Source organism: Niveispirillum sp. CC-CTL257 (genome assembly GCF_059489915.1).
In genome coordinates this window covers 1-903218 of sequence record NZ_JCAJXE010000001.1, presented here as the reverse complement: position 1 = coordinate 903218, position 903218 = coordinate 1, and the positions used below count along the sequence as shown (strand labels likewise).

The window sequence follows — 903218 nt, the reverse complement described above, 5'->3', positions numbered from 1 at the left end:
AATCCGATATTGATGAAGTGCCAGAAGCTGACATGTATTTGGCGTTTAATATTTTCCCATATATTTCAAATGTTTCCTATTTTATAGATAGAATTAGAGAGAGAAGCAAAAATTGTATATTTGTTGTCCGCCAGTACGATGGAGGCTTGCTGAGATTCGGCCCCAAGAGCCAGTCGGATAGATTGTTTATCGATAACTCAATTCAATCTTCTGTAATTTTATCAAGTCAATTTAGGCATTATGATATGGACAACGTTTTCTCCATACTAGTGGATTCAAATTTCAAGTTCAAAAAATTTGATTTTGAAGTTTACAAAAAATTCTCTCCATATGAAGAGGCGGTTAGGGAATATATTGCTCGGACACTAGAGTGGGAAACTTCAGTATCAAGTGATAAGGCAGCGGAAATAATATCGCATATTACCGATACCTATTTGAATGCCGATGGTGTAAAAAAATCCTATTTTCTTGGCGTGGATCTAGTGGGTTTTCTATCAGATATTGAGATTTGAATGGCTTTATATAGTATCTGAGTCTTTGCTCGCAACATTCATCATGTTGCTAAAATGTATAGAATACATGCTGATGAGTTCTTTGTCCGTAGACATGTAAACTACAGGATCCCTTTCATTGCTGCGATAGTCCCAATTGAACAAAACTTCAGCGTATTTTTCATCTCCAGAATTGGAGTCTATGGCACCGTCCTTATAGTATATAATTATAAAATTCATATGTGGGCAAGATTCGTTCAACAAACGGTACGAGTATCTGGCAGGTCCATTACATGCAAGCTTTATTGCGCTTAATCTTATCTTTCTGAATCTTTCCACAGAATGCTTATCTCCAATATCCTGCCACACCATCTCTTTAGCAGAATATTCGGAAATTCCTTCACAGAAAGCTTCGTAAGCCTTCTTTGTGTATAGCTTAAGATCTATCACTTCAATGTTTTCCATATTGAATGAAGTATTTTTAACTTCCTTAAGCACCGGGAGTCTAGCGGTTACATACTCTAACGCTTTCTCCGGTGAGCCAATAGGTGTCGCATGAAGATGTTTTTTTACGCTCCACTGTGTTTCATCCGCATATTGAAGGGCTGTTCTTAGGCTTTTTTGGGTAATAATTGTCAGCGAGAGCACGGATAGTACGCAAGTTAAAGTGGCTGATGCTATGGCCAAATCCACCAATTTTAGGTACGTTGTAACAATTAGTGCAAATATCCCCGCAAGAGTGGGGGTGTATATTACAAGTGCAGAGTAAAATTTATCGGAGTTTCTAAATAGTGGAGATGGCATTTTGATAATTCCCAGTTATCACCCCACCCTCCCCAGCGTATCGGCGGCCAGCACGACCTTTTTCAGGCGCTCGTCGCTGACATGGGTGTAGATCTCGGTCGTAGCGATGGAGCGGTGGCCCAGGAGGCGTTGGACGAAGCGGATGTCGACGCCGGCTTCCAGCAGGCTGGTGGCGGCGGAATGGCGGAGCATGTGGGGGGTGATGCGGCGGGTCAGGCCGGCGGATTGGGCCAGACGGCGCAGATGGCGGCGGACCCAGTCGGTGGTCAGCGCCTGACCATCCAGACCGGCCAGCAACGGATCGGGGCCGGCGGCCCCCTGCATGCGGCGCTGGCGCAGCAGTTGCCCCAGGTCCGCCACCACACTGTCGGCAGTCAGGAAGACCTGTCGTTCCCGGTCGCCCTTGCCGCGCACCCGCAGGGTCCGGGCCTCCAGGTCCACATCATCCTGACGCAGTGCCACCAGTTCCCCCACGCGGCAGCCGGTGGTGAACATCAGCTTCACCGCAAGGTTAAGAACGGGCTTGGCCGTGTCGGCAGCCCGCAGCAGGCTGCGCAGCTCTGGCGCCGTCAGGCAGCGCGGTAGCCGCTTGGGCAACCGGATGCGGATTTCGGCGCGGCGGAAGGGGGAGACGCGGATCAGACGCCGGCGTTCCGCCCACGCCATCAGCGCCCGCAAACAGGCCAGACGCCGCTTTACCGTGGCTGGTGCCAGCCCCCGCGCCTTGCCCAGCCATTCCGCATAGGCCCCCAACCCCGCCACCGTCGTCACCACGCCGGAGGATGGCAGGGCCAGATAGCGCGTCACCTCCGCCAAATCCTGGCCATAGGCCCGCACGGTATTGGCGGACAGGTTCCGCCCGGTCTGGCAGTGCGCAAGAAAAGCCGCGATGGCCGCTGTCATATCCATGGTGTCCGTTCCTTTCCAATGGAGGAAAGGAACTGCAACGCCGTCATGGCGACCTTACTGTCAATGAACACAGACCCGGCAGGGATGATACGTGACCCGAGAACGCGATTCTATTCAGATCGATGAACAGTTCCATGCAATAGACATACATTGGAACACGGGCTGATTGATCCATTAACCAAGAGCGATCACAGTTTATACTATCGAGGCGCTATAGAGGCCGCCGGACACGCGGGGAATCGGGATATCAGCCGTTTCAGGGTGCGGCTGCCCCCTCCCCCAACCTCAACATCTGCATCATCCCCGCCGGCTGCGTCAGCAGATCGGCCAGGGTCACCTCGTCCAAAACCGCCAGGAAGGCGGCCAGGGCCTTGCCAAGAATCTTTTGCAGGCGGCAGTCGCTGGTGATGGGACAGGTGTTTCCTGTCTCAAAACATTCCACCAGCGCCATGTCACTTTCCAGCTGCCGCACCAGCGCACCCAGATTGATCTCCGCCGCCGGACGGCCCAGCGCCAGACCGCCATTGCGGCCGCGCACGGTCCGCACATGGCCCAGCCGGCCCAGTTCATTGACGATCTTGGTCAGGTGGTTTTCGGAAATCGCGTAGCGGGCCGCGATCTCGGGGATGGTGGACAGGCCCTCACGCTTCATCCCCAGATAAAGCAGCACGCGCAATCCGTAATCGGTGTAGCGGGTCAACCGCATCGTCCAATCCCCCTGGTCAGAACCTCCTGCATGCCACCCGCACCCGGCCTGGGGCAAGCCCTGGCGTCGGGAGGGCTGACATGTCGGCACCTGAAACAAAAGATACATTCAAAATGTTGCTTTTCAAGGCCGGGCGGGATAAGAGGCTTTTTAGATGCATCTTTAACGTTCTGACCTGACCCAAAGCGAGAATCCGATGCTTTCCGCCCAGACCATTGCCATCGTAAAATCCACCGCGCCCGTCATGCACCAGCATGGGGAGACGATCACCCGGCACATGTATGCCAAGCTGCTGCGTGATCCGGCCATCCGGGCCATCTTCGACCCCACGCATCAGCGCAATGGCACCCAGGCCAAGGCATTGGCCGGAGCCGTGGCCGCCTATGCCGATAATATCGACAATCTGGCGGCCCTGGGCCCTGCGGTGGAGCGCATCGCGGAACGCCATGTCAGCCTGCATGTGCAGCCCTATCATTATGACATTGTCGGCACCAACCTGCTGGGCTCGGTCGCCGAAGTGCTGGGTGCCGCCGCCACGCCTGCCATCATCCATGCCTGGACCGAGGCCTGGATGGCGCTGCGCGACATTTTCGTGGGCGTGGAACAGGCCAAATACCGTGACAGCGCCGGTGCGCCCGGCGGCTGGTATGGCTGGCGCCGGTTCAAGGTGGCGGATGCCGTCACCGAAAGCCGGGTGATCCGCAGCCTGTATCTGGAGCCGGAGGATGACGGCCCCATCCTGTCCTTCCGCCCCGGTCAATATCTGACCCTGCGCCTGAATGTGCCGGGCCATGGGTCGCTGCTGCGTCACTACAGCCTGTCCGGCGCACCGAATGGCCGGTCATACCGCATCTCGGTCAAGCATGAGACGGCACCCGAGGCGGGCCTGCCCGATGGCCTGGGGTCCAGCTTCCTGCATCGCCACCTGTCGGTTGGCGATGTGGTAGAGGTCGCCCCCCCGGCGGGCAGCTTCTCAGCACCGGAAGGAACCAAGCCCCTGTTCCTGCTGGCGGGCGGGGTCGGCATCACGCCCATGTTGTCCATCGCGGAGACGGAGCTGGCCGGCGGATCGACGCGGTCACTGCACCTGATCCATGCCGTGCGCGACCGTGCCCATCATGCGTTTGGCCCGCGCCTGCGCGATCTGGCCCACACCCACGCCAACCTGTCGGTCAGCATCTTTTATGAGCAAGTGGCAGATGGCGACCAGATCGGTATCGACCACGATGCCACCGGCCGCGTCGATCCCGCCGCTGTCGCCGCCCTGCCCCAGGCCCGCGATGCCGACTTCATGGTCTGTGGTCCCAAAGGGTTCATGGCCAGCGTGATCAAGGGTTTGCGGGGCGCTGGGGTGCCCGTAGACCGGATTCGCTATGAGTTCTTTGGGTCGCATGAAGAAGAACTGCTTGACTGAGGCGAATTCGTCGCAAAAGCACGCGTGCTGAAAAGCACGAAAGCGCAGTTTTCCTTTGCCCACGGCGTCAGCAGATGCCGTGGGCCTTTTTTATTCACGCGCCTGCATTTGAGGCATATTGCCGACGTTAACAGGTTATGACAGCGTCAGGATACGGTAAGTGCGCAACACCAAAGCTGCGCCCCGATAAGAAGAACGCGTGGGAGGAGTTACAGAATGTTCAGCCATACCACCGGACGCAGTGCGCCCGGTCGCCACCCGCTTGCCTTGTCCGTCCTGCTGTGCGGTGCCGCCGCCATCGCCATGCCCGCCATGGCGCAGCAGGCCCCCGCCCCGTCTTCCGGCCCGATGCTGGAGGAAATCATCGTCTCCGCCCGGAAGCGTGACGAAACCCTGAAGGACGTCCCCTTCTCCATCAACGCCATGAGCGCGGATTCGATGAAGGATGCCGGCGCCACCAATATTGAGGATGTGTCGCGCAGCGTTGTGGGCCTGTCGATCCAGAATCTGGGTCCGGGGCAGAGCCAGGTGGCCATCCGCGGCATCTCCGCGGGCCAGATCGTGCGCGACCAGCCGGGCGTGAAAGAACAGGTTGGCGTCTATCTGGACGAATCGGTGATCTCGCTGTCGCTGTTCACGCCGGATCTGGACCTGTATGACCTGGGCCGCGTCGAAGTGTTGCGTGGGCCGCAGGGCACGCTGTATGGCTCGGGCTCGCTGTCGGGCACTATCCGCTACATCACCAACAAGCCGGCCCAGGGCACACAGGAAGGCACCACGGAACTGTCGGTCGAACAGATCGATGGGGGCGGCACCGGCTACAGCGCCAAGGCCATGATCAATGTGCCGGTCAGCGACACGCTGGCCCTGCGCGCCGTCGGCTATGGCACCCGCTATGCCGGCTTCATCGATGCGGTCCAGCCCAATCGCAGCGTGAAGAAGGACGTTAATGACGGCTTCCGCACGGGCCTGCGCCTGTCGCTGGGCTGGCAGCCGACCGAGAATGTCACCATCACCCCGCGCGTCGTCTATCAGGAGATCGAGGCCGATGGCTTCAACCGTGAAGACGACTTCAACATCCTGGCCAATGAGTTGGTGACCACCGGCAACCGCCTGTTCCAGTTCGACAAACGCCAGCAGTTCACGCAGCTGGAGGAGCAGTTCAAAGACAAGTTCATGCTGGCCGACCTGACGGTCGAGGCCGACCTGGGCGCTGTCACGGCCACTTCCGTCACGTCCATTACCGACCGCGACCTGCTGGTCTATCGCGACGCCTCGCAGCTGACGGGTTCGATCACGGGCCAGCCGGGCGTGCTGTCGCCGACCGGCCTGTCGCGTCAGGTCTATACCCTGGACACGCCGCTGTCGGATGAGACCAAGGTGAAGGTGTTCACGCAGGAAGCCCGCCTCGCCTCTAACGGCGATGGTCCGTTCCAGTGGGTGGCCGGCGCTTTCTATTCCAAGATCGACCGCAAATATGCCCAGACCCTGAATGTGGACGGGTTCGAGGCGATCACCGGCATCGACAGCAACGGACCGAACGCGCAGAACGGCCTGGACGAGTTGTATTGGTCCCGTATCCCGTATGATTTCAAGCAGGTCGCCCTGTTCGGTGAAGGTTCCTATGACCTGACCGAACAGCTGTCGGCCACGCTGGGCCTGCGCTATTTCGACTTCAAGGAAAAGCGCACCCTGAATTTCGACGGCATCTTCGCCGACCGCGCCCAGGGTGTGAAGGGCGAGACCAGCAGCGACGGCTTCTCCCCGCGCGCCATCCTGTCCTATGACGCCACGGAAGACGTGACGGTCAATGCGCAGGTGTCGAAGGGCTTCCGTCTGGGCGGCATCAACGATCCGCTCAACCTGCCGCTCTGTTCCGCTACCGACCGCACCACCTTTGGCGGGCGCAACAATTTCGGGAATGAAGGCGTCTGGAACTATGAAATGGGCGCGAAGGTGAGCTTTGGCGGTGGCCGCGGCTCGCTGAACATTGCCGGCTACTACACCGACATTTCCAACCTCCAGGTTACGCTGGATGCCGGCACCTGCTCCTCGCGCATCGTCTTCAACGCCGATGCCCGCACGCGGGGTACAGAGGCGGAATTCAGCTATCAGCTGACCGACGCGTTCAACCTGTCGCTGTCCGGTTCGTTCAACGACAGCGAATTCACCGAAACCGTGACGTCGCAGGGGGCCGCCGGTGCCGCCAGCGTCGTGGGCGGCATCAAGAAGGGCAACCGCCTGCCCACCGTCCCGCGCTATCAGTTCAGCGCGCAGACCAAGTGGGAAGACGATATCGGCAACGATCTGATGGGCTTCGCCATCGCGACGTTCCAGCATATCGGTTCGCGCTTCACCCAGGCGGTGGACCAGGATTCCGCAGCCGTCGGCACCTTCACCCGCATTCCGATCGGCAGCCAGCCGGGCACATCCTACAGCTTCGATCCGAAGCTGCCTTCCTATAGCAGCGTCAATCTGCGTTTCGGCGTGAAGAAAGACGACTGGGAGATGGCCGGCTACGTCAACAACCTGTTTGACGAGAATGCCAAGCTGTCGCTGGACCGCGAACGCGGCTTCCGCGCCCGCGTGGCCTATCAGGTCGCCAAGCCCCGCACCTTCGGCGCGCAGGTCAGCACGAAGTTTTAAATGATGTTCCGGTAACCGGAACATCATTTAGGCTTGCATTGTCCTCATGCGCCGGCGCGGCATCCGCCGCTTGGCTTCACGCGGCACGTGCCGCGCGGCGGCGGTCGCCGCCGGAGCAGCTTTCCGGGAAAGGAAAGCCGCTCTGCCAAAGCCAAATGACAAAGAAAACCCCCGGCGGAAGCAATTCCGCCGGGGGTTGGTCATTGGGGGACCCAGTTGAACGGGGGGCAAAAAGGGAGGATCGAGACGGGGTCAGTGACGCCGTTCCTGATCCGCCTCCAGATGGCGCCGGTTTTTCTCGGCCTGCGCCTTCTGTTCATCAGTCGGCGTGGGCAGGATGCCCTGATCCTGTCCGGTGCCATCGGTGCGCGGGGGCGGCTTGGCCGTCACGCGCTGTTCCGATGCGACCGGGTCGCTGGCCGGAAAGCTATTATCCAGATCGCGGTCCAGCTCCCGTTCGGTGGGCTGGCGCGGCTGTTTGGGCGTGGTTGGATATTGGGTCTGGCTGGGCATGTCTTTTCCTCCCGATGGGGATGGTGATTACATCCAATAGGGCGGGACGTTGTAATAGGTGGAAACCGGTTCCCGCCAGGTGCGGTCATCGGCCCCCAGTTCCTGTTCCGAATAGGAGGGGGCGCTTTCCAGCCGCGCCCGGTCCAGCGGCACCACATAGCCGCCCATATCCGGATCATATTTCAGAACTGACCAGGGCAGCGGGTGGTAACGCTCGCCAATGCCGAGGAAACCGCCGAACGCCATGATGGCATAGGCGACATTGCCCGTGCGCTTGTTCAGCATCACGTCCTCGACATGGCCGATCTTGTCGCCATTGACGCCATAGACGTCGGTGCCGTTCACCTTGCCGGCGCTGATGCAGGTATTGGTCTCGCTGCGTGCGACATCACTGATGGCCATGATGGGGATCCTTCCTGTCGTGGTTGGCAGAGTGGAAACACCAGAGGCATCGAAAAGGTTCCGTTCAGGTCACAGGTTTGACGCGCCGTTGACAAAAGAAAACCCCGGTGCGGCGGGCACCGGGGTTTGTACAGCGGATAGCCTGGAGGGCGATCAGCCGCCCTGTTGCGCCATCTGCTCATCCCGCTGCCGGGCCTTTTCCTGGCGCGCGTTGTAGATGCCGGCACAGATGATGCCGATAGCCACGATGGTCACCACGATGGTGGCCAGCGCGTTCACCTTGGGCGACAGGCCCAAGCGGACGGACGAGAACACGATCTGCGGCAGCGTCGTGGAACCGGGACCGGACACAAAACTGGTGATCACCAGATCATCCAGCGACAGCGTAAAGGCCAGCAGCCAACCGGACACGATGGCCGGCGCGATCAGCGGTAGGGTGATCACGAAGAACACCTTGGCGGGTCGCGCCCCCAGATCCATCGCCGCCTCTTCCAGGCTGGCATCCATGGAGACCAGCCGTGATTGCACCACCACGGTCACGAAGGACATGGTGAAGGTGATATGGGCCAGGATGATGGTCAGCATCCCACGCCCTTCGGGCCAGCCCAGCACCTGTTCCATGCTGACAAACAGCAGCAGCAGCGACAGGCCCATGATCACTTCCGGCATGACCAGCGGCGCCGACACCATGCCAGAGAACAGGGCACGGCCCTTGAACGCCCCAAACCGCGCCAGCATCATACCCGCCAGCGTGCCCAGCACGACGGCGAAGCTGGCCGAGATGAAGGCCACGCGCACCGACAGCCAGGCCGCCGACAGCAGCTGATCATCGCGCATCAGTTCCCCGTACCAGCGGAACGAGAATTCCGACCAGACGGAGACAGAGCGGTTGTCGTTGAACGACAGCACGATCAGCAGAATGATCGGGATATAGAGGAACAGCAGGCCGGTGATCAGGCCAAAGCGCAGGAACCAGGATTTCGGCATTACGGGTGCCCCCCCTGCTTACCCTGCACGTTCTGGAAGATCATGATCGGCACGACCAGGAACAGCAGCAAGGCGACGGCCACGGCGGACGCCAGCGGCCAGTCACGGTTATTGAAAAATTCCGTCCACAAGGTACGCCCGATCATCAGCGTGTCAGGCCCGCCCAGCAGTTCCGGGATCACAAATTCACCCGTGGCCGGAATGAAGACCAGCAAGGCCCCCGCAATCATGCCGGGGATCGACAGCGGCAGGGTGATGGACAGGAACGCCTTCCAGGGCGGGCATCCAAGATCGGCTGCCGCCTCCAGCAGGGTGTTGTCCAGCTTCTCCAGCGTCGAATAGAGCGGCAGGATCATGAAGGGCAGATAGGAATAGGTAATACCGATATAGGTGGCGACGGGCGTGTAAAGGATCTGCAACGGCTGATCGATGATGCCCAGCCACATCAGCACATTGTTCAGCACGCCATTGTTGGACAGGATGCCGATCCAGGCATAGACGCGGATCAGGAACGAGGTCCAGAAGGGCAGGATTACCAGCATCAGCAGCGGGGCGCGCCATTTCGGATCGGCCTTGGCGATGGCATAGGCGACCGGATAGCCCAGCAACAGACAACAAATGGTGGAGATGAAGGCGATCTTCAGGCTGTTCAGATAGGCGACGATGTAGAGATCGTCGGTCACCATATAATGGAAATTATAGAAGGTGACGGTGATCTGGTACTTCAGCTCCTCCACATTCTCGATCAGCGAGGTGAAGGGCGGGATCGCCATCTGGCTTTCGGCCAGCGCGATCTTCAGCACAATCAGGAAGGGCACCAGAAAGAACAGCAGCAGCCAAGCATAGGGCACGGACACCACCAGTGCCCGGCCCGACAGGCCCACCCGCTGCAACAGGCCCAGAAAGCCCGTATGGCGCATTTCGCTTTGAACCGTTTCGGCCATCGGTCAGCCCCCCTTCCCGTCCGGTCAGTTGGTCAGGACGCTGCCGGCGAACGGCCGCCAGGACAGGTACACCCGGTCTTCCCAGGTAATGGGCATTTCGGTGCGGCGCGTCACCATGGGGGCGGTCACCCGCACCCGCTTGCCGGTATCCAGAAGGATTTCATAGATAGAGACATCGCCCAGATAGGCGATTTCCTTCACGACACCCGTCGCCTGATTGCGGCCATCGCTGCCCGCCGGCGCATCCTTGGAGATCGTCACCTTCTCCGGCCGTACCGCGACCCAGCATTCGGTGCCGGGTGCCAGATGGCCGGGATGGGAGACGTACAGGTCGCAATTCGCCTCGTCCGAGCGGATCAGGGAATGGTCGGGTTCAGACTCCACGATACGGCCATGGAACATGTTGACCGACCCGATGAATTCCGCCGTCATCCGGCTGTTGGGATATTCATAAATCTCGGTCGGCGTGCCGATCTGCGCAATATAGCCACGGTTCATCACGGCAATGCGCGACGACATGGTCATCGCCTCTTCCTGGTCATGGGTCACGACCACGAAGGTGATGCCCACCTTCTCCTGGATGTTCACCAGTTCGAACTGCGTCTGCTCCCGCAGCTTCTTGTCCAGGGCACCCAGCGGTTCATCCAGCAGCAGCAGCTTGGGCCGCTTCACCAGGGCACGGGCCAGGGCCACGCGCTGCCGCTGCCCGCCCGAAAGCTGATGCGGCTTGCGCTTGCCGAACTGCCCCAGTTGCACAAGGTTCAGCGCGTCGGCCACCCGCTCCTTGATCTCCGCCGCCGGCACCTTGTCCTGATGCAGGCCGAAGGCGATGTTGGCCTCCACGCTCATATGCGGGAACAGGGCGTAGGATTGAAACATCATGTTCACGGGCCGCTCATAGGGCGGCACGTTGGACATATCGACGCCATCGATGAAGATCTTGCCCTCGGTCGGACGCTCAAACCCCGCCAGCATGCGCAGCAAGGTGGTCTTGCCAGAGCCGGAGCCGCCCAGCAGGGAGAAGAATTCTCCGCGATAGATCGACAGGGAAACATCGTCGACGGCGGTGAAATCGCCGAACTTCTTCGTCACCTTCTCGATACGGACATAGGGCTTCTCATTCGGGTCCCGCCAAGGTTCCAGCTTGGTCTGGGTCCGCGAGGGCTGCGCATTGGCCATGTCCGTATATGTCCCTGTCCGGTTGGCGATATCGGTAGGTGGCGTGGCTTTTCACGCACCGCACAATTCTACACGCGACGATAGCCAGACGGATAGGGGGAGCGTGTGCAAACCGGCACTTTTCACGCAAGCCCGCCGGCCAAGGCCATTAATGCCGCCTGATCCATACGCCAGGACTGCCATCCGGCCTCCGGTTGGCCCCCCAGGGACCTGTAGAATCGCATGGCGGCCTGATTGTCGGGCAGCACCAGCCAGTGAAGGCGCGGGGCACCGATGGTGCAGGCATAGGATGCCACCGCCTGCATCAGGGACAGAAGGGCCGGGATGTCGGCGGCTTGAAAATCACGCACCGTGACGGCGGACACCATGATCAGGCCGCCGCCTCTGCGCTGGCACCTTCATAGCTGAACCCCTCATCGGCCCAGCCCGTCATGCCGCCGATCATCAGCTTCACCGGTCGCCCCAACCCGGCCAGCCGCAGCGCACCCTTGTCGGCACCATTACAGTGCGGGCCGGCGCAATAGACGACGAACAGCGTATCTGCGGGATATTCCGCCAGCCGCTTTTCCGTCAGATCCAGGACGGGAATGTTGATGGCACCCGGCACATGCGATGCGGCAAAGGCCTTGCGCCCGCGCACATCAACCAGGACGAATCCGGGTGTGCCAGAGGCAAAGGCGGCATGGACATCGGCGCAATCGGTTTCCAGCGACAGCCGCTTCTGGAAATGGGCGACAGCGTCTTCTGACGGGGCGGCGGGAATGCGGGTCACTTCGTTCGACATCGGATCAACCTGTCCTGGGTTTCGATGGGCGCAGGATGGCGTCAATCCCCCCTTCGCAAAACACTCGCGCTGCCATAAAATGTCGAAATCATGCCAAAGCAAAAGCCCCCCGTCGATCCACCCAACCGCACCGTCGCCATCCTGGCCTATGACGGGCTTTGCACTTTCGAGTTCGGGATCGCGGTGGAGGTGTTCGCCCTGCCCCGGCCCGAACTGGGGCCTGACTGGTACCGTTCCATGGTGGTGGCCGCCGAACCCGGCCCGCTATCGGCCATGGGCGGCATCCGTGTGTCGGTCGATGGCGACCTGTCACTGCTGAACGGGGCCGGAACCATCATCGTGCCGGGATGGCGGTCGGCGGGCGCGCCGGTGCCGGAAGATTTATGTCTGGCCCTGCGCACCGCCCATGAGCGGGGGGCGCGGCTGGTGTCCATCTGCTCCGGTGCCTTCGTACTGGCGGCGGCGGGGCTGCTGTCAGGACGGGATGCCACCACCCATTGGCGGTATGAGGCGATCCTGGCCGAACGCCATCCCGACATCCGCTACCGCCCCGGCCTTCTTTATATCGATCATGGCGATGTGTTGACCTCCGCTGGCAGTGCGGCGGGTCTGGACCTGTGCCTGCATATCGTGCGCAAGGATTTCGGGGCCGCCATCGCCAATCAGGTGGCGCAACGTCTGGTCCTGTCGTCCCACCGCGACGGCGCGCAGAAACAGGTGCTGGACCGACCCGTGCCGACGGAACATGAGGGTCGGCGGCTTTCCCCCCTGCTGGACCGGTTGCGTCAGGAGTTGGACCGCGACCACGCCCTGCGCGATCTGGCCGACAGCGTAGGCATGAGCCTGCGCACCTTCATCCGCCGCTTCCAGGACCTGACGGGTCTGTCACCCGGCGAATGGCTGCTGCGCGAACGGGTGGCGCGGGCCGAACAGTTGCTTACAGAAACAGACGCCAGCGTAGAGGATGTGGCGACGGCCTGCGGGTTTCCCACCGCCGCCGCCCTTCGCTACCATTTCCGCAACCGGATCGGGGTGGCCCCGGCGCGGTATCGGAAAGCCGCCGCACCATCCGTCGCCTGAATGAAAAAACCCCGCCGGCACGAACCGGCGGGGCTTTTCATGCAAAGGCGCAGGGATGGACCGTTTCCGCCTATACGAAGGCGAAATTGGCTGCACTCAGCGCGACGGGTTCGACACCGACCAGACGGATGGAATTGCCTCCACCCAGGTCGATGATGCAATCCGCGCCTTGTGCAGACAGAGCCGCCAGAACCTGATCAAAGCTGGTGATGCCCGAAATTCCTGACAGGACAATAACATCGCCGCCGCCTGCCGTGAAATCCAGGATCCGGTCGGCGCCACTGCCGCCGGTGAACAGGAAATGATCAGCCCCGGCACCACCGGACAGGACATCATCCCCCGCCCCACCCATCAGCGTGTCATCACCCAGCCCGCCGACCAGCGTATCCTTGTCCGTCACGCTGGTCGGAAACAGTGACTGCCGGTCATGCGTGTCGAAAATCAACCGACCGCCGACCAGAAGGTCGAACCGCCCCTCCCATTGCGCGCCCCAGCTGGTCAAAAGCGTGGCATCCGTCGCATTCTGGGCAAAGCCATTGATGGCAAGTGACTTGATGAACAGGTTGCGGTCCTCGGTGCCCACGGCACCGTCATTGGCAAACTCGATCTCCAGTGAATTGACCGTCACCGCCATATCGATGGTGAAGGTCAGGGTCTGGGTCTGCCCGGCACCGTTCACGGCGGTGACGAATTGGGCGGGTCCCACCCGTTCGCCATTGACCCGCAGATAGACCTGGGGGCCGATACCGCCGGCAAGATCGCCCGCCGCCACCATGCTGATCGTATGGTGGGTGGGTTGAACCAGCGACGCCGGGCCGCCTGTCAGCAGGTCATTGCCGGCCCCGCCCCACAGGCTGTCATCGCCGATGCCGCCGGACAGCGTGTCATGATGGTAACCACCATCCAACCGGTCGGCGGCGGCATCGCCGAACAGCAGCAAGCCTTGCCCTTGCTGGGCGTGGTTATAGCCATTGGTGATCACCTGTTCCGCCGGTTTGCCCTGCGGCGTGTAGTCGGTGGCGCTCACACCCTGCGCGGTCAGTTGATCCACGGGGATGGCGTGCCAGGACCAGATGAAGGAACCGTCCAGCCATTGGCCGCCGAACTTCGTCATCACCTGGAACAGGGCGGTGTAGGCATCGGCCTGTTCAGCCAGATCGACGATGCCGCCACCGCCGAACACGCCGGGATCCTTGTTGGTGCCATCCAGGCTGCGGAAACCGACCTCGGTGAAAACCACCTTCTTGCCATACTGTTCCGACAGGTCCTTATAGGCCTCCATGGCGGTACGGTTGCCATACAGGATCTTGACCCAGTCATGGGTGCTGTTGATGTCGGTCCAGGCGGCGACCATCTGTTCGACCGTCGGGTTGTCGCCATGGGTCAGGGGGATATAGGCATCGACGCCGATGACATCGACCAGATCCCAGAAGCTGACCTTCAGCACATCCATATAGGTCGCGGCATAGGTCAGGGGACCGTCATAGACGGCACGCACAGCCTGCACCAGATCGGCCCAGTAATTGTAATAGGCCGGGCCCGTCAGGCTGTCCAACTCGGTGCCGATGCACAGCATCTCTGCCCCGGTTTCCTGCGCCAGTGCTGCCCATTGCAGCATGTTCTGCTTGTAACTGGCGAACCAGGCGGCGGGGTCGCTGGGCCTGAATTCGGCACGCCAGTCGCCGGACTGTGTGTCAACATGCGGCTTAAGCATCACCTTCAGCCCGTCCTCATGCGCCTGATCGATGGCATGACGGGTGCTGTCCAGGGTTTCACTGCGCCCCGTCACCGGCCCCATGCTGGTAGACGTCAGGTTCTGGGCATAGAAGGTGGGGATGATGGCGACGCTGTTCGCACCCGTCGCCACCACTTCTGTCAGGGCCGCGTCGGAGCCGGCACCGGCATAGCGGTTCTGCACATAGGAGGGGAAGCTGATCCCCTCCCAGCTGAAGATCTGCGTGCCGGACGCCACGGGGCCGCCGCCTGTGCCGCCACCATTATTGCCGCCGCCATTGTCCCCGCCGCCGGGGGGCGGATTGGCAAAGGTGAACCAACTGGCCTGCGGTTCGCTGACACCCGTCAGTTCGATGCTGCCACCATTGGGCAGGGCGATGCTGCGGCCTGTCGCCGTCGCACTGATCTGCAACTGCGCCAGACCGGTGATGCCCAGTTCGGTCAGGTCGATACGGTCGCCCTGGGCCGCGTTGAAATCGGTGATCCGGTCATGGCCGTTATTCAGACCGAAGCGGAAGACATCGCCGCCAGTGCCGCCTGACAGAACATCATCGCCCACACCGCCATCGACCGTGTCGGCCCCGTCCGACGCCGTGATCGTGTCGTTACCGGCCAGACCGTGCAGCACATTGGAACCGACATTGCCAGTGATGACATTGTCCTGATTGTTGCCCCGGCCCTGCAACGGCGCACTGCCTGCGAGGGTGAGGTTCTCGACCTCGGCGGCCAGGACATGGTCGACATAGGCCACAACCTCGTCCACCCCCTGCCCGGCACTCTCCACCACCTGATCACCGGCGTTGCGGACAATGAAAGTGTCGTTGCCGGCACCGCCGACCAGCGTGTCGGCCACACCGGCCACATTCTGGCCGCCATCAATGGTATCCGCACCCGCACCGCCATCCAGACGGTTGGCCCCGGCATTACCGGTCAGGATGTTGGCCACACCATTGCCGGTGCCATTGATATTGCTTGTCCCTGTCAGGGTCAGGTTTTCAAGCCCATCGGCAAGCGTGTAGGAAAACCCAGCCTTCACCAGATCATTGCCGGCGCTGTCGGCAATGCTGTCGGCGGCGCTGTCCAGGATATAGGTATCGTCACCATCACCACCGGACAGAAGATCGGCACCAGCCCCGCCATCCAGGATATCGTTGCCGGCACCGCCCAACAGGCTGTCATTGCCATCGCCGCCCGACAACACGTCGTCACCGGCACCGCCAGCCAATGTATCGGCACCCGCCTCCCCGGAAAGGCGGTCGGCACCATCGCCGCCCGTGATGCTGTCGGCACCGGACCCACCGGTCAGGGTATCGTCACCACCGGCACCGATGATGCTGTCCGGCCCGGCACCGCCGGTCAGGCTGTCGGCACCCTCCGTGCCGTTCAGTGCGACGCCCGGTGCCGGTGCGAACATGTCGGCACGTTCCGACACGTCGTAACGCAGGCGCGCATTGTACCAAAGGTCCCAGGAGCCGGACAGGTTCTCTCCCCAGGGGGTCAAAATCCGGCCATCGGCAGCGGTTACCGCCGCACCATTCACGGTCAGCGACTGGATATAGAGATTGCGGTCGCCCCCCACCCCGTCATTGCTGAATTCAATCTCCAGCGAGGTGATCTCTGCGGGGGTGGTGAAGGTGAACAGCAAGTCCTGCGGTGCCGCCCCGCTCCACCGCGCGGCGGTGACATACTGGGCGGGTCCCACCCGTTCCCCGTTCACGCGCAGATAGACCTCTGCGCCGATATTATTGGCAAGGTCGGCCCAGGCCTGAACCCGAACGACGCTTTCCGCACCGGGCCGGACTGGCCCGTCGAACAGGAACCAGCCGGTCGCCGGCGTGGCCGTACCGTCAATATGGATCGTGCCACCGCCCGGCAGGCTGACCAACGTGCCGGTGGCGTCGCGCGACAGGGTCAGCCGGTCAAAACCGCTGACCCCGGTTCCGCGCAGATCAACGCGGTCGCCTGCCGTGGCGTTGAAATCGGTGATGACATCGGCACCGCCACCGGGACGGAACAGATCCGCCCCCTGCCCACCCGTGAAACGGTCAGCCCCGGCGCTGCCGGTCAGTGTGTCATTGCCGGCTGTGCCGGTCACCGCATTCTGCGACCGGCCACCGAAAATGTCTGTGCGACCGGAAAGATCGTAGCCCAACTTGGCGCTGAACCAGAGGTCCCAGCTACCCGCCTGCACACCCCAGGGTGCCATGACGGAGGATTGCGCGGCTGTCAGGGCCACACCATTGATGGACAGGCCGTGGACATGCAGACTGGTATCGCCATTCACGCCGTCAACAAACTCCAGCTCCACCTTGGATACCGTGTCGGGCGTATCGAAGGTAAAGGTCAGTTCCTGCGTCGTACCACCCCAGCGCCATGCCGACACTGTCTGTGGCGTCCCGACCCGCACCCCATTGACCAGGAGATACACCACGGCGCCGGCTGACCCGCTGGTCCCCTGCGATGCCGTCAGCCGAAGAACGCTTTGTCCCGATTCCAAGGTCGCCATTTTCTGCTCACCACAAATGGTCACGCACAATGCTGGTACAGGCGCGCAGACCTTCTATCATCATAGAATAAAATCTGATCGCGCCTGCCGCATCTGGCCAATGCCGGGCATTACTGTCAATATTTACGATGCAACTACATACGAAATAGAGATGTTATATTGGATTTTATGCTAAAATTATTAATAGACGCTGAAACATATGAAATATAATCTGACTTTCAGATTTTATTTTATCGATTATTTACAACCATATTTTTCGCACTTTAAGGCCTCGCCTTGATCAACCTTCCCTGGACGGAAGGCACCAAAACGAAAAACGCCGGCGGGAAGCCCGCCGGCGTTCTCAAACACAATATTTGCAAAGGATCGATCAGCGACCGGTCTTGATCTTGGTCCAGGCGCGGGTGCGTTCACGCTCCGCCTTCTGGTTGATCTGCTTCACGGTGAAGAACTTAGCCATCACATCCTTGGGCGGGAAGATGGCCGGGTTCTTGGCAATCTCCTGATCCATCAGCGGCCAGGAGGCCGGGACGGCATTGGCATAGGCCACGAAGTCGGAGATGCCGGCCATGGCCTTCGGCTCCAGCACGTAATTGATGAAGGCGCTGGCGGTCGCGACATTGGCACCGGCCGGGATCGTCATCATGTCGAACCAGACCTGGGCACCTTCCTTGGGGATGGAATAGGCGATGGTGAACTTGGCCTTGGCCTCTTCGGCGCGGGCCTTGGCCTGGAACACGTCACCGGAATAGCCCACAGCGACGCAGGCGTCACCAGTGGCCAGCGGGTCGATCACCGACGGCACGAAGGTCTTGATATAGGGGCGGATGGCCAGCATGGCCGCCTCGGCCTTCTTCGTGTCTTCCGGGCTTTCCGAATTCGGATCCAGGCCCTGTGCCTTGAACACGGACGGCAGAACGTCGGTCTGGCTGTCCAGGAAGACGATGCCGCAGGCGGCCAGCTTCTTGGCATTTTCCGGCTTGAAGACCACATCCCAGCTATCAACATTCACGCCGGGCAGCAGCTCCTTTACCTTCTCGACATTGTAGCCGATGCCGATGGTGCCCCACTGATAGATGATGCCATATTCATTGCCGGGGTCCGTCGATTCGACCAGTTTCATCAGGGCCGGATCGACATTCTTCAGATTGGGGATCTTGGACTTGTCCAGCTTCTGGATGGCCTTGGCCTGGATCAGCTTGCGCATCGTCGGTTCCGCCGACGGCACAGCCACGTCGTAGCCGGAATTGCCAACCAGCAGCTTCGATTCCAGCGTCTCCAGATCGGTGAAGACGTCATACTGCGTCTTGATCCCGGTCGCCTTGGTGAAATCGTCCAGCGTGGTCTCGCCGATATAATCGGCCCAGTTATAGATATTGACCTTCTTTTCCTGGGCCATGGCCGTATGGCCGACGGCGATGGCGGCAACCATGCCGATGGCGCCGATCACATGCTTCAGCTTCATCAAGGACCCCCAATCAGATCGGACGCCCGCTTGGCACGGGACCGCCCCGGTAGGTGGGTGCTGCTGCCCGCAGCACCCTGGACAGCGGGCATTGCACATAGCCGCCAGTGCCTTGTCAATGATGATGGATTTGCCTTGTGTCGTAAGGGGATGCGACATCCTATGTCCTATGGCATAAGCGTGCCGCAGATGCCCTTTCCGGGGGCAGTTTCTGCTGTCTGGAGGTCATGTTTTGCGCAACATACAGGAGCCGCCCTTCGGCACGCACGCCCCCGGCACCCTGCCCCGGCTGCTGACCGATCTGTGCCAGGGACTGCCCGTCACGCCGGCGGGCCGGCGGCTGGCCTTGTGGCTGCGCAAGGTGGCGATGGTGCTGCAAGGCCCGGTGTTCGATGTGGCAGTGCGCGGCATCCATCTGCGTCTGCATCCCGGCGACAATGTCGGGGAACGCAAGTTCCTGTTCATGCCGCAATTCTTTGACCCGGAAGAAATGGCGCTGCTGTCGCAGCGTTTGCCGCGCGACGGCACCTTTGTCGATATCGGGGCCAATGTCGGGCTCTACACCCTGAACGCCGCCCGTTTCCTGGGGCCGGCGGGCCGTATTCTGGCGGTGGAGCCGGGGCCGGAGGCGGCACGCCGCCTGTGCTTCAATCTATCGCTGAACCGCACGGACGCCGCCATCACCCATGCCGACTGTGCCATCGGGGCGGAGGAAGGCGTGATGGGGCTTTATCTGGATGACAGCAACCTGGGCGGTTCCTCCCTGGTTCGCGACCATGGCGGCAAATCCACCCCCGTGCGCGTGCGCCCCCTGGTTGATGTACTGGCAGAGGCCGGGATCACCCGCATTGACCTGTTGAAGATCGATATCGAAGGGGCGGAGGACAAGGCCCTGCTGCCCTTCTTCGATCAGGCCCCTGAGAGCCTTTGGCCGCGCGTGATCATCATCGAACGGTCGGAAGAAAGCTGGACCGGTGATCTGCTGGGCCGATTTAAGGCGGCGGGATACAGGAGCTTCGGCAGCAGCAAAATGAATTGGCTGTTTGAACGGTGAGGTTGATCCCGGCGGCGGCGAATATCCGCCGCCGCCGGAACCGCCGCCGTTACCAAGTCATCTTGACCTTGGCATAGTAGAAGCCGCCGTTGAAACCGAACGGCGAGAAATTGGAATACTGAGCAAAGCCGTTCGGGTTGGCGCCCGGAATGACCAGATCAGTGTAATTGTCGAACACATTGTTCACACCGGCGGAGATCGACAGATTCTCCGTCAGGTCGTACCCGACATCGATATCGGCCACCCATTCAGCCCCGAAGGTCTGATCCAGTGCGGCATTGGCATTGCGTGAGGTGAACTTGCCATAGCGCGTGCCACGGACAGTCACGTTGAGATCTTCATACTGCCAGCTGGCAGACAGGTTGATCTTGTTCTCCGGCTGGGCTTCCTCGAACCGACCTTCCTCCACGCGGGAGAAGCGGGTCAGTTGCAGGCCAACCGTGCTGAGCGTGGACGGGTTGGGCTTCACGTTCAACGTCTTGGTATCGTTGAAATTGACGCCCGCCGTCAGGTTCAGGGTGCCGGCACTGTCCAGATCGGCGCGGTAGGTGCCGACGATATCGACGCCGCGCGTGCGGGTATCGATGGCATTGGTGAAGAAGCGCCCACCGGTCACGCCGGCAAAGCCGCGCGCCGTCAGGAAGTTCTGCACCGCCGTACCCGTCAGGTTCTCCGACAGGACGATACGGTCATCAATACGGATCTGATAGGCGTCAACCGTCAGGCTGGCGTTCGGGAACGGGTTGGAGGTGAAGCCCAGGCTGTAATTGATCGACTTTTCCGGCTTCAGGTCTTCAGCACCCAAGGCCTGGGCCGCCGGGTCATTGACGCGGAAGGTGCGGATTTCAAACGGCACACCACCGATGAAGTTGGTGGCCGTGGAGGAGAAGTAGCTCTGCTGCAAGGAAGGCGCGCGGAAGCCGTTGGACACCGCACCACGCAGGCCGAACGCATCCGTCACATCGTACTTGAAGGCGAACTTGCCCGACCCGGTCCAGCCGAAATCGGAATAATGTTCGACACGGCCTGCCACGCTGACCAACAGCATGTCCGACAGCTTGGTTTCCATGTCGAGATATGCCGCATAGCTGTGGCGATCGACATCGACCTCATCGCTGGGTCGGAAGCCGGGGAAGCCCTGGGCGCCGGGTGCCGGCTGGGCACCGACGGCGCTGGTGGAGCCGCCATCCAGCACCTTCACGCCGCCATCTTTCCAGCTATCCTCATCCCCTGCCCCCAGTTCATAGCCTTCGGTGCGGTATTCCAGACCGGCGGAGACGCTGAGGGCGGAGGGCAGACCGACATCCATATCGCGCGAGACGTCGGCATTGATCACGCCCTGGGTGTAGAGCAGATCACCGGCATAGAAGCTGCGGCGGCTGTTGGTGCCATAGGTGGCGTTCAGGGTGTTTTCCACGCTGAACGGGAAATCATTGCGGCCATAGGTGCCGGAAATGTCGTACCGCGTTTCGCCAGCATCCCCCTTCACGCCCACCGCCACCGACATATCGTCGATGTCCGACGTGATGAAGGGCAGGAAACCGTCGGGATAGATGGCGCGGACATTGTTCGGGTCGCGCGGACGCCGCCAGGTGGCACCGGCCTTACCTTCGCGCTTGTTGTAATTGCCGAAAGAGTAGAGTTCGGCACCGCCCAGCGGCAAGCCCAGATTATAGACAATATTATAGTCGGTGACGTCGCTGTCGCCGTACCAGAAATTGTCGGTGCGGTTGATCGTCGCCTCACGCGGGTCGGGCGCACCACCGGCCAGATTGTTATATTGCTGGCGAATATCGGCGGCCTGACGGTTGGTATGGGCGCGGTCGCGATATTCAGCGGTCAGGTTCAGATAGCCGCCATTGCCAATGGTCGCCCCGGCATTGGAGGCGAAATGATAGACGTCGCCATCGCCCTCATAGGTCTGACCATAGGAGGCGAAGGCCGACCCGCCCTCATTATTGTCCTTCAGGATGATGTTGATCACGCCGGCGATGGCATCGGAACCGTACTGTGCCGCCGCCCCATCGCGCAGCACCTCGACCCGGCGGATGGCGGAAGCGGGAATGGCGTTCAGGTCGGCACCGGTAGAGCCGCGACCGACCGAGCCGTTCAGGTTCAGCAACGCCGTATTGTGACGCCGCTTGCCATTGATCAGGACCAGGGTGTGGTCGGGCGACAGGCCGCGAAGCGTGGCCGGGCGGATATGGTCGGTGCCGTCAGTGATGGTCGGCTGCGGGAAATTGAAGGAGGGCACCAGTGCGTTCAGGACCTTGTTGACCTCGCCCAGGCCAGACCGCTCCAGTTCGCCTGCATTGATCACGTCCACCGGCACCGGCGATTCAGCCAGGGTACGGTCGGCGCGGCGCGTACCGGTAACGACAATTTCCTCAATATCGCTCGCGGGCTGCTGCGCCTGGGCGCCCCCCGCCACCGTGAGGAACCCGGCCAGCGCCGTACCAACCATAAGCCACTGCTTACTCATGAGTTCTTCTCCCAACTTTTTTCAGTCGCCGCCCCATTTGGAACGACTGAGCACCCAGGAACGATAACTTATCCTGGTCTGTTGGGAAGGTGAGGACGCTTAACCGGCTGTTAATATTGCAGTAGTGTGACGCAATAGGCGCAGGGGCTTACCCCCGCGCGCGCATCAGGCGGGCCTTGTCGCGCTGCCAGTCGCGTTCCTTCTCCGTCTCGCGCTTATCGCCCTTGTTCTTGCCCTTGGCCACCCCGATCTCGACCTTGGCCTTGCCCCGGTCGTTGAAATAGATCGACATGGGCACCAGGGTCATGCCCTGGCGCGCGATGGCGGTCAGCATCTTCACCAGTTCCCGCTTGCGGACCAGCAGCTTGCGCGGACGCTTGGGATCGTGCTGCAGCCAGGCCCCGGCCTGGCCATATTCGGGAATGTAGGAATTGACCAGGAACAGCTCGCCCCCGATTTCACCGGCATAGGCTTCCAGGATGGAGGCCTTGCCGCCGCGCAGTGACTTCACCTCCGTGCCGGTCAGCATGATGCCGGCCTCCACCGTATCCTCGATAAAGTAATCGAAGCGGGCCCGGCGGTTCTGTGCCGCCAATTTGCGCTCGGGCGCGTTGTTCGCCATCGCTGGAAAAATCCGATCAGAAAAGAAAACGTCCCCCCTGTTATGGGGGGACGCATCTGTAAGTTCAATGGAATCAGCGGATCAGATCAGGCCTGCCTTGCGCATCGCGGCCTCAACGACCGTCCGGCCCTCGGTGCTGCAGGGCACCAGCGGCAAGCGGACATCCGGCGTAGACTTGCCCAGCAGGCTGGCTGCGTACTTGACCGGGGCCGGGCTGGTTTCCACGAACATGGCCTGATGCAACGGCAACAGGATGTCGCGGATACGGGCCATCTCGACCAGATCGCCGCGCTGCCACGCCTCATGCAGCTGCGAACACAGGGCGGGTGCGACATTGGCCGTGACGGAGATGCAACCCACCCCACCCTGGGCCAGGAAGCCCGTAACGGTGGCATCCTCGCCCGAAAGCTGGCAGAAGTCGGGCCCGATCTCGACACGGGTGCGAAGCGGGCGGGCCAGATCGGCCGTCGCGTCCTTCACACCGACGATATTGGGGAGCTTCGCCAGCCGCGCCATGGTTGCGACAGACATGTCGATGACGCTGCGGCCGGGGATGTTGTAGATGATGATGGGCAGATCGACGGCGTCATGGATGGCCTTGTAATGCTGATAAAGACCTTCCTGCGACGGCTTGTTGTAATAAGGTGTGACGATCAGGGCGGCGTCGGCACCAGCCTCCTTGGCGTGACGGGTCAGGGCGATGGCCTCTTCCGTCGAATTGGAACCGGTGCCGGCGATCACGGGCACCCGGCCCTTCGCCACCTCAACGGTCAGGGAGACGACCAGACGATGTTCCTCATGGCTGAGCGTCGGCGATTCGCCGGTCGTACCCACGGGAACCACGCCGTGGGTCCCCTGTTTGATCTGCCAGTCCACGAAGTCCTTGAACGCCACCGCATCCACCTTCCCCTCACGGAACGGCGTGATCAGTGCGACGATGGAACCCTTGAACATGGCAAGACACTCCGGTCAGAACGAATGAAGGCGCGAACCTTAAACAGCCGCAATCCCCGAAACAAGGCGGCAGGCCGTGCCCTGGCGGCGATGCTGATCTGTCTGGGTATCGGGCTTGGCGGCACCGGATTGGCACAGGCGGCCGGAACGACCAGCGATGTCGGCATCTATAAACAGGCCCTTCGCGCCGCCGATCAGGGCAAGTTGGACGAGGCACAGCGCATCGTTCGCCGCGCGCCCGACGATCTGGCCTCACAGCTGATCTTGTGGATGAGCCTGACCCAGGGCGGCAGCGACGCCAGCTGGGATTCCGTCACCGGATTCATGAAGCGCCATCCCGACTGGCCCAATCAGGCCGCCCTGCGCCGCAATGCCGAGGCAAAGATGCCGTCGGACATGCCTTATGCGCAGGTCCGGGAATGGTTTGAGAAGAACCCGCCTTTGACCCTGATTGGCCTGGGCCGTTATGCCGACGCGCTGATGGAGACGGGATCGTCGGACAAGGCCATCGAGTTGATCCGTGATCGCTACATCAATGGCAGTTTCGGCGCGCAGGAAGAGCGGGATTACCGCCAGCGCTATGTCGGCCTGCTGCGCCCGTCCGACCATGCTGCCCGTCTGGATCAACTGATCTGGGCGGATAAGATCGATGAGGCACGGCGCGTCATGCCCCTGGTCGATCCCGGCCGGCAGGCGGTGGCGGAGGCGCGGATCGCCATGGCGGCGCAGTCGCCCGGCGTGGATGGCGCGCTGCGCCGTGTGCCGGCCAGCCTGCAAAACGATCCCGGACTGCAATATGACCGGACCCGCTGGCGCCGCCGCAAGGACATGGACGATGGCGCCATGGAGGTGCTGGCCACCAAGCCGGCGGAGGAACAGGCCCATGCCGCCGACTGGTGGGTCGAACGCCATATCCTGGCCCGCCGGCTGATGGAAAAGGAACAATATGCCCGTGCTTATGAACTGGTGGCGGGGCATGCCACCAAGGATGGGTTGGGCTTTGCGCAAGCAGAGTTCCTGGCCGGCTGGCTGGCCCTGCGCAAGCTGAACCAGCCCGATCAGGCCCTGAAGCATTTCGAAGCCCTGTTCCGGGGCACCAGTTCCCCTGTCAGCCGGTCACGCGGCGCCTATTGGGCGGGTCGGGCGCTGGAGGCGATGGGTGACAAGGAACGGGCCGCCACTTGGTTCGATACCGCCACCACCTATGGCGGCACCTTCTATGGCCTGCTGGCCGTCGACCATCTGGAACGCCTGCCCGGCAGCGCCCTGCCGGTGGAGCCGGAGCCGACAGACGAACAGCGCCGAGCCTTCGACAAGCGAGAGATGGTGCGCCTCACCCGCCTGCTGGCCCGCATCGAGGGGCCGGACAGCGACCGCACCACCCTGTTCCTGCGCAAACTGGCCGCCGATGCCAAGACGGGCGAGGAATACCGGATGGTGGGCGAACTGGCCCTGGCGCTGAAGCGCAAGGATCTGGCCGTCACCACCTCGCGTGCGGCATGGCAGGATGGCTTTGTGCTGCGCCATGCGGGCTTCCCGCTGCTGGACATGAAGCCGCCATCGCGGCCCGAAGCAGCCCTGATCCATGGCATCATCCGCCAGGAAAGCAATTTCGTGGCCGATGCCGTCAGTTCAGCCGGGGCGCGCGGTCTGATGCAGGTGATGCCGACCACGGCGGCCGGCGTGAACCGCACGCCGCAGCCCAAGCCCGCCGCAGCCGGGTCGAAGAACGCCAAGAACAAGAAGCAGGACGCCAAGACAAAGAAGCCGCCCGCCAAACAGCCACCCAAGACCAGCAGCACGGCCAACCGCCTGACCGCCGACCCCCGATACAATGTCGAGACAGGGTCGGCCTATTTGGCCGATCTGGTGGACCGGTTCGGCGGGTCCTATGTTCTGGCCATTGCGGCCTACAATGCCGGCCCCGGACGGGTGGCCGGGTGGTTGCGCGATTATGGCGACCCGCGCGGCCCCGGAGTCGATGTCATCGACTGGATCGAGACCATGCCGATCTATGAGACTCGGAACTACGTACAGCGTGTTCTGGAAAATGTTCACCTCTATCGGGCCCATCTCGGGCACCCGGCGATTCGGATGACATTGGATCTGGAACGTGGAGCCGCCACCAACGGCTGATCACGAAGGGACTAATCCCTATTTCCGCGCGCCAAAATCCGGGCGGCAGGCGATGATGGTCACAGCTTTGCCATCATTCCCGCCGTCCGGAGCCTTCAATGCCGGCCCAGCCGATTACCCATCACATCCGCGAGGCCGCTTTGGTCCATGCCCGCCTGCTCGACCGGCTCATCGCCGAGACGGAGATGGAAATTGCCCGGGATCACAAGCCTTTCGTTTCAGAAAGTCTGCGGGAATGGCTGGGCGTCCTGCGGGCGGAACGCCAAGTCTATGGCATGGCTTCGACACTTCTTGTCAGCGACATTGAAAATGCCGCTTGACGCGGGCCCTAGATTCCGGATTTTCATCTTGAAAATTCGGTTCTAACGCTAGGCATGTGGCAAATTCGCTCAATGTCCGGATTCGCGAAGTTGATTTATCGACAAGCGGCGCGGATGTGGTAGTATAATTGATGTTAAATACCCGCATGGGCCGAAGAACCCCCGCTCTGGCAGTTCGCGTTGGATTTATTGCGGCGTCTGGTTGTTCAATTTGCCGCGCAAGACAACCGAGGGGAGGTTATCCTAATAGAATTTGAGGCGCATTCTGGTTTTGCTGCCGTGAATTGGCTGACCAAAGTCGCTTGTGTGTGTGCGGAACATACAAGTGATGGACAGTCCGGCTAAAATCACAGATATTGCCATACCATAGCATGCGGGCGATTTGGGCCGCGTACTTGCGTGAGCGATCCATGTGGTCCAGTGACCAAAGAAGGTCTGAGTGCTTTTGATGACGTTGGAGGCGAAGTACCGCCCCAGGGTCGAGATGATGCAAAGAATGGTGATCTCTGATCGTCACGGAACAAATTGCGTGACGCGGTGTTTCACAGGAACGCGGAATAGGGGGCTATAGAGTTCTATGCCGAGACGGAGCAAAAATGCAGCGGTCGCTGCGCTTGAGACGGTGATCGAGAACCATGTGGCCGGCCGTATAAGACTTCGTCGCGGCCTTTTAGGAATGAGCCAGTCTGACCTTGCAAAGGCACTGGGCATCACTTTCCAGCAGGTTCAGAAATACGAACGCGGGTCGAACCGCGTTTCTGTCGGCAAGCTGTATCGACTGGCTGACATCTTGGATGTACCGCTGACCTTCTTCTTCGATGGTCTGGATGTTCCCGACATGCGGCGACCGCCGGAGAGCTTCGCCGCCACGGCTGAAGGTTCCTCCCCGATCCTGTCCCGCCGCGAGTTGGATCTGCTTCGCGCGTGGAAATCCGCCCCCGAAGAGGTGGCCGACGCTGTGGGTTCCCTGCTGCGCGCCGTTTCCCCGAATGCTGGTTACGACGAGGAAGCTGCCGCCGCCGCCGCCGCCAACCGGCAATACAGCGCACCTGTAGAGGCATCGGCAGCGCCGGTGGTTGAGGCCCCCCGCCGTCGTGGCCCGGTCCCCGGCAGCAAGCGCCAGCCCAAGGTGCAGGAAGATGCCGCAGCAGCCGCATCCAATGGCCGCCGGCGCCGTGGTGCCATCTGGGACCCGGCTGATATTCGCGACTATGGCGAAGGCGAAGGCGACTGAGCCCTGACTGAAAATACGAAAGCCCCGGCGATGAAAGTCACCGGGGCTTTTTTATATTGGTCGCCAATTAACTGGTGGTGAATATTTACAACAAAACCGGCTAAGGTTTTTTGTAACTCTCGATACGAGTTGCCATTCCTGGAAACCGGTCGTTTCTCAAATGGACACAGCCCCGTAGCAAATTTCACGCATGGAATGACAGCCAGACGTTAAAGCTGTCATGCAGCGCATCAATGGTGATGCCCTGTCCACGCTTCACCGCAAACGGCCGATCCGGCAGGTAGAAACCGGGCTGCCAGCCGCTGGCCGGACTGTCCACGAAGGGGCTGTTCTCGAACGTCACGCCGCCGCCGAAATCCAGCCAGACCCATTGCGCCAGGGCGGCACATCGGCCTTCGGCGTTGGCGGGCAGGATGAAGCGGACCTGTTCCGATGCAGGGATAGGATCGCCCGTGAAATCAAACACGAAAGGATCCGCCGCCACCGACAAAGCAACCGGCTGAACCAGCCGCGCATCATAGCGCACCGACCGTGGGTACAGCCGGTTGAAGGCCGACAGGTCAAAGCCGCTGGTCGGTCCCGTAAACAGATGCATTTCCAGCAGTGCACCACCGGCCAGGGCGCAGCGCACGCCGCCACGCGCCGGCAGGATGCGGGCATCCGGCTTCAATAGGCGGGCACGGGCATCGGCCACCGCCGGAATGATGCGCTCGGACAGGAAGTCGCTGGCCACAATCTCTGACAAAAGCACATCGGCCGGGCGCGGCAGGACGTCGCCCACCTGCAAGGCGGTCGACAGGGTATTGACCACGGTGATCCGGTCCGACAGGCCGTTGGCGGCGATGACAGCGCGCGCCGTCTCCGCGATCCAGGGCACCGCCTCGCAGGTCACGACCTGTGCGCCCGCCCGCGCCGCCATCATGGCCAGCAGGCCGGAGCCGGTGCCGATCTCCAGCACCAGATCGCCGGGCTTCACCTGCGCCTTGATCGCCGCTTCATAGGCATCATTGCGGGGCGCGTCATTGACCATCGGCACATGCCAAAGCGGCAGCATGCGGGTGCGCAGCTTGGATTGCAGCAGCTGCGCCTCGACAAAATCGGGCTTCAGGGCTAGGGCCTGGCCGACCTGCTCCAGAGCGTCTTCCAGCTTATCCTGCTCGCGATAGGTGGCGGCCAGATTGAAGCGGCCAACAGGGTCATCCGGCTCCACCGCCACTGATTTCTCAAAGGAAACCCGCGCCTCGTCCATGCGGTCCAGCTTCTGGTGGCACAGACCGATATTGAAGTTCAGGCCCCGAAAACTCGGATCGGCTTTTCCCGCCTTCTCAAAGGCCGTAAGCGCCTCGGCCCATTTCTCCTGCGCCTTCAGAACAAGGCCCAGATTCCAGGAAACCGGCGCCATGCCGGGGCGCAGCTTATCGATCTGGCGGTACAGTTTCTCGGCCTCCACCCAGCTTCCATCATTCTGGCGAGAAACGGCTTGGGCGAAGATGCGGTTGAGGTCCATGGCGGCTGCTTTTGGATCAAGGGGATATGCGCGATTGTGGCCCAGGCGATGCCGGCCAATCAACCATGATCGGTACTGGCAACACGCGGCGTTGGCGCTATGCTGCGCGCCCATTCGGTTCCCCATTATGGACGCCCCTGCCATGCCCCTGCCCGATGCGCACCCGGCCGTGAAGAAGCGGCGCAGCCAGTTGCTGAACCACCTGCTGGCCTATTTCATCTTCGCCGTCATCATCGTGCCGGTGAACTTCTTCATCACACCGGACAAGGTCTGGTTCTTCTGGCCGCTGGTCGGCTGGATGGGGCCACTGGCCCTGCACACGGCCTATGCGATGGGCATGTTCGACAAGAAGGGTTAAAGCCCCCGCGCCATGGCCCGCCACGCGATGTCGCGGCGGCAGAAGCCTTCCTTCCAGTCGATCCGGTCCACCGCCTCATAGGCCTTGGCGCGGGCATCGGCCACACGCGGGGCAATGGCGGTGACGCCCAGGACACGGCCGCCATTGGCCAGGATGGCACCGTCGGCCCCTTCCTTGGTGCCGGCATGGAAAATCTCCACACCATCCACCTGTCCCGCCTCGCCCAGGTTTCCGATGCGGGTGCCCTTCACATAGTCGCCCGGATAGCCCTCGGCAGCCATGACGACGCATAGGGCGGCCTCGTCATGCCATTCGGGGACCTGCCCCGACACGTCGCCCTGGGCCGCCGACAGCAGCAGCGGCACCAGATCGGATTTCAGGCGGCGCATCAGCACCTGACATTCCGGGTCGCCGAAGCGGACATTATATTCCAGCAGCTTGGGCACCGGCTGCCCATCCGGCCCGTCCACCACCATGATGCCGGCGAACAGCACGCCGATGAAGGGCTTGCCCTCCGCCGCCATGCCGCGCACGGTCGGCAGGATCATCTCTTCCATGATCCGCGCCTCAATGGCCGGCGTCAGGACGGGGGCGGGGCTGTAGGTGCCCATGCCGCCGGTATTGGGGCCTTGGTCGCCATCATAGGCGCGCTTATGATCCTGCGCGCCGGCCAGGGCGACGGCGTTGCTGCCGTCGCAGATGGCGAAGAAGCTGGCCTCCTCCCCATCCAGGAATTCCTCAATCACCAGTTCGGCCCCGGCATCGCCAAAGCGGCGGCCCACCATGGCCTCCTCGATGGCGGCATAGGCCTCATCCACGCTCTGGCAGATGGTGACACCCTTGCCGGCGGCCAGACCGTCGGTCTTCACCACGATGGGGGCACCGTGGCGGGCCACGAATTCCTTGGCTTCACCGATATCGGTGAAGCGGCCATAAGCGGCGGTGGGCACGCCGAAGCGGGCCACTGCATCCTTCATGAAGCCCTTGGACCCTTCCAGCGCTGCCGCCGCCTGTGACGGACCAAAGGTGGGGATGCCGGCGGCGCGCAGCGCATCGGCCAGCCCCAGGACCAGCGGCTCCTCCGGCCCGACAACCGCAAAGTCGATGCCTTCGGCGGTCGCAAAAGCGGTGATGCCGGCCACGTCATTGGCCGACAGTGGCACCAGGGTCGCCACATCCTTGATCCCGGCATTGCCGGGGGCACAGTAAAGGGCGTCGCACAGGGGGGAGCGCTTGATGGCCCAGCACAGCGCATGTTCGCGACCACCGGAACCCACGACCAGAATCTTCATGGCTCAATCCCCCTCCTGCGCCCGTTTGGCGGCGGTTGCTTAGCATGGGTTGGGGGATGGGTCACCCGGCGGTGTGGGATGGCGCCAATGCGTTCAGCCGCGTGCGGCGGTCAGCAGCTGGGCGAACCGGTCGGCAAGGGCACCCGTGTCATGGGTCATGGTCGCCTCCCCCACCACCATCTCCGTACAGCAATGGTCGCGCACCGGCAGGGGGATGACGCGGCCAAAGCACCACACCCCTTCCTCCCGCGCCATGCGCTCCAGGGCTGACGCCAGCGCCGGGGCTGCGATCGGCCAGACCAGCCGGAAGGAATTGCACATCACCCGGTCGGCAGCCCAGGGGGCCTCGCGGGTGGACAGCGCGTCGGCCAGAGCAACGGCCCGGGTGTGATAGATCCCCATGCGCGGCAGAAAATGGCGCAGGCCATAAAGCCCACCCAGCACAAACGGAAACGCCGTGTAGAGATTGCCGCCCATGCGCGATCGCCAGGGCTTCAGCGTGTCCAAAAACGCCGCATCGCCGGCAATCAGCGCCCCACCCGGCGCGCCCAGGCCCTTGTACAGGCTGCCATAGACACTGTCGGCCAAGGCCGCAATCTCCGCCAGCGAGCGGCCATAGAAGGGCTGCGTCTCCCACAGGCGCGCACCATCCAGGTGGAAGGCAATCCCCTGCCCCCGGCACCAGGCGGACATGGCAGCCAGTTCCTCCCAGGACAGCGTCCGGAACCCGGCATTGCGCAGCGGCAGCTCCACCACCACCGCCGCCAGAGGTTCCTTGACACCCTGCAAGTCAGCCAGCGTGAACGGCGCGTCATCCGGCCCGATGCGGACCAGCCTGATGTCCGACAGCCGCTCCACCGCGTCCGACTCATCCGCCGCGATATGGCTTTTCGGATGCACCGCCACCAGCCGCCGGCCCGTGCGCTCGCGATGGGAAAACAGCACCGCCTGCTGCCCCACCACCGCCTTGTGGAAGAACAGGGCGGACGGCTTGCCCAGCAGATCCGCCACCTGCCCCTGCAACAGGTCGATGCCGGGACCGGCATTATACTCATCGCCCGCCAGATCAATCTCCGGCATCGCCAGCATCCGCTCCATCCACAGACGCGGCGTGATCGGCCCATGCCCGTGCAGGAACGTGTCACAACGGGCGCGCAGCGCGCGGTCGAGGATGATCGGGGTCATGGCTTGATCCTCAATGCACCGACCCGGCGGGCTTATCGCCCTTGGCCGATACACCAGCCTCGGCAAAGGTCGCCATGTTCAGGTGGCAGGCAAGGGCGGAGCGCAGGACGGGGATGGTCAGGGCCGCGCCCGACGCCTCGCCCAGCCGCATGTCGAATTCGAACAGCGGGCGTTTGTTGATGGCGGTCAGCAGGCGGGCATGGCCCGGCTCTGCGCTGCGATGGGCCACGATACAATGGTCCAGCGCCTTGGGATCGGCCTTGTACAGCACGGCGGCGGCGGCGGTGCAGGCAAAACCGTCCAGCACCACCGGCACGCGGGCCAGACGACAGGCGATGATCGCCCCCATGATGGCGGCCAGTTCCTGCCCGCCAAGGCAGCGCAGCGCCTCAAACGGATCGGTCAGGGCCGAGGGGTTGGCGGCCAAGCCCGCCTCCACCGCCGCGATCTTGCGCTTGATGCCTTCGCTGTCCACGCCCGTGCCGGGGCCAACCCAGTCAGACGCCGGGCCACCGAACAGGGCGGCGCAAAGGGCAGAGGCCGACGTGGTGTTGCCGATGCCCATTTCGCCCAGGCACAGCAGGTGCAAGCCGGGTTCAATCGCCATCATGCCATAGGCGGCGGCGCGGGCGCAGACCTCCTCGCTCATCGCCGGGCCTTGGGTGAAGTCAGCGGTCGGATGGTCCAGGTCCATCTCATGCACGCGCAGATCGGCATCATGCAGCTCTGCCAACTGGTTGATGGCGGCATGACCATTGATGAAGGCCTGCACCATCTGCCCCGTCACGGCGGGCGGATAGGCCGAGACGCCGCGTTGGGCCACGCCATGGGCGCCGGCAAAGATCACAATGCGCGGATGGGTCAGTTCCGGCGGTGCCTTGCCCTGCCACGTCGCCAGCCATTGCACCAGCTCCTCCAGCCGGCCCAAGGCACCGGGCGGCTTCAGCAGGGTCTGCTCACGCTGCATCGCCGCCGTCGCCGACTCCAGATCAGGTCCGGGCAGATCGGCCAGCACGCGGCGGATTTCCTCCAGGCTGGGCAGGCCTTCATCATCGTGGTGGTGATGGGAATGGTCGTGATGGCCGGACATGGCTGTTCCTGAAGCGATTGTTTCCAAGGTTACCGTCTGGCCCCCTGGATGGGGGCGGGAACGGTGCTGGCGGTGAACGCCACACTGGCCTATACCGATGTCATGAGCGATGCAACAAAGCAGCACAGGCCCCAACCGCTCGCGGAATTCATGGCGGCCACCATCTTCCTGACCCGCCTGCCCCTGCGCTGGAAAGGCGACTGGCCGGACGACCTGAACCGCCGCGCCCTGTCCTGGTTCCCCATCGTGGGCTGCCTGATCGGGGTTGCGGGCGGTGTGTTCTACTGGGCGCTCACCGTCGCCGGTCTCGCACCTCTGCTGGCGGCCATCGTGACCGTCGCTGCCCTGACCTGGCTGACGGGCGCGCTGCATGAGGATGGTTTGGCCGATGTCGCCGATGGATTCGGCGGCGGGCGCAACAAGGAAGCCAAACTGTCCATCATGAAGGACAGCCGTGTGGGCACCTATGGCTCCATGGCCCTGATCCTGGTGGTGCTGGCCCGCGTCGGGGTGCTGGCCACCCTGGCCGATCCGCGTACCGTGGCGCTGGCCCTGATCGGCGCGCATGCCTTCTCACGCGGATTGCTGCCACTGGTAAAGTTGGCCCTGCCCGATGCGCGGCTGAAGGGCGTGTCGGCGGATCAGGGACAGCCCGACAGCGCGCGCGCCCTGGTCGCCCTGCTGATCGGCTTCACCCTGGCGGCCACGGCCTTGAACAAACTGCATCTGGCGTCAGGCATGATCAGCCTGTCGGTCATGGCCGTGTCCGCCGCCGCCGTCTGGGGCGTGGCGCGACTGTCGAAGAAACAGATTGGCGGGGTGACGGGCGATGTGCTGGGTGCCGGACAGCAGATGGCCGAAATCGGCTTCCTCCTGGCCCTGGCTGCTGTCGTTCCGGCATCGACATGAGTGTTGGTGACACTGTCACACGCTGGTGGTGGGTGCGGCATGCGCCCCTGTCCCTGCCCCCCGGCACCATCGCCGGACAGATGGATGCGGATATCGATCTTTCCAATACCGGAATGATTTATGGTGCCCGCTCCTGGCTGCCCGACAACGCCATCTGGCTGACCACACCGCTGTCGCGCAGTATCCGGTCGGCATCGGCGCTGACGCCCGATCAACCGACCCTTTGCGTGCCCGATCTGACCGAACAGGATTTCGGGTCGTGGCAGGGCCGCACCCATGCGGAAATCTGGGAGAGCGAGCGGGAGAGCGCCGAACATTTTTGGCAGGACCCGGCCGGCAATACCCCGCCGGGGGGCGAAAGCTTCGCAGACCTGTGCGCGCGGATATCGGCGGCGGTGATGCGCGAAACGGCGGTCCATAAGGGTCGGGACATCATCATGATCGGCCATGCGGGCCCCATCCGTGCCGCCCTTGCGCTGGCGCTGGGCCTGTCGCCGGCGGGGGTGCTGTCGGTCGCGGTCGATCATTGGCACCTGTTCCGCATGGATCATCTGGCCCTGGGCGATGGCGACGGACAATGGCGCCTTATCGGTGCCAATATTCCGCCATGTCGGGGCCGCTTGCTTTGATTAAGCATTGCGGGCATTGAGAAGATGTTCGCGAAATAAGGGAGCGGAGAAATGAAGCGTTTCGTGATGGCCCTGTTCGGCCTGACCCTGGCGGTGTCCGCCCTGGTGCGCCCGGCCCAGGCCCTGACGGAACCCGAATTGATGGTGGAACGGGCGCGGGTCACGGCGCTGACCCTGCTGACCGATCCGCAATATAAGGACCTGAAGAACCTGGTGGGCCGGGCGCGCGCCGTCCTGATCCTGCCGAACGTCATCCAGGCCGGCTTTTTCGTGGGCGGCGGCGGTGGCACCGGCGTGATGGTGGCGCGCGGCGACGATGGTGCGTGGAGCGGTCCCGCCTTCTACACCCTGGCAGAGGCCAGTTTCGGCCTGCAATTCGGCGGACAGGCGTCGGAAATGATGATGGTGATCATGACCCAGAAGGGCCTGGACGCGGTCATCGACCGCAAGGTGAAGCTGGGGGCTGACGCGAATGTCGCCATTGGCGAGTTGGGCACCGGCGTCGGCGCATCCTATGGTGTTGGCTTGTCGGCGGACATTTATGTCTATGCCAAGACCAGCGGCCTGTTCGGCGGCATGGCGGTCGAAGGCTCGGTCATCGCCCCGCGTAATGAGTTCAACGACAAGTTCTATGGTCAGAAGACCGAACCCCGAGCCATCCTGGTGGACCGGCATTTCTACCGGCCAGAGGCACAGGCCCTGGCGACCGCGTTGAGTGCGCAGTGAGTGAAAGAGCGGTTTTCGGCTATCCGAAAACCGCTCCGGCGGCGACCGCCGCCGCGCGGCACGTGCCGCGTAAGCCAAGCTGCAAAGGCAGCGCCGGCGATTATTGAGGACATGTAAAGGTTAAGCCACTGCCGCCCGCGCCACCGGCGTGCGGGCGGCAGCCATGGCTTCCACATCCGACCGGCGCAACAATGGGTAACGGGTGCGGATCAGGCGGGTCAGCTCCGCCATGTCCCAGTCAGGCAGCGCCTGCGGATCGAAATGCAGGCCCAGATATTCATCCGCCGGCAAGGCCCCCTCCATCGCCAGGAAACGGATGCGCCGCACCTGTTCGGCAGCGGGCGTCACATCGTCCTGTTCCAGGGCCGGCAGACAGCGCCGCTCCAGTTCCAGCAAGGTTTCGCGCCGCCGGTCCGTCTGCCATTGCCGCAGCAGCGACAGGATGCCCGACAGGGCCGACATATCCTTCAAGCCTGCACATTGCCGGACCAGCAGGTCCAGCAGATTGGCGGCCCGGATCAGGCCGTCATCCAGATCAAAGATCACCGGTGAATGGCGGCGCACGTCCAGTTCCTGACAGACTAGCGGATGTACCGCCGACCGGTCGGCCAGATTGAACCAGACCTGTTCCAGCCAGGCCAGCGTGCGCTCCAGGCGCGCATCACCGCGCGGCGCGCGGATCACCTGTCCGATCAGGACCTGATCATCCAGCAATTCATCCGCCGCCGGCACCTCGTCCGACAGGAACCCGGCCAGAACCGGGTCCAGATCATGCGTCAGATTGACCGCAAGAAGCAGGGTGGCGTGGCCGACAAAGGCCGATGCCAATTGCGGTGCGGTCAGTATTTTGGTCATTCTGGGTCCCCACCCGCCGGACCGTCATAAATTTTTCACAGCATGGACCCGTGCGGTTGTCGGCGCAACGACTCTTGCGCGGTGCCGCCCCCTCGCCCACCCTGTCATTTCGGGTTATGGTGAAGGTGTGGCGCGGGGGCATCGGGGCGGACATGCTGATCGAGATTTATTCGGACCTGATCTGTCCCTGGTGTTTCCTGGGCAAGGTACGGCTGGACCGGGCCCTGGCCGAACGGCCGGGCGTGCGCGTCGATCTGCGCTGGATGCCGTTCCAGTTGAACCCCGACCTCCCGGCCGAGGGGATGGATCGCGACCTCTATTTCACCGTGAAATTCGGCGGCCCGGAACGGGTGCGGCAGATGCATGCGGTGGTGGAGCAGGCGGCGGCGCGTGAAGGTCTGTTCCTGCGCCAGGACCTGATCCGCCGCATCCCCAGCACCCTGCAGGCCCATCGCCTGATCCGCTTCGCCGAACGTTGGGCGAAAGCCACACCCCTGGCCATGGCCCTGTTCGCAGCACATTTCCAGCGTGGGCTGGATATTGGCGACCTGGACACCCTTGTGGATATTGCGGAAGAACAGGGGCTGGATACGGGGGAGACGCGCGATTACCTGGACGGCGAGGCCGACCGCGCCGCCATAAAGGGGGCCGACACAACGGCCCGGCAACTGGGCGTACAGGCCGTCCCCTGCTACATTTTCGACCGTCGCTATGCCCTGGCCGGGGCGCAGGAACATACGGCTTTCCTGCCGATGCTGGATCTGGCGCGCGACGCGCTGGTGGGGTGAAGGGAAGGAAGCGGGTTATCCCCGCTTCCAGGTCGTCCCCTTCGGCCCGTCCTCCAGGATCACACCCTGTGCGGCCAGATCGTTGCGGATACGATCGGCCTCGGCGAAGTTCTTGGCCTTGCGCGCGGCCAGACGGTCGGCAATGGCCTGTTCGATGGCGGCATCATCCAGACCCGACGCACCCGCCGGCTGCCACTTGAACCAGGCTTCCGGGGCTTGTGTCAGGAAGCCCAGCAGGTTGGTGGCCGCCTTCAGTGCCGATGCAGCGGCCAGACGCCCGGCATCGTCCCCGGCCTTGTGGTAGGCATTGGTCAGTTCATGCAGGACCGAAATGGCCAGCGGCGTGTTCAGATCGTCCATCAGGGCGGACATGAATTCCGCCGGGATGTCCCCCGCCGGCACATCACCCGCCGCACGCAGCACGCCATACCAGCGATCCAACGTCTGCCGCGCCTGGGCCACCTTCTCCTTGGTGAAATCCAGCGGCTGACGGTAATGGGCCGACAGGATCGCCAGACGCAGCGCCTCGCCCGGAAACTCGTCCAGCAGTTCGCGCACCGTGTAGAAGTTGCCCAACGACTTGGACATCTTATCGCCGGCAATGGTCAGGAAGCCGGAATGCAGCCAGACATTGGCCATCACCGCCGTGCCATGGGCGCACCGGCTCTGCGCGATCTCATTCTCATGGTGCGGGAAGATCAGGTCCAACCCGCCGCCATGGATATCGAACACTTCCCCGAAATGCGCTGCCGTCATGGCGGAGCATTCGATATGCCAGCCGGGCCGCCCCTTGCCCCAGGGGCTGTCCCAACCGGGTTCCCCGTCCTTGGCCGGCTTCCACAGCACGAAATCGGCGGGCGACTTCTTATAGGGGGCGACCTCCACCCGCGCGCCGGCGATAAGCTCGTCCTGGCTGCGACGTGACAGCTGACCGTAATCGGACATGGCGGGCACATGGAACAGGGCATGACCTTCGGCGGCATAGGCGAAGCCCTTGGCGATCAGCGCCTCGATCATGGCGATCATATCGCCGATATGCCGCGTGGCGCGCGGTTCGATATCGGGGCGCAGCAAGCCCAGATCATCCATATCGGCGTGGAACTGCACCGTGGTCCGCGCCGTCACGCTGTCGATCGGTTCGCCGGACTGGTTCGACCGCTCAATGATCTTGTCATCCACGTCGGTGATGTTCCGGGCGTAGGTGACCTTCGGGTACAGGTGCTTCAGCAGCCGGGCCAGCAGGTCAAAGGCGCTGAAGGTCCGGGCGTTGCCGATATGGGCATAGTCGTAAACGGTGGGGCCGCAGACATAGAGCTTCACATGAGCCGGGTCGATGGGCGCGAACGCTTCCTTGGTCCGCAGCAGCGTGTTGTAGAGCGACAGGGTCATGGGAGCAGGCTTTCCGTCAGCAGAAAGATCATCAATAGAGATAAAGGCAGCGGATCAGGCCGTACAGCCCGACAGCCGCGCCAGCGCCCGTTCCCGCCCGATCAGCGGCAGCAGGGTCTTCAACTCCGGCCCGTGATCATGGGCGGTCAGCGCGCGGCGCAGCGGCAGGAACAGGGCCTTGCCCTTGGCCCCCGTGGCCGCCGACACCGCCTTGGTCCAGACACCCCACGTCGTGTCGTCCCACACGCCATCGGGCAGCAGTTCGGCAGCCTTGGACAGGAAGCCAGCATCGTCGATCAGCGGTGTGACCGCCTGCTTGGTCACGGCCCACCATTCCTTGGCGTCCGACAGACGCGACAGGTTGGGTCGCACGGCCAGCCAGAACGCCTCATCAACCCCATCCATGCCCAGCGCCACCAGACGGTCGGCAACGGCGCTGAAAGGTGCGGCATGCAAGACCTGGGCGTTGAGCCGCATCAGCTCATCGGCATCGAATTTCGGCGTGCCGCGCCCGAACTTGGCAAAGTCGAAACCTTCGGCCAGTTCGGACAGGCTGCCGGCGGCGGCGATCGCGTCCGATGTGCCCAACCGCGCCAGATAAGCGGTCAGGGCCAGCGGCTCCACCCCTTCCTCGGTGCGCAACGAGCGCACGGACAGGGAGCCTAAGCGCTTGGACAGCCCCTCCCCCTCCGATCCCGCCACCAGGGGCAGGTGGGCGAAGGTCGGGACGCTCCCCTTGCCCTCCACGCCGATCATGGCCTCGAACAGCTGCACCTGCACCGCCGTGTTGGTGACATGGTCCTCACCGCGCACGATATGGGTGATGGCGAAATCCAGATCATCCACGACCGACGTCAGGGTATAAAGCGGGCGCCCATCCTCGCGGATCAGCACGGGGTCCGACAGGTCGGCACCGCGGAAATGCTTATGCCCCTGCACCAAATCGTCCCAGGTGATATCGGCGTGGTTCAGCTTGAACCGCCAATGCGGACGCCGCCCCTCACCTTCCAGCCGCGCACGGTCGGCCTCGGTGAGGCGCAGGGCGGAACGGTCATAAATGGGCGGGCGATGCTGGGCCAGCATCGCCTTGCGCTTCAGGCCCAGCTCTTCCGGCGTCTCATAGCAAGGGTAAAGCCGTCCGGCCGCCTTCAGCGCTTCCGCCGCCTCCGCATAGCGACCATAGCGGTCGGACTCGCGGGCAAAGCGGTCCCAGGTCAGGTCCAGCCAGGTCAGGTCCTCGGCAATCGCATCGGCAAAGGCCTGGGTGGACCGTTCCTCGTCGGTATCGTCCAGACGGAACATGAAGCTGCCGCCATGCCGGGCCGCGAACAGCCAGTTCATGATGGCGGTGCGGACATTGCCAATATGCAGATGGCCGGTCGGGCTGGGCGCGAAGCGGACGGCGACGTTCATGGCTCGGGATCAGGCTGTCAGGGGAAAAGATGGGCGTGCAGCGATAGCATGGGCACCATCAACAGGGCACGAAAATCTCTTCCGGCTGATCCAATCCCCGCACCTCATGCACCCCGACCGACCGCATCATGCGGCCGGAGCAACCGGCAAAGGCCGTGGAAACGACGAAATGGCTGTCCAGTACCTTCGCCACCTCCAGCAACCGGCTGGCCAGATTGACGGCGGGGCCGACCACGGTGAAATCCAGCCGGCGCTTGCCGCCGATATTGCCAAAGGCGACATGGCCCAGATGCAGCGACAGGCCGTAATCGATGCGGCTCTGCCCGTTGGGGCAGGCCTCGTTCCAGGCCGTGACGGCATTATGCAGTGTCGCGGCGGCGGCGAGGGCATGGCCGCACGCCTCTCGCGGGTTCAGCATGTCGGCGGGGAAGATGGCAAGCATGCCATCGCCCATGAATTTCAACACCTCGCCGCCATGCGCCTCTACCGCGTCCACGGCCAGATCAAACCAATGGTTCAATCGTTCCAGGACGGTGGTGGACAAATTGTCGGCGGTGAAACGGGTGAAGCCGCGCAGGTCGGCAAACAGGATCGCGGCAAAGATATTGTCGGCATCGCCGCGCGAGATCTGCCCCGCATAGACGCGGTCGCCAGCCCCAGCGCCCAGATATGTCGCCAGCAGGTCGCGCGCGGTGTTGCGCACCACGCGGGCTTCCAGAATCGGTGACACGGCGGCCACGATATGGGTCAGGTCGATAATGTCCTGATCGCTGAACGCTGTGCGCTTGGATGCAAACGACATGGCCGCCGACCGGTGCCTGTCCTGCACCTGGATGGGCGCGATTAAATAATCCTGGAACCCTTCCCGCTTCAGCCGCGCCAGAAGCGGCATGTCGGTATCCTCGACCGCCAGGCGCAGACGGTACGGCTCCCCCGTTTCATCCACCCGGTGGACGGGGGAGTTCAGATATTCCGTCATGTCGGTATCGACACGGTTCAGCCGGTGCGTGCCGGTGGCCTGACCACACAGCCAGACACGCCCCTCTCCCACCACTTCGGGATGGAGCAGCTCCAGGTTTAATGAGACGCGACCGATGGGTATGCCCGACTGGGCAACCCGATCCACCAGCTGCACGAACAGTTGATCGATATCGAACAGCTGATTGCCTTCAAGCAGCAACCAGTCGGCGATGGAACGGACGCGGTCGGACAGGAAGGCGTTCAAGGGGCAGGCTCTCCGGCAACGGGCGTCCTAAGATTGGGGTGCCAACCCATTCGGCGCAAGTACCGGTTAATGCAGGCGTGGCCTGACCAAATCAGATGTAACCCGCCTGGTACACCCGGAAATTCCGCACCCGGAAATGGCTCTGCGTCGTCCGCAGGGCAAAATGGCCGGCGGTCAGGGGTGCGGGATCATCAAAATCGAACAGCAGCCGGTCATCACGCCAATAACGGATGCGCGACCCGACAGCGGCCAGCGTCACCGTCTGCCAGACATTGCCGACCAGCATATCCGCCGGCAGCCGCCGGTCATTCTCCGGCAGCAGGGGACGTTCCCCTGCCCGGCCCGTATAGCGGCGGAACCGCGTGGTGCTGTTGGAATTGCCGCCCTGGCCGACATAATAGAGGACCAGATCGTCATAATCCTCGAACTTGCCCGAACGATCCTTGGCCAGTGCGTCACCATTGGCGGCGTCGGGATCGTTGGCCATCCAGAAGGCGTTCAGGTCCGATAACCGGTCATTCGGCCCCCCTTGCGCCACCATCAACGCCTCATACCGGATGGCGATGGGACCGGACAGGCGGGGCTTGAACCACAGCGACGTTCCAGCCGGCACATCAATATCCAGAACACCATCGGCAGCGGTCACCCGACCCGGCCGATGGGCCTGCAACAGCCACTGGCCCAACCCATCGCGGAAGTCGTCAGCATGCAGGACCTCACCCAGCGACAGGCCGGAAGGAACAGCGATGGCCGGGCGCACGGCGGACAGGGCGGCGGCGGACAGGAGGAAGGTGCGGCGTTGCATAAGGTTAAAGCCTGATCTGACGCAATGTAGAGCCGGCATTGACCGGCAGTTCGAACAGCGCACCGGCACGAACCAACGTCGCCGCCTGACATAGTTTAGGCCAGCACAACAGCAGACGCGCCGTCTTCTCCAGTGTGGTGAGCTTCTGCCAAGCCGCAGCCATAAAATAGGCTGTAACCTGGCTGCGATGGAGGGCAAGGCGTTCAGCAGGGCGCCGCGCAATCATTTGATCCAGTGTCAGGATGGACCAGCCGCCTTCCGCACCAAGAATCCCAAGCCATTCCACATCCGGCGTATTGGCGGGAAATCTATCCCGCAAGGCCACGACAATGTGACCGTCACCAGCCACCAGAAGCTGCATCGACCGGGCCATGACAGGCGGGAGGTTGTTATCCAGCAACAGCTTCACGCCGCCAGCCGCCTTTCAAAGGCGACAGCCTCGCGCACGGCGGCGACCGACACTTCATAGAGCCGGGCCACCTGATCGACGGAACCTTCCGCCGTAACAGCATCCGCCAGGGTCCGGGTGGTTACGCCGGCACCTGCTATCATGGGACGGCCAAATGCGTGTGCGGGGTCCAGCACCACGGACTTGGCTTTTCCCATCGGCCACCACCGGGCAGCAATGCCGTCGGCGTCGAAATCCAGGTCTTTCAGACTGGGCTCGATCACGCGACCAAGCGCATATTGCTTGCGCAACAGGTCGATCAATACGGGTTCAACCTGTTCACCCTCAAACTCATCCGCCACCCGCAAGAAGATGGAGCGACCGTCGGTTTGGAACTGCGCACTGGCAAAGGGATGGGAAAGCCCCGTCACCTCTCGCGCAACACACAATGCCTTGCGGATCGCATGCAATGACAAGCCAGCTTGCAGAAATGCCTCTACAAAGCGCAGTTCCAGCAAGTCGCGAAAGCCCAACTCTACATCTTTGCCTAGACGCGGTACCTGCGGCTGCCACAAGGGATCAGACCATTGACGCTGCCCATCACGCCGATAAGCATGGCCCAAAAGCCAACGGCGGATGCGCGTAGCAGGCACAGCGATCAGCTTTTCAGCTTCCGACGCTGTGTAAAGGCCGATACCGATCAGGCTCGGTCCGTCTGCCTTTGCTGCCACGAAATTCATGCCATTCTTGTCCAGCAATCATTCATTTCAGGATAGGACGGAAAGCCACGGGACGCAATCACCCCCCACCCTTCTCCGCCCGGAGCCGCGCCCAGTATTCCTGGCGTTTCTTGATCTCCCGCTCAAAACCGCGTTCGACGGGGCGGTAGAATTCGCGCCGTCCCATCTCCTCGGGGAAATAGTTCTGACCGCTGAACCCTTCCGCCGTGTCATGGTCGTAATTGTAGCCGTGGCCATAGCCCAGCTGTTTCATCAGCTTGGTCGGCGCGTTCAGGATGTGTTTGGGCGGCGACAGGCTGCCCGTCTCCTTGGCCGCCCGCACGGCCTCCTTATAGGCGGTATAGGCAGCGTTGGATTTGGGTGCCGTGCCCAGATAGACGACCAGCTGCGCGATGGCCAGCTCCCCTTCCGGGCTGCCCAGCCTCTCATAGGCCTCCCACGCCGCCGTCGCCTGGGTCAGGGCCGCCGGGTCGGCCATGCCGATATCTTCCACGGCAAAACGGGTCAGGCGGCGGGCGATATAACGCGGGTCCTCGCCCCCGGCCAGCATGCGGGCATACCAGTACAAGGCCGCATCCGTGTCCGACCCGCGCAGGGATTTATGCAGGGCGGAGATCAGGTTGTAATGCCCTTCCTGCGCCTTGTCATAAAGCGGCATGCGCCGTTGAACGGCGGCAGCCAGGGCGTTGGTGTCCAGCACCTTGTCCGCCGGCAGGGCGAACAGTTCCTCACACAGGTTCAGGCAATAGCGCCCATCACCATCGGCCAGCGCCTTGACCGAGGCGCGGGCATCGCCGTCCAGCGGCAGGGGCCGCCCCTCCTCCGTCTCTGCCCGTTGCAGCAGATTTTCCAGGGCCGCATCATCCAGTCGGTTCAGCACGAATACCTGCGCGCGCGACAACAGGGCGGCGTTCAGCTCAAAACTGGGATTCTCCGTTGTCGCCCCGACCAGCGTGACGGTCCCATCCTCCACATAAGGCAGGAACCCATCCTGTTGCGACCGGTTGAAACGATGGATTTCATCGATGAAAAGCAGCGTGCCCTGCCCGGCCTGCCGGCGGGATTTCGCCGCCTCGAACACTTTGCGCAGATCGGCCACGCCGCTGAAAATCGCTGACAGCGGTTCGAAATGCAGGTCGGTGGTCTGGGCCAGCAGGCGGGCCAGCGTGGTCTTGCCACATCCGGGCGGGCCCCACAGGATCATGGAGACCAGCCGCCGCGCGCGGATCATGCGGCCAATGGGGCCGTCGGGGCGCAGCAGGTGATCCTGCCCCACCATCTGATCCAGGCTCTGTGGCCGCAAGCGGTCAGCCAGCGGCCTGGGTGCCTGCGCTTCAAACAAACCTGACACGTGGCATGTCCCCGATAACCCGCTCAACCCCTGCCACTATCCCAGATGGACTGCGGCGGATGCAATCACTCACGATGGCGGCGTTGCGGGCGGGGTCGCCGGGGCGGCGGCGGGCGGTGGGGTGGCGGCTTCCTGGCGCGTCTCCCGATACTTTTCGAGGAAATTGCGGAACAGGTCGATCTCGGTGATGCGCTGGCGGATGGTATTGGCATCGGCCAGCCCTGCCGATTCCCCCGGTCGGGTCAGCAGGCGGAAGAAGGTCGCATCCTTCGACTTTTCCATGGCCGGACCGAAATCACGGCGCAGAGCGTCTAGCCCGGCATTGTCGCCCGCCAGCGACAGGGCTGTAGCACGGTTCACCACCAGACTGGAAACCTGTGGGTCCAGGGTTGCACCAGCGGCGGGTGGCGGACCGATGACATCGGCCATGGCCTGTGCCGCCGCCTTCCATTGCTTATCGCGCATGGCGATATCGATACGCAGCAGATTGGCGTCGCGCGACTGATCGGCGGCCAGCAGCTGCACCGCGTCCGTGCCCTTATTGATCTGCGACAGGGCGCGTGCGCGCAGCAGCTTGCGCTCCTCCGCCAGCTCTGGGTTAATCTCCGGCACATTGCTTTTGTCCAGCGCTGCCACCGCCTGTTCAGGATTGCCATCCAGCAGGCGGATACCGGCCAGCCGCGTGCCGACCTGTGCCTTCTCCAGACCTTGCAACCGGTACTGCACCTGATGGTCCAGCAGTTGTCCGGCCCGGTCCAGCAAGTCGATCTCCACCAGCCGTTCAGCCAGCTTGCGGATGATACGGTCGCCATCGGGGCCAGGCGGCGTTAGCTCGCGATACTGTTCATAAAGCCCCATCGCCTCCAGCGGCGTCATCTTCGCGGCCCCATCGGTGGCGAACAGGTCCGTGAAGGTCCGGGTCATGTCCGCCGCGATCTCCTTGGCCTCCGGCGTATCCGGGAAGGCGGAGATCGTGTGGCGCATCGTGTCAAAAGCCTGGGGATAGTTGCCGGCAATGGCATGCACCTCCCCGATGCGGCGCAGGTTGGACAGTTCCAGCGCATCGCCACGCCAGGCGAAACGCATCTCCTCCATCTTCTTGGCCGCCTCCTTGGGCGGCATCTTGCCGGCGGCCAGCGCCGTGTCGATATAGTCGCGCTTGGCCCGCATGGAATAGAGCCGGTCACGCCCCCCCTGCGCCTGCTTGAAATAGGATAGGGCCTTGTCATTGTCGCCCAGGGCGCGGAACACAGCGCCCCGGAAATACTGAACCGCGGGCGCCTGATCGCCGCTTTCGCCGCCCCGCTTGGCCACCCGATCCATGGTCAGGGCTGCTGCCTCCGGCTGTCCGGCACGCAGGGCCGCGTCGGCGGCGGACAGGGCGAGGCCCGTATAGAAAGGCTCCGGATAACGGTCCAGCAGGTCCTTGGAGGCCTGGAAGGCGGCATGCGCCCCGGCATAATCGCCCTGCCCCGCCAGCGCCGCCGCCCGCCACAACGCGGCATCCGGCTCATTGGCAAGCTGGCGGTTGGACAGATCGGCCATGCCGCCCGCAAAATCACCGGTCAGCACCCGGCCAATGCCGCGAATGGCCAGGAATTCGGGCCGCCGGTCCACATCGGGCTGCAGGGACTGCACGCGGGTTAGCATGCCCAGCGCCTCATACCCCATGCCATTGGCCAAGTAGAAGCGGGCGATATCCAGGCGACCGCGCGTCTTTTCCGCATCGGGCAGCGCCGTCAGCCGATCCCATTTTGCCTGACGCATCTTGTTGTAGTCGCGGGCCGCCACCTGGCCCCAGCGCTTGAAATCGAACAGTTTTTCCTGTTCGACAGGTGGTGGCGGCGGCGGGATGGCGACCTGGGCGTCGGTCGCTGGCGACAGGCGCAGACCGCCCGGCACCGTCACTTCCACACCCTCACGGACCGGCTGTACCGCCAGACGGTCATCCAGCGGGCGCAAGGCCAGACCTTGCAGCGTAGCCAGAAACTGCACCTCGTTGTAGCGAAGCGGCGTTTCCATATGCTGTCCCGGCAGGGGCAGCGGCACGATGGACAAGGTGTCGCCCACCACCGGGTCCTTGAAGGCGATGACCTTCTCCGCCTCCTGTGCCGGCACCACCAGACGCGGACCCAGGGCAAAGTCGGGGTCCGGCTTGGGCAGGATCGAGGTACCCGATGGCGCAGCGGACGCGCCCTGGCTCAGGGTCACCTGCCAAGAGGTGCCGTCACGCTTCACCGAGGCCTGCATCAGGGCTGGCATCGACAGGCGGAAGCCCCCGCCGCCCGGCACGGCGACCGGCTCGATCACCGATTGCAGGCCGGCGGGCAACGCCGGTGCCGTATCCGGCGGCACCGTGTCATCGAACAGGATATAGAGATAGCCCGCGCGTTCAAAAATCGCCGCCGCCCGTGCCGCCTTGGGATCAAACGACAGAGTCACGGGCGCCATCGCCACCTCGGCGGGCGGTGCCGGGGCCGCATTGGCGGCGGTTGGGGCGGCGGCAGGTGTGGCCGTTGGCTGTGCCGCCGCCTGCGCCGGCGGGGGTGGCGGTGGGGCGACGGGTGTAGGCGTCGCGGCGACTGGTCCCGGTGCTGGCGCGGGCGCCGGGTTGGCGGCAACCGGGGCCGGCGGTGGGCTGGCGGTCAGCGGGGTCGGAGCGCCCGACGCCGTGGCCGTTCCGTTGGGCGCGGCATTGCCCCGCAACTGATACAGGGGCGCGCCCTCACGGGTGGCGCGGGGATCGGCGGGACGAGGCGGCGTCTGCGTGGCGGCAGCCGGGGCGGGGGCGGCCGCGGCTGTCTGCTGCGCTGCCGGCGGCGGGCTGGCGGGTGCCGGGGTGCTGCCGGGGGGCGGCTTGTCCAGAATATCGACGATGATCCGGCTGCCGGCGCGGCTATGCTTGATGCCGGCCCCGGCGGGAATGTCAAACCGCACCGTCACCGACCCGTCCGCCGCCGCCTGGGTCAGGCCATTGACGCGGCTGGGTCGGGCGCGCAAAACACCGGCCAGATCAATCTGCGCCGCGACAGGGAACCGGATGCTGACCCCCGCCCCATTCTGCTCAACGGTATAAGGCACCTCACGCGGCCAGTCGAAGACCAGACGGCTATAATCGGGATGCACGCCGCTACGCACCGGCACGCGCGGAGCCGCATTGGCAGCGGCGGCGGGCGCGGGCTGCTGTGCCCAGGACGGGGCGGGCAGTAGCGCCGTCGCCGCCACCGACAGGGCCAGCGTGCCTGCCAGGATGCGGGCCGCCCTCATGGCGTCACCCCATGTTCGCGTACCACCAGATCGACGCGCCGCGCCGCTGCCTTGACCTCACCGCCCGACTGGCCGTCCCCATGGCCGCGCACGGTGATGTCGCGCAGATAGCCGGCATCACGCAGGGCGTCGGCCACGGCCTGGGCACGGGCAAGCGACAATTCCCAATTGCTGGTCCAGCGGCGGCCCGTGGGGGAGGCGTCGGCGTGGCCGACCACATCCACGGCATTGCCGATATTGGCCGCCACACCGCCCATCACGAACAGGGCCTTCTTGCCCCCTTCCGACAGGGTGGCGTCGCCGGGTTCGAACAGCAGATCGGACGGCAGCGACAGGATCAGGGTGCCGTCGATACGGTTGATGCGCACATCGGCCAGTTCCGGGTTGCGCGCCATCTGGCTTTCGAACACCCGGCCCAGATAGCCGAGATCGATGGCCTTGGCCCGGTCCAGACTGGCGGCGGAAAAGGCGGCCTCGGGCCGTTCATCCCCCACCTGCTCGGGCTTTGCCCCTGGCACACCCGCCGCCAGTGCCTTGTACCGCGCGGGATCGGGGTCGGACATGGCGTAAAGCATGACAAAGAAGGTCAGCAGCAGGCAGATCAGGTCGGTGAAGGTCACCAGCCAGGCCTTGCCCGCTGGCGTTGCCGGTGCCGCGAAGCCAAAGGGAGAAAAACGAGCGGACGGGCGCATCAGGCACCCTCCTCATGCACGCGGAACAGCAGGCGCAACTGCCCCGCCTCCTCACCTTTTTCCAGGCCGACCGACATCCAGGCCGGATTGGCACCCAACGCCGACACGGCACGGGCCAGGGCCCCGGCCCGCGCCACCAGCGGGGCCGTATCCTGCATGCCCTTCGTGGCGAACAGGAACTCCGCCCGCACCGACACGCCGCGCGGCCGGATCTCCAGCGCACGCGCGATACGGTCCATCAACCCCTGCTGGCTGGGCCGGACGGTCAATCCGTCGCCTGCGAACAGGTTGGATGCCGGCAGGGTGACATGCAGGGTGCCCGTCTCGGTCCCCGCTTCCACCTTGGCCAGCGGCAGTTCGGCGCGGATCAGGTCGCCCAGATCCTGCAAGGCGCGCGCCGCCTCGCGCCGGGTCTGCTGCCGGTCGCCGGGAGACCCTGTCAGCAGCGCTTGCGTGGAAAAGGCGTCATCCACGCTGCGGATGACGGCACCCACCTTCTCGTCATGGAAATGCGAGATGCTGTTCAACAGGATGAAAAAGGCCAGCAGCAGAATGAAGACGCCGAGATAAAGAAGCGTCGCCCCCTCCCCGCCCTCGCCACGGTCACCGGACGCGCCGAACCGCAGGGGAACCGCCATGTCAGGATCGGTGCTGCCGGATGTGTGCGTCTCGGGCATTCAACCTCAATCAAACAGGCTGTCGATGAAGGCCTGGTCGATGCCAGCGCCAGGCATGGACGGACCGTTCAGCAGCTTGGCATCGGAGACGGCCTCGGTCGGTGCCGCCGTTTCCATGGTGGGGTGGCGGCGCTGCACCTCCTCGCCCAGGGCGACCAGCAGCACCTCCACCTTCTGCTCGATATGTTTCAGGGCGCGGACCACCTTGGTGATGCGCTGGCCAGTAATGTCCTGGAAGTTACAGGCCTCATAGATGCCGGTGGTGATGTCCATCAGCTTGTTGGACACTTCCGCCGGCACGTCGCCGGCCAGCGCCATCATCTGGTCACAGGCATCCATGATGCGGTTGGTGGCATCCTCCGTGGCGCCAACCACGGCGTCCAACTCGTCGGTGGCGAGCGGGATATGCTCGGAATGGATGTCTGCCGGCTGGATGCTGGCGATTTCCTTCTTGGCATTATTGATGAACCGGGCCAACCCCTCCAGCTCTGCATAGAGATGCAGATCATGCTGGCCCATGTCGCCGCCCATGGATGACAGGACGGATGCGACGATGGTCGCCACTTCCTCGCGTGACAGCGGCTGACGCGCCTCGGCGCGGGCATTGTCCAGCCGTTCCTGGAGCACGGGATCGGCAGCGGTGGCGGTGCGGAACATCAGAACACCTTCAAAGCGCGAGTACTTCGGGGCCGGCGATCGCCGGGGACAGGCAGGGGACAGGCTCCCCCGGGGCCTTCATACAATCATTCGGGCACCGTTGGCAGCCTCTTCCGTGCAGCCAGAAGGATGGTGACCTCCTGCGCACGCTTTTCGTCCATGGCGGCGAATACAGGGGCAACCTTTGCTTCCTTCATGCGGCTGATCACGTTCAACAGCACATCATTTTCAAGATTGTTGAAAATCTTGGCCGCATCAGCCGGCTTCATCGTCTCGTAAATCTTCACCAGACTGTCCAGTTGCGCCTGCTGTTCGGCATTGGCCTGGGTCAGAAGACCCTGGATTTCCTTCTTCAGGTTCTGAAGTTCGGTGATCTTCTGGTCGAATCGCGTCTCGGCGGCGGTCAGCATCGCCTCACGCTGATCCAGTTCGCGTCCCCGGCTGTCCAGCTGTTCACGCCGCTCCTGCAACCTTTGCAGGATTTCCACCTCGGTGGGGGTGAAGCCCTGACCGGGCGCGCCAGATGGGGCCGGGCTGTTGGGGTCGGCGGCCGGGGCCTGCCCATGCTCACCCCCTGCGGCTGCTGGGTGGCCATGCTCGCCACCGGCGGCCGGCGGGGTCTGTGCCGGCTGCTGTTCCGCCGATGCCACCTGTACCGGTGCGGACGGAACGGCGGGCGGGGTCTTGGCCGGTGCGGGCGCGACGGCAACGGCATTGGCCGGCTTCGTCTCCGGCAGGCCCTGTGGCACCGTCTCCTCGGCAACCGACGCGGGTATCAGGGACAGGCCCTTGCCCGTCGTCACCGTCAGCCAGATATCCCCGACCTTGAAGCCCAGGACCAGCGTCGCCACAAAAATCGTGGCTGGCAGCAGGCCGGGGCGCATCAGGGACCGGCGGGCCTTGGGCGGCTGCGGCACCGGCTTGCCCCGTGCGGCGGGGCGCGCACCGGGCTTCGCCGCCGCTTTGGGGGCGGGCTTCGCGGCGGGCTTGGTCGCCGGTTTGGCGGGGCCGGGCGTGGTCCCGGCGGCTGGTGTCGGCGCGTCGGTCATTGCCGCAGATTCTCCAGCGCCTGCAACAATTCCTTCTCCGCCCGCGACCGGGGTTCAGCGCCCCCTGCTGCGGGTGCTGCGGCCTGCTGCGGGGGCGGTGCCGCCGCCGGTGCGGGACGTGGCGCGGCGGCGGCCGGGCGCGGGGCCGGTGCTGCAGTCAGGGGGGCAGACCCGCCCTGGGCCGGCATCACGGCGGCCCGCGCCTTGCCCGACGCGGCCTCCAGCCGGTTGGCAAGACCGTCCGCCGCCTGCACGATCAGCTCCATCTCCTCTTTCAGGGTCTGGGCGCGGTTGATCAGGGAGGACAGGGTTTCGCCGGATTCATGCGCTGCCTTGCGCATGCCCTTCACGGAACTGTCGGCCTGGGCCGTCGCCTCGGCGAAGCCTTTGACCAGCTCCTCCAGCTCCGCGCGGCTTTCCTTGACCGCCGACAGCTGCTTGTTCAGGCGCAGGGCGTAGATGATGGTGGCCACCAGCAGGCCGACAATGGCCACGTCCAGCAATAAGGACAGGATCGAGGCGATCATGGCTGGCCCTCCGGCTTGGGTGATTCCTTGTCGATACGCACCGCGATGTTACCACCCTTGCGGCCCATGCGGCCCAGGAACATCGGCACATCGCCGCATCGAAGTTCAATCGTTTCGTCCGGCGCGACATTCAACAACACGCGGCTGCCCACACGCCAGGACAGAACCTCGTTCAGCGGCAGGACAATCTCGTCCAGGACCGCCGACAGATGCACATCCGTCTGCCACAGTTCCGACGCCAGGTGAGTTTCCCAGATACTGTCGCGACCAAACTTTTCACCCATGAACATCTGCAACAGCAGTTCGCGCACAGGTTCCAGGGTGGCATAGGGGATCAGCAGTTCCAGGCGCCCGCCACGGTCTTCCATGTCGATGCGCAGCTTGACCAGCACGGCGGCGTTGGCCTGGCGCGCGATGGTGGCGAAACGCGGATTGGTTTCCAAACGGTCGAAGCGGAAGGTGACGGGCGACAGCGGGTCAAACGCGGCCGACAGGTCCGACAGGACCACATGCACCATGCGTTCAACCAGATTACGTTCGATGGTCGTATAAGGGCGGCCTTCGATACGCATGGCCGCCGTACCACGCCGTCCGCCCAGCAGCACGTCCACGATGGAATAGATCAGCGCCGAATCGATGACCATCAGGCCGTAATTGTCCCACTCCTCCGCCTTGAACACGGCCAGCATGGCCGGCAGCGGGATGGAGTTCAGGTAATCGCCGAAACGCACCGAGCTGATCTGATCCAGCGAGACTTCAACGTTATCAGAGGTGAAGTTACGCAATGACGTCGACATCATGCGGACGAGGCGGTCGAACACCACCTCCAGCATGGGCAGACGTTCGTAATTGACCAGCGCCGAATTCACCAGCGCCATGACGCCGGTATTGTCGCCGTCGCCGGCCCCGTCCTTGTCGAAGCCCAGCAGGCTGTCGATTTCGTCCTGGTTCAGAACGCGCGTGGCACCGCCGCCACCGCCGCCGCCCATGTCGCCAAAGGCGTCGCCAGCCCCTTCATCAGCCATGGCGGCCCATTCGGCCGCCATGCGTTCTTCTTCACTAAGCTCCTCGGGCCCGGCCATTACGCATCCTCTCGCATCATTGCTGGACCAGGAATTCCTTGATCAATACGTCCTTCACCTTGACCGGGGCGACTGCCGTATTGACCCGCAGCTGCAGCTCTTCACGCAAACGATACATGCCCGCCGAACCGCGCAGGTCATCCACCTTCAGTTCGCGCAGATAAACCTGGAAGGCATCGGTAATGCGTGGCATGGCCAGATCGACGACAGCCTTGTCTTCCGGGCGATAAACTTCCAGCGAAATACCCAATTTAAGCAATGTTGCTCGCCGCTCACCGGTATTCAGGTTGACCAACATGTCCGGCACCTCAGCATACTGAGGCGGCCCTTTATACTCGGGCAGTTCCGGCTCCTTATGCTCTTCCTCGACATGCTCCTCGCCCTCCGCGTGCTTCTTACCCAGAAGCCCGTCGAGCGCGCCCATGAAGTATGCGCCTGCCGCACCTGCCACGATCAGGAGGATGGGCAGCACAAAAAACAGCACAATTTTCTTGCCGCTCAACTTCTTGCGCGGGACCTCCATTTCGGACGAGCCGCCATCAGTCTCCATCGACGTCATACTGAACCACCCCTGACCCGGCCAGCCTCCGGCCCCAAGCCCCCAGGGCGCGCCCAAGGGATTCCGGCATCGCTGTCGAACCGGAATGATACCAAGCCGATTCAACGCTTTCCATGCATTTACGGCGATTCAGGAAGAAATTCCGTACATTTTGCTGCATCGGCATCGTCGGGGCGAAAAGGCAATGTCTTTTTCCGTCCGCTCCTGGTCCGGCGCGCGCCTTTCGGTTAGATTAATGCCCCGCTACTGTGCCGGCCATCGCAACCCGGAACCGGAGCATGAAATGTCCGCCCATGATACCGCCCTGCTGGTCATTGACGTCCAGGAAAGCTTCCGTCAGCGCGCCTATTGGCGGGAAGAGGAGGCGGCACCCTTCTTTGACCGGGTGCAGGCCCTGATTGATGGTGCCAAGGCCGCCGGCATTCCCATCGCACAGATTTTCCATGTCGATCCCGACGGCCCGTTCTCCAAGGCATCCGGCCATGTGAAGCTGCTGTCCCCCGTGCAGATCACGCCCGACGCCGTGTTCGAAAAACCGCGCCACAGCGCCCTGGTGGGCAGTGGCCTGGATGTCTGGCTGGTATCACGGGGCGTGCGGCGGGTCATCGTCTGCGGCATCCGCACCGAACAATGCTGTGAGACGACGACGCGCCACGCATCGGACCTGGGGTATGAGGTTGATTATGTGACGGAGGCGACGCTGACCTTCGCCATGACCGATGCGGCGGGCCGCACATGGTCTGCTGATGAGATCCGGGCGCGGACGGAACTGGTGCTGGCCGGCCGTTTCGCCACCATCACCAGCGTGGAACAGGCGCTGGCCCGCGCCATGGACGGTCGCGGGGAACGGGAGGCGGCGTGATGATGGCGGAGGGGGCGAACCAGAACCGGCAGATCATTCCCGTGCATGTCGTGCTGCCGCCGCGCGCTATGCTGCTGGATGTGGCCGGCCCGACAGAGGTGCTGCGCCGCGCCGGGGTGGAACAGGACCGGCTGCGGTTCGAGTTGAACTTTGTCGGGCCTGTGCCGGAAATGTCCAGCTCCGTCGGTCTGGTCCTCTCCCATATCGCCCCCCTGCCCGACCGACTGCCCGATGACGCCATCATCATGCTGTCAGGCAATATCGATCCATTGCCGGGACAGGATGTGCGGGCCGACAATGTGCAGGAACAGGTGATCATCGATTGGCTGCGCCGGACCGTGCGGCCCGGCCATCTGATCCTGTGCATCTGTTCGGGTGCCGTCCTTGCCGCCCGCGCCGGCCTGATGGAGGGGCGGGCCTGCACCACGCATCACAGTTCCTATGAGGAGCTGCGTCAGGCAGCCCCCGGCTGCCGCGTCCTGGAAAACCGGCTGTTCGTGGAGGATGGCAATTGCTGGAGCAGTGCCGGCATCACCGCCGGCATCGATCTGGCCCTGCATTTCATCGCGCGGCGCTGCGGCCCTGGCGTGGCGGCGGCGGTGGCGCGCTATCTGGTCGTCTACATGCGCCGGGCCGGGGCCGATCCACAGCTGTCGCCCTGGCTGGAGGGGCGCAACCACCTGCATCCCGCCATCCATCGGGTCCAGGATGCCATCTCCGCCGACCCGGCCCGCGACTGGTCGCTGGCCGCCCTGGCCGATATCGCCCATGCCAGTCCCCGCCACCTGTCCCGCCTGTTCCGCGAACATGCCGGCATGACGGTGCCCGACTATGTGAACCGGCTGCGCGTCGGCCTTGCCCGCCGCCTGATCGAGAATTCGCGCCTGGATATGGAGGCTGTGGCCGAACGCGCCGGCTTCGGCTCGACCCGGCAATTGCGCCGCGCCTGGGGCCGCCTGCACGACGCCCCGCCCAGCGCGGCACGACGGATCGGCTAAGGGGGTTGCAATCAAGCCTCGGCCCGCATCACCATGGCGGCACCCTGCAACAGGACGCCACCATCATGACGCATCTGGGAAATTCCGCCGGCAGCCGTGATATCGCCTATCACCTGCACCCCTACACCAACCTGAAGGCGCATGAGACGACAGGCCCCCTGGTGATCGCATCGGGCAAGGGCGTGACTGTCACGGATGAGACGGGCAAGGACTATATCGAGGGGGTGGCGGGCCTCTGGTGTACCAGCCTGGGCTTTGACGAACCGCGTCTGGTTGATGCCGCCATCCGCCAGATGCGCACCCTGCCCTTCTATCACGCGTTTGCCCATAAATCGCATGAACCGGCCATCGATCTGGCCGAACGGCTGATCGCCCTGGCCCCGGTACCGATGAGCAAGGTGTTCTTCGCCTGCTCCGGGTCAGAGGCCAATGACACGGCGGTCAAGCTGGTCTGGTACTACAACAACGCCCTGGGCCGACCACAGAAGAAGAAGATCATCGCGCGGCAGAAGGCCTATCACGGCGTCACCGTCGCGGCGGCCAGCCTGACGGGCCTGCCGAACTGCCACCGTGATTTCGACCTGCCCATCCAGGGCATCCTGCATACCGACTGCCCGCACTACTACCGCTTCGGGCAGGAGGGGGAGAGCGAGACGGATTTCGCCACGCGGCTGGCCGATAATCTGGAGGCGCTGATCCTGCGCGAAGGGCCGGACACGGTGGCCGCCTTCTTCGCCGAGCCCGTCATGGGGGCGGGTGGCGTCATCCTGCCACCCGCGACTTATTTTGAAAAAATCCAGGCGGTCCTGAGAAAGTACGACGTGCTGCTGGTCGCGGATGAGGTCATCTGTGGCTATGGCCGCACCGGCAATATGTGGGGCAGCCAGACCTATGGCATGAAGCCGGATATCCTGACCTCGGCCAAGGCGCTGACCTCGGCCTATCTGCCCCTGTCCGCTGTGCTGGTGTCGGACGCCATCTATCAGGCCTGCGTGGCCGAAAGTGCGAAGATCGGCACATTCGGTCATGGTTACACCTATTCCGGCCACCCGGTCAGCTGTGCCGTCGCCCTGGAAACCCTGAAGATTTATGAGGAACGGGACATTATCGGCCATGTCCGCGCCATGGCACCCCGCCTGCAAACGGGTCTGCGCGCCTTCCGCGATCACCCGCTGGTAGGCGAGGTTCGGGGCATCGGCCTGATCGGTGGTGTGGAACTGGTGGCCGACAAGGCGACGAAGCGCCCCTTCGAACCGGCCCTGGCGGTGGGTGCAAAACTCGTCTCTTTCAGCCATCAGCACGGGGCCATCCTGCGCCCCATCGGCGACAGTATCGGCTTCTCCCCGCCCCTGATCATCAACGAGGAAGAGATCGAGACCCTGCTGTTCCGGTTCGAAAAGTCGCTGGCCGATACGGCCGACTGGCTGGTGCGGGAGGGAGTGAGGCTGGACTAAATATGTCGGGGCTTTATTCCGCCGCCCTGCCGCACCCGAGCCATGCGCAGAAAGCCTCTTGGACAGAATGATGAATTGACCGAAATCAAAGCAGAGATGACGACGTGTCGGCATTCTACGGTCCTGTCGCCCGTCCGCATTGTCGGGAGCCGGCGCGACAAGCCGTCGCGCGGGGTTTTGCTGGTGATACCTTTGAAGTAATAAACAAGGGTGGACAAAAGGCACGGTCGGCGTGACATTCCTTTAAGTGGTGCAGACGGGACAGCGGCCCATGGATTACGAGAATTTTTTCAAGAGCCAGATTGACGGTCTGAAGCGCGAAGGCCGTTACCGCGTGTTTGCCGATCTGGAACGCCGCGTGGGCGAATTCCCGACCGCCACCTTCCATGGGGAGGATGCGCCGCCCAAGGATGTCACCGTCTGGTGCTCCAACGATTATCTGGGCATGGGGCAGCATCCCGTCGTCATCGGGTCCATGGTCGACAGCCTGCACAAGTGCGGGGCCGGCGCCGGCGGGACCCGCAACATCTCCGGCACCAATCACTATCATGTGATGCTGGAACGTGAACTGGCCGATCTGCATGGCAAGGAGGCGGCCCTGCTCTTCACCTCGGGCTATATCAGCAACGAGGCGACGCTTTCGACCCTGCCGCGTATCCTGCCCAACTGCGTCGTCTTCTCCGATGCGCTGAACCATAATTCGATGATTGAGGGCATCCGTCACTCCGGCGCGGAAAAACATATTTTCCGGCACAATGACGTGGCCCATCTGGACGCCCTTCTGTCGCGCTATCCGAAGAACCAGCCCAAGCTGGTGGCCTTCGAAAGCGTCTATTCCATGGATGGCGACATCGCCCCGATCAAGGAACTGTGTGACGTCGCCGACAAGCATGGTGCCATGACCTATCTGGATGAGGTGCATGCCGTCGGCATGTATGGTCACCGCGGCGCCGGCGTGGCGGAACGCGAAGGCGTGATGGACCGGCTGACGGTGATCGAGGGGACGCTGGGCAAGGCCTATGGCGTCATGGGCGGCTATATCACCGGGTCCACGGCACTGGTCGATTGCGTGCGCAGCTTCGCGCCGTCCTTTATCTTCACCACCTCACTGGCCCCGGTGCTGGCGGCTGGCGCGCTCGCCTCCGTCATGTTCCTGAAGGAACATAACGAAATCCGTATCCGCCATCAGGAACGCGCCGCCACGCTGAAGCGCCGCTTGGCGCAGGCCGGCCTTCCCGTGATGCCGTCGGTCAGCCATATCGTGCCGCTGCTGGTGGGTGACGCGCATCTGTGCAAGCAGGCCAGCGATGACCTGCTGCGCTATCACGACATCTATGTCCAGCCGATCAATTACCCGACCGTGCCGCGCGGGACCGAACGGCTGCGCCTGACCCCCACCCCCTTCCATGACGACCGCAAGATGGACCATCTGGTCGATGCCCTGCTGTCCGTCTGGAAGAACCTGGAGTTGAAGCGCGCCGCCTGATCCGCCGGATGTCGCGTATGGTTGCAGGAAGGCCCGGATGCGCAGCGTGTCCGGGCCTTCGGCTTTTGTGGTATGGGCGGTGTAACCCATCGGTTACGCCGCCGCCCTTGATACCGGCAGGGTCGCTGGGGTACAGGGATATGTCTTGCGAATAGAAGGAATAACAGGATGGCCGAAGTCGATATGGATGAGCTGCTTGAACAGCTCAAGTCGGAATTCAGCGACTATATCAGCGACCGGTTGTCCTCCATCTATGCCACGCTGGATCAGGTCAAGGCCGGCACGGTCAAGGGCGGGGACGCACTGCGCGAACTGCGCCGTGAAATCCACTCGCTAAAGGGCTCCGGCTCCACTTTCGGTTATCCCATCGTCTCCCTGATCGCGCAGCGTCTGGAGACCTATTGCTCCGACCTGAAGGACCTGGATGAGAAGCAGGTTGCCGCCATCCAGATTTTCGCCGACCGCATCGCGGAAATGGCGGAACTGGAGGAGCAGCCCGACATCGCGGCCACCAACCAGATCATCCGCCGTCTGCCGACCCGGTTCGAATTTGACATCACCGATGTCGAGGTGCGGGATGTCGAAATCATGCTGGTCACGCCCAACAAGCTGGTGGCGCGCAAAGCGGCCGGCGAACTGGCGGCCTGTGGCTTCCGCGTGAATATCGTGTCCGACCCGATCGAGGCGATCTCCATCGCGGTGCGCATGCCGCCGGACATGATCATCGCGTCCGCTGTCATGGATGGTCTGGGCGGCATCGATCTGATCCGCGGCCTGCGCGCCATATCGGTGACGCAGCATGTCCCCGCCGCCCTGATGACCAGCATGGGGGCGGATCAGCTGAAGGGCGTGCCGTCCGATGCCGGCATCATCCGCCTGGGCGCGACATTCGGTGACGACATCGCTGCGACGATTACCCGTTTCAATCTGGGATAATACCCGCTTTGCATTCAAAAACACCAATCCCAGCGGCAATAACAGTCGCCGGGAGTTTTGTCATGTCCAAATGATCAGTGACACTGGGCCGATTCGGCTGTATTTCATCAAATACTGAAGCGTGAATTTCTCAGTTTACGCGTCAAGAAACAATTGAAATATTTCGGGATGCCGGTGATGCCTGGAGTAATAAGCAGTTTCGACGAGCAGTATTACCTTCAGAGCAATCCCGATGTCGCAGACGCTGTCAAAAAGGGACAGTTTTCCACTGGTCGCCAGCATTTCGACCTTCACGGCAACAGGGAACAGCGCAATCCTAACGCCATGGTGGATATGGCATTTTATCTGTCCCACAATGCCGATGTGGCGGAAGCGGTCCGATCCGGAAAAATCGCCAGCGGCTGGGACCATTGGCTCACCTATGGGTTGGCGGAAGGACGCGCTGCAAGCGCCACCCTGGCACGGTTCGATGCGGCGGCTTATCTGAGGTCCAACAACGACGTTGCCGCCGCGGTGAAAGAGGGGGCCTTCCGCTCCGCTCTCCAACATTTTGTCCTGTACGGTGCCGCAGAAGACCGAGCGGCACCTGGAATTGCCCGGACCAATCTGAACCTCACCTGGCCTGAACCACAAAACAGCATCGGGTCGGAACTCATTCCCCTCGCCGGTGTATCTGCCAGCAAGATCGATATTTCAGCAGGCGGCGTGGACAAGCTGATTCTGTCTGGCTTCACCGACAGACCCGTCGCCGTCAGCGGCTTCGAGCAGCACTCGCATTATCCGGGCGGCCCCGTTGCCGATACGAACTCCGACTACATCTATCTTGCGGTCACCAGTACAGGCCCCACAAAAGGCAGTATATTCGGTGCCTCGCAAATACAGTTGGCGCATTCTGGTAGCGCCAGGTTGGGCGAGGAGGACTATAACGAGGCGACCGGAGGACGGCTGGACATGAAGGCAAATGCCGTCAATGTCATCACCGAAGCCGGGTATGCAGGGGTGGCCGATGCCCTGACCAATAATGGCGGCAATGCCGGAGAGGCTGGATTGCTCGTGTTCTTCAACACCAGCACGTCACAGACTGAACTCTATTATGTTGCGGATGCCGACACCGATACGGCCATGGCCGGCAGCCAGCCAGCCGCCTATCTGTTATTATCGTTTTCGAGCATATCCTTGACCGGCATTGCTGACTTTTCACGCGAGGATTTCGCTCTCTTGATCATCTAAATCATTGTCAGGTCACGTATCGGTTCACATTTCGGTAACTGGATTGGGCTATGACCGGGGGAACGGCACTTGCAATTTGGCTGTGACCACCGCAGCTATTTCATGACAGGGGTCAGCGCGCTGGCCGAAACACCATGGCATTGATCCCATTCATGACCGAAGACTCCGATGTGCATGTCAAGCGAACCACGGACCTGCTGTTCGACACCATTGCGCATGTGGATAGTGAGCGTATATCCATTGGTCAGCTGATTGATGGGCTGGGGGAGCGGGCATACGGCATCCTGATGCTGCTGTTCGCACTGCCCACCATCCTGCCGGCACCTCCCGGCATGTCAGCGGTGACCGGTATGCCTATCGTCGTCTTTTCTTTGCAGTTGATGATCGGACACCCGCATCCCTGGCTGCCCGCCTTCCTGCGCCGCCGCAGCATCCTGCGCACCGATCTGATGGCCGTCCTGACCAAGGCCGAACCCTGGCTGCGGCGGGTGGAGCGGATCACCCGGCCGCGCCTGACCCATCTGGTGGATGGGCGGATGGAGCGCTTCGTCGGCTTTGTCGTGTTCTTCCTGTCTATCGTCCTGATCCTGCCCATCTTCATGGGTAATATCTTTCCCTCCATCGCCATCGCCCTGATTGCATTGGCCCTCATGGAGCGGGACGGGATCGCGCTGATCGCCGGCTATATCTCTGCTGTGGCCAGCACGATCATCGCCTTCGGCTTCATCGCACTGACCATCAAGATCATGCTCTACGCCATTCATGAGTTCCTGGGGCTGTAGGCCGCAGGTGTCACTGTTGCCGCCGGGGGGCGGGCGGGCGTAGCATCCAGGCGTTGTTGTCCCGAACAGGTCCCATGATGCAGAGCTTTCCCCGCACCCGCCCGCGCCGCAACCGTGTCGATGGCTGGACCCGCCGGCTGGTGGCGGAAAACCATCTGACGGTCAATGACCTGATCTGGCCGATCTTCGCGGTGGAGGGGGAGAACCAGCGGCAGCCCATCGCCAGCATGCCGGGGGTGGAGCGTATGTCGCTGGATCTGCTGGTGCCCGCCGTGGCGGCGGCCCGCGATCTGGGCATTCCCTGCGTCGCCCTGTTCCCGGTTCTGCCCTTTGACAAAAAGGACCCGGAAGGACGTGAGTCGGGTAACCCCGACAATCTGATGTGTCGCGCCATCCGCGCCATCAAACGGGAAGTGCCGGATATCGGCATCCTGGGCGATGTGGCACTCGACCCCTATACCAGCCACGGCCATGACGGCATCGTGAAGGATGGCTATGTCCTGAATGAGGAGACGGTACAGGCGCTGGTCTGGCAGGCGCTGGTTCAGGCCGATGCCGGCTGCGACATCGTTGCCCCGTCCGACATGATGGATGGCCGGATCGGCGCCATCCGCGACGCGCTGGAGGACCGGGGCCATACGTTGACCCGCATCTGCGCCTATGCCGCCAAATATGCGTTTGCCTTCTATGGTCCGTTCCGCGACGCGGTACAGACGGGTGGCCTGCTGAAGGGCGACAAGAAGACCTATCAGATGGACCCCGCCAACAGCGACGAGGCCCTGCGCGAGGTCGGCATGGACATTGCCGAGGGTGCCGACATGGTGATGGTGAAGCCGGGCCTGCCCTATCTCGACATTATCCGCCGCGTGAAGGATCAGTTCCGCGTGCCGACCTTCGCCTATCATGTCAGCGGGGAGTACGCGATGCTGAAGGCCGCGTCCGCCAATGGCTGGCTGAACTATGAGGCGGCACTGCTGGAAACCCTGCTGGGCTTCAAGCGCGCGGGCACCGATGCCATCCTGACTTATGGTGCCATTGATGCCGCCCGGCTGCTGCGGCAGCGGGGCTGAGCCTTACCCCGGCGGTCGCCAGGGCGGCACCGCCGCTGCTTCATCCTGATCCAGGCGGCCGGCGCAGGTGATCTTGGGCGGGCCATTGCCAAAAGCGTCGGCTTCGGGCACGCGCAAGGTCACCTCCAGCAGGACCATGTTGGTCAGCATGTCTGCGAACGGCTCCGGCCGCCCCCCGCCGGGGCCGCGCGTGTCGGACCCGAAGATGCGCTGAAGGTACCAGCCCGCCGCCGACATGCCGCCCGGCGCGCCGGCCAGCAGGTGATCGCGCAGCAGCGTATAAAGCTCCCGGCAGCGCGGCAGGCTGCGTTCCCGCGCCGTCATGGGCAGTGAGAGATAGGCCAGCACACGGCGGTCAAAGGGGCGATAAAGGGTGCCGACCTTCACCGGTCCATCCCGCCCATCCTTCAGGCCCAGCGCCGTCACCGCCTGCCGCACCTCCCGGTCCAGCCGCAGCATGCCCCAATCCAGAAGGGTTACGGGCGTGGTGGTGAGCCAGCCGGTCAGCGCCGGGTCCACCGGCTTCTCCTGGGCCGTCGCCAGTGGGGCAGCCGCCAAAAGGCAGCATAGCAGCAAGGCCCGCGAGACACCCATCCGATCCCCCTCTGGTCAGGGTGGACAGGGTAGCGGTGCCATATGACAAGCGTGTTACAGCCCGTCCAGAAACCGGCCCAGGCACAGGTCCGACCAGATACCGCCCACCCCATGGAAACCGACATGGCCGCCCCACCGGCTGATCGCCGGGGACAGCCAGGGATTGGCGGGCCAACGGAAATCCTGATAGGCGGCGGGCGGTATCCAGGGATCGTCCAGGGCATGGACAACCAGGGTCGGAACGGCGATCCGGGGCAGGAAGGAGAGGGCCGAATTGACCTGGTAATATTCCGGGGCGTCGGCCCAGCCATTCCAGGGGGCCACCACCTTGTCGTCAAAATCCCACAGGTCGTGTGCGGCCAGTGCGGCATCGGCCCAGCGGTCCCCGACCAGGGCCCGGTTGGCCTGCATATCCGCTTTCATCTGGCCCAGCAGGCGACGATGATAGAGCCGGTTGGGGGGCGAACCGAACAAGCGGCTGCTGGCGGCAAGGTCAATGGGGGCGGAAATGGCGGCACCCGCGACCACGGGCACGGGGAAATCCCCCTCGCCTAAGAACTTCAAGGTGCAGTTTCCACCCAGCGACCAGCCGACCAGGATGACGCCATTGGCTGCCAGATCGACCGGCAAAGCCGCCAACACAGCCCGCACATCACCCGTGCGCCCGGCATGATAGCGGCGTGAACAGGTCCCCGCCGACGGCCCCGCCCCGCGCAGGTTCAGGCGGAGCACGGGATGCCCCCGGTCCAGCAGCAGCCGGGTGGTGGCGCGGACATAGAAGCTTTCTTCACTGCCCGTCAGGCCATGCAGCAGCACGGCCAGGGGCTTGCCCGCGTCCAGCGCTGGCGGGTTGAGCCGGGCCAGCAGCACATCACCGCTGCCGTCGGGCATAGCGAACCGCATCGCCTGCCCCGGTGGCAAGGGGTGGACAGGCTTCACCACAGTATTGCGGATGGTCTGTAAATGCCGCCCCCACCAGGGAAAGCGGGGGCGAAAAGGCGGCGGCGTGAAGGCCGGCGCGCCGTCAGCCATGGGCCAGGAAACCCCGCACCGCCGCCACCTGATCCGCCGCCATAAGGGCGGGGGCATGGCCGGCATCGGGGACGGTATAGAGGCTGGCGCGCGGGCCTTCCTTCGTCATCCGGTCCGCCGTGTCGGCCAGCAGCAGGTCTGACAGCCCACCCCGCACCACCAGCACAGGCTGCCGGATCATTGACCAGAGCGGCCACATGTCCAGATCATCAATGGCGCTGGTCTTGAAGATACGGGAGATACCGGGATCATAGGCCAGACGGTAGCCGCCATCGCGCGGATCGGCGCTAGTTTCCGCCATATGCCGCCATTGTGCGTCGGTCAGGGCGCCAAAGCCGGCATAACGACGCCGCAGATAGGCCTCAACAGCGTCCAGATCGGCGAAGAACGGGTCCAGCCCGACATAATCGCCAATCCGCTCCAGCGCCGCCTTCGGGATGAAGGGACCGACATCATTGATGACCAGCCGGCGGATGGGGCTGTTGGGCTGTGCGGCCAGCATCATGCCGATCAGGCCGCCCATGGAGGTGCCCACCCAATCAACCTGCGGCACATCCAGACGGGCCAGCAGCACCGCCATGTCGGCCAGATACTGCGCATAGCTGTAATTGTCGGGATTGGCCAGCCGGCCCGACCGTCCGCGCCCCACCACATCAGGACAGATCACCCGCGCCTTCAGGCTGTCAGCCAGATCGGCGGCCAGGATATCGAAATCGCGGCCATTGCGTGTCAGCCCATGAACACAGACGATGGTCCGGTCACCCGTGCCCCATTCCCGATAGGCGATACGGTGGAACCCGGTCGCCGACAGGCCCTGGCAGGATTTCTCGACAAAGCTGGACATGGGAAACGCACTCCGGCGGGCTGACGGGTTTGCAAATTACTGAAGCATGATTCAGGTTTCAACCCCGACCATCGTTCAGCATGGCGTAGCCACCCCGGTAATAGAGCAGCGGTGCGCCGGGCTGGCTGGCGAAGCCCAGCACGCGGCCCACCAGAATCGTGTGATCCCCGCCTTCATGGATTGCATGGCGGGTGCAATCCAGCACGGCCAGCGCACCCTGGATCAGAGGGGCACCGCCCTGCCCCACCACCGCCGCCACGCCGTCCCAGCGCGTGGCATGCGGCGTGCGGGCGAAGGTGTTGGACAGGGCCTGCTGTTCAGCGGACAGGATGGACAGGGCGAAGCCCGGCGCCTCCAGAAAGGCCGACAGGCTCTCCGAGCGGTTATCCAGACAAAACAGCACTAGCGGCGGGTCCAGGGAAACCGAGGTGAAGGAATTCACTGTCAGCCCCACGGGCCTGCCATCGGCGCCGGTCGCCGACGCGATGCAGACGCCGGTGGCGAAGCAGCCCAGGGTGTCACGAAAAGCGCGCTGGTCGAAACTCATGCCGGGCAAGCTCCTGTCCTCACATAAATAGGGGTTAACCCGAGGTAGGGCATACGCGCAAGGCCGCAAGGGTCGTGACCCACGCCAAATGGCTTGCTACACTGCATCATCGATCAGTGACCGGGATGGCATCGTGGCAGGCGGCGAAGAAAAAGCCCCCATTGTTATCAAGAAGATCAACAAAGGCGGTGAAGGGCACCATGGCGGCGCCTGGAAGGTTGCCTATGCCGACTTCGTGACGGCCATGATGGCCTTCTTCCTGTTGCTGTGGCTGCTGAACGTGACCACGGCCGAACAGAAGATGGGCATCGCCGATTATTTCAGCCCGGCCAGCGCGTCGAAACAGACCAGCGGCTCCGGCGGCATCCTGGGCGGTCAGACCATCCGCGTGGATGGTGCCATGGTCAACGCCAGCAGCCCACCCGGCGTCACTGTCCCCACCCCCACCATGCCCGCCGCCGCCAATTCGGATGAGCAGACGGACGACATGCAGGAAAGCTCCAGCGGACGTCCGACGGAAAAGGACTCTACCGGCAAGGGCGCCGGGGACAAGGAAGGCGGCTGGACCCGTGGCGATGTGGTGAACGGTCTGGCCGTTCTGGAACGCGCCGGGGAGAAGGATGCCGCCGACAAGAACAAGGATGGTCAAGTTGACGAGCAGGAGCTGAAAGAAGCGCTGGCCAAGCATGAGGATGCCCAGTTCGCCAAGGCCGAAGCAGAGCTGCGGCAGGCCATCCAGCAGATCCCCGAACTGCGCAACCTAGCCCAGAACCTGATCATCGACAAGACGCCGGAAGGGCTGCGTATCCAGCTGATCGACCAGGAAGGCTATTCCATGTTCCCGTCGGGCAGTGCCAAGATGCAGGCGCAGACGGCCCAGCTTCTGTCCCAGGTGGCGCAGGCGGTTTCCAACCTGCCCAATAAGTTGTCGATCAGCGGTCATACCGACAGTATCCCGTTCGGGGCTGGCGCGTCCTACACCAACTGGGAACTGTCATCCGACCGCGCCAACGCCACCCGCCGCGCGCTGGAAGCGATGGGCGTCAACGACACACGGATCGAAACCGTGGTGGGCCGTGGCGACCGCGACCACCTGTTCAAGGATGATCCCAATTCCCCCCGCAACCGCCGCATCTCCATCGTGCTGCTGCGTGACAGCCTGATGGCGGGCAACCGCCCCGCCAACGCACCGACACCGGCCCCCGATGGTGCCGGCAGCACCGCCCCGCCCGCCGCCGCCCCGCGTGCGGCGGTTCAGCCCGCACCGGCGGTCGTGGGGACATCGCGTTAGGCCTATCTTGTTTGCTTCGGCTTATCCCGCGTCACCATCCCGGTGGTAGCGGGGGACAACGCTCACCCCAGCCGCTGACTTTCCCGCCGCCCCGTGCTATCCTGCACGCCTCACCGCCAAAGCCACGCCCTGCCCCCGGCCGCACCCACGCAACGCGACACACCATCCTGTTGCACAATGTTTCACATCTCCCGCAAACCCGGGAAAACTGCGACTTTTCCCGGACACAATCCGTGCAACACGCACAAGGCGCATGTTTCACAGGGTTGCGCGGAGCCGTCCCTGACCCTGGATCAGGACCTGCGCGACATGCCGCGAAGCCGGGTTGCGTCATGTTTCACAAGGCGGCGACGGTAAGGCCATGCGCAGACTTGGCGGGGGCAGGCCCAATGAAACATCGCCGCCGCACATGTTTCACAGCGTTGCGCAGGCGCGACCCGGACCCGAGCGGGATGCAGGGGGCAAGGCAGGGCCGTGCCTTGACTCCGGGCGGGTTTCCGCCTAAAAGGCCGGACCATTTTCGCGGCGTACAGCACCCCTGGAGGCTGGCGCCACTACCGGACCCGACGCGGATGCCCGCGCACGGGTCTTTTTTCGTACTAGGAGAGTACCATGACCCAGATTATCGCGCTCGCCGCCACGGCTCGCGACCGGGCCGGAAAGGGGACCGCCCGGGCCACGCGTCGTGCTGGTTCGATTCCGGCTGTGATCTACGGCAACAAGGAAAAGCCGGTGATGATCGCCCTGGACACCACGAAGTTCACTCGTGAGATCCATCGTCCGGGCTTCTTCACCCACCTGTTCGACATCACGGTCGACGGCGTGACGCACCGCGTGCTGCCGCGCGACGTGCAGCTGGACCCGGTCTATGACCGTCCGCTGCATGCCGACTTCCTGCGCGTCAGCGACACCACCGAGATCACCCTGAAGGTGCCGGTGGAGTTTGTGAATGTCGAAACCTGCCCCGGCATCAAGAAGGGCGGCATCCTGAATATCGTCCGTCACGATATCGAGGTGTTCGCCAAGGCCGCCGACCTGCCGGAAAAGATCACCGTCGATCTGGCTGGCTTCGAGGTTGGTTCGTCGATCCACATCTCGTCCGTGAAGCTGCCGGAAGGTGTGCGCCCGACCATCACCGACCGCGACTTCACCGTCGCCACGATTGCCGCCCCGACCGTCAAGGCCGACGCTTAATCGTTCAGTCGCGATAAGTACCCGCATCTCCGGGCCTCATGCCCGGAGATGCGACGGCGACTTAAATTAAGTCACTGATTTAATTATGGAATAGGGCGATGCGGCTTCTGGTCGGACTGGGCAATCCCGGCCCGGAATATGAACGGCACCGTCACAATGTCGGTTTCATGGCGGTGGACGAAATCCATCGCCGCTATGGCTTCGGCCCCTGGAAAAAGCGTTTCCAGGGCATGGTCGCCGAAGGCCTCGCCGCTGGCGAGAAATGCTTCCTTTTGAAGCCCCAGACTTTCATGAACCTGTCCGGCCAGTCGGTCGGGGAGGCGATGCGCTTTTACAAGCTGACGCCCGCCGACACCATCGCCCTGCATGATGAGCTGGATGTCGCCGCCGGCAAAATCCGGGTCAAGCAGGGCGGCGGCCATGGCGGGCATAATGGCCTGCGCTCCATCGACGATCACATCGGCAAAGAGTATTGGCGGGTGCGGATTGGCATTGGCCATCCCGGCGACAAGGACCGGGTGCATGGCTGGGTTCTGGGCAATTTCGCCAAGGCGGACGAGTCCTGGCTGCCCAAGCTGCTGGACGTGCTGGCCGCCGAACTGCCCCTGCTGGTCAAGGGCGAGCCGGAGAAATACGCCTCCCGCGTCGCCTCCCTGACCGCCCCGCCCAAGCCGCCGAAGCCGGAAAAGCCAGCCCCGGCAGCCGGGTAATCGGGCATCATACCAACATGTAATGAGTAGAACTCATTGCATGTTGGTTGGCGCGTTGAGCGCCCGCGCCCTCGTGGGCGCGCAGCCCAGCCGCCGGATGGCGGCGCCCGGCGATTGAGGGCGGCTTGCCATCAAGCCGCCTGGTCCAGAATTACGGCCAGCCGCTCGCGCAGTGCCCGCATCTCCGCCGTCACCTGTGTGGCCCGCTGGCCCAAATCCTGCGAGAGGGTCCGCGTCTCGGCGGCATCCGCGGCCACGGTGCGGATACGGTCGGACACTTCGATGGTGCCGTCGGCGGCACTGGCCGCACTGGCACTGATGCTCTCGGTGGCGCTGCCCTGCTGGGTCACGGCGGCGCTGATCGATCCCGCAATCTCGTCGATGCGGGCGATGACATCGTGAAGCTGATGGATGTCGGTGATCACCCGCTCCGTCGCCCGCTGGACCGCCGCGATCTGGGAGGCGATTTCCTCCGTCGTCGCGGCCGTCTGGTTCGACAGGGTCTTGACCTCGGCGGCCACCACGGCAAAGCCGCGTCCCGCCTCACCAGCCCGCGCCGCCTCGATGGTGGCGTTGAGCGCCAGCAGGTTGGTCTGGCCGCTGATATCGCCGATCAGCTGCGCCGCCCGCCCGATATTCTGGGCGGCGTCGGCCAGCTGGCTGGCTACCGCGCGGGTCTGTGCCCCCCGCTCCACAGCGGCATGGACCATGTCGGCCACCTCCGTCACCTGCCGACCGATTTCGCGGGAGGAGGTGGCAAGCTGTTCGGTGGCGGCGGCCACGGCCTGGACATTGCCCGTCGCCTCGCCCGCGGCCCCGGCCACGCCGTCAGACTGCTCGCCCGTGCGGGTGGCGGCACCTGTCATGCGCTCGGCCATGGCGGCAATGCCCGCCGCCTCAGCCAGCACTGCCTCCACCCGGCGTGTCATCTCCTGCTCCAACGCCTGGGCCAGGCCGCCCAGACGGTCGGCCATCTCCTGCTGGTGGGCGCGCTCCCGCTGCTGTTCCTCCACCTTCAGACGGTCCATCTCCTCCGCATTGCCACGGAAGACGTCGATGGCGCGGGCCATGTCGCCAATCTCGTCCCGCCGTGCCGTGCCGGGAATGAAGGACAGCCGCTCCCCCCGCGCCAGCCCCTCCATCGCCGCCTCGATCTGGGCCAGCGGCCCCGTAATGGACCGGACCAGCAGCAGGGACAGGCCGCAGAACAGGGCCACCAGGACGCCGCCAATGGCCATGGTCAGGCGCTGGGTCTGGGTGCGGATGCTGCTTTCCGCCTGCTTGGCATCGGCCAGCCCGGCGCGCGTATAGTCAAAAAGCTGATTGATCAGGGGGGCCGTCTCGGCAAAGGCCGCGTTGAAATCCTTCACCGCCTTATCCTGCGCCGCCACCGCACTGGACAGGGCCACCATATCCTGGCGGTACTGGCGGGACAGGGTGTCGATGGCGTCCTTGGTCTGCGGGTCCAACTGGCTTTCCGGGATGAAGAAGGAGAACTCATTAAAGGCCTTGCGGTGCTGGCCCACATATTTGTCATCCCCCGTCATCAGGAAGGATTTCTCGGCATTGCGCATTTCCGCCATGCCGATGAAAAGCTGCGCCCCCATGGTGGCGGGCCATTTCTTCAGTTCCTCCTCGGTGGCTGCCACCGACCGCGCCATCTGCCCGCGCAGGCCTTCCTCGTCCGTCAAGCCCACGGCGCGGGTCGCCTGATCCACGGTATCAAAGGCGGCGGCCAGGCTGGACAGTCTGGCGGTCAGGGCTGTGATCGTCTCCGCCTGATCGGCCGCTGCCGAATGGGCCGTCAGGGCCGCCGCCGCCTGCTCCACCTCCGCCACGGTGGTCTTGAAGGCTGCGCCCGCCGCCGGGTCACGTTCACGCAGGAAGCGGGTGACGTGCAGCTGCAGGGCCGTCATGCCCCGGTTCAGATCGGCTGCCGTCTCGGCAAAGCCCGACAGGCCGGTCATGCGGCCCGTGGCACTTTCCCGTCTGGCATCCCCCAACAGGAAAAGCCCCGCTGTCAGCAGAACCGTCAACAGGGCCGCCCCGACCAGAAAACCGATGCGAGTGGAGATCGACAGCTGCGCCAGCCAGCCCCCCTCCCCCACATCCTGCCGGGACGGCAGACGCGCCCGCACGGCATCGACCATGGCCAACAGGTGCTGCTGCCAGACAGGGCGCGGTCGCCCCGCCGGTTCCGTCTGCGGGGAGAGTGTGTCGCCGGACAGCGTCCATTCAGTCATGCCGCGCATCCTATTGATGGGGTTTTGCTAAAATCCCAGCAAATCCCGTTTTCCCTCCCCCGCGCGGGGGCAACGGTTTCGCCGCCGCGCGGGGCTTCGGTCCCATCACATAGGAACCCGCTGGTAAAGGATCGGCGGCAGTTCTGTGAAGTTTCCGTGACGGAACCAGGGGTCATGACGTTGCACCCAGGCACCCTGCGGTTTACCATGATCCGCATGCCCCCCATGCGGCGTCGGTATATTCACGACAACGCCCCCATCCTGGTGAAGACATTTTGACCCATGCCCCCTCCGCCGCGCCGTCCCTGACACTGATCGGCCTCGGTCGCTGCTTCGGCACGTTCCGGGCCGTTCATGATGTAAACTGGAAGTTGGGGCCCGGTATCCACGGGCTGCTGGGGCCGAATGGTGCGGGCAAGTCCACCTTGCTGTCGATGCTAGCCGGCACCCTTCCGCCCAGCGAGGGACGGGTGGAAAGCGGTGGCCGGGATATTGCCGGCGCAATGCGGACCTATCATGCCCACCTGGGTTATGCCCCGCAATCGGTGGACCTGCCACCCCATGCCACCCCGCGCCAATTACTGGCCTATATGGCGGCACTGAAGGGCCTGCCCGCGCGTGATGCGGCCCGGCAGGCGGAGGGGCTGGCCGACGCCCTGCATATCGCGCCCAAGCTGGATACGCCGGTGGGCGATCTGTCGGGCGGCATGCGCCGCCGGCTGGTCGTGGCGCAATCGCTTCTGGGGCAACCGGAGATCCTGCTTCTGGACGAACCGACGGCGGAGTTGGACGGGTTCGAGAAGCTGGCCCTGCAATCCATTCTGACGGAGATGGCGTCACGCTGCGTGATCGTGTTCTCCAGCCACATCGTCTCCGATCTGGAAGCCATCGCGGAGGATCTGCTGATCCTTTCGCGGGGACAGGCGATCACGCTTGGGCAGCCAGAAATGCTGGCTGCCGCCCTGGAAGGGCGGGTTATCAGCCTGACGGTGCCGGCCACGACCATTGATCATGCCCTGCAATTTGGCACCGTAACGGGACGTAAGCGCATGGCGGACGGTATCCGCCTGCGGCTCGTGCTGCATGCGGGAAGGGCGGCACCGCCCGGCGCGGTACCGGAGGCGCCAAGCCTTGAGGATGCCTATCTGGCCGCCGTCGCGGAGCACGGGACATGAGCTTCGGCGCGATCCTGGCAGTCGCCCGTTTCCAACTGGCCGGCTTCACACGCCGGCGCGGGCTTTGGGCTTGGCTGGCGCTGGCCTGCATGCTGGCCAGTCTGGCCCTACCCCCGGCTGACGCCGGCTATGTCACGGTATCCGTTGGCCCCCTGCGGCCGCTCCACACGGCGGAAACGGTCGGGCTGGTCGTCGGCGCGCTGGGGGTGACCCTGCTGCTGCCAGCCCATTTCATCGCCCTGCGGATCGCTTTTCCGCCTATGCGCCACCCGCTGCTGCTGACGGGTGCCACGCCGGTCAGCGATACCGCCTTCGCTCTGGGCCGTTGGCTGGCCGACACTGCCTTTCTGGCGGGCTTCCTGCTATGCTTCGGCTTGGGGGCTGTGTTCATCCAGGTGGTTCGGGCGGAGGCTCCGGTGGAGCAGCCCTTGGCGCTGCTGGGGCCGCTATTGCTGCTGGGCGTACCCAGCGCGTCACTGCTGGCAGGGTTCCGGGGGCTGGCGGAAGCACGGCGCTGGACGCGCGGCCCCGTGGTCGCCGGCATTCTGATGATGGTCGCCTGGCTGATCGTCCTGCCCCTGACCACCTCGGTGTCACGCGGCATGTTGGGTCCAACTGCCGATCCGCTGGGGGTAGGCCAGCCCATGCATGACATGAGCAGCATGGTTCCAGGAAAGCACGGCACCACCTTCGGCATCCACATCACACGCTCCATCGAAGGCAGCTTCACCTGGGACGGGTTTGACTGGACCAGCGGCCCTTACCTGGCCGCGCGTGGCTTCTGGTTCCTGGCAGGCGCAGGCCTGGCCGTAGTTGCCGGCCTGCTGGGTGATCGGTTCCGTCGTCGGGCACATACGGGGCGGACCCGCGTAACCACGCAGCCCCCCGGAAAGGTAGCGCCGCCACTAGGCACCCTTCAAGGCGTACACCCGCATCACGGGACCGGCCTGACGATCCTGTTGCTGGCCGAGATGCGCCTTTTACGACCGGAATGGAAGCTGCTGGTCGCTTGGTCCGTGGGTGCAATCGCACTGGCCTTGCTGACCAATGGGCCGGATGCGATGCGGCGTGCCGTGGCGCTGTTGCTGCTGCCTGCCCTGTTTGCGCTGGGTGACCTTGGCGTGCGGGCTTCGGGCCGGTCCCTGTTGCCGCTGGCCGTGGCGGTGCCGACCGCTACCGGGGTCCGGTTGATGGCGGGATATCTGGCGGGGCTGGTGCTGGTCATGGCACCGCAAATGCTGCTGCTGATGGGAACGCTGATGCGTGGGGGCAGCTTGCCGGATCCCTGGCTGATGGCTGCCCCCGTTTTGGCACCAGCTGTCGCATTGCTGCTGGGACGGCTGACCGGCTCTGGTCAGGCCTTTTCGATGCTGGGGCTTATCAGCTGCTACATGCTGTTCTCGGCGTGAGGATTTGTAAGCGCCTCCGCAACTTGCTATGGTTGTAGTCGGCCCTTGCCACCACGCGCCGGGGAATGATGGGTATATTGACGCCCGAGCTGTTGATCCGTGCCTATGCCGGTGGGGTTTTCCCCATGGCGGAAAGCGCGGATGCGAAAGACCTACTTTGGTTTGATCCGCCGTTCCGGGGGGTATTGCCGCTGGATGCGTTCCACGTACCGCGGCGGTTGCGCAAGACCCTGCGCCACTTTCCTTTCGATGTCCGTATCGACAGCGATTTCCGCGCCACCATGATGCATTGCGCTGAACCGGCACCGGACCGGCCACAGACCTGGATCAATGAAGAGATCATGGAGGCGTATTGTCAGCTGCACGCCATGGGCAAGGCCCATTCGGTGGAATGCTGGCAAGACGGACAGATGGTGGGCGGGCTCTATGGTGTCGCGCTGGGCGGTGCCTTCTTTGGGGAAAGCATGTTCTCCCGCGCGACGGATGCCAGCAAGGTCGCCCTGGTGCATTTGGTGGCACGGCTGAAGGCCGGCGGTTATCTGCTGCTGGACACGCAGTTCCTGACTGAACATTTGTCACAGTTCGGGGCCACGGAAATCCCCCGCCACCGTTATCGCGCACAGCTGTCCAAGGCGGTCGGTGCCCCGGCCGATTTCTATTGCCTGGAGGGTGAACGGGCCTTGGTGTCCGATTTCCTGCAATCCTTGACCCAGACATCGTAGACCGGGTGTTCCATGGCCGACAAGGCCGGGCTGGAGGCGAACATCCAGCCCTGGAAGACCGGTGCCACGGTGGCGTCGGAGCGTTTTTCCTGAACATCCAGGAACGCGGCGGATTCGGGCGGATCGATGGGCGACGCTTTCTGACAGGCCTTTACGGTGATGGTCAGCTGACCAAAGGACACCGGCTCGCCCACCTTGGCCTCGAACGTGCTGGTACGCGCCGTCACCTTGTCCAGCCCCTGGAGCAGGGCCACGGGCATTGCATCAAACTTGCGGGCGGGCGGCGGCGGGGGCGCTGGACGCTGAACGGCGCTCAGCGGAGCCTGAACATCTGGAAGCGGGGAAGGAGGACCAACGGGGGGATCAGCCGGCGGAACCTGCTGTGCGCCGACCGGCAGGACAACCGCAAAGGCAAAACCGATCAGGACAAGGCGGATGGACATGGGGCGGACCGCAGGCAATGGAATAATGGCAGACAGCAACAGCAGAGCTTTGCGGCGGCTTCATGGCCCAGGCGATCAGGGCGTAGCCGGCGCTTCGCCCTTCTTCTCGCCACCGGCGGAATTGAAGATGAAGCGGCCCAGCAACTCCTCCAGGTTCACGGCGGACTGCGTATACTCGATGGTTTCGCCGGCCTTCAGCTTGTCTTCTTCCCCACCGGGGTCCAGCTGAAGATAGCGGCCACCTAGCAGGCTTTCGCTGGCGATGCTGGCTGTCGTGTCGCGCGGTAGCTGCACATTGCTGTCAATATCCATGCGGACCACAGCCTGGAAGGTCTGCTTGTCCAGGTGCTGGCTGGTGACAGTCCCGACCTTCACGCCGGAGATACGCACATCGGCACCGGCGGCCAGACCGCCCGTGCTGCTGAACCGCGCTTCCAGCGGGTATCCCGACACGGCCTTCACGCTGCTGGTCGTGTAGGCAAAGAACAGGAAGAAGCCGGCGACCAGAAGGACGACGGCACCCAGGACGGTCTCGATCACGTTCTTGCGCATGGGACAGATCAACTCCTGCCGGACGGGAACCATGCCCGACCCTTTAAACGATCATGGCGGCGCTTTTGCGGCGCCGCCATGCGACATCCCAAAGATAGGGATGATCAGTTCGGCGTCCAGGCCTCGTAGTCACCCGTCGCCTTGTCACGCTTTCCACCGGCAAACAAATGGCCGGGCGGACGATAGGCCTGTGTGGTGCCCGTCGGGTTGGGCTGATGCGGCAACTGCCAGGACTTGTGGAAGGCGCTGTCGACCGGCAGGGGGGCCGCCATGTTGTAATGCATCCAGCCATGCCATTCCGGCGGTACCTTGGTCGCCTCAGGCTCACCCTTATAAAGGACCCAGCGGCGGGCCTTCATGCCGGGACGCGACTTCTTCTCTTCGAAGTAGCGGTTCCCGGCACCGTCGGTGCCAACCAGACGGCCAGCGCGCCAGACAAGCAGCTTGATCTGGATGTTGGCCATCCAGGTGGCCAGGGAAATACGGTCGCTCATGGCTTTTCCGTGATGCGGAACAAAGATCGGCGGCGACTATGCACCGGCGGCAGGGAGCTTGTCCACTGCAACGCGGCAAACTCAGATGTGTTTGCTGGCTTCTAAACGCCCAAAAAGAAAAGGCCGCATCCGATATCCTGTGTCACAGGCATCGGATGCGGCACCAAGGGCCGGAAGCAAATCTGTCAGACCAGCACATTAACCGCGCTGGGGGATGATGTGACATTGTTGCTGGGAGGCGGGGGCGGAGGCGGCGGAGGGACTGATGGCGCCGCTTCCAAAGCTGCTTTTGTACGAGGTATTGCAGAAGTGTAGGAAAGAGTTTGTCCAGTAACGCGATCGATGGGCATGGTGCCACCAACAGTACAGAGAACGGAACATGTCAATCATGTGACATGGCATGTAAGCATGATTGACCGAAACATTGATAGGACAGCACCCAAAAGATCACAAGAGACCAACTGTCTATCGATACAATTCTATTACAATTGAAAGGCAGTCGAATACCCTACTTCTTTCCACGCAAGCGATCCGCAGCACGCCCAAACCGGCCAGTATGATGGCGGATTTCCCACACAGCAATGGCAACGCCGGCGACAGCCAAGGGCAGCACATAATAAATGAAACGGTAGGCCAGCAAGGCACCCAGAATGGAACTGGCGGCGTCATGGTCGGCCATGCCCAGAAGGATAATACTTTCAAACACACCCAGGCCGCCCGGCACATGACTGAAGATCGCCACGATAAGCGCAGCGCAGAACAGGGCCACGAAGGAGGTGAAAGGAACCTGCACATCCACGGGCAGCAGCATCCACAGGATACCTGCTGTCACCACCAATTCGGCTGATGAGATGGTGATTTGGGAAACGACGCCGCCCCAACTGGGCAGCTGGATCGACCAGCGCCAGATTTTCACCGGCTTGTGTGTCACTGCCGTGATGATGCAGATGGCCAACAGGCCGAACAGCATAGCGGCCCCGATCCCCTGAACCGCCAGTTCCGGAATTTTTAGCAGGACCGACACCGGGTGCGGTCCCACGATCATGCCCACGGCCCCAGTGAAGGTCAGGCCCAGCGTGAAAGTGGTGGTGGAGAACACCACGACCTTGGCCACGTCGCCTGCGGAAAGACCCGCCGTGCCATAGGCGCGCAGACGCACCCCTGCTCCGCTGATCACCGCCCAGCCGACATTATTGGAAATGGCATAGCCGCATGCCGCCGCGAAGGCCGTGGTGCGGTAGGGCACCTTCTTCTTCAGATAAAGCAGCGCTGACAGGTCATAGAGAGTAAGCAGCCAGAAGGCCAGGGCGGTCAACCCGATAGCCTTGATCACCTTGGACAGCGGCAACGCCTCCAGATAGGCCAGCACCTCGCCAAAATTCACCTCTGCCACCACATGGCGCACGGCGAAGACCAGAAGTACGCCCAGGAACAGAACCGTGCCGATCCCCAACAACGCCTTTTGCCGCCGGCTGATACCATCGCTGGCGGGAGCGGCTTCAGTTGCAGGAGAATCGGGATCAGGCGTCAGGGGCATTCAGGGCACGACTTGGAAATGATACCGGCCACATTTGGCGGGCGCACCCTGCCACCGTTGAGGACGGAATGAAACCCCCTGTCCGGTGTGGATATGCCCTGCGACGGGGCACCTGACCTTATGCGTCACCCCGATGTGGGGATGATTGCGACTCACGCAAGAGGGGTTGGTACGTAATCCAGCATTTCCGCCGTTGATCGGGGGTGTGAAATGGACTCCGGCGGGTCGGGAACGTCAACCACAATAAGCGGTGTATAGCTCTGTTTTCCCCAACAAAATCTGGTTGCCGGCCCTGCCCCCGGTAGCCTAGCCTCTCGACCGTCACCATATATTGCGGTGTGGTCACGCCTGTCCCCCGTGGACGGGACCGGCCAGGATCGCCGCCTTGTTTGGGAAAAAGGGGCCAGGACCATGCGTATCGAGCGCCGTTTCACCGTTGAGGGTCAGGATGCCTATACGGATATCCCGTTCCGAACGGCGACAAGCGAGATTCGCAATCCCGATGGCTCCACCGTATTTCAGGCCAAGGATATCGAGGTGCCGGCTGAATGGAGTCAGGTTGCCTGTGACATCCTGGCTCAGAAATATTTCCGACGTGCTGGTGTGCCCAAGTCCCTAAAGGCGGTGGAGGAGAACAGCGTTCCCTCCTTCCTGTGGCGCCATGTCGCGGACGAGAAGTCCCTGGCCAAACTGCCTGCCGATCAGCGGATGGGCGGGGAGACCTCTGCCCGGCAGGTTTTCGACCGTTTGGCCGGCACCTGGACCTATTGGGGCTGGAAAGGCGGCTATTTCGATTCGGATGCCGATGCCTCGGCTTTCTTCGATGAAATGCGTTTCATGCTGGCGCGCCAGATGGCGGCCCCTAACAGCCCGCAATGGTTCAATACCGGCCTACACTGGGCCTATGGCATCGACGGTCCCGCCCAGGGGCATTTCTATGTCGATCCCACCACCGGTGCCGTCAGCCCGTCCAACTCCGCCTATGAGCGACCGCAGCCGCATGCCTGCTTCATCCAGTCGGTGGCCGACGATCTGGTCAATGAAGGCGGGATCATGGACCTGTGGGTGCGTGAGGCGCGCCTATTCAAGTATGGTTCCGGTAGCGGAACAAACTTCTCCCGCCTGCGTGGGGAGGATGAAAAACTGTCGGGCGGTGGCAAGTCCTCCGGCCTGATGAGTTTCCTGAAGATCGGTGATCGCGCGGCAGGCGCGATCAAGTCCGGCGGCACCACGCGCCGGGCCGCCAAGATGGTCACGGTCGATCTCGATCACCCCGATATCGAGGCTTATATCGACTGGAAGGTGGTGGAGGAGCAGAAGGTCGCCGCCCTGGTGACCGGGTCAAAGCAGGTGTCGCGCCACCTGAATATGGTGATGGCCGCCTGCAATGAGGGGATCGGTCCGGATGCGGAACGGCTGGACCCCGCCAAGAACCGTGCCCTGAAACGCGCCATCATCGCGGCACGGCGTGATCTGGTGCCCGAGAACTATATCCAGCGCGCGATCCAGCTGGCGGGTCAGGGCCATGCCGGCATTGATATTCGCACCTTTGATACCGATTGGGACTCCGAGGCCTATCTGACCGTCAGCGGCCAGAATTCCAACAATTCGGTGCGCGTGCCCAACGCCTTCCTGGAGGCGGTGCAGAGCGACGGCCCCTGGAACCTGACCCGCCGCACCGACGGCAAAGTGTCAAAGACGCTGCGCGCGCGCGACCTGTGGGACAAGATCGGCTATGCGGCATGGCAGTCGGCCGATCCCGGCGTACAGTTCAACACAACCATCAATGAATGGCACACCTGCCCGGCATCCGGCCGCATCAACGCGTCCAATCCGTGCAGTGAATATATGTTCCTGGACGACACGGCCTGTAACCTCGCCTCCATCAACCTGATGGAGTTCCGACGTCCCGACGGTCGTTTCGATATCGATGCGTTCACGCATGCCTGCCGACTCTGGACAATCGTCCTGGAAATTTCGGTCGCGATGGCGCAGTTCCCGAGCCGGGAAATCGCCCGGCTCTCCTATGATTTCCGCACCCTGGGTCTGGGTTTTGCCAATATCGGTGGCCTGCTGATGGCTGCCGGCCTCCCCTATGACAGTGTCGCGGGCCGATCACTGACGGGCGCCATCACGGCACTGATGACAGGTGTGGCCTATGCCACGTCGGCGGAGATGGCGCGGGAACTGGGCCCCTTCCCCGGCTTTGACGCCAACCGCGAACCGATGCTACGCGTCATCGCCAACCACCGCCGCGCCGCCCATGGTGCCCGCACAGGCTATGAGGGCCTGTCGGTGGCCCCGGTACCGCTGGTCAGTGATGAATGCCCCGATGCCGACCTGATCGTGGCGGCGCGCACCTCCTGGGATCAAGCGCTGGAGCTGGGCCGTGCCCATGGCTTCCGCAATGCCCAGACGACGGTGATCGCCCCCACCGGCACCATCGGCCTGGTCATGGATTGCGACACGACCGGGATCGAGCCCGATTTTGCGCTGGTGAAGTTCAAGAAGCTGGCCGGCGGCGGCTATTTCAAGATCATCAACCGCGTGGTGCCGGAGGCGCTGTCGCGCCTGGGTTATGAAGATGCAGCCATTGCCAAGATCGAACGCTACGCCGTCGGTCACGGCACCCTGATCGGGGCACCCGGTATCACCCATGATCGGCTGCGCAAGCTGGGCTTTGGCGATGCGGAGATCGAAAAGGTTGAGAGCGCGCTGGAATCGGCCTTCGATATCAAGTTCGTATTTAACAAATGGACCTTGGGCGCCGATTTCTGCATCGACACGCTGGGCATCCCGGCAGACCTGCTGGACAGTACCGGCTTCGATCTGCTGGCCCATCTGGGCTTTACCCGGAAGGAGATTGAGGCGGCCAATGTCTATGTTTCCGGCGCCATGACCCTGGAGGGCGCGCCCGGCCTTCGGGATGAACATCTGCCGGTCTTCGACTGCGCCAGTCCCTGCGGCAAGATCGGCAAGCGTTACCTGTCGGCGGAAGCCCATATCCGCATGATGGCGGCGGCGCAGCCCTTCATCTCCGGTGCCATTTCCAAGACGATCAACATGCCAAATGGGGCATCGGTCACGGCCTGCACCGACGCCTATATGCTGTCCTGGCAGTTGGGACTGAAGGCCAATGCGCTGTACCGTGACGGCTCCAAACTGTCGCAACCGTTGAACGCCCAGGTCCTGGAAGAGGACGAGGACGAGGACGATCTGACGGGTGAGGAGCCGACCTTGCTGGAACGCGTGGTGGAGGCCCCGGCTGCCGCCCGCATTCCCCTGGTCGCCGAACGGGTGGTCGAACGCGTCGTGGAGCGTGTGGTGGAAAAGGTCGTGCGGTCCGGCGGGCGGGAGAAGCTGCCGCAGCGGCGCAAGGGCTATACCCAGAAAGCCATGGTCGGTGGACACAAGGTCTATCTGCGTACCGGCGAGTATCAGGATGGCCGCCTGGGCGAGATTTTCATCGACATGCACAAAGAGGGTGCCGCCTTCCGGTCGATGATGAACAATTTCGCCATCGCGGTGTCACTGGGCCTGCAATATGGCGTGCCGCTGGAGGAGTATGTGGAGGCCTTCACCTTCACCCGCTTCGAACCGTCCGGCATGGTGCAGGGCAACGACGCCATCAAGATGTCGACCAGCATTCTGGATTATGTGTTCCGGGAACTGGCCATCTCCTATCTGGGCCGTAACGATCTGGCGCACGCCACGCCGGAGGATCTGTTGCCCGATACAATGGGCCGAGGCGACGCCCAGGCCGATCTGGCCGGCATGCCGGAGGCGGCCAATACCGCGCAGGAACTGCCGGACAATGCTGCCTACATGACGCAGGAGACGCTCGCCGCCGTCGCGCGCATTGCATCAACCGGCTATGTCCGGTCCAACCTTCGCGTGGTTCCCGGCGGGCAGCAGGGGCGGGTTCTGGCCGGGTTCCAGCAGGCGACGACAGCCTTCGCCGCCACCGGTACGGATGTGACCAACTTTGGCGGCGGCACCTCGGTCCATTCCGACAGCCTGTCCAGCACCGCCTTACGCGGTGGCACCGTTGGCCGGCATGACGCCCGGTTTGAGAAGGTGCGCGAAGCCCGCGCCCGTGGCTATGAGGGTGACCCCTGCCCCGAATGCCAGAACATGACCCTGGTGCGCAACGGCACCTGCCTGAAATGCGATACGTGCGGCGGGACCACGGGCTGTAGCTAAGCTTCAGCCCTGCTTGCGGCGGGCGTGGTGGGCCTGAACAAGGCGCCGTGCCTGCCGCAGCCGCTCCGGGTCGGACAGGTCGGCGGTGACCATGTCCGATTTGCTGGGGATCGGCAGGTCTGAAGGCCATTCCCGGTGTCGCAACCAGTTGGCCATGGCCATATAGGCCTGGGGATCCAGTTGGCGCAGGGCCGGGCGGGTGAGGTGCCCTGCCGTGATCCAGGGCATCCAGACGGAGCGCAGGAACCCGACAATATCCTGGTTGCGGTCAGGACGGTCGGCATAGAGCAGGGGTGCGCGATCCGGCAGGGCAGCCAAGCCCTGGTCCATCCCTGGCACCGCCGCCTGCCCCGCCAGGACGCGGCCAACCCAGGACAACAATTGCTCCCCGTCCCGATGGTCAGGCAGATGCCGGCGGATACTGTCACCCAGATCGGCCAGCACCGCCGCCACAGCATCAACATCAGGCTTGGGGCTTTGCGGGACCGGTGCAGTCCAGCCAAAGAACCGGACATTGGGTGTCGGCGGGCTGACCTTATCCGACCGTCGTCCCAACAGCGACAGAAGCCGTCCTCTACCCTCCGCCGCCGCCCTGCGCTCGCCGACACTGCGGTAGTACATCCCGGCGATATAGCCAGGCGACAACAGCATCATGTGGCAGAAATGCTGGGCGATTTCATAGATATACCACTCATTATCCCGAAAGCCCCGCTCCCATACCTCACGCGGCACGCCAGACTTTGCCCGCAGACCCATGGTAATGCGCCAGGGTGAAGGTTCGATCAGGTCTGGCAGGGTCAGGCTGGCCCCGATGAAATATTGATGATCGGCGAAAAAATCCTCAAAAGCCAGGGTGCGGGGACAAAGAAGCGGGCGTTCATGCGCCTCTGGCGCGCCGGTCCAGAAGATGGCCGTTTCATGCCGTCGCACCATGGTCTGCCGCAGGATGGGGGACCCCAGAAAGGCGAAGGGCTTGCGGATATAGGACGGGATGACACCCAGATTGCCGTCGATGGACCAGGCCACGCCATCGTCGGCAGGCCGCAGCAGATGGCGGATGGTGATGTTGTACTGGCCGATGGCGAACCGGCCCAGTTCCTCCAGGAACAACGCCTCCAGCCGGTCGCGCGCCTGCGCCATGGAAGCGCCTTCCTGCGCCCGCTCTACTTGCCGCAGATATTGCGCCAAGGCCATCATTTGGGTGACCTGCCGCCGGGACTCGGCACCGGGTTTATTCGTTACGCCTGTCATGACATGAGGATAACGCAGCGTGTGCGTTGTCGGCAGCCTCCAGTTTGTCGGAGGAGAAGCAGGCCAGAGATCCGTACCGGTCGCGCAATGGCTGTGTCTGCCCCTTCCACGAACGTGGCCCTGACCTGCTATCGTGGTTTTGCAGGCACACAATGCCGCAGTTGCGCAACAGGCACGCATGTTTCTGTTGCGCAACGGTGCGCCGGGGTCCAAACATTGTCCGTTGACGAAGGGCCAGACCATTCCGGGCCCGATTGGTGGTCGCGTCGATGAATCGCAGGGATTTGCTCCGTTTTGCTTTGGGTGTCCCGGTTGCTGTGCCGATGGCATCGGTCACGCTGCTGCACGCCCCCGCGTCGCATGCCCAGGCGCAGGAGGGTGGTAAGCCGAAGCCGCCATCGCGCAAGCCACGACCGCCCCGTCTTGTCATGCTGGACCCTGGTCATGGCGGCCACGATCCCGGCTGCATTGGGGCCAAGGGCACCTATGAAAAGAACGTCGTGCTGGATATCGCCAAGGAAGTTGCCCGCCAGGTGGGCAAGACCAAGGGCTGGCAGGTGGAACTGACGCGCAACGATGACCGTTTCGTTGATCTGAAGGAACGGGTGCGCATCGCCCAGTCGGCCAAGGCCGACCTGTTCATCTCCCTGCATGCCGACAGCGCGCCCAACAAGGCTGCGCGCGGCATGTCCGCCTATACCCTGTCGGAAAAGGCCAGCGACGAATTCGCCGCCGCCATCGCCCAGCAGGAGAATATTGCCGGCGGTCTGGGCGTCGATGTGTCGGGCCTGGATGAGAAGGTGGCCGGTATTCTTCTGGACCTTGCCGCCCGCCACACCGTCACGGCGGCGCTGCATGCCAAGCAATCGATCATCCAGGGGGCGGGCAAGGATGTCCGCCTGCTGGAAAACCCTATGCGGTCGGCGAATTTCGCGGTGCTTAAGGCGCCGGATATCCCATCGCTGCTGATCGAAACTGGCTTTTTGTCCAATCCCCAGGACGAGACGCTGCTGCGCGATGCCAAGGCACGCCGCAACATCGCCGGCATCCTGGCCCGTGAACTGACTGCGGTGATGACAGCCGCCCCCTTCGCCTGAGGCCCCCTTGACCACCCCGCCGGGGCGGAAACCGCATCCCCCGGCCCGGTTCTCACCACATTTCACCGTTAAAGTCCGGTCGTGACACGGGAAATTCACGACCGCAGGAGGCATGAACGATGGGGAACATGCGCCTTTGGGCGCCCAGGGGTCTGGGGATGGCGATGCTGCTGGCGGTGGGTTTTGCCCTGACCGCCCCGGCCATTGCACAGACCGATGCGGGGAATAATCCGGCCGTTGCCGCGTTGGATGATGACGGCCTGCGCAAGGCCGTTGAAAAGCGTTGGCGGGAGAATGGCGGGTTGGACGAACGGCTGCGCGTAGAGGTACGCGACAGCCGGGCATTGCTGACCGGCCGTGCCGCCAACCCCGACGAACGGGTGAACGCCGTGAAGCTGGCCTGGCAGGTCGATGGCCTGAAGGAAGTGATCAACGAGATCGGGATCGGCGATGAAAGCAGCCTGTCCGACCGGACCACGGACATGTGGATCACAGCGCAGCTGCGTAAGGATCTGATGACGGATTCGGAGATCACGTCCGGCAATTACACGATCGAGACTGTCAATCAGGTCATCTACCTGATGGGCCGCGCCCGCTCGCCGCAGGAACTGGAACGGGTACGCGACCATGCGCGTGAAATCGCGCGGGTCCGGCGGGTGGTGAGCCATGTCCAAGTTCCAAATTGACGCCGCACGCCTGTGGGGACAGGCCTTGTTCGTCCCTGCCCTGCTGGCCATTGCGCTGCTGATGGCGCCCAGCGTCGCCTGGGCGCAGACCAGCGACCAGAATGCGCAGGCCAACCGGCAGTTCGTGCAGGCCATGCAATCCATCCGGCAGGCCGATCAGTCCTATGACGAGGTGGAGCAGACCAAGCTTCTGCAACAGGCTGATGCGCTTCTGGCCGACATCATCACCCGCCTGCCGGAAAGCACGCTGGCCGTACAGCTGATGACCAATCAGTTCATCGGCGATTTCGACTATGTCGAGTTCAAGAACCGGCTGCGCGGGCTGGTCTGTGCCGATCCGAAATCGAATGCCTGCCTGCTGCACCGGATCGAGGCGCTGGTGACGCCCATCGAATATCCCATCGCGGCCCCGCGTTGGGACTGGCTGTCGCTGGCCATCGCCCATCATCAGATGGGAGATAAGGCACGGGTGAGACCCATCGTCGCCCCTTTCGTGCAGGCCCTGCGGACGGGTGGGGCCAAGGGGGACGTGAGCCCCGACCTGTTCGTCAGCCGTACCCTGGCCCTGACGGGCGAGGTGGACAGGGCGCTGGCCATCACGCGTGAGTTCCAGGACTGCGCCACCCGCGTCTATAACCTGTCCGATATTGTCGAGGCGCTGGTCTGGCGCGGCGACATGGCCAGGGCAACGGAAGTCACCGAAGAGGTGACGGAGTTCGCGCGCACCCAGGGCTGCGCCTGGGAACTGGGTCTGGTTGCCCAATCACTGCTGCATGTCGGGCTGGAGGCGCGGGCGCGCACCCTATTCCTCAATACGGTGGAGGAACAGTTCAGCCGCTTCAAGGACCGCCAGGGTAATTGCTGTCCGCCGGAGTTGGCCGTGGCTGCGGGCGATCTGGGTGACACCAATCTGGCGCTGGGTCTGCTGCGGACCGTTCAGGAAGAAAGCCCCTGGACCATCCCGCAAGTGCTGGGGCGGCTGGAGGCGCGGGGCGAAAAGGTCCTGACCCTGACCTATGCCGACCAGTTGCAGGATAATGACCTGAAGGCCGAAACCTATGTCGAGCTTATCGAAGGCTCGCTGAAGGCCAAGGACCGGGGGCAGGCCGATGCCCTGTCCGCCCGGCTGGACAAGACCGTCACTGATAGCCGCACGCCCATCACGCTGGCTCAACGGGCGCGGGCGGACAGGCTGCTCTACAACGACAACCGTTGGCGTGGCAGCTTCCAGGCTGCCATTTCAGAGGCTGAACGCGGCTCCGGTCAGCGGCGCGATATCGCGGTTCCCCTGCTGGCTGCACTGGTGGAAATTGAGACGGGCAAGCCGATGCTGGAGTAAGCGGGTTCCCCCGTTTACTCCCCCACCCGCAGGCCTGGATCCTCCACCCGGTGCAGGCGGGCCATGGCGATATGGGCAACCTTTAACGTCAATGCCTTACGCCGGGCCGCCGCCAGTTTGGCAAGCGGTGCCGGGCGGATGATTTCCGCGCCAAAGGCATCCGCAATGATCAGGCCGCATTCGGCCGGGATCAGATCGGTCGGGAAATCCGCGTCCACGGCGAAAAAGAACCGGTCGCAGAATTCCAGATATTCCGGCCATTTCTGGTCAGTCTTGAAATCGATGATGCTGCTTTTGACCTCGACGATGGTCACCTCGCCGTCGTCGGACAGGGCAAGAATGTCCGCCCGCCTGCCATTGGCCAGACAAAACTCGACCAGCCCCCGAACGCCCCGTTCAGCCAGCATGCGCCGGACACCACGTGTGATGGCCGCCGCCGCCTCCGATTGTGGTCGCGGCAATGGCACCATCGGGGTCGATGGTATCTCGGCAGCAGGCAAAGCGCGGTCAGCGACAGAAATGCTCATGAGTACGGATCATGAACATGTCCGCGCGATCTGGCAAGTCTGTTCGCGGCAGTCCGCAGATCAGCAGCGGACCGTCAGAACCGACGTGCCGCCCACACTGGAGGCCCGGACAACCGGCGTCAGCCCCGCCATCAACAAGCGGTTGCGGACACCTTCGACCGTCTCGGTGGGGCGTGTCAGGGTGATGCGTGTATCGCGATGGCCCAAGGCCCGGCTGCGCGCCACGGCGTTGAGGATCTGATCACTGAGGACCTCGACCCCGTCGAACACGGGATCGTTGGCCGGTGGCGGCGTATGCGCCGCAGTCGTTTCGAAAGCCTGGGTGGACAGTGCGGCAACCACCATGCCGTTTGCCGGATTGAGGGCTCCGGTCGCCACTGCGGGAAACATGCAAGGTCCCTGGGTTCGAGCAGCCGACGACTTCTCCGTCAGCAAGCCTTTTCTTACGCCGAAATCTGTTAAAAATCAGGCAGCAACCTGTCACGAATTTGCGCAGCGAGCCCGCAAATTATGCATGGGTGACATGTTTACACCCACCTGTCGTGGAAATGGCGGATTTCCGATATCGTGACCGCTCTCAACGCTGCGGGGATGATCGGAGTCTATCCTGCTTTCAACGCTGCTGAATCCTCCCGCTGCCATTCGCCGCTCCGTCGGCGGGCTGATCCTTGGTTTCGCCGTTATCGCGTTGCCCTGGATGGCGGTGCAGCCAGAGTTGGCCCCACCGGGAGAAGGCGGCGCGGACAAGTATTTGCACCTGCTCGCCTTCGCCGGCTTGGCGCTGGTTGGATTCTGGGCTGTCAGGGCTGTACTTGCGCGCGGTGTGATTGTCGCACTGCTCCTGCTTCTCGGCGCGGGTATCGAATGGATACAAGCATCCGTGCCGGGACGGGAGGGTAGTCTGGGAGATCTGGCCGCCGATGCAGCGGGCCTTTTGCTGGCACTCATCCTTTTGCGATGCTGGCCGATGGCACGGGATATGCTATTTCGTGAGACTGGTTGAAGACAGGGAAGTGCGGCCAATGCCGTCCCTGTGGGAAGGATGGTGGAACCGTGCGTGTTGTGGGCTTGCGGTCGTCGGTGGCGGCCTTGAACCTGATGATGCTGACCATGGCCCTTTCAGGCACGGCGTTGGCCCAGCAATCCTCTCTTTCCTCCTCCACAACGGCGCCGAAAACCGGCAGCAGCGCGATCTCCCAATATCTGACCGGCCGCATCGCCCAAAATGCCGGTGCCTGGGATATTGCCAGCGCCAATCTGGGTGCGGCTTTGAAACAGGACCCGGACAACCCTGCCCTGCTGCGTCGCACCTTCCTGTTATCCCTGGGTGAGGGACGTCAGCAGGAAGCGCTGGCCCTGGCTCGCCGTCAGGTGACGCAGGAGCAGGGCGGCAGCTTTGTTGCCCATGCCCTGCTGATCGCCGACGACCTGCGCGCCGGACGCACGACGGAAGCCGCGTCGCGCATCGCCAAGCTGCCCGCAGATGGCATGGGTCCCTATATCGGCCCGTTGCTGTCCAGCTGGATTGCCGTAGCGGAGGGGGATAATGACCGTGCCATCAAAATCCTGGACCCGCTGAACGCGCATGAAGGGTTCAAATCCATCCGCACGCAGCAACTGGCCGTGATCGAGGACCTGCGCGGCAACCGGGACGCGGCGTTCCAGTATTATTCGGAAGCGGCAAGGCAAGGCATGCCCCTGCGCCTTGTCCTGCTGATCGGCAATTTCCAGGAGCGTTCAGGTGCCGCCGACGCGGCCCGTCGTCTCTACCGTCAGTATCTCGACGCCAATCCCGACAGTATGGTGGTGGAAGACGCGCTGGCGCGCATGGACAAGGGCGGCGTGCCTGCCCCGCTGGTCGCCAATGCTGGCGCCGGCCTGGGCGAAGCGCTGTTTCAACTGGCGTCGGCACTTCATCAGGAAGGGGCGGCGGAGATGGCGCTGCTCTATGGCCGGGTGGCCCTGCATCTGACGCCGGAACAACCCCTGGCTCGCATGCTGGTCGGGGACATTCTGTCCAACCGGGACCGGGACGAGACAGCCCTGGCGGAGTATCGCGCCGTCACGGGCGGGGCGGGCATGTTGTGGATGGCCCGCATGCGGCAGGTGGATGTCCTGCGACAGCTGGACCGCGATGACGAAGCCGCCGCGTTGCTGCAGAAGATGGCGGCGGAACGCCCGACGCGCACCGACGCATTGCTGCGGCTGGGCGACATGCACCGCCTCGCCAAACGCCATGATCAGGCGCTCGCCGCCTATGATCAGGCCCTGGCACGGGTGAAGGAAGCGAAGCCCCGCGACTGGATGCTGCACTATGCGCGCGCCATGACGTTGGACGCCAAGGGCGACTGGTCAGGGACGGAGGCAGCGCTGAAGAAGGCGCTGGAGCTGCAGCCGGATCAACCCAGCCTGCTGAATTATCTGGGTTATTCCTATGTCGACCGCGGTGTGAACCTGGATCAGGGCAAGGCCATGATCGAGAAGGCCGTGGCACAGCGCCCGCATGATGGCTTCTTCACCGACAGCCTGGGCTGGGCCCTGTTCAAGCTGGGCAACGTCGAACAGGCGGTGGAGCTGCTGGAAAAGGCGCTGGATCTGGAACCCGGCGACCCGTCCATCAATGACCATCTGGGCGATGCCTATTGGGCTGTGGGCCGCCGTGACGAGGCGCGCTTCCAATGGTCCCGCGCCGCAATGCAGGCGGAGAAGGATGATGGCCTGCGCCGGTCGGCGGAGGCCAAACTGAAGAACGGGATGATCACGACGGTGAAGGCGGAAGGAACACCGGCCCCGTAAGGCCGGTTCAGCCCAACAGTTCGCGCGCCTTGGCGCTGTCGGCCACGATCTGGTCCTTCAGCGCCTGGAAACTGTCGAACTTCATTTCCGGCCGGATGAAACGGCACAGGCGCACGCGCAGATGCTTGCCATACAGGTCGCCCTCGAAATCGAACAGATGGGCCTCCAGCCGTTCGGTCGCCCCGCCGACAGTCGGACGGCGACCGATATTGGCGACACCCTTGTGCCAGACTGTGCGCGCCCCGTCATCCACCCCGGCCAGGATGGCATAGACGCCCAGACGCGGGCGCAGATAGGTACCCAGTTCGACATTGGCGGTGGGAAAGCCAATGGTGCGCCCGCGCTTGTCGCCATGCTCCACCCGGCCCTCGATCTCCCAATCATGGCCCAGGATGGATGCCGCCTGCTCCACCTCTCCCGCCTGCAAATGCTGGCGCACGCGGGTGGAGGAAAAGGCGGTGGCGTCAGGACCAGCGACCGGGCGGACCTCCGTCACCGTGAAACCGAACCTTTCCCCAGCGTCGCGCAGAAAGGCCATATCCCCGCCGCGCTTGTGCCCGAAGACAAAATCGTACCCGGCCACCACATGCGACGCGGCCAGCCCCTCCACCAGGATCTGCTGCACAAACTCGTCTGCGGTCAGGTGGGAGAAAGCTTCGTCAAACCGCACCTCGAACAGGGCGTCGATGCCCAGCGCCTCCACCAGCCGCGCCTTGATGCGCCAGGGCGTCAGGCGGAAGGGGGCGTCATCGCGACGGAACAGGCTGCGCGGGTGCGGCTCAAAGGTCAGGACGGCGGCGGGAACGCCATTGGCGCGGGCGGCATCCTTGGCGGCCTCGATAACGGCGCGGTGTCCCTGATGCACGCCGTCGAAATTGCCAAGCGCGACCGCGCAGCCGCGAATGGCTGCCGGAAGGTCGGTGGTATGGCGATAAATCAGCATGGCGCCGCAGGATGGTTGCTAAATCTGCCATGGGTATAGTCGCAAGCGGGGATGGCGGTCCAGTCCCGCCATCCCCAGCCCACCTCAATGCAGCGGCGTCGCGATGACAGGACGGACACTGACCGCCCCCCGATCCAAGGCCCGGCTGACCAGTGCCACAGCAAGACCAGCCAGCGTCACCAGGGCCGCAACCCAGGTGACGGCACCCAGGCCCGGCCCCTGATCGATGGTCACCCCACCGACCCAGGCGCCCAGGGCATTACCCAGATTGAAGGCCGCGATGTTGAGGCTGCTGGCCAGCCCCTGCCCCGCCCCTTCCGCCTTTTCCAGCACGCGCATCTGCAAGGGAGCGACCGTGGCGAAGGCGGCGACACCCATCAGGCCGACAAAGATGATGGCCGCGATCTTGTCGTGCATGACAAAGCCCATCACGCCCTCCACCAGGGCCAGCGCAATCAGAGTGCCCAGCAGCGTGGGCATCAGCCGCTTGTCCGCCAGCTTGCCGCCCAGCAGGTTGCCGATGGCTAGACCACCGCCGAACACCAGCAGGATGGGCGAGACGGCGGCATCGGAAAAGCCGGTGATGCGGGTCAAGATCGGCTGGATATAGGTGAAGACGGCAAATACACCGGCGAAACCCAAAGCCGTCATCACCAGCCCCAGCCAGACCTGCGGCTTGGTCAGCACCGTCAGTTCCTGACGGATGGAAAGGGGTCGCGGTGCCGCCTTATCCGCCGGCACGAAAACAGCCAGCACCAGCGTGGCAACGACACCGATCAGGGCCACCGCCCAGAAGGTGGAACGCCAGCCGAAATGCAGGCCCAGCCACGCCCCGAACGGCACACCCAGCAAGGTGGCCATGGTCAGTCCGGTGAACATGATGGCGATGGCCGATGCCTTGCGGTCAGGGGCCACCAGACCCGTAGCCACGATGGAGCCGACACCGAAGAAGGTGCCATGCGCCAGCGACGTGATGACCCGTGCTACCATGAGCAAAGGATAGTCCGGTGCAATGGCGCAGGCGATATTACCTATGGTGAACACCACCATCAGGGCGACCAGCAGCACCTTGCGCGGCAGCCGGCCCGTGACAAGGGTCAGAAGCGGCGCGCCGGCAAACACCCCCAGCGCGTAGCCGGAGATGAGCAAACCCGCCGTGGAAACGGAGATACCGAGGTCGGCAGAAACCTGCAACAGCAGGCCCATGATGACGAATTCCGTCGTGCCGATGCCAAAGGCACCAGCCGTCAGGGCAAATAATCCGATTGGCATGATTTCAGGTTCCGGATGAAGCGGATGACATGGGCGGCAAGATGGACGCATCCACATCCATGAACTAGACTGCCCATCGGAACATGATTTGTGAGTTCAGATCACATGTCGCGATTGGAGATCAACCGGGCCGGCGAGATGGAGGTCTTTGCCCGCGTGGTGGAGGCAGGCAACTTCTCCGGCGCTGCCCGGGCGTTGAACATGACACCGTCGGCGGTCAGCAAGCTGGTGGCGCGGATGGAGGCACGGCTGGGCGCACGCCTGCTGAACCGCACCACCCGGCAACTGCGCCTGACGCCGGAGGGCGACCTGTTCCATGAACGCTGCCGCCGCATCCTGGCCGACATGACGGAAGCCGAGCAGGAGGTGGCAGCAGGCAGTACCCCGCGCGGACCAGTACGCATCAACAGTTCAGTGCCGCTGGGCATGCTCTATCTGCTGCCGCTGGTACCGAAGCTGTCGGCACTTTACCCTGAGATCCAGTTGGACATTACCCTGACCGACATGGTCGTGGACCTGATGCAGGAACGCGCCGACATCGCCATCCGCGTCGGCCCGCTGAAGGGTGCCAATCTGCTGGCCCGCAAACTGGGCGAAGGCCGGGTGGTGGTCGTCGCCTCCCCCGACTATCTGGCCCGCCACGGCACACCGCGCACGCCCGACGATCTGGCCCACCACAATCTGATGGCTTTTGGCTTTGTGCGCAGCGTCGGGCCCTGGCCCTTCCGCCTGGCCGATGGCAGCCGGATTGAGGTGCCGGTACGTGGCAATATCCGCCTGGGCGATGGCGAAAGCATGCGGCATCTGGCCCTGGCCGGGCACGGGCTGGCGCGCCACGGCCTTTTCCATGTGGCCGCCGACATCGCCGCAGGGCGGCTGGTGCCCGTGCTGGAGGATTATTCGACGGGAGAACTGGAGATGGTGCATGCCGTGTTTCAGGGCGGCCCCGTCATGCCACCCCGCATCCGTGCGGTGATCGACTTCCTGGCCCGCGAAATGCGCATCGGGTGATGCATCCTTGCTGTGCGCGCCCTCACTTTCGGGGTGGGATCAATGCCGATAGGGTGAGCGCCATCTGACCCAACCCGTCATTGCAAGGAACCGTCAATGACCATCCAGCTTCATGCCTGGCCGACTCCGAACGGCTACAAGGTCTCCATCGCGCTTGAGGAAATGGGCCTGCCGTATGACGTGCATGCCGTGAATATCGGCGCTGGTGACCAGTTCAATCCCGACTTCCTGAAGATCGCGCCCAATAATCGCATGCCGGCCATTGTCGATCCCGAAGGACCGGAGGGCAAGCCGCTGAGCCTGTTTGAAAGCGGCGCCATCCTGATCTATCTGGCGGAGAAGACCGGGCAGTTCCGACCCAAAGACCCTGCCGTCTGGTACACCCATATTCAGTGGCTGATGTGGCAGATGGGCGGCGTCGGGCCGATGTTTGGTCAGGCCGGGCATTTCATAATCTATGCGCCGGAGAAGGTGCCCTACGGTGTCGAACGCTATCGCAACGAATCCCGGCGCCTGCTGAAAGTGGCGAATACCCGCCTGGGCGAAGTTGCCTATCTGGGTGGTGATGATTACGGCATCGCCGACATGGCCACATTCCCCTGGGTCCGCAATGCGCCGAAATATGACATTGACCTGAACGAGTTCCCGAATGTTCAGCGCTGGTTCAACGCCATCGCCGCCCGGCCGGGGGTACAACGCGGCCTGGGCCTGCTGGCTGACAAGGTGAAGCCGGCGGGCACCCCGCTGTCCGACAAGGAACGCGAGAACCTTTACGGTAAGAAGTAAGCGCGTACTGGGGCCTGTCGTATCGTCGGCAGGCCCCTATCCACGAAGAATGTCAGCCAACGCAGCGGCATTGTTACACACCTCATCCTTCGCGGCATAAAGCAGAGTGACCGGCCCGCGTTCGGCCAGTTCACGCAAACGGTACAGCGCTTCCCGACCGGAGCCCACGGCCAGTTCCGCCCTATAGGCCGGAGGGAAAAGGTGCCAGCGGTCAGGATCGCCATGGATGCGTTTGCGCAGGGCATGACTGGGCGCTACTTCCTTTATCCATAGATCAATGGCTGATTTTTCCCAGGAAATGCCGCGCGGCCAGAGCGCATCCACCAGCACCCGGAGGCCATCAGTATCAGCCGGCGGCGCATAGACACGTTTCACCCTGACATCCATGCTCACTTCCCCGTCAGAGGGCCACAAAGGCGACACGTATCGCCGCCGGCCTTACATTGTTTTGTCATTTTCTTGTATCTACAAATATTGTATATACAAGTGATGAGCCGATCTGACAAGCCCCCCCGCTTCACGCTGCGCGATGACGCTGCCGAAGCCTTCGCCACCGACCTCTCCGCCCTGGCCCGTCTGGCAGCGCGGCGCCTGACCCGTCATCTTGACCGATGGCTGGAACCGTCCGGTCTGGGGGCGACACAGTTCGGCCTTCTGTCACTTGTCGCCGCTGCCGATGACGATCACCTGTCGGCGCTGGCCGCAAAGGCCGGGCTGGACCCATCCACCCTGACGCGCAATCTGGAGGGACTGGCCCGGCAGGGGCTGGTGGAGGTGACCAGTTCGGGTCCTGACCGCCGGCGCCGCGCCGCCTGGCTGACCGAAACCGGCGCCCGTGCGCTGGCCATGGCGATCCCGCTCTGGCGGCAGGCACAGGCCGAACTGCCGCCGGGCCTCGGGTCGCTGGCACGGGATTTATGTCGGCGAACGGATGATCTGGAGGCCTGAATCAGTTCCAGGGACGCGCTGACGCACCAGCCCGGACGGCATCCACCCTGATATCTCCATCAAGGTAGAGCGCATGCGCGCCCCTGTCAGCCAGGGCCTGCGGCCCAACCACAATCGGGGCGGCACATTCACTGACAGGGTGGCGCGTGACCAAGGCGTCAATGCCGGGCTGGCACAGTGTACTGACAGCCGCGGGGGACAGGGCGATGGCGACTCGCCGACCGTTCAACCGGTAGAGGCAGGCATCCGGCGTGGCGCAGGTCAGGCGGCCATCTTTGCTGCCCTTCTTGGGCCAGGTTTGGGGTTCACCCGGAAGTCCGTCCCGTTGCGCCCATTCAGCACTGTCGAACCGTCCGGCGCGCCGGGTGGAGACGGCAAGGGAACCATCGGCCAGACGGACAGCCACCACCTTGCCATCCCCGTTGATCCGCAGATCGGGCTGCGGGGCCAGGGGCAGAAACATCAGACCGGCCAGCATGCCGGCCAAACCCAGCAGCCTGATCCGCCCCTGCCACAGGCACAGCCAAAGGCAGGAAAGGGTAAAAATTACCAGCCCTGTCGCCGGCAGCAGCGGCAGATGCAAGGCCGCCCCCGGCATGTCGGCGACCCAATGCGCCGTCCACAGAATCGCCTCCGCCCCCCATCCCATGGCCGTGATCGCCCAGCCTTCCAGGCCCAGCGGCATCAGCAGGTAGACCAGCAGCCCCCAGGGCATGACCCAGAAGCTGGTCACCGGCACCGCGATCATGTTGGCCAGCAGGCCGTAGTTCGACATCTGCTGGAAATGATGCAGACCAAAGGGAATGGTGACCAGACCCGCCACCAGAGAGGTCAGCGACAAGCTGCCGGCATAGGTCAGGCCACGGCCAACCCACCCTTGTCCGCCTTCCTTCCGCCGTGCGGCCATCCAGGGCGTCGCCACCTCGAACGCGGCGACCAGCGCGATGACGGCGGCGAACGACATCTGGAAACTGGGGCCGATCATGCTTTCCGGCTGGATCAGCATCACCACCAGGGCCGCCACCGCCACGACCCGCAGGGAGAAGGGATTGCGGTCCACCAGCACCGCCAGCAGCATGACGCCGGTCATCAGCACCGACCGCTGCGTCGGCACGGGCGATCCCACCATCAGCATATAGAATATGGACGCGACGAGCGCCGCCACCGCCGCATATTTCTTGATGGGGTGGCGCAGGGCGAATGCAGGCCACAGAGCCATGACACCGCGCAGCAGAAAGAAGACCAGCCCCGCCACCAGCGCGATATGCAGGCCGGAGATGGATAGAAGATGCTGCAAACCGGATTGCCGCATCGCCTCCATATCCCTTTCCGGAATGGCTGTCGGTTGTCCATTCAACAGGGCGGTGACCATCCCAGCCGTGGCCTGATCGGGCAACCGTGCCGCAACGCGATCAGCAATCACATGCCGCCATTGCTCCAGCAACACCCCGTCATCCGCCGGCCCCGCCAGCCGCCGCACACGGCCCAGCGCGAAGCCAGTCCCTCCTACTCCCAGGAAATAGAGATGGCGGCGGAAATCGAAGGCCCCCGGTTCGACGGCGTCCGATGTAGGGCCGATGGCCGCGAACAGACGCACCCGTTCCCCTATCAGAGGCATGGTTTCGGTATTCCGCATGGAAATGCGCAATAGGTTGGGTGTATCGGCAATTGCCAGACCCGGCACCGTCAGGTCGGTCAGGAACAACCGCATACCCTTGTCCAACCGGTCGATCTGTACCACCCGCCCCTTGACCCCAACGGGACCGATACTCTCCCGCAGCATCGGGGCCGCCACCAGCGACGTGCGCAACTGCGCCGCCGCGAAGCCCAGCGGGACCGCCAGCAACAATATCCAGGCAGCCAGTGCCCAATCGGGTCGCCGGACCTGGACAAAGCCGGCAACCGCCACCGCAAGGAGGATGCCCCCGGCCCCCGCCCATACCGGCGGCTCATGATCCAGGGCGAAATAGACACCGATCCCCACCCCGAGCAAGACGGGAAACCAAAGGACCCAACGCCCGCTTTCAGCCAGCAGGCCAGCGACCAGCCAGGATAACCCGGTCCGCCGCGCCAGCCCATCCAACCGCATGCAACCATCCTTGCCAGGGGATGAATACAATTAGATGAAAATAGACTGCGCTTCACTATTTAATTTTGATCATGGGTAGGTTGCGTCAACCCACCCGGCAAGGGCGCACCCACGACTTTTCGAGGGGGGAGCATCTGCGGTCCAATGCTGTTCACAAGACGCACGGCTGTGCTAAACCAACGCGCAAACAATCATTCTGCCCTTATGGGCCCATAAGAGTTTCGCGATGATCGTCACCCGCTTCGCCCCCTCGCCCACCGGTTACCTTCATATCGGCGGCGGCCGCACGGCCCTGTTCAACTGGCTGTTTGCCAAGCATCACCAGGGCAAGTTCCTGCTGCGCATCGAGGATACAGACCGCGCCCGGTCCACCGATGCCGCTGTGGAAGCCATTCTGGAAGGGCTGAAATGGCTGGGTCTGGAATGGGATGGCGAAGCGATCAGCCAGTTTCAGCGCAAGGACCGGCATGCAGAAGTAGTGGCACAGATGCTGGCCAACGGCACCGCCTATCGCTGCTATTGCACCCCGGAAGAACTGGACGCGATGCGCGAGGCACAGAAGGCCGTTGGCCAGCAGCCGCGCTATGACGGTCGCTGGCGCGACCGCGACCCGTCGGAGGCCCCCGCCGGCGTCGCGCCGGCCATCCGCCTGAAGGCTCCGCGTGAGGGCGAAACGGTGGTGAAGGACCATGTGCAGGGCGAAGTGCGGGTGCAGAACAGCCAGCTGGATGATCTGATCCTGCTGCGCTCCGACGGCACGCCCACCTATCTGCTGGCGGTTGTGGTCGATGATCATGACATGGACGTCACCCATGTCGTGCGCGGTGACGACCATCTGACCAACACCTTCCGTCAGATCCAGATTTACAATGCCATGGGCTGGAAGACCCCGGAATTCGCCCATATCCCCCTGATCCATGGGCCGGACGGGGCCAAGCTGTCCAAGCGCCACGGCGCGCTGGGGATCGAAGCCTATCGCGACATGGGCTTCCTGCCGGAAACCATGCGCAATTACCTGCTGCGCCTGGGCTGGGGCCATGGTGATGCAGAGATCATTTCGACCGAACAGGCCATCGAATGGTTCACGCTGGAAGGGATCGGCCGTTCCCCGTCGCGTCTGGACTTCGCCAAGATGGAGAACCTGAACGCGCATTATATCCGTGAAGCGGATGATGCGCGTCTGGTCACCCTGACCACACCGTTCATTGAGGCCAAGATCGGCCGCACCCTGACGGATGTGGAGAAGGACCGGCTGCGGCGTTCCATCCCCGGCTTCAAGCCGCGCGTGAAGACGCTGATCGAGCTGGCCGAAGGGTCGCTGTACCTGTTCGCGGCCCGCCCGCTTGCCATGGATGAAAAGGCCGGCGCCCTACTGACGGCAGAGGTACGCGGCCAGATCGGTGCGCTGACCGCCAAGTTCGCCGAGACTGGCGAATGGACGGCGGGTGCGCTGGAGGCCATTGTCCGTGATTTCGCGGAGGCGAACGGTCTGAAGCTGGGCAAGGTGGCACAGCCGCTGCGCGCTGCCCTGACCGGAACCACGGTTTCGCCCCCGATTTTTGAGGTGGCGGAAATTCTCGGGCGCGAAGAGAGCCTGTCACGTTTAGAAGATGTCAAAAACCATGGTTAAAAAAGTGCTGTTGCGTTGCACTCGCTGCGGCGCGGCACTAAACTCCGCCCCACTTTCAAAAACGGGGCGATAACCCCAAACGAAACCCTTGAGGACGTGCCGACATGAGCCAGACAACCCAGACGGCGGGCGATGGAACCGCCGAGACGGTGACCCTGATCGATAACCGGACCGGTAAGAAGATTGACTTGCCGATCCTGAAGGGCTCGACGGGGCCGGATGTCATCGACATCCGAAAGCTCTACGGCGCCACCGGTTGCTTCACCTACGATCCCGGCTTCACGTCGACTGCGTCCTGCGACTCGGCCATCACCTACATTGATGGCGACGAGGGTGTGCTGCTGCACCGCGGCTATCCCATCGACCAGTTGGCCGAAAGCTCTGACTTCATGGAAGTCTGCTACCTGCTGCTGCATGGCGAACTGCCCAACGCCGCGCAGAAAAAGGAATTCGAGGCCACCATCACCCGCCACACGATGGTGCATGAGCAGCTGACGCAGTTCTATCGCGGCTTCCGTCGCGACGCCCACCCGATGGCCGTGATGTGCGGCGTCGTCGGCGCCCTGTCGGCCTTCTATCATGACAGCACCGACATCAACGATCCCAAGCAGCGCATGATCGCATCGCATCGCCTGATCGCGAAGCTGCCGACCATCGCCGCCATGGCCTATAAGTATTCGGTCGGCCAGCCCTTCATGTATCCCCGCAACGATCTGGGTTATGCGGAAAACTTCCTGTACATGACGTTCGGCGTGCCCTGCGAGCCGTATAAGGTGAACCCGGTCATCGCCAAGGCGATGGACAAGATTTTCATCCTGCATGCCGACCACGAGCAGAACGCGTCGACCTCCACCGTCCGTCTGGCCGGCTCCTCGGGTGCCAACCCGTTCGCCTGTATCGCCGCCGGTATCGCCAGCCTGTGGGGCCCCGCCCATGGTGGTGCGAACGAGGCTGTGCTGAAGATGCTGGAAGAGATCAAGACCGTTGATCGCATTCCGGAATTCATCGCACGGGCCAAGGACAAGAACAGCGGCTTCCGCCTGATGGGCTTCGGCCACCGGGTCTACAAGAATTACGACCCGCGCGCCAAGGTCATGCAGCAGACCTGCAAGGAAGTGCTGGAGAGCCTGGGCATCAAGGACGATCCGCTGCTGGACATCGCGGTGGAGCTGGAGCGGATTGCCCTGTCTGACCCGTATTTCATCGAGAAGAAGCTGTACCCGAACGTCGATTTCTATTCGGGCATCATCCTGAAGGCGATTGGCTTCCCGACCAGCATGTTCACTGTGCTGTTTGCGCTGGCCCGTACCGTCGGCTGGATCAGCCAGTGGAAGGAAATGATCGAGGATCCGGGTCAGAAGATCGGTCGCCCGCGTCAGCTCTACAAGGGCGATACGCAGCGCGACTATGTCCCGGTCGAGAAGCGTGGCTGAGCGTAAGCATAGCCAATCCGGCAAAGCGGGCGGTCCCATCGGGATCGCCCGCGATGCTTTTCTATTCCCTTCGCGCCCGCCCTTCCTGTGGCGGCGCCCGTCGCCTGTCAATGACAATCCCGCTCCCTGGGGCAAGCGGCTGCGCCGCGCCTGGAACCTGACGCTGATGCTGGGCGTGGTTGGCGGATTGGTCTGGTCGGCGGTTTATTTCCGGTAATTGCCTTCAGGGCGACACGGGCGCCGAAAGGCCGTTGATGCGTGCGTACCGTTCCACGAACCGGATACGCGCTGCCGGCACCTCCGCATGCCGCTGGGCAAAAGCGCTGCGCTCCAGAAAATGGCCCGTCAGCAGCAGGCCCTGCATCACCTCCGCCGGTCCGCCATCCGATAAGCCCAGCAGGAACGGCGGCAGAGGCAACAGCTTGTCCTTATAGGGTTCGGCCGCCGACATCGACACGGCGCGGCCCGTGCGCGGGCTGACATGCGACAGACCATCATTACCGGCAAACAGCTCCGCCGCCGCTCGCCCGCTGACGGCGCAACGCGACAGGTCCAGGCCGAATCCGATCTCCTCCAGCAGGCCGATCTCCCAGCGCACATAGATCTCGGCCCAGACCTCGCTTGAGAGCGCATCGAACAGGGCCAGGGTGGCGTCGAACAGGCCGGGATGCGGCTCCCGGTCGGCCAGCAGCCCATCCAGCAGCGCGCAGGCCGAGGCAAGGCAGGCGAGTCGCAGCGGGTCGTCCAGCAGCGGGGCCGCATAGGCCCGTTCCAGCTCCAGCGACCACGTACCCAATTGATCCGCCAGCCGGGCCCGCCAGCCGACCGCCAACAGGTTTCCCGGCTCCAAACTGGCCCGCAGCCGGGCCGACTGCCCCCCATGTACAAGGCCCGCGTGACGCCCGTGCTCCCGCGTCAGCACCAGGGCCAATGCCGCCGTTTCCCCATACGGGCGTGCGGATAGCAGAATCGCTTGGTCATTCCAGTCCATGGGACCAAGTGTAGTATAAATAACGACCTGCTGCGATGGGGCATGGCCCCACCGGTGGAAAGTGGTATAGAGTTTCCACCACACACCTTTCCCTTGCCAGCCGATCCGCCCTTGTCCCAGACGACGCCCGATGACGAATTGGCCCAGCGTTACATGCTGGCGGGACTTTCCAGCGGCGAGGCCGTCTGGGATTGGGACCTCACCGTCGATACGCTGTTCTTGTCGCCGGGTTTCCGGGACCATCTGGGGCTACCGATGGATGGCGGCAATATCGGCCCCCGCCACTGGTTTGACCGCGTGCATGCCGATGACCTGCAATGGCTGGAGGCGACATTACGCCCGCGCCATGACGAAGGTGGTCGGTGTTTCATTATTGAACACCGCGTGCGCAACGGGCGGGGCGACTGGACCTGGCTGCTGGTGCGGGGTGCCGCCATCGCCGGCCCGGACGGGACCGTCAACCGCCTGATCGGCACCGCTGCCGACATCACAGAGCGCAAGGAGGCGGAGGATCGCCTGCGCATCAGTGAGGAACGGCTAGCCCTGGCAGCGGCGGCCACCAATGACGGTCTGTACGACTGGGACCTGCGTACCGACCGCATCTATTACGCACCCCGCTGGTGGGCACTGATTGGCCTGCTGCCGGATGAGGACGCGGACGGGCCGGAGGAGTGGCTGAACCGCGTGCATCCCGAGGACCTGATCTGGTTGCAGGCGACGCTCGACGCGCAGATGTCGGCAGGCGGCAAGCCTTTCCAGATCGAATATCGCATCCAGCATGGACGCGGCGGTTGGCGCTGGATGCTCTGCCGCGGTATCGCGGTGATGGATGCCGATGGCGAGCCGGTGCGTCTTGTCGGCTCCCAATCCGACATCACCGACCGCAAGGTGGCCGAGGAACAGTTGCGCATCAGCGAGGAACGCTACGCGCTGGCGGCCCAGGGTGCCAATGACGGCCTCTGGGACTGGCGCGTGCAGGAGGGGGATGTCTATTACTCCCCCCGCTGGTCCGACATGCTGGGCCTGCCCGGCGGCGAATGGGTCGGCACCATGGAGGACTGGTTCGCCCTGGTGCATGCCAGCGACCTGCCGGGCCTGCGGGCCGCCTTTGAACTGCATCTGTCTGGCCGTCTGGACCATCTGGAACATGAGGTTCGTATCCGGCATGACAGCGGGGCGGAACTCTGGGTGCTGATCCGGGGTGTCGCCATCCGCGATGCGCTGGGCGATGCCGTGCGCATGGCCGGCTCCATGACCGACATCACGGCCCGCAAGCGTGCGGAACAGCAGATCCTGTTCGACGCGTTCCATGACGGCCTGACTGGCTTGCCCAACCGGTCGCTGCTGATGGACCGTATCGGTCAGACTATCGACCGCCGCCGCCGGCCGGACGATCCGCCCTGTGCCGTCATCCTGTTCGACCTGGATCATTTCAAGACGGTCAATGACAGCCTGGGTCCCAATGCCGGGGACGAGGTTCTGCGCGTCCTGGCCAAACGGCTGGAGAATCAGCGCCGGGCCGGCGACACCATCGCACGCATTTCCGCCGATGAATTCGGCGTGCTGATGGACGGCGTCGTGGATGTGAAGGCGGCCATGACGGCGGCCCAGCGTCTGGCTGCTTCCATCGCGGAGCCCATCCGCCTGCCCGGTATGCATGAGGAACTGGTGCTGACCGCATCCGGCGGCATCGCCATGTCACACACGGGCTATGGGCAGGCGGCCGACATGCTGCGCGATGCCAGCCTTGCCATGTTCCGGGCCAAGGGGGCGGGCCGCAACCGGGTGGAGGTGTTCGACGACGCGCTACGCGCGAGGGCCATGTCGCGCCTGCGGACGGAGGCCGACCTGCGGTTGGCCACCGACCGCCACCAACTGACCCTGTTCTATCAGCCCATCGTGCGCCTGTCGGATCAGTCGATCGCCGGTTTCGAAGCCTTGATCCGCTGGCAGCATCCCGAACGCGGCCTGATCTCCCCCGCCGATTTCGTGCCTTTGGCAGAGGATACGGGCCTGATCCTGCAAATCGGCCGCTGGGCCATGCAGGAGGCGGCGGAACAGCTTTCGCGCTGGCAGAAGACGCATGACAGCGGCTTGTTCATGAGCGTCAATGTCTCCGGTCGGCAGATGCTGGACGATGACATGGTCGAATGTGTGCGCACCGTCCTGGGCGATACCGGCATCGCGCCCGACACGCTGAAGCTGGAAATCACGGAAAGCCTGCTGATGGACGATCCCGGCCGGGCGGTCTCCATGATGCAGCAGATCCGTAGTCTCGGCGTCCACCTGTCGCTGGACGATTTCGGCACGGGCTACTCCTCGCTCTCCTATCTGCACCGCTACCCGGTCAACTCGCTGAAGATCGACCGCGCCTTCATCAGCGGGGCCGGCAATGGCGACCGGCGGGAGGAAATTCCCCGCATCATTCTGCTGCTGGCCAAAAGCCTGGATCTGGATGTGGTGGCCGAAGGGATTGAGAACCCGTCGGAAGTTACCTTCCTGCGCGGCCTGGAATGCCGCTATGGTCAGGGCTATTACTTCTCCCGCCCCGTGCCGGCACCTGATGCAGAGAAGCTGCTGGGCCTGCAGGCGCTGCCCTAACCCCTGGCAACCTTCAAAACCGCGTCGGCGGCACGCTGGCTGGGTGTCTGATCGCCACCCTGGCCCAGCCATTGCGCCACCTGCGCCACACCCTCAATCTGTTCGCGCCGCGCGGTGGGATCGGTCAGCAGCACCGACACCGCCTCAGCCAGCTTCTGCGGCGTACAATCATCCTGCAGCCGCTCCGATACCAGCATCCGATCCAGCATGATATTGACCAGATTGGCATATTTCACACGGATCAAACGGCGGTAGAGCCGGTAGGTAAGCGGGTGGATGCGATAGGCGATCACCGCAGGCAGCCGGGCCAGTGCCAGTTCCAACGCAACGGTGCCGCTGGCGGCCAGTGCTGCAACGCTGGCAGCCATGGCGTCATACTTTTCCCCATCCCCTTCCACCACAATGGCTGGCACGGGCCAGGATGCAGCGGCGGCACACACAGGGGCCGCCACCTTGCCCAGGGTTGGCACAACGACGGTCAGTCCCGGATGGCGTTCTTTGAGGATGGCAAGCGTAGCCGCGAAGTCCGGCAACAGCACCTTGATCTCGCTACGCCGGCTGCCGGGCAGGACGCAGAGCAGCGGCGTATGGGCGGCGATACCATGGCGAGCGCGGAAGGCCGGACCATCCCCCTGCTCCACCCCCGCCTCCACAATCGAATGGCCGACAAAGGTGGCGGGCAGTCCCGCCGCCTCAAAATAAGGGGGTTCGAACGGCAGCAGCACCAGCAGATGATCCAGGAACCGCGCGATCTTCCGCGCCCTGCCCGGTCGCCAGGCCCAGACCGTGGGGGCAACATAATGGATCAGCTTGATCGATGGATCGGTCCGGCGCACCTTCTTCAGCACCCGGAAACAGAAATCCGGCGCATCAATCGTGAGCACTGCATCGGGCCGGCAGGACAGGATGTCCCCCGCCGTCTGCCCGATGCGGCGGATCAGGTTGGGAAGCTTGGGCAGCAGTTCCGCGAGCCCGAACAGGGTCAGTTCCTCCATGGGGAACAGGCTGTTCAGACCTTCGGCGATCATCCGGTCGCCACCGACCCCGGCAAAGCGCACCTGCCCGCCCGTCGCCTGTTTCAACGCCGCCATCAACCGCGCGCCCAGCACATCGCCCGACGGCTCGCCTGCGATCAGGTAGATCAGGGGGCCGGTCATGCCGATACGCCTGTAACAAACAGGCCCGCCGCATCGGCAACGCGCAAGGCGTGCTCCCGCCCCACGAACAGGGTTGCCCCTGCTTCTGCCGCGACACCCGCGAAGCCGGCGGCGATACAGGCGGCCACCGTGTCCGGCCCAATGGTCGGCAAATCCAGGCGGCGGTCCTGCCCCGGCTTGGCGCGTTTGATCAGGACCGGACCCGGACCCTCCCGCTTCAACGCACCGCAACGGGCGATCAGGGCGTCCGTGCCTTCAATGGCCTCCACACCCAGGACCAGCCCTGCCTGCACCACGACGGACTGCCCGACATCCACGGCACCCAGGGCATGGGCGACCGTCAGGCCATGCGCAATATCCGCCAGCGCCTGCGCATCCGGCACGGCCTGCGTCAGCGAACCTGCCGGCATCAGAAGGTCGGCAATGAGGGACTGAATACCGACAACGCGGAATCCCTCTTCCTCCAGCAAGGTAGCGACGGCCCGTAACAAGCCATCATCACCCAGGGCCCTCAGTCCCAGACGGGCGAAAAAGCGGGCAGCATACCAGTCGGGCCGCAGGTCAGTCAGCGACGGGCGGCGCACGCCGCCGGCCAGGACGATCTCCGTCACTCCCTCCACCCGCAACCGTTCCAGCATCGCGCCCGCTGCCCCCATGCGGAAAACGGCATGGGGCTGATCGGGCGTCAGCCAGGCTTCGGCACCCTGCCCCTTTAACGCGATGACAAAACAAGGACGTCCGGCCTGCCGACAGGTGTCCGCCACCTGCCTCGGCAGGTCGCCCCCGCCCGCAATGATGCCCAGCCGCCCCGTCATGCCGGGATCAGCGCGGCAGGGTCAGGGCGCGGCTGCCCCGGTCGGCCAGGAAGGTCAGAAGATCGGCCACGGCCTGCACAGCGCCCGCCTCCGCCGTGACCGCGGCGATACGGTCGGCCATCTGCCCCTCCCCTTCGAACAGTTGTCGGAACGCGGCGCGCAAGGCGTGGATGTCCTCCTTGGCAAACCCGCGCCGCTGCAACCCGACCAGATTGAGGCCGGCCAGGAAGGCGCGGTCACCCTTGACCAGACCATAGGGGATGACATCCGCCTCCACGCCCGACATGCCGCCGATCATGGCATGAGCACCGATGCGCACAAACTGATGCACCGCCGACAGGCCGCCCAGAACGGCATGATCACCCACCACCACATGTCCGCCCAAGGTGGCATTGTTGGCGAAGATCACATTGTTGCCGACGATACAGTCATGGCCAATATGGACGCCCACCATGAACAGGCCACCGTCGCCGACGCGTGTCACCATGCCGCCACCCTCGGTGCCGGTATTCATGGTGACATTCTCACGGATGCGGTTATGGCGCCCGATGATCAGTTCCGACGGTTCACCCTTATACTTCAGGTCCTGCGGCGCGTGCCCCAGCGACGCGAAAGGATAGACCACCGTGCCTTCGCCGATACTGGTGCGGCCATCCACCGCGACATGGCTGATCAGGCGCACATAGTCGCCCAGCACCACATGCGGTCCCACCACACAGAACGGTCCGATCTCCACGCCCGTGCCGATGCGGGCACCGGGATCGACGATGGCACTGGGATGGATATTGGCGCTCATGGGCCGGTCCTTCTTCTTCCTGACATGCGAAAGGGCGGTCGCCCGCCCTTCACACCGCCTTTAGCAAAGGCGTTTGACAAAAATAAGTCGACCCCATGTCCACCCGGTGGTGGGGAAGCCGACCTCAATCACCCATGACGATCATGGCCGTATAGGTCGCCTCGGCATGCAGATTGCCGTCAACCCAAGCCTCGCCCTTGAACTTCCAGACATTGCGGCGGTTCTGGACCTTCTGGACCTTGATCTGGATCTGATCGCCGGGGCCGATGGGGCGACGGAACTTCGCCTCCTCGATCCCCATGAAATACACGAGGCGACCCTCGGCTTCCTGTCCAAGGGTCTGCATCACCAGAATGGCCGAGGTCTGGGCCATGGCTTCCACGATCATGACGCCGGGAAATACCGGCTTCTGCGGGAAATGGCCCGTGAACTGCGGCTCGTTCATCGTCACATTCTTGATGCCGGTGCAGCATTCACCGGGGACGATATCCTTCACCTTGTCGACCAGCAGCATCGGATACCGGTGCGGGATCAGTTCCATGATCCGGTTGATATCCAGCTCGGTCACCGCGACCTTATTCGTTTCCGTCGTGCTCATCGCCCCGTCCACTTTTCCCCTTCGCCAGCCGCGCCATCATGGCGACTTGGCGAAAATATTGCCGTTTCGGTTGCGCCGGCGTGCCGAACACCTCCGTCATCGGCGGCACATCCCGCATCACGCCGCTTTGCGCAGCAATGCGGGCCCCCGCCCCGATGGTCAGATGGCCGGCCACCCCCGCCTGCGCTGCCAGCACGGCGTGATGGTCAAACTTCGTACTACCCGAAATGCCAGACTGGGCCACGATGACGCAGCCGGCACCAAGCGTGACGTTGTGCCCGATCTGGACCAGATTATCAATCATCGTGCCCCGCCCGATGAAGGTGTCGGGCCCGGCCCCCCGGTCGATGGTGCTGTTGGCACCCACCTCCACATCGTCCTCTATGATGACACGGCCCATCTGCGGTACGCGGACATGACCCGTCACATCCATGGCAAAGCCGAACCCATCCTGCCCGATGCGCGCTCCCGGATAAATCACGACCCGGTCACCGACCACACAATGCGACAGCGAGGCACAGGCGCCGATGATGCTGTCGGCACCGATACGGACATTGCGCCCGATCACGGCATTGGCGGCGATGCGGGTACGCGGCCCGATCTCGGCCCCCGCCTCGATCACCACGCCCGCCGCAACCTCAACATTTGAACCGAGGACCGCCGTCGGATCGACATGCGCTGCGGGAGAGATCAAACCGCTCGACGCCGGCAGTGGATAGAAGGCCTGGGCACACAGCGCATAGGCACGATAGGGCTTGGGCGACAGCAGCAGCGCCATGCCCGCCGGTGCCTTGTCGGCCAGGGCCGGATGCACAACACAGGCGGCCGCCCGGCTGGCCTGGAACGCCTCCACATATTTGCGGTTATCCAGGAAGGACATCTGTCCTTCGCCTGCCTGATCCAGCGGCGCAACATCGTGCAGCAGTAAAGCTGGATCGGCCCCTGGCGCGACCGTTGCGCCGGACTTGGCTGCCAGTTCGGCCAGCGTGAAGGGGCCGGCACGGTCGAAGAAACGAGGATCGGCCATGGTGGTTCCTTCCGAATTGCGGGAGGCTGTAACAAGCCCCGGTCAGGTCGGTGGCGGAACGCTGACCGTTACCTGCGGCAAGCGACCGTTAAGTCGCTCCAGCACCTCTGCGGTAATATCGCCAGCGCCACCCGCCTGAAAGACGATGAATTGCCGGGAAATGACCAGGGTGGCTCCTGTTTCGCGGGCAACTTCGGCAATCACCTGATCCAGCGTGTTGATCACGCTGTTGCGGGCCTGATTAAAGGCAATGTCCAAGCGGCGGGTACGCTCCTGCAAGGCACGGCCCGTTGCGGACACCTGGGTCTCGAACTCTGTCCGTTTACGGTCGAATTCCTCCACCGAAACGGTCTGACGCAGACGGGCCAGTTCCTGTTCGGCTGTCCGCAAGGCCTCCTGCTGTTGCGCCACGTCGCGCTGCAGCTGCTCCTTCTGCACATCCAGCTGCTGCTGGATGGTACGCATCGCCGTCGCCTGCTGCAGGATGGTGGGGATGTCCACCACGGCCACCTGGGCATAGGGCAGACGCTTTACCGTCTGCCCCTGCGGCACTGCCACTTCCTGGCTATAAGACGCCACCGGCCCAGCCAGCAGGGCCAGGCCGGCAAAGAAAAGGGCGATAAGGCGATGCGCCAATGCCCAGTCCCCCATCAGAACCGGGTACCGAAGCTGAACTTCAGCGTCTCGGTCTGGTCATACGGTTCCTTGGCGATCGGATAGGCCAAGTCCAGGCGGATCGGACCAAACGGCGACTTCCACGAAACGCCGACACCGGCCGACATGCGAACCTTGTTGCTGTCACGGAACACGTCGCCTGCACCCGGCGTTTCCTTCGCAGCCGTCAAGGTGCCAGCGTCATAGAAGGCGTGCGCCTTCACGCCCAACTCGTCCGGCAGACCCAGCTTTGTGGTCAGCTCCAGGCTGGCGCGGCTGAAGATCGTGCCGCCCAGCGCATCACTGTTCTCCGGATTGTTGGGATCGGGCACGTTGCGGGGACCGATACCGCCAATCTCGAAACCGCGCAGCGTGTCGCCACCAATGAAGAAGCGGTCATTGATGCGCAGGTCTTCACCCATGCCCCAGATGTAGCCCGCCTCGGTCGTCAGGCCCAGAACCACCTCCTCGAACGGCTCCCAATACTGGCCCGCCGTGACGCGGTTACGCAGATAACGGGTATCACCGCCGACACCAGCGAATTCCACGGACCAGAGGAAGTAATAGCCGCTGGTCGGCTCGATCTTGCTGTCACGGTCGTCATACAGCAGCTGGCTTTCCACCGACGAGGTGATGGTGGTGCCCAGCTGGTCCTGCAGGAACAGGGACGAGCCGAAATAGATATTGTCGATCTTGTTCTGGACCAGCGAGTAGCTGAGGCGCTGGCGCAGCTTTTCCGACAAAGGATAGCCGGCCCGCAACACGACACCGGTCGATTCCAGATCGTAGGAAATGGTATCGCGATTGTCGCGAACCACGCGGAACAGATCAACGCCGGCCGCCAGATCGCGGTCCAGGAAATATGGCTCAGTAAAGCCCAGATCAACCTCGAAGCTGCGCGAGGACAGCAGGGTCGACAGGCGGAGATCCTGGCCCTTGCCCATCAGGTTTCGCTCGCGGATCGAGAAGTCCAGCAGCGCACCGTCAGTAGAGGAATAGCCGGCACCCAGCTGAATTTCACCGGTGGGCTGTTCCTCCACCTCGATGGTGATGACAGACTGGTCGCGGCTGCTGCCCTCCTCCGTCTTCACTTCCACACCCTGGTCCAGGAAGAAGCCCAGATCCTTGATGCGCTGTTCGGACCGCTTCAGCTTCGACACACTGAACGGATCACCTTCGATCAGCAGCATCTCACGGCGGATCACCTTGTCCAGGGTGCGGTAATTGCCGACGATATCGACACGCTCAACAAAGACGCGCGGGCTTTCCTTCAGTTCGAAAACCAGATTGATCGTCTGGTCTTCCTGATTGCGCTCCAGCAGGGGATCGATCTCGATGAAGGCATATTGCAGATCGCCCAGCCGCTTGGTCAGCTCGGTGATGCTCTCTTCGATCTTGTCGCCATTGTACCATTCGCCGGTATAGGCGTTGATAGCGTCATACAGCGGCGTAACATCAATGTCGGGAATTTCCGACTGGATCTCTATCTTGCCGAACTTGTAGCGCTTGCCCTCATCCACCGTCATGGTGATGAAGAATTCCTCGCGGTCGGGCGTCAGTTCCGCAACCGAGGTCAGCACCTTGAAGTCGGCATAGCCATTTCGCAGATAGAAGCGGCGCACCTGCTCCTGGTCGTAACGCAGACGCTCGGGATCGTAATTGTCATTGGACGACAGGAACCGCCACCAGCGCGATTCCTTGGTGATCATGATCTCACGCAGTTCATCATCGTCAAAGACGTTGTTGTTGACGATGTTGATGGCCTGCACGCCAGTCATCTGCCCTTCTTCGATTTCGAAGATCAGATCGACGCGGTTCTGTTCAAGCTGAACGATCTTCGGCTCGATACGCGCGGCAAAGCGGCCCTTACGGCGATACAATTCCTGAATGCGCTCAACGTCATTCTGCACGCGGGTGCGAGTATAGACGGTGCGCGGGCGCAGTTGGACCTCAGGATTGATATCCTCGGTCTTGATGCGCTTGTTCCCTTCAAACGCGATGCGGTTGATGATGGGGTTTTCCACCACCTGCACCAGCATCACGCCGCCTTCGCGCCGGATCGACACGTCCGCGAACAGGCCGGTCGCGAACAGCGACTTCAGCGACTGGTCGATCTTTTCAGGATCGAAGCTGTCGCCCGGCTGCACCGTAAGGTACGACCGCACGGTCGCGCCCTCGATGCGCTGCGAGCCCTCGACGCGGATTTCGCGAATGATGCCACCATCAAACGCCTCCTGGGCCATGGCGCCGTTCGACAGCGCGATGACGGATGTTGCGGTGCCGCCCAGCAGCAGGCACAGCGCGAACCTGGAAACCGAGACCAACTGTTCCCCCAAAAAGGCTAAGACAGGACACCCTTGACGAAATCGACGACGCGGAGCTGAACCAAGTCATTCCAGGTCGCGAAAACCATCAAGGTCAATACCAAAGCCAGACCGACCCGGAAACCATATTCCTGAGTCCTCTCGCCAAGCGGCCGTCCGCGAACGGCCTCCACTGCGTAATACAGCAGATGTCCCCCGTCCAGCATCGGAATGGGGAACAGGTTGATCAGGCCCAGATTGATGGACAGAACAGCAACGAACCAGATCATGGTCACGAAGCCGGTCTGCGCCACCTGGCCCGACATCTGTGCGATACGGATGGGCCCACCCAGCTCATTCGTGCTGCGCATGCCCAACGCCATCTGCCAGACAGCGTCCAGGGTGCCTTCCGTCAATCGAAGCGTTTCCTTGCCGGCCTCCCAGATGGCGGTCAGGGGCGTCTGGCGACGATATTCGTCATTACCACGCATCACCCCCAGCCGGCCTATCGTATGGATATTGCCGAACCGGTCTTCCATCTTCTCCGCGCGCGGCGTCACGGTCAGCTCAAGGCGCTTTGGCTCCGCCCCTTCCGCCTCAACCCGTTCCACCACCATCGATACAGTGCGGCCCGGATTCATGACGATAACGCCCAGCACATCCTCGAACCGGGGCGTGTCACGGCCATCCATGGAGACAATGCGGTCGCCCGGTTTCATGCCAGCTTCGGCCGCTGCACCCTCGGGCAGGATCTCGCGAACCACGGGTGGTGTATAGGGCTGACCATAGACCATGAACATGAAGGCCAAGGCCAGAATGGCGAACAGAAAGTTCGCCGCCGGCCCGGCCGCCACGATGGCCATACGCTGCCCCACCCGCTTATGGTGGAAAGACACGGCGCGCTGCGCCGGCGTCATGCGGTCAAGCCCGGCACCGGGCGTGCTGGCCGCACCGGCATCGCCATACATCTTCACATAGCCGCCCAGCGGGATAAGGCTGAACTTCCAGCGGGTGCCCAGGCGGTCGGTGCGACCGAAAATCTCCGGTCCGAAGCCGATGGAGAAGACCTCCACCCGCACACCGTTGCGGCGTGCCACCAGGAAATGCCCCATCTCGTGCACGAAGACCAGAATGGTCAGCACGACAAGGAACATCACCCCGTAATTCCAGATGAAGCCCAGGACTTCCATCAATGCGCCTCCAAGGGCCGCGTTCAGTTCGCGTGAGATAAAACCGCAATTTCGGCAAAGGCATGGCGACGCGCTTCCGCATCCGCCGCTTCCACATCCGCCAGCACACCCAACCGGGCATGCGCCAGGGTGGCCAGACATTTCTCAACGACGCGCGGAATATCCAGAAAGCCCAGACTTCCAGCCAGGAAGGCGGCAACCGCCACCTCATTCGCCGCATTCAGGATTGTAGGGGCCGCCCCCCCGCTTTGCAAGGCATGCCGCGCCAGTCCAAGGGCCGGAAAGCGCACCGGATCGGGCGACTCGAAGGTCAGGCTGGCGGCCTTCACCAGATCCAGTCTCTCCCCCGGCGTCGCCACCCGGTCCGGCCAGGCCAGCGCCACGGCGATGGGCGTGCGCATGTCGGGCGTCCCCAACTGGGCCAGCACCGAGCCATCGACATATTCGACCAGGGAATGGATCACCGATTGCGGGTGGACCAGTACATCGATCCGGTCCTCGGGCATGGCGAACAAATGGTGAGCCTCGATCAGTTCCAGGCCCTTGTTCATCATGCTGGCGCTGTCGACGCTGATCTTGGCACCCATGGACCAGTTGGGATGCGCGCATGCCTGGGCCGGCGTCACGCCCTGCATGGCCTCCCGCGTCCAGGTGCGAAAGGGTCCGCCGGACGCGGTCAGGATCAGGCGGGAGATGCGGTCACGCTGCGCCTCGTCAAAGACCTGAAAAATGGCGCTATGCTCGCTATCGACCGGCAGCAGCGTGGCGCCACAGCGGCGCACTTCCGCCATCACCAGTTCCCCAGCACAGACCAGCACTTCCTTGTTGGCCAGCGCCACCGTCGCACCGCGCTGTACCGCAGCCAGGGTCGGCGCCAGCCCGGCTGCCCCCACGATGGCAGCCATCACCCAGTCGGCGGCAGGGCGGCTGGCCGCCTCCACCACTGCTGCGGGGCCCGCCGCCAGCTCAATACCAGTGCCGCCCAACGCGTCCTTCAGTGCGGCATACTCACCCGCGTCGGCCACCACCGCCAGCGCAGGGCGCAGCTGTCGGGCCTGTTCAGCCAGCTTGGCGACGTTGCGGCCGGCGACCAGGGCCTCCACCTGAAACCGTTCAGGATAGGCGGCCAGCAGCTCAACCGTGTTGGTGCCCACCGATCCGGTGCAACCCAGCACGGTCACGCGGCGCATCATCTCAGGCTTCACCAAAATCGCACCCATTCACCCGCCGTCATCTCGAACAGCGCATAGAGCGGTGCCGCGAACAGCAGCCCGTCGATCCGGTCCAGAATACCACCATGACCGGGGATCAGGTTGGAACTGTCCTTCACATCCACCCGGCGCTTCATGTAGCTCTCGAACAGATCACCCGCCTGCCCCGCCACAGCCAGCACGGCGCCAATGGCGGCATAGGCCAGGACGGCGGTGGCGTGCACATGGTGCGGCACATCGGTCGCCGCCGGCGGCACCAGCCAGCCCGGCAGCCAATCCCCGCTTTGCGCTGCCCCGAACAGCCCGCCCAGGGTGGCCGACGCCACCATGCCGCCGATCAGGCCAGCCCAGGTCTTTTTGGGGCTGATGCGCGGTGCCAGTTTTGGACCACCGATGCTCTTGCCCGCGGCATAGGCACCAATGTCGGTGGCCCAGATGGCAAGCATCAGGAAAAGGAACAGGGCCAAGCCGTAGGGACCGCTTTCCAGCCGCAGCCAGAGCATGGCCAGGAAGGGCAAGCCGATATAGAACGGCATGAAGGCGAAATGGCCCGGTCGATGCCGACCCGGCATGACCAGGCGGAAATATTCCCACGCCGACAACCCGGCCAGCACCAGCACCAGCACTTGGAACGGCAACCCGCCATACCAGACAGCCCCCAATACAGGTGGGGCCAGAATAAGGGCGGAGATCACGCGCTGCGTGAAGTTGGACCGGGGCTGTTTGGGGGGGTGTTGGCTGTCGGTCACGGTATCAACGACTTCCAGCCGTGGCCCCGAAGCGCCGGTCGCGCCGGTGGAACTCCTGGATGGCGGCTTCCAGATCGCGGCGTGTGAAATCCGGCCAGAGCGTATCCAGAAAAACCATCTCCGCATAGGCCAGTTGCCAAAGCAGGAAGTTGCTGATGCGCTTTTCGCCGCTGGTGCGGATCATCAGATCGGGGTCGGGAATGGTGCCCCCCGTGGACAATTCACGGGCGAAGGCGTCGGTCGTGATGTCGTCGGGGGTCATCTCCCCCCGCGCCACCGCCTGCGCCAGCTTGCGGGCCGCATCGACCAGTTCCTGGCGGCCGCCATAGGACAGGGCCAGCACCAGGGTCATGTCGGTATTACCGACCGTCAGGCTTTCAGCATTGCTGATCAGTGCCTGAATGTCGGAGGAAAGGCGGGAACGGTCGCCGATGACCCGCAGCCGGATGCCATTCTTATGCAGCTTGGCAATTTCACCGCGCAGGTAGAAGCGCAGCAGCTGCATCAAGGTGGATACCTCATCCTCCGGACGGCTCCAGTTCTCGGTCGAGAAACTGTAGAGCGTGAGGTAGCGCACGCCCAGCTCGCGTGCGCCCTCGATCGCTTGTCGGACGGCGTCCACGCCCTTCTTATGCCCGGCCGTGCGCGGCAGGCCCCGCGCCGTCGCCCAGCGTCCATTGCCATCCATGATGATGGCAATGTGCGTGGGCGGCGGCGGAAATACGGATGTGTCGGGGCCCGGCATGGCAGCAGGTCCTTACCCTTGGGTACCGGGAAACGATCAGACCTGCAGGATTTCCTTTTCCTTGGTCGCAAGCGCCTCATCAACCTTCTTGATGTGGGCGTCGGTCACGCCCTGGACCTTGTCGGACCAGGTCTTCTGCTCGTCCTCGGACAGGGAACCGTCCTTCTGCAGCTTCTTCAGGGCATCCATGGCGTCGCGGCGCACATTGCGCACAGCCACCCGGGTCTGCTCAGCATATTTGGCGGCAACCTTGGACAGCTCCTTACGGCGCTCGGAGTTCAGCTCGGGAATCGGCACACGAATGGTCGATCCTTCGGTCTGCGGGTTAAGGCCCAGCCCGGCATCGCGGATGGCCTTCTCAACCGATTTAACCGTGGAACGGTCGAACACCTGCACCGAGATCAGGCGCGGCTCCGGCACGGAGATGTTGGCAACCTGATTCAGCGGAACGGTGGTGCCATAGGCCTCAACCGTCACCGGCTCCAGCAGGTTGGCGGAAGCGCGCCCGGTGCGCAGGCCCGCGAATTCCTTGCGGAGCTGCTCAAGCGCGCCGGCCATGCGACGCTCAATGTCCTTGATCAGTTCGGGAGCGGCCACCTTATGCCTCTTCGGTTATGATGGTGAATTTACCCTGTCCGGCCATCACTTCGGCGAAACCGCCGTCCTTCTGGATGGAGAAGACAAGGATGGGAATCTTGTTCTCGCGGGCAAGCGAAATCGCCGAAGCATCCATGACAGCCAAGTCGCGCGACAACACGTCCAGATAGGTCAGGCGGTCATAGCGGATGGCGTCCTTCACCTTCTTGGGATCGGCGCTATAGACGCCATCCACCTTGGTGGCCTTCAGCATCGCATCGCAGCTCATCTCAGAAGCGCGGAGTGCAGCGGCCGTATCCGTGGTGAAGAAGGGGTTGCCGGTACCGGCGGCGAAAATCACCACCCGGCCCTTTTCCATGTGCCGCTCAGCCTTGCGGCGGATATAAGGTTCGCAGACGCTGTCCATTGGGATGGCCGACTGCACGCGGGTCTCTACGCCAGCCTTTTCAAGTGCGTTCTGCACAGCCAGCGCGTTCATGACGGTGGCCAGCATGCCCATGTAATCGGCGGTCGCGCGCTCCATGCCGGAGGCAGCACCGGAGATGCCGCGGAAGATATTGCCGCCACCGATGACGGCGCAGACCTCGATCCCCATGTCAATCACGGACTTGATCTCCGTCGCCATGCGGCTGACGACGTTGGGATCGATCCCGTACTCCCTCTCCCCCATAAGGGCTTCACCTGAAAGCTTCAGAAGAACGCGCTTGTAACGGGCTTCGGGCACGGGTTTGTCCTCTCGGTTGGAAATCCGGTCTTCAACAGATCATATCGGGGCCGGCGGGCCGGCCCCGACAGAATAACGCTCCAGAGCCGGCACGAGGTCCGGCCCCGGACCGCCTCAGCCGGCCATCTTGGCCACTTCGGCGGCGAAGTCGGACTGTTCCTTCTCGATGCCTTCGCCCAGCTGGAAGCGGACGAAGCCGGTCAGGGTAACCGGGGCGCCGACGGCCTTGGCGGCGTTTTCCACGACCTTGCGGATCTTGGTTTCGCCGTCGATGACGTACAGCTGCTCCAGCAGGACCACTTCTTCATAATACTTGCGGACGCGGCCTTCGACCATCTTCTCGATGATGTTCTCGGGCTTGCCGGAAGCACGGGCCTGCTCGACCAGAACGGCGCGCTCGCGCTCCAGGTTAGCGGTCGACACGTCGGCGATGTCCAGGGCCTCCGGACGGGCGGCGGCGACATGCATCGCGATCTGCTTGCCCAGATCGGCAAGTGCTGCCTTGTCACCGGTCGACTCCAGAGCGACCAGCACGCCGATCTTGCCCAGGCCTGGGACCAGAGCGGAATGAACATAGGACGACACCACGCCGTCGGTGACCGACAGCTTGGCGACGCGGCGCAGGTTCATATTCTCGCCGATGGTGGCGACCAGATTCGGCAGCTCTTCGGCAACGGTGCGACCGGTGCCCGGATAGGCAGCAGCCTGCAGGCTTTCCAGCGTGCCGTCGGTTTCCAGCGCCAGCTTGGTGACGGTGGCAACGGCGGCCTGGAAGGCGTCGTTACGGGCAACGAAGTCGGTCTCAGCGTTCAGCTCGACAGCGGCGCCGGACAGACCATTGGCGGCAACGCCGACCAGACCTTCGGCGGCAACGCGACCGGCCTTCTTGGCAGCGGCGGCGAGGCCCTTCTTGCGCAGCCAGTCGATGGCGGCTTCCACGTCGCCATTCGCTTCGGTCAGCGCCTTCTTGCAGTCCATCATGCCGGCGCCGGACTTCTCACGGAGGTCCTTCACCAGGGCAGCGGTGATCTCGGCCATTTTCGCCTCTCTCAAATCGTCGGGGTGTGACGGGATATCTTTTAGCACAGGGTCATGGCGGTTTCGCGCCAAGCCCGGACAGCACAACGGCCGGACAGCACCCGGAGCGGATGCGGCCCGGCCGTCGCACCTTAAACTCAGGCCTCGACGGCCTCTTCAGCCGGCAGAGCCTCGGCCGGGGCGACTTCCTGGGCGCCGACATCAATGCCGGCAGCCGACATCTCAGCCTGCAGACCGTCCAGGACGGCGCCGCTCAGCAGCTCGCAATAGGTCTCGATGGCGCGCAGGGCGTCGTCGTTACCCGGCACCGGGAAGGTGATGCCGTCGGGGGAGCTGTTGCTGTCCAGGACGGCCACCACCGGAATACCCAGCTTGTTGGCTTCCTGAATGGCCAAGCTTTCCTTGTTGGTGTCGATGATCACCAGCAGGTCGGGCAGGCCGCCCATGTCACGGATACCGCCCAGCGCGCGCTCCAGCTTATCGCGGTCGCGCGTCATGTTCAGCAGCTCCTTCTTGGTGCGGCCGGAGCCTTCACCGTGGGCCAGCGCCTCGTCCATTTCCTTCAGGCGACGGATCGACTGGGAGATGGTCTTCCAGTTGGTCAGCATGCCGCCGAGCCAGCGATGGTTCACATAGTACTGGCCGCAACGCTTGGCGGAAGCAGCCACCTGCTCCTGCGCGGCGCGCTTGGTGCCGACGAACAGGACGCGGCCGCCGCCGGCAACAACGTCACGCACGGCCTGCATGGCGCGGTGCAGCAGCGGAACGGTCTGTTCCAGGTCGATGATATGCACGCCATTGCGGGCGCCGAAGAGGTACGTGGCCATCTTCGGGTTCCAGCGACGGGTGTGGTGACCGAAGTGGACGCCAGCTTCCAGGAGCTGGCGCATGGTAAAGGTCGGCATAGCCATGGAAAACTTCCTTTTCCGGTTTGGCCTCCGTGAGCAATGTCCATTGGGCACTATGCCCGCCGAACACCGGATCGATGGGATGACCCGCCCCGCACAACCAACGTCCGGGTAAAAGCCAACACACCGCAAGCCCACGTGTGGGATTAACGACGGGCGGTGGAATAGCGCAGGCAGCGCCGCATTGCAACCCCACCCAGCCGCGTTTTGCGCACGCCCTCCCCCGCCATCATCGCATGGCGGAACCTTTCACGACTCAGCCGGCGTTTTTCAACGCCTTCAGCGCAGCCTGCGCTTCCTTATGTTTGGGTTCCAGTTCCAAGGCGCGCTTATAGGCCTTTTCTGCCGTCGCCCTATCGCCCATCGCCTGGTAGATCATGCCCAAGCGCCAATGGGCCGCCGGGCGGTAGTTGGTGCCGCTGATCCAGGCCGGACCCGACAGGAAGCGAAGCAGCGAGTCGCGCCCACTTTCCAGATGCCGACCCGTGACCGCCGATGCTCGGCCCCGCTGATAAAGCGTGAACGGATCAGCGGGATCAATTGACGCCGCCCTGTCCAGCGCTGCGAAAGCTGCATCGTTTTCGCCCGCCCGGGCCAGCCCGATTGCAACGCTCGCCACCTCAGACACGTCGGTCAACTTCGATGCGGCATCCTTCAGCAATGCCTTTCCAGACGCCTCATTATCATCGCTGAATGCCTGAGTCGCACGCAGCATCAGATATTGCCCTTCATCCAGCGGCTGCATGGCCTTGATCGCCTCCTCCGCCTTGGCCTTGTCGCCACCAGCAATGGAGGGGGCGACAAGATGATATTGTGCGACGCACTTGATGGCGGGAACGCTGCGCGGGTCACGCGCCCATTCCCCCTCGCAGAGGTTCAGAAGTTCGGCGGCCGCTGACTTTTTCGAGAAGAGCGAGGCTTCGTTAATGCGATGCGTCGCCAGCACCATCCGCGCCTCCAGCACCTGTCGATCATCGGGCATGACCACCGCCAGCTTGGCACCCAGGGGCAAGCCAGCCTCCGTATCGCCGAACCGCTGATAGACCAGCAGCAGTTCACGACCGGCCTCGGCATCACCAGGACTGGCGGCCAATAGTGCCTTCAATGGTGCTTCGGCAGCATCCTTGCGATCAACCGGTTCCACCAGGGCGGCGTAGTCAGCCGGGACGGTCTGGGCGCTGGCGGTGCCGGCCAGACTGAGCAGTAACAGGGCGGCAGCGGACAGGGAGAGGCGCATAGGCTTATCCAGAAGGGTTAAGGTTCCTTAACCTTTTGGCGGCACGCTGTGGCGGAATGGTGGCGTTAGGGTGCCATTATCGCGATCCTTGGTGGTGCAGGTCCGCCATGCCTTGGCAATCGGCCGGCGGGTAGCTATGGTCCGCCCCGCGCTGACCATAGTCCGCGCTCCTGGCATGGCCCAAGTACCGTAAGAATGACCCTCACAGCCCGACCGACCGATGCCTCGCCCGATCTGCTGACGGGTTTTCTACGCCAGCTTTCGCCGGGCCGCGACCTGTCCCCGCCATTTTGGCTGGAGGCTGACGGGCTGCCCGATGTGCCGCGCCGGCTTCTGGTGCATGATCATGGTATGACAGCGACGCTTGAGGCGTTCTGGGGCGAGCAGATGCGCTTATCCGTGCTGCATACGGAAGAAGCGGGCACTCTGTTGCGTCGCCATGTCCTGCTGTCGGGTGCCGATAGCGGCACGCCGGCTGAATTGGGACTGATCGAAATACGCCTGGATGCCCTTCCCGCTGGTGCCCTGTTCGCGGTACGCCAGCGGCGCATCCCCTTCGGCGCCATCCTGTCGGCCTGCGGTGTCTCCTTCCGCAGTCAGCCGGCAGGTTTCCTGCGTCTGGTCGCGAATGAGGAACTGGCGCGTTTGCTGCGCCTGACACCGGGCAGCGCCATTTATGGCCGGGCCACGACGCTTTATGCCCGCAATGACGGGCGCGTCCTGGCCAATGCCGTGGAATTGCTGAGCGGGCATCACCCCGCCTGAATAATGTTATCGGCGTAAGACAACCGCCGCCGAGGCCACACCGAAGCCCAGCGCCACCAGAACCACCGCAAAGCAAATCCAGAAAGCTATCCGCACCTCACCCAGCGAGGCGGTCACGAAAGTCTGGTACTGCGCGATGATCGGATCATTGGTGCGGGCGGCCGGAATTTCATTGGCCAGAACCTTGTCCTGCTGAACACGCCAGTTGGCGTCGATCCCTTCCCGCGCCTGCACCGACCGCACCACAGCCTCGACCCCGTCGGCCAGGGCGTTGTGCGTGTCACGGATACGGACGGCCTTCTCCGGGTCCACGGGATCAAGCGCGACCCCCAGTCGATTGGCCATGGCCCGGAACTCCGGCACGCGGGCTACCAACCGTCCGTTCGTCTTCTCCCGCGTGCCTTCGTCAAAAATCAGCAACAGCACGTCACGTTGCAGGGCGCGGCTGGTGGAGCGCAGTTCGGTAGCGGCGGACAGCACCTCTTGCGCGTGATCCAGCCCGCGCAAGGCGGGCCGGACCAACAGCAGACCCACGGCTACCAGGGCAACCAGCACGGGCACCAGCCCTGCCGACAAAGCCGGCAGCAACCGCCCACGCGGTGTTTCAATATCCCAGATGGCCTTGGTCATCAACGTAACTCCTGAAGATCAAATTTGATGTCAGCCGATCCAGCCACTATCGGCTGCTGTGAAGACACGCCCTTCCGCCAGCCCCCATCCGACCAGATGGACCAACGGGTTGATACCGGCGGCGGCAATATCGGCATGGCGTTCCAGATAGGCGCTGACATCAAAGGCCGCCGACGGGTCGCGTCCCTCGCGCCAGCCATAGGTCATGAAGTGATCCATCGCCGTCATTTTGCCGGTCGCGACCACGGCAGCAACATCGGGGTTCTGCTTCAGGTACCAGTTGATATCGAACAGGGCCGTCGTGCTGCGCCCTTCCTTCTGCCCGTAATACTGATAATGCTGCCAGCCGCTGGCGAAGACGCCCGCCGTCACCGCCGCCGCCACATCGGGATTGACGGCGAGATAGCCCTGTTCGCTGAAGCCCAGCGCCAGGTTGGCGGACACCGATTGTTCCATGACCGTCAGAAGCAGGACGCGGTCGGCCAGATACAGAAACTCGACATTGGCCAGTTCGCTGACGACCGGATCGCCCCAGGCCTTCACACCCATGGCGATGGAACCATTGGCCATGCGCGCCAGATAGAGTTGATCCAGCGTCGTCTTCAGCCCCACAGCATCCAGACCGGCGCCGCCATCCAGCAGGTCCGGCCCACCGCCGCCGACCAACCGGTCATCGCCGGCCCCGCCGCGCAATGTGTCGCCATAGACGGAACCGACCAGCAGGTCGTTGCCAGCTGTGCCCGCCGGAACATCGGTGGTGCGGTAACCCACCCCCCATCCCGTGGAGATGAAGCGCGACAGATCGTAGGTGCCGGTCAGGGTGACAGAGGCATCGAACCCGGCCTTGCTGTCCAGCCCCACATAGACGCGCACGCCACCCGCCACGGCCTGCACATGCACCTGCCCATCCAGCAGACCGGTGCCATTGCCCTGCGTGACGGTGGTGATAGTCTTGTTAGCCAGATAGGGGCTGCCCGCCGGATAGGTCAGGAAGGTCAGCATATCGCCCATGGCGAAATCAGTGATCGTATCCACCGTGTCGAATTCCTGGGCATGGAATTCGAACAGATCCTCGCCGCTGCCACCCGTCAGGATGTCAGCACCCTTGCCACCCAGCAGGGTATCATTGCCGCCACCGCCGATCAGCGTATCCACGCCATCGCCACCAAACATCACTTCCTGGCGCCAGGAACCGGTGACATGGTCGCCAAAGGTCGATCCCTCGATCCAGGCCCGCTCAATGGAGCGCAGGGTATCGGTTCCCTGGTCGCTGGTTACCGTCGTATCGCCGATAACCACCGGCGGGGCTGCCGTGGTCGTTGCCAGAATACGGTGATACAGAATGTCGTCGCCATCGCCGCCATCCAGCGTGTCATCACCCGCACCGCCTTCCAGCACATCATCGCCAGTCCCGCCCGACAGGAAATCGGCACCCGGGCCGCCATGCAACTCGTCGATGCCGACACCGCCCAGGACACTGTCGTCCCCGGCATCAGCATTGATGATGTCATCGCCGGCCCCGCCGTCGATCGTGTCATTGCCAATGGTGCCGTTCAGGTTGTCGTTGATGTTGCCGCCATTGATGACGGAACCGGCCGCAGCCGCTGCTAACACGCTCATCCGAATCCACCCGTTCCCGGAACGGTAACACGTCCCAGGTATTGCACCCCTGCGAGCGCACCGTAGGAAACGGTGGGCGGAATAGCAAGCTTACAAGAAAATCATTTACGGCCCGACCGCCAAGGTCCCACTCGTCTATAAAAAATGAACAAACTTGGCGTCGGCTGCCCCCCCGACGACGCGACCGTTAAAGATTGGCGGGAACAACACCGACGTTGTTCCCGCCAAACCATCATATCCACCCGCTGTCCACAGCCGTGAATACACGGCCTTCGGTCAGTCCCCAACTGAGGAGATGGACAAGTGGATTAATACCTGCTGCCGCCACATCAGGGTACCGTTCCAGATAAGCACTCACGTCAAAGGCTCCCGAAGGATCCCGACCCTCACGCCAGCCGTAAGTCATAAAATGACTCAGTGCCGTCGTGCCGCCACTCACCACTGCGGCGGCGACGTCTGGGTTATGTGAGAGGTACCAATCCACATCGAAAAGCACAGATGGTGAGCGCGCTTCAGCAATTCCATAAGCTTGGTAGTGGGCCCAGCCGCTGGACAATCTACCAGCTGAAACGGCTGCAGCCACATCGGCATTTGCCGCGAGGTATCCCGCCTCAGAGAACCCTAAAGGAAGTGCGACAGACCCGCCTTGTTCCATCGGCGTCAGCAAGATGACGCGATCACGAAGATAAAGCAGCTCTACATTATAAATCTGCGAAGGTTCCACCTCACCATTCAAATAAGGAGTAATGGCGACATAATCAGCCATGCCTGGATAATCGACATCAACATACCGCACGACCAGTTCGTCCAGCCTGTATTGGAGCGCATACGCATCAATGCCCAAACTGCCATCAATCTGATCGGCCCCGGAAACACCAACAATACTATCGTGGCCTGCACCAGCAGACACCCTGTCATCGTAGGGGGTGCCACGTATTGTATCATTACCGGCACCGCCATCGACGGGCCGATCAAGACCATACCCAACGCCGCGGCCCGCTGAAAAGAAACGGCCCAGATCAAAGGTGCCTTTCAACATAACGGATGTGTCATAACCCGGGCGATCGTCAATGCCAGCACGGATGATGACACCCCCTTGGGTGGCTTGCACATGAATCTCACCCATGGCAAGACCACTCCCATCACCAACGCTCACGCGATTGACGGGCATGGCAACTTGGCGCTCGCCTCCATTCACTAAAGCTTGAAAAACCAGACGATCCCCGGCCTCAAAATCAGAGATGACGTCAGTACCGCCATTAGCCAACGGATCAATCACAAACTGGTCGTAACCGGAACCTCCGATCAGAAGATCAACACCAACGCCACCAGACAGCACATCGTTACCGGTGCCGCCGTCGAGAGTGTCATCACCGGAGTTTCCCACGATGACCTCGTCACGGAACGAACCTCTGACAACGTCGGAACCGGCGCCACCGTAGACGTTGACCTGCTCGATCCCAATCAAAACATCGCGTTCGGTGCCGTTGGTTAAGCCGGTGTCGTCGATCACCACCAAGACGCCAATATCACGTGACGTCACGACATAATTGGCGATGTCGGCGCCACCGCCGCCGTCCAGTGTGTCGTTGCCAAGCCCTCCCAAAAACACTTGGCGATCACCATCGCCACGCAGGGAATCATCGCCGCTGGTTCCAAGGGTGGTGGGCACTAGGGTAGTTATCCCAAAATTGGGATTGTAAAAGAATTTGGAATTCTGGTTCATTTGGGTCAACCATCGCCCGTGCAATCACCTGCCCCAGGTGATGAACGCCCCTATCTCTACAAAATAATTCCCTCAAAACTGCATCGCAACATATATTTTTGAAGAATAAAGTTTCATATATTTCAAATAAAAATCTCTAAACTGACATGCTCCGGAACTCAGCAGTCCGGCAAAGGATTGCATCTGCCAGTCACCATGCAGGTACCAGCTACTGATTAAAATCGCGAATCCGCCATCAGGACGCGCAATACAAGGCCGCCGCGATACTTGATCATCACATCCAGTTGATATCGACGGCGGACACAACGCGTCCCTCCGCCTGCCCCCAGCCCAGGAAATGCAGCAGCGGGTTCATGCCCGCCGCCGCGACATCGGCGTTACGATCCAGATAAGCGCTGGTATCAAAATAGGCGGACGGGTCCCGTCCCTCCCGCCAGCCGTACAGCATGTAATGATCAATGGCGCTGGCCACCTTGCCCTGGGCTACACCAGCGGCAACGTCGGGGTTGCGGGCCAAGTACCAAGTGGCATCGAAGAATGCATTGGGGTTACGCCCCTCCGCAGCGCCGAAGCGAGCGTAGTGCTCATACCCGTTGGCAAATTCACCACGCCCGACCGCCTGGGCAATGTCAGGATTGGCCGCCAGATAGGCCGTCTCATCAAACCCCGTCCGCAGCAAGGACTGGCTGGGATAAGCCGTGCGTCCCTCCGCCCGACCATAGGCCAGGTAATGATCATAGCCGCTGTCGAACCAGCCTTTCGACACTGCCTCCCGGATGTCGGGGTTGGCGGCTAGGTAAGCGGATTCACTGAAGGGGTTACCACGGTTGTCCGAGAGGGAATTGGGTTGACGTCCCTCGGCTTGGCCGTACCGCTCGTAATGTTGGGTGCCACTGCTGACCCAGCCCGCCGCCACTGCCTCGGCAATGTCGGGATTATTGGACAGGTACCAGGCCTCGTCCACCCGGGTGGAACCGATAGAGGACAGTAATTGCGGATTGGAGAGTTGGATCACGCGGTCGGAGGAGATCAGCAACTCAACGCCCGTCAGCGTGTCCACGCCCCCGCCGGCTGGGCGGCTGTCAAACAGTTGGAACGTGCCACTGCCCTGGTTTTGGAAGGTAATATCCGCCAAACGCGCCGCCACCACCACCGCCTGCACACCGGCATCCCCTTTGAACAGATCATTGCCGGCACCGCCGCCCAGCATCACGCTGGGGCCCTGGAAATAGTCGGCATTGGCCGTACTGGTGTTGAAGGAATATCCGTTCAGTTCCAGGATATGCAGGTTCTGATAGTCGGTTCGGGCCAGCAAGGCACCACTGCCCAACCCGGCAATCTCAATACTGTAGTCGGCGCCTGGGATCTCATCCGCGCCGACATATAGCCGCACCAGCCCATTGCCCAGATCCTGATACCGCACGGCACCCAGGCCAAGCCCATCGCCGCCACCCGCCGCATAAGATGTTATATTCAGGGTTCCTGCGCCGTCGGCACGCAGCAGCGAAAGCTGATCACCAACCGAGAAATCCATCACCAGATGGGTGGAGCCGGCACCCCCCACCTCGAAACGGTCGCTCCCGGCACCGCCCCACAGGCTGTTGCGACCGCCGCCACCAGCAATGACGTCGTTACCGCCGCCGCCGCGTATGACGTCGTCGCCCGCCCCACCCGACAGGGTTTCACGCCGGCTGCTTCCCGTGATGGTATCGTCAAAGGCGCTGCCGGTGACGCTGATCCGGTCGATTGAGTAGAGCCAATCCATCTCCTGCGCACCTATGCGCAGATTCAGCGCGTCAATGGCGATCGTGACGCCCGCCGTGGCGTCGGCCTGCGATACCAGCAGCAGATCGTCACCGGCACCGCCATTGAGCAGATCATTGCCCCGACCACCAGTCAGCGTGTCATCACCCCCGCCGCCATAAAGGCTGTCCGCGCTGTCACCGCCGCGCAGGTCGTCGGCCAGATTGCCGCCCGTCAGATAATCGGCCCCCGCACCAGCCCATAGCCGGTTGAAAGCCCCGGCCTCTCCCGCGATCCGGTCGTTCCCTGATGTCGCGTAGGCGTAGCGGTAGACGGCATCACCGATCACAAACCGCTCCACCCCCGTGGTGGTGATCAGGCGGTTCGGGGTGCCGAACACTTCAACATCCAGACCCTGCAGCAAACCCTCGGCGTCGGTGCGGGCAGTGAACGCAAAGCCACTGGCCAGCAGCTCCAGCGTATCCAGCCCTGTGCCGCCATCGACGGTGTCATTGCCATGATCGCCGGGGCGCAGCACATCGTCGCCGGCCCCACCCTGCAACAGATCGTCGCCCTGCAACCCCACCAGCGTGTCATTGCCGCCCGCTCCGATAAGCGTGTCCCGGTTGCCGGTCCCCGTCAGGGTATCGTTGTCGGCGCTGCCCTGCTGGCTGCTCCCCGGTAGATAGACCAACCTGCCCGTCTGCGCCGAAACCGCGAACGCATAGGGTTCATAATCGCCCTGAAGGCTGATCGTATATTCAGCGCCATTGATATTGTCGGCGCCGAGGAACAGACGGGTAAGGCTGCTGCTGACCCTGTCGACCTGCAACTCCCCATCTGAAATACGGTATCCGCCACCGCTCTGGCTGACCTGCCGGATGGGATAGGGGAAGGCCACGCTGTCATCGTAACCGAAATCGGTGACAAGATAGGTGATGCCCGGAAGGGACCGTCCCGCCTGAAAAATGTCGGCACCGGTACCACCGGTCACCGTCCCGTCACCGGCCGCAAAGCTGAGGTACGAGGCCGCACCGTCAGCCAATGCCGTCAGCGTCACACCCGACAGGGCCGATGCATCGTAGCCGGAAACTAGGCCAGCAGGCACAGTCTGCACCACCCCATCCAGGGTCACCTGCGGCACGCTGGCAGCCATCGTGATGCGCAACTGGCCCGTCGCACTGCCCGTGAGCACCAAAAGGGGGGCCTGCCCCGGCGTTCCACTGTCCCGGGTGGAGAAGTTGATGGCCAATGTCACGCTCCTCGCGTCGACGAATGCTCACCAACTTTATAACTACTAACTAGTTGAATTCCTATCGGGACGTTGGAGGTATGACCTTTGTCGCCCCGAACGTCCCGGTATGCTGGATTTCACTGTTGATCAGCCCAACCAGCCCGCGTCCGCCGCCGTGATGATCCGGCCCTCGGCCTGCCCCCAGGCGATGTAATGGACCAGCGGGTTCATACCGGCTGCCTTCACATCGCTGTAGCGATCCAAATAGGCACTGGTGTCGAAGGCGGATGACGGGTCACGGCCTTCGCGCCAGCCATAGGCCATGTAATGACTCAGCGCCGTCACCGCCCCCTGCGATACCGCCGCTGCCACATCCGGGTTCCGGGTAAGATACCAGTCACTATCGAACAGGCTGCTGGTCGTTCGCACCTCGGCATAACCATAGGCCTGATAATGTGCCCAACCGCTGGCGAAGCGGCCATCGGCAACGGCGGCGGCGACATCGGGATTGGCTGCCAGATATTGCGCCTCATTGAAGCCCAGGGGCAGACTGGCGCTGGGAGCCTGCTGTCCTGCTGTTGCGGTGAGCAGCACCACACGGTCGGAGAGGTACAGTAGTTCCACATCCGTCAACCGGTCGGTGACGGTCAGGCCATTCTCCTGGGTGCTGACAAGTGTGCTGCCATCCGCCTGGCGCGTGATGGTGACACTGGCGAAGCTGGCCTTCAGCCCCGCCGCATCCACGCCGGTACCTCCGTCCAGCCGGTCCGCACCCGCACCGCCCACCAGACTGTCGTCGCCAGCCCCACCGGACAGCGTGTCATTGAAAGCGCCGCCGCGCAGCACGTCGTCGTTGGGCGTGCCATTCACCGTCCGCGCCGTGACCAGCCGCACCTGCCCTGTTGACGACACCTCGAAATCGGCAAGGGTGAAACGCCCGGAAAGGTCGACGGCCATGTCGAAGCCGGGATCGGCATTCTGCCCCACAAACACCCGCACGCCACCATCAATGGACTGCACATGCGCCTGACCGAGCAGCAGACCAGTGCCATTGCCGACGGAGATGGACGTGATGGGCAAATCCAGCAGTTCGAGCCCGACAGTGCGATGGAAAACAAGGACATCATCAGTGCTGAAATCGGTAATCAGATCGTATCCGCCAGTGTCGGGACCGAAGAACCAGAACTGGTCCTGCCCAGTACCACCCGTCATGCGGTCCAGATTGGCGCCCCCGAGGATCGTGTCATTGCCCCCACCCCCGTCAATTGTGTCAGCACCGGTAGAACCATTAATCCATTCCGGTCGGTCACTACCAGTGATGACGTCGCTGAAACGCGAACTGGTTACGCTCACCTGTTCAATCCCGATCAGCGTATCGACCTCGCTGCCCGTGGCCGTGATGCGATCGACGGAGATGGTGATGGTCAGAGCGGTATTGGCCGCCGACAAATGATCGAAAGTGACAGTGTCATAACCAGCGCCACCATCCAGCGTGTCGTTGCCGGCCCCACCGTTAAGGGTATCGTCATCGGCCGTGCCCGTCAGGCGTTCGGCGTTGGCGGTACCGGCCAGGGTACGGCCTGGGGCTGCCTGCGGCGTGGTCATGATCAAAGCTCCTGAACTTCTATGACGCCGGGGATAGATTTGAACGCTCCCCGGCTGGCGGCATTAATGGAGACGGCACCCGGAATAGTGATCTCCACTTCGCGCAGTGCGTCCAGTTCCACGGCCAGCGTCACCTTCCCCCGGCCCACCGGCAGGCGGCCCAGGGTGGTCTTGATGGCTGGCACTGCATTCACATCATCCAGCAGGATGCGCAGGCCCGCCGCACTCTTAGATACCTCATCCTCCAGCGACAGCACGCCCTGGCAGGTCAGGCGCATCTCCTCGCCATTCTTCTGCGCATCCACCGACAGCAGCACCGCCCTGCCCGCCTCCAGCATCTCCCGGCTCTGTGCTAGTGTTTCGGCGAACAGCGTCACCTCATAAACACCGGACGCGTCAGACAGCGTTACGAAGGCAAAACGGTTACCGCTTTTCGCTGTTCGTTCCTGCTTGGCAACAACAATGCCGGCCAACTTGAAGCGCGTGGACTTCGCATCGCGCATCAGGCGCGGCAGCTCGCTGAACTTCACCACCTTCATGCGGGTCATAGCGGGCGCGAAACTGTCCAGCGGGTGGGCCGACAGATAGAAGCCGATGGCTTCAAACTCATGCCGCAGCCGTTCCAGCGGGTCCCAGTCCGGCACCTTGGGCAGGTCCGGGGCCTTCATGGCCTCCGACCCGCCAAACAGGCTGGCCATACCGCTTTCCCGTTGCTGCGCCTCGGCCTGGGCGTAACGCACCACCGTTTCCAGGCCGGCGAACAACTGCTGGCGGTTGCGGTTCAGGCTGTCGAAGGCACCAGCACAGACCAGTTTTTCCAGCATGCGCTTATTCAGCGCCGAACTGTCCACGCGGCGGGCAAAGTCGAAAATGTCCTTGAAGGGGCCGTTCGCCGCCCGCTCCCGCACCACCATTTCCATGGCCTGCTGGCCTACGCCCTTCACGGCGGCCAGGGCATAGCGCACGGCTCGGCTGCCATCGGCCAGCTTTTCCACGCGGAAGCGCGGCTCCGACGCGTTGACATCGGGCGGCAGCAGCCGGATGCCCAGCCGCACCAGTTCCTGGCGGAACTGGTTCAACTTGTCGGTATTGCCCATGTCATAGGTCATGGTGGCGGCCATGAACTCGACCGGGTAATTGGCCTTCATGAAGGCTGTCTGATAGGCGACCAGGGCATAGGCAGCGGCGTGTGACTTGTTGAAGCCATAGCCCGCGAACTTGTTCACCTGATCAAAGATCAGGCCGGACTGTTCCTCCGGCACGGCCAGCTTTTCCGCCGAGCCCGCAATGAACTTGGCCCGCTCCTTCTCCATCTCCTCCTTGATCTTCTTACCCATGGCGCGGCGCAGAAGATCAGCGCCACCCAGGGAGTAACCGGCCAGAACCTGGGCGATCTGCATCACCTGTTCCTGATAGACCATGATGCCGAAGGTCTCTTCCAGAATGGGCTGGAGGGCCGGATGCATGTAATCGGGTGCTTCCTGCCCGAACTTCACCTTGATGTATTTCGGAATATTATCCATGGGGCCGGGACGGTACAGCGACACCAGTGCGATAATGTCCTCGATCCGGTTCGGCTTCATGCGGCGCAACACGTCGCGCATGCCCGAACTTTCCAGCTGAAAGATACCGGCACTCTCCGCCCGGCCCAGGATCGAATAGGATTTCTGATCCTCCATATCCAGATCCAGCAGGTCCAGTTCCGGTCCCAGATCGCGGACATGATCCACGGCGGTCTTCAGCACCGTCAGCGTCTTCAGGCCCAGGAAGTCGAACTTCACCAGCCCGGCCAGTTCCACATATTTCATGTTGAACTGCGTGACCGGCATGTCGGAACGCGGATCGCGGTACATGGGCACCAGCTGATCCAGCGGCCGGTCACCGATAACCACGCCGGCGGCGTGGGTGGAGGCGTGGCGGTACAGCCCCTCCAGACGCAGCGCGATGGTCAGAAGGCGGTCCACCGTCTCGTCCCCGCGCTTCATCTCCTGCAATTGCGGCTCGCCATCCAACGCCTGCTGCAAGGTGACGGGATTGGCGGGGTTGTTGGGGATCAGTTTGCAGATCCGGTCCACCTGACCATAGGGCATCTGAAGCGTGCGGCCCACGTCGCGCACCACGGCGCGGGCCTGCAACTTACCAAAGGTGATGATCTGCCCGACCTTGTCATACCCGTATTTCTGCTGGACATACTTGATCACCTCTTCACGGCGATCCTGGCAGAAATCGATATCGAAGTCGGGCATCGACACGCGTTCCGGGTTCAGGAAGCGTTCAAAAAGCAGGCCATAGCGGATGGGATCAAGGTCGGTGATCAGCAGCGACCAGGCCACAAGGCTGCCGGCACCCGACCCACGGCCCGGCCCCACGGGAATGCCCTGATCCTTGGCCCATTTGATGAAGTCCGACACGATCAGGAAGTAGCCGGGGAACTTCATCTTGATGATGGTTTCCAGCTCGAAATCCAGGCGCGCCCGGTATTCCTTCTCGATCTTCTCTTTCTCGTCGGTCGCCATGCCGCTGGTGAACACATATTTGTTCAGGCGGTAGGTCAGGCCGTCATGGGCCTGGGCGCGCAACTCATCGGGTTCCTCCCGCCCATTGGCGCTGGCAAACGGCGGCAGGATGGGGTTCACCTTGCGCGGCATGTAGGCGCAGCGTCTGGCGATGACGACCGTGTTGTCCACCGCTTCGGGGATGTCGGCGAACAGTTCCCGCATCTCCTGCGGTGACTTGAAATAATGATGGGGGGAGACGCGACGCCGCTCCTCCTGCATCACATAGGCACCCTCCGCGATGCAGAGCAGCACGTCATGCGCCTCATACATGGAGGCGTCGGCGAAATAGGCATCATTGGTGGCGACCAGCGGGATTTCATGCGCATAAGCCAGATCGATCAGGTCGGCCTCAGCCTTATCCTCCGCCTGGGCCAGCGGCCCCTCCACATGGCGCATCAGCTCAATATAGAGCCGCCCCGGAAACAGGGTCTTCAGCCGTTCCAGCAGATCCAGCGCATGCGGCTTCTGCCCGTCCAGCAGCAGCCGGTTCAAGCCGCCGCCCACCCCACCCGTCAGGCAGATCAGCCCGTCGGTCAGCCCTTCCATCTTCTCCAGCGATACCTGCGGCAGCAGGCCTGTTTCCGTCTCCATGAAGGCGACGGAAACCAGCCGCATCAGATTGCGGTAACCCTGCTCGCTCTGCACCAGCAGGACCAGCTGATCGGCACCAGGGCCCAGCACGCGACCCGCCACCTTCTTCTGCGGCCCGAAGGGCGTGACCCACATCTGGCAGCCAATGATAGGCTGTATTCCATCGTCCGACGCCGCCATCGCGAATTCCAGCGCGCCGAACAGGTTGCCTGTATCCGTCACACCCACAGCCGGATAGCCGTGCTTCTTGCACAGCTTCACCAGTTCCTTGGTCTTGATCGCCCCTTCGGCCAGCGAATAGGCGGAATGGACACGCAGATGGATGAAACCGGGATCGGCGGGCATGGGGCAACAAGCTTCCGGCGGCGGGACGGGTGCCCGACCTTAGCGCGGATGGCTGGCGGATGGCGAGTGTGTCGGCGTTTATTACCTGCCATGTAATCGACAGGCCCGGCCATGCATGGGAAAAGGGCGGTGCCGCGATTGAACAGGTGCCCCATGTCCAACCCCGCCCGCCAGCCCGCGCCGCGCCGCCGCATCAACAATGCTGAGGCGTTCGGCCCGCTGCTGAAGCGCTGGCGCGCGTCGCGGGGATTGAGCCAGCTGGATCTGGCATTGAGCTGCAATACCAGTCAGCGGCACCTGTCCTTCCTGGAATCGGGGCGGTCGCGGCCCTCAAGGGGGATGGTGCTGCAACTGGCGACGGCTTTGTCCGTGCCGCTGCGGCATCAGAACGCTCTGATGCTGGCCGCTGGCTTCGCACCCGCGTGGGACAGCTCTCCTCTGGAGGCCCCGGAAATGGCACCGGTGAAGGCCGCCATCAGCCATATGCTGGAGACGCAGTCGCCCTTTCCCGCCGTCGTCGTGGATCGGCACTATAATCTGATCCAGGCCAATGATGGGGCACAGCGTCTGTTGGGCTTTTTGGCCGGCCCAGCCATCGCCCAGACGCCTAACCCCAATCTTGTCCGCCTGCTTTTGTCGCCCGGCATGCAGGGCATGGTGGAAAACTGGGCGGAGGTCGCGGCCTGGATGATCCGCCGTATCAAGGCGGAGGCCTTGCTGGAGGACCCCGTGCAGGCCGTGGGTGCAGAGCCGTTCGCCGATCTGCTGGCCGACCCCACTCTGGCAACACTGGGCACACCATTCGGGGACGGGCTACCGGACGCGCCGACGCTTTACACCCGTTTCAACAAGGACGGGGTGCGCCTGTCGCTGTTTTCCATCATTGCCATGGTCGGCACGCCGCTGGATGCGGGTCTGCAGAACCTGCGGGTAGAGCTGTTTTATCCGGCGGATGACGCGACCAGGGAATGGTTCTCCAGGCCCTGAAACACCCCTTTCCTGGCATCGCCCTTGCTTCTTTCCTGTCAAACCGGGAAAGGGCCGGGGCTTTTTGCATTCCGCAAAGCCACCTGCATCTATCCCTCTTGTACATTGCATGAGGCGTGCTTTTCATGTCACAGTGCTGGCGAATCGGGCAAAAATTGCCCAGTTGACACCGCCTGACTTAACGATCCAGATGCAAAGCATCTCGTAAAGGCGGGAAAACGCTAGTATTTTGTGCCCCAAAGTGCCCTCGCCTGACAGGAGATGATCCACGTGGAGTCGTTTCTGCAAACCTTGCGGAATCTCGGCACCCTGCGCCTGGCGGGGATCGGGGCCGCTGTGCTGGTTACCATCGGCTCGATCATCTTCTTCGCGGGGCAATGGTCGGCGCCGACCATGGCATTGCTGTATAGCGAGCTGTCGCCGTCTGACGGCGGTGCCATCGTGCAGCAGCTTGAGGCGCAGCAGATACCCTACAAGGCGTCGCCCGACGGTACGCGGATTGAGGTGCCGGCCGATCAGGTGGGCCGCCTGCGCATGATGATGGCGCAGCAGGGCATTCCCAGCGGTGGCAATGTCGGCAACGAGATTTTCAATCAGCCGGAAGGGCTCGGTACCACCGCCTTCCAGCAGCAGATGCAACAGCTGCGCGCCAAGGAAGGGGAGCTGGTCCGCTCCATCCAGACCTTGCAGCAGGTGCAGAACGCCCGCGTCCATCTGGTGCTGCCCAAGCGTGAGCTGTTCGCGCGGCAGGCACAGACGGCGACGGCGTCTGTCCTGCTGAAACTGCGCCCTGGCAAGCCGCTGTCCAAGGAGCAGGTCGCGGCCATCCAGCAGCTGGTGGCGACCGCCGTCCCGCAGATGGAGCCGGCCAACGTCTCCATTCTGGACGACAAGGGCAATCTCCTGTCGCGCGGCCTGCGCCCCAATACGCCGGAAGCCATCGCCGCCAGCGCGGAGGAACGGCGTCTGGCGCGCGAACGCGAACTGACGCAGACCATTGAGGAACTGCTGGGCCGGTCCGTCGGCCAGGGCCGCGTGCAGGCGCAGGTCTCCGTCGAAATGGACTTCGACCGTATCACCACCAACAGTGAGATCTATGATCCTGAAGGTCAGGTGGTGCGCGGCACGCAATCGGTGACGGAAAACAGCGAAAGCAACAACCGCGATGGCGTCGACCCCGTCACCGTGGCGAACAATCTGCCCAACGCCGATGCCGCCAACAACATTGCGGGTGCCAATTCGGAAAAGCGGAACCGTTCCGAAGAAACGGTGAATTACGAGATTTCCAAGACCACCAAGGTGCATGAGCGCGAGACGGGTCAGGTCCGCCGCATGTCGGTCGCCGTCCTGGTGGATGGCAATTATACAACCGCCGGGGATGGCACCCGCACCTACACCCCCCGCAGCGAGGCCGAGCTGGCGCAGTTGCAGCGGCTGGTGCAGTCTGCGGTCGGTGTCGATCCCTCGCGTGGCGACAATGTCGAAGTGATCTCCATGCAGTTCTCGCGGCCGGAGGATGAACTGGCCGCCATGGAAGAGACCATCTTCGGGATGCCCAAGGCCGACGTGATCCGCATCGCGGAAACGCTGATCCTTGCCATCGTCGCCATCCTGGTCATCCTGCTGGTGATCAAGCCGCTGGTGACCCGCGCCCTGGACCGGTCGCCGCAGCTGGATGAAGAGCCCGATCTTCTGTCCGATGGCAGCGGCGTGCCACAGCTGGCCGGCCCCGGCGGCGGCGCGCTTGCCCGCGAACTGGCGATGGAGGCCGCGCAGGCCAACGAGGAACTGGAGCAGATGATCGACATCAACCGTGTCGACGGGCGCGTGCGCGCCTCTTCCCTGCGCAAGGTCGGCGAGATCGTGGAGAAGCACCCGGAAGAAGCGGTGTCGATCATCCGCAACTGGCTCTATCAGGAAAATTGAGGCTTCTGAAGCATGGCAACCATTCAGAAGTTTCTGTTCGAGAAGGATTTCGAGGACGGGTTCGGCAACCCGGCGTTCAAGTCTGCTGACCCGCCGCCGGAACCCGAACCCGAACTGCCCCCCGCACCGCCGCCGCCCCCGCCGCCACCCACCTTCAGCGTGGAGCAGCTGCAGCAACAGGTGAAGATGGCCAAGGATCAGGCGCGCACCGCCGCCCTGGCCGAAGGCATCCAGCAAGGGCGGCAGCAGGCGGAAGTTGAGGCGCAGCAGGAACTGTCCAACGCCCTGCGCAGCGTGGAAAACGGCCTGAAGCAGCTTTTGTCCGTGCAGAACGCGCAGGCGCAGCTGCGGCAGGAGAATACGGCCCGCATCGCGTTGGCCATCATGCGCAAGCTTTGGCCCGGTCTCGTGGAACGCCAAGGGCTGGCTGAGATTGAAGTAGTGATCGCCGCCTTCATGGAAGAACTGGTGGAGGAACCGAAACTGGTCTTCCGCGTGAATGAACGCTGGTTTGATGAATTGCGCGGACGCATCGACGACATGGCCCTTCGCCATGGCTTTGCAGGACAGGTTACCGTCCTGGCCGACCCGAAACTGAGCCAGATGGACGTGAAAGTGGATTGGGCCGCCGGCGGCGCGGAGCGCGAGGTCGGGCGGCTGTGGACGGAGATTGAGCGTCTTGCCGGCGACGTCCTGGCGGATTTCCCTGGTGGGCCGAAGGATGTGATCCTCGCCCCCAAACGTGAGGCGACGCTGTGAGCATGCTGAACATCATAAACAGCGCGGATAGGGGCTGAGATGGCCGCCAAGGACGATATGTCGCTGAGTGATTTCGAAGGCGGTCGCGGCGGCGGTGGTGAGCTGGAAGCGCTGCCCGTCGTCAAGGACCTGGAGTCCGTCTACGACATCCCGGTGCAAATCTCCGCCGTGCTGGGCAAGACCAACATGCAGGTCAGCACCCTGATGCGCCTCAACAAGGGTGCCGTGGTGGAACTTGACCGCAAGGTGGGTGAAGCCATCGACATCTATGTGAACAACCGCCTGGTGGCGCGTGGCGAAGTCGTGGTCGTGGAAGATCGGCTGGGCGTGACCATGACCGAAATCATCAAGACGGAACGGGCGTAGGGCATGAGCGACCGCATCCCCACCCGCAGTCGAACGGCACCGCAACCCCCGCCCCAGGCGGCGGCAGCGCCAGCACCTGCCCCCATGCCGCCGGCTAAGACCCCGCCCCTGCCACGCATGCGGCGACGGCTGGATCTGGCCACCGTCGTGGGCCTCTCATCGGGTCTGCTGCTGGTGCTGGGTGCGCTGTTCATGGGCGGTGGCGGGGTTGGGTCCTTCGTCGATGTCCCATCCATCCTGATCGTGCTGGGCGGGACGGCGGCCATCACCACCATTTCTTTCTCACTGCTCGATATGAAGGCGGCGCTGAAAGCTCTGTCCTCCACCATGATCGCCAATACGCCCGACCCGCGCGCGGCAGCGCAGACAGCCCTGTCGCTGGCGGAATTCGCCCGGCGCAGCGGGCCACTGGCGCTGCAGCCGCTGGCCAAAAGCACCAAGGCTTGGCCCGTTCTGTCCAAGGCGGTGGAACTGATCGCCGATGGTCTGCCCGCCGATGATGCCGAACGCATCCTGCGCACGGAGATCGAGGCCAACCTGTCGCGCGCGCGGACAGCGTCCGCCGTGATGCGCCGCGCTGCGGAGGTGGCGCCCGCGATGGGCCTGATCGGCACGCTGGTCGGTCTGGTGCAGATGCTGGGCAACCTGTCGGACCCGTCCACGGTTGGCCCCGCCATGGCCGTGGCGCTGATCACCACTTTCTACGGGGCCATCCTGGGTTCCATGGTTTTTTCCCCCATCGCCGCCAAGATCGACCGCAATGCGGAACGCGAGGCGCTGGTCGACGGGCTTTACCTGCTGGCCGCCGGTTCGGTGGCGCGGCAGGAGAATCCCCGCCGGCTGGAGGTGATGATCAATACAGTGCTGCCGCCCGAACTGCGGCTGACTAACTATGAATGACTTCCGTTTGAACGACCGGACCGGTGAGTGAAAGGGTAGGACGATGCGTCTTCTGATCGTGGGAACACTCGAAGGCTATATCAGCGCCGCCGGCAAGATCGCCCTGCAGAAGGGGGCGAAGGTCGCGCATACAGATAGTATCGAGGGGGCGCTGAACGCGTTGCGCACCGGCCAGGGTGCCGATCTGGTGATGATCGACGTCAAGTTGGACGTGCGCATCCTGGTTGATGCCCTGAAGAATGAACGGTTCGCGGTTCCCGTCGTCGCCTGTGGCGTGGGCACCGATGCGCAGGCCGCCGTGAAGGCCATCCGGGCGGGTGCCAAGGAATATATCCCCCTGCCCCCCGACGCGAACCTGATCGCCGCTGTGCTGGAGGCCGTGGCGGAGGAAAGCCACGCCATCGTCAGCCGCGACCCGGCCATGGCCGCGACCCTGTCGCTCGCCGACCAGATCGCGCCCAGCGACGCGTCCGTCCTGATCACCGGCGAAAGCGGGACGGGTAAGGAGTTGATGGCCCGTTATCTTCACCGCAAGAGCCGGCGGTCGGGCGCGCCTTTCGTTTCCGTAAACTGCGCCGCCATCCCAGAGAACCTGCTGGAAAGCGAGCTGTTCGGGCATGAGAAGGGTGCCTTTACGGGTGCCGTCGCCCGGCGCATCGGCAAGTTCGAAGAGGCCAATGGCGGCACCTTGCTGCTGGACGAAATCTCGGAAATGGATTTGCGCCTGCAGGCCAAGCTGCTTCGCGCCATTCAGGAACGGGTGATCGACCGGGTGGGTGGCAACACGCCGGTCAAGGTGGATATCCGTATTCTGGCCACCTCCAACCGTGACATGCTGTCAGAGGCCAAGGCCGGGCGGTTCCGCGAGGACTTGTATTTCCGCCTGAATGTGGTGGCCCTGCATCTACCGCCGCTGCGGGATCGTCCGCACGATATCGCGCTGTTGTGCCAACATTTCGCGACGAAATATTCGGAGGCCAATGGCCTGCCCGAACGCACCGTCGGCCCCGCCGCCATGGCTTTGCTCCAGTCGCATCACTGGCGCGGCAATGTGCGTGAGCTGGAAAATACCATGCATCGCGCCGTGCTGCTGTCGCGCGGGACGGAGATCGGGACCGACGCCATCCTGCTGACGGGTGCCGATCCGACCTATGCGCCAACCCCAGCTGCCCCCCCGCAGCCAACCGTCTATCAGCCGGCACCGCCGCCACAGCCGGTAATGCCCGCTGCCGCGCGCGCCGCCAACAGCTATGGCAACGCGTCGATCTATTCGCCGCAGCCTTACGCACCGCAGCCCTATCCGCCGGCACCACCGGCCCCGGTCATTCCCGTGGCCGATGCGGGCAGCAGCTTCCTGCCCGCTGGGTCAGCGACCCAGGCGCTGGTGGGCCGCACTGTGGCCGATGTCGAACGCGACCTGATCATCGATACGCTCAAGCATACGCTGGGCAACCGCACCCATGCCGCCAATATCCTTGGCATCTCCATCCGCACGCTGCGCAACAAGCTGAAGGAGTACAGCGAGGGTGGCGTGGCCGTGCCGCCGCCGGCGGGCGGGGTGGAGGATGACCGGGCGGTGGGATGACCGCCCGCCCCCTGATCCCGACCTTCCCTGACACAGAGATTTAAGACCACCGCCCATGACCGACCAACCGCAGACGAATGTAGGCTCCGCCCAGGATGCTCTGCGCCTTATCGGCCAGTCGCTGAAACGCGGCGAGGTTGGGTTCGCGATTGCCATCCTGGCCATCGTGGTGGTCCTGATCATCCCCTTGCCCACTTTCCTTCTGGACGTGGGCCTGACCATTTCCTTCGCGTTCTCCGTCTTGATCCTGATGACGGTGCTGTCGATCCAGAAGCCCCTGGAATTCAGCAGCTTTCCGACCATCCTGCTGGTCAGTACCATGCTGCGACTGGCGCTCAATCTCGCTTCGACCCGTCTGATCCTGGGTCACGGGCATGAGGGGGTGAACGCCGCCGGCCACGTCATCGCGACGTTCGGCCAGTTCATCATGGGCGGCAATTTCATCATCGGCGTCACCGTGTTCGGCATCCTGATGCTGGTGAATTTCAGCGTCATCACCAAGGGTTCGGGCCGTATCGCTGAAGTGGCTGCCCGTTTCACCCTGGACGCCATGCCCGGCAAGCAGATGGCCATCGACGCCGACCTGTCCGCCGGCCTGATCGACGAAGGTGAGGCCCGCAAGCGCCGCAAGGAACTGGAAGATGAAAGCCAGTTCTTCGGTTCGATGGACGGTGCGTCCAAGTTCGTGCGCGGCGATGCCGTGGCCGGTCTGGTCATCACCTTCCTGAACATCATCGTCGGCATGATCATCGGCATCGCCCAAAAGGACATGGAGTTCCTGGAGGCGGGCCAGACCTACACGCTGCTGACCGTCGGTGACGGTCTGGTGTCGCAGATCCCGGCCCTGCTGGTCTCCCTGGCTGCCGGTCTTATGGTGTCGAAGTCGGGCTCCACCGGCTCCACCGACAAGGCCGTGTTCGGGCAGTTGACCTTCTATCCCACGGCCCTCGGTCTGACAGCTGCCGTAGTGCTGGCCATTGGCCTGCTGCCCGGCATGCCGAAAATCCCGTTCGGCCTGCTGGCCATCGGGTTGGCCGCCGCCGCCTATTATCTGCCGAAAACCAAGATGATGCGCGAAGCGATGGAGGCGGAGCAGGAGACACAGGCCGCCGCCGCCGCGGCCCCCGCCCCGGTCGCTGACGAACCGATCTCCACCGCGCTGGCCATCGATCTTGTCCGCCTGGAGTTGGGTTATGGCCTGCTGTCGCTGATCAATTCGGAGGTCGGCCACCGCCTGACCGATCAGATCAAAGGCCTGCGCCGGCAGCTGGCGGGGGAGATCGGCATTATCATGCCCGCCGTCCGCATCCAGGATAATTTGCAGCTGCCGCCCAATACCTACCTGATCCGCATCAAGGAGATTGAGGCGGGCCGGGGCGATGTGCGGCCCAACATGCTGTTGTGCATGGACCCGCGTGGCGACCGTATCGGCCTGCCGGGCGAGGCAACGACGGAGCCGACCTTCGGCCTGCCCGCCATGTGGATCGATGGGGCCTACCGTGAAGAGGCGCTGTTCAAGGGCTATACGGTCGTTGACCCGCCCACCGTCGTCACCACGCATCTGACCGAGATCATCAAGGACAATATGGCCGATCTGCTCTCCTATGCGGAGACGCAGAAGCTTCTGGACGAGATGGGCAAGGAACACCAGAAGCTGGTGGGCGATGTGGTCCCGACCCAGATCACCATTGGTGGTTTGCAGCGCGTGTTGCAGAACCTGCTGGGCGAACGTGTGTCCGTGCGCGACCTGCCGACCATCCTGGAAGGTGTGGCGGAGGCCACCGCCTATACCCGCAACATGACCCAGATCACCGAACATGTGCGCGCCCGTCTGGCGCGTCAGATTTCGGACAGCAACACCAACGATCTGGGCTTCATCCCGCTGGTCACCCTGTCGCCGGAATGGGAACAGGCCTTCGCGGAAAGCATCGTGGGCGACGGCGACGAGCGGCAATTGTCCATGGCCCCGTCACGCCTGCAGCAATTCATCACCGCCGTGCGCCAATCCTTCGAACGGTTCGCCATGCAGGGCGAGGCACCGGTATTGCTGACCTCCCCGCTGATCCGGCCCTTCGTGCGCTCCATCATTGAGCGCTTCCGTCCGGCAACCGTGGTGATGTCGCAGAACGAGATCCACCCCAAGGCCAAGATCAAGACGTTGGGGCAGATATGATGGCGGGGCCGAGACATATCTTCCACCGCCATAGGGTTTTCGCCGAAAAGGCTGCTATAGTGGTGGGCTGTAGGATCAACAATGGCTGGAGGGCCGGGAAGGCGGGGTCAGCATGCGTCTGAAATCGTTCCATGCGCCATCCATGCAGGAAGCCATGCGGCTTGTCCGCGAGGTGCTGGGCGACGACGCCATCATCGTGGCCACCCGCGAGGAGGAAGGCGTCGGCGTCCGCGTGACCGCCGCCATCGAGGAAGATGAGGGCATGCTGGCGACCCACGCGCCGGTCGCCGCCCCCAATCCCCTGCGCTTTCTGGAACCGGAAGGCCCGGAACCCATTGATGTCGTCTCCGACGCCCTGCTGCGCCATGGCGTACCGGCGGAACTGAACCAGCGGCTTGTTGATAGTCTGGAAGATTTCGACACACGCGATCCGATGATGGCCATGGCTGCCGCATTGGACGCCGTGTTCAGCTTCCAGCCCATGCCCGATGGTAAGGCTCCGCGTCCCTTCATGCTGGTTGGCCCGCCGGGTGGTGGGAAAACTTTGACCGTCGCCAAGCTCTGTGCCCGCTGTGCCCTGCAGAAACGTCCTGTCGGGGTTATTTCGACCGACACGATCCGGGCGGGCGGCATTGAACAATTGCAGGCCTTCACCCGCGTGCTGAAACTGCGGCTTATCACCGTGGAGGACCCGACGGCCCTGTCGGATGCGGTGGAAGTGTCACGGGGGATGGAACAGGTGCTGGTCGACAGCGCTGGCCGCAATCCCTACAACGCCCAGGATATGAAGGACTTGCGGGAGTTCATCACCGCAACGGATGTTGAGCCTGTGCTGGTCATGCCCGCCGGCCTTGATCCGGTGGAGGCAGTGGAGATCGCCAAGGCCTTCCGTGCCGTGGGCGCCAAGCGCCTGCTGGCCACCCGCATGGACATGGCCCGGCGTTATGGAAGCCTTCTGGCCGCCGCGCATGAGGCTGGCCTGGCTTTTGCAGATGTAAGTGCGACGACAAAAGTTGCCGACGGGCTGACTGCCCTGACGCCGACAATTTTGGCCAAGATGATGATGCCGGAACTGCAAGCCGAACAGCGGCGAGCCAAGCAAACGGGGACCCACGCATGAACGACCTGTCCGCGATGATGGCCGCCTCCGCCAATGTCACCCCGCTGCGCCAGCGCAACATCCTGGCGGTAGCCAGCGGTAAGGGCGGGGTCGGCAAGACCTTCTTCTCCATCAGCCTGACGCACGCGCTGAGCAAGCTGGGTCGTAAGACCCTGCTGTTCGACGGCGATCTGGGCCTTGCCAATGTCGATATCCAGCTGGGCCTGATGCCCAAGCGTGACCTGGGTCAGGTGATCGACGGCATGGTGACGCTGGCCGGCTCCACCACTCGCTATAATGAAGGCGGGTTCGACATCATCGCCGGCCGTTCCGGGTCCGGTAGCTTGGCCAATCTGCCCCCGGCAAAACTGACCCAACTGCGCAATGATCTGACCGATCTTGCCCGGTCCTACGACAATATTGTCATTGACCTGGGTGCCGGTGTGGACCGCAATGTCCGCACCTTCACCGCCCCTGCGGGCATCTCGCTGGTGGTGACGACGGATGAGCCTACCAGCATCACCGACGCCTACGCCTTCCTGAAGCTGTCTTATCAGGCCAACCCCATGGCCGACCTGCGCATCGTGGTGAACATGGCGCAGACGCGGGCGGAGGGCGACAAGACCTATGAGACCCTGCTGGCTGCCTGCCGCAAGTTCCTGGGCAAGAGCCCGCAGCTGGCCGGTATCATTCGCCGTGACATGAAGGTACGGGAAAGCATCAAGACGCAGACGCCGCTGCTGGTCCGTTCTCCCACCTCCGATGCCGCGCATGACATCATGGCGCTGGCGCAGAAGCTGACGACCGGCTGATCGGGCGGGCGGGGCAACGCCCATGTCCGCCCCCCTTCCCCCTGCTCTGACCGGCACCACCGCCTCGGCGGGTCCGGCACCTGCCGGCCCTGGTCTGGTGCCGCTGGCCGATGTCATGATCCGCGCCCTGCCGGACAAGCTGGCAGGGCTTGACCGGGCGCTCGTCGTTTCCGGTCAGGTGGTGGCGCAAGAGGATGGCAAGGCCACCATCCGCACCGCCGCTGGCGATGTGTCGGTGGAAACGCCGACCCCGCTGCCCACGGACCGACCGATCACCCTGCGCATCCCGCCACAGGCGGCAGGTACCCCTCCACGCGCCGCCGCCCTGGCCCCGCCGCAAACACAGACGCCGGCCCCGGCGGTGAACACGCCGGCCACCGACAAGGCTGCGGCACCACAGACAACAGCCCCCAGCCCACCGGCCCAACCGCTGCCACAGATTCAGCCCGGGGCGACCATCGCGGCCATCGTGGTGGCGGCCACGCCGCGCGCACCTTCACCCCCCGCCCCGGTCAGCACCAGCAACGCCGCCAGTGGTGCCACCGTCACGGTACCGGCGGGCCAGGCACCGGCCCCGACAGCAGGCACGCCCGCACCTGGGCAAGCCAGCCCCCCGACCGCTTCTGCCCCGCCGGCCCAAACCGCTCCTGTTCCGCCCCCTCTCCCTTCCGTAGGCGGCAGCGCCCCCCCGCCCCAGACGCCAAGCCCCGCGCCGGCGCAAACGCCTGCCGTTCTTTCCCCGTTGGCAGCCCTGTTGGGTGATGCACCCGTCACCGCGACCCCGCAGCGTGGGGCGGCACCCGTGATCGCGCAACCATCCGCCGGGCAGAAGCCTGCCCCAACAGATACGGCCGATCCGGCATCGGCGCCGCTTACTGAGAAGCCTGCGGCTCCCCCAAACCCGGATGCGGCGCGTCTGGCCCGTTTGGCGCGATACAACATCCCCACGACCCCATCATCCGGCCTGTTCTCCTTCCAGGACCTGGACAGCCCGGCCAGCCGACAAACCTTGCCCGCCGAGGCAAGGCTGCGCGGACCTGTACCACCGCCCCCGCCAACCGCACCGGCAACCGGCAGCACACAGACGCCGCAGCCGCAGCCCCTCCCCCCCGGCGGCAACCGGCCGTTGGATGTCCCTGCCCCACGTGGCGACACGCCCCCGCCCTCAGACACAACGATACGGTTCCCGGAAGCAGCGCCACCACCCGCTCCGTCACAGCCGGAACTGGCGAGGGCAAGGGGGCCGTCCGCGCCATCGGCCCCGACAGCGCCGGCAACGTCTGGCGAACCGACGCCAAAGCCTTTGCCGCCGGCTGGCATCACTCCCCCTCCGGCAGAGAGCGAGCCCAAGCCTGCATCCCCACCAGCGCCGCCCCCCGCCAATTCGGGGCAGGCGTCGCTATCCACCGCGTCCAGCCCGCAGATGCCCTCCCGCCTGCGCGACGGGCTGCCTCCCTCGGCCCCGACCGCACCACCCACGGCGGGGGAACCGAAGCCGCCACCGATTCTGCCTCCCGCACCGCAACCGCAGGGGGTGCTGCCCCTCCCCGTAGAGACGGCACGGGCCCGTGATGGCCAGCCAGCTTCTACACCTACTGCCCCCCCCACGGTTGAGCAGCCAAATCCACGACCGGCACCCGATGCCGGACAACCAGCAGCGCCGCAACCGCAGGCAATCCAGGTGGCGCGCCTGCGCGGCGGTCAGCCGCCCTCTCCCCCAACGGCACCGCCGACGGTGGGCGAACCAAGACCACAGCCGCTTCCCAACCCAGTACCCGTGCCTGTTGAGCAGTCCCCGGTACCGACGCCAACCCAGGTGGCGCGTGGTCGTGACCCGATGCCGCCGGCCACGCCCACGGCACCACAGACAGTGACGGTGACAGGACCGAAGCCGACATCACCGCCGCAGCCCCCGCCACCTGTGCAACCGGCACAGGCCGAGCAGCCGGCAGTGCTGTCGGCCCGTCTGCGCGATCCACACACCCCTGCGCCCGCTACCGCACCCCCAACCACGGGAGGGGAGCCGGCACCCAGCCTGCGTCCGCTGCCCGGACAACCTCCATCGCCCCCAGCCCCCGCAGGTGGTGAAAGCGCCCCCACCCGTCCGACGCCACCGCCATCACAGCCGGCATCACAGGCACCCGAACCCGGCATTCAACTGGCACGCGCGCGCGGTGATACCCCGGCTCCCGCCACGGCACCGCCAACGGGAGAGATGTCAACCCCCAGGCCCGCTCCCGGCGATGGGATTGTACGGCCAGCGCCATTGCCAAACGGACAGCCGGTGCAATTGCGTATCCTGTCTGTGGATATGGCAGGAAATCCACCCGCCATGACCGGCGAAGCGCCAGCCAACACCGTCACCGGCACCCTGGTCGGCAATACCAGCCAGGGACAGCCGGTGGTGACCACACCGCAAGGCACACTGGTCCTGCGTGCACGTACCGATCTGCCGCCCGGAACCAACCTGACGCTGGCCGTGGAAATTCCGCAGAACCGGGATATGGCCGGCATGCTGCCGCCGCTGGACCCGGCCCAGGGCACGGACTGGCCCGCCATGCGGGAAGTAATGGCGGCGCTGGTCGCGGCCGACCCCGCCATGGCCCGCAACATCGCCGCCAATATCCTGCCACAGCCGACCAAACGCCTGACCACCAACCTGACCTTCTTCCTGTCGGCCCTGCGCGGCGGGGATGCGGCGGGCTGGCTGGGTGGGGATGCGACGGAGGTCCTGAAGGGCCGTAGCGGCGGACGGCTTCTGGCGCAGCTGCGGGAGGATTTCCAGGCGGCGGCAAGGCAGGCGGCGGAACCCACACCCGATGGTTGGCGCGCCCTGCCCATCCCGTTCGGCGTGCCGGAACAGGTGATGCGCGCCCAACTGCATGTGCGCAGCGCAACGGACCAGGACGGAGAGGAAAAACGTGGCGACAGCCGTGGCTCCGCAAAACGCTTTCTGCTGGACCTGAGCTTCAGCCGACTTGGCCCGATGCAGTTGGACGGGCTGGTCTGGCCGGGCCGTTTTGACCTGATGATCCGAACCCAGAACCTGTTGCCATCGGACCTGCGCCAATCCATCGGCACCATCTTCCGCGACAGTCTGGAAACCGTCGGCTATGCCGGCACCATCGGGTTTCAGACCGGTGCCCATTTCTGGGCCCGTGTCCAGTCGGCATCCCGCGGTTCCGGCGTGCGCGCCTGACGGGCCTCTTGCCAACATGTCTCATGGCGCATCGCCACCACCCGAGTCATAGTTAACCATAATCAGAACAATGTACCGGGGGAACTTCATGGCGATGACACCGGACGGGCGCGATGGAAGGGATCATCCCCAACGCACGCAACTGAATGACGAGTTGCATGCTCGACCGCATATGCGGATCACGACCCCGGCCCGCGTCACGCATCTGGCCCATCTGACAGGGGAGATGGGGGCGGACCATGCCCACCTGCTGGCACTCTGCCGCGATGTCGGCCTGCCCCTGCCTGGATCGGAACTGCGACAGGTGCAGTTGCTGGTCGATGGCCGGACGGTCAAATGGGAACGCCATACCGAATTCACAGCCGTCACCATCGCCGACATGGCGCCGGGAGAGGCCGGGGAATGGTCAGCATTGTCGCCGCGCCTGGCCGACTGGACCGCACGGCTGCCCGGCCCACGTCTGGTGGCCTGCCATCTGCGCCTGGAGCCGGATGGGGAACCACATCACACGCCCGACAGCCTGTCGGCCATTTTCCCACGCGGTGAATTGCTGGGCAGCGAAGTCGCAGGCGGTGAGGCGCTGGTCTGGACCGATTTCCATCTGGGCAGCGACGGGCACACCCGTATCCTGTTGCGCGACAAGGCCCTGTCACCCAGCCACGCGGGACGTGTGGTTCAGCGCCTGCTGGAGATCGAGACCTACCGCATGACGGCACTGCTGGGCCTACCTCTGGCGCGGGATGCAGGACCGGAACTGGCCAGCCTGGAGCAGCGGCTGGAAGGCATTGTCGCTCGCACCGCCACCGGCGGCAATCTGGCTGAAGAACACGGCCTGCTGGACGCGCTGACCCGTCTGGCGGCGGAGGCTGAAACCCTGTCCGTCCGCTGCCGCTACCGGTTCGGGGCCACCACCGCCTATGCCGAACTGGTGGAACGGCGGGTGGAGGAATTGCGGGAGGAACGGATACCGGGCTTGCAACGGCTGGGCGTCTTCCTGGAACGCCGCTTCCGCCCCGCCGTCCGCACCTGCGAGGCGGTGGCCCGGCGTCAGGGTGAACTGGCGGCCGGGATCAGCCGCGCCAGTTCCCTGCTGCGTACCCGCGTGGATGTACAGCGGGCCGAACAGAATGCCGAGATCCTGAAAAGCCTGGAACACCGCGCCCGGACCCAGCTGCGGATTCAAGAGGCGGTGGAGGGCCTGTCGGTGTTCGCCATCTCCTACTATCTGCTGGGGCTGGTGAAATATATCGTAGACGGGTTGCCGGCCATCGATGGTCTGCCGCCAAAGGCGCTGATGACCGGTATCGCGGTACCTACCATCGTCGCCGCCGTCTGGGTGGGTGTCAGGCGTCTGCGGCGGGCGGTATCGTCGGGGAAGTAAGGAACCGCTCCACACCCCCGGCCACCGCCACCGCCGTGGCATAACAGCCCTGGAGCAGATAGCCGCCCGTCGGCGCCTCCCAATCCAGCATCTCACCACAGGCAAAGATGCCGGGCAGTGCCGAGAGCATCAGATTGCCATCCAGCGCCGACAGCTTGATACCGCCCGCACTGGAAATCGCGCGGTCCAAGCCGCGCTGCCCGGACAGGGTGACCGGCAGTGCCTTGACCAAAGCTGCGAGATTGCCCGTGCGCCCCAGATCGATTTCGCCTGCGAATTCGCGGATCAGGGCACCCATCGGCGGCCCCAGGGTCAGACCCTTGCGCAGTTTGTTGGCCAGACTGTCGGCGGGCGGGGTACGGGCCAGCTTGTTCTGCACCTGTGGCCCCGTGAGGTCGGGCTTCAAGTCCAAATGCACAACTGCCTTGCCGTCCCGCTCAATCGCGTCCCGCAGCGGTGCCGACAATGCGTAAAGCGCCCCACCCTCCAGCCCGGTGCGCGTCACCACCAGTTCGCCGGGAACAGTGCGGTCCTTGAAGGTCACGGCAATGCGCTTCAGTGGCTCCCCTTCCGCCCGCTCCAGGAACCCGGCACTCCAGGCGACATCAAAACCACTGTTGGACGGGCGGAACGGGGCGAGCGGCACATTGCGCGCCGCGAGTATCACGTTCCACCCGCCATCCGATCCCAACCGGGGCCAACTGGCACCGCCCAGCGCCAGGATAGTGGCGGCGGCCTGGACCGTCTGCGGACCCGTCGGGGTGTCAAACGTCACGGTCCCGTCGGCCGCCCATCCGGTCCAGCGATGACGTGTGAACAGCCTCACCCCCAACCCGTCCAGCCGTTGCAGCCAGGCGCGCAGCAGGATGGAGGCCTTGAAGCTTTTCGGGAACACCCGGCCGGAGGAACCGACAAACGTCTCCACCCCCAGCCCATGGCACCAGTCGCGCAGGTCCGCCGGTGTGAAGGCGCGGATCAACGGATCCATGAAGGGCCGGGCGGCACCATAGCGAGTAATGAACCGGTCCAGCGGTTCGGAATGGGTGATGTTCAGTCCGCCACGCCCCGCCATCAGGAATTTGCGGGCCGGACTGGGCATGGCGTCATGGATTTCCACGGCGTGCCCAGCCTTTGCCAGCATTTCCGCCGCCATCAGCCCCGCCGGGCCAGCGCCGATGATCAGGATGGGGCGGTTGGACATCAGTGAGATCCTGAAACTTTACCTGGGAGTATCATTCAAAACGCAAAAGGCGGCGCCGTCGCCGGCACCGCCCTTTCCAATCTCACAACACGCGATCAGGCGTGGGTGATAGCGCGCTCGACCAGCTGGCCCAGATGCTGGGTGCGCTTGGTCAGGCTCTGCAGCACAGCAGAGATTTCAGCCGTTGCGGCGGCGGTCTGGCCCGACAGGTTCTTCACTTCGCCGGCCACGACCGCAAAGCCCTTACCGGCTTCGCCCGCGCGGGCGGCTTCGATGGTGGCGTTCAGGGCCAGGAGGTTGGTCTGCTTGGCGATGGCGTCAATCTGCTGCGCCACCGTGCCGACCTTCTCAATCTCGGTCCGCAGGCCTTCCAACTCACGGCTGATTTCCTGCAAGGCGGAGGACACCTCGCTCTTGCCAGCGCCGGAGAGATTGCTCGATTCGCTGCCGTACTTCATCTGCAAAGGCCTTGCGTCTCAGGGGTTGTCCGATCAAGGGCCCGGGTCCACCGGGTCCGACAGACTACATAGCACAAACTGTCGAACACCATGGTTACGATTTTCCACCGAAGGCATCACTTTCGGATAGGAAGCTACGAAACCATTGCCACCAGGATAGTCGTGGCTGGCTTGATGGGCGTTACAATCCCTGCGCCCCTAACCTGAAGAGAAATAAAATGTCGCTGCATGAGCTTCTAATTCCAACCTTCACACAGGCGCTATGCGCGATGGGCGGTTGGCTGGACAAGGCGGAGGCACATCAGGGAACCGACAGGGCGGCCTTGCTGTCGAATCGGCTGGCACCCGACATGTACCCGCTCGCCGCCCAAATCCGCTTCGCCTGCTTCCAGGCGCAGGAGCCCTTGTTCCGTCTTCAGGGTCTGGCCCTGCCAGAGACATTGCTTTCCGTCCGCCAACAGGGCTGGAATGCCAATACCGATCCGGGAACCTGGGCGCAGGCGCGGGAATGCCTGTCCGTCGCGATTGGCACGCTGAAGGACTTACCGGCCGGGGCGTTGGACCAGCATGGCGGGCACACCATTTCGCTGGCCCTGCCCAACGGCATGATCTTCGACCTGTCGCCCGACCAATACGCCCGCGACTGGTGCCTGCCGCAATTCTATTTCCACCTGACCACGGCCTACGCGATCCTGCGCCATCATGGCTTACCGCTGGGCAAGGCCGACTATGTGCCGCACATGCTGGCCTATCTGCGCCCCCCTGGCACCACGCCTGCCTGATCAGGGCCGGGCAAAGAAAAAGGGAGGGCGAATGCCCTCCCTTCTCCCCTTCGTGACCCCGGTCAGGATCAGGCAAAGGCCAGTTCAGTGGCGCGCACCACGCTGGGCAGGGCGCGGATGGTGGCGAGCAGGGTCTCGTCCACCTTCTGATCGACCGACACCAGACAGATGGCGTTGGCGCCCGGGGCGGTGCGGCCCAGGTGGAAGGTGGCGATGTTGACGCTGGCATTGCCGAGCGTGGTGCCCAGCTTGCCGATGAAGCCCGGCTTGTCCTCGTTACGGACGAACAGCATGAAGGGCGTTACTTCGGCTTCGATTGGCACTTCGTCGATTTCGACCAAGCGGGGCTTGTCGCCGCCGAACAGGGTGCCGGTGACGCTGTTGGTGCCCTTGTCGGTGGCGACGATGATGCGGACCAGGGTCTGGTAATCGCCGTCGATGGTGCGCTTGGTCTCGGCCACCTTGATGTCACGCTCCTTGGCGATAACGGGGGCATTGACCATGTTCACCGATTCCATCAGCGGGCCCAGCAGGCCCTTCAGCACGATGGCGGTCAGCGGCTTGGTGTTAAGCGTCGCGGCCTGGCCTTCATATTCGATGGTCACGCCCTTCAGGCTGCCATCGATCAACTGGCCCACGAAACCGCCCAGCTGTTCGGCCAGCTTCATATAGGGGCGCAGGCGCGGGGCCTCCTCGGCGGTGACCGACGGCATGTTCAGGGCGTTGACGACAGCACCATTGACCAGATAGTCGGCCAACTGCTCGGCAACCTGCAGCGCCACATTCTCCTGGGCTTCCGTGGTGGATGCGCCCAGGTGCGGGGTGGCAACAACCTTTTCATTGCCGAACAGCGGGTGGGCCTTGGCCGGCTCCTCCGCAAACACGTCCAGCGCGGCACCGGCCACATGGCCCGCCTCGATGGCGGCCTGCAATGCCTCTTCCACGATCAGACCGCCACGGGCACAATTGATGATGCGCACGCCCTTCTTGGTCTTGGCAAGGGCCTTGGCGTCCAGCACACCCTTGGTGGCCTCGGTCAGCGGCGTGTGCAGGGTGATGAAGTCAGCACGGCGCAGCAGATCTTCCAGCTCCACCTTCTCCACGCCGATCTCGGTGGCGCGTTCGGGCGACAGGAAGGGATCGAAGGCGATGACCTTCATCTTCAGACCGATGGCGCGGTCAGCGACGATGCCGCCGATATTGCCGCAGCCAATGACGCCCAGCACCTTGCCGAACAGCTCCACGCCCATGAAGCGGTTCTTTTCCCACTTGCCGGCATGGGTGGAGGCGTTGGCGGCCGGGATTTCACGGGCCAGCGCGAACATCATGGCGATGGCATGTTCGGCCGTGGTGATGGAATTGCCGAACGGGGTGTTCATGACGACGACGCCACGGGCCGTGGCGGCCGGAATGTCGACATTGTCGACGCCGATACCGGCGCGGCCGACAACCTTCAGGTTGGTGGCGGCGGCCAGGATATCCTTGGTCACCTTGGTGTTGGAGCGGATGGCCAGACCATCATATTCGCCAATGATGGCCTTCAGCTCATCAGGCTTCAGACCGACCTTAACGTCAACCTCAACGCCGCGCTCCTTGAAAATCTCTACGGCGCGGGGGGACAGGCTGTCGGAAATCAGAACCTTGGGCATTGGAATGTCCTTCGCATGAAGATGCGGGATTGGTTGTTTCCGTCACCCCGGCGGAAACCGGGGCCCAGGGGCCACAGGAACGATGGGCGACACTGCGTCGCTGTCCGCTGCCGGTAGGGTGGAGCTTGTGGCACCTGGGTCCCGGCTTTCGCCGGAATGACGGGAGATCAGTTGGAACGCGGGATCAGCCGGCCTTGACCGTCTCATACGCCCAGTCGAGCCAGGGCAGCAGGGCCACGATGTCGGCATTTTCGACCGTGGCACCGCCCCAGATGCGGATACCCGGCGGGGCATCACGGTAGGAACCGGCGTCCAGCGCCACGCCTTCCTTTTCCAGAAGGCTGGTCAGCTTCTTGGCGATCTCGGCCTGCGCCTCTGCCGACTGTTCCGTCGCCCAGGGGTCAACGATCTTCAGGCAGATGGAGGTGCAGGAGCGGCTTTCCACCGTGTCGGCCAGGAAATCAACCCAATCGGTCTTGGCAACCCAGTCGGCCACAGCCTTCAGGTTGGCTTCTGACCGGCCGATAAGCCCTTCCAGACCGCCCACGGACTTGGCCCAGTTCAGGCCATCCAGCGCGTCTTCGACAGCGATCATCGACGGGGTGTTGATGGTCTCACCCTTGAAGATGCCTTCCGACAGCTTGCCATTGCTGGCCAGACGGAAAATCTTGGGCAGCGGCCAGGCGGGCTTGTAGTTCAGCAGCCGGTCAACGGCGCGGGGGGACAGGGCGATCATGCCGTGTGCGGCTTCACCGCCCAGCACCTTCTGCCAGGACCAGGTGACGACATCCAGCTTGTCCCACGGCAGGTCCATGGCGAACGCGGCAGAGGTCGCGTCGCAGATGGTCAGGCCTTCGCGGTCAGCGGCAATCCAGTCACCATTGGCGACGCGGACGCCGGAGGTGGTGCCGTTCCAGGTGAAGACGACATCGCGGGAGAAATCCACGGCCGTCAGGTCGGGCAGCGCGCCGTAACCGGCGATCATCTGGCGGACATCGGTCAGCTTCAGCTGCTTGACGACGTCGGTTACCCAGTCCTTGCCGAAGGATTCCCAGGCCAGCATGTCGACGCCACGGGCACCCAGCAGCGACCACAGGGCCATTTCAACGGCACCGGTATCGGAGGCGGGAACAATGCCCAGCCGGTAATCGGCGGGGATGCCCAGAATTTCCTTAGAGAGGCTGATCACCTGCTCCAGCTTGGCCTTGCCGGGCTTGGAGCGGTGCGAGCGGCCCGTCAGGGCACCCTTCAGGGCTTCGATCGTCCAACCGGGGCGCTTGGCGCAGGGGCCGGACGAGAATTGCGGATTGGCGGGGCGATTGCCCGGCTTCGGCGCAGCCATTATGGCTATTCCTTCCAGAATAGTAGCACCCCGTTGGGGGGGTGTGACCCGCCGCCGAAGCTATGGACTTGGAAGGTGCCCGTCAATGGGGCATCGCTGCGCAGTGATCAGATTTCTGCTCTGCGAGACACGCAGGGGAAAGATTATTACCTCTAGTTTGTTCCCTCAGACGCCGGGCGCCGCCATCCGGCGGCTTGGCTCACGCCGCATGGGCGGCGGGCTGGCGGTCGCCGGCCTGCAATGGTAAGGCGAGCATCGCTACCCCATCGGCAGCAGCGACTTATCCACCAACCCGGATTCCAGCATCGCGTTGCACAGCTTGAAATAGGCATCGCGGCGTTCGGTAGCGCCGGGGAAGCGCTCCAGATAGTTCAGGATGAATTCCGGTCGCTTCAGCGCCTGGGTCAGCTGATCCGCCGCCAGCTGCCGCGCCCGCCCCTCCGGCAAGCCTCCACACAACCGGACAATGGTCAGGATACGGTCGGCGAACGGCATGGACGTGTTCGCCAGAATCTCCGTCCGGATGCTATCGAAAATAGCGCTGTCCAGGATTTCGGCCATTTCCCGCTTGGGTGCCGCCGGCATGCCCGACATCACGATACGCCGGGCAATGGTACCCAAGGTCTTGATCGCCTCCATGCGGTTACCGACCTCACGGATGAAATCCTCCGGCACGATCAGGCTGCGCAGATATGTGGCGATCTTGGCCTTGGGTGCGTCGCCGGGGGCCGTCTCGGCCAGGGACAGCACCGTCTCCGCCTTGGTCATGGCACCCCGAATCGGGCCGATCAGTTCCGCCATCGCCTCCGGCTGGATCAAACGATCGGCACGCTGGGCCAGCGCCTCCAGCACCTCCTCATCCCTGGCCAGGGATGGCGCGTGCTGACGCAGATAGGCGATAACCTCGACCGTCGCCTCCATCTCATCCCGGATACCGCGGTCGCTGCGCAGCGGCAGACGGGAATGGAGGTGGCGCAACAGACCCAGGCGCAGTTCCGCCAGCGTCCGGGGCAACACGCCTTCGGACAACAGCATGGACAGGGCCTTCACGCCCGCCGGCTGTTCCCCCTGCCCGGCACCCAGATTACCCACATAGAGATCGACAGCGTTCAGCACCAGTTCCAGGCGGGTCTTTTCTTGTCCGGCCAGTTCCTTCAGCGCCAGCGGGGAGGCCAGAATCTCGGCCGCCATACTGTCCAGAATGCGCACTTCGCGCAGGGACAGGTCGGGCGAGAACAACTGGAACAGCCTGTCGAGTTTCTCCACCCAGCTTTTGGCATCGGCCAGATGCGCCGCAACGGCGCGATACAGTGCGCGGGGCAGGCCTTCCGCCGGGCCCTTATAGGCGGAAACGACCTCCAGCAACCCACCGGGACCGATCTTGATGGGCGGGTTGCCTTTCGCCTCCTTGACGAGCGTCGCCAAACCATTATCGGCGATGTTCATCAGCTCCTTCATACGCGAAACGGCCGTCTGCTTGCTGCCACGCACCTGTACCGACGCCAAGCGCTGCAACGCGCCCTGCACCGTGGTCCCCGCCTGATCCAGCACGCGGGCATGCACCTCGTAATTCAGGATCTCCAACGGCGTCAGCCGCTTTTCATCCAGAAACTTTGCAAAGAAGGTACGGAACATCTGGCGCTGGATATCGCCCATCAGATCTTCGGGCTTGTCGCACCAGGAGGCGTCACGACCGGGATTGGCACGCGCCAGCGGATCAACCTCCTGCACACCGCTGCGCAGGCGCTTCACCATGGTGACCGTGGTGACGAACTCATGATCCTTGTAGTCGGACCGGCGCACGAGGCGGATGCCATCTACTTCGTTGCGCTGAACCAGCATGGCGGCAGACGGCTCCAGCTGGCGCAGGTCGGGCGACTCCCGCACCACCAGCCACAGGTCCGTGTGGAAACTGTGCAGTTCATAGACCGTCTGGACGGTACCGATGAGTTTCTGTTTGTCCACAGGCCAGGGCTCGGTAAAACCATCCGGAACGCCGACCGCGAGACGAGCGGGCCGGCGCCGGCGGACGGCAAGTATGAAAGCGGGGCTATCTTGCTCAATTCTCCATCCGGGGTAAACAGAGGAATAACGGACGGGCTGGATAGGCCAAAAGATATAGGCACCTCCTACTACCTATGCGCGTACCATTTCGGTCTTCGCGGGCCGCCACATGGCCCGTTCGGGAAGGTCCAGAGGGCCGAAGCCGAACTTCGCGTACAACCCGTGCGCGTCCGCTGTGAACAGCAGAAATCGGCGTAGTTCGGCCCATTCCGGACGGTTCACGACACTGTCCACCAGGAAGGTTCCAAGCCCGCCTGCCCGCCTTTCCGGGTTCACCCAGACATCCGCCAAATAAGCGAAATGGGTGTGGTCGGTGACGACGCGGCAATAGCCAATTTGGAAACAATTGAAATCATAAAGGCCAATCGCCACCGAATGACGTGCAGCCTTCTCCACTTTTTCCCGACTGATTCCCGGCGACCAGTAGCTGGAGGCCAACGCCGAGTGGATGAAGTCGAAATCCAGGCGGGCAGGATCGTTGCTGACGAAATGGCCGTCTTCGCGGCGTACTTCCCAGATATCCATAATTGTTCCCTTAACGGCTGATCGCCATATGGGCGGCAAGCCCGGCCAGGACTGAGCCCATCACCATCCGTTGTACCCGCGCCCATACGGGCTGACCCGCCAGGAAGCGTGCGATGCCGCCGCCGATCAGGATGAAGATCGCGTTCACCGACAGGCTGATGCTGATCTGCACCGCGCCCAGTTCCAAACCCTGCGCCAGCACGGAACCGCGCGCCGGATCAATGAATTGCGGCAGCAGAGACAGGTAGAGCATCGCCGCCTTGGGGTTCAGCAGGTTGGTGACCAAACCCATCATATAAAGCCGGCGGGGACTGTCGGGCGGCAGATCGCGTACCTGGAACGGTGAATGCCCGCCGGGACGCAACGCATTCCAGGCCAGCCATGCCAGATAGGCAGCACCGGCCCAGCGGATGATATCGAAGGCCAATGGCACCGCCGACAATACCGCCGTCAGGCCCAGCACCGTCGCCATCAGGAAAACGATAAAGCCAGTCCCCACCCCCATTAGGGAAATCAGACCAGCCCCACGCCCCTGACAGATTGAGCGGGAGACGAGATAGGCCATGTTGGGGCCGGGCGTCAGCACCATGCCAAGGCTGAGCGCCGCGAAGCCGCCCAGCACGGGTAGCGGCACCGGCAGCAGGTCAGTTGTCATCACGCCGCCTCCTGTCCGACATTGGGCGCCACTTCGGCCAGGACAGCCGCCGCCAGTTCCGGTCCCGCCAGACGGGTTACGATCCAGCCAACCAGATCGGCATTGGCCAGACACCCGGCCGCCGTCGCCACCGGGCCATCCACCACCAGCCCCTCACTGATATAGGTCGCCCCCAGTTCCGCCAGACGCACAATGGCATCAGCTGCGGCATAGGTGGTGGCGCGGCGTCCGCGCAAATGGCCCAGCGCCCCCAGGATCAACGATCCGCTGCATTGCGCCGTCAATAGTTGCCGGGTCGGGTCCAGACCCGCGAACCGGGCCAGATAGGCGCGGTCACTGTGCAGGGCGCGGGTGACGTAACCGCTGGCGAACATCACGGCGTCGGCATCCGCCGCTTCCTCCGCCCGCCCATGCATCGCGATAGACAGGCCGGTGCGGGAGACATGATGGTCGGCGGTACCCAGGAGGCGCACGCGCCAGTCGGCCCCATCCTTCAAACCCGCCTGAATCGGCCGGTTGAACAGGTCCCAGGGCAGGAAGACGTCGATGTCGGTGAACCCGTCGAAGCAGATAATGGCAATAGTAGGCATTTAGAAGCAGCCTTCAACGCGGTTCTGGATCAGAGGTGGATGGTACCTTCCAGGTACAGGACGGCGCGGCCCGCGATATGGACGCGGTCGCCCAGCAGGCGACAATGCAGCGTGCCACCACGCGCAGACACCTGACGCGCCTCCAGCAAATCCTTGCCCAGCCGTTCCGCCCAATAGGGGATCAGGGTGCAATGGGCAGAGCCGGTGACCGGGTCTTCCGGTATGCCATCCATCGGGGCAAAGAAGCGGGAGACGAAATCCACGCCGGGCACATCGCCCGGCGCGGTCACGATGACCATGCGCCCGACCCCGTTCAGCAGTGCCAGATCCGGGGAGAGGGCGCGAACGGTGGCGGCGTCCTTGTAAACAACGAACCAATCCCGCGCCGCTTGCACCAGTTCGGGCTGCGGTCCTCCCAATCCCCGGATCAGGTCGGGGTGGATATCGATGCTCTGTGGTGCCCGCGTCGGGAAATCCAGGGTGTAAAGCCCGTCGGCGATCAACACCCGCAGGTCACCTGCTACCTTGGTGCGGAACCGTATCTCGCTGACATCGGGATCAATGAAATTCTTGATGACAAAGGCTGATGCCAGGGTGGCGTGACCACACAGATCAATCTCATTGGCGGGCGTGAACCAGCGCACGAACCATCCCTCTCCATCGCGCAGGATGAAGGCGGTTTCGGCCAGGTTGTTCTCGATGGCAATGGATTGCATCACCGGGTCGGGCAGCCAGCTTTGCAGTGGCACCACAGCGGCGGGATTGCCCCCGAACAACGTGTCGGTGAAGGCATCAACCTGATAGAGCGGCAGACGCATGATCAGTTCCTTACAAAGAGGATTCAAACAGTTTCGCGCAGACGGGCCAGGACGGCGATAGCGTGATCGATCTCCGCCTCGCCCGTGCGCCAGCTGGAAACGGACAGACGCGCGGCGGGGCGACCGCGCCATATGGTGGGACCAAACCAGGCCTCCCCCGATGCCTCCGCTGCCTTGCGGATACGGGTCAAGTGGGCGCCGTCATCACTGTCGCCCGCCACCCGGATCAGCACCTGGTTCAGGACAACGCGGTTCAGTACCTCAAACCCGGTGACCCGCAGACCATCGGCCAGCCGGCGGGCCAGGGCGCGGTGGCGATCCACCATCGCCGCGATACCATCCACCCCCAGCGTGCGCAGCGCCGCCCAGATAGGGATGCCCCGTGCCCGACGGGAAAATTCCAGGGTCAGGTTCTTCTGCGCGAACGGATCGGCAGTGGCATAGGCGGCGTCGCTATTCATGGCGGCGGCCAGGGCTTGGCCGTCGCGGCAGATGGCGATGGCACCGTCATAGGGCGTGTTCAGCCATTTGTGACCGTCGGTGGTCCAGCTGTCAGCCCCCTCCACCCCCGCCGTCAGGCGCATGGCATCGGTCGATAGCCGCGCCCACAAGCCAAAGGCACCATCGACATGCACCCAGGCACCGGCGGCCCGCGCCGCGCGGATCAGGGGGATGAACGGGTCGAACTCGCCCATATTCACTTCGCCTGCCTGCAGGCACAGGATGGTGCTGTCATCCAGGGGTGGCAGTTGCTCGGGATCGATGCGGCCAAAATCGTCGGTAGGCGCTATGATCAGATTATCCAGGCCGAAACCCAACACGCGCAGCGCCTTGCGCACGGTTATATGCACCGTCTCCGACACGACCACGCGGATGGGTGGTGACCCGGCCAGACCCTGTCGGTCGAAGTCCCAGCCCTTGCGCGCCAGCAGCGACCGTCGTGCCGCCGCCAGACAGGCGAGCCCGCAGGCCGTAGCAGACGTACCGAACCCCACCGCCGCCTCGCGCGGCAAGTCCAGCGCCTCCAGCAACCAGTCGCCCGCTTGCTTCTCCAGCACCGCAGCGACCGGCGAGTTATCGTAGGAGGACGCGCATTGATCCCAGGCCAGCATCAGCCGCTCCGCCGCGGCGGCAACGGGTAGTGCAGCCCCGATGACAAAGCCAAAATAGCGCGGGCCATTGCTGGTGACGGTCGCAGGACCGCCGATACAATCCAGCATGGCCAGCGTGTCGGCCGCCGGCCGCCCCTGGCGCGGCAACGATTCGGCGAAGGCGGACAAGCCATCCAGTGCCGTTTGATCGGGAAAGACCCGGCGTCCCGCCACGCCCACCAGATAGTCGGCGGCGCGGCTGTCAGCATCCCGGATCAGTGAAAGTTCGTCCATGATTGTCCCTGTCGCAAGGGAAACGCCGCCAACAAGCGGCACAATCATTAGGTACAATCAGGACAATATGGGTGCAATCGCGAAATTGTACCCATTACAAAATCGGTCACACCAGCAGCAGCAAGGCGCTTGCCGCCGTCGCCAGCCCCATTGCGCCGTTGAACAATCGATGATGGCGATCGGATTGCAGCCACCGTCCAATGATCTGGCCGAAAAGCACCCAAGCAAGCATGCAAGGCGCACCGCAGAGCAGGTAAAGCCCAGTAACGGCAGCGACGCCGCCGAAGTCCCCTAGTTCGGGTATGCGAAACGCAGCTTGTGCGGATAGTGAGATAGCCAGCGCCTTGGGATTCACGAACTGGAAAGCGAGCATACGCCAGAATCCAAGTTGAGTGGCCCGCCCTGCCTGCGGCGGACCGGCAAAAGCGATGCACCAGGACAGGTAAAGCAGGTAGATAATGCCCGCAATGCGCAACGCACCTTCCAGATTAGGGGCCGCTTGTAGAAGCACCTCGCCCATAAAGCCGGCAAGCAGCAGCAAGCCGACCATCCCAGCGACGACCCCTGTAAACCCAAGAAGCGTGCGGCGGAAGCCGTACTCTACGCCACTGGCGGCCAACAACAGATTGTTCGGGCCGGGCGTGATGATTACTGATGCCCAATAGAGCCCGATCGCCACAATTGTCTCTGTAGTGTCCATCTTGCTTCTGCTTTATACAGCGTTAACCCTCGGGCACCCTGACCAGGGCCTGGATACGATTCATGCAAGTTAGAGACAATACTGAGATTGTACCTGTAACAAGTTAGAGCAACAGCAAGGCACTGGCCGCCGTCGCCAGCCCCAAGGCACCGTTGAATAGCCGCAAGCGCAACCCTTCCCGCAGCCAGTTGCCCATGGCCTGCCCGAACAGGACCCAAACCAGGGTCCAGGGCATGCCCACCACCAGGAAGATGCCCGTGATGGTGACAACGCTGCCGAACTCCCCCAGCTGTGGCATGCGATAGATGGCATGGACCGACAAGGCCATCGCCAAGCCTTTGGGATTGATGAACTGGAAGGCTGCGGCCTGTAGGAAGGTCAGGGGTGCCGCACGCGACCCCGCCTCTGGCCGGCCGGCGGTACCGATCTTCCAGGACAGGTACAGCATGTACGCGACACCGGCATATTTCAGCACCAGCTCCAGCACCGGCAGGGCGTGCATCAGCGCCTCTCCCCCGATGCCGGCCAGAAGCAGCAGTGACCCGAAGCCAACCACGATGCCCAGCATGTTGGGTATGGTACGGCGGAAGCCGAAGGTGGCACCGCTGGCCGCCAGGATCATGTTATTGGGGCCCGGGGTCACAGACATAGCCACGCAATAGGCCGCGAGCGCCAGCAGCGTCTCGATCAAGCTGTTCTCCATCACGCCCTCCATGTCAGGGTGACAATATGAAATGTCACCGTCATTCTGCGGAAATTGTCACCCTGCTTCGCATTTTTGTCAGGTTGATCCCGTCACTCATCCTGGATATTTTGGAGACAATCTATCGTCAATGTGCGGATTTCCGCTGGCTCCCATGCGAGACAAGGGGGACAATCCACATTCCCGGGAGGCATGCGCGCCATGAATCAGCCCGCCACCGTCCGCTGGCAGCCCAGCATTGCCCATCGTCCGGGACCGCTTTATCGCGCCATCGCGGCGGCCCTGGCGGAAGATATCGCCAACGGCACCCTGCCGCCTGGCACCCGCCTGCCCACCCACCGCGATCTCGCCTGGGACCTGAAAGTCACCGTCGGCACCATCACGCGGGCCTATCAGGAAGCCGAACGTCAGGGGTTGATCGGTGGTGAGGTCGGTCGCGGCACTTTCGTGCGCGACCCCCGCCGCCTGACCGAACCGGTGACGGAGAGCGGTGGCACCCTGATGGAAATCAATGTCGGGCTGATCGACTTGTCGGTGAACGCCACGGCCCTGTGGCCCGATGCGCCGGCCCTGACCGCCGCGACGCAGGCCGTGGCGCAGCGGCCCGATCTGGCGGCGCTGATGTCCTATCAGACGCCGCTGGGCCATCCGCGCCTGCGCGCCGCCATCGCCGACTGGCTGGCTGACAGCGCCAACATGCATGTAGCGCCCGAACAGGTGCTGCTGGCTGTCGGCGGCCAAGGTGCCATGCTGACGGCCCTGTCCGCCGTCACCCGACCGGGCGACACGCTGCTGGTCGAACAGTTGACCTATACCGGTCTGCGGGCGGTGGCCTTGCATCTGGGTCTGCGGCTGGTGCCGGTGGCCATGGACGCGCATGGCCTGTTGCCCGACGCGGTGGAACAGGCGGCCCGCGCCCATGGCGCGCACGCACTGTACTGCATGCCAACCTTGCAGAACCCGACCACGGCGACTTTGCCGCTGGAACGCCGCCGTGCCCTGGTCGATGTGGCGCGCCGCATCGGGCTGATGATCATTGAGGATGATGTCTATGGCTTCCTGAAACAACCGGCCCCGCCGACGCTGTACAGCCTGGGTCCCGATGTCACGCTCTATATCAGCAGCCTGTCGAAATCGCTGTTTCCCGGCCTGCGCACCGGTTACGTGATCGGGCCGCGCCCGCTGTTCGACCGGTTGGCCACCACCTTGCGCGCCACCGTGCTGGCCCCCGCCCATCTGGGCGTGGTCGTTGCGGCGGAACTGATCGATAGCGGGGAAGCCGTGCTGATCGCGCAGCGCCGTCGTGCCCTGGTGGCCGAACGTCAGGCATTGGCCCGGTCGGTGTTGTCAGGGCTGGATCTTTCCACCTCCGACGCTGCCGTCACCCATCTTTGGCTGCCCCTGCCGGAAAGCGTGCGGCGGGAGGAGTTGGTGCGCGGGGCGCTGGAACGCGGGGTGAAGATCACCTCTGCCGATGGGTTCAGCCCCGGCAAGGGTGAAGTCCAGAATGCCGTGCGTATCTGCCTGATGGGCGTGGATCATGCCGGCCAGTTGGAAAAGGGCCTGTCCGTGGTGGAGAGCCTGATCAGCAACCCGGTCGCCACCAGTGCTGCCTGGGTCTGATCCTCACATCGACAGCAACCGTTCCGCCAACTCCACATCTGCCGCCTTATCAACATCGACGGCGGCCAGACCGAAGGGCATTTCCACGACCCCGGCTTTCGCCCCCGTAATCCGGCCCAGCCGGGCGAGTGCTGCCGTCAGGGTCAAACGGCCCAGCAGGAAACGCAGGATCGACATTGGCCCCAGCAGGCGGATCATGCGCAGGGGATGTTTGCGCTGTGCTTCGACCTGCCGCCAAGTCTGCGCCACGCCACCGGCGGCGGGCGTGCGGAAGGCGAAAATGTTGCAGCCAGAGAAGGAACCATCAGCAAAGCGCAGATAGGTCCGCTTTGTCTCCGGCACCGCCGCCTGAATGACATGGTCACGCGCCAGACCGACACAGACATCGGTCCCGTTCGGCAGGTGCGTCAGGAAATGATCCACCCATTCCGGACGCAGCAGCGCATGGTCGGCTGTTGTCACGAACAACGGCGTGCCCAACGTCTCCAGCGCCGCCGAGACACTGCGGCTGGGGCTGCCCTCCGCCGGCAACAGGGCAATGCGACCGCCGGCCAGCAGCAGAGCCAGTTCCGGGTGCTGCTCTACCAGTTCCGGCCGCTCAATGGCGATATGGATGGTCCCGACCAACGGCGATGCGGTCAGGGCGCGAACCACACGTACCAGCATGGGCACGCCGGCGATGGGGGCAAAGGCCTTATGGCTGACACCCATCAGCTTTGCCACCGGGTCTTCCGGCCCCCGCGATCCCGCCAGGACCAGGGTCGTCATCCCCGTCACAGCGCGCGCTCATAAAGACGGTAGGTCTTGTAACGCTCCGACCCAATGGCCTCGATCATCCGGCGCATGGGCCGGTTGTCTTCCAGGATCCAGGATAGCTCGATCCATTCATAGCCCAGCTTGCGGGCTTCCAGACGCATGCGATCGACCACCAGGAAGGGCAGAATGGCCTGCAACCAGCCGCCCACGTCGCGCCGCACCCCCATCAGGGGAACACGTGCCGTTTTCACCCCCGCGACCTTCAACCGCCACAGCATCTTGACCATGCCGAACGGAAACAGCTTGCCGCCCAGGTCGGCGATGGCCTCGTTCAGGTTGGGCAAGCAGACGCCGAAGGCCACGGGCTTGTCGTCCACCTCGGCGATCCAAGCCAGTTTGGGGTTGATCAGCAGCTTCAGCGATTTCGCCATCTGCTTGGTCTCGGCTTCTGACAGCGGCACGAAACCCCAGTTGCCGGACCAGGCATTGTTGAAGATCGAGGTGACATGACCCAGATCTTCCTCATACCTCTTCATGTCCAGCATGCGCAGACGTAGGTTTGTCGGCAGGGGGCGGTCGATCATCTGCCGCACACCAGCCGGCAAATCCTGCTCAATATCATAAAGATAGGCGTAGATATCCTTGGCCTTGGTCAGGCCTGCCGCCTCAATCCGGGGCCCCAGATAGGCGCGGTCATGGCCCATCATCAGCATGGGCGGACGGTCCCAGCCATCGACCAGCAAACCCGTCTCCTCATTGATCGACAGGTTGAAGGGGCCGACCATGCGGATCATCCCCTTCGCGCGCAGCCAATCGGCTGCGGCTTCAAACAAGGCATCGACAACCGCCTGATCATCCTCCGCCGCCAGCAGGCCGAAATGGCCCGTCGCGTCTTTGTGGATTTCCAGGCCAGACCGGTCAATCTGGGCAGAGATGCGACCAACCACCCGATCCCCGCGCAACGCCAGGAAATACATGACGTCGGCATGCAGGAAATAGGGGTTGGTCTTGGGCGAGAGGGTTTCCCGCCGCTCCATGAACAGGGGCGGAACCCAGTTAGGGTCGCCCCGATGCAGCCGGTATGGCAGGGCGATGAAACGGTCCACTTGCCTGGAACCGGGTTCCACCTGTTCGATGCGGATGCCGGCGTCCCCGCCCTGGTCGCCGCTCAAGATGCTGCCTTCACGCCATCGCTGTTGCCCGAAGCGGGTGGGCGCGGCGGCCGGTCACGCGGCGGAGAACCGGTCAGTTCCATGACCCAGGGATACCGCCCGGCCTCTTCCACATCATAACCCAGGTTAAACACGGTCGGGCTGCGCGGCTTCTGCTTCGCTTCGCGGTAGAATGTGCCCAGCAGCATGTCGGGACCATAGGAGATGATCCCGTAATTGCCGTCCTCATTGTGGAAATGGTGATAGAGGTGCAACTGCTTGATGCGCGCCACCCAGTTCCAGGTCGGCTTGTAGTTCAGGTGCTGGATGCAGTGGAAGAATTCATAAATGCAGGTGGTGAACAGGCCCGTCGCCAGCGCCGTCGCCGCCGCCGCCTTGCCATCGATCAGGTAACCGACAGGCACCGTGACCAGGGCGATGGTGGGCAGGGTGTTGGCCAGGCTGCCGAACAGGACTTCCAGCTTGTGCGGGTCCTGGTGATGATCGAAATGGATGCGCTTCCACAGGCCTGCCGACCATTTCATGCGGTACAGCCAGCGTCCATGCAGGATGTAGCGATGGATAAAGTACCAGGCCATCGGGTAGATGAGCGTCGCGACCAGAACGGTCAGCGCCATCAGGCCCCAGTTCTCGGTCCACATCACAGCCAGCACAGCAGAGACGAGTGCCAGCGCCGCATAGGCCTGGATCGCCGGATATGTGGAATAGGCAAAGGCCAATTCCCGCAGGTTCATCTTGCCGAGGTCATAGCTGCGGCCGCGCCAGGCATCGCCCCACATGCCCCTACCCTTTCCCAAATCATCGAACGGGCCATCCAGCCCGTTAACCGTGGCGTCAAATTAGGCCCCGAAGAACCTCTCTTCAAGGGCGTTACCGCAATGCGACACCGTAGCGCCCTATCCTTCCACATAGACCATGATGGCCCCGCCGATGGCGGCGAACAGGATCAGCGGTGACCAGACCGCCATGACCGGCGGCAAGGCCCCTGCCTGTCCCATGGAACTGAGAATGCCAGACGACAGCAGGAAAATCAGGCCGATAACCGTCCCAAGCGCCAGACTGCCCATGGCCCCGCCACGACGGCGCATGCCATGCGCAACAGGTGCGGCCAACAGCAGCATGACCAGCGACGCCAGCGGTGCTGCATAGGTGGAATGCAGGCGCGTGGCATAGAAGGCGGGGCTTTCACCGCCAGCCCAGCTCCCCCGCACGATCCGCAGCAACCGGTTGAAGGAGATATTCTCGGTCGGCTTGCGCAGATCGATCATGTTGTTGGGCGACAGCTCCACGTCCCAACGCAGTTTATCGTCATGCGTCACGCGCAGCGGCTCCCCGATTTCCGTCCGCACCACGCCCGACAGTTGCCAGCCATGAGGGCCGTGATCGCCACTGACCGCTGACAGCAGGCCCGTCGCCTTGCCCTCGGCATCACGGGTAACCATTTCAACGCCCTCAATATGCTTGCCATCCTCGGCAATGCTGGCGATCCGCACGACATGGTCGCCCAGACGGAACCATACTGGCTTGACCGGTGCGTCATCCTTCTTTTCCGAGGGGAGTTCCGTCGCCGTCCACCAACTGACAAAGGCGCGCTCGCAACGCGGGGCCACTTGATCAGCCATGATGAAATGGGCGATGGCGATGACCAGGGCCGCTGGCAACAGCGCGCCCATAATCTGGTACGGCGTCATCCCGACCGACCGCATGGCCACGATCTCGTTCGTGGAGGCAAAGGTCCAGAGCGTGGACAGCGACCCGATCAGCACCGCCAGCGGCACCACCCGCTCCATCACCATGGGCAGGCGGATGATCGTGTAATAAGCCAAGCCCCCGCCGCCCAGCCCCCGTTCCAGAACCGTCGACGCAGCGTCCAGCAGGTCCAGCAACTGCAACAGCGCCGACAGGGCGAACAGAACCGACAGCACGCGGACAAGGAAAGTACGGGTCAGATAGCGGGTGATGGTGCGGCGGTTCATGGCTTGGACCCTTCCGCCTTTTTCTTTCGGCGCTTGAACAGACGGCCGATGAAGCCCGTGACATTGTCGATGACATCGAACATGGCCGCAAACGGGTTCTCGCCCGGTCTCACATCGGCGCGATGGAACAGCCAGGCGCACAACAGACAGAACAGGCCGAACGGCACCCAGATGCCGATGCTGGGCGGCAGACGCCCTACATCGCCCAGGCTTTCACCCAGCTGAATCAGATGGTGATAGATAATCAGGATCAGGGTCGCCAGCGCGATGCCCTGCCCCCGCCGCGCCCGCTTTGCCGCCATACCCATGGGCACCGCCAGCAACGGCAGCAACGGCAATGACAGTGACCGGGCCAGCCGCGCATGCAGTTCCGACCGTACCTTGTTGAAGGGCAGGATCGATTGCGGGTCGTGCATTTCCGACCACAACTCATGCAAGGTCAGTTCACGCTCGCTGCCGCCGCGTTCGCGGAACGGCTCCGTCACCAGCCGGAAGGGCTTGTCCAGGGTCATTTCCCCGAACTCCATCACCTGCCGCCTTCCATCGGGCAGCACGCGCACCTGCACCCCGTCGCGCAGGGTAACCAGCACGCGCTGCCGGTCGGGCGTGGCGGCCATGGCACCGGTGACGGCTGTGGTCACCCACTTCTCGCCATCCTCCCGGTCCTGCTGCACGAACACCTTCTCCAGACGGCGGCCCGTTGCGTCCACCATATCGGCGGAAATGGTGACCCCCTCCCCCGCATCGACAAAGGTGGCCTGCGGCACCGTCGCGTCCCAGGCGGCATTGACGACCATATGATAGATGGCGCTGTAGCCATAGCGGCCATAGGGCTGGAGGTAGCCGAACAGGATGATAGAAAACACCATCAGCGCCACGCCCAGACCCAGGAAGGATCGGGCGATGCGCGGCACGGACAGGCCCGCCGACTGCAACGCGTCCAGTTCATTATCTTCCCCCATCCGGGCGACGATGATGAACATGGAAATGAAGAATGCCGCCGGCAGCGCCAGACCCAGATAATGCGGCACCAGATTGGCGACCAGCCGGATGACCATGTCGAACGGCCCGCCATGATTGGCCAGCAGGTCGAACAACCGCAGCAGCCGTTCCATCAGCAGCGCCACCAGCACGACCAGCAGCGACGCGAACAGCGGTTTCAGCGTCTCGGTCAGGATATAGCGGTCGATAAGCCGCGTAGAATTCAGGTGATATTGCCGTTCCGACGGCGGGGGCGAACCGTTCACGTCACATCCACCCACATGGCCTTCAGATCGGCCGTCAGCGCCGCCAGCATGTCGGCATCCAGTGCCACCGCTTGGCCCAGCGCCGGCGGACCGGGCCAGCCGGCATCAGCGAAGTTGACGCCGCGATAGTCCCGCGTGCCTTCATACCGGGGGATGACATGGAAATGCACGTCGGGGTCCACCATCATCAGCATCAGGTAATTGATCTTCTGATAGGCGGTGAAACGGGTCAGCACCCTTTCCACCCGCGCCACCACGGTTTGCAGTTCCGCAAATGCCGCCGGCGTCAGCTGTCCGAACGCCGTCGCCGGTTCCTTGCAGACCAGGACCAGCGCGCCCAGCCCCGGCTGCTGCGGCCGGACCTGTACCGACCAAAGGTCCGTCTCCGCCACTTTGCTGGCCGGATAGCCGAATTTCAGCATGGTGGCATTGGGCTGGGTCATGGCGCGGAAAGCTCAAAATCAATGAAGGACAGGCACTTTAGTGCGGAACGCCGGAGACCGGAACCACCATTATCCGGATGGATGCGACGCACCGATCGAACCTAGGCCATGACCGGCAGGCGAAGTGTCCAGCCACCCAGTGCGGTCACCGGTGCGTCACGGCGTTCCACGCCCCGCACCTCCACCTGCACTCGCCAATCATCGCCGTCTGTGTCCACCGTCACTAGGTGCCAGCGGGCGGGCATGTCATGGCGATACCCGATGGCTGAAGCCGACGGCGCTGTCAGGCTGGGGATCGGCCCCCTGGGTCCCTTGATCATCGACAGGTTGGCGACATGGGCATGGCCGTGCAGCAGCATCTCTGCCCCCGTGCGCGACAGGAGATCGCGCAGGTCCCGCCGGTCGGTCAGGCCCTTGCGTTTGGAAACAACCCCATCGGCCACGGGATGGTGCACCATCAGCACCCGGAACAGCCCCCGCCGCCCGGCATCGGACAGCATGTCGCCAAGCCGTTCCCTCTGTTCACGCCCCAGCGACCCTTGCGCCAGCAATGGCTTGGTCGGCACCCCGGAATTGGCACCGATGAAGGCCACAGGTCCGCGCTGACGAAGATAGGGGAAGGCTACCTCCGCCTGTCCGTCGCCCGTCATGTAATGCGCCCACAGGCCCAGACCGTCCGCGAAGGGCACATGCACCATGGCATCATGATTGCCAGGGACATAGGAGACGTCCCGCCCATCGCCCAGGGTGCGCAGCCAAACGGCTCCGCGCTGAAACTCGCCAGCCAAGGAGATATTGGCGATATCCCCCGTCACGGCCCAATGGTCCACCCCCTGCGCCCTGATATCGGCCACGATGGCGGACAGCATGGCGGGCGTATGCGCATGGCGGCGTTTACGCTGCCATGACTGATAGGACAGGGTTCGCTTGGACAGCCATTCCAGCCCCTTCGGACGGTCGGGTTCCAGCGGCAGATGCGGGTCGGATAGATGGGCGAAGCGGAAGGGCTGCATGAAAGCCAAGCTACAATGCCTTACAGGCGATAGGCAAAGCCCGCGTCAGGGAGTATGTAGACCATCAACAAATCCATCTGATCATGGTTCACGCCTTGTCCGCCGACAATCACGCCGCTGAAACCGCCCCGCCCATGGCCGCCACCATCGGCGATAATCCCGTCCGCCTGTGGGGCATGAGTTCCGCCGAACGCCTGCGCCGCCAATGCGTGCGCAATGGCGTGACGGAGGTCCGGGCCTGGGACGGGCTGGATCAGGGCCGTTCACAGTTACTGCTGCGCACCGACTGGGTGTTTGACGAGGTGCTGGTGCGCGATCTGGCCAAACGGCCGGGCACCATCCTGGTGGACAGCCGCAATCAGGAACCCGTCGCAGCCCATGTGTCCGCCGAGGATGCCGCCGAGGTGGCCGAGATGCTGAACAGCAGCCGAATCGTTCCCGCCGATCTGGCGGCACGGCTGCGCGTGCTGGTGCCGGATGATCTGTCCTCCTCCTACAATCATGCGCTGCGCAAGCGCGAAACCCCGTTCCTGCTGCGCCTGACGCCGGAGGCGCTGCCCAAGATCGAACAGCGCATGTTCGCCGGCAGCTATAAGGGCGTCACCGACGTCATCACCAAATATGTCTGGCCGCTGCCGGCCCGGCACGTGACGAAAATCTGCGCCGTGCTGGGCATGACACCCAACATGGTGACGGGCATTGGCGCGGTCCTGATGCTGCTGGCGCTCTGGCTGTTTGCGGAGGGGCATTACCTTCCCGGCCTTGCCGCCGGCTGGGTCATGACCTTCCTGGACACGGTCGATGGCAAGCTGGCGCGCGTGACGCTGACCAGCAGCAAATGGGGCAATATCTTTGACCATGGCATCGATCTGGTCCACCCGCCCTTCTGGTGGTGGGCCTGGGTTGCCGGCCTGTCGGCGGCGGGCTTCACCATGCCGGGCGGAGAGATTTTCGCCCTGATCGTGATCTGGGCTGGCTATGTGTCGCAACGTTTGCAGGAAGGCTACTTCATCAAGCGCTTCAAGATCGACATGCACACCTGGCGACCGTTCGACAGCTTCTTCCGGCTGATCACGGCGCGGCGCAATCCCAATCTGGTGATCCTGACGCTCGCCACCCTGCTGGGCCGCCCGGATATCGGCATGGCGCTGGTGATCTTCTGGATCGTTGCCTGCTTCGGCGTGCATATGGCGCAGATCGTTCAGGCCGAGCAGGCATCGAAAAAGGGCCCCATCACCTCCTACCTGTCCGCCTGATCCATCATGGTGCGTCCAGGTCTTATCCGTAATCCGTTCAGCCATCGGAACAAGGCCGGCGGCATCGATCTGCCGGCTGACGCCGCACGCCTGTTCGGGGGCCATGTGGCATCCCCGGACACCCCTGAAAAGCTGGTGCAGGCCCTGCGCGGCTTTGCGGATGGCGGTGTGGATGTCATCACACTGGATGGTGGTGACGGGACCGTGCGGGAGGTCCTGACCGCCCTGCCCCATGCCTATGGTGAAGCGGCCCCCGCGCTAGCCATCCTGGCGGCAGGCAAGACCAACCTGATCGCCGCCGATGTTGGCACCCATGGCTATGGGCCGCGTGGTCTGGCAGGCTTGGTGCGAGCAGCACACGAGGGGACGCTGGGCACGCGCACCACGCGCCGGCCCGTCCTGTCGCTGCATTGGCCGGATGGCGAGCATGGGCCGGTGCGCGGCATGTTCATGGGGGCCGGCGCCTTCACGCGCGGCACCGACTTGGCCAATGCCGCCATCCATAAGGCCGGCTTCACCCAGGAAATCGCGGTGGTGCTAACCATGGCGGGCGTGCTGGGCCGGGCACTGATCGGCAATGACAGCCATGGCTGGCTGGCCGGAGAGGCCTTCACTGCGACGGTTGACGACGATCAGGCACAGGACGGCAACCGCTTCCTGTTCCTGGCGACGACGCTGAACAAGCTGATCATGGGCCTGTGGCCCTTCTGGGACCATGGCACGCAACCCATGCGTTTCCTGGATGTGGCGGCCAGTCCGCCCGGCCTGCTGGGCGCCCTGCCGCGCCTGATGACAGGACGGCCCAGCGCCGGCATGCGCAATACCGGTGCCTATCGGTCGGGCGGGGCGGAACGGATCGAGCTGCAGCTGACCCGTCCCCTGATCATGGATGGGGAGACGTATCCCGCCGGTCGTGTCATCCTGTCCGCCGCCGACAGCATCACCTTCGTTCAGCCGTGACCGACCCGCTTTCCGCCCTGATTGATCAGGAATGGGACCTGTCCCTGCCCGCACCCGCCGCCGCCCTGGTGGCGGCCCTGGTGGCGCATGGCGGGCACAATGTCGCTTCGGTGCTGTTCTACGGCTCCAATCTGCGCACGGGTGACGTCGAGGGGCTGCTGGACTTTTATGTGCTGGTCGACAGTCTGACAGGCTGGCGGAACAGCCGCCCCTTGGCCGCCGCCACCCGCCTGCTGCCGCCCAGCGTGGAATATTGGGAGGTGCCGTGGCAGGGCCATCTGTTGCGGGCCAAGGTGGCCGTGATGGGCCTTGACCAGTTCGCGCGCAGCACCCGTTTTGACGGCATGGACACCACCATCTGGGCGCGGTTCACCCAGCCGGTGATGCTGGCCCACACCCGCGACGCGGCGTCACGCGACAAGGTACGCGCCGCCGTGGCCCAGGCGGTCACGACGGCCACCCGCTGGGCCGCCCTGCTGGGGCCGGCGGACGGGACCGCGCGGGATTACTGGAAGGCCCTGTTCAAAGCCACCTACAGCGCCGAGCTACGCGTGGAAAAGGCCTCACGTGGGGTAAGCATCGTGGACCATGCCGCCGACCGCTACACGGCCTTGCTGCCCCCCGCCTGGGCATCGGCGCGGGTTCCATTTGAGGAACGGCCCGATGGTCACCTGCACCCGCTTCTGTCACCGGCTGAACGGGCAAGGGCGGCCAGCGCCTGGGCGTGGCGCGGGCGGTTCGGCAAGGTGCTGAACATCGCCCGGCTGGTAAAGGCGGCCTTCACCTTCACCGGCGGGGTCGATTACCTGTTGTGGAAGCTGCACCGTCATTCCGGTGTGCGGCTGGAACTGACGCCATGGCAGCGGCGTCACCCGATCCTGTCGGCCCCCGGCATCCTCTGGAAGCTGAAGCGCATGGGGATCATCCGGTGACCGGGCGGGTAGCGAACCCCACGCTCGCCCATTACAGCGCGCATGCCGCGCATTATGCCGACCTTCTGGCCGATCATGACAGCGCCGGTGCCCGGCACCGGTTCCTGACAACCATCGACAAACAAGCGCCCGTCATTCTGGACCTGGGATGCGGCGCCGGGCGGGACCTTGGCGGCTTCCGGGATGCCGGCGCCATGGCGATCGGGGCTGATGGAAGCTCGACGCTGGCCGCGATCGCGGCACAGCAGACGGGGTGCGCCGTGCATGTGCTGGACCTGCTGTCTAGCGATCCCGCCCCCTGGATGGATTATTCGTTCGACGGGATATGGGCCCATCATCTGTTCTTCCACCTCCCGGACATCGCCCTTCCGCAGGTTCTGCACCGGGTCGGGAACTGGCTGCGGTCTGGCGGTGTTTTCTATGCCTGCGATCCCACGGGCGATGGCATGGAAGGCATGGCCGCCGATGGCCGCTATCTGGCGTTCCGCCGCCCGCAAAGCTGGAAGGCGGCGGTGAAGGGGGCTGGGTTCACCCTGCTTGCTGATTGGCGCCGGCCCGAAGGATCGCCGCGCCACCGGCAGGAATGGCTTGCCACCCTGTGGCGCCGGTTTTGACCTGACCGGATTTTTCCCGCACAAAGACGGTCCAGGCCGACACCCGGAAGGAACCCGATGATCGAAGACATCCTGCTTTTCATCGCTGTGGGCTTCGCCGCCCAGATGGTGGACGGAGCCATCGGCATGGCCTATGGCGTGACAGCCAGCAGCGTCATGATGTCAATGGGCGTGCCCCCCGCCACGGCCAGTGCCAGCGTACATGTGGCGGAAATGTTCACGACCGGGGCGTCAGGCTTCGCCCATTGGCGGCGCAAGAATGTCCGCCTTGATCTTGTCTGGCGGCTGGCCCTTCCCGGCATGCTGGGCGGCGCGCTGGGTGCCTATGTGCTGTCGGGGATCGATGGCAATGTCATTCGGCCCGTGGTGGCCGTCTATCTTCTGGCCATGGGTGGACTGATCCTGTGGAAGGCATTGCACCCGCCCCCGCCGCATGAGCTGTCAACGCGCAAGGTCGCGGGCCTGGGGCTTGGCGGCGGCTTCCTGGATGCCATTGGCGGCGGTGGCTGGGGCCCGATGGTCGCCAGCACCCTGATCGGTGGCGGCACCCAGCCGCGCTACGCCATCGGCTCCACCAATCTGGCTGAATTCTTCGTGACGATGACGGTGTCCTTCACCTTCATCTTCACCATCGGGCTGGAATTGTGGCCCGCCATCCTGGGCCTGATCATCGGCGGCGTTATCGCGGCACCGTTTGCGGCGATGGTGACACAGAAACTGCCAGACAAGCCGATGATGATCCTCGTTGCTGTGGTCATCATGCTGCTCAGCCTGCGCAATCTGGTCGACGTCATACAGAAATGGCTGGCCTGATCGGCCAGCCATCAATCACTTACTCGTAATCGGGGATATCCGGCATCTGCTCCACATCCGGCTTGCCGTCGCGAATCCAGCCGTCCCGTCGCTGACGGTAGAGGGAGCGCATGGAGGCGTAATAGTCGAAGCTGTTGCGCTTCACATCGTCCAGCGCCTCAATATATTCGGCCCGTGTGTCCAGCGCCGTCAGGGTGCCCCGTGTCAGGGTGATCCAGTCCTGGTCGGTATTGCTGGCATAGTTCGACACCGGATCAGCGAAATACTCACCCACGAAGCCGGTGGCATCGCGCACCGATGACGGGCCCAGCAGCGGCAACACCAGATACGGGCCTTCAGGGATGCCCCAGACGGCAAGGGTCTGATCCAGGCTTTCATATTCATAAGGCATGCCATGATCGGCGGCCACATCCATCAGACCGCCCAGGCCAATGGTGGTATTGATGGTGAACCGGCGCAGCACATCGCCGGCCCCATGCCAGTCCCCCTGCAGAAGCTGATTCGTCAGGTCCAGGGGGGAGCGCAGGTTGCGCAGAACGTTGCGCACACCCTTCTGCACCGGGGTCGGAAGGACGGTACGGTAGACCTTCGCCGCCGGGCGGATGATGACCACATCCAGCCCTTCATTGACCCAGAAGATGGCCCGGTTCACCGGCTCCAGCGGGTCGTTCACATCCTCTGCCGGACCGGCGGCGACCAGGGCTGCATTGTCCACGTTCAGCGCTGGCGACGGTGCCGTCGCATTATCCTGCGCCGCAACCGGCACAGCCGTAACAGCAAGGGCCAGCAAGGTAGCTAGCGCGGTGCGGTGCAGCAGATGGGTGGCGGACAGGCACGACATGGGCAAGGCCTCAACAGCAACAGAAAATCAGCGGTGGTACGCGAACCTTGTTCATGTAGGCCGCATCCGTCCGCTGTAAAGTGATAACAGTCACAGCAGAAGTCGCCATTGCCAACGCTGCATTTCGTCTACCCCGTCATGCATGGCCTATGCGGATGGGCAGCCTGCTGCTAAATGGGCGGTGCATACCCATTTCAGACAGCTCGACACGTGGCCCGTAAGACGTTCCGTTCCCCCCTCACCTCCTGGTTCGGCGATGACCGCCTGCGCCGCCTGTTCGCCAATGCCGGAATCCTTCTGGGTGGCAAGACGGTGAACGCCATCGCCGGCCTGGCGGGTCTCGCCATTGCGGCGCGGGCGCTGGGCGTGGAACAGTTCGGCATCCTGGTCCTGATCCATACCTTCACCCAAACCATAGGCGAGATCGCCAAGTTCCAGAGCTGGCAAGCCGTCCTGCGCTATGGCACCCCCGCCCTGAATGAGGGGAGGATCGGCGATTTCCAGCGCCTGCTGCGCTTCACGGCCCATCTGGACGGGTGGAGTGCGGTGGCCGGCACCTTCCTGTCGGTGGCCGTCGCCTGGGCGCTGGGCCCATCGTTCGATTGGCCGGCAGAGCTGATGCCGGCCGCCCTGATCTATGTAACATCGGTCCTGTTCATGGTGCAGGCCACACCGACGGGCATCCTGCGCCTGATCGACCGGTTTGACATCCTGTCGGTGCAAAGCACGCTAGGTGCGATCATCCGCATGGTGGGCGGCGGCATCGCCTGGATGATGAGTGGCGGCATCGTCGCGTTCCTGGTGGCCTGGTACATCGCCACCGCCATTGCGGGCATCTACCTGATCGCTAAGGGCTGGTCCGAGTTGCGCAAGCGTGGCCTGCTGGACGGCTATAGCTGGCGCGGCGACGGCAAGCCCATGACCCATGGATTCGACGGGGTGTGGAGTTTCGTCTGGTCCACCAATTTTTCCTCCACCCTGGAACTGGCCTATACCCATATCGGTACGCTGGCGGTCGGCTGGATGCTGGGGCCGCGCGACGCCGCCCTGTTCCGCATCGCCCGGCAGCTGGGGGAGGCACTGGCCAAGCCTGCCAAGCTGCTGATCCCGGCCATCTATCCGGAACTGTCCCGCATGATCGAGGCGCGGCAGTTCGGCGAAATGCGTTCCCTGATTCAGCGCTCGGCCCTGCTGGCCGGGGCCGGAGCCTTGCTGGCGCTGGTCATCTGCTGGTTCATCGGGGAAATCGGCCTGCGCCTGATCGTGGGGGAGGAGTTCGTGCCCGCCTGGCCCGTCATGATGTGGCTGGTGGCCGCCGCTGTTGTCGGCATCTGGTCCTTCCCGCTGGAACCCGTGATGGTTTCGGCGGGTGAGGCGCACAAGGCCCTGATCGTGCGCATCTGGACCACGACGCTCTATATCCCGATCCTGCTGGCTTCAATCCACTGGTTTGGCTTGATTGGCGCAGGCTGGGCCCGCATGTTCTCCGCCATATTGGTGTTGGTCGCGTTCCTGGTGCCGGTCGTGCGCTGGTTCCGGCACAAGATGGCGGAGGAGCGGAACAGGCAATGAGGATCGGGTTTCTCTATAACAGTCAGAATCACCAGATCCTGCATTCCCTGCCCCTGGCGTTAGAACTGTCGATCCTGCATCCCGAATGGCAGGTGGATATTCTGGCCCCCAGCCAGGATCATCTGGATTATGTCCAGCAGTTCATCCCTCTCTATCCCGGTGCCAGGGTCACACTGCGCCTGATGCCGCAGCCCCTCGGCATTCGTCTTTACCGCCGCTTCCGCGCCCTGCCTGTGCCGCCCAAGGTCTGGTCCCTGTTCCATAACCGGGGCCTGCTGAACCAGTATGACGCCCTGGTTTCGACGGAGAAGACCAGCCTGTGGCTCCGCAATCTGGGCGTCCGGCGACCGAAATTCATCAATACCGAACATGGCGCCGGCGATCGCAATGTGGCCGTCGATCCCCGCGTCGCCAAGTTCGACTTCAACATGATCCCCAGCCCGAAGATCGCGAACTGGCTGGTGGAGGCAGGCTATCTCACGCCCGAGCGCTACGCGGTTTCCGCTTATACGAAGTTCGATCTGGTGAACCGCCTGCAAGGACAGCGTCCGCCCCTGTTCAACAATGGCCGGCCGACCATCCTCTACAATCCGCATTTCGACCCGACTCTGTGTTCCTGGCCCCGTTTCGGCATGCGGGTGCTGGAAATCATGGCCAATCAGGACCGCTATAACCTGATCTTCGCGCCCCATATGCGGATGTTCGATCCGGTGACGCCGGGCAAGCTGACGGCGTTCGAACGGTTCCGGGGCCTGAACCATGTCCGCATCGATCTGGGCAGCGATGCCAGCTGCGACATGACCTACACGATGGCGGCTGACCTCTACATGGGTGACGTCAGCAGCCAAGTCTATGAATTCCTGTGTAAGCCGCGCCCCTGCATCTTCCTGAATGCCCATGGCGTCGGCTGGCAGGACAATCCTCGTTATCTGTTCTGGACCTTCGGCCCTGTGCTGGACGATGTCGAGGATCTGCCGGCCCGGCTGGACGATGCCTTCGCCAGCCACGAGCAATGGCGGGGGGGGCAGGAACGGGCCTTTGCCGCCAATTTCGACCTGTCGGTGGCCGATCCGGGGCGGCATAATGCGCAATTGCTAGCAGAATGGCTGTCCCGCGCCATTTGACATGCGGCAGGGGTGCCCCTACATCCGCGCTGATTGCCCGAAACCTCCCGCTCTGGTATGAGCCGGCATGGACGGGCCTCCATATGTTGGGGGCACGCTTTTGTCGTTGCGCATCGTGAACGGCATTCAATCCTTCGGTTCGGGCCTCCCGCCCCCTTGTTCGGAACAGTACGCCATGGCCAGCCCCACCCCTTCCAAGCATGCTCTCGCCTCCCGCCTGGCGGATTTCGCCACGGTGCCGGAAGCGATTGAATACGCGGCGCGCGGGGAAACCGGCCTTAATTTCTATTCCGGCAAGGGTGAGCTAACGGAGGCCCTGCCCTATGCCCGAATGTATGCGCAGGGTGTTGCGCTGGCAAAGCGCATGCTGGCCAAGGGATTGGTGAAGGGTGACCGCGTTGCCATCATCGCCGAAAGCGATGGCGACTTCATGCGCGCCTTCACGGCCTGCCAGTTCGCAGGTCTGGTCCCCGCCCCCCTGCCCCTGCCGGCAGCGTTTGGCGGCAAGGACGCCTATATCGAGCATATCCGTCGCATGATGCAGGGGGCAGATGCCGCCGCCGTCCTGTCGCCGGCCTCCCTGTCCGATTGGGTGAAGGCCGCCGCCGATGGCCTTGGCATGAAGGCCGTGGGCACGCTTGCCGTGTTCGATGATGTCGATGGCACAGGGATTGAGCTACCGACCGTCGGCCCCGACGACCTCTGTTACCTGCAATTCTCCTCGGGCAGCACGCGTTTCCCGCTGGGCGTGGCGGTAACGCAGCAGGCGTTGATGGCGAATGCCTATGCGATCACCCATCATGGGCTGAAGATCACGGCGGCCGACCGCTGCGTTTCCTGGCTGCCGCTCTATCACGATATGGGGCTGGTCGGTTTCCTGCTGACCCCGCTGGTCTGTCAGGTCTCTATCGACTATCTGCCGACCCGCGAATTTGCCCGCCGCCCGTTGCTGTGGCTGAACCTGATCACCCGTAATGGCGGCACGCTGTCCTACAGCCCCAGCTTCGGGTATGAGCTGGCTGCCCGGCGCGCGGAAACCGCATCGACGGAAGGCATCGACCTGTCCACTTGGCGCGGGGCCGGTATCGGCGGCGACATGGTGCGCCCACGTGTTCTGCGCAAGTTTGCGGAAACCTTCGCCCCGCGCGGGTTCAGCGCCGGCGCCCTGGTGCCATCCTATGGCATGGCAGAGGCGTCGCTGGCCCTGTCCTTCGCGCCGCTGGGCGTCGGCCTTGTCACCGACCGGGTCGACCTTGACCGGCTGGAAGGCGACGCGGTGGCCGTGCCGCCGGGTCCCCAGACGGAGCGTGAGCGTGAATTCGTGCTGAACGGCCCTGTCCTGCCGGGTCATCAGATCGAAGTGCGCGATCCCGATGGCAAGGTGCTGAGCGAAAAGCAGGTGGGCCGGCTGTTTGCGCGCGGCCCCTCCCTGATGCGCGATTATTTCAATCGGCCGGAGGAAACGGCGGCCGTTCTGTCCGCCGATGGCTGGTTGGACACGGGCGATCTGGGATATCTCTGCGAAGGGCAGATCGTGATCACGGGCCGCGCCAAGGACCTGATCCTGGTCAATGGCCGCAACATCTGGCCGCAGGACCTGGAATGGTCCGCCGAACATTCCATCGACAGTTTGCGCAGCGGCGACGTGGTCGCCTTCTCCGTCGATGGTGATGGCGGGGAGCAGGTGGTGGTGCTGGTGCAGTGCCGCCCGACGCAGGAAGAGGCGCGCGCCGCCCTGGCCGCACAGGTACAGGGCGTGCTGCGCGCGGCCCACGGGCTGGAGGTGAAGGTGGTGCTGGTGCCCACCCACTCCCTGCCCCAGACCTCGTCTGGCAAGTTGTCGCGCACCAAGGCCAAGCAGATGCTGCTGGCCGGTGAGTTTGGCGCCAACGCCATGCTGTCCGCCTGACCATGAAGGTCGCCGCCATCACGGGTGGCACGGGCTTTCTGGGCCGCTATATCGTAGCGGCCCTGCACCGCGCTGGTTATGCCGTCCGCATGCTGGTGCGCCAGGACCCGGTGCATCCGCTGCTGGCTAATGTCCGGCCCGAACTGGTGCTGGGTGACCTGCGCGACGATGCCGCCCTGGCAAGGCTGGTCACCGGGGCCGATGTCGTCATCCATGGCGCCGGCCTGATCAAGGCGCGGAACCGGGCGCAGTTCTTCGCCGTGAATGAGGGCGGATCAGCCGCCGTCGGTCGCGCCGTCGCCACCCACGCGCCCAGCGCCCGCCTGTTGCTGATCTCCAGCCAGGCCGCGACCCAGCCGCACCTGTCCCATTACGCCGCCAGCAAGCGGGCGGGAGAGATTGCAGCGTTGGCGGCCTATCGTGGACCCGACTGGTGCATTATCCGCCCGCCCGCCATCTACGGCCCCTGGGACCGGGAAACCCTGTCGCTGTTCAAGGCGGCGGCAGGGCCTGTCGTGCCTGTGCTGGGTGGGCCCGACGCACGCCTTGCCATGGTACAGGTCGCCGACGCCGCCGACGCCATCGCCGCCCTGGCCGCCCCCGGCGGACCGCAGGGGCAAGAATATGCGCTATGTGACGGCGTTACTGAGGGCTATGACTGGCACGCCCTGCTGGATTGCGCGGCGGACGCTGTAGGGCATCGCGCGGCCCGCGTGCGGGTGCCAATCCCACTCTTGCGCGCCATCGGTCTCGCCGGCAGCGCCACCGCCGCCCTGACAGACAGGGCTGTGATGCTGACCCTGCCGAAAACGCGGGAAATCACCCATCCCGACTGGTCTGTCGCGTCGCAGCAAATGCCGCCTGAATCGCTCTGGAAACCTCGCGTCGGCCTGCGTGAGGGCTTCGCGGATGCGGCAAAATGGTATCGGGAGCATCGCTGGATATAGCGATTTGAACAAAGTTCGCTGCAAACTGTTGCGAATTTACCCTGTGCTGTGTCATCTGTCACAGGTGTTCCATGCGTTTTGTGGTTTGCTCTTGCATCCTTCGGCGTTGCAATTACCTTACCGGAAAGTGACGCTTTTTAGGACAGAGGCCGGGGGGCACCGGCTGTTCGCTACTGCAACAACCTATTCTGACAGATTTCCGGGGCGCTTTAATGACTACCGACGTCAACGACATCGTCGAAACCATCATCGCCGCCCTGGTCAAGACCTTGCCAACGCCGGTCACCGTCACGACGGAGACCAGTATCACGCGTGATCTCGGCCTGGACAGCCTGGCCGTCATGGATTTCGTGATGGTGCTCGAGGATAAATTCGACGTCTCGATCCCGATGGAACGGATCGCGGAGGTTGAAACCATCGGCGACCTGGCCAGGACCATATCGGAACTCCGGGGGCACGCCTGAGAAATGACGATCCTTGCCAAGTACACCAAGCTCCGCGAGCATTATCACCGCATTGCCGGCGCCGGCCGTGACCCGTTCACGGTAAAGTTCGATGCGATGCTCTCCCCCACAGAGGGCATGCTGAACGGTCGCCGCACGATCCTGCTCGGCACCAATAACTATCTGGGCCTGACCTTTGACCAGAGCTGCATCGACAAGGGTGTCGAAGCGCTGAAGTCGTTTGGCACGGGCACCACCGGCTCGCGCATCGCCAATGGCAGCTACGACGGCCATGCCGCGCTGGAGCGGGAACTGGCGAAGTTCTATGGCCGTGAAAACTGCATGGTCTTCACGACCGGCTATCAGGCGAACCTGGGCATCATCTCCACCCTGGTGGGCAAGGATGACCTGCTGTTCCTGGATAGCGACAGCCATGCCAGTATCTATGACGCGGCCAAGATGACCCCTGCCCAGGTCATCCGCTTCCGTCACAACGACCCGGAAGACCTGAACAAGCGTCTGCGCCGCGTCGCCGACCATCCCGGCAACAAGCTGGTGGTGGTCGAAGGTATCTATTCGATGCTGGGCGACGTTGCCCCGCTGAAGGAATTCGCCCAGGTCAAGCGTGAGAATGGCGTCTACCTGCTGGTGGACGAGGCCCATTCCATGGGCGTGCTGGGTGACACCGGTCGTGGTCTGGCGCAGGAAGTGGGCGTTGAGGATGATGTAGACTTCATCGTCGGCACCTTCTCCAAGAGCCTGGGCGCCGTCGGCGGCTTCTGCGTCTCCGACCTGCCGGACTTCGACGTGTTGCGGGTCGCCTGCCGTCCGTACATGTTCACGGCCTCCCTGCCCCCCTCGGTCATCGCCACCTGCCTGCGCTCGCTGGAGCGGATGCAGGAAGAGCCGGGCCTGCGCACCAAGCTGATGGCCAATTCCAAGCGCCTGTATGAGGGCCTGCGGAACAAGGGCTTCCAGGTTGGTCCCGACGTCAACCCCATCGTGGCGGTCTCCCTGCCGTCGATCGAGCTGGCGATTACCTTCTGGAACCGTTTGCTAGAAGAGGGTCTGTATCTGAACCTCGCCCTGCCGCCGGCCACGCCGAACAGCCAGTCCCTGTTGCGCACCAGCGTCAGCGCCGCCCACACGACCAAGCAGATCGACACCGCCATCGAACTGTTCGGCAAGGTGGCCCGTCAGCTGAACGTGCAGCCGTCCCTGGTACAGACCGCCGCCGAGTAAGGCTGGTTCGGTTTGGAACAACGAAAAGCCCCGCAGGGTCATTCCTGCGGGGCTTTTTCTATGCCCATTCCATGGCCGCCAGAGTTTCGGCCATATGCGGCGGCGGCGGTGCCGCGGCGGTTATCTCACCTTTCCCATCCAGCGATGGAAAGCGGATAGACCGGGCCAGCAGGTGCAGCGGTACCGGCGGCGGCATCTCCGCCCCATAGATGCGATCCCCTAGGATTGGCATGGCCATATAGGCACAATGGGCGCGCAGTTGATGCATCCGCCCTGTCCGGGGATACAGCTCCATATGCGACAGGCCCTGCGACTGTCCCAGCCGTTTCCAGCGAGTCAGGGCCGGCTTTGCCATCACATCCACCACCATCTTGGACGTGCCGGGCACCCGGACCTTGCCCAGCGGCAGATCGATCACCCCTTCCACCGCCGTCGGCCCACCCATCACGACCGCCCAATAGGTTTTCCGCACCCGCCCATCCAGGAACATGGCACCCAGCCGCGCCGCCGCCTCCACATCGCGGGCCAGCACCAGACAGCCAGCGGTTTCCTTATCCAGCCGGTGGGCCAGACGCGGCGGTTCCGGTCGATCTCCTTGGATCAAGGGCAGGTACAGTTCCAGATGGTCGGTGCATTTGGTCCCGTAATGAACCTGCAGACCATAGGGTTTGTTCAGGATGATGACGCGTTCATCCTCGTACAGCACCCGTTCGCGCATTTCCTGCGCTGTGTAAGACATTCGCCCGCTCCGTCCGTCGCCGCCCTGTCATAGCGTGCTGTCGCGTCGCAGGCCACATGCCTTGACAGAACGCCCGTCGCAGCGCATTTCAGCGCGCATGTGGGGACGGGATTTACAATCAGCCGTATGGGGCATCGGTCGTATCGGGCGGACAATGGCCGCCTGGACCTTGTTCTGCGCCCTGCTGCTGCGGGCCATGCTGCCACCGGGCTACATGCCCGACCTGTCGGCCTTGGGCGAGGGCGGCCTGCCGTTGGTGGTTTGTACCGGCGCTGGACAGGATGTGCCGCTGCTGCTGGATGCAGATGGCAAGCCGGTGAAGACCAGTGATATGCCGGCACCCAGCGACGTCCCCTGCCTGTTCGCCCTTTTGGCGGCCCTGCCGGTGCCATTGCTGCTGGCCTTGTCGCTGCTGGCGCCGCTCTGGCCCCGGCAGACCATCCTGTGGCGTCCCTCACCCGGCTGGACGCAATGGCCAGCCTATCTGCGCCTTCCGGGCGATACCCCGCCCCGCGCCCCACCCGCCTTCATCTGATCGCCAAATCCAGAATCGGTCGCGCCCGTCGCGGCCAGAGAAGATTTGCGCCTGGCCATCCCGTGAGCGATGCCGGGCCGATGATGAAGGAAGTTTCCCCATGTCGCGTTCATTCCTGCTGGCTGGCGCCTGCCTGCCCGCCCTGTGCCTGTCCCTGCCCGTCGCCGCCGAGATGGCCGCCGATCCCGCCAGCGTGGTGGAAGTGGTCGGCCAGCGTCAGGGCAGCCCCACTGCCCCGTCCGTGGACGATGCCCGCAAGCAGATCAATAAGGTTGCGGGCGGCGTTGATCTGGTCACGGCGGAGGAGTTCCGGGACAAGTACACCCTGAACCTGAAGGACATGCTGTCCAGCACGCCCGGCGTCTATGCCCAGCAGCGCTTTGCCGAGGAAGTCCGCATCTCCATCCGTGGTTCCGGCCTGTCGCGCGGATTCCATATGCGCGGCCTGTCGCTGCTGATCGATGGCGTGCCCGTCAATCTGGCCGATGGCAGCACCGATTTCCAGGAGATCGACCCTCGTCAGGCCCGCTATGTCGAGGTGTTCAAGGGCGGTAATGCCCTGCGCTATGGTGCCGCCAGCCTGGGCGGGGCCATCAATGTCGTCACACCCACGGGCCGAACGGCCAGCAGCCCCAACAGTATCGCCATTGATGGTGGCAGCTTTGGCACCCTCCGTCTGGCCGCAACCGCATCCGCCGCCGGTGAGACGCTGGACGGCTATGTCAGTGTCAATGGCATCCGTTCTGACGGCTACCGTCAGCAGAGCCAGCAGCAGACCGCGCGGCTGGCCGGCAATGTCGGCATCAAGCTGACCGACAGTGCCGAAACCCGCTTCTACCTGTCGGCCAATCATATCCAGCAGGAAGTGCCGGGTACCGTCAGCCGCGCCTCGGCCCTGGACACGCCGCGTCTTGCCCCGGCCATCAACAATCAGAATGACTATGCGCGTAACATCAACTCCGTCCGCCTGTCCAACCGGACCAGCTTCCTGCTGGGCGACGAGGCGCAACTGGATGTCGGCGGCTTTCTGAATGTGAAGTCACTGTTCCACCCGATCTTCCAGGTGGTGGACCAGGACAGCCAGGATGTGGGCAGCTTCATCCGCTATACCGATGTCGGCCAGATCGGTGGTCTGCGGCATGAGCTAGTGGTGGGCCTGCAGGGCCGCTACGGCCATGTCGATGCCTTGCAATATCTAAATGTCCGCGGCAGCCGGGGGGCAAAGACCGCTGACAGCGACCAGTATGCGCGCCAGGCCGAAGCCTATGCCGAAAGCCGCACCGCACTGACGCCGGACCTGACGCTGGTCGCCGGTCTGCAATGGATGGCGGCCAAGCGGGAGCTGGACAATAACCTGAACGCCACCCAGGACGCGGATAAGAGCTTCAATGCCCTGAACCCCAAGCTGGGCCTGCTCTATCAGGTCGATAGCACCACCCAGCTTTATGCCAATGTCTCCCGCGCGGAGGAGGCACCTACCTTCTCTGAACTGGTACAGGCACCGGTGCCGCGCTTTGTGCCGCTGGCGTCGCAGAAGGCCTGGACGGCAGAGGTTGGCACGCGCGGGCAGTCGGGCATCTTTACCTGGGATATCGGGCTCTACCGTTCCTGGCTGCGCGATGAATATCTGCAATTCACCGTCAACCCCACCATCCCCGCCGGCACCTTCAATGCCGACAAGACCATCCATCAGGGGATCGAGGCCGGGCTGGACGTGACCGTCGCGGACAAGCTGTTCGCGTCTGGCGCGGGCAGCGTGGTGTTCAGCCAGACCTACATGCTGAACGATTTCTATTTCGATGGCGATGCGCAGTTTGGTGGCAATGATCTGGCCGGTGCGCCGCGTCATCTCTATCAGGGCGGCCTGATCATCAAGGATGGCGACGCCTGGCAGGTCGGGGCCTCTGTCGAATGGGCACCGGACGGAGCCTGGATCGACTATGCCAACAGCCTGAAGGCACCCGGCTATGACGTCTGGTCCGTCAATGGCAGTGTGCAGCTGGCCAAAGGGCTTCGCGCCTATGCGGAGGCACGGAACATCTTCAAGACCCGCTACATCTCCTCAGTCAGCACCATCGCCAATGCGCGGGCGACGGGTGCCAACCTCAATGTCTATTATCCCGGTGAAGGGCGATCGCTCTATGCCGGCCTGAAGGCGGAGTTCTAAGCGAGCTGGCAGTGAAGAGGCGCCCTGATTTCAGAGATGAAGACAGGGTCGCTCCGACCCGCCGGCCCCATCCCCGTGCAACAGGATGAAACACAAAACACACCTGTGTTTCACCGTTACAGCACCCTAGCGGCCGGCAGTCGGCTGTTCCGACCGTGGCAAGACAGAGCTGTGGCATTGACGGAGAGACAGTAGCAGAACAGGGCCGAAAAGTCAGCAGTAGCGGCCCTGTACGCGCCCTTACCCCAGCGCCAGCCGGGTGAACAGCAATTGCGCCGGCTGTCCCTGCCCCTGCCAGACAATGGCGTACTGGCCCAGCATTTCGGCCAGTTGCAGGGCGTCGAACGGCGGAAGATCGAAGATCGCCACCCCTTTTTCCACCGGCCAGTCCTTGGTCGCGGGGCGCAGTTCTGCCGGCAGATAGTCCAGATCCTCATCCTCCAGGATGTCGATCAGGCGGGCATGGGCGGCGTCATTGGCGACCTCGGTCGCCGGCTTGCTTTTCGGGTTCCAGGCGGTGACGAACACGATCTCTGCCGCGCCACGGTTTTCCAGCAGGCGATCAACCTCCTGTGGGTCGGCCATGATGCGGGCCGTGGCACTGCGCTTGCCGTCCAGCGCGACGTAGCTGGTCTGCTGATAGGCGCTCAAAAGCTTGGGATCAAAGCCGCTCATGCGAAATCCCCAACGGTATGGGCGTGGTTCAGGGGGCCGTGGCCATGGCCGAAGCCGGGCGCGGTACGGATGGCGATATCGACATAGCGGCGGGCGCGGGCCACTGCGTCCACCACCGACAGGCCCTGCGCCAGCCCCGTGGCAATGGCCGACGACAGGGTGCAGCCCGTGCCGTGCGTGTGCCGCGTTTCCACGCGTTCGCCGGTAAAGGCCTGTTCGCCATCACGGGTGACCAGCAGGTCGGTCAGAACCGGCCCGTCCATATGCCCGCCCTTCATCAACACGGCCTTGGCACCATAGGTCAGCAATGCATGCCCCGCCCGGCGCATGTCATCGACGGTGCGGATGTCGATACCGGTCATCGCCTCCGCCTCCGGCACATTGGGCGTGACGATGGCGGCCAGCGGCAGCAGGCGACGGATCAGGGCACCCGTGGCGCTTTCATCCAGCAGCCGGTGCCCCCCCTTGGCGACCATCACCGGGTCGGCCACGATCGCCACACCAGGGGCAGCCTCGGCCAGTGTATCGGCCACGGCATTGATGATATCTGCCGTTGCCAGCATGCCGATCTTGACGGCGTCCGCCCCGATATCGGCCAGGACCAGGCGCATCTGCTGCGCCAGGAAATCGATGGGCACGGGCAGAACACCATGGACACCGTTGGTGTCCTGCGCCGTCAGGGCCGTGATCGCCGTCATGGCATAGCCATTGAGCGCCGTCACTGCCTTGATATCGGCCTGGATGCCGGCCCCGCCGCCGGAATCCGACCCGGCAATGATCAGAACGCGTCCCTTCATCACCGCCCCCTTATTCCGCCGCCACAGAATGGGTCACATGGCGCACCGCGTCGCAGATATCATCCACAACGCGGGTGACCAGGGCATCATCCTCGCCCTCTGCCATCACGCGGATCAGGGGTTCCGTCCCGGATTTGCGGATCAGCACGCGGCCAACGCCGGCCAGCTTCTCCTCACCCGCCTTGATGGCGGCCTGCACGCTGTCGACGTCCAGCGGGCGGATGCCGGTGCTGGCGTCATAGCGGACATTCTTCAACAATTGCGGCAGCGGCTGAAACACGCGCAGCACGTCGGACGCGGGCTGCCCCGACTGCCGGATGCAGGCCAGCACCTGCAACGCCGCCAGCAAGCCATCGCCCGTGGTGGCGAAGTCCGACAGGACAACATGGCCCGACTGTTCGCCGCCAACGTTAAAGCCATGTTCGCGCATATGTTCCACGACATAGCGGTCGCCCACCGCTGTCCGCGCCAGCGACAGGCCCAGCTTCTTCAGGTGCAGTTCCATGCCCATGTTGGACATGACGGTGGCTACCACGCCGCCGCCGCGCAACCGCCCGCTCTCGGCCCAGCTCTGGCCGATCAGGGCCATGATCTGGTCGCCATCAATCTGCGTGCCCGTCTCATCCGCCAGGATCAGGCGGTCGGCATCACCATCGAGCGCAATGCCCAGATCGGCCTTATGCTCCACCACGGCGGCGCGCATGGCCGCCGGGCTGGTCGCCCCACATTTATCATTGATGTTAAAGCCGTTGGGCTGGTTGAACAGGGTGATGACCTCTGCCCCCAGTTCATACAACACGCGGGGTGCCACCTTGTAGGCGGCACCATGGGCGCAATCGATGACGATCTTCATGCCGTCCAGGCGCAGGCCACGCGGAAAGCTGCTTTTCACCACCTCGATATAGCGGCCAAAAGCATCTTCCATACGCTGTGCCCGGCCCAGGTCGCGCGGGCCGGCCAGATCGGGCGCGAAGGGCAGCGCCATGCGCGCCTCAATCTCTGCCTCGAACTCGTCAGACAGCTTATAGCCATCGGGACCGAACAGCTTGATGCCATTATCCTGGAACGGGTTATGGCTGGCCGACAACATGACGCCCAGATCGGCGCGCATGGACCGGGTCAGCATGGCGACCGCCGGCGTGGGCAGCGGCCCGACCAGGATCACATCCATGCCCATGGAAATGAAACCCGCCGTCAGGGCGGGTTCCAGCATATAACCGGACAGGCGCGTATCCTTGGCGATCACCACGGTATGGCGATGATCGCCGCGCCGGAAATGCAATGCGGCGGCCATGGCGGCCTTCAGCGCCGTCTCTGCCGTCATCGGCTCGGTATTGGCGGTACCGCGGATGCCATCCGTGCCGAACAATTTACGCGACATGTCTCAGTTCCCAGGAATGCCGGCAGCAAGGCCGGTGGATCGGAATGTTACGCAACCTATATCACGCCGATTGCAGGGCCTGCCACACGGCGACCGCCTGCACCGTTGCGGCCACGTCATGCACGCGTAGGATATGCGCGCCCCGACCCAGCGTATGCAGCGCCGTGGCGATGGAGCCGGGCACCCGGTCCTTGGGCGCTTCACCCTTTGATAAGGCCGCGATGAAGCGCTTGCGGCTGACCCCGATCAGGACAGGACTGCCCAACCCGTGCAGGGCGGCGGTGCGGGCCAGCAGATCGACATTATGGACCACGTCCTTGCCGAATCCGATGCCGGGATCGATGGCAATCCGGTCCCGCGCAATACCGGCCCCAACCGCCGCGTCGATACGGGCGGACAGCCAATCATACACCTCTGCCGTGACATCCTCATAGTGGGGGGCCACCTGCATGGTCTGCGGCTCCCCCTTTATATGCATCAGGACGACAGGCAGGCCCGTTGCGGCGGCCACTGACAGGCTGTCCGGGTCACCGGTCAAGGCCGTGACATCATTGATGATCCTGGCCCCTGCCTCTGCCGCTGCCTTCATCACGGCTGCATGGCGGGTGTCGATGGAGATCACGGCCCCGTCTGCCGCCAGGGCGCGGATCACGGGCACGACGCGGGCAATCTCTATCTCCACCGGCACCGGTTCCGCCCCCGGCCGGGTCGACTCGCCACCGATATCCAGGATATCCGCCCCCTCGGCCAGCAACCGGCGGCCATGGGCTATGGCGGCATCGGCCTGGGCATGGTCACCCCCGTCGGAGAAACTGTCGGGCGTGACATTGACGATGCCCATGATGATGGGCCGCGACAGATCAAAACCGGCCCAGGGGGCGCGGGGAGCGGTGAGCGGATGGTCTGGGGGCAGCGCCGTGGCCGGCAGAATGCCTGTTGGCGTCTCGATCAGCGTAAAGGCCAGCGGACCACCGGCCAGCGGTCGTGCGCTTCCAGCCGTGACGGCGTTACGGGCGGCGGGGCCGGAGAGGATGGCGAGGGGGCGCATGGCGGGCCTTACGAGTAGCGCGGATTAGCGAAGCGTAATCCGCGGAGCGACGACGATCGGATTTCCGCGGATTACGCTCACGCTAATCCGCGCTACAGGCGGGTTCCTGGTGCCGACAAAAACAACAAACCCCCGACGCTCATCACGCCGGGGGTCTGCTCACTTAACCGATAACCGCCCGCTTTACACGCCGGGCTGCGGCTCCGGCTCGATCCCATCCTTGGCCGAAGTGGGGACCGAGGCACGGCGACCGCTGGAGGACTTGGGCGGCTCGGGGGCCTGCGGGCGCGGGGCGGGCGGATCGGTGCGCACCACCTGCTCACCGCGCAGGATGGCCTTCACCTCTTCGCCCGACAGCGTCTCAAACTCCAGCAGCGCTTCCGACACCTTGTGCAGATCGTCCAGACGCTCCGTCAGCAGCTGGCGGGCCAGGCTTTCGCCCTGCTCGATCAGGCGGCGGATTTCCTCGTCGATCAGCTGTGCGGTGGCTTCCGACACGTTCTGCTGCTGCGCCACTGAATGACCCAGGAAAACCTCCTGCTCATTGGCGTTGTAGCGCACGCGGCCCAGCTTGTCGGACATGCCATACTCGGCAACCATGGCGCGGGCCCAGCGGGTGGCCTGCTGGATGTCGCTGGATGCACCCGTGGTCACGTTTTCCGGGCCGAAGATGATCTCTTCCGCTACGCGGCCACCGAACAGGACCGCCAGACGCGATTCCATCTCACGCTTGGTGTAGTTGGTGCGGTCGCGTTCCGGCAGGTTCATGGTCACGCCCAGGGCGCGGCCACGGGGAATAATGGTGACCTTGTGCAGCGGGTCATATTCCGGCACCCAGAGCGAGACCAGGGCATGACCCGCCTCGTGATAGGCGGTCAGCTTCTTTTCCTTCTCCGACATGACCATGGAGCGGCGTTCCGCACCCATCATGACCTTGTCCTTGGCAGCCTCAAAATCGGCCATACCGACGACGCGCTTGCCCGCACGGGCCGCCAGCAACGCCGCCTCATTCACAAGATTGGCAAGGTCAGCACCGGAGAAGCCGGGGGTACCGCGCGCAATCACCTTCGGGTCCACATCGGGGGCCAGCGGCACCTTGCGCATATGGACCTTCACGATCTTCTCACGGCCCAGCACGTCGGGGTTCGGCACCACGACCTGACGGTCAAAGCGGCCGGGACGCAGCAGGGCCGGGTCCAGAACGTCGGGGCGGTTGGTGGCGGCGATCAGGATCACGCCCTCATTCGCCTCGAACCCGTCCATCTCCACCAGCAGCTGGTTCAGCGTCTGCTCACGCTCATCATTGCCGCCGCCCAGGCCAGCACCGCGATGGCGGCCGACCGCGTCGATTTCGTCGATGAAGATGATGCAGGGCGCGTTCTTCTTGCCCTGTTCGAACATGTCGCGAACACGGGATGCACCGACGCCCACAAACATCTCCACAAAGTCGGAACCGGAGATGGTGAAGAAGGGCACATTCGCCTCACCCGCGACGGCACGGGCCGTCAGCGTCTTACCCGTACCCGGCGGGCCGACCAGCAGCACACCCTTAGGGATCTTGCCGCCCAGACGCTGGAACTTCTGCGGGTCCTTCAGGAAATCGACAACCTCCTCAAGTTCCTGCTTGGCCTCATCAATGCCGGCGACATCGTCAAAGGTGACGCGTCCGACTTTCTCGGTCAGCAGACGGGCGCGGGACTTGCCAAAGCCCATGGCCTTGCCGCCGCCGCCCTGCATCTGGCGCATGAAGAACACCCAGACGCCGATCAGCAGCAGCATCGGGAACCAGGACAAGAGGATGGACAGGAGCGAGGGGCCCGTATCCTCCGCCACGACCGACACACGCACATTCTTGTCAACCAGACGGTCGGCCACGTTGGAGCCGGGCGGCGCCGTCACGGTAAAGCTGCGACTGTCATTGGTGGTGGCCGTGATCTGGTCACCCTTGATGGTGACCGAAGTCACCGTGCCTCGGCCAACCTCGGCCAGCAGGTCGCTATAGGCCATGCCGGACTGCGAGGAGCGGGTGGAGGACGTCTGGAACAGGTTGAACAGGGCGATCAACAGCACCCCGATCACCAGCCACAGCGCCAGATTCTTACCGAAATTATTCACAGCCCTGACCTTTCATCGACCGCACCCCCGGGCGGAACCAGGGGAACTCCTCTCATTAGATAATGTCATCTGTGGCGGTGACAACAGCGAACCGTGCGGGAACTGCCGGAACCGATACCAATGGCACCATCCGCACCCCCGGATCGGGGATGTCAGGGGCCACCCAGGCCATTGGCGGTATGGCCAATGGCCGATCCCCCACTGTCACAACCGGCAGGGTCCAGCGCACGGCCGCCGGCAGATCAGACCGGGCCAGGACGGGGCTCTGCGCCACGGCCCGCCGCCACAAATCCTCATCAAGGGCGCGGACAATGTACCGCCCAAACCCTTCGGCCCAAAGGCGGAATCGCCCGTCCCAGGTGATGGTGGGACCGCCGCCCTTCAAGGCCACCGGGCCTTCCAGGTTCCGTGCCTCCCGGATCAGGCGCCAGCCGCTGGTGATGGGGGTGAACTGGCAACCAGCCAGCGTGCGCCCCTTTCCCGGATCGGCGCACAGGCCATACACCAGATCGGCCACGGCGGCCGGGGCCGGCGGGTATGGTGACCCGCCAACGGCGCGCAGCAGGGTTGCGGCCAACCGCCGCACGGTCACCACCTCTTCTCCGAACAGCGCGTGATCCAGGATAACCCAGCCTTCTGGCTGAAACCGCGCATAAAGGGCCAGCAGACGGGCCGTTTCCCCATCCTCCTGCGCACGGGCACCGGCCGCCGCCAAGGCCGCCACCTGCTCCCCCTCCCCCACCGACTCCGACAGACGCAGCCGGGTACGGGCAAAGGCGGGGTTTCGGTTGGACGGGTCCTCCACCCATTCCTGCCCCAACGCCCGACAGGTGGCGATCAGCCGGTCCTTGCCCACGGGCAGCAACGGGCGGATCAGGCGCAGCCGCTCCATCTCCCGGATGGCGGGCATGCCGGCCAACCCCTGGGGGCCGCTGGACCGGTCAGCGCGCAGGCGGTGGGTTTCCGCCTGATCATCGGCATGGTGGGCCAGCGCCAGATGCAGGATACCGGCATCCGCCGCCGCATCGGCCAGCAGACGCAATCGGGCATGGCGGGCACCGGCCTGGATGCCGCTGCGGGGCTTTGGCCCGTCCCAGGACAGGATTCGGTGCGCGATGCCAAGCCGCGCCATCCAGGTGGCGACCTGTTCCGCCTCGCTGCGGCTGTCGGCACGCAATCCATGATCGACGGTCAGGGCCAGCAGCGCCCCGCCCCGATCCGCCACCCAATGGCGCAACAGCAGGGCGAGGGCCATGCTGTCGGCCCCGCCGGAAACACCAACCGCGATATGGGGGGCCGACTCGAACGGCCCCAGCGCCTGCATCAGCCGGTCGAATCCGACCGGCCCGATGGGGCCGCTCACTTGCATTTCAGACGGTTCTTCTCCGCCTCGGCCCGGCGCAGAATGGTCTGCGGCGCCGTCGCCTTATAGGCGCGGTTCAGCTCGGTCAGGGCCGCACAGGCATCCTCGTTCGACTTCATGGCCGATAAGGACAGGGACAGTTTCAGCAGGCTGTCGGGTGCCTTCGTGCTCTTGGGATACTTTTGGTAGCCCTCTGCGAAGGCAACCGCCGCCTCCTTGTACTTACCGCGCACATAGAAGGATTCGCCCAGCCAGTATTGGGCGTTGCTGGCCAGCGGGCTGGCGCTGTTCGCCTCGATAAAGCGGGTGAAGGCCAGCTCCGCCTTGTCATATTCGGCCTGACGCAGCAGGTTGAAGGCGAAGTCGTACTGCTCCTGCGCGGACCCGTTCGGCAGGTTGAAGCTGCTGGCCGCCGGGGCGGCATTGCTGTTGGCGGCCGCTGCCGGCTTGCCGGTGCCATGCGCTGCCGGGGCTGCAGGCTCACCCGCCGGGGCCGCTTCGCCCGCCGCCGGCACGGCACTGGCGCTCAAACCACCGCCCTGCCCCTGTTCCAGACGGCTCAACCGGAATTCCAGATCCTGCTGCATCTTGGCCAGCTGTTCGCGCAGCTGCGCCACCTGGAAACCAGCCTCTTCATAGCGGCCCGTCAGGGTCTGCATCTCCGACTCCAGGCGCTGGAGCCGCACTTCGAAATCAGCGGCGATGTTGCCGGACATGGCCGGTGCCGGCGCGCCCGATGATGGCGGACGCGCACCGCCGCGATAAACCTCGCGGCTCAGCGTCTGCAATTCGTTCTCCAGCCGTTGCAGCCGGTTCGCCATATCCCGCGTGTCAGATTGGCCCGCAGCCGGCAGGGTGCCCAGCACCGCCGCAAGGGCAATGGTGGCCAGGGTCAGGCGGCGACGGGGATACGGGTTCGGGGACGGCAGGTGTCGGATCATCGGGACCAACGGTTGGCGGAGATTACAATGGGCGCGACCCTACCGCGAAGGCCGGCACCGCGAAAGTGTCCACAGGCGGTAAGGCAGTAATAAGGCGCACAAAAGAAAACGCCGCCCGGTTTCCCGGACGGCGTTTTCCTCAGGCTGTCGCCTTGACCTTTGCGGTCGTACCGGATCAGTTGATCACGGTCACGCCACGGCGGTTCTGCGTCCAGGCGGCTTCGTTGGAACCAACGACCTGCGGACGCTCCTTGCCGTAGGAGATGGTCTGGACGCGAGCGGCTTCGACGCCCATGGCGGTCAGGTAGTTCTTGACCGAATTGGCGCGGCGATCGCCCAGAGCCAGGTTGTATTCGCGGGTGCCGCGCTCGTCAGCGTGACCTTCGATGGTGATGGTCACGGACTTGTAGGTCTTCAGCCAGTTGGCCTGACGATCCAGGGTAGCGGTCGCTTCCGGGGTCAGGTCGAACTTGTCGAAACCGAAGAACACGCGGTCGCCAACATTGACGATGAAGTCTTCGGCGGAACCCGGAACCGGGCCCGACGGCTTGGCCGGAGCGGCCGGAGCGGCGACGGTACCGCCGGTGGTGGCCTGAGCCGTCTGTTCCGGCTTGGAAGAGCAGGCGGTGGCCAGCACGGCGACCGCGACGAGGCTGAGCATCTTGAAGCGCATTTGAGAGACCCCCTAGGTGGAACTCGAGATTAAGGATGAAGTGCGTGTTTGCCCCACGGAACCGCGCGAACCACAGCCGGACGTCGCATTGAAGCGATCTTCAGGCCCGGCGGATTTGAGCGCTGTTCTTGCGTTGCGAAATTAGTGTGACGCACTCACGGAATCAAGGGCGACCATGCAGGGTCCGAAGCATCGGTTGGCGTTAAGACCTGCCGTTCATTAAACCCTGTCAAGTCGATTGAGTATAGCTTGGCCTGGCGCTGTTTGCCTCCCTGTCCAGAAGGCCTTTCCTTGAAGAACATTAGCACTCGACCATTTGGGGCCCAGGTAGGCCCTTCGACATGGTACGCCTCCGTCAAAAGTCGCTCACCCGTACCATCCGGCCGAATGACACCGATATAGAACTTATCCCCCGCAAGTCGGGTGAAGGCGATGAGATCGCCACGGGGGGACCAGACGGGCGTACCATAACGGCCTTGGCCGAAAGTAATGCGCTTCACATCACTGCCATCGGCATTCATCGTATACAGCTGCTGCGTACCGCCACGGTCGCTTTCGAACACGACTTTACTGCCATCAGGCGCAAAAGACGGCGAGGTGTCGATGCCAGGATGGTTCGTCAACTGTGTCTGGCGACGGGTGCGCAGGTCCAGGGTATAGATGTCGGAGTTGCCGGACGTGGCCAGCGACATGATCACCTTATTACCATCGGGCGAGAAACGCGGCGCGAACGTCATGCCCGGGAAATCACCCAGAACCTCCTGGCGACCCGTATCAATATTGAACAGATACACCCGAGGCCTGTTGTTGAAGTAGCTCAGATATGTGATTTCCTGGGTACTGGGGGAGAAGCGCGGGGTCAGAACCAGGGTACGGCCATCGGTCAGGAAACGGTGGTTCTCACCATCCTGATCCATGATCGCCAGACGTTTGACGCGCTGCAACGCAGGGCCTGACTCGGCGATATAGACGATGCGGGTATCAAAATACCCTTCCTCGCCCGTGACGCGCTTATAGATCGCATCCGAAATGATATGGGCGACTCGCCGCCAGCCATCGGCCTGAACCGTATAGGCCAGACCGGTGACCTGCTGGCCCGCCGTCACATCAAACAGCCGGAACTCGATACGGGTACGGCCATCAGGGGACTGGCTGACAGTGCCCGTCACCAGACCCTGTGCCTGGATCAGGCGCCAGTCGGCGAAACGGACACCGACCTTCAGGCTGTCGGGCGTCTGCACGAACTTGGCCGGCTCCAGCGGACGGAACAGGCCCGACCGTTCCAGATTGGCCGAAATGACGCCAGCAATATTCTGCCCGATCTGCGTGGCATTCGGGTTGTCACCAGCAAAATTGGTGATGGCGATGGGAATCGGCTGCGGATTGCCTGACGTGATGTCGATCTCAAGTTCGGCGCGGGCGGGAGCGGCGAAGCCGGCGGCCAGCACCATCGCCACCAGGGCGATGAACCGGCCGACAACCCGCCAGCCGCCCGTGGAGAATAGAGCGTTGGCTTGCATCAGAACATATCCTTCGGGCTGAACTTCATCAGGATGGACCCTTTGTCCCCGTACTTGTCGCGCGGGATGTTCAACGTATTACATCCAGGCAAAAGCGGCGCCCGTAAGGCGGATTCCACAAAGGCCCGGAAATGCGGGTCGGTATTTGGATTACCGGTCCCTGACACATACTGCACATTTGTGACGCGCAGGTTGCTGTCGAACAAGACCCGTATTTCCGCCTGCATGTTTTCTACACCCTTCGCCCCCACCGGCACGTTCCAGCAGTTGCGGATCTGACGGCGCAGCGCATCCTCTTCGCTGATGCTCAGCCGTTCGCCTGTCTTGGCGGCCAGCGGTTGCGGCGGCTCGGACGAGGTTTCCTTGGGCGGCTCCTTGGAGGGCGGCGTGTCCGTCTTCAGCTTGGCGACGTTCTTCAGAACGCTGTCCAGCGTCTTTTCCGGCGGCTTGGGCTTCGGCTCCTCTTTCTTGGGCTTGGGCTCTTCCTTCTTCGGTTCGGGCGGCTTGGGCTTAGGTTCCTCCTTCTTGGGAGGTTCCGGCTTCGGCTCTTCCTTCTTCGGCGGCTCGGGCTTTGGCTCCGGTTTGGGTTCCGGCTTCGGCTCCGGCTCGGGCGGCTTCTCGGCAACCTGTTTGGGCGGCTCGGGCACCTTCACCTCCGGCGGCGGCGGCGGGGCTTCCTTGGCCTGCTGCGGCGGCGGGGGCGGTTCCGGCTTCGGCGGGGTTGGCTTGGGCGGCGGGGGAAGCGGCTTGGGGTTCGGCTCCGCCAGCTTGGCGATGGTCATGGGGCCGACCTCCACCACCTCGACCGGCACCTCCTGAAGCTGGATCACTTCCCGCTTCTTGATCAGGTGCGGCAGGCCGATCAGCGCCAGGATGATCAGCGCCAGATGCAGGATGCCGGAAAGGATCAGGGTGGTCCGCATGATGCGTTGGTTTCCACCCTTACCGTGCGCCGCGACCGTCGGATTCGATGACCAGCTTGGCCTCCGACAGGCCGGCGCGACGCGCCTCGCTCAACACATCCACGATGCTGGCATATGTGGCCTCGCGGTCGCCACGCACCAGCACCTTACGATCCGGCGTCTGCTCCGCGACAATGACCAGACGCGGGGCCAGTTCGGCCAGCGCGAACATCTCGTTATCAAAAACCTTCTTGTCCTTGAACGAGATGCGGCCATCTGCCGTGACGGTCACCCAAAGCGGGTCTTCTTCCGACTTCAACGCCTGGGCCGCCCCCTTGGGCAGATTGACGGGTATGCCGGCGGTCAGCAGCGGGGCCGCGACCATGAATACGATCAGCAGCACCAGCATGACGTCCACGAAGGGCGTCACATTGATATCCGACATGGCGGCACGGCGGCCACGCCGCCGCCCGCGCCCGGACTGCTTGCCAGGAAGGCTCGCCCCCATTTCAGCCCCGCTCTTCCAGATGACGCTGCAGGATCGCGGAGAATTCTGTCACAAATGAGTCGAGCCGGTCGCCGAACCGCCCAATCTCCGAGGAAAAGTAGTTATAGGCCAGCACGGCGGGGATGGCAGCGACCAGACCGATGGCGGTAGCGAACAACGCCTCCGCGATGCCCGGTGCCACCACGGCCAGCGAGGTGTTCTGCTGGGCCGCGATGTTGGTGAAGGCCCCCATGATGCCCCAGACCGTGCCGAACAGGCCCACGAAGGGACCGGCGGAACCGACCGACGCCAGCACCGTCATGTAGCGTTCGGTGTCCGCCATCTCACGCCCCACGGTCACCGACATGACGCGCTCCATGCGCTGCATCAGGTTGGCGCGCATGGCACCCGACGATGACAGGCCGCGTTCATTGGCATGGCGCCATTCGCGCATACCGGCAGCAAATACCGCAGAGAACGGATCAGCCGGGGCCTGCGCCACCTGATCATAGAGCTGGTCCAGCGAGCCACCGGACCAGAACTGTTCCTCAAAATCGGCGGCGGCGGCCTTCATGCGGCGCAGTTTCGTTGCCTTGTTGAAAATGATGGCCCAGGTCCAGACCGACGCCGCCAGCAGACCCAGCATCACCAACTTCACAACGATATCAGCCTGCAGGAACAGGCCGAGCGCCGACATGTCATGGACCGGCGCGACATCACCGCCAAGGGCGGCGGCTTGCAGAAGGGTGGGAAACATCGGGTTCAGTCCTGACCTTTTGACAAAATATTGACCATCACCGACCGCAAGGCGGCCGGCAGGCGGACGGGCCGCCCTTGCGCATTGATGCACGCCAGACGCAGGCCCAGGCGGACCAGCGGTGCCGGTCCCGTCGAAGCCTCCACCCCACCCCAGGCCAAGCCCGAGGCGCGGCGCACATCCTGTTCGATATCCAATGTCGCGGCGCCGATATCGACAATTCGCGAGACGACTTCAAGCGCGTCGTCAAGACGGGCGGGTTGCCGAAAATCGATGTCGCACCGCCGTACCGTCAGCGCCACACCTGTTTGCGCCACCATGGCGGCGTGCGGAAAGCCTGAAAGGCGCAGCATCTCATTGCGCGCCCGCTCCGCAAAACGCAGGTAATTGGCGTGATAGACGATGCCGCCGGCGTCCGTATCCTCGTAATAGACACGGGTCGGGAAGACATGGGATGTGCCTTCCCACCAGCCCGCCGATGGCATCGTCCCGTCAGGCATTGTCATCCCCGTCGAACAGGTCGCCCACCGGCGCACTCCCCTTCCCCACCGTGGGCATGCCGCCCAGCAGGTCCAGCTGCCGCGCGGGCGTGGCCGGCACCGGCAGGCCCAGATAGCGGTAGCCCGTGTCGGTCAACATGCGCCCGCGCGGTGTGCGCTGCAACAACCCTTGTTGGATCAGGTAGGGTTCGATGGTTTCTTCCAGCACGTCCCGCTGTTCGCCCAGCGCCGCCCCCAGCGTCTCCACCCCTACCGGCCCGCCGCCATAATGGTCGGCGATGCAGGCAAGGTAGCGCCGGTCCATGGCGTCAAAGCCCAGCCGATCGACCTCCAGCCGCGTCAGCGCCCGGTCGGCGGCCTTGGCATCCACCACCTCCAGCCCATGGACGCCACAGATGTCCCGCACCCGGCGCAGCAGGCGGCCCGCGACGCGCGGCGTGCCCCGCGACCGGCGCGCCACTTCCAGCGCGCCTTCGTCCGTCATCTCGACACCCAGGATACGCGCACCCCGGCTGACGATCAGCTGTAACTCTTCCGGTTCATAGAACTGCATGCGCAGCGGAATGCCGAAACGCTCCCGCAAGGGACGGGTAATCAGGCCAGAGCGCGTGGTGGCGCCGACCAGGGTGAAGGGCGGCAGGTCGATGCGCACGCTGCGCGCCGCCGGGCCTTCACCGATGATCAGGTCCAGCTGGAAATCCTCCATCGCGGGATAGAGGATTTCCTCCACCGCCGGCGACAGGCGGTGGATTTCATCAATGAACAGCACGTCATGCGGCTGAAGGTTGGTCAGCAGCGCCGCCAGATCACCGGCCCGTGCAATGACGGGGCCGGAGGTGGCGCGGAAGCCCACATTCAGCTCCTTGGCGACAATCTGGGCCAGCGTGGTCTTGCCCAGGCCCGGCGGCCCGAACAGCAGCACATGGTCCAGCGCCTCACCACGCCCCTTGGCCGCCTGGATGAACAAAGACAGGTTTTCCCGCACCTGTTTCTGTCCGATGAACTCCCCCAGCGACAGGGGGCGGATGGAATTTTCGGTATTGGCGTCGCCGCCGATCCGATCCTGTTCCACCATGCGCTCAGGCTTTGGGGGGGCCGCCTCCGGCTTGGGTTTGCGGCTCACTGGCTCAGTTCCTTCAGGCCGGCCCGGATCAGGGCGGAGACATCGGCCTCACCGCCAAGGCTCTGGGCGGCCTTGTTCACGGCGGTGAACGCCTCGATCCGCTTATATCCAAGATTGACCAGCGCCGACACCGCATCCCCAACTGCCGTACTGACGGCGGGTTGTGCCGCCGTGCTTTGAACCTGTGTGGCCGCCACCGGGCTGGTGGCAAGCGTGGCCACCTTATCCTTCAATTCGTTCAAAATTCGGGCAGCCAGTTTCGGCCCCACCCCATCCGCCTCACACAGCGTCGTCTTGTCCTGGGCAGCAATGGCCGAGGTCAGGCGGTCGGGCGCCAGTACCGACAGGATGTTCAGCGCCACCCGCGCTCCCACGCCTTGAACCGTGGTCAGAAGGCGGAACCAGTCCCGCTCATTGATGTCGGCAAAGCCGTACAGCGCCATCTTGTCTTCCGACACCCACATTTCAGTATGGACCGAAACGGCATTGCCCGTACTGCCCAGCCGGCGCAGGGTACGGGTAGACGCGGAGATCAGATAGCCGACCCCGTTCACATCGATAATGGCCCAGTCCAGGCCTGTGCTGTCCAGCAGCCCGGACAATTTCGCGATCATGGGTTCACTCCCGCCTCGGGCACCAGCAATGGCAGGGCCGCAATGATGTCGGTATGGATGAAATCCTGGCCCTTGAACAGCAGGGGGGCGTTCAGGGTGCGGGCCAGCGCGTAAGAAGCGCAGTCGCAAAGGTTCAATTGGGCCGGATGCCCGCACCCCTTGCCGAACTGCCGGTACGCCTCAAATGCCGTCACCGCCTGAGCGGCATCGAACGAATGGACCGCAACCGGATAGAGCGCCATCATCCGGTTGAAGCGCTCAACCATCGACTGCCCCAGGCGGCGCAGGATCACGGTCTGTGCCTCGAACATGGTGATTGCCGACATGGCGAGTGCCGGTGCAGCAGCCATGGCGCTCGTATAAGTTTCGGCATCCGGCTCCGACAGGAGAATGGCCATCAGCGCGGAATTATCAACGATGATCGGCGCATTCAATCGAACGTCCCCCGCTCATTGTACCCGATGATCTCGTCAGGAGAACGCGGGTCCAACACGGGGGCCGACTGTATTTCCTTGATAAGGGCGTTGATCTTGGCCCAGCGAGCAGCTTTGGCCTGTTCATCTTCCGACGACAGCCGCTCCAGCCGCTCCCGCACGGCCTTGTGCATGGCCTCCGTCAGGCTTTCACCCGTCAGTTCGGCTAGGCGGCGGACATCCTTTTCCGCCTCTGGGGATTTGATGTTCAGCGCCATGGGATGGCCCTTTCTTCCTACTGGGGAAGAATTCTACACCATATGAACAAAACGGCAACGTATTACCGCCTGATCCCCAGGATGGCGTTGTCCACCTTGCGCCGCGTCTGGGCGTGGTGAGCGTGGCAGATAGCGACGGCGAGCGCATCGGCGGCGTCAGCGGTGGAGCGTTGGAAGCCCGGCAGCAGCATCTTTACCATATGCTGAACCTGCACCTTGTCAGCATGGCCGGTACCCACCACGGATTTCTTCACCGCCATAGGCAGATACTGCTCCACGGGCAGTCCGGCCTTGGCCGCGCTGAACAGGGCAATGCCGCGCGCCATGCCCAGTTTCAGGGTGGAGGATGGGTTGACGTTGGACAGTGTTTCTTCCACCGCCGCCTCGTCCGGCTGCCACTGCTCGATGACGGCGGCGATGCCTTCATGCAATTCCAGCAGCCGCTTTGCCAGATCGTCACCACTGTCGGTGTGGATGGTGCCGTCGGCCACATGGCTCAACCGGTTGCCGGCAGCATCGATGACGCCCCAGCCCAGATGGCGAAGACCGGGGTCCAGCCCCAGGATACGCACGGGAGCCTGTCCCGCCATGGTGGCCCCCCGGTCTTGCTTCAGTATCAGCTCAGCTTTTCCAGCAGCTCGGCCGGAATGTCGAAATTGCCCAGCACGGTCTGGACATCGTCATTATCTTCCAACACGTCCAGCAGCTTCAGCAGCGTCTGGGCCGTATCCTCTGCCGTGACAGGCAGCAGGTTCAGCGGCGTCCAGGTCAGCTTGGCACTTTCCGGTGCGCCGAACTTGGCTTCCAGCGCATCACGCACCTCACCCAGCGTGTCGGTGCCGGTGATGATGGAATGGCCATGCTCGTCGGACTGCACATCCTCCGCCCCCGCCTCGATGGCGGCTTCCAGCATGTCATCGGCAGACGCCACGCTGGCCGGATAGGTCACCTGACCAATACGGTTGAACATGAACGATACCGAATTGGTCTCGCCCAGCGAACCGCCGTGCTTGGTGAAGGCAGAGCGCACTTCCGATGCGGTGCGGTTGCGGTTGTCGGTCAGTGCCTCCACGATCAGGGCAATGCCGCCGGGGCCATAGCCCTCGTACCGCACTTCGTCATAGTTGGTGTCGTCGGCGCTGCCCGGAATGCCCATCTTGATGGCCCGGTCGATGCGATCCTTGGGCAGGTTCTGGGCGCGACCCGCCTGGATGGCGGCGCGCAGGCGGGGGTTCATGGCCGGGTCGGGCAGACCCGACTTCGCGGCGACGGTGATTTCGCGCGCCAGCTTGTTGAAGATCTTCGACCGCTTGGCGTCCTGCGCGCCCTTGCGATGCATGATGTTCTTGAATTGGCTATGACCGGCCATGGGGAACGCCTTGTTGTATCGTTTTGATATATGGGCTGAAACTGGCGGCTTGATACCACATTCCGCGCGCTTTGGGCACCCCTACCCGACGATGGAATAGCCGCCATCGATATATTCGATCCCACCGGTCACGGCCTTCGCCGCGTCGGATGCCAGGAAGGCCGCATAGGCCCCCACATCCTCAATGGTCACCTGATTGCGGATGGGTGCCCGTTCCGCCGCGCGGGTCAGTAGTTCGTCGAACCGGTCGATGCCGCTGGCGGCCCTTGTCTTCAATGGGCCGGGCGACAGGCTGTGGACCCGGATGCCCTGCGGACCGAGCTCCGCTGCGAGATAGCGGGTTACTGCCTCCAGCGCTGCCTTGACCGGTCCCATCAGATTATAATGCTCCACGACCTTTTCAGAGCCGTAGAAGCTGACATTCATCAGGCAGCCGCCATCCTTCATCAGCGGCTCGGCCAGCTTGGCCATACGGATAAAGGAATGGACCGACACGTCCATGGCCATCAGGAACCCATCGCGGCTGCTATCCACCACGCGGGCATGCAGGTCCTCACGCGGGGCGAAGGCAATGGAATGCAGCAGGAAATCCAGCTCGCCCCATTCCGCCTCCACCTTCTCGAACACGGTCTCCAGCTGCCCCGGCTCTCGCACATCGCAGGGCAGAAACAGGGAGGCCCCCAGTTCCTCGGCCAGCGGCCGCACATGCGGTTCCGCCTTTTCGTTCAGATAGGTGACGGCCAGATCGGCACCTTGCAGACGGAAGGCCTTGGCACAGCCATAGGCGATGGAGGCACCATTGGCGATGCCCACCACAAGGCCACGCTTGCCGGAAAGATCGAACAGAGCCATCACATACCCTCATCCCGCAATGCACAGTCACAGAGGGTGCGGTGGAACCGGCCTCCGATCAACCCCATATGGCGTTGCAGTACAGGGTAGGTCCCTGTCTTGTAACTGACCTGTATCAAGGTGGAACCCCGAAGAATCGCGGTCGGTGGACCTTGGCCGACGGCGGCAATCGGCCGATCATGCACAGTCCGTACAATGCCCCGGAAGGCAGGAAGTCCCGATGTTTGCCCGTGTCCTGATCCACACCACCCTGTTGCTGGCCCTTTGCGGTCCGGCATGGGCAGGTGCCGAGCTGCAAACGGGCGCGGAGATACGGCTGATCGCCCCGGTCAGCGATGATCTGGTTGCGGCGGGTCGCTCCATCTCCGTTGATGCGCCCGTGGCGGGCGATGTCGTGGCGGCGGGCCTCGACCTGCGCACCACAGCACCGATATCGGGCGATGCCCTGCTGGCCGGATTTGATCTCGCCCTCAAGGGCCCGATAGAGGGCGATCTGGCCGCCATCGGCTTTGACCTGACATTGCTGTCCGATGTGGCGGGCGATGCGTTGCTGAACGCAGGCGAGCTGACCATCGGCCCCACAGCCCGCATTGCGGGTGATCTGGTGGCCAATGGGAGCGAGGTGACGCTGTCCGGCCAGGTGGATGGCGACGCCCACCTGACGGGCGACCGCGTCATCGTGGCCGGTCGAGTGGCGGGCGATCTGGAGGTCACGTCGGGCATGCTGGAACTGCGTCCGGGGGCCACGATCCAGGGCGACCTGCGCCATAACGGCCCTATGGCCGTGGAAGTGCCGGCGGGGGTGGAGGTCGGCGGCACCGTCCGCCACCATTACCAGTCGGCACCCGATGACGGCCCCACGATCCTGGGCAGCCTGGGCAAGGCGCTGGCCCTGTTCCTGCTGGGTGTCGCGTTGCTTTGGCTGCTGCCGGGGCCGGTGTTGCGCGCGGCGGATGCCATGCCGCGCCACCCGTTGCGCCATCTGCTGCTGGGCGGGGCCATCCTGCTGCTGTCGCCGGTGCTGCTGGGCCTGCTGATGATCAGCGTGATCGGCATTCCGCTGGGCGTACTGATGCTGGGCCTGTGGCTGCTGGCCCTGCCCGTAGGCATCGTCATTACGGGGTTCGCCGTGGCGGTAATGATCAGACGGCGGGAATTGGGGCGGGAGCGGGAAACGGCGGCTCAACTGCTGCGCCGTTATGCCCTGGCCGCTCTCATCATGGCCGCCCTGCCCCTGGTTCCGGTTGCGGGCCTTTGCGCCCTGACCCTGATTGCCGCCATCGGCGTCGGCGCGCTGGCGGAAAATCTGCGCCATGGGCGGCGCGGGGGGCTGGCCGCCGGTTAACCGCGCGCCATGTCAGGGGCAACGCGCCTGACAGGACCATCATGCATCACAAGACCAACCTGCCGACCAAGACCTGTATCCAATGTGGCCGACCCTTTACCTGGCGGCGCAAATGGGCACGCGACTGGGAACAGGTGAAATACTGCTCCGACGCCTGCCGGCGCGGCAAGGTGCCGGACCGGACAGGCGGGGCCGCTGTTACTCCAGCCCGACCAGGGCGCGGGTGAAGCCTCTCGCCTCAAACGGGCGCAGGTCATAGACGCCCTCGCCCACGCCGATGGCGTGAACGGGCAGTTTGAACTTCTCTGCCAGCGCCACCAGCACGCCGCCGCGCGCCGACCCGTCCAGCTTGGTCAGGACAAGGCCGTTGATGGCGACCATGTCCTTGAACACCTCAATCTGGCTATGCGCGTTCTGGCCCGTGGTGGCGTCCAGCGTCAGCAGGGTGGTGTGCGGGGCCTCGGGGTTCAGCTTCTTGATGACGCGCACGATCTTGCGCAGCTCTTCCATCAGGCCGGCCTTGTTCTGCAACCGGCCCGCCGTATCGATCAGCAGCACATCCGCACCCGCCTTGGTGGCCTGTTCGACCGCGTCATAGGCCAGGCCCGCCGCGTCGGCACCCGTATCGCGCGCAACGACGGGACATCCCGTGCGTTCACCCCAGACTTTCAACTGCGCCACGGCGGCCGCACGGAACGTATCACCGGCGGCCAGCCAGACGGTTTTACCTTCATCCCGGAACTGGCGCGCCAGCTTGCCGATGGTCGTGGTCTTGCCGGTGCCGTTGACACCGACCAGCAGGATAATATGCGGCTTCTTGCCCGCGTCGATGACCAGCGGCTGGGCCACCGGCTCCACAATCTTCTGTAATTCGGTAGCGAGGTAATCCTTCACCTCTTCCGCCGAAACCTCCTTGCCGAACCGAGTTTTGGCCAGACCGGCGGTCAGGCGGGCCGCCGTGACAGGGCCAAGGTCGGCGCGGATCAGCAGCTCTTCCAGCTCCTCCAGCGCCTCATCATCCAGCTTTTTCTTGGTGAAGATGCCGGTAATGCCCTCGGTCAGACGGCTGGTGGATTTGGACAGGCCATCCTTCAGACGGGAGAACCAGCTTTTCTTTTCCGGCTGGTCTTCCAGTTCCGGGATAACCTCTGCCACCGGGGCAGGTGCCGGGGCGGCTACCGCAACGGGTTCGTCCTCTACCGCGACCGGCAGGGGTGCCGGCTCTACCGGCACCGGCACTGGCACCGGTTCCACGACAGGTGCAACAGCCGGAGTGTCGGTGGTCGGTTTCTTCTTGAACCAGTTCAGCATCAGTCGAGGACTCGCGCGGTCAGTTGGGTGCCGGCCACGCCGGTCATGGTGCAGCGGATAATCATTCCGGGCTCATAATGATCGGGAACCGCCACTTCGGCAAAGCCTTCATTACGGCCCAACCCCCGACGTTCAATCAATACGTTTGCAGAACGACCCACCTGTGATGCCAGATAACGGGCCACCTGCCCCTCTCCGGCGGCGCGCAGGCGGGCGGCGCGTTCCTTGCGGATCGGCCCTGGCACCTGTGGCATCTTGGCGGCGGGTGTGCCGGGGCGCGGGCTGTAGGGGAAAACATGCAGCCAGGTCAGGCCGCATTGTTCCACGATATCCAGGCTGTTCTGGAACATCTCTTCGGTTTCCGTGGGGAAGCCGGCGATGATATCGGCACCGAACACCATGTCGGGGCGCAGTGCCCGCGCCTTTTCGGCAAAGGCAATGGCATCGCCGCGCAGATGCCGGCGCTTCATGCGCTTCAGGATCATGTCGTCGCCGGCCTGAAGCGACAGGTGCAGATGCGGCATCAGGCGCGGCTCCTCGGCCACCAGACGCCAGAGATCGTCATCCATCTCCACAGCATCCAGCGATGACAGGCGCAGGCGCGGCAGATCGGGCACCAGTGCCAGCAGGCGGCGCACCATCTGGCCCAGCGACGGCTTGCCCGGCAGGTCGGCACCGTAAGAAGTGACATCGACGCCGGTCAGCACGACCTCATTATAGCCGCTGTCCACCAGGGCGCGGACCTGGGCCACAATCTCCCCCATCGGGACCGACCGGGAATTGCCGCGACCATAGGGGATGATGCAGAAGGTGCAGCGATGGTCGCAGCCATTCTGCACCTGCACGAAGGCCCGCGCCCGCCCCTCCATCCCCTGGATCAGGTGGCCGGCGGTTTCCTTCACGCTCATGATGTCATTGACGACGACGCGTTCGGCCTGCCCTGTGCCAAACTCAGCCCACGGCGCGGCGGTCAGCTTGGCGTCATTACCCAGCACATGGTCAACCTCGCCCATGCCCGCGAACTTTTCCGGGCTGACCTGCGCGGCGCAGCCAGTGACGATGATCTTTGATCCCGGTCGTTCGCGGCGCAGGCGGCGGATGGTCTGCCGCGCCTGCCGCTCCGCCTCCGCCGTCACGGCGCAGGTATTGACGATGACGACATCATCCAGCCCGGCTTGTCGCGCATGCGTGCGCATCACTTCGGACTCATATGCATTGAGGCGGCAACCGAACGTAACCAGCGTCGGCTCCCCCGCCCCGCCCGTCACTTCCGGCGGGCCGCCCTCGCCGCTTTCATGCACATGTTCGGCCTCGGCCAGACTGGTATCGACGCTCACAGCGTCTCTCCAATCATTTCGGGGCCCAACAGTTCAGGCCCCAGCGTCCCGGCAAAGGAGGTGGCGACCGGCCCGGTCATCAGGACATGACCATCGTCCCGCCATTCGATATGCAATACGCCACCATCCAGGGTGACGGAGACACGGCGCCCCTGCACCAGATCCCGGCGGATGGCGGCCACGCCAACGGCGCAGGCACCCGACCCGCAGGCATCGGTGATCCCGGCCCCGCGTTCCCAGACACGCATGCGCACCGACGCCGGGCCGGTGACGCTCACCACCTCAATGTTGGCGCGGTCGGGGAAGAAGGGATGGCGTTCCAGCTGCGGACCCCATTGGGTCAGGTCCACCGCCTCTGCGTCCGGCACGAAATGCACCGCATGCGGATTGCCCATATTGACGCCGACACCATCAGACAGCGGCCCGGCGGAGGCCGGCAGATGCAGGGTGTCGCAAGGTTCCGCCACGGGTATCTGCTGCCAATCCAACCGCGCCGGCCCCATATCGACCGTCACCGTGCCATCTTCATGCAGCCAGCAGCGCAGCAGCCCGGAAACCGTCTGGATCACCAGCTCATCCCGGCCCAAATCCCCCCCCACCAGCGAGGCAACGCAGCGCGTGGCATTGCCACAGGCCCCGGCCTCGCTGCCATCGGGGTTCAGGATGCGCATGAAGATGTCGGCCGCCTTGTCCTGCGGCGGTTCGATCAGGATCAACTGATCAAACCCCACCCCCCGGCGACGGTCGCCAATGGCGCGCGCGTGGGCCGCCGTCAGGGGGACAGGCTGGGTGCGGGCGTCGATGACCACAAAGTCATTACCAAGCCCGTGCATCTTCAAAAACGGTATCGTCATGACGCCTTATATAAGCCCCGGAGCCCGAGGCGTAAACGGCGGTGCGGACGGGGCGGGAATGCACGGGCGGCGTGGGGCGTGGACGCGGATTGAAACGCAACTGGATTAATGCAAGATTATGGAGATGCGCCACGGAGCATGACAATGCGGCCCCTTCAGAAGACTGAATCTGAGTTTGACTGGCCCCCCAGCGACCCAGCCGAACTTGCGGCGTTCAAGGCGGCGGTGGAGGAGGCGTTGGCCGATCCACGCGGAATTCCGCATGAAGAGGTGGTGGCTTGGCTAAAGCAAATTGAAGCCGGCAATTTTGATGCACCGATACCGGTCGCTCGTCTGTTGAGTTAAAGTGCCGATAGCAAAGAAAGTGGTCTGGCGCCCTGCCGCGCTGGCAGACCTGAGCCGATTGATCAGCCATATCGCGAAGGACAATCCACACGCTGCTGCAAGGATATCCAAGCGTTTGCGACAAGCCGCTGAGCAACTACCGGACTTCCCGTACCGGGGCCGGATTGGCACGATCCCCGACACACGCGAGTTGGTAACAGTTCAACCCTACATTATTGTGTATCGGGTGTTGACAGATGAAAACTCGTTAAATGTGTTGCGCATCTGGCACGCCGCGCAATACCGGCAGGAAAATGAATAGGCCCGCTCCCTACCGCTTGCCCTCAATCACCTTGAACCCATCAGCCTCCGCCACTGTGCGGCGGGATTTGAAGTGCTTGTCCACCACCGCCTCATAGGGCAGATGCTTGTTGGCGACCAGCAGCATGGTGCCGCCGCTGCCCAGCGCTTCTGAGGCGCGGGTGATGAACTGGCTGCCGAGCGTCACGTCGGTGGCTTTGCCGGCATGGAAGGGCGGGTTGGTGATGACCCAATCGAAGCGGCCGCGCGGCAGGCCCGTCGTGACATCGGCCCAATGGTATTTCAGGACCGTACCCCCCGCCAGCGGGGCCACATTGACAGCAGCAGCCGCCAGCGACGCGGCATCGGCCTCATACAAATCCAGTCCCGTCACCCGGCCCGGTGCGGCGCGCAGCAGTTCGGCAGACAGATAGCCCCAGCCCGCCCCCAGATCGGCCACCCGTCCCCGGATAGCCCCCGGAAACTGGGCCGCCAGCAGGCGCGACCCGATATCGATCTTGTTCCAGCCATGCATGCCGGGACCGGCGGTAAAGCCGGTGGCGGCCACGGGGCGCACGGCCCCGCCCGCCCGCCAATCGGCCAGAACAGCGGGTGCCTCGCCGGCACCCTTGCGCCACCAGAAGACGCGGGCATGGTATTTGGACAGGCTTTCCACCTCCCCAAAGGCCCCCTTCACCGCCTTCATCAAGCTGGTGACGCCGGTATCATTGTCGCCCGAACAGACCAGCAGCCCGCCCACGGGCAAGGCGTCCCAGGCCTGGGCGATGCTGGCCAGGCTTTCGGCCTTGTGCTTGGTCATCAGGCAGAGACCCGCCTGATACTCGCCGTCGGGCAGGCTCTGCATGACGCGGAAGCCGCTCGCCGTCAGCGCGTCATGCGCGGGCTTGAAGCCGGTGACGCAGGTCAGCGCCCGAAAGCCGGGCGGCAACTCGGCATCGGCCTGCACATTCAGGATGAAGCCCGACACCGGCAAGGGCAGCATGCCGGCGGCGAACGGGTGGTGGAGGGCTTTGGCGATCGACATGGCCGAACGCGTAACCCATCCGCCCGCCGGTGTCGAGTGGCGTGACCGCGCGCGCGAAACCGTGTAGCAAAGGGCCACTTCATCAACGCCACCGGCCATCATGAGCAAACCTGTCTCCCGCCAGTTCGCCACCTTCGCCCTGATCGGCGTCGGCGGCCTGTTTGTCGATATGGCATCGCTGGCCGTGACCCTGCATCTGTTGGGCCTTGATCCCTATGGCGGGCGCGTCTTCTCCTATCTGATGGCCGCCACCTTCACCTGGTACATGAACCGGAAATTCACCTTTACCGGCGTCAGCCGGCGCGGGGCTATCCGGCAATGGGCGCGGTTCCTGGCGGCCAATGCCGTGGGCGCGGTGGTGAATTACGGCGTCTATGTCCTGGTGCTGAAGGTCGGCCCCTGGGTGATTGCCGGCATCGGCCTGTGGCCGGAGGCACTGACGGCCCTTCTTCCCTATGCTGGCGTGGCGGCGGGCAGTGTTTCGGGGCTGGTTTTCAACTTTGTCTTGTCGAAGAAGCTGGTCTTCCGCAACGCCTGATGTGACCGGGCACATCCATAAGACAGAGGGCGCAAGCCACCGGTGGCGGACCCGTTTGTGCCCATGCTATGCATGCTTCAATAACAAGGGGTTCGGGGAGCTTTTTCACACATGCCATCGGCACGGTTCTATCGCTGGATGACCTGGGGCATGACCCTGGCGCTGGCAACCGGTGCCGGTGCCGCGCTGTGGCAGGAAAGCCGGACCTCCGCCTTGCAATCGGAAGTGCTGGCCCGGTTCGGGCGGGACCTGACTTGGCGGGTGGAACCCGGCCCCAACCCCGATATCCGCTTTCCGGGCCAGGGGCCCTATGATGCCCGCCTGGGATACGCCTCCCTGCCCAGCTTTGTGGAGCGGCTGGTGGCCGCCGATTACCGTGTGGATTTACAGGCAAGGCCCAGCCAGCAGCTACGCGACTACATGGATTTCGGCGGCTTCGCGCCGTACCCGGAGAAGACGTCCGGCGGCCTGTCCATCCGCGATCAGATGGGCAATCCCCTGTTCGACGCGCGTTATCCCGAACGCACCTATGCCGGGTTTAACGAGGTGCCGAAGCTGGTGGCGGAGACCCTGTTGTTCATCGAGAACCGGGAATTGCTGGATAATACCTACCCCAACCGCAACCCGGCGGTGGAATGGGACCGGTTCGGTCTGGCGCTGATCAACATCCCCCTGAAATTCATCGACCCGGACAGCCCGCGCGCCGGCGGCTCCACCCTGGCCACCCAGATCGAGAAATACCGGCACTCACCGGAGGGGCGGACGGGCAGCGGGGTGGAAAAGCTGCGGCAGATGATGTCGGCCTCCGTCCGCGCCTATAAGGGCGGGCCGGACACGACGCGGGTGCGCCATCAGATCCTGGTGGATTATCTGAACTCCACCCCGCTTTCCGCCCGCCCCGGCGTGGGGGAGGTCAACGGCTTGGGCGATGGTCTTTGGGCCTGGTACGGCACCGACTTTGCGGTCGCCAACCGCATCCTGCGCGGTATGCCCCGGACCGAGGAGGATTTGCAGGTCCAGGCCGTGGTCTATAAGCAGGTGTTGAGCCTGCTGCTGGCCCAACGCCGGCCATCGGCCTATCTGGGGGCCAATGGTCGTAAGGCGCTGAACGATCTGGCCAATATCCACCTGACCCTGCTGGAAAAGGCGTCCGTCATCTCCGCCCCCCTGGCCGATGCCGCCCGCTTCTTCCCCCTGCGCTTCAAGGACGCGCCGCCGGATATCCCGGAGCCGAGCTTTGTGGAGCAGAAGGCCACCAACGCCATCCGTGCCCGCCTTCTGGGCATGTTGGGTGTGCCCAGCCTTTATGCGCTGGATCGGCTCGACCTTGCCGTCGATACGACCCTGGACCAGCCGACCCAGGCGCGGGTGACAGAGACGCTGAAGAAGCTGGCCGATCCGGGGCAGGCGGCGGCCTTGGGCCTGGTCGGTGACCGGCTGTTGAACAATGCCGACCCGGCCCGCATCGTTTATTCCGTGACCCTGTTCGAACGCACGGCCGAGGCCAATCTGGTCCGCGTCCAGGTGGATACGCTGCCACAGCCGCTGGATTTGAACGAGGGGGCCAAGCTTGACCTTGGTTCCACGGCCAAGCTGCGCACGCTGGTCACCTATCTGGAGATCATCGCCCGGCTGCATGCCCGCTACATCACGCGCGAAACCTATGAGCTGGAGGCGGCAGCCCTGGAGGCGCCCGACCGGCTGACGCAATGGGTGTTGCGCACCATGGCGGCCAATCCCAGCATCGGCATCGCGCCCCTGCTGGACCTCGCCATGGAGCGGGAATATTCGGCCAGCCCTGCCGAACGCTTCTTCACGGGCGGCGGCCTGCACAGTTTCGGGAATTTCGACGACAAGGATGATGGCAAGGTCATCACCGTGTCGGAGGCGTTCCGGCATTCGGTCAACCTCGTTTTCATCCGCATGATGCGGGATATCGTGAACCATTACATCGCCGAGGGGCCGGACAGCCGCGACGATCTGATGGATGATCCCCGCCACCCGGCCCGCCGCACCTATCTGGCACAGTTCGCCGATCAGGAAGGCAGCGCATACCTCAACAAGTTCTGGTCCGACTATAAAGGGCTGGAGCCGGAGGCCGCGCTCGACAAGCTGGCCAAGCGCATCCGGGCCACGCCCGACCGGCTGTCGGTCATTTTCCGCTCCGCCCTGCCCAACGCCACGGCGGAGGATCTTGGCATCTTCCTGAACCGCCACATGCCCGCCGGCGGCCCGCCGGAGGCACAGGTGAAGGCGCTGTTCGACCGCTACAATCCCGACAGCTGGTCGCTGAACGACCGGGGCTATATTGTCGGCGTGCATCCGCTGGAACTGTGGCTGGTGGGATATCTTCAGGACAGCCGGCAGGCGCAGCGCGGGGAGATGCTGAAGGACAGCAGCGTTCCGCGTCAGGAAAGCTACAAATGGCTGTTCACGTCCCGGTCCAAACAGGCGCAGGACACACGCATCGGCATCGTGCTGGAGGAAGAGGCGTTCAACCGCATTCATGAGGAGTGGACGCGCCTTGGCTATCCGTTCGGCAGCCTGATCGCCAGCTACGCCACCTCCATCGGCAGCTCCGCCGACCGGCCCGGTGCCTTGGCGGAACTGATGGGCGTCATCCTGAATGATGGCGTGCGCCTGCCTACCCTGCGCGTCGGCCGCCTGCATTTCGCCACCGGCACACCCTATGAGACCAGCTTCGTGCCGGCCAAGCTGCTGGATGGGGCGGAGCAGGTGATGGAGCCGGCGGTCGCCCGCGTGGTCCGCCGTCACCTGCGCGACATCGTGGATAATGGCACCGCGCGCCGCGTGAAAGGTGCCTTCACATCCGCCGATGGCGGGGAAATGCCGATCGGTGGCAAGACCGGTACCGGTGATCACCGCTTCGAACGCTATGGTCCGGGCGGCGTGGTGTTGGAAAGCCGCGTCGTCAATCGCACCGCCACCTTCGTCTTCTATATCGGCGACCGTTTCTTCGGGGTCATCACCGCGCATGTGCACGGGCCGGAGGCGGCGGAATATCGCTTCACGTCGGCCCTGCCCTCACAGCTGCTGAAGATACTGGCCCCTGCCCTGAACCCGCTGCTGAACGCCGAGACGCAGACGGCGGAGCGGGGGCGGTAGGCACACGACCTCACCTACGTCCACCCCACCCTTTCGGCCATCCCCTTTATCCACATCATTCACAGGCAAAGACCCCTTTCCCCCGCCGCCCATTGTGCTAGCTTACGGCCTCCACCCCCCATATCTAGTGCTGGTGCCATGTCCCTGCTGACGCCGAACCCGGTTTACAAGCCTTTCCGCTACCCCTGGGCCTACGAGGCCTGGCTGACGCAGCAGCGAATCCATTGGCTGCCGGAGGAAGTGCCGCTGGCCGATGACGTCAAGGACTGGCGCAATAACCTGACGGACGGTGAGCGGAACCTGCTGACGCAGATTTTCCGATTCTTCACCCAGGCCGATGTCGAGGTGAATAATTGCTACATGCGCAATTACAGCCGCGTGTTCCAGCCGACCGAGGTCTGCATGATGCTGGCCGCCTTCTCCGCCATGGAGACGGTGCATATTGCGGCCTATAGCCACCTGCTGGACACGATCGGCATGCCCGAGGTTGAGTACTCCGCCTTCCTTCATTACAAGGAGATGAAGGATAAGTACGACTATATGCATGAGTTCAATGTCGACAGCAAAAAGGACATCGCCAAGACCCTGGCGGTGTTCGGTGCCTTCACCGAGGGCCTGCAGCTGTTCGCCAGCTTTGCCATCCTGATGAACTTCCCGCGCTTCGGGAAGATGAAGGGCATGGGCCAGATCGTCACCTGGTCGGTGCGCGATGAAAGCCTGCATACCCAGTCGATCATCCAGCTGTTCAAGACCTTCATCAGCGAGAACCCCGAGATCTGGGACGAGGATTTCCAGCGCGAGCTTTACGTCGCCTGCGAAACCATCGTTCATCACGAGGACGCCTTCATTGATCTGGCGTTCGAGATGGGGGCCGTGAAGGGCATGGACGGTGAGGATGTGAAGAAATACATCCGCTACATCGCCGACCGCCGTCTGGCACAGCTGGGCCTGCAGCCCATCTATAAGACCGAGAAGAACCCCCTGCCCTGGATGGACGCCATCCTGAACGGCGTGGAACACACCAACTTCTTCGAAAACCGCGCCACCGAATATTCCAAGGCCGCCACCAAGGGCAGCTGGGAAGAAGCGTTCGGCGATTGATGATCCGGTCGGCGGGGGATGCGACAATCATCGGCCCCCGCCCGCCTGTCTTTCCCGACATATTACAGTTGATGAAAACAGCCTTCGCTGTTGCCCCCCGCCTGTCTTTCCCCTACATTCAAACAAACGTTTGAGAAGCGGCCGGCACGATCCGGCGCGTGCATTGGGGAGGGAATGATCATGGTGGGACGCCTGCAGGACAAGATCGTCCTGATCACGGGGGGCGCTTCGGGCATCGGGCTGGCCACGGCGCGCGCGGCCCTGCGCGAGGGCGCCAGGGTGGTGGTCACCGATCGCAATGTGACGGGTGGCGAGGCTGCCATCGCCGAACTGGGCGACAGGGCGGAGTTCCTGGCCCAGGACGTGACCAAGGAAGACCGCTGGGTCGAGGTCATCGGCCATGTGGTCCAGAAATATGGCCGGCTGGACGGTCTGGTGAACAATGCCGGCTGCGGCTCCCTGCATAATATCGAGGATGAGACGCTGGAAGGCTGGCGCTTCGTTCATGCGGTCAATGTGGAAAGCACCTTCCTGGGCTGCAAATACGCCATCAAGGCCATGAAGCAGACGGGCGGCGGCTCCATCGTCAATGTCTCCTCCGTCGCGGGCCTGTCGGGTGCCGCCGACCTTGCCGCCTATTGCTCTGCCAAGGGGGCGGTGCGCCTGCTGACCAAGTCGGTCGCTATGTGGTGTGCGCAGCAGAAATATGAAATCCGCTGCAATTCCATCCACCCGTCCTTCCTGTACACGCCGTTGGTGCAGCAGATGATCGACGTGGCGCCCGACCCGGAAAAGATGCGCCGCCGGCTGGAGCGCACGGCCCCGCTGGGCCGCATGGGCAAGCCGGAAGATGCCGCCAACATGGTGCTGTTCCTGCTGTCGGACGAAAGCCCGTTCGTGACGGGGGCCGAATTCGCCGTCGATGGCGGCACCACCGCACAATAATTTGCGTCCCTCAGTCGCCGGCCTCCAGCGGTCGGGAACGACCCGCTGGGCTTGCCTTGAAACCATAAGGAAGAACACCTCATGACCACGCATCCCCTGTTCGACCTGTCCGGCAAGGTGGCCCTGATCACCGGGTCCTCGCGCGGGATCGGCAAATCCATTGCCCAGGAATATGCCCGCGCCGGGGCCAAGGTCGTCATCTCGTCGCGCAAGATCGATGCCTGCAACCTGGTGCGCGACGAGATTGTGGCGGCGGGTGGCGAGGCCATCTCTGTCGCCTGCAATATCGGCCGCAAGGAGGATTTGCAGGCCCTGGTCGATGCCACGCTGGCGCAATGGGGCCGCATTGACATCCTGGTCGCCAATGCCGCCATCAACCCCGTCTATGGCCCGCTAGCCAGCGTCAGCGATGATGCCTGGGACAAGATCATGGGGTCGAACCTGCGCAGCACCTGGCAGTTGTGCAACATGGTGATCCCCGGCATGGCGGAGCGTAAGGACGGGTCAGTGATCATACTGTCCTCCATCGCCGGCCTGCGCGGCAATCCGGTGATCGGTGCCTATGGCGTGTCAAAGGCGGCGGAAGCGGCCCTGGTGCGTAATCTGGCGGTGGAACATGGCCGCGCCAATATCCGCGTCAACGGCATCGCACCCGGCATTGTGGAGACGGATTTCGCCAAGGCCCTTACCGACAATCCCGACATTGCCAAGGCCGTGATGCGCCGCGCGCCGCTGGGCCGCTTTGGAAAGCCCGAAGAGATTGCCGGCGTCGCCCTGATGCTGGCGGCCCCCGCCGGTGCCTTCGTCACGGGACAGTTGCTGGTGGCCGATGGCGGTGCGACCATCGCCGATCCCACGATCCTGTAAGCGGGGCCCGGACATGAACGAAGGCAAGGGCGCGGCCGTCCTGATCGATGTGCTGCCGCAGCACCGGTTCGATGAAGCGGCACTGGACACCTATCTGTCCGCCCACCTGGACGGGTTCCAGGGGCCGGCCCTGGTGCAGCAGTTCCAGGGCGGGCAGTCCAACCCCACCTTCCTGATCACCGATGCATCCGGCGCGCGCTTCGTGCTGCGCAAGAAGCCGCCGGGCAAGCTGCTGCCCAGCGCGCATATGGTGGAGCGGGAATTCCGCGCCATGCGGGCGCTTGCCGGCAGTGCGGCACCCGTACCCAATGCCCGCCTGCTGTGCGAGGATGCGGGCATCATCGGCACGCCCTTCTATGTGATGGACCATATTGACGGGCGCGTCCTGTCGGATGTGGCGCTGGACGGGTTCAGTGTTACCGACCGGGCCGCCATCTATGACGGCATGAATGCCACGCTGGCGGCATTGCACAGCGTGGACTGGCGGGCGGCGGGCCTGTCGGATTTCGGCAAGCCAGAGCAATATATTCTGCGGCAGGTCGAGCGCTGGTCGAAGCAGTTCGTGGCCACCAAGGGCGACAGCGATATTCCGGCCATGGAACGGCTGATGGAGTGGCTGCCGCGCGCCGTGCCGGCGGGGGAAGAGGTCACCATCGTGCATGGTGATTTCCGTCTGGGCAACCTGATGCTGCACCGGACGGAGCCCCGTGTTGTCGCCATCCTGGATTGGGAACTGGCGACCCTGGGCCACCCCCTGCCCGACCTGGCCTATAATTGCATGGCCTACCACCTACCGGCGGGCATTAAGCAGTTTCCGGGGCTGAAGGGCATCGATCTGGCCGGGACGGGCATCCCGTCAGAGGCGGATTATGTCGCCGCCTACTGTCAGCGCACCGGACGGGCCGGCATCCCCGACTGGCCCTATTATCTTGCCTTCGCCTTCTTCCGCATCGCCGCCATCTGCCAGGGTGTTTATGCCCGCGCCCTGGCCGGCAATGCCGCCGACCGCAAGGCCCTGGCCTATGGCGAGGTTGCACGGGCAGCGGCGGGGACAGGCTGGCGGTTCGTGTCGGACAAGGTTTCCTAACAACGATTGGCAATGCGGATCGGTGCAGATTCCGCATTGCCAACGACACTCCACAATGCTACAGACTGTAGCACTATGAACGATAGCGCTACACAAGATCACAATCCGTCGGACCTGGGCGATCTTGAAAGAGAGATCATGGACCTTGTCTGGCGGCGCGGGCCCGTCAACGCCGATGCGGTGCGAGAGATGCTCAGCCGCCCGTTGAAGGAGTCCACGGTTCGCACCGTCCTGAAGCGTCTGGAGGAGAAAGGATATCTCACCCATGACGTGGAGGGCCGGACCTTCATCTATCGCGCCGCCGAGGGGCGCGACCGCGTGGCCGCGCGTGCCGTGAAACGCATCGTCGACTGGTTCTGTGGCGGGTCGGCGGAGGATGTGGTCGTCGGCATGGTCGAAACCGACATGCTGTCGCCCGAACAGCTTCAGGCCCTGGCCGAGAAGATCGATAAGGCCCGCCGAAAGGAGAAATGATGCTGTCCTTGCTGCTGGAGGCGGCCCTGCGGTCGGCCGTGCTGATGGGGTTGGCCTGGGGCGTCCTTCGGCTGCTGCGGGTGACCAACCCGTTCACGCAGATGGCCGTCTGGGTCGGGGTCCTGGGCTTTTCGCTGATCATGCCGGTCCTGATGCGGCTGGCACCGGCAGAGGCGCTGGTGGTGCCGATGGATGGCATCCGGCTGTGGCTGCGGCCTGCCGTGGCGCTGATGGGGACGGCGCCGACGGGGGCGACGGCGGCGGGGCCTGTGGAGATCGACCGGCTGGCCTGGGTGGACTGGGGCACCCTGGGATTTACGCTCTACATGACCGTGACGGGTGGGATGCTGCTGCGTCTGGCGGCGGGCACCCTGATCAGCCTGCGGCTGCGCAATGCGGCGATGGCGCTGTCCGCCGCCTGGACGCAGGGCCGCGACGTGCGGGTGTCCGACCGGATCACCGTACCGCTGACCATCGCCGGGACCATCTTGCTGCCACCCGATCACGGTCGCTGGACCGACGCCAAGCGCCGGGCCGTCCTGGCGCACGAAGCCTCGCATGTTGAACGGGGTGATTATTACACGCTGCTTATCGCCACCTTTCACCGGGCTGTCTTCTGGTTCAGCCCGGCTGCCTGGTGGCTCAATAACCATCTCGCTGAGCTTGCCGAGGCCAACAGCGATACCGACGCTCTTGAACAGATGGAGGATCGCTTGAATTACGCAGAAATCCTGGTGGAGATGGCCGCAAAGGCTCGCCGCCTGCCCGCCGGTCTGGCCATGGCCCGCCCTGCCACCGTTGCCACCCGTGTTGACCGTATCCTGCAAGGTGGTGCCCTGCCGCTCAGGATGAATGCGCGGCGCTGGGCACTGGTCCTGGCCCTGCTGGCCCCTGCCGCCATGGCTACCGCCGGCACGACCGGCGTGGACACGGTCGATCCCATGGTGGCCGAACGCATGACCGAACAGCAGAAGCCGCGCAAAGCCATCGCCATGGACCCGGCGGCCTATGACAAGTTTGTGGGCTATTACGAGATGCCCTTCGCCACGGGCCGACCCATCAAGGTCTATCGCGACGGCACCCGCTTCATGGCCAATGTCATCGGCCAGAACCCGATGGAGTTCCTGCCCGAAAGCCCGACCAAGTTCTTCGCCAAGGATATGCCCATGCAGGGCAGCTTCCAGATGGATGCGGCGGGCAAGGTGACGGGTGTGGTTCTGCACCAGAACGGCCATGAACTGCCGGCCCCGCGCATCGACGATGCCACCGGCAGGGCGCTGGAAACGGCCCTGGCGAACCGGGTGAAGTCCAACAAGCCCCTACCCGGCAGTGAAGCCGCCCTGCGTGCCCATATCGCCCAGATCAAGGCCGGCAAGATCGACCGGGACAGCATCATCGCCGACCGCGCCGATGGCGTGATCGCGGTACTGCCCAAGATCCAGAAGGAGATGCTGCCGCTGGGTGAGTTGAAGGGCCTGGAGTTCCGGCGCGTGGATGAAGGCGGCATGGACGTCTATCGCGCCACCTATGAAAAGGGCGTCCGCGACTGGTGGGTCCTGGTCACGCCCGAAGGAAAGCTTGACAGCATGTGGTTCGGCCCAGCCGCTTAACCCTCGATCCCCATCGACGTGAAACGGCTGTACCTTGGGCGCCCCCGAAAACGGGGCGCCCTTTTTTTATTCGCACGCTGTCGGATCAACGCATGCTGGCCCGTCCTATGGGCGTGCAGGGACCCTTTGACGGAGAGAAAATCATGACCAGCGTGAAACAGCATCTGTGGTTTGAAAAGGATATGGAAGCAGCGGTGCTCTTCTATACCAGCCTGATCCCCGGTTCGGCCCTGCACTGGATCACGCCCCTGCCCGCCGAAAGCCCCAGCGGCCCCGCCGGTTCCGTCCGCATTGCGGCCTTCGCGCTGGGCGGGCAGGACTATATGGCGATTGATGCCGGCCCCATGGAGCCGTTCAACCACGCCTTCTCCATCATCGTCGAATGCGATGATCAGGCGGAGATCGACCGGCTGTGGGCTGCCCTGTCGGCGGGCGGTGCCGTGGAACAATGCGGCTGGCTGCGCGACCGCTGGGGCCTGTCCTGGCAGATCGTGCCCAAGCGTCTGGGTGAACTGATGATGGGCGACCCGGCGCAGAGCAAGCGCGTGGCCGACGCCATGCTGAAGATGGTGAAGTTCGACATTGCGGGGCTGGAGGCGGCGGCTGAAGCGGGTTGAGAGCAGGATATTGCCGTAGGTCAGGTCGAGGGCGTCAGCCCGAGCCCTGACAGCAAAGGATCGAAGGCCATGTCTGTCAGGGCTCGCCTCCGGCTCGACCTGACCTACGGTATTGCCCCCGGCCCCTTATTCCTGGCACGCTGGCGTCAAAGACCAGGGGGGAATAATGACCGCAGCTGCCAAGCGTATCGGAATCCTGACCAGCGGCGGCGATTGCGCCGGCCTGAACGCCGTGATCCGCGCCGCCGTCCACCGCGCCGCCCATTATGGATGGGAGGTGGTGGGGATCGAAGATGGGACGCAAGGGCTGCTGTCCCGGCCCGTGCGCTATGTGAACCTGGATGTGAACCGCGTCGATGGTGCCATGATGCGCCAGGGCGGCACCATCCTGGGCACCACCAACAAGGGCGATCCCTTCGCCTATCCCATGGCGGACGGGTCCAAGAAGGACCGCAGCCAGGAGATTATCGGGGGCCTGCGCGAACTGGGCGTGGACAGCCTGATCGGCATTGGCGGAGACGGGTCCATGGCCATCCTGCGCAAGTTGGCCCATATCGGCGGGATCAAACTGATCGGCATTCCCAAGACCATCGACAATGATCTGGGCATCACCGAAATGTCGGTGGGCTTCGATACAGCGGTGGCCGTGGCGACCGAGGCGCTGGATCGGTTGCAGCCGACTGCCGCTAGCCATGCCCGCGTCATGGTGCTGGAGGTGATGGGCCGCGATGCCGGCCATATCGCCCTGTCGGCGGGCATTGCCGGCGGTGCTGATGTCATCCTGCTGCCGGAACTGCGCTGGTCGGTGGCGGGCGTGGCGGACAAGATCAAACGGGTTCAGGCTGGCGGGCGCAATTTCGCTCTGGTCGTGGTGTCGGAAGCCGCCAAGACCATGGAGGGCGGCACCTCGCAGCAGGAATTCACCGATGGGCAGAAGCGCTACGGCGGCATCGGCAATTATGTCGGCCACCTGATCGCGGAGGCAACCGGGGCCGAAACCCGCGTCACCGTCCTGGGCCATGTGCAGCGCGGCTGCCCGCCCGGCCATAATGACCGCGTTCTAGCCTCGGCCTTCGGCGTGGCGGCGGTCGATCTGCTGGCCGAGGGCAAGAGCGACCGTCTGGTCGCTTGGTCCAACCGCCGCGTTATCGACATCCCGATTGAGGATGCGATTGCCACCTATGCCGCCGTGGACACCGACGGCACCCTGGTGAAAACGGCGCGGGGCCTGGGGATTTACGTGGGCGGGGCCTGACACGACCCCTTTGTTGACCTGCCGGGGCGTGCTGCACAAACATCACGCTCCGGCTCTTCCATCAAACTTTATCAAATCTCCCCTTCCCAGCCCCCACCGGTTGGCGCATAAAGAAGTGCAAACTCATAGGAGCTTGCACAGTGATTTCATCCAAAAATTCGACCCGTGATCCGTCGGTGCAGACTTTCGCCGACGCCGATGGTGCTTATGCCCGTGTCCGGGCGCTGTATGATCAGTCTGTTGAATATCTGCGTGACCGGTTTTCCGCCTTTGCCCGTGGCGAGGAACTGGGCGGGCGTGTCCGCGCGTGCTACCCCTTCGTTCAGATCCGCATCGACAGCGAACCGCGCATCGACAGCCGCTTGGCCTATGGTTTCGTCCATGGCATGGGTACTTTCCGCGCGACCATCACCCGTCCCGACCTGTTCGACCATTACCTGCATCATCAGCTGAGCCTGCTGGTCAAGAACCATGGCGTGCCCCTGGAAGTGGGCGTCAGCGACGCGCCCATCCCCATCCAGTTCGCCTACCCGGAAGGCATGCATGTCGAAGGCGACCTGACGCCGGAGCGGCTGTATCAGCTGCGCGATTATTTCGACCTGCCCGATCTAGTCTATATGGATGACAGCATCGTCAACGGCACGCACATCACCCCGCCGGGTGCGCCGCGCCCCCTGGCACTGTTCACCGCCCCGCGTGTGGATTACAGCCTGCATCGGTTGAAGCATTACACGGCGACCAAGCCCGACCATTTCCAGAACTATGTCCTGTTCACGAACTATCAGTTCTACATTGATGAGTTTGTGCGCCGGGGCCTGGAGATGATGGAACCGTCCGACGATCCGGCCACCCAGGCCTATCGCCGCCAGTATGAGGCATTCATCGAGCCGGGCGACCACATCACCTGGAACCAGGCGGTTCATCCGGGCAAGGAGCCGACAGGCCAGAAGGTGGCGCGCCTGCCGCAAATGCCCGCCTACCACCTGAAGCGCAAGGACGGCAACGGCATCACCATCGTCAATATCGGCGTCGGCCCGTCCAACGCCAAGACGATCAGCGACCATATCGCCGTCCTGCGCCCGCATGTCTGGCTGATGCTGGGCCATTGCGCCGGCCTGCGCGACACGCAGAAGCTGGGCGATTATGCCCTGGCCCACGGCTATGTCCGCGACGACAAGGTGCTGGATGCCGACCTGCCGACCTGGGTCCCCGTCCCGGCCCTGGCCGAGGTGCAGGTGGCGCTGGAGGACGCGGTGGAGGAAGTGACCGGCCTGAAGGGCTGGGAACTGAAATCCATCATGCGTACCGGCACCGTTGCCACCATCGACAACCGCAACTGGGAACTGCGCGACCATAGCGAGCCGGTGCAGCGGTTCAGCCAGTCGCGCGCCATCGCGCTGGATATGGAATCGGCCACGGTCGCCGCCAACGGCTTCCGCTTCCGCGTGCCCTACGGCACCTTGCTGTGCGTGTCGGACAAGCCGTTGCATGGCGAGATCAAGCTGCCCGGCATGGCCAACCATTTCTACCGCGCCCGTGTGGACCAGCATCTGGCCATCGGCATGCGCGCCATGGAAATGATGCGCGACACGGGCCTGGAACGGCTGCACAGCCGCAAGCTGCGCAGCTTTGCGGAGGCGGCGTTCCAGTAACATTGAGAGAAGCCGCTGGCCACATCTTTGAGCTAGCGGCTTCTCCCTAGTTTTTCTTCTCGTCTGGAGGAATTGTTATAAACGATTCCTGCTCTTTCCAATTTCCGGCCTCACCTTCAAACAGAAGACGAAGTACAGATCTATTGTCATGCAATTTATAATCCACCTTTACTGCATCAGAAAACCCACACATATTTAAACCCAAGCATATTGTAAAGAAACAAAAACACCATATTGCTATTGGTCCTGATGCACCCCTAAGCTTTACCGTAAATAACTCCAAATCAATTTTCCCGGATGTTATCTGAAAACACATCACCAACATAAATGATATGGCAGCAGAGAATACACCTGCAACAATAGGCAGAAATGAAGGGTGAACGGGAGAGTTAAAGTACAGCCGGACACCATAAATAAATGAGACACCAAACATTATCCACAAAAATAGATAGAATGTATTTACAGCTGCTCTCCTCTGCCGGACGCTCATTTCATCTATCTGCGCCGGAGATGCTCCAGGCGTAATTTGATCAGTCATTTCCCCTCTCCACGCACACATACGGAAGATAGAAAATAATACCAAAGCTAGTATTACTGTCAATTGGTCATATTACCAAAATAGATCGATTTTCTGAGCCACTTTAGATTAGCTACGCCGTCCACCGATCAGAAACTCCTTATTCCCCTCCGGCCCCGTGATCGGGCTCTCGACCACGCCCAGAACCGTCCAGCCCGCCTGCCCCGCCAGCCAGGCCTGGATGCGGTCGCAGACCTCCTGGTGCAGCTCCGGCTCCCGCACCACGCCGCCCTTACCGACGCGGCCCTTACCCACTTCGAACTGCGGTTTGATCAGGGCCACCAGATAGGCGCCCGGCTTGGTCAGGGCCATGGCGGCGGGCAGCACGGTTTCCAGGCCGATGAAGCTGGCATCGCAGACCACGATGTCGACGGGATCGGGAATGATCTCCGGTGTCAGGTGGCGGGCGTTGGTTTTCTCCAGCACCACCACCCGCTCATCCTCCCGGATTTTCCAGGCCAGCTGGCCATGCCCGACATCGACGGCATAGACCTTGGCAGCTCCGCGCGTCAGCAGCACATCGGTGAAGCCGCCCGTGGACGCGCCGACATCGACGCCCACGAACCCGGTCGGATCAATCCCGAACGTGTCCAGCCCCTTCACCAGCTTCAGCCCGCCCCGGCTGACCCAGGGATGGTCCTGGCCCTTCACCAGCAGCAACTGGCTTTCCGGCACGGTATCGCCGGCCTTGTCGATGCGGCGCGTATCGGCATAGACCAGCCCGGCCAGGATAAGCGCCTGCGCCTTGGACCGGCTTTCGGCCAAGCCGCGATCAACCAAAGCCTGATCCACTCTGACTTTCGGCTCTTTAACTTTTGGCGGCTTGGACATGGCTACACGCTTTTGCGATAATGGGGTAACCGGGATAGATAGTCCCAGAACCATGGATAAGACAATGAAACGCGCCCTGATCCTCACCACCCTCGCCATGGCCGCCCTGTCGCTTTCCGCCTGCAATACCGTTGAAGGCGTGGGTAAGGACATCAAGAGCGCCGGCAAGGCGATTGAGAAAAGCGCGCAGTAAGCGGGTCACGAACCGCTGAAGACCAACGCGACCTCGCTTGCGTCCAGCAGCCGCCATTCGCCCTCTTCCAGGTCGCCCAAGGTCAGCCCGCCGATGGAGACGCGGTGCAGCGTTTCCACATGGTTGCCGACCGCCGCGAACATCCGGCGGATCTGGTGATAACGCCCTTCCTGAATGGTCAGGCGCGCCCGCTTCTCGCCCAACACCTCCAGCGTGGCGGGCAGCAGCGGCGTCTTTTCCGATTTCAGCATCAAGGTGCCGGACGCGAACACCGCCGCTTCCTCTCCCGTCAGGGGCCGGGCCAGTTCCGCCTCATAGACCTTGGGCACATTGGCTTTGGGCGAGATGATGCGGTGGAGAAGCTGGCCATCATCGGTCAGCAGCAGCAGGCCCGTCGTATCCCGGTCCAGGCGGCCCACGGGTGCGATGATGGGATTGCGATATTCAAACCGCTCCGGCAGCAGCTCATACACCACCCGCCCCGGATCGCTGGTGGAACAGGTATAGCCCGCCGGCTTGTGCAGCATCAGGACCGAACCCTGGGGTGGGTCCAGTTCTTCCCCGTCGATGCGGATATCGGCATGCTCGACCTTGTCCCCATCAGACAGGACAGACCCATCGGCCCGCGTGACGCGACCTTCCTTCAACAGCATCTTCACATCGCGCTGGCTGCCATAACCCAGATTGGCGATCAGGCGGACAAGGCGCATGGGCGCACCCCTTGAATGAAGGAAGGGCCAGGGATCGCTCCCCGGCCCGGTCCATGTCGTAGGTCAGGTCGGGGCGCCAGCCCCGCCCTGACAGAAACGGATTGAAGGCCTTATCTGTCAGGACTCGCCTGAGGCTCGACCTGACCTACGGCACTTACCGTTCCAGCGGCTTGTACTTGATGCGGTGCGGCTGGTCAGCCTCCGCACCCAGGCGGCGGCGCTTGTCGGCCTCGTAATCGGCGTAGTTACCTTCGAACCAGACCACCTGGCTGTCGCCCTCGAACGCCAGGATGTGGGTGGCCAGACGGTCCAGGAACCAGCGATCGTGCGAGATGACGACCGCGCAGCCCGGGAAGCTGGTCAGCGCCTCTTCCAGCGCGCGCAGGGTTTCGACGTCCAGATCGTTGGTCGGTTCGTCAAGCAGCAGGACATTGGCGCCAGACTTCAGCATCTTGGCCAGATGTACACGGTTGCGCTCACCACCCGACAGCTGGCCCAACTTCTTCTGCTGATCCGGCCCACGGAAGTTGAAGGCGCTGACATAGGCGCGGCTGGGCATGGACTTCTTGCCCAGCTCGATTACGTCCAGACCGCCGGAGATTTCCTCCCAGACGTTCTTTTTGTCGTCCAGGCTGTCACGGCTCTGGTCCACGTACCCCAGCTGCACCGTCTCACCTACGCGGAAATTGCCGCCATCGGGCTTTTCCGCACCGGTGATCATGCGGAACAGGGTGGTCTTACCGGCACCGTTGGGACCGATGATACCAACAATGCCACCGGGCGGCAGACGGAAGGACAGATCATCGATCAGCAGCCGGTCACCAAAGCCTTTGCGCAGGTTCTCGGCCTCGATAACGACATTGCCCAGGCGCGGCGGCGTGGGAATGACGATCCGGGTTTCGCCGATATTTTCCTTCTGGTTGGCCGACGCCAGCAATTCTTCATAGGCCTGGATACGGGCCTTGGACTTGGCCTGACGGGCCTTGGGAGATGCGCGCACCCATTCCAGTTCCTGGGCCAGCTGCTTCTGCTTGGCCCCTTCTTCGCGGCCTTCCTGCTCCAGACGCTTCTGCTTCTGCTCCAGCCAGGCGGAGTAATTGCCCTCATACGGGATGCCCGACCCGCGATCCAGTTCCAGGATCCAGCCGGTGACGGCATCCAGGAAGTAACGATCGTGGGTGACCATCACCACGGTGCCGGGATAGTCGGCCAGGAAGCGCTGCAGCCACGCCACGCTCTCGGCGTCCAGATGGTTGGTCGGTTCGTCCAGCAGCAGCATGTCGGGCTTGGACAGCAGCAGCTTGCACAGCGCCACGCGGCGCTTTTCACCGCCCGACAGCTTGGACACATCGGCATCGCCCGCCGGGCAGCGCAGGGCGTCCATGGCGATCTCGACCGTCCGGTCCAGGTCCCAGGCGTCGGCCGCGTCGATCTTTTCCTGCAAATCGGCCTGTTCGGCCATCAGAGCGTCGAAATCGGCATCGGGATCGGCCATGGCCTCCGACACTTCATTGAACCGGTCCAGCAGCGCCTTGGTCGGGCCAACGCCCTCCATGACATTGTCCCAGACATTCTTGGCGGGGTTCAGCTGCGGTTCCTGCGGCAGGTAACCAACCTTGACGCCCTCGGCGGCCCAGGCCTCGCCATTATAATCCTTGTCCAGCCCGGCCATGATCTTCAGCAGGGTCGACTTACCGGCACCGTTCACACCCAGCACGCCGATCTTGGCACCCGGATAGAAGGACAGCCAGATATTCTCGAACACCTTCTTGCCGCCGGGATAGACCTTGGTCACACCCTTCATCACATAGACATATTGATACGCGGCCATGGGGGCATCCTTCAGATAAGCGTCTGCAAAAGGTTTGCGGGCCTTGTACCGCAGCGGGCAGCCCGGTGCAATCGGGGGGTGGGGTTAGAGGGTGGGGTCTTTGACCAGCTGACGGTTTATGCCTGCAAGAGCAACAAACTCACCGACGCCCCTCATCCCGAAGGGACTTTATCTCTTCTGCCGTGAAGGGCTTGATACCGGCTGCCTTGGCCCGTTCGCGCATCCGCAGATAGAGGTCCTTCCAACTAATGGCAGGCTCAGGTGCCGGCGCCGGCTCAACGGGCGACACCCGCGCCACGGGGCGGCCATGGTCGGTGATCAAGGTCTCCTGCCCCCGGCGGGCGCGATCGATCAGGCGGGAAAACTGTGCCTCCGCCTCTGCGGTTGAAAACTGTTCTTCCATAGGGCACCTCCGGCATTTCAGCCATCAGAAATATGGACGCGTTTGGCATGAAGGCAAAGGGACGATGACGAGGTTCAAACGAAGCTGACAAACCGCCAACTCCGAAAGGGTGCCGTTCGTGCAACCAAGTGAAACACAAAACACGCCCCTGTTTCACGGAGCCACCTTTGCGCCACCTCTGAATGGATGGGACCACGCAGCAGGGTGGAACGGAATTGCGATGGTCATCCGGAGGGGGTGGAAGGGGATTTTGCAACTTCCTTTACATATTTGACGATCTCTGCAATTTCCTTGAATTGCGGCAGCTGATCCGCCAACCTTGTTAAAGGGGCGGCGGCATAGTTGATTGCGGTCAATACAGAGCCAAGAATTACGGCACTACCAATCTTCACCAATTTCGGTCGGGCTTCCTTGTAACTGTCGCGACCCAGTGCTTTCAGTTCCTCCGCAACGGCGGACGCAGGTGCCTTTGCAGCATTCAGCAGAGTTATCATGGCATTACGCAACATTTGCAGCAGGCGGGTCAATAGATCGCGCTTGGCTGTTTCTGTGCGTGCGGACTTAAGTTGTTCCAGCGTTTCGGTAAAGGCGGCCTTGGCGGAATCATCCAGCACACCGGCATCCTCCAGACCCTTGACAGCGCTCTCCGCCACGAGCGACATTTTGGTGGCCTGGGGTGTGGTGATCCCCATGCCCCTTCCATCAGATTCCGTTTCCCTGAATTCAGGAAAGCACTGACAAAAGCGTAGGGTGGTGCGGGCGACATCGACAATGCGAGCGACGGCACCCGGAAACAGCTCTGCCTCCGCCGCCGCATTATTATAGGATTCGCCAATGGATTCTACGGTCAAGCGGTTAAGGTCGATGTGAAATGGGTCTGCCTCTGCCGCCACAGCTGGTAGTAAATTCTGCAGATCCTGCAATGTTTCAATCACGAACGGGTCGGCATTTCGCCACGACAATTCAGAGAGAAGTTTGCCGAGCTTGTCCCGCAATCCATGCAAATAAGTTTGCGCACCATTGTCTGGAGCACCTAGCTTCACTGGCTCTGCATGAATGCGACCTTCCTGAGCAACCACAAACACAAAGGGGCCAGGGCCCTGCTGGGGCAGCAGCTCGAGTATCTTCTCGTTAACTACATCGTTCTCATACTCAAATGAGCTAGAGAGCAATTGCCGTCCCCGTTGGGTGGAGGCGATGAGCGGCCCGTGTAGAGACAGAACGGAGTCCAGACCGGCGGCAACCGCCAAACTCATTTCTGGTAAGTCCCCCGCATCAATCTCCCGCTGCAATTTGGCACGTGTGTTATCCAAAACAATGCCGCGCGCATAGAGCCGGTCGATGGACAGCTCCGGCCAACGCACCGCATCCGCATATCTGCGCACATCCTTCCGCAGTTCGGCAAAAGCATTTGACGACACCAGCAAGTCGGCTAGCTCCTCTGCTTTTTCGCCCAAAACCTCGACAAGCCCTTCAATTATGCGCCGTTCATCCGTTGATAGCATGTCAGCTGGCAAGATGTCGGTCTGAACATGGCCGTCCTTACCGATGCTTGGCCTGGAGTCAGGCTTCGGAGTTTTGGTAAGCGCCGCATCCCGCTCCCTCAACCATGCGGCGATATCAGCATTCACCTCTGCCGCAGGACGGTCCCACCATTCACCGGACTGTTGGGCGATGTGCAGGGCCAAGTCGGGACCGAAATAATCGGCGCTGGAACCATTGGCGATGAAAAGGGCTTGATACCAGTTGAGCCACGGTTCGAATTTTTTGTCCAAAGCTCGCAAATTTTTTAAGAAACTCGTCCAACTTTGCTGTGCCCAGTGTGGTGGAACATCATACCACAGGTTTTGCGTGGCCAAGTTTTTTGGCAGCCTATCCGGTGCGGCTGACAGCCAAGCGAGATCAGTGCTCAAATGATGCGGAATGATAGAGTCGACATCTGAATTGTTGAAAGCAGCAACCGCGCCAGTTGCAGCAACGATGCAGTCAACAGCTATGCCCTCGACACGGTCAATAGATTGAGCTGCATAGGCCGCAGCAAGGGCAGAGAGTCCCATCGCGCCACCAACAGAGCTTGCGGAACGGTTAGCAGACAGGGCCGCAGATTGTGCCGCAGAACGCAGATCGGATGCCGGTAGTCGGCTTACTGCCCAGGAAACAAAGCAAGCACGGAAAACCGGCAGCCAAACCGATTCAGGCAAGCCAGCCGTTAAAGCAATTGGAAGAACGCGAAGAGCCGCGCGGGCAGATACAACCTGCGACCATTCTGGGGGCATGTCATTCAAAAACCCTGCAAGCTTTAAGTCCACCACCTTACATACCCCATCCAATCTCCCGTCAGGGTAGCACAAAGGGAGCGGTTGCGTCAGCGACGATCTACGCCCATAGGGATGCCCCGTGCGGGGGGTCAAACCACCGAAATCGGTGCGGTCGGAGCGACGCCAGACGCCGGATGCACAACGATATCCACCGCACAGCCCAACCGCACCAGCATGCGCAACAGCCGTTCCACGGAGATATCCCGGAACTGACCGCGCAGCAGGCGGGAGATGTCAGGCTGGCTCACGCCAACACGCTGGGCGGCGTCGGCCTGGGTCAGGCCTTGATCCTTGAGGACCGCGGCAAGCCGGGCAACGAGTTGGGCTTTCAACAGGTGGCTTTCCGGATCGGGCATACCCAGGTCGGCGAAGACATTACCAATGCCATGCTCAACGGTTGTAATTGTGTCGGTCATGTCATGCCACTCCAGCGCCGCAATGCCTGCGTTCAGCGGCCCGCATCCACTATACCGCAACAACCATCTCCACCCAACCGGCGCCCCCCAATTCCCCCGCGCCAAACCCACAAAAATCCTGTAACATGCGATTAACGTCACGCCCCCCAGGGAGCCAGCACAATGGGCATGTTCGACTTCCTGAAGGTGGATGTCGTTGAAAAGGTGAAGGTGCAGAAATACACCGCGCATCTGAATATCGACGGCAAGGAGCTGACGGTGGCCAATCTGGGCGTCAATTCCGTCACCGTTTCGGGGGCGAAGCTGAAGGTGGGGCAGTCGGTCACGTTCGATCTGAACCTGAAGGACCCCAAGCAGAATCTGAAATTGAAGGGGGCCGGAACGGTCGCGTCGGTGGACAAGAAGACCGGCACCAAGATCAATTTCACCAGCCTGCCGGAAGAGAGCAAGAAGGCGGTCGCCCTGTTCCTGGCCCGGTTCGCCATCGCGCGTTGATCATGAACCGTCCCGTCATGTTCCTGCTGGCGCTGGCCGGTCTGCTGGCGGCTGCACCGCTGTTTACCTCTGCCCAGGCCGAGCGGCCGGCACCGGCGCAACCGGAGAAGGTGAACGGATTCGGCAAGCTGCCCTGGCAGAGCTGGATCGACCCGGCCATTGCCCGGCCACGGCCCGTCCCGCAGCGGCGCGACCGGATCGTCTATTCCTTCAACGCGCCTGCACGCGGGCTGTTGAAGGCCGATCTGGAGCTGTCGCGGCTGTGCCGGCAGGGGCGGTTCAACCAGCTGATCAATCTGCATTACCGCGCCTTCGGGCCGGAAGAGCGGCCCTTTGGCGTTGCCTATGGCCGCATGGCCGTGAACCTGTTCGACCCCGCGCGCAAGCGGGATGAGGCGCTGGTCTATTTCTTCAAGGGTCAGGAAAGCACCAACTGCACCGTTTTTACGGCCCGGCAGGCGGACCTGCAGCGCTTTTATATCGGGCCGTAAGGACGTCCGCGCGCCGGTGGTTTCTGCGTCCCACCTGACGCATCCCAGCGCCCCAAGCTCGGCACTTCAATTCGGGCACCGACCCCTCTATATAGGCGCCTCAGCCGGGCGCCCCCCGCACCCATTGTGGAGCGGGGGGCGTTTTGCCGCGACCATATCGCCCTTCCCGCCCGAAAAAGACGGTCCGACTGATCATGCCGAAACGCACCGACATCAAATCCATCTGCATCATCGGCGCGGGTCCGATCATTATCGGACAGGCCTGCGAATTTGACTATTCCGGCGTTCAGGCCTGTAAGGCGCTGAAGGAGGAAGGCTACCGGGTCATCCTGGTAAATTCCAACCCGGCCACCATCATGACCGATCCGGGTCTGGCGGACGCCACCTATATCGAGCCGATCACCCCCGCCGTCGTCGCCAAGATCCTGGAGAAAGAACGGCCCGACGCGCTGCTGCCCACCATGGGCGGCCAGACGGCGCTGAACACGGCACTGGCCCTGTTCCATAATGGCACGCTGGAGCGGCTGGGGATCGAGATGATCGGTGCCAAGGCCGACGTCATTGAAAAGGCCGAAGACCGCCTGAAGTTCCGCGACGCCATGGACAAGATCGGGCTGGAAAGCCCACGGTCGCGCGTGGTGAAGAATTTTGACGAGGCGCTGGACGCCCTGTCGTTTGTCGGCCTGCCCGCCATCATCCGCCCGTCCTTCACCCTGGCCGGTACCGGCGGCGGCATCGCCTTTAACCGGGCGGAGTTTGAGGACATTGTCCGCGGCGGCCTGCGCGCCAGCCCGGTGAACGAGGTCCTGATCGAGGAATCGGTCCTGGGCTGGAAAGAATATGAGATGGAGGTTGTCCGCGACAGCAAGGACAACTGCATCATCATCTGTTCGATCGAGAATATCGACGCCATGGGCGTGCATACGGGCGACAGCATGACGGTCGCCCCCGCCCTGACGCTGACCGACAAAGAATACCAGATCATGCGCAATGCCAGCCTGACGGTGTTGCGCGAGATCGGCGTGGATACGGGCGGGTCGAACGTGCAGTTCGGCATCCATCCCGACACCGGCCGCATGGTCGTGATCGAGATGAACCCGCGTGTGTCGCGCTCGTCGGCCCTGGCGTCCAAGGCCACCGGCTTCCCCATCGCCAAGATCGCGGCCAAACTGGCCGTCGGGTACACGCTGGACGAGCTGGATAACGACATCACCGGCTCCACACCCGCCAGCTTTGAGCCGACGATCGACTATGTCGTCACCAAGATCCCGCGCTTTGCCTTTGAAAAATTCCCCGGCGCCGACAACACCCTGACGACCTCGATGAAGTCGGTGGGTGAGGTGATGGCCATCGGTCGTACCTTTGCCGAAAGCATGCAGAAGGCGCTGCGCGGTCTGGAAACCGGCTTGACCGGGTTTGACGAGATCGACCTGCGCGATGCCAATGGCAACGTCGATCAGGGCCGCCTGCGCCATATGTTGAGTCGCCCGACGCCGGAACGCCTGCTGATCGTGGCCCAGGCCATGCGCCATGGCTGGACCGTTGAGCAGATTTACGAAGAGTGCAAGTACGACCCCTGGTTCATGCGCCAGATCGAAGCCATCGTGCAGGAAGAGGCCGCCATCAAGGAAGCCGGCCTGTCGGGCATCGACGCGCAATACATGGCCCGCATCAAGGCCATGGGCTTCAGCGACGCGCGTCTGGCCACGCTGCTGGGCCAGCCGGAGGCCGCTGTCGCCGCCCATCGCCGCGCCCTGAATGTGCGCCCGGTGTTCAAGCGCATCGACACCTGTGCCGCCGAATTCGCCAGCGACACGCCCTATATGTACTCCACCTATGAAGGCAATGGGTTGGAGCCGGCGGAGTGCGAGGCGGAGCCGACGGACAAGAAGAAGGTGGTCATCCTGGGCGGCGGTCCCAACCGCATCGGCCAGGGGATCGAGTTCGATTATTGCTGTGTCCATGCCGTCTACGCGCTGCAGGAAGCGGGCTATGAGACGATCATGGTCAATTGCAACCCGGAGACTGTCTCCACCGACTATGACACCGCCGACCGTCTGTATTTCGAGCCGTTGACCGCCGAGGACGTGATCGAGCTGGTCGAGAAGGAGAAGCAGAATGGCGAGGTTGTCGGCCTGATCGTGCAGTTCGGCGGGCAGACGCCGCTGAAGCTGGCCAAGGCGCTGGAGCAGGCGGGCCTGCCCATCCTGGGCACCACGCCGGACGCCATCGATCTGGCCGAGGATCGCGAGCGGTTCCAGCAGCTGCTGCATAAGCTGGAACTGCGCCAGCCGGCCAATGGCCTGGCCCGTTCCCTGGAAGAAGCCGTCGCGGTGGCCGAGAAGATCGGCTTCCCCGTCGTCATCCGCCCGTCCTATGTGCTGGGCGGCCGCGCCATGGAGATCGTGCATGATATGGCCGGTCTGCACCGCTATATCGCCACCGCCGTGAAGGTGTCGGGCAACAATCCGGTGCTGATCGACAGCTATCTCCAGAACGCCATCGAGGTGGATGTGGACGCCGTGGCCGATGCCGATGGCGAGGTCTATGTCGCCGGTATCATGGAGCATATCGAGGAAGCCGGTATCCATTCCGGTGACAGCGCCTGCGCCCTGCCCCCCTACACCCTGTCCAAGCCGGTCATCGACGAGCTGACGGTGCAGGCGGTGAAGCTGGCCAAGGGCCTGAACGTGGTCGGCCTGATGAACATTCAGTTCGCGGTCAAGCAGAGCGCCGACGGGTCGGGCATCGGCGGCTACGATATCTACATCCTGGAAGTGAACCCGCGCGCCAGCCGGACTGTGCCCTTCGTGGCCAAGGCCACCGGCACCGCCATCGCCAAGATCGCGGCCCGCGTCATGGCGGGCGAAAAGTTGAGCCAGTTCAAGCTGTCCGGCCCCTTCCCGCCGCACACGGCGGTGAAGGAAGCGGTGTTCCCGTTCAACCGTTTCCCCGGTGTGGACATCCTGTTGGGGCCGGAAATGCGCTCCACGGGCGAGGTGATGGGCCTGGACAAGAATTTCGGTCTGGCCTTCGCCAAGAGCCAGATGGGTGCGGGTGTCACCCTACCCAAGGAAGGAACCGTCTTCATTTCGGTGCGCGAGGGCGACAAGCCCGCGATGGTGCCGGTGGCCGCCAAGCTGCTGGAGATGGGCTTCAAGGTCGTCGCCACGCGCGGCACGGCCAAGCATCTGGCCGATAATGGCGTCAAGGTCACGCCCATCAACAAGGTGGTCGAGGGCCAGCCGCACATCGTGGATGCCATGATCAATGGCGATGTGCAGCTGATCTTCAATACGACCGAAGGGTCGCAGGCGGTTTCCGACAGCTTCAGCTTGCGCCGCACCGCGCTGACCAATAACATCCCCTACTACACCACGGTGGCCGGAGCCGAGGCGGCAGTTGAAGCCATCTCGGCGTTGAAGGTCGGCGGTCTGGACGTGGCCCCGCTCCAGTCTTACTTGAGCGGCTCTTACTAAGGACGGTATGGTCGGTCGGGGCGGGAAGCCGCCCCGTCGGGCTTATTTTGTTTCTGGGCTACCTTTACTGGGATAGGGCGCGATGGAAAAAGTTCCCATGACGGCTCGGGGGTACAACCGGCTGCAGGATGAGTTGAAGCATCTGAAGAGTGTGGAGCGTCCGGCGGTGATCAAGGCCATCGCGGAAGCCCGCGAGCATGGCGATCTGTCGGAAAATGCCGAGTACCACGCCGCACGCGAGAAGCAGTCCTTCATTGAAGGCCGCGTGATGGAGTTGGAAGACAAGATCAGTCGTGCCGAAGTGATCGAGCCGACCAAGCTGTCCGGCAATGCCGTGAAGTTCGGGGCCACCATCACGCTGGCGGATGAGGACACCGATGAAGAGGTGACCTATCAGATCGTCGGCCAGGATGAGAGCGACATCAAACAGAGCCTGATCTCCATCACCAGCCCGCTGGCCCGCGCCCTGATCGGCAAGTCGGTCGGCGACAGCGTGGAAGTGACCACGCCCGGCGGCTCCAAGAGCTATGAAATCGTGGGCATCGCCTTCAAGTAAGGTCGTTTCCCAAAGTTTCTGTATACGAAGCATCAAACCCGCCCGGCCCTGCCGTGGCGGGTTTGGCTTTTTGGGGATGTAGCGGTATCGCAAATTTGATATGCTTATGACCATGTGGTCGGTAGAGACACTCAACAGAACGGTCGATGCGGAGATCGCGGCGTTGCCGGTTGATCTGCGTGCCCGCCTGATCCGGGTGGTTCAGCTGATCGAATTGGTAGGACTGCCCAATCTGCCGGGTGATATAGTGAAGCACTTGGAAGGTCGGCTTTGGGAAATCCGTGTCAGGGGTCCCAACGGCATCTCGCGTGCCATCTATGTCACGGCAACCGGATACCGTGTGGTCATTGTCCGTGCCTTTGTGAAAAAGACACAAAAGACACCGTTGCGTGAACTTGAATTGGCCCGTGAGCGGGCGAAGGAGGTCAAATGACCCGATTGATAGATCTGCATCAGGATTGGATGCAGGATGCTGCTTACCGGGAGTGCTATGAGGGTCTGGAGGCTGAATTCTCCATTGCCCGCACCTTGATCGAAGCACGCCTGAAGGCTGGCCTAACGCAAGAGCAGTTGGCGCAACGCATGGAAACCACCCAAAGCACCATCGCACGGTTGGAAACAGGCCGTACCATTCCATCAACCCGCACCCTATCCCGCTTTGCCAAGGCCACCGGCATGCGGTTGCGCATCAGCTTTGAGACAGCAGCACCGTAAGGACGAACCCTAAACCGGCTCCTCCAACCCTTCACCCGGCTTCAGCCACCAGGACGCCTCGGCCAGTTTGCCTTCGAACAGTTCCAGCATGGGACGCTTGATCTTGTCGATCAGGGGCCAGTCGTGGGTGGCGACGATGACGGTGGTGCCCTGCTTGTTCAGCTCGATGAACAGCCGCATGATCTTCATCGACATGTCGCGGTCGATGTTGCCGGTCGGCTCGTCAGCGACAATCAGGGACGGGCTGGTGATGACGGCGCGGGCAATGGCGATCAGCTGTTTCTGACCGCCCGACAGGGTGGCAGGCAAGGCGCCCATCTTGTCCGACAGACCCACCCATTCCATCAGTTCGGTGACGGCTTCCTTGATGTGCTTTTCGCCATGGCCGGCGATGCGCAGCGGCAGGGCGACATTGTCATAGGCGCTCATATGGTCCAGCAGGCGGAAATCCTGAAAGACCACGCCGATGCGGCGGCGCAACTCATGCAGCCGATCGCGCGGCACCTTGGACAAGGGCTCCCCGAAGAGGGTGATCAACCCGCGTGAGGGCCGTTCGGAAAGGTAGAGCAGCTTCAGCAGGCTGGATTTACCAGCACCGGTGGGGCCGGTCAGGAACTGAAAGGAACCGGGGGCAAGTTCGAAACTGAGGTCGCGCAGCACCTCCGGCCCATTGCCGTAGCGCAACCCGACATTTTCGAAACGGACCAAACCGCGATCCTCCCTTTATGACTTGGCCCCGTCCCATTGCGGAAGACGGGGCCGTACCTCAATCACCGGCGCTTCTTCTTAGGCCGTCCCACCGACTGCGCCGGGTGCCGGGGCGGCACCGGTGCAGCAGGTGACGGTGGCGGCGGTGAAGCCTGTGGCGCCGGGTCCAGTTCCTTTCAGGAACAGCCGGCGCCGACTGCCTCCACGCCGCTGTCCAGGTGACCGCTGTCGCGCACGGGCACCAGACCCACCTTCTCGAACGAGGCCAGGGTCTCATCGGCCCAGCTCTTCAGGTCGGTCAGGCCGCCATGGCCCGTCCAGACATCAATGCCGAAGCGCTTTTCCAGATCGACCTCCGTCATCTTCAGCGCTTCGCGGACGGAGATCAGCTCGCGTTCCAGCAGGGTCCAGATGTCGCTTTCGCAGCGCTTCATGGTGACGATATGCACGCCCATGCCCTGATAGGCCTTCAGGCGCTTGAAGTTCGGGTCATTCTCATAGGCCCCGAAGCCGCCCGACACCTCGTTCAGCACGACATAGCGGCGGCCGATGGGCATCCATTCATTCTTGTCGAAGCTGTACTGGATCAGGCCACGCGCATCTTCGATCGCCTGGCTTTCGGCCTTGGTGGTCACCACCAGATCGATGGGGGGCGAGTTGCGGCGGCGCAGCAGCGAGCCGGCATTACGCGCCTCGGCCCAGGCGAACAGCTCGGCCGCGACATTGGCACCCACATCGATGATGTAGCCGCCTTCCAGCACGGTGCGGCCGAATTCATCCCAGTACTTGATGGCAAGGTTAGGATCGGTGGAGCTTTTAACCTTGGTCAGGTCCTCGCCGATGCCCAGTTCCTTCACATTGCGGAACAGGCGGCCGAACTTAGACCGCTGGTTCAGGCTGTCGCTGTCCGCGGCCGCCAGCTTGACGGGCACGCCCTTCTGCTCGTGCTGCAGCACCAGCATCTGGGCCGTCAGGGTCTTGCCCTGTCCACCCGTCTTCGCCATCGAGATGAAGGTCCGCGTCATGCCAGTTCTCTCCTGCGCCCAGCCTTGAATATTCGGGTGCGATAGCGGCGCGGCCATGTCCTGGCCGCCGCCATTGTCGCAGCGGCGGAATCGTTACCCGTTTTCCCCGTCGCCTTCAATGCCGCCGGGCCATTCGCCGGTGATTTTAAATGAATTTCATCATCGGGCCTGTTTGCCGGGCTGCGGCTTTTGCGTGTGTGGCCCGGACAGTCCTTAATCTTTGATCGTGTATTGGTCATCATACCTGATAAGATTACCGCGAAATTGTCATCCGAGGGGGAGATGCCGTCGTGATCGTTCCCATCAAACGCTGGCGTCCGGTTCTGGCGCCTGCCCTGGCCCGCCTGCGCCTGCTGTTCGCCGTGATCTTCCTGGGTAGCGTGCTTGCCGGCTGCACTGCCCAACTGGCCCCCGCCTATGACCCTTCCATCGCCAATGGCGTCGCCAGCCTGAACCAGCAGGCCATGCTGCTCTATGCACAGGTGGCGGGCGGGGTACCGGCCTCCAGCTTCGCACAGCGTCAGGGCACCTATACGCAGCTGATCGGGCAGGCCAATGCCCTGGCCAATCTGGCGCAGGCGCGGCCCGACCCCACCACCCTGCCGAAATTCCTGGAATCGAAGGTCAAGGACTGGACCAAGCTGCAAACCCTGGCCGCCCCCACAGGCGACATCCTGACCAAGATCGGGGTTCAGTTCACGACCATGCAGCAGGCCGACCAGTCGGGCGGCATCAGCAGCCTGGAGGCCCAGGCCTTCCAGCAGCAGTTCAGCATCGATATCCAGCAGGCCCTGACTTATGAAAATGCTCTGGGTCGCGGGGTCGCGCAGCAGCCTGCACCGCAGTCGTAAGGAGACCTGAGATGACCATCACCCCGATCAACGTTCCCGACCTGATCAACCAGATTAAGGCGCAAGCCACCGCCATCCTGGGCCAGAATATCGAAACGGCGCAGGGTTTCTCCCAGGATCAGTTGGCGGCCATGGCGCAGCAGGCGGAAACCATCGCCGGCGGCATCGCATCGGGCGAAATCCGCCCGTCCCTCCAGCAATTCTTCCTGGATCAGCTGAAACAGAGCGCCCAGAATTTTGTCCGCGTCCTGGTCGGCCTGACGCTGGTGACGATGGAGCAGCTGTGGAACGGGGTGGTCGGGGCCCTTTGGGGTGCCCTGTCGGGTGCCACCGGCTTGCATTTCACCCCGCCCGCCTGGGGTCAGTGACGCCCCCTCACTTCTCCTGCAACCGGGGCATCAGTTCGACCAGGTTGCAGGGGCGGTGGCGGTTATCCAGCTGGTATTTGAGGATCAGGTCCCAGCCGTCGCGACAGGCGCTGGGGCTGCCCGGCAGGGCGAACAGATAGGTGCCCTTGGATACCCCACCCGTGGCGCGGCTTTGCAGGGCCGAGGTGCCGATCTTCTGATAGGAGAGCATGCGGAACATCTCTCCAAAGCCGTTGATCGTCTTTTCGAACACGCTTTCGAACGCTTCCGGCGTCACGTCGCGGCCCGTAAGGCCGGTGCCACCGGTGGAGATGACGACATCGATGGCCGGGTCATCGATCCAGACGCGCAGCTGATCCACGATGGCGCGGACATCGTCGCGCACAATGGCGCGGGCGGCCAGGACATGGCCGTCACTGGTCAACCGTTCCACCAGCGTATCGCCGGATTTGTCATCTGAAAGGCCGCGCGTGTCCGACACGGTCAGCACGGCGATATTCACAGCCAGGAAACGGCGGGACTCGTCAATACGGGACATATTATCCACTCCTGTAGCGCGAATTAGCGAGGCGTAATCCGCGGAAATCCAGACGTGCCGCGGATTACGGCTGACGCCTCATCCGCGCTACAAAACTTAAGGCCAGTCGAGAAGGGTGACCCCTTCCAGTACTTCCAGCCCCGACAGGTCATTCAGCAGGGCCGCCGGTTGCACCCACCAGCCGGGACGGACCCCGGCGATCAGTTCAGCCGCCGCCACGGCATGGTCGAAATCGACATACAGCCCGAAACAGGTGGCCCCGCTGCCTGACATGCGTGACAACAGGCATCCTGCCGTCGAATCGAGGGCCGCCAACACCTGGGTGATGACGGGGCTCAACCGCGCGGCGGGCGGGGTCAGATCGTTGCGCCGCCCGTCCTTCAGCAGGGCCGCCAGTTCACGCACATCGCTGAAGGATGTGGTCAGCCGGGCCGGTTCTGAAAAGGCCCCTTCCCGCGCCTCAAACACAGCCGGCGTCGGCATCGACACGCCGGGATTGACCAGGACGACCCAGCAATCCTCCGGCAGGTCGGGGGCGGGCGACAGTTCCGTGCCGGTGCCCGCGAAATAGCTGGTCCGCGATCCCACGCACACGGGCACGTCGGCCCCCAGCTTCGCCGCCAGTTCCGTGACCGCCGGATGATCCAGCGGCACCTCCCACAGGGCGCACAGCGCGCGCAAGGTTGCCGCCGCGTCCGCCGACCCGCCACCAATGCCCGATGCCAGCGGCAGGTTCTTGGTCAGCTTCACCGTGACATGCGGCTTGCGTCCCAACGCCTCGGCCAGCCGGAACACGGCCTTGGTCACCAGATTGCTTTCCGTATCCTCCATCAGGAGCGGCAGCGAATGGGGACCGTGCAGTTGGAGGCTGAAATAGGGGGTGCTTTCCACCTCCACCAGATCATGGGCGCTGGCAAAGGCCACCAGACTGTCCAACAGGTGATAGCCGTCTTCCCGCCGGCCCAGCACATGCAGGTACAGGTTCAACTTGGCGGCGGCATAGGCACGGATGGCGGTCATGGGGTGGCGTCCGAAGGTTGCGGCGGTGGCATTCTGGCAGAGGCCGCGAAATGAAACCACCCCGTTACAATTTTTCGCCGGGCGGGCCGGCAGGTGCATCTTATAAAGGTCTGCACAAATGGCCGGCGCATGGTCGCGACACGGCCCCCGAACGGACAGGGACAGCATGACACAGCATCATCACCGCCCGCATTTCGCCCGCCGCCTGCTGGGTGCCTCCGCCATCGCGCTGGCCGCCGCCCTGGCGCCGCTAGCCAGTGCTGGCGCACAGCAGACCGCTGCCGCCGCCGCCGAGGCGCCGGCCAAGACCGACCCGCGTTACGTCTGGGACCTGACGCCGATTTTCAAGGATGACGCCGCCTGGGACGCTGCGCGCAAGCAGGCGCTGGCCGACCTGCCGTCGCTGGACGCGCTGAAAGGTACGCTGGGCAAGGATGCCGCAACCCTGCGCGCCGCCATGGACCGCATGTCCAAGGTCGGGCACGATGTGGAGCGGGTGCTGGTCTATGCCTACCTGCAATATTCCACCGACACCCGCAACGATGCCTACCAGGAACGCTGGAGCCTGGCGCAGGCCCTGTCGGCGCAGGCGCAGGCCGCCACCGCCTGGGTCTCGCCCGAGGTGCAGGGCGTGGGTGCCGACAAGATCGCCGGCTTCATCAAAGCTGATGCCGGCCTGTCGAAGCACGCCTTCCGCCTGAACGACATCCTGCGTTTGAAGGCCCATACCCTGACACCGGAAACCGAGGCGGCCCTGGCGGCCCTGGGCCCCGTGCTGGGGTCGGCCAGCAACACCTATTCGGCGCTGGCCAATGCCGATATCGACTGGCCGGAGATTACCCTGCCCGACGGGACCAAGCGCAAGGTGAACCAGTCGGCGTATCAGTCCCTGCGCCAGCATGAGGACCGGGCCGTCCGCAAGCTGGTGTTCGACACGTTCTGGACCAAGTTCGGCCAGTACGCGACCACCATGGGCAATACGCTGGGTGCGGCCGTGCAGACCGGCACCATCGATGCCAAGCTGCGCGGCTATCCGACCGCCGTCGCGGCCTCGCTGGCCAATAACGATATCCCGGAAAGCGTCTATCGCACCCTGGTGGCAGAGGCGAATAGGGGCCTGCCCACCCTGCACCGCTATTTCAAGCTCCGGCAGAAGATGCTGAAGCTGCCTGACCTCCACTATTACGACATCTATCCGTCCCTGATCAGCCTGGACAAGAAGTTTACGCTGGACGAATCGCGCACCACCACGCTGGCCGCCGTCAAGTCGCTGGGCAAGGAATATGGCGACATGCTGGCGGCCCTCACGGCAAAGCGGACCATGCATGTCTACCCGTCCGAAGGGAAGGATAGCGGCGCCTATCACTGGGGCAGCTATGGGCTGGATCCGTTCATCTTCCTGAACCATCAGGATGATTATAACTCCATGTCCACCTATGCCCATGAATGGGGCCATGGCATGCATTCGGCCCTGGCGTCGAAGACCCAGCCCTACGAATTGGCCAACTACTCGCTTTTCATGGCGGAAATTGCCTCCACCACGAACGAGATGCTGCTGACCGACTATCTCGTCTCCAAGGCCAAGACCAAGGAAGAGAAGCTGTTCTATCTGGGCCAGTCGCTGGAAGGTCTGCGCGGCACCTTCTTCCGCCAGACCATGTTCGCGGAGTTCGAGCTGGCCACCCATGATGCCGTGGAACGGGGCGAGGCGCTGTCCGGGTCCAAGATGAAGGACATCTATTGCGGCCTGCTGAAGAAGTATCATGGCGACGCCGAAGGCGTGATGAAGATCGATGAGAAATATTGCGCGGAATGGGCCTTCATCCCGCATTTCTATCGTCCCTTCTATGTGTTCCAGTACGCGACCTCCATCTCTGCCGGCACCTATTTCGCCGAGCAGATTTCCAAGGGCGGTGCCAAGGCGCGGGACAATTACCTGAACGTGCTGAAGGCCGGCGGGTCGGAATATCCCTATCCGCTGTTGAAGAAGGCCGGCCTGGATATGGCGACATCAGCCCCCTATCAGGCCCTGGTGCGCCGCATGGACGCCACCATGGACCAGATGGAAAAGCTGCTGGCGCAGTAATGCCGGACGGGGCGGGTGTCACACCCGCCCCGTGATCTTGTTTTTGAGCTGAAGAGCCCCCCGATGATGATGCTGAAGCCGTTCCGCGCCCGTCTGCTGGGTGCCGCCGCCATCGCCATGGCCGCCGTCCTGACCCCCGCCCTGGCCCAGGCGCAGAGTGCCGCCCCGGCGGCCAGCACGCCCAAGCCCGATGACCGCTATGTCTGGGACCTGACGACGCTGTACAAGGACCGCGCCGCCTGGGATGCGGAGCGTCAGGCGCTGGCCGGTGAGGTGCCGGCGCTGGCCGCCCTGAAAGGTACGCTGGGCACCGATGCCGCCAGCCTGCGCGCCGCCCTGGATAAGATTTCAGCGGTTCAGCTGCGGCTCTACCGCCTGTCGGTCTATATGTCGACGCAGTTCTCCACCAATGCCCGCGATACCGCCGCCCAGGAGGGCAGCGCACAGGTGCGGCAACTGTCGGCCGATATTTCCGGTGCCGTCGCCTGGCTGAACCCGGAGGTGCAGGATATCGGGGCCGACCGGATCGAGGCCTTCATCAAGGCCGATAAAGGCCTGGAGAAGCACGCGTTCGGCCTGCGCGACACGTTGCGCAACAAGCCGCATACCCTGTCCAAGGAGGCAGAGGCCGCGCTGGCCGCCGTCGGGCCCAGCATGTTTGCCGCCGGCACCACCTATCAGCTGCTGACCAGTTCTGACATTGACTGGCCCAGCGTCACCCTGCCCGATGGCAGCAGCGTCAAGCTGAGCCAGACCGGCTATTCCAAGCTGCGGGAAAGCCCGGATCGGGCCGTGCGCAAGCTGGCCTTTGACACGTTCTGGGGCAAGTTCGGGCAGTACACCAACACCAATGGCGGCCTGCTGTCCAACCGCATTCAGGCCGGCGTGGCGACCGCCAAGCTGCGGGGATATCCCAGCGCGGTTGCCGCCTCCCTGGCCAATAACGACATCCCGGAAAGCGTCTATCGCACCCTGGTGGCGGAAACCAACAAGGCGCTGCCGACCCTGCACCGCTATCTGAAGCTGCGTCAGCGCCTGCTGAACCTGCCGGACCTGTTCTACTACGACATCTATCCGTCTATCGTTCACCTGGACCGCAAGTTCCCGGTGGAGGATGCCAAGACCCTGACGCTGGCCGCCGTAAAGCCGCTGGGCAAGGATTACGTGAAGGGCCTGACGGAGGCGGTGAATGGCCGCTGGATGCATGCCTATCCCGCCGATGGCAAGCGGCCCGGTGCCTATCAGACGGGCGTCTATGGCGTGCATCCGTTTGTGTTCCTGAACCATCAGGATACGTTCGACAGCGTGTCGACCTTCGCCCATGAATGGGGCCACGGCATGCATACCAAGCTGGCCGATGCCAACCAGCCGTTTGAAAATGCCGGCTATTCCCTGTTCGTGGCCGAGGTTGCCTCCACCACGAACGAGATGCTGCTGTCCGATTACATGCTGAAGGGGGCCAAGACCAAGGAGGAGAAGCTGTTCTATCTGGGCCATGCCCTGGACAGCCTGCGCTCCACCTATTTCCGGCAGACCATGTTCGCGGAATTCGAACTGGCAACCCATGACGCGGCAGAACGCGGTGAGGCGCTGTCAGGCGCCAAGATGAACGCCATCTATTGCGATCTGCTGAAGAAGTATCATGGCGACGCCGAAGGGGTGATGAAGATCGACCCCAAATATTGCGCTGAGTGGCAGATGGTGAACCATTTCTACCGGCCCTTCTACGTGTACCAGTACGCCACCTCCATCGCCGCCGCCGCCTATTTCGGGGAGGAGATTGTGAAGGGTGGGGCCAAGGAGCGGGATAATTACCTGTCCGTCCTGAAGGCCGGCGGATCAGAATATCCCTATCAGCTGCTGAAGAAGGCCGGCGTCGATCTGGCCACGCCGGCCCCCTATCAGGCGCTGGTCCGCCGCATGGATCACATCATGGATGAGATCGAAAAGCTGCTGGCGAAGTAACGCCCAACCGCCTATGTCGTTAATGAATGATGGCCGGGGGTGGTTCGCGATGACCGCCCCCGGCCATTATTTTCAGGGCTCAATCACGCGGCCACGGGCAGCCGGGCGACAAAGCCGTCCAGCATCAGCTCAAACGCTTCAAACACCCGGTTCACCAGCGCCAAGCATGCGTTCAGCTCATCCGGCGGCAGTTTCTGGGCCAGCAGGAACTGCTTTATTTCCTCCTCGAATATCTCGTGATTCTCCTCATGCCCCAGATGGAAGTCGGAGAAGAACCGAAGAGGCGGCAGGACGGACTGATTTTCCCGAACAAACCGGGCGACGTGGGCGAAGAAGACATGCCCCGTGGCCTCCATGGCCAGAAGCAACGTCACCCGCTCAACGTCATTCGTCATCCGGATGACTTCCGTCGCGATGCGATAAGCCGTCTCCCGTGTCGGCAGAGCCTTTTTGTGAAACAGGGTGCGGGCATCCAGCACATCGACACCGAGCGCCCGCAGATCGTCATAAAGCCAGACATCGTGTCCTCCCTCTTCCACCGCATGCTGCACCACCAGGCGCTTCATCGCCGGATCGGTCATCCGCGCACAATTCATCTGCAGCACGTCCTGAAAGGCGGATACCCAGAATGCCAGCAGCCCCCCGACATCCCGCAGCAGGAAGCTGGGATTTTCGGCATCGGGTAATTGGGCGAAGAATCGGTGTTGTGCGAATTCCGCCTCAAGCGACTCAAGATGATTGAAAATTTCACGCATGACATGCCTCGGAAAGGGCGCTCCTTGACGCCAGTTCATATGATAGCGCCGATCAGGATCTTGAACCCGCCAAGAGTTCAACCAGATGGCGCAAAAAAGTAACAATTTATTTACAAATCACAACAAGAAGTATTTGAAACAAAGTATACAATTTCAATTTTACTTTACTATTATTGAAAATAAATTCATATTCAATTTCATTGCCGGAAAATTGCATTAAAGAATATGAGAAACAACGCCACCACGTCGCATCGGCGAACGGGCTGGCCCTCGCGCCCCCATCCCCCTATCATGCTGCCATCATGAGCGATTTCTTCTCCGATCCCGCCCCTTCCCGCCCCGGCACCAATCTGCCCGAACAAACGGTCAGTGATCTGGCCCGTTCCGTGAAGCGGACGGTGGAGGATGCGTTCGGCTATGTCCGGGTGCGGGGGGAGATCAGCCAGCCCAAGCGCCATTCGTCGGGCCATCTCTATCTGCGTCTGAAGGATGACGCGGCGGTGATCGAGGCTGTGTGCTGGAAGGGGACGGTCGCGCGCCTGTCGGTGCGACCGGAGGAAGGGATGGAGGTGGTCTGCACGGGTAAGCTGACCACCTATCCGGGCCGCAGCCAATATCAGCTGGTCATCGACAGTATGGAACTGGCGGGCGAAGGTGCCCTGCTGAAGATGCTGGAAGAGCGGAAGAAGCGGCTGGCCGCCGAGGGACTGTTCAACCCGGAGCGCAAGAAGCCCCTGCCCTTCCTGCCACAGGTGATCGGCGTGGTGACAAGCCCGACCGGGGCCGTGATCCGTGATATCCTGCACCGTCTGGCCGACCGGTTCCCGCGCCATGTCCTGCTCTGGCCCGTCGCGGTCCAGGGTGAAGGGGCAGCGCAACAGGTGGCCCGCGCCATCCAGGGTTTCAACAGCCTGACACCCGGTGGCCGTGTGCCGCGCCCCGACCTGATCATCGTGGCGCGCGGCGGCGGCAGCCTGGAAGACCTGATGGCCTTTAACGAGGAGATCGTGGTCCGCGCCGCTGCCGACAGCCGTATCCCCCTGATCTCCGCTGTGGGGCATGAAACAGACACAACCCTGATCGATTTCGCGTCCGACCGCCGCGCGCCGACCCCGACTGCGGCGGCGGAAATGGCAGTGCCGGTACGGGCCGATCTGCTGGGTCAGGTGCTGGATGATGAACGACGGCTGCACCGGGCCATGACCCGCGCCCTGGATCAGCGCCGCACCTATGTGCAGGGGCTGGCGCGCGGCCTGGGCGATCCGCAAAGCCTGCTGGACGGGCTGGCGCAGCGGCTGGACGACCGGGGCGAACGGTTGATCCTGTCCATGCGGGGCGGGATCGAGCGGCGGCAGACGGCGGTGCGGCAGCTGGGCCTGAAACTGCGCCACCCGCGTGAGGTGCTGCGTCTGGCCGCCACGCGGCTGGATGCGGCGGGCCGCGCCCTGCACACGGGTCTTGAAGGCTCCATCCGCCTGTCGGAAGGGCGCTATCACCGTATTGCCGACCGCCTGTCCGACCGCCCCATCAGGCGCGCCCTGACCGATGGGGCCGCCCGCCTTTCCGACCTGCCAACCCGTATGGAACGCGCCCATCTGGCCGATCTTTCGGCCAAGGGGGACCGGCTGGCGCAGTTGGGCCGCCTGCTGGAAAGCGTGTCCTATCGCGGGGTCCTGTCGCGCGGTTTCGCGCTGGTCACCGATGGTGATGGGCAGCCCGTGACGCACGCCGCCCGCCTGACGGAGGGGCAGCGGGTCACCATCGCCTTCAATGACGGGACGGCGGGTGCCACCATCGGTGACGGCACGGCACCCGCTGCGCCACGCCCAACCCGGCCATCCCGAAAGGCCGGTGATGGCGGGCCGCAGGGCAGCCTGTTCTGACCCGATAGCGTTAACCCTATCCGCTTGGATAAGGGGGGCGTAATTTACGATTGCCGCCGCCGCGATATGCTGACGATATGAGCGATCTGTTTACCGCGCCAAAACCTGAGACCGACGCGCCCCCGGCCCGTACCCTGACGCGGGATACGGGCTGGATCGGGTTGCTGTTGGGCATGGCGATGGTCCTGTCGCTGGCGGTCATCATCTTCATGCAGCTGTACCAGGACCGGGCCAATGCCCGTGCCCAGGCGCAGGAAGCGGCGGTCAATCTGACCGGTGCCATCGCGCGCGACGTGTCGCGCCATGTCGATCTGTTCCGCTTCGTCCTGTCGTCACTGCGCGAAACGGTCAGTTCGCCCGATTTCCAGCAGGTGCCAGACCATATGCGCGATATGGTGCTGTTCTCACACACGGCGGCGCCCAAGGCCCTGGGCGTGCTGTTCGTGACCGACGAGAACGGGATCATCAGCGCGGAATCGGGCGGCAACGACATCAAGGGCCAGAGCCGGGCCTGGCGGCCCTACTTCGCCTATCACCGCGATCATGATGATCCGTCGCTGCTGATCTCCGGTCCCATGATTTCCGCCACGACAAAGGACCCGGTGATCGTGCTGTCCATGCGGCTGAACCGGCCGGATGGGTCATTCCGGGGCGTCGTCGTCGCCTCCATGCTGCTGACCTATTTCGATGGGTTGCTGACGGATCTGAAGCTGGAGAATGGGGCGACACTGACCCTGTTCCTGGACCATGGCGTGATCCTGGCCAGCCAGCCCGCTGATCCCTTGGCCATCGGCCGCGACCTGCGCCAGGACCCCAATATGCAGGCCGCCATCGGCAAGCCCCTGTCGATCTATGAAGAAAGCGGAACGCCGGATGGCGACCGGCTGGTCGTGTCAACCGCCGTGGCGGATTCCACCATGCGGGTCAATCTTTCACAGCCGCTGGACCTGATCTACGGGCATTGGTGGATGAAGGCCTGGACCATCGGCATCACGGCACTACTCCTGATCACCGGCATCATCACCCTTATCCTGCTGGTCCACCGGGAAAGCCGCCGGCGCGCGCGGGCACAGCTGCTGCTGGCCGAGGCCAATGCGCAGCTGGAGCGGATGGCGACCACCGATCCCCTGACCGGCATTGCCAATCGTCGGGTGTTCGACGACATGCTGCGCCGGGAACAGGCGCGGTCGTCGCGCGTGCCGCATGATGCGGCGGTGCTGATGATCGATATCGACCTGTTCAAAAGCTTCAATGATACCTACGGCCACAGCGCTGGCGACGCCACCCTGCGGTCGGTCGCCCTCGCCATCACGCGCACGGTTGCGCGCGGCGGCGATCTTGCCGCCCGTATCGGCGGAGAGGAATTTGCCGTGCTCCTGACCCAGACCGACAGGGTCGGTGCCCATGTCGTGGCGGAGCGTATCCGGGAAACCGTGGCCGCCCTGGGCATCCGCCACAGCGGCAGCCCCCATGGCCATGTCACTGTCTCCATCGGTCTGGCCACAACCGGTCTGGACCCCATGCCCGCCAGTTTCAGTCTGGTCCTGGATAGTGCTGACGAGGCGCTGTACATCGCCAAGGAAAATGGCCGCAACCGGGTGGAGGTTGCGGTCCTGACCGAGGTCGCGGCGTAGTTCGCCCTTCAGCCGGCAATGGACTGATAGCGCAGGAAATGGATGCGCGCCTGACTGTAATCGCGCACATCCAGCGCCTCAAACCCCGGTGGCGAGGCGAAGGCGTCATCGGCCCCCACCTCCACACAGACCAGGGCACCCGGCGCGATCCAGCCGGCCCGCGACAGGCCCGTCAGGGCCGGTGGCGAGAGGTCCTGACCATAGGGCGCGTCCAGAAACACCAGACGGGCCGCGAACGGGGCCGGTGGCGGCTTGGCGGCGTCACCCAGGATGAAGCGGCACTGCGCCCCCTCCCCCAGCATTTCTGCGTTACGGCGCGCAACATCCAGCGATGACCGCGCCTTGTCCAGCAGGGCCGCCCGCGCAGCACCATGCGACAGCGCCTCCAGCGCCAGAGCACCCGTACCGCAGAAGGCGTCCAGAACGTCCGCACCGTCCAGCACGTCGCTGCCATCCTCCATCCAGTCGCCATGCGACAAGATGTTGAACAGCGACTGGCGGGTGCGGTCGCTGGTCGGGCGGACGTCACGACCCGCCGGCGTTTCCAGCCGGCGGCCGCGATGCTTACCGGCGACGATCCGCACGCGGCGCTCCACCCTTCGGGGCCGGCATGCCGCCGCCGCCATTGTCGGTGGCCGGACCCTTGGCGGGCGGCTTGGCCGGGGCGGCACTGCCGGCGCGCTTGGGTGCCGGCTTCGGTCCACGGCGGGCGGGGGCGTCATCGTCGGGAATGTCGGCACCGGCAAGCGCGCGGTCCAGCTTGGCGACGGCGCGGCGCGCGCTCTCGCTCAACTGATCCCCCGCCCCACGGCGGGCGGCCTTGGGTACTTCGGCTTCCACCCGCGACGGCGGGGCCGTGCGCTTGGGCGCGGCGGCGGACGAAGAGGAAGCCTTGCGGCCCCCGCCCATCAGGCGCTCCACACTGTCGCGGGCCTTGGCGGCGGACGGCTTGGCCTTGCCCTTGGTGGCGCTGGATGGGGCAGCAGCGGCCATGGCCTTGGGCAAGCGGTCATAGCGCATGCGTGGGACCGTGCCCGCTCCCGGCTTGGCCGCAGGGTCCGCGGGGGCCGGCTCTTCCTCTGCGGGGAAGAAGTCGGGCATCTGGTCGCGCAGCACGCGGCGCGGCACTTCCTCCACGCCACCGGGGTCCAGCTTGCCCAGCTGGAACGGGCCATAAGCGATGCGGATCAGGCGGCTGACGGGCAGGCCCAGCCATTCGAAGACGCGGCGAACCTCACGGTTCTTGCCCTCGCGCAGGCCCACGGTCAGCCAGGAATTATAGCCGACGGTGCGGTCGATGATGGTCTCGATCGGGCCATAAGCCAGCCCCTCGATAACCACCCCTTCTTCCAGCTTGCGCATGGTTTCCGGCGTCGGCACGCCATGCACGCGGATGCGGTAGCGGCGCAGCCAACCGGTGGATGGCAGTTCCAGATGCCGGGCCAGCGCCCCATCATTGGTCAGCAGCAGCAACCCTTCGGATGCCAGATCCAGCCGCCCGACGGAAATGACGCGCGGCATGGTATGCGGCAGATGGTCGAAGACGGTGGCCCGCCCCTTCTCATCGCGCGCCGTCGTCACCAGCCCTTCCGGCTTATGATAGCGCCACAGGCGGGTGGGTTCCGGCTCGCCCACCATCTGGCCATCCACCTGGATACGGTCGCCATCGCGGACCAGGAAAGCCGGGCTTTCCAAGGTCACATTGTTCACGCGGACGCGGCCTTCGGCGATCCAGCGTTCGGCATCGCGGCGGGAGCAGACGCCGGCACGGGCCAGGCGCTTGGCAATGCGTTCACCCCCGGCAAGCTCGGGCGCGGCATCAAGGTCGGTTTCGTCGGCAACGGCATCAACCGGCACCTGACGCAAGGGGTCATAGCTGTTCTGGGACATGGGCGCGGAGATTACGCGTGAAACAAGATTGCCGCAAGCCACCCCCCGCCTTGACGGGCGCGACCGTCCCATGCAGCCTTGCGCGCATCATGACCGACACGCCCCCCCTCTCCACCCCCATGGACCTTGCCTTCGCCGAAGCCGAACAGGCGGCAGCGCGGGGGGAGGTGCCGGTGGGGGCCGTCGTGGTGGACCCGGCCACGGGCCGGGTGCTGGGTTCTGCCGGCAACCGGACGGAGGAACTGTCCGACCCCACCGCCCATGCCGAGGTCCTGGCCATCCGGCAGGCCGCATCCGCCCTGAACAGCCCACGCCTGCCCGGCCTCGACCTGTATGTCACGCTGGAACCGTGCGCCATGTGCGCCGGGGCCATCAGTTTTGCCCGGCTGCGGCGGGTCTATTTCGCGGCCTATGATCCCAAGGGTGGGGCCGTGGACCATGGCCCCCGCTATTTCCAGCAGCCGACCTGCCACCATGCGCCCGACGCCTATGGCGGGTTCGGGGAAGCGCGGGCGGCGGCATTGCTGCGCGATTTCTTCAAGGACAGGCGATAGGAGAGTGACCATGACGACCGCCCCCTTCCCCACCGTCGCGGTGCTGAACGATCCCGGCCCGGAGGCTGAAACCTACCGCCCCGCCGCCGACCGCATCCTGTCCGGCGACCCGGTACAGACGGTCAGCAACCGCTTCAGCAGTGCCGATGGCCGCTTCAATTGCGGCATCTGGACCGGTGCCGTCGGCTCCTGGCGTGTGGTCTTCACGGAGAATGAGTTCTGCCAGCTGCTGGAAGGCGTGGTGCTGGTCAAGGGCGATGACGGCAGCGAACGCCGGTTCGTGGCGGGGGATGCCTTCGTGATGCCAGCGGGCTTCACCGGTGTGTGGGATATTCTGGAACCAGCCAGGAAATACTACGCGGTTTATGAGTGAGAGAGCGTAGGTCAGGTCGAGCCGGAGGCGAGCCCTGACAGGTATGGATTGAAAGCCTTTTCTGTCAGGGCGAGGCTGCGCCTCGACCTGACCTACGGTCATTTATATACCTCAATCCGGCCAGCGTCGGTGCTGCCACATCCATTGCCCTGGGTCGTCGCGCACCCATTCCTCCAGTAGCGCATTCACCTGTTTCATGGCCGCCAGCGTATCAGCCTTCACATCGCCGGTACGCTTGAACTCAAGCGGCGGCAGGACCGTGACGCGGAACCGCGCCGCCCCGGTTCGCTCTACCCGGATGGGCACGGCGGGCGCGTCATAGCGCAGGGCAAGGTCGGCCAGCACCGTGCCCGTTCGCGCGTCGCGCCCCAGGAAGGGCACCAGCGGGCCTTCGTTCAGCTTCTGATCGACCAGCAGGCCGACATGCCCGCCGGCCCGGATCGCCGCCATCAGGCCGCGCGCCGCTTCCCGCCCCTTGGGCACCATGGTGCCGCCCAGGGGGCTGCGGGCGCGGGCCAGCATGTCGGCCACGAACGGGTTGTTGGGCTTGCGGAACACATAGGTCAGATGCAGGCCGATCCGCGCCGACACCATGGCGCACAGTTCCCAATTGGCGAAATGGCCCGTGAAGACAATGCCGGGGCGGTCGTCGCCGGCCAGGGCGTGGAGATGCTCCAGACCCGAAACCTCCACATGCCGGTCGAAATCTGCCGCGATACGGTCCAGATGCACATATTCGGCGAAGGTACGGCCCAGATTGTCCCAGGCCTGGGTAACAATGGCATCGACCCGCGCCGGCTCCAGCCCAGGCAGCGCCCGCCCGATATCGCGCCGCATGCGCCGCGACCGCGACAGGGGGGGGCCGATGCGGCGCAGCAGGCCGCCACCCAGGTCCGACGCGCGTTCCGGCGACAGCAAGCGCATGATTGCGATGAACAGCCAGACAAGGACGGCTTGCAGACGGTAACCGACGACCCGGTCGAACCGGCGGCGCAGGCGGCCATGGTCAGCCATGGCATGTCTCCATCAACCGGTCCAGCAGCCGTTCCACCGCCACCTGATCATCCCAGGACAGGCGGACAGGCAGCGCCGCCACACGCGACCGCCAGATGGGGGACAGGCGCATCGCGTCCTTCTCCGTCGTCACCAGCATCGCCCCCACCCCCTCGGCCTGTGCCAGCAGGCTGGACAGGTCGGCGGCACTGAACGGGTGATGATCGGGAAACGCCCTCTCCGCCACGACCGACAGGCCGGCATCGCGCAGGGTCGCGAAGAATTTCGCGGGCCGCCCGATCCCGGCAAAGGCCAGCAGGGACCGGCCCGTCAAGCGCTCGACCACCGTCGCATCAGGCCGCAGTTGGGCCGTGAATACCGGCAGCCCCCCCGCCACGGACCGCGCCGCCGCGTGACCTGGCCCGTCGCCGATGACCACCAGCGCATCCGCCCGTTTCAACCCGCCGGCCACACTCTCCCGCAGCGGTCCCGCCGGCATGACACGGCCATTGCCGAACCCGACCCCGGCATCGACGACGATCAACGACAAATCCTTGTGCAGGGCGCGGTTCTGAAATCCATCATCCAGGATGATGGCACCCACCCCCGTTTCCACCATGGCCTTGGCCGCTGCCACCCGGTCCCGCCCGACCCAGACGGTGCCAGTCGCGGCCAGCAGCAGCGGTTCATCGCCCACATCCACCGCGTAATGCAGGGCGGGATCAACCGGAAGCGGCCCGCGCATGCGCCCACCATGCCCGCGCGACAGCGACGCCGCCACCACACCGCGCGTCGCCAACCGCGCCATCAGGTCCCGCACCACCGGGGTCTTGCCGGCCCCGCCCGCCACCAGATTGCCCACACACAGCACCGGTACCGGCACCTTCACCGGCATCCGCAAACCTAGCAAAGCCCCCGCGCGCCACAGCCAGGACAGGGGCGTCAGCAGCGTCGAAAGCAGACCCGGCGGGGCATACCAGAAGGCGGGCGCACGCATCAGCCCACCCCCGCCCGGTTCAGCAGGGGCCACAGCGCCGCCATCACCCGGTCGATGGCCGTGGCATTGCGCAGCGCCACCTCCCGCGCCGCGTCGGCCTGCGCCTGTCGGTGGATGGGGTTGGACAGCAGGCCGGAAACGGCATCGGCGATCTGTTCAGGGCCGCACAGGGGTAGCAATCCACCGGCCTCCCGCATCTCCGCTGCCACTTCTGCAAAATTGAACATATGCGGACCATGGATGACGGCGCTGTGCAGCAGGGCTGGTTCGATGGGGTTATGCCCGCCCACCGGTATGAAGGACCCGCCCATGACCGTCACCGGGGCCAGACGGAAGACCAGCCCCATCTCGCCCAACGTGTCCATCAGGAAGACCGCATCCCGCGCCCCGGGCTGCGTCCCCTCGCTTCGGCGGGCGTATGACAGGCCCGACGACTTCAACAGGTCGGCCACCTTGCCCCCCCGGTCGGGATGGCGCGGCACCAGCAGCAGAAGGGCATCGGACAGGTGCTGGCGCAGCTCCACCTGCGCCGCGATGGCCATGGCCTCCTCCCCCACATGGCTGCTGGCGAAGGTCCAGACAGGGCGGTTGCCGATGGCCGCAGACAGCACGTCCAGCGCCGCCGGATCGGCTGGCAAGGGCGGGGCCGAATATTTCAGATTGCCCACGGCCCGCACATCGGCAATGCCCAACGCCGACAGCCGTTCCGCCTCCACCCCTGTCTGGGCCAGCGCCAGCTGGAACACCGACAGAAGGCGGCGGGCGGTGCGTGGAAACCGCCGCCAATTGCCAAAACTTTTGGCCGACAGCCGCGCATTGATCAGGGCGCAGGGAATGCCGGCCTGGCGGATGGCGGTCAGCAGGTTGGGCCAGAATTCCGATTCCACCCACAAAACCAGATCGGGCCGCCAATGCGCCAGGAACCCGTCCACCGCACGCGGCAGATCGACCGGAACATATTGGTGAAACGCGCGCGGCCCCGGCAGGCGCTTATCCATCAGCGCGGCAGAGGTCACCGTCCCCGTCGTGACCATGACCCCCACCTGCGACCCCAGCGACAACAGCCGATCGACGAGGGGCAGCACCGCCAGCGCCTCCCCCACCGACGCGGCATGAACCCAGACCAGCCGCCCTGCCGGACGGGGCAGCAGTGGACGGCCCAGCCGTTCATGCCGGCGGGCCGGGGCCTCCTTGCCACGCGCGGCGCGGCGGTCCAGCAGCCGGCGCACGACAGGGCCAGCCAGATGCGTCAGGCCGCGATAAAGGCTGTACAGCATGGGGGGACCGGGATCTTGGGCATCGCATGGGCAACCTAGCACGGTGAAAAGCCCAACCGCCACCCTGGGCCGCCCCTGGCCCCTCCCCGGCTGCCATGCCCGCCGCCGCCATAATTCAGCCTTGATCATTGTTCATTTTCTGAGAGTGCCTTCTGCGGCAAAGGGGATTTCTGGGCAAATAGGCCCTCAGCCCCCTTGACGTGGACGCCGCAACGCATGACCTTAGGGGCATGATGCGGGCGTCCGTGGGACGGCCCGGTTCCCCCGATTGTGGCGCTGACCCCGTCTTCCAGACAGGCACCGCCCCGGCAGTGGAGAGAATTGCGATGCGTAATGCTGTCACCCGTCACACCCGCGCCGCCGGTATCGCCGCCCTTCTGGTGGCTGTACCGATGTCCGCGCCGGCCCTGGCGGACGAAGCGGCAAAGCCCGTGAATACCTTCAAGCCGATTACCCGCGACGTGACGCCCGGCGAACGCGCCGCCGCCCAGGCCTATGCCCGCCCCGGTGCCGATGCCGCCGCTGCTGCTGCCCTGGCTTTGTCGGGTGAGAATAACAGCCGCCTGCCCGATGGGTTCAGCCTGTCGGTCAGTGGCAATATGCCCGCCTTCAGCAGCGGATATGGTGCCCGCCGGTCGAACCAGCTGCTGGGCGACGGGCAGATCGGCTATGATGCGGAGCCGTTTTATTCCAACAATCGCGGCTACTACACGCCTTACGGCTATTCCTACGGCACGCCGCGCCTGAACTATAATGAAAGCTTCCTGCGCCATAAGTATGGCGGCAACATCCTGGGCGCCCCGTCCGTATCGGCGCCGCTGGAATTCTGGGACGGACGCCGGTGACATTATGAAAGTGGGCGGCATCGCGATCACGGTCCTTTGCCTGCTGAGTTTTCAGCCCGCTTTCGCCACCGACCCGGTGGCCAATACATTCAAACCCCTGCCCGCCGGCGCCCTTCTGCCGGGCGAGGTAGTATCGCTGGACGACGCAGATTTGCGCGTGCGGGCAGCGTTGCCCCCACCCTGCACGGGACGCAGCCAGAAGGGCGCGCAGGCCGGCACCTGGATCGGCGCTGCCGTCGGTCTGATGGCCGGCATGGCGCTGGGCGACGACAATGACAGCAGCGTGACGACCGCCGCCAAGGGTCTGGCGGGGGCCGGCGTGGGCTCCACCATCGGCTATCTGGCGGGTCGCGCCTATGACGGGCCGCGTGACTGCCCCGGCATGAAGGCCGAACTGCCGCGCAGCCCCATTTCCCCCATCGCGGATGAAGTCAGCTGGGAAGAACGCCGCCGCGCGCTGGCCGGCGGACCATAACCCATACGCTTTCGTGTACGTGACGGATTCACCTTGGCGAATCGGTGTGCTAGATTCCGCGCCAGGTGTTTGGACCGGCCTGTCGCGCCGGCCTTCGTAGCGTTGGAGTGGCCGCCATGGCGATGCGCGTTCGTGAGGATTATCGTGGCCTGACGGGACCTGAAAAGGCCTCCATCCTGATGCTTGCGCTGGGCGAGGAAATCGCATCGAAGCTGTTCGCCCTGATGGGCGATGACGAGATCAAGGAACTGTCCCAGACCATGGCCAATCTTGGCTCGGTCAGTTCCAATCTGGTGGAGCGCCTGTTCGTTGAGTTCGCAGAACAGATCAGCTCTACCGGCTCGCTGGTCGGTTCGTTCGACAGTACCGAACGCCTGCTGACCAAGGTCCTGCCCAAGGACAAGGTCGACCAGATCATGGAAGAAATCCGTGGTCCTGCCGGTCGTACCATGTGGGACAAGCTGACCAATGTGAACGAGCAGGTGCTGGCCAATTACCTGAAGAACGAGTATCCGCAGACGGTCGCCGTGATCATGTCCAAGATCAAGGGCGACCATGCCGGCCGCGTGCTCCAGCTGCTGCCCGAAAGCTTCGCCATGGAAGTCATCATGCGTATGCTGCGCATGGAGGCGGTGCAGAAGGAAGTTATCGACGATATTGAGCGCACGCTGCGCACCGAATTCATGTCGAACTTGGCCCGCACCAACCGCCGCGACGCGCACGAAATGATGGCGGAAATCTTCAACAGCTTCGACCGCAACACCGAAAGCCGCTTCATCGCAGCACTGGAAGAACGCAACCGCGACAGCGCCGAGCGCATCCGTGCCCTGATGTTCACGTTCGAGGACCTCTCGAAGCTGGACCCCAGCGGCATCCAGACCCTGCTGCGCAGCGTGGACAAGCAGAAGCTGGCCACCGCCCTGAAGGGCGCGTCGGACACACTGAAGGACCTGTTCTTCACCAACATGTCCGAACGCGCGGCCAAGATCATGCGCGAGGATATGGGCGCCATGGGCCCCATCCGCCTGCGCGACGTGGACGAGGCGCAGATGTACATGGTGCAGCTGACCAAGGACATGGCCGCGCGCGGCGAAATCGTCATCGCAAGCGGCAAGGGCGAGGACGAGTTGGTTTATTGATCCCGGCCGCCGAACTTACCGATCCGGGGGCGGCGGCACGCGCCGGGGCACGCGCGCTGCTGCACGCACCGCCGGTTAATGCTCTGGCATTGCTGTCCTTTCTGGGGGAGGCGCTGTCCCATACGCCCGGTGATGATATCCAGGCCCTATTGGATCTTGCTGACCTGTTGCTGGCCACCGGCCAGAATATCGCCGTCCTTGAGAAGTTGAGCGCTAGGGCGCGGCATCACCAGGGCCGCACACGGGCCCTCGTGGAACTGCGCCTGGGCCATGCGAACCGCTTAACAGGCAATGAAATTTTGGCTCGGCGCCATTATCAATCCGTGGCGGCCCTGGCCCCCGATATCCCGCTGGATCAGTGGCCGCCCGGCACCGGCGGAAATCCGCATGACGATGTCCAGGGTCTGTTCAATGTCTTCGCGGACCGCTTCGACAGCCATCTGGCCGGTACGTTACGCTACACTGTACCGGAATTGATCGGTGATCTGCTGAAAGAGATGGGAACCGGTCACGCCCTTGACATCCTTGATGCCGGGTGTGGTACCGGGCTCTGTCAACCCGTTCTCGGTCCGCGCGCGGCGCGGCTGGATGGATGCGACCTGTCGCTGAACATGTTGGGAAAGGCGCGGGAGCGGGGGGGATACAGCCATCTCTGGTGGTCTGATCTCCTGGAGTTCCTGCCCTGCCAACCGGACAAGTGGCAGATGGTCGTCGCTGCCGATGTGCTGATCTATATGCGGGACATGGACGCGGTGTTCCGGCATGTCACCACCTCCCTGCGGGCGGGCGGGCAATTCATCTTCAGCCTGCTGAGCACGGATGGCGGCGATATCGAACGGCGACCCGACGGGCATTACCATCATGGCGACGCCTATATTCAGGCGCTTGCCAAGGCCAATGGCCTGTCCGTGCGCTCCTGGCAACGAATCATCCCCCGGTATGAGCAGGGTGTACCCCTGGATGGTCGGCTGGTGATGTTGCAAAAGCCCTGAACGAAAAAGGCCGGCATCGCTGCCGGCCTTTTCATTGAGTAGGGCCCGGATCACGTATCCAGGAAGCTGCGCAGCTTGCGCGACCGCGACGGGTGCTTCAGCTTGCGAAGCGCCTTGGCCTCGATCTGGCGGATACGTTCGCGCGTCACGCTGAACTGCTGCCCCACCTCTTCCAGGGTGTGGTCGGTGTTCATGCCGATGCCGAAACGCATGCGCAACACGCGTTCTTCACGGGCCGTCAACGTAGCGAGTATACGGGTCGTGGTCTCGCGCAGGTTCGCCTGGATGGCGGCATCCAGCGGCAGAACGGCGTTCTTATCCTCAATGAAATCGCCCAGATGCGAATCTTCCTCGTCGCCAATCGGCGTCTCAAGGCTGATCGGCTCCTTGGCGATCTTCAGGACCTTGCGGACCTTTTCCAGCGGCATCATCAAGCGTTCGGCCAGTTCCTCCGGCGTCGGCTCGCGTCCGATCTCGTGCAGCATCTGACGGCTGGTGCGCACCAGCTTGTTGATCGTTTCGATCATGTGCACGGGAATACGGATGGTGCGGGCCTGATCGGCGATCGAACGGGTGATCGCCTGCCGAATCCACCAGGTGGCATAGGTGGAGAACTTGTAACCGCGCCGATACTCGAACTTATCCACGGCCTTCATCAGGCCGATATTGCCTTCCTGGATCAGATCCAGGAATTGCAGGCCACGGTTCGTGTACTTCTTGGCGATGGAGATCACGAGGCGCAGGTTGGCCTCCACCATCTCCTTCTTGGCGCGGCTGGCTTCCTTTTCGCCCTTCTGCACCGTGGAGACGATGCGGCGGAATTCGCCGATGGGCAGACGGGCCTGACTGGACACTTCCGCGATGCTCTCACGGACGCGACCCACCTCATAGGATGAACGCTCGGCGAACTTGGCCCAGGCCTTGGAGATGCTCTTGCAGCGGTCCAACCATTTCGGGTCCAGTTCCGACCCGTAATAATGCTGCAGGAAATCTTCGCGCTTCACCCGGCAATCGGTCGCCAAACGCAGCAGACGGCCTTCATAACCCAGCAGCTTACGGTTCAGGGCATAGAGCTGTTCGACCAGCTGTTCGATACGGCCATTGTTCAGGCGCACAGAATTGACCAGCTCGGTCAGTTCGGCCTTCACCTTGTCGTACTTCTTGTCGGAACCCTTGGGCAGTTCCTGGCCGCTCTGCAGCAGGCTCAGGCGCTCTTCCTGCATCTTGTGCAGGCGCTCATAGGTTTCCTCGATCTTGCCGAAGATCTCCAGCACCTTGGGCTTCAGCTCGGCTTCCATGGCGGAGAGGGAGACATTGCCCTCCTCTTCACCCTCGCCTTCGGCGGCGGGACCACCTTCACCCTCGGGACGCTCAGCTTCCTCTTCCTCACGCTCGACGGCGGGGCCGTCCAGCGCTTCGGGCGGCAGCTCCCCGGCCTCCGGGTCCACGCCATAGGAGGCGTCGAGATCGATGATGTCGCGCAGCAGCATCTTGCCGTCCTGCAACGACTGATGCCACTCGATGATGGCCTGAATGGTCAGCGGCGATTCACAGATCGCGCCGATCATCATCTCACGACCAGCCTCGATGCGCTTGGCGATGGCGATTTCGCCTTCGCGGCTCAGCAGCTCCACCGACCCCATTTCGCGCAGATACATGCGCACGGGGTCGTCGGTGCGGCCGATATCGTCATCGTCCAGGTTACCGGACTGACGGCCTTCGCCTTCACCCTCGCTACCGCTGCTCTCGTCGGCTTCTTCGGCTTCGACGACATTGATGCCCATCTCGGACAGCAAGGCCATCGTATCTTCGATCTGTTCGGACGAGGAACTGTCCGGCGGCAGGGCCGCGTTGAGTTCGTCATACGTGACGTACCCGCGCTCCTTGCCGCGCGCTATCATCTTCTTGACGGCAATGGCCATGCCGTCCATCAGAGGGCCATTGGCTTCCTCTTCCCGCTGCTCCGACACTTCTGCCGTCTGCGCCGCTTTCGTCGCCATTCGTTCGCTGCCCCCGCACTCTTAAGGCTGCCACCGGTAAACGCAAATGGACGACTCGGGCAAGGGCCCGGCCATCCGACGAAACTCTTCCTGGCTATAACTTTGGCAAGAGGCTGGAAACTGTGTTCGCCAAGACACAGTTTTGCAGGACGAACGCGTCGCGTGACGCCCGAATGCTCGGCCGCCCACCCATCATCCGTCCCTTTCCGTCAGGTCATCGGCATGGCCCCGGAGAATCAGCAGCTCCCGTTGCAGCGCGCGTAATCGTGCCAGATCATCCTCACTGAATGTCTCGGCAAACCGTTTCTCGGCATCGCGCAGCTCGCGTTGAAGCAACCCATCCTCAGAACTCAGCCAAACCTCCTGCCAGCCACTCTTCGCGGTTTCGAACGACGCTCCTGGTTGCGCGAATTTCGGCATGTCCGCACTCAGCAGACTATCCAGCGTCTCGGAAAAACCACGACCAGACAGGTGGCGTCTCAAAGCCTCCGCGTCAAGTGCTGATTCGGCGGTGAGGCATGCGACAAGCGCTTGGCGCAGCGCCTCCATCTCGCCATCGGCGAATTCCGCGCCCGCCAGAATCTCCCCCACATCCTGAAAAAGCTCGGGATGGTGGACGATGGCCAGCACCAGATAGCGTTCGCGCCGACGCGGTTCGGTCCGCAGGGTGCCGGACCGGAAACGGCTGTCCCACAGGCGGCTGACCGGTACATCGCCGGGCTGAAGCCGGCGCGGGCGCGCTCCGCCCCGGTCGCCGCCAGCCCCGCCAAACCCGCCCCCACTGGCCCGGATGGCGGCGCGCAGCTTGTCGCGCAGGACGGAGCGGTAGCTGTACTGCACCGACTTGTCGGTGACCTTATCCATCATCTGGTTGATGCCGGTTTCGATCCGCAGGCGACCATCCGCCGTCTTCGGGTCTTCGCCCTGGCGCACCATCTCCCAGATGAAATCCTCCAGCGACAGGGCGCGGTCCAGAATGGCGGTGAACGCATCCGGCCCGCCCGACCGGATCAGGCTGTCCGGGTCTTCCTTGTCGGGCATGAAGGCGATGCGGACGGTGGCGTCGGGCACCAGAATGGGCAGCACCCGTTCAACGGCGCGCTGCGCCGCCCGCCGGCCGGCATTGTCGCCGTCAAAGCACAGGATGGGGTTCCGCTGCCCCTCCGGCGCCAGCTTCCACAGGACCTGGATCTGTGTCTCCGTCATCGCCGTGCCCAGGGGGGCCACCGCCCCCTCAAACCCCGCCTGAACGCAGGAGATGACATCCATATAGCCTTCGGTGACGATCAGTCGCTGACCGTCCGCCGCCGCCTGCCGCGCGCGCGACATGCCGTAGAGCAGGTTGCCCTTGTGGAACAGCGGGTTCTCGGCAGAATTGATATATTTCGGCCCGTCACCTTCCAGCACGCGCCCACCGAACGCCACCACCTGCCCCCGTCGGTCGGTGACAGGGAACATCACGCGGTTCCAGAAGAAGTTACGGATGGGCCGCCCCGGCTCGGCCCGCTTGAACAGGCCGACCTCCACCATGTCGGCCTCGCTGTACCCGGCCTCCAGCAGCAGGGCGCGCAGCGGCCCGCCCTCCTGCGGGGCGTAGCCTAGACGGAAGCGGGCAATCCCCTCCTCATCCAGGCCGCGCCGGCGCAGATAATCCAGCGCATTGCGCCCGCTGGGGCTGAACAGCTCGCGCTCATAATATTTCGTGGCGCGTTCGACCAGATCATAGAGCGACTTCTGTCGCTCATATTGCTGGCGCTCCTGCGGGCTGGCCTGCGGCACCTGCAAGCCCGCCTCGCCTGCTAAATGTTCAACAGCCTCCATAAATGATAAGTTATCATGGCGCATAACAAATCCAACTTGGTCGCCATGGGCCCCACAGCCAAAGCAATGAAAGAAATTCTTTTGATCATTTACATAAAAACTAGGCGTCTTTTCATTGTGGAAGGGGCACGGGGCTTTGAACTCCCGGCCTGCCCTTTGCAGGCGCATGCGTTTCATCACCACTTCCGACACGGAAAGGCGGGAACGCAACTCTTCCAGGAACTGCGGCGGCAGGGCCATCGGGGCTGATATCTCAAAGGCTTCGGGTGCGGGTCAGCCGGGGAGCATATCCCAGGCGGTGGCCCCAACGCCACGCGCACCGGCATCCATCCCCAGATGGCCCCGTGATTCACAGCCTGTGGATAAGTCCAATTTGGTTCGAAATTCGTCGGTACGGAGATTGCTTGCCCTTGGAAACAAAGTTTCCCGCACGAAGGGCATGCGCCATGAATATCAGCTCCATGTTCTCCTCCTCCGCGATCCTGTCGCGGCTGCAGGTGAAGTCACCCGCCAGCACGCAGACCCCGGCCCCCGCTGCCAAGACGGGCACAGCACCACCCGATCCGGCGGCCCAGCAGAAGGAGGAGATGGCAGCGCTGAAGAAGGAACGCGAGGCCTATGACGCCGCGCGGAACAATGAAATCCAACGCCGGCAGCGGGAATTCGAGATGACCCATGGCCGTAAGTACGGCCAGGACGGCGACCCGCCGTTGGCCTTCCAGATGGCCCTGCCGGCCAATGAACGCGGCTATCTGCCCTTTGTCCCCGCCGACACGCAGAAGGCCATCGACGCCATCACGGACAAGTACCGCAACCAGGAAAATCTTGCCCCCATGTGGGCAGAATTGACCGCCATGGGCCTGAACCCGGATCAGCTGACCAAATCGGCAAAATATTTCATCTCCCTGGATGGCCGCATGGTCACACGGGAGGACGCGTCCAAGGGCGTGGACATCAAAGTGTGAGGATGGCGAAGTCAAACCACCCTATCCCAGCAGCACGATCCCATAATCGCCGATGATGCGGAAACCCAGCGACAGGTAGGCCCGGCGGGCTGGCTCATTCTGTTTGCCGGTGAACAGGACAGCCGTGTCGGCCCCGTCATCCCGGGCCGCCAGCAGGGCACCGGCCACCACGGCCCGTGCCAGCCCGCGCCCGCGCAGCAGTGCCGGCGTCCAGACCCCGCCGATCTGCACCGTGTCGGGGATGCGGGCATTGTGGGTTGCCATGGACAGCGGCACGCCATAGGCACCGGTGACCACAAACACGTCGTCCGCCGCGACCCAGGCACCGACATCGGCCGCGGCACGGGCGCGCAGCCCGTCACTATCCGCCTCTCCCAGCGTTTCAACGCAGTAGCCGACGCGCCATGAGGACAGCAGCGGCACATCCCCCGCCACGGCCCGCCGCCAGGACAGGCCGCCATCGGTCAGCAGCGCCGGTACCTTCAGATCGGACAGGGACAGGTCGAACAGATCCTCGGCCCCGTCTTTCAACAGGGGCCGGTCCGGGAACAGGGTTTGCACCGCGCGCACCGCCGGCAGCGGCCCGATAATCCCGGCCACCGCCCGGTCGCCCGCCGCCAGATGAAACCGCGCGAGTTCAACGGCAATGTCCGGTTCCGCCTGGATCAGCAGATTGCCGTTCCAGGCATGGGAGACCACGCCGTGGACGGCACCGTCGCCATCCACCAGCGCCGCATAGCGGGCATGGAACCGCTCTGCCCGATCTTCCAGCCCCACACGCCGCAGGTTGGAGCGCAGGAACATGGATGTCGCCGGGTGGCGGGCCAGATAGGTATCCAGCCGGCCCTCATCACCCGGCATCAGCAACCGGATGCCGGTCATGGGTTCAGTTGGCCAGCTTCTCGCGCACCAGGGCGCTGGCCTTGGTGAAATCCATCTGGCCGGCGAAACGGCCTCGCAGCTCCGCCATCACCTTGCCCATATCCTTGACGCCGGTGGCGCCCAGTTCGGCGATCAGGGCGGCGATGGCTTCGCGGGTATCATCCTCGTTCAACTGCCGGGGCAGGAAGGCCTCGATCACATCGATCTCTTCCTTCTCCTGCTGGGCCAGTTCGACACGACCGCCCTGCTCATACATGATGATGCTTTCGCGGCGCTGTTTCACCATGGTCTGCAACATCGACAGGATAGCGGCGTCATCGATACCGTCCTGGTTGCCGCTGGTGCGCGCCGCAATATCGCGGTCCTTCAACGCCGCCAGGATCAGCCGCAGGGTGGCAACGCCGCGGCTGTTCTTGGCGCGCATCGCATCCTTCAGGGCTTCGTTCAGCGTCTGGCGCAACATCGGACAACTCCAGGGGACAGGTGAAACAGCCGGCAACATTATCCAAACAGGCCGGCAGATGCCAGCGAATAGGAATGGATCGCGTCGCCGCCCAGAAACAGGTTTATGCTGGTCATTCCGCGACACCCAATGATGGCGCGTGGCAGGGGCGCGCCCACGTTGGTTGACCCCGCGCGCCCGAATGGCTAATTCACCTTCAGAACCGTACCGGCCCTGGCCGGCGCGCGGCATCGGCGCGGCCCTTCGCCCGGCGGGATATCCCGGCGGATGATTTGGACCCGCGACGCGACTGCGGGCAGGCCGCCCCGCCTTTCGGGCGGGAAGGCACGGCCTTTTCACCGGCGCTCCGGCGCCGATCTCGCAGATAAAGGTGCCCGAGCATGACCGACACCCCGCCGATGGGTTCCCCCACCCGCGCGCCCGCTCCCAAGGGAGCCACGGGCGTTCTCGTCCTGGCCGATGGGTCGGTCTTCTGGGGACGCGGTGTCGGCGCCGTGGGCCACAGTGTGGGTGAGGTGTGCTTCAACACCTCCCTGACGGGCTATCAGGAAATCCTGACCGACCCGTCCTATGCCGGTCAGATCATCACCTTCACCTTCCCCCATATCGGGAATGTCGGCACCAACCCGGAAGATATCGAGACGGTGACGCCGGTGGCGCGCGGTCTGATCATCAAGGCCGACATCACCGAGCCCGCCAACTGGCGCGCCACCCAGCATCTGGATGCCTGGCTGAAAAGCCATAATCTGGTCGGCCTGTCGGGTATCGACACCCGCCGCCTGACCCGCCGCATCCGTGACAATGGCGCGCCCAACGGCGTGATCGCCCATTCGCCCGATGGCGTGTTCGATATCGACGCCCTGGTAAAGATCGCCAAGGAATGGCCTGGCCTGGAAGGCATGGATCTGGCCAAGGAAGTCACGACCCGCCAGACCTACAGCTGGGATCAGTCGATCTGGTCGCTGAAGGACGGCTACGGCAAGCAGACCGATCCCAAGCACCATGTCGTCGCCATGGATTTCGGTGCCAAGCGCAACATCCTGCGCTGCCTCGCCGCTTCGGGCTGCAAGGTGACGGTGGTGCCCGCCACCACCACGGCGGAGGAAATCCTGGCGCTGAACCCCGACGGCATCTTCCTGTCCAATGGCCCTGGCGACCCGGCGGCCACGGGTGAATATGCCGTGCCGACCATCGCGCGGCTGGTGGATAGCGGCAAGGCCGTGTTCGGCATCTGCCTGGGTCACCAGATGCTGGCCCTGGCGCTGGGCGGGCGCACCGTCAAGATGGACAAGGGCCATCGTGGCGCCAACCATCCGGTGAAGGATATCGCGTCGGGCGTGGTGGAGATCACCAGCCAGAATCACGGCTTCGTCGTCCTGCGCGAAAGCCTGCCGGAAGAGGTAGAGGTCACCCACGTCTCCCTGTTCGACGGCACGAATGAAGGTATCCGCCTGTCGGGCCGTCCCGTCTTCTCGGTTCAGTACCATCCCGAAGCCAGCCCCGGCCCGGAGGATAGCCACTATCTGTTCGACCGGTTCATCGCCGCCATCGAAGGGCGGTATTGAGGTGACAACCGATCTGGGCCATATCCGTCTTGGTGAATGGGACCGCCCTTCCGGCATGCCGGAGGGGGTGGCCGGACTGGTCGCCAGCTGGCCGGTCATCAACCGCTCCCCCGGTGGGGAGGCGTTCCTGGATGGCAGCGGCCTGATCCGCGTCAGTGACGTCTGGAACCTGCCCAACGGCGCCTTCCCGACCGACCGGCCCCTCGATATCCATGCCGGCTGGGCCGTGGCCCGGCTGGTCGATACGGTGTGGAAGCTGATCGAGGTGGCGCCCGCCCATCCGCGTGATGCCGGCCGTGCGCTTTTGCGCGACCGGGCCGAACGGCTTCTGCATGGCCGCCGCTGGACCGGTGGCGATCTGGAGGCGCTGGACAGCCTGCTCAAGGCCGCTCCCGTGTCACAGGCCGCATTCCTGGCCGCCGATGCGGGCCGTGAACGCGCCCTGAAATCACTGATCAAGCTGCGGTTGGCCTTTGTGGCCGATGGCTTCCACCCTGCCCTGCCCGCCCCGGTCGCCGATCTTCTGGCCGGCGGTCCTGTCCTGTGGCTGGATGCCGATGCACAGGAAGTGGCCGAACAGGTGATGGCGCATAGCCGCCGCCGCATGGAAGTGTCGGCCAAGCGTGTGGCGCGCGATGACAAGCAGCGCGGGGCGGACCTGAAGGACAGCATTGCCGAGGCCGTGAGGGCCGTGTTCCCCGGCATGCCGGAGGACGTGTCCCTGTCGGTGGCGGCCCGTCTGGCCCCCGCCGCCATCAAGCTGGGCCGGCGTCCCGGCACCCAGGCCATTGTCGATTGCACCGCCGAAATCCGCCTGGACCGCTGGCGTCAGGTGATCATCGGCGATCCGCGCGTGTCGGCCCGTCTGGCGGCCATGCAGGCCAAGGGCGACAATAACCGCGCCCGCAAACGCTACCGCGACCAACGCGCCCTGGAACAGGTCGCCGAAGAGATCGCCCGCTGGCGCGGTGATCTGGAGCCGGTGACCTCGCGCTGGCTCGGCGACGCCGTATAACGGGCGTCACCGCCCCAACACTTGCTTGCCCGTCACCGGATCATCGGTGATCAACCCATCCACGCCCCAGTTGATCAGCCGCTTCATATCGGCGGGATCATTGACGGTCCAAGGGATGACCTTCAGGCCCAGCCCCTGCGCTTCGCGAACCAGTTCCGGTGTCAGGTTCAGGTGGTAGGGCGACCAGACCGTCCCCCCCGCCGCCTTGATCGCCGCCGGCAGGCTGCCGCCATGGCGCACAGGATCAAAGCCGGCGGTCCAGGGGCTGATGCTCTCCATCGACACATTGCTTTCTTCCGGATCGATGATGGTCAGATAGGCGGTGGCGATCTCCGGCGCGATGCGCCGCACTGCCTGCAAGGTGCGCCAGTCAAAGCTCTGGATTGTCACGCGGTCGCTCAGGCCCGCGTCGCGGACCTGCCGCACCAACAGGGCGGCAAATGTTTCGGGATCGATACTATCGCCGGGATTGGTCGGATCGATTTTCGTTTCGATGTTAAAACGAACCCTGCTATCTGACCGCTTCTTCACAAGATCGAACAGGGAAGCCAAGGTGGGCACGCCCGTGCCATCCATCGGCATCTGGCGCGCAAACCGCTTGGCATAGGGGCTGTCGGGCCGGATGCGCCCGACGTCAATGGTCTGCACCTCCCCCAGGGTCAGGCTGTGCCAGGTCGGCTGCGGCCCTTCCACCCACTGACCATGGCGTCGGGCCAGATTGGCATCCACATGCCGGTCATGGGCGATGATCAGGACGCCATCCTTGGTGACGCCCGTATCCAGCTCCAGCGTATCGACGCCTAAGTCCAGCGACCGCTCAAAGGCTGGCAACGTGTTCTCCGGCCACAGGGCCCGTCCGCCGCGATGGGCCTGAAGATCAAAGGCAGCAGCCGGAAAAGCGGTCAGAATTAAGGGGATCAGCGGGGCGAAAAGGCGCATATCGACATCCGTTCTTTCGGTCTGCTACGGACCATAGGGCGGATGCGTTACGGTTTCATGGCAAGGAGTTCATGGCAGAGTGATCGACATTCCATGCCGTTCGCGTGCCATCAGACAGGCCTCGTCCCCCGCAACGCAATCGTGACAGACGATGGGACGGTCGGCATAGATGGTACAGGCCACATGCTCCCCCACCGTGCCCGACAGGGCGGCACAGCGTTCCCCGGTCCAGCGCATGCCCGATCCGTCTGGCGCCACCATCGCCTCTGGGATGCGGGCAATGTCGGCATCCTCCTCCAGTGAGAAGCGCGGCCAGTCGGCGGCATAGGCGCAGCAGGCCCCGCATTCCTGGCAGGCGAAGGGGGGTGGGTCTGGTTGCTGGTCCACGGGTGCCGCCATGAAAGGGGGATGCCGGTTTGTGACCGACGCCGGCCCGCTTGGCAAGGGAACATGCTCTGCTATACAGGGTGCCACGCCCCAAGGAACATGCCCATGCTGGAAATCTACGTCGATGCCGATGCCTGCCCCGTGAAGGAGGAGACGTTCCGCGTCGCCGAACGCTATGGCATGGCGGTGCATCTGGTCGCAAATGGCCCGCTACGGGTGCCGCCGGGCGGGCTGGTACGGATGGTTGTCGTTTCCGACGGGTTCGATGCCGCCGATAACTGGATCGCGGAGAAATGCGGACCGGGCGACATCGTGGTGACCGCCGATATCCAGCTTGCCAAGCGCTGCCTGGACGCTGGGGCCAAGGTCTTGGGCAATAACGGGCGGCCCTTCACCGCTGCCAATATCGGCTCTGCCCTGGCGTCCCGCGCCCTGATGCAGGATCTGCGCGACATGGGCGTGGTTCAGGGTGGCAACGCCCCCATGACCAAGGCCGACAAGAGCAAGTTCCTTCAGGAACTGGACAAGATGGCGAACGAGGTCAAGCGGGGCCGGTGAGCGCCCGTATTATAGATACCGCGCCCGCAGATGCGCCTTGAAGATGCCGGCATCCAGCGGCTTGCCCGTGGCGCGGATCAGGATGTCGCGGGCTGACAGGTACCGGCCCCAGCGATGCACATTATCGCCCAGCCACGCCACCAGATCGCGGAAATCCCCGCGCCCGATCTGATCGGGCAGGTCCGGGATAGCGCCTGAGGCGGCCTGGAAAAGCTGTGCCGCCATCATCGCACCCAGCGTATAGGTGGGGAAATAGCCCCAGGCCCCGCTGGGCCAATGGATATCCTGCAAACAGCCCTGGGCCAGATCGGGCGGCGTGATGCCCAGCAGGTCGCGCATGCCCTGGTTCCAAGCCTCGGGCAAATCACTCAGTTCCATCCGCCCCTCAATCAGCGCCTGTTCCAGACGCCAGCGCAGGATGACATGGGCGGGATAGGTGACCTCATCCGCATCGACGCGGCTAAAGGTGCGTTCCACCCGGCGGAAGCGGCGGCGCAGGTTCTCCGCCGACCAGGCATCGCCCTCGCGGTCAAAGGCCTCCGCCAGTTGCGGGGCCAGCCATTCCAGGAAGCGCGGATGCCTTCCCACCTGCATGTCGAAGGTCAGGCTCTGGCTTTCATGTACGCCAAGACCACGTGCTTGCCCCACAGGCTGCGACGCCCAGGCGGCGGGACGGCCCATCTCATAGAGCGCGTGGCCCGCCTCATGCAGGCCGGATTTCAGCGACTTGAAGAAATTGTCGGGGTCCAGGCGGGTGGTGATGCGCACATCGCCCGTGGCACCGCCACAAAACGCGTGCAGCGATTGATCGACGCGGCCCGCGAAGCCCAGGATCCCGGCCAGCTTCTGCACCAGGGCGCGCTGCGCCTCCACCGGGAACGGGCCTTCAAAGGGTTCGGCCTTGGGTTCACCCGCCTGCGCCGCCTCAACCTCTGCCAGGAATCCCGGCAGGAACGCAGCGTAATCATCGAAGACGGGGCCAAAGTCCGCAACGCGGCTGCCCGGCTCATACAGCTCATGCAGCGCGTCATAAAGACCGCAATTCAGCACGGCGGCATTGGCCGCCGCAATCTCCCGCTGATGGTTCAACACCTTTTGCAGGTACGGCAGCAGCAGGGCAAAGTCATTCTCCGCCTTGGCCGTGCGCCAGACCATCTCGCATCGGGCAGCATCGCGGGCGTTGGCTTCCACCAGATCGGCGGGCACGGCGGTGGCCAGCAGATGCTCCCGCCGCATCTCCGTCAGATTGGCGCGCTGCCAGTCATCCAGATGCTCGGCATCGGATTCGGCCCGGTCCAGCCAGTCGGCCACCGCCGGGTCCATCAGCGCGCCATGGATGGCCCCTTCCAATGCCGCTACCTGATCGGCGCGGGCGGGTGATGCCGCCGCCGGCATCATGGTCCGGCTATCCCAGTTCAAAATGCCCAAGGCCCCCTGCAACCCAGCGCGGCGGGCGAAATGCTTTTCCAGGGCGGCATAGGCGGACAGATTCATGGTTCTTCCCGGCGGCGGAAACTGGCGGCGATGAACACGCCGACCAGGGTCAGGGCCAGCCCGTACCAGGTCAGCGCGTAAGAGAGATGGTCATTCTTAAGGGCGACGATGGTACGCCCGCCGATGGGCAACCCGCCAGGGTTGGCGGTGGCATCGGCCTGCAGGACCAAGGGAGACATTCGCTCGACCCCGGAAATACCGGCCAGTGCCTGCATATCCAGCCAGAAGAAGGTGCGGGATGCTGTGTCATTATCGGGCTGCATGAAGGCCCGGTCCTGCGGCACGCGGGCAATCGCGCTGATGGTGACACTGCCTTCCACCTGCCCCGACGCGCGGGTGGCCGGATCACGCTTTTCCAGCGGCACCCAGCCGCGATCAATCAGTACGATACCGGCCCCGTCATCACGGACCAGCGGCGTCAGGACATGCACGCCCTGTTCCTGCCTGCCATCGGGGCGGGGATACAGGCGGGGGCCTATGTAGACTTCCTTGTCATGCAGGAACCGCCCCGTGACCTGCACGCGGACATAGTCCCAATCGGCGGCCCGGTCGATGCTGGCGGGCAGTTCCACCGGGTCGGCGGCCAAACCGGCCTCAACCCGCTTAATCAGATCGGTTTTCCAGTCCAGCCGCTCCACCTGCCAGGTCCCCAGACCCAACAGGATGGCGAGCGCGATGAAGGCGGCGATGGAGGGGATCAGGCGCGGCCGGAATTGACGGCGGGCGATGGCGGACATGGGTTTCAGCCCTCCCCGCCCTCATCCTGATCCTCGCCGAACTGATCCCGGCGATAACGGTACTGGGCGGCAATGGTCAGCGCCTTGGCCGGGCGCATGAGGCCCAGCGTGGTGCCAATGATGATCGGCCCCCAGAGCAGCAGCAGGACCCAGAGCGGCCAATCGACCTTCAAGGCGAAGATCAGGGCGGCAGGCACGAGCGTGAAGCCCAGGATGAAGATCAGAAAAACAGCCGGGCCGTCCCCGCTGTCGGCGGCGGCCACATCAAGGCCACATACCGGACAGCGATCGACGACCCGCATAAAGCCCTTGAACAGGGCACCCTGGCCGCAGCGTGGGCAGCGGCACCGCAAACCCACGCTGAGCAGGGAGGATGGCGTCTCCGTCACGGGGATAACCCCGCCCCGGATCAGTGAGCGACCCAGGCCCCGCCGGCACCCCACCAGTAGATGGAGATGAACAGGAACAGCCAGACCACGTCCACGAAGTGCCAGTACCAGGCGGCGGCTTCAAAACCGAAATGGCTTTCGGCGGTGAAGTGGCCCTTCTTGGTGCGGAAGTAGCAGACGGCCAGGAAAATTGTCCCGATCAACACGTGGAAACCGTGGAAGCCGGTCGCCATGAAGAAGGCCGAGGAATAGACATTGGCGCCGAAGCCGAAAGCGGCATGGCTGTATTCATAGGCCTGGAAACCGGAGAAGATCACGCCCAGCAGGACGGTGATGCCCAGAGCCTTTGCGGCCTCCTGCATCTTGCCTTCCACCATCGCGTGGTGCGCCCAGGTCACGGTGGTGCCGGACAGCAGCAGGATGACCGTCATCAGGAACGGCAGGTCGAACGGGTTGAAGGGAACGGTGCCCTTCGGCGGCCACACGCCGCCATTCGCTTCAACGCGGGCAAACTGGATGGCCTCGTTATGGAAGATCGAGGCATCAAAGAAGGCCCAGAAGAAGGCAGAGAAGAACATCACTTCCGACGCGATGAACAGCGACATGCCATAGCGCAGGCCGATCTTCACAACGGGGGAATGGGCCTTCTCGACCACCGATTCCTTAACAATGTCGCGCCACCAGCCGAACATGCAGGCCAGCACGGCCAGCAGACCGGCGGCCAGCAGGTACCAGCCATGGCCATGGAACTTCAGCACCAAGCCCGTCGCCAGCGTACCGGCGGCGAACGAACTCAGCAGGGGCCAGGGGCTCGGATTGACCAGGTGGTAGGGCTGCGGAATGCCATCCCCGGTATTGCCGCCACCGATATGGGCGTTGACGTCAGCCATCTCTCTTTTCCCTCAAACCAAGGAACTTTGGATCATACGTGACTTGCGGGACCAGATCTTACGACCTGTTCCCCGGGGCAGCACCGGGGTTCGATTTGTCGACCGAACCTTGTGCATTCCCTTGGTAATCCTTCCCATCCGCGCCGTCCAGTGGTCCGGCTGCCGCACCCTTCCCCGGGGTGGGCAGTGCCGCACTCTGATCAGCCGCGCGGAAGAAGGTATAGGACAGCGTGATGGTCTTCACATCGGCCATTTCCGGGTCGTCGGCCATGGCCGGATCGACATAGAAATTGACCGGCATGTCGATCGACTGTCCGGGTTCCAGCTTCTGCTCTGTAAAGCAGAAGCACTGAATCTTGTTGAAATACTGCCCCGCCTTTTCCGGCGTGACATTATAGGTCGCGGTGCCGATAACGGCACGGTTTTCCAGGTTCTTTGCCCGATAGGCGATGGTCATCGCCTCGCCCACATGCACATCGACGGCATGCGTGTCGGGCTTGAACTCCCAGTTGATGGAATTGTTCACGTCGGCATTGAACCGCACCGTGACCACCCGCTCCAGCGCCTTTTCAGGCACCTTCTGTGCCACCATTGTCGTGCCGCCAAAGCCCGTGACCCGACAGAACAGATCGTAAAGCGGGACAGAGGCAAAGGACAGGCCGACCATGCCTGCGACAACCACGCCCAGCTTCACCGCCGTGCGTGCATTGCGACGGCCCAGATCCTGGGGATTGATCGGCTCACGGCTCATGGAAACGTCCCTCCGCTCATCCGCACCATGGCCACCACATAGATGATGGCAACGAAGGCAAACAGTGCCGCCAGAACCGCGAGGTTCTTGCCGCGCTGGCGGCGGTGCAGCTCGGTATCGCCGCCATGCTTGCGGGCCGGGCCCTGGTTCTGCTGTTCGGTCATGGCAATACCTCCCCTTCTCACGCTGCCAGATGTTCGCCGATCAGGATCGCGAACAGCAGGAACAGGTAGAGGATGGAAAAGGCGAACATGCGCTTGGCGGGCTTGTGATCCTCGCTGCGCAGCACCTGCACCGCATAGGCGACAAAAGCCAGACCCAGGATGATCGAGCCTGCCAGATAGGTCAGGCCACCAATCCCCAGGAAATAGGGACTGATCGCCAGCGGCAGCAGGATCAGCGTGTAGATCAGCATCTGCTTCTTCGTCTCACGCTCACCGGCGACGACGGGCAGCATCGGCACACCAGCATGCTGGTAATCCAGCTTGCGGAAGATGGCCAGCGCCCAGAAATGCGGCGGGGTCCAGAAGAAGATCAGAGAGAACAGTACGATGGAAGCGAGGGACACATCACCCGTCACGGCGGCCCAGCCGATCATCGGGGGGAAAGCCCCGGCGGCGCCGCCAATGACGATGTTCTGCGGCGTCCGGCGTTTCAGCCACATCGTATAAATGAAGATATAGAAACCCGACGCCAGGGCCAGCAGGCCGGCGGCCACCCAGTTCAGGGCCAAGCCCATCAGGGTGACGGACGCAATGGTCAGAATGATGCCGAAAGCCAGCGCCTCATCGGCGGGGACCAGCCCCTGCGGGATCGGCCGCTTGGCGGTCCGTTCCATCATCGCGTCGATATCGCGGTCATACCACATGTTGATGGCACCGGCGGCACCCGAGGCCAGCGCGATGCACAGCACGGCGACCAGGGTCAGAACCGGATGCAGATGGCCGGGAGCCACCACCATGCCGGCGAAACCGGAAAAAACGACCAGCGACATGACGCGCGGCTTCAGCAGTGCCACATAGTCGCGCACCGTGCCGCTCGACGCCTGACTGTCCATGATCTCGGGGGCGATCACGCTGTCGGTCATGATGATGGTCTCTTCACACGCTCAAAAAAAAGAAACTGAACACGAAGGTACTTGGCAAAACCGCGCGGCGGTCGCCCGCCGCGCGGCATTTGCATGAGAAGCAGAGGGATGGTTGCCCCCTGCCCTGCTTACTTGATCTTCGGCAGGGTCTCGAACTGGTGGAACGGCGGCGGGGAGGACAGGGTCCATTCCAGGGTCGTACCACCGGTCTGCCAGTAATCACCCTCAGCCTTGCGACCAAACAGCAGCGTGTAGATAGCCATCACGCAGAAGAAGATGGTCGAGCCGAAGGAGATATAGGCACCGTAAGAAGAGATCATGTTCCAGAAGTGCAGCGCGTCCGGATAGTCGGGCATGCGGCGGGCCATACCGGCCAGGCCCAGGAAGTGCTGCGGGAAGAAGATCATGTTGACGCCGACGAAGGTCGTCCAGAAGTGCAGGTGACCTGCCCATTCCGGATGGAGGCGACCCGACATCTTGCCGACCCAGTAATAGTAACCGGCGAAGATGGCGAACACGGCACCCAGCGACAGCACATAGTGGAAATGCGCCACCACATAGTAGGTGTCGTGCATGGCGATATCCATGCCGCCATTGGCCAGCACCACGCCCGTCACACCACCGATGGTGAACAGGAAGATAAAGCCGATCGCCCAGACCATCGGCACCTTGAACTCAATGGAGCCGCCCCACATGGTGGCGATCCAGGAGAAGATCTTCACGCCCGTCGGCACGGCGATGATCATGGTGGCGGCGGTGAAGTAGGCGCGGGTATCAACCGACAGGCCGACCGTGAACATGTGGTGGGCCCACACGATGAAGCCGACGACGCCGATGGCGACCATGGCATAGGCCATGCCCAGATAACCGAACACCGGCTTCTTGGAGAAGGTCGAGATGATGTGGGAGATGATGCCGAAGGCCGGCAGAATCATGATGTACACTTCGGGGTGACCGAAGAACCAGAACAGGTGCTGGAACAGGATCGGGTCACCACCGCCGGCCGGATTGAAGAAATCCGTGCCGAAGTTACGGTCGGTCAGCAGCATGGTGATGGCGCCGCCCAGGACGGGCACGGCCAGCAGCAGCAGGAACGCGGTCACCAGCATGGCCCAGACGAACAGCGGCATCTTGTGCAGCGTCATGCCCGGAGCGCGCATGTTGAAGATGGTGGTGATGAAGTTCACCGCACCCAGGATCGACGACGCACCGGCCAGATGCAGGGCGAAGATCGCCATATCGACCGACGGGCCGCTATGGCCATATTCCGACGACGACAGGGGCGGATACACGGTCCAGCCCGTGCCGGCGCCGGGGCCGACAAAGGCGGAACCCAGCAGCAGCAGGAAGGCCGGAACCACCAGCCAGAAGCTGATATTGTTCAGGCGCGGGAAGGCCATGTCAGGCGCGCCGACCATCAGCGGCACAAACCAGTTGCCAAAACCGCCGATCAGGGCGGGCATGACCACGAAGAACACCATGATCAGGCCGTGGGCCGTGATGAACACGTTCCACTGCTGACCGCTGTCAGCGCCGAACGCCATCATGTACTGGATGCCCGGATCCTGCAGCTCAAGGCGCATGATCACGGAGAACAGGCCGCCGATGAGGCCCGCCAGCACCGAGAAATACAGATAAAGCGTGCCAATGTCCTTGTGGTTCGTCGAGAACAACCAGCGCTTCACAAAGCCAGGCTTGTGATCGTGGTGATCGTGGGCGTGCGCCCCGGTGACAGCACCCATGGTATTACCCTCTCTTCCGAACCGTTACTGCGCGGTCGCTTCAGCGACCTGACGCGGCGCGGAGCCATTGCTGTTGAAGGCCTGCTTCTGCTGGCCCAGCCATTCCTGGAAGCGCTCCTTGGACACGGCCTCGACGGCGATCGGCATATAGCCATGGCCGGTGCCGCAGATTTCGGAGCACTGTCCGTAATACACACCCTCACGGGTGACGTTGAACCAGGTCTCGTTCAGGCGGCCCGGCATCGCGTCCTTCTTCACGCCCAGGGCGGGAATGGCGAAGGAATGGATGACGTCGGCGCCTGTGACCAGGACCCGCACATCGACGCCGACCGGCACGATGATGCGGTTGTCAACTTCCAGCAGGCGCAGCTGGCCCGGCTGGATCTCATTGTCGGGGATCATCCGCGACTCGAAGGACAGGCCCTCATGGTCGGGATATTCAAAGCTCCAGTACCACTGGTGGCCCGTGATCTTGACCGTCAGTTCCGGGTTAGGCGCCTTGTCCATGTAGTACAGGACGCGGAAAGACGGGATGGCGATCAGCAGCAGGATCAGAACGGGGATACCCGTCCAGGCCACTTCCAGCCAGGTGTGGTGCGTCGTGGTCGACGGCACCGGGTTCGCCCGCTTGTTGAAGCGGATCATCACATAGAGCAGCAGCAGGGTAACGAACACGGCGATAGCGATGATCGTCCACAGCAGGATGTTGTGGAAATCATGCAGCCGCTCCATCACGGGCGAGGCCGCTTCCTGAAGACCCAATTGCTTGGGCTGCGGCGCACCGACGGCCTTCGCCGCCTCCTGCGCCAAGGCCGAGCCCCCGACCATCGCGCTGACAAACAGGGCCGTCACAGCGGCGCCGATCTTGCTTACAGACATCCCTTACCACTCTCGTCGTTGCCGGAGGTTGTCCCCCCGCTTGAGCCAGCCGGACCGCCCGCCCATCCCCTCCACCACCCGCCAATGGCGGTGGGCGGGAAAGTCGCGGCGTGACGCAGACCCGGAACGGATCAAACCGTTTCGGCGGGACACTACACGCGCGTGGGGCTCACGAACAACATATGCGCCACCAGGATGGGGCGCACATATCGTCGCAGACCATACAGGCAAGCACCCACAAACGGCAAGATCGTCCGCCATCTCTGGCCTGCAAGGCCGGTGGTCATTGCGTCGCAGGGGGCCAAGGGATTGATCTGGCGCATGGCGCGGCCCGCCAGCCTTGCCACGGCGGCGCGGCATCGCCATTCTGACGAGAGACTCCAATCCGTTGCCAAGGAAGGCTGCGCGCCATGTCGCTTCTGTCCCAGACCGATGAAATCTTCTTCAATCAGGCCGGCCTTGATCTGGGCCGCACCGGTGGGCTGGTCGGCAATGCGCTGCGCGGTGCCGATGATGGCGAGCTTTTCCTGGAATATGCGCAGAGCGAGAGCTTCGCCTGGGACGATGGCAAGCTGAAGAGCGCGTCGTTCGACACCAGCCAGGGATTCGGCCTGCGCGCTGTCGCGGACGAGGCGACCGGCTATGCCCACGCCTCCGTCCTGACTGAAGACGCGATCCGCCGCGCGGGCGACACCGTCCGCGCCGTCCATGCCGGCCACAGCGGTATGATGGCAGAGGCCCCCATCGGCACCAACCGTCTGCTCTATGCCTCCGACAATCCCTTGGTCCTGGTACCGTTTGAGGCGAAGGTGAAGCTGCTGGAGCAGATTGACGCCTATGCCCGCGCCAAGGACGCCCGCGTGCGTCAGGTCTCTGCCTCCCTCTCCGGCGAATGGCAGGCCGTGCAGGTCATCCGCGCCGATGGCAGCCGCGTGGCTGATATCCGTCCCCTGGTCCGACTGAACGTTTCGGTCGTCGTGGCGGAAGGTGACCGTATGGAGTCGGGCAGCCACGGTGCCGGTGGCCGGCGCACCTATCAGCAGTTCCTGGAGCCGGACGTCTGGCAGGGCTATGTTGATGAGGCGCTGCGCGGTGCCCTGATCAATCTCGGCTCCATCGAGGCACCAGCCGGGGAGATGCCGGTGGTCCTCGGCCCCGGCTGGTGCGGTATCCTGCTGCATGAGGCTATCGGCCATGGGCTGGAGGGGGATTTTAACCGCAAACAGACATCGGCCTTCTCCGGCCTGCTGGGCCAGCGGGTCGCCGCCCCCGGCGTGACCGTCGTCGATGATGGTTCTATCGAGGGGCGGCGCGGTTCGATCACCGTGGATGATGAGGGTACGCCCAGCCAATGCACCGTCCTGATCGAGGATGGCATCCTGAAAGGCTATATGCAGGACCGGCTGAATGCCCGGCTGATGGGTGTGAAGCCCACGGGCAATGGTCGCCGCCAGGGGTATGCCCATATGCCCATGCCCCGCATGACCAACACCGTGATGCGCGGCGGCGACAAAAGCCCGGTGGAGATCATCGCGTCGGTCAAACGCGGCATCTTCGCCGCCAATTTCTCCGGCGGTCAGGTTGATATCGTCTCGGGCAAGTTCGTGTTTTCCGCCAGCGAGGCCTATCTGATCGAGGATGGCAAGCTGGGTCCGGCGGTCAAGGGTGCCACCCTGATCGGCAATGGCCCCGACTCGCTGACCAAGGTCACCATGATCGGCAATGACAGTTCCATGGACCCCGGTATCGGTGTCTGCGGCAAAGCCGGCCAGGGCGTGCCCGTCGGCGTCGGCCAGCCCACCCTGCGCATCGACGGCCTGACGGTCGGCGGGACGAAGGCGGCGTGAGGGTTGGTGTTTGTCACCGCCAGATGTTATAATGCGTTCTCTGTGATGGAGGATGATCATGCTGGCGGTGCAATTGCCGGCGGATGTGGAGGAAAGGTTGGCGGCACTGTCCCGTGCGACGGGGCGGCCCGAGACATTTTATGTCCGTGAAGCCATCCTGCAGCATCTGGACGATCTCGAAGACCTCTATCTGGCCGAACAGCGGCTCGCCGCACATCAGGCTGGCCTGTCCAAAAGCCACTCCCTGATAGATGTGGAACGCGAACTTGGTCTGGCAGATTGAGTTCGACGACCCCGCAAAGAAGGAGCTTACAAAGCTCGACCGGGCCGTGGCCCAGCGTATCGTTCGTTTTCTACGTGAACGTCTTTCGGTAATCGATGACCCCCGATCCCTTGGAGAAGCATTGAAGGGATCGAGTCTGGGCGACTTCTGGAAATACCGGGTCGGTGATTATCGCATCATCGCCCAAATCAACGATGGTACCGTGACAATCCTTGTCGTGCGCATCGGCCACCGGGGCGACGTGTATCGATAGCCGAAAACAAAAAAGCCCGCCATATGGCGGGCTTTTTCGTAACGCGAACCGTTGAGCCGCTTAGTGCAGCTTGGACGGCAGTTCGCTGATGGCGGCATCGACCAGCACGCTGTTGCGGGCCTCATCGACATTCTGCACCAGCAGCTTTTCCGTCGCCTGCACAGCAATGTCCACAGCCAGATCACGAACCTGCTGGAGGGCCAGCGCTTCGGCCTGGGCGATCTTGTCGACCGCCTGCTGCTCCCGGCGCTTCAGACCAGCTTCCAGATCGGATGCAGCCTGGGCGCGGATGCGGGCGGCTTCCTCACGGGCCTGGGCGACGATGGCCTCGGCTTCCTTAAGGGCGTCGCGCTGCTTGCGCTGGAACTGCGCCAATGCTGCCTGCGCGTCCTCACGCAGCTTCTGAGCCTGCTCCAGCTCGTCGGCGATGCGCTTGCTGCGGGCGTCAAGACCACCGAGGATGCCCTTGCCGGCAAGGCGGGCAACCACAACGATGAAGATGACGAACGCGACGGCGTACCAGAAAGTGCTGTTCGCAAACATCACGCACGCTCCTTCAGAACGCTATCGACCGCAGCGGCAGCCGCTTCCGGCGACAGATCGGCACCCGACAGGCGGGCAGCGGCTGCCAGGGCAGCTTCGGCGGCGACGCTGCTCAGATTGGACAGCGCTTCCTGCTTAGCGGCCTGGATGCGGGCTTCCGCGTCACGGGTCTTGGCCGCCAGATTGGCACCCAGTTCCGTGTTGCGGCGCGCGGCTTCGGCATCGGAAGCGGCCACACTGGCGGCAATTTCCTTCTGCGCGTTGCCACGGGCTTCCGTCAGGGCCTTTTCATAGGCCTGCATGACGCCCTCAGCTTCGGCTTTCAGGGCCGACGCCTTCTCCAGATCGTTGGAGATCTTCTCCTGGCGGGCTTCCAGCACCTCGGCGACGCGCGGCAGCGCCACCTTGGACATCAGCCAGAACAGCAGGCCGAACGTCACCGCCCACCAGAAAACCTGGGAGGCGAAGCTGTCCGGGTTCAGCTGCGGCAAGCCCTTCTTGGCATGCTCGGCATGCTCGCCCTCGGCAGCGGCCAGGACAGGCGCTGCAAGGACGATGGCCGTGGTCAGCGCCGTCACGGCGCCGGCGCACAGGCGCGAAAAGCGTTCGACAGGCATAGAAGCACCCATTCACTGCTGACCGACCGCCAAGGGCCGGTCACGCCAAATTCCCGTCAGCGCCAGAGGGAAAAGCTCGGAAGTAAGGACCATAGGGCCCATAGAGCGACCGCCGCTGTCGGATTTGATACCCGGCAGCGGCGGTGATCCCGGCGCTGAAGCCCCGGCACCCGAAGGCGCCGGTTCTAAGAAACTGTTCGCTGATTAAGCGAACAGGATCAGGAAGGCGATAACCAGCGCGAACAGACCGGTCGCTTCGGTCAGCGCGAAGCCGATGAAGACGAAGGTCTTGTAGGAGTTCAGAGCGGCCGGGTTACGCGAAGCAGCCTGGTACAGGCCGGAGAACAGGTTACCCAGGCCGATACCAACGCCCAGCAGGGCGAGCATGGCGAGACCGGCACCGATGAACTTTGCGGCTTCAGCTTCCATTTTGAAGTTCCTCTAGGTTGGAAGTGTCTTTTGGATAAGACGGGTTGGACGTTGGAGATGGTTAGTGCATCTCCAGCGCGTCACGCAGGTACACGCAGCTCAGCAGCGCGAAGATGTAGGCCTGAATGCCGGCGACCAGGAATTCCAGGGCGAACAGCGCGACATTCAGGAGAACCGGGAGCATACCGACCGCAGCCATGCCACCACCAGCGGCAACCATCGACACCGTGAAGCCCGCGAAAACCTTCATCATGGTGTGGCCGGCCAGCATGTTGGCGAACAGACGAATGGACAGGCTGATGGGGCGCACAAAATAGGAGATCAGTTCGATGGGAACGATCAGCGGCGCCAGCCACAGCGGCGTGCCATGCGGCAGGAAGAAGTGGAAGAAGTGCAGCCCGTGCTTCACGAAGGCAACGATGGTCACGACCACGAACACGAACAGCGCCATCGCGAAGGTCACGATGATATGGCTGGTGAAAGTGAAGGACCAGGGGATCAGACCCAGGACGTTGCCGAACAGCACGAAGATGAACAGCGAGAAGATGAAGGGGAAGAACTTGCGGGCCTGCGGGCCGGCATTGTCCCGCACCATCTCTGCCACGAACTCATACAGAAGCTCGGCGATGGATTGCAGGCGGCCCGGCACCAGGGCGCGGCCGCGCATCCCGTAAACCAGCAGGAAGGTCGAGGCCACAACGGCAATCACCATCCACAAAGCGGAATTGGTGAAGGACAGATCAAGATTGCCAACCGGCAGGTTGACCAGGCGCTTGATCTCGAATTGCTCCAAAGGACCAGCCACGATGCCCTACTCCCCACCGTCCCGCTTTTGGGACTTGTCGAACCCCGCCGCATACCCCTGACCGGAGGTCAGGCGGTACACATTCATAAATCCGGCGATCGCGCCCAGGAAGATCAGGATGATCATTCCCCAGGGTTTGGTCCCCAGCCACCAGTCAATGCCAAAACCGAGCGCAAGCCCGAACAGCACACCGGCAACCAGTTCCACCCCCACGCGCAGGCCCAGCGCCATGTCTCCGTTCGACACGCCCCCGGCCGGCTGCCCCGGTGGGGCGTCTGGCGGGTCCATGCCGGCATTCCGGCGGGCCTCACGCAGGCGGGCATCCAGTTCGTCCAGCGAAGGGGGCGTGCGCTCATCGGACATGAAGCGGGTCCCTTCCGCCAGAAGTTGGATACCGTGCGAAAGCGGCGGCACCATACGGTTAGCCCCGGATACTGTCAAGGGTAAGGCACCCCTACTTAAGTACCTGAAAATCCTTGATTTCCACCCCGCGCATAGGTCCGATGCCGCAGCGCATCATACCTTTTGCACGCCAAAACGGCATTTTACCCCCCGAAATGCAGGTAACGGCCCCTGTTTCGTTACACGAAAGCCCTATTCAGCGTCCGCGTGACCGGTGGGCATTGATGGCTTCCACCATCTGTTCGGGCGTGCTGTCCTTGGCGAAAACCGTGACGAAGGAACCGTCGGGTGCCAGCAGATAGGCGAAGGTGGAATGGTCCATAAGATATTGCGTCGGATCGGTTTCGCCCTGGGAGCGGGCGTAATAGACGCGGTAGGACTTGGCCACGGCGGCAATCTGTTCGGTGGTTCCCGTCAGGCCGATGATCGACGGATGGAACAGTTTCACATACTCGGCCAGGACAGGGGCCGTATCGCGTTCGGGATCGATGGTGATGAACAGTGGCTGCACATCGGCGCCGGAGTCGCCCATCAGATCCATGGCCTGGGCGATGGTCTGCAATTCGGTGGGGCAGATGTCGGGGCAGAATGTGTAGCCGAAGAAGACCAGCTTGTACTTGCCCGCAAAATCCTGATCGCTGACCACCCGTCCATCATGGGTGGTCAGGGTGAATGGCCCGCCGATGCTGGCCGGTGCCACATTGGTGGCAACACCGCCGGCCTGGCGCTGGTCGTGACGGATGGTCATCCAGGCGATCACCGCCGCCATGATCAGCCCGACCAGCGCCGCCAGCGCCATGCGCACCAACCGTTCCCGCGTCATCAACCCTCTCCCGAAAACCATCAGCAATGATATGGTCACCCATAGACGATGCTTCCACAACTTCATAGGGGCGGATAATGGCGGTGCGGTTGGTCCGGTTGGCGGTTCTGGCGGTCGGTCTGGCGGCATGCGGTGCCGCTGGCGCGGCGGAGAAGACTTCTTGTGAGGATGAAAGCTTCGGATGGAGCCAGACCAGCCCGTCCCTGAACCTGCGCCATGTCCTGTGCGGGGAGGTGAAGAAGAATGGCGATGTGGTCGGCATGCATAGCCGCGCCATCATCGACACCGCGCCTGTGAAGGAGGTGCAGGCCCAGCCGCCACAGGCCGATGGCATCTACGACACCAAGGTGTTTTTCGAGAACGGCAAATCCAAGAACTCCACCTTCTATCCCGACAATTGCAGCGTGGAGCAGGTGACGAACTCCATCCTTTATGCCGTCAAGAACAGCCACGCGCCGGGCAAGCCCTGGGGCAAGCTGGGCTGTTCGGCACCGGCCAAAGCCGATCCGAAATATTGCACCGGGCCGGGCGGGGAACGTTTCGTCATCCGGTTTGCGGAATTCGATGATGGCCGCATCAACACGGCCTTCCCGCAAAAGGGCGAAAGCTGTCCGAAATGATCCATGACCCTGCCGAATGGCTGGCCGACTGGCTGCAAACCGACATGGGCGGCGATGCGGGCGACATCGCCGCCTTCATCACCGGCCTGACGGGCGGGGTGCGGCCGGACCGGCGCGTCGGCAATCTCTATGCGGCCAGCGTCAGCGATGATGGCCTGCTGCTGGAGAATATCATGCAGGATGACTGGCCGCCGGTCCTGGTGCCACGGGAGATGGCGCTGGCAGGGTTAAGGGCGGCTGCGTAAACACCCGCGTGCTTACTTCCCGTCCTTCGCCTCTTTGGGCAAATCCTCGCCCGCCGGTTGCGGCAGGAAAAACAGGTTGCGCAGGAAGCCCGGGGCCAGAACGGCCAGCGGATTGACCCCGACATCCAGCTTGTCTGTCGGGCCCTTCACGCTGTAGGTGGCGGCAAACAGCCCCTGCCCTTCCCCACCAACCAGCAGATCACCCAGCAGCGGGATCACGCCCAGCAGCTTGTTGACCGTGGTGAAGGGCACGATGGTGCCCTGCAGGGCCACGTCGTCACGCTTGATATCGACATTGCCTTCCAGCGTCAGGCCCACCTGCGACCCGGATGTCCGCATCTCGCGCAGGGTGATCCCATCCTTGTGCCACAGCCAGTCCCCCGACAGGCGGGAAAAGGCGATGGGCTGGCCCGACATGAAGTTGGCGAATCCACGCGGCGACGTGGCCGACAGCAGCCGGGCTAGTACGGGCGCGTCCTGCACCTGATATTCGGTCAGGCTGGCCTTGCCCACCAGGGCCTGACCCGGATCATCGGCCTGCGACCGGCCCGTCAGGGTCAGATGGCCGCCCTTGATCTGGCTGATGATATCCAGCCCGCGCAAGGTGGCCCCGGCATCATCGGTTTCGGCGGTCAGTGTCAGGATGCGGGCGTCCGCGGGATCGGGGGCGTAACGCACCCGCAGGAACCCCTTCTCCCCCACCTGCGCATCCAGGTCGGTGCGATACCAGATGTTGGTGTCCCGCTCCATCCGGCCCTTGGCCTGACGGATTTCCTTGCCCTCATCGCCCATGATGGCCCGGCCCAAGTCGAAGCTGATGGACAGCGGGGTCTTGGGCTTGGCTTCCTCCGCCGGGTCGGGCGGAATGACCTTGCCATCCGGCCCCTTGTTCTTGCCACGGAAGGGGCGGACATCGAAACTGTCGCCCTGCACGTCGATGGCCAGCCCGCCCTTGCCGTCGGTATCGCGCAGATCAATGCGCGCGTCGCTGTCGCCCAGCTTGAACTGGGTCAGCAGCAGATGCGACAGGCCATAGTCTGCCTCGCGCAGTTCCATGGACCCGATGGCCGCCAGTTCCTCCGTGGTCACCACAAAGGCCGGGATCAGGATGGGCTTGCCATCCTTGAACTTCACCGTCACCCGGCCCTGGCCCGGCTTGTCGGCTTCCTTTTTCCATTTCATCACATCGATGCGCAGCACCGATGGCGTGATGTCGATATCGGCCTGGATGGTCTGCTGCCGGCCTTCGGGCGTGCGTTCGCTGGTATAGACCATATCCACGCCGGCCGGGCCGTTCAGCCAGTCGGGAAAGTCCAGACGGAAGCGGCGGCGCTGTTCATCATCCAACCGGCCGCGCACCCGCACCTGTGTGCCGATGGCCGCGTCGGCGGGGAAATTCTCCAGCCATTCCACCTGCGCCGGCACCCCGTTCAGCAGGGCCGTGCCCGTCATATTCAGGTCATGCCCCGTAACGGAAAGTTCCAGCACACCCTCGGTCGCATCGATATCGGACACGATATCGGGCACCGCAACGCCGGTCAGGCTGGCCTTGCCGTCCAGTTCCACCATGTCCATGGTCAGGGCGGCGACCAGGGGGAAGGCGAAATGCAGTTCGGCCCTGGCCTGTCCCGACGCCTTCTCCGGCACCAGATTGACCTTGGCGGCATAGCCCAGGGGCGGGTGGTCCAGCACCGTCAGCGCCGATGACAGCGGCCCGTCCAAGGCCACACGGATATCGATGCGGTGATCATTCTCGGTATCCAGACCCAGGATGCGGATCATCCCCGGCCCCGCCTTCATATCCAGCAGGGCGCCATCCAGAACGGCGATATCAAAGCTCTTGCCGTCAAAGGTGGCGGTCGCTGACACGTTGGTGACGGGCGGCAGGGGCCGGCGGTAATGGACGGTGAAGCCCGACAGGGCGAATTCACCCTGCATGGACGCGACATGGAAGGAACCGGGGTCATCCACCGGCCCCGATCCTTCCAGCCTGAAGACGGTTCGGTCAAAGGTGCCGTCCGCCAGGTTGCCGACCATCCAGTCGCGCGTATTGTCCTTCACGCCCTTGGGCCAATAGCGGTGAAGGTCCGCCATGGGCAGACCCGTGATCTCCGTCGTCAGGGCCAGTTCGATATTCTTTTCCCGCTGCCGGGCGCTGCCGCTGATGGTCAGGTCGGCGGGACCGGCCATGTCCAGGTTGAAGCGGGTCAGCTCCAGATGCCGGCCCGCATCATCCAGCGTGCCGTGCAGCTCCACCCGGTCGAAGGCCAGCGGTTCCGGCAATTGCTCGGGCAGCGACAGGGTGCCCTTGCCCCCCGTCAGGCCCAGGACAAGGTTCACCGGCGTCAGATCGGATTTCAGCTCCAGCATGACGGTGCCGGCCAAGGTCACATCGAGGGCGCGCAGCGGGTGCAGGACGGGTGCGATCTCCGCAAATTCCGCCGGCACGATGTCCGCCATCTCACTGCGCAGCGTGATGCCGCCATCCTCGGCCCGCCAGACCACCTCCGCCGCGATCTGGTTGATCTTGGCACCCATGTCGATATCGGCCGACGCTGTGCCCCGGACGCCGCGCACATCGCGGCGCAGACGCATGTCCAGGCGCGGCACCTGCCATTTTGTCTCCGTCGCCAGATTGGCCACCACCAGCTTGCCGCGCGTGATGCGCAGGTCGCGCAATGCACCCATGGTGGCTTCCGGGTCGGGCGGGCGGCGCATCTGGTCGATCAGGTCGGCAAGGATTCGTGCCCCGGCCTCCGGGTCGGAACTGTCATTGCCGATATCCAGGCGAAAGCCGCCATCGGCGGTGCGTTCGGCATAAAGGCTGGGTTCGACCAGATCGATGCGCGTCGGTGCCACCCGCCCGCGCAGCAGGGCCGGCACCGACAGGCCCAGGCGCATTTCCGGCACGGCGGCCAGCAGGGCACCGCTGGCCCCATGCGCCTCCACCCCCTTGACCCGGATATCGATGGGCGTGCCGAACCCGACCCAGGCCAGTTCCGTGCGGTCGATCTCCAGCGTGACCGGCCCTTCGCGCGATAATTCCTGTGTCAGATAGGGCGTGAGGAAATCCACCCCGATCGGCCCCTGCTGCGTCAGGCGGAAGGCCAGATACCCACCCGCCAACAGGACCACCAGCGACAGGCCGGCGACCAGTTCAAGCAGGAAAAGGGCAGTGCGACGCAGCATTGATCTCGGTTCTCCGGCGGGCTTCGCCGGGCGTTACGGGCGGCTTGACCTGAACAAGGGTCGGTGGGCAGTCTGGCCCCCCGCCCATGCGGTCCGCTTGGGATAGCCCGGTAGACACCCGATGTTCAATCAAGAATCCCTTCCCCGCCTTGGCGATCCGCAACGCGCCGCCGTCGGACTGGAACATTGGCACGAAGCGGCGGGTCCGGGATGTGATCCCGATCTCGCCGCCTTCGCCCGTTCCTATGCCGCCGATCCCCATGGAAAGCGCGTGCTGGAAGCAGTGTTCGCCAACAGCCCGTTCCTGGGACATGCCCTGGTGCGGGAGATGGGTTTCTTCCGGCAATTGCTGGAAATCGGCTTCGACGCGGCCTTTGACGAGCTTGTTCAGGCACTGTGGCGCGATCATGGCGCACAGACCAGCGCCGACAAGCTGATGAAGGCCCTGCGCATCGCCAAGCGCCGCGCCGCCCTGCTGATCGGACTGGCCGACATGGGCGGCGACTGGCCGCTGGAAAAGGTCACAGGTGCGCTGTCCGATTTCGCGCAGGCCACCCTGCAACTGGCCGTTCGCGTGGCACTACGGCAGCTGGTTTCCATGGGCCGCCTGATCGTTCCGGACCCGGAACAGCCCGAAAAGGACAGCGGTTACATCGTCCTGGCCATGGGCAAGTTCGGGGCGCGGGAACTGAACTACTCCTCCGACATCGACCTGATCGTGCTGTATGACGACGGCATTGTGCAGGTGCCGGACGGGGAGATGACCAAGCATTTCGTGCGGGCCACGCGCGAAATGGTGCGGATCATGGATGAACGCACCGCCGATGGCTACGTGTTCCGCACCGACCTGCGCCTGCGCCCCGATCCCGGCGCCACGCCCGTCGCCGTCAGTGTCTCGGCGGCGGAGGCTTATTATAGCAGCCTGGGCCAGAACTGGGAACGCGCCGCCATGATCAAGGCGCGGCCCGTGGCCGGCGATCTGGAGGCGGGCAAGGGCTTCATGGATATCATCCGGCACTTCATCTGGCGCCGGAACCTGGATTTCGCGGCCATCCAGGACATCCATTCCATCAAGCGGCAGATCGGTGCGCACAAGGGCCACCGGGAAAAGACCGTCAACGGCCACAATATCAAGATCGGGCGCGGCGGCATCCGCGAGATTGAGTTCTTTGCCCAGACACAGCAGCTGATCTATGGCGGTCGCGACCGCTCCTTACGCACCTGCGGGACGGTGGAGACGCTATACGCCCTGGTCGCCGCCGACCGTGTGGAAAAACAGGCCGCCGACGATCTGTCGGAGGCTTACCGTTTCCTGCGCACCGTCGAACACCGGGTCCAGATGGTGGATGACCAGCAGACCCACCAGTTGCCCAAGACGGATGACGGCGTGGACCGCATCGCCGCCTTCCTCGGCTTTCCCGATACCCAATCCTTCCGCGACCGGCTGATGGCCACACTCACTTTGGTGGAGGATCATTACGATCACCTCTTCTCCGAAAGCCCGGCCTTGTCCGGGTCCGGCAGTCTGGTCTTCACGGGCACGGAGGATGACCCCGACACGATGGAGACGCTGCGCGGCATGGGCTATGCCAACCCGTCCGCCGTGGCGGGGCAGATCCGCGCCTGGCACCATGGCCGCTACCGCGCCACGCGCAGCCAGCGGGCGCGGGAGCTGCTGACCGAACTGGTCCCCACCTTGCTGGCCGCCTTTGGCAAGACGGCACAGCCGGATCAGGCCTTCCTGAAATTCGATGAGTTCCTGTCCCGCCTGCCGGCGGGGGTACAGCTGTTCAGCCTGTTCTATGCCAACCCCAACCTGCTGGATCTGGTGGCAGAGGTGATGGGCACCGCGCCCCGTCTGGCCGAACAGCTGGCGCGGCAGCCGCAAGCGCTGGATGCGGTCCTGCTGCCCGGTTTCTTCGGCACCCTGCCGGGCCGCGACGAGTTGGAGGCCGGATTCGATGCCCTGGTCGGCGGCGCGCATTACTTCGAAGAGGTGCTGGACCTCACCCGTCGCTGGACCAATGAACACCGCTTCCGCGCCGGCGTTCATATCCTGCGCCATGTCAGCGACGCCGACCGTCTGGGTGCCTTCCTGACCGATGTGGCGGAGGTAGGGCTGACGGGTATTCAGCGCGCGGTGGAGGATGAATTTGCCAAGCGCCATGGCCGCCTGCCCGGTGCCGGCATGGCCATCCTGGGCTTAGGGCGGCTTGGCGCGCGGTCGCTGTCGCTGCGGTCCGACCTGGACCTGATCACGGTCTATGAAGTGCCGGCGGATGTAATACAGTCGGACGGGGCCAAGCCCCTGTCACCCAACGATTATTTCATCAAGCTGACGCAGCGTCTGGTCAATGCCATCACCGCCCACACGGCAGAGGGGCAATTGTATGAGGTCGATATGCGCCTGCGCCCGTCCGGCAATGCCGGGCCGTTGGCCGTCAGCTTCGATGGCTTCGCGAAGTATCAGCGCGACAGCGCCTGGACCTGGGAACATATGGCCCTGACCCGTGCCCGTGCCGTGACGGGGCCGGACAGTCTGCGCAAGCGCCTGATGACGGAGATCGTGTCGGTCGTGTCCCGCCCCCGCGATCCCGCCAAACTGCGCGAGGATGTGGCCTCCATGCGCGGGCGCATCGATCAACAGCACCACACGGACGATATCTGGATCGTGAAATATGTGCGCGGCGGCATGATCGATATCCAGTTCATCGCCCAGTACCTGACCCTGCTGCACGCGCCCGAACGGCCAGAAATCATTGACCCCAACACCACAGGCGCGCTGGCCTGGCTGGGCGACAGCGGCTTCATCGGGGTGGATACGGCGAACATCCTGATCGACGCGCACAAGACCTGGCGGCGCGTTCAGGGCTTCCTGCGCCTCACCGTCGAAGGCAGCTTCGACGCCACCAAAGCACCCCCCGGCCTGAAAGCCGGCCTCGCCCGCACCGCTCTGCCCGAGTTGCCCGAGGGCACCCCGTTTGAGGCGGTTGAGGAGGCGTTGCGCGCCAAGGCGGCGGCGGTCAAGGCCGCGTTCGACCGGATTGTGGGGGCACCCAAGCCGACCTGAACCCGTAGGTCAGGTCGAGCCGAAGGCGAGCCCTGACAGGAATGGATTGAAAGCCTTTTCTGTCAGGGCGAGGCTTGCGCCTCGACCTGACCTACGGCATTCCGCGCTGAGGTCACCCCATATGCGCCAATTCGCGCTCGCGGTGGTTCTCGCGCAGGAAGCGCAGCCATTCGGCCTGCCCCTGGGCACGGCGCTGATAGACCTCGCGGACGGCCTCCAGCAGTTCCTGACGCCGGCCCAGAATGTCGCCGCCGATTTCAAGCATGCGCAGGTTGGGCCAGGCCTGGGGCCGGATGCGCACGACCTCCGCCAGGGCTTCCACCGCCGGGCGGTCGGGGCGGGCCTGGGTCAGGATCAGGGCCATGGCCGCCGTGGAGCGGGAAATGCCCATATGGCAATGGACCAGCAGGTGATGGTCCGCCCCCTCCTCCGCCGCCAGACGCTGCCCGAAGGCCAGCACACGTTCCAGATGCCGGTCCACCGGCGCCATCCGTTCCGGCAGTTCGATGACGATATCGTCGAATCGCAGGTCGATACGGTGATGCGGCCCATAATCATCGAACGCCGTCAGCGGCTCCCGGTCCGGGTCCAGGATGGAGACAAGGTGGGTCACCCCGGCCAGGGCATGGTCGGGCAGTTCCTGGATGCCGCAGACAGTTGTGCGGAACGGGACGAAGGTGGGCGATACCAAATCATTTCTCCGGTGGTGCGGCCTGTTCTGCCTTTGGCGGCGGATCGGGCAGGCGGGTGATCGACAGGATGGGAATACGCTGCCCCTCCACCCCGACATGGCCCCAGCCGGCACAGAGCGAGCCGTCGCTGCGCGGAATGAAAGCCAGATCGGGCCGGCTGTCCACATTGAAGATGCCGGCCGATGGGCTCAATTCCATACGATAGCGCTGTCTGGCGCCCAGCGTGACGATGATCACCCGGTCACTTTCCGACGTCCAGCCATTGATGCGACGCGAGTCGATGCAGGTTTCGCGTGCCTTGTCGGCCTTCACAGCGTCATCGGCAAAAGCAGATCCCGCGCAAAACAGGGCCAGCAATGGCAGCATGAGGTAGCGACGCATGATCCGCGTCCTCCTTTCGGTTCAAATCCCATCACCCCTTGTCACCATGGTGGCGCGGGATCGGGGCGCGATCAAGGCGATGACGCCCCCCGCCAGGGCGTGATGGACCGGATCGAGAACCAGCGCCGCCCGACCACGACATGGCCCAGCGAGGCACAGAGCTGTCGATCCATACGTGGAACGAAGGAGACCGCACCCTGCAGGCGCAGATCCTCGTCCGGCAGCACACCATCCAGCCGCACGCGGTAATAATCACCGGGGCCGGTGGCGATCAGGATGCTGTCATGGTCGATGAAGGCCCAGCTGCCGATCCGCTGCGCATCGACACATTGCCAGACTAGCGGTGGCTGGTTGGCCGCGCACGCGGCACCGGTCCCGGCAAGGATGAACAACACAAGAATGGCGGTGAGACGAGCCATGGCCCGCACTCCAGCATTCCGCCCCCCCGTTCAACAAATGGGTATGCGTGAACAACGGATAAAGCGCTATCCGTGCGCTGCTGAAGCGTCAGCCATGCGAATTGTTTGTGATCTAGGGGAAGGTTGGTGGGCGCACAAGGACTCGAACCTTGGACCCGCTGATTAAGAGTCAGCTGCTCTACCAACTGAGCTATGCGCCCAACCTTCAACGCGGCGATAAGGGGTGGATTGGTGGGCGCACAAGGACTCGAACCTTGGACCCGCTGATTAAGAGTCAGCTGCTCTACCAACTGAGCTATGCGCCCAATCCACATCTGCTTTCGCGGCCCCGCCAGGGCGTTCACCGTGGCGAGGCGCGCTGTGTAGCAAAGGCACTTCCCCTTGTCGATAGTTTTCGATACGGGGAATGGTGCTTTTTTCGGCGACCGAGATTTGCGCTGGCGGCATGCCCCAAGACGCTTGGCGTCACAGATCGCCGAGACCCCGCCGCGACATGCGCACATCCCGGTGGACATGCACCGACATCAGCAGGCCAAAGCCCACCATCACCGCCAGCGTCGCCGTGCCGCCATAAGAAATCAACGGCAATGGCACGCCCACCACGGGGATCAGGCCCATGATCATGGCGACATTGATGAACAGATAAAGGAACAGGTTGACCGTCAGCCCCAGCGCCAGCAGCCGCCCATATTGATGCCTACATCGCCCCGCGATGACGAAACCGAACAGCAGCAGCAGACAATAAAGCACCAGAAAGCTGACCGAGCCGACCAGCCCGAATTCCTCCGCCAGCATGGTGAAGATGAAGTCGGTCTGCTTTTCGGGCAGGAAATTCAGGTGGCTCTGCGTGCCCTGCAGGAACCCCTTCCCTGTCAGCCCGCCCGACCCGAAGGCGATCTTCGACTGCGTGATGTGATAGCCGGTGCCCAGCGGGTCGCTGTCCGGGTCCAGGAAGGTTTCCACCCGGTCGCGCTGATAGTCGTGCAGCAGGAACTGCCAGCTGAGCGGGATGGCGATCAGGACGGCACCGATCACCAGCGCGAATTTCCACCAGCGCACGCCCGACAGGAAGAACATGGCCCCCGACGCCATGATCAGCATCAGCGACGTGCCCAAATTCGGCTGCGCCAGCACCAGGGCGACCGGCGCCCCCACAATCAGCAGCGGCACGATCAGATAGGGGATGCGGCCCGTATCTTCCAGCGAGGCACCATGGAAATAGCGGGCCAGCGCCATGACCAGCGTGACCTTCATGATTTCCGACGGCTGCAACTGCACGAAGCCCAGGTCGATCCAGCGCTGCGCCCCCTTGCCCACCGATCCGAACAGATCGACGCCGACCAGCAGCACCAGGACCAGTCCGTAAAGCGGGTAGGTCATCTTCATCCAGACGCGGATATCGATCATGCCGATGAACAGCATCAGGGACAGACCAACGCCAAAACGCAGCATCTGGCGCGATGCCCAGGGATCGATCTGTCCATTAGCCGCCGAATAGAGCATGGCGAAGCCGACACAGGCCACAACGGTGACCAGGAACACGAAGGACCAGGGAATCTGGGCCAGCTTCTCGGTAAAAGAAAGGGCAGCGCTGTCGCCGGAGACGTCCAGGGTCATGGCGTTTCTCCTGCGGGGTTCGGCGGCGGCGGTGTCGTGTCGGTGGCAGGCGGCGGTTGCTGCGCCACCGTGGCGCGCGCCGCCTCCAGCATCTGGCATTCCAGAAGGATGTCGCGCGCGATGGGGGCCGCCACGGCGCCGCCGCCGCCGCCATGTTCCACGATCACGGCACACGCATATTTTGGTGCCTGCACAGGGGCAAAGGCCACGAACAGGGCGTGGTCACGCTCCCGCCAGGGCCGGTTCTCATTCTTGATGACGCCGGAACTACGCTCGGCCATGGAAATGCGGCGCACCTGGGCGCTGCCCGATTTGCCCGCCATCTCCATGCCCGGCACATTGATGCGGGCGCGATAGCCGGTGCCGCCCGGTACATTGGTGACGGCGTTCATGCCCTTCAGGACGGTGGCCAGATTTTCCGGCTTCACGTCAAGGGTGGGCCAATCGGTCGTTTCGGCGAACTGCCCCTCAATGGATTTCAGCAGGTGCGGCTGCACCGCCCGCCCGCTGGCCAGCCGTGCCGTCATGACGGCCAGTTGCAGCGGTGTGGTGAGGACATAGCCCTGGCCCATGGATGCGATCAGGGTTTCACCCTGGTGCCAGGGCTGTTTCAGGGTCTGGCGCTTCCATTTCGGATCCGGAATAAGACCCGGCCGCTCTCCCGGCAGCTCCAGCCCGACCTTGCCACCCAGGCCGAACCGGCGGGCCATGTCGGCAATGCGGTCCATGCCGACGCGACCAGCAATGTCATAGAAATAGACGTCGCAGCTGTGCATCAGCGCGCCGACCATGTCCAACGTGCCATGGCCATTGCGGCTCCAGCAGTGGAAACGGTGGCTGCCGAGCTCGATATGGCCGGAACAGAAGACGCGGTGGTCGGCATTGACGATGCCCGATTCCAGGGCCGCCAGTGCCGTCAGCATCTTGAAGGTCGATCCTGGCGGGTACTGTCCCGCGATCACCTTGTTGATCAGTGGCGTGCGGTCATCCTTCAACAGCGCCTGATAGGCATCATAGCCGATGCCCATGGCGAACTGGTTGGGATCGAAGCTGGGGCTGGAACACAGCGCGTGGATACCACCGGTATTCACATCCATCACGATGGCCGCCGCACTCTCCTCCGCAGAAAGGCGCTGGTGCATATAATGCTGTAACTTGGCGTCGATGGTCAGCGCCACCTCGCGCCCCGGCTGGCCAGGATCGCGCGACAGCTCACGGATGACCCGACCGACGGCATTCACTTCCAGCTGACGGTTGCCGGCAGCCCCACGCAGGGCCTGATCATACTGCTTCTCGATCCCGCCCTTGCCGACCTTGAAGCCCGGCAGGGTCAGCAGCGGGTCGGTGGAACCTTCCACATCCTTCTCCGCCGCGGCCCCGACATAGCCCAGCACATGGCTCAACGCCTCACCGAACGGGTAGGAGCGCACCTGGCCGACATCGATGGACACGCCCGGCAGGTCGGGCAAATTGACCTCGATGGCCGCCACCTGATCCCAGGTCAGGTTTTCCTTGATGGTGATCGGCGCGAAGGAGCGGGAGCGCTGGATATCGCGCTGGATGCGCCGCTCATCCGCCTCGGTCAGGGGGATCAGCTTGCCTACCTCATCCAGGATCTGCTGCACGTCGCCGGCGCGTTCGGACACGATGATGGAGCTGAAATTCTGCTCATTGACGGCCAGTGGCACGCCGAACCGGTCGGTGATCAGGCCCCGGGGCGGGGCAACGAGGCGTAACGAGATACGGTTATCCTCGGCCAGCACCGTGTACCGGTCGCTCTCCACAATCTGGAGATAGTAAAGCCGGCCCATCAGCGTGGCGACAGCAGCACCTTGCAGCCCGCCCAGCACCAGCGTGCGGCGGGACAGCATGCGCTGCCGTTCGGCATCCCGGTCAAAGGCCGACATGGGTAACCCTCAGCTCAAATAGGCGCGGTGCAGCCTTTGCAGCAGCCAGGCCATCAACGGGAACAATGCCACGCCCATCAGGGCCTGCACCAGCACGGGCCGCGCGTCCAGAAGGCTGGCGGTCATCAGGGCGAACACTGACCATTGTACCGCCGCCGCCCCCGTCGCCACCAATGCAAAACCGATCCACAGCATCACGAAGGACCGGCCCAGGAAAAACCGGCGCTGCGTGATCAACAGCCAATAGGCCATCATCAGCACCATGGGGGTCGACCCAATGGGCGTGCCACCGATCAGATCCTGCAACAGGCCGATGGCGAACACCACCAGCGGGCGCAGCAGGTCGGGACGGTGGATGACCCAGTAGAACAGGCACATCAGCATGAAGGGCACCGTCACCATGGCATAGCCGGGCAACGGCAGGGGCACCATCCCGACCAGCATGGCCAGGATCGTGACGGAGAAGGGCACGAGGTTACGTGCCGTCTGGTCGAGTTGGTGAAACAATCCGCCGGCCAAAGCCGTGCCCCTTACTTCATCGCGCCGGACTGTGTCGCTTCGGCGGCCACACCGCCAACGGTGCCGAAATCGATCACCTGCACATGCTCCAGACGCGACAGGTCGGCCATCGGCACGACCCGGGGCTTGCCGCCCTCCCCGATCTCCACAATGCCGACGGGCAGACCCGGCGGGAACAGGCCGCCATGGCCCGAGGTAAACACCCGCTCACCCGGCGTCACCTCGCTGTTCGGCGGCAGGTAGGTCAACAGCGGATGGTCGGAATTGTCACCGGCCAGCATGGCACGCTGCCGGCTGCTTTCCAGCACCACGGGGATACGGGCGTTCAGGTCGGTAATCAGCAGAACCCGCGACGACCAGTCGCCGACCTGCACGATACGACCGACCAGCCCCTGGCCCGACATCACGGCCTGACCGCGCGCCACGCCGTCACGTTCGCCCGTGGTTACCACCACGGTGCGCACAAAAGCGCCGCCGGGATCGCCGACAACACGGCCCGTCACGACACGGGCCGCCGGGTCGGGCTTGAAGGACAGAAGCGAGCGCAGGGAGCGGTTTTCCGCATCCAGGCGAAGTGCCGCCTGCTCCCACTGCCGCAGCCGTGTGTTCTCCTCGCGCAGGCGGGCATTCTCGTCATGCAGGTCAACCAGCTGACGGAAATATTCCAGCCCATCGGCCACGCTTGCGGCCGGACGCGACATGACGTTTAGGACAGGGGAAACGGCATCAGTGACGCGCGTGCGCGCCTGCTCTACGGCACCGCCATTGACATGGCCGATCATCATCAGGGCGCCGGCGGCCAGGATCAGCAGCGGAAAGTAGAATCGCTGCACCATCCCCCAAAGAGGGGCCGCGATGCGCACGACGGATCCGCTATTGCGTGTCTTCACCGGGGGGTGGTGTCCCGTGATCGGGTAAGCCACCCAAATCGGTGACTTACATTGCCATGTGAAAGTAACGCTTCAACGCGATGCTGTAAATATCGGATCGCAATAAACGATCGATCAATACATGCGAATCAGCACGTTGCGCAGGCTTTCCTCTTCAAGCGCGCGACCCGAACCCAGCGCCACGCAGGACAGAGGATCGTCAGCGATGGAAACCGGCAGGCCGGTGGCATGGCGCAGGACATAATCCAGATTGGCCAGCAGCGCGCCGCCGCCCGTCAGGACGATGCCCTTGTCCACGATGTCGGCGGCCAGCTCCGGCGCCGTATGTTCCAGCGCGACCTTGACCGCCTCAATGATCTGGCTGACCGGCTCGGCCAGGCTCTCGGCGATCTGCCGCTCGCTCATCACCAGTTCCTTGGGCACGCCATTCATCAGGTCGCGGCCCTTGATCTCCATCACCCGGCCTTCGCCATCTTCCGGCGGGCAGGCGGAGCCGATTTCTTTCTTGATACGCTCGGCCGACCCTTCACCTACCAGCAGGTTATGGTGACGGCGGATATAGCCGATAATGGCTTCATCCATCTTGTCGCCACCCACGCGGGCGGAACGGGCATGGACGGTACCGTTCAGCGACAGGACGGCCACTTCCGTGGTGCCGCCGCCGATATCGACGACCATGCTGCCCGTCGGCTCCGTCACCGGCAGGCCGGCACCGATGGCGGCGGCCATCGGTTCCTCGATCAGGGAAACGCGGCGCGCACCGGCAGCCTCGGCACTTTCCTGGATCGCGCGGCGCTCAACGGCGGTGGAACCCGACGGAACGCAGATCACGATTTCCGGGCTGGCGAAGCTGCGGCGGTTGTGAACCTTGCGGATGAAATGCTTGATCATTTCCTCCGCCACTTCGAAATCGGCGATGACGCCGTCGCGCAGCGGGCGGATGGCCTGAATGTTGCCGGGCGTGCGGCCAAGCATCAGCTTGGCCTCGTCACCCACGGCGAGGACCTGCTTCTTGCCCCGCAGGTCGCGGATGGCGACAACTGACGGTTCATTGAGGACGATGCCGCGACCCTTCACGTAGACGAGCGTGTTCGCCGTACCAAGGTCGATCGCCATGTCGGCGGAGAACATACCGAGCAGGTTTGAAAACATGGGTGAAGCGTATCTCTGATGTCCGGATTCTGCCGCCTTGGTGCGACCGGGCCCCGGATATGCCGGGTCGCGCTTGTTGCATAGACCATTTGGGGCGGCCCCCTCAAGCCTTGAAAGCCCTGGAAACGGAATTTCCGCGCCCCGTTCCCTTCGCAGTGCCACATGAAGGGTGTGCAGGCCCCGCATCACCCCCTTTCAGGCTATACGACCCTCAAACTTCATGGCGAAAACATGGCAAAAACCCCCGCCGGAGGGGTCTCCAGCGGGGGTTTGACTCAAGTCGCGGTTTCGGAGTCGCGCGCGCGGCTTTCGCGGCGCACGCCCGGCACCGTAAGAAGATTGGACTTACGCCGACAAGGCCACCGGTGCCGTCTTCAGCCGCTTGGTGATCAGCTTGTTCAGCGCATGGACATAGGCGCGCGCACTGGCCACCAGCGTATCGGCGTCCGCACCCTGCCCATTCACGGTCTTGCCTTCCTCTTCCAGGCGCACGGTCACCTCCGCCTGGGCGTCGGTGCCCTGGGTCACGGCATGCACCTGATAGAGCTGCAGCTTCGCTTCATGCGGAAAGGCCAGCTTCAGGGCGTTGAACACCGCATCGACCGGGCCATTGCCGAAGGCGACCACCGGCGGGATGGACTTGCCATCGATCTCCAGTTCCAGAACGGCATGCTGCGGTCCGCGGGAACCGGCGACGACATGCAATGCCTGGAACCGCACGCGGTCATGCTGACGACCGACCTCATCATCCATGATGGCGATGATGTCCTCGTCATAGATGTCCTTCTTGCGGTCGGCCAGATCCTTGAAGCGCCCGAACGCGTCATTCACGGCATTCTCACCCAGATCGTCATAGCCCAGTTCCTTCAGCTTGGCGCGGAAGGCGGCGCGACCGGAATGCTTGCCCATGACCAGCGACGACCGGTTCAGACCCACCGATTCCGGGGTCATAATCTCATAGGTTTCGGCATGCTTCAGCATACCGTCCTGATGGATGCCGCTTTCATGGGCGAAGGCATTGGCGCCCACGATGGCCTTGTTTGGCTGCACCTGAAAGCCGGTGATGGTGGACACCAGACGCGAGATGCGGGTGATATGTTCCGTCTTGATGCCGGTGGTGCAGCCGATCAGATCATGGCGCGTGCGCAGGGCCATGACGATCTCTTCCAGGGACGCATTGCCCGCCCGCTCGCCTAAGCCATTGATGGTGCATTCCACCTGCCGCACACCGGCACCGATACCGGCGAGCGAGTTGGCGACGGCCAGACCCAGATCATTATGGCAATGGACAGAGAAGATCGCCTTGTCCGAATTGGGAACGCGGGTCATCACGTCCTTGAACATGGCGGCATATTCTTCGGGCAGGGCATAGCCGACCGTGTCCGGGATATTGATGGTGGTGGCACCGGCCTTGATGGCGGCCTCCACACAGCGGCACAGGAAATCGCGGTCAGATCGCGAGCCGTCCTGTGCGGACCATTCCACATCATCGGTCAGGTTGCGGGCATAGCCGACATAATCGATGGTGCGCTGCAATACCTCCTCTTCCGTCATCTTCAACATGTAGTTCATGTGGACGGGGCTGGTGGAGATGAAGGTGTGGATGCGCTTGCGCTGCGCCAGCTGCAACGCCTCGGCGGCGCGGTCGATATCGGCGCGGGACGTGCGGGCCAATGCGGCGATGGTCGCGTTCTTCACGGTACGGGCCACTTCGCGCACGGCCTCGAAATCGCCGTTGGACGCGATGGGGAAACCGGCCTCGATCACATCGACGCCCATTTCCTCCAGCACCGTGGCGATGCGCAGCTTTTCATCCAGATTCATGGAGCAGCCGGGCGCCTGCTCGCCATCGCGCAGGGTGGTGTCGAAAATGATGACGCGGTTGCTGTCGCGGGTGATGGTCATGTCCTGGTCCCTTGCGGCACGTCGGGTGCGGTCCTGTCAGGTACGGCGCACCGATTTCGATAGAAGAAATATGTGGCGTCTGCGGCACCGGACCGGTGCCTCCTCCCCTGATCGCGGGCCGCACCGCGACGAAGGCGGCACGACATCGGGCGCTCAGGGGGTGATTAGTCGTAGGGTGGCGGCCAGGACGATGCGGCCGCAACGGATGGAAGACGCGGACAAGCCGACGGCGTGGGCGGTGAGGCCCGTGCTGTTCTGCTGTTCCGTCATCTGGTCTGCCGCCATCACGGGGGGACCGTCCATCCTTGAAAGGTTTCAAGCCACCCTGCGCCCGACTGGGAACATCGACAGCTCGTTTCATGTTTCGGTTTTAAGGCGAAATCACCGACGCGGCAAGAACCTTCATGGGGAAAGAAATGCAAAGGCTCCATGCGGGGCTGGCTTGGGTGCAGCGCAACAAGGACATGCACCCCCTCCCCCTCGACATTGACAGAAGACACCCCATTGTCTAGCGATGGGACGGGTTTCGCTCCCAAGCAGAAGGCCAGGTACATGAATTTCCTCAGCGCGATCGGCCGTGCCACCCTGACCTTCCTGGAGGCGACGGGGCGGCTGGCCCTGTTCACCCTCACGGCCCTGGCCCATTGCCTGCGCCCGCCCTTCTATTTCCGGCATATCGGCCGGCAGATGGTGGAGATCGGTTATTACAGCCTGCCCGTCGTCGGCCTGACCGCCGTGTTCACGGGTATGGTGCTGGCGCTGCAAAGCTATTCCGGCTTCTCCCGCTTCTCCGCCGAAAGCGCCATCGCCACGGTCGTGGTGCTGTCTATCACCCGGGAACTGGGTCCGGTGCTGGCCGGGCTGATGGTGGCGGGGCGCATTGGTGCCGCCATGGCGGCGGAACTGGGCACCATGCGCGTCACCGAACAGGTGGACGCGCTGACTACCCTGTCCACAAACCCCTATAAGTATCTGGTGGTGCCGCGCCTGATCGCCGGCACCACCATGCTGCCGATCCTGGTGCTGGTGGCAGACATTATCGGCGTGTTCGGCGGCTATTTGGTGGCCGTCTACCGCCTGGGCTTCAACGCTTCCAGCTATATCAACAACAGCTGGCAATATCTGGAATTCATGGATGTGGTGTCCGGTCTGGTGAAGGCTGCGGCGTTCGGCTTCGTCATCTCCCTGATGGGCTGCTACCACGGCTATAATTCGCGTGGCGGGGCGCAGGGCGTGGGGGCGGCCACCACCAACGCCGTCGTGTCGGCTTCCATCCTTATCCTGGTCCTGAACTATCTGCTGACGGGGATCTTCTTCTCATGACGATGGCACCCTTGGAACTGACGCAGGACATGGATGTGCCCAAGATCGCGCTGAAGGGCGTGAAGAAGGCTTTCGGGCCGAAGGTGGTGTTGGACGGCGTCGACCTGGAAATCCAGCGCGGCGAAAGCGTGGTGATCATCGGCGGGTCGGGCACCGGCAAGTCGGTGCTGCTGAAAAGCATCCTGGGCATCCTGCAGCCCGATGCCGGCACCATCCATATCGATGGCGAAGACACGACCCATATCACGGGCCGCGACCGTGAACGCGCCATGGCCAAGTTTGGCATGCTGTTCCAGGGCGCGGCCCTGTTCGACAGCCTGCCCGTCTGGGAAAATGTCGCCTTTGGCCTGATCCAGGGGGCGCAGCGCCTGGGCCGCAAAGAGGCCAAGGAGCGCGCCATCGCCACCCTGGGTGCCGTGGGTCTGGCCCCCGATGTGGCGGACCTGTCGCCTGCCGAACTGTCGGGCGGCATGCAGAAGCGCGTGGGGCTGGCCCGCGCCATCTGCACCCGACCGGAGATCATCTTCTTTGACGAGCCGACGACAGGCCTGGACCCGATCATGGCCGACGTCATCAATGATCTGATCGTGAAATGCGTGAAGGATCTGGGCGCCACCGCGCTTTCCATCACCCATGACATGGCCAGCGCCCGCAAGATCGCCGACCGTATCGCCATGCTCTATAAGGGTAAACTGATCTGGGTGGGGCCGGTGTCGGAGATCGATAATAGCGGCAACCCGTATGTCGATCAGTTCATCCATGGGCGCGCCGAAGGCCCCATCCAGATGCAGATCAGGGCGTTTTAGGGTCTTTCGGGCACCGGGCGGCCCGGCCCCTCACCTCTTCGGCACGGCCCCGCGTAGCGGAATGAACGGCATGCCCGCCACATCCATGGCAGCATCCACCATGTCATCCTCCTTGCGGTCGAACAGCTGCAACAGCAGGTTATCCATGGCCCGCTCCTCCGACTGCCCACATTCGGCATAGATACGGCCCAGCGCTTCCGTCTGGAACACCTCACGCCCCTCCGCAGCCCCGCGATACCCCAGACTCTTGGCCACCCGCATTGCCACCTGGAACGGCGCGAACAGATGCTTGGGCACATGGGCATGATCCAGCAGGGCCTTCATCCCCTCCCACTTGCCATCCAGCAGCAGGGCCATGGCATTGGTCTTGCGCACCCGCGACTTGGTGGAAATCCCCGCCGCGAAGAAGTCAAAATCGCCGGCGCACAAGGTCCGCAGCAGCAGCGCCACACTGAGCCGCCCCTGCTCATGCAGATGCACCGCCAGCGCATCGCCATCCATCCCGGCCCTGGACACCGGCCGCAGCATGGTCAGCGTCGCTGAGTCCCGGCCATGCGCCGCCAGCTCTGCGGCGATCACGGGGGAAAGGCGGTGACGTTCCACCAGATGCGCCCGCACCTTGTCCGACACATGCGCGACCAGCCGCTCCACGACGCTGGCCGGTAGCGTGGCACGCCCGGCCAGCGGTTCGGCCACCAGCGGTACATGGGCATAACGGTCGGCCAGTGATTGCAGGGAGGCATCCGACAGCGCCGCCCCTTCATTGCCGGCCAGGGTTGCGACCACGGCCAGATTGCCAACCTCTGCCAGGGCACCCGACACCGCCGCCGACAGGTTCTGACGCGCCGCGATGGCCATCTGCTTGTCGGGCCTTCCCTGGCCAATCACCTCCAGCAGCAGCGCATCCCCCAGCGTCTCGCCATGGCGCAGCAGGGGGAACGCGACGGAGGTGATGTCCAGCGCCAGATCGCGGGCCAGCCCGTCCGACAGAAACGGGCTGTTATAGATCTGCCAGGCCACCGCCTCGCGCACCTGCTGCACCGTGTCATGGGCCAGACGGGTCAACAGGTCATGCACCAGTGCCTGACCCGCCTCGGCCAGGACCGCCTGCTCGGCGGTGCGCAGCAATTTGGACAGCATCTGAATGCGGGCTTCCGGCGACCGGTCCTGTGCCAGATGCGCCACATCGGCGGGGGTCAGGGCGGTCGGCTTGTCACTGTTCATCCTGCACCTCCTCCCCGTTCAATGTTGTACCGGCAATGTCGGCATCGATGGCGTCGGCGCGGATGACATCCGCCCAGGATTGTTCCAACCGGTGCAGAAGACGGTAGGCCGTCACCAGTTCCGCCTGTCCCTCGCCATCGCGGGCCAGGGCCATGACATGCCCCATCTCCACCCGCCGCAACTCACGGCACAGCGCGGCGCCGGCGGGGCTGAGATGCAACCGCGCCGACCGCCGCTCATCCTGCAATCCGGGCCCCTGCACCAGCCCGGCCTGCACCAGGGTCCGCAGGTTGCTAGCGGCGGCAGCACCCAGATAATGGCCGCGTTCGATCAATTCCTGCACGGTTGGGCTGCTGTCGCCGATGGTCAGCAGCATCAGGCCCTGCACAGGGGTAACATGGCTGCTGTCCAGCCGTTCCAGTTCGATACGGATCACGTCCAGAAACCGGCGGTGAAGTCGCTCCAGCAGGCGGGGAAGATCATGTATCCCGGTGAACGCATCCAACGCCCGCCCCGCCATCATCTCCGTTTCCACGCCGCTGCCCAATCATCCCTCCCCGCCGGTGACGGCGCCTTCAGGGGTAAGGGTAGCATCCGGTCCTTGCCAACCGCAAAAACAAAGGCCGGTCCCCGCGCGCGACAGGGCCGGCCTTACCGGAATAGTCCGCAATATTCAGCGGATCAGCGGGGTGCGTTCTCGCCCGGCTTGTTCTCGGTCAGCTTGGGATCGGCGGCGGCCTCCTCCTCACCTTCCTTCAGGCCCTTCTTGAAGGCCTTCACGCCCTTGGCCATATCACCCATGACGTTTGGCAGCTTGCCCGCGCCAAACACCAGCAGCACGACGACAAGAACGATAATCCAGTGCCAGAGGCTCATGGCGCCCATGGAAATTCTCCAGTTTGACGGCCCGCTTCGATGCGACGCCTTACAGATAGGAAATCCACCGTCGGTTTGAAAGACATATCCGCAAGAGAATGTCGATCAGGCCTGTCCGCGCATCTCGAAGCGCACTTCCAGCCTTTGACGGTCGCGTTCACGGCGCATGGCCTCGGCGGGATGCAGCGGCTTGCCCTCGTCCGGGTGATAGCGCAGTCCGGCCGCATAGCGCAGCGCCGACTGCTCGAACAGGCCCGGCGGCACCGCCTCCACAACACGCACATCCTGCGGCGCGCCATCATTGCCGATACGGAATTCGACAATGACACGGCCTTCGCGCCGAAGACGCAGGGCGCGTTCGGGATATTGCAGCCGGGGGCGGAAAGTGGGTTCCATATCCGACATGGTGCGTCCAGGGATGCCCGGCGGCAATATCACCGGGGGACGTGGAAGAAGCGTGTCTTCCGCGCGGATGACAGGGGAAAATGCAGGAGGGGGCGACGGGACTGGCCCGCCGCCCCCTCCGACTTACTTGGCCTTGGCGGCGGCCAGGATGTAGAGACGCGCCATGTCGGCCGGACCATCGGTACCCTTGATGGTCTTGGCGGCGGCTTCGGCCTTCGCCTTCTGCCCCAGCTCGACATAGTAGGTCACCAGACGAAGACGGGCATCGTCTGGGTTCTTAAGGTTGCCCTTGGCGATCGCGGCTTCGGCCAGGGTGACGGCCTTGTCATACTGGCCATAGCCGGCATAGGCCTCGGCAACGCGCAGGATCGGACCGGCATTGGCACCCGCCAGGGCCTCGGTTTCGGTCTGGGCCAGGGCCTTCTTATCTTCGGCAACCTGCTTGGTCGCCACATCCTTCAGGCGCTTCTGACGCTCAGCCTCGGGGCCGGTGCCAAGCAGACCGGCAGCATAGCCCTTGTCGATGATGGCCTGGGCCTCACCGGGGTTGCCCGCCTGCAAGGACAGCTGGGCCATTTCCATGACGTCACCAGCCGTGTCCAGCAGACCGATCTTGTTCATCAGACGATAGCTGTCCAGCGCCAGACGGTCACGGGCGAAGCCCGGCTTACGCTGCGTGCGCAGCAGCAGGTCCAGCCAGTAGTCGCGCTTGGGATAGTAACGCACCAGCTTTTCCAGCGCGCCCATGTAACCAGCTTCGTTCTTGCTCTCGTTGTTGGCGGCGGCCAACAGCTGCAGGTCCTTCTCGTCCGGCGTGCCACCGGCCTTCTCAACCGCCGAAATCTTGGCGCTGACTTCCTTGATGGCGTTCGGATAATCCTTGCCCAGATAATAGGACTGGAGCAGCAGGGTGCGCATGTTGGCGTCGTTGCCACCACCCGTGAAGTACTTCTGGGTCCAGGCGATCGCCTTGGTGTAATTGCGCTGCTGGTAATAAGCCTGCGCCAGTGCCTGCGTGAAGGTCAGCTGCTGGGCGGCGGGGAAGCGGCCGGTTGCAAAGACGGCTTCAAACGACTTTTCAGCCGTGTCCAGTTCGCCAGCCTGATAGGCGGCGATGGCGCGCATCTGCTCGACCATGAAGTCTTCGAACGGGGTCTTGTCAGCAACCGCGTCGGCTTCTTTGATCTTGCCCAGGGCTTCCTTGAACTTCTTACCCTTCATCAGCTCCTGGGCAGCCGTCAGGGGCTCACCCACTTCCTTGCGGACGGTGTCACCGGCAGGAGCCTTTTCCTTCTTCTCACCGCCAGCCTTCTGCGCAAAGGCCTCAGACGGTGCCATGACGGCGGCGAAGGAGCCGAAGGCCAGGGCCGTTCCCAACAGGGCGGCGGTAAAAAGACGGGTGCGGATCATTGTCTCTATCTCGGTATCGGTCGCCAGGGTCGCGTGTCTCTTCGCGATAGGTCCCTTTCGACGGGTTGTCTCACGGCCAGCCATCTGGCCGCCTGTCCATGCAATCAGGTCAAGTAGGCAGGTTTAAGGCGGACCTGTGAAGGTCCGCCTTTCCCCCATCATCTGGTGCCGATCAGTCCATGAACTGTTCGTTACCGACCATGCCGATCTTGTTCAGGCCGAGCCGCTGTGCGGACGCCAGAACAGCCGCCACGTACTTGTACTTCACCAGCTTGTTCGGACGCAGATGCACTTCCGGCTGCGGACTCTGCGCGGCCTTGAGCTGCATCTGCTGCTCCATTTCCTCACGGCTGTTCAGAACGGTGCCGTTCCAGATCACGGTACCATCGAAGTCGACTTCGATGGTGATGACTTCAGGTTCGACCACGTTCGTCTGCGGCGGGGGGGGGCCCGCCGGCATATCCAGCTTCACCGCGTGGGTCTGCACCGGAATGGTGATGATGAGCATCACCAGCAACACGAGCATCACGTCGATCAACGGCGTGGTGTTCATTTCCGGCGAGACGGACCCGTCCTCGGGACCCGGTCCAACACTCATGCCCATGGGGGCCTCCTATCCTTCATTCCCGTCGGGGGGAAGGCTGAACGTCAGCGTTTGACGTTCAGCGCCCCGGCAGGAGGCTCGGTGATAAAGCCGATCTTGAGGATGCCAGCTCGCTGGCAGGTCACGACGACCTTGCCAACGAACTCGTACCGCCCTTCCTTGTCACCACGGATGTGGATCTCAGGCTGCGGAACCAGCACCGCCACTTCCTTCATCCGCTCGAACAGGGCGTTGTAATCCGGCAACTGAGCAGCATTCCAATAAATGTTGCCGTCCGGATCAACACCGATCGTCACGTTTTCCGGCTTGGTCACAGTCACCACGTTGGCTTCTTCGGGAAGCTTCACGGGGATGGTCTGGATGGCAGCAGGAATGGTCAGCAGGAAGATGATCAGCAGAACGAGCATCACGTCCACCAGCGGCGTCGTATTGATTTCCGACACCACTGAGTCTTCGCCACTATTGGCGGGGCCGACGCTCATCCCCATGGTTAGGCGCTCCGGCCCGTCTTGGACTTCTGGCCAGCGATCAGCAGAGCGTGCAGATCAGCGGAGAAGTTACGCAGACGGTCCATGACCAGCTTGTTACGGCGGGTCAGCCAGTTATAGGCCAGCACGGCGGGAACGGCGACGGCCAGACCGATGGCGGTCATGATCAGCGCTTCACCGACGGGACCGGCGACCTTGTCGATCGAAGCCTGACCGGACAGACCAATGGCCACCAGGGCGTTCAGAATACCCCACACCGTACCGAACAGGCCGATGAAGGGGGAAGTGGAACCGACCGAAGCCAGGAAGGACAGGCCGCCCTGCAGACGGGCGTTCACGGCGTCAACCGAACGCTGCAGGGACATGGTCACCCATTCGTGCAGGTCGATATGGTCCGTCAGGGCGCCGTCATGGTGCTCGGTGGCGCGCAGGCCGTCTTCAACGACGCCGCGGAAAGCCGAATTTTCCTTCAGGCGGGAAGCGCCTTCGGTGACCGAAGCGGCCGTCCAGAAATTCTTCTCGGCGGCAGTGGCCTGGGCCATCAGCTTGGACTGTTCGATCAGCTTGGTGACGAAGATGTACCAGGTGCCGGCGGACATGATCAGCATCAGCACCAGGGTGCTCTTCGCGACCAGATCACCGTGATCGATGATGGCCTTCAGACCATAGGGGTTGACCTGCTCGGCCGGGGCAGCTTCGGCGGCCGGAGCGGCAGCGTCAGCAGCCGGAGCAGCAGCAGCGTCGGCAGCCGGGGCGGCCGGAGCCTCGGTGGTGGCGGCCGGAGCCGGCTCAGCCGGGGTCGTGGACTGGGCGAAGACCGGGGCCGACAGCGTGGCGGCAACGGCGGCGGCGGCGGCGAGGCGGCTGATGCCCGCCAGGGTGAACAGCTTGTTCATCGTAGCTCTGCTTTCAGACTTACGTGTTTCGATAGAGGTCGATGCGATGGAGATCAGCGCGCATCTTCAAGGCGGAAGGTGAGCGGGACCATGCTCGGAATCCAGGCGCCCTGGGGCTGGCCATTGACGGTCGGCGGATCGCACTTCCACCGGCCACGCTTGGCTTCCTTCATCCAGGCATTATCCAGGCGTTCGTAACCGCTCGACTTTTCGATCGTGGCGTCGGAGATACGGCCATCTGCATTGCAGTACAGACGCATCACAGTCGTGCCAGCTTCTTCCAGACGGATCGACTGAGCGGGATACTCAGGCCGGTTCTTCGCGAGGCTCTTCACATCGATCTTGCCACCCGTCGGCGGAGCCGGGGGGGCAGCCGGCGCGGGACGTCCCGGCGGCTGAACCACCGGCGGACGCTCCGCCGTCGTCGTCTGGATCGCGTTGGCTGCGGGCGGCGGCTGGGCGATCTGGATTTCGGGCGGCGGAATGAACGGCGGCGGGGGCGTATCGAACTTGGGCGGCGGCGGGGGCGGGGGCGTCTCCTCCGGCGGCGGTGCGATTTCCTCGATGATCTCTGTCTTGATCGGATCGGCGATCACATGGACCACCTTCTGAGCCAAGCCAGTAGCCAGCGCGTAAATCACACCCACGTGCAGGAGAATAACCACCGCGATGCCAACCAACCGCCCTGAACTCTGCGGCTGTTGCCGCCGATAAGACGATTGCGACAGGTAGGACATCGGTCGGTCACTCGATCCACAGGGGGATGGGGCTTCCGCCATAGCACACATCGATGATCAAGACATCCGCCGGACTTAGTTAAAATCCCGGTTTTTTATCTTGACCGTCGGTATGGACCATGGGCCGCATCACCGCGAGACCACAACCCGCCCGGTCGAGGGAAGGTATGGCGGCCAGTCGGCGGCACAGCATCGGAGGCGAGGGACTTTGGCCATTTTTCCCGTTACCGGGAAGGCAGGCCGAAGCCAGTTTCGGGTTGGGTATCCGGACGGATCAGGCACGACCAAACGCGATGCCCACCCGCCTTCTCTTTATCCGGCGAAAGCCGGCGGGCCGGTCGGGCAGCGCCCGGCCTCCCGATGGCGCCCTTCCGGCGTCAAGCCGATGCGAAGGGCGCGCGCCACGTCACTGCCACGCAGGGGCAGCGCGTAGAACAGGGCAATGGCAACGACGAGAAGCGTGGGCAGCGGGACAGGATCGTCACCACCGGCCTCACGCTCGCGCTTGCCTTGGCTGACAGGACGGGAAAATGCGGCCGCGATCTCGACGCCATTATTATGGGCCGGCGCGGCAGGCAAAGCCTGTCCGGTCAGAAAATTCGTGGAGGGCAGAAAGGGCTGATTGGCAGCAGAAATGGCGACGTTCCGGGGCAGCATGCCGCCCAGGACCACCATGACCAGGAACAGAAGAGCGAGGAGCCCGTGGGCCCAGCCGCGCATCATGTCTTATGTCGCCTCCACCAATCGGCACCAAGGCCGAACCGGAAGCGACACTCTCACAGCGTTGCGGTCAACACAATGCCCTAAAGCATAGGGTGGGCACTATTCTGCCCGCGATTGTGTGTAACGGGCGATAATTCCCGCGTAAGCGGACAGATCGTATCCGGCATCCGCCGCTGTCCGCAATATTGTTTCCCCATCGCGCGTTCCGGCTTTCGCTTCTGCGAGCGCCCACAGAATCGTGCAGCGCGTGCCCGACCGGCAATGGGCAAGAACGGGCCCCGGAGACGTGGCCAACGCCTGCCCGAAATCAGGGGCCACAAGCTCCAGCGTGGGGCCGGTGGCGGGCTGATAGAGATAGGCCATGCCCAGTTCACGGGCCAGGGCACCCGCCTGGGCGGAGGAGAGCTGCCCTGGCTCTTCCCCGTCCGGGCGGTTGTTGATGATGGTGCGGAAACCGGCGGCGTGCGCGTCGCGGATATCCTGCTCCGTCACCTGCGGCGAAACCGACAGACCATCGACCAGAGGACGTACATCCAAAGCCATGTCGGCTCCGCTTAGTTCAGTGAAAACGAGCTACAAATGACCGACCGAAAAGGGCGAATTTGAGGCAACGGCATTAACCCCTTGCGGGAGGCTGTGCATATGCCGCCGCTTTTGTTCGCACTTGCGATGTATAAATAGGCAGGTTGTGTTGCGTCGCAACATGCGCTGATGCAACCCAGCCCGGCCCTGCCGGTCGGTCATGGCTCCTATCTGGGGATCATCCGGCGATGCGCAAGGGTGTGGTGCCCTGATCGGCGATGCCGCGCGCCCGGCGGCGGACGGTGACCAGCAGGTCCAGCATGCGCTGGCGCTGATCGGGGGTGAGGTCGCGCAGCAGCATATCGTTGATGCCCTGGCGCTTGGGCTGCAGGCGGCGCAGCATCTCCAGCCCTTCCGGCGTGACGCGCAGCAGCTTGCGGCGGCGGTCCTGCGGGTCGTCCTGCTGGCTGATCAGGCCCTTGCGAATCAGTTCCGTGACGGTCGCGGAAATGTGCGGACGCGACAGGCCACGGGCCGACGCGATCTCGGAGGAGAAGATGCCGTCATGGGTGCGGGCCCCATCCTGGAAATTGGCATCGCCAGCCACATTCATCAGCACCGTCCATTGCGGTGCCGTCAGGCCGGCCTCGCTCAACATTTCCTCGCACTGGTGGGCGATGATGTTGGCAAGATCCATCAGGTTAAGGGCGATCGCGTCTTCGGCGCGGAACCGGAAAGTGTTGTTCGGCATGGTAGGCCCCTGGTGACTGGTCATTGGATGCTCACATCCTGACCGCATCACCGGGGTCCCGCATTGACACGGATCAATTAAATGTTCCGTCGTCCAACCATATCAGGGGCATTGAGAGCGGTTTTCCTTTGACTGGAAAACCGCTCCGGCGGCGACTGCCGCCGCGCGGCCCGTGCCGCGTAGCGCCCAAGCCGCAGATGCGGCGCCGGCGCCTGAGGAACTGATAGTTGGAGCGTATCAGCCGATCCCGCGCGCAGTCCAGCCCGTGGTCAGGGCGCGGTTGCTGTCTACATCGGCGGGGAAGTCCATCTCGCCCCATTCCAGACCCTGGATAGAGACGGTGCCGACGCTGCCATCTGCCTTGGCGATGGTGTCGATGACCGAAAGATACCAGCGGCGCAGCCCCTCCGGCGTGCGCAGGGTCTTTTCCACTTCCGCCGCGAAACGCTTGCCGCCCTCGGCGCTGAAGCACAGGAAACCGATGCTTTCGCCGTTCACAATGTCGAGCGGCAGGGTCTTGCCGATCTGCATCAGGTTGCCGTCGGCGTCGGTACGCACCTTCATATCATCGGCGTCATAGCCATCCTTGGCGTCGATGGTCACCGTGATCGGCTTCTTCGCACCCGACAGCAGACGCTTGGCGATCTCCGGTTCGAACAAAGTGTCGCCATTCAGGATCAGGAACGGCCCGTCCATCTCGGCCCGCGCCACCCAGCAGCTGGCCGTATTGTCGGCAAGGGCATAGAACGGGTTATAGAGTGTGCGGGTGGTGATGCCCGGCACATCCATGCCGGCCAGCGCCTCTTCCACCCGGTCGGCACGAAAGCCGGTGACGACAACCGCCTCGGTCACGCCAGCCGCAGCGAGGCCCCGGATCTGCCATTCCAGAAGGGTGCGGCCCGACAGGTCGATCAGGCATTTCGGCCGGTCTTCTGTCAGGGGCATCAGACGCTTGCCCTGGCCGGCGCTCAGGATGATGGCTTTCACTTTGACCCAGGCTCCACAAAGGACGACCGGTCACGCCGGTCGCACCACGAAAAATGCCGCGGACATTGCCGCGAAAGGGCGGGGATGACAAGCGGCTTCGTGGCCCCCGCCCCTGCCCGCCCTCAATCCTCCGCCCATTTGCGGATCAGGTTGGACAGGCATTTGGAGAGAAGGTCGAATTCCGCCGTTTTGCCATCGCGGTTGAACATCCCCTGCCGCGCCGTATCGAGGTCGAACAGAAGTTCCCGCTCCGCCGCGTCGCGCACAAAGGACCGTATCCACCCTACGGTCACCAGCCGCTGCCCCTCAGTGACCGGCGTCACCCGGTGCAGCGTGGTGGACGGGTAGAACAGCCCCGCCCCCGCCGGCAGTTTGAACGCCACGTCCCCTGCCGTTGTCTCCATCACCAGTTCCCCGCCCTCGTACCTGTCGGGATCGGCCAGGAACAGGGTGAAGGAGACGTCGGTGCGCACACCGCCCATCAGGGCGTCGTCAACATGGCTGCCATAATGCTGCCCGCCCGACGCCCGTGCGAACAGGATGGGGCCAAAGGCCTTGGGCCGCGTGGCCATGGCTGCCACCGGATGGCGGCGCACCGCCCCTTCCACCAGGGCGCGCAGGTCCCCATGTGCCGGGTCATCGCCGCGCAGCTGCTCATTATCCTTGACCAGTCGCGCATGCCATCCAGCCGTGGCCGCCCCCGGCTGGAACCGCCCGGCCCCCAGCCGTTCCACCATCAAGGCCACCTCGTCGGGCGTCAGGACATTGGCGATGGGCAGGATCATGATGCGACGCTCCGCGCAGGGCAAGGCAAACGGTTAAGATTGCGAATGACTTGCAATCGAGCGGGCATCATGGCACGGTCCCGCCCGCCTCACCCTTATATTTCATGCATGGGAGCGTTGGGTCCATGATCAAGCTTCAACCCCGTCTCTGGGTCGGCGTCGGCCTGTCGGTTCTGGCCGGTGGTGCCGCCCTGGCCGATACAGCCACCCAATGGCATCAGGACGGCACCATCGCCCTGCAGGTCGCCCAGGGTGGTGAGGGCGGCGAGGGGGGTGAAGGCGGGGAAGGTGGCGAGGGCGGCATTTCCGCCGAAGACGCCGCCAAGGACCCGGTGGCCTTCATCTCCGCCCTGGACGTGACCGCCGCGCATTATCATGCCGGTCTTGCCGCCTATAAGGCGGACCGGCATCAGGCGGCGGGCGAGATGTTCGCCCACCCGATCTCTGAAATTTACATCGATCTGGAACCGGTCTTCACGGCCCAGGGTGCCAAGCCGTTCCAGGAGGAGATGAGCAAGGCATCGGAACTGGCGCTGGGTAACGCGCCCGTGGCGCAGGTGGAAAAGGCCGTGAAGACGGTCTTGGCCGCCCTGGACGCCACCGCCGCCAAGGCCCCGAAAAGCAGCGACAGCGCCAAGGCCGTGCAGGCCAAGCTGCTGGCCGGCATGATCGACCGTGCCGCGCGCCAGTACCGCTCGGCCAGCGCCAGCACGGAGTTTGAGCCCTATCTGGACGGCTATGGATTCGCCATCACCGCCAAGGTCCGGTCAGAGGCGTTGGTGAAGGCCGGCGTTCCGCTGCCGGCGGACGTGACGGCGGCCATCGACCTGTTGCTGAAGGCCTATCCCACCGCCCTGCGCCCCACCACCCTGCCCGTCGCACTGGATACCCTGTCGGGTCAGACAGCCAAGGCACAGCTCGCATTGTCGCGGGTGCGGTGAGTGTCGTTGTTCCGCGGATTACGCTTCGCTAATCCGCGCTACGACCGGGCCACTGAACCCTGTCGGGCCGTATGTAGCGCGGATTAGGCGTCAGCCGTAATCTGCGGGAACACGGCGTCGATCCCGATGAAAGGGTATTTCACCCCTTCCGGGGTGCCCGGGCCAGCAGGGCGTCCACCAGCCCGGGCGGCAGCACGCCCAGCAGCCAGGACACGGCATAGGGTGGGAACGGGAAGGCCACCCTTCCCTTCCCCACCGCCAGCCCGCCCCGGATAATGCGCGCCGCCCGCTCCGCATCCATCAGAAACGGCATGGGGAAGCGGTTGACCGCCGTCATGCGGCTGACCACGAATCCGGGGCAGATGACACTGACCCCCACGCCATGCCGGGACAGATCGCCGCGCAGTGCCTCGCCATAGACGCGCACCGCCGCCTTTGACCCGCAATAGGCCGCCGCCCCCGCCATGCCGCGAAAGCTGGCCAGCGAGGACATCAGCGCGATCTGCCCCCGCCCCCGCGCCACCATGGCGGGGATCAGCGGGTGGATGGAATTCAACACCCCGTCCAGATTGGTGGCAAAGATGGCGCGGGCCTGCGCCTCCGTCTCCACCCCGCCGCCGGTTCCCGCCGAGATGCCGGCATTGGCAATAACCAGATCGACCGGCACCTCCCCATCCCGCGCGGTGATCCAGTCGGCCAGGGCCGCGCGGTCGGTGACGTCGATATTGGTAGTGACCACATCCGCCCCCTGGTCCCGGCAGCGACCCGCCACCTGTGCCAGCCGCCCCGCATCACGGCCCGTCAGCAGCAGGCGGATGCCCTTGCCGGCATAGGACAAAGCCAAGGCCTCCCCGATGCCCGACGAGGCACCCGTGATGAATATGACGCGCGGATCACGCATGACGGGCCTCGGCCGGTGGAAACCTTGTTGCTGGGGCGGCGGAGCGATATAAACCGCCTTTCAGCCGCCCCAAAGATCGAGCCTGATGTGACGCAAAATCCCGCCGCCCGCAAGACCGGCCCCGCCAACGGCAAGGGCGCTGTCATTTCCATGACCGGCTTCGCCCGGGCCGACGGCTCTAACGAGCGCGCGCAATGGGTGGTGGAGGCGCGCAGCGTCAATGGCAAGGGCCGCGACCTGCGCTGCCGCCTACCCGCCGGTCTGGACGGGGTGGAACCCGCCATCCGCACGGCGGTGGAGGCGCGGCTGACGCGCGGCAATGTCAATGTCGCCGTCAATCTGACGCGACTGGAAAATGCCGGTGCGCTCCGCATCAACCGCGACCTGCTGGCCCAGGTGCTGGAGCTGGCGCGGGAGATCGGGGGGCCAGACGCCCCGCCGCCTGCCATCGACACGCTGCTGTCGGTGCGCGGCGTCATCGACAGCGCCGAACCGCGCGAGACAGAGGAAGACCGTCTGGCCCTGGAACAGGCCATCGCCGCCACCGTCGCCACCGCCATCGACCGGTTGGTGGAGGCGCGCACCGGCGAAGGCGCGCATCTGGCCACCGTCCTGCTGGATCATCTGGCGGAGATTGAGCGCCTGACCGACGCCGCCGCCGCGACATCATCACTTCAGCCCGAGGCCCTGCGCGCCAAGCTGCGCGGCCAGATCCAGGCCCTGCTGGATGCCGTGCCGCCGGTGGCGGAGGATCGGCTGGCCCAGGAAGCGGCCCTGCTGATCAGCAAGGCCGATGTGCGCGAAGAACTGGACCGGCTGCGCGCCCATATCTCCCAGGCCCGCACCATGCTGCGCGATGGCGGAGCCGTGGGCCGCCGGCTGGACTTCCTGTGTCAGGAATTCAACCGCGAGGCCAATACGCTGTGCAGCAAGTCGGCCGATGTCGAACTGACCCGCGTTGGCATGGAACTGAAGGCCGTGATCGAGCAGTTCCGCGAACAAGTTCAGAATATCGAGTAAGCCGGCCACCGCCCGCCCTCGCCCCTTCACCACCCCCTTTGGCAGCCCCCGAAATGTCCCTGATCCATCGCCGCGGCCTGATGCTGGTCCTCTCCTCGCCGTCCGGTGCCGGCAAGTCCACGATCTCGCGCGAATTGCTGACGCGTGACGGCAACCTGTCCATGTCCGTCTCCCTGACCACCCGCCCCATGCGGCCGGGGGAGCAGGAGGGTGTGCATTATTATTTCGTGGACCATGCAGAGTTTGAGGCGCGGGTGGCGCGCAAGGAGTTGCTGGAACATGCGCATGTCTTCGGCAACCGCTATGGCACCCCGCGCGGGCCGGTGGAGGATGCCATGCGCGCCGGACGCGACGTGTTGTTCGACATTGACTGGCAGGGCACGCAGCAGCTGTCCGACAGTGCGGGCACCGATCTGGTCCGCGTCTTCATCCTGCCGCCCAGTGCGGCCGAACTGGAACGCCGCCTGACCAACCGCGCGCAGGACAGCGCAGAGGTCATCGCCCACCGCATGTCCAAGGCCAATGACGAGATGAGCCATTGGTCTGAGTATGACTATGTCATCGTGAACAAGGACGTGCAGGAATCGGTGGCGGCTGTGGAGGCCATCCTGAAGGCCGAACGCCTGAAGCGCCGCCGTCAGGTGGGCCTGTCCGACTTTGTGCGCTCGCTTCAGGTCGGCAAGGGCAACTGACATGGCCCCCAACAATCCCGCCCTCATCTCCCTGGCCGGTGCTTCGGTCCATCTGGGGTCCACCACTCTGTTCGAAGGCATCGACGTGTCAGTGGCGCGGGGGGAGAAGATTGCCCTGGTCGGCCGCAACGGATCGGGCAAGTCCACCTTGCTGAAATGTCTGGCAGGCGAGATCGATATCGATCAGGGTGAACGGTTCCTGCAGCCCGGTGCCCGCGTCGCCTATCTGGCGCAGGAGCCGGATTTCTCAAAATTCGCCACCGTCGCCGATTTCGTGGCCGGCGGGCAGGCGGAGCCGATGCAGTACCGCGTCGATGCCGTGCTGGAAGCGCTCGACCTGCCCGGTGACCGCGCCTGCGCCACGCTCTCGGGCGGGGAATCGCGCCGTGCGGCCCTGGCCCGCGCCCTGGTCGACGAACCCGATGTGCTGCTGCTGGACGAGCCGACGAACCATCTCGACATCCCCACCATCCTCTGGCTGGAAAAGGAGTTGCAGCAGTTCCGAGGCGCACTGCTGCTGATCTCCCACGACCGCGCCTTCTTGCAGAACCTGTCCAAGCGCATCCTGTGGTTGGATCGCGGCGTGCTGCGCACCACTGAACGGCCGTTCGGGGAGTTTGAGGCCTGGCGGGATGAGATTTTCAAGGAAGAGGAAGCCGCCTATCACAAGCTGGACCGCAAGATCGCGGCCGAGCTGAAATGGATGTGGGAGGGGGGCATCTCCGCCCGCCGCACCCGCAATATGGGCCGCGTCCGCCGGTTGCAGGGCATGCGCCAGGAACGCGCCGACCGTATCAAGTCGCGTCAGGTGAATTTCGCGGTGGCGGAGGGGGACAATTCCGGCAAGCTGGTGGTGGAAGCCGAAAACATCTCCAAAAGTTTCAAGACAGCGGATGGCGAACGTGTCATCTGCCAGAATTTCTCTACCCGCATCCTGCGCGGTGACAAGGTTGGCCTGATCGGCCCCAACGGTGCCGGCAAATCCACCATCCTGAAGATGCTGATCGGGGAGTTGGAAGCCGATGCCGGTTCGATCCGCTTGGGCACCAATCTGCAAACCATCGTCTTTGATCAGCGCCGGGCACAGCTGAACCCCAACGATACCTTGAAACAGGTGCTGCTGCCCGAAGGCGGTGACAATATCTGGGTTGGCGGTAAGCCACGCCATATTTCCAGCTATCTGAAGGATTTCCTGTTCGATCCCTCGATGATGGAACAGCCGGTGCGGGCGCTGTCGGGCGGTGAGCGCAACCGCCTGCTGCTGGCCAAACTGTTCGCGCAGCCCAGCAACCTGATGGTCCTGGACGAGCCGACCAACGACCTGGACATGGACACGCTCGACCTGCTGGAAGAGGTTCTGGCCGATTATGACGGCACGCTTTTGCTGGTCAGCCACGACCGCGACTTCCTGGACCGTCTGGTTACCAGCACCATCGCGGTTGAGGGCGATGGCGACGTCTCGGAATATCCCGGCGGCTACAGCGATTACCTGATCCAGCGCAAAGCCGACGAACCGGCAGAAGCCGCCAAGGCCGCCGCCAAACCGGTTGCCGCCGCACCGGCCGCACCCAAGGCCAAGAAGAAACTGTCCTTCAAGGAAAACCGGGAGTTGGAAGAACTGCCGGGCAAAATGGCGGCCCTGGAAAAGAAGATCGCCCAGTTGAATGCCAAGATGGCGGACCCCGCCTTCTACGGCAAGGACCCCAAGGGATTTGCCAAGGCGTCGGAGGATTTGTCGGCGGCGCAGGGGGACCTGTCAGCGGCAGAGGAGCGCTGGCTGGAGCTGGAGGCGTTACGGGAAGAGTTGGAGGGGTGAGGGTCACCCCACCCCCACCACCTCGGCCAGCGCCACGACGCGCCGCGCCGTCTCCACATGCAGCGCCTCGATCAGCTTGCCATCGACAAGCGTGATGCCCTTGCCGGCATCAACAGCCTCCGCATGCGCGGCAATAATCCGCCGGGCGCGGGCGACTTCTTCCACTGACGGCGCAAAAGCCTCGTTGGCGGCGTCCAACTGCTTGGGATGGATCAGGGTCTTGCCGTCGAAGCCCAGTTCACGGCCCTGGCGGCAGGACGCGGCCAGTCCTTCGGCATCGTCCAGATCGACATGCACGCCATCCAGTGCGGTCAACCCATAGGCCCGGGCGGCCAGCATGCACAGGCCCAGGCTGGTCACCATGGGCAACCGGTCACGGGTGGGCAGCGCGTTCAGATCCTTGGTCAGGTCCGACGTACCCATCACCAGACAGTCGATGCGCGCACACGCCCCGGCAATGTCGCCCGCCGCCAGCATGGCGCGCGGCGTTTCCATCATCACCCACAGGCGCAGGCTTTCCGGTGCGCCGGCGGCGCGCAGCACGCGGTCGGCCTGCCGCACCCCCTCCGCACTGTCCACCTTGCAGATCAGGACGGCATCGGCACCCGACGTGGCGGCGGCCACCAGATCGGCATGGCCCCAGGCCGTGTCCAGACCGTTGACCCGGATCACCAGTTCCCGGCTGCCATAGCCGCCTTCATGCACCGCCGCCATCACCTGGGCACGGGCCTGTTCCTTGGCATCCGGCGCTACCGCATCTTCCAGGTCCAGGATCAGGACATCGGCAGGCAGGGTGCGCGCCTTATCCAGGGCGCGGGCATTGGCGCCGGGCATGTACAGGGCGGAACGGCGGGGGCGGATATGCATGATGCCTGATCCCAAATGAAGAACGGGGCCAGCCTACCCGAGGAAGGCTGGCCCCGGCAACGGGACGGGGTGTCACGGCCTACCGGCAACTGAGGGCGGAAACTAAGCCGCACGCACCGACGCCAGGAACCGGTCCACCTGCGCCTTCAAGGCCCCGGCATGATCGGTCAGTTCGGCGGATGCGGTCAGCAGCGCCTTCGATTCTGCCCCTGTCTGGGCCGTGCCTTCGCGCACATCCACCACGGCCATGGTCACCGTTTCCACGCCGTTGGAGGCGTGGCGGGCGCTGCGGGCGATTTCGGTGGTGGCGGCGTTCTGTTCCTCCACGGCGGACGCGATGGAGGTGGAAATCTGGTTCACCTGTTCCACGGTGGCCCCGATTTCCTTGATGGCCTTCACCGCCTCACCCGTGGCGGCCTGGATTTCGGCGATGCGCTGGGCGATGTCGTCGGTGGCGCGCGCCGTCTGGCTGGCCAGCGACTTCACCTCCGACGCGACAACGGCAAAGCCCTTGCCGGCCTCGCCCGCGCGGGCCGCCTCGATGGTGGCATTCAGGGCCAGAAGATTGGTCTGGCTGGCAATGTCACTGATCAGGCCCAACACCTCGCCGATGCGGTCGGCCTTCACCGACAGACCATCGACAAGGCTGTTGGTGTGGCTGGCCTGTTCGGCGGCGCGGCGGGTGCGGTCGGCACTTTCTTCGATCTGCCGGGCGATTTCCTGGATCGACGCGGCCAGCTGCCCCGCCGCCGTTGCCACGGCCTGCACATTCTCGGTCGCCTGGGCGGAAGAGGACTCCACCGTATCCACCCGTTCCTCCGCCTGACCGGCGGTGGTCAGCAGCAGTTCGGCCGATTGCTTGATATGATCAGACGAGGTACCGACGGCGGCCACGACCGCACTCACCTCATCCTCGAACCGCTGGGCCAGGGCCTGCATCTCCGCCTTACGGGCCTGTTCGGCGCGTTCCTCGGCGGCGGCCTGTTCCCGGCGCAGACGGTCGGCCTCAATGGCGTTGGTCTTGAACACCTGCACCGCACCGGTGATATCACCCACCTCATTGGCGGCCGCATTATCGGGGATGTCGGTGTCAAGCTTGCCATCAGCCAGACGCAGCATGGCGTCGGTCAGGCGGCGCAGCGGGGCCAGCGACCCCACCACCCACCAGGCCATGCCACCACCCAGCACCAGACAGACACCACAGACCCACAGCATCAGCTCTGAAAAGCCGCGCGCCTGCGCCCGCGTCGCATCACCGATCAGGCCATTATCCTTTTCCTGCTTGTCGATGAAGCGGTTGATCCGCAGCAGCCATTCCGACAGGTCCAGGCGCACCGTGGACAGCAGCAGTTCCTGCGCGTCGGCATCCTTGCCGGCCTTACGCAGCTCGATCACCTTGTTGATGCCCGGCAGGGTCTTGGCCTCAATCTCCTTGATGGAGGTGAGGATCTGACGTTCCTCCGGCAAGATGTCCTTGCGGGCCGCGAACATCGCGTCCATCGCGGTGGCCGATTTGGCATAGGCGGCTTCCAGCGTGCGGATGTCCGCCACGACCAGATCGATCTTCGACGGATCGACCAGCACGACATCGCGCAGGGCAATGGCCCGGTCATGCACGGAGCCACGGAAATTGATGGCGTAGCGCTGCTTGACGCTGTTCACCTCGTTGATCTGGGTCAGGCTGGTATTGATCAGGCCGACCTTCTGCACGCCGATGCCGGTCAACACGACCAGAAGCACCAGAAGCACCCCGAAACCGATCAGCACGCGGGTCTTGATCTTGGCATCACGCAGCATGCGCATGGGAACGCTCACTTCTCAATCTGGATTAAGCCGTAAGGGGCAAAGAGGTTACATTAACTGATCGCAGACGATATAGATGGACAGTGACGTGTCGCACAGTGTCCCCCGCATGCTTTTGTCATTGAAGGCCGGTCATTACCGGGCGTAGCAAGAACCGACGATAGCAGTAGGGTGAAACCGTGCGGACCATCCTGACCATCCAGTCGCATGTCGCGTTCGGCCATGTCGGCAACCGCGCCGCCGTTTTCCCGCTGGAACGGCTGGGCTTTGATGCCATCGCCGTCAATACCGTGCAATTCTCCAACCATACCGGCTATGGCGCCTGGACGGGCATGGTCCTGCCGCCCGACCATATTGCCGATGTGCTGAAGGGCGTAGAGGCACGGGGCGCCATGGACGGCGTGCATGCCGTCCTGACCGGCTATATGGGCGACGCGGCGCTGGGCGATGTCGTCCTGTCGGCCGTGGCGCGGGTCAAGCAGGGTCATGCCAGTGCGCTTTATTGCTGCGACCCCGTCATGGGCGATGTCGGGCGCGGGTTCTTTGTGCGGCCGGGCATCCCGGAATTCTTCCGCGACCGCGCCGTGCCCCTGGCCGACATCATCACGCCCAACCAGTTTGAACTGGAATTCCTGACGGGCCGGACCGTCACCGACCTGTCATCGGCCCTGTCAGCCACGCGCGCGGCGCGGAAACTGGGCCCGCGCTGGGTTATGGTGACCAGCCTGACGCGCAGCGATGCGCCCGATGACAGTATTGAAATGCTGCTGGACGGGCCAGACGGCGCATTCCTGGTTGCCACCCCGCGCCTGGACCTGTCGCCCCTGCCCAATGGTGCCGGCGACTGCGTGGCCGCCCTGTTCCTGGCCAAGTTCCTGGAAACCGGCGACGGGCAGCTGGCCCTATCGCATGCGGCATCGGCCATCTATGCCGTGTTCAAGGCCACGCGCGACGCCGGGCAGCGGGAATTGCAGATCATCGCGGCGCAGGATCAGCTTGTTCACCCCGCCACCTTTTTCACCGCCAGCCGCGTGGACTGACGCCCGTGAAGGGTGCAGGCTTGCAGCACCCTTGCCGCTTGTCTATTTGAACTGATGACCCTGCCGCCTTAGGAGCGCCGAACGGATGTCCCGCCTGACCCTTGCCAGCCTTGCCCTGATCACGGGCCTGCTGTCCGTGCCCGCCATCCAGGCCCAGCCCGCCGCCCAGCGTGGCCCGCAGGGGGAGTTCGGGTGCGAGGTGCAGAAGGGCAATCCCTGTCAGGGCCGCGTCGATTTCAACGCTGGCAAAAGCTTTGAGTTCAAGATCCCCGGCCCCGGCGACGTGACGTTCGAGAATAAGGGCAACAAGCGCTGCGTTCTGGAATATTCCATTACGGAAAGCACATTGGCCGCCACGGGCCGGCAATTGTCGCTGGGTCCCGGCCAGAATCAGATGCTGGCCGTGCGCGATGCCGGTGGCATGGTCATCCGATTCTTCAATCGCGGCATCGGCTCCACCACCTGCGACCTGACCGTCGGCCTCAGCTGATCTCAGGCCCGTCACCAGCCCGTTACACACCGTAACTGTCAGGCAAAACCACTTCTGATATCCGCTTCGTCCTTAACTATAACAGGACGGAGTGTGTGATGATGAAGCGCGGTTTTGCCCTGGCCCTGCTGGCCTGTGGACTGTCTTGCCTACCGGCCCTGGCCGGCGCGCGGCAGGAGGCCACGATAATCATGCCTGAAGACGAACGGGCGAAGGCCCTGTTCACCGACTGGGGCTTTTCCGACGCGGTAGTGACGGGTGACACAGTCTATCTGTCCGGCGTGGTGGCCGGCATGCGCCCGGGCGAGACCGACCTGAAGGTGGCCTATACCCGCGCCATGGACCGGCTGGGCATCATCCTGGGCCGGGCGGGTGTGGGCTGGGACGACGTGGTGGAGATGACCACCTATCACACCGACATTCCGGGCCAGATGCCGACCTTCAAGGAAGTGAAGCACCAATATATCAAGGCACCTTTCCCCGCCTGGACCGCCATCGGCATCACCCGTCTGGTGCCCGACAATGGCATCACGGAGATCAAGCTGGTCGCCAAGCTGCCCAAGAAAAAGGACGGACAGGGCACGCCCTGATCCGTCCTTTTTCTTGTCTGCCGTAGGTCAGGTCGAGCCGAAGGCGAGCCCTGACAGATATGGATTGGAAGCCTTGTCTGTCAGGGCGACGCATCGCGTCGACCTGACCTACACTCACGCTCCTCAGAACCCGGCCCGCAGCGACAGGCGGAAATCGCGGCCCGGCTGCGGCAACACATCCTTCAGGAAGGACGTGGCAAGCCGCACCTCCTCATTCGTCAGGTTGCGCAGTTCCAGCAGCAGGGTGATGTCGCGGTCGGCCACCGGGTGCCAGTCCAGCGAGGCGTTGAACACCATCGCGTCGTCGGTCGGCAGTTCATAATCGGCGATGCGCTTCTGCTTGGCCGTCCACACCCCCTCAAACCGCGCGGCCACCGTCGCCAGTTCAAAGCCGACACCGGCGCGGGCAGACAGGGCCGGGATGCGCGGCAGGGGCGTGTCATTGTCGCGGTCGGTGGCGCGGACATAATCCAGACCACCATCCAGAGTGACCGTCACCTGATCATTGCGCAGGATGGTGGTTTCGGCCTCCACTTCAAAGCCCCAGAAGCGGGCATCGGTGGCGGAGAACTGGGCAACCGGCAGCCCATCCTCTTCCTCTCCCGTCAGGCGTTCGTAGATATACTTGTCGTAATCGGTCAGGAACAGATTGACCGATCCGGTCACCGGCCCGCCCGTCTTCTTCAGGGTCGCTTCCACGCCCAGGCCTGTTTCCTTGCCCAGGGTGCCGTCCCCCCGCTCATAGGTGCTGGTCGCCAGATGCGCGCCGTCGGACAGCAGTTCTTCGGCATTGGGCGCGCGCTGGGTGCGCGACAGGGTGACACCCGTCATCCAGCCATCGCCCAACTGACGCGACGCGCCGGCGGACACGGACAGGGTCGTGAAATCGCGATCGAAATCGACGCTGCCCGCCGTCACATTCTGCCGCTCCAACCGCACCCCGCCTTCCAGGGCGAAGGGTGACAGGTCCAGGCGCTGCAAGGTGAAAACGCCCATCTGGTCGGTATCGCTGGGCGGCAGGAAGGCTTCCTCGCCAATGGCCTTGAAATCGCGGCTGCTGGCCTGCACGCCGACGGCCCCCGACAGGTTGCCCATGGCGCGCTGCACCATCTCCACGCGACCTTCCCAACCCTTGTTCAGGAACCGCGTGCCGATCTCCCCGCCTTCCAGTTCCTTATGTTCATAATCGGCCCAGCCGAAGCGCACGCGCGTCGTCTCGAAGATGCCATAGGGCTGGTTGACCTCTCCTATCAGGTCCAGGCGCGTCTGGCCCAGGTCGATGCGCACCGGGCCTTCCTCGCCATGCTCCTCGCCTTCTTCGTGCTCGTGCTCTTCCTCATGGGAATGGCCGGCGGAGATGCCGTAATTGCTGTCGAAACGGCTGGCCGACACGCCGACGAAACCCCAGTCGCCCAAATAGGAAAGGCCGGCGGTGGCGCCCTTCTGCGTCAGGTCGCTGTTCTCGACGCGGCCCTTGGCTTCTTCCTCTTCCTCGTGTTCGTGATCCTCTTCCTCGCGCAGGATTTTGGATTCGAGGAAACCCGGTGCCTTGTAATCGTCGGCCTGACGATAGAACCCGTCCAGGTGCAGGACGAACGGCCCGTCCAGGCGGGCATCGATGCCAGCGGCCAGGGAGCGTTCATCGGCATTGCTGCCGACCCCGATGCGGGCAAAGCCATCGACGCCGTCCTGCGGCTCGGCGATGGGGATGCGGCCATCCAGAACATTGATCACACCGCCCACGGCATTGTTGCCATAGAGCAGGGTGGCCGGTCCGCGCACCACCTCCACCCGCTTGGCGGTGGCAAGGTCCAGGGCGGGGGCATGGTCGGGGCTGGTGCTGCTGGCGTCGATGCTGCCGATACCGCCCGACAGGATGCGGATACGGTCGCCGCCCTGACCACGGATGATGGGCCGCGACGCGCCAGACCCGAATGCCGTCTGCGACAGGCCCGGCAGCTTGTCCAGCGCCTCGCCCAGCGTCGTCGACAGGGCGCGGTCCAGCGCCTCACCCGACAGGCTGGAAGTACCCTGCAGGATATCGAACCGCTTGGCCCCGATGGGCGAGGCGGTGACGATAATTTCATCCACCCGGTCATGGGCCGAATTGTCTGCGGTGGGTGCCTGCTGCGCCATGGCCGGCCCTGCCGCCACTGCACTGCCCATCACCGCTGCCACCAGCCAAACAAGCGCCTTGTCCGTCCGCATTGCTGAACCCTCAACTAAAGTACGTTATAACGTAACGGTTGATAGGCGCGTTGGCGGTGGCGGGTCAAGCCTTGATAAGGGGCGGTCTTGTCGCAGGCTGGGTGAATGGCTCTGCCGGGGAGTATCACCCCGCCACAACCAGCCCCATCCCCACCACCAACCCTGCCGCGATCAGGGCGCTGATGGCATAGAGCGCCATACCGGCGCGCAGGTCGCGGGGGGTGGCGCGGGCGCGGCCACTGCCCAGCCAGGGTTCCTTGACCACCCGGTCGCCCTCTCGCCGGGGTCCCGCGACCGACAGGTCAAGAACGCCGGCAAAGGCCGCGACGGGTAAAGCGTCAGCCCCCATCGGGTGGCCCTTGGCCCCGCGCACATCGCGCAGGCCCGATGCCGCCCGCGCGCGCGGCACGAACGACGCCGCCAACAGCAGCACCAGTGCGGCAATCAGGGCGGCGGGAAACCCAACCCAGGAGGTCAACCGCCGGGCCAGCGCCCCGAACCGGGCATGGCGCGGCGTATCATGACCGATAATGCGCGCCGTGCCGTCCAGCGCTGCCCAGGCCAGCAACCCCGCCAACCCAAACAGGGCGTAGAACAGGGCCGGGGCAACAACGCCATGCGTCAGGGCGCGCGCCGCCCCCTCCGCCCCGGCCCGCACGATGCCGTGATCATCCAGGCTCCACAGTTGCCGGTCGGTCAGGGGGCCGACGGCCTGGCGGGCCGCCTCCGTCTCCCCGGCTTCCAGCGCCGTCACCGTGCGCGCCATCGCACCCCAGGGCAGGCGCAGGGTCAGACAGCGCACCAGGATGATCAGCTCCAGAAAGCCCCCCGCCGGCACATGCCGCACCAGCACCGACAGGCAGAACCCGATCAGCAGTCCCAGTACCAGCAGCAGGATGGTGACCAGAGAGCCGCGCGCATGCCGCACCCCGTCCGTCCGGTCGATCCGGTTCAGCCGCCGGTCGAACTGCACCACCACCCGCGCCACCAGATCCGCCGGCCCCGGCAGAAACCGGCGCAGCAACGGGCTGTCGCCGATACAGGCATCGACGATCAGGGCAATGACCAGCAGCAGCAGGGTATCAACTCCACCGGAATAGGGCAGCAGCATGGGGCTATATCCACGCGGAACAAAGGTAGGCCATGGTTAACCGGCGGGCCTGTGCGGCGGAAGGGGAATCATTGCGCGAATTACCCCTTCCCCACCTTCGGCCACGTAATCGTATCCACCGCCCCGCATTCATCACACACGGCGTGCCAGTCGCTATGGCTGGTGCCGCAACTGGTGCAACGCCAGCGGGGGTCGGCTTGGGCGGACATGGCCTGGTTCAGATAGGTCTGAACCTCCGGCCCCTCCCCCTTCTCCGCCCGCGCCACATCGGCCAGCCGGCGATATGCGCGCGTGGTCGGGGCCAGTTCGCGGACCTTGTCCAGATGCGACCGGGCCACGCCCCACAGCTTCGCGTTGATCGCCGCCTCGGCCAGGGCGAAGTGCGCGTCGGCCTGACCGGGCTTCAACGCCACCAGCGCCTCATAGCGTTTGACCAGCGTCAGCGGGTTCTGGTCCGCCGATGCCTCTCCCCAGACCTTGGCAAGATCGGGGTGCGGCGATTGCCGCCAGGCCTGTTCCAGCACCTTCACGGCCTTGGCATGTTTGCCCGCCTTGGCCAGCAGGCGTGCCAGCAGCGTCGCCGCCGGCACGCGGGCCGGGTCCAGGTCAAACGCCGCCTGGGCCGATTGCAAGGCCTGATCGGGCCGGCCCGTCGCCATGGCCTTACGCGCCTCTTCAATCAGCAGGGCGGCACGGCGGTGGCCGGCATCATCCTTGGGCAGGGCCTTGACCTTCTGTGCCTTGACCAGGGCGGCATCGGCCTCCAGCCAGTTGCCGCTGCCGGCCTCCAGCTCCGCCAACGCCTTGGCCGGCCAGTCGGCCTTGGGCCGCAGTTCCAGGGCGCGGCGGGCATGGTCCAGCGCCGCCGGGCGGTCCCCACGCTCCATCGCCTGGGTCAGCAAGGCACGCCGCGCCGCCAGTTCCGTCGCCGGCTTGCCCAGCATGGCCTTATAGGCCGCCGCCGCCGCCACCGCATCACCGCGCAGTTCGGCGGCACGGGCCAACAGTGGCAGGGTCAGCGACGGTTCGCGCAGCAGCTTTTCCGCCGCCTTGGCGGATTTGGTGGTGATGTCGGCATCACCCGCCGATGCCGCGACCCAACCCTGGGCCAGGGCGCGGAACCCGCCCTCACGCCGCCTTGCATTACGGCTGCGGCCAAAGGCACCCGGCCCGTTGCGCAGGATACGCCACAGCCGCCCAATGGTGGCGGCGATCCAGGCCGCCAGCAGCACCAGGATGGCACCGATGCCCACCGGCATCTCCACCACATAGTCCAGCCATTCGATGGTCACCCGGCCCGGTCGCTGCGCCAGCCAGACGGCAGTCGCCACCAGAATGCCGATCTTCAGGAAGAATATCAGGGATTTGCGCATCAGCGGGCCTCCCCGTCCCTGGCCCCGTTCCCGGCGTCCGTCTTGCCCGGCCCGGCCATGCGGGCCAGCGACATGTCGGCCAGGGTAGCGGCGGCGGCTTCCGCCGCCATGCGCGCCTCTGCCAGTTTCAGCCATTCGGCGGCGGGGCCGGCGGCATGCGCCGGCAGCTTCTCCATCTCCTCCACGGCGCGCGGCAGGTCATTGGCCAGCATCGCCGCCTCGGCCCGCGCCAGCACGGCATCGGCATTGTCGCCCGCCACCTCGCCCGACGCGCGGCGGAAGGTGATGATGCTGGTCAGCCGGCCCAGCACGCGGTCGGTCCAGTCCGCCCCTTCCCGGTCGCGGTCGGCGCGCAGAACAGCGGGGGCCAGCAGGCGGAATTTCTCCCGCAGCTCAATATCACCCGCCAGCCCGGTTTCCGCCGATGCCGACAGGGGGGCCAGCAGGTCCAGCAACGCCGTGTCGTTGGCGGCCAGCGCCTGTGCCGACCGCAATTCCCGCGCATAGGGGCGACCACCACTCAACGCCGCCTGCAACTGCCCCACAGCGATGATCAGCGCCTCACCCACGGCCCCCATCTGCCGGCGGGTTTCCAGCATGGTCAGGCGCGGGATCACCTCCGCCGACACTTCCTCCAGCGTCTGGACGCGGTGGGTCAGGGGGGACAGATCAACCGTCTCCGTCTTGCGGTCTTCCAAGGCGGCGATCCGGTCGGCCAGGGCCTGCGTGGCGGAGATATCAACCCCACCCTGCGGTCCGGCTTCCGGCAGAACCGTCACCGTCTCACGCGCGACAATCGTCGTCTCGCCCGACAGGCGGGCCTCCAACGCATCCTGACGCTTGCTCAGACTGTCCAGCGACGCGCGCAGCGCCTGCTGTTCCGTTTCCACGGCGTTCAGACGCTGGGCCAACGGCGACAGGTCGGCCATGGCCGGCGGCGATGCATTCAGGTCGCGCCAAAAGCCATAGCCCGACAGGCCCGCCGCGCCCAGGGCCAGCAGCAAGGCCGTGCCGCCCAGCAGGCCACCACCCCCACGCTTTGCCGCTACAATGGGTGGCGGGGCCATACGGGGCGTCGCGGGCTTTGCTTCCGGCTTCTGGGCATTGGCCGCGATCTCGCGTTCCAGATCGTCCAGGCTGGGGCCTTTGCCCGTCTTATCACTGTCGCTCATTCCTTAAACTCCCTTCACCGCCGGCAGCAGGGCCAGCAGGCTGGCCGCGTCGGGCCGTACCGCCACGCGGGTTTCGGCAAACCCAAACCCCTGGGCGGCGCGCGCTACTGCGGCCGATATGCACAGGGCCGTCACACCACCCACGGGTGCCGCCAGCCCGGCCTTTTGTACCAGCCTAACAAACACGCTGGCCGTGCGCGGCGAAAAAAGCGCCACATAGGCCACCTGCCCGTCACGCAGGGCGTCCACCGCCGCGTCCGGCAACGCGTCCACCGGTACGGCACGATAGGCTGTCATCCGTGTGACAACAACGTCGGCGGGTGAAAGTTCCCCCGCCACATCCTCACCAGCCACATGCAGAACCCTTGGCCCCCGGCCCGAAAGCAGGCGGGAAAGGGAGATGATATCCCCCCCGGCGGCATGGACCTCCTGGAACCCGGCATCGCGCGCCAGCGCCGCCGTCCGCTCCCCCACCGCATAAAGCGGCAGGGCGCGTTCGGCGCTGCGCCCGACCAACGCGCGCACTCCATTGGCGGAGGTGACGGCGACAGCGTCAAAGCCGGTCAGGTCGATGGGTGGTCCCGGCACGGGGTCAATGGTCAGAAGCGGTGCCATCACGGGCCGGTAGCCCAGCGCCCGCAAGGCGGCTTCCGTTTCCGCCGCCCCCGGCTCTGGCCTTGTGACCAGGACGCCCGTCACACCACCGGCCCGTCAGGGTTGATCCCGGCAAAGAAGGCGGCGGGCAGCTTGGATTTAAGCTCCTGCCCCGCATCAATGCCCATGGACAGCGCGTCGGCCTTGTTGCCGGCGCGACCCGTCATGAACCATTGCTGCCCGTCAGGCCGGATGACCAGCGCCTTCAGCGACATGGCGTCACCATTGATCAGGGCCAGGGCCGCGATGGGCGTGCGGCAGGACCCGTCCAGGGTGGCCAGCACGCCACGTTCCGCCGTGACCCGCAATTCCGTTTCGGCACAGTTCAAGGCACGGACATAGGCATTGGTGCGATCATCACCGATGCGCGTCTCAATGCCGATGGCCCCCTGCGCCACGGCCGGCAGCATCTGTTCTTCCGACAAAACCCCCGTGGCCTTGTCCACCAGACCCAGCCGGTTCAACCCCGCCATGGCCAGAAGCGTGGCGTCGACCAGCCCTTCCTCCAGCTTGCGCAACCGCGTCTGCACATTGCCACGCAGGGCCGCGATCCGCAGGTCGGGCCGGCGCATCAGGACGATGGCCTGCCGGCGCAGGCTGGCCGTGCCGACCAGCGCCCCCTCCGGCAACTCATCCAGGCTTGCGGCCTTGGGGCTGAACCAGGCGTCGCGATGATCCTCGCGCGGAAGATAGCAGGTAATGGCCAACCCATCGGGCAACGCCGTCGGCACATCCTTCATCGAATGCACCGCCAGATCGACGGAGCCATCCAGCAGCGCCTGCTCAATCTCCTTGGTGAACAGCCCCTTGCCGCCCGCCGCACTCAAGGTGCGGTCCAGGATGCGGTCGCCTTCGGTCTTGAAGGTGACGATCTCGACCGCCCCCGCCTCCGCCAGTTCCGGGAAGGCGGCGGCCAGACGGTCGCGGGTCTCAATGGCCTGCGCCAATGCCAGGGGGCTGCCGCGCGTGCCGATGCGGAGAAGAGCTTTCATACCTTTCTCAATACCGCTTTCGGGGCCTCGGGGGAAGCGGCCCGATGCAAAACGCCGTTAACCTTTATCCCCCGCCTGCGCCACCGCCCGCTGGTACGCCGGGCGGGCCTGGATGGCCGACAGGAGGCGGGTGATATTGGGATGGGTGGCCGCCGTCACGCCGGCGCGCATCACGGCCACTTCCAGCGGGAAGCTCATCATGATGTCAGCGGCGCTGAACTCATCGCCGGCCAGCCAGGGGGAACGACCGGCCTCCTTCTCCACATAATCCAGATGAAGGTTCACCTGCTCCTTGACCATGCCCCGGATCGGCAGGGCCAGCAGGCCCATCTTGTCCGCGATCAGCTTCAGCAGAAGCTGCGGCATCAGGGAGCCCTCAGCGTAATGCATCCAGTAACGATAGCGCCAATGCGCATCGGCATTGTCGGTGCCGGGCGCCAAGTGCGGGCCGTGATGGGCCAGCAGATATTCAATGATCAGGCCGGTTTCCACCAGCACCTTGCCATCCACCTCCACCATGGGCAGCTTGCCCAGCGGGTGCAGGTCGCGTAAGCCCACGGGGGCGCGCATCGTCTTCTTGTTGCGGCGATGACGCACAATCTCATAAGGCACCCCCAGTTCCTCCAGCAGCCAGATGACGCGCAGCGACCGGGAGATGTTCAGGTGGTGAACGCGGATCATGGTTTTGCTCCTGTGGAACGGGTCTTGCGGGAATAGCACGGGCGTGCGGTTTGTCAATCAACACGCCGTCCCTGCCCGCCATATTCGCCGCCGCCATGGCTGCAATGTTCCGCCGCCCTTGCCGCCGGGCCGACGGACGCTTAGGTTCTGCCCCCATGAAAGTCCTTGGCATCGAAACAAGCTGTGATGAAACCGCCGCCGCCATCGTCGAAGATGATGGCGATGGTCCTGGCCGTGTCCTGTCCAATGTGGTGTTGAGCCAGTTGGACGATCACCGCCCCTATGGCGGCGTGGTGCCGGAAATCGCGGCGCGCGCGCATTTACAGCATCTGGACCGGCTGGTGCGGCAGGCCTTGGATGAGGCTGGGCTGGGCCTGTCCGACCTGGACGGCATCGCCGCCACGGCGGGGCCGGGCCTGATCGGCGGGGTGATGGTGGGGGTAATGACGGCCAAGGCCATGGCCGCCGTCACAAACCTGCCCTTCATGGCCGTCAACCATCTGGAAGGCCACGCCCTGACGGCGCGCCTGACGCATGGGGTGACCTTCCCCTTCCTGCTGCTGCTGGTCTCTGGCGGCCATTGCCAGTTGCTGGCCGTAGAGGGGGTGGGGCGATACCGCCGCCTGGGCACCACCATCGATGATGCGGTGGGCGAGGCGTTTGACAAATCTGCCAAGATCATGGGCCTGGGCTATCCTGGCGGCCCGCTGATGGAAAAGGCGGCGGCAGGGGCGACGGCCCCCGCCCGCTTCGACCTGCCCGTGCCTATGAGGGGTCGGCCCGATTGTGATTTCAGCTTTTCCGGGCTGAAGACCGCTGTGCGCCGGCATGTGGAAAATCTGGGCGGCACCCTGTCGGATGCCGACCGCGCCGACCTGGCCGCATCCTTTCATCAGGCGGTGGGCGACAGTCTGATCGACCGCTGCACCAAGGCGCTGAAATATTTCAAAGCAGAATTTCCAGAAGGCAAGACCCTGGTGGTGGCCGGCGGGGTCGCCGCCAATCAGGTGCTGCGCGCCCGCCTGACCGACCTGTGCCGCCGGCACCGGTTCGATTTCGTGGCCCCGCCGCTGGGCCTGTGTACCGACAATGGCGCCATGATAGCCTGGGCCGGGCTGGAACGGCTGCGCCTGGGCCTGACCGACGGTTTGGACTTCGCGCCGCGCCCGCGCTGGCCGCTGGACCCCAACGCCAAGGCGGCACCCTTTGCGGGGGTGAAGGCGTAATGTCCCGCGGATTACGGCTCGCGCCTAATCCGCGCTACGAAGAGGCCCAACCTCCAAGTAGCGCGGATTAGCAAAGCGTCATCCGCGGAAACCCCACCTCAATCCAGGAAATACCGGTCCAGCGCCTTCAGGTCGGCATCCAGCTCATAGACGATGGGCTTGCCGGTCGGGATTTCGAACTGGACGATCTCGTCATCGCCCATGCCGGACAGATACTTGACCAGACCGCGCAGGCTGTTGCCATGGGCGGCGACCAGCACGCGCTTGCCCGCCTTCACCTGCGGGGCGATCACGTCGGTCCAGTAGGGCACGACGCGGGCCACGCAATCCTTCAGGCTTTCGGTACGCGGCAGCTGATCCTTGGACAGATCGGCATAGCGCGGGTCGGCGTCGGGCAGACGCTCATCATCCTCGGCCAGGACCGGCGGGGCGATGTCGTAGGAGCGGCGCCAGATCTTGACCTGATCGGCCCCATGCTTGGCCGCCGTCTCGGTCTTGTTCAGGCCCTGCAGGCCGCCATAATGACGCTCGTTCAGCTGCCAGCTCTTGAATTGCGGCACCCAGATACGGTCCATGGCTTCCAGGGCCAGGTTGCTGGTCTTGATGGCGCGCTTCAGGACGGAGGTATGGCAGATATCGAAATCCAGCCCAGCCGCCTTCAGCTTGACACCGGCCTCCTTGGCCTCCTCCACGCCCTGCGGCGACAGGTCCACATCGGTCCAGCCCGTGAACAGGTCCAGCTGGTTCCACAGGCTCTGACCATGGCGGATCAGGACAAGCTTCGTCATCTCCCACATTCCCTTATGCATGGCCCCGGCGGCGGGGGCGTTATCGATGCCCTGACAAAGAAGCAGATATCCCTAGTCACCTGGGATCAGTTTTTTTGCCTAGCAGAAATCTGGTTACGCAGCGCGGTCAAAGCCGCTAAATTCTGTTAGATTTTTCGGTGTCGCCGAAATTGAGGATTGACGATGACAGCGCTTCTGGTCCGTCGCGTAGATGGACGCCTCGTTATCGAACTGCCCGAAACGCTCGCCTCGCAGGTTCAACTGCGAGAGGGCGATAGATTGGAGGCTGTTGATATCCACAATGGTGGCTTCAGCTTGAATGCCGTTACTGATGCGAAGAGCCGTCAAATGCGCCTGGGCCTCGCCGCTATGGAGCGCTACGCCGAGACCTACGCTGAACTGGCCAAATGACGGAACCAAACTGGCTGGACCGCGAGGCTCTGATCGAACTGCATCACATCTCGTTGAAGAGGTTCGGGGGGATGCCCGGCCTGCGTGACGAGGGTCTGATGGAAGCCGCACTCGCACGCCCCCGTCAGGTTTACGCTTACATTCCAAACGCAGACATCTTCGACTTGGCAACGGCCTATGCCGCTGCCTTCGTGCGCAATCACGCCTTTGTCGATGGCAACAAACGGGCGGGTTTCACTGCCTGTCTAGTGTTCTTGGCCGACAATGGCTGGTCACTGGCGACCACGCCGACCGACGCCACGAGCATGATGGTCGGGCTGGCAGCGCGAAGCATCGACGAAGTCACCTTCGCCGACTGGCTCCGCACCCACTGCGTCCCGCTCTGACGCCCACAATCAATCCGCCGGGCCGATATGCCCGTCGCGGATCATCACTTCGGCGATCTGTACGGCGTTCAGCGCTGCACCCTTGCGCAGATTGTCGGCCACAATCCACAGGTTCAGGCCATTTTCGACGGTGCTGTCCTCGCGGATACGGCTGACGAAGACATTATCCTCACCGGCCACTTCAACCGGGGTCACATACCCCTCATCCTGGCGATGATCGACGACGGAGATACCGGGGGCGGCGCGCAGGGCGCGGCGGGCCTCGTCGGCGGTGATGGGGTTCTCGAACTCGATATTCACCGATTCCGAATGGCCGATGAACACCGGCACGCGCACGGCGGTGGCCGACACCTTGATGGCGGGGTCCAGGATCTTCTTGGTCTCCACCACCATCTTCCACTCTTCCTTCGTCATGCCATCGTCCATGAAACTGTCGATGTGCGGGATGACGTTGAAGGCGATCTGCTTGGTGAACTTCTTCTTTTCCACCGGATCGTTGACATAGATGGCGCGGGTCTGGGTGAACAGCTCGTCCATCGCCTCCTTGCCGCCGCCCGACACGGACTGATAGGTGGAGACGACGACGCGCTTGATCTTGGCCAGATCATGCAGCGGCTTCAGCGCCACAACCATCTGAATGGTGGAGCAGTTGGGATTGGCGATGATGCCCTTCTTGCGCCAGCCGGCCAGATGATGCGGGTTCACCTCCGGCACCACCAGCGGGACATCGGGGTCCATGCGGAAATGGCTGGTATTGTCGATCACGCAGGCACCGGCGGCAGCGGCCTTGGGCGCGAACTGGGCGGAGATTTTGGCACCGGGCGAGGACAGGACAAAGTCCGTGCCGGCGAAGTCGAAGGTGGCAAGGTCGCGGACCTTCAACACCTGATCCTCGCCAAACGACACTTCATGGCCGGCGGAGCGTTCAGAGGCCAGGGCGACCACTTCCGACACGGGGAAATTCCGGTCAGCCAGCGTCTGCAGGATTTCCCGGCCGACATTGCCCGTGGCGCCAACGACAGCGACCTTGTAACCCATTTTCCCGGCCCTCAATTCCATAGGTGATAAGGCGGGGCAGCGCGAAACTTCATTGCGCCTTGACAAGCCCCAGCGAACGCTTTGACTTATGCGCTGGGCGTCCCCTTGGCAAGAAAATGACATAAGCGCCCATGTGGCGGGAGGAATGCAGCCATGGCACAGCGTGAGTATCAGACGTTCGAGGCCTTCTGGCCCTTCTATCTGCGCGAACATTCCAAGAAGGTGACGCGCGGCTTCCACTATGTCGGCAGCGCTATCGCACTGGGTTTCCTGGCGACCTTCGGGGCCACCATGGACCCGCTCTGGCTGATCGGCATGCCCTTATCTGGCTATTTCTTCGCGTGGTTGTCCCATGCCCTGGTGGAACATAACAAGCCCGCCACCTTCACCTATCCGCTCTGGTCACTGATCGCCGATTACCGGATGTTCTTCCTGTTCGTGGCGGGCCGGTTGGGGCCGGAATTGCGCCGCGCCGGGATTGATGGTTAATTCCCCCTGACCTTTCCCGACCCAAAGCCCTAAGGAACGCGCGCGTGCCGTCCATTCAGGAGATCATCGCCCAGTCCATCAAGGACGCCGACAAGTCCTTCTTCAATGAGGACTATATGAAGCAGGCGAAATCCGTTGTGGATGCGCTGCGCAAATCGGGGCTGGAGGTAGTGCCGGTGAAGCCGCCGGATGAGCTTGTCACCTACGCGTCGGAGAACATTCCCTTTGGTCGGCTGCGGCCCACGGATTTCATCCGCACTATGTATTCCGTCATGGTCGCCAACGCGCGGAAGTTTGTCAGTTAACCTGCCATTGACAACGCTGTTTTGCGACTGCGAAGCAAAACGAAAAGCTGTGGATATGATCTTTTGGCATTCATACTTTGGTGTGCAAGCCGAAAAAGCTCTGGCATAGTGCCCGCGGGGCCTTGCGGCCCCATCCCATACCAGCGATAGGGAAGGCAGCGCAGGCTTGACGGCGGAAGCGGCACAACCGGCGGAACCGGCATGGCGACGCCCCTCGACAGAGGAGCTGCTCGAAGCCCTGCGCCGCCATGTCAAGCTGATGGAGGGTCGCATCGGCGGCCAGCGTGCGATCTTCGTTCTGTGCGATCTGCGCGGCGTCAACCTGTCCAACATGGATCTGCGTAGTGCTGAACTGACCGGATCGCGCTTTGATCAGGCACAGATGGTGAAGACGCGGCTGATCGGGGCCAATCTGTTCGCCGCCGACCTTCGTCTGGCCAATTTGCAGCAGGCGGACCTGTCCAAGGCCGATATGCGCGGCATCACCATGCGCGGGGCCGACCTGACCAAGGCCAAACTACGTGACACCGATGTGCGGGAGGCGGTGCTGGCCGTTTATCGCGGTGGCAAGCCCCTGCCCCAGGCCTTTGACGGACGCATCCCCAACCTGGCCGCCGTCATCGCCAACAATGCCGATTTCTCCGGCTCCAAGATGAACGGGGCCATCACGCTGAAGGCGGACTTCACCGACGCCAATCTGCGCCATGTCGATCTGCGCGGGGCCGATCTGCGCGGGGCCAATTTCAAGGGCGCGATGCTGGACGGCGCCAACCTGCAGGGTGCGCAGTTGCAGGAGGCGGATTTTGCGGGTGCCGTCCTGACCGACGCCATCCTGCGCGACGCTCTGGCCGAGGGGGCGAATTTCCGGGGTGCCATCCTGGACCCCCACGCCATGAACGATCTGAAGCGCACGGGCGCGCTGCTGCCCGGCACCATGGACGGGGCCGAACCGGTGGAGGCCTTGCTGGCCGCCCATGCCGACTGGGTGGTGACGGCGGGGCGCAGCGGCAAACGCGCTGATTTCAGTGGTCGCGACCTGATGGGCGTGGACATGCGCGGTCGCAATGTGACGGCGGCGAAACTACCCTATGCGCTGGCCCGCCGCTCGCTATGGACCAATGCCTGCATGGTCATGGCCGATCTGGAATGCACTGACATGCGCGATACCCAGATGGGCAGCACCGATCTGCGCGGTGCCAATCTGGAACGCGCGCATCTGGGCGGGGCCTTTCTGCAGGGGGCCAACCTGACACCGCTGGTCAGCGCCGACATGCCCGACCGCCGCTGGCCCACCCGCCTGTCCGGCGCACGTTTTCAGGGCGCCGACCTGCGTAATGCCGACCTGCGTGGCGCGGTGGCACGGGGCACTGACTTCACCGGTGCCGACCTGCGCGGGGCCAAGCTGGACGGGGCCGACCTTGAGGGCGCCATCTTTGCCCAGGCGCGGCATGATTGAAGGGGCCCGTCCCCCCGCCCTTCGCGGAAGGACAGGGTGACAGGCCCCTTCAAGCGGCTCAGTTGCCGGCCCATTGCGTCGGGTCGGTCGGGTTGACCAGCGGCACCCAGCACAGGGCGACCGATGGCTGGGCGAAGACGTAGCTGAAGGTCACATTATACGACCATCCCTTCGGCACGGGCACAACAGCGCTGTTGCACCCCAGCCAGGTATCGGCACCGGGATAGAAATTGATCGACGCGGCCGCCATGGTCGCATCGGTCCCCAGCGCCGTGCCCGCCGGCCCCATCTCAATCGCGCCGAATCCGATGGTCTGATCGCATGACCTTCCATCAATCAGCAGGATCAGGAACCCGTCGGTCTGCACATTCTGCACGGTCAGGGGCAACTGGCCAGGCTGCGTCTGGCCATAGGCCAGCATCTGCTGCGCCGGCTGGAAGGAAAGCACCCCCGACAGGGGCGTCCATTGCGCCGCATAGGTGACGTCGCCGAAGGTGGTTTCGCAGGTCACCGTGAAGGTTTCGCCATTGCAGATGGGAACCAGCACGCTTTCCTGCGGGTAATGCACATCGTCGCCGGGATAATAGTGAATGGAGGCCGCCCCCCGCAGCACGCTGCCAACCGTGACGGCGGCAGAACCGCGCGCACCACTGCCGCCACGGAGCAGTGACACCAGCAGGAAACCGTCGCTGGCCGCCGTCTGGGTCAAGGGGGTGCCGGCAGATATCGTCAGGCTGCTGGACGCGCCCAGAACAGCGGCCCCGCCATCCGCCTGGCCCAGGGCGAAGCTCTGGAACAGGGCATCCGGCGGGTTGCCGAAGGTCGTGGTCTGCGCCAGTTCCGCCCGCAACCCTTTCTGCACCGGCAGCGCCAGACTGGCCGTATTGGCATAGCGCTGGTCCTGGTCATAAAGATGGCCGGAGGCATAGGCGCAGGGCACCGCCATGCCATCTGCCGGGCCGACAGAGCCGGTGGTGTAGCCGCGGGCACCATTCACGGCATAGTTGGTATAGGCCACAAGGATCGTGTCCACATCATACTGGTTCAATGTCGATGCCGCGACAGGGTCGGGCGTGCTGATATGTGGCGTATTCAGATAAACCCGCGCGGCGGCATCCATCGTCGCGACCTTGGCGGTGGCATCCGGCCCGGTGATCAGCGCCGACAAGGGCAGGATCACCGGCGACAGCCCGGCCGTGCCCAGGCCCAGCAGCAGCACGGGATTGTCATAGCAGGAGGGGAAGAACGCCGCCGGCTTGTCCGGCTCATAGGTGCCGCCAACCGCGCTGGTGGTGGATGACATGTCGTTCTGATACTGGTCCAGCCATTGGCTATCACTGTAGCTGGTGCTGGCACTGCCCGTGACCTTGCCGATCTCCGTCTCGAACGAGCCGGAGATCGCGGCCTGAAGTTTCATATGGTCGGCGGTCTTGACCACGCTTTTGGAGATGGTGGTCGCCTTGGCCATGAACCCGCCAAAGACGCCGGAAACCAGGAAATAGGTCCCGTATTTCTGGAAAAAGCCGGCATAGGCCTGATAATCGCTGCTGGACCCGATTGTGGCCGGCAGTGCCGCCAGATCGGCGGTGAAGCCGGACGTCAGCGACGCCTGTGCCGCGCTGCAATCACGCCGGACGCTGTAACATTGCTGGGTGGCGAAGGTCAGGAAATATTCCTTGGTCACATCGCTGAAAAAGCTGGCACCATAGGTCAGGCTGCTGGAAAAACTGCCAGAATATTTCTGACCATCCAACCCTGCCGACACCGATACAGAGAATGAATATTTGAAATCGGATACGGTCCGCATGAAATGTTCGGAATTACTATAGCCGAACTGGGTGCGTTCCAGAAAGACCACCCCGTCGGGGATGGAACAGGTGACGCCATTGAACTGGCCCTGGGCACCATTGGCATAGGTCAGTTGAAAGATCGGCTGCGTCAGGAACGACGATTTCAGCGGATCAAAGCCGTTCGTCAGATACGGCGTACAGTTCGGCGGCGGCAGAGGATTAGGCAAAGCGGGAGCGACCGCGGAAGCGGCTGAGGTTGCAATAGACATGGTTGTTCCTTTCCAACGGCAAAGACCAGAGGCGGCTTTGCTGCTTGAGTGCCGTGCGGATAAAGAAAAGCGGTTCACATTCACATTCTGTGGATGTGCTGAACGACCGCCTTGTCATGAGACGGGAGGAAAGTAACATTAACCTTGCGTTTACGCAATCCAATTTACATTAAATGCATATGACTTTTATTCGACCCACCAAGAGGAGGCCTGCATTTTATGCAGCGCCCGCCCAGCTCACCCCAGCTTCGCATAGGCGTAATCATAGAGATGCTGGAACCCCAGTCGGGCATAGAGCGCCAGGGCCGGGGCATTGGCGGCACCCACCTGGAGATAGGCACCCACGGCCCCCTCCCCCACCGCGCGGGCCAGCATGTCGGTCATCAGACGGCGCGGCAGGCCCTGTCCGCGCCGGTCGGGCCGGCAGGCGACCTTGTAGAAGCCGACCCATCCCCGGTCCAGCACGGCCAGACAGGCCGCCACCGGCTCCCCATCCTGCCACAGGGCGGCGAAGCGTGGCCGGGCGGCGATACCGTTCAGGATGGACAGCAGCGCCGGCATCTCCGCCTCGGGCACCGGCACCATGCGGCGATAGGCATCCATCCAGGCCTGGTCCAGCCTCTCCTGCACCCGCACCGCCGCATCGGGCGTACCGGACGGAATGCCGTCCAACGACCGGAAGAACACCCGGCTTTCGCTGGCGATGCGATAGCCCCGGTCGGCCAGCCGGTCGCCCAGGTCCGGCGGTGACAGGGGCGTCAGGCGGAATTGCGGCGGCAGCCCCTGACGGCGATATTCCGCCTCTACCATGTCGATGGTGGCATCATCAATGGTATGCAGTGGCACCACGGCATTGGCGGAATTGGCCCGCCCCGTATGGCCGCCTGCGAAATACAGCGCCCAGCCCTTATGGATGATGCGGCGCGGTGCCGGCCATGCCGTCATCGACAGATCTTCCAGCAGGGCGATATCGTCAATGTGATCGGGCGACAGCATGAATCGGTATCCTCGGGCGACAAAAACAGCCGGCAAACATGCTGCCATGCTGAAAAACAGGTACGCCATGCCAAGGTCGGGGGGCGGTCACAACGAATACCGCACTGCCGAAGCGTTGACGAGACCGGGGGTTCGGCGTAAGTCACTCGGGCGATTTCTTTGTCTCATAAGCCGCCGGTGGTTCCTTCACCGGGCGTCAGCTCCCTTGGCGGGGGGAGGGCGCGGGCAAACCCCGGCCAGCACCAAGGACGAAAGAGAAATGACCGACACGCCTGCGGCCAAGCGGCAACGGCCCTTGTCCCCTCACCTGCAGGTCTACCGGCTGCCCTTGCCGGCCCTGACCTCCATCGCCCACCGCATCACCGGCGTGGGGCTGACCGTTGGTACGCTGCTGCTGGTCTGGTGGCTGGTCGCCGCTGCGGCCGGCCCGGATGCCTATGCCACGGCCAGCGGCTTCATCGCCTCGCCCATCGGCCTGTTGCTGATGTTCGGCTGGACGGCGGCCCTCTGGTACCACCTGCTGAACGGCCTGCGCCACCTGATCTGGGATGGGGCAAGGATGCTGACGCTGGAACAATCCTATTCCAGCGCCAAGCTGGTCATCGGCGGCGCCATCGTGGCGACCGTGGTGACCTGGGTCGTGGCTTTCGCGGTCTGACGGGGGACATGATGGCCAACGATACCAACAGTTTCCGCACGCCCATCGGCCGCGCCCGCGGCCTGGGTTCCGCCAAGACCGGGGCGCAGGCCTGGCTGGGCTACCGCATCGCGTCCGCCGCCCTGGCGGTGCTGACCATCCTGTTCATCATCCTGGTGATCAGCCTGATCGGCGCACCGTATGAGGAAGTGGTCGCTACCTTCAAGCAGCCCTGCCCGGTCATCCTGACCGTCCTGTTCCTGGGCTTCCTGTTTCATCACGCCGCATACGGTATGCAGGAAATTTACGAGGACTATATCCACGGCAAGCTGGCCAAGGTCGTCGCCATCGGCGCCACCAAACTGCTGGCCCTGGTGCTGTTCCTCGCTGGCGCTTTCGCCGTCCTGAAGATCGCTTTCGGAGCCTGACATCATGGCGACCGCTTACAAGATCATCGACCACGAATATGACGTGGTTGTCGTTGGTGCCGGTGGTGCCGGCCTGCGCGCCACTTTCGGCATGGCCGAAAAGGGGCTGAAGACCGCCTGTATCACCAAGGTGTTCCCCACCCGCAGCCACACCGTGGCGGCACAGGGCGGCATCTCGGCGGCCCTGGGCAACATGGGCAATGACGACTGGCGCTACCACATGTACGACACCGTCAAGGGGTCGGACTGGCTGGGCGACCAGGACGCCATCGAGTACATGGTGCGCGAGGCCATCCCCGCCATCATCGAACTGGAACATCAGGGCGTGCCGTTCTCGCGCACCGCTGAAGGCAAGATCTACCAGCGCGCCTTCGGCGGCATGACCACCGAATATGGCAAGGGTCAGGCCTACCGCACCTGTGCGGCGGCGGACCGTACCGGCCACGCCATGCTGCATACGCTGTATCAGCAGAGCCTGCGCCACCATGCCGAATTCTTTATCGAGTACTTCGCCCTCGACCTGCTGATGGACGAGGAAGGCGTGTGCCGGGGCGTGCTGGCCTGGAACCTGGATGATGGCACCATCCATCGCTTCCGCGGTCACCAGACGGTTCTGGCCACCGGCGGCTATGGCCGTGCCTATTTCTCCGCCACGTCGGCCCATACCTGCACCGGCGACGGCGGCGGCATGGTGTTGCGCGCCGGCCTGCCGCTCCAGGACATGGAGTTCGTGCAGTTCCACCCCACCGGCATCTACGGCTCCGGCTGTCTGATCACCGAGGGTGCGCGCGGTGAAGGCGGTTACCTGACCAACAGCGCGGGTGAGCGCTTCATGGAGCGTTATGCCCCGTCCGCCAAGGACCTGGCATCCCGCGACGTGGTCAGCCGGTCGATGACCATCGAAATCCGTGAAGGGCGCGGCGTCGGTCCCAATAAGGACCATATCCACCTGCACCTGGAGCATCTGGCACCGGAAGTCATCCATGCCCGCTTGCCCGGCATCGCGGAAAGTGCCCGTGTGTTCGCCGGCGTGGATGTGACGAAGGAGCCGATCCCGGTTCTGCCCACCGTTCACTACAATATGGGCGGCATCCCCACGAACTATCGTGGCGAGGTCATCCGTCCCACCGCCGACAATCCCGATCAGGTCGTGCCCGGCCTGATGGCGATTGGCGAGGCGGCCTGCGTGTCGGTGCACGGCGCCAACCGCCTGGGTTCCAACTCCCTGCTCGACCTCGTCGTGTTTGGCCGCTCTGCCGCCATCCGCGCGGCGGAGATCGTGCAGAAGGGCGCCCCGCACAAGACCATTTCCAACGACAGCACCGACAAGGCGCTGGCCCGTCTGGACAAGGCCCGCTTTGCCAAGGGCGGCACCCGCGTCGCGCATCTGCGCCTGGAAATGCAGAAGATCATGCAGAATAACTGCGCGGTCTTCCGCACTGGTGAGGTGCTGGACGAAGGCGTGGAGCTGATGAAGAACGTCTGGGCCAAGCGCCCGGATGTGCAGGTCAGCGACAGCTCCATGATCTGGAACAGCGATCTGGTGGAAGCGCTGGAACTGGACAATCTGATGTATCAGGCCGTCGCCACCATCAATTCCGGTGCCAACCGCAAGGAATCCCGTGGCGCCCATGCGCGTGAGGATTACAGCGAGCGTGACGACGAGAATTGGATGAAGCACACCACCGTCTGGGTGGATGAGACGGGCAAATCGACCATCGATTACCGCCCGGTTCATCTCTACACCCTGACGAACGAGGTGGAAGTGTTCCCGCCGAAGAAGCGCGTCTACTAAGTCACGATCTGAGAGGGCTTCATCCATGGCTGAATTTACCCTGCCCGCCAACTCGAAGGTCGTGCCCGGCAAGACCATCAAGTCGGCCTCTGCGGATGCCAAGCGCACCCGCACCTTCCGCATCTATCGCTATGACCCTGACTCGGGTGAAAACCCGCGTGAGGACAAGTACGAGATCGACCTGGACAAGTGCGGTCCGATGGTTCTGGACGCGCTGATCCACATCAAGAACGATGTGGACAGCACGCTCACCTTCCGCCGTTCCTGCCGTGAGGGCATCTGCGGCTCCTGCGCGATGAATATCGACGGGCGCAACACGCTGGCCTGCCTGAAGCCGATTGGCGAGGTGAAGGGCGACGTCAAGATCTACCCGCTGCCGCATCAGCCGGTGGTGAAGGACCTTGTCCCCGACCTGAACCAGAATTACGCGCAGCTGGCCTCCATCAAGCCCTGGCTGCAGACGCAGAGCACGGCCCCCTCGCGCGAACGGCTGCAAAGCCCGGAAGAGCGGGAAAAGCTGGATGGTCTCTACGAATGCATCCTGTGCTTCTGCTGCACGACCTCCTGCCCCAGCTACTGGTGGAACGGCGACCGTTACCTGGGTCCGGCGGTGCTGTTGCAGGCCTATCGCTTCATCGCCGACAGCCGCGATGAAATGACAGGTGAACGTCTGGACGCGCTGGAAGACCCCTTCCGCCTCTATCGCTGCCACACGATCATGAACTGCACCCAGACCTGCCCCAAGGGTCTGAACCCCGCCAAGGCCATCGCCGAAATCAAGAAGCTGATGGCTGCCCGCGCGGCGTGATCGGGGCGCAACCGGTAAAGAAACATGAACCCCGCTGTCCGAAAGGATGGCGGGGTTTTTCGTTTACCCGCATGGCGGCGGTTACCACAACCGAACACCCGCATTGAGAGTGTCATAGACTTTGTTTACCATGTTGGTGTTGTCAACCTGACATGGATCGACCAGATGCGCTGCCTGTCCGCCTTCGTCGCCGCCCTGCTGCTTGGCGTCTCTCCGGCATTTGGCGACGCACCCGTCCCGCCACCGCTGGAGGCTTTCGCCCGGTTGCCGGCCATGGCCCAGCCGCAATTGTCGCCTGACGGGCGGCATCTGGCCTATCTGGCGGCTTTGGGCGGCACACGCATGATCGTGGTGAAGCCGCTGGATGGCGACGGCAAGGAACGTGTGATCGCCCCGGACAAGGGCGAATTAGTGGGGTTCAGCTTCCCCAAGAATGACCGGCTCGTCATGACGGTACGGACCGCGACCGATCAGGCATCCAGTGCCGCCCGGATGGGAACCGGCGTCTGGGTCAGTCAACAGGCAGTAGAGGTTCAGCGTTTGGTTTCCGTGGACCTGCAGGGTGGCAATACCCGCATGCTGTCGCCCATCGGCAATCTGTCGGATTTCTCGCGCGCCGGCTATCCGGGCGGCATTCTGCATCCCCTGCCCGACAGCCCGGACGAGGTGGTGATGATGGTGCAGGAGGATGCCGGCTCCTACCCCTCCGTTGCCCGCGTCAACCTGCGCACCGGTGACCGTGTCACGCTGCAAAAACCGGTGCCACAGGTCTTCTACTGGACAGTGGGGCCGGACGGAAACCCGGTGGCAGGAGTACGGATCCGGGACGAGAAGGACATCCTGCTGGTGCGTGATGACAATGGCTGGACCGAAACCGTCAGCGCGCGCTTCGCCGCCAAAGAGGCCTTGGTGCCCTTGTCGCGCACGGATCAGCCCGACCGCGTGCTTGTCCTGGCAAAGCATGAGACAGATACGGTCGGGCTTTATCAGTTCGACACCAGGGAAAAGCGCCTGTCGGATCGTGTCGGGGATTGGTCGACGGATGTGACGGGTCTGATGGGCCTTCACGGCTCCATCGTCGGGGTGCGGTTGGCCGGCGACATGCCTGGACAGGCGCTGTTCGACCCCACCCTGCAATCCATTACGGCCAGTGTGGACAAGGCAGTGCCGCAGACCCGTGAGCAGTTGCTGGACATGTCGCAGGACGGCGGGATGATGCTGTTCGCGTCCATGGCAGCAGGGCGACCCACCAGCTACATCCTCTTCAACACACGGGAAAAGCAGCTATATCCCCTGGGAAGCGGCTATCCAGAATTGCCGGTCGATAACCTGCCGAAGCGTTCTGCGGTCTCCTTCCCGGCCCGAGACGGTCGCGCCATTCCGGCCATCATCACCCTGCCCGTGGGCGTTCCGCCCAGCCGCCTGCCCTTTGTGGTGCTGCCACATGGCGGTCCGCACGCTCATGACGACCTGACCTTCAACTGGGTTGCGCAGTTCCTGGCCAGCCGGGGTTATGGCGTGATCCAGCCGAATTTCCGGGGATCGACAGGGCATGGCTATGCCCATTGGGCCGCTGGCCGTGGACAATGGGGTCGGGCGATGCAGGATGATCTGGTCGACGCCGCGAAATGGCTGGCGGATCAGCAATTGGCCGATGCCGGTCGTATCTGTGTCGCCGGTATTTCCTATGGCGGCTATGCAGCCCAGGTGGCGGCGTTTCGCGACAAGGAGACGTTCCGCTGTGCCGCCAGCATCAACGGTATATCTGAACTGGTCCGCATCTATGACAGCCGGGTCGATGACCCGCGTGACGATGTGAAGGACAGCCTGGGCGGCAACCGCACCGAACTGGGGCAGTTTTCACCCCTGCGGCAGGCTGACCGGGTCGGCCTGCCCCTGCTGCTGATCCATGCGGAGGACGATACCGTCGTCCCCTCGGAACAGTCGGTGCGGATGGCGGAGGCGCTGAAATCGGCTGGCAAGCCGCATGAACTGCTGCTGCTCCCCAAGGGCAGCCACTGGCTGACCGCCGCTGGGGATCGCATCACCATGCTGAAGAAGCTGGAAAGCTTCCTGGCGGAGCATCTGGGCCCCACCCATGGTGGCTGACGCCCGGTAACGTCAGTTCGGCACCGCCTGCGTCAGCACCCCGTCCGTGATGGTGCAGCGCAGGGTCCGGCGCTGCGGCGTCTCGAACGCGTCCTTGCGGCTGGCCATGGTGAAGGGCTGCTGCACCGTTTGGATATTGCCAATGGTGGACAGTTCCGGCAGGTCGAAGGCGATGCGGTAACGGTCGCCGAACGACCGGTCCACCTCGCGCCGGCAGATATCGGTGGCGGTACGGGGCGCACGGTAGTTGCCGTGCTCATACTCCCCGTCATTGACATTGATGGAACAGGCCCCCAGCAGCCCACCGGCGGACAGGGCCAGAAAGGCGAACGCGGATGCACGGACCAGACGCGACATGATGAAATCCCCCCGTTGGATCGAAACCGGGGGGATCATGAAAGGGCCGCCGGGGACGCCGCAAGCAGCGTTACCCCGGCGTTACCAACTGAATTCATTGCGAAATGGAAAGCATCCCGCACTGCGGAATTGTAACGCGATGGTGCCAATCACCCCGCCTTGGCCCGCACCTTGAACGTCATGCCCAGCACCGCCGACATCTGGTGCAGATACTTCACATCCGCTTCGGTCCAGTCCTTGATCACGCCGCAATGCTCACAGCACAGCACGGCCACCGGGCTGGTACCTTCCAGGATCACGAAATCCAGCAGCGACCGGATATCCAGCGGCGTGAAGTAGATCTCGTCAAAACAGGAGGTGGCGGGATGATGCTCGGCATCCGGGGCCACGATCTTCAGGTCGCGCTTGATGGCATCGAAATATTGCGGGAAATCATCTTCCGACAGGGTGACGCCGCTGCTGAAGGTGCCGTCACGGCTGTCGAACAGGCACTGGCTGGTGATGGCGTCCTTCACGCCATTGAACAGCCAGATGGAGGCACGGCTGGACCCGACATGCTCCACAATATCCTGACAGATGGCGCGATAGAGATCGTCCAGCGTATCCGGGTTGGCGCGAAAGGCGGTCAGGGCGGCGCGGGCGCGGTCCATGGTCGGCATCCTTGATTGCTGCGTTGCATCAAGTTTAACGCGCCGAATTGGAAAACACAGCCTATGCGGGCGTATAGGGCCTCAAGCCCGCGCCGCCACCAACCCCACAATATCAATCGACAGCACGACCTCGCCCGTCTGATTCCACATCTCCCGGCGGAATTTCACGATGCCCCGCCCGCCCTTGCGCGACGGGGTCAGTTCCAGGATCGTGTCGGTCAGGATCAACGCGTCCCCCGGCCTGACCGGCTTCTGAAACTTCAACTGCCAGTCAAAACCGCCCAGAAAGGCCCAGGGCCGGCCCTCCTTGGCCATGGTCTCATGCCCCAGGATATAGGAGAGCGAGATCGTGTAGCCGCCGCTGGCGATCAGGCCGCCGAAATGGGTCTGCGCCGCCGCTTCCTCATCCACATGGAAATCCCAGGGATCGTAGCGGCGCGCATAGTCCAGCATCGCCGCCCGGTCCACGGTCAGGGTGCTGGAGCGCTGCACCTCGCCCACGGCCAGATCATCGAAATAAGTTTTGGCCGTCATGGGGGCACCTGCTTGCACCATGGAGATATCGCTGGCTCCGGGAAATACGCCACCCCGCCCCCGCGACGCAAGGCCATCGCCCTCACCGGCGGCGCGGCTTTTGACATTGCTTAAGCTCCGCCGCCTGATTAACTTTCGGCGGATTGCACCGCCGCCGGAGAATAGTGATGACCAGCACCCGGAATTATTTCACCAATTATATGGGCCGGACCGACGATAAGCCCTTGTACAAGATGGCGCATTATGCCGGCGTCTATGACAATAAGTTGGGTCCCTGGATGGGGCAGAAGGTCAACTTCCTGGAAATCGGCGTCTTCAAGGGCGGGTCGCTGCGCATGTGGCGCGATTTCTTCGCGCCGAATTCAAAGCTGACCTTCATGGATATTGATCCGAACTGCAAATCCCTGGAAATTCCCGGCACGAATATCCGCATCGGCGATCAGTCGAACGTCCCGTTCCTGCTGGAAACCGCGCAGGAGGGCGGCCCGTTCGACATCATCGTCGATGATGGCAGCCATATGTGCGACCATCAGATCGTCAGCTTTCAGACTCTATGGCCGCATCTCAAGAATGGCGGCCTTTACATTGTCGAAGATGTGCACACCAGCTACTGGCCGGGTTTCATGGGCGGCCATCGCGCGCCCGGCAGCTTCATCGAGTTCGCCAAGGACCTGATCGACCGCATGCACAGCTGGTACACCGAGGATGATGCCGCCTTCCCCCTGCATCAGATGGCCCGCGAACTCGGCTCCATCAGCTTCCATGACAGCCTGATCTTCTTCCAGAAGGAACTGAAGCAGCCGCCGATCAGCATCGTGTCGCAGAATGGTGGCGTCAGCGGCTCCAGCAAAATCCTGGAAATTCGGGGCCGCAAGTCGATCTTCAAGCGCTGAAATTCACGACCTTGACCGTTCGGGCACCGGCACCACGCCCGAACGGTCAGCCGGCCTTGTCGCCCTGCGGCCCACCTTCTCCCTCCGCCCGCTGATGCTTCATGATCACCGGGATCTGGGCCATGGAGAAGGCAAGCGACAGCGGCATGATGCCGAACACCTTGAAATTCACCCACATTTCCGTGCCGAAATTCCGCCAGACGACCTCGTTCAGCACGGCCAGAACCAGGAAGAACCAGGCCCAGCGCACGGTCAGGATGCGCCACCCTTCCTCTGTCAGGTCAAGTGCCGCGCCCAGCACCACCTTCAACAGGTTGCGCTTCAACGCCATGCCGATGAACAGGCAGGCCGCCAGCAGCAGATTGACCACCGTCGGCTTGATCTTGATGAACAGCTCATCATTCAGCCAGAGTGTCAGCCCGCCGAACACCAGCACAAAGAAACACCCCACCAGCGGCATCACCGGCAGGCGGCGTTCCAGCAGCCAGTTGACGGTCAGTGCCACCACGGTGGCGACCATGAACACGCCCGTGCCGACCATCAGGCCGTAACGGGTGTTGATAACGAAGAACAGGGCGAGCGGCCCCGCTTCGAGGGCGAGTTTCAGCAGCGGATTCATAAGGCACAGCATGTACCTGGAACCGGCCCGCCACGCCAGCCCCGCGTTTCTGTCCCCCGCGACGAAAACGCCCTTCCCCAACCCCGTCGGAAACGGTAAAGCCGGGAAGGTCAGCAGCATTTGACGCGGGGGAGAGGGCCGATGATACGCGCCTACCGCATGATCGAAGGTCGCAATGAGCCATTGGACGGCGTACCGTCGGTGGAGGCGTTGCGACAGGCCTGCTGGATCGACCTGAACGCGCCCAGCACCGCCGACCGCCAACTGGTGGAACAGACCTTCGGGATTGAGCTGCCGACGCGCGAGGAGATGCGGGAGATCGAGCTGTCCAGCCGCGTCTATCGCGAGGCGGGCGGTGCCTTCATGACGGCCACGGTCCTCTGCCGCGCCGACGCGCCCGTGCCGGAGACGATGGACATCACCTTCGTCCTGACGGGCGACACCCTGATCACCCTGCGCTTCGATGACCCCAAGCCCTTCTACGGCTTCCATAATCAGGTGACGAAGCAGGGCGTGCGGTTGGACAATGGCATCTCGACCTTCCTGTCGCTGCTGGACGCCATCCTGGACCGCATCGCCGACGTGCTGGAGGGGGCGGGCCGCGATGTGACGGCGGTGGCCCGCGAACTGCTGATTGAGGGGCACCAGGGCCATCTGAATTCCGATCAGCAGCATCTGCTGCTGAAACGCATCGCCCGCGCCCATGACCTCACGGCCAAGGCGCGCGAAAGCCTGGTCACCCTGACCCGCATCATCGCCTTCACGGGCACGGTGCGCGAACTGACCAATGAAAAGACCCTGCGCGCCCGCCTGAAAACACTCAGCCAGGATGCGCAATCGCTGGCCGACTATACCGCCTTCCTCTCCTCCAATATCGCGTTCCAACTGGATGCGCTGCTGGGCGTGGTGGGGATTGAGCAGAATAACATCGTGAAGATTTTCTCGGTCGCCGCGGTTGTCTTCCTGCCGCCGACCCTGGTGGCCAGCATCTATGGCATGAATTTCCATTTCATGCCGGAACTGGACTGGCCCTTCGGCTATCCGCTCGCCATCGCCCTGATGATCATCTCGGTGATCGTACCGTTCCTGTATTTCAAGCGGCGGGGCTGGTTGTAACAACACCCGTCATGGTCACGCCCCCGTCGCCGCCCGCCGCCCCCAACCGCCTCCCCGGCAAAGGCCGGGGCCCAGGGGCCAAGCGCCCGACATCGCCGCCCCCAGCCGCCAAAGGCACCCCACCCCCACCATCCCCCAGTTGCCCAAAGCACCCACGCCGCATATCCTTGAGGAGTACCCCAGTTAAGGCGCTGCGATGGACATCATCACCCTCGGGCTTCTGGTCAAAATCGCCTTCGCCCTGTCCGTAGCGGACGATCTGACCGACGTGAAGAAGAAGCTGTGGGAAACCACGGGGGAAATTGCAGGCGCATGGCTGGACAAGGTTCTGAATCGCCTGCCCAGCGCCACACGCCAGGCGATGAAGACGGCGGAACGCCAGATCAAATCCCACCAGACCATGCTACGCCTGGACGAAAGCCGTCAGGAAGTTGCCCTCACCATCGCCGGGCACCTGCTCCGCGACCATGCGCCCAGCGCCACTGATATCGTCCACGCCGCCTACGACGCCGACACGCTAACCACCCAAATCCTGCGTAATGGTCAAACGATCCTGACCGAGATCGACGGGATGGAGGGGGAGAATGACGCCGTCCAGGCCGTCCTGACCATCCTACTGCGCCATGTCCTGACCCAGACCGATAGCCTGCAAGCCACCGAATCGCTGTGGCGGAAGGTGATGCAGGATGGACAGGCCGACATCCTGGCCGAACTGCGTCGCCTACCCGACGACCTGTTCCTTCGCCACCTCAGCAGCCTCACCCTGTTGCGCCCCAACGCGCCGAAACCGTTCCGGCAACGCCGCTCTGCCAACATCCTGCTGACCGCCCGCCACACCGACCTGCCGCTGCGCGGTCGGGAAACGGAGATGGATGACCTCTGGCAATGGGCAACGAACCGGAAGGAAGTGGGTGTACGCCTGCTGATCGGTCCCGGCGGCCACGGTAAAACCCGCCTTGCCCTGGAACTCTGCCGTCGGCTGGAGGCTGCGGGATGGCGTACCGGCTTCGCGGCGGATCGCTGGCCAGCCCTGTCCGACGCTGACCTTGTCCTGGTGTTGCCGCCTGACCGCCCCACCCTGATCGTGCTGGATTACGCCGCCAGTCGGGGGGCGGTGCTGTCCGCACTGGCCCGCCTTGCCCATGATTGGCCGAAGAACCCGGCCTTTCGATTGTTGTTGATTGAGCGGGAGGCTGGCGACTGGTGGTCAAACTGCCGGTCCCTTCCGGGTGCGCCTGAACATTTCTTTGCGGATGAGAAAATCTGTGAACAGGTGCCGATGCGCATTTTGGCGCTGCCTGACAATGGCCCAGCGGAGATTTATGCCGACGCCCTTTCTGTCTTCGCCATCTTGCTGCGCCGTGACATCGCCACCCTGAAATCGGCCCCGGATTGGCCCGCCGAACTGCGCCTGCCCCTGTTCGCGCGCGCCCGCGCCCTGCTGGCGGTGGAAGCGGCGGAAACCGACGGCCTGACCTCCGACAACATTCTGAACCAGTTGATTGATCGTGAAGAGGTTTTGTGGCGGCGGGAATTGCATGGCGACAGCAGCGACAACAGCCCCGCCATCCGCAGCGATCTGGACCTAGTGCGCCAGGCCCTGACCCTGCTGACCCTGTCCTCACCAACATCCGTCTGTGACGCCGACACCCTGCTATGTCGTTTGCCCCGCCTTGCCAGCCACAGCATCGAAACAAGAGAGCGATTGCTGAAGGCCCTGCGCCCACTCTATGGCGATGGCGACCTGCTGCGCGGGTTGGAACCGGACCTGCTGGGCGAACATCTGGTCTGGCGCACCGTCAAATCCCCCACCGATCCCCTGCTGATCGCCGCCACGGGAAATGAGGCCAGCGAGGCGCAGGCCCAAACCGCCCTGACTATCCTGAACCGTCTCGCCGCCCGCAAGCCGGACGCGGTGGAATGGCTACGCGCCATTCTGGACCGAAACTTCGACCGTTTAGCCGTGCCCGCCTTCCGCGTGGCGTTGGAACAGCCCTTGCCGATGGCCGCCGTGTTTCGGGGGGTGATGGGCCGGCTGAGTTTTGAACAGGCGTTGACGTTGTCACCCCTGCTGCCGGAGTACACGACCGAACTGCTTGAGATAGCGGTGGAGGTGGAACAACGACTGGTCGATTTACCCCTTCCAGCGGATGCTTCTGAGAGGTTGCAGGCTTTCAGGGCGGGCCGCCTGAACAACCTATCAATTCGCCGCTCCAACCTAGGGCAGCCCGCAAAGGCTTTGGCCGCAGCAGAGGAGGCGGTGGACCTTTATCACACACTGGTCAAAACGCGACCAGAAGTCTACCTGCACAACTTTGCAGCGTCCCTGAACACTCTTTCCAACCACTTATCGTATCTGGGACACCATGAGGATGCATTGGTGAGGGTGGACCAAGCCGTAGCACTTTACCGCACCCTCGCCAAACTACGACCCGGCGCCTTTTTGCAGGATTTAGCAATGGCCTTGAACAACCTTTCTAGCTGCCTTTCAGAACTGGGGCAGCTCGATAAGGCACTGGCGGCGGGGGAGGAGGCTGTCGATCATTACCGCAGCCTCGCCGAGTCACAGACCGATGCCTCCCGGTTCAATCTGGCAGTGTCACTGAACACCCTGTCTGCCAACCTGTCTAAACTAGGGCAGTGGGAAAAGGCGTTGATGGCGTCGCACCAAGCGGTTGGGCACTTCCGGAGCCTTGCCGAAACACAACCCGACGCCTACCTACCCGATTTGGCAATGGCCTTGAACAACCTGTCAATCAGCCTGTCCAGCCTTGGGCAGCGGGAAAAGGCGCTGGCTGCGGTGCAGGAGGCGGTGGTCATACGCCGCCCTCTTGCCGAAAAACGGCCCTATGCCTACCTGCCCGATCTGACAGGCTCCATTTCGATTCTGAGGGACTGTCTTCGGGCGGCAGGTAAATTTGACGATGCCCTTGCCGCAGCGCGGGAAGCGGTAAGTTTGCTGTTTCCGTTTTTTCGCAGCATACCTGCTGCCTTCGGCCGGCAGTTGGTGCTTTTCATTCGTGACTACACTCAAAGCGCCTATGAAGCCGGGCAGGAACCCGATCCCGCGTTGGTGGACCCTATCGTCGCCGCACTCATCGAACATGGGTTCCTCCCCCCTCCCGACGCCGAACCCGACACCCCGGCCCCCACCTGACGCACCAATCCCAACTACTGACTTCCCACCCCCATCCCTGCTATCCTCTCCCCATCAACGCCACCCTTGCGCCCACCCCGATCCGGCCTCCCCCAAAGGCCGGAAACGCCCGCTTTCTGCCGCCTTTGTTGGAGCCGTCCCGAATGAAACACGCGCCCTTTCCATGTTTCACAGGGTTGCGCAGGCACTGCTGCGCTCCCCGCCACCCTCACCACCACCGCCTCTGAAACCAACCCGCAAACCATGTTTCACAGGGTTGCACAGAACCCCGCCGAACCGTGGCACCCATCGCCCCATAGCCAGTGAAACATCACCGCGCCCCGTGTCTCACAATGTTTCACAGGACCGGGAACCGCCCCAACGCCCAAGCCCATTTGATGTGTGGCCCAAGTTTTTTCCCCGTTGACAGAATCCTAACCATACCGCATCACTTCCGATATCGGATGTATTGTGCGGTGCGGGGATGGCCCTGGGCCGGAGATGGGGTGGAAGATGTTTGCCGCCATGTTGCGCGCCGGGATGCGCGCGGTGCGTATTGATAGTCTGGAGCGTCAGGACCAGGATTTCGCCTGGGAAGATCAGGAGCAGCCAAAGCCCCTGTCGCCGAAGCCCTTTGCCTTCATGTGGGGCCTGATCCGGGAGAAATTCGCGGGCCGGCTGACCCTGATGGTGCTGGCCGTCTCCATCGGTCAGGGGATTGAGGCGTTTGAGCCCTATGCCCTGAAGGCCGTGGTTGATGCGCTCACGCAGGCGACCGGCGGTGCCCCTGCCAATGACGTGCTGGGTCTGGGCGTGATGGGCTGGTTTGTCATGCTGCTGGCCATCTGGCTCTCCAGCATGGGCATGTACCGCGTCTATCAGATTATCGATATCTACACCTCGCCCTCGATCCGGGCGCTTGCGCAGAAGCGGATGTTCGCTTGGCTGCTGGGGCACAGCCCCCGCTATTTCCAGGATAATTTCGCCGGCAAGCTGGGGCAGAAGATCAAACAGGGGGCCAATGCCATCCTGGGTGTGGTCGATATCCTGATGTGGGATGTGATCCGCGTCCTGGTGCTGCTGACCGTGGCGCTGGCCCTGCTCTGGACGGCATCGCCCGTCTTCTCTGCCGTGCTGGCGGTGTGGATGGTCGTGTATGTGGCCGTGTCGGGCTGGCTGGCCCGGCATTGCTTCACCCTGTCGGAGAAGATGAGTGCGGCGGTGTCCAGCTCTTCGGGCCGGATCATCGATGCCATCACCAATGCCGACCTGATCCGGGGCTTTGCCCGGACCCTGTTCGAACGGTCCTTCCTGGGGCATTACGTGAATGAGGAGCGGTTCCGGTCGCGCCGGCTGCGCTGGTTCCTGGTGGCCATGCGGCTGTTCCAGATGTTCTCCATCGTGGCACTGCTGGGCGCGCTGGTCTGGGTCGCCATCCATCGCACCCTGTCGGGCGGGATGAGTATTGGTGAATTCACGCTGGTCTTCACCCTGGCCTTTCAGATTTCCAACACCGTCTGGCACCTGTCCGACCGCATGCTGACCTTCTTTGAGGAGTTGGGCACGCTGTCAGAGGCGCTGGATCTGGTGTCGGCCCCGCATGAGATTACCGACACGATCGGCGCGCCGCCCCTGCGCGTGCGGGCCGGTGGGATTGAGCTGCGGGAGGTGCATTTCAGCTTCGGTGATGGCACCAAGGTCTTCAACGGCCTGAACCTGACCGTCAAGCCCGGCGAAAAGGTCGGGCTGGTGGGCCGCTCGGGCGCCGGCAAAAGTACCCTGGTCAAGCTGATCCGGCGTCAATACGACCCGCAGTACGGTCGCGTGCTGATCGACGGTCAGGACATCGCCCATGTCACGCTGCAAAGCCTGAACGAAGCGGTGGCGGAGGTGCCGCAGCAGCCGGGCGTCTTCCACCGGACGGTGGGGGAGAACATCGCCTATGGCAAGCCGGGGGCGACCCTGGAGGAAATCCGTGCGGCGGCGGTCAAGGCCCATGCGGATGAGTTCATCATGAAGCGTCCAACAGGGTACGACACGATTGTCGGCGAACAGGGGGTGAAGCTGTCCGGTGGCGAACGCCAACGGGTCGCCATCGCCCGCGCCCTGCTGAAGGACAGCCCCATCCTGGTCCTGGACGAGGCGACAAGCGCCCTGGACAGCGAGTCGGAACATCTGATCCAGGGTGCGCTCTGGACCCTGATGGAAGGCCGCACGGTCATCGCCATCGCCCACCGTCTGTCCACCATCACCGGCATGGACCGCATCCTCTATCTGGAAGGCGGCAAAGTGGTGGAAGAAGGCAGCCATCACGAATTGCTGGCCCTGGGCGGCCGCTACGCCCAGCTCTGGCACCGGCAGTCAGGCGGGTTCCTGGCGGCGGCAGAGTAAGTTCACACCTTACCCCGAAGCTGAGGCGGGGTCACTCGGAGGGGGCGGATCGACAGGGTCCGTCCCCTTTTTTTCGTTTGGCGCAGACAACAAAAAAGCGCCTCGACCAGGTCGGGCGCTTTCGAAAGGTTGGCTGGGGGACTAGGACACTAAGCCACAACCTATTAAGTCGTTGATCTGTATGATTTCAGCCCAATTAACGTGTGACAGTGGACAGTATGTCACACGCCTCTGTCAAGCCGCTTTGCAGCCCCGACAAAAAAAAGGAGAGCACAGCCCCGACCCGAACCTTCTGGTTCAGATCAGGGAGCGCTCTCCCAAGATGCCTCAGTGGGTCAGACTGATTTCACCTGCGATTATCTTCGCGGCCCGTTCCTCGGGATCGAGCGGGAAGCTCTCCCCGGTGACTTCCCGACTATGGTAACCGTCGTCTCCAGCAACCCCAATGCCTCAACCTGTGGGGCCAAAGCGTTGATTGCTATCCAATCGACCCCGCCCGCCAGCAACAGCCAGCGGCAGTCGCCCTATTCAAGCAGAACAACTTGGGACTTGGGGGCTGAGGACATTACAAGATGTATTACAGCGTCTGATCTAAGCCGTTGTTATGCCTTGGGTTTCGAGGTGTATCGGACCCCAAGGTGTAGGAGTTCGGTGTAGCAGTCAAGACGGCTCGTAGAGGGCAAAAAAAGGGAGTGACCAGGGAGCCTCACAGGCCAACCCAAGTCACTCCCATTCTTTTTGGACAGGGGAGAGGTCACGCGCCGGGGAGACGGACTAACCGGTCATCGAAACTCGTCCCCGTGTTCGTTCAGGTAGGCGCGGACGTGGTCAACCCAGGACGGGTACCAGTACCAACTGCCATCCGCCAGCGTGACCCCGTAAGCCTTCCCCCGGTCTTTCGCACCAACGGACTGCCACAGCTTCGTATGCGCCGTCATGTTGAACCGCCGGAAGCCCTCCTTCTTCATCAGGTCCACTACCTGCTTTGGCTTCATCTTGGGGCGCTCCGTCTCCTTGAGCAGCAACCGCAGCTTCTCACCGCGTTCACTGTCCCCCCGGATGAACTCCACAACCTGATCGGCCTTGCCCTTTGAGTTGACAGACTGCTCGATGTACGCCACCCGGTACGCATAGCGCGGATCAGCGACCATTTCGTCGGTAAGCGCATCTTCATAAGCGATCTGCGCGGCCTGGATATGGGCAGGAAGGTCCGTCTCCTGGAGCAGGATGTTTCGCTGGTCCCGGTCTATCGTGCTGAACTGAAGGGCCAGCCCCATCTCGCTGTCGAGACCATACTGGGCACCAGCGATCTCCTTGACGGCACGGTTGAAGTTGAGACAGCACGCCTGGAGCTTGGCTGATATCGCGTCATCAATACGATTGGTGAGCTGATGCTCAATCTCGTGCCTGATGGTGATGAGGAAGCCGAGGTTGGTCTTGGTCGGCTCATCCAGTGGGCAACCAGGATGCCAGAGACACTCCTCCAACTCCCAATGTTTGTCCGCACCATGCCGAGTCTTTACGACCTCTTCTACACCGCCGTTGGTTCGCTTATGGCGAATGTCCACACCGTTGCGACGGTAGTGCCAATGAAGCAGGTAGGTGAAGGCGATCACGGCAGTGACGATGAACAGCTCGCTTTTGAACAGGGCACGGGGGTTGTTGAAGCCTTGCACAGCGTTGAGCATTGCTTCCCGTGCTTTGATCAGCAGCTCATCGCCGCGCACATGGAGGCCGGTAGTCGGGTCGAGGTGAGGCCAACCAGCAAGGAAGTCGGCAAGCGCCTCCTCTGAAGCGGCCTCTACCCCTCTGTGCTTTGTCTCACCCCGAATCTCGGATATCCGCGCATGGTTGATACTGCGGGTTGGTCGCGTGAAGTAGGCGAGGATGTCCTGGTCATTCAGACTGGTTGATGAGATGAACCGCTTCACGAGCGCGACTTCCCATCGCTCCAGCTTGTTGTTCGAGCTTCTAGCCTTCCTTACAGGTGCCATATCGCCCCTCAACAACGGATGACAGTTGCAGTTGGCAGATCATCCACCATTCCGAGTGACGGGGCCATACCTTTGACGCGATATCTTCTACTTTCTACTCGCCATTGCCTATGAGTTCATACCCTCGGTTCAATGTCTCCACCGTCCAGCCGCCTTCCTCGATAAGCTGACGGAGCAACTGGATCGCTTCTGCATAAGCGGTTGTCCCTACACGACCGGCTGACTTCAGCCGAGGACTTCCCCTGGTGATCAACATGACTGCGACCTCGACGTCCATGTTATCGAACAAGCCCGCGTAAGTCTGGGGTTCGTTCCAAGCGAGCATCCGGACTGTAAACTCCCGAGGATCGACACGGAGCGACTGGGCTAGTGGCCGATAGCTTGAGGGTGGCACAGTCACACGACCAGACTCATATGATGAAATCATTGTGTAGTGCTCAATACCAACCAACAGCGCCAAGTCTCCCTGGGTGAGACCGTGGGATTTGCGCAGATAACTTATGTACGATCCAGCCCCTTCCTTGTTACGCTTTACTGTCTCTGGACTCAATCCCATCTTCCGATCTCCGCATCCTTCAGCAGACGATTGACATCTATACCCAGATGTACGTGTTCGTCACACTTCCCTTGCGAGCTGCGCAGGTCAAGACCACACCCATTGAACAAGCGAATACAAGTTAAGCGGCCACTCAACCGGCATCCTCCTACGCACTACCCAGGCTGATAACGACGGGCGGGGTCCGACGGTCCGGTGAAGGGGAACCTTCCTCTCCTGGAAACCCCCAGAACCCCGCGCCGTAGATTCACGCAGCGTCCTTGACCTGCTCCATCCCGTCCGCCGGGTCGGACAGATCAGATGCAAGCCGGAACTTGGTGTAGTACCGCCCTCCCCCGACCCTAATGACCCCGTTTGCATGAAGCGCCTCGACCAAGCCGCTGTGCCGCACCAGTTGGGCGAAGTGGGCCGGTTGGATGCCGAGCGCCTGACGCACCTGACGGAAGGACAGCTCATCGCCGGGGGCTGAGAACGCCGCCCAAGCCAGCACATAATCGCAGATTTCACGCGGGCGGCCTGACAGCGCGTCCGGAACTGGGCTCCACCGAACCACCTCCGCCTCGGGAAAGACCGTTGGCAGGATCGAGGGGATGCCACTGCGCACCGAGGCAATGACATAAGCATCACAGGGCTGACAGGCGTCGCCCTGCGACCGGCGGACCCGCCCACGACAAAGGGCCTGGAGAATGTCGTGACCGATCTCGCCAAGCCGGGTTTGGTGGAGCTGATCTGCCGTCACATCTTCACCACCGCAGGGGAGCCCGGCCCCAAGGCGCTTCAGCCCCTCATAGTAGCTTTCCCGCATGAACAGCGTCCCGGCCAGGATGATGTTCCCGATGTGGGCATAGCTATTGATGCCGGTATGCTTGCCCCAGGTGATGAAATGAAGCCGCGCTGGGTTCACCTTTGCCGTCCTTCTGATATCCTGCACCACGTCGCCAACCCGCCCATCCTGCTTATGGTGGACGATCAGCCAGTCCTCATCGGGCTTCGTCTCGATGGTCCGGCAGATACCTTCGACAAGCTGTTTGCCATTGGACTGCCAGGAGGACTTGCCCCCGCCCTGCTCCCAGACATGGATGCGCAGGTTGCGGTAAGATTTTGGTGCCGCCGGGAGACGGTGAATGATGCGCCGGTGTTGCTCCATGTCGGCATAGGGAACCCGAAGGCGGCCCGACGCATCAATGACCAGCAGGGGCGCAAGATCGGCGGGCATGGTCTCTTCGTAATCAACGACCACCGACCCATACCGACCGTCATTGCGGACTCGCACCTGCTTCCCGCTGAGTTGAAGAATGTCGGTGAGGAGTTCCCGCCTCTCCCGCATCAACTCCGCCCGTACAGGGTCGGGCTGAAGGCCCGGCTCAAACCGTTCCAACAACCAGGCCTCCGTGACCCCGACCTCCCGGACAAAGTCGGGCATGTCGAAGACAAGGCTGTTCGAGGTTCCAAGACCTTCCGAACGGGCGCGGATTGCATCGAAGACGCCCTCCAGGCTTCGCAACAGCGGCGGGTGGATGAACGACAGCGGTTGCAACAGCCCCGCCAGCGCATAGACCGGCACCGTGATCGGACGACCCGGAAGCCAGCTTTCATCCCAGACCCGGACAAGCCGGGGGGCACCCTGATAGAACAGCTTGGTTGCGGCATTGAACGGGCTTCCTTCCAATTCCATCTCCAGGCGCCGCTGGGTGGTGACCAGAACGCGTGCCCGGTCTGGCTGCGCCTGTCCAAGCGCGTTGACGCGGGCATCGCTGGTCAACACCGACAGGGCATCCGAAGGCAGTTGGAGACTGCGAACAAGGTTCTCGATCTCATCTATGGTCCGGATGCAGAAAAGCACCCCGACACCGTCATAGGCGGGATCGACCACCATCCCTCTGATGAAGGTGCAGACTGCCGTCGTCTTTCCGATCCCCGGATCAAGCGACGACAGATGGATCAGGGGGGCACAGAGACCACCGGCCATGTCCGCCATGGTCTGCACAATAGCCCGGATGGCGGCGACCTGTTCCCGACTTGGGTGATGGTGATGCGCCTTGAACGATTCGGAAATGTCCGACATCGTTTCATCGACAATAGAGTAGGCATCCCCGGTCTGCCGACGACCGGAGACAATCAATTCATCAGCGTCCATGTCATGTCCATAGATCACCGGGGTGGCCCATAGCCCGGATCACGGTTGCGCAGGAATGTTTAGTCGTCACGTATTAGGGGCCTATAAGGTCGTGACTTAACATTTTGATGCCAACAGACGGCGGAAGCTGTGGGCCCTTGGGTATCGGGATGGGTCCAAGGCCCCGCAGACATGCCGCGTCTTTGGTCAATGGTGTCCCTTATCCGCGACAGACACCGTCTCGGCAGCCAAGCCGAACCTTCGCCACGCATCCGGCAACGTGACCCTTGCCCCCAGCCTTACCATCGACGTACCGTCTTCACCGCCTAACTGGGGAGGGAAAGCGAACAAGCTCAACACCCTGGGATTGGGCTGGATCGCTTAACCTGCTCAGCCAAGCGATGTTTCCGGGTCGCCTCACCTCCGTGAGACATCCTGGTTGATGTGTAATGACCGATGGACAGGCAATGAACCAACAGGCCCTTTCCTCCTTCATCTGGTCGGTCGCCGACCTTCTGCGGGGCGACTATAAGCAGTCCGAATATGGGCGGGTGATCCTGCCCTTCACGGTCCTTCGCCGTCTGGATTGCGTCCTGGAACCCACCAAGGCGGCGGTCCTGGCTGAGTTGGCGGAGAAGAAGAAGCTGGATATCAATCCGGAACCCTTCCTGCTGCGCAAGTCCGGCCAGAGCTTCTTCAACACCTCCCCGCTCGACATGAAGAAGCTGATGGGCGACCAGGATCATATCCGGGAGAACCTGTTCGCCTACATCGCCGGGTTCTCCACGTCTGTCCGGGACATCTTTGAGCGGTTCGAGTTCCACGCACAGGTCGAACGGCTGGCAAAGGCCGGGCTGCTGTATCAGGTGGCGGAACGGTTCTCCTCCATCGACCTGCACCCGAACCGGGTCGATAACCATCAGATGGGGCTGGTCTTTGAGGACCTGATCCGCCGCTTCGCCGAACTGTCGAATGAGACGGCGGGGGAACACTTCACCCCGCGTGAGGTCATCCGCCTGATGGTGAACCTGCTGTTCATCGAGGATGACGACGCGCTGTCCAAGCCGGGCGTGGTTCGTACCATCTATGACCCCACGGCGGGGACTGGCGGCATGTTGTCCATCGCGGGGGAATGGCTGGAGCAGCATAATCCCCATGCCCGCCTGACCATGTTCGGCCAGGAACTGAACCCTGAATCCTACGCCATCTGTAAGGCCGACATGCTCATCAAGGGGCAGGACGTGGCGAACATCACGTTCGGCAACACCATGTCTGATGATGGTCACCCGGCCAAGAGCTTCGACTACATGCTGTCCAACCCACCCTTTGGCGTGGACTGGAAGAAGGTGGAGAAGGAGGTCCGCCGGGAGCATGAGCGCGACGGGTTCACCGGGCGTTTCGGCCCCGGTCTGCCCCGCGTATCCGATGGGTCCATGCTGTTCCTGCTGCACCTGATCTCAAAGATGCGGCCCCTGTCGGAGGGGGGCAGCCGCTTTGCCATCGTCCTGAACGGGTCGCCGCTGTTCACCGGTGGTGCCGGAAGCGGGGAAAGCGAAATCCGCCGCTATGTGCTGGAAAATGATCTGCTGGAGGCCATCATCGGGCTGCCCACGGACATGTTCTACAATACCGGCATCTCCACCTATGTCTGGGTGGTGAGCAACCGCAAGCCCGTGCACCGCAAGGGCAAGGTGCAACTGATCGACGCCAGCGGCATGTGGCAGAAGATGCGCAAGAGCCTGGGCTCCAAGCGCAAGGAACTGTCGGACGACCACATCACGGACGTGACGCGCCTGTTCGGTGCGTTTGAGGAGGCAGAGGCCGATGGCCGCCCCATCAGCCGCATCTTCCGCAATAGCGATTTCGGCTATCGCACCATCACGGTGGAACGCCCCCTGCGGGATGAGAAGGGGCGGATCGTCGTCGGGGAGCGTGGCAAGCAGAAGGGTAAAGCGCAGCCGGATTCCGCTCTGCGGGACACGGAGAACGTGCCCCTGTCAGAGGACGTAGAGGCCTATTTCAAGCGGGAGGTTCTGCCCCACGCGGCGGATGCCTGGATCGACCATGAGAAGACCAAGGTCGGCTACGAAATCCCGTTCAACCGCCACTTCTATGTGTTCCAGCCGCCCCGACCGCTGGAGGAAATCGACGCTGATCTTAAGGCCGTGGTGGGTCGCATTCAGGCCATGCTGGGTGAGGTGATGGCATGACCTTTCCGAGATACCCCGACTATAAGGATAGCGGTGTCGAATGGCTGGGTGAGGTGCCTGGGCATTGGATAGTGGCCCCGCTTAAGCGGGTTGGGATGCTCAAGGCAGGCGCTGGCTTCCCGCACGAGGAACAGGGAGAAACGGGACTAGAGATCGAGTTTCACAAGGTGAATGCGCTCGGGACTGCTGTAAACGGCGAGGTCCAGCCGAGCCAGAATACCATTTCGAAGGACACGGCCCTTAAACTACGTGCGTTCATTTTCCCGGCTGGTTCTATCATTTTTGCAAAGATCGGAGCAGCAATGTTGCTCTCCCGAATCTGCCGCCTCCCGAGACCAGCTTGCCTCGACAATAATCTTATGGGTCTGATCCCGGACCAAGAACAGGTTCTGCCGGATTTCCTGGCATATGCTATGCGGTTGGTCGATTTCCCTTTAATCGCAAACCCCGGCGCAGTTCCATCGTTGAATGAGGGACAGATCGCTCGCTACTACCTTCCGTTGCCTCCACGTCAAGAGCAATCCACCATGGCCGCTTTCCTCGACCGCGAGACGGCCAAGATCGACGCCCTGGTGGCCGAGCAGGAGCGCCTGATCGCGCTGCTGAAGGAGAAGCGCCAAGCCGTCATCTCCCATGCCGTCACCAAGGGCCTCGACCCGAATGTTCGCATGAAGGACTCCGGGGTGGAGTGGCTGGGAGAGGTGCCGGAGCACTGGGACGTCATGGCGCTGAAGCGGCTTATCGCTGCGGGTTCATCAATTAGCTACGGCATAGTCCAGCCGGGTGATCCGGTGGACGACGGTGTGCCATTCATACAGACGACAAACATGTCTTCCGGGCGACTGTCTTTGGACGACCTACAGAAGACGTCAAAGGAAATTGCAGACAACTATCCGCGATCCCGTCTTTTTGGTGGAGAGGTTCTTCTGGGCATAAGAGCATCTATTGGCGCGAGCCATATTGTTCCACCCGAACTCGAAGGCACCAATCTGTCTAGAGGAGTGGCGCGGATCGAATGCGGACCGCTGATACTCAATAATTTTCTTTTATTATTTTTGAGGTCAAATGCTGCTGAAGAAGGCTGGCAGCACTCCAAGCAAGGTTCAACCTTCAACGAAATATCAATTGACACTGTGCGCAATTCGCCAATTCCAATACCACCATTGAGCGAGCAATCTCAAATAATTTGCCAGTTGGAAAGAGAAACTCAGAAGTTTAATAGGGCGGTAGAAGTCGCCTCATACGGCGCGGAACTGTTGCGAGAACGCCGCTCCGCACTCATCTCCGCCGCTGTTACCGGCAAGATCGACGTGCGCGGCCTCGTTTCGACCGAGGAGGCTGCCTGATGGACCGGGAGGAGGCCAGGACACGTCCGCTGTTCGAGGAGGTCACACCGGCCATCTACCGTGAGGATGCATGGTCGGGTCCGCACGGCTTTCTGTTCGATGCCATGACCCTACCGGATGGGGAAGAGATGTCGCGGCAGTTTCTGAATGCGGCGGACCATCTGGCTGAGGGGATACGGCGTCGGGAGCATGAGGATTACCGGATGGTCTATCCGGTCCTGTTCCTCTACCGCCATGCCATCGAGCTGGTGCTGAAATCCGCCCTGCACAACAGTGCGAAGCATCACCGGCTGGATACGCTGTTCGCTGAACTGCGGGGCCTCTACAGCCATGCCACGGGTCATGACGTCCCCCATTGGATGACCGCCCGCATCGCAGAACTCGCCCAGTTCGACCCAACATCGACCGCGTTCCGATACCCGGAGCTTGACAAGGCAGCGCGGAAGGCCGCCGGGCTTCATGTCGATGTCTATCACCTCCGCCGGGCCATCAATGAACTGCATGGCGCGATCCTGGTGATTTCTGAGGCCATCCAGACGCGGAGGCACGCCGCATGACCCTGCATAAGGAAGTCGCCTTCGAGGATGAAATCTGCGCTGCTCTGGCTGCACGGGGCTGGGCGCATTATGCCGCCGACGCCGCTGGATATGACCGGGTGCGGGCACTGTTCCCCGCCGATCTGGTCGCCTGGGTGCAGGAGACGCAACCCAACGCCTGGGAGGCGCTGACCAAGAATCACGGTGCTGCCGCCCAAGCGATGCTTCTGGACCGTATCCGCAAGCAGTTGGACGACCGGGGCACGCTGGATGTCCTTCGCCACGGTATCGACCTGTTGGGGCTGCGGGGCACCCTGATGCTGGCGCAGTTCCGTCCGGCGCTGTCGATGAACACGGAGCTACAGGCCCGCTATGCCGCCAACCGGCTGCGCGTTATCCGGCAGGTGCGCTACAGCGTCCATAATGAGAATTGCCTTGATCTGGTGCTGTTCCTGAACGGCATCCCGGTCGCCACAGCCGAGCTGAAGTCAGACTTCACCCAATCCGTTGACGACGCTGTCGATCAGTATCGGTTCGACCGTCAACCGAAGCCGAAGGGCCAAGGGGCAGCCGAACCGCTCCTGGATTTCCCGCGCGGTGCCCTGGTCCACTTTGCCATCAGCGGTACTGACGTCCGGATGACGACGAAGCTGATGGGGCCGGACACCACCTTCCTGCCCTTCAACAAGGGCAATGATGGCGCGGCGGGCAACCCACCGAACCCCAAGGGCCATTCCACGGCCTATCTGTGGGAGGAAGTCTGGGCACGGGATTCTTGGCTGGAAATCATTGGCCGCTATCTGGTTGCCAAGCGGGACAGCAAGAAGCAGGTCACCGGCATCATTTTCCCCCGCTACCACCAGCTTGACGTGACCCGAAAGCTGGTTGCCGCCGTGCTGGATGAAGGGCCGGGATATCGGTACCTGATCCAACATTCCGCCGGGTCGGGGAAGACCAACTCCATCGCCTGGACGGCACATTTCTTGGCCGATCTGCACGCCGCTGGCGACAGCAAGGTCTTCGATACCGTGGTGGTGGTGAGCGACCGCACCGTCCTGGACAGCCAGCTCCAGGAAGCGATCTTCGACTTCCAAAGGCAGACGGGGGTCGTGGCCACCGTGAAGGGTGAAGGCAAGAGCAAGAGCGAGGAGCTTGCCGACGCATTTTCAGGCGGGAAGAAGATCGTTGTCTGCACCATCCAGACCTTCCCCTTCGCGCTGAACACGGTGCGGGAACTGGCCGCCACTCAGGGCAAGCGGTTCGCCGTGATCGCGGATGAGGCCCATTCATCCCAGACAGGGGAAGCCGCCGCAAAGTTGAAAGAGGTGCTGTCACCCGAAGAACAGAAGGCACTGGCGGAAGGCGGGGAGATCAGCGCGGAAGACATTCTGGCGGCCCAGATGGCAGCGCGTGCGGCGGACTCCGGCATCACCTATGTCGCCTTCACCGCGACGCCCAAGCCAAAGACGCTGGAGCTTTTTGGGCGACCGCCACGCAAGGACATTCCGGCGGGAGAAGGCAACGCCCCGGAGCCCTTCCACGTCTATTCCATGCGACAGGCCATCGAGGAACGCTTCATCCTTGACGTTCTGAAGAACTACACGCCGTACAAGCTGGCCTTCCGTCTGGCCCATGATGGGGCGGAGATGGATGACAAGGCGGTTGACCGCAGCGAGGCCGTGAAGAGCATCATGGGGTGGGTGCGGCTTCACCCCTACAACATCTCCCAGAAGGTAGAGATTGTTGTTGAGCATTTCCGGCAGAACGTAGCGCCGCTGCTGAATGGACGCGCCAAGGCCATGGTGGTCACTGCCAGCCGGTTGGAGGCAGTGCGCTGGAAGATCGCCATCGACAAATATATCAAGGCCAGCGGATACAAGATCGGCACCCTGGTCGCCTTCTCCGGCGAGGTGGTGGACAGCGAGAACGCAGCCGAGCCCTTCACCGAACACAGTGCCACTCTGAACCCGACCTTGAAGCGGCGGGACATCCGCGACGCCTTCGCCGAACCCGACTTCAAGGTGCTGCTGGTCGCCAACAAGTTCCAGACGGGCTTTGACCAGCCCCTGCTGTGCGGCATGTATGTCGATAAGCGGTTGGCGGGCATTCAGGCTGTCCAAACCCTCTCCCGCCTGAACCGTGCCCATCCAGGCAAGGACACGACCTACATCCTGGACTTCGTGAACGATCCGGGGGAAATCCTCAGCGCATTCCGCACCTACTATAAGACAGCGGAATTGGAAGGGGTGACCGATCCCAACCTTGTCTTTGACCTTCGCGCCAAGCTGGACGCCACAGGCTATTACAGCGATGCCGAGGTGGAGCGGGTCATCAATATCGAGTTGGACCCAAGGGCCAGCCAGGGACAGCTTGCAGCGGCCCTAGAGCCCGTTGCCGACCGGCTTCTGAAGCGGTTTAAGGCAGCCGATGAGGCAAAGAAAGCCGCAGCCGCAACAGGAGACGCGAAGGCCGAGACGGAGGCGACGAACAAGGTCAACGAACTGATCCTGTTCCGCCGCAACCTGGGAGCCTTCCTCCGGGTCTATAGCTTCCTCTCCCAGATTTTCGACTATGGGAACACGGCGCTGGAGAAGCGGGCCATCTTCTTCCGTCGTCTACTGCCCCTGCTCCAGTTTGGCAGGGAACGGGAGGGCGTGGACCTATCAAAGATCACGCTCACCCACTACGCCCTGAAGTCCGATGGCAAGCAAACCTTGGTTCTCAGTGCTGGAGACGCGGAGAAGCTGAAGCCGATGTCAGAGGCCGGAAGCGGTGAAGTGCAGGAGAAAGAAAAGGCGCTCCTGGCGGATATCATCTTAAGGCTGAACCAGCTTTTTGAAGGTGTCTCCGATGAAGACCAAGTCACCTATGTACTGCATACTCTAAGGGGAAAACTTCTCCAATCTGGCGTCCTCGTTCAACAAGCAACAAACAACACTGAGGCGCAATTTGCCAGCTCACCCGACCTGTATCGTGAATTTATCAATGCGATCATGGACGCAATGGCAGCCCACAACTTGATGAGCAAACAGGCGCTAGGGTCGGAGAAGGTCCAGAAGGGCCTACTCGAAATTCTACTGGGGCCGGGGCAACTCTACGAGGCGCTGCGGGGACGAGGGTCGCAGGAACCGGCCAACGTCTGAGGCTGATCGTTGCACCAGACGATTTACCACCTCCGAATGCGAGATAGGGAAAAGTGTAGGCAGGAAAATACAGTCCAGGATTGTGCAATTATGCCTGTAGGTGGGTCGCCTTCATCCCGGCTTACTTTGAGGTATCCTGGTCAGGACGTTCTTCACCGCCTGGGCTGTCCATGAACCTCCTCGGGCGGTGTTGATGTTCATGTCCGTCAGCCGCTTCGCAATGGCCCCCAAGGACAGCGCCTCCCCGCTTAACCGCAGTATTATGGGGGCCACCTTGCGAACGTACTCGTCAGCTCGCTCCTTGGCCGCGCGACCGCCGTCCCGGAAGACCCGACCGCTGAAGCCGTTGGGATTACCAAGGCGAGTTCCCCGCGCTTTGGCGGCCTCCAAGGCTGCCTTCGTCCGGGCGCTGATGCGTTCCCGTTCGTCTTCGGCGATCACAGCCATGATACCGACGGTAAGGCGGTTGGCATTGGGCATGTCTACGGCGACAAAGTTCACGCCGTCATCCCGGAGCTTCAGCAGGAACGCAGCGTTGCGGGACAAGCGATCCAACTTGGCGATGACCAGGGTCGCCCCGGTCAGTCGGCACAGCTCCAGGGCCTGATCAAGCTCCGGTCGGTCGTTCCGCTTCCCCGACTCCACCTCGGTGAACTCACCCAGCAACTTCCAGTCGCCTCCGTTCAGATAGGATCGAACGGCGTCCCTCTGTGCCTCAAGCCCGAGGCCGCTGCGCCCCTGCTTCGCCGTGCTGACCCTGTAATAAGCAACAAACCTGCCCTCAGCCATGGCCGAACCCGTCCATCTAAAACTGCCTAACGAGCGTTACGGTGTTTTGGATAACCTGCTGATGAGTCGCAGTCAACCCTGGTTCACGATGGGATGTCCCGGACGAGGGAGGGAGGGGGGCGCAAGATGGGACCCAAATCGACCCCAGGGGGAGTGCCACCCCACCCATTTCGCAAAGAGGCTCCAGGGTTGTTGTCGTTGTTGTTGTCGATGATTGAGGAGGGAAGCTTAGTTGAAAATGCCCTTCCCCCCGCTGTAGACCCCGACTGACCCTTAATCTGATTAAGGGACACCCGGCAATAAGGCGGGCATGAGAGGTTCAATCTTTTCAGCCGCCGTCTCCCCAGCACCTCCGGCCCCGTCTGGTGTATCCCCCCAGAGGATGGCCGCCGCGACCGTCCATCCCACAGTAGCCGTTGGGCGACCTGAAGCGGCGGCTGCCCCCTCCCTTCGGGCACAGTGGCGCGTTGTCCAGAAATCTGATTACTGGACACCCGGCCACATGCGCGGAGGCAGAGCGCGTTGTCCCGAAATCTAATTTGTATACACCCCAGTTTCAGCGCGGAGTTTGCGTCACCAGACGCAACACCTCAGGCTCAATCACACCCGCCATCGCATCCAGAGCCTCCCTGTGCTCTGACAGACGAAGGCCGCTACTGTACCCGTCAAGAGCAAGGGTCCCCTTCGCATGTCCCATCAACTCAGCGATGACACTGGCATTCACGGCGCGGGAGACTGTACTTGCCCGTTCCAGATAGGTCGCAAAGCAACGCCTGAAGCTGTGGAAGTCCAGTTCCGTCCCGGTGTCACCCAAGACCCGACGACGGAACGCGGTGAAACGCTTCGTCGTGGTCCATCCCCGCTTCTTGTCCGGCCCGCCGGGTGGTAGCTGCCAGAACAGGAAGCCGTCCTTCGCGTCGCCTACCCGCCGCTCGATGATCGGCCAGATTGGGTCCAGTACGGGTATCGTCCGCTGTGCGTTCTCCGTCTTCCCATCGCGTATGCGGATCGTGCGTTCCTTCGCGTCTATGTCCTCCACTCGAAGCGAACACAGTTCGTCCAGGCGCGCGCCTGTGAGAAGCCCAAGGCGCATGAGGTCCCACAGGGCTGGTGCGTAGGTGTCTGAGGCATAGACGTCCCGAGGGTCGGCACTCAGCAACTTGACCAGTTCCTCAGCCGTGTACGCTCGTTTCTCTGCCTTTCGCATCTTCGTCCTCCGTGTGTAATCGCCTTGCCCTTCCCAGGGGTTCTCCCCGTTGACAAGGCCGCGCTTCCTGAGCCACTTCCACATCGCGCTCAGGCTACTCAGCTTCTTGTTGATGGTTTTGGGGCTGGCTTGGCCGCCCGCCTTCAGCATGTCTGTCGTGAAGCGGCCCGCGTCGATCCGCGCGACATCCTCGACGCACATATCCCCCGAGAACTCCACGAACAGCCTGACGGCGTGTCGGTGGTCAGCGACGGTTCCTTTCTTGATGGTGCCCTCAATGTCCTTCAGCCAGCGTTCAAGGGCAATCGACGTGGGCAGCCCTTTGCCGGTGGCGATACGGTAGACGGTGCGGGCAGTCGCCTCCCCATGCGCCGCTTCGACCTCTTCGGCCATGGTCTCTGCGACAAACTCAAGGGTATCCCGGTCGCTATGGCCGGTGGAATCCACGTCCCGATGGTCGGCCCGCAGAATTGCTTCTCGCAGCTTCAGGGCTTCCTCCAGCACCGCCTCAGGCGGCTTGCCGGTGCGCTTGACGCGGAACTCCCGTTGAATCTCAGCGACGGCTTCGTGGCGAAGGTATCGCGCCTCAGTCAGGTCGCGCGTCTTCAGCGACCGGATAAGGCATTCCTTGCCACCGTACAGGGGCCGCAGAGTCGGGGGAATGGGGACGCGGACATACCAAGTCTGACGGCGCTTTTGAAGGTACTGGTTACCCGCCATATCGAGCATCGTTGGTTTCATGGCGTGGTACACAGTGTCACACGCCCCAGGTTGTCACCGGGGCTGAAAGTCCTTCAAAATCAATGACTTGGAGAGGCTGGCTGGGGGACTAGGATTCGAACCTAGACTGGCGGAGTCAGAGTCCGCTGTCCTACCGTTAGACGATCCCCCATCCGATCCGGCGTTTCGCGGTGTGAACCGCGTCTTCCGTCGGGGTGGGCGGGCTTATAGCATCGGGTTTTCAGGTTGTGAACCCCTTTCTTCACATAAAAATGCATAAGGGGTACACGGCACCTGCTGACCCACCTGTTCACCGCCGGTCAAGGAAGGGCTGCTTGAACGGCGCTTGCGGGCGGGCAGGCATCGGTTACGATAGGGTGACAGCGTTATGAACATCACCCATATCCGTTTCAGGACGGAAAGCGGCAGGTAAAGGGACCAAGCAAAGTGGATAATGGTGCGGCAGGCAGAACCGGGATGGACCCGGCGCCAGGTGGGGCGGAAATCCCCACGGCCGACACTGCCTGCGCCAACCGCGCGCCGGTTCTGGCCGCCCTTGACCTGGGCACCAATAATTGCCGCCTGCTGATCGCCCGGCCCTGCCGCGAGGGGTTCCGGGTCATCGACGCCTTTTCCCGCATCGTGCGCCTGGGCGAAGGGCTGACCCGCAGTGACCGGCTATGTGACGACGCCATGTCCCGCACGGTGCAGGCGCTTAAGGTCTGCCGGTCGAAGATGGAGCGCCGGGGCGTCAGCCATCTGCGCGCGGTGGGCACCGAGGCCTGCCGCCGCGCCGACAATTGCGATGAGTTCCTGACCCGCGTGCAGGATGAGACGGGGCTGGATATCGAGATCATCAGCCCGAAGGAGGAGGCACGGCTGGCCCTGGCCGGCGTCTCCCCGCTGCTGGATGCCGGCATCCAATATGCCATGGTCTTCGATATTGGCGGTGGCTCGACGGAGATGATCTGGACCGAACTGGTCCGGGGCCGCCCGCGCGTGATCGATCAGATCTCGGTGCCCCTTGGTGTCGTCAACCTGACGGAGACCTATGGCGGCGACCGCGTCTGCCCGCACGACTACCGCCGCATGATGGACCGGGTGGCCGAGGGGCTGGGCGATTTCGATACCCGCAATGGCATCTCCAAGGCCGTGACCGAGGGGCGGGTACAGATGCTGGGCGCCTCGGGTACCGTCACCACACTCGCCGGCATCCAGATGGGGCTGGCCCGCTATGACCGCTCCCGCGTCGATGGGGCCTTCCTGGACCGGGACAAGGCGCGGTCGATATCAGAGACGCTGCTGGGCCTGGACTATATGGGCCGGGCCGGACAGCCCTGCGTGGGCCGTGACCGCGCCGATCTGGTGGTGGCCGGCTGCGCCATCCTGGACGCGATCTGGCGGCAATGGCCGGTGCCGCAGTTGCGCATCGCCGACCGGGGCGTGCGGGAGGGTATCCTGTGCGAACTGGCCGCCGCCGCCCGTCACCGGCGACGGCGCGGCTAGCTGGGTTGACCAGCCGCCGCTTGTCAGGGCGGGCGGTTCCGGCGATGGTGCCCCCCTTGATCTTCCTTATCGTTCGATGGCGTTTTCCATGACTAAGTCCTCCGGCAACATCCCCACCGGCCGCAATCAGGCCGTGCGCGTGAAAACCGCCAAGCGGCGGTCGGTGTCGTCGGCCCGCTGGCTGGAACGGCAGCTGAACGACCCCTATGTGGCCGAGGCCAAGAAGCGCGGCTTCCGCAGCCGTGCCGCCTTCAAGCTTTTGCAGCTGGATGAGAAGTTCGGCTTCCTGAAGCGTGGACAGCGCATTGTCGATCTGGGCGCCGCCCCCGGCGGCTGGACCCAGATCGCCGTGGACCGGTCCAAGTCGGACAAGGGCGGCACCGGTCAGGTGATCGGCATTGACCTGCTGGAGATGGAGCCGGTGCCCGGTGCCACTACCTTCCAGATGGATTTCACCATCCCGGAGGCGCCGGCCCGCCTGAAAGCCCTGCTGCAAGGTCCTGCCGATATCGTGATGTCGGACATGGCGGCCAACACCACCGGCCATACCCAGACCGACCATCTGCGCATCGCCGGCCTGGCAGAGATGGCCTATCAGTTTGCGGTAGAAGTGCTGGCCCCTGGCGGCACCTTCATCTGCAAGCTTTTCCAAGGCGGGGCGGAGCGGGAACTTCTGGCCCAAATGAAGAAGGACTTCGCCACCGTCCGCCACGCCAAGCCCGCCGCCAGCCGGCAGGACAGTAGCGAGACCTATCTGGTCGCCATGGGCTTCCGCAATGTCGCTGCCCCCGCTGCGGCAACTGACGAAGAATAGGACTCAGGCGGCCCTCACCACAGACACGCCGGCCTCCCGAAACGGGGCAAGCGCTCCCTCCCCCACCTGCCCCGCCACCAGCAGGGTCTGCATCAGGGTGGCAGGGCCAATGATGTGCGGGGAGGCCGCCCCTATCTTTTCCGGGGTGGCCAGGACCAGCGTCTCGGCAGCGGCATGGGCGAAGGCCCGCTTTACATCTGCCTCCTCCATATCCCCTGTGGTCAGGCCGATGCCGGCATGCACGCCGGTGACGCCCATGACGTAAAGATCGGCCTGAAAACGGCGGATACCGTCCAGGACCTGCGCGCCTACGCAGACGCCGGAATGTTTGAACAGCCGCCCGCCGATCAACGCCACCTCCACCGTCGGGTGATCGACCAGGGCCGCTGCGATGACCGGGCTGTGGGTCACCACCATGGCCCGCAGATCGCGCGGCAGGGCCTGAACCAGCGCCAGGCAGGTCGTGCCGCCATCAACGAAGACCAGCTGACCCGGCCGGATCAACCGCGCCGCCGCCAGACCCAGCGCCCGTTTGGCATCGGGCGACTGCGCCGCCTTGACCGTCAGGTCGGCGACGGCGGGAGAGGCCGGCAAAGCCCCGCCATGCACACGTTGTAGAAGGCCATCGGCCGCCATCTCCCGCAGGTCACGGCGGATCGTATCCTCCGACAGGCCCAGGTGGCCTGCGAAATCCTTGGCCACCACCTGCCCGTCCCGCTTCAAGGCCGCCAGGATCATCGCCTTGCGCTGCTGCGTCAGCATCTCACGCCCCTTCATAATTTATCGTGACTCTACACGATTTTACACGATAATGCACGAACTTGATACTTGGAGCCCGACCATGACCATTGCCGACCGTATCCGCATCCAGGAAGTGACCCTGCTGTCCGACGATTGGTATGTGTTGAAGAAGACCCGCTTTGATTACCGCCGCGCCGACGGCACCTGGCAGAGCCTGAGCCGCGAGACCTATGACCGGGGCAACGGCGCCACGATCCTGCTGTACGATCCCGACCGCCGCACCGTCATCCTGACCCGGCAGTTCCGGTTTCCGGCCTTCGTCAATGGGCATGACGACATGCTGACCGAGGCGCCGGCCGGGCTTCTGGACGGGGCCGATCCGGCCGACCGCATCCGGCAGGAGTTGATGGAGGAGACAGGTTACGTTATCGGGCAGCCGCAGAAGCTGTTCGAGGCCTTCATGAGTCCGGGGTCGGTGACCGAGAAACTACATTTCTACGCCGCCCCCTATCGGCCCGACGACAGGGTGGGTGCCGGCGGCGGCAATGTTGAAGAGGGTGAAGATATCAGCGTCCTGGAAATCGGCATCGACGAGGCGCTGGCCCGTATCCGGGACGGCAGCATCAAGGATGGCAAGACCATCTGCCTTCTGCTGCATGCGGCCCTATATCTTCTGAACAGGTCAGACCGTGGGTAGTATGAACTTTTATTAACAACAACCCATTTGAACACCCCCGCAAAGCCGTTTATGCTGAAGACGCAAAAGACGCCATGTCCGATCAGACAACAACAAAGAATGCCATAAGTTGTCTGTTTTATTTTGACGCCCCCAATAGGGCGTGCGGATATTGACGTTCCGTGTCTTCTTTCGTTGGCGGAGTGGACAGGATGGGACATCACGGCCTTCTGACAGGAGAAATTGCCCTTAAGTCGGCACGAATTCTTGTCATCGACGACATGCAAGTGAGCGTTGACTATCTTGTCTGCACGCTTCGCCGGGCGGGTCTAGCCCATATATCAGCAACAACTAATCCACATGAGGGATTGGAACTGTGCCGCGTGGCACCGCCCGACCTGATTCTGCTGGATTACTGCATGCCGGGTCTGGACGGCCCCGGCTTCATGGCGGAACTGACGGCCATCTTGGGCGAGGAGGTGCCGCCCATTCTGGTCATCACCGCCCATGATATCGAGGCCAACCGCCGCCGCGCCCTTGAACTGGGTGCCATCGACTATGTGTTGAAACCTTTCACGGACTGGGAACTGCTGATCCGGGCCCGCAACCTACTGCGCCTGCATATGATGCATCGGGGACAGCGGGCGCTGTCGCGGCAGCTGGAGCAGCTGGTCAGTGAGCGGACGGCGGAGCTGGAGCGGACGCGGTCAGAGATCATCCACCGGCTGTGCAATGCCGGGGAGTTCCGGGACGAGGATACGGGCCGGCATGTGGCCCGTATCGGCAGACTGTCTTCCCGGCTGGCCGAACTGGCGGGGGCTGACCGGGACTTCGTGGGCCGGCTGGCCGCCGCCGCCCCGCTGCACGATATCGGCAAGATCGGCATCCCCGACCGGGTCCTGCTGAAACCCGGCAAGCTGGACGCCGATGAATGGGCCATCATGAAGACCCATTGCACCCTGGGTGCGCAGATCCTGGCCGATAGCGGCATGCCGCTGCTGGATCTGGCGTCGGAAATCGCGCTTTCCCATCATGAGAAATGGGATGGCACGGGCTATCCCAACGGACTGTCCCGCGACCGCATTCCCCTGTCAGGGCGGCTGGTTGCCGTCTGCGATGTGTTCGACGCGCTGCTGTCGCACCGGCCCTACAAGGAACCCTGGCCGATGGACAGGGCGCTGTCCTATATCGCCGATGTCGCCGGCAGCCATCTGGACCCGGATCTTGCCGCCTTGTTTCTCGACAATAGGGCGGAAATGGTGGCGATCCGGGTAGAAATGGCGGATTGAGGATTAATCCCGCCAGATCGGCTTACCGGTTCCAGGCAGGCGCAGTCGTCCCCACATCTCACTCACCTTATCAACCACTGCCTTATCCATAAATAGTTTTTCGCCCCATTCCCGGTGGGTTTCCGGCGGCAGCTTGTTAGTGGCGTCCATACCGACCTTGCCGCCCAGGCCACTCTCCGGGCTGGCGAAGTCCAGATAGTCGATGGGCGTGCCCTCAATCATGGTGATATCGCGGACGGGGTCCATGCGGGTGCTGACGGCCCACATCACATCCTTCCAGTCCCGCGCATTGATGTCGTCATCCACGACGATAACCCATTTCGTGTACATGAATTGCCGTAGGAAGGACCAGACGCCCATCATCACGCGCTTGGCGTGGCCGGGATAGGCCTTCTTCATCGAGACAACGGCGATCCGGTAGGAACAGCCCTCCGGCGGCAGCCAGAAATCCACGATCTCAGGGAATTGCTGCTGAAGCAGGGGGATGAACACCTCGTTCAGGCCTTCGCCCAGCACGCTGGGCTCATCCGGCGGGCGACCGGTGAAGGTGGAGAGATAGATCGGATCGCGGCGCATGGTCATGGCCGTCACGGTGAAGACGGGGAACGGCTCCACCGAGTTGTAATAGCCAGTATGGTCGCCATAAGGGCCTTCATCGGCATATTCATCCAGGCTGACATAGCCCTCCAGCACGATCTCCGCATTGGCCGGCACCTTCAGCGACACCGTCTTGCAATCGACAAGCTCCACCTTCTTGCCGCGCAGCAGGCCCGCGAACTGATATTCCGACAGCGTCTCCGGCACCGGGGTGACGGCAGCCAGGATGGTGCCGGGATCAGCACCCAGCACGGCGGCGGCGGGCAAGGGATCGCGCTTGCCCGACTGTTTCCAGCGTTGATGATGCTGGGCACCGCCGCGATGCTTCAGCCAGCGCATGATGGTCTTGTTCTTGGACAGGCGCTGCATGCGGTAGATGCCGAGATTGAAATTATCTTCCCGGCTGTCAGAAGGACCCTTGGTGACGATCAGGGGCCAGGTGATCAGGGGTGCCGGCTCCCCCGGCCAGCAGGACTGGATGGGCAGCAGGGACAGGTCGACATCATCGCCGGTCAGCACCACCTCCTGGCACGGGGCCTTTGACACGGTGCCGGGCCGCATGGCCATGACCTGCTTGGCCAGCGGCAGCAGTTGGAACGCCTCCTTCAATCCGCGCGGCGGCTCCGGCTGTTTGAGGAAGGCCAGCGTCTCCCCCACCTGCCGCAGCTCATGCGGTTCCCGGTCCATCCCCCAGGCCACACGCTCCACCGTGCCGAACAGATTGATCAGGACGGGCATGGGGCTGCGGGTCCCATCCTCCCGGATCACATTTTCGAACAGGACAGCCGGACCCTTTTCCGCCAGCAGGCGGGTGTGAATTTCCGTCATTTCCAGGACGGTGGAGACGGGTTCCGTCACGCGGACCAGGCGGCCTTCCTTTTCCAGGCGGGCCATGAAGTCGCGCAGCGAGGCATAGGGCATGATGGGCCTTTGGGGGTTCCGGTCTGAATATCGGGCTGTAAGATCGGTCGGGCCGGCGGCGGGGTCAAGGGCACGGCACCCGCCAGACGTCCGTGACCCGCACCGCCCGATCCTCCAGCTCCAGCGTCGTGGGAACATCGTAGGTGGCGAGCCGATCCAGGCCCTGGGATGGCAGATAGGCGCGACCGGGGTCACCGACCAGGATTGTGATGCCGGTCCGGGCCAGATCGCGGAACCAAGACAGGGCGGCCTCTGCGAAGGGCCGCTCATAACAGACGTCGCCGGCCAGCAGGATATCGATGCCGGACAAGGGCTGGCCGATAATATCCTCCGTCAGGCCGGTGATGGCGACGCCGTTGAGATCGGCATTCAGGGCCGTGGCGGTGATGGCGAAGGGATCGATCTCCACCGCGATGACCGAGGCGGCTCCCGCCTTCATGGCGGCGATGGCGATCAGGCCGGAGCCGGCGGCGAAATCCATCACCCGCTTGCCGGCCACCAGCGACGGGTCGTCGGCGATCAGCCGCGCCACTGCCTGCCCGCCGGCCCAGGGGAAGGCCCAGAAGGGCGGCGGAATGCCATTCTTTTGCAGCCAGTCCTCGGTGGCGTGCCAGATGGGGGTGATTTCGGTCGCCTGCCACAGAAGGATATCGGGGCAGAGCGGCACGGGAGCCGGAGCAGTATGCAGGCGGATGAAGGAAGCGGGATCAGCGGAGGCTGGGGACGGTGACAAGATCGGCCATCTGCAGCATCGGCTGCTGCATGTAGGGTTTGGGCAGGCCGCGATTACCGCCCGGCGCGAAGCCGCCACCACCCTGCGGGGCGGGCGGCAGGCTGGCGATACCGACAATGATGGCGACCAGCAAGGCCATGCCGATGAACCGCGCCGCCTTGAAGGTAGCCAGACTGTCGGCCGGGTCATTCATGTCCCAACCCCGGACCTGCATCACCATCAGGGCACCCGTGGCGGCCAGCGGCACGAAGATGCCCCAGAACATGCCCATCGGTTCCAGCGCCAGCAGCCAGAAGATGAAGGCCCCGGTATAGAAGCCGCCGACCCAGCGCCGCGAATCATTGCCGAACAGCAGGGCCGTGGATTTGATCCCGACATGGGCATCATCTTCCCGGTCCTGATGGGCGTAGACCGTGTCATAGCCGAGCGTCCAAAGGATACCACCGGCATAGAGCAGGACCGCCGGCCAGCCGATATCGCCGCGCACCGCCGCCCAGCCCATCAGGGCACCCCAGTTGAAGGTCAGGCCCAGAAAGGCCTGCGGCCACCAGGTAATCCGCTTCATCAGCGGATATGTCGCGACCAGCAGCAGCGAGGCGACACCCATGGCGATGGCGAACAGGTTCAACTGCACAAGAATCAGCAGACCGACCAGAAGCTGCGCCACCAGGAAGGCGATGGCCTGACGGACGGTCACCTGACCGGAGGGGATGGGGCGAACCTTGGTCCGTTCAACCTTGGCATCCAGGTGCCGGTCCAGAATGTCATTGATGGTACAGCCGGCCCCGCGCATGACCACGGCACCAACGCCGAACAAGGCCATCAGCCAGAGATTGGGCCAGCCCCCCGCCGGGGCCGCCAGGGCGATGGACCACCAGCAAGGCAGCAGCAGCAGCCAGGTACCGATAGGCCGGTCGAGCCGGGCCAGACGCGCATAGGGCCGCCACGCCACCGGCAGGTAGCGGTCGATCCAATCGCCGGGCCTAATGTCGGTATGGCCGGCGGTCGTGTCGGTGGCGTGCGTCATGATCGGCGCATCTTATCTTTTCCCCCGCCGGACGCAAAGAGACGGTTTGTCACCGCCACAGGTTCCGGGTCCCACGTAGCAAGATGGCATCGGTCACCGATGATCACCGTGACGGCGCGCACAGGAGCGCGTTTGAGTGAAACATCACGCACCCTTGTCTGGTCCCGCGTTTCGCAGGCGTTGGATTATGCCATGGCGTTATCTCCTGTGAAACATGGTGCAACCTCCTTCTCTGTTTGGTTTCACAGGATGCCGGGCTTGGGTGCCCAGGACAGCCAGCGGGGGCGTTCGGCCCAGACTGTGTTGGTCAGGCCGGGGGTGGTGGGCAGATTGTCCAGCACGGCCTGGGTTTCATGGAGAATCCAGAGCAGCAAGCGTGGGGCCGCTCGCCGACGGCGGGCGGCGGGGTGGAAGGGTGCTGCCGGGTTCGCGGGCATGGGCGGGCATGCGGCCCTGACGCGGGCCGGCGGCCTGGGTGGGGCGAAGCGAAGTTCGGGGGGATAATCGGGCGGGTAATCGCCGGACTGGCCCATGGCGTCGGCGGTGGGTGGGGGCGCGCCGGGGATGGGGTCTTCTGCGTCTTCGTGATCGGCGGAGAGGTCGGGCGTGCGGCCCCTGGGTCCCGGCTTTCGCCGGGATGACGAAGAGAGGGGATCGGTTTGGATGGACGGAGCCGACGGCGGGGAGAGGTCGGGCAGGTCGGCGGCGAGGTCGGGGTCTTCGACGGTGGGGGCGGTCAGGGGGTCGAGGCGGATGGTATCGGCACCCTGCGACCACCAGCCGTCGGGGATGCGGGCGTGACCGGGCTTGGGCTTTTTTTCCGACGGTTGCAGCAGGTCCCCGCCCAGGCCCAGACGGTCAGCGGCCCAGAGGGTGGCGCGCATGTCGCCGCTGGCCACGGCATGATAGATGCTGTCCACCACCAGGGTGCGCAGCGAGACGAAACGGCTTTCCGCCTCCCGCCGCAGCAGGGCGCGTTCTTCGGCGATGCGGCGGCGCAGATTGTGGGATCGCTGCAAAGCGCGCCAGATGGTGGTGCGCGACACGCCATATTCCGCCGTGATCTCCTTGATCTTGCGGCCCGCCGCGATGTGAAAGGCGATCTTGGCCCAGGCAATGTCCGTCACCTTGCGAGAGGTATAACCCGCCGTCAGGTCTTCATCAGCGGCGAAGCGGACATCTTCGGTGAAGGGTTTGGTATGCAGGTCGGAGGAGCCGCGCCACCAAGCCTCCGCCTGTTCCTGCTTCGTCAGGGTGGGATGGTCGGTGTCGTAGGGATTATGGGACAGGGACATGGGGCAGCACTCCCGTTAATGGGGATGGGTCCATGATCCTATCAGGATTTGGGAATTTATTCCATAAACGCGAAGGATGGCGTAGGTCAGGTCGAGGGCGTCAGCCCGAGCCCTGACAGATAAGGATTGAAAGCCTTTACTGTCAGGGCTCGCCTTTCGGCTAGACCTGACCTACGGATGTTTTGGAAAGGTTTGATCCTGTGGCCCCTGGGTCCCGGCTTTCGCCGGGATGACGAGGGGAGAGCGGGATGACGGGGGATGGATGGGGTAAGGGAAGCCCCCTTACCGCTTGCCGCCCATGACGATATCGCCCAGCGGACCGAGCACGCTGCCTTCGCCCTTGCCGGCACCAGGCATGGCGGCGGACAGCATGCGTCCGGCCAGTCGGGAGAAGGGCAAGGATTGAATCCAGACGCGACCGGGGCCGCGCAGGGTGGCGAAGAACAGCCCCTCCCCGCCGAACAGCACGGATTTCACGCCACCAACCTGTACCAGATCGAAATCAATGTCGGGGGTGAAGGCGGCCACGCAGCCGGTATCGACATGCAGCACCTCCCCCGGTGCCAGTTGCCGTTCCATGACGGTGCCGCCGACATGGGCAAAGACCCAGCCATCGCCCGTCAGACGCTGCATGATGAAACCTTCGCCACCGAACAGGCCCGTCAGGATACGGCGTTGAAAATGGATGCCGATGGACACACCCTTGGCCGCCGCCAGGAAACTGTCCTTCTGACAGATCAGGCCGCCGCCCAGATCGGCAAGGTTGAGCGGCAGGATGGTGCCGGGGAACGGGGCCGCGAAGGCGACGCGGGCCTTGCCGCGCCCGGTTTGCGTGAAGACCGTGGTGAACAGGCTTTCACCGGTCAGGACACGCTTACCGGCCCCGATCAGCTTGTCCAGGAACCCACCCGATTCGTTGCCATCGCCGAAGATGGTGTTCATTTCGACGGTCTGGTCCTTGTAGACCATGGAACCAGCCTCGGCGATCGCACTTTCGCCGGGGTCCAGTTCCACCTCCACGAACTGCATCTCCTGCCCGTGGATCTTGAAATCGATCTGATCGGCGCGGGAGTGGCGGTCGCCGCCGCGTGGGGGCGGTGGGGGCGTGCCAGCCCCGCCCCAGGGGCTGTCCTGTGGCGACAGTTCGGCCACGGCGCGCACGGGCAGCCATTCGGCCATGCCATTGCGCCAGCAGAAGGCGTCCGGGTGGGCACGGACATAATCCAGCGCGGCCTGCCCGTCCAGCGGGCCGACCCGGTCGTCATCATCGTGGAAGAACCATTGCGTCATGATGTGTCATCCCCCCGTTTGCCCCGCCACCGATGCGGCGCGTCATGATGCATATCGGGTTGGGGCCGGACAAGAAAAAGGCCGGCTTCGCGTGGCGAGCCGGCCAATTTCCACACGACACAAGGTGCCGGTTATACAGTCGGCATAAGGATTGACCTTCGGCCAATTCTTATGCCCCTCAGTCGCCGGCGCCCACATCCGTGGGCTTGGCTTACGCGGCACGAGCCGCGCGGCGGCGGTCGCCGCCGTATCAACGGTCAAACATTTTGACCGTTGATATTAATCCTCGGCTTCGTCCTCGGCCACCGCCGGGTCCATATCCTCGTCCACGGCGTCCATGTCCGGGGTTTCCGGTTCCGGGCGGCCACGGCGGGCGCGTTCCAGGGAGGCGTCCAGTTCCCGCTGGCTGCACAGGCCCAGCAGGACCGGGTTGCGCGCCTTGATATTGGCGGCGTTCCAGTGGGTCTTGTCGCGCACGGCGGCGATGGTCGGCTTGGTCGTACCGATCAGCTTGCAGATCTGCGCATCCGACAGCTCCGGATGGGCCTTCAGCAGGTGAGCGATGGCGTCGGGCTTGTCGCCGCGCTTGGTCACCGGGGTGTAGCGCGGCCCCTTGGAACGGGCCACTGGCTGCGGCAGGTCCTGCACGCGCATGCGCAGCTTCAGGTTGGGATTGGCTTCGACGCGGGCAATCTCTTCCGTCGTCAGCTCACCACCGGCCACCGGGTCGCGGCCAACCATGCCCACCGCCACTTCGCCGTCGGCGATGGCCTGCACTTCAAGCTCATGCATGCCGCAGAATTCCGCAACCTGCTCGAAGGTGAGACTGGTGTTCTCGACCAGCCAGACGGCGGTGGCCTTCGGCATCAGGGGCTGTGCCATGCTTCCTCCTCAAACGCTTCGCCGGCATCAGGCCAGCAGAAAAACGCAAAAACCGCCCGTCGCGCGCGGGAGGGGCCCCGCGCAGCCAACCGGACGGACAAGTCAACGACCCGTTCACCTATAGCGTTCCGAGACGGGACAAGCCATGGGATTTTTTAGGGGAATGGTGTAGCGCCGTTACAAGACCAGCATGATCTTGCCGATATGGGTGGAGCTTTCCATCAACCGGTGGGCATCGGCGGCGGCATCCAGGGGGAAGGTTTTGGCAATCACGGGGCGGACCTGACCACCCGTAACCAACGGCCAGACCTTTTCCCGAACGGTCGCCGCAAGGGCCGCCTTCTGTGCGGTGGTGCGGGCGCGGAGCGTCGAGCCGGTGAGGGTCAGCCGTTTCAGCATGACGGGCATCAGGTTCAGTTCCACCTTCGGCCCACGCAGGAAGGCGATGGAGACGTGACGGCCCTCCAGCGCCAGACAATCGATGTTGCGGGGCAGATAATCGCCGCCCACCATGTCCAGCACGACGTTCACCCCCTTGCCGCTCGTGGCTTCTTTCACCACCGAAACGAAATCCTGGGTCTTATAATCGATGGCGTGGTCGGCCCCCAGGTTGCGGCAGGCCTCCACCTTGTCGGCCCCGCCGGCGGTGGCGAAGACGATGGCACCCAGGGCCTTGGCCAGCTGGATGGCGATGGTGCCGATGCCCGATGTGCCGCCATGGACCAGGAGGCTTTCGCCCGCGATCAGGCCGGCGCGTTCGACCACATTGGTCCAGACGGTGAAAACCGTTTCCGGCAAGGCGGCGGCCTGCACCATGTCCAGCCCGTCGGGCACGGGCAGCACCTGCCCCGCCGGGGCCGTGGCATATTCGGCATAGCCGCCACCGCCCAGCAGCGCACAGACCTTGTCACCCACGGACCAACCCGTGACGCCATCGCCCAAGGCCGCAATGGTGCCGGACACTTCCAGGCCCGGCAGGTCCGACGCGCCGGGCGGCGGGGGGTACAGGCCCTGACGCTGCACCACATCGGGGCGGTTGACGCCCGCCACCTCCACCTTGATCAGCACCTCGCCCGCCGCCGGTTGGGGGACGGGCCGCGTGGTGGGCACCAGAACCTCCGGCCCGCCGGGCCGCGTGATCTCAACGGCGCGCATGGTCGCGGGCAGGGTCATGGGTCGGTTCCTTCATGCTTCGGGGTGGCGGCCAAGGGCGTGATACCGCAGAATGGGGCCAAGACTAGAGCGTATTTCCGTTGAACGGAAAAACGCTCTAATAGTTCGTAGTCCTCAGTCGCCGGCGCTGCATCCGCAGCTTGGCTTTCGCCGCACGAGCGGCGCGGCGGCAGTCGCCGCCGGTGCGGTTTTCCAGTCAAATGAAAACCGCCCTAAAGATAGGGATGGAACCGATGGCTTTCGACCTGGATGAATTGCTGCCCATCAAGAAAGTGACCAAGCCCGTGGACCTGACCAGCCTGTCGGTCGGCGACCTGCACGAGTATATCGCAGCGCTGGAGGCTGAGATTGTGCGCGTTAAGGCCGCTATCAAGGACAAGCAGGAGGTCGCGGCAGCGGCAGCCGCGTTCTTCAAGAAGTAGGGTGACATATGGCTATGGACGCCATATGTCCATCAATGCCATAGTATTTTGATGGCTACCACCCTACTTTTCCGTGACAAGCGGACCCTGGCTTCCGGGGCCATTGTCGAGATGCGTATCTGGCAGGTGCCTGCACCGGTGCCGCCCTCACCGCACCTGTTTAAGTACAGCCTGTTCTATGGCCGGAATGGGCGGAGGCTGGTCGGATATGACAATGAACGGGGAAAGGGCGACCACCGGCACATTGGTGAACAGGAACTTTCATACCATTTCACCAGTGTGGAACAGTTGGTCACTGATTTCCTGGCAGATGTCGTGGCGCAGGGAGAGTTGCTGACATGAGCGATCTGAAGGTCCATATCGGGGATAGCGCCAGCGTGACCGCCATGGGTGACCGCTTCATTGCCGCCTGGAACCGGGCGGCAAAGGGGCACCCGGTCAATGAACGCCATCTCAGCTTTGGCACATTGCAGGAAGCAGCAGCGGTCCTGACACCGCGACGGATGGAATTGCTGCGCGCCATTCACGATGAGCCGGCGGCCAGCATCCGCGCCGTGGCGCAACGTCTGGGACGGGACTATCGCAATGTGCATGCAGATGTCAGCGCGCTGATCGACCATGGCCTGATCGACCGGGATGATGCCGGGGGATTGCGTGCTGATTACAATGGCATCGCCCTTGATCTGGCCGTTGCCTTTTAAGTTTTTTGAGACCGAAACGCCGCCAGCACATAGACCCGCAAGGCACTGGACAGGTTGCCAGTGCGGGTGGCGTCGATGCGTTCGATCAAAGCGTTGACGGACAAGCCTTCTGCCGCCGCCAGTTCCTTCAACGCGTCCCAGAAGGGTTCTTCCAGGGTGACGCTGGTGGGGTGGCCGGCGACCATGACGGAGCGTTTGCGGACTTCGGTCATTTTTCTTGCTCCGCCCGTCGGCGGCCTGGGCTAAGCCCCGTCACGTCAGATGCTCGCGCGCCAGGTATTCCTGGCTCTGCATTTCCATCAGGCGGCTGATGGTGCGCTGGAACTCGAACGCGTGGGTGCCTTCGGCGTAGATGCGTTCGGGGGCGACCTCGGCGGCGATGATGGTATTGACCTTATGCTCATACAGCGCGTCGATCAGGGTCATGAAGCGCTTGGCCTCATTGCGCAGCGCCTCTGGCAGGCGGGGCACGTGATCGATCAGGACCGTGTGGTAATGCGTGGCAATGGCGAGGTAGTCGCCGGCCCCCAGCGGCCTTGCGCAGAGTTCATCGAAGGTGAACCAGGCGACGCCCCTAGCACAGCGGGGTACATCCACGCGCCGGCCTTGCACCGTCAGGTGGGTGGCGGTGGACATGGCATTGTCGGTCAGGTCGGCGAAGGTCTGGGCCATCGCCTCTGCCGTGCCCGCCGTCAGGGGATAGTGATAGACCTTGGCCCCCATCAGCCGGGCCAGACGGTAATCCCGCGCCGAGGCCAGATGCAGCACGTCCAGCCGTTCCTTCAGCAAGGCGATGAAGGGCAGGAACAGCTGCCGGTTCAGGCCGTCCTTATAGAGGTCGTCGGGGGGCCAGTTGCTGGTCGCGACCACCACCACGCCCAGATCGAACAGGGCCGTGAACAGCCGGCCCAGGATCATGGCGTTGGTGATGTCGGTGACGTGGAATTCGTCAAAGCAAAGCAGCCAGCCCTCCGCCGCGATCTCCTTGGCGACCTCCACCACCTCGTCACCCTTGGCGCGGCCCTCGCCCCGGATGGCGTGGAGCCGTTCATGGACGCGCAGCATGAAGGCGTGGAAATGCACCCGCACCTTTTCATCGACCGGGGCGGTTTCGAAGAACAGGTCCATCAACATGGATTTGCCGCGTCCGACATCACCATAGATATAGAGGCCCTGGGGTGCGGGATCGGGGCGGCGCGTCAGGCCCAGGCGGGCGCGCCAGCCCGTCTGTCCGGTCGCGGGACGATAGCCCTTCAGGGCGTGCCAGAGGCTTTCCAGCTTTTCCGCCGCCAGTTCCTGGGCCGGATCGGCCTTCAGCGTGCCGGTGCCGCGACGGGCGCGGTAGACGGAAAGGGGGCCGTCGGTCATGGCGTGTTCGTGAGCAAGGTCAAGGATTTGCACGCCAACTGGTAAAGCCAGCCCGTCCCCTTCGCAAGCGCGGCATGGGCGACCCTGCCCTGTGGCATCATCGGGTATGTCGAAATTGGTCGTTACATTTTAAACAAATTTGTGTGAAATCTTTGCAGTCATGAATATGCACACCCGCCCCCTGCTGGCCGTCCTTGCGGCCCTTTTCGTGTTTTTGGTCGCCTTGCCGGCGGCCCGTGCGGGAGCGGCATGCCATTTGCGGATCGTGTGGACGGAGCTGCCACCCTATCAGACCATGGGGGCCGACGGAAAGCCATCGGGCATCGATATCGAGCTGGTCAGCGAGGCCAGCCGGCGCATGCCCTGCACCATCGACTGGGAATTCGCGCCCCGCGCCCGCGCCCTGCTGCTGGTGCAGGAGGGTAAGGCCGATGCCGTGGTGGGCGTGGGCCGGACGGCGGAGCGCGAGGCGTTCGGCATCTTCTCCCAGCCCATCCGCGAGGGGCGCAATGTCCTGATCGTGCGCAAGGGTTATGCCGCGAAATTCCCGTATCAGAGCCTGACGGCGCTGGCCGCCGGCAATTTCCGGCTGGGTGTGGTGGCAGGGTCCAAATACAGCCAGGAATTCGAAGACCTGACGCGCAGCGGCGCGCTGACCGACAACATCATCCAGGTCCAGAATGGCGAGAGCGCCATGGCCATGTTGATGCGCGACCGGATCGACGGGTTCATTGATGGCTATCGCATCGCGCTGAACCGTGCGGCGCAACTGGGCCTGGGTGACGAGATTGATGTGCATCCGATGTTCGTCAATGACCACAAGGCCTTCGCCCTGTTCAGCCAGGCCGCCAACATCAACCCCGCAATCATCACCCGTTTCAATGCCGTGATCATGGGCATGAAGGAAGACGGCACCATCGCCCGCATCATCAGCAATTACGGCAGTTGACGCCCGGCACCCAAGCCGGACATGTCACGGTGCCTGCCAGTCGCCCAGGCCGTAACGCGCCATGATATGCGACAGTTCGCCCGAGCGGCGCAGGGACCTTATCCCTTCATCCAGCGTCGCGGCCCGCGCCGCCGCCTTTGGCCCCGGTGCGAAGGCCACGAACAGAGGCGTGCCCTCATTGAGGGGTTGGATATCGACCAGATTGTCAATGCCCTGCGCGGCCAGAGCGAAGCCGACGACATTCACGTCCTCCACCATCGCATCGACGCGACCCGTCAGCAGCTTTTTCAGGTTCTGGTCCGTGACATCGTCACCCGACGCCAGTTCCAGCCGGTTGCTGTCGGTAGCATGGGTCTGGATGTATTTGTCCATCTCCTCCCCATAGGAATAATCCTTCACCGCTGCCAGCCGTTTGCCATCAAGGCTTTTCAGGCCGGTATAGCGCCACGGTCCGCCACGCCGTGTGACGATGACGTTCGTGGACAGGCCGATGGCCTGTTTGCCGAAAACCAGACCCGCGCCATCCGCCGCAGTCGCGCCGGCCACCGCCTCAATCCGGCCTGCCCGCGCCTCTTCCACGGCGCGCGACCAGGGGAGCAGCTGATAGTCGATCCCACCGTCGGCGAACACATGGCGCATGATCTCAATCATGTATCCAGGCCGATCAGCCTTGGGATCGCAATTATAAGGACACCAGGCATCGGCCCGCAGACGGATTGGTTCCGCCGCCTTTACTGAACCTACCAACAACAAGGGCGCGAGGGCGACCAGAATACCCAAAAAACGGCGCATAGCCAGACTCCGATACCAGGAAAATGATTAGTTAACCATACTTTATTAGAATAATACCACATATTATAGCAACTTTTAGTGACATTTACATGTATCGTGAGTGCAGCAACGTTCGGCAGAAGCGAGTTGAAACCGGCGCACGGATAGGGGATCGTGGCGGCATGCTGACCGTTCCCCTGCCCCGTCCCCGCTCCTGATGACAGACCGGCCCGACAAAGCGCTGCCGGCGGAGGCGTATGAGCGGGCCAAGGCGCTGGCGCGCAGCGGTGACCCGGCACAACGCGCCGAACTGGCGCTGCAACCGGAGACGCCGCCGGAGCTGCTATACTATCTGGCCGATGATGATGACCCGCTGGTCCGCCGCGCGGTCGCGTTCCGCAGCGAGACGCCGGTGCAGGCGGCCCCCCGGCTGGCCCGTGATCTGGATACCGATGTGCGGGTGCTGCTGTCGCGCAAGCTGGCGCGGGCCTTGCCGCACCTGACGGGGGCCGAGCATGCCGCCATCCGCGATCTGGCCCACCACGCCCTGACCATGCTGGCCGCCGATCAAGTGGTGCGGGTGCGGGCCGCCCTGGCCGGCGCGCTGCGCGATGTCGCATCCGCCCCGCCCGGCCTGATCGCCGGTCTGGCCCGCGACGTGGCGCGGGAAGTGGCGGAACCGATCCTGCGCGGCTGCGTCAATCTGGCGGACGAAGAACTGGTCGCCATCATCGCGGCCCAGCCCGTGCCCTGGGTCCTGGAAGCCATCGCGCGGCGCGACCATGTGTCGGCACCGGTGGCAGAGGCGGTGGCCGCCACCGGCGACCCGGTGGCAACGGCCAGCCTTCTGGCCAATCCCGGTGCGGCCCTGTCCGACCGGGCCATGTCGCGGCTGGTGGAAAAGCCGCTGTCAGCCATGGACATGGCCAAGACCACCGCCAAGCCGCTGCTGCCACCCTCGCTGCTGGGCAAGCTGGCCCGCATTGTCGAGGACAGCATCAAGGGCGAACTGGTGGGACAGGGATTTGACCGGCAAGAGCGGCAGGAGGTGGTGGAGGTCACCCAGCGCCGCCTGGACTGGGCCCGCGATTATGTGAAGCGCGAGCCGCCGGACGCCAAGGCCGCCCGCCTGAAGGCCGAAGGCAAGCTGGACGAGGCGGCCATCTGGGACGCGCTGTCCTGGGGCGACAAGCCGTTCGTGCGCGAAGCCCTGGCCCTGCGCGCCGATCTGCCGGCGGAGCTGGTGCAACGGATCACCGATACGCAGAGTGCGCGGGCCATTACGGCGCTGGCCTGGCGGGCCGGGCTTTCCATGCGCTGCGCCCGGCTGTTGCAGCTGAAATCCGGCCTGCCGCCGCCCAAGCTGCTGAATGCCCGGTATGGGGTGGATTACCCGATGACCGAAGCGGAAATGCGGTGGCAGTTGGGGTTGTTCGGGGTGGAGTGAGATGTAGCGCGGATTAGCGAAGCGTAATCCGCGGGCCGACGGTGACGGGCTTTCCGCGGATTACGCTTCGCTAATCCGCGCTACGATGATAACCGCGCCATCACTCAAACGTGCGCAACGCCGCCGGCGCACCTTTCAGGTGCTTGTCCAGCAGGCTGACGATTTCTTCCATCTGGGTGCGGACCTTGTCCAGTTCCATGGAGGTTTTGTCGTCCAGGGCCGCTTCCATCAGCATCATGTCGAAATCATTCAGCAGGCTTTGCAGGCTTTCGCGTTCGGCCTGCAGGATGTCATAAGCGCCCAGGGCGTGGATCAGCAGTTCCGGCGGGTCGCGGAAGAAAGCCAGGCTCATGCGCGTGAAGCTGGTGATGGAGCGCAGGCGCATGCGGATCAGCCAGCCGCGCAGATCGGCCGGCACGCCCCGGTTGGGCGCTTCCTCCGCCTTGTCGGTGATGGTGAAGATCAGCGCCTGGATTTCAAGATACCGGGCGCGCGCCTTCTTGAAATCGGGGAAGGTGGCCAGCTTCACCCCTTCCTGCTTTTCATACAGGCTGACGGCACCGGCCAGCGACTGCGACAAATGTCGCAATACTGTCGCCCGCTGCGCGGCATCCTGTTCGTAACGCATGAATATCCCCGTGTGCGTCAACCTTTGTAATGTCGCGCACTCTATCCGGGGAAGGCAAGCAACGCCACCACGCCTTAAGGATGGACCCGAAAGGCCGCACGGCCAACGCAGGGGGGCAAAAGCAGAAGGGCAGCCCCAGCATCCCCGTCGCTTGTCCCGGCCCCGGCCCGATGGTAGAGCAGCAGGCATGATGCAGCCCCTGGCCCGCCCCCTTCCCCACCCCACAACCGACGCGCCGCCGCGCGATGCGGCGCAAGTGGTGCTGGTCGTGCGCGATCTGGTGGTGACCACGCTGATCGGCATTTACGATTACGAACATGTGAAGCCGCAGCGCCTGCGCCTGAACCTGGAACTGGCGCTGAACAGCGGCAGCCCGGAGCCGTGGACCCATGCCGATCTGGTCAATACGGCCAGCCGCATCGTCACCGAGGGCCATACAAACCTGCTGGAATGTCTGGCCGAACGTCTGGCGTCGGTCCTGCTGTCCGACGGGCGCGCATCCATGGCCCTGATCCGTCTGGAAAAACTGGACGCGTTCGCGGAATGCGAAGCGGTGGGCGTGGAGATCGTGCGGGCGGCATGATGTATAGCAAGGCGGATGTCCGCACATCATGCCAGATCAGTGAAATCCATTTGTCGTAATTTTATGAACGTTCAGTACTCAATAGCATTAACCATTAATTATAAATAAACATACATTGGGATGCAACCTTGAATGGAATAGTTTCCTATGGAACACCCTCAATTTATACTGCATAGATTTCCAACCAGCTACTCTGGGGGAAAAAATGAAGCTGCCCAAGTTGGCACTATTGGGGGTTATTGCAGCGCTTTCCGGATGTGTGACCGGAACGAATAACCAGCCCGTCACGACGAGAAACAGCGAACTGACGCACGGCAACGTCCAGATGAACCTGAAGGTGGGCGAGACCACCCAAACACAGGTTTTGGAAGCATTCGGCGCGCCAAACATTACAACCATTGATGGCTCTGGCCAGGAAGTGTGGACGTATCAGCGTGCAGCCACTGTTGCGCAGGCGTCAGCTTCTTCGGACTATTGGACTGTCATTCTTGCTGGCAGCTCCAATGCAGCCGCAGGCTTTGAGCAGACGAGCCGCACCATGACGCTGATCATTAAGTTCAATGACAAGAAGGTCGTGTCCGATTTCCGGTCACGGTCCAGCAACTTCTGAGGATTTTCACATGAAAATGAAGAATATTTTTTTGGCGGCTGCGATCATGCTGATCCCGGCAGCTTGCGGCAGTGCGCCAAAGGCGGAAAAGACGTCGTTGGAGATGCAGTCAATTCAGTCCCGTGAGTTCGAGACTTCGAAAGAAATCGCTTTCGCTTCTGTTGTCTCGATTTTCCAGGACTTGGGCTACATCGTCCAAAGTGCCGATAAGGATACCGGCTTCATAACTGCCAACAGCCCCACCAAAAATACCAAGGATTGGCTGTTTACAGGCAACAACTACAATACGCAGACCAAGGCTACTGCATTTGTCGAACAGATTCGCCCGGGATTTGCAAAAGTGCGCCTGAACTTTGTTGCCACAACACAGACTTCCGCCTGGTATGGTCAGTCTGGTCAGGAAGACGTGCCGATTCAGGACGAGAAGATTTACCAGACGGCCTTTGAGAAGATTGGGGACGCAATCTTCGTGCGTGCCGGGTCGAAGTAATTTCCTACGAGTCCGCAGTTCAAGGAAGGGGCCACGGCGACTGGAAACGGTAACTGTGGCCCCTTTCTTTTGCCTGAGATTCGCAGGTCGGGCCGAGTGGTGTAGCGCAGGAGCCTGTGGTGAGGATAGCCCTTGGGGCCCCTGGACCCCGGCTTTCGCCGGGGAGGCAGGAAACATAATAAGGCCGCAGACCTTATTTCACCCCGCCGGCCAGCACCTGCACCGTCAGGCCGCCGGTCGTGCGCAGGGTTTCGAGGACGCGTTCGGCGTGGCGTTTGGACCGGCATTCGATGGTCAGGTCGATGTCGGTGGCCTTCACCGTGGTGGTGGTGAACAGGCGCTGGTGCGAGGCCTCGATGATGTTGCCGCCAGCTTCGCCCACCAGACCGGTGATACGGGCCAGCACGCCGGGACGGTCGGGAATGGCGATGCGGATGGCAATCAGGCGGCTTTCACGCACCAGTTGGCGCATGATCACCTGGGCCAGCAGGCGGCTGTCGATGTTGCCGCCGCACAGGACCAGACCGACCTTTGATCCCTGAAACAGCTGCGGATGGGTCAGCAGGGCGGCAAGGCCTGCCGCACCCGCCCCTTCGGCCACCGTCTTTTCAATGTTCAGGAACAGGGCCACCGCCTCTTCCACCGCGACATCGGGGACCAGCACCACCTGATCGACCAGGGTGCGGCAGATATCGAGCGTCAGGGCACCGACATTCTTCACCGCGATGCCTTCGGCAATGGTGTCGCCGCCGACCTGGATCGGCTCGCCCTTCAGGGCCTGGGCCATGGCGGGGTAGGCTTCCACCTCCACCCCGATGATGCGGATGGCGGGGTTCAGGGCCTTGGCCGCAACGGCAATACCGCTGATCAGGCCGCCGCCGCCCACGGGCACCACCAATGTGTCCAGGTGCGGGACAGCGTCCAGCATCTCCAGCCCGATGGTGCCCTGGCCGGCGATCACGTCGGGATCATCATAGGGATGGACGAAGACCAGCCCTTCGTCGCGCGACAGGCGTTCGGCCTCTGCCGCCGCCTCGGCCAGGACGGCCCCTTTCAGGACGACGCGGGCACCATGTTCCTCCGTCCGTTCCACCTTGGTGAAGGGCGTGCCTTCGGGCATGACGATGGTGGCGGGGATGCCCAGGCGGCCGGCGTGATAGGCCACGCCCTGGGCATGATTGCCGGCGGACATGGCGACGACGCCGCGCCGACGCTCCTCCTCATTCAGCTTGCGCAGCTTGTTCAGGGCGCCGCGTTCCTTGAAGGCGGCGGTGAACTGCAAATTCTCAAACTTCACCCAGACCTCGGCCCCCGTCAGTTGCGACAGGGTGCGCGACGGGACGCAGGGCGTGTCCATGATATGGCCGGTGAGCGCCTTCGCGGCGTCCTTCACATCGGCCAGGGTTACGGACAGGGGGGCGGTGGAAGCGGCGGTCATGGATTGCGGTCTCCTTGGACGCAAGATCACGGCATCCCATCCACCGCGACAGGGCGGGCGGGGCCGGTGGGTGCGCGTTCAGGTCCGCGCACTTCTCACGCTTTCTTGAGTCTCACGCCCGACCGTTGCTGACGAGACGATTTTTCACAGCGCTGGTAGACCGGGTTTTCGGTGGCGGGAGAGTCGCAGATGCGGTGCCGGCATGTGTGGTGAAGGTTGGTCAGCGCGGACAGCCCGGCGTGCCGCAACGGGCCGCGTCCGCCGCGACATAGACGCCGCAGACGGCGCATTTGGCCATTTCCTGCGTGGTAGCCGACGGCGTCTTGCGGTCAGTGCCGCGCGGCGTCTTTGCGCGGTCGCCGCCATTGCGCCGCAACGCCGCCTCGCGCTGCCGCTGGACCTTGCCCAGCAGGCGGAACGCGAACCAGACGATGGCCAGAAGGCCCACCAGGGTGATGATCTTGGTCAAGGACAGCATGGCGGCAAAGTGTGGGAAGCCGGGAACGGGAGCAAGTAAAATCATATCAATCTCCCATGACCAGTAACTGGTCATGGGAGATTTTGTGTTCCCTCAGGCGCCGGGCGCTGCCATCCGGCAGCTTGGCTTTCGGCGCACGAGCGCCGGGCTGGCGGTCGCCAGCCTCCAGCCTGCCGAGGGTAAACCCTCCGCAGGCTGGTTCAGAGACCAAAACGCGCAAAGGCGGCGCGTTCGGATGCCGCATCGGCCACCCCATTGGCCAGCGAGCGCGCATCCAGCCCGATGAAACGGCCCAGGCCGGGACCGCGCGGGGGATTGATCAGGCGGATATCCACCTTGTCCCCGAACCGGTCGCGCAGGGTGGCGCGCATGTCGCCGGTACGGTCGATCAGGCCAAGCTCCACCGCCCTGGTCCCCGTCCAGAAGGCACCGGAGAACAGGTCATCCTCCGCCGCCTGCAACCGGGAACCGCGCCGGTCGCGAACCCAGGCCTTGAATGTCTCATGCATTTCCGCCTGGATCGATTTCAGATGGGCCACATCCTCCTCCCGCTCGGGGCGGAACGGGTCCAGCATGGCCTTGGACGCGCCCGACGTATGGACACGCCGGTCCACGCCCAGCCGATCGATCAGGCCCGTGAAGCCAAAGCCGGCGGAAATGACGCCGATGGAGCCGATGATGGAACAGGCATCGGCCGTAATCTCATCCGCCGCACAGGCCAGCCAGTAACCGCCCGACGCGGCCACATCCTCCACAAACCCCAGGACGGGCACGTTCTTTTCAAGCGCCAGCGCCCGGATCCGCCGCCCGATCAGGGCCGATTGCACCGGGGAGCCGCCGGGAGAATTGATAGACAGCGCCACCGCCGCCAGACCGGTAGGCGCGAAGGCCCGGTCAATATCATCGGCCAACCCCTCCAGCGACAGGCCGCGCCGGCCCATGCCGATAGCGCCCGACAGGCGCAGCACCGACACAAGCGGCGACACAGACAGGCCGGCAAATTTCCTGAGGCGGCGGATCATGGGCGAAGACTTTCCAAAGCAAAGACCAGGGAGAGAAGATGGGGGTGGCAAGGGTGCCACGGTAGCCCCATCCCATCCGAAAGCACCATGAGAAGGTTTGACCCGGCCCCGTCATAGAGGCAACCTGTCTTCTATGACGAATGTCCGAAACACGCCAAGACTATTGGTATATATCATTGCGGCAGTCTGCATCCTTTCATTGGTGCAGATTGCCACTCCACTCGCCCATGCCGAGAAAGCGACAATGGTAGAGCTGATGGCGGTGCAGAGCCCGCCCATGGCCATGGAAAATGAGGAAGAGCCGGGTGCCGTTCTGGAACTGGCTGTCGCGGCGGTGGAGCGGGCGGGGCTGACGCCCAAGGTCACCTTCATCCCCTGGCGGCGGGCGCAGGAGATGGTGTCGGGCGGCAAGGACCTGTTGATCGCGCCCATGACCCTGTTGCCATCGCGTGTCGATAAATATACCTGGATCGCCCCGCTGTGCCGCATGGAACGGTCCGTCGCCAGCGTCAAATACCGCATCGACAGCCTGGATCAGGCCAAGCGGGACCGGCGCACGCTGGTGGTGGGGGCCGGCAGTGCCCAGGACATTCAGCTGCGCGAGTGGGGCTATCCGCCCGAGCTGATCGTCACCACGCCGCTGGGCACGCGGGAGGCCGACATGCTGGCCAGCGGGCGGGTCGATGGCTGGTACAGCGGAACGGCGCAGATCCGCTGGCGCTGGGAACGGGAGGGGCGGAAGGAGCGGCTTAACATCGGCACCCCCATCATCGTGGATCAGATCTTCCTGGCCTGTTCGCGTGATTGCGACCCGACGCTGGCCGCCACCCTGCGCGCCGCGCTGCAAAGCCTGCGCGATGATGGGACGGGGGATAAAATCCTGGCCCGTTACGCGCTTTATTATTGAAGCGGCAGCGGGGCTGCGTCGCGCAGGATGGCCTCGGTCGCCGGGCTGTAGCCCTGCCCCTCCCCATGCAGGACAAGGCCAGGCAGCAGCGACAAGGGCCCGCGCGCATCACGCCGGGCGCTGACGATCACCCGCTTGGCCGGCACCCCGGCGCGGGGCCAGAGCGGCAGGACGCGGATATCCCCGAACCGGCCCGTCAGCTGCGACAGAAGATGGTCCAGCCGCTCCGCCGGATAGATCAGGGTCAGGGTTCCCCGGCTTTTCAACAGGCGCAGGGAGGCCTGTACAAACCCCGCCAGATCACCCGCCCCTTCCCCATGGCTGCCGGCCTTATGCAGGCTGGGCGAAGGCGTGTGGCGGCCCGTGGGCCAGAAGGGCGGGTTGGCCATGATATGGTCAAAACTGTTGGGGCGCAGGGTGTCCGGCGGGGTGGTGACGTCGCCGTCCATGACGCTGACCCGGTCGGGGAGACCAGAGGCCAGCGCCCCGCGCCGGGCCAGATCGGCGGCGAAGGGCTGGATCTCCAGCCCCGTCACACATAGGCCCGGTACACGCGCGGCCAGGCACAGCAGCGCCGCCCCCGTGCCGCAGCCCAGTTCCAGCACGGCCTGTCCCGCCACGGCGGGCACAGCGGCGGCCAGCAGGACCGGGTCGATGGCGGCGCGATAGCCCTTTTCCGGCTGGAACAAAGTGACGCGGCCACCCAACAGTTTGGTGGCATCGATATCGCCGGAACCGGTCACGCCAAAGCCCCCGGTGCAACCGGCAGACCGGCTTCAATCAGCAGGGCGCGGGCGTCGGCCAGATCATCATCGGCGACGCAGAGACGGCGGGGAATGGCCCCGATGCTGCCTTCCAGCACGGATGTATGCTGGTCCAGCAGCACCGCCGGAATGCTGGCATCGGCCAGCAGCGCCTGGGCAAAGCTCAGTTCCACCGGGTCGTTGCTGCGGATCAGCGGCTGCATCGGTCCCCCTACCCCCTAGAGTTTCAAGGCGGACATGCCGCGCATAATCGCCGCCGGGTCTTGACCCGCCGGGCTTCCCCGCTATGCTCCCCCGCAATCCCATGGCCCGTCAACCGGGCTTGATGTCTGCTGCCTTCTCGCGATGGAGCCTTGACCCGTGGCCACTGTGACCACCCTTGATCCCAAGCGCCGGAAGCCGGACACCAATGCGCTCGACAATCTGGTCGCCCTGGTAGCCCAGGATCTGGCCGATGTGAATGAGATCATCATCAACCGTATGCAGTCGCCCGTGGCGCTGATCCCGCAGCTGGCGGGATATCTGATCGCCAGCGGCGGCAAGCGGTTGCGCCCCGTCTTGACGCTGGCGGCTGCCAAGCTGTGCGGCTATCAGGGCGACACGCACAAGCCGCTGGCGGCCTGTGTGGAGTTCATCCATACGGCCACCCTGCTGCATGACGACGTGGTCGATGAAAGCGACCTGCGGCGTGGGCAGGCCAGCGCCAATGCCGTTTATGGCAACAAATCCTCGGTCCTGGTCGGCGATTTCCTGTTCTCCCGCGCCTTTCAGGTGATGGTGGAGGCCGGGTCGCTGGACGTGCTGCGCATCCTGTCGAACGCGTCGGCCGTCATCTCCGAAGGCGAGGTTTTGCAGCTGATCACGTCGAACGATACGGAGACCAGCGAAGAAGCCTATCTGGAGGTCATCAAGGCCAAGACGGCGGAACTTTTCGCCGCCGCCTGCCGCATCGGTGCCGTGGTGGCGGGTCGCCCGACGGCGGAAGAAGATGCGCTGCGTTCTTATGGCATGAACCTGGGCATCGCCTTCCAGCTGGTCGATGACGTGCTGGATTATTCGGCGGCGCAGGCCAAGCTGGGCAAGAATATCGGTGATGATTTCCGGGAGGGCAAGATCACCCTGCCCATCGTCCTGGCCTTCCGCCGCGGCGATGACGAGGAACGGGCGTTCTGGCGCCGGACCATGGAAGATCTGGACCAGGGCGACGGCGACCTGGAACGCGCCATCGCCCTGATGGTCAAGCACAATGCCCTGCATGACAGCGTGGAGCGCGCCCGGCATTACGTGTCGGTGGCCCGTGACGCGCTGGGCCTGTTCCCGGCCAGCCCGGTGAAGCGCGCCCTGCTGGACGTGTTGGAATTCGTGGTCGACCGGGATTATTGATGGCGGTGTGCCGCGCAGGAAATCAGGCCGGGAGGGTTCGCCCCCCGGCCTTTTTCATGTGCCGGTCAGGGCTGCTTGGCCGGTGCCGGGGCGGGGTCGGCCAGGGGGATGGCGCGGACGGCGGACAGAAGCCAGGCACCATCGCGACGCACCGCCACGGAATTGGTGCGGAAGCGGCGGGCGACCTTCCAGGTGCCGTCGGCCTGCACCTGTTCCACCGACACGTCGCTGTCGGTCAGGACCAGATCGGGGGACAGCGCCTGGAACACCGTCAGGCGCGTGACATGGCGGAACCCGTCCGGTCGGCGGGCAAAGGCGTTGGCGAAATAGTCGCGCATGGCCGCGCGGCCCAGCAACGGTGCCTCGCTGGCCAGACGCAGCATACCGTCTTCGGCATAGATCGCCGCCATGCCGTCCGTGTCCTTGGCATTCCACACGGCATCGGACCGGGCCGCCACAGCCAGCAGCGCCGCCTGATCCGCCGCCGATACCGGCTGTGCGCGGGCCGGCAGGACCGAGACCAAGGCCAGCAGCACCAACCCGGTACGGAAAATCATCCTCATGTTCAGGAACCTCTTTGCAGGAAATGGAGGGGACGGCACCATGGCGACCGGAAAATCCAGGGGGAAAGCCTTGCTGCGTGACCGCCACCTGCCCTTCGTGAACGCCGTTCGCGCCCTGATCCGGCCTGATCCGGGCGGATGGACCCTGCCCGTGCGCAATCTGCTTGTGGTTCTGGCGGTGGGATTGCTGCTGGGGCGCATCGGGCCGGTGGGGACGTTCAGCGAGCTGTCGCCGGGTGCGCGCTATCTTTACTGGGGTGTGCTGACACCCCTGATGTGGGTGCAGACGGGACTGATTCTGGCCTGGATGCGGCAGGCGGCGTGGGGAAAGCGACTGGGCTGGCCCCTGGCCCCGGCGCTGGCCGCCCTGGCGGGGGCCGTGCCGACCCTGTTCGAGGTGGCCTGGGCAGAGGGGATCAGCCGCGTCGGCGGGGCGCTGACGCCGCTGTCCATGCTGAAGACCTATGGTGATGTCTGCCTGTTCGCCCTGGCGCTCGCCATCCCGCTGGACCGTATCGGCGGCATGGCGGTGGCGCCGGGGGCGGTGCCGCATATGCCAGCGACAGAAACACCGGAGGAGCCGCCAGCAGCGCCCGCAACCGCAGCGTCCGCCGCGATGCCGCCCTGCCCCTTCCTGGACCGTCTGCCGCCCCGTCTGGGCCGGCAGCTGCTGGCCTTGTCAGCGGAGGATCATTATCTGCGGGTGCATACGACCCTGGGCGATGATCTGCTGCTCTGCCGGTTGAGCGAGGCGGAGGCGGAACTGGCCAGCTTCCCCGGCCTGCGGGTCCACCGGTCCTGGTGGGTGGCGCGGGCCGCCGTCACGGGCAGCCGCAGGATGGGGGAAAAGCAGGTCCTGACACTGATTAACGGCCTGGAAGTGCCGGTCAGCCGCACCTATCTCCAGGCCGCCCGCGCCGCCGGCCTGCCCCTTTGAGACAGCGATGCTGCCATGCGGGCGGGCGGGGATGGGAAAATGTCATCTAGTGCTTGCATGGGCCGTTCGATGACGCTATACAGCCGCCCACGCAAACGACGGCCCCGGCGGTCGGTTGCGGAATAAGTGACGGAGTGTAGCTCAGCCTGGTAGAGCGCTGCTTTCGGGAGGCAGAGGCCGGAGGTTCGAATCCTCTCACTCCGACCAGTAAAAAGCCCCGGTTCGACAATGTCGGACCGGGGCTTTTTGTATTTGGGCTGGGGTCAGGCGAGAGGGTCGAGGTATTTCTCGATCAACCGCTGGCCGTCTTCGCCCATGGTTGACCAGACGGCACGGGCGCGGGCGATGTAGTCAAGGCGGTCGGCGTCGGTTTCGGCGACGACGGCGAGGCGGTGCCATACGGCGCCGATGCTGTCGGGGTCTCTGATCTGCTCATATTGTCCTAGTGCCTGACGATAGTAGGGATGGGCGTTTGCTGAGTTTCCCAATTCCATTTCAATATCGCCTAGGCCAACGGCACAATTGGCCGTTCCACGCACAGAGCCAACACGCTGAAAAAGCAGCAATGCCTGCCTATACTGTAGCGCCGCCTCCTCGAAGTAGGAGCGGCCTACCGCAGTGTTGCCCAGGCCTAAGATACAGTTCGCCTGTCCTAGCAGGTCATTGGCATCCCGGAAAAGTGGCAACGCCTGTTCGTAGTGGCCACTGGCCTCTGTATATCGCAAATAACGTAAGGCGATATCGCCTTGACCTCTGATGCAGCTTGCCTTTCCCCCCGCATGGTCGGCCAACTGAAAAAGTGATAAAGCCTGCTTGTAGTGATCCTGTGCCTCAACATAGCAGGAACGGTATAAAGCGATGTCGCCCAGGCGTAGGGTGCAGTCCGCCTCTCCCGTCACATCCTTGGCTTGCTGGAAAAGGGGGATAGCGTATCGCAACTGTCTCTCTGCCTCCCCATACGAAGATCGGGCCTGCGCAATGTTACCCAGTTGAAGAGCGCAACTCGCCTGAAGCGACGGGTCATTAAGGCTTTCCGCCTGCCTCATCGCACGCGACAGCAAGTTGGTGGACCCGTGTCCGGTGAACAGTTGGAATTCGCTAAGATAGTAGATTGCCCAAATCACACCCTGTCGAGGGTGATCCGCCAAATGTTTTTCCAGAACGGCGGTGATATTGCCGAATTCCAGCGTCAGCCTGTTCACGGCGGCCTGTCCATCCGACGTGCCCACCTTGTGCCCTTCGGTCGCCAGCGCCGTCATACGGGCTGCGAGGGAAATGATGTCCGCCTCCTCAGGCGGTAGTTCAACGGCCACCACCTCCCTTACCGGCACCAGCAGGCGCAGGCGGTCCCTTTCTTCCTGGGCCAGAGCAAGATGCAGCAGGTTGCGGGCGGCGGTGGGGCCGGCGGTGCCCAACAGCCCGTCGCGCATAGCGCAGGCCAGTCCGTCGGGTAACTGGCCCAGCAGAGACAGGAGGCGTTTGCCGCCCTTGGTCAGTTTGGGGCTGTTCAGGGACAGCATCACGGAGGCGGTGAAGTTGCCTTCTTTGTCGGTGCGCCCGTCGGTTTCCAGCAACCTGGCGCGGACAGTCTGCCATTCGGTCCAGAGGTCGCGCAGGCTGTTCTGCCCCTCGGCCTGTGCGGCCAGCAGGCGGACGGCCAGGGGGATGCCGTCGGTCTTGGCGAGCAGGTTGGGCAAATGCGGGTCGGTTGACAAATGGGCACCGGCGATGCCCAGGAACAGGCGGCGCGTATCATCGTCGCCCAGCCGAGACAGCGGCACACGCACCCATTCCAGGCCGGCGGGTGCCTGCTGGCTGCGGATTGACAGCAGGATTCTCGCGGCCTGTCCGAAGTGGGACAGGACACTCTCCATTCCAGCTGGGTCGGCATCACGCGGGGTTTCGGCATTGTCGAGGATCAGCAGGGTGGGTTGCTGGGCAAGTGCATGCACCAGGGGGCCGAGGATATGAGGGGAAGGCGGCATGCCCAGCGCCTCCGCCACCTTCAGCGCCGCGTCATGGCCGGTGGTCGCGCCCTCCAGCCGCACGAACAGACGGCGGGGCCAAGCGGTAGCGATGGCGGGGTCGTGGGCGATACGTTTGGTCAGGCCGGTCTTGCCGATGCCGCCCGTACCCATGACGCAGACATGGTGTCCGGACAGCAGGGCCTTGATCGCCGTGTCCAACTCCGGCACACGGCCCACGAAATGGGTGGGCGGTGGAGGCACGTTCAGGTCGGGTGCCGGAGGTGCCGGGGTGGGACTGGCGGCCGGTTTTGGTGGGGCGGCGGGGAGCAGGCTGTTCAGGAAAGCCGGAAGGTCCGTGTGGGATGGACCAAACGACAAGGGCAGCAGCTTTTTCCAGCCCTTAGCCCGCCATTTGGGCAGGTCGCTTTCCAGACACAGGAAGTAATGGAAATGCTCCGCCCCCAACAGCGTGCCGTCGAGCCATTCCAGCAAACGCGCGATGTTGGGATCATCCATGGTGCCGCCACAGCCGACAAAGATCAGCGAGTTTCCGGCGGCCAGGGCCTGCTGCAAGAAGGTCTGAAAGGGGCTGCGGACGATGTCTTGATACTTCGCGGAGCCCAGAACCACGCTGTCGGGACGGTCATAGTAGCCATGCAGATGCAGGATGCCGCGTTCTTCCCCTTGGAACAGGCGTGTGGCTTTATTGACCTCGCTGACCAGCACGGGCGAGACCTTGCAGGCAGTGGAAAGCAGCGAATCGTAATTTGTGGTCGCCAGCGGCAGGCCATGGCGATGCAGCGCGGCCAAAGCATCCTGCAGGGCCGTATCCCTTACCGTCAGGGAACCTACCGTCCGGCGCAGCCATTCGCTGAATGCCCCATCGCCCTTATCTTGACCGAAAGCATCGGCAACGGTTTCGGCGACGCCGATCAGCTTTTTGACGTTCTTAAGCTTCAGCGATTCCAGCTCAATATCCAACTGATCGGCATCGATCCGGCCCAAATCCGCCGCGCGGCGCAGGCCGTTTTCGATCAAACCCGTCCAGGTGGCGCATTCCACCTCTCGGCCTACGGCGGCTATGGTGGTGCCGGCACCAGCGATAATCATCGCCTTGCGCTTTGCGACCGCTTCTTTGAGATCATTCAGGATGGTCATGGGACCGGTTCTATCCAGGGGCGGGATGGACAAGCGGCGGACACGGGCACAGGGATATGGCACCCGCTTTGACAGCTTGGCCGGGCAGGATGGGGAGTTCAAGGGTGAAATGGGGCGGCGGGAAAGGGGCGAATTCTTCACCCATGGACGGCGGATGACACGGATACAGCCGTGCCGCTTTGGCCCCGCCGGGCCTGTGCGCCCTGTCAGCGGTGCCGGGTGAGGTGTCGGAGAAAGCCGTCAGGGCAGACAGTCCGCCCGTTCACGGTGCCGGTTGCCCGTCCGCCGGCCCGCAAAGCGTCCGGCTGCTGTTTCGCCACAGTTCCACGGCGGATGCACCCGGTGTCCATATGGCGAAGCAGATCGTGCGGTTGCCGTCGCGCAGGGCGGGGGCGGGCATTGAGCGCAGCTGTTCAAACCATCCGGGCGGGCGGCGGCGGTCGGCCAGAGCAGCCGATTTCGGGCCGACCGCGTCGATGACATCCTGTTCAGTCAGGCCCAACCCATCCGCCCCGCCCATGATACCGGCGGGTACCAGGAACAGGATCATATCCACGACCGGTGGAGATGCCGGCGATCCGATCATGACCCGCACGGTGGGAGCCCAACTGGGCCAAGGGCGGCCATCCCGGCCTGGCGCAGCCCGTTCCTGGATCAGCGCATGATGAAGATCACGAATGTCCGTATCCGGCACCTGCCCGATATCATGGATGAAGTTCGACAGAAGACGATGATCGAGGCCGACCAGGGCGATCACCGGCAGTTCCGTCTCATCACGGCAGCGCCCCCGTAACGGGCAACCGACATGGTCGATCGCAAGGGCCTTGTCGGCCTCCGCCTTCAACAGGGGACGCAATGTTGAATGGCGGGTGCCGCAAACAGGACAGACGACGGCAAGCGGACGCGTGTGGCCGGGCCAGGTGCCGGGAAGATGCCGACCACAGCCGCAGCGGACCCTGGGGTCGAACAGTTGCACCTGGCATCCCCGAAAGCCACACGCCCTCCGGCCTCCCCGTTCACGGAACAGCCGGATCAGCCGCGCGCCGTAAAGGGCCGGACCGACGCTGACCATCAGGACATACAGCCGGACCGCATCCCGGCGTGAAAGGCCCTGCCCGCCCCGATCCGCAGGTCCGGTTGGCGACAGCGCGACGGCGACCCCCCCCATAAGGACCGCCGCCAGCAGCAAGCCGACGGCAACCACCGCACCTGCCCCCATATCCCGCAGAATGCCCGCCAGCCAGGAACCCGGAACCGGCATCGCCAGTACCGCCATCAGGCAGACCGTTCCCACCAGCGCCGACAAAGCCGCCAGGGCGGTCAGGGTCAGGGCAAACAGGTCGAGGTGGAAAGCCAGGCTGGCACCGGTGACCTCACTATCGCTTTGCCCGGCGGTCCAATGTGGCGGCAGGGCCGCCAGCAGGCCATCCGACAAGCGGCGGCCCTTCTTGTTCCGGCCTGTCGCTCTGCTGCTCATCCACGTCCCTTCCCGGCCACCGCGACCACGCCGGGCCGTTCACCAAGGGGGGCCACCAGAGCCGCAACCTGCCTTGCGGCATCGTCGTCCAGCGGTCGGGACGCCGTGACGAACCGTCTGTCCGCCCAGGGCAGGGCCAGTAAGGCGTCCAGCGCGTCATCGGCATCAAGGGCCCTGCGGATCACCCCCTCCATCATCGCCGCGGCGATGGGGCCGGGGGAGCCGGCATGGCGCTGCCAGACATCCGTGTCCAGCATCAGCAGCCAAAGGCGCGGCAGGTTGCCGGTCGGCGGTAACTTCTCCCTCAGTTCCGCCAGCCATTGACGGGCAGGTCCGGGCGCCGCCGGTTCCAGACAGGCCGCAGCATTCACCGCCAGGACCAGATCATGCGCGCCCAAGGCCCGTAACACCGGAGAACCGGCCGCCGCTGCGCGACAGTCGGGGTCTGCCCGCCCCGGCGCATGAAGGCGGATCTCCATCCCCTGCGGCTGCTTGACCTGCAGACATAAGGGGCCATCCTTGCGCCGAAGGCCCCGCCCCAGGCGCAACTGGCTGGGCGACCAGGCGGCGACATCGTGCCAGGATGCCGGGGCTGCCCGCACCCCGGACGGCAGATGCAGCAAGGCGGCCAGGGTCGCCACCGCCTTATCGGCCGATGCAGGCTGATCCAGTGCCAGAATGGCGACGTTCCTGATCCCCGGCAGGGCCAACCGGTCAATTTTCAGCGAACAATCCGGCGGCGTGGTCAGCGGCGGCCCCCCAAAGCAGCCCTGGATCGGGCAGCGGTCCCTGTCCGGCGTGAACAATGAGGGGTCGTGCATCCAGATGCATAGCCCATCCGCCGCCGTAGTCCGGCAGTTGAGGCCGGCACTGGGACGAAGCCGTTCCAGAACCAGCGGCGACAGACAATGGGGGCAGGCAAAATGCCCCCGGATTTCCGGGGTTTCGATCATCACAGCGACGTCACCAGCCAGAGGATGCCCATCGGCCCATTGCCCCCCTCGCCATCTTCTGCGGAACTGTCGTCCCCCCGCCCGACGGAACCGGGGGTGATGACACCGGACCGTATCCGGCGAAGGGGGAGACCCGGATCGAACATGGCAACACGATCCGGCGCCGACAGAAGATCGGGAAGGGTCCGTTCCCGTAAGGCCCGCCAGCGACCAGCGGCACCGTCATAGGCGGTCAGCCGGTAGCTCCAGGCCGACCAGGGGCTGGCCGTCCAGAGCGGGACCGGCAGGCCATTCACGGGGAAACGCCGGGCCAGTATCTCCACCTCCTCCTCCAGCGGCACGCGGCCGCCCAGCAACAGGGCCGCCAGCCGCGCCTCTGCGAAGGTCAGGGGGAAAGGCAGGTCCGCCTGATGGGGAAAGCCCGCCCTGACGGCGCTGATCAGCATGTCCTGGTCACGAAAGCCACTGCCGCCATCCCGTTCCACGGCGCGCCGATAGCGATCCCCAGATAACAGCCCCTGCATATCCCCCATCGTCACGGCGAGCGGTCTGTTTCGCCTGATACCAAAGGCTTCCACCCACCGGTCATGGGGCCAGCGCCGCAGCGGCGATTGATCGGCCATGTCGCCGATTGAATGCCAGCCGGCCTCGGTGATGAAGGCCGCCCAAGGCGTCACGGGACCAGCATCCGGCATCATTGCTTCACCACAAACTGATCGGTGGCAAAGCGGATTTCGATGCGGCGGTTCCTGTCATGATCGCTGTCCGACGCTGCGTTCTTGACGACCAGCTCCGCCTCGCCGACGCCGATGGCGTAGATGCGCAGATCGTGGTTTTCCAGGCGCTGCCGTAACGTCGCGAAAGCCGGATCGTCCTTGATCGCTGCCTCCAGTTCCCGGCGGAAGGCATGGGCGCGCAGCGACGACAGACCCGGATTGTCCTTTGCGCCCTCGCAAGCCCCACTTTGAATAGGGCGGCTGTCCGTGTGTCCGAATATGTCGATCCGGTTGAACGCATTGCCGGAAAGCCGGGCGGCCATATCGGTGGCCAGGGTCTGGAAAAAGGCCCGGATTTGCTGCTCACTCAGGGGTTGCTTGGTTACAGGATCAAGAAAGACAGTGCTGCAAGCCTTGAACAGCAGCTGCTCCTGTTTCAGTTCCACGCGGTCCACAGCCGGTTCACAGACCCGGAGCCGGGCCAGGCTTTCACGCTGATCCCGCTCTACAGTCTCAACGAAGGCCGCGTCGGTCCCCGCCCCCGTCACAACTGCGTCGCGGTCCAGCGCGCAGAGCCCGACCAATGCCGGGGGGACAGCGGGCGGCGGAATGTCGGTCGGCGCTGCCTCCAGCACAGTCCGACAATCCCGTTGCATCCTTTCCCTGGATCGCGCCGTCAGGCTTTGCGTCTGGCGCAGCCACGCGGACAGTTCGCTGGCGGCGCGCGTCCGCCCGGCCGCATCCAGACGCCGGCATTCATTGTCGCGCAGGGAAGCGAGGCAGGTGGCGGCATGCCGGTCATAGATGGTCCTGCGCGCCGACAGGGATTGGAGTGACGCCCTGTCCAAGCCAGCCCCCGTCAACACCGCATCCAGGGCGGGCTGGCACAGACCGTTGAGAATCGCAGGCGTCATCCCGGTCGCGCCGGCAGGGGGAAGCGGCGGCGGGCCACAGCGTTTATCCAGGGCGGCACCGGCGAGCAAGGCACGGGTTTCCTTTGCCCATGCCGACAGGTCGGCAGCCGCCGTCTTTACCCCGCCGGGGTCCAGCGCCCTGCAGGCGGGTGGCGTAGACTGACGCACCCCATAAAGCAAAAACAACAACAGCAGCAGCAGGACGGGCCCCAGGACCGCCATGGCGACATCGGCAAAAGCGACATCGGTCGTCCACGAACGTCGGCGTTGCATCGGCCAGACCTCGTCAATTCGCTTTGAACAGGGGCGATACCGCCGATGGAATTCCGGCGGCAATCCGCACATTCAGCTCATGCAGTATCGCGGTCAGGCTTGCCGCGTCCTCACTGCCGTACAAGGCCCTGTCCAGCGCGCGCAGCGATTGGGACAGGGTGGTTAATGTCTGGTTGATCCGGTCAAGCGCCCCCGCCAGATCGGCATTGCGATTGCCAAAATGGGATGCCAGCTGCCGCGCCGTATCCTGATTCTCGACCTGCCCCTGGCGGACAGTCTGTTCGAACGAGGTCATTGTCTGCGCCAGTGCGGACTGAACATCCCGCGTCTGCTGCAAGCCAGTGGCCAGGGTGTTGACCGCCTCGCCGTAGCGGTCCAGCCCGGTGTAAAGTTTGCCCGTGGCCGTGGTCAGGGTGCCCGCGAAAGTATCCGCGGCAGCGGTGAAGGAATGGCGCAGGCTCTCCTCCTGCTGCGCCAGGAGCGTCGTCGTCTGTTCGCTCAGTTCCCGCAACTGGCCAACCATCTCGGTCCCGGCCTTCGCAAGGGTCTCCTGCAAAGCGACCATCTGCGTCGCACTGGAACTGATGGAAGTCGCGGCATGATGCGCGTTGGTGGAGAAGATCTCCGTCGTCTCCCGCCATCGGGCCGTCGTCTGGTCCCAGTCGGTTTTCAATGCAGAAAAAGCCTTCTGCAATCCCTGTGTGAGATCATCAGAGGCCTTCACCGACGCGGAAAGTTCCGCAGCGGCGGCAAGCAGGGCGCCGGCAATCCCCTCCGTGCGGTTGATCAGACTGCCGATGCCGCCGGCCAGGTGTTTCAGTTCCGTCGTCTGCTTTTCCAGCAGTCGTTTCACAGAGGGCGCAATGTCCACGGTACCCGCCGTCGCCCCGATCGACAGAGCGGACGGCAGGCGCCGATTGATATGGAGCGACAGAGATTTGACGGTTTCGTCGAACGCATCATCGGCAAGGTCGACAAGGAAACGGCCAAACAGATAAGCGACATAGGCGACCAGACTGGACCCGAACGCCACCTTGAAGCCATTCAGGATCTGCGGAATGTCGTTCTTGTCGAGCGTGGCACCGCTACCCAACGACAAGATCAACTGGATAAAGCGTTCATTGCCCAGGAACAGAATCAAGCCGTAGAATGTGCCGATGATCCCGATGAAAAGCAGGGTATTGACGAAGGCCACGTCCAGTGCCCGCAGCCAGGGACTGATACCGGCCCCAGTCGGATTCCGCCGAATCGCGTCCGCCAGTTCCTGCGGTTCGTCACCGCTGACCCTCACGACCGCCTGCACATCCGTCGCCTGATCGGCCAGGGGCCGGGCGGCCCGGCCGCATTCTCTGATGCGGTCTGCCGTACCATCCAACAGATCAACCAGACCGTCACGATGACGACCGCCCGCGACGAATTCCTGCCGCAGCCTTGCAAGAGTACTGTCCGGCAGCGCGTCCCACAGGACCCTCTGAACCCGCGCATAGACCCTGATCTCTCGGCAGGTCAATACGGCGACCGCCAGCAGAAAGCCCAGGGTAACCCCGGCAAACGCTAGGGTCTGTCCCGTGATCTTCATCAACGGAACAATAGCAGCAGATATCACAAGCCCAATGACAGCAATAGGGAGAGACCATCTGGTATGAACGGGCGACACACCCGTTGAATGCACTTGTGTTCCAATATTACTCTCAATTTTATCACCACTTTGACTCATGGATATCACCGAAGCATAGTGTATGATTTGGCAAACTTAGCCAATTTTAACCAGCCTCTAGCCGGTAGCGAGAATTTTCCGCTTTAGTCTCACTTGACTTTGTGTATCGATATACCGGCAATTATGGGATGTCTGTAGGAAAAGTTTTGAATCCAATGTCAAATTCAAATTTTTTAGATAAAATAGCATATGCCCTTTGCATGCCTGGAGGAGCTGGCGGCAGACGCGCCCGGCTGGCTGGCTGTGTGGTTGCACTTTCCATGCTGACGGGCTGCCCGAAGCCGCCACCGGCCTGCCTTCCAGACGCCCGGCTGGCGGGGGCCGAGATGCCGGCCACGCCCGGTCCTGCACCATCCGTGCATGGACAACTGACGGCTCCCGTCCATCTCTATCTGGATTCGTCGCTGAGCATGGCTGGGTACGCGGCGGCGCAGCCGAATGGCGGTGGTGCCGTTTTCCAGGATTTGATGCATGACGTTCTGCCCAACATGCTTTTCGGAAGCGGGCGTAAAGCGGCGTTGAGCGCCTTTGGCACCGAGATTGCGCCGGCCGACCGCCAGTTGCTGTCCCAGGCCAGAGACCCGCAATATTTCACGACCAACCCTTTGCGCCTGGATGGCCGGATCGTCGATCCCCTGCAGAGGGCGCTGGAGGCACCGAAGGAATCGCTGACGGTCATTCTGACCGATCTTTTCCTTAGCGGCACTGACATGCCCGAAACGGGTGCCAGCCCCCTTCGCCGCCCCTTGGGCCGGCTGCTGCGGGATGGGCGTTCCGTCGGCATCATCGGCATCATGGCACCTTACAAGGGCCGCATCCATGATCTGCCCTTGTCACCGACCAGCGTTAATTATGAGGGTGTGCGACCGCTTTTCATGCTTGTTGTGGGGCCACGCGATCAGGTCCAGGCGTTTCATGCGGAACTGCACCGGGACTTCCTAAGCGAATTGCCCGCCGAGAAGCAGCTGTTCATGCTGTTCTCCGACGCCGCGTCGGCATTGTTCGCGCAGCCGGACTGGAGCGCCAAAGCCAGCGGCCCTGGCGTCACGCCCAACCCACAGATGCTGGCTATTGGGCTGCCGTCCACGGTACCGGTCGTCAACCTGCTCCCGTCGCAGGGAGCGACCGCCATCACCCTGCCGGTCAAAATACACCAGCCGAGCGTGGTGGGACAGCCGCGACTGTCCGGGATCGATCTCCGGCAGACCGTCTATGCCTATCAGGAGCGGCATGACTGCGCCACCTCCTGGACCCAGCTGACATTCCCAACCCTGCTGGCCGCCCTTTCGGATATGCCCGGTTCTCCGGCTCCTGTATCGGCCCGGCAGCTTGAGATTTTCGGCGATGCGGATGCGCTGCGTAAGTTTCCTGGCGACCGGCCGCTTGTCCTGCGGCTGGACGTCGTGGGAACGGCCGTCGATCCCAAAGTGGGCCTCAATGAGGCCCTGAAGGGCTGGAGCGTCAATATGGCCGGCTCCGTGCAGTTGGCGAAGGAGGCTTCATCAAAGCACCCCCCTCCGGTCTTTCCCGCCCTGCAACTTGAACGGCTGGTCAATGCCCTGGCCGATGCCAGCAGCGAGGGTTTCCAGCCTGTCCCCCTGACAACCATCCAGATCGTCTTTCGGCGTGAGTGAGCGGGTATCATGACGAAGAAACGCGTACTCCATCTCTTCATCCTTCCGGTACTGGCCATCGGCGTAGGGGTCGTGCTGACACTGCTTGCCGCAATGTTGATCGCCCTGACGCTGGGGGCACAGGGGATAGAAGCCCTGGCGGACCTGTCCGTGCTGAACCTGCGGGGCCTGGATATCTTCGGTGCCGGGCCGATCCTGCGGCTGTTCCTCAACAGCGTCATCTATATATCCGGCGGGGTCGCGATCCTGGGCAGCTTGGTCTGGCTTTTCCTGACCGGCCTTTATCACCCGGCCATCCCGGCGGCGCTGAACAAGGCGTCGGTATGGTGGTGGGTCATCCTGGCATTGTCCGGGATGGCGACCGTCGGTATCGCCTTCTGGATATGGACGGTGGAACCAACGGTGCGCCGTGACCTGAACCTGCTGATCATCGGCCCCGCTTTGCTGGGCACCTTGCTGCTCTACTGGCTGCTCACCTTCCTGTTCACCCGCGCCGCTTTGGCCGGTCAGCTGCCGCTGGCCGGTCTTCTGCCGACCCGTTGGAGGAAATGGTAATGTCGTCCTGCTTCCTGCTTGGCATTGGCGGTACGGGGAGCCGGTGCATCGAGGCGTCGATCCATCTGGCTGCGGCTGGACTGGGTCCCCGCAACCTTTGGGTCGGCCAGGTCGATCCCGACAGCGCCAACGGCAATCTGGATCGCACGCAACAGCTGCTGGAGAACTATCTCGCATTGCAGACTGTGTTGCGCGATGACCCAAAACACAGTCTTCATGCCGAAGATAGCCTGTTCGCTACACATATTGAATCGGCCACACCGCAATTCAGCTGGTCGCCGGTCAGGTCTGCACCCAATCTTTACACGCTGTTTCAGCGTTCACTGATGCAGGGCACGGAAGCGACGATGTTCGACGCCCTGTTCTCCCCCACCCATGAACAGCGCATGGACCTGTCTGTGGGTTTCCGGGGGCGGCCCGCCCTTGGTTCCGCGGCGATGGCGGCGGCCGCGCGCCCGGACGATGTCTTCTGGAGAAACCTGCTCACGGCGCGCGACCGGCTGCGGGCAGGCCATCCGGTGCGGATATTCCTGGTCGGATCAATCTTCGGCGGCACCGGGGCCGGCGGGCTTCCGACGCTGGCCCGCATGCTGCGTCGGCACCTGAGCGACGCTGGCAACCAAAGGAAGTTGCATATCGGCGCCGCCCTGATGCTTCCCTATTTTACCTTTCCAGACGAGCGGGAAGAGGCGTCGCAACCGGCAGCAAAGTCTGCGGCCTTCCTGGAACAGACGCGCGGTGCCTTGCGATATTACCACCACCTGACGCGGACCGAGCCGACGCTGTTCGACGGGCTGACGGTGCTTGGCTGGCCGCAGCTGATCAAGATCGACAAATATGCCATCGGTCGCAAGGATCAGTCGAACCCGCCCCTGGCACCGGAACTGCTGGCGGCCCTGGCAGCTTTCCGTTTCTTCCACAGCCCCCCCGAAGAACCCGGTGTCGGGCTGCTGAGCGTGTTGCCGGACAAGGGACTGGGCTGGAGCAACCTGCCGGGCATGGGCGTGGAAACCAAGCAGACACCCAAGCGCGCCCTGGGGCAGCTCGCCCGGTTCGCCTTTCTAATGCGCAATGTCTATGGCCCACAGCTGGGCCGGACCAGTTTCAAACAGGTCCAGGACCAGTTCTGGTTCCGCCGCATGGTACAGGAGGCCGGCGTCAGTCCGGAGAACGATCTTGACAATCGGATGCTGGAACGCCTGACCCGCTACAGCACCGAGATGCTGCGCTGGTCGGCAACCATCCAGACCATGTCCAGCAAAGAACAGTTGCCGATCAGGTTGTTCGACCTGGAGAGCATCACCTCGACAACGCTGGCACCCGACGGGCTTTACCCGATCACCGACAGCAGCATCGATCTGGGCACAATCTTCGACGGCCTGGTCCAGGACGCAGAAGGCCAGCAATCCATGTCGGACGTGTTGGAGGACCTTGCGACCGGCCCTGCCCGGCGCGACGTCAAGGGCTGGGGCCGCGTGATCGGCGCTGTCCACCATGCTTGCCGTTTTCAACCCGCCGGCCGCGACGCGGCGGACGCCTGACGCGGAGCCATTGCCATGACCTCCTCCATGCTGCTGCTGCCCCCCGGCACCTACGATATCACCGCGTCCGGACCGGGTGACTGGGTTCACCATGCCGGCTTTGAGACGTTGAAGAAACTGGCGGACGGGCTGTCAGCCGAGGAACCGACCCACCCCGTCTTCGCCGATCTGGTATCCATTCCCGATGTCTGGGCGCAGATACATCTGGTCGAGTCCGCGCTGCGGGACAAAAAACACTCACTGCATGCCCGCGTCGTCAATGAATGGCGCGGTCTGCTGGGCCTGATGGCTCTGACCAGCCAACGGACCTTGCCGGTCAGCATTGAGCCGCTGGATATCAAGGCCCTTAAGCCGTCAGACCCCGCAGGTCCGCAATCGGCCCCCTCCTTCGGTGCTGTGCTGCATGCCTTGTTGCCACAGAGCGCGGTGGCAAACGACGCCAATTGGGACAATCTGGCCCTGATCCTCTATCGCAAGCGTCCGATCGGCCTGCTGGTCCCCAATACGCTGGTCTGCCCGATCCGCGACTATGCCGGTGCATTGGACGAGGCCATCATTTTCCGCGACGGTGGCCGCCTGACCGATCCCTGCGCCTCGGCAGCGCTGGTACCGGAAGATTTCCAGGTCATTCACCGGCTGCTCGGCAGTCTCATGTACAATCTCAAACAGACGGTTGGGGATGATGCGCTGAAAAGCGAGATTGTCGAGCGGCTGAATGAGTTTGATGATGCCTGCTGCCGCCGTGGAGGCGAGGAAGTTGGCCATGAACGCGTTGGTCAGGAAGCACTGGAGCTGCCACCGCTGAGCAAAGTGTTCGCTGCCTTCCGGACCCTGAACAATATTTCCGGGTCGGGGGAATTTGGGGCGCTGTTGCCGCCACGTCCGGAATTTTCAGGTCTTCTGAACGGTGCCATCCTGATTGATCCGGCATTGCCAAACGCGATTGGCGGCACGGCGGAAACCATTCGCATCTGGGATCGCTTCACCCTGAGCCAATGGCTCAATCAACCGGAACTGCACGGGACAATTCGCAAAGCCGCCGCCGCCAGCGGCTACCTGATCCTGACTGCGGACGAATTGTTCACCGCGACCCTGTGCCAGTTGGAACGCGACACCGTCAAGGCCCATCCCAAATCCGGACAGAACCTGGTGCTGCCGTTCAATGCGGTTGCGTTGATGTTCCTTTCACCCGGTACGCTGGCCGCGTCGGTCACGGCTGACCGAGGCAGCATCAACACCGTCGCAGTGTCCCTGAAGCTGATGGTCAAGGTGGCTTCCGGCGGCACAGAAGAGCTGACCTTGCGCCGGTCCTATTCCCTGACCGAAGGCACGATGGTGAAGACCATCAACAGCACGCGTCTTGTCGCCTGGCCCAACTTCACCCGGCCGGACTGGACGCGGCACCTGCTCTACCATTCGGGGAACAGCAGTGTGGATGTGTACCCGCAGGCATGCTTTACGGTGAAGACCGCGAACCAAGCCCTGGCGGGAATGGACCCCACGCAGATCAGCGCCAACCTTCGGGACCTGGAAAACACCCTTGCCAGCACCCTGGACGCCAGCCGTTTCCCGGACGACATGGCGCGTTTCAACCGCGGGGGCATGATCAAACTGCCCGACCCTGTCGAGGCTGCCATCTGCACCTATGGCGAAGACCGCGTGCCGGTGGGTCTGATCCTGTTCCCGGCATTGAGGGCTGTGGACGCACTTGACCTTCCAGTGCAGGTCGGGATCGACTTCGGCACCACAAATACGATTGTCTATGCGAAGTTCCACGAACAGGCCCCCGCCGAATTGAAGTTCGAGGACCGGCACGTTACCCCCTATGTCGAGAAGCTGTCGGAGGATGACCAATCCATCATCGGGATGGAGTTCCTTCCGACCTACAAACCAACCGTGCCGTTCATGACCCTTCTGCGGCAGCGGAATCTGGCGGATATGCAGAGAGTGCGGGAAGTCATCCTGACAGACCGCATCTTCTATCTGTTCGATGTCAAACGCCCGATCGGCGAACTGGCGCTGGAACAGGCCCCCAACCGGACGGGTGCGACCGATCATTCCATTCGGGTGGATCTGAAATGGGGCAAGGATCGTTCGGAGGATATCCGGCTGTTCCTGACACAGGTCGCCCTGCAGACCCTGGCGGAGGTTGCGTTTGCCGGCGGCAGCATCACCGGGGTCAACTGGCATATTTCCTATCCGCTGGCCTTCAGCGCGCAACATCGGGAAGCCTTCGAAGGCCTGATGCAACGGGCCGTCAGGTCGGCCCTGGACAGCCAGGTGCAGCAAAAGGAAATGGAGCCATCGGTCACGGAATCCCTGGCCGCCGCCTATTACTTCGCCAGCCCCGCCGCAAACAGGGCGAATGCGCATTTCTCCGAGACTGTCATTACAGTCGATATCGGTGGCGGAACCACCGATATCTCCCTATGGCAGGAGAAGAAGCTGGTCTGGCAGGGCTCGCTGATGCTGGCGGGGCGGAACCTGTTGATTGATTTCCTGCTGAACGATCTGAAGCGTGGTCAGCAGACGGGAACGCTCACGGACAGCGTCTTTACGGCCATGGCCCGCAACAACCCGGAAATCAAAGCAATATCCAACAGCATCGTGGATTACATCAAAATCGGCGGCGTAAAGATTACCGCTGGATTGGAGATGTTCGTCAATCACCCCGAATTCTCCAGGGCGTTTGAAAATCCATTGGCCGACTATATCGACAATAAGGGCTTCCAGCGGTTGATGGCCATATCGGAGCTGTCGCTTGCGGGCATTCTTCAGTATGTCGCCGGCATGGCCCGCGTGCTGACCACGGAAGGAAAGTTCAAGAACGACAGCCATTCCACCTTCATATGCCTGGGTGGTCGCGGCAGCCTGTTGTTCAAGACGGCGATTGGACGCCATCAACTGTCCCGGATCGGCACCATGTTCCAGAAACAAGCCGGCCTGACACGACCCGTGAACTTCATCTTCAGCGAAAAGCCAAAGGAAGAGGTGGCATGTGGCCTGCTGTACGCCGATGGGGTGAAGCACATGCTGACCATAGACCCATCGTCTGTCACGCGTGACTTCATCGTTGGCGAGCAGGTCATTGTCGGCGACAGGGTCATGGACCCGGGAACCAAAATGGACTGTCTTCCGACCATGGATGTCTGGCGCGTGGACGGCAACAAAGAGCTTGAAAGCTTTGTCAAGCAAGCCGCGTTTAATCTTCAGCGCACCATCGACCTGACGCCTCTGCTTTGGAACAAGATCAGAGACGCCGTCAACAACGACCTCAGTAATCGGTACGCCAATCGAAAGGCTGAGGTAGAGGGGACCAAGATCGGGGATGGCGGGTCGGAGGGGCTGCAGCCCCCGTTCATCATCGGACTTCGGACGTTGATTGCCGAGATATCGGCCAACGGGATCGACCTTCCGCTGAAAGGATGAAGCCGATGTCCAGACAGCAGATGGGCAAGGCCGTCATAGCAACCTGCATCCTGTGTTTGCATAGCGCGGCTGCATGGGCGCAAGATGGCGGCGGAGAAATAACAGTCGACACGAACACTCTGATCGCCTTGGCGATTGTGTTCGGCCTGGTGGTGGTCATTCTGTGTTTTCTGCTGGCCTCAATCGTGATGCGCCTGTTGAGAATGACGGATCAGGCGAACTATTGGTGGCCATTGCTCTACCAAAAATTCGGGGACGGCAAGGAACCAGGAGAGCTAACGAAGGCTCTCACTGGTCTGCGTGAGCGCATCTTGGCTCTTGAGAACTCACCATCGGGGGCTGCCGACCATCAGGTACCGACGCGGCTTGCCGCACTGGAACAGGATGTACAGCAGCTTAAACGAAACAGACCGCCCGTATCCGACCCTCAACCATACGGGCAGAGTTCGGGGTCCCTCAAATTTGGGGCGTCCCCGCCGCCACCGCCGCCGCAAGCCTATCGGGGGGCTGGAACCGCAGCGCCAAGGACCTCGAAGCCCGTGTCGCCGCCGTCGGTGTTGATTGACGAGCATGCGGTGATGGCCCGCCATCGCCGGGTCATTATTGGCCGGGAAGATCGTGAACTGGTCTTCAAAGATTATGATGTAACCGGCCTGAACCTGATTGGGGACGGGATGGATATACGCGATGCCCGGCTTTGGCAGATCGTCTCCGCATCCGACCCGGTTTACGCCTGCGTGGTCCCCTCCTTGTCATTGGCCTATGACAAGGCATGGTTCGGCTTTGACGGCGGCTCCAAAGCCATCAACGGGTTGTCGGAGTGGTTTGATATCCAAGGGACGTCACAGCCATCAGCCTTCATCGAAACCGTCACACCGGCCATCGTCGATTACAGGGGTAGCGCGTTGGTCCTGATCCGACGGGGCAGCCTTCTGCTTCCCAACAGCTGAAGACAGAGCATCCCGGCACTTCCTGAAGCGCCGGTTCGCCGGGAAGCCTGCTTCAGACCGTCAGGAACTTGCGTACCTCCGTCTCCACCAGCCCGGCCTTGTCGCCCGCCATCACCACCTCCCCCCGGTCCATGACGGCATAGAGATCGGCCAGATCGCGGGCGAATTCGAAATATTGTTCGACCAGCACGATGGCCATGTCGCCCCGGTCGCGCAGCCAGGAGATGGCGCGGCCGATATCCTTGATGATTGAAGGCTGGATGCCTTCCGTCGGTTCATCCAGCAGCAGCAGGCGCGGGCGGGTGACGAGCGCGCGGCCGATGGCCAGCTGCTGCTGCTGCCCGCCTGACAGATCACCACCGCGCCGCGACAACATGGATTTCAGCACGGGGAACAGCTCAAAGATTTCGTCCGGAATAAAGCGTTGACGCCGGGGCAGCGGGGCGAAGCCGGTCTCCAGATTCTCCTTCACCGTCAGCAGGGGGAAAATCTCCCGCCCCTGCGGCACATAGGCGATGCCGCGCCGCGCCCGGTCTTCGGTGGCAAGTCTGGAGATATCCGCCCCTTCCCAAGTGATGGAGCCGCCGCTGAGGGGCCGGTGGCCGATGATGGCGCGCAGCGTGGAGGATTTGCCGACGCCGTTGCGGCCCATCAGGCAGGTGACCTTGCCCGGCTGTGCCGCGACGCTGACGCCGCGCAGGGCCTGGGCCGCACCATAATGCAGGTTGATGTCATTGACGTTCAGCATGTCTCACCGCCCCAGATAGACTTCGATCACGCGCGGATCGGCGCTGACATGGTCCAGCGACCCGTCGGAGAGGACGGAGCCTTCATGCAGGACCGTCACCTTCACATCCAGATCGCGCACGAACGTCATGTCATGTTCGACCACGACGACGGAGCGGGTCTGCGCAATCTCCCGCAGCAGGCGCGCCGTCTCCGCCGTTTCGGCATCGGTCATGCCGGCCACCGGTTCATCGACCAGCAGCAGTTTCGGTTCCTGGGCCAGCAGCATGCCAATCTCCAGCCATTGTTTCTGACCATGGCTCAGCGATCCGGCCAGGACATGGCGGCGGGCGGACAGGCGGATCGTATCCAGGATGGAAAGGATACGGTCGTCATCGGCACCATCGCGATGGAACAGGCTGGCGAACGGTCCCCGTTTTCCGGCCAGGGCCAGGTCGAGATTGTCCCAGACCGTATGGCTTTCAAATACGGTCGGCTTCTGGAATTTGCGGCCAATTCCCAAGGTGGCGATATCGGCCTCATCCATTTCCGTCAGGTCGGTGTCGCCATCGAACAGAATGGTGCCCTTGTCCGGCTTGGTCTTGCCGGTGATGACATCCATCATCGTGGTCTTGCCGGCACCGTTGGGGCCGATGATGGCGCGCATTTCACCCGGCATGATGATCAGTGACAGGTTGTTCAGCGCGCGGAACCCGTCAAAGCTGACAGAGACGCCATCCAGGTAAAGCTGGGTATGCTGCGGATCGGGTCTGGTGGACATCATTGCCCCTCCGTCACGGGCTGGGTGGTGATGGATGCCGCCTGCTTTTCGCGCCGACGGGTCCAGTAGCCGGTCCACAGGCCGACAATGCCGCGCGGCAGGAACAGGGTGACGGCGATGAACAGGCCGCCCAGCGCGAACAACCACACTTCCGGCAGGGCGTTGGTCAGCAGGGTCTTGCCGAAATTCACCAGCACGGCACCGATGACCGACCCGATCAGGGTGCCGCGCCCGCCGACCGCCACCCAAATCACGGCCTCAATCGAGTTGGCGGGGCTGAATTCGCCGGGATTGATGATCCCGACCTGCGGCACATACAGCGCCCCCGCCACGCCTGCCATGCAGGCCGAGGTGACAAAGACCAGCAACTTATACTGTTCCACGCGGTAGCCCAGAAAGCGCGTCCGGCTTTCGGCATCACGGATGGCGACCAGCACGCGGCCCAGCTTTGACCGCACGATCCAGCGGCAGAGGATGAAACCCAGCGCCAGGGCAATGGCAGAGGCCGCGAACAGGGCGCTGCGCGTGCCATCGGCCTGGATGGACGCCCCCAGGATATCCTTGAAATCGGTCAGGCCGTTATTGCCGCCAAAACCCATGTCATTGCGGAAAAAGGCCAGCAGCAGGGCGAAGGCCATGGCCTGGGTGATGATCGACAGGTAGACGCCCGTCACCCGGCTGCGAAAGGCCAACCAGCCCAGCAGGCCCGCCAGCAGACCCGGCACCAGCAGCACCATGATCGCGGCAAACCAGAACTGGTCAAAGCCCAGCCAGTACCAAGGCAATTCCTGCCAGTTCAGGAACACCATGAAATCGGGCAGGGTCGGGTGACCATACATGCCGCGCGGCCCGATCTGCCGCATCAGATACATGCCCATGGCGTAGCCGCCCAGCGCGAAGAACGCGCCATGGCCCAAAGACAGGATACCGCAATAGCCCCAGACCAGATCCACCGACAGGGCCAGTAGCGCGTAGCAGAGATATTTGCCCATCAGCGCCACCAGATGCGGGGGCACATGGAACGGGCTGTCCGCCGGCACAACCAAGTTCAGGACCGGGATCAGGATGGCCAGACCCAGCGCCACCGCCCCGAAGGCCAGGCCCGCGCGGTCCAGGCGCGGCAACAGAATTCCGCCTTGCATGGGCGTCCCCTCAATGTTCGATGGCGCGGCCCTTCAGGGCGAAAAGGCCCCGCGGACGCGCCTGGATGAACAGGATGATGCCGACCAGCACCAGGATCTTGCCCAGTACCGCGCCTGCCAGCGGTTCCAGCAGCTTGTTGACAATGCCCAGCGACAGGGCACCGACCAGCGTGCCCCACAGGTTGCCGACGCCGCCGAAGATCACGATCATGAAACTGTCGATGATGTAGCCCTGGCCCAGATTGGGGCTGACATTGTCGATCTGTGACAGGGCCACGCCCGCCAGCCCGGCAATGCCGGAACCCAGGCCGAAAGTCAGCGCATCAACGCGCGCGGTGCGGATGCCCATGGCCCGCGCCATGGCCCGGTTCTGGGTCACGGCGCGCATCTGCAATCCCAACGGCGTGCGGCGCAGCAGCAGCATCAGGGCCGCGAAGACCAGCAGGCCAAACAGGAAAATCCACATGCGGCCATAGGTGATGGTGATTTCGCCGACCTGGAACGCGCCGGCCATCCAGTCGGGGTTCCCCACCTCCATATTGGTGGGGCCGAACAGCGACCGCACCGCCTGCTGCAACACCAGCGACAGGCCCCAGGTGGCCAGCAGGGTTTCCAGCGGGCGGCCATAGAGGAAGCGGATGATGCCACGTTCGATCAGGATGCCGACCCCGCCCGCCACGATGAAGGCCAGCGGCAATGCGATCAGCAGCGACCAGTCGAACAGGCCCGGCGCATGGGCGCGGATCAGGTCCTGTACGACATAGGTCGTGTAGGCGCCCAGCATCACCATCTCCCCATGCGCCATGTTGATGACGCCCATCACGCCGAAGGTGACGGCCAGACCGATGGCGGCCAGCAGCAGGACGGAGCCGAGCGACATGCCGTAGATGATGTTCTGTGCCGCTGCCGCCCAGGCCAGCTTGTTCTCAATCAGGCGCACGGCCTCCGTCGCGGCCTTGGCAACCGCCGGTTCGGTGCTGCCGGTCAGGGGGTTCAGCAGGGCCAGGGCCGCCTGCCCGCCCTTGTCGGCGATGGTGGCGATGGCCGCCAGCCGGTCATCGGTGCCCAGATTGTCATCGGCCAGCAGGATGGCGGCACGCGCCTGTTGCAGGCTGCGCTTCACCTTGGCGTCCTGTTCGTGGGCCAGGGCCGCCTCCAGCAGGGGCAGGACGGCGGCGTCACGACTGACAAAAACGGCTTCGGCCGCCGTGCGGCGGACGGCGGCATCGGGGCTGCGCAGGGTGAGCGCGCCCAGGGTGGCGCCGATGGCCCGACGCAGGCGGTTATTGACCCGGATCAGCTCCAATTCGCCCGCCGGCACGCTGCCCAGCGCTTCCCCGGATAGCGGATCGGTCAGGGTGATGCTGTCGCCATCCTCCCGCCCGATCAGCACCTTGTCGTCCGACAGGCGACGGTAAAGCTGCCCACCCTCCAGCGCCTTCAGCGCCGGTACGATGGCGGGGTCGCCCGTCTCGGTCAGGGCCGTCAGCGCCTGTTCCTTGGCCGCGTAATCATCGGTCGCCAACGCATCGATCAGGGGACCCGTCGCCTGTGCCCAGACCAGCGGCGTGACCAGCAGGGACAGCAGCAGAAGCAGCATTCGCATGGGGTGGCCTCTTGGTGTGTGCGAGAGGAGCGTAGAGCGGATTAGGCGCAGCCGTAATCCGCGGCCCCCGGCGACGGGATCTCCGCGGATTACGCTTCGCTAATCCGCGCTACTTCGCCCCGCACTTGCCCGTGGCGGTGTTGAAGTTGCCGCAGGACAGGGGCTTGCGCCAATCGGCGATCAGGTCCTTGCTGTCGGGTAGATAGTCGGACCATTCGTCGCCGGCCACGAGGCCCGGCGTCTTCCACACGGTTTCAAACTGCCCATCGGCCTGTACCTCGCCGATCAGGACGGGCTTGGTGATGTGGTGGTTGGGCAGCATGGCGGAATAGCCACCCGACAGGTTGGGGACAGCCACGCCCACCATGGCGTCGATCACCTTATCGGGATCGGTGGTGCCGGCCTTCTCCACCGCCTGCACCCACATGTTGAAGCCAATGAAATGCGCTTCCATCGGGTCGTTGGTGACGCGCTTGGGATTCTTGGTGAAGGTCTGCCACTTCTTGATGAAGTCGGTATTCACCGGCGTCTTCACGCTCTGGAAATAGTTCCAGGCGGCCAGATGGCCCTGCAATGGCTTGGTGTCGATGCCGGCCAATTCTTCCTCACCCACCGAAAAGGCGATGACGGGGATGTCGGTGGCCTTGATCCCCTGATTGGCCAGTTCCTTATAGAAGGGGACGTTGGCATCGCCATTGATGGTGGACACCACGGCGGTCTTCTTGCCGGCACTGCCGAACTTCTTGATATCCTTCACGATCGACTGCCAGTCGGCATGGCCGAAAGGCGTGTAGTTGATCATGATGTCTTCCGCCTTCACGCCCTTGGCCTTCAGATAGGCCTCCAGGATCTTGTTGGTGGTGCGCGGATAGACATAGTCGGTGCCGGCCAGAACCCAGCGCTGCACCCCTTCGCCGATCAGGTAATCCACGGCGGGCACGGCCTGCTGATTGGGGGCGGCACCGGTGTAGAAGACGTTGCGGCTGCTCTCCTCCCCCTCATACTGCACGGGGTAGAACAGGATGCCGTTCAGTTCCTCGAATACCGGCAGGACCGATTTGCGCGACACCGAGGTCCAGCAGCCGAAGGTCGCCGAGACTTTCTGAACCGCCAGCAGTTCCCGCGCCTTTTCGGCGAAGAGCGGCCAGTTGCTGGCGGGGTCGACCACCACCGGTTCCAGCTTGCGGCCCAGGACGCCGCCCTTCTTGTTCTGCTCTTCGATCAGCATCAGCATGACGTCCTTCAAGGTCGTCTCGCTGATCGCCATGGTGCCCGAGAGCGAATGCAGGATGCCGACCTTGATCGGCGGTTTGTCAGCGGCCAGCGCCACCCCGGCGGTGCCCAGCATGAGGGCGGCACCAGTGATGGACAGGACAGCGGAACGCAGGAATTGACGACGCGACATGGGGTTATCTCCCGTCAGCAGAAATGGTTTTAGGGTAAGGTGCGCGTGACCGACACGGTCAGAACTGCAATTGCAGGCCGAGGGTGAAGCGGTCGCTGTCGGCGCCGGGGCCGGTGTCGATGGTGGAATATTCGGCGCTGATGCGGGCGGAATGGCCGCTGATCACATAGTTCACGCCGAAATCATATTGTTCGATGTCGAAGCGCGCGGCGTCGGGGTCAAAGGTTTGATAGCGCACGAAGGGTTGGAACTTGCCGATGCCGACCTTGGCCGGCAGCAGATAGGCGCCGCCGATCAACCACGCCTCCCCCGCCACGATGCCGCCGACATTGGCGGTGCCGGATGCCCCGCCGAAACCGGGGGCCACATCGGCCACGCCGTCCGTGTCATAGGAGTACCAGGCCCCTTCCAGGGTGACGGCCCCAGCATCGCCCAGGTTCTTTTCAAACAGGGCGTCGATGCTGACGGCGCCATAATCGCCGGGCCGGGCGGCGGTGCCCACGCCATCCTCTTGATAGGCACCGGCAATGGCCAGCGTCAGGACATCGGCGGAACCGTAATAGGTGCTGCTGGTGTAGTAGGCGGGGTTGTCTTCCACATCGAGGAAGTTGTAGGCCAGCCGCCCGGTGAACAGCATATTGTCGCCCTGGTTGCTGGCACCCCGGATACGGTTATGGCCCTTGAAGGCACCGGCGGCATAGGTCAGGCGCTTGTCCAGCAGCTTGCCCCAGACGGTCGCACCATCATCGCGGCCCGCGAATTTGGCCGGATATTGCGAGACGACACCGGGATAGGACCAGGCGTTGATGTAATAGGGGCCGTCCAGGTTGGCGCGGTCGCTGGGCGGCAGCATGCGGCCGACCCAGATGTTGAATTCATCGGAGAATTCAAAGCGGGCGTAACCGTCCAGCAGCTTCAGATTGCCGTCGCCGTCGCGTTCGGTGTTGAAGGTCGCCTTGATCGTGTCCGACAGGGAGCCGGAAACGAAGACGCGCACGCTGTCCAGATTGAATTCGTTGGAACGGTCATTGCCGCTGGGGGCGGCGTCTTCGGCGCTGGTATAGGAACCGCGCATGCCAAGCCCGATGGACAGCGATTTGCCATCCCCGAAACTTTGCGTGAAACCAGCCGAAGCCGGGGTCGCGGACAAGCCAGCCAGCATTAGCGCCAAGGCCGATACCGTCCTGCGCGCAGCCGCCGGCTGCGACGCAAACTTGCGTCCCATCATGAAGCACCCCCTGTTATGCGGAAAAATCCGTGGCCGGGCAGTCGCGGCCCATGGCCCTTGTTTGTGACGGGAAGGTTAATGTCTCGCAGGTGCGAAAACGAATACGTCAGACGACGTATGTCTGCGTATCCTGGACCCGGTTAGGGTGCTGGGCATGGGGTGGAGAGGGTTCCTAAAATGCGTCATCCCCGCGCAAGCGGGGACCCAGCGAGAGCAGCGATAGCTGCGACATGACTCATATCGGCGCTAACCGCGCCTGACGCTGGGTCCCCGCTTGCGCGGGGATGACGGGTGAGACGGGTGTGGAGGAAATAAGGGAGCGGGAATCGGATGGATTGCCAATGCTGAAATCGCTGCCCATCGTGCGTGTGCGGCGCCAGTATAACCGTTGGGTGTCCGACCAGACGGTGGAGGATTACGCCCTGCGCTTCACGGCTGACCGGGCGCGGCGCTGGTCGCCGTTCCGGGTGGGCAATACGGCCATGGGCGCCATCTCCTTTCTGGCGTGCGAGGCCATCGGGGCGTCGATCACCCTGGCCTATGGCTTCACGAATGCCATGGCGGCCATCGTCCTGGTGACGATGCTGGTGCTGGCGACGGGGCTGCCCATCGCGTACTACGCGGCGAAGTTCGGGGTGGATATGGATTTGCTGACCCGTGGTGGCGGGTTCGGCTATATCGGGTCCACCTTCACCTCCCTGATCTATGCGGGCTTTACCTTCATCCTGCTGGCCCTGGAAGCGGCCATCATGTCGGAGGCGCTGACCCTCTGTCTGGACATTCCCCTATGGCTGTCGCACATGATCAGCGCCCTGATCGTGCTGCCCATCGCTATCCATGGCATCCGCAAAATCAGCTGGATGCAGGTCTGGACACAGCCGGTCTGGCTAATCCTGCAATTGTCGCCCCTGGTCTTTGTCATCCTGGCCGAACCGGGGGAACTGTCGGGCTGGACCCGTCTGGCGGGCCTGCACGCGCCGGAGGGTGGGTTCTCGCTGCTGGCCTTCGGGCTGGCCACGTCCGTCCTGCTGTCGCTGCTGCCGCAGATCGGGGAGCAGGTGGATTATCTGCGCTTCCTGCCGGACCGCAAACGGGCGGGCAAGGTCGGTTGGTGGAGCGCCATGCTGATCGCCGGGCCGGGCTGGATTTTCATCGGCGGGGCCAAGCTGGTGGCGGGGTCCCTGCTGGGCTATGCCGCCACGCAGGCGGGCATGAGTGCGCTGGACGCCGCCACGCCGACGGCCATGTATCGCATGGTGTTTGAACGCATCGTGTCGTCGCCCGGCCTCGCCCTGACCCTGACGGTGATTTTCATTGTGGTCTGTCAGGCCAAGATCAATGTCACCAACGCCTATGCCGGTTCCATCGCCTGGTCCAATTTCTTCTCCCGCCTGACCCATTCGCATCCGGGCCGTGTCGTCTGGCTGGTCTTCAACGTCATGCTGGCGCTGATGTTGATGGAGATGGGCATTTTCGGGGTGATCGAGAGCATCCTGGGCATCTATGCCAATCTGGCGGTCGCCTGGGTGGGGGCACTGACGGCGGACCTTCTGGTCAATAAACGGATGGGGTGGAGCCCGCCCAGCATCGAATTCCGCCGCGCGCATCTCTATGACATCAACCCGGTCGGCGTCGGCGCCATGGGAATTTCGCTGCTGCTGTCGCTGTCGGCGTTTTTCGGGCTGCTGGGGGAGTTGGCGCGGGCGTTCGCACCCCTGCTGGGGCTTGTGTCGGCCTTTGTGGCGGCCCCGGTCATCGCCCGGGCCACCAAGGGCCGGTATTATATCGCGCGACAGCCGGATGTTCTGGCGACCGAGGGCGGCCTGATCCGCTGTTCGGTGTGCGAGAACATGTTTGAGCCGCCGGACATGTCGCACTGCCCGGCCTATGGCGCGCCCATCTGCTCGCTGTGCTGTTCGCTGGAAACGCGGTGCCATGACCGGTGCAAGGTGCGGGCGACGCTGGGTGAACAGCTTTCGGACATGGTGGGCAGCCAATTGCCGGCGGCACTTCGCCGCTGGCTGGGCAGCCGCATCGGGCGGTTTGCCGCCATCATGGCGCTGCTGACGGCGGGCATGGCCATGCTGCTGGCTCTGATCGGCACGCAATATGGGGCGATACCGGGCGTGTCGAAGGAGACGGTGCGCACCACCTTGCAGATCGTCTTTGCCGCCGCCCTGATCATCATGGGGCTGGCTGCCTGGGCCATCGTCCTGGCCCATGAAAGCCGGCGTCTGGCGGAGGAAGAGAGCGAGCGGCGCATGGCCCTGCTGCTGGACGAGATCGAGGCGCATGAACAGACCGACGCCGCCCTGCAAAAAGCCAAGGAGGCGGCAGAATCCGCCAATATCGCCAAGACCCGCTTCATCGCCGGCCTGTCCCATGAGGTGCGCACGCCGCTGAATTCCATCAATGGCTATGCCCAGCTGCTGGAACGCGGCGGCCTGCGGCAACCGGAAGACGCAGTGCGGGTGATCCGGCGCAGTGCCGAACATATCACCCGTCTGGTCGATGGGTTGATGGACATCTCCAAGATTGAGACGGGCACGGTACAGATCAGCCGGGACGTCGTGGACCTGCCGGCCTTTCTGGCGCAGTTGGCGGACATGTTCGGGCCGCAGGCGGCGGCCAAGGATGTGGCGTTTGAGTATCGGCCCGACCCAACCCTGCCGCGCTTTGTCCTGACGGATGAGAAACGCCTGGGCCAGATCCTGATGAACCTTCTGTCCAATGCCGTGAAATATACCGAGCGCGGGCAGGTGCGGTTCAGCGTGCGCCGGCGCGGAGAGACGGCGGAGTTCGAGGTGATGGATACCGGCATCGGCGTCGCGCCGGAGGACCGGGAACGGATTTTCCAGCCGTTCGACCGGGGTAACCTGCCCAGCCGCATGGACGCCATTCCCGGCACCGGCCTTGGCCTGACCATCACGCGCCTGCTGACCCATGTGCTGGGCGGCGAGTTGACCATGGACAGCCAGCCGGGGCGGGGCAGCAGCTTCAAGGTGCGCATGCTGCTGTCGGAGGTGCGGGCACCGGTGCAGGCGCGGCCCAGCCACCGGGTTCTAGGCTATCATGGTGACCGGCGCACCATCCTGCTGTGCGATGATGATGCGCAGCATCTGTCCATGATGCGGCAATTGCTGGAACCGCTGGGCTTTGACCTGATCTTTGCCAGCAATGGCGCGGAATGCCTGGACCTTGCCCCCCGGCACAATCCCGACCTGTTGATCCTGGACATCTCCATGCCCGGCCTGAATGGCTGGCAGGTGGCGCAGGCGTTGCGGGATGGCGGGATGGAGGATCTGCTGATCCTGCTTCTGTCGGCGGAAGCCCATGACCTGGCCGAACGCGGACGCGGGGCCGATCAGCCGCATGATGATTTCCTGGTGAAGCCGGTGGATATCGCCCAGCTTCTGGAACGGCTGGAGGTGCTGCTGGACCTGGACTGGCGGCGGGAGGAGCCGATGGCGGAGGCGGTACAGGCGGCCCCTGCCCTGTCGGCGGCGGAGATCGCAGGCCTGCTCAACCTGGCCAAGATCGGACATGCGCGGGGGATCGAACTGCTGCTGCGCGAGCTGCGGGCGGGATATCCGGGGCATGAGGGCTGGTTCGACCGACTGTCGCTTCTGGCCCAGGGGTTTGAGTATGAAAGGCTGGCAGAGGTGCTGGGCACCGCCGGAATGATGGGGGCGGAGCATGCGTGACGGAGCGCCGGCGGGGGATATGGTGCTGGTCGTCGATGATAATCGCGACGAGTTGAACATGCTGGTCGAGGCGCTGGAACGCGGCGGGTTCACGGCGCTGGCCGCCACGCGGGGGGAAGCAGCGCTGACCCTTCTGGAACGGGTGATGCCGTCGCTGGTGGTGATGGATGCCGTCATGCCGGGCATGGACGGTTTCACCACCTGTCAGCAGATCAAGCGCGATGCCCGCACGGCCCATCTGCCCGTCATCTTCATGACCGGCCTGACCGAAACCGCCCATGTCCTGCGCGGGCTGGAGGTCGGGGGCACCGATTATGTGACCAAGCCCGTCAATCTGGTCGAACTGCTGGCCCGTATCCGCGTGCATATCGCGACGGCACGCGCCGCCCATGGGGCGCGGCTGGCGCTGGATGCATCGGGTCGGCATCTGTTCGCCGTCAATCCGCAGGGGCATATCCTGTGGTCAACGCCACAGGCGGCCAGCCTGCTGTCGGCGGCGTTCGGGGACGGGGCCGTGCCGCCGGAACCGGTGCAGGCCCTGCTGCTGCGTGCCGTGGCCGGCGGATCGGACACGGAGACGGTGGAACCCCTGGCACCCGCCGCCGGGGTGGGTCCCGCACGTTATCTGCTGCCCACCGGGCCGGGGGAATATCTGTTCCAGCTGACCGCCGCCGGCCCGTCGGGCGAGGATATATTGCGCGCGCAGATCGACCTGACCCTGCGCGAGGTCGAAGTTCTGCGCTGGCTGATTCATGGCAAGACCAACCGGGAAATCAGCGAAATCCTGGGCATCAGCCCACGCACCGTGAACAAACACCTGGAACGCATCTTCGCCAAGATGGGCGTTGAAAACCGCGCGTCGGCAACGTCGCTGGCCATGCGGATCATGGCGGGCAAGGGGTGATGGCGCTAAAAGCCACTGGCAATCAGGTCTGCGATACGCACCATCATGCTGCGGCGTGGATCAAAGGGCAGATCCTGAAACCCGAAGCGATTGTAGAAGGCGCGGACATCATCATCCAACGGATGGGTGATGACGCCGATACAGCCGATATCCAGGGAAAATCGCACAGCGGTCTGCAAGGCGAAGCGCATCAGCGAAGCGGAATAGCCCCGTCCCTGGAACCGGATATCGACGGCCAACTGTCCCAACAGGATGGCGGGCAGCGGATCGGGATTGTTGCGTTGGGCAGGGCGGGGCAGAAACGCGCGTTCAATCTGTGCGGTGCTGAGGCTGACGAAGCCCGCGATCATGCCGCTGCCGGTGTCACAGACGACGTTTGTACGCGACGCCCCGCCCTCCTGGTTGCGCCAGGCGTGACGGCGGAACCATTGGTTCAGGGATGGACGACCACAGTCAAACCCGTCGCGATCATCGGACGCCAGCAGCGGGCGAGGGGGTGTCAGTCCTGCCATGCGGACTTGCCAGCCGCCAGCGCAGCAAGGGCCGGTATGGGCTTTCCCGGTTTCTGAACCCATTGTTCAAACCGTTCCCAATCGGCGGCGGGAATGGTCACGACACGCTGCTCCATAAGTTCCATTTCCGCAGCCTCCAGGGCCTTGCGGCGGACAAAGTCGCTAAGGTTCGTGCGGGCACTTTGTGCCGCAAGTTCCAGCAGTTCCCGTTCGCCGGGGGAGATGCGGACACTGATCGGTGGGTTGCTGACCGGCATCGGTTTGCGCTCCTCTTGATCGTATGACGATGTCATACGGCTGACTTAAGGGCAATACCCCCTCCCCCAATACGTCATCCTGCGTATATGGCGGTGCAGCATGGGTCCGCATACTGGCCTGACCGTTCGCAAGGGATCAGGCCGGACAATGAGCGAAAGTGTCATTACCCAATTCTGGACGATGCAGGACTGGCATCAGGCCTATCGCGCCGGGGCAAGACCGCAGGAACTGCTGTCCAATTTGCTGGGCGCCCTGTCCGTCGATGATCCCGCCTGGATCAGCCTGATCGGGGCAGACGCTTTGCAGGCGCGGATCGCGGCTTTGGACCCGTCGGCCCCGCTTTACGGCATTCCCTTTGCCGTGAAGGATAATATCGACGCCGCCGGCCTGCCCACCACTTGCGCCTGCCCGGATTTCGCCTATCAGCCGGATGTCAGCGCCGCCGCCGTGGCGCGGCTGGAGGCGGCGGGGGCCATTGTCATCGGTAAGACCAACCTGGATCAGTTCGCCACGGGGCTGGTGGGCACCCGGTCCCCCTATGGCACCGTGCCCAACGCCTTCAGCCCGGAGCATGTTTCCGGCGGGTCCAGTTCCGGGTCGGCATCGGTGGTGGCGCGCGGTCTGGTGCCGTTCGCGTTGGGTACCGATACGGCGGGGTCGGGCCGGGTGCCGGCAGGGCATAATAATCTGGTGGGGTTCAAGCCCACGCGGGGGCTGGTCTCCACACGCGGGCTGGTGCCGGCCTGCCGCACGCTGGACTGTATCACCATCATGGCCCTGTCGGTCGATGATGCGGCCAGCGTGATGGAGCGGATGCAGGGCTATGACGCGGCCGACGCCTATTCGCGCAAGGCCGGGGCACCCCCAACCGCCTGGCCGGCGCGGCCCGTGCTGGGTATTCCCAAGGCCCCCAACTGGTTTGGCGATGGGGTGGCAGAGGCGGCCTATCAGGCGTCTCTGGCCCGCCTGACCTCCCTGGGCGTGGAACTGCGCGCCATTGATTTTCAGCCTCTATGGGATGTGGCGGCGCTGCTTTATGACGGACCGTGGGTGGCCGAACGCTATGCCGCCATCGAAGGCGTGATGCGCGACCGGCCCGACACGGTGCATCCCGTCGTCCGTTCCATCATCGACAAAGCCCGCAACCTCACCGCCGCCGACGGGTTCAAGGCCGAATATCGGCGCATGGAGCTGGCGCGCCGGGTCGAGGGCCTGATGGCGGGCCTGGATGGGTTGCTGGTGCCCACGGCCCCGACCCTGCCCACCATTGCCGAGGTGATGGCGGACCCGGTGGGGGTGAACAGCCGCATGGGGCTGTATACCAATTTCGTGAACCTGCTGGACTGGTCGGCCATCGCATTGCCGGGCGCTGTGCGCAGCGATGGCCTGCCCGCTGGCATCACCCTGATTGCACCTGCCTGGAACGAGGCGCGGCTGATCGAGTTCGGGCGGCTGTGGCAGGCGGCCAGCCCGTGGAAGCGCGGGGCCAGCAGCCTGTCGCTGCCGCAGCCGGAAAAGATGGTGGATGGACGGCATGGGCATATCACGCTGGCGGTGGTCGGCGCGCATCTGTCGGGCATGCCGCTGAACGGGCAACTCACAGAGCGCGGTGCCGTGCTGCTGGAAAGCACCCTGACCTCTGCCGCCTATCGGCTTTACGCCCTGCCGGGCACGACACCGCCCAAGCCGGGGCTGGTGCGCACGGGTGAGGGGATGCCCATCGCGGTGGAACTGTGGGACATGCCGGTGGCCCATTACGGGTCCTTCGTGGCCCTGATCCCGCCGCCGTTGGGCATTGGCACCCTGGAACTGGTCGATGGGCGGCATGTGCAGGGTTTCCTGTGCGAGGCCTGGGCCACAAGCGACGCCGCCGACATTACCAGCCTGGGTGGTTGGCGCGCCTATATGCGTTTGCGCGCGCAGAACGCGGCCTGATCACGACAGCAGCGGTTGGCGGCAGCGACCGCTGCTGCCGGCCGGCGACTGCCGGCCCGCCGCCCATGCGGCGTGAGCCAAGCCGCCGGATGGCGGCGCCCGGCGACTGAGGGACTATTGGGAGAGACAATGATGTTCAAGACCGTCCTGATCGCCAATCGTGGTGAGATCGCCGTCCGTATCGCCGCCACCTTGCAGCGGATGGGCATCCGCTCCGTCGCCATCTATTCCGACGCCGATGCCGACAGCCTGCATGTGGCCGTGGCCGATATCGCCATCCCGCTGGGTGGGCAGACGCCGGCGGAAAGCTATCTGCGCGGTGACCGGATCATTGAGATCGCCAGGGAGACGGGGGCGGAGGCCATCATCCCTGGCTATGGCTTCCTGTCGGAGAATACCGAGTTCGCCGAACAATGCGCCGCCGCCGGCATCGCCTTTGTCGGCCCCACCCCGGACCAGATCCGCCGGTTCGGCCTGAAACACACCTCCCGCGAGATTGCCAAGGCGGCGGGTGTGCCCCTGACGCCCGGCACTGACCTGTTGAAGGATGTGGCAGAGGCCAAGGCGGCGGCGGCCGAGATCGGCTATCCCGTCATGCTGAAAAGCACGGCGGGCGGCGGCGGCATCGGGCTTCAGCGCTGCGCCGATGAAGGGGAACTGGTCGCCGCGTTCGACAGTGTGAAGCGTCTGGGCCAGTCCTTTTTCAAGGATGGCGGCGTCTTCATCGAACGGTTCGTGTCGGACGCGCGCCATGTCGAGGTTCAGATCTTCGGCGATGGTCGGGGCAATGTCGTGGCGCTGGGCGAACGGGATTGTTCGGTACAGCGCCGTAATCAAAAAGTGATCGAGGAAACGCCCGCCCCAGGATTGCCGCCCGACACCCGCCGCCGCCTTCTGGACGCCGCTGTGCGTCTGGGGCAGGCGGTGGGGTACGTGTCGGCGGGTACGGTGGAATTCATCTATGACGGCGCGCGCGACGCCTTCTATTTCCTGGAGGTGAATACGCGGCTGCAGGTCGAACATCCGGTAACGGAGGCGGTAACCGGCCTGGATCTGGTGGAATGGATGATCCGCATCGCCGCCGGTGACCCGCCCGATTTCGCCCGCGTACCGGAACCGCAGGGCGCGTCGATTGAGGTTCGGCTTTATGCCGAAAACCCGGTCCGCAATTTCGCGCCTTCGCCCGGCACCCTGACGGAGGTGTTCTTTCCCGAAGGCGTGCGCGTCGATGGCTGGGTTCGCACGGGCACGGAAGTATCGGCCAACTATGACCCGATGATCGCCAAGCTGATCGTGCATGGACCGGATCGGGAGGCGGCGCGGCTGAAGATGCTGGCGGCCCTGGACGCCACGCGCCTGCACGGCATTGCCACCAATCTGGATTATCTGCGCGGCATCCTGTCGGGCGAGACCTTCATCCAGGGGCGCATGTCCACGCGGTTCCTGGACAGCTATCACCATGTCTCCCCCTTGGTGGAGGTGGTGGAGGCCGGCACCTATACGACCGTGCAGGATTATCCGGGCCGGCACGGATATTGGGATATCGGCGTGCCGCCATCGGGGCCGATGGATGATTACGCCTTCCGTCTGGGCAACCGTATTGTCGGCAATGACGCGGCGGCGGCGGGCCTGGAATGTACGCTACAAGGCCCGACCCTGCGGTTTCATGGCGATGCCACCATCGCCCTGACCGGGGCCGCGATGCCGGCCCGCCTGGACGACACCGCCCTGCCCTTCTGGACGCCGATCAGCGTCAGGGCGGGACAGGTGCTGCGCCTGGGCCGGGCGGAAAGCGGGTGCCGCACCTATATCGCCATCCGCAACGGGTTGGATGTGCCCGACTATCTGGGCAGCAAATCCACCTTCGTCCTGGGGCAGTTTGGCGGCCATGCGGGCCGCACCCTGCGCGTGGGCGATGTACTGCCGGTCAGCCGTCCGGGGTCGCCCGCCTGCACCACCCCAGCCCCCGTCCTGGAGCCGGTGCCGGTACCGTCATCACTGATCCCGACCTATGGCAAACATTGGGATATCGCGGTGCTGTATGGGCCGCATGGTGCGCCGGATTTCTTCAAGTCCGAGGCCATGGCGACCTTCTTCGACAGCGATTACCGCGTGCATCACAATTCCAACCGGCTGGGCGTGCGGCTGGTGGGGCCGAAGCCGGAATGGACGCGCAGCGATGGCGGCGAGGCCGGGCTGCACCCGTCCAACATCCATGATTGCGTCTATGCCATCGGCAGCATCAATTTTACCGGCGACACGCCCGTCATCCTGACCTGTGACGGGCCAAGCCTGGGCGGTTTTGTCTGTCCCGCCACCATCATCAAGGCCGACCTGTGGAAGGTGGGGCAGGTGAAACCGGGCGACACCATCCGTTTCCGTGCCGTCAGCTTTGCCGACGCGCTGTCCCTGGAACGCGCCCAAGATGCGGCGATTGAAGGGCTGGACGATGCAGCCCTGCCCGTGCCGGCGGTGATTGCGCCCGATAGCTGCATCCTGACCCGCCTGCCGGCCAGGGGTGACCGGCCCATGGTCACCTATCGTCAGGCTGGCGATAAATATATCCTGCTGGAATATGGGGAAAATGTGCTGGACCTGCGGCTGCGCCTGCGCATCCATCTGTTGATGGAGGCGCTGATGGCGGCCAAGGTGCCGGGTATCGCCGAACTGTCGCCGGGCGTGCGGTCGGTGCAGATCCATTATGACAGCCGGATCATCCATCAGGATGCGCTGGTCGCGACCTTGCTGACGCTGGAAGAAGGGTTGGGATCGGTCGCGGGGCTGAAGGTGCCCAGCCGTATCGTGCATCTGCCCATGGCGTTTGAGGACAGTGCCACGCTGGGGGCCGTCACCCGCTATCAGGAGACGGTGAAGGCGGATGCCCCCTGGCTGCCCAACAATGTCGATTTCATCCAGCGCATCAACGGCCTGGACAGAAGGGAACAGGTCCGCGACACGGTCTTTGATGCCAGCTATATGGTGTTGGGCCTGGGCGATGTCTATCTGGGTGCCCCCTGTGCCGTACCGCTGGACCCGCGCCACCGCCTGCTGACCAGCAAATACAACCCCGCCCGCACCTATACCGCAGAGGGCACCGTGGGCATCGGTGGTGTCTATATGTGCATCTATGGCATGGACAGCCCCGGCGGGTACCAGCTTGTGGGCCGTACCGTGCCCATCTGGAACAAGTTCCTGGCCAACCGGCAGTTCGGGGCCGAACCCTGGCTGCTGCGCTTCTTTGACCGAGTGCGCTTCTATCCGGTGACGGAGCCGGAACTGGACAGGTTCCGCGCCGATTTCCGTGCGGGCCGGGCGCAGGTGGCGGTGGAAGATTCCGTCTTCGACCTGGAGGCGCATGAGGCAGCCTGGGCGGCAGAGGCCGACGACATCGCCGCCTTCCGTATCCGCCAGCAGGCCGCCTTCACGGCGGAGGTGGCGCGCTGGCGGACCGATGACAACGCCATAGCGGCGGAGACCGACGCCCCACCCGTGGTGGCGGATGAGAACGCCATCCAGGCCGATATTTCCGGCAATGTCTGGAAGGTGCTGGTGGAGGTGGGGCAGCAGGTGGAGGCAGGTCAGACCTTGGTCGTGCTGGAAGCCATGAAGATGGAGTTCGCCATCCAGGCCCAAAGCGCCGGCCGTATCGGCGCGGTCCATTGCCGGGCGGGGCGCGCCGTTACGGCAGGTGACGCCCTGTTGTCCATAGAGGCGGCGTGACGGGCGTGTTTGACGGGAACTGACCGAATTTTTCAGCCCCCCTTGCCAGGAACCCGTCAACAATGGTCCTGTGGTTGCCTGTTCCCCCCGCCCGGCCACAGACCCAGGAGAGAAGAGTGACGGACCAGTCCCAACGCGAGCCGACGCTGGCCCGCAATGTCAACCTGCCGCAGCTGGCGCTTTATGGTCTGGGCAGCATGCTGGGGGCCGGCATCTATGGGTTGATCGGCAAGGCGGCAGGGGAGATGGGCAATGCCGTGTGGCTGGCCTTTCTGGTCTCCATGATCGCGGCCCTGCTGACGGGTCTGTCCTATGCCTCGCTCGGCTCACGCTATCCGCGTGCGGGCGGGGCCGCCTATGTCACGCAGCGCGCCTATGGCTGGCCGCTGCTCACCTACCTTGTGGGATTGACGGTGATGGCGTCGGGCCTGACGTCGGTTGCCACGCAGAGCCGGGTGGTGGCGGAGGCGCTGACGCGGCTGCCCCTGCTGGAGGGTATGCCGGTGCTGCCGCTGGCCCTGGGTTTCCTGCTGCTGATCGCGGCCATCGTGTTCCGGGGCATCAAGGAAAGCATGTGGGTGAACATGGCCTGCACCGCCATGGAGGCGGGCGGCCTGCTGATCGTTATCGCGGTCGGCATCCCGTACTGGGGCGGGGTCGACCTGCTGGAGGTGCCGCCGGCGTCAGGCGGGATTGATGCGGCCATGATCCTGCAAGGGGCGGTCCTGACCTTCTTCAGCTTTATCGGGTTCGAGGACACGTTCAACGTGGCCGAAGAGGTGAAGGACCCGCAGCGCACCCTGCCCTGGGCCATTATCATCGCCATGGCGTCGGCCACGGTCATCTATCTGGCGGTTGCGATCACGGCCGTGTCGGTGGTGCCCTGGCAGGAACTGGCCACCGCGTCGGGTCCGCTGGTGGAGGTGGTGAACCGGGCCGCACCCTGGATCCCGCCCGTCGTGTTCGTGGTGATCACGGTGTTTGCCGTGTCGAACACGGCCTTGCTGAATTACATCATGGCGTCGCGTCTGGCCTATGGCATGGCGCGGCTGGAGCTGCTGCCGCGTCCGCTGGGCCGGGTGCATGCGGGGCGGCGCACGCCGCATGTGGCCATCGCCACCCTGCTGGTCATTGTCACCGCCCTGATGCTGTCGGGCGATATTGCGCAGCTGGCGTCGGCCACCGTGCTGCTGCTGCTGGCGGTGTTCACCATCATCAATATCGCGCTGGTGATCCTTCAATGCCGGCCCGGTGAGGCCAAGGGGGCATTTGAGGTACCGGCCTTCGTGCCTATTGGCGGGTCAATGATCTGCGCCCTGCTGTTCGCCAACCGGTTGATCACGGGCGACTGGAAAGCCCCGGCGCTGGCCGTCGGCATGCTGGCCGGGATTGTCGTGCTGTACCTGATCATGCGTCCAAAATGCGTGGACAATCTGGACAATGCCGACGAGATGGCGGTGGATTAAAGACGATGCAGGCGATGGGATCAGGGCTCCATAAGAGAATATGTCAAACACGCGTATAAGGCGTAAATAACCTAGCCCTGTTTCCCATCGCTCCTTGTGCCCTCTCCCTCCAACGGGTTAATCAAAGAAGGCTGCACGTCATGCGGCCTTTTAACCCCACAAACACCCCTTTACGGGGCCATACGGAGAGGTGCTGCATGTACTTTAATGTCGGGTATCCCCAGACCATCAGCTTTGTTCAGCCGGCAACGATCAGCTTCGCCCCGCCGCAGATGATGCACTACGCGCAGCCCGCGACCATCAGCTTCGCTCCGCCGCAGATGAACCAGTTCGCCCAGCCTGCAACCATCAGCTTCGCCCAGCCGCAGACCATCAGCTTCGCTCAGCCGCAGACGATCAGCTTCGCCCAGCCGCAGACGATCAGCTTCGCGCAGCCGCAAACGATCAGCTTCGCCCAGCCGCAGACCATCAGCTTCGCTCAACCGCAAACGATCAGCTTCGCCCAGCCGCAGACCATCAGCTTCGCTCAACCGCAAACGATCAGCTTCGCCCAGCCGCAGACCATCAGCTTCGCTCAACCGCAAACGATCAGCTTCGCCCAGCCGCAGACCATCAGCTTCGCTCAGCCCCAGACGATCAGCTTCGCCCAGCCGCAGACGATCAGTTTCGCTCAGCCCCAGACCATCAGCTTCGCCCAGCCGCAGACGATCAGCTTCGCCCAGCCGCAGACGATAAGCTTCGCCCAGCCGCAGACGATCAGCTTCGCCCAGCCGCAGACCATCAGCTTCGCTCAGCCCCAGACGATCAGCTTCGCCCAGCCGCAGACCATCAGCTTCGCTCAGCCGCAGACGATCAGCTTCGCCCAGCCGGCAGCCGCCAATGGCGTGGAACAGGGGCCGGTGGCGCCGCCGCAGACGGGTGTCGCGGGTAATCCGTGGGTGACGCAGACCACCTACTGCCCGTCGGCAGCGGCCTGATCCCTCTTTCCTCGCGTGAAACGGACCGGCAGGGGTGATAGCCTGCCGGCCTTGCCGCCCCTTGTCCTTTCAAAGGCATTCCATGTTCCTGCTGGCCAGCGATGTCGCGCCCTTTCTGCTGTCACGCGATCTGCTGACGGCGGGGGACGTCGCGGGTGAGCGGTTGCGGGTGCGGGAGGTGCGGCGGCGTAATCGCAGCTTCCGCGTCTCCGGCATTGAGGGGCCGGGCCTGTTCATCAAGCAGATCGCCGCCTCTGCCCCCGATCTGGCCGGGTCCATCGGAAGGGAAGCAGCACTGCACAGATTGGCGGCGACCGTTCCGGCATTGTCGGCGCTGCGCGGCGCGACGGTGGCGCTGCGCCGGTTCGATGAACGCCGTCAGGCCCTGATCTTCGAACTGTTCGGGGAGGCAGAAACGCTGGACGCGCAATATCGGCGGACCAGGCGGGTGGAGCCGCATGTCCTGTCGCTGCTGGGTGCCTGTCTGGCCGGTATCCATGCGGAGGCGGAACCGCTGGCGACCATGGTCGCCGAAAAGATCGCCGCCCAGCGCCTGCCGCCCTGGATATTGACGGTCGGACGCCGCGATGTGCCGCTGTTCGGGGCCGGCGGCGCGCAGATCGTGGCCATGATCCGTGCCATGCCCGGCATGATGCAGGGGTTGGAGGAGGCGCTGGCCGGCTGGCAGCCCCGGACCCTGATCCAGGCCGACATGAAATGGGACAATATCCTGGTACGACCGGGTGCCGACGGTGCGCCCGACCTGCGCATCGTTGACTGGGAACTGGCCGATATCGGTGAACCGCTGTGGGATGTGGCGGGGGTCCTGTCGGGTTTTTACAGTTCATGGCTGGTGGAGGATGGCGGACTGCCCTGGATGGCCGATCCCGCAGCGCCGCCCCGGTCCGCCGAGCCGGCCCCGATGGTGCCCCTGGCCGCCATGGTCCCCGCCATGGCCGGGTTCTGGCAGGCCGCGACGGGCGGGCCATGGCGGGGCGACGATCCGGGGCTACGGCGCTGCGTTCCCTATCTGGGGGCGCGCCTTCTGCAAAGCGCCATGGAATCCACCTTCACATCGCCCACGATCCCACCGCTGGCAGCGGAGCTGATCAATCTGGCGGGGCTGGCCCTGACCGATGCCGACCGGTTCATGACGGAGTTCCTGGGGGTGGGCACGGCGACCGGTGGGGTGTCCCCTGCGGCACAGACCCGGCCCGTGGAAAGCCCACCCCGAGCCGCCACCGGCGATTGGGCCGATCCTGCCCTGGTCGCCATCGCCGAGGCTGTGCGTATCCTGCCGCCGCAATCGGTACAGCTGCCCGACCTGCCGCCCGTTCCGGTTTCCGCGCAGCCGGGGCAGGATGTGCGGGTGGACATGGTGGAGGCCATATGGCCCCTGCTCTACGAACAGGCCTATACGCGGCCCTGGACCGGCGTCGCGCGGGCGGCAAAAGCACACGATCTGACCCAGGATGCCGCCCTGATCGCCGCCCTGTCGGCGGCCAATGCCGGACAGCCGCGGCTGGATCGGGGCTGGCAGGTCTATCAGGCCACACCGGATGGACGGCTGCATGTGCAGAAGGGCGAGATGTACCGGGTGGTCACTGCCGCCCAAGCCGGCATGCCGCCCGGATACCAGCCCCAGCCCGGCCAGCCTGTCGATATCCCCATGCCGAACCAGTCGGTGACGGCGCAGGCGGGATATTTCCACGCCTTTGGCGAGACCCCCGCCAGTGCTGCGGATGAGGGGGATCTGGCCCGGCTCTATTTCAATGTCGCGCCGGAACAGGCCCCTGCCCTGCTGCATCTGCTTACCCTGGGGCTCAACCGCTATTTCATTCCATTCAGCCTGAAATGCCCCTGTGCGCCGGCGCTGTATGACCGGGTGGACACGCTGGTGCTGTACCCGCCGCGCCGGTATCTGCCGCTGGTCCTGGATGTGCTGGATGAAGCGGTTGAGGTGCTGGCCCCGCTGCTGCGGCCCGGAGAACCGCTGTTCACGCGCCGGCTGCTGCCGGGGCTGGGCGGGGCGGACGATCCGGGGACGGGCGAAAGCTTCGGGCAGTCGCGCTGCCGGCAGGTGGCGGCGGGGATCATCGATGCCTGGACGGGGGGCGGCGCGCTGATGGATTGTATCGCGAACCGCCTGACGGGGGTGGGGCTGCGCCTGGACGCGCTGCATTTGTCGCCAGGATTTGCCGACCATTACCGGCCGCTGCGGGTGGCGTCATGAACCCGATGCAGGCCAGCGCACCCCTGGTGGAAGGGCGCACGCATTTCCTGCACGCCGCCGACGAGATCGGCCGCCGCCTGTGCCGTGACGCGCTGCGCGGCGGTGACGGCAGCCTGAACTGGATGCGGACGGAGACGGAGCGGCGCGAGAACCTGACGCAGTTCCTGCTGCGGCCCGTGGGGGCGGACCTTTACCAGGGGGCAGCGGGCATCGCCCTGTTCCTGTGGCTGCTGCATCAGCGCACCGGCGACAAGATGCAGGCACGGGCCGCCGAACAGGCGCTGATCCTGGCGGAGAGAAATGCCGACGGGGCCGGTTTCTATACCGGGGCCGCCGGCACCGGCTGTGTGATGATCAGCATCGGTCTGGCGCAAGGGCGTGGTGACCGGGTCGAACGCGGGCTGGCGCTTGTGGCGCGCGGCGCGGCGGCCCCGGCGGGTCCCGACCTTCTGTGGGGGGCGGCGGGCATGGTGCCGGTGCTGCTGACCCTGGCACGGACCCAGGCGCGACCGGATTTCCTGGACAGGGCCATTCAGGCCGGCGAGGCGATCCTGGCCGCCGCGAAGCCGGGACCAGACGGGCTTTCCTGGCCCGGCCCAGCCGATGCCGGGATGCCGGGGCCGGTCGGGTTTGCCCATGGCGGCAGCGGCATGCTGCCGGCACTGGCCGGTCTGCATCTGGTCACGGGCGAGGCGCGATGGGCCGAGGCGCTGACGGCGGCGCTGCGCCATGAACGCGCCCGGTTCGATGTGGCACATGGCAACTGGCCCGATTTCCGCGACGCGCAGGGCAACCCGTCAAGCACCCCCGCCTTCGGCACCTCATGGTGCCATGGGGCGGCGGGGATCGGTCGGTCGCGCCTGTGGCTGCTGCTGGCGGGCGCACAGGACCCGCTGCTGGAACGGGAACTGGAGGCAGTGCTGGCCGTGCTGGCCGCCAGCCTTGCCCGACCGCCGGGACCGCAGGCGACGGACCACAGCTATTGCCACGGGCTGGCGGGCGGCGGCGATCTGCTGATCGATGCGGGGCTGTGGCGCAATCGCGCGGAATGGACGGCGCTGGCCGCCGGCATCGGCTATCGCGGCATCGAACGGCATGGGGGGCCGCGCATCCCATGGCCCTGCGGCGTGCGGGATGTGGGCGAGGTGCCGGGCCTGATGACGGGGCTGGCCGGGATCGGGCATTTCTATCTGCGTCTGCATGATCCCGTGACCACGGGCAGCCTGCTGCTGCCCGATCCGTTCCTGGGCACGCGCAATGTGCCGGCAGAAGGACGCCGCGCATGAACGCGGGGGGACAGGACCCGGCGCGGCGGGAATTCCATCGCCGTCTGGGCCTGAAGCCCGTGACGCTGGACGATGACGCCGCCCTGCCCGCCCTGCACATCACCGTACTGGCCGATGGCACGCCGGCGGAAGGGGCGCAGGTTGGCGTCTGGTTTGATACCGGTGGTGATGAGGGTGAGGTCAAGCTGGTGCGCGTGACCGCCGATGGCGAGGGGCGGGCAAGGCTGCCGTATGAGCCGGACTGGACCCCGTTGGAAGGGCTGGTCGTGCCGCATGGACGGGCCTGGAGCATGCGGGTCCCGCATCCGCGCGACGGGCTGAGCGTGCGGCTGCCGCCCCTGCCGAAGGGACCGATCGGATGGTGGCATGCCATGACGGGCCATCGCAGCTATGACCCGCACCGGGGAGCCGGCATCCGCATCGGTGTGGTGGATACCGGGGCCGGGCCGTCGCCGCACCTGTCGCATGTCACGGGGCTGGGCGCGTTTCTGGAAGGGGAATTCATTGCGGGCGAAGACGCCGCCCATGATGTGCACAGCCATGGCACCGCAATCGTCGGCCTGCTGGCCGCGCGGCCGCCCGTGGACAGCGACGATTTCTGCGGATTGGTGCCGGGTGCCGAGATCGGCGTGGTCCGGGTCAATCCCAAGAAGGGCAAGGCCCGTCAGGCCGATATCGCGACGGCCATCGACCTTCTGTCCGGGGAATTCCGGGCCGATCTGATCAATCTGAGCCTGGGGGGTGCGGCATCGGCGGTCGAGCATGAGGCCATCATCGCGGCGCGTCAGCGTGGCAGCCTGTGCGTGGCATCAGCCGGCAATGGCGAAGGCGGGGCCGTGACCTATCCCGCCGCCTATCCCGAATGCGTGGCGGTTTCGGCGCTGGGCCTGATGGGCACCATGCCGGCGGGCAGCCTGGCCGCCAGTTGGATCCCCGAGACGCCGGACCGGTTCACGCCCAGCGGCCTGTTCGTGCCCGATTTCATCAGCGAAGGCTGTCAGATCAATGTGGTGGCACCGGGTGCCGCCCTGATCTCCACCCTGCCCGCCCGTTTTGGCCAGACTGCCCCCTATGGCGATATGAGCGGCACCTCGCTGGCAGCCCCGCTGGTCACCGGGACGCTGGCATCAATCCTGTCGCGCGACCCATTCTATGCTGGACTGCCGCGCGGGGCGGCACGGGCGGATTATGCGCGCCAGGTACTGCACCGGCATCTGATCCATCTGGGCATGGCACCGTGGCATCAGGGGGCCGGGGCGGTGCAGGCGACCGGCGTCTGGTAGGGCGTTCGGCGTACAACCCGCGCGGCGGCTTGCCGTAAACTCCTTCTTCTGTTTGGATGTTGGCCGCCTTCACGGGGGGTGCCCGTGCCGGCAACCAATCAGAAGAAGGACGAGCACACGTGACCACACGGAAACTGCCCGCGCTGCTTGGCAGCAGCCTGATGGCCATCACCCTGGCCACCACCCTGTCCGCCTGCGGCAAGAAGGAAGAGGCCGCGACCGCGCCCGCCGCCACGCAGGCCCCGGCGGAACTGATCGCGCGCAAGGATATTTTCGGCAATCCCAGCCGCACCGGCGCCAGCATCAGCCCCGACGGGCAATCCATCGCCTTTCTGGCCCCGCGCGACGGGGTGATGAATATCTGGGTGGCCCCCATCGGCAATATCGAAGCGGCCAAGCCCCTGACCGCCGATACCGAACGCCCCATCCGCCGCTTCTTCTGGGCACCCGCCGGCGACCAGATCCTGTATTTGCAGGATAAGGGCGGGAATGAGGATTTCCTGCTCTATGGCGTGGACGTCGCCAGTGCCGAAACCAAGCTTCTGACCCCGTTTGAGAAGACGACGGTGCAGATCGTCGCCATCTCCACCCAGGTGCCGGACAGTATCCTGGTCGGCCTGAATAACCGCGATCCGAAGTGGCATGATGTCCATAAGCTGGACCTGAAGACCGGCAAGCTGGAGCTGGTTTTCAAGAATGATGGCTATGGCGGGTTCGATGCCGACCGCAGCCTGACCCTGCGTCTGGCTGCCAAGCCGCTGCCCGATGGCGGCATGCAGATCGAACCGTTCGGCAAGGATGGCAAGCCGGGCAAGCCCATCCTGACCATCGCCGCCGACGACGCCCTGACGAGTGGCATCGCCGGTATCCCGCTGGACGGCAATATCGCCTATCTGCAATCCACCGCCGGGCGCGACAAGGCCGCGATCTATGCCCTGGACCTGGGCAGCGGGCAGACGACGCTGTTGGCCGAAAGCGACAAGGCCGATATTGGCGGCATCCTGACCAACCCGGTCACGGGTGCCCTGGAAGCCTATAATGTTGATTATCTGAAGGATGAATGGCTGCCCGTCGGTGATGCGGTTGCCGCCGATATTGCCTATCTGAACCTGGAGGCCAAGGGTAGCTGGGGCATTACCAGCCGGTCCAAGGATGACAAGTTCTGGACCGTGGTCATCGACCGGGTGACGGAGCCGGCGGCCTTCTGGCTGTATGACCGCAAGGCCAAGACCCTGACCCGCCTGTTCACCGTGCGCCCCAACCTGGAGGGCAAGACACTGGCCCCCATGCAGGCGCTGGAAATCCCGTCGCGTGATGGCAAGGTGCTAGTGTCGTACCTGTCGCTGCCGCCCGGTGCCGATGCCAATGGCGACGGCAAGCCGGAAAAGCCGGTGCCGCTGGTGCTGAACGTCCATGGCGGACCCTGGGCCCGCGATGGCTTCGGGTATAATGGCGAGCATCAATGGCTGGCCAATCGCGGCTATGCGGTGCTGTCGGTGAATTTCCGGGGGTCGACCGGTTTCGGCAAGGGCTTCACCAATGCCGGCGACAAGCAATGGGGCCGGACCATGCATGACGACCTGATCGACGCCGTCGACTGGGCCGTCAAAAACGGCATCGCGCCCACGGACAAGGTCGCCATCTATGGCGGGTCCTATGGCGGCTATGCCACGCTGTGGGGCATGACCAACACGCCGGACCGGTTCGCCTGTGGCGTCGATATTGTCGGCCCGTCCAATCTGAACACGCTGCTGGCCAGCGTGCCGGAATATTGGGCGGCCTTCTTTGAACAGCTGGCCCGCCGCGTGGGCGACCCGCGCACCGAGGAGGGCAAGGCCCTGCTGACGGAACGCTCGCCCCTGACCCATGTCGACAAGATCGCCAAGCCGCTGCTGATCGCCCAGGGGGCCAATGACCCGCGCGTGAAGCAGGCCGAATCCGATCAGATCGTCGCGGCCATGAAGGCCAAGAACATTCCCGTCACCTATGTCCTGTACCCGGACGAAGGCCATGGCTTTGCCCGGCCCGCCAACCGCACCAGCTTCTATGCCGTGGCGGAAGGTTTCCTGTCGCACTGCCTGGGCGGGCGTCAGGAACCGGTGGGGGCGGACTTCAACGGCGCGTCGATCCAGGTGCCCGAGGGGGCGGATTATGTGCCGGGCCTGAAGGACGCGCTGGCGGCGAAACAGTAAATATGACGGTCCCTTCCCGGCCATTGCATCGGGAAGGGACCCTTTTCTCGGGATTGAGCATGACCACCCCAGTACCCTTCCGCTTCCGTCACCGCGTGCGCTATGGCGAATGCGATCCGCAGCAGGTGGTCTTCAATGCCCGCTATGGTGATTTCATCGATATCGGCATCACCGAATATCTGCGCCATATGGTGGGTGGCATCCAGGGGCTGAACGCGCTTGGCCTGGACATGATGGTGGTCAAGCAGACCAAGGAATGGAAAGGGCCGGCGCGGTTCGACGATGTGCTGGAACAATCCATCCGCACGGGCCGGGTGGGCACCACTTCCTTCACCATCCTGACGGATTTCAGCCTCTGGCCCGATGGTCGGCCCGTGATGGTGGCGGAAACCGTCTATGTGATGACAGCGTTCGGGGCGGCGGAAAAGCGCGCCATTCCCGGCGACCTATCTGCCAGGCTGCTGGCCGGCGTGCCGGGCCGGCTGGTCGATCATGCGGGAAGTGACGGGGCTTAGCGCATTTTCCTCAAACGCCGCATGGGCGGCGCGGCGGCGGTCGCCGCCGGACCTGTTTCCGGCCAACCGAAAACAGGTCTATCGACCAGAGGTCGGCGGCAGCCATTCGACGTTCGACACGTCCAGATAATCACGCATATAGACGGCCAGACGGTCGGCGATGCGACGCAGGTTAGCGGCCTCGTCGGGCCGCTCTTGCTCCAGACGCGCGGCCTCGGCCTGCATCTCGTCCGCCTTGATCAGGATGTCCTGGCGCAGGTCGTTCAGATCCTGGATCGTCATCATGATACCCATAATGAAGCCCGCCTTCTCATCCCCATGATGGCACAAAAGGCACCCGTTTGGCGTCTTAACTATGCAAGGTTGCCGTGAAATGATGAAGGTATGCTTAAGGCGTGGTTGATTTGGAAACAGAGCCACCCGGTAGAGCGCAGAGTACCTATGCGCGGCCAAGGGGTTAGCCCGAAAGGCCTAGGCTTAAGGGCGGAGATTGGGGCCGATTTCGTCCTGGATTTCGGCGCGTATCTTCGCCTCCAGCGTGTCGATGCGCGCCTTCAGCGCATCGATGCGGGACAGCAGGTCGGGCAGGCCCAGCGCGCTGGCCGTGGACAGGGCTGCGATACTGTCCGACAGGTCGGCGGCGATGGCAGCCAGATCGGGTTCGGGCGTATCGCCGGGGCCGGTCGTCATTGCCCGCCCGCGTAATAGGTGAAGAGCGCGATGGAGGCGGCGACGGTGGCGTTGAGGCTCTCGACATTGCCGGTATTGCCAATGGTCAGACGCTGCGCCGGCACCTGCGGCGGCACGCCCTGCCCTTCCTCACCCAGGATCAGGCGGGCATCTTCGGGCCAGGGGAAGGTGGCGAGATCATCACCGCCGGCATCCAGCGCCAGCAGCGGCCCCGCCGCCTGATCCAGCGCCGCCCAGCGCCCACCGCGCACAATGTCCAGCGTGAAGACGGCGTTGCTGGCCGCGCGCAGGCATTTCGGGTGGAAGGGATGGGCCGCTTCTTCCAGCAGGATGACCTTGGACGCGCCAAAGGCCGCCGCACTGCGCAGCAGGGCACCCAGATTGGCGGGGTCGCCCAGGGCGCAGACCAGTTCCAGGCCCTTTGGCGGGGCGGACAGGTCGGCCTGCCCGATGGTGGGCAGAGTGCCCACCAGGATCGGGTAATCCGTGCCCGACACATCCAGTTCCCGGAACAGGGGACCGGCCAGCACCACAGGCTGAATATGATCGGGCAGCGGCCAGTCCGCGATCCATTCGGGATGGCGGATCAGGATGCGCGTGAAATGCTGTGGCCAGCGGGTCAGCGCCTCTGGCACGGTCTTCAATCCCGCCAGCAGGAACTGCCCCTGCTTACGGATGCCACGGCTTTCCAGCAGCCCGGACCAGGACTTGAATTGCGGGTTCTGGGGGCTGTCGATGTGGTGCATGCGAACTCATCATTTCCTAAGAGCAACAGTAGAAGTCTTCACTTCGACGTCAATGCCATTTACATCAAAAAATACCTTAACACTTCTTTGTACAAGGTCATAATTCGCACCAGGGCCAATCGTAATTTTGTTAAATATATCGACATCTTTTAACTCCAGTGGCAGTTCATAGTAAGGAACAAGAACACCACCTTTTTCACGAAACTTTACTCCATCTTCATGCCAATGTCGGTATCTCTTGAGAAAAGCTCTCACCTCACCTTCCTCTGAGAATCCTGGATCTTTAAATATCGCAATAGCACTCTCGAAATTGTTAGAGCAGTCTAATGCAAAATCCATTATATCCATACTTACACTGGGATCGCTCACATTCTTCCCATCAAATCTCTCAAAAACCTCATCAATATAGGCAGAAATCATAAAATCTAATATTTCTTCTTGTTCATTTTTATTGTAAATTACCCTTAGGAGTCTATAGTCGGCAAGACTGGCAATATAATTAGTAGACACTCCAATAGAGACACCTTGATCGCCACCATAACCGCGCCATTGACTCAACAAATCATCTCTATAACAGAAGCTAACCGCACACACGCCAAATCTGTCAGAAACACATGCTCGAAGCCGCTCAAGGGCCATTTTATACAAATTATTGCGCGATCTATCTTGTGTAAATTTCTCAATTTTATTTCTAAAAATCTCAGCACCATAAGCAATTTCACGAGAATCATTAAGGTACATTACATCACTAGCCCAAAATGACTTACTTTCAATGATTGCTTTCAATGCAGATACTGATGTGTAGTGATAAACATAAGGCGCAGAATCGCGATCAACCTTTGCGATAGAGTTTAGCGTATTCGTGATCCGAGATTTTTCGATAGTCACGTGCCCCCCACCGAATCGGCTGATTCACAGAAATTTCTCAAACAACCTTTTCCATCTAACCTTGCCTAAATTCCAGAATCAAAATGCACCGAGCCTCAAATAAGGGCCATACATAACAGAGACGTTCATGATCATCGTCTGAAACTTAAGGAAAAACCACAGAGCGCGGCACACAGCCTCTCCTCCTTTAGGAGGAGAGGCTGTGTCATACCTCACCCCTGGCGATAATTCGGGGCTTCGTTGGTGATGGTGATGTCGTGGACGTGGCTTTCGCGCAGGCCCGCGTTGGTGATCCGCACGAATTGCGGCTTGGTGCGCATCTCATCGATGGTGGCGCAGCCGGTATAGCCCATGGAGGCGCGCAGGCCGCCGATCAGCTGATGCACCACGGCACCGATAGGGCCCTTGTACGGCACGCGGCCTTCCACGCCTTCGGGCACCAGCTTCAGCGTGTTGGAGACTTCGGCCTGGAAATAGCGGTCGGCGGAGCCACGGGCCATGGCACCGACGGAGCCCATGCCGCGATAGGCCTTGTAGGAGCGGCCCTGGAACAGGATGACCTCACCCGGGCTTTCATCAGTACCGGCGAACAGGCCGCCCATCATGGCGCAGGAGGCACCGGCGGCGATGGCCTTGGCGAGATCGCCCGAGTACTTGATACCGCCATCGGCGATGACGGGGATGCCATGCTTCTGACAGGCCTCCACCACATCCAGGATGGCCGTCAGCTGCGGCACGCCCACGCCCGCGACGATGCGGGTGGTGCAGATGGAGCCGGGGCCGATACCGACCTTGATGGCGTCCGCACCGGCATCGATCAGGGCGAGCGCCGCGTCGGCGGTGGCGACGTTGCCGGCGATGATCTGGGTATAGTTCGGCAGGTTGCGGGCGGCGCGCACCTGATCGGCCACCTTCTTGGAATGGCCGTGGGCCGTGTCGATGACCAGCACGTCCACACCGGCATCGAACAAGGCGGCGGCGCGTTCCAGACCATCGGGACCGGTACCGGTGGCGGCAGCGGCGCGCAGGCGACCGGCGGCATCCTTGGCGGCATGCGGATGGTTCTGCGCCTTTTCGATATCCTTCACCGTGATCATGCCGATGCAGCGATAGGCATCGTCCACGACCAGCAGCTTTTCGATACGGTTCTGGTGCAGCAGGCGCTTGGCCTCTTCCTTGGACACGCCCGGCTTCACCGTGACCAGACCTTCCTTGGTCATCAGTTCGCTGACCGGCTGGTTCGGGTTGCTGGCGAAGCGCACGTCGCGGTGGGTCAGGATGCCGACCAGCTTGCCCGCCTCATCCACCACGGGGAAGCCGGAGAAACGGTAGCGGCGCTGAAGCTCCTGCGCGTCGGCCAGGGTATTGTCGGGGCGCAGGGTATAGGGATTGACCACCATGCCCGATTCGAAGCGCTTGACGGCGCGAACCTCGTCCGCCTGACGGCTGATATCCATGTTGCGATGGATGACGCCGATGCCGCCCGACTGCGCCATGGCAATCGCCAGGGCCGATTCCGTGACCGTATCCATGGCGGCCGACAGCAGCGGAATGCCCAGCTGGATCGACTTGGTCAGCCAGGTCTTGGTATCGACCTCTGCCGGCATGACCTCTGATGCCGCCGGGACCAGCAGCACGTCGTCAAAGGTCAGGGCTTCGCGGAAACGATCAGAGCTGGACATGAACCTGTTCTCCCAATCGGCACCGGGCGGGGCGCCGTCGCCTGGAAATGGTTGAGGGGCGGCCATCCCGTCCCGCCATCGGGTACGGGGTGTTGCCACCCGGATCAAAAGGTTCGACGCACTATACACAGCCACGTAGGCAAGGGAAGATACCAGGGATGGCGGGCCTGGGTTGCCTTTTTGGGCAGTCAGCGTGCGCGCCGATGCCGCTACGGTACTCTGCTTGTGCGGTGCGGGAAGGATGAAACCATGCGGCCGATCCACATGCTGGGCGCGCTGTTCGTGATGGCGCTGTGGGGCACCAATTTCGCCGTGTCGCGGTACACGCTGCGCGAATTCTCCCCCATGATCATGATGGCCCTGCGCTTTGCCGCCGTCGCGCTTATCCTTCTGCCCTTTGTGAAGTTCCCGCGCGGACAGTTGCGGCAGATCCTGGCCTATTCCTTTGTCCTGGGCGGTGTGCATTTCCCGCTGATGCTGCACGGCATGGTGGGGGCGGAGGCATCGACGGCCAGCATCGTGATCCAGTTGCAGGTGCCGTTCGCCAGCCTGCTGGCCGCGTATTTCTTCAAGGACAGGCTGGGCTGGCGGCGGGGCATCGGCATGGGCATCGCCTTTATCGGGGTGGCCGTCATCGCACTGCGCGGCGGCGGCGGTGAGAGCGATCCGTTCCATCTGGCCCTGATCGTGCTGGCCGCGTTCGCGTTCAGTTTTTCCAACATTCAGGTGAAATGGATGGGGACGGTCGATCCCTATCAGTTGAACGCCTATATGGCGCTGTTCGCGGTGCCGCAGCTGCTGCTCTATTCCCTGTTCCTGGAAACGGGGCAATGGCAGCAGGTGGTGGATGCCAGCTGGGGGGCATGGGGCGGCCTTGCCTATATGGTCATCGCGTCCACCATCATCGCCTATGCCATCTGGCAGCCCATGGTGCGCAAGTATGATGTGAACCAGACGGTGCCGTTCCTGATGCTGGTGCCGGTGTTCGGCGTGGCGTCGGGCGTGCTGTGGCTGGGTGAGGCGATGAGCGTGGCCCTGATCCTGGGCGGGGCGCTGGTGATCACCGGCGTGGGCATCATCCTGATCCGCCGGCCGAAGATCGTGGTGGCGCGCAATACGGTGTGAGGCTTACACTGCAAGGCAAATTTGCCTTACACCGGGGTTGACCATGGGCATCATCCTGACTGTCACCGCCAAGGGGCAGGTCACGTTGCGCAAGGAGGTGCTGGAACATCTGGGTATCAGCCCTGGTGACCAGTTGGAGATTGACCTGCTGCCCGCCGGTCGGGTGCAGGCCACCGCCCGTCAGCGCAAACCCGTCGGGGCCCTTTTCGGCAGGTTGCATCGGCCCGGCGAGCAGGCGCTGACTATTGAAGAATTGAAGGAGGAAGCTGCAGCCGGATGGGCGGGTGAGCGGTGAGGCTGGTCGCGGATACGAACATCCTGCTGCGCCTTGTCCTGAATGACGATCCGGTTCAGGCAGACGCCGCGCGGAGCCTGATGGAGGCGGCAGAATTGGTCTGCGTTCCGGTAGCGGCTCTTTGCGAGTTCGTCTGGACACTCCGCCGTGGGTACAAACGGCCCGTCATGGATATCGTTGACCTGATCGCGGATATTCTGGACACGGACAAGTTTGTTACTGACCGACCGGCGGTGGAGGCAGGGCTTGCCCTTATGCGTGCCGGTGGCGATTTCGGTGATGGCGTCATCGCTTATCAGGGGTTCGCGTTGGGCGGCACGTCGCTGGCCAGTTTTGACAAGGAAGCCGTTGATCTGGTGTCCAAACTTATCGGCCCTGCCTTTGTTCCGGGACGCCCGTAATCATGGCGGCACGTCATACGGTGTGATTTTCCGCCGCCCCAATAAATCCATGGACGCGTCAGGCGCAGGGAATTAGGATCAGATGCGGCGGATCACGTTCCACATTGCCAAGAACCTGATCAATATCGCCAAGCATGACATGCCCCTGACAGTCGCCATGGGCATGGACTGGTCGTCGGCCTGGGTGCGGGAAGACACGCGCTTCGACTATGGCGAGGCGCGGTTTGCGGCACTGGGGTTTGTGGGCCGGCGGCTGCATGCCATTGTCTTTACCATCCGCGATGGGGAGTTGCGGGTGATCAATATGCGGAAGGTCAATGCCCGCGAAAGGAAGGCCTATCATGACCGGACGCCCCCCGCCGCCGGAGCATTTTGACCCCAACCCCGAATGGGCGGATGCCGATTGGGCAAGCGCCCGACCGGCACGGGACGTTCTACCCGAACTGCTGGGTGACAGCGCGTCCTCCTTGCTGGTGCGCCGTCCACGTGGTCGCCCACGGTCGGACAGCGCCAAGACCAAGGTGAACATCCGCCTTTCGCCCGACGTCCTGGCCCATTGGCGGGCCACGGGACCGGGCTGGCAAAGCCGGATTGACGATCTGCTTCGTGCCGCCATGAACCAGAAGGACCGGCGTTGACCGCCCCCCCCATCATCCCCCATCCCAGCCCCAACCATGGCCCGCGCCGGATCGACGGGCCGCCGGATATGCTGGTTATCCATTACACGGGCATGCAGGACGGGCCGGCAGCCCTGGCGCGCATGTGCGATCCGGCGGCGCAGGTCAGTGCGCATTACATGATTGAGGAGGATGGCCGCATCTTCCAGCTGGTGCCCGATGACCGCCGCGCCTGGCATGCGGGCGCCTCCCGCTGGGCCGGTCAGGACGACATCAACAGCCGGTCCATCGGGATTGAGCTGGTCAATCCCGGCCATGAATGGGGATACCGGCCGTTTCCCGAGGCGCAGATGCGGGCCCTGGCCGATCTTTCCACGCATCTTCTGTCGCTTTATCCCATCCCGGCCCATCGCGTGCTGGGCCATTCCGATATCGCGCCCTTGCGTAAGCAGGATCCGGGCGAGCTGTTCGACTGGCTGGGGCTGGCCATGGCGGGGGTAGGATTGTGGCCCGACCCGCGCCCCGCCGATGGGATGGCATGGGAAAAGGACGAGATCGCCCGGTTGCTGGAGCGGTTCGGCTATTCCGTGGCACCGGATGGGATTTCATGGGACGAACACATCGCCCATGGGAAAACATGGGACGACAGCGCCGAAGCGGCCCTGTCGGCGTTTCAGCGCCACTGGATGCCGGCCAGCATGGGTAAAAGCATTGATCGCGAGACGGTCGCGGCCCTGCGCGCCCTGGTCAGAGACTCGGGCATCTGATCGCGGTTGCTTTCCCGCGCTCGAGCGCCTACAACCCGCCGGCCAGACGGTCGGATGGTCGCTCTCATGCAATGGGGAAACCCGCATGAGGGAGGAAAGTCCGGGCTCCACGGAAGTACGGTGCCGGGTAACGCCCGGCGGGGGCGACCCCAGGGAAAGTGCCACAGAGAGCAGACCGCCGACGCCAGTAAACCCTTGGGATTACTGGATTTCGGTAAGGGTGAAAGGGTGCGGTAAGAGCGCACCGCGACCCTGGCGACAGGGTTGGCATGGTAAACCCCACCGGGAGCAAAACCGAATAGGGACGGCATGGGCGGCAACGCCCAGGCGCACTTCCGCGCTGTCGTCCGGGTGGGTTGCGCGAGGTGTCCAGCAATGGGCATCCCAGAGGAATGACCATCCCCCGGATACCATCCACCAGTGGGATATGGTCCGGCGGACAGAACCCGGCTTACAGACCGTCTGGCCCTTTACCTTGCATCGCGGCATGATTTATTTACGAATGGTTTACAGGTGTGAGCCGCGTCACAGCAGCAACCCGTTTCACGCCCCCGACAGGTAAGCGACACGTGTCCAGATTTAGGGCTTAAAACCGCCCCAATCCCACAATATCTAGGCGTCGGAACGGGTCGCAAAGCGGGTTTGAAATTTTAATATCACGGATTTCGAGATATCGCCCAGATTCCCGAGATATTTCGAATTTCTAATTAATAGAAAAACACCCTGTCCTTTTGGGCTAAATTAAAGAAAAACCAGGCATAGATCGCCTATGCCTTTCAGTCCGATCCCCCCAGAGAATCAATTCGAAACAAGAAAAACCAAGCATATCTTGGTGGGTGGACTTGTTATTCATCTTGAGTCGCGACTTATCCACAGTTCGAGTCGCATGTGGCGGAAAAACGCCGAATCAGGGCGGGACATTACTATCCCCCCTTTTCTCCCATAAATTCCCATGCTATCCCATAATCACCCAATGACAGGGACCATCAGCCCATTCATGCCCAGATGATGCAGCCTGCGAGGCCGTATCGGAAGGGGTGAATAACAGGGCGTTGGAGGGGTCGGCGGGAAATCCGGTGCCGGGGTGGCACCTACAAGGTGGGGCGTGATGGGCTTGTTCCTGTCCACATACGTCAACAAGGTTGACAAGAAGGGTCGGGTATCCATCCCCGCTCCCTTCCGCTCGACCTTGGCGGCGGGGCTGGTGGCAGGCACGCCCACGGAAATGGTGATCTTCCCCTCGCTGAAGGCCCAGGCCCTGGATGCGGCCCCGCTCTCCTATCTGGAGAAGCTGTCCGACGCGCTGGACAATCCCAACATGCCGGATGATGAGCGGGAATTGATCGAAACCACCGTGTTCGGTCAGTCGGCGCAGCTGACGCTGGACCCCGAAGGCCGCGTGGTCCTGCCCGACCATCTGATGGGCTTTGCCGGCATCACCGAGAATGTGACCTTCATCGGTCGCCGCAATACCTTCCAGCTGTGGGACCCGGTGGCATTCGCGGCGCATGAGGCCATGGTCCGCGAGCAGGCCCGCAGCAACAACATCTCCCTCTCCACCGTGCTGGCCAAGGCCAAGGGCCTGGCGAAGGGGGAATGATGACTGCACAGCCCGTCCATATCCCCGTCCTGCTGGCCGAAGTGCTGCACGACATGGCCGTCGCCGATGGGCAGACCGTGGTTGACGGCACCTTTGGCGCCGGCGGTTACAGCCGCGCCCTGCTGGACAGTGCGGCCATCCGCCTGTTCGCCATCGACCGCGACCCGGCAGCCCATGAGCGCGCCCGGCCCATCATCGAAGCCTATGCCCCGCGCCTGTCGCTGCTGAATGGCTGCTTCGGGGATATGGAGGCGCTGCTGGCCGCCGCCGGCGTGACCAAGGTCGATGCCATCGTCCTGGATATCGGCGTGTCGTCGCCGCAGATCGATACGCCGGAACGCGGGTTCAGCTTCCGTTTCGACGGGCCGCTGGACATGCGCATGGGCGATACCGGCCCCACCGCCGCCGATGTGGTGAACACGGCAGAGGAAGAAGATCTGGCGAATATCTTCTATCGCTATGGCGAGGAACGGCTGTCGCGGCGCGTGGCGCGCGCCATCGTCCTGCGCCGGGCGGAGAAGAAGTTCGAGCGCACCGGCGATCTGGCCGATGTCATCCGGTCCTGCGTGCCGAAATCCAAGGATGGGATCGACCCCGCCACCCGCAGCTTCCAGGGCCTGCGCATTCATGTGAATGACGAGCTGGGTGAGTTGGAGCGCGCACTGACCGCCGCCGAGCGGCTGCTGTCGCCCGGCGGGCGGCTGTGCGTCGTCACCTTCCATTCGCTGGAAGACCGGCTGGTCAAGGAATTCATGCGTGAACGGTCGGGCAATGTGCCGGGTCCGTCGCGCCACATGCCGGGCCCGGCAGCCTCCGGCCCTGCCCCCACTTTCCGCCTGCTTTCCAAATCCGGCACCGGTCCGGGTGCCGAGGAACAGGCCCGCAATCCACGCGCCCGGTCCGCCCGGCTGCGTACCGCCATCCGTACCGAGGCCCCGGCCTGGGCACAGGGAGAAGCCGCATGATCGGGAAGTCCGCCATCGTCTGGATCGCCGTTTCCTGTGCCGCCAGCGGCATCCTGTACCAGACCAGCTATAAGGCGCAGGAGCAGGAGCGCGAGTTGAACCGCCTGAACCGCGCGATCCGGGCGGAGCAGGAGGCGATCCAGGTCCTGAAGGCCGAGTGGGCCTATCTGAACGATCCGACCCGGCTGGAGAAGCTGTCGGCGGAACATCTGCTGTTGCAGCCGACCAGTGCGGCGCAGATCGCCCGCCTGTCCGATCTGCCGGAGAAGGACCCGAACCAGCCGGCCCCCTATACCCCCATTCCCGGCCGCAAGCCGGGCAGCCGCGCGCCGGATGCGATCGAACGTGCGCCGATGCCCAAGCCCGCCCCCGTCCCTCCCGCCCCGTCACGACGCCAGCCTGAAGGCCCGGTGATCCTGGCGAAGTATGGAGCCACGCGATGACCGACATCAATTACAGCCTGACGGGTTTCGATCTGGCCGGTGGTGACCGGTATGGCCAGGGCGGACGGGCAGAGCCGCGCATCCGCGTCAATGGCCGCGCCGCCGGTGCGCTGTCCATGGGCAAGTCGCGCCTTGTCGTGCTGATGGCGGCCTTCACGGTCGGTTTCGGCGCGGTCGGTGCCAAGCTGGTGGACGCCACCGTCAGCTTCGGCGGCCCCAAGGAGCCGTCGGTGGCCCGTGCCGCCACACGCACCATGACCAACAGCCGCGCCGACATTGTGGACCGCAATGGCGTGCTGCTGGCAACCTCGCTGCACACCGCGTCGCTGTTCGCCGATCCCAAGCTGATCCTGGACGCCAATGAGGCCGTGCAGCAGCTGATCAGTGTTCTGCCGGACCTGGACCCGGTGGCGCTGATGGCCGATCTGAAGTCGGACAAGCGCTTCATCTGGATCAAGCGCAACCTCAGCCCCCGCCAGCAGCAGGAAGTGTTCCGCCTGGGCATCCCCGGCCTGAATTTCCAGCGCGAGGAGCGCCGCGTCTATCCGCAAGGGCCGCTGGCCGCCCATGTCGTGGGTTTCAGCGGCGTGGACAATAACGGCCTGATGGGCATCGAGCAGGCCTTCGATACCCGCCTGAAGGAAAGCGACGAGCCGCTGCGCCTGTCCGTCGATGTCCGCTTGCAGCATGTGCTGCGCAAAGAGCTGGTCAACGCGGTGGAGGAGTTCAACGCCATCGGTGCCGCCGGCATGGTGATGGATGTCCATACCGGCGAAATTCTGGGCATGGTCTCCGTTCCCGATTTCGACCCGCATGCCCCGCCGCCGCCGACCCCGGAGCAGGACACCGACCCGCGCTTCAACCGCAACACGCTGGGCGTGTACGAGATGGGCTCCACCTTCAAGATCTTCAACACCGCCATGGCGTTGGAGTCCGGGAAGGTGAACATGAGCGACATGTTCGACACGACCCGCCCCATCAAGATCGGCCGCTTCCTGATCAAGGATTACCACCCCGTCAATCACTGGATGGATGTGGCCGACATCTTCAAGGAAAGCTCCAACATCGGTTCCATCAAAATGGCCGAGGAAGTGGGGCCGAGCGCGCAGAAGGATTTCATGGGCCGCCTGGGCCTGCTGCGTCAGGCCAGCCTGGAGATCCCGGAGCGCGGCTGGCCCATCGTGCCGAACCCGTGGCGCGAAGTGAACATGATGACCATTTCCTTTGGTCACGGCATGTCGGTCAGCCCGGTGCATCTGGTGCAGGCGGTCAGCGGCGTGGTGAATGGCGGTGTCATGCACCCGGCCACCCTGCTTCGCCGTGATAACCCCAACGAAGTGCCGGGTACGCGCATCGTCAGCGAGCAGACCTCCATCACCATGCGCAAGCTGATGCGGCTGGTGGTGACGGAAGGGACGGCCAGCAAGGCCGATGTTCCGGGCTATCTGGTCGGCGGCAAGACGGGCACGTCGGACAAGGTGAAGGGCCGTGGCTATGCCACCAACGCCCGCATCTCCAGCTTTGCCGGCGTGTTCCCCGCCAATGACCCGCGCTATGTCGTCTATGTGCTGGTCGATGAACCCAAGGGCAACAAGAAGACCTTCGGTTTTGCCACCGGCGGCTGGGTCGGCGCGCCCACGGCCGGTTCGATCATCGCCCAGATCGGGCCGCTGCTGGGTGTGAAGCCGCAGGACCAGAATTCGCCCGAGATCATCCAGGCGATGGCCGTGCATCCGGCCCCGCATGGGACGCCGGGCGCGCAGGTGGCGGCAGTACCGGCATCGTTGCAGGCCGGGGGTGAAGAGGATTGATGAAAAGGCTGTCGGAGATCATGGCATCACGCACAGAACTGGCGGTATCGGCGCTGGCGCTGGAACGCGACCCACCCATCACCAACCTGACGGCGGATAGCCGCAAGGTCGTGCCCGGAACGCTGTTCGCCGCGTTGCCGGGCACGCTGCGTGATGGGCGTGATTTCATTCCCCAGGCCATAGCATCCGGTGCCGTCGCCATCCTGGCACCCAAGGGCACCACGCTTCCCGAGGGCGCCGAGCATGTGACCCTGATCGAGGATGCCAATCCCCGCCGCCGTCTGGCCCTACTGGCCGCCTCATTCTCCGGAGAGCAGCCGCAGAAGATCGCCGCCGTCACCGGCACCAATGGCAAGACCAGCACGGCGCAGTTCACGCGCCAGATCTGGGCCGGCCTGGGCCATAAGGCCGGGGCGATGGGCACGCTGGGTCTGGTCGCCCCCGGTTTCCCGCAGACCGACAGCCTGACCACGCCCGACCCAGTCGCCCTGCATGCCACGCTGGCCGATGTCGCCAGGGCCGGCGTCACGCATCTGGCGCTGGAAGCGTCCAGCCACGGGCTGGATCAGTACAGGCTGGACGGGGTGCTGGTGTCCGCTGCCGGTTTCACCAACCTGACGCGCGACCATCTGGATTATCACGGCACCATGGAGGCCTATCTGAAGGCCAAGCTGATGCTGTTCGACCGCGTGATGCCCAAGGGGGCGACCGCCGTCATCAATGCCGATATCCCGGAATTCGAGCAGATCGCCGCCTGCGCCCACGCGCGCAAGCAAACGGTCATCGGCTTTGGCGAAGCTGGCCGGGAACTGCGCGTCATCGAGGTGACGCCCCTGCCCCATGGTCAGCGGCTGGAGCTGGAGATTTTCGGGCGCCGCCGGACGGTAGAGATGCCACTGGTCGGGCGGTTCCAGGTGTGGAACGCGCTATGCGCCCTGGGGCTGGCCATCGGCACCGGCGAGGATGCCGACAAGACCGCCGATCAGCTGTCGCTGCTGACGGGCGTGCGGGGCCGGCTTGAGATGGTTGCAACCCTCAAGAATGGCGCGGCGGTCTATGTGGATTACGCCCATACGCCGGACGGGTTGGAGACGGTGCTGCACGCGGCGCGGCCCCATACGCATGGCAAGCTGTCGGTCGTGTTCGGCTGCGGCGGCGACCGGGACAAGGGCAAGCGGCCCATGATGGGCGCCATCGCGGCCCGTCTGGCCGACCGCTGCATCGTCACCGACGACAACCCGCGCAGCGAGGTACCGGCGACGATCCGGGCCGCGATCATGGAGGCCTGCCCCGGCGCGCTGGAAGTGGATGACCGGGCCAAGGCCATCGCGGTTGCCATCGGCGAACTGGGTCCGGGCGACGTGCTGATCATCGCCGGCAAGGGGCATGAGCAGGGGCAGATCGTGGGGACCGAGGTCCGTCCCTTTGACGATGCCAGTGTGGCCCGGCAGGTGGTGGCGGGTCTGTAAGGGTTTGGTTCTTTTGGGTGGAGTGGGTCGGATGGTTGACATCCTGTGGACGGGCAATGAAGTGGCGGCGGCCTGCAATGGCAAGGCGCTGGGCGATGCTGCCTGGACCGTCACAGGCGTGTCCATCGACAGCCGCACCATCGCCCAGGGCGACCTGTTCATCCCGCTGAAGGGACCGAATTTCGACGGCCACGCCTTTGTCGCCCAGGCCCTGAACCAGGGTGCCGCCGGTGCCATCGTGGCCGATATCCCAAAGGGTCTGGAGGGTGATGCCCGCCTGATCAAGGTGGATGACACGATGCTGGCCTTGCAGGACCTGGGCCGCATGGGCCGGGTGCGGGCGGGCGGCAAGGTCATCGCCGTCACGGGTTCGGTCGGCAAGACGGGCACCAAGGAGGCGTTGAAGGTCGCCCTGGACAGCCAGGGCAAGACCTTCGCCACCGTCGGTTCCTTGAACAACCATTGGGGCGTGCCGCTGTCCCTGTCGCGCTTTCCCGCCGACAGCCGGTTTGGCGTGTTCGAACTGGGCATGAACCATGCCGGTGAGATCGGGCCCCTGTCGCGCATGGTGCGGCCCGACATCGCCATCATCACGACGGTGGAGGCCGTGCATATCGAGTTCTTCGCCAGTGTCGAGCATATTGCCGACGCCAAGGCGGAGATTTTCGAGGGCATGGACGCGTCGGGCACGGCCATCCTGCCGCGCGACAATGCCCATTATGCCCGGCTTCTGGCCGCTGCCCGTACCCAGGGTCTGACCCGTATCCAGTCTTTCGGCACGCAGGAAGGCGCGGATGGCCGGCTGATCGACTATCGGGGCTATGCCGACCATGGCGTGGTCATGGCGCGCATTGACGGGATCGACGTCACCTACACCATCCCACTGCCGGGCCGGCACCATGCCGTCAATTCGCTGGCCGTCCTGCTGGCCGTGAAGGCGGCGGGCGGGGATGTGGCGGAGGCGGCGGAAGCGCTGGCCGGTCTGGCCCCCATTAAAGGGCGGGGGCAGCGGCGGGCGATTGAGGTTGAGGGGGGTACCTTCACCCTGATCGATGAAAGCTATAACGCGTCGCCCGTTTCCGTGGCCGCAGCCGCCGGCGTGCTGGGTGCGGCGGAACTTGGCCCCAAGGGGCGGCGTATTGCCGTTCTGGGCGACATGCGGGAGTTGGGTGACCATGCGCCCGTCCTGCATGCCGGTCTGGCCGACCCGTTCGTGAAGGCCGGCACCGATCTGGTTTTCTGCTGCGGTCCCAATATGCGCCATCTGTTTGACGCATTACCCGCCGACAAGCGCGGCACACACACAGCCGACAGCGCCACCCTGGCCCCCATCGTCACCGCCGCCGTCAAGGCAGGCGACGCCGTGATGGTCAAAGGGTCCGCCGGCAGCCGCATGGCGCTGGTGGTGGAGGCGCTGAAGGCGATGGATCGCGCCCAACAGGATAATAACCCGCAAGGGACGACCGCCGGGAACAAGGCGGGCAAACCGAGAGACAATGATGCTGTATAACCTGCTCTATCCCCTGGCGGACGAATTCCAGATCTTCAACCTGTTCCGGTACATCACGTTCCGGACGGGCGGGGCCGTGATGACGGCGCTGATCATCAGCTTTGTGATCGGGCCGCGCGTCATCCGCTGGCTGAAATCGAAGCAGGGCGAGGGTCAGCCGATCCGCACCGACGGGCCGGAAACGCATCTGAAGAAGAAGGGCACGCCCACCATGGGCGGCCTGATGATCATGATCGCCGTCATCGTCTCCACCCTGCTGTGGGTCGATCTGACCAACACCTATACCTGGATCGTGCTGCTGGTGACGGTCGGGTTCGGTCTGGTCGGGTTCGGCGATGATTATCTGAAGCTGACCAAGCGCAATACCAAGGGCCTGTCGTCCAAGGTGAAGCTGGTCGCCACCCTGGTGGTCGCCGCCGTCGCCACGGGCTGGTACCTGATGGCCACGCCGTGGGAGATGGGCACCGGTCTGGCCCTGCCCTTCTTCAAGGATCTGCTGATCCATCTGGGCTGGTTCTATGTGCCCTTCGCCATCGTCGTCATCATCGGCTCCAGCCACGCCGTGAACCTGACGGATGGGCTGGATGGTCTGGCGACCGTGCCGATCATGATCGCGGCTTCCTGCTTCGGCCTGATCGCGTATCTGTCGGGCAATGCCATCTTCTCCAACTATCTGGGCATCCACCATGTGCCGGGCACAGGCGAGCTGGCCGTATTCTGCGGCGCGCTGGTCGGGGCCGGCCTGGGCTTCCTGTGGTTCAACGCGCCGCCGGCCATGGTGTTCATGGGCGATACCGGGTCGCTGTCGGTGGGTGGGGCCCTGGGTGCCATCTCCGTCATCACGAAGCATGAACTGGTGCTGGCCATTGTCGGCGGCTTGTTCGTGCTGGAGGCGCTGTCGGTGATGATCCAGGTGGCGTCGTTCAAGCTGACGGGCAAGCGGGTGTTCCGCATGGCCCCGATCCACCATCACTTTGAAAAGAAGGGCTGGTCGGAACCGACCGTCGTTATCCGGTTCTGGATCATCGCCGTCATCCTGGCGCTGGTCGGCCTGTCCACCTTGAAGCTGCGTTGAGGGTTGGAATGATTGATCTTGGCCATCTGAAAGGTCGCAGGATCGCGGTGATGGGTCTGGCCCGGTCGGGCCTGACGGCGGCACGCGCCCTGAAGGCGGCTGGGGCCATGCTTCTGGCCTGGGACGATGGCGCCGGCGGGCAGAAGGCGGCGGCAGAGGCCGGGATTGATCTGACCAACCTGCACGACACCGACTTTGCCGGTATTGACGCCCTGGTTCTGTCGCCCGGCATTCCGCACACTTATCCGGCACCCAATCCCATCGCGGCCAAGGCCAAGGCGGCGGGCGTGCCGATCATCAGCGATATTGAGCTGCTGCGTCAGGCGCGGCCCGACGCCACCTATGTCGGCATCACCGGCACCAACGGCAAATCCACCACCACCTCTCTGGTCGCCCATATCATCGCGGGCACGGGCAAGCCGACGCAGGTGGGCGGCAATCTGGGCATTCCGGCCCTGTCGTTCGAGGCGTTGGGTGCGGACGGCGTCTATGTGCTGGAAATGTCCAGCTATCAGCTGGAAATCACGCCGTCGCTGGGCTTTGACGCGGCCGTCCTGCTGAACATCACGCCCGACCATCTGGATCGGCATGGCGGCATGGATGGCTATATCGCAGCCAAGAAGCTGATCTTCCAGAAGGGGATGGCGACGGGCACCCAGGTGGCCGTGATCGGCATCGACGATCCGCATTGCGCACAGATGGCCCTGGAGCTGGACGCGGAGTTTCCGGCCAAGGTCATCCGCATCAGCGCCGAAGGCCCGGTCAGCGGTGGTATCGGGGTGGAGAACGGGGTTCTGGTCGATGATCGGGGCGGACATCACCATCCCATCACGGACCTACGCAGCCTGCCCTCCCTTCCCGGCCGGCATAACTGGCAGAATGCCGCCGCCGCCTATGCCCTGTCGCGGGCCGTCGGCATCAGCCATGCCGACATCCTGGACGGGTTGCGGACCTTCCCCGGCTTGGCCCATCGCCAGAGCCTGGTGGGGACTATTGACGGCGTGCGCTTCATCAATGACAGCAAGGCCACCAATGCCGACGCGGCGGCCAAGGCGCTGGCCTGTTACCAGCCCATCTACTGGATCCTGGGCGGCAAGGCCAAGGATACGGGGCTGGACGGGCTGGACAGCTTCATGCCCGCCGTGGCGCATGCCTTCCTGATCGGCGATGCCACGGAAGCCTTCGCGCAATGGCTGTCGGCGCGCGGCGTGGCGCATACGCGCTGTGGCACCATGGATGTCGCCGTCGGCGCCGCCTTTGCCAAGGCCAAGGAAGACGGGCGGGAGGCACCGGTGGTGTTGCTGTCCCCGGCCTGCGCCAGTTTTGACCAATATCCGAATTTCGAAGTGCGCGGCGATGATTTTGCGACCCGCGTCAGGGCCTTGTCCAATGGGGGGATTGTCTGATCATGGTTTCCTTCTCCCGCACCGATCATTCGATCCTGGGCCGCTGGTGGTGGACCGTTGACCGCTGGACCATGGCGGCGGTCATCCTGATCGCCACCATCGGCGTGATCCTGGTCCAGGCGGCCAGCCCCGCCGTGGCGACGCGCATCGGCACCGACAGCTTCCACTTCATTGAAAAGCATCTGCTGGTCCTGATCCCCTCGCTGGGCCTGATGTTCGGCGTCTCGCTGCTGTCACCCAAGGGGGTCCGGCGGCTGGCGGTGGTGATGTTCCTGGCCGCCGCATTTGGCGTGTTCCTGACCCTGTTCATCGGGATGGAGATCAAGGGTGCCACGCGTTGGTTGCAGCTGCCGGGCCTGTCAGTGCAGCCGTCGGAATTTCTGAAGCCGGCCTTTGCGGTCGTGGCCGCCTGGCTGTTCGCCCTGCACCGCACGCAGGAGAATGTGCCCGGCATCCCCGTGGTGATCGGGCTTTACGGCCTGATCGTCGTGCTGCTGATGAGCCAGCCGGACCTGGGCCAGACCTTCGTCATCACCTGCATCTTCTTCGGCCAGTTCTTCCTGGCGGGCCTGCCCATCGTGTTCGTGGCGTCCTGCATCGTGATGGGCGTGGGCGGTCTGGTCGGGGCCTATTTCCTGTTCCCGCATGTGCAGAGCCGTATCGACCGGTTCCTGGACCCCGCCGCCGGTGACAATTATCAGGTGGCCCGCTCCCTGGAAGCGTTTGAGAAGGGCGGCATCTGGGGCACCGGGCCGGGCCAGGGCACGGTCAAGATGTCCATCCCCGACAGCCATGCCGACTTCATCTTCTCCGTCGCGGGCGAGGAGATGGGGATGATCACCTGCATGATCATCATCTGCCTGTTCGGCTTTGTCGTCCTGCGCAGCTTTGCCCGCGCTTCGAATGATCAGAGCCTGTTCGTGATGCTGGCGGCCAGCGGCCTGACCATGCAGTTCGGTTTGCAGGCCCTGATCAATATGGGATCGGCGCTGCACCTGATGCCGACCAAGGGCATGACCCTGCCCTTCATTTCCTATGGCGGGTCGTCGCTGATCGCGCTGGGGATCGGTATGGGCATGGTGCTGGCCCTGACCCGCAAGCGGTTTGGACCGGGAGAAGCGCTATGACCGCTTCACGCCCCATCATCCTGGCCGCCGGGGGCACCGGCGGCCATATGTTCCCGGCAGAGGCGCTTGCCCGCACGCTGATCGCGCGCGGGCATTCGGTCATTCTGGTGACCGACAAGCGCGGCAAGGCCTTTGGCGACAACCTGCCCGATGTGCGGGTCGAACGTATCCGCGCCGCCACCTCCGCCCCCGGCATCATGGGCAAGCTGCGCATGGTGGTGGAGCTGGTGGTGGGCACCGCCCAGGCGCGGTCGCTGCTGCGGCAGTTGCAGCCGGCGCTGGTGGTCGGGTTCGGCGGCTATCCGTCGCTGCCCACCGTGTTTGCGGCGCAGTCGGCGGGTATCCCCACCCTGCTGCATGAACAGAATGCCGTGCTGGGCCGTGCCAACCGATTGCTGGCCGCCAAGGCGCGGATGATCTGCACCAGCTTCCCCAGCGTCGCCGGCCTGCCGGCGGTGGATGGGCGGCGTATCATCCGCACCGGCAACCCGGTTCGCCCCGACATCCTGGCGCTGCGCGATGCGCCCTATCCGTCGCCCTATGCCGGCGGGTCGCTGAACCTGCTGGTCACAGGCGGCAGCCAGGGGGCCGCAATCTTTGGCGAGGTGCTGCCGCGCGCGGTGGAAATGCTGCCCGAAGAGGTGCGTTACCGCCTGAAGATCGTGCAGCAGGCGCGGGCGGAGAATATCGAGGCGGCCCGCAGCGCCTATGCCCAGATGGGCGTGGAGGCGGAACTGGCCACCTTCTTCAAGGATATGCCAGCCAAGCTGGCGGGTTGCCACATGATGATCGCCCGTTCCGGTGCCGGAACGGTCGCAGAATTGTCGGTGGTTGGCCGCCCTTCCCTGCTGGTTCCGTACCAGTACGCCATGGATGACCACCAGACGGCGAACGCGAAATCGCTGGTGGAGGCGGGTGGTGCCTGGCTATTGCCACAGCAGGAATTCACACCCGTTGCGGTATCGGAACAATTGGCCGCCTTCCTGGCCGATCCGACCCGTTTGACCGGGGCGGCGAAGGCCGCCGCATCCTGGGCCATCCCGGATGCGGCGGACCGTCTGGCCGATGCCGTTGACCTGTTGGTGAAGGGGGATGCCGCATGAGCGTGATCGGGCTTACCACTGAACCGACACTGGCCGAGCTGGAGCGCGCCTTTCCCTTGCTGCTGAACGGGTTGACGCGCCGGCGCTTCAGTCTGCCGCAGCCGCCGAGCGCTTTGAAAGGCGGGTTTGTTTCACAGATGGAACAAAAAATCGCCCCGCGCTTGCATCATGATTGTTCCACCATCACCCGTCGCCTTGGAGTTTGACCCATGCGGGCTTTGCCGCTGAATATCGGAACCCTGCATTTCGTCGGCATCGGCGGTATCGGCATGTCCGGCATCGCCGAGGTGTTGCACAATCTTGGCTATGCCGTGCAGGGCAGCGACATGGCCGATAATTATAATGTCCAACGGCTGCGCAAGCTGGGCATCAAGGTGGAGATCGGGCACCGGGGTGAAAACCTGGGCGATGCCGCCGTTTTGGTCATTTCTTCCGCTGTGAAGAAGGACAATCCTGAGGTCGTGGCGGCGCGGGCCAGCATGATCCCGGTGGTGCGCCGGGCGGAGATGCTGGCCGAACTGATGCGCCTGAAATGGTCCATCGCGGTGGCCGGCACCCATGGCAAGACCACCACCACCAGCATGGTTGCGGCCCTGCTGGAAGGCGGGGCCATGGACCCGACCATCATCAATGGCGGCATCATCAATTCGCTGGGCACCAACGCCAAGCTGGGCAGCGGCGACTGGATGGTGGTGGAAGCCGATGAAAGCGACGGCACCTTTACCAAGCTGCCCTCCACCATTGGCATCGTCACCAATATGGACCCCGAACATTTGGACCATTACGGGACGTTCGAGGAGGAGCGGAAGGCCTTCGACCGGTTTGTCGAGAATATCCCCTTCTATGGCTTCGCGGCCCTGTGCATCGACCATCCCGAGGTCCAGGCCATGCTGGGCCGGGTGGATCGCCGCGTCGTGACCTATGGGTTCAGCCCGCAGGCCGATGTACGCGCGGTCAATATCGAGACCAATACGTCCGGCTGTTACTACGATGTCGAGCTGTCCGACCGGGCGGCGTCGGAGGCGCGGACCATCACGGGCATCCACCTGCCCATGTATGGGCTGCACAATGTCCAGAACTCGCTGGCCGCCATCGCGGTCGCCATCAGCCTGGGCATCAGCGATGACAGCATCCGCAGCTCCTATGCCAAGTTCACGGGCGTGAAGCGCCGCTTCACCAAGACCGGTGAAAGCAACGGCGTCGTCGTCATTGATGATTACGGTCACCATCCGGTGGAAATCGCCGCCGTGTTGAAGGCCGCGCGCATGGCCGGCACGGGCCGCACCATCGCGGTCGTGCAGCCGCACCGCTATACCCGCCTGCAAAGCCTATTCGCGGAATTCTGCACCTGCTTCAACGATGCCGACGCGGTTGTCGTGGCCGATGTCTATGCGGCCGGCGAACAGCCCATCGAGGGGGCGGCAAAGGATGATCTGGTCGAAGGCCTGCGCGTGCGCGGCCACCGCAACGTCACGGCGCTGTCCAGCCCCGCAGCCCTGCCCAGCCTGATCGCCGAGATCGCCAAGCCCGGCGACATGGTGGTCTGCCTGGGTGCTGGCACCATCACGCAATGGGCCAACAGCCTGCCGGGCGAACTGGACAAGCTGGCCACCCTCAACAAGGTGGGCGACTGACATGGTACAGGTGCTGGATGGACAGGCGCTGACCAGTCGGTTGAAAGAAGCCGCCCCCGATATCCGGGGACGGCTGACCCCGGATGCGCCGCTGGGCCCCAGCACCTGGTTCCGTGTGGGCGGCAAGGCCGAGGCCCTGTTCCGCCCGGCGGATGCGGATGATCTGTCCTATTTCCTGGCCCATTGCCCCGCCGATGTGCCCGTGACGGTCATCGGTGTTGCCAGCAATCTGCTGGTCCGCGATGGAGGCGTGCCCGGTGTCGTGATCCGCCTGGGTGGGCCGTTCGCGGACGTGGCGGTGGAGGGGGACCGGATCATTGCCGGTGCCGGTGCCCTGGACCTCAATGTCGCGCTGACGGCGCAGGAGGCGGGGCTGGCGGGGCTGGAGTTCCTGTCGGGCATTCCCGGCACCATTGGCGGGGCCGTGCGCATGAATGGCGGTGCCTATGGTGCCGAGACCGTGGATGTCGTCCTGTCGGCGGAGGGCATTGACCGCCGCGGCGTGAAGCACAGCTACACCCGTGACGAATTGCACCTGACCTACCGCCATTGCGGGGTGGCGGATGATGTGATCTTCACCGGCGCGGTGTTTCAGGGTCGGCCCGACGATCCCGCCGCCATCCAAGCGCGCATCGACGCCATCCAGCAGGCCCGCGCCGACAGCCAGCCCGTGCGCGCCCGCACCGGCGGGTCCACCTTCGCCAACCCGGACGGGCATAAGGCCTGGCAGTTGATTGATGCCGCCGGGTGCCGGGGTCTGACCATTGGCGGGGCACAGATCAGCGAGAAGCATTGCAACTTCCTGCTGAATTTGGGCGACGCGACCGCCCATGATATCGAATCGCTGGGTGAGGAGGTTCGGGCGCGCGTCAAAGCGAACAGCGGCGTGGATTTGCGCTGGGAAATACGCCGGATCGGACTACCCCGTTCGAACGGGGGTGAGTCATGAATGTCACCTTCGCCGGTAAATGTGAGTCTCTGCTGCAACAGGTCGCAGAGCCCCGAGTCGCTTTTTTAAAAACGCCGCATTTTGGCGCTTGCAGCCCCGTAATCCGTCGCTTACACCGAATCTTGTGGGAAGGCTGGGGCTGCCTCACACAACATCTTGCGATAGCGCAGAAATTGCCGGAAAGGCCGGCAGGAATGGCGACGCGTCAACACGCGTCAGCCAAAGGGGGAACTGTTGTGATGGGTACCGAGAACCGTTCGAAGCATGTCGCCGTCCTGTTGGGCGGATGGTCTGCCGAGCGGGAAGTGTCCCTGGTCAGCGGGTCCCGCATTGCCGAAGCCCTGGAGAGCAAGGGCTACAAGGTCACGGCCATTGATGTGCAGCGCGATCTGGCCGGCCTGATCGCCGCCCTCACCCCGCATCCCGACGTGATTTTCAACGCCCTGCATGGCAAGGGCGGCGAGGATGGGTTGATCCAGGGCGTTCTGGAATATCTGGGCGTGCCCTACACCCATTCCGGCGTCATGGCGTCTGCCGTCGCCATGGACAAGGCCCTGACCAAGCGCATCCTGGCGACCGTGGGCATGCCGGTGGCCGATGGCGTGATCGCCACCAAGGAACAGGTCTTGTCGGGCCATGTCATGGCCCCGCCCTATGTCGTGAAGCCCGTGGATGAGGGTTCCAGCGTCGGTGTGCGCATCGTGCGCGAGAGCGACAATTTCACGGTGCTGGAAGAAGATAGCTGGGTCTATGGCCGCCGCGTGCTGGTGGAGAAGTTCATTCCGGGCCGGGAGCTGACGGTCGGCGTCATGGGCGACCGCGCCCTAACGGTCACCGAGATCGTGCCCAAGACCGCCTTTTACGATTACGAAGCGAAATACGCCGATGGCGGTTCCGTCCATGTCTGCCCGGCCCAGATCCCGGCGGATGTGGCGGAAGAGGCCAAGCGTCTGGCGCTGCTGGCGCATCAGGTGCTGGGCTGTTCGGGCGTGTCGCGCACCGACTTCCGCTGGGACGACGCCAAGCCTGGCGTCAGCGGCCTGTGCTTCCTGGAGACCAATACCCAGCCCGGCTTCACGCCGACCTCCCTGCTGCCCGAACAGGCGGCATCGCTGGGCATCAGCTACGCCGATCTCTGCGCCTGGATTGTGGAGCATGCAAGATGCCACGCGTGACGCCCACCGCCCCGCCGACCACGGATAATCCCCGCGCGCGTTTCGCCGAAACGCAGAAGCGCGCCACCCTGCGCGCAGCACAGGAGGCGAACCGCCGCCGCGCCCTGCCCCGCTGGGCCGAGCCGGCGATGAAGATTGCGCGGCGGTCGGCGCCTGTGCTGGCGCTGGCACTGGTCGGCACCTGGGTCTGGGGTTCGGGCTATGGCGAGCTGCTGGTTCATGCAGGCACCGACAAGGTCCTGACTGCCAGTGTCGAGGCCGGGCTGTCGGTGCAGGATGTGACCGTGGTCGGGCGCGAGAAGGCGGCGCAGGCCGACCTTCTGAACGCGTTGGCGGTGCAGCGTGGCACGCCCATCCTGGCCTTTGACCCGCACAAGGCGCGTGAAGCGCTGGAACAGATCCCGTGGGTCCGGCAGGCCCGTGTCGAACGCCGCCTGCCCGACACCATCGCCATCACCATCACCGAGCGCGAGCCGATGGCCCTGTGGCAGCATGACCGCCAGATGCGCCTGATCGATGGCGATGGCATCGTGCTGACGGCCAATGACCTGTCGAAATGGCCCAACCTGCCGCTGCTGGTGGGACCTGACGCGCCCAAGCGCGGGCCGGCGCTGCTGCATATGCTGCGCGACGAGCCGTCCATCGCGCCCATGGTGGAGGCCGCCATTCTGGTCGGTGGTCGCCGCTGGGACCTGCGCCTGAAGAATGGCGTGGATATCCGCCTGCCCGAACATGATGTGCCCGGTGCGCTGAAACAGCTGGCCATGGTCCAGCAGACAAACAGCGTTCTGGACAAGGATGTGGTCGCCATCGACCTGCGCATCCCGGACCGCCTGTCGGTCCAGACCTCCGCCGCTGCGGCCGATCTGCGCCGCAAGCCCCCCGAAAAGAAGCAGAAGACCTGAGGAAGCGGCGAACATGGCATTTCCCGGCGCCCTCAATACCCGGACCAAGACCCGCAAGGTCACGCGCGGCGGCACCATCGCCGCGCTGGACGTTGGCTCGTCCAAGGTCGTCTGCTTCATCGCCAAGGTCGATGATCCCGGCAGCATCCGCGTGGTCGGTATCGGCCACCAGATCAGCCGGGGCGTGCGGTCGGGCGGCATCGTCGATATGGAGGCGGCAGAGACCGCCATCGGCACCACGGTCCATGCCGCCGAAACCATGGCCGGCGAACAGATCCGCGAGGTTCTGGTCAGCCTGTCAGGCGGGCAGCCGGAAAGCCAGACGCTTGTCGCTGAAACAGCGGTGACGGGGGCGGAGATTGGCGACAGCGATGTGCGCCGCGCCCTGACCGAGGCGCGCAAGCTGGACGTATCGCCGGACGCCGAACTGATCCATTCCATCCCGGTCGGTTACGCAATTGACGGGGTCAAGGGCATCCGCGACCCGCGCGGCATGGTGGGCGAACGGCTGGGCGTGCGCACGCATGTGGTGACCGCCGCCGGCGGCCCGGTGCGCAACCTGTCCACCTGTGTCGGGCGCTGCCATCTGGGCGTCGAAAGCTTTGTGATGAGCCCCTATGCCGCCGGCCTGTCGTGCCTGGTGGAAGATGAGATGGAACTGGGCGTCACCGTCATCGATATGGGCGGCGGCACCACCAGCATGGCCGTGTTCAACGATGGCAAGATGGTGTGGTGCGACAGCATCCCGCTGGGCGGGGGCCATGTCACCAATGACATTGCCCGTGGCCTGACCACCCCGGTCGCCCAGGCCGAGCGGTTGAAGACCCTTTACGGGTCCGCCGTGTCCGCCGTGTCGGACGAGCGCGAGATGATCGACGTGCCCCAGGTGGGCGAGGAAGAGCGCGGCCAGACCAACCATGTGCCGAAATCGCTTCTGGTCGGCATCATTCAGCCGCGCATGGAAGAGATTTTCGAACTGGTGCATGGCCGCCTGGACCAGTCCGGCTTTGCCAAGGCCGCTGGCCGCCGCGTCGTCCTGACGGGTGGTGCCAGCCAGCTGTCGGGTGTGCGCGAACTGGCCGCCAACGTCCTGGACAAGCAGGTGCGCCTGGGCCGTCCGCTGCGGATTGGCGGGCTTGCTACCAATGTTTCCGGCCCGGCCTTCGCGTCGGCTGCCGGCCTGCTGGCCTATGCCATGCAGCAGAATCACGAAATGCCGGCGCTGGCCCCCATGCCGGAAAAGTCCACCGGGCTTTGGGGCCGCGTCAATGGCTGGCTGCGGGAGAATCTATGACCCGAAGACCATGCCGCAGGCCCCGCGCCCGCCGACGAGCAGCCAAAGCCTGAACCAACCGTTCCCGCCGCCTTTCCCGATTTCCCTCCCCCGCCAGAGGAGCCCACAGCGATGAGCATCAAACTCGGTATCCCCAGCGTCGAAGTGCAGACCAAGCCCCGCATCACCGTGTTCGGTGTCGGTGGTGCCGGTGGCAACGCCGTCAACAACATGATCCGTTCCGCGCTGGAAGGGGTCGAGTTCGTGGTGGCCAATACCGACGCGCAGGCGTTGCAGGGTAACCTCGCCTCCAAGCGGGTTCAGCTGGGCTCCACCATCACCCGCGGCCTGGGTGCCGGATCGCGCCCCGATGTGGGCCGTGCCGCTGCTGAAGAGCAGCTGGAAGAAATCCTGGGCCATCTGTCGGGCACCAATATGTGCTTCATCACCGCCGGCATGGGTGGCGGGACCGGCACGGGTGCCGCCCCCGTCATCGCCCGTGCGGCGCGTGAACAGGGCATCCTGACGGTCGGCGTGGTCACCAAGCCGTTCAATTTCGAAGGCGCGCACCGCATGCGCACCGCCGAAAGCGGCATTGGCGAACTGGCCCAGTATGTCGATACGCTGCTGATCATCCCCAACCAGAACCTGTTCCGTATCGCCAACGAGAAGACGACGTTCGCCGACGCCTTCAAGATGGCCGACGATGTTCTGCATGCCGGTGTGCGCGGCGTGACCGATCTGATGGTCATGCCCGGCCTGATCAACCTGGACTTTGCCGACATCCGCACCGTGATGAGCGAGATGGGCAAGGCCATGATGGGCACCGGTGAGGCCGAGGGCGATCGCCGCGCCATCGACGCCGCCGAGGCCGCCATCAACAACCCGCTGCTGGACGATATCAGCATGAAGGGCGCGCGCGGCGTGCTGATCAACATCACGGGCGGTCATGACATGACCCTGTTCGAGGTGGATGAAGCCGCCAACCGCATCCGTGACGAGGTCGACCCCGAAGCCAACATCATCTTCGGTTCCACCTTCGACGAACATATGTCGGGCAAGATGCGCGTCTCCGTCGTTGCCACCGGCATCGACAATGCCGTGCAGCAGCGTCCGCCCGTGGGCCAGCCGCAGTTGCAGGTCGTGTCGGGCCGCCGTGTCGCCCCGGCCCCGGCGCCCGCCGCCGCCCCGGCTGCCGCCGTTGCCAGCATCCCGCCGGCCCCGGCCAACCCGATCCCGGCCCGCCCGGCCCTGCAGCCCGCCGCCATCCCCGGCATTGCCGCCGCCCCCGCCTTCGCCCCGATGCAGCCGGCCCCGATGCCGGGTGCTGCCGTGGCGGTGACGGAAGAAGCGGCACCGGTCGTGACGGATGAAGCCGCCGAAGCCCAGGCCGCCGTGGCCATGGCCGCCGCGACCGCCCCGCAGCCGCAGCACGAACTGCGCCCGTCCGACATGCGCCCGGCCGCCCCGGCGCGGCGCGACGACGCCTTCATCCCGCCGCGCGCGGCCGAAGGTGCCCCGCGCAGCAGCCAGCCGATGGCACCGGAGCGGTTCACCCCGCCGGCCCCGCAGCCCGAAAAGCGCGGCCTGTTCGCCAAGCTGTTCGGCGGCGGCGCCCCGCAGCCGGCCCCGGCCGCCCCGCGCATGCCGGCCCCCGCCCCGCAGGCACCAGCCCCGCAGTTCAACGCCCAGGCGGCCCGTCAGGCCGCCCCGGCCCCTGCCCCGCAGCCGGTGGCCCAGGCTGCCCCGCAGGCCCCTCGTCCCAAGACCGCGCAGAGCGAGGAAGAGATGCTGGACATCCCCGCCTTCCTGCGTCGTCAGGCGAATTGAGACTCTGAACTTCGTTCAAAATCAAACGCTTATCGCAACGCACAAGGGGCCGGTCCGGCGGGGACCGGCCCCTTTCCTTTTTGGTCACCGCCACAATTAAGACAAAATTATGAATACGTTTCAGGCACTTACCAGTCTTCGCCGTAACAATCGGTAACAAAGAGTGATTTGAAGCTGGACGCGCACTCTGTCATTTTGACGATGCGGCGATCAGAATTACCGCATTGCAACGCAGGTGGGATGGCGTTGCACTCCACATGGCCCCCGGCCAAGGTCGGGACAGCCATTCGGAGCCGGTGGCTGGATTTCCGTATCAGGGGGCGTTACTGTCGATTTATCGGAAAGGGACAAGCCCATGTCCTGGCAACAGACGCTCAATACGACCATTCACTGCGCTGGTGTCGGCCTGCACTCGGGCCGCCGGGTTCGCATGACCTTGCGTCCGGCCCCGGTCGACCATGGCATCTGCTTCATCCGTACCGATGTCCCCGCCGACCACGCCGTCATTCCGGCCCGATGGGATCTGGTGGCGGATACGCGTCTCTGCACCCTTCTGAAGAACGAGCATGGCACCAGCATTGGCACCATCGAACACCTGATGGCCGCCCTGCGCGGCCTGGGCATCGATAATGCCGTGGTCGAGGTGGACGCCCCGGAACTGCCCATCATGGATGGCAGTTCGGCGGAGTTCGTGTTCCTGATCGAATGCGCCGGGATTAAGCAGCAGGATCAGCCCCGCCGCCTGATCCGTGTGCTGAAGGACGTGCGCGTGCAGGATGGCGATAAGATCGTCAGCCTGTCGCCCGCCCCGGTCAGCAGCTTCCGTGCTGAGATCATCTATGACAACACCGCCCTGATCCGCCGTCAGGAAGGGTTCCTGCGCCTGACCGACGGTGCCTTCAAGGCGGAAGTGGCCGATTGCCGCACCTTTGGCTTCGCCCATGAGGTGGAGGCGATGCGCAAGGCGGGCCTGGGCCTGGGTGGGTCGCTGGACAATGCCGTCGTCATTGATGGCGACCGGGTGATGAATCCGGGTGGCCTTCGCCACGCGGATGAGTTCATCCGTCACAAGATCCTGGATGCCGTCGGCGACCTGTATCTGGCAGGCGGCCCCATCCTGGGCCATTACCAGGGCCTGCGCCCTGGCCACGCCATGAACAACGCCATCTTGCGCGCCCTGTTCGCCGACAGCAGCGCTTGGCGTCGGGAAGATGCAGAAATCTGGGACGGTCGCGCCGCCGTGGCGTGAGCTGTTCGGGCATCTCATTCCCATGATAAAAGAGGGCGCGGGTTCATCCTGCGCCTTTTTTTTCACGGGACTGTCACTGGCAATTCCCGCATCATAGGGCAGTATCACGTCGTTCCGAGGGCGAGCGATGTTGCGACGGCCATTTCCCAGCCTGCTTCTTGCCACCCTGCGGGGCTTGGCCATGGCCTTTTTGATGGCTGTGGCAGCCGTGATCGTGGCCCGCGCCGACACCGCCCCTGATGGCGCGGGTATCACCATCCGGCTGTCCAGTCTCGACTGGCCCCCTTTCAGTGGCGAGAACCTGCCGAACCGGGGGCTGACCACCGCCATTGTGGAACGCACCCTGGCCCGCGCGGGTCTGTCCGTTGACGTGAGCTTCCTGCCCTGGCAGCGGGCCGTGGTAACGGGCCTGAAGGCCCCCGGCCACGCGGGATATTTCCCGGAATATCAAACGGCTGCCAGCCGTGCCCAATGCCTGCTGTCTGCCCCCATCGGCAGCAGCCCGCTGGGCTTTGCCGAACGAACGGCGGCACCGGTGACATGGCGCAGCCTTGCCGATCTCGGGGGGCGGCGCATTGGCACGGTTCGCGGCTATGTGAATACCGACAGTTTTGACCTGGCCGCCACCGACGGCACGCTCAGCGTGGAGCCGGCGGTCGATGACGCCACGAACCTGCGCAAGCTGGCGGCGGGAAGACTGGACATGGCGGTGATCGACGCCAATGTCCTGTCACATCTATTATCGGCGGACCCGGACCTGCGACCGTTGCGCGCGGGCCTGCGCTTCAATCCCCGTCTGCTGGAAGACAAGACACTGCATGTCTGCTTTCGACCCGGCCCGGAGGGCGAGGCGCTGCGCCGCCGCTTTGACAAGGCGCTGGCCGAGGACAGGCCGGATTCCATGCTGCAAGCGGCGCGCCCCCCGGCGGAACAGTGATAACGGGGCCTCGTATGCCATGGTTCCGCCAGGATTTGCACCCATCTTCCGCGAAAAGCGCCTTTGCGTGCGTGCCCGTGACGTTTGCCGCTTGGCGGTGGCGGTCCCGTGCGTGCTATAAGGCATCCCGCATTCATGCTTGCTGCTTGGTTGTCCTTGCCGATGCTCCGCACCGAACGTCCGAACCGCCGCGCCCGTGTCCTCCGCCATTTGGCGCCGGTCGCCCTCATGTTCCTCGCCGCCTGCTCGGGCAAGAAGGATGAGCTGCCTTATGTCGAGCGGCCGGTAGAGCAGATCTACTCCGAGGCGGCCAACGCCATCGACAACCGCAACTATACCAAGGCGGCCCTGCTGTTCGACGAGGTCGAACGCCAGCACCCGTACAGCCAGTGGGCCGTGCGCGCGCAGCTGATGGCCGCTTATTCGCACTATCAGGCGCTGAAATATGATGACGCGATCACGACGCTGGATCGCTTCATCGCGCTGCATCCCGGCAACCGCAATGCGCCTTACGCCTTCTATTTGAAGGCGCTGTGCAATTACGAACGCATCAGCGATGTGCGCCGCGACCAGGGCACGACCTATGAGGCGCTGAAGAACCTGCAGGAAGTGGTCCGCCGGTTCCCCAGCACACCCTATGCCCGCGATGCCCGCCTGAAGATCGACCTGACCCGCGACCATCTGGCCGGTAAGGACATGGAAGTGGGCCGATTCTATATGGCCACCGGCGAATATATGGGCGCCATCAAGCGCTTCCGCCGCGTGGTCGACGAATATCAGGCCACCAGCCATGTGCCGGAAGCCCTGCACCGCATGGTCGAGGCCTATCTGGCCCTGGGCATCCGGGAAGAGGCGCAGGCCAATGCTGCCCTGCTGGGCCATAATTATCCCGGCTCTGTCTGGTATCAGGATACCTACGCCCTGATGAACCGCAGCGAACGCGGCGTGAAGCCGTCGCTGTTCCAGCGGGCCGTCGACTGGCTGTTCTGATCTCCCTCTCCATTGTCCTGGCTGCGCCATGCTTGTCACCCTGTCGATCCGTGACGTCGTCCTGATCGAACGCCTGACGCTGGCGTTCCAGCCGGGGCTTTGCGTTCTGACCGGGGAGACCGGGGCCGGCAAATCCATCCTGCTGGACGCCCTGGGTCTGGCGCTGGGCGCCAGGGGCGACAGCAGCCTCGTCCGCCATGGTTGCGAACAGGCCAGCGTCACCGCCGAATTCGACCTGGGCCGCCGCGGTGACCACCCGGCCTTCGCCATCCTGCGCGAGCAGGAGCTGGAGGTGGAGGACACGCTGGTCATCCGCCGCACGCTGACCAATGACGGGCGGTCGCGCTGTTTCGTGAATGATCAGCCGGTGGGCGTGACCTTGCTGCGCCGGCTGGGCGAAACGCTGGTGGAGGTGCATGGGCAGTTCGACACCCATGGGCTTCTGGACCCGCGCACCCACCGCGACCTGCTTGACGATTACGCCCAACTGTCGGTGCAGGGGCAGAAGGTGGCAGCATCCTGGCGCGCCTGGCGGCAGGTGGAACAGGCCCGCCTGACGGCCGCCGAGGATGCCAATCGCGCGCGGGCCGAAGAGGATTACCTGCGCCACGCCGTGGAAGAGCTGGACCAGCTGTCGCCCGAGGAGGGCGAAGAAAAGTCGCTGGCCGAACAGCGTATCGTGCTGCAGCACCGCGAAAAGTTGATCGAGAGCCTGACCCAGGCATCGACCGAGCTGTCGGGCGAACGCGGGGCGGAACGGGCCCTGGCATCGGCGCTGCGCACCCTGTCACGCATCGCCGACAAGGCCGGCGGCAAGCTGGACCCCATCATCTCCGTCCTGGATCAGGCGGCCAGCGAGGTGGGCGAGGCGTCGCGCGCCATCCAGGGCTTTGCCGCCGATATGGATAGCGATGGCGGCAATCTGGACAAGATCGAAGAGCGGCTGTTCGCCCTGCGCGCCGCTGCCCGCAAGCATGGGACGGATGTGGACGGCCTTGTCAGCCTGCGCGCCGCGATGGCGGCCAAGCTGAACCTGATCGAGGATCAGGGTGACCTTCTGTCAAAACTGGCGGCGCAGGCGGAGACGGCCAAGGCCAGTTACCTGGAGGCGGCCAAGGCCCTGTCGGCGGCGCGGTCCAAAGCGGCGGGCAAGCTGGATCAGGCGGTCGCGGCGGAACTCAAGCCCCTGCGCCTGGAAAAGGCGCGATTCGCCACCAAGGTGGAACAGCTGGGCGAGGAGGGATGGAGTGCCGCCGGGATCGACGATATCGCCTTCCAGGTCGCCACCAACCCCGGCACCCCGCCGGGACCGCTGGCCAAGATCGCGTCGGGCGGTGAGCTGGCGCGTTTCATGCTGGCGCTGAAGGTGGTGCTGGCGCAGGTGGGGACCGTGCCGACCCTGGTGTTCGACGAGATCGATACGGGTGTGGGCGGGGCCGTGGCCGATGCCATCGGCGAACGTCTGGCCCGGCTGGGCCAGCACGATTTGCAGGTCCTGGTCGTCACCCACAGCCCGCAGGTGGCCGCACGCGGCGCCCATCACTGGAACGTCCGCAAGAAGGTCAGCGCCGGGCGCACCGCCACAGAGGTTGTGGCCCTGTCGATGGAAGAGCGGTTGGAAGAAGTAGCCCGCATGCTGTCGGGTGCCGAAATCACCCAGGCGGCCCGCGCGGCGGCGGAAAGTTTGCTGGCCGGGCGGGGGTGAGAAATGACCGGGACCCGCCTTCCCCGCCCCCTTTCTGGCGCGTCCCCTATTTCGATGCCGCGATGCGGCGGCCAGATCGGCAAAACATCACGTCAGAGGCCGTTCTGGCGGTGCTGGCCGCGCCCATTCAACAGGTGCGACAAAGCGATGGTCGTGTGTGATATTGGGGATGGAATGCGCAAACCGGCAAATGGCTGCGCGTCATTGTCGAACCTGATGGTGAAACCATCCTGAATGCCTTCTGGGATAGAGGCTTCAAACCATGAACGACAAGATCGGCCCGATCTTCTATGAACCCAGTACCGATATGCTGTGGGTCGAACTACGCCCCTGGCCCGGCGACGATGTCGGGGATGAGGCAAATGTCGGCGGACGGGAGCCGGAACCCGGCCTGATCGTGCATTATGCGCGCGATGGTGAGCCGTGGGCGTGGGAGGTTGAGTATGCCTCGCGACGCCCGGACCTTGTCAGCCACGCGCTGGCGGCAGTGCGAGCGGCCCAAGGTTATTCCCGCGCCGCCTGATTTCACTTTGATTTGGGGCGGACCATTCCCCTTTCCCCCACCCACCTTTTAAGGGGGATGGGGGAAAGGCCGGTCCGCCTTTACGATCACAGCACCTTCAGAATGTGCTCAGCGCTCGACACTTCGAACGCGCCGGGCTTTTCCACTTCCAGACGGGTGACGACACCATCTTCGGCGACCAGGGCGAAGCGCTGGCTGCGGTGGCCCAGATTATAGGCGGTGCCGTCCATTTCCAGGCCCAGGGCCTTGGTCAGGGCACCATTGCCGTCGGGCAGCATGGTGACCTTGCCGGCCACGTTGTTCTGCTTGCCCCAGGCCTGCATCACGAACGGATCGTTCACGGCCATGCAGACAATGTCTTCCACGCCCTTGGCCTTGATGGCGTCGGCATTGTCCACGAAGCCCGGGAGGTGCTTGGCCGAGCAGGTCGGGGTGAAGGCACCGGGGACGGAGAACAGGACGACCTTCTTGCCCTTGAACAGGTCGTCGGTGCTGACCTCCTGCATGCCGGACTCGGTCAGGTGCTTCAAGGTGACCGACGGGACGCGGTCGCCAACCTTCACGCTCATCTGGGTATCCTCCACAAAGGGGACGTTGATTGAACCTATGCGCCGTTTCTAGGCCACACCCGATCTTGCGACAAGCAAAAGGGCGTTTGCGAAAAACCACCCCCACCGGCGGCCCAGGCTGCTATGATCGGGTCACAGGATGAAAGCCACACCGCAGCCCATGCCGACATCGCCCAAGAAACCCCTGAATTCATTCACCGGTCAGTTCCTGATCGCCATGCCGCAGATGCCCGATCCGCGGTTTGAGAAGACCGTGATCTATATCTGCGTCCATAATGCCGAAGGGGCCATGGGGCTGGTCGTCAACAAGCTGTTCGACGGGATCAGCTTCACCAGCCTGTTGCAACAGCTGGATATTGAAGTAACGCAGCCGGCCCGTGAATTGACGGTGCATTTCGGCGGACCGGTCGAATCGGGGCGCGGCTTCGTTCTGCACAGCGCCGATTACAATCGGGAGGGCAGCGTGCAGGTCAGCGATCAGGTCGTGCTGACCGCCACAGTCGATATCCTGCGCGCCGTGGCGGAGGGCCAAGGGCCGCAGAAGGCCATCCTGGCGCTGGGCTATGCCGGGTGGGGCCCCGGTCAGTTGGACGAGGAGATGCAGCAGAATGGCTGGCTGCACGCGCCCGCCGACAATCGCATCCTGTTCGATACCGACCAGGACCGCAAATGGGAACGCGCCCTGGCCAGCCTGGGCATCAATTTGTCCATGCTGTCGGCCGATGTGGGCCACGCTTGATCCGGCCATATGCCCAACACAGGCCCGGCTTTGGTCCAAGTCCCGCCGCAATCGCAGGCTTGGATGATGCGGGGCCGCCGGTCTTGCCGACCGGTGGAAAACATCTGGGAATGAGAGATACAAGATGAAGCGCACCAATCTTCTGCTGCTGGCACCCCTGATGGCGCTGGCGGCCTGTTCATCGGTCAGCGACCGCGACAAGGATGCCAGCAGCAGCGGCGGCGGCTACACCACGCCGTTCCCCGGCACCGGTACACCCACCACCGGCGTCGAACAGTCGAACCTGAATTCCAACCTGTCCCCGCAGCAGCAGCTGGCGCAGATCGGTGACCGCGTGTTCTTCGGTCTGGATCAGTTCGAAGTGTCGCCGGAATCGGCCTCGACCCTGGACCAGCAGGCACAGTGGCTGCGCGCCAACCCCGCCATCACCCTGACCATCGAGGGTCATTGCGACGAGCGCGGCACGCGGGAGTACAACCTGGCCCTGGGTCAGAAGCGCGCCGACAGCGTGCGCCGGTATCTGGTGGCCGCCGGCATTGATGGCAGCCGCTTGCAAGTCATCTCCTTCGGCAAGGAACGCCCCGCCGTGGCCGGTTCGTCCGCCGATGTCTGGGCCCAGAACCGCCGCGCCGTCAGCGTTGTGAATTGAAGAGAGCCACCGCCTGACCTATGATGGTTAAATAGGACCAGAGGAACGGGCAATGTCCGGCACCAAGCAGGCAAGGCGGAGTGGATCGGGCGGCGGGGCGAAACGCCCCGCCAATGCCGGTTCATGGACCGGGCGGGCCGCACGCGATCACCTGGGTGAACTGATCCGTCGGACCCATGCGGAAGGGCCGCAGGTCGTTACCCTGAGAGGGCAAGCACCGGTCATGGTCGTTCCGGTTCCCCCACCCCCCATGTCCCCAGCCGCGCAGGAACATAAGGTGCCGCTGGGTTCATTCCTCCGCAGCCTGGACAGCCTTTCCGGTATCGATCTACAGCGCGATCATGATGCTGAACGGGAGATCGCCCTTTGACGGCATGGCTGTTGGACACCAACGTCATCGCGGAGGTGGCAGGCAGACGCAGCGATGCCAATGTTCTGAAGTGGCTGTTGGCCCAACCGGAGAGTGCCCTTCATCTCAGCATATTGAGCTTCGGCGAATATCAGAAGGGTATTGCCCATTTGCCGACCGACGACGCCCTGCGCCTGCGTATTGAGGAACAGCTGGCCGCATTGCGGCGACGCTTCCTGGGGCGGATCATCGGCATCGATGAACAGACGATGCTCATCTGGGGTACCCTCAGTAACCGCGTCAAGCGTCACGCTGGCCACCCGCCGCCGGTAATTGACGCCCTGTTCGCCGCGCAAGCGGTGCAGCACAATCTCACGCTGGCGGCACGGAACATCCGTGATGTGCAGCATACGGGCGTCACGGTGCTGAACCCTTGGTCGTGACCGCAGCAGGCACTTTAAGTCACCACCACCGGTGCCCACAGCACATCATCGATACTATCGGCACCGGCAATGATCATGGCCAGACGATCGAAGCCCAGGGCAATGCCGGCGCTGTCGGGCATATGCGGCAATGCTGCCAGGAAATCCTCATCAATCGGGTAGCGTTCGCCGTAGAGCCGTTCCTTCTCGGCCATGTCGGCCTCAAACCGCGTGCGCTGGAGGACCGGGTCGGTCAGTTCACCGAAGGCATTAGCCAGTTCCACCCCACATCCATACAGCTCAAACCGCTCCGCCACGCGCGGATCATCCGGCTTGGGACGGGCAAGCGCCGCCATGGAGACGGGGTAGTCGGAAAGAAAAGTGGGCACGTCCATGCCCAGATGCGGTTCGATCCGATCCAGGCTGACCCGGAAGAACAAATCTTCCCAGGTGTCACTGTCGGCTACGCGGATGCCGATACGCGTCACCTCTGCCGCCAGACGGTCTCGGTCGGGGCGCAGGGGATCTGGGGCGGTGGCGAGAAGATCAATGCCGGCATAGTGCAGGAAGGCATCCTGTACGCTCAACACGCGCCAGTCCGCAAACGGATCGCATTCAACGCCCCGAAAACACAGCTTATCCTTGCCCGCCGCAACACAGGCCGCGCGGACCAGGGCCACGCAATCATCCATCAGGTCACGATAGCCGGCCCCCGCCCGATACCATTCCAGCATGGCGAATTCCGGATGGTGCGTGCCGGATCGTTCACCATTGCGATAGACATGCGAGAGCTGAAACAGCCGGGGCACACCTGCCGCCAGCAGCTTTTTCATGGTGAACTCAGGACTGGTGTGCAGGTAGAGGCGGCGGCGATCATCGGGGTGTGGCCCGATCAGATCGGTCGCAAAGGCCATCAGATGCACCTCCAGTCCAGGTGATACCTGCAGGGAAGGCGTCTCCACCTCGTCAAACCCCTGTTCCTCGAACCAGCGGCGCAATGTGCGCATCACCGTCTGCCGCACGGCCAGATGCGGGCGCTTTTTTTGGAAATGGTCGGGGTGCCACCAGGGGGGCGAAACGGTGCGGCGCATGATCACTCGACAGCGGGCGGGCAAGACGGGCACTCTCGCCTTCCCGCCCGCGAGTTGCAATCCCCGATGACCGACCAAGAGACCATCCCCAATCTGCGCATCGTCTGGGACGTGGGCCGCCTGTCGGAATGGTCCCGCCTGCTGGCCGAGTGCGGGCAGAGCAGCCTGACGCAGGGGTTCGGATACAATCAGGCCATGCTGACGGTGGAGGGCTGGCGGCCCCGCCTGGGCATTATCGAACTGTCCGACCGGCCCATCGGTCTGGTGGTGATGAGCGAGCGGCGCGTGTTCAAATTGATCCGCGTGGCGCGCCTGCACCGTGGGCCGCTGCTGCGGCCCGAAGCACGCAAGCCCGCCGTCTTCGCCATGGTCATGAAGCTGATCCGCAAGGAATATCCCAGCGGGCCCCTGAACTGGACCGCCGTCGTCCCGGAATGGGGGGCAGGCGAAGAGGCAGAGGCCATGATGCGCTGGGCCGGGTTCCGGCGCGATAAGACACCGGGATACCGGACCCTGTGGGTCGATCTGCGCCGCGACGAGGCAGCACTGCGCGCCCGGCTGGCGCAGAAATGGCGCAATGCGCTGAATCAGGCCGAACGCGCGGGCCTGAGCGTGGAGATCGACCGCGACGGCAAGACGCAGCTGCCCTGGCTTTTGGAGCAGTACCAGAAGGACAAGGCAGCCAAACGCTATCGCGGGCCGTCACCCAAGCTGGTGATCCGCATGCGGACGGGCATGCACAAGGATGGCGATATCCTGCTGCTGCGCGCCGTCAAGGACGGGGTGCCGGTGGCCGGCATCCTGATCATAGGCCATGGCAAGGCCGCCACATACCAGATCGGCTGGTCCGACGCGGCGGGCCGCGCGGCGCGGGCGCATAATCTGCTGCTGTGGCGGGCCATGCAGGAACTGAGGCGCCAGAGGCGGGACTGGTTCGACCTGGGCGGCATCCTGCCCGACGAAGCGCCGGGGGTGACGGCGTTCAAGCGCGGCATGGGCGGGGACGAGGTCGAACTGGTCGGCGCGTGGCGTTGAAACAACGCCATGCACAAAGTTCGACCTCACCCAGATACTGCCGATCAGGGCGCGTCGCCCGCCCGCTTCCAGGTCCAGCGGAAACGGCGCACGCCGCCATTGCCGTCAGGTCCTTCTAGCGCCGCCACGACATTGCCGCCATAGCGATTGAAGACAATGCGCTGTGGATAGGCGATGTCGGTATTGGCGAACACCGCCATATTGTCCCCGGATTCGACCAGCTTGTAGGCGATCACGGCGTTGCTGCCCATTGGCTGACCGTAATAGATAACAGAGCCGTCGGGTTCGGCCACGATACGCATGAATTCTGTATCGGCCCCGCGCGAGGGCGACATGGACCGGCGCATGCCCAGCATGACGCCGTCACCAGGCTTCATGAAATGCTGCTCTGTGCGGGTTGGCCCGTCGCGGCCCACCCATTGACCAGATAGCCATGTCAGCGATTTCAGGGGGTCATTGGCGGCCTGACCCGACTGGGGCAGCACCGCAAGCAGGCCCAGCAGCAGCAGGGCAGACAGACGGGACGCAGAGAGGGTGAACATGGGCACTCCTCCATTTTCTCTTGTTTTGAATATGTTACCCCTTTCTTAAAGCGTCGTCCCGCAGCGGCGGCGATTTTGACGATTTTGCAGCAGTCCAGAAGGATAGGTTTCAGGGTGCGGCCCCCGCCAGCCGCCAGGACCAGCCAAAGCGCTTCACCTGCCCGTCCTTGCCCGGCCCTTCGATGGTGGCCGACAGGGTGTCGCCATCGCGGCGATAGGTGACCTTTTGCGGGAAGTCGTGGGCCGGGTTCGTGAAAACAGCAAGGCCGGGGGCAGACTCGACCAGGGTGAAACTGGCCGGGGCCTGTCCCTGCGGGTGGGCGTGATAGGCCAGCCTGCCATCAGCGCCCGGTCCGATGCGGATGAATTCCACCTCCGGCGGCCTGCCTGGCCTGACGGTCCGGCTCATGCCGACGATGATGCCGGCGGCGGGGCGCATGTAATGCTCCTCCATCCGCCGCTCCCCCTCCCCGCCCAACCACTGGCCCGACAGCCAACCCAGATCTTCAATCACCGGGTCGGCGGCGCGGGAAGGCAGGGTGAGCGACAAAAGCAGCAGGAGCGGCAGCAGGCGGCGCATGGGCATATCCTCCGTTGGGATCGCCCAGCATAGCGTGTCAGCGCGGGTCCGTCGCGCGCAAGCAGGGCCGGTCGATGACGGTGGCGAACCAGGCGGCAAGTGCGGGATGGGCGGCCCGCCAGTCCAGATCGCCATGCCGGAAATCCAGATAATCCAGGGCGCAGGCCACAGACAGGCCGCCCAGGCCGAAGCCTTCCGCCGTCAGATCATCCACCGCCGCCTCCAGCACCGCCACGGTGCGGGCAATGGCCGCTTTCTGCCGCGCCACCCAGGCGGGGGAACGTTCGCCCACCGGTCGCCGCCCTTCGATCACCGCACTGAAGGCCGCATCCAGCAGGCCCTGGGCCAGGGCCGACAGGCGCAGGCCACGCCAGCGGTCAGGACCATCCGCCGGCAGCAGGCGGCGGCCCGGCAGGGTGGCGTCCAGATAATCGGCGATGGCCCAGCTTTCACCCAGAGACCAGCCCTCATCCGTCACCAGGGCCGGAACCTTGCCGGACGGCACGGCAGATTGCAGGTCGGCGGGGTCGATCCAGGGGTCCAGAGTGATGACATCGACCGATACCCCCTTTTCATGGATCAGGGCCAGCACCTTGCGGGCATAGGGGGAGGTCTTGGCGATATAGAGCTTCATGACTTGTTTTCCTTTTTCATCAAGGACAAGCCGGCCAGCCCCGCCACGGCCCCGAAGGCCAGGATGGCGGCACCCGCCGCGAACAGGGGCAGATGGCTGCCTGTCCGGGTGAACAGGGCGGTCAGGGCGTAGCCGCCCGCCGCCTGGAACAGGGCATAAAGCGCCGTCATCCGGCCCCAGGCCGCCGTATGGCCCGCCGCCCCCGCCAGCTGCCCCGCCACCCCGGAGGCCAGGGCCACTGCACCCGGCGTCAGCACCCCGACCAGGATGGCCGAGAGGCCCAGCGGCCAGGGGGCCGATGACAGCAGCGGCAGGGCCACGGCGATCGCCTTAGCGCCGAGCGCCAGCACCAGGGCAGGCGCAAAGCCGATAGCGCGGGCCAGATGCGACACCAGCAGCGGCCCGCAAAAGGCCCCGATCCCGAACAGGAACCAATAGGCCCCGCCCATCGCCACCCCCTGCCCTAGGCCGCGCGCCACAAAGTCGGACAGGAACAGGGTATGCGGCAGAAAGCCCATGCCGTCGGTCGCATAGGCCAGGGTGAACAGCCAGAGCGGCCAGGACCGGCCGGCAGCAGGCGCGCCCGTCGCCAGAGGCCGCACCCCGGACGGCCATTGCCCCCAGGCCAGCCCCGTCAGCAGCAGCGCCAGCAGCCCGATCCCGGCCCAGGCCATGGCAACCCCGGACAGGGCCAGCCAGGGCAGCGCAGTGCCGGTGATCATGACGCCAATGCCGATACCGGAAAAGACAATGCCGGCCACCAGGGGCTTTTTCTCCACCGGCACCTGGGCCATCAAGGTCGGGGCCGCCAGGATGATCAGCACTGCCCCCGCCACCCCCGCCAGAAACCGCCAGACGCCCAGCCACAGCAACCCGCCATTCCAGGCGCAGGCCAAAAGCGACAGCGCGACCAACAGCATGGCGGAGCGCAGCACCGGCACCGGCCCGAGCATCCGCCCCGCCCGTGCGGCCGTGACGGCCCCCAGCAGATAGCCGGTCAGGTTGGCGGCCCCCAGCAGGGCACCACCGGGGGCATTAACCCAGCCCTCACCAATCAGAGCCGGCAGCAGCGGCGTATAGGCGAAGCGCCCAAGCCCCACGCCCAGCAGCGTTCCCGCCAGACCCGCCATTGCCAGCCGCCACACCCCTGACATCCGACACTCCATGACCCATCAAGGCCCTTGACCGTGCCATGCCCTTGACATCAAGAAAAATGAATTGTCTGAATAGAAGAAATCGATGTGATTGATGGGTACGCAATGGACAGCACCGATCTTTCCTTCTTCCTGGCCGTGGTGGAGGAAGGGGGCGTGACCGCGGCGGCGCGACGGCTGAACTGTGTGCAGTCGAACGTGACGGCGCGCATTCGGTCGCTGGAGGCCGGGCTGGGCGTGCCGCTGTTTCATCGCAATGGGCGCGGCGTGGTGCCGACACGGGCCGCAGAGCGGCTGTTGCCGCATGCACGACAGGTGGCGGCAGCGCTGCGCGCGGCGCGCGACAGCCTGTGGGACCTGCTGAACCCCGACCAGCCCGGCGGGCAACTGGCCATCGGCAGCATGGAGACGACGGCGGCCTGCCGGCTGCCGCCCGTTCTGGCCGCCTATCACGCCGCCTTTCCCGATGTCGAACTGAGCCTGCGCACCGGGGGGACCGGGGTGCTGATGGAGGAGGTGCTGGCCTATCGCCTGGATGCCGCCCTGGTGGGCGGTCCCATCGACCATCCCGATCTGGTCGCCGCCGATGTCGGGGTGGAACGGATGGTGTTGGTCACGGCGGCGGGGGCCGATTGGCAGGCCTTGCAGACGCGGCCCGGCCTGTCGGCCCTGTGCTTCCGGCGCGGCTGTGCCTATCGCGAACGGTTGGAAAGCCTGCTGGCGGGTCTTGGCATCAGACAGGCGCGGATGCAGGAATTCGGCACGCTGGAAGGGATTATCGGCGGGGTCGCCGCCGGCATCGGCATCTCGCTGCTGCCGCTGGCCGCCGTGGAACGGTCCCCCTTACGCGCTTCGCTGTCGCTGCATGAAGCACCGGCGCCGTGGGCCGTGGCACCGACGCAGTTGATCCACCGCCGTGACAGCGTGATGACGGCGGCCCTGACCCGCTTTATTGAGCATGCGCGGCTGGGCTGGCAGAACGATTTGCATAATGCATTACTTGCATAATGCAAATACCATTGCACTACCAGACCAGGGAGACCGCGGGGCGATAAGGGGCCTGTTCGAACATGCCATTCACCAGCCCCTGTAGTTGCAGGCGGGCGCTTTCCGGCTCATTCGACGGGACGGTGGCCTTTGAAAGGGCCTTGATCATGAAGCCGCCGCTGCGCAAGCGCTTCAGGGTGACGCGGGCATCATCCGCGCGGGACGGGTGGATGGCGGCGACGGTGGCTACACCCTGCGGCGGGCGGACAATGAACAGGCCGAACTCGGTCATGGGAACCCCCTATGCCAATGGATAGGGGGTTCAAAGCAAATGGGGTGCCAAGGGCTTGGCTGTGCTTAAGAGGTAGATGGGAGCAGCGGGATCAGTCCACGGCCCAGGCGCGCATCGGACCCTCTGCCTGATCCATGAATTCGGACAGGGAGACGGTGCCGTCGCCATTCTTGTCCATGATGGCGTGGCGACGCGCGGCCTCTGCCGTCAGTTCGTCGGGTGTCACGCGGAAATCGGCGTTACTGTCGGCGGACATGACGGGGTCGATCCCCATGCGGTAATCGGGCCGACCGCGCCCATCTCTCTGCACCGTCGCCGCCTCGTCCGGGGTCATGTCGATGCGGCCGGGGCGCAGACGGCGGCCACTGTCGGCGGGGGCGGCATGGGTCGGCAGGCTGACCCGGTATTGCGTCAGTTCATAGGAGGTGACGAACCCGTCATGGTTCAGATCATAAAGCGGGAAGACACGCGCCGCCTCGCCCGTGAACTCCGCCAGCGAGAGTTTGCCGTCCTTGTTGGCATCGGTCCGGGCGAACCAGTCGCGCATGGTGGCGCGGTAGACCTCGGCATCGCGGGTTGGGGCGTTGAGCGGTTCGCCAAGCGGACTGACGGCGCTGTAGCGGATACCCGGCCGGTATTTATCCCCGCCGCCGCAGGAGGCCAGAACCAGGGCCAGGGCCAGACCGCCCGCCATCCGCCACGCCATCGCCTGCCGCATCCACCGCTCCATCATCAACACACCCTTGATTAGCGGGTGGCCAGGATGCTTGCCAGCCGAAAAAGGCGGAATGGCGGCGGATCAACGCGGTGGGCCACCGCCACCCGGCGGGCCGCCACCACCCCCGCCGCGCCGTCCGCCCATGCCGCCGGGGCCGCCGCGCATGGGACGTTCATTATAGGCGGCCACGGCACCGACGCGGATTTCCTCCAGGCTGGTTTTGCCATCACGGTTGCTGTCCAGGGCGCGCAGACGGTCGAGGGTCAGGGCCTCCAACTCGTCCCGCGTGACGCGGAAATCCAGATTGCGGTCGGCCTCCATCACCTTGTCGGCACCACCGCCACCCATCATGCCCATGCCGCCGCCGCCCGGTCGGCGCTCCCCGCCTGGCGGTGGGGCATCCGGTGGCGGGGGACCATCGGGGCTCGGGCCGGGGCCGCCACGCAGGGACGCCATTCGGGCCATGCGGTAATCCCCCAATTCGCGGGAATTGATGGCCGCGTCCTTGTCCGCATCCACGGAAAGAAAGAAGTGGGCAATGTCGGGTTTCAGTTCATCGGGCGACAGGAAACCGTCGCCATTGCCATCCAGGCCGCGCGCCCAGGCCTGAACAATATCGGCATAGGCGGCCTCGTCTGGGGCCAGACGGCCCAGTATTTCACCCGACAGCGATAATGGCAGTCGCCCTATGGGCCGCCGCCCCTCCGGCCCGCCACCGGGCGGGCCATCGGCGTGGGAGGCGCAGGCAGTCAGCAGCAACAGGGCGGTCAGGATGATGGGGCGCATGGCGGGACCTTGGATCATGTCCTGCTTACACGCCCGCCGCCGTCCCCGCCTGTCGGATCAGGGCGCATCCGCCGTCTGCACCATCGCCTCCGGCAGGGTGCAGTCGCGCAGTTTCAGGCCCTTCAGCCTGTCCACCGGTATCACAACGCCCGTGAAATCCACCCACTCAATGGCGGCGTCGCGCAAACGCACGGGCAGCGACCCGCCGCCCCGCAATTGCAGATCCTCCATATTGGCGGCCTCCAGCACGGTGTTGCGCAGGGTCGCCCCCTCAAAGCCCGCACCCCGCAGGTCGGTGCCCGACAGGTCGGCATAGGCGAGGTTGGCACCGTTGAAATCACTGGCCGCCAACTTGGCGTGGCTCAACTGGGCACCCGACAGATCGGCCCCCCGGAAGGACATGGCCGACAGCTCACGCCCGCGCAGGTCCACGCCCTTCATCTTGCGACCCGTGAAATCGGCCCGCGTGCCGACCTTGCCGCCGCTATCCACCCATTCCTCATGCTGGGCGACGATGCGGTCGATCTCTGCCAGGTTCTGCAAATGCTCGGTGAAGGCTGGCAGCCCATGGAACAGGCGGCGGGTCGTGTCATCCACCGTGAAGGTGGCGTCCTTGATATCGGCATGCAGGAAGTTCGCCCCCTGCATCTTCGCCCCCAGCAGCACCACACCCTGCAGGTCGCTTTCGCTGAAATCGGCGTTGGACAGGTTGGCGTTGCGCATGTTGACACCCCGCAGGCGCACCTTGCGCACCACGGCATCCTCCAGCGACGCCTCCTCCAGATTGCAGAAGGACAGGTCGGTCACGAACTCCCGGCTGACCACATCCTCCCCCTTGCGGTGCAAGGTGAGGTTGCCCATGCGCATGTCGCTGCCATCCAGCTTGGCCTGGGCCAGATCGGATTTGTAGAAACGTGCGCCGCGCAGGTTGGCGCGAGTAAAATCGCAATGTTTAAGATTGGACCCAATAAACAAGCTGTTGGCGAGATCGGTCTCCCGGAACTTGCAGCCTTCAAGATTGGTTTGCGACATGTTACAGGCCAAAAGCGTGGCCTGGGACATGTTGAACCCTTTCAGCTGCAATCCTTCCATATTGGCCAGACGCAATTCCAGCCGCCGCCCACCCTTGTTCTTGAGAAACATGGAGTGCATGGCCAGATGCGTCGTCAGGTCCGTGCGCGGGGACCCGGTATCAGGAGTTGGAGCCGCCATAAACATTCAACCGTGTGCATTCGGATTGTCACGCGGAGATACGACGACTGTCATGACGCGCGACGGAAGGATAGTGGCGCGTTCAGTAGCAAAAGAAAATGATTAATAAGTTAATATTGATGATTGAAAATCAATGTTCGTCCGGCATCGGGCATTCACGTAAAACAGCACCCGCCAATTGTTCGGATGTGATCACACATTGTGAAAAATTCGTCCACTCAATCGATGCGCCGGCGAACCGGATGGACAGTTTGCCGCCGCCCCGCAACTCCAGGTCACCGAAATCGGCCCCATCCACAATCGTGTGCAGCAGGCGGGCATTTTCCATGCCGGCCCCGCGCAGATCGGCATTGGACAGTTCGGCATAGGCCAGGGTAGCACCGTTGAAATCCGCCGCCGCCAGACGGGCATGGGCCAGCTTTGCCCCCGTCAGATCGGCCCCCCGGAACGACACGGCAGACAATTCGCGACCGCGCAGATCGACACCACGCAGGGCCAGACCCGCGAAATCGGCGCGTGACCCGCTTCGGCCCGCTGTGTTCACCCATTCCTCGTGTGCGGCGACAATCCGGTCGGTTTCACGCAGATTGGCCAGATGTTCCTCAAAGGCCGGGTTGCCGGCGAAAAGACGGCGCGTCTCGTCATTCACGGTGAAGACGGCGTTCTTGATATTGGCACCCGTGAACTTGGCCCGCTGCATCTGCGCGCCGAGCAGCACCACACCCTGCATGTCCGCGCCCGACAGGTCGGCGCCCGACAGGTCAGCGTTGCGCATATTCACGCCGCGCAGCCGCACATTATGCAGCACGGCATCCTGCAACGTGGCTTCCTCCATGTTGCAGAAGGACAGGTCGGTGGTGAATTCCCGCTGCTTGGCCACCCCGCCGCTGTTCAGCGTGATGGAACCGACGCGCATGTCCGACCCGGTCATCTTGGCCTGTTGCAGGTCGGATTTATAGAAACGGGTGCCGCGCAGGTCGGCGCGCGTGAAATCACAATGTTTCAGGTTGGCGCCGATGAACAGGCTGTTCGACAGGTTGGCCGCCTGGAAGCTGCACCCCTCCAGGTCCGTATATGAGAGGTTGCAGGCCAGCAGCAGACATTGCGACAGGTCGAAATTGTTCAGCTTGATGCCCGACAGATTCTGCAGGCGCATTTCCAGTCGCTTTCCCGCGTGACCACGGGCGAAAAGCGTGTGCTGGGCCAGCATGACCTGCATGTCATGCGACGGCAATGTGTGGGCGCTCTGCGGTTTATTCATCGCGGGGACTGCTTGATCCAACTTCCGGTTCAACTATGACATACACGCCCGCCAGGGTAATCCACCAACATCCGCATAAGGTCCTGCCCAAAAGACATAGACCGCGAGTAGCTGCGTTGCAGCAGCATCAGCCCCAGACGCCCGACGCCCCTGGACGGACCAGCGCGCCCTCATAGATCAGGCCCGGTTCACGGTCGCGGGCCAGTAGCAGCGGCCCGTCCAGATCGACATAATCGGCCCCCTGCGCCAGCAGCAGGGCCGGTGCCATGGACAGCGAGGTGGCCACCATGCAGCCGACCATGACATCCAGGCCCAGCGCCTGCGCCCGCGCCTTGACCGCCAGCGCCTCCGTCAGGCCGCCGGTCTTGTCCAGCTTGATATTCACCACCTGATAGCGGGCGGCCAGTTCTTCCAGCCCGTCCAGCCCATGGGCGCTTTCATCAGCGCCAATGCGGATCGGGCTTTTAAACCCGTCCAGGGCCTGATCGGCCCCGGCGGGCAGCGGCTGTTCGATCATCTCCACCCCCAGCCGGGCGAAGGCGTCGGGCAGGGTGGCGAGGTCGTCGGGCTTCCAGCCCTCGTTCGCGTCCACGATCAGGCGGCTGGCCGGGGCGGCGGCGCGCACGGCGGCGACGCGATCCAGGTCAGCGTCGTCACCGGCCAGCTTCAGCTTCAGCAACGGACGCGCCACGCCGCCAGCGGCGGCGGCCATGGCCTCGGGCGTGTCGATGGACAGGGTGAAGGCGGTCACCACCGGTTCCGGCGGGGCCAGACCCGCCAGTTCCCAGGCGGGACGGCCCGTGCGCCGCGCCTCCAGATCCCATAGCGCGCAATCCAGGGCGTTGCGGGCGGCACCGGCCGGCATGGCATGGGCCAGCGCCCGGCGGCTCAACCCGCGCGCGAAGGCATCGGCCATGGCGTTGATCGCAGCCTCCACCCCCTCCACGCTTTCGCCATAGCGGGCATAGGGCACACATTCGCCGCGGCCGACATGGCCGTCGCCATCCACCAGTTCCGCCACCAGCACCACAGCCTCCGTCTTGGCACCGCGCGAAATGCGGAAGGTGCCACGGATGGGGAAGCGTTCCTGCCGGACGGTCAGGCGGACAGGCGGGGCGGGCGGAAAGGGCATTGCGGACTCCGGCGGCGGTCTGTTGATTTTTCTACAATAATCACAGGTGCTTGTCGAAGCGTTGCCCCTGTGGCACGTCGACATAGCATTGCGGTCGCGCGGGAACACCCCATGTGTTAGACCGTTGCCAACCGACGGCAATTTTGCGGAACCCGGGTTTGCGATGAATTTCAAGGACGCCTGGCGCGAATCACTGGCGATCTATCTGCTGCTTCTGTCCGATCCGGGCCGTGTTCTGCGGTTCGCCGGTGCGCCGGCGCTTGTGCTGGCGGTGCTGGGCGTGGCGCAGATGACGGCATCCGGCGAAGGCGGGGGGGCCGCCCTTCTGCAATTCCTGTCGGTGCTGGGCATGATCTGGGGTCTGGGCATCTGGACCACCCGCTGGTCCCGGTTCATCCTGCTGGGAGAGGACAAGGCCCAGTTCTGGGACATGCCGTTCGAGGGGGGCAACTGGCGCGTCGGCGGCCTTCTTCTGGCCCTGGTGCTGCTGGCCGGTCTGGCGTCGGTGCTACCGGCCGCCGTCTTCATGACCCTGCTGGCCAGCGTTACCGGCCACCGCCTGTCGCCCAACCCGGCCCAGGGGCCGGCGGATACGGCGGCGCTGGCCTTCGCCATGCCCGACTGGTTCTTCCTGACCACCTATGCCGTCATCATGCTGATGACCCTGTGGCCCGTGGCCCGGCTGGGTCCGGCCATCGGATCGGTGGTGCAGGGGGGGAAATTCGTGATGGGGGCCAGTTGGAAGGCCACGCGCCCGCTGGGCGGGCTGCCGCCGCTACTGGCCCTGGTCCTGGTGAACTTGCCCCTGCAGGCACCGGGGGCCATGCTGATCCTGCTGGGCGGATCGTCCGACAGCACGCTGGCGGTGCTGGCCGGCAATATCGTGCTGTCGATCACCAACCCCGTGGTCACCGCCCTGACGGCGGTACTGTGGGCGCGTATCTATGGCGTGGCCGTGGCCCCGCAGCAGGCCACCCTCAGCGACCGGGATGAGGAATGACCAGGGTCTGGCAGATGCCCGGCCCGTCGATCCGCTGAACCGCGCCGTCGGGCCAACGCACCTCCACCCGTTCCACCGCGCCCAGCCGGCCCAGGCCGAAATGGGCCACGGGCTCCATCTGGCACAGATAGCCGGAACCGGCACAGATGGCCCGCATCTGCATGCGGTCGCCGGCCCACAGGCGAACAACAGCGCCGCGCGCCGGCGCGCCGGCCAGCGTCAAAGGGCGGATACGCAGCCAGTGATTGCCACGCGGTTCCCCGATGAACAGCGACAAAGGCTGCGGCGCCTGCTCCCCATGCGCGACCAGCAGTTCCAACTGTCCATCCCCATCCAGATCGGCCACGGCAGCCCCGGTGCCGAAACCGGCGGGCAGCGCCGCATCCCCGATATCGATGGCCGTCCAGCGGTCATCGCGCCAACCGAACAGGCGATTGGGTTCGCCCAGATTATTGATGAAGATCTCTTCATACCCGTCATTGTCGAAATCGGCGGCAATGACGGTGCGGGCGCGGGTCGGCTTTGCCAGTTCCGGCGGGGCCATGTCAGCGAAGCCACCCCCCGCCTGCTGCTGATAGAGCCGGTGCGGCGCCTCCCAATTGGCCAGCATGATGTCGAACAGGCCGTCACCCTGGATCAGGGCCACACCGCGCGCCGGCTGTGCCGCGTCCGACAGGCCCAGCGCGTCCGCCATCTCAATGAAGGTGCCGTCACCCTGATTGCGGAAAAACAGGTTGGGCCCGATCTCATTGCCCGCAAAAATGTCAGCCCGGTCGCCCAGGAGGGGGGCGGCCAACAGCGACCGCCCACCGGTCAGCGCATCCAGCCCCACCTCATCCGCGACATCCACGATGCGGCCCCGCGCCCCCATCTCATAAAGCCGCATCGGTCCGCCATAATTGGCGACGATGAAGCCGTAGCGGCCCGTGCCTGCACGGTCGATGACGGCGATGGATCGGCCTGCGAAGCGGTTGGCGGCGGCGAAATTCTCCTGCAAGGCAAACAGGTCGATCCAGCGGTCCCCGAAACAGGCCAGCAGCCGGTCCGACACCTGCTTGGGCCCTGAAAACCCGTCGCTGTTCAGGATGTAGATTTCTTCCCGCCCGTCGCCGTCAATATCGCCGCAGGCCAGACCGATGGCGCGCCGGCCCGCATCGGCCAGCAGCGGCGGGGCAATATCCACCAGCCCCTGCCCGCCCCATTTCAGCACACGGTTGGGGCCGCCATAGCCAGCGACAATGATCTCGTCCTGCCCGTCGCCATCAATATCGGCCACCGCCACGCCATAAGACAGGGCGGGCAGATTGCCGACGATCAGGTTGGAGCATTCGATGAACATCCGGCCCCCGCGCTGTGGCTGTCGTCCCGGCACCGGAACGACCTATTCAATAGCCTGGACGGGGGGCAGCGGGCAAGGCAGGGGACTGTGACGTTTGACAGGGGCATGGGGGCGAGGTCGCGCGCGTTCGACCGCTACCACAATATGTAGATATCGCCTCCTTCATCGCCCCCACCCATATGGGTGATCCTAAACATGTGATTTATGTCCTGAGGGCCAGTACGGGTGGGACCGACGCGATCCTGACAGGGGGCATTCGCGACCTTGTCGAATCTCATTATGGTGGTGTGCGCGTGCTGTCTGTCCGACAGTTCCTGGACCTACACCCCTGAATCCAGGACAAAATGGCGGCTAGTCCGCCTCAGCCACCCCGTCAAGCCGCGTGCAGCGCATACCCAGCCCCCGTTCGCAAGCCCCCTTGGAATAGCTGACGTCAAGCCTATTCATGATGGATAGGGCGGAAATTTCTGCCTTGTGGTGAGGACGGGATTTGGTACGATCCGGTCCTCAGCCAACAAGATGTTGTGTTCTGTGGGCAGTTATCCACAGCCGGGGCACTGGGGAAAACGGGGATAAGTCATGCGCGATGGTGAAGTGAACGAGTGGGCGCCGCAGGGTGCCGACCTATTTGGCCAGATCCAGATGCGCAAGCATGCGCCGGTGACTGTGGATCATTCCAGAAACGAGCTGCTGACCACGTTCGGCAAGGCGACGCTGGATGATCGCTATCTGATGCCGGGCGAGACCTATCAGGACCTGTTCGCCCGCGTCGCCAGCTATTATTCCGACGATCATGCGCATGCCCAGCGCCTGTATGACTATATTTCCCGCCTGTGGTTCATGCCGGCCACCCCCGTCCTGTCCAATGGCGGCACGGCGCGCGGCCTGCCCATCTCCTGCTTCCTGAATGAAGCCAGCGACAGCCTGGAAGGCATTGTCGGCCTGTGGAACGAGAATGTCTGGCTGGCGGCCAAGGGTGGGGGCATCGGCTCCTACTGGGGTAACCTGCGCTCCATCGGCGAGCAGGTGAAGGATAGCGGCAAGACCAGCGGCGTCATTCCCTTCATCCGCGTGATGGATTCACTCACGCTCGCCATTTCCCAGGGCAGCTTGCGCCGTGGCTCCGCCGCCTGCTACCTGCCCGTCTCCCACCCCGAGATCGAAGAATTCATCGAGATGCGCCGCCCCACCGGTGGCGATCCGAACCGCAAGGCGCTGAACCTGCACCATGGCATCGCCATTCCCGACGCCTTCATGCGCGCGGTTGAGGCGGATGAGGAATGGGCGCTGACCAGCCCCAAGGACGGCAAGATCCTGCGCCGCGTCAAGGCGCGCGACCTGTGGATCCGCATCCTGACCGCCCGCATGGAAACGGGCGAGCCCTATATGCTGTTCATCGACCACGTGAACCGGGCCATCCCGGAACATCACAAGCTGGCCGGCCTGACGGTGAAGATGTCGAACCTGTGCAGCGAGATCACGCTGCCGACCGGCATGGACCCGTGGGGCAAGCAGCGCACGGCTGTTTGCTGCCTGTCGTCGCTGAACCTGGAAAATTTCCTGGAATGGCAGGATCATCCGACCTTCATCGAGGACGTGATGCGCTTCCTGGATAATGTCATGACCGACTTTATCCAGAAGGCCCCCAGCGACATGGAACGCGCCAAGTATTCCGCCATGCGCGAGCGCTCGGTCGGTCTGGGCGTCATGGGCTTCCACAGCTTCCTGCAAAGCCAGATGATCCCGATCGAAGGCGTGATGGCCAAGGTCTGGAACAAGCGCATGTTCGCCCATATCAAGCGCCAGGCCGACGCCGCGTCGGTCAAGCTGGCGCATGAGCGCGGCCCCTGCCCCGACGCCGAGGAATATGGCGTGATGGAGCGTTTCTCCAACAAGATCGCCATCGCGCCGACGGCGTCGATCTCCATCATCACCGGCGGCGCGTCGCCCGGCATTGAGCCGGTGGCCGCCAACGCCTATACCCACAAGACCCTGTCGGGCAGCCATTCGGTGCGCAACCCGTACCTGGAGAAGCTGCTGGCGGAGAAGGGCCGCAACGACGAAGACACCTGGTCGGAGATCACGCTGAACAGCGGGTCGGTCCAGCATCTGGACTTCCTGACGCAGGACGAAAAGGACGTGTTCAAGACGGCGTTTGAGCTGGACCAGCGCTGGCTGATCGAACATGCCGCCGACCGCACGCCCTTCGTCTGCCAGAGCCAGTCGCTGAACGTCTTCCTGCCGGCCGATGTGCATAAGCGCGACCTGCACCAGATCCACATGATGGCCTGGAAGAAGGGCGTGAAGAGCCTGTACTACCTGCGCTCCATGTCGGTGCAGCGCGCCGAAAGCAACGCCACCAAGGAAATCGGCAAGGCCAAGGCCGCACCGATGGCCGAGACGAACAAGTATGAGGAATGCCTGGCCTGTCAGTGAGCAGGTAAAGGTGCCTTGAATGAAAAACGGCGGGTCAGGTGGCCCGCCGTTTTTTGTTTGCGGGAATGGCTCAATCGTAGCGCGGATTAGCGAAGCGTAATCCGCGGAAAGCCGGCACCGTCGGTCCGCGGATTACGGCTCGCGCCTAATCCGCGCTACGAACAGCGGGCACCCTTGCCAAAGACACGAAATCACATACACTATTGCATCAATATACATCGTGATTGGGTCGTAGGATGGGGTTTCGTCGCTATACCTATCCTGGACAGACATACTTCTTCACGGTTGTGACGGCAGGCCGGCAGGCAATTGTCACAACAGATGAGCGTGTTGATCTGTTGCGGACCTGTTGTGCGCAGGTGCGGGTGCGGCATCCGTTTTCCATTGTCGAGGCCGTGATCCTACCGGATCATCTGCACATGATGTGGGCCATGCCGGAGGACGATGGGGATCATTCCTTGCGTTGGCGATTGATCAAGTCGCGGTTCAGCAAGGTTGTTGGCCCCGTTTGGCAACCGCGTTATTGGGAACATATGATCCGCGATGATGCGGATTGGGAGCGGCACCAAGCCTATATCCACTGGAACCCGGTCAAACACGGATTGGTGGACAGACCAGCCGATTGGCCGTGGTCCAGTGTTCATCGCCGGGGGATCATCGGCGACACCCCGCCCAACATGGAAAGGGAATGAGTTCGTCCTGTTCGTAGCGCGGATTAGCGAAGCGTAATCCGCGGAAAGCCGGCACCGTCGGTCCGCGGATTACGGCTCGCGCCTAATCCGCGCTACAACCGCCCCAACCGCTCAATCAGCAGATCAAAAAGCCCGTCCGCATCGGCCTTTAGCATGAAGAACACGTTCTTCGGGCGCGGGGTGATGCACCAGCGGTCGACGACCGTTTGGCCGATGGTCAGGGGCGACGCGGTTTCGACCTCCACATTCACCTGTTTACCCTGGAACAGGTCGGGCTTGATCAGCCAGGCGATGACGCAGGGGTCGTGCAGGGGGCCGCCATCGGTGCCGTATTTGGCCTCGTCATATTGGCGGTAGAAATCCAGCATTTCATAGGTGACGCGGCCAACCGCACCGGGGATGGCGCGCACGCGGTCCATGCGGGCCTGGGCGGTCAGGACCTGATGCGTCACGTCCATGGAGAACATCACGATATCGACGCCGGATTTCAGCACGATCTGCGCTGCGTGCGGATCGACGAAGATGTTGAATTCGGCCACCGGGCTGCTGTTGCCGCCTTCAAACTGTGCCCCGCCCATCAACACGATGCGCTTGATCCGCGCCGCGATGTCGGGCGCGCGGGTCAGGGCGGTGGCGATATTGGTCAGCGGGCCCAGGGGGCAGAGCGTCACGGTACCGGCGGGTTCGGCGCGCAAGGTGTCGATGATGAAGTCCACCGCATGTTGTGCCTGCAAGGGCATGGTGGGCGGGGGCAGGTCCGGGCCGTCCAGGCCGGTATCGCCATGCACCTCCGGCGCGGTATGCAGGTCCAGGAACAAGGGGCGGTCACAACCGGCGAAGACCTTGATATCGGGCCTTCCCGACAGCTCACAGATCTTGCGGGCATTGATCTCGGTATGGGCCAGGGGCGCGTTGCCGGCCACCGCCGTGACGCCCAACACCTCAATCTCTTCCGGCGAGGCGAAGGCCAGCATCATGGCGACGGCGTCGTCCTGGCCGGGATCGGTATCGATGATGATGCGTTCGCGTGCCATGGCAGCCTCCGTTGGTGCAATCGCCGTCTGATATCCCGAAAAAACTTGAGCGGGAAGGCCCCCGCCTGTTTTATGCGCGGCGATCATGACACGACGCATCGCCATCTTCGATTTTGACGGAACCCTGGTGGGGGGCGACAGCCTGTTGCCCTATCTGGGCCGGGTGGCGGGGCGCATGCGGTCCGGCCTGGTCTTTGCCCGCGCCATCCGGGCGGGGTTGATGAGTGCGGGGGCCAATCCTGATGATGATCTGCGCACCCGTATCAAGGCGGGGATGCTGCGCCGGGCGCTGGCCGGGGTGCCACTATCCGTGGCGCAGGGCGCGGCGGAGCGGATGCGGGGATGGCAACGCTGGTACGAGCCGACCCTGACCGCCCTGAAACACCATGCCGATGCCGGCGATATGGTGGTGGTCGCCACGGGCGGCCTGTCGCTGTACATCCCCACCCTGCTGGAAGGCTTGCCGGTTGACCGCATCCTGGCCACCGATATGGAGGTGCGGGGCGGTGTGCTGACGGGGGAAATGCAGGGCGGCAACTGTGTGCGGGCGGAGAAGGCGCGGCGGGTGGCGGCCCTGCTGCATGAGGCGGGACCGTTCGCGGAGAGCCATGGCTATGGCAACCGCCCATCCGACCTGCCCTTTCTGGCGCTGATGACCCATCCGACGGTGATCGCCACCGTGCCCAGAAAATAATGTTGCGATAGAACGATCACAGGACTTTGCCTTGCCGGCCTTGTCACAGGGCCTATATGCTGGTTCGATAGCAAGTTTGGAATGATTCCAGAAAGTCCTGATCCCGTGATCGCATCAAAGACCGCCCTTTCCCGCCGTCATGCCCTGGCCGTGGCCGGTGCCGGGATATTGTCAGCGTCGCTTCCGGTCAGGGCGGCAGACAAGCCGGTCCTGCAGGCAACGACGGGACAGGTGGCGGAATTGCTGCGTGCCGTGGCCGGCGATACGGCCAGCATCAGCAGCCTGATGGGCGAAGGCATCGACCCCCATTCCTATAAGCTGACGCGGTCGGACACGGTTGCCCTGATGAAGGCCGACGCGGTGTTCCATTCCGGCCTGTTCCTGGAAGGCAAAATGGCCGAGATGCTGGACAAGCTGTCGGCCAGCAAACCGGTGCATGCGGCGGCCTCTGTCCTGCCCAAGGACCGGTTGATCCATCCCGACGGGGCGGATGGCCATCCCGACCCGCATGTGTGGATGGACCCGACCCTGTGGCGGCTGGCCCTGCTGGGCGTTCGGGACAGGCTGTCCGGCCTCTATCCGGCCAATGCCACGCTCTATGCCGCCAATGCAGCCAAGGCGGCGTCGGAATATGAGGCCCTGACGGCCTATGCCGGCACGGTGCTGGGCAGCGTGCCGGAACAGCGGCGGGTGCTGGTCACCGCGCATGATGCATTTTCCTACCTTGGCCGGGCCTATGGCCTGTCCGTCGTGGGCATTCAGGGGATCAGCACGGAATCCGAGGCGGGGTTGCAGCGCATCGAAAGCATGGTCTCGCTGCTGGTGGAGCGCAAAATTCCGGCGGTTTTTATCGAGACCTCGGTGTCCGATCGCAATATCCAAGCGTTGATACAGGGAGCGGCGGCCAAGGGTCACACGGTGACCATCGGCGGATCGCTTTATTCCGACGCGATGGGTGCGCCCGGCACCTATGAGGGGACCTATGTCGGCATGATCGACCATAATGTCACAACCATCGCCCAGGCCCTGGGCGGCACCGTGCCGGCGCGCGGGTTCCAGGGCCGGCTGGCGGCGGGTTGAGGGGCGAAAACCATGCTGCAGCGGCTGTTGAGCGATAATTTCATCCCCAGTGCCGATGCCGGCGTCGGCGCACTGGCCGTGTCGGGCCTGTCGGTGGCGTATCACCAGCGCCTTGTGCTGCGCGATGTCACCTGGACGGCCCCGGCCCAGGGGCTGGTGGCCGTGGTCGGACCGAACGGGGCCGGCAAATCCACCTTCCTGAAGGCCGTGCTGAGCCTGGTCCCGGCCCTGACGGGCACGATCGAGGTGTATGGCCGCCCGCTGAAGCGGCAGCGCGCCCTTATCGGCTATGTGCCGCAGCGGGAAAGCGTGGATTGGGACTTCCCGGTCAGCGCACTGGATGTCGTCACCATGGGCCGTTACGGCCTGATCGGCTGGGGCCGGCGCATCACGGGCCGGCACAGGGCCGCCGCCATGGCCGCGCTGGATCGGGTCGGCATGGCCGATTTCGCCCATCGCCAGATCGGGCAACTGTCAGGCGGGCAGCAGCAGCGTGTGTTCCTGGCCCGCGCGTTGGCGCAGGAGGCGCGGCTTTATTTCATGGATGAACCGCTGGCCGGCGTGGATGCCGCCACGGAACAGACCATCCTGGCCGTCCTGCGCGAGTTGGACGCGGAGGGCCGCACCGTCATCTGCGTGCATCATGATCTCCAGACCGTGGCCGAAACCTTCGACCATGTGCTGATGCTGAATGGCGGGCTGGTCGCCGCCGGGCCGGTGCGCGAGGCGCTGACAGAGGAGAATTTGCGCAAGGCCTATGGCCAGCGGGCCAGCGGGCTGCTGCTGGGGCCGCGCTGATGGAGATGGTGGGGCATAATACGCTGGTCGTGCTGCTGGGTGCTACCGCGCTGGGCATGGCGGCGGGCATGGTGGGCTGTTTCATGGTGTTGCGCCGCCGCGCCCTGGTCAGCGATGCCCTGTCCCACGCCACCCTGCCCGGTATTGTCGCGGCCTTCCTGACCGGCATGGCGCTGGGGGTGGAGGGGCGGTCCCTGCCCCTGCTGCTGACCGGGGCCGCCATCAGCGGGGCCATCGCGGTTGCCACCATTCAGGCGATCAAGCGCTGGACAAGGCTGACCGAGGATGCGGCCATCGGGTCGGTGCTGTCGGTGTTTTTCGGGGCCGGTGTGGTGCTGCTGTCGGTGGTGCAGGAACTGCCCGCCGCCAACGCCGCCGGCCTGAAGGGCTTCATCTTTGGCCAGACGGCGGCCATGCGCAGTGGCGAAGCGCTGGGCCTGGGGGCGCTGGCCCTGCTGGCCGCATCCATGGTCTGGCTGTTCTTTAAGGAATTCCGCCTGCTGGCCTTTGATGAAGGCTTTGCGCGGGCCGCCGGCTGGCCCACGGGGCGCATCGATCTGGCGCTGATGGCGCTGGTCACGCTGGTCACCGTGGTCGGGCTGCAGACGGTGGGGCTGGTCCTGATCATCGCCCTGCTGATCACGCCCGCCGCCACGGCCCGGTTCTGGACCGATGATCTGTCCCGCATGCTGATCATCGCCGGGGGCGTGGGGGCCGTGTCGGGCGGGATGGGTGCGATACTCTCCTCCCGCTTTGCCGATCTGCCGGCGGGGGCGGTCATCGTCCTGGTCGCCACCAGCCTGTTTTTCATCAGCCTGATCGTGGCACCATCGCGCGGGCTGCTGGGCCGCAGCCTGCGCCGCGCGCGGTTGCGCCGCGCCCTGCTGGCGGGGGAGCTGGTGGGATGAATATCGATACCGTCACCTTCCTGTCGGTCGATCTGCCGGCCTTGCTGGCGGCCCTGTTCGCCTGCCTGTCCTGTGCGCTGGTCGGCAATTTCCTGGTGCTGCGGCGACAGGCCCTGATGGGCGATGCCATTTCCCATGCCGTCCTGCCCGGCATCGTGGCGGGCTTCATGGTGGCCGGCACGCGCGACACCTTCCCCATGCTGGCCGGTGCCCTGACCGCCGCCTTGGTGGCGGGCGGGATGATCGAACTGGTCCGCCGCCTGGGCCGGGTGGAGGCAGGGGCGGCCATGGGCGTGGTCTTTACCGGGCTGTTCGCCCTGGGCGTTGTGCTGATCGAACAGGGGCCGGCGCGGCAGGTCGATCTGGACGCCGATTGCGTGCTCTATGGGCAGTTGGAGGCCATCCTGTGGCTGACGCCCGGCGGCTGGGCCGATCTGGCTGACCTCGCCATCTGGGCCACCCTGCCCCGCCAGGTTCTCCAGTTGATGGCCGTGTTCGCGCTTTGCCTCGCCATCATCCTGATTTTCTTCAAGGAATTCACCCTTGTCAGCTTTGACGCCGGTCTGGCCGACACGCTGGGCCTGAAAAGCGGGTGGGTGCAGCAGGGGATTGTCGTGCTGGCGGCCCTTGCCGCCATCGCGGCGTTTGAGGCGGTGGGGTCAATCCTGGTCATCGCCATGTTGATCTGTCCCGCCGCCACGGCGCGGCTCTATACCGACCGGATGGGGCCGCAGGTGGCCCTGTCGCTGCTGATCGGCGGGGCGACGGGGGTTGGCGGCTATGGGCTGGGTGCCTTCGGGCCGTCGCTGCTGGGCTATGACATGGCCGTGAATGCGGCAGGGTCGATTGCCGTGCTGGCCGGGATCATCCTGGGGCTTTCCATTCTGCTGGCCCCGCGCTATGGCGTCATCGCCCGTCAGATGCGGCGGGGAATGCAGGGAGCGGCGGCGTGAATTCTGCGGAACTGTCCTATATCGTGCTGGGCGTGACGCCGGCCACGGCGGCGGCGTGCCGGACCCTTGCGGGCCAGGGCGGATGCTTCACGATCATGGATATTGATCAGCGGGCGGGACACCGGCTGGTGCTGGAACTGAATACCGGCAGCCGGGGCCGCGCCGTATTCGTGCCCGGCAACCCGGAAGATGCCGGCGACCGGGCCGACACCCTGGCGGAAAATGCCCGATGCTGGCCCGATCAGACGGCCCTTATCCTTTCGCCCGCATCGCTTTGACCCCGTCCAGGATCTGTTTCAGCATGACATCGCGGGATGAGATGGCGGCAAAGCGTTCGCGTGCCTTTTCCTGCATATCGGCACGATAAGCGGTGTCATCGGCAAAACGGGTGGCCAGCGGGGCGAAATCAGCAAAGCGCGGCAGATGGAAATCCGACCCGACCACCGTCGCCACATCGCCTGCATTGAGGGTGAAGGCCGGAACCCCGCTGGCCAGGGCATAGGCGGCAGACGCCCCACCCCCGCCGCGCGGCGGGTTGATAAACAGGTCCGCCGCCGCCAGCAGACCCATTACATCCGGGTCAAAGCCATGACAGCGCGACCGCGCCGCCAGGGCTGGCAGGTCCGCCACCAACGCATCGAACCGGTCCAGCGGCCCGACAAACAGGAAGAACAGGCGCGGTTCAGCCTCAATCGCTGCGTTCAGCGCGGCCGCAAAGTCGGGCGTCACCTCTGCTGTCAGACGCACCCCGATGACCAGGGTCAGGATGGCGTCGGCAGGGATCCCCAGATCGGCCTTGGTCCGTGCCTGCTTCACCGCCGGCTTGGTGTAGCAGTAATCAATGTGAACCACACGTTCGGGGCTGAGGCCGGCAAAGGCCAGTGCCGGCAAATCCGACGGGACCAGGGCGCGGGGCAAGGCAAACATGCCTGGTTCGGCAATGGGCAAATAGGTGCCAAACGGGATCGACACCACATCCAGCAGCCCCTGGCAGAGATCGGCCACCGGATTCATAGTACCGAATGACAGCACCAGATCGGGCCGCATATCCAGAATCCGGTCGCGCAGCGACGACGCCATTGCCGGATCGGTGAAGCCGCCGGGCAGGTGGATGAACGGGATGGGAAGACGGTCGACCGTCAGTTGATTGCAGCCCAGCAGATGCTGCTCGACGCTGCTGATGAAGCCGCCGAGATAGGGGTAGTAGACGCCGCGCGGGCCGTCCGCCGTGTTGATCAGCACCACGCGGCGACCAAAACGCAACAGCAGCTTTGCGGCGAATTCCCCCGCATCAATGGAGGGCTGATGCATGCCGCTCAGGAACTGGCTGGTCATCACCACGACCAGATCGCGTTGACGCGCCGCCGGCGGGACGGGGTCCGGGGCCGGCATGGCGGCCCGATAAAGGTTGAGGATCGCCCGCCAGAGACGGCGGACTGCCATGTCATGGGCAACCGGATCGGACAGTTTGATCCGGTTGCTCCAGATGCCGAAGAGCATGCCGCGCAGGATGTAATCGGCCTGGATCAAAGAATGGCGCGGGTCGGGGTTTTCCAGATCGGCGGCCAGCGTCTCAATCACCGCCGTCGCGGCCCGATCATCGCGCAAGGCGACGGCGCGCAGCAGATGGTAAAGCGTATGTTCACGGGCATTGCGACGGGGAAAACGCTCCAGCGTCTCCGCAAAGGGAGCAGGATCAATACCCGCATCCACCAACTGGCCAACACGGCTGGCCAGTTCATCCATCCGCTCCCAGACTTTAACGTTGAAGATCGGTTCTTCCAGCCCGTCGGCCAGTTCCTTTTCCAGGATGGCGGCAAGCCCCGTGATACCGCCGTCAACAAAGGTCACAGCCCTGCCCCTCCGATCATCGCGGTAGCAATCATAACCAGCGGGCGTTGAAAATGGAAACGCCCGGCGCGGATATCTCCGCGCCGGGCGTCCAAAAGGCCGGGTACTGGACCCATCAACCCTTATTCGTCGCGCTGCCCCATCAGGGACAGCAGGAACTGGAACAGGTTGATGAAGTTCAGATACAGGCTGAGCGCGCCCATCACGGCCAGACGGCTGTTGGCCTCTTCACCCCAGTGGGAAGCATAGCTTTCCTTGATGTTCTGGGTGTCCCAGGCCGTCAGGCCCGTGAAGATCACCACGCCGATCACCGAGATGGCGAACTGCAAGGCGCTGGAGGCCAGGAAGATGTTCACCAGACCGGCGATGATGATGCCGATCAGGCCCATCACCAGGAAGCTGCCCATCTTCGACAGGTCAGTCTTGGTGGTGTAGCCATACAGGCTGGTGCCCGCGAACATCGCTGCCGTGATGAAGAACACGCGTGCGATGCTGGCGCCCGTATAGACCAGGAAGATCGACATCATTGACAGGCCCATCAGGGCGCTGAAGGCGATCAGGCTGGTCCGCAGGGCGGAGCCCGACATCCGGTCAGGCCGGAAGCCAAAGAAGATGAAAGCCAGGGGGGCCAGCATGACCACCCACTTCAAAGGCGTACCGAAGATCAGGGCGACCAGGGCCTCGCTTTGCGAGCCAAGGAACGCCACGCCACCGGTGATAGCCAACGCCAAGCACATGTAATTATAGACGCGCAGCATATGGGTACGCAGACCTGCGTCAAAAGACGCCTGGTCCATGGTCCGACTGCCCGCCGCATACGGATTATAGGGTCCGTTTACCATCGATGTATCCTCGACAGGGGCTGTTGAGTACTGAACCTCTATATTGGGTGCCTCTCCCCCCCGATCAATGGAAATCGGTCTGCGGCCCACGCATTTTCACAAGCCCAAGCCCCGGTCAGCGCAGATAGCTGGGCACGACCAGTTCCACGGCCTTGGGCGTGATGCCCAGATCGGTCAGGCCCGGCAAGGCCCCCGACACGACATTGTCCCGCCGAAGCAAGGTCACCTGATCGCGGGTCAGCGGCTTGCCGGGCAGCATCTCCGTGAAGAAGGCCTGCATCATGGCCACCGGGAACGGCAAGGTCAGCAGGCAGCGATGCGGCACGCCCGCCTGACGGCGGATATAATCCAGCAGGTCCTTGAAACTGTAGGCGCGGGGGCCGCCCAGTTCATAGGTTTTGCCAGCACAGGCCGGATCGGTCAGGGCGACCATCACCGCATCGGCGACATCACCGACATAGACGGGCTGAAACCGGGTGTGACCACCGCCGATCAGGGGCAGGAAGGGCAGGGCCTTGGCCATCCGCCCGAAGCGGTTAAAGAAACCATCGCCCGGACCGAACACAATGGAGGGGCGCAGGATCACCGCACCCGGCATGGATGCGCGCACCGCTGCCTCGCCCGCCGCCTTGCTGCGCGCATAGGCCGATGCCGAGGCAGGGTCGGCACCGATGGCGGAGATCTGGACAAAGTGGCGGGCACCGGCAGCAGCAGCGGCACGGGCGATACGGGCCGCCGCCTGATGCTGCACGCCGTCGAAACTGTCCGCGCCCGACGGGGCCAGGATGCCGATCAGGTTGATGACCGCGTCCGCCCCGGTCACGGCGGCGGCGACAGAGGCGTCGTCGCGCGTGTCAGTGGCGATGGGCAGGACCTGACCAACGTCGCCCGCCACCTTCATCCAGGACAGCAGCCCCGGCCGGCGCGATGGCACGATCACCCGCGCACCTGCCTGCGCCAGGCGTTTCACCACCTGTCGCCCGATGAAACCGGAGCCGCCGAAAACCACCACCGTGCCCAAGGATGCGGACATCGCTCCCTCCCCCACCATTCAAACCTATGATGTGGATATGGTTCAGGGGCGTTGCAGAAAAAGTCGCCTGTTCTTGAAAAACATCTGTTGACGGCATCGGCGGCGGTCATTATACACCCGCTCCACGACGCGCCGCCCACCGGCAACGATGGAAAGCGCGGTTCGGAAAACGCCCAGATGGCGGAATTGGTAGACGCGCAGGTTTCAGGTACCTGTACCGCAAGGTGTGGAAGTTCGAGTCTTCTTCTGGGCACCATTCCGATGTAACGCATTTAAGGCCGCCGGTTCATTCCGGCGGCCTTAAGCGTTTCTGGGCCACGGTCAGGCCAAGCGGCAAAAAAATCAACAAACCTGTTGACGCCTGGAAAGCCCCCCTTTATACAGCCGCTCCACGACGCGCCGCCCGACGGCAACGACGGAAAGCGCGGTTCGGATACGCCCAGATGGCGGAATTGGTAGACGCGCAGGTTTCAGGTACCTGTACCGCAAGGTGTGGAAGTTCGAGTCTTCTTCTGGGCACCATCCGCATAAACGCTCTTAAGGCCGCCGGCATCACCGGCGGCCTTAAGCGTTTCTGGACCCCATCACATGGCGGCCCCCTGCCCCGGCATCGGACCCTTGCGGCATCGCCCCTTGCGATGGCGGGGCCGGCAACCGATAAGGGATGTGAAATGATATGCCTGTCAGCCAAGGATAAGCCCCATGTCTCAGATCTCCCTTTACGATGGTGACCTTCCCGACGGTCTGGACCTGGGTCCCGTCGTCGCCGTCGATACGGAGACCATGGGCCTGAACCCGCACCGCGACCGGCTGTGCCTGGTGCAGCTGTCCTCGGGCGACGGGAATGCCCATCTGGTGCAGATCCGTAAGGGCCAGACGCTGGCCCCCAACCTGAAGCGCCTGATGGAAGATCCAGGCGTCCTGAAGCTGTTCCATTTCGCGCGCTTCGACGTGGCGGTGCTGTACAAGGCACTGGGCATCACCTGCGCCCCCATCTATTGCACCAAGATCACCTCCAAGCTGGTCCGCACCTCCACCGACCGGCATGGGTTGAAGGATCTGTGCAAGGAGATGACGGGGATTGAGCTGTCCAAGCAGCAGCAATCCAGCGACTGGGGTGCTTCGGACCTGAACGAGGAGCAGCTGAAATATGCCGCTTCCGATGTTCTGTACCTGCACCAGATCAAGGAAAAGCTGGACGCGCTGCTGGAGCGCGAAGGCCGGCGCGAGTTGGCGGAGGCCTGCTTCGCCTTCCTGCCGGCGCGCGGCAAGCTGGATCTGCTGGGCTGGGAAGAACCGGATATTTTCTCGCACTGAGCCGCCCGTTGACGGCATGGCGGGTCGGTCCTGTGCGGCCCGTCACAGAATTGCCGTGCTGTTCTGGCATCTGCTGCGCCCCTGATCCCTGATTGCCCTGTAAGGACCCCCTGCCCCCCATGGCCACCGCCCCCGCCCCGTCCAACCGGCCCATCGTGCCGCGCCTGCCGGCAGGCGGCGGACGGGACCCGTTTGCGCACAGCAAGGCGGTACGGGTGGCGCGGGTAGCCCTGCCGGCAGTGGCGGGCGTCGTGCTGCTGACCATCTTCATCTGGCCTCTGTTTGGTGGATCGTCGGACAAGTCCAAGCCGGGCCCGGCCCTGGGCGACCTGGAACTGACCCAGGCCCGCTATCTGGGCACCGACAAGGGTGATCAGCCCTTTGAGATCAGGGCCGAACGGGCGGCACAACAGGGCGGCGGCCGGTCCATGGTGGATCTGACGGTACCGCAGGCCGATATCACCCTGAAGCGCGGCACCTGGCTTTCCATGACGGCGGCCAAGGGTGCCTATGACCAGGACAAGCAGGTCCTGTCGCTGGAAGGTCCCGTCAGCTTCTATCATGGGTCGGGGTATGAACTGCGCACGCAGGAAGCCATACTGGACGTGAAGAAGGGCATCGCCTGGGGCAACAAGCCTGTGGAGGGCCAGGGGCCGATGGGGACGGTGGAAGCCGGCGGCTTCCGCGTGTTGCAGGATGGCGATGTTCTGGTCTTTACCGGGCACGCACGGTTGCGCGCCTTTGGATCGGGTACAGGGTCGGGCCAGACGGCCCAAACGAATGACAAGCCGGGGACGACGGCACCATGAAGTCTGTGACGCGGGTACATATCGGGTGGGGCCGCTATCTGGCGCCATTGGCACTGGGTCTGGCGCTGGCCGCCGGCACCGGCCTGGCGCAGCAGGCCCCCACGGCCCCGGAAGCCCCCGCCGCCACCCCTTCGCTGGAAATCGGCGGGTCGAAGCCCATCGAGGTCGATGCCCCCGCCGGGTTCGAGTATCACGAGAAATTGCAGGTCGCCATCGCGCGCGGCGGGGCCACGGCCACCCAGGGCGATATGGTCCTGACCGCCGACACGCTGGCCGCCTATTTCCGCAAGACCAAGGATGGCGGCAACGAGGTCTATCGCTTGCTGGCCGAAGGCAATGTGCAGCTGAAGAATACCGACCGTACCGCCCATGGGTCGCGCGCCATCTATGACCTGGACAAGTCGGTGGCGGTGCTGACGGGCGAAGGCCTGCGCTTGACCACGCCGACCGAGACGGTGACGGCGCGTGACAGCCTTGAATATTGGCGTGAACAGGAGCTGGCGGTGGCGCGGGGCGATGCGTTGGCCGCCCGTCCGCAGGACCGTATCCGTGCCGACCGTCTGGTGGCCCTGCTGTCGCGCGACGCCAATGACAAGCTTGGCCTGTCGCGGGTCGATGCCGATGGCGGTGTCGTGATCACCACCAAGTCGGAAACGGCGCGCGGCGACAAGGGCACCTATGACCTGGACAGCGAACGCGCGCTGCTGACCGGCAATGTCCGTGTCACGCGCGGACAGAATCAGCTGAACGGCCCTGCGGCAGAGGTTGACCTGAAGTCAGGGATCAGCCGTATTCTGTCCCGTACACCGGGTGCCGCCCCGCCAGCGACGGCACCCGCCACGGGCGAGCGTGTAAAGGGCCTGTTCATTCCCAACCGGCAGGGTGAGGGCGGCATGCCGCAGCAACCCAGCCCGCCCGCCAACCCCAAGGGGAGCGACAAGCCATGACCCAGCCCACCCAGGACAAGTCCGCGACCGGCCCGCGTCTGGTCACCGACAATACGGGCCTTGTGGCGTCGCGCATCGGCAAGGCCTACAAGGGCCGTCCCGTGCTGCGCGATATCTCGCTGTCGGTGAACCGGGGGGAGGCGGTGGGGCTTCTGGGTCCCAACGGGGCCGGCAAGACCACCTGTTTCTATATCATCACCGGCCTGATCCTGCCCGACCATGGCAGCATCGCCCTGGACGGGATGGAGGTTACGTCGCTGCCCATGTACCGCCGCGCGCGGCTGGGCATCGGCTATCTGCCGCAGGAAGCGAGCATTTTCCGAGGCCTCAGCGTAGAGAATAATATCCGCGCCGTTCTGGAGGTGGTGGAGCCCGACCGCGATATCCGCGAGCAGCGGTTGGATGAACTGCTGGCCGAGTTTTCCATCACCCATCTGCGCCGCACGCCGGCCCTGGCCCTGTCGGGTGGTGAGCGCCGGCGTGCGGAAATCGCCCGCGCGCTTGCCAGCCAGCCGCATTTCATCCTGCTGGACGAACCGTTCGCGGGCGTCGATCCCATCGCGGTGAACGAGATTCGCGAGTTGGTCAGCCATCTGCGCGAACGCGGCATCGGCGTGCTGATCACCGATCATAATGTGCGCGAGACGCTAGATATCGTGGACCGCGCCTATATCCTGCATGACGGTGTCGTCCTGATGCAGGGCACCCCGTCGGAGATTGTGGCGCACAAGGATGTGCGCCGCGTCTATCTGGGCGAACGGTTCAGCCTGTAATAGCCGTGCTGCGGAGGGGATAAGATGGCAGAGGCCCGCCCCTTCCGAATGCCGCGTAGCCATGTGGACGGGATCATCGCGGTCCTGGCCTCCACCCGCCATGCCTATCCCCGCCACAGCCACGATACCTATGGCATCGGCCTGTTCGACCAGGGGGCACAGCGGTCCAGCAGCGGTCGCGGCATGGTGGAAGCGGGGCCGGGCACTATGGTCACCGTCAATCCCGGCGAAGTGCATTGCGGCAGCCCCATCGGCGACGGGGAGCGGGCTTGGCGCATGCTCTATCTCGATCCCGCCCTGATCGCCGGTGCCGTTCAGGATATGGGCCGCGGCGGGGAATTCACCCGACCTGTCCTGGATGATGCCAGCCTGTCCTCCTGGTTTGAGCGGCTGTTCGCCGCCGTTACCCAGGGCGGCCCCACCGCCGCCCTAGCCGGGGAGGAGGCGTTGCTGGTGCTCAGCACCCGGCTTCTGCGCGAACGCCCCCGTCCCAGGACACCACCACCACCCGTCGCCCTGGCCCGTGCCTGCATTGACGATGATCCGGCCAGCCCGGTCAGCCTGGGCACACTGGCATCCCTGTCCGGGGTGAGCCGGTTCCAGTTGCTGCGCGGTTTCGCGGCGGCCACGGGCCTAACCCCACATGCCTACCTGATGCAGCGGCGCCTGCATCTGGCTCGCCGCCTGATTCAAACTGGCGTGTCCCTGGCCCAGGCGGCAGCGGAGGCAGGTTTCGCCGATCAGAGCCACATGACGCGGCTGTTCAGCCGGTGTTTCGGGGTGACGCCCGCTGCCTATGCCCGCGCCGTGACGCCATCCGCAATTCCGTTCAAGACCTGAAGGGCCGATACCGCCACCCTGCGCCAGATCATGACGATCTGGAGAGCATCATGAGCGTCGAATTTCTGGTTACCGCCCTGATCATCATCGCCACACCGGGGACGGGGGCCCTCTATACCCTGGCATCGGCCCTGTCGCAGGGGGCACGGGCGGGCCTGCTGGCGGCACTGGCCGGCACCATCGGCATCTTGCCGCATATGCTGGCGGCCATCACGGGGCTTGCCGCCCTGCTGCACACCAGTGCGGTTGCCTTCGATATCCTGAAATATGCAGGGGGCGCCTACCTGCTTTATATGGCCTGGGGCACCTGGCGCGATGGCGGGGCGTTTCAGCTCGATACGGCCAAGGCGCCGCAGGGCGTAGGGCGAACGATCCTGTCGGGTCTGCTGATGAACCTGCTGAATCCGAAACTATCGATCTTCTTTGTGGCCTTCCTGCCGCTGTTCGTGCCCAGCGACGCGCCCGCCCCCGTGCCACACATGCTGGAACTGAGTGCGGTGTTCATGGGGCTGACCTTTGCCACCTTCGCCGCCTATGCCCTGTTCGCGGCATCGTTCCGTAGTCAAGTCCTGGCGCGGCCCCGGCTGCTGCTGTTGCTGCGCCGGGGTTTTGCGGCGGGGTTCGTGCTGCTGGGGTTGCGGCTGGCCGTGACGCAGCGGTGACGGATCAGTTCGCGGCGTCGCGCACATGCCGGATGGGGGTCAGTGCCATGCCGGCAAGGGCCAGCGTGATCAGGCTGAGGCCTGCCGCCACCATCATCTGTGTCACAGACAGGTGCCGCAGCAAGGCCCCGGTCAGGGCGGCGGACAGTGGCCCGACGCCCATGAAGATGAACATGAACAGAGACATGGCGCGGCCCAGCATCGCCGGCGGCACGCGGCGCTGCATCCAGGTCCAGACCCGAACCTGCAGGAACCCGGCGATGGTCCCCACGACAAACAGCAGACCGATCAGCTGCCATGCCGCCGTCACCAGGGCTGTGGGCAGAAACATCAGCCCACAGAGCGTATCGGCCGCCAGGATGGTCAGGCCCAGCGTGCCCAGCCGCCAGGAGGGCCGAGACGCCGACACGGCCAGTCCCAGCAACGTGCCCGCACCATGGGCCGCCAGCACGGTGCCCAGCAGGCCGGCACCGCCCAGACGTTGATCCACCAGCACGGGCAGACCCACCTGTACCGGCCCGGAAATCAGGGCCGACACGGCCGCAAAGTAAAGGCACAGTGCGCGCAGATGCGTGTCGGACCAGAAATGGCGCAACCCCTCCCAGATCGACCGGAACAGGCCGGTGGCGGCAGCGGCCGGATCAGCCTTGACCGCCCGCACCTTGGACAGGGTCCAGGCGGACAGGGCGAAGCTGACCGCGTCCAGCAGGAAGGCAAGGCCGGTGCCGCTGTCCTTTGCCCCCGTCACCGGCACATCGCCCGGTGCCGACAGGGCGATCAGCAGCCCGGCCAGTGCCGGCCCCAGCAGCATCGCCGTTTGCCGCAGCCCCATCATCACGCCATTGGCCGCCGCCAACTGTTCCCGCGCCACCACGGTCGGCAGGATGGAGGTGCCGGCGGGAATGGAAAAGGCACTGGCCAGACCGATGCCCAGCGCCAGCGGATAAAGCGCCCAGAGCGGCAGCGTATCAAACCAGACCAGCCCGCCCAGCAGACCCAGCAGCAAGGTGTTGACATGCTTGGTCAGCATCAGGACGCGATGGGCCGAGTAACGGTCGGTCAAGGCCCCGCCAACCAAGATGAACAGGGCGCGCGGCACACCCATGATGGCCAGGACAAGCCCCACCGCGAGCGTATCGCCCGTTAGTTTCAGCATCAGCCAGGGCATGGCCAGCAGGGTGAAATGGTCCCCCAGCATGGAAATGACCCCGCCGGTCAGAAGCCAGCGAAAGTCACGGTTGGCGAACAGGGCACGGCGCGCGGCCGCCGCCTCAGGCGTTTTCATCATTCGGTTCCGTATTGAGGTTCTGTCCCTGGACATCGGCGGGGAGGAGACCCGCGGAGGCCAGACCCGACAGATCGGCATCGCGCGCCCCGACCTGAACCGCCGCGATCACCCGTTGCAGCCAGGACACCTCCAGAGCGGCGGTATCACGGCAATGTTCCATGAGAAGCTGGCTGCCCGTGGACAGCATCCCGCCCATGCCGGCCAGCATGCCCGACAGCATGGCGTGACCTTCGCGATAGGCGGCCATCCGCTCCGTCAGCTGCGGCAGGATGGCCGCCGGGTCGGCACGGTGCAGGAACAGCAGGGCCGGGTGCAGCGGATGGAAGGCCGGCTGCCGCAGGCTGAACTGTTCCACCATCAGGATGGAGAACCGTTCCCGCCCACTGTCGGTCAGGGAATAGACGGTGCGCGCCCCGCCACGGGCCACCCGCTCCTCCCCCACCGCCATGATATGGCCTTCCTTGGCCAGTTGGCGGACAGCGTAATAGAGAGTGCCCACATCGATATCGACATAGCGGTCGACCATGGCATGGGTCAGGCGTCGTTTGATCTCATAGGGATGCATATCCCCGCGATGCAGGATACCCAGGATGAGGAGTTCGGCTTTCATAGTTTAATTAAACTATTCAATTCCGACCATTCTGCCAAGCAGATTCCTGAAAGCCCGGCGAAGCAAAGGTTTGGCAGAAAGCAATGGAATAATTTTTGACCCCACAGGGCCTAACTGTTGCGGGCACGCGTCTTGCAACGTACCTTGGGCCTCGCTGGGGACAGCCGACGGGGGTATGCCAGCCGAGTGGCCGTCAATGATGACGGCAGCGGCTTTTCAAGGGTGACCATCGTCGGACCCGCGACCCGGCATTGGTGCAACCGGCAGATTAAAGCCCGTCAGAACAGGTTTTCCGGCAAGAATGGCGCTCCAGCAACGGCTCGATATACGCCAGGCACAGTCGCTGGTGATGACGCCGCAGCTTCAGCAGGCGATCAAGCTTCTTCAGCTGTCGAACCTGGAGCTGGCCGAATATGTGGATGCGGAACTGGAACGCAATCCGCTGCTGGAACGCGACGACGGCAATGGCTGGAATGATGCGCCCACCACCGGCGTGGACCGGGAGGAAGTGCCGGCCCCCGTGAATGAGAGCCGGGTTGCCGATACGGTGGAACTGGCCACGTCCGACCGGATGGCCGGATCCAACGATGCCCCGCTCGATACCGATTTCGAGAATGTCTACACCAACAGTTCCGCCGCCGACATGGACAGCGCGGGCCTGGGGTCGGGCGAGCAGTTTGGCGACTGGTCGTCGCGGTCCGGTGGATTCGACGATGATGGTGAGGGGTTCGAAGCGACCCTGACGGAGCGGCCCAAGCTGCGCGACCATCTGGAAGAACAGATCACCATGGATCTGTCCGACCGGCTGGACCGCATGGTCGCCTATGCCCTGCTGGACCATCTGGACGAGGCGGGATATTTCACCGGCAATCTGGAAGAGGTCGCGGTCCAGCTGGGCTGCGGGCTGGATCAGGTGGAAAATGTGCTGCTGCGCATGCAGCGTTTCGACCCTGCTGGCATCTTCGCGCGCACGCTGGCCGAATGTTTGGGCAACCAGTTGCGGGAGAAAAACCGCCTGGATCCCTGCATGCAGGCGCTGCTGAATAACCTGCCGCTGCTGGCGGCGCGCAATCTTCAGCAATTGCTGAAGGTCTGCGGCTGCGACGCCGAAGATCTGTCGGACATGGTGGCAGAGATCAAGGCGCTGAACCCCAAGCCGGCGCTGTCCTTCGATTTCGAGCCTGTTCAGACCGTCGTGCCCGACATCCTGATGCGCGCCAGCCCCGGCGGCGGCTGGATCGTGGAGCTGAATACCGAGACACTGCCGCGCGTGTTGGTCAATCAGCGCTATCACAGCCGGGTGACCACGGGTGCCCGCAGCAAGGCCGATAAGGAATATATCGCCGAACAGTTCCAGTCGGCGAGCTGGCTGGTGAAAAGCCTGCATCAGCGGGCCAACACCATCCTGAAGGTCGCGACCGAGATCGTGCGCCAGCAGGACGCCTTCTTCCTGCACGGGCTGCAATTCATGAAGCCACTGATTCTCCGCGATATCGCGGAGGCCATCGGCATGCATGAAAGCACCGTTAGCCGGGTTACCACCAATAAGTTCCTGTCCTCCCCGCGTGGGGTCTTCGAACTTAAATACTTCTTCACGTCCGCCATCCAAGGCGCCGATGGTCAGGCGGCCCATTCGGCAGAGGCCGTGCGGTATCGCATCAAGGCCCTGATTGATGCGGAGAAGGCGGATGACACCCTGTCCGACGACAAAATCGTGGAAATCCTGCGTGCCGATGGGATCGACATTGCACGCAGGACGGTGGCGAAGTATCGTGAAGGTATGAAGATCCCCTCTTCAGTCCAGCGCCGTCGGGAAAAGGCCCTTGGGTTGTAACCCCTGCGCTGGCCGCTGAAGGAAGACCGTTCTGGAACTCCCGGTCTGGATGCCGGTTCCAGGAAGCTGGTTCCTTCGGGTCAGGCCATGCGCCCTGAAACGACAGGTCAAATATGCAAGTTACCGTCAAAGGCAAGCAACTGGATGTGGGCGATGCACTGCGGACCCATGTAAAGGATCAGCTGGCATCGATGGTCGGAAAATATTTCGGAAACCCCATGGAGGCGACCGTCATCCTTTCCAAGGATGCGCATCTGTATAAGGCCGATATTCAGGTACATGTCGGTCGTGGGATTCTGTTGCAGTCGAATGCCGAAGCCACGGAACCCTATCCCGCCTTCGACGAGGCCGCCGACCGTGTGGCCAAGCGTCTGCGCCGCTATAAGCGCCGTCTGAAGGATCACCATGAACGAACCACGCTGAACCAGCTGCCCGTTCAGGCCGCCCGCAAGTACATCCTTGAAGCGGAGACGGATTCCGACGATTATGCGGCGGATGAAGCGCCGGCTCCGGAAGGGAACGGGCATCACGGCATGGTCGTCGCTGAGATGGAAACCTCCATCGAAATGCTGACGGTCAGTGACGCTGTGATGCGCATGGACCTTGCGGATTTGCCTGCACTGATGTTCCGTAACCGCGCACATGGCGGGCTGAACATGATCTACCGCCGGGCCGATGGCAACATCGGCTGGGTAGACCCTGCCGGGGCGGCCGGGTCGGTGAAACAGTAAGGCGATGCGTACCCCATGGCTCTGTCCCTACGTTCCGTATCCCCTTCATTCCAGACCCCTTCGGCAGCGATGAATGATCTTTTGACGCCGGAGGCGATCCTCCCGAACCTGAAGGCCGGCTCCAAAAAGCAGGTCCTTCAGGAACTGGCGAAGAAGGCGGCCGACCTGACCGGCCAGCATGAACGGGCCATTTTCGACGTGCTGGTGGAACGTGAACGCCTGGGCACCACGGGCGTGGGGCGCGGCATCGGTATCCCGCATGGCAAGCTGCCGGGCCTGACCGGCGTTATGGCCATTTTCGCCCGGCTGGAAAAGCCGGTCGATTTCGAGGCGATCGACGAACAGCCGGTGGATCTGATCTGCCTGCTGCTGGCCCCGGAAGGGGCCGGTGCCGATCACCTGAAGGCCCTGGCGCGCGTGTCACGCGCTCTACGGGACCCCGTGCTGTGTGACAAGTTGCGCGGGGCGGAGTCAGGCGATGCCCTGTTCGCCCTGCTGGCCCAGACCGAACAGGTGAATGCCGCGTAAGGTTTTGGGCTTGGTATGAGACTTCGTGAAACCGGCGTCCCGGCAATGGGACGCCGGTTTTGCGTTTGGGGAGGTGGTCACCCGTAGGTGAAGCGACGCAGCAAGGCCTCCAACGGGCCACGGCCAAAGCGCTGAGCGTAAATCCCCGTCAGGATCATGGATGACAGGGCCACCAGCAGTGACAGCCCCAACAGGGCCGCATGCCCCAGACGGTCATACCAGCCCACCCCATACCCGCCGAACAGGGCACCGGCGATAACCCCTTGCAACACATAGCAGGAGAGCGAGTTACGGCCCGCCAGCAGCAGCAGAGCCGGCGGTTGCCAGCGATCCGCCAGCCAGAGAATGGCCGCCAGATAGACGGTTGCCAGCACCGGCCCGCCGAAGGCGATCAGACCGATACAAAGCACGCTCACCAGACCGGCATCGGGCTGCGTGACAGCCGTTGTGCCACTGACATAGGCCAGATTGAGCGTCAGACCGGCCATAAGCAGCCAGGGCAGTGCCCGATACAAGCGGCGGCGCGCCTCGCTGTCAGGATCGAAGAAATTCACGCGCGCCGCGGCGATACCGGTCAGAAAGGCGGCCAGCGCCGATGGCCCCTGAAACAGAGCCAGAAAGGCAAATGTCGATGGCCAGTCGCGCAGACGCACCGTGACGGTGTCAACGTAACCGCCACCCAGATTGGGCGTGGCCCCCGCCCCCACATCACCGGCAAACAGCAGGATCAGCCCCAGCAGCAAGGCGCTGCCAAACGACAGGCACAAGAGACAGCCTGCCAGTTTCAGCAACCGGCGCGGTGGGCTGCGACGCAGCGGCCAAGCCAATAGACCCAGAACAGCATAAAGCACCAGAATGTCACCCACGAAAACCAGCACGACATGCATGACGCCAAACAGCGCCAGTAGGCCCAACCGTCGCGCGAATCGTCGGTTGAATGACGCCCCTGCCCGTTCCGCCGACAGGGACTGTACCTCCATCCCCCAACCAAAAATGAAGGAGAACAGGAGGAAGAACTTTGCCTGAAACAGAAACTCCACCAGCATCGCGGCCAGCCGGTCGGCAGGAGCCGGCGGCAATACCATCGTTGCTTCCATAGGCAGGGCAAAGAAGGGCAAATTGACGACACAGATACCGGTCAGCGCGACCAGACGCACCAAATCCACGGCGGCATTGCGTTCAGACGACAAAATGACCACCTCTATGCTGAGCAGTTGCTCATCTTATACTGAGCAGTTGCTCAGCATGTCAATCAGACGTGATGATGGGGAAGATCGGCCGTGAACGGACGGGACAAGGGCGGGCGGGAGCGGATCATTCAGGCGGCAGTGACTTTGCTGCTGGAGATGGGCCTGCTGGCCGTACAGACACGCGCCGTGACGGAGCGCGCCGGCGTGGGGACCGGCCTGCTGAACCACCATTTCCGCTGGCCCGAACTGCGCGCCAAGGCTTGGGAAGCGATCTTCGACGGGGTAGTCGCCGATCTCTGGCGCGCCGGTGAGGACCCGCAGGCGGCCCTGGATCGGTTCATCGTGGAATCGTTCGATAACAGTGCCCGCCCCTACTGGACCCTGTGGATACAGGCAGAGGCCCTGTCGGCAACCGATAAGGCCATGGCGGCGGCACTGGCCCGCGCACGCTCCGCGCTGCGCCACCGTTTTAAGACGCTGCTGGAAGCGGGCAATGCCGCGGGCTGTTGGTTCCTGCCAAGGCCCGATGCCACCGCCCTAAGGCTGGAGGCGCTGCGGGATGGCTTGGTCGGCATGCTGCTGAACGGCGACCCGGAGATCGACGCCGCCCAGGCCAGCCACCATCTGCGCCACGCGATCACGCTGGAACGAGGGGACACGCCCACCCTTGCGGCACCGTGATCTGTGATTGGCGTGACGATTCCGGGCGATGGTTGATTGAAAAGAGCCTGCCCGCCCCTTACCGACTCCCTGCCGACTCCAAGTAAGGATAGATTCGACTCGCGTTTCTCCTCCGCGACTCGCAAGCCGCAGAAACCCTCATTTCCCGAGTCGCGCCCCCAAAAGAAATGGGGGCCTTTCGGCCCCCTATCCTTACTTGGTCCTACTCGGCGCTCAGTCGTTCCGGTGCCGTAACAGGGATCGGAAGCCGGCTCAGCATCTCCTTCGGGACCACCTGCCAGAACTTGCCCCGCACCAGTTCCCAATCGTTGAGAAGCTGGGCGGCCCAGCGGCTGCCCGTCTCGTCAATATGTTCCTGGATCAGGGCCTTCAACTGTTCCTCGTAATGCGGAACCTCCAGGCGCTGCCAGATGACGCTTTCCGGGTTCACGAACAGCGGGAACTGGCCCTCCTCGTCATAGACATAGGCCATGCCGCCCGTCATGCCGGCGGCGAAATTGTCGCCGACCTTGCCCAGGATGGCGGCCAGACCGCCCGTCATGTATTCGCAGCCGTTGGAACCGCAGCCTTCGACCACGACCGTAGCACCGGAATTACGCACCGCGAACCGCTCACCGGCCTGACCCGCCGCGAACAGCTTGCCCGCCGTGGCACCGTAGAGGACGGTGTTGCCGATGATCGTGTTCTCGTTGGTCTTCAGCGGGCTGGCCGTCAGCGGACGCACCACGATGGTGCCGCCCGACAGGCCCTTGCCGACATAGTCATTGGCATCGCCGAACACTTCCAACTTCAGACCCTGCACCGCGAAGGCACCCAGCGACTGACCCGCCGATCCGCGCAGGCGAACGGTGGCGTGGCCGGGCTGCAACCCCTTCATGCCGAACTTGCGGGTGATCATGCCCGACAAAGCCGTGCCGATGGCGCGGTGCGTGTTCTGGGCGTGATACTGCATCTGGGTCTTCTCACCCACTTCGAACAAGGCCTTGGCGTCCTTGATCATCTGGGCATCCAGCGTGTCCGGCACCTCGTTACGGCCTTCCAGCGTGCAGTAACGGGCATATTCGCCCGGATCGGCCACCGACAGCAGCGGGTTCAGGTCGAGATCGTCCAGATGGGCGGCACCACGGCTGACCTGATGCAGCAGGTCCGAACGGCCCACCACTTCCCGCAGTTCACGGAAGCCCAGGTTGGCCAGGATCTCACGCACCTCTTCAGCGATGAAGCTGAACAGGTTCACGACCTTTTCAGGCGTGCCCGTGAACTTCTTGCGCAGGTCTTCATCCTGCACACAGACACCGACGGGGCAGGTGTTGGAATGGCACTGGCGGACCATGATGCAGCCCATGGCGACCAAGGCCGCCGTGCCGATGCCAAATTCTTCCGCGCCCAGCATGGCGGCCATCACGATGTCACGGCCGGTCTTCAGGCCGCCATCGGTGCGCAGCGTCACGCGGTGGCGCAGACGGTTCAGCGTCAGCACCTGCTGCACCTCCGACAGGCCCATTTCCCACGGCACGCCAGCATACTTGACGGAGGTCTGCGGCGAAGCGCCGGTGCCGCCATTATGGCCAGCGACCAGGATGATGTCGGCACCGGCCTTGGCCACGCCAGCGGCAATGGTGCCGATGCCCGACCGCGACACCAGCTTCACACAGACCTTGGCAATCGGATTGATCTGCTTCAGGTCATAGATCAGCTGGGCCAGATCTTCGATCGAGTAGATATCATGGTGCGGCGGCGGGCTGATCAGCATCACCCCCGGCGTGGAATGGCGCAGCTTGGCGATCAGTTCTGTGACCTTGAAGCCGGGCAGCTGCCCGCCTTCACCGGGCTTCGCACCCTGCGCCACCTTGATCTCGATCTCGCGGCACTGGTTCAGATATTCCGCCGTCACACCGAAGCGACCGGAGGCCACCTGCTTGATGGCGCTGTTCCAGTTGTCGCCATTGGCATCCGGCTTGAAGCGTGCCGGGTCCTCACCACCCTCCCCGCTGACCGACCGCGCGCCGATGCGGTTCATGGCGACGTTCAGCGTGCCATGCGCCTCCGGCGACAGGGCACCCAGCGACATGCCGGGCGTGATGAAACGCTTGCGCAGGGACGTAATGCTTTCCACCTCATCCACCGGCACCGACTTTTCCGCCGGCTTGAAATCCAGCAGGTCGCGCAGATTGATGGGCGGACGCTTGTGCAGCGCCTCGGAGTATTTCTTGAAGGTGGAGAAGCTGTCGGTGCCCACCGCCGTCTGCATCAGGTGGATCAGGCCACCTTCCCAGGCATGGCGGTCGCCGCCCTTGCGGAAGCGGTAGAAGCCGCCGACCGGCAGGGCCACCACATCCTCGTCATAGGCGATCTTGTGCTGGCCCACGACCTCTTCCTGGATGCCGTTCAGGCCCAGGCCGGAGATGCGGGACGGCAGACCGGGGAAATATTCGGCAGCCAGCGAGCGCGACAGGCCAATGGCCTCAAAATTCAGGCCACCACGGTAGCTGCTGATAATGGAGATGCCCATCTTGGACATGACCTTCAGCAGACCGTCATTGATGGCCTTCTTGTAACGCTTCAGGCATTCCTCCAGGCTCATCTGGCCGAACAGACCACGGCGGTGGCGGTCGGCGATGGCTTCCTGGGCGATATAGGCGTTGACGGTGGTGGCACCCACGCCGATCAGCACCGCGAAATAATGCACGTCCAGGCATTCACCCGAGCGGACATTCAGCGAGGTGAAGGTGCGCAACTGCTGACGGATCAGGTGGGTGTGGACGGCACCGGTCGCCAGGATCATCGGCATCGGCGCGCGGTTGGCCGTCATCGCCTCGTCGGTCAGGATGACGTGGGTGGCGCCACCACGGACGGCATCTTCGGCTTCCTGACGGATACGGCGCAGGCCGTCACGCAGGGCATTGGGGCCGATGGACGGATCAAAGGTGCAGTCAATCTCCGCCGCCGTCGCCCCCATGTACTTGCGCATGGCGCGGAATTCCGCACTGGTCAGCACGGGGCTTTCCAGTTGCAGCAGGCGGCACTGGGTCGAATCCTCGTCCAGGATGTTGCCCAGATTACCCAGACGCGTCTTCAGCGACATGACGCGGGTTTCGCGCAGGCTGTCGATGGGCGGGTTGGTGACCTGGGCGAAGTTCTGGCGGAAATAATGGTGCAGACCGCGATACTTGTCGGACAGAACCGCAATGGGGCTGTCGTCACCCATCGAACCGACAGCCTCCTTGGCGTCATCGACCATGGGCTGCAGGATCAGCTCCAGATCCTCCATGGTGATGCCATAGGCCAGCTGACGACGGCGCAGCTCATCCTTGGACAGTTCTGCCGGCTCCACCGGGGCCTTCTTGACCAGATCGTCCAGGACCGTGATCTCGCCGATCCAGTCGCCATAGGGGCGCTGGGCGGCCAGATTGTCCTTGATCTCCCGGTCGTGGAACAGGCGGCCTTCTTTCAGGTCCACGGCAATCATCTGCCCCGGACCCAGGCGGCCCTTCTCCACCACGGCCTGTTCGTTGATCTTCACCATGCCGGTTTCCGACCCACCGATGATCAGCCCGTCGCCGGTGATGACATAGCGCAGGGGACGCAGGCCGTTACGGTCAACACCGCCCACGACCCAGCGACCATCATAGATGGCCAGGGCCGCCGGGCCGTCCCACGGCTCCATCACGGCATTGGCGTAGCTGTACAGGTCGCGGTGCGCCTGCGGCATCACTTCCTTGTTCGACCAGGCTTCCGGCACCAGCATGGTCTTGACCATGGGTGCGGAGCGGCCCGACATCAGCATCAGCTCGAACACGGCGTCCAGCGCGCCCGAATCCGACGAGCCGACCTGAATGACCGGCTTCAGATCTTCCACATGCGCGCCGAACGCCTCGGAATACATGCGCGTTTCATGCGCCTTCATCCAATTGACGTTGCCGCGCAGGGTGTTGATCTCGCCATTATGGGCCAGCGTGCGGAACGGCTGGGCCAGCTGCCAGGTCGGGAAGGTGTTGGTGGAATAGCGCTGGTGATAGACGGCGAAATTGCTTTCGAACCGTTCGTCCAGCAGGTCCGGGTAGAAGGCCGTCAGCTGTTCGGCCAGGAACATGCCCTTATAGATGATGGAGCGGGCCGACAGCGTACAGATGTAGAAGCCGCCGATCTGTTCACCGGCCACCGCCTTCTCGATGCGGCGGCGGATGATGTAGAGGTCGCGCTCGAACTGCTCATCCGACACGCTGCCATCATTACCGACCATGATCTGTTCGATCTCGGGCCGGGTGGCGTTGGCCTTCTCACCGATGATCGAGATGTCGATGGGCACCTGGCGCCAGCCATAGATGGTGTAGCCCCAGTTCAGGACCTCGGTCTCGACAATGGCGCGGCAGCGTTCCTGCGCCGACAGGTCGGTACGCGGCAGGAAGACCTGGCCCACGGCGATCAGGCCCTTCGGCTCCGGGTGGCCGGTACGGACCACATGTTCCCGGAAAAACGCCTGGGGCAGCTGCACATGGATGCCCGCACCATCGCCCGTCTTGCCATCGGCATCGACCGCACCACGGTGCCAGAGGGCCTTCAGCGCCTCCACGGCCTTTTCCACCACCTCGCGCCGCGGCTTGCCATCGATGGCGGCCACGAAGCCGACGCCGCAGGCATCATGCTGCTCGGTATCGACAAAGGCGGTGGTGTCCAGCAGGGCCTTGTTGGCGGTGTATTCCGCCGCGAAAATCTCACCGGCGTTGATGGTGGCGTCGGTCATGGTCAGGCCCTCTGTTCAGAAGTCAGCGCATCGGCCAGGGACACGGGCGTGCCCACGGCGTCAGTGATTTTGATGTGGTTTGGCTGGGCGGCAAACCGGTCCAACCAGTCGCGAATGGCGGGATAGGGGGCAAGATCAAAGCCCCCTTCCTCCGCCACATGGGTGTAGGCATACAAGGCAATGTCGGCGATGGTGGCCTGCTGCCCCACGAACCAGTCACGGCCCGTCAGGTGGCGTTCCATCAGCTTCAGCGCCGCATGCCCCTGCTCGCGCTTCACGATCAGGGCATGGATACGTTCGGGGTCCATGGCCACCTTGTGGGTGATCCAGAACCGCGCCGTCGCGATGTTCGGCTCGTGGCTATACTGTTCCCAGAACAGCCATTGCAGGACAGCGGCCTTATCCCGGCGGTTATCCGGCCAGAAGGTCGTATCCTCCGCCAACCAGCGCAGGATGGCGTTGCTTTCGCCCAGAAAATCACCGGGCGAAAGCCGCAGCAGCGGGATGCGCCCGTTGGGGTTCAGCGCCAGGAAAGCCTCTGTCCGCGTCTCGCCTGTGTCGATATCCATCTCCACCCGCTCAAACGGCAGGCCCAGCTGCGTCAGCAGCCAGCGGCACTTGTAGCCGTTCCCGGAGGAGAGGTTGTCGTAGAGGCGGAGCATGGTTCGGTCGGGGCTTTCTTGTGTCTCAGGGTTACTCGGCGGCTACTTCGGGATAATCACGCTTGAGGTCTTCGGGGTGGGCGCGATACCAAAGGCTGTCGGCACTGAAATGCAGTTCGTCAGGCCAGCCTATGGCGTACCCCTCATGGACCACTTCCAACTTTTGCAGGAAGAAATCCAGATCACGGACGGGGGCCAGCGCCGGCCCCTCGATGAGCGGTCGGAAATCAATGACATCACTGCCACCGTCCACCCATTGAACTGTCACGGTGAAATCGGGGTTCGCCTTGGCTTCCTTAACAAACCGCATCGCGATCACTCCTTGATCTTCTCCGGTGACTCACCGCGCTGCGCCACTGTCCAGGCCGCGTAAAGCTCCGGGAGATGGCGGCGCGCCCAATCGCGGATCGCCCGCAGATCAGACGCTTTGAGCGTCCCTTTCACATCCTCGACCGTCAGACCATCCAGATTGATCTTGGCAAAGACGCCATTACCTTGGATGTGAAAGTGCGGGGGCGCATGATCACGAAAATACATCAGGATCATGAAACCGGCGACATATCCGACAGTCGGCATTCCTCACTCCGCCGCCACCGCCACACCGCTGGCGATCTTCGCCTGGATGTAGTTGTGGATGCCGACGGCGGCGTCGCGGCCATCCTTGATGCCCCAGACGACCAGCGAAGCCCCGCGCACGATGTCGCCGGCGGCGAAGACGCCGTCCAGGTTGGTCATCATGGTGGCGTACTTCACCTGCACCGTGCCCCAGCGGCTGACCTTCAGTTCCGGCACGCCGAACAGGCTGGGGATGTCTTCGGGATCAAAGCCCAGGGCCTTGATCACCAGATCGGCTTCCATCGTGAAGTTGGAGCCTTCGATGGGCATAGGGGTCTGGCGGCCCGTTGCATCGGCCACGCCCATATGCATCTTGAAGGCCTTCACGCCCGTGACATGCGCGTCACCGGTGAAGCCTTCGGGTGCCGTCTGCCAGACGAATTCCACGCCCTCTTCCTCGGCATTCGCGGTCTCCCGCTGGGAACCGGGCATGTTCTTGCGGTCGCGGCGATAGACGCACTTCACCGACATTGCCCCCTGACGGATGGCGGTGCGCACGCAATCCATGGCGGTATCGCCACCACCGATGACGACGACCTTCTTGCCCTTGGCGTTCAGCTTGCCCGTCTCAAAATCCAGAACGGTGTCGCCCAGGCTCTTGCGGTTGCTGGCCGTCAGGTAATCCAGGGCCGGCACGATACCGTCCAGACCCGAACCGGGACCGCCCAGGTCGCGGGCCTTGTAGACGCCCGTGGCGATCAGCACGGCATCATGCTGGGCGCGCAGGGTGCGCATGTCGGTGTTACGGCCGATTTCCACACCCAGATGGAACTTGACGCCACCTTCCTCCAGCAGCTTCCAACGGCGGATGACCACATCCTTTTCCAGCTTGAAGCCCGGAATACCGTACATCAGCAGGCCGCCGACCCGGTCATAACGGTCATAGACATGAACCTGATAGCCCTTCTTGCGCAGTTGGTCGGCAGCGGCCAGACCGGCGGGACCGGCACCGATGATGGCGACCGACTGTTCCCGCTCCACACGCGGCGCGATGGGCTTGACCCAGCCCTTATCGAAGGCCGTGTCAGTGATGTATTTCTCCACCGCACCGATGGTCACCGTGCCATGCGTCGATTGCTCAATCGTGCAATTGCCTTCGCACAGCCGGTCCTGCGGGCAGATGCGGCCACAGATTTCGGGCAGGTTGTTGGTGGCCTGCGAGAGTTCATACGCCTCTTCCAACCGCCCCTCGGCCGTCAGCTTCAACCAGTCGGGGATGTTGTTGGAGACGGGGCAATGCACCTGACAGAAGGGCACGCCGCATTGCGAGCAGCGGCTGGCCTGTTCGACGGCGCCGGTATCGGTGAAGCGGGCATAAATCTCGTTGAAATCCTGGCGACGGATTTCCGCCTCGCGCTTGTCGGGCATGCGCTGGTCGGTGTGAACAAAGCCCAGCATCTTCTGCGTCGCCATGGAACCAATCCTTACCGTCAAACGGGGCCGGGCCCCTTTCCTTGCCGCAGTGCGAAGGGCCAAACGCCCCGCACCGTTGGAAACGGCGCCAACAGGCGGGTAATCCCCTTTCCCGAATGGCGCCGGTAAGGTTCATATAAAACGGAAAATCAGCCCCTGCCAGCAGTTTTTAAGCGTTAGGTCAGCATTGCTGACCATTTTGCGCCGCATAGTTCCGTTGCATTTGCGCATAGCCGGCATTGCGAACCGTTCGCAGATGCGTAAATAGGACCGAAGTAGGACTATTTTTGATTTTATTGAGGCAGGCGGCCTGTTTGATGGGCAGGCCGCCCCTGTCCCCCTCACCCAGGATGCACCATATCCTCTGGCCGCACCCATTGCTTGAACTGCGCCTCCGTCAGCAGGTCCAGGGCGATCCCAGCCTCCAGCAGGGTTGTGCCCTCGTGGTGCGCCTTCTTGGCGATCTTGGCGGCATTGTCATAGCCGATATGGGGGTTGAGTGCGGTGACCAGCATCAGGCTTTCGCCCATCAGGCGACTGATCCGGTCGATATTGGCACTGATGCCGACCACGCAATTCTCGGCGAAGGACCGGCTGGCATCGGCGATCAGCTTGATCGATTGCAGCAGGTTATAGATCAGCACCGGCTTGAACACGTTCAGTTCGAAATGGCCCGTAGCCCCGGCATGGGTGATGGTCACATGGTTGCCCATCACCTGGGCCGCCACCATGGTCATGGCTTCCGACTGGGTGGGGTTCACCTTGCCGGGCATGATGGAGCTGCCGGGTTCATTCTCCGGCAGGCTGATCTCCCCGATGCCGCTGCGCGGGCCGGAGCCTAACAGGCGGATATCATTGGCGATCTTCATCAGGGAGACGGCAACGGTGTTCAGCGCACCTGATGCCTCCACAATGCTGTCATGGGCGGCCAGTGCCTCGAACTTGTTGGGGGCCGTGATGAAGGGCAGGTCGGTGATCGCCGCCACCTCCTGCGCAAAGGCCACGTCGAAGCCCTTGGCGGTGTTCAGGCCCGTACCCACCGCCGTGCCGCCCTGGGCTAGGCGCAGCAAGGCCGGCTGCACCGCCTTCACCCGGTCGATGCCATAGGCCACCTGCTGCGCATAGCCGCCGAATTCCTGCCCCAGGGTCATGGGCGTGGCATCCTGCAAATGCGTGCGGCCGATCTTCACGATGTCCGCGAACTCATCCGCCTTGGCCGCCAGCGCGGCATGCAACTGTTCCAGGGCGGGGATCAGGTCGTGATGGATGCGCTCCGCGCCCGCGATATGCATGGCGGTGGGGAAACTGTCGTTGGAGCTTTGGCCCCGGTTGACATGGTCGTTCGGGTGGATCGGCTTCTTCGACCCCATCTGCCCGCCCAGCATTTCGATGGCGCGGTTGGAGATGACCTCGTTGGCGTTCATGTTGGTCTGGGTGCCCGACCCGGTCTGCCAGACGACCAGCGGGAAGTGATCGATCAGGGTGCCGTCGATCACCTCATCCGCAGCGCGCATGATGGCGTCGGCCAGGGCGGGGTCCAGCTGTCCCAGCGTGACATTGGCTTTGGCCGCCGCCTTCTTGACGATGCCCAGGCCCCGGATCAGGGCCGGGGGCATGCGTTCACCGCCGATCTTGAAATTCTGCAAGGACCGCTGGGTCTGGGCACCCCAGTAACGGTCGGCCGGCACCTCGATCGGGCCGAAACTGTCGGTTTCGATGCGGACATTGGCGGCCATCACCGGCGCCCCTCTGCTGCCAAAACGGATGCAGAGGGTAGCAGAGATCACGGCCATGCGTAGCGCGGATTACGCTTCGCTAATCCACGCTACGCAACCAAGAAACCCCTGCTCACCGGAACTGCGACTTCCACTCCCGGAACAGCCGCTCCGCCTCGTCCGATCCGGCCAGGATTTCAACCATGCGCAGGCCGTTGAACATCTGGCGCTGGCCCTCCGGCCCCATGGAGCCGTCACGGTTGCGCGGAGCGCTGCGCAGGGTGGCCAGCGTATTGTTCACCACCTGCGTCCGCGCCTCCGTGATCTTGGCCGCCACCTCCCGCTGGATGCCCAGCGGCCCCGCCAGCTTGGACGACCGGCGCAGGGCCATCGCAAACTGTTCGGCCTTTTTCACTTCCTCGTCGCTGGGCAATCCCTCATGGCTGAACAGGGCCTCGGTCAGGCCCTTATCGACATCGGCGCAGATATTCTTCAGCACGAACTGCGCGATCTCGGCGCGGGCATTCTTGACCTTAGCCGTGATCTCCTTGTCCCGCAGGCCCTGCACCGTGTCATTGACGGAATTGAGACCGTCGGTCAGCCGTTCAGCGGCGGCGGCCAGACTGGACAGATCACCCGTAACCCCCGGATTCTCCCGGTCGAAATCAGAGGTCTGGCGCAGCAGGTTGCCCACGACATAGCCTGACATTTCCTTGGTCAGGGTTTCCTTCTCCGCCACCGTACCGCCCAGGCGCACCTCACCCAGCATGCGCAGCAACTCACCCGGCCGCTGCATGCGCGAGGCAAGCACCAGCAGCAGCGGCTGTGTCAGAGCCGCCTCTTCCTTGCCCAGTTCGATCAGGTTGTTGCGGATGATCTCCACATGCGATTCGGCCAGGTCCAGGATAGGACGCGGCGGCAGGGCGGCCTTCAGCTTTTCCACCCGGACGGCGACGGCCAGTATCTGGCGCAGCGTCTCCAGCTGCCGCTGCACGTCATCATCGCGGCCGAACAGGTTCAGCTTGTATTTCAGGTTGTTCTGACATTCGGCCATGACCTTGGCCAAGGCCTCCACACCTGCCAGCCACAGCGGCTCGCAGATGACGGCGATGGCGGCACCATCGCGATAATCGATCCCCGCCATTTCCCGCTGCACATCCTGCTGCACAGAAGCGGGGATATGTTCCTTCACCGCCTGCCAGCAGGGCGACAGGGTGGCGCGACAGATACGGTTCAGACGGCGGGTATAATGCAGGGCATCATCCAGCATGTCTTCCGCCGGCAGGAAGAACAGGCGCGACAAAGCAGGCCGGCGCGGCGGACGCAGGGTGGTCAGGCGCGGGCGCATCGCCTCAAACGCGTCTGAAATTTCCGGCTTGTCGCCAACCTGTTCCAGCAGCCGGTAAATCTGAAGCAGTTTACGATCCGGCAGGCGCAGCACGTCTGTGCCCAAAGCCGCCCAATCACTGGATTTCCGGGGCGGGGCGGCGGGGGCGGCGGGCTTCTTGTCGTTCATGATCGCCCTCCCTCAGCACATGGCCGCTTTGAGCGATTCAAGCCGCATGACGGCATCCATATCCAGGACGCCGGTGCGCCAATCCTGGTTCACCCGCACCCATTTCTTCTGCAGGCGCTGGATGGCGTCCAGATCCAGCGCATCGGTGGCGGCACTGATCTCTTCCTTCGGGATCATGGGCAGCAGGCGGGAAATGTCGGTGATGCTCGTCTGCTTGGTGGCCGATGGTTCATCCTTCACGCTTTCCCACATGGCGATCAGGAATTCCCAGCCATCCAGAAGCCAGGAGATGCGGCCCACCGACTCCTGGATGACCCGGTGCAGTTTGGGCGCGTCATTCACGATCTGGCGCGCGTCGCGGCAGGCGGCATCCAGCTTGCCGATCCGCTGCCGCGCCAGGGTCAGCGTGTGGTTGGCGACGGTGGCAACGTAGGTGCCCAGCATCGCCGCTTCCGACGGGTCGGTATCGGCGAAATGCTGTGTGCCCTGGGCAAAGGCCTGTAACCGGTCGGCCAGCGAGCGCAGGCGCCCGGATTTCGGGGCTTGCGGCAGACCGACGGGGGCCACCGCCTCCCCGATTTGATCGACGCGGGTGGTCATGTCGTCCGGTGGGATATCCACCATGGCCGCCACCTTGGCCAGGGCCTGGCGGGCCACGCGCTTGCTATCATCCGCCGTCATGCCGGGACGCAGCAGGTCGGCGGCACTGATATTCACCAGCTTCAGCAGTTCGGTGACCAGGATGAACTGGGTCAAAACCAAATACTGCCCGTCCTGGTCCAGCAGTTCGCCGGCCCGCGTCGCCGGATCCGGCCCGCAGACGCCGGTGGCCTGCACCGACAGGACGCAGGCGCGAATCTGTTCGGGCGAGTGGGTTTCCAGCTGTTCAATCTCTTCGAACAACAGCCGGTCATGCAAGGTCAGCGTCATAACGCTGGGCAGCCCCTTCCAGGGCAGGACATAGGTACCCTTGCCGGCGGTGAAGTTTGGCAGCAGGAATTCGAACCGTTCATTCTGATCGCGGCGCAGGCGGGCCTGACTGAGCAACGGGGTCGTGAAGGGGACGGTGACGCCGCGCTCCTCGAATGTCGCGGGCGCGAAATCCTCCATCATCTTGCGGGTACGCCCGCTGTCCCCTTGATCCGTCATGTCCGGTCGATCCGTCCCGCCTTTCAATACCGCTGACGCGGCATGTGCTTTGTTATATCTCGTATTTTAGATAGTTGGACAGTTTTCCGTTAACCCAACAGACGATTTCAAGCCACGTATGGTGCAGCGCAGGGGTGCGATGTGCAGCGGCTTGACCCCATGCCAAGGGGGTGCCTACATTTCCTGTTGAGAGGCGGTCCACGCGATGGCCCGCACCCATGACACGAACCCCCTGAGGGAAAAATGGCTGATATCATTCACGTTACCGACGCCAGCTTCGACGCCGACGTCCTGAAAGGCTCTGGCGCGATTCTGGTCGATTTCTGGGCCGAATGGTGTGGCCCCTGCAAGATGCTGGCCCCCAGCCTGGAACAGCTGGCCACCGAACTGGACGGTCAGGTGACCATCGCCAAGATGGATATCGATGAGAATCCGGGCACGCCCGGCAAGTATGGCGTGCGCGGCATCCCGACCCTGATGATCTTCCGTGACGGTCAGGTCACCGCCACCAAGGTCGGTGCCCTGCCCAAGCAGCAGCTGAAGACCTGGATCGAGAACAGCCTCTGATCCGGTCGCCATTGCACTGAAAAAACCCCGAAGCTTCGGGCTTCGGGTTTTTTTTATGCGTTGTGCGCCAGGACGGTGCCCGCCAGATAGAGCGAGCCGCAGATCAGCAGGCGGGCCGGTTCCCCCTGCCGTGCCAGTGCCGCCAGTTCGGCAACCGCCCTCTCCACATCGGGGCTGGCCGCCGCATCCATACCGGCGGTGCACGCGAAGGCAGCGGCATCCTCCGCCGTCACGCTGTTCGGCTCCCCCGGAATGGCTACGGCGCGCAAGCGACGGACATGCGGGGCCAGCGGCGTCAAGAAGTCCAGGGGCCGCTTGGAGCCCAGCATGCCGAAGACCATGTCCAGCGGGCGGCCATCGGAATTCCAGCGCGCCAGCTGCCGCGCCAGCACCTCGCCCGCACTGTCATTATGGCCGCCATCCAGGAACAGGTCCCAGCCAGCAGGCAGCAGATCGGGCAGTGGCCCGCGCGTGAGACGTTGCAGCCGCGCCGGCCATTCGACGGCGGCAAGGCCGCGGCGGATGGCATCCTCTGCGATGGTCAGGGGCAGATGGGCTGTGGCCGCGATGGCAAGGCCAGCATTATCCACCTGATGAGCCCCCATCAGGCCAGGTGGCGGCAGGTCCAGGACGCGGGTGGCATCCTGAAACCGGAAACCCGTGTCCGTCGCCGTTACGGACCAGTCGCGCGCATGTAGGAACAGAGGTGCCGACAGGGCGGCGGCCCGTTCGGCAAAGACCGCATTGGCCACCGGATCAGCCTGTGGCCCTGCGATGGCGGGGCGACCCGGCTTGATGATGCCCGCCTTTTCGCCGGCAATGTCGCGCAGGGTGGGTCCCAGGAACTGTGTGTGGTCCAGGGAGATGCGGGTCAGCAGGCTGACCACGGGCGCATCAATGACATTGGTGGCGTCCAGACGCCCGCCCAGCCCCACCTCCAGGATCAGCAGGTCGGCGGGCACGCGGGCAAAGGCCAGGAAAGCAGCAGCCGTCGTTACCTCGAAAAAGGTGATGGGATGGCCGTCATTGGCCGTCTCCACCTCTTCCAGGATGTCGGCAAGGTCATCATCGCCGATCAGCGCCCCCGCCAGCCGGATACGCTCGTTGAAGCGCACCAGATGCGGGGAGGTATAGACATGGACGCGATGGCCCGCCGCCTCCGCCATGGCGCGCAGGAAGGCAACGGTGCTGCCCTTGCCATTGGTGCCGGCCACATGCACCGTGGGCGGCAGCCGGCGTTCCGGGTGGCCCAGTGCCGCCAGCAGCCGTTCAATCCGGCCCAGCGACAGATCGATGACCACCGGATGCAGCTGCCGCATCCGATCCAGCGCCGCCTCCAGCCGGGGGGAGGCAGGCAGCAGCGGCGGCGCCTTGATCATTGATAGCCGGCACCACCCTGGATGGCGCTGACCGCCGGGCCGGACCCGGCGGGCTTGCGGCCGCCACGGTCGCTACCCCGACCGATCTTCACAATGTCGGCGGTGGGGCCGGGACGGCGCAGAAGGTCGATGACCCGACCCAGCGTATCGCGCAGTTCCTTGCGATGGACGACCATATCCACCATGCCGTGATCCAGCAGATATTCGGAGCGTTGGAACCCTTCGGGCAGCGTCTCGCGGATCGTGCTTTCGATGACGCGGGCACCGGCAAAGCCGATCTGCGCGCCCGGCTCGGCAATATGGATATCGCCCAGCATGGCGAAGCTGGCCGTCACGCCGCCGGTCGTCGGGTCGGTCAGGACCACGATATAGGGCAGGCCCGCTTCCTTCACCATTTCGACCGCGATGACGGTGCGCGGCATCTGCATCAGCGACAGGATCGCCTCCTGCATGCGCGCACCGCCCGAGGACGGGATGGCCAGCAACGGAACCTGCTGCAACACAGCCAGACGCGCGGCGGCCAGCAGCCCCTCACCCACGGCCATGCCCATGGAGCCACCCATGAAATTGAAATCGAAGACGGCAGCAACCGCCCCTTGGCCGTTGATCTTGCCATGGGCCACGACGATGGCGTCCTGACGGCCCGTCTTGGACTGCGCTTCCTTCAGGCGGTCGGTATAACGCTTCTGATCGCGGAACTTCAGCGGATCGACCACCACCTTGGGCAGTTCGATGGTCTGATAGCCCGGATCGAACAGCGTCTTCAGCCGGCGCACCGGGTCCAGGCGCATATGGTGGCCGCAATGCTGGCAGACATGCAACTGTTCCTCCAGATCGCGGTGAAACAGCATGGCGCCGCAGGACGGGCATTTGTGCCAGAGATTGTCCGGGACCTCCTTCTTGGAGACGAGGGCCTGGATCTTCGGTTTGACGAAATTGGTCAGCCAGTTCATGGGACTTCCTGGATAAGCGACGCGACGGCCCGCAACTGGTTGATGGCCCTCTGGATACTCAAGGGACCGTCCAGCACGCCATGGGCAATCAGGTTCCGCGCATCATATAGTCCGCAAGCGTCCCGGTACTCAACCCTCTGTCTGTCGATCAGAAGCGCCAAACGCAGTTTGAACGGGATATCCTGGATGCGTTTTGTGCGGGGAATGACCGCACCCCAGAGTTCGCGGGTGCGCCAGTCGGCAGAGCCGCGCCCTTGGTCAACGTGGACATTGACGGCTTTATTCACCAAATCCTCAAACTGCGCGACGAGAAGGACGAAGTACGCCCGCTCATTCACATACTGCGCGGTGACCGTGGGTGGGCTGCCATCAATCTTTAGCGGGCCGGGTTCATCAGCGGCCTGACGCTCAGTCAGCGCGATGTCGGTCGCGAGATACGACGCCTCAATAACGTCGAAATATTTCACCGCAAGCCTTCCAGCAGAATCTGGAACTCTTCGCGATTCAAAGGAACGTTCTGGCTGCGGTCACGATAGGGGTAGAAACGCCAGTCAGGCTCCCCTGGTAACCCTTGATCCTCAATATAGGTCCGTCCCAGCGGGTGGAACAGAAAGAGTCGCCCACGCGTCAGCAACACCCAACGCGATTCCGGGAAAATCTGAAGACGCTTTTCAGAAGCCCCATATTCAATTTGAAAACGTGGAACTTTGAGAGGAGCCGTTATGCCAGCCTTCTTGGCCACAGGGTCGAGACTTTCGGCGTCATGTCGGGTAACGGTGAAATCTTCGCCAACCGGAAGCCACCCTTCCAGGGTGCCGTACAGTTGGCGAAGACGGGATAGCCAATCCTGCTGTTCCTCCTCCACCTCATCCTTGGACAACAGGGGGGGGAACACATCCTGATCATCGTCAAACGCATAAGCCATGGCGCACCTCGTGGGTCCAGGCGAGTTACCCCCGGGCGGCTCGCACGCCCTGGGCCAGCGCCCGCACGAAGTCTAGCACATTGGGCACCAGGGCGGCAGTGGGCTTACCGTCGGCGTCCAGGTTGGCCTCCACCTGGCGGACGATGGCGCTGCCCACCACGGCGGCGTCGGCCACGCGGGCGACGGCGGCAGCGGCCTCCGGCGTGGTGATGCCGAAGCCGACAGCCAGCGGCAGGTCGGTGTGGCGGCGCAGACGGGCCACCGCCTCGTCAATGGCCCCGGCGCTGGCGCTGCCGGCCCCGGTGATGCCCGTGACGGAGACGTAGTAGACAAAGCCGGAGGTATTGGCGAGCACGGCGGGCATGCGCGCGTCGTCAGTGGTCGGCGTAGTCAGCCGGATGAAATTGACCCCGGCCTTCAGCGCAGGCACGCACAGTTCAGTATCTTCTTCCGGCGGCAGGTCGACCACGATCAGACCATCCACGCCGGCCGCCTTGGCATCGGCCAGGAACCGTTCGACGCCATAGGAATAGACAGGATTGTAGTAACCCATCAGGACCAGCGGCGTTTCATCGTCTGCCTTACGGAACTCTCGCACCATGTCGAGCGTTCGGGTCATGCGCGCACCATTGTTCAGCGCGCGCAGGCCCGCCGCCTGGATGGCGGGGCCGTCAGCCATGGGGTCGGTGAAAGGCATGCCCAGTTCGATGACATCAGCCCCGGCACCGGGCAGCCCCTTCAGCAGGGCCAAGCTGGTCTCATGGTCGGGATCGCCGGCCGTGATGAAGGTGACAAGGCCGGACCGTCCTTCCGCCTTCAGCTTGGCGAAGCGGTGGTCGATGCGGGTGGCGGCTTGGATCGGGGCGCTGGTCATGCGGGTGAGCTTCCAAACTGCATTCAAAAGGCGGCGCACCATAGACGCAGGAACCGCCCGAAACAACCGGCGCTTTGCGCGTGCCGGCCCGGCGTGGCGCGGGTTTCTATGCGGTTCGGCATAGGTCTGCCTCTACCGATGAAACAGCTTCACGGATACAGGTCACAGGGCGTATCAGCTAAGAAGCACCCAGCGAGGTCGATCAGCGTGCAGGACATATTCGACCATCCAGCACCACCGACGCAGGTGTTGCGTCAGGCCAATCCGTCCCGCGCCGTCGTCTGGCTGGCGCTGATGGCGCTGCTTGTCGCCCTGGCCCTGTTCGGCGCGGAATTGCTGCTGGGCCGTGCCCGCGTGATGGAGCGGGCCACCATCGACACGCGGACCGAGGCCGATCAGCTGGCCGAACATGCCGCCCGGCTAATGGGTGCACACGCCCTGGTGCTGCGCAACGCCGAATGGCTGGTGCGCAGTCAGGGATGGGATGAGGTTGCCGGCACGCCCCATCTTCACGAGTGGCTGCGCGATCTGGCCAGCGAAGCGCAGGAAGTGCAGTCCTACTGGCTGGCCGATGCCAACGGCCGGGTACGGGTCAGCACCCTGCGCTGGCCGGCACCGGAATTGAATGTCGCCGACCGCGACTATTTTGTGCCGCATCAGAATGGCAATAATGGCCCGCATGTCAGCACACGGCTGGCGGGACGGCTGAACCCGGAAATATTCTTCGCCCTGTCCCACAGGGCAGAGGCGCATGACGGCACCTTCTTGGGGGTCGTGCAGGTCTCCATGCGGCCCGCCTATTTCGAATCCTTCTATGCCAGCATCGCCACGCGACCGGGTGTGGAGGTCATGCTGGTCCGCAATGACGGCGAGGTACTGGTGCGCCATCCGGCATCGGCGGACAATGGCATGACGCTGGGCAATGTCGCCGAGTTAATCGCGCGGCGCGACCCGGAAACGGGGCTTCTCACAGCCTCGTCGCCCTTTGACGGGGCGGAACGTCTTTATGCCGTCGCCAATGTCGACCGCGTGCCGGTCTACGTGGTCTATGGCATTTCTACCGCCGGTCTGCGGTCGGAGTGGGGCTGGTCGGCGCTGGGCCATTTCAGTTTCGCGCTGGTCGCCACACTGCTGCTGCTGCCGCTGGCCGCCATCGCCCTGCGGCAGACACGGCAGGCGGAAGTGGCGCAGGGGCAGTTGCGCAGCTCCAACTTGGCGCTGGAGGCGCGGGTGCGGGAACGCACGGCCCATCTCGACATCGCGCTGGACGATCTGCGCCGCAGCGAGGAACGGTTAAGCCGGCTGGTCAGCACAGCACCGGTGGCCATCATGGAAATCGGACCCGATGGCCGCTTCACCGATGTGAATACGGCGGCGGAGCGTATCCTGGGCCTGTCACGCCAAGCCATTATCGGTGTGCGCCATGACGCCGCCATCTGGCACGCCACCACGCTGGACGGGCGGTCGCTGGCCAGTGTGGATTTCCCCACAGCCCGCGCCCTTGCGGGGGAAGAGGTGCGCGACGGCGAATATGCGCTGCGCGATCCCAAGACGGGTGCGCGCCAGATCCTGTCCGTCAATGCCGTCCCCATCCGGGACGAGGGTGGGCGCATCATCGGCTGTACCGCCACTGCCATGGATGTGACGGGCCGGTACGAAGCGGAGGACCGCCAGCGCCTGCTGATGCGCGAGGTTGATCACCGCGCCAAGAATGCCCTGGCCGTGGCGCAGGCCGTTGTCCGGCTGTCCAAGGGGGACAGTATCGAGGGCTTCACCAGTGCCGTGGAGGGGCGCATCTCCTCACTGGCCCGGTCGCATTCCCTGCTGGCCCAGGCCTCCTGGTCGGGGGCTGATCTGGAGCGGCTGGTGGAGGATGAGTTTCAAGCCTTTGCGGGTCAGCCGTCGCAGCTGATCCTGCGCGGGCCGCGCGTGCGACTAGGGGCGGACATGGTGCAGTCGCTGGGTCTGGTCTTCCACGAACTGGCCACCAATGCCGCCAAACATGGCGCCCTGTCGCGGCCCGAGGGGCAAGTGACGGTGGATTGGACGGTCCGGCGCAATGTCCTGGAACTGTCCTGGACCGAGACCGGCGGCCCCGCCGTCACGGCACCGCCGACGCGCAAGGGGTTCGGCTCCACGCTGCTGGGTCAGGTGCTGCGCCATCAGCTGGGCGGCAAGATCGACATGGACTGGTCCGCAACGGGGCTGAAATGCCATGTGACATTGCCGCTGGGCACCGGCAACAGCTGAAGCGTCACGCCTTCGTCATCAAAAACACCAGGATCGCCGTCGTCGCCGACACGTTCAGCGACTGCACCCAGCCGCTGCCGGCGATGGTGACCAGGTCGGTGCAGGCGGCCTGACTGTCCGGCGGCATGCCATGTTCCTCATTGCCCATGACCACGGCGACCGGCTTACCCCCCGGCTGGCGCGACAGGTCGGACAGGGCGGGGAAAGGGCCAAGTGCGGTCCCGATGGTGCGATAATGCCGGCCCAGCGCCTTCAAGGTCGCGGCGAAATCGGTGGCGCGGTGCAGGGCGACATATTCGAACCCACCCTCGGCCACGCGATAGGCGGCTTCTGACGGCAGGGCTTGCCCCGGATGGTCAGAAATGACGATCCGCTCTACACCGAAAAACGCAGCCGTGCGCACGATGGCGCCCAGATTATGCGGGTTCGACACGCCGTCCAGAATCAGCAGCGGCACCCCCGCCGCCGCCCAACCCCTGGCCATGTCCAGGCCGAAGGTCAGGACGGGCCGGGGCGATGCCTCCACCACGATGCCACCATGCATGGCCGAACCCGCGATCTTTTCCAGCTCCTCCGACGGGACCAGCCGGAAGGGTTTGCGGGCCGCGGCCATACGGGCGCAGAAGGGGGCGGCCGCATGTTTCAGCCGCTCGTCGAAATAGAGCTTCTCCGCCCGATCCGGATCACGGTCGAACAGAGCCGACACCGCCGGCAGGCCGCCAATGCGGAACGGCTTGCGCCGGGCCTTCAAGGGGGCGGGCTTGGGTTTCAGCGACAGGGTCGGGCGGTCGGCCATGGGATCAGCCCGCGAAGAAGGTCAGCCAGGCCAGCATGATGCTGCCGATGACAATGCGGTACCAGGCAAAAGGCGCGAAACCGTGCCGGCCCACAAAGGCCACCAGCCAGCGCACCACCAGCAGGGCCGACAGGAAAGCCACGATGAAGCCGACCGCGATCATGCCCACACTGTCGACCGCCAGAACATCGCGGTTCTTGTAGAGATCATAGGTCGCGGCCCCCAGCATGGTAGGGATGGCTACAAAGAAGCTGAACTCCGCCGCCGCCTTGCGTTCCACCCCCATCAGCAGGGCACCGATGATGGTCGCACCCGACCGCGACACGCCGGGGATCATGGCCAGACATTGGGCAAAGCCGATAGAGAGCGACAGTTTCGGCGAAAATGCCTCCACCGCGAAATGCTGTGGCCGGGGCACCAGCCGTTCGGCCAGCAGGATAGCAATGCCGCCGGTGATCAGGGCGACCGACACCACGGTCGGGTTGAACAGCACGCTCTTGATATAGGAATGCGCAAACACGCCGATCACGGCGGCAGGCAGGAAGGCCAGCAGGATGGCGGCGGTGAACCGGTAGCTCTCGCCATTACCCTGCGCCAGCCCGCGGACCACGCCCCAGAGCTTCTGGAAATAGACCAGCAGGATGGCCAGGATGGCGCCCAATTGGATCACCACCTTGAACAGATCTTCCGCCTGCCCCTTGAAGCCCAGCATCTCCCCCAGCAGGATCAGATGGCCGGTGGAGGAGACGGGAATGAATTCCGTCAGCCCTTCCAGCAGGCCCAGAAGGACGGCGTCGAGATATTGGGCGAGGTCGGTCAATTCGGTAGCGTCCCGGCTGGCATTGGTCCGCGCCTTATAGCAGCCGGTACCGGGAGCGGCGAGGGGCATGATTGTGGCCGGATGACGCGCCGCATTGGCATCACCCCCCTCCCTTTTCAAGTATCCTTCAAAACCTTTCGGGCAATGCAGATACGCCCTTCCAACCGGGCCCAATCATTTCATATGATCGTAGGGCGCAAGAGGGGACCCATCAATTGATCGTTAACTGCCATGGCTGAGGATGACAAGCACGGGAATGGGGGGACGTCGACAGGCGTGGTCGTGAAGGCCAAGCCGAAGACGAAGAAACCCGCCATGTACAAGGTGCTGATGCTGAACGACGACTACACCCCCATGGAGTTCGTCGTGCATGTCCTTGAACGCTTCTTCAACAAGAACCGTGATGAAGCGACGCGGATCATGTTGCATGTCCATCGGCGTGGCGTCGGCGTTTGCGGCGTGTTCACCTATGAAGTGGCGGAAACGAAGGTGACCCAGGTCATGGACTTCGCCCGCCAGCACCAGCACCCGTTACAGTGCACCCTGGAAAAGGATTAGCGCATCATGCTGTCGCGGAATCTCGAACAGACCCTCCACCGGGCCCTGGCCAACGCCAACGAACGGCGTCACGAGTATGCGACGCTGGAGCATCTGCTGCTGGCGCTGACGGAGGACCAGGACGCGCTGGCCGTGCTGCGGGCCTGCGGCGTGGATGTGGCGAAGCTGAAGGCCGAACTGGTCGAATATCTGGATGGGGAACTCTCCAATCTGGTCACCACCCGCCAGGATGACGCCAAACCCACCGCCGGGTTCCAGCGCGTGCTGCAACGCGCCGCCATCCATGTCCAAAGCTCCGGTCGGGAGGAAGTGACGGGTGCCAATGTCCTGGTCGCCTTGTTCTCCGAACGCGAAAGCCACGCCGTCTATTTCCTGCAGGAGCAGGAGATGACCCGGTTTGACGCCGTCAATTACATCTCCCACGGCATCGCCAAGGCTCCCGGTCGGGCCGAGCCCAAGCGCGTGTCGGGTGCCGATGAAGAGGCCCATGCAGAGAAGGTCGTGAAGAAGGGGACGGAGGCACTCGAAGCCTACTGCGTCAACCTGAACAAGAAGGCCCTGTCCGGCAAGATCGACGCCCTGATCGGGCGCGAGCAGGAGGTGGAGCGCACCATCCAGATCCTGTGCCGCCGGTCGAAGAATAACCCGCTTTATGTGGGCGATCCCGGCGTGGGCAAGACCGCCATCGCCGAGGGGCTGGCGCGCCGCATCGTGCAGGGCGAGGTGCCGGACATCCTGCGCAAGGCCACCATCTATTCGCTGGATATGGGGTCGCTGCTGGCTGGCACGCGCTATCGCGGTGATTTCGAGGAACGGCTGAAGGCCGTGGTCTCGGAACTGGAGGCGATGGAAGGCTCCATCCTGTTCATCGACGAAATCCACACAGTCATCGGCGCCGGTGCCACCAGCGGCGGGGCCATGGATGCGTCCAACCTGCTGAAGCCAGCCCTGGCGTCCGGCGCCCTGCGCTGCATCGGCAGCACGACCTACAAGGAATATCGCTCCTACTTCGAAAAGGACCGGGCGCTGGTCCGCCGGTTCCAGAAGATCGACGTCAACGAGCCGTCGATTGAGGATGCGATCAAGATTCTGGAAGGCATCAAGGTCTATTACGAAACGCACCACAAGGTGCGCTACACGAAGGACGCCATCCGGTCGGCGGTGGAACTGTCGGCCCGCTACATTGGTGACCGCAAGCTGCCTGACAAGGCCATCGACGTCATCGATGAGGTCGGGGCAGCGCAGACCATGCTGCCCGAGAACAAGCGCAAGAAGACCATCACCCAGAAGGATGTGGAGGCCGTGGTCGCCAAGATCGCGCGCATCCCGCCAAAGTCGGTCAGCCGCGACGACAAGGAAGTGCTGCTGAACCTGGAACGCGACCTGAAGACCATGGTCTTCGGCCAGAATCCGGCCATCGAAGCACTGGTGTCGGCCATCAAGCTGGCCCGTGCCGGCCTGCGCGAACCGGAAAAGCCCATCGGCAATTACCTGTTCTCCGGCCCCACCGGTGTCGGCAAGACGGAAGTGGCCAAGCAGCTTTCCCGCACGCTGGGGATCGAGCTGATCCGCTTCGACATGTCGGAATATATGGAGCGGCATACGATCAGCCGCCTGATCGGCGCGCCCCCGGGCTATGTCGGGTTTGACCAGGGCGGCATGCTGACCGATGCCATCGACCAGCATCCGCATTGCGTGCTGCTGTTGGATGAGATCGAGAAGGCGCATCCCGACATCTACAACATCCTGTTGCAGGTGATGGACCATGGCAAGCTGACGGACCATAACGGTAAGATTGTCGATTTCCGCAACGTCATCCTGATCCTGACAACCAATGCCGGTGCTGCCGATATGGCCAAGCATGCCATCGGCTTTGGCAGTGGTGTACGCACGGGCGACGATCAGGAAGCCATCAACAAGACCTTCACGCCGGAATTCCGCAACCGTCTGGACGCCATCATCCCGTTCGGCAATCTGGGACCGGAGGTGGTGGCCCGCGTGGTGGACAAGTTTGTGATGGAGCTGGAAGCCCAGTTGACCGACCGGGGTGTGACCATCGAACTGACCGATGGTGCGCGCGCCTGGCTGGCCAAGAAGGGTTACGACCCCGTCATGGGCGCCCGCCCGCTGGCCCGCACCATCCAGGAACATGTGAAGAAGCCGCTGGCCGAGGAACTGCTGTTCGGCAAGCTGTCAAAGGGCGGGGCCGTGCGCGTCATCCTGAACAAGGAAGGCGACGGCCTGGATTTCGACTATGCCGAACCGAAGCACGGCAAACGCGAGGAAAAGGTGGAGGAGCTGGCGTAAACAGGCCTGTCGCATGCGCTTGCGCTTATGCGACGTCTGCTGCTTAGAAACCAAACGCCCGGCGGCTCCCACCGCCGGGCGTTTTTCATTCAGGCCAAGGCCGCCCGCCGGAGCGGCACATCAAACCGGCCCAGCGTGGCGCAGCGCCAGAGCCATTCCACGGGACCGTAGGCATGATGGCGCAGCCACCAGTCGGCAAAGCGTATCTGCGCGACCAGGAACAGCACGCCCACGCCCACCGACAGGGCGATGCCCCAATGCTGATAGAAGCCCAGCCCATAGCCATGGAAGAAGGGTACGAAAATGATGGAATGCATCAGGTAGCAGGTCAGGCTCATCCGCCCGAATGCGGCCAGCCGGCCCGTGAAGCCAAGGCCCGCAATGCGGCGATAGATCAGGGCGAAACCTGAGGCCCAGAGCAGCATCTGCATGAGGTTGGCCCAGCCGCCCGTCATCATGCCCAGATGGTATTTCAGAAGGCCCTGCAACGGCAGCCCCTGAGCCCATAGCGACAGGGGGAACAGAAGGACGAACCCGGCCAGGGCCAGTTGGAATGTCAGCATCCAGATGCGGCGGTTGCCCGGATTATCCAGGTAAAGCTGCCGCCGCCCGGCCATCATGCCCAGGATCAGCAGGCCCGCCATCTGTTGCCACCGCCCCGATTCGGCGAAGAACCAGAACCGCGCCGTCTGACCCGTCGTCAGGTTGTTCACAAACACGGCCGACCAGCTATCCTGGGTGAACAGCGTGAAGATGCGGCCATAAAGCGCCCAATGCGACGGGTTGGATGGCGTCGCCTCCGGCGTGATCCACAGACCGGCCACGGTCCACAGTGACACGGCTTGGCTCAGCAACAGGATAACCAGCGGCCAGAGAAGCCGGTCAGGCACGCGGTAAAGCAGGACCAGCGGCAGCCCGAAAACCGCCAGGACCAGCAATATATCACCGATATAGAGCAGGGCGTGGACATAGCCCATGGCCCCCAGCAGTACCAGCCGCCACAGGAACCGCAGCCTTACCGCTGCGTCCCCGTCGTTCCTGGCCCAGCTTTGCAGGATCAGGGTGAAGCTGATCCCGAACATCATGGCGAAGATGGCGTAGGCCTTGCCCGCGAACAGCCCGAAGGTCAGGTGATGCACCCACTGGTTCAGGCTGTTCAGCCAGTCCGGCGCGTTCGCCGGATAGCGCAGCAGTTCGAAATGTTCATCCATATGAACCAGGAACAGCCCGATCAGGGCCGTTCCGCGCAGCGCATCCACCATATCAATGCGGCCGCCATCCCGTGACGCGACATTGCCCATTATCTACCCCCCTGCCCTGCCAGGATGTTCCCTGACGGGCCGCCCCGGTCTTGCCGCCGGTGGTCATTGGTCGGGCACCCCACTTCCGGTGAGGAAGGTGACATGGAGGGCGGGGGATGGGCAAGGTGGCATGCGCCAAAATAACCGTACCGCTTCGCCACCAACGGCATTAGGCTGCGCATCCTGAACATTGTTCTGGAGAAGGCGCGATGATCGCGACGCTGCGTATCATGCTGATTATGGCGGGTGCCCTGGCCCTGTCGGGCTGCGGCGTGGCATCAGCGGTGGGGACCGTGGTCAGCACGACCACCGATGTGGCCGCCACCGCCGTTTCCACGACCGTCGATGTAGTGACCGCGCCGCTGCCGTAACATAAAAAAGGCCCCGCCACCCTGCGGTGACGGGGCCTTTTACGCTGATCTGGATCAGCGGCAGTAGGGCGGCAGCGGCTGCGGGCCGGCTGCCTTTTCGATGATGTCGGCGACGCGCAGCAGCGTCTCCTCATCGAACGGACGGCCGATCAGCTGTAGACCCAGCGGCAGACCATCAGACGCCAGACCCGCCGGCACCGACATGCCCGGCAGACCGGCCAGCGAGGCCGGCACGGTGAACACGTCGTTCAGGTACATGGAGATCGGGTCATCCTGCTTTTCCCCAATCGCGAAGGCCGTGCTGGGGGCGGTCGGCGTCAGCAGCACGTCGCACTGCTCAAACGCCTTGGCGAAGTCCTCGGCGATGCGGGCGCGGACCTTCTGGGCCTTCAGGTAATAGGCGTCGTAGTAACCAGCGGACAGCACATAGGTGCCGATCAGGATACGGCGGCGCACTTCCTTGCCGAAGCCCTCCCCGCGCGTATTCTCATACATCTCCTTCAAGTCCTTGCCCTCGACCCGCAGGCCGAAGCGCACGCCGTCATAGCGGGCGAGGTTGGAGGAGCATTCGGCGGGTGCCACAACGTAGTAGGTGGCCAGCGCGTATTTGGTGTGCGGCAGGCTGACCTCCACCGGGGTGGCCCCGGCGGCCTTCAGCCATTCGATACCCTGCTGCCAGACGCGCTCAATCTCCGCCGGCATGCCATCGACGCGGTATTCCTGGGGGATACCGACGCGCAGGCCCCGGATATCGCCGGTCATGGCGGACAACAGGTCCGGCACCTTCATATCGACCGAGGTGCTGTCCTTCGGATCGAAGCCGGCCATGCTTTGCAGCATCAGGGCGGCATCGCGCACAGTCCGGGTCATGGGGCCCGCCTGATCCAGCGAGCTGGCGAAGGCGATGGTGCCCCAGCGGGAGCAGCGGCCATAGGTCGGCTTCAAGCCCACAATGCCGGTGAAGCTGGCCGGCTGACGGATCGAACCGCCCGTGTCGGTGCCCGTGGCGGCAATGGCGAAACGACCGGACACGGACGCGGCGGAACCGCCGGACGAGCCGCCGGGCACCAGCTTGCGATCCGCACCCGCCGGGTCCTTGCCGGTCCAGGGGTTCAGCACGGGGCCGTAATAGGAGGTGATGTTCGCCGAACCCATGGCGAATTCGTCCAGGTTCAGCTTGCCCAGCATCACGGCACCGTCACGGAACAGGTTTTCTGTGATGGTGCTTTCATATTCCGGCTTGAACCCGTCCAGGATATGGCTGGCAGCAGTCGTCAGCACACCCTTGGTGCAGAACAGGTCCTTGATGCCCAGCGGCATACCGTCCAGCGGCAGATTTGTGCCGGCGGCATAGCGCGCGTCGGACGCCTTGGCCTGTTCCAAGGCGATGTCCGGCGTCTCCGTGATGAAGGCGTTCAGCGGACGCGCGGCCTCAACAGCGGCGATATAGGCGTTGGTCAGTTCCAGCGCCGTGAAATCCTTGGCCTTCAGCCCGGCCAGGGCTTCGGACATGGAGAGATGGGTCAGGTTGGTCATTATTCGACGACCTTGGGCACGGAGAAGAAATGTTCGGCGGCGTCGGTCGCGTTCGACACGACCTTGTCGGGATAGCCGCCATCCGTGACGACATCCGCGCGGCGGCGCAGGGTCTGGGCCGCGACGGATGTCATCGGCTCCACCCCGTCAGTATCGACCTCGCCCAATTGCTCGACCCAGTCGAGCAGCTTGTTCAGCTCGCCCGCCAGATGCTCCTGCTCTTCTGCGGGAACCTTGATGCGGGCAAGATGGGCGATCTTCGCCACGGTCTTGGCGTCCAGGGTGGCCTTGTCCTGCGACATGGTGCTAAATCTCATCATTGCTGTGGGCTTGTCGTCCCAGCCGTCCGCCGAATGGAAGACGCGGGCGTTAAAGCGGTCAGGAAGCTAGCATCCCATCATGTCCATCCGCAACCTTGTGGAACTGAAAGCGGTCATGCCGCGTCACGCACGCCTTATCGGGCTCGATATTGGCGAAAAAACCATCGGTATGGCGGTCTGCGACCCCGGTTTTACCGTCGCCTCGCCCATCGGCACCATCCGACGCACAAAGTTTACGCAGGATGCGCAGGAACTGGCCCGCGCCATGAAGGACCGCGACGTGCGCGGCCTGGTCATCGGCCTGCCCGTCAACATGGACGGGACGGAGGGGCCGCGCTGTGAGTCGGTGCGCGAATTCGCCCGCAACCTGCTGATCCGACCCGAACTGTTCGGCAAGGTCGAACCCGAAATCGCGTTTTGGGACGAACGGCTTTCCACCAGTGCGGTGGACCGCATGATGATCGAATGGGACATGACCCGGAAGCGTCGGGACGAGGTGGTGGACAAGATGGCCGCCGCCTACATCCTGCAAGGCGCACTGGATTATCTGAAGAAGGCGGGGGAAGAGGGTGCGGTAGGTCAGGTCGAGGCATAAGCCTCGCCCTGACGGGATACGGATCAAAGGCTTTTACTGTCAGGGCGAGCCTCCGGCTCGACCTGACCTACGGTTGGCGCGTCAATCTACGAGGCGTTCAGTTGCTCGAGGGACCGGCGCAGATGCTCGGCATTGGCTGGCGAACTCAGCAGATGAACCGTCTCCTGCCAGCCTTCAAACTCCTGCCTGGGCATGATCACAACATCCTCCGCACCCTGCCGTGTCACCACGACGGGCGTCCGGTCCTGTGTCACCTTGTCCATCAGGCTTGCCAGATTTCGCCGGGCAGCGCTGTAACTCACCACATCCATCGCCAACCTCCGACCTGCTTCGGGGATACTACTATGCTGTGCATGAGTGGGGGCATGGCAAGGCAAACCCCGCTCTGCCCTGATCATCCAGTCCGACCTGTTCAGCGAACGTCCCAGCGTCACCATCCTGCCCGTCACCAGCGACCGGCACGACAGCGCGCCGCTGTTCAGGCTGAATGTAGAGACTGACGCCGGCAACGGCCTGCGCCTGCCCTGCCAGATCATGGTGGACAAGGCACAGACCGTGCGGCGGGAAAAGATCGGCGACCGGGTCGGGCGGTTAACGGATGACCAGATGGTCGCCGTCAATCAGGCTTTGGCGCTTTGGGTGGGGCTGGGGTGACTGGCGACCGGGAAAGCGCGTCCCACTTCGTCAATCCTGGCCGGCAGCTTACTTTTCTGCGCGTGTCGCATCCCACCAAGCTTTCACTGTGACCAACCAAGCTACCCCGAACTCTCCCCCGATACTAACCGGACTGTCGCCCAGATACGAATTTAACAGCTTTATTCCCGCAACAACCAACGCCGCAATCCACGCGAACTTCACCAGTGATATCTTCGCCAACCACATCATCAAGCCGCCACCAGTTCAAACTTATCCACATCCACCAGCCCCATATCGGTGATCTTCAAATGCGGGATCACCGGTAGGGGCAGGAAGGCCAGTTGCAGGAAGGGTTCGGCCAGTGGGCAGCCCAGGGCCTTGACCGAGGCGCGCAGGGCTTCCAGCTCATGTTCCACCGCCTCAAACGGTTTCAGGCTCATCAACCCGGCCACCGGCAGGGCCAGTTCGCCGACCACGGCACCGTCCTTCACGGCCACAAAGCCGCCGCCGATCTCAATCAGGCGGTTGATGGCCACGACCATGTCGGCGTCGCTGGAGCCCACGGCGCAGATATTATGGCTGTCATGGCCGACGGAACTGGCCAGCGCGCCGGAGCGGATGCCGAAGCCCTTCACGAAGCCCTTACCGATATTGCGGGTGAAGCCGTGGCGTTCGACGACCACGATCTTCAGGATGTCATTCTCCGGGTCGGCATGGCGGCGGCCATTGCGGTAGGGGACGGTGGCCTGCAACGCCTCTGTGATGATCTTGTTTGGCAAGACGCCAATGACGGGCGTGCCGGGGCCGCCGGCGGGAATGGCGAGGTCTTCCGTCCCGATCCGGTCGCGCTTGATGGAGTTCAGGCCCACGGGTGGCGGGGATTGGCGGCCCGTAAATGTTTCCGCCAACACGGGCTTGCCGGCGCGGATCACCTGACTGACAGCGCATTGCGCCAGATCGTCCAGCAGCACGATATCGGCGAGGTAGCCGGGGGCCACCAGCCCGCGATCCTTCAAGCCAAAGCCGCGCGCTGCAGACCAGGTGGCGGTACGGTAGGTGGCGGCGATGTCGGCCCCGTGCGCGATGGCGCGACGGATCAGATGATCCAGGTGCCCTTCCTCCGCAATGTCCAGCGGGTTGCGGTCATCGGTGCAGAAGGCCAGGAAGGGGCTGGTCACCGGGTCGATCAGGCCGGACAGGGCATCCACATCCTTGGAGACGGAGCCATCGCGGATCAGCACCTGCATGCCCTTGGCGATCTTCTCCCGCGCTTCCGCCTGGGACGTGCATTCATGGCAATTGCGGATGCCACAGGATAGATAGGCGTTCAGTTCCTTGCCGGTGACCAGGGGGGAATGGCCGTCAATATGCGCGCCATAGAATTCCGCCAGCTTGTCCAGCGTCTCCTCATCCTTCCACAGCACGCCGGGGAAGTTCATGAATTCGGCCAGACCGATGACCTTGGGATGGTGGCGATGGCGGGCCAGATCGTCGGCCTTCAACCGGGCGCCCGCCGTTTCCAGATGCGTGGCCGGCACGCAGGAGGAAAGCTGCACCCGCAAATCCAGCGCCGTGGTCAGGGCCGAATCCAGGAAATATTGAAGCCCCGCCTCCCCCATGACATTGCAGATTTCATGCGGGTCGCAGATGGCGGTGGTGGTGCCGCGCGGCAGGACACAGCGGTCAAATTCCGACGGGGCGACCAGCGTGCTTTCGCAATGGACATGGGTGTCGATGAAGCCGGGCACGGCGAACCGGCCCTTGCCGTCGATCTCCCGCACCCCGTCATAACGGTCATAGGTGCCGACGATGGTGTCGCCGCAGATGGCGATGTCGGTTTCGTCGATGCTGCCCGTCGCGACATTCAGCAGCCGCACATTCTTGATCACCAGATCGGCGCGGTTGCGCCCCAGGGCCTGATCGATCCGCTGTTTCAGGATGGCTTTGGCGGCGGCGCGGTCCATGGCGGCGGTCCTTATCTGATCAATGCGGGGTCTTGGCGCACAGCGCGATCAGGTCTGCCTCGGCCGCCGACTGCATCGGCTTGCCGTTGAACAGGACCTGACTACCCTGCACCGTTACGGTACCGATCTGCGCCTCCCCCCGGTAGAGGTTATTTGTTGCGATGCCGAAGCGGCGCGCGATATCGGCGGTGATCGCGATATCGATGCTTTTCGGCAGGTCGATGGCATAGCTGTCGGGAAGGTCGGCGGGGGCCACGGGCTTGCCATGCACATCGACACCGGGCTTGTATTCCACATCCGCACTGGGCTGATGCCGGGCGACATAGCGACAGGCGGCGGGGTCGATGCGGATGGTGGGGGCGTCGGATTGGGCCAGCGCCCCGGATACTGCACCTGCGAATAGAATGATTAACCCTATGGCCCTCAAGGCATTTTGCGGGAATACTGGCATTCCTTCCCCCTTCCCTTTCGCCGCAAAGGGCGCCGCACAGATGCTGACATCCTACTTCAAGCTGAAAGAACTGGGCAGTGATGTCCGGACGGAGCTGCTGGCCGGGCTCACCACCTTTTTGACCATGGCCTATATCATCTTCGTCAATCCACAGATCCTGTCGGCGGCGGGCATGGACCATGGGGCGGTGTTCGTCGCCACCTGTGTGGCCGCCGCCGTCGGGTCGGCCATCATGGGGCTGTATGCCAATTACCCCATCGCCCAGGCACCGGGCATGGGGTTGAACGCATACTTCGCGTTCACTGTGGTCGGGCAAATGGGCTATTCCTGGCAGGTGGCGCTGGGGGCCGTGTTCCTGTCGGGCATCCTGTTCATCATCCTGTCGGTGCTGCCCGTGCGCGAGGCGGTGGTGAACGCCATCCCCCGCACCTTGAAACTGGCCATATCCGCCGGCATCGGCCTGTTCCTGGCCATCATCGCCCTGGAAAATGCCGGGTTGATCAAGGCGCATCCCGTTACGCTAGTCACCATGGGCGACCTGACCAAGGCACCGCCGGTTCTGGCCGCCATTGGCTTTATCCTGCTCTGCGCGCTGGCAGCGCGGAAGGTCACAGGGGCGGTGATCCTGACCATCCTGGCCGTGGCCGTGGTAGGCATGGGGATTGGCGCCTCCCCCTTTAACGGGCAGATCATCTCTCTGCCGCCCGACCCCAGCCCCACCTTCCTGGCCATGGACCTGAAGGGCGCGTTCAGCGTCGGGCTGATCACCGTGGTCTTCGCCTTTTTCTTTGTTGATCTGTTCGACACGGCCGGCACCCTGATTGGCGTGTCGCATCGGGCGGGCCTGCTGGATAAGGATGGCAAGCTGCCGCGCCTGAAACGCGCCCTGTTCGCCGATGCCGCCGCGACGACTGTGGGGGCGGCGCTCGGCACGTCCACGGTCACCTCCTATATCGAGAGTGCGGCAGGCACCAATGTCGGCGGGCGCAGCGGGTTGACGGCGGTGACGGTGGCGTTGCTGTTCCTGGCCTGTCTGTTCTTCGCGCCGCTGGCCGCCAATATCCCCGCCTATGCCACGGCCCCGGCCCTGCTCTATATCGCCTGCCTGATGGCGCGCGGATTGGCGGAGGTGGATTGGGAGGATGTGACGGAATATGCACCCGCCGTCATGACGGCCATTGCCATGCCGCTGACCTATTCCATCGCGCATGGTATCGCCATCGGCTTCATCACCTATGCCGGCGTCAAAATTCTGGCCGGACGCTGGCGCGATGTCGGGCCAGTGGTGGCCGTGCTGGCGGGGCTGTTCTTGCTGAAATTCATTCTTCTGGCGTGACTGATTCTTACTGATTCGATGTCAGGGGCCGCCTCCGCCAGGGCGGCCCCTTTCTTTTGAGCTGGCATGAAGCCCGTTCAGTGAGCAGGCCAGAATATGACAACGATAGCAGTGTCTAATTTTTAGACATATGCGCGTATTTTATACAGACAATTCCGTTGACGTAAACTGCCGTCGCACGGCGATCTGTCATAAAATCTTCATTTGGAGAGATTGTCGTTTTAAATCAGTAGATTAACTCTAGAGACTCCACAAATTCAGCCATGCTGAACCCTCATGAAGACGATTGGATGCATGCAATCGTGGCAATGCGGCCACAGGGGGCGCTGCATTTTTGTGCGAGCCGGGCGTGGATTGAATTTTAATGGTGACGGGTTTCGCGGCGGCTGCCTATACTCCGCCCCACAAAAGAAAAGACCGCGCCAGCAAGGCAGCGCGGCCTGAGTTTAGGGAGGAATCGCCACCAGGCGGTGTCAAAACAGGGATCCAACCCCGTTCGACAAGATAAGTTTTTAACTTTCTGAATATGAAGGCAAGCCGATTTTGTCGGCTTGCCTTTTTATTTGGTCGATTTTTAGGTTTCTGCACAGGACTTGTGCAAATGCCGTCCATCCGAACAGGTGTTTGCCCAATCAGAAGGCGGCATATCCTGCGAACCCGCTGGAAACGGCGCGACGCCAGGGCAAATCATGATTCGACAGCGCGATCATGGCGGGGCAATCGGCCCGGTGCGCGCCCGGCAGAAAGCCGATGCTCATCAGGAACTCGCCCACAATCTCCCCGCCTGTGAAGCGGAAGGTTTTGGCGAACAGCTTCACCCAATCGGCCTTTGAACGCGGGTGATGGGCCAGCAGCCAGCCATGGAAGGACCCGTGGCTGACCCGCAGCCGCTGGATCACCTGAGCATTATGGATGGCGGCGTGGACCTTCAGCCGGTTGCGGATGATGCCAGGGTCGGCCAACAGCCGGTCGACATCGTCGGGCCCAAAGGCCGCCACAAGATCGACCGAGAACCCGGCATAGGCGGCGCGAAAGCTTTCCCGCTTCTTCAGGATGGTCAGCCAGGACAGGCCCGCCTGGTTGATCTCCAGGATCAGCCGTTCAAACAGCTCATCATCCCCGGTCAGGGGCACGCCATATTCATGGTCATGATAGGGGCCATGCCATTCATGCCCCGGTGCCACATCGCAATAGCCCGACATCCTGTCCACCTTGATTGAAAGGCGGGCAGCATAGCTGATCAGCCAGCGCATGTCGCGGCATTTGTTCCCGTTTTGTATTCACCCAACCTGTCAGGGTTCGCCGCGTAGCAGGCCCTTCCAATCCACCAGCCCGAAATGGCCGCTGGCCCAGGCGATGGCCACGATGATGGCCGAAATGATCGAGGTCCAGATGAACTTCTTGATGATCATGGGCCGGGCGGGCGCGCCGGGCTGGTGCCCCACCTCCCGCGCCTCGCCCTCCTGCTTGCGCCCGAAGGGCAGCACCATGAACAGGACGGTCCACCAGACGGTGAAATAAATGGCGGCCCAGGTTGCCCAACCCATGATCGCATCGCTCCTTGCTGTCAGACCTGTTCGATTTCGACCAGGGTGCCGAACAAATCCTTGGGGTGCAGGAACAGCACGGGCTTGCCATGCGCGCCGATCTTCGGCTCGCCATCACCAAGCACGCGCAGCCCGTCGGCCTTCAGCTTGTCACGCGCCGCGATAATGTCCTCCACCTCGTAACAGACATGGTGGATGCCGCCGGATGCGTTGTTGGACAGGAACTTGGCGATGGTGCTGCCCTCCCCCAGGGGGTGCAGCAGTTCGATCTTGGTGTTCGGCAGTTCCACGAACACCGTCGTCACGCCATGGTCGGGCAGGTCCAGCGGGTCGGATACCGTTGCGCCCAGGGTGGTGCGGTAGGTTTCCGCCGCCACTGCCAGATCTGGCACGACAATGGCAACGTGGTTAAGACGACCGATCATCACCCTCTCCTCATTCTTATGGTTTGCCTTCGCAACGCCAGAGATAGCCACGGGCAACGCCAACGTCACCCGTGACAAATCGCCCGGCCTAAATGCGGACCAGATGCACCTCGGTCAGGGGCTTGCGGCCCTGGCTGGTGCTGAACGAACGACGGATGGCGATGCGGGCGGCTTCCTTGACTTGCGCATCATCCATGCGGGCCGCCTTGGACAGGTTCTCGATCGCCAGCCGCACCCGGGCGATCAGGTCCGACGTCTCCTCATCGACCTCATCTTCTTCCAGCAGGCCGATGGCGGTGACCTTGGGATCGGCCAGCAGGTCACCGCGCGGTGTCATGACCAGGGTCACCATGGAGACGCCAGCCTGGGCCATGCGGGTGCGCCCGCGCATCGCCATGTTGGTCAGCGGCACAATGCGCTTGCCATCAATACACAGCTTGCCGGCATGCACATGGCCAAGATTGGCCGCCGCGCCGGGACCCAGGCGGATGACCATGCCATCATCGGGCACCACCACGTCGGGCACCTGGCAATCACGCGCCAGGGCGGCATGAACCGTCAGGTGGCGATGTTCACCATGCACCGGCACGGCAATCTTCGGCCGCACCCACTGATACATCTGTATCAGCTCGTCACGTGCGGGATGGCCGGAGACATGGACGAACTCCTCATCCGCCGTAATGACCTGAATCCCCTGACGCATCAGGCCGTTCTGGATTTTGGCGATGCCCTTCTCATTGCCCGGAATTTCCCGGGCGGAGAAGATCACCACGTCGCCACGTTCCAGCACCACATCGGGATGGTCGTCATTGGCGATGCGGGCCAGCGCCGCGCGCGGCTCCCCCTGCGATCCCGTGCAGATCACCACCAGCTTTTCGCGCGGGACATAGCCGGCCTCCCGTTCCGTCAGGAACGATGGCAGGTCGGACAGGTAACCATTGGCGCGTGCCGCCTCATTAATGCGCCACAGCGACCGCCCGGCCAGCGCCACCTGTCGATCATGCGCCTGGGCGGCCACAGCGATGGAATGCAAGCGGGCGACATTGCTGGCAAAGCAGGTGACGGCGATACGGGTGTCGGTGAAACGCCCGAACAGTTCCTTGAAGCTTTCCTGAACCGCCGCCTCCGAACCCGACGTGCCCGGCACCATGGCATTGGTGCTGTCGCAGATCATGGCCGTGACACCCTCGCGCCCCAGCTTCTTCAGCGCATCCTCGTCGGCCAGCAGGCCGATGACGGGGTCGGGGTCCAGCTTCCAGTCGCCGGTATGCAACACGGTCCCGGCACTGGTGCGGATGACCAGGGCGTTGGGTTCGGGGATCGAATGGGTCAGGCTGATCAGTTCGAGATCGAAAGGACCGATACTGGCCTTGCCACCCAGGGGGATAATATTGATCGGCACCTTGTTCTGCAGGCCCGTTTCCACCAACTTGGCCTTCAGGAAGCTGGCGGTGAAGGGCGTACACCAGACGGGTACGCGCAAATCCTCCCACAGATGCGGGATGGCGCCCAGATGATCCTCATGCGCATGGGTGACGACAATGCCCAGCAGGTCGCTGCGGCGGTCCTCAATGAAGCTGGTATCGGGCAGAATAATATCCACGCCAGGGGTTGTTTCGTCACCGAAACTAACTCCGAGATCGACCATCAGCCATTTACCCTGGTGATGGTAGAGGTTCAGGTTCATCCCGATCTCGCCCGCCCCACCCAGGGGAACGAAATGCAGCGCCTTCGGGTCGAAATCCTTGGTTTCCAGATGCTTTGCTTCGGTCATTCGGTCCTGGTTTCAGTTGGCAGCAGCGTTGCGTGCATGGATCAACCGGAGACCCCGCAACGTCAGGTCCCCATCAATATGGTGGATCATGTCGGTGCCCTCGGCGAACAGGCGGACCAGACCGCCCGTACCGATGACCGTCACCTTCGTCTGCCCATCGGGCGACAGTTCGGCGATGATCCGTTTCAGGATGCCTTCAATCATCCCGGTATAGCCCCAGAACATGCCCGATTGCATGGCCGCCACGGTCCCGCGACCGATGGCGACGTCGGGCTTGGCGATATCGACCTTGGGCAACTGTGCCGCCACACGGTGCAGCGCATCCAGGGACAGGGCCGGGCCCGGCGCGATGACGCCGCCGGCAAAGGCCCCCTCGGCATCGACCACGTCGAAGGTGGTCCCCGTACCGATATCAATAACGACCAACGGCGTGGGGTAGGAGGCGACAGCGGAGACGGCATTGACCAGCCGGTCGGCCCCCGCCTCCCGTGGGTTCAGCAGTTTGTTCTGTAAACCCAGATCGACCGCAGGATCGCCCACCCGCATAGTTACGCAACCGAAATGTTCCTCGGTCAACTTCATCAGGGCATAAGTCTGCGACGGCACCACCGATGACAGGATGGCGGCGTCGATATCGGCCTGCGTCAGGCCCTTCATCGCCATCAGACTGACCAGCCAGACGGCATATTCGTCGGCGGTGCGCTGGCTGTCGGTAGAGATGCGCCAATGCGCCCGCTTTTCATCCCCGTCAAAGACGGCGAAGACGACATTGGTGTTGCCGGCATCGATGGCCAGAAGCATCTCAGTTCCCTCCACCAGGGAAAAACACATCGCCCGCCGTCACGCGACGGATGGTGCCGCCGACATCGACCAGCAGCACGCCATCATCATCCATGTCGATCAGACGGCCCGTGAAGGTCTCCTCATGCAGACGCACGGTGACTTGGCCACCCAACCCCTGCGCCGCATTCAGCCAGGCCGCACGAATGGGCGCGAAGCCCTGGGTCAGGAAACGACGATACCAAGCCTCAAATGCCGTGGCATAGGCAGTGAGTACCTGTTCCACCGTGACATCGGCCCCAGCGGCCAGAACCGAGGTGGCGGGGTACAAAGCTTCCTCCGGGAAAAGCCGGACATTGACGCCGACACCCAGGACCAGCCAATCGATCGAACCACCACGACCCGCTTCGGACTCCAAAAGGATGCCGGAGATTTTGGCCCCATCGACCAGAACATCATTAGGCCATTTCAAGGTGACCTTGCCCGGCACCAGAGCCGACACCGCCTCACCCACCGCCACAGCGGCGACAAAGGAGGTCAGGGCCGCTTGCCCCGGTGGCAAGCCCGGCCGCAAGATCAGGGAGCAGGCAAGATTGCCCGGCTCACTGCTCCAGGCCCGCCCCCGCCGGCCCCGGCCAGCGGTCTGGCGCAACGCCCACACAAGGGTGCCTTCTGGCGCGCCCTCACTGGCCATTTGCTTCGCCAGATCATTGGAACTGCCGCATTCATCAATGCTGTGAAGATGAAAAAACGCGGGCAGCAAGGCCACCCGCGTTTCATCAGATCGGTTCTGTCCGGTCTGCATCGCCGGAACGCCGATTACCGCGCCCCGAACAGGGCGGCAGCGGCCGCCGCCGCACTGGAGGTGATCGGCGACAGGAACACAATATAGACCGGGAACACAAACAGGGCGGCACCCGCGACCACAAAACCAGCGGTCGGGGTCGGACGGTCCAGCGGCTCCGTCACATCATCAAAGTACATGGCCTTGATGACGCGCAGATAATAGAAGCAGCTGATACCCGAGGCGATGACACCAACGATCGCCAGAGGATACAGCCCCGCCTGCACGGCCGGCAGGAATACCGCCCACTTGCCCCAAAAGCCCGCCGCCGGCGGCACACCGGCCAAGGACCACATGAACACCGCCATGGCGAAGGCCAGCATGGGATGCGTCTTGGACAGGCCCGCCAGATCGGCGACCTCTTCAACCGCACGGCCCGACTGGCGCATCGACAGGATGATCGCGAAGACGCCGACATTCATGGCCAGATAGATCGCCATGTAAATCAGCACGCCGCGCACACCCTCCACCGAGCCGGCGGACAAACCCACCAGCGCGTAGCCGATATGGCCAATGGAGCTGTAGGCCATCAGGCGTTTGATGTTCTTCTGCTGGATGGCGCCCAGGGCACCGATGATCATGCTGGCGGCGGCGCAGAACTGGATCACCTGCTGCCACTGCATCGCCAAGTCGCCGAACGGACCGACCAGGACGCGGATGAACAGCGTGATGGCCGCCACCTTCGGGGCCACAGCGAAGAAGGCCGTGACCGAGGTCGGCGCACCCTCATAGACATCCGGCGTCCACATATGGAACGGCACGGCGGAAATCTTGAAGGCCAGACCGGAGGCCACGAACACCATGCCGATGACCACGCCAACCGAGGGCGTGCCCTCCAGAACAGCGGCCAGCTTGTCAAAGCTCGTGGTGCCGGCGAAGCCATAGACCAGGGACGCGCCATAGAGCAGCAGGCCCGAGGACAGGGCACCCAGCACGAAGTATTTCAGGCCGGCTTCCGTCGACTTCGCCACGTCACGCTTGAACGACGCGATGACATACAGCGCCAGCGACTGCAGCTCCAACCCGACATAGAGCGAGATCAGGTCGTTTGCCGACACCATGGCCAGCATACCGAGCGTGGCCAGCGCGATCAGCACCGGATATTCGAACCGGGCGACCCGTTCCTTCTCCAGATAATTGACCGACAGAATGACGGCCAGGGAGGAGGCAATCAGGATCAACAGCTTGGCAAAGACGCCAAAACTATCGGCCACGAACAGGCCGTTGAAGGTAACGGCACGGCCCTCCGGCCCCTGCAACAGCAGGAAGCCGGTGGTGATGAAAGAAGCGACCGTGAGCCAAGAGACGAGGCGCAGGCTGCCTTCACCCCGGAACACACCGATCATCAACAGGGCCATGCTTGCACAGGCCAGGAAGATCTCGGGCAGGGCCGGGGCCAGATCAGGGAAAGTTGCCATGGCTCAGTTCTCGCTCGCCGGTTGGGTCGCCGGGGTTTCGGTACGCAGTTCCGCCGTCGCAGGGGCCACAGCCTCCACCAGACCAGCCGCCTTCAGCGACGCCTGATGGTCGGCCAGGATCTTCTCGACCGTCGGGTTATAGACATTCTGGAAGCTGGCCGGATAGACGCCCATGATGATGACAATGGCCACCAGCGGAGCGAAGAAGGCGACTTCCCGCATGGACAGATCCGACATGGCCTTCACTTCCGGCTTTTCCAGCTTGCCGAAGAACAGCTTGCGGAACAGCAGCAGCATGTAGGCGGCACCCAGCACCAGACCCGTGGCCGACAGCATGCCGTACCAGGTGCTGACCTGGAACACGCCAAGCATCGTCAGGAATTCACCCACGAAGCCCGAGGTGCCCGGCAGGCCCACCGAGGCGAACATGAAGACCGCGAACACCACCGCATAGCGCGGCATGTTCTTGGCCATGCCGCCATAGGCAGCCATTTCGCGGGTATGCAGGCGGTTATAGGCAACGCCGATGCACAGGAAGAGAGCCGCCGACACGAAGGTGTGGCTCAGCATCTGGAACATGGCGCCATCCAGACCCTGCTGGTTCATGGCGAAGATGCCCATGGACACGTAACCCATGTGGGCCACGGAGCTATAGGCGATCATCTTCTTCATGTCAGTCTGCGCCAGCGCCACCAGCGAGGTGTAGATGATGGCGGCGATGGACATGAAGAAGACCACGTCCTGGAAGAAGAAGCTGGCTTCCGGCAGCATCTGCACATTGGCGCGGATCAGGCCGTAACCACCCATCTTCAGCATCACGCCGGCCAGCATCACAGAACCCGCCGTCGGCGCTTCCACGTGGGCGAACGGCAGCCAGGTATGGGCCGGCCAGATCGGCGTCTTCACGGCAAAGGCGATGAAGAAGGCCAGCCACAGCCAGATCTGCATGTTGGACGGGAACGGATAGTCCACCATCACCCGCATATCCATGGTCCCGGCCGTCAGATACATGGCCAGGATGGCCAGCAGCATCAGCACCGAACCGATGAAGGTGTAGATGAAGAACTTATAGGCCGCATAGACGCGGTTGGGACCGCCCCAGACGCCGATCAGCAGGAACATCGGCAGCAGCACCCCTTCGAAGAAGAGGTAGAACAGCACGAAATCCAGCGCCGTGAACATGCCGATCAGCATGGTTTCCAGCACCAGCAGCGCGATCATGAATTCCTTCACGCGCTTTTCCACCGCATCCCAGGAGGCCAGGACGCAGATCGGGGTCAGCAGGGTGGAGGCCAGCACGAACCAGATGGAGATGCCGTCCACGCCCTTGATATAGGCGATGTTGAAGGCCGGCAGCCAAGCCACCTCCTCCACCAGCTGGAAGCCGGGGTTGGAGGGGTCGAAGCCGGTCAGGATGAACAGCGAAACGATGAAAGTGATCAGGGACGTCCACAGCGCCACGCTCTTGGCGTTGCGGGCCACGGCCTCCTGCTCACCACGGATGAGCAGGATGAACAGGGCACCGACGAGGGGCAGGAACGTCGTCAGCGAAAGGATCGGCACATCGGCCATTTCGAAAGACTCCCTACCTCAACGCGCCAGGAGGAACCAGCCGGCCAACGCGACCACGCCGATCACCATAACGAATGCATAATGGTACACGTAACCCGACTGAACCCGGCTGGACGCCAGCGACAGGCGGCGGGTGACAGCGGCGGCCCCGTCGGGACCCAGCCCGTCGATCACGCCGATATCGACACCCTTCCACAGGCCGAAGCCCAGCTTCATGGCCGGACGCACGAACAGCGCGTCATACAGTTCGTCGAACATGTATTTGCGGAACACGAAGGCATGCACGGCCTTGAAAGTGTTGACGAAGGCACCGGGCAGGCCGGGGCTGAACATGTAGAAGACATAGGCCAGCACAATGCCCGAGACGCCGGCGGCCAGCGGGGCATAGGGGACCCAGCCCGGCACATGGTGGGCGGCCTCAATAATCGTCCCATGCTCACCGGCCAGCATCATAATGCTGCCCGACCAGAACGCGGCCATATCATGACCGACGAACCAGGGATAGGCGACGAAGCCGGCGAACAGCGCACCGATCGACAGAACGATCAGCGGCACCAGCATCACAGCCGGGCTTTCATGGACATGGGCCATCACCTTCTCCGACGCGCGCGGCTTGCCATGGAAGGTCATGATCAGCAGACGCCAGGAATAGAAGGCCGTCATAAAGGCGGCGGCGATACCCATCCAGAAGGCGAAGGAGCCGGCAGCGCTGTGCTTGGCATAGGCGACTTCCAGGATCATGTCCTTGGAGTAGAAGCCCGCGAAGAACGGGATACCGGCCAGCGCCAGATTACCGATCCACATCATCGTGTAGGTGCCGGGGATCAGCTTCCAGATACCGCCCATGTTGCGCATGTCCTGTTCATCCGACATGGCGTGGATGACCGAACCCGCACCCAGGAACAGCAGGGCCTTGAAGAAGGCGTGCGTCATCAGGTGGAAGATGGCGGCCGGATAGGCACCGACACCGATGGCGAAGAACATGTAGCCAAGCTGGCTCATCGTCGAATAGGCGATGACACGCTTGATGTCGAACTGGGTCAGGCCGATGGTCGCGGCCACGAAGGCGGTGGCGGCACCCAGATAGGTCACCACTTCCAACGCCACGGGCGCATATTCGAACACCGGGCTCATCCGGGCCAGCATGAACACGCCGGCGGTCACCATCGTGGCCGCATGGATCAGCGCCGACACAGGGGTCGGGCCTTCCATGGCGTCCGGCAGCCAGGTGTGCAGGCCCAGCTGCGCCGACTTACCCATGGCGCCGATGAACAGCAGCAGGCAGGCGCAGGTCAGGGCATGCACTTCCCAGGACAGGAAGTGGAATGTGGCATCAGCCTTTGATGCGGCCTGGGCGAAGATGCCGTCGAATTCCACAGTACCGAAGATGATGTAGACCGCCATGATGCCCAGCGCGAAGCCGAAATCACCCACGCGGTTGACCAGGAACGCCTTCATGGAGGCGTCATTGGCGCTCTTCTTCTCGTACCAGAAATTGATCAGCAGGTAGGAGGCAACGCCCACGCCTTCCCAGCCGAAGAACATCTGCAACAGGTTATCGGAGGTCACCAGCATGAGCATCATGAAGGTGAACAGCGACAGATAGGCCATGAAGCGCGCCCGGTGCGGGTCGTGGCTCATATAGCCGACCGAATAGACATGCACCATGGACGACACACCGTTCACGACGACCAGCATGACGGCGGTCAACGTGTCGATGCGCAGTGACCAGGACACCTCGAAGGTGCCGCTGTCGATCCAGGTGAACAGCTCAATGGTGCGCGCAGCCTCAGCCCCGCCAAACCCGACCTTCGTGAACAGGATCACGGACAGGACGGCAGCGGTCAGCACACCGGCGCAGGTGACGATCTGGGCCCCACGGTCGCCGATGATGCGCCCGAAGAACCCGGCGATGAAGGCGCCCAGCAGGGGCAGGAAGATGGCAGCGATTTCCATGATGCCCGCCTCAACCCTTCATCATGTTGATGTCTTCAACCGCGATGGTGCCGCGGTTACGGAAATAGACCACCAGGATCGCCAGACCGATGGCGGCCTCTGCGGCGGCCACCGTCAGGATGAACATGGTGAAAATCTGACCTACCAGATCGTTCAGATAGACGGAGAAGGACACCAGATTGATGTTGACCGCGAGAAGGATCATCTCGACCGACATCAGGATCACGATGACGTTCTTCCGGTTCAGGAAAATCCCGAACACGCCGATGGTGAAGAGGATGGCCGACAGCGTCAGGTAATGCGCCAGGCCGATAGAGCCGAGTTCCATGATCAGACGCCCCCCCGCGTCGGGACCTTGCGTACCTGCACCACCTCGGCGCGCTTGCGATCAAGCTGCTGGCCGATCTGCTGGCGACGGACACCGGGGCGCGACCGCAAGGTCAGCACGATGGCGCCGATCATGGCGACCAGCAGGATCAGGCCCGAGACCTGGAAGGCGTACACATAGTCGGTATAGAGGATATGGCCGATGGCTTCGGTGTTGGTCACCTGATCGACCGGCGGGATCGGCGCATTGTTGGCCTGACCGCCCACCGGGCCGCCCGCCAGCTGCGTTGCCGCCAGGAACACCAGCTCCACCGCCAGAATGGCGCCGACAACCAGCCCCACCGGCATGTAGCGCATGAAGCCCTGCCGGAGTTCCTGGAAATTGATGTCGAGCATCATCACCACGAACAGGAACAGCACCGCCACCGCGCCGACATAGACGATGACCAGGATCATGGCCACGAATTCAGCGCCGATCAGGACGAACAGACCGGCCGCGTTGAAGAAGGCGAGGATCAGGAACAGAACCGAGTGTACCGGGTTCTTGGCCGTGATCACCCGCACGGCAGAGGCCAGCAGGATGATGGCGAACGCATAGAATGCGATTGCGGTCAGGGTCATGTTACGCCGCCTCCGGCGCTGTGGTCATCGGGTACTGGGTCACGGAGGATACTCCGGGCGAAGGAATGTGGATGGCCGGGGACCCGGCCATCGATGAGGTCAACGGTAGGGCGCGTCAGCGGCCAGATTGGCCGCGATCTGCGCCTCCCAACGGTCACCATTCGCAAGCAGCTTGTCCTTGTTGTAGTACAGCTCCTCGCGCGTTTCCGTCGCGAATTCTAGGTTCGGCCCCTCGACGATGGCATCGACCGGGCAGGCCTCCTGGCACAGGCCGCAATAGATGCACTTCGTCATGTCAATGTCGTAGCGCGTGGTACGGCGGCTGCCATCCTCACGCGGTTCGGCCTCGATGGTGATGGCGAGCGCCGGGCAGATGGCCTCGCACAGCTTGCAGGCGATGCAGCGTTCTTCCCCATTGGGATAGCGGCGCAGCGCATGCTCACCCCGGAAGCGCGGGCTCGTGGGGCCACGCTCATACGGATAGTTCAGGGTCACACGCGGCTTGAACATGTAGCTGAAAGTCAGCGCCATGCCCTTCACCAGTTCCCACAAGAACAGGCCGCGCGCCGTACGGTCGAGCAAGGCCATGTTTCACCTCCATAATCGGGCGCGCCTTACGACCCACCCTCAAGCATCACCGGCAGGGGGTTGAAAAGCCCCCTCCCCCTCACGAAATCACTTGGGCAGCAGGTCGAAATAGACCAGCACACCGGACGTCAGCACCACCCAGATCAGGGAGAACGGCAGGAACACCTTCCACCCCAGACGCATCAGCTGGTCATAGCGGTAACGCGGCAGCGTCGCGCGGACCCAGATGAAGCAGAACAGCACAAAACAGATCTTGGCGATGAACCAGAGCGGACCCGGAATCCAGTTCAACGGCGCAATGTCCAGGGGCGGCAGCCAGCCCCCCAGGAACAACACCGTCGTCATGCCGCTCATCAGGATCATGTTGATGTATTCGCCCAGGAAGAACAGGGCGAAGGTCATCGACGAATATTCGACGTTGAAGCCGCCCGACAGCTCCGACTCACCTTCGGGCAAGTCGAACGGGGCGCGGTTCGTCTCGGCCAGGGCCGAGATAAAGAAGATGATGAACATCGGGAACAGCGGGATGAAGAACCAGACGGTCTTCTGCGCTTCCACGATCTTCGACAGGTTCAGCGACCCGACGCAGAGCAGGACGGTGATGATAACGAGGCCGATAGAGACCTCATACGACACCATCTGTGCCGCCGCGCGCAAACCGCCCAGGAAGGCGTATTTGGAGTTGGACGCCCAGCCGGCCATGATGATGCCGTACACGCCCAGCGAGGAGATCGCGAACAGGTACAGCACACCGACATTGATGTCAGCCAGCACCAGCCCCTCCCCGAACGGGATCACCGCCCAGGCCACCAGGGCCAGGAGGAAGGTCAGCATCGGGGCGGCCACGAAGACACCGGCATTGGCACCCGTCGGGATGACGGTTTCCTTGGCCAGAAGCTTAAGACCATCGGCGAAGGGCTGCAAAAGACCGAAGGGACCGACCACATTCGGACCCTGGCGCAGCTGCATCGCGGCCATCACCTTGCGTTCAAAATAGGTCAGCATCGCCATGCCGATCAGCAGCGGCACCACGATGGTGACGATGCCCGCGACGATACGGACGATCAGCGGCAGTTCAGCCCACAATTCCCACATCGTCACTTACTCCGCCGCGGCGGCCGCCAGGGCCGGCTTCAGAAAGGCTTCCGTACAATCGGCCATGGTCTGCGACGCACGGCTGATCGGGTCGGTCATGTAGAAATTCTCCACCGGCGAGGTGAAGTGCGCATCGGCCACCGCACCCTCGGTCCCGAACGGACCCCAGGATGCCGGCACCAGACGGTCCAGCGTGCCGAACACGGGGTTCAGCGCCACCATGCGCTGGCGCAGCTGCGCCAGCGTGTCATAGGGCAGGGTCTGGCCCAGTTCCGCCGATAGGGCGCGCAGGATCTTCCAGTCCTCGCGCGCCTCACCCAGCGGGAAGGCGGCCAGACGGGCCTGCTGCACGCGGCCTTCGGTGTTGACGTAGGTGGCGTTCTTTTCCGTGTAGGCGGCACCCGGCAGGATGACGTCGGCGCGGTGGGCACCACGGTCGCCATGGTGACCCTGATAGATCACGAAGGCCTTGCCGAAGCGGTCGGCCTCGATCTCGTCGGCACCCAGCAGGTACACGACCTCGATCTCGCCCTTCTGCGCACCGGACAGGATACCGCCCAGGTCGCGGCCACCGGCACCCGGCAGGAAACCGGCATCCAGCGCACCGACTCGGCCTGCGGCCAGATGCAGAACGTTGAAGCCGTTCCAGCCCTCACGCACGGCACCCACCGTTTCGGCCAGTTTCCGCGCCGCCGCCTGCACCGCCGGACCATCGCCACGGCGCAGCGCGCCGGCGCCCAGGATGATCAGCGGGTTCTTGGCATTGCGCAGGGTTTCGGCAAAGGCGTGGGTACCATTGGCCAGATCGGTCAGGACCGAACCGGCATTGCCCAGCCACTCCGTCGGGTAGGTCAGGTCGATATTCTGACCGACGACGGCAACCTTCTTCAGCTTGCCGGTCAGGTAGGTCTTGCGGATGCGGGAATTCACCAGCGGCGCTTCCCAGCGCGGGTTGGTGCCGATCAGCAGGACGACGTCGGCATTCTCAATCCCGGCAATGCCGCTATTGAAGATGTAGCCGGCGCGGTTGCTGGCATCGAAGCTGGCCCCGTCCTGACGGCAATCCAGGTTCTGCGAACCCAGCGCGTTCAACAGGTCCTTCAGGGCGACCGTGCTTTCGACATCGACCAGATCGCCAGCGACACCGGCAATCTTGGAACCGGCCACACCGGCAACCCGGGCCTTGATGGCGGCAAACGCCTCGGCCCAGGTGGCGGGCTTCAGCTTGCCGTCGGCACCACGCACATAGGGACGGTCCAGACGCTGACGCTTCAGGCCATCAATGGCATAGCGGGTCTTGTCGCTGATCCATTCCTCGTTCACATCCTCGTTCAGGCGCGGCAGAACGCGCAAAACCTCGCCGCCGCGGGCGTCGATGCGAATGTTGGAACCCACCGCGTCCATGACGTCGATGCTTTCCGTCTTGCGCAGTTCCCAGGGGCGGGCATTGAACGAGTAAGGCTTGGAGGTCAGCGCACCCACGGGGCAAACATCGACCAGATTGCCCGACATTTCCGAATTCACACCGGCTTCCAGCGCCGGCGTGATCTCCAGATGTTCACCACGGGCCAGACCGCCCAGGGCCGGCACACCAGCAATCTCATCCACGAAGCGGATGCAGCGCGTGCACTGGATGCAGCGGGTCATGAAGGTCTTGATCAGCGGACCCATGTACTTGTCGCTGACGGTGCGCTTGTTCTCTTCAAAGCGGCTGCGATCATAGCCGTAGGACACGGCCTGATCCTGCAGGTCGCATTCGCCACCCTGGTCGCAGATGGGGCAGTCCAGCGGATGGTTGATCAGCAGGAATTCCATCACGCCCTTGCGGGCCTTGTGGACGTTGGGGGTGTTGGTCTTCACCACCATCCCCTCGCCCACCGGCAGCGCGCAGGATGCGGCCGGCTTGGGCATGCGTTCCACTTCCACCAGGCACATGCGGCAATTGGCCGGCACGGACAGGCGCTCATGATAGCAGAAGCGCGGCACTTCGATGCCGAGCTGTTCGCAGGCCTGAAGCACCGAGGTACCGGGGGCGACTTCGATCTCGACGCCGTCAATGGTCAGTTTGGGCATGATATCCTCGTAAGACCCCGATTACTCGGCCGCCACGCGGGCGCCGCGATCGGCGCGCGTGCGGTATTCCAGGATGCGGCGTTCCACTTCCGGGCGGAAATGGCGCATCAGACCCTGGATCGGCCACGCCGCCGCGTCTCCCAGGGCGCAGATGGTGTGGCCTTCGACCTGCTTGGTGACGTCCAGCAGCATGTCGATCTCCTCAACATGCGCCTGACCCTTCACCAGACGTTCCATGACGCGCCACATCCAGCCCGTGCCCTCACGGCAAGGCGTGCACTGGCCGCAGCTCTCATGCATGTAGAACTTCGACAGGCGCGCAATGGCCTTCACGATGTCCGTGGACTTGTCCATGACGATGACGGCAGCCGTGCCCAAACCTGAGCGGACCTCACGCAGGCTGTCGAAATCCATCAGGACGGTGTCGCAGATTTCCTTGGGCAGCAGCGGAACCGAGGAGCCGCCGGGGATGATGGCCAGCAGGTTATCCCAGCCGCCACGCACGCCGCCGCAATGCTTCTCGATCAGTTCCTTCAGCGGGATGCCCATCTCTTCTTCGACGGTCGCCGGCTGGTTCACATGGCCCGACACGCAGAACAGCTTGGTGCCGCTGTTCTTGGGACGGCCCAAATTGGCGAACCAGGAAGCGCCACGACGCAGAATGGTCGGCACCACCGCGATGGATTCGACATTGTTCACCGTCGTCGGGCGGCTGTAGAGGCCGGCCATGGCGGGGAACGGGGGCTTGTTGCGGGGCTGGCCCTTCTTACCTTCCAGGCTTTCGATCAGCGCCGTCTCTTCGCCGCAGATATAGGCGCCAGCGCCCAGATGCAGATAGACGTCGTGATCATAGCCGGAACCGCAGGCGTTCTTGCCGATCAGGCCCGAGGCGTAAGCCTCGTCGATGGCGCGCTGAACGTTGGCGGCCTCGTGATAGAACTCACCACGGATATAGATATAGGTGGCGGTAGCACCGATGGCGAAACCAGCGATCAGGCAGCCTTCGATCAGCTTGTGCGGATCATGGCGCATGATCTCCCGGTCCTTACAGGTACCGGGCTCGCCCTCGTCGGCGTTGACCACCAGATAGACGGGGCCATTGCTGGTCTTGGGCATGAAGGACCACTTCATGCCCGTGGAGAAGCCGGCACCGCCACGACCGCGCAGGCCAGACTCCTTCACCAGATCAATGATATTATCCCGACCGAGATCCAGGATTTCCTTGGTGCCGGACCAGTCGCCACGGGTCTTGGCCCCGTCCAGGAACGGGCTTTCGAAACCGTAGAGGTTGGTGAAGATGCGGTCTTCATCGCGAAGCATGGTTCACCCTCCCCTTACGCTTGGCCGGCGGGCTTCACGCCCGCCTTGATAGCCGATTCGATCAGCGACGTCGGGCCGCCCACGGCGCAAGCCCGGATACGGCCATTCTGCGGACCGGTCGCGGGCTTCTCGCCACGCGCCAAGGCATCCAGGATCTTCTCCGTGGTCTCCGCCGTCAGGTCCTCGTAGAAATCGTCGCCGATCTGCATCATGGGCGCATTCACGCACGCACCCAGGCATTCAACCTCGATCACCGTGAACTGCCCGTCCGCCGTGGTCTGACCCGGCTTGATGCCCAGCTTCTTCTCGCAGGCATGCAGCACCTCATCCGACCCGCGCAGCCAGCACGGCGTGGTGGTGCAGACCTGGACGAAATGCTTACCAACAGGCTTCAGATTGTACATCGTATAGAAGCTCGCCACCTCCAGCGCGCGGATCGGCGCCATGTCGAGATAGTGAGCCACATAATCGATGGCGACTTTGGGCAGCCAGCCGCCGCACTGACGCTGGGCCAGATCAAGCAGCGGCATTACCGCACTTTGTTGTCGGCCCTCGGGGTACTTGGCGATGATGCGCTTGGCCAGCTCGATATTCTCTGCGGTGAATTCGAAGCTGGTCGGCTCCGCCACTGCGGGGCCATGGGAATGGGCGGCACTCATCGATCAATCTCTCCGAACACAATGTCCATGGAGCCGATGATCGCCACGGCGTCGGCGAGCATGTGGCCCTTGGACATGAAATCCATCGCCTGCAGATGCGAGAAACCCGTGGGGCGAATCTTGCAGCGGTACGGGCGGTTCGTCCCGTCAGCCACCAGATAGACGCCCAGTTCACCCTTGGGCGACTCGGTCGCCGTATAGGTCTCGCCAGCCGGCACGTGGTAGCCTTCGGTGTACAGCTTGAAATGGTGGATCAGCGCTTCCATCGAGCGCTTCATCTCGCCACGGCTCGGCGGCGTAACCTTGCGGTCATTCAGCTTCACCGGGCCCGGCGTCTTGGACAACTTGTCCAACGCCTGGCGGATGATGTGCATCGACTGCTTCATCTCCTCCATGCGGACCAGATAACGGGCATAGCAATCGCCCGTCAGACCCACGGGAACGTCGAAGTCGAACTCTTCATAGCTGTCATAGGGCTGCGCCTTGCGCAGATCCCAGGCCACGTTGGAGCCGCGCAGCATCGGGCCGGAGAAGCCCCAGGCCAGCGCGTCGGCAGCCGACACCACACCGATATCGACGGTGCGCTGCTTGAACACCCGGTTCTCGGACAGCAGCCCTTCCAGGTCAGCCATGAATTTCGGGAACGTCTCGGTATAGGCAAAGATATCGTCGGCCAGACCAGCCGGCAGATCCAGGTTCACGCCACCGGGACGGAAATAATTCGCATGCAGGCGCGCACCCGACACCCGCTCATAGAACTCCATCAGCTTCTCACGCTCCTCAAAGCCCCAGAGGGCAGGCGTGATGGCGCCGACGTCGAGCGCGAAGGTGGTGAGGTTCAGCAGGTGGTTCAGAACGCGGGTGATCTCCGCGAACAGCACACGGATATACTGGCCGCGCTTGGGCGGGGTGATGCCCAGCAGCTTTTCGACGGCCAACACCCAGGTGTGCTCCATCGACATCGGGGACACATAGTCCAACCGGTCGAAATAGGGCGTGGCCTGGGTATAGGTCTTGTACTCGATCAGCTTTTCGGTGCCACGGTGCAGTAGGCCGATATGCGGATCGGCGCGTTCCACCACCTCGCCATCCATTTCCATCACCAGACGCAGCACGCCATGGGCGGCCGGGTGCTGGGGACCGAAATTCATGGTCAAGGGCTTGATCGCCACTTCGCCCTGAGAGGCGGGTGCCGACAGGGACATCCCGGTTTCGGTCGCGACGTTGGTCGTTGCCATCTCCTGGCCCCCTTAACGCTTGTCCGCGATGGCGGGACGTGCCGCCAGCGGGATAACGGCCTTTTCATCGCCCGGCAGCTGCACATCCGTCATCCCTTCCCAGGGCGACAGGAAGTCGAAGCTGCGGAAATCCTGGGTCAGCTTCACCGGTTCATAAACGACGCGGCGCTGTTCGGCGTCGTAGCGCAGCTCGACAAAGCCGGTCAGCGGGAAGTCCTTGCGCAGGGGATGCCCCTCAAACCCATAGTCGGTGAGGATGCGGCGCAGGTCAGGGTTATCGGCGAAGAAAATGCCGTAGAGATCCCAGGCCTCACGCTCGAACCAGCCAGCCACAGGATAAAGCGACACAACAGAGGCCACGGGCGTGTCCTCGTCCGTTGCCACCTTCACACGGATGCGGTGGTTGTGCTTCACGGACAGCAGGTTATAGACAACCTCGAACCGCTCCGCGCGGTCGGGATAGTCCACACCGGCAATGTCGGCCAGCATCTCGCAATGGGTGGTCGAATCATCACGCAGGAACTGGATACCCTTGAACAGCGCCGCGCGCGTCAGGGTCACGGCCAGCTCGCCATGGGCGATCTCGGTCTTCACGACAGCAGCGCCCAGGGCGTTGCCGATATAGTCACCGAGTTCCTTGAGGGCCTCGTCGCTCATCCTAAGCGTCCTCGTCCAATAACCAACGTCAGGCGCGGATCAGGCGGTTACCGCCCTTGATCTTCTTCTGCAATTGCAGAATGCCGTAAACCAGCGCCTCCGCCGTGGGCGGGCAACCGGGCACATAGATGTCGACAGGCACGATGCGGTCGCAACCGCGCACCACCGAGTAGGAATAGTGATAGTAGCCGCCGCCATTGGCGCAGCTGCCCATCGAGATGACCCAGCGCGGTTCGGCCATCTGGTCGTAAACCTTGCGGAGCGCCGGGGCCATCTTGTTGCAGAGCGTGCCGGCCACGATCATCACGTCGGACTGACGCGGGCTGGGACGGGGGATGACGCCGAACCGGTCCAGATCATAGCGCGCCATATAGGCGTGGATCATTTCCACAGCGCAGCAGGCCAGACCGAAGGTCATGGGCCAGAGCGAGCCGGTGCGCGCCCAGTTCAGCAGGTCATCATACTTGGCGACCAGGAAGCCCTTGTCGTTCAGTTCGGTGGTGACCGCATTCAGATAGGCCTCCTGCGCTGCGCCGGGCGGCAGGGGGCTGGTGTTCGTGGTGATGAGATTGCTGCTCATGGCTCTATCGCTCCCAGGCTGGCCGGACGGGATCACTCCCACTCCAGCGCCCCCTTCTTCCATTCATAGATGAAGCCGATGGTCAGGATGCCCAGGAACACCATCATCGACCAGAAACCGAACATGCCGATATCGCCCAGGGCGACCGCCCACGGGAACAGGAAAGCCACTTCCAGGTCGAAGATGATGAACAGGATCGACACCAGATAGAAGCGGACGTCGAACTTGCTGCGCGCATCCTCGAACGCCTCGAAGCCGCACTCATAGGCGGACAGCTTCTCAGCATCGGGCTTCTGCTTGCCCACCACAAGGGAGGCCGCGATCATCGCACCCGCCACGACCGTGGCGATGGCCAGGAAGACCAGGATCGGGAGATACTGCACCAGCAGCGGGTTGGACATCGGATCGGACATCGTGACACCGGTTCAGCCCGGTGCCGCGCCACAGATAGTCGTCGGGCCGACAGGCTCGGGCCGAGGATCATTCGTGTCGCAACCACGGGCGGTTCATGGACCAGGAAGGCCACCGGGGAACCCGGAGCCCACGGGAATATAGGCCCCGTCCACACCGGAAGGAAAGCGAATTACGCCAATTTCGGGGCTGAGAAACGTTCGCAACTGGGCGGAAACGCTGACAGTTCCGCCGATTGGTGCGGCGCGGCAAACCAGCGTTGCGTTGCAGGGATTACTCAATGGCACCAATTGCATGGCACCGCAAAACGGTTCGGAAATACAAAAATTCAGCATATCCCCGTGTGGGGATGCTGATTTTAAAATCTATTTGCGCTATGGGATTTTCAAAATGTCGCGCGAGAGATCAAAGATCATGCAGCAGACATTTTTGAAGGAGGGTGGCGCGAGTGACGGGACTTGAACCCGCGGCCTCCGGCGTGACAGGCCGGCGCTCTAACCAACTGAGCTACACCCGCGCAGGGCGGAAGAAGTTAGCGTCCTCTCCGGGACGGCCATCCATCAGGGGATGGCGCGAGTGACGGGACTTGAACCCGCGGCCTCCGGCGTGACAGGCCGGCGCTCTAACCAACTGAGCTACACCCGCACAACAACGGCACACTTGTCAGAGTGCGCCTGAACCTCGAAGAAAAGTGGCGCGAGTGACGGGACTTGAACCCGCGGCCTCCGGCGTGACAGGCCGGCGCTCTAACCAACTGAGCTACACCCGCAAACTTTTCAAACAGCGCCGCGACCGTTTCCAGCCCCGCCGCCGCTGAGGTGGGCGGGTGTATATTCGACCCCGCCACCCTTGTCAAACATGAAATCGACAGGCGAATGCTTGTCAGGTGCCCTTGGCGTGGCGCAGGGCCAGCAGCCGGTCCAGCACGATGTCCAGATTGGCGGGCGGGTCCCGCTTCTCAAAGGCGTCGGGGCCACCATAGCGGCTGAGCGCCAGTTCCAGCGCCCGCCAGAGCTGTTCGGCGATTTCCAGTTCCTGCTGGTCGATGGCCAGTTCCAGCGCAGCCAGAATACGGTCGCCCAAACGACGATCAGCGGAATCGGTCACGAAACGCCTTCCTCTTTCTCGCACACAGCCGCCGGTGACGGCCATGCCGGCATCATAGCCGTTCCGCCCGCCGCGCGACAGGTGGAATGCTAAATCAGCGATGTCGGATGAAGGGAATGGTGGGCGGTGAGGGGATCGAACCCCCGACCTGCGGTGTGTAAAACCGATGCTCTACCTCTGAGCTAACCGCCCGAACCGTTCGCTGGCCGGGACAATAGCGGCAGAAACGGGAGAATCAACAAAGAAGTTGCCGGGGCCTGACATGAAAAGGTCCATAAAACGAAAAACGGGCGCGCCCGACGGCCGCCCGTTTTCTATCCGTCAGGCCGCCCGGCATATCGCCGGGCATCCCAGACAGCTGTCGCTTAGTTCAGCGCGTCCTTCAGGCCCTTGCCGGGCTTGAACTTCGGCTGCTTGCTGGCGGCGATGGAGATCTTCTCACCGGTGCGGGGATTGCGGCCCTCGGAGGCAGCGCGCTCGGCCACCGCGAAGGTGCCGAAGCCAACCAGACGCACTTCGTCGCCCTTCTTCAGCGCGCCGGTGATCCCATCAAAAACCGCATCGACGGCCTTGTTCGCGTCCGCCTTGGACAGACCAGCCGCTTCGGCGACCGCGGCAACGAGATCGTTCTTGTTCACTTAAGGCCCCCCTCATCAAGAGAGTATCGGTTGCAACGTGCCCGAGATGTCTTCCCAGGCATCAAGGGATTGGGTTCCGCCGCCAACACAAGGGTTTGTGCGGGTGGCGGCGGAACCCAATTCACACGATTTCCAATCGTACTTCAATGGCGAATCACGCCGTCACGCTCTTCATCCCCAGCTTTTCCGGGCACCTGGGCCACTTCTTCGGGCTCAGACCACTCAATTCCAACCGGCGCCGTCACCAACGCCTGCGCAAGAACCTCATCTACGGTTGAAACCGGGATGATCGTCAGGCCCTTTTTGACGTTATCGGGGATTTCGGCCAGATCCTTCTCATTATCCTTGGGAATCAGCACGCGCTTGATTCCCGCCCGGAGTGCCGCCAGCAGCTTTTCCTTCAGGCCGCCAATGGCCAGAACCTTGCCACGCAGGGTAATCTCACCCGTCATGGCAATGTCCTTGGCCACCGCGATGCCCGTCAGGACAGAGACGATGGTAGTGATCATGGCCACGCCAGCCGACGGGCCATCCTTCGGGGTCGCCCCCTCCGGCACATGGACATGGATGTCGCGCTTTTCGAACAGGGTCGGCTTGATCCCGAACTTCAGTGCGTTGGCCTTCACATAGGATTCGGCGGCCTGCACCGATTCCTTCATGACGTCGCCCAGCTTGCCCGTGGTCTGGATGCGGCCCTTGCCGCGCAGCATCACGGCCTCGATGGTCAGGATCTCTCCGCCCACTTCGGTCCAGGCCAGACCGGTGGTGGCACCGACCTGATCCTCCAGCTCGGCCTCGCCGAATCGGAAGCGCTTCACGCCCGCGAACTTTTCGAGGTTCTTAGGCGTGACCTTCACCTTGTCGAGACCCTTCATCAGGATCTCTTTGATGGCCTTGCGCGCCAGATTGGCGATCTCACGCTCCAGCGAGCGCACGCCGGCTTCGCGCGTGTAATAGCGAATCAGGTCGCGCAGTGCCTCGTCGGTGATGGTGAATTCGCCGGCCTTCAGGCCATGGTCGCTCACCTGCTTGGCGATCAGGTGGCGCTTGGCGATCTCCACCTTCTCATCCTCGGTGTAACCGGCCAGACGGATGATCTCCATACGGTCCAACAGCGGCTGCGGCATGCGCAGCGAATTGGCCGTGCAGACGAACATCACGTCCGACAGGTCGTAATCGACCTCCAGATAATGGTCGCTGAAGGTGCTGTTCTGCTCAGGGTCCAGTACCTCCAGCAGGGCCGACGACGGATCGCCGCGCCAGTCGGCGCCCAGCTTGTCGATCTCGTCCAGCAGGAATAGCGGGTTGGAGGTCTTGGCCTTCTTCATGCCCTGGATGACCTTGCCGGGCATAGAGCCGATATAGGTACGGCGGTGACCGCGTACCTCGGCCTCATCCCGCACGCCGCCCAGGGACATGCGCACAAAGTTGCGGCCCGTGGCCTTGGCAATGGACTTGCCCAGCGAGGTCTTGCCCACGCCGGGGGGACCGACCAGACACAGGATCGGGCCCTTCACCTTGTCCATGCGCTGCTGGACCGCCAGATATTCCAGGATGCGTTCCTTGACCTTCTCCAGACCGTGATGGTCGGCGTTCAGGATGGTTTCCGCACCCTTGATATCCTTCTTGATCTTGCTGCGCTTCTTCCAGGGGATCGACAGCATCCAGTCCAGATAGTTGCGCACCACCGTCGCCTCGGCGCTCATCGGGCTCATGGTGCGCAGCTTCTTAACCTCGGCCAGGGCCTTTTCGCGGGCTTCCTTGCTGAACTTGGTCTTGGCGATCTTTTCCTCGATCTCCGCCACCTCGTCCTTGCCGTCCTCGCCCTCGCCCAATTCCTTCTGAATGGCCTTCATCTGCTCATTCAGATAGTACTCGCGCTGGGTCTTCTCCATCTGGCGCTTCACGCGGCTGCGGATGCGCTTTTCCACCTGCAGCACCCCGATCTCGCCTTCCATGAAGGCATAGACCCGCTCCAACCGCTCGGCGACCGTGGGGGTCTCCAGCAACTGCTGCTTTTCAGGGATCTTCAGCTGGAGATGGCTGGCGATGGTGTCGGCTAGCTTGCCCGGCTCTTCGATCTGGTTGATGGAAACCAGCACCTCGGGCGGGATCTTCTTGTTCAGCTTGATATATTGCTCGAACTGCGACACGGCCGCGCGCGACAGGGCCTCAAGCTCCTGCGGCTCGCCCACCTTCTCGTCGATCAGCTCGGCATAGGCCTGGAAGAAATCCTCATTCTCACCGAACTTGGTGATGGTGGCGCGCTTGCCGCCCTCCACCAGCACCTTCACTGTGCCGTCGGGCAGCTTCAGCAGCTGCAAAACCGTGCCGATGGTGCCGACAGAAAAGATGTCGGCCGGCGTGGGGTCATCCTGGGAGGCGTTCTTCTGGGTGACCAGCAGGATCTGCTTGTCATCCTTCATCACGTCTTCCAGCGCGCGGACGGATTTCTCGCGGCCCACGAACAACGGGACGATCATGTGCGGGAAGACGACGATGTCTCTCAGCGGGAGGACCGGGTAGAGAACACCGCGGGGGATGTCCAGCATCTTAAGTCAGCCTTCTATATGCATGCCGCCAGCCCCGCTGGGCCTGGACCGACCGCCCGCCCCAGATGGGCACGGGTTGAAACGGTCGTGACGGCGTCAGGCGTTAACGTGGCACACCAATACCCCCCCTTCAAGGGCTTGAACCACGCCAAAGGCGTACTACGGGTTTGTCACATGCGCAAAAAGGGCCGCGCGGCGGTGCCGGCGGCCCTTTTCCAAACGAAATCCGTCGGTGTGGCGGCGTGCCTTATACCTTGCCCAGCAAGGCGGCGAAGGTCAGCACGACATAGCCCAGCACCATGAACAGCACCGCATAGCCCCAGCCGATGAAGAAATGCAGCATCAGCATCAGCAGAAACAGCACCACGGCGATGATGCCGATGGTGGTGAAACGGGTAAAGGCATGCCAACCCTCGGCATGTTCCTTCACGAGCTTGTTGTCGACCACCACGGGCCCATGTGCGCCGGCCATATTCTTCTCCCCCGGAACGAGACGATGGAATTCTGGCCGATTGTGTAAGGGTTGGTGGGGCGGTTGACAAGGGTTCTCGAACGGTTGGGGGTGCTACCGAATGTCCTTCACCAGCCGCAGCGTCTCCTCCCCATAGCCCAACCGGGCATAGAAGGCGCGGCCACGCGCATTACTGGCAAAGACATCCAGTGACAGGGACGCATAGCCCTGGCGCCTGGCCCATTCCTCCACCGCCGCCATCAGGGCCTTGGCCGTCCCCTGCCCCTCCGCCGCTTCGGTCACGGCCAGCAGCGGGATATAGGCGGCGATCTGATCGGTGAAGATATCCAGCATCGGTTCGGCATGCACGAATCCCGACGGCACGCCGCTTTCATCCTCTGCGATGAAAGTCACCGCCCCAGGCTTGGGTGCCTCCAGCGTCTCATGCATGAAACAGCGCTGAAACCGCATCACCTCGTCCGCGCTGCGCCAGGACAGGTCGGCGGCCCCGGCCAGACGCGGGGCGAGGCTATGGATGAAGGGCAGATCGGCGGCGGTGGCGGGGCGGATGGGCATGGCACGCGACAAGCAGCGGTCAACAGTCATCAGGCAATGACATGCCGTCGAACGCCACACAATCGCCCTTGACGCCCAACCATTTCTCCTACACCGTATGCAACATAACTCATACAGGGTATGGATTATGAAAGCGGTCGCGAACGCCACCCTTGGACAGTTTGAGCAGGTTGTGCTGACGGCCGTGCTGTCACTGGGGGACAGCGCCTATGGCGTGACCATCCACGCCAAGGTGGAAGAGCTGTCGCGACCGCGGAAGGTGGCGTTGGGCGCCGTCTACGCCACCTTGGACCGGATGGAGGATAAGGGGCTGGTCACCTCCTGGATGACCGATCCCACACCGGAAAGGGGCGGACGGGCCAAACGCTGCTTCCGGCTTGAAGTTTCGGGGGAAATGGCCCTGCGGGACGCGGCGGCGACCGCCAAACGCATCTGCGATGCTATCGAACAGCAATGGGGAGTGGGGATATGGAAAGACAGCGCGATCGCGTAAGCAGTCCCTCACCGGGATTGGTGGGACGCCTGATCCAGATGGTGCTGCCGCCCGCCTCGCGGGAGGCGGTGATGGGCGATCTGGCGGAAAGCTGCCGCTCGCCGGGGCAATTGGCCGCCGAGGGGCTGCGTTCCGTGCCGCCGCTGGTGGCCGAACAGGCACGGCGGGCATCACGGCTGCCGGTGATCGGGTTGCAGCTGTTCATCCTGTTCGCCTGCCTGGGTGGGTTTGAATTGGACCGCACCGACCGGGCCGTGACCAATGCGGCCTGCGCCGCCCTGCCCATGGGTCTGGCTATGGTCGGGTTGCTGCTGCGGAATATCTATCGCAGTGATGACAACCCGGTACGCCAGGGCCTGTTCGATGCCATCACGGCGGCCCTGTGCGTCGTGGCGCAGCAGACGGTGATGCATGTGCTGATCGCCGCCGGCCATCTCGATCCGGCCTGGGCCTTGTCGCGTTCGCTAATCGTGCTGGCCTGCCTGTCCTTCCCCATTCTGTGGACCCTGGGTGCCATGGAGAATCCCGACGCGGTTCGGCGCAAGCCCGCACAGCCCCTGTTCAGCGATTACAATCAGTTCGTCCAGCGCACCCGCGTGCGCAACCGGGCCGAAATGGCGGCGCTCGCCATGATCATCGGTGTGTCGGGCTATTTCCTGGCGCGGTTTCAGCCGCCGGTCGCCCCGCTGGGCTGGAGCTTTCTGACCGGCTATGCCTGCATCCTGGTTTATCTGGCGCTGCGCGGTGCCGCCCGTCCTGCCCCGCTGGATGCCGACAGCACGGCTGTCCGGGCGCTCTATGAAACGGAACTGAACCGGCAGAGCCGGCAGCGCCGCCTGATGTGGTGGTTCTGGTTCGTGCCGCTGTTCGCCGGGCTGATGACCAATCTGGTGATGTATGGCGTGTCGAAGGAACAGCCCCTGCGCATTGTCGGCGGTATCGCGGCCATCTTCCTGCTGGGCTATCTGATCGAACGGCTGCACCGCGACCGACGCCTGGCCATCCATTTGAAGCTTAATAAGCTGGCCGCCGTTCCGGCCTGATAAGCACCATCGGACTGCCTTGTCGCATGTGCCGCCCCCCGGCGCATGCGATCTTGTTTTCAGGCGATAGGCGCGACCAGCCCATCCGACGCGACACCCCGCTTCACCACCGCCCGATCACCCTCCACGGCCACCCGCCCCTCCGCGATCAACCGAACGGCCAAGGGATAGGCCTTGTGCTCCTGCTCCAGCACGCGGGCGGAAAGGCTGTCGGGCGTGTCCCCCTCGGCCACGGCCACGGCGGCCTGAACGATGATGGGGCCTGTATCCATCTCTACCCGCACATAATGCACGGTGCAGCCATGGAACCAGACACCGGCGTCGATGGCGCGGGCATGGGTGTCAAGGCCAGGGAAGGACGGCAGCAGCGAGGGGTGGATATTGATCAGGCGATTGTGCCACGCCTCAACGAACACTGGTGACAGCAGGCGCATATAGCCGGCAAGGCAGACCAGACCGACGCCCGCCGCTTCCAGCGCCGCAATCATCGCCGCCTCATGCGCCGCCTTATCGGCAAAGTCTTTCGGCTTCAGCACCAGGGTGGCGATACCGGCGGCCCGCGCCCGGTCCAGGCCGGGAGCGTCGGCCTTGTTGGAGATGACCAGCGCCACCTCCGCCGGAAAGGCTGGATCACGGGCGGCGTCGATCAAGGCCTGGAGGTTGCTGCCCCGGCCCGAGATCAGGACGCCCAGACGCAGTCTCACGACCAGCGCTCCAGGCCCGAGATCACGACGCGGTGACCGTCATTGCCGCGCGGCACGACGGTGCCGATGCGCTTCACGGTTTCGCCACCGTCGGCCAGGATGCGGGCCGCTTCGTCCGCCTTCTCCGCGGGGACGACGACGACCATGCCGATGCCGCAGTTGAAGGTGCGGGCCATTTCCGACGCTTCGACATTGCCCGTCTTCATCAGCCAGTTGAACACCGGCGGCAGGTCCCAGGATGCTGCATCCAGGTCCACGCCCAGCCCATCGGGCAGGACGCGCGGAATATTCTCAATCAACCCGCCGCCCGTGATGTGGGCCAGCGCATTCACGGTGCCGGCACGCACGGCGGCCAGAACCGACTTCACATAGATACGGGTGGGCGTCAGCAACGCATCACCCAGGCTGCGCGACCCATCCCAGGGGCAGGCGCTGTCATAGGTCAGGCCCGAAACGCCCACCAGCTTGCGCACCAGCGAGTAACCGTTGGAATGCACACCGCTGGAGGCGAGACCCAGCACAACGTCGCCGGCCGCCACCTTGTCACCGATCAGCACCTGGGAGCGTTCGACGGCACCGACGGAGAAGCCGGCCAGATCATAATCGCCATGGGCATACATGCCCGGCATTTCCGCCGTCTCACCACCGACCAGGGCGCAACCGGCCTGACGGCAGCCTTCCGCGATGCCGGCCACGATGGCGCGACCGGCGGCCACGTCCAACTTGCCGGTGGCATAGTAATCCAGGAACAGCAGCGGTTCGGCCCCCTGCACCACCAGATCATTCACGCACATGGCGACCAGATCGATGCCGACCGTGTCATGCTTGTTGGCGTCGATGGCGACCTTCAGCTTGGTGCCCACACCATCGGTGGTGGAAACCAGCAGCGGGTCATGGAACCCGGCGGCGCGCAGGTCGAACAGCGCGCCGAACCCGCCCAGCCCGGCATCGGAGCCGGAACGCGCCGTGGACTTGGCCAGGGGCTTGATCGCATCGACCAGTGCGTTGCCCGCGTCGATATCGACACCCGCATCCCGGTAGGAATAGCTGCTCATGCCCTGGCCCTCACTGCTGGCGTAACGGTGCCGGGGTGGGGTAGAAAGCCCATGGTGGCCTGCCGCACCCCGGATTTGGCGCCGAACATAGCAACATCGGAATTCAAGGCAATGCCGGTCATCCGCACCCCCGCCCTGCGCAAAAGCCTGTCCGCCGCCCTGATCGCCCTGGGCCTGGCCCTGCCGGCCTCCGGTCAGGCGGTGGACGACCTGTTCACGGTGCGCGATGTGGGCGTCGATATCTCGTCCGGCAATGCCAATGTCGCCCGCGACCAGGGTGTGCGAGAGGCGCAGCGCAAGGCCTTCGACCTGATGTTCGACCGGCTGACCGTGGATGGTGCGCGCACCGCCCTGCCCCCCGTCCCGTCCGACGTGATCGAACGCATGGTGCAGAGCTTTGAGATCCAGGAGGAGCGGACATCGGCCACCCGCTATGTCGGCAAGCTGGCGATCCGCTTCAACGCCGCTGCCCTGCGCAATTATCTGCGCGCCAATAATGTCGCCTATGCCGAGGTGCGGTCGAAGCCGACGCTGGTCCTGCCCATCGATCAGACGGGCGGCACCCCGATCCTATGGCAGACGGGCACGGCTTGGCGGCAGGCCTGGGCGGATCTGGCCCCGCGTCAGGGCGGGCTGGTGCCGGTGACTGTGCCGTTCGGGGAAGCCCCCGATGTCACGGATATCGGCGTCGAACAGGCCCTGGCCGGTGACGCCACCGCCCTGCGCCGCATTGCCGACCGCTATGGTGCCGGGGATGTGGCCGTGGTTGCGGTCAACGGCACCGTCGAAGCCGGCCTGACCGTGACGGTCGCCCTGCACCCCGCCACGGGTAGTGCGGAAAGCTTCAGCCTGACGCAATCCGCACTGCCTGCGGACACGGGCGAGCCCGTGAATCCCACCCTGCGCGCCGCCGTGGAGGCTGTCACCCACCGGTTGGAGGAACGCTGGACCGCCGCGACGCAGATCGCCGCTGGTGCCCTGTCCGACCTGAAACTGACCGTCCGCTTCGCCGATCAGACGGGCTGGTTGTCCATCCGCAAACGTCTGGGCAGCATCAGCACCATCACCCAGACCAATATCACCAGCCTGTCGCGCAACGGGGCCGTCCTGGACCTGCGCCATGCCGGCGATATCGGACAGTTGCGTACCGCACTGGCCCAGCGTGATCTGGTGCTGGAGGACGGGGCCGACGGGCCGGTTCTGCGCAGCGCACGGTGAGCGTCGCCCCCGCTCTCCACCAGACCATTGTTATCCTTTCGAAAACCCTCATACTGCCGGGCATGTGACCCTTTTGGCTTGCCACGTGTTCATGACGGGAATGTCTGAACATACCCAACGGCGGAGTTGAGGCCCCATGAGCGATCTTGCGCCCGAAAACACAGCCACCGACCCCACCCTGGAGCGGTTGCGCCGCATCACCATGGGCATCACCGCTGGGCGGCTGCTCTCGGCCCTGCTGATCGGCTGGCTGATCTATAGCGGCCACATGACCCTGGCCTTCTGGCTGTTCGTGCTGGCCGCTCTGGGTGCCTTGCTGGAAGGGTCGGCGGCCCTGCTGTTCAAGACGCGGACAAGGCTGGGCGGAATATTGGACGGACTGGCCGACCGGCTGCTGCCGCTGCTGGCCCTGACGGCCCTCACCTATAAGGGTTTGCTGCCGCTTTGGGTGCTGGTCCCCGTGCTGCTACGCGAACTGGTGCTGGCGCTGGGGCAGAAGCTGCCAGAGACGGCGGGGAACGAGCCCTGGATACGGGAGCCGCGCTGGCTGTTCCATATCAACATCGTGGCCATGGATGCGCTGGCCATCCTGTTCCTGCTGATCCAAGGCCCTGGATTCGGGGTTGACCTGTTCATCCTGCCGGCGGAGTTGCTGGTCGTGGTGCTGGCGCTCGCCTCCCTGGTGCTGGCCTTCGTCAGCCGGCCCAAGCCGGAAGATGAATTCCTGACCGACGATCCGGGCAAGGACGCATGATGCGCGCCAATCGACAGTGGAAATTCTGGCTCTGGGGCTTTGTCGGCTTCATTGCCGTGGTCTGGCTGCTGCGCTCCATGCTGGCCCCCTTCGTGGCGGGCATGGCCCTGGCCTATCTTCTGGACCCTGTGGCCGACAAGCTGGAAGCACGCGGGGTGCCGCGCTGGGCCGCGACGACCATCGTGCTGCTGGGGTTCCTGCTGGCCGCTATCCTGGCCCTGCTGCTGCTTGCGCCGCTGTTGCAGGCGCAGGTGGTGCAGTTGATTGAGGTGGCGCCCGAATGGATCGCCTGGGCCAAAAAGGAACTGGTCCCGGCGGTACAGCGCTGGCTGCGGCGCCTGCCAGCGGCAGAGGTGAAGCAGCTGCGTGAGGCCGCTGGCAGTTATGCCGGCACCGCCGTCGGCTGGACCGCCGATGTGCTGCGCAACATCCTGACCAGCAGCGTCGCCATCATCGATATCCTGTCCGTCATCTTCATCACGCCCATCGTCGCCTTCTATCTGCTGCGCGACTGGGACCGGATGGTGGCGACGGTGGATGGCTGGCTGCCCCGCCCCTATGCCGACACCATCCGGGAGCAGGCGCGCGAGGTCGATACGACATTGGCCGGATTCGTGCGCGGTCAGGCCACCGTCTGCCTGTGCTTAGGCTTGTTCTATGCCCTGGCGCTGACGGCGGCGGGTCTGGATTTCGGGCTGGTGATCGGGCTGATCACGGGCTTGCTGTCCTTCATCCCGTTCGTGGGATCGCTGGTCGGATTCGTGGCCAGCGTCGGTCTGGCCCTGTTCCAGTTTGACGAGTTCTGGCAGGTCGGTCTGATCGCCGGCATCTTCTTTTTCGGCCAGGCGGTGGAGGGCAATATCCTGACGCCCAAGCTGGTGGGTGACAAGGTGGGGCTGCATCCCGTCTGGGTGATGTTCGCGCTGCTGGCCGGCGGGGCCTTGTTCGGCTTTGTCGGCGTGCTGCTGGCCGTGCCGGTGGCCGCCGTCATCGGCGTGCTGACCCGGTTCAGTCTGCGGCAATATATGCAGAGCAGCCTTTATCGTGGCTTTGACGCGCAGGCGGCAACACCCCTCGACTTGGCCCCCGACCCGCTGCTATCCCATCCGGCAGCCGAAGGGGCGGAACGGGGTGCCGGCATCGCCGACCTGCCGCCCAAGCCCTGACACCATTCCCGTTTTCCAGCCCGTGCAGAAGGAGGGGCTCTTGTCATGACCACGCCCCCCCAACCGCCATCCAATCCGCCCTCGCTGCTGTCCACGCGCCAGATCCCGCTGGATCTGGGGCATCGTTCCGCCATGGGGGAGGATGATTTCCTGGTCGCCCCCGGCAATCAGGATGCGGTTGCGTGGCTGGACGCCTGGCCGGAATGGCCGGCCCCGGCCCTGGTCCTGTTCGGCCCGGCGGGGTGTGGGAAAAGCCATCTGGCCCAGATCTGGCGGGCGCGGGCGCGCGGCAATCTTCTGTCGGTCGATGATCTGCGGGACGAGGCGGAACTGCCCGACCTGCTGCGCCCCATGCGGACCGCCGTTCTGGATGGCGCGCAGGGGGTGGCGGGCGACCCGGCCCTGGAACGGTCCCTGTTCCATCTCTACAATCTGGCAAAGGAGATGGGCGGGCATCTGCTGCTGCTGGCCGAAAATGCGCCGGTTAATTGGGTCATCCGCCTGCCCGATCTGCGCTCCCGCCTGCTGGCCGCCCCTGCCGTCGGCATGGCCGCCCCCGATGATGCGCTGCTGATGGCGGTGCTGGTGAAGCTGTTCGCCGACCGGCAGATCCGGGTGGGGGAAGATGTCATCGACTGGCTGATGACCCGCACAGAACGCAGCTTCGCTAATGCCCGCCGCGTGGTGGCGACGCTTGACCACGCGGCCCTGGCGGCCAAGAAACCCATCACCGTGCGATTCTGCCGACAGGTTTTGGGCGACGGAACACAAAGCTAGCTCTAAACCGGCACCTTGCTCGCCTCCATCCCCAGCGAGCCATCGAAAATCCCCGGCAGGACCGGCAGGTCGGTGACACCCGGATCAACGCCCAGCTGCATCATCAAGGTGGTCGCCTGTCCGCGATGGTGGGTGCCATGGTTGAAGAAATGCGTCACCGGAACCCAGGCCGGCAGGGTCCAGTGGTGGGGATTGAACTTGGTGACATAGGAGAGCGGCGCGGAAAGCCATTCCGGCGTCACCCCCGCCGCCCAGGCCGTGATGCGGGCATCGGCCGCCGCGCGGTCAGCCACAAGTTCATCCCAGTCGGGACGCAGCAGGTCCACCCCCCTGGCCACGGGCGGTGCCGTGCCCTCGAACCGGCTGAGCCAGATCAGGTCGGCCCACAGGATATGATCCAGCGTGCCATGCAGCGACTTGAAGAAGGCACCCAGGTCACGGGAGCGGTCGACCGCCGCGATGCCGGCGCAGGCCTCCATCATGCGGCTGTTCATCCAATGGCCATAGGCGGCCATGGTGCGCACGTAATCCACGCTGATCATGCCTGCATCCTCTTTGTCCATGGCACGGGTTGACTCCGCCGCGCCGCATCTAAATCCTTGGGTTCAGACCATTATTCCCCAAAGGACCCCGTCATGACCATCGCCATCGGCCAGCCCGCCCCCGATTTCACCCTGCCCACCGACGGCAATGGCAGTGTCACCCTGTCCGCCCTGAAGGGCTGGAATGTGGTGGTCTATTTCTATCCCAAGGATGACACGTCGGGCTGCACCACCCAGGCCTGTGGATTCGGCGAACAGCTGCCGCATTTCGAAAAGCTGGATGCCACCATCATCGGCATTTCCAAGGATTCGGTCGCCAGCCATGACAAGTTCAAGGCCAAGTACAAGCTGCCCTTCATCCTGGCGTCCGATGCCGACAGCGACGTGACGGAACGGTATGGTGCCTGGCAGGAAAAGAACATGTATGGCCGCAAATATATGGGCATCGAACGCTCCACCTTCCTGATCGACAGGGAGGGCGTGCTGCGCGCGGAATGGCGCAAGGTGAAGGTGCCGGGCCATGTCGACGCCGTGCTGAAGGCCGTCCAGGGTTTGTAAGCAGCGGCCCCGAACAAGGTTGACGGCGGCTTTACCAATCCCGTCCAATGGGGCCATCCCGCAGCCAGGATGGCCCTTCCATGTTCACGCGTACCCCTGCTGACCCGACCCCACATGCCCGCGCCGGTGCCGACGCCCTGAAACGCGGGGATTTCGCGGGCGCCAAGGCCGGATTCGGGCAGGCGGTGGCCCTGGGGGCCGGTGATCTGGGCACGCTGCTGGGTCTGGCCTATGGCTGCCGGGGCGTGGGTGATGCCGCCGGGATGGCGGCGGCCCTGGACCGGGTGCTGGCCATCGACCCGCGCAATGTCCGCGCCCTGATCCTGAAGGGCGATCATTTCGGGGGCAAGGGTGACCATAAGGCCGCCACCTCCTTTTACAACAACGCGCTGCGTGCCGCGCCGCCGGCGGCACAGCTGCCCCCCGATCTGGTCGCCGAATTGCGCCGCGTCCAGGGGCTGACGCAGGATTATGCGCGGCGATTCGAAGACCATCTTCTGTCCAGCCTGAAAGGGGCCGGCTTTGACCCCGACGCGGGTGAGGGCCGATTCGCCCGTTCGCTGGACATCCTGTTCGGGCGGCGTCAGGTCTATTACCAGCAGCCGCAGGCCTATCTGTTCCCCGAATTGCCGCAGGTGCAGTTCTATGAGCGCGAGGCCTTTCCCTGGCTGGAAAGGCTGGAGGCGCAGACCGACGCCATCCGTCAGGAACTGCTGGCGGTCATGCAGGGACCGGAGGCGTTCCAACCCTATCTGGAGGCCAGCACCAACCGGGCGCAGGTGGACCGGTCGGGCCTGCGCGGCAATCGCGACTGGAGCGCCTTTTACCTGTGGAAGAATGGCGTGCCGCAGGAAGAAAACATTGCTCGCTGCCCCATGACGGCCAAGGCGATGGAGGGCATTCCGCTGACCGGCATCCGGGGCCGCGCGCCCTCGGTGCTGTTCTCCCTGCTGAAGCCGGGGACGCATATCCCGGCCCATACCGGCTTTGTGAATACCCGCCTGATCTGCCACCTGCCGCTGATCGTGCCGGGCAAATGCCGGTTCCGGGTGGGCAATGACATGCGCGAATGGCGGGAAGGACACGCCTGGGTCTTTGACGACACGATCGAACATGAAGCCTGGAACGACAGCGACCAGACACGCGTTGTCCTGCTGTTCGATGTCTGGCGACCGGAATTGACGGCGGATGAGCGGGAGTTAGTGGCGACCATGCTGGCCGCCATCGATGATTATGGTGCCGGGTCGGGGGAATGGGGGGCGTAAGTCCTTACGCCCCCAGCTTGATCCAGGTCAGCTCATGCTTGTTCTGACAGAGATGGACCAGCTGACTGCCCGGAATGGCCGCAAAGGCGCGGGCCGTCTCAAAATCCGTCTCCCCCTGGAATTTCAGGGTGCAGATGTAATTGCGCGCCAGACCCGAGTCGAGCCAGCCCTGGATCATCCGGTACAGCCGGGCCGGATAACAGATCACATCGCAGACCAGCCAGTCGATGGGTCCGATATCGGCTGGCTTCAGCCCGAAGGCGCTTTCCCGTCGTTCCGAAACGCCCGGCAATGCGGCGATCCTGGGGTCCAGCGGTGCCTTGTCCACGGCGATGACATTCGCGCCGCAACTCTGCACCACCCAGGTCCAGCCGCCGGGACAGGCACCCAGATCGATACATTGTTCCCCCGGCTTCGGCGTGTAACCGATGCGGGTGAAAGCCTCCCACAGTTTCAGATAGGCGCGGCTGGGCGGGTTGACCCGGTCCTCAATCAGCTCAATCTCGCCATTGCGGTACGGGCTGGAGCAATGGGCGGCCGCCAGGATGGTATTCTCGTTCAAGAGCGTCCAGGAGCCCAGCGGGGCTGTCGGCGGGGGCGTGAAGAAGCTGACCGGTTTGGCCGAAACATGGGGCAGATTGTCCTGGATCAGCTGCGCCCGGCGATGATGCTGAAACCCATAGAGCGCCCAGTTGCGCTGAATGCCGCGCAGGGCCTTGGCCCCCTGTTTGATCGACTGGATCGGGATCAGGACGGGGTCGTACCAGATATTCTGGGCCCAGGCGGCGGGACGCGGCGGGCCATCGGCGATGACCAGCCGTCCATGGACCGAGCGCACATCGCCCAGTTCCACCAGTAGGGGCTCCAGATATTCTTCGGCCGCCAGATAGGCGGTGGCCCCGAGCGGCGTTGCCGTCGGGGCCGTCACATCATCATGGGTCATGGATCAGAACGCGCCAGCGTGTCAGGTGGTAATGTCACCGGACGCGATAACAGCCTGCGTGCGGTTACGCACGCCCAGGCTGCGCATGACGGCCGTGACATGGATTTTCACCGTGCCCTCGGACAGGCCCAGTTCGTAAGCGATCTGCTTGTTCGACTTGCCTTCCCGCAGGCAGCGCAGCACATCGCGCTGCCGCTGCGTCAGGCTGGGCGCACCGGCATTGCCCGCCGCTGCACCGCCGCCGCCCGCAGACGCAGCGCCATGGCCGGCAACACCCGGCCCATCGCCCAGGATGGCCGCCGGCGGCACATAGATGCCACCGGAGAAGATGAGGTTCAGGGCCGACAGCATGATCTTCACAGAGGACGATTTCGGGATATAGCCCGAAGCCCCGGCATCCAGGGCGGCGCGCACATCGGCCTGCGCCTCAGATGCCGACACGATGACGACCGGCGTACCCGCCTGCGCCTCGCAGATTTCCTGAACACCGGAGAATCCGGGGAAGCCCGGCATCTGCAGATCCAGCAGGACCAGATCGAAATCCTGCCCGTCGCGCGCCAGAGCCAGCACGTCGTCAAAGGTCCCCGCTTCGATGAACGTAGCCTGGTCATCCAGTTGGGTCAGCAGGCGGCACAAACCTTCACGGAACAGCAGATGGTCGTCACCAATCAGGATTTTCATCAGTCGATCCCAGCCCGATTATCACACCCCATCCGCCCACGCCGCCCCACGCGGGCCAAGATGACGGGGCTGTATCCCGCCATCTTACGGACAGTATCGCACCCTTAATAAATCAAAATCCTGTGGCTGTCTGTGACAACCATCGCTCTAGACCGTGCGGATGGCACAAAAGCGCGGCGGGAAGGTTATCAATATCGTCGCCCCCCTTCCCGCCCGCCGCGTGCGGCCATGTTGCGGGAAGGGGGGTGGACGTGCCACAAAAGACAAAGGTGCCGCCGGTATCATGACCGGTGGGGTTAGAGACGATCATGGCTGTCAATACAGGGATCAAGATGCCGCAAAAAGTGCGCAAGGCCGTGTTTCCGGTCGCAGGTTTGGGTACCCGCTTCCTGCCGGCCACCAAGGCCATTCCGAAGGAAATGCTGCCGCTGGCCGACCGGCCGCTGATCCAGCACGCCGTGGACGAGGCCAAGGCCGCCGGCATCGATCAGTTCTGCTTCGTCACCAGCCGTGGCAAGAGCCCGCTGGAAGATCATTTCGATCTGAATTACGAGCTGAATGAGACGCTGCGCCGCCGCGGCAAGAATGATCTGCTGAAGATCGTCGAGGATATCCAGATCGAATCGGGCTACCTGTCCTATGTGCGTCAGGCGCAGCCCCTGGGCCTGGGGCACGCCGTCTGGTGTGCGCGTGAATTCGTGGGCAATGAGCCGTTCGCGGTGCTACTGCCTGACGAGCAGGTGCTGGGCGACAAGCCCTGTCTGGCGCAGATGATGGACGCCTATGAACAGGTCGGCGGCAATCTGCTGTCGGTGTTCGAGGTGCCGCGCGAACAGACCAACAAGTACGGCATCCTGGATATCGCGTCGGAGGATGGCAAGCTGGTCTCGGTCAAGGGGCTGGTGGAAAAGCCGGACCCGGCGGTGGCGCCCAGCAACCTGTCGATCCAGGGCCGCTATATCCTGCAGCCCGAAGTGTTCAAGCACCTGTCGGTGTTCGAGAAGGGGGCGGGCGGCGAGATCCAGTTGACCGACGCCATGGCCAAGCTGATCGGGCAACAGCCCTTCCACGGCTTCAAGTTCGAGGGCCAGCGCTTCGATTGCGGCGACAAGCTGGGCTTCGTGCTGGCCAATGTCGCCTATGCTCTGAACCGTCCCGACATGTCGGACAAGGTGCGGGCGGCGCTGAAGGACATGCTGTAACAGCATAGGCCGGAAACACGAAGGGGGCGGCCTGATCAGCCGCCCCCTTTTTATTGCAACCGGCCTTGATTACCGTCGCTCGGTAAAGCTCCACTTCACGGTGACGTTAAGGGTCTCCGTCATTTTGCCGGACTTTTTAGTCAGGACGGTGGACTTGCTGCCGGACAGGGGCGCGTTGCGCAAAGTGGCGGAGACCCACTGCTCCACACCTTCCTGGACGGTGATGGTCGCCACGCCCTGCATCGGCGGGTCGGGCGGCGTGTGCCGGAAACTCTTGATCTCCACCGTCGTCGGCACCCAACCCAGCGGATACAGCGTACGGGCCTTCTCGTCTACGACCAGATCGGTCGACAAACATACCCTCTCCAGTTCGACAGCCGGAATGGAACCACCACCCTTCTCTGTCGCAACTGTGTCGTAAAGGCCAGCGACATCGGACATCTGGCCCTTGGCCTGACGGTCAATATAGGCCTCGCCGCGCGCACCGCAGCCGGCGCGGGGCATATAGCGACGGAACTTGGCCTCCGGCTCTTCCAACTCGGGAATTTCTTCTTCCTGCATGCCGGCAGGCGGGCGTGAGCGGGCCTTGCCTTCCTTTTCAATGCAAGCCTCATAGGCCTTGCCCTGATGCTTTGAGCACAGGGCATCGACCTCCTGGATCTGGGGCATGGCCGAGCCCATCTGGCCCGATGTGGCCATCATGTCCATCGCCATCTTGCGCAGACAGGCTTCATCCCCCTTACAGGCTTCGGCCTTCTTCATCATGGCCTGCGGATCGGCCATCATAGCCGACATCATGTTTCCGCTGGCCGGTGGGGCATGCCCCCCCCGTTTGGCCTGCATCGCCTCAATCTTCTGCCGGCGAGCATCGGCCTCGGCCTGGAACGCCTGCATCTGCTTGGCATAGTCGGGATCAAGGTAATTATATGATTCCAGATCGAAATCGCTCTCCATCGGAATCTCGGTGACGAACCGGTCCTTGATGGTCCCCTTGCTCCAGTCCACACCATCACGCCAGTCATTATGCCCGTCCACCGTGACTTCGATCTTCAGCACGGCCTGGCGCGCGGCCTGGGCAGAGGGCGCCAAGGTCAGAAGCAGACCCGGCAGGAGCGCACAGCGCAGATACTTCACTAACATGACCAATTCATTCCCAACACACATGACATCTTATGAAATCACAGAAGGGTGAGAAAAATTCAATGTCGAAAACAATAAAGAAACAACTGAAACATTATTTATGTTTCAGTTTTGAAATAATACACTCCAATGATATATACTTAAAGACAGAAAAGAAAATGGCGACCCCGACGCCAGGGCCGCCATTCTGGAAACTTTTACTGAAAGCCGGGGTCAGGCCGCGTTGGGGCCCATCGGCTTGGTCAGGGCCACATCCAGATAATCATCCACCAGCCGGCCCAGCTCTTCCGACTTCTCATTGAAGAAGTGGTTGGCGCCTTCCACCCGGCGGTAATCGATCTTGATGTCCTTCTGCGCCGACAGCTTGTTGACCAGACGGGTCACCGAGGCTTCGGGCACAATCTCGTCCCGGTCGCCATGCACGATCAGGCCAGAGGCTGGGCACGGGGCCAAGAAGGAGAAGTCGAACATATTGGCGGGCGGCGCCACCGACAGGAAACCGTCCAGTTCCGGCCGGCGCATCAGCAGCTGCATGCCAATCCAGGCGCCAAAACTGAACCCGCCGATCCAGCAGGCCGAGGCGTTGGGGTTGTAGGTCTGCAACCAGTCCAGCGCCGATGCCGCATCCGACAGTTCGCCTTCGCCGCGATCATAAGTGCCCTGGCTGCGCCCCACGCCCCGGAAGTTGAAGCGCAGGGCAGAAAAGCCGCGCTTCGTGAAGGCATGGAACATCGTATAGACGATGCGATTATTCATCGTCCCGCCATGCTGCGGATGCGGATGCAGCAGCAGGGCGATGGGTGCGTTGGGCACCTTGCTGTGGGAGTAGCGACCTTCCAGACGGCCGGCAGGGCCGTTCATGATCACGTCAGGCATCGATTCACCGGTCCCGGTCAGACATGCAAGGGGCGAGCGTCAACAGGCGGGCGGCAATGACTGTCGAACAACCCAAGACCGGGCGGCCTTGGTAGAGGGGCGATTCTTGACCGTCCATCCCTGTCATTCTATAGGACTGCCTCAGGCGGTTGTGGTCCGTCGAACCGTGCCCGAAAGGACACGCCCGTCGTCCACGGGACTGTACCAGCACAAGAACTGAGCTGGCATGGAGACGGACTATACCACAGCGCCCATATTCGTATTCAAGCCTCTTCGCAGGGGAATTCAAGCCTTTGGCGGAAAAGCAGCCCATGCGGTCTCCCCTATACCTTGACTGGAACGCCACCGCCCCCCTGCGCGCAACCGCGCGGGACGCAATGATCGCCGCCCTGGATATGGTTGGAAACCCGTCCTCCATCCATGGTTTCGGTCGCAAGGCGCGGCGGATGGTGGAAGATGCACGCGATCAGGTGGCGGCATTGGCCGGCGTTCCCGCCGCCCAGGTCACGTTCACCGGCGGTGGGACAGAGGCCAATAACCAGGCCCTGGCGCTGGCCGCCCGGCATGGCCGCCGCCTGGTGCTGGGCGCCACGGAACATCCATCAGTGCTGGAATGCGCCGGCACGGACAGCGCCCACATTCCCGTGCGGCCCGACGGTTTGATTGATCTGGAGGCGCTGGATCGGCTACTGGCCGGGGGACCGGCGCTGGTCAGCGTGCAGGCGGTGAACAGCGAGACGGGCATCATCCAGCCATTGGCCGATATCGCCACCTTGGTTCACCGCCATGGCGGCTGGCTGCACAGCGACGCAGTGCAGGCAGTGGGGCGCATCCCATTCGACGTTACGGCAATCGGCATCGACCTTGTGACCCTGTCGGCGCACAAGATTGGGGGACCGCAGGGGGTGGGGGCGCTGCTGACCGCCCCTTCGATCCCGCTCTCCCCCCTGCTGCGCGGCGGCGGACAGGAACGGCGGATGCGGGCGGGGACCGAGAATGTGGCCGGGATCGCTGGATTCGGGGCGGCGGCGGAGGCTGCATGCGCCGGGCTGGCGGATTTCCAAGCCATCGCCGTCCTGCGCGACCGGTTGGAACAGGCGGTCCTGGACGCAGCAGCCTGGGTGCGGGTGATCGGGGCCGGCAGCCCGCGCGTCACCAATACCAGTTGCCTTGCCCTGCCCGGCCAGCCGGCCAACGGCCAGTTGATGGCGTTCGATCTGGCAGGCATCGCCGTCAGCGCCGGATCGGCCTGTTCATCGGGCAAGGTCAAGACCTCCCCCGTCCTGGCCGCCATGGGCTTTGACGATGCCATTGCCGGATCGGCCATCCGGGTCAGCCTGGGCTGGGAAACGGTTTCGGCGGACATTGACCGCTTCCTGTCCTGCTACCTGCCCCTGGCCGCCCGTGCCCGTCCCGCCGCCTGAAAGACCCGATCTTGGAACCCACCCTGCCCTGCTGGCATTGCGCCGGCGACATTTCCCCCCGCGCCCTGTTCTGCCATGGCTGTGGATCGATCCAGCCGCCGGGCGCGGTCGATCCGTTCACCCGGTTGGGTATCGCGGCGTCTTTTGAGCTGGATGTGGCGGCCATCGACCGGCAGGTGGCCGGATTCGCCCGCATCCTGGCCCCGGCCCGATTTCAGGATAAGGGGGAACGGGCGGCCATCCTGGCCGGCGAGCAACGGGTGGCCCGGGAGAAGGCGGCCGCCATCCTGCGCGACCCGGCGGCACGCGCCCGCGCCCTGCTGGACCTAGCCGATACCGCCCCGGCCCGACCCGCCAATGGCGGCCAGTGGGAGATTGCCATTGCCGCCGCCCCGGATGCCAGCAGCCGCGCCCGCACCTTGAAAGAAGTGAAGGACGCGATGGCCGCCGAACTGCGCTTGTTGCTGGACGCCTTCCGCCTGAACGACCTGAGCCTCGCCGCCACCCGGCTGTCACGGGTGGAGGCGATGGCCATGGCGGTGGAGGCGGCGCGGCGCTTGGGTTAATCCCCCATCGCCACGCCGTCGCGGCGGGGGTCAGCGCCGCCCAGGATGCCGGCGGGCGTCACACGGATGATGTGAACACCGCTATTGGCCCCTTCACGCTTCACCTGATGACCCATGGCGGTCAGCGCGCTGGCCAGACTATCGGCGGCGGGCACCGACTCGATCTGTGTGGCACCGTTGCGGTTCAGCAGGATGGGCAGATTGACGGCGGCCTGCGGGTCCATATCCCAGTCCAGCATGGCCACCAGCGCCTCTGCCACATAGCCGATAATGGCCGTACCGCCCGGGGAGCCGACGGCCAGGACAGGATTACCCTTCTGGTCAAACACCACCATCGGGGCCATGGAGGAACGCGGGCGCTTGCCCGGCCCCGGCGCATTGGCAACGGGTTTTCCGTCCTTGGTGGGCACGAAGGTGAAATCCGTCATCTGGTTGTTCAGCACGAATCCACCCGCGATCAGGCCGGAACCGAAGGCGAATTCCACCGAACTGGTCATCGACACGATGCGCCCATCATCATCGATGATGGAGAAATGCGTGGTGGAGGGTACGTCCGGCCCATCGGCAGCGGGGAACAGGGCACCGGTCCGGAACGGCGGTTCGCCGGGCGGTACGGGGGCGGTGGCGGCGCGGGCCGGGTCGATCCCGGCGGCGCGGCTGGCGATATAGCCGGTATCGATCAGCCCACGTGTTGGCACCGGCACCTTATCGGGGTCGCCGACATGCGCCTCCCGGTCGGCATGAGCGCGGCGGCTGGCCTCCATCAGCAGGTGCCAGGCCTTGGGATCATCCTTGCCCATGGCGCGCAGATCATAGTGCGAGAGCATGCCCAGGATTTGCAGCACGGCCACCCCACCCGCCGATGGCGGGGCCATGCCGCACACCTTCCAGACGCGATAAGGGATGCAGATGCCGTCACGCTCCACAGCCTTGTAACTGGCCATGTCGTCCAGGGTCAGAACCGGCGTGCCGCTGTCCCCCGCCGCCTGTTGCAGGCGGCCGACAATGGCCTTGGCGATGGGACCGCGATAGAAGGCGTCGGGGCCGGCAGCCGCCAATAGACGCAGGCTGATCGCCTGTTCGGGCATGGGAATGCGTTCGCCCAGGGCCGGCGGTCGCCCACCTTCGCGGTAATAATAGCGCTGCAAATCCGCCGACTTGCCCAACATACGCTGCCATTCGGTAAGCACGCCGACCATACGCGGCCAGGCGGGCACGCCGGCATCTGCCAGATCAATGGCGGGTTTGAACAGGCTGCTCCAGGGCAGTTTGCCATGGGCGGCATGGGCCTGCGCCAGCATGGCCACCACACCCGGCACACCGACCGCCCGGCCCTGCGGCAGCGTGTCCAGGAAGGACATGGGCTTGCCATCGGCACCCATGAACAGGTTGGGCGTCACGGCAGCGCCCGCCACCTCCCGCCCGTCATAGGTGGTCAGCTTGCCGCCCGGTTCGGCCAGCAGCATGAAGGCCCCGCCGGCCATGCCCGATGATTGCGGCTCGGCCAGACCCAGGACCGCCTGTACGGCCACCGCCGCATCCACGGCCGTGCCGCCCTGACGCAGAATATCCAGCCCCGCCTGCACCGCCAACGGGTTGGCGGCCACCACCATGTGGCGGCGTGCCGTGACCAGTTCCTTGACCTTGGCCGCCGATGTCGGCTCCGGCGCCTGCTGCGCCAGAACGGTGGGCGGCATGGTCAGGCATAGGGTCAGAAGACCCGTGGCCAAGCGGCGGGTGAGCAGCGGAAAATGTCTGGATTGCATGTGCCTGTCCGGGGCCAGTTTTTTACATGGTCACCCGGTAGAACAGGCAATGGCAAGGGCTTAGATGCGCCACCCGCCCCGGAATCGGAAGCGGGCCGCAAAGGGCCCGCCCGATACTCTGATAAGGCAGTCTTTCAAGCGGAATTCGAGTTCGAGCAGAGCGCAGAAAACGAACTGACGGGAAAGCACTGAAACAGGAAAAAGGCTGGCAACGCCACCCGCTCAGGGTAGCGCTGCCAAACCTTCAACCACGTGACGCAAGAGCGTCAGGTCAATCGCGGATCAGAGATCAGAGGATCTCGACGCGGTTGGCCTGCGGACCCTTCTGGCCCATGCTGGTCTGCAGACGCACGCGCTGTTCCGGGGTCAGCGAACGGACGCCCGAACGCTCCAGAGCGGTGATGTGGACGAACACGTCCTTCCCACCGCCGTCCGGCGTCACGAAACCAAAGCCCTTATCGGCGCTGAAGAACTTCACCACGCCCTCGATCGTTTCCGACGGGCCGTTGTCGAAGCTGCGGGCAACGCGCGGCGGGCGCGGGCTGTCGCCGTAACGGTCGCCGCCGAAGCGGTCGCCGCCGCCAAAGCGATCACCGCCGCCACCAAAGCGGTCACCGCCGCCCGGACCACCCGGACCACGACGGGCCGGCTGAGCCGTCGACGTATCGACGCTGTGGATCGAAGCGACCTGCGGACCCTTCTGACCCTGCGACAGATCGCAGACGATGGTCGTGCCATCGGCCAGAGCGTCATGACCAACGGCCTGGACGACCGAGGCATGCAGGAAGGCATCGGGCGACCCATCGGAGAGGGTCACGAAGCCGAAGCCCTTCGTGGGGTTATACCATTTGACCGTGGCGGTGACGCTCCGGCGGGTGATCTGCGGGCTCTGCGGAGAACGGCGCTCGTACATGTGGTCTCGAACTCGACTGTCATAGTGTAGGGAACTTCACCGGGTAACCGGCTGCAAGGACAGTACACGGCTCAGCACCGCGCGGAAAGAGTATCCGCGTGGGCCGGTCCAGCAGCCATCCCACAATGACCCTACACTGGATATTGACCGGATGCACTATCAAAGCCGTCGATTGTTACCGAATGATAGCAGGGCTGGCGGCCCGCCCACGCAAGGACCGCATGGCCCAATCCGGGTTCTCTGGACTTATCGGCGCATGGTTTTTCCATGAAAAGATTGGGAAATACCATGGCTGGTAGGCCTTCTTCTGTCAGCGGGCTATTAGAGCCGCATGAATAGGCTTGCACAATCCGTGCAACGGCCCTTTCGAAGACTGTTTCCCCTGAAACGCATAAGAGGTAATCTCCCATGTGTCGCAACAGGCAAGGCACCTTAACGGACGCATGGCCGCTACCCGCAGCACCGATGACGAAACGGTCGCCCCCTCGCTGAAGGATCGATTCCTGGCGTGGTGGGAGGGCCATGACGTCCAGCGCCGTCGCCGCGAGGCTGCGGAGGAAGCTGCCGCCGCTGCCGGCGGCGGTGGCGGTGCCGCTCAGGGCGACGCCAAGCATATGAACCGCAAGGGCAAGCCCCTCTGGACCGCCACCCGCATCGAAGTGGTGGAAAAGATCTGGGGCCCTGGCTTCTCCTCCCCCGGCGGGGATGAGTTCATTCCGGCCATCGTGAAGCCGCTGGGCCTGAACCCGGCCATGAGCGTGCTGGATATCGGTGCCGGTCTGGGCGGGGCGACGCGCGCCATGGCCAAGCAATATGGTACCTGGGTCACGGGACTGGAGGGCAACCCCGTCCTGGCCGAAGCCGGGATGTTCCGGTCACAGAAATCCGGCTTGGCGCGGCAATCGCCCATCCTGTCGACCGATCTGGAGAATTTCACCTGGGCCAAGCGGGTGGACGCCATCTTCTCCAAGGAGACTTTTTATACGATCCGCAACAAGGACAAGCTGATCGACAGTATCGAGGCCATTTTAAAGCCGCGTGGGCAGCTGCTGTTCACCGATTACGTGATCGACCCCGGCCACGCGCGCGGCCGCGACTTCGACGGCTGGATCCATGCCGAGCCGGTGGAACCCTCTCCCTGGACGGTGGAGCAATATGCGGCCGCCCTGGCGCAGCGGAACCTGGATATCCGCATTACCGAGGATAATACCGACACGCACCGCACCCTGATCCTCACCGCCATTCAGGAATTGGTGAAGCATCTGGAAACAGTTGCCATGGACCATGACACCAAATTGGCGGTCGTGGAGGAGGTGGAGATGTGGGCACGGCGTGTCGCCGCCCTATCATCGGGCCTGCGTTACTACCGATTCTATGCCCTGAAGCCCGCCGAACTGACCTGATCCGGGCCAAAAGGGCCGGTTTTTGCGGCGCGGGAGGGGGTTGCACGGGCTGATGCGCCTGTCCGGTTGACAGGGGGGCAACCCGCGACTATGTTCCGCGCCTCGCAAAGAACGCCTCCAGCGCCAGAGTGCTTATCATGAAGATCGTGAATTCGCTGAAGTCGATGAAGACCCGCCATAAGGCTTGCCGCGTCATCCGCCGCAAGGGCCGTGTCTACGTCATCAACAAGCTGAACCCGCGTTTCAAGGCCCGTCAGGGCTGAGCTTACGCTGATTTGGTTTGCGCCGGGATGTAACAGTCCCGGCGGGCAGGAACCGCGCCTTTCGGCGCGGTTTTCGCGTTTGAGGGTTCCGCATCTCCCCTGCGCTGTCGCATGGTGTGGGCACAGGCCCCAGCCGGTGATGAGCCATGCCCGTGATGCCCAACCCCGATCCCATCGCCCCGCCAAAGCGCACCGAACTGCTGCGCCGGCTGCGCGAGGCCGTGCCGGGCGGGGTGATCGCGGATGAGGCGTCGCTGCGCACCTATGACACCGACGCGCTGACCGCCTATCGCCAGATGCCGATGCTGGTCGTCCTGCCGCACAACACGGCGGAGGTGGCTTCCGTGCTGCGCCTCTGTCACGCGATGGGGGTGAAGGTGGTGCCGCGCGGCGCGGGCACCGGCCTGTCGGGCGGGGCGCTGCCGCTGGCCGACGGGGTGCTGCTGGTTCTGACGAAACTGTCGCGCATCCTGGAGATCGATTACGACAACCGCGCCGTCGTGGTGCAGCCGGGTGTGACCAATCTGGCCATCAGTCAGGCGGTGGGCGAACGTGGCTTCTATTATGCACCCGACCCGTCATCGCAGATCGCCTGTTCCATCGGCGGCAATGTGGCGGAAAATTCCGGCGGAGTGCATTGCCTTAAATATGGGGTGACCGCCAACAACCTGCTGGGCGTCGAATTCGTCACTATGGAAGGCGAAGTGCTGCGCCTGGGCGGTAAGCATCTCGATTCGGGGCATTACGACCTGCTGGGCGTTATCACCGGGTCGGAGGGACTGCTGGGTATTGTCACGGAGGTGACGGTACGCATCCTGCCCAAGCCGGCGGTTGCCCGCGCCCTGTTGGTCGGGTTCGACCGGACGGTGGATGCCGGCGACGCCGTGGCCGCCATCATCGCAGGCGGCATTATCCCTGCGGGCATGGAGATGATGGACCGCCCCGCCATCCATGCGGCGGAAGACTTCGTGAAGGCCGGATATCCCCGCGATGTCGAGGCGCTGCTGATCGTGGAGCTGGACGGGCCGGCGGCGGAGGTGGATGCCCTGATCACGCAGGTCGCGGAGATTACGACCGCGCACGGGGGCCGCCCGCCACGGATTTCCAACAGCGAATCGGAGCGGCTGGCCTTCTGGGCGGGGCGTAAGTCCGCCTTTCCCGCCGTGGGCCGCATCAGTCCCGACTATATCTGTATGGATGGCACCATCCCGCGCAAGGCGCTGCCCCGGGTCCTGGCCCGCATGGCGGAGATGGAGGGGGAATTCGGCCTGCGCGTCGCCAATGTCTTCCATGCCGGCGACGGCAATCTGCACCCCCTGATCCTGTTCGATGCCAACAAGCCGGGGGAGCTGGAAAAGGTGGAGGCGTTCGGGGCCGCCATCCTGCGCCTGTGCGTGGCGGTGGGCGGGGTGCTGACCGGCGAACATGGGGTGGGGATTGAGAAACGCGACCTGATGCCGGATCAGTTCAGCGAGGACGACCTGGAACAGCAGACGCGCCTGAAATGCGCGTTTGATCCCAACGGTCTGATGAACCCCGGCAAGCTGTTCCCCACCCTGCATCGCTGCGCCGACAGCGGCTGGATGCGGGTGGAGGGCGGGCGGCAGCCCTTCGCGGACCTGCCCCGCTTCTGATCATTGACGCCCCACATCACCCCTGTTCTACTGCACCGCAATGCAGTGCGCGCAGGGCGGACATTCCCTGACGACGCCCGACAAGAATATGGCGGACGGGGTTCAGCATGGGTTTTGGAACGTGGCGTTACGCCATGATGGCGAGTGCCTTGGTGGTAGGTTTGGCCGGACCGGCCTGGGCGGCACCCAAGACGCTGGTCTATTGTGCCGAGGGCAGCCCGGAAAATTTCAACGCGGCGCTGAATACGTCCGGCACCACCTTTGACGCCACACGTCCCATCTATGACGGATTGGTGAAGTTTGAGCGCGGAACGACCAAGATCGTGCCGGCCCTGGCCGAGCGCTGGGACATCTCGCCCGACGGCCTGACCTACATTTTCCATCTGCGCCGCGGCGTGAAATGGCAATCCTTCAAGGATTACAAGCCGACGCGCGATTTCAACGCCGATGACGTGCTGTTCAGCCTGAACCGGCAATGGAAGGCCGACCACCCCTACCATTCCATTTCCGGCGGCGGTTATGCCTTCTTCAAAAGCATGGGGCTGGGTGACCTGCTGAAAAGCGTGGAGAAGCTGGACGACTACACTGTCCGCATCACGCTTTCCCGACCGGAGGCACCGTTCCTGGCCGATCTGGCCATGGATTTCGCCAATATCACGTCGGCCGAGTATGCCGATTTCCTGCTGAAGAAGGGTACGCCGGAACGGTATGACCAGGACCCGGTCGGCACCGGCCCCTTCCGCTTCGTCGTCTATCAGAAGGATGCCCAGGTCCGCTATCGGCGGTTTGAGGAGCATTGGGGCGGCAAGACGCCGCTGGACAATCTGGTCTTCGCCATCACGCCCGACGCCGCCGTGCGCTATGCCAAGCTGAAGACCGGGGAATGCCACCTGATCCCCTATCCCAATCCGCCCGACCTGCCGGCCATATCCAAGGACCCGACCCTGACCCTGATGGAGATGGAAGGGCTGAATGTCGGCTATCTGGCCTTCCAGACCCAGAAAAAGCCGTTTGATGACAAGCGGGTAAGACAGGCCATCAACATGGCTGTGGACCGCAAGGCGATCCTGGATCAGGTGTTTCAGGGCAGCGGCAGGCCCGCCAAGAACCCCATCCCGCCGGGCGTCTTCGGCTATCTGGCCGATAACAGGGACTATCCCTACGACCCCGCCAAGGCCAAGGCCCTGCTGGCGGAGGCGGGATACCCCAACGGGTTTGAGACCGACCTTTACGCCATGCCCGTCCAGCGCCCTTATAACCCCAATGCCCGTCGCATGGCGGAGATCGTTCAGGCCGATCTGGCCAAGATCGGCGTGAAAGTGAAGATCGTCAGCTTTGAATGGGGCGAGTACCGCAAGCGCATCCAGGATGGCGATCATCAGATGGCGCTGTACGGCTGGACCGGCGACAATGGCGACCCCGACAATTTCATGTACAACCTGTTGGGCTGTGCGGCGGCCAAGACCAGCGGCAGCAATATCGCGAAATGGTGCCACCAGCCCTATGAGGACTTGGTCCTGAAGGCCAAGCAGGTGCCCGATCAGGCCGCCCGCGCCAAACTCTATGAACAGGCGCAGCGCATCTTCGCCGACGAGGCCCCCTGGGTAACCATCGCCCATTCCGTAGTGTTCGAGCCGGTATCGAAGAAGGTGATCGGCTACAAGCAGAGCCCCTTCAACCGCCATCAGTTCGATGGAGTGGATATGGCGGAGTAAGGGTGCCCCATGCTGAAATTCATCGCGACCCGCATCGCCCTGCTGATCCCCACCTTTCTGGGCGTGACCTTGCTGGCCTTTTTCCTGATCCGGCTGGTTCCTGGCGACCCGATCGAGGTGCGGCTGGGAGAGCGGGGCATTGATCCGGCGCGGCTGGAGGAGATGCGAGCGCAGCTGGGCCTCAACAAGCCGCTGCTGGAACAATATGGCGACTATCTGGCAGGCGTGTTGACGGGCGATCTGGGCAAGTCGCTGATCACCCAGACGCCGGTTCTGCATGAATTTGCCGAACTGTTCCCCGCCACCATCGAACTGTCGCTCTGCGCCATCCTGTTCGCCCTGATCATCGGCTTGCCTGCAGGGGTACTGGCGGCGGTGAAGCGGGGCGGGCCGCTGGATCATGGGGTGATGGCGGCCAGCCTGACCGGCTATTCCATGCCCATCTTCTGGTGGGGGCTGCTGCTGATCCTGCTTTTCTCCGTCATCCTGGGCTGGACGCCGGTCAGCGGGCGTTTGTCAGCGGCCTATTATGTGGAGCCGGTGACGGGGTTCCTGCTGATCGATGCCTGGATGTCGGAGGAGCAAGGGGCGTTTCTGGATGCCCTGCATCATCTTGTACTGCCCTCCATCGTGCTGGGCACCATCCCGTTGGCCGTCATCGCGCGCATGACGCGGTCATCAATGCTGGAGGTGCTGGGCGAGGATTATATCCGCACGGCACGCGCCAAGGGGCTGGGCCTTTTCCGCATCGTGGGCCTGCATGCCCTGCGCAACGCCATGATCCCCGTGGTCACCGTCATCGGGCTGCAGGTGGGCACCTTGCTGGCCGGTGCCATCCTGACCGAAACCATCTTCGCTTGGCCCGGCATCGGCAAATGGCTGATTGAAAGCATCAACCGCCGCGATTACCCGGCCCTGCAGGGCGGGGTGCTGCTGGTCGCCTGTGTGGTGATGCTGGTCAATCTGGCGGTCGATCTGCTCTACGGCCTGCTCAACCCCCGCATCCGGCACGCGAAATGACCGATCTTGTCCTGAAAGCGCCCCCTGGTCCATGGACCGAATTCTGGGGCCATTTCCGCCGCAACCGGGGGGCCGTGCTGGGGCTGGCCATCGTGCTGTCACTGTCCTTCGTGGCCATCTTCGCCGATTTCGTCGCCCCCTATGATCCCGCCGAGCAGTTCCGCGAGTTCGTCCTGCTGCCGCCGGCCTGGGTCGATGGCGGGAACTGGGCCTTTCCGCTGGGCACCGATGATATCGGGCGTGACATGCTGTCCCGCCTGATCCATGGCGCGCGGCTATCGCTGTTCATCGGGTTGCTGGTGGTGACCCTGTCGCTAGCGGTCGGCGTCGCACTGGGGCTGCTGGCCGGGTTCTATGGTGGGGCGTCGGACACGCTGATCGCGCGCTTCATGGATATTCTGCTGGCCCTGCCCTCCTTGCTGCTGGCAATTGTCGTGGCCGCCATCCTGGGGCCGGGGCTGGTGAATGCGGCCATCGCGGTATCGGTGGTGATCGTCCCGCACTATGCCCGCCTGACCCGCGCGTCCGTTATGGCGGAGCGCGGGCGGGAATATGTGACGGCGGCGCGGCTGGCGGGTGCCAGTGACACGCGCCTGATGCTGGTCACCATCCTGCCGAACTGCGCCGCCCCGCTGATCGTGCAGGCCACCCTGGGCTTTTCCACGGCCATCCTGGATGCGGCGGCCCTGGGCTTCCTGGGTCTGGGCGCACAGCCACCGACGCCGGAATGGGGAACGATGCTGTCATCATCGCTGCAATTCCTGCAACGCGCCTGGTGGGTGGTGACCTTTCCGGGCCTTTCCATCCTGATCACGGTTCTGGCCTTCAACCTGATGGGCGACGGGTTGCGCGATGCGCTGGACCCCAAGCTGAAGCGCTGAGGGGACGGATATGCCGCTTCTCGACATCAAGGACCTGTCCGTCACATTCGCCACCGCACGCGGCCCCTTCCGCGCCGTGGACGGTATCGACCTGTCCGTGGAGCCGGGCGAGGTGCTGGGCATTGTGGGGGAAAGCGGGTCGGGCAAGTCCGTCACCTCCCTGGCCGTGCTGGGCCTGCTGGCCGACAATGCCAGCGTGTCGGCGGGTCGCATGCAGTTTGACGGCCAGGACCTGCTGACCCTGTCGCCCAAGGCCCGCCGTCGCCTGAATGGTGGACAGGTGGCCATGATCTTCCAGGAACCGATGAGCAGCCTGAACCCCTGCTTCACCGTCGGCTTCCAGATCGGGGAGACATTGGCCCAGCATGAGGGCCTGTCGGGCAAGGCGCTGCGCCATCGCTGCATCGCGCTGCTGGAACAGGTGGGCATTCCCGCCCCGGAAACGCGCCTGTCGGCCTTTCCGCATCAATTATCGGGCGGGATGAGCCAGCGGGTGATGATCGCCATGGCCATTGCCTGCAATCCGCGCCTGCTGATCGCGGACGAACCGACCACGGCCCTGGACGTCACCATCCAGCGGCAGATCCTGGACCTGCTGCGCGACCTGCAACGGGAACGCGGCATGGCGATGATCCTGATCACCCATGACATGGGCGTCGTGGCCGAAAGCGCCCATCGGGTACAGGTGATGTATGCGGGCCAGGTGGTGGAAAACCGCCCCGCCGACAGCCTGTTCACCAGCCCGCGCCACCCCTACACGGCGGCCCTGCTGGACGCGCTGCCCGAACGGGCCGTGGGACGGCGACGTCTGCCCACCATTGCCGGCACCGTGCCGGGCATCAGCGACCGGCCCACGGGCTGTCTGTTCCAGCCGCGTTGCGGGCTGGCCGATGAACGCTGCGGTACACGTCCGCCCTTGTTAACCGATGGCGATGGCTGGACGCGGTGTGTGCGGGTTGAAGGAAATGCGGCATGACCATCATCCTGGAAGCCCGCAACCTGAAGCGCCATTACCGCGTCAAGCGCAGCCTGTTCCGTCCGCCCGCCACCGTGAAGGCCGTGGACGGCGCCAGCTTCACCGTCAGCGCGGGCAAGACCCTGGCCGTGGTGGGCGAAAGCGGTTGTGGCAAATCCACCCTTGCCCGCCTTCTGACACGGATCGAAGCGCCGACCGAGGGTAGCCTGCATTTCGACGGGCGCGACATCACCCACGCCCCGAAGGCCGATGAAAAGGCCCTGCGCCGGGCGGTGCAGATGGTGTTCCAGAACCCCTATGGCTCGCTGAACCCACGGCAGAAGGTAGCGGATATTCTGGCCGAACCGCTGCTGATCAACACCGATATCCCCAAGGCAGAGCGGCGGGACCGCGCCATTGCCATGATGGAAAAAGTCGGCCTGCGTCCCGATCAGGCCGACCGCTATCCGCATATGTTCAGCGGCGGGCAGCGGCAGCGCATCGCCATCGCCCGCGCCCTGATGCTGGACCCGCGTGTGGTGGTGGCGGATGAACCGGTATCGGCGCTGGACATCTCCATCCAGGCGCAGGTGTTGAACCTGATGATGGATTTGCAGGATGAATTCGGCCTCGCCTATGTCTTCATCAGCCATGATCTGTCGGTCGTCCGCCATATCGCGGATGAGGTGATGGTGATGTATCTGGGACGGCCCGTCGAACAGGGGCCGAAGGACGCGATCTTTGCCGATCCGCGCCATCCCTATACGCGCGCCCTGCTGGCCGCCATGCCGCGTGTCCATCGCGGTGGCGCCCCCGATGTACCGCCCCTGTCGGGTGAGTTGCCCAGCCCCATGGACCCGCCCCCCGGCTGCGCCTTCCATAAACGCTGCCCGCTGACCCAGCCCCGCTGCGCCCAGGAGACACCGGAACCGCGCGTTGCCGACGGGCGGATGGTGGCTTGTCATCTGGTGCCCTGAATCCACCGGTCAAATTTGACCGGTGGCACGGCGGCGACCGCCGCCGCGCGGCCCATGCCGCGTAGCCATGGGCGCGGATGCGCCCGCCCCGGCGACTGAGGGCGCATGATTCTCTCCTGACAGATCCGCCTCATTGTGATATCAAAATTATATCACTTTGAAGCTGGGAGGGTGGAATGCAGGAGAACCAACAGGTTGGGGATCGCCCCATCACGGTGTCGTCGGGCCTGGGCATGCTGCTGTTCAGTCTGGCGTTGGTCCTGGTCTCGCCAGTGATGATGATTATCGGGCTTAAGAGCGGGACCGGACCGGTGTCGCTGTTCTGGCTGGTGCCGACAGTGGCAGGGATTATCCTGATGTGCGGCCTGTTCATCGTGCAGCCCAATCAGGCCGTGGCCCTGACCCTGTTCGGGGATTATCGGGGGACGGTTGGCACGCCCGGCCTGCGCTGGGTCAATCCGTTCTTCGCCAAGCATCGCGTCTCCCTACGCGTCCGCAATTTTGAGACGGGCACCTTGAAGGTGAACGACGCCGATGGCAGCCCCATCGAGATCGGTTCCATCGTCGTCTGGCAGGTGACGGATACGGCGGAGGCCCTGTTCAATGTTGAGGATTACAAGGGTTATGTCTCAATCCAGGCCGAATCGGCCCTGCGCCTGATCGCCACCTCATACCCCTATGATGATCATGGCGGCGGCACCCTGTCGCTGCGCGGCCATGGGGAGGAAGTGTCCGACCATCTGCAACGCGCCATCCAGGAACGGCTGGCCCAGGCCGGCATCAAGGTGGTGGAGGCGCGGATCAGTCACCTCGCCTATGCGCCGGAAATCGCCAGCGCCATGTTGCAGCGCCAACAGGCCAGTGCCATCGTCGCTGCCCGCGCCAAGATCGTGGAAGGGGCCGTGGGCATGGTGGAAATGGCGCTGGATCAGCTGGCCGCCCGGTCGGTTGTGCATCTGGACGATGAACGCAAGGCGCACATGGTGTCGAACCTGCTGGTCGTGCTGTGCGGCGACCGCGCGACGCAGCCGGTGGTGAATACCGGGTCGTTGTATTGATAGAGGGCCGGTCTTGGCGGAGAAGAAGGCATATCCCCTGCGCATCGGCGCGGACGTGCTGGAGGCCATGCAGCGCTGGGCCGACGACGATCTGCGCAGCCTGAACGCCCAGATCGAATATGTGCTGCGGGCCCAGCTGCGTCAGGCGGGCCGGTTGAGGCCGCCAGCCCCGACCCCGGCAGTGGAGGAGAAAGAGTAGCGGGCGGCGGGGATTACGCTGCCGCCACGATCTCTCCCACCGCCGGCAGGTTCAGCATGTCCAGCGTCACCCCCTCCCGCGCCGCGAAGGCACCGGGGAAGCGCTGGGCGGCCTCCCGCTCGATGGCGGCCATGGCCGCATCATCATGGTCGGGATCATGGTGGAACAGGCACAGGCGCTTGGCCCCCGCCGCCTCCATCAGCTTCACGCCCTCATTCCAGGTCGAATGGCCCCAGCCGACGCGCGTGGCATACTCCGCCTCGGTATAGGTCGTGTCATAGACGACGACGTCGGCACCATCGATCAGGCGCAGGATATTCTGGTCCAACTGGCCCGGCACATGTTCGGTGTCGGTGACATAACAGAAGGACTTGCCCGCATATTCAATGCGATAACCGACGGCACCGCCGGGATGGTTCAACTCACCCGTCTTCACCACCAGACCCGGAGCCAGGTCCAGCTGATCACCGGCATGCAGGTTCTGAAAGCCGATCTTGGCCCGCATGGTGGTCAGCGGCACAGGAAACAGCGGCTTTTCCATGCAGGTGGTCAACACCTCCCCGATACAGGAGCAGCCGGACAGATCACGGGCGAAGATATCCAGGCTGAAATCCGGGCAATAGCCGGGTTCGAAGAAGGGGAAGCCATTGATATGGTCCCAATGCGCGTGGCTGAGCAGCAGGGTGGCGTTGCGGATATTGTCACGCAGGAAATGCTTGCCCATCGGGCGCAGACCCGTGCCGGCATCCAGCACCAGCGTGCGGCCACCCACGGTCACCTCGATGCAGCTGGTATTGCCGCCATAGGTCAGATGCGAGGCGAAGGCACAGGGGAAGGTCCCGCGCACGCCCCAGAACTTAACCTTGAACTCCATGACACGCCCCTGAGGCCAGGCATAGCCCGGCCGATTGCCCCCGGTTATTGACGGACACATTCCGCCAGACGCCCCGAAGGTTCCACAAAAATAAATGCGACCGTACCGATGTTCCTGTGACGAGGCACACAGGTGCAGTCACGATTCTGTCATGGCCGATGTGCGGGCGGGGGCCTGTGAAACCGCACCGATGACATTACGGGGGTGCAGGCCTTCGCCCACCGCAAGAACCGGGTCGCGGGGACAGGGAGCGGCTGGCACCTTCCCCGCATCCTAACCTAATCGCCCACCCGATGGAGTGCCCCCCCATGTCCTATATCGTCAGCGGCCTGCAATCTGCCCCCTTCGCCCCCCTGTTCGGCCTGGATGATCAGGCGCTGGCCGAACGCGGCATCCGGCGCATGACGGCACCGCAAGACGGGCTGTACCCGTGCCGCGTCACCCTGGCCGATGTGCCGGCGGGCACCGATGTGCTGCTGCTGTCCTATCAGCATCAACCGGCCCACTCGCCCTATCGCGCCGAAGGGCCGATCTTCGTGACCGAGGGTCATGCCGACACGGCGGTGACACGGGATGAGGTGCCGCTGATGATGGCCAAGCGTATCCTGTCCGTCCGCGCCTATGATGCGGATGACATGATCGTCGATGCCGATGTCGTGGATGGAAAGGAAGCCGACGCCCTGTTCCGGCAATATCTGGCTCGGCCGGAGGTCGCGTACCTGCATGTGCATCTGGCCCGGCGCGGATGCTACGCGGGTCGGGTGGATCGCACCTGACCCTACCCTGTCCTGCGGTCCTTCTCCGCCGCCCGTTCGATGGTGCGGGCAACGGGGAAGCGGATATGGACGCTGGTGCCCTTGCCCGGTGCCGTCTGAATGACCAGCGTCCCGTCATGCAGGCGCACCAGGGCATTGACCAGCGACAGGCCCAGGCCTGACCCGCCATGGCCCTTGGCCAACCCGCCTTCCAGCTGCGTAAAGGGTTCCAGGGCCTTGGAGACCATGGACGGGTCCATGCCGATGCCGGTGTCCGACACGGTCAGGCACAGGCGGCGGTCGGGTTCGAAACTGGCCGACAGTTTCACCTTGCCGCCCGCCGGCGTGAACTTGACGGCATTGCCGACCAGATTGATCAGAATCTGGCGGATGGCGCGTTCATCGGCCTGCAGGGCTGGCAGGTCGGTGGACGCCTCCATCAGCAAGCCCAGGCTGCCGCTTTCGGCCAAAGGCTGCATCAGCCGGTACACGCCGCGCAGGATGCGGGCCAGATCCAGCGGCTGTTCATTCAGCTGGAACTTGCCCGCCTCCAGCCTTGAGAAATCCAGCACATCATTGACCAGCGCCAGCAGATGCTTGCCACCATCATGGATGTCGCGGGCATGCTCGACATAATGCTCGTCGATGGGGCCATAGGCCTGATCGGCGATCAGCTGTGAAAAGCCGATGACGGCATTTAAGGGCGTGCGCAGCTCATGGCTCATCGTCGCCAGGAACTGCGACTTGGCGAGGTTGGAATTCTCCGCCTCCACCTTGGCCTTGCCCAGCTCCTCCAGCAGCAGGGAATGGCGCTGGATTTCCGACGTCACCCGGTCGATGACGCGGTTATACTGGGCGGCGATCAGTTCCACATCCGATTGCGGTTCCACATGCACGGGCCGGTCGAATTTGCCTTCCTGGCGATGGCGCTCCATTTCGGCGGCCAGATCCAGCATGGGGGACGTCGCCCCATGCTCGGCCACGTTCAGGCCCAGCCGTTCCGCCTCCACATCGATGCGCAGCGGAAAAATCCGGTTGATGATCCACAACAGGACAAAGCCGCTGCCGAAGGTGAAGGCACCACAGGCGGCAACGCCCGTCAACTGTACCCCCAGCTGCTGCCAGCGCGACAGGCCCGTGCCAAACAGCGCGACATCGCCGAACAGGGCCACGCACAGGGTGCCCCAGATACCGGCGAACAGATGCACCGGCACGGCACCAACGGCATCGTCGATCTTCAACCGGTCCATCAACACGCCACCGGCAATGACGATAACCCCGGCAACGGCCCCAATCATCGCCGCCGATCCCGTGCTGACCACCAGGGCGCAGGCCGTGATACCCACCAGACCGCCCAGGATGCCGTTGAGGAAATGTTCCACACGCGGCTTCGGTTCCATCAGCACAGATAGAAAGTGCCCGGACAGACCGCCGGCACAGCCCGCGACCACGGTGTTCAGCAAAACCCCCGGCGCCTTGTCCAGATCGCCCAGCACCGAACCGCCATTGAAACCCAGCCAGCCGAACCACAGGACCAGCACGCCCGAAGCCGCCATGGTCAGGTTGTTGCTGCCCAGCGCGCGCACACCGGGATCAAACCGCCCCGTGCGCGGCCCGATGACCAGCACCGCCGCCAGCGACAGCCAGCCACCCACCGAATGCACCACGGTGGAACCGGCGAAATCGATGAAGCCCATGGCCGACAGCCAGCCCTGGCTCTGCGGTCCCGCCATGCTGCCCCAGGCCCAATGGCCGAAAACCGGATAGATCAGGGCCGACAGCAAGGCCGAAACGACGATATAGCTGCCATAGCCCATGCGTTCGGCCACCGCCCCCGACACAATGGTGGTGGCCGTTCCGCAGAACATGATCTGGAACAGGATGAAGACCAGGGGCGTCGCAGCATCCAGATGGTCGGGCATGAAACCGCCCGTGCCGACGATGCCCAGCCAGCTCGGCCCGAACATGACGGCATAGCCGAACAGCCAAAACAGGAAACCGGCGATGCAGAAATCCATCACGTTCTTGATGGCGACATTGATGGAATTCTTGGCCCGAACGAATCCGACCTCCAGCAGGCAGAATCCCAGCTGCATCGCGAAGACCAAGGCCGTCGCGGTCAGGACCCATAGATGAACGACCGGATCACTCGTCATCCACATCCCCACCGGCACCTTCCCCCCTCCCGTCGGGGGTGGGCCGGAAATATTGGTAAAGCTTGTTGCGTGACACCGCTAACATCCATGCCAACACGGATCATGCTGCATTGCAATCGAACTTTCATGGCGATTATGCGGGGGCGCTGGTGAACAATTGCATGCCGGGGCTGGGATATTGATCGCCGATGCCCCATGTTAGGCAGACGAGATTTCCGCCAACCCATGGATAAGAAACGATGAAATATCTGCATACCATGGTCCGTGTGACCGACCTGGAGCAGTCGCTGGATTTCTACTGCAACAAGCTGGGCCTGAAGGAACTGCGCCGCATGGAAAACCAGGCGGGCCGCTTTACCCTGGTCTTCCTGGCTGCCGACGAAACGCCGGATGCGCAGGTCGAACTGACTTATAACTGGGACCCGGAGGTCTATACGGGTGGGCGCAATTTCGGCCATCTGGCGTTTGAAGTGGATGACATCTATGCCACCTGCCAGTCGCTGCTGGACAAGGGCGTCACCATCAACCGCCCGCCGCGCGATGGTCGCATGGCCTTCGTTCGCTCGCCCGACAATATCTCGATTGAGCTGTTGCAGAAGGGCGGCTCCCTGCCCCCGGCGGAACCGTGGACCAGCATGCCAAACACGGGCGTGTGGTAAGGACCAAGGGGCGGGCCGGCGGGTCCGCCCCTTTTTACACCATCGCCACCGTCACGGCTGCACGGTCAACCGCTCGACGATCCACGGCGATGGTGACATTATGGCCCAGCAGAGACAAAAAGCGGAGCAAGCGGTCGGTTGAAAAGCCGCTGATCCGTCCCCGCAACAAGGCTGAAACCTTGGCCTGATCCGTGCCAAGCAGGCTGGCGGCATCTTTTTGTGTCAGGCCCCGTGCCCGCAGGATATCTGCCACCGCATGGCACAGATTGGCCTTCATCATATCCTGGTCAGGATTTGGCAATCCAAGGTCCGCGAAAATGTTCGCGCCGCCGGGGGTGATGTCCGCCATCGTCATGGTGCCCTCATACTCTGCTTATGGCGCTCTTCGGCCAGCGCCAAACGGGAACGGATGAGATCGACGTCATGCTTGGGCGTTTCCGCCCCACGCTTCGACTTCTTCTGAAAGGCGTGAAGGACATAGATGGCGGTGGCAAAACGCACTGTGTAGACCGCGCGGAACGTATCGCCATCATGGTCCTCCACGATCTCCAGAACGCCAGCACCGCCAAAGCCTTTCAATGGCTTAACGCCATGAGCACTACCGCCCTTTTGTGCGTTTAAGAGAGCAGAACCCATATCGCGCTTCACCGGATCGGGGAATGCCCGCAGGTCGCGTAACGACGATGCGATCCAGACAAGGGGCTTTAAACCATCGTCACTCATGACACCCAGAATATGCCAATTCTGGCATATTGAAAAGGACTCACACCGCCATATTGTCCAGCAGCCGCACCCCGCCCAGCCGGGCGGTGCAAATCAGGCGGCCGGGGGCGGGTGCCGTCAGGGGTTCCAGGGTCAGGGCATCGACCAGGGCCAGGTAGTCAACAGCGGTGAAGCCGGCATCCAGCAGTGCCTGTGTGCCCACAGCCAGGACCGCCTCCACCGCCTCCCCGGCGTGCAGCCGATCAATCACACTGCGCATCACACGGTTCAGCTGCCCCGCCACCTGCCGCTGTTCCGGCGACAGGTAGGCATTACGCGATGACAGGGCGAGGCCGTCCGCTTCGCGCACCGTCGGCACGCCCTCGATCTGCACCGGGATATCAAGGTCGCGGGTCAGCTGGCGGATGGTGCAGAGCTGCTGGTAATCCTTTTCCCCGAAACAGGCGACATCGGCCCCGGCCTGCAACAGCAGCTTGGTCACCACCGTCGCCACGCCCTGGAAATGGCCAGGGCGGAAGGCCCCTTCCCAACGGCTGGTGACGGGGCCGACATCGATGCTGGTGCTAAAACCCGCCGGATACATCACATCCACTGTGGGCGCGAACAGCAGGTCGCAGCCGGCACTGGCCAGCTTGGCGGCGTCGCCGGCCTCATCACGCGGATAGCGGCTGAAATCCTCGTTCGGGCCGAACTGGGTGGGGTTCACGAACACGGTGGCAATCACCCGGTCCGCCAGTTCGCGCCCACGCCGTACCAGCGTCAGGTGCCCGTCATGCAGGGCGCCCATCGTGGGGACCAAGGCCGTGCGCAGCCCCGCCTGCCTCCACGCGGACACCTGGGCACGCAGATCGGCGACGGTGCGAACGATGGGGAGGCTCATGGCGGCGGCTCAAGGTCTGTTTCGCGGGTGCGGCATAGGGAGGTATGCCGTCGCCCGTCCCGCGACAAGCGCTAATGCGCCATATAGGCCTTGATCTTGCGCAGCACCCAGCCCAGCACGGGCAGCTTTTCATAAAACTGCTCGGCGGCATCCCAATGGTCGATATGGCTGGTCACCTGTCCCGCCAGATCGAACCGCACCTCCGACATGCCCTCGATGGTGCTGGGGCGCGGCTGTCCCTTGCGGCGGAAGACAAAGCCCCAGCGCAGGTAGGCCGTCTGTTCCGACACGGCATGGTCGCGCACAATGAAACGCGGCTGTTCCAGCACATCGAACATGGCGGTGAACACGACCTTCATCCGGTCGCGCGACCGGAAATCATTGAACGGGTCCTTGAAATGCACATCGGGCACGGCCAGCCGATCCAGCCGCGCCAGTGTTTCAGGCCGCAGTTCCTGATAAAAGCGGATATAGGCGGCCAGCGCCTGATCCACCGGAACCTGTCCATTCACCGATCCCATGCGCACCCTGATCCAAGCCGTTTCCAGAATGTCCCTTCCCGGCGCTTATTTTGGCACGGTTCCACGGACCATCATGAAATACAGCGCATCGGGAAAACGGCGCAACAGCAGAAGCGGCCACGTAAAGCGACGCGGGAACGTTATCTGGAACCCGTTGCCTTTAAGACCCGCCACCAGCCGCGCCGCCGCCCGCTCCACCGGCATCAGGAAGGGCATGGAGAAATCATTCTTGTCGGTCAGAGGTGTCTTGATGAAGCCGGGGCAGACCAGTTGCACCTTGATCCCGTAGCGCTCCACATCCAGCTTCAGGCTCTCGGTCATATTGTTCAGCGCCGCCTTGGACGCACCATAGGCCAGCGACCGGGGTAGGCCGCGATATCCGGCCACGCTGGACACAATCGCCACCTGCCCCCGCCCTCGGTCGATCATGCCGGGCAGGATGGCGGCCAGACAATTGACCGTGCCAATCAGGTTGACATCAATGGTGCGGGCAAAGGTGGCGGGGTCCAGGTCCTTGGCCGCATCCGGTTGATAGGTCCCGGCATTCAGCACGGCCAGCGCGATGGGGCCATGCGGTGCCAGCGCGGCCTTCACCCCGTCGGCATCGGTGATGTCCAGCGGCACCGGAATAATCCGCCCCGGCCCCACCGCCCGCGCCGCCAGGGCCTGCAAAGGCTCCGCCCGCCGCGCACTGGCCAGCACGGTCCAGCCTTCCGCCGCCAGGGCCAGCGCCACATGTTCGCCAATGCCGGAAGAGGCACCGGTGACCCAGGCAAAACCATCGGCGGGCGTGGGCGTGTGCAGATTGCTCATGATCTCTCCGTTCCCGTGGCGGGATAGGCCGACAGCAGTCCCGCAATGAACCGCCCGGCCTGATCCCGGATGGCATCGCGTTTGGCCGGCTCCATGCCGTCCAGGCCCTTATAGACCAGCCCCATGCGGGGATTGCCGCGCAGCTTGCCCTCATTCTCCATCAGGAAGTTCCAATAAAGCGCGTTGAAGGGGCAGGCGGTGGGGCCGGTGGTTTCCTTCACGTCGTAGCGGCATCGGGTGCAGTAGTCCGACATGCGCTGAATATATTTGCCGCTGGCGGCATAGGGTTTGCTGCCCAGATAGCCGCCATCGGCGTGCATCACCATGCCATGCACATTGGGCAGCTCCACCCAATCATAGGCATCGGCATAGACGGCCAGATACCATTCCTCAATCTGTGCCGGTTCCACGCCCAGCAGCAGGGCGAAATTGCCCGTCACCATCAGGCGCTGGATATGGTGGGCGTAAGCCAAGCGTTCGGTCTGTCCGATGACCTGCGCCATACAGTTCATGTCGGTGCGCCCGGTCCAATAGAAATCGGGTAACGGACGATGGGCGTTGAGCGCATTGGTGTCGGCGTAGGCCGGCATTTTCAGCCAGTAAATGCCACGCACATATTCGCGCCAGCCCAGGATCTGGCGGATAAACCCCTCCACCGCGTTCAAGGGCGCGTGGCCCTGTCGCCAAGCCTGTTCCGCCGCGATCACCACCCGGCGGGGATCCAGAAGACCGGCATTGATGTAGGGCGACAGGATGGAATGGAACAGCGTCTCTTGGCCCCCCGCCATCGCATCCTGATAATCGCCAAACAGGGGCAGGCAATGGCGGATGAAATGGTCCAGCGCCCGTTCCGCCCCCGCCGCCGTGACGGCATAGAAGAACTCATCCAGCTTTCCGAAATGCCCCGCAAACCGGTCGGCCACCAGGGCTAGGACCTCCGTCGTGATGGCGTCCGGTTCCTCCCGGTAAGGCGGCGGGATTTTCAGGCCCTTGGGCAGGAACTTGCGGTTTTCCGAATCGAAATTCCACTGCCCGCCTTCGGGCTGCCCATCCGGGGTCAGCAGGATTTTGTAATCCCGCCGCATCTCCCGGTAAAAAAACTCCATGCGCAATTGCTTGCGCCCATCGGCCCAGGACCGGAACCGCGCGATGGAGCAGAAGAAACGGTCATCCTCCTTCACCTCCACCGGAACGGCAAAATCCTGCTGCCACTGCCGTATCTGTTTCCACACGCGCCATTCACCGGGAAAGGTGACGATGGCGCGTGCGGCCCCGTGCCGGGCAATGGCGCGGGACAGTTCCCCACCTAGGGTGCCGCTATTGTCGGGATCATCCAGGCGGATGTAATCGACACGGAAGCCATCCGCCCGCAATTCCTCGGCAAAGTGGCGCATGGCGCTGAACAGAAAGGCGATTTTCTGCGGGTGGTGGGGGACATAGGTTGCCTCCGCCATCACCTCGGCCAGCAGGACCACATCCTGGTCCTTATCCAACCCGCGCAAGGACGCCAGATTGCGCGACAATTGATCGCCCAGAACCAGACGGACAGCACCACTCATGGTGCGGCGGCCGATTGCGGGGCGGGCTGCGGCGGCACGGGTACGTTGTCCAGGATGTAGGTGATTTTCTGCCCCTTCGCCTCAAACGCCAGCCCCACCCATTGGCCGGTTTCGTCGTACCAAAGGTCGATCTGGTTGGTCTTGCCGGGCGGGTTGGTCAGGATGTTGATCGTGTGGTGACGGGCCTGCATTGGGCCGAACTGGGTATTCAGCGTCTCCGGCCGCCGATCGTCCATACGCACATCCATGATCAGGCCGCGTTGGGTGTCCAGCAGCTGCGTGGCGCTGGTGATTGCGTTGTTCCAGTAACTGGTGGGGATGATGTCGGCGGGCGCGACATAGGACCCACCGCTGCCTTCCACCATCAGCCCGTCTGGCCCTGCCTTGGCACGCAGCCAATAATCATCGCCATCATCATCGGTACGGGTTTCGATCTCGATCAGCCGCCCCGCCTCCCAAACCTCCCGGTTGCGGTGGCGGTAGCGATAGGCGGTGACAAAGGCCAAGGTCACCTCCAGGCTGATCTCCTTTTCCATGATCAGCCGGTCACCGTCGCGCGTGAAGCGCAGGCGGTGATAGCCCATGGGGCTGTCATTCTTGCGGAACACCGAAAAGGAGATGACGTCCGTTTCTGGCAGGATGAAGCCCGCCGAGCGGCGCGGCAGGACCAAACCAAGGCCCAGCGCCAGCGGGGCGGAAAGGATCAGGTGGCGGCGATGCATATTCGTCTCCTATCCCTTGGTGCGTAAGGCTCCACGTCCGCCATCAACGGCGAGAACCTGTCCTGTGATCCATCCGGCATCAGGCGACAGCAGAAAATCCGCCATGGCGGCCAGGTCATCAGCCTCCCCCAGCCTTGCCAAGGGATGCATCGCGGCGATCCCCTGCGCCAGCTGCTCGGATGACAGCAACGGCGCCGCCAGCGGCGTGCGGGTCAGGGATGGGGCAATGACATTCACCCGCACATGCGGTGCCCATTCCGCCGCCATGGCCCGGCCCAGACCCGCCACCGCCCCCTTGGCCGCCGCAATCACGGCATGGTTGGGGAACCCCTGTTCGACCGCGACGGTGGAAAACAGCACCACCGAGCCCTTCGCCGCCTTCAACCCCTTTTCCGCCGCGCGCAGGGCGGTGGCAGCGCCCAGCAGGTTCAGGTTGAAAGCCGTCAGGAAATCAGCATTGCGGGTGGCCTTCAAGGGCTTGATCACGATGGACCCGACGCAATAGGCAAGGCCCGCAATCCCCTCCCCCCGGTCACCCAGCGCCACCGCATCGGCCAGTGCATCCTCCGCCGTCACATCGGCGACGGCATGGCTGGCACCCAATGTCTGGGCCAGATCCTCCACCCGCACCGCATCGCGCGCCACCAGATGCAGGGCATGGCCCTTGGCCGCCAGCCGTCGTGCCAGGGCCTGACCGGTGCCGCCGGTTGCACCAATGATGATGAAGGGGGGTGCCATGGGTCGCTTCCATTCCGTCCTCGTTGCGAAGGGGAAGCTAGATCGCAGCGCGCCGTCGCCAAGGGGTCGGGAACCTTCCGCCCCCTTTGGCTGTTCTATCGCCGAAGACCACCCGTCAGGGATGGTCAAGCGATGCAAATGGATGGACAGAGATCATGCGGATGAACCTTCTGCGCCACGGCACCCTGGCGGCCTTGTTGCTGGCCGCGCCCCTGGCACTGACGGCCTGCGACAAGCAGGGTCCCGCAGAACGGGCGGGCGAGAAGATCGACGACGCCACCGAAAAGGCCGCGGACAAGCTGGAAGATGCCCGCGACAAGGCCGGGGAGGCCGTGGACGACCTGCGCGACAAGGCGGACGCCGCCGTGGATCGGGCCAAGGAAGACAACAGGTAACGCCGGGTCAGAAGCTCACATACCCCATCGCCCACAGCCACCCGATGGCCAGGGCGATGGAGGTAAGGGTCATGGGCACGCCGCATTTCGCATGGTCGGCAAGGCCCAGCGTCACGCCGCTGGCCGCCGCCCGTTCCACCACGATCAGGTTGGCAAGGCTGCCCAGCAGCAGCAGATTGCCCGACAGGGTGGACAGGACCGCCAGCGCATAAAGCGCGCCTTCCGGCGGGCTGGGCCAGACCTGCATCAGCAGCAGCACGGCCGGAACATTGCCAATCGTGTTGCTGGCCGCCAGTGACAGGGGGGCCAGCACCGACAGCCGATCCAGCGCCCAGCCGCTGTTGGCCAGTGCCGCCACCATCTCCCCCGGCAGGCCGGTGCGGGCCAGAGCCGCCGTCACCACGAACAGGGCTGCGAACAGCACCAGCAGGTGCCAATCGACCAGGCCCAGCATGCGCCGGCTGGCAAACCGCCGGCTGACCAGCATGGAAGCCGCCACGGCCAACACCCCTTCCTCCTGCGGCAAGGGTGTCGCGAAGAAAATCAGCAGCAGCAGCGTGGCCAGCAGCGCCTTCTTCAGGTGCCAGAGGTCCAGATCGGGCGGGGCCAGCGGTAGGGGTGTGGCATCGGCCATTTCCAGTCGCCCACGCCAGACAAACGCCACCGTGGCGAACACACAGCCCATACCCAGCAGCGCCGGCACCGCACAGGCCGCCAGGAACGGCCAGAAATCCAGATGGCCCAGTTGCCCGATCAGGATGTTCTGCGGATTGCCAATGATGGTGGCCGCCGACCCGGCATTGGCCGCCCCCGCCAGCGCGATCAGATAAGGCCGCGCATCCAGCCCCCGCGCCAGTAACCCGGCGCAGAGCAGCGGCGTCATGGCAAAGACCACGACATCATTGGCCAGCACCGCCGACAACCCGCCGCCCACCGCCACCACAAGCGCCAGCAAGGCCAGGGGGCTGTACGCCGCCTGCGCCAGCCGGACCGCGCACCAGCCATAAAACCCCGCCAGTTCGAACTGCGCCGACAGGATCATCAAACCCAGCAGGATGAACAGGGTCGGGTAATCAATGGCCGCCGCCAACGCATCGCCCGGCATGGCTCCGGCCAGCGCCAGCACCACCGCCCCCAGCAGGGCGATGCCCGTCCGGTCGATCTGCAAACCCGGAAAGCGGCCCACCGCCATCCCCAGATAGACCAGCACGAAAATGGTGAGGATCAGGATGGTCATAGGTGCCGGCGGACAAGAGGGAACAGGTTCTTCCTGGCGTACATCGCGGCAGGCGCTGGTTCCATGGGAATTTCGGGTGAAGATAATAGTTAGGTAATCTCCAAACTATTCCCTTGCCACCACACCCCACCCCTGATACTTAGGCATATGCCTAACATTCAAACCGACCCTAACGCTCTTGACCGCATGTTCCACGCCCTGGCCGATCCGTCGCGTCGGGCCGTGCTGGAACGGCTGGCCGAGGGGCCGGCCAGCGTGGGGGAGCTGGCCAAGCCGTTCACCATGGCCCTGCCCAGCCTGATGCAGCACCTGCGGCTGCTGGAGGATTGCGGCCTGATCCGGACGGAGAAGGTGGGGCGCGTGCGCACCTGCCGGCTTGAACCCCACGCGATGGACGCAGCGGGCGAATGGATCGCGCGGCAGCGGGCCGTCTGGGAGGCCCGGTTCGACCGGCTGGATGCCTATTTGCAGATTTTGAAGAAACAGGAGGAAGCGACCGATGACGACCCCGCCGCCCGCTGATCGCAGCATGGTGATCACCCGCACGCTGAACGCGCCGCGCCCGATGGTGTGGAAGGTGCTGACCGATCCGAAGCATATCCCCCTGTTCTGGGGCCCCAACGGGTTTTCAACGACCGTGCATGAGATGGATGTGCGCCCCGGCGGCACCTGGCGTTACACGATGCATGGATGGGGGCAGGATTTCGAGAACTGGATCCGGTATCGCAAGGTCGAAGCCCCGGCCCTGCTGGAATATGAACATGGCGGCGATGATCCCGACCATTGCCTGTTCGACGCCTCCATCCGGTTGGAGGAGATCGGCGCGGACAAGACCAAGGTCACCCTGACCATGGTCTGCCCGACGGTCGAGTCGCTGGAGGAAAAGCGCAAGTTCGGGGCGGAGGCCGGCGGCCACCAGACGCTGGAGCGGCTGGAACGCCAAGTGCTGGTCGCCGACCGCGATTTGGGGCTAACCCGCATCCTGGACGTGCCGCGCGCTCTGGTGTGGAAGGCCTGGACCAGCCCGGAGCATCTGAAGCAATGGTGGTGCCCGCGCCCCTGGCAGACCGTGGATGTGCGCATGGACCTGCGGCCCGGCGGGGAATTCTATACCCGCATGGAGGGGCCGGATGGCGGCGTGTCCGACAATCCCGGCATCTTCCTGCTGATCGAGGAGGGCAAGCGGCTGGTCTTCACCAACACCATGGCCCCGGATTTCCGGCCCGTGACGCCAGGCTTCCTGGCCTTCACCGCAGACATCACCTTCGAGGACCATCTGGGCGGCACGCGCTACACCGCCCGCGCCATGCACCTGACGCCCGAAGGGGCGGCCAGCCATGCGGAGATGGGCTTCTATGATGGCTGGTCGACGGCCATTGACCAGTTGGTGGAGGCCGCGAAGGGCTGGAAGGAATGATCGGCATGTCCGGGGACCGATGACGGCCCCGGACCCTCCCCGTCACTGCTTCTTACCCAGCAGACCCTTCAGAACATTCTTGGCCCCATCCTTGGTCTTCAGCTTTTCCAAGGCATCCTGCGCCTTCTTGGGGTCTTTCAGCGCCGCCTTGACGGAGGAGGACAGGTCAGGCGTCCAGGACAAATTGTCGAACGGGCCGCGCACGCGGACCGGCACGGTAATGCCGTCTACATCGACGCGGGTGGTCCCCTGCCCTTCCAGGCTGCCCACCAGCTTGGGCGTCAGGCGCATATCCACGCGCTTGGACGGAAGGTTGACATTGCCCTTGCCTGTCACGCGCAGCAGCGGGGCCAGCAGGTGAAAATCCTCCGTCGCGGCAATGCCATCGGTCAGGGTGAAAGTGCCGCCCATTTCCGCGAAATCGGTCTGCGGCGGCTCGGTGCCGCCATGGCCGATGGCGCTGCGCACGATCTGGGCCAGGTTCACGCCCTTTACGGCACCGTTCAGGAACAGGACATTGCCGCCGCCATTCAGGCTGCCCACCAGTTCCTGCTGGTTGGTGCCGCTGGCGCGGATATCGATGGTCGCGTCGGTGGCACCCGACAATTTGTCGAAACCGGCGAAGCGGGTCAGGATGGGTTCGGCCTGCACACCCTTGGCATGCGCCGCGACGGCCAGGGACACGGCCTGCCGCCCGGCATCCAGCGTCAGCTTGCCGCCCAGGGTGCCACCAAACAGGGCCGTATCGGCCAGCCCGGCATTCAACCGCCCATCGGTCAGTTTCAGGGTCAGGGTCGTCGCCCCCGCCGACACTCCCTTCACCGACAGGCCAGCCAGTTGCAGGGTCAGGTCCAGGTCGGCATTCTTCAGGGCGGAAAGGTCGATGCGTTCCTTGCTCCACCCCGCCGGTCCCACCTCTGGCGCTGGCGCATTGGGATCGGGCGCGGCGGGGGCGGGCAGGTAGCGGTCCAGTTCAAGTTTCGGCAGCGACAGGCTGCCGCCCAGGGCGGGGCGCGCGCCATCCAGCCTTACCGACAGATTGCCATTGGCCGTCAGGTCGCCCGCCTTGGCCGACAGGCCAGCCAGGGCCAGACGAGCCGGTGTGCCCGATAATTTGCCCGTCAGGGTCAGATCATCGACGGGCAGGTCGGACGGCACCGTCCCCGTCGCCACCTTGATCAGGTCAGCCAGCGAGGTGACGGTCAGCGACAGGTCACCGGCGAGCGCCAGCGGGGCGTCGCCCTGCCGTTCCACCTGCCCCTTCACGTCCAGCCCCGTACCGGCCCCCGCCACGCGCAGCGCCATGCCAGCCTTGCCGCCGGACAGAAGCGGGCGCACCGGGTCGATTCCGAGATCAAGCGCCACCGGCGTACCGTTCAGCAGCAGCGCTGCCTCAAGGGCCAACGGCCCATCCAGGTCCGGCAGGGACAGGGTGACATCGACATCCGTCGCTTCGCGCACCATAACGGTGCGCGCATCGGTATAACGCAGGCGGCCATCGACGATCTCCACCTCCGACAGCGACAGGTCGGACATGAAGCCAGGGCTGGCCGGTTCTGCCGGGGCCGCAGCGACGGAAACGTCCCAATTGGGCTTGCCCTGCTTATCCACCGTCAGGTCGATGACGGGTGCCGTCAGCACGAATTTCTCCACCTCCGCCTTGCCGCGCAGCAGCGGCATCAGGCGTAGGCGGACCGCCAGCTGTTGCACCGCCAGCAGATCCTCCCCTTGGCGGATACCAGCGAAATGCACCTGATCGGCGGTGACGGCGATGGAGGGGAAATAGGAAAGATCGACCCGGCCCTTGATGGTCAAGGCCCGGCCGGTCGCCGCCTCCACCTGCCGCTCCACCTCTGCCACGATGGCACCCACGGGCACCAGGAACGGCAGCGCCACCGCCGCCCCGATGGGCACCAGCAGCACAAGTGACAGGATGAAGGCAAACTTCCGCATGGGGCTGTACCGTGTCTTCCGGAGCGTGTTGATTCGTTAACCGACAGTCAACCAGCCCAACTTGCCCAAAACAAGGCCGAAAACGGCATCTTTCGTGCGGGTCGGCCTTGGACCGGGACGCCATAGGCGCTATATCCGGTGGACGATGACCCTGCCCCCCGCCCCGCATCCAGCCCCCCTGATCGATCCGTTCGGTCGCGCCATCACCTATGTGCGCGTGTCGGTGACCGATCGCTGCGACTTCCGCTGCGTCTATTGCATGTCGGAGGATATGGCCTTCCTGCCCAAGGCCGACATCCTTTCGCTGGAAGAACTGGACCGGCTCTGTTCGTCCTTTGTGGCGCTGGGCACGCGCAAGCTGCGACTGACGGGTGGCGAACCGCTGGTCCGCCGCAACATCATGGAACTGATCCGCAGCCTGGGCCGGCATGTCACATCGGGCGCGCTGGATGAGCTGACCCTGACCACCAATGGCAGCCAGCTGGCCAAATATGCCGATGATCTGCGCGCTGCCGGGGTGCGCCGCATCAATGTGTCGGTCGACACACTGGACCCTGACCGTTTTGCCGCCATCACCCGCTGGGGCCGGCTGGCCCAGGTGCTGGACGGGCTGGAGGCCGCACGGGCCGCAGGGTTGGAGGTCAAGATCAATGCCGTGGCGCTGAAAGGTGTCAACGACCAGGAACTGGACCATATGCTGGCCTGGTGTGGGGAAAAGGGCTTTGACCTGACCCTGATCGAGGTGATGCCACTGGGTGACATGGACGGCAATGGCGGCGGGGCCGTGCGCGAGGAACAGTTCCTGTCCCTGCGTGACGTGCGCGCCGATCTGGAAAAGCGCTGGACCCTGATGGACAGCACCCACCGCACGGGCGGCCCCGCCCGCTATGTTACCGTGCGGGAAACGGGCCGCCGCCTGGGTTTCATCACGCCCATGACCCATAATTTTTGCGAGGCGTGCAACCGGGTTCGCGTCACCTGCACCGGCACGATGTATATGTGCCTGGGGCAGGAAGATGCGGCCGACCTGCGGGCACCGCTGCGCGCCAGCGCCGACGACGCCCTGCTGCATCAGGCCATCCGCGACGCCATCACACGCAAACCCAAGGGCCATGATTTCATCATCGGCCGCGACCGTGGCCCCGCCGTGGGCCGGCATATGAGCGTCACCGGCGGTTGAGAAGCGGCCCGCGCATAGGGTACTGTCCATCTCTGCCGTGATACCGGGAACAATGCCTTGTCACAAACCCCTGTGCCGCTTGCCTTCGTCGCCGCTGATACGCCGGATGCGCGCGCCGCCAGGGACAGGCTCGCCGTCCGCTATGCCGGGGTCCCGCCGGAGGAGGCGGGGATCGTCGTGGCGCTGGGCGGCGATGGCTTCCTGCTGGAAACCCTGCACCGCTATCTGTTCCGGGGTGTGCCCGTCTATGGCATGAATCGCGGCTCCGTCGGCTTCCTGCTGAATGATTACAGCGAGGATGGGCTGACCCGCCGCCTGATGCGGGCGCAGCGCGTGGTGCTGCATCCGCTGCGCATGAAGGCGACGACGCGGGAAGGGATGGAGATCGAGGGTCTGGCCTTCAACGAGGTCTCCCTGCTGCGTGAGACGCGGCAGGCGGCCAAGCTGCGCGTCACGGTGGACGGGCGGGAACGGATGCCGGAACTGACCTGCGACGGGGCGCTGGTCTCCACCCCTGCCGGCAGCACCGCCTACAACCTGTCAGCCCATGGGCCGATTCTGCCTCTTGGTGCCGATATCCTGGCCCTGACCCCGATCAGCGCCTTTCGCCCCCGCCGCTGGCGCGGGGCCTTGCTGCCGCACACCGCCCGCATTCAGTTCGATGTGCTGGAACCGTCCAAGCGCCCTGTCAGCGCGGTGGCCGATTTCACCGAAGTGCGCGATGTGGCGCGGGTGGAGATCAGCGAGGATCGCAAGGTCGCCTGCACCCTGCTGTTCGACCCGGAAATGGCGCTGGAAGAGCGCATTCTGAAGGAACAGTTCACGTCATCGTAGCGCGGATTAACGAAGCGTAATCCGCGGAAAATCCGGTTCAGAGGGTGCCCGCGGATTACGCTTCGCTAATCCGCGCTACGCAACCACACCCTGCCCCACTAACGCCGGATACGGTGATCCAGGCGTTCATCCTCCAGGCCCGCCGGCTCCTGATGGATGGCGAATTCGGCATTGGGGAAGGCAGCGCGCAGTTCGCGCTCAATCTCGTCAGTGATGTCGTGCGCCTGCGCCAGGGTCAGGTGCGGGTCCAGTTCCAGGTGGAACTCGATATGCTGACCGATGCCTGTGGAACGGGTGCGAAGGTCGTGAAGGCCGCGCGTCTGCACATGCGCCCGCACCACCTCCTTCACCCGCGCCCGATCGGTATCGGGCAATTCCCGGTCCATCAGCACGCCCAGCGCCTCGCGCACGATACGGCTGGCTCCCCAGACCAGGAAGGCGGCGATGCCCAGCGCAAAGATCGGGTCCCAGTAGGGCCAGCCGGTCCAGGCCGTCAGGCCCAAGGCCGCGATGACCGCTGAGTTCATCAGCAGGTCGCCGCTGTAATGCATGCTGTCAGCCGCGATGGCCATTGAAGCAGTGCGCCGGATCACCCAGCGCTGGACCAGCAGCAGCAGGCCCGTCATGACGATGGCGAAGACCATGGTGGCAATGCCCAGCTCGGCATTCTCCACGGGGCGCGGTTCGGCCAGCCGCCCCACCCCTTCATAGCCCAGAAACACGCCCGACCCGGCCACGAACGCCGCTTGCGCCAATGCTGCCAGCGGTTCGGCCTTGCCGCGACCGAACCGGTGCTTGGTGTCGGGCGGCTGCAACGCCTGCGCCACCCCCAGCAAGGTGACGACGGAGGCCAGCAGGTCGACCGAACTGTCCATCAGGGAGGACAGGATCGCCACGGCCCCCGTCGCCATATAGGAAGCCAGCTTGGCCGCGATCAGGGTCAGGGCGACCGTCACACTGGCGTAGGTGGCCCACCGCCTGTACCTGTCCGCCGCCGCTGCCGTTACCGCCACCACACACCTGTCACATCAGGGATAAAGACGGCCCTTGGCCCATTCCCCCTCACCTTGACGGGTGAACAGGATACGGTCATGCAGCCGGTATTCGCGATCCTGCCAGAATTCGATCCGGTCGGGAACGACGCGAAAGCCGGTCCAATGCGGGGGGCGCGGCACTTCGCCGCCCCCGAACCGCGCCTCGGCATCGGCCACGGCCTGTTCCAGGGTGGCGCGGCTGTCCAGCGGACGCGACTGCTGGCTGGCCCAGGCACCGATGCGGCTGCCGCGCGGGCGGCTGGCGAAATAGGCATCGGCCTCGGCGTCGGTCACGCGCTCCACCGGTCCTTCGATCCGCACCTGCCGACGCAGTGATTTCCAATGGAAGGTCAGTGCCGCAAAGCGCGTGGCGTCCAGCTGGTCGCCCTTGCGGCTCTGCGTGTTGGTGAAAAAGGTGAAACCCCGGTCATCCAGGCCCTTCAGCAGCAGGATGCGCACCGACGGGCGGCCATCGGCACCGACCGTGGCGACCGACATGGCGTTGGGGTCGTTGATCTCCGCCGTCTCCGCCTCGGCGAACCACGCCCGGAACTGCGCAAAAGGATCGGTGGCGTTTTCCAGCGTCATGGCTTGATCTTCGTCATAGTTGCGCCTGAATTCATGACGAAGATAAGGAGCATGGGTTGTTTGTCCATGCCGTCCCCCGCATGGCACCCGTCCGCAGGCGGAAACGCCCGACGGTGAATGGTTCGGGGGCAAAGCGTGATCCGAGAAAGGTTCTGAAAAATGATTCGCAAGATCGTTGTCGCCACCGCCCTGGTGGCCCTGCTGGCCGGGTGTCAGACATCTGGCGGCAACAAGCAGACCGGTGGCGCCGTGATCGGCGGCCTGATCGGCGGTCTGGCGGGCAGCCAGATCGGCGGTGGTTCGGGCAAGCTGTGGGCGACGGGTGCTGGTGCCGTACTGGGCGCACTGATCGGCTCTGAAGTGGGCGCGTCGCTGGACAAGGCGGACCGCGCGGCGTTGGAACGCAACACCTACGCGTCTTTCAACGCGCCGCTGAACCAGCCCATCGTCTGGGACAATCCCCAGAACAATAACCGCGTCATCGTGACGCCGACCCAGGAAGGCCGTCAGGCAGGGACCAACGCCTATTGCCGCGAATACCAGCAGACGATCATTGTCGGCGGTCGCAGCGAGCAGGCCTTCGGTCGCGCCTGTCAGCAGCCGGATGGCTCCTGGAAGATCGTCAGCTGACGATCCGCCGGCACGGCAGGACATTACCCACCCCGCGCTATGGGCTGATCCCCATGGCGCGGGGTTTTTTATACGGATGCGCCGCCCCCGCCCTGTCGGCCATGCTTGACCGGGGGCCGCCGGGGCGTAGGATGCGGCAGGTTTTCCCTTTTCCTTCCTGCTGGTGACCATGCGCGATCCCTACCTTGTCCTCGGCCTGACACGCAGTGCCACTGCCGATGACATCAAGCAGGCCTTTCGCGGACTGGCCAAACAGTACCACCCCGACCTGAATCCGGGCCGCCCCGACATTGAACAGAAGTTCAAGGAGGTCAATGCCGCCTATTCCCTGCTGTCCGACCCGGACAAGCGGGCGCGGTTTGACAAGGGGGAGATCGATGCCAATGGTGCGGAACGGCCCGACCGCACCTTCCGCCGCGCCTGGGGGGCGGGTGCCGGCAAGGGCGCAGGCTTCGGCGCGCGCGGCCCCGGCGGCGGGGCCAAGCCAGGGGCGGGGGCGGGCGGCGGCGATGACCCGTTCGCCGACGATTTCTTCAACGATATTTTCGGGGCGACCAAGCGTCGCTATTCGGCGGGGGCCGGGGCAGGCGTCAAGGCCAAGGGCAGCGACGTCAACTACTCGGTCAGTGTCAGTTTTGCTGATGCTTGCCTGGGCGCCAAGCGCCGCCTGACCCTGTCCACGGGCAAGACCATCGATGTCAACATCCCCGCCGGTACACGCGACCAGACCAAGCTGCGTCTGAAGGGTCAGGGTCTGGCCGGTCTCGGCGGGGCCGGTGCCGGTGATGCCATTGTCGAGGTGCTGGTGGACCCCCACCCGCTTTTCACCCGCAAGGACGATGACATCCATCTCGACGTGCCGGTGACGTTGCAGGAGGCGGTGCTGGGTGCCGCCATCAAGGTGCCGACGCTGGATGGACAGGTGGCCGTGAAGGTCCCCGCCGGTGCCAACAGCGGCACCATCCTGCGCCTGAAGGGCAAGGGTATCCCCAATGCCGACCGCAAGGTGACGGGTGATCTTTATGTGAAGCTGATCGTGATGCTGCCCGAAAAGCCGGATGCGGAGCTGGCTGGCTTCATCGAGCGCTGGTCCAAGGGCAAAGATTACGACGTCCGCCGCAAGCTGGGCGTTTGACGGCAGGGGCATTCATCCCGGTTTGGATTCAATTCGAGCGCTTTGCTTATATTTGCCTCCCCCGCGAAAGCGGGGGCCCAGGGGCCACCGAGACCAAGCGTCGTAATAATCCCCCTGGACCCCCGCTTTCGCGGGGGAGGCACTGTCAGGGCAGTGGTAACGTTATTGCTTAACTGAACGCCTTCACGCCGCCTTGGCGTTCACCACACTGTCGAACAGTTCCTGCACCGTCTCGCGCTTCAGGTCTTTGACGATGAAGACAATGCGGGTGCTCTGATCCGCCGTGGGCCAGGCGTCCAGCTGAACCGGCGGGTGGAACAGGTGCTGTACGCCGTGGATGACGATGGGGCGCTCCGCCTCCTCCACATTCAGCAGGCCCTTCACGCGCAGGATATTGTCGCCCTGCGCCTTGGCCACCGTCTCGAAGAAAGTGACCAGCCCGTCCCAGGGCAGCGGCTTTTCCGACCGGATCACGAAGGACGAGATCTTGTCATTGTGGCGGTTGACGTCATGGTGGTGATGCTCATGACCGTGCCCGTGATCATGGTCGCAATGGCCATGATCGTGGTCGCAATGGCTGTGATCATGATGATCGTGCCCATGGTCATGGGTGTGATGCTCATGCCCATGGGCGTGGTCGTGGCCATGATCGTGGTCATGCCCGTGATCATGATGATCATGGGTGCAATGGCCGTGGTCATGATCGCAATGACCGTGGTCGTGATCATGGTGATGATCGTGCCCGCCTTCATAGGCTTCCGCCTTCAGCCAGCGCTGTACGTCCAGCGACTTGGTCGCCGGGTTATACAGGCCCGCATCGAACAGCAGGACGGGCAGCCCCTGATCCTTCTGCGCATCGACATGCACGGCACCAGGGTTCAGGTCATGCAGGCGGCGGCGCAGGGCCTCCACCTTGGCAGGTTCGGCCAGATCGGTCTTGGTCAAGACCACGCGGTCGGCCACGGCGGCCTGCTTCAGGCTTTCTTCATGCTCATCCAACTGGCCCATGCCGTGGACGCTGTCGATGGTGGTTACCACCCCGTCCAGACGGAAGCGCGAGGCGATCAGCGGATCGGTCATCAGCGTGTGCAGGATGGGGGCCGGATCGGCCAGACCCGTCGTCTCAATCACCACACGGTCGAATTCCGGGATCTCGCCCCGCATGCGCTTCATGTACAGGTCGCGCAGCGTCTCGGCCAGGTCGGAGCGGATAGTGCAGCACAGGCAGCCACTATCCATCAGCACCATATTCTCGTCCGACTGTTCGACCAGCAGATGGTCCAGCCCGACCTCACCAAATTCATTGATGACGACGGCGGTGCGCACCATGGCCGGATCGCGGATCAGGCGCGACAGCAACGTGGTCTTGCCGCTGCCCAGAAACCCGGTCAGGACGGAAATGGGCAGGCGGGGCGGCGGGCTGGGCGGGGTCTGTTGCGTAGACAAGGGAAGCTTCCTTGGGAAGAAGAAGGGTCGATTACATGGGGCAACATGTGGGGGGCCTAAACCCCGCTCGTCAATGGTCGCGGCAGTCGGGGCAGATGCCCGTTACCTCTACGGTCTGCCGCTGTACCGTGAAACCTTGGGCCGCCGCACTTTCGGCGATGGTCGCCGCGATGCGGCGGTCGGTCAGTTCGGTGGCATTGCCACAGCAGGAGCAGACCAGGAATTGCCCCGTATGGGCGGTGCCAGGGTCAGGACAGCCGACAAAGGCATTCTGGCTTTCGATGCGGTGGATCAGCCCCTGTTCCAGCAGGAAATCCAGAGCGCGATAGACAGTCAGGGGCGCCACCCTCTTACCATCGGCCGACAGGTCCTCCAGGATGGCATAGGCGCCGCGCGGCTTGTGGCTGGACCAGACCAGTTCCAGAACCCGCGCCCGCTGCGCCGTCAGGCGCACACCGCGTTCGGTACAGATCGCATCGGCCCGCGCCAGCGCATCCTTGACGCAGGACCCATGGTCATGGCGCACGGCATGGTCATGGTGGTGATGGGTGTGGCTGGACATGAAGCGGCCTTCGGCAGGGAGGGTGCCAATGTAGGCAGACAGAAGACGGAAGGAAAGACGGGTCAGCCCCCCTCCCCCCAACGCCTCACCCGGCCCGTATCAATATCAAACAGGTCCAGCACGCGCCCGATCGTGTGATCCACCATCTCGTCCAGGCTTTGCGGGTTGGCATAGAAGGCGGGAACGGGCGGATAGACGATGGCCCCCATCTCTGTCACCGCCGCCATGGAGCGGATATGGCCCAGATGCAGCGGCGTTTCCCGCAGCATCAGCACCAGCCGGCGGCGTTCCTTCAGCACGACATCGGCGGCGCGGGTGAGCAACGAACTGGTCACCCCCGACGCAATCTCCGACATCGACCGCACCGAACAGGGTGCCACGATCATGCCCATGGTGCGGAAACTGCCCGACGAAATGGCAGCGCCAATATCGGTGATGGCATAAGTGACATCGGCCAGGGCGCGGATATCCGCGACCTTCAGCCCCGACTCGTGCGCAGAGGTCACCTCGGCAGACCTGCTCATTACGAGGTGGGATTCGATGCCCAGCCGGCGTAACGTTTCAAGCAGGCGAATGCCGTAAACAATGCCCGACGCCCCGCTGATCCCGACGATCATACGTTGGGGCGGTGTCGCCGTCGGGTGCTGGTCAGGACCGGAAGAACCGGCCGGCTGTGGGAGGATATCTGCCATGGAGGTGATGTAGCGCCCCCGATGGTTTTCGTCCAGGGTGGGCAACCCCCCTCTCGAAAAACCCCACCACCCTATCCATATGCATAGAGCCACAGGTTACGATTCCATGTCAGGATCGTGACCCATGTTTTGTCCATCAGGAAAGGTCAAGCCGCGTTTCAGGTACCAACAACCAGACAGGTCCGTTGTTCCATCGTTCAAGAAGGAGAGGCCGTATGTTGTTTCCCGAGCGTGTTGAATCGCTGCGCACGAAGCACGAGAACCTGGACCGGGAGGTGCGCATGGAATCGCGCCGCCCCATGCCCGACACAACGACCCTGACCCGCCTGAAAATGGAGAAATTGCGCGTGAAGGAGGAAATGGACCGTCTGGCCCGCGCCTGACGACATTTCCGGCCCCGAACGGCCAGAGGAAAGGCCCTCGTCCGAACACCGGACGGGGGCCTTTTGTTTCAGTGATGATCCTGCGGCACCGGCCTGTCCGACAGATAAACCTGCCCGCCCTTCTCCTTGAAGGCCGCCGACATCGCCGCCATCCCTTCCTGGGCCGCCGCGTAATCACGCACTTCCTGCGTGATCTTCATGGAGCAGAATTTCGGCCCGCACATGGAGCAGAAATGCGCTAGCTTGGCCCCTTCGGCCGGCAGGGTCTGATCGTGATATTTCTCCGCCGTTTCGGGATCGAGCGACAGGTTGAACTGGTCGCGCCAGCGGAATTCGAACCGCGCCCGACTCAACGCGTCATCACGTTCCTGTGCCCCCGGATGGCCCTTGGCCAGATCGGCGGCGTGGGCCGCCAGCTTATAGGTGATGACGCCCACCTTCACATCATCGCGGTCGGGCAGGCCCAGATGTTCCTTGGGCGTGACGTAGCAAAGCATGGAAGTGCCGAACCAGCCGATCATGGCCGCCCCGATGCCGCTGGTGATGTGGTCATACCCCGGCGCGATGTCCGTGGTCAGCGGCCCCAGCGTGTAGAAGGGTGCCTCACCACAGACCTTCAGCTGCTTGTCCATATTGGCCTTGATCTTGTGCATGGGCACATGTCCCGGCCCTTCGATCATCACCTGCACGTCATGCTTCCAGGCGATCTGCGTCAGTTCGCCCAGCGTGTCCAGCTCCGCGAACTGGGCGGCATCATTGGCATCGGCGATGCTGCCGGGGCGCAGACCGTCGCCCAGGGAGAAGGCGATGTCATAGGCCTTCATGATCTCGCAGATTTCCTCAAAATGTGTGTAGAGGAAGTTTTCCTTGTGGTGCGCCAGGCACCATTTGGCCATGATGGACCCGCCCCGGCTGACAATCCCCGTCACCCGTTTGGCGGTCAGGGGGATATGGGCCAGCCGCACCCCGGCATGGATGGTGAAGTAATCCACCCCCTGTTCGGCCTGCTCAATCAGCGTGTCGCGGAACAGCTCCCAGGTCAGGTCCTCCGCCTTGCCGCCCACCTTCTCCAGCGCCTGATAGATCGGCACAGTGCCGATGGGGACCGGTGAATTGCGGATGATCCATTCGCGGATCGTGTGGATATTCCGGCCCGTGGACAGGTCCATGACTGTATCGGCCCCCCAGCGGATGGCCCAGACCAGCTTATCCACCTCATCCGCGACGGACGAGGTGACCGCCGAGTTGCCGATATTGGCGTTGATCTTCACCAGAAAGTTCCGGCCGATGATCATCGGCTCTGTCTCCGGGTGGTTGATATTGTTGGGGATGATGGCGCGGCCCCGCGCGATCTCGTCGCGCACGAATTCCGGCGTCACATAGTCGGGGATCGACGCCCCGAAATCCTCCCCATCGCGCGCCACCTGTTCGGCCAGACGCTGCCGGCCCAGATTCTCGCGGATGGCGACATATTCCATCTCCGGCGTGATGATGCCTTGGCGGGCGTAATGAAGCTGGCTGACATTGGCACCGGCCTTGGCCCGCAGAGGCCGGCGGGCCGCGCGGTCAAACAGCGGTACCGGGCTTTCCTGCCCCTCGCGCAGGCCATTATCCTCCGGCTTCACCTGCCGCCCGTCATAGGCCTCCACATCACCCCGCGCCGTCACCCAGGACCGGCGCAGTTCGGGCAGGCCTAACCGGATATCGGTGCGGATGGCCGGGTCGGTATAGGGACCGGACGGGTCATAGACGCGCACCGGCGGCTCATTGGCGCTGGGCGACAGGTCAATCTCGCGCATGGAAACGCGCAGGTCGGGAAAGCGCTCCCCCGCGACATGCACTTTGCGGCTGGCCGGCAGCGGGCCGGTGGTCACGCGGAATTCGGGATCGGTAATGTTTGTATCTGGCATCTGGACCTCCCTTGATATGGAGATCCGGGTTTGCGCACGGGGTGCGGCGGCAATGTTGGGGCAAACGGAGCCCCTATGCTTCCATCCCTACGCCGGTACGACCCGGATCAGGTTCGAAGGGTTCCCGCGCCGGTGCCGCCATCAATGGCGGTCCATGCGGTGTCTCAGCCCCCTGCCGGGGTTCCCCTTGGACGGAGGGAAGGTGCGGGATGATGGGGTCGGGTGTCAAGGGTGGGTAGTTCAGGAGACGAACAAATGAAAAGCCCCGGCCCACCATGCAGGTGGACCGGGGCCATATCATTCGCCAGTGATGCGGTGCTGCTTACTGCCCGCCTTCCAGCGACAGGGCCAGGAAGGTCTGCTCACCACGGCGTTCGACCAGCAGCAGCACGGCCTTCTGGCCGGCGGTCTTGGCCTTGGTCACGCGATCCTGCACGTCGGCGGGGGTGGTCACGGCCTGCTGGCTGACTTCCAGCACCACATCGCCGGGGCGCAGCTGGCGGGACTGCGGCGGGGCGTTGGGGTTCACCTTGGTGATGACCACGCCCTTGGTACCCTCGGCCAGCTCAAACTGCTTGCGCAGTTCCGGGGAGATGGAGGAGACGGTGAGGCCCAGCGCGTCCACCTGCTGCTGAACAGCGCCCTTGCCGGGTGCCTGCTCCTCCTGCTCGCCCTCTTCCTCGGCAGCGGCCGCTTCCTCGGGGAACTCGGCCAGGGTCACGACCACATTCTGGGGTGCGCCCTTGCGAGAGATGCCGACATTGACCTTGGTGCCCACCGGCGTGCCGGCCACCATGCGCGGCAGGGTGCGGTTATTGGCCACTTCCTTGCCGTCAAAGGTCAGGATGACGTCGCCGGGCTTCAGGCCAGCCTCGGCGGCGGGGCTGGCTTCCGTGACGGTACCAACCAACGCGCCCTTGTGATGGGCCAGACCCATGCTTTCGGCGATTTCCGGGGTCACCGACTGAATCTGCACACCCAGCCAGCCACGGCGCACCTTGCCGGCCTTGCGGATTTCCTCAATCACGGTGCGGGCCATGCTGGACGGGATGGCAAAGCCGATACCGACCGAACCACCCGTGCGGCTATAGATGGCGGAATTGATGCCGACCACGTCGCCGGCCAGATTGACCAGCGGGCCACCGGAATTGCCCTGGTTGATGGCGGCGTCGGTCTGGATGAAATCGTCGAAGCGACCAGCACCGATATCGCGGGCGCGGGCCGACACAATGCCGGCGGTGACGGTGCCGCCCAGGCCGAACGGGTTGCCGATGGCCACGACCCAGTCGCCAACCTTCAGCACATCACTGTCGCCCCATTTCAGGGCCGTCAGCTTCTGCTTGGTCTCCACCTTCAGCAAGGCCAGATCGGTCTCCTTGTCGGTGCCGATCAGCTTGGCCTTCAATTCCGTCTGGTCGGCATCCTGGAAGATGACGGTGATCTCGTCCGCCCCCTCAATCACGTGATTGTTGGTGACGATGTAACCCGACGCATCAATGATGAAGCCCGACCCCAGCGATTGCGCCTTGCGCGGGGTGCCTTGGCCCTGCTGCTGGCGTTCCAGGAAGTCGCGGAAGAATTCCTCCATCGGCGAGCCGGGGGGGAAGTCGGGCATGGGCACGGCACCCCGGCCACCCGGCTTGTTCTGGATCGTCTGGCTGGTCGAGATATTGACCACCGACGGCAGCGTCTTTTCGGCCAGCGGCGCAAAACTGTCGGGCGCGCCGCGCTGGGCCAGGGCCGGCGGGGTAAAGATCAGGGCGGCGGTCACCGCCAGCAGCGACAACAGGCCGGCCACGCGGCCTTCCCGGACGGCGGCCCCGGCAGGGGCGCAGGCGGAACGGGAACGGAAGGCGTCGATCACGTCAATCTCCAGGGGCCGGTCATCCGCGCCCACACCCCGGGGCACGCATCGGCACGCCGGCCCGAAAGGGGCGCACCGACAGCCAAGGAATATAGCGTGAAAGGCCGCCTTGCGAAGCATTCCTTCGTAACAGGCGGATGGTCTTTGGTGCGAAAGCGGCACCAAAACCCTTATCCCCGGATCGCAGCCACCGCCACGACACCCAGAATGGCAGCACCCAGCCCGATCCGGCGCAGCATCGCCGGTTCCATGCCCGTGATGCGTACCGCCATGTCCCGCATGGAATTGGGTGCCACAGCATAAAGCAGCCCCTCGATCACGAAGACCAGGGCCAGTGCAGTCAGGAAATCGGTCACGGGGGAGGTCCAGGACAGGAGGGGGCGCGGGACGGCGCAAACCGTCCCGCGCAAGGCAACATCACCGCTTGGTCACGGTGCCCGTGCTGTTGAAGTAGCGGAAGAACTCGCTGTCCGGTGACAGGACCATCTGCGTGTTATCCCCCTTCATCGCCGTCTTGTATGCATCCAGCGACCGGTAGAAGGCATAGAAATCCGGGCTTTTGTTCGCGGATTCGGCCAGGATGCGGATGGCCTGATTATCGCCCTCACCGCGCAGGATCTGGCTGTCGCGCTGGGCTTCAGCCAGGATGACGGTGCGTTCGCGTTCGGCCCGGCTGCGGATCTGCTGGGCCTGCTCGCTGCCCTGTGCGCGGGCTTCCTTGGCCTCGCGCTCGCGTTCCGACCGCATACGCTCATACACGGCCTGCGAGGTGGCTTCGGGCAGGTCGGCGCGGCGGATGCGGACATCGACGATTTCCACACCGAAGCGCGCGGCCTCCTGGTTCACCTGCGCCTTGATGTCGGTCATCACCTTGGCGCGTTCCTTGGACAGGACAGCCAGCAGGGTGGAATTACCCAGCACGCGGCGCAGGGCCGAATTCACCGTTGCGGCCAGACGCTGTTCGGCCACCACCTCATTGCCGACCGACGTATAGAACTGCAACGGATCGGTGATGCGGTAACGGGCAAAGGCGTCCACCTCCAGGCGTTTCTGGTCGGCCAGGATCACCTGTTCGACCGGCGGGTCAACATCCAGGACGCGGGCATCAATCAGAACCACATTCTGGACGAACGGGATCTTTGCATGCAGGCCCGGCTCCTGAACCGTCCGCTTCCATTCACCCAATTGCAGAACCAACGCCTGCTGCGTCTGGTTCACGGTGAACAGGGAGGCCGAGGCCAGAATGGCGGTGGCGGCGGCGGCAATGCCGAGAGCGACGAGTTTGGTGCTCATGGTCAGTCCCCCTTACTGGCGCGGTGCGGCCGAAGCGGCCGGCGTCTGTTGGCGGATCTGGTTGGTCAGCTCGTTCAGCGGCAGGAACGGCACCACGCCGCTGCCCTTGCCCTGATCGATGATGATCTTGTTGGTGCCGCCCAGCACCTCCTGCATGGTTTCCAGATACATGCGACGGGCCGTGATTTCCGGCGCCTGGTTATAGGCGGCCATGACCTGGGCGAAACGCTGCGCATCACCCTGTGCCAGGCTCACCACCTGCTCACGATAGGCAGACGCCTGCTGGATCAGCTGTTCCGCCTCACCACGGGCGCGGGGAATGATGTCGTTGCGATAGGCCTCGGCCTCGTTGCGCAGACGCTCGCGGTCCTGGCGGGCGCGCTGCACATCGTTGAAGGCATCGACCACGGGGGCCGGCGGGTCCACCTTCTGCAATTGCACCTGCGTGATCTCGATACCGGACTGGTATTCGTCCAGCATGGTCTGCAGCAGGGCCTTGGTCTGCTGTTCGATATCCTGGCGCGCCTCGGTCAGGGCGGGCTGGATATCGGTGCGGCCGATCACCTCGCGCATGGCGCTTTCGGCGGCCATCTTTACCGTGTTGGCCGGATCGCGGATTTTGAACAGGTAATGGCCGGCATCCTTGATCACCCACAGGACCGTAAAGTCGATGTCGATGATATTCTCGTCGCCCGTCAGCATCAGGCTTTCGTCCAGGACGTCGCCGCCGCCGGGGCGCCGGCTGTCGGTGCCGGAGCGGTAGCCGACCTCAAGCCGGTTGACCAGCGTCACCTTGGGTGTGTCCACCATCTCAATGGGTGCCGGCAGGTGATAGCGAAGGCCTGGCTGTTCGGTGCGGACATATTCGCCGAATCGCCGTACCACGCCCTGTTCGTCCGGCTGTACCCGGTAGATGCCCGACAGGCCCCACAGCACGCCCAGCGCCAGCACACCCAGCATAATGCCCTTGCCGCCGCCAAGGCCGCCGGGCGTCAGGTTCTTGAACCGCTCCTGCCCCTTGCGCAGCAGTTCCTCCAGGTCGGGGCCGCCGGGCGGTTGTCCGCCGCCGCCACCGCCGGGCGGACGGCCCCACGGATTGTTACCGCCGCCATTGCCGCCACCGCCCGGGGGAGAGCCCCAGGGGCCACCGCCATTGCCGCCACCTTGATTGTTCCAGGGCATATTCCCGACCCTTTGGTGATTGGACCCAACACACTGCCAAACCGACAGGCCTGCCCACAGGGACAGGACGCTTTCTCTCGACGCTCTGCCACCCTATATATCGCGGCGCACCGGAGACAAGGCCCTTGGCCCATCGGTCACCGCAGATATTGGGAAAAGAACGGGGTTTTCAACCATGGCCGTGGTCAGCGAGGAAAAGGTTCTGCAGGCGCTCGGCACCGTAACGGACCCTGACCGGGGGGCCGACGTGGTTTCGCTGGGCATGGTTTCGGGCCTGACGGTGAAGGACGGCAATGTTGCCTTCGCGCTGGAGGTGGACCCCGCCAAGGGTGCCGCATTGGAACCATTGCGTCAGGCGGCGGAAAAGGCTGTGGACGCCCTGCCCGGCGTTACCTCGGTCACTGCCATGCTGACGGCCCATCGCGCCCCGCCCAAACTGGGTGGCGGACACGACCATAAGGGTCATGATCATAAGGGTCACAGCCATGGCCCTACCCCCGCCGCCGCCCCACCGCCGAAACCTGCCAAGATCGGCGTGCCTGGCGTGCGCGCCATCATCGCCGTCGCCTCGGGCAAGGGCGGGGTGGGCAAATCCACCACGTCCGTCAACCTGGCCCTAGGCATGGCGGCCAATGGCCTGCGCGTCGGCCTGTTGGATGCCGATATCTATGGCCCGTCCCTGCCCCGCATGCTGGGCCTGTCGGGCAAGCCGGAAATGGTAGACGGCAAGGTCCTGCGCCCGCATGTGCGCCATGGGGTGAAGGTCATGTCCATGGGTTTCCTGGTGGCCGAAGAAACCCCGATGATCTGGCGCGGCCCCATGGTCATGGGTGCCATTCAGCAGATGCTGCGCGATGTCGCCTGGGGCGAACTGGATGTGCTGGTGGTCGATATGCCGCCGGGCACGGGCGACGCGCAACTGTCCCTGTCGCAGAATGTGCCGCTGGCCGGCGCCGTCATCGTCTCCACGCCGCAGGACATCGCCCTGCTGGATGCGCGCAAGGGGCTGAACATGTTCCGCCGCGTCGATGTGCCCGTCCTGGGCATCGTGGAGAATATGTCCTATTTCTGCTGCCCCAATTGCGGCCACCGCAGCGACATCTTCAGCCATGGCGGTGCGCGGGCGGAGGCCGAGAAGCTGTCGATCGATTTCCTGGGCGAGGTGCCCCTGGACATCGCCATCCGCGAGACCAGCGATGGCGGCGACCCCATCGTTGTCTCCCAGCCCGACAGCGAGCATGCCAAGGTCTACCGCGCCATCGCCGCCCGCGTCTGGGACAAGGTCAGCATCGGCGGCGGGCGCGCGGCCCCGCGCATCGTGATCGAATGATGGAAGCGCGCCCAATTCAATAGTGTGACTATTTGTGAGTACCCTTGTCGGCTTGGCGCGATATTTTACATGTGTTCATTTGAAACACCCTTTCGCGGACAGCCCGCGAAAAGACGGATTGCTGCACTGCGTATCGTGCAATGGATTTTTCCTTTCCGCCCGACCCGGTATTTGGTACATAAACTTCGTACTCCGCTGGAGGACGGACAGGATGTATCAAGACGAACCGATCCGAGTTGCATATGCGTTTCGCGATGGCGCCCACTCTTTCCGGGCTGCCGACCCTCGCACGGGTGATATTCAGGTTGCGCACGGCGTACCCGAAGTCGCCTATGAGGAAGTAACGCGCACGCTAAGCGAGCGGGTGGCCGGTCGTCTGGGTGCATATGCCCAGGCCCGGCCCCAGCTGGCGTTCAAGGAATTCTGGACGTGGCTGCAGATGAACCCCATCGCCGCCATGCCGAACACCCCTTGCCATGTCGAGTTCGCTTGGGAAGTCCGACCCTGAACCCGGTATGGTAAGTCGCCATGTAGGCGGTATGTGTATGGATTGCTGAACAACTGGCGCCCGGCCCCAATCCGGGCGCCATTTTTTTATTCCGGCCAGAAGCCGTCATCCGCCATCTGGTCATAGGTGAAGGGGCAGGTGGCCGGGAAGGTGGCACGGGATAGACCGGTTTCCCGTTCGACTGCGACCAAAGCCAGACGATAAGCCTGTTCAATCGCCTCCAGCAGCCGGCTCCGCAGGCTGGGATTATCAGCCATATGGTCAAGAAGTTGCTGACGCTGCTCTTCGATGGTCAATGTCCAACTGCGGCTACGTAGGGCCGGCTGAAACTGCCATTTGAGTAGATGCAGCATCAGGACCTTCAAGCGGCTGACCAACTCGCGCTTTTCCGTCCGCCCCATGCTCTCGATCTCCTCGGCAATGTTGGCGATGTCGGCGGCATCGAGTTTCCCCGCGCGCAGCAGGGCTGCCTGCTGGTTGGCCCAGGCGTAGAAATCCTTCTCATAAAGGCTCATGGCACCCTCCCTGGCGACAACCCAGATTTGGGCAATCACCGGCGGCGGGGCAAGCGGAAACCGCCTGCCCCGCTCTGACCGCTTACCGAAGCGCCTGTTCCAGATCGGACAGCAGGTCGTTCACATCCTCCACCCCCACCGACAGACGCACCAGACCGTCATCAATGCCAATAGCGGCGCGCTGTTCAGGCGGGATGCTGGCATGGGTCATGATGGCCGGGTGTTCGATCAGGCTTTCAACCCCGCCCAGGCTCTCAGCCAGACTGAACAGTTCCGTCCGTTCCAGCATGCGGCGTGCCGGCTCCAGCCCGCCTTTCAGGTGGATGGTCACCATGCCGCCGCCGGCCCGCATCTGCCGCTTGGCCAGATCATGCTGGGCATGGCTGGGCAGGAACGGGTAGCGCACCTTTGCCACCGACGGATGCTTTTCCAGCCATTCGGCGATCACGCCCGCATTCTGGCAATGGCGCTCCATACGCAGCGCCAGGGTCTTCAGGCTGCGCATCACCAGGAAACTGTCGAACGGACCCTGGATGGCGCCGACGGCATTATGCAGGAAGGCCATGCGGTCGGCGATCTCGCCGGCCTCCCGCACCACCGCCACACCGCCGACCATGTCGGAATGGCCGTTCAGATATTTGGTGGCCGAATGGACCACAATGTCGAACCCCTGTTCCAGCGGTCGCTGTATCCACGGGCTGGCAAAGGTATTGTCGGCGACGGAAATCAGGTTATGCGTCCGGGCCAGCTGCGCCAGCGCCTCAAGATCGGCCAACTTCAACAGCGGGTTGGTCGGCGTCTCCACCCAGATCATGCGGGTTTCCGGACGGATGGCCGCCTTCACGGCGTCCAGGTCGGACAGATCGACTGTCGTCACCGACAGGTTTGCCGTGCGCGACCGCACCCGATGTAGCAGGCGGTATGTGCCGCCATAGAGATCATCCGACGCGATGACATGCGCGCCGGCATCCAGCAACTCCAGGATCGTCGCTTCCGCCGCCAGCCCAGAGGCAAAGGCATAGCCGCGATGACCCGACTCCAGATCGGCGATACAGGCCTCATAAGCCATGCGCGTCGGGTTCTGGCTGCGGGCATATTCATAGCCCTTATGAACGCCTGGGCTTTCCTGCACGAACGTACTGGTGGCGTAGATCGGCACCATGATGGCGCCGGTCGTGGGGTCGGGCTGCTGGCCGGCATGGATGGCGCGGGTGGCGAATCCCTGGCGGTTGGGGCGGTCCTTCATGCTGAACATCCTCTGTTGTAAGCGCCCAACCTCTAACGTGTCGGGTCGTTGACAGCCTCGGCCAGCACTTCCTCCAGCCGGGCGATGAACTGGGCGATATGCAACCCGTCGATCAGGCCGTGATGGGCCTGCACCGCGACGGGGAAATCCACGCGGCCATTGCTCTGGCCGAACTTGCCGATGGCGATATTGGGGATGGAGCAATCCCCGAACCGTGCCATCGGATGCTGGATGGAGGTGAAGCGCAGCCAGGGCAGGCAGGTCGCAAAGATGTAGTCCCGGCTGGTCAGCGGTTTCAGACGCAACTCCACGGCGTCGCGCGCCAGTTCCCGGTCGGCCAAGTAGGCGGCCAGGAAGGCCTGGAAGTCCGGCGTATAGGGAATGGTGGAGAAATTCAGATTCTGGTCCCGCCCGATGACCGTATAGGACAGGGTCAGGTCCTTCACCTCGCTGACCCGCTTTTCCAGCAGGCGCAGGCGCATATGCGGGATATCCATGCTGGCCCGCCCGATGGCGTGCAGCACGCGGGCGAAAGGGGGAATGCCCGCGTGCTTGGCCGGGGTCACGAAATCCGGGCAATCGGCAACCGCCGCGATATTCACGGCGGGCTGGTCATAGCGGTCAAAAAGGGCGATCTGGCGGCTGCGGTCGATCAATTCAATGCTCCCATGACGGGTTCCCGACCCGATCCGGGGCACTTAGTTGTCCAGGCCTGCGATTGCAACGCCCGTCGGCTCCGCCAGAGCCCGGTTTGGATAACCGCGATGGGGGGCCTTGGTCAAGCCGGCAACAGCACCAGACCCGCCAGCGGCGGCAGCGTGATCTCCACGCTGAAGGGCTGCCCATCCCAGGGCAGGGTTTCGGCCTGCACCGGTTCCGGGTTGGTGATGCCACTGCCGGCATAGGCGGCAGCGTCGCTGTTCAGTGCTTCCCGCCACATCCCCCCGAACGGCACACCCACGCGGTAGCGCTGGCGTGGCACAGGTGTGAAATTCACGATCGTGACGGCGGCCGCCCCCTCGGCAAAGCCATGGCGGCTATAGGCCAACACGCTTTCCTCTGCCGCCCCGCCCTTGATCCAGCGGAAGCCCTCCCCCTCGCAATCCCGCTCATGCAGGGCCGGGGTGTCGCGGTAAAGATGGTTCAGATCGCGGACCAGATCGCGCACGCCCCGGTGCCAATGCCCGCCGCCATGATCGTCCAGCAGATGCCAGTCCAACTGCCCATCATGGTTCCATTCGCGCCCCTGCGCGAACTCACCCCCCATGAACAGCAGCTTCTTGCCCGGATGGGTCCACATGAAGCTGAAATAGGCACGCAGATTGGCAAATTTCTGCCAATCATCGCCCGGCATGCGGGCCAGCAGCGAGCCCTTGCCATGCACAACCTCATCATGGCTAAGCGGCAGGATGAAGTTTTCGGAGAAAGCGTAGAGCAAGCCGAAGGTCAGATCACTGTGATGGTGGCGACGATGGATCGGGTCACGCTGCATATATTTCAGCGTGTCATGCATCCAGCCCATGTTCCATTTATAGCCAAAGCCCAGGCCGCCGGCATGGGCTGGCTGTGACACGCCGGGCCAGGCGGTGGACTCCTCGGCAATGGTGATGGCCCCACCGCCCTGCCCTTCCTCGGTCCCATAAACCAGCGCATTCATGCGGCGCATGAAATCGATGGCTTCAAGGTTTTCCCGCCCGCCATGGCGGTTGGGCACCCATTCGCCTTCCTTGCGGCTGTAATCCAGATACAGCATGGAGGCGACCGCATCCACGCGCAGCCCGTCAATATGGTAATGTCGCAGCCAGAACAGGGCGTTGGAGATGAGGAAGTTCGTCACCTCATTCCGCCCGAAATTATAGATCGCGGTGTTCCAGTCGGGGTGATAGCCCTGGCGCGGATCGGCATGTTCATACAGGTGCGAGCCGTCGAATTCATACAGGCCATGGGCGTCGGTCGGAAAATGGCCGGGCACCCAATCAATGATCAGGCCAATTTCCGCCTGATGACAGGCATCGACAAAGGCCTGGAAATCCGCCGGCGTGCCAAAGCGACAGGTCGGCGCGAACAGGCCCAGCGCCTGATAACCCCAGGAACCGTCGAACGGATGCTCATGAACGGGCATCACCTCAATATGGGTGAAGCCCATCTCCTTCACATAGGGCACAAGCTGCCCGGCCAGATCGCGCCAGTTCAGATAACCGCCATGGCCGGGCCGGCGCCAGGAGCCGGGATGCACCTCATAGATCGAAATCGGTGCCGTGCGGGCATTGCGCGCCGCCCGCTTGGCCAGCCATTGCGCATCCTGCCACGCATGATGATCGATGCGCGACACGATGGAGGCGGTGGCGGGCCGGAATTCCGCCGCCAGCGCATGCGGGTCAGCCTTCAGCGGCAGCAGATAACCGCCGGCATCCAGGATCTCGTATTTGTAGTGTGCGCCCTCAACCACGCCGGGGATGAAAATCTCCCAGATGCCGGCGCCCATGCGCAGGCGCATGACATGGATGCGCCCATCCCAGCCATTGAAGTCGCCGACCACCGACACGCGCCGTGCATTGGGTGCCCAGACGGCGAAGCGCACACCAGTGACCCCGTCGATCACATCCAGATGCGCGCCCAGCTTTTCATAGGATCGCCAGTGCCGCCCCTCACCCAGCAGATACTGGTCCATCTCCCCCAGGATGGGCGGGAACCGGTACGGGTCCTCAATGTCCCAGCTTTCATTGCCGTGCGACAGGCGCAGGCGGTACCCGGCCGCCTGTTCCGCCGTCAGGGTACCGGCAAAAAACCCATCCCCATGCAGACGCGGCAGCTCCAGCCGTTCCGTCCCGTCAGGGCCGATCACCGTGACTCGGGTTGCATCCGGTCTGAACACACGCAGCGCGACGCGCCCCGATCCATCATGCAGCGGATGCGGCCCCAGGATCGCGAAGACGTCGCCATGCGTCGCCTGTATGATGGCGGCAATCTCGGCTTCGGACAGGCTATGGGGCATGGTGGACCTGGGTTGGGGTGATTACGGAATTTACCATGTTTGCGGGAGACGAGGGTAGCGCGTCGCTCCCTATCCCCGCTGCCCCAACCGCCGTTCCCGGATCGGTCGCTTTGACCGGGCCAGGCTTTCCGCCAGATTGACGCCACGGCGCAGAGCGACGGCCACCTGCAGAACATCCAGCATGGCCAGATGCGCCAGACGGCTGACCATGGGCGTGTACATGCTGGTATCTTCGACCACGTCGACCAGCAGCGACACGGTCGCCTTCTCCGCCAGCGGCGAGCCGCCAGACGTCAGCGCCACCACCTTGGCCCCACTGTCGAGTGCCAGATCGACCGACCGCAGCAATTCGCGCGTGCGGCCCGTGTGGGAAATGACAAGGGCGGCGGCGTTCGGACCCAGCAGGGTGGCCGACATGGCCTGCACATGGAAATCGGTATAGGCGACGCAGGGGATGCCCAGACGGAAGAACTTGTTCTGTGCATCCATGGCCACCACGCCCGACGCACCGAAGCCATAGAATTCCATGCGCTGCGCCTCGGCCAGGATGCGCACCGCCTCGTCCAGGGCTTCGGGATTGGTGTGGTTGCGCACGCGGGTCAGCGACGCGATGGAACGGTTCAGGACCTTGGCGGCCACATCGACCACGGGATCATCTGGCCGCACCTCCTCATGCACATAGGGTGTGCCGGTCGCCAGATCCTGGGCCAGCCGCAATTTGAAATCTTGAAACCCGGCACAGCCGATGGAGCGGCAGAAGCGCACTACCGTCGGCTGGCTGACCTGCGCCTCGCGCGCCACCTCCGCAACGGAGGCATTGACCACCGAATGCGGGCGTTTCAGCACCACTTCCGCGATCTTCTGTTCGGATCGCCGCAGACCGGACTGCATGCCGCGGATACGTTCAAGCACGTCGCGCGCTCCCCAGACATCACGAGGTTGGCCGTTAGGGCCGTGTAAGGGAATTACACGAAATCCAGCCCGATTTGGCAAGGCCGGCATACCGGCGGTAACAGCGGGGCACCCCTGCCCGCCGATGTTGGCCCGTTCCGCCCCCGAAATGCCTTCTACAGGGCAAAAGTCGTAGTAAAGTTACGCCGCAGCGCAGCATGAGGGTCACAAACATGCGCGCGAATGCCGGAAATGCAGACAGACTACGTAGTCGCCGCTTGCCTCTGTCGGTAATTCTGCTACATTCAAGTCAGAAGACGGCGCGGACCGCGCGCCGCCTCGGCCAGAAAATGGCCGGAATTCAAGGGACGGGCGGGCCGGGTGCCATGGCTGATGTGATGCAGGTTAATCCGTTTGACTATGTGGTGTTCGGCGGCACGGGCGATCTGGCCCTGCGCAAGCTGATGCCCGCCCTGTACTACCGCGAGCGCGACCATCAGCTGACCGATGACAGCCGCATCATCGGCGTGTCCCGCACTGATCAGAATACCGATGCTTTCCGCGCCCAGATCACCAAGGCCCTGGGACAGTTCGTTCCGGCGGAAGATATCGACCAGACCATCCTGGCCCGTTTCCTGGGCCGTATCACCTATGTGCCGCTGGACGCGACCAAGCCGGGCGGCAACTGGCCGCTGCTGGTCGAGGCACTGAAGGATGGCGGGGAAAAGGCCCGCGTCTTTTATCTGGCGACCTCACCGGTTCTGTTCGGCGCCATCTGCCGCAACATCAAGGAAGCCGATCTGATCTGCCCCAAGACGCGCGTCGTCCTGGAAAAGCCGATCGGCAAGGATCAGGCATCAGCCAATGCCGTGAATAACGAGGTTGGCGCGATCTTCAAGGAAGAGCAGATCTTCCGCATCGACCATTATTTGGGCAAGGAATCGGTGCAGAACCTGATGGTGCTGCGCTTCGGCAATGCCCTGTTCGAGCCCCTCTGGTCCGCCAACTATATCGACCATGTGCAGATTACCGTCGCCGAAAAGGTCGGCGTGGAAGGCCGCGCCGAATATTATGACAAGGCCGGTGCCCTGCGTGACATGGTGCAGAACCATTTCCTGCAGCTGCTGTGCCTCGTTGCCATGGAGCCGCCGTCGTCGCTGACGGAGGACATGATCCGCAATGAAAAGATCAAGGTGCTGCGCGCCCTGCGCCCCATCACGGCGCAGGATGTGAAGGTCAAGACGGTGCGCGGTCAGTACCGTCAGGGCGCGATTGAGGGCAAGTCCGTCGCCGGCTATGCCGAGGAGCTGGGGGCATCGTCCAACAATGAAACCTTCGTCGCCATCAAGGCGGAGGTGGATAATTGGCGCTGGGGCGGGGTTCCCTTCTATCTGCGCACCGGCAAGCGCATGCCCACCCGCTATTCCGAGATCGTGATCCAGTTCAAGGCCACGCCCCACAATGTCTTCGGCCGTGGCGCGGGCGAGTTGACTGCCAACCGTCTGGTCATCCGGTTGCAGCCGGATGAAGGCGTGAACCTGTCGATCATGACCAAGGTGCCCGGCCCCGGCGGCCTGCGCCTGCGGTCGGTGCCCCTCAACCTGTCCTACGCGGAGACGTTCAAGGACCGGTACCCGGACGCCTACGAACGTCTGCTGATGGACACGGTGCGCGGCAACCCGTCTCTGTTCATGCGCCGGGATGAGGTGGACGCCGCCTGGGCCTGGATCGACACCATCCAGAAGGGCTGGAAGGACACCGACCAGCCGGCGGAACCCTATCCGGCCGGAAGCTGGGGGCCCCTGTCGGCGGCCCTGCTGCTGGCCCGTGATGATCGGCGGTGGAACGATGCCGACTATTAACAGCCACGCCGACAAGGCATCCTTGGTCACGGCCCTTGCCGACCATATCGCCGGCCTGATCCGCGATGCGGTGGCCGACTATGGCCGCGCCTCGCTGGTCCTGTCGGGCGGTACCACGCCCGCCGACCTGTTTGCCCGGCTGGATACCTATGACCTGCCCTGGGACAAGGTCTATCTGACCCTGTCGGACGAACGCTGGGTCGATCTGGACGATCCCGCCAGCAATGAGGCGATGGTGCGCCGCACGCTCGCCACCGCCGTTGCCAAGGGTGCGACCGTGGTCGGCCTGAAAAGCGTGGGCGCCACCCCCGCCGACGGTCTGGCCCGCACCAGCAGCCGGCTGGCCACCATGCCCCGCCCCTATGACCTTGTCCTGCTGGGCATGGGGGAGGACAGCCACACGGCCAGCTTCTTCCCCGGTGCAACCGGTCTGGCGGAGGCGTTGAGCGGGTCGCTGGGTCTGGCCGTGGCCGCCGTCACGCCCGCTGGTGGCGTTCCGGCCCGCATCACCCTGACCTTGCCGGAACTGCTGCGGTCCCGTGCGGTTGCCCTGCTGATCACCGGTGACAAGAAGAAGGCCGTTCTGGACGACGCGCTGAAGCCGGGGCCGGTTGAGGCCGCCCCCGTCCGCTCCGTGCTGCACCAGAATCAGGTCCCCGTTTCCATCTGGTGGGCGCCGTAACCCCCTGGCCTTTGCCGGGCGCCCCTGAAGGAGGAAGTTCAAGATGACACAGGACGCCATCCGCCGCGTCACCGACCGGATCATTGCCCGCAGTGCGGCGACCCGGTCCAAATATCTGGAGCAGACCCGCGCCGCCGCCGGCAAGGGTCCCAAGCGCGGCACGCTCGCCTGTGGCAACCTGGCCCACGGTTTCGCGGCCTGTGCCGCCGATGACAAGGCCAAGCTGAAATCCGGGACCGAGCCGAACATCGCCATCGTCTCGGCCTATAACGACATGCTGTCGGCACATCAGCCGTTGGAACGCTATCCGGCCCTGATCAAGGATGCCGTGCGTAGGGTTGGGGCCGTGGCGCAGTTTGCGGGCGGCGTGCCTGCCATGTGCGATGGCGTGACCCAGGGTCAGCCCGGCATGGAACTGTCGCTATTCTCCCGCGATGTCATCGCCATGTCGACGGCCATTGCCTTGTCGCACAACATGTTCGATGCCGGCCTCTATCTGGGTGTCTGTGACAAGATCGTACCGGGCCTGTTCATCGGTGCCCTGTCTTTCGGCCATCTGCCCGCCGTGTTCGTGCCCGCCGGCCCCATGACGTCCGGCCTGTCCAACCCGGAAAAGGCCAAGGTCCGGCAGCTCTATGCCGAGGGCAAGCTGGGCCGCGACGCGCTGCTGGAGGCGGAGTCGCAAAGCTATCACGGGCCGGGCACCTGCACCTTCTATGGCACCGCCAATTCCAATCAGATGCTGATGGAGATCATGGGCCTGCATTTGCCGGGTGCCAGCTTCATCAACCCCAACACGCCGCTGCGCGATGCGCTGACCGTCGCCGCCGCCGAACGGGCGGCGAAGATTACCGCGCTGGGCGATGATTACACGCCCATCTGCGACGTGATCGATGAGAAGGCCATTGTGAATGGCATTATCGGCCTGATGGCGACGGGCGGGTCCACCAACCATGCCATCCATCTGGTCGCCATGGCCGCCGCTGCGGGCATTCAGGTCGACTGGCAGGATTTCAGCGACCTGTCGTCTGCCGTGCCGCTGCTGGCCCGCGTCTATCCCAATGGCGTGGCCGATGTGAACCATTTCCACGCCGCCGGCGGCATGCAGTTCGTGATCTCCGAACTGCTGGATAGCGGCCTGCTGCATGGCGATGTGAAGACGGTGGCCGGTGAAGGCCTGGACGCCTATCGCCAGGATGCGTTCCTGGATAATCATGGTGTTGCCACCTGGCGGCCTGGCGTGAAGGAAAGTGCCGATACTAAGGTGCTGCGTCCCGTCGCCGACCCGTTCGACAGCACGGGCGGCATGCGGCTTCTGTCTGGCAATCTGGGCCGTGGCATCATCAAGGTGTCGGCGGTAAAGCCGGAACATCGGGTGATTGAGGCGCCGGTCGCGGTATTCGACAGCCAGGATGACCTCCAGGCCGCCTTCAAGGCCGGACAGTTGAACCGCGACGTCGTGGCCGTGGTCCGCTTCCAGGGTCCGCGCGCCAATGGCATGCCGGAACTGCACAAGCTGACCCCCGGCCTGGGCGTGTTGCAGGATAAGGGCTTCAAGGTGGCGTTGGTCACCGATGGCCGCATGTCCGGTGCCTCGGGCAAGGTACCCGCCGCCATCCATATCACGCCGGAATGCCTGGGCGGTGGTCCGCTGGCCAAGGTGCGCGATGGCGACATCATTCGCCTGAACGCCGAAACCGGTGAATTGAATGTGCTGGTCGATGAAGCCGAATTCGCGGCCCGCACCGTCACCGTGCCCGACCTGTCGCACAATGAATGGGGCATGGGCCGCAACCTGTTTGGTGCCTTCCGGGCATCCGCCACCGGGGCCGAACAGGGTGGTTCCTGCTTCGCTGCCCCCGTCCCCACCGCCTGATCCGACCGGAACCTGACAAGATGAGCATGGATATCGCCCACATCGCCAGCCTGGCCCCGGTCATTCCGGTGATCATCATCGACCGGCTGGAAGATGCCCAGCCGCTGGCAGAGGCGCTGGTGGCCGGCGGCCTGCCGGTGCTGGAAGTCACCCTGCGCTCCCCCGCCGCACTGGACGCCATCCGCGTCATGGCCAAGGTGCCGGGCGCGGTCGTCGGTGCCGGCACCGTCATCAACCCGGAACAGGTGGCGCAGGTGGCCGATGCCGGTGCCAAGTTCATCGTCAGCCCCGGCACCTATCCGGGTCTGGTTGATGCCGTGCTGGATAGCGGTATCCCCTATCTGCCCGGTGTCGCCACCCCGGCAGAGATGATGTACCTGCTGTCGCGCGGCATCCGTCACCAAAAGCTGTTCCCCGCCACCGTGGTCGGCGGCATGGACATGCTGAAGGCGGTATCCTCGCCGCTGTCGCAGATCAAGTTCTGCCCCACCGGCGGCGTCACCGCCGCCACCGCACCCGACTTCCTGGCCTTACCCAACGTCATGTGCGTGGGCGGTTCCTGGGTAACACCCGGCAATATGGTCAAGGCCGGCGATTGGGCCGGCATCACGGCGCTCGCCCGTGAAGCCGCCAGCCTGCCGCGTCGTTCTTAAGCTTTTCCGGTCCTCTACGATCGCCGTTGTCCGGTCATTTCACGGCGATCGACCTTATGGGCGGTTGGGGTAAACCCAGCCGCCCATCTTTTTTGCGCCCGCGGGATGAGGTAGCATTTCTCAGAAGAACAGCAACCGGGTAGCAGGCCATGACCTCCCCCTTCACCCCCGGCACCATCGCCATGCGCTGCCGCGATATGGCCGCCTGCATCCGCTTTTATCGCCTGCTGTTGGGGGATGAGGTGGCATCGTTGACGGGCCGGGACCCGACCGGCACCCCCTGGCACACGGCCTGGTTCGCCTTGAGCAATGGCGGTCGCCTGGTCCTGACCGATGACCGCAGCCACTGCCACCCGCCCGTGGGCGGTGGTAGCGCCCATCTGTTGTGCGGCGATCCGGCAGCGGAAGAGACGCGGCTGCGCGCCCTTGGCATCACCGCGCTGATGTCCACCCACGAAACCAAATCCGGCTATGCCCTGGTCCTGGCCGACCCTGACGGCAACGAGATCGTGATCAGCACGCCGGAGACATTGCCGGGATTGGGCACGAGACTGCCCTTCTGATCATCCTCACGGATGCGGCAATGGTATCCCATACCGCACGGCCAGCGCCTTCATGATCGCCGCCCTTGTGCCGGCAAAGCGCAAGCCGCCATGCCGCCGCGTCTCCAAGCCATCATCGGCATCATCGCCAAAGATCAGCAGCGGCAGGCCCTGGTTCGCTTCCCCCACCAGCGCCACCACCTCCGCCCTGGGCCGGGGGAAATCATGGCGGCGGACCTCTACCCGTTCCGCGATCACCGGGAAACGGGCCAGGATGCCCTCAAAGAACATGCAATCGGCGCAATAGAAGCGCTGACCGGGGTACTTCTCGTCCGGGAAATCGGGCGGCAGCAGGTACAGGATATCACGGGCCATGGGATCAATCATCGGTCCAGGGGTTGATCAAGGCGACGCCGCAATCCCGGAAATCCGGGATGTTCCGTGTCACAAGTGTCGCAGAGTAAAGTTTGGTAATCGCAGCAATCTGAGCATCGAACACGGATATGGGAGCGCCGGTTCGTTGGCGGCGTGATCGTATATCTGCATAGACAAGGCTGGATGCCGTATCAAAAGGCAGGATTCGCTCCGCGAAGTCCTGCACAAACATTGTTTCTGCGGCCTTCATCAGAAGGTCTTTTCGGCGACCATCCGGCATAATTGACAGGCCAAAGAAAATTTCGGCCTGAGTTACCGATGTCGTGAAGAGCAGCGCGGGTGTCTGCCGTGAAATCCAATTGAAGACACGGTCAGAGCCGGCTGGCCGCATCAATTCACTGATAACATTCGTGTCCAACACGAACATCAACGAAAGTCCGGCGGCGGTGGGCCATCTTCCCGCGATAGCGGCGGCAGCTCAACCCCACCCAGTGCCGCAAACCGGTCCCGGATGGACTGTGCCAGATTACCCGCCGCGCGCTTTGGGGGCGGCAGCGCATCGAGCAGGATGTGCTTCGCCTCCTCTTCCACTGACCGGCCACGCACAGCGGCGCGGGCGCGCAATCGGTCCTGTAGGGTCGGATCAAGATCGCTAATGGTCAGGCTGGCCATGGGCACCTCCACCTCATCATTCCATAATAGGTGCTGCCACCGCCCTTGCCAACCACCCATCGCCGCGCCATTGTTGCGAATGATTTGCGATTGGCAGCGGAAAGCGGGATGACCGAGCCGACGAGCAGCCGCCGCTGGCGGCCCTTCTATATCGCGCTGGGCTATGTCTGCGTGGGGCTGGCCATGGCGGGGGCGGTGCTGCCGGTCCTGCCGACGACGCCGTTCCTGCTGGTGGCGCTGTGGGCCTATTTCCGCTCGCACCCCGAACGGGCGCAGAAGCTGCTGGACCATCCGCGCTGGGGCCCGCCCTTACGCGACTGGCGCGAACAGGGTGCCATCCCGACCCGGGCGAAGATCGCGGCGGTGACGGTGATGGCCCTGTCCTGGGTCATCGTGCTCTTTACGACACAAGGGACCTGGGTCCCTGTGATTGTCGGTGTGATCCTGTGCTGCACGGCGACCTTCGTCGCCACACGTCCGGCACCGAAACGGGGATAGGGGCGGCCCAAAGGACCGCCCCACCCATACTTACCCCGCCAGTAACCCGCGGAGCTGCCGCCCCGCCACCGCCAGCATGGCGATGTCCAGCGCCGCGACCCCGCGCAGGTCGGCCAGCAGGCTGTTGATCCGCTCCAGCGGACCCTGACGCTGGGCCGCCCAGGCGTCGAACGGGTCACCCCCGCCCTGGACCTGCACCAGCACGCGCGCCGTCAGGCGGGCCTGCAAGTTAAACAGGTCATCCAGCGAGGCCGCCACCGCCTGGCGCTGCCAGTGGTTGTCAGCCTTCACCTCCACGGTACGGGCCCGCAGATATTCCAGGCCCAGGCGGTCGCCCAAGTCGAAATAAAGGCTGGCCACATCCGACGGATCGCGGTTGGCCTCCACGGCGATTTCCGCAATGTCGGTGCTGGCCGCCAGCAGCGGCAGGGCCGAGACGCGGCGGGCCAGATCGCCCGGCACCCCGTCCTTGGACCAGTTGCCAGCCGTCTCCGCCAGCCATTTCAGGGCCGACGGCGACAGGATATCGGGCAAGTGACCCGTCAGCTCCTCCACCACCGGGGCCAGACGCGCCACTTCAGCGGCGATATCCAGCGGGTAGCTGCCATGGGCCAGGACCCAGGGCACGGCCCGGCGCATCAGGCGGCCTGTATAGAGCATCATGGCGGTCTGCACGGCCGCCGGCACCTTGGTGTCCAGCGCCTCCACCGCGTCCCACAGCCGGCGCAGGCCGAAGGCGTCGCGCACGATCAGATAGGCGCGGGCGACATCGCCCTCGCTACGGCCCGTCTGTTCCACCATTTCCCAGGTGAAGGTCGGGCCAACGCGGTTGACCATGCCGTTGGTGACGGCGGTGCAGATGATCTCACGCCGCAACTGATGGCGGGCCACCGCGTCGGGGAACCGCTCCTGCAAGGCCTTGGGGAAGTACCGCATCAGATCGCGTTCGACCGTCTTATCCTCCGGCAGGTCGGATGCCAGCAGCCGGTCATAGAGATCGATCTTGGCATAGGCCAGCAGCACCGCTGTTTCCGGCCTTGTCAGGCCGCGCTTGGCATTGGCGCGGGCGGCGATTTCCTCGTCATCGGGCAGGAACTCGATGGCGCGGGACAGTTTGCCGGCCTTTTCCATGGTGCGGGCGAACCGGGCCTGATCCTCCAGCGTTTCCACCGAAATGGCCTGGGCGATGGTCAATGCCTGGGTCTGCTTGTAATTGTCGGCCAGGACCAGTTCCGCCACCTCATCCGTCATCTGGGCCAGAAGCACGTCGCGCTGTTCACGCGTCATGCCGCCGCCATCCATGACGTCGCGCAGCAGGATCTTGATATTCACCTCATGGTCGGACGTATCCACGCCCGCAGAGTTATCGATGGCGTCGGTATTGATCGAGACACCGGCCTGTGCGGCCTCGATACGACCACGCTGGGTAAAGCCCAGATTGGCGCCCTCGCCCACCACCTTGGCCCGCAGCTCGCGGCCATTCAGGCGGATGGGATCATTGGCCTTGTCACCGGCATCGGCGTTGCTCTCGTCGCTGGACTTCACATAGGTCCCGATACCGCCCAGCCACAGCAGCTCCACCTTGGCACGCAAAACCGCGCGCATCAGTTCCGTCGGCGTCACCCGCTCGTTCTGGATTTCCAGGGCCTGACGGATCTCCGGCGACAAGGTGAGGGACTTCGCCCCACGGTCAAAGATGCCGCCACCGGACGACAGCTTCGTCGTGTCGTAATCGGCCCAGGATGAACGCGGCAGATCGAACAAGCGCTTACGCTCCGTCCAGCTGCTGGCCGCATCCGGGTTGGGATCGACGAAGATATGGCGATGGTCGAAGGCGGCAATCAGGCGGATATGCTTGGACAGCAGCATGCCATTGCCGAACACGTCGCCCGACATGTCGCCCACGCCGACGGTGGTGAAATCCTCGTTCTGGATATCCTTGCCCAGTTCGCGGAAATGGCGTTTCACCGCCTCCCACGCGCCGCGCGCGGTGATGCCCATGCCCTTATGGTCGTAACCGGCAGAGCCACCAGAGGCGAAGGCGTCGTCCAGCCAGAAGCCGTACTCACGCGACACGCCATTGGCGATGTCGCTGAAGGTCGCCGTGCCCTTATCGGCGGCGACCACCAGATAGGGGTCGTCACTGTCCAGACGGACCACATCGGCGGGCGGGATGACCACACCGTTCTTCAGGTTGTCGGTAATGTCCAGCAACCCGCGCATCATCGTCTTATAGCATTCGATGACCTCGGCCATCACGGCCTCACGGCCCGCACTGGCCGGCACGGGGTTCTTCACGATGAAGCCGCCCTTGCTGCCCACCGGCACGATCACGGCATTCTTGACGATCTGCGCCTTGATCAGGCCCAGGATCTCGGTGCGGAAGTCCTCCTTGCGGTCGGACCAGCGGATACCGCCACGGGCCACCTTGCCGCCACGCAGATGGATGGCCTCCACGCGCGGGCTGTAGACCCAAATCTCCCGCCACGGGCGCGGCAGGGGCAGATCGTCGATGGAGCCACTGTCCAGCTTGAAGCTGATATAGCTCTTTGGCTTTCCATCCGCCCCCTTCTGGAAGAAATTGGTGCGCAGCGTGGCGCGGATGATGTTCAGCATCCGACGCAGGATGCGGTCTTCATCCAGGTTGGTGACGGCGTCCAGCGCGTGGTCGATCTCCAGGATCAGGCCCTTGCGCTTGGTATCCACCTCATCCCGGCCCAGTTTGGCCAGGATCGCCGGATCATGGCTGAACCGGAACAGGTCCAGCAGCAGGCGGGCGATCTTGGAATGGGTCGAGAGCGTATTCTCGATATATTCCTGGGTGAAATCGAACTTGGCCTGTTTCAGATACTTGGCATAGGCACGGAAGACCGTGACTTCGCGCCAGTCCATGCCGGACAGCAGCACCAGACGGTTGAACCCGTCCGACTGTGCCTCCCCGGTCCAGACGCGCTGGAACGCATCCTCGAACGCCGCCTTCACCCGGTCCAGTTCGACGGCGCGACCATCGGCAGTGCGCATGTCGAAATCCTGCATGAAGATATTGGGCGTATCGCCGGGCAGTTCCACCTCGAACGGGCCGCCTTCAGCCAGGATGCGCAGGCCCAGATGCTCCAGCATGGGCAGCACCTTGGACAGTTCCACCGGCCCGCCGGTCTGATAGACCTTGAAGAACAGCTGATGGGCGTCCGCCTCCACGGGGCGGTGCAGGTTCAGGGCGATGCCGCCATGGGCGATGATATGTTCGATCCGGGCCAGATCGACCACCGCTTCGTCCGGCGTATAGGCCTCCTGGTACGATGCCGGCAGGGTGCCGCTATATTTGCGGGCCAGGGCCAGACCGGCGGCCTCGCCCTTTTCTTCCACCAGCGCCTGGGTGAAGCGGTCGCGCCAGCCGCGCGACGCCTCGATCAGCTGGCTTTCCAGCTCACCCACATCCACATCCGGCACCTTGCCGGGATTGGTCTGCACGATCAGATGGACACGGGCCAGCACGCTTTCCGACAGCGACACATTCACCTGGGTCGAGGTGCCGTCATAGGCCTTCTCGATCAGGGTCTGCAGGCGCTTACGCAGATCGGTATCGTAACGATCGCGCGGAACATGGATCAATGCGGAAACGAAACGTTCGAACGGGTCCTTGCGCACAAACAGGGCGACGCGTTGCCGCTCCTGCAAATGCAGCACGCCCATGGCAATGTCGAACAGCTCGTCATCGCCGATCTGGAACAGCTCGTCACGCGGATAGGTTTCCAGAATATGGACCAGCGCCTTGCCATCATGGCCGCGCCCGTCAAAGCCCGACCGCTCAATGACGCGGTTCACCTTCTGGCGCAGGAACGGGATATCGCGCGATGAGCGGTTATAGGCGGTGCTGGTGAACAGGCCGACGAACAGCCGCTCGCCAATCTCCTCCCCCGCCTCGTTGAACAGCTTGACCATGACGGCGTCCAGCGGGGCGCGGCGATGGACCGTGCTGTCCTTGTTGGCCTTGGTCACCATCATGAAACGGGGGTGACGAACGAACGCCTTCACCTCCGGCGGCAGGGTGGAGAAATAGCGCAGACCATCAAAGACGCTGACCTCGTCATCGCGCAGCAGGCCCAGGCCGGCACCGGTCTGGATATCCAGCGTCTCCTCGCCATTATCCTTGCCCAGGCGGTATTCGCGGATGCCAAGGAAGATGAAATGGTCTTCATCCATCCAGCGCAGGAAGGCCAGACCCTCCTCCCGCTCCTCCGCCGCCACCGGGCCATATTGGCCGTTGATGGTGTCGGCCAGACGGGCGCGCATGGCATGGAAATCGGTGACCGAGGCGCGGACATCGGCCAGCACGGCGGCGATGCCGGCGCGGATCGCGTCCAACTCATCGCTGCCGGTGATCTGATCGACCTCGATATGCATCACCGATTCCGCGATGGCGTCGGCGGGTGCCTCGCCATTCTGCCAGATGGCAGTCAGGCGGCCGTCAGCATCACGGCTGACCTTGATCACGGGATGCACCACCAGATGGACCGTCAGGCCCCGGCGGTTCAGTTCGGCGGAAACGCTGTCCACCAGGAAGGGCATGTCGTCATTGACGATTTCCACCACCGTATGGTGGGCGTGCCAGCCGTCGCTATCGACGCGCGGGTTCAGGACGCGGACCAGCGCGTCGCCGCGCTTGCGCATGCCCCCGAACTGCATGATGGCGATGGCCGCGCCATACAGCTCATCGGCGGTGGAGCGCAGCATGTCGTCGGGCGACACGTTGCGATAGAAGGCCCGGACGAACGCTTCGGCCAGGCCGGCCTTATCCTTGGACAACCGGCTGCGCAGCTTGGCGACAACCTGATCCAGCAGCTCGGACTTACGCTGTTCGAGCTTGAACGCCATGGTGTTTCTCCCGCAATGGACCGCATCTTGTCGGGGCGGATTTGTGGCTGGATTTGCCCCGGCACGGTTTGCGGGCAACACCTTGCTCCTTTTATGCGTCGTCAGAAAGGGGGTCAGGTGACAGTTCGGCGTTCCGGTACGCTTATGCCGCCGACGGGCTGGCATACGGCATTCCATTGCTTTACAAGCGACTACGGCTTTCTTTTCGAATCCGACCGTCCAAACCCGTCCGCCAGAGAGGGAGCAAGCGACCCGTGCCCGTGCCCGACTCGACAGTGCTGGGCCTGACCGCCGTCATCGTCGCCGTGACGGATGAGGTGCCGCGCGTGCTGGTGGTGCGGCGCATGACGCACAACCTCGCCACGCCGGAACAGCGGGACGCGACGGCGGGCCAGGACGCCCTGCCCTTTGGTCCCTTCACCGCCGACCGCGACCGTACCCTGGAACAGGGTTTGCGCCGCTGGGTGGAGGAGCAGACGGGCCTGCCGCTGCGCTATGTCGAACAGCTTTATACGTTTGGGGACAAGTATCGTGATCCGCGTGAGTTGGAGGGCGGGGCCCGCGTCGTCTCCGTCGGCTATATGGCGCTGGTGCGGGAGGCGCCGCTGTCGGGCAGCGGGGCCGCCGAATGGCACGATTGGTACGATTACTTCCCCTGGGAAGACTGGCGCGATGGCCGCCCCGCCCTGCTGACCCGCACAATCATGCCGGCCCTGTCGCGCTGGATCGCGGCGGCCCCCGACAGTGCCATTGCGGCGGCCCGCGCCGAACGTGTCTCCACCACCTTCGCTGAGGAGGAGTTGTGGGACACTGAACGGGTGCTGGAACGGTATGAGCTGCTCTACAGCGCCGGTCTTGTGGAAGAGGCACTGCGCGACCGCGCCATCCGCCAGCGTCTGGGCCTGACCCTGGACAATGGCCACCTGAACGAACCCGATCTGGCGGCCCAGATGGGCACACCCATGGCCCAGGATAACCGCCGAATCCTGGCCGTGGCACTGGGCCGGTTGCGCGGCAAGCTGAAATACCGCCCGCTTGTCTTTGACCTTTTGCCCCAGCAATTCACCCTGTTCCGGTTGCAGCGGACGGTGGAGGCGCTGTCGGGCGTGCAGCTTCACAAACAGAATTTCCGCCGGCTGGTCCTGGCGGGGGGGCTGGTGGAAGCGACCGGATCGCAGGAGGCCCATACGGGCGGCCGCCCCGCCGAACTGCACCGCTTCCGCCGCGACGTGCTGCGCGAACGGGTGGCGGCGGGCATCGGGCTGCCGCAGGTGCGGATGGTGGATTGAAAGCCAACTGACATTTTCTTCTACTTGCATCTCCGTATCGTCTCGGCAATCTTATCGGCTATCAGTTCGCGCGCTATTGGAGTTGGCATGAACGGGATCAGCGAAATCGAACAGAAATACTTCAAAATAGTTGATGGGAATTTGGAGTTATCTGATAAAAAAATTGACCTGTTGGAAATAAATAATGTAAAAATAGAACAAGAGTCCTCCTTCCCGTTTTTAGTTTTTGTTTTTATTTTATTGACAGTGATTTTTTCAATTTTTATGTCATTTGGGATTAAGTTCTCTGAAATTGTATTTATTTTATCAGTATTTATCCCCATTTTCGGCCCCATATTTATTCTTGTTTTGATATTTATTATTTATATGGTTTACAAAGTTGGCCAATCATTCAAGAATCCATATCGACTTATGATTTATATGGACACCGAAAGCATTACACTTCTGGAAACACCAAATATCGTTTTGGTAAATGCTACAAAAAGAGCATTGGAGAAAGCTCTTGCCAAAGCATGCGCAGAACCAAACACGGGAATGCCCCCAAAAAGATGATCGAAACCGAGCGCCTGCTCTTGCGCCCCTGGCTCGACAGCGACCTGGACGCCCTGACGGCCATCAATGATGACCCCGCCGTCTATCAATGGCTGGCCGGTCCCTTCACGCGGGAGATGAACGCGGCCAGCATAAAACGGCAGCAGGGATTTCAGGCCGAACATGGCTTCTGCTACTGGGCCGTGGTGGAAAAGGCGTCGGGCCGGTTGATCGGGATGGCGGGCCTGATGCCTGTCACGTTCGATGCGAGGTTCCTGCCCGCCGTGGAGATCGGCTGGCGCCTGTCGTCGGCCTTTCAAGGCAAGGGTTACGCAACGGAGGCGGCGAGGGCCGCCCTGGCCCATGGGTTCGGCCCGGCGGGGCTGGACGAGATCGTGTCCTTCACCGTGCCCCACAACAGTGCATCCCGCGCCGTCATGGAACGGATCGGCCTGCGCCACGAACCGGCGATGGATTTCGATCATCCACGCCTGCCGGAAGGCCACCCCCTGCGCCGGCATGTGTTTTATCGGGTCAGAGCCACCTAAACCGTCATCCCGGCGGAAGCCGGGATGACGAATGGAGGGAGGCCACCCCCAAACAAACAACGCCCGGCAGCAGGTCACCCCACTGCCGGGCGTCGATCCCCAGCCAGATCCCCGTGAAGGGACCCCAATTTCAACATCATGCCGACCGCCTGTCGCCAACCGGTGGGGTTACCCAATATCCCCGTGCATGTGCGTTACCTACTTTGCGAATCGCGTGCCAAGTGTAAAAACGGCGTCTGACAACGCTTCCCAACAATCCCACGACCCGGAATCTGCCCAATCAGGCAGCACTGCCGCCCAAATGGGCAGCAGGATCAGCGCACCACCGGCACGCGGGCGTCCGACTGCCAGAAGGACCAGCGCACACCGGCACCGACGCTGACATTGGTCTTGTCGCGGAACAGCGGGCTATCCTCGTTCGCGGAGCCGCCGTAATAGCCGACCTGGGCCGCACCAAACACCAGCAGCCGGTCATTGATCGGATAGGCCAGACCCAGCGTGGTCTTGGTGCCGATATAGCCGTCATCGGCCTTGTAAGCGCGGCGCGTGGCCGTGGCATAGGCGGCATCGACGCCGTAGAAATAATCATTCACCCCGTCAAAGCCGAAGACCGGCCCGATGGAGGCATAGCCGCGCAGCTTGGTCCCACCCAGGGAGCGGTCGGACCAGCTCAATTCCGGATTGACGCTGATACCTTCATAGTCGAACCCGATCAGGCGGGTGGCGATGACAGCGCGCACCTCCACACCCAGATCGACCTGCACATCCGCATGCTTGGGCATGAAGTGCCAGGTGGCCTTAGGCCCCGCTTCGATCAGCAGGTCCAGGTCGGGCATGCCCTGGCGGGCCTTGTTATCCTTGCTGTCGACATCAAAGGACCCGTCCAGGCCGATATCCAGCTCAAACCGCCCGCCCGCCATTTCCTGGCGTGCGCGGATGAAGCCATTGTCGCCAATGCGCAGATTGTCACCGCGATAGATCAGGAACGGCACGGGCAGCGCCTTGAACTGCCCTTCTGACGCCGCCGGATAATGCGCGACATAGCCACCGGCGGCCAGGATGCTGCCTTCCCACAGGGGGGCGGTTTCGTCCGTCGTCTCCATCCCGAACAGGGCCGACTGCGCGGCGGCGGGGCTGGACAGGGCCAGCAGGGTGGTAGCAAGGGCGGCAAGGCGGCGGATCATGGGAGGGGGGACCGGTCATGTTGCAGGGCGGCATAGCTCTACCCCATCGCCGGTCCCGCCGCCACATCCACCAAGGGGCTACACAAAATGCCGCCCCGCCCACTCCGATCCCTACTTCTTCCCCTTCATCATGAAGGCCTGGAAAGCCGCCATGGCTTCGGGGGAGCGCAGGCAGGCCCCGAAAATCTGACCTTCCTTCTTCATGGTGGCCAGCACCTCTGCCTGATTGGGGCGCATCAGGGCCTTGGTCTGGCGCATGGCGCCCACGGGCTTGGCGGCCAGGGCTTTGGCCTTGGCAAGGGCCGTGGCGGCCAAATCCGCGGCGGGCACGATACCTGACAGGATGCCGGTCGCCAGCGCTTCGTCGGCCCCCAGCGGTTCACCCAGCATCAGCATGCGGGCCGCCTGGGCATGGCCCATGGTGCGCGGCATCAGGATGGAACTGGCCGCCTCCGGCACTAGGCCCAGATCGACGAAGGGCACATGCAGCCGCGCGTCGGGCGAGGCATAGACCAGATCGCAATGCAGCAACATGGTGGTGCCCACGCCCACCGCCATGCCCTCCACTGCCGCGACCAGGGGCAGCGGCGTGGTGGCGATGGCGAACAGGAACTGGAACACCGGCGCCTCGTCATTGGCGGGCGGATTGGCCAGGAAATCACCAATATCATTGCCGCCGGTAAAGAATCCGCCCGCACCCTGGAACAGGACGGCGCGGATGCCGGCCTCGGGCGCGCTTTTCAACGCATCGGCCATCGCCGCATACATGGCGGCAGTCAGGGCGTTGCGCTTGTCGGCGCGGTTCAGGGTGATCGTGCGCACGCCATCGGCGTCATTCACCAGCACATGCTCGGTCATTTCGGGCGCTCCCTCGCCTGGAATTATGGTTGGGCACAGGACGCCCGAACCGGCATGCCCCGTCAAGCCGGAAAGCGCACGACCGTGCGGAAAGGTGGCTGAGACCGCTATTTCTTCTTCGGCTTGCGCGGCGCGCGCACCGCGACCTCAAACGCCGGACGGACCCAGACCATCAGGCTGTCCGCATCCTCCAGCGCGTCCGCCGGCGGGCGATGATAATTCATCGTCCGCTCCGGCTGGTCCTCATAGGGCGCAAAGGCAGGCAGGCCCAGCGCCTCATAGGCGGGGCGGTTCTGCGCGTCGGTCTTCAGATACAGTTCCTCGCCCGCGATCAGGGCAAAGGTCAGCCCGTCCAGCGACAGGCCCCAGCCACCGAACATGGACCGCGCCACCACCGGCCCCAGCGGTTGCATCAACTCCAGAACATGGGTGACGAACGGGGGCGGGCGACGCGGGGCCATGTGCGGGCCTTATTTCTTGCGGAAGGCGTCCAGGGCGACGACGGTGCCGGTCGGCTTGGGTGCGTCTTCACCGGCAGGTTCATCGTCGGCGGCCACCGGCTCCGTCCCCCCTTCCTCCATCTCCTCCTCATCCACCAGCAGGTCCGGCATATCATCAGGCTGGAACTGCAGGACGAAGTTCACCGACGGGTCGGCGAAGGTGATGATGGTGATATAGGGCACGACCAGCCGGCGCAGCACACCGCCGAACGACAGAGTGACGGCGAACTTATCATTCTCCACCGTCAGGTCGTAGAACTGGTACTGAAGGACGATGGTCATCTCCGTCGGGTATTTGGCGCGGAGATAGTCGGGGATATCCACCCCTTCGGCATCGGTGCGGAAGGTGACATAGAAATGATGTTCGCCCGGCAGCTGCCCGCCCCGGTTCAGAACCTCACGCAGGGCCTGTCTGACGACGCCGCGCTTGGCGGCCTCGACCATGCGGTCATAGCGGAGCATTTCCTCGGACATCGGTTAAGCGAACCCCTGACAACGAACACGACGGAAAAATCCGTCCCCCATCCGGCCCAGACAAGCCTATTACGGACGGATAATCAAGCGTTGGGCGCAAATGTCTGAGTTCCCGCATGCAGCTATGCGGGAATGGGGGCTTAGCAGGTGCCAGAACAGCCCACCAAGCGCAGCTGGGCTTGCGCGTTGAGCGCCCGCGACCCCATGGTCGCGTGAAGCCCAAGGACGCGGATGCGTCCGCCCGGCGTCTGAGGGGACAACGAAAATGCCAAGCACAGCTTGGCTGGCGCGCTGAGCGCCCGCGACCACGTGGTCGCGTGAAGCCCAAGGCGGCGGATGCCGCCGCCCGGCGCTTGAGGGAACAAAGATAAGGTGGGGGGATTCTGTTGCCCAGCTCCCCCCGGGCTGCGACTTAAGCAAACTGACTAACGCCCTTTAGGGGGAATTAGGCAGCCATGCGAAGGTCAGACGCCGAGTTATCGTTGGCATCTATGAGGTTTGACCCGATAACGGCGGTATCATGCCGAGGGAAGACTATGCCTTTATTACGCGCGTCGATCCTGTTTCGCCCCCATGAACCCCTGGCCGTCAGACCGGAAGTGAATGGTGGAGGCGCCGGGTACCGCCCCCGGGTCCGCAACGTCTATTCCACACCGCGTTTATCCCCATAGTCGGGCGAACCCGACAGGCTTGATATAGGCGATTGGCGTGCGGGTTTAAAGGGGGATGTTGATGCCCCACCCTTTGCCGAGGATGGATACATCCATCCTCGGTTGGCGCGTTGAGCGCCCGCGACCACGTGGTCGCGCAAGCCAAGCCGCCGGATGGCGGCGCCCGGTGCTTGAGGGAACAGGATATTACGGTGCCCCCGCCGTCCCGTTCGACCTGGGGTCTGCACCACCGCGCCATTGGCCCGTCATCTTGTCGATGCCGTTCAGCTTGCCGCCGAAATCATCGACCACGACCTCATGGCCCATGGCGCGCAGCTTGTCCGCCATGCCACCGACATTGGTTCCGGCCTCGATGCGGATCGTCTCCCCGCTACCCATGAAGGTGGGCAGGGCCAGGGCCGATTGCACATCCAGCTTCCAGTCCAGAACGCCAACGATGGCCTTGGCGACCTGGGCAATGATGGTCGGTCCGCCGGCAGCGCCGATGGCCAGCACAGCCTGACCGTTCTGGTCATAGACAATGGTAGGCGACATGGAACTGCGCGGCCGCTTGCCCGGCTCCACCCGGTTGGCGGTGGGGACACCATCCACATCGGGCACGAAATTGAAATCCGTCAGCTCATTATTCAGTACATAGCCATCAACGATGATGCCGGAGCCATAGATATCCTCAATGGTGGAGGTCATGGAGGCAACATTGCCCCATTCATCGGCGACCGAGAAATGGGTGGTGCCGGGGATTTCATTGTCGGGGATATCCGACACGCGCGGCGCATCCTTCGGGTTGCCCGCCGGGGCCTTGGGCATGGCCTTTTTCGGGTCGATCAGCTTGGCCCGGTCTTTGATATAGGCGGGGTCGGTCAGGCCTTCGACCGGCACCTTCACATGGTCTGGATCACCCAACCATTTGGCCCGGTCGGCATAGGCCAGACGCATCGATTCGCCCAGGATGTGCCAAGCCTCCAGGCTGTTCGGCCCCATGGCGGGAATGTCGAACCCCTCCATCTGTTTCAGGATGGTCAGAACCGCGATACCGCCGGACGAGGGCGGCCCCATGCCGCACACCGTGTAGACCCGGTAGGTCCCGCAGACCGGATCACGTGGGATCGCCCGGTAATTCACCATATCCTCGGCGGTAATGACGCTTGGGTTGCGAGGCGCGCTGCCGACCGCCGCGCGCAACCGCTCTGCCGCCGGCCCCTTGTAGAAGGCATCCGCCCCCTTCTCCGCCACCAGGGTCAGGAGATCGGCCAGTTTGGGGTTCCTGATCACCGAGCCCACCGGTTTAGGCGACCCGTCCGGCTGATAATAGAGTTCCTGCGCTTCCCTTGACACGGACAGCAGCGGCTTTTGTTCCGTTAGAAAGGCCACCATGCGCGGGGTGACGACAAACCCGTCGCGCGCCAGCTTGATCGCCGGCTGGAACAAGGCCTTCCAGGGCAGCTTGCCGTGGCGGGCATGGGCCAGTTCAATAAGTCGGATATTGCCCGGCACACCCACCGACAGGCCGCCGGCCCGCGCCAGCTCATAATCCATTTCCTGGCCGTTCTTCATGAAGCGGTCGGGTTTGGCCGCCGATGGTGCCTCCTCCCGCCCATCATAGCTGAACGTGTGCTTGGACCCGGCGGGGTGGTACAGCATGAAACCGCCCCCGCCGATGCCCGACGATTCCGGCTCCACCACCGTCAGGGCCAACATCAGGGCCGCCGCCGCATCCGCCGCCGATCCACCCTGGCGCAGGATTTCACGGCCAGCATCGGTGGCGCGCGGGTCCGCCGACGACACCATGGCCTTGCCCACGGGCAGCGCCGTCACCGTGGCACTTTCCTTCTGCGCCCAGGCCCCCGTGGCCGGTATGGCCGTCAATGCTGTGGCCAGACAAAGCGACAGGGCAAGCGAACGCAGACGGATCATCGCGGGTTCTCTCCGACGGGTCAGAACAGGGCGTCAGCTTCCCATGAAAACCACTGTCATCCTACTGTAAAATATTGATTATTTTCTGGGCAGGGTGCCGCTCATACCGCCACATCCGCCTTGATCGGCGGGTGCGGGTCATAGCCTTCAACCACGAAATCCTCGATCCGGTAGCCGTCGATGCTGTCGGCACGGCGGGACAGCGTCAGGCGCGGCAGGGGGCGGGGGCTGCGGGAAAGCTGCTCACGGGCGGCGTCCAGATGGTTGAGGTAGAGATGCACATCCCCGCCCATCCACACAAACTCACCCAGACGCAAGCCCGCCTGCTGCGCCAGCATGGCCTGCAAGACCGCGGCACCGGTCAGGTTGAAGGGCAGGCCCAGCAGCACGTCGCAGCTACGCTGATACATCAGCCCGTTCAGGCGGCCATCGCTGGTGACATGGTACTGATAGACCATGTGGCAGGGCGGCAGGGCCATGCCGCCCAGTTCCGGCACGTTCCAGGCATGGAACAGCAGGCGGCGGCTGGCGGGTGTTTCGCGCAAGCCCTTGATCAGGGCCGCAATCTGGTCATGTTCCCGCCCGTCGGGGCCCAGCCAGCGCCGCCATTGCTTGCCATAGACCGGCCCCAGCTCACCCCAGCGGGCGGCGAACGCGTCATCCTCCACGATCCGCTGCTCAAAATCCTTCTGGCTGATCTGTTCGCCCGTTTCGCAGCGATAGGTGGCGAGCGGCCAGTCGGTCCAGATGGTGACCTTTTCCTTCAGCAACGGCTGGATATTGGTGCCGCCGGTCAGGAACCACAGCATCTCCTTGACCGCCATTTTCCAATAAACACGCTTGGTGGTCAGGATGGGCACGGTCCCGTCCGACAGGTCGAACCGCATCATGGCGCCGAACAAGGACTTGGTGCCCACACCCGTCCGGTCCACGCGGGCATCGCCACGGGCCAGGATGTCTTCCATCAGATCCAGATATTGCTGTTCGGGATGGCGCATCGACCGTCGGCTCCACTTGGCCCATCATGCTGCAAGTGGTTGTTCATTAGCCCGCCGGGCGGCTATTGTCACTGCCTACCGCCCGCCTGGAGACCTCCGCCTTGTTCCTTTCCGTGATCGCCGCCGTCGCCCGCAATGGGGTTATCGGTCATGAGGGCCGCATGCCCTGGAAGCTGCCCAACGATCTACGCTTCTTCAAGCAGGTGACCATGGGCAAGCCCATGATCATGGGCCGCAAGACCTGGGAGAGTTTCGGGTCAAAGCCCCTGCCCGGCCGGCCGCACATCGTGATCACCGGCAACCGCGATTTCGTGGCCGAGGGCGCGATTGTTGTCCATGACCTGGAAACCGCCATCGCCACGGGTAAGCGCCTGGCCGAAGAGGCCGACGGGAATGAGGTGATGGTGATCGGCGGGGCGCAGATTTACGCCGCAGCATTGCCCCTGGCCGACCGCGTTTTCCTGACAGAGATCGCGGCCAGTCCCGTGGGCGACACCCATTTCCCGGCATTCGACCGCACGGCCTTCCTGGGCGAAGAACTGGGCATGCAGATGGCCAAGGGGCCGGATCAGCCGGCCTTCCGCGTCATGCTGTTCCATCGGCGGTGATGCGATGACGGCGCTGCTGCCCTGGCAGGAGGTCACGGTCGGGTCCGGCCTGTTGCTGGCTGCGGCCTCCGACATTTCGGTCGATGTGACCGCCTTGCAGCGGCAGACGCGCGCCGCTATTGACAGAACGCCCGACAGCGACCGCGGACGCTATGGCGACACGGGCGGCGACTGGACCGCCATCACCCTGATGAGCATGCCGCTACCCGATGGTGATGGCAGCTTACCTGCCGGCACGCCAGCCCCCCCGCTGGCCCATCTGCCGCTGCTGGAGAAGATTTTCCAGGTACTGGGCAGACCACCTCATGGGGCACATATCCTGCGCCAGCCGCCACGCGGCCTCCTGCCCTGGCATTTCGATCCGCAGGCCCTGCACCTGCCGCTTTGCCGGCTGTTGCTGACGGTGGAGGCTGATCCCGCCGCCTTCACCTGGATTGGACATGAGAAAGTGGCTTTCCCCGCAGGCACCCTGTGGACGGGCGATTTCGCCATTCCGCATCAGGTGGAGAATGACAGCGACCGTGAACGTCTGGTGATTGCGCTGGACTATCCCTCAACGGAACAGGTTCGTGCCCGCTTCCCCGCCCCCCTCACGGCGGAAGCCGGGAAGCGTGCATCCCTGTCGGGTCAAGCCGTGAACCTGTGGCGCGATTGGCGCTTCGCGCAGGCATCCTGATGCGCGGTCACGCAATCGCCGACGGGCTGCCCTGCCTGCTGCTCTGGCCGGCTCGGACCCAACAACCAACCGATAGCTGACACACACACCGGTCATTTTCACACTTGACCGATCGTTCGTTTTTGACAAATGTCTCCATCGGAGACTTTGCAATGCTGAAAATCATCCTTCCACTCGTGTTCAAGGTGAGGCCCAAGATGGTCTATGACATGATCCGCCAGCAGATGGCGGGTTCCCTGCCCTTCGTGCGCCATTGCGGCATCGATCTGGTGACGCTTGGCGATGGCACCGCTGAGGCGCGGGTGACCGACCGGGCGGAGGTGAAGAACCATCTGGGCACGCCCCATGCCGGCGTCATCTTCACGCTTGCCGAAACGGCCAGCGGCGGGGCGATGGCCGGGGCCATGGCCCCTGTCCTGATGAATGTCCGCCCGGTGGCGGCGCAGGCGACGATCCAGTTCCTGACCCTGGCCAAGGGCGATCTGCGTGCGGTTGCCCGCACGGGCCGGTCGGGTGCTGAACTGCGGGCGGAGCTGGAGACGGAAGGCAAGGTGCGGTTCCCCGTGGAGGTGGAGATCACCGACGCCGCCGGACAGCCCGTGTCGAAGATGGTGGTGGAATGGTACGTCAGTCCCAAGCGGCCCTGATCGCCGAACCGGTCCGCCGCGACAGCTTCCACCATGGCGACCTGCGGGCAGCGTCCCTGTCCGCCGCCCTGGGCATGGTGGAGGCTGACGGGCCGGATGCCCTGTCCTTCCGGGCCGTGGCGGCGGCTGTCGGCGTCAATCACCGCGCCCTTTACCGCCATTTCACGGACAAGTACGAACTGACCCTGGCACTGGCGGCGCATGGCTTCGATGGGATGGCCGCGGCCATTCAGACGGGATTCGATGCCGATGGCGGGCAACCCCGCCCCGGCCCGCTTTACCATGCCTATATCGATTTCGCGCTGGACCGGCCCGGCCTCTACGCCCTGATGTATGGCATTCCGGGGCAGGACTACCTGACCCACCCGGCGCTGGCCCCGTCGGTCGCGAAAGTCACGAAGCTGGCGGCCAAGGCGTTTCGCCACGTGAATGACCCACCCGGCTTTTCCATCGCGATCCGCGACCGTGTCATGCGCGCCTGGGGGGAGGTGCATGGGCTGTGCGACCTGTGGCGGCGTGGCGCATTGCGCGCGCGGGATGCGGCGGCGGCCAAGGCCTATATCCTTGCTTTGCTGGCGCAATGATGCGCCCGCCACCCCTGCGTCGCGTGATATCCGGCAACGCAGGTTTCGCACTTCACGCTGGCGGGCCACTGGCTATCTTCTGCATCCCATGCAGCTCACCACCATCCCCGATCACGTCCTGCCGGACGCCCTGGCCACCGTCGCCAGCCACTTGGCCCCCGAAAGCCGGACGGCCAAGGTGCTGGCGCGCATCGCGGCCACCCGCGACCTGATCGCGCTGGGCGTGGACACGCCGTCACATCGGGATGCCGCCGTCGATCTGGCCCGCGCCTTCGGGATCGGCGTGATCGATGAGGAGCCGCAGGCCGCCTTCTCCTATGACGGCCAAGCCATCCGCACCCGGTCAGAAGCCTACGTCCTGATCCATGAGGTGGCGCACTGGCTGGTCGCCCCGCCCGCGCGCCGGTCCCTGATCGATTTCGGTCTGGGGGCCGGTCCCGAATCCGGCCGCGTGGAGGAGGCGAATAGCGCCATCGCGGTGGGCAAGGAAGAGCAGATCCGGGAGGAGGCCCTGGCATCGCTCCTGGGCATCCTGTGGGAGGTGGAACTGAGCCAGCCCGCCATCCTTGCCTTCCTGGAACAGAACTGGCTGGAGGGTTGGGAACGGCCATCCTGTGCCGAGAATCTGGCCGACAATGTCGAAGCCCTTTTCCAGGCGGGATTGATCAGTGCGGATGGGCGGCCAATTCCGCCGGAATCGTGCGTGGATCGCGCCCGCGCCGCAGCTTGATTTCGTTATTTCACACCCCCTTGCGGGTGGTTTGAGGATGCGGTTCCCTGAAGGCAAAACCATTTGCCCCAGGGGGAAACATGTCCGGCGCACCCGCCATCCTGTCCATGATCGGCAACACCCCGATCGTCCGCGTCACCCGTTTCGATACCGGTCCGTGCGAGCTGTATCTGAAGCTGGAAAACCAGAATCCCGGCGGCTCCATCAAGGACCGTATCGCGCTGAAGATGATCGAGGCGGCGGAGGCAGAGGGCAAGCTGGCCCCCGGCGGTACCGTTATCGAGGCGACGGCCGGCAATACCGGCCTGGGTCTGGCCCTGGTCTGCGCCGCCAAGGGTTACCGCCTGATCCTGGTCATCCCGGACAAGATGGCCACCGAGAAGATCAACAATCTGCGTGCCCTGGGCGCTCAAATCCACATCACGCGGTCGGATGTGGGCAAGGGTCACCCCGCCTATTACCAGGATATTGCCGAGCGCCTGTCGAATGAAATCCCCGGCAGCTTCTATGTGAACCAGTTCGCCAATCCGGCCAATCCCCGCGCGCACGAGGAATGGACCGGCCCGGAAATGCTGCGCCAGATGGATGGCGATATCGACGCGGTGGTGGCCGGCATCGGCTCTGGCGGCACCTTCACGGGCCTGGGTGCCTTCTTCGCGAAGGCCAGCCCCAAGACCGCCATGGTCATCGCCGACCCGGTTGGCTCCATCATCGCTGACCTTGTGAACAAGGGCACGCATGACGAGCCGGGTTCCTGGGTCGTTGAAGGCGTGGGCGAGGATTTCGTACCCCCCATCTGCGACCTCCAGTACGCCAAGGCCGCCTATTATGTCAGCGACACCGAAAGCCTGACTGCCGCACGCGATCTGCTGCGGCTGGAGGGCATCCTGGCCGGGTCCTCATCGGGCACGCTGTTCGCGGCGGCGCTGAAATATTGCCGGGCACAGACGACGCCCAAGAAGGTCATCACCTTCGTCTGCGACACGGGCAACAAGTACCTGTCGAAGATGTTCAATGACGCCTGGATGGAAGATCACGGCTTCACCCCGCGTGAACGCCACAATGACCTGCGCGACCTGATGACCCGCCGTTTCGACAAGGGCCAAGTGGTCACCGTGGGGCCGGAGGATACGCTGCTGACCGCCTACAAGCGGATGCGCATCTCCGACGTGTCACAGTTGCCCGTCATGGAGGGCGAGCGGGTAATCGGCATCCTGGATGAAAGCGACCTGCTGCTGCATGTCGAAAAGGACCCGGCCCGCTTCCGCGACAAGGTCTATACCGCCATGGTCAACCGGCTGGAAACCCTGCCCGTGACCGCGACCATGGCCGACCTGCGCGCCCTGTTCAACCGCAACATGGTGGCCATCATCATGGATGGCCCCGTGTTCCTGGGCCTGTTGACCCGCACCGACGTGCTGAACCATCTGCGCCGGCAGTTGGGGTGAAAGCGGGGTCGCTCCCATACCAGAAGGGCCGCCCTATCAGGCGGCCCTTTTCACATCACATCGTCGTCTTGTTATCCAACGCATAGCCCGCCGAGCGGACGGTGCGGATCACATCCTGTTCTTCCGTCTCGTTCAGGGCCTTGCGCAGACGGCGGATGTGGACGTCAACGGTGCGCAGCTCGACATAGACATCGTGGCCCCAGACGATATCCAGCAGCTGCTCGCGGGAGAAAACGCGCCCTGGATGCTGCATGAAATGGCGCAGCAGGGCGAATTCTTTCGGCCCTAGATGGATATCGCGACCGCCCCGGCGCACCCGGTGGGCCGCCAAATCCATGGAGATGTCGGAGAAGCGCAGCAATTCTTCGGCCAGACCCGGCGAGGCGCGGCGCAGGACAGCGCGGATGCGGGCCACCAGTTCGGTGGGGCTGAACGGCTTGGACAGGTAATCATCCGCCCCGCTGTTCAGTCCACGGACCTTGTCCGCCTCTTCCCCGCGCGCCGTCAGCATGATGACGGGCGTCTCGCGGGTCTTGGGATTGCGGCGCAACTGGCGGCAGACCTCCAGCCCGCTCATCAGCGGCAGCATCCAGTCCAGCAGGATCAGATGCGGGCTGCGCTCATCGGCCAGCAGCAGGGCTTCTTCCCCGTCACCGGCGGTGATGACCCGGAACCCTTCGCGTTCCAGATTGTAGGACAGCAGCGTGACGAGATCGGCCTCGTCTTCAACAACCAGGATCAGCGGCTTCAAGGCGGCGTTCATCGGGGTCCCTTGGCGCTAGATGGGGTGACAGGGAGAGGCCGTTTCAGCCCTCGCTGTCCACCGGTTCAATGATGGTGAAGCTGGACTTGTCGCTCTTGGGCCGTTCCGCCGTCAGCGGCTGGCCCCGGACCAGGAAATGCACCGTCTCGGCGATGTTCGTCGCGTGGTCGCCGGCGCGTTCCAGGTTCTTGGCGATAAACAGAAGATGCGTGCAGGGCGTGATGTTGCGCGGATCTTCCATCATGTAGGTCAGGACCTCGCGGAACAGGCTGGTGTAGAGATCATCCAGCTCTTCATCCCGGTGCCAGGCGGCCACGGCCTTATCGACATCGCGGTCGATATAGGCATCCAGCACGTCCTTCAGCATTTCCTGCACCAGACGTCCCATGCGCGGGATGGTCCCGGCGGGGCGCATCACGGGAAGCTGCGCCAGGGCGATGGAGCGCTTGGCGATATTGGCGGCATAATCGCCCGTGCGTTCCAGATCGGCGGAGATTTTCAGCGCCGCCAGCACTTCGCGCAGATCCACACCGACCGGTGCGCGCAGCGCCAGCATGCGGATGGCGTCATGCTCGATCTGGCGCTCGAACTCGTCCAGGCGGGTATCGCCCTGCATAACCTTGGTGGCGCCCTCGACATCGCGGCGGCCCACGGCCTGCACAGCCGCTTCCACCTGCGCTTCCACCACGCCGCCCATCTGGGCGATCAGGTTGGACAGGCGCTGCAATTCCGCCTCAAAGGACTTGACGGTATGTTCGGTCGGCGACATGGACATGGGTCCTTGATCTGTGGGGCAGGTCGGCAATCACCCGTAGGTCAGGTCGAGCGCGAGCGAGCCCTGACAGCAAAGCTTTCAATCCTTGCCTGTCAGGGCGCAGCTTACGCCTCGACCTGACCTACAGCATGACGCATCAACCGTAACGGCCGGTGATGTAGCCCTGGGTGCGCTCGTCGCGCGGGTTGGTGAAGATTTCCTCGGTGTCACCCACCTCGACCAGATCACCCAGATGGAAGAAGGCCGTGCGTTGCGAAACGCGGGCGGCCTGCTGCATGTTGTGGGTGACGATGGCGATGGTGAAGCTCTCCCGCAGCTCGTCGATCAGCTCTTCGATATGCGCGGTGGCGATGGGGTCCAGGGCCGAGCAGGGCTCGTCCATCAAGATGACTTCCGGGCTGACGGCGACGGCGCGCGCGATGCACAGGCGCTGCTGCTGACCACCTGACAGGCCGGTGCCCGGCTCATGCAGGCGGTCCTTGACCTCGTTCCACAGGCCGGCGCGCTTCAGCGAGGTTTCGACGATGGCGTCGAACTCGTCCTTGCGGGTGGCAAGGCCATGCAGCTTCGGTCCGTAAGTCACATTCTCATAGATCGATTTCGGGAACGGGTTCGGCTTCTGGAACACCATGCCCACCCGGGCGCGCAGCTGCACCACGTCCAGCTTGGGGTCATAGATGTCCTCGCCATCCAACAGGATCTTGCCTTCGACGCGGCAGATATCGATCGTGTCGTTCATGCGGTTCAGCGTCCGCAGGAACGTGGACTTGCCACAGCCCGACGGGCCGATCATGGCCAGAACCTCGTTCTGGTACAGATCGACATTGACGCCGTGCAGGGCGCGCTTGGCACCGTAATAGACCTTCACGTCGCGGGCCGACATCTTCACCGTCTGCGCGACGGCGGCCTGCGCGGGCTTGTTCAGGGTCATGCTGTCCATGGTTACCACCGACGTTCGAATTTCTTGCGCAGCCAGATGGCGGCACCGTTCATCAGGATCAGGAAGGCCAGCAGCACAAGGATGGCGGCCGAGGTCAGTTCGACAAAGCCGCGTTCCGGCTTGTCAGCCCAGATGAAAATCTGCACCGGCAGAACCGAGGAGCTGGCCAGCAGGCTGTCCGGTGCCGACGTGACGAAGGCATTCATGCCGATCATCAGCAGTGGTGCCGTCTCACCCACGGCATGGGCCATGCCGATGATGGTGCCCGTCATGATGCCCGGCATGGCCAACGGCAGCACATGATGCATCACCGCCTGGAGCTTCGATGCACCCATGCCCAGCGCCGCCTCGCGGATCGACGGCGGCACTGCTTTCAGGGCAGCGCGGCTGGCGATGATGATGGTGGGCAGCACCAGCAGACCCAGCACCAGACCACCGACCAGCGGGGCCGAACGCGGCATACCGAAGAAGTTTAGGAACACCGCCAGACCCAGCAGACCGAACACGATGGAAGGCACGGCCGCCAGATTGTTGATGTTCACTTCGATGATCTCGGTGAACCGGTTCTTGGGCGCGAATTCTTCCAGATAGACCGCCGCTGCAACACCGATAGGCAGGGAAATGGCCAGCGTGACCAGCATGGTCAGAAGCGTGCCCACCGCGGCCCCCAGCAGACCCGCCAGTTCGGGATAGTTGCTGTCGCTGGCGGTAAAGAAGGTCGTGTTGAACGCCGACCGCACGTCACCGCGCTGCTCCAGACTGTCAAACCAGGCCAGTTGCTTGTCGTTGATCGGACGCTCGATCTCCGGCAGGTCGCGGTCGATGCCGCCCTTGACGATCTGGTTGATGCCGTCAGACGCGGGCAGCCAGACCTCAATCGTCTGCCCGACCAAGGCCGGGTCCTTGTCCAGCATCTGGCCCAGGCGAACGCCAGCCACGGGGCTGACGAGACCGCGCAGGTCGCGCTTCTCCGTCCGGCCCGTGACGTCGGGGAAGGCCTTATACAGGGCATCCGTCACCAGGGTCTGGAAGGCACCACGGTCCCATTCGCCGGGCTTGCCGGTGCCTTGCGGATCAATCGTGCCGGCATCGACGGTCACCGCCAGCTTCACCTCCGTCTGGAAGAAGGCGGACGTGCCTTCCTTCAGCAGGGTCGACAGCAGGATGACCAGCATCGAGCAAGCGAACAGGATGGCCAGGATGCCATAGAGGCGGAAGCGGCGTTCGGCGGCATAGCGCGCCTTCAGTCGCTTGGTGGCGGCGTCGCCGGTGTGAAGGGACACGGGCATGGCTGTGGGCATCGGCTCTGCGATCTCAGTCATATTTTTCCCGGTATTTCTGGACGATGCGGAGGGCAACGACATTCAGCGCCAGGGTCACCAGGAACAGGACCAGACCCAGGGCGAAGACCGACAGCGTCTTGGCACTGTCAAACTCCTGATCACCGACCAGGATGGACTTGATCTGCACCGTCACCGTGGTGACGCTTTCCAGCGGGTTCAGGGTCAGGCTGGCCTGCAGACCGGCGGCCATCACCACAATCATCGTCTCGCCGATGGCACGGCTGACGGCCAGCAGCATGGCACCCACAATGCCGGGAAGGGCAGCGGGCAGCAGCACCTGCTTGATCGTCTCAGACTTGGTGGCACCCAGACCATAGGACCCGTCGCGCAGAGACTGCGGCACCGCGTTGATCACGTCATCGGCCAGCGACGACACAAAGGGCACAATCATGATGCCCATCACCACGCCAGCGGCCAAGGCGCTCTGCGATGAGATGGGAATACCCATCGCGGCGCCGACATCGCGGATGAAGGGGGCCACCGTCAGAATGGCGAAGAAACCGAACACCACCGTGGGAACGCCGGCCAGGATTTCCAGCACCGGCTTCACCAGCCCACGCACCCGCTTGGGCGCATATTCGGACAGGTAGATGGCCGACATCAGACCGACCGGGGCCGCCACCAGCATGGCGATGGTGGCGATCAACAGGGTGCCGGTGAACAGGGGCACGGCACCGAAGGCACCGGACGACCCCACCTGATCGGCACGGATCGCCGTCTGCGGCGACCATTGCAGGCCGAACAGGAATTCGGTGATCGGGACCTTGGTGAAGAAGCGGATGCTTTCGAACAGCAGCGACAGCACGATACCGACGGTCGTCAGGATGGCGATGGTGGAGCAAAGCACCAGCAGCGCCGTGATGATCCGTTCGACATTATTGCGCGCGCGGAATTCCGGCCCGATCTTCGACCAGGTGAAGGCCAGCACGCTACCGGCCAGGGCAACGACGACGCCAAACAGCGTCCAGTCAGCCAGACCACGCAGTTGCGCCAGATGGCCCGCGGCGGGGGTGATGGCGTCGATGACGCCGGGGTTCACATACTGCGCCTGCCCCAGGGCCAGATTGCCGATATTGATCAGCAGCAACTGGCGGTGCGTCTGGGTCAGAGCCGAAGCACCATCGGCAATGGTCGGCAGCAGGGTTTCCAGCTCCGCCGGGGCCAGCATGACACGCGCCCAGGCTTCCAGCTGTTCCGGCGACATGGCCGACAGCACCATCCAGTCCATGACGGCACCGCGAAGGGCAATCCAGGCCAGGATCAACACCAGGGCCGGAAGACCGGCCCACAGCGCCATATAGGAGCCATAATAATTGGGAACGGAATGCAGATTGGCGATGCGCCCGCCGGCCACGGCCACGGCCCTGTTGCGTCCCAGCCAGAATCCGGCCAGCGACAGGAACAACAGAACGGCTACGGTCAAGGTTACTGACATGTGGTTCGATCCGCCGCTGTCAGGGGAATTTACCGGTTACGGCAAACCGGCGGCATCAGGTCTGACGCCGCCGGTCCCGCCATCTGCTTATACACCGGAACGGTGCGGGGAGTCCGGTTCAGGAACCACCACCCGGCACCGCCCAGGCCTGCACAATTACGAGGCCGGCTTGGCCATCGGGGTCATCTTCAGCGCAGCCTGCTCAGCAGCCTTACGCTTGTCGGCCGGCAGCGGCACCAGACCCTTGTCGCCCAGGTAGCCATCTTCACCCATGGCGCGCTCGGACGCATACTCGGCCAGGAATTCCTTCAGGCCGGGGATCACGCCGAAATGCTGGTTCTTGAAGTAGACGAACAGCGGGCGGGAGACCGGGTACTGACCGGACGCGATGGTCTCGTACTTCGGCTCAATGCCATTGACCGGCACGCCGTGCAGCTTGTCCATGTTCTCTTCCAGGAAGCTGTAGCCGAAGATGCCGAAGGCGTTCGGGTTGGCGACCAGGCGCTGCACGATGACGTTGTCGTTCTCACCGGCTTCGATGAAGGCACCGTCCTCGCGCATCGTCTTGCAGACGGCAGCGTGGCGGGTGGCATCCAGGGCCTTGATGGCCGGGAATTCCTTACAGCCGGCTTCCATCACCAGTTCAACCCAGGCGTCGCGGGTGCCCGACGTCGGCGGGGGACCCAGAACCTCGATCTCAATGGCCGGCAGGGAGGCGTCGATATCCTTCCAGGTCTTGTGCGGGTTGCGCACGATCTGGCCGTTCACTTCCACTTCCTTGGCCAGCGCCGCGAACAGCTGGGCCTTGGTGATGTTGATCTGCGCGCCCTTCTTGGACTGGGCGAAGGTCAGACCGTCATAGCCGATGACCAGTTCGGTGATCTGCTCGACGCCATTCTTCTGGCAGGTGTCGAATTCGCTGGCCTTCATGGCGCGGGAAGCGCCCGTGGCGTCCGGGAAATCGGCGCCAACGCCGGAGCAGAACAGCTTCATGCCGCCGCCGGTGCCCGTCGACTCCAGGATCGGAGCGCCGAACTTCGTGGTCTGGCCGAAGCGCTCGACAACCGTGGAGGTAAAGGGGAACACCGTGGAGGAACCGACGATGCGGATCTGGTCGCGGGCGGCGGCGGCGCCGGCCAGGCCGACGAAGGAAACGGCGCCAAGGACGGCGGCGAGGACGAGCTTCTTGGTGGTCACGACAAGGGCCTCCGGTTAACTGGGCGGCTCACGGAAAAGGCCCTGACATCCCCTGATGCCTGCCTTCACCCTGTGGCCATGTCCCTGCTGGGTGCCGGGACCATAGCTGCGCTGCGAGACGCAAATACTACATCTACGTTACAGTTCCATGACACTGCTCCCGGAAAGTACCCCAGACCCCGCGCGATACAGATGCGTTACACATTGGTCGTTGGCAGGGGGGCAGAAGTCCTTCACCATTGAAATTGCAGGGAAATTTCACTTTTGCAAGGAACTGAAAATGAGTCTTTCGGACAAGAACCGGCGTAAGACCGGCACGCTGGCGCGTACCTTCGGGGCGCTGACCTGCGCAACATTCATGACACTACCGGTTTGGGCGCAGAGCCACCCCGCCCAGGCCGTGATGGACGCCGACCGCGCCTTTGCAGCCCGCGCCAAGGAGGTGGGGCCGGGCAAGGCCTTTGCCGAATATGCGGAGACGCGGGTCCTGATGCTGAACGATCCCGTGCCTGGCACGGATGCCAGCGCCCTGACCACGCTGTTCGGTGCCGATCTGGAGATCGACTGGGGTCCCATGGATGGCGCTGTCTCCGGCGACGGCACCCTGGGCTATACCTGGGGCAAGGCCCGCTATTACAAGCTGAAGCCCGATGGCACCAAGGAGGAGCTGCCCCCCTCCCGATACGTGACCATCTGGCGCAAGCAGAAGGACGGGTCCTGGAAATTCATGGCCGATGGCGGGCTGAACGCCCCGGAAGCCAAGGAATTCCTGGCCAAGAAGAAGGCAGAGAAGGAAGCGGCGGAAAAGAAGTAAGGGGGATTGCCCTCATCCCACTTCCCGCTCAACCGCTGCCACAGGCTTTGCCACCTTGGCCGCTGGCAGCACCACGGTAAAGGTGCTGCCCTTGCCCACCTCGCTGTCAATAATCAGGCGGCCGCGGTGGCGGTTGACGATATGCTTCACGATGGCCAGCCCCAGCCCGGTCCCGCCCAGCGCGCGCGACCGGGCGGGGTCCACACGATAGAATCGCTCTGTCAGGCGCGGCAGATGCGTGCGGGCGATGCCGTCGCCCCGGTCGGTGACCGCCACCATCACCGCCGGCCCGCGCACCACACCCGCCTTGCCCTGGGTGGGTGCCGTCAGGGCGACGGTCACTTCAGTCTGTTCCTTGCCATACTTGATGGCATTGTCGATCAGGTTCTGGAACACCTGCGACAGCTGATCCTCGTCCCCCACCACGGGCGGAAGGCTGTCGGGCTGTTCCAGGCGCAGCTTCACCTTGCGCGATGCCGCGCGCAGCTCCAGCGTGGCCGCCACATTGCGCACGATCTTGGCGACATCCACCTGTTCGGTGGGCGGCGAATGTTCATCCATCTCGATCCGCGACAGCGACAGCAGGTCATTGACCAGCCGTGACATGCGGTTCGACTGATCGAACATGATGCCCAGGAAGCGTTCATGTGCCGCCGGATCATCCTTGGCGGGGCCGCGCAGCGTCTCGATGAAGCCGATCAGGGCCGCCAGCGGCGTGCGCAACTCGTGGCTGGCATTGGCTACGAAATCGGCCCGCATCTGCTCGGACCGTTTCAGGACCGTGATGTCATGCAGGGTCAGCAGCACCAGCAGCGGCCCGTCTTCCCCCGGCGGGCGGAACGGCTTGACGCGCGCCTGCAGGGTCCGCTCCACCGGCACGGGCAGCAGCACGTCCACCGTGCGCGATGCGCCACCGGCCAGAACGGCATCGGCGGCCTCCAGCAGGCTGGGCGTGCGCACAGAGCTAGCCAGATCACGGTCCAGCAGCCGGTCGCCGAACAGCTTGCACGCCGCCTGATTGGCGCGGCGCACCTCGCGCCCCGGCCCCAGCAGGATGACCGGGTCATGCAACTGGTCGATCACCGCCTCGAACAGGCCGGCGCGTCCGGCATCCTTGCTTTCGCGGTCCAGCCAGCCCTGATGCGCTCGGCCCATGGCGGATGCAATGAACTCCGCCGTGACACTGTCCAATGACGGGGGCGGCAGGGGAGCCGACGCGTCCCCAAGAAGCTCCGCGTAATCAGTCAGGCGGCGCGTATCGGTCTGGATCATGCGCAGGATGGCGACCGCCACAACAACATTGACCAGCAGCGCCGGCAGCGCCACGCCGGCATCGACATGCCCCGCCAGCAGCAAGGCCACCAGGATCGCCGCCGTCGGCCCGACCAGCGCCACCCCGATCAGCACGAACCGAACCGGCCGCACCTCATACCACCGCATCTGTCCCTGCCATTCTTATCTTTATCCCCCCCGCCACCCGGCGGGATCGGAGGAGATAACATTGCCGTAGGGCCAGGGTAACAGCATCACGGAAACTTAATAATTGGGCCCTGCCGTGACGATTACGCGTAGGTCAGGTCGAGCGCGATGCGCGAGCCCTGACAGGAAAGGCCTCCGATCCTTTACTGTCAGGGCTCAGGGCTGACGCCCTTCGACCTGACCTACGCCAACCCGCTACCGCGCCAGACTGTCATGCGCGGCCATGATGGCCGCCGTGGTCAGCTCGTTCACGGTGGCGCCCATCTGGACCACCTGCACCGGCTTATCCATGCCGATCAGCAGGGGGCCGATCAGGTTGCCGCCGCCGAACTTGTGCAACAGCTTGGCCCCGATATTGGCCGCATGCAGGGCGGGCATGATCAACACATTGGCCGGTCCCGACAGGCGGGCGAACGGGTACAGGCGCTTCATCAGATCGTAATCAAGCGCCGTGTCGGCTGACATCTCACCGTCATATTCGAAATCGACCTTGCGCTTGTCCATCAGCGACACGGCCTCGCGCACATGGGCGGCACGGTCGCGCATCGGCTGGCCGAAATTGCTGAAGGACAGGAAGGCGACGCGCGGTTCATGGCCCATCTGCCGGGCCATGCGGGCCGACTGGATGGCGATATCGGCCAGTTGCTCAGGGGTCGGGCGCTCATGCACCGTGGTGTCGGAGATGAAGACCGTGCGCTTGCGGGTCGCCAGTACCGACAGGCCGAACACGATATGGTCGGGCTGCGGGTCGATCACACGCTCGATATCCTCGAAACTGACGGCAAACGACCGGGTCAGGCCTGTCACCATGGCATCGGCATCACCGGTCGCCACCATGCAGGCGGCAAAGACATTGCGGTTCTGGTTGACCCAGCGCTGACAATCGCGGTGCAGATGGCCGCGCCGCTGCAAACGCTTATAGAGGAAATCGGTATAGCGCTCGATATTGGGCGCGCCGAAGCGGGCATTCTGGATATCCAGCGGTTCGACACCGCTCAAGCCCAGGCTAGCCAGCTTTTCCTGCACCACATTCTCGCGCCCGATCAGGACCGGATGGCCGAATCCGCCGGAACGATAGGCGATGGCGGCACGGATGGCCCGCTCCTCCTCGCCCTCGGCAAACACCACCCGGCGCGGGCTGCTGCGCAGCTTGTCGGCGATCAGCTGCAAACTGTCCGCTGTGGGGTCCAGGCGCAGACGCAGGGACCGGCGGTATTCATCCATATCGACAATGGGCTTGCGCGCCACGCCCGTATCCATGGCGGCCTGGGCCACGGCGGCTGGGATGGTGGAGATCAGGCGCGGGTCGAACGGCACCGGGATGATATATTCCGGGCCATAGCGCAGGCGGCGGCCGGAATAGGCGGCGTCCACCTCGTCCGGCACATCCTCGCGCGCCAATGCTGCCAGCGCGCGGGCGGCGGCGATCTTCATCTGGTCATTGATGGTGCTGGCCCGCACGTCCAGGGCACCGCGGAAAATATAGGGAAAGCCCAGGACATTATTGACCTGATTGGGATAATCCGACCGGCCCGTCGCCACGATGGCATCGTCGCGCACGTGGCGCACCTCCTCGGGCGTAATCTCTGGATCGGGATTGGCGAGTGCGAAGATAATCGGGTTCTTCGCCATGGATTTCACCATGGCGGGCGTCATCGCCCCCTTGGCCGACAGGCCCACGAACACGTCAGACCCGGCCACGGCATCGGCCAGCGACCGTGCGTCGGTCACCACCGCATGGGCCGATTTCCACTGGTTCATACCCTCCGCCCGGCCCTTCCAGACCACGCCCTTGGTATCGCAGAGCGTGATGTTCCCATGCGGAATGCCCATCGACTTGAACAGTTCAGCGCAGGCAATGGCCGCCGCACCGGCACCATTGATGACCAGCTTTGTCTCCTTGATGTCCCGACCGGTCATTTCCAGGGCGTTGAACAGACCGGCAGCGGCGATGATGGCCGTGCCATGCTGATCATCATGGAAAACCGGAATGTCCATCAGTTCGCGCAGGCGCTGTTCGATAATGAAACAGTCCGGGGCCTTGATGTCTTCCAGGTTGATGCCGCCGAAGCTGGGGCCCAGATAGCGGACGGAATTGATGAATTCCTCCACATCGCGGGTATCGACCTCCAGATCGATGCCATCGACATCGGCAAAGCGCTTGAACAGCACAGCCTTGCCCTCCATCACCGGCTTCGACGCCAAGGCCCCCAGATCGCCCAGGCCCAGAACGGCGGTGCCGTTGGAGATGACGGCGACGATATTGCCCTTGGCCGTGTAATCATAGGCCGTGGACGGGTCGGCATGGATGCGCAGGCAGGGCGTGGCCACCCCCGGCGAATAGGCCAGCGACAGATCACGCTGTGTCGCCATCGGCTTGGTAGGGGTGATTTCCAGCTTACCGGGCCGCCCGCTGCTATGCAGCAGAAGGGCTTCTTCCTCGGTAATGCGCTTGTCGATACCGGCCATTTCCCAACATTCCTCTTTTATGTTCCGCCCGGCGTTCTGCCGGTACGGATTGGTAATTTGGAATGTATCGTAACGACCGATTGCTGCCGTTTCCAGGGCAATGACATTGCGAAAATGACGCAACAGCCGCCTATCCGGCCTATGACTTGCCCTGGGATGAACCGGATGCGATAGTCGCTCCCATGGAACAGGCCGGTTCGATCTTCGACGATGTGGATGAGGCGCGTAAGGCCCGCGCCATCGCCGAGGCGCGGGCCGATGTCGCGGCGGGTCGGGTTGTACCGCATGCAGTGGTCGGTCCCTGGCTGCTGAAATTGGCCGATGCCCTGGAAAAGGGCGAGGTACTGCCACCCGCGCCACGTTCCAGGGTTACCCGGTGACCCTCGTCACCTGGACTGAAACCTCTATCGATGATCTTCAGGCCCACGCAGCCTATATCGCGCAATTCAACCCTTACGCCGCCAGCCGCATCGTCCGGCATCTCTTCGCTGCCGGTAACAGCCTGTCCACCTTCCCCAAACGCGGCAAGGCCCGGCCCGATGGCACGCGCGAACTGGCGGTCGTGCATCCCTATGTCCTGGTCTACGAGATCACGGAGAACGATGTCCGCATCCTGCGCGTCTGGCACGGGGCGCAGGATCGGGGATAGCGTGGGCAAGAGCGCACCCCTCAAACCACAATATTCAACAGCGTCCCCCGCACACCGGTGGTCAGCGGCTGGTTGACGCCCAGCGGCTGCACGGTCAGGCCGGCCTTGGCCGCCTCCTCCTGCGCCCGCTCAAAGGGCGACTGGTTGCCCTTGGTGGGGTCCAGGCCGCGTTTAGCCAGCGCCACGTCGGCGCAGCTTTCGCAGCGATATCCATTGACCATTTCCATGGACACAGACTGTCACGGCGCGGCGCGTTTGTCATGATCGCCCCCTCGCCCGATCCCGCCACATGCTCTATCTTCGCCAGCAACGCCCGGCAAACGGGCGCGAGCGATAAAGGGAAAACAACATGGCAGTTTCGGACGTTGGGGTAAAATCGGGCGGCGGCATCCTGGGGGCGATTGAACGGGTGGGGAATCGGTTGCCCGATCCCGCCACCCTGTTCCTGATTGCCATCGCGATCCTGGTGGCGCTGTCGGCCATCCTGTCGGGCATGGGCGTATCGGCTGTCCATCCCGGTACCGGCAAAGAACTGGTCGCCACCAATCTTCTGTCGGCGGACAATATCCGCCGCTTCCTGACCGACCTGCCCACCATCTTCGCCAGCTTCCCGCCACTGGCCGTTGTGCTGCTCTGTGTGATGGGCGTGGGTGTCGCGGAAAAGACGGGCTTGATCGGCGTCTCGCTGGGTGCCCTGGTCCGCGCCATGCCGAAAAGCCTGCTGACCGTGACGGTCGTTTTCGCAGGCGTGCAGTCCAGCATGGCGACCGATGCCGGCTATGTCGTGCTGATCCCGCTGGCCGGCATGCTGTTCCACAGCTCCGGTCGCCACCCGATCGCCGGCATCGCGGCGGCCTTTGCGGGCGTGTCCGCTGGCTTTTCCTCCAATCTGCTGGTCACCTCGCTCGACCCGCTGCTGGGCGGGATCAGTACGGCTGCCGCCCGTCTGGTCGATCCGGGCTATGAGGTGCTGGCAACGGCCAACTGGTATCTGATGGCGGGCTTCGTGCCGCTCTTCACCATTATCGGCACCATCGTCACCGACCGTTTCATCGAACCGCGTCTTATGCGCACGGCCCCCGTCGCCGCCGGTCTGACCATTACGGTGGAACAGACCAGCGCCGAGCAGCAGGCCAACGAAAAGCGGGGCCTGCGTTTCGCGGGTCTGGCGATCCTGGCCATCACCACCCTGTTCGGCGTTGCCGTCGTCCCGGACGGCGCCATCCTGCGTGATGCGGCAGGGACGGTTGAACCCTTCCTGCGCGGCATCGTGGCGGTCCTGTTCATCAGCTTCCTGATCATCGGCATCGCCTATGGCGTCGGCGCCCGCATCATCCGCAATGATCGCGACGTCGTGAAGATGATGAGCCAGTCCATGTCCGACATGGGCGCCTATATTGTGCTGGCATTCTGCTGCGCGGTGTTCATCGCCCTGTTCGGGTGGTCGAACCTGGGCGGTATCCTGGCCGTGAATGGGGCGGCCTTCCTGAAGGAAGCGGGCTTCACTGGCCTGCCGCTGATGCTGGCAATCATCCTGGTATCGGCCCTGATCAACATCCTGGTCGGCAGCGCATCGGCGAAGTGGGCCATCCTAGGTCCCGTCATGGTGCCGATGCTGATGCTGCTGGGCATCACGCCGGAGGCGACGCAGGCCGCCTATCGCGTGGGTGACAGCTTCACCAACCCGATCACGCCGCTGCTGCCCTACTTCCCGCTGATCCTGATCATGTGCAAGCGCTATGTGCCGGAATTTGGCATCGGCTCTCTGCTGGCGACCATGCTGCCTTTGGCCATGTGGATGGGTATCGGTGCGGTCCTGATGTTCAGTGGCTGGTATATGCTGGACCTGCCGCTGGGTCCGGGGGCCTATGTGCATATGCCGGTCGGTTCCTGATGATCCCCGCGCCCGACAGCTGGGTCACCCCCTGCCCGCCCGAACGCGGGGGCGGGCTTTGGGTGGAACCGGGCGGCTTTCATGTCGATCCGACCCGGCCTGTCGACCGCGCGGTGATCACCCATGGTCATTCCGACCATGCACGGCCAGGGCATACCCATGTCCTGGCCACCCCCGGCACGCTTGCCATCATGCATGCGCGCCTGGGCGATGGGGCGGGGGCCTCACAACAGCCCCTACCCTATCATCAGCCGCTCCGCATCGGGGAGGTGACGGTCCGCCTCGTCCCCGCCGGCCATGTGCTGGGATCGGCCCAGGTGGTGATGGAATGGCGGGGCAGCCGGGTGGTGGTGTCGGGTGATTACAAGCGCCGGTTTGATCCCACCTGCGCGCCCTTCGAACCCGTCCCCTGCGATGCGTTCATTACCGAGGCCACCTTTGGCCTGCCGGTCTTCCGCCACCCGCCGGTGGAGGGCGAAATCGCCCGGCTGCTGCACACGCTGTCGGTCTTCCCCGAACGCACCATCGTGGTCGGCTGTTACGCGCTGGGCAAGTGCCAGCGCCTGATCGCGGAGTTGCGCCGCGCCGGCTATGACAGGCCGCTCTATCTCCACGGTGCCCATCTGCCGCTCTGCGCCCTTTATCAGGAACAGGGCGTTGACCTGGGGGACCTGCGTCCCGCCACCGTTGCCGACGCATCGGCCATGCGCGGCGGCATCGTGCTGGCCCCGCCCTCGGCCATGGCCGACAAATGGCTGCGCCGGATGCCGGACCCGCTGCCGGCCTACGCGTCAGGCTGGATGCGGGTGCGGGCCCGGGCCCGACAGCATGGCATCGAACTGCCGTTGATCGTGTCCGACCATGCCGATTGGGACGAACTGTGCCAGACGGTGACGGATGTCGCCCCCGGCGAACTCTGGGTCACCCATGGCAGCGAGGAAGCGCTGGTCCATTGGGCCACGACGCAAGGCGTGAAGGCCAAGCCTCTGCACCTAGTCGGGTTCGGGGAGGAGGAGTAATGCAACACTTCTCATCCTTGCTCGACGCGCTGGCCTATATGCCATCCCGTAATGGCAAACTGCGCCTGATCGCCGACTACCTGGACCATGCGCCCGATCCCGATCGCGGCTATGGTCTGGCCGCCCTGACCGGTGACTTGTCTTTTACGGCGGCCAAGGCCGGGATGATCAAGGAACTGGTCGCCACCCGCGTGGATGCCGCCCTGTTCGGCTGGTCCTATGATTTTGTGGGCGATCTGGCCGAAACCGTGGCGCTGATCTGGCCCACCCCGCCCGGCATCAACCGCCCGCCGCCGGGATTGGCAGAGGTGGTGGAGGGGCTTTCCACCGCCAAACGTGGCACCGTCCCGGCCCTGCTGTCCGACTGGCTGGACAGCCTTGACGCTACAGGCCGCTGGGCGCTTTTGAAGCTGATCACCGGCGGCTTGCGCATCGGCGTCTCTGCCCGCATGGCCAAGACGGCGCTGGTCGACTGGGCCAATGCCAGGGGGGCAGAGGCCAGCGTGGAGCAGGTGGAGGAACTGTGGCATGGCCTGTCTCCACCCTACGCCCCCCTGTTCGGCTGGCTGACCGGCAAGGCGGAGAAGCCGGGCGTCAGCGATACAGGCGGCTTCCGGCCCATGATGCTGGCCCACCCGCTGGAAGAAGGCGACATCCAGACCCTGAATCCCGCCGATTACCGGGCGGAATGGAAATGGGACGGTATCCGGGTGCAGCTGGTGGCACGCGGCACCGCCGATCTGGCCCGTATCTATAGCCGAACCGGCGACGAAATCGCGGCGACCTTCCCCGACGTCGCATCCCATATGGGTTTTCACGCCGTGCTGGATGGCGAATTGCTGGTGGCCCGCGATGGCCGCATCGCGCCCTTCAATGATTTGCAACAGCGCCTGAACCGCAAGCGGGTGACGGCCCCGATGCTGCGGGACTTTCCCGCCCGGGTCCGTCTTTACGACATGCTGTTCGATGGCGCGGAAGACCTCCGCGCTCTGCCCTTTGATGAACGCCGCCGCCGGCTGGAGGACTGGTTTGCCCGCACCAATCCGTCCGGTATGGACCTGTCGCCCCTTGTTCCCTTTACCGATTGGGACCATCTGGCCCATCTGCGCCTGTCGGCCCGTGACGCCGGTGTGGAGGATGGCTCCATCGAAGGGCTGATGCTGAAACGGGCCGACAGCCCCTATATCGGTGGTCGCCCCAAGGGCCCCTGGTTCAAGTGGAAGCGCGGGCCATTGACGGCGGATTGCGTGCTGATGTACGCCCAGCGTGGGCATGGCAAGCGGTCCAGCTTCTACAGCGACTATACATTCGGGGCGTGGCGCGGTACGCCTGGAGAGGGCGGGGAACTGGTGCCCGTCGGCAAGGCCTATTCCGGCTTTACCGATGCGGAACTGGCCGAGATCGACCGCTGGGTACGCAACCACACCACCAACCGTTTCGGTCCCGTGCGGGAGGTGGAGCACGGTCTGGTGTTTGAGGTAGCGTTCGACAGCGTCCACCGCTCGACACGGCACAAGAGCGGCATCGCCATGCGCTTTCCCCGCATTTCGCGGCTGCGCTGGGATAAGCCGGCGGCAGAGGCCGACCGGTTGGAGATTTTGGAAAGGATGGTGGGCACATGACGCTGAAACGGGCTTATTCCGCCGAACCGAATGCCGATGAAACCATCCGCCGCCTGAAGGTTGGGCGCACCCACACCCGGCTGGCCGGTGTGATCGCGGCTGGCATCGGCCTGCTGATCATTCCCGCCTGGATCAGTGGTATCGGCATGAATGTCTTCAAGCTGGAAGAAAAAACCATCACCGTCTTCCCCTCGCTGCTCACCGAGGAGGCGGCAAAGGCCGAAGCCTTGAAGGTTAAGGAAGAGGCCGAGACCTTCAGGCAGCAGAAGCAGGCCGAAGAGAAGCCGTAACCATCAGCACTCCCCCTCCTCCCCGTCCGCCGCCTTCATGGCCTTCAGGTCGGGGGGCGGACGGTTGGCGGCGCGCGGCGGGGTGGGGGTCAGCGGCACATGCTGATCCACCATGGCCCGCCTCTCGGCAAGGCCCAGCCATTCGGGCAGCAGCTTCGCCGCCGCCTTGTCGCCATCGAATTGGATGGCACCACGGCGCAGCGCCTCGTCCCACGCCTCATACCCCATCCATATCCGGCACATCAGGCCCACATCCACCTCCACTGCCAGGGTGACGGGATAGCCCGGGTCTTGATGACAGACATCGGCATCGTTGGAAGTCAGCACCAGCCAGACCCGGCGGACGGCCGCGAACTGTCGCGGAACACCGCGAAAATGGAAGCGCAGGACGTGCCGGCCGGGCGTCACCCGCTCCAGCATCACCTTGCGGTGGATGTCCCACATCAGCAGGGTCGGGTCCATGTCGTCCTGCGTGGGCAAGCTGCGGCCCCAGCGCCGACCCCAGAGATGAAGCGCCTCCACCATGGGGCGGAAGGCCTCCCCCGCTTCAGTCAGCAGCCAGTCATGGCCCCGCGCCCGCCGCTCCGCCCGCACCACACCCGCCCGTTCCAGTTCCCGCAACCGCTGCGCCAGAAGCGTGCGGGACATCAGCGGCAGGCCGCGATGAATATCGTTGAAGCGCGTGCTGCCCATCATCAGCTCCCGCAGGATCAACGGCGTCCAGCGGGTGGCGAAAATCTCCGCCGCCTTGGAAACGGGGCAGAACTGGCCATAGGTCATGGGACGGTTTCCACAAGGAGCGCGACGGTACAGTCATTGTACTTGAGAGAGACGGCCTGTCGCGATGGATTAAGGTTAATTCCGGAACGGCGGAAGGATGACCCAACAGGACAGAAGATGACAGGCAATATGATGTTGGCTCCGGCGGCGACCGGCCTTACCGAAACGGCGCAGGCCCTGGGACGGGCTTTCGCCCTGCGCGCAGCTGAACTGGACGAAACCGACGGTTTCTCGCAGGAAAATGCCACCACCCTGAAACAATCGCCGCTGCTGACCGCGGGCATCCCGCGTGAATTGGGAGGCGGCGGGGCCGACGGAACCGAACTGGGGGCCATGCTGACGGAACTGGGGCGGCATTGCGGGTCCACAGCCCTGTGGTTTTCCATGCACACCCATCAGGTGGCGGTGGCCGCATGGCGCTTCCGCCATCTGGGTGCGCCCACGGCCCCCCTGCTGTTCCGGGTCGTCAAGGACCGGCTGCTGCTGATGTCCAGCGGCGGGTCGGACTGGCTGCCCGGATCGGGCCGGGCGGAACGGGTGGAAGGCGGCTATCGCATCCATGCCCGCAAGGTTTTCGCCAGTGGTGCCCCGGCGGGTGATCTGCTGCTGACCTGCGCCATCGACGAACAGGCCGAGGAAGGCCCCCAGGTCCTGCATTTCGCGGTTCCCATGAAGGCGCCGGGCGTGCGGATCGAACCAACCTGGCAGGCCATGGGCATGCGCGGCACCGGTTCGCACGATGTCGTCCTGGACGGGTTCTTCCTGGATGCCGACGCGGTATCAGGCCGGCGGTCGCCCGGCGTCTGGCACCCCCTGTTCCATATCATCAGCATGGTGGCCTTCCCGCTGGTCTATTCGGCCTATCTGGGTGTGGCCATGGCCGCGCGGGACAGGGTGCTGTCGCTGTTGTCGGGCCGCAGGCCGGATGCACACCTGACCGCTGCGGTGGGGGCGATGGAAACGGAACTCTGCCTTGCCACCCTGGCGGTGGAGCGGATGCGGGAACTGTCGGTCACGGCCAAACCGGGGCCGGAGACGACCAACGCCATCTTCCAGGCCCGCACCCTGGCGGCGCGTGGCATGCTGTCGACGCTGGACAAGGCGATGGCGGCAGCGGGCGGGGCCGGGTTCCGGCGGGTGAACGGCCTGGAACGGCTGTTCCGCGATATCCAGGGGGTACGCTACCACCCGCTGACCGAGGGGCCGCAGGCCGAACTGGCGGGGCGGCTGACCCTGGGCCTGTCCATTGATCCGTGATGGCGCGTCATCGGCGGGCCAGGGGCGGCCCGCCGGTTTGCGTGATTACTTCAGGAAGTCGCTGTCGAAATCCGGTGCCGGGATTTCCAGATAGCGCAGGCGCTTCATCTCCCGCCGGCCCCGCGTGACCGTGTCCAGGATCAGACCGCAGGTCAGCGACAGGAAGGACAGCAGGCCCAGACCGGTCGCCAGCACCGCCGTGGGGAAGCGTGGCACCAGACCGGTTTCGTAATAGGTGATGAACAGCGGCACCGCGATGATCACCGAAATCAGGGCCAGCAGCACCGCGACCAGCCCGAAGGACTGCATCGGTCGCTCCTCCTTGATCAGCTTGCCGATCATCCACAGGATGCGGAACCCGTCGCGGAAGGTGGACAGTTTCGACACCGACCCCGGTGCCCGGTCCTTGTAGGGCGTTTCCACCTCGCCCAGCGGCATGCTCATTTCCAGGGCATGCACCACCAGCTCGGTTTCAATCTCAAACCCGCCGGCCAGGACGGGGAAGCTTTTCACAAAGCGGCGGGAGAAGACGCGGTAACCCGACAGAAGATCATCGGTACGCTTGCCGAAGACCATGGTGACCAGGGTGGTCAGCATGACATTGCCCAGCCGGTGACCGGCGCGATAATTCTCCCAGTCGGTGACGCGGGCACCGTTGACCATGTCCAGCTTCTCATCCAGAAGCTTGGCCACCAGCTTGCCCGCACTGGGCGCGTGATAGGTGTCGTCGCCATCGACCATCACATACACGTCCGCCTCGATATCGGCGAACATGCGGCGCACGACATTGCCCTTGCCCTGCAACGGCTCCCGCCGCACCACGGCCCCGGCTGCCTTGGCAATCTCCGAGGTGCGATCCTTGGAGTTATTGTCATAGACATAGATGGTGGCGGTCGGCAGGGCGGCCTTGAAGTCGCGCACGACGGCTTCGATGGAGGCTTCTTCGTTGTAGCAGGGCACCAGCACGGCGATGCGCGGCGCACCCTGGGTCAGACTGTCAGACATGGGATATTCGGGTCCGGTTGGACAGGGGTTGGATGACGACACAGATAACACGGATATTCAGGGAAAGCTGCGGCGGAAACGCGGCGCTTTCATGTCCGTGTGCATTCATCCCCTTGGATCACAGCAACTTGACCAGCGCCGCCGTCGCCGCAACCTGACCGATCAGGACCGGCAGAAGCCATTTGAACAGATCGGCCTTGAAATTCTGGATATCAGCGCGCAGCTCGGATTTGGTTTCAGCTAACTCGGACCTTAGTTCCGCCAACTCCGATCTCAGAAACGCCTTGGTCACCACATCATCACGATCCATCTCCCGCGCATCGCGAACGATGTCGGTCACCACTTCAGCCTGTGTGTCGGTGAAGCCGGCTTCCTTGAGCCGTTTCACTACGCGATGCGTATCCATGACCATCTGCATAGAATGCCACCTAACCTGCACACTGGCAATGTAGCGTAGGTTGGCGCTGCTTCCAGGTGCAGGATCACCCATCAGTTGGCGCAACAACCACCTTGCGCAACCGGCACAGCATCATCGGTTCATCCAGGTTGGACTTCACCAGCCCGCAATCGCTCATATCTGCGGACAGCCCGTAATAGGGTAGGATATGTTCCGCCGTCCAAATCTCCCAATGCGCGACCAGCCAGAAAATATCCCCTTGATGCGCGTCGATGCGTTCATGCATGGCGCGGTTCAACAGGATGTCGCCATGGTCGGGATGGATGAAATAGCTGTGGATGCGCAGGAACGGCACGTTCTTCGGGAACCCATAGGCCAGGAAGCTGGTGGGTGCGTAGCCGGTCTGGATCACGATGGTGTTGTCCGGGTTGGGCAGGTCGGGAATCGACACTTCCACGAACTTGTCCGCAAATGGCACCCGCGCCCAGGTGCCGGGCCGGGCCGTCACGGTGACCAGCGCCAGCAGGGCCAACACCACCACTCCTTTGGCCCGGCGTGGCAGCGGCCACAGCGCGATGGCCGCCACCACCAACAAGGGTGCCATCATCTCCAGCGGGATGAGGTAGCGATAGATGGCGAACAGCTTCAGCCACGCCAGATAGGTCAAGCCCCCGGCCACCAGCAGGTACAGCGCCGGCCGGAACGGCACCATCACATCCTGTTGGGCGGCATCGCGCTTGCCCATAAACCGCCCGGCCAGCGCCAGGAACGGGGTCAGCATCAAGACCACCACCATCACCGGCACGCGCAGGTCGGTGAAGATGATCTCCCCCACCTTCTTCGGGTCCATCAGCCACGTATAGGGGAAGATCAAACTGTTCCAAAGGCCATGGGGCAGGAACTTGTCATCCCGGTACGCCTCCGGCACGCCCCAGGGCGACTTAAAGAAATCGTTGAAATAGGGGAATAGCGGGTTTTGATAGGTAGACCAGAGGTGCCACATCCAATGGCCGGAAAACAGCGCCATGCCGGCAATAACGCCGATGCCGAAGAAAAACGACAGGAACATCCGCCGCCAGAAGGTGCCGGCCACCGCCAGGAAGGCAAAGCACAGCCCCACCGCGTAGGGCAGCGTCGGCTGCTTCAGGCCAACCGCCGACCCGACCAGCAGGCCGGCGATGAAGACAATGGGAAACGCCACCTTGGGCACCCCGGCCCAGACATCATCGGCCCGCGCCATGACCAGCCAGGCGCTACCCAGCACGAACAGGCTGATGACGTTGTCGTAAAAGGTGGTGCCCAGCAGACCCATCTGCCCCGCTCCGGCGAAGCAGACCAGGGCCAGCGCCACCGACCCCAGCGCCCGCGCACGCCCCCCCAACACCGGCAGCAGCAGCCAGGCGATCCCCGTCAGCGGCAGCAGGTTCAAGCCCTGCACCCAGGACAGAATGAAGGACACGGCGCGGCCCGGCAGAGCCTGCGCCAGCCAATAGACGGGAATGTCCAGCGTGGGGTTATAGAAGGTCGCCACCTGCGCCGGTGCCACATCCTGCACCAGCTCCCTTCCCTCCAGGAAGGCCATGGCATTGTACCAATGGTAATTGCGCAGGTCCCAGTTCCCGTCCTGACCCAGGCTTAACGAATAGAACGCCACCAGCAGGGGCAGCAGGATCAGCAGCGCCACAAGAATGGCGCGCGGCTGTAAGGGACGGTGGCTGGGGGACATGGGGGGTCCGAGATGATGGTTAAGCTGTTCCGGTGATAAGCCTGCATCCGGGCGCAATCAAGGCGGACGCGCGCCGTCTTATTCCTGAACGGTTTCTGAACGGCACTTTCAGGGGCCGTTCAGGTTCGCCCCCCTATTGTCGCGTCTGACACCGGCCCGCTTTCAGGCCGGTCGCTTGGCAGACAATGACAGGAGCTTTCACATGTCCCGCACCGCAACCATCACCGGCCCGTTCGAAGGTGGTTACCGCTTCACCCAGACCAATGGCACCATCACCGGTGTGCAGGAGATGGAGAAAGGCCGCTGGCAGAATGAGAAGATCGACCGCAATGAAAGCTGGTCGGTCACCGCCAATGGCGTGGTGAAGACCGAAACCGACCGCGACGGGACGGAGGTCACGCTCTACGCCGATGCCGATGGCGACGGCGTGTTTTTCGAGGCCTACAGCCTCAACCGCCCCGTCAGCGGCACTCTGGACGATTCCCGCCGCCTCACCTTCGACAGCGCCGGAACAGTCACGACCATTCAGGAATGGGACGATGGTCGCTGGGAAACCGAACGCCCCGACCGGAACGAGACCTGGCAGCTGCGCGACGGTCTGGTCGTCAAAACGGAGATCGAGAAGGGCCGCGCCGAATGGACCGTCTATGCCGACAGCAATAATGACGGCACCTGGACCGAACTGGCCGAGGGTCAGGGCACGCTGGACCTTGTGGGCGTGAAGGCGCTGCTGTCCGGCCTGACCGCCGAAGGGTTGGCATACTGAAGCAACAGTCGTAGGTCCGGTCGGGGCGACAAGCCCCGCCCTGACTTACGCCGCCCGTAACTGCTGCTTTCATCCACCCGATCTGCTATGCTTTGCCCCATCAACACCATACCTGCGCCTACCCCCGTTCGAAGCTGACAGCTTTCGGACTCCGAAGCTTTTCCGTGCAACACACCCTGATTTTCTGTTTCATCCTGTTGCACGAGCCGCGTCCCGTCAGCGTTTGCACCGCCCCGCTCTCTCTGAAACATCAACTCAAACTGTGTTTCACAGCGTTGCGTAGACCCGTATCGTCATCTGCCCTGCCGCCGGAGAGAACCCCCGCCCATGCGCCTCGTGCTGCTGCCCCTCTGCCTGTTCCTGGCCCTGGCCGGCGCGCCGCATGTCTGGGCCGATGATGACGATGATGATGACCGCGCCGACCATGACCGCGCCCGCGCGGCACTGGAGCGGGGGGAGATCATGTCTCTGCGGACCATCATGGAAAAGGCAGAGGCCGACTATCCCGGTCGCCTGCTGGAGGTGGAGCTGGAAACCAAGCATGGGCGCTTCGTCTATGACATTGAGATCCTGGCCGCCGACGGGCGGCTGGTGGAGCTTCTGTACGATGCCGCCGATGGCAAGCTGCTGAAGGCCAAGGCCGCCGGTAAGGACCTGCTGAAGGAGAAAAAGTGATGCGCATCCTGGTGGCAGAGGATGACGCCAACCTGCGGCGGCAGTTGATCCAAGCCTTGAACGAGGCCGGCTATGTTGCCGACGCCGCACCCGACGGGGTGGAGGCCGCCTTCATGGGCGAGACGGAGCCTTATGACGCCATCGTGCTGGATCTGGGTTTGCCGGGCCGCGATGGCCTGTCGGTGCTGCGCGATTGGCGGGCGGCGGGTCGGGCCATGCCCGTCCTGATCCTGACGGCGCGTGGCACCTGGCAGGAAAAGGTGGAGGGCATGGATGCCGGGGCCGATGATTATCTGGCCAAGCCCTTCCGCATGGAGGAATTGCTGGCCCGCCTGCGCGCCCTGATAAGGCGTGCTGGCGGACAGGCATCCCCGGCGCTCACCTGTGGTCCCGTCAGCCTGGATACGCGCACGGGCCGCGTCACGGTCTCGGGCACGCCCGTCATCCTGACGGCCCATGAACAGCGGGTGCTGTCCTACATGATGCATCATCAGGGGCGCATCCTGTCGCGCACCGAACTGACCGAACATATCTATGCCCAGGATTTCGACCGCGACAGCAACACGATTGAGGTGTTCATCGGCAGGCTGCGGCGCAAGCTGGGGGCCAATGTGATCCATACTGAACGCGGCCAGGGCTACCGGATGGAAGCGGTCTGATGCGGCGCGGGTCACTGGGGCTTCGTCTGCTGGCACTGGCCTTTGTCTGGGTGACCCTGGCCCTGGCGGTTGCCGGCTGGCTGCTGACCGATATTTTCCGCAACCATGTGGAGGTGGAGCTGGCCCGCCATGCCGAACTGCACCTGGATGAGCTGACGGTGGCCCTGCATCCGGGTGCCGGCGGGCGGGTGTCGGTATCGCGCGACCTGTCCGACCCGCGCTTCCAGCGGCCCCTGTCGGGCCTCTACTGGCAGGTGGCGGATGATCAGGGCGTGACCCTGCGCTCCCGCTCCCTCTGGGATCAGCAACTGCGCCCCGACGGGACCGTGCCCGACGATGGTGCCCTGCATCGCCGCACCGCCACAGGACCGGACGGAGAGGCACTGCTGGTCTGGTCGCGCCGTGTGCGCCTGCCCGAGAGAGAGAGCCCGGTGGAGGTGTCGGTGGCGGCCACCACTGCCGACCTGACCGCCGCCACACGCCGCTTTGCAGAGGTTCTGGCCCTGTCGCTGGGCGTGCTGGCGCTGGGCCTGTTGGGGGCGGCCCTGGTGCAGGTGCGCCTGGGTCTGGTGCCGCTGGACCGGCTGCGGCGGGCATTGGCCGACCTGCGGGCGGGTAACACTTCCCGGCTGATCGGGGCCTTCCCGTCGGAGGTGCAGCCGCTGGCTGATGATTTGAACCAGCTTCTGGCGGATAATGCGGAAATGCTGGACCGCGCCCGAACCCAGGCCGGCAATCTGGCCCATGCCCTGAAGACGCCGCTGACCATCATCGCCAATTCTGCCAGCACCCTGTCCGATCCCACCGAATCGGCCCTGATCCAGGCAGAGGCCGAGCGGATGCGCCGGCAGATCGACCGCCACCTGACCCGTGCCCGTGCCGCCGCGATGGCCAAAGGTGCCGGCCTGCGCACGCCCGTCCTGCCGACCCTGCGCCCGCTGGCCCGTACCATTGCGCGACTGCATCCCGACCGGGATATCGACGTGGCGCTCAGCGGGGATGACGCGCTGTCCTTCCGGGGGGAGGCGCAGGATCTGGCGGAAATGGCCGGCAACCTGCTGGATAATGCTGCCAAATGGTGTCGAGGCCACGTCACCCTGTCCGTCACGGCGGACGGGGCGGAACGGTTGCGGATGGTCATTGAGGATGATGGGCCGGGTATCCCGGCGGCCGAACGCGCCGCCGTCCTGGCGCGGGGTGTGCGCCTGGATGAGGCGGTGCCCGGCAGCGGCCTGGGTCTGGCCATCGTCGATGATCTGGCCCGCCTCTACGGCGGCGACCTGACCCTGGATCAGGCGGATGGTGGCGGCCTGCGGGCCGTGCTGTCCCTGCCACGCGGATAGTGTACGCCGCCGGACAGTGGGTGTCCGCTTTCGAACAGTCGACAAGGGATCGCAACCATGGGTTTGGCGGAATTCCTTGGCTTACTGACTTGGCAAGCTGCTTGCTGTGTTCACCCCACGGGGCCGGGCATCCCCCTTCCTGCAATGCCCGGTCCTGCCTGCCAGGGTCCCGTGCGGATCGTCCCCCCGTTCACCGGATGGGTTCGCCGGCCCTGGCAGCCCCACTTACTGCGCCGGCACCGGCTCCGCCATGCGGGTCAGGAAGCCGCGCAGTTCCGGGATGCCCAAGCCCGTCTCCGCCGAGGTGGCCAGGACTTCCGGGTGGGCGGCGCCATGGGTCTTCAGGGCCAACGCCACCTGGGTGCGGATCTTGTCAATGGCGCCGGGCTTCAGCGTGTCGGCCTTGGTCAACACGATCTGATAGCCGACCGCCGTCTGGTCCATCATCTTCATCATGTCGACATCATGCGGCTTCAGCCCATGGCGGGCATCGACCAGTACCAGGGCGCGCTTCAAGGTGACGCGGCCCCGCAGATAGGACTTGATGAAATCGACCCAGGCGGCCGACCGCTCCTTCGACACCTGGGCATAGCCATAGCCGGGCATATCCACCATGACCAACCGGCTGCCCAGATTGAAGAAGTTCAACTGCTGCGTCCGGCCCGGCGTCTGGCTGGTACGGGCTAGCGTCTTGCGCCCCGTCAGGGCATTGACCAGCGACGACTTGCCCACATTCGACCGGCCCGCAAAGCAAATCTCCGGCAGCACCGCTTCCGGCAGCGTGGTCGCTGCTTCGGCCCCCCAGAAGAAGTCGCACTCCTTGGCGAACAGCAGACGCCCGGCCTCGATCTCCATCTCGGTCAGATCACCGATCAGGGACGGGGTGATGGTCAGCGGCTTGGCCATGGCGAAAACTCCTTCTCTTCAAACACACACCCCCGGCACAAAGGCCGGGGGCTTAACGACAACAACGAAGAACTGTCACCCAGGCCGGCGTAAGCCAAGGCGGCGGATGCCGCCGCCCGGTGCCTGAGGGACCGTATCAAGTCGGCTTCACACCCATGCGGCGCATGATGAACCACTGCTGGGCGATGGACAGTAGGTTGGACCAAGTCCAGTAAATCACCAGACCGGCGGGGAAGCTGGCCATCATGTAGGTGAAGATGAAGGGCAGCAGCATCATCACCTTCTGCTGCACCGGGTCCGGGTTGGCCGGGTTCATCTTCTGCTGCAGCCACATGGTGGCACCCATCAGCAGTGGCCAGATGCCGATATGCAGCATGCTGGGCGGGTCCCACGAGATCAGACCGAACAGGTTGAACAGCGTCGTCGGATCGGCGGCGGACAGGTCATGGATCCAGCCATAGAAGGGCGCATGGCGCATTTCGATGGTGACGTACAGGACCTTGTACAGCGCGAAGAACACAGGAATCTGAAGCAGGATAGGCAGGCAGCCGGCCAGCGGATTGGCCTTCTCCTCTTTATAGAGCTTCATCATCTCCATGGAGAGGGCTTCGCGGTTGTCGCCGTGCTTCTTCTTCAGCTCTTCCATCTTGGGCTGAAGCTTCTTCATCTTCGCGAACGCCTCATACTGCTTGTTCGCGATGGGGAAGAATGCCAGACGCAGGAAGACGGTGAAGACCAGAATGGCGATACCGAAATTGCCGATGGTCACGCCCAGCCAGTCCAGACCATGGAAGAATGGCTTGGTCAGGAAATAGAACCAGCCCCAGTCAACGGCATAATCCAGGCTGTCGATGCCCAGCTTGTCATTATACTCGTTCAGCAGACCCACGATCTTGGCACCCGCAAACAGGCGGTGCGTCGTCTCGGCGGCGGCACCGGCGGCAACCGTCACGGCCGGGGCCTTGTAGTCGATCTGATAGATGTCGGTGGCAGCCTTCTGGTGCAGGACACGCAGGTCGGTGGTCTGCGTCTGATCGGGGATCAGGCCGACCAGCCAATACTTATCCGTGATGCCGATCCAGCCGCCCGTGGAGGACAGGTTGATGATCTTACCGTCATCCTTCAGATCGTCGTACTTATATTCCTTCAGGGTGCCGTCAACGATGGCCAGCGGCCCTTCATGCAGGACGTAGGTCCCTTCCACCTTCGGCGTGCCACGGCGCTGCACGAACCCATAGGGGTTCAGGGCCACGGGTGCCCCGGTTTCGTTACGCACGCGCTGCGTCACCGTGAACATGTAATTGGCGTCGATGGCGAAGGTCCGCTCAAACACCAGACCAGCCCCATTGTCCCAGGACAGGGTGACCGGGCTGTCGGGCGTCAGTGTATTGGCGCTGGCGGTCCACACCGTATCGGCCTTGGGCAGGGCCACGGTATCGCCGGCATTGGCAGCGACCCAGCCGAACTCGGCGTAATAGGGATGCTCGGTCCCAACCGGGGCCAGCAGCACCACTTCCGGGCTGCTCTTGTCCGGCGTGGTCCTGTACTTGGCCAGCGTCAGGTCATCCACCCGACCGCCGCGCAGGTTGATCGACCCGTGCAAGCTGGGGGTGGAGATGGTGACACGGCCCGTCTCGGCCAGGACACTGGCGCGGTCGCGCACAGCCGGCACAGCGCCATCACCGGTGATGCCAGGTGCGGTGCCCGGCACGGCCGGCGGGGCCTGTTCGGCCATCAGCGCCTGCTGGCGCTGCGCCTCGGCCTGCGCCGCCAGCTGACGCGGACGCTCATAGAAGTAGTGGAACCCGAACAGGATCGCGATGGAGATCACGATGGTCAGGACAAGGTTCTTCTGATCCGTCATGGGTGCTTGGTCCAGGTTCCGAATTCAATGGCCGGTTACATACCGGGATCGCGCCCGGTTGGTCACATGAAAACGGCGGGCGATCAATGCCCGCCGCAACATTTCTCATTCCGGGGGTGCCCCGGATGGCGGGGCGGCACCGGGTCATACCCGTCACCACCCCAGGGATGACAGCGCGCCAAGCGCCGCAGGGTCAGCCAACCGCCCCGCAATGCCCCATGCGCCGCCAGTGCTTCCAGCGCGTAATGTGAGCATGAGGGGTGAAATCTGCAACGGGGCGGCCCCATCATCGGCCGGATGACCCAGCGGTAGAAATGCACAAAAGCCCGGAGCAGCCAAGCCGCCGGGCTCATGCGTTTTCATCCTTCGCCAGGACCGATTCGGCCTGCGCCGCTTCCCGCTTGCCCTTCCACAACCGCAGCTTCTTCAAAGCCTGGGTGAGGTCAGCCTTCAGGTCGGCATAGGGCCGGCGCACCGTTTCCGCCCGCGCCACCAGCACGAAATCGTGCCCGGGGGTGGCATTGGGGGCCAGCACCTCGGCCAGCGCCGCGCGCAGACGACGACGGGCGCGGTTGCGTTCAACCGCACCCCCCACCTTCTTGCTGGCCGTCAGACCGATCCGCACCGGCGGTTCGCCGGGATTGGGGTGCTGCCGCTCATCATGGGCGCGGGCCTGAAGAACCAGACCCGGCGTGGCCCATTTGCGACGGGCGCCCGCGACGGCCAGGAATTCCGGCCGTCTGGTCAGGCGCCCCACCTTGGATTTGGGAGGCGCCATGCCGGTAACCTTAGGCGCTCAGCTTCTTGCGGCCCTGGGCGCGGCGCTTATTGATGATGTTGCGGCCGGCGGCGGTGGCCATGCGGGCGCGGAAACCATGACGGCGGGCGCGCACGATCTTGGACGGCTGAAAAGGACGCTTCACGGTACTTACTCCGGTCTTGGAACTGCTGACGTCTAAAACGAAGCGCGTTCTATAGTGGTGAAGGGGTAAGGAGTCAACGGGGGACAGGGGTTACGGCTGCAACCCTGCCCTTCCGCCGTTCCGGACAGGTTTAGTAGCCCGGCGGGCGCTTGGCGGTGACCACCTTCTTGGGCAGGGCGAATTCCGACTTCTGCGCAGCATAGGCGACAGCGATGCGCGCGCCCACCTTGGCATTGTTCAGCAGCAGGGCGCGGTTGGCGGCCAGACTGGCCCCACCCGTCAGTTCTTCCATGCGCTTCAGCAGGAAGGGCGTCAGCGCCTTGCCGCGCACGCCCTGCGCTTCGGCCTCACCCACGGCCTGGGCGATGGCGGCTTCCACCGCCTCGGCATCCAGGGCGGCGTCATCGGGGATCGGCACGCCGATCACGACGCCACCGCCCAGGCCCAGCTGCCACTTTGCGCGCAGGACACGGGCCGCCTCTTCCGCCGAATCACAGCGCCCATCGACGGGCAGCGGCAGGGACGCCGTGTAAAAGGCAGGGAAACGGTCGGTGCCAAAGCCGATGACCGGCACGCCCTTGGTTTCCAGATATTCCAGGGTACGCGGCAAATCCAGGATGGCCTTGGCCCCCGCACAGACCACGGCCACATCGGTCGCCGCCAGTTCTTCCAGGTCGGCGGAAATGTCCAGGGTGGTCTCCACCCCGCGATGCACGCCGCCGATGCCGCCCGTGGCGAACACCGCGATGCCGGCCAGGGCCGCACCGATCATGGTGGCAGCGACGGTCGTGGCACCGTCCGCACCCTGGGCCAAGGCGACGGGCAGGTCGCGGCGGCTGACCTTGCGCACGCCCGGCTGGGCCAGACGCTCAATATCCTCTGCATCCAGACCGACACGGATGCGGCCATCCAGCACGGCGATGGTGGCGGGCACCGCCCCTTCGGCGCGGATGGCGGCTTCCAGCGCCTTGGCCGTCTCTACATTGGCGGGATAGGGCAGACCATGGCTGATCACGGTCGATTCCAGCGCCACGACGGCCTTGCCGGCCTTCAACGCCGCCGCCACTTCGGGATGAATGGAGAGGAAGTCCTGCATGGCACCGGCCCTTGGATTTCAAATCGGCGCGGAGAATGCAACGCCACGGGCACAGCGCGCAACGCCGCCCACCGGCGGGGCCGCCATGCGCCCATGACCGGGGTTCTGGCGACCTGCGAACGAGCGTGCTAAAACCACTCCATCAATCAAGCAATCGCGCGCCCAAAGCGCCGCCGGAGAGGAATGACCGAAGATGCCCATGCCCAGCCAGTTCAAGGGAAAGCTGTCGCTGCCCGTCATCGCGTCACCCATGTTCATTGTCTCCTATCCCGAACTGGTCCTGGCCGAATGCAAGGCCGGCATCGTCGGCACCTTCCCCAGCCTGAATGCGCGCCAGCCGGAAGTGCTGGATGAATGGCTGACCAAGATCACGGGCGAACTGGCCGACTACGCCGCCGCCAACCCGGACAAGCCGGTGGCCCCGTTCGGTGTGAACCTGATCGTGCATCGCTCTAACACCCGCCTTCAGGGTGATGTGGAACTGATGGTGAAGCACAAGGTGCCGCTGATCATCACCTCGGTCGGGGCGCCAGTGGGCATTGTCGAGGCGGTGCATTCCTATGGCGGGCTGGTCTTCCACGACGTCACCAATATCCGCCACGCCCGGAAGGCGATTGAGGCGGGGGTGGACGGCCTGATCCTGGTCGCCGCCGGGGCCGGCGGTCATGCCGGCACCATGTCGCCCTTCGCGCTTCTGTCGGAGGTGCGGGAATTCTTCAGCGGTACCATCGTGCTGGCCGGGGCCATGTCATCGGGCGCGCAGGTGCGTGCGGCAGAGGTGCTGGGGGCCGACTTCGCCTATATCGGCACCCGATTCATCGCGACTGCCGAGGGCAATGCGCCCGACGCCTATAAGCAGATGATCATCGACCATACGGGTGCGGACATCGTCTATACGCCGATGTTCAGCGGCATTCCTGGCAATTATCTGGCCCCCAGCGTCGCCGCCAACGGCATCGACGTCAATGCCATTTCCGGCGGTCAGGCCGATCCCAACCTGTCCATCGAGGATTGGTCGAAGAAGAAGGCCTGGAAGGATATCTGGTCCGCCGGCCAGGGCATCGGCACCATTCATGACGCCCCGCCCGTCGCCGAACTGGTGGCCCGTATGAAGGAAGAGTACCGCGCCGCCGCCGCCATCCCCGCTGATTACGTGTGACCCTTTGGCGGGGCGAGCGGGTCCGGGCTGGACGCTGGGGTGAAAGCCGGCCACAGTCGGGCCGGTTTCCAAGGCAGCAGCAGAGCATGACCAGCCCCACCCCGATTGACCCGATCCGCCTTCTCGCCTCCGTCGGCCACGACCTGAAGCAGCCGTTCCAGGCCATGCGCCTGTTCCTTAACCTGCTGCAGATGAAGCTGACCGACCCGAAACAGGCGGAACTGGCCAACCGGCTGGAAGAAGCGTTGGAGATCGGGGCGGCCCAGATGGATCAGGTGCTGACGCTGGCATCATTGGCCAGTGGCAGCGCCAAACTGCACCTGGAACAGGTGCCGCTAGGGCCACTCCTAGCCCGTGTCACGGGCGAACTGGCGGAACGGGCGGCCCAGGTTGGGCGGCCCATACGACTTGTCCAATCCAGTCTGGTGGTCAAAACCGATCCCGTCATGCTGGACCGGCTGCTGCGTGCCCTGATTGAGAATGCCATCACCCATGGCGCGCCCGGCACCCGCATCCTGGTGGGCGTCCGCCGGGCGGATGGCCCCACCCTGCTGGTGGCCGACGATGGGGAGGGCATCCCGGCGGATCAACACGCGCTGGTTATGGAACCGTGCGGACGGCTGGAGCGGCCAGGGCCAGCACGGCGGGGCCTGGGGCTGGGCCTGACGCTGTGCCACCATATCGCCCACCGGCTGGGCCACGAATTCACGCTGGGCGGCGTCAGGGGACTGACCGCCGCCTTGCGCTTTTGAAGTATCAGGCGATCACGAACCAGTCTGCACCGGCGTCGTAACGCAGGGTGAGTCCGTCGGGGATGATGATCTTGTAATCATTGGCGGTATCGTACAGGCCATCATTGTTCAGGTCGATGACCAGATGACCGTCAATCTGCGCGACATTGGTAACACCCGCCTGCAGGAAGGTCGGAACAACGATATTCGCCGTCAGCGCCGACAGGGCAACCCCACCGATGCGCAGCAGCGATTCGGATGCGGCGTCGAAATCCAGCCTCTCCCCAGCCTTGGCATCGACCAACAGGTCCTGATCCCCGGCAACCAGGGCAGCACTGGTAAAGACAAACCGGTCATTGCCGCTGCCGCCCGACATGACATCAGACCCGGCACCACCATCAATAACGTCGTCGCCCTTGCCAGCGATGATCACATCGGTCCCGGCCCCCGCCCGGATCGTGTCGGCACCAGCGCCCGTGACGAACAGGTCATTGCCAGCAGTGCCCGACAGCTTGTCGGCAAACATCGTGCCCGGAATCGGCTGCAGGTCCAGCCCGCGCACCGCATCCACGGCTTCGCGACCCAGATCGACCACCAGATCCACGATAGACGGCACCAAGACCTGGGTGATGGAATTCACCACGGCCTCGCCGACCCAATCATACTTGGCCATTGCTCGGCCCCCCTCTTCTTGTCAGCCTTCCGGCCTTACCGGTCGCCGGACGCTAGCATGGGCATCATGACACAGGTGTGATGGCCACCACAGAAATTGAATTATGTTCAATGTTGACGGGCAGGCCTGCGGGCGGCATCGCTGTGCCGCTCTTGCCGAAAGTTCGCACCCCATGGCCCAGCGCTGGAAAATCACCGTCGAATTCAATGGCAGCCCCTTTTTGGGCTGGCAGCGGCAGGACCACGGTCCGTCTGTCCAAAGCTGCCTGGAAGAAGCCGTGCGCCGCTTCGCCCAGGAAACCGTGACGGTTCATGCGGCAGGGCGCACAGACAGCGGCGTGCATGCCACCGGCATGGTAGCCAGCTTTGACCTGGAAAAGCCGGTCAGCGCCGAGAAGGTGCGCGACGCCCTGAACTATCACCTGAAGCCCAACCCCATCGCGGTGTTGAAGGCAGAGGCGATGGAGGGTGATTTCCATGCCCGCTTTACCTGCATCGGGCGGGCCTATCTGTACCGCATCACCAACCGGCGGTCGCCGCTGGCGCTGGATGCCGGGCGGTCCTGGCTGGTCTCCCATCCGCTGGATGCCGATGCCATGCATGCGGCGGCCCAGCGGCTGATCGGCCGGCATGATTTCACCAGCTTTCGCGCCTCGCTGTGTCAGGCAGCCAGCCCCGTGAAGACCCTGGCGGAATTGTCGGCGACGCGGGTGGGGGAGGAAATCCACATCGTCGCCCGCGCCCGGTCCTTTCTGCACCATCAGGTGCGCAACATGGTCGGCACCTTGAAGATGGTGGGCGAAGGGCGCTGGACCGCCGATGATGTGCAGGCAGCGCTGGAGGCCCGCGACCGGTCGGCGGCGGGACAGACCGCCCCCGCTGACGGCCTGTACTTCACCCGCGCCTTTTACCCCGGCGATGAATTCCCCGAACCCATCAGCGAGGGTCCCAGCACCCCATCCTCCACCAACGGGTAAGAAGACGCGTCCGGCAACTGATAGTGCCACCATTCATAGGCGTAATGCTGCCACCCCGCCGCCGCCATGATACCCAGCAGCAGGGCGCGGTTACGCTGCGCCTCCACAGGGATGCTGGTATCGGCATGCCAGGCGATGGGGCGCATATCGTCGAAACCCGTTCCCATCTCCAGCACCGTGCCATCCGCCTGGGCCAGTGTCAGGTCGATGGCGACACCGCGCCCATGGCTGGACCCGACGCGCGGATCGGCAATGAAGGTCGGGTCGGGCAGCACGTTCCACAACGCCCATTGCGCCGCCGGCGGGCGATAGCCGTCAAAGACATGCAACCGCAGCCCCTGTGCCGCCGCCAGCCGGATGGCCCGCGCCAATGCCGTCGCAGCATCGGGGTGCAGCAGACAGATCGGTCGCGCGAAGATCGGCCTTCCCGTCAGATTCTCCGCCGTGGCATAGCGAAGATCGAGATCGACATCGAAGGTCGGCAGGGCAATGGTGACGAACCGCATGGTTCACCCTTGTTGTTGCTGTAACGACCTTTATACCAACAGCGTTAGATTTCGGCGCATGCTGTTGGAGGCTGGAGACTGCCTGCCCGCGACCGCGTGATCGCGTAAGCCAAGCCGCCGGACGGCGGCGCCCGGCGTTTGAGGGAACAGATGAAGCGAAGCGAAAGAGCATGATCACGCTTGGCCTGGATACGGCGACCAGCGCTTGTGCCGTCGCCCTGTGGGATGCCGCATCGGGCCGCACGCTGGCGGTCCGTGCGGAGATGATGCAGCGCGGGCTGGCCGAAAAGCTGGTGCCCATGGTGCAGGAAACCATGGCGGCGGCCGGTATCGGCTTTGCCGACCTGTCGCGCATCGGCGTGACGGTGGGACCCGGCACCTTCACGGGCCTGCGCGTGGGCCTTGCCGCCGCGCGCGGTTTCGCCTTGGCCGCCAATTGTCCGCTGGTCGGGGTGACGACGCTGGAGGCGGCGGTGCATGGCCTGGATGATGATATCCGTGCCGGCCACACGCTGCTGGCTGCCATTGAAAGCCGGCGCGATGACCTGTTCCTGCAGCCCTTCACCGCCGCTCTGATACCTCTGGACGAACCGGCGGATGTGCTGCCTGCCGACCTGCCCGCCTATGCTGCCGCGCACCTGCCCGCAGGCCCCCTGCTGATTGTCGGCGATGCCGCCGCACGGACGGCGCAGGCGCTGGGCGCTTGGAATGGCAACGTGGCGATTCGGGAGACGACGGGGGCCGCCGAGGCGCTGGCCACCGCGCGCATCGCGGCGCTTCAGCATCAGGACGGCATCGCGGCCCGCATCGCCGATCCCTTCTACCTGCGCCCGCCGGACGTCACCCTGCCGAAGCAGAGCTGAGACATGGCGGCGAAGATCGAAATCGTTGCCGCCCGCATCGCGCATGCTGATGTGATGGCCGCCCTGCATGGCTTGGCCTTCGCCGACCCCGCCCTGTCAGGCCCAGCCTGGGACGCGCCCGCCTTCGCGGCGTTCCTGGTCACGCCCAGCATTGCGGGTTTCATCCTGATGGAGGACGGTCTGCCCCGTGCCCTGTCCCTATGGCGGCAGGTGCTGGACGAGGGGGAACTGCTGACCATCGGCACCACCCCCGGTGCGCGCGGCCGCGGGCTGGGTGCCATGTTGCTGCGCCATGGCCTGATCCGGCTGAAAGAAAACGGAGTCGCCCGCGTCTTCCTAGAAGTAGCGGTTACCAATACAGCGGCGCAGTCGCTTTATGCTTCCAACGGCTTCACGAATGCCGGCCGGCGGCGCGGTTATTATCAACATGCTGGGCAGTCAATTGACGCAAACGTCATGGTAATTGACTTGGCCTAGGCCTTATTGGTTAAGGCTTCTTGACCAAAAGCCGCTGAACCCCGTCAGGACTCGCGGGATTCTCCGGTTGCGGATCAGCAACGACATAGCCGTGTTCCCGTAGACTGGCTGGAACATTGCGCGAAGGTTCGCCAAAATTCATACGCACTTCAAGGATTTGGCCGGAATTGAGCCGCTCCACGGCAAGTTTCGTGCGCACGAATGTCATAGGACAGACAAGCGAGGTGATGTCCAGGAACTGGTCTGCTATGTTTTCCACGATGCTCGATTCCTTTGAAGACGTACCAAATCGATATTGCATGATGTTCAGATAAGACTTATATCACCATCGAGTTTCTTGGTTGGAGCAATCATACATGACCAACGCATCGTCCTCGCCCGAACTTTTGTCTCTCACGACCGAAATCGTCGCGGCCCATGTTTCCAACAATACAGTCGCAATCAACGATCTTCCGGGTTTGATTGATCAGGTTTACCGCGCCTTGTCGAACATCGGCACGGAGCCGGTGGTTCAGAGCGAGAAGCCGCAGCCGGCAGTCGCCATCAAGAAGTCCGTGACGCCCGAGTATATTGTTTGCCTGGAAGATGGAAAGAAGCTGAAAATGCTGAAGCGCCATCTCAAGACAGCATACAATATGTCGCCGGAAGAATATCGTGAGCGTTGGGGCCTGCCGCCGGACTACCCGATGGTTGCACCGAACTATGCCAAGCAGCGTTCGCGTCTGGCCAAGCAGATTGGTCTGGGCACCCGTGCCCGCCGCGCCGGCGACGACGAGTAAAGATCGACAATTCCCGCCCCGGTGTGGAATGTTGACGGGACAAGGGGGCGGCCTGCGGGTCGCCCCCTTGTCTTTGGACGGGGCGATATTGACGTCCCAACCAATGTGATTTGCGCATGGCACCACGGCGAACCTACCCGCGAGCCCGCTATATCTTTGAAAGTTGCGGGACAAGGGCATGAAACTTTCGTGATTGGCCCCTGCATTGTGATGCAGTGGGTTGACCGGCCCGCGTCGCTTCGTGTTATGCCAATGGGCGTGGCGGCGACCGTGGCACCCAGACTTCGTGAAAGACGGAGAGGGCGGCAGGAACGGCCGCAGCCGACAAATGCCGGCGACCCAGAATATGTGAGAGCATGGCTGACATCTTTTCCACCGAAGCCCTGATTTCCGGCGAAATCCGTTCCGGCAATCTTGAGGTCCGCCTGGCGGAGACCGCCGCCGAAGTTGCAGCAGCACAGCGCCTGCGCTTCCGCGTCTTCTATGAGGAGATGGCGGCCAAGCCCACGGCAGAGATGATGGCTCAGCGGCGCGACTTCGACATGTTCGACACGCTGTGCGACCATCTACTGGTCATCGACCGCAGCCTGGGCGATGGCACCGACGCCGTGGTGGGCACCTATCGCCTGATCCGCCGGGCCACCGCAGCCCGCGCCGGTTCCTTCTACTCTTCCGACGAATATGACATCTCCCGGATTGAGGAATATCCGGGCGAGGTGCTGGAGTTGGGCCGGTCCTGCGTGGACGTAAATTACCGCAGCCGGGGCACGATGCAGCTGCTGTGGCGCGGTATCGCAGCCTATTCGGCCCATTACGATATCAAGCTGATGTTCGGCTGCGCTAGCCTGCCGGGCACCGACCCGAAGGCCCTGGCCCTGCCGCTTTCCTATCTCTACTACCATCATCTGGCACCGCCGGCCCTGCGCCCGGTGGCCCTGCCGCATCGTTATGTTGAGATGGCGATGATGGAGGAGCATGAGATCGATCCCCGCCGTGGCATCAATGAAGTGCCGGCCCTGATCAAGGGCTATCTACGGGTGGGCGGTTTCGTGGGCGAGGGCGCGGTGGTTGACCATCAGTTCAATACCACCGACGTTTCCATCGTCGTGAAGACCGACCTGATCACCGACAAGTACCTGCGCCATTATGAGCGCCGGGGCTCGTCCCTGATCTGATCATCGAAACCGGTACGGCGGGCGAACAGGATGAATATCGGCTCGACCCTGCTGGGCCTCACGCGGCTTACCCTTTATGCGCTTTTCACGCTGATCTGCATTCCGGTGCAGGTGGTGCTGCTGCGCGTGTCGCCGCAGGGGGCCGCCGCCCGTTTCCCGCGCTTCTACCACCGCATCTGCTGCCGCATCCTGGGTATTGAGGTCGTGGTGAAGGGGCAGCCCGCCAGCGATGCCGGACCCGTCCTGTTCATCGCCAACCATTCCTCCTATCTCGACATTCCGGTGCTGAGCACAATCGTGCCCGTCAGCTTCATCGCGAAGTCGGAAGTGAATGGCTGGCCGGTCTTCGGCCTGCTGGCACGGTTACAGCGCACCGTTTTCGTGGACCGTAACGCCCGGCATAAGGCCGATGAACAGCGCGACAGCATCCAAGGCCGTTTGCAGGCTGGCGACAGCCTTGTCCTGTTCCCGGAAGGAACCAGCAGCGACGGCAACCGCACCCTGCCCTTCAAGACAGCCCTGTTCGCCGTGGCCTCCACCCGGATCGGGGAACGGCCCCTGACCGTACAGCCGGTCAGCGTAACAGCGACCCATCTGGACGGTATCCCCCTGGGTTATGTCTGGCGTCAACTCTATGCGTGGTATGGCGACATGGAGCTGCCGCCACACCTGTGGCGCATGGTGCGCGCGGGCCGCCTGCGCATCGTCGTGGAGTTCCACGCCGCGCAGTCGCTGGACACCGTCGGCACCCGCAAGGCGCTGGCCGATATCTGCTGGCAGTCGGTGGCCCAGGGCGTGGAACGCGCCGTCACCGGTCGCGCGGCGTAAGCCTTTCCTTTACATCCGGCCATTCGCGATCCGTGATGGAGAAATAGACGGAGTGGCGCAGGCTGCCATCAGCCCGGACAACATGGTTGCGGAAGGTTCCTTCCTCCACAGCACCAATGCCCGCCAGGGCCGTGCGGGACTGCATATTGTTGCTGTCGGTCTTGAATTCCACACGGGCACAGCCCCAGACCTCGAACGCGTGACGGAGCATCAGGAACTTGGCGTCGCGGTTCAGGCCTGAACGCTGAAACCCCTTGCCCAGCCACGTAAAGCCGATCTCTACATGCCGATTGGTCCTGTCGATGGCCAGATAGCGGGTGGAGCCGGCAACACGACCCGTTGCCTGTTCGATGGTGACGAAGGGCAGCATCCGGCCCAACTGCTGTTCGGCCAGCGCGAAGGCGATCCAGGCGGCCATTTCATCTCGACTGCGCACCGGGGTCGGGTACCAGCGGAAAATATCCCCTTCCAACCCGACGGCACACAGCGCATCCAGATGCTCCACCCCCAGCGGCTCCAGCCGGGCGGTGCTGCCCGTCAGGGTCACGGGCGATGCATCGATACGGTTGAAATCATAGACGGGATAGGGACGGTCGGACATGGGGCACCGGTTCGGGGGAAAGCCACCAACAGCTTTCCCCCCACCATCCCTGTCCGGTCAATCAAGCCATTGTCCGGGAGACGAGATTCACGCCGCGTCCGCCACCGGCCCCGCCAGTCCAGCCAGGATCAGGGCGCCCATGGCGAGATGCTCCGCCGCCTTCACCGGTGACAGGTTGTAGAAGCCCTTCCAGGCCCCGGCTTGATCAACCTCCGCTTGGCCCGGATGCCCCAGGCGCCAATGGCGCTCCACGGCGGTGGCGATGATGCGGTCGGTGGAGATCAAGCCCGGCAGGCGCACGCTGCTGTGGACTGACAGCATCTCCGACACGGCCCACAGCGCTTCCACCGTCAATTGCCGGTATTCCGGGTTCATGATGCGGTCCAGCCGCGCCTCCACCTCGCGCGCGAAGTCGCGTTCGCCGGGGGTACGGTCGGCGCGCAGGGTGGCACTATCCAGGCGCATTTCCTGATGGCTGGGGTCGGCGATGATCACGCCGTCGCCATGACGCAGCAGGCCCCAGACCCGCTGGAAGAAGGCGTCCGGTACCGGCAGCAGCGTGCCCGTTGTATCGCGCCAGCCCCACCAGTCCCCACCGGTCAGCACAGTGGCCGTCCAGTAATCGCCCTCCATGGCGAATTCCGGCTGATCAACGGCGCTGCCCCGCGACAATACAGGCAGGCAGAAATCCCCCGTCATGCCGGGGCAGCGGGAGATCAGGCGGCGCAGCCGGGTCAGGATGGCATGCGGCCCCTCGCCCTTCAGCACCTCCAGACCCGCCGCATCCGACAAGCCGCGCTGGCGCGCCACGCTGCGCACCAGCAGGCCCAGAAGGTCCGCGGGACGCAGCGACAGAGTATAGCGGAAAAGGTCCGGGCTGGCCTTGATCAAGGTGCCGCTGAACAGCAGCATCTCCTCACGCAGCATCAGGGTGGCCGGATCGCCGCCGATGGTGGCCAGCCGGGCCGAGATGTCGGCATTGGCCAGCGGGCGGTCAACGGTACTGGCCCCCAGGATCACATGCTTCTGCCGGACCACGATCTCCTTCACCGCGTCCTGCAACCGCTCATCATGGCGGTTCAGCATATGGGCCAGGGGCCGCACGATGTCCCAGCGCCCGGCATGGCCGGCGGCGCGGTACATATCCTCCGCCCGCTGCCACAGCGGCACGCCACCTTCCGTCACGAAATCCCGGCCCTGCCGCTGCCACAGCAGGGTCAGCATCAGCAGATGCCAGTCGGCCCGGCGCTCACCCGTCAGCGACTTGGCGAGCCACGGCGTGTCCCCCTCCTCAATCCAGCGGCGATCCTCCCCGCCCGGCGGTGGTGCCTTGAAATCATAGGCATCATCGCCGGCCCAGGCGCGCACGGGACGGGCCGTGACAGGACAGGAGGGGGCAATCTGGTCAAAGCCGACGATGCGCGCCCCGCCATAGGCATCAATCAGGTCGCTGCCGCGCACGCACAGATCGGGCACGCGGCCCGACACCAGATCGGCCAAGGTCTTGGCCAACTCCGCAAAGCCTTCGCCCGCCGCCATGCCCTTGGACACGGGGAAGACCAGCAGCGGCGGTTTGGTGAAGGTCCAGGTGCGGTTGATATAGGCGATTTCAGACAGCAGCCGGTCGACCAGGAACCGGTGGTCATAGGTAAAATAGAACCCGTCCTGTTCATCGACAAAGGTGGGCACGATCACCGCCGGCTGCCCGGCAAAACGGAAGCCGCAGGCGGTAATCAGTGTGCCCAGCCGGCGCGGCGGCCGCCCCGACAGGCCCAGCGCCTCGCACCGACCCAGTTCAGCCAGGGCACCCACCAGCACATCGACATGGCAGATATTGATCGAGCCGCCAGCCTGCGCCAGCGTCGGACAAGTGACCCCCTGTTCCTTCAATTGTGCCCGGACCTTGTCATCCTCCGCCAGAACCACCAGACGCAGCGGCACTGGCGGCTTGGGCTTCAGCTTGGCCCGCCGGTTCAGCGGATCGACATCGCCCGGCGCCAGGAAACCCTCATCAATCAGCAGGCCCATGATGAACAGGCTCTGCGCCCAGAGCAGGGGCACATTCTCGTTCGGCACACGGGTCTGGCTGCCGGGATGGGCGCGTTCGGCCGCCACCGCCTCTTCCGGGACGATGAACAGTTCCGGCAGCAGGGCGTCACCGCCGCGCTCCACCAGCAGATTTTCCAGCTTTTCCCGCCAATGTGCCGCGTCACGGGCATCCCCCGTCAGCAGAGCCGTGACGTAGAAATAGGTGTAGAAAAGCGGCCATTCGCTTTCGATGCCGCGAAACCGCTCCAACTCGCCCGCCTCGTAATGCAGGCGGGAATGATCCTCCAGCACCGTCTGGTGCCCGTCGGTCAGGAAGCGTTTGCAGCCATAGGGGCCGGCCAGCTTGGTCAGGATCTCATTGCGCGTCCGCTCCACCAGATCGGGGGCATCCACGGCAAAGGCCGGCCAGCCGATAATCCCCAGCGTGGCTGCATCCACCTCCTTCGACCCGGATTCGCGCGGCAGCAGCGCCTCCACGGTAGCCCGTGCCCGCGCGATCTCATCCGGAACGGCGTGGATGACGGCCACGCGCCCCCCATCCTCCCCCAGCAGGTCCAGGCCCTGCATGGCCTCCATCGCGGCCTTGGCCATGCCGATGGAGCTGGCGTTCAGCTCCACGGCCCCATCATTGATCTTGCGCCCCCGCTCCCAGATACCGAAATCGGCGATGCGATAGGCGGGGCCGATGTAATGGACGAGGTTCTGGACAAACGCCACCTCGTCCATCGTGTAGATGACCGACATGCCCGACCGCGTCATCTGTGCCAGCATCAGCAGGAACAAGGAAGTAGCGTCGATCTGCAGATGGCCCCAGCCATCATCGGCGGCCACCGCCTCGCCGGTACTGGCGGAGTAGATGGCGTGCAGGCTGTCCAGCGGAGCCTGGGTATGCTTGAACCGCTCCACCTTGGCGGCCTGCCGCATCATGGCCTGCAACAGGCCGCGCATGGTCTTGACCACACCCTGTTCCAGAAGGCGGGCGCGGGCCGTGCTGTCGCCCCGGCGGCGATAGGCGAGCGACAGGGCCCAGGGGCCGATGATCGAATAGACGTTATCGCGCACCCAGGCATGGGTGTAATTGCCATGGACCGTGACCGCCGTGCTGGCCGGCAGCAAGCCCGTGATCGGATGCTGTCGTGACAGGATCACGCGGTTCACATGGTCGAACAGGCGGTCCAACGCGGTCTTCACCGCCTGCCCCCCCTGTTTGCCGATCCCCTTTGGCAATGGCGATTCCGGCATCTGACACCCCGTAACAAACATGCTGACTGCATACCCAATCAGAGTAACAGCGTTACACGTCCGCGCAACTGTTGCAATGCAACATGGCGGTCGGGATTGTCGTGCAGAAATCGCCTGTCGCCTCAGGCCACCATCAGCGTCTTCACATGCGCGGCGGTACTGTTGGCCAATGCGCGCAGGTCGTAACCACCCTCCAGGACAGAGACGATACGCCCTTTGGCGTGGCGGTCCGCCACCTCGATCAGCTTCTGCGTGACCCAGACGAAATCATCCTCCGTCAGGTCAAGCCCGCCCACGGGATCGCGCATATGTGCGTCGAACCCGGCGGAGATCATCACCAGATCGGGCTTGAACGCGTCCAGAGCGGGGATCAGCGTGGATTGGATGGCGTGGCGGAATTCCGGGCTGCCGGCCATGGGCGGCAGGCAAGCATTGACGATATTGCCGAACGCCCCCTTCTCCTTCACCGACCCGGTGCCGGGGTAAAGCGGCCATTGGTGGGTGGAGCCATAGAACAGGTCGGCATCCTGTTCACAGAAGGTCTGGGTGCCGTTGCCGTGATGCACATCGAAATCGATGATGGCGACGCGGCGTATACGGTGGTTGGCGCGGGCATGGGCCGCTCCGACCGCAACATTGTTGAACAGGCAGAAGCCCATGGCCTGATCCGGTTCGGCATGGTGGCCCGGCGGACGCACGGCGCAGAAGGCGTTGCGCGCCTCCCCCCGCACACGGCATCAACGGCGGCGACGACGGCACCGGCGGCGCGAAGGGCGGCCTTGCCCGTGCCGGGCGAAAGGACGGTGTCGGCGTCGATGCTGCCATGGCCGTCGGCGGGAATGGCATCCAGCAGGGCCGTGACATGGCCGGACGGATGTACCCGCTCCAACTGCTCCCGCGTGGCCAGGGGCGCATCGCGCCGGTCCAGGAACATGAAGGCCTCATCCTCCAGTGCCGACAGCACGACACGCAGCCGGTCGGCGCATTCAGGATGGCCATAGCCCGTATCATGATCCAGACAGTCGGGATGGGAGAAAAGCAGCGTGTTCATGGGCAGCAAGATCCCCGGTCATTTCCTCAAACACGGCCCGCCGGTCTTTCACGCCAGCGTTGACCATTTCCATCATGGGCGGCCTTGGTAAGCCTGTCTTTGCGACAGATCAGCCGGCCCGCCTGATGGTGAACCGTACCAATTGCCCATGGGGCGTGTCACCCAGGACATCGGTCGAAAGCAGCGCATGTCCGCCCTCGGTACAGAAGGTCTGGAAATCCTTGGGCGCCGCCTTGTCCGTGGCTGTCACGGACAATACCTGACCTGCCGCCATGCCCCGCAGCGCCTTTGCCGCGCGCAGCACCGGCATCGGGCACTTCAGGCCCGAACAGTCCAGCGCGACATCCGCAGGGATGATGACATCCATGGGCTTTCCCCTTTTTGGAAAATCTTGTGGACCCAGGGCTTGACGGGGGGCCGGCACGATCCAGTTTGCCTGAGGCTATGGATGCCATGACTTTGCCTGTCAAGACCGACGCCGCTGCCGCCCTGCTGAAAGCAATGGGCAATGAACGCCGCTTGTGCATCCTTCTCCACCTGACGCATGGCGAGAAATCGGTGGGGGAGCTGGAAGCACTGGTCGGCCTGTCGCAATCCGCCCTGTCCCAGCATCTGGCCATCCTGCGTCAGGAGGAGCTTGTCCGCACCCGGCGTCAGGCACAGACCATTTTCTATGCGTTGAAGGGCGACGCACCAAGCGAGGTGTTGTCGCTGATGCGGCGGTTGTTCCCGGCACGGCCCTAACCGGCGCTACGCAGGCCCGCAACCCCTGTCAGCAGCCAGCCCAGGATGAAGCACAGCCCGCCAATGGGTGCCACCGCCCCCATGGCTGATGGCCCATACCAGCCCAACGCATAAAGCGCGCCCGGAAACAGGACGCAGCCGATGGCAAAGCACAGGCCCGCCGCCGCCAGCCACCGCGCCTGTCCCGGTAATGCCCGGCGCAGGGGTGCCAGGACCAGGATAGCCAGGGCGTGCACCATCTGATACTGGCTGGCCGTCTTCCACAGATCGACGGCATGGGCATCGCGCACACCGGCCAGCCCATGGCTGGCAAAGGCCCCTGCCGCCACGGCAACCGCCCCGAACAAGCCGGCCAGCAGCATCAGGCGAGCGGCAACGGAATCTGCCGCAGCAACTGCGGAGTTGTCAGGATGGGTCACAGGGTTGGTTCCTTGGCACCTTATCTTCTCCCGATAACTGGCACCAACGGTCGCCATCGCCAAGGGGTGGAAGCGCGCATCCCAACATCCCAAAAATAAAATGGGCGGCGTCCGGGGGGAGGACGCCGCCCTTTGGAACCGGGACCGGCCTTCAGGGGGATGGGGGAGCCGGCCCCGGTATGGTGAGCCCAGGTGATCAGGCCGCACGCGGCAGATCAGCCAGGATCAGTTCAGCCTCTTCCAACACCTCAATGGTCAGGACATCCTCATCCTTCACTGCGGCGCCGTCACGGGCGTCAAGGGTTACACCGTTGACCTTCACCTTGCCCCGGGCGGGGACAAGATAGGCCAGCCGTTCACCCAAGCGATGGGTCAACACCGTGCCAGCCGGCAAGGTTCCACCCAAAAGTGCGGCATCCTGGTGAATATAAAGCGCACCGCTGTCCTTATCCTGATCCCGGCCTGACGCCAGGACGCGCAGTTGACCATCGGCATCGGTGCCCTTGGGGAACTTCGCGGCCTCCCAACGCGGCTTCACGCCACGCTTGTTGGGGATGATCCAGATCTGGAACAAGGTGGTTTCACCCGGTTCGCGGTTATATTCGGCATGTACGATGCCGGTGCCGGCCGACATGACCTGCACGTCACCCGCTTCCGTGCGACCCTCATTGCCTAAGAAATCCTGGTGCGTGATGGCCCCCTTGCGGACATAGGTGATGATTTCCATGTCCTGATGGGGATGCGGGTCAAAGCCGGTATTGCTGTCGATCGTGTCATCGTTCCACACCCGCAACGGTCCCCAATGGACCCGCGACGGATTGTGGTAGCCGGCGAAGCTGAAGTGGAAATTCGCGCGCAGCCAGCCATGGTTGGCCTTACCCAGGCCAGCGAAGGGGCGATGTTCGATCATGACACTTCTCCTTGATGGCTCCCGGCAGCGCCCCGAACTGGCAACGCTGCTGGGACCGTTACGGTCATGGAATGAGATAGAAAGAGGTTATGCGGAAAGTTTGGCCGCCAGACGGGCCACATGTGCACCCTGGAAGCGCGCACCTTCCAGCTCGTTCTCCGACGGCTGGCGGGAGCCGTCACCGCCGGCGATGGTGGTGGCACCATAGGGGCTGCCGCCCGTCACCTCGTCCAGGCGGCTCTGACCGCCGAAGCTGTAGGGCAGGCCGGCGATGACCATGCCATGGTGCAGCAGGGTGGTGTGGAAGGACAGCAGCGTCGCCTCCTGGCCGCCATGCTGGGTCGCCGTGGACACGAAGACCGAGCCGACCTTGCCGATCAGCGCACCCTTGGCCCACAGACCGCCGGTCTGGTCCAGAAAGTTGCGCATCTGGCTGGCCATCATGCCGAAGCGGGTGGGCGTGCCGAAGATGATGGCGTCATAGTTCGGCAGCTCGTCCACCGTGGCGACAGCGGCATCCTGCTCCAGCTTGATGCCGGAACGCTTGGCAACCTCTTCCGGGATCAGTTCCGGCACGCGCTTGACCACCACTTCGGTGCCGGCGACCGACGCCGCGCCCTCGGCAACGGCCTTGGCCATCGTCTCGATATGGCCGTAGGAGGAATAGTAGAGGACCAGAACTTTGCTCATTTCGCTCTCCGTCAGGTGCGGTGTGTTGCGCTGTTGAGAGGAAGATAGGCCGTTGCACTGTTCCCGATAATGATCCAATTTCGAATAGATTTGTCCCGGCGAGCGGGACAATCCAGAGGGAACAAAATGGACCGGCTTGAAGATCTACGCCTGTTCACACTGGTGGCGGAGGGGCGCAGCTTCACCAGGGCCGCTGATAAGCTGGGCCTATCGAAATCCGCCGCCAGCCGCCGCATCGGGGAGTTGGAGACCCGCCTGGGCGCCCGGCTGTTCAACCGCACCACCCGGCATATCAGCCTGACCCAGGTGGGCGAAGGCTTCTATGCCCGCGTCACCCAGGCGCTGGACGCGCTGGAAGAGGCGGAACGGTCGGTGGCCAGCCAGCACGCGGCACCGCGCGGTGTGTTGAAACTGGCGGCCCCCATGTCGTTCGGCATTGTCCACCTGTCTGGCGCCATCGCGGATTTCATGGGCCTGTACCCGGAAGTGACCGTGGACATGGACCTGTCCGACCGGTTCGTCGATCTGGTGGAGGAAGGCTATGATCTGGCGGTGCGGATCGGGCGGTTGAAGGACAGTTCGCTGGTGGCCCGCCGTCTGTGCCCGGTCCGTGCCGTGATCTGTGCCAGCCCGGATTATCTGAACCGGCGCGGCACACCGCAGACCCCCGCCGATATCGCCGATCACGACTGTCTGATCTACACCAATGTGCAGAACCCGGATCAGTGGACGTTCCGCACTGCCCCCGGATCGGAAGATACGCAGAATGTCCGCCTGAAGGGACGGTTGCGCGCCAATAATGGCGATGCGCTGCGCGAGGCGGCGATGCATGGTCAGGGCTTGGTGCTGCTTCCCACCTTCATTGTCGGTGACGCATTGGCCGCGAAGCGGCTGGTGCCCGTCCTGGATACCTGGCTGCCGCCACCCAGTGCCGCCAACGCCCTTTACCCCGCCAACCGGCATCTCAGCCCAAAGGTCCGGGCCTTTGTAGACTTCCTGGCAGGGCGGTTCGGGCCTGTCCCTTATTGGGATGCTGCCTTGACCGTCATGAAGGGCGGTTGAGGCTGGCGCGCGTGTCACGAATCCGTCATGGCTTTCTGGCATCACACCCGAACTCGATCCCAGCAGCGGGGGAATGGTTGGACCGGGACAGGGACCATGCCCCAGGCAAGGGGATAACGGACACGGGCTGGACCGCTGCACGTCTGTGCCGCCCCGTGCCATCGGTGCCGGAACAGACGCAGTGCGGCAGCGTGGCGGAACTGTTCCAGGCAGACCCCACCCTGCCCGGCGTGATCGTGGCCGATGGCAGCGGCCGCCCGCTGGCGCTGGCCGACCGTGCCACCTTTCTTCTGCATTTCTCGCAGCGTTACGGCCGTGACCTTTACGCCCGGCGGCCCGTCACCCATCTGGCCGACCGGCAACCGCTGCTGGTGCCGCTGGATACCGGCCTGTCGGCCTTGAACGCCCTGATCGCGGAACAGAAGCCCGACGCGCTGCATCGCGGCTTTGTCCTGGTGGATAGCGGCGGCAGGGCCGTAGGCCTGGGTCAGGGCATCGACGTCATGCGCTTGACGGCGGAGGAGATGGCCCGCACCCTGGATCGGTTGCGCACCACGCAACGGGACCTGATCCAGGCGGAAAAGATGGCGGCCCTTGGGGGGCTGGTGGCCGGTGTGGCGCATGAAATCAACACGCCGCTGGGTGTCGCCGTGACGGCGGCCACCGCCTTTGCCCAGGATACGGAGCGCTTCGCCGCCGCCTATCGCGACGGGTCCCTGCGCCGCAGCCTGCTGGAGGATTACGTGGCCTCCGCGACAGAGGCGATGGGGTTCGTCCTGGGCAACATCACCCGTGCCGCCGATCTGGTGCAGAGCTTCAAGCAGGTGGCCGTAGACCAGACCACCGATCAGGTCCGTCGCTTTGATCTGGGCGATTATCTGGGTGAGGTGCTGCGCAGTTTGCAGCCGCAGCTGCGCCGCCTGCCCCACCGGCTGGAGACTGACCTTGCCGAAGGGCTGGAGGTCGACAGCACGCCGGGCGCCATCGCCCAGATCGTCACCAATCTGGTGATGAACGCCCTGACCCATGCCTTCACGGGCACTGACAGCGCCGGCACCATCCGCGTTCACCTGCGTGCGATCGACAGCCCTGCGGATTGGGCCGAACTGTCGGTGACGGATGATGGCAGGGGTATCGACGCCGCCACCCTGCCCCGTATCTTCGATCCGTTCTTCACGACAAGACGGGATGCAGGCGGCACCGGCCTGGGCCTGCATCTGGTCTATAACCTCATTACCCAACGTCTGGGCGGGCGGATCGATGTGGAAAGCAGGGTGGGTGAGGGTACGCGCTTTACTGTGCGCTTCCCCCGCCGGGGATAGGCGTGCCTTGCCGTCGGTGGACAGGGGCATAGTTCATGGTTGTTGACGTGGCCACCCACGAACATATCATGAACAAATATCCCCTCCCTAATCTGCCGGACCATGGCCAAATCCCTGAAACAACGCCTCGCCATCCTGTCCGACGCCGCAAAATATGACGCGTCCTGCGCCTCCAGCGGCACGCAACGGCGTGATTCGTCGGCCAGCGGTGGGCTGGGGTCGACGGAGGGGATGGGCATTTGCCATGCCTATGCGCCGGACGGTCGCTGCATCTCGCTGTTGAAAATCCTGCTGACCAATTTCTGCATCTATGACTGCGTCTATTGCGTCAACCGGTCGTCCAGCAATGTGGAGCGGGCGCGATTCACAGCGGAGGAAGTGGTCTGGCTGACCCTGGAATTTTATCGCCGCAACTATATCGAGGGGCTGTTCCTGTCGTCGGGCATCATCCGCTCGTCCGATTACACCATGGAACAACTGGTCCGCGTCGCCAAGGACCTGCGCACCGTTCATAATTTCCGGGGCTATATCCACCTGAAGACCATCCCGGAGGCGTCGCCGCAGCTGATCGAGGAGGCGGGCCTTTATGCCGACCGTCTGTCGATCAATATCGAGCTGCCGACCGACCAGGGTATCGAACAGTTTGCACCACAGAAGCACCCGGCCCGTATCCGCCGTTCCATGTCGGACCTGTCGGCCAAGATCGAGGCGGCAAAGGAACCGACGCTGAAGACGCGGCGGCGCATCCGCTTCGCACCGGGCGGGCAAAGCACACAGATGATCGTGGGCGTGGATAACACCACCGATGCCACCATCCTGGGCTCCTCCGCCAATCTCTACAACCGGTTCCGCCTGCGCCGCGTCTATTACTCCGCCTTCAGCCCCATTCCCGACGCCTCCAGCGTCCTACCTTTGTCGCGCCCACCGCTGATGCGCGAACACCGGCTGTATCAGGCGGATTGGCTCTATCGTTTCTATGGGTTCGACGTGGCGGAAATCACGTCAGTCAGGGAAGATGGCAATCTGGAGCTGGATATCGACCCGAAACTGGCCTGGGCGCTGGCCAACCGCGACCGTTTCCCCGTGGATGTGAACAGGGCGGAGAGGGAGATGCTGCTGCGCGTGCCAGGATTGGGCACTACATCGGTGCCGGCCATTCTGGCCGCCCGGCGGCACAGAAACCTGCGACTGGATGATCTGGAACGGCTGGGCGTGGCTGTGCGCAAGGTGCGGCCCTTCATCATGGCAGAAGGCTGGTCGCCCCTGCGCCTGACCGACCGTACCGACCTGCGCGAACTGTTTGCGCCAAAGCCTAAGCAGTTGAGCCTGTTCGGATGATCCGCCTGGGCTTGCGCGGTCGCGGCGATCTGGCGGAATGGCGGGATGCGGCGCGCGCCCTGCTCCGGGCGGGGGTGGGACCGGGTGATGTGGAATGGCAGGTGCGCGATGCGGGGGCCGACCTGTTCGGCATGGCCGATGATCCCCTGCCCCCGCCTGATCCGGCGCTGCCCGCCCCGACGGTTCCCGCCGCCTTTCTGACGCTGGCGGATGCCGTCATCTGCCATGTCGATCTGGCCCGTTTTGCTCTGCTCTACCGCCTGCTGTGGCGGGTGCAGCGGGAAAAAGGGCTGCTGTCTAACCCGTCCGATGCCGATGTGGCGCGGGCAGAGACGCTGACCAAGGCCATTCGCCGCGATGCGCACAAGATGAAGGCCTTTGTCCGGTTCAAGGAAATGGGGCCGGCACAGCAGGGGCGACGGCGCTTCGCCGCATGGTTTGAACCGGACAATTACATTGTGGCGCGCACCGCCGGCTTTTTTCAGCGCCGTTTCACCGACATGGACTGGATCATCGCCACGCCCAAGGGGTCCGCCGCCTGGGACGGCCAGCACCTGACCCTGTCCGATGAACCCTCGGAAAAGCCCGATCTGATTGATGATACAGACGATCTGTGGCGGACTTACTTTGCCCATATCTTCAACCCGGCGCGGTTGAAGGTACAGGCCATGCAGTCGGAAATGCCCAAGAAATACTGGAAGAACCTACCGGAAGCCGACCTGATCCCCGACCTGATCGCCGGGGCCGAAGACCGGATGCGGGAGATGATTGAACGGGAGGCGACACAGCCCAAACCGTTCCATTATCGCCTGCATAAGCAGGAATGATCAGGCCATCCCGATGAAGCGCCCCGCATCCACCGCCGGCATGGGCCGTCCATAGAGATAACCCTGCAGGAAGCCGCAGCCCAGGCGCGACAGTTCGTCCGCCTGTTCATCGGTCTCCACCCCTTCCGCCACCACTTCCAACGCCAACTGCTGGGCCAAAGCCAGCATGGTGCGCAGGATGGTCCGGCTTTCAAACCGGTCGATCATGCTGGACACAAAGGCGCGGTCCACCTTCAGGAAATCAAAGGGCAGGGTCTGAAGATAGGAGAGGTTGGAGTAACCAGTGCCGAAATCATCCATGCAGAGACGGATGCCCAGGTCGCGCAGGCCCGTCAGGATTTCCGCCGCATGCGCCGGATCACCTATGATGGTGCTTTCCGTCACTTCCAGTTTCAGCAGGGTCGGATCAACGCCGCTATCGGCAATGACCTGACGCACATTGTCCAGGAAGCCGGGTTCCGACAGCTGTGCGGCGGAGATATTGACCGAAACCCAGACGGGCCGCCCGGCCCGGCGGGTCCATTCGGCGGTTTGCAGCGCCGCCTCCCGCATCACCCAGGTGCCGATGGGCACGATCAGGCCGGTTTCCTCCGCCGTCGGGATAAAGGCGGCGGGGATGACGATGCCGCGGGACGGGTGGTTCCAGCGCACCAGCGCCTCGAACGCCACGACCTCGCGCGTCGCGGCATCGACGATGGGCTGATAATACAGCTCGAACTGTCCCTGTTTCAGGGCGGTGCCCAGTTCCATGGTCAGGCCCAGACGCCCGCCCTCGGCCCGGTCGGCACCGATCACCACCTCCTGCAACCGGCCATAGGCGCGTTTGGAGGCCTGCATGCTCTCCTCCGCACGGGCCAGCAACTCCTCCCCATGCCGCCCGCGGCAATTGCACCAGGCAAGGCCGGGCGAGGACATGGGATGCACCTCCCGTCCCGCCAGCATCACAGGTTCGCTGACCGCCGCCGCAACCTCATGCACCATGTCGCGGGCCGTCGCCAGGACAGGCGCGCCCGGCAGCAGCAGCGCAAACTGATCGGCACCCGTGCGCCCACAGATCGCCGCCGGGCCGGCGGCGGTGGCGATACGCTGCGCCGTGGTGACCAGCAGCCGGTCACCAGCGGCCACGCCCAGTTCCTGGTTGATGTCACGAAAATGCCGAAGGTCGATGATGCCGACGGCGACCGCATCAACCCCGCCCGACTGCATCTGCGCCAGCCGCCCCTCAATCGCCTGGATGAAACCCAGACGGTTCAGAAGGCCGGTGGCCCCGTCATGGGTGCGATCCTTCGACAGCTGCGCGACCAGCCGGGCATTTTCCAGACTGACGACGACGCTGCGCGCAAACAGCGACAGCATACCGGCATCCGGCCGCTTGCCGGGTGCCAGACGCGACAGATGCAGCACGATGGCGGCGTCACCGGACAAGGGGGTGGAAATCGCAAACCATGCCGCCCCCTGTTCCGGCGCACCGCTGGCAAGCGCTGCGGCCACCTGTTGCCCGATCTCTGCCGGCACCAGATGCGACAGGGCGCCCGGCGTCATGGCGAGCCCACCTTCACCGATCCCGGCCAGAAGGCGCGGTTCCCCTGTTGTGCCATCGGGCAACCGGTCGCAGCGGATCAGCAGGACCCCCGTCCCCGGCCCCATCACGCCCTTCAAGGCATCGACCGCAGCATGGGCCAACCGTTCTGGATCATGTTCCCCGAACAGTCTTGCCGTGGCGTCCAGCACATGGGTCAGCCCGACGCGGTGATCATCCAGCTGCTGTATCTGTTCGAACGCACGCAACGCCGTATAGACCGACGTCCATAGCCGCCGCGCCGTCAGCTCATCTTTGGCGCGGTAATCATTGATGTCGTACCGCTCCACCACCTCGCGCTCTGGTGCCTGACCGGGCTGACCGGTGCGCAGGATGATGCGGACATCGTGGTTTCCCATTTCCTCCCGCACGGTGCGGACCAGACGCAGGCCCGAATCCTCCGCCTCCATCACCACGTCCAGCAGGATGAGGGCTATATCGGGATAGACCGCCAGCATCTGTCGGGCATCAGACGCGGAATAGGCCGACAGGAACAGAAGCTTGCGCCCCGCATGGGCCATGTCACGCAGGGCGAGACGGGTGACCGAATGAACGGAGGGATCGTCATCAACGATCAAGACCAGCCATGGCGGCAGCGACGCAGCGACCGGCCCCGACGCCGGTTCCGCCGCGAAATCCAGCAGATCATCCGCCATTCCCCTCGCCCCCTGACCGGTCCGAAGACCGTCCTGTCCTTAACCGGCCACCTGTTCCCGCCCCGGAATGGTCGCCTTCTTTTCATGAACTTTGTTTATTCTATATGCTTAGCCTACGCCAGCGACCGTGCTGCGGCAAGCTTGGCGCAGAGGCGACCTTCCGCCAACGCCGGGTGCGAAGGCTGGCGGAGAGGGGCGCACCCATGCCATTCTGCGCACCTTTCCCGCCCGCCCTGCCGCGTGTGCCGTATCCATGGAAACCTTGATAAACACGCTTTTGGCCGTTGCCGGCCTGCTGGGGCTGGTCAGCCTGCTGCCGCCGCTGGCCAAGCGCCTGGGCCTGCCCTACACGGTTGTGCTGGCTGCCTTGGGTGTGGGCATCGGCCTGCTGCTTCATCTGGGCGGCGGGATAGAACAGGGGGTGACGGGTCCCATCACCGCCTTCATCAATGCCGTGGGCGAGGTTGAACTGACCTCTGCGGCCTTTCTCTATATTTTCCTTCCCGTGCTTCTGTTCGAAACGGCATTGGGTGTAGATGTCCGGCGCATGCTGGATGATCTGGGGCCAATCCTGCTGCTGGCCATTGTGGCGGTGCTGGTCTGTACCGTTGTGGCGGGGCTTGCCATGTGGTGGGTCTGGGGCGTCTGGCACGGCATGCCCACACAGAAGGCGCTGATCGTCTGCCTGCTGCTGGCCAGCATCATCGCCACCACCGACCCGGCGGCCGTGGTCAGCATTTTCCGCGACCTGGGCGCGCCACGCCGTCTGACCATCCTGGTCGAGGGTGAAAGCCTGTTCAATGATGCCGCCGCCATCGTGCTGTTCACCCTTTTGCTGGGCATCCTGACGGAGGGCGGGGAACCGGATCTGGTCGCTGCCGCGTCCGACTTCGTGTTCAAGTTTGTGGGCGGTGTAGCCGTGGGCTGGCTGCTGGGCTGGCTGACGGCGCTGGTGGTCACGCCGTTGCGTAATCAAACCCTGTCGGAAATCACACTGACGGTGGCTTTGGCCTATCTCTCCTTCATCCTGGGGGAACATTACCTGCACGTGTCGGGTGTGGTGGCGGTGGTGGTGGCGGGGCTGGTCATGGCGTCCGCCGGGCGCACCCGCATCAGCCCCGAAAGCTGGTCTGGCCTGGAACAGGTGTGGAGCCAGCTGGGCTTCTGGGCCAATTCCCTGATCTTCCTGTTCGCCTCCATGCTGGTGCCACCCACCATGATGGAGGCGAAATGGAGCCATATCGCCCTGCTGGCAGCGCTGATCGTGTCGGCCCTGGTGGCCCGCGCCCTGGTGATCTTCGGTATCCTGCCGGTCCTGTCCTGGATCGGCGCGTCGGACCATATCAGCAACCGCTTCCGTCTGGTCATGACATGGGGCGGGCTGCGCGGGGCGGTGTCGCTGGCCCTGGCCCTGGCCGTGACCGAGCATCAGTCGCTGCCCGACTATATCCAGGAACATGTGGCCGTGGTGGTGACGGGCTTCGTGCTGTTCACCCTGTTCGTGCAAGGCACCACCCTGCGCCCCCTGATCCGCGTGCTGCGTCTGGACCGGCTGACGCCGGTGGAGCTGGCGCTGCGCAACCGCGCTGTGGGTTTGTCCCTGTCGAATGTGCGCCGTGATCTGGAGGATGTGGCCGGGCGGTTCGGGCTGGACATTGCCCATGCCGTCGATCCCTTGCTGGAACGCGGCGCGGAACTGGCACAGGAACAGCTGGACCTGGAAAGCCGCTATGGCCCGCTGTCACTGGACGACCGGGTTTTCATCGGCCTGTCCACCCTGGCCCGGTACGAGGAGCAGCGCTACCTCGCCTATTTCCGTGATGGCGTCATTTCCCGCTTGTCGGTACAGACGCTGAGCGCCGTGGCAGGGCGCCTGCAGGACGCATTGAAGACAGGCGGCGCTGCGGCCTATGAAAAGGCAGCGGCCAAGCAGTTGAAGCCCGGCCGGGCACTGCGCATGGCCCTGTGGCTGCACCGCCGGTTCGGGTGGGAACGACCAGTATCGGCCCGACTGGCCGAACGCTACGCCATGCTGACGGCCCTGCGCTTCTGCCTGCGGGAGTTGAACCAGTTCACGGGCGACCGGCTTGTCCCCATGCTGGGTAGGCAGGCGGCGGAGGCCGTGCGGACCCGCCTGACCACTCGGTTGAAGGTGGTGGAAGAGGCACTGGACAGTATCCGCCTGCAATACCCGGCCTATCTGGACGCGGTGCAGTCGCAATATCTGATCCGCGCCGGCCTGCGGATGGAGGAACGCTCGACTCAGTCCCTGTTCGAAGAAGCGCTGATCAGCCGGGAAATCCTGAACGACCTGGAGCGCGATCTGCGGGAACGCTGGCAGGAGGTCAGCAGCCCACCCAAGCTGGATTTGGGGCTGGCAACGCATGAGCTGATCAGCCGCGTGCCGCTGTTCACTGGGCTGCCGCCGGACCGGCTGCTGCGCATCGAACGACTGCTGCGCCCCCGCCTGTATTTTCCAGGCGAGACGATTGTCCGTAAGGGAGAGCGGGGGGACACGGTTTATTTTGTGTCGTCAGGGGCCGTCGCGGTCCATGTACCGGGCCTGGACATGCCTATCCGCCTGGGCAGTGGCGACTTCTTCGGGGAGATCGCCCTGGTGCTGGATCAGCCGCGCAATGCCGACGTCACAGCCATCGCCTATTGTCAGCTGCTGCTGCTGGATAAGCGCGACTTTAACCGCCTGTACAGCACTGACCCGGACCTGAAGGTGCATATCGATCAGGCCATTGAGAAGCGGCTGTCGGCGTAAATCACACCCGCCGCGCCACCACCACGATCTTGGGCGATCCCGCGTCGAACGGCGACCCCTGGAAATCCCCATCCACCCGGATAAGATTGAAGCCCGTCTGGCGCAGCATCAGTTCCAGTTCGAACCGGAAGATGGGGCGCCAGTCGAAATGGTAATGGGTGCGGCGGACAGCGCCGCCGGGCACCACCTCATCATACCAGCCGTAATTGCGCTGCACCTGCCGGTCATCCAGCGTCCCTACCAAGGCGAATTTCGTATAGAGATTGCCGGTACGGCGGTTGATGCGGCTATAGCTGACTTCCGGCGCCTGGGTGGCTCCCAGCGGCATGACGAGGGGGTTCACAACATCCAGCGCCAGGATGCCGCCGGGGGCCAGGTGATCGCGCGCCTTCTCCAGCGCTGCCAACTGCGCCTCGAAATCGGCCAGCAGCATCAGGATGTTGAAGCCCATGATCACCATGTCATGGTCCTTCACGGGCATATCCAGTTGCAGCAGGTCGCCTTGCCCCGCCATCACGCGCGCCGCAACCTCCGGGCTTTCCCGCTCCAGCCGGCGGGCAAGACCGGCAAGCATGGTGGCCGACGCGTCCAGACCCGTGACGGAGAGCCCTTCCCGCGCCAGCGGGATGGACAGGCGTCCCGTACCGCAGGCCAATTCCAGCAGCTTGGGCACCTGACCCGACAAATCGGCCAGTTCCTTCGCCAGACCAACATAATGCGGCACATCATGCAGGATGCCCTGTCGCAGGGCCGCAGCGTGCAGCGATGGATCGGTCGCCAGCTCCTCCGGCCGGGGATAGTCACTGTCGTAGTAGAGATAACTGCCGTCGCTATCGGGGACCTGCGGATTCATGCGGCGGCGTTCCTTACTGTCAGGGAGATTGACAGCCTATCCGATCATCCACCGCGCCGGAAGGCCGCCGAATAGGACCGCTGGCCGCCCCCCTTCATCCAATATTGCTTCAACTGCTCCCGCGTCCGGGCAGCGATTACGTGCCGCCGCTCCGGATCAGCGGCGAGCTCCGCAGGAAACAGGCGGGTCACCGCCGGCGTCACTGCCAGATCGAATACCAGACTGATCCGGTCTGTCGTTCCCAAATTCCTGACATCGTGAACAACCGAAAAATCGGCTGTCCAGGCCTGACCTGGGGGATAAGAGATGCTTTCATGCCCGATGCGGGTCAGGGCTCCACCAGGGACATGCAGTGGAATCAGCAGACGCATGGCGTCCAAATGGATGCCGTGGTCATCCCAATGCCACGGGAAGCCGCCTCCGGGCGGATGCCTGTCCAGATGAATGCCTTGTACGCACCAGCCGTACCGAACGGCAAGTTCAACCGCGGCAGGTATCTGGGCGAGAGCCGGCATTGGGACACCATCAACGCCATCCTGCCGCACTAACAGCAGCCGCAACCAACCATCGTCAGGCTTTGAACCGTAGATGGCGCCGTCAGTTCCGAATGCGACACACGAAACGGCGGCTGCCGCCTGCTCCCGCAGAATACCAAGGTCTAGAACAAGATCCGCCGGCGCATGCAGCATCAGACCAGTATCAACCGTTTCACGTTGCCAAGGATGTTCAAGGTCCGAATCCTGAGCCCGCATAGATTGAATACCCAGCAAAGATGCACATCGCGGCAGTGTGCATATCTTTATTTGTATCGTCCATTGCCGCGCATCACCCCGCCCGGCCCGTGCGAAGGGAATGTGCCCAGCCATCGGCCCCACGCGATGCCGCCAGATCGGCCGCCGCATCCCAGTCATAGGCCACCTCAACCATGGTCACGGCCCAGTTGCCGCGCGCACGCTCAAGCAGGCAGTAGCGGGCATGCGGGCTGCCCATCTCATTGCGATGGGGGAACCGGAAATCGTCGCGATAGGCCTGCAACCCTACAGAGCCGGGATTGACCACCAGACGCCCGTCGGGCAGGCGCACTGCCCGCTGCACATGGGAATGGCCACACAGGATGACCGGGGCCTGGATGTCACCGGCGCGTTCGGCAACGAGTGCCGGCGATGCTGGTCGGCTGCCCCATTCGCCCAGCTCTTCCAGGAAATAAATTAGATCGGACGATGGCGTGCCATGGCACAGCCAGACCTCTCCACCCGCCATCTCCCCCTGCGCCGGCAGGCTGCTCAGCCAATCCCGATGCCGCTGCGTCAGCACCGCATGCGCGAACCGGTCCGACGTGCCCATCTTTTCAACAGGGAGTTCCAGCAACTGGCGTTCATGATTGCCGGCAATATGCAGCATATCCCGGCCCATCATCAGATCGGCGGTTTCGGCGGGGTAAAGCGATCCCGACAGCTTATCGCCCAGATCCACCACCTGATCCACGCCGCGCCGGTCAATGTCGGCCAATACGGCCTCAAGCGCCCTCAGATTGCCGTGAACGTCGGAGATGACGGCGATACGCATGCTGGCTTCCCCCGCTTTTGTTGGCGGCAGCATCCTGACAGCGACGTCGCGGACGGCAAAGCCTGCCTTTGTCACAGGGACAAGAGAGACTGTTCAGCCACGCAAAGGGCGGAAGAATCGCAGCAGATTCTGCAATTCACTGCGCAGCGCCTCATCCTCCCGCAGGCGCGATTGCAGGGCGACGTCGCGCTTTGCCAGGAAGACCACCTGCTCCTTGGGCGGCAATTGCCGGTACGAGGGTTTCGGCGCGATGGTGCCATCATCCTGGATGGTGGACATGAAGAAGCAGGCGCGCATGAACTTGGAGAACAGCTTGCCCCCACTCTCCCCCGGTTCCCGCGAGAGAATTGAGAAGATGTAATAGGCGCGAAAGAAATAGTAGCTGTTATAGATGCGCTGGACGGTCGCGAACTGCTCTCCCGGCGTGGTGGTCTTGGACAGCATCTGCTGTTCCTTGAAGCCAGCGAAGAAATGCGTCGTCGCTTCCTTCGAAAAGCTCAAGGGTCGTTCACGATTGGCGCTGATCCGTTTGCGATACTCAATGAGGGCGCGACCGATCAGCGTATGCATGATCCTTCGCTCCGCCTCCAGTTCACCGGGCATCGACATCAGGAATTCGATGGCCGACATCATCTGCAGCGGGTGGGAGACGGATGCCCGCTTGCCCCGCCCCTTGGACAGAAGCGAGGATTGGAGCCAATCAATGACCTCATGCGCCTGCCAGCGCAGACGAACGACAGCAGGGACCGAGGTAAGGCCGGACGATTGCAGAAACAAACGCAAGTGATCCCGCCAGCCCTTCTGCGGCAGTTGCACAGTGTCTACATCGGTCAGCTTGATCGGCGAACCCAGCACATCCGGGTCGGGCGGCTGCGGCCTGAAATCAAGGCTGCGCCCGTAGACGACCCCCCTCAACTTGCTCTCCCGTGCCGGCGCCATCGCCTTTGTTGCCCCAACGAAGGTGGTTCAAGTCCTTGCCCTTACCTGCACCACCGACAGCGTTAACATCCGGTTATTATCACTATTCCGTTAGCAATACATCTTTTTCCTAAAAGTCGGAATGCAGGGTTCCGCCGACCGGTGCGTATCAGGATTGAACAAGGGCGACATGGCGCCTGAACCGCCCCTGTTCCCCACCACCGAAACGGCGGTGGCCCCATTCCCAATCGGAGTTTCAGGATATGACCATGACCCACCGCACCCTTGCCGCCCTGGCCGTTTCGGCGTTTCTGGCCGGCACCCTGCCCGCCATCGCCCAGCCGATGGGCCCTGCCGAGGGGCCCCGTGGCCCCGGTCGGGCGGAAATGCTGGCTAAGTACGACGCCAACAAGGATGGCAAGCTGGACGATACCGAACGTGCCGCCGCCAAGGCCGACCGTTTCAAGGCGCTGGACAAGGATGGCGACGGCAAGGTGAAGCGCGCCGATTTCCCCGCCGCCTTGGAGGCTGCGCATGAAAAGGAAAAGCAGGAGCGCCAGCTGGCAATGTTCGACAGAATGGACACCGACAAAGACGGCACCGTGACCGCCGCCGAATTCGCGGCCTTCAAGCCTGTCCGTGACGGTGAGCATCGCGGGCGCAGGCACGACGGCAAGGACGGTAAGTAACGGTTAACGCGCGATGACAATGACGGCCGGCCTGTCGGGACGTAGAGTGGTGGGGTCGGATGCGCCGCCCCCCGACGGAGCCGGCGCATGGGCGAACGGCAGGCAGGACGTCATTTTGAACGATGCGGATGAACCGGACGAGGCGTTGGTGACAAAGGTCGCAACGGGCGACCGGCGGGCCTATGCTCTACTGGTCGATCGCCATCTGGATCGGACCGTCACCATCGCCCGCCGTATTCTGAATAACCAGGCCGATGCCGAGGATGTCGCGCAGGAGGCGTTCCTGCGTCTCTGGCGCCATGCTGACCGGTTTGATCCGGCGGCAGCCCGTTTCGGGACCTGGTTCTATCGAATCACGACTAATCTGTGCCTGGATCGGACACGCCGGACACCCATGGCACCGCTGGAGGTGGCGGGCGACCCCGTCGATCCCGGCATGGACCAGGAAAAGTCCCTGTCCGATCAGCGCACAAGCCAGGCCGTGGCCGCGGCCGTCGCCGATCTGCCGGATCGGCTGCGGGCCGCTGTGACACTGACCTATGATGGCGGCCTGTCGAACGCGGAGGCCGCCAAGGCGCTGCATGTCAGCGTCAAGGCCCTGGAAAGCCTGCTGGTCCGGGCCCGCCGGGCTTTGCGAGGCAAGCTGGCGGGATGGGGGGCATGATGAATATCTGGTGTGAACGGACCGGCCAGGGGTGGCTGCCATGACGAAACGCGAATTCCTTGATCTTCTGGACCGTTACGGCGCGGAGCCGTCGCGCTGGCCGGCACCCTTACGCCTTACCGCCGACCGGGCGCTGGCCGTGAATACGGAATTGCGTGACCTGCTGGCGGCGGAACAGATTCTAGAGGCGGCGCTGGTCGATCTACCGGCCACAAGCGCCAGCCCGGACCTGCGCCGCGCCATCCTGGATATCCCGCTGGATCACCCGCGCGCCGGCACGGCCCCATCCCTGACGCAGCTGCTTCTGGCCGGTTGGCGGCGCTGGACCGCCGGGATGGCGACGGTGACGGCGGCGGGCGTGATCGGCTTTGTGCTGGGTTATGGTCAGTTGGTAACCCTGCCCACGGCATCGGCCGGCGAGCAGGTGGCGGGGGAGGATCTGGTCTCCATGCTGGGGGACACGCCCTATCTTGATACCGCCGACGCGGAGAATGCGGAATGAAACGCTCCACCCTGATCCTGTCCGTCCTGTTGGTCCTGTCGGCGGCCGGCAATCTGGCCGTGCTGGGCATTTTCACCGGACATTGGCTGCGCGGCGGCGGTGGCGGCAACAGTGGGCCTCCCAGCGGCGTGGAACGTTTGATGGGGCTAGTACCAGACCCGTTGCGACGGGAGATCGATCAGGCCATGCGTCCGAAGGACGAGGAGGTTAAGGCGCAGATGCAGGCGTTTCGCGATGCCCGCCGCGCCGTGACCGAGACGCTGCGCCAGCGACCCTTTGATGCCGCCGCCGCAGAGGCCGCGCTGGCCGACCTGCGGCAGGTGACAGGTCGGGCGCAGGAACGTCTGCATCAGGCAATTGTTGAGCGCATGGCGGCGGCACAGGCCGCAGGGACCCTGCCCCCGCCCCCGCAACGTGCAAACAGGGGCAAGGCCGATAAGGATGGCGGCCCCCGTCCGCCGCCCCCCCCACCGGGGAACTGACCACACATCCCAACCGGGAGGTTTGACCATGGTGATGACCAACGCGCCGGGAATCCTGGCCGCGCATGCTCTGTCACGCTTTGGCTTCGGCGCTGGACCGGGCGACCTGGACAAGGTCAGAACCGATCCACGTGGCTGGGTCGAAAGCCAGCTGCGGCCCCGCCCCCTCCCTGACCTGCTGGCCGGTCATCAGGGTTCCGCCCCCCGCGTGGCCGACATGCTGGCCGCACGCAAGGCCAAGGGCGACGTTGAGGAGATGGCCAAGAAGCAAGCGCGTGAGCAATACCGCGCCGATATCGCACGCCGCACCCGTCTGGCCGCCGGCAGTGAAACACCGTTGCAGGAACGGTTGGTACAGTTCTGGTCGAACCATTTTACGGTATCGACCCAGCGCCCCGTCATCGCGCCCCTGGGACTCGCCTACGAGACGGAGGCCATCCGCCCTCATATCCTGGGCAATTTCCGCGACATGGCGCGGGCCGCCATCCTGCACCCGGCCATGCTGATCTATCTGGATAATGCCCAGTCGATCGGGCCGGACAGCAAGGCCGGGCAGCGGCGCGACAAGGGCCTGAACGAGAATCTGGGGCGGGAGGCGCTGGAGCTGCATCTGCTGGGCGTCGATGGCGGCTACCATCAGGAAGATGTCCGCGCCATGGCCCTGGTCCTGACTGGCTGGACCCTGGATGAGGAGCGGGGAACCGCCACTTTCAACCCACGCCGGCATCAGCCGGGAGAGAAGGTTCTGCTGGGTCAGCGTATCCCCGAAAGCGGAATATCGGAAGCCGCCGCCGCCATCGACATGCTGTGCGCCCACCCGGCCACCGCCAATCATGTGGCCCTGAAGCTGGCCCGGCATTTCATCGCCGATGATCCGCCGCCCACCGCCGTTACCGCGCTGGCCAAGGCCTTCCGTGACAGCCGGGGCGACCTGACCCATGTCACGGCAACGCTGATCCGGCTGGACGCCACCTGGGCACAGCCGCTGTCCAAAATGCGCAGCCCCAACGATTTCATCACCGCCACCCTGCGCGCCACCGGCATGGAGATCCCCGACGACAAGCTGGTCAATGCGATGAAGCTGTTGGGACAGATGCCCTTTGGGGCACCATCGCCCGCCGGCTGGCCCGACAAGGCTGCCGACTGGACGGGGCCCGACGCCATCCTGCGCCGCATCGACTGGTCGCTGGCCTTCGGGCAGCGGGTGGGACCAAGGCTGGATGCGCGCAGCTTTGTCGATACCGCCCTGGGCGATCTGGCCGATGACGGTCTGCGGCAGGCAGTCGCCCGCGCACCCAGCCCAGCAGAGGCGCTGGGCCTGGTTCTGTCTTCCCCCGCCTTTCAACGGAGGTGATCATGATGCTGCATCGCCGTCATTTCATCGCCACTGCCGGTGCCGCCGGCCTTCTGGCGGCTTCCTCTCCGCGCCTGTCGCTGGCGGCGGCGGGCACCGACCGGCGTCTGGTCCTGATCGTGCTGCGCGGGGCCATGGATGGGCTGGGTGCCGTCGTCCCTTATGCCGACCCGGATTACCACGCTGTGCGCGGCACGCTGGCCCTGGCCGAGCCGGGGCAGGAAGGCGGGGTGCTGGACCTGGATGGCCGTTTTGGCCTGCACCCGGCACTCAGCCCCCTGCATGAATGGTGGAGGCAGAAACAGCTGCTGGCCGTGCATGCCATCGCCACCCCTTATCGCGACCGTAGCCATTTTGATGCCCAAGACCTGCTGGATACCGGCGGTATCCGCGCCGGTGACGACAGCGGCTGGCTGAACCGGGCGCTGGCCCGGCTGGATGGTGGGGGCAAGGGGCTGGGCCTGTCACTGGGCCAGGGTGTGCCGCTGGTCCTGCGCGGATCGGTGCCGGTAGCCAGCTGGGCCCCCTCCCCGCTGCCCGAACCCACCATGGATTTCATGGACCGGGTGGCGGGCCTTTACAGCAACGATCCCGTCCTGGGCCCCGCCCTGATGGCGGGGCTGGGCGTTGCCGACATGGCGAACAGCATGGATGGCAACAAAAAGCGGGAGGGCGATAAGGATCGCCTGATCCTGGCCGAAACGGCGGGCCGCATGCTGTCTGACCCGGCGGGCCCGCGCATCGCCACCCTGGAACTGTCTGGCTGGGACACGCATGTCGGGCAAGGCGCGGCGCAGGGCCGCCTTGCCAACGCGCTGGGCCAGTTGGCCGAAACCATGGTGACCCTTCGCACCAGCACGCAGGGCGTGTGGGATCAAACCCTGATCGCCGTCGTCACCGAATTCGGCCGCACCATCCGCCCCAATGGCACCGGCGGCACCGACCATGGTACGGCGGGTGTCGCGCTGCTGGCTGGCGGCGCGCTGAACGGTGGCCGGGTGCTGGGCGACTGGCCGGGCCTGCGCGATGACAGGCTGTTTGAAGGCCGCGACCTGACCCCCACCACCGACATGCGCGCCCTGCTGAAGGGGGTGCTGGCAGGCCATCTGGGATTACCGGCGGCGGATATCGACCGCTACGTGTTCCCCGATGCCAAATCCATCCGCGCTTTGCCGGAACTGGTGAGGGCGTGAACGCCCTCACCGTCGCCGTCGCTACACCATCGCCCACCCGGCTCGCGTCAGTGGCAGCCTGGTGATCGGCTTGCCGGTCAGGGCGAACAGAGCGTTGGCGATGGCGGGGGCGATAGACGGCACCCCTTCCTCACCTACCCCGCCAGCGGCGGTATTGTTGCCGATGACCAGCACTTCCATGGGCGGCACCTGGGCCAGCGTGGCCAGCGGGTAACTGTCGAAATTCGACTGTTCGACCATCCCGTCCTTCAGGGTGATTTCCCCGGCCAGCGCCGCCGACAGGCCGAAGATGGTACCCCCCATCATCTGCGCCTCAACCGCGTTCGGGTTGGCAACCACGCCAGGGTCAATAGCCGCCCAGATACGGTGCAGGCGGAATTTGCCCGGCTCCGGTATAGACAGTTCGACCACGTGGCCGGAGATGGCGTTGTTCGCCTCCCCCATCGCAAAGCCTAGCGCATGTCCCGAAGGTAGCGTCCGGCCCCAGCCGGCAGCCTTCGTCAACTTGTCCAGGAACGTCAGGGCACGGTCCTTACCAGCCAGTAGACGGCGACGATACTCCACGGGATCGACGCCCAGATGCCGGGCCGCCTGATCGATGGTCATCTCCAGGAACAGACCGTTCTGCGACGCGCCGACCGACCGCCAGAACCCCACCGGCACACCGGGATCGACGCGGGTCCAGGTCAGGTGCAGGGCCGGAATGGCGTAGGATTGTCGCACGATCCCCATACCAACAGACCAGTCGCCTTCCGGGCGACCGCCAGGAATGGTCAGACCGGTATGCTCTAGCAGCGATGGGCCGGCATTGTCGCAGCGCATCCCAATCGGCAGGCCATCGGCACCCAACGCCAGCCGCACCCGCGACGCGACGGCAGGCCGATAATATCCCGCCCGCATGTCGGTTTCGCGCGGCCACACCATCTTGACTGGAACCGTGACGCCATCCGCCGCCAATGCCTTGATCAGGTGGGCTGCTTGCAGTGCAAAGTCATGCTCCAGTCGGCGGCCAAAACCGCCGCCGACTGGCGTAGCGTTCACCTTTACCTTCTCAGCATCAAGACCCAGAACTTTGGCCACGGCGGCCTGGGTATCGCTCTGCGTCTGTGTGGACAGCCAGATATCGGCCCCATCGGCACGCAGCTGGATGGTGCAATGCATCGGCTCCATGGTGGCGTGGGCCAGGAACGGCACCTCGAACAGCGTATCCACGATATGGGCGGCCCCGGCCAGCGCCTGGGCGGTGGCTGTCACATTGGTGCCCGGCATTTCACCGCCCGGAAAGCTGTAACCCTTGCCGGCCATGGCGGCGTCACGCAGTTGTCGGGACAGGCCGTCGCTGTCGACCCCGGCATTCGGTCCCGGTCCCCATTGCGGGGACAAGGCCGCCAGCCCCTTCGACGCCGGCCAGTAGCCATCCGCCACGACCGCCAGGGCACCGGACAGGCGCACCACCTTGCGCACCCCGCGCGCGGCCAAGGCCGGGGCTTCATCCACGGAGATCAGTGTACCACCAAACGTGGGGGCATGCGTGACCACCGCCGTCAGCATGCCGGGCAGGCGCACATCCAGACCATAAACGGTGCTGCCATCCACCTTGCCCGGAATGTCCTGACGCGGTAACGGCTGGCCCAACACTTTCCACGCGGTGCGCGGCGTCAGCTTCGGTTCAGTTGGCGGTGACAGTTTCGCGGCATCGGACAGCAGATCGGTGTAAGCCAGCGAACGCCCACTGGCCGCATGCAGGGCCTGACCATCGCGCATCACCACCTGATCCACGGGCACCCCGAAGCGGGCGGCTGCGGCTTCCGCCAGCATCTGCCGGGCACCCGCCGCCGCCAGACGCAGGGGGCGCAGATTGGTGCGCAGACCGATGCTGCCATAGACGGCATAATTGCCGATGGATTTGTTGTGGAAGGCCTTCTCCACCGGCGCCATTTCCATGCGTACCGATGCCAGCGGCACGGCCAGTTCCTCTGCCACGGCCTGCGCCAGGGCGCTGTTGGTGCCCTGACCGATATCACTGACATTGGTCAGGGCCGTCACCTGGCCATCAGGCGCGATCCGTATCCAGGGACCAAAACCCGGTGCCGCCGCACCCAGCGCCGGCAGCACGCCAAAACCCAACGTCAAACCCGTTCCCGCCGACAACGAAAGGAAGCCACGGCGCGACAGTTCCATCTTGCCCATCATCCCCTCCTGTTTCTCAGGCCGCGATGCCGGCGGCTGCCTTGATGGCGGCGCGCACACGCGGATAGGTGCCGCAGCGGCACAGGTTGGTGATGGCGGCGTCGATATCGGCGTCGCTGGGTTTGGGATTTTCTTTCAGCAAAGCCACGGCGGCCATGATCATGCCCGACTGACAGTACCCGCATTGCGGCACCTGCCCCTCGATCCAGGCACGCTGCACGGGGTGGGAACGGTCGGGCGTCAGGCCTTCAATTGTTACCACCTGCTGCCCGGCGCATGCCTCCACCGGCATGGCGCAGGAGCGGACAGCCTGTCCGTCGATATGGACCGTGCAGGCCCCGCATTGCCCGATGCCGCAGCCATATTTGGTCCCCGTCAGACCCAGCGCATCGCGCAGCGCCCAAAGCAGCGGCGTATCTGGGTCGATATCCAACGGGCGATCCTGTCCATTGATCTTGAGCGTGAGGGTCATCGGGACTGCCTGATATTTGTCTTGGTTAAGGTTAACACCTGTCCACCATGATCGCTGATACGGCGCAAGGGCGGTAACCCTGCGGTTACAACGAAAACAAATGCGTTACAGACGGGCATGTCTTGCCATGCGGGGACCGGATCGGCTTATCATCGCCACACATTTCAGGAATGCCCCCGAATGACCAAGACACCCCCCGCCGCCGATGCCGTCGCCCACTGGACCGACGTCTATTTCCAGCGCACCCGCGCCATCGTGGAAAAATTCGGCGATCAGAAAGTCACCTACGCCGTGTTCATGCGCCGTCCCGTGGTGTTCGCGCCGCGTCTGGCGCTGGACTGGCTGCGCGCCGTGGCGGCGGAACGCGGCTTCACGCCTGAGATTGAGCTGAAGTACGAGGAAACGAAATGGGTGGGCGCGGGTGAGCCGATGATGTGGATCACCGGCCCGTTCAGCCAGATGGCCGAGCTGGAGACCCTGTTCCTGATGAAGCTGGGCCCCGCCTGTGTGGCCGCTTATAACGCCTACATGATGTGCGCGGGCCTGCCCAAGGTGGCGTTCCTGGCCATGGATGCCCGCCATTGTGCCGGGACTGAGATGGCAGAGATCATGGCCTATGCGGCCTCTGTCGGGTCCGCCCGTGCCCGGCGGCGCGACGGGGCCGTGGGCTTCATCGGTAATGCCACCGACGCCACCGCCCATTACTTCGGCCGTGAGCGAGGTCTGGGCACCATGCCCCATGCCCTGATCGGCTATGCCGGTTCCACCGTCCGCGCGGCGGAGATGTATGCGGAGACCTTTCCCGGTCAGCCCATGACCGTCCTGGTCGATTATTTCGGGCGGGAAGTGACGGATGCGCTGGCCGTTTGTCGGCGCTTCCCGGACATGGCGGCGGCGGGCGACCTGTCTTTACGCATCGACACGCCGGGCGGGCGCTTCCTGGAGGGGCTGGACCCGCCCACCAGCTATGCCGTGCTGGAACGCCACGCGCCGCACAGCATCCGGGGCTACCGGGATGAAAGCGAACTGCGCCATCTGATCGGGGCGGGCGTGTCCGCTGCCGCCATCCATCATCTGCGTGAACAGTTGGACGCAGCCGGCTTTCCCAAGGTGAAGATCGTAGCCAGTAGCGGGTTCAACCCGGAAAAATGCCGCATCATGGCCGATGCCGGTGCGCCGATCGACGTGATCGGCACCGGCAGCTACCTGCCCGACAAATGGTCTGAAACCTACGCCACCACTGATATCGTCGATTATGACGGGGTGAAGCGGGTGAAGGTGGGTCGCGAATTCCTGCTGCGGAAATGAAAAAAGGGGGCGGTCGCACGCCCCCTTTCCCACTCCGCCCTAAACTCAGTTCTGATTCTTAGAACCCGACGCGCAGACCAGCGCCGACCGTATAGTCGGGCTTGTCATCCTCAACGAACAGCGTATCGCCCGACAAATACAGGCCGGCATTGTCGGCCACCGACAGCGACAGGCCCAGGCCGACGCGGAAACCATCACCCTGCGGATCGGGCAGGATATTGGTGTTGCGGGCCAGCGCGCTGTCGCGACGGTTGGACAGAACGGTCGTGTAGGTCTGACCGTCATCCTTGATCAGGTCTTCCTGATACCCAACGCGCAGTTCCGGCACGGCTAGGCGGCCATTGCCCATATCGATCTGGGTCGATATCTGACCACCGACATTGAACAGCAACTGTTGTTCGGCCAGATCAGAATGGTCCAGGTTGAGGTGCAGGGCACCCGTCTCGTTCCAGGCGTCCAGTTCCACCCGGTCATAATTGAAACTGACGATGGGGCCATAGCGCAGGGAACCCGCGGTGGCGACGGACCCGAACTCCACCCCCACATGATGGCCCTTGCCCTCCGTCTCGCCATTGGCGGTCAGGTTATAGGCGAAGGTATTGCGGCGGATATCCTCGATCTTCAGGTCGGTGTAGCGGTAGCTGGCATCGGCATAGAAGCCGCCGGGCAACGCCAGGGTGGCATAGGGGCCGACGCCCCAGGCCGTAACCTTGGCCCCACCCAGGTTCCCGAACTTGGCCTCCGTGTCGGCATAGTTGAGCGCCAGACCGATACGCACCGTGCCGGAGACAGCATAGTCACCAGCAACACCCGCCGACCAGCTTTCCGGCTTCGACAGGCGCTTGGCCTTCTGATCGTCACGGGCCAGGGCACCCCAGTTGCCGCCGGCGGCCAATTCGAAGCTGCCATCGGTCCGGCTGGACAGACCAGCGCGAATGGCCTGTGTGCGTCCCGTCAAGTCGGCGGATGCCGCGGCGTTGGCGGCCAGCGCACTTTCGCCCAGCGCCTGACCGATGGCGGGGCTGGTCAGCGCCTGGCTCTCCGTCGCCATCGGATCGACATAAGTCGGCAGCGTCAGGCGGTAGGCCAGCAGCATCGTGTCATTCTCGACACCCGACGCATCGGCATAGGCTTGACCCACCTGGAAGCCGTTCTGGGTGACGAAGTCATTGTCGTTGCCCACGAACAGGAAGAAGTCATCCAGACGGGCGGCGTCCAGGGCCGGGACCAGGGCCAGCGCCTCCCACTTTTCCGACAGGCACTGCGTCCGGCAATTCACATTGTTGGTGGCACCATTCACCAAACCGAACTTCGCCAGTTGGGCCGCGTCATTCATGTTCACAAAGCTGGCGAACTGCACCGGCGTGATGGCGGCGACCAATACGCCGTTGGGTGCAATGGAGGTGCCGGTATCATAGGCGGTGCCGGCGATATTGGTGGCACCCGTCACGTCGATCAGGTCGATGCGGCGGTAAAAGCTGGTGGGGCTGGTGTTCGGCGTCGCCCCGCTGCCATAGCCATTGCCGTCGCGCGACAGCAGCAGGAACTGCGTGTTGTTCAGCGCCAGCAATTCCGACTGCGCCGCCACCCGGTTCAGCGTGCCGGTGGGATTGCCATTGTTGTTATACATGGGCAACTGGATGACATACTCGCTCTTCAGCACAGGCGCGGCGCTGTTGGAGATGTCATAGGACAGCAGGCGGGTGTTGCGGCGGCTGGTATTGGTGCTGCTGGCGTTCAGGTCCTGAATGGCCGCCGACTGCAAAGCCACCCACAGCGTCTTGCCATCGGGCGAGAGCGACAGCCCTTCCAAACCCTGGTTGTTCTGGCGCCCGCGCGTCGGGTTGGCGGGGTTGGATTCCGCCGCGCCAAAGTTCGGCGCGCCATTACGCTGCGGCAGCAGGCTGGCGGGCGGGGCGATGGCCGAGAGCAGCTTTCCGTCGCCCGTGAAGTGATAGATGTAGGGGCCATATTCATCGCTGACCCAGATGGTGCCGTCGGCGGCGCGCACGAAACCTTCAGGGTCCAGCGCCAGACGGCCCGTACCGGTCAGCGGCAGGTTGGGCAGGCCATTGGCGGCCGGGCGGTAGGTCAGGCCTGTCCCCGTCGTGGCAGGGTCCAGGCCGCTGAATGGCGTGCCCTTGTCGTCGGTGAACTGCACTGTATCCGTCAGCGTCAGACCGATCTGGGTCTGCGGGGCCACCGCCGTGCCGGTGTAGGGGTTGAAGGTCAGGGACAGGACATTGTAACGCGGGATATAGTTCGTGGTGGCCGCGACATTGTACCCACGGTCCGGCAGCGCATAAAGCGTGCCCGCATAGGAACCGTCGGCATTGCGGCGCCAGCTGTGCAGGTCGATCTGCATGGCCGACATGGACCCGAACGTCTCCCCGAACTTGTCACGGAGGCTGGCCGACAGGCGCCCCACGCCCTGCAGGCCCTGGTTCGTGAAGGTGCTGCCATTCAAGGTCACGCTGGTCGCGGACTGGGCCAGCACCGGCAGCGACATAAAGGACAGCGCACTGGCCAGCAGTGCCGCGCGATACGAATGTTTCATGATGCCCCCTCAAGATGAAAACTTTGAGGCGGGCTGTAACCGTCCTGCGTGACAGGGCGGTTTAGTTTGCACGACAGAAATATTGCGCTGAACAAGCGGTGGACCGGAAACTGGCACGAATGCCAATGCTCCGCGCCATTTCCTTATATTCACGCATGCGCGTCATGTGTCCCGCGCGCGCATCATGGCCCATGGCGTCGCGGTCCCCCGCCACTCAAGCCTTGCCAGAAGCTGGTTCAACTGGCTGCCATCGCGCAGCCATTCCGGCATGTCAAAGGCATAGCCACGGGGGTGACGTATATCGACACTGTGGGTATCGGCAAACCGTGCGGGCACAGTATCGCGCGTGTGCCCGGTGGCGGTCGGGTGCAGTTCGACCAGGATATCCATGCCGGCCAGGGCGGGATAGCGCGCCGGGTCCAGCAGCATCTCCTCCGCCCCCTCGATATCGCACCAGACCAGGGTGCGATATCCTTGGTGCAGGGCGAATTGCTGCGGATCGAATATCCCCCCGACATGGATGTCGACCCCATTCAGGGCCGCCGTCTCCCTGCACTTGCGTTGCGCGTCTGGGTCAATGTCATGGGCCCAGACCTGGATATGCGGCGCCATACGTTTGATACCGACAGCGTAATAGCCTTCACCGCAACCAATATTGATCAGGTGCTGATAGCCGGCATCGGGGATCGCCCGCACGATGTCGTGCAACTCCCCCTCGTAGCAGCCCAGCAGCAAGGGTGCCTGCAGACGATTTGCCGGATCGGGCAGGACCATGCCAGCGAAAGGCCCGCCATACACACGATCCCCATCCTTTTGAAGGATCGTGTTGTTGATCAACAGGCAACGGTAGTGCAGCAGGAAATCGAAGACCGCGTGAAGCCCGCCTTCGGTTGGCCCGCGCTCAGCCATGATTGCGCTGATCGCGTCAAAGGCGCGCTGGTGGATGGACATGCGGCTGATCACTCACGCGGATGGGCATCAGGGGCAGAGTAGTCGCAAACCGCCCTCCCGCGATCATCAAAAATCGGGCACCCCGGCGGTCTCTCCCGGCATTTCAAAATCTCAGCCTGGTCGCCAGCTTCAGTGCCGTACCGCCATCCTGCGACCAGCTCATGTCGGCATTAAGCTTCATATGGTCAAGGCGGATGATGGGGAACGGTGCCTCAAAGCCCACGCTGCCACTCGCATCCGCCACCTGCGCCTTCATGGCCGTGAGGCCTGTCAAATCAGAGACGAAGCTGCCCAGGCGCGGGCGGTACTCCATGCCCAGATTGGGACCCGCATTCTGGGTACCCAGCGCCACCATGCCGGCAGTGACGCGCCAGCCCTTCTGTCCGGCGGTGCAGGCCGTGCCCCAGCTTCCCTGCACGCTGCCGGTCAGGGCACCGAAGCCACCCGCCACATCGCCGGAAACAGAATTGGGCAACCATGTCTGCTCACATCCACGGGTCAGGCGCAGGGACTGGCGCATCCCCTCCGTCCCCATGCGCATGCCGACCTTGCTGTCCAAACCCAGGGCCTTCAGATGTGCATCCGCCGCCACGCCCGCCATCTGATAAGTACGGGGGTCGGCAGCGACGCGAATGGGGGTGGACCCGGCGACGGGCGGCGTGTCCCCGGTAAAACGGGCCAGCGCGCCGTCATAGACCCGGCCGATCCAGTCGGTCAGCGTCGCCATCATGGCCTTGCGCCCCTCCACCGGGTCGGACGACACCAGCGGCACCTCCGTGACGATGGCGGCAGGCAAACTGGGCAGCGATCCGGCGGCATATTGGGTGGATGGGGCGGCAATGCCGTTGAAACGGATGGCAAAGATGGTCGGCTGCGGGGCCTCCGCCAGGGCGGGCACGGTGGAGAGCAGCGACAGCATCGCCAACAGACCCGCCTTTGTCCGCATGCCCATTCCTCCATCAACCCCGCACAGCTTACCGGACCGATCCGGCACCATCCTGTGACAACCAAACGCCCCCGCGGAACAATCGAATAGTATGATAATAAGGCAGAATGGCGGCGACGCAACCCATTTTGCCCGCCCAACCATGGCACTTTCACGGCGGCATCGGGGGTAGCCCGAATGCAAAAGGGGCGGACCCGAAGGCCCGCCCCCTATCCCTGACCAACCTGTCGGTCAGTCTCAGTTGTCACCCATCTTCAGGGCGGCGATGAAGGCGCTCTGCGGGATTTCGACCTCGCCGAATTGCCGCATGCGCTTCTTGCCTTCCTTCTGCTTGTCCAGCAGCTTGCGCTTGCGGCTGATGTCACCGCCATAGCACTTGGCCAGCACGTCCTTGCGCATGGCGGCAATGGTTTCGCGCGCCACGACCTTGCCGCCGATGGCCGCCTGGATCGGGATCTTGAACAGATGGCGGGGGATCAGGTCCTTCAGCCGCTCACAAAGCTGACGGCCACGATATTCGGCCTGGCTGCGGTGGACGATCATGGACAGGGCGTCCACCGGTTCGGAATTGACCAGGATCGACATCTTGACCAGATCGCCCTCGCGATACTCCTCCAGCTGGTAATCGAAGCTGGCATAGCCGCGGCTGATCGATTTCAGCCGGTCATAGAAATCGAACACGACTTCGTTCAGCGGCAGCTCATAGACGATCATCGCCCGGCCACCGACATAGGTCAGGTCTTTCTGCACGCCGCGCCGTTCGGTGCAAAGCTGCAGCACACCCCCCAGATATTCATCGGGCAGCATGATCGTGGCCTTGATCCACGGTTCCTCGATATGGTCGATGCGCACCACGTCCGGCATGTCGGCCGGGTTGTGCATCTCGATCACTTTGCCGTCCGTCATGTGCATCTTATAAACGACCGACGGGGCCGTGGTGATCAGGTCCAGATCGAATTCACGCTCCAGCCGCTCCTGGATGATCTCCAGATGCAGCAGGCCCAGGAAGCCGCAGCGGAAACCGAAGCCCAGCGCCGCCGAACTTTCGGTCTCGTACTGGAAGGACGCATCGTTCAGCGCCAGCCTGCCCAGGCTGTCACGTAGATGCTCAAACTCCGCCGCATCCGACGGGAACAGGCCGCAGAATACCACGGGGATCGACGGCTTGAACCCGGCCAGGGCGGCAGGTGCCAGACGCCGCTCCTCGGTGATCGTATCGCCAACCTTGGTGTCGCGGATATCCTTGATGGCGGCGGTCACAAAGCCCATCTCGCCCGGCCCCAGCTTCTCCAGGGCGATCTTCTTGGGCGTGAAGATACCCACGCGGTCCAGCTCGCGCGTGGCACCGGTCGCCATGAAGCGCACCTTCTGGCCCAGCTTCAACTCGCCATTGACCACGCGGACCAGAATGACGACGCCCAGATAGGCATCGTACCAGCTATCGACGATCAGGGCCTGCAGGGGCGCATCCTTGTCGCCCTTGGGCGGCGGCAGTCGGGTGACGATGGCTTCCAGCACGCCTTCGATATTCAGGCCGGTCTTGGCCGAAATCTCCACCGCGTCCGACGCGTCCAGCCCGATCACATCCTCAATCTGCGCCTTCACGCGCGGCACATCGGCGGCCGGCAGATCCACCTTGTTCAGGATGGGCACGATCTCATGATTGGCATCCAGCGCCTGATAGACATTGGCCAGCGTCTGCGCCTCCACCCCCTGCGAGGCATCCACCACCAGCAGCGAGCCTTCACAGGCGGCCAGCGAGCGCGAGACCTCATAGGCGAAGTCGACATGGCCCGGCGTGTCCATCAGGTTCAACTGATAGGTCTCGCCATCCTTGGCCTTGTATTCCAGGCGCACGGTCTGCGCCTTGATGGTGATCCCGCGTTCCCGCTCGATATCCATATTGTCGAGCAGCTGCGCCTTCATGTCCCGCGCCTCGATGGCGCCGCAGAATTCGATCAGGCGGTCGGCCAGCGTCGACTTGCCATGGTCGATATGGGCGATGATGGAGAAGTTACGGATCTTCGACAGGTCGGTCATGGACTCAGCAGCGGCAGGACAGAGGATTGCGGCGCAAGATAGGGTCAAGGGGGGCGGAAGGCAATGACCCTGCGGGCCGGCGGGCGGCAGGGGTGGTGTGCGGTGCGCTGGGGGTGGTGGAAAACTGCAAATACTGGGTACCGCAGAGGCGCGGCATGGGGCCAATTCACGCGATTGGCATGGTGCCCGCCGCTTCGCGCGCACCCCCTCAGACGTTAATATCGTGGACGTAACATGAGGGGGATTTCAGGATGCGTGTGTCAATGCTGTTGACCGCCATGGCCTTGCTGGCGATGACGGGAAGCCCGGCCCTGGCGGCGGGTGATGCGGCGGCTGGACAGGAGAAGGCCACCGCCTGCAAGGCCTGCCACGGCCCGGAAGGCATCAGCAACAGCCCATCGATCCCCAACCTTGCGGGGCAGAAGGAAGCCTATCTGGTCAACCAGTTGAAGGCTTTCAGAGCCGGCGACCGCAAGAACCCCATGATGGCAGCGATTGCCGGACAATTGTCCGACGCGGATATCGCTAATCTGGCGGCCTTCTGGACCGGACTGCCGCCCGGCGGCAGCGCGGACAAGCCCGCGGCCAATGCCAATGCCGTCCCCACGCTGCTGACCAGCCTGCCCGCCGATTTTCCAAAGGGCTTCACGCTCTATTCCACTGAAAATGGCGATGGCACAGTCAGTCTGCGCTATGCCAACGCCATAGCGACGACCGCCGCCAAAGCCGGCAAGCCGCTGCCGAGCGGTTCCGTGCTGATAACGGTCAATCACAAGGCGGTCATGGGCCCGAACGGCAAGCCCGTGGCCGGTGCCGACGGAAAATGGCAGGCAGGCGAGGTCACATCCTATTCGGCGATGGAAAGCCGGGCCGGCTGGGGGACCGCCATCCCGGAACTTCTGCGTAACGGGGACTGGCATTACGGACTGTTCACAGCGGACAAGGCCCCGCGCCCTGCCCTCAATCAGGCGCAGTGTCTGGCCTGCCATAAGCCGGAAGCCGCCAATTCCTATGTCTTCACCTTGCCGTTGCTGAAAGGCAATCATCCGTAATACGGATACCAGTCCCTGATCATAGAAAAATTCTGCGCACCCTGTCGGCGCGCGGCATACTCCCCCGTCCTATGAAGATGAAGGGAGGCCCGATCATGCTGTACGCCATTCTTTGCTATAACGAGGAAGACTATGTCGGTGCCTGGACGCCGGAAGAAGACGCCATCGTCATGGACCGGCTGGGCAAGGTGCAGCAGGGCTGGGCAGACAAGGGCAAGCTGGGTCCTGTCGCCCGCCTGATGCCGACCACCGCCGCCGCCACCCTGCGCAAGGGCAAGGAGGAAGCGCTGATCCTGGACGGCCCGTTTGCGGAAACGAAGGAACAGCTGCTGGGCTTCTACATCGTCGATTGCGAGGGGCTGGAAGAGGCGCTGGACAAGGCGCGGGAATTGGCCAAGGCCAATCCGGGCAAGGGCTGTTATGAAATCCGGCCCGTGGCCCTGTTCATGCCGGGGGGGCCGCTGTCACCATGAGCACAGATACAGGCTGGATCAACGCCGCCCTGGCGGCGGCCCGGCCCCAGGCGGTGGGGGCGCTGCTGCGCTATTTCCGCGATCTGGACCTTGCGGAAGAGGCGTTTCAGGAAGCCGCCTTGCGCGCCTTGTCGGCATGGCCCAAAAACGGGCCGCCGCGCGATACCGCCGCCTGGCTGATCATGGTCGGCCGCAATGCCGGCATCGACCAGACCCGCGTGCGCTCCCGCCACGTCGCCCTGCCCGACGATGACGCCCCCCTGTCCGACCTGTCGGACCGGGAGGCGGACATGGTGGGCCAGCTGGACGAGGCGGATTACCGCGACGATGTCCTGCGCCTCTTGTTCATCTGCTGCCACCCGGACCTGCCGGCCACACAGCAGATCGCACTCGCCCTGCGCATCGTGTCGGGCCTGTCGGTGAAGCAGATTGCGCGGGCCTTTCTGGTGGGCGACAGCGCCATGGAACAGCGCATCACCCGTGCCAAGGCACGCATCGCCACCAACCCGGTGCCATTCGAGGCACCGGGAGCCGCCGACCGGCCGGAACGGCTGGGTCCCGTGGCCGCCATGGTCTATCTGGTCTTCAATGAAGGCTATTCCGCCAGCGCCGACGAACAGCCGGCCCGCGCCCCCCTGTGCGACGAGGCAATCCGCCTGGGCCGGCTGCTGCTACGCCTGTTCCCGGCGGAACCGGAAATGATGGGGCTGCTGGCCCTGATGCTGTTGCAGCATGCGCGCCGCCCCGCCCGCTTCGCCCCCGACGGATCGGTAATCCTGCTGGAGGATCAGGACCGGACCCTGTGGCACCGCCCGGCCATCAATGAAGGGCTGGCCCTGCTGGACAAGGCCGTGCGCCACCGCCGGTCCGGCCCCTATCAGATCCAGGCCGCCATCGCCGCCTTGCATGCCCGCGCCGCCACCGCCGCCGAAACCGACTGGGCACAGATTGACCTGCTCTATGGCGGGCTGGAAGCCCTGTCCCCCTCCCCCGTGGTCACCCTGAACCGCGCCGTCGCCGTGTCCAAGGCGCGGGGGCCGGAGGCGGCCCTTGCCATGGTGGAGCCGCTGGGTGATCGGCTGTCGGGCTATTTCCATTTCCATGGGCTGCGCGGTGGGCTGCTGAAGCAGCTGGGCCGCAACGCCGAAGCGCGCGACGCCTTCGGCCGGGCCATCGCGCTGGCCCACAGCCCGGCGGAAGCGGCCCATATCCGCCAGATACTGGATGGCCTGCAGGTACCGTGAATTTTTTCCAGCCCCTTGTCGGAACAGGCGTGGGTGGTTCGTCCTTGGGCTATCATCCCTTATACCAACCCATGGAGGAACCCATGACCGACAAGCCCGAATACGCGCACAACATCCCCGGCGTCATCCCGCATCTGGTGGTCAATGGCGCGCGTGAAGCCATTGAGTTCTATATCAAGGCCTTCGGCGCCACGAAAGTCATGGAAATGCCAGCAGAAGATGGCAAGCGCCTGCTGCACGCCCAGTTGATCATCAATGGCGGCACCATCATGATGTGCGATGATTTCCCTGAATATTGCGGCGGTCAGCCCACCGAATATCCAAAGCGTTCGCCCGTGACGCTGCACATGGCGGTCCCCGATATCGACGCCGCCTTCGCCCAGGCCGTGGCCGCCGGTGCCACTCCCGCCATGCCACCCGCCGACATGTTCTGGGGCGACCGTTACGGTCAGGTGCGCGACCCCTACGGCCATCTCTGGTCCCTGTCCACGCCCAGCAAGCCGGGCGCGGTGGTCACCAACGGCTGCTGATCCGACCGTCACCTGTGGGCACACTGGTGACGGGATGCCCCGCAGGCAACCGGGAATCCCATCCCCCGGCCCTGCGGGGCGACCCCTGGCGCTTTTACCCTATTGGACCTGCCCTGCGGCGATTGACGGTTGCGGTGCGCCGCCGCGGTTGGGAAACTGCTCTCCCTCGTCGTGACAGACCGGAGAGCGGGAACAGGCCCTTGCAGCATCATTTCGATCTGACCGGCATCGCCATCGTCATGTCCGTCGCCCTGCTGTGCGGGCTGGCCCTGTCGCGGCTGAAACAGCCGGCCATTGTCGGCTATATCGTTGCGGGCATCGTGCTGGGGCCGGGCGGTTTCGGCCTTGTCTCCCCGTCGGAAAGCATCAGCGCACTGGCGGAGCTGGGCGTGCTGATGCTGCTGTTCCTGGTGGGCATGGAACTGTCGGTAAAGGCGTTCCAGGCCGTGTGGAAGGTGGCACTGGCGGCGGTGGCCTGTCAGATCGGCCTGTCGCTGCTGGTCACGGGGCTGGCCGGCATGCTGCTGGGCTGGCCCTGGCCGCGTGCCATTGTCATGGGCTTCGTCATGGCCCTGTCCGGCACGGCGGTGGCCATCAAGATGCTGGAGGACGTAGGCGAGTTGAAGAGCGAGACGGGCCGCGTCACCGTCGGCGTGCTGATCGCCCAGGATCTGGCCTTCGTACCCCTGCTGCTGATCACCAACGGCATGGGCAGCGGGGCGGGCCTGTCGGCGGCGGTGTTCTTCAAGCTGGGAGCCGCCATGGCCGCCCTGGGTGGACTGGTCTGGTTCCTGTCGCGCCGCGAACGGCTGGCCGTACCTTATGGCGAATGGTTCAAGCGCAACCATGAGGTCATTCCGCTGGCCGCCATGGCCTTCTGCTTCACCATGGCGGCGGCCACCGGCGTCATTGGCCTGTCGGCAGCGTTCGGGGCCTTTGTGGCCGGCTTCATGTTGGGCAATTCCGATGGGCGGGCGCAGGCCCTGCGCGCCACGCACCCGATCCAGTCGGTGCTGCTCGTTGTATTCTTCCTGTCCATCGGCCTGATGATCGACCTGTCCTTCGTCTGGTCGCATCTGGGAGAGGTGCTATTGCTGCTGTTCGCGGTGACGGCGGTAAAATCGGCCATCAATGTCGGGACCCTGCACCTGCTGGGCGAACCCTGGGAGCGGGCCTTTCCCGCCGGCGTCATCATGGGCAGCCTGGGTGAGTTCAGCTTCGTGCTGGCCGCCGCCGGCCTGTCCATCGGTGCCATCGACCGCGACGCACAGCAACTGGCCGTGACGGTGATCGCGCTCTCCTGGCTGTTCAGCCCCATCTGGCTGGTCAGCGCCCGGCGCTTCCATGTTCTGGCCGAAGGTGGCATCGGCAGCATGCGCGGGGCGCTGAAACAGATCTATCGCGGTGAGATCGCGATGATCAACCGGGTCGGCGGCGCGCTGCTGCAGGCGACCGCCGCGATGGTGGACGCGGTACTGCGGCTGATGGGCCGGCGCTGACCTCCCGCCACTGACCGGGTTCCAGACCGTCCAGCGTCCAGTCACCCACCGCGCGGCGGATCAGGCGCAGGGTCGGGAACCCAACTGCCGCCGTCATGCGCCGCACCTGCCGGTTCTTGCCTTCCCGCAGTACGATCTCGATCCAGCTGGTCGGGATCGACTGCCGGAACCGCACGGGCGGTGTGCGGGGCCACAGCCAGGAGGGCTCTTCAATCCGCCGCACCTCTGCCGGCAGGGTCGGTCCATCCTTCAGGGCCACGCCCTGGCAGAGGGCGGCCAGCGCTTCCTCGGTCGGCACGCCCTCCACCTGCACGCAATAGGTCTTGGGCCATTTATAGCGCGGCTGACTGATGCGGGCGATCAGGGTGCCATCATCGGTCAGCACCACCAGCCCCTCGCTGTCGCGGTCCAACCGACCCGCCGGATAGACACCGGGGACGTCCACGCATTCGGCCAGGGTGCGCGCATCCGTACCTTCGTCCGTGAACTGGCACAGCACGTCATAGGGCTTGTTCAGAAGGATGACGCGTGGCATGGCGGACCTGGGCCAGGGGTTTGGGTCTTGACCAGTCGGGGTTATGGGCCAATCTGGCGGGCATCATGACCCGTTTGAAACCCCTTCCCCCTGACCTGCCACAATCTCGGCCCGCGCCATCGGGGCGTGTGCTGGGGGATTGCGGCCTCTGCGGACGGCCCCTGATCGCGGGGCCCAGTGTTGAGGAACATCATCTAATGCCCCGCAGCCAGGGTGGCAAGGAAACGGTGCCGCTGCACCGGGTCTGCCATCGGAAAATCCATGCCGAACTGTCGGAAAAGGAACTGGCGCGCGGGTACACGACACTGGACGCCCTGCGCGCCCATCCCGACATCGCCGCCTTCATCCACTGGGTGGCACGCAAACCGCCGGAATTCACCGCTGTGACCTTCCGGGCCAAGGATCATGTGAAAGCTGGCCGGAAATATCGGGATTAGAAGACCGGATAGCGGGGAAACCCGCCTTTACATGGCCCCTCGAAGGGGTCAGAACATAGTGTGGTTGATATTTACAACAATTGATAATTTAAACCGAACATGCCGAAGAAAATCGCCAAACCAGCACGCATGCTGAGTCGATTTCCACTCAAGAATACCTCTTGCACAGTGAAATGTAATATCGCATAATCATTATGCGAATATACGATGGCTGGAAACGTGCCAACAGCCACATGCAAGCAAACATAAAAGCTTCCAAGGGAGGAACTTCATGGCTATCGCGGAACGCCGGGCGTGCCCGGCGAACGGGGATTTGCGCGCCCATTCCATCCATCGACTGCTGCTGTCCACTGGCCTGATGCTGGCCATGGCCGCCCCGGTCGCGGCCCAGACGGCCCCGGCGCAGAATGATGGCGGCACGCTGGAGGAAATTGTCGTAACGGCGCGCCGCCGGTCGGAAGCGCTGCAGGACACGCCCGTAGCCGTGACGGCCTTCACGGCGGAGGCGCTGGAAAGCCGCAGCGTGGAGACGCTGGACAATATCGCCCGCTTCACGCCGAATATCCGCTTTGACGGTGCCGCCGCCCTGTCCGGCGGCAATTACAACGCCACCGTCTTCATCCGCGGTATCGGGCAGAACGACTTCGCCATTTTCAGTGATCCCGGCGTCGGCTTTTATGTCGATGGCGTCTATTACGCCCGCTCCATCGGCGGCATCATGGATGCTGTCGATCTACAAAGTGTGGAGGTTCTGCGCGGTCCGCAGGGAACCTTGTTCGGGAAGAACACCATCGGCGGTGCCGTGCTGATCAATACGCAGCGCCCCACGGACGAGCTGTCGGGCCGCGTGGAGCTGACAACAGGCCGGTTTGACCGGCTGGACGTGAAAGGCGTTGTGAATGTGCCGCTGGCTGATGGCAAGGTGCTGACCCGCCTGTCCGTTTCCTCGCTGAACCGCGATGGCTATGCCAAGCGCCTGTCGGATGGTCAGGATATGGGCGACCGCAATGCCGACAGCGCGCGGTTGCAGATTTCAACGAATGTTACGGAAGATATCAATTTTCATCTTGTTGGCGATGTGACGCGGGCCCGCGAACATTCGGCCCCCAACAAGCTGCTGGCCATCGCTCCGGCACCCGGCCTGACCGGTGTGCCCTTCCTGGTGAACTATAACAACCTTGTGGCCCCGACGCGCGGCGTCACGGCACCCAATGGCCAGAAGACACTGAACAATTCCTTCATCACCGACAGCCCGTTCACGACCTGGGCCACCGGCCCCAATGTCAACGATCTGGACCTCTGGGGCCTTGCCGGCACCCTGACCTGGAACCTGGGCAATGTGGAGGCCAAGAGCATCACGGCCTATCGGGAGCTTCAGGCCACCTTCGCCCGCGACGGCGACAATACCCCTTTCACCTATCGCGAAACCTTCAACGACGATGACCAGTGGCAATTCAGCCAGGAAGTGCAGTTGAGCGGCGATGGGATGGACGGGCGCTTTACCTGGGTGGGCGGTGTCTATTACTTCACCGAGGAAGGCACCGACGACGCCCGCGCCGATCTGGCCATGGGCCTGTGGCCGCCGTTGGGGCCGGCGCTGTCGCCCGCCACATTGATCCTGAACCGCATCGACAACACGTCCTACGCGGTGTTCGGCCAGGGTAATTTCAAGCTCACGGACGATCTGTCCATAACGGCGGGGGCGCGCTGGAACCGCGATAAAAAGTGGATTTCGGTCTTCAACCGCCGTCAGCGCGATCAGGTGGTCTTCACCGACGTGCAGCGGTCCGGCAAATGGAACGCCTTCACGCCCAAACTCGGCCTGGAATACAAGGCCAGCGAGGACGCTCTGCTCTATGCCTCTGCCGGCAAGGGGTTCAAGAGCGGGGGGTACAATGCCCGCCCCCTGGCCGACGCGTCAGAAGTGACGCAATATGAGCCGGAAACCATCTGGACCTATGAGGTGGGGGCCAAGACCGGCTGGCTGGACAACCGGCTGATCGTCAATGTTGCCGGCTATCTCAGCAAATATGACAATATCCAGCTGACGGTGAACCAGACGCCCCGCAATTTCGTGGCCAATGCCGCGAAGGGCACCATCAAGGGCGCGGAACTGGAAGTACGGGCCAAGCCGGCCAAAGGCCTCGATTTCGATCTGGCCGTCGGCTACACGGACGCCCAGTATGATGAGGTCGGGTCGGGCCTGGGCCCCACGCAGGTCCTGCCCATCACCAAGGCGGCCAAGTTCGTGAAGACCCCGAAATGGACCGCCAGCACGGGCCTGCAATATACCCACGCCCTGGCAGATGGCAGCACCTTGAGCCTGCGCGGCGATCTGTCGGCCTATTCCAAGTTCTACAATGACGTGGCCAATACCGAACTGGTGGCACAGTCCGGCTATGGCATCATCAACAGCCGCCTGACCTACACCGCGCCGGATGACAGCTGGACGCTGGCCCTGTTCGCCACCAATCTGGCGGACCGGCGCTATTTCGTGTCGGGCAATGCCAGCGGTGCTTTCGGTCTGGCGGAGGTGTCCTATGGTCGCCCGCGTGAATGGGGTGTGACCCTGGGGGCGAAGTTCTAACACCAATCTCCCTAGATCGTGACCGATCTAGGGAGATTACGTTTCCCTCAATCGCCGGGCGGCGGCATCCGCCGCCTTGTCTGCGGCGCACGAGCGCCGGGCTGGCCGTCGCCAGCCTGCAAGGTCAGTTTTCTTCAATACGGGATCGGGGCGGGTGGCGATAAACGGGAAAACATCCCGGAGACGCCACCCGTGACCCGATCCTGTTTCATTATCGATCCCACGCTTCCCCTGGGCCTGATCGCCAACACGGCGGCCATTCTGTCCCTGTCACTGGGAGCCGCTCATCCCGGACTGATCGGCCCCACCGTCACGGATGGGGATGGCGATACGCATGAAGGCATCACGCAGGTCGTCCTGCCCATCCTAGCCGCCGATGCCGATACGCTGCGCGCCCTGCGGGCCAAGGCCGCCACGCACCGGGCCGACGGCTTGATGCTGGTGGATGTGACGGAGACGGCGCAGCGGGCCAAGGCCTATCAGGATTACGCCGACCGGCTGTCCACGCTGACCGGCAACGATATCCGTTATTTCGGCATCGGCCTGCACGGTCCGGCGGGGCTGGTCTGGTCGCTGACCGGCCACCTGCCACTGATGAAGTGAGGCGGCAATGAACAGCACCCTGCTGCTGGCCATGGCCAGCTTTGCACTTGTCGCCTCCATCACCCCCGGCCCTGTCAACAGCCTGGCCCTGACCAGCGGGGTGCATCACGGATTCCGGCGCAGCCTGGGCTTCGTGACGGGGGCCACGGTCGGCTTCACGGCCCTGCTGCTGTTGGCCGGGTTGGGGATGGCAGAAGTGGTGACCAGATGGCCCCCGCTCGATACGCTGATGCGGGTGGCGGGCACGGGCTTTCTGTTCCATCTGGCCTATCGGCTCTGGCAGGCGGACGGTGGTATGCAGGCAGGGGATCGGGAAGCGCTGCCCGGTCTCTGGGCCGGAGCCAGCCTGCAATGGCTGAATCCTAAGGCCTGGATTGCCGCCATCGCCGGCATGGGCACCTTTGGTTTGCGGGATGGCATGGTCAGTGTGCTGGCCTTTGCCGGCCTGTATTTCATTATCTGCTACGTCTCCATCGCGCTGTGGGCCTTTCTGGGGGAACGACTGTCCCAGGTACTGAGCCAGCGGATGCGGGCTTTCAATCGGGCAATGGCGGGGCTACTGGCCCTCGGCGCCATCGCCATGCTGGCCGGATACTGACAGCGCATATTGGCCGGGCGTGGCGGCGACATGGGCCTTGAATACGCGCTGAAAATGCGCCTGATCGGCGAATCCCGCGTCCAGCGCCACATCAACGATGGGCTGCCCCTGCCGCAGTCCCGCCTGCCCCGTCCGGACCCGCTGATTGGTGAGATAGGCGTGCGGGGTCAGGCCATAGCGCGCCTTGAAGGCCCGGATCAGGTAGGAGGGCGACAGGCCACAATCCGCCGCCACCTCCTCCACCCGCAAATCACGCGTGCAATGGCGGATGATATAGTCGGCGGCCCGCGCCAGGGCACCATGGTCAGCAGTCGGCGGCATCTCCGGCCCATCCACCCGACCGGCCAGCCCCGCAAAGAAGGCCCGCGCCCCCGCCTCCTTGTCCGGTACCGTCGCCGCGCCGTCGAACAGCAGGTCGAACAATGTCATCAGATCGGCATACAGGCCCGGATCATGGCTGATCACTGCCCCGAACGCCTTGAACGCCCGCTGCCCCTGCACACCCGCCAGCCAGCCCGTATCGACATACAGCATCCGGTACGACCAGGGCTGATTATCAACCGGGTTACAGGAATGCACAGCTTCGGGGTTCATCAGGACCACGGTGCCTGCGAACGCCTCATACCGGTCTGACCCGGTCAGGTACTCGCTATACCCGCCCGTGATGGCGCCGATTGAAAAGGTCGCGTGGGAATGCGGCACATAGCAGACCTTGCGCCCATCCATGATTTCCCGCGCCTCCAGATGCGGCAGGGCGGGGTCACGCCAGAAAATATGGGGATCGGTGGGGCGGCGGGGCATGCATCGACACCTTGGCAGCGGATCGCAGCACCATAGCGCAAGCCCGAAAAGACCAAAAGCCGCCCGCGGGCTTTCCCAGGGGCGGCATTCAATCCCGTGGCCTTAACGGCCAACTGGCAATCTGTCTGGTGGACAGAAAGGGCTATTAGTAGCCCTCGCGCTCCAGACGCTTGCGCAGCAGCTTGCGGGCGCGGCGAACGGCTTCAGCCTTTTCGCGGGCGCGCTTTTCCGACGGCTTCTCATAATTGCGGCGCAGCTTCATTTCGCGGAAGATGCCCTCACGCTGCATCTTCTTCTTCAGCGCGCGCAGTGCCTGATCGACGTTGTTATCACGAACCAGAACTTGCACGGGACATCCACTCCAATCGTGCGCTCACACCAGCCGGGGCCAGCACTTGCGGGTAAGGTTGAAAACAAAGACAAAGGCAACGCGAGACCATGAAGGTCGCGCCATCGCCCGATCCAGTCGGCGGGGTTATACACATGCCGGTGGGGCTTGTGAAGACCCGCAGCGCGTCCTTGTGAAGATTCATGCGGAATGGCGGGCATGCGGCCACAGGGGGCACGCTTTTCCTTGCCTTGCATCGCCCTGCCCAGGGCCTCACAATGGGACTATAGCCGAATCGCCCCCTTTTTGGAGCCTTTTCCATGGCCGTGCTTCCCATTGTCCGCATGGGTAATCCCGTCCTGCGTCGCGTCGCTGATCCGATCCCCGTGCCGACGACAGGAGGGTTCGATGATGACCTGCGGCAATTGGCGGCCGACATGGTGGACACCATGTTTGATGCGCCCGGCATCGGTCTGGCCGCGCCGCAGATCGACATCTCCCGTCGCATCATTGTTTTCCGGGTGCCACCGGAACGCGCCACGGGCGATCAGGGCGATGCGCCCATGGGGCCGCAGGTCCTGATCAACCCGGAATTCGTACCTTTGGGGGCTGAAACGGCGCTGGGCTGGGAAGGGTGCCTGTCGATCCCCGGCCTGCGCGGCGTCGTGCCACGCTACCGCCGGATCCGCTACCGGGGCTATGATCTGGACGGTAATCTGGTGGAACGCGAGGCCGCGAACACCCATGCCCGCGTGATCCAGCATGAGCTGGATCATCTGGACGCCGTCCTCTATCTGGACCGCATGGAAAGCCTGGCCACGCTGACCTATATGGAAGAGCAGAAGTTTTTCGGACCCGATGTGCTGGCGCCATCGCGCTGATACACCGGAAGGGAGACAGGTCATGACCGACGCCACGACACCGCCGCAACAGGACGCCTATACCCGTGCCCAAGCCGCCCTGGCCGCACGTAAGGATGCGATCCTGGTGGCCATGCTGCCCGACGTGGCGTTCGATGGCTGGACCGACGCCACCCTGCGGCGTGGGGCGGAGGCTGCCGGGTTCCATGCGCAGGAGGCCGAGGCCGCCTTTCCCGGCGGGCCTGTTGAGGCCGCCTGCTGGTTCAGCAACTGGGCCGACCGCCAGATGACCGACGCCCTGGCCGGCGCCGATCTGGCGGGCATGAAGGTACGGGAGCGGGTGACCCTGGCCGTGCGCAAGCGCCTGGAGATCCTGATCCCCTATCGTGAAGCGGTGCGCCGCGCCAGCAGCCTGCTGTCCCTGCCGCAGAACGCCACGCGCGGGCCGCAGCTGGTCTATGCCACCGTCGATGCCGCATGGCGCGCTGTGGGGGATACGTCCGTCGACTATAATTTCTATACCAAGCGCCTGCTGCTGGCAGGGGTGGTGACGGCCACTACCTTGTATTGGCTGGATGACCGCTCGGACGAACTGTCGGATACCTGGGCCTTCCTGGACCGCCGCATCGCCAATGTGATGAGCGTGGGCAAGATGATCGGGCAGGTCACAGGCCGGGCGGACAAGGCGGCGGGCCTGCTGGCCCATATCCCGTCCCCCACCCGCTTCATGCGCCGACTGCGTGGGGCGGCGGGGGTTTAGTCACCCCACCGCGCGTACCCCTTCGCCCAGAAACCGCTCCTCAAATTCCGCCGCCGGCAGGGGGCGAGAGATCAGGAAGCCCTGGATCGTCTGACAGTCAAGCGCGCAGAGCCAGTCGCGCTGCGACTCCGTCTCCACCCCTTCCGCCACGATCTCCAGCCCCAGGCGCTGGCCCAGTTCCAGGATGGTGGCGGGGATAGCCACGTCGTGCGGCACCGTCTGCATGAAGCCGCGATCGATCTTCAGAACCGTCAACGGGATGCGCCGCAGATGGGACAGGGAGGAATAGCCCGTCCCGAAATCATCGATGGCCATGCCGACACCGATATCCCGCAGCACCCGCAGCATGGCGAAATCGCCAGCCGCCTGCGTCATCGCCACCGTCTCGGTGATCTCCAAGGTCAAGAGATGGGCGGGTAAACCGGAGGTAGCCAGGGCCGCGCGCACGCGGGTTGGGAAGTCCACATCCGCCAACTGACGCGGGCTGACATTGATGGCCACGGGCAGGTCGCCATAAACCCGCCGCCAGGCCGCCGCCTGCCGGCAGGCATCACCCAGCACCCAATCGCCGATGGGGCCGATCAGGCCCGTCTCCTCCGCCACGGGGATGAAGTCGGCAGGAGCGATATAACCGTCCTCCGTCTTCCAGCGTAAGAGCGCCTCCGCCCCCCGCAGGGTCAGGCTGCGCGGGTCTACCTTGGGCTGATAGAACAGTTCGAATTCCCCGCGCAGCTCGGCAGCCCGCAGCCGTGCTTCCGTGCGCAGCCGCGACATGGCCTGTTCCGACATCTCGGCGGAGAACATCCGCCAGCAGCCGGTGCCCGCCGCCTTGGCCGCGTACATGGCAACATCGGCACAGCGCAGGATCTGTCGCGCATCCTGCCCGTCGCTGGGCCAGAGCGAGATACCAATTGAGGCGCTGGGATGCAGCAGGTGGCCGTCCAGGTCCAGTGGCCTTGCCAGCGTGGCCAGGATACGGTCAGCGACCTGGATCGCCTCCTTCGGTTCCTTCACATCCTCCACCAGGACCAGGAATTCATCCCCGCCCAGCCGGCCCACCGTGTCGGAATGGCGCAGCGTATCGTCCAGGCGGCGCGCGATGCCCTGAAGCATCCGGTCGCCCATGTCATGGCCCAGGCTGTCATTCACATGCTTGAACCGGTCCAGGTCCAGGAACAGAACCGCCACACCGCGCTTGGTCCGCTTGGCCCGCGCCAGCGCATGTTCCAGCCGTTCCAGGAGCAGGGCGCGGTTGGGCAGTTCGGTCAGCGGGTCGCGCGTCGCCAGCTGCCGTAACTGCCCCTGGCTTTCATCCAGCTTATCCAGCGTCTCGTTGATGCGCTGGGTCAGGCGGCCCAATTCATCCGCTTCATGGCCTGCTGGCACCTTCACGCGGGTATCGCGGGGATTGTCGGGGTCAATGCCCGCCACCGCCTGCTCCAGCTCGACCAGCGGCCGGGTCAGGAAACGGTGAAACACCCAGGTCAGCATCAGACCCAGCAGGATATTACGCACCAGCCCGCCCAGCAGCGACGACCCGACAAAGGCGATATAGTCCGCCGACACCCGCGCCATATCCAGATCGATGCGCAGGATGCCGATGGGCGGCTTCTCCCGCCCGTCGGGCAGCGGCCGATAGAGAAGACGGGTACCGCGCGCCAGATCGCCGAATACCAACCGACCGATGGCCCCGCTGCCGCCAATGGGGGCTGACAAGGCCCGGTGGCGGGACCAGAGCGGCTGTTCCTCCGATATACGGATATCGATGCCGGCGATGGCACCAATGGACAGGGCAGAATTGCCGATCTGCTGGGCCAACGCCTCGTCCACGTTCCAGGCAGCAGCGGCGGCACTGCCTTCCGTCAGGTCCAGCATCTGTTCAACCAGATCACTGGCCTTCCCACGCTCGCGCCAAGTCGCCCAGGCGACCTCCAGCCCGCTCAGCACCAGACCGATGAGGCAGGCGGCAAGCACGGCACGCGCCGCCTGTCTGGCCGCCAACGAACTGCCCAGCCCTTTCAGCATCGCCCTCCCCAAGAGGCTTGCATTCGGCCGCACACCGCAAAGCGCGTTACTGGTCACCCCATGCATGGGGTTACGCAACCGCGCTGCGATATTCCGTCGCGGTCATCATGCCCGAAAAGGGTTGGACCTGTACAAGCAATTATTGGGCATACACGGTCAATATCAGCCTCTGACCACACAGATGCAGGAACAGGTCCCGACAAGGCGAGCTCAAAGAAAAAGGGCCGCCCCGACGGGACGACCCTTTTTAATCCGTTACGCGCCCGAAAGGGCCGCGGATCAGGATGCGCGCTTCAGCTTGCGGAACTGCGCCCACATCGGGGACGGGTTCTTGTCCAGATCATAGGCGCGGGTTTTCTTGGGGTCCAGGCCCTGGCGGCGGCATTCCAGCGCGAAGATATTGGTGTTGGCGGGATCCAGGCCCAGCTCAACGCAGGCGGCAGTGAAGACGTTATCAAAATCGGCGCTGCTCATCATGTCACCTTCGCAGGTTCAACGTTTGTCACGGTCGGGACCATCGGGCCGGGCCGGTGTCGGTTGGCAGTGGAAAACCGCTTCCCTTCACGCATCGCAGCATCGCCGGCCATTGCGGCCAAATTGCGAAACTGTTGATCCAAAACGATGGCGTTCACGTGACTAGATCAAATCATCGGCCAATCTGTTGCAACCGCGAACAACGCATGGCCGCCCCTTTCGCATCGCGGGATGACTATACGGAATCGTCGGGGGCGGGTTCTGCTCCCGCGATTCGACCGGCGTCAAGGGTCGGCGCATGCGGACAGGGGGGCTGTCCGACGGGACCAACCCGCGCCATATCATCATCATAAGTGGCAAAACAGAGTCGGTCGTTACGGATTGTTAAAGGTGTGCGGCTGTATGCTTTGACCCATGGCCCTGTTTCGGGTCATGCTGTGTATGCGGACCCGTTGCTGGATGGACGGGGCCATGCTGGGGACAGGATTCCCCCAAACGGGCAGGCGCCGAACGCCGCCCGGTCGCCCGGACGGGCAGGTGCCCCGGCATGAAACCATGCCTTCGGCCTGCCCCAATCGGGGAAGATGATGCTTTGCGTCGGTTCGGTTTCGATACAGTTGTTTTGCGTTCATGACCAATAGCTTGATTACCGATTGACCCCCAGCCTTGGGAGACGCGGTGATGGGTGACGGCAGGGCCATCAGCAAGGGCACAGACCGGTCGATCCGACCGGATGCCGCCCTGCGGCCCGCCCCGGACATCGGCGCGATCCCCGTGGCGGGTTCGACAAGAATGACCCGGCGGTTCGCGTTGACGCGACCGGAACGGGTTCGGGCCGGGGAGGCCCGGAAAGAAACAAGGATCGACCGCCACCGTATTCCACTGCACCCCGCCGGGATGGCGGTGCGCCGCAGGGCCGGCCCCTGCCCGCGCTATCGCCCGCCTACCGGCCGTCAGGAAGGAGAGTGCCGATGAGCAGTCTGGTCACAGACCTTTTCGCCAGTTACGCCAGTTCCTATGAAAGCCGCCGCGACGTTGAGATGTCGCTGATGGAATATCTGGAAGGTTGCCGTGACGACCCGCTAATGTATGCCAGTGCCGCCGAACGGCTACTGGCCGCCATTGGCGAGCCGGAAGTGATCGACACGGCAAAGGATGCGCGCCTTGCCCGCATCTTTATGAACCGCACCATCAAAATCTACCCTGCCTTCGCCGAGTTCTTTGGCATGGAAGAGACGATTGAACGCATCGTCGGCTTCTTCCGCCATGCGGCCCAGGGGCTGGAGGAGCGCAAGCAGGTCCTGTACCTGCTGGGTCCCGTCGGCGGCGGCAAATCCTCGCTGGCCGAACGGTTGAAGGCGCTGATGGAAGACAAGCCCATCTATGCGCTGAAGGCCGGCGACCAGATCAGTCCCGTGTTCGAAAGCCCGTTGGGCCTGTTCGATCCCGCCACCATGGGAGCGACTATTGAGGAGAAGTTCGGCATTCCCCGCCGTCGCCTGACCGGGCTGATGAGCCCGTGGGCCCTGAAGCGGCTGGACGAATTCGACGGCGATATCCGCCGTTTCAAGGTGGTGAAGCTGCGCCCCTCGCGCCTGCGCCAGATCGGCATCTCCAAGACGGAGCCGGGGGATGAGAATAACCAGGACATCTCCTCCCTGGTCGGCAAGGTCGATATCCGCAAGCTGGAGCTGTACAGCCAGAACGATCCCGACGCCTACAGCTACTCCGGCGGCCTGAACCGGGCCAACCAGGGCATGCTGGAATTCGTGGAGATGTTCAAGGCACCGATCAAGATGCTGCACCCCCTGCTGACCGCCACGCAGGAGGGCAATTATATCGGCACGGAGAATATCGGTGCCCTGCCCTTCCAGGGCATCATCATGGCGCACAGCAACGAGGCGGAGTGGCAGAGCTTCAAGAACAACAAGAATAACGAGGCCTTTATCGACCGTATCTGCGTGGTGAAGGTGCCCTATTGCCTGCGCGTGATGGAGGAACAGCGCATCTATGAAAAGCTGATCAAGACCTCTGAACTGTCTGGTGCGCCCTGCGCGCCGGCCACGCTGGAAATGCTGGCCCGTTTCACGGTCCTGTCCCGCCTGCGCGACCATGGCAATTCCAACCTGTTCAGCAAGATGCGGGTCTATGACGGGGAAAGCCTGAAGGAGACGGATCCCAAGGCCAAGACCATGCAGGAATATAAGGACGCCGCCGGCGTGGATGAGGGGATGAACGGCATCTCCACCCGCTTCGCCTTCAAAGTCCTGGCCAGCACCTTCAACTATGACAATACAGAGGTCGGGGCCGATCCCGTCCACCTGATGTACATCCTGGAACAATCCATCAAGCGGGAGCAGTTCCCCGACGAGGTGGAGAAGAAATACATGGAATTCATCAAGGGTGAACTGGCGCCGCGCTATGCGGAGTTCATCGGCAATGAAATCCAGAAGGCCTATCTGGAAAGCTACCATGATTACGGCCAGAACCTGTTTGATCGCTATGTGGATTACGCCGATGCCTGGATCGAGGATCAGGACTTCAAGGACCCCGACACGGGCCAGCTTCTGAACCGCGACCTGCTGAACCAGGAACTGACCAAGATCGAGAAGCCGGCGGGCATCGCCAATCCCAAGGATTTCCGCAACGAAGTGGTGAAATTCGCGCTGCGCATGCGGGCGTCCAATGGCGGGCGCAACCCATCCTGGACCAGCTATGAAAAGCTGCGCGATGTCATTGAGAAGCGGATGTTCAGTCAAGTCGAAGAGCTGCTGCCCGTCATCAGCTTTGGCAGCAAGAAGGACAGCGAGACGGAGAAGAAACACAGCGAGTTCGTCAATCGCATGATGGCCCGCGGCTATACCGAACGCCAGGTACGCCGGCTGGTCGAATGGTACATGCGGGTGAAGCAGGCAGGGTGATAACGGCCCCCTCTCCTGCCACGGTGGGAGAGGGGCGACGGGTTCGGCCCTCATCGAAAGGACGGTGCAACCTTGTTCACCATTGTTGACCGACGTCTCAATCCTTCAGGTAAAAGTCTGGCCAACCGCCAGCGGTTCCTTCGCCGTGCCAAGGAACAGGTGATGCGGGCCGTGCGCGATGCCTCGGCCAAACGTGGCATCCGCGACATCGACATGGGCGGCGATATTTCCATTTCCCCCGATGGCATCCGCGAACCGACCCTGCGCCGCTCCTCCACCGGCGGGCAGCGTGACTATGTCGTCCCCGGCAATAAGGAGTTCATGTCCGGCGACAAAATCAAGCGCCCGCCGCAGGGTGGCGGGTCCGGCAGGGGCAATGAGGGGTCGGAGGATGGCGACGGCCAGGATGAATTCCGTTTCGTCCTGAGCCGGGAGGAATTCATCGATCTGTTCCTGGAAGACCTGGAACTACCCGATCTGGCCAAGCGCAAGCTGGCGGTGACCGATGCCATGGACTGGCACCGCGCTGGCTATTCCGTGGCTGGATCACCCGCCAACCTCAATCTTGTGCGCACCATGCGTAACAGCCTGGCCCGCCGCATCGCGCTGAACCGCCCGACGGGGGACGAGATCAAGGCCCTGCGGCAGGAGATTGATGATCTGGAACGCAGCGGGCGAGACCGTGAGCGGCTGGAACAGGCGCGGCTGGAGCTAGCAGAAGCGCTGAAACGCACGCAGCGCATTCCCTATATCGACCCGGTCGATGTCCGGTACAACCGCTTCGCGGCCACACCGCGACCGGCGGCGCAGGCGGTCATGTTCTGCCTGATGGATGTGTCGGGCAGCATGACGGAGCATATGAAGGACCTGGCCAAGCGCTTCTATATGCTGCTCTACCTGTTCCTGTCGCGGCGGTACAAGCATGTGGACGTGGTCTTCATCCGCCACACCCACCGCGCGGCGGAGGTGGATGAGGAGACCTTTTTCTACAGCGCCGAGACCGGCGGCACGGTGGTGTCAACCGCGCTGGAGGAGATGGCGCGGGTCATCAAGGAACGCTACCCGCCCGGTGAATGGAACATCTACGGGGCGCAGGCCAGCGACGGCGACAATGCCCTGTCGGATAATACCAAGACAGCATTGCTGATGACCGACAGCATCCTGCCCGACTGCCAATATTACGCCTATCTGGAAGTGGGACAGGAAGGGATGATGCCGGGCTTGCCCTATGGCGGCGGCCCGCGGGAAACCGACCTGTGGCGCACCTATAAGCAGATCAATGCCGGTGGCGTGCTGGCCATGCGGCGCGTGACCGAGCGCAAGGAAATCTACCCCGTCTTTCGCGAACTGTTCGCCAAGGACAAGGCCGGGCAACCGGCGGAGGTGAGCGCATGACCCTGAGCGCCTTTGAGACCGCCCCGCTCTATACCGGTGCCGACTGGGACTATGACAAGGTCCGCCGCGTCTATGATGCCATCGAGAAGGTGGCGCTGGGGGAAATGGGTCTGGACTGCTACACCAACCAGATCGAGGTGATCACGTCCGAACAGATGCTGGACGCCTATTCCAGCATCGGCATGCCCCTGTTTTACAAGCACTGGTCCTTCGGCAAGCATTTCGCCCGTGACGAGGCCATGTATCGCAAGGGCCAGCGGGGTCTGGCCTATGAGATCGTGATCAATTCCAATCCCTGCATCAGCTACATCATGGAAGAAAACACCATGACGATGCAGACGCTGGTGATCGCGCATGCCGCCTTCGGCCACAATCATTTCTTCAAGAACAATTACCTGTTCCAGCAATGGACCGACGCTGATGGCATCCTGGACTACCTGTCCTTCGCCAAGGCCTATATCAGCCAGTGCGAGGAACGGTACGGCCATGCCAATGTCGAACGGGTGCTGGATGCCGCCCACGCCCTGATGAACCATGGCGTCCACCGTTATCCCCGCCGTCGCGGCCCCGACCTGCGCAACGAGGAGCGCCGCGCACGCGAACGGCTGGAGCATGCGGAGGCAACCTTTAACGACCTGTGGCGTACCGTGCCCACAAAGGCCGGCAGTAACAGCCCGCTGTCCGACCGCGACCGGCGGCGCACCCTTCTGGAACTGCCGGAGGAGAATATCCTCTATTTCCTGGAGAAAAAGGCGCCGCGCCTGCAGGGTTGGCAGCGGGAAATCCTGCGTATCGTGCGGCACGTGGCGCAGTATTTCTATCCGCAGCGCCAGACCAAGGTGATGAACGAAGGCTGCGCCACCTATTGCCATTACCGCATCCTGTCCACCCTGCATGAACGCGGCGCCCTGACCGACGGGGCCTGGATGGAGGCGATGCACAGCCACACCAATGTCGTGTTCCAGCCGGAATTTGATGACCGGCGTTATGGCGGCATCAATCCTTACGCGCTGGGCTTTGCCATGATGCAGGATATCGAGCGCATCGTGACGGAACCGACACAGGAGGACCAGTACTGGTTCCCGGACTTGGCGGGCCGGGGCGATGCCATGGGCGCGCTGCGTGACGCCTGGGCCAATTTCCGGGATGAAAGCTTCATCCTGCAATATCTGTCACCGGCCCTGATCCGGAAATTCCGGCTGTTCCATGTGGCCGATGATGCGCGCGAGCCGGAAATGAAAGTGGCGGCCATCCATGATGAACGCGGCTACCGCGCCGTGCGTCAGGCGCTCGCCCGGCAGTACGACATCGCCTGGGCCGAGGCCGATATCCAGATTGTCGATGTCGATCTGGTCGGCGACCGCAAGCTGATGCTGGAACATCACGTGATGAACCAGATCTTGCTGGAGGAGGAGGAAGCCCGCGCCGTCATGCAGCACCTGGCTAATCTCTGGGGCTATGAGGTGGCGCTGGACGAGGTTGAAACACCGGGCGGCACCCCGCTTCGCCGCATCATCGTGGCGCCCCGCGTGGTACTGGGCGGGGTGTAGACGCACAATGCCCCCCGCCGCCGGAAGTGGCGGCGGGGGAAACCTTACCTTATGCCGCCTGCTTCTGCCCGCCCTTGCCAGCGGCCAGGATTTCGCGGGCCATTTCGTCGGCAACCGCACTGGTCGGGCGGTTCTCCCGGTCGGCGCGGCGGAAGATCTCCGTCAGCGTCACGGGGATGCGCTCCACCTGACGCAGCACAGAATCACGGTCATAGCCCTGGGTCACTTCGGCGGAGACATTGATGATGCCGCCGCCATTGATGACATAGTCGGGCGCGTACAGGATACCGGCAGCGCGCAGCGCCTCGCCCATCGGGTCGGTTTCCAGCTGGTTGTTGGCACCGCCGGCCACAATCTTCGCCTTCAGTTCGGGCAGGCTGCGCGGATTGATGACAGCACCCAGGGCGCAGGGGGCATAGACATCAACGTCCGCCGCATGGATGCGGTCGGGTGCCACGGCAATGGCCCCGAACTTGTCCACGGCGCGCTGCACGGCGTCGGCATGGATGTCGGTGACCGTCAGGATGGCACCGTCATCCGCCAGACGCTGGCACAGATGGCTGCCGACATTGCCCAGGCCCTGCACGGCGACGCGCACGCCCTTCAGGCTGTCGGTGGCCAGCTTGTGGCGAACGGCGGCCTTGATGCCCATATAGACGCCATAGGCGGTGAAGGGCGACGGATCACCCGACGCGTCATGCCCCTTGGACAGGCCCGCAACATGGCGCGTGGTCTGGCCCATGGTCATGACGTCGGCAACCGTGATGCCCACATCTTCGGCTGCGATATATTTCCCGCCCAGACTGTCGATGACGCGACCAAGCGCCCGGAACAGCTCGTCCGTCTTGTCCTTTCGGCTGTCGCCGATGATCACACACTTGCCGCCACCCAGCGGCAGACCCGCCATGGCGTTCTTATAGCTCATGCCGCGCGACAGGCGCAGCGCGTCGCGCATGGCTTCGGTGTCGTTGGCATAGGGCCACATGCGGGTACCACCGCAGCCGGGCCCCAGGGCCGTGGAATGCACGGCGATGATGGCGGCCAAACCGCTGGCTTCGTCGCGGCCAAACAGAACCAACTCGTGATTATCGAAATCGGGAGAATCGAACAACATGGGCAGAACCTCCGGGCCTATGGATCGCTGTTGCCACCTTACTTTTCGGGCGGCTTTGACGATCAAAATCTAGGCATAACAAGGCTTCCAGGTCGATTTCGTTGTTAGGCAACGGATTGCACGAAACCGACGTGGCGGCCAGCTTTCAGAAAATTTCCTGTCGCACAGCGAAGGGCAGCGTTGCAAGCGCAGACGCCCGACTGTGCCAATGGATAGCTTGTCCGAATTCATAGACCGCGCGACGGTAGGAGACCGGGTGCAAACACGCCCCGCGAAGGTCGGCAGAAGGGGCCGCGCATGGGCGAAATCATCCATTTTCCGATTAAACCGAGACCACTGACAACCACAGCCATGTTGGCCGATCAGTTGGTCGCCACAACGGCACAGCTGCCAGGACTAGTCTTAGCGGTGGATCGGATGGGGCGGTCGGCGGAAAGCCTGTGCAACGCCCTGCAGGGCGGCCTCACGGCGATGAATGTCGCCTTCGGCCACGCCCTGGTGGTGAATGAGGCGCATCAGCGCCTGCAGATGGCAGTACAGAAGGCCATGGAGTTGGCCGACACGGACCCGGAAGCGGCGGCCGACCGTCTGGCCGAACTACGCGCCGATTACGCCCGGCTCACCGCCATGCGGTGAGCCACGATAAGCAGATGTGAAGCTTCAAGCCGCGACGATAGGGCGGGCCGCCTCGATCTGGCTGTTCAGCAAATCACGGATGGCACGGCCACGCGGTGTCAATTGCACCACGCGCAATCGGGCATCCTGGGTCCAGGCCCGGCGCTCCACCAGGGCACCGGCATCGCCGCGGCCTTCATCAACATCACGCGACAACTCGTCAATGGCGCGGCTGATAGCGCAGGGTGCCTCCCCCATCAGATAGGAGAGTTCGGCCTGGCTGATGCCCTCATTCTCGCAGATGGTCAGCAGGGCGGCGGCCGTGCGCAGCGACATGCGCGGATTGATCTTTAACAGGGCCTGTGTGATGGCCAGCGCCGTGCTGGGATAACGCTGCATAGCATGGGCCCCCTATCAGGCGACGCTGGCATAGGGACGCAAGCGACCCGTGCGGGTGGCCGGCGGACGGGGTGCGGTTGCGGAATTGGCGGCAGTGCGGTTACGCAGCTCGCGCAGGTCCAGCGTGCTTTCCGGATAATGGCGGCGCACTTCTTCCAACAGCTCAATCAGCCGCTTCTGATGTTCGCCCGCTTCCACGAAATTCTCAGTATGGAACTCGATGTTGATGCATGCCTTGAGGCGGAGTCTTCCGTCCTTCATCTTTTTCTCCAACCGATCCGTGCCGCTCCTTGGGCCCGGCTGTTCGGGCACCGATGGCGGCGACAGGGGAAAGATTGCCGGAGTGCATCGAACTGACCATGATGGAAAGATGATCATTGGCTGATTGAAAGCCGATCATCGCCTGACGAAAACCCAAAAATCCACACAACCGACTGATTTAATTGACAAAAAATAGCATCCTTTTGGTCGTCTCCAACACATGATGGAAAAATGATGTGCGCATTATGAGAATAATCACAGGGGTGAGATGGATGATGGGACGAGACTTTACCGCGCCCCGCCGACGGAAATATGAGGAATCCCGTCCGGGGTCGTTCCTTTGTAAAATCTGAGGAAAAGGCGATGGCATCCACGGCGGTGCCGCGGCGCAGCCAAGACGACAACAGGGAGCAGCGCCCGCCGCCATCGCAAATAGGGTGGCAACGTGGGGACCCGCGCTGAACCGGGCGGGTCAGCCCTTTATCATTCCGGCTTTACAGGGTTCAGCAGCACCAGATCAGATTCCTGACCCACGAACTGCATGATCATCACCGATCCGTTTGAACAGTCCGCGGTGATCTGACCCCGGTTCTCGGTGCGGGCCACCATACCCAGACGACGCTCCGCACCTGTCTTGCGGTCCACAGCGATGACCTCCGCCGACGGAGGGTTCACACGGGCAGCATAGACCGTATCAGGACAGACCACGACATTGCGTCGGCGCAGCGGTGCCGGCAGATCCAGCGTACCGCCACCCTCCCCCTTCAGCGCTGTCCAGGTCAACTTGGTACTGCCGCTGTTGCCGACCAGCAGCATGGAGCCGTCGGTGGACATATCGATATAGTCGCGGTTCTCATCGATCTTCACCGGGTCGCCACCCGCCGGATCGATCAACCAGATATCCCAGGTCGTATCGCCCCGGATGGGAACACGAATGCGACCGTCCGGCATCCAGACGGGCGCGTTCTTGAAACGACCATCATGGGTAAGGCGTACCGTCGCCTCATCCGAAATGGTGACGCGGTAAAGGTCGCTGACCATCGCCACCTCCGCCACGAACAGAAGGGCACGGCCATCGGGGGACCAGCGCAGCCCGTTCATGTTGGCACCCGGCAGATTGGTCAGCGGCCGGGGGGGACGGTCATCCTCAGCCAGCCAAATCTGCGGCTCACCAGTGCGGTCGGACACAAAAGCCAGCGCCCGACCGTCGGGTGACAGCTGTGGTTCATATTCATTGGCACCGGACCCTTGCAGGATGCGCTCACGCGCGTCGGCGGTAAATTCCATGATATCGGCATGACCACGGTAGATCTCCATGGCCATGTTGCCGCGCTGGCTGGCAACGACGATCCGCCCCAGCTGCCCGATGCCGGGCATCACCTGCTGCCAGCGGGCAGTTTCCAGATCGACGTACCAAAGACCGCGCCGTTGTCGGTTGGCGTTGGTCATGTAGAGGCCACGCCCATCCACGGACCAGGCATAGTTGATCGACGTGCTGTCCAGCGGCAGACGATGCAGTTCCTTGCCGCTGCGGGTATCCACCACCATCATCGACAGCTTGCCGTCAGGCCAGGAACGGGCGAAGGAGAGCTTGCGGCCATCAGGCGAATAGGCCGGTATCCAGTCATCGGCGTTGCCGCCGGGCGGTACCGGCAGCAGGCTGGGCTGCCCGCCGTCCAGCGGCATCACCATCAGGCGGGACATCTTCACAGTGGAATCAGGGATGCCAGTGAAGATGATGGCCTGCCCGTCTGGCCGCCAGGCAAGGTTGGGCAGCTGATCGCCGACGCAGTCACCAACCCGATGCTCCTTGCCGACCGGCACCGCAATGACATAGATCGCGCAGTTCCAATCACGGTCGCTGCGCAGGAACGCGATTGCATCCCCCTTGGGCGACCAGATCGGCATCCGGTCATGATCAGCTGTGTTGGTCAGCGATACCGACCGGCCATTCGGCCCCGTCCCACGCAGGATAATGTCGAAATCGTCAAAGGAATTGCGGGCGGCATAGGCCGCCATCTCTCCATCGGGTGATAAGGCCGGGAACAGGTCCATGCCCGGTTCCAAGGTCAGCGGCAGCACATCAAACACCGGAATGGCCAGCGCCGGCTCCACCCTGCCGGCCCGCCAATAGGCCACGCCAAGGATGATCACCGCCAAGGACAGTAAGGCCACGGCCACCGTCAGTGCCTGACGCAAACGCCGCGCGTCAGCGCCGGGGGCCGCCGTCACCGGACCCAGGGTTGCGGCGGATGCCGTATCCATTTCGGTGGTGGAACCAACCACGGCCTGTCCGTCGGGGGTCAACGCTCCGTCCCCCTCGGCAGCGTCATCCACAAACAGCGCGTATCCGAATTTCGGGATCGTCTCCACCCGCAACCGGGTGCTGCCGACATCGCGCAGCGCGCGGCGCAGTTGGAAGATGCAGCGGTTCAGGCTGTCTTCGGCGACGAAGACCCCACCCCAGCAATGATGCAGCAGCGTGTCACGGGAAACCGACTGTCCCTGATGGCGTACCAACAGCACCAGGACCTGCATGATGCGCGGCTCCACCCGGCGCTGCCGGTCACCCAAGGCGACCCGGTTCAACGACGGGCTGATCGTCACATCACCCACGACCAGATCCTGGTCTGGATTGATGTCGAACCCGGATGCCAGATGGTTCATTCCCGCTACCCACACTCCGCAGGCAATACCGTCCGTCCGCAGGACAGTGTTGTTAATTAAGTTTCGTCGCCACTTTTAATCATTTCAGCCACCCAACGGGCTGCATTGCAATAATGATATCCGAAACGACGGCAACCCGACCAGCCCCGCATGGGACCGATCGGGTTGCGCGCCCGGGGTAAATAGCGCCCGATGGGCGGACGGTGCTGGTTTCCCGGCACCGTCCGCCCGTCTGGGATCAGAAGCGCACGTTCACACCGATCGAGAACACACGACCCAGCGGGTCATACATGCTGGGGAAGGTGTTGCCCGAGTTGGCAGAGGTGGCACCGGCCTCGTTGCCAACCACCGGCGGCTCCTTTTCGAACAGGTTGGTCACGCCGGCGCTGATGCGCACCTGCTCGAACACCTGATACGAACCCTGGAGATCGATGTAGTTGTAAGCCTTGATCTTCTCGAACTGATCGAAGGTCGTGGGCTTCTGAGCTTCCTCGATCTCTACACCACCGAGGTGGCGCCAGGTGTAACCAACCGTGAAGTCACCGATATTCCAGCTCATACGCTGAACCCAGCGGATTTCCGGCAGCGGGCTGCCGACGCCACCGGCACCGACGGCGCCGGGGCAGCTGGTGCCGAAGCGGCCCACGCAGTCCAGGACCGGGGTCTGATCGGAGGACTGAGATTCCTGCGTCAGATAGTAGTTGGCGTTCAGGGCGAAGATCAGGGTGCCCATATCGCCGCCGATACCCATGTCTTCCAGGTCGACATTGAAGTTGACACCCAGTTCCAGACCTTCGGCCTTCAGGTAGTTCAGGTTGGTCGTGAAGGCCTGCAGACCAGCGCCCGGCAGGGTCAGCGTGCCACCGACGCGGATGACCTTGGCGCACTGGCTGGCGTCACCGGCAACATAGCAACCGTCCAGGATTTCCTGCGGTGCGAAGGCACCGATCACGTCCTTGATCTTGATGTTGTAATAGTCCAGCGAGATGAAGGTGTTCTTGACCGCACCCAGATCCGGAGTCAGGACGATACCCAGCGTGCTGGTATCGGCCACTTCCGGGGTCGGCAGGCGTGCCAGATCGGTACCGGCAAACACGTTCACCTGACCGGCGGCGATATCCACGACATTACCGACCTGGGCGGCGGTCATGCCGGTAGCAATACAACGGGCACGCAGGGTTGCGTCCGTCAGAGCCGCCGCATTGCCGACCGAGCAGGGATCGACATTGGCGTTCTGCAGAGCTGCGATCTGCGGTGCCGCCAGTTCACCCACGTTCGGGGCACGGGCCGCACGCTGCTGCGAACCGCGCAGACGGACGCTGTCGATCGGCGTCCAGTTCAGACCCAGCTTCCAGGTCTTGTTGACGCCCGTCGGGTCATAGTCGGCGTAACGGTAGGCCGCTTCCAGGTCCAGCGACTCGAAGCCCGGCTTGTCGGCGACCAGCGGCACCAGCACTTCGCCGAAGACTTCCTGCACGTCGAAGCCACCGGAGATCGGGCGCAGGTTACCGCCCGCACCACCCAGGCACGAGGCCGGGGCCAGCTTCCAGCATTCGTCAGGCGTGCGGGAGCCGGTTTCCTTGCGGTATTCGGCGCCGAAGCTGACGGCGACGCTGTCATTGGCCCACGGGCTCTGCAGGCCTTCGATCGGGCCGCTGACGGAACCGGTGACGATGGTCTGGGCATAATGCTGCTTGTCGATGGCCGACGCGCTGGCATAGGCCGCCATTTCGGGGGTGATGGAGCCGAAGCCGCCGAACAGGTTGATCGGCACGCAACCGCCCTGACCGCCACGGCAGGCGGTGGTACTGACCGCGTTCAAGGCATTGGCAACGTTGGTAACGTTGGTGTAGCCCTGGCTCAGGTTGGTGCGGCTGCTTTCGCCATGCTGCACCGACACATCATAGGACCAGCCTTCCACGATGTCGCCGCGCAGACCCGTCAGGAACTGGAAGGCGTTGTTGTCGTAGGAGGTGGAACGGGGCCCCAGTTCCACGGTACGACGGCTGATCGACAGACGGATATCGTCAGCCTGATCGACCACGCCGTTATTGTTCACATCCACCCAGTTCGGGAAGGCACCGTTGGTCAAGACTGTACCGGCGGTACGGCCGGCATTGGCGGCGTTGATGATGGTCTGGCGCGCAGCGGCCGTCAGATATGGGTTGGCCAGCGGCACGAAGAAGGTGGTGCCGAAAATGCCCGACGGTGCGATCTGCGTATTGTTGCTGGTGCTGGAATACGAGAAGCGGCCATAGGCCTCAACATGCTCGTTGATCTCGTAGTGGCCGGACGCGAAGCCGCCGAAGCGTTCCAGCGGGGTCTGGTAATAGTTATAGGGGTTGAAATTGAAGACGGAGCAGTTGGCGCCAATGGAGCCATCGTCACGGAACTGGCCCAGGGCCGGGCCGCCAGCGATGGTGACGCGCGACGGCAGGGTGGTCGGCGAGCCGCCAGCCGCGACGGAATTCGGACCACCGCAGCCCGCCGGAGCAGGGTCCGGCACCTTACCATCGAGGAAGTTCTGGTAATTGGCACCCGATGCCGTGGCGATGCCCAACTGACCCAGCGGACGAGCACCCAGCTGCACCCCCTTGCGCTGGGAATAGTTGATGCCCAGCACAACGTTGCCGCGGCCATCGGCCAGATTGGAACCGACGGTCACGTCGGCGGAATGGATGTGACCATCGCCTTCGCCCGTGACGGAATAATCGTAGTTGGCGTCAACGCCTTCAAAATCATCCTTCATGATGAAGTTGATGGCACCGGACATGGCGTCGGAACCATACACGGCCGACGCGCCACCCGTGACGATGTCCACACGTTCGATCAGGGCCGTCGGGATGGTGGAGACGTCGACCAGACCGTTGAAATTGTACGGCGTGACGCGCTTGCCATCCATCATGATCAGGTTGCGCTGGGCACCCAGGCCGCGCAGGTCAACGGTGGAGGCGCCAGCGGTGCCGTTATTGGTGTTCTGGCCGTCACCGGGAACCGTGACGGGCAGCATGCGGAAAATCTTTTCGACTTCCGGCTGCTGGAGCGCGTCGATCTCGGCGGCGCCAACTGAATAGACCGGGCTGGTGGAGGTGTCATTGGGACGCGCGATGCGCGAACCGGTCACAACGATCTCCTCAATCGCGTCCTGTGCCATGGCGGTGCCCATCGGCACCAGCACCGCCGCCAGGGCAGCGCCCAGCAGCAGGCGGGAGCGAACGGAGCCGCGGGTATTATCAGAAAGTGTCATGGTTGCTGTGTCCCCTTGTTCCAACGGGCCGCGCCTTGGTTTGGCAAGCTTGCGAGCGCGTGCTTAGTTAATGTGCCTTCCGGCACCACCGAAACACTCGTATAGGGTCCATTTCATCGCAATAGCGAAGTGTAAAAACATTCATTCATTGTTAACTTCTGTGACATTTGGGACATGAAGATTTTAAGAACGCGATTTAATATTTAAGATGTTGCAGTTTATATTTAGTTTCATTTTTGCAAAAAATAACCTCCGCACTCAACCTTCCGCAGATCAGCGTGTCAAAGCCGCCTTGCGTCGATAGCATTGATAATGAGTTGCATTTGTATGTGTGGCGTCATAGGGTCCCCGGCGTTTTGAAAAGGAGGGGTTCCGATGCGCAAGTCCTTATCGTTCCTGATGATTGGCAGCAGCCTGATCGCCGTGCCGACCGTCGCCCAGCAGGCGCCCGCTGCACAGGACGATATCGGTGCCATCGTGGTCACGGCGGCACGCACCAAGCTGCCGGCCAGCGCCCTCCCCCTGACCGTCGATGTCATCGACAGCGCATCACTGGCGCAGCAGGCGGCGATTGGCGGGTCGGTGGTGGACGCCGTATCGACGTTGCTGCCCTCCTTCTCGCCCACCCGGCAGAAATTGTCGGGTGCCGGGGAAACGCTGCGCGGCCGGTCCCCGCTTTACGCTATCAACGGCATTCCGCAGTCCACGCCGCTGCGCGATGGTGCGCGCGACGGTTTCACCATTGATCCGTTCTTTGTGGATCGGGTGGAGGTGATTTTCGGCTCCAACGCGTTGCAGGGCATCGGCGGCACGGGCGGCATCGTCAATCAGGTGACCGTGGGTGCCCCGAAATCCGACGGCAATCATGGCCGCGTCCTGATCCAGGGGACCGCCAATGACGGGTTCCAGGGGGACAGCCTGGGCGGGAAAGCGGCGGCCCTGATCAGCCATCGCGACGGTCGTTTTGACGCCACCGTGGGTGCGGCCTATGAAACGCGGGGTGCCTTTTATGATGCGAATGGAAGCCGCATCGGTATGGACAGCACCCAGGGCGAGACCCAGGACAGTCAGAGTACCAATGTCTTTGCCCGCTTCGGGTATGAGGTGTGGGAGGCGGCCCGCCTGGACCTGATCGCCAGCCGTTTCGAGCTGAAGAGCGACGGCGATTATGTGGCCATCCCCGGCAATCGCGCCACCAACCGGCCCGGTTCCGCCATCAAGGGTGATCCGCCGGGCACCCCCGCCGCCAACCGTACCGAAAGCGTGGCCCTGTCGCTCACCGATGACGAACTGGCCGGCGGCACCTTAACCAGCCAGCTGTTCTTCAACCGCTCCCGCGACACTTATGGCGGTGAGCCGTCACCCATCGCAACCTTCCAGGATGTGCGTCTGGCCCCCATCGGCACCCTGTTCGACCAGTCGCAGAACCGGTCGCGCAAGACAGGCGGCAAGATCGCCTATGAACGCACCATGCCGGGTTTCGAGGATCTGACCGGCACGGTCGGCTTCGACGCCATCTGGGACACGACCGAACAGCGTCTGATCGCTACCGGCCGCGCCTGGGTGCCGCCCACCGATTTCCGCAGCCTCGCCCCCTTCGCGCAGGTCAATCTGGCGCTGCTGGATGAGAAGCTGCGGCTGGCCGGTGGCGTGCGGTCGGAGAATGCCCGTATCACCATCGACGATTACACCACGCTGGCCTCCTACGGCTCCCGCTTCGTGTCAGGCGGCAGCCCGACCTTCAGCGACACGCTGTGGAATGGCGGCGTGATCGTCGAGCCGGTGGTAGGCCTGCGCACCTATATCTCCTATGCCGAGGGTTACACGGTTCCCGATGTGGGCCGCATCACCCGCGCCATTACGCGCGTCGGCCAGGATATCGACAATTTCCTCGATATCAGCCCCATCATCTCCAACAACAAGGAGATCGGGGTGGAAGGCGACCACGGCCCCTTCAAGGGCAGCGCCACCTATTTCTGGTCCACCTCCACCAAGGGCCAGCTGCTGGTCCTGCTGAACGGCGTCTATGAGGCGCAGCGTCAGCGGATCGAGATCGAAGGGCTGGAACTGAACCTGTCCTATGAGACACCGTTGCCGGGTCTGACCCTGTCGGGCGGCTACGCCCATCTGAAGGGCCGTAATGACAGCAATGGCGATGGCAAGGTGGACAGCGACCTGGACGGCGCCAACATCTCCCCCGACCGCGTCAACCTGGCCGCCGCTTATGCCGAAGGCGAGATCACGGCGCGGTTGCAGGCACAGCTTTACCTGTCCCGTGATTTCGAGGGACAGCCGGTAGGCAGCGATTTCGGCGGCTACACCGTTGTGGACGCCTCCATCCGCTATGAGCTGCCGGTGGGCGGGGTCACGCTGTCGGTGCAAAACCTGCTGGATAATCAGTTCATCGACTATAACAGCCAGACCCAGCGCCTGACCGATAATCAGCGTTTCTATGCCGGCCGGGGCCGCACCCTGACCGTCGGCTGGGATTACAGCTTCTGATGAAGACGCTCGATCTTCTCCACCGCTGGGCGGGCGGCATCCTGGGTCTGGTCCTGGCCATGATGGGCCTTACCGGAACCTTGCTGGTGCATAAAGATGCCTGGGTCTGGGCTCCTGGTGTTGGTGACGCGCTGGTGCGCGATACTGGCACTGTCGCCCAGACCGTGGGGACGATCTTCGCCGATCCGGCCCGCCCCGAAAGCATCATCTTTGCCAGCGACAGTTTCGGCCTGCACCGGCTGCGCACGGCCAGGGGGGCCGGCGCCTATGCCGATCAGGCCGGCAGCATCGTCACGCAATGGGACAGTATCTGGGCACGACCGGAACTGTGGCTGTTCGACCTGCACCATTACCTGCTGGCCGGCGATGTGGGGGAGACGTTCCTGGGGATCGTGTCGCTGGTCGGGCTGTTCTTCGTGATCTCCGGCTTCATCTTGTGGTGGAAGCTGCGCCGTACCTTCCAGTTCAAACTCTGGCCCGCGCGCATGTCGCGGCCCGCCATTGTCCGTCATCATCGCGATATCGGCGTGGTGCTGGCGCCGCTGCTGTTCCTGTCCTGCCTGACAGGTGCCATGTTGACCCTGCGTCCCGTGGCCGATCTCGTGTTAAGCCCGTTCGGACCCGCCCGGGAATGGCGCGCGGCGACGGCAGCGCCCAAGGTGACGGGCGGGACATTGGCCGGCAGCCCCGACTGGCATGCCATGCTGTCGGCAGCGCGCGAACGGTTTCCCGATGCGGATTTCCGCGTCCTCACCCTGCCGCGCAAGACGGGCGACCTGATCTCCCTGCGCCTGAAGCAGCCGGCGGAATGGCTGCCCAATGGCCGCACGCTGGTCTGGTTCGATCCAGCCGATGGCAGGGTTGTGGAGATGCGTGACGCCCTGTCCATGCCGGCGGGTCAGCAAGCCTTCATGAAGGTCTATCCGCTACACGCGGCAAAGGTCGGCGGCTTGACCTACCGCCTGCTGATGAGCCTGTCGGGTCTCGGCATGGCGCTGCTGGGCACGCTGGCCGTCTGGAGCTTCTGGTTCAAGCGCCCCCGCAAGGTGGCAGCCCCCACCTGACCTATTTCACATGGAAGATCCAGCGCTTCCAGAAATCCCCGAAATAGGTGTCGAAAAGGTAATCCAGCTCCGTTGTTACCGCGGCCAGCAGGATCAGGGCGGCCAGCGCGATCAGCAGCTCCCGCCGATGCCGGGGCAGTTCCGCGCCGATGGCTTCGGTCACCAGCGGTGCAGGTGCCGGTTCCGCCCCCACCATGGCCGTTCCTGTCGCCAGCATGGCAAAGCGCCCCCGATCCAACCCGATCTGGCAGAATTCCACCCCCGCCAGCACCCCTGCCCCCAGGCCACACGCCTGCTCGCGCAGCCGCAGCAACGCCAGACGTCGCGTGCGCTGCAGGTCGCGCTGCCGCGTGACAACACGACCGCCGATGATCCGCCGGATCAGAAGGCTAAGCCGGCCCAGCGGGGCGGGGGCCATGACAATGGCGGCCTGTACCAGTTGTGGCACGCCAGTCAGGCCCGGCGGCGGCTTGCCCGTGAAGACCCGCACGCTGGCCGTGGCCGTCTCCATCGCCGTCAATTCACGGTCATGACGGCGTTCAAGCCAGGCACCCAGCAGCAGGATGCCGGCATTGAACAGCAAAGCCGCCACCACACCGGCCAGCCAGCTGCTGATCCCCCAATATTCCCAGTCGCCCATATCCTCCAGGAATTCCAGCCATTGCATGCCGGGGGGCAGTTCAGGTTCCGGCGCGCTCACGATGCCGCCTGTTCCGCCACGATCTCAACGGCGGTGCCATAGGCCAGGACTTCTGCTGCCCCGCTGCCGATATTGGCGGTGCCATAGCGGATGGAAATGATGGCGTTGGCGCCCAACTCAACCGCCGCCGCGCGCATACGGGCCGTCGCCTCCTCCCGCGCTTCGTTCAGAAGCTCGGTATAACCGCGCAGCTCCCCGCCCACGATCTCCTTCAGGCCGGCCATAATGTCCCGGCCCAGATGCTTGGACCGCACCGTACTGCCCTGTACCAGCCCCAGATGCCGCACGACGCGGTATCCGGCCGGGTTCTCCAAGGTCGACAGGATCATCCGCTTCCCCCCACTGAAATCCCCACCGGAATCATGGCAGGCGCAGGGGGAAGCGGCAAGGCCGGGGCCGGGTCATCGGGGCCGAATTGGCCCCATAGACCGTGCCGCCCGTTACAGGATGAATTTGGATAGGTCGGTATTCTGCGACAGCCCATCCAGCTGTGCGCGGACATAGGCGGCATCGACGGTGATCGTCTCGCCGCTCTTTTCCGTCGCGGCGAAGCTGATCTCCTCCAGCAGCCGTTCCATCACGGTGTGCAGGCGGCGGGCACCGATATTCTCCACCGTCCGGTTGATCTCGGCGGCCAGTCGGGCCAGCTCGTCAATGGCGTCGTCGGTGAAGACCAGCGCCACCTCCTCCGTCTTCAACAGCGCGACATATTGCTTGATCAGGCTGCATTCCGGCTCCGTCAGGATGCGGCGGAAATCGGCCTGGGTCAGGGGCTGAAGATTGACGCGGATCGGCAGGCGGCCCTGGAGTTCGGGCAGCAGGTCGCTGGGCTTGGCGACATGAAAGGCACCGGACGCGATGAACAGGATATGGTCGGTCTTCACCGCGCCATGCTTGGTGGACACCACCGTCCCCTCGATCAGAGGCAGCAGGTCGCGCTGCACGCCTTCGCGTGACACATCGCCGCCGCCGCGATGTTCGCTGCGGGCGCAGATCTTGTCGATCTCGTCCAGAAAGACGATGCCGTTCTGCTCCACCGCATGAATGGCGTCCGCGACCACCTTCTCATTGTCGAGAAGCTTGTCGCTCTCCTCGGCCATCAGCAGGTCATAGCTTTCCGACACGCTCATCTTTCGGGTCTTGGTACGACCGCCGCCAAAGGCCTTGCCGAAGATATCACCCAGATTGACCATGCCCATCTGGGCCCCCGGCATGCCGGGCACATCAAAGGTGGGCATGCCGGGAACGGCATTGTCGGCCACCTGGATTTCGATCTCCCGGTCATTCAGGCTGCCTTCGCGCAGCTGCTTGCGGAACTTGGCCCGGGTTTCGGCGGACGCATTCTCCCCGACCAGGGCGTCCAGGACCCGCTCCTCTGCATGCAGCTCGGCCTTCGCGGCCACTTCCTGGCGCAGGCGGGCGCGGGTCATGACGATGGCGGCTTCCACCAGATCACGGATGATCTGTTCCACGTCACGACCGACATAGCCGACTTCCGTGAACTTGGTGGCTTCCACCTTCACGAAGGGGGCCTGGGCCAGCTTGGCCAGACGCCGCGCGATCTCGGTCTTGCCGACACCGGTCGGGCCGATCATCAGGATGTTCTTGGGATACACTTCCTCGCGCATCTGGCCCGTCAGCTGCTGCCGGCGCCAACGGTTGCGCAGCGCGATGGCGACGGCCCGCTTGGCCTCGTTCTGGCCGACAATATATCGATCCAGTTCCGAAACGATCTCACGCGGAGAGAAGGCGGTGGCACTCATCACATCTTCTCCAGCGTCACGGAATGGTTGGTATAGACACAGATGTCGGCGGCCACCTTCATGGCCTTACGCGCTATCATTTCGGCATCGAAACCTTCAATATCCTTCAGCGCGCGGGCCGCCGCCAGGGCATAGGAACCGCCCGAGCCAATGCCGATGATGCCGTCTTCCGGCTCCAGGACATCGCCATTGCCGGTGATGACCAGAGAGACATCCTTGTCCGCCACGGCCATCAGCGCCTCCAGCCGGCGCAGGTAACGGTCGGTGCGCCAGTCTTTGGCCATCTCCACAGCGGCACGGGTCAACTGGCCCGGATGCTGCTCCAGCTTAGCTTCCAGCCGTTCGAACAGGGCGAAGGCATCAGCCGTGGCGCCGGCGAACCCCGCCATCACGGACCCGCCCGCCAGACGGCGGACCTTGCGGGCATTGGACTTCATCACCGTCTGCCCCATCGACACTTGGCCATCGCCGGCAATGACCACCTGCCCATCCTTGCGGACGGAAATGATGGTGGTGCCATGCCACTGAATGGGGTCGTGGGGGTTTGGATTGCCGGTCATCAGGTTCACTCGGGGCAAAGGAAGGATGGGACACGCCCTGCTATGTGGGCAGGCGGTGGGCCACGTCAAGCACAGGTACCATGGAACGGTCCCGCCCTGGACCTTCACACGGGCCGCTGATGCTTGCATTTCAATGGTTTCACCCCCTACACTCCGGTCCATTGTGAAACCCGCCGTCGCCCATGTCATTGCGATCGCCGGTGCCGCCCTTCTGGGGCTGGCTGCGATCGGCTGGATGCTGCTGCCCCTGTGGGAAGCGCAATCCCCGGTGCTTGGCCTGCTGACCCTGGCCCTGCTGCTGACCATTGCCGCCATGTTCCTACGGCTTCTGGCCTGGGGCCGGGGGCGGGAACTGGATATGGAGGAGGCGCGGACGGAGAATGCCCGCCTGCTGGCCCTGCTGGATGCCAGCCCCGATGCCTGGTTCGCGGTGGGGGTCGGTGGCGATCTGGCCCAGTCCCCCGGATTCGCCGCCACGCTTGGCCTGGAACAGGTGCGCGGGCTGGAGGATGTGGAACAGGCGCTGGCACCCAGCGATGCCGCCGCCCTGCACGGTTCCTTCCGCCACCTGACGGACAGCGGACAGCCCTTCCAGATCAATGTACGCCTCGCCGATGGTTCCGCCTTTTTCCTGGCCAGTGGTCGGCGCGGCAAGGCACCGGACGGCACCGCCCTGCACCTTCTCTGGCTGCGCGACGTCACGCCACAGGGCCAGGAACAGGTGCGCCGCCAGGAACAGCAGGGCGCGCAGGCGGCAGAGCTGGAGAAGCTGCGCTGCCTGCTGTCCACGCTGCCCATCCCCCTTTGGCGGCGGAATGCCTCGCTGGATCTGGATTGGTGCAACCAGGCCTATGCCAGACTGCTGGACAGCAGCCCGGAACAGGTGCTGGAGGCTGGCCGCGAACTCCCAGGTGGTGGCCTGTTCGGGGCACCGCGTGATCTGGCCCAGCGCGCGCGGGAAACGGGAACGGCACAGAGCGAGGACCGGTTCCTGGTCGTGGATGGCGACCGCCGTCTGTTCCAGCTGACCGAAATCCCCCTGCCGCAGGGCTGCATGATCGGCATGGCCGTGGATCGGACCACCGAACACGGCCTGAAGGACGAACTGACCCGCCATATCGATGCACATGGGGAGGTTTTGCACCAGCTGGGCTCCGCCATCGCCATTTATGGCCCCGACATGCGCATCAAGTTCCATAACCATGCCTTCGCACGGCTGTGGGACATGGATACGGGCTGGCTGGCCGACGAACCGACCTTCGGTGAGGTGCTAGAGGATTTGCGCGACCGCCGCAAGCTGACGGAAGAGGCCGATTTCCCGCGCTGGAAGAAACAGCAGCTGGGCCTGTTCACCTCGCTGATCGAACCGATGGAAGAGCTGATGCACCTGCCAGACGGGCGGACGCTGCGCTCCCTCGTCGTGCCGCATCCGTTTGGCGGGTTGATGTTCGTGGCTGAGGATGTGACCCACACCCTGGCCCTGGAAAGCTCCTACAACACCCTGATGGCCGTGCAGCAGGAGACGCTGGACAATCTGGCCGAAGGGGTGGCGGTGTTCGGCGGCGATGGCCGGCTGAAGCTGTGCAACCCGGCCTTCCAGCGCCTCTGGTCCGTCGATGCCGACCAGGTGCGCGGCGAACCGCATGCCAACCGGCTGGTTGATTATGTCCGCCCCTTGCTGGACGAAGGCGGGGATTGGGATCAGGAGCGGGAAAGGCTGGTCAGCCGGCTGCTGGAACGCGCGGCGGATGCCGGCATCATGCGCCGTGTCGACGGATCGGTCCTGCGTTATGCCCTGGTGCCGCTGCCCGACGGGGCGGTGCTGTTCTCCTGCCTGGATGTCACCGACAGCGACAAGGTGGAAACCGCCCTGCGCTCCAGCAACGAAGCGCTGGAGGCCGCCGACCGGCTGAAGGCTGAATTCATCGCCAATGTCTCCTATCAGCTGCGCACACCCCTGAATGCCATCATGGGCTTCGCTGAGATCCTGCATAACCAGTATTTCGGGCCGCTGAACAACCGGCAGCAGGAGTATGCCAAGGGCGTGCTGGAGGCGAGCCGGCGCCTGCTATCCTTGGTCAATGATATCCTGGATCTGGCCACCATTGAGGCCGGCTTCATGGTGCTGGAACAGGAACAGTTCGATATTCCCCAGCTTCTGCACTCGGTCGCCGGATTGACCCGCGACTGGGCCCGCAAACAGGGGCTAGACCTGCGCGTCGATGTCTCCGACCATGTCGGGGCCATGCAGGGGGACGAGAAGCGGCTGAAACAGGCCCTGTTCAACCTCGTCTCCAACGCTATCAAATTCACCCCCGCCGGTGGGCGCATCACCCTGTCGGCCGAACGCCAGGGGGATCAGGTCATTCTGGGCGTGGCCGATACCGGCCTGGGCATCGCCAGCGAAGAGCAAAGCCGCGTCTTCGAACGGTTTGAGCGGGGGGCCGCTGGCAATACCGGTTCCGGCGGTGCGGGCTTGGGCCTGTCGCTGGTGAAGAGCTTTGTGGAGCTGCATGGCGGCGCTGTGGAGATTGAAAGCGACGGCCAGAACGGCAGCACCATCCGCTGCCGCCTGCCCGCCCTGCCGGTGAAGTTCTAGCGCCCCCTACAAACCCAGCAGAGACCGGTGTGTCCACACGCCCGCCAGGGTGCCTGATGCCACTGACAAGGGCGCGCTGTGCATCTGCATGGTGGCGTCACCCGCCGCGAAGATGCCAGGCACGCTGGTCTCCTTCCCCTCGCTGATCCGAAGGTACGGGCCACTGTGCCCCTCGTCAAAGGCGCAGCCCAGTTGCAGGGCCAAGGGACTGGCCATATGGGTCCGGGGTGCGACAAACAGGGCGGTCAGAGGCAGGACCCGCCCATCGGCCAGCCGTACCGCCGACAGGGACGGTGCCTCGCCCAGCATTTCCGTGATCGGCACGCTTTCAACCGTGATACCGCGTTCGGTCAGCCGTGCCATCATCTCTGGATTGGGCAGGAACGCATCCTGGGTGAACAGGGTGACAGGCCCCCAATCCGACACCAGCAAGGCCTTCATGTCCGATCCCGCCTGTGTGCCCAGAATGCCAAGCGGATGCCCCGCCACCTCATAGCCATGACAATAGGGGCAATGCAGGGCACTGACGCCCCAGCGCTCCGCCAGCCCCGGAACGGGCGGTAATTCATCCCGCACGCCGGTAGCCAGGATCAGGCGACGGCCTGTGCGGGTGCTGCCATCCGCCATGGTGACGGTAAAGGCATCCAGGGCACCCGTCGCCCCCGCCACCTCCCCCCGCTCCAGGGTGAAGCTCGGATAGACGCACAGTTCGGCCATCCCGCGCGCCTGGATGTCCGCCGGTGCCACACCGTCCTGGCCCAGGAACCCGTGAGAATGAGCCGCGAACCGGTTGCGCGGTCGCCCGGCATCAATCAGCAGCACACGCCGCCGCGCCCGCGTCAGGGGCATGGCGGCGGCCAGCCCGGCAAAGCCGCCACCGATGATGATCACGTCATGAATCATTATCGTCTCCATCATGTTACTTCATAAGTTACATGATGGAGACGATATCCGAATCACGCAACATATCTTGTTACGAAACCAGACTTGCGTTAAGCAGACACATGCGACCCGATAGCCGCCTTTCCCGCATGTTGCATGCCCTGATCCACATGGATCGGCTGGCGGGGGCCGCCACGTCCGAAACGCTGGCCACCATGTTGAACACCAATCCCGTGGTGGTACGCCGGACCATGGCGGGCCTGCGTCAGCAGGGGCTGGTCAGGTCCGAAAAAGGGCATGGCGGCGGCTGGGTCCTGGCCCGCCCGCTGGACGCGATCAGCTTGCTGGACATCTATCAGGCGCTGGGCGAGCCACAACTGTTCGCCATCGGTCCGTCGGTAGACAATCCGGCCTGTCTGGTCGAACAAGCTGTCAACGAGGCGCTAGAGGACAGTCTGTCCGCCGCGCGCACCCTGCTTCTGTCGCGGCTGGCGCAGACCAGCCTGGGTGACCTGGGACGGCAGTTCGAAGAGAAACGGCGCAGCGGTGCCTGGACCCTGCCGCAGCACCCGCAAGATGCCGGCCCTTGATAGGGCAAAGGCTTGATCCGGCCCCTTTTTTCGCCACGCCCACGCCCCAGATCATGTAATCTGCGCACCTCCCTGATCGGCGACGGACCCAACCCGCATGCCCCCCGCAAACCCACCCAAAGTCGGCCTGCTGGTCACCTGTCTGGTGGATTTGTTCCGCCCGTCGGTGGGGTTTGCGGCGGTGGCCCTGCTGGAACGGGCGGGCTGCCAGGTGGTCGTGCCTTCGCAAAGCTGCTGCGGGCAACCCGCCTGGAACAATGGCGACCGGACGACAGCGGAGGCGCTGGCAAGGACCATGATCCAGGCGTTCGAGAGCTGTGATTATGTGGTCGCACCGTCGGGGTCCTGTTCGGGCATGCTGCGCAAACATTATCCGGAACTGTTCCACGATGAACCGGCCTGGGCCGCACGGGCCACGGCACTGGCCGAGCGTACCTGGGAACTGACCCGGTTCCTGACTGACATCATGGGCATGGACACCGCCATCCCTGGCTTTGCCGGCACCGTCACCTATCATGACAGCTGTTCTGGCCTGCGGGAGATGGGGGTGAGGGAACAGCCCCGCCGCCTTTTGGCCAGCCTACCCGGCGTGGAACTGACGGAGATGCAGGGGGCGGATGTCTGCTGTGGCTTCGGCGGCACTTTCTGCGTGAAGTACCCTGATATCTCGACCCATATGGTCACGGAGAAGGTGGAGGCTATTGTCGCCACGGGGGCCGATACGCTGCTGGCCGGTGATCTTGGCTGTCTGATGAACATGGCAGGCCGCCTGTCGCGCCTGGGCCATGATATCGATGTGCGCCATGTGGCGGAGGTGCTGGCTGGTGATCCGGAGACGGCCCCCATCGGCCAGACGGAGGGGTGATGCAGCCGCATTCCGCTGACTTCCCGGCCCGCGCCGCAGACGCCCTGAAAGACCCGGACCTGCGCCGGGCATTGACTAAGTTCAAGACGGGCTTTCCCGTCAGCCGCGCCCGCGCCGTCGCCAACCTGGCGGAGTTCGAGACCCTGCGCGATGCCGCCAAGGCGGTGAAAGACCATACGCTTTCCCATCTGGACCATTATCTGGAAGCTTTTGAGGCGCGGGTCCGCGACAGCGGCGGCCATGTACATTGGGCAAGCGACGCGGCAGAGGCACGGGCTATTATCCTGCGGCTTGCCCAGGAACGCGACGCGCGGCTGATCGCCAAGGGCAAGTCAATGGTGTCGGAGGAGATCGGCCTGAACACGGCACTGGAGGCGGCGGGCATCAAGGCGGTCGAAACCGATCTGGGCGAGTATATCCTGCAAATCCGCGGGGAGGTGCCAAGCCATATCGTGGCCCCCGCCCTGCATCTGTCCAAGGAACAGGTCGCCGAAGACTTCCGCCGCACCCACACCCACCTGCCCCCCGACCGGCCCCTGGATCAACCAGCAGACCTGCTGGCCGAAGCACGCGGGGAGTTACGGGATGTGTTCCTGAATGCCGATATCGGCATCACGGGTGCCAATTTCCTGGTCGCCGAGACGGGCAGCACCATCATCGTCACCAATGAGGGCAATGGCGACCTGACGCAGACCCTGCCGCGCTGTCATATCGTGCTGACGGGGATTGAGAAGGTGGTGCCCACCCTGGCCGATGCCACCTTGATGCTGCGCCTGCTGGCGCGGTCGGCCACGGGGCAGGAGATCACGGCCTATACCACGTTCTCGACCGGCCCGCGCCGCGCGGATGACGCCGACGGACCGCGTGAGTTCCATGTGGTGCTGCTGGATAATGGCCGATCTGCCCTGCTGGGCACGGAGATGCAGGAGGTGCTGCGCTGCATCCGCTGCGGGGCCTGCATGAACCATTGCCCCGTATATCACGCGGTCGGCGGCCATGCCTATGGCTGGGTCTATCCAGGTCCCATCGGTGCCGCCCTTGACCCCGCGCTGATCGGGGTGAAGGAGGCACGGCATCTGCCCAACGCCAGCACCTTCTGCGGCAAGTGCGAAAGCGTATGCCCTGTCAAAATCCCCCTGCCCAAGATCATGCATCGCTGGCGGGAGGTGGAGTTTGAACAGCGGCTGTCGCCGCCAACCCTGCGCCACGGCCTGTGGGCCTGGGCGCTGTTCGCCAAGCGCCCGCGTCTTTACCGGCTGGCCACATCCATCGCCATGCGGGTGATGGGTTGGATGAGTAAGGGTGGGGCTTTCAAGTCCCTACCACTGGCTGGCGGCTGGACCGATACCCGCGATTTCCCGGCACCGCAGGGCCGCACCTTTCAGTCGCTGTACAAGGATCGCCGCCATGGATAGCCGCAGCGCCATCCTGGGCCGGATCCGGGCAGCAACCGAGGCCGGGGGGCGGAATGAGGCGCGCGCCGCCGCCGAGGTGGCAGCCCGTCTGGCAACCCCACCCGCCCACCCCACGCCGGGCCGGGTGAAGGGTCTGACGGCGCTGGGTCTGATCGAGCTGTTCACGAAAATGGCGACGGCGGTGGGGGCGGGGGTGGAACGGGTGGCCGATCCGGCCCGCGTGCCGCACGCTGTCGCCGACTATCTGTCAGGCCAGGGGCAGGGCTTGCAGGTGCGGGCGGCACCCGATCCCTGGCTGCGCGCCATCCCCTGGGACCGGCGGCCCAGCCTGTCGGTCGCCTTCGGCCGTGCGCAGGCCGGGGATCAGGTCGGCGTCACCACGGCCCTGGCCGGCGTTGCGGAGACGGGTACGCTGGTGATACCCAGCGGGTCCGATCAGGCGACCAGCCTTCTTTTCCTGCCACGCATCCATATCGTGATCCTGCCCCTGCACCATATTGTCGGCACCTATGAGGAAGCCTGGCACGGCCTTGCCATCCGGCAGCAGGCACGTGGCCTGGGCATGCCGCGCACCGTCAACATGGTGACAGGTCCGTCGCGCACGGCCGACATCGAACAGACCTCCCTGCCCCATGCGCATGGACCGGGCCGGGTACAGATCATCCTGGTGGGCGAACCGGACCCCGCCACGGCATGAGCGATAATCGCCGCCCCAAGACGCCCACGGATGCCGAACTGGACCTCTGGCATACCGTGGTCCGCGATGCCACGCCCATCGCCAGCAAACGTAAATCCGCCCTGCCGAAGAAGCCGGCGGTGAAAGCAGCGGCAGAGCCGGTGGCGACCCGCGTGGCCGCACCCAAGCCGAACGTGCCGCTGCCCGCCGCCCCCGTAGCGGCCCCTGCCGAACGGCTGGCCGAACTGCTGCGCACGGTGCCGCTGAAGGAAAAGGGCAAGGTCAGCGTGCAACTGGCCCCCTCCCCCCTGGGCCGGATCGCGGGGGTGGATAAGCGCACGGATGAGAAGGTGCGCAAGGGCCGCATGGGCATCGATGGCCGGATCGACCTGCATGGCATGACGCAGAGCGAGGCGCACCACGCCCTGTCCGGCTTCATCCGCCGGTCACATGCCGCCGGTCGGCGCATGGTCCTGGTCATTACCGGCAAGGGCCAGATGCCGCGCGGCGAAGGTGTGCTCCGCCTGTCCGTCCCCCGCTGGCTGCGCGAGGCCGATGTCGGCCCGCTGGTCCTGTCGGTCCATCAGGCCCAGCCGCAGCATGGCGGCAATGGTGCCTATTACGTGCTGCTGCGCCGCCGGCGGGAGGGGTGAACCCTCATCTCACCACGATATTCTGTGCTGACTGCACCAGTTCGGCGGCCGTGACATTCTTGGGCGGCTTCTGCAAACCGGCAGCACAGCCCGGCCGGGCATCCAGTTGCGCGATCCAGCGAGACAGGTGCGGCAGATCGTCGATCGCAACACCCGACCAGTCATGCGTCCTGGCCCAGCACCAGTTGGCGATATCAGCGATGGAGAAATCGCCGGCCAGGAATTCATGATCCTTCAGCCGGCCGTCCAGAACGGTGAGCAGGCGCTTCGCCTCCTTCTGATACCGGTCGATGGCGGCGGGAATCTTCTCCGGGAAATAGCGGTGGAAGACATTGGCCTGCCCCATCATTGGGCCCACCCCACCCATCTGAAACATCAGCCATTGCAGCACAGTACTGCGGCCCTTGGCGTCGGTCGGCATCAGACGGCCCGTCTTCTCCGCCAGCCAGATCATGATGGCCCCCGATTCGAAGACAACATGATCCTCCGCCCGGTCCACAATGACGGGGATACGGCCATTGGGGTTCATGGCCAGGAACCAGGGTTCCTTCTGCTCATTCTTCGACAACGACACGACATGCACATTATAGGGCAGGCCCAGTTCCTCCAGCGTGCAGGAGACCTTGTGCCCATTGGGCGTGGCGGCGGTGTAAAGCTCGATCATGGCCATTCCTTCCAATGCCTTTACCCCATCATGCGACGGTCCGGCCCGCCGGGAAAGCATCGCGACGGCAAGTGCCGCCGATCAGATGGGTTTACAAGAGGATCAGGTTGCAGGACCCTGATCAGGATCAAGTCAATGGACGCGTCCACATGCCCCACTGTCGCCTCCTGCCGCTGTTTCTTCTCCCACTGCTGGCCCTCCCGGTCGCGGCGCAGGATGTGCTTCCCGAGATCGTGGTGCAGGCACCGGGGGAGGCGGCGCCCCAGGCCTTCGTGGCGGATGTGCTGGACAGCACCCATGGCAAGCAGCTGGCCCGCTGGCACCAGCCGCTTTGCGTCACCCTGCGCGGCTTCACCCCCGATCAGGAAGGGCGGTTCACCAGACGCTTGCAGGAAGCGGCCTCCATCGCCGACCTGCCGCCCGCCAAGGCTGGGTGCAAACCCAACGCCATCGTCCTGCTGACCGATTCGCCGGACCGGCTGATCGACAAGATGCTGATACAGTATCCCGGCATTTTCGCGCCCGCCAAACCGTCGGAGGTGCGGCGGAAACTGGCAGATGGGGGTGTGGCGCGGGTCTGGTCAGTCGCGCTGGCCACGGGCGCCGACGGCAGCACACCGGATGCAGCCATGAAAGGCGGTGCCACCATCACCGCTGTCAAAATCGCGCCCGGCAATGCCACGCGACTGGCCAGCGCTACCCGTGCTGACCTGTTCCGCTCCATGGCGATCCTGGACGTGAAGGGCTTGGCCGGCCTGCCGTTGGACGCCGTGGCCGATCATGTCGCCATGCGGCTACTGGGGCAGGTGGGAGAGTCTGAGGGCGGTCGCCTGCCCAGCATCCTGTCGCTGTTCCAAGCAAATGCCGGTGCGCGGCCCCTGGCCCTGACCGAGTGGGACCGTGCGCTTCTGCGCGAACTATACACCGCGCCCGCTGGGGCAAACGCAAACCAGCAGCGCCGGCAGATCGCCCGCCGCCTTTCCGACACCGCAGGGGCGGAACCCTGATCACTGAAGCGTCATCAGGGCGTCCACGTGGCGCATTCTGCCGGGGCTGATCAGGTCCAGGTTGGCAACCCGGACCGAATGCAGCTTGCCATCCAGGTTGCGGGACCAGAAATCCAGGAACTTGTGCAACACCGGGAACCGCGGCGCCAGATCCAGTTCCTGCCAGACATAGGTCTGCAACAGGCCGGGATGGTCGGGCATGTGATAGAGGATTTCAGCCGTGGTCAGGCGGTAATCCTGCAATTGCCGCGACAGGGTGGACCGGGAAATGATCATGCGACCTCCTTCCGCCAATCCGGGACGGTCACGCCGCCCCACAGGAAAAGACTGCCAAAGTTTTTCAGGGTTGTGAATATATTTGTTTATTATCAATATGTTATCAGCATAGCGCGGAGAGTGCTGCTAATCCGCCTGCACTTGTCGGCACTCGCATCACCTGATACCGTTCGGGCATGTTCACTGGCATTTCCACACGTATCGGTAGGGTGGCCGCACCGCTGCGTCAGGGGGCGCTGCGGCTGCTGGACCTTGTCTTGCCGCCGCGTTGCCTGTCCTGCGGGGTGGAGGTGGGGGCGGTCGGGGCGCTGTGCCCTGATTGCTGGCGCGGCATCCGCTTCATCGCGCCCCCGCATTGTGCCCGCTGCGGCCTGCCCTTCGATTACGACCCACTGGGAACGCCCGATCTGATCTGTGGCGCCTGTATCGCCCGCCCGCCCTTGTTCGACCGCTGCCGTTCCGTCTTCGCCTATGATGATGCTAGCCGGTCGCTGGTGCTGGGCTTCAAACATGGCGACAGAACCGACTGCGCCCCGGCCTTCGCGCAGTGGCTGGCGCGGGCTGGTACCGGCCTGCTGACAGAGGCGGATGGGATCATCGCACCGGTGCCGCTTCACCGCTGGCGTCTGCTGAAACGCCGCTACAACCAGTCGGCCTTGCTGGCGCTCAACCTGGGGCGGCTCACCGGGCGGACGGCCTTGCCCGACCTGCTGATCCGCCGCCGCGCCACACCCAGCCAGGGCGGGCTGTCCGCCAAGGGCCGGGCCCGCAATGTAGAGGGGGCCTTTACCGTCAATCCACGTTGCAAAGAGGCGGTGAAGGGTGCCCGCGTGCTGCTGGTGGATGACGTGTTCACGACAGGGGCGACGGTGGGGGAATGCGCCAAGGTCCTACGCCGTGCCGGGGCCAGGGCCGTTGATGTGGTGACCCTGGCGCGTGTGGTACGACCCGTCACGCTTGGGGATGAGGGAAGCTGAGGCGGCCCTGCATGGAGGGATTGCGGCAGCCTGCCCTTTGCCACACGGCCTTGCCACGTCATATTATGGTCAGCAAACCATCACACACGCAGGAACCGCTTATCATGTCCGCGCCCAAGGTCGAGATCTATACCAGCCCCTGGTGTGGCTACTGCACCCGCGCCAAGCGGCTGCTGGACAGCAAGGGTGTGGCCTATGAAGAGATCGACATCATGGCCCAACCTGCCCGCCGGCCCGAAATGATCACCCGGGCCGGTGGTCGCACCAGCGTGCCGCAGGTCTTCATCGACGGACAGCATATTGGCGGCTGCGACGATACCCACGCGCTGGACAAGGCGGGCAAGCTGAACCCCCTGTTGGGCATCGGGGCCTGACGATCATGACCGACAGCGCCGTTCCCCTCCGCGTTGCCCTGGTTCAGGTGAATGCCGGGCCGGAGATCATGCCCAACCTGGAGCAGGCGGGCGTCTTCGTGCGTCAGGCGGCGGCGGACGGGTCCAAGCTGATCTGCTTGCCGGAAAACGTGTCCTTGATGGTGCAGGGGCGCGACAATATCCTGGCCCGCGTGAAGCCGGAGGAGAGCCATCCCGGCGTCCCCTTCTTCCGCGATCTGGCGCGGGAAACCGGCACCTGGATCATGACGGGCACGCTGGGCTGTTTGCTGCCCGACGGGCGCGTCGCCAACCGCGCCTTCGTGATCAACCCGGAGGGCGCGGTCACGGCACGGTATGACAAGATCCACATGTTCGACGTCGATCTGGCTGGCGGCGAATCCTACCGTGAAAGCGCCACCTACCGTCCGGGGGAACAGGCGGTGGTGGCCGACACGCCGTGGGGCGGTCTGGGCCTGTCCATCTGCTACGATGTTCGTTTCGCCTATCTCTACCGCGCCCTGGCCAAGGCGGGGGCATCGATCATCACGGTTCCCGCCGCCTTCACGGTGCCTACGGGACGGGCGCACTGGCATGTGCTGCTACGCGCCCGCGCCATTGAGACGGGCTGCTTCGTCCTGGCCCCGGCCCAGACGGGCATCCATGATGGCGGGCGCGGCACCTATGGCCATTCCGTCATCATCAGCCCCTGGGGCGAGGTGCTGGCCGATGCCGGTGAAGCACCCGGCGTCATCACCGCCGACCTGGACCTGTCAAAGGTGGCAGAGGCCCGGCGCATGGTGCCCAGCCTCCGCCATGACAGGGTGTTTGAGGGGCCTTAAGCGGCAACAATCTCCGGCTCCGCCTAAGCCACGATCTCCGGTTCCGCCTCAACGGGGAAATTCACCGACCGGGCGATGAAGCACATTTCATGCGCCTTGTGGTGCAGGTGCCGGGCCTTCTCCACATCCGCACCTGGGGCAAGGGTGACGCGGGGGCGCAGCAGGACACGGGTAAACTGTCCGGCCCCGCTGCCTTCCTCCACCATCCAGCCTTCGGCCCGATCCTCATAATCGGTAACGGCAATGCCGGCCCCGGCGCACAGACCCAGATACCAGAGCTTGTGACAGGCCGACAGCGAGGCGACGAGCAGGTCTTCCGGGTTCCAGCGGGCGGGGTCTCCGCGGAAGGACGGGTCGGACGACCCGGCGATGGCAGGCTTGTCACCAGCACTGATCAGATGGTCTCGGGAATAGGCGCGATAAGCGCTGGTGCCCGTCCCCTGGTTGCCGGTCCAGGTGACGGTGACGGCATAGTGATGTTCCTTGCCGGACATGATCGCTGAAATCCTTTTGATGCGGATCAAACGCCCGCATCCTATGGCGGATCGCCGCAACCAGCCGGGCCAATATTGCCGGTCAGCGGGGTGCCAAACAAGCTTGTGCTATGGCGATTCTGGAAACTGATGGCCGCGTGTGGCCACTTCTGTCCGCATATCGGGGAACGGTTTGTTGCGGGCCAGAATGTCGGCGTAAAATTTGTCCGCCAGCAGCGACTCGTAAGCCGCCTCGAACAACCTGCGCTCAAGACTGCCCGCGAAGGTCTTGGAAAAACCCATATAGGATCGCTGCACCGACAGGGGCTGCCCCACGGGCAGGAAGCGCCGCCCCGGATGTTCGTCCCAATATCGGGCCACGGCACGGGCATGGGCGGCCACAGCGCCCAGCCGCCCGGCCTGCACCAGGTTAAGCCCGATATCAACGGTACGCACAATTTCGACGGTCAGGCCGGGTCGGCTTGCCAGGTCGCCACCAACAGCCCAGCCCAGGGGGACGCCAACATGCGACAGCCCCTCCACACCCGGCATTGCCCCCTGGTCGGGAACAGCGCGGAACAGCCACATCTGATCGACATAGAAATGTTCCCGGCTGAACTCCATCCAGGCCTCACGCTCCGGCGTGCGGAACGGGCCGATCAGGATGTCGGCCTGCCGCATCTCCACTTCCTTCTGCGCGCGCGGCCACGGGAATTGCTGGAAGCTGCAGGTCAGGTGGGCTCGGTCACAGGCCGCCCGCGCCAGTTCGGCACCGATTCCCCGCTCACAGCCGATGCCATCCGACACAAAGGGCAGCGGACCGCAAACCAAGGTGACAACAGGGAGGCCAGAGGCAGGGTTGTCCGCCGCCGCAGCCCCGGCGTCAGGGGCCGGAAGCAGCAGCGGCAACGCCACAAGGGCGGCCCGAAGATACCGCCAGCGGCGGCTGCGTTGACCCGTCACGACACCTGCCTGCGGCAATGGCCCGTTGGGCGTGTAAATCAGCCTATGGCCCTTCAACCCCTGCGGTCAATCCGCTGAAACACAGCCATGCCCACAGCCCCCGAAAGGGCGCAGGCCCGGCCTTCCGCAGCGGCGCTTGAGTGCGAAGGGCTTTGGCCCTAGACATCGGGCACTTGGCCCCAGGGGACCCGACCGCGATGACCCAGCAACCGCAACGTCTGACCATCCGCCGCCCGGACGACTGGCACCTGCATCTGCGCACCGGCGCCATGCTGCGTGCCGTGCTGCCGCATTCCGCTGCACAGCTGGGGCGGGCCATCGTGATGCCCAATCTGCTCCCCCCCGTTATCACCGCCGCCCAGGCCGAAACCTACCGCGCGGAAATCTTGGGCGCCCTGCCCGCCGGCAGCCGGTTCCAGCCGCTGATGACCGCCTATCTGACCGATGGCACTGACCCGGACGATCTGGAAGCGAGCAAGAAGGCAGGCATCTTCACCGCCGTGAAGATGTATCCGGCCCATGCCACGACCAATTCCGCCCATGGCGTCACCGACCTGGACAAGGTGGCCCCCGCCCTGGACCGCATGGCAAAGGTTGGCCTACCCCTGCTGGTGCATGGGGAGGTGACGGATCAGAAGGTCGATATCTTTGACCGTGAGGCTGTGTTCATCGACACGGTCCTGCCCCGCATCCGCGACCGTCATCCCGATCTGAAGATCGTGCTGGAACATATCACCACGGCAGAGGGTGTGGCCGTGGTCCGCAAATATGGGCCGACAGGCAAGCTGGCAGCCACCATTACGGCCCATCACCTGATGATCAACCGTTCCAGTATCTTCGCCGGCGGTATCCGCCCGCATCTCTACTGCCTGCCCATCGCAAAGCGCGAGAGGCACCGGCTGGCCCTGCGCGAAGCGGCAACCTCGGGCGAACCCTGGTTCTTCTTCGGCACCGACAGCGCCCCACACCCGATCGGTGCCAAGGAAAGTGCGTGCGGCTGCGCCGGCATCTATACCGCCGCCACCGCCGTGGAACTTTATACCCAGGTATTTGACGAGGAAGGCAAGCTGGACCGGCTGGAGGCCTTTACCAGCCTGAACGGCCCTGCCTATTACGGCCTGCCCCCCAATGACGACATCATCACCCTGGAGAAGAGCGGCCTGATCGTGCCCGATATCCTGGATATCGATGGCAAGGCCGCCGTCCTTCCCTTCCGGTCAGGCGAGCGCCTGGACTGGAGACTTGTTTAATGCACGTTCCCTCAGGCGCCGGGCGCCGCCGTCCGGCGGCTTGGCTCACGGCGCACGTGCGCCGGGCCGGCAGTCGCCGGCCTCCAAGGGCATGAGGCACAGCCTCACGCTCTTGGTATAATCATACTCCTCTGATCCTTACCGCCCTGCAGGAACACGCCATGATCGACGCCGCCACCGCCGCTACCCAGACGGCCCGCATCCTGATTGAGACCAAGTCGGTCCTGTTCAATGCGGAAAAGCCCTTCATCTTCACCTCGGGCCGGGCCAGCCCCGTCTATATCGACTGCCGCAAGCTGATCAGCTTTCCGCGCGCCCGCCGCTTCCTGATCCAGGCCGCCAAGGATCAGCTGTGCCGCGAGGCCGGGTTTGAAGCGTTTGATGCCGTGGCCGGTGGTGAGACGGCGGGCATCCCTTATGCGGCCTTCGTGTCGGACGCCATGGACCTGCCCATGCTCTATGTCCGCAAGAAGCCGAAGGGATTTGGCCGCAACGCCCAGATCGAGGGTCAGCTGCTGGAAGGCCAGCGCGTACTGCTGGTGGAGGACCTGGCCAGCGAAGGCGGGTCGAAGATCAATTTCGTTAATGCCCTGCGTAACGCGGGTGCCATTGTCGAGCATATCTGGGTCGTCTTCCATTACGGCATCTTCCCGCAGTCGGAAGCCACCATGGCCGAGATGGGCGTGAAGCTGCACGCGCTGGCCACCTGGTGGGACGTGCTGCGCGTGGCGCGTGAAGGCAACTACTTCGACAGCCATACGCTGGGCGAGGTGGAGAAATTCCTGCACGCGCCGGAGGCCTGGTCGGCCAGCAATGGCGGGAACGAGACCAAGGCCTGAGAGCTTATACGGGGGGCGCCGAAAGGTGCCCCTCTCTACTCCCGCTGAAGTGCCGCCAAGGTGAAATTCGTGCAGAGCACGCCCAGCGGTCGGCCATTGGCCGGGTCGATCAGCAGAATGCTGGCGGCGACGACATAATCATCCGCCGACTCGTCATAGGCAGCCTCTTCCACATGCACGGTACCGGGATCGGTCGTGGTCGGGATGATGTATTTCGCCTCGTCCGACTGGTCATAATCACTGGTGATACGGGTCGCCGCCAGCAACAGGCCCCGATCATCGGTCAGCATCATGTCTGCCAGCACGGCCTGACGCGGCACCCGCACCAGGGTCAGATGACGCGACATTTCCCCCTGCATTACGGCATCCAGCAGCGGGCCGGCCCCACGCTTTGCTTGTAATCGCCATGCGACATCACGCTGGATGATGGCATCCATGGTAAGGGCGTCATTCTCCTGCGCAGCCCGCCGCAGACCGGTGAGTACCGTCTCGTCGGCCAGCAGTTCCAAGGCAACAGTACGCAGGACAGAACCGATCAGCGGACTATCCTCTGCGCGCGCCGCGATGGGCAATGGCTGTGCAATTACCGCCGTCGGTATTGCGGCGGTGACCGTCGAAAGCAGCAAAAACCCGATCCGGCAGGATCGCATCGCAAACCCGGACATCGGTGAGGCCACATCCTGACCATGGAATACTTATTAACCTAAATTAACAAATCGCCTCGCCCCGTACCAGCCATAGACGCGCAACCTTCTGGATAGCGCGGGCCGAAAAGCAAAACCCCCGTCCAGGAATGGACGGGGGTTTGCGGAAAAAACCAGGATTGGCCGTTTTACGCTGACGTCTTTTAGGCGCTGCGTACCTGGGCCAGGAAGCGATCGACGGTATTGCCCAACTCACCGGACTGGCGGGCCATGTTGCGGGCAGCCGACAGCATGTCGGTGGCCGACGACCCAGTCTGATGGGCAACCTGCTCCAGGCTTTCGATATTGCGGGTCACTTCCATGGTGCCCATCGAAGCCTGCTGCACGTTACGGGCGATTTCCTTGGTGGCGGCGTCCTGCTCCTCGACGGCACCGGCGACCATTTCGGAGATGTCGTTGATCTCCGCGATGGTACGGCTGATGACGACGATGGCGTCGACGGCCTCCTTGGTAGCGTCCTGCATGGTGGTGATCTGGCTGGCGATCTCTTCCGTGGCCTTGGCCGTCTGATTGGCCAGCGACTTCACTTCCGATGCCACGACGGCGAAGCCCTTACCGGCTTCACCGGCGCGTGCCGCTTCGATGGTGGCATTCAGGGCCAGCAGGTTGGTCTGGCTGGCGATGTCGCTGATCAGCTTCACCACGTCGCCAATGGACTGGGCGCGCTGGGCCAGAGACTGCACGGTGCCGTTGGTCTTCTCGGCGGTCTTGGCGGCATCGCGAGCGATGCGGGCCGAGGTATTGACCTGATTCGAAATCTCGGCCAGCGAACCGGCCAGTTCTTCGGTGGCGCTGGCCACCGACTGCACATTGGCAGAAGCCTGCTGGGTGGCCGCGGCCACGGCACTGGTCTGCGCCCGGCTTTCCTCGGCAGAGGCCGACAGGCCCTCCGCCGTGGACTGCACCTGACTGGACGCACCCGACAGTTCGGCCACAACGCCCTTCACCGAGTTCTCGAAATCGGAGGCCAGCTTCTCCATGGACGCCTTCTTCTCGATGGCGGCCTGACGCTCGGCCTCTTCCTGGCGGCGGCGCAGGTTTTCCACCTCAAGCGCATTGTCCTTGAAGACCTGGACCGATTGCGCCATGGCGCCGATCTCGTCCCCACGACCCAGGCCGACAACGGCCACCGTCAGGTCGCCGCCCGCCAGCTTCGACATCGCGTTCTGCATGCCCTTCAACGGGGCACCGACGATCTTGTGCAGCAGGAAGACCAGCAGACCGATCAGCACCGCCAGCACGATCACAGCAACCAGCAGATTGCCCATGACAGCGGCGGAGATGGAGGACTGCACATTGGCGCGGCTCCAGGCCACGGTCAGCGTACCGACCTGATCGCGGTTGGCACCGGCGCGCACCGGGGCCTGGGCGACCAGGAAGTCACCCAGATCCTGCACCTTCACCTCAGCGACGGTCTTGTCGATCTTCGCCTTGGCGAAATCGAAACCCGTCATGCCCGCCGGCAGGGGCTTTTCCTTGGTGGGGTATTCGTTCAGGACCTCGCCGTCAGCATCCACGACCTTCACCGCCGCCAGGCTGGTGCCCTTGGCAGAGGCGAGGTCGGCGTAGCTGTCGGCGACGGCGTCGGAATTCTTGAAGCGCACGGCGGCGGCCATCTGGGCTGCCATCATCTCCGTGACTTGGCTTTCGGAACGCTGGGACAGGTCCAGCATCGCATCACTCATCGACGATGCGCTGAGCCCGATCACCGCGCCCAGGCCGATGATGACCGGCACGGCAATGGAGAAGGTGATCTTCCGGCTGATGGACCAGTTACCAAAAAGGGCGCCCAGTCCCCCGGCGGAGCCGGCGGCCGGCGCAGACTTGCCGGTCGGTCGCATGGTCCGATTGATAGTGCTCATCTCGCTGAACCTCTCCTGTCCTTTTCCGCACGCTCAACCTGATTACATCACAGGCCGACTAACCCCGCACAAGCAAAAACAACCTTTACCGAACGACCGTGCCGTCATTTGCCCTGACACTTCGCCGGCCCTGCCAAGAAGGATCGACAAACCATTACACGCGATGGAATGAGTAGTTTATTGGCGACATTTTTATTAAAACCCATTCCGCCTCGGGATCGGCGGGAATGACCCTTGCCGACCCGACTAACTTTCGCATAGGTATAACCGAGCTTGTAACGAAAATGTAGGCGTATCTGCCGCACCGGCGGTGGTTTTGGAAGATGCGTAAGGGTTCGCAAACATCTGGTTAATAAATTGCCGGTAGAATCGGCAAACTCAAGCCCTAGGGAGGGGCGCCGGAGGGACGGAATGTCCCCCGCCTAAATCGGAAGTGTGTCAACGATAAGTGGCGATGATAAAGGGGCTTTCACGATGAAGAAAATGGTTGCGGCCACGCTGGCGGTGGCGGCTTTCGCGTTTGTCGGCGCGGCACATGCCGAATGCACGTTGAAGGATGCACCGGCCCTGCCCGACGGCGCGTCGGCGGCAGAGGCGGACATGGTAGCGGCACAGCAGGCGGTGAAGGCCTATGTGGCTGAGACCCAGGAATATCTTTCCTGCCTGGAGTTCGAAGGCAAGGGTCGCGCCGGTGGCGATTGGACCAAGAAATACAACGACGCTTCCACCCGGATGGAAAAGCTGGCGGCAGAGTTCAACAAGCAACTGCGCGCCTTCAAGTCGAAATAGTCAACAGCCCATTCCCATACCGCCATATCCCCGTCCCATCAGCGATCGGCTGACGGGACGGGGCTGGTGACATTGCCCTGCTGCGGAGCCAACGGTTCGACCGTGACCTTCGGTACCGGCGGCGGCTTCACAATGGGTGGCATTTCCACCTGGCCGTTCAGGTCACGGGCACGCCCTACCTTCATCCCGTTGCGGGACCGGAACTCCGCCGGCGGCGTGGTCAGCGACCGGGAAACGAGATTGGGCAACGCCGATTCGTCCCAGCCCGCAACCGCCGGCCCAAGACGCAACACAACCAGATCGCGTCCCTTCGACACATAGAGACGTGACCCGTCATCTCCTGACAGGAAGATCGTGTCGCCGTCCGCGAACGGCTTTTTAGCGCCATTGCCGTTGATGGGTTCGAACGGCCAGCCCAGCCGCACGCGCCAACCATCATGCCGGGCATGGCTGATGGGCCGCTCCATCTGATCCAGCCAGGGTGTCGGCACCAACTGCGTGCCTCCAACCACCCCGCCTTCCAACAGCAAAAGCCCCGGACGCAGCCAGTCACGCGCCGTCGCCTTCACGCAGCATTGCAGATAGGCAGCACCATCGCCGCCACCCGCCGACAACAGCCCGGGACGCGCCCCCATGGGACGCCACAATTTGTCGGACAGAAGATCCGCGGCCAGAACGCCCGCCGCCCGCGACAGGACCAGACCCAGCACCTGGGCCTCGAACCGGGTTGGGGCGAAACGGCTGCCTGGCTCGTTGCCCAGCGTCGCCGACAAGGTCCAGCGGATGGCATCGCCGCCGGGCGCACTGCCCGGCTGCGTCAGGCCGGAGGTCCCTTCCAGCAGTTGCCGGACGGTGATACGGCCCCGGTCATCCCCGGCCCATTCCGGGATCCATGTGGCGATGCCGGTATCCAGGCCCGGCAAGACCCCGTCGCGCAAGGCCTGCCCCGTCAGCAGCGCCATGATGGCCGGCATCAGGCCGGACGCTTCCAGCATGTCGCCCGCCTGTAAGTCGGGAGCGTAAAGTTCAAGCTGCAATGCACCGGCGTGCCAGACCAGCAGGGCGCGGCTCTGCGTCGCGGTGAAGAAGGCGTTGATCTCCTTCAACCCCTTGTCGGACAGCACCCCGGCGTCAGGGTCGGCCATAGGCAGGACGGTGCCAGGACCAGACACCAGTGGCCGTTCGACCACTGCCGGCCCTTCCATCTTTTCCGAGATCAGGATGCCTGCAGGATCACGCCGTTCGCCCCGGTCACCGCCCAGCCACCACGCCGCCCCAAGGGCGGTTCCCAGCAGCAGGGCGGAAGCGATCAGAACCGGACGGCGCATGGCAATATTCCCTGTTCAGGCGCCACGCCGCTTACTGGGCGTGGCGGTAGAGGGGATAGTCCCGGGCCTGCACCACCTCCCACGCGCCATCGGGCTGACGGCACAGAAAGCCGGTCGCATGCTGGTACATCTCCTCCAGAATGACGACGGAATGGAACTCACGGCAGGGACGGTTCTGTCCGTCATAGCCGTCGCGCAGCACCTTCACGGCGCCGCGCTTGCCGGTGATGGGGTTGGCCCAGCCGACGGGAGCATCAATGGGCTTCCCGCCAAGTTCCCGCAGAGCGCCCTGGAACCCGGCAATGTCGCTCTCCTCCATCACGATGGTACGCGGCTTGGGCGGCGGCGGGGGCGGCGCTTCCACAGCCGGGGCCGGGGCCGGCGGCGGCTTCGTTTGGCATCCGGCCACGACCAGCATCAGGCAGATCAAACCCAGGCTACGCTTCTTCATCATTTCCCCAAAACCGCATGGACCCGCAAGGCTGGCTTCTCTACTGCCAAACCGCCGGGGGCCAAGGCAAGGACGAACCCCTCACCCTTCCCATTTGGCCCCCAATCTTGGCGGCAGCGTGGCATGCATTGGAAGATGCAGTGACAAGTTCATACCCTCGCCGGCCAAATGACGGGGATGCCTTGCACCCCCGTCATTTGCTTTCCGCGCGCGGATCGCCCATAACCGGGCCAACCCTTTCCATCTTTTCGGCAAAGCATCGTCCCATGGGATTCAACTGCGGTATCGTCGGCCTGCCCAATGTCGGCAAGTCCACCCTGTTCAACGCACTGACCAGCACGGCGGCGGCCGAGGCCGCGAACTACCCGTTCTGCACGATCGAGCCGAATGTCGGCCGCGTCGGCGTGCCCGATCCGCGCCTGGACAAGCTGGCCGAGATTGCCAAGTCGCAGAAGATCATCGCCACGCAGCTTGAATTCGTGGATATCGCCGGCCTGGTGCGCGGCGCGTCAAAGGGCGAAGGTCTGGGTAACCAGTTCCTGGCCAATATCCGCGAGGTGGACGCCATCGTCCATGTGCTGCGCTGCTTCGAGGACGGCGACATCACCCATGTCGAAGGCTCCATCGACCCCGTCCGCGATGCCGAGACGGTGGAGACGGAGCTGATGCTGGCCGACATGGACAGCCTGGAAAAGCGCCTGCCGCCCCTGCAGAAGAAGGCCAAGGCCGGCGATAAGGATGCCAAGGCCCTGTCCGATCTGATGGAGCGCGTGCTGGCTGCATTGCGCGACGGCAAGCCGGCCCGCACCGTGGAGGTCTCCAACGAGGAGCGTGACGCGTTCAAGCAGATGGCCCTGCTGACCGGCAAGCCCGTGCTTTATGTCTGCAATGTCGAGGAAGGCTCCGCCGGCACCGGCAACGCCCTGTCCGCCAAGGTCGCCGAAATGGCCAACCGCCAGGGTGCCGCCAGTGTCGTCATCTCCGCCGCCATCGAGGCCGAGCTGTCGCAGCTGCCGGACGCGGACAAGCTGGAATACCTGTCTTCGCTGGGGCTGGAGGAGCCGGGCCTGAACCGCCTGATCCGCGCCGGCTACAGCCTGCTGGGCCTGCTGACCTTCTTCACGGTCGGCCCGAAGGAAGCCCGCGCCTGGACCGTCCGCAAGGGTGCCAAGGCCCCGGAAGCCGCCGGCGTCATCCATACCGATTTCGAGCGTGGCTTCATCAAGGCCGAGACCATCGACTTTACCAGCTACACCACGCTGGGCGGTGAGGTCGGGTGCAAGGAAGCCGGCAAGATGCGCATGGAAGGGAAGGAATACCTAGTCCAGGACGGCGACATCTTCCATTTCCGCTTCAACGTGTAAGCGCTCAGTTCATCCACCGCCCTGGATCAAGCCCCGCCCTCACCGGCGGGGCTTTTTCTTTGCCTGCTGGAAACGATTGAAACATCGCGCAGTAAAATCAACCGCACGAGTCGCGGCGCAAGACCGCCTTTATCTGCCCTGGATGGCGGACGCCTGCCCCCTGCATCCTCCACATATTGGGGGTTTCCAACGGGCTACCACACTGTCTATCCAGTAATGTCGTATTTCGTCATTCCGAATTAAGTAACTTGTTGACCCCTTGCAGGGGCGGGCGTATCCCTTGTTCATCGGGGCTGACAATTTCGATGGCACCGGCCTTTGGGCCCTGCTGCCATCACATCAAGAGGCATGCGCGCGATGAGTTCGCAGATTCTCACGTTCGATAAGTCGGGTTTGATCCTGCGGTCGACCGTTGCGTCGATCACGCTTCCCGGCATCGATACCAGCAATGTCAACGCAGTGGTTGCGGGCAGCCTGTCCTCTGACGGGGTTGCCGATGTCGTGGTCGGACGCGATGACGGCACCTTCTCCTGGTTCGACGGGCAGAAGGGCGGCGAGAAGCCGGTGGAGCATGCGCTGGAATTGCCGTTGCCGATACCGCGCATGTTCGGGATTGAGCGGGTGACCGATCTGCTGGGCATTGCCGATGCCAATGGCGATGGTCGCAATGACGTGATCTTCACCTCCTATCTGCTGCGCAGTGATACGATCAGCCCGAGCGAAGGTCACGAACCTGACGGGATTTTCTATATCAATCCGCACCCCTATGGCGATGACGCACTGCCCCCGCCGTCCGGCGCACCGACGGAAGAGCCGATCTTCACGATCCTCCCCTTCCCGCTGCCCGCGCGCCCTATCCCCATTGGCCAGGCTCCCCAAGGTACCGTCGATCTGACAAAGATCGATTTCTCCAACATCAAGGTCGACCTGCGTGGCGTCCTGATGACGACGGGGAATGAGGTCTATATCCCCAGCACCGACCAGGGCATTGCCGTGGGCGAGCCGTATCCCGGGGCCGGTCGTTATGCCGAGCCCGCCAAGCAGATCTATGGCGTCGATACCGAAACCGGCAATGTCTACGTCATCTGGGACAATCTGGACCGCAATAAAGAGTTTGTGGCCCTGGGCAATCTGGATGCGCGCGGCGGCGTCGATGTCCTGTTCAAGGACAAGAGCACGGGCGAGCTTTATGTGAAGAACGACCTGTCCGACGCGTTCTATGTCAGCGGCATCACCGCCGACGGCACCGTGTCGGTGGCTGGCCTTGGCAATTTCCACGGCGATGACAGCCTGGACGAGATCCTGTTCTTCAACGCGGAGACGCGGGAATTCAGCGTCTGGGTCCACCCGCCCTTCGACATCGCAACCACCTACATGGCCGGTGTCGATTACTTCAAGACGGTGTTCAAGCTGGATTTCGGCTGGGATTTCGTGGGTACGCAGGATATCGACGGCGACGGCATCGAAGACATCATCGTCGCTGCCGTCGGCGACTTCGCCCCTTATCGTCCGGGCTCCCTGGCACCGGTCGCCTATTACAGCTCTGCCACCGAAGAACTGGTGGAACTGGGCAGCTTCGATCCCTTCACGCTGAAGGCTGTCGGCAATTTCTTCGACGGTCCCAGCATTCTGTGAGGCTCAGGCCGGATAGCCTGAACCAGCGTTTTTCTATGGGCGGCCCGCAAAGGCCGCCCATTTTTCGTTTGCAGATATAAGATGCATTTAGTTTATATATTTCATGATCGATAGTTAAGTAACTCATTGACTATCGACTTTCGATAGCCACATTAAAGCCCAAAGGGGCTTTCGGGCAGACGGCAAACCATCCCTTAGCGGAATGCCGACTGTCCCAATCAGACGAGGGCACACACCATGAGCTTGCAAACTTTAACCTTCGATGCGGCTGGCCTGACGGTACGTTGGGCTAGCACCTCGTTCCCGCTGCCCGGCATCACCACAACCGGCATTGGCGCGATTCTGGCGGGCAACCTGTCAAATGATGGCGTTGACGATATCGTCGTTCAGCGCGCCGACAACAGTTACGTCTGGTACGACCTGCTGCCTGGCGGTGAGGCCCCGGTGGAAAAGGAATTGAGCCTGGTTGTCGCTGTCCCCGCGATGCTTGGCATAACCGCTGTTGTTGAACTGTTCGGCATTGCCGACGCCAATGGCGATGGCAGGAACGAGGTTTTGTACACCTCATATCTGTCCCACACGGGCGTGGAACTGCCGCCCGTGCGGTTGGCTGCCGTCGCGGCGGACACGACCGTAGCCAGCCCGATACCGTCACAGCCATCCGACATCTGGATCGGCAATCTGGATTTCGACATGTCGAATATCCGTGTAGATTTGCGCGGCATCCCGCTGAACACCAATGGTGAAATTTATATTGATCACGGTGGCCCGGTCGCAGAACGACCAGCCCCAGAAGCGGGATCGATCGATCAGCCCAAAATGATCAATGCCATCGATCTGGAAACAGGTGAGCTTTACGTTGTCTGGGCCAACTACGATGCCGATCAGGTCTTTATCGGCATGGGTGATCTGGATGGGCGTGGCGGTATCGACGTTCTGTTCAAGGACAGGACGTCGGGCGAGCTTTTTGTGAAGAATGACAGTTCCGAAAAGCATTCTATTGGGGCGTTCGAGAGTGACACGTCTCAAATTATGGCTGTTGGCAATTTCGGGGCGGGGGCCGGCGATGAATTGCTGTTCTTCAACGCTGTTTCTCGGGAGTTTGTCGCCTGGGTCCACGCGCCGTTCGGCGAAACACCGGCCGACATGATCTATCTCGACTATTACCAGCATATCTTCAAAATCGATCAGGGCTGGGAGTATGTCGACGTGTATGACATTGACGGCGACGGCTTCCAGGACATCGTGATTGCCAATGTCGGCGATTTCGCCCCTAGCCTGCCTGGTGCCGCGGTACCTATGGCTTACTTCAGCTCTGCCCAGCAGACGCTGGTGACATTAGGCAATTTCGCGCCCGAAACGCTGGTTGGCGCCGGGCATTTTTTCGATGGCCCGGTCACCGTTTAAGTCGGGCCGGCATCCCGCATAGAAAGGGCGGCCCTTGCGGGCCGCCCATTTTCTCATCTTTTGGGGCAATCCGGGTGGGTGGTTGTGTCATCAGGGCCGCAATCACCGGAATAATGCATAGGCGACCGCCCTTTACGTAACGTCACCCCCTTCCGTGGTCTGCCGTCATTAGCTACCGTCGGTGCGTGCTGAATCGGGCAACGAAATGAAAGCCCGACCATGGGAGGAACCTTTTGATGAGCCACAAGCTTCTGGGCGGCACCGCCCTTGCCGCCGTCCTGTCCCTGTCCGCCATCGCCATGGACGCCCCGGCCGCCAAGGCCCAGGGGATCGACATCTCCTCGCTGGTCGTGTTCGGCGACAGCCTGAGCGATACCGACAATCTGAAGAACCTGAACCCGGCCAGCCGGCCCGGCGCGCCCTATGTGAATGGTCGCTTCTCCAACGGCCCTGTCTGGGTCGATAATATCGCTACCCTGACTGGTCTTACGGTCAGCAGCCGTGCCTATGGCGGTGCGCGCGCCACCCGGACCACCCCCATCGACCTGACGGCGCAGGTTGACGCCTATCTGGCTGGTGGCACCTCCATCCCGGCCAGCCGCGCCGTCGCCATCTGGATTGGCGGCAATGATTATGTCGCCGTCCTGACCCAGCCGCAGGCGAACCCGACAGCCGCAGCCCAGGCCGCCATTGCCGCGACGACCGGTGCCATCACCACCCAGGCAGGCCGCCTGTATGGGGCCGGTGCGCGCCAGTTCGTGCTGTTCAACCTGCCGCCGCTGGGCTCCATCCCGCTGACCAGCGGCCTGTCGGCCGCCGACAAGGCCAGCGCCAACACCGTGTCCGACCTGCATGCGCAGGCCATCAAGGCGTCCGCCAACGCCCTGCGTGCGCAGGGTGCCACGGTGACCATCGTTGACGCGCAAGCCCTATTCCAGGGTCTGGTCGCATCGCCCTCCACCTATGGCTTCACCAACGTCACCACCCCCTGCTATGCCCCCGTCGGGCCGGGCGGGTCGCTGGTGGCGACAGGCGTTTGCGCCACCGCTGCCGGTGCTGCCGGGTCGGTGTTCTTCGACGCCCTGCACCCGACCGCCGCCGCGCACCAGATGGTCGCGGAATATGCCTACGGCACCCTGTCCTCGACCTTCGAAGCCCCGGCAGCGCTGGCCATCAGCACCGATACGTCGCAGCGTCTGCTGGACCTGGCCAATGAGGGCGTGTCCGCTCGCATGGCGGGTGCCCGCACCGGCCAGGGTTCGGTCAATGTCATCGGCGCACAGGCCGGTCAGGATGACCGTTTCGGTCTGTTCGTCTTCGGCTCCTATGTCGATGGCGACCGTGAGGAAGTGCGCGGGCAGTTCGGGTACGATTATGACGGCTTCAATGCCGGCATCGGTGTCGACTATCAGGTCGACCGCCATGTCATCGCCGGTCTGGCCTTCTCCTACGGCAACCTGAATTCCAAGACCGACGACGCCTATTCGAAGCTGGATACCACCGCCTATAACCTGACCGCCTATGTCACGGCGGCGGCGGACGATCTGTGGCTGGACACCACCATGTCCTACAGCTTCGACGACTATAAGTCGGAGCGTGCGACCCGCTTCACCCCGTTCGCCAAGGCCAGCGGCGATTACAAGGGCAATACCTACGCGCTGGGCACCACCGTCGGCTTCACGCCGGTGGCCGGTTCCTTCGCCATGGGCCCGGTCGTCGGCCTGCGCTATGCCAAGAGCAAGGTGGAAGGTTTCGCGGAAAAGGGCGCCGGCCCGCTGGCCCTGACCTGGGATGATTATGACGCCGAAAGCCTGCTGGGCTCCGTCGGCGGTCAGATCAGCGGCGTAGGCACCAGCTTCGTGCCGCAGGTCCGCGTGGCCTATGAGTATGAGTTCAAGGGCGACAGCCGCGCCATCACCGGTCGCTTCGCCAATGGCGAGTTGGCCGTGACCGATCCGGGTGCCGGCAAGCGCGGTCGGTTGGCCGTGGGTGCCAATCTGGTGCATGAGACGGCGGAAAATGTGGCCGTGGCTCTGGGCTACAATGGTCACTTCGCCGGCGGCGACCGTACCGATCATGCCCTGACGGCCCACCTGAAGATCGGCTTCTGATCAAGGGTCGTTGAGTAAAGACAAAGGCCGCGGCGGGAAACCGTCGCGGCCTTTTTGTTTGCGGCGGGTTCAAGGGGGGCATGAACCGGTCTGCCGCATCACTCCAAATGTCCACAAAGAAGAAGGGCCGCAACGCTCCCACGTTGCGGCCCTTCTTCTTTAATCACCCAACCTCAATGCACCGCGAAAGTCCGCTTTGACGCCCGGCGTACCTCTGCCTCATAGAGCTTGGGGAACATCTTGTAGAGCAGGGCCGCCACCGCCGGCAGCAGCACCACCGCCCCGATCATGTTGGCCAGGAAGATGAAGGTCAGCAGCACGCCCATGTCGGCCTGGAACTTCAGGTCAGAGAAAATCCAGGTCGCCGTCGCCACGGCCAGGGTCAGGCCGGTGAACAGTACCGAGCTGCCGGTTTCCTGAAGCGTGCGGTAATAGGCCTCCGCGAAGTTCAAGCCATGCTTCAGATAGGACTGAAGCCGGTTGAAGATATAGAGGCCGTAATCCACACCGATACCGACACCCAGGGCCGCCGCCGGCAGGGTGGAGATCTTCAGACCGATACCCAGCCAGGTCATCATGGCGTTGCAGAGGATCGACACCACAATCAGCGGCAGGACGGTGGCCAGCGACCCGACGATGGAGCGGAAGGTGATGACGCAGAACAGCACGACGGTGGCATAGACCAGCAGCAGCATCGGCTTTTCCGCCGTCATCACCGCCTGATTGGTGGCCGCCATCACGCCGACATTGCCCGTCGCCAGGTTGAAGCTGACCGTATCGGAAGGGTTGTCCTTCTTATACTGCTCCACCGCATCCACGATGCGCTGAATCGTCTCCGCCTTGTGATCCTTGGTGAAGATCATAACCGGCATGACGGAGCAGTTGGAGTTCAACAGACCGGTCGAGGTTTCGATGGGCGTAACCGTGCGGACCAGCACCTGGGAATTGCGCGGCAGTACACGCCAGTTCAGGTTGCCCTCGTTCCAGCCGGCATTGACCGTCCGCATGGCGGTGGCCATGGACATGGTCGACTGCACGCCATCGACGTTGGAAATGGCCCAGGTGAAATCATCGACCTGCTTGATGATATTGTAATCGATACAGCCGTCGGCCTTAGTCTCCACAATGACCTGGATGATATCCACGCCAATGGCGAACCGATCCACGATCAGCTGGGCATCCTGGTTGTACCGGCTGTCGGGCCACAGCTCCGGCACACCCGCCTCCGTGTCGCCCACCGTCATCTTGCGCTGTTCCCACAGCGAGATGCCGAACACGCCCAGCCCGATCAGCACCATGACAATGGCGCCCTTGGGCCGGGCAAAGACGGCAAACCAGCCCCAGACGCGGTCGAACCGATCCACCTGACCCGACACGCGGGCCCGATACTTGTCGCCCAGCGGCAGGAAGGACAGCACCACCGGCAGCACCCAGAGATGGGTGATGATGATGATCAGCATGCCGACAGAGGCAGACACGGCCAGTTCCTGGATCATCTGGATCTGGATGATAGCGATGGTGACGAATGCCAGCGCATCGGTCACCAGGGCAGAGGCGCCCGGCACCAGCAGACGTTCGAAGCTGATCCGCGAGGCGGTGAAGGCATCGGCCCCCTTGCCCATTTCCTGGGTGATGGTGCCGACATTCTGCACGCCGTGGGAAATGGCGATGGCAAAGACCAGGAACGGCACCAGGATCGACAAGGGATCGATGCCATAGCCCAGCAGCACCAGCAGACCGAACTGCCAGATGACCGTACAGAGCGAGATGCCCAGCATCGCAAAGGTCATCATCCAGCTTTTGCCGTAGCCATAGACCAGCACGGCGGTGATGACGAAGGCGATGGCGAAGAACAGCACCACGCTCTTGGCCCCGTCGGCGATATCGCCCATGGCTTTGGCGAAGCCGATGACATGGACCTGGATCTTGTCATCCTCGAACTTGGCGCGGATGGCCTCCAACTGCTTGGCCACCGCCATATAGTCCAGCTTCTCGCCGGTGCGCGGGTCCTTCTCCACCAACTGCACCGACACCAGGGCCGCCGTGAAATCCTCGGCGACCAGACGACCCACCTGACCGGATTTCAGGACGTTTTCGCGGACGATGGGCAACCACTCGTCATTGGGCTGGAATTCGGCTGGGATAACATTACCGCCCGCGAACCCATCCTCCACGATCTCGATGAAGCGGACATTGGGCGTGAAGATACTGGTGACGCTGGCACGGTCCACGCCGGGGACGAAGAACACCTCGTCCGTCACCTGCTTCAACCGGGTCATGAATTCCGGCGTGTAGATGTCCCCTTCCTTCACCGACAGGGCCACCAGCACACGGTTGGCGCCCCCGAACTCCTTCATATGCTTGGTAAAGGTCTGCATATAGGGATGGTCGAGGGGCAGGGTCTTCTGGAACCCGGCATCGACGCGCAGCTTGGCACCTTGCCAGCCCATGAAGGCCGTCAGCAGACCGAACACAACCAGGATCAGCACCCGGTTGCGGAAGGTCCAATGTTCAAGACGGGACAGGAAGGAGGTGGACTGGGACATGTCGGTTCGCCTTGGCGTTCAAGGGATCGGGGCGGGGCGAAGGCGGCGCGTCAGCGCGGCACCAGGATCGGCCCGTGTTCGCCCAGCAGGATGACGCTGCCATCGCGTGCCTGGATGGCATCGGCCAGCGCCACGCGGTCGGCGCGCTTGGTGGTGGTGAAGGTCCGGCCGCCATCACCGCTGGTCAGCACGGCACCCTGCGCACCCACCAGCACAACGGACCCGTCGGCCAGAACGGCACCGCCCATCAGGCCGGCCGTCGTATTGCTTTCAATGGCAGTCCAGCTTTTCCCGCCATCATCGCTGCGCAGGATATTGCCTTGCAACCCATAGGCCAGGAAACTTTGCGGCCCCAGGACCAGCGCGTCGAAGAACGACCCGTCATAGGGGCTTTCCAGCTTGGCCCAGGTGGCCCCTGCGTCGGCGCTGAACAGCAGAGTGCCGGCCTCACCCGCAATCAGGCGGGTTTCCGGGGTCGGGGCCAGCACGGCGTTGAAATGGAAATCATCCTCGCTGATCTGCCGGCTGTTCCAGGTGGCGCCACCATCGGCGGTTTCAAGGTACAGGCCATAGGCACCAACCGCGATCCCATGCTGGCCATCGGCGCTGAACAGCACATCCATCAGCGGCTGTTCCAGTTCCGGATCGACATGCTGAACCTTCCAGCTTTCGCCCCCATCCACGGTATGCAGGATGATGGCGTCGTGCCCCACGGCCCAGCCCCGCTTGTCATCGGCAAAGGATACGCCGGTAAGGGCGGCATTGGCGGGCACCGGCATCTGCCGCCAGGCCTTGCCATTATCGTCGGACAGCAGGATATGTCCCCGCTCCCCCACGGCGACCAACCGGTCCCCGGCGCGTGCCGCACCCAGGATCAGGGACTGGCTGGCCAGGGGCGCGATGATGGCGGGGCGCAGCGTGGGTGCTGCCGGCTCCTGCGCAGTCACGGGAACGACGCCCAATGCCAGCAGGCACAAGCTCGCAGCGACGGGGCGGAGGGCGAAGGGAGAACGCAACATCGGCATCACCGGGCGTGGTTGGTTAACGCGGCCCAAGAGACGGAAAAGGGCCGGCCGGTAAGCCACCGGCCGGCCCGTTGCCGTATCAAGGATCAGCGAACGCCGGCGCGGCGCAGGCTGTCGGGCGAGAAGTCGGCGTCGGTGAACTTGGCGTCGAACTTGTACGGCGCCTCCTGATTGTCCAGGCCGATGGCGGTGTAGCGACCGGACTGCAGGTCATAGAGAGCATCCAGCGTCGACCAGAAGGTCGGCATGGAATAGTAGTTCACCGGATGGCTTTCGGCCACGCGCCACATCTCGCCACGGGCGTCCAGATGGTCGGCAACCAGGATCTGCCAGCTATCCTCATCGATGTAGAACCGGCGCTTGGCATAGATGTGGCTGGTGCCCTGCTTCAGGGTCGCTTCCACGACCCAGACGCGGTGCAGTTCATAGCGGGCCAGATCCTGGTTGATATGGCCCGGCTTGATAATGTCGTCGTACTTCGTGTCCTTGGAATGCAGCTTGTAGGAATTGTACGGCACGTACATTTCCTTCTTGCCGATCATCTTCCAATCGTAGCGGTCGGGCGCACCGGAATAGATGTCGAAATTGTCGGTGGTGCGCAGACCGTCGGACGCGGTACCGGGATTATCATAGGCAACGTTGGGGGCACGGCGCACGCGGCGCTGACCGGGATTGTAGGTCCAGGCCGAACGCGGCTCCTTCACCTGGTTGATCGTCTCATGCACCAGCAGGATTTCGCCGGCCAGACGGGCCGGGCTGGTGACTTCCTGCAGGAAGTAGAGCGAGGTGTTGGCCGGCGCGCCACCCGGTGCCTGATACAGATACTTCACCTGCTCATGCAGCATGATCAGGGTGTAGGAGCCATCGGTCTGCGGATTGACCTGACCGACATTGCGTTCCGTCGCCTCGCCGCGATAACGCAGCAGGTGGTTCCAGACGGCTTCCACGCCCTCCTTCGGGATGGGGAAGGGCACGCCCTCCTTGGCCCCTTCCACGCCATTGCCACCGTCGGCCAGCTTGGCGCGCGAGGCATTGGCCATGGTTTCCTTATAGATGCGGTCCGGGTACGACGCGCTGCGGCGGGTCGGGTAGACATTCATCTTATAGGAAGGATAACGCTTCAGAAGGGCCTTCAGGCCTTCCGGCAGCTTATCCTCATACTGCGCCATGTTGGCGGCGGTGATGGTGAACTTGACCTTGTCCTCGGGGAACGGATCAACCTCAATCGTGCCGGCCTGCCAGTTGGCGGGCGGCTTGGTGATGCCGCCCGTCCATTCGGGGATGGAGCCGTCGGCATTGCCGGCCTTGATGGCACCCATCGGGGTCAGGGTCTTGCCCAGGTCGGCAGCGGTCTGCGCCAGGGCGGGAAGGCTGAAGACCAGGGCGATGGCGCCGCCCAGCAGTGCGGATTTCATACGGAACATGCGTTTCCTCCTCGATCGCTATCTTCTTATCTGGTCGTTTCGCGGCGTCAGAACGAGTACTTGACGCTGGCCGACACGAAGTCGCGGTCGTTGATCAGGTTGAACTTTCCGGCCCCGAAGAAGTTGGAATAGGCAAGATCGACCGTGATGGTCTCACGCACCAGGGCGCGCAGACCCAGGCTGACGGCCTTGCGGCCTTCGATGAAGTTGCCCAGCGGCGTCGGCGTGGTGCCGTTGACATCCTGCTGCCAGGAAATCGAGGGGTACAGGTTGACGCCCGGCAGCGCGTTCAGATAGTCGAAGCGGATCGCCGCGCGGTAGCCCCAGGAGAAGGCATCCGCGAAGCCGTCAGTGGCCAGATCGGCCATACCGCCACGGCCCACAAAGGCCGGGTTGCCGCCGACGACCGTGCCCGGACCTTCCAGGCGCAGCACGCTCTTGTCCGGCATGTCGGAAATCCAGGTGCCGCCCACTTCGGCCACGACCACCCACTGGTCGGCACCGAAGGCGCGTTCAAACGCCTTGGTCGCGGTCATCTGGGCCTGGGTGACGTCGAACTCTTCCCAGCCCTGGATGCGCTTGCCGAAGTAACGGCTGGCTAGATCGGCGGTGACGGCAGCCGCCGTCGTGCCCTGGATCACACCGATCTTCTTGACGATCTGGTTGGTGTTGAACAGACCCGCGGCGGCGACGGCTGCCTGATTAGCACCCGTGGTGGCACCGGCGGCGGCACCGGCATTCTCAAACGCAGCGCGCGTACCGCCCGGCGAGCCGGGGGCGGCGGCGATTCCGGCGCTGATGGCGCCCGCCACTGTCGGGTTGATCGCCTGGATCTGTTCAAACGTGCGACCGGCAAACGGGGCCAGGGCCGGATTGCCGGCAATGGCGGCGGCGACGGCGCTGTTGAAGGTGGCGCTGCCCTGCGCACGACCGGCGGCGGCACCGGCGGCCTGCCCCTGGGCGATCGAACCCAGGATGGACGGTGCGGCCAGCGTTGCCTGCAACAGCTCCACGTCATCCAGTTGCAAGGGCTGATCCTTGCGGAAGCTGACTTCGCCCTGGAGCGAGATGCCGAAGGGAATGGTGGTATTGAAGCTGGCACCGAACAGCTGAATATCCTCAGGATATTCGGCGCGGTAGGACGAGTTGCGGGTGAAGTTTGCGCTGTCCGCCTGGAACTGCGACAGGCTGCCGACAATGGAGCTCAACACCGGCACGCGCGAATGCAGGTTCGTGTAGTAGAAGCCGAACTCGGTGTTGTTCAACTCTTCCGCGAAGATACGCAGCGCCAGACCATACTGACCGCTGTCGCTGGGCGTGTCATCCTTGCTGCGCGGCACGACCGTGCCGAACGGGGTCAGCGACTGCACACCGCGGAAATTGTTCAGCAGCGGGTTCGGATAACGGTCCACCGGGAAGACATTGCCACCGGCCACCGCGCCCTGGTTGGGATTATCGGTGAACAGATAATTGCCGAAACCGATGAACAGGCGTTCGCCACCCGGCGATGCGGCATCATTGGTGGAGAAGAAGGACCCGGCCGCTTCCGGCTCCGTATTGTCCCACTTGAACTGGTAGAAGGCTTCCAGCGAGATATTCTCGTTGAAGGAGAAGTTGATGTCGGCGATCGGAACCGGCAGGAAGCCTTCCTTCAGTTCCGAACCCGGCACGCGTAGAGCGGAGACATCCAGCGGATTGATGGAGTTGATGCCGTTCTGGATGAACGTGCTTTCACCCCAGCTCAACACCTGCTTGCCCAGACGGACAGACAGGTTGGAGGCTTCACCCACTGCGAAGTCGCCGTAAACGAAGGCGTCCAGCAGGTCGAAGTCACGACCGATACGCTCGGTCGTGTCGGAATTGAAGGCGAAGCGGTTGGTGCGCGCACCGTTGGTGGACGACTTCTTGGCGTTCACAACGTCATAGAAGTAAGTGCCACGGACAAAGGCGCCCAGGTTGCCATAGCTCAGCTTCAGTTCGTGCGTGGCACGACCGGCGAGCGACACCAGACCCTTGTCGTAGTTCAGATTGCCGTTATCGCCATTGATCGAATGGGCGCGACCGCCATTGGCGACGCCGATCAGGTCCGGATCGCGGCCCTGGACGCGGAACAGCGCGCCCATGGTCAGGGTCGTATCGAAGCTGCCGCTCAACTCACCCCGGTTGAACGTGACGGCCTGGGCGCTGCCCACCGCCAGCATCGGGGCCAGGATGGCCGCCGCACTTACCCCGGCCAGTACCCGGCGATCCGTGCGCAACCGCGGCGTCGATTTGCGTGCCATGCGTTTCCTCCTCGCATCCCATTCTTATCATTCCCCGGCTGTGGGCCGGCGGCCGACCCCATTCAGGAGCCGGGGGAATTTCGCGTAACCTTGTCGTAAAGGCCGCCATGTGGGGACGTCAAGGCTTCTATGCGCGTTATGTCTCCGTCGGGATCGTTTGATGCGCGGACTGGCAAAAAAGACACATTTTTTGTCCAGTTTCCAATGGCTTGATCGGATTTACGGCATTTCGGTCAAACGCCCGTTTATTGGGCAACGCTCCCGCCATACGGGTAATTTTGCACTTGCGAATGACGAAAATGCCTCTCAACCCCTTGTGACGTTTACGTCAACCTGCAACTTCAAGCACACTATCCGGTTGCAGGAATCGGGTTTCAAGATCGCCCGGCGGCAGCGGCCGGGAGAAGAAATAGCCCTGCAACTCATCGCAATGATGCAGTCGCAGGAATTCCAGTTGCTCCTCCGTCTCGATGCCCTCGGCCACCACCTTCAGGCCCAGTTGCCGGCCCATGGCGATGATGGTGGCGGCGATGGCGCCTGTATCGGCATTGGTCGGCGCCTCGTTCACGAAGGACCGGTCCACCTTCAAGGTGGTGATGGGCAGACGGCGCAGATAAGAGAGCGAGGAATAGCCAGTGCCGAAATCATCGATAGCGATTCGGATGCCCCGGCCCCGGATTTCGTTCAGCGTATCGGCGATATAGGCCAGGTTCGACATCATCGCCGTTTCGGTGATTTCGATCTCCAGCAGCTCCGGCGGCACGCCATATTCCTGGCACAGCGCGAAGACGCGTTCGCCGAACATTGGTGTTGCGATCTGGCGGACCGACACGTTCACGGCCACCGGGATGGGGGCGAAACCACGCCGGCGCCAATCCTGAATCTGGGCCAGAGCGGCGCGCATGACCCATTCGCCCAACGGCACGATCAGGCCGGTTTCTTCCGCCACAGGAATGAACTTGCCCGGCGGGATCATGCCCATTTCCGGGTGCTGCCAGCGGATCAGCGCCTCGACACCCACCGCCTTCAGGTCGGCCATGGCGATCTTGGGCTGGTAATGTAGGAAGAACTGCCCCTGTTCCAGCGCCTCGCGCAGAGAATGTTCCAGCGACAGGCGGGCCACAGCCGCCTCGTTCATCTCCGGCGTGAAGAAGCGGTAGCCGTTGCCGCCCGACGCCTTGGCATTGTGCATGGCCGTGTCGGCATCGCGCATCAGGGCATGGAAATCCGCTCCATCGCCGGGGAACAGGGCGATGCCGATGGAGGTGGTGACGAACAATTGCTGTCCGTCGATGCCAAAGGGACGTGACAGGCTGACCAGGATGGTCTCCGCCACGCGCGCCGCCATCTGCGGATCGGGCAGATCCTCCGCCACGATCAGGAATTCGTCGGCACCCAGGCGGCCCACCGTGTCGGCGGCGCGCACGCAGGAACCCAGGCGCTGCGCCAATGCGCGCAACAGCTTGTCACCCGCCTGATGGCCCAAGCTGTCATTGACCAGCTTGAACCGGTCCACATCCAACAGCAGCACGGCGACGGTGGTGCCCTTGCGCCCGGCATGAGCCAGCGCGTGCTGCAGCCGATCCTGCACCAGGGTGCGGTTGGGCAGGCCGGTCAGGGGGTCGTGCGTGCTGACATACATCAGCTGTTCTTCGAACCGCTTGCGGTCCGACACGTCGGTCATGGTGCCGGTGAAACGCAGGGGGCGACCGCTGTCATCGCGGATGGCCTGACCGCGCGCCTCGATCCAGACCCAGGAGCCGTCGCGGTGGCGCAGGCGGTACAGCGACAGATAATCGCCCACCTCCCCGTTCAGATAACGCTCAATCTGGTTCTGGGCCATGTCCTTGTCATCGGGATGCAGCAGGCCGTCGAACAGCTTGTTGGCATACATCGCATCGACAGCGTCGTACCCCAGCATCTCGATGAATTCCGGCGACCACCAATAGGTGCTCTTTGTATAGGAATTGTCGAACACGCCCGACCGCGTGGCGCGCACGGCCAGTTTCAGCCGCTCCTCACTCTCGCGCAGGGCCTGTTCGGCGCGCTTGCGCTGGGTGATGTCCTGCACCACGCAGATAGCGGTACGGCGGTCGCCCAGACGCATCTGGCTGACGCCGAAGGCCATGGCGAATACCTCGCCCTGGCGGCGGCGGCCCTGGATTTCGGCGCGGTTGTCGGGGCGCTGCTCCTCCTCGGACCGGCGCAGGCAGGCCATCAGGGCCACGGCCACGCGGGTCCAGTCGCGCTCCTCGATCAAGGTGACGAAGGGCTGCCCGACCGCCTCCCCGTCGGCATAGCCGAACAGCGCCTCGGCGGCGCTGTTCATGGTCTCGATGCGCAGATCCTCGTCAAGGGTGATGATGCCGTCGGCGACATTATCCATGATGCCGGACAGGCGCGTTTCACGCTCCCGCAGCGCATGTTCGGCGCGCACACGCTCGACCAGTGAATGGTCGAACTGCACCAGCACCTCATTGATGGTCCGGGCCAGCAGACCCAGCTCGTCATCCTCATGCCGCTTGGGCACGGACAGCAGCTTGTCGGCCGGGCGCTGCGGATTGATCTCCGCAATGGCCGACGACATGCGCAGGAAGGGCTTGGTCAGGGTGGAATAGAACATCACCACCAGAATCAGGGCCAGGGCCACCGTCCAGATGATGCCCGTGCCCAGCACAACGCCGGAGCGACGGAAGAATTCCTGGGCGATCAGGAACCGGTCGATGGAGACCCGCAGCTCGCCCACATTCTGATTATGGCGCTCGATGACCAGGGGGATGGAGAAGGTCTTCTCCACCGGCAACAGCATCTCCGCCAGCCATTTCAGCTGCCCCTCCGCCTGCGGACGTTCACGGGCGGCCAGCTGATTGCCGAAATCCTCCAGAATCACGGCGCGGTAGATGGGCTTATACTCAAACAGGCCGGTAACGACGCGGTCGGCCAGGGCCTGATCGAAGGAATAGGCGCTTTCGGCGGCGGCCTCCCGCATGATCGACAGGACCTGCTTCACAAGCTGGTCAGACTGCCGCTCCATGTCCAGAAGGTCGATGGTGATCTGGGCCGTGGACAGCACTAGACCCAGCATCAAGGTGACCAAGGCCGTGTTGCGCGCCTGCTTGAAGGACAAGCGTTTACGCAGCGGCACGCGCGCCACCGCACCCGTCTCCGCCGCCCCGCTCTCCGGCAGGATGTCCGTCTCGGCCTGTTCAGGCGGTAACGTCGCTTTCATCCACACCTTAGCACCAAAATCCGCCGCCGGGCCCCCATCGCCCATGCCTTGGATGCCCCAACGGCGCGCAAAGCCGGCGCAGGGCCGGGAACTTCACGCATCTACAGAGGATAGTCTGCCTTCATGCGCTTGGATATGACAATCCCTTTAACTTGAAAGTCTTCACGCGCCGTCGCGGGACCGGTGGGCGGCCTTGCCCGCTGCTTTATTCAGTTGAGCGGAAATTCAGAATATCTGCGCGGTCCGTGCCGTGGGATCGCTCGATTTTCGGTCGAATCGACGGCAGTGCGGATGCTATGAAGGCGCCGCTTACGTTCGGGGGAGATGGCGATGCGTATCCTGTTCTTAGGCGCCGGCGGGGTCGGCGGCTATTTCGGCGGACGGCTGATGGAGGCCGGCGCCAACGTCACCTTCCTGGTCCGCCCGCGGCGTCAGGCGCAGTTGATGGAGAACTGGCTGCGGGTGGAAAGCCCCCATGGCAATATCCGCGTCCCGGCCCAGACCGTCACCAAGGCGCGAAAGCCCTATGATCTGGTGATCCTGGCCTGCAAGGCCTGGGACCTGGACGCCGCCATCGACAGCGTCATGCCCGCCATGGGCCCCGACAGTATTCTGATGCCGCTGCTGAACGGCGTGCGGCATATGGAGGTGCTAGACGCGGCCTTCGGGCTTGAACGTGTGATGGGCGGGCTGTGCCATATTCCCATCACGCTGGACGAACAGGGGACCGTCCGGCATCTGTCCACCATCCACAAGCTGGTGTTCGGTGTCCGGCATGCGGCGCAGCAGGCGACCGTCTCGGCCCTGGCCGACGCCTTCCGCCCGACCTGCGTCGACTGGCATATGTCCGACAACATCATGCTGGACCTATGGGAGAAATATTTCTTCCTGGCCACGCTGGCCGGCTCCACCTGTCTGATGCGCGGCCCCGTCGGCGCCATCAACCGGCAGCCGGGGGGAACGGATTTCATGAAGGCACTGCTGGCCGAATGCGCCGCCGTCGCGACGGCGGAGGGTTTCGCTCCTCGCGCCGCCCTGCTGGACGAATATGGCGCGCAGATCATGGACGCGGGCAGCAAGGTGAATGCCTCCATGGCCCGCGACGTGGCAAAGGGCGGGCGGACGGAGGCGGAACATATCCTGGGCCACATGGCCGCCTGCGCGCGCGCCCGTGGCGTGGCGACCCCGCTGCTGGACTTGGCATTGCTGCATTTGCGCGTGCATGAGGAGCAGTTGGCCGCCATCGCCTGAAATCAGGCCCACAAGCGGCCTTTGCGGGCTTGCTGCCCCCCGCCCCCTTCCGTTACGGTGGCGCACCTTCGCCGGTGCAAGCCCCGCCAGACAGAAAGGGGCAGCCGGCCAATTCGGACTGGGGGCACATGGACGCGTCAGCGCTGGGGACGTTTCTCCAATACCTCATCAATGGCCTTGCGTTGGGGGCCATTTATGGGTTGATCGCCATCGGATACACGATGGTGTACGGCATCATCCGCATGATCAATTTCGCCCATGGCGAGATTTACATGATCGGCGCCTTCGTGGCGGTCACCACCTTTTCCATCCTGGCCGCCGCCGGGGTGACGTCGGTGCCGCTGGCTCTGCTGCTGGTGCTGGTCATGGCCATCGCCTTCACCGCCGCCTATGGCTGGACGGTGGAACGCGTGGCCTACCGGCCCCTGCGCGGCGCGCCAAAACTGGCACCGCTGATCAGCGCCATCGGCATGTCGATCCTGTTGCAGAACTACGTCATGCAGACGCAGGGCGCGCGGCCCAAGCCGCTGGCCCCTGTGATGAATGGCGGCGTGACGCTGTGGCAGGGCGACGGGTTCGCCGTCAATGTCTCCTATATTCAGCTGTTCATCATCCTGCTGACACTGGCCCTGATGCTGGGCTTCACGCAGTTGATCAACCGCACCGCCCTGGGCCGCGCTCAGCGCGCCTGCGAACAGGACCGCACCATGGCGGGCTTGCTGGGCATCAATGTCGACCGCACCATCAGCCTTACCTTCGTCATGGGCGCCGCCCTGGCCGCGGTGGCCGGCGTGCTGGTCACCATGTATTACGGGGTGATCGATTTCTATATCGGCTTCCTGGCAGGCATGAAGGCCTTCACCGCCGCTGTTCTGGGCGGCATCGGCTCCTTGCCGGGTGCCATGCTGGGCGGGCTGCTGATCGGCCTGATTGAGGCGTTCTTCACCGGCTATGTCTCGGGTGCCTACAAGGATGTCGCCTCCTTCTCCGTGCTGATCCTGGTGCTGGTCTTCCGGCCCACGGGCCTCCTGGGCCGCCCCGATATCGAGAAGGTGTGACCATGGCCACCCCGATTCAAAACCATCTGAAGGCCAGCATCATCGCCGGCCTGGTCGCCATGGTCCTGGCCGTGCCCTTCATCGGCCTGCACACCGTCTCCACCGATCAGGGGCTGATCGTGGAACAGCGCTGGCCCTGGGTCTTCTGGTCCGGCCTGATCGTGCTGGGCGGAAGCTTCATCTCGGCGCTGCTGCGGGACGCGCTGGCCGCCCACCGGGCAGCCAAGCCGAAACAGGCTGCCGGCACCAAGCCGAAGCGTGACGACGCCCTGACGGCCAAACTGTCAAAGGGCTTCGCCATTGGCATCACGCTGTTCGCCATCACCCTACCCTTCATGCCCTTTTCCGACCGCTACATCATGGATGTCGGCACGACCGTGCTGATCTATGTGTTGCTGGGCATGGGCTTGAATGTGACCGTGGGTCTGGCGGGTCTGCTGGATCTGGGCTTCGTCGCCTTCTACGCCATCGGCGCCTACAGCTTTGCCATCCTGTCCACGACGCTGGGCTGGGGCTTCTGGATCTGCCTGCCGCTGTCGGGTTTGATCGCGGCGCTGTTCGGCGTGCTGCTATCCCTGCCCATCCTGCGTCTGCGCGGGGATTATCTGGCCATCGTGACCCTGGGCTTTGGCGAGATTACGCGCATCGTGATCTTGAACTGGCAGAGCTTTACGGGCGGGCCCGCCGGTATCTCCGGCATTCCGCGCCCCAGCCTGTTCGGCATGTCCTTCGACAAGCGCCCACCTGAAGGCCTGACCTCTTTTCATCAGTTGACGGGCATCGATTTTTCCGGCGAACACCGGCTGATCTTCCTCTATTTCATTGCGCTGACGCTGGTGCTGGGTGCCGCCTGGGTGATCAAGCGGCTGCGCGCCCTGCCCGTGGGCCGCGCCTGGGAAGCCCTGCGTGAGGACGAAATCGCCTGCCGTTCGCTGGGTATCAACCCGACTGCGTCCAAGGTCTCGGCCTATGCGGTGGGCGGCATGCTGGGCGGGTTCGCCGGCTGCTTCTTCGCGGCGCGTCAGGGGTTCGTGTCGCCGGAAAGCTTCACCTTCATGGAAAGCGCCCTGATCCTGGCCATCGTGGTCCTGGGCGGGCTGGGCAGCCAGATCGGCGTGGTCATTGCGGCCCTGTTCATCGTGCTGCTGCCCGAAGTGGGCCGTGAGTTTGCCGATTTCCGCATGATCGTGTTCGGCATTGCCATGATCGCCATCATGGTCTGGCGTCCAGGCGGGTTGCTGTCACAGCGCGTGCCCACCATCCGCCTGTCCAGCCAGAAGGGAGACGCGGCATGAACGCGCCTTTGCTGTCCGTCACGGGCCTGACCATGCGGTTCGGCGGTCTGGTGGCCGTCGACGGCGTCAACCTGACGGCTGAAACCAACCAGATCACGGCCCTGATCGGCCCCAACGGGGCCGGCAAGACCACCATCTTCAACTGCCTGACCGGCTTTTATAAGCCGACATCGGGTGAACTGACCCTGAACCGGCCGGACCATGCGCCCGTGTCGCTTCAGTCCCTGCCCGGTTATCAGGTATCGCGCCATGGCGTGGTCCGCACCTTCCAGAATATCCGCCTGTTCCCGCGCATGACCGTGCTGGAAAACCTGCTGGTGGCCCAGCATGTAGGGCTGATGAAGAAGGCGGCCTTCGGCGTGGCGGGCCTTCTCGGCCTGAAGGGCTGGCGTGCCGCAGAGAAGGAAGCCATCGACCGCGCCCGCTTCTGGATCGAACGGCTGGACCTGACATCGGTGGCGGATGAAGAGGCGGGCAACCTCTCCTACGGCGTACAGCGCCGGGTGGAAATTGCCCGCGCCATGAACACCAATCCGCTGCTGCTCTGCCTGGACGAACCCGCCGCCGGCCTGAACCCGAAGGAAACCGGCGTGCTGGGCGAGTTGCTGCAAGGCATCCGGGAGGAATTCAAGATCGGCATCCTGCTGATCGAGCATGACATGGGGCTGGTCATGGGCATTTCCGACCGCATCCATGTCGTCGAATATGGCCGCAAGATCGCCGAGGGCACGCCAGAGCAGATCCGCAGCGATGAGCGCGTGATCAAGGCCTATCTGGGCGAGCCGGATGAAGAAGAACTGCCCGCCATCGTCGCCGACGACATGGCCGGACAGGAAGGAGGCCGGGCATGAGCCTGCTGCAACTGACGGGGGTCCGCACCAATTACGGCCCCATCGAGGCGCTGCGCGGCGTCGATGTTCATGTCAATCAGGGGGAGATCGTCACCCTGATCGGGGCCAATGGGGCCGGCAAATCCACCCTGCTGATGACCATCTGTGGTCAGCCGAAACCCGCATCTGGCAGCATCATGTTCGATGGGCAGATCATCAACGACCTGCCCCCGCATGAAACGGCCAAGCTGGGCATCGCCCAGGTGCCGGAGGGACGGCGCATTTTCCCGCGCATGACAGTGTTCGAGAACCTGCAACTGGGGGCCACCCTGGGCAACCCGGCGCATTTTGACGAAGACGCCGCCTATTGCCTGGACCTGTTCCCCATCCTGGCCAAGCGCCGGGATCAACGGGCGGGCACGCTGTCGGGTGGTGAGCAGCAGATGCTGGCCATCTCCCGCGCCTTGATGAGCCGGCCGCGCCTGCTGCTGCTGGATGAGCCGTCGCTGGGTCTGGCCCCTTTGATCATCCGCCGCATCTTCGACGTCATCGCCGACCTGAACAAGACGCGCGGCATGACCATCCTGCTGGTTGAGCAGAATGCCTATCACGCCCTGAAACTGGCCCACCGCGCCTATGTGCTGGCCCAGGGTCAGGTGGTGATGGAAGGGGCGGGCCAGGAACTTCTGGCCAATCCAGAAGTGCGCGCTGCCTATCTGGAGGGCGGGTCGCACTGAGTTCCCCAATTGGTGTGTTGGAGAAAAGCGCATGGACCCGTTCCATGCGCTTTTCTTATGCCCAAAAGAAAAACCCGACCCTCTTTGCGGAGGGCCGGGAAAGGTCGGGAGATGCCTCAATAAGGGAGAGAGGAACCAAGGGGGCCTCGCAATCTTGAGGCCCCCGGTACGCGTACTGACTTAGTAGGAGAAGCGGACGCCACCGAAGAAGCGGCGGCCGTTCTTGTAGGCGGCGAACGGGACATCCCGGTTACCGACATACTGGTACTGCGTCTCGTCCAGCAGGTTCTGGGCCTGCGCCGTCAGGGCCACCTGTTCGGTGACATTGACGGTCAGCGACGCGTCAAGCTGATTATAGCTGTCGTTGATCACCGAGGTGGCGCGGTTGACTTCGCGGAAATACTTGGAGCGGTAGGAGTAGGTGACCCGCGCGCTGAACATCTCGTCTTCATAGTAAGGAGTCAGCGAGAAGGAATGCTTGGAGCTGAACGGCAGGGCCACGGAGGCATCCGCCGTCTCGCTGTCGGCATAGGTGTAAGAGGCTTCGATGCCGAAATTCTCGTACACGTCACCGCGATACGCCAGTTCAATGCCCTTGATCTCGGCCGAGCCGCCATTGCGCGGACGGCTGACTTCAAAGGCCTGCGGAACGGTGGTGCCGCCGGGGTTGGTCAGCGGGTTGGTATCGGTGTTGATCAGCATCTCCGTGCTGGTCGCACGATAGATGTAGGAGCCGATATCCTTGTAGAACAGCGTGGCCGACAGCAGCGACACCTTGTCGAGATAATATTCGATCGAGGCGTCGAAATTGTTGGCGCGGTACGGGTCCAGGTTCGGGTTACCGCCGCTGGCCGTGTGCAGCGTGTTGTTGGTTTCCAGGAAGGTGGACAGGTCAGCATAGTTGGCGCGCGCCATGACGCGCGAACCGGACAGACGCAGCACCGTCTTGGGGTCCAGGTCGAAGGTCAGATTGATGTTCGGGAGGAAGTCATCATAGGACTTCTTCAGCGAGATGGCTTCAATCTGCGAGGCCGGAACGATGGGCGGGCCGAACTGGCCACCCAGACGGTCACGGCGGCCTTCCGACGTCTGGTCGGTATGGACATAGCGAACGCCAACATTGCCGCGGAAGCCTTCGGTCTCAAAGCCCAGCTGCGTGTAACCGGCCCAGATGTCTTCGGACACGGAGAACTGCGCCGGCAGATAATCGAAATAAGCGGCATCGACATAGCCCGAGGCCGGGCGGCCCAGGAACCAGGTCTTCAGCTTATCGGCGCTGATCGTGTTCCAGTTCTTCATCGTGTCATTGACATTGATGCCGCCCAGATAGCCGGACGGGGTGGAACCACCGACAAAACCGTCAACCGGGGTAGCAGCACCATTCACGCGGCGCAGCTTGGCATCCTGGGTGGTCTCATGGGTGCGGTACTTCACGCCGAACTTCACGGAGTTCAGCAGGCCCCATTCGACATCGCGGGTGAAGTCGGCCTGGGCATAGGTCTCCTCGTCCGAGGTCGGCTGCTGGCGCAGCTGGGCAAAGCCCAGCGTGGTGCCGGCATTGCTGGTGGACGGGATCTGCGGGGTGACGGAAGCCAGACCGTTCGTACCGGAAATGTCGAAGCTGTAGCCGACCAGCTGCTCGAACTCGCCGAAATATTGCTGTTTGGTGCCGCCGGTCGACTTGGTATAGCCGCCCTGGAAGCTGGCCTTCAGTGCGTCGCCCGTATAATCGAGCTTCAGGTCGGTGGCGTAGGTCTCGATGGTGCTTTCGCGCGCAATGGCGTCCAGCAGCATCAAACCGGCGGTCGGCGTACCGGCATTGGTGTAGGAACCGCCGACAACCACGCCATTCTTCACGACGGCGTTGTTGGGCGCGCCACGGAAGTTATTGAAGTAGTAGCGGCTCTGGTTGAGGTTGTCGTAGGTGCCCTTGACATACAGGCCGGTGGCGTTGATCTCCAGATTGTCGCTGGGCTTGGCCTGGATGGCCAGCGTGCCGCCGGTGCGCTCCCGCTTCTGTGTGAACAGGGCAGAGTTGATCACGTTGGGCATGATCGCCTTGGTGCCGTTGGGCAGGGTCACCGTCGGGTAACCCAGGCTTTCAAAGCCGTCGCGGCGGACATCCTGCACCTGATGCGTGACCGAGGCCAGGATACCGAAGGTGGAGGCGTCGTTGGCCCAGGAGATCAGGCCCGACGCGTTGGGCGAACCCTTGTCCGAGCGGTCATTGTACGCGTATTCCACCGACGCGTTCAGCGTCAGCGGCTTCAGGTCCAGCGGACGGCGGGTGTGCAGGATCACGGTGCCGCCGATGGAGCCTTCGTCGATGCGGGCCTCCGGCGACTTGTACACTTCCAACTGACCGACCACTTCGGGTGCCAGCATGGAATAGTTGAAGGTACGGCCCGGCGCATCCAGGATGAACCAGTCGGTGGAGGCAACGGTCTGCCCGTTCAGCAGGGTGCGGTTCAGGGCCGGGTCAGTGCCGCGAATGGCGACACGCTCGCCTTCACCGAAATCACGGTCAACCTGCACGCCCGGCAGGTGGGACAGCGATTCAGCGACATTCTTGTCGGGGAACTTGCCGATATCTTCGGCGGAGATGGCGTCGACGATGGCGTCGGCATTGCGCTTCGTATTGATCGACTGCACCAGGCTGGCGCGGATGCCGGTAACGACGATCTCGTCCAGCGTGCCTTCGGCCGCCGGAGCGCTCTGCGCCGGCGCCGTCGCGGCGATGACCATCATGGCGATCGCGCTGGCGGTACCCCGCATGAGCATTTTCTTGAACTGCATGACCTTTGCCTCCTCGTAAGCCCTGTTCCCCGTGCCTTGGCGCTGTCGCTGGCACGATTTCCGTTGCGGGGTCCCCGAACGCGTCGGGTTGCTCCCGGCTGGTGGGCTTCAGGAAAGCGGAATGCGGGATTTCCGAAAGGTCGGTTCCGGCAGAACGCCGAAAATGACGGAAAAAGACGGAATTTTGTTTCTGATTTCAGGTTGGAACTGTAACATTACATTATCTCTACTGGAGTCGCCCCGAATTGGGGGGTCCGGGGTGACAGCGGGATCGCTCTCTATTAGCGGGGAAGGCACGATGTGGACAGGGGGATGCGCCTGCGGCCATGTCCGGTATGAAGCGGCCACGGCGCCCACAGGGGCTGGCTATTGCCACTGCCGGATATGCCAACACTCAACCGGCGCGCCAATGGTGGCCTTCGCCGACGTGCCATTGGCACAATGGCGCTACACCGCCGCATCGCCAAAGGTCTGGCGCTCCAGCCCACAGGGGGAGCGCCGCTTCTGCCCGGATTGCGGGACCCAGATCGAATATCGCGACGCCGACGGGGCTACCGCCCTCTCCGTCAACCTCGCCACCCTGGACGATCCCGGTTGCGTGACGCCGGGATTTCATATCTGGACGCAAAGTGCGGTGCCCTGGATTCGGCTGGATGACGGTCTGCCCTGCTTCCCCAAAGGGCGGGCAGGTTCCTGACACTCAAACCCGCTCAGCCTGCTTCAGATGCTGTTTCAACCGGCCCAGCGCTACCGACAGCGTCTCGCGCTCGCCCTGCGGCTCCCCGCAATGACGCAACACATATTCAGCGGTGCGGACGACATCGCGCCAGCGTGGGTTGCGGGGCAGGGTCTCGACCAGCAGATATTTGTCCAGCGTGCGGGTTTGCAGCGAAGACCGGTCCATATAGACACGCCAAAGCCCGCTTTCCTCCGCCAGTTCGATCTTCCCCTTGCGCTTGGCCTTCTGCCAGTAATCCAGCGCCAGGGTCATGACATCGACAAGGCAGCGGCGATAGCCTTCATCGGCATCCAGGGCGGCCGCATGATCGCCTTCATCCACATGATCATGATGTTCCGGTTCCTCGGCCACGGGGGCTGGAACCGGTGCCGGCGGAGCAGGCGGAGAATCAGCCCGTTCCACCGGTGCAGTCGGCACGGAAACGGGCGGTGCCACATCCAGCGGGGCCGAGGGACCGACCGGCACAAAGCCCCCGGCATCCGTGGCCGGCGGCGGTTCCCGAAAAGCCTTCATGAACAGGGTGATGGCGCCGAAACCGGCCAGCAGCAGCAGCCACCTTATATAAATGAGTCCACCCGCCAGTTTGGCACCGTCAGACAGCACGACATAACGCCAGCCGCCATCCTCCAGAACCCGCGCCTCCTGCCGTGACCAGCCTTTCAGCTTTTCCCCGGCGGGTGCGCTGGTCACCATGTTGCCGGCCCCGTCCAGCAGGGCGAATCCGACCCCGTCCTGGGTCAACCGGGCCAGCCGTTCCTGAACCTTGCCGATCGGCACCCGGAAAACCACGACACCTTCGACCGTGCCATGGCGCACCACGGGTCGGCCCAACAGCATGCCATGTCCCTGATCCAGCGGCAGGGGCTGGGTCAGCACCATCACCTGTTCAGGCGTCTGCGCCTGCGGCAACCGGCCCATCACCTCCCGGAAAAGCGTGCCCAGTGCCGATTCCCGCTGCCGCGCGGCGGCCAGATCGGCGCCGAAGGCGGCATCCTTGCGCAAGGAATAAACAACGCGCCCGAACCGGTCGATCAGGTAGAGATCGTCAAAGACGGTGGAGGCCAGAAGGTCACGGAAACTGGCATGGAATCGGTCATGCACAGCAGCATAGGCCGTCAGCGCCGCCGGAATTTCCGCCGGCGGGGCATCTCCCGGCGGGTAGGTGGAGCGCAGCAGCGCCGCCGCCCGTTCCGGATCGGGCGATATCTGCTGAAAGGCCGAGGCGAAGCCGTAATAACGGCCCACCGAATAGCCGATGAAACTGGTGGAAGCGAAGGCCGAGCTTTGGCTGCGCGCGTTCTGGACCAGTGTGGTCAATTCGCGTTCAACGCTGCGGTTGGCATTGTCGATCTGAATATCGACCTTGTCATCGACGGCCATGGACAGGAAAAACAGCGCAGCCACCAGCACAGCGACAAGGGGTCCGCCAAGTTTCAGGGCCGCCTTTACATCCGGTCTGGAAAATCCCACCTTGCATGCCCCCTGGCGTCTTTACCGCGCATTGTGCTGTTCTATGGTTTCGGTGTGTTCACCAGGGACTTATAGCGCCATCCCCCGCACATGCCCGTCACCATACCGTCAATTTCGTTGATCCGGCAAGGAGGGCTTGATCGGATCGGCGGGGCGGATCAAGGCTTTGCGCTGAGCCTGGGCATTCGCGCAACAGTCGCGGCCAGGGCCCCTTCCCCGGACATCACCGCAAGGCATGGCATCATGGCTTCCTTCGCCCCGTCGCGGCCCCTGGCCGTCATTTTTGGCGCCCCCGATCCGGTTCTGAACGCCGATCAGAAGGCATTTTACCGCGACGCGAACCCGCTGGGCCTGATCCTGTTCAAGCGGAACTGCGAAAGCCCGGATCAGGTGCGCCGCCTGTGCGATGATTTCCGCAATGCCGTGGGCCGTGCCGACGCCCCCATCCTGATCGATTTCGAGGGTGGCGAGCATCAGCGGATGGAACCGCCGGTCTGGCCCGCCTTCCCCGCCCCTGCCGCCTTTGGCCGTCTTTATGCAAGGGATGCGCTGGCGGGCCTGCGCGCCACCCGCCTGAACGGGGCCGCCATCGGTACGCTGCTGCGTCAGCACGGGGTGACTGTCGATTGCGCCCCGCTGGCCGATGTGCCCGTGACCGGAGCCGACCCGGTCATCGGCGAACGCGCCTTTGGCAGCGACCCGGAGGTGGTGACCGTCCTGGCCCGCGCCTTCATGGATGGCATGGCATCGGTGGGCGTCACACCGATCATCAAGCATATTCCCGGCCATGGCCGCGCCCTGGTGGACAGCCACAAGGACCGACCCTTTGTCGATACTGATCTGTCGGAGCTGGACCGCACAGATTTCCTGCCCTTCGCCCGCCTGAACCGCACCGCCCCCTGGGCCATGGTCGCCCATGTCGTCTATACGGGCGTGGATGCCCGGAACCCCGCCACCATCTCAAAGGATGCCGTGCAGATGCTCATCCGTGACCGTATCGGCTTTGATGGCGTCCTGATCTCCGACTGCATCTATATGGAAAGCCTTGGCGGAACCCTGGCCGAACGGGCCGCCGCCGTACAGGATGCGGGCGTGGATATTGTCCTGTCCAGCCATGGCGATGTGGATGAATGGACCCCCATCGCGGCTGCCGTGAAGCCCCTGACCGAAGCGGCAGCCGCCCGTCTGGCCCGCCCCCTGCCACCCGCCGGTGCCATGGTCGATGTCGCCGGGACCTTGGAAGAAATCGCCGGCTTGCTGGCACTGGCCTGACGGGAACGTACAAATGGGCGGATTGCCGGGTAACAATCCGTCCATTTGCAGCAAAAACCCCGCCGATAATGGCGGTGAACGACGAAATCAACGAAGTTGAGTGTAGCCCTGCCGGGTATGTCTGCCCGACAGTCGTGCAAACGGAACAGGCCCGAAACAAGGGGGCCGGCCGGGACAACAGGGGTCAACGGGATGAAGTTTTTCCGCAACCTTGCCGCGCTGGCGGCACTGCTGCCGGCAGCGGCGGGCACAACAGAGGCGATGGCCCAGGCCGCCCCACTGGATAACCCGTCCACGCTGACGGTCGTGGCCAATTTCTCCACCGGCTGGGTGCGCAACTTCAACCCGTATAATGAAACTACGCGGCTCTACAGCGCGCGGGAATTCGCCTACGAACCCCTGATCATCTTCAACACCCTGCATAATGGCCGGCCCCACTACCGGCTGGCGACGGGGTACGATTTCTCCAAGGACCTGTTGAAGCTGACCTTCAGCTTGCGTGACGGCGTGCTCTGGTCCGACGGACAGCCCTTCACGGCGCAGGACGTCGTTTTCACCTATGAGATGTTCAAGCGCTTCAAGGCGCTGGACACGCTGGATATCTGGGAACGGCTGGCCGCCGTGGAGGCGCCGGACGCCCATACCGTGGTCTTCACGCTGAAGCGCGTGAACGCCAACAGCCTGTATGAGCTGGCCCGCATCCCGGTGGTGCCCAAGCATATCTGGTCGAAGGTGGCGGACCCCGTCACCTTCACCAACCCCGATCCCGTGGGCACTGGCCCGATGACGGAGGTGCGGCGCTTCACCAACCAGCTTTATGTGCAATGCCGGAACCCCCATTACTGGGATGCCGCCAGCCTGAAGGTCGATTGCCTGTCCTTCCCGCAGATCGGCAATAATGAACAGCTTCTGGCCGCCGCCCGTAATGGCAAGCTGGACTGGTTCGGGGCCTTCATGCCGGATATTGAGCGCACTTACGTTGCCGCTGATCCGGTACATCACCGCTACTGGTTCCCGCCCGGCGGCACCGTCGCGGTGAATTTCAATTTCGACAGCCCGAATTCCGGCAACCGCGCGGCCTTCCGCAATGTGAATTTCCGCCGGGCCGTCAGCATGGCCATGGACCGCCGCGCCATCGTGGATATCGCAGGCTATGGCTATCCCATCGTCAATGAATATGCGTCCGGCCTGGGCCGTCTTTATCAGGACTGGGTGAACCAGGATGCCGAACGGCAGTTTGGCAAGTTCGCCAAGTACGACAAGGATGGCGCCCGCGCCCTGTTGGCCGAAAGCGGCTTCCGTGACGTGGATGGTGACGGCTATGTCGACAATCCCGATGGCAAGCCCATCCGCTTTGACATCCTGGCCCCCAATGGCTGGACCGACTGGGTGAACACCACCCAGTTGGTGGTGGAGGGGCTGAACGCCATCGGCATCAATGTCCGCGTCTCCACGCCCGAACCGGCAAGCTGGGCACAGAAGCTGATTCAGGGCGATTATGACATGGCCATCAACGGCTATTTCACAGGCGAGACGCCGCATCGTTCCTACGATACCGGCTTCCATTCCCGCTTCTCCGGCAAGACGCGGACGGCACCCACACGCTTCAACAACCCGGAACTGAACGCGGCACTGGACGCCTTCGTCGCCACCATCGACCCGGATGAACAGCGCCGGTCGATGGACAAGGTGCAGATGATCCTGGCCGCCAACACGCCCTATGTGCCGCTGTTCAGCAACCCGATCTGGTACGAATACAACACGAAACGCTTCAGGGGCTGGTTCAACGCCGATAATCCGGTGGCCCGGCCCGATGTGTTCGATGGCACGCCGGAACGGCTGCTGCATCTGCTGGCGCTGGAGCCGGTGAATGGCGGCGGCTGATCCATAGGGGCTGTCCGGCCCCCATCGAACCCCTTACATCCGTTTTCCTTCAGATCTTCGGTTTCGGGAGAGGACCCCCCATGGCCTTCCTTCTCCGCCGGGTCGGATTCTATGTCGCCGCCTTCATTGTCGCCGCGACGTTCAATTTCCTGATCCCGCGCCTGATGCCCGGTAATCCGGTCGACATCATGTTCGCCCAGGCGGGCGGCACCCTGCCGCCCGAGGCCCTGGCCGCGCTGAAGGAGACCTTCGGCTTCATCGATCAGCCCTGGCCGGCGCAGTTCGTCACCTACCTGAAAAGCGTGTTCACCTGGGACCTTGGCCTGTCGGTGAAGTTCCACCCGCTGACGGTGAATGAGGTGCTGCTGCGGGCCCTGCCGTGGACCTTGATGCTGGTCCTCACCTCCTCGCTGATCGCCTTTGCCATCGGGTCCCTGGCGGGCATCCTGGCCGCCTGGCGGCGTGGCGGTTCGTTCGACAGTATCGGTGCGCCCATTGCCCTGATGATGCAGGCCATGCCGCCGCTGGTCACCTCACTGCTGGCCCTGTTCCTGTTCGCCATCTACTGGCCGGTCTTCCCGACAGGGTACGCGTATGAGCCGGAGATTGATCCCGGCTTCACCCTGGAATTCTTCTGCTCAATCTTCAAACACGCCTTCCTGCCCATCGTGACCATGGCCCTGGCCCAGGTCGGCGGCTACCTGATCACCATGCGCAACAGCATGATCAACCTGCTGGGCGAGGATTACATCGTGCTGGGTACGGCCAAGGGCCTGTCCGACCGACGGCTGCGCATGGCCTATGCGGCGCGCAACGCCCTGCTGCCCACTGTCACAAGCTTTGCCATGACGCTCGGCGCGTCCTTCGGCGGCGCGCTGGTGACAGAGGTGGTCTTCAACTATCCGGGCCTGGGCTACACCCTGTTCCAGGGAATCACGGCGCGCGATTACCCGCTGATCCAGGGTCAGCTGCTGATCATGACGCTGGCCATGCTGACCGCCAATTTCATCGCCGACGTGCTTTACGTCGCCCTCGACCCCCGTCTGCGGAAGGGCTGATCCATGCGCGGCCTGCTCAACACATTGCTCGCCAACCGGAAGGCCGCCATCGGTGCGGCCATCGTGGCCCTGTTCATCCTGGTGGCGCTCGCGGCCCCCTTGGTGGCGCCGTTCGACATCAACCAACGCGTGGCCAGCCCGCATGAGGCGCCCAGCACCGAACATGTGATGGGAGCGACCCGCATGGGCCGCGATGTCCTGTCCCAGACCATCCATGGCACACAGACCAGTCTGATTGTCGGTTTCGCCGCCGGCCTGCTGGTGACCGTGCTGGGCACCGCCATCGGCGTCACGGCGGGATATTTCGGCGGCAAGGTGGATGAGGTGCTGAACCTTCTCACCAACATCTCGCTGGTCATCCCCAATCTGCCCCTGATGCTGGTGCTGGCTGCCTTCATCGGACAGACGGGGCCGTTCGTGATCGCCCTGATCATCGGCCTGACCAGCTGGGGATGGGGTGCGCGCGTCACCCGCGCCCAGACCCTGTCCCTGCGCCAGCGCGATTATATCCTGGCCGCCGAGTTGCTGGGGGAGCCGGCATGGCGCATCATCACGTTCGAATTGCTGCCCAACCTGATCTCCATCATCGGCTTTAACTTCATCGGCTCCGTGCTCTACTCGGTGATCACAGAGGCGACGATGGAGTTTCTGGGACTGGGCGACCCGATGGTCGTGTCCTGGGGCACTATGCTCTATCACGCGCAATCCACCTCCGCCCTGCAGGTGGGTGCGTGGTGGGAAATGGCGGCCCCTTGTCTGGCTCTGGTCATCTTCGGGTCGGGCCTGTCCTTGATCAATTTCGCGGTGGATGAGATCGCCAACCCCCGCCTGCGCACCCTGCGGGTGCCGGCCAAGGTGCTGGCAGCATTGACCAACCGCACCTCCAACCAAGGGGGCCGGGCATGACCGAACCCATCCTGTCCGTGCGCGACCTCTGTGTCGATTACGCCACGCCCAACGGCCTGTCCCGCGCCGTCAAAAACGTCAGTTTCGACATTTCTGCCGGTGAAGTGCTTGGTCTGGCTGGAGAATCCGGTTCCGGCAAAAGCACGGTCGCCTTCGCCATTGCCCGCCTTCACCGGCCGCCGGCCTTCATCACGGGCGGGTCGATCACGCTTGCCGGCACCGATGTCCTGGCCCTGAACGACAAGCAATTGCGCGCCTGGCGTTGGCGCGACCTGTCGGTCGTGCTGCAATCGGCCATGAACGCGCTGAACCCCGTCCTGCGCGTATCGGCGCAGTTCGCGGACATGTTCAAGGCACATGGGATTAAGGACAAGGCCGACATCCGCGCCCGCACCGCCGAGCTGTTGCAGATGGTCGGCATCAAGCCCGACCGCATGGATGATTACCCGCATCAATTCAGCGGCGGCATGCGGCAACGCATCGTCATCGCCATGGCGCTGGCGCTGCGGCCCAAGCTGGTGGTGATGGACGAGCCGACCACCGCGCTGGATGTGGTGGTGCAACGGGAGCTGCTGGAGGAAGTGGCGGCGCTGCGCCACAAGCTGGGCTTCGCCGTCCTGTTCATCACCCATGATCTGGCATTGATGAGCCAGTTCTGTGACCGGGTGGGCGTCATGCTGCGGGGGCAGTTGATTGAACTGTCCACCCCATCCGCCATGATCGCCGACCCGCAGCAGGATTACACACGCCGCCTCTGGGCCTCCATCCCGCCTTTGCACCCAAAGCCCGGTGAGACGCTGGTCCGCATGAAGGAGACGCCGCAATGAACGGTTTGCCGGAACTGGGCACCCGCCCCGTGCTGGAGGCGCGTGGCCTGACCATGCGCTTCGGGTCCTTCTGCGCGCTGGATAGCGCCGATTTCAGCCTTTATCCCGGTCGTGCCCTGGCCCTGGTCGGGGAAAGCGGGTCGGGCAAAAGTACGTGCGCCAAGCTGTTGACCCATGTGCTGACGGCCAGTGCCGGCCATATCTTCCATGCCGGCCGCGACGTCACCAACCTGACGGGCCGCAAGGCGGTTCTGGAATACCGGTCTGCCGTGCAGATGGTGTTCCAGGACCCGTTCGCGGCCCTGAACCCCGCGCATAATGTCGAACATCACCTGACCCGCCCGCTGGCCCTGCACCGGCCCGACCTGTCGGCGGCACAGCGGCGGGACGCCGTGGCCGACCTGCTGCGTGCCGTGGACCTGGACCCCGCCATCAGCCTGCGTAAATATCCGCATGAAATGAGCGGCGGGCAGCGGCAGCGGGTGAACCTGGCCCGCGCCCTGGCCGTCAACCCATCCGTGCTGATCGCCGATGAACCCACCTCGATGCTTGATGTCTCCATCCGCCTGTCGGTGCTGGACACGTTCCGCGACCTGAAGCGCGACCGCGGCATCGCCATGCTCTACATCACCCACGACATCGCCACCGCGCGCTACGTGGCCGAGGAAACCGCCGTCATCTTCCGGGGCCGCATCGTGGAGCGCGGCCCCACAGCGCAAGTTATCGACAGCCCCCGCCACCCCTATACCCGCCTGCTGCTGGCCGCCGTGCCGGAAGTGGGCAGTCCCTTTGGCGAAGGCAACAGCCTGGCCACCCTGGCGTCCCAAGTGCGCGAAATCTGCGAAGGGCCGGCGGAGTTGCGGGAGGTGACGCCGGGGCATTGGGTGCGGTTCGCGGCGTAACTTTCCGCCGGGGCAGTCAATTGCTTGACGGGCGAACGTACCTTACCATCGACCGGTCACACTGCCGGAGCTGCCGCCATGCCGTTGGTCCTGTTTGGTCACCCCTTCTCGTCCTACACGCAGAAGGTGCTGATCGCGCTGACGGAGAATGCGACGCCGTTCGAATTCCGCTGTCTCGGTCCCGACCATCCCGTCAATGCGGCGGAATGGCTGAAGCGCTGGCCGATCCGCAAATTCCCTCTGCTGGTCGATGGCGACCGGCAGTTGGCGGAAACCAGCGTCATCATCGAGTATCTGCATCTGGCCCATCCAGGTCCCGTCCGCCTCCTGCCGGATGATGCGATGATGGCTCTGGATGTGCGCTTTATGGACCGGTTCTTCGATCAGCACGTGATGAATGCGGCGCAGCATGCCGTGGACGGTGCCCTTACCGGCGATCCGGTGAAACGCCGCGACGGCATGACCATGGCGATTGAAAAACTGGAACGCGCTTACGCGTGGCTGGAGACCTACCTGACCAACCGCACCTGGGCAGTGGGTGACATATTCAGCATGGCCGATTGCGCTGCCGCCCCGGCGCTTTTCTATGCCGACTGGACCCACCCCATCGCCGACGGCTACACGGCCCTGCGCGCCTATCGTGCCCGACTGCTGGCCCAGCCATCGGTGATGAAGGCGGTGGAGGGCGGGCGGCCCTACCGGCACCTGTTCCCCCTGGGCGCACCGGATCGGGACTGAGGTCCGGCTTTACAAATCCTTGTACGCGTCCGGGAAATGCCGCCGCCACAGCGCCACCACGCGCGGATCATGGTCCACGCGCTCGGCCACGGCCACAATCCCCTGTGCCACCGCCCGGATGGCGTCGCGCCGGGGTGTCCAGCGGGTCATCATGCAGATATAAAGGTCCAGCGCCGTCAGGTCCGGCGTGCCCAGCAGCCACGCGCCCGCCGCCGGCTGCAACGCCGCTTCCATATTCTTCCAGCATAGCAGGATGCGGTTGACGGTGGATTGCTTCAGCTCCCCCGTCGCCTTCTCCCCCGACACCCACTGATCCACAAAATCGCGCACCGTATACATGGGATAGATGGCGGCGGGCAGATAGACCAGCCAACGCAGGAAACTGGCGCGCAGCGGGTCCCCCGCCGCCGGGCCCAGTTTGCCCGGATGCCGGTCCATCAACCAGATCAGGATGGCCACCGATTCCGTCATTACCGTCCCGTCGGGCAGGACCAGGGTCGGCACCTGAACCAGCGGGTTGATGGCTTTCAACGCGGTCAAGCCATCGGACGGCTCCCACGGGCTTGCCTCCACATAATCGTAATCTTCGCCCGCTAGGATGAAGCCCGCCTCCACCACGGCGGAGCCGCAGCCCGTGGCCCCGTACAGCACCGGTTTACCCGACATGTTTCGCCTCCCTGGCAACGCTTTGCATTAAGGGAACACATCATGAACAATCTCGCAAGCACGCGATGGGACTATCCCATGGGAAAGCGCATTGCCCCCGCCCGCCACCGGTGTTAGACACGACGCCGTTTGCCCGTCACAATCCCTGGCCCTCAGTACCCGACCGGAGCCCACGCCCATGACCGTTTCCGTCACCCCGACGCTGACCCGCGAGGAATGGCTCGCCAAGGCACAGACCCTGTCGGAGGCGCTGCCCTATATGCGCCGTTATGACGGCAAGATCATTGTGGTCAAGTATGGCGGCCACGCCATGGGCAACCCGGAACTGGCGCGGCAGTTCGCCAACGACATCGTGCTGCTGAAGCAGGTGGGTGCCTATCCCATCGTGGTTCATGGCGGCGGGCCACAGATCGGCAAGCTGTTGGACCGGTTGCAGATCAAGTCGGAATTCATTGACGGCCTGCGCGTCACCGACAAGGACACGATGGAGATTGCCGAAATGGTGCTGTCCGGCAGCATCAATAAGGAGATCGTGGCCCTGATCAATGATGCCGGGGGCGACGCCATCGGCCTGTCGGGCAAGGATGACGACCTGATCGAGGCGCGCAAGGCCACCCGGACCAAGCGCGACCCCGACAGCAATATCGAAAAGGTTGTTGATCTGGGCTTCGTGGGCGAGCCGTTCCGCATCAACCCGCAGATCCTGCACAAGCTGCGCAATGCCGGCTTCATCCCCGTCATCGCCCCCATCGGCATCGGCGAGGATGGGCAGACCTACAACATCAATGCCGACACGGCCGCCGGTGCCATCGCCGCCGCCATGGATGCCACGCGCCTGCTGCTGCTGACCGACGTGGCTGGTTTCCTGAACAAGAACAAGGAGCTGGTGCCGGAACTGTCTGTGTCCGACGCCCGCGCCGCCATCGCCGATGGCACCGCCCAGGGCGGCATGATCCCCAAGCTGGAAACCTGCATTGACGCCGTTGTCGGTGGCGTTGAGGGGGCCGTGATCCTGGATGGCCGCGTGCCCCACGCCATCCTGCTGGAAATTTTCACCGAGGGCGGGGCCGGCACCCTGGTCGGCAAGAAGTAATGGGTCTGTCGGGTCGGGGCGTCCACCCCGACCCGCGTATCACCCACGCTCCGCCGCCGCCATCGCGGCCTTGTACGTCTCCACATAATGCCGGGCCGACGCCCCCCAGGAGACGTCGCGCGCCATGGCGGAACGCTGCACCCCGCGCCAGCGGTCGGTCTGCACATGCAGGGCAAAGGCACGATCGATGGCGTTAATCAGCGACGGTACGGTGACGGGGCCAAAGGTGAAGCCCGTGGCCGTGCCGTCCGACAGCGCATCATCGGTGCAATCCGTCACCGTATCGGCCAGCCCGCCCACGCGGGCAACCAGCGGCAAGGTGCCGTAACGCAGCGCATACATCTGCGTCAGACCACAGGGTTCAAACCGCGACGGCACCATCAGCACGTCCACACCCGCCTGCAACCGGTGGGACAGTGCCTCGTCATAACCAAGCACCAGCCCGACCCGACCCGGATAATGCCGCGCGGCCCCGGCCAGCGCCTGTTCCAGCGAGGCGGTCCCCGTCCCAAGCACCGCCAATTGCCCACCGCGCGCCACGATATGCGGGATGGCCTGCACCACCAGATCGATGCCCTTCTGGTCCGTCAGGCGGCTGACGATGCCGAACAAAGGCGCATGGATATCGGGCGACAGGCCGAAGGCGCGTTGGATATCGGCCTTGTTGGTCTCCTTGGCGGGCAGATTGTCGGCATCATACAGCGCGCTCAACTGCGGATCGCGGGCGGGGTCCCAGGCGTCGGTGTCAATCCCGTTCAGAATACCATCCAGCACATCGGCGCGGGCACGCAGCAGCCCATCCATGCCGAAGCCAAAAATCTCTCCCTGAATCTCGGTGGCATAGGTCGGGCTGACCGTCGTCAACCGGTCGGAATAGACCAGACCCGCCTTCAGGAAGGACAACTGGCTGTAGAATTCAAAACCCTGCGGCGTGAACCCATCCCAGGGCAGGCCCAGGGTCGGCACCATCTCTGCCGGGAACAATCCCTGAAAGGCCAGATTATGGATGGTGAAAACCGTCCCCGGCCGCTTCAGCCCGGCCAGCGGCCAGAGCGGGAAATGCAGATGCGCCGCCGCCAGACCCGCCTGCCAGTCATGACCATGCAGCACATCCGGCTTCCACGCCGCCCGTCCGGAGGCCCCGTCACCGGCCAGCCCGATCAAGGCCGCGATGCGGCCCAAGGCGGCAAAGCGCAGATGATTGTCGGACCAGTCCTTGCCGTCCGGCCCCAGGTAAGGGTTGCCCTTGCGCCCGAAAAAGCTGGGTATATCCAGCGCATAGATGGTGCCGCCATCCACACCCCGCCCCGCCACCAGCCGGGCCGGTGCCGCCGACGGCAATCCTGGCAATCCGCGCAGGTCGCGCAACACCTTGATATTCTCCAGCCGGTCCAGCACGCCCGGATAGCCGGGGATCAGGGTGCGGACATCCACGCCTTCGGCCCGCAGCGCGGCGGGCAAGGCACCGGCCACATCGCCCAGACCGCCGGTCTTCACATAGGGCAGGCATTCCGACGTAACGAAAAGAACGCGCATGATCGGGTCCGGACTTGTTGATCGGATGGGGCGGGGCCGCCACCTATGAGTGAACGGAACCATCCGTTTCGGCAAGGGGATCATCACCGCAAACCGCCCGCACCAGACCCCGCAGCCAGCGATGGGCCGGATCGGCGTCCAGCCGCGGGTGCCAGAGCAGGGAGACGGTGACGGCTTGAATGTCGAACGGCAGGTCGAAGGCCACCATCCCGGCCCGCAGCCCCTGCGTATGCCGGGCCGACACGGTGGCTACCAGATCACTGTCCCGTGCCACGGCCAGCGCCCCGGCATAGCCCGCAACCAAGGCCGCCACCCGCCGTTCCAGGCCCAGCGCCTGCAGGGCCCGGTCGACGGGCCCCTTGTCGGGCCGCGCCCGCGTCACCGCCACATGCGATGCCCCGGCATAGGCCTGCGCCGTTATCGGCCCGTCCAGCAGCCGATGGCCGGGCCGTACAACACCCACAAAGCGGTCCCGGAACAAGGCCTGAACCCGCAATTCCGGCCCCATATCCGGCCCCACCACGCCGGTTTCCAGATCCACCGTCCCGTCACGCAGCGGCGTGCTGTCCCGTTCCGGCTTGCCCATGAAACGCAGCCGCACGCCGGGCGCCTGCGCCGCCACACCCGTGATCAGGGCGGCCCCGAACGTCTCCACAAACCCCTCGCTGGTGCGCAGGGTGAAGATGCGGTCCAGACGGGCAAGGTCCAGCGCGGACGCCGGGCGCAGCGCCGCCAGCGCCTGTTCCACCAGCGGCCCCACCTGCCCGCGCAGTTCCAGGGCGCGCGGCGTCGGCACCAGCCCCCGCCCCGCCCGCACCAGCAACGGATCGCCCGTCGCCTCCCGCAGCCGCGCCAGCGCCCGGCTCATGGCCGACGGGCTGAGCCGCAGACGCCGCGCCGCACCGGCCACACTCCCCTCCGACAGCAGCACATCCAGCGTCAGCAGCAGGTTCAGATCGGGAAGGTTCATGGCGGGCACCATATAGGGCGTCTGATGCACGAATATAATGCAATCGCTGCGCCTTCCGCCATACCGATGCAACACATAGCCTTAGCCACGACGATCCTGGATGGAGGAAGCGATGGTGGCGGAACAGGCATTGACGACGAAGGCCGATGACAGGCCACCCAACCTGGCCCTGCCCTCCCTGTCGCTGTCCATCCTGCTGTCCTCACTGGGCACCAGCATCGCCAATATCGGCCTGCCCAGCTTGGCCGCCTCCTTTGCCCTCCCCTTCGCGCAGGTGCAATGGGTGGTGCTGGCCTATCTGCTGGCCACCACCACCCTGATTGTCAGCGCCGGCCATCTGGGGGACCGGATCGGGCGTCGGCGTCTGCTGCTGGCCGGTATCGCCCTGTTCACGCTGGCATCAGCCCTGTCCGGTCTGGCCCCGTCCCTGCCGCTGCTGATCGCCGCGCGGGCATTGCAGGGGTTGGGGGCCGCCGCCATGATGGCCATGTCCATGGCCCTGGTCGGCAGCATCACGGACAAGGCACGCACGGGCCGGGCCATGGGCATGCTGGGCAGCATGTCGGCGGTCGGCACGGCCCTGGGGCCGTCGCTGGGCGGATTGATCCTGGCCTTTGCCGGTTGGCCGGGCCTGTTCCTGATCAATGTGCCGCTGGGCCTCGCGGCCTTCGCCCTGGTCCGCACACAGGTGCCGAAGGACGGGGGTATGGGCGCGCGGAAGGCTGGCGGTGATCCCCTGGGCACAATGCTGCTGGCCGCCGCCCTGGCCGCCTATGCGCTGGCCATGACCATGGGCGGCAGCCTCGGCCCGATGCTGGTGGTGGCCGCCCTGCTGCTGGCCGGAATGTTCATCCTGTGGCAAATGTCGGCCCCGTCGCCGCTGCTGGACCTGTCCCTGTTCCGTGACGGGGGTCTGCGCGCCGCGTTGCTCGCCAATATTCTGGTCTCCATGATCATGATGGCGACCCTGGTACTGGGGCCCTTCTATCTGACGCGGGTTCTGGGCCTGTCACCGGCCCTGACGGGGCTGGTGATGGCGACCGGTCCCTGCATCTCCGCCCTGGCGGGTGTGCCCTCTGGCCGGGCCGTGGACCGGTTCGGCAGTACCCGCATGACCCTGGCCGGTCTCGGCGGTGTCGGCCTTGGCTGCCTGTTCATGGCAACGGCACCCGCCGCCTGGGGCATTGCCGGCTACATGCTGCCCATCGCGTTGATGACCAGCTTCTACGCCCTGTTCCAGGCCGCCAACAATACCGGCGTGATGAACGGTCAGCCGGCGGACCGGCGCGGCCTTGTCTCCGGCCTGCTGAACCTGTCGCGCAACCTGGGCCTGATCACGGGCACCGCCTGCCTGGGGGCCGTCTTCACCCTGGCCGTGGGCACGGCGGACATCGCCACCGCCACGCCAAGCCTGATCACTGCAGGGATGCGGGCGGCGTTCCTGGGGGCGGGGCTGTTGGTGATTGGGGCAATCGCCTTTGTCTGGCTCACAAGCCAGCGCCATTGATCGCACAACCCCTCAGTCCGCCCCCACCGGACAATCGAACCCCGCTGGGGACCGGGTAAAAATCTCCACCCCGTCTTCGGTCACGCCGACCATATGTTCGAACTGTGCCGACAGGGACAGGTCGCGGGTGATGTTGGTCCAGCCGTCAGGCAGGGTACGCACGCCGGGGCCGCCCTGGTTGAACATCGGCTCGATGGTAAAGACCATACCGGGCACCAGCTTCATGCCGCGCCCCGGCTTGCCGAAATGCATGACGTCGGGCGCATCATGAAAGACGCGGCCGATACCGTGGCCGACATAGTCGCGCACGGTGGTATAGCCGACGGACTTGGCGGCCCGTTCGATGACATGGCCGATATCGCCCAAATGCTTGCCGGGTGCCACCTGTCCGATACCATCCATCATGGCATCATAGGTTGTGCGGACCAGATGGGCGGCCTTGGGTGCCACCTCGCCCACGCAATACATGCGGCTGGTATCGCCGTACCAGCCATCGACAATGGCGGTGACATCGACATTGACGATGTCACCCGCCTTCAGCCGCACCTTGTCCGACGGGATGCCGTGATTGACGACATAGTTGGGGGAGATACAGCAGGATTTCGGAAACCCGTGATAACCCAGCGTGGCCGCCAACGCCCCGTTCGCCTTCAGGAAGGCGGCAACAATGTCATCAATCTCCGCCGTGGTGACGCCGGGCTGCATGTGGGGCGTGATATGGTCCAGGCAGGCCGCCGCCACCGCACCGGCCCGGTGCAGGGCGGCAAAGGCCGTTTTGCCGTGCAGGGTGACCCGCCGTCCCAACGGGTCCAGCACGAAATTGCCCGGATAGGTCTTCATCGCCCCTCAAGCCGCTCCCGCATCACGGTGCCAAACCATTAATCCTTCAAGCGGTCCAGCATCTCCTGGGTGATCAATACCACACCATTTTCGGAACGGTAGAAGCGGCGCGCATCTTCTTCCGCGTTTTCACCCACCACCAGACCGGCGGGGATGACACAGCCGCGATCCACCACCACCTTGGTCAGGCGGGCATTCCGGTTCACCTCCACCTCTGGCAGGATGACTGCATCCGTGACCTCGCAATAGGAATGGATGCGAACCTTGTTGAACAGGAGCGAGCGGCGGACAACGGAGCCAGAGGTGATACAGCCCGCCGACACCATGCTGTCCACGGCCATGCCCCGGCGGCCATCATCGTCGAACACGAATTTCGCGGGCGGCAGCTGTTCCTGATAGGTGAAGATCGGCCATTCCCGGTCATAGAGGTCCAGGTCGGGCGACACGGTACACAGATCCAGATTGGCTTCCCAATAGGCATCGACTGTACCAACGTCGCGCCAATAGGCGGTGCCCGGCTGCGCCTTGTTGCGCACGCAGCTTTCGTTGAAATGGTGGGCGACGACCTTCGCGTTCTCCACCAGATAGGGGATGATGTCCTTGCCGAAATCGCGGCTCGACTTCTGGTCCTTGGCGTCGCGTTCCAGGTTCTTGTACAGGAACTCGGCATTGAAGATGTAGATGCCCATGGAGGCCAGCGCCATGTCGGGCTTGCCGGGCATGGCGGGCGGGTCGGCTGGCTTTTCCAGGAAACTGACGACGCGGTTGTCGCTGTCGACATGCATAACACCGAAGCCCGTGGCCTCCATGCGCGGCACCTCGATGCAGCCCACGGTCACATCGGCCCCGGTGCGGATATGGCTGGCCAGCATGTTGGCGTAATCCATCTTATAGATGTGATCGCCGGCCAGGATCAGAACCCATTCCGCCTTGTGGGACCGCAGGATATCCAGGTTCTGATACACGGCATCCGCCGTGCCCTGGTACCAGCTGGTCTCATCAATGCGCTGCTGGGCGGGCAGCAGGTCGATGAATTCACCGATTTCACCGCGCAGGAAGTTCCAGCCGCGCTGAAGGTGCCGCAGCAGGGAGTGCGACTTGTACTGCGTGATGACCGAAATGCGGCGGAAGCCGGAATTGATGCAGTTCGACAGGGCGAAGTCGATGATGCGGAACTTGCCCCCGAAATGCACTGCCGGCTTGGCGCGGCGGTCGGTCAGCTGCTTCAGGCGGCTGCCGCGCCCGCCCGCCAGCACCAGGGCCAGCGCATGGCGCGGCGCCTGCCGCAGGTCACGGTCCAGACGCTGTTCGGACTGACTGGTCACCAATTCCCCATCCTCCCTGATGTCGCGCACCGCGCTCTGCCGGCCGCTTCGACCGGCGGCTAATTCAACCGGGATGGTGTCACATGCTGCGTGCCGGGTCACGTCTGGATACGTATGTTGCGTGTTCAATCGCGGGCAAGGCAGACAACGAAAAGGCGAAAGGCCCGGATCGGCCCCAATCGGCATCGCAACACGACATGCCCCTGAATGTCTGCCTATTTTTTAATCTGTCACATTTTTAGCCGCTGAATCGGGGTGCCTCCAACGGAGAGGCCAGCATCATCCAACTGATTAGAAACAATTTTTCCTGAAAAGTCGCAATCAGAAACGGCACATTTTTTGTGCATATAGCCTGTTTTCAGGCGGAGTCGCAGGTCCGGCGGGTGGATTCCATTCAGGCGTCTGGCTGCAACAGCGTAGGGATTCCGCCGCTTTGCACAACGGCACGGACTTTGAATAGGGGAGCAGCGGCGTGTGCGGCGGCCGGTCGGCCCCGTGCCCACAAGAATGGGGAGCCAGATGAATCGTATGTTGAAGACCCTTTTCGCGGCGTGCCTGGCGTTGGTTCCGGGCGTGGCCCTCGCTCAGGACGCGGCACCGACCCCGACGCTGGACAGCGGCAACACCGCTTGGCTGCTGACGTCCACGGCGCTGGTGCTGTTCATGACCATTCCTGGTCTGGCGCTGTTCTATGGCGGCATGGTCCGCAAGCTGAACGTCCTGACCATGGCGATGCAGAGCTTCGCCATCACCGCCCTGATCTCGGTCCTCTGGGCCGTCGTCGGTTTCAGCCTGGCCTTCGGCCCCGGCAATTTGTTCATCGGTGATCTCAGCCGGGCTTTCCTGTCCGGTCTGGAAGTTGGCACCCTGTCGGGCACCATCCCGGAATCGGTGTTCATCACCTTCCAGATGACCTTTGCCATCATCACCCCGGCGCTGATCACCGGCGCCTTCGCTGACCGTATGAAGTTCTCGGCCCTGCTGCTGTTCACGGCGCTGTGGTCGCTGATCGTCTACAGCCCGGTCTGCCACTGGGTGTGGGGCGGCGGCTTCCTGATGGGCGATGGTGTGCTGGATTATGCCGGCGGCACCGTCGTTCACATCAATGCCGGTGTTGCCGGTCTGGTCGCTGCCATTGTTCTGGGCAAGCGCAAGGGCTATGGCACGTCGGACATGAAGCCGCACAACCTGGTCCTGTCGCTGATCGGCGCTGCCATGCTGTGGGTGGGCTGGTTCGGCTTCAACGCCGGTTCCGCCGTGGCCGCTGATGGCCGTGCGGGCATGGCCATGCTGGTGACCCAGATCGCCGCCGCCACCGCAACGCTTGCCTGGGTGTTCGTGGAATGGGGTGTGAAGGGCAAGCCTTCCGTGCTGGGTGCCGTTTCCGGTGCCGTGGCCGGTCTGGTCGCCATCACCCCGGCTGCTGGTTTCGTCGGTGTTGACGGTGCGCTTGGCATCGGCGTCGCCGCTGGCGTCGTCTGCTACTTCGCTTCCACGACCCTGAAGCATGCGCTGAAGTATGATGACAGCCTGGACGTCTGGGGCGTGCATGGTGTCGGCGGCATCGTCGGCGCCATCCTGACCGGCGTGTTCGCCAAGGCTGCCATCGGCGGGACCGCTGGTGCTTTGGAAGGCAATATCGGTCAGGTCTGGACGCAGCTTTACGGCATTGGCGCAACCATCGTTTGGTCGGCCGTCGCCACGACCATCATCCTCTACGTCGTCAAGGCCATCACCGGCCTGCGCGTTGACGAAGATGCCGAACGCGACGGTCTGGATCTGGCGCTGCATGGCGAAAGCATCCAGTAAGTCTCAGGCCCCGGCCTGAAAGACAGACCGCCGCACCGGGTGCCCGGTGCGGCGGTTTTCTTTTGGGTGGAAGGTCCCCCCGATCACCCCAAGGTCAGCACCACCTTCCCCGTCGCCTTGCGCCCCGACAGCAGATGGAAAGCCTGGGCATAGTCCGTGATAGGCAGCGCATGCGACACATGCGGTCGCAGCTTCCCCTGCCCCCATAGAGCCAGCAGTTCCACGAGGCTCTGGCCCAGGCGCTGCGGGTTATGCTTTCGGTACGCCCCCCAGAACAAGCCCAGCACTGCACAGTTTTTGACCAGCAGCAGATTGGCCGGCACCTGCGGGATACGTCCCGCCGCATAGCCAATGGTGATGATCCGTCCGCACCACGCCATATTGCGCAAGGCCGCGTCGAAATAATCCCCACCCACCGGATCGAACACGACATCCACACCCTTGGGTGCCAGTTCCTTCAGGCGGGCCTTTAGGTCCTCGGCTGTATAGTCAATCACCTCATCCGCCCCATGGTCGCGCGCCACGGAAAGCTTCTCCGGCGATGATGCCGCCGCGATGACCCGCGCGCCCATGGCCTTACCGATCTCCACCGCCGTCAGGCCGACCCCGCCCGACGCACCCAGTACCAGCAGGGTTTCCCCGGCCTTCAACTGCGCCCGGTCGGTCAGGGCGAGGTGGGAGGTGCCATAGGCGACGGGGAAGCCGGCGGCGGTGGCGAAATCCATCCCGTCGGGAATGAGCAGGACGGCACCCGCCTCCACCACCGTTTCTTCCCGGAACGCCCCCTTGGCCGACAGGGCCATGACCCGCTGCCCCACCTTCAGGTGCCGCACGCCTTCGCCCAACTCCGTCACCACGCCGGCACACTCCATACCGGGGGTAAAGGGAAAGGGCGGCTTTTCCTGATACTTGCCCTCGATGATCAAGGTATCGGCAAAGTTCAGCGCCGCCGCCTTGATGGCGATGCGCACCTCTCCCGCTGCCAGCGGCGGCGCCTCCACCTCTTCCAGCACAAGGCTTTCCGGCGGCCCGAACCCCTTGCACAGCAGCGCCTTTGGCATCGCACATCCTCCCGTTGGTTCATTCAAACAATTGTTTGAAGTGTGACGGGGACAGGCCAGCGGGTCAAGGGGGTGGCATCTGCATCCGCGCCAATATCCCCTGCGCCATCTCCGCGACTCTGACCCGCAGCGCATCGGGTGCCCGCACCCGCACCTCCGGCCCGAGACCCAGTAGCAGGCGGGCCGCCTGATCCACATTCTCGAACGGCAGGGTGATGTCGGCCCAGCCATCATCATCCGCCGACCCCGCCGCTGCCACGGCATCGGCGGCGTAGGCGCCCTGACGCGACAGAAGATCACGGCCAACCCCGCTCACCGATAGGTCCGCTCGTTCCGGCCGCAGCCTCTCCTCGAATTCCGCCAGATGCCCTGCCCAGAAACCGGGCAGGTGGAAATCCACGGGTCGCGCGAACCCCTCGCGCGTGACCTCCAGCGCCCGGATGGACGCCACCTTGAAGACCAGGGTCCGTTCCCCATACCGGGCCGCGAAGTACCAGGTGCCGGCCTTCAGGACCAGTCCCAGCGGATCGATGGTCCATTCCCGCTCCCCCTTCCAGCTTTCGTACCGCATCACCACCCGCCGGCAATCCAGCACGGCGCGGGCCAGATCGGGAAGGAACGGGGTGGGTTCCGCCACCCGGTACCAGTCGGCGGCATCCAGGTGGAACCGGTCGCCCATGCGCCCCGCCTCCTCCCGCGCCTGTGCGGGCAAGGCCAGCATCAGCTTGTTCCAGGCCCTTGCCGCCGCCTGCCCCACGCCCAGCGCTCCGGCCAGTCCCGGCAGACCGATGGTGAACATCGCCTCCGCCTCATCACTGGCCAGCCCGGTCAGGCGGGTGCGGTACCCTTCCAGCAATTGGAACCCGCCGCCCGGCCCCCGGTCGCCATAGACAGGCACGCCCGCCGCACTCAAGGCGTCGATATCGCGATAGATGGTGCGTTCCGACACTTCCAGTTCCGCCGCCATCTGCGCCGCCGTCTGTCCGCCGCGCAGTTGCAGCAGCAAAAGCAGGGAAAGAAGCCGGCTCGCCCGCATTTTCGACCCACCCCACAATTACCTGACACAGGATGTCAGGTATAGCGCGGCACACTGCCCCCGTCGCCCGGCAAAATGGGCAAGACCATCGGATGGAGGGAAAAATGACTGATGAGACCGGCGGCATCGCCCGCCGCCCCGTGCTGCAATCGGCCCTCGGCTTGGCCGTGGGGTTGGCCGCCACTGCGGTGCCGGCAGCAGCAGGGGATACGGCAGAGGGGCGGCCCGGCGATTTCAATTTCCTGGCCGGCGAATGGCGGATCAGCCATCGCCGCCTGAAGCCAGAAACCGGCGAATGGGATGAATTCACGGGTGAGGCCACCTGCTGGACCATCCTGAACGGGGCCGGCAGCATCGAGGAACTACGCATCCCCGCCCGCAACTTCGCCGGCGTGGGGATCAGGCTGTTGGAGGCTGAACGCAAACTCTGGTCCGATTTCTGGGTGAACGCCAAAAGCGGTGTGCTGACCACCCCTGGCCTGACCGGCATCTTCCGCAGGGGCGAAGGCGTGTTCGAAGCCGACGAAATGGATGGCGATCAGCCCATCAGGGTACGCGGCACCTGGGACCGCATCACGCCCACGGGCCACCGCTGGTATCAAACCGTCTCACGCGACGGCGGCCAGACGTGGCAGGCCAACTGGTATATGGATTGGGTGCGGGTGTGAGCCGAACTAGCGTTTGATGCCCTCATCCGTCAGCACCATGACCGGATATCCGCGATATTCCGCCGGCGCGCCATGATCGGGACCGGCCACACGCAGGAAAATCTGCCCCTCTCCGATGCCGGTGCCCACCACGGGGCGGCCAGCCTCCGTCAATTCCTTGAACAGGGTGCGGGCGGCATCGGCGAGGGGATGCTTTTCGGGAATCTGCGGATCGGTCATGGGGCTTTTTGGGCTCTGATTGGGTCGGGCGACACTCTGCCCCACCCGCCGGACGGGGTCCAGTCCGGCTTTCAGACCCCGGCCCGGATGCAACCGTCCCCTCCCGTCACCGCATAACAACGGTTCCATGCGTCGGTCGCAAAACCATCATGACGCGCAAGAACGACTTTGGTCGCGGGGCCAATTTCGGTAACGGTGTTACATAAATTATGGTAACCGGTTACCATAAAAATGCTTGCATCTTAATGCCTTATTCCCATTGGGGATTTTTGGTATCGGGAACAAAATTACCGGGTACGCACTACAAAATCGGCACAGCGGGTACCCGACCGATCCTGTCGCCGCTGCCCATCATTCCTTTCCGTCAGGCGGGAAAAGCCTTTCCGACCATGACGCGGCGCACCCTGAAAGCTTCACAAAGATTACCGGATGCGTCATCGTGCGAAACCATAAAGACAGCCGGCATAATCCTGAAACGGAACACCGGCACCCTGGGTCGCCTGCCGAGACTAGGAACTTTTCCAATAGGGGGAATCGGATCGAATGAAAATCGCCATTCCGAAGGAGCGCCGGGCGCATGAGCTGCGTGTCGCAGCCACGCCGGATACGGTGCGCAAATATATCGGGCTGGGTTTCGAGGTGGTGGTGGAAGCGGGCGCCGGCCTGGGTTCCGCCATCACGGACGAGGCCTTTACCGCTGCCGGTGCGACCATCGCCGCCGATGTCACCAGCACCCTGACCGGTGCCGACATCATCCTAAAGGTGCAGCGTCCGCTGGCCGAGGGTGAGGGCGATGTGAACGAGCTGGCATTGATCAAGCCCGGTGCCATCCTGATCGCCGGCCTGTCGCCCTATGGCGCGCCGGAAACCGTGGCCGCCTATGCCGCCGCCAAGATCGACGCGTTCGCCATGGAATTCATGCCGCGCATCACCCGCGCACAGAGCATGGATATCCTGTCGAGCCAATCGAACCTGGCCGGTTACCGCGCCGTGATCGAGGCCGCGAACGAGTTTGGCCGCGCCTTCCCCATGATGATGACCGCCGCCGGCACGGTTCCGCCGGCCCGCGCCCTGATCATGGGTGCCGGTGTGGCTGGTCTGCAGGCTATTGCGACGGCCAAGCGTCTGGGTGCGGTCGTGTCCGCCACCGACGTGCGCCCGGCTACCAAGGAACAGGTGGAGTCCTTGGGTGGCACGTTCGTGGCCGTGATGGATGAGGAATTCCAGCAGGCACAGACCGCTGGCGGCTACGCCAAGGAAATGTCGAAGGAATATCAGGCCAAGCAGGCGGCCCTGATCGCCGAGACGATCAAGAAGCAGGATATCGTCATCACGACGGCCCTGATCCCCGGTCGCAAGGCCCCGGTCCTGGTCACCGACGAGATGCTGAAGACCATGAAGCAGGGCGCGATCCTGGTGGATCTGGCCTGTGAACAGGGTGGCAATGTCGAAGGCGCCGTGGCCGGTCAGGTCGTGGAAAAATATGGCGTAAAGATCGTGGGCCGCATCAACATGCCGGGCCGCATCGCCGTGGATGCCTCGGCACTCTACGCCAAGAACCTACTGAACTTCATCACGCCCTTCGTGGACAAGGACACGAAGGCGCTGAAGATGAATTGGGAAGATGACGTCGTGAAGGGCACGGGTCTGACCCGTGACGGTGCCGTCGTCCACCCGTCGTTCAACAAGCCCGCCGCCTGAGGAGCCAGATAATGATCCTTGCCAATGCGGACAGCGGTGCGGAACTGCTGAACAATCTGGATGCCGCGCGCGAGCAGGCGGTCCAGCTCACCGACAAGATTTCCATGCTGGAGGCGCAGCTTGCCAATGCCGGTGGCATGCCCTTCATCGTCATCGGCCTGACCGTCTTCGTTCTGGCCTGCTTCGTGGGCTATTACGTCGTCTGGAAGGTGACGCCGGCCCTGCACTCCCCCCTGATGGCCGTGACCAACGCCGTGTCGTCGGTGATCATCGTCGGTGCGCTGATCGCCACCGGTGCCGCCGATAATGGCCTGTCTGCCCTGATGGGTTTCCTGGCCATCGTTCTGGCCAGCGTCAACATCTTCGGCGGCTTCATGGTCACGCAGCGCATGCTGTCCATGTACAAGAAGAAGGCGCCATCCGGCGCCGCCAAGAAGTGATCGGGGAGGAACCATAATGCTCGTCACCGCATCGCTTCTCTATCTCGCCTCCGGCGTGCTGTTCATCCTGGCCCTGCGTGGCCTGTCCAGCCCGGAAACCGCCCAGACGGGCAACCGCTTCGGCATGATCGGCATGGCGCTGGCCATCGTCACCACGCTGATCGCCCTGCCGGCGCTCACCGGCAAGACGCTGGAATTTGGCCGTCTGGTCATGATCGTGGCTGGCATCGCCATCGGCGGTGCCGCTGGCATGGTCATCGCCAAGCGCATCCAGATGACGCAGTTGCCGCAGCTGGTGGCCGCCTTCCACTCTCTGGTCGGCTTGGCCGCCGTGTTTGTGGCCGGTGCCGCCTTCTACTCGCCCGAAAGCTTCAATATCGGCAAGACCGGCGACATCCATGTCGGCTCGCTGATTGAGATGAGCCTGGGCGTGGCCATCGGTGCCATCACCTTCACCGGCTCGGTCGTCGCCTTCCTGAAGCTGGATGGCCGGGTCAGCGGCAAGCCGCTGGTCTTCGGTGGTCAGCATATGCTGAATGCCGGCCTGGGCATCGCCCTGGTCGCCCTGATCATCCTGCTCTGCATCACGCAATCGCCGCTGCTGTTCTGGATCATCGTCATCCTGGCCCTGGCGCTGGGTCTGCTGCTGATCCTGCCCATCGGTGGCGCTGACATGCCCGTGGTCGTGTCCATGCTGAACAGCTATTCCGGCTGGGCGGCGGCGGGCATCGGCTTCACGTTGCAGAACAACCTGCTGATCATCACCGGGTCGCTGGTCGGTGCCTCTGGTGCCATCCTGTCCTACATCATGTGTAAGGGCATGAACCGGTCGATCATCAACGTGATCCTGGGTGGCTTTGGTGGCGATGCCGCCGCTGGGGCCGCCGCCGGTGGTGCCGCCATCGACCGCAGCTTCAAGGCCGGTTCCGCCGACGACGCCGCGTTTATCATGAAGAACGCGTCCAAGGTGATCGTGGTCCCGGGCTATGGCATGGCCGTGGCCCAGGCCCAGCACGCGCTGCGCGAAATGGGCGACCTGCTGAAGAAGGAAGGCGTGGAGGTGAAGTACGCCATCCACCCCGTCGCGGGCCGCATGCCCGGCCATATGAACGTGCTGCTGGCCGAAGCCAACGTGCCCTATGACGAGGTGTTCGAACTGGACGAAATCAACCGCGATTTCGGTCAGGCCGACGTGGCCTATGTCATCGGTGCCAACGACGTGACCAACCCCGCCGCCAAGACCGACCCGGCCAGCCCCATCTTCGGCATGCCGATCCTGGATGTCGAAAAGGCCAAGACCGTGCTGTTCATCAAGCGGTCGATGGGTGCCGGTTACGCCGGCGTCGAAAACGAACTTTTCTTCCGCCCCAACACCATGATGCTGCTGGGCGACGCCAAGAAGGTCACCGAAGAGATCGTGAAGAACCTGTCGGGCAGCGGACATTGATCCGCTGACTGATCGGGATTGAGAAAGGGCCGCTCCGGCGACGGGGCGGCCCTTTTTGTTTGGGGTCGGAGGCGTAAGGTTTAATATGGGAGCGGCACAAGGGTTCTTATTGTGTTTTATCATTATAACATTAATTATAACTGTGGATAATTAGATCATATTAAAGGTTATGACCGATGAATCGGGACGCCTTATGCCACGCCGTTCGCCAAACGCTGATCAGGCTCCCCGCACCCCATGACAGCCATTATGGGATTGTGCCGCTGCCACCGCCAGAGGAGGCCATTGCCATTGGTGATAGGCGAGCGGTCATGGAAGAGGCAATCGCTGCCTTGCGAGAAGTTGAAACCTTGGCACAGGAAATGTCCGACCCCTGGATTATCAGTCGGATCATTGCCCGCCAGGAAGCCCTGTCGAGTTCTGCCATTGAAGGCACCAACAGCACATTGGACGAGGTATTGAGCGTCGAGGAAGAAGCCGACGACACCACACGGCATGACGCCCGTCAGGTGCGGTCCTACGCCATGGCTTTGGACCGATTGGTGCCGGAAGCGCGCGCCATTGGCCACAATATCTTCAGCCTTGACCTCATCCGCCAACTGCATCGAGAGGTGATGTGCGATAACCAAGATTATCCAGACACCCCAGGGGAATGGAGAACCCAGGTCGTGTGGATCGGCGGCAGAGGGATTGAGCATTCCACCCTGAACCCACCGCCACCGGATCATGTTGAAGGCTGCCTGCTGCATACGGTGGACTATCTACGAAACGAAGGCATGCAGGCCCAGACCCAGAACCTGTTGACGCGCATGGCAGTGGCGCACGCACATTTTGAAGCCGTGCATCCGTTCCGCGATGGCAATGGTCGTGTCGGTCGCCTGTTAATGCCCCTGATGATGGCGGCTGAAGGGAGAGTGCCCTTGTACCTGTCGCCCTATATCGAGGCACGCAAGGACCGCTATTACGCAAGTTTAAGGGCCGCACAGCAACAACTGGACTGGGGGGCTGCGGCTGGGTTCATGGCCGAAGCGGTGGTGGCGACGGTCACAGAACTGAAAGCAACACGGCAAGCAATGCGTCGCCTGCGGATGTTGTGGCTTGAGCGGCGACGCCTGCGCGGCGGGTCGGGTGCGTTGCGCACGCTCGATATGCTGTCGGACTATCCAGTATTGACTGTCAATCGCTTGGCCGCTTGGCTGGACATCACATTCCCGGCTGCGGCAAAGGCAGTGGACACGCTGGTGTCGATGGGCGTGCTGAAAGAACGCACCGGATACCGCCGAAACCGTCTGTTCGCCGCGACCGAGGTGCTGTCGATCCTAAATCGCCCCTTTGGCACAGAGCCGGTGTTACCAGAGCGATAGGGCAACAAGGCGGCCCACCGGGCCGCCCCCACCCCATTCCTCAATGGCGAAAGTGCCGCATCCCGGTGAACACCATCGCCAGCCCACGCTCGTCGGCAGCGGCGATCACCTCCGCGTCGCGCATTGACCCGCCCGGCTGGATCACCGCCGTGACACCGGCATCGGCGGCGGCCAGCAGGCCATCGGCGAAGGGGAAGAAGGCGTCGGACGCGACCACCGAACCCTTCGTGCCTACCTCGCTCAGGCCAGCGGCCTTGGCGGCGTCGGCGGACTTCCAGGCGGCGATGCGGCTGCTGTCCACGCGGCTCATCTGCCCCGCACCAATGCCCACCGTGGCGCCGGCCTTGGCATAGACGATGGCGTTGGACTTCACATGCTTGCCCACGCGGAAGGCGAACAGCAGGTCGGCCAGTTCGGCCTCGGTCGGGGCGCGCTTGGTGACGACCTTCAGGTCGGCCTGGGCGATGCGGCCATTGTCGCGGGTCTGCACAAGATAGCCGCCGGACACCGACTTCACGAACAGGCCCTGTTCCGCCGGGTTGGGCATGGAACCGGTCAGCAGCACGCGCAGGTTCTTCTTGGTGGCCAGGAAGGCCTTGGCCGCCTCGTCCGCGTCAGGCGCGATCACCACTTCTGCAAACAGCTTAGCGATCTGCTCGGCCGTGGCCGCGTCCAGCGTGCGGTTCATGGCGATGATGCCACCAAAGGCCGACACGGGATCACAGGCCAGGGCGCGCGTATAGGCATCCAGCAGGTTGTCGCCTTCGGCCACGCCGCAGGGATTGGCATGCTTGATGATGGCGATGGCCGGACGGTCGAACTCCGACACCAGCTCGAACGCCGCATCCGTGTCATTCAGGTTGTTGTAGGACAGTTCCTTGCCCTGAAGCTGCGTCGCCGTGGCGATGCCGGGGCGCTTGTCACCGGTCGTGTAGAAGGCCGCCGACTGGTGCGGATTTTCGCCATAGCGCAGGGTCTGGCGCAACTCGCCACCAAAGGTCAGGCGCTGGGGATATTCCTGGCCCAACTGACCCGCGAACCAGCGGGAAATGGCGGCGTCATAGGAACCGGTGCGGGCATAGGCCTTGGCGGCAAGGGTGCGGCGGAAGGCCAGGGTGGTCTGGCCGTCATTGGCCTCTAACTGGCTCAGCAGCTCGGCATAGTCCGAGGCATCGGTGACCACGGCCACGAAATCATGGTTCTTGGCCGCACCGCGGATCAGGGACGGGCCACCAATATCGATATTCTCGATACAGGTCTCAAAATCCGCGCCCTTGGCCACCGTCGCCTCGAACGGATACAGGTTCACCACCACCAGGTCGATGCCGGGGATGTCGTGGGCCGACATGGCCTCGGTATGGGTGGGGAAGTCACGGCGGGCCAGGATGCCGCCATGGATCTTGGGGTGCAGGGTTTTGACCCGTCCGTCCATCATTTCCGGGAAGCCGGTATGGTCGGATACTTCCGTCACGGCGATCCCGGCGTCGGCCAGCGCCTTGGCAGAGCCGCCCGTGGACAGGATATGGACGCCGCGCGCGGCCAGCGCCTTGCCCAGGTCAATCAGGCCCGTCTTGTCGGAGACGGAGATGATGGCGCGGCGGATGGGGACGAGATCGATGCTCATGGGTCGTGATCCTGGCGGATGGTGCTATGGAACAAACGGAACCGGGCCGATCCATCTGGACCGGCCCGGCAGTGGTGTTGACGCGGCAAAGCGTCAGGTGTCTATGTCATTTCCCTCGCGGCGCAGGCCCCACTTCACCAGGGTTTCACCCGGTTGCGTGGTGCCGCGCAGCACGATCTGGGTGGTCGACCGCGGGTCGGCACCCTGCCCCAGATAGATGCTGTCTGTGGTTTCAATCTCCGCCCCGCTGGCTCGGAATTTCCACAAGGCACCCGATGGCAGACGCAGCAGCAGGGCCGCCTCATCCTCCAGGGTCGCCACGCGGACGCCGGGATGCAGGTGGAAGCGGACGGCGAACTCATGGCCGGCAGACCCGGCCATCCGGTCCTGCCCGCGCAGATCCTCGCCGCTTTCGGCCAAAAACAGGCGGCGGTGATGGATGATGCCGCCCCGGTCGCGATAGCCATCATGATGGGCATCAACCAGGGTACCGGCATCGCCATCCTGGCGGTCCACCTGCACCTTGGCCGGCCGGCGGGACAGCCCACCCTCATCATTCACACCGCTGGAATTGGTGTCGTCGATGGTCAGCGTCGAATGCGCCGCCGTGGCGGCCAGGGCGGCGCGCCACGGCCCCTGATCGCCCGGATGCGCCCCGCAATTCACGATCAGGCGTTCACGCCCGATGCTCATCTCAAATGACAGGGTGCCGGCATGGGCATGCTCGTCCAGGCCGGGGGCAGGTGGCAGGCCCGTATCCATCAGAATACAGGTGCGTCCCGCTGTGATGCGCTCAAATCCGATATGCGGCGTGGATTTCAGGGGGCGGCCGCGCGCATCGGCCTGACCCAGGACGGTGTCGATCAACACCGCCTCGCCTTCCTGCGCGCCATTGAACAGGGCAAGACCGCCGTCGCCGTGGCGGAAGAAGCGCAGGGTGGGCGTCATGCGGTCGATGGCATGCTGCACCGCCTCGGGCAGATCTTCACGCCCCGCGCGGTAGCAACCCCGGATATCGATCAGATGGCGCAGAACCAGAAGCTGTGCCGACGGGGAATGTTCCACATGGCCGCCATCGGGCAGCACCTGCTTCGGCAGTTCCCGGTTCAACAAGGCACGGGCCCGGTCGGTGACGCGCGACAGGCCCGACAGGCACATGCCGCCATAGACCATGCCCTTCAGCGTGCCCAGCAGGGCCGCACCCTTCAGCCGGCCCGGAACCGCATGTTCCAAAAACCGGACCTGACGGGCCAGACTGTCGAACACACGGGCGCGCAGCTGATCATCGGCACTGGCCAGGAAGAAATCATGCTGGCCGATCCAGGCCGCAACACGGGTGGCCAGGATATCAGGTGCCCAGGCGACGGGGTGCCAACGCTTGCCGAACATGTCCAGCCAATGGCTGACCAGCACGCGGGCCTGCCGCCGGGCCGCATCGCCGCCCGTGGCACGCAGATGGCGCAGCCAGTCGAAACCATGCATTTCCGCCAGCCAGGGGGCCGACGCCGTCGGTTCCAGCCAGGGCGGCATCTCACCCGAAAAACCCTGCCCGGCGAAGCGGAAGCGGTTATTCAACAAGTCCTGCCCATGATGGGCATCGCCGGGCCAGGGGTCAGGCGGGACGAGCGACAGTTGCTTGGGCGCCGGCCCCGACAGCGCCATCATCTGGTACAGGCCGGTCGCGCGGTACCAGCCGCCCGACCCTGGCTTGAACCTTTTATGCGCCATGCCGCCGGCCATGCTGCGCGATCAACCGTTCTGGCCGCGCAGGGCGCGCATATTGGCGGCGTAAGCCGACGGCCCGCCGACAAAGGTCGCCGTACCGGCCACCAGAACATCGGCACCCGCCGCAATGCACTGTTTGGCCGTTTCGATATTCACACCGCCATCAACCTCCAGGTCGATCTGCCGGCCGCCCTGAGCGTCCGACACAGCGTTGATGCGGCGGCGCAGCTCGGCGATTTTGTCCAACTGGGAGGAAATGAAGCTCTGCCCGCCAAAGCCGGGATTAACCGACATGACCAACACAAGGTCCAGATCACCCAGCAGGTAATCCACCATCGACAGCGGCGTGTGCGGGTTCAGCACGATACCGGGCTTCTTGCCCAGGGACCGGATCAGCTGCACCGTGCGGTGCGGGTGCGCGCCAGCCTCGGGATGGAAGCTAATGATATCCGCGCCGGCATCGGCAAAGGCCTGGATGAAGTTATCGACGGGCGCGATCATCAGATGCACGTCGAAGACCTTGGCCGTGTGCGGGCGCAGGGCCTTCACCACGCCGGGGCCGATGGTGATGTTGGGCACGAAATGCCCGTCCATGACATCGATATGGATGTAATCCGCACCGGCGGCGTCGATGGCGCGCACCTCCTCACCCAGACGGGCAAAGTCGGCGGACAGGATGGACGGGGCGATCTTGACGGGCTTGGTCATCATAGGCCCGGTTGGTACCAATTACAGGCCCCGCCGACAAGCCGGGTTCGGCGCATGAATGGCTGGTTACCGGCACATGGCGGCGGGGTCAGGGGGCTGGATAGAGCCATTGCAGGCCCTGGATCAGCCCCACCGGGAAGGTGGTTTCATGATAGGTGCCCTGGGATACCTCCGACATGACCTGTAACCCCGGATATTTGCGCGCCCGCAGACGCTTGGCCATATCCTGCTGATCGGCCACCATATCGCGACTTTGACTATAGCGTTTATCGCCAGGCTTCGCCGCCTCGAACGACCCGGTGGTCATATAGAGTTTCGCCTTCAAATCCTTGTGCGCCTTGGCATAATCCGCCTCCAGCGTCCGCAGGGCATAATCCTTGTACCAGATGGACGGGCTGGTCAGGATATAGCTGCTGAAATGCTGCGGCTGGGTGAACAGCACCCACAGGCCGAACAACCCGCCATAGGACTGGCCCACCAGGGTGCGGCGGGCCGGATCGATGCGGTAGGTCTTCTCAACCAACGGCATCGCCTCCCTCACCAGAAGATCCAGATAGGCTGCCGCCCCGCCCGATGCGCTGGGCAAATCGGCGGCGGGCCAGGGCGTCAGGTCGCGGCGGCGGCTCTCCATGCCGTTCTCGCCCTTAGCCGTGGGCAACCCGACCAGGATGAATTCCTCTAGCCGCTTCTGACTATGGGCCAGTCGCGTGATGCCCGACGCCACCTGAAACGTGTAATCGCCATCGGTCAGGTACAGCACGCCATAGCGCTTGCCCGCATTCTTCGGATCGGCATATCCCGGCGGCAGCTTCACATAGAGATCATAGGTCCGGCCATTCAGCGCCGATGTCACAGTATGGACGCTGGTCCGCTCCACCTGATAGGCGGGCAACGCCTCCTGCGCCTGGACGGTCGCGCTGGTGAACAACAGGGCCGCAGCCAGAAACCAGGAAAAACGCATCCGGGATTTCCCCATCGAGTTGCCGAGATAAGGTCGGTGTATGAATTTCCCGATTGCCCGGTCAAGCACCGATCCTGGCCGTTGACGGAAAGCTAAGCGGCCCCCACTCTGAACTATGAGATGCGCAGCCCCGGAGGCCGGCCATGGACAGAGTGAACCTTGCCGATGTCGCCAGCAACCTGACCCGCCTGATCGAACGGGCCGAGGCAGGAGAGGAAATCATCATCTACCGCGCCGGCCAACCCGTGGCCCGCCTGATGCCGCCGGTGGCAGAGGAAGCATACCCGACGCCTAAACCCAGGCGGCAACTTGGGATTCTGGCCGGCAAGGGCTACTGGGTCGGCGATGATTTCGATGATCCCTTGCCGGAAATAGCCCGTTCGACCGCATGTTGATTGCACAGGCCAGGATGGAGGCTTTGCTGCTGGTGACAGCGGATGCGATGATCCCAACCTACGCGGTGAAGACCCTGTCGGCGCGGGCGTGAGAAAGGGTGGTCCCATGGTTGAGGTACATGTCGTTCCGGCACTGACCGACAATTACATCCACATCCTTCACGATGCCCCCCACGGAGTCACCGTTGTGGTCGATCCCGGCGAAGCCCCGCCCGTGCGCGCCTTTCTGACCGAACGCGGCTGGCGGCTGACCCATATCCTGGCCACCCATCATCATGGCGATCATATTGGCGGCATCACCGACCTGCGCGCCGACAGCCACGCCACCCTGATCGGCCCCAGGGCGGAGGTGGAGCGTATCCCGGAAATGGACGCCACCTATGGCGAGGGCGACCGCTTCACCCTGGGCAGCCAGACGGTCCACGTCTTCGACACGCCGGGCCATACGCGCGGCCATTGCGCGTTCTTCTTTGAGCAAGCTGGCCTGCTGTTCAGCGGTGACACCCTGTTCTCGCTGGGCTGTGGCCGCCTGTTCGAAGGGACGCCGGCCCAGATGTGGGACAGTCTGTTGAAACTGCGCGCCTTGCCGCCCGAAACCCGGATTTATTGCGGCCATGAATATACGGCCAGCAATGCCCGTTTCGCCCTCTCCATCGACCCGGACAATCTGGCCCTGAAGGCCAGGGCGGAGGAGGTGGCGGCCTTGCGGGCCAAGGGCCTGCCCACCATCCCCGCCCGCCTGTCGGATGAACTGGCGGCCAACCCGTTCCTGCGGGCTGACGATCCCGGCCTAGCCAGCCATTTCGGCCTGACCGGCGCACTGCATGCCAGCATCTTCGCCGCCATCCGCAAGGCGAAGGATGAATTCCGGGGCTGATCCCGGACTTTGATCCCCCCAAACCCTGGAAGCGTCCATGAAGCTGCGTTACAGCCAGACCTCCCCCTTCGTGCGCAAGGTGTTGATGGTGGCGCATGAGGTCGGGTTGGCCGACCGGATTGAATTGTCGCCGACCGATGTCTGGTCGCCCGACAGCCCCATCGTGCGCGAAAACCCGTTGTCGAAAATTCCAACCCTGCTGACCGATGACGGCATGGTCCTGTTCGACAGCCCCGTCATCGTCGAATATCTGGACAGCCTGCATGACGGTACCAAACTGATCCCCGCCATCGGTCCCACCCGCTGGCTGGCGCTGCGGCAGCAGGCAGTGGGCGATGGTATCTGTGACGCCGCCGTCCTGCGCCGGCTGGAGGGCTTGCGTCCTGCCTCCCTGCGTTCCGCCGAATGGGACAGCCGGCAGCGGGCCGCCATCTTCCGCGCCTTCGACCGGCTGGAGGTGGAGGCCGGCGATCTTCCCGACCCGGATGCACCGACGGTCGGTGGTTTGGCCGTGCTGTCGGCCATGGGCTACATGGATTTCCGCTTCGCCCATGAACCCTGGCGTCCCGGACGGCCTTCCCTTGCACATTGGTTTGAAACGGCTTCGAAACGAAATAGCTTTCTGGCTACCCTTCCGCCAACGGAATGAACTTCATGAACCATCTGACGCCAAGGCAGATTATCGACCTGCTGGGCATGCGCCCGCACCCGGAGGGGGGCCATTATGTGGAAACCTTCCGGGCACCCGCCGCCGATGGCGGGCGGGCGGCGCATACGGCCATCTATTTCCTGCTGCAGGCGGGGGAATATTCCCACTGGCACCGGGTGCTAGATGCCGATGAGATCTGGCATTTCCATGCCGGCGCGCCGCTGGTCCTGACAATGTCGCCCAACGGCCATGACGCCTCGGCCCACCATCTGGGTACTGATCTGGCTGCCGGTCACCGGCCCCAGATCATCGTGCCCGCCGGCCATTGGCAGACGGCGGTCAGCCTGGGGGCCTGGACGCTTGTGGGATGCACCGTGGTGCCGGGCTTCGAATTCGCGAAATTTGAACTTGCCCCACCCGACTGGCGCCCCACACCGCGCAAATTGTCAGAGACCTGAACGGTCGGGTCGCCGCCAGCGGAACAGCATGCGCCCCAGCGGGGCCAGCATGGCACCCAGCATGATGATGGCAATCACTTGGATGGCCACGAGCAGCGGCGCATCCAGATCATCATGGATCATGCGTTCCCCGAAAACGGCCATGCCGCCCCCAGCGATCAGCAGCAGCGCCATCATCCGCACCGGGGCCACGGGCGCGGCGCGGCGCATATCGGCGGCCAGGAACAGGGCCGACCCGATGGAAATGACGGGAAAGCACCAGGGGCAGAACAGATGCACCAGTTCCGGCATGTCATGCGCCGCTGTATTCTGATGCCCGCTTTCCCACAGGACCAGCATCCAGAACATCGCCGCCGGCAACCAGATCAGCCGTTCCCACCCCCGCCGACCGGGCACCGAAAACGATATGGCCGCAAATCCGGCCAGCAGCGCCGTCACCAGCGCCAATCCCTGTTCGGCCAGCCAGTCGACCTGCGTCACCACCAGCGAAAGGTCGCCCCTTACCCCATGCCAGGTGGTGGCAAGCAGCATCAGACCGATAGACAGAATGGCCCAACGCAACAGCCGCAGAACCGGCGGCGGCAAGCGGCGGGCGGGGCTGCCCTCCGCGCTCAACCGGTCGATCAGGTGGCTCACGTCAGCCATGGTCCATATCCTTCCCCAACAATTGCCGCAGCCCCGCGATGCCGCGATGCACGGCCACTTTCAATGCCCCGACGCTGACGCCACTGGCCTCAGACGCTTCTTTCAAACTCATGCCCTTGACCTTCAGCATGTCGATGGCGACCCGCTGCCGTTCGGGCAGCTGCGACAGAAGCGGCCCCAGATTGATACTGGGCGGCGCATCTGCCTCCGGCTGCGGCACCGTATCGGCAAGGCCGTCATCGAACTCCGTTTCCACGGCCCGGCGGCGATAGGTACGGCGCAGCGCATCCGACAGCCGGTTGCGGGCGATGGTGCCCAGCCAGGGGCCAACCGGTCGCCCCGGCTGATAGGTGGGCAGGGCCTGATGCAAGGCCAGCAGCGTGTCCTGGATAAAATCATCCAGATCGGCTGAACGGGTCAGCTTTCCACGCCCCACCGCCCGGACCAGGGGAACGGCGGCGCGCAAAAAGGTACCATAGGCCGCGCGGTCACCCTCCTGCGCGGCGGTCAGTAACCGGCCCAGATCGGCATCCTTTTCCGTCACCAGCCCCCCATCCGTCCCCAGCTTGTCACTTGGTCGGCTTAGGGGCTTTGGTGACACCATGTTCTTCCAGGAAGGCCTTGAATTTCTTGGCATCCAGGAAATAGAGGTCAAGGCATTCATTGAACTTGTCCGGGTCCTTGATAGCCTTGCAAAGCTGTTCGGCTTCCTCAGTCGCCGTCTGCTTCTGCGCCTTCTCCGACGCACTCATGCTGGGCGCATCGGTCTGCTGGGCCAGGGCGGACGGCGCAATAGCCAGCAACAGGGCCGGCACGAAGGGCAGGAAACGGCGGACAAAGGACATGGCGTCACCTCGCAATCAGGACAGGATCAAGCAGACGTCGCCACAGGCCGCGCAAGGCCGCATCCAACGACAACTGCCCCGGCCCTGTCAGGAACAGGACCAGCCCGACCATGATCCATGGAATCTGTTCCGCCGCAATGGCGATGCCATTCTCAATCCCCTGCGGTGTGCGACCGATGACCAGGAACAGCACAGCCGACATCACCGCCAGCCCCGCCGCCCCGACCCGTCCGGCCAGCCCCAGTGCCAGCAGCAGGCTGAGCACGATTTCCGCCCCCGTGGTCAGGGGGGCCGCGATTAGTGCCGGCAGAAAGGGCACCGGATGCACATCGGTGAACAGGAAGGCCTGGCTGTCCCAGGTAAAGACCCGATGCCAGCCGGCGGTAGCAAACGGCCAAGCCAGCCACAGGCGACCCAGCAGCAATAGTCCCCCCCGCCCCAGCGCACGGGCATTGCCGCATCGACTGTGGGACCGGGATTGACCAGAAGGCGCAAGATTGAACGGATCATGGTTGATCACCATCAGTTATGGCGGCGATCAGCCCATGGCCAAGCAGCAGCGCCAGCAGCGGGGAAAGCGCACCGGCATCCCGCAGATGCCCAGCCGCCGTCAGAAGATCAGTCCCATCACGCAGGGCCTGTACAAACGCACCGGCATCAGGCGGCAGCAAGGTCGCCGCCACCAGCAGATCCGGCCCGCGCCAAATCAGCGCCACTGCCTCCGGTCCATCCAGCGGCAGGGGGGGAGCGCCCCCCTTGATATCCGTCCGCCCCTCCCACCATCCGGCAAGGGGTGCCAGGGAACCCGCCACCAACGCTGCGGACGGGATCAGCGGCAGACGCAGGCGTGCCAGTGCGTCCGGCGGCCACTCCGCCAGCGCCCCGGCACCGACAGGATCGGCATCCGCCGCGAAATAGGCAAGGTGCGCCGCCCAATCGGCGGCGGCCAACACCGGCAGATTACCCGGCAGATCGGCACCGAACCCGTCGCCATAGGCCGACAGCATGGCCGGCCCCGGCGGATGGGCCCGCAGGTGACGCTTCGCCGCCTCCGCGAAAGCTTCTGCTCCCAGGGCGCGTTCCACACTGGGATAGGCCTGGGCCAGAACGCCGGTCAGGGAAGCCGTGACGGTCGCGGTATGAATGAACAACGCCTTGTCCACCGGTACGGCGGCAGGGCGCAGATAAGGCAGGGCGCTGCCAAACGCGTCGATATCACCGTAACAGGCCCCCAGCATGGCGCGTTGCAGGTCGATCAGCATGACAAGGCCGCCCCCCGCACCGCATCCGCCTTCGCCGCCTGGGCCAGCAGCACCGGCAGCGGCGGCAGGGCCGTATCCCATTCCACCAGGGTCGGGCGCGGCCCGAACTGGCGGGTGGCAAGGTCATACAGGGCCCAGACCGGGTCCGGCACGGCGCTGCCATGATCATCAATCAGCAGGGTGGCACCGTCCACATCCAGGCTGGCATGACCGGCCAGATGGATTTCGCCCACGGCGTCGCCGGGAAAGTGCCGCAGCAGCCGCGCCGCGTCCTGCCCCCGGTTGCGGGCCGAGACATAGAGATTGTTGACGTCCAGCAGCAGGCCGCAGCCAGTGCGGACCACCAGTGCCGACAGAAACTCCCCCTCCTCCATCTGGTCCTCCTGGAACCGCAGATAGACGGACGGGTTTTCAACCAGCAGGTGCCGGCCCAATGCGTCCTGCACCCGCGCCACATTGTCGGCGACAATGTCCAGCGTCTCCCCCGTCAACGGCAGGGGCAGAAGGTCGGGCACATGCGTTCCCGCCAGACCGGTCCAGGCCAGATGGTCCGACACCATCGCCGGCTCAAACCGCGCATACAGCGCCTTCAGCCGGGCCAGATGTTCCCCATCCACGCCATCGGCAGCACCCAGTGACAGGGCAACCGAGTGAAAGGAGATGGGGTAGTCCTGACGCAGCTTTTCCAGCTGCGCCAGACGCGGACCGCCAGGGACCAGATAGTTTTCCGCATGCACCTCCAGCCACCCGACCGGTTGGGCCGCCGCCAGGAAATCCGGCACATGCAGGTGCCGGAGTCCGACGCCGGCCGCATCGGCCAGGTTGGGGATGGTGGGGGGATGGGCCGGGGGGCGCATGCGGAAATCTGTCAGAACGGCGATGATTACTTCTTGGCCTTGGTATTGGTGCCTTCAAAGGCAGTCACGCTGCCGCCAGCAGCCTCACAGGCTTCCTTGGTCATGGCCTTGAAATCCTGGCCGCTGTAATCGACCTTGGACTGGGTGGCGCAGGAATGACCGGCGGCCTTGTTGGCGCAGTCATTCTCACCGGCCTTGGACACGCCATAGCACTTCACCTTTTCACCATCGGCGGCATGGGCCGGGGCGGCGATGGCGGCCAGGGACAGGGCACCGGCAACGGCGGCGCCAAGGGTCAGGGCGGTCAGGCGGACAGAAGTCGACATGGGTGCGTTTCCTTTGAACGGGGTCCAGGGACAAGCGGCGCCGTCATCGGCGTCCGTATCCCCTCATTCGCCGCCCATCTGGAAAGGTTACGCCGTTTTTTGAAAAAAGTCGGAACATCAAAAAGATTTAGAACTGTATATATTTTCTATTGATGGGAACAAACCCAGGCCGCATACGAAAACGGCGGGTCGGAATAGGCCGGCCCGCCGTTCACGGAGGTAAACTGGCATGCAGAAGATGCCGTTTATCCTTGTGCTTCGTATCCCGGTCTGGCGAGGGCGTGTTCTGCACGTCACCGTCATCCTGGGCCGAGGCTTAGGTGGGTGGGTCGGGTTCACGAGACCCGGCCCACCTCCTCCGACTATAGGTGAAAATGAGGGGATTTTCTAGCGTGGTTGCGGGTCACACCGTCTCCGCCTTGAACGGCCGGGTCATCAAGGCATCGATGATTGCGTCCAGATCGGCCCCATGGTTCAACAGCGCGTCCACCGCCTGGCACAGCGGCATGTCCACCCCCTTTGCTGCCGCCAGCTTGGTGACCGCACGGGCGGTATAGACGCCCTCTGCCACCGACCGACGCTCACCCAGAACCTCTTCCAGGCTGCGTCCCTGGCCCAGGGCGGCCCCCAGCGACATGTTGCGCGATTGCAGCGATGAACAGGTCAGCGTCAGATCGCCCAGGCCCGAAAGGCCCATCAGCGTCTCTGCCCTGGCCCCCAGGCGCGCACCCAGCCGGGCGATTTCCGCCAGACCGCGGGTAATCAGGGCGGCGCGGGCATTGTCGCCCAGATTGCGGCCATGGACGATGCCACAAGCGATGGCCAGCACATTTTTGACGGCCCCGCCCACCTGCGCGCCCACCAGATCGTCCGACAGATAGGGCCGGAAAGTGCGCCCACCCAATGCTGCCAGCAGGCGGCGGCCCAGCGCCTCGTCCCGGATGGCCAGCGTTACGGCGGTGGGTAGCCCCTTCGCTACCTCCGCCGCAAAGGTGGGGCCGGACAGGACGGCCACGGGCTGGCTGCCCAATTCCGCCTCCGCCGCCTCGCTCATCAGGCTGCCGGTGTCGATCTCAATGCCTTTGGCGCAGATGATGACGGGCACACCCGGCTTCAGATCGGGCTTCAGCGCACGGCAGGCGCTGCGCAGATGCTGGGCTGGGGTGACCAGCAGCAAGGCGTCGGCCTGCGCTGCCTCATTCATGGAGGTGGTGGCCCTGATGGCGGGGTCCAGCTTGATGCCCGGCAGGAACAGGCTGTTCTCATGCCGCTCATTGACGCTCTCCACCACCTCGGTCTCGCGCGCCTGCAAAACGACATCGGCACCGGCGCGTGCCGCCGCCATGGCCAGCGCCGTTCCCCAGGCCCCGGCCCCGATCACACCGATGCGCCGCATGGCTTGTCCCCTTTGCTTATATCCGGTCAGGGCTTTCCGCCCCGTTCTGAGAAAGGCTTAGCGCGCGGGGAGCCAAAAATAAACAGGGCCGGGCGGGGTGATCCCCGCCCGGTCACGATTTGTCCGTCACTGCTGAGGTCATTACATGGTGGTGTCGCCGGCAGAAGAGGCCTGGATAGTGCAGTTGGTGCCGCTCACCTCACACTGGGTCAGGGCGTCGGCGCGGGCCTGTTCCTCGGTATCGCGCACCACCCAGCCAAAGGCACCGTCATCCGACATAGCCAGCGCCTTGGCACCGGCGGCCTTCTCGTAGTCAGCCACGACCTCGCCGCGCAGATCGGCGGCGTCAGTATGGTTGCGGGCCAGTTCGCCCAGTGTGCTGCCGCCGGCCACGGCCTGACCATCGACGGAGATCACGCGGCAGGTCTCGCGCGTCACCTCGGCACAGCGGGCCAGAGCCGCGATTCGGGCTTCACCGCCATCAATGCCGGATGCGTAACCGACGGCACCGTCATCGGCGATGGCCAGCGCCTTGTGGCCCTGCAATTTGTCATACATGGCGACGGCTTCCTGACCCACGCCGGACAGGTTTTCCAGACCCTTGTCGGCCTTGGCGGCATGGGCCATGACGGGGAAGGCGATGATGGCGGCGGTGGTGGCCAGAACGAACTTGATCTTCGACATGATGTCCCTCCGTTGAATGTCGTGCCGTCCCATCCCGGGCGGCTTCGAGGGAAAAACATCGTGGAAAAGCCTTGGTTCCCACCCCGATGCAGAAGTCACGAAATCACCTTGGTTTCGCCGGATTCCGAAGCACCTGCCACATTGACGCCATGGATTGCCGCCCCTGAACCCGGCATTATGAGCGCAGAGCGTGATATCGCCGGTCATAGTCGATGACCGGCGATATGGCGGCGACTGCCGCCGCGCGGCCCATGCCGCGTGAGCCAAGCGTGCGGATGCACGCGCCCGGCGATTGAGGGGGCAAAAAAAGGGAGGATGCCATGCTGCTCTATGATGACGTGATCGCCCCAACGCCCCGCCGTGTGCGCATGTTCCTGGCCGAAAAGGGGGTAGATGTTCCGCGCCGGCTGGTGACCATCGGCAAGGGGGAGCATCTGTCCCCCGATTACCGGGCCCGCGTGCCCAGCGGCCGGGTTCCCGCACTGGAACTGGAGGATGGCACCATCATTTCGGAAAGCATCGCCATCTGCCGCTATCTGGAGGAACTCTATCCCGAACCCAATCTGATGGGCCGCGACGCCAAGGAACGGGCGCTGATTGAGATGTGGCAGCGGCGGATGGAATTCGAACTGCTGCTGCCCATGGCCGGCGTGTTCCGCCATACCCATCCCAAAATGGCCGCCCTGGAATGCCAGGTCCCGGCCTATGCGGAGGCGCAGAAGCCACAGGCGGAAAAGCGTTTGTCACGGCTGGATCATGATCTGGGCCTGACCGCCTTCATCGCGGGCAACCGTTTCACCATCGCTGATATCACCGCCTTCACCACCCTGACATTCTTCCCGCGCCTGTGCGCCATCACGCTCGACACCATGCCCAATATCCAGCGCTGGCTGGCCAGCATTGCCGACCGTCCCAGCGCCAAGGCCTGAAGCAACCCTAAGCGGGTATGCCCTCTGTATAGGTCTTTGAAAGAGGGCCGTAATTTGGCGGATATGAAGGCGTTTCTTAACGACTTCCCGCTAGACATTGATAATCATCACCTTTAGCTTGGCCGGAAAGCGAGACATTGGACGGCGTGCAGGGGGACAGGGGCATGGGATTCACGACGGCATGGCGGCGTTCCACCGACCGTTCCCGCAAAATGGCGACTGCCGTCGCCCTTGCGGCCCTGGTCAGTATTACTACCCCCGTCGTGGCGCTCGCCAAATATGCCTCTATCGTCATTGATGCCAAGACGGGGGAGGTGCTGCATGAAGCCAGCGCCGATACCCGGAATTTCCCGGCCTCCATGACGAAGATGATGACCCTGCATCTGGTCTTCGACGCGCTGGACGCCGGCAAGATCCGCCTGAACCAGCCATTGGCCGTCTCCCGCCATGCCTCCAACATGGAACCCAGCAAGCTGGGTCTGCAGCCGGGCGACAGCGTCACCACCGAACAATGTATCCAGGCCTTGGTGACCAAGTCGGCCAATGATTGCGCCGTCGTCCTGGCAGAGGCGCTGGGCGGCAGCGAGGCGAATTTCGCCCGGATGATGACCGACCGCGCACGCCAGTTGGGCATGACGCGCACCACGTTCCGCAATGCCTCGGGCCTGCCCAATGCCGGGCAGCTGTCGACGGCCCGCGATTTCGCGCGTCTGGCGCAGAGCCTGATCTATGATCACGCCAAATATTATCCCTACTTCTCCGCCACCTCCTTCACCTACAAGGGGGCCGTCCACCGTAACCATAACCGGTTGATGAGCCGGTATGACGGCATGGACGGGCTGAAGACCGGCTATATCCGCGCGTCGGGCTTCAACCTCGCCGCCTCGGCGGAACGCAATGGCCGCCGCCTGATTGGCATCGTGTTCGGGGGGCAGACGGGCACTTGGCGCGACAACCATATGGCCGACCTTCTGGACGATGCCTTCACCGGCAAGCGCGGCGCGCCCATGCTGGTGGCCAGCAACCAGTCCAAGCCCGCCAAGGGCAAGTCGCGCGCCAAGCCGACGGCACCGGAAGCCGTGGTCGCCGCCGTGTCCGACAGCCTTGTCGGCACCGCCAACGCCGCCCCGGCGGTCGCCACCGTAGGCAGCGTGCCGGCATCGCGCGCCAATGGCGGCTGGGCCATCCAGGTCGGCGCCTATAATGACAAGGCGCAGAGCCAGCGGGCCGTTAACCAGGCCACGCAGAAAGCAGGTACCCTGCTGGACAGCGCCACCCCGCACCTGATGGAAGTATCCACGAACAAGGGTACCCTCTACCGCGCCCGCCTGACTGGCCTGGATGAAAAGACGGCCCGCCGCGCCTGCGCGCAACTGTCCAGGGCCGGGCAGAAATGCCTGACCCTGCCACCGGCCTGACCACCCTCATCCCCAATCTATGGTAGCGGTCCGTCCTATCCAGGGCGGGCCGTTTTGCGATCTATGGCTGTAGCATAAATCGGATATCGTATATTCATTGACGACGCCGGTAATTTGCCCTTACTGCATCCCGTTAACCATTTTCATCGGTACTTCCATGGGCGCGCAGACGATCGCCATTGTCGAGGATGACAGCGATTTACGGGGCATGCTGGCCGACTTCCTGACCGGCCAGGGCTTTAACATCCTTGCGGCACCGGACGGTGCCAGTTTCCGCGCCCAGATGGCGGCAGGTACGCCCGATCTGGTGATCCTGGATATCGGTCTGCCCGATGACCATGGCTACACCATCATGGAATGGCTGCGCGAACGCGGAACCGATTGCCCGCCCATCATCATCGTCACCGGTGCCACCAGCCCCCGCGACCGCAGCGCCGGGCTGGATTTGGGTGCCGATGATTATGTCTGCAAGCCGTTCGATCTGGGGGAATTGCTGTCGCGGGTGCGCGCCGTCCTGCGCCGTTCCGCGCGCACGCCGGCGGTACCTCCCCTCAACGACATGCATATCCGCTTCGGCCCCTGGCTGCTGAAACGCGATGACCGGGAACTGGTGCATGAACCGGACGGGCGGGTTGTCGATCTGACAGCTATGGAATTCGACCTTCTGTCGGTGATGGTGCAGCGGCCCAATCAGGTGTTGAGCCGGGATGAACTGCTGCAATTGGCCCATACCCGCAAGGCGGAGCCGTTTGACCGCGCCATCGATGTCCGCATCACCCGCCTGCGCAAGAAGATCGAGATCAATCCCAACCATCCCGGCTATATCCGCACCATCCGGGGCACGGGTTACATGTTCCATCCCGAAGGCGCGGTTTAACCCCCCACCAACTCCAGCAGCTCCGGCCCCACCGCCGCCCCGTCCGGCCAGACTCTGATCGTCGGGGCCGGATCGCGTCGCCGTGCCATTGCCAGAAGCGGGCGCAATTCAAACCGGAACAGGCTGGGTGCCCCGTCCAGAAGGATCAAGCGGGGCCGCATGGCCGCAAACAGGGCCAGCAGGGCCGCCGCCCGCCGCTTCTTCCAGGCATGGTCCGCCGGATATCCATCACCATTCAGCATCAGGCCTAGCACCTCCTGACTTTCCTGCGCCGGCGGCAGGGGGTACAGCGTCACACCGGACGGCAGGGGCACGGCAATCGGCATCCCGCCCCAGGCCAGCATCACCTCCCCCTCCCGCGCCAGGATTTCCGCCTGTTCCAGTCGCGCCGCCACCTCGCCGGGCCGCATTGGCTGGGCCCAGAACAGGATCGGGTGCGGATACTGGTTAAGGCTCATGGCGGGGTAGGGCTGGACAGCGGGGGGCGGTTGCGTCACCACTTATATAATAAGGTGCCACACGATAAATCGGTACCGCAGGGAGGGAAGATTGATCGCCAGCCTGACCGCGCAGGTCGAGGCGCTCCGGCGCCTGCCCCTGTTCAAGGATGTGGAGACGGCACAGCTGAAACTGCTGGCCTTCACCAGCGAACCCGCCTGCTTTCATGATGGCGACGCCCTGTTCCGACAGGATGAGCCGTCGGATGCCGCCTATGTCATCCTGGAAGGAAGGGTGGATATTGTGATCCAGGCCCCTTCCGGCCCCATCGACCTGGGCACCTTCACCGGCAGCGGTATTATCGGAGAAGTCTCGATCCTCTGCGACCGCCCGCGCATGGCCACCGCCGTAGCCGTGGGCGATGTCGCCACCCTGCGCATCGGGCGTGACGCCTTTTTCCGCCTGATTGAGGAATTTCCGCGCATCGCTCTGCCCATGCTGCGCGATGTGGCACAACGGCTGGAATTCATGACCCTGGAGCTGAGCCGCGCGAAAGGCTGATATCCTTCCCCAACCGGATGACTTCCCCCCGGTGCCCGGCCTTTGGCATAAGGGGCGTGGAACCGACAGACCAGGAAGGAAACGCCATGGCCCGCCGCACCCCGAAAAAGCTGCTGACCCTGCTTCTGCCGCTTTATCTGGCCGCCTGCTCGACCAACCCTGTCACGGGCGACCGGCAGGTGACGGGCCTGATGCCGCCGGAAAAGGAAGCGGCCATCGGGGCGCAGCAGCATCCGGAGATGCTGAAGGAATTCGGCGGCAAATATGGTGACGCCAAGGTCCAGGCCTATGTTGACCGGCTGGGCCAGCAGTTGGCCGCCAAAACGGAAATTCCCGGCACTCGCTATACTTTCACGGTCCTGGACAGCCCCATCATCAACGCCTTCGCCCTGCCCGGCGGCTATGTCTATGTCAGCCGCGGCCTGATGGCCCTGGCCAACAGCGAGGCGGAACTGGCGGGCGTAGTGGGACATGAGATCGGGCATGTCACGGCCCGCCATTCCGCCGACCGCTATGGCCGTGGCGTGCTGGCGCAGGGCGGGGCCGTCCTGGCCGGCATCTTCCTGGGTCAGCAGGTGGGCCAGATGGCCCAGCAAGGCGCGCAGGCAGCACTCGCCAGCTTCTCCCGTGGTCAGGAATTGCAGGCCGACAATCTGGGCATTCGCTATATGACGGCGGCGGGCTATGACCCGCGCGAAATGGCGGGGTTCCTCTCCTCCATGGGCCGGCATGCGCAGCTGGAGGCGCTGCTGGCAGGCCAGCAGGGCAAGGCCGACCAGTTCTCCTATCTCCAGACCCATCCACCCACGGGCGACCGGGCCGAACGGGCGGCAGCGGCAGCCAATGTGACGCCGGGGGCCAGCTATCTGGTCCGGCAGGATGAGTATATGCGGGCCATTGACGGCATGATCTATGGCGACAGCCCTGATCACGGCTTCGTGCGGGACCGGGTCTTCGCCCATCCCGGCCTGGGCCTGCGGTTTGAGGTGCCGAACGGCTTCCGGCTGCTGAACAGCGACAAGGCGGTGGTAGGCATCGGCCCCAACGGCGCGCAAATGGTCTTCACCGAGGCACCCGGCCAGGGTGCCTACAGCGCCGGGGACCATATCGTCAGCGTCTGGGCCAAGGGCGCGCCCCTGTCCGACCTGCGGTCCCTGACCATTGACGGACTGCCCGCCGCCACCGCCATCACCCGCCTATCCGGCAAGGATGGCCCGGTCTTTGCGCGGCTGGTCGCCATCGCTGGCACCAACGGCACCTACTACCGGTTCCTGTTCACAGCGGGGCTGGAACAGGCGGGCGGTCTGGATGCGGGTTTCCTGGCTACGGCCCAGGGCTTCCGCCGCCTGACCGGTGCGGAAAAGGCAGGGCTGAAGCCCTACCGCCTGAAGGTGGTGCAGGTGAAGCCGGGCCAGAAAGTGGCCGATTTCGTGGCCGCCATGCCCATCAAGGATTACGCGGAGGAACGGTTCCGCGTGTTGAACAACATCCCGCCGGGCACGGAACCGCGACCCGGCCTTTGGATAAAGACCATTATCGAAGGCTGAGACGGGGCCGGTTATTGCCGGGCCTACCCTGTCTCCTGTACCGTCCGCGCCCATGAAGACCATGCTGACCCTGCCCCGATGTGAAGAAACGACAGCGCATAAGGGCCGCTGGCGTTTGCCCATCACCCTTGTCCTGACGCTGGGGTTCGGCGGGCTGATGCTGGTGGCGGTGGCCAGCGTCTTCTGGCTGGGCGTGCAGACATCAGGCCGCAACACCTATAACCTGCTGGCCGACAAGGCCGAGTTGGCGATGAACATGGTGGAGGCGCGGGTCCGGGCACAGCTGGACCCCGCCCGCAATCAGGTGGAATATCTGACCAGCCTGCTGTCGATGGGCGAGGTGTCGATCCAGGATCAGGACCGGATCGAAACCCTGACGCGCGGCGCGCTGGCCGCGACGCCACAGGTGGCGGGGATCGGCGTGCTGCGCGCGGCGGATGGGCGTCTGCTGGGTGCCACCCGTATGGTGAATACCGAGTCGGCCTTTTCCATGGACAAGCCGGCGGACGCGGCGGAGATCCTGGCCGACGTCCTGAAGACCGGGGCGCCGCATTGGCTGGACCCGATCTGGGCCGACGAGATCGCGACCACCGTGATGCCGGTGCAGGGGCCGCTGCGCAAGGACGGACAGTTCCTGGGTGCCGTCGCCTCCGTCGTGGGCTTCAACGGCCTGTCACGTTTCCTGCGCGACGCCGACAAGGGCATGGATAACAATATTTCGGCCTTCATCCTGTTCGACAACCATTACGTCCTGGCCCACCCGGCGCTGGCGGAACGCAAGTTCGATTTCTCCAAGGTCACGGGTCGCCCGCCTTTGCCGACCCTGGAGGAAGTAGGCGATCCCGTCGCCGCTGCCATCTGGTCCGTGATCGGGCCGGACGGGGTGGGGACCAAGCTTGCAAAATGGAACGAGGGCAAGAAGGTCGACACCCGCGTGCATGAACGGCGCAGCGATGTGCAGTTCCGGCAGGCGGAGGTGGATGGCATTTCCTATTTCTACCTGCTGCGATCCATCTCCGATTATGGCGAACATCCCTTCACCCTGGTCGCGGTGATGCGGGAAGAGGATGTGGATCGTGAGATCGAGCGGTTCCAGCATCTGCTGATTGTCGGGTTCAGCATCCTGATCGGGTCAGTCCTGGCCGCCATGATCGTGGGCAAGATGATCAGCCGGCGCATCCGCCTGCTGTCCGGGGCCGCCGTTGCCCTGCGCGACCTGGATTTCCAGAATGTGCCGCGCCTACCCGACAGCCGGTTCCGGGAGGTGGCGGACGCCGCCGCCGCCTTCAACGCCATGATCAGCGGCCTGCGCTGGTTTGAGACCTATGTGCCGAAATCGCTGGTCCTGCGCCTGATCCGCCGCGACGGTGCGCAATCCGAAATCCCGTCGGAAGAACGGGAGGTGACGGTCCTGTTCACCGACATCAAGGGTTTCTCCGCCATGGCGGAAAAGATGTCCCCGCAGGATACGGCTGACTGGCTGAACCGGCATTTCACCCGCATCGCCGCCTGTATCGAGGCGGAGGGCGGGACCGTGGACAAGTTCATCGGCGATGCCGTCATGGCCTTCTGGGGTGCCCCCGACGAACAGCCCGACCACGCCGCCCGCGCGTTGCGCGCCGCGCACGCCATCGCCAGCGTGGTGGAGGAAGAGGCGGCAGAAGCCCGCGCCGCCGGACGTCCCCCCGTCTGCCTGCGCGTCGGCGTGCATTCCGGTCCGGTGATCGTCGGCAATATCGGTGCGGCCACGCGCATCAACTACACCATCGTCGGCGACACCGTGAACACGGCCGCCCGCCTGGAAGCGCTGGGCGGCGAAATGATGGGCGATGAATGCTATGTCGTGCTGGTCAGCGACGATACCGTCCGCGCCGCCGGCAATTGCACCATCGACATGCCGCTGGCCCCCATCGGTGCCTTCTCCCTGCGTGGGCGGGTGGCGCTGGTCGATGTCTGGCGTCTGATCGTACCGTCATAAATCTTTCACCGCAGCGCACACTCGACATCGCGGCCCATAAGCGCCACTCTGCCCGCCGGTTTCCCGTACCGTTGTCCAGTGTGGACCAGGGGCTGTCGATGCTGCGCCGCCTTCTGCCTTTGCTGATCTGCCTGTTCTGCGCCCTGCCCGTCGCGGCGCAGACTGTGCTGCGCATCGGCAATGGTCCCGACAGCGAAAGCCTGGACCCGCACCGGGCCGTGGGTGCCGGCGACAGCCGTATCCTGACCTCCCTGTTCGAAGGCCTGCTGACCCCCGATGCGGCGGGCCGCATGGTGCCGGGGGCGGCGGAACGGTGGAGCGTCAGCGAGGATGGCCTGACCTACACCTTCACCCTGCGCGCCGATGGAAGCTGGTCCGACGGCACGCAAGTGACAGCCGGCGATTTTGTCTGGTCCTGGCGGCGTGCCGTGGACCCGGCCACCCGCCCGCTTTTCGCCGATTTCCTTTATCCCGTGTTGAATGCGGAGGAGATCGCGGCGGGAAAGCTGCCGCCCGAACAGCTGGGTGTGGCCGCCCTCGATGACCGGACGTTTCAGGTGCGGCTGAAGGCACCCAAGCCGAATTTCACCGACTACCTCTATCACCGCGCGACATATCCCGTGCATCGGCCCAGCGTGGAAAGGCATGGCGACGGCTTCACGCGGGCCGGCAATCTGGTCTCCAACGGGGCCTATATGCTGGTCGAGCAGGTGCCGCAATCGCATGTAACGGTCGCCCGCAACCCGCATTTCCACGGCGCATCCAGCGTCGCCTATGACAGCGTCCGGTTCTACGCGACTGAGGACAGCCAAGCCGAACTGCGCCGCTTCCGCGCCGGCGAACTGGATGTGACGGAGACGGTGCCACCCAGCCAGATCGACTGGGTGCGGGAGAATCTGCCCGCCGAGCTGCGTCTGGCCCCGCGCGCCGGCCTCAATTTCATTGCGCCAAACCTGCGCCGCGAGCCGTGGAAATCGAACCGCGCCCTGCGTCTGGCCCTGTCGCTGACCATCGACCGGGAAGGGATCGCGCGCCGCATCCTACGTGACGGGGAACCCGCCTTCACCTTTGTGCCGCCCGGCCTGCCCGACTATGAACCCGCCCTGCCCGCCCAGGCCACCTGGACGCAAGCTGCGCGCGACGCCCTGGCCCGACAGCTGTTTCAGGAGGCGGGCTACGGCCCCGACCGGCCGCTGACCGTCAATCTCCTGTACCCCACCAAGGAAGCCAACAAGCAGATGGCGGTCGCCATCGCGGCGCGCTGGCAATCGGTGCTGGGCGTGAAGACGATCCTGGAGAATCAGGAATCCAAGGTGGTGCTGGGTCGCATGCGCGACGGTTCCTACCCGGACCTGATGCTGCGTGAATGGTTCTGGGTCTTCCCCGAAAAATATCTGGAAATCATGCGCAGCCGGGAACAGCGCAATGGCAACGGCTACCAAAACCCGGCCTTCGACGCCGCGATGGCGGCGGCCGACCGCGCCGTCAGCCGGGCCGACTTCGCCCACGCCCTGCGCGGGGCGGAAGGCTTGTTGCTGGCCGATGCCGCGCTGATGCCCGTGACCTTCGCCACCAGCCGGCATCTGGTCTCCCCCCGCGTGGCGGGCTGGGTTGATAATCTGCGCGACAGCCATCCCGTGCGCCATCTGGCACCGCAATAATCGCGGTTGCATGAATTTCTGACGCAGCAACGCTTAAGCCATTGAGCTTTTGTCGGAATTCCGCCAGCCTTCCGTCGGGGTGAACCGACGGTCGGAGGGTGGGCGCATGGGCGCTGACAGCTGGCGGTTATGGCCGGCAAGGGCCTTGCGCACGGTGACGGACCTGTTCCTCCCCGCGCCCATGCGCGAGCGTGGTTTTGATGAAAAGGCCGTGTTGCGCGCCCGCGCCTTCATCCGCGTCACGCTGCTGATCCTGACGGGCATCCTGGTGCTCTATACCGTCTGGGCGGTGAATGAGGGGCCGTTCGATCCGGTCAGCCTGGCCTGGGCGGTCTATGCGCTGCTGGTGGGCGGCAATCTGGTGCTGGTGCGCCTGACGGGCCGGTTTCATGAGATCACCATCGCCAATAATCTGGCGGGTCTCAGCCTGATCGCCATCCTGCTGCATTATACGGACGGCATAGCCTCTCCTCTGGTGCCGCTGTTCCTGACGGCGCTCGCTACCACGGGCAATTTCGGCGGCAACCGCGCCATCCTCTATTTCTTCACGGGCTTCCTGACCGTCATCTGCGGCACCTATGCCTGGCAGCTTTACAGTGGCGAGGGGCCGGGGGACATCCACAGCCGATTCGCCTTCCTGCTGACGGCATTGCTGCTGCTGGTCCTGGCCAACCTGTCCTCGCAATCGGCCCGCACCAAGACGCGGCGCATGCTGGCCCAGGCCCGCGATGCCGCCATTGAGGGGCGGCGGCGGGCTGAAAAGACCCTGGGGGACCTGCGTGACGCCCAGGCCCAGATGATCCTGCAGGAAAAGATGGCCAGCCTGGGTTCCATGGTAGCGGGCGTCGCGCATGAGGTGAACACGCCCGTGGGTCTGGCCGTCACCGGCGCGTCACAGCTGCGCGCCGAAACCGCCAGCATCCTGGCATTGGCGGCACAGGGACAGCTGCGCCGATCCACCTTTGATGAATATCTGAAACTGGTGGATGAACTGGCGACCCTGATCGAAAAGAACGCGACGCGCGCCGCCGAACTGATCCAATCCTTCAAGGAAGTGGCGGTGGATCAATCCTCTGATGCCCGCCGTCCCTATGATCTGCGCGCCTATGTGGGGGAGGTGCTGGCCAGCCTGTCGCCCCGTATCCGCCATGCCGGGCATAAGGTGGAAATGGCCGTCCCCGATGGGATTGAGATGGATGGTCACCCCGGTGCCATGGCCCAGGTCATCACCAATCTGGTGATCAATTCCATCATGCACGCCTATCCCGACGACCGGCGCGGCGGAACCCTGCGGGTGGCGGCGCGCGTGCTGGATGGCGACCGCGTCGAACTGGCCTATAGCGATGATGGCAAGGGCATCGCGCCGGACCTGTGGCCCCGCATCTTCGAACCCTTCTTCACGACAAGGCGGGGCACGGGCGGGTCCGGCCTCGGTCTGCATCTTCTGTATAATATCGTCACGGTGCGCATGGGCGGTACGGTGCGGGTCGGGGCCGCCCCCCAGGGCGGGGCCCTGTTCACCCTGACCTTCCCCCGGATCAGCCCTGGAATGCCCCCGGAATCGGGCCTGGACGACCTGTCCACCGACCATGTTGCAGTGCAATAATGCGACAGGAACAGGGCTGTCGCGGACCCTTGGCTTGCGCCACCGGTGCGCTTCCGCCTAAGCTTCCGGCGTGATGGCGACAAGCAGGGGCCGGATCCGGACCCCGCACGTGTGAGGAGAGGAACCATGGTCGAAGTGGTAATTGCCGGTGCTGCCCGCACCCCGATTGGCGCGTTCAATGGCGCGCTCGGGTCTGTGCCCGCGCACAAGCTGGGCGAAGTGGCCATCCGCGCCGCCCTGGAACGCGCCAAGACCGACGCGGCGGAAGTGAATGAGGTGGTTCTGGGTCACGTGCTGACCGCCGCCCTGGGGCAGAACCCGGCCCGTCAGGCCGCCATCGCCGCCGGCATCCCGGCGGGCCGTACCGCCTATGCCATCAACCAGATTTGCGGCTCCGGCCTGCGCGCAGTGGCGCTGGGCTATCAGTCGCTGCTGCTGGGCGATACCGACATCGTGGTGGCCGGCGGTCAGGAAAGCATGAGCCTGTCGCCGCATGCCATGTATATGCGTGGCGGCACCAAGATGGGCGACACGTCCATGGTCGACACCATGATCAAGGACGGCCTGTGGGACGCCTTCAACAATTATCACATGGGCCAGACGGCGGAAAACGTGGCCGCCAAGTACGGCATCACCCGTGAGGAACAGGACGCCTTCGCCGCTGCTTCGCAGAACAAGGCCGAGGCCGCCCAGAAGGAAGGCCGCTTCAAGGATGAGATCGCCGCCGTGACGGTGGCGGGCCGCAAGGGCGATGTCATCGTCGATACCGACGAATATCCCAAGCATGGCACGACCATCGACACGCTGGCCAAGCTGCGCCCCGCCTTCTCCAAGACGGGCAGCGTCACCGCCGGCAATGCGTCCGGCATCAATGACGGTGCCGCCGCCCTGGTCCTGATGCGCGCCGACAATGCCGCCAAGCGTGGCGTGGCCCCGCTGGCCCGCATCGCGTCCTGGGCCACGGCCGGTGTTGATCCCACCATCATGGGCACCGGCCCCATCCCCGCCAGCCGCGAGGCGCTGCGCAAGGCCGGCTGGTCCATCGACCAGCTGGACCTGATCGAAGCGAACGAGGCCTTCGCGGCGCAGGCCATCGCCGTGAACCGCGACCTGGGCTTTGACACCTCCAAGGTCAATGTCAATGGCGGCGCCATCGCGCTGGGCCATCCGATCGGCGCGTCGGGTGCCCGCGTTCTGGTGACGCTGCTGCATGAAATGGTGCGCCGCGACGCCAAGAAGGGTCTGGCGACCTTGTGCATCGGCGGCGGCATGGGCGTGGCGCTGTGCGTCGAACGCGACTGATGACAGTCTAAGCGGGGGTGCCAAAGGCACCCCCGTTCGCTTTCAGGGTTCGGACCCCTGAGGCACATCAAGGCGGCAACTCGCCGCCGGTATTAAGGTTCAGTGATTTACAGCAGGCCAGAAGGCCACAACAACGGGGGAAACAAATGGCACGAGTGGCATTGGTGACGGGTGGTACGCGCGGCATTGGCGAGGCGATTTCCGTCGCGCTGAAGGATGCCGGCTATATCGTCGCCGCGAATTACGCCGGCAATGACGCCGCCGCCGCCGAATTCACCGAACGCACGGGCATCAAGGCCTATAAGTTCGACGTGTCGGACTTCGAGGCTGTGAAGGCCTCTGTCGCGCAGATTGAGGCTGATCTGGGCCCTGTCGAGGTGCTGGTCAACAATGCCGGCATCACCCGCGACGGCACCATGCACCGCATGACGTTTGAACAGTGGAACGCCGTCATCCAGACGAACCTGACCAGCTGCTTCAACACCTGCCGCGCCGTGATCGACGGCATGCGTGAGCGGAACTTTGGCCGTATCGTCAATATCGGTTCGATCAATGGTCAGGCCGGTCAGTATGGTCAGGTGAACTACGCCGCCGCCAAGTCGGGCATCCATGGCTTCACCAAGGCCCTGGCCCAGGAAGGGGCCGCCAAGGGCATCACCGTGAACGCCATCGCGCCGGGCTATATCGACACCGACATGGTCCGCGCCGTGCCTGCCGACGTTCTGAAAAAGATCGTCGCCAAGGTGCCGGTGGGGCGTCTGGGCCAAGCCTCAGAAATCGCCCGTGGCGTGCTGTTCCTGGTGGCGGACGAAGGCGGCTTCATCACCGGCTCGACCCTGTCCATCAATGGCGGCCAGCACATGTATTGAGGTGTGCGGGGTGGGCGCTGGCAACGGCGCCCACCCTACTCTCCGGCCCTACCCAGACCCTCCATCCGTTGCAGCAGCCGATCGCGCCGTTCCGCCGGCATATTCTCCACCATGCCTATCAATGTATCGGCATTCGGTCCCAAACCGGCGAACCCCAGTACGTTGCGCTTGAAGCTGCGCACCCCGTGCGACAGGAAATACAGGCGATACAGCAGGGCGGGCATCCCCATGGTGACGATGCTGCGTGTGCTGCGCCCGGCCAGCCGGCGGGGACTGGAAAAGCCCTTGGCCGGTTCCTCCAGCAGGAAGGCGGGACGCGCCACCTGTTCCAGAAAGGCCTTCATCAGGGCGGGCACGTCACCCAGCCAAAGCGGGAACAGGAAAACCAGATGATCCGCCGACAGGATGGCCGCCTGCGCCGCCTGAATATCGGGCGGGATCGGCCCTTCCTCCCAATCCTGCTTTGACCGGATCAAGGGAAAGTCCAGCGCGTTCAGGCGCAGCATTTCTGCCGTATGTCCGCCTGCCGCCGCACCATCCAGATAGGCGTCGGCCAGATCATCCAGCAAATGACCATTGCCCGCATCGGGATGGCCCTGGATCAGCGTGATGGTCGCCATGCCGCAATCCCCTCCATCGTGCATCCAGCATCAGTATAGAAGGGTCCTGCGTCCCGCGCCTTGATGCGGGTCAAGCTTTACGCCCCATCCTCCTTTATTTTCGGATCACAAGGCCCTGGCCGCAAAGGCGGGCAATCAGGATGGCAGATTGCACCTTGACCATGGAAATCAATGCAGGGAAGGGCATTGAGTACCTGTCACTGTGACTGGTAATGACCCAATGGTTGTTCGCCAGAACATCCCATTTCAGGAAACACAGATGTCTCCGCCCCCTCCCACCCATCCCCGTGTCGGCGTCGGCTGTCTGGTCTGGAAAGACGGGCAGGTGCTGTTGATCCGGCGGGGTAAGCCGCCCGGATATGGTGAATGGTCCCTGCCCGGCGGGTCGCAGGAACTGGGGGAGACCTTGTTTGCGGCGGCGGAACGGGAAGTGATGGAGGAGACCGGCGTCACGGCGCAGGCACGCTCGGTGCTGACGGCCGTCGATAATATCGTCCATGACGCCGATGGCCGCCTTGCCTTCCACTATACCATCGTGGATGTGGAGGCGGACTGGATCGCCGGTGACCCCGTTCCCGGCGATGATGCGCTGGATGCGCGCTGGGCCGATCTGGTGGCGTGCGAGGCGCTGGTGGCGTGGGAGCCGCTGAGGCAGGTGCTGCGCACCGCCTTCGCCCGCCGCTAACTCTTGCTGACGGTTGCGCCCGGTTATAGGATCAAGGCACATCCTGGATAGATGTGCCTGGACCCTTTCCATTCTGAGAAACCGTGCAACGCACCTGTATTTTCTGTTGCACGATGTTTCACATGTTCTGAAAAATCAGTCCCAGATCCTCAATGGCTCAGCACCTGACCCAGGAAGGCCTTGGTGCGGTCATTCTGGGGGGCATCGAAGAACTGGTCCGGCGGGGCCACTTCCACGATCTCGCCCTTGTCCATGAAGACCACGCGGTCGGCCATGCGGCGGGCGAAGCCCATCTCGTGGGTCACGACCAGCATGGTCATGCCGGACGCGGCCAGATCGCTCATCACGTCCAGCACTTCCTTGACCATTTCGGGGTCAAGCGCGCTGGTCGGTTCATCGAACAGCATGATGGACGGGTCCATGCAGAGCGCGCGGGCGATGGCCACGCGCTGCTGCTGCCCGCCTGACAGTTGGCCCGGATATTTCATCGCCTGATCGGGGATGCGCACCCGCTCCAGCAGTTGCCGCGCCTTGGCCTCCGCCTCGGCGCGCGGCATCTTCTTCACCCACATCGGGGCCAGGATGCAGTTCTCCAGAACCGTCAGGTGCGGGAACAGGTTGAACTGCTGGAACACCATGCCGACGTCGCGGCGGATGCTCTCGACATGCCGGACATCATCATCCAGCGGCACGCCCTTGACGATGATGTCGCCGGCCTGATGTTCCTCCAGCCGGTTGATGCAGCGGATGGTGGTCGATTTGCCGGAACCCGACGGCCCACAGATGACAATCCGCTCCCCCTTCTTCACGGAAAGGTTCACATCGCGCAGCACATGGAAGGCGCCGTACCATTTATTGACGCCGCGCAGTTCGATGATGGCTTCGGTGGTCATTCAGAAAACTCCGTGTCGATATCGCGCGCGGCGTGGAGGATACGGTCGATGATGATCCCGGTAGGGACAGTGTGATAAATCAGCAGATAGGAATCGACAGGCAAGACACGGGCGTCATCGCTCAGTTCCAGCCGCTTGCGTCCCAATCCAGGAAAGGCGGCACAACGGGCTGCCGCCTGATGGATACGGGACAGCATCCGGTCGGCAGCAAGAGGGCGGTCAGCCGCAATATGACACCAGATGTCCAGTGCATCCCCCTCCGCGAGGGCACTAAACTCATAACTCGCCATTAAGCCGCCTTCTTGCCTTGGCCAGCATCTCGTCAAGCGGAATGTGACCGACGGAGCCACTATCGCGCCCTGCCTGGACGTCCCTGCGCAAGGCCTCCAGCTTTTCCTGCCTGCGACGGGCCGCCTCATCACGCTCCATGTCTTTCAGCTTTTCAGCAGGCTGGGTCATGACATCACTCCCTGACCAGGAACAAGGGGCTTCCAGCCTATCACCGCCGCCGCCCCTGCCCAAGGACGGTCTCCAGGTGCCGGCTGTAGCGGGACAGGGCATAGCAGAATAGCAGGTAGATGATGCCCACGAACAGGTAGGCCTCCTTGTAGAAGCCGCGCCAAGCCGGGTCGGTCAGGGCGGCCTTGGCGGTGGACAGCAGGTCCAGAAGGCCGATGACGATGACCAGGCTGGTATCCTTGAAGCTGGCAATAAAGGAATTGACTAATGGCGGGATCACCAGCGACAGGGCCTGCGGCAGGATGATCAGGCGCTGGCGCTGCCAATAGCCCAGACCCAGGGCCTTGGCCGCCTCCACCTGTCCCTTCGGGATTGCCTGCAGGCCGGCGCGCACCACCTCTGCCACATAGGCGGCGGAGAACAGGCAGATGCCGATCAGGGCACGCAGCACCTTGTCGATGGACACGCCCGCCGGCAGGAACAGCGGCAGCATGACCGACGCCATGAACAGGATGGAGATCAGGGGAACGCCGCGCACCAGTTCAATATAGACGACCGACAGGCCGCGCATGACGGGCAGGTCCGACGTCCGGCCCAGCGCCAGCAGCACGCCCAGCGGGAAACTGGCCACCAGCCCGACGATGGACAAGGCCAGCGTCAGGGGCAGACCGCCCCAGAGTTCTGTCGGGACATAATCCAGGCCCAGCACCCCACCGAACATCATCAGCGCCGAAAAGCCGATGCCAACCGTCCAGATATAGATCAGCGCCCGGCCCCAGAACCGGCGGTCGGCAGAGATGACCAGGGTGCCGATCATCGACAGGATGGCCAATGTCGGGCGCCAATGCTGATCATCGGGGAAGGTCCCGAACAGGATGAAGCGCCACTTCTCCGCCAGGAAGGCCCAACAGGCACCCCCGGCCTCCCGGCAGGCTGCCGCATCGCCGGTCCAGCTGGCCTTGACCAGGGCCCAGTCGATGATGCCCGGAATGGCACGGGCCAGCACATAGGCGATCAGCAGCGTCAGCAGCGCGTTGTACCAGGTGGAAAACAGATTGGCGCGCGCCCAGGCCACAGGACCCTGATTGGGGCGGACGGGGGCGGCGCGGTCTTGGGTGGTCTCGGTCACGCTCATCTCACCGCTCCACCAGCGCCACGCGGCTGTTGTACCAGTTCATCAGGAAGGACAGGCTGAGGCTGATGATCAGATAGGCCGCCATGATCGACAACACGCCCTCCACCGCTTGCCCCGTCTGGTTGATCGTGGTGTTAGCGATGGAGACGAAGTCGGGATAGCCGATAGCAACGGCCAGTGAGCTGTTCTTGGTCAGGTTCAGATACTGGCTGGTTGTCGGCGGGATGATGACGCGCAGGGCCTGCGGCAGGACGACAAGCCGTAACAGCTGACCCCGCGTCAGGCCCAGCGCCGTCGCGGCCTCCGTCTGGCCCTTGGGCACCGCCAGGATGCCGGAGCGGACAATCTCGCCAATGAAGGCAGCGGTATAGATGACAAGGCCGAACAGCAGCGCCGCGAATTCCGGCGACAGCGTCATGCCGCCCCGGAAATTAAAGCCCTGCAAGACCGGCATGTCGATGGCCCCGCCACCACTGGCCAGCAGGACCAGCAACGGCAGGCCGAGGATCAGGCCCAGCCCGATGGGCAGCATCGACAGGCGCTTGCCCGTCGCCGCCTGCCGCTTGGCGTTCCAGGCGGCGATGACCAGAGTCAGGATGATGCCCAGACCGAACAGGGCAGCAACCCAGGCCCAGATCGGGTCATCGGCCGGGGCCGGCAGCTTCAGCCCGCGATTGGACAGGAACACGCCTGGTAGCGGCGCCAGCGCCTGACGCGGCCCTGGCAATCCTTCGGTCAGCAGCCCGTACCAGAGGAACAGCTGCAGCAGCAGCGGCACATTGCGCACCGTCTCCACATAGAAGGCGGCGATGCGCGCCACCAACCAGTTCGACGACAGGCGGGCAACACCCAGCACCACGCCCAGCAGCGTCGCCAGCAGGATGCCGATGCCCGACACTTTCAGCGTGTTCAGGATACCGACCAGAAAGGCCGTGGAATAATGATCCTGCGGCCCGAACTCGACCAGGGTCTCCCCGATCTGGAACCCCGCCTCCCGATCCAGAAAGCCAAAGCCCGACGCGATCGACAGCCGCGCCAGATTGTCCATCGTATTGCCGACCAGATACCAGGCGACAAGCGCCACGGCCAGGGCCACGCCAAGCTGTGCCAGGATGGCACGGACAATGGGATTGTTGATGGACAGGTGAAAGGCCGCCGGCCCCGGAGGGGCGGCGGCCTTGGTCGCGGTCGCGTTGCTGTCGCTCATCGGCGTCCGGTTCCGGGCGTCAGGTCAGCGGATCGGCGGGGCATACATCAGCCCGCCATTGGTCCACAGCGCGTTCAGGCCGCGATCCAGCTTCAGCGGCGTCTTCTTGCCGATATTCCGCTCGAAAATCTCGCCATAATTGCCCACGGCCTTGATGGCGCGATAGGCCCAGGCCTTGTCCACGCCGAGACCGGTACCCAAGTCGCCCTGCACGCCCAGCAGGCGCTGCACCGAGGGGTCGGGGTCCTTCAGCTTGGCATCGACATTAGCCTGGGTGATGCCCTTTTCCTCCGCCTCGATCAAGGCGTAGATGGTCCAGCTGACAATGTCGCGCCATTGGTTGTCGCCATGACGGACGACGGGGGCCAGCGGCTCCTTCGACATCACTTCCGGCAGGATGATGAAATCATCGGGCTTGGTGGCAACTGACGCGCGCACCCCGGCCAGACCGGAAATGTCGGTGGTCAACACATCGCAGCGACCGGCGAAAAAGGCGGCGTTCACCTCGTCCAGCGCCTCGATCACCACAGGCTTGAAGGACAGGTTATGGGCGCGGAACCAGTCGGCGAGATTCAGCTCTGTCGTGGTACCCGGCTGCACGCAGACGGTGGCACCGTCCAGCTGCTTGGCGGAGGTCACGCCCAGGCTTTTGGCAACCATCAGACCCTGGCCATCATAATAGACAGGCGGGGCGAAATCGAGGCCCTGGGCATCGCGGGTCAGCGACCAGGTCGTGTTGCGGACCAGCAGGTCGATCTCACCCGACTGAAGCGCGGTCAGGCGCTGCTGCGCCGACAGCGGCGTGTAGCGAATCTTGGCCGTGTCATTCAGGATAACAGCGGCGACGGCCTTGCAGACATCAACGTCCAGGCCCGTCCACTTGCCCTGGCTGTCGGGGCTGGAAAAGCCCGGCAGGCCGGTATTCACGCCACAGGTCAGCTGCCCCTTGCTTTTGACCGCATCCAATGTCGGGCCGGCGAGCGCCGGAACGGCGGTGAAGGCAACATACGCGGCGGCCAGGGCGACCGCACCCCCAAGGCGAAGGTTCATCGTCTTTGGTTCCCCTGTTTTACCGGGGCGGGATGTCCGTCGGCCGCCCCCTTTGATGTCAGGCAGTTAAGCATTCAATGCCGCAGTGAAACAACCCCGTAACGGGGACAATCGCGACAATTCTCGCCTCTGCCGCAAGGATAGGCAGGATGATCACAAAACATCACGCGCCAACTGCTCCAACTGGCCTTCCAGCTTGGCCGACAGTGCCTTGAACTGCGCCAGTTCCACCTCGTCCAGGCAGTTTAGCCAGCGCTGCTGCCATTCCAATGCCAGCGGTGCGATTCTCTCATAAAGCGCGCGGCCCTTGGGCGTAAAGGACAGGCGCAGCAGCCGCTGATCCGACGGGTGCGTATCGCGCGACAGCAAACCAGCTTCGACCAGCGAGGTCACGGCCCGGCTGACCTTGGCCTTGTCCATGGCCGACCGTTCCACGATGTCATTGGACGACAAGGGCTGTTCACGGCCCAGAATCGCCATCACACGCCATTCCGGGATGGAAATGCCAAACTGCGCCTCATACCGGCGTGCCAGCTCGCGGCTGACACGCTTGGCCAGGACGTTCAGGCGATAGGGCAGAAAATCGTCAAGGTCGAGCATCCTGCAAGGGTGGCCTGCCCAAAGCGGACTTGCAAGCCCCTCATTGATCCGGCATATTCGTTTCATATGAAACGATATGGTTTCAAGCGGGAGAGCAGCATGCGCCGGTACATTTCCTTCCCCCGTGTCGAAGGCACCTCGTCACGCCAAGCCCATGCCGACCTGCCGCCCGGCACTTTTGAGCGGGAACTGGGCCGCGAGGGCTTCTTCGGCCCGGCCACGCACATGTACCATCGCAACGCCCCCACCGGCTGGACCAGCTGGGAAGGCCCGCTGCGCCCCCGCGCCTTCGACCTCAACCAGTTGGTGGAAGGCATGTCCGAAGGGCCGTGGGGGGCGAAGGAGGTGCTGTTCAATGCCCATTGCCGCATGCGCATGTGGCGCTGCGACCGACCCATGGACCATCTGGCCCGCAATGGCGACGGCGACGACCTGATCTTCGTGCATGAGGGTGAAGGGGAGCTGTTCTGCGATTACGGCCACCTGACCGTGACGGCGGGCGACTATGTTGTCCTGCCGCGCGGCACCATATGGCGCCTGTCGCCCACCAAACCGGTGACGGCCCTGCTGATCGAGGCGACGGGATCGATTTATCAATTGCCCGACCGTGGCATCGTCGGCCCACATGCCGTGTTCGATCCCGCCATCCTTGACACGCCGAAGATCAATGAGGCGTTCCTGGATCAGCAGGCGGATACCGGACCGGGCGGCTCCTGGCGCGTGCTGGTGAAGCGGCGGGGCGCCATCAGCACAGTCACATATCCGTTCAACCCGTTGGATGCCGTGGGCTGGAAGGGCGATCTGGCGCCCGTGCGCCTGAATGTGAAGGATGTGCGGCCGCTGATGAGCCACCGCTACCACCTGCCGCCCAGCGCCCACACCACCTTTGTCGCCAATCGGTTCGTTGTCTGCACCTTCGCCCCGCGCCCGTTCGAGACGGATGAAGGGGCGATCAAGATCCCGTTCTTCCACAATAACGACGATTATGACGAGGTGCTGTTCTACCATGCCGGCGATTTCTTCAGCCGCGATAACATCAAGGCCGGCATGATGACCTTCCACCCGTCGGGCTTCACCCACGGGCCGCATCCCAAGGCGCTGGGCAAGATGCTGGTGCAGACCAAGCCCGCCACCGACGAATATGCCGTCATGGTCGATACCCGTGACGCGCTGGAGGTGGCGGACCTGCCCAATGGCGTGGAAAACCCGGCCTATGCCGACAGCTGGCGCGTGAAGCCGTAACCACCTGCCATCACACAGATTTCCGCCCTGGAGTGTTCCCCCATGAAACTCGCTTCCCAGCAGCAGGGCCGTGATGGCCGTCTGGTTGTTGTGTCGGATGACCTGTCACGCTGCGTACCCGTGCCGGATATCGCGCTGACCCTGCAACAGGCGCTGGACCATTGGGACAGCGTGGCGCCTGCCCTGGCCGCCGTCGCCACCAAGCTGAATGCCGGCGGAATTGAGGGTCAGCCGTTTGATGAGGCGGATTGCGCCAGCCCCCTGCCGCGCGCCTACCAATGGGCGGATGGATCGGCCTATGTGAACCACGTCGAACTGGTGCGGAAGGCCCGCAACGCCGAGATGCCGCCCAGCTTCTGGACCGATCCCTTGATGTATCAGGGCGGGTCCGACAGTTTCCTGTCGCCCCATGACCCGATCCTGATGGCGGACGAGGCCTATGGCATCGATCTGGAGGGCGAGGTTGCTGTCATCACCGGCGATGTGCCCATGGGTGTCACCCCGGAACAGGCCAAGGCCCATATCCGTCTTGTCATGCTGGTCAATGACGTGTCCTTGCGGGGCCTGATCCCGAATGAGCTGGCCAAGGGTTTCGGCTTCTTCCAGTCCAAACCCAGCAGCGCGTTCAGCCCCGTGGCCGTCACACCCGACAGCCTGGGCGATGCCTGGGACGGCGGTAAGCTGCACCTGCCCCTGCTGTCCGCCATTAACGGGCAGCCGTTCGGCAAGCCCAATGCCGGCATCGACATGACCTTTGACTTTCCCACTCTGATTGCGCATGCCGCCAAGACGCGGCCCCTGTCGGCGGGCACCATCATCGGGTCGGGCACGGTGTCCAACAAGGACCCCGATGGCGGGCCGGGCCGCCCGGTGTCGGAAGGCGGCATGGGCTATAGCTGCATCGCCGAAATCCGCACGATCGAGACCATCCGCGACGGCAAGCCCAGCACGCCCTTCCTGCGCTTCGGCGACCGTGTGCGGATCGAGATGAAGGACAAGGATGGACGCAGCGTGTTCGGTGCCATCGATCAGGAGGTCGCCAAGTACGAGGGCTAGAGCGGCTTGCCGGAAGCCGCTCCGGCGGCGACTGCCGCCGCGCGGCACGTGCCGCGTTAGCCAAGCCGCGGATGCGGCGCCGGCGACTGAGGCAACTTTGTTAAAGACCCCGCAACCCGCCGCTGGCGCGGATCACCTCCCCCGTGATCCAGGCGGCGTCGGGACCGGCCAACCAGGCAACAATGGCGGCGATGTCCTCGGGTTCGCCAATGCGGCCAAGGGCGGTGCGTTGGGTGATCTCGCCCTCCCGTGACCGGTCGCCGGCTTTGAACCGGTCGGTTGCGGTCACGCCGGGGGCGACCGTGTTGATATTGATGCCCAGCGGCCCCAGCTCCTGCGCCAGGACGCCGGTCATGGCATGGACAGCGCCCTTGGACGCGGCATAGACGGAACGGAGGCCCACGGGCATGTCGGTGATGACGCTGCCGATATTGATGATCCGCCCGCCAGGCTTCATCGCCCGTGCCGCTTCGCGTGCCATCAGCAACGGGGTGGCGGCGTTGACGGCCAACACCTGGGCCAGTTCCAGCGAGTTGATCTCCGCAATTGGCGCGAACCGGCCCGTGCCGGCATTATTGACCAGGATATGCGGCACGCCCAGCGATGCCGACACGGCAGCAAACAGGGCAACCGCCCCGCCCCGGTCCGACAGATCGGCCAGATCCGCCTGGAAGGCCCGCGCCCGAACGCTATACTCCCGACCACAACGGTCGGCCAATTCCTCCGCCGATTGCCGGTGGGATCCATAATGGACAGCTACATCCGCCCCGTCACGGGCCAGCCGTTCGGCAATCGCCGCACCGATGCCACGGGAGGCCCCCGTAACCAATGCTATCTTGCCTTCCAACGGACGGGCCATGGCCCCCTCCCCCTCATCGTAACCCCTGGCCGGTGATACCACGAAGATGCAGCTTCACACCTATTTCCGATCCTCCGCCGCCTATCGGGTCCGCATCGCGCTGGCGCTGAAGGGCATCGCCTGGGACCCGGCCTATGTCCACCTGCTGAAGGATGGCGGGCAGCAGAAGACCCCTTCCTACCGCGCCGTCAACCCCCAGGGTCTGGTACCGACCCTGGTGGATGGCGACGCGGTGATCCCGCAATCGCTGGCCATACTGGAATATCTGGAGGAACGGTATCCGGCACCGCCACTACTGCCCGCCGATCCGGCGGCGCGGGCCAGGGCGCGGTCCATGGCGCTGGCGATTGTCGCGGACCTGCATCCGCTGAACAATCTGCGTGTCCTGACTTACCTGCGCGGCCCCCTGGGGCAGGGGGAAGAGGCCGTGAAAGCCTGGATCGCGCATTGGACGGCGGAGGGTTTCGCGGCACTGGAACAGACGGTGGAAGGGCCGAATTTCTGTATCGGTGGGGCCGTCAGTTTCGCCGACCTGTGCCTCGTGCCACAGATGTTCAACGCCCGGCGATTTGGCGTGGACCTGACACCCTATCCAAAGCTGGTCGCCATCGACGCCCATTGCCAGACGCTGTCGGCCTTTCAGGGGGCGGCACCAGGGCAGCAGGGGGATGCGGAATGATAAAAGGCCCCTTCCGATTCAGCGGAAGGGGCCTGTCTATCAGGACTAGCCGGTACTTTACCGCGCCGGCTCGTCCGACACCTTGACCGCCAGCTTGCCGGTATTGCCGCCCGTGAACAGCTTGTTGAAGCTGGTCAGGGTGTTTTCAAGACCCTGGTCCAGCTCCACCTTCCACTTGATCTGGCCAGCAGCCAGCCAGGGGCCCATCTCGGCATACATCTCCGCCATGCGGGGCGCGTAATCCAGGACCAGGAACCCCTCCATCCGCGCCCGGCGGCTGACCAGGACGGACAGGTTGCGCGGGCCGGGTGCCGGCTCAGTGGAATTATACTGGCTGATGGCACCACAGAATGGGATACGGCCCTTCACGTTCAGCAGGCTCAGCGCCACCTCGGTGATCTCTCCGCCGACATTCTCGAAATAGATGTCGATGCCATCCGGCACTGCGTTCTTCAGCGCCTTCTGCCAGCCCTTTTCCTTGTAATTCACTGCGGCGTCATAGCCCAGCTCACCCGTCAGCCAGTTGCACTTGTCGGCCGAACCGGCAATGCCAACCGCGCGGCAGCCCTTCAGCTTGGCGATCTGCCCAACCAGCGAACCCACTGCACCGGCGGCGGCAGACACGACCACCGTCTCCCCCTCCTTGGGCTTGCCGATATCCAGCAGACCGAAATAGGCCGTCGCCCCCGTCATGCCCAGCGGCCCCATATAGGCCGACAGCGGCAGGCCGGGAATGTTCGGCACGCGACCAAAGGAAGCGCCATCCGCCACGGTATAGTCGGCCCAGCTGCCCATACCGGTGACCAGATCGCCCACCTTGAACTTGGCATGGTTGGACTGATCCACCACGCCCAGCACCAGACCGCGCATGGTACTGTTCAGCGGAACGGCCGGCAGATAGCTGTCATATTGCATCCAGACCGCATTGGTCGGGTCCAACGACAGATAGATGGTGCGCACCCGGATCTGCCCCTCGCCAGCATCCGGCGCCGGTGCCTCGCGTAGGGACAAGACTTCGCTGAAATTGCCGCCCTTGGGACGGTCCAGCAGCAGCCAGTGACGGTTGATCGCGGTGGACATTGTCATCTCCCCAAAAAGATTTATCGGATGATTGAGAGACAGCATCGTTCAAACGCTTGTTCGACTCAAGTCGTTTTCGTCCGACCGTTCGAAAATCAGCAACCGTGACGGGTTGTCTTCCCAATGGTGTTGGCGCAACATCAGCAAACCCAGGAAACAGTGGAAAGCCCGCAAAGACGGGCCGGGTGGGGGGATGGGTTTTCTTTTGCCGACTTTTGACGAGGCGACGGAACGGCGTTTTGACGGCTGGCGCGCCTCGCGTCTGAACGATGCCCTGCTGGCCCCCGTCGCCATCGGCGGTCTCGCGATGTTCAGTTTCCTGTTGTGGGACTGCTTGCTGGACCCCACGCAATTCCTGGCCTGTCTGGCCATCCGCAGCACGGGTGCCATCATCATGATGGGATGCGCCTGGAAACTGCTGCGCACCCGCACGACACCGCTGGAACTGCGCTGGATCTGGATGCTGGCCGTGTCGGCGGGCACCGTCTCCATCGCGTTGACACAGTTCCTGTTGAAGGACGGTTTCCTTTACGGGCCGGCGGGGCTGGCCCTGTTTCCCACAGTATCTGCGGTGGTGGTGACGCGGGCGCGGCAGGTGCCGCTGCTTAATCTCCCTGGCTTCGCGGTTGTGATCGCCCTGTTGCTGCTGAAGGGTGTGGAAGGGTTCGCCCTGTTCAATGTCGTCGCCTTTGTCGGGACCGGCGTGTTCGCATCAGGCATCCTGGCTTTGGCCCTGGAACGCACGGCCCGGTACGGGTTCCAGCTGGAATTGCGGCTGGAGGAACAGGCCCATATCGACCCGCTGACCGGCATCGCCAACCGCCGCCGCCTGGAACAGGAAGCCCGCGACGAGGTAGAGCGGGCACGGCGCTTCAACCGGCCCCTCTCACTGATGATCATGGATCTCGATCATTTCAAGGGTATCAATGATCGCTACGGCCACCCGTTCGGCGACAAGGTGCTGCGCACCCTGGCCGATCTGGGCCGCGCCAACCTGCGCCAGACGGACCTGTTCGCGCGGGTGGGGGGCGAGGAGTTCGTGGTGCTGATGCCGGAAACCACGGCGGAGGCGGCGGCACAGCTGGGCGAACGGCTGCGTGCTCTGCTGGCGGCAACACCCATCAGCGATGGGGAGCATGCGGTGACCGTCACGGTCAGCGCCGGTATCGCCGCCCATGGGCTGGACGCACCAACCATGGAGGCGCTGATGGCCATGGCCGACAAGGCCCTGTACGAGGCCAAGGCCCAAGGCCGCGACCGTGTGGTGATCGGTCCCTAGGGGCTGGGTTAGGATCGCGACAAAGGATACTCTGCGGGCTCTGACCCAACGGGAGTATCGAACGATGGATTTCGCTACCGCCGATCTGGTCGATGCACATGAACCTGTCATCGCCAGCTGTTCCACACAGTTCCGCAGTTTCGGGGGCCATGCCCGCTTCGCCGGCCCCATCCGCACTGTCCGCTGTCACCGCGACAACGCCTTGCTGAAATCGATCCTGTCCAAGCCCGGCGATGGGGCCGTGCTGGTGGTTGATGGCGGCGGGTCGCTGGCATCCGCCCTGGTGGGCGATGTTATCGCGGGCCTCGCTGTGAGAAATGGCTGGGCCGGGATCATCGTCAATGGCGTGATCCGCGACAGCGTCGCCATATCCACCCTGCCTTTGGGCGTCAAGGCGCTGGGCACCAATCCGCTGAAAAGCGCTAAGACAGGGGCGGGTGAGGCGGATGTACCCATTAGCTTCGGTGACTGTACCTTCACGCCCGGACAGTGGGTTTACAGCGACGAGGACGGAGTAGTCGTGCTGCCGACACAGGCGTGATCAGGCCGCGACCGACAGCGGCGGCAGGCTGATCGCCTGGATTTCCCGTACCAGGAAATCGATCAGGGGCTGGATCGGGCCGTCCTTGGCGCGGTCCTCCCCGAACACCGCCGTCTCCACCGGGGTCAGGGCCGGGAACCCATCGGCAGGACCCAGCACACGCAGGCCCGGCACCAGCGCGCCCGCGCCCAGGCATGTCACGCCCAGCCCGGCCAGCGCTGCCGCCCGTACCGCCAGGAACGACCCGCTGGCATAGGTCGTGTGCCAGGACCGCCCTGCCCGTTCCAGCGCGGCCACGGCGCGGGTCCGGTAGATACAGGGATCGGGCAGCAAGCACAGCGGTATCGGCGTATCGCCCGTTTCCGGTTGCCAATCACTGGCCGCCACCCAGACCACAGGTTCGCGCCAGAGGAACCGGCCTTGCGGCCCTGTCTCATTGCGCTTGGCGATCACCACATCCAGGCGCCCGTCCGCAATCTCCTGCACCATGTCGCTGCCCAGACCCACCGATACGTCCAGGCGCACACGCGGATGGGCGCGGCGGAACCGGGCCAGCAGCAGAGGCAGATGTTCAGGCGCGAAATACTCCGCCACCCCGAACCGCACCAACCCCGCCGCTTCCGGCGCCATCAGCCGGGCTACCGTCTCGTCATTCAGGGCCAGCAGACGGCGGGCATAGGACAGCAGCAACTCACCCTCCGCCGTCAGGGTCATGGCCCGGCCCGCGCGGTCGAACAGGTTGCGGCCCAGCATGCTTTCCAACCGCTTGATCTTCATGCTGATGGCGGATTGCGTGCGGTGCAGCCGTTCGGCTGCGGCGGTGAAGCCGTCATGATCGACAATCGCCACAAAGGCCCGCAGCGCATCCATATCCAGATCGGTAAAACGGCCCGACATCATCATTATCCTTGATCATCTTCATCAAGATAATTCGTTTCCCTTATTCAAACGTCAAGCCCATCCTGTTCCCATGAAACGGGCCGATGGCCCCACCCGATCAGATGGAGTGAATGATGAAGGCGGTCCTGCTGAAGGATTTCGGTGGCGTGGAGAATTTCGAGTTGACGGAGGTCGCCACCCCCGTGGCGGGTCCCGGCCAGGTGCTGGTGAAAATCCACGCGGCCAGCGTCAATCCCGTCGATACCAAGATCCGCAAGGGTGGCCGCGCCCTGGCGCCCGACCTGCCGGTGGTCCTGGGCTGTGATATGGCCGGCACTGTGGCGGCCCTGGGTGAAGGCGTTACCGGCTTCACCGTCGGTCAGGCCGTCTATGGCTGCGTCGGCGGGGTACGGGGGCTTCAGGGCACTTACGCCGAGTACGTGGCCGCCGACGCCAAGCTGCTGGCCCCCGCCCCCGCCAACCTGTCGCTGCATGATGCCGCCGCCCTGCCGCTGGTCACCCTGACGGCCTGGGAGGCGCTGGTGGACCGGGCGCGGGTGCAGCCGGGGGAGAAGGTGCTGATCCATGGCGGGGCGGGCGGCGTCGGCCATATCGCCATCCAGATCGCCAAGATGCAGGGCGCGCATGTCACCACCACTGTCTCATCGGATGAGAAGGCCGACCTTGCCCGGTCCTTCGGTGCAGATGAGGTGGTGAACTATAGGAAGGAACCGGTGGAGGCCTATGTGGCCCGCCTGACGGGGGGCCAGGGTTTCGACATCGTGTTGGACGCGACCGGCGGCAGCGACATCGCCACCAGCTTTGCTGCCGCCCGGTTCAACGGGCAGGTGGTGACCATCGTGGCCGGGTACAGCGCCGACCTGTCGCCCATGCATGGCAAGGGGTTGAGCCTGCATGTGGTCTTCATGCTGCTGCCCATGCTGTATGACCATGGCTTTGCCATCGACCGCGCGCATCAGGGCCGGGTGCTGACACAGCTGTCGGGCAAGCTGCGTCCCCTGGTCGATCCCGCCCGCTTCACCCTGGCCGATGTCGGGGCGGCCCATACGCGGTTGGAGGAGGGCAAGGCGCTGGGCAAGCTGGTAATTGATGTGATCTGATGCCGATGGGCAGTGCATCTGCCCGTCGGTACGGCGGCGACTGCCGCCGCGCCGCACGTGCGGCGTAGCCAAGGGCGCAGAAGCGCCCGCCCGGCGATTGAGGAGAGCAGGCTTCCTGCTACAACACGGCGCATTGAAACATCGCCCTTGATCCGCCATTTTCTCCGGTGAACATTGTTCCGCAGGCGAAGGTTTCGGCCTTCGTCTGCGTATAAGCTTGTAGGGGCGGTGCGGCCGGCGGCACGGGAATGATGCCGGTGACAGATTGCGTCAAGGAGCGTAGGTCATGAAACTCAACCGTCAAACGACCATCCGGGGCTTGATCGCCGCCGGTGCGCTGCTGGGGCTTTCGGCTTGCGCCAACCCGCAGGCCGATCAGGCCGCCTATGCCCAGCAGGCCTTTGTCGGCATGCCGAAGCAGACCCTGCTGTCCTGCGCCGGCGTGCCGACGCGCAGCGCCAGCGTCGATAATGTCGATTACTACACCTACACGTCGGAACGGCTGGTGACGACGCCGTCGCCCGGCCCGCATTTCGGCTTCGGCTATGGCTTCGGCTACCGCCGCCCCTGGTCGCCCTGGGGCTGGGGCGTCGGGTTTGACGATTACCCGGATACGGAAACCCGCGATTGCCAGGCCACCTTCACCCTAAAGGACGGGGTGGTGCAGCGCATCGTCTATAACAGCGCCAGTGATGGTCAGGCCGCCCGCCTGGGCCAGTGCTACCGCATCGTCGAGAACTGCCTGGCCCTGATCCCGCAGCAGCAGAGCCAGCAGGCGAAGTAAAGGCCCGCTGGCGTCAGACCGCCGGGATGGTCGGCAACGACATCTCGGCGATCAGACCGACGCCGGTGCGGGCGCGCAGGGCGCAGGTGCCGCCAAACAGTTCCGCCACCTTGCGCGCCACCAGAAACTTCAGGCCCACGGCCTGACGGTCGGCGGGAATGTCGGTCTGGCTTTCAGGAAAGCCAGTCAGGCCGCCCGACGGCATGGCATCGGCCAGTGCCTCCCCCGTTGCCCGCACACGCAACCGCACACGTCCGCCGCAATCGGTGGCGCGCACCACCATGTCCAGCCCACCACGTTGCCCCGTCAGATCATGCATGGCCGACAGCATGGCCGACAGGCCGGCATGCAGCGCCTGCGGATCGGCCCGCACCGCGGGCACCGGCCCGACGGCGCGCATGGGCACCGCGCTGCTTCCCGGTGTTGCCCGCGCCACGGCCCGCACGGCCTTGACCGCGTCCACCCGTTCGGCCCGTGGGGCGGGCGCGTCGCTTTCATAGCGGACAAAGGCCAGCAGCGCATCGACATAGGACATCAGCCGATACCCGGCCTGACGCACATAATCGGCATATTCGCGCGCCTGATCGCTTTCCGCCGTGCCATGCAGCAGTTCGGCAAAGCCCAGGATTGAGGACAAGGGTGTACGGAATTCGTGTGAGACCGAGGACAGAAAGGTCGATTTGGCCCGGCTGGCCGCCATAGCCAGCGACGTCTGGCGCTGCAGGTCGGCGGCCAATGCCTGCAACTGCTGCTCCCGTTCCACGGCATCAGTGATATCCAGATGCCGGCCCACGAAACGGGGAGGCCCGGCATAGGGCAAACGCCGCCCCGTACAGAGAATATGACGATAGCTGCCATCGATATGGCGGAAACGGACGCGATTGCGGAAGCCGTCGACAGCACCCGCCAGCGCCGGGCCCGCCGCCGCCGCCATGGCGGCCCGGTCGTCCGGATGGACCAGTTCAGTCAGCCCCGCCGACGTGACGACCACCGATTGGGCCGGCATGCCCAGCATGCCGCACAGGCCCGGCGACAGGGTCACCCGGTCACCCGCGATGTCCCATTCCCAACTGCCGTCATTCAACTCATCGGACAACAGGCGCAGCAGGATCCGCGCCTCTGTCAGTTCGGATTCAGCCAACAGGACAGCCCCGACAAACAGGCCGTCCCCCCGGCTGTTCATACGACATTCCAGCTTGGCCAGGCTGCCATCGGCACGACGAATAGTGAAGGCCTGCGTCCAGCCGCTACGCTGCCCCGCCGCGCAAAGCCGCAGCAGCCCGTCCGCCAGCGAACGTTCATTCGCCTCTATGGTATTCAGGAAATCGTCGATGCCGGTCCAAACCGGCTCCCCTTCTGCCCACAGGCTGGCCAGCAGGGTCGAGGAGAACCAGACGCGCCGCCAGCCGGGCTGCCAGACAAACAGCGCCTGATCCCCCACCTCTGTCGCCAGTTCCAGCGCCGACACCAGTTGATCGAACGCATCCGCGCCCGCATCCCCGTTCGCCGACCAATCAACCTCACGCAGCCCCATCGCCATCCCCCCGGATTTGCGAGAACCGAGTCAGGTAAGCACCGATTCCCCTGGGGGACTACAGTTAATCATATACATGAAGGCCGATTCGGGTCCTGAGAACGATCTTTGCAAACCTTAAATATATTATTAACCAAACGTTACCCCTGCGGAGTGATTATTACCTAAAATTGCGTAAATGCCTTTGGGTGACATCGGCAACAGTCCAAAAATTGTGCAAGAAACAATTGAAACGATCCATGTACAGGCGAATCGGACAATTACCAATGCCAACAACAGGAACCCGGATTTCTACAGCCGCAGCAGTAACGCTCACCACCGCGACATCCCCATGAACCATCGTTACAAGCAAAGGTACGCCCCGCCCGTCACCGCCGCCCAGCGGACAATCGGCGTCCGTCGCGACCGGCGGACGGTCCGTGCAACATGATGCAACAAAAAACAGGGGTGTGTTTCATCCCGCACGACCCGCCAACGCCGGAAACGGCGAACCCCGCATGGGGAAGATAGAGTGGTGGCGTGGATGGGGGTAGTATAGTGGAAGCGGCACGGGAAGTCAGCTTTGAAGGCCGGCGGACGTCAGGTCAGTCATGCGGGCCACCCGTCCGCCAACAGATAATTGGCGACACTCCAGGGAGAGGCGGGGCTGGCGTCCTGGCGCAGGCGGCGGCAGAGGATGGCGAGTTTGGCGGCGGCGTCCGCCGGGGACCGGTTCGGCTCCACGGCCAGACACCGCATCAGCTTTTCCCGCCGCTCGGCCAGGAGGCCGGCCTCATCATCGCTGATCCCCGTCGGCCGCCGCTCCGCCTCCTCCAGCGCCCGCACCCACCGCATCACCTCCGGCGACACCGTCATGACGCACCTTTCCTACCCCGCCCTTCCCTAGGCAGGGTGTTGCCGATATTGTTGGGGGACGGGTTATCCGCTTTGTGAACATTAAGTAGGAAATAAGGCGTCTGTCAAGCATGACAAAGCCGGTCCCCCGCCCTTTTGAGATTTCACCCGCACAGTGCAAAGCTGCGCGGAGCCTTTTAGGCTGGGCGCAGAAGGATTTGGCCGAGCGGGCTGGCATCGCCACCCATACGATTCTCAAGTTCGAAGGCGGCGAGAACCGCCCTCAGGCAGGCACGATGGTAAAGCTGGTCACCTGCCTGCAGGAAGCCGGCATCCGGTTCAGTGAGGAGCGGGGCGTGGTGGGTGCAGCCCCCTAGATCGACCTGAACCCCCAGCTTGGCGATTGGCGGACCATGTAGTAACATGGCCACATTACAGGCGGGAGGTAAGCGATGGCTGTCACGACCGTATCCAGCCGGGAGTTGAACCAGGATTTAGGCAAGGCGAAGCGCGCCGCCACGCAGACCCCTGTGATCATCACCGACCGGGGCAAGCCGGCCTTTGTGCTGCTGTCCTATACAGAGTACCAGCGCCTGAGCGGTGCAGCGCCGGGCCGCAATCTGGTGGAGGCATTATCCATGCCCGGCCTGTCGGAGATCGAATTTGATCCCCCCAAGGCGGACATGCGGTCCCGCCCGGCGGATTTTTCCTGATGTATCTGTTGGACACGAATGTCCTTTCGGAACTGCGCAAACTGGGCGATGGGCGTGCCGATCCCAATGTGACGGCATGGCTGGCGGACCGGGATGCCAACGGCTTTTTCATATCCGTAATTACGGTGATGGAGCTTGAGATTGGCATCCTGCGTGTTGAACGGCGGGATCAAAGACAGGCCAGCCTTCTGCGCCAATGGGTCGATACGATTGTGCGGCCAGAATTTTCCGCCCGGACCTTGCCCATTGATGAAGCCATCGCCCTGCGCTGCGCCCGCCTGCATGTCCCCGACCCAAGAAGCGACCGCGACGCCCTCATTGCCGCCACGGCGCTGCATCATGGCATGTCGGTTGTGACGCGGAACGTGGCTGACTTCACGGCGACGGGGGTTCCGCTGATCAATCCTTGGGGGTAGTGGATATCAACGATTGAGAGGCGTCCCGTGCGACAACCCGACGAGCAAGCGGATCTTGACCTAGTTGCCAACTATCTAGCTACCCGGAACCTGATAGTCAGCCGGTTCGAGCACGCAGAGACACAGAAGGGAAAAACACCAGACTTTCGTGTAGTTTGTGGGGAGTATTTGGTTGCCTATTGCGAAGTGAAGTCTCCTCACGATCCATGGTTGGACGAACTGCTTGATGATGCCCAACCGGGGGCCATCGTTGGCGGAATTCGGGATGATCCCATATTCAACCGCCTCTCCCGACACATGGCGAATGCCGTAAAGCAATTCGATGCGGTAAATCCTCGAAGAACTGCGATCAACATTTTGGCTTTTGTTAATCACGATGATGCATCGAACTTCAGTGACATACGTGAAACTGTGACAGGCTATTTCCACGCTGCCGACGGCACGCGCATTGCGTCGATGCTTGAATTGGCAAACGGACGCTTGCTTGAACCAAGGCGTAAAATTGATGCTATTCTTTGGTTCGAAGCCAGTGAGCGGCGATTCGTGGGCGCAATGGTAAATGACGCTGAACCGACCCGAGAGCAACTGATCAGAGACCTATTAAAGTTGCAGTGAGAGCGTGCGCAGCAGGTACCGACTAGCAAGCCATTTGTCCCGATAGAGCGACAAAGGTCTTTGAGTAGGAACATCCTGCACCCAAACAAAAAAGCCCGGCAGATCGCTCCACCGGGCTTTTCTTCTCTCCACCCACCGCCGGGTCATCCCGGCGATGGATACAACAGCAACCGTTACTCCGCCGCCGCCGGGGCAGCGAGGTTGCGCAGCACGTACTGCAGGATGCCGCCATTCTTGAAATAGTCGACCTCGTCCAGCGTATCGATACGGCAGAACAGGTTGACGACTTCCTGGGTCCCGTCGGCGCGGGTGATGGTCAGCTTCAGGTCCATGTGCGGCTTCAGGCCGGCTTCCACGCCTTCGATGTCGAAGGTCTCGGTGCCGTCCAGCTTCAGGGTGTGGCGGTTCACGCCGGCCGGGTACTGGAGCGGCAGAATGCCCATGCCGACCAGATTGGACCGGTGGATACGCTCAAAGCTTTCGGCGATGACGGCGGAGACGCCCAGCAGGCGGGTGCCCTTGGCGGCCCAGTCACGCGAGGAGCCGGTGCCATATTCCTGACCGGCGAACACCACCAGCGGCGTGCCCTCGGCCTGGTACTTCATCGACGCGTTATAGATTGGCATCACTTCGCCGGTCGGCACATACTTGGTCACGCCACCTTCGACACCGGGAACCATCTCGTTCTTGATGCGGATATTGGCGAAGGTGCCGCGCATCATGACTTCATGGTTGCCACGGCGGGCGCCGTAGCTGTTGAAGTCAGCGACGATCACGCCGTTTTCCAGCAGGTATTCACCGGCGGGGCTGGTCTTCTTGATGTTGCCAGCGGGCGAGATATGGTCGGTGGTGATGCTGTCACCCAGGATGGCCAGGGCACGGGCACCCTTCACGTCGGACACGGAACCGGGCGTCATGGTGATGCCGTCGAACAGCGGCGGACGCTTGGCGTAGGTCGACTTCTCGTCCCACTTATAGGTCATGCCTTCGACGGTCTTGATCTTCTGCCACTGCTCCGGCCCCAGGAACACGTTGGCATAGCGGCTGACGAACATTTCGCGCGTCAGGAACTGGGCGATCGTGTCCTCGATCTCCTTGTTCGTCGGCCAGATGTCCTTCAGGAACACGTCCTGGCCGTCCTTGCCCTTGCCAATCGGGTCCTTGGAGATGTCCAGGTGCAGGGTGCCGGCCAGGGCATAGGCCACCACCAGCGGCGGGGAGGCCAGATAATTGGCGCGGACCTGCGGGCTGACACGGCCTTCAAAGTTGCGGTTGCCGGACAGGACCGACGCCACGGTCAGCTTGCCAGCATCCACAGCGGCGGCAATCGGGTCCGGCAGGGGGCCGGAATTGCCGATGCAGGTGGTGCAGCCATAGCCGACCAAATTGAAGCCCAGCTGATCCAGATACGGGGTCAGGCCGGCGGCGTTCAGGTAATCGGTCACGACCTGGGACCCAGGGGCCAGCGAGGGCTTCACCCAGGGCTTGGTCTTCAGGCCCAGTTCCACCGCCTTCTTGGCCACCAGACCGGCGGCGAACAGCACCGACGGGTTGGAGGTGTTGGTGCAGGACGTGATAGCGGCGATCACAACATGGCCGTGATCCAGCTTGTAATCGGCACCGGCAACGTCGGTCGGCTGGCTGACGGGGCGGTTACCCACATCGGTGGCCAGGAATTCACCGAATTCCTTGGTGACGTTGGACAGCAGCACGCGGTCCTGCGGACGCTTCGGCCCGGCCAGCGACGGCTCCACCGAACCCAGGTCCAGTTCCAGCGTGTCGGTGAAGACCGGATCGGGCGAGGACGCATCGCGCCACATGCCCTGGGCCTTGGCATAGGCCTCGACCAGCGCCACGCGGTCGGCGTCGCGGCCCGTGAAGTGCAGGAAGCGGATGGTCTCGGCGTCGATCGGGAAGATACCGCAGGTGGCGCCATATTCCGGAGCCATGTTGGCGATCGTCGCACGGTCGGCCAGGGTCAGCGCGTCCAGGCCGGGGCCATAGAACTCGACAAACTTGCCCACCACCTTCTTCTTGCGCAGCATCTGGGTGACGGTCAGCACCAGATCGGTGGCGGTCGCACCCTCACGCAGCTTGCCGGTCAGCTTGAAGCCGACAACTTCCGGGATCAGCATCGAGATCGGCTGGCCCAGCATCGCGGCTTCCGCCTCGATACCGCCCACGCCCCAGCCCAGGACGGCCATGCCGTTGACCATGGTGGTGTGGCTGTCGGTGCCGACCAGCGTGTCGGGATAGGCGACGGTGGCGCCGGTCTGGTCGGTATCGGTCCAGACGGTCTGGGCCAGATATTCCAGGTTCACCTGATGGCAGATGCCGGTGCCCGGCGGGACCACGCGGAAATTGTTGAACGCCTTCTGGCCCCAGCGCAGGAACTCGTAACGCTCACCATTGCGCTGGAATTCCAGCTCGACATTCTCGTCGAAGGCCTGCGGCGTGCCGAAGCTGTCCACCATGACGGAATGGTCGATGACCAGATCGACGGGCGTCAGCGGGTTGATCTTGGTCGGGTCGCCACCCAGGGCCACCATCGCCTCGCGCATCGCGGCCAGATCGCAGACGGCAGGCACGCCCGTGAAATCCTGCATCAGCACGCGGGCCGGGCGATAGGCGATCTCGCGGTCGGACCGCTTGTCGACCAGCCACTGGGCGACGGCCTTCACGTCCTCAACGCTCACCGTGCGCCCATCTTCGAAGCGCAGCAGGTTTTCCAGCAGGACCTTCATCGAGAAGGGCAGGCGCGACACATCGCCCAGACCGGCCTTCTCCGCTTCGGGAATGCTGAAATAATCAACGGACTTGCCGCCGACGGAAAGCGTGCGGCGGGTCTTCAGGCTGTCGGTGCCGGTGAACGTGGACATCGGGGGGTGACTCCTCCAACGGGGTCGCGGGGGTAAATGGCAGACCCTACTCGCCCCGGCTCCAGCGTCCGGGACCGACGATCTGCCAGGATGGCATTTTCGGAGCGTGGTTTAGCGCTTTTTGCGGTGCGGGGAAAGGGCAGGTTGAGGGGATCAGCCCCCGATTTTTGTACAGATCGGGATGGATTTACGACTTGTTGCGAAACGATCTTAATTGGGTTCACCCCCTCCTGGATACCGTGGGTCAGGTCGAGCCGGAGGCGGGCCCTGACACCAATCAGCGACCATCGCTTGTCGGGGCTCGGCTTACGCCTCAATCCGACCGACGGCGTGCGTGCCTTAAGCCCAAAAATTTCCTAACCCCGCTCCCATAAATTGGTGAATGACCCGCCTGCATCACCGGTTTTGAAATAATATCTCTTTTGCGGTGGCACGGTTGACAGGGCGGACTTTTTCACAGAGATGTCATGCCGTCCGCGCGGGATGCGTTCGTTGCATGGCTGATACCATGCGGGAACCGAGGCGCGATGGAGGGACCCTGTCGATGCTGTCTTACACTGTCCGGCGCTTGCTGGAAGCGATCCCGACATTGCTGGTGATCGTGGCTTTGTCGTTCTTCCTGATGCATTCGGCGCCGGGCGGCCCGTTCGACAGCGAACGCGTGCTGCCGCCGGAGATCGAGGCGAACCTGAAGGCGGCCTATAATCTGGACAAGCCGGTCTGGCAGCAGTTCCTGATCTATCTGGGCAATGCGGTGCAGGGCGATTTCGGCCCCTCCTTCACCTATAAGGATTTCTCGGTCTCCGAACTGATCGGGACGGGTTTCCCGGTGTCGCTGAAGCTGGGCCTTTCGGCCATCACGCTGGCGGTGGTGATCGGCTGCACCTTGGGCATCCTGGCCGCCATGCGCCAGAACACGCGCACCGACTATTCCATCATGGGTGTGGCCATGGTGGGCATCACCATCCCGAACTTCGTGATGGCCCCGCTGCTGACCCTGGTGTTCGGCATTTATCTGGGCTGGCTCCCGGTGGCGGGTCTGGGTGACGGGTCGTTGCGCAATCTGGTGCTGCCGGTCATCGCCCTGTCCTTGCCGCAGATCGCCATCATCAGCCGCCTGACGCGCGGCGGCATGGTGGAGGTGCTGCGCTCCAACTTCGTGCGCACGGCCCATGCCAAGGGCCTGCCCGAACATCTGATCATCACGCGCCACACGCTGCGTGCGGCATTGCTGCCCGTCATCTCCTATCTGGGGCCGGCCATTGCCGGGCTGGTGACGGGGTCGGTGGTGATTGAACAGATTTTCGGCCTGCCGGGCATTGGCCGCTACTTCGTGCAGGGTGCCATCAACCGCGATTACACGCTGGTGATGGGCACCGTCATTACCTATGGCAGCCTCATCGTGCTGATGAACCTGCTGGTCGATCTGGTCTATGGCCTGATGGACCCGCGCGTTCGGTACGATTGAGAAATAACAACAACAAAATCAACAACAAGCCAACGTTCAGCAGGGAAGGACAGGGGTCCATGCGCATCACCAAGCACCTCCGCACCGGCGTCGCCTTCGGTGCCATGATGATCCTGGCGGCCTGTGGGCAGCCGGGCGACAAGCAGGCCGCCACGCCGGCCAAGCCCACCGTGGAGGAGGCCACCGCCTTCGTCGCCAAGGCCGAAGCCGAGCTGGGTGCCGCGCGCGAAAAGGCGTACCGTATGGCATGGGTTCAGAACACCTATATCACGCCGGACACGCTGGCCCTGGCCGCCGACAGCAACGCGTCCTACAGCGCGCTGGTGTCCCGCCTGACGGCAGAGAGCAAGCGGTTCGTGGGCCTGGAACTGCCGGCCGATGTGGCGCGCAAGCTGAACCTGCTGCGCCTGGAAACCGCCTTGCCCTCCCCCGCCGATCCGGCCCTGAACAAGGAACTGGCCGAGCTGGACGCCAAGCTGGGCGAGTTGTACGCCACTGGGAAGGTCTGCCGCGACGATGGCAGCGACTGCCTGACCCTGGACGAGATCGACGATGTCTTCCGCACCTCGCGTGACGAGAAGGAGCTGAAGCGGCTCTGGGCCGGCTGGCACAAGGTCGGGCAGGAGATGAAGCCGCTCTACCAGCGCGAGGTGGAGATCGCCAATATCGGCGCCAAGGAACTGGGCCTGCCCGATGCCGGCACCCTGTGGCGGTCGGGCTATGACATGCCGCCGGAAGCGTTTGAGCAGGAGGCCGACCGGCTGTGGGGGCAGGTGAAGCCGCTTTATACGGCCCTGCACTGCTATGCCCGCACCAAGCTGGGTGAGAAGTACGGCACCGATGTCGTGCCGCAGGACAAGCCGATCCCGGCCCATCTCCTGGGCAATATGTGGGCGCAGGAATGGGGCAACATCTATGATCTGGTGGCGCCCAAGCAGGCCGCCACCAATGTCGATGTGACCAAGCTGCTGACCAAGGCCGGGTACGACCCGATCAAGATGACCAAGTCGGCGGAAGGCTTCTTCACGGGCCTGGGCTTTGAGCCGCTGCCCCAGACCTTCTGGGAGCGTTCGCAGATCACCCGCCCGCGCGACCGCGAGGTCGTGTGCCATGCGTCGGCCTGGGATATCGACGACAAGGACGATATCCGCATCAAGATGTGCATGCGGGTCAATGGTGACGATTTCCAGACCGTGCATCACGAGCTGGGCCATAATTTCTACCAGCGTGCCTACAAGAACCAGTCGACCCTGTTCCGCAACGGGGCCAATGACGGCTTCCACGAGGCTATTGGTGACTTCATCGCCCTGTCGGTGACGCCGGGCTATCTGGTGAAGCTGGGCCTGCTGGACAAGGAACCCTCCACCGAGGGTGATGTGCCGCTGCTGCTGCAACAGGCCATGGATAAGGTGGCGTTCCTGCCCTTCGGTCTGCTGATCGATAAGTGGCGCTGGAATGTGTTCAACGGCAACATCAAGCCGGAAGATTACAACAAGGCTTGGTGGGAACTGCGTACCAAGTACCAGGGCGTCTCCTCGCCCGTGGAACGTACCGCGGCGGATTTCGATCCGGGTGCCAAGAACCACGTGCCGACCAGCGTGCCCTATGTGCGCTATTTCCTGGCCCGCATCCTGCAGTTCCAGTTCCACAAGGCCGCCTGCGATCAGGCCGGCTTCACCGGCCCGCTGCACCGCTGCTCCATCGCCGGCAATGCCGAGGTTGGGGCGAAGTTCAAGGCCATGCTGGAACTGGGCGCGTCCAAGCCCTGGCCGGAAGCACTGAAGACCTTCACCGGCACCGAACAGATCGACGCGACGGCCATGCTGGCCTATTTCGCGCCGCTGAAGGAATGGCTGGACAAGCAGAACGAGGGCAAGAGCTGCGGTTGGGAGTGAGGTTGAGTTTATGTGGTTGGGGGACGGGCGATGCCGGTACTGAAGCGCTTCGGTTCGATCCGGGTTGCCATGTTCCCCAACGATCACCCGCCGCCACATGTGCATATTCTGTTCGATGGGCAAGATATGGCGGTGAATATCGTAACGGGTCGGACCATGGTTGGCAGTCTTCGTCATGTTGAGCCGGCCATGGACTGGATCCTGGAGAACCGTGATACGCTGATGACGCTTTGGAACGGCTTCAACGAGCGGAGGTCGTGATGCGGACGCCCCGGATCACTCAGGTTGAAACAATGCCCGGCTATCGTCTGCGGCTGACATGGGACACAGGTCCCGTTTCGATCGTGGATGTGTCGGACGTCGTCGATGAGCTTCTGATTTTTGCTCCCCTGCGGGACGAACCCGGTTTGTTTGACCGGGCCAGTGTCGGCGAAGACGGTTTTTGTGTGCATTGGTCGGACTTGATGGAACTGTCCGCCCCCAATCTCTGGCAACGGTCGCAAGCCAAGGCGGCGTGAGGCAATAATGGTTCAAGACATCACCGGCGGGGCCAAGCGGTCGGCGCTGATCGAGAAGGCGGGCGAGGATGTGCAGGGCCGTTCCCTGTGGCAGGACGCGCGCCGTCGGTTGTTTGCCAATAAGATGGCGGTTGCCAGCATGATTGTGCTGGGGATCATCACCTTCATGGCGATCTTCGCGGATTTCCTGAGCCCGCATGCCTATGACGAGGTCTATTGGGACTATATCGGGGTGGGGCCGCAGTTGGAGGGCAGCCACTGGTTCGGGACCGATGCCAATGGCCGCGACCTGTTCATCCGCACCCTGTACGGTGCCAAGGTGTCGCTGGCCGTCGGTGTCGTGACCACACTGGTGGCCCTGATGATCGGAGTGGTCTATGGCGCCATGGCGGGATATTTCGGCGGGCGGATCGACAGCATCATGATGCGCATCGTCGATGTGCTCTATTCCATGCCGCTGATGTTCTTCGTCATCATCCTGGTGGTGGTGTTTGGCCGGCACATCCTGCTGGTCTTTGCGGCCATCGGCTGTGTCGAATGGCTGACCATGGCGCGCATCGTGCGCGGCCAGACCCTGTCGGTGAAGCGCAAGGAATATATCGAGGCGGCGCGTGCCGCCGGCGTGTCGACGCCCAACATCATCCTGCGCCATATCATCCCCAACGTTATCGGCCCCGTCATCGTGTTCGTCACCCTGCTGGTGCCCGTCGTGATCCTGGTGGAAAGCTTCCTGTCCTTCCTGGGCCTGGGCGTACAGGAGCCGATGACCAGCTGGGGCGTGCTGATCTCCGAGGGTGCCGCCCAGATGGAAAACGCCCCGCACATGCTGATCTTCCCGGCTGTCTTCCTGGCCGTGACACTGTTCTGCTTCAATTTCATCGGTGACGGTCTGCGCGACGCGCTGGACCCCAAGGACCGCTAAGGGAACGGACAAGATGACCGCAGTTCTGGAAGTCCGCGACCTCTCGGTCCGTTTCGCCACGCCCGATGGCGAGGTCAGCGCCGTCAATGGCGTTTCTTTCGACGTGAATGAGGGCGAATGCGTCGGCATCGTCGGCGAGAGCGGTTCGGGCAAGAGCCAGCTGTTCATGTCGGTGATGGGCCTGCTGGCCCGCAATGGTCGGGCGCTGGGGTCGGCAAAATACCGGGGCACCGAACTGGTCGGCATGCCGATCAAGGAGCTGAACAAGATCCGGGGCGACAAGATCGCCATGATCTTTCAGGACAGCATGACCGGCCTGACCCCGCATCTGCGCATCGGCCGGCAGATGACCGAGGTTCTGGTGCAGCATAAGGGCATGAGCGAGGCCCAGGCCGTCAAGCGCGCGCTCGACATGCTGAACCTTGTGCGCATCCCGGAGGCAGGCCGCCGTCTGGCCCAGTATCCGCATGAGCTGTCGGGCGGCATGCGTCAGCGCATCATGATCGCCATGGCGCTGCTGTGTGAGCCGGAACTGCTGATCGCGGATGAGCCGACCACGGCGCTGGACGTGACGGTGCAGGCCCAGATCCTGGATCTGATGTCCGACCTGAAGCGGGTGACCAAGGCCGCCATCGTCCTGATCACCCATGATCTGGGCACCGTCGCCGGCCTGTGTGACAAGGTGCAGGTCATGTATGGCGGGCGGTTCATGGAGACGGGCACGGTGCGGGATATTTTCTATGAGCCCGCCCACCCCTATGCCGCCGGCCTGCTCTCCTCCATGCCGCGCCTGACGGAGGACCGGCAGGAGAAGCTCTACGCCATTCCCGGCCAGCCGCCGAACCTGCAGCGCCTGCCCAAGGCCTGCCCGTTCCAGGAACGCTGCGACTTCGTGCATGAGCGCTGCCGGTCAGAGCTGCCGTTGCTGCGCGAGGTTGGACCCGGCCATGCCAAGGCCTGCCATCTGGTCAGCCTACAGAACCCTGTTACCGACCCGGCGGCCCCGTCGCTGGTTGTCGCCTGATTGTGCGGAGTTGATGCCATGTCCAAGGAATTGCTCCGTGTGTCGGACCTGAAGGTCCATTTCCCCATCCGCACCGGCGGGTTGCTGATCGGCCAGTACACGCCGCTGAAGGCCGTTGACGGTGTCTCCTTCACCCTGAATGAGGGCGAGACGCTGGGGATTGTGGGGGAAAGCGGCTGTGGCAAATCCACGCTGGGCCGTGCCATCCTGCAACTGATCAAGCCCACCGACGGCCAGGTGGTGTTCATGGGGTCCGACCTGACCGGTGTCGGGGCGGAGGTGGTGCGGCAGAAGCGGGAGGAGATGCAGATCGTCTTCCAGGACCCGCTGGCGTCCTTGAACCCCCGCATGACCGTGGGCGACATCATCGCCGAGCCCTTGACCGTCTATCGCCCCAAACTGTCGAAGGATGAGCGCAAGGCGCTGGTGCGCGACATGATGGCCAAGGTCGGCCTGCTGCCGCAGATGATCAACCGCTACCCGCACGAATTCTCTGGCGGCCAGTGCCAGCGCATCGGCATCGCGCGCGCCATGATCCTGAAGCCCAAGATGGTGGTCTGCGACGAGCCTGTCTCGGCCCTCGACGTGTCGATCCAGGCCCAGATCGTCAATCTGCTGATGGACCTGCAACAGGAAATGGGCCTGTCGCTGCTGTTCATCAGCCACGACCTGTCCGTGGTCCGCCATGTCAGCCACCGGGTGATGGTGCTGTATCTGGGCCGGGTCATGGAAATCGCCACCCGCGACGCCATCTATGCCGCCCCCCTGCACCCCTACACCCAGGCCCTGATCTCCGCCGTGCCAGTGCCCGACCCGGATGTGGAGAAGAACAAGGAACGCATCGTGCTGGGCGGCGACCTGCCCAGCCCGATGAAGCCCCCCTCCGGCTGCGTCTTTCGCACAAGATGCCCCAAGGCCACCGACATCTGCGCCAGCGACGTCCCCGTCCTGGAGGAAAAGGCACCCGGCCACAAGGTCGCCTGCCACCATTGGGGGCCGCCGGAGAAAAAACTGGTGTGA

The 903218-nt window shown here is 63.7% G+C and carries 862 protein-coding genes, 10 tRNA genes, 2 other RNA genes, 1 pseudogene and 1 riboswitch (1 of these 876 running past the window's edge); of the genes and pseudogenes, 406 read left to right on the top strand and 469 right to left on the bottom strand.

Annotation, left to right across the window (positions count from 1 at the left end; all coding sequences use genetic code 11):
• On the top strand, window positions 1-512 hold the 3' portion of the coding sequence (locus ABC729_RS04375; protein ID WP_495606427.1) for a methyltransferase domain-containing protein. It extends 298 nt beyond the left edge of the window; the window shows 512 of its 810 coding nt (coding positions 299-810); its start codon lies off the left edge, out of view; its stop codon occupies window positions 510-512.
• Between the two features lie 6 nt (window positions 513-518).
• Here ABC729_RS04375 and ABC729_RS04370 read toward each other — a convergent pair whose 3' ends face one another.
• From ABC729_RS04370 to ABC729_RS04360, 3 genes are all read right to left on the bottom strand, one after another.
• Window positions 519-1295: a hypothetical protein gene (locus ABC729_RS04370; protein WP_495606426.1), complete on the bottom strand. Its 777-nt coding sequence runs from the start codon at window positions 1293-1295 to the stop codon at window positions 519-521.
• Between the two features lie 18 nt (window positions 1296-1313).
• A complete protein-coding gene (locus tag ABC729_RS04365; RefSeq protein ID WP_495606425.1) occupies window positions 1314-2204 on the bottom strand; it encodes a tyrosine-type recombinase/integrase in 891 nt (296 codons plus the stop codon).
• A 256-nt stretch (window positions 2205-2460) separates the two neighbouring features.
• Window positions 2461-2910 (bottom strand): RrF2 family transcriptional regulator, encoded by a 450-nt coding sequence (locus ABC729_RS04360; protein ID WP_495606424.1) that lies wholly within the window; start codon window positions 2908-2910, stop codon window positions 2461-2463.
• Window positions 2911-3106: 196 nt separating this feature from the next.
• On the opposite strand from ABC729_RS04360, the gene hmpA reads away from it, so the two are divergent.
• Together hmpA and ABC729_RS04350 are read left to right on the top strand one after the other, a co-directional pair.
• The gene (hmpA, locus tag ABC729_RS04355) at window positions 3107-4324 is read left to right on the top strand and encodes an NO-inducible flavohemoprotein (protein WP_495606423.1); all 1218 of its coding nucleotides are present in this window, start codon (window positions 3107-3109) and stop codon (window positions 4322-4324) included.
• A gap of 216 nt (window positions 4325-4540) precedes the next feature.
• Window positions 4541-6970, top strand: coding sequence for a TonB-dependent receptor (locus ABC729_RS04350; protein WP_495606422.1), 2430 nt, complete (start codon window positions 4541-4543; stop codon window positions 6968-6970).
• Between the two features lie 252 nt (window positions 6971-7222).
• On the opposite strand, the gene ABC729_RS04345 is transcribed toward ABC729_RS04350, so the two are convergent.
• The 7 genes from ABC729_RS04345 to ABC729_RS04315 all read right to left on the bottom strand — a co-directional run bounded on the left by ABC729_RS04345 (window position 7223) and on the right by ABC729_RS04315 (window position 11779).
• Window positions 7223-7483, bottom strand: a complete 261-nt coding sequence (locus tag ABC729_RS04345; protein WP_495606421.1) for a hypothetical protein — start codon at window positions 7481-7483, stop codon at window positions 7223-7225.
• A 27-nt stretch (window positions 7484-7510) separates the two neighbouring features.
• The gene (locus ABC729_RS04340) at window positions 7511-7885 is read right to left on the bottom strand and encodes a PRC-barrel domain-containing protein (RefSeq protein WP_495606420.1); all 375 of its coding nucleotides are present in this window, start codon (window positions 7883-7885) and stop codon (window positions 7511-7513) included.
• Between the two features lie 153 nt (window positions 7886-8038).
• Window positions 8039-8872 carry an ABC transporter permease subunit gene (locus ABC729_RS04335; RefSeq protein ID WP_054167252.1) on the bottom strand — a complete coding sequence of 278 codons (834 nt, stop codon included), beginning with the start codon at window positions 8870-8872 and terminating at the stop codon, window positions 8039-8041.
• A complete protein-coding gene (locus ABC729_RS04330; RefSeq protein WP_495606419.1) occupies window positions 8872-9816 on the bottom strand; it encodes an ABC transporter permease subunit in 945 nt (314 codons plus the stop codon). Before ABC729_RS04330 ends, ABC729_RS04335 begins: the two co-directional genes overlap by 1 nt.
• Before the next feature lie 24 nt (window positions 9817-9840).
• Window positions 9841-10995, bottom strand: coding sequence for an ABC transporter ATP-binding protein (locus tag ABC729_RS04325; protein WP_495606418.1), 1155 nt, complete (start codon window positions 10993-10995; stop codon window positions 9841-9843).
• Window positions 10996-11117: 122 nt separating this feature from the next.
• Window positions 11118-11363, bottom strand: coding sequence for a GNAT family N-acetyltransferase (locus tag ABC729_RS04320; RefSeq protein ID WP_495606417.1), 246 nt, complete (start codon window positions 11361-11363; stop codon window positions 11118-11120).
• 2 nt (window positions 11364-11365) lie between these two features.
• Window positions 11366-11779 (bottom strand): rhodanese-like domain-containing protein, encoded by a 414-nt coding sequence (locus tag ABC729_RS04315; protein ID WP_495606416.1) that lies wholly within the window; start codon window positions 11777-11779, stop codon window positions 11366-11368.
• 90 nt (window positions 11780-11869) lie between these two features.
• On the opposite strand from ABC729_RS04315, the gene ftrA reads away from it, so the two are divergent.
• Window positions 11870-12859, top strand: coding sequence for a transcriptional regulator FtrA (gene ftrA / locus ABC729_RS04310; RefSeq protein ID WP_495606415.1), 990 nt, complete (start codon window positions 11870-11872; stop codon window positions 12857-12859).
• A gap of 70 nt (window positions 12860-12929) precedes the next feature.
• Here ftrA and ABC729_RS04305 read toward each other — a convergent pair whose 3' ends face one another.
• Together ABC729_RS04305 and ABC729_RS04300 are read right to left on the bottom strand one after the other, a co-directional pair.
• Entirely contained in the window at window positions 12930-17099 is a 4170-nt protein-coding gene (locus tag ABC729_RS04305; RefSeq protein ID WP_495606414.1) for a glycoside hydrolase family 113, read from the bottom strand.
• 370 nt (window positions 17100-17469) lie between these two features.
• On the bottom strand, window positions 17470-18564 hold the full coding sequence (locus ABC729_RS04300) for an extracellular solute-binding protein (RefSeq protein ID WP_495606413.1): 1095 nt from the start codon (window positions 18562-18564) through the stop codon (window positions 17470-17472).
• Between the two features lie 232 nt (window positions 18565-18796).
• Between ABC729_RS04300 and ABC729_RS04295 the strand changes: the two genes are divergently transcribed.
• On the top strand, window positions 18797-19618 hold the full coding sequence (locus tag ABC729_RS04295; RefSeq protein ID WP_495606412.1) for an FkbM family methyltransferase: 822 nt from the start codon (window positions 18797-18799) through the stop codon (window positions 19616-19618).
• A gap of 49 nt (window positions 19619-19667) precedes the next feature.
• Here ABC729_RS04295 and ABC729_RS04290 read toward each other — a convergent pair whose 3' ends face one another.
• The 3 genes from ABC729_RS04290 to dapA form a co-directional block, all read right to left on the bottom strand.
• Window positions 19668-22100, bottom strand: coding sequence for a TonB-dependent receptor plug domain-containing protein (locus tag ABC729_RS04290; RefSeq protein ID WP_495606411.1), 2433 nt, complete (start codon window positions 22098-22100; stop codon window positions 19668-19670).
• A gap of 148 nt (window positions 22101-22248) precedes the next feature.
• The gene (gene smpB, locus ABC729_RS04285; RefSeq protein WP_094456998.1) at window positions 22249-22722 is read right to left on the bottom strand and encodes an SsrA-binding protein SmpB; all 474 of its coding nucleotides are present in this window, start codon (window positions 22720-22722) and stop codon (window positions 22249-22251) included.
• Window positions 22723-22803: 81 nt separating this feature from the next.
• Window positions 22804-23676, bottom strand: coding sequence for a 4-hydroxy-tetrahydrodipicolinate synthase (gene dapA / locus ABC729_RS04280; RefSeq protein WP_495606410.1), 873 nt, complete (start codon window positions 23674-23676; stop codon window positions 22804-22806).
• A gap of 24 nt (window positions 23677-23700) precedes the next feature.
• Between dapA and ABC729_RS04275 the strand changes: the two genes are divergently transcribed.
• From ABC729_RS04275 to ABC729_RS04265, 3 genes are all read left to right on the top strand, one after another.
• Window positions 23701-25812, top strand: coding sequence for a lytic transglycosylase domain-containing protein (locus ABC729_RS04275; RefSeq protein ID WP_495606409.1), 2112 nt, complete (start codon window positions 23701-23703; stop codon window positions 25810-25812).
• Between the two features lie 98 nt (window positions 25813-25910).
• On the top strand, window positions 25911-26132 hold the full coding sequence (locus tag ABC729_RS04270; protein ID WP_495606408.1) for a hypothetical protein: 222 nt from the start codon (window positions 25911-25913) through the stop codon (window positions 26130-26132).
• A 577-nt stretch (window positions 26133-26709) separates the two neighbouring features.
• Window positions 26710-27366, top strand: a complete 657-nt coding sequence (locus ABC729_RS04265; protein WP_495606407.1) for a helix-turn-helix domain-containing protein — start codon at window positions 26710-26712, stop codon at window positions 27364-27366.
• Window positions 27367-27550: 184 nt separating this feature from the next.
• On the opposite strand, the gene ABC729_RS04260 is transcribed toward ABC729_RS04265, so the two are convergent.
• Entirely contained in the window at window positions 27551-28873 is a 1323-nt protein-coding gene (locus tag ABC729_RS04260) for a tetratricopeptide repeat protein (RefSeq protein ID WP_495606406.1), read from the bottom strand.
• 142 nt (window positions 28874-29015) lie between these two features.
• Here ABC729_RS04260 and ABC729_RS04255 point away from each other — a divergent pair, with 142 nt between their 5' ends.
• Entirely contained in the window at window positions 29016-29231 is a 216-nt protein-coding gene (locus ABC729_RS04255; RefSeq protein ID WP_495606405.1) for a 2TM domain-containing protein, read from the top strand.
• Here ABC729_RS04255 and purD read toward each other — a convergent pair.
• The 3 genes from purD to cobT form a co-directional block, all read right to left on the bottom strand.
• Window positions 29228-30523: a phosphoribosylamine--glycine ligase gene (gene purD, locus ABC729_RS04250; RefSeq protein WP_495606404.1), complete on the bottom strand. Its 1296-nt coding sequence runs from the start codon at window positions 30521-30523 to the stop codon at window positions 29228-29230. The genes ABC729_RS04255 and purD overlap by 4 nt on opposite strands.
• 93 nt (window positions 30524-30616) lie before the next feature.
• Window positions 30617-31708 carry a threonine aldolase family protein gene (locus ABC729_RS04245; protein ID WP_495606403.1) on the bottom strand — a complete coding sequence of 364 codons (1092 nt, stop codon included), beginning with the start codon at window positions 31706-31708 and terminating at the stop codon, window positions 30617-30619.
• Between the two features lie 10 nt (window positions 31709-31718).
• Complete coding sequence (cobT, locus tag ABC729_RS04240) at window positions 31719-32798, bottom strand: nicotinate-nucleotide--dimethylbenzimidazole phosphoribosyltransferase (RefSeq protein ID WP_495606402.1); 1080 nt, start codon at window positions 32796-32798, stop codon at window positions 31719-31721.
• A 48-nt stretch (window positions 32799-32846) separates the two neighbouring features.
• Between cobT and cobS the strand changes: the two genes are divergently transcribed.
• From cobS to ABC729_RS04225, 3 genes are read left to right on the top strand one after another with little or no spacing between them, the layout of a single operon-like run.
• Window positions 32847-33707 carry an adenosylcobinamide-GDP ribazoletransferase gene (gene cobS / locus ABC729_RS04235; RefSeq protein ID WP_495606401.1) on the top strand — a complete coding sequence of 287 codons (861 nt, stop codon included), beginning with the start codon at window positions 32847-32849 and terminating at the stop codon, window positions 33705-33707.
• Window positions 33704-34336 (top strand): histidine phosphatase family protein, encoded by a 633-nt coding sequence (locus ABC729_RS04230; protein ID WP_495606400.1) that lies wholly within the window; start codon window positions 33704-33706, stop codon window positions 34334-34336. The genes cobS and ABC729_RS04230 overlap by 4 nt, the downstream gene beginning before the upstream one ends.
• 51 nt (window positions 34337-34387) lie before the next feature.
• Window positions 34388-35062, top strand: a complete 675-nt coding sequence (locus tag ABC729_RS04225) for a lipid-binding SYLF domain-containing protein (RefSeq protein WP_495606399.1) — start codon at window positions 34388-34390, stop codon at window positions 35060-35062.
• 120 nt (window positions 35063-35182) lie between these two features.
• On the opposite strand, the gene ABC729_RS04220 is transcribed toward ABC729_RS04225, so the two are convergent.
• Window positions 35183-35917, bottom strand: a complete 735-nt coding sequence (locus ABC729_RS04220) for a hypothetical protein (protein WP_495606398.1) — start codon at window positions 35915-35917, stop codon at window positions 35183-35185.
• A gap of 56 nt (window positions 35918-35973) precedes the next feature.
• Here ABC729_RS04220 and ABC729_RS04215 point away from each other — a divergent pair, with 56 nt between their 5' ends.
• The gene (locus ABC729_RS04215) at window positions 35974-36705 is read left to right on the top strand and encodes a DsbA family oxidoreductase (RefSeq protein WP_495606397.1); all 732 of its coding nucleotides are present in this window, start codon (window positions 35974-35976) and stop codon (window positions 36703-36705) included.
• 15 nt (window positions 36706-36720) lie between these two features.
• Here ABC729_RS04215 and cysS read toward each other — a convergent pair whose 3' ends face one another.
• From cysS to ABC729_RS04140, 15 genes are all read right to left on the bottom strand, one after another.
• The gene (gene cysS, locus ABC729_RS04210) at window positions 36721-38094 is read right to left on the bottom strand and encodes a cysteine--tRNA ligase (RefSeq protein ID WP_495606396.1); all 1374 of its coding nucleotides are present in this window, start codon (window positions 38092-38094) and stop codon (window positions 36721-36723) included.
• Between the two features lie 54 nt (window positions 38095-38148).
• Window positions 38149-39507 carry a glutamate--tRNA ligase gene (gltX, locus tag ABC729_RS04205; RefSeq protein WP_495606395.1) on the bottom strand — a complete coding sequence of 453 codons (1359 nt, stop codon included), beginning with the start codon at window positions 39505-39507 and terminating at the stop codon, window positions 38149-38151.
• Between the two features lie 58 nt (window positions 39508-39565).
• The gene (locus tag ABC729_RS04200; protein WP_495606394.1) at window positions 39566-40732 is read right to left on the bottom strand and encodes an adenylate/guanylate cyclase domain-containing protein; all 1167 of its coding nucleotides are present in this window, start codon (window positions 40730-40732) and stop codon (window positions 39566-39568) included.
• 91 nt (window positions 40733-40823) lie between these two features.
• Window positions 40824-41537, bottom strand: a complete 714-nt coding sequence (locus tag ABC729_RS04195) for a DUF6250 domain-containing protein (RefSeq protein ID WP_495606393.1) — start codon at window positions 41535-41537, stop codon at window positions 40824-40826.
• Between the two features lie 4 nt (window positions 41538-41541).
• A complete protein-coding gene (locus tag ABC729_RS04190) occupies window positions 41542-41946 on the bottom strand; it encodes a PIN-like domain-containing protein (RefSeq protein ID WP_495606392.1) in 405 nt (134 codons plus the stop codon).
• Window positions 41943-42683 carry a DUF433 domain-containing protein gene (locus ABC729_RS04185; protein WP_495606391.1) on the bottom strand — a complete coding sequence of 247 codons (741 nt, stop codon included), beginning with the start codon at window positions 42681-42683 and terminating at the stop codon, window positions 41943-41945. The genes ABC729_RS04190 and ABC729_RS04185 overlap by 4 nt, the downstream gene beginning before the upstream one ends.
• Before the next feature lie 40 nt (window positions 42684-42723).
• Entirely contained in the window at window positions 42724-44016 is a 1293-nt protein-coding gene (locus tag ABC729_RS04180; protein WP_495606390.1) for a replication-associated recombination protein A, read from the bottom strand.
• A gap of 69 nt (window positions 44017-44085) precedes the next feature.
• A complete protein-coding gene (locus ABC729_RS04175; RefSeq protein ID WP_495606389.1) occupies window positions 44086-47283 on the bottom strand; it encodes a tetratricopeptide repeat protein in 3198 nt (1065 codons plus the stop codon).
• Window positions 47280-47975, bottom strand: coding sequence for an OmpA/MotB family protein (locus ABC729_RS04170; protein ID WP_495606388.1), 696 nt, complete (start codon window positions 47973-47975; stop codon window positions 47280-47282). Before ABC729_RS04170 ends, ABC729_RS04175 begins: the two co-directional genes overlap by 4 nt.
• A complete protein-coding gene (locus ABC729_RS04165; protein WP_495606387.1) occupies window positions 47975-48652 on the bottom strand; it encodes a hypothetical protein in 678 nt (225 codons plus the stop codon). Before ABC729_RS04165 ends, ABC729_RS04170 begins: the two co-directional genes overlap by 1 nt.
• A 6-nt stretch (window positions 48653-48658) precedes the next feature.
• On the bottom strand, window positions 48659-49309 hold the full coding sequence (locus ABC729_RS04160) for a protein phosphatase CheZ (protein WP_495606386.1): 651 nt from the start codon (window positions 49307-49309) through the stop codon (window positions 48659-48661).
• Between the two features lie 86 nt (window positions 49310-49395).
• Complete coding sequence (locus ABC729_RS04155; protein WP_495606385.1) at window positions 49396-50358, bottom strand: MotE family protein; 963 nt, start codon at window positions 50356-50358, stop codon at window positions 49396-49398.
• Window positions 50355-50885, bottom strand: coding sequence for a DUF6468 domain-containing protein (locus ABC729_RS04150; RefSeq protein WP_495606384.1), 531 nt, complete (start codon window positions 50883-50885; stop codon window positions 50355-50357). The genes ABC729_RS04155 and ABC729_RS04150 overlap by 4 nt, the downstream gene beginning before the upstream one ends.
• Window positions 50882-51967 (bottom strand): flagellar motor switch protein FliM, encoded by a 1086-nt coding sequence (fliM, locus tag ABC729_RS04145; RefSeq protein WP_495606383.1) that lies wholly within the window; start codon window positions 51965-51967, stop codon window positions 50882-50884. The genes ABC729_RS04150 and fliM overlap by 4 nt, the downstream gene beginning before the upstream one ends.
• A gap of 16 nt (window positions 51968-51983) precedes the next feature.
• Window positions 51984-52526, bottom strand: coding sequence for a flagellar basal body-associated FliL family protein (locus tag ABC729_RS04140; RefSeq protein WP_495606382.1), 543 nt, complete (start codon window positions 52524-52526; stop codon window positions 51984-51986).
• Window positions 52527-52809: 283 nt separating this feature from the next.
• On the opposite strand from ABC729_RS04140, the gene ABC729_RS04135 reads away from it, so the two are divergent.
• The 8 genes from ABC729_RS04135 (at window position 52810) to hemB (ending at window position 61344) form a co-directional block, all read left to right on the top strand.
• Window positions 52810-53388, top strand: a complete 579-nt coding sequence (locus ABC729_RS04135; RefSeq protein WP_495606381.1) for an isochorismatase family protein — start codon at window positions 52810-52812, stop codon at window positions 53386-53388.
• The gene (locus tag ABC729_RS04130) at window positions 53388-54386 is read left to right on the top strand and encodes a GlxA family transcriptional regulator (protein WP_495606380.1); all 999 of its coding nucleotides are present in this window, start codon (window positions 53388-53390) and stop codon (window positions 54384-54386) included. Before ABC729_RS04135 ends, ABC729_RS04130 begins: the two co-directional genes overlap by 1 nt.
• 65 nt (window positions 54387-54451) lie before the next feature.
• Window positions 54452-55840, top strand: a complete 1389-nt coding sequence (locus ABC729_RS04125; protein ID WP_495608639.1) for an aspartate aminotransferase family protein — start codon at window positions 54452-54454, stop codon at window positions 55838-55840.
• Between the two features lie 271 nt (window positions 55841-56111).
• Window positions 56112-57326, top strand: coding sequence for a 5-aminolevulinate synthase (hemA, locus tag ABC729_RS04120; RefSeq protein WP_495606379.1), 1215 nt, complete (start codon window positions 56112-56114; stop codon window positions 57324-57326).
• Between the two features lie 168 nt (window positions 57327-57494).
• Window positions 57495-58262 carry an Hpt domain-containing protein gene (locus ABC729_RS04115; RefSeq protein ID WP_495606378.1) on the top strand — a complete coding sequence of 256 codons (768 nt, stop codon included), beginning with the start codon at window positions 57495-57497 and terminating at the stop codon, window positions 58260-58262.
• Window positions 58263-58430: 168 nt separating this feature from the next.
• Window positions 58431-59492 carry a hypothetical protein gene (locus tag ABC729_RS04110; protein WP_495606377.1) on the top strand — a complete coding sequence of 354 codons (1062 nt, stop codon included), beginning with the start codon at window positions 58431-58433 and terminating at the stop codon, window positions 59490-59492.
• A 152-nt stretch (window positions 59493-59644) separates the two neighbouring features.
• Entirely contained in the window at window positions 59645-60274 is a 630-nt protein-coding gene (locus ABC729_RS04105; protein WP_495606376.1) for an exopolysaccharide biosynthesis protein, read from the top strand.
• Window positions 60275-60348: 74 nt separating this feature from the next.
• Window positions 60349-61344: a porphobilinogen synthase gene (gene hemB, locus ABC729_RS04100; RefSeq protein WP_495606375.1), complete on the top strand. Its 996-nt coding sequence runs from the start codon at window positions 60349-60351 to the stop codon at window positions 61342-61344.
• Between the two features lie 3 nt (window positions 61345-61347).
• On the opposite strand, the gene ABC729_RS04095 is transcribed toward hemB, so the two are convergent.
• From ABC729_RS04095 to ABC729_RS04080, 4 genes are read right to left on the bottom strand one after another with little or no spacing between them, the layout of a single operon-like run.
• Window positions 61348-61938: a hypothetical protein gene (locus tag ABC729_RS04095; protein ID WP_495606374.1), complete on the bottom strand. Its 591-nt coding sequence runs from the start codon at window positions 61936-61938 to the stop codon at window positions 61348-61350.
• Between the two features lie 54 nt (window positions 61939-61992).
• Window positions 61993-62970, bottom strand: a complete 978-nt coding sequence (locus ABC729_RS04090; protein ID WP_495606373.1) for a YheT family hydrolase — start codon at window positions 62968-62970, stop codon at window positions 61993-61995.
• Entirely contained in the window at window positions 62963-63814 is an 852-nt protein-coding gene (locus ABC729_RS04085) for an alpha/beta fold hydrolase (protein ID WP_495606372.1), read from the bottom strand. The genes ABC729_RS04090 and ABC729_RS04085 overlap by 8 nt, the downstream gene beginning before the upstream one ends.
• Window positions 63815-63872: 58 nt before the next feature.
• Window positions 63873-64361, bottom strand: coding sequence for a flavin reductase family protein (locus ABC729_RS04080; RefSeq protein ID WP_495606371.1), 489 nt, complete (start codon window positions 64359-64361; stop codon window positions 63873-63875).
• 88 nt (window positions 64362-64449) lie between these two features.
• On the opposite strand from ABC729_RS04080, the gene ABC729_RS04075 reads away from it, so the two are divergent.
• From ABC729_RS04075 to pth, 3 genes are all read left to right on the top strand, one after another.
• Window positions 64450-65652 carry a flagellar motor protein MotB gene (locus tag ABC729_RS04075; protein ID WP_495606370.1) on the top strand — a complete coding sequence of 401 codons (1203 nt, stop codon included), beginning with the start codon at window positions 64450-64452 and terminating at the stop codon, window positions 65650-65652.
• A gap of 612 nt (window positions 65653-66264) precedes the next feature.
• Window positions 66265-66846, top strand: a complete 582-nt coding sequence (locus tag ABC729_RS04070; RefSeq protein WP_102111525.1) for a 50S ribosomal protein L25/general stress protein Ctc — start codon at window positions 66265-66267, stop codon at window positions 66844-66846.
• 98 nt (window positions 66847-66944) lie between these two features.
• Window positions 66945-67556 carry an aminoacyl-tRNA hydrolase gene (gene pth, locus ABC729_RS04065; protein WP_495606369.1) on the top strand — a complete coding sequence of 204 codons (612 nt, stop codon included), beginning with the start codon at window positions 66945-66947 and terminating at the stop codon, window positions 67554-67556.
• A gap of 131 nt (window positions 67557-67687) precedes the next feature.
• On the opposite strand, the gene ABC729_RS04060 is transcribed toward pth, so the two are convergent.
• Window positions 67688-69799: a methyl-accepting chemotaxis protein gene (locus tag ABC729_RS04060; protein ID WP_495606368.1), complete on the bottom strand. Its 2112-nt coding sequence runs from the start codon at window positions 69797-69799 to the stop codon at window positions 67688-67690.
• Between the two features lie 275 nt (window positions 69800-70074).
• Here ABC729_RS04060 and ABC729_RS04055 point away from each other — a divergent pair, with 275 nt between their 5' ends.
• The 3 genes from ABC729_RS04055 (at window position 70075) to aat (ending at window position 73105) form a co-directional block, all read left to right on the top strand.
• Window positions 70075-70974: an ABC transporter ATP-binding protein gene (locus ABC729_RS04055; RefSeq protein ID WP_495606367.1), complete on the top strand. Its 900-nt coding sequence runs from the start codon at window positions 70075-70077 to the stop codon at window positions 70972-70974.
• Window positions 70971-72383: a hypothetical protein gene (locus ABC729_RS04050; protein ID WP_495606366.1), complete on the top strand. Its 1413-nt coding sequence runs from the start codon at window positions 70971-70973 to the stop codon at window positions 72381-72383. The genes ABC729_RS04055 and ABC729_RS04050 overlap by 4 nt, the downstream gene beginning before the upstream one ends.
• Window positions 72384-72451: 68 nt before the next feature.
• Window positions 72452-73105: a leucyl/phenylalanyl-tRNA--protein transferase gene (gene aat / locus ABC729_RS04045; RefSeq protein ID WP_495608638.1), complete on the top strand. Its 654-nt coding sequence runs from the start codon at window positions 72452-72454 to the stop codon at window positions 73103-73105.
• Here aat and ABC729_RS04040 read toward each other — a convergent pair.
• The 4 genes from ABC729_RS04040 to ABC729_RS04025 all read right to left on the bottom strand — a co-directional run bounded on the left by ABC729_RS04040 (window position 73039) and on the right by ABC729_RS04025 (window position 76131).
• A complete protein-coding gene (locus ABC729_RS04040) occupies window positions 73039-73548 on the bottom strand; it encodes a DUF2155 domain-containing protein (protein WP_495606365.1) in 510 nt (169 codons plus the stop codon). The genes aat and ABC729_RS04040 overlap by 67 nt on opposite strands.
• 75 nt (window positions 73549-73623) lie before the next feature.
• Entirely contained in the window at window positions 73624-74100 is a 477-nt protein-coding gene (gene mlaD, locus ABC729_RS04035; protein ID WP_495606364.1) for an outer membrane lipid asymmetry maintenance protein MlaD, read from the bottom strand.
• Between the two features lie 104 nt (window positions 74101-74204).
• A complete protein-coding gene (locus ABC729_RS04030) occupies window positions 74205-74594 on the bottom strand; it encodes an NADH:ubiquinone oxidoreductase subunit NDUFA12 (protein WP_495606363.1) in 390 nt (129 codons plus the stop codon).
• A gap of 508 nt (window positions 74595-75102) precedes the next feature.
• Window positions 75103-76131 carry a lysylphosphatidylglycerol synthase domain-containing protein gene (locus tag ABC729_RS04025; RefSeq protein WP_495606362.1) on the bottom strand — a complete coding sequence of 343 codons (1029 nt, stop codon included), beginning with the start codon at window positions 76129-76131 and terminating at the stop codon, window positions 75103-75105.
• 411 nt (window positions 76132-76542) lie between these two features.
• Here ABC729_RS04025 and ABC729_RS04020 point away from each other — a divergent pair, with 411 nt between their 5' ends.
• Window positions 76543-80334, top strand: a complete 3792-nt coding sequence (locus tag ABC729_RS04020; RefSeq protein ID WP_495606361.1) for a vitamin B12-dependent ribonucleotide reductase — start codon at window positions 76543-76545, stop codon at window positions 80332-80334.
• A 3-nt stretch (window positions 80335-80337) separates the two neighbouring features.
• On the opposite strand, the gene ABC729_RS04015 is transcribed toward ABC729_RS04020, so the two are convergent.
• Window positions 80338-81531 carry a hypothetical protein gene (locus ABC729_RS04015; RefSeq protein ID WP_495606360.1) on the bottom strand — a complete coding sequence of 398 codons (1194 nt, stop codon included), beginning with the start codon at window positions 81529-81531 and terminating at the stop codon, window positions 80338-80340.
• 377 nt (window positions 81532-81908) lie between these two features.
• On the opposite strand from ABC729_RS04015, the gene ABC729_RS04010 reads away from it, so the two are divergent.
• The 3 genes from ABC729_RS04010 (at window position 81909) to ABC729_RS04000 (ending at window position 84707) form a co-directional block, all read left to right on the top strand.
• The gene (locus tag ABC729_RS04010) at window positions 81909-82682 is read left to right on the top strand and encodes an N-acetylmuramoyl-L-alanine amidase family protein (protein ID WP_495606359.1); all 774 of its coding nucleotides are present in this window, start codon (window positions 81909-81911) and stop codon (window positions 82680-82682) included.
• A 158-nt stretch (window positions 82683-82840) separates the two neighbouring features.
• The gene (locus tag ABC729_RS04005) at window positions 82841-83368 is read left to right on the top strand and encodes a BON domain-containing protein (RefSeq protein WP_495606358.1); all 528 of its coding nucleotides are present in this window, start codon (window positions 82841-82843) and stop codon (window positions 83366-83368) included.
• Entirely contained in the window at window positions 83349-84707 is a 1359-nt protein-coding gene (locus tag ABC729_RS04000; RefSeq protein WP_495606357.1) for a hypothetical protein, read from the top strand. The genes ABC729_RS04005 and ABC729_RS04000 overlap by 20 nt, the downstream gene beginning before the upstream one ends.
• A gap of 14 nt (window positions 84708-84721) precedes the next feature.
• Here ABC729_RS04000 and ABC729_RS03995 read toward each other — a convergent pair whose 3' ends face one another.
• The 3 genes from ABC729_RS03995 to ABC729_RS03985 form a co-directional block, all read right to left on the bottom strand.
• Window positions 84722-85234: an MmcB family DNA repair protein gene (locus ABC729_RS03995; protein ID WP_495606356.1), complete on the bottom strand. Its 513-nt coding sequence runs from the start codon at window positions 85232-85234 to the stop codon at window positions 84722-84724.
• A gap of 60 nt (window positions 85235-85294) precedes the next feature.
• On the bottom strand, window positions 85295-85579 hold the full coding sequence (locus ABC729_RS03990; RefSeq protein ID WP_495606355.1) for a hypothetical protein: 285 nt from the start codon (window positions 85577-85579) through the stop codon (window positions 85295-85297).
• A 268-nt stretch (window positions 85580-85847) separates the two neighbouring features.
• Window positions 85848-86108 carry a hypothetical protein gene (locus tag ABC729_RS03985; RefSeq protein ID WP_495608694.1) on the bottom strand — a complete coding sequence of 87 codons (261 nt, stop codon included), beginning with the start codon at window positions 86106-86108 and terminating at the stop codon, window positions 85848-85850.
• On the opposite strand from ABC729_RS03985, the gene ABC729_RS03980 reads away from it, so the two are divergent.
• Window positions 86010-86237 carry a hypothetical protein gene (locus tag ABC729_RS03980; protein WP_495608637.1) on the top strand — a complete coding sequence of 76 codons (228 nt, stop codon included), beginning with the start codon at window positions 86010-86012 and terminating at the stop codon, window positions 86235-86237. The two genes, ABC729_RS03985 and ABC729_RS03980, sit on opposite strands and share 99 nt — an antisense overlap.
• A 50-nt stretch (window positions 86238-86287) precedes the next feature.
• Complete coding sequence (locus ABC729_RS03975) at window positions 86288-88030, top strand: tetratricopeptide repeat protein (protein ID WP_495606354.1); 1743 nt, start codon at window positions 86288-86290, stop codon at window positions 88028-88030.
• 7 nt (window positions 88031-88037) lie between these two features.
• Here ABC729_RS03975 and ABC729_RS03970 read toward each other — a convergent pair whose 3' ends face one another.
• Window positions 88038-88973, bottom strand: a complete 936-nt coding sequence (locus ABC729_RS03970; RefSeq protein ID WP_495606353.1) for a bifunctional riboflavin kinase/FAD synthetase — start codon at window positions 88971-88973, stop codon at window positions 88038-88040.
• Between the two features lie 84 nt (window positions 88974-89057).
• Window positions 89058-90245 (bottom strand): MFS transporter, encoded by a 1188-nt coding sequence (locus ABC729_RS03965; RefSeq protein WP_495606352.1) that lies wholly within the window; start codon window positions 90243-90245, stop codon window positions 89058-89060.
• Window positions 90246-90350: 105 nt separating this feature from the next.
• Between ABC729_RS03965 and ABC729_RS03960 the strand changes: the two genes are divergently transcribed.
• Together ABC729_RS03960 and ABC729_RS03955 are read left to right on the top strand one after the other, a co-directional pair.
• The gene (locus tag ABC729_RS03960; protein ID WP_495606351.1) at window positions 90351-91256 is read left to right on the top strand and encodes a LysR family transcriptional regulator; all 906 of its coding nucleotides are present in this window, start codon (window positions 90351-90353) and stop codon (window positions 91254-91256) included.
• Window positions 91257-91352: 96 nt separating this feature from the next.
• A complete protein-coding gene (locus ABC729_RS03955) occupies window positions 91353-92042 on the top strand; it encodes a glutathione binding-like protein (RefSeq protein WP_495606350.1) in 690 nt (229 codons plus the stop codon).
• Between the two features lie 36 nt (window positions 92043-92078).
• Here the strand turns inward: ABC729_RS03955 and ABC729_RS03950 are convergent, their stop codons facing one another.
• Entirely contained in the window at window positions 92079-92429 is a 351-nt protein-coding gene (locus tag ABC729_RS03950; RefSeq protein ID WP_495606349.1) for a DUF488 domain-containing protein, read from the bottom strand.
• Between the two features lie 102 nt (window positions 92430-92531).
• Here ABC729_RS03950 and ABC729_RS03945 point away from each other — a divergent pair, with 102 nt between their 5' ends.
• Entirely contained in the window at window positions 92532-92990 is a 459-nt protein-coding gene (locus ABC729_RS03945) for a MarR family winged helix-turn-helix transcriptional regulator (protein WP_495606348.1), read from the top strand.
• Window position 92991: 1 nt separating this feature from the next.
• On the opposite strand, the gene ABC729_RS03940 is transcribed toward ABC729_RS03945, so the two are convergent.
• Window positions 92992-95079, bottom strand: a complete 2088-nt coding sequence (locus ABC729_RS03940) for a ComEC/Rec2 family competence protein (protein ID WP_495606347.1) — start codon at window positions 95077-95079, stop codon at window positions 92992-92994.
• Between the two features lie 226 nt (window positions 95080-95305).
• On the opposite strand from ABC729_RS03940, the gene gltX (ABC729_RS03935) reads away from it, so the two are divergent.
• The 3 genes from gltX (ABC729_RS03935) to ABC729_RS03925 all read left to right on the top strand — a co-directional run bounded on the left by gltX (ABC729_RS03935) (window position 95306) and on the right by ABC729_RS03925 (window position 98359).
• A complete protein-coding gene (gene gltX, locus ABC729_RS03935; protein WP_495606346.1) occupies window positions 95306-96709 on the top strand; it encodes a glutamate--tRNA ligase in 1404 nt (467 codons plus the stop codon).
• A gap of 104 nt (window positions 96710-96813) precedes the next feature.
• Window positions 96814-98142 carry a citrate synthase gene (gltA, locus tag ABC729_RS03930; protein ID WP_495606345.1) on the top strand — a complete coding sequence of 443 codons (1329 nt, stop codon included), beginning with the start codon at window positions 96814-96816 and terminating at the stop codon, window positions 98140-98142.
• Window positions 98135-98359, top strand: a complete 225-nt coding sequence (locus ABC729_RS03925; RefSeq protein WP_495606344.1) for a hypothetical protein — start codon at window positions 98135-98137, stop codon at window positions 98357-98359. Before gltA ends, ABC729_RS03925 begins: the two co-directional genes overlap by 8 nt.
• A gap of 6 nt (window positions 98360-98365) precedes the next feature.
• On the opposite strand, the gene recO is transcribed toward ABC729_RS03925, so the two are convergent.
• A complete protein-coding gene (gene recO, locus ABC729_RS03920; protein ID WP_495606343.1) occupies window positions 98366-99133 on the bottom strand; it encodes a DNA repair protein RecO in 768 nt (255 codons plus the stop codon).
• Between the two features lie 111 nt (window positions 99134-99244).
• Here recO and ABC729_RS03915 point away from each other — a divergent pair, with 111 nt between their 5' ends.
• On the top strand, window positions 99245-101734 hold the full coding sequence (locus ABC729_RS03915) for a sensor domain-containing protein (protein ID WP_495606342.1): 2490 nt from the start codon (window positions 99245-99247) through the stop codon (window positions 101732-101734).
• Here ABC729_RS03915 and lpxB read toward each other — a convergent pair.
• The 16 genes from lpxB to ABC729_RS03835 all read right to left on the bottom strand — a co-directional run bounded on the left by lpxB (window position 101731) and on the right by ABC729_RS03835 (window position 117483).
• On the bottom strand, window positions 101731-102891 hold the full coding sequence (gene lpxB / locus ABC729_RS03910; protein ID WP_495606341.1) for a lipid-A-disaccharide synthase: 1161 nt from the start codon (window positions 102889-102891) through the stop codon (window positions 101731-101733). The genes ABC729_RS03915 and lpxB overlap by 4 nt on opposite strands.
• Window positions 102888-103706 carry an LpxI family protein gene (locus ABC729_RS03905; RefSeq protein ID WP_495606340.1) on the bottom strand — a complete coding sequence of 273 codons (819 nt, stop codon included), beginning with the start codon at window positions 103704-103706 and terminating at the stop codon, window positions 102888-102890. The genes lpxB and ABC729_RS03905 overlap by 4 nt, the downstream gene beginning before the upstream one ends.
• Window positions 103707-103713: 7 nt before the next feature.
• Window positions 103714-104502, bottom strand: coding sequence for an acyl-ACP--UDP-N-acetylglucosamine O-acyltransferase (lpxA, locus tag ABC729_RS03900; protein WP_495606339.1), 789 nt, complete (start codon window positions 104500-104502; stop codon window positions 103714-103716).
• Between the two features lie 124 nt (window positions 104503-104626).
• Window positions 104627-105100, bottom strand: a complete 474-nt coding sequence (gene fabZ / locus ABC729_RS03895) for a 3-hydroxyacyl-ACP dehydratase FabZ (RefSeq protein ID WP_495606338.1) — start codon at window positions 105098-105100, stop codon at window positions 104627-104629.
• Window positions 105078-106127, bottom strand: coding sequence for a UDP-3-O-(3-hydroxymyristoyl)glucosamine N-acyltransferase (gene lpxD, locus ABC729_RS03890; protein WP_495606337.1), 1050 nt, complete (start codon window positions 106125-106127; stop codon window positions 105078-105080). Before lpxD ends, fabZ begins: the two co-directional genes overlap by 23 nt.
• A gap of 42 nt (window positions 106128-106169) precedes the next feature.
• Complete coding sequence (locus ABC729_RS03885) at window positions 106170-106763, bottom strand: OmpH/Skp family outer membrane protein (protein ID WP_495606336.1); 594 nt, start codon at window positions 106761-106763, stop codon at window positions 106170-106172.
• A gap of 14 nt (window positions 106764-106777) precedes the next feature.
• Window positions 106778-109105, bottom strand: coding sequence for an outer membrane protein assembly factor BamA (bamA, locus tag ABC729_RS03880; RefSeq protein WP_495606335.1), 2328 nt, complete (start codon window positions 109103-109105; stop codon window positions 106778-106780).
• 17 nt (window positions 109106-109122) lie between these two features.
• On the bottom strand, window positions 109123-110274 hold the full coding sequence (rseP, locus tag ABC729_RS03875; protein WP_495606334.1) for an RIP metalloprotease RseP: 1152 nt from the start codon (window positions 110272-110274) through the stop codon (window positions 109123-109125).
• 23 nt (window positions 110275-110297) lie between these two features.
• On the bottom strand, window positions 110298-111494 hold the full coding sequence (locus tag ABC729_RS03870; protein ID WP_495606333.1) for a 1-deoxy-D-xylulose-5-phosphate reductoisomerase: 1197 nt from the start codon (window positions 111492-111494) through the stop codon (window positions 110298-110300).
• Window positions 111476-112234 carry a phosphatidate cytidylyltransferase gene (locus ABC729_RS03865; RefSeq protein WP_495606332.1) on the bottom strand — a complete coding sequence of 253 codons (759 nt, stop codon included), beginning with the start codon at window positions 112232-112234 and terminating at the stop codon, window positions 111476-111478. Before ABC729_RS03865 ends, ABC729_RS03870 begins: the two co-directional genes overlap by 19 nt.
• Window positions 112235-112238: 4 nt before the next feature.
• Window positions 112239-112979 (bottom strand): isoprenyl transferase, encoded by a 741-nt coding sequence (locus tag ABC729_RS03860; RefSeq protein WP_495606331.1) that lies wholly within the window; start codon window positions 112977-112979, stop codon window positions 112239-112241.
• Window positions 112980-113015: 36 nt separating this feature from the next.
• The gene (frr, locus tag ABC729_RS03855; RefSeq protein ID WP_495606330.1) at window positions 113016-113576 is read right to left on the bottom strand and encodes a ribosome recycling factor; all 561 of its coding nucleotides are present in this window, start codon (window positions 113574-113576) and stop codon (window positions 113016-113018) included.
• A 1-nt stretch (window position 113577) separates the two neighbouring features.
• Window positions 113578-114324, bottom strand: coding sequence for a UMP kinase (gene pyrH, locus ABC729_RS03850; RefSeq protein ID WP_495608636.1), 747 nt, complete (start codon window positions 114322-114324; stop codon window positions 113578-113580).
• A 90-nt stretch (window positions 114325-114414) separates the two neighbouring features.
• A complete protein-coding gene (gene tsf, locus ABC729_RS03845; protein WP_495606329.1) occupies window positions 114415-115338 on the bottom strand; it encodes a translation elongation factor Ts in 924 nt (307 codons plus the stop codon).
• Between the two features lie 137 nt (window positions 115339-115475).
• The gene (gene rpsB / locus ABC729_RS03840) at window positions 115476-116249 is read right to left on the bottom strand and encodes a 30S ribosomal protein S2 (protein ID WP_495606328.1); all 774 of its coding nucleotides are present in this window, start codon (window positions 116247-116249) and stop codon (window positions 115476-115478) included.
• A 253-nt stretch (window positions 116250-116502) separates the two neighbouring features.
• On the bottom strand, window positions 116503-117483 hold the full coding sequence (locus ABC729_RS03835; protein ID WP_495606327.1) for a tetratricopeptide repeat protein: 981 nt from the start codon (window positions 117481-117483) through the stop codon (window positions 116503-116505).
• Window positions 117484-117678: 195 nt separating this feature from the next.
• Between ABC729_RS03835 and ABC729_RS03830 the strand changes: the two genes are divergently transcribed.
• Window positions 117679-118248: a hypothetical protein gene (locus ABC729_RS03830; protein WP_495606326.1), complete on the top strand. Its 570-nt coding sequence runs from the start codon at window positions 117679-117681 to the stop codon at window positions 118246-118248.
• Window positions 118249-118254: 6 nt separating this feature from the next.
• Here ABC729_RS03830 and ABC729_RS03825 read toward each other — a convergent pair whose 3' ends face one another.
• The 6 genes from ABC729_RS03825 to dnaE all read right to left on the bottom strand — a co-directional run bounded on the left by ABC729_RS03825 (window position 118255) and on the right by dnaE (window position 130300).
• A complete protein-coding gene (locus ABC729_RS03825; RefSeq protein WP_495606325.1) occupies window positions 118255-118878 on the bottom strand; it encodes a hypothetical protein in 624 nt (207 codons plus the stop codon).
• A gap of 30 nt (window positions 118879-118908) precedes the next feature.
• The gene (locus tag ABC729_RS03820) at window positions 118909-120498 is read right to left on the bottom strand and encodes a calcium-binding protein (RefSeq protein WP_495606324.1); all 1590 of its coding nucleotides are present in this window, start codon (window positions 120496-120498) and stop codon (window positions 118909-118911) included.
• Between the two features lie 232 nt (window positions 120499-120730).
• On the bottom strand, window positions 120731-122224 hold the full coding sequence (locus ABC729_RS03815; RefSeq protein ID WP_495606323.1) for a hypothetical protein: 1494 nt from the start codon (window positions 122222-122224) through the stop codon (window positions 120731-120733).
• 274 nt (window positions 122225-122498) lie between these two features.
• Entirely contained in the window at window positions 122499-125219 is a 2721-nt protein-coding gene (locus ABC729_RS03810; protein ID WP_495606322.1) for a calcium-binding protein, read from the bottom strand.
• Between the two features lie 129 nt (window positions 125220-125348).
• A complete protein-coding gene (locus ABC729_RS03805) occupies window positions 125349-126806 on the bottom strand; it encodes a hypothetical protein (RefSeq protein ID WP_495606321.1) in 1458 nt (485 codons plus the stop codon).
• A gap of 2 nt (window positions 126807-126808) precedes the next feature.
• On the bottom strand, window positions 126809-130300 hold the full coding sequence (dnaE, locus tag ABC729_RS03800) for a DNA polymerase III subunit alpha (RefSeq protein WP_495606320.1): 3492 nt from the start codon (window positions 130298-130300) through the stop codon (window positions 126809-126811).
• A 153-nt stretch (window positions 130301-130453) separates the two neighbouring features.
• Here dnaE and ABC729_RS03795 point away from each other — a divergent pair, with 153 nt between their 5' ends.
• The 11 genes from ABC729_RS03795 to ABC729_RS03745 all read left to right on the top strand — a co-directional run bounded on the left by ABC729_RS03795 (window position 130454) and on the right by ABC729_RS03745 (window position 145487).
• Window positions 130454-131287 carry a helix-turn-helix domain-containing protein gene (locus ABC729_RS03795; RefSeq protein WP_495606319.1) on the top strand — a complete coding sequence of 278 codons (834 nt, stop codon included), beginning with the start codon at window positions 130454-130456 and terminating at the stop codon, window positions 131285-131287.
• 270 nt (window positions 131288-131557) lie between these two features.
• Window positions 131558-133213 (top strand): flagellar basal-body MS-ring/collar protein FliF, encoded by a 1656-nt coding sequence (gene fliF / locus ABC729_RS03790; protein WP_495606318.1) that lies wholly within the window; start codon window positions 131558-131560, stop codon window positions 133211-133213.
• Between the two features lie 12 nt (window positions 133214-133225).
• Window positions 133226-133972, top strand: coding sequence for a FliH/SctL family protein (locus ABC729_RS03785; protein ID WP_495606317.1), 747 nt, complete (start codon window positions 133226-133228; stop codon window positions 133970-133972).
• Window positions 133973-134011: 39 nt separating this feature from the next.
• On the top strand, window positions 134012-134338 hold the full coding sequence (fliN, locus tag ABC729_RS03780) for a flagellar motor switch protein FliN (protein ID WP_495606316.1): 327 nt from the start codon (window positions 134012-134014) through the stop codon (window positions 134336-134338).
• A gap of 3 nt (window positions 134339-134341) precedes the next feature.
• Window positions 134342-135238, top strand: a complete 897-nt coding sequence (locus tag ABC729_RS03775) for a motility protein A (protein ID WP_495606315.1) — start codon at window positions 134342-134344, stop codon at window positions 135236-135238.
• 43 nt (window positions 135239-135281) lie between these two features.
• Window positions 135282-136823, top strand: coding sequence for a sigma-54-dependent transcriptional regulator (locus ABC729_RS03770; protein ID WP_495606314.1), 1542 nt, complete (start codon window positions 135282-135284; stop codon window positions 136821-136823).
• Between the two features lie 55 nt (window positions 136824-136878).
• On the top strand, window positions 136879-138996 hold the full coding sequence (gene flhA, locus ABC729_RS03765) for a flagellar biosynthesis protein FlhA (protein WP_495606313.1): 2118 nt from the start codon (window positions 136879-136881) through the stop codon (window positions 138994-138996).
• A 112-nt stretch (window positions 138997-139108) separates the two neighbouring features.
• Window positions 139109-140116, top strand: a complete 1008-nt coding sequence (locus ABC729_RS03760) for a flagellar biosynthesis protein FlhF (RefSeq protein WP_495606312.1) — start codon at window positions 139109-139111, stop codon at window positions 140114-140116.
• Window positions 140113-140907, top strand: a complete 795-nt coding sequence (locus ABC729_RS03755; protein WP_495606311.1) for a MinD/ParA family protein — start codon at window positions 140113-140115, stop codon at window positions 140905-140907. Before ABC729_RS03760 ends, ABC729_RS03755 begins: the two co-directional genes overlap by 4 nt.
• Window positions 140908-140929: 22 nt before the next feature.
• Window positions 140930-144106, top strand: a complete 3177-nt coding sequence (locus ABC729_RS03750) for a hypothetical protein (protein ID WP_495606310.1) — start codon at window positions 140930-140932, stop codon at window positions 144104-144106.
• Window positions 144107-144194: 88 nt separating this feature from the next.
• Window positions 144195-145487, top strand: a complete 1293-nt coding sequence (locus ABC729_RS03745; RefSeq protein WP_495606309.1) for a DUF3422 family protein — start codon at window positions 144195-144197, stop codon at window positions 145485-145487.
• Here ABC729_RS03745 and ABC729_RS03740 read toward each other — a convergent pair.
• Window positions 145450-146688, bottom strand: a complete 1239-nt coding sequence (locus ABC729_RS03740; protein ID WP_495606308.1) for a TIGR03862 family flavoprotein — start codon at window positions 146686-146688, stop codon at window positions 145450-145452. The genes ABC729_RS03745 and ABC729_RS03740 overlap by 38 nt on opposite strands.
• Window positions 146689-146783: 95 nt before the next feature.
• Window positions 146784-147146 carry a methyl-accepting chemotaxis protein gene (locus tag ABC729_RS03735; protein WP_054167173.1) on the bottom strand — a complete coding sequence of 121 codons (363 nt, stop codon included), beginning with the start codon at window positions 147144-147146 and terminating at the stop codon, window positions 146784-146786.
• A 218-nt stretch (window positions 147147-147364) separates the two neighbouring features.
• Here ABC729_RS03735 and ABC729_RS03730 point away from each other — a divergent pair, with 218 nt between their 5' ends.
• Entirely contained in the window at window positions 147365-147928 is a 564-nt protein-coding gene (locus ABC729_RS03730; protein WP_495606307.1) for a DUF1993 domain-containing protein, read from the top strand.
• A 68-nt stretch (window positions 147929-147996) separates the two neighbouring features.
• On the opposite strand, the gene serA is transcribed toward ABC729_RS03730, so the two are convergent.
• From serA to ABC729_RS03680, 10 genes are all read right to left on the bottom strand, one after another.
• Window positions 147997-149577, bottom strand: coding sequence for a phosphoglycerate dehydrogenase (serA, locus tag ABC729_RS03725; protein WP_495606306.1), 1581 nt, complete (start codon window positions 149575-149577; stop codon window positions 147997-147999).
• Window positions 149578-149761: 184 nt separating this feature from the next.
• Entirely contained in the window at window positions 149762-150919 is a 1158-nt protein-coding gene (locus ABC729_RS03720; RefSeq protein WP_495606305.1) for a phosphoserine transaminase, read from the bottom strand.
• A gap of 258 nt (window positions 150920-151177) precedes the next feature.
• The gene (locus ABC729_RS03715) at window positions 151178-152884 is read right to left on the bottom strand and encodes a hypothetical protein (RefSeq protein WP_495606304.1); all 1707 of its coding nucleotides are present in this window, start codon (window positions 152882-152884) and stop codon (window positions 151178-151180) included.
• 171 nt (window positions 152885-153055) lie between these two features.
• The gene (locus ABC729_RS03710) at window positions 153056-153508 is read right to left on the bottom strand and encodes a GNAT family N-acetyltransferase (protein WP_495606303.1); all 453 of its coding nucleotides are present in this window, start codon (window positions 153506-153508) and stop codon (window positions 153056-153058) included.
• A 10-nt stretch (window positions 153509-153518) separates the two neighbouring features.
• Window positions 153519-154163, bottom strand: a complete 645-nt coding sequence (locus ABC729_RS03705) for a LysE family translocator (RefSeq protein ID WP_495606302.1) — start codon at window positions 154161-154163, stop codon at window positions 153519-153521.
• Window positions 154163-154753 (bottom strand): DJ-1/PfpI family protein, encoded by a 591-nt coding sequence (locus ABC729_RS03700; protein ID WP_495606301.1) that lies wholly within the window; start codon window positions 154751-154753, stop codon window positions 154163-154165. The genes ABC729_RS03705 and ABC729_RS03700 overlap by 1 nt, the downstream gene beginning before the upstream one ends.
• 29 nt (window positions 154754-154782) lie before the next feature.
• Window positions 154783-155571 carry a PhzF family phenazine biosynthesis protein gene (locus tag ABC729_RS03695; RefSeq protein WP_495606300.1) on the bottom strand — a complete coding sequence of 263 codons (789 nt, stop codon included), beginning with the start codon at window positions 155569-155571 and terminating at the stop codon, window positions 154783-154785.
• A 23-nt stretch (window positions 155572-155594) separates the two neighbouring features.
• Window positions 155595-156956, bottom strand: coding sequence for a pyridoxal phosphate-dependent decarboxylase family protein (locus ABC729_RS03690; protein WP_495606299.1), 1362 nt, complete (start codon window positions 156954-156956; stop codon window positions 155595-155597).
• A gap of 106 nt (window positions 156957-157062) precedes the next feature.
• Window positions 157063-157656 carry a LysE family translocator gene (locus ABC729_RS03685; RefSeq protein ID WP_495606298.1) on the bottom strand — a complete coding sequence of 198 codons (594 nt, stop codon included), beginning with the start codon at window positions 157654-157656 and terminating at the stop codon, window positions 157063-157065.
• Window positions 157657-157759: 103 nt separating this feature from the next.
• Entirely contained in the window at window positions 157760-158359 is a 600-nt protein-coding gene (locus ABC729_RS03680; protein ID WP_495606297.1) for a LysE family translocator, read from the bottom strand.
• A 201-nt stretch (window positions 158360-158560) separates the two neighbouring features.
• Here ABC729_RS03680 and ABC729_RS03675 point away from each other — a divergent pair, with 201 nt between their 5' ends.
• Window positions 158561-159982 (top strand): aminotransferase-like domain-containing protein, encoded by a 1422-nt coding sequence (locus ABC729_RS03675; RefSeq protein ID WP_495606296.1) that lies wholly within the window; start codon window positions 158561-158563, stop codon window positions 159980-159982.
• A 3-nt stretch (window positions 159983-159985) separates the two neighbouring features.
• Here the strand turns inward: ABC729_RS03675 and ABC729_RS03670 are convergent, their stop codons facing one another.
• The 7 genes from ABC729_RS03670 to ABC729_RS03640 form a co-directional block, all read right to left on the bottom strand.
• On the bottom strand, window positions 159986-160750 hold the full coding sequence (locus ABC729_RS03670; RefSeq protein ID WP_495606295.1) for an NTP transferase domain-containing protein: 765 nt from the start codon (window positions 160748-160750) through the stop codon (window positions 159986-159988).
• Window positions 160751-160755: 5 nt separating this feature from the next.
• Window positions 160756-161910 carry a dATP pyrophosphohydrolase gene (locus ABC729_RS03665; protein WP_495606294.1) on the bottom strand — a complete coding sequence of 385 codons (1155 nt, stop codon included), beginning with the start codon at window positions 161908-161910 and terminating at the stop codon, window positions 160756-160758.
• Window positions 161907-162689: a sterol desaturase family protein gene (locus ABC729_RS03660; RefSeq protein ID WP_495606293.1), complete on the bottom strand. Its 783-nt coding sequence runs from the start codon at window positions 162687-162689 to the stop codon at window positions 161907-161909. Before ABC729_RS03660 ends, ABC729_RS03665 begins: the two co-directional genes overlap by 4 nt.
• A 117-nt stretch (window positions 162690-162806) precedes the next feature.
• The gene (gene lptG / locus ABC729_RS03655) at window positions 162807-163886 is read right to left on the bottom strand and encodes an LPS export ABC transporter permease LptG (protein ID WP_495606292.1); all 1080 of its coding nucleotides are present in this window, start codon (window positions 163884-163886) and stop codon (window positions 162807-162809) included.
• Window positions 163883-165133 carry an LptF/LptG family permease gene (locus ABC729_RS03650; protein ID WP_495606291.1) on the bottom strand — a complete coding sequence of 417 codons (1251 nt, stop codon included), beginning with the start codon at window positions 165131-165133 and terminating at the stop codon, window positions 163883-163885. The genes lptG and ABC729_RS03650 overlap by 4 nt, the downstream gene beginning before the upstream one ends.
• Window positions 165130-165576, bottom strand: a complete 447-nt coding sequence (locus tag ABC729_RS03645; RefSeq protein ID WP_495606290.1) for an HIT family protein — start codon at window positions 165574-165576, stop codon at window positions 165130-165132. The genes ABC729_RS03650 and ABC729_RS03645 overlap by 4 nt, the downstream gene beginning before the upstream one ends.
• 101 nt (window positions 165577-165677) lie before the next feature.
• Window positions 165678-166589, bottom strand: coding sequence for a metallophosphoesterase family protein (locus ABC729_RS03640; RefSeq protein WP_495608635.1), 912 nt, complete (start codon window positions 166587-166589; stop codon window positions 165678-165680).
• A gap of 95 nt (window positions 166590-166684) precedes the next feature.
• On the opposite strand from ABC729_RS03640, the gene ABC729_RS03635 reads away from it, so the two are divergent.
• The 5 genes from ABC729_RS03635 to ABC729_RS03615 are packed head-to-tail and all read left to right on the top strand — an operon-like array spanning window position 166685 to window position 171164.
• Complete coding sequence (locus ABC729_RS03635) at window positions 166685-167845, top strand: CDP-alcohol phosphatidyltransferase family protein (RefSeq protein ID WP_495606289.1); 1161 nt, start codon at window positions 166685-166687, stop codon at window positions 167843-167845.
• Between the two features lie 6 nt (window positions 167846-167851).
• Complete coding sequence (locus ABC729_RS03630; protein WP_495606288.1) at window positions 167852-168805, top strand: diacylglycerol kinase family protein; 954 nt, start codon at window positions 167852-167854, stop codon at window positions 168803-168805.
• The gene (locus ABC729_RS03625; RefSeq protein WP_495606287.1) at window positions 168802-169737 is read left to right on the top strand and encodes a hypothetical protein; all 936 of its coding nucleotides are present in this window, start codon (window positions 168802-168804) and stop codon (window positions 169735-169737) included. The genes ABC729_RS03630 and ABC729_RS03625 overlap by 4 nt, the downstream gene beginning before the upstream one ends.
• On the top strand, window positions 169734-170351 hold the full coding sequence (locus ABC729_RS03620; protein ID WP_495606286.1) for a class I SAM-dependent methyltransferase: 618 nt from the start codon (window positions 169734-169736) through the stop codon (window positions 170349-170351). Before ABC729_RS03625 ends, ABC729_RS03620 begins: the two co-directional genes overlap by 4 nt.
• Before the next feature lie 57 nt (window positions 170352-170408).
• Window positions 170409-171164 (top strand): sulfite exporter TauE/SafE family protein, encoded by a 756-nt coding sequence (locus tag ABC729_RS03615; protein WP_495606285.1) that lies wholly within the window; start codon window positions 170409-170411, stop codon window positions 171162-171164.
• Window positions 171165-171183: 19 nt separating this feature from the next.
• Here the strand turns inward: ABC729_RS03615 and ABC729_RS03610 are convergent, their stop codons facing one another.
• Window positions 171184-172005, bottom strand: coding sequence for an MlaA family lipoprotein (locus ABC729_RS03610; protein WP_495606284.1), 822 nt, complete (start codon window positions 172003-172005; stop codon window positions 171184-171186).
• 210 nt (window positions 172006-172215) lie between these two features.
• On the opposite strand from ABC729_RS03610, the gene ABC729_RS03605 reads away from it, so the two are divergent.
• The 6 genes from ABC729_RS03605 (at window position 172216) to spt (ending at window position 179242) form a co-directional block, all read left to right on the top strand.
• Window positions 172216-173577: a lipopolysaccharide biosynthesis protein gene (locus ABC729_RS03605; protein ID WP_495606283.1), complete on the top strand. Its 1362-nt coding sequence runs from the start codon at window positions 172216-172218 to the stop codon at window positions 173575-173577.
• On the top strand, window positions 173574-174701 hold the full coding sequence (locus ABC729_RS03600) for a CDP-glycerol glycerophosphotransferase family protein (RefSeq protein ID WP_495606282.1): 1128 nt from the start codon (window positions 173574-173576) through the stop codon (window positions 174699-174701). Before ABC729_RS03605 ends, ABC729_RS03600 begins: the two co-directional genes overlap by 4 nt.
• Window positions 174702-174876: 175 nt before the next feature.
• The gene (locus ABC729_RS03595; protein WP_495606281.1) at window positions 174877-176610 is read left to right on the top strand and encodes a fatty acyl-AMP ligase; all 1734 of its coding nucleotides are present in this window, start codon (window positions 174877-174879) and stop codon (window positions 176608-176610) included.
• 2 nt (window positions 176611-176612) lie between these two features.
• Window positions 176613-177557: an NAD-dependent epimerase/dehydratase family protein gene (locus ABC729_RS03590; protein ID WP_495606280.1), complete on the top strand. Its 945-nt coding sequence runs from the start codon at window positions 176613-176615 to the stop codon at window positions 177555-177557.
• 212 nt (window positions 177558-177769) lie between these two features.
• Complete coding sequence (locus ABC729_RS03585) at window positions 177770-178021, top strand: acyl carrier protein (protein WP_054167148.1); 252 nt, start codon at window positions 177770-177772, stop codon at window positions 178019-178021.
• Window positions 178022-178024: 3 nt separating this feature from the next.
• Window positions 178025-179242: a serine palmitoyltransferase gene (gene spt, locus ABC729_RS03580; protein WP_495606279.1), complete on the top strand. Its 1218-nt coding sequence runs from the start codon at window positions 178025-178027 to the stop codon at window positions 179240-179242.
• Window positions 179243-179300: 58 nt separating this feature from the next.
• Here spt and ABC729_RS03575 read toward each other — a convergent pair whose 3' ends face one another.
• Window positions 179301-179981 (bottom strand): RluA family pseudouridine synthase, encoded by a 681-nt coding sequence (locus ABC729_RS03575; protein ID WP_495606278.1) that lies wholly within the window; start codon window positions 179979-179981, stop codon window positions 179301-179303.
• A 154-nt stretch (window positions 179982-180135) separates the two neighbouring features.
• Between ABC729_RS03575 and ABC729_RS03570 the strand changes: the two genes are divergently transcribed.
• Complete coding sequence (locus ABC729_RS03570) at window positions 180136-180516, top strand: hypothetical protein (protein ID WP_495606277.1); 381 nt, start codon at window positions 180136-180138, stop codon at window positions 180514-180516.
• Between the two features lie 100 nt (window positions 180517-180616).
• Entirely contained in the window at window positions 180617-182683 is a 2067-nt protein-coding gene (locus tag ABC729_RS03565; protein WP_495606276.1) for a TonB-dependent receptor family protein, read from the top strand.
• Window positions 182684-182923: 240 nt separating this feature from the next.
• Here the strand turns inward: ABC729_RS03565 and ABC729_RS03560 are convergent, their stop codons facing one another.
• From ABC729_RS03560 to fabI, 20 genes are all read right to left on the bottom strand, one after another.
• Window positions 182924-183358 carry a DUF3293 domain-containing protein gene (locus tag ABC729_RS03560; protein WP_495606275.1) on the bottom strand — a complete coding sequence of 145 codons (435 nt, stop codon included), beginning with the start codon at window positions 183356-183358 and terminating at the stop codon, window positions 182924-182926.
• Window positions 183355-184155: a bifunctional hydroxymethylpyrimidine kinase/phosphomethylpyrimidine kinase gene (thiD, locus tag ABC729_RS03555; RefSeq protein WP_495606274.1), complete on the bottom strand. Its 801-nt coding sequence runs from the start codon at window positions 184153-184155 to the stop codon at window positions 183355-183357. The genes ABC729_RS03560 and thiD overlap by 4 nt, the downstream gene beginning before the upstream one ends.
• Before the next feature lie 10 nt (window positions 184156-184165).
• On the bottom strand, window positions 184166-185536 hold the full coding sequence (gene glmM, locus ABC729_RS03550; RefSeq protein WP_495606273.1) for a phosphoglucosamine mutase: 1371 nt from the start codon (window positions 185534-185536) through the stop codon (window positions 184166-184168).
• A gap of 61 nt (window positions 185537-185597) precedes the next feature.
• Window positions 185598-186584 (bottom strand): dihydropteroate synthase, encoded by a 987-nt coding sequence (gene folP, locus ABC729_RS03545; RefSeq protein WP_495606272.1) that lies wholly within the window; start codon window positions 186582-186584, stop codon window positions 185598-185600.
• A gap of 183 nt (window positions 186585-186767) precedes the next feature.
• Window positions 186768-188699: an ATP-dependent zinc metalloprotease FtsH gene (gene ftsH / locus ABC729_RS03540; RefSeq protein WP_495606271.1), complete on the bottom strand. Its 1932-nt coding sequence runs from the start codon at window positions 188697-188699 to the stop codon at window positions 186768-186770.
• Between the two features lie 55 nt (window positions 188700-188754).
• The gene (gene tilS, locus ABC729_RS03535; RefSeq protein ID WP_495606270.1) at window positions 188755-190068 is read right to left on the bottom strand and encodes a tRNA lysidine(34) synthetase TilS; all 1314 of its coding nucleotides are present in this window, start codon (window positions 190066-190068) and stop codon (window positions 188755-188757) included.
• Window positions 190059-191003, bottom strand: coding sequence for a tol-pal system protein YbgF (gene ybgF / locus ABC729_RS03530; protein ID WP_495606269.1), 945 nt, complete (start codon window positions 191001-191003; stop codon window positions 190059-190061). Before ybgF ends, tilS begins: the two co-directional genes overlap by 10 nt.
• Window positions 191004-191178: 175 nt before the next feature.
• Window positions 191179-191676 (bottom strand): peptidoglycan-associated lipoprotein Pal, encoded by a 498-nt coding sequence (gene pal / locus ABC729_RS03525; RefSeq protein WP_495606268.1) that lies wholly within the window; start codon window positions 191674-191676, stop codon window positions 191179-191181.
• Between the two features lie 155 nt (window positions 191677-191831).
• Entirely contained in the window at window positions 191832-193196 is a 1365-nt protein-coding gene (gene tolB, locus ABC729_RS03520; RefSeq protein WP_495606267.1) for a Tol-Pal system beta propeller repeat protein TolB, read from the bottom strand.
• The gene (tolA, locus tag ABC729_RS03515; protein ID WP_495606266.1) at window positions 193196-194119 is read right to left on the bottom strand and encodes a cell envelope integrity protein TolA; all 924 of its coding nucleotides are present in this window, start codon (window positions 194117-194119) and stop codon (window positions 193196-193198) included. Before tolA ends, tolB begins: the two co-directional genes overlap by 1 nt.
• A gap of 19 nt (window positions 194120-194138) precedes the next feature.
• Window positions 194139-194606: an ExbD/TolR family protein gene (locus tag ABC729_RS03510; RefSeq protein ID WP_495606265.1), complete on the bottom strand. Its 468-nt coding sequence runs from the start codon at window positions 194604-194606 to the stop codon at window positions 194139-194141.
• Window position 194607: 1 nt separating this feature from the next.
• Complete coding sequence (gene tolQ, locus ABC729_RS03505; protein ID WP_102111613.1) at window positions 194608-195342, bottom strand: protein TolQ; 735 nt, start codon at window positions 195340-195342, stop codon at window positions 194608-194610.
• Between the two features lie 5 nt (window positions 195343-195347).
• The gene (locus ABC729_RS03500) at window positions 195348-195842 is read right to left on the bottom strand and encodes a YbgC/FadM family acyl-CoA thioesterase (RefSeq protein WP_495606264.1); all 495 of its coding nucleotides are present in this window, start codon (window positions 195840-195842) and stop codon (window positions 195348-195350) included.
• Window positions 195835-196917, bottom strand: coding sequence for a Holliday junction branch migration DNA helicase RuvB (gene ruvB, locus ABC729_RS03495; protein ID WP_102113286.1), 1083 nt, complete (start codon window positions 196915-196917; stop codon window positions 195835-195837). Before ruvB ends, ABC729_RS03500 begins: the two co-directional genes overlap by 8 nt.
• A gap of 44 nt (window positions 196918-196961) precedes the next feature.
• The gene (gene ruvA, locus ABC729_RS03490) at window positions 196962-197579 is read right to left on the bottom strand and encodes a Holliday junction branch migration protein RuvA (RefSeq protein WP_495606263.1); all 618 of its coding nucleotides are present in this window, start codon (window positions 197577-197579) and stop codon (window positions 196962-196964) included.
• Window positions 197576-198013 (bottom strand): type II toxin-antitoxin system VapC family toxin, encoded by a 438-nt coding sequence (locus ABC729_RS03485; protein ID WP_495606262.1) that lies wholly within the window; start codon window positions 198011-198013, stop codon window positions 197576-197578. The genes ruvA and ABC729_RS03485 overlap by 4 nt, the downstream gene beginning before the upstream one ends.
• Entirely contained in the window at window positions 198010-198270 is a 261-nt protein-coding gene (locus ABC729_RS03480; protein ID WP_495606261.1) for a type II toxin-antitoxin system VapB family antitoxin, read from the bottom strand. The genes ABC729_RS03485 and ABC729_RS03480 overlap by 4 nt, the downstream gene beginning before the upstream one ends.
• Before the next feature lie 62 nt (window positions 198271-198332).
• Window positions 198333-198860 carry a crossover junction endodeoxyribonuclease RuvC gene (ruvC, locus tag ABC729_RS03475; RefSeq protein ID WP_094457974.1) on the bottom strand — a complete coding sequence of 176 codons (528 nt, stop codon included), beginning with the start codon at window positions 198858-198860 and terminating at the stop codon, window positions 198333-198335.
• A 26-nt stretch (window positions 198861-198886) separates the two neighbouring features.
• Window positions 198887-199639 carry a YebC/PmpR family DNA-binding transcriptional regulator gene (locus ABC729_RS03470; protein WP_495606260.1) on the bottom strand — a complete coding sequence of 251 codons (753 nt, stop codon included), beginning with the start codon at window positions 199637-199639 and terminating at the stop codon, window positions 198887-198889.
• An 81-nt stretch (window positions 199640-199720) separates the two neighbouring features.
• The gene (fabI, locus tag ABC729_RS03465) at window positions 199721-200491 is read right to left on the bottom strand and encodes an enoyl-ACP reductase FabI (protein ID WP_495606259.1); all 771 of its coding nucleotides are present in this window, start codon (window positions 200489-200491) and stop codon (window positions 199721-199723) included.
• 220 nt (window positions 200492-200711) lie between these two features.
• Here fabI and ABC729_RS03460 point away from each other — a divergent pair, with 220 nt between their 5' ends.
• Together ABC729_RS03460 and ABC729_RS03455 are read left to right on the top strand one after the other, a co-directional pair.
• Entirely contained in the window at window positions 200712-201836 is a 1125-nt protein-coding gene (locus ABC729_RS03460; protein ID WP_495606258.1) for a bactofilin family protein, read from the top strand.
• 41 nt (window positions 201837-201877) lie between these two features.
• Window positions 201878-202063 (top strand): DUF2256 domain-containing protein, encoded by a 186-nt coding sequence (locus ABC729_RS03455; RefSeq protein ID WP_495606257.1) that lies wholly within the window; start codon window positions 201878-201880, stop codon window positions 202061-202063.
• Here the strand turns inward: ABC729_RS03455 and ftsY are convergent.
• The 3 genes from ftsY to dapF all read right to left on the bottom strand — a co-directional run bounded on the left by ftsY (window position 202035) and on the right by dapF (window position 205338).
• Complete coding sequence (gene ftsY / locus ABC729_RS03450) at window positions 202035-203147, bottom strand: signal recognition particle-docking protein FtsY (protein ID WP_495606256.1); 1113 nt, start codon at window positions 203145-203147, stop codon at window positions 202035-202037. The two genes, ABC729_RS03455 and ftsY, sit on opposite strands and share 29 nt — an antisense overlap.
• Window positions 203147-204343, bottom strand: coding sequence for a tRNA (N(6)-L-threonylcarbamoyladenosine(37)-C(2))-methylthiotransferase MtaB (gene mtaB / locus ABC729_RS03445; protein WP_495608634.1), 1197 nt, complete (start codon window positions 204341-204343; stop codon window positions 203147-203149). The genes ftsY and mtaB overlap by 1 nt, the downstream gene beginning before the upstream one ends.
• 137 nt (window positions 204344-204480) lie before the next feature.
• Window positions 204481-205338, bottom strand: a complete 858-nt coding sequence (dapF, locus tag ABC729_RS03440; RefSeq protein ID WP_495606255.1) for a diaminopimelate epimerase — start codon at window positions 205336-205338, stop codon at window positions 204481-204483.
• Window positions 205339-205482: 144 nt separating this feature from the next.
• On the opposite strand from dapF, the gene ABC729_RS03435 reads away from it, so the two are divergent.
• A complete protein-coding gene (locus tag ABC729_RS03435) occupies window positions 205483-205683 on the top strand; it encodes a hypothetical protein (protein ID WP_495606254.1) in 201 nt (66 codons plus the stop codon).
• Between the two features lies 1 nt (window position 205684).
• Window positions 205685-205984 carry a type II toxin-antitoxin system RelE/ParE family toxin gene (locus ABC729_RS03430; protein WP_495606253.1) on the top strand — a complete coding sequence of 100 codons (300 nt, stop codon included), beginning with the start codon at window positions 205685-205687 and terminating at the stop codon, window positions 205982-205984.
• A 9-nt stretch (window positions 205985-205993) separates the two neighbouring features.
• Here ABC729_RS03430 and ABC729_RS03425 read toward each other — a convergent pair whose 3' ends face one another.
• Window positions 205994-207007: a class I SAM-dependent methyltransferase gene (locus tag ABC729_RS03425; protein WP_495606252.1), complete on the bottom strand. Its 1014-nt coding sequence runs from the start codon at window positions 207005-207007 to the stop codon at window positions 205994-205996.
• Between the two features lie 100 nt (window positions 207008-207107).
• On the opposite strand from ABC729_RS03425, the gene ABC729_RS03420 reads away from it, so the two are divergent.
• The 11 genes from ABC729_RS03420 to ABC729_RS03370 all read left to right on the top strand — a co-directional run bounded on the left by ABC729_RS03420 (window position 207108) and on the right by ABC729_RS03370 (window position 220279).
• The gene (locus tag ABC729_RS03420) at window positions 207108-207545 is read left to right on the top strand and encodes a GtrA family protein (RefSeq protein WP_495606251.1); all 438 of its coding nucleotides are present in this window, start codon (window positions 207108-207110) and stop codon (window positions 207543-207545) included.
• 111 nt (window positions 207546-207656) lie between these two features.
• Complete coding sequence (locus ABC729_RS03415; protein ID WP_495606250.1) at window positions 207657-210671, top strand: transglycosylase domain-containing protein; 3015 nt, start codon at window positions 207657-207659, stop codon at window positions 210669-210671.
• A 138-nt stretch (window positions 210672-210809) separates the two neighbouring features.
• Window positions 210810-211772, top strand: a complete 963-nt coding sequence (locus tag ABC729_RS03410; protein WP_495606249.1) for a ribonucleotide-diphosphate reductase subunit beta — start codon at window positions 210810-210812, stop codon at window positions 211770-211772.
• 180 nt (window positions 211773-211952) lie between these two features.
• Window positions 211953-212717 (top strand): glucose 1-dehydrogenase, encoded by a 765-nt coding sequence (locus tag ABC729_RS03405; protein WP_495606248.1) that lies wholly within the window; start codon window positions 211953-211955, stop codon window positions 212715-212717.
• 81 nt (window positions 212718-212798) lie between these two features.
• Entirely contained in the window at window positions 212799-213584 is a 786-nt protein-coding gene (locus ABC729_RS03400) for an SDR family NAD(P)-dependent oxidoreductase (protein WP_495606247.1), read from the top strand.
• A 13-nt stretch (window positions 213585-213597) separates the two neighbouring features.
• Window positions 213598-214671, top strand: a complete 1074-nt coding sequence (locus tag ABC729_RS03395; RefSeq protein WP_495606246.1) for a phosphotransferase — start codon at window positions 213598-213600, stop codon at window positions 214669-214671.
• A 12-nt stretch (window positions 214672-214683) separates the two neighbouring features.
• Window positions 214684-215145, top strand: coding sequence for a BlaI/MecI/CopY family transcriptional regulator (locus ABC729_RS03390; RefSeq protein WP_495606245.1), 462 nt, complete (start codon window positions 214684-214686; stop codon window positions 215143-215145).
• A complete protein-coding gene (locus tag ABC729_RS03385; protein WP_495606244.1) occupies window positions 215142-216755 on the top strand; it encodes a M56 family metallopeptidase in 1614 nt (537 codons plus the stop codon). The genes ABC729_RS03390 and ABC729_RS03385 overlap by 4 nt, the downstream gene beginning before the upstream one ends.
• Window positions 216756-216898: 143 nt before the next feature.
• Window positions 216899-217372: a VOC family protein gene (locus ABC729_RS03380; RefSeq protein ID WP_495606243.1), complete on the top strand. Its 474-nt coding sequence runs from the start codon at window positions 216899-216901 to the stop codon at window positions 217370-217372.
• Window positions 217373-217538: 166 nt separating this feature from the next.
• Complete coding sequence (locus ABC729_RS03375; RefSeq protein WP_495606242.1) at window positions 217539-218627, top strand: ATP-dependent 6-phosphofructokinase; 1089 nt, start codon at window positions 217539-217541, stop codon at window positions 218625-218627.
• Between the two features lie 143 nt (window positions 218628-218770).
• A complete protein-coding gene (locus ABC729_RS03370; protein ID WP_495608633.1) occupies window positions 218771-220279 on the top strand; it encodes an AMP nucleosidase in 1509 nt (502 codons plus the stop codon).
• 46 nt (window positions 220280-220325) lie between these two features.
• Here ABC729_RS03370 and ABC729_RS03365 read toward each other — a convergent pair whose 3' ends face one another.
• Window positions 220326-220817 (bottom strand): hypothetical protein, encoded by a 492-nt coding sequence (locus tag ABC729_RS03365; RefSeq protein ID WP_495606241.1) that lies wholly within the window; start codon window positions 220815-220817, stop codon window positions 220326-220328.
• Window positions 220818-220925: 108 nt separating this feature from the next.
• On the bottom strand, window positions 220926-221687 hold the full coding sequence (locus ABC729_RS03360; RefSeq protein ID WP_495606240.1) for a TlyA family RNA methyltransferase: 762 nt from the start codon (window positions 221685-221687) through the stop codon (window positions 220926-220928).
• A gap of 64 nt (window positions 221688-221751) precedes the next feature.
• On the opposite strand from ABC729_RS03360, the gene ABC729_RS03355 reads away from it, so the two are divergent.
• A complete protein-coding gene (locus ABC729_RS03355; protein ID WP_495606239.1) occupies window positions 221752-221880 on the top strand; it encodes an entericidin A/B family lipoprotein in 129 nt (42 codons plus the stop codon).
• 5 nt (window positions 221881-221885) lie between these two features.
• On the opposite strand, the gene ABC729_RS03350 is transcribed toward ABC729_RS03355, so the two are convergent.
• The 5 genes from ABC729_RS03350 to ABC729_RS03330 all read right to left on the bottom strand — a co-directional run bounded on the left by ABC729_RS03350 (window position 221886) and on the right by ABC729_RS03330 (window position 227558).
• Window positions 221886-222590, bottom strand: coding sequence for a pseudouridine synthase (locus tag ABC729_RS03350; RefSeq protein ID WP_495606238.1), 705 nt, complete (start codon window positions 222588-222590; stop codon window positions 221886-221888).
• 154 nt (window positions 222591-222744) lie between these two features.
• Window positions 222745-224421, bottom strand: coding sequence for an energy-dependent translational throttle protein EttA (ettA, locus tag ABC729_RS03345; protein WP_495606237.1), 1677 nt, complete (start codon window positions 224419-224421; stop codon window positions 222745-222747).
• 139 nt (window positions 224422-224560) lie between these two features.
• On the bottom strand, window positions 224561-224824 hold the full coding sequence (locus ABC729_RS03340; RefSeq protein ID WP_495606236.1) for a type II toxin-antitoxin system Phd/YefM family antitoxin: 264 nt from the start codon (window positions 224822-224824) through the stop codon (window positions 224561-224563).
• A 224-nt stretch (window positions 224825-225048) separates the two neighbouring features.
• Complete coding sequence (locus tag ABC729_RS03335) at window positions 225049-227133, bottom strand: hypothetical protein (RefSeq protein ID WP_495606235.1); 2085 nt, start codon at window positions 227131-227133, stop codon at window positions 225049-225051.
• Window positions 227134-227231: 98 nt separating this feature from the next.
• Window positions 227232-227558 (bottom strand): helix-turn-helix domain-containing protein, encoded by a 327-nt coding sequence (locus tag ABC729_RS03330; protein WP_495606234.1) that lies wholly within the window; start codon window positions 227556-227558, stop codon window positions 227232-227234.
• Between the two features lie 162 nt (window positions 227559-227720).
• On the opposite strand from ABC729_RS03330, the gene ABC729_RS03325 reads away from it, so the two are divergent.
• The 6 genes from ABC729_RS03325 (at window position 227721) to ABC729_RS03300 (ending at window position 233293) form a co-directional block, all read left to right on the top strand.
• Window positions 227721-228053, top strand: coding sequence for a hypothetical protein (locus ABC729_RS03325; protein WP_495606233.1), 333 nt, complete (start codon window positions 227721-227723; stop codon window positions 228051-228053).
• A gap of 2 nt (window positions 228054-228055) precedes the next feature.
• Window positions 228056-228544 (top strand): hypothetical protein, encoded by a 489-nt coding sequence (locus ABC729_RS03320; protein WP_495606232.1) that lies wholly within the window; start codon window positions 228056-228058, stop codon window positions 228542-228544.
• A gap of 194 nt (window positions 228545-228738) precedes the next feature.
• A complete protein-coding gene (carB, locus tag ABC729_RS03315) occupies window positions 228739-232023 on the top strand; it encodes a carbamoyl-phosphate synthase large subunit (protein WP_495606231.1) in 3285 nt (1094 codons plus the stop codon).
• 82 nt (window positions 232024-232105) lie between these two features.
• Window positions 232106-232579: a transcription elongation factor GreA gene (greA, locus tag ABC729_RS03310; protein WP_054167109.1), complete on the top strand. Its 474-nt coding sequence runs from the start codon at window positions 232106-232108 to the stop codon at window positions 232577-232579.
• Window positions 232580-232685: 106 nt separating this feature from the next.
• Complete coding sequence (locus ABC729_RS03305; RefSeq protein ID WP_495606230.1) at window positions 232686-233012, top strand: type II toxin-antitoxin system RelE/ParE family toxin; 327 nt, start codon at window positions 232686-232688, stop codon at window positions 233010-233012.
• Window positions 233009-233293 carry a helix-turn-helix domain-containing protein gene (locus ABC729_RS03300; RefSeq protein ID WP_495606229.1) on the top strand — a complete coding sequence of 95 codons (285 nt, stop codon included), beginning with the start codon at window positions 233009-233011 and terminating at the stop codon, window positions 233291-233293. Before ABC729_RS03305 ends, ABC729_RS03300 begins: the two co-directional genes overlap by 4 nt.
• A gap of 9 nt (window positions 233294-233302) precedes the next feature.
• Here the strand turns inward: ABC729_RS03300 and ftsE are convergent, their stop codons facing one another.
• Entirely contained in the window at window positions 233303-234001 is a 699-nt protein-coding gene (gene ftsE, locus ABC729_RS03295) for a cell division ATP-binding protein FtsE (protein ID WP_054167106.1), read from the bottom strand.
• A gap of 176 nt (window positions 234002-234177) precedes the next feature.
• The gene (locus ABC729_RS03290) at window positions 234178-235026 is read right to left on the bottom strand and encodes a hypothetical protein (protein WP_495606228.1); all 849 of its coding nucleotides are present in this window, start codon (window positions 235024-235026) and stop codon (window positions 234178-234180) included.
• A gap of 290 nt (window positions 235027-235316) precedes the next feature.
• On the opposite strand from ABC729_RS03290, the gene ABC729_RS03285 reads away from it, so the two are divergent.
• Both ABC729_RS03285 and ABC729_RS03280 read left to right on the top strand, forming a co-directional pair.
• Window positions 235317-235877 carry a hypothetical protein gene (locus ABC729_RS03285; RefSeq protein ID WP_495606227.1) on the top strand — a complete coding sequence of 187 codons (561 nt, stop codon included), beginning with the start codon at window positions 235317-235319 and terminating at the stop codon, window positions 235875-235877.
• An 11-nt stretch (window positions 235878-235888) separates the two neighbouring features.
• Window positions 235889-236245 carry a hypothetical protein gene (locus tag ABC729_RS03280; protein WP_495606226.1) on the top strand — a complete coding sequence of 119 codons (357 nt, stop codon included), beginning with the start codon at window positions 235889-235891 and terminating at the stop codon, window positions 236243-236245.
• A 7-nt stretch (window positions 236246-236252) separates the two neighbouring features.
• Here the strand turns inward: ABC729_RS03280 and moaB are convergent, their stop codons facing one another.
• Together moaB and ABC729_RS03270 are read right to left on the bottom strand one after the other, a co-directional pair.
• Window positions 236253-236783: a molybdenum cofactor biosynthesis protein B gene (gene moaB, locus ABC729_RS03275; protein WP_495606225.1), complete on the bottom strand. Its 531-nt coding sequence runs from the start codon at window positions 236781-236783 to the stop codon at window positions 236253-236255.
• 96 nt (window positions 236784-236879) lie between these two features.
• Window positions 236880-237803 carry a 4-(cytidine 5'-diphospho)-2-C-methyl-D-erythritol kinase gene (locus ABC729_RS03270; protein ID WP_495606224.1) on the bottom strand — a complete coding sequence of 308 codons (924 nt, stop codon included), beginning with the start codon at window positions 237801-237803 and terminating at the stop codon, window positions 236880-236882.
• 166 nt (window positions 237804-237969) lie between these two features.
• Between ABC729_RS03270 and pepF (ABC729_RS03265) the strand changes: the two genes are divergently transcribed.
• Together pepF (ABC729_RS03265) and pepF (ABC729_RS03260) are read left to right on the top strand one after the other, a co-directional pair.
• Window positions 237970-239889, top strand: a complete 1920-nt coding sequence (pepF, locus tag ABC729_RS03265) for an oligoendopeptidase F (protein WP_495606223.1) — start codon at window positions 237970-237972, stop codon at window positions 239887-239889.
• Window positions 239890-239952: 63 nt separating this feature from the next.
• The gene (gene pepF, locus ABC729_RS03260) at window positions 239953-241854 is read left to right on the top strand and encodes an oligoendopeptidase F (RefSeq protein ID WP_495606222.1); all 1902 of its coding nucleotides are present in this window, start codon (window positions 239953-239955) and stop codon (window positions 241852-241854) included.
• Window positions 241855-241937: 83 nt separating this feature from the next.
• Here the strand turns inward: pepF (ABC729_RS03260) and ABC729_RS03255 are convergent, their stop codons facing one another.
• Window positions 241938-242648, bottom strand: a complete 711-nt coding sequence (locus ABC729_RS03255) for a hypothetical protein (RefSeq protein ID WP_495606221.1) — start codon at window positions 242646-242648, stop codon at window positions 241938-241940.
• Window positions 242649-242911: 263 nt separating this feature from the next.
• Between ABC729_RS03255 and xseA the strand changes: the two genes are divergently transcribed.
• A complete protein-coding gene (gene xseA, locus ABC729_RS03250; RefSeq protein ID WP_495606220.1) occupies window positions 242912-244492 on the top strand; it encodes an exodeoxyribonuclease VII large subunit in 1581 nt (526 codons plus the stop codon).
• A 77-nt stretch (window positions 244493-244569) separates the two neighbouring features.
• Window positions 244570-246126: a sensor domain-containing diguanylate cyclase gene (locus tag ABC729_RS03245; RefSeq protein WP_495606219.1), complete on the top strand. Its 1557-nt coding sequence runs from the start codon at window positions 244570-244572 to the stop codon at window positions 246124-246126.
• 8 nt (window positions 246127-246134) lie between these two features.
• Here ABC729_RS03245 and ABC729_RS03240 read toward each other — a convergent pair whose 3' ends face one another.
• A complete protein-coding gene (locus ABC729_RS03240; RefSeq protein WP_495606218.1) occupies window positions 246135-246710 on the bottom strand; it encodes an RsmD family RNA methyltransferase in 576 nt (191 codons plus the stop codon).
• The gene (locus ABC729_RS03235) at window positions 246691-248016 is read right to left on the bottom strand and encodes a pseudouridine synthase (protein ID WP_495606217.1); all 1326 of its coding nucleotides are present in this window, start codon (window positions 248014-248016) and stop codon (window positions 246691-246693) included. Before ABC729_RS03235 ends, ABC729_RS03240 begins: the two co-directional genes overlap by 20 nt.
• Window positions 248017-248135: 119 nt before the next feature.
• Between ABC729_RS03235 and ABC729_RS03230 the strand changes: the two genes are divergently transcribed.
• Window positions 248136-248570: a nucleoside deaminase gene (locus ABC729_RS03230; RefSeq protein WP_495608632.1), complete on the top strand. Its 435-nt coding sequence runs from the start codon at window positions 248136-248138 to the stop codon at window positions 248568-248570.
• Between the two features lie 10 nt (window positions 248571-248580).
• A complete protein-coding gene (locus ABC729_RS03225) occupies window positions 248581-248943 on the top strand; it encodes a cupin domain-containing protein (RefSeq protein ID WP_495606216.1) in 363 nt (120 codons plus the stop codon).
• Window positions 248944-249054: 111 nt separating this feature from the next.
• Here ABC729_RS03225 and ABC729_RS03220 read toward each other — a convergent pair whose 3' ends face one another.
• The 3 genes from ABC729_RS03220 to ABC729_RS03210 are packed head-to-tail and all read right to left on the bottom strand — an operon-like array spanning window position 249055 to window position 252210.
• Complete coding sequence (locus ABC729_RS03220; RefSeq protein WP_495606215.1) at window positions 249055-249957, bottom strand: LpxL/LpxP family acyltransferase; 903 nt, start codon at window positions 249955-249957, stop codon at window positions 249055-249057.
• Window positions 249950-250933 (bottom strand): tetraacyldisaccharide 4'-kinase, encoded by a 984-nt coding sequence (gene lpxK / locus ABC729_RS03215; RefSeq protein ID WP_495606214.1) that lies wholly within the window; start codon window positions 250931-250933, stop codon window positions 249950-249952. Before lpxK ends, ABC729_RS03220 begins: the two co-directional genes overlap by 8 nt.
• On the bottom strand, window positions 250933-252210 hold the full coding sequence (locus tag ABC729_RS03210) for a 3-deoxy-D-manno-octulosonic acid transferase (RefSeq protein WP_495606213.1): 1278 nt from the start codon (window positions 252208-252210) through the stop codon (window positions 250933-250935). The genes lpxK and ABC729_RS03210 overlap by 1 nt, the downstream gene beginning before the upstream one ends.
• A 326-nt stretch (window positions 252211-252536) precedes the next feature.
• Between ABC729_RS03210 and ABC729_RS03205 the strand changes: the two genes are divergently transcribed.
• The 4 genes from ABC729_RS03205 (at window position 252537) to ABC729_RS03190 (ending at window position 255661) form a co-directional block, all read left to right on the top strand.
• Window positions 252537-253055 carry a hypothetical protein gene (locus ABC729_RS03205; protein ID WP_495606212.1) on the top strand — a complete coding sequence of 173 codons (519 nt, stop codon included), beginning with the start codon at window positions 252537-252539 and terminating at the stop codon, window positions 253053-253055.
• Window positions 253056-253059: 4 nt separating this feature from the next.
• Window positions 253060-253530: a hypothetical protein gene (locus ABC729_RS03200; protein ID WP_495606211.1), complete on the top strand. Its 471-nt coding sequence runs from the start codon at window positions 253060-253062 to the stop codon at window positions 253528-253530.
• A gap of 116 nt (window positions 253531-253646) precedes the next feature.
• Complete coding sequence (gene fliG, locus ABC729_RS03195) at window positions 253647-254669, top strand: flagellar motor switch protein FliG (RefSeq protein WP_054167087.1); 1023 nt, start codon at window positions 253647-253649, stop codon at window positions 254667-254669.
• Window positions 254666-255661 carry a class I SAM-dependent DNA methyltransferase gene (locus ABC729_RS03190; protein WP_495606210.1) on the top strand — a complete coding sequence of 332 codons (996 nt, stop codon included), beginning with the start codon at window positions 254666-254668 and terminating at the stop codon, window positions 255659-255661. The genes fliG and ABC729_RS03190 overlap by 4 nt, the downstream gene beginning before the upstream one ends.
• Before the next feature lie 50 nt (window positions 255662-255711).
• On the opposite strand, the gene rpoD is transcribed toward ABC729_RS03190, so the two are convergent.
• Window positions 255712-257661, bottom strand: coding sequence for an RNA polymerase sigma factor RpoD (rpoD, locus tag ABC729_RS03185; RefSeq protein WP_495606209.1), 1950 nt, complete (start codon window positions 257659-257661; stop codon window positions 255712-255714).
• 192 nt (window positions 257662-257853) lie between these two features.
• Window positions 257854-259722 carry a DNA primase gene (dnaG, locus tag ABC729_RS03180; protein WP_495606208.1) on the bottom strand — a complete coding sequence of 623 codons (1869 nt, stop codon included), beginning with the start codon at window positions 259720-259722 and terminating at the stop codon, window positions 257854-257856.
• Window positions 259723-259928: 206 nt separating this feature from the next.
• Between dnaG and ABC729_RS03175 the strand changes: the two genes are divergently transcribed.
• On the top strand, window positions 259929-260447 hold the full coding sequence (locus ABC729_RS03175; RefSeq protein ID WP_495606207.1) for a hypothetical protein: 519 nt from the start codon (window positions 259929-259931) through the stop codon (window positions 260445-260447).
• Between the two features lie 21 nt (window positions 260448-260468).
• On the opposite strand, the gene ABC729_RS03170 is transcribed toward ABC729_RS03175, so the two are convergent.
• Entirely contained in the window at window positions 260469-261329 is an 861-nt protein-coding gene (locus tag ABC729_RS03170; RefSeq protein WP_495606206.1) for a GNAT family N-acetyltransferase, read from the bottom strand.
• Window positions 261330-261333: 4 nt separating this feature from the next.
• The gene (locus ABC729_RS03165) at window positions 261334-261792 is read right to left on the bottom strand and encodes a GatB/YqeY domain-containing protein (RefSeq protein ID WP_495606205.1); all 459 of its coding nucleotides are present in this window, start codon (window positions 261790-261792) and stop codon (window positions 261334-261336) included.
• 380 nt (window positions 261793-262172) lie between these two features.
• Between ABC729_RS03165 and carA the strand changes: the two genes are divergently transcribed.
• Entirely contained in the window at window positions 262173-263357 is a 1185-nt protein-coding gene (carA, locus tag ABC729_RS03160; RefSeq protein ID WP_495606204.1) for a glutamine-hydrolyzing carbamoyl-phosphate synthase small subunit, read from the top strand.
• A gap of 1 nt (window position 263358) precedes the next feature.
• Window positions 263359-264372 (top strand): hypothetical protein, encoded by a 1014-nt coding sequence (locus ABC729_RS03155; RefSeq protein ID WP_495606203.1) that lies wholly within the window; start codon window positions 263359-263361, stop codon window positions 264370-264372.
• A 6-nt stretch (window positions 264373-264378) separates the two neighbouring features.
• On the opposite strand, the gene ABC729_RS03150 is transcribed toward ABC729_RS03155, so the two are convergent.
• Window positions 264379-265311, bottom strand: coding sequence for a glycerophosphodiester phosphodiesterase (locus ABC729_RS03150; protein WP_495606202.1), 933 nt, complete (start codon window positions 265309-265311; stop codon window positions 264379-264381).
• Window positions 265312-265380: 69 nt separating this feature from the next.
• The gene (locus ABC729_RS03145) at window positions 265381-265710 is read right to left on the bottom strand and encodes a YkgJ family cysteine cluster protein (protein ID WP_495606201.1); all 330 of its coding nucleotides are present in this window, start codon (window positions 265708-265710) and stop codon (window positions 265381-265383) included.
• 96 nt (window positions 265711-265806) lie between these two features.
• On the opposite strand from ABC729_RS03145, the gene ABC729_RS03140 reads away from it, so the two are divergent.
• Window positions 265807-266256, top strand: coding sequence for a YaiI/YqxD family protein (locus ABC729_RS03140; protein WP_495608631.1), 450 nt, complete (start codon window positions 265807-265809; stop codon window positions 266254-266256).
• Window positions 266257-266265: 9 nt separating this feature from the next.
• Here the strand turns inward: ABC729_RS03140 and ABC729_RS03135 are convergent, their stop codons facing one another.
• From ABC729_RS03135 to coxB, 9 genes are all read right to left on the bottom strand, one after another.
• Window positions 266266-267750 carry a carboxypeptidase M32 gene (locus tag ABC729_RS03135; protein WP_495606200.1) on the bottom strand — a complete coding sequence of 495 codons (1485 nt, stop codon included), beginning with the start codon at window positions 267748-267750 and terminating at the stop codon, window positions 266266-266268.
• Window positions 267747-268487 carry an SURF1 family protein gene (locus ABC729_RS03130; RefSeq protein WP_495606199.1) on the bottom strand — a complete coding sequence of 247 codons (741 nt, stop codon included), beginning with the start codon at window positions 268485-268487 and terminating at the stop codon, window positions 267747-267749. Before ABC729_RS03130 ends, ABC729_RS03135 begins: the two co-directional genes overlap by 4 nt.
• A 5-nt stretch (window positions 268488-268492) precedes the next feature.
• Window positions 268493-268876, bottom strand: a complete 384-nt coding sequence (locus ABC729_RS03125) for a DUF983 domain-containing protein (RefSeq protein ID WP_495606198.1) — start codon at window positions 268874-268876, stop codon at window positions 268493-268495.
• Window positions 268877-268896: 20 nt separating this feature from the next.
• Window positions 268897-269766 (bottom strand): cytochrome c oxidase subunit 3, encoded by an 870-nt coding sequence (locus ABC729_RS03120; protein WP_495606197.1) that lies wholly within the window; start codon window positions 269764-269766, stop codon window positions 268897-268899.
• A 58-nt stretch (window positions 269767-269824) separates the two neighbouring features.
• The gene (locus tag ABC729_RS03115) at window positions 269825-270517 is read right to left on the bottom strand and encodes a cytochrome c oxidase assembly protein (RefSeq protein ID WP_495606196.1); all 693 of its coding nucleotides are present in this window, start codon (window positions 270515-270517) and stop codon (window positions 269825-269827) included.
• Window positions 270514-270681 carry a cytochrome c oxidase system small membrane protein gene (locus ABC729_RS03110; RefSeq protein ID WP_495606195.1) on the bottom strand — a complete coding sequence of 56 codons (168 nt, stop codon included), beginning with the start codon at window positions 270679-270681 and terminating at the stop codon, window positions 270514-270516. Before ABC729_RS03110 ends, ABC729_RS03115 begins: the two co-directional genes overlap by 4 nt.
• Window positions 270682-270698: 17 nt before the next feature.
• On the bottom strand, window positions 270699-271604 hold the full coding sequence (gene cyoE, locus ABC729_RS03105; RefSeq protein WP_495606194.1) for a heme o synthase: 906 nt from the start codon (window positions 271602-271604) through the stop codon (window positions 270699-270701).
• Between the two features lie 128 nt (window positions 271605-271732).
• Window positions 271733-273346, bottom strand: a complete 1614-nt coding sequence (ctaD, locus tag ABC729_RS03100) for a cytochrome c oxidase subunit I (protein WP_495606193.1) — start codon at window positions 273344-273346, stop codon at window positions 271733-271735.
• Window positions 273347-273370: 24 nt separating this feature from the next.
• Entirely contained in the window at window positions 273371-274225 is an 855-nt protein-coding gene (gene coxB, locus ABC729_RS03095; RefSeq protein WP_495606192.1) for a cytochrome c oxidase subunit II, read from the bottom strand.
• 410 nt (window positions 274226-274635) lie between these two features.
• On the opposite strand from coxB, the gene tldD reads away from it, so the two are divergent.
• From tldD to ABC729_RS03080, 3 genes are read left to right on the top strand one after another with little or no spacing between them, the layout of a single operon-like run.
• Window positions 274636-276072, top strand: coding sequence for a metalloprotease TldD (gene tldD, locus ABC729_RS03090; protein ID WP_495606191.1), 1437 nt, complete (start codon window positions 274636-274638; stop codon window positions 276070-276072).
• Between the two features lie 58 nt (window positions 276073-276130).
• Entirely contained in the window at window positions 276131-276355 is a 225-nt protein-coding gene (relB, locus tag ABC729_RS03085) for a type II toxin-antitoxin system RelB family antitoxin (protein WP_495606190.1), read from the top strand.
• Window positions 276339-276608 carry a type II toxin-antitoxin system RelE family toxin gene (locus ABC729_RS03080; RefSeq protein ID WP_495606189.1) on the top strand — a complete coding sequence of 90 codons (270 nt, stop codon included), beginning with the start codon at window positions 276339-276341 and terminating at the stop codon, window positions 276606-276608. The genes relB and ABC729_RS03080 overlap by 17 nt, the downstream gene beginning before the upstream one ends.
• 60 nt (window positions 276609-276668) lie before the next feature.
• Here the strand turns inward: ABC729_RS03080 and ABC729_RS03075 are convergent, their stop codons facing one another.
• The 6 genes from ABC729_RS03075 to ABC729_RS03050 form a co-directional block, all read right to left on the bottom strand.
• A complete protein-coding gene (locus tag ABC729_RS03075) occupies window positions 276669-277151 on the bottom strand; it encodes a F0F1 ATP synthase subunit B family protein (RefSeq protein ID WP_495606188.1) in 483 nt (160 codons plus the stop codon).
• Window positions 277151-277768, bottom strand: a complete 618-nt coding sequence (locus tag ABC729_RS03070; protein ID WP_495606187.1) for a F0F1 ATP synthase subunit B family protein — start codon at window positions 277766-277768, stop codon at window positions 277151-277153. The genes ABC729_RS03075 and ABC729_RS03070 overlap by 1 nt, the downstream gene beginning before the upstream one ends.
• Window positions 277769-277972: 204 nt before the next feature.
• Window positions 277973-278197, bottom strand: coding sequence for a F0F1 ATP synthase subunit C (locus ABC729_RS03065; protein WP_102111671.1), 225 nt, complete (start codon window positions 278195-278197; stop codon window positions 277973-277975).
• Window positions 278198-278258: 61 nt separating this feature from the next.
• Window positions 278259-279002 carry a F0F1 ATP synthase subunit A gene (locus ABC729_RS03060; RefSeq protein WP_495606186.1) on the bottom strand — a complete coding sequence of 248 codons (744 nt, stop codon included), beginning with the start codon at window positions 279000-279002 and terminating at the stop codon, window positions 278259-278261.
• Window positions 279003-279008: 6 nt separating this feature from the next.
• Window positions 279009-279365, bottom strand: a complete 357-nt coding sequence (locus ABC729_RS03055; RefSeq protein ID WP_495606185.1) for an AtpZ/AtpI family protein — start codon at window positions 279363-279365, stop codon at window positions 279009-279011.
• A gap of 235 nt (window positions 279366-279600) precedes the next feature.
• On the bottom strand, window positions 279601-280227 hold the full coding sequence (locus tag ABC729_RS03050) for an SCO family protein (RefSeq protein WP_495606184.1): 627 nt from the start codon (window positions 280225-280227) through the stop codon (window positions 279601-279603).
• A gap of 77 nt (window positions 280228-280304) precedes the next feature.
• Between ABC729_RS03050 and ABC729_RS03045 the strand changes: the two genes are divergently transcribed.
• Together ABC729_RS03045 and ABC729_RS03040 are read left to right on the top strand one after the other, a co-directional pair.
• Complete coding sequence (locus tag ABC729_RS03045; RefSeq protein WP_495606183.1) at window positions 280305-280847, top strand: EndoU domain-containing protein; 543 nt, start codon at window positions 280305-280307, stop codon at window positions 280845-280847.
• On the top strand, window positions 280844-281092 hold the full coding sequence (locus ABC729_RS03040) for a hypothetical protein (RefSeq protein WP_495606182.1): 249 nt from the start codon (window positions 280844-280846) through the stop codon (window positions 281090-281092). Before ABC729_RS03045 ends, ABC729_RS03040 begins: the two co-directional genes overlap by 4 nt.
• 12 nt (window positions 281093-281104) lie before the next feature.
• Here ABC729_RS03040 and ABC729_RS03035 read toward each other — a convergent pair whose 3' ends face one another.
• Window positions 281105-284281 carry a YhdP family protein gene (locus tag ABC729_RS03035; RefSeq protein ID WP_495606181.1) on the bottom strand — a complete coding sequence of 1059 codons (3177 nt, stop codon included), beginning with the start codon at window positions 284279-284281 and terminating at the stop codon, window positions 281105-281107.
• A 121-nt stretch (window positions 284282-284402) separates the two neighbouring features.
• On the opposite strand from ABC729_RS03035, the gene ABC729_RS03030 reads away from it, so the two are divergent.
• The gene (locus ABC729_RS03030) at window positions 284403-287351 is read left to right on the top strand and encodes a bifunctional [glutamine synthetase] adenylyltransferase/[glutamine synthetase]-adenylyl-L-tyrosine phosphorylase (protein ID WP_495606180.1); all 2949 of its coding nucleotides are present in this window, start codon (window positions 284403-284405) and stop codon (window positions 287349-287351) included.
• Window positions 287352-287463: 112 nt separating this feature from the next.
• Here ABC729_RS03030 and ABC729_RS03025 read toward each other — a convergent pair whose 3' ends face one another.
• The 12 genes from ABC729_RS03025 to ABC729_RS02970 all read right to left on the bottom strand — a co-directional run bounded on the left by ABC729_RS03025 (window position 287464) and on the right by ABC729_RS02970 (window position 297136).
• Window positions 287464-288042, bottom strand: a complete 579-nt coding sequence (locus ABC729_RS03025) for a tyrosine phosphatase family protein (RefSeq protein WP_495606179.1) — start codon at window positions 288040-288042, stop codon at window positions 287464-287466.
• 1 nt (window position 288043) lies between these two features.
• Window positions 288044-288424, bottom strand: a complete 381-nt coding sequence (locus ABC729_RS03020) for a hypothetical protein (RefSeq protein WP_495606178.1) — start codon at window positions 288422-288424, stop codon at window positions 288044-288046.
• 71 nt (window positions 288425-288495) lie between these two features.
• Window positions 288496-288843: a hypothetical protein gene (locus ABC729_RS03015; protein ID WP_495606177.1), complete on the bottom strand. Its 348-nt coding sequence runs from the start codon at window positions 288841-288843 to the stop codon at window positions 288496-288498.
• 124 nt (window positions 288844-288967) lie between these two features.
• Window positions 288968-289043, bottom strand: a tRNA-Lys gene (locus tag ABC729_RS03010).
• Window positions 289044-289072: 29 nt separating this feature from the next.
• Window positions 289073-289148: transfer RNA gene (locus ABC729_RS03005), tRNA-Lys, on the bottom strand.
• A 160-nt stretch (window positions 289149-289308) separates the two neighbouring features.
• Window positions 289309-290460: a rod shape-determining protein RodA gene (gene rodA / locus ABC729_RS03000; RefSeq protein WP_495606176.1), complete on the bottom strand. Its 1152-nt coding sequence runs from the start codon at window positions 290458-290460 to the stop codon at window positions 289309-289311.
• A complete protein-coding gene (gene mrdA / locus ABC729_RS02995) occupies window positions 290457-292367 on the bottom strand; it encodes a penicillin-binding protein 2 (RefSeq protein ID WP_495606175.1) in 1911 nt (636 codons plus the stop codon). Before mrdA ends, rodA begins: the two co-directional genes overlap by 4 nt.
• 9 nt (window positions 292368-292376) lie before the next feature.
• The gene (gene mreD / locus ABC729_RS02990; protein WP_495606174.1) at window positions 292377-292886 is read right to left on the bottom strand and encodes a rod shape-determining protein MreD; all 510 of its coding nucleotides are present in this window, start codon (window positions 292884-292886) and stop codon (window positions 292377-292379) included.
• 11 nt (window positions 292887-292897) lie between these two features.
• Window positions 292898-293776 carry a rod shape-determining protein MreC gene (mreC, locus tag ABC729_RS02985; RefSeq protein WP_495606173.1) on the bottom strand — a complete coding sequence of 293 codons (879 nt, stop codon included), beginning with the start codon at window positions 293774-293776 and terminating at the stop codon, window positions 292898-292900.
• A 114-nt stretch (window positions 293777-293890) separates the two neighbouring features.
• Window positions 293891-294928, bottom strand: a complete 1038-nt coding sequence (locus ABC729_RS02980) for a rod shape-determining protein (RefSeq protein WP_054167055.1) — start codon at window positions 294926-294928, stop codon at window positions 293891-293893.
• Window positions 294929-295273: 345 nt separating this feature from the next.
• Entirely contained in the window at window positions 295274-296833 is a 1560-nt protein-coding gene (locus ABC729_RS02975) for a 2-isopropylmalate synthase (protein ID WP_495606172.1), read from the bottom strand.
• A 153-nt stretch (window positions 296834-296986) separates the two neighbouring features.
• Window positions 296987-297136 carry a hypothetical protein gene (locus ABC729_RS02970; protein ID WP_495606171.1) on the bottom strand — a complete coding sequence of 50 codons (150 nt, stop codon included), beginning with the start codon at window positions 297134-297136 and terminating at the stop codon, window positions 296987-296989.
• A 249-nt stretch (window positions 297137-297385) separates the two neighbouring features.
• Between ABC729_RS02970 and ABC729_RS02965 the strand changes: the two genes are divergently transcribed.
• Together ABC729_RS02965 and ABC729_RS02960 are read left to right on the top strand one after the other, a co-directional pair.
• Window positions 297386-298156 (top strand): MlaE family ABC transporter permease, encoded by a 771-nt coding sequence (locus tag ABC729_RS02965; RefSeq protein WP_102111685.1) that lies wholly within the window; start codon window positions 297386-297388, stop codon window positions 298154-298156.
• Window positions 298153-298962: an ABC transporter ATP-binding protein gene (locus ABC729_RS02960; RefSeq protein ID WP_495606170.1), complete on the top strand. Its 810-nt coding sequence runs from the start codon at window positions 298153-298155 to the stop codon at window positions 298960-298962. Before ABC729_RS02965 ends, ABC729_RS02960 begins: the two co-directional genes overlap by 4 nt.
• Before the next feature lie 30 nt (window positions 298963-298992).
• Here ABC729_RS02960 and ABC729_RS02955 read toward each other — a convergent pair whose 3' ends face one another.
• The 14 genes from ABC729_RS02955 to ABC729_RS02890 form a co-directional block, all read right to left on the bottom strand.
• Window positions 298993-300186 (bottom strand): DUF2336 domain-containing protein, encoded by a 1194-nt coding sequence (locus ABC729_RS02955; protein WP_495606169.1) that lies wholly within the window; start codon window positions 300184-300186, stop codon window positions 298993-298995.
• The gene (locus tag ABC729_RS02950) at window positions 300176-300733 is read right to left on the bottom strand and encodes a MarR family winged helix-turn-helix transcriptional regulator (protein ID WP_495606168.1); all 558 of its coding nucleotides are present in this window, start codon (window positions 300731-300733) and stop codon (window positions 300176-300178) included. Before ABC729_RS02950 ends, ABC729_RS02955 begins: the two co-directional genes overlap by 11 nt.
• A 134-nt stretch (window positions 300734-300867) precedes the next feature.
• Window positions 300868-301071: a twin-arginine translocase TatA/TatE family subunit gene (locus tag ABC729_RS02945; RefSeq protein ID WP_054167050.1), complete on the bottom strand. Its 204-nt coding sequence runs from the start codon at window positions 301069-301071 to the stop codon at window positions 300868-300870.
• Between the two features lie 96 nt (window positions 301072-301167).
• A complete protein-coding gene (locus ABC729_RS02940; RefSeq protein ID WP_495606167.1) occupies window positions 301168-301467 on the bottom strand; it encodes an energy transducer TonB in 300 nt (99 codons plus the stop codon).
• Window positions 301468-301590: 123 nt separating this feature from the next.
• Window positions 301591-302877: a tetratricopeptide repeat protein gene (locus tag ABC729_RS02935; protein WP_495606166.1), complete on the bottom strand. Its 1287-nt coding sequence runs from the start codon at window positions 302875-302877 to the stop codon at window positions 301591-301593.
• Window positions 302878-303049: 172 nt separating this feature from the next.
• Window positions 303050-303481 carry an ExbD/TolR family protein gene (locus tag ABC729_RS02930; protein WP_495606165.1) on the bottom strand — a complete coding sequence of 144 codons (432 nt, stop codon included), beginning with the start codon at window positions 303479-303481 and terminating at the stop codon, window positions 303050-303052.
• 44 nt (window positions 303482-303525) lie between these two features.
• A complete protein-coding gene (locus ABC729_RS02925) occupies window positions 303526-303969 on the bottom strand; it encodes an ExbD/TolR family protein (protein WP_495606164.1) in 444 nt (147 codons plus the stop codon).
• A gap of 2 nt (window positions 303970-303971) precedes the next feature.
• Window positions 303972-304865: a MotA/TolQ/ExbB proton channel family protein gene (locus tag ABC729_RS02920; protein WP_495606163.1), complete on the bottom strand. Its 894-nt coding sequence runs from the start codon at window positions 304863-304865 to the stop codon at window positions 303972-303974.
• A 53-nt stretch (window positions 304866-304918) separates the two neighbouring features.
• Window positions 304919-305602: an energy transducer TonB gene (locus ABC729_RS02915; RefSeq protein ID WP_495606162.1), complete on the bottom strand. Its 684-nt coding sequence runs from the start codon at window positions 305600-305602 to the stop codon at window positions 304919-304921.
• Window positions 305603-305914: 312 nt separating this feature from the next.
• The gene (locus ABC729_RS02910) at window positions 305915-306325 is read right to left on the bottom strand and encodes a hypothetical protein (RefSeq protein ID WP_495606161.1); all 411 of its coding nucleotides are present in this window, start codon (window positions 306323-306325) and stop codon (window positions 305915-305917) included.
• Between the two features lie 99 nt (window positions 306326-306424).
• Window positions 306425-306868, bottom strand: coding sequence for a protein tyrosine phosphatase family protein (locus tag ABC729_RS02905; protein WP_495606160.1), 444 nt, complete (start codon window positions 306866-306868; stop codon window positions 306425-306427).
• 217 nt (window positions 306869-307085) lie between these two features.
• On the bottom strand, window positions 307086-307598 hold the full coding sequence (locus ABC729_RS02900) for a MarR family winged helix-turn-helix transcriptional regulator (RefSeq protein ID WP_495606159.1): 513 nt from the start codon (window positions 307596-307598) through the stop codon (window positions 307086-307088).
• 237 nt (window positions 307599-307835) lie between these two features.
• Window positions 307836-308585, bottom strand: a complete 750-nt coding sequence (locus ABC729_RS02895) for a phosphocholine cytidylyltransferase family protein (protein WP_495606158.1) — start codon at window positions 308583-308585, stop codon at window positions 307836-307838.
• A gap of 122 nt (window positions 308586-308707) precedes the next feature.
• On the bottom strand, window positions 308708-309370 hold the full coding sequence (locus tag ABC729_RS02890) for a Fe2+-dependent dioxygenase (protein WP_495606157.1): 663 nt from the start codon (window positions 309368-309370) through the stop codon (window positions 308708-308710).
• A gap of 125 nt (window positions 309371-309495) precedes the next feature.
• Between ABC729_RS02890 and ABC729_RS02885 the strand changes: the two genes are divergently transcribed.
• Window positions 309496-310311: a hypothetical protein gene (locus ABC729_RS02885; protein WP_495606156.1), complete on the top strand. Its 816-nt coding sequence runs from the start codon at window positions 309496-309498 to the stop codon at window positions 310309-310311.
• Between the two features lie 139 nt (window positions 310312-310450).
• Here the strand turns inward: ABC729_RS02885 and ABC729_RS02880 are convergent, their stop codons facing one another.
• Window positions 310451-311212, bottom strand: a complete 762-nt coding sequence (locus ABC729_RS02880) for an SDR family NAD(P)-dependent oxidoreductase (protein WP_495606155.1) — start codon at window positions 311210-311212, stop codon at window positions 310451-310453.
• 87 nt (window positions 311213-311299) lie between these two features.
• Here ABC729_RS02880 and ABC729_RS02875 point away from each other — a divergent pair, with 87 nt between their 5' ends.
• From ABC729_RS02875 to ABC729_RS02865, 3 genes are read left to right on the top strand one after another with little or no spacing between them, the layout of a single operon-like run.
• A complete protein-coding gene (locus ABC729_RS02875) occupies window positions 311300-312232 on the top strand; it encodes a YicC/YloC family endoribonuclease (protein WP_495606154.1) in 933 nt (310 codons plus the stop codon).
• A 53-nt stretch (window positions 312233-312285) separates the two neighbouring features.
• Window positions 312286-312924, top strand: coding sequence for a guanylate kinase (gmk, locus tag ABC729_RS02870; protein ID WP_495606153.1), 639 nt, complete (start codon window positions 312286-312288; stop codon window positions 312922-312924).
• Window position 312925: 1 nt separating this feature from the next.
• Window positions 312926-314740, top strand: a complete 1815-nt coding sequence (locus tag ABC729_RS02865; RefSeq protein WP_495606152.1) for an ABC-F family ATP-binding cassette domain-containing protein — start codon at window positions 312926-312928, stop codon at window positions 314738-314740.
• A gap of 3 nt (window positions 314741-314743) precedes the next feature.
• Here the strand turns inward: ABC729_RS02865 and ABC729_RS02860 are convergent, their stop codons facing one another.
• Window positions 314744-315607: an HpcH/HpaI aldolase/citrate lyase family protein gene (locus ABC729_RS02860; RefSeq protein WP_495606151.1), complete on the bottom strand. Its 864-nt coding sequence runs from the start codon at window positions 315605-315607 to the stop codon at window positions 314744-314746.
• A gap of 102 nt (window positions 315608-315709) precedes the next feature.
• Entirely contained in the window at window positions 315710-317410 is a 1701-nt protein-coding gene (locus tag ABC729_RS02855) for a methyl-accepting chemotaxis protein (RefSeq protein WP_495606150.1), read from the bottom strand.
• A 179-nt stretch (window positions 317411-317589) separates the two neighbouring features.
• Here ABC729_RS02855 and pdxY point away from each other — a divergent pair, with 179 nt between their 5' ends.
• From pdxY to ABC729_RS02840, 3 genes are all read left to right on the top strand, one after another.
• Window positions 317590-318450 (top strand): pyridoxal kinase PdxY, encoded by an 861-nt coding sequence (pdxY, locus tag ABC729_RS02850; protein ID WP_495606149.1) that lies wholly within the window; start codon window positions 317590-317592, stop codon window positions 318448-318450.
• A gap of 85 nt (window positions 318451-318535) precedes the next feature.
• Window positions 318536-318940 (top strand): hypothetical protein, encoded by a 405-nt coding sequence (locus tag ABC729_RS02845; RefSeq protein ID WP_495606148.1) that lies wholly within the window; start codon window positions 318536-318538, stop codon window positions 318938-318940.
• Window positions 318941-319038: 98 nt separating this feature from the next.
• A complete protein-coding gene (locus ABC729_RS02840; RefSeq protein ID WP_495606147.1) occupies window positions 319039-319530 on the top strand; it encodes a Rid family hydrolase in 492 nt (163 codons plus the stop codon).
• A 123-nt stretch (window positions 319531-319653) separates the two neighbouring features.
• Here ABC729_RS02840 and ABC729_RS02835 read toward each other — a convergent pair whose 3' ends face one another.
• The 7 genes from ABC729_RS02835 to ABC729_RS02805 all read right to left on the bottom strand — a co-directional run bounded on the left by ABC729_RS02835 (window position 319654) and on the right by ABC729_RS02805 (window position 327721).
• The gene (locus ABC729_RS02835; protein WP_495606146.1) at window positions 319654-321738 is read right to left on the bottom strand and encodes a TonB-dependent receptor; all 2085 of its coding nucleotides are present in this window, start codon (window positions 321736-321738) and stop codon (window positions 319654-319656) included.
• Between the two features lie 124 nt (window positions 321739-321862).
• Window positions 321863-322849 (bottom strand): cobalamin biosynthesis protein, encoded by a 987-nt coding sequence (locus ABC729_RS02830; RefSeq protein WP_495606145.1) that lies wholly within the window; start codon window positions 322847-322849, stop codon window positions 321863-321865.
• Between the two features lie 80 nt (window positions 322850-322929).
• Window positions 322930-324222: a heme biosynthesis protein HemY gene (locus ABC729_RS02825; protein WP_495606144.1), complete on the bottom strand. Its 1293-nt coding sequence runs from the start codon at window positions 324220-324222 to the stop codon at window positions 322930-322932.
• Window positions 324222-325394 carry a COG4223 family protein gene (locus ABC729_RS02820; protein WP_495606143.1) on the bottom strand — a complete coding sequence of 391 codons (1173 nt, stop codon included), beginning with the start codon at window positions 325392-325394 and terminating at the stop codon, window positions 324222-324224. The genes ABC729_RS02825 and ABC729_RS02820 overlap by 1 nt, the downstream gene beginning before the upstream one ends.
• A gap of 3 nt (window positions 325395-325397) precedes the next feature.
• The gene (locus ABC729_RS02815; protein ID WP_495606142.1) at window positions 325398-326093 is read right to left on the bottom strand and encodes a uroporphyrinogen-III synthase; all 696 of its coding nucleotides are present in this window, start codon (window positions 326091-326093) and stop codon (window positions 325398-325400) included.
• Window positions 326090-327040 carry a hydroxymethylbilane synthase gene (hemC, locus tag ABC729_RS02810; RefSeq protein WP_495606141.1) on the bottom strand — a complete coding sequence of 317 codons (951 nt, stop codon included), beginning with the start codon at window positions 327038-327040 and terminating at the stop codon, window positions 326090-326092. Before hemC ends, ABC729_RS02815 begins: the two co-directional genes overlap by 4 nt.
• A 57-nt stretch (window positions 327041-327097) precedes the next feature.
• A complete protein-coding gene (locus ABC729_RS02805) occupies window positions 327098-327721 on the bottom strand; it encodes a glutathione S-transferase family protein (RefSeq protein ID WP_495606140.1) in 624 nt (207 codons plus the stop codon).
• A gap of 155 nt (window positions 327722-327876) precedes the next feature.
• Between ABC729_RS02805 and tsaD the strand changes: the two genes are divergently transcribed.
• The gene (gene tsaD / locus ABC729_RS02800) at window positions 327877-328947 is read left to right on the top strand and encodes a tRNA (adenosine(37)-N6)-threonylcarbamoyltransferase complex transferase subunit TsaD (protein ID WP_495606139.1); all 1071 of its coding nucleotides are present in this window, start codon (window positions 327877-327879) and stop codon (window positions 328945-328947) included.
• 98 nt (window positions 328948-329045) lie between these two features.
• Here the strand turns inward: tsaD and gpmA are convergent, their stop codons facing one another.
• Window positions 329046-329735: a 2,3-diphosphoglycerate-dependent phosphoglycerate mutase gene (gpmA, locus tag ABC729_RS02795; RefSeq protein WP_495606138.1), complete on the bottom strand. Its 690-nt coding sequence runs from the start codon at window positions 329733-329735 to the stop codon at window positions 329046-329048.
• Window positions 329736-329918: 183 nt separating this feature from the next.
• Between gpmA and ABC729_RS02790 the strand changes: the two genes are divergently transcribed.
• Together ABC729_RS02790 and ABC729_RS02785 are read left to right on the top strand one after the other, a co-directional pair.
• Window positions 329919-330146, top strand: a complete 228-nt coding sequence (locus ABC729_RS02790; protein WP_495606137.1) for a hypothetical protein — start codon at window positions 329919-329921, stop codon at window positions 330144-330146.
• A complete protein-coding gene (locus tag ABC729_RS02785; protein WP_495606136.1) occupies window positions 330143-330532 on the top strand; it encodes a type II toxin-antitoxin system death-on-curing family toxin in 390 nt (129 codons plus the stop codon). Before ABC729_RS02790 ends, ABC729_RS02785 begins: the two co-directional genes overlap by 4 nt.
• A 9-nt stretch (window positions 330533-330541) precedes the next feature.
• On the opposite strand, the gene ABC729_RS02780 is transcribed toward ABC729_RS02785, so the two are convergent.
• Complete coding sequence (locus ABC729_RS02780) at window positions 330542-331570, bottom strand: aspartate-semialdehyde dehydrogenase (protein ID WP_495606135.1); 1029 nt, start codon at window positions 331568-331570, stop codon at window positions 330542-330544.
• 153 nt (window positions 331571-331723) lie between these two features.
• Here ABC729_RS02780 and ABC729_RS02775 point away from each other — a divergent pair, with 153 nt between their 5' ends.
• The 3 genes from ABC729_RS02775 (at window position 331724) to ABC729_RS02765 (ending at window position 333820) form a co-directional block, all read left to right on the top strand.
• A complete protein-coding gene (locus ABC729_RS02775; protein ID WP_102111713.1) occupies window positions 331724-332059 on the top strand; it encodes an Mpo1-like protein in 336 nt (111 codons plus the stop codon).
• 44 nt (window positions 332060-332103) lie between these two features.
• Window positions 332104-332364 (top strand): hypothetical protein, encoded by a 261-nt coding sequence (locus ABC729_RS02770; protein ID WP_488964369.1) that lies wholly within the window; start codon window positions 332104-332106, stop codon window positions 332362-332364.
• Window positions 332365-332530: 166 nt separating this feature from the next.
• Window positions 332531-333820 (top strand): pentapeptide repeat-containing protein, encoded by a 1290-nt coding sequence (locus ABC729_RS02765; protein ID WP_495606134.1) that lies wholly within the window; start codon window positions 332531-332533, stop codon window positions 333818-333820.
• A gap of 58 nt (window positions 333821-333878) precedes the next feature.
• Here ABC729_RS02765 and ABC729_RS02760 read toward each other — a convergent pair whose 3' ends face one another.
• Window positions 333879-335879, bottom strand: a complete 2001-nt coding sequence (locus tag ABC729_RS02760) for an MAC/perforin domain-containing protein (RefSeq protein ID WP_495606133.1) — start codon at window positions 335877-335879, stop codon at window positions 333879-333881.
• 237 nt (window positions 335880-336116) lie between these two features.
• Complete coding sequence (locus ABC729_RS02755; RefSeq protein WP_495606132.1) at window positions 336117-336875, bottom strand: GNAT family N-acetyltransferase; 759 nt, start codon at window positions 336873-336875, stop codon at window positions 336117-336119.
• Between the two features lie 259 nt (window positions 336876-337134).
• Here ABC729_RS02755 and sdhC point away from each other — a divergent pair, with 259 nt between their 5' ends.
• From sdhC to ABC729_RS02730, 5 genes are all read left to right on the top strand, one after another.
• Entirely contained in the window at window positions 337135-337533 is a 399-nt protein-coding gene (gene sdhC, locus ABC729_RS02750; protein WP_495606131.1) for a succinate dehydrogenase, cytochrome b556 subunit, read from the top strand.
• An 8-nt stretch (window positions 337534-337541) separates the two neighbouring features.
• The gene (sdhD, locus tag ABC729_RS02745; protein WP_495606130.1) at window positions 337542-337940 is read left to right on the top strand and encodes a succinate dehydrogenase, hydrophobic membrane anchor protein; all 399 of its coding nucleotides are present in this window, start codon (window positions 337542-337544) and stop codon (window positions 337938-337940) included.
• Window positions 337941-337944: 4 nt separating this feature from the next.
• Window positions 337945-339735, top strand: a complete 1791-nt coding sequence (gene sdhA, locus ABC729_RS02740; protein ID WP_495606129.1) for a succinate dehydrogenase flavoprotein subunit — start codon at window positions 337945-337947, stop codon at window positions 339733-339735.
• A gap of 25 nt (window positions 339736-339760) precedes the next feature.
• Entirely contained in the window at window positions 339761-340543 is a 783-nt protein-coding gene (locus tag ABC729_RS02735) for a succinate dehydrogenase iron-sulfur subunit (protein WP_495606128.1), read from the top strand.
• 165 nt (window positions 340544-340708) lie between these two features.
• A complete protein-coding gene (locus tag ABC729_RS02730; protein WP_495606127.1) occupies window positions 340709-342652 on the top strand; it encodes a S9 family peptidase in 1944 nt (647 codons plus the stop codon).
• A 12-nt stretch (window positions 342653-342664) separates the two neighbouring features.
• Here the strand turns inward: ABC729_RS02730 and ABC729_RS02725 are convergent, their stop codons facing one another.
• From ABC729_RS02725 to ABC729_RS02715, 3 genes are all read right to left on the bottom strand, one after another.
• On the bottom strand, window positions 342665-343009 hold the full coding sequence (locus ABC729_RS02725; protein ID WP_495606126.1) for a hypothetical protein: 345 nt from the start codon (window positions 343007-343009) through the stop codon (window positions 342665-342667).
• 149 nt (window positions 343010-343158) lie between these two features.
• Window positions 343159-343659: a GAF domain-containing protein gene (locus ABC729_RS02720; protein WP_102111720.1), complete on the bottom strand. Its 501-nt coding sequence runs from the start codon at window positions 343657-343659 to the stop codon at window positions 343159-343161.
• 81 nt (window positions 343660-343740) lie between these two features.
• Window positions 343741-344193, bottom strand: coding sequence for a MaoC/PaaZ C-terminal domain-containing protein (locus ABC729_RS02715; protein WP_495606125.1), 453 nt, complete (start codon window positions 344191-344193; stop codon window positions 343741-343743).
• 167 nt (window positions 344194-344360) lie between these two features.
• On the opposite strand from ABC729_RS02715, the gene ABC729_RS02710 reads away from it, so the two are divergent.
• Entirely contained in the window at window positions 344361-345086 is a 726-nt protein-coding gene (locus ABC729_RS02710; protein ID WP_495606124.1) for a class I SAM-dependent methyltransferase, read from the top strand.
• Between the two features lie 46 nt (window positions 345087-345132).
• Here the strand turns inward: ABC729_RS02710 and ABC729_RS02705 are convergent, their stop codons facing one another.
• Complete coding sequence (locus ABC729_RS02705; protein WP_495608630.1) at window positions 345133-345705, bottom strand: septation protein A; 573 nt, start codon at window positions 345703-345705, stop codon at window positions 345133-345135.
• Window positions 345706-345846: 141 nt separating this feature from the next.
• On the opposite strand from ABC729_RS02705, the gene ABC729_RS02700 reads away from it, so the two are divergent.
• From ABC729_RS02700 to ABC729_RS02690, 3 genes are all read left to right on the top strand, one after another.
• Window positions 345847-346821 carry a magnesium transporter CorA family protein gene (locus ABC729_RS02700; RefSeq protein ID WP_495606123.1) on the top strand — a complete coding sequence of 325 codons (975 nt, stop codon included), beginning with the start codon at window positions 345847-345849 and terminating at the stop codon, window positions 346819-346821.
• Between the two features lie 196 nt (window positions 346822-347017).
• Complete coding sequence (locus ABC729_RS02695; protein WP_495606122.1) at window positions 347018-349978, top strand: tetratricopeptide repeat protein; 2961 nt, start codon at window positions 347018-347020, stop codon at window positions 349976-349978.
• 492 nt (window positions 349979-350470) lie between these two features.
• Window positions 350471-352348 carry an ABC transporter ATP-binding protein gene (locus tag ABC729_RS02690; RefSeq protein ID WP_495606121.1) on the top strand — a complete coding sequence of 626 codons (1878 nt, stop codon included), beginning with the start codon at window positions 350471-350473 and terminating at the stop codon, window positions 352346-352348.
• Between the two features lie 782 nt (window positions 352349-353130).
• Here ABC729_RS02690 and ABC729_RS02685 read toward each other — a convergent pair.
• The 3 genes from ABC729_RS02685 to ABC729_RS02675 form a co-directional block, all read right to left on the bottom strand.
• A complete protein-coding gene (locus ABC729_RS02685; RefSeq protein WP_495606120.1) occupies window positions 353131-354279 on the bottom strand; it encodes a DUF3644 domain-containing protein in 1149 nt (382 codons plus the stop codon).
• 157 nt (window positions 354280-354436) lie between these two features.
• Window positions 354437-354898: a helix-turn-helix domain-containing protein gene (locus ABC729_RS02680; protein ID WP_495606119.1), complete on the bottom strand. Its 462-nt coding sequence runs from the start codon at window positions 354896-354898 to the stop codon at window positions 354437-354439.
• Between the two features lie 247 nt (window positions 354899-355145).
• Window positions 355146-357035 carry a hypothetical protein gene (locus tag ABC729_RS02675; protein WP_495606118.1) on the bottom strand — a complete coding sequence of 630 codons (1890 nt, stop codon included), beginning with the start codon at window positions 357033-357035 and terminating at the stop codon, window positions 355146-355148.
• A 446-nt stretch (window positions 357036-357481) separates the two neighbouring features.
• Here ABC729_RS02675 and ABC729_RS02670 point away from each other — a divergent pair, with 446 nt between their 5' ends.
• The 4 genes from ABC729_RS02670 to ABC729_RS02655 are packed head-to-tail and all read left to right on the top strand — an operon-like array spanning window position 357482 to window position 364249.
• The gene (locus ABC729_RS02670) at window positions 357482-359224 is read left to right on the top strand and encodes a type I restriction-modification system subunit M (protein ID WP_495606117.1); all 1743 of its coding nucleotides are present in this window, start codon (window positions 357482-357484) and stop codon (window positions 359222-359224) included.
• Window positions 359221-360570 (top strand): restriction endonuclease subunit S, encoded by a 1350-nt coding sequence (locus ABC729_RS02665; RefSeq protein ID WP_495606116.1) that lies wholly within the window; start codon window positions 359221-359223, stop codon window positions 360568-360570. Before ABC729_RS02670 ends, ABC729_RS02665 begins: the two co-directional genes overlap by 4 nt.
• Window positions 360570-361127, top strand: coding sequence for a hypothetical protein (locus ABC729_RS02660; RefSeq protein ID WP_495606115.1), 558 nt, complete (start codon window positions 360570-360572; stop codon window positions 361125-361127). Before ABC729_RS02665 ends, ABC729_RS02660 begins: the two co-directional genes overlap by 1 nt.
• Window positions 361124-364249 (top strand): type I restriction endonuclease subunit R, encoded by a 3126-nt coding sequence (locus ABC729_RS02655; RefSeq protein ID WP_495606114.1) that lies wholly within the window; start codon window positions 361124-361126, stop codon window positions 364247-364249. The genes ABC729_RS02660 and ABC729_RS02655 overlap by 4 nt, the downstream gene beginning before the upstream one ends.
• Window positions 364250-364360: 111 nt before the next feature.
• Here ABC729_RS02655 and ABC729_RS02650 read toward each other — a convergent pair whose 3' ends face one another.
• The 3 genes from ABC729_RS02650 to ABC729_RS02640 all read right to left on the bottom strand — a co-directional run bounded on the left by ABC729_RS02650 (window position 364361) and on the right by ABC729_RS02640 (window position 367137).
• On the bottom strand, window positions 364361-365038 hold the full coding sequence (locus tag ABC729_RS02650; RefSeq protein WP_495606113.1) for a recombinase family protein: 678 nt from the start codon (window positions 365036-365038) through the stop codon (window positions 364361-364363).
• A gap of 556 nt (window positions 365039-365594) precedes the next feature.
• Window positions 365595-366974: a tyrosine-type recombinase/integrase gene (locus ABC729_RS02645; RefSeq protein ID WP_495606112.1), complete on the bottom strand. Its 1380-nt coding sequence runs from the start codon at window positions 366972-366974 to the stop codon at window positions 365595-365597.
• A gap of 89 nt (window positions 366975-367063) precedes the next feature.
• A tRNA-Gln gene (locus ABC729_RS02640) sits at window positions 367064-367137 on the bottom strand.
• A gap of 305 nt (window positions 367138-367442) precedes the next feature.
• On the opposite strand from ABC729_RS02640, the gene ABC729_RS02635 reads away from it, so the two are divergent.
• Both ABC729_RS02635 and ABC729_RS02630 read left to right on the top strand, forming a co-directional pair.
• Window positions 367443-368471 (top strand): Ppx/GppA phosphatase family protein, encoded by a 1029-nt coding sequence (locus ABC729_RS02635; protein ID WP_495606111.1) that lies wholly within the window; start codon window positions 367443-367445, stop codon window positions 368469-368471.
• A gap of 76 nt (window positions 368472-368547) precedes the next feature.
• Window positions 368548-369285, top strand: coding sequence for an RlmE family RNA methyltransferase (locus ABC729_RS02630; protein ID WP_495606110.1), 738 nt, complete (start codon window positions 368548-368550; stop codon window positions 369283-369285).
• 3 nt (window positions 369286-369288) lie between these two features.
• Here the strand turns inward: ABC729_RS02630 and ABC729_RS02625 are convergent, their stop codons facing one another.
• Complete coding sequence (locus ABC729_RS02625; RefSeq protein WP_495606109.1) at window positions 369289-370047, bottom strand: DeoR/GlpR family DNA-binding transcription regulator; 759 nt, start codon at window positions 370045-370047, stop codon at window positions 369289-369291.
• 79 nt (window positions 370048-370126) lie between these two features.
• On the opposite strand from ABC729_RS02625, the gene ABC729_RS02620 reads away from it, so the two are divergent.
• Together ABC729_RS02620 and ABC729_RS02615 are read left to right on the top strand one after the other, a co-directional pair.
• A complete protein-coding gene (locus ABC729_RS02620; protein WP_495606108.1) occupies window positions 370127-370723 on the top strand; it encodes an NUDIX domain-containing protein in 597 nt (198 codons plus the stop codon).
• 191 nt (window positions 370724-370914) lie between these two features.
• Window positions 370915-371991, top strand: a complete 1077-nt coding sequence (locus ABC729_RS02615; RefSeq protein WP_495606107.1) for an HD domain-containing phosphohydrolase — start codon at window positions 370915-370917, stop codon at window positions 371989-371991.
• A gap of 3 nt (window positions 371992-371994) precedes the next feature.
• Here ABC729_RS02615 and ABC729_RS02610 read toward each other — a convergent pair whose 3' ends face one another.
• The 7 genes from ABC729_RS02610 to ABC729_RS02580 form a co-directional block, all read right to left on the bottom strand.
• Window positions 371995-373509, bottom strand: coding sequence for a UbiD family decarboxylase (locus tag ABC729_RS02610; RefSeq protein ID WP_495606106.1), 1515 nt, complete (start codon window positions 373507-373509; stop codon window positions 371995-371997).
• A gap of 64 nt (window positions 373510-373573) precedes the next feature.
• Window positions 373574-374242 carry a class I SAM-dependent methyltransferase gene (locus ABC729_RS02605; protein ID WP_495606105.1) on the bottom strand — a complete coding sequence of 223 codons (669 nt, stop codon included), beginning with the start codon at window positions 374240-374242 and terminating at the stop codon, window positions 373574-373576.
• Window positions 374217-375269, bottom strand: coding sequence for a 4-hydroxybenzoate octaprenyltransferase (gene ubiA, locus ABC729_RS02600; protein WP_495606104.1), 1053 nt, complete (start codon window positions 375267-375269; stop codon window positions 374217-374219). Before ubiA ends, ABC729_RS02605 begins: the two co-directional genes overlap by 26 nt.
• 242 nt (window positions 375270-375511) lie before the next feature.
• On the bottom strand, window positions 375512-376564 hold the full coding sequence (locus tag ABC729_RS02595) for a hypothetical protein (RefSeq protein ID WP_495606103.1): 1053 nt from the start codon (window positions 376562-376564) through the stop codon (window positions 375512-375514).
• Window positions 376565-376846: 282 nt separating this feature from the next.
• Window positions 376847-377854 carry a TIGR00266 family protein gene (locus ABC729_RS02590; RefSeq protein WP_495606102.1) on the bottom strand — a complete coding sequence of 336 codons (1008 nt, stop codon included), beginning with the start codon at window positions 377852-377854 and terminating at the stop codon, window positions 376847-376849.
• A gap of 279 nt (window positions 377855-378133) precedes the next feature.
• Entirely contained in the window at window positions 378134-378736 is a 603-nt protein-coding gene (locus tag ABC729_RS02585) for a DUF1013 domain-containing protein (RefSeq protein ID WP_495606101.1), read from the bottom strand.
• A gap of 177 nt (window positions 378737-378913) precedes the next feature.
• Entirely contained in the window at window positions 378914-379909 is a 996-nt protein-coding gene (locus ABC729_RS02580) for an NAD(P)H-quinone oxidoreductase (RefSeq protein WP_495606100.1), read from the bottom strand.
• 233 nt (window positions 379910-380142) lie between these two features.
• Between ABC729_RS02580 and ABC729_RS02575 the strand changes: the two genes are divergently transcribed.
• From ABC729_RS02575 to ABC729_RS02565, 3 genes are read left to right on the top strand one after another with little or no spacing between them, the layout of a single operon-like run.
• Window positions 380143-380331 (top strand): DUF1192 domain-containing protein, encoded by a 189-nt coding sequence (locus tag ABC729_RS02575; RefSeq protein ID WP_495606099.1) that lies wholly within the window; start codon window positions 380143-380145, stop codon window positions 380329-380331.
• Between the two features lie 51 nt (window positions 380332-380382).
• Window positions 380383-380673 (top strand): toxin-antitoxin system TumE family protein, encoded by a 291-nt coding sequence (locus ABC729_RS02570; protein ID WP_495606098.1) that lies wholly within the window; start codon window positions 380383-380385, stop codon window positions 380671-380673.
• The gene (locus ABC729_RS02565; RefSeq protein ID WP_495606097.1) at window positions 380670-381032 is read left to right on the top strand and encodes an HVO_A0114 family putative DNA-binding protein; all 363 of its coding nucleotides are present in this window, start codon (window positions 380670-380672) and stop codon (window positions 381030-381032) included. Before ABC729_RS02570 ends, ABC729_RS02565 begins: the two co-directional genes overlap by 4 nt.
• Here the strand turns inward: ABC729_RS02565 and ABC729_RS02560 are convergent.
• Both ABC729_RS02560 and zapE read right to left on the bottom strand, forming a co-directional pair.
• Window positions 381029-381244: a ribbon-helix-helix domain-containing protein gene (locus ABC729_RS02560; RefSeq protein WP_495606096.1), complete on the bottom strand. Its 216-nt coding sequence runs from the start codon at window positions 381242-381244 to the stop codon at window positions 381029-381031. The genes ABC729_RS02565 and ABC729_RS02560 overlap by 4 nt on opposite strands.
• 40 nt (window positions 381245-381284) lie before the next feature.
• The gene (gene zapE / locus ABC729_RS02555; protein WP_495606095.1) at window positions 381285-382400 is read right to left on the bottom strand and encodes a cell division protein ZapE; all 1116 of its coding nucleotides are present in this window, start codon (window positions 382398-382400) and stop codon (window positions 381285-381287) included.
• A gap of 160 nt (window positions 382401-382560) precedes the next feature.
• Here zapE and ABC729_RS02550 point away from each other — a divergent pair, with 160 nt between their 5' ends.
• Entirely contained in the window at window positions 382561-383349 is a 789-nt protein-coding gene (locus ABC729_RS02550; protein ID WP_495606094.1) for a substrate-binding periplasmic protein, read from the top strand.
• 24 nt (window positions 383350-383373) lie between these two features.
• Here ABC729_RS02550 and ABC729_RS02545 read toward each other — a convergent pair whose 3' ends face one another.
• Entirely contained in the window at window positions 383374-383988 is a 615-nt protein-coding gene (locus ABC729_RS02545; protein WP_495606093.1) for a substrate-binding periplasmic protein, read from the bottom strand.
• Window positions 383989-384337: 349 nt separating this feature from the next.
• Here ABC729_RS02545 and ABC729_RS02540 point away from each other — a divergent pair, with 349 nt between their 5' ends.
• On the top strand, window positions 384338-385567 hold the full coding sequence (locus ABC729_RS02540) for a DUF2336 domain-containing protein (protein WP_495606092.1): 1230 nt from the start codon (window positions 384338-384340) through the stop codon (window positions 385565-385567).
• 100 nt (window positions 385568-385667) lie between these two features.
• On the opposite strand, the gene ABC729_RS02535 is transcribed toward ABC729_RS02540, so the two are convergent.
• Window positions 385668-386195, bottom strand: a complete 528-nt coding sequence (locus ABC729_RS02535; RefSeq protein WP_495606091.1) for a hypothetical protein — start codon at window positions 386193-386195, stop codon at window positions 385668-385670.
• Window positions 386196-386382: 187 nt separating this feature from the next.
• Here ABC729_RS02535 and ABC729_RS02530 point away from each other — a divergent pair, with 187 nt between their 5' ends.
• The 3 genes from ABC729_RS02530 to ABC729_RS02520 all read left to right on the top strand — a co-directional run bounded on the left by ABC729_RS02530 (window position 386383) and on the right by ABC729_RS02520 (window position 387878).
• Window positions 386383-386778 carry a dihydroneopterin aldolase gene (locus ABC729_RS02530; protein WP_495606090.1) on the top strand — a complete coding sequence of 132 codons (396 nt, stop codon included), beginning with the start codon at window positions 386383-386385 and terminating at the stop codon, window positions 386776-386778.
• Between the two features lie 205 nt (window positions 386779-386983).
• Entirely contained in the window at window positions 386984-387388 is a 405-nt protein-coding gene (locus ABC729_RS02525) for a hypothetical protein (RefSeq protein ID WP_495606089.1), read from the top strand.
• A 10-nt stretch (window positions 387389-387398) separates the two neighbouring features.
• Window positions 387399-387878 (top strand): hypothetical protein, encoded by a 480-nt coding sequence (locus ABC729_RS02520; protein WP_495606088.1) that lies wholly within the window; start codon window positions 387399-387401, stop codon window positions 387876-387878.
• Window positions 387879-388071: 193 nt separating this feature from the next.
• Here the strand turns inward: ABC729_RS02520 and ABC729_RS02515 are convergent, their stop codons facing one another.
• From ABC729_RS02515 to ABC729_RS02505, 3 genes are all read right to left on the bottom strand, one after another.
• Entirely contained in the window at window positions 388072-389316 is a 1245-nt protein-coding gene (locus tag ABC729_RS02515) for a threonine ammonia-lyase (RefSeq protein WP_495606087.1), read from the bottom strand.
• 220 nt (window positions 389317-389536) lie between these two features.
• Window positions 389537-389839 carry a hypothetical protein gene (locus ABC729_RS02510; protein ID WP_495606086.1) on the bottom strand — a complete coding sequence of 101 codons (303 nt, stop codon included), beginning with the start codon at window positions 389837-389839 and terminating at the stop codon, window positions 389537-389539.
• Between the two features lie 155 nt (window positions 389840-389994).
• Window positions 389995-390816, bottom strand: coding sequence for a S49 family peptidase (locus tag ABC729_RS02505; RefSeq protein ID WP_495606085.1), 822 nt, complete (start codon window positions 390814-390816; stop codon window positions 389995-389997).
• A 256-nt stretch (window positions 390817-391072) separates the two neighbouring features.
• Between ABC729_RS02505 and ABC729_RS02500 the strand changes: the two genes are divergently transcribed.
• Window positions 391073-391723 carry a substrate-binding periplasmic protein gene (locus ABC729_RS02500; protein WP_495606084.1) on the top strand — a complete coding sequence of 217 codons (651 nt, stop codon included), beginning with the start codon at window positions 391073-391075 and terminating at the stop codon, window positions 391721-391723.
• Here the strand turns inward: ABC729_RS02500 and ABC729_RS02495 are convergent.
• Both ABC729_RS02495 and ABC729_RS02490 read right to left on the bottom strand, forming a co-directional pair.
• The gene (locus tag ABC729_RS02495; protein ID WP_495606083.1) at window positions 391717-392466 is read right to left on the bottom strand and encodes a tRNA1(Val) (adenine(37)-N6)-methyltransferase; all 750 of its coding nucleotides are present in this window, start codon (window positions 392464-392466) and stop codon (window positions 391717-391719) included. The genes ABC729_RS02500 and ABC729_RS02495 overlap by 7 nt on opposite strands.
• On the bottom strand, window positions 392463-392690 hold the full coding sequence (locus ABC729_RS02490; protein ID WP_495606082.1) for a putative signal transducing protein: 228 nt from the start codon (window positions 392688-392690) through the stop codon (window positions 392463-392465). The genes ABC729_RS02495 and ABC729_RS02490 overlap by 4 nt, the downstream gene beginning before the upstream one ends.
• Window positions 392691-392847: 157 nt before the next feature.
• Here ABC729_RS02490 and ABC729_RS02485 point away from each other — a divergent pair, with 157 nt between their 5' ends.
• Window positions 392848-393870, top strand: a complete 1023-nt coding sequence (locus ABC729_RS02485) for a polyprenyl synthetase family protein (RefSeq protein WP_495606081.1) — start codon at window positions 392848-392850, stop codon at window positions 393868-393870.
• Window positions 393871-393935: 65 nt separating this feature from the next.
• Here the strand turns inward: ABC729_RS02485 and ABC729_RS02480 are convergent, their stop codons facing one another.
• Window positions 393936-394433: a YybH family protein gene (locus ABC729_RS02480; RefSeq protein WP_495606080.1), complete on the bottom strand. Its 498-nt coding sequence runs from the start codon at window positions 394431-394433 to the stop codon at window positions 393936-393938.
• Window positions 394434-394473: 40 nt separating this feature from the next.
• Here ABC729_RS02480 and ABC729_RS02475 point away from each other — a divergent pair, with 40 nt between their 5' ends.
• Entirely contained in the window at window positions 394474-395370 is an 897-nt protein-coding gene (locus ABC729_RS02475; protein WP_495606079.1) for a LytTR family DNA-binding domain-containing protein, read from the top strand.
• 130 nt (window positions 395371-395500) lie between these two features.
• Window positions 395501-395577, top strand: a tRNA-Pro gene (locus ABC729_RS02470).
• Between the two features lie 56 nt (window positions 395578-395633).
• Here ABC729_RS02470 and ABC729_RS02465 read toward each other — a convergent pair.
• A complete protein-coding gene (locus tag ABC729_RS02465) occupies window positions 395634-398495 on the bottom strand; it encodes an SIR2 family protein (protein ID WP_495606078.1) in 2862 nt (953 codons plus the stop codon).
• Here ABC729_RS02465 and ABC729_RS02460 point away from each other — a divergent pair.
• The gene (locus tag ABC729_RS02460) at window positions 398494-398718 is read left to right on the top strand and encodes a hypothetical protein (protein ID WP_495606077.1); all 225 of its coding nucleotides are present in this window, start codon (window positions 398494-398496) and stop codon (window positions 398716-398718) included. The two genes, ABC729_RS02465 and ABC729_RS02460, sit on opposite strands and share 2 nt — an antisense overlap.
• A gap of 39 nt (window positions 398719-398757) precedes the next feature.
• On the opposite strand, the gene ABC729_RS02455 is transcribed toward ABC729_RS02460, so the two are convergent.
• From ABC729_RS02455 to ABC729_RS02435, 5 genes are read right to left on the bottom strand one after another with little or no spacing between them, the layout of a single operon-like run.
• Window positions 398758-399972, bottom strand: coding sequence for a hypothetical protein (locus ABC729_RS02455; RefSeq protein WP_495606076.1), 1215 nt, complete (start codon window positions 399970-399972; stop codon window positions 398758-398760).
• Complete coding sequence (locus ABC729_RS02450) at window positions 399969-400928, bottom strand: hypothetical protein (RefSeq protein ID WP_495606075.1); 960 nt, start codon at window positions 400926-400928, stop codon at window positions 399969-399971. The genes ABC729_RS02455 and ABC729_RS02450 overlap by 4 nt, the downstream gene beginning before the upstream one ends.
• Window positions 400925-401602 carry a hypothetical protein gene (locus ABC729_RS02445; protein WP_495606074.1) on the bottom strand — a complete coding sequence of 226 codons (678 nt, stop codon included), beginning with the start codon at window positions 401600-401602 and terminating at the stop codon, window positions 400925-400927. The genes ABC729_RS02450 and ABC729_RS02445 overlap by 4 nt, the downstream gene beginning before the upstream one ends.
• 17 nt (window positions 401603-401619) lie before the next feature.
• The gene (locus ABC729_RS02440) at window positions 401620-402828 is read right to left on the bottom strand and encodes an OmpA family protein (protein WP_495606073.1); all 1209 of its coding nucleotides are present in this window, start codon (window positions 402826-402828) and stop codon (window positions 401620-401622) included.
• Between the two features lie 13 nt (window positions 402829-402841).
• Window positions 402842-404407 (bottom strand): hypothetical protein, encoded by a 1566-nt coding sequence (locus tag ABC729_RS02435; RefSeq protein WP_495606072.1) that lies wholly within the window; start codon window positions 404405-404407, stop codon window positions 402842-402844.
• A 398-nt stretch (window positions 404408-404805) separates the two neighbouring features.
• On the opposite strand from ABC729_RS02435, the gene ABC729_RS02430 reads away from it, so the two are divergent.
• Genes ABC729_RS02430 through ABC729_RS02410 form a run of 5 tightly spaced genes read left to right on the top strand, consistent with a single transcriptional unit; the run spans window position 404806 to window position 412654 of the window.
• Window positions 404806-406179, top strand: coding sequence for a hypothetical protein (locus tag ABC729_RS02430; protein ID WP_495606071.1), 1374 nt, complete (start codon window positions 404806-404808; stop codon window positions 406177-406179).
• Window positions 406180-406188: 9 nt separating this feature from the next.
• On the top strand, window positions 406189-406734 hold the full coding sequence (locus tag ABC729_RS02425) for a hypothetical protein (RefSeq protein ID WP_495606070.1): 546 nt from the start codon (window positions 406189-406191) through the stop codon (window positions 406732-406734).
• Window positions 406734-408275, top strand: a complete 1542-nt coding sequence (locus tag ABC729_RS02420) for a tubulin-like doman-containing protein (protein WP_495606069.1) — start codon at window positions 406734-406736, stop codon at window positions 408273-408275. The genes ABC729_RS02425 and ABC729_RS02420 overlap by 1 nt, the downstream gene beginning before the upstream one ends.
• 15 nt (window positions 408276-408290) lie before the next feature.
• Window positions 408291-411704: a hypothetical protein gene (locus ABC729_RS02415; RefSeq protein WP_495606068.1), complete on the top strand. Its 3414-nt coding sequence runs from the start codon at window positions 408291-408293 to the stop codon at window positions 411702-411704.
• Between the two features lie 5 nt (window positions 411705-411709).
• Window positions 411710-412654, top strand: a complete 945-nt coding sequence (locus ABC729_RS02410) for a hypothetical protein (RefSeq protein WP_495606067.1) — start codon at window positions 411710-411712, stop codon at window positions 412652-412654.
• A gap of 52 nt (window positions 412655-412706) precedes the next feature.
• On the opposite strand, the gene urtE is transcribed toward ABC729_RS02410, so the two are convergent.
• The 6 genes from urtE to ABC729_RS02380 form a co-directional block, all read right to left on the bottom strand.
• Window positions 412707-413402, bottom strand: coding sequence for an urea ABC transporter ATP-binding subunit UrtE (urtE, locus tag ABC729_RS02405; RefSeq protein ID WP_495606066.1), 696 nt, complete (start codon window positions 413400-413402; stop codon window positions 412707-412709).
• 3 nt (window positions 413403-413405) lie between these two features.
• A complete protein-coding gene (urtD, locus tag ABC729_RS02400; RefSeq protein ID WP_495606065.1) occupies window positions 413406-414164 on the bottom strand; it encodes an urea ABC transporter ATP-binding protein UrtD in 759 nt (252 codons plus the stop codon).
• Complete coding sequence (gene urtC / locus ABC729_RS02395) at window positions 414161-415303, bottom strand: urea ABC transporter permease subunit UrtC (RefSeq protein WP_495606064.1); 1143 nt, start codon at window positions 415301-415303, stop codon at window positions 414161-414163. The genes urtD and urtC overlap by 4 nt, the downstream gene beginning before the upstream one ends.
• A gap of 10 nt (window positions 415304-415313) precedes the next feature.
• Window positions 415314-416909, bottom strand: a complete 1596-nt coding sequence (urtB, locus tag ABC729_RS02390; protein WP_495606063.1) for an urea ABC transporter permease subunit UrtB — start codon at window positions 416907-416909, stop codon at window positions 415314-415316.
• Window positions 416910-417018: 109 nt separating this feature from the next.
• The gene (gene urtA / locus ABC729_RS02385) at window positions 417019-418257 is read right to left on the bottom strand and encodes an urea ABC transporter substrate-binding protein (RefSeq protein WP_495608629.1); all 1239 of its coding nucleotides are present in this window, start codon (window positions 418255-418257) and stop codon (window positions 417019-417021) included.
• A 115-nt stretch (window positions 418258-418372) separates the two neighbouring features.
• Window positions 418373-419542, bottom strand: a complete 1170-nt coding sequence (locus ABC729_RS02380) for a porin (protein ID WP_495606062.1) — start codon at window positions 419540-419542, stop codon at window positions 418373-418375.
• 341 nt (window positions 419543-419883) lie between these two features.
• Here ABC729_RS02380 and ABC729_RS02375 point away from each other — a divergent pair, with 341 nt between their 5' ends.
• Both ABC729_RS02375 and ABC729_RS02370 read left to right on the top strand, forming a co-directional pair.
• Entirely contained in the window at window positions 419884-423246 is a 3363-nt protein-coding gene (locus ABC729_RS02375) for a hybrid sensor histidine kinase/response regulator (RefSeq protein WP_495606061.1), read from the top strand.
• On the top strand, window positions 423239-424150 hold the full coding sequence (locus ABC729_RS02370; protein WP_495606060.1) for a response regulator: 912 nt from the start codon (window positions 423239-423241) through the stop codon (window positions 424148-424150). The genes ABC729_RS02375 and ABC729_RS02370 overlap by 8 nt, the downstream gene beginning before the upstream one ends.
• Window positions 424151-424155: 5 nt before the next feature.
• Here the strand turns inward: ABC729_RS02370 and ABC729_RS02365 are convergent, their stop codons facing one another.
• Together ABC729_RS02365 and ABC729_RS02360 are read right to left on the bottom strand one after the other, a co-directional pair.
• Window positions 424156-424662 carry a GNAT family N-acetyltransferase gene (locus ABC729_RS02365; protein ID WP_495606059.1) on the bottom strand — a complete coding sequence of 169 codons (507 nt, stop codon included), beginning with the start codon at window positions 424660-424662 and terminating at the stop codon, window positions 424156-424158.
• Window positions 424650-424919 carry a type II toxin-antitoxin system TacA family antitoxin gene (locus ABC729_RS02360; protein WP_495606058.1) on the bottom strand — a complete coding sequence of 90 codons (270 nt, stop codon included), beginning with the start codon at window positions 424917-424919 and terminating at the stop codon, window positions 424650-424652. Before ABC729_RS02360 ends, ABC729_RS02365 begins: the two co-directional genes overlap by 13 nt.
• Window positions 424920-425067: 148 nt before the next feature.
• Between ABC729_RS02360 and atzF the strand changes: the two genes are divergently transcribed.
• The 9 genes from atzF to ABC729_RS02315 all read left to right on the top strand — a co-directional run bounded on the left by atzF (window position 425068) and on the right by ABC729_RS02315 (window position 440527).
• Window positions 425068-426855: an allophanate hydrolase gene (atzF, locus tag ABC729_RS02355; RefSeq protein ID WP_495606057.1), complete on the top strand. Its 1788-nt coding sequence runs from the start codon at window positions 425068-425070 to the stop codon at window positions 426853-426855.
• A 129-nt stretch (window positions 426856-426984) separates the two neighbouring features.
• On the top strand, window positions 426985-430575 hold the full coding sequence (gene uca / locus ABC729_RS02350; RefSeq protein WP_495606056.1) for an urea carboxylase: 3591 nt from the start codon (window positions 426985-426987) through the stop codon (window positions 430573-430575).
• A gap of 116 nt (window positions 430576-430691) precedes the next feature.
• Complete coding sequence (locus ABC729_RS02345; RefSeq protein WP_495606055.1) at window positions 430692-432041, top strand: APC family permease; 1350 nt, start codon at window positions 430692-430694, stop codon at window positions 432039-432041.
• Window positions 432042-432238: 197 nt separating this feature from the next.
• Window positions 432239-433018 carry a hypothetical protein gene (locus ABC729_RS02340; RefSeq protein ID WP_495606054.1) on the top strand — a complete coding sequence of 260 codons (780 nt, stop codon included), beginning with the start codon at window positions 432239-432241 and terminating at the stop codon, window positions 433016-433018.
• A gap of 82 nt (window positions 433019-433100) precedes the next feature.
• The gene (locus ABC729_RS02335) at window positions 433101-435251 is read left to right on the top strand and encodes a T3SS effector HopA1 family protein (RefSeq protein WP_495606053.1); all 2151 of its coding nucleotides are present in this window, start codon (window positions 433101-433103) and stop codon (window positions 435249-435251) included.
• Window positions 435248-436537 (top strand): lanthionine synthetase LanC family protein, encoded by a 1290-nt coding sequence (locus ABC729_RS02330; RefSeq protein ID WP_495606052.1) that lies wholly within the window; start codon window positions 435248-435250, stop codon window positions 436535-436537. Before ABC729_RS02335 ends, ABC729_RS02330 begins: the two co-directional genes overlap by 4 nt.
• Window positions 436534-437820 (top strand): S8 family serine peptidase, encoded by a 1287-nt coding sequence (locus ABC729_RS02325; protein ID WP_495606051.1) that lies wholly within the window; start codon window positions 436534-436536, stop codon window positions 437818-437820. The genes ABC729_RS02330 and ABC729_RS02325 overlap by 4 nt, the downstream gene beginning before the upstream one ends.
• Window positions 437821-437939: 119 nt before the next feature.
• Window positions 437940-440012: a S9 family peptidase gene (locus tag ABC729_RS02320; protein ID WP_495606050.1), complete on the top strand. Its 2073-nt coding sequence runs from the start codon at window positions 437940-437942 to the stop codon at window positions 440010-440012.
• 59 nt (window positions 440013-440071) lie between these two features.
• A complete protein-coding gene (locus tag ABC729_RS02315; protein ID WP_495606049.1) occupies window positions 440072-440527 on the top strand; it encodes an acyl-CoA thioesterase in 456 nt (151 codons plus the stop codon).
• 78 nt (window positions 440528-440605) lie between these two features.
• Here the strand turns inward: ABC729_RS02315 and ABC729_RS02310 are convergent, their stop codons facing one another.
• From ABC729_RS02310 to guaB, 5 genes are all read right to left on the bottom strand, one after another.
• On the bottom strand, window positions 440606-440812 hold the full coding sequence (locus tag ABC729_RS02310; RefSeq protein ID WP_495606048.1) for a hypothetical protein: 207 nt from the start codon (window positions 440810-440812) through the stop codon (window positions 440606-440608).
• Between the two features lie 192 nt (window positions 440813-441004).
• Window positions 441005-441217, bottom strand: coding sequence for a hypothetical protein (locus ABC729_RS02305; RefSeq protein WP_495606047.1), 213 nt, complete (start codon window positions 441215-441217; stop codon window positions 441005-441007).
• Entirely contained in the window at window positions 441214-441963 is a 750-nt protein-coding gene (locus tag ABC729_RS02300) for a TrmH family RNA methyltransferase (protein ID WP_495606046.1), read from the bottom strand. The genes ABC729_RS02305 and ABC729_RS02300 overlap by 4 nt, the downstream gene beginning before the upstream one ends.
• Window positions 441964-441972: 9 nt before the next feature.
• The gene (locus ABC729_RS02295; protein ID WP_495606045.1) at window positions 441973-442851 is read right to left on the bottom strand and encodes a DUF2971 domain-containing protein; all 879 of its coding nucleotides are present in this window, start codon (window positions 442849-442851) and stop codon (window positions 441973-441975) included.
• A 212-nt stretch (window positions 442852-443063) separates the two neighbouring features.
• The gene (guaB, locus tag ABC729_RS02290) at window positions 443064-444533 is read right to left on the bottom strand and encodes an IMP dehydrogenase (protein WP_495606044.1); all 1470 of its coding nucleotides are present in this window, start codon (window positions 444531-444533) and stop codon (window positions 443064-443066) included.
• 249 nt (window positions 444534-444782) lie between these two features.
• Here guaB and ABC729_RS02285 point away from each other — a divergent pair, with 249 nt between their 5' ends.
• The 29 genes from ABC729_RS02285 to ABC729_RS02145 all read left to right on the top strand — a co-directional run bounded on the left by ABC729_RS02285 (window position 444783) and on the right by ABC729_RS02145 (window position 473417).
• Window positions 444783-445658 carry a DMT family transporter gene (locus ABC729_RS02285; protein ID WP_495606043.1) on the top strand — a complete coding sequence of 292 codons (876 nt, stop codon included), beginning with the start codon at window positions 444783-444785 and terminating at the stop codon, window positions 445656-445658.
• 43 nt (window positions 445659-445701) lie between these two features.
• Window positions 445702-445953 (top strand): AbrB/MazE/SpoVT family DNA-binding domain-containing protein, encoded by a 252-nt coding sequence (locus ABC729_RS02280; protein WP_495606042.1) that lies wholly within the window; start codon window positions 445702-445704, stop codon window positions 445951-445953.
• Entirely contained in the window at window positions 445950-446354 is a 405-nt protein-coding gene (locus tag ABC729_RS02275; protein WP_495606041.1) for a type II toxin-antitoxin system VapC family toxin, read from the top strand. The genes ABC729_RS02280 and ABC729_RS02275 overlap by 4 nt, the downstream gene beginning before the upstream one ends.
• Before the next feature lie 82 nt (window positions 446355-446436).
• Window positions 446437-446730, top strand: coding sequence for a BrnT family toxin (locus ABC729_RS02270; RefSeq protein ID WP_495606040.1), 294 nt, complete (start codon window positions 446437-446439; stop codon window positions 446728-446730).
• The gene (locus tag ABC729_RS02265; protein ID WP_495606039.1) at window positions 446696-446992 is read left to right on the top strand and encodes a BrnA antitoxin family protein; all 297 of its coding nucleotides are present in this window, start codon (window positions 446696-446698) and stop codon (window positions 446990-446992) included. The genes ABC729_RS02270 and ABC729_RS02265 overlap by 35 nt, the downstream gene beginning before the upstream one ends.
• Window positions 446989-447738, top strand: a complete 750-nt coding sequence (locus ABC729_RS02260) for an N-acetylmuramoyl-L-alanine amidase (protein WP_495606038.1) — start codon at window positions 446989-446991, stop codon at window positions 447736-447738. Before ABC729_RS02265 ends, ABC729_RS02260 begins: the two co-directional genes overlap by 4 nt.
• 42 nt (window positions 447739-447780) lie before the next feature.
• Window positions 447781-448208, top strand: an RNA gene (gene rnpB, locus ABC729_RS02255) — RNase P RNA component class A.
• A 638-nt stretch (window positions 448209-448846) separates the two neighbouring features.
• Entirely contained in the window at window positions 448847-449338 is a 492-nt protein-coding gene (locus ABC729_RS02250) for a division/cell wall cluster transcriptional repressor MraZ (RefSeq protein ID WP_495606037.1), read from the top strand.
• Window positions 449338-450303, top strand: coding sequence for a 16S rRNA (cytosine(1402)-N(4))-methyltransferase RsmH (gene rsmH, locus ABC729_RS02245; RefSeq protein ID WP_495608628.1), 966 nt, complete (start codon window positions 449338-449340; stop codon window positions 450301-450303). Before ABC729_RS02250 ends, rsmH begins: the two co-directional genes overlap by 1 nt.
• Window positions 450300-450746, top strand: coding sequence for a cell division protein FtsL (gene ftsL, locus ABC729_RS02240; RefSeq protein WP_495606036.1), 447 nt, complete (start codon window positions 450300-450302; stop codon window positions 450744-450746). The genes rsmH and ftsL overlap by 4 nt, the downstream gene beginning before the upstream one ends.
• Complete coding sequence (locus ABC729_RS02235; RefSeq protein WP_495606035.1) at window positions 450743-452557, top strand: peptidoglycan D,D-transpeptidase FtsI family protein; 1815 nt, start codon at window positions 450743-450745, stop codon at window positions 452555-452557. Before ftsL ends, ABC729_RS02235 begins: the two co-directional genes overlap by 4 nt.
• Before the next feature lie 20 nt (window positions 452558-452577).
• Entirely contained in the window at window positions 452578-454026 is a 1449-nt protein-coding gene (locus ABC729_RS02230; protein ID WP_495606034.1) for a UDP-N-acetylmuramoyl-L-alanyl-D-glutamate--2,6-diaminopimelate ligase, read from the top strand.
• Window positions 454027-454057: 31 nt separating this feature from the next.
• Window positions 454058-455536 (top strand): UDP-N-acetylmuramoylalanyl-D-glutamyl-2,6-diaminopimelate--D-alanyl-D-alanine ligase, encoded by a 1479-nt coding sequence (locus tag ABC729_RS02225; protein WP_495606033.1) that lies wholly within the window; start codon window positions 454058-454060, stop codon window positions 455534-455536.
• Window positions 455526-456611: a phospho-N-acetylmuramoyl-pentapeptide-transferase gene (gene mraY, locus ABC729_RS02220; protein ID WP_495608627.1), complete on the top strand. Its 1086-nt coding sequence runs from the start codon at window positions 455526-455528 to the stop codon at window positions 456609-456611. The genes ABC729_RS02225 and mraY overlap by 11 nt, the downstream gene beginning before the upstream one ends.
• Before the next feature lie 8 nt (window positions 456612-456619).
• Window positions 456620-458017 carry a UDP-N-acetylmuramoyl-L-alanine--D-glutamate ligase gene (gene murD, locus ABC729_RS02215; RefSeq protein ID WP_495606032.1) on the top strand — a complete coding sequence of 466 codons (1398 nt, stop codon included), beginning with the start codon at window positions 456620-456622 and terminating at the stop codon, window positions 458015-458017.
• Between the two features lie 2 nt (window positions 458018-458019).
• The gene (ftsW, locus tag ABC729_RS02210) at window positions 458020-459144 is read left to right on the top strand and encodes a putative lipid II flippase FtsW (RefSeq protein ID WP_495606031.1); all 1125 of its coding nucleotides are present in this window, start codon (window positions 458020-458022) and stop codon (window positions 459142-459144) included.
• Window positions 459141-460247, top strand: coding sequence for an undecaprenyldiphospho-muramoylpentapeptide beta-N-acetylglucosaminyltransferase (murG, locus tag ABC729_RS02205; protein WP_495606030.1), 1107 nt, complete (start codon window positions 459141-459143; stop codon window positions 460245-460247). The genes ftsW and murG overlap by 4 nt, the downstream gene beginning before the upstream one ends.
• Window positions 460244-460453 (top strand): hypothetical protein, encoded by a 210-nt coding sequence (locus ABC729_RS02200; protein WP_495606029.1) that lies wholly within the window; start codon window positions 460244-460246, stop codon window positions 460451-460453. The genes murG and ABC729_RS02200 overlap by 4 nt, the downstream gene beginning before the upstream one ends.
• Before the next feature lie 3 nt (window positions 460454-460456).
• Window positions 460457-461881, top strand: coding sequence for a UDP-N-acetylmuramate--L-alanine ligase (gene murC, locus ABC729_RS02195; RefSeq protein ID WP_495606028.1), 1425 nt, complete (start codon window positions 460457-460459; stop codon window positions 461879-461881).
• Between the two features lies 1 nt (window position 461882).
• On the top strand, window positions 461883-462830 hold the full coding sequence (murB, locus tag ABC729_RS02190) for a UDP-N-acetylmuramate dehydrogenase (protein WP_495606027.1): 948 nt from the start codon (window positions 461883-461885) through the stop codon (window positions 462828-462830).
• Between the two features lie 239 nt (window positions 462831-463069).
• Window positions 463070-464005, top strand: a complete 936-nt coding sequence (locus ABC729_RS02185) for a D-alanine--D-alanine ligase (protein WP_495606026.1) — start codon at window positions 463070-463072, stop codon at window positions 464003-464005.
• On the top strand, window positions 463993-464910 hold the full coding sequence (locus tag ABC729_RS02180; protein ID WP_495606025.1) for a cell division protein FtsQ/DivIB: 918 nt from the start codon (window positions 463993-463995) through the stop codon (window positions 464908-464910). Before ABC729_RS02185 ends, ABC729_RS02180 begins: the two co-directional genes overlap by 13 nt.
• Before the next feature lie 13 nt (window positions 464911-464923).
• On the top strand, window positions 464924-466204 hold the full coding sequence (gene ftsA, locus ABC729_RS02175) for a cell division protein FtsA (protein ID WP_495606024.1): 1281 nt from the start codon (window positions 464924-464926) through the stop codon (window positions 466202-466204).
• A gap of 111 nt (window positions 466205-466315) precedes the next feature.
• Window positions 466316-468013 carry a cell division protein FtsZ gene (gene ftsZ / locus ABC729_RS02170; RefSeq protein WP_495606023.1) on the top strand — a complete coding sequence of 566 codons (1698 nt, stop codon included), beginning with the start codon at window positions 466316-466318 and terminating at the stop codon, window positions 468011-468013.
• A 355-nt stretch (window positions 468014-468368) separates the two neighbouring features.
• The gene (gene lpxC, locus ABC729_RS02165; RefSeq protein ID WP_495606022.1) at window positions 468369-469262 is read left to right on the top strand and encodes a UDP-3-O-acyl-N-acetylglucosamine deacetylase; all 894 of its coding nucleotides are present in this window, start codon (window positions 468369-468371) and stop codon (window positions 469260-469262) included.
• Between the two features lie 181 nt (window positions 469263-469443).
• Window positions 469444-470199 carry a substrate-binding periplasmic protein gene (locus ABC729_RS02160; protein WP_495606021.1) on the top strand — a complete coding sequence of 252 codons (756 nt, stop codon included), beginning with the start codon at window positions 469444-469446 and terminating at the stop codon, window positions 470197-470199.
• Window positions 470200-470427: 228 nt separating this feature from the next.
• Window positions 470428-471189 carry an outer membrane protein assembly factor BamD gene (locus tag ABC729_RS02155; protein WP_495606020.1) on the top strand — a complete coding sequence of 254 codons (762 nt, stop codon included), beginning with the start codon at window positions 470428-470430 and terminating at the stop codon, window positions 471187-471189.
• Window positions 471190-471217: 28 nt separating this feature from the next.
• The gene (recN, locus tag ABC729_RS02150) at window positions 471218-472894 is read left to right on the top strand and encodes a DNA repair protein RecN (protein ID WP_495606019.1); all 1677 of its coding nucleotides are present in this window, start codon (window positions 471218-471220) and stop codon (window positions 472892-472894) included.
• A 262-nt stretch (window positions 472895-473156) separates the two neighbouring features.
• The gene (locus tag ABC729_RS02145) at window positions 473157-473417 is read left to right on the top strand and encodes a hypothetical protein (RefSeq protein WP_495606018.1); all 261 of its coding nucleotides are present in this window, start codon (window positions 473157-473159) and stop codon (window positions 473415-473417) included.
• A gap of 86 nt (window positions 473418-473503) precedes the next feature.
• On the opposite strand, the gene ABC729_RS02140 is transcribed toward ABC729_RS02145, so the two are convergent.
• Complete coding sequence (locus ABC729_RS02140; RefSeq protein ID WP_495606017.1) at window positions 473504-473986, bottom strand: peroxiredoxin; 483 nt, start codon at window positions 473984-473986, stop codon at window positions 473504-473506.
• A 139-nt stretch (window positions 473987-474125) separates the two neighbouring features.
• Between ABC729_RS02140 and ABC729_RS02135 the strand changes: the two genes are divergently transcribed.
• The 4 genes from ABC729_RS02135 (at window position 474126) to ABC729_RS02120 (ending at window position 476166) form a co-directional block, all read left to right on the top strand.
• Complete coding sequence (locus tag ABC729_RS02135; RefSeq protein WP_495606016.1) at window positions 474126-474725, top strand: YqgE/AlgH family protein; 600 nt, start codon at window positions 474126-474128, stop codon at window positions 474723-474725.
• Between the two features lie 124 nt (window positions 474726-474849).
• On the top strand, window positions 474850-475374 hold the full coding sequence (gene pal / locus ABC729_RS02130) for a peptidoglycan-associated lipoprotein Pal (protein WP_495606015.1): 525 nt from the start codon (window positions 474850-474852) through the stop codon (window positions 475372-475374).
• 52 nt (window positions 475375-475426) lie between these two features.
• Window positions 475427-475744 (top strand): type II toxin-antitoxin system prevent-host-death family antitoxin, encoded by a 318-nt coding sequence (locus ABC729_RS02125; protein WP_495606014.1) that lies wholly within the window; start codon window positions 475427-475429, stop codon window positions 475742-475744.
• The gene (locus ABC729_RS02120; RefSeq protein WP_495606013.1) at window positions 475741-476166 is read left to right on the top strand and encodes a type II toxin-antitoxin system VapC family toxin; all 426 of its coding nucleotides are present in this window, start codon (window positions 475741-475743) and stop codon (window positions 476164-476166) included. The genes ABC729_RS02125 and ABC729_RS02120 overlap by 4 nt, the downstream gene beginning before the upstream one ends.
• A 14-nt stretch (window positions 476167-476180) precedes the next feature.
• Here the strand turns inward: ABC729_RS02120 and epmA are convergent, their stop codons facing one another.
• Window positions 476181-477236 carry an EF-P lysine aminoacylase EpmA gene (gene epmA, locus ABC729_RS02115; RefSeq protein ID WP_495608626.1) on the bottom strand — a complete coding sequence of 352 codons (1056 nt, stop codon included), beginning with the start codon at window positions 477234-477236 and terminating at the stop codon, window positions 476181-476183.
• Window positions 477237-477302: 66 nt separating this feature from the next.
• Here epmA and ABC729_RS02110 point away from each other — a divergent pair, with 66 nt between their 5' ends.
• The gene (locus ABC729_RS02110; protein ID WP_495606012.1) at window positions 477303-478271 is read left to right on the top strand and encodes a lipid II:glycine glycyltransferase FemX; all 969 of its coding nucleotides are present in this window, start codon (window positions 477303-477305) and stop codon (window positions 478269-478271) included.
• A gap of 44 nt (window positions 478272-478315) precedes the next feature.
• Here ABC729_RS02110 and ABC729_RS02105 read toward each other — a convergent pair whose 3' ends face one another.
• From ABC729_RS02105 to ABC729_RS02090, 4 genes are all read right to left on the bottom strand, one after another.
• Window positions 478316-478813, bottom strand: coding sequence for a DUF6265 family protein (locus ABC729_RS02105; RefSeq protein ID WP_495606011.1), 498 nt, complete (start codon window positions 478811-478813; stop codon window positions 478316-478318).
• A 109-nt stretch (window positions 478814-478922) separates the two neighbouring features.
• Entirely contained in the window at window positions 478923-479393 is a 471-nt protein-coding gene (locus ABC729_RS02100; protein ID WP_495606010.1) for a DUF6265 family protein, read from the bottom strand.
• 37 nt (window positions 479394-479430) lie between these two features.
• A complete protein-coding gene (locus ABC729_RS02095) occupies window positions 479431-480027 on the bottom strand; it encodes a glutathione S-transferase family protein (protein WP_495606009.1) in 597 nt (198 codons plus the stop codon).
• Window positions 480024-481181 carry a YbfB/YjiJ family MFS transporter gene (locus ABC729_RS02090; protein ID WP_495606008.1) on the bottom strand — a complete coding sequence of 386 codons (1158 nt, stop codon included), beginning with the start codon at window positions 481179-481181 and terminating at the stop codon, window positions 480024-480026. Before ABC729_RS02090 ends, ABC729_RS02095 begins: the two co-directional genes overlap by 4 nt.
• 105 nt (window positions 481182-481286) lie before the next feature.
• On the opposite strand from ABC729_RS02090, the gene ABC729_RS02085 reads away from it, so the two are divergent.
• A complete protein-coding gene (locus ABC729_RS02085; protein ID WP_495606007.1) occupies window positions 481287-482189 on the top strand; it encodes a LysR family transcriptional regulator in 903 nt (300 codons plus the stop codon).
• Window positions 482190-482205: 16 nt separating this feature from the next.
• Here ABC729_RS02085 and ABC729_RS02080 read toward each other — a convergent pair whose 3' ends face one another.
• From ABC729_RS02080 to dgcA, 6 genes are all read right to left on the bottom strand, one after another.
• Entirely contained in the window at window positions 482206-482460 is a 255-nt protein-coding gene (locus ABC729_RS02080) for a hypothetical protein (protein ID WP_495606006.1), read from the bottom strand.
• Window positions 482461-482551: 91 nt separating this feature from the next.
• Complete coding sequence (locus ABC729_RS02075) at window positions 482552-483193, bottom strand: EF-hand domain-containing protein (protein WP_495606005.1); 642 nt, start codon at window positions 483191-483193, stop codon at window positions 482552-482554.
• Window positions 483194-483259: 66 nt separating this feature from the next.
• A complete protein-coding gene (locus ABC729_RS02070; RefSeq protein WP_495606004.1) occupies window positions 483260-483964 on the bottom strand; it encodes a hypothetical protein in 705 nt (234 codons plus the stop codon).
• Window positions 483965-484021: 57 nt separating this feature from the next.
• A complete protein-coding gene (locus ABC729_RS02065) occupies window positions 484022-485107 on the bottom strand; it encodes a pentapeptide repeat-containing protein (RefSeq protein ID WP_495606003.1) in 1086 nt (361 codons plus the stop codon).
• Between the two features lie 199 nt (window positions 485108-485306).
• Window positions 485307-486437: a pentapeptide repeat-containing protein gene (locus ABC729_RS02060; protein ID WP_495606002.1), complete on the bottom strand. Its 1131-nt coding sequence runs from the start codon at window positions 486435-486437 to the stop codon at window positions 485307-485309.
• Between the two features lie 127 nt (window positions 486438-486564).
• A complete protein-coding gene (gene dgcA, locus ABC729_RS02055; protein WP_495606001.1) occupies window positions 486565-487569 on the bottom strand; it encodes an N-acetyl-D-Glu racemase DgcA in 1005 nt (334 codons plus the stop codon).
• A gap of 163 nt (window positions 487570-487732) precedes the next feature.
• Between dgcA and ABC729_RS02050 the strand changes: the two genes are divergently transcribed.
• Entirely contained in the window at window positions 487733-488569 is an 837-nt protein-coding gene (locus ABC729_RS02050) for a hypothetical protein (RefSeq protein ID WP_495606000.1), read from the top strand.
• Here the strand turns inward: ABC729_RS02050 and ABC729_RS02045 are convergent.
• On the bottom strand, window positions 488547-489908 hold the full coding sequence (locus tag ABC729_RS02045) for a CRTAC1 family protein (RefSeq protein ID WP_495605999.1): 1362 nt from the start codon (window positions 489906-489908) through the stop codon (window positions 488547-488549). The two genes, ABC729_RS02050 and ABC729_RS02045, sit on opposite strands and share 23 nt — an antisense overlap.
• A gap of 579 nt (window positions 489909-490487) precedes the next feature.
• Here ABC729_RS02045 and ABC729_RS02040 point away from each other — a divergent pair.
• A complete protein-coding gene (locus tag ABC729_RS02040; protein ID WP_495605998.1) occupies window positions 490488-492344 on the top strand; it encodes a ribonucleoside-diphosphate reductase subunit alpha in 1857 nt (618 codons plus the stop codon).
• Between the two features lie 236 nt (window positions 492345-492580).
• Complete coding sequence (locus ABC729_RS02035; RefSeq protein ID WP_495605997.1) at window positions 492581-493036, top strand: REP-associated tyrosine transposase; 456 nt, start codon at window positions 492581-492583, stop codon at window positions 493034-493036.
• A gap of 92 nt (window positions 493037-493128) precedes the next feature.
• Here ABC729_RS02035 and ABC729_RS02030 read toward each other — a convergent pair whose 3' ends face one another.
• Complete coding sequence (locus tag ABC729_RS02030; protein WP_495605996.1) at window positions 493129-494070, bottom strand: nucleoside hydrolase; 942 nt, start codon at window positions 494068-494070, stop codon at window positions 493129-493131.
• Window positions 494071-494155: 85 nt separating this feature from the next.
• Here ABC729_RS02030 and ABC729_RS02025 point away from each other — a divergent pair, with 85 nt between their 5' ends.
• The 6 genes from ABC729_RS02025 to ABC729_RS02000 all read left to right on the top strand — a co-directional run bounded on the left by ABC729_RS02025 (window position 494156) and on the right by ABC729_RS02000 (window position 498781).
• Window positions 494156-494764, top strand: coding sequence for an HAD-IB family hydrolase (locus tag ABC729_RS02025; protein ID WP_495605995.1), 609 nt, complete (start codon window positions 494156-494158; stop codon window positions 494762-494764).
• Window positions 494765-494869: 105 nt separating this feature from the next.
• Complete coding sequence (locus tag ABC729_RS02020; RefSeq protein ID WP_495605994.1) at window positions 494870-495844, top strand: metal ABC transporter solute-binding protein, Zn/Mn family; 975 nt, start codon at window positions 494870-494872, stop codon at window positions 495842-495844.
• A gap of 12 nt (window positions 495845-495856) precedes the next feature.
• Complete coding sequence (locus tag ABC729_RS02015; protein WP_495605993.1) at window positions 495857-496642, top strand: metal ABC transporter ATP-binding protein; 786 nt, start codon at window positions 495857-495859, stop codon at window positions 496640-496642.
• Window positions 496642-497550 carry a metal ABC transporter permease gene (locus ABC729_RS02010; RefSeq protein ID WP_495605992.1) on the top strand — a complete coding sequence of 303 codons (909 nt, stop codon included), beginning with the start codon at window positions 496642-496644 and terminating at the stop codon, window positions 497548-497550. Before ABC729_RS02015 ends, ABC729_RS02010 begins: the two co-directional genes overlap by 1 nt.
• Window positions 497547-498503, top strand: a complete 957-nt coding sequence (locus ABC729_RS02005) for a metal ABC transporter permease (RefSeq protein ID WP_495605991.1) — start codon at window positions 497547-497549, stop codon at window positions 498501-498503. The genes ABC729_RS02010 and ABC729_RS02005 overlap by 4 nt, the downstream gene beginning before the upstream one ends.
• A complete protein-coding gene (locus ABC729_RS02000; RefSeq protein ID WP_495605990.1) occupies window positions 498500-498781 on the top strand; it encodes a hypothetical protein in 282 nt (93 codons plus the stop codon). The genes ABC729_RS02005 and ABC729_RS02000 overlap by 4 nt, the downstream gene beginning before the upstream one ends.
• Here ABC729_RS02000 and ABC729_RS01995 read toward each other — a convergent pair.
• The 3 genes from ABC729_RS01995 to ABC729_RS01985 all read right to left on the bottom strand — a co-directional run bounded on the left by ABC729_RS01995 (window position 498756) and on the right by ABC729_RS01985 (window position 502229).
• On the bottom strand, window positions 498756-500354 hold the full coding sequence (locus tag ABC729_RS01995; protein WP_495605989.1) for a hypothetical protein: 1599 nt from the start codon (window positions 500352-500354) through the stop codon (window positions 498756-498758). The genes ABC729_RS02000 and ABC729_RS01995 overlap by 26 nt on opposite strands.
• 122 nt (window positions 500355-500476) lie before the next feature.
• Entirely contained in the window at window positions 500477-501196 is a 720-nt protein-coding gene (locus ABC729_RS01990) for a Bax inhibitor-1/YccA family protein (protein ID WP_495605988.1), read from the bottom strand.
• Window positions 501197-501311: 115 nt separating this feature from the next.
• Window positions 501312-502229 (bottom strand): complex I NDUFA9 subunit family protein, encoded by a 918-nt coding sequence (locus ABC729_RS01985; protein ID WP_495605987.1) that lies wholly within the window; start codon window positions 502227-502229, stop codon window positions 501312-501314.
• A gap of 171 nt (window positions 502230-502400) precedes the next feature.
• Between ABC729_RS01985 and ABC729_RS01980 the strand changes: the two genes are divergently transcribed.
• From ABC729_RS01980 to ABC729_RS01945, 8 genes are all read left to right on the top strand, one after another.
• A tRNA-Leu gene (locus ABC729_RS01980) sits at window positions 502401-502485 on the top strand.
• Between the two features lie 181 nt (window positions 502486-502666).
• Window positions 502667-502751 (top strand) — tRNA-Leu (locus ABC729_RS01975).
• A gap of 180 nt (window positions 502752-502931) precedes the next feature.
• Window positions 502932-503546 (top strand): ribonuclease D, encoded by a 615-nt coding sequence (locus ABC729_RS01970; protein ID WP_495605986.1) that lies wholly within the window; start codon window positions 502932-502934, stop codon window positions 503544-503546.
• A gap of 119 nt (window positions 503547-503665) precedes the next feature.
• The gene (gene lptC, locus ABC729_RS01965) at window positions 503666-504355 is read left to right on the top strand and encodes an LPS export ABC transporter periplasmic protein LptC (RefSeq protein ID WP_495605985.1); all 690 of its coding nucleotides are present in this window, start codon (window positions 503666-503668) and stop codon (window positions 504353-504355) included.
• A complete protein-coding gene (locus ABC729_RS01960) occupies window positions 504352-505302 on the top strand; it encodes an LptA/OstA family protein (protein ID WP_495605984.1) in 951 nt (316 codons plus the stop codon). The genes lptC and ABC729_RS01960 overlap by 4 nt, the downstream gene beginning before the upstream one ends.
• Window positions 505299-506075, top strand: a complete 777-nt coding sequence (lptB, locus tag ABC729_RS01955) for an LPS export ABC transporter ATP-binding protein (RefSeq protein WP_495605983.1) — start codon at window positions 505299-505301, stop codon at window positions 506073-506075. The genes ABC729_RS01960 and lptB overlap by 4 nt, the downstream gene beginning before the upstream one ends.
• A gap of 24 nt (window positions 506076-506099) precedes the next feature.
• On the top strand, window positions 506100-506915 hold the full coding sequence (locus tag ABC729_RS01950) for an AraC family transcriptional regulator (protein WP_495605982.1): 816 nt from the start codon (window positions 506100-506102) through the stop codon (window positions 506913-506915).
• A gap of 50 nt (window positions 506916-506965) precedes the next feature.
• Window positions 506966-507577 (top strand): LysE family translocator, encoded by a 612-nt coding sequence (locus tag ABC729_RS01945; protein WP_495605981.1) that lies wholly within the window; start codon window positions 506966-506968, stop codon window positions 507575-507577.
• Window positions 507578-507581: 4 nt separating this feature from the next.
• Here ABC729_RS01945 and ABC729_RS01940 read toward each other — a convergent pair whose 3' ends face one another.
• Together ABC729_RS01940 and ABC729_RS01935 are read right to left on the bottom strand one after the other, a co-directional pair.
• A complete protein-coding gene (locus ABC729_RS01940) occupies window positions 507582-508865 on the bottom strand; it encodes an MFS transporter (protein ID WP_495605980.1) in 1284 nt (427 codons plus the stop codon).
• Window positions 508849-509475 (bottom strand): PadR family transcriptional regulator, encoded by a 627-nt coding sequence (locus tag ABC729_RS01935; RefSeq protein ID WP_495605979.1) that lies wholly within the window; start codon window positions 509473-509475, stop codon window positions 508849-508851. The genes ABC729_RS01940 and ABC729_RS01935 overlap by 17 nt, the downstream gene beginning before the upstream one ends.
• Before the next feature lie 301 nt (window positions 509476-509776).
• On the opposite strand from ABC729_RS01935, the gene rpoN reads away from it, so the two are divergent.
• The 3 genes from rpoN (at window position 509777) to ptsN (ending at window position 512568) form a co-directional block, all read left to right on the top strand.
• The gene (rpoN, locus tag ABC729_RS01930) at window positions 509777-511309 is read left to right on the top strand and encodes an RNA polymerase factor sigma-54 (RefSeq protein ID WP_495605978.1); all 1533 of its coding nucleotides are present in this window, start codon (window positions 509777-509779) and stop codon (window positions 511307-511309) included.
• A 113-nt stretch (window positions 511310-511422) separates the two neighbouring features.
• On the top strand, window positions 511423-512040 hold the full coding sequence (hpf, locus tag ABC729_RS01925) for a ribosome hibernation-promoting factor, HPF/YfiA family (RefSeq protein WP_495605977.1): 618 nt from the start codon (window positions 511423-511425) through the stop codon (window positions 512038-512040).
• Window positions 512041-512109: 69 nt separating this feature from the next.
• The gene (ptsN, locus tag ABC729_RS01920) at window positions 512110-512568 is read left to right on the top strand and encodes a PTS IIA-like nitrogen regulatory protein PtsN (protein ID WP_488967141.1); all 459 of its coding nucleotides are present in this window, start codon (window positions 512110-512112) and stop codon (window positions 512566-512568) included.
• A gap of 77 nt (window positions 512569-512645) precedes the next feature.
• Here the strand turns inward: ptsN and ABC729_RS01915 are convergent, their stop codons facing one another.
• On the bottom strand, window positions 512646-513758 hold the full coding sequence (locus tag ABC729_RS01915) for a DUF418 domain-containing protein (protein ID WP_495605976.1): 1113 nt from the start codon (window positions 513756-513758) through the stop codon (window positions 512646-512648).
• Window positions 513759-513848: 90 nt separating this feature from the next.
• Between ABC729_RS01915 and ABC729_RS01910 the strand changes: the two genes are divergently transcribed.
• On the top strand, window positions 513849-514439 hold the full coding sequence (locus ABC729_RS01910) for a TetR family transcriptional regulator C-terminal domain-containing protein (protein WP_495605975.1): 591 nt from the start codon (window positions 513849-513851) through the stop codon (window positions 514437-514439).
• A gap of 202 nt (window positions 514440-514641) precedes the next feature.
• On the opposite strand, the gene gltB is transcribed toward ABC729_RS01910, so the two are convergent.
• From gltB to ABC729_RS01870, 8 genes are all read right to left on the bottom strand, one after another.
• Window positions 514642-519183 carry a glutamate synthase large subunit gene (gene gltB, locus ABC729_RS01905; protein WP_495605974.1) on the bottom strand — a complete coding sequence of 1514 codons (4542 nt, stop codon included), beginning with the start codon at window positions 519181-519183 and terminating at the stop codon, window positions 514642-514644.
• A 2-nt stretch (window positions 519184-519185) separates the two neighbouring features.
• Entirely contained in the window at window positions 519186-519845 is a 660-nt protein-coding gene (locus ABC729_RS01900) for a glutathione S-transferase family protein (RefSeq protein WP_495605973.1), read from the bottom strand.
• 31 nt (window positions 519846-519876) lie between these two features.
• Window positions 519877-520155: a DUF2442 domain-containing protein gene (locus tag ABC729_RS01895; protein WP_495605972.1), complete on the bottom strand. Its 279-nt coding sequence runs from the start codon at window positions 520153-520155 to the stop codon at window positions 519877-519879.
• A gap of 5 nt (window positions 520156-520160) precedes the next feature.
• Window positions 520161-520421: a DUF4160 domain-containing protein gene (locus ABC729_RS01890; RefSeq protein WP_495605971.1), complete on the bottom strand. Its 261-nt coding sequence runs from the start codon at window positions 520419-520421 to the stop codon at window positions 520161-520163.
• Between the two features lie 3 nt (window positions 520422-520424).
• Window positions 520425-521873 carry an NAD(P)-dependent oxidoreductase gene (locus ABC729_RS01885; RefSeq protein WP_495605970.1) on the bottom strand — a complete coding sequence of 483 codons (1449 nt, stop codon included), beginning with the start codon at window positions 521871-521873 and terminating at the stop codon, window positions 520425-520427.
• Window positions 521874-522214: 341 nt separating this feature from the next.
• Entirely contained in the window at window positions 522215-523609 is a 1395-nt protein-coding gene (gene fumC, locus ABC729_RS01880) for a class II fumarate hydratase (protein ID WP_495605969.1), read from the bottom strand.
• A 112-nt stretch (window positions 523610-523721) separates the two neighbouring features.
• The gene (locus tag ABC729_RS01875) at window positions 523722-525104 is read right to left on the bottom strand and encodes a hypothetical protein (RefSeq protein ID WP_495605968.1); all 1383 of its coding nucleotides are present in this window, start codon (window positions 525102-525104) and stop codon (window positions 523722-523724) included.
• A gap of 12 nt (window positions 525105-525116) precedes the next feature.
• Window positions 525117-526253 (bottom strand): hypothetical protein, encoded by a 1137-nt coding sequence (locus tag ABC729_RS01870; RefSeq protein ID WP_495605967.1) that lies wholly within the window; start codon window positions 526251-526253, stop codon window positions 525117-525119.
• Window positions 526254-526496: 243 nt separating this feature from the next.
• Between ABC729_RS01870 and trxA the strand changes: the two genes are divergently transcribed.
• Window positions 526497-526820 carry a thioredoxin TrxA gene (gene trxA / locus ABC729_RS01865; RefSeq protein WP_054165877.1) on the top strand — a complete coding sequence of 108 codons (324 nt, stop codon included), beginning with the start codon at window positions 526497-526499 and terminating at the stop codon, window positions 526818-526820.
• A gap of 53 nt (window positions 526821-526873) precedes the next feature.
• Here trxA and ABC729_RS01860 read toward each other — a convergent pair whose 3' ends face one another.
• Genes ABC729_RS01860 through trpA form a run of 5 tightly spaced genes read right to left on the bottom strand, consistent with a single transcriptional unit; the run spans window position 526874 to window position 530951 of the window.
• The gene (locus ABC729_RS01860; RefSeq protein ID WP_495605966.1) at window positions 526874-528199 is read right to left on the bottom strand and encodes a bifunctional folylpolyglutamate synthase/dihydrofolate synthase; all 1326 of its coding nucleotides are present in this window, start codon (window positions 528197-528199) and stop codon (window positions 526874-526876) included.
• A complete protein-coding gene (accD, locus tag ABC729_RS01855) occupies window positions 528196-529152 on the bottom strand; it encodes an acetyl-CoA carboxylase, carboxyltransferase subunit beta (RefSeq protein WP_102111853.1) in 957 nt (318 codons plus the stop codon). Before accD ends, ABC729_RS01860 begins: the two co-directional genes overlap by 4 nt.
• Window positions 529149-529619, bottom strand: coding sequence for a hypothetical protein (locus tag ABC729_RS01850; RefSeq protein WP_495605965.1), 471 nt, complete (start codon window positions 529617-529619; stop codon window positions 529149-529151). The genes accD and ABC729_RS01850 overlap by 4 nt, the downstream gene beginning before the upstream one ends.
• Window positions 529616-530077: a hypothetical protein gene (locus ABC729_RS01845; protein ID WP_495605964.1), complete on the bottom strand. Its 462-nt coding sequence runs from the start codon at window positions 530075-530077 to the stop codon at window positions 529616-529618. The genes ABC729_RS01850 and ABC729_RS01845 overlap by 4 nt, the downstream gene beginning before the upstream one ends.
• Before the next feature lie 25 nt (window positions 530078-530102).
• Window positions 530103-530951, bottom strand: a complete 849-nt coding sequence (gene trpA, locus ABC729_RS01840; RefSeq protein WP_495605963.1) for a tryptophan synthase subunit alpha — start codon at window positions 530949-530951, stop codon at window positions 530103-530105.
• A 207-nt stretch (window positions 530952-531158) separates the two neighbouring features.
• Between trpA and ABC729_RS01835 the strand changes: the two genes are divergently transcribed.
• Window positions 531159-533201: a sensor histidine kinase gene (locus tag ABC729_RS01835; protein ID WP_495605962.1), complete on the top strand. Its 2043-nt coding sequence runs from the start codon at window positions 531159-531161 to the stop codon at window positions 533199-533201.
• A 4-nt stretch (window positions 533202-533205) separates the two neighbouring features.
• On the opposite strand, the gene ABC729_RS01830 is transcribed toward ABC729_RS01835, so the two are convergent.
• Window positions 533206-533997, bottom strand: a complete 792-nt coding sequence (locus tag ABC729_RS01830; RefSeq protein ID WP_495605961.1) for a TrmH family RNA methyltransferase — start codon at window positions 533995-533997, stop codon at window positions 533206-533208.
• A 4-nt stretch (window positions 533998-534001) separates the two neighbouring features.
• Window positions 534002-534886, bottom strand: a complete 885-nt coding sequence (locus ABC729_RS01825; RefSeq protein WP_495605960.1) for an undecaprenyl-diphosphate phosphatase — start codon at window positions 534884-534886, stop codon at window positions 534002-534004.
• Window positions 534887-535048: 162 nt separating this feature from the next.
• On the opposite strand from ABC729_RS01825, the gene clpS reads away from it, so the two are divergent.
• Both clpS and clpA read left to right on the top strand, forming a co-directional pair.
• Entirely contained in the window at window positions 535049-535375 is a 327-nt protein-coding gene (gene clpS / locus ABC729_RS01820; RefSeq protein ID WP_054165869.1) for an ATP-dependent Clp protease adapter ClpS, read from the top strand.
• Between the two features lie 6 nt (window positions 535376-535381).
• Complete coding sequence (gene clpA / locus ABC729_RS01815; protein WP_495605959.1) at window positions 535382-537682, top strand: ATP-dependent Clp protease ATP-binding subunit ClpA; 2301 nt, start codon at window positions 535382-535384, stop codon at window positions 537680-537682.
• 89 nt (window positions 537683-537771) lie between these two features.
• Here clpA and ABC729_RS01810 read toward each other — a convergent pair whose 3' ends face one another.
• Entirely contained in the window at window positions 537772-538983 is a 1212-nt protein-coding gene (locus ABC729_RS01810) for a DUF418 domain-containing protein (RefSeq protein ID WP_495605958.1), read from the bottom strand.
• Window positions 538984-539192: 209 nt separating this feature from the next.
• Between ABC729_RS01810 and ABC729_RS01805 the strand changes: the two genes are divergently transcribed.
• Window positions 539193-539354, top strand: a complete 162-nt coding sequence (locus ABC729_RS01805; RefSeq protein ID WP_495605957.1) for a hypothetical protein — start codon at window positions 539193-539195, stop codon at window positions 539352-539354.
• A gap of 54 nt (window positions 539355-539408) precedes the next feature.
• Here the strand turns inward: ABC729_RS01805 and gatA are convergent, their stop codons facing one another.
• Window positions 539409-540890, bottom strand: coding sequence for an Asp-tRNA(Asn)/Glu-tRNA(Gln) amidotransferase subunit GatA (gene gatA, locus ABC729_RS01800; protein WP_495605956.1), 1482 nt, complete (start codon window positions 540888-540890; stop codon window positions 539409-539411).
• Complete coding sequence (gene gatC / locus ABC729_RS01795; RefSeq protein WP_054165863.1) at window positions 540890-541192, bottom strand: Asp-tRNA(Asn)/Glu-tRNA(Gln) amidotransferase subunit GatC; 303 nt, start codon at window positions 541190-541192, stop codon at window positions 540890-540892. Before gatC ends, gatA begins: the two co-directional genes overlap by 1 nt.
• Before the next feature lie 97 nt (window positions 541193-541289).
• On the opposite strand from gatC, the gene ruvX reads away from it, so the two are divergent.
• Window positions 541290-541805, top strand: a complete 516-nt coding sequence (gene ruvX, locus ABC729_RS01790; protein WP_495605955.1) for a Holliday junction resolvase RuvX — start codon at window positions 541290-541292, stop codon at window positions 541803-541805.
• An 86-nt stretch (window positions 541806-541891) separates the two neighbouring features.
• On the opposite strand, the gene ABC729_RS01785 is transcribed toward ruvX, so the two are convergent.
• A complete protein-coding gene (locus ABC729_RS01785) occupies window positions 541892-542116 on the bottom strand; it encodes a type II toxin-antitoxin system Phd/YefM family antitoxin (protein ID WP_495605954.1) in 225 nt (74 codons plus the stop codon).
• Between the two features lie 46 nt (window positions 542117-542162).
• Here ABC729_RS01785 and ABC729_RS01780 point away from each other — a divergent pair, with 46 nt between their 5' ends.
• Window positions 542163-542459 carry a type II toxin-antitoxin system PemK/MazF family toxin gene (locus tag ABC729_RS01780; protein WP_495605953.1) on the top strand — a complete coding sequence of 99 codons (297 nt, stop codon included), beginning with the start codon at window positions 542163-542165 and terminating at the stop codon, window positions 542457-542459.
• Between the two features lie 230 nt (window positions 542460-542689).
• Here ABC729_RS01780 and ade read toward each other — a convergent pair whose 3' ends face one another.
• Entirely contained in the window at window positions 542690-544405 is a 1716-nt protein-coding gene (gene ade, locus ABC729_RS01775) for an adenine deaminase (RefSeq protein ID WP_495605952.1), read from the bottom strand.
• A 19-nt stretch (window positions 544406-544424) separates the two neighbouring features.
• A complete protein-coding gene (locus ABC729_RS01770; RefSeq protein ID WP_495605951.1) occupies window positions 544425-544856 on the bottom strand; it encodes a hypothetical protein in 432 nt (143 codons plus the stop codon).
• Window positions 544857-544896: 40 nt separating this feature from the next.
• Between ABC729_RS01770 and ABC729_RS01765 the strand changes: the two genes are divergently transcribed.
• Entirely contained in the window at window positions 544897-546192 is a 1296-nt protein-coding gene (locus ABC729_RS01765; protein ID WP_495605950.1) for an NCS2 family permease, read from the top strand.
• Between the two features lie 632 nt (window positions 546193-546824).
• On the opposite strand, the gene ABC729_RS01760 is transcribed toward ABC729_RS01765, so the two are convergent.
• From ABC729_RS01760 to ABC729_RS01620, 29 genes are all read right to left on the bottom strand, one after another.
• Entirely contained in the window at window positions 546825-547445 is a 621-nt protein-coding gene (locus tag ABC729_RS01760) for a DNA-3-methyladenine glycosylase I (protein WP_495605949.1), read from the bottom strand.
• A 39-nt stretch (window positions 547446-547484) separates the two neighbouring features.
• Window positions 547485-547739 (bottom strand): DUF1467 family protein, encoded by a 255-nt coding sequence (locus ABC729_RS01755; RefSeq protein ID WP_495605948.1) that lies wholly within the window; start codon window positions 547737-547739, stop codon window positions 547485-547487.
• A gap of 20 nt (window positions 547740-547759) precedes the next feature.
• Window positions 547760-548164, bottom strand: coding sequence for a methylmalonyl-CoA epimerase (gene mce, locus ABC729_RS01750; protein WP_495605947.1), 405 nt, complete (start codon window positions 548162-548164; stop codon window positions 547760-547762).
• An 88-nt stretch (window positions 548165-548252) separates the two neighbouring features.
• Entirely contained in the window at window positions 548253-549938 is a 1686-nt protein-coding gene (locus ABC729_RS01745; RefSeq protein WP_495605946.1) for a ribonuclease J, read from the bottom strand.
• 12 nt (window positions 549939-549950) lie between these two features.
• A complete protein-coding gene (locus ABC729_RS01740) occupies window positions 549951-550739 on the bottom strand; it encodes a type III pantothenate kinase (RefSeq protein ID WP_495605945.1) in 789 nt (262 codons plus the stop codon).
• Between the two features lies 1 nt (window position 550740).
• A complete protein-coding gene (locus tag ABC729_RS01735) occupies window positions 550741-551523 on the bottom strand; it encodes a biotin--[acetyl-CoA-carboxylase] ligase (protein WP_495605944.1) in 783 nt (260 codons plus the stop codon).
• Window positions 551524-551537: 14 nt separating this feature from the next.
• A complete protein-coding gene (gene nuoN / locus ABC729_RS01730; protein WP_495605943.1) occupies window positions 551538-552980 on the bottom strand; it encodes an NADH-quinone oxidoreductase subunit NuoN in 1443 nt (480 codons plus the stop codon).
• Between the two features lie 3 nt (window positions 552981-552983).
• Window positions 552984-554552, bottom strand: a complete 1569-nt coding sequence (locus tag ABC729_RS01725; RefSeq protein WP_495605942.1) for an NADH-quinone oxidoreductase subunit M — start codon at window positions 554550-554552, stop codon at window positions 552984-552986.
• A gap of 18 nt (window positions 554553-554570) precedes the next feature.
• On the bottom strand, window positions 554571-556508 hold the full coding sequence (gene nuoL, locus ABC729_RS01720) for an NADH-quinone oxidoreductase subunit L (protein ID WP_495605941.1): 1938 nt from the start codon (window positions 556506-556508) through the stop codon (window positions 554571-554573).
• Window positions 556509-556518: 10 nt separating this feature from the next.
• The gene (gene nuoK / locus ABC729_RS01715; RefSeq protein ID WP_495605940.1) at window positions 556519-556836 is read right to left on the bottom strand and encodes an NADH-quinone oxidoreductase subunit NuoK; all 318 of its coding nucleotides are present in this window, start codon (window positions 556834-556836) and stop codon (window positions 556519-556521) included.
• Between the two features lie 2 nt (window positions 556837-556838).
• Window positions 556839-557456 carry an NADH-quinone oxidoreductase subunit J gene (locus ABC729_RS01710; RefSeq protein WP_054170169.1) on the bottom strand — a complete coding sequence of 206 codons (618 nt, stop codon included), beginning with the start codon at window positions 557454-557456 and terminating at the stop codon, window positions 556839-556841.
• Window positions 557457-557555: 99 nt separating this feature from the next.
• Entirely contained in the window at window positions 557556-558044 is a 489-nt protein-coding gene (gene nuoI, locus ABC729_RS01705) for an NADH-quinone oxidoreductase subunit NuoI (protein ID WP_054170170.1), read from the bottom strand.
• Between the two features lie 87 nt (window positions 558045-558131).
• A complete protein-coding gene (gene nuoH, locus ABC729_RS01700) occupies window positions 558132-559139 on the bottom strand; it encodes an NADH-quinone oxidoreductase subunit NuoH (protein WP_495605939.1) in 1008 nt (335 codons plus the stop codon).
• 6 nt (window positions 559140-559145) lie between these two features.
• Complete coding sequence (gene nuoG, locus ABC729_RS01695) at window positions 559146-561212, bottom strand: NADH-quinone oxidoreductase subunit NuoG (protein ID WP_495605938.1); 2067 nt, start codon at window positions 561210-561212, stop codon at window positions 559146-559148.
• A gap of 21 nt (window positions 561213-561233) precedes the next feature.
• Entirely contained in the window at window positions 561234-562532 is a 1299-nt protein-coding gene (gene nuoF / locus ABC729_RS01690) for an NADH-quinone oxidoreductase subunit NuoF (RefSeq protein ID WP_495605937.1), read from the bottom strand.
• Between the two features lie 14 nt (window positions 562533-562546).
• Window positions 562547-563191, bottom strand: a complete 645-nt coding sequence (nuoE, locus tag ABC729_RS01685; protein ID WP_495605936.1) for an NADH-quinone oxidoreductase subunit NuoE — start codon at window positions 563189-563191, stop codon at window positions 562547-562549.
• On the bottom strand, window positions 563188-564396 hold the full coding sequence (locus tag ABC729_RS01680) for an NADH-quinone oxidoreductase subunit D (RefSeq protein ID WP_495608625.1): 1209 nt from the start codon (window positions 564394-564396) through the stop codon (window positions 563188-563190). Before ABC729_RS01680 ends, nuoE begins: the two co-directional genes overlap by 4 nt.
• Before the next feature lie 45 nt (window positions 564397-564441).
• Window positions 564442-565086, bottom strand: coding sequence for an NADH-quinone oxidoreductase subunit C (locus ABC729_RS01675; protein WP_495605935.1), 645 nt, complete (start codon window positions 565084-565086; stop codon window positions 564442-564444).
• A gap of 28 nt (window positions 565087-565114) precedes the next feature.
• Entirely contained in the window at window positions 565115-565666 is a 552-nt protein-coding gene (locus ABC729_RS01670; protein WP_495605934.1) for a NuoB/complex I 20 kDa subunit family protein, read from the bottom strand.
• Window positions 565667-565698: 32 nt separating this feature from the next.
• Entirely contained in the window at window positions 565699-566067 is a 369-nt protein-coding gene (locus ABC729_RS01665) for an NADH-quinone oxidoreductase subunit A (RefSeq protein WP_292912894.1), read from the bottom strand.
• A 450-nt stretch (window positions 566068-566517) separates the two neighbouring features.
• A tRNA-Asp gene (locus ABC729_RS01660) sits at window positions 566518-566594 on the bottom strand.
• A 51-nt stretch (window positions 566595-566645) separates the two neighbouring features.
• Window positions 566646-566722, bottom strand: a tRNA-Asp gene (locus ABC729_RS01655).
• A 47-nt stretch (window positions 566723-566769) separates the two neighbouring features.
• A tRNA-Asp gene (locus ABC729_RS01650) sits at window positions 566770-566846 on the bottom strand.
• Between the two features lie 113 nt (window positions 566847-566959).
• Window positions 566960-567184, bottom strand: a complete 225-nt coding sequence (locus tag ABC729_RS01645) for a hypothetical protein (RefSeq protein WP_495605933.1) — start codon at window positions 567182-567184, stop codon at window positions 566960-566962.
• Window positions 567185-567301: 117 nt separating this feature from the next.
• A tRNA-Val gene (locus ABC729_RS01640) sits at window positions 567302-567376 on the bottom strand.
• Window positions 567377-567549: 173 nt separating this feature from the next.
• Window positions 567550-567822: an HU family DNA-binding protein gene (locus tag ABC729_RS01635; RefSeq protein WP_054170185.1), complete on the bottom strand. Its 273-nt coding sequence runs from the start codon at window positions 567820-567822 to the stop codon at window positions 567550-567552.
• A 143-nt stretch (window positions 567823-567965) separates the two neighbouring features.
• Complete coding sequence (gene lon / locus ABC729_RS01630; RefSeq protein WP_495605932.1) at window positions 567966-570374, bottom strand: endopeptidase La; 2409 nt, start codon at window positions 570372-570374, stop codon at window positions 567966-567968.
• 247 nt (window positions 570375-570621) lie between these two features.
• The gene (locus tag ABC729_RS01625; protein WP_495605931.1) at window positions 570622-570846 is read right to left on the bottom strand and encodes a hypothetical protein; all 225 of its coding nucleotides are present in this window, start codon (window positions 570844-570846) and stop codon (window positions 570622-570624) included.
• 93 nt (window positions 570847-570939) lie between these two features.
• Entirely contained in the window at window positions 570940-571431 is a 492-nt protein-coding gene (locus tag ABC729_RS01620; RefSeq protein WP_495605930.1) for a GNAT family N-acetyltransferase, read from the bottom strand.
• Between the two features lie 97 nt (window positions 571432-571528).
• Here ABC729_RS01620 and ABC729_RS01615 point away from each other — a divergent pair, with 97 nt between their 5' ends.
• Window positions 571529-571894, top strand: a complete 366-nt coding sequence (locus ABC729_RS01615) for a PadR family transcriptional regulator (protein ID WP_102110697.1) — start codon at window positions 571529-571531, stop codon at window positions 571892-571894.
• Between the two features lie 20 nt (window positions 571895-571914).
• Window positions 571915-572937 (top strand): hypothetical protein, encoded by a 1023-nt coding sequence (locus ABC729_RS01610; RefSeq protein ID WP_495605929.1) that lies wholly within the window; start codon window positions 571915-571917, stop codon window positions 572935-572937.
• A gap of 59 nt (window positions 572938-572996) precedes the next feature.
• Here ABC729_RS01610 and purN read toward each other — a convergent pair whose 3' ends face one another.
• Together purN and purM are read right to left on the bottom strand one after the other, a co-directional pair.
• Window positions 572997-573641: a phosphoribosylglycinamide formyltransferase gene (purN, locus tag ABC729_RS01605; protein ID WP_495605928.1), complete on the bottom strand. Its 645-nt coding sequence runs from the start codon at window positions 573639-573641 to the stop codon at window positions 572997-572999.
• Complete coding sequence (gene purM, locus ABC729_RS01600) at window positions 573638-574696, bottom strand: phosphoribosylformylglycinamidine cyclo-ligase (protein ID WP_495605927.1); 1059 nt, start codon at window positions 574694-574696, stop codon at window positions 573638-573640. The genes purN and purM overlap by 4 nt, the downstream gene beginning before the upstream one ends.
• A 111-nt stretch (window positions 574697-574807) precedes the next feature.
• Here purM and ABC729_RS01595 point away from each other — a divergent pair, with 111 nt between their 5' ends.
• The 4 genes from ABC729_RS01595 to ABC729_RS01580 all read left to right on the top strand — a co-directional run bounded on the left by ABC729_RS01595 (window position 574808) and on the right by ABC729_RS01580 (window position 578611).
• Window positions 574808-575914: a hypothetical protein gene (locus ABC729_RS01595; protein WP_495605926.1), complete on the top strand. Its 1107-nt coding sequence runs from the start codon at window positions 574808-574810 to the stop codon at window positions 575912-575914.
• A 136-nt stretch (window positions 575915-576050) separates the two neighbouring features.
• Window positions 576051-576668, top strand: coding sequence for a CDP-alcohol phosphatidyltransferase family protein (locus ABC729_RS01590; protein ID WP_495605925.1), 618 nt, complete (start codon window positions 576051-576053; stop codon window positions 576666-576668).
• A complete protein-coding gene (locus ABC729_RS01585) occupies window positions 576665-577834 on the top strand; it encodes an AI-2E family transporter (protein ID WP_495605924.1) in 1170 nt (389 codons plus the stop codon). The genes ABC729_RS01590 and ABC729_RS01585 overlap by 4 nt, the downstream gene beginning before the upstream one ends.
• 45 nt (window positions 577835-577879) lie before the next feature.
• Window positions 577880-578611 carry an HdaA/DnaA family protein gene (locus ABC729_RS01580; protein ID WP_495605923.1) on the top strand — a complete coding sequence of 244 codons (732 nt, stop codon included), beginning with the start codon at window positions 577880-577882 and terminating at the stop codon, window positions 578609-578611.
• Window positions 578612-578613: 2 nt separating this feature from the next.
• On the opposite strand, the gene ABC729_RS01575 is transcribed toward ABC729_RS01580, so the two are convergent.
• Window positions 578614-579153 carry a DinB family protein gene (locus tag ABC729_RS01575; protein ID WP_495605922.1) on the bottom strand — a complete coding sequence of 180 codons (540 nt, stop codon included), beginning with the start codon at window positions 579151-579153 and terminating at the stop codon, window positions 578614-578616.
• Between the two features lie 93 nt (window positions 579154-579246).
• Between ABC729_RS01575 and ABC729_RS01570 the strand changes: the two genes are divergently transcribed.
• Together ABC729_RS01570 and ABC729_RS01565 are read left to right on the top strand one after the other, a co-directional pair.
• Window positions 579247-579711 carry a peroxiredoxin gene (locus tag ABC729_RS01570; protein ID WP_495605921.1) on the top strand — a complete coding sequence of 155 codons (465 nt, stop codon included), beginning with the start codon at window positions 579247-579249 and terminating at the stop codon, window positions 579709-579711.
• Window positions 579712-579791: 80 nt separating this feature from the next.
• Window positions 579792-580976: an aspartyl/asparaginyl beta-hydroxylase domain-containing protein gene (locus ABC729_RS01565; RefSeq protein WP_495605920.1), complete on the top strand. Its 1185-nt coding sequence runs from the start codon at window positions 579792-579794 to the stop codon at window positions 580974-580976.
• A gap of 4 nt (window positions 580977-580980) precedes the next feature.
• Here the strand turns inward: ABC729_RS01565 and ABC729_RS01560 are convergent, their stop codons facing one another.
• Entirely contained in the window at window positions 580981-581919 is a 939-nt protein-coding gene (locus tag ABC729_RS01560; protein ID WP_495605919.1) for an SAM-dependent methyltransferase, read from the bottom strand.
• Between the two features lie 21 nt (window positions 581920-581940).
• Window positions 581941-582600, bottom strand: a complete 660-nt coding sequence (locus ABC729_RS01555; protein ID WP_495605918.1) for a LuxR C-terminal-related transcriptional regulator — start codon at window positions 582598-582600, stop codon at window positions 581941-581943.
• Window positions 582601-582932: 332 nt separating this feature from the next.
• On the opposite strand from ABC729_RS01555, the gene galU reads away from it, so the two are divergent.
• Entirely contained in the window at window positions 582933-583802 is an 870-nt protein-coding gene (gene galU, locus ABC729_RS01550) for a UTP--glucose-1-phosphate uridylyltransferase GalU (protein ID WP_495608624.1), read from the top strand.
• 69 nt (window positions 583803-583871) lie between these two features.
• Here the strand turns inward: galU and ABC729_RS01545 are convergent, their stop codons facing one another.
• Window positions 583872-584942: a hypothetical protein gene (locus ABC729_RS01545; RefSeq protein ID WP_495605917.1), complete on the bottom strand. Its 1071-nt coding sequence runs from the start codon at window positions 584940-584942 to the stop codon at window positions 583872-583874.
• 213 nt (window positions 584943-585155) lie between these two features.
• Window positions 585156-585818: an alpha/beta hydrolase gene (locus ABC729_RS01540; protein WP_495605916.1), complete on the bottom strand. Its 663-nt coding sequence runs from the start codon at window positions 585816-585818 to the stop codon at window positions 585156-585158.
• A gap of 311 nt (window positions 585819-586129) precedes the next feature.
• Here ABC729_RS01540 and ABC729_RS01535 point away from each other — a divergent pair, with 311 nt between their 5' ends.
• Together ABC729_RS01535 and ABC729_RS01530 are read left to right on the top strand one after the other, a co-directional pair.
• Complete coding sequence (locus tag ABC729_RS01535) at window positions 586130-587242, top strand: cysteine desulfurase family protein (RefSeq protein ID WP_495605915.1); 1113 nt, start codon at window positions 586130-586132, stop codon at window positions 587240-587242.
• Window positions 587243-587253: 11 nt separating this feature from the next.
• Window positions 587254-587808, top strand: a complete 555-nt coding sequence (locus tag ABC729_RS01530) for a hypothetical protein (RefSeq protein WP_495605914.1) — start codon at window positions 587254-587256, stop codon at window positions 587806-587808.
• Here the strand turns inward: ABC729_RS01530 and ggt (ABC729_RS01525) are convergent.
• Together ggt (ABC729_RS01525) and ABC729_RS01520 are read right to left on the bottom strand one after the other, a co-directional pair.
• Window positions 587805-589574, bottom strand: coding sequence for a gamma-glutamyltransferase (gene ggt, locus ABC729_RS01525; RefSeq protein ID WP_495605913.1), 1770 nt, complete (start codon window positions 589572-589574; stop codon window positions 587805-587807). The genes ABC729_RS01530 and ggt (ABC729_RS01525) overlap by 4 nt on opposite strands.
• 289 nt (window positions 589575-589863) lie before the next feature.
• On the bottom strand, window positions 589864-590487 hold the full coding sequence (locus ABC729_RS01520; protein ID WP_054165749.1) for a cold-shock protein: 624 nt from the start codon (window positions 590485-590487) through the stop codon (window positions 589864-589866).
• Between the two features lie 443 nt (window positions 590488-590930).
• Here ABC729_RS01520 and ABC729_RS01515 point away from each other — a divergent pair, with 443 nt between their 5' ends.
• The 10 genes from ABC729_RS01515 to ABC729_RS01470 all read left to right on the top strand — a co-directional run bounded on the left by ABC729_RS01515 (window position 590931) and on the right by ABC729_RS01470 (window position 600592).
• Entirely contained in the window at window positions 590931-591890 is a 960-nt protein-coding gene (locus ABC729_RS01515) for an SAM-dependent methyltransferase (protein ID WP_495605912.1), read from the top strand.
• Window positions 591891-592027: 137 nt separating this feature from the next.
• Window positions 592028-592153, top strand: a complete 126-nt coding sequence (ykgO, locus tag ABC729_RS01510) for a type B 50S ribosomal protein L36 (protein ID WP_029014073.1) — start codon at window positions 592028-592030, stop codon at window positions 592151-592153.
• A gap of 155 nt (window positions 592154-592308) precedes the next feature.
• The gene (locus tag ABC729_RS01505) at window positions 592309-593787 is read left to right on the top strand and encodes an FAD-linked oxidase C-terminal domain-containing protein (protein ID WP_495608623.1); all 1479 of its coding nucleotides are present in this window, start codon (window positions 592309-592311) and stop codon (window positions 593785-593787) included.
• A gap of 107 nt (window positions 593788-593894) precedes the next feature.
• Window positions 593895-595502, top strand: coding sequence for an ABC transporter substrate-binding protein (locus tag ABC729_RS01500; RefSeq protein ID WP_495605911.1), 1608 nt, complete (start codon window positions 593895-593897; stop codon window positions 595500-595502).
• A 9-nt stretch (window positions 595503-595511) separates the two neighbouring features.
• A complete protein-coding gene (locus ABC729_RS01495; protein ID WP_495605910.1) occupies window positions 595512-596522 on the top strand; it encodes an ABC transporter permease subunit in 1011 nt (336 codons plus the stop codon).
• Window positions 596519-597403, top strand: a complete 885-nt coding sequence (locus ABC729_RS01490) for an ABC transporter permease subunit (protein ID WP_495605909.1) — start codon at window positions 596519-596521, stop codon at window positions 597401-597403. Before ABC729_RS01495 ends, ABC729_RS01490 begins: the two co-directional genes overlap by 4 nt.
• Window positions 597404-597413: 10 nt before the next feature.
• Window positions 597414-598379 (top strand): ABC transporter ATP-binding protein, encoded by a 966-nt coding sequence (locus ABC729_RS01485; RefSeq protein ID WP_495605908.1) that lies wholly within the window; start codon window positions 597414-597416, stop codon window positions 598377-598379.
• Window positions 598376-599335 (top strand): peptide ABC transporter ATP-binding protein, encoded by a 960-nt coding sequence (locus ABC729_RS01480; RefSeq protein ID WP_495605907.1) that lies wholly within the window; start codon window positions 598376-598378, stop codon window positions 599333-599335. The genes ABC729_RS01485 and ABC729_RS01480 overlap by 4 nt, the downstream gene beginning before the upstream one ends.
• Window positions 599336-599511: 176 nt before the next feature.
• Complete coding sequence (locus ABC729_RS01475; protein ID WP_495605906.1) at window positions 599512-600393, top strand: SPFH domain-containing protein; 882 nt, start codon at window positions 599512-599514, stop codon at window positions 600391-600393.
• A 13-nt stretch (window positions 600394-600406) separates the two neighbouring features.
• On the top strand, window positions 600407-600592 hold the full coding sequence (locus tag ABC729_RS01470) for a type II toxin-antitoxin system antitoxin (protein WP_495605905.1): 186 nt from the start codon (window positions 600407-600409) through the stop codon (window positions 600590-600592).
• 13 nt (window positions 600593-600605) lie between these two features.
• Here ABC729_RS01470 and ABC729_RS01465 read toward each other — a convergent pair whose 3' ends face one another.
• A complete protein-coding gene (locus tag ABC729_RS01465; RefSeq protein WP_495605904.1) occupies window positions 600606-601466 on the bottom strand; it encodes an MBL fold metallo-hydrolase in 861 nt (286 codons plus the stop codon).
• A 308-nt stretch (window positions 601467-601774) separates the two neighbouring features.
• Here ABC729_RS01465 and ABC729_RS01460 point away from each other — a divergent pair, with 308 nt between their 5' ends.
• A complete protein-coding gene (locus tag ABC729_RS01460) occupies window positions 601775-602242 on the top strand; it encodes a DUF1203 domain-containing protein (RefSeq protein WP_495605903.1) in 468 nt (155 codons plus the stop codon).
• A gap of 2 nt (window positions 602243-602244) precedes the next feature.
• Here ABC729_RS01460 and amt read toward each other — a convergent pair whose 3' ends face one another.
• On the bottom strand, window positions 602245-604377 hold the full coding sequence (gene amt, locus ABC729_RS01455) for an ammonium transporter (protein WP_495605902.1): 2133 nt from the start codon (window positions 604375-604377) through the stop codon (window positions 602245-602247).
• A 239-nt stretch (window positions 604378-604616) separates the two neighbouring features.
• Between amt and ABC729_RS01450 the strand changes: the two genes are divergently transcribed.
• Entirely contained in the window at window positions 604617-605036 is a 420-nt protein-coding gene (locus tag ABC729_RS01450) for a VOC family protein (RefSeq protein WP_495605901.1), read from the top strand.
• A 34-nt stretch (window positions 605037-605070) separates the two neighbouring features.
• On the opposite strand, the gene ABC729_RS01445 is transcribed toward ABC729_RS01450, so the two are convergent.
• From ABC729_RS01445 to ABC729_RS01410, 8 genes are all read right to left on the bottom strand, one after another.
• Window positions 605071-605391, bottom strand: coding sequence for a helix-turn-helix domain-containing protein (locus tag ABC729_RS01445; protein WP_495605900.1), 321 nt, complete (start codon window positions 605389-605391; stop codon window positions 605071-605073).
• A complete protein-coding gene (locus ABC729_RS01440; RefSeq protein ID WP_495605899.1) occupies window positions 605388-605759 on the bottom strand; it encodes a type II toxin-antitoxin system RelE/ParE family toxin in 372 nt (123 codons plus the stop codon). Before ABC729_RS01440 ends, ABC729_RS01445 begins: the two co-directional genes overlap by 4 nt.
• Window positions 605760-605799: 40 nt before the next feature.
• Window positions 605800-606639: a pantoate--beta-alanine ligase gene (gene panC / locus ABC729_RS01435; RefSeq protein WP_495605898.1), complete on the bottom strand. Its 840-nt coding sequence runs from the start codon at window positions 606637-606639 to the stop codon at window positions 605800-605802.
• Between the two features lie 71 nt (window positions 606640-606710).
• Entirely contained in the window at window positions 606711-607160 is a 450-nt protein-coding gene (locus ABC729_RS01430; RefSeq protein WP_495605897.1) for a nuclear transport factor 2 family protein, read from the bottom strand.
• A gap of 45 nt (window positions 607161-607205) precedes the next feature.
• Window positions 607206-607973: an SDR family NAD(P)-dependent oxidoreductase gene (locus ABC729_RS01425; RefSeq protein WP_495605896.1), complete on the bottom strand. Its 768-nt coding sequence runs from the start codon at window positions 607971-607973 to the stop codon at window positions 607206-607208.
• Window positions 607970-609532, bottom strand: a complete 1563-nt coding sequence (locus ABC729_RS01420; RefSeq protein WP_495605895.1) for a cryptochrome/photolyase family protein — start codon at window positions 609530-609532, stop codon at window positions 607970-607972. Before ABC729_RS01420 ends, ABC729_RS01425 begins: the two co-directional genes overlap by 4 nt.
• The gene (locus ABC729_RS01415) at window positions 609529-610254 is read right to left on the bottom strand and encodes a DUF6134 family protein (protein ID WP_495605894.1); all 726 of its coding nucleotides are present in this window, start codon (window positions 610252-610254) and stop codon (window positions 609529-609531) included. Before ABC729_RS01415 ends, ABC729_RS01420 begins: the two co-directional genes overlap by 4 nt.
• 9 nt (window positions 610255-610263) lie before the next feature.
• Complete coding sequence (locus ABC729_RS01410) at window positions 610264-610992, bottom strand: SDR family NAD(P)-dependent oxidoreductase (protein ID WP_495605893.1); 729 nt, start codon at window positions 610990-610992, stop codon at window positions 610264-610266.
• Between the two features lie 155 nt (window positions 610993-611147).
• Here ABC729_RS01410 and ABC729_RS01405 point away from each other — a divergent pair, with 155 nt between their 5' ends.
• Window positions 611148-611387, top strand: a complete 240-nt coding sequence (locus tag ABC729_RS01405; RefSeq protein WP_495605892.1) for a hypothetical protein — start codon at window positions 611148-611150, stop codon at window positions 611385-611387.
• A gap of 7 nt (window positions 611388-611394) precedes the next feature.
• On the opposite strand, the gene ABC729_RS01400 is transcribed toward ABC729_RS01405, so the two are convergent.
• Window positions 611395-612624: an SLC13 family permease gene (locus ABC729_RS01400; RefSeq protein ID WP_495605891.1), complete on the bottom strand. Its 1230-nt coding sequence runs from the start codon at window positions 612622-612624 to the stop codon at window positions 611395-611397.
• Between the two features lie 147 nt (window positions 612625-612771).
• Here ABC729_RS01400 and ABC729_RS01395 point away from each other — a divergent pair, with 147 nt between their 5' ends.
• Window positions 612772-613146, top strand: a complete 375-nt coding sequence (locus tag ABC729_RS01395) for an ArsR/SmtB family transcription factor (RefSeq protein ID WP_495605890.1) — start codon at window positions 612772-612774, stop codon at window positions 613144-613146.
• On the top strand, window positions 613124-614041 hold the full coding sequence (locus tag ABC729_RS01390) for an SRPBCC domain-containing protein (protein WP_495605889.1): 918 nt from the start codon (window positions 613124-613126) through the stop codon (window positions 614039-614041). Before ABC729_RS01395 ends, ABC729_RS01390 begins: the two co-directional genes overlap by 23 nt.
• Before the next feature lie 42 nt (window positions 614042-614083).
• Here the strand turns inward: ABC729_RS01390 and ABC729_RS01385 are convergent, their stop codons facing one another.
• Window positions 614084-615994, bottom strand: a complete 1911-nt coding sequence (locus tag ABC729_RS01385; RefSeq protein ID WP_495605888.1) for an AsmA family protein — start codon at window positions 615992-615994, stop codon at window positions 614084-614086.
• A 145-nt stretch (window positions 615995-616139) separates the two neighbouring features.
• Here ABC729_RS01385 and moaA point away from each other — a divergent pair, with 145 nt between their 5' ends.
• Together moaA and ABC729_RS01375 are read left to right on the top strand one after the other, a co-directional pair.
• Window positions 616140-617174, top strand: coding sequence for a GTP 3',8-cyclase MoaA (gene moaA / locus ABC729_RS01380; protein ID WP_495605887.1), 1035 nt, complete (start codon window positions 616140-616142; stop codon window positions 617172-617174).
• Window positions 617175-617231: 57 nt separating this feature from the next.
• Entirely contained in the window at window positions 617232-618008 is a 777-nt protein-coding gene (locus tag ABC729_RS01375; RefSeq protein WP_495605886.1) for an NAD kinase, read from the top strand.
• A 98-nt stretch (window positions 618009-618106) separates the two neighbouring features.
• Here the strand turns inward: ABC729_RS01375 and ABC729_RS01370 are convergent, their stop codons facing one another.
• Together ABC729_RS01370 and pdxH are read right to left on the bottom strand one after the other, a co-directional pair.
• The gene (locus ABC729_RS01370) at window positions 618107-619021 is read right to left on the bottom strand and encodes a cation diffusion facilitator family transporter (protein WP_495605885.1); all 915 of its coding nucleotides are present in this window, start codon (window positions 619019-619021) and stop codon (window positions 618107-618109) included.
• Window positions 619022-619036: 15 nt separating this feature from the next.
• The gene (gene pdxH, locus ABC729_RS01365; RefSeq protein ID WP_495605884.1) at window positions 619037-619630 is read right to left on the bottom strand and encodes a pyridoxamine 5'-phosphate oxidase; all 594 of its coding nucleotides are present in this window, start codon (window positions 619628-619630) and stop codon (window positions 619037-619039) included.
• 159 nt (window positions 619631-619789) lie between these two features.
• Between pdxH and ABC729_RS01360 the strand changes: the two genes are divergently transcribed.
• Together ABC729_RS01360 and ABC729_RS01355 are read left to right on the top strand one after the other, a co-directional pair.
• Window positions 619790-620260: an RT0821/Lpp0805 family surface protein gene (locus tag ABC729_RS01360; RefSeq protein ID WP_495605883.1), complete on the top strand. Its 471-nt coding sequence runs from the start codon at window positions 619790-619792 to the stop codon at window positions 620258-620260.
• A 169-nt stretch (window positions 620261-620429) separates the two neighbouring features.
• Window positions 620430-621395: a DnaJ C-terminal domain-containing protein gene (locus ABC729_RS01355; protein WP_495605882.1), complete on the top strand. Its 966-nt coding sequence runs from the start codon at window positions 620430-620432 to the stop codon at window positions 621393-621395.
• A 183-nt stretch (window positions 621396-621578) separates the two neighbouring features.
• On the opposite strand, the gene ABC729_RS01350 is transcribed toward ABC729_RS01355, so the two are convergent.
• The 3 genes from ABC729_RS01350 to ABC729_RS01340 all read right to left on the bottom strand — a co-directional run bounded on the left by ABC729_RS01350 (window position 621579) and on the right by ABC729_RS01340 (window position 624095).
• Window positions 621579-622841: a CobW family GTP-binding protein gene (locus tag ABC729_RS01350; protein ID WP_495605881.1), complete on the bottom strand. Its 1263-nt coding sequence runs from the start codon at window positions 622839-622841 to the stop codon at window positions 621579-621581.
• A gap of 70 nt (window positions 622842-622911) precedes the next feature.
• The gene (locus ABC729_RS01345) at window positions 622912-623403 is read right to left on the bottom strand and encodes a Fur family transcriptional regulator (protein WP_495605880.1); all 492 of its coding nucleotides are present in this window, start codon (window positions 623401-623403) and stop codon (window positions 622912-622914) included.
• A 62-nt stretch (window positions 623404-623465) separates the two neighbouring features.
• A complete protein-coding gene (locus ABC729_RS01340; protein ID WP_495608622.1) occupies window positions 623466-624095 on the bottom strand; it encodes a UbiX family flavin prenyltransferase in 630 nt (209 codons plus the stop codon).
• Between the two features lie 215 nt (window positions 624096-624310).
• Between ABC729_RS01340 and ABC729_RS01335 the strand changes: the two genes are divergently transcribed.
• The gene (locus ABC729_RS01335; RefSeq protein WP_102111892.1) at window positions 624311-624478 is read left to right on the top strand and encodes a YdcH family protein; all 168 of its coding nucleotides are present in this window, start codon (window positions 624311-624313) and stop codon (window positions 624476-624478) included.
• Window positions 624479-624546: 68 nt separating this feature from the next.
• Here ABC729_RS01335 and thiC read toward each other — a convergent pair whose 3' ends face one another.
• The 5 genes from thiC to hflK form a co-directional block, all read right to left on the bottom strand.
• Complete coding sequence (gene thiC / locus ABC729_RS01330) at window positions 624547-626388, bottom strand: phosphomethylpyrimidine synthase ThiC (RefSeq protein ID WP_495605879.1); 1842 nt, start codon at window positions 626386-626388, stop codon at window positions 624547-624549.
• 67 nt (window positions 626389-626455) lie between these two features.
• Window positions 626456-626586: riboswitch (TPP riboswitch) on the bottom strand.
• Window positions 626587-626710: 124 nt separating this feature from the next.
• The gene (locus ABC729_RS01325) at window positions 626711-628297 is read right to left on the bottom strand and encodes a DegQ family serine endoprotease (RefSeq protein ID WP_495605878.1); all 1587 of its coding nucleotides are present in this window, start codon (window positions 628295-628297) and stop codon (window positions 626711-626713) included.
• Between the two features lie 125 nt (window positions 628298-628422).
• A complete protein-coding gene (locus tag ABC729_RS01320; RefSeq protein WP_495605877.1) occupies window positions 628423-628608 on the bottom strand; it encodes a DUF2065 domain-containing protein in 186 nt (61 codons plus the stop codon).
• 61 nt (window positions 628609-628669) lie between these two features.
• Window positions 628670-629545 carry a protease modulator HflC gene (hflC, locus tag ABC729_RS01315; protein ID WP_495605876.1) on the bottom strand — a complete coding sequence of 292 codons (876 nt, stop codon included), beginning with the start codon at window positions 629543-629545 and terminating at the stop codon, window positions 628670-628672.
• A 12-nt stretch (window positions 629546-629557) separates the two neighbouring features.
• Window positions 629558-630727 (bottom strand): FtsH protease activity modulator HflK, encoded by a 1170-nt coding sequence (gene hflK / locus ABC729_RS01310; protein WP_495605875.1) that lies wholly within the window; start codon window positions 630725-630727, stop codon window positions 629558-629560.
• Between the two features lie 175 nt (window positions 630728-630902).
• Here hflK and apbC point away from each other — a divergent pair, with 175 nt between their 5' ends.
• Window positions 630903-632057 (top strand): iron-sulfur cluster carrier protein ApbC, encoded by a 1155-nt coding sequence (gene apbC, locus ABC729_RS01305; RefSeq protein WP_495605874.1) that lies wholly within the window; start codon window positions 630903-630905, stop codon window positions 632055-632057.
• Between the two features lie 211 nt (window positions 632058-632268).
• Window positions 632269-632565, top strand: coding sequence for a hypothetical protein (locus ABC729_RS01300; RefSeq protein ID WP_495605873.1), 297 nt, complete (start codon window positions 632269-632271; stop codon window positions 632563-632565).
• An 86-nt stretch (window positions 632566-632651) separates the two neighbouring features.
• On the opposite strand, the gene ABC729_RS01295 is transcribed toward ABC729_RS01300, so the two are convergent.
• The 5 genes from ABC729_RS01295 to hexR form a co-directional block, all read right to left on the bottom strand.
• The gene (locus tag ABC729_RS01295; protein WP_495605872.1) at window positions 632652-633080 is read right to left on the bottom strand and encodes a DUF29 domain-containing protein; all 429 of its coding nucleotides are present in this window, start codon (window positions 633078-633080) and stop codon (window positions 632652-632654) included.
• 82 nt (window positions 633081-633162) lie between these two features.
• Window positions 633163-634326 (bottom strand): cystathionine gamma-synthase, encoded by a 1164-nt coding sequence (locus tag ABC729_RS01290; protein ID WP_495605871.1) that lies wholly within the window; start codon window positions 634324-634326, stop codon window positions 633163-633165.
• A gap of 32 nt (window positions 634327-634358) precedes the next feature.
• Window positions 634359-634982 carry a CatA-like O-acetyltransferase gene (locus ABC729_RS01285; protein WP_495605870.1) on the bottom strand — a complete coding sequence of 208 codons (624 nt, stop codon included), beginning with the start codon at window positions 634980-634982 and terminating at the stop codon, window positions 634359-634361.
• Between the two features lie 122 nt (window positions 634983-635104).
• Window positions 635105-637321, bottom strand: coding sequence for a 1,4-alpha-glucan branching protein GlgB (glgB, locus tag ABC729_RS01280; protein WP_495605869.1), 2217 nt, complete (start codon window positions 637319-637321; stop codon window positions 635105-635107).
• A 69-nt stretch (window positions 637322-637390) separates the two neighbouring features.
• A complete protein-coding gene (gene hexR, locus ABC729_RS01275) occupies window positions 637391-638233 on the bottom strand; it encodes a transcriptional regulator HexR (RefSeq protein ID WP_495605868.1) in 843 nt (280 codons plus the stop codon).
• A 365-nt stretch (window positions 638234-638598) separates the two neighbouring features.
• Between hexR and zwf the strand changes: the two genes are divergently transcribed.
• From zwf to ABC729_RS01250, 5 genes are all read left to right on the top strand, one after another.
• Window positions 638599-640074: a glucose-6-phosphate dehydrogenase gene (gene zwf, locus ABC729_RS01270; RefSeq protein WP_495605867.1), complete on the top strand. Its 1476-nt coding sequence runs from the start codon at window positions 638599-638601 to the stop codon at window positions 640072-640074.
• Window positions 640061-640756: a 6-phosphogluconolactonase gene (gene pgl / locus ABC729_RS01265; protein WP_495605866.1), complete on the top strand. Its 696-nt coding sequence runs from the start codon at window positions 640061-640063 to the stop codon at window positions 640754-640756. Before zwf ends, pgl begins: the two co-directional genes overlap by 14 nt.
• A 43-nt stretch (window positions 640757-640799) precedes the next feature.
• Window positions 640800-642632, top strand: coding sequence for a phosphogluconate dehydratase (edd, locus tag ABC729_RS01260; RefSeq protein ID WP_495605865.1), 1833 nt, complete (start codon window positions 640800-640802; stop codon window positions 642630-642632).
• A gap of 20 nt (window positions 642633-642652) precedes the next feature.
• Window positions 642653-643285, top strand: coding sequence for a bifunctional 4-hydroxy-2-oxoglutarate aldolase/2-dehydro-3-deoxy-phosphogluconate aldolase (locus ABC729_RS01255; protein WP_495605864.1), 633 nt, complete (start codon window positions 642653-642655; stop codon window positions 643283-643285).
• Between the two features lie 149 nt (window positions 643286-643434).
• Complete coding sequence (locus tag ABC729_RS01250) at window positions 643435-643848, top strand: VOC family protein (RefSeq protein ID WP_495605863.1); 414 nt, start codon at window positions 643435-643437, stop codon at window positions 643846-643848.
• A gap of 6 nt (window positions 643849-643854) precedes the next feature.
• Here ABC729_RS01250 and ABC729_RS01245 read toward each other — a convergent pair whose 3' ends face one another.
• From ABC729_RS01245 to ABC729_RS01235, 3 genes are read right to left on the bottom strand one after another with little or no spacing between them, the layout of a single operon-like run.
• Window positions 643855-644202, bottom strand: a complete 348-nt coding sequence (locus ABC729_RS01245; RefSeq protein ID WP_495605862.1) for a DUF3088 domain-containing protein — start codon at window positions 644200-644202, stop codon at window positions 643855-643857.
• A gap of 4 nt (window positions 644203-644206) precedes the next feature.
• Window positions 644207-644629, bottom strand: a complete 423-nt coding sequence (locus ABC729_RS01240; RefSeq protein WP_495605861.1) for a type II toxin-antitoxin system VapC family toxin — start codon at window positions 644627-644629, stop codon at window positions 644207-644209.
• On the bottom strand, window positions 644629-644874 hold the full coding sequence (locus tag ABC729_RS01235; RefSeq protein WP_495605860.1) for a FitA-like ribbon-helix-helix domain-containing protein: 246 nt from the start codon (window positions 644872-644874) through the stop codon (window positions 644629-644631). The genes ABC729_RS01240 and ABC729_RS01235 overlap by 1 nt, the downstream gene beginning before the upstream one ends.
• Window positions 644875-644982: 108 nt before the next feature.
• Between ABC729_RS01235 and ABC729_RS01230 the strand changes: the two genes are divergently transcribed.
• A complete protein-coding gene (locus ABC729_RS01230; protein WP_495605859.1) occupies window positions 644983-645372 on the top strand; it encodes a YbaN family protein in 390 nt (129 codons plus the stop codon).
• Between the two features lie 30 nt (window positions 645373-645402).
• On the opposite strand, the gene ABC729_RS01225 is transcribed toward ABC729_RS01230, so the two are convergent.
• Window positions 645403-650247, bottom strand: a complete 4845-nt coding sequence (locus ABC729_RS01225) for an NAD-glutamate dehydrogenase (RefSeq protein ID WP_495605858.1) — start codon at window positions 650245-650247, stop codon at window positions 645403-645405.
• Window positions 650248-650501: 254 nt separating this feature from the next.
• On the opposite strand from ABC729_RS01225, the gene ABC729_RS01220 reads away from it, so the two are divergent.
• The 3 genes from ABC729_RS01220 (at window position 650502) to ABC729_RS01210 (ending at window position 652615) form a co-directional block, all read left to right on the top strand.
• On the top strand, window positions 650502-651536 hold the full coding sequence (locus tag ABC729_RS01220) for an NrtR DNA-binding winged helix domain-containing protein (protein ID WP_495605857.1): 1035 nt from the start codon (window positions 650502-650504) through the stop codon (window positions 651534-651536).
• 87 nt (window positions 651537-651623) lie between these two features.
• Window positions 651624-652088 carry a hypothetical protein gene (locus ABC729_RS01215; RefSeq protein WP_495605856.1) on the top strand — a complete coding sequence of 155 codons (465 nt, stop codon included), beginning with the start codon at window positions 651624-651626 and terminating at the stop codon, window positions 652086-652088.
• Entirely contained in the window at window positions 652085-652615 is a 531-nt protein-coding gene (locus ABC729_RS01210; protein ID WP_495605855.1) for a GNAT family N-acetyltransferase, read from the top strand. Before ABC729_RS01215 ends, ABC729_RS01210 begins: the two co-directional genes overlap by 4 nt.
• A 314-nt stretch (window positions 652616-652929) precedes the next feature.
• On the opposite strand, the gene ABC729_RS01205 is transcribed toward ABC729_RS01210, so the two are convergent.
• The 7 genes from ABC729_RS01205 to thyA all read right to left on the bottom strand — a co-directional run bounded on the left by ABC729_RS01205 (window position 652930) and on the right by thyA (window position 659214).
• Window positions 652930-653799 (bottom strand): MipA/OmpV family protein, encoded by an 870-nt coding sequence (locus ABC729_RS01205; protein WP_495605854.1) that lies wholly within the window; start codon window positions 653797-653799, stop codon window positions 652930-652932.
• Between the two features lie 111 nt (window positions 653800-653910).
• Entirely contained in the window at window positions 653911-654657 is a 747-nt protein-coding gene (locus ABC729_RS01200) for an enoyl-CoA hydratase-related protein (protein ID WP_495605853.1), read from the bottom strand.
• 107 nt (window positions 654658-654764) lie between these two features.
• Entirely contained in the window at window positions 654765-655118 is a 354-nt protein-coding gene (locus tag ABC729_RS01195; RefSeq protein WP_495605852.1) for a TfoX/Sxy family protein, read from the bottom strand.
• Between the two features lie 9 nt (window positions 655119-655127).
• Complete coding sequence (locus ABC729_RS01190; RefSeq protein ID WP_495605851.1) at window positions 655128-655631, bottom strand: SspB family protein; 504 nt, start codon at window positions 655629-655631, stop codon at window positions 655128-655130.
• Window positions 655632-656002: 371 nt separating this feature from the next.
• Window positions 656003-656356: a transfer-messenger RNA gene (gene ssrA, locus ABC729_RS01185) on the bottom strand.
• 132 nt (window positions 656357-656488) lie between these two features.
• Window positions 656489-658216: a gamma-glutamyltransferase gene (ggt, locus tag ABC729_RS01180; protein WP_495605850.1), complete on the bottom strand. Its 1728-nt coding sequence runs from the start codon at window positions 658214-658216 to the stop codon at window positions 656489-656491.
• 101 nt (window positions 658217-658317) lie between these two features.
• The gene (gene thyA / locus ABC729_RS01175; RefSeq protein WP_495605849.1) at window positions 658318-659214 is read right to left on the bottom strand and encodes a thymidylate synthase; all 897 of its coding nucleotides are present in this window, start codon (window positions 659212-659214) and stop codon (window positions 658318-658320) included.
• A 101-nt stretch (window positions 659215-659315) separates the two neighbouring features.
• Here thyA and ABC729_RS01170 point away from each other — a divergent pair, with 101 nt between their 5' ends.
• The 6 genes from ABC729_RS01170 to ABC729_RS01145 all read left to right on the top strand — a co-directional run bounded on the left by ABC729_RS01170 (window position 659316) and on the right by ABC729_RS01145 (window position 663907).
• Window positions 659316-659822: a dihydrofolate reductase gene (locus ABC729_RS01170; protein ID WP_495605848.1), complete on the top strand. Its 507-nt coding sequence runs from the start codon at window positions 659316-659318 to the stop codon at window positions 659820-659822.
• Between the two features lie 4 nt (window positions 659823-659826).
• Window positions 659827-660498 carry an aspartyl/asparaginyl beta-hydroxylase domain-containing protein gene (locus tag ABC729_RS01165; RefSeq protein WP_495605847.1) on the top strand — a complete coding sequence of 224 codons (672 nt, stop codon included), beginning with the start codon at window positions 659827-659829 and terminating at the stop codon, window positions 660496-660498.
• Window positions 660499-660650: 152 nt separating this feature from the next.
• Window positions 660651-661145 carry a PaaI family thioesterase gene (locus ABC729_RS01160; protein WP_495605846.1) on the top strand — a complete coding sequence of 165 codons (495 nt, stop codon included), beginning with the start codon at window positions 660651-660653 and terminating at the stop codon, window positions 661143-661145.
• The gene (locus ABC729_RS01155; RefSeq protein ID WP_495605845.1) at window positions 661118-661729 is read left to right on the top strand and encodes a TetR/AcrR family transcriptional regulator; all 612 of its coding nucleotides are present in this window, start codon (window positions 661118-661120) and stop codon (window positions 661727-661729) included. The genes ABC729_RS01160 and ABC729_RS01155 overlap by 28 nt, the downstream gene beginning before the upstream one ends.
• 88 nt (window positions 661730-661817) lie before the next feature.
• The gene (locus tag ABC729_RS01150; protein ID WP_495605844.1) at window positions 661818-662459 is read left to right on the top strand and encodes an elongation factor P hydroxylase; all 642 of its coding nucleotides are present in this window, start codon (window positions 661818-661820) and stop codon (window positions 662457-662459) included.
• A gap of 80 nt (window positions 662460-662539) precedes the next feature.
• Entirely contained in the window at window positions 662540-663907 is a 1368-nt protein-coding gene (locus tag ABC729_RS01145) for a pyridoxal-phosphate dependent enzyme (RefSeq protein WP_495605843.1), read from the top strand.
• A gap of 55 nt (window positions 663908-663962) precedes the next feature.
• On the opposite strand, the gene phoB is transcribed toward ABC729_RS01145, so the two are convergent.
• The 6 genes from phoB to ABC729_RS01115 form a co-directional block, all read right to left on the bottom strand.
• Window positions 663963-664670: a phosphate regulon transcriptional regulator PhoB gene (gene phoB, locus ABC729_RS01140; RefSeq protein ID WP_054165806.1), complete on the bottom strand. Its 708-nt coding sequence runs from the start codon at window positions 664668-664670 to the stop codon at window positions 663963-663965.
• A gap of 43 nt (window positions 664671-664713) precedes the next feature.
• Complete coding sequence (phoU, locus tag ABC729_RS01135; protein ID WP_495605842.1) at window positions 664714-665439, bottom strand: phosphate signaling complex protein PhoU; 726 nt, start codon at window positions 665437-665439, stop codon at window positions 664714-664716.
• Window positions 665440-665581: 142 nt separating this feature from the next.
• Window positions 665582-666385: a phosphate ABC transporter ATP-binding protein PstB gene (gene pstB / locus ABC729_RS01130; protein ID WP_495605841.1), complete on the bottom strand. Its 804-nt coding sequence runs from the start codon at window positions 666383-666385 to the stop codon at window positions 665582-665584.
• Window positions 666386-666387: 2 nt separating this feature from the next.
• The gene (pstA, locus tag ABC729_RS01125; RefSeq protein WP_495605840.1) at window positions 666388-667707 is read right to left on the bottom strand and encodes a phosphate ABC transporter permease PstA; all 1320 of its coding nucleotides are present in this window, start codon (window positions 667705-667707) and stop codon (window positions 666388-666390) included.
• Window positions 667700-669163: a phosphate ABC transporter permease subunit PstC gene (gene pstC, locus ABC729_RS01120; RefSeq protein WP_495605839.1), complete on the bottom strand. Its 1464-nt coding sequence runs from the start codon at window positions 669161-669163 to the stop codon at window positions 667700-667702. The genes pstA and pstC overlap by 8 nt, the downstream gene beginning before the upstream one ends.
• 156 nt (window positions 669164-669319) lie before the next feature.
• Window positions 669320-670360 (bottom strand): substrate-binding domain-containing protein, encoded by a 1041-nt coding sequence (locus ABC729_RS01115; protein ID WP_495605838.1) that lies wholly within the window; start codon window positions 670358-670360, stop codon window positions 669320-669322.
• Between the two features lie 280 nt (window positions 670361-670640).
• On the opposite strand from ABC729_RS01115, the gene ABC729_RS01110 reads away from it, so the two are divergent.
• Entirely contained in the window at window positions 670641-671174 is a 534-nt protein-coding gene (locus ABC729_RS01110) for a Cif family virulence factor (protein ID WP_495605837.1), read from the top strand.
• Window positions 671175-671186: 12 nt separating this feature from the next.
• Here the strand turns inward: ABC729_RS01110 and ABC729_RS01105 are convergent, their stop codons facing one another.
• Both ABC729_RS01105 and ABC729_RS01100 read right to left on the bottom strand, forming a co-directional pair.
• Window positions 671187-672614: an ATP-binding protein gene (locus ABC729_RS01105; protein ID WP_495605836.1), complete on the bottom strand. Its 1428-nt coding sequence runs from the start codon at window positions 672612-672614 to the stop codon at window positions 671187-671189.
• A 234-nt stretch (window positions 672615-672848) separates the two neighbouring features.
• Window positions 672849-675122, bottom strand: coding sequence for an NADP-dependent malic enzyme (locus ABC729_RS01100; RefSeq protein ID WP_495605835.1), 2274 nt, complete (start codon window positions 675120-675122; stop codon window positions 672849-672851).
• A gap of 182 nt (window positions 675123-675304) precedes the next feature.
• Here ABC729_RS01100 and ABC729_RS01095 point away from each other — a divergent pair, with 182 nt between their 5' ends.
• Window positions 675305-675502 carry a hypothetical protein gene (locus ABC729_RS01095; protein ID WP_495605834.1) on the top strand — a complete coding sequence of 66 codons (198 nt, stop codon included), beginning with the start codon at window positions 675305-675307 and terminating at the stop codon, window positions 675500-675502.
• Window positions 675499-675771, top strand: coding sequence for a type II toxin-antitoxin system RelE/ParE family toxin (locus ABC729_RS01090; RefSeq protein ID WP_495605833.1), 273 nt, complete (start codon window positions 675499-675501; stop codon window positions 675769-675771). The genes ABC729_RS01095 and ABC729_RS01090 overlap by 4 nt, the downstream gene beginning before the upstream one ends.
• A gap of 20 nt (window positions 675772-675791) precedes the next feature.
• Here ABC729_RS01090 and ABC729_RS01085 read toward each other — a convergent pair whose 3' ends face one another.
• Window positions 675792-675998, bottom strand: a complete 207-nt coding sequence (locus ABC729_RS01085) for a hypothetical protein (protein WP_495605832.1) — start codon at window positions 675996-675998, stop codon at window positions 675792-675794.
• 122 nt (window positions 675999-676120) lie between these two features.
• On the opposite strand from ABC729_RS01085, the gene ABC729_RS01080 reads away from it, so the two are divergent.
• The 4 genes from ABC729_RS01080 to ABC729_RS01065 are packed head-to-tail and all read left to right on the top strand — an operon-like array spanning window position 676121 to window position 680596.
• Window positions 676121-677665, top strand: a complete 1545-nt coding sequence (locus ABC729_RS01080) for an AbgT family transporter (RefSeq protein ID WP_495605831.1) — start codon at window positions 676121-676123, stop codon at window positions 677663-677665.
• Window positions 677665-678684 carry a ligase-associated DNA damage response exonuclease gene (locus ABC729_RS01075; RefSeq protein WP_495605830.1) on the top strand — a complete coding sequence of 340 codons (1020 nt, stop codon included), beginning with the start codon at window positions 677665-677667 and terminating at the stop codon, window positions 678682-678684. The genes ABC729_RS01080 and ABC729_RS01075 overlap by 1 nt, the downstream gene beginning before the upstream one ends.
• On the top strand, window positions 678684-680306 hold the full coding sequence (locus tag ABC729_RS01070; protein ID WP_495605829.1) for a cisplatin damage response ATP-dependent DNA ligase: 1623 nt from the start codon (window positions 678684-678686) through the stop codon (window positions 680304-680306). Before ABC729_RS01075 ends, ABC729_RS01070 begins: the two co-directional genes overlap by 1 nt.
• Window positions 680303-680596 carry a hypothetical protein gene (locus tag ABC729_RS01065; RefSeq protein WP_495605828.1) on the top strand — a complete coding sequence of 98 codons (294 nt, stop codon included), beginning with the start codon at window positions 680303-680305 and terminating at the stop codon, window positions 680594-680596. Before ABC729_RS01070 ends, ABC729_RS01065 begins: the two co-directional genes overlap by 4 nt.
• A gap of 3 nt (window positions 680597-680599) precedes the next feature.
• On the opposite strand, the gene ABC729_RS01060 is transcribed toward ABC729_RS01065, so the two are convergent.
• Window positions 680600-681376 (bottom strand): winged helix-turn-helix transcriptional regulator, encoded by a 777-nt coding sequence (locus ABC729_RS01060; RefSeq protein ID WP_495605827.1) that lies wholly within the window; start codon window positions 681374-681376, stop codon window positions 680600-680602.
• A gap of 117 nt (window positions 681377-681493) precedes the next feature.
• Between ABC729_RS01060 and ABC729_RS01055 the strand changes: the two genes are divergently transcribed.
• On the top strand, window positions 681494-682633 hold the full coding sequence (locus tag ABC729_RS01055; protein ID WP_495605826.1) for an acyl-CoA dehydrogenase family protein: 1140 nt from the start codon (window positions 681494-681496) through the stop codon (window positions 682631-682633).
• Between the two features lie 45 nt (window positions 682634-682678).
• Here the strand turns inward: ABC729_RS01055 and ABC729_RS01050 are convergent, their stop codons facing one another.
• From ABC729_RS01050 to ABC729_RS01040, 3 genes are all read right to left on the bottom strand, one after another.
• Window positions 682679-683638, bottom strand: coding sequence for a glycosyltransferase family 2 protein (locus ABC729_RS01050; RefSeq protein WP_495605825.1), 960 nt, complete (start codon window positions 683636-683638; stop codon window positions 682679-682681).
• Window positions 683639-683756: 118 nt separating this feature from the next.
• Window positions 683757-684056, bottom strand: coding sequence for a coiled-coil domain-containing protein (locus ABC729_RS01045; RefSeq protein WP_495605824.1), 300 nt, complete (start codon window positions 684054-684056; stop codon window positions 683757-683759).
• 64 nt (window positions 684057-684120) lie between these two features.
• Window positions 684121-685761, bottom strand: coding sequence for a hypothetical protein (locus ABC729_RS01040; protein ID WP_495605823.1), 1641 nt, complete (start codon window positions 685759-685761; stop codon window positions 684121-684123).
• A gap of 202 nt (window positions 685762-685963) precedes the next feature.
• On the opposite strand from ABC729_RS01040, the gene ABC729_RS01035 reads away from it, so the two are divergent.
• The 4 genes from ABC729_RS01035 to ABC729_RS01020 all read left to right on the top strand — a co-directional run bounded on the left by ABC729_RS01035 (window position 685964) and on the right by ABC729_RS01020 (window position 689204).
• Window positions 685964-686527 carry a hypothetical protein gene (locus tag ABC729_RS01035; RefSeq protein ID WP_495605822.1) on the top strand — a complete coding sequence of 188 codons (564 nt, stop codon included), beginning with the start codon at window positions 685964-685966 and terminating at the stop codon, window positions 686525-686527.
• 327 nt (window positions 686528-686854) lie between these two features.
• Entirely contained in the window at window positions 686855-687202 is a 348-nt protein-coding gene (locus tag ABC729_RS01030) for a PepSY domain-containing protein (protein ID WP_495605821.1), read from the top strand.
• Entirely contained in the window at window positions 687202-687861 is a 660-nt protein-coding gene (locus ABC729_RS01025) for a response regulator transcription factor (RefSeq protein WP_495605820.1), read from the top strand. The genes ABC729_RS01030 and ABC729_RS01025 overlap by 1 nt, the downstream gene beginning before the upstream one ends.
• Window positions 687861-689204 carry a sensor histidine kinase gene (locus ABC729_RS01020; protein WP_495605819.1) on the top strand — a complete coding sequence of 448 codons (1344 nt, stop codon included), beginning with the start codon at window positions 687861-687863 and terminating at the stop codon, window positions 689202-689204. The genes ABC729_RS01025 and ABC729_RS01020 overlap by 1 nt, the downstream gene beginning before the upstream one ends.
• Window positions 689205-689429: 225 nt before the next feature.
• Here ABC729_RS01020 and yihA read toward each other — a convergent pair whose 3' ends face one another.
• From yihA to ABC729_RS00990, 6 genes are all read right to left on the bottom strand, one after another.
• Window positions 689430-690110, bottom strand: coding sequence for a ribosome biogenesis GTP-binding protein YihA/YsxC (gene yihA / locus ABC729_RS01015; RefSeq protein WP_495605818.1), 681 nt, complete (start codon window positions 690108-690110; stop codon window positions 689430-689432).
• A gap of 136 nt (window positions 690111-690246) precedes the next feature.
• The gene (yidC, locus tag ABC729_RS01010; protein ID WP_495605817.1) at window positions 690247-691974 is read right to left on the bottom strand and encodes a membrane protein insertase YidC; all 1728 of its coding nucleotides are present in this window, start codon (window positions 691972-691974) and stop codon (window positions 690247-690249) included.
• Between the two features lie 83 nt (window positions 691975-692057).
• Window positions 692058-692327, bottom strand: a complete 270-nt coding sequence (gene yidD / locus ABC729_RS01005; RefSeq protein WP_495605816.1) for a membrane protein insertion efficiency factor YidD — start codon at window positions 692325-692327, stop codon at window positions 692058-692060.
• Window positions 692324-692752 carry a ribonuclease P protein component gene (gene rnpA / locus ABC729_RS01000; RefSeq protein WP_054165784.1) on the bottom strand — a complete coding sequence of 143 codons (429 nt, stop codon included), beginning with the start codon at window positions 692750-692752 and terminating at the stop codon, window positions 692324-692326. The genes yidD and rnpA overlap by 4 nt, the downstream gene beginning before the upstream one ends.
• Window positions 692753-692762: 10 nt before the next feature.
• Complete coding sequence (rpmH, locus tag ABC729_RS00995; RefSeq protein ID WP_094456204.1) at window positions 692763-692897, bottom strand: 50S ribosomal protein L34; 135 nt, start codon at window positions 692895-692897, stop codon at window positions 692763-692765.
• A gap of 130 nt (window positions 692898-693027) precedes the next feature.
• The gene (locus ABC729_RS00990) at window positions 693028-693993 is read right to left on the bottom strand and encodes a pseudouridine-5'-phosphate glycosidase (protein ID WP_495605815.1); all 966 of its coding nucleotides are present in this window, start codon (window positions 693991-693993) and stop codon (window positions 693028-693030) included.
• A 193-nt stretch (window positions 693994-694186) separates the two neighbouring features.
• On the opposite strand from ABC729_RS00990, the gene ABC729_RS00985 reads away from it, so the two are divergent.
• Both ABC729_RS00985 and ABC729_RS00980 read left to right on the top strand, forming a co-directional pair.
• Complete coding sequence (locus ABC729_RS00985) at window positions 694187-695152, top strand: NAD(P)H-dependent flavin oxidoreductase (RefSeq protein WP_495605814.1); 966 nt, start codon at window positions 694187-694189, stop codon at window positions 695150-695152.
• Between the two features lie 86 nt (window positions 695153-695238).
• Window positions 695239-695904 carry a sensor histidine kinase gene (locus ABC729_RS00980; protein ID WP_495605813.1) on the top strand — a complete coding sequence of 222 codons (666 nt, stop codon included), beginning with the start codon at window positions 695239-695241 and terminating at the stop codon, window positions 695902-695904.
• A gap of 4 nt (window positions 695905-695908) precedes the next feature.
• Here ABC729_RS00980 and ABC729_RS00975 read toward each other — a convergent pair whose 3' ends face one another.
• The gene (locus tag ABC729_RS00975; RefSeq protein WP_495605812.1) at window positions 695909-696556 is read right to left on the bottom strand and encodes a calcium-binding protein; all 648 of its coding nucleotides are present in this window, start codon (window positions 696554-696556) and stop codon (window positions 695909-695911) included.
• A 172-nt stretch (window positions 696557-696728) separates the two neighbouring features.
• Here ABC729_RS00975 and truA point away from each other — a divergent pair, with 172 nt between their 5' ends.
• Window positions 696729-697532 (top strand): tRNA pseudouridine(38-40) synthase TruA, encoded by an 804-nt coding sequence (truA, locus tag ABC729_RS00970; RefSeq protein WP_495608621.1) that lies wholly within the window; start codon window positions 696729-696731, stop codon window positions 697530-697532.
• Here truA and ddpX read toward each other — a convergent pair.
• Window positions 697463-698038: a D-alanyl-D-alanine dipeptidase gene (ddpX, locus tag ABC729_RS00965; RefSeq protein ID WP_495605811.1), complete on the bottom strand. Its 576-nt coding sequence runs from the start codon at window positions 698036-698038 to the stop codon at window positions 697463-697465. The genes truA and ddpX overlap by 70 nt on opposite strands.
• A 170-nt stretch (window positions 698039-698208) precedes the next feature.
• Between ddpX and tsaB the strand changes: the two genes are divergently transcribed.
• Complete coding sequence (gene tsaB, locus ABC729_RS00960) at window positions 698209-698901, top strand: tRNA (adenosine(37)-N6)-threonylcarbamoyltransferase complex dimerization subunit type 1 TsaB (protein WP_495605810.1); 693 nt, start codon at window positions 698209-698211, stop codon at window positions 698899-698901.
• Between the two features lie 3 nt (window positions 698902-698904).
• The gene (locus ABC729_RS00955) at window positions 698905-699378 is read left to right on the top strand and encodes a GNAT family N-acetyltransferase (RefSeq protein WP_495605809.1); all 474 of its coding nucleotides are present in this window, start codon (window positions 698905-698907) and stop codon (window positions 699376-699378) included.
• Window positions 699379-699388: 10 nt separating this feature from the next.
• Here the strand turns inward: ABC729_RS00955 and ABC729_RS00950 are convergent, their stop codons facing one another.
• Window positions 699389-699637, bottom strand: coding sequence for a sulfurtransferase TusA family protein (locus ABC729_RS00950; RefSeq protein WP_495605808.1), 249 nt, complete (start codon window positions 699635-699637; stop codon window positions 699389-699391).
• Window positions 699638-699734: 97 nt separating this feature from the next.
• Here ABC729_RS00950 and ABC729_RS00945 point away from each other — a divergent pair, with 97 nt between their 5' ends.
• The 3 genes from ABC729_RS00945 to ABC729_RS00935 all read left to right on the top strand — a co-directional run bounded on the left by ABC729_RS00945 (window position 699735) and on the right by ABC729_RS00935 (window position 702160).
• Window positions 699735-700157 (top strand): Ros/MucR family transcriptional regulator, encoded by a 423-nt coding sequence (locus ABC729_RS00945; protein ID WP_495605807.1) that lies wholly within the window; start codon window positions 699735-699737, stop codon window positions 700155-700157.
• A gap of 356 nt (window positions 700158-700513) precedes the next feature.
• A complete protein-coding gene (locus tag ABC729_RS00940) occupies window positions 700514-701332 on the top strand; it encodes a GNAT family N-acetyltransferase (RefSeq protein WP_495605806.1) in 819 nt (272 codons plus the stop codon).
• A gap of 30 nt (window positions 701333-701362) precedes the next feature.
• Window positions 701363-702160, top strand: coding sequence for a lysophospholipid acyltransferase family protein (locus tag ABC729_RS00935; RefSeq protein WP_495605805.1), 798 nt, complete (start codon window positions 701363-701365; stop codon window positions 702158-702160).
• Here the strand turns inward: ABC729_RS00935 and ABC729_RS00930 are convergent.
• The 4 genes and pseudogenes from ABC729_RS00930 to ABC729_RS00915 form a co-directional block, all read right to left on the bottom strand.
• Window positions 702141-702761 carry a GNAT family N-acetyltransferase gene (locus ABC729_RS00930; RefSeq protein ID WP_495605804.1) on the bottom strand — a complete coding sequence of 207 codons (621 nt, stop codon included), beginning with the start codon at window positions 702759-702761 and terminating at the stop codon, window positions 702141-702143. The genes ABC729_RS00935 and ABC729_RS00930 overlap by 20 nt on opposite strands.
• An 87-nt stretch (window positions 702762-702848) precedes the next feature.
• Window positions 702849-706052: a glycoside hydrolase family 15 protein gene (locus ABC729_RS00925; RefSeq protein WP_495605803.1), complete on the bottom strand. Its 3204-nt coding sequence runs from the start codon at window positions 706050-706052 to the stop codon at window positions 702849-702851.
• Between the two features lie 122 nt (window positions 706053-706174).
• A pseudogene (locus tag ABC729_RS00920) lies at window positions 706175-707103 on the bottom strand (histone deacetylase family protein).
• A 109-nt stretch (window positions 707104-707212) separates the two neighbouring features.
• On the bottom strand, window positions 707213-707470 hold the full coding sequence (locus ABC729_RS00915) for a sulfurtransferase TusA family protein (RefSeq protein WP_495605802.1): 258 nt from the start codon (window positions 707468-707470) through the stop codon (window positions 707213-707215).
• An 86-nt stretch (window positions 707471-707556) separates the two neighbouring features.
• Between ABC729_RS00915 and ABC729_RS00910 the strand changes: the two genes are divergently transcribed.
• Window positions 707557-707847, top strand: coding sequence for an ArsR/SmtB family transcription factor (locus ABC729_RS00910; RefSeq protein WP_495605801.1), 291 nt, complete (start codon window positions 707557-707559; stop codon window positions 707845-707847).
• On the opposite strand, the gene ABC729_RS00905 is transcribed toward ABC729_RS00910, so the two are convergent.
• The 3 genes from ABC729_RS00905 to wrbA form a co-directional block, all read right to left on the bottom strand.
• Window positions 707844-708266 (bottom strand): DUF423 domain-containing protein, encoded by a 423-nt coding sequence (locus tag ABC729_RS00905; RefSeq protein ID WP_495605800.1) that lies wholly within the window; start codon window positions 708264-708266, stop codon window positions 707844-707846. The two genes, ABC729_RS00910 and ABC729_RS00905, sit on opposite strands and share 4 nt — an antisense overlap.
• A gap of 196 nt (window positions 708267-708462) precedes the next feature.
• Complete coding sequence (locus ABC729_RS00900) at window positions 708463-709176, bottom strand: pirin family protein (RefSeq protein WP_495605799.1); 714 nt, start codon at window positions 709174-709176, stop codon at window positions 708463-708465.
• Window positions 709177-709263: 87 nt separating this feature from the next.
• The gene (wrbA, locus tag ABC729_RS00895) at window positions 709264-709866 is read right to left on the bottom strand and encodes an NAD(P)H:quinone oxidoreductase (RefSeq protein ID WP_495605798.1); all 603 of its coding nucleotides are present in this window, start codon (window positions 709864-709866) and stop codon (window positions 709264-709266) included.
• Between the two features lie 126 nt (window positions 709867-709992).
• Between wrbA and ABC729_RS00890 the strand changes: the two genes are divergently transcribed.
• From ABC729_RS00890 to ABC729_RS00875, 4 genes are all read left to right on the top strand, one after another.
• Window positions 709993-710928 (top strand): LysR family transcriptional regulator, encoded by a 936-nt coding sequence (locus tag ABC729_RS00890; protein ID WP_495605797.1) that lies wholly within the window; start codon window positions 709993-709995, stop codon window positions 710926-710928.
• Window positions 710929-711005: 77 nt separating this feature from the next.
• Complete coding sequence (locus tag ABC729_RS00885) at window positions 711006-712250, top strand: sensor histidine kinase (RefSeq protein ID WP_495605796.1); 1245 nt, start codon at window positions 711006-711008, stop codon at window positions 712248-712250.
• A gap of 102 nt (window positions 712251-712352) precedes the next feature.
• Entirely contained in the window at window positions 712353-713588 is a 1236-nt protein-coding gene (locus ABC729_RS00880) for a putative DNA modification/repair radical SAM protein (RefSeq protein ID WP_495605795.1), read from the top strand.
• A complete protein-coding gene (locus ABC729_RS00875; RefSeq protein ID WP_495605794.1) occupies window positions 713585-714415 on the top strand; it encodes a TIGR03915 family putative DNA repair protein in 831 nt (276 codons plus the stop codon). The genes ABC729_RS00880 and ABC729_RS00875 overlap by 4 nt, the downstream gene beginning before the upstream one ends.
• On the opposite strand, the gene ABC729_RS00870 is transcribed toward ABC729_RS00875, so the two are convergent.
• A complete protein-coding gene (locus ABC729_RS00870; protein ID WP_495605793.1) occupies window positions 714416-716650 on the bottom strand; it encodes a GGDEF/EAL domain-containing response regulator in 2235 nt (744 codons plus the stop codon).
• A 253-nt stretch (window positions 716651-716903) separates the two neighbouring features.
• Between ABC729_RS00870 and ABC729_RS00865 the strand changes: the two genes are divergently transcribed.
• Window positions 716904-719420, top strand: a complete 2517-nt coding sequence (locus tag ABC729_RS00865) for a cation:proton antiporter (RefSeq protein ID WP_495605792.1) — start codon at window positions 716904-716906, stop codon at window positions 719418-719420.
• Window position 719421: 1 nt separating this feature from the next.
• On the opposite strand, the gene ABC729_RS00860 is transcribed toward ABC729_RS00865, so the two are convergent.
• From ABC729_RS00860 to ABC729_RS00845, 4 genes are all read right to left on the bottom strand, one after another.
• Window positions 719422-720273: a class I SAM-dependent methyltransferase gene (locus ABC729_RS00860; RefSeq protein ID WP_495605791.1), complete on the bottom strand. Its 852-nt coding sequence runs from the start codon at window positions 720271-720273 to the stop codon at window positions 719422-719424.
• A gap of 44 nt (window positions 720274-720317) precedes the next feature.
• Window positions 720318-721025: an aspartyl/asparaginyl beta-hydroxylase domain-containing protein gene (locus ABC729_RS00855; RefSeq protein WP_495605790.1), complete on the bottom strand. Its 708-nt coding sequence runs from the start codon at window positions 721023-721025 to the stop codon at window positions 720318-720320.
• A gap of 73 nt (window positions 721026-721098) precedes the next feature.
• Entirely contained in the window at window positions 721099-721839 is a 741-nt protein-coding gene (locus ABC729_RS00850) for a metallophosphoesterase family protein (protein WP_495605789.1), read from the bottom strand.
• 93 nt (window positions 721840-721932) lie between these two features.
• Window positions 721933-722754, bottom strand: coding sequence for a hypothetical protein (locus ABC729_RS00845; protein WP_495605788.1), 822 nt, complete (start codon window positions 722752-722754; stop codon window positions 721933-721935).
• Window positions 722755-723026: 272 nt separating this feature from the next.
• On the opposite strand from ABC729_RS00845, the gene ABC729_RS00840 reads away from it, so the two are divergent.
• From ABC729_RS00840 to ABC729_RS00815, 6 genes are read left to right on the top strand one after another with little or no spacing between them, the layout of a single operon-like run.
• Window positions 723027-723446 (top strand): EF-hand domain-containing protein, encoded by a 420-nt coding sequence (locus ABC729_RS00840; RefSeq protein WP_495605787.1) that lies wholly within the window; start codon window positions 723027-723029, stop codon window positions 723444-723446.
• Window positions 723447-723459: 13 nt separating this feature from the next.
• On the top strand, window positions 723460-724110 hold the full coding sequence (locus ABC729_RS00835; protein WP_495605786.1) for an RNA polymerase sigma factor: 651 nt from the start codon (window positions 723460-723462) through the stop codon (window positions 724108-724110).
• 40 nt (window positions 724111-724150) lie between these two features.
• Window positions 724151-724612: a hypothetical protein gene (locus tag ABC729_RS00830; RefSeq protein WP_495605785.1), complete on the top strand. Its 462-nt coding sequence runs from the start codon at window positions 724151-724153 to the stop codon at window positions 724610-724612.
• A complete protein-coding gene (locus ABC729_RS00825) occupies window positions 724609-725094 on the top strand; it encodes a periplasmic heavy metal sensor (RefSeq protein WP_495605784.1) in 486 nt (161 codons plus the stop codon). Before ABC729_RS00830 ends, ABC729_RS00825 begins: the two co-directional genes overlap by 4 nt.
• Before the next feature lie 28 nt (window positions 725095-725122).
• Window positions 725123-726448 carry a DUF1800 domain-containing protein gene (locus tag ABC729_RS00820; protein WP_495605783.1) on the top strand — a complete coding sequence of 442 codons (1326 nt, stop codon included), beginning with the start codon at window positions 725123-725125 and terminating at the stop codon, window positions 726446-726448.
• Window positions 726449-726450: 2 nt separating this feature from the next.
• Window positions 726451-727641, top strand: coding sequence for a DUF1501 domain-containing protein (locus tag ABC729_RS00815; RefSeq protein WP_495605782.1), 1191 nt, complete (start codon window positions 726451-726453; stop codon window positions 727639-727641).
• 21 nt (window positions 727642-727662) lie between these two features.
• Here ABC729_RS00815 and ABC729_RS00810 read toward each other — a convergent pair whose 3' ends face one another.
• Both ABC729_RS00810 and ABC729_RS00805 read right to left on the bottom strand, forming a co-directional pair.
• A complete protein-coding gene (locus ABC729_RS00810; RefSeq protein ID WP_495605781.1) occupies window positions 727663-729834 on the bottom strand; it encodes a xanthine dehydrogenase family protein molybdopterin-binding subunit in 2172 nt (723 codons plus the stop codon).
• 13 nt (window positions 729835-729847) lie between these two features.
• Window positions 729848-730303: a (2Fe-2S)-binding protein gene (locus tag ABC729_RS00805; RefSeq protein WP_495605780.1), complete on the bottom strand. Its 456-nt coding sequence runs from the start codon at window positions 730301-730303 to the stop codon at window positions 729848-729850.
• Window positions 730304-730483: 180 nt separating this feature from the next.
• On the opposite strand from ABC729_RS00805, the gene ABC729_RS00800 reads away from it, so the two are divergent.
• On the top strand, window positions 730484-731611 hold the full coding sequence (locus tag ABC729_RS00800) for a beta/alpha barrel domain-containing protein (protein ID WP_495605779.1): 1128 nt from the start codon (window positions 730484-730486) through the stop codon (window positions 731609-731611).
• 58 nt (window positions 731612-731669) lie between these two features.
• On the opposite strand, the gene ABC729_RS00795 is transcribed toward ABC729_RS00800, so the two are convergent.
• The 4 genes from ABC729_RS00795 to lepA form a co-directional block, all read right to left on the bottom strand.
• A complete protein-coding gene (locus ABC729_RS00795; protein ID WP_495605778.1) occupies window positions 731670-734168 on the bottom strand; it encodes an esterase-like activity of phytase family protein in 2499 nt (832 codons plus the stop codon).
• A 162-nt stretch (window positions 734169-734330) separates the two neighbouring features.
• Complete coding sequence (locus ABC729_RS00790) at window positions 734331-735119, bottom strand: methyltransferase (RefSeq protein WP_495605777.1); 789 nt, start codon at window positions 735117-735119, stop codon at window positions 734331-734333.
• Window positions 735120-735222: 103 nt separating this feature from the next.
• Window positions 735223-736065 carry a hypothetical protein gene (locus ABC729_RS00785; protein ID WP_495605776.1) on the bottom strand — a complete coding sequence of 281 codons (843 nt, stop codon included), beginning with the start codon at window positions 736063-736065 and terminating at the stop codon, window positions 735223-735225.
• Window positions 736066-736302: 237 nt separating this feature from the next.
• The gene (lepA, locus tag ABC729_RS00780; RefSeq protein WP_102110626.1) at window positions 736303-738105 is read right to left on the bottom strand and encodes a translation elongation factor 4; all 1803 of its coding nucleotides are present in this window, start codon (window positions 738103-738105) and stop codon (window positions 736303-736305) included.
• Between the two features lie 251 nt (window positions 738106-738356).
• Here lepA and ABC729_RS00775 point away from each other — a divergent pair, with 251 nt between their 5' ends.
• From ABC729_RS00775 to ABC729_RS00755, 5 genes are all read left to right on the top strand, one after another.
• Window positions 738357-739157 carry a cytochrome P460 family protein gene (locus ABC729_RS00775; RefSeq protein ID WP_495605775.1) on the top strand — a complete coding sequence of 267 codons (801 nt, stop codon included), beginning with the start codon at window positions 738357-738359 and terminating at the stop codon, window positions 739155-739157.
• A gap of 95 nt (window positions 739158-739252) precedes the next feature.
• Window positions 739253-739630 carry a YciI family protein gene (locus ABC729_RS00770; RefSeq protein ID WP_495605774.1) on the top strand — a complete coding sequence of 126 codons (378 nt, stop codon included), beginning with the start codon at window positions 739253-739255 and terminating at the stop codon, window positions 739628-739630.
• The gene (locus tag ABC729_RS00765; RefSeq protein WP_495605773.1) at window positions 739627-740874 is read left to right on the top strand and encodes an RNA polymerase sigma factor; all 1248 of its coding nucleotides are present in this window, start codon (window positions 739627-739629) and stop codon (window positions 740872-740874) included. The genes ABC729_RS00770 and ABC729_RS00765 overlap by 4 nt, the downstream gene beginning before the upstream one ends.
• 83 nt (window positions 740875-740957) lie before the next feature.
• Window positions 740958-741404, top strand: a complete 447-nt coding sequence (locus ABC729_RS00760) for a VOC family protein (protein ID WP_495605772.1) — start codon at window positions 740958-740960, stop codon at window positions 741402-741404.
• Window positions 741405-741604: 200 nt separating this feature from the next.
• Complete coding sequence (locus ABC729_RS00755) at window positions 741605-742903, top strand: cation:proton antiporter (RefSeq protein WP_495605771.1); 1299 nt, start codon at window positions 741605-741607, stop codon at window positions 742901-742903.
• Here the strand turns inward: ABC729_RS00755 and ABC729_RS00750 are convergent.
• Complete coding sequence (locus ABC729_RS00750) at window positions 742824-743438, bottom strand: pseudouridine synthase (RefSeq protein WP_495605770.1); 615 nt, start codon at window positions 743436-743438, stop codon at window positions 742824-742826. The genes ABC729_RS00755 and ABC729_RS00750 overlap by 80 nt on opposite strands.
• A 65-nt stretch (window positions 743439-743503) precedes the next feature.
• Between ABC729_RS00750 and ABC729_RS00745 the strand changes: the two genes are divergently transcribed.
• The 4 genes from ABC729_RS00745 (at window position 743504) to ABC729_RS00730 (ending at window position 747663) form a co-directional block, all read left to right on the top strand.
• Window positions 743504-743875 carry an HNH endonuclease signature motif containing protein gene (locus ABC729_RS00745; protein ID WP_495605769.1) on the top strand — a complete coding sequence of 124 codons (372 nt, stop codon included), beginning with the start codon at window positions 743504-743506 and terminating at the stop codon, window positions 743873-743875.
• Window positions 743876-744146: 271 nt separating this feature from the next.
• Entirely contained in the window at window positions 744147-746462 is a 2316-nt protein-coding gene (locus tag ABC729_RS00740; RefSeq protein ID WP_495605768.1) for a TonB-dependent receptor, read from the top strand.
• A 192-nt stretch (window positions 746463-746654) separates the two neighbouring features.
• Window positions 746655-747065, top strand: coding sequence for a DUF2000 domain-containing protein (locus ABC729_RS00735; protein WP_495605767.1), 411 nt, complete (start codon window positions 746655-746657; stop codon window positions 747063-747065).
• A 7-nt stretch (window positions 747066-747072) separates the two neighbouring features.
• Window positions 747073-747663, top strand: coding sequence for a LysE family translocator (locus tag ABC729_RS00730; RefSeq protein ID WP_495605766.1), 591 nt, complete (start codon window positions 747073-747075; stop codon window positions 747661-747663).
• Here ABC729_RS00730 and ABC729_RS00725 read toward each other — a convergent pair.
• Both ABC729_RS00725 and rpsU read right to left on the bottom strand, forming a co-directional pair.
• Window positions 747622-748464 carry an AraC family transcriptional regulator gene (locus ABC729_RS00725; RefSeq protein WP_495605765.1) on the bottom strand — a complete coding sequence of 281 codons (843 nt, stop codon included), beginning with the start codon at window positions 748462-748464 and terminating at the stop codon, window positions 747622-747624. The genes ABC729_RS00730 and ABC729_RS00725 overlap by 42 nt on opposite strands.
• A 145-nt stretch (window positions 748465-748609) precedes the next feature.
• On the bottom strand, window positions 748610-748813 hold the full coding sequence (gene rpsU / locus ABC729_RS00720; RefSeq protein WP_054168849.1) for a 30S ribosomal protein S21: 204 nt from the start codon (window positions 748811-748813) through the stop codon (window positions 748610-748612).
• A 299-nt stretch (window positions 748814-749112) separates the two neighbouring features.
• Here rpsU and def point away from each other — a divergent pair, with 299 nt between their 5' ends.
• Both def and ABC729_RS00710 read left to right on the top strand, forming a co-directional pair.
• Window positions 749113-749673 carry a peptide deformylase gene (def, locus tag ABC729_RS00715; protein ID WP_495605764.1) on the top strand — a complete coding sequence of 187 codons (561 nt, stop codon included), beginning with the start codon at window positions 749113-749115 and terminating at the stop codon, window positions 749671-749673.
• Window positions 749674-749695: 22 nt separating this feature from the next.
• Window positions 749696-750412, top strand: a complete 717-nt coding sequence (locus ABC729_RS00710) for a COQ9 family protein (RefSeq protein WP_495605763.1) — start codon at window positions 749696-749698, stop codon at window positions 750410-750412.
• Here ABC729_RS00710 and ABC729_RS00705 read toward each other — a convergent pair whose 3' ends face one another.
• Together ABC729_RS00705 and ABC729_RS00700 are read right to left on the bottom strand one after the other, a co-directional pair.
• Entirely contained in the window at window positions 750413-752437 is a 2025-nt protein-coding gene (locus tag ABC729_RS00705; protein WP_495605762.1) for a putative bifunctional diguanylate cyclase/phosphodiesterase, read from the bottom strand.
• A gap of 279 nt (window positions 752438-752716) precedes the next feature.
• The gene (locus ABC729_RS00700; protein WP_495605761.1) at window positions 752717-752914 is read right to left on the bottom strand and encodes a hypothetical protein; all 198 of its coding nucleotides are present in this window, start codon (window positions 752912-752914) and stop codon (window positions 752717-752719) included.
• 678 nt (window positions 752915-753592) lie between these two features.
• On the opposite strand from ABC729_RS00700, the gene ABC729_RS00695 reads away from it, so the two are divergent.
• The 4 genes from ABC729_RS00695 to ABC729_RS00680 all read left to right on the top strand — a co-directional run bounded on the left by ABC729_RS00695 (window position 753593) and on the right by ABC729_RS00680 (window position 758777).
• Window positions 753593-753886: a hypothetical protein gene (locus ABC729_RS00695; protein WP_495605760.1), complete on the top strand. Its 294-nt coding sequence runs from the start codon at window positions 753593-753595 to the stop codon at window positions 753884-753886.
• Window positions 753883-755832, top strand: a complete 1950-nt coding sequence (locus ABC729_RS00690) for a PrkA family serine protein kinase (protein ID WP_495605759.1) — start codon at window positions 753883-753885, stop codon at window positions 755830-755832. Before ABC729_RS00695 ends, ABC729_RS00690 begins: the two co-directional genes overlap by 4 nt.
• A 72-nt stretch (window positions 755833-755904) precedes the next feature.
• Window positions 755905-757227, top strand: a complete 1323-nt coding sequence (locus ABC729_RS00685; protein ID WP_495605758.1) for a YeaH/YhbH family protein — start codon at window positions 755905-755907, stop codon at window positions 757225-757227.
• The gene (locus ABC729_RS00680) at window positions 757224-758777 is read left to right on the top strand and encodes a SpoVR family protein (protein ID WP_495605757.1); all 1554 of its coding nucleotides are present in this window, start codon (window positions 757224-757226) and stop codon (window positions 758775-758777) included. Before ABC729_RS00685 ends, ABC729_RS00680 begins: the two co-directional genes overlap by 4 nt.
• A gap of 49 nt (window positions 758778-758826) precedes the next feature.
• Here the strand turns inward: ABC729_RS00680 and ABC729_RS00675 are convergent, their stop codons facing one another.
• Entirely contained in the window at window positions 758827-759891 is a 1065-nt protein-coding gene (locus ABC729_RS00675) for a Leu/Phe/Val dehydrogenase (protein WP_495605756.1), read from the bottom strand.
• 351 nt (window positions 759892-760242) lie between these two features.
• Here ABC729_RS00675 and ABC729_RS00670 point away from each other — a divergent pair, with 351 nt between their 5' ends.
• A complete protein-coding gene (locus tag ABC729_RS00670; protein WP_495605755.1) occupies window positions 760243-760527 on the top strand; it encodes a hypothetical protein in 285 nt (94 codons plus the stop codon).
• A 24-nt stretch (window positions 760528-760551) separates the two neighbouring features.
• Here the strand turns inward: ABC729_RS00670 and ABC729_RS00665 are convergent, their stop codons facing one another.
• The 4 genes from ABC729_RS00665 to ABC729_RS00650 form a co-directional block, all read right to left on the bottom strand.
• Window positions 760552-760905, bottom strand: a complete 354-nt coding sequence (locus tag ABC729_RS00665; RefSeq protein ID WP_495605754.1) for a hypothetical protein — start codon at window positions 760903-760905, stop codon at window positions 760552-760554.
• Between the two features lie 15 nt (window positions 760906-760920).
• On the bottom strand, window positions 760921-761166 hold the full coding sequence (locus ABC729_RS00660; protein WP_495605753.1) for a hypothetical protein: 246 nt from the start codon (window positions 761164-761166) through the stop codon (window positions 760921-760923).
• A gap of 483 nt (window positions 761167-761649) precedes the next feature.
• A complete protein-coding gene (locus tag ABC729_RS00655) occupies window positions 761650-763833 on the bottom strand; it encodes a winged helix-turn-helix domain-containing protein (protein ID WP_495605752.1) in 2184 nt (727 codons plus the stop codon).
• 238 nt (window positions 763834-764071) lie between these two features.
• Window positions 764072-767080, bottom strand: coding sequence for a TonB-dependent receptor domain-containing protein (locus tag ABC729_RS00650; RefSeq protein ID WP_495605751.1), 3009 nt, complete (start codon window positions 767078-767080; stop codon window positions 764072-764074).
• Window positions 767081-767455: 375 nt separating this feature from the next.
• On the opposite strand from ABC729_RS00650, the gene ABC729_RS00645 reads away from it, so the two are divergent.
• Complete coding sequence (locus ABC729_RS00645) at window positions 767456-769582, top strand: TonB-dependent receptor (protein WP_495605750.1); 2127 nt, start codon at window positions 767456-767458, stop codon at window positions 769580-769582.
• Window positions 769582-770646, top strand: coding sequence for a PepSY-associated TM helix domain-containing protein (locus ABC729_RS00640; RefSeq protein ID WP_495605749.1), 1065 nt, complete (start codon window positions 769582-769584; stop codon window positions 770644-770646). Before ABC729_RS00645 ends, ABC729_RS00640 begins: the two co-directional genes overlap by 1 nt.
• A 1-nt stretch (window position 770647) precedes the next feature.
• On the opposite strand, the gene ABC729_RS00635 is transcribed toward ABC729_RS00640, so the two are convergent.
• The 4 genes from ABC729_RS00635 to hslV form a co-directional block, all read right to left on the bottom strand.
• Window positions 770648-771346, bottom strand: a complete 699-nt coding sequence (locus ABC729_RS00635) for a heavy metal-binding domain-containing protein (protein ID WP_495605748.1) — start codon at window positions 771344-771346, stop codon at window positions 770648-770650.
• Window positions 771343-771675, bottom strand: coding sequence for a YbjQ family protein (locus tag ABC729_RS00630; protein WP_495605747.1), 333 nt, complete (start codon window positions 771673-771675; stop codon window positions 771343-771345). The genes ABC729_RS00635 and ABC729_RS00630 overlap by 4 nt, the downstream gene beginning before the upstream one ends.
• A 111-nt stretch (window positions 771676-771786) precedes the next feature.
• Entirely contained in the window at window positions 771787-773109 is a 1323-nt protein-coding gene (gene hslU / locus ABC729_RS00625) for an ATP-dependent protease ATPase subunit HslU (RefSeq protein WP_495605746.1), read from the bottom strand.
• Window positions 773109-773669 (bottom strand): ATP-dependent protease subunit HslV, encoded by a 561-nt coding sequence (hslV, locus tag ABC729_RS00620; RefSeq protein ID WP_495605745.1) that lies wholly within the window; start codon window positions 773667-773669, stop codon window positions 773109-773111. Before hslV ends, hslU begins: the two co-directional genes overlap by 1 nt.
• 163 nt (window positions 773670-773832) lie before the next feature.
• On the opposite strand from hslV, the gene ABC729_RS00615 reads away from it, so the two are divergent.
• A complete protein-coding gene (locus tag ABC729_RS00615) occupies window positions 773833-776268 on the top strand; it encodes a PAS domain-containing sensor histidine kinase (RefSeq protein WP_495605744.1) in 2436 nt (811 codons plus the stop codon).
• A gap of 6 nt (window positions 776269-776274) precedes the next feature.
• On the opposite strand, the gene ABC729_RS00610 is transcribed toward ABC729_RS00615, so the two are convergent.
• Window positions 776275-777171, bottom strand: a complete 897-nt coding sequence (locus tag ABC729_RS00610; RefSeq protein ID WP_495605743.1) for an NAD(P)/FAD-dependent oxidoreductase — start codon at window positions 777169-777171, stop codon at window positions 776275-776277.
• A 101-nt stretch (window positions 777172-777272) separates the two neighbouring features.
• Here ABC729_RS00610 and ABC729_RS00605 point away from each other — a divergent pair, with 101 nt between their 5' ends.
• The 5 genes from ABC729_RS00605 to ABC729_RS00585 all read left to right on the top strand — a co-directional run bounded on the left by ABC729_RS00605 (window position 777273) and on the right by ABC729_RS00585 (window position 781349).
• Window positions 777273-777740 carry an Rrf2 family transcriptional regulator gene (locus ABC729_RS00605; protein WP_495605742.1) on the top strand — a complete coding sequence of 156 codons (468 nt, stop codon included), beginning with the start codon at window positions 777273-777275 and terminating at the stop codon, window positions 777738-777740.
• Window positions 777741-777837: 97 nt separating this feature from the next.
• Entirely contained in the window at window positions 777838-778605 is a 768-nt protein-coding gene (locus tag ABC729_RS00600; RefSeq protein WP_495605741.1) for a (Fe-S)-binding protein, read from the top strand.
• A complete protein-coding gene (locus ABC729_RS00595; protein ID WP_495605740.1) occupies window positions 778605-780020 on the top strand; it encodes a LutB/LldF family L-lactate oxidation iron-sulfur protein in 1416 nt (471 codons plus the stop codon). The genes ABC729_RS00600 and ABC729_RS00595 overlap by 1 nt, the downstream gene beginning before the upstream one ends.
• A complete protein-coding gene (locus ABC729_RS00590; RefSeq protein ID WP_495605739.1) occupies window positions 780013-780717 on the top strand; it encodes a LutC/YkgG family protein in 705 nt (234 codons plus the stop codon). The genes ABC729_RS00595 and ABC729_RS00590 overlap by 8 nt, the downstream gene beginning before the upstream one ends.
• Window positions 780714-781349, top strand: coding sequence for a Smr/MutS family protein (locus tag ABC729_RS00585; protein ID WP_495605738.1), 636 nt, complete (start codon window positions 780714-780716; stop codon window positions 781347-781349). The genes ABC729_RS00590 and ABC729_RS00585 overlap by 4 nt, the downstream gene beginning before the upstream one ends.
• 4 nt (window positions 781350-781353) lie before the next feature.
• On the opposite strand, the gene ABC729_RS00580 is transcribed toward ABC729_RS00585, so the two are convergent.
• On the bottom strand, window positions 781354-782013 hold the full coding sequence (locus tag ABC729_RS00580) for a glutathione S-transferase family protein (RefSeq protein WP_495605737.1): 660 nt from the start codon (window positions 782011-782013) through the stop codon (window positions 781354-781356).
• A 149-nt stretch (window positions 782014-782162) separates the two neighbouring features.
• On the opposite strand from ABC729_RS00580, the gene ABC729_RS00575 reads away from it, so the two are divergent.
• Window positions 782163-783020 (top strand): hypothetical protein, encoded by an 858-nt coding sequence (locus ABC729_RS00575; RefSeq protein WP_495605736.1) that lies wholly within the window; start codon window positions 782163-782165, stop codon window positions 783018-783020.
• On the opposite strand, the gene ABC729_RS00570 is transcribed toward ABC729_RS00575, so the two are convergent.
• Window positions 783021-783296, bottom strand: a complete 276-nt coding sequence (locus ABC729_RS00570) for an usg protein (RefSeq protein ID WP_495605735.1) — start codon at window positions 783294-783296, stop codon at window positions 783021-783023.
• Between the two features lie 176 nt (window positions 783297-783472).
• Between ABC729_RS00570 and ABC729_RS00565 the strand changes: the two genes are divergently transcribed.
• The 3 genes from ABC729_RS00565 (at window position 783473) to ABC729_RS00555 (ending at window position 785486) form a co-directional block, all read left to right on the top strand.
• Entirely contained in the window at window positions 783473-784273 is an 801-nt protein-coding gene (locus ABC729_RS00565; RefSeq protein WP_495605734.1) for a double zinc ribbon domain-containing protein, read from the top strand.
• A gap of 104 nt (window positions 784274-784377) precedes the next feature.
• Window positions 784378-784647: a glutaredoxin 3 gene (gene grxC, locus ABC729_RS00560; protein WP_495605733.1), complete on the top strand. Its 270-nt coding sequence runs from the start codon at window positions 784378-784380 to the stop codon at window positions 784645-784647.
• A gap of 5 nt (window positions 784648-784652) precedes the next feature.
• The gene (locus tag ABC729_RS00555; RefSeq protein ID WP_495605732.1) at window positions 784653-785486 is read left to right on the top strand and encodes a carbon-nitrogen hydrolase family protein; all 834 of its coding nucleotides are present in this window, start codon (window positions 784653-784655) and stop codon (window positions 785484-785486) included.
• Between the two features lie 23 nt (window positions 785487-785509).
• Here the strand turns inward: ABC729_RS00555 and ABC729_RS00550 are convergent, their stop codons facing one another.
• Window positions 785510-785980 (bottom strand): OsmC family protein, encoded by a 471-nt coding sequence (locus tag ABC729_RS00550; protein ID WP_495605731.1) that lies wholly within the window; start codon window positions 785978-785980, stop codon window positions 785510-785512.
• Window positions 785981-786088: 108 nt separating this feature from the next.
• A complete protein-coding gene (locus ABC729_RS00545; RefSeq protein WP_495605730.1) occupies window positions 786089-786922 on the bottom strand; it encodes a substrate-binding periplasmic protein in 834 nt (277 codons plus the stop codon).
• A gap of 197 nt (window positions 786923-787119) precedes the next feature.
• Here ABC729_RS00545 and pyrC point away from each other — a divergent pair, with 197 nt between their 5' ends.
• Together pyrC and ABC729_RS00535 are read left to right on the top strand one after the other, a co-directional pair.
• On the top strand, window positions 787120-788172 hold the full coding sequence (gene pyrC / locus ABC729_RS00540) for a dihydroorotase (RefSeq protein ID WP_495605729.1): 1053 nt from the start codon (window positions 787120-787122) through the stop codon (window positions 788170-788172).
• 161 nt (window positions 788173-788333) lie between these two features.
• Window positions 788334-789011: an orotate phosphoribosyltransferase gene (locus tag ABC729_RS00535; RefSeq protein ID WP_495605728.1), complete on the top strand. Its 678-nt coding sequence runs from the start codon at window positions 788334-788336 to the stop codon at window positions 789009-789011.
• Window positions 789012-789046: 35 nt separating this feature from the next.
• On the opposite strand, the gene ABC729_RS00530 is transcribed toward ABC729_RS00535, so the two are convergent.
• Together ABC729_RS00530 and ABC729_RS00525 are read right to left on the bottom strand one after the other, a co-directional pair.
• Window positions 789047-789637: a hypothetical protein gene (locus ABC729_RS00530; RefSeq protein WP_495605727.1), complete on the bottom strand. Its 591-nt coding sequence runs from the start codon at window positions 789635-789637 to the stop codon at window positions 789047-789049.
• Between the two features lie 221 nt (window positions 789638-789858).
• Window positions 789859-791577: a methyl-accepting chemotaxis protein gene (locus tag ABC729_RS00525; RefSeq protein WP_495605726.1), complete on the bottom strand. Its 1719-nt coding sequence runs from the start codon at window positions 791575-791577 to the stop codon at window positions 789859-789861.
• Between the two features lie 474 nt (window positions 791578-792051).
• On the opposite strand from ABC729_RS00525, the gene ABC729_RS00520 reads away from it, so the two are divergent.
• The gene (locus tag ABC729_RS00520; RefSeq protein WP_495605725.1) at window positions 792052-792366 is read left to right on the top strand and encodes a hypothetical protein; all 315 of its coding nucleotides are present in this window, start codon (window positions 792052-792054) and stop codon (window positions 792364-792366) included.
• Between the two features lie 38 nt (window positions 792367-792404).
• Here ABC729_RS00520 and ABC729_RS00515 read toward each other — a convergent pair whose 3' ends face one another.
• Both ABC729_RS00515 and ABC729_RS00510 read right to left on the bottom strand, forming a co-directional pair.
• A complete protein-coding gene (locus ABC729_RS00515; protein WP_495605724.1) occupies window positions 792405-793694 on the bottom strand; it encodes a serine hydrolase domain-containing protein in 1290 nt (429 codons plus the stop codon).
• Window positions 793695-793725: 31 nt separating this feature from the next.
• On the bottom strand, window positions 793726-794148 hold the full coding sequence (locus tag ABC729_RS00510; protein ID WP_495605723.1) for an RT0821/Lpp0805 family surface protein: 423 nt from the start codon (window positions 794146-794148) through the stop codon (window positions 793726-793728).
• A 263-nt stretch (window positions 794149-794411) separates the two neighbouring features.
• On the opposite strand from ABC729_RS00510, the gene ychF reads away from it, so the two are divergent.
• From ychF to ABC729_RS00490, 4 genes are all read left to right on the top strand, one after another.
• On the top strand, window positions 794412-795509 hold the full coding sequence (gene ychF, locus ABC729_RS00505; protein ID WP_495605722.1) for a redox-regulated ATPase YchF: 1098 nt from the start codon (window positions 794412-794414) through the stop codon (window positions 795507-795509).
• A gap of 357 nt (window positions 795510-795866) precedes the next feature.
• The gene (locus ABC729_RS00500) at window positions 795867-797144 is read left to right on the top strand and encodes a hypothetical protein (RefSeq protein WP_495605721.1); all 1278 of its coding nucleotides are present in this window, start codon (window positions 795867-795869) and stop codon (window positions 797142-797144) included.
• Between the two features lie 237 nt (window positions 797145-797381).
• Complete coding sequence (locus ABC729_RS00495; protein WP_495605720.1) at window positions 797382-798551, top strand: hypothetical protein; 1170 nt, start codon at window positions 797382-797384, stop codon at window positions 798549-798551.
• 236 nt (window positions 798552-798787) lie between these two features.
• Window positions 798788-800662, top strand: a complete 1875-nt coding sequence (locus ABC729_RS00490; protein ID WP_495605719.1) for an autotransporter domain-containing protein — start codon at window positions 798788-798790, stop codon at window positions 800660-800662.
• A 173-nt stretch (window positions 800663-800835) separates the two neighbouring features.
• Here ABC729_RS00490 and ABC729_RS00485 read toward each other — a convergent pair whose 3' ends face one another.
• From ABC729_RS00485 to ABC729_RS00465, 5 genes are all read right to left on the bottom strand, one after another.
• Window positions 800836-803208 carry an efflux RND transporter permease subunit gene (locus ABC729_RS00485; RefSeq protein ID WP_495605718.1) on the bottom strand — a complete coding sequence of 791 codons (2373 nt, stop codon included), beginning with the start codon at window positions 803206-803208 and terminating at the stop codon, window positions 800836-800838.
• 50 nt (window positions 803209-803258) lie between these two features.
• The gene (locus tag ABC729_RS00480; protein ID WP_495605717.1) at window positions 803259-804227 is read right to left on the bottom strand and encodes a WD40/YVTN/BNR-like repeat-containing protein; all 969 of its coding nucleotides are present in this window, start codon (window positions 804225-804227) and stop codon (window positions 803259-803261) included.
• Between the two features lie 92 nt (window positions 804228-804319).
• The gene (locus ABC729_RS00475) at window positions 804320-805657 is read right to left on the bottom strand and encodes a DUF1329 domain-containing protein (protein ID WP_495605716.1); all 1338 of its coding nucleotides are present in this window, start codon (window positions 805655-805657) and stop codon (window positions 804320-804322) included.
• 47 nt (window positions 805658-805704) lie between these two features.
• Window positions 805705-807939: a DUF1302 domain-containing protein gene (locus ABC729_RS00470; protein WP_495605715.1), complete on the bottom strand. Its 2235-nt coding sequence runs from the start codon at window positions 807937-807939 to the stop codon at window positions 805705-805707.
• Between the two features lie 328 nt (window positions 807940-808267).
• Entirely contained in the window at window positions 808268-811168 is a 2901-nt protein-coding gene (locus tag ABC729_RS00465; protein ID WP_495605714.1) for an EAL domain-containing protein, read from the bottom strand.
• A gap of 330 nt (window positions 811169-811498) precedes the next feature.
• Between ABC729_RS00465 and ABC729_RS00460 the strand changes: the two genes are divergently transcribed.
• The 5 genes from ABC729_RS00460 (at window position 811499) to ABC729_RS00440 (ending at window position 816339) form a co-directional block, all read left to right on the top strand.
• Window positions 811499-812419, top strand: coding sequence for a ketopantoate reductase family protein (locus ABC729_RS00460; RefSeq protein WP_495605713.1), 921 nt, complete (start codon window positions 811499-811501; stop codon window positions 812417-812419).
• Between the two features lie 128 nt (window positions 812420-812547).
• Window positions 812548-813477: an ABC transporter permease subunit gene (locus tag ABC729_RS00455; RefSeq protein ID WP_495605712.1), complete on the top strand. Its 930-nt coding sequence runs from the start codon at window positions 812548-812550 to the stop codon at window positions 813475-813477.
• Between the two features lie 2 nt (window positions 813478-813479).
• Window positions 813480-814772 carry a high-affinity branched-chain amino acid ABC transporter permease LivM gene (gene livM, locus ABC729_RS00450; RefSeq protein WP_495605711.1) on the top strand — a complete coding sequence of 431 codons (1293 nt, stop codon included), beginning with the start codon at window positions 813480-813482 and terminating at the stop codon, window positions 814770-814772.
• On the top strand, window positions 814769-815623 hold the full coding sequence (gene livG / locus ABC729_RS00445; protein ID WP_495605710.1) for a high-affinity branched-chain amino acid ABC transporter ATP-binding protein LivG: 855 nt from the start codon (window positions 814769-814771) through the stop codon (window positions 815621-815623). Before livM ends, livG begins: the two co-directional genes overlap by 4 nt.
• 2 nt (window positions 815624-815625) lie before the next feature.
• Window positions 815626-816339 (top strand): ABC transporter ATP-binding protein, encoded by a 714-nt coding sequence (locus tag ABC729_RS00440; protein ID WP_495608620.1) that lies wholly within the window; start codon window positions 815626-815628, stop codon window positions 816337-816339.
• A 180-nt stretch (window positions 816340-816519) separates the two neighbouring features.
• On the opposite strand, the gene ABC729_RS00435 is transcribed toward ABC729_RS00440, so the two are convergent.
• Window positions 816520-819135 (bottom strand): TonB-dependent receptor, encoded by a 2616-nt coding sequence (locus tag ABC729_RS00435; protein ID WP_495605709.1) that lies wholly within the window; start codon window positions 819133-819135, stop codon window positions 816520-816522.
• A gap of 121 nt (window positions 819136-819256) precedes the next feature.
• Here ABC729_RS00435 and ABC729_RS00430 point away from each other — a divergent pair, with 121 nt between their 5' ends.
• Window positions 819257-819832 (top strand): GFA family protein, encoded by a 576-nt coding sequence (locus ABC729_RS00430; RefSeq protein ID WP_495605708.1) that lies wholly within the window; start codon window positions 819257-819259, stop codon window positions 819830-819832.
• A gap of 3 nt (window positions 819833-819835) precedes the next feature.
• Here ABC729_RS00430 and ABC729_RS00425 read toward each other — a convergent pair whose 3' ends face one another.
• Complete coding sequence (locus tag ABC729_RS00425) at window positions 819836-821344, bottom strand: hypothetical protein (RefSeq protein WP_495605707.1); 1509 nt, start codon at window positions 821342-821344, stop codon at window positions 819836-819838.
• 243 nt (window positions 821345-821587) lie between these two features.
• Here ABC729_RS00425 and ABC729_RS00420 point away from each other — a divergent pair, with 243 nt between their 5' ends.
• The 7 genes from ABC729_RS00420 (at window position 821588) to ABC729_RS00390 (ending at window position 828931) form a co-directional block, all read left to right on the top strand.
• Window positions 821588-822616 carry a glycoside hydrolase family 3 N-terminal domain-containing protein gene (locus tag ABC729_RS00420; protein WP_495605706.1) on the top strand — a complete coding sequence of 343 codons (1029 nt, stop codon included), beginning with the start codon at window positions 821588-821590 and terminating at the stop codon, window positions 822614-822616.
• A 192-nt stretch (window positions 822617-822808) separates the two neighbouring features.
• The gene (locus ABC729_RS00415) at window positions 822809-824500 is read left to right on the top strand and encodes an ABC transporter substrate-binding protein (protein ID WP_495605705.1); all 1692 of its coding nucleotides are present in this window, start codon (window positions 822809-822811) and stop codon (window positions 824498-824500) included.
• Window positions 824501-824580: 80 nt separating this feature from the next.
• Window positions 824581-825558, top strand: a complete 978-nt coding sequence (locus ABC729_RS00410) for an ABC transporter permease (RefSeq protein ID WP_054166730.1) — start codon at window positions 824581-824583, stop codon at window positions 825556-825558.
• Between the two features lie 3 nt (window positions 825559-825561).
• Window positions 825562-826464, top strand: a complete 903-nt coding sequence (locus ABC729_RS00405) for an ABC transporter permease (protein ID WP_495605704.1) — start codon at window positions 825562-825564, stop codon at window positions 826462-826464.
• A complete protein-coding gene (locus tag ABC729_RS00400; RefSeq protein WP_495605703.1) occupies window positions 826461-827291 on the top strand; it encodes an ABC transporter ATP-binding protein in 831 nt (276 codons plus the stop codon). The genes ABC729_RS00405 and ABC729_RS00400 overlap by 4 nt, the downstream gene beginning before the upstream one ends.
• Window positions 827288-828193, top strand: coding sequence for an ABC transporter ATP-binding protein (locus tag ABC729_RS00395; protein ID WP_495605702.1), 906 nt, complete (start codon window positions 827288-827290; stop codon window positions 828191-828193). The genes ABC729_RS00400 and ABC729_RS00395 overlap by 4 nt, the downstream gene beginning before the upstream one ends.
• Window positions 828194-828271: 78 nt before the next feature.
• Complete coding sequence (locus ABC729_RS00390) at window positions 828272-828931, top strand: glutathione S-transferase family protein (RefSeq protein WP_495605701.1); 660 nt, start codon at window positions 828272-828274, stop codon at window positions 828929-828931.
• 9 nt (window positions 828932-828940) lie between these two features.
• On the opposite strand, the gene ABC729_RS00385 is transcribed toward ABC729_RS00390, so the two are convergent.
• Complete coding sequence (locus tag ABC729_RS00385; protein WP_495605700.1) at window positions 828941-829597, bottom strand: glutathione S-transferase family protein; 657 nt, start codon at window positions 829595-829597, stop codon at window positions 828941-828943.
• A 178-nt stretch (window positions 829598-829775) separates the two neighbouring features.
• Between ABC729_RS00385 and argB the strand changes: the two genes are divergently transcribed.
• Window positions 829776-830690 carry an acetylglutamate kinase gene (argB, locus tag ABC729_RS00380; RefSeq protein ID WP_102112038.1) on the top strand — a complete coding sequence of 305 codons (915 nt, stop codon included), beginning with the start codon at window positions 829776-829778 and terminating at the stop codon, window positions 830688-830690.
• 39 nt (window positions 830691-830729) lie between these two features.
• Here the strand turns inward: argB and glgA are convergent, their stop codons facing one another.
• Together glgA and ABC729_RS00370 are read right to left on the bottom strand one after the other, a co-directional pair.
• Window positions 830730-832226: a glycogen synthase GlgA gene (gene glgA / locus ABC729_RS00375; protein ID WP_495605699.1), complete on the bottom strand. Its 1497-nt coding sequence runs from the start codon at window positions 832224-832226 to the stop codon at window positions 830730-830732.
• A 43-nt stretch (window positions 832227-832269) separates the two neighbouring features.
• Window positions 832270-833196 carry a LysR family transcriptional regulator gene (locus ABC729_RS00370; protein ID WP_495605698.1) on the bottom strand — a complete coding sequence of 309 codons (927 nt, stop codon included), beginning with the start codon at window positions 833194-833196 and terminating at the stop codon, window positions 832270-832272.
• Between the two features lie 112 nt (window positions 833197-833308).
• On the opposite strand from ABC729_RS00370, the gene ABC729_RS00365 reads away from it, so the two are divergent.
• Window positions 833309-834703 (top strand): MFS transporter, encoded by a 1395-nt coding sequence (locus ABC729_RS00365; protein WP_495605697.1) that lies wholly within the window; start codon window positions 833309-833311, stop codon window positions 834701-834703.
• 12 nt (window positions 834704-834715) lie between these two features.
• Here ABC729_RS00365 and map read toward each other — a convergent pair whose 3' ends face one another.
• The gene (gene map, locus ABC729_RS00360) at window positions 834716-835543 is read right to left on the bottom strand and encodes a type I methionyl aminopeptidase (protein WP_495605696.1); all 828 of its coding nucleotides are present in this window, start codon (window positions 835541-835543) and stop codon (window positions 834716-834718) included.
• 38 nt (window positions 835544-835581) lie between these two features.
• On the bottom strand, window positions 835582-836871 hold the full coding sequence (gene glgC, locus ABC729_RS00355) for a glucose-1-phosphate adenylyltransferase (RefSeq protein WP_495608619.1): 1290 nt from the start codon (window positions 836869-836871) through the stop codon (window positions 835582-835584).
• A gap of 516 nt (window positions 836872-837387) precedes the next feature.
• Here glgC and ABC729_RS00350 point away from each other — a divergent pair.
• Entirely contained in the window at window positions 837388-838677 is a 1290-nt protein-coding gene (locus ABC729_RS00350) for an ammonium transporter (RefSeq protein ID WP_495605695.1), read from the top strand.
• An 83-nt stretch (window positions 838678-838760) separates the two neighbouring features.
• Here the strand turns inward: ABC729_RS00350 and ABC729_RS00345 are convergent, their stop codons facing one another.
• Together ABC729_RS00345 and ABC729_RS00340 are read right to left on the bottom strand one after the other, a co-directional pair.
• A complete protein-coding gene (locus ABC729_RS00345) occupies window positions 838761-839738 on the bottom strand; it encodes an NADPH:quinone oxidoreductase family protein (protein ID WP_495605694.1) in 978 nt (325 codons plus the stop codon).
• 64 nt (window positions 839739-839802) lie between these two features.
• On the bottom strand, window positions 839803-840774 hold the full coding sequence (locus ABC729_RS00340; RefSeq protein WP_495605693.1) for a helix-turn-helix transcriptional regulator: 972 nt from the start codon (window positions 840772-840774) through the stop codon (window positions 839803-839805).
• Window positions 840775-840878: 104 nt separating this feature from the next.
• Here ABC729_RS00340 and ABC729_RS00335 point away from each other — a divergent pair, with 104 nt between their 5' ends.
• Window positions 840879-841442, top strand: a complete 564-nt coding sequence (locus ABC729_RS00335; RefSeq protein ID WP_495605692.1) for a hypothetical protein — start codon at window positions 840879-840881, stop codon at window positions 841440-841442.
• A 6-nt stretch (window positions 841443-841448) separates the two neighbouring features.
• Here ABC729_RS00335 and ABC729_RS00330 read toward each other — a convergent pair whose 3' ends face one another.
• Window positions 841449-841661, bottom strand: a complete 213-nt coding sequence (locus ABC729_RS00330; RefSeq protein ID WP_495605691.1) for a hypothetical protein — start codon at window positions 841659-841661, stop codon at window positions 841449-841451.
• A gap of 543 nt (window positions 841662-842204) precedes the next feature.
• On the opposite strand from ABC729_RS00330, the gene ABC729_RS00325 reads away from it, so the two are divergent.
• The 4 genes from ABC729_RS00325 to ABC729_RS00310 all read left to right on the top strand — a co-directional run bounded on the left by ABC729_RS00325 (window position 842205) and on the right by ABC729_RS00310 (window position 846613).
• Complete coding sequence (locus ABC729_RS00325; RefSeq protein WP_495605690.1) at window positions 842205-843362, top strand: Re/Si-specific NAD(P)(+) transhydrogenase subunit alpha; 1158 nt, start codon at window positions 842205-842207, stop codon at window positions 843360-843362.
• An 11-nt stretch (window positions 843363-843373) separates the two neighbouring features.
• On the top strand, window positions 843374-843802 hold the full coding sequence (locus ABC729_RS00320) for an NAD(P) transhydrogenase subunit alpha part 2 (protein ID WP_495605689.1): 429 nt from the start codon (window positions 843374-843376) through the stop codon (window positions 843800-843802).
• Between the two features lie 16 nt (window positions 843803-843818).
• Complete coding sequence (locus tag ABC729_RS00315) at window positions 843819-845249, top strand: NAD(P)(+) transhydrogenase (Re/Si-specific) subunit beta (protein WP_495605688.1); 1431 nt, start codon at window positions 843819-843821, stop codon at window positions 845247-845249.
• A gap of 176 nt (window positions 845250-845425) precedes the next feature.
• Complete coding sequence (locus tag ABC729_RS00310) at window positions 845426-846613, top strand: Fic family protein (protein ID WP_495605687.1); 1188 nt, start codon at window positions 845426-845428, stop codon at window positions 846611-846613.
• Between the two features lie 40 nt (window positions 846614-846653).
• On the opposite strand, the gene purH is transcribed toward ABC729_RS00310, so the two are convergent.
• From purH to ABC729_RS00290, 4 genes are all read right to left on the bottom strand, one after another.
• Entirely contained in the window at window positions 846654-848237 is a 1584-nt protein-coding gene (gene purH / locus ABC729_RS00305; RefSeq protein WP_495605686.1) for a bifunctional phosphoribosylaminoimidazolecarboxamide formyltransferase/IMP cyclohydrolase, read from the bottom strand.
• Between the two features lie 93 nt (window positions 848238-848330).
• Window positions 848331-849965 carry a heparinase II/III family protein gene (locus tag ABC729_RS00300; protein WP_495605685.1) on the bottom strand — a complete coding sequence of 545 codons (1635 nt, stop codon included), beginning with the start codon at window positions 849963-849965 and terminating at the stop codon, window positions 848331-848333.
• A gap of 21 nt (window positions 849966-849986) precedes the next feature.
• Complete coding sequence (gene rpe, locus ABC729_RS00295; RefSeq protein WP_495605684.1) at window positions 849987-850673, bottom strand: ribulose-phosphate 3-epimerase; 687 nt, start codon at window positions 850671-850673, stop codon at window positions 849987-849989.
• Window positions 850674-850758: 85 nt separating this feature from the next.
• Window positions 850759-851631: an alpha/beta hydrolase gene (locus tag ABC729_RS00290; protein WP_495605683.1), complete on the bottom strand. Its 873-nt coding sequence runs from the start codon at window positions 851629-851631 to the stop codon at window positions 850759-850761.
• Window positions 851632-851774: 143 nt separating this feature from the next.
• On the opposite strand from ABC729_RS00290, the gene ABC729_RS00285 reads away from it, so the two are divergent.
• From ABC729_RS00285 to ABC729_RS00270, 4 genes are all read left to right on the top strand, one after another.
• On the top strand, window positions 851775-852026 hold the full coding sequence (locus tag ABC729_RS00285; protein WP_495605682.1) for a type II toxin-antitoxin system Phd/YefM family antitoxin: 252 nt from the start codon (window positions 851775-851777) through the stop codon (window positions 852024-852026).
• 106 nt (window positions 852027-852132) lie between these two features.
• Window positions 852133-852903: a hydroxyacylglutathione hydrolase gene (gene gloB / locus ABC729_RS00280; protein ID WP_495605681.1), complete on the top strand. Its 771-nt coding sequence runs from the start codon at window positions 852133-852135 to the stop codon at window positions 852901-852903.
• Window positions 852904-852940: 37 nt separating this feature from the next.
• Window positions 852941-853552, top strand: a complete 612-nt coding sequence (locus ABC729_RS00275) for a glutathione S-transferase N-terminal domain-containing protein (RefSeq protein WP_495605680.1) — start codon at window positions 852941-852943, stop codon at window positions 853550-853552.
• Between the two features lie 5 nt (window positions 853553-853557).
• On the top strand, window positions 853558-854010 hold the full coding sequence (locus ABC729_RS00270) for a cupin domain-containing protein (RefSeq protein WP_495605679.1): 453 nt from the start codon (window positions 853558-853560) through the stop codon (window positions 854008-854010).
• Here the strand turns inward: ABC729_RS00270 and ABC729_RS00265 are convergent.
• The 9 genes from ABC729_RS00265 to ABC729_RS00225 form a co-directional block, all read right to left on the bottom strand.
• Window positions 853999-854655: an NrsF family protein gene (locus ABC729_RS00265; RefSeq protein WP_495605678.1), complete on the bottom strand. Its 657-nt coding sequence runs from the start codon at window positions 854653-854655 to the stop codon at window positions 853999-854001. The genes ABC729_RS00270 and ABC729_RS00265 overlap by 12 nt on opposite strands.
• A complete protein-coding gene (locus ABC729_RS00260) occupies window positions 854648-855199 on the bottom strand; it encodes a sigma-70 family RNA polymerase sigma factor (RefSeq protein WP_495605677.1) in 552 nt (183 codons plus the stop codon). The genes ABC729_RS00265 and ABC729_RS00260 overlap by 8 nt, the downstream gene beginning before the upstream one ends.
• 25 nt (window positions 855200-855224) lie before the next feature.
• Window positions 855225-855500: a hypothetical protein gene (locus tag ABC729_RS00255; RefSeq protein WP_495605676.1), complete on the bottom strand. Its 276-nt coding sequence runs from the start codon at window positions 855498-855500 to the stop codon at window positions 855225-855227.
• Between the two features lie 4 nt (window positions 855501-855504).
• Window positions 855505-855924, bottom strand: a complete 420-nt coding sequence (locus tag ABC729_RS00250) for a DoxX family protein (protein WP_495605675.1) — start codon at window positions 855922-855924, stop codon at window positions 855505-855507.
• A gap of 82 nt (window positions 855925-856006) precedes the next feature.
• Window positions 856007-856762, bottom strand: a complete 756-nt coding sequence (locus ABC729_RS00245; RefSeq protein WP_495605674.1) for an HvfC/BufC family peptide modification chaperone — start codon at window positions 856760-856762, stop codon at window positions 856007-856009.
• Entirely contained in the window at window positions 856756-857619 is an 864-nt protein-coding gene (gene bufB, locus ABC729_RS00240; RefSeq protein WP_495605673.1) for an MNIO family bufferin maturase, read from the bottom strand. Before bufB ends, ABC729_RS00245 begins: the two co-directional genes overlap by 7 nt.
• A gap of 26 nt (window positions 857620-857645) precedes the next feature.
• Entirely contained in the window at window positions 857646-857945 is a 300-nt protein-coding gene (locus tag ABC729_RS00235; RefSeq protein WP_495605672.1) for a BufA1 family periplasmic bufferin-type metallophore, read from the bottom strand.
• A 403-nt stretch (window positions 857946-858348) separates the two neighbouring features.
• The gene (locus tag ABC729_RS00230; RefSeq protein ID WP_495605671.1) at window positions 858349-859341 is read right to left on the bottom strand and encodes an NAD(P)H-dependent glycerol-3-phosphate dehydrogenase; all 993 of its coding nucleotides are present in this window, start codon (window positions 859339-859341) and stop codon (window positions 858349-858351) included.
• A 141-nt stretch (window positions 859342-859482) separates the two neighbouring features.
• Complete coding sequence (locus ABC729_RS00225; RefSeq protein ID WP_495605670.1) at window positions 859483-860025, bottom strand: hypothetical protein; 543 nt, start codon at window positions 860023-860025, stop codon at window positions 859483-859485.
• A 320-nt stretch (window positions 860026-860345) separates the two neighbouring features.
• Here ABC729_RS00225 and ABC729_RS00220 point away from each other — a divergent pair, with 320 nt between their 5' ends.
• The 3 genes from ABC729_RS00220 to ABC729_RS00210 all read left to right on the top strand — a co-directional run bounded on the left by ABC729_RS00220 (window position 860346) and on the right by ABC729_RS00210 (window position 863249).
• A complete protein-coding gene (locus ABC729_RS00220) occupies window positions 860346-860954 on the top strand; it encodes a glutathione S-transferase family protein (protein ID WP_495605669.1) in 609 nt (202 codons plus the stop codon).
• Window positions 860955-861118: 164 nt separating this feature from the next.
• Window positions 861119-862372 carry a serine hydrolase gene (locus ABC729_RS00215; protein WP_495605668.1) on the top strand — a complete coding sequence of 418 codons (1254 nt, stop codon included), beginning with the start codon at window positions 861119-861121 and terminating at the stop codon, window positions 862370-862372.
• Window positions 862373-862529: 157 nt separating this feature from the next.
• Window positions 862530-863249 carry a response regulator gene (locus ABC729_RS00210; protein ID WP_495605667.1) on the top strand — a complete coding sequence of 240 codons (720 nt, stop codon included), beginning with the start codon at window positions 862530-862532 and terminating at the stop codon, window positions 863247-863249.
• Here ABC729_RS00210 and ABC729_RS00205 read toward each other — a convergent pair.
• A complete protein-coding gene (locus ABC729_RS00205; RefSeq protein WP_495605666.1) occupies window positions 863246-863746 on the bottom strand; it encodes a hypothetical protein in 501 nt (166 codons plus the stop codon). The two genes, ABC729_RS00210 and ABC729_RS00205, sit on opposite strands and share 4 nt — an antisense overlap.
• 52 nt (window positions 863747-863798) lie before the next feature.
• Here ABC729_RS00205 and ABC729_RS00200 point away from each other — a divergent pair, with 52 nt between their 5' ends.
• The 7 genes from ABC729_RS00200 (at window position 863799) to phbB (ending at window position 873211) form a co-directional block, all read left to right on the top strand.
• A complete protein-coding gene (locus tag ABC729_RS00200; RefSeq protein ID WP_495605665.1) occupies window positions 863799-864248 on the top strand; it encodes a cyclic nucleotide-binding domain-containing protein in 450 nt (149 codons plus the stop codon).
• Between the two features lie 86 nt (window positions 864249-864334).
• Window positions 864335-865795, top strand: coding sequence for a M48 family metalloprotease (locus ABC729_RS00195; RefSeq protein WP_495605664.1), 1461 nt, complete (start codon window positions 864335-864337; stop codon window positions 865793-865795).
• Window positions 865796-865856: 61 nt separating this feature from the next.
• A complete protein-coding gene (locus ABC729_RS00190) occupies window positions 865857-867773 on the top strand; it encodes an adenylate/guanylate cyclase domain-containing protein (protein ID WP_495605663.1) in 1917 nt (638 codons plus the stop codon).
• Between the two features lie 98 nt (window positions 867774-867871).
• Entirely contained in the window at window positions 867872-869434 is a 1563-nt protein-coding gene (locus tag ABC729_RS00185) for a peptide ABC transporter substrate-binding protein (RefSeq protein ID WP_495605662.1), read from the top strand.
• A gap of 106 nt (window positions 869435-869540) precedes the next feature.
• Window positions 869541-871040, top strand: coding sequence for a sensor histidine kinase (locus tag ABC729_RS00180; protein WP_495605661.1), 1500 nt, complete (start codon window positions 869541-869543; stop codon window positions 871038-871040).
• A gap of 126 nt (window positions 871041-871166) precedes the next feature.
• Window positions 871167-872342 carry an acetyl-CoA C-acetyltransferase gene (locus tag ABC729_RS00175; protein WP_495605660.1) on the top strand — a complete coding sequence of 392 codons (1176 nt, stop codon included), beginning with the start codon at window positions 871167-871169 and terminating at the stop codon, window positions 872340-872342.
• A 146-nt stretch (window positions 872343-872488) separates the two neighbouring features.
• Window positions 872489-873211 (top strand): acetoacetyl-CoA reductase, encoded by a 723-nt coding sequence (gene phbB, locus ABC729_RS00170; RefSeq protein WP_495605659.1) that lies wholly within the window; start codon window positions 872489-872491, stop codon window positions 873209-873211.
• Between the two features lie 35 nt (window positions 873212-873246).
• Here phbB and ABC729_RS00165 read toward each other — a convergent pair whose 3' ends face one another.
• Window positions 873247-873831 (bottom strand): NAD(P)H-dependent oxidoreductase, encoded by a 585-nt coding sequence (locus ABC729_RS00165; RefSeq protein ID WP_495605658.1) that lies wholly within the window; start codon window positions 873829-873831, stop codon window positions 873247-873249.
• Between the two features lie 259 nt (window positions 873832-874090).
• Here ABC729_RS00165 and ABC729_RS00160 point away from each other — a divergent pair, with 259 nt between their 5' ends.
• The gene (locus tag ABC729_RS00160; protein ID WP_495605657.1) at window positions 874091-874516 is read left to right on the top strand and encodes an NUDIX hydrolase; all 426 of its coding nucleotides are present in this window, start codon (window positions 874091-874093) and stop codon (window positions 874514-874516) included.
• Window positions 874517-874665: 149 nt separating this feature from the next.
• Here the strand turns inward: ABC729_RS00160 and ABC729_RS00155 are convergent, their stop codons facing one another.
• The 7 genes from ABC729_RS00155 to ABC729_RS00125 form a co-directional block, all read right to left on the bottom strand.
• Window positions 874666-875409, bottom strand: coding sequence for an amino acid ABC transporter ATP-binding protein (locus ABC729_RS00155; protein ID WP_495605656.1), 744 nt, complete (start codon window positions 875407-875409; stop codon window positions 874666-874668).
• The gene (locus ABC729_RS00150) at window positions 875406-875699 is read right to left on the bottom strand and encodes a type II toxin-antitoxin system RelE/ParE family toxin (RefSeq protein ID WP_495605655.1); all 294 of its coding nucleotides are present in this window, start codon (window positions 875697-875699) and stop codon (window positions 875406-875408) included. Before ABC729_RS00150 ends, ABC729_RS00155 begins: the two co-directional genes overlap by 4 nt.
• Window positions 875686-875868: a hypothetical protein gene (locus tag ABC729_RS00145; RefSeq protein WP_495605654.1), complete on the bottom strand. Its 183-nt coding sequence runs from the start codon at window positions 875866-875868 to the stop codon at window positions 875686-875688. The genes ABC729_RS00150 and ABC729_RS00145 overlap by 14 nt, the downstream gene beginning before the upstream one ends.
• Before the next feature lie 40 nt (window positions 875869-875908).
• Window positions 875909-877003: an amino acid ABC transporter permease gene (locus ABC729_RS00140; protein ID WP_495605653.1), complete on the bottom strand. Its 1095-nt coding sequence runs from the start codon at window positions 877001-877003 to the stop codon at window positions 875909-875911.
• A gap of 1 nt (window position 877004) precedes the next feature.
• Window positions 877005-878210 carry an amino acid ABC transporter permease gene (locus ABC729_RS00135; RefSeq protein ID WP_495605652.1) on the bottom strand — a complete coding sequence of 402 codons (1206 nt, stop codon included), beginning with the start codon at window positions 878208-878210 and terminating at the stop codon, window positions 877005-877007.
• A gap of 24 nt (window positions 878211-878234) precedes the next feature.
• Entirely contained in the window at window positions 878235-879260 is a 1026-nt protein-coding gene (locus ABC729_RS00130) for an amino acid ABC transporter substrate-binding protein (RefSeq protein ID WP_495605651.1), read from the bottom strand.
• A gap of 153 nt (window positions 879261-879413) precedes the next feature.
• Complete coding sequence (locus ABC729_RS00125) at window positions 879414-879860, bottom strand: MarR family winged helix-turn-helix transcriptional regulator (RefSeq protein WP_156344468.1); 447 nt, start codon at window positions 879858-879860, stop codon at window positions 879414-879416.
• 99 nt (window positions 879861-879959) lie between these two features.
• Between ABC729_RS00125 and ABC729_RS00120 the strand changes: the two genes are divergently transcribed.
• Both ABC729_RS00120 and ABC729_RS00115 read left to right on the top strand, forming a co-directional pair.
• Window positions 879960-881102: a homogentisate 1,2-dioxygenase gene (locus tag ABC729_RS00120; RefSeq protein ID WP_495605650.1), complete on the top strand. Its 1143-nt coding sequence runs from the start codon at window positions 879960-879962 to the stop codon at window positions 881100-881102.
• A 42-nt stretch (window positions 881103-881144) separates the two neighbouring features.
• On the top strand, window positions 881145-882158 hold the full coding sequence (locus ABC729_RS00115) for a fumarylacetoacetate hydrolase family protein (protein ID WP_495605649.1): 1014 nt from the start codon (window positions 881145-881147) through the stop codon (window positions 882156-882158).
• A gap of 100 nt (window positions 882159-882258) precedes the next feature.
• On the opposite strand, the gene ABC729_RS00110 is transcribed toward ABC729_RS00115, so the two are convergent.
• Window positions 882259-883017, bottom strand: coding sequence for an SDR family oxidoreductase (locus ABC729_RS00110; RefSeq protein ID WP_495605648.1), 759 nt, complete (start codon window positions 883015-883017; stop codon window positions 882259-882261).
• Window positions 883018-883063: 46 nt separating this feature from the next.
• Here ABC729_RS00110 and maiA point away from each other — a divergent pair, with 46 nt between their 5' ends.
• Complete coding sequence (gene maiA / locus ABC729_RS00105; RefSeq protein ID WP_495605647.1) at window positions 883064-883696, top strand: maleylacetoacetate isomerase; 633 nt, start codon at window positions 883064-883066, stop codon at window positions 883694-883696.
• 57 nt (window positions 883697-883753) lie between these two features.
• On the opposite strand, the gene ABC729_RS00100 is transcribed toward maiA, so the two are convergent.
• Complete coding sequence (locus ABC729_RS00100) at window positions 883754-884776, bottom strand: NADP-dependent oxidoreductase (RefSeq protein WP_495605646.1); 1023 nt, start codon at window positions 884774-884776, stop codon at window positions 883754-883756.
• Between the two features lie 193 nt (window positions 884777-884969).
• Between ABC729_RS00100 and ABC729_RS00095 the strand changes: the two genes are divergently transcribed.
• The gene (locus tag ABC729_RS00095) at window positions 884970-886055 is read left to right on the top strand and encodes a GGDEF domain-containing protein (protein ID WP_495605645.1); all 1086 of its coding nucleotides are present in this window, start codon (window positions 884970-884972) and stop codon (window positions 886053-886055) included.
• 64 nt (window positions 886056-886119) lie between these two features.
• Complete coding sequence (rraA, locus tag ABC729_RS00090; RefSeq protein WP_495605644.1) at window positions 886120-886596, top strand: ribonuclease E activity regulator RraA; 477 nt, start codon at window positions 886120-886122, stop codon at window positions 886594-886596.
• On the opposite strand, the gene ABC729_RS00085 is transcribed toward rraA, so the two are convergent.
• Window positions 886597-887499, bottom strand: coding sequence for a LysR substrate-binding domain-containing protein (locus tag ABC729_RS00085; protein WP_495605643.1), 903 nt, complete (start codon window positions 887497-887499; stop codon window positions 886597-886599).
• A gap of 107 nt (window positions 887500-887606) precedes the next feature.
• Here ABC729_RS00085 and ABC729_RS00080 point away from each other — a divergent pair, with 107 nt between their 5' ends.
• Both ABC729_RS00080 and ABC729_RS00075 read left to right on the top strand, forming a co-directional pair.
• On the top strand, window positions 887607-888596 hold the full coding sequence (locus ABC729_RS00080) for a zinc-dependent alcohol dehydrogenase family protein (RefSeq protein ID WP_495605642.1): 990 nt from the start codon (window positions 887607-887609) through the stop codon (window positions 888594-888596).
• Window positions 888597-888882: 286 nt separating this feature from the next.
• A complete protein-coding gene (locus ABC729_RS00075) occupies window positions 888883-889380 on the top strand; it encodes a hypothetical protein (RefSeq protein ID WP_495605641.1) in 498 nt (165 codons plus the stop codon).
• Between the two features lie 13 nt (window positions 889381-889393).
• Here the strand turns inward: ABC729_RS00075 and ABC729_RS00070 are convergent, their stop codons facing one another.
• Both ABC729_RS00070 and ABC729_RS00065 read right to left on the bottom strand, forming a co-directional pair.
• Window positions 889394-890914 (bottom strand): histidine kinase dimerization/phospho-acceptor domain-containing protein, encoded by a 1521-nt coding sequence (locus ABC729_RS00070; protein WP_495605640.1) that lies wholly within the window; start codon window positions 890912-890914, stop codon window positions 889394-889396.
• A gap of 588 nt (window positions 890915-891502) precedes the next feature.
• Entirely contained in the window at window positions 891503-891769 is a 267-nt protein-coding gene (locus ABC729_RS00065; RefSeq protein ID WP_495605639.1) for a hypothetical protein, read from the bottom strand.
• Between the two features lie 110 nt (window positions 891770-891879).
• On the opposite strand from ABC729_RS00065, the gene ABC729_RS00060 reads away from it, so the two are divergent.
• From ABC729_RS00060 to ABC729_RS00045, 4 genes are all read left to right on the top strand, one after another.
• Window positions 891880-892125: a helix-turn-helix domain-containing protein gene (locus tag ABC729_RS00060; protein ID WP_495605638.1), complete on the top strand. Its 246-nt coding sequence runs from the start codon at window positions 891880-891882 to the stop codon at window positions 892123-892125.
• Window positions 892126-892200: 75 nt separating this feature from the next.
• A complete protein-coding gene (locus tag ABC729_RS00055) occupies window positions 892201-892461 on the top strand; it encodes a type II toxin-antitoxin system Phd/YefM family antitoxin (RefSeq protein WP_495605637.1) in 261 nt (86 codons plus the stop codon).
• Window positions 892461-892877, top strand: coding sequence for a type II toxin-antitoxin system VapC family toxin (locus ABC729_RS00050; RefSeq protein WP_495605636.1), 417 nt, complete (start codon window positions 892461-892463; stop codon window positions 892875-892877). The genes ABC729_RS00055 and ABC729_RS00050 overlap by 1 nt, the downstream gene beginning before the upstream one ends.
• Before the next feature lie 27 nt (window positions 892878-892904).
• The gene (locus ABC729_RS00045) at window positions 892905-893492 is read left to right on the top strand and encodes a hypothetical protein (protein WP_495605635.1); all 588 of its coding nucleotides are present in this window, start codon (window positions 892905-892907) and stop codon (window positions 893490-893492) included.
• 173 nt (window positions 893493-893665) lie between these two features.
• Here the strand turns inward: ABC729_RS00045 and acnA are convergent, their stop codons facing one another.
• Window positions 893666-896371, bottom strand: a complete 2706-nt coding sequence (gene acnA / locus ABC729_RS00040) for an aconitate hydratase AcnA (RefSeq protein ID WP_495605634.1) — start codon at window positions 896369-896371, stop codon at window positions 893666-893668.
• Between the two features lie 496 nt (window positions 896372-896867).
• On the opposite strand from acnA, the gene oppB reads away from it, so the two are divergent.
• From oppB to ABC729_RS00005, 7 genes are read left to right on the top strand one after another with little or no spacing between them, the layout of a single operon-like run.
• Window positions 896868-897839, top strand: coding sequence for an oligopeptide ABC transporter permease OppB (gene oppB, locus ABC729_RS00035; RefSeq protein WP_495605633.1), 972 nt, complete (start codon window positions 896868-896870; stop codon window positions 897837-897839).
• 59 nt (window positions 897840-897898) lie between these two features.
• Window positions 897899-899734 carry a M2 family metallopeptidase gene (locus ABC729_RS00030; RefSeq protein WP_495605632.1) on the top strand — a complete coding sequence of 612 codons (1836 nt, stop codon included), beginning with the start codon at window positions 897899-897901 and terminating at the stop codon, window positions 899732-899734.
• Between the two features lie 30 nt (window positions 899735-899764).
• Window positions 899765-899995 carry a DUF4160 domain-containing protein gene (locus ABC729_RS00025; protein ID WP_495605631.1) on the top strand — a complete coding sequence of 77 codons (231 nt, stop codon included), beginning with the start codon at window positions 899765-899767 and terminating at the stop codon, window positions 899993-899995.
• The gene (locus ABC729_RS00020; RefSeq protein ID WP_495605630.1) at window positions 899995-900252 is read left to right on the top strand and encodes a DUF2442 domain-containing protein; all 258 of its coding nucleotides are present in this window, start codon (window positions 899995-899997) and stop codon (window positions 900250-900252) included. Before ABC729_RS00025 ends, ABC729_RS00020 begins: the two co-directional genes overlap by 1 nt.
• Before the next feature lie 7 nt (window positions 900253-900259).
• Window positions 900260-901174 (top strand): ABC transporter permease subunit, encoded by a 915-nt coding sequence (locus ABC729_RS00015; RefSeq protein WP_495605629.1) that lies wholly within the window; start codon window positions 900260-900262, stop codon window positions 901172-901174.
• Window positions 901175-901187: 13 nt separating this feature from the next.
• Window positions 901188-902198, top strand: coding sequence for an ABC transporter ATP-binding protein (locus ABC729_RS00010; protein ID WP_495605628.1), 1011 nt, complete (start codon window positions 901188-901190; stop codon window positions 902196-902198).
• A gap of 18 nt (window positions 902199-902216) precedes the next feature.
• Window positions 902217-903218 carry an ABC transporter ATP-binding protein gene (locus ABC729_RS00005; protein ID WP_495605627.1) on the top strand — a complete coding sequence of 334 codons (1002 nt, stop codon included), beginning with the start codon at window positions 902217-902219 and terminating at the stop codon, window positions 903216-903218.

What these genes read in the sequence shown, in the direction of transcription:
- ABC729_RS04370 (WP_495606426.1), bottom strand. Translation starts at nt 1,295, where the DNA reads ATGCCATCTCCACTATTTAGAAACTCCGATAAATTTTACTCTGCACTT.
- ABC729_RS04365 (WP_495606425.1), bottom strand. Translation starts at nt 2,204, where the DNA reads ATGGATATGACAGCGGCCATCGCGGCTTTTCTTGCGCACTGCCAGACC.
- ABC729_RS04360 (WP_495606424.1), bottom strand. Translation starts at nt 2,910, where the DNA reads ATGCGGTTGACCCGCTACACCGATTACGGATTGCGCGTGCTGCTTTAT.
- hmpA (WP_495606423.1), top strand. Translation starts at nt 3,107, where the DNA reads ATGCTTTCCGCCCAGACCATTGCCATCGTAAAATCCACCGCGCCCGTC.
- ABC729_RS04350 (WP_495606422.1), top strand. Translation starts at nt 4,541, where the DNA reads ATGTTCAGCCATACCACCGGACGCAGTGCGCCCGGTCGCCACCCGCTT.
- ABC729_RS04345 (WP_495606421.1), bottom strand. Translation starts at nt 7,483, where the DNA reads ATGCCCAGCCAGACCCAATATCCAACCACGCCCAAACAGCCGCGCCAG.
- ABC729_RS04340 (WP_495606420.1), bottom strand. Translation starts at nt 7,885, where the DNA reads ATGGCCATCAGTGATGTCGCACGCAGCGAGACCAATACCTGCATCAGC.
- ABC729_RS04335 (WP_054167252.1), bottom strand. Translation starts at nt 8,872, where the DNA reads ATGCCGAAATCCTGGTTCCTGCGCTTTGGCCTGATCACCGGCCTGCTG.
- ABC729_RS04330 (WP_495606419.1), bottom strand. Translation starts at nt 9,816, where the DNA reads ATGGCCGAAACGGTTCAAAGCGAAATGCGCCATACGGGCTTTCTGGGC.
- ABC729_RS04325 (WP_495606418.1), bottom strand. Translation starts at nt 10,995, where the DNA reads ATGGCCAATGCGCAGCCCTCGCGGACCCAGACCAAGCTGGAACCTTGG.
- ABC729_RS04320 (WP_495606417.1), bottom strand. Translation starts at nt 11,363, where the DNA reads ATGGTGTCCGCCGTCACGGTGCGTGATTTTCAAGCCGCCGACATCCCG.
- ABC729_RS04315 (WP_495606416.1), bottom strand. Translation starts at nt 11,779, where the DNA reads ATGTCGAACGAAGTGACCCGCATTCCCGCCGCCCCGTCAGAAGACGCT.
- ftrA (WP_495606415.1), top strand. Translation starts at nt 11,870, where the DNA reads ATGCCAAAGCAAAAGCCCCCCGTCGATCCACCCAACCGCACCGTCGCC.
- ABC729_RS04305 (WP_495606414.1), bottom strand. Translation starts at nt 17,099, where the DNA reads ATGGCGACCTTGGAATCGGGACAAAGCGTTCTTCGGCTGACGGCATCG.
- ABC729_RS04300 (WP_495606413.1), bottom strand. Translation starts at nt 18,564, where the DNA reads ATGAAGCTGAAGCATGTGATCGGCGCCATCGGCATGGTTGCCGCCATC.
- ABC729_RS04290 (WP_495606411.1), bottom strand. Translation starts at nt 22,100, where the DNA reads ATGAGTAAGCAGTGGCTTATGGTTGGTACGGCGCTGGCCGGGTTCCTC.
- smpB (WP_094456998.1), bottom strand. Translation starts at nt 22,722, where the DNA reads ATGGCGAACAACGCGCCCGAGCGCAAATTGGCGGCACAGAACCGCCGG.
- dapA (WP_495606410.1), bottom strand. Translation starts at nt 23,676, where the DNA reads ATGTTCAAGGGTTCCATCGTCGCACTGATCACGCCGTTCCGTGAGGGG.
- ABC729_RS04275 (WP_495606409.1), top strand. Translation starts at nt 23,701, where the DNA reads ATGAAGGCGCGAACCTTAAACAGCCGCAATCCCCGAAACAAGGCGGCA.
- ABC729_RS04270 (WP_495606408.1), top strand. Translation starts at nt 25,911, where the DNA reads ATGCCGGCCCAGCCGATTACCCATCACATCCGCGAGGCCGCTTTGGTC.
- ABC729_RS04265 (WP_495606407.1), top strand. Translation starts at nt 26,710, where the DNA reads ATGCCGAGACGGAGCAAAAATGCAGCGGTCGCTGCGCTTGAGACGGTG.
- ABC729_RS04260 (WP_495606406.1), bottom strand. Translation starts at nt 28,873, where the DNA reads ATGGACCTCAACCGCATCTTCGCCCAAGCCGTTTCTCGCCAGAATGAT.
- ABC729_RS04255 (WP_495606405.1), top strand. Translation starts at nt 29,016, where the DNA reads ATGCCCCTGCCCGATGCGCACCCGGCCGTGAAGAAGCGGCGCAGCCAG.
- purD (WP_495606404.1), bottom strand. Translation starts at nt 30,523, where the DNA reads ATGAAGATTCTGGTCGTGGGTTCCGGTGGTCGCGAACATGCGCTGTGC.
- ABC729_RS04245 (WP_495606403.1), bottom strand. Translation starts at nt 31,708, where the DNA reads ATGACCCCGATCATCCTCGACCGCGCGCTGCGCGCCCGTTGTGACACG.
- cobT (WP_495606402.1), bottom strand. Translation starts at nt 32,798, where the DNA reads ATGTCCGGCCATCACGACCATTCCCATCACCACCACGATGATGAAGGC.
- cobS (WP_495606401.1), top strand. Translation starts at nt 32,847, where the DNA reads ATGGGGGCGGGAACGGTGCTGGCGGTGAACGCCACACTGGCCTATACC.
- ABC729_RS04230 (WP_495606400.1), top strand. Translation starts at nt 33,704, where the DNA reads ATGAGTGTTGGTGACACTGTCACACGCTGGTGGTGGGTGCGGCATGCG.
- ABC729_RS04225 (WP_495606399.1), top strand. Translation starts at nt 34,388, where the DNA reads ATGAAGCGTTTCGTGATGGCCCTGTTCGGCCTGACCCTGGCGGTGTCC.
- ABC729_RS04220 (WP_495606398.1), bottom strand. Translation starts at nt 35,917, where the DNA reads ATGACCAAAATACTGACCGCACCGCAATTGGCATCGGCCTTTGTCGGC.
- cysS (WP_495606396.1), bottom strand. Translation starts at nt 38,094, where the DNA reads ATGACCCTGTCGCTCTACAACACGCTGCTGCGGACCAAGGAAGCGTTC.
- gltX (WP_495606395.1), bottom strand. Translation starts at nt 39,507, where the DNA reads ATGAACGTCGCCGTCCGCTTCGCGCCCAGCCCGACCGGCCATCTGCAT.
- ABC729_RS04195 (WP_495606393.1), bottom strand. Translation starts at nt 41,537, where the DNA reads ATGCAACGCCGCACCTTCCTCCTGTCCGCCGCCGCCCTGTCCGCCGTG.
- ABC729_RS04175 (WP_495606389.1), bottom strand. Translation starts at nt 47,283, where the DNA reads ATGAGGGCGGCCCGCATCCTGGCAGGCACGCTGGCCCTGTCGGTGGCG.
- ABC729_RS04170 (WP_495606388.1), bottom strand. Translation starts at nt 47,975, where the DNA reads ATGCGCCCGTCCGCTCGTTTTTCTCCCTTTGGCTTCGCGGCACCGGCA.
- ABC729_RS04165 (WP_495606387.1), bottom strand. Translation starts at nt 48,652, where the DNA reads ATGCCCGAGACGCACACATCCGGCAGCACCGATCCTGACATGGCGGTT.
- ABC729_RS04160 (WP_495606386.1), bottom strand. Translation starts at nt 49,309, where the DNA reads ATGTTCCGCACCGCCACCGCTGCCGATCCCGTGCTCCAGGAACGGCTG.
- ABC729_RS04155 (WP_495606385.1), bottom strand. Translation starts at nt 50,358, where the DNA reads ATGACCGACGCGCCGACACCAGCCGCCGGGACCACGCCCGGCCCCGCC.
- ABC729_RS04150 (WP_495606384.1), bottom strand. Translation starts at nt 50,885, where the DNA reads ATGATCGCCTCGATCCTGTCCTTATTGCTGGACGTGGCCATTGTCGGC.
- fliM (WP_495606383.1), bottom strand. Translation starts at nt 51,967, where the DNA reads ATGGCCGGGCCCGAGGAGCTTAGTGAAGAAGAACGCATGGCGGCCGAA.
- ABC729_RS04140 (WP_495606382.1), bottom strand. Translation starts at nt 52,526, where the DNA reads ATGACGTCGATGGAGACTGATGGCGGCTCGTCCGAAATGGAGGTCCCG.
- ABC729_RS04135 (WP_495606381.1), top strand. Translation starts at nt 52,810, where the DNA reads ATGTCCGCCCATGATACCGCCCTGCTGGTCATTGACGTCCAGGAAAGC.
- ABC729_RS04130 (WP_495606380.1), top strand. Translation starts at nt 53,388, where the DNA reads ATGATGGCGGAGGGGGCGAACCAGAACCGGCAGATCATTCCCGTGCAT.
- ABC729_RS04125 (WP_495608639.1), top strand. Translation starts at nt 54,452, where the DNA reads ATGACGCATCTGGGAAATTCCGCCGGCAGCCGTGATATCGCCTATCAC.
- hemA (WP_495606379.1), top strand. Translation starts at nt 56,112, where the DNA reads ATGGATTACGAGAATTTTTTCAAGAGCCAGATTGACGGTCTGAAGCGC.
- ABC729_RS04115 (WP_495606378.1), top strand. Translation starts at nt 57,495, where the DNA reads ATGGCCGAAGTCGATATGGATGAGCTGCTTGAACAGCTCAAGTCGGAA.
- ABC729_RS04110 (WP_495606377.1), top strand. Translation starts at nt 58,431, where the DNA reads ATGCCGGTGATGCCTGGAGTAATAAGCAGTTTCGACGAGCAGTATTAC.
- ABC729_RS04105 (WP_495606376.1), top strand. Translation starts at nt 59,645, where the DNA reads ATGACCGAAGACTCCGATGTGCATGTCAAGCGAACCACGGACCTGCTG.
- hemB (WP_495606375.1), top strand. Translation starts at nt 60,349, where the DNA reads ATGATGCAGAGCTTTCCCCGCACCCGCCCGCGCCGCAACCGTGTCGAT.
- ABC729_RS04095 (WP_495606374.1), bottom strand. Translation starts at nt 61,938, where the DNA reads ATGGGTGTCTCGCGGGCCTTGCTGCTATGCTGCCTTTTGGCGGCTGCC.
- ABC729_RS04090 (WP_495606373.1), bottom strand. Translation starts at nt 62,970, where the DNA reads ATGGCTGACGGCGCGCCGGCCTTCACGCCGCCGCCTTTTCGCCCCCGC.
- ABC729_RS04085 (WP_495606372.1), bottom strand. Translation starts at nt 63,814, where the DNA reads ATGTCCAGCTTTGTCGAGAAATCCTGCCAGGGCCTGTCGGCGACCGGG.
- ABC729_RS04080 (WP_495606371.1), bottom strand. Translation starts at nt 64,361, where the DNA reads ATGAGTTTCGACCAGCGCGCTTTTCGTGACACCCTGGGCTGCTTCGCC.
- ABC729_RS04075 (WP_495606370.1), top strand. Translation starts at nt 64,450, where the DNA reads ATGGCTTGCTACACTGCATCATCGATCAGTGACCGGGATGGCATCGTG.
- ABC729_RS04070 (WP_102111525.1), top strand. Translation starts at nt 66,265, where the DNA reads ATGACCCAGATTATCGCGCTCGCCGCCACGGCTCGCGACCGGGCCGGA.
- pth (WP_495606369.1), top strand. Translation starts at nt 66,945, where the DNA reads ATGCGGCTTCTGGTCGGACTGGGCAATCCCGGCCCGGAATATGAACGG.
- ABC729_RS04060 (WP_495606368.1), bottom strand. Translation starts at nt 69,799, where the DNA reads ATGACTGAATGGACGCTGTCCGGCGACACACTCTCCCCGCAGACGGAA.
- ABC729_RS04050 (WP_495606366.1), top strand. Translation starts at nt 70,971, where the DNA reads ATGAGCTTCGGCGCGATCCTGGCAGTCGCCCGTTTCCAACTGGCCGGC.
- aat (WP_495608638.1), top strand. Translation starts at nt 72,452, where the DNA reads ATGGGTATATTGACGCCCGAGCTGTTGATCCGTGCCTATGCCGGTGGG.
- ABC729_RS04040 (WP_495606365.1), bottom strand. Translation starts at nt 73,548, where the DNA reads ATGTCCATCCGCCTTGTCCTGATCGGTTTTGCCTTTGCGGTTGTCCTG.
- mlaD (WP_495606364.1), bottom strand. Translation starts at nt 74,100, where the DNA reads ATGCGCAAGAACGTGATCGAGACCGTCCTGGGTGCCGTCGTCCTTCTG.
- ABC729_RS04030 (WP_495606363.1), bottom strand. Translation starts at nt 74,594, where the DNA reads ATGAGCGACCGTATTTCCCTGGCCACCTGGATGGCCAACATCCAGATC.
- ABC729_RS04025 (WP_495606362.1), bottom strand. Translation starts at nt 76,131, where the DNA reads ATGCCCCTGACGCCTGATCCCGATTCTCCTGCAACTGAAGCCGCTCCC.
- ABC729_RS04020 (WP_495606361.1), top strand. Translation starts at nt 76,543, where the DNA reads ATGCGTATCGAGCGCCGTTTCACCGTTGAGGGTCAGGATGCCTATACG.
- ABC729_RS04015 (WP_495606360.1), bottom strand. Translation starts at nt 81,531, where the DNA reads ATGATGGCCTTGGCGCAATATCTGCGGCAAGTAGAGCGGGCGCAGGAA.
- ABC729_RS04010 (WP_495606359.1), top strand. Translation starts at nt 81,909, where the DNA reads ATGGCATCGGTCACGCTGCTGCACGCCCCCGCGTCGCATGCCCAGGCG.
- ABC729_RS04005 (WP_495606358.1), top strand. Translation starts at nt 82,841, where the DNA reads ATGGCGATGCTGCTGGCGGTGGGTTTTGCCCTGACCGCCCCGGCCATT.
- ABC729_RS04000 (WP_495606357.1), top strand. Translation starts at nt 83,349, where the DNA reads ATGTCCAAGTTCCAAATTGACGCCGCACGCCTGTGGGGACAGGCCTTG.
- ABC729_RS03995 (WP_495606356.1), bottom strand. Translation starts at nt 85,234, where the DNA reads ATGAGCATTTCTGTCGCTGACCGCGCTTTGCCTGCTGCCGAGATACCA.
- ABC729_RS03990 (WP_495606355.1), bottom strand. Translation starts at nt 85,579, where the DNA reads ATGGTGGTTGCCGCACTGTCCACCCAGGCTTTCGAAACGACTGCGGCG.
- ABC729_RS03970 (WP_495606353.1), bottom strand. Translation starts at nt 88,973, where the DNA reads ATGCTGATTTATCGCCATACCACCGACCTTCCGGCAGCCATTCGCGGC.
- ABC729_RS03965 (WP_495606352.1), bottom strand. Translation starts at nt 90,245, where the DNA reads ATGCCAATCGGATTATTTGCCCTGACGGCTGGTGCCTTTGGCATCGGC.
- ABC729_RS03960 (WP_495606351.1), top strand. Translation starts at nt 90,351, where the DNA reads ATGTCGCGATTGGAGATCAACCGGGCCGGCGAGATGGAGGTCTTTGCC.
- ABC729_RS03955 (WP_495606350.1), top strand. Translation starts at nt 91,353, where the DNA reads ATGACCATCCAGCTTCATGCCTGGCCGACTCCGAACGGCTACAAGGTC.
- ABC729_RS03950 (WP_495606349.1), bottom strand. Translation starts at nt 92,429, where the DNA reads ATGGATGTCAGGGTGAAACGTGTCTATGCGCCGCCGGCTGATACTGAT.
- ABC729_RS03945 (WP_495606348.1), top strand. Translation starts at nt 92,532, where the DNA reads ATGAGCCGATCTGACAAGCCCCCCCGCTTCACGCTGCGCGATGACGCT.
- ABC729_RS03940 (WP_495606347.1), bottom strand. Translation starts at nt 95,079, where the DNA reads ATGCGGTTGGATGGGCTGGCGCGGCGGACCGGGTTATCCTGGCTGGTC.
- gltX (WP_495606346.1), top strand. Translation starts at nt 95,306, where the DNA reads ATGATCGTCACCCGCTTCGCCCCCTCGCCCACCGGTTACCTTCATATC.
- gltA (WP_495606345.1), top strand. Translation starts at nt 96,814, where the DNA reads ATGAGCCAGACAACCCAGACGGCGGGCGATGGAACCGCCGAGACGGTG.
- recO (WP_495606343.1), bottom strand. Translation starts at nt 99,133, where the DNA reads ATGGACTGGAATGACCAAGCGATTCTGCTATCCGCACGCCCGTATGGG.
- lpxB (WP_495606341.1), bottom strand. Translation starts at nt 102,891, where the DNA reads ATGACCGGCCCCCTGATCTACCTGATCGCAGGCGAGCCGTCGGGCGAT.
- ABC729_RS03905 (WP_495606340.1), bottom strand. Translation starts at nt 103,706, where the DNA reads ATGACGGGGCGGCTGGGCATCATTGCGGGCGGGGGCGACCTGCCGAGG.
- lpxA (WP_495606339.1), bottom strand. Translation starts at nt 104,502, where the DNA reads ATGAGCGCCAATATCCATCCCAGTGCCATCGTCGATCCCGGTGCCCGC.
- fabZ (WP_495606338.1), bottom strand. Translation starts at nt 105,100, where the DNA reads ATGAGCACGACGGAAACGAATAAGGTCGCGGTGACCGAGCTGGATATC.
- lpxD (WP_495606337.1), bottom strand. Translation starts at nt 106,127, where the DNA reads ATGGCCGATCCTCGTTTCTTCGACCGTGCCGGCCCCTTCACGCTGGCC.
- rseP (WP_495606334.1), bottom strand. Translation starts at nt 110,274, where the DNA reads ATGGAAGTCCTGGGCTTCATCTGGAATTACGGGGTGATGTTCCTTGTC.
- ABC729_RS03870 (WP_495606333.1), bottom strand. Translation starts at nt 111,494, where the DNA reads ATGGGTGCGATTTTGGTGAAGCCTGAGATGATGCGCCGCGTGACCGTG.
- ABC729_RS03860 (WP_495606331.1), bottom strand. Translation starts at nt 112,979, where the DNA reads ATGCCGGGCCCCGACACATCCGTATTTCCGCCGCCGCCCACGCACATT.
- tsf (WP_495606329.1), bottom strand. Translation starts at nt 115,338, where the DNA reads ATGGCCGAGATCACCGCTGCCCTGGTGAAGGACCTCCGTGAGAAGTCC.
- rpsB (WP_495606328.1), bottom strand. Translation starts at nt 116,249, where the DNA reads ATGGCTATGCCGACCTTTACCATGCGCCAGCTCCTGGAAGCTGGCGTC.
- ABC729_RS03835 (WP_495606327.1), bottom strand. Translation starts at nt 117,483, where the DNA reads ATGCGCCTCTCCCTGTCCGCTGCCGCCCTGTTACTGCTCAGTCTGGCC.
- ABC729_RS03830 (WP_495606326.1), top strand. Translation starts at nt 117,679, where the DNA reads ATGACCCTCACAGCCCGACCGACCGATGCCTCGCCCGATCTGCTGACG.
- ABC729_RS03825 (WP_495606325.1), bottom strand. Translation starts at nt 118,878, where the DNA reads ATGACCAAGGCCATCTGGGATATTGAAACACCGCGTGGGCGGTTGCTG.
- ABC729_RS03820 (WP_495606324.1), bottom strand. Translation starts at nt 120,498, where the DNA reads ATGAGCGTGTTAGCAGCGGCTGCGGCCGGTTCCGTCATCAATGGCGGC.
- ABC729_RS03815 (WP_495606323.1), bottom strand. Translation starts at nt 122,224, where the DNA reads ATGAACCAGAATTCCAAATTCTTTTACAATCCCAATTTTGGGATAACT.
- ABC729_RS03805 (WP_495606321.1), bottom strand. Translation starts at nt 126,806, where the DNA reads ATGACCACGCCGCAGGCAGCCCCAGGCCGTACCCTGGCCGGTACCGCC.
- dnaE (WP_495606320.1), bottom strand. Translation starts at nt 130,300, where the DNA reads ATGCCCGCCGATCCCGGTTTCATCCATCTGCGTGTCCATTCCGCCTAT.
- ABC729_RS03795 (WP_495606319.1), top strand. Translation starts at nt 130,454, where the DNA reads ATGTCCAACCCCGCCCGCCAGCCCGCGCCGCGCCGCCGCATCAACAAT.
- ABC729_RS03785 (WP_495606317.1), top strand. Translation starts at nt 133,226, where the DNA reads ATGGCAACCATTCAGAAGTTTCTGTTCGAGAAGGATTTCGAGGACGGG.
- fliN (WP_495606316.1), top strand. Translation starts at nt 134,012, where the DNA reads ATGGCCGCCAAGGACGATATGTCGCTGAGTGATTTCGAAGGCGGTCGC.
- ABC729_RS03775 (WP_495606315.1), top strand. Translation starts at nt 134,342, where the DNA reads ATGAGCGACCGCATCCCCACCCGCAGTCGAACGGCACCGCAACCCCCG.
- ABC729_RS03770 (WP_495606314.1), top strand. Translation starts at nt 135,282, where the DNA reads ATGCGTCTTCTGATCGTGGGAACACTCGAAGGCTATATCAGCGCCGCC.
- flhA (WP_495606313.1), top strand. Translation starts at nt 136,879, where the DNA reads ATGACCGACCAACCGCAGACGAATGTAGGCTCCGCCCAGGATGCTCTG.
- ABC729_RS03760 (WP_495606312.1), top strand. Translation starts at nt 139,109, where the DNA reads ATGCGTCTGAAATCGTTCCATGCGCCATCCATGCAGGAAGCCATGCGG.
- ABC729_RS03755 (WP_495606311.1), top strand. Translation starts at nt 140,113, where the DNA reads ATGAACGACCTGTCCGCGATGATGGCCGCCTCCGCCAATGTCACCCCG.
- ABC729_RS03750 (WP_495606310.1), top strand. Translation starts at nt 140,930, where the DNA reads ATGTCCGCCCCCCTTCCCCCTGCTCTGACCGGCACCACCGCCTCGGCG.
- ABC729_RS03745 (WP_495606309.1), top strand. Translation starts at nt 144,195, where the DNA reads ATGGCGATGACACCGGACGGGCGCGATGGAAGGGATCATCCCCAACGC.
- ABC729_RS03740 (WP_495606308.1), bottom strand. Translation starts at nt 146,688, where the DNA reads ATGTCCAACCGCCCCATCCTGATCATCGGCGCTGGCCCGGCGGGGCTG.
- ABC729_RS03735 (WP_054167173.1), bottom strand. Translation starts at nt 147,146, where the DNA reads ATGAAGTACGGCAGCGAATCGAGCAATCTCTCCGGCGCTGGCAAGAGC.
- ABC729_RS03730 (WP_495606307.1), top strand. Translation starts at nt 147,365, where the DNA reads ATGTCGCTGCATGAGCTTCTAATTCCAACCTTCACACAGGCGCTATGC.
- serA (WP_495606306.1), bottom strand. Translation starts at nt 149,577, where the DNA reads ATGCCCAAGGTTCTGATTTCCGACAGCCTGTCCCCCCGCGCCGTAGAG.
- ABC729_RS03720 (WP_495606305.1), bottom strand. Translation starts at nt 150,919, where the DNA reads ATGGCTGCGCCGAAGCCGGGCAATCGCCCCGCCAATCCGCAATTCTCG.
- ABC729_RS03710 (WP_495606303.1), bottom strand. Translation starts at nt 153,508, where the DNA reads ATGGATATCTGGGAAGTACGCCGCGAAGACGGCCATTTCGTCAGCAAC.
- ABC729_RS03705 (WP_495606302.1), bottom strand. Translation starts at nt 154,163, where the DNA reads ATGACAACTGACCTGCTGCCGGTGCCGCTACCCGTGCTGGGCGGCTTC.
- ABC729_RS03700 (WP_495606301.1), bottom strand. Translation starts at nt 154,753, where the DNA reads ATGCCTACTATTGCCATTATCTGCTTCGACGGGTTCACCGACATCGAC.
- ABC729_RS03695 (WP_495606300.1), bottom strand. Translation starts at nt 155,571, where the DNA reads ATGCGTCTGCCGCTCTATCAGGTTGATGCCTTCACCGACACGTTGTTC.
- ABC729_RS03690 (WP_495606299.1), bottom strand. Translation starts at nt 156,956, where the DNA reads ATGGACGAACTTTCACTGATCCGGGATGCTGACAGCCGCGCCGCCGAC.
- ABC729_RS03685 (WP_495606298.1), bottom strand. Translation starts at nt 157,656, where the DNA reads ATGGACACTACAGAGACAATTGTGGCGATCGGGCTCTATTGGGCATCA.
- ABC729_RS03680 (WP_495606297.1), bottom strand. Translation starts at nt 158,359, where the DNA reads ATGGAGAACAGCTTGATCGAGACGCTGCTGGCGCTCGCGGCCTATTGC.
- ABC729_RS03675 (WP_495606296.1), top strand. Translation starts at nt 158,561, where the DNA reads ATGAATCAGCCCGCCACCGTCCGCTGGCAGCCCAGCATTGCCCATCGT.
- ABC729_RS03670 (WP_495606295.1), bottom strand. Translation starts at nt 160,750, where the DNA reads ATGACGACCCTGGTCCTGGCGGGATCGCGGGGGCCGGAAGACCCGGTG.
- ABC729_RS03660 (WP_495606293.1), bottom strand. Translation starts at nt 162,689, where the DNA reads ATGTGGGGCGATGCCTGGCGCGGCCGCAGCTATGACCTCGGCAAGATG.
- lptG (WP_495606292.1), bottom strand. Translation starts at nt 163,886, where the DNA reads ATGAACCGCCGCACCATCACCCGCTATCTGACCCGTACTTTCCTTGTC.
- ABC729_RS03645 (WP_495606290.1), bottom strand. Translation starts at nt 165,576, where the DNA reads ATGACCCAGCCCAATGCCACCATGCTGAAATTCGGCTATCCGGCCAGC.
- ABC729_RS03640 (WP_495608635.1), bottom strand. Translation starts at nt 166,589, where the DNA reads ATGCAGCCCTTCCGCTTCGCCCATCTATCCGACCCGCATCTGCCGCTG.
- ABC729_RS03630 (WP_495606288.1), top strand. Translation starts at nt 167,852, where the DNA reads ATGGTGCGTCCAGGTCTTATCCGTAATCCGTTCAGCCATCGGAACAAG.
- ABC729_RS03615 (WP_495606285.1), top strand. Translation starts at nt 170,409, where the DNA reads ATGATCGAAGACATCCTGCTTTTCATCGCTGTGGGCTTCGCCGCCCAG.
- ABC729_RS03610 (WP_495606284.1), bottom strand. Translation starts at nt 172,005, where the DNA reads ATGTCGTGCCTGTCCGCCACCCATCTGCTGCACCGCACCGCGCTAGCT.
- ABC729_RS03600 (WP_495606282.1), top strand. Translation starts at nt 173,574, where the DNA reads ATGAGGATCGGGTTTCTCTATAACAGTCAGAATCACCAGATCCTGCAT.
- ABC729_RS03595 (WP_495606281.1), top strand. Translation starts at nt 174,877, where the DNA reads ATGGCCAGCCCCACCCCTTCCAAGCATGCTCTCGCCTCCCGCCTGGCG.
- ABC729_RS03590 (WP_495606280.1), top strand. Translation starts at nt 176,613, where the DNA reads ATGAAGGTCGCCGCCATCACGGGTGGCACGGGCTTTCTGGGCCGCTAT.
- ABC729_RS03585 (WP_054167148.1), top strand. Translation starts at nt 177,770, where the DNA reads ATGACTACCGACGTCAACGACATCGTCGAAACCATCATCGCCGCCCTG.
- spt (WP_495606279.1), top strand. Translation starts at nt 178,025, where the DNA reads ATGACGATCCTTGCCAAGTACACCAAGCTCCGCGAGCATTATCACCGC.
- ABC729_RS03575 (WP_495606278.1), bottom strand. Translation starts at nt 179,981, where the DNA reads ATGTCTTACACAGCGCAGGAAATGCGCGAACGGGTGCTGTACGAGGAT.
- ABC729_RS03570 (WP_495606277.1), top strand. Translation starts at nt 180,136, where the DNA reads ATGGCCGCCTGGACCTTGTTCTGCGCCCTGCTGCTGCGGGCCATGCTG.
- ABC729_RS03565 (WP_495606276.1), top strand. Translation starts at nt 180,617, where the DNA reads ATGTCGCGTTCATTCCTGCTGGCTGGCGCCTGCCTGCCCGCCCTGTGC.
- ABC729_RS03560 (WP_495606275.1), bottom strand. Translation starts at nt 183,358, where the DNA reads ATGAGCGGCTTTGATCCCAAGCTTTTGAGCGCCTATCAGCAGACCAGC.
- thiD (WP_495606274.1), bottom strand. Translation starts at nt 184,155, where the DNA reads ATGAAGGGACGCGTTCTGATCATTGCCGGGTCGGATTCCGGCGGCGGG.
- glmM (WP_495606273.1), bottom strand. Translation starts at nt 185,536, where the DNA reads ATGTCGCGTAAATTGTTCGGCACGGATGGCATCCGCGGTACCGCCAAT.
- folP (WP_495606272.1), bottom strand. Translation starts at nt 186,584, where the DNA reads ATGCGCCCCCTCGCCATCCTCTCCGGCCCCGCCGCCCGTAACGCCGTC.
- tilS (WP_495606270.1), bottom strand. Translation starts at nt 190,068, where the DNA reads ATGCAAGTGAGCGGCCCCATCGGGCCGGTCGGATTCGACCGGCTGATG.
- ybgF (WP_495606269.1), bottom strand. Translation starts at nt 191,003, where the DNA reads ATGATCCGACACCTGCCGTCCCCGAACCCGTATCCCCGTCGCCGCCTG.
- pal (WP_495606268.1), bottom strand. Translation starts at nt 191,676, where the DNA reads ATGCGCTTCAAGATGCTCAGCCTCGTCGCGGTCGCCGTGCTGGCCACC.
- tolB (WP_495606267.1), bottom strand. Translation starts at nt 193,196, where the DNA reads ATGCAAGCCAACGCTCTATTCTCCACGGGCGGCTGGCGGGTTGTCGGC.
- tolA (WP_495606266.1), bottom strand. Translation starts at nt 194,119, where the DNA reads ATGCGGACCACCCTGATCCTTTCCGGCATCCTGCATCTGGCGCTGATC.
- ABC729_RS03510 (WP_495606265.1), bottom strand. Translation starts at nt 194,606, where the DNA reads ATGGGGGCGAGCCTTCCTGGCAAGCAGTCCGGGCGCGGGCGGCGGCGT.
- tolQ (WP_102111613.1), bottom strand. Translation starts at nt 195,342, where the DNA reads ATGTTTCCCACCCTTCTGCAAGCCGCCGCCCTTGGCGGTGATGTCGCG.
- ABC729_RS03500 (WP_495606264.1), bottom strand. Translation starts at nt 195,842, where the DNA reads ATGCCTGACGGGACGATGCCATCGGCGGGCTGGTGGGAAGGCACATCC.
- ruvB (WP_102113286.1), bottom strand. Translation starts at nt 196,917, where the DNA reads ATGGTGGAACAGGATCGGATCGGCGGCGACGCCAATACCGAAAATTCC.
- ruvA (WP_495606263.1), bottom strand. Translation starts at nt 197,579, where the DNA reads ATGATCGCGAAATTGTCCGGGCTGCTGGACAGCACAGGCCTGGACTGG.
- ABC729_RS03480 (WP_495606261.1), bottom strand. Translation starts at nt 198,270, where the DNA reads ATGGCGCTGAACATCAAATCCCCAGAGGCGGAAAAGGATGTCCGCCGC.
- ruvC (WP_094457974.1), bottom strand. Translation starts at nt 198,860, where the DNA reads ATGGCGGGACAGGCTCCCGTGCGTATCCTGGGGCTGGACCCCGGTCTT.
- ABC729_RS03470 (WP_495606260.1), bottom strand. Translation starts at nt 199,639, where the DNA reads ATGGCCGGTCATAGCCAATTCAAGAACATCATGCATCGCAAGGGCGCG.
- fabI (WP_495606259.1), bottom strand. Translation starts at nt 200,491, where the DNA reads ATGGCTCTGTTCGATCTTTCCGGCAAGCGTGGCCTTGTGGTGGGCATC.
- ABC729_RS03460 (WP_495606258.1), top strand. Translation starts at nt 200,712, where the DNA reads ATGTTTGCCCGTGTCCTGATCCACACCACCCTGTTGCTGGCCCTTTGC.
- ABC729_RS03455 (WP_495606257.1), top strand. Translation starts at nt 201,878, where the DNA reads ATGCATCACAAGACCAACCTGCCGACCAAGACCTGTATCCAATGTGGC.
- ftsY (WP_495606256.1), bottom strand. Translation starts at nt 203,147, where the DNA reads ATGCTGAACTGGTTCAAGAAGAAACCGACCACCGACACTCCGGCTGTT.
- mtaB (WP_495608634.1), bottom strand. Translation starts at nt 204,343, where the DNA reads ATGCGCACGCATGCGCGACAAGCCGGGCTGGATGATGTCGTCATCGTC.
- dapF (WP_495606255.1), bottom strand. Translation starts at nt 205,338, where the DNA reads ATGACGATACCGTTTTTGAAGATGCACGGGCTTGGTAATGACTTTGTG.
- ABC729_RS03435 (WP_495606254.1), top strand. Translation starts at nt 205,483, where the DNA reads ATGCGGCCCCTTCAGAAGACTGAATCTGAGTTTGACTGGCCCCCCAGC.
- ABC729_RS03425 (WP_495606252.1), bottom strand. Translation starts at nt 207,007, where the DNA reads ATGTCGATCGCCAAAGCCCTCCACCACCCGTTCGCCGCCGGCATGCTG.
- ABC729_RS03420 (WP_495606251.1), top strand. Translation starts at nt 207,108, where the DNA reads ATGAGCAAACCTGTCTCCCGCCAGTTCGCCACCTTCGCCCTGATCGGC.
- ABC729_RS03415 (WP_495606250.1), top strand. Translation starts at nt 207,657, where the DNA reads ATGCCATCGGCACGGTTCTATCGCTGGATGACCTGGGGCATGACCCTG.
- ABC729_RS03410 (WP_495606249.1), top strand. Translation starts at nt 210,810, where the DNA reads ATGTCCCTGCTGACGCCGAACCCGGTTTACAAGCCTTTCCGCTACCCC.
- ABC729_RS03405 (WP_495606248.1), top strand. Translation starts at nt 211,953, where the DNA reads ATGGTGGGACGCCTGCAGGACAAGATCGTCCTGATCACGGGGGGCGCT.
- ABC729_RS03400 (WP_495606247.1), top strand. Translation starts at nt 212,799, where the DNA reads ATGACCACGCATCCCCTGTTCGACCTGTCCGGCAAGGTGGCCCTGATC.
- ABC729_RS03395 (WP_495606246.1), top strand. Translation starts at nt 213,598, where the DNA reads ATGAACGAAGGCAAGGGCGCGGCCGTCCTGATCGATGTGCTGCCGCAG.
- ABC729_RS03390 (WP_495606245.1), top strand. Translation starts at nt 214,684, where the DNA reads ATGCGGATCGGTGCAGATTCCGCATTGCCAACGACACTCCACAATGCT.
- ABC729_RS03385 (WP_495606244.1), top strand. Translation starts at nt 215,142, where the DNA reads ATGATGCTGTCCTTGCTGCTGGAGGCGGCCCTGCGGTCGGCCGTGCTG.
- ABC729_RS03380 (WP_495606243.1), top strand. Translation starts at nt 216,899, where the DNA reads ATGACCAGCGTGAAACAGCATCTGTGGTTTGAAAAGGATATGGAAGCA.
- ABC729_RS03375 (WP_495606242.1), top strand. Translation starts at nt 217,539, where the DNA reads ATGACCGCAGCTGCCAAGCGTATCGGAATCCTGACCAGCGGCGGCGAT.
- ABC729_RS03365 (WP_495606241.1), bottom strand. Translation starts at nt 220,817, where the DNA reads ATGACTGATCAAATTACGCCTGGAGCATCTCCGGCGCAGATAGATGAA.
- ABC729_RS03360 (WP_495606240.1), bottom strand. Translation starts at nt 221,687, where the DNA reads ATGTCCAAGCCGCCAAAAGTTAAAGAGCCGAAAGTCAGAGTGGATCAG.
- ABC729_RS03355 (WP_495606239.1), top strand. Translation starts at nt 221,752, where the DNA reads ATGAAACGCGCCCTGATCCTCACCACCCTCGCCATGGCCGCCCTGTCG.
- ABC729_RS03350 (WP_495606238.1), bottom strand. Translation starts at nt 222,590, where the DNA reads ATGCGCCTTGTCCGCCTGATCGCCAATCTGGGTTATGGCAGCCAGCGC.
- ettA (WP_495606237.1), bottom strand. Translation starts at nt 224,421, where the DNA reads ATGGCCGCGTATCAATATGTCTATGTGATGAAGGGTGTGACCAAGGTC.
- ABC729_RS03340 (WP_495606236.1), bottom strand. Translation starts at nt 224,824, where the DNA reads ATGGAAGAACAGTTTTCAACCGCAGAGGCGGAGGCACAGTTTTCCCGC.
- ABC729_RS03330 (WP_495606234.1), bottom strand. Translation starts at nt 227,558, where the DNA reads ATGACCGACACAATTACAACCGTTGAGCATGGCATTGGTAATGTCTTC.
- ABC729_RS03325 (WP_495606233.1), top strand. Translation starts at nt 227,721, where the DNA reads ATGGGCATGTTCGACTTCCTGAAGGTGGATGTCGTTGAAAAGGTGAAG.
- ABC729_RS03320 (WP_495606232.1), top strand. Translation starts at nt 228,056, where the DNA reads ATGAACCGTCCCGTCATGTTCCTGCTGGCGCTGGCCGGTCTGCTGGCG.
- carB (WP_495606231.1), top strand. Translation starts at nt 228,739, where the DNA reads ATGCCGAAACGCACCGACATCAAATCCATCTGCATCATCGGCGCGGGT.
- greA (WP_054167109.1), top strand. Translation starts at nt 232,106, where the DNA reads ATGGAAAAAGTTCCCATGACGGCTCGGGGGTACAACCGGCTGCAGGAT.
- ABC729_RS03305 (WP_495606230.1), top strand. Translation starts at nt 232,686, where the DNA reads ATGACCATGTGGTCGGTAGAGACACTCAACAGAACGGTCGATGCGGAG.
- ABC729_RS03300 (WP_495606229.1), top strand. Translation starts at nt 233,009, where the DNA reads ATGACCCGATTGATAGATCTGCATCAGGATTGGATGCAGGATGCTGCT.
- ABC729_RS03290 (WP_495606228.1), bottom strand. Translation starts at nt 235,026, where the DNA reads ATGACGCGGACCTTCATCTCGATGGCGAAGACGGGTGGACAGGGCAAG.
- ABC729_RS03280 (WP_495606226.1), top strand. Translation starts at nt 235,889, where the DNA reads ATGACCATCACCCCGATCAACGTTCCCGACCTGATCAACCAGATTAAG.
- moaB (WP_495606225.1), bottom strand. Translation starts at nt 236,783, where the DNA reads ATGTCCCGTATTGACGAGTCCCGCCGTTTCCTGGCTGTGAATATCGCC.
- ABC729_RS03270 (WP_495606224.1), bottom strand. Translation starts at nt 237,803, where the DNA reads ATGACCGCCATCCGTGCCTATGCCGCCGCCAAGTTGAACCTGTACCTG.
- pepF (WP_495606223.1), top strand. Translation starts at nt 237,970, where the DNA reads ATGACACAGCATCATCACCGCCCGCATTTCGCCCGCCGCCTGCTGGGT.
- pepF (WP_495606222.1), top strand. Translation starts at nt 239,953, where the DNA reads ATGATGATGCTGAAGCCGTTCCGCGCCCGTCTGCTGGGTGCCGCCGCC.
- ABC729_RS03255 (WP_495606221.1), bottom strand. Translation starts at nt 242,648, where the DNA reads ATGAACTGGCGTCAAGGAGCGCCCTTTCCGAGGCATGTCATGCGTGAA.
- xseA (WP_495606220.1), top strand. Translation starts at nt 242,912, where the DNA reads ATGAGCGATTTCTTCTCCGATCCCGCCCCTTCCCGCCCCGGCACCAAT.
- ABC729_RS03245 (WP_495606219.1), top strand. Translation starts at nt 244,570, where the DNA reads ATGAGCGATCTGTTTACCGCGCCAAAACCTGAGACCGACGCGCCCCCG.
- ABC729_RS03235 (WP_495606217.1), bottom strand. Translation starts at nt 248,016, where the DNA reads ATGTCCCAGAACAGCTATGACCCCTTGCGTCAGGTGCCGGTTGATGCC.
- ABC729_RS03230 (WP_495608632.1), top strand. Translation starts at nt 248,136, where the DNA reads ATGGACCTTGCCTTCGCCGAAGCCGAACAGGCGGCAGCGCGGGGGGAG.
- ABC729_RS03225 (WP_495606216.1), top strand. Translation starts at nt 248,581, where the DNA reads ATGACGACCGCCCCCTTCCCCACCGTCGCGGTGCTGAACGATCCCGGC.
- ABC729_RS03220 (WP_495606215.1), bottom strand. Translation starts at nt 249,957, where the DNA reads ATGGCTGACCATGGCCGCCTGCGCCGCCGGTTCGACCGGGTCGTCGGT.
- lpxK (WP_495606214.1), bottom strand. Translation starts at nt 250,933, where the DNA reads ATGCGTGCGCCCGCCTTCTGGTATGCCCCGCCGGGTCTGCTTTCGACG.
- ABC729_RS03210 (WP_495606213.1), bottom strand. Translation starts at nt 252,210, where the DNA reads ATGCTGTACAGCCTTTATCGCGGCCTGACGCATCTGGCTGGCCCTGTC.
- ABC729_RS03205 (WP_495606212.1), top strand. Translation starts at nt 252,537, where the DNA reads ATGCGTAATGCTGTCACCCGTCACACCCGCGCCGCCGGTATCGCCGCC.
- ABC729_RS03200 (WP_495606211.1), top strand. Translation starts at nt 253,060, where the DNA reads ATGAAAGTGGGCGGCATCGCGATCACGGTCCTTTGCCTGCTGAGTTTT.
- fliG (WP_054167087.1), top strand. Translation starts at nt 253,647, where the DNA reads ATGGCGATGCGCGTTCGTGAGGATTATCGTGGCCTGACGGGACCTGAA.
- rpoD (WP_495606209.1), bottom strand. Translation starts at nt 257,661, where the DNA reads ATGGCGACGAAAGCGGCGCAGACGGCAGAAGTGTCGGAGCAGCGGGAA.
- dnaG (WP_495606208.1), bottom strand. Translation starts at nt 259,722, where the DNA reads ATGGCCCTGCCGCCGCAGTTCCTGGAAGAGTTGCGTTCCCGCCTTTCC.
- ABC729_RS03175 (WP_495606207.1), top strand. Translation starts at nt 259,929, where the DNA reads ATGAATATCAGCTCCATGTTCTCCTCCTCCGCGATCCTGTCGCGGCTG.
- ABC729_RS03170 (WP_495606206.1), bottom strand. Translation starts at nt 261,329, where the DNA reads ATGACCGGCATCCGGTTGCTGATGCCGGGTGATGAGGGCCGGCTGGAT.
- ABC729_RS03165 (WP_495606205.1), bottom strand. Translation starts at nt 261,792, where the DNA reads ATGTTGCGCCAGACGCTGAACGAAGCCCTGAAGGATGCGATGCGCGCC.
- carA (WP_495606204.1), top strand. Translation starts at nt 262,173, where the DNA reads ATGACCGACACCCCGCCGATGGGTTCCCCCACCCGCGCGCCCGCTCCC.
- ABC729_RS03150 (WP_495606202.1), bottom strand. Translation starts at nt 265,311, where the DNA reads ATGCGCCTTTTCGCCCCGCTGATCCCCTTAATTCTGACCGCTTTTCCG.
- ABC729_RS03145 (WP_495606201.1), bottom strand. Translation starts at nt 265,710, where the DNA reads ATGGCGGCACCCGTGGACCAGCAACCAGACCCACCCCCCTTCGCCTGC.
- ABC729_RS03135 (WP_495606200.1), bottom strand. Translation starts at nt 267,750, where the DNA reads ATGAATCTGTCCGCCTATGCCGCCCTGGAAAAGCATTTCGCCCGCCGC.
- ABC729_RS03130 (WP_495606199.1), bottom strand. Translation starts at nt 268,487, where the DNA reads ATGTCCGCCATCGCCCGCCGTCAATTCCGGCCGCGCCTGATCCCCTCC.
- ABC729_RS03120 (WP_495606197.1), bottom strand. Translation starts at nt 269,766, where the DNA reads ATGGCTGACGTCAACGCCCATATCGGTGGCGGCAATACCGGGGATGGC.
- ABC729_RS03115 (WP_495606196.1), bottom strand. Translation starts at nt 270,517, where the DNA reads ATGAGCCGTGAGCCGATCAATCCCCAGGATCTGGGCCGTCGCAATGCA.
- ABC729_RS03110 (WP_495606195.1), bottom strand. Translation starts at nt 270,681, where the DNA reads ATGACCGAACAGCAGAACCAGGGCCCGGCCCGCAAGCATGGCGGCGAT.
- cyoE (WP_495606194.1), bottom strand. Translation starts at nt 271,604, where the DNA reads ATGACCGACAGCGTGATCGCCCCCGAGATCATGGACAGTCAGGCGTCG.
- ctaD (WP_495606193.1), bottom strand. Translation starts at nt 273,346, where the DNA reads ATGGGTGCTGTCACCGGGGCGCACGCCCACGATCACCACGATCACAAG.
- coxB (WP_495606192.1), bottom strand. Translation starts at nt 274,225, where the DNA reads ATGTCTGTAAGCAAGATCGGCGCCGCTGTGACGGCCCTGTTTGTCAGC.
- tldD (WP_495606191.1), top strand. Translation starts at nt 274,636, where the DNA reads ATGTCGCTTCTGTCCCAGACCGATGAAATCTTCTTCAATCAGGCCGGC.
- relB (WP_495606190.1), top strand. Translation starts at nt 276,131, where the DNA reads ATGCTGGCGGTGCAATTGCCGGCGGATGTGGAGGAAAGGTTGGCGGCA.
- ABC729_RS03075 (WP_495606188.1), bottom strand. Translation starts at nt 277,151, where the DNA reads ATGTTTGCGAACAGCACTTTCTGGTACGCCGTCGCGTTCGTCATCTTC.
- ABC729_RS03070 (WP_495606187.1), bottom strand. Translation starts at nt 277,768, where the DNA reads ATGCCTGTCGAACGCTTTTCGCGCCTGTGCGCCGGCGCCGTGACGGCG.
- ABC729_RS03065 (WP_102111671.1), bottom strand. Translation starts at nt 278,197, where the DNA reads ATGGAAGCTGAAGCCGCAAAGTTCATCGGTGCCGGTCTCGCCATGCTC.
- ABC729_RS03055 (WP_495606185.1), bottom strand. Translation starts at nt 279,365, where the DNA reads ATGTCCGATGAGCGCACGCCCCCTTCGCTGGACGAACTGGATGCCCGC.
- ABC729_RS03050 (WP_495606184.1), bottom strand. Translation starts at nt 280,227, where the DNA reads ATGACGCGGGAACGGTTGGTGCGCATGGCGCTGGCGGCGCTGGTCGGG.
- ABC729_RS03045 (WP_495606183.1), top strand. Translation starts at nt 280,305, where the DNA reads ATGGCGGTGCGGTTGGTCCGGTTGGCGGTTCTGGCGGTCGGTCTGGCG.
- ABC729_RS03040 (WP_495606182.1), top strand. Translation starts at nt 280,844, where the DNA reads ATGATCCATGACCCTGCCGAATGGCTGGCCGACTGGCTGCAAACCGAC.
- ABC729_RS03035 (WP_495606181.1), bottom strand. Translation starts at nt 284,281, where the DNA reads ATGCTGCGTCGCACTGCCCTTTTCCTGCTTGAACTGGTCGCCGGCCTG.
- ABC729_RS03030 (WP_495606180.1), top strand. Translation starts at nt 284,403, where the DNA reads ATGTTCAATCAAGAATCCCTTCCCCGCCTTGGCGATCCGCAACGCGCC.
- ABC729_RS03020 (WP_495606178.1), bottom strand. Translation starts at nt 288,424, where the DNA reads ATGCGTCGCTACCTCATGCTGCCATTGCTGGCCCTGTTTTGCGCGGGA.
- ABC729_RS03015 (WP_495606177.1), bottom strand. Translation starts at nt 288,843, where the DNA reads ATGGCTCGTCTCACCGCCATTCTTGTGTTGTTCATCCTTGCCGGGACC.
- rodA (WP_495606176.1), bottom strand. Translation starts at nt 290,460, where the DNA reads ATGACCCTGGACGTCTCCGGCGACAGCGCTGCCCTTTCTTTTACCGAG.
- mrdA (WP_495606175.1), bottom strand. Translation starts at nt 292,367, where the DNA reads ATGTCGGCCTTTGACCGGGATGCCGAACGGCAGCGCATGCTGTCCCGC.
- ABC729_RS02980 (WP_054167055.1), bottom strand. Translation starts at nt 294,928, where the DNA reads ATGTTTTCAAACCTGCTCGGTATGTTCTCCGCCGACATGGCGATCGAC.
- ABC729_RS02975 (WP_495606172.1), bottom strand. Translation starts at nt 296,833, where the DNA reads ATGACCATCACCCGCGACAGCAACCGCGTCATCATTTTCGACACCACC.
- ABC729_RS02970 (WP_495606171.1), bottom strand. Translation starts at nt 297,136, where the DNA reads ATGGACGGTCCCCCCGTGATGGCGGCAGACCAGATGACGGAACAGCAG.
- ABC729_RS02965 (WP_102111685.1), top strand. Translation starts at nt 297,386, where the DNA reads ATGAATTTCCTCAGCGCGATCGGCCGTGCCACCCTGACCTTCCTGGAG.
- ABC729_RS02960 (WP_495606170.1), top strand. Translation starts at nt 298,153, where the DNA reads ATGACGATGGCACCCTTGGAACTGACGCAGGACATGGATGTGCCCAAG.
- ABC729_RS02955 (WP_495606169.1), bottom strand. Translation starts at nt 300,186, where the DNA reads ATGAACAGTGACAAGCCGACCGCCCTGACCCCCGCCGATGTGGCGCAT.
- ABC729_RS02945 (WP_054167050.1), bottom strand. Translation starts at nt 301,071, where the DNA reads ATGGGCGCCATGAGCCTCTGGCACTGGATTATCGTTCTTGTCGTCGTG.
- ABC729_RS02940 (WP_495606167.1), bottom strand. Translation starts at nt 301,467, where the DNA reads ATGTCGGATATGGAACCCACTTTCCGCCCCCGGCTGCAATATCCCGAA.
- ABC729_RS02935 (WP_495606166.1), bottom strand. Translation starts at nt 302,877, where the DNA reads ATGATCCGCACCCGTCTTTTTACCGCCGCCCTGTTGGGAACGGCCCTG.
- ABC729_RS02930 (WP_495606165.1), bottom strand. Translation starts at nt 303,481, where the DNA reads ATGGGCATGAGTGTTGGACCGGGTCCCGAGGACGGGTCCGTCTCGCCG.
- ABC729_RS02925 (WP_495606164.1), bottom strand. Translation starts at nt 303,969, where the DNA reads ATGGGGATGAGCGTCGGCCCCGCCAATAGTGGCGAAGACTCAGTGGTG.
- ABC729_RS02920 (WP_495606163.1), bottom strand. Translation starts at nt 304,865, where the DNA reads ATGAACAAGCTGTTCACCCTGGCGGGCATCAGCCGCCTCGCCGCCGCC.
- ABC729_RS02915 (WP_495606162.1), bottom strand. Translation starts at nt 305,602, where the DNA reads ATGTCCTACCTGTCGCAATCGTCTTATCGGCGGCAACAGCCGCAGAGT.
- ABC729_RS02910 (WP_495606161.1), bottom strand. Translation starts at nt 306,325, where the DNA reads ATGATGCGCGGCTGGGCCCACGGGCTCCTCGCTCTTCTGTTCCTGGTC.
- ABC729_RS02905 (WP_495606160.1), bottom strand. Translation starts at nt 306,868, where the DNA reads ATGGCTTTGGATGTACGTCCTCTGGTCGATGGTCTGTCGGTTTCGCCG.
- ABC729_RS02900 (WP_495606159.1), bottom strand. Translation starts at nt 307,598, where the DNA reads ATGCCGAACAACACTTTCCGGTTCCGCGCCGAAGACGCGATCGCCCTT.
- ABC729_RS02890 (WP_495606157.1), bottom strand. Translation starts at nt 309,370, where the DNA reads ATGATCCTGCCCATCGCCAATGTCCTGACGCCCGACGAGGTGGCCTTG.
- ABC729_RS02885 (WP_495606156.1), top strand. Translation starts at nt 309,496, where the DNA reads ATGATCAAGCTTCAACCCCGTCTCTGGGTCGGCGTCGGCCTGTCGGTT.
- ABC729_RS02880 (WP_495606155.1), bottom strand. Translation starts at nt 311,212, where the DNA reads ATGCGTGATCCGCGCGTCATATTCATCACGGGTGCCTCGTCGGGCATC.
- gmk (WP_495606153.1), top strand. Translation starts at nt 312,286, where the DNA reads ATGTCCCTGATCCATCGCCGCGGCCTGATGCTGGTCCTCTCCTCGCCG.
- ABC729_RS02865 (WP_495606152.1), top strand. Translation starts at nt 312,926, where the DNA reads ATGGCCCCCAACAATCCCGCCCTCATCTCCCTGGCCGGTGCTTCGGTC.
- ABC729_RS02860 (WP_495606151.1), bottom strand. Translation starts at nt 315,607, where the DNA reads ATGCATATCCGCCCCCGCCGTTCCGCCCTGTACATGCCCGGCGCCAAT.
- ABC729_RS02855 (WP_495606150.1), bottom strand. Translation starts at nt 317,410, where the DNA reads ATGCGCATGCTGCGTGATGCCAAGATCAAGACCCGCGTGCTGATCGGT.
- ABC729_RS02845 (WP_495606148.1), top strand. Translation starts at nt 318,536, where the DNA reads ATGTCCCGCCTGACCCTTGCCAGCCTTGCCCTGATCACGGGCCTGCTG.
- ABC729_RS02840 (WP_495606147.1), top strand. Translation starts at nt 319,039, where the DNA reads ATGATGAAGCGCGGTTTTGCCCTGGCCCTGCTGGCCTGTGGACTGTCT.
- ABC729_RS02835 (WP_495606146.1), bottom strand. Translation starts at nt 321,738, where the DNA reads ATGCGGACGGACAAGGCGCTTGTTTGGCTGGTGGCAGCGGTGATGGGC.
- ABC729_RS02830 (WP_495606145.1), bottom strand. Translation starts at nt 322,849, where the DNA reads ATGCTGCTGCCCTATTCCGGTGGAGTTGATACCCTGCTGCTGCTGGTC.
- ABC729_RS02825 (WP_495606144.1), bottom strand. Translation starts at nt 324,222, where the DNA reads ATGCGCAAATCCCTGATATTCTTCCTGAAGATCGGCATTCTGGTGGCG.
- ABC729_RS02820 (WP_495606143.1), bottom strand. Translation starts at nt 325,394, where the DNA reads ATGAGCGACAGTGATAAGACGGGCAAAGGCCCCAGCCTGGACGATCTG.
- hemC (WP_495606141.1), bottom strand. Translation starts at nt 327,040, where the DNA reads ATGAAAGCTCTTCTCCGCATCGGCACGCGCGGCAGCCCCCTGGCATTG.
- ABC729_RS02805 (WP_495606140.1), bottom strand. Translation starts at nt 327,721, where the DNA reads ATGATCCGCGTTCACCACCTGAACATCTCCCGGTCGCTGCGCGTCATC.
- tsaD (WP_495606139.1), top strand. Translation starts at nt 327,877, where the DNA reads ATGAAAGTCCTTGGCATCGAAACAAGCTGTGATGAAACCGCCGCCGCC.
- gpmA (WP_495606138.1), bottom strand. Translation starts at nt 329,735, where the DNA reads ATGACGAAGCTTGTCCTGATCCGCCATGGTCAGAGCCTGTGGAACCAG.
- ABC729_RS02790 (WP_495606137.1), top strand. Translation starts at nt 329,919, where the DNA reads ATGACAGCGCTTCTGGTCCGTCGCGTAGATGGACGCCTCGTTATCGAA.
- ABC729_RS02785 (WP_495606136.1), top strand. Translation starts at nt 330,143, where the DNA reads ATGACGGAACCAAACTGGCTGGACCGCGAGGCTCTGATCGAACTGCAT.
- ABC729_RS02780 (WP_495606135.1), bottom strand. Translation starts at nt 331,570, where the DNA reads ATGGGTTACAAGGTCGCTGTCGTTGGCGCCACGGGCAATGTCGGCCGG.
- ABC729_RS02775 (WP_102111713.1), top strand. Translation starts at nt 331,724, where the DNA reads ATGGCACAGCGTGAGTATCAGACGTTCGAGGCCTTCTGGCCCTTCTAT.
- ABC729_RS02760 (WP_495606133.1), bottom strand. Translation starts at nt 335,879, where the DNA reads ATGTCTATTGCAACCTCAGCCGCTTCCGCGGTCGCTCCCGCTTTGCCT.
- ABC729_RS02755 (WP_495606132.1), bottom strand. Translation starts at nt 336,875, where the DNA reads ATGCTGTCGCCCGATCACATTGACGATATCGCCCTGCTGGAAGATCTG.
- sdhC (WP_495606131.1), top strand. Translation starts at nt 337,135, where the DNA reads ATGACCGACACGCCTGCGGCCAAGCGGCAACGGCCCTTGTCCCCTCAC.
- sdhD (WP_495606130.1), top strand. Translation starts at nt 337,542, where the DNA reads ATGATGGCCAACGATACCAACAGTTTCCGCACGCCCATCGGCCGCGCC.
- sdhA (WP_495606129.1), top strand. Translation starts at nt 337,945, where the DNA reads ATGGCGACCGCTTACAAGATCATCGACCACGAATATGACGTGGTTGTC.
- ABC729_RS02735 (WP_495606128.1), top strand. Translation starts at nt 339,761, where the DNA reads ATGGCTGAATTTACCCTGCCCGCCAACTCGAAGGTCGTGCCCGGCAAG.
- ABC729_RS02730 (WP_495606127.1), top strand. Translation starts at nt 340,709, where the DNA reads ATGCGCTGCCTGTCCGCCTTCGTCGCCGCCCTGCTGCTTGGCGTCTCT.
- ABC729_RS02725 (WP_495606126.1), bottom strand. Translation starts at nt 343,009, where the DNA reads ATGTCGCGTCTGGTCCGTGCATCCGCGTTCGCCTTTCTGGCCCTGTCC.
- ABC729_RS02720 (WP_102111720.1), bottom strand. Translation starts at nt 343,659, where the DNA reads ATGGACCGCGCCCGCGCCGCCCTGACCGCCTTTCGCGCCAACCCGGAT.
- ABC729_RS02715 (WP_495606125.1), bottom strand. Translation starts at nt 344,193, where the DNA reads ATGACGGCCAAAACTTATTTCGATGATCTGGCCGTGGGCGAGGTGCAG.
- ABC729_RS02710 (WP_495606124.1), top strand. Translation starts at nt 344,361, where the DNA reads ATGACCAGCACCCGGAATTATTTCACCAATTATATGGGCCGGACCGAC.
- ABC729_RS02705 (WP_495608630.1), bottom strand. Translation starts at nt 345,705, where the DNA reads ATGAATCCGCTGCTGAAACTCGCCCTCGAAGCGGGGCCGCTCGCCCTG.
- ABC729_RS02700 (WP_495606123.1), top strand. Translation starts at nt 345,847, where the DNA reads ATGATACGCGCCTACCGCATGATCGAAGGTCGCAATGAGCCATTGGAC.
- ABC729_RS02695 (WP_495606122.1), top strand. Translation starts at nt 347,018, where the DNA reads ATGGACATCATCACCCTCGGGCTTCTGGTCAAAATCGCCTTCGCCCTG.
- ABC729_RS02690 (WP_495606121.1), top strand. Translation starts at nt 350,471, where the DNA reads ATGTTTGCCGCCATGTTGCGCGCCGGGATGCGCGCGGTGCGTATTGAT.
- ABC729_RS02680 (WP_495606119.1), bottom strand. Translation starts at nt 354,898, where the DNA reads ATGGGATTGAGTCCAGAGACAGTAAAGCGTAACAAGGAAGGGGCTGGA.
- ABC729_RS02675 (WP_495606118.1), bottom strand. Translation starts at nt 357,035, where the DNA reads ATGGACGCTGATGAATTGATTGTCTCCGGTCGTCGGCAGACCGGGGAT.
- ABC729_RS02670 (WP_495606117.1), top strand. Translation starts at nt 357,482, where the DNA reads ATGAACCAACAGGCCCTTTCCTCCTTCATCTGGTCGGTCGCCGACCTT.
- ABC729_RS02665 (WP_495606116.1), top strand. Translation starts at nt 359,221, where the DNA reads ATGACCTTTCCGAGATACCCCGACTATAAGGATAGCGGTGTCGAATGG.
- ABC729_RS02660 (WP_495606115.1), top strand. Translation starts at nt 360,570, where the DNA reads ATGGACCGGGAGGAGGCCAGGACACGTCCGCTGTTCGAGGAGGTCACA.
- ABC729_RS02655 (WP_495606114.1), top strand. Translation starts at nt 361,124, where the DNA reads ATGACCCTGCATAAGGAAGTCGCCTTCGAGGATGAAATCTGCGCTGCT.
- ABC729_RS02650 (WP_495606113.1), bottom strand. Translation starts at nt 365,038, where the DNA reads ATGGCTGAGGGCAGGTTTGTTGCTTATTACAGGGTCAGCACGGCGAAG.
- ABC729_RS02645 (WP_495606112.1), bottom strand. Translation starts at nt 366,974, where the DNA reads ATGCTCGATATGGCGGGTAACCAGTACCTTCAAAAGCGCCGTCAGACT.
- ABC729_RS02635 (WP_495606111.1), top strand. Translation starts at nt 367,443, where the DNA reads ATGGACCCGGCGCCAGGTGGGGCGGAAATCCCCACGGCCGACACTGCC.
- ABC729_RS02630 (WP_495606110.1), top strand. Translation starts at nt 368,548, where the DNA reads ATGGCGTTTTCCATGACTAAGTCCTCCGGCAACATCCCCACCGGCCGC.
- ABC729_RS02625 (WP_495606109.1), bottom strand. Translation starts at nt 370,047, where the DNA reads ATGCTGACGCAGCAGCGCAAGGCGATGATCCTGGCGGCCTTGAAGCGG.
- ABC729_RS02620 (WP_495606108.1), top strand. Translation starts at nt 370,127, where the DNA reads ATGACCATTGCCGACCGTATCCGCATCCAGGAAGTGACCCTGCTGTCC.
- ABC729_RS02615 (WP_495606107.1), top strand. Translation starts at nt 370,915, where the DNA reads ATGGGACATCACGGCCTTCTGACAGGAGAAATTGCCCTTAAGTCGGCA.
- ABC729_RS02610 (WP_495606106.1), bottom strand. Translation starts at nt 373,509, where the DNA reads ATGCCCTATGCCTCGCTGCGCGACTTCATGGCCCGCCTGGAAAAGGAA.
- ubiA (WP_495606104.1), bottom strand. Translation starts at nt 375,269, where the DNA reads ATGACGCACGCCACCGACACGACCGCCGGCCATACCGACATTAGGCCC.
- ABC729_RS02595 (WP_495606103.1), bottom strand. Translation starts at nt 376,564, where the DNA reads ATGTCCCTGTCCCATAATCCCTACGACACCGACCATCCCACCCTGACG.
- ABC729_RS02590 (WP_495606102.1), bottom strand. Translation starts at nt 377,854, where the DNA reads ATGACGCAATGGTTCTTCCACGATGATGACGACCGGGTCGGCCCGCTG.
- ABC729_RS02585 (WP_495606101.1), bottom strand. Translation starts at nt 378,736, where the DNA reads ATGGCACAGCCCCTGATGCCGAAGGCCACCGCCGTCTGGCTGGTCGAG.
- ABC729_RS02580 (WP_495606100.1), bottom strand. Translation starts at nt 379,909, where the DNA reads ATGACCCTGCCCGCGACCATGCGCGCCGTTGAGATCACGCGGCCCGGC.
- ABC729_RS02575 (WP_495606099.1), top strand. Translation starts at nt 380,143, where the DNA reads ATGGCTTTCGACCTGGATGAATTGCTGCCCATCAAGAAAGTGACCAAG.
- ABC729_RS02570 (WP_495606098.1), top strand. Translation starts at nt 380,383, where the DNA reads ATGGCTACCACCCTACTTTTCCGTGACAAGCGGACCCTGGCTTCCGGG.
- ABC729_RS02565 (WP_495606097.1), top strand. Translation starts at nt 380,670, where the DNA reads ATGAGCGATCTGAAGGTCCATATCGGGGATAGCGCCAGCGTGACCGCC.
- ABC729_RS02560 (WP_495606096.1), bottom strand. Translation starts at nt 381,244, where the DNA reads ATGACCGAAGTCCGCAAACGCTCCGTCATGGTCGCCGGCCACCCCACC.
- zapE (WP_495606095.1), bottom strand. Translation starts at nt 382,400, where the DNA reads ATGACCGACGGCCCCCTTTCCGTCTACCGCGCCCGTCGCGGCACCGGC.
- ABC729_RS02550 (WP_495606094.1), top strand. Translation starts at nt 382,561, where the DNA reads ATGAATATGCACACCCGCCCCCTGCTGGCCGTCCTTGCGGCCCTTTTC.
- ABC729_RS02545 (WP_495606093.1), bottom strand. Translation starts at nt 383,988, where the DNA reads ATGCGCCATGTGTTCGCCGACGGTGGGATCGACTATCAGCTGCTCCCC.
- ABC729_RS02540 (WP_495606092.1), top strand. Translation starts at nt 384,338, where the DNA reads ATGACAGACCGGCCCGACAAAGCGCTGCCGGCGGAGGCGTATGAGCGG.
- ABC729_RS02535 (WP_495606091.1), bottom strand. Translation starts at nt 386,195, where the DNA reads ATGCGTTACGAACAGGATGCCGCGCAGCGGGCGACAGTATTGCGACAT.
- ABC729_RS02530 (WP_495606090.1), top strand. Translation starts at nt 386,383, where the DNA reads ATGATGCAGCCCCTGGCCCGCCCCCTTCCCCACCCCACAACCGACGCG.
- ABC729_RS02525 (WP_495606089.1), top strand. Translation starts at nt 386,984, where the DNA reads ATGAAGCTGCCCAAGTTGGCACTATTGGGGGTTATTGCAGCGCTTTCC.
- ABC729_RS02520 (WP_495606088.1), top strand. Translation starts at nt 387,399, where the DNA reads ATGAAAATGAAGAATATTTTTTTGGCGGCTGCGATCATGCTGATCCCG.
- ABC729_RS02515 (WP_495606087.1), bottom strand. Translation starts at nt 389,316, where the DNA reads ATGACCGCCGCTTCCACCGCCCCCCTGTCCGTAACCCTGGCCGATGTG.
- ABC729_RS02510 (WP_495606086.1), bottom strand. Translation starts at nt 389,839, where the DNA reads ATGATTTTACTTGCTCCCGTTCCCGGCTTCCCACACTTTGCCGCCATG.
- ABC729_RS02505 (WP_495606085.1), bottom strand. Translation starts at nt 390,816, where the DNA reads ATGATCCGCCGCCTCAGGAAATTTGCCGGCCTGTCTGTGTCGCCGCTT.
- ABC729_RS02500 (WP_495606084.1), top strand. Translation starts at nt 391,073, where the DNA reads ATGGCGGTGCAGAGCCCGCCCATGGCCATGGAAAATGAGGAAGAGCCG.
- ABC729_RS02490 (WP_495606082.1), bottom strand. Translation starts at nt 392,690, where the DNA reads ATGCAGCCGCTGATCCGCAGCAACGACCCGGTGGAACTGAGCTTTGCC.
- ABC729_RS02480 (WP_495606080.1), bottom strand. Translation starts at nt 394,433, where the DNA reads ATGAGGATGATTTTCCGTACCGGGTTGGTGCTGCTGGCCTTGGTCTCG.
- ABC729_RS02475 (WP_495606079.1), top strand. Translation starts at nt 394,474, where the DNA reads ATGGCGACCGGAAAATCCAGGGGGAAAGCCTTGCTGCGTGACCGCCAC.
- ABC729_RS02460 (WP_495606077.1), top strand. Translation starts at nt 398,494, where the DNA reads ATGGGACCGGTTCTATCCAGGGGCGGGATGGACAAGCGGCGGACACGG.
- ABC729_RS02465 (WP_495606078.1), bottom strand. Translation starts at nt 398,495, where the DNA reads ATGACCATCCTGAATGATCTCAAAGAAGCGGTCGCAAAGCGCAAGGCG.
- ABC729_RS02455 (WP_495606076.1), bottom strand. Translation starts at nt 399,972, where the DNA reads ATGAGCAGCAGAGCGACAGGCCGGAACAAGAAGGGCCGCCGCTTGTCG.
- ABC729_RS02440 (WP_495606073.1), bottom strand. Translation starts at nt 402,828, where the DNA reads ATGCAACGCCGACGTTCGTGGACGACCGATGTCGCTTTTGCCGATGTC.
- ABC729_RS02435 (WP_495606072.1), bottom strand. Translation starts at nt 404,407, where the DNA reads ATGAAGATCACGGGACAGACCCTAGCGTTTGCCGGGGTTACCCTGGGC.
- ABC729_RS02430 (WP_495606071.1), top strand. Translation starts at nt 404,806, where the DNA reads ATGCTGACGGGCTGCCCGAAGCCGCCACCGGCCTGCCTTCCAGACGCC.
- ABC729_RS02425 (WP_495606070.1), top strand. Translation starts at nt 406,189, where the DNA reads ATGACGAAGAAACGCGTACTCCATCTCTTCATCCTTCCGGTACTGGCC.
- ABC729_RS02420 (WP_495606069.1), top strand. Translation starts at nt 406,734, where the DNA reads ATGTCGTCCTGCTTCCTGCTTGGCATTGGCGGTACGGGGAGCCGGTGC.
- ABC729_RS02415 (WP_495606068.1), top strand. Translation starts at nt 408,291, where the DNA reads ATGACCTCCTCCATGCTGCTGCTGCCCCCCGGCACCTACGATATCACC.
- ABC729_RS02410 (WP_495606067.1), top strand. Translation starts at nt 411,710, where the DNA reads ATGTCCAGACAGCAGATGGGCAAGGCCGTCATAGCAACCTGCATCCTG.
- urtE (WP_495606066.1), bottom strand. Translation starts at nt 413,402, where the DNA reads ATGCTGAACGTCAATGACATCAACCTGCATTATGGTGCGGCCCAGGCC.
- urtD (WP_495606065.1), bottom strand. Translation starts at nt 414,164, where the DNA reads ATGATGTCCACCAGACCCGATCCGCAGCATACCCAGCTTTACCTGGAT.
- urtC (WP_495606064.1), bottom strand. Translation starts at nt 415,303, where the DNA reads ATGCAAGGCGGAATTCTGTTGCCGCGCCTGGACCGCGCGGGCCTGGCC.
- urtB (WP_495606063.1), bottom strand. Translation starts at nt 416,909, where the DNA reads ATGCGAATGCTGCTTCTGCTGCTGTCCCTGCTGGTCACGCCGCTGGTC.
- urtA (WP_495608629.1), bottom strand. Translation starts at nt 418,257, where the DNA reads ATGCTGGGCACCGCCGGGGTGGCGCTGGCCGCTGACAAACCGCCGATC.
- ABC729_RS02380 (WP_495606062.1), bottom strand. Translation starts at nt 419,542, where the DNA reads ATGATGGGACGCAAGTTTGCGTCGCAGCCGGCGGCTGCGCGCAGGACG.
- ABC729_RS02375 (WP_495606061.1), top strand. Translation starts at nt 419,884, where the DNA reads ATGCTGAAATCGCTGCCCATCGTGCGTGTGCGGCGCCAGTATAACCGT.
- ABC729_RS02370 (WP_495606060.1), top strand. Translation starts at nt 423,239, where the DNA reads ATGCGTGACGGAGCGCCGGCGGGGGATATGGTGCTGGTCGTCGATGAT.
- ABC729_RS02365 (WP_495606059.1), bottom strand. Translation starts at nt 424,662, where the DNA reads ATGGCAGGACTGACACCCCCTCGCCCGCTGCTGGCGTCCGATGATCGC.
- ABC729_RS02360 (WP_495606058.1), bottom strand. Translation starts at nt 424,919, where the DNA reads ATGCCGGTCAGCAACCCACCGATCAGTGTCCGCATCTCCCCCGGCGAA.
- atzF (WP_495606057.1), top strand. Translation starts at nt 425,068, where the DNA reads ATGAGCGAAAGTGTCATTACCCAATTCTGGACGATGCAGGACTGGCAT.
- uca (WP_495606056.1), top strand. Translation starts at nt 426,985, where the DNA reads ATGATGTTCAAGACCGTCCTGATCGCCAATCGTGGTGAGATCGCCGTC.
- ABC729_RS02340 (WP_495606054.1), top strand. Translation starts at nt 432,239, where the DNA reads ATGTACTTTAATGTCGGGTATCCCCAGACCATCAGCTTTGTTCAGCCG.
- ABC729_RS02335 (WP_495606053.1), top strand. Translation starts at nt 433,101, where the DNA reads ATGTTCCTGCTGGCCAGCGATGTCGCGCCCTTTCTGCTGTCACGCGAT.
- ABC729_RS02330 (WP_495606052.1), top strand. Translation starts at nt 435,248, where the DNA reads ATGAACCCGATGCAGGCCAGCGCACCCCTGGTGGAAGGGCGCACGCAT.
- ABC729_RS02325 (WP_495606051.1), top strand. Translation starts at nt 436,534, where the DNA reads ATGAACGCGGGGGGACAGGACCCGGCGCGGCGGGAATTCCATCGCCGT.
- ABC729_RS02315 (WP_495606049.1), top strand. Translation starts at nt 440,072, where the DNA reads ATGACCACCCCAGTACCCTTCCGCTTCCGTCACCGCGTGCGCTATGGC.
- ABC729_RS02310 (WP_495606048.1), bottom strand. Translation starts at nt 440,812, where the DNA reads ATGATGACGATCCAGGATCTGAACGACCTGCGCCAGGACATCCTGATC.
- ABC729_RS02305 (WP_495606047.1), bottom strand. Translation starts at nt 441,217, where the DNA reads ATGACGACCGGCCCCGGCGATACGCCCGAACCCGATCTGGCTGCCATC.
- ABC729_RS02300 (WP_495606046.1), bottom strand. Translation starts at nt 441,963, where the DNA reads ATGCACCACATCGACAGCCCCCAGAACCCGCAATTCAAGTCCTGGTCC.
- guaB (WP_495606044.1), bottom strand. Translation starts at nt 444,533, where the DNA reads ATGTCCAGCTCTGATCGTTTCCGCGAAGCCCTGACCTTTGACGACGTG.
- ABC729_RS02285 (WP_495606043.1), top strand. Translation starts at nt 444,783, where the DNA reads ATGCGGCCGATCCACATGCTGGGCGCGCTGTTCGTGATGGCGCTGTGG.
- ABC729_RS02280 (WP_495606042.1), top strand. Translation starts at nt 445,702, where the DNA reads ATGGGCATCATCCTGACTGTCACCGCCAAGGGGCAGGTCACGTTGCGC.
- ABC729_RS02270 (WP_495606040.1), top strand. Translation starts at nt 446,437, where the DNA reads ATGCGGCGGATCACGTTCCACATTGCCAAGAACCTGATCAATATCGCC.
- ABC729_RS02265 (WP_495606039.1), top strand. Translation starts at nt 446,696, where the DNA reads ATGACCGGACGCCCCCCGCCGCCGGAGCATTTTGACCCCAACCCCGAA.
- ABC729_RS02250 (WP_495606037.1), top strand. Translation starts at nt 448,847, where the DNA reads ATGGGCTTGTTCCTGTCCACATACGTCAACAAGGTTGACAAGAAGGGT.
- rsmH (WP_495608628.1), top strand. Translation starts at nt 449,338, where the DNA reads ATGACTGCACAGCCCGTCCATATCCCCGTCCTGCTGGCCGAAGTGCTG.
- ftsL (WP_495606036.1), top strand. Translation starts at nt 450,300, where the DNA reads ATGATCGGGAAGTCCGCCATCGTCTGGATCGCCGTTTCCTGTGCCGCC.
- ABC729_RS02235 (WP_495606035.1), top strand. Translation starts at nt 450,743, where the DNA reads ATGACCGACATCAATTACAGCCTGACGGGTTTCGATCTGGCCGGTGGT.
- ABC729_RS02230 (WP_495606034.1), top strand. Translation starts at nt 452,578, where the DNA reads ATGGCATCACGCACAGAACTGGCGGTATCGGCGCTGGCGCTGGAACGC.
- ABC729_RS02225 (WP_495606033.1), top strand. Translation starts at nt 454,058, where the DNA reads ATGGTTGACATCCTGTGGACGGGCAATGAAGTGGCGGCGGCCTGCAAT.
- mraY (WP_495608627.1), top strand. Translation starts at nt 455,526, where the DNA reads ATGCTGTATAACCTGCTCTATCCCCTGGCGGACGAATTCCAGATCTTC.
- murD (WP_495606032.1), top strand. Translation starts at nt 456,620, where the DNA reads ATGATTGATCTTGGCCATCTGAAAGGTCGCAGGATCGCGGTGATGGGT.
- ftsW (WP_495606031.1), top strand. Translation starts at nt 458,020, where the DNA reads ATGGTTTCCTTCTCCCGCACCGATCATTCGATCCTGGGCCGCTGGTGG.
- murG (WP_495606030.1), top strand. Translation starts at nt 459,141, where the DNA reads ATGACCGCTTCACGCCCCATCATCCTGGCCGCCGGGGGCACCGGCGGC.
- ABC729_RS02200 (WP_495606029.1), top strand. Translation starts at nt 460,244, where the DNA reads ATGAGCGTGATCGGGCTTACCACTGAACCGACACTGGCCGAGCTGGAG.
- murC (WP_495606028.1), top strand. Translation starts at nt 460,457, where the DNA reads ATGCGGGCTTTGCCGCTGAATATCGGAACCCTGCATTTCGTCGGCATC.
- murB (WP_495606027.1), top strand. Translation starts at nt 461,883, where the DNA reads ATGGTACAGGTGCTGGATGGACAGGCGCTGACCAGTCGGTTGAAAGAA.
- ABC729_RS02185 (WP_495606026.1), top strand. Translation starts at nt 463,070, where the DNA reads ATGGGTACCGAGAACCGTTCGAAGCATGTCGCCGTCCTGTTGGGCGGA.
- ABC729_RS02180 (WP_495606025.1), top strand. Translation starts at nt 463,993, where the DNA reads ATGCCACGCGTGACGCCCACCGCCCCGCCGACCACGGATAATCCCCGC.
- ftsA (WP_495606024.1), top strand. Translation starts at nt 464,924, where the DNA reads ATGGCATTTCCCGGCGCCCTCAATACCCGGACCAAGACCCGCAAGGTC.
- ftsZ (WP_495606023.1), top strand. Translation starts at nt 466,316, where the DNA reads ATGAGCATCAAACTCGGTATCCCCAGCGTCGAAGTGCAGACCAAGCCC.
- lpxC (WP_495606022.1), top strand. Translation starts at nt 468,369, where the DNA reads ATGTCCTGGCAACAGACGCTCAATACGACCATTCACTGCGCTGGTGTC.
- ABC729_RS02160 (WP_495606021.1), top strand. Translation starts at nt 469,444, where the DNA reads ATGGCCTTTTTGATGGCTGTGGCAGCCGTGATCGTGGCCCGCGCCGAC.
- ABC729_RS02155 (WP_495606020.1), top strand. Translation starts at nt 470,428, where the DNA reads ATGTTCCTCGCCGCCTGCTCGGGCAAGAAGGATGAGCTGCCTTATGTC.
- recN (WP_495606019.1), top strand. Translation starts at nt 471,218, where the DNA reads ATGCTTGTCACCCTGTCGATCCGTGACGTCGTCCTGATCGAACGCCTG.
- ABC729_RS02145 (WP_495606018.1), top strand. Translation starts at nt 473,157, where the DNA reads ATGAACGACAAGATCGGCCCGATCTTCTATGAACCCAGTACCGATATG.
- ABC729_RS02140 (WP_495606017.1), bottom strand. Translation starts at nt 473,986, where the DNA reads ATGAGCGTGAAGGTTGGCGACCGCGTCCCGTCGGTCACCTTGAAGCAC.
- ABC729_RS02135 (WP_495606016.1), top strand. Translation starts at nt 474,126, where the DNA reads ATGAAAGCCACACCGCAGCCCATGCCGACATCGCCCAAGAAACCCCTG.
- pal (WP_495606015.1), top strand. Translation starts at nt 474,850, where the DNA reads ATGAAGCGCACCAATCTTCTGCTGCTGGCACCCCTGATGGCGCTGGCG.
- ABC729_RS02125 (WP_495606014.1), top strand. Translation starts at nt 475,427, where the DNA reads ATGTCCGGCACCAAGCAGGCAAGGCGGAGTGGATCGGGCGGCGGGGCG.
- epmA (WP_495608626.1), bottom strand. Translation starts at nt 477,236, where the DNA reads ATGCGCCGCACCGTTTCGCCCCCCTGGTGGCACCCCGACCATTTCCAA.
- ABC729_RS02110 (WP_495606012.1), top strand. Translation starts at nt 477,303, where the DNA reads ATGACCGACCAAGAGACCATCCCCAATCTGCGCATCGTCTGGGACGTG.
- ABC729_RS02105 (WP_495606011.1), bottom strand. Translation starts at nt 478,813, where the DNA reads ATGTTCACCCTCTCTGCGTCCCGTCTGTCTGCCCTGCTGCTGCTGGGC.
- ABC729_RS02100 (WP_495606010.1), bottom strand. Translation starts at nt 479,393, where the DNA reads ATGCGCCGCCTGCTGCCGCTCCTGCTGCTTTTGTCGCTCACCCTGCCT.
- ABC729_RS02095 (WP_495606009.1), bottom strand. Translation starts at nt 480,027, where the DNA reads ATGAAGCTCTATATCGCCAAGACCTCCCCCTATGCCCGCAAGGTGCTG.
- ABC729_RS02090 (WP_495606008.1), bottom strand. Translation starts at nt 481,181, where the DNA reads ATGTCAGGGGTGTGGCGGCTGGCAATGGCGGGTCTGGCGGGAACGCTG.
- ABC729_RS02085 (WP_495606007.1), top strand. Translation starts at nt 481,287, where the DNA reads ATGGACAGCACCGATCTTTCCTTCTTCCTGGCCGTGGTGGAGGAAGGG.
- ABC729_RS02080 (WP_495606006.1), bottom strand. Translation starts at nt 482,460, where the DNA reads ATGACCGAGTTCGGCCTGTTCATTGTCCGCCCGCCGCAGGGTGTAGCC.
- ABC729_RS02075 (WP_495606005.1), bottom strand. Translation starts at nt 483,193, where the DNA reads ATGATGGAGCGGTGGATGCGGCAGGCGATGGCGTGGCGGATGGCGGGC.
- ABC729_RS02070 (WP_495606004.1), bottom strand. Translation starts at nt 483,964, where the DNA reads ATGCGCCCCATCATCCTGACCGCCCTGTTGCTGCTGACTGCCTGCGCC.
- ABC729_RS02065 (WP_495606003.1), bottom strand. Translation starts at nt 485,107, where the DNA reads ATGTTTCTCAAGAACAAGGGTGGGCGGCGGCTGGAATTGCGTCTGGCC.
- ABC729_RS02060 (WP_495606002.1), bottom strand. Translation starts at nt 486,437, where the DNA reads ATGAATAAACCGCAGAGCGCCCACACATTGCCGTCGCATGACATGCAG.
- dgcA (WP_495606001.1), bottom strand. Translation starts at nt 487,569, where the DNA reads ATGCCCTTTCCGCCCGCCCCGCCTGTCCGCCTGACCGTCCGGCAGGAA.
- ABC729_RS02050 (WP_495606000.1), top strand. Translation starts at nt 487,733, where the DNA reads ATGAATTTCAAGGACGCCTGGCGCGAATCACTGGCGATCTATCTGCTG.
- ABC729_RS02045 (WP_495605999.1), bottom strand. Translation starts at nt 489,908, where the DNA reads ATGTTCATCGAATGCTCCAACCTGATCGTCGGCAATCTGCCCGCCCTG.
- ABC729_RS02040 (WP_495605998.1), top strand. Translation starts at nt 490,488, where the DNA reads ATGCGCGATGGTGAAGTGAACGAGTGGGCGCCGCAGGGTGCCGACCTA.
- ABC729_RS02035 (WP_495605997.1), top strand. Translation starts at nt 492,581, where the DNA reads ATGGGGTTTCGTCGCTATACCTATCCTGGACAGACATACTTCTTCACG.
- ABC729_RS02030 (WP_495605996.1), bottom strand. Translation starts at nt 494,070, where the DNA reads ATGGCACGCGAACGCATCATCATCGATACCGATCCCGGCCAGGACGAC.
- ABC729_RS02025 (WP_495605995.1), top strand. Translation starts at nt 494,156, where the DNA reads ATGACACGACGCATCGCCATCTTCGATTTTGACGGAACCCTGGTGGGG.
- ABC729_RS02015 (WP_495605993.1), top strand. Translation starts at nt 495,857, where the DNA reads ATGCTGCAGCGGCTGTTGAGCGATAATTTCATCCCCAGTGCCGATGCC.
- ABC729_RS02010 (WP_495605992.1), top strand. Translation starts at nt 496,642, where the DNA reads ATGGAGATGGTGGGGCATAATACGCTGGTCGTGCTGCTGGGTGCTACC.
- ABC729_RS02005 (WP_495605991.1), top strand. Translation starts at nt 497,547, where the DNA reads ATGAATATCGATACCGTCACCTTCCTGTCGGTCGATCTGCCGGCCTTG.
- ABC729_RS01990 (WP_495605988.1), bottom strand. Translation starts at nt 501,196, where the DNA reads ATGGTAAACGGACCCTATAATCCGTATGCGGCGGGCAGTCGGACCATG.
- ABC729_RS01985 (WP_495605987.1), bottom strand. Translation starts at nt 502,229, where the DNA reads ATGTCCGCATCCTTGGGCACGGTGGTGGTTTTCGGCGGCTCCGGTTTC.
- ABC729_RS01970 (WP_495605986.1), top strand. Translation starts at nt 502,932, where the DNA reads ATGTCTCAGATCTCCCTTTACGATGGTGACCTTCCCGACGGTCTGGAC.
- lptC (WP_495605985.1), top strand. Translation starts at nt 503,666, where the DNA reads ATGGCCACCGCCCCCGCCCCGTCCAACCGGCCCATCGTGCCGCGCCTG.
- ABC729_RS01960 (WP_495605984.1), top strand. Translation starts at nt 504,352, where the DNA reads ATGAAGTCTGTGACGCGGGTACATATCGGGTGGGGCCGCTATCTGGCG.
- lptB (WP_495605983.1), top strand. Translation starts at nt 505,299, where the DNA reads ATGACCCAGCCCACCCAGGACAAGTCCGCGACCGGCCCGCGTCTGGTC.
- ABC729_RS01950 (WP_495605982.1), top strand. Translation starts at nt 506,100, where the DNA reads ATGGCAGAGGCCCGCCCCTTCCGAATGCCGCGTAGCCATGTGGACGGG.
- ABC729_RS01945 (WP_495605981.1), top strand. Translation starts at nt 506,966, where the DNA reads ATGAGCGTCGAATTTCTGGTTACCGCCCTGATCATCATCGCCACACCG.
- ABC729_RS01940 (WP_495605980.1), bottom strand. Translation starts at nt 508,865, where the DNA reads ATGATGAAAACGCCTGAGGCGGCGGCCGCGCGCCGTGCCCTGTTCGCC.
- ABC729_RS01935 (WP_495605979.1), bottom strand. Translation starts at nt 509,475, where the DNA reads ATGAAAGCCGAACTCCTCATCCTGGGTATCCTGCATCGCGGGGATATG.
- rpoN (WP_495605978.1), top strand. Translation starts at nt 509,777, where the DNA reads ATGGCGCTCCAGCAACGGCTCGATATACGCCAGGCACAGTCGCTGGTG.
- hpf (WP_495605977.1), top strand. Translation starts at nt 511,423, where the DNA reads ATGCAAGTTACCGTCAAAGGCAAGCAACTGGATGTGGGCGATGCACTG.
- ptsN (WP_488967141.1), top strand. Translation starts at nt 512,110, where the DNA reads ATGAATGATCTTTTGACGCCGGAGGCGATCCTCCCGAACCTGAAGGCC.
- gltB (WP_495605974.1), bottom strand. Translation starts at nt 519,183, where the DNA reads ATGACCGACGCCACCATCAACGCCGGTGAGATTTTCGCGGCGGAATAC.
- ABC729_RS01900 (WP_495605973.1), bottom strand. Translation starts at nt 519,845, where the DNA reads ATGCTCCGCCTCTACGACAACCTCTCCTCCGGGAACGGCTACAAGTGC.
- ABC729_RS01895 (WP_495605972.1), bottom strand. Translation starts at nt 520,155, where the DNA reads ATGCGGTTTGTTAAGGAAGCCAAGGCGAACCCCGATTTCACCGTGACA.
- ABC729_RS01890 (WP_495605971.1), bottom strand. Translation starts at nt 520,421, where the DNA reads ATGCCGACTGTCGGATATGTCGCCGGTTTCATGATCCTGATGTATTTT.
- ABC729_RS01885 (WP_495605970.1), bottom strand. Translation starts at nt 521,873, where the DNA reads ATGGCGACGCAGAAGATGCTGGGCTTTGTTCACACCGACCAGCGCATG.
- fumC (WP_495605969.1), bottom strand. Translation starts at nt 523,609, where the DNA reads ATGGCCGCCAATGTCCGCATCGAAACCGACAGTTTCGGCCCGATCGAG.
- ABC729_RS01875 (WP_495605968.1), bottom strand. Translation starts at nt 525,104, where the DNA reads ATGAACGACAAGAAGCCCGCCGCCCCCGCCGCCCCGCCCCGGAAATCC.
- ABC729_RS01870 (WP_495605967.1), bottom strand. Translation starts at nt 526,253, where the DNA reads ATGACGGATCAAGGGGACAGCGGGCGTACCCGCAAGATGATGGAGGAT.
- trxA (WP_054165877.1), top strand. Translation starts at nt 526,497, where the DNA reads ATGGCTGATATCATTCACGTTACCGACGCCAGCTTCGACGCCGACGTC.
- ABC729_RS01860 (WP_495605966.1), bottom strand. Translation starts at nt 528,199, where the DNA reads ATGATCAAGGCGCCGCCGCTGCTGCCTGCCTCCCCCCGGCTGGAGGCG.
- accD (WP_102111853.1), bottom strand. Translation starts at nt 529,152, where the DNA reads ATGAACTGGCTGACCAATTTCGTCAAACCGAAGATCCAGGCCCTCGTC.
- ABC729_RS01845 (WP_495605964.1), bottom strand. Translation starts at nt 530,077, where the DNA reads ATGGCTTATGCGTTTGACGATGATCAGGATGTGTTCCCCCCCCTGTTG.
- trpA (WP_495605963.1), bottom strand. Translation starts at nt 530,951, where the DNA reads ATGACCAGCGCCCCGATCCAAGCCGCCACCCGCATCGACCACCGCTTC.
- ABC729_RS01830 (WP_495605961.1), bottom strand. Translation starts at nt 533,997, where the DNA reads ATGGCCGACCGCCCGACCCTGTCGCTGAAACCCAAGCCCGCCCCCTTG.
- ABC729_RS01825 (WP_495605960.1), bottom strand. Translation starts at nt 534,886, where the DNA reads ATGCCCCTCGCCGCTCCCGGTACCGGCTGCTATAAGGCGCGGACCAAT.
- clpS (WP_054165869.1), top strand. Translation starts at nt 535,049, where the DNA reads ATGGCTGAGGATGACAAGCACGGGAATGGGGGGACGTCGACAGGCGTG.
- clpA (WP_495605959.1), top strand. Translation starts at nt 535,382, where the DNA reads ATGCTGTCGCGGAATCTCGAACAGACCCTCCACCGGGCCCTGGCCAAC.
- ABC729_RS01810 (WP_495605958.1), bottom strand. Translation starts at nt 538,983, where the DNA reads ATGGGCAATGTCGCGTCACGGGATGGCGGCCGCATTGATATGGTGGAT.
- ABC729_RS01805 (WP_495605957.1), top strand. Translation starts at nt 539,193, where the DNA reads ATGATCGCGACGCTGCGTATCATGCTGATTATGGCGGGTGCCCTGGCC.
- gatA (WP_495605956.1), bottom strand. Translation starts at nt 540,890, where the DNA reads ATGACCAACCTGACCCATCTCTCCATGTCCGAAGCCCTGGCCGGGCTG.
- gatC (WP_054165863.1), bottom strand. Translation starts at nt 541,192, where the DNA reads ATGTCGCAGGACAAGGCCACCCTGGACGCCAAGACCGTGGCGAAGATC.
- ruvX (WP_495605955.1), top strand. Translation starts at nt 541,290, where the DNA reads ATGTCCATCCGCAACCTTGTGGAACTGAAAGCGGTCATGCCGCGTCAC.
- ABC729_RS01785 (WP_495605954.1), bottom strand. Translation starts at nt 542,116, where the DNA reads ATGGATGTGGTGAGTTACAGCGCTGCCCGGCGAAATCTGGCAAGCCTG.
- ade (WP_495605952.1), bottom strand. Translation starts at nt 544,405, where the DNA reads ATGGACCGCGCCGCCGCCAAAGCCATCCTGAAACAGCGGATCGATCAG.
- ABC729_RS01770 (WP_495605951.1), bottom strand. Translation starts at nt 544,856, where the DNA reads ATGCCAGTATTCCCGCAAAATGCCTTGAGGGCCATAGGGTTAATCATT.
- ABC729_RS01765 (WP_495605950.1), top strand. Translation starts at nt 544,897, where the DNA reads ATGCTGACATCCTACTTCAAGCTGAAAGAACTGGGCAGTGATGTCCGG.
- ABC729_RS01760 (WP_495605949.1), bottom strand. Translation starts at nt 547,445, where the DNA reads ATGCGCTGGCTGATCAGCTATGCTGCCCGCCTTTCAATCAAGGTGGAC.
- ABC729_RS01755 (WP_495605948.1), bottom strand. Translation starts at nt 547,739, where the DNA reads ATGGGTTGGGCAACCTGGGCCGCCATTTATTTCACCGTCTGGTGGACC.
- mce (WP_495605947.1), bottom strand. Translation starts at nt 548,164, where the DNA reads ATGATCGGTCGTCTTAACCACGTTGCCATTGTCGTGCCAGATCTGGCA.
- ABC729_RS01745 (WP_495605946.1), bottom strand. Translation starts at nt 549,938, where the DNA reads ATGACCGAAGCAAAGCATCTGGAAACCAAGGATTTCGACCCGAAGGCG.
- ABC729_RS01740 (WP_495605945.1), bottom strand. Translation starts at nt 550,739, where the DNA reads ATGCTTCTGGCCATCGATGCCGGCAACACCAATGTCGTCTTCGCCGTC.
- ABC729_RS01735 (WP_495605944.1), bottom strand. Translation starts at nt 551,523, where the DNA reads ATGCAGACCGGACAGAACCGATCTGATGAAACGCGGGTGGCCTTGCTG.
- nuoN (WP_495605943.1), bottom strand. Translation starts at nt 552,980, where the DNA reads ATGGCAACTTTCCCTGATCTGGCCCCGGCCCTGCCCGAGATCTTCCTG.
- ABC729_RS01725 (WP_495605942.1), bottom strand. Translation starts at nt 554,552, where the DNA reads ATGGCCGATGTGCCGATCCTTTCGCTGACGACGTTCCTGCCCCTCGTC.
- nuoL (WP_495605941.1), bottom strand. Translation starts at nt 556,508, where the DNA reads ATGGAAATCGCTGCCATCTTCCTGCCCCTGCTGGGCGCCTTCATCGCC.
- nuoK (WP_495605940.1), bottom strand. Translation starts at nt 556,836, where the DNA reads ATGGAACTCGGCTCTATCGGCCTGGCGCATTACCTGACGCTGTCGGCC.
- ABC729_RS01710 (WP_054170169.1), bottom strand. Translation starts at nt 557,456, where the DNA reads ATGACCCTGACCGCAATCGCATTCTATGCGTTCGCCATCATCCTGCTG.
- nuoI (WP_054170170.1), bottom strand. Translation starts at nt 558,044, where the DNA reads ATGGCCTTGCTCGACCGTACGGCGCGCGGCCTGTTCTTGTGGGAACTG.
- nuoH (WP_495605939.1), bottom strand. Translation starts at nt 559,139, where the DNA reads ATGTGGGAATTGTGGGCTGAACTGCCGCTGATCGTCCGTATCGTCGCG.
- nuoG (WP_495605938.1), bottom strand. Translation starts at nt 561,212, where the DNA reads ATGCCCAAACTGACCATTGACGGCGTCGAGATCGAAGTCGCCCCCGGT.
- nuoF (WP_495605937.1), bottom strand. Translation starts at nt 562,532, where the DNA reads ATGCTTCGCGATGAAGACCGCATCTTCACCAACCTCTACGGTTTCGAA.
- nuoE (WP_495605936.1), bottom strand. Translation starts at nt 563,191, where the DNA reads ATGAGTGCCGCCCATTCCCATGGCCCCGCAGTGGCGGAGCCGACCAGC.
- ABC729_RS01680 (WP_495608625.1), bottom strand. Translation starts at nt 564,396, where the DNA reads ATGTCCCTGTCGGCACCCGCCTCTCAGGGCGAAGTGGCGATCAAGCCC.
- ABC729_RS01675 (WP_495605935.1), bottom strand. Translation starts at nt 565,086, where the DNA reads ATGAGCGACGAGGCCCTCAAGGAACTCGGTGACTATATCGGCAACGCC.
- ABC729_RS01670 (WP_495605934.1), bottom strand. Translation starts at nt 565,666, where the DNA reads ATGAGCAGCAATCTCATCACCACGAACACCAGCCCCCTGCCGCCCGGC.
- ABC729_RS01665 (WP_292912894.1), bottom strand. Translation starts at nt 566,067, where the DNA reads ATGTCCAACCCGCTGCTGGTGCAGTATCTCCCGATCCTGGTCTTCCTG.
- lon (WP_495605932.1), bottom strand. Translation starts at nt 570,374, where the DNA reads ATGCTGGACATCCCCCGCGGTGTTCTCTACCCGGTCCTCCCGCTGAGA.
- ABC729_RS01625 (WP_495605931.1), bottom strand. Translation starts at nt 570,846, where the DNA reads ATGGCCGGCGCACATGGGCCCGTGGTGGTCGACAACAAGCTCGTGAAG.
- ABC729_RS01620 (WP_495605930.1), bottom strand. Translation starts at nt 571,431, where the DNA reads ATGACTGTTGACCGCTGCTTGTCGCGTGCCATGCCCATCCGCCCCGCC.
- ABC729_RS01615 (WP_102110697.1), top strand. Translation starts at nt 571,529, where the DNA reads ATGAAAGCGGTCGCGAACGCCACCCTTGGACAGTTTGAGCAGGTTGTG.
- purM (WP_495605927.1), bottom strand. Translation starts at nt 574,696, where the DNA reads ATGAGCAGCTATTCCTACCGGGATGCGGGTGTCGATATCGACGCGGGC.
- ABC729_RS01595 (WP_495605926.1), top strand. Translation starts at nt 574,808, where the DNA reads ATGCCGGTCATCCGCACCCCCGCCCTGCGCAAAAGCCTGTCCGCCGCC.
- ABC729_RS01590 (WP_495605925.1), top strand. Translation starts at nt 576,051, where the DNA reads ATGAGCGATCTTGCGCCCGAAAACACAGCCACCGACCCCACCCTGGAG.
- ABC729_RS01585 (WP_495605924.1), top strand. Translation starts at nt 576,665, where the DNA reads ATGATGCGCGCCAATCGACAGTGGAAATTCTGGCTCTGGGGCTTTGTC.
- ABC729_RS01580 (WP_495605923.1), top strand. Translation starts at nt 577,880, where the DNA reads ATGACCACGCCCCCCCAACCGCCATCCAATCCGCCCTCGCTGCTGTCC.
- ABC729_RS01575 (WP_495605922.1), bottom strand. Translation starts at nt 579,153, where the DNA reads ATGATCAGCGTGGATTACGTGCGCACCATGGCCGCCTATGGCCATTGG.
- ABC729_RS01570 (WP_495605921.1), top strand. Translation starts at nt 579,247, where the DNA reads ATGACCATCGCCATCGGCCAGCCCGCCCCCGATTTCACCCTGCCCACC.
- ABC729_RS01565 (WP_495605920.1), top strand. Translation starts at nt 579,792, where the DNA reads ATGTTCACGCGTACCCCTGCTGACCCGACCCCACATGCCCGCGCCGGT.
- ABC729_RS01560 (WP_495605919.1), bottom strand. Translation starts at nt 581,919, where the DNA reads ATGACCCATGATGATGTGACGGCCCCGACGGCAACGCCGCTCGGGGCC.
- ABC729_RS01555 (WP_495605918.1), bottom strand. Translation starts at nt 582,600, where the DNA reads ATGAAAATCCTGATTGGTGACGACCATCTGCTGTTCCGTGAAGGTTTG.
- galU (WP_495608624.1), top strand. Translation starts at nt 582,933, where the DNA reads ATGCCGCAAAAAGTGCGCAAGGCCGTGTTTCCGGTCGCAGGTTTGGGT.
- ABC729_RS01545 (WP_495605917.1), bottom strand. Translation starts at nt 584,942, where the DNA reads ATGTTAGTGAAGTATCTGCGCTGTGCGCTCCTGCCGGGTCTGCTTCTG.
- ABC729_RS01540 (WP_495605916.1), bottom strand. Translation starts at nt 585,818, where the DNA reads ATGCCTGACGTGATCATGAACGGCCCTGCCGGCCGTCTGGAAGGTCGC.
- ABC729_RS01535 (WP_495605915.1), top strand. Translation starts at nt 586,130, where the DNA reads ATGCGGTCTCCCCTATACCTTGACTGGAACGCCACCGCCCCCCTGCGC.
- ggt (WP_495605913.1), bottom strand. Translation starts at nt 589,574, where the DNA reads ATGCAATCCAGACATTTTCCGCTGCTCACCCGCCGCTTGGCCACGGGT.
- ABC729_RS01520 (WP_054165749.1), bottom strand. Translation starts at nt 590,487, where the DNA reads ATGTACGAGCGCCGTTCTCCGCAGAGCCCGCAGATCACCCGCCGGAGC.
- ABC729_RS01515 (WP_495605912.1), top strand. Translation starts at nt 590,931, where the DNA reads ATGGCCGCTACCCGCAGCACCGATGACGAAACGGTCGCCCCCTCGCTG.
- ykgO (WP_029014073.1), top strand. Translation starts at nt 592,028, where the DNA reads ATGAAGATCGTGAATTCGCTGAAGTCGATGAAGACCCGCCATAAGGCT.
- ABC729_RS01505 (WP_495608623.1), top strand. Translation starts at nt 592,309, where the DNA reads ATGCCCAACCCCGATCCCATCGCCCCGCCAAAGCGCACCGAACTGCTG.
- ABC729_RS01500 (WP_495605911.1), top strand. Translation starts at nt 593,895, where the DNA reads ATGGGTTTTGGAACGTGGCGTTACGCCATGATGGCGAGTGCCTTGGTG.
- ABC729_RS01495 (WP_495605910.1), top strand. Translation starts at nt 595,512, where the DNA reads ATGCTGAAATTCATCGCGACCCGCATCGCCCTGCTGATCCCCACCTTT.
- ABC729_RS01490 (WP_495605909.1), top strand. Translation starts at nt 596,519, where the DNA reads ATGACCGATCTTGTCCTGAAAGCGCCCCCTGGTCCATGGACCGAATTC.
- ABC729_RS01485 (WP_495605908.1), top strand. Translation starts at nt 597,414, where the DNA reads ATGCCGCTTCTCGACATCAAGGACCTGTCCGTCACATTCGCCACCGCA.
- ABC729_RS01480 (WP_495605907.1), top strand. Translation starts at nt 598,376, where the DNA reads ATGACCATCATCCTGGAAGCCCGCAACCTGAAGCGCCATTACCGCGTC.
- ABC729_RS01475 (WP_495605906.1), top strand. Translation starts at nt 599,512, where the DNA reads ATGCAGGAGAACCAACAGGTTGGGGATCGCCCCATCACGGTGTCGTCG.
- ABC729_RS01465 (WP_495605904.1), bottom strand. Translation starts at nt 601,466, where the DNA reads ATGGAGTTCAAGGTTAAGTTCTGGGGCGTGCGCGGGACCTTCCCCTGT.
- ABC729_RS01460 (WP_495605903.1), top strand. Translation starts at nt 601,775, where the DNA reads ATGTCCTATATCGTCAGCGGCCTGCAATCTGCCCCCTTCGCCCCCCTG.
- amt (WP_495605902.1), bottom strand. Translation starts at nt 604,377, where the DNA reads ATGACGAGTGATCCGGTCGTTCATCTATGGGTCCTGACCGCGACGGCC.
- ABC729_RS01450 (WP_495605901.1), top strand. Translation starts at nt 604,617, where the DNA reads ATGAAATATCTGCATACCATGGTCCGTGTGACCGACCTGGAGCAGTCG.
- ABC729_RS01445 (WP_495605900.1), bottom strand. Translation starts at nt 605,391, where the DNA reads ATGACGATGGCGGACATCACCCCCGGCGGCGCGAACATTTTCGCGGAC.
- ABC729_RS01440 (WP_495605899.1), bottom strand. Translation starts at nt 605,759, where the DNA reads ATGAGTGACGATGGTTTAAAGCCCCTTGTCTGGATCGCATCGTCGTTA.
- panC (WP_495605898.1), bottom strand. Translation starts at nt 606,639, where the DNA reads ATGAGCCTCCCCATCGTTCGCACCGTCGCCGATCTGCGTGCCCAGGTG.
- ABC729_RS01430 (WP_495605897.1), bottom strand. Translation starts at nt 607,160, where the DNA reads ATGGGATCGGTGAATGGACAGGTTCCGGTGGATCAGGCGCTGGCCGCC.
- ABC729_RS01425 (WP_495605896.1), bottom strand. Translation starts at nt 607,973, where the DNA reads ATGAGCAATCTGCACACGCCCACGCCCGCCGATGGTTTTGCCTGGGTC.
- ABC729_RS01420 (WP_495605895.1), bottom strand. Translation starts at nt 609,532, where the DNA reads ATGAGTGGTGCTGTCCGTCTGGTTCTGGGCGATCAATTGTCGCGCAAT.
- ABC729_RS01415 (WP_495605894.1), bottom strand. Translation starts at nt 610,254, where the DNA reads ATGCATCGCCGCCACCTGATCCTTTCCGCCCCGCTGGCGCTGGGCCTT.
- ABC729_RS01410 (WP_495605893.1), bottom strand. Translation starts at nt 610,992, where the DNA reads ATGGCACCCCCCTTCATCATCATTGGTGCAACCGGCGGCACCGGTCAG.
- ABC729_RS01405 (WP_495605892.1), top strand. Translation starts at nt 611,148, where the DNA reads ATGCGGATGAACCTTCTGCGCCACGGCACCCTGGCGGCCTTGTTGCTG.
- ABC729_RS01400 (WP_495605891.1), bottom strand. Translation starts at nt 612,624, where the DNA reads ATGACCATCCTGATCCTCACCATTTTCGTGCTGGTCTATCTGGGGATG.
- ABC729_RS01395 (WP_495605890.1), top strand. Translation starts at nt 612,772, where the DNA reads ATGCCTAACATTCAAACCGACCCTAACGCTCTTGACCGCATGTTCCAC.
- ABC729_RS01390 (WP_495605889.1), top strand. Translation starts at nt 613,124, where the DNA reads ATGACGACCCCGCCGCCCGCTGATCGCAGCATGGTGATCACCCGCACG.
- ABC729_RS01385 (WP_495605888.1), bottom strand. Translation starts at nt 615,994, where the DNA reads ATGCGGAAGTTTGCCTTCATCCTGTCACTTGTGCTGCTGGTGCCCATC.
- moaA (WP_495605887.1), top strand. Translation starts at nt 616,140, where the DNA reads ATGACCCTGCCCCCCGCCCCGCATCCAGCCCCCCTGATCGATCCGTTC.
- pdxH (WP_495605884.1), bottom strand. Translation starts at nt 619,630, where the DNA reads ATGACGCTGGAAAACGCCACCGATCCTTTTGCGCAGTTCCGGGCGTGG.
- ABC729_RS01360 (WP_495605883.1), top strand. Translation starts at nt 619,790, where the DNA reads ATGATTCGCAAGATCGTTGTCGCCACCGCCCTGGTGGCCCTGCTGGCC.
- ABC729_RS01355 (WP_495605882.1), top strand. Translation starts at nt 620,430, where the DNA reads ATGCGCGATCCCTACCTTGTCCTCGGCCTGACACGCAGTGCCACTGCC.
- ABC729_RS01345 (WP_495605880.1), bottom strand. Translation starts at nt 623,403, where the DNA reads ATGTCCAGCCACACCCATCACCACCATGACCATGCCGTGCGCCATGAC.
- ABC729_RS01340 (WP_495608622.1), bottom strand. Translation starts at nt 624,095, where the DNA reads ATGGCAGATATCCTCCCACAGCCGGCCGGTTCTTCCGGTCCTGACCAG.
- ABC729_RS01335 (WP_102111892.1), top strand. Translation starts at nt 624,311, where the DNA reads ATGTTGTTTCCCGAGCGTGTTGAATCGCTGCGCACGAAGCACGAGAAC.
- thiC (WP_495605879.1), bottom strand. Translation starts at nt 626,388, where the DNA reads ATGCCAGATACAAACATTACCGATCCCGAATTCCGCGTGACCACCGGC.
- hflC (WP_495605876.1), bottom strand. Translation starts at nt 629,545, where the DNA reads ATGAGCACCAAACTCGTCGCTCTCGGCATTGCCGCCGCCGCCACCGCC.
- hflK (WP_495605875.1), bottom strand. Translation starts at nt 630,727, where the DNA reads ATGCCCTGGAACAATCAAGGTGGCGGCAATGGCGGTGGCCCCTGGGGC.
- apbC (WP_495605874.1), top strand. Translation starts at nt 630,903, where the DNA reads ATGGCCGTGGTCAGCGAGGAAAAGGTTCTGCAGGCGCTCGGCACCGTA.
- ABC729_RS01300 (WP_495605873.1), top strand. Translation starts at nt 632,269, where the DNA reads ATGTATCAAGACGAACCGATCCGAGTTGCATATGCGTTTCGCGATGGC.
- ABC729_RS01295 (WP_495605872.1), bottom strand. Translation starts at nt 633,080, where the DNA reads ATGAGCCTTTATGAGAAGGATTTCTACGCCTGGGCCAACCAGCAGGCA.
- ABC729_RS01290 (WP_495605871.1), bottom strand. Translation starts at nt 634,326, where the DNA reads ATGAAGGACCGCCCCAACCGCCAGGGATTCGCCACCCGCGCCATCCAT.
- glgB (WP_495605869.1), bottom strand. Translation starts at nt 637,321, where the DNA reads ATGCCCCATAGCCTGTCCGAAGCCGAGATTGCCGCCATCATACAGGCG.
- zwf (WP_495605867.1), top strand. Translation starts at nt 638,599, where the DNA reads ATGGCTGATGTGATGCAGGTTAATCCGTTTGACTATGTGGTGTTCGGC.
- pgl (WP_495605866.1), top strand. Translation starts at nt 640,061, where the DNA reads ATGCCGACTATTAACAGCCACGCCGACAAGGCATCCTTGGTCACGGCC.
- edd (WP_495605865.1), top strand. Translation starts at nt 640,800, where the DNA reads ATGACACAGGACGCCATCCGCCGCGTCACCGACCGGATCATTGCCCGC.
- ABC729_RS01255 (WP_495605864.1), top strand. Translation starts at nt 642,653, where the DNA reads ATGAGCATGGATATCGCCCACATCGCCAGCCTGGCCCCGGTCATTCCG.
- ABC729_RS01250 (WP_495605863.1), top strand. Translation starts at nt 643,435, where the DNA reads ATGACCTCCCCCTTCACCCCCGGCACCATCGCCATGCGCTGCCGCGAT.
- ABC729_RS01245 (WP_495605862.1), bottom strand. Translation starts at nt 644,202, where the DNA reads ATGGCCCGTGATATCCTGTACCTGCTGCCGCCCGATTTCCCGGACGAG.
- ABC729_RS01240 (WP_495605861.1), bottom strand. Translation starts at nt 644,629, where the DNA reads ATGTTCGTGTTGGACACGAATGTTATCAGTGAATTGATGCGGCCAGCC.
- ABC729_RS01235 (WP_495605860.1), bottom strand. Translation starts at nt 644,874, where the DNA reads ATGGCCAGCCTGACCATTAGCGATCTTGATCCGACCCTACAGGACCGA.
- ABC729_RS01230 (WP_495605859.1), top strand. Translation starts at nt 644,983, where the DNA reads ATGACCGAGCCGACGAGCAGCCGCCGCTGGCGGCCCTTCTATATCGCG.
- ABC729_RS01225 (WP_495605858.1), bottom strand. Translation starts at nt 650,247, where the DNA reads ATGGCGTTCAAGCTCGAACAGCGTAAGTCCGAGCTGCTGGATCAGGTT.
- ABC729_RS01215 (WP_495605856.1), top strand. Translation starts at nt 651,624, where the DNA reads ATGAACGGGATCAGCGAAATCGAACAGAAATACTTCAAAATAGTTGAT.
- ABC729_RS01210 (WP_495605855.1), top strand. Translation starts at nt 652,085, where the DNA reads ATGATCGAAACCGAGCGCCTGCTCTTGCGCCCCTGGCTCGACAGCGAC.
- ABC729_RS01205 (WP_495605854.1), bottom strand. Translation starts at nt 653,799, where the DNA reads ATGATCCGCCGCCTTGCCGCCCTTGCTACCACCCTGCTGGCCCTGTCC.
- ABC729_RS01200 (WP_495605853.1), bottom strand. Translation starts at nt 654,657, where the DNA reads ATGACCGAGCATGTGCTGGTGAATGACGCCGATGGCGTGCGCACGATC.
- ABC729_RS01195 (WP_495605852.1), bottom strand. Translation starts at nt 655,118, where the DNA reads ATGGCCCCGCGTCGCCCGCCCCCGTTCGTCACCCATGTTCTGGAGTTG.
- ABC729_RS01190 (WP_495605851.1), bottom strand. Translation starts at nt 655,631, where the DNA reads ATGTCCGAGGAAATGCTCCGCTATGACCGCATGGTCGAGGCCGCCAAG.
- ggt (WP_495605850.1), bottom strand. Translation starts at nt 658,216, where the DNA reads ATGATCCGTCTGCGTTCGCTTGCCCTGTCGCTTTGTCTGGCCACAGCA.
- thyA (WP_495605849.1), bottom strand. Translation starts at nt 659,214, where the DNA reads ATGCGCCATCCCGAACAGCAATATCTGGATCTGATGGAAGACATCCTG.
- ABC729_RS01165 (WP_495605847.1), top strand. Translation starts at nt 659,827, where the DNA reads ATGACGGCGCTGCTGCCCTGGCAGGAGGTCACGGTCGGGTCCGGCCTG.
- ABC729_RS01160 (WP_495605846.1), top strand. Translation starts at nt 660,651, where the DNA reads ATGCTGAAAATCATCCTTCCACTCGTGTTCAAGGTGAGGCCCAAGATG.
- ABC729_RS01155 (WP_495605845.1), top strand. Translation starts at nt 661,118, where the DNA reads ATGGTACGTCAGTCCCAAGCGGCCCTGATCGCCGAACCGGTCCGCCGC.
- ABC729_RS01150 (WP_495605844.1), top strand. Translation starts at nt 661,818, where the DNA reads ATGCAGCTCACCACCATCCCCGATCACGTCCTGCCGGACGCCCTGGCC.
- ABC729_RS01145 (WP_495605843.1), top strand. Translation starts at nt 662,540, where the DNA reads ATGTCCGGCGCACCCGCCATCCTGTCCATGATCGGCAACACCCCGATC.
- phoB (WP_054165806.1), bottom strand. Translation starts at nt 664,670, where the DNA reads ATGAACGCCGCCTTGAAGCCGCTGATCCTGGTTGTTGAAGACGAGGCC.
- phoU (WP_495605842.1), bottom strand. Translation starts at nt 665,439, where the DNA reads ATGTCGCCGACCGAACATACCGTCAAGTCCTTTGAGGCGGAATTGCAG.
- pstB (WP_495605841.1), bottom strand. Translation starts at nt 666,385, where the DNA reads ATGGACAGCATGACCCTGAACAAGCCCGCGCAGGCCGCCGTCGCGCAG.
- pstA (WP_495605840.1), bottom strand. Translation starts at nt 667,707, where the DNA reads ATGACTGAGATCGCAGAGCCGATGCCCACAGCCATGCCCGTGTCCCTT.
- pstC (WP_495605839.1), bottom strand. Translation starts at nt 669,163, where the DNA reads ATGTCAGTAACCTTGACCGTAGCCGTTCTGTTGTTCCTGTCGCTGGCC.
- ABC729_RS01110 (WP_495605837.1), top strand. Translation starts at nt 670,641, where the DNA reads ATGAGTCTTTCGGACAAGAACCGGCGTAAGACCGGCACGCTGGCGCGT.
- ABC729_RS01105 (WP_495605836.1), bottom strand. Translation starts at nt 672,614, where the DNA reads ATGCGGTGGTATGAGGTGCGGCCGGTTCGGTTCGTGCTGATCGGGGTG.
- ABC729_RS01100 (WP_495605835.1), bottom strand. Translation starts at nt 675,122, where the DNA reads ATGGCCGGTATCGACAAGCGCATTACCGAGGAAGAAGCCCTTCTGCTG.
- ABC729_RS01095 (WP_495605834.1), top strand. Translation starts at nt 675,305, where the DNA reads ATGGAACAGGCCGGTTCGATCTTCGACGATGTGGATGAGGCGCGTAAG.
- ABC729_RS01085 (WP_495605832.1), bottom strand. Translation starts at nt 675,998, where the DNA reads ATGGAAATGGTCAATGGATATCGCTGCGAAAGCTGCGCCGACGTGGCG.
- ABC729_RS01080 (WP_495605831.1), top strand. Translation starts at nt 676,121, where the DNA reads ATGGCAGTTTCGGACGTTGGGGTAAAATCGGGCGGCGGCATCCTGGGG.
- ABC729_RS01075 (WP_495605830.1), top strand. Translation starts at nt 677,665, where the DNA reads ATGATCCCCGCGCCCGACAGCTGGGTCACCCCCTGCCCGCCCGAACGC.
- ABC729_RS01070 (WP_495605829.1), top strand. Translation starts at nt 678,684, where the DNA reads ATGCAACACTTCTCATCCTTGCTCGACGCGCTGGCCTATATGCCATCC.
- ABC729_RS01065 (WP_495605828.1), top strand. Translation starts at nt 680,303, where the DNA reads ATGACGCTGAAACGGGCTTATTCCGCCGAACCGAATGCCGATGAAACC.
- ABC729_RS01060 (WP_495605827.1), bottom strand. Translation starts at nt 681,376, where the DNA reads ATGACCTATGGCCAGTTCTGCCCCGTTTCCAAGGCGGCGGAGATTTTC.
- ABC729_RS01055 (WP_495605826.1), top strand. Translation starts at nt 681,494, where the DNA reads ATGACAGGCAATATGATGTTGGCTCCGGCGGCGACCGGCCTTACCGAA.
- ABC729_RS01050 (WP_495605825.1), bottom strand. Translation starts at nt 683,638, where the DNA reads ATGTCTGACAGTCTGACCCAGGGTGCGCCGCGCATCGCCGTGCTGGTG.
- ABC729_RS01045 (WP_495605824.1), bottom strand. Translation starts at nt 684,056, where the DNA reads ATGCAGATGGTCATGGATACGCATCGCGTAGTGAAACGGCTCAAGGAA.
- ABC729_RS01040 (WP_495605823.1), bottom strand. Translation starts at nt 685,761, where the DNA reads ATGTCCCCCAGCCACCGTCCCTTACAGCCGCGCGCCATTCTTGTGGCG.
- ABC729_RS01035 (WP_495605822.1), top strand. Translation starts at nt 685,964, where the DNA reads ATGTCCCGCACCGCAACCATCACCGGCCCGTTCGAAGGTGGTTACCGC.
- ABC729_RS01030 (WP_495605821.1), top strand. Translation starts at nt 686,855, where the DNA reads ATGCGCCTCGTGCTGCTGCCCCTCTGCCTGTTCCTGGCCCTGGCCGGC.
- ABC729_RS01025 (WP_495605820.1), top strand. Translation starts at nt 687,202, where the DNA reads ATGCGCATCCTGGTGGCAGAGGATGACGCCAACCTGCGGCGGCAGTTG.
- ABC729_RS01020 (WP_495605819.1), top strand. Translation starts at nt 687,861, where the DNA reads ATGCGGCGCGGGTCACTGGGGCTTCGTCTGCTGGCACTGGCCTTTGTC.
- yihA (WP_495605818.1), bottom strand. Translation starts at nt 690,110, where the DNA reads ATGGCCAAGCCGCTGACCATCACCCCGTCCCTGATCGGTGATCTGACC.
- yidC (WP_495605817.1), bottom strand. Translation starts at nt 691,974, where the DNA reads ATGACGGATCAGAAGAACCTTGTCCTGACCATCGTGATCTCCATCGCG.
- yidD (WP_495605816.1), bottom strand. Translation starts at nt 692,327, where the DNA reads ATGAGCCCGGCGGCTTGGCTGCTCCGGGCTTTTGTGCATTTCTACCGC.
- rnpA (WP_054165784.1), bottom strand. Translation starts at nt 692,752, where the DNA reads ATGGCGCCTCCCAAATCCAAGGTGGGGCGCCTGACCAGACGGCCGGAA.
- ABC729_RS00990 (WP_495605815.1), bottom strand. Translation starts at nt 693,993, where the DNA reads ATGCAGGACTTCCTCTCCATTCATCCCGAAGTGGCGGCGGCGTTGAAG.
- ABC729_RS00985 (WP_495605814.1), top strand. Translation starts at nt 694,187, where the DNA reads ATGCCCATGCCCAGCCAGTTCAAGGGAAAGCTGTCGCTGCCCGTCATC.
- ABC729_RS00980 (WP_495605813.1), top strand. Translation starts at nt 695,239, where the DNA reads ATGACCAGCCCCACCCCGATTGACCCGATCCGCCTTCTCGCCTCCGTC.
- ABC729_RS00975 (WP_495605812.1), bottom strand. Translation starts at nt 696,556, where the DNA reads ATGGCCAAGTATGATTGGGTCGGCGAGGCCGTGGTGAATTCCATCACC.
- truA (WP_495608621.1), top strand. Translation starts at nt 696,729, where the DNA reads ATGGCCCAGCGCTGGAAAATCACCGTCGAATTCAATGGCAGCCCCTTT.
- ddpX (WP_495605811.1), bottom strand. Translation starts at nt 698,038, where the DNA reads ATGCGGTTCGTCACCATTGCCCTGCCGACCTTCGATGTCGATCTCGAT.
- tsaB (WP_495605810.1), top strand. Translation starts at nt 698,209, where the DNA reads ATGATCACGCTTGGCCTGGATACGGCGACCAGCGCTTGTGCCGTCGCC.
- ABC729_RS00955 (WP_495605809.1), top strand. Translation starts at nt 698,905, where the DNA reads ATGGCGGCGAAGATCGAAATCGTTGCCGCCCGCATCGCGCATGCTGAT.
- ABC729_RS00945 (WP_495605807.1), top strand. Translation starts at nt 699,735, where the DNA reads ATGACCAACGCATCGTCCTCGCCCGAACTTTTGTCTCTCACGACCGAA.
- ABC729_RS00940 (WP_495605806.1), top strand. Translation starts at nt 700,514, where the DNA reads ATGGCTGACATCTTTTCCACCGAAGCCCTGATTTCCGGCGAAATCCGT.
- ABC729_RS00935 (WP_495605805.1), top strand. Translation starts at nt 701,363, where the DNA reads ATGAATATCGGCTCGACCCTGCTGGGCCTCACGCGGCTTACCCTTTAT.
- ABC729_RS00930 (WP_495605804.1), bottom strand. Translation starts at nt 702,761, where the DNA reads ATGTCCGACCGTCCCTATCCCGTCTATGATTTCAACCGTATCGATGCA.
- ABC729_RS00925 (WP_495605803.1), bottom strand. Translation starts at nt 706,052, where the DNA reads ATGCCGGAATCGCCATTGCCAAAGGGGATCGGCAAACAGGGGGGGCAG.
- ABC729_RS00915 (WP_495605802.1), bottom strand. Translation starts at nt 707,470, where the DNA reads ATGGATGTCATCATCCCTGCGGATGTCGCGCTGGACTGTTCGGGCCTG.
- ABC729_RS00910 (WP_495605801.1), top strand. Translation starts at nt 707,557, where the DNA reads ATGACTTTGCCTGTCAAGACCGACGCCGCTGCCGCCCTGCTGAAAGCA.
- ABC729_RS00900 (WP_495605799.1), bottom strand. Translation starts at nt 709,176, where the DNA reads ATGATCGAACATCGCCCCTTCGCTGGCCTGGGTAAGGCCAACCATGGC.
- wrbA (WP_495605798.1), bottom strand. Translation starts at nt 709,866, where the DNA reads ATGAGCAAAGTTCTGGTCCTCTACTATTCCTCCTACGGCCATATCGAG.
- ABC729_RS00890 (WP_495605797.1), top strand. Translation starts at nt 709,993, where the DNA reads ATGGACCGGCTTGAAGATCTACGCCTGTTCACACTGGTGGCGGAGGGG.
- ABC729_RS00880 (WP_495605795.1), top strand. Translation starts at nt 712,353, where the DNA reads ATGGCCAAATCCCTGAAACAACGCCTCGCCATCCTGTCCGACGCCGCA.
- ABC729_RS00875 (WP_495605794.1), top strand. Translation starts at nt 713,585, where the DNA reads ATGATCCGCCTGGGCTTGCGCGGTCGCGGCGATCTGGCGGAATGGCGG.
- ABC729_RS00870 (WP_495605793.1), bottom strand. Translation starts at nt 716,650, where the DNA reads ATGGCGGATGATCTGCTGGATTTCGCGGCGGAACCGGCGTCGGGGCCG.
- ABC729_RS00865 (WP_495605792.1), top strand. Translation starts at nt 716,904, where the DNA reads ATGGAAACCTTGATAAACACGCTTTTGGCCGTTGCCGGCCTGCTGGGG.
- ABC729_RS00860 (WP_495605791.1), bottom strand. Translation starts at nt 720,273, where the DNA reads ATGAATCCGCAGGTCCCCGATAGCGACGGCAGTTATCTCTACTACGAC.
- ABC729_RS00855 (WP_495605790.1), bottom strand. Translation starts at nt 721,025, where the DNA reads ATGCGGGCTCAGGATTCGGACCTTGAACATCCTTGGCAACGTGAAACG.
- ABC729_RS00850 (WP_495605789.1), bottom strand. Translation starts at nt 721,839, where the DNA reads ATGCGTATCGCCGTCATCTCCGACGTTCACGGCAATCTGAGGGCGCTT.
- ABC729_RS00840 (WP_495605787.1), top strand. Translation starts at nt 723,027, where the DNA reads ATGACCCACCGCACCCTTGCCGCCCTGGCCGTTTCGGCGTTTCTGGCC.
- ABC729_RS00835 (WP_495605786.1), top strand. Translation starts at nt 723,460, where the DNA reads ATGACAATGACGGCCGGCCTGTCGGGACGTAGAGTGGTGGGGTCGGAT.
- ABC729_RS00830 (WP_495605785.1), top strand. Translation starts at nt 724,151, where the DNA reads ATGACGAAACGCGAATTCCTTGATCTTCTGGACCGTTACGGCGCGGAG.
- ABC729_RS00825 (WP_495605784.1), top strand. Translation starts at nt 724,609, where the DNA reads ATGAAACGCTCCACCCTGATCCTGTCCGTCCTGTTGGTCCTGTCGGCG.
- ABC729_RS00820 (WP_495605783.1), top strand. Translation starts at nt 725,123, where the DNA reads ATGGTGATGACCAACGCGCCGGGAATCCTGGCCGCGCATGCTCTGTCA.
- ABC729_RS00815 (WP_495605782.1), top strand. Translation starts at nt 726,451, where the DNA reads ATGATGCTGCATCGCCGTCATTTCATCGCCACTGCCGGTGCCGCCGGC.
- ABC729_RS00810 (WP_495605781.1), bottom strand. Translation starts at nt 729,834, where the DNA reads ATGATGGGCAAGATGGAACTGTCGCGCCGTGGCTTCCTTTCGTTGTCG.
- ABC729_RS00805 (WP_495605780.1), bottom strand. Translation starts at nt 730,303, where the DNA reads ATGACCCTCACGCTCAAGATCAATGGACAGGATCGCCCGTTGGATATC.
- ABC729_RS00800 (WP_495605779.1), top strand. Translation starts at nt 730,484, where the DNA reads ATGACCAAGACACCCCCCGCCGCCGATGCCGTCGCCCACTGGACCGAC.
- ABC729_RS00795 (WP_495605778.1), bottom strand. Translation starts at nt 734,168, where the DNA reads ATGAAACATTCGTATCGCGCGGCACTGCTGGCCAGTGCGCTGTCCTTT.
- ABC729_RS00790 (WP_495605777.1), bottom strand. Translation starts at nt 735,119, where the DNA reads ATGTCCATCCACCAGCGCGCCTTTGACGCGATCAGCGCAATCATGGCT.
- ABC729_RS00785 (WP_495605776.1), bottom strand. Translation starts at nt 736,065, where the DNA reads ATGCGGACAAAGGCGGGTCTGTTGGCGATGCTGTCGCTGCTCTCCACC.
- lepA (WP_102110626.1), bottom strand. Translation starts at nt 738,105, where the DNA reads ATGACCGACCTGTCGAAGATCCGTAACTTCTCCATCATCGCCCATATC.
- ABC729_RS00775 (WP_495605775.1), top strand. Translation starts at nt 738,357, where the DNA reads ATGCGTGTGTCAATGCTGTTGACCGCCATGGCCTTGCTGGCGATGACG.
- ABC729_RS00770 (WP_495605774.1), top strand. Translation starts at nt 739,253, where the DNA reads ATGCTGTACGCCATTCTTTGCTATAACGAGGAAGACTATGTCGGTGCC.
- ABC729_RS00765 (WP_495605773.1), top strand. Translation starts at nt 739,627, where the DNA reads ATGAGCACAGATACAGGCTGGATCAACGCCGCCCTGGCGGCGGCCCGG.
- ABC729_RS00760 (WP_495605772.1), top strand. Translation starts at nt 740,958, where the DNA reads ATGACCGACAAGCCCGAATACGCGCACAACATCCCCGGCGTCATCCCG.
- ABC729_RS00750 (WP_495605770.1), bottom strand. Translation starts at nt 743,438, where the DNA reads ATGCCACGCGTCATCCTTCTGAACAAGCCCTATGACGTGCTGTGCCAG.
- ABC729_RS00745 (WP_495605769.1), top strand. Translation starts at nt 743,504, where the DNA reads ATGACCCGTTTGAAACCCCTTCCCCCTGACCTGCCACAATCTCGGCCC.
- ABC729_RS00740 (WP_495605768.1), top strand. Translation starts at nt 744,147, where the DNA reads ATGGCTATCGCGGAACGCCGGGCGTGCCCGGCGAACGGGGATTTGCGC.
- ABC729_RS00730 (WP_495605766.1), top strand. Translation starts at nt 747,073, where the DNA reads ATGAACAGCACCCTGCTGCTGGCCATGGCCAGCTTTGCACTTGTCGCC.
- ABC729_RS00725 (WP_495605765.1), bottom strand. Translation starts at nt 748,464, where the DNA reads ATGCCCCGCCGCCCCACCGATCCCCATATTTTCTGGCGTGACCCCGCC.
- def (WP_495605764.1), top strand. Translation starts at nt 749,113, where the DNA reads ATGGCCGTGCTTCCCATTGTCCGCATGGGTAATCCCGTCCTGCGTCGC.
- ABC729_RS00710 (WP_495605763.1), top strand. Translation starts at nt 749,696, where the DNA reads ATGACCGACGCCACGACACCGCCGCAACAGGACGCCTATACCCGTGCC.
- ABC729_RS00705 (WP_495605762.1), bottom strand. Translation starts at nt 752,437, where the DNA reads ATGCTGAAAGGGCTGGGCAGTTCGTTGGCGGCCAGACAGGCGGCGCGT.
- ABC729_RS00700 (WP_495605761.1), bottom strand. Translation starts at nt 752,914, where the DNA reads ATGATGAGCAGCGCCGATTTTGATAACGTCTTCACTGCCGCCTGCGTT.
- ABC729_RS00695 (WP_495605760.1), top strand. Translation starts at nt 753,593, where the DNA reads ATGGGTGACGGCAGGGCCATCAGCAAGGGCACAGACCGGTCGATCCGA.
- ABC729_RS00690 (WP_495605759.1), top strand. Translation starts at nt 753,883, where the DNA reads ATGAGCAGTCTGGTCACAGACCTTTTCGCCAGTTACGCCAGTTCCTAT.
- ABC729_RS00680 (WP_495605757.1), top strand. Translation starts at nt 757,224, where the DNA reads ATGACCCTGAGCGCCTTTGAGACCGCCCCGCTCTATACCGGTGCCGAC.
- ABC729_RS00675 (WP_495605756.1), bottom strand. Translation starts at nt 759,891, where the DNA reads ATGTTGTTCGATTCTCCCGATTTCGATAATCACGAGTTGGTTCTGTTT.
- ABC729_RS00670 (WP_495605755.1), top strand. Translation starts at nt 760,243, where the DNA reads ATGTTGGCCGATCAGTTGGTCGCCACAACGGCACAGCTGCCAGGACTA.
- ABC729_RS00665 (WP_495605754.1), bottom strand. Translation starts at nt 760,905, where the DNA reads ATGCAGCGTTATCCCAGCACGGCGCTGGCCATCACACAGGCCCTGTTA.
- ABC729_RS00660 (WP_495605753.1), bottom strand. Translation starts at nt 761,166, where the DNA reads ATGAAGGACGGAAGACTCCGCCTCAAGGCATGCATCAACATCGAGTTC.
- ABC729_RS00655 (WP_495605752.1), bottom strand. Translation starts at nt 763,833, where the DNA reads ATGAACCATCTGGCATCCGGGTTCGACATCAATCCAGACCAGGATCTG.
- ABC729_RS00650 (WP_495605751.1), bottom strand. Translation starts at nt 767,080, where the DNA reads ATGACACTTTCTGATAATACCCGCGGCTCCGTTCGCTCCCGCCTGCTG.
- ABC729_RS00645 (WP_495605750.1), top strand. Translation starts at nt 767,456, where the DNA reads ATGCGCAAGTCCTTATCGTTCCTGATGATTGGCAGCAGCCTGATCGCC.
- ABC729_RS00640 (WP_495605749.1), top strand. Translation starts at nt 769,582, where the DNA reads ATGAAGACGCTCGATCTTCTCCACCGCTGGGCGGGCGGCATCCTGGGT.
- ABC729_RS00630 (WP_495605747.1), bottom strand. Translation starts at nt 771,675, where the DNA reads ATGATCCTGTCGACCTTGGAGAACCCGGCCGGATACCGCGTCGTGCGG.
- hslU (WP_495605746.1), bottom strand. Translation starts at nt 773,109, where the DNA reads ATGAGTGCCACCGCCTTCTCTCCGCGTGAGATCGTTTCGGAACTGGAT.
- hslV (WP_495605745.1), bottom strand. Translation starts at nt 773,669, where the DNA reads ATGACCGGCAATCCAAACCCCCACGACCCCATTCAGTGGCATGGCACC.
- ABC729_RS00610 (WP_495605743.1), bottom strand. Translation starts at nt 777,171, where the DNA reads ATGATTCATGACGTGATCATCATCGGTGGCGGCTTTGCCGGGCTGGCC.
- ABC729_RS00605 (WP_495605742.1), top strand. Translation starts at nt 777,273, where the DNA reads ATGCGACCCGATAGCCGCCTTTCCCGCATGTTGCATGCCCTGATCCAC.
- ABC729_RS00600 (WP_495605741.1), top strand. Translation starts at nt 777,838, where the DNA reads ATGCCCCCCGCAAACCCACCCAAAGTCGGCCTGCTGGTCACCTGTCTG.
- ABC729_RS00595 (WP_495605740.1), top strand. Translation starts at nt 778,605, where the DNA reads ATGCAGCCGCATTCCGCTGACTTCCCGGCCCGCGCCGCAGACGCCCTG.
- ABC729_RS00590 (WP_495605739.1), top strand. Translation starts at nt 780,013, where the DNA reads ATGGATAGCCGCAGCGCCATCCTGGGCCGGATCCGGGCAGCAACCGAG.
- ABC729_RS00585 (WP_495605738.1), top strand. Translation starts at nt 780,714, where the DNA reads ATGAGCGATAATCGCCGCCCCAAGACGCCCACGGATGCCGAACTGGAC.
- ABC729_RS00580 (WP_495605737.1), bottom strand. Translation starts at nt 782,013, where the DNA reads ATGATCGAGCTTTACACCGCCGCCACGCCCAATGGGCACAAGGTCTCC.
- ABC729_RS00575 (WP_495605736.1), top strand. Translation starts at nt 782,163, where the DNA reads ATGCCCCACTGTCGCCTCCTGCCGCTGTTTCTTCTCCCACTGCTGGCC.
- ABC729_RS00570 (WP_495605735.1), bottom strand. Translation starts at nt 783,296, where the DNA reads ATGATCATTTCCCGGTCCACCCTGTCGCGGCAATTGCAGGATTACCGC.
- ABC729_RS00565 (WP_495605734.1), top strand. Translation starts at nt 783,473, where the DNA reads ATGTTCACTGGCATTTCCACACGTATCGGTAGGGTGGCCGCACCGCTG.
- grxC (WP_495605733.1), top strand. Translation starts at nt 784,378, where the DNA reads ATGTCCGCGCCCAAGGTCGAGATCTATACCAGCCCCTGGTGTGGCTAC.
- ABC729_RS00555 (WP_495605732.1), top strand. Translation starts at nt 784,653, where the DNA reads ATGACCGACAGCGCCGTTCCCCTCCGCGTTGCCCTGGTTCAGGTGAAT.
- ABC729_RS00550 (WP_495605731.1), bottom strand. Translation starts at nt 785,980, where the DNA reads ATGTCCGGCAAGGAACATCACTATGCCGTCACCGTCACCTGGACCGGC.
- pyrC (WP_495605729.1), top strand. Translation starts at nt 787,120, where the DNA reads ATGACCCAGCAACCGCAACGTCTGACCATCCGCCGCCCGGACGACTGG.
- ABC729_RS00535 (WP_495605728.1), top strand. Translation starts at nt 788,334, where the DNA reads ATGATCGACGCCGCCACCGCCGCTACCCAGACGGCCCGCATCCTGATT.
- ABC729_RS00525 (WP_495605726.1), bottom strand. Translation starts at nt 791,577, where the DNA reads ATGAGCACTATCAATCGGACCATGCGACCGACCGGCAAGTCTGCGCCG.
- ABC729_RS00520 (WP_495605725.1), top strand. Translation starts at nt 792,052, where the DNA reads ATGAAGAAAATGGTTGCGGCCACGCTGGCGGTGGCGGCTTTCGCGTTT.
- ABC729_RS00515 (WP_495605724.1), bottom strand. Translation starts at nt 793,694, where the DNA reads ATGCGCCGTCCGGTTCTGATCGCTTCCGCCCTGCTGCTGGGAACCGCC.
- ABC729_RS00510 (WP_495605723.1), bottom strand. Translation starts at nt 794,148, where the DNA reads ATGATGAAGAAGCGTAGCCTGGGTTTGATCTGCCTGATGCTGGTCGTG.
- ychF (WP_495605722.1), top strand. Translation starts at nt 794,412, where the DNA reads ATGGGATTCAACTGCGGTATCGTCGGCCTGCCCAATGTCGGCAAGTCC.
- ABC729_RS00500 (WP_495605721.1), top strand. Translation starts at nt 795,867, where the DNA reads ATGAGTTCGCAGATTCTCACGTTCGATAAGTCGGGTTTGATCCTGCGG.
- ABC729_RS00495 (WP_495605720.1), top strand. Translation starts at nt 797,382, where the DNA reads ATGAGCTTGCAAACTTTAACCTTCGATGCGGCTGGCCTGACGGTACGT.
- ABC729_RS00490 (WP_495605719.1), top strand. Translation starts at nt 798,788, where the DNA reads ATGAGCCACAAGCTTCTGGGCGGCACCGCCCTTGCCGCCGTCCTGTCC.
- ABC729_RS00485 (WP_495605718.1), bottom strand. Translation starts at nt 803,208, where the DNA reads ATGTCCCAGTCCACCTCCTTCCTGTCCCGTCTTGAACATTGGACCTTC.
- ABC729_RS00480 (WP_495605717.1), bottom strand. Translation starts at nt 804,227, where the DNA reads ATGTTGCGTTCTCCCTTCGCCCTCCGCCCCGTCGCTGCGAGCTTGTGC.
- ABC729_RS00475 (WP_495605716.1), bottom strand. Translation starts at nt 805,657, where the DNA reads ATGTTCCGTATGAAATCCGCACTGCTGGGCGGCGCCATCGCCCTGGTC.
- ABC729_RS00470 (WP_495605715.1), bottom strand. Translation starts at nt 807,939, where the DNA reads ATGGCACGCAAATCGACGCCGCGGTTGCGCACGGATCGCCGGGTACTG.
- ABC729_RS00465 (WP_495605714.1), bottom strand. Translation starts at nt 811,168, where the DNA reads ATGAAAGCGACGTTACCGCCTGAACAGGCCGAGACGGACATCCTGCCG.
- ABC729_RS00460 (WP_495605713.1), top strand. Translation starts at nt 811,499, where the DNA reads ATGCGTATCCTGTTCTTAGGCGCCGGCGGGGTCGGCGGCTATTTCGGC.
- ABC729_RS00455 (WP_495605712.1), top strand. Translation starts at nt 812,548, where the DNA reads ATGGACGCGTCAGCGCTGGGGACGTTTCTCCAATACCTCATCAATGGC.
- livM (WP_495605711.1), top strand. Translation starts at nt 813,480, where the DNA reads ATGGCCACCCCGATTCAAAACCATCTGAAGGCCAGCATCATCGCCGGC.
- livG (WP_495605710.1), top strand. Translation starts at nt 814,769, where the DNA reads ATGAACGCGCCTTTGCTGTCCGTCACGGGCCTGACCATGCGGTTCGGC.
- ABC729_RS00435 (WP_495605709.1), bottom strand. Translation starts at nt 819,135, where the DNA reads ATGCAGTTCAAGAAAATGCTCATGCGGGGTACCGCCAGCGCGATCGCC.
- ABC729_RS00430 (WP_495605708.1), top strand. Translation starts at nt 819,257, where the DNA reads ATGCGGGATTTCCGAAAGGTCGGTTCCGGCAGAACGCCGAAAATGACG.
- ABC729_RS00420 (WP_495605706.1), top strand. Translation starts at nt 821,588, where the DNA reads ATGGCTTCCTTCGCCCCGTCGCGGCCCCTGGCCGTCATTTTTGGCGCC.
- ABC729_RS00415 (WP_495605705.1), top strand. Translation starts at nt 822,809, where the DNA reads ATGAAGTTTTTCCGCAACCTTGCCGCGCTGGCGGCACTGCTGCCGGCA.
- ABC729_RS00410 (WP_054166730.1), top strand. Translation starts at nt 824,581, where the DNA reads ATGGCCTTCCTTCTCCGCCGGGTCGGATTCTATGTCGCCGCCTTCATT.
- ABC729_RS00405 (WP_495605704.1), top strand. Translation starts at nt 825,562, where the DNA reads ATGCGCGGCCTGCTCAACACATTGCTCGCCAACCGGAAGGCCGCCATC.
- ABC729_RS00400 (WP_495605703.1), top strand. Translation starts at nt 826,461, where the DNA reads ATGACCGAACCCATCCTGTCCGTGCGCGACCTCTGTGTCGATTACGCC.
- ABC729_RS00395 (WP_495605702.1), top strand. Translation starts at nt 827,288, where the DNA reads ATGAACGGTTTGCCGGAACTGGGCACCCGCCCCGTGCTGGAGGCGCGT.
- ABC729_RS00390 (WP_495605701.1), top strand. Translation starts at nt 828,272, where the DNA reads ATGCCGTTGGTCCTGTTTGGTCACCCCTTCTCGTCCTACACGCAGAAG.
- ABC729_RS00385 (WP_495605700.1), bottom strand. Translation starts at nt 829,597, where the DNA reads ATGTCGGGTAAACCGGTGCTGTACGGGGCCACGGGCTGCGGCTCCGCC.
- argB (WP_102112038.1), top strand. Translation starts at nt 829,776, where the DNA reads ATGACCGTTTCCGTCACCCCGACGCTGACCCGCGAGGAATGGCTCGCC.
- glgA (WP_495605699.1), bottom strand. Translation starts at nt 832,226, where the DNA reads ATGCGCGTTCTTTTCGTTACGTCGGAATGCCTGCCCTATGTGAAGACC.
- ABC729_RS00370 (WP_495605698.1), bottom strand. Translation starts at nt 833,196, where the DNA reads ATGAACCTTCCCGATCTGAACCTGCTGCTGACGCTGGATGTGCTGCTG.
- ABC729_RS00365 (WP_495605697.1), top strand. Translation starts at nt 833,309, where the DNA reads ATGGTGGCGGAACAGGCATTGACGACGAAGGCCGATGACAGGCCACCC.
- map (WP_495605696.1), bottom strand. Translation starts at nt 835,543, where the DNA reads ATGAAGACCTATCCGGGCAATTTCGTGCTGGACCCGTTGGGACGGCGG.
- ABC729_RS00350 (WP_495605695.1), top strand. Translation starts at nt 837,388, where the DNA reads ATGAATCGTATGTTGAAGACCCTTTTCGCGGCGTGCCTGGCGTTGGTT.
- ABC729_RS00345 (WP_495605694.1), bottom strand. Translation starts at nt 839,738, where the DNA reads ATGCCAAAGGCGCTGCTGTGCAAGGGGTTCGGGCCGCCGGAAAGCCTT.
- ABC729_RS00340 (WP_495605693.1), bottom strand. Translation starts at nt 840,774, where the DNA reads ATGCGGGCGAGCCGGCTTCTTTCCCTGCTTTTGCTGCTGCAACTGCGC.
- ABC729_RS00335 (WP_495605692.1), top strand. Translation starts at nt 840,879, where the DNA reads ATGACTGATGAGACCGGCGGCATCGCCCGCCGCCCCGTGCTGCAATCG.
- ABC729_RS00330 (WP_495605691.1), bottom strand. Translation starts at nt 841,661, where the DNA reads ATGACCGATCCGCAGATTCCCGAAAAGCATCCCCTCGCCGATGCCGCC.
- ABC729_RS00325 (WP_495605690.1), top strand. Translation starts at nt 842,205, where the DNA reads ATGAAAATCGCCATTCCGAAGGAGCGCCGGGCGCATGAGCTGCGTGTC.
- ABC729_RS00320 (WP_495605689.1), top strand. Translation starts at nt 843,374, where the DNA reads ATGATCCTTGCCAATGCGGACAGCGGTGCGGAACTGCTGAACAATCTG.
- ABC729_RS00315 (WP_495605688.1), top strand. Translation starts at nt 843,819, where the DNA reads ATGCTCGTCACCGCATCGCTTCTCTATCTCGCCTCCGGCGTGCTGTTC.
- ABC729_RS00310 (WP_495605687.1), top strand. Translation starts at nt 845,426, where the DNA reads ATGAATCGGGACGCCTTATGCCACGCCGTTCGCCAAACGCTGATCAGG.
- purH (WP_495605686.1), bottom strand. Translation starts at nt 848,237, where the DNA reads ATGAGCATCGATCTCGTCCCCATCCGCCGCGCCATCATCTCCGTCTCC.
- ABC729_RS00300 (WP_495605685.1), bottom strand. Translation starts at nt 849,965, where the DNA reads ATGGCGCATAAAAGGTTCAAGCCAGGGTCGGGCGGCTGGTACCGCGCG.
- rpe (WP_495605684.1), bottom strand. Translation starts at nt 850,673, where the DNA reads ATGATGACCAAGCCCGTCAAGATCGCCCCGTCCATCCTGTCCGCCGAC.
- ABC729_RS00290 (WP_495605683.1), bottom strand. Translation starts at nt 851,631, where the DNA reads ATGCGTTTTTCCTGGTTTCTGGCTGCGGCCCTGTTGTTCACCAGCGCG.
- ABC729_RS00285 (WP_495605682.1), top strand. Translation starts at nt 851,775, where the DNA reads ATGGACAGAGTGAACCTTGCCGATGTCGCCAGCAACCTGACCCGCCTG.
- gloB (WP_495605681.1), top strand. Translation starts at nt 852,133, where the DNA reads ATGGTTGAGGTACATGTCGTTCCGGCACTGACCGACAATTACATCCAC.
- ABC729_RS00275 (WP_495605680.1), top strand. Translation starts at nt 852,941, where the DNA reads ATGAAGCTGCGTTACAGCCAGACCTCCCCCTTCGTGCGCAAGGTGTTG.
- ABC729_RS00270 (WP_495605679.1), top strand. Translation starts at nt 853,558, where the DNA reads ATGAACCATCTGACGCCAAGGCAGATTATCGACCTGCTGGGCATGCGC.
- ABC729_RS00265 (WP_495605678.1), bottom strand. Translation starts at nt 854,655, where the DNA reads ATGGCTGACGTGAGCCACCTGATCGACCGGTTGAGCGCGGAGGGCAGC.
- ABC729_RS00255 (WP_495605676.1), bottom strand. Translation starts at nt 855,500, where the DNA reads ATGTCCTTTGTCCGCCGTTTCCTGCCCTTCGTGCCGGCCCTGTTGCTG.
- ABC729_RS00245 (WP_495605674.1), bottom strand. Translation starts at nt 856,762, where the DNA reads ATGCTGATCGACCTGCAACGCGCCATGCTGGGGGCCTGTTACGGTGAT.
- bufB (WP_495605673.1), bottom strand. Translation starts at nt 857,619, where the DNA reads ATGCGCCCCCCGGCCCATCCCCCCACCATCCCCAACCTGGCCGATGCG.
- ABC729_RS00235 (WP_495605672.1), bottom strand. Translation starts at nt 857,945, where the DNA reads ATGTCGACTTCTGTCCGCCTGACCGCCCTGACCCTTGGCGCCGCCGTT.
- ABC729_RS00230 (WP_495605671.1), bottom strand. Translation starts at nt 859,341, where the DNA reads ATGCGGCGCATCGGTGTGATCGGGGCCGGGGCCTGGGGAACGGCGCTG.
- ABC729_RS00225 (WP_495605670.1), bottom strand. Translation starts at nt 860,025, where the DNA reads ATGTCGAAGATCAAGTTCGTTCTGGCCACCACCGCCGCCATCATCGCC.
- ABC729_RS00220 (WP_495605669.1), top strand. Translation starts at nt 860,346, where the DNA reads ATGCTGCTCTATGATGACGTGATCGCCCCAACGCCCCGCCGTGTGCGC.
- ABC729_RS00215 (WP_495605668.1), top strand. Translation starts at nt 861,119, where the DNA reads ATGGGATTCACGACGGCATGGCGGCGTTCCACCGACCGTTCCCGCAAA.
- ABC729_RS00210 (WP_495605667.1), top strand. Translation starts at nt 862,530, where the DNA reads ATGGGCGCGCAGACGATCGCCATTGTCGAGGATGACAGCGATTTACGG.
- ABC729_RS00195 (WP_495605664.1), top strand. Translation starts at nt 864,335, where the DNA reads ATGGCCCGCCGCACCCCGAAAAAGCTGCTGACCCTGCTTCTGCCGCTT.
- ABC729_RS00190 (WP_495605663.1), top strand. Translation starts at nt 865,857, where the DNA reads ATGCTGACCCTGCCCCGATGTGAAGAAACGACAGCGCATAAGGGCCGC.
- ABC729_RS00185 (WP_495605662.1), top strand. Translation starts at nt 867,872, where the DNA reads ATGCTGCGCCGCCTTCTGCCTTTGCTGATCTGCCTGTTCTGCGCCCTG.
- ABC729_RS00180 (WP_495605661.1), top strand. Translation starts at nt 869,541, where the DNA reads ATGGGCGCTGACAGCTGGCGGTTATGGCCGGCAAGGGCCTTGCGCACG.
- ABC729_RS00175 (WP_495605660.1), top strand. Translation starts at nt 871,167, where the DNA reads ATGGTCGAAGTGGTAATTGCCGGTGCTGCCCGCACCCCGATTGGCGCG.
- phbB (WP_495605659.1), top strand. Translation starts at nt 872,489, where the DNA reads ATGGCACGAGTGGCATTGGTGACGGGTGGTACGCGCGGCATTGGCGAG.
- ABC729_RS00165 (WP_495605658.1), bottom strand. Translation starts at nt 873,831, where the DNA reads ATGGCGACCATCACGCTGATCCAGGGCCATCCCGATGCGGGCAATGGT.
- ABC729_RS00160 (WP_495605657.1), top strand. Translation starts at nt 874,091, where the DNA reads ATGTCTCCGCCCCCTCCCACCCATCCCCGTGTCGGCGTCGGCTGTCTG.
- ABC729_RS00155 (WP_495605656.1), bottom strand. Translation starts at nt 875,409, where the DNA reads ATGACCACCGAAGCCATCATCGAACTGCGCGGCGTCAATAAATGGTAC.
- ABC729_RS00150 (WP_495605655.1), bottom strand. Translation starts at nt 875,699, where the DNA reads ATGGCGAGTTATGAGTTTAGTGCCCTCGCGGAGGGGGATGCACTGGAC.
- ABC729_RS00145 (WP_495605654.1), bottom strand. Translation starts at nt 875,868, where the DNA reads ATGACCCAGCCTGCTGAAAAGCTGAAAGACATGGAGCGTGATGAGGCG.
- ABC729_RS00140 (WP_495605653.1), bottom strand. Translation starts at nt 877,003, where the DNA reads ATGAGCGTGACCGAGACCACCCAAGACCGCGCCGCCCCCGTCCGCCCC.
- ABC729_RS00135 (WP_495605652.1), bottom strand. Translation starts at nt 878,210, where the DNA reads ATGAGCGACAGCAACGCGACCGCGACCAAGGCCGCCGCCCCTCCGGGG.
- ABC729_RS00130 (WP_495605651.1), bottom strand. Translation starts at nt 879,260, where the DNA reads ATGAACCTTCGCCTTGGGGGTGCGGTCGCCCTGGCCGCCGCGTATGTT.
- ABC729_RS00125 (WP_156344468.1), bottom strand. Translation starts at nt 879,860, where the DNA reads ATGCTCGACCTTGACGATTTTCTGCCCTATCGCCTGAACGTCCTGGCC.
- ABC729_RS00120 (WP_495605650.1), top strand. Translation starts at nt 879,960, where the DNA reads ATGCGCCGGTACATTTCCTTCCCCCGTGTCGAAGGCACCTCGTCACGC.
- ABC729_RS00115 (WP_495605649.1), top strand. Translation starts at nt 881,145, where the DNA reads ATGAAACTCGCTTCCCAGCAGCAGGGCCGTGATGGCCGTCTGGTTGTT.
- ABC729_RS00110 (WP_495605648.1), bottom strand. Translation starts at nt 883,017, where the DNA reads ATGGCCCGTCCGTTGGAAGGCAAGATAGCATTGGTTACGGGGGCCTCC.
- maiA (WP_495605647.1), top strand. Translation starts at nt 883,064, where the DNA reads ATGCAGCTTCACACCTATTTCCGATCCTCCGCCGCCTATCGGGTCCGC.
- ABC729_RS00100 (WP_495605646.1), bottom strand. Translation starts at nt 884,776, where the DNA reads ATGTCCACCGCGATCAACCGTCACTGGCTGCTGCTGGACCGTCCCAAG.
- ABC729_RS00095 (WP_495605645.1), top strand. Translation starts at nt 884,970, where the DNA reads ATGGGTTTTCTTTTGCCGACTTTTGACGAGGCGACGGAACGGCGTTTT.
- rraA (WP_495605644.1), top strand. Translation starts at nt 886,120, where the DNA reads ATGGATTTCGCTACCGCCGATCTGGTCGATGCACATGAACCTGTCATC.
- ABC729_RS00085 (WP_495605643.1), bottom strand. Translation starts at nt 887,499, where the DNA reads ATGATGATGTCGGGCCGTTTTACCGATCTGGATATGGATGCGCTGCGG.
- ABC729_RS00080 (WP_495605642.1), top strand. Translation starts at nt 887,607, where the DNA reads ATGATGAAGGCGGTCCTGCTGAAGGATTTCGGTGGCGTGGAGAATTTC.
- ABC729_RS00075 (WP_495605641.1), top strand. Translation starts at nt 888,883, where the DNA reads ATGAAACTCAACCGTCAAACGACCATCCGGGGCTTGATCGCCGCCGGT.
- ABC729_RS00070 (WP_495605640.1), bottom strand. Translation starts at nt 890,914, where the DNA reads ATGGGGCTGCGTGAGGTTGATTGGTCGGCGAACGGGGATGCGGGCGCG.
- ABC729_RS00065 (WP_495605639.1), bottom strand. Translation starts at nt 891,769, where the DNA reads ATGACGGTGTCGCCGGAGGTGATGCGGTGGGTGCGGGCGCTGGAGGAG.
- ABC729_RS00060 (WP_495605638.1), top strand. Translation starts at nt 891,880, where the DNA reads ATGACAAAGCCGGTCCCCCGCCCTTTTGAGATTTCACCCGCACAGTGC.
- ABC729_RS00055 (WP_495605637.1), top strand. Translation starts at nt 892,201, where the DNA reads ATGGCTGTCACGACCGTATCCAGCCGGGAGTTGAACCAGGATTTAGGC.
- ABC729_RS00050 (WP_495605636.1), top strand. Translation starts at nt 892,461, where the DNA reads ATGTATCTGTTGGACACGAATGTCCTTTCGGAACTGCGCAAACTGGGC.
- acnA (WP_495605634.1), bottom strand. Translation starts at nt 896,371, where the DNA reads ATGTCCACGTTCACCGGCACCGACAGCCTGAAGACCCGCCGCACGCTT.
- oppB (WP_495605633.1), top strand. Translation starts at nt 896,868, where the DNA reads ATGGCTGATACCATGCGGGAACCGAGGCGCGATGGAGGGACCCTGTCG.
- ABC729_RS00030 (WP_495605632.1), top strand. Translation starts at nt 897,899, where the DNA reads ATGCGCATCACCAAGCACCTCCGCACCGGCGTCGCCTTCGGTGCCATG.
- ABC729_RS00025 (WP_495605631.1), top strand. Translation starts at nt 899,765, where the DNA reads ATGCCGGTACTGAAGCGCTTCGGTTCGATCCGGGTTGCCATGTTCCCC.
- ABC729_RS00020 (WP_495605630.1), top strand. Translation starts at nt 899,995, where the DNA reads ATGCGGACGCCCCGGATCACTCAGGTTGAAACAATGCCCGGCTATCGT.
- ABC729_RS00015 (WP_495605629.1), top strand. Translation starts at nt 900,260, where the DNA reads ATGGTTCAAGACATCACCGGCGGGGCCAAGCGGTCGGCGCTGATCGAG.
- ABC729_RS00010 (WP_495605628.1), top strand. Translation starts at nt 901,188, where the DNA reads ATGACCGCAGTTCTGGAAGTCCGCGACCTCTCGGTCCGTTTCGCCACG.
- ABC729_RS00005 (WP_495605627.1), top strand. Translation starts at nt 902,217, where the DNA reads ATGTCCAAGGAATTGCTCCGTGTGTCGGACCTGAAGGTCCATTTCCCC.